A 915,098-nucleotide genomic window follows, 5' to 3' on the forward strand; every position below is an offset into this window, starting at 1 on the left:
GGGTCTTGAACAACAGAGACCAGGTCGCCCGGCAGTGACGCCAGCAGGCCTGTATTGCGCCCCGACCGCGTCGTTTCAACAGCGCCTTGAGCGCCAGTACCAGGTCGCCCAAGGTGACCAGCAGCATGTGCAGGGCAAGGCCCGCCAACCCATGATGCTTGCGGAAGTACAGCAGCTCGCTTTCGATCTGGTATGACGAGATCTGCCGGCTGGCCGCCTCCAGTTCGGCCACCGATCTGGAGCTTTCCCCTCCGATGTGCACCACCGTGGTATGCGGGTAGAACACCACCTTCCAGCCCGCCGCCTTCACCCGCTTGCAGTGGTCGACCTCCTCGTAATAAAGAAAGTAGCGCGGGTCGAACAGGCCCACCTGGTCGAGCACTTCGCGGCGCACCAGGTAGAAGCAGCCAGGCAGCCAGTCGCACTCGCGGACAGAAGCGTGGTCCCAATCCATTTCGTCGACCATTTTCAAGCCCGGGAAGAAACGCCCCAGCCCGGTACGCCCGACGAACACGTTGAACGGTGTGGGGAAGTAGCGGCAACTGGGCTGCAGGGCGCCGTCGCGTCCCTCCAGGCGGACCCCCAGCACACCGCACTCCGGGTTGGCTTCCATGTAGTCGAGGGTTTTCTGCAGTGAATCGGCGGCGACAAAGGCGTCGGTGTTCAGCAGCAAGGCGTACTTGCCCTTCAGGTGCGCCAGCAACTGGTTGTTGGCCCGGCCGAACCCCACGTTCTGCTTGTTGCTCAGCAGCAGCGCCTGCGGGCATACCTCGGCCATGCGCTGCAGCGAGTCATCGGCCGAGGCATTGTCCACCACCAGGTAGCTGGCCAGCCGTTCGCTGTCGGCCCGACGCAGTGCATCGAACATCGGCTGCAGCAGCCCGGCCGTGTTGAAGTTGACCACCATGACGTCCACAGGTTTGCTAGCCATTGTTGCCGTCCCCGAAGAAATACTGGCGCCTTTGCGCCATCAGCTGCGGCTCCAGTTGCGGGTCGTAGGCACCATTGCGCTGCTTGACCAGGTCGATCCATGGGTAGGCTTCGCAACGTGCCTCAACCCGCTTGATCAACGCCTCGGTGGTGCATATGAACTCAGCAGGGTTGCCACCGAACACCGTGCCCGGCGGCACATCCTTGGTCACCACGGCACCGGCGGCCACGATCGACTCAGGCCCGATGGTGACGCGAGGCATGACGATTGCACCGTGGCCGATGAAGCAGTTGTCCTTGATGTCGATGAAACCGACCGAATCCAGGTGCTTGCCGAAGCGATGTTCGATCAGCAATACCACCCCGTCATGACCGATCAGGGTGCAGTCGGACAGCCCCACACTGTTGCCGATGCGAACCAGCGAAGGGTCGAGGAACTTGCAGCCTGTATTGACATAGAAGTTGCTGCCTACCGAGTGGAAGTTGCCCCAACGGGCAAGGTATGCCCCCCACTCAAGCCCTGACGGCTTGCAGAACCTCCTGTAGAAGGAGCTTCCTCGCCCCGTTGCATGGACATAGTGCGCCACTGCCTTGCGTATCCATCCCTTCATTCTGCCAGCCTCGCAATCAAAGCCATCTGGACTGTCCCTGAGGCGCATCCGGTCTCGTTCTTGTGGGTGCTGACCGTCGCGCACTCAACCCGTTTACAACATGCATCACCCCACGGCGTCGCTGGCCGCGCTCAGCCTGGCATCGAGGTGGTCGGCCAGGCGTACCGCAAACTGCAGCAGCGGCATGGTCGGATTGCAAGCGCCGCCCGTGGCAAAGATGCTGCTGCCGGCGACATAAAGATTTTCGGTACCGAACACCTTGCAGTTGGTATCGACAACACCAAACTGCGCCGAAGACGCCATGCGCGTGGTACCCATGTGATGGGCATGTGGCGACAGCTTCAGCGGTATCGAGGTGTCGTAAACGAAGTCATTGAGCTTGATGTAGCCCAGGTCCATGGCAACCCACTGCTTGGCCAACTCGCTTCCGATGCACTTGATGGTGTGCCGGTCATCAGCGGTCAGGGCCCAGTTGACATTGACCTTGGCCACGCCCAGTGCGTCCTTCTCCTCCAGCAGCGAAATACGGCTGTGCAGGTTGGGAAACTGCTCGATCATGGTGCTGATGACGCCATCACCGGGGCAGTTGAACTTGGCCACGAAGGCAATCTTGCTGGCGACTCCCATGTCGCAGACCAGGTTCTCCAGAAAATGCTTCACCTCGGCAGTACGACCATAGGTTTGCACATCAGCCAGCAAGGCGGCCCTGACGTTGCCCTTGCCTGCCTTGTACTCCTCAACGAAGGCATCGGTGGTGTAGTACTCGCGCGGGTCAGGGGCCAGCCCCGAGTTGAGGATGAAGGTGCCCAGGTCAATGTTCAGATGCTCCATGAAACACCCGCCGACCAGCCCGTCCTTGCTCACTATCCCCGCCGCCGCCAACGACTCGCTGTTGAGCAGTTGCCGGGCATTCTCGATGGCACCTGTAGCGAGTACGAAGTTTCTTGCAACCAGGCGCTGGCGATTGCACTCGTAATCGGAAAGCACGACTGCAGCAAGGTGACCGGAGGCCTGGTCGAACTCCAGGTTCACGCAATTGCAGTTGATGAATACGTCCAGGCCCTGGGTCTGCTCCAGGGCCGTGGCGTACTTCTGCGCAAAGCGCGTTGGCGGGCTGAGCAGAAAGCGGTCCGGTTCGAAGTCACCGCCGTCGAGGCCATCATTCAACGCGCGAAAGTTTGCCCCTGGCGGCAGGTCGACGATATCCATGGCAGCAGGCAGGTAGCCTGCGATCTCCGAATAAGGAATGGGCCAGCCAGGCAAGCCGCCAATGGGGGGAGCTGCGAAGTCCGAGGGGCTGAACGGCCGGCAACGGCCGGCCCAATGGTTGGATGTGCCGCCCAGATAACGCAGGCGAGCTTCCCCGGCATACAGCTCCAGGCCAGTTGATGCACAGGCGTACAAGGCTTGCGAGTTCGCCGAGTACTCGCGCCCGCCACCTTCGGCAAGCAGGACGCTCCAGCCGGCGGCGGCCAGGCGCAGGCCCAGGGTGATACCGGCCGGGCCGGCGCCGATGATGCAGACATCGTAACTGTCGCGCAGCGCCTTCTGCTGCTGATAGTCCCTGATCATGCGTGCTCGTTCCGGAAGTAACGGGACGGCAGTACCCAGCCGTTGATCACCACGAACCCAGGCCTGCCAGCAGGTTGGCTGGTGATGGCTGGCGTAGCAGCGAACACCACACCACCTACACCCAGCAAGACACAACTCTGGAGAAACCCCCTACGACCCAATTGCGCAGTACAAAACGTAAACTTCCCCATGATCCAATGACCTGCACCTTTGAAAGTTTCACCCGACAAGCAGAATTACAGCCAGTTGAAAAAGGCTGTCAGCAGCGCCCCGCAAAGTGCCCCGACCAGTAGCATCGGCAGCACCACCAGCTCACGCCTCAGGCTGAACATATCCAGCTTGCGATTCACGTACACGATCAACACAAGGGTTGGCACGGTATGCAGGGCAACCCCCCAGATCGCCCAGTCAACTCCACCGATCGCCAGCAACAGTGGCAGCCCCCCCCACAACGAGACCAGGCGGATGATGTTATCCATGGCCTGGTACCTGGTCAGGCCCAGGGCAATCCATACCTGATGAGCCAAGGTATAGCGCAATGTGAGGAACGATAGCGAAAGAATGGCCATCATCGGGCCAGCTTCACGGTAGCGATCGTCGTACAGCCAACCGATCAGCAAAGGGCTGGCGGTCAGGAAGCCGCCACAGATGAACAGCACCAGCAGGTCGACCAGCAGGCGGAAGCGGTAATACAGCGCCTTGAGGCGCTCCTTGTCATCGGCCCGTGCCGCTTCGCTGAAGGCGGGCAGCGCCACCGCGCCGAAAACCTTCATCAGCGCGGTCTGCACGGCCCCCAGGATCAACACGGCAATCGAATATACACCCAGTTGTGCCGCCGTCATGCTGGCGCCAAACCACATGCGATCACCGTACATGGCCAGCACGCCGACCATCGACGACAGCAAGATCCAGCGGCCGAACACGATCAGTTCGGTCAGCGCGCTGTGGTCCCACTGCAGGCGGTTGTCATGCCCCTCCAGGGCGGTGTGACCGAGCAGGGTCCAGGCCACGGCAGACACCAGGCCGGCGATCACCAGTGCCCACACCGAATGGGTCAGGTAGCCCAGCACCAGCATCACCACCAGGCCGACCGCCTGCGAGGCCAGGTCCACCAGCACCACGCGCTTCTGTTGGAAAGTCCGTACCGCGACATCTATCTTGGTGGACTGGAAGCCCCAGATCACCGCCGACAGCCCGGTTGCCGCCAGCACCATCGGCAACACCGGTGCGGCATAGGTGGAGTCCGCCGGCCACAGCTCGGCGAGCTGGGCGAACCAGGCCCCCAAGGCCAGCAGCAAGGTCAGGGCGAACAGCACGAAGCCGCGGATGATCTGCACGGTCCATGCAGTATTGAGAAAATCCGGGTCGTCACCGCGATGGCTCTGGATGATGTTCTGCCGCAGGCCGACATCGGACAGTAGATGCAGGAGTACCGAAACGGTGGTGGCGATGACCATCACCCCGAACATTTCCGGCAGCAGCAAGCGGGCCATGATCAGGTTGCCGCCAAGGCGCATCACCTGTGACGCCACTTGTGCAACCAGGTTCCATGACCCGGCCCTCAGGGCCCGCTTGCGCAGGCTCGCGGTGGCAGACACATCAATCGACGGCATGAGTACAATCTCTGACTGACAGGCTAAAAGGTCACTATAGTTTCAATCAGCCACGACGCTAGCCGTTGCCCACCGATGCAAAGGTGCACATAGCCAATGCCTGAACATTTTCGTGCGTTGATCGTCATCCTTTTTCTGGCGAGCGTGGTCTTTCTGCTGGCGCGGCGGCCTGCCACCGACCTGATTCCGCTGAGCGACTTCAAGCGCCGACGCAACCTGTGGTTCCTGCTTACCCTGCTGGCCTTCTTCTCGCATAGCTTCTGGCTGTACCTGGGTGCTGGCGCCGTCATCCTGTACATCGCCGGGCGCCGCGAACACAACCCCATGGCGCTGTTCTACATGCTGCTGTTCCTGATCCCGCCGGCTTCGGTGCAGGTGCCCGGGTTTGGCGTGGTCAATTACCTGGTCGACCTCAACCATATCCGCCTGCTGGCCCTGTGCGTGCTGTTGCCGGCGGCGCTGGCCCTGCGCCGGCAAGGCGACACCCTGCGCTTCGGCCGCACCTGGCCCGACAGGTTGTTGGCGGCCGGCCTGCTGCTGATGAGCGTGCTGTACCTGCGCGAGACCACCCTGACCGACACCCTGCGCCAGACGCTGTACCTGTTTGTCGACGTGTTACTGCCGTATTACGTGGCCAGCCGTGGCCTGCGCCAGATCAGCGACTTCAAGGACACCCTGCTGGCCTTCGTGCTTGCCTCATTCGTTCTGGCCCTGATCGGCGTGGCCGAGTACGTGCGCCACTGGCTGCTGTACAGTGCCCTGGTCGACGCCATGGGCGTGCCGTGGAGCATGTCCGGCTACCTGAGCCGTGGCGGTTCGCTGCGCGCCAGCGTCACCACCGGGCAGGCGATTGCCCTGGGCTATGTGATGAGCGTGGCCATCGGCCTGTTCCTGTTCGTCCAGGGTTACGTGCGCCGCCCCCTGCAGCGGGCCATGGGCGCCCTGCTGCTGGCCGCAGGGCTGTTCGCGCCACTGTCCCGCGGCCCGTGGATCGGTGCCGTGGTCATCGTGGTGGTGTTCATCGCCCTGGGCAAAGGTGCGGTCAGGCGCCTGGCGCTGCTCGCTGCGGCCGGCATGCTGGCCCTGCCCTTGCTGACCATCGTGCCCGGTGGCGACAAGGTACTGGACATGCTGCCGTTCATTGGCAACCTCGAGAAAGAGAACATCACTTACCGCGAACGGCTGATGGACAACTCGTGGATCGTCATCCAGCGCAACCCACTGTTCGGCTCGTTCGACTTCCGCAACACCCCGGAAATGCAATCGATGATCCAGGGTGACGGCATCATCGACATCGTCAACACCTATATAAACCTGGCACTGCGGGTCGGGCTGGTCGGGCTGGGCCTGTTCGTGGCGTTCTTCGCGGCCGTACTGCACGGTATCCGCAAGGCCATGCGCAGTTTCCCCGACAAGGACGACGAGCGACGCCAGCTCGGCCGGGCATTGCTGGCGACACTGATCGGCATCCTGGTGATCATCTTCACCGTCAGCAGCATCACCTTCATCCCGGTGGTGTACTGGACTGTCGCCGGACTGGGCGTGGCCTATGTCCAGATGGTTCGCCAGCTGCACAACAGCCAGGCCATCGCGCTGGCCGACCCCGCCCTTCAACCCAGGTGACGCCTATGAACCTGCTCCCCCTGCGCCGCTGGGGTTTTCAAACCCTGCTGCGGGTTTCGGCCATCGCCGGCCTGGCCTCACTGCCGCTCACCGGCTGGGCCTCAGCGTGGCAAGTCAGTGTCGATGAACAGAACGGCCTGCCCTTGGTGACCCGCGGTGGTGGGCCAGTGATGAAAGCCAAGTTCGACTTCTGGGCGGCCAACTGGAGCTGGACCGATTTTTCCACCACGTTCAAGGTGGTTGGCCCCGACCACTACACGCTGCAGGGCAAGAACAAGGAACTGGACTTCGATCTGGCGGCGGATATCCGCAAGGAGCAGGCGCAAACCCTGGGCTGGGCCTTCGACCTCGAGGCCCACAGCCGCCAGGCCGGAGTAATGGGCGGTGGCATGGTGTTCGAGTTCGACCCTGCGCAAATCGCCGGGGGCATGGGTGCACCGCAGCTGCTGCCCGGCAACCGCGGCTGGTCATGGGGCAAGGCTGACCAGGGCCGACGCATCGAAATGCGCTTCGACCCGCCGCTGGCCAAGGTGTATTTCGAGCGCGGCAACCCGTCCGAACTGCGTGCGTTCATTTACAGCGACCCGATCAACGCTGGTCGGCAGCAGATCAAGGCGGTGCTGAACATCACCGGCGACATCGACCTGGGTCCCACGCCCAGCGAACGCTTCGGCCTGGCCGACCCCGCCGGTTGGCCCGACGACCAACTGGACTGGCGCACCTCGCCCGTGGACCTGTCATTCCTCAACGCCCCGGAAAAGCCTGCCGGTAAGCATGGCTTCGTCAAGGCTGTCGGCGAGCAGCTGGTGTTCGAAAACAACACCCCAGTGCGCTTCTGGGGCACCAACCTGTCCGCCTATTCGCTGTTCAAGAGCCCCGACGAAGAAATCCGCCAACAGGCCAAGCGCCTGTCGGCACTGGGGTTCAACCTGGTGCGTTTGCATCACCACGACTCGCCCTGGGTCAGCCCGAACGTGTTCGGCGACGGCACCCTGGTGCGCGATACCCAGCAGCTCAGTGCCGAATCGCTGCGCAAGCTCGACTTATGGATCAAGGCGCTCAAGGACGAGGGCATCTATATCTGGCTGGACCTGCACGTGCAGCGGGCGCTTACTGCCAATGACAATATCGATGACTTCAAGGAACTGGCCAAGGGTGAGAGCCATGTCGACCTGAAGGGTTACGCCTATGTGAACCGAAGCATCCAACAGGCGATGAAACGCTTTGCCGAGCAGTACCTGACTCATGTGAATGAATACACCGGCCTGGCTTACAAGGACGACCCCGCCATCGCTGCCGTACTGCTCACCAATGAGAACGACCTCACCCAGCATTACGGTAACGCCCTGATGCCGAACAAGGACGTGCCGCGCCATAGCGAGCGCTACATGGAAGCGGCCAAAGCCTTCGCCAAACAATATGACCTGCCCACCGACCTCACCTGGCGCGCCTGGGAGCATGGCCCTTCGAAGCTGTTTCTCAACGACCTGGAACAGCGCTTCAACACCGACATGATCACTCACCTGCGCGGCCTCGGCGTGAAAGTGCCGATCGCCACCACCAGTACCTGGGGCGGCAATGGCCTGAGCGCGCTGCCGGCACTGACCACAGGCGATGTCATCGATGCCCATGGCTACGGTGCCAATGGCCAACTGGAGAAGAACCCGTTGACCAGCGACGGCGTGATCGACTGGCTCGCTGCCGCCCAGGTAGTCGGCAAGCCGCTGACCGTCACCGAGTGGAACGCCGAACCCTTCCCGCTGCCCGACCGCCACTCGCTGCCGCTGTACGTGGCCGGCACCGCCGCCCACCAGGGCTGGGACGCCATGATGCAGTACGCTTACAGCCAGCAGGCCTTCAACCCTGGCTGGCGCACGGCGGATAACTGGCACGCGTACAACGACCCGGCGATGATCGCCACCCTGCCCGCTGCCGCCCTGCTCTATCGCCGTGCGGATGTGAAGCCGGCCACTACCCGATACGTTTTCGCGCCGACGCCCGCCACCCTGTACAACCAGGAGATCACCCCGCGCAACTCGCCACTGCTGCGCACGGCCATGGAAAAGGGCCAACTGCAGATCGCCCTGCCACAGACGCCGGAGTTGCCCTGGCTGAAACCCGCCGCCATCCCTGCCGGTGCGCAGGTACTGCAGGACCCGGAGCAGTCCTTGCTGCCGGCCGACGCCACGGAAGCGGTCAGCGATACGGGCGAACTCAAGCGCAACTGGCAACAGGGCATCTATACCATCGATACACCGCTGACCCAGGCCGCCACCGGATGGCTGGGAGGTCGCTTGATCAGCCTGGGCGACATCCAGGTGCATGCACGAACGCCGTACGCCAGCGTCGTGGTGCAAAGCCTGGACGGCAACCCCCTGGGCCAGTCGCGTGAACTGCTGCTGTCGCTGGGTACCCGGGCCGTGCCCAAGGCCGATGACAAGACACCGTTCAACGTAGAGCCGTTTGCCGGCACCTTGAACATCAAGGCGCCTGCTGGCCTGAAGCTGTTCGCCCGGGATGCACAGGCCCAGTTGAAACCCTTGCCGATGGCTTACCAGGATGGACGCTACAGCATCACGTTCGACGGCAAGTACATGTCCAACTGGCTGTTCTTGAAATAGGGCATATGGCCATCTACTCTCACAACAGTCCTGTAGCTGAAAAGCGCAGCTGTACAACAGCAGAGTCCAGGAGGCATGGATGAGGTTTCTGGTTGTCGGTGGCGCAGGCTACATTGGCTCGCACATGGTCAAGCACCTGCTCGGTACGGGCCATGAGGTGGTGGTGGCGGACCTCGTCTCGCCCGGCCCCGGCGTCCAGTGGGCGAAACTGGACATCGCCGACGAGCCCGCCCTGGATGTGCTGTTCGGTGTTTGCCGCTTCGATGCCGTGTTCCACTTTGCCTCGTTCATCCAGGTGGGCGAGTCGGTCAGCGTGCCCGGCAAGTACTACCAGAACAATGTTGCGGCCACCCTTTCCCTCCTCCAGGCCATGGTGAATGCCGGTATCAGGCACCTGGTGTTTTCTTCCAGCGCAGCCGTCTACGGCAACCCGCAGTACGTGCCGATCGACGAAGCGCATGCCAAGGGGCCGATCAACCCGTATGGGTTGAGCAAATGGATGGTCGAGCAGATTCTCGAGGACTTCGACCGGGCCTATGGCTTGAAGTCGGTATGCCTGCGTTACTTCAACGCAGCGGGCGCAGACCCGGAGGGCCAGCTGGGAGAGCGTCATGACCCGGAAACCCACCTGATCCCGCTGATCCTGCAGGCCGCTTCGGGCCGGCGTGATGCAGTAACGGTTTTTGGCCGCGACTACGACACGCCGGATGGCACCTGCATACGCGACTATGTGCATGTGGCCGACCTGGCGGCGGCTCATGCACTGGCGGTGGATTACCTGCTGGCGGGTGGCGAGCGAACCGCGTTCAACCTGGGCAACGGGCTGGGCTTTTCCGTGCAGCAGGTGATCGATACGGCCCGGGCGGTGACTGGCCGGCAGATCCGCACCCTCGACGCCCCCCGCCGCCCCGGCGACCCGCCCCGGTTGGTGGCGGATGCTGGCAAGGCCATGCACATGCTGGGCTGGCGGCCGGAGTTTGCCTCGCTGGAGTCGATTGTGCGGCATGCGTGGCAGTGGGAGTTGCAGTACCCCTGGGCTCGCTACCCCACCCGCTGAAAGAGTGCGCCATACCTGTGGCAGCGGGCGCGTCCGCGAACACCGGCGCAGCCGGTGCCATCCACCGCGTCGCCTGCTTCGCGGGTAAACCCGCTCCCACAAAGACCCCACCAGCTGAAGGAATGTGCTGTACCTGTGGGAGCGGGCGCGCCCGCGAACACCGGCGCAGCCGGTGCCATCCACCGCGTCGTCTGCTTCGCGGGCATGCCCGCTCCCACAGAGACCCCACCAGCTGAAGGAATGCGCTGTACCTGTAGGAGCGGCCTTGTGTCGCGATGGGCTGCGAAGCAGCCCCAGAATACGAGACTCAATAATAGGTTCGAGGCTGCTCGTCAGCTTTGTTCAATACCGTTCCCACCAGGTTCACCCTTGCCAGGTGATGCAGGCAATCCTCGATCTCCTTCCTGTTGTTCATACCGTTGGCCACCACCAGCAGCACACAGTCGAACTTGGGTATCACGGTGATCGCATCGTCAGAACTGAGCAATGGCGGCAAATCGAAAATGCAGATGCGCGACTCGTAGCGGTTGCGCAGTTCGCTGATCAGGTTGCTCACTTTGGGCGACGACAGCATTTCGGTGGACAACGGCACCGGCACCCGCGTGGGCAGCACCACGAACCGAGGCAAGGTCGGGTTGACCAGGCAGTCCTGCAACTCGGCCTTGTCCGTCAGAAACTCGTTCAACGCCTGGTCCATGGGCAGGCCCAGGCTGCTGCCGACCTTGGGTCGACGCAGGTCGAAGTCCACCAGTAAAGCGGTCTTGGTGGTGTGGTGGGCGATGCTCATGGCCAGGTTGATCGCCAGCACCGTCTTGCCCGCTTCAGGGGTTGGCGAGGTGATGGCCAGGGTTCGCCAGCCATTCTCGTCCATGGTCCTGAGCACCTGCGTGCGCAGCAGGTCGATCGGCCCGTTCATGTTGGAGTTCTTGTTGTAGGCGACGATACGGTGACGCTCCAGGTGCTCCGCGCGCAGCGGCACCACCTTGGTGTTCACGTAATCGAACTGGCCAGGCACTTCCGCCAGTGCCGTACCAGGGGCGGGTGACAAGGCCTGCGGGGTACCCGGGGTAACCTGGTGAAGATTATTGCCGACAGCCTGCTTGGTCCTGTCCATCACTGCTTCCCTATGCAAACCGAGACATGACTTTGAACAACAGCACATCCAGTGGCATGTAGAACACGTGCACCAGCACTACCATGATAGCCGCCAGCGCCAGTGCCGCCACGATCAGCCAGTTGCGCCAACGCTTGCGCCTGGCCACATCGGCCTTGGTATCGATGTATGGCAGCGCCACCAGCACCCGCCTGCCCAGCAGGTTCTCCAGTGCACCGACGCCGCGAATGCGCTGGTTGAACATCTCCAGCAGCATCACCAGCGCACCGCCACCTGCCGGTGCCAGCACCAGGCCCAGCGCAGCGATCTTCTTGCGGTTGGGCTTGATCGGTTTCTCGGGCATCAGTGGTGGCTCAAGCAGTACAAAGCGCTCGGCCTTGTTCTCCTGCTCCAGGCTTTCGGTAATCTTCGCGCCCATTTCCTTGGCGCGGATTTCCTCGTACTTCTTGCGCGCGTTGTCGTGGTCACGCATCAAGGTCACCAGGCCACGCTCGACCTGCGGCGCCTCGAGGATCTCAGCCTCGTAGCCTTCCATCTTGCGGGTCAACTCGCGCTTTTGCTCGGCCAGCGAAGCAATGCGCTCCTGTGCCGCGCTCATCTTGGCGCGCACGCGGGCGACATCGAGGCCGACCATGGAGGCCGCCGCCGTGCGATTGCCACTGGCTTCGAGCGCCTGGATCCTGCGCTTGACCGCCACCACATCGGGGTGGGCTTCCTTGTAGCGGCTCAGCAGCCGGGCATATTCGGCCTTCAGGCTGGGCAGGTCCTGGGGCTGCTCGGCACCGGCCACCCTGGGGCCTTCGCCGGCCTTGGTTGCCAGCCCGGCATTGGCCGCGGACAGTTCCAGCTCAAGGTAACGCAGTTCTTCCTGGGCGGCCTTGTAATCACGGTCGACCTCGCGGAACTCCAGCTCCGATCGTGACAGCATGTTCATGCGCAAGGTCTGGTGCTCGGGCAAGGCGTTGGCGTGGGCCTGCTTGAAATCCGCCAGCTGGTTTTCCAGGTTGGCCAGCTCGGCACCCAGCTTGTTAGCCTCCTGAGTGAGGAACTCGGTGGTTTCGTTGGCCCGCTCGGTACGCTGCTTGAGGTTCTCGTTGAGGAACAGCGTCACCAACTCGTCGGCGACGTCCTTGGCCACCTCGGGCTGCTTGTGCTCGAAGGACACATTGAACGCCACGGTCGCTTCACCCCGCCCGCGCACGTATGTGGTAAGGGTTTCGACGACGATGGCGCTGCGCATGTGGTCGATCTTGTCGCTATCGCTGAAGCGCTTGTCGGGAAACAGGTTGTACTTGTCGATGATGCGCAGCAGGTTCTCGCGGGTCATCACCCGCTGGCGAATCACTTCGATGCGTTCATCGGCAAAGCTGGTGTTGTTGGTCGACACCAGCTCAGGGGAAATCTGCTGCGACTCCACCAGGATGGTGCCGGTCGATTGGTAGATCGGCGGCACCATCACCGCGACTGCGACGGTCGCGGCCAGGATGACTACGATGCTCACCCCCAATAACAGGGCCCTGTCCTTGATTATGGCAATGTAATCTCTGAGGGAGAGCTCGTAGTCAGACTTCATGGGGCCACCTGCCTGAAGTTCAGATGTCGGGGTACCTGTACGTCAACGTCAAACCCACGATCGTAGCGTTCGCATCGGCTTCGTTATCCTGCTGCCGTTCCTTGTACATCAGCGACAGGCGCAGGTCCCAGTACGGCGAAAACTCGCGGCTGGCCCACACGCTGTAAGTCTGCAGGGTGTTGGGGGTCTGCCCTTTGCTGTCTTGCCAGGCAGCGTCCGCGCCCACCCGGGTCAATTCGCTGACGGCGTAACTCCACACACCGCGCACCTGGTCCAGCTCGGCGAAGCCGCCTTCGGCGCTGGCTACCGTGCTGCGTTCGGCGGTGAAGCTGGCGACGGCGCGCGCACCGGTGTACAGCAGCGCAACCCCACCCTCCCCGCGTCGGCCACCTTCGTCACCGGAAACCTCGGTGACACCCACATGCGCATCGGCGCTGAGGCTTTCGGAAAACTGGTACTTGACCCCGACCGCGGGGCTGTAGCTGTTGGACGCCGTCGCCGTCTGGTCCTCCTCGGGCTCATAGCGCCGGGCACCAAAGCGGCTGTACAGATCGGCTCGCTCGCTCCAGGCGTAGGTCCAGGTGAACACGTTGCCCAGTTCTTCGTACCCCGTCAGCGTACTGATGTCATAACGGGCACGGTTGTACGTGGTTTCGTTGCTCAAGGTGCTACGCTCGGTAACCGCCTGGCTCCAGTTGCCGGTCAGCGTATACAGCTTTTGCGTGCCATCGGTGGTGACCACACCGGTATCCAGCACCGTTCCCGACAGCGTCGAACTTTCGTTGTAACGCGCCAGCAGGCCAAACCGCCCGCGCTCGGTCTGACGCTGCCAGCCCAGGCTCACGTCAGGGTCCTCACGGTTGTCGACCACCGCCGTGTCGGACGAGCGCAATACATTCATGCCCAGCCCCAACCTCAGTTCGTCACGGTCGAAGGTACCGATCAGGGTGTAATCCGGCGCGATGATCGTGCGCGTTATGCCCTTTTCACCCGACGACAGCAGCAAGGGGTTGCTGTCATGTTCGACGGATGTCGGTACCACTACCGTAGACTGCCAATTTGCTGCCAAGACCGTGTTCGTAAACGGCAACACCAAGATTGCCGTTGCAATACTAGTTGTTCTGAGAAGAGGCATTAAGTGTTCTTATTAAAGGCATGATCAAGGGACGACCAGCGTATCGCCAGCCTGAAGTTGGATGTTGGTGGACATATCCCGGCCAGACACCAGGTCTCTATATCGCACGGGCAGGATTTTTTGGGAAGCGCCAGTGCCGCGCACCACTTTGATTTCGCTTTCATCTGCAAACTTGTCCAGGCCGCCGGACATGCTCAGGGCCTGCAACACTGCGGTAGGGCCCGCCATCTGTACCGGCCCGGGCTTTATCACTTTGCCTTGTACATAGACCAGGTTGCCGGCGATGCTCTTGACGACAACGCTGACGTTCGGGTCGGGGAGGAATTTCTCGAGTTTGGCAGCCACTTGTTTTTCAACGGTCGTCACATCCAGCCCGGCAACATCGATGCGACCTGCCAGGGGGAACGTGATACTTCCATCGGGAAGTACGGTGGCTTCCTGGCGCAGGCTATCTTCCTGCCACACCGAAACCATCACCACATCGCCGGGGCTGAGCAGGTAGGTAGCACTGCTCGGGTCGGCCTTACCGGCACCAGACCACACCATCAGCATGCAGAACGCGGCAAACATTGAACGCACCATGAGGGTCCCTCCGGCCGAAAAGGCCCGACAAAGAGCACTGAATGAGAACAGCACACCAACTCTCGCTCCGCTTCGCGGCATACGCCAACCGCGATGACCTCGATCTTTACGAGGCCTTGCCTTGACGCTGTGCAGCCTGGGCTTTGCTGCCTGCAACCGTGGACCTGCACGGGCTACTGGCAATATAGCAACGGCTGGGGAATTGACAAGCGAGGCCCCGGGCCGCTGGCGTCAAGGTTAGAACCCAGGCTGGCGGATTCAGATCTTTCTCCTGTTGGCGACAGCTACAAAGCCAACGACAGCAAATGCAAAGAACCACCCTGCCGTTGAAACAGGGACGATACTGTTCTGATTGACATACATATCCGCGGCACGCGCTGCGCCACTTAACAGCGCCAGCAAAGACATCGATTTGATAATCAGAGCCGTGCGCATACGCCCTCCTGAAGAGGAAAATCAACTGTTTGTTGGCGTGGTGTTCGGGAGTTGTTTCACCGTTGAGATGAGCTTATGAACACAATGACATTGCGTCAACGATTCGACACTATAATAAAATTCAATGGGCGCCGGACAATATAGTCAAAATATCGACGCGCAAATCGAGCATAGGGCGCTGCATTGGTGGCGCCATAGTTTCATCGCTGAGAAAGGCAAGGCCGTGGGGCGCTTTGGCGCCCCGGCATGTTATTCGTCTGTGTGATGCACCACGACCAGCAACTGCGCCGGCAGCGGCCCCACCGACCTTAGCCGGTGTGGTGTCTGGGCATTGAAATGCAAGGCATCGCCTTGCTCCAGCAGTACCCGCTCGCTCATGAAGTCCACTTCCACCTGGCCGGCGTGGACGAACAGGAATTCTTCGCCCAGGTGCTCCTTGAACGTAGGGTCGCTGAACTCGGTCGGCGGCTGGATCAGGAACGGCAACAGGCTGCGCTGCCCGACCTGGCTGGTGAGGGCCGAGTACCCCGGCCCTGCCCCGTCACCCACCAATGCCTGGCGCTCGCCATGGCGTACCAGGCTGTAGCGGTTCTGGCCGGTCTGCTCTTCGGCGAACAGTTCTTCGACATTGACATTCAGTGCCCGCGCCAGCTTCAGCGCGGCGGCGATCGAGGGGGTGTTCAGGCCACGTTCGACCTTGGACAGGTAGCTCTTGGTCATGCCGGTCTTGTCGGCCAGCAGCTCCAGGGTCATCCCCAGTTTCTTTCGCAGCAGTTTCAATCGGATAGACATGTGACGCGGATTTCCCAGGCGAAGGCAGCCCGGCCATCATACGTGGACTGCCAGGGAAATGCTGGGGCTGCTGTGCAGCCCCCGACTTTACGGCATCACCGGCGGCAGGTACTGCAACGTCGTACCCAATGCCCACAGCAACACCAGCACCAGCGGCACATGCACCAGCAACTGCACGAACGAGAAGCCGATCAGGTCGCGTGCCTTGAGCCCCAGTACCCCCAGCAGCGGCAGCATGTAGAACGGGTTGATCAGGTTCGGCAAGGCTTCGGCGGCGTTGTAGATCTGCACTGCCCAGCCCAGGTGGTACTGCAGGTCATTGGCCACCAGCATCACGTACGGGGCCTCGATGATCCACTTGCCACCACCCGATGGGATGAAGAAGCCCAGCACCGCCGAGTAGACGCCCATCAGCACGGCATAGGTGTCATGCGTGGCGATCTGGGTGAAGAACAGTGAAATGTGGTGGGCCAAAGTCTGCTCGTCGACGCCCTTCACCTGGGTGAGAATGGCAGCGATCGAACCATACAGCGGGAACTGGATCAGCACCCCGGTGGTGGTCGGAACCGCACGCGCCACCGCATCGAGGAAGCTGCGCGGGCGCCAGTGCAGCAAGGCACCGAGCATGATGAACAACAGGTTGTAGGTGTTCAGCCCGGAAATGGCGGTAATCGCCGGTTTGGTGGCGAACTCCTGGTACAGCCAGCCGGCGGCCAGGGCCACCAGCAACAGGATCAGGATGGGGCTGTGTTCCAGCCACTCGCCCGGGCGGGTGCGCTGGGGTGCCGGTGGCGCGGTGAAGCTGGGGTCGACCCCACAGTCCTGGGCGCTGCGCGCGCTGTTCGGGCCCGGCGCCGTGGCGTAGGCGATCACCAGCGAGACCACTACCAATGCCGCCAGCATCACGCCGGACTGCCAGAGGAAGATGGTTTCGGTGAACGGGATCACCCCGGTAATCGACAGGATCGACGGTGGCAGGCTGGCCGGGTTGGCCTGCAGTTGCGCCGCCGACGAAGACAGGCCCAGCGCCCACACGGCGCCCAGTCCCAGGTAGGCGGCGGCGCCGGCGGCGCGGTAGTCCATCTTCAGTTCGGTGCGTCGGGCCAGGGCGCGCACCAGCAGGCCGCCGAACACCAGCGACAGGCCCCAGTTGAGCAGCGATGCCAACATCGAGATCAGCGCCACCCAGCACACGGCCGAACGGCCATTGCCGGGGATGCGCGCCAGGCGGTCGATCAGGCGCGCGGCGGGCGGCGAGCTGGCCACCACATAGCCGCCGATGACTACGAAGGCCATCTGCATGGTGAAGGGGATCAGGCTCCAGAAGCCATCGCCAAAGGCCTTGGCGGTGTCGGTCGGCTTGGCGCCCATGGCCAGGGCGCCGATGCAAACCAGCAGTACTGCCAGGGCGGCAAACACCCAGGAATCGGGGAACCAGCGTTCGGCCCAGTTGGAGCAGCGCAAGGCAAAGCGCGCGGAACGGCTGTCTTGGATTTCAGCGGCCACAGTTCAATTCCTTTTATTGGTTTTATGAGGTAAAGCAGTATTGCCAGACAACGCAAAAACCCTGTGGGAGATTCTATGGTTTTCAGCAAGCCAGTTTCGCGCCTTTAGTGACGTATTCGTCCTGATTTTTCATCAGGGCGAATGCCACCCGCGCGAGCTTTCTTGCCAGGATTACCAACGCTTGGGTTGTTGCTTTACCACTGCTCCGATGCTGTTCGTAAAGCCCTTTCCAGGCTGCCGATCTGCTGGCCGCCATCGCAGCGTTGTGCAATAAGCGACGAATTTCTGAACAACCTCGCTTGGTGAGGCGACGTCGCCCATTCTTCTGTCCGGAATCACTGACTCGTAAATCCATTCCTAGGAATGCAATGTACGAGTCACTGCTTTTGAACTCGCCCCTTGTAAAAGCCATCACCAATGCTGCGGCGGTGAGAAAACCAATGCCCTCTACTGCCTGGCAGCGAGCGACTTGTTCCTGCAGCCCAGCGTCTCGCAGTACTTCTTTAATCTTCTTTTGAATCAACTGATCCAGCCGATCTATCGACTTCACAAAAGTTTCGAAGGCGGCTTTCAAAAGGCTTTCGTTAGCCCAGCTCTGAGTCATTGCAGTACGAGCAGTCACCAAGGCGGCTCTGCGTCGCAAGAGGCTCTGAAGCTTGCCGTAGACAGCGGGAGGCGGGCTCCAAGGGCGAAGGTCCTCGCCTTCATTTTTTAAAAAACGGGACAGCAACCGAGCATCGGAGGGGTCGGTTTTAACCCGTCCCCCAACACTCTTCCGGTAGTTGCTCAATTGAAAACCATCGATGACATAGACCTCGAAGCCTAGGCTGTGGGCCAATTCAACCAGGTCCAAGTGATAGACGTTGGTCGCCTCAACAGCGATAGCGGTGTTGAGGGGTTGTTGCTTGAGCCACCTTCTGATCTCGAGTTTGGAGTTTTTGAGCCTGATGATCTCGTCGCGATCATCGTGGTGGATAACCAGCTCAGCTTTCGCGACATCCGCACCCACGATCAACTTACCTACCTGCATTGCCATGGGCCGCTCCTCACGTTATGGTTTTTCGGCTTGAAGGGGTTTCACCAAGAGGCGCTGGCTTGTTTCTATCGTCGCTTGCAAACGATGCATTCTTTATCGGCGCTTTGGTGGAAGGGGTGGGGCGATGTCTCCCACGGTCTGTACTGCTGTGAACAGTCAGAATCGGGCATTTAGTCCCACCACCCCTTCAAGTCTAACCATACAAGCGGGCGTGCCCGCGAATGCGTCGGTAAATTCACCGCAGCATTCGCGGGCACGCCCGCTCCCACAGGGTAGGATCACATGATGCGTTAGAAGGTCATTTCCTTCACATCATCCGGCACGATCAGCTTGCCGGCGGTTTTCTCGATGATTTCCTCGATGCTCACCCCAGGCGCGGTCTCGCGCAGGATGAAGGCGCCGTCTTCGATTTCCAGGTAGGCCAGGTCGGTCAGCACCTTGCGGATGCAGCCAGCACCGGTCAATGGCAGGCTGCACTGCGGCAGCAGCTTGGACTCGCCGTCCTTGGACGCGTGGGTCATGGTGACGATGATGTTCTCGGCACCGGCCACCAGGTCCATGGCGCCGCCCATGCCCTTCACCAGCTTGCCCGGGATCATCCACGAAGCGATGTTGCCTTGCACATCCACTTCGAAGGCGCCAAGCACGGTCAGGTCGACGTGGCCGCCACGGATCATGGCGAACGACTGCGCCGAATCGAAGATCGAGGCACCGCGGCGGGCGGTGACGGTCTGCTTGCCGGCGTTGATCATGTCGGCATCGATGGTGCCTTCGGTGGGGAATTCGCCCATGCCGAGCAGGCCGTTTTCCGATTGCAGCATCACATCCATGTCGGCGGGTACGTAGTTGGCCACCAGGGTCGGAATGCCGATGCCCAGGTTTACGTAGTAGCCGTCCTTCAGTTCACGGGCGACGCGTTGCGCCATCTGTTCGCGGGTCAGTGCCATGGTCAGGATCTCTTTGTTGTTCTGGTGGATGGCGCTCAGGCCTTGACGGTGCGCTTTTCGATACGCTTTTCGAAGGTGCCGACGATGACGCGGTCCACGTAGATGCCCGGTGTGTGGATCTCGCTGGGCAGCAGCACGCCAGGTTCGACGATCTCTTCCACTTCGACCACGGTGATCTTGCCGGCGGTGGCCGCCAGCGGGTTGAAGTTTTGCGCGGTGTTGCGGTACACCACGTTGCCGTAGTGGTCGGCCTTCCAGCCCTTGACGATGGCGAAGTCGCCGGTGATGGATTCTTCGAGGATGTACTTGCGGCCGTTGAACTCGCGCACTTCCTTGCCGTCTGCAACCGGGGTGCCGTAGCCGGTGGCGGTGTAGAAGGCCGGGATGCCGGCGCCACCGGCGCGCATTTTCTCGGCGAGGGTGCCTTGCGGGGTCAGTTCCACTTCCAGCTCGCCGCTCAGCAGCTGGCGTTCGAACTCGGCGTTCTCGCCCACGTAGGAAGCGACCATCTTGCGGATCTGCCGGTCTTCCAGCAGCACGCCCAGGCCAAAGCCATCGACACCGCAGTTGTTGGAGACCACGGTCAGGCCCTTGACGCCACGGCGCTTGATTTCGCTGATAAGGTTTTCAGGGATACCGCACAGGCCGAAACCACCAGCCAGTACCGTCATGTTGTCGGTCAGGCCTTCGAGTGCCTGTTCATAGGTTGCAACGCGCTTGTCCAGTCCGGCCATGCTGATCCGCCTTTTGTAGTTGTTGAACCGACGAGGCTGTCGGTGAGCGTGTGGGGACATCTTCACCGCAAGCGACTGATTTGTTAATTTTGTTTTCATCATCGATTCATAACTTTTGCAAAACAACCAACAGGCCTGTCATGAACGTCAAGCAACTGCGCGCCTTTGTCGCTGTGGCCAAGTACCAGAGCTTCGCTCAGGCCGGTGAACACCTGCATGTCTCGCAACCGGCACTGAGCCTGACCATCAAGGCCCTGGAAGAAAACCTTGGCGGCGCCCTGCTCAGCCGCACCACGCGCAGCGTCAGCCTGACTGCCGAGGGCGAGGTGCTGCTGCCGCTGGCACGGCGCCTGCTGGCCGACTGGGACGACACCGAAGAAATGCTGCGCCAGCGTTTCACCCTGCAACTGGGCCGGGTTTCGGTGGCGGCCATGCCGGCCTTTGCCGGCAACCTGCTGCCCCACTCGCTGAAGGTATTTCGCCAGCGTTACCCGAAGGTCAACGTCACGGTGCACGATGTGATCAACGAACAGGTGCAGGAACTGGTGCGCCATCGCCGCGTCGAACTGGGCATCGGCTTCGAACCCGACAACAACGATGGCCTGGATTTCCACCCGTTGTACATGGACCGTTTCGTCGCCGTGGTGCCCGCCGATTCGCCCTTGGCGCAGCTGCCTCAGGTCAGCTGGGCACAGTTGCTTGCCGAAGACTTCGTGGCCCTGCAACGCCCTTCGGCGGTGCGCCTGCTGATGGAGCAGAACGTGGCCGCCCGCCACGGCAAACTCGCGGTGGCTTTCGAGAGCCATCAGTTGTCTACCGTCGGGCGCATGGTCGCCAGTGGGCTGGGGGTCAGTGCCGTGCCGGCACTTTGCATCAATCAGATGCAGGAGCTTGGCGCCCGCTGCGTGCCCTTGGTCGAGCCCACGGTCGAGCGCCGCATCGGTGTGATTGCTCTTAGCGAACACAAGCTTTCCACGGCAGCGCAAGCGCTGCTCGAGGTACTGCTTTCCAATACCCGCATCCCGGAGGTGACATGCGTTACGTGAAACTGGCAGGTTCGAGCGTTCCGGCCATCGGCCAGGGCACCTGGTACATGGGTGAAGATCCGGCTCGCAAGGCGGCCGAGGTGGCGGCCCTGCAACAGGGTATCGAACTTGGGCTGAGCCTGATCGATACCGCCGAGATGTATGCCGAAGGTGGCGCGGAAGAAGTGGTTGGCCAGGCCATTGCCGGGCGCCGCGACCAGGTGTTCCTGGTCAGCAAGGTGTATCCGCACAATGCCAGCCTGCGCGCCATGGCCGCCGCCTGCGAGCGCAGCCTCACCCGCCTGGGCACCGACTGCATCGACCTGTACCTGCTGCACTGGCGCGGCCAGCACCCACTGGAAGAAACCGTCGAAGCGTTCGAGCGCTTGCGCGAGCAAGGCAAGATCAAGCGCTGGGGTGTTTCCAATTTCGATGTCGACGACCTGCGCGAATTGCACAACCCCGATTGCGACACCAACCAGGTGCTGTACAACCCGGCCCAGCGTGGCATCGAGTTCGACCTGTTGCCGTGGTGCGAAAAGCGTGCGCTGCCGACCATGGCCTACTGCCCGCTGGCCCAGGCCGGGCGCCTGCTGCAGCACCCGGTGCTGGCGGAAATCGCCGAGCGCCATGGGGCCACGGTGGCCCAGGTCAGCCTGGCGTGGGTGACACGCAATGACGGGGTGATAGCCATCCCCAAGGCCGTGACGCCCGAGCATGTGCGGTTGAATGCCGCTGCGGGTGCGCTGACCCTGACCGGCGAAGACCTGCGGGCGATCGACCGGGCGTTCCCGGCACCGACGCGCAAGCAGCGGTTGGCGATGGTGTAGCGACTGTCGCGAAGAGAACTGAATTCGCAAGTAATCCTCATATCCTGTGGGAGCGGCTTTAGCCGCGAAGAATCCAGCGCGGTGCATGGCACCGGCTGCGCCGGTGTTCGCGGCTAAAGCCGCTCCCACAGGGACCGCGCAAAAATCAGGGTTTTGCGTGAGGTGCCGGGGATCAATGGAAATCCCGGCTGCGTACATCCAGCCCTTGCAACAGCGGGCTCACATCCTCCAACCGCCGTGCTATCAGGTGGCGCACGCCATTCTCCTGCTCCAGCCGCCCGCTGACCTTGAGCAACTGCGCCCCCACCAGTGCCCGCCGCTGCCGTTCGGCAAGATCCCGCCACACCACCACATTGACCATGCCGTGCTCGTCCTCCAGGGTGACGAAGGTCACGCCGCTGGCGGTCTGTGGCCGCTGGCGGCCCACCACCAGCCCGGCCACGGCAATGTTGTCACCATGCCCGACATCTTGCAGCTCGCGCGAACTGCGACAGCCCAGGGCCCGCAGGCGTGAGCGCAACAAGGTCAGGGGATGCGGCCCAAGCGTGGTACCCAGGGTCTGGTAATCGGCCATCAGGTCCTCTGCCACACTGGGGACGGGCAGTTCGACGGTACTTTCCGGCAAGGCTTCGATATCGGCGAACAAAGGCAGCTGCGGCTGCACCGCCGCCACCTGCCAGCGCGCCTGGTGCCGGTCCCTGGCCAAGGCGCGCAGCGCGCCGGCATCGGCCAACTGGGCCCGGGCTCGCGAATCGAGCCCGGCACGCAGGCACAGGTCTTCGACATCGCGCCATGGCCGCTGCGCCCTCGCCTGCTCCAGGCGCCTGGCGTCGGCCTCGGCAAAGCCGCGTACCAGGCGCAAGCCCATGCGAATGGCCAGCACCTCTCCAGGCTCAGGCTCGAGCGTGCAGTCCCAGTCACTGTGGCACACATCGACCGGCCTGACCTCGATACCCTGGCGCCGGGCCTCTTGCAGCAACTGGTCGGGGCTGTAGAAACCCATGGGCCAGCTGTTGACCAGCGCGCAGGTGAAAATCGCCGGTTCATGGCACTTGAGCCAGCTGCTGGCGTAGCACAACAAGGCAAAACTGGCCGCGTGCGATTCCGGAAAGCCATAACTGCCAAAGCCCTTGATCTGCTCGAAGATGCGCTCGGCAAACGCCAGGTCATAACCATTGCGCAACATGCCCTGCACCAGCCGCTCGCGGTGCGGCTCCAGGCCGCCGTGACGCTTCCAGGCGGCCATGCTGCGGCGCAACTGGTCGGCCTCGCCCGGGGTGTAGTCGGCCGCGACCATCGCCAGCTCCATTACCTGCTCCTGGAACAGCGGCACACCCAGGGTGCGCTCGAACACTGCCTTCAGTTGCGGCGAGGGATAGGTCACCGGTTCCTGCTTCAGGCGCCGGCGCAGGTAAGGGTGGACCATGTCGCCCTGGATCGGCCCGGGGCGGACGATGGCCACCTCGATGACCAGGTCGTAGAACTTTTCCGGCCGAAGCCGCGGCAACATGGCCATTTGCGCGCGCGATTCGATCTGGAACACGCCCATGGTCTCGGCACGGCTGATCATCGCGTAGGTAGCCGGGTCTTCGGCGGGGATGGTCGCCAGGGTCAGGTGCCGGCCACGGTGGCGTTGCAGCAGGTCGAAGCAACGGCGCAAGGCGCTGAGCATGCCCAGCGCCAGCACGTCGACCTTGAGCAGGCCTACCATGTCCAGGTCGTCCTTGTCCCACTGGATCACCGTGCGCTCCGGCATCGCGGCATTCTCCACCGGCACCAGCTCGTCCAAGGGTTGCTGCGAGATGACGAAGCCGCCCGGGTGCTGTGACAGGTGCCGAGGGAAGCCGATCAGTTCGCCGGCCAGCACCAGTACCCGGCGCAGCGAAGGGCTGCCCGCCTCGAAGCCGGCCTCGGCCAGGCGCTGGTCGTCGGGTATGCGATCGCTCCAGCGGCCACAGCACTTGGCCAGGGCGTCCACCTGGTCGGCGGGCAGCCCCAGCACCCGCGCCACATCCCGCACCGCACCGGCGGCATGGTAGGTGTTGACCACCGCAGTGAGCGCCGCCCGGTGCCGGCCATAGCGACGGAACACATACTGGATCACCTCCTCGCGCCGGTCGTGCTCGAAGTCCACGTCGATGTCCGGCGGCTCGTTGCGCTCGCGCGACAGGAAGCGCTCGAACAACAGGTGGTGTTGCATGGGGTCGAGCTCGGTGATGCCCAGCACGAAGCACACCACCGAGTTGGCTGCCGAGCCCCGCCCCTGGCACAGAATGCGCTGGCTGCGGGCGAAGGCGACAATGTCGTGCACAGTCAGGAAGTAGCTTTCGTAGCCCAGCTCCTCGATCAGCGCCAGCTCCTTGGCCAGCACATCCCGCACCTTGCTGCTCGGCCCGGCTGGCCAGCGCAACGGCAAACCCTGCTGGCACAATTCGCGCAACCAGCTCGCCGGGGTATGCCCCTGGGGCACCAGTTCGCAGGGGTACTGGTATTTCAATTCGCTCAGCTCGAACTGGCAGCGCGCAGCGATGGCCAGGGTCTCGGCCAGCAGGTCGGCGGGATAGAGCTCGCCCAGTTGTGCCTGGCTGCGCAGGTGCCGCTCGCCATTGGCAAACAGGAAGCGCCCGGCCTCGGCCACCAGGCAATGCTGGCGAATGGCGGTCATGCAATCTTGCAGGGCGCGGCGACCGCGCACGTGCATGTGCACGTCGCCACAGGCCACGGCGCGGATGCCGACCCTGGCCGCCAGGCCGCGCAAGCGTTCAAGACGCAAGGTATCGTCACTGCCGCGGTGCAGGTGCACCGCCAGCCACAGACGCTCACCGAACACGCCGTGCAGCCACTGCCCGGGGGTGGCATCGCCGCTGTCATCGGCTACCCACAATGCCAGCAGGCCCTGATGGTGCTGCTGCAGGTCATCGCGAAACAGTTGGTACTCGCCCTTCTGCGCCCGCCGCCGGGCCCGGGTGATCAGCGCGCACAGGTTCTGGTAGCCGGCCAGGTCCTGCACCAGCAGCACCAGCCTGGGGCCGTCCTGCAACTGCACTTCACTGCCCACGATCAGCCGCAGCTGGTGTTCCTTGGCCGCCTGCCAGGCACGGACGATACCGGCCAGGGTGCATTCGTCGGTGATCGCCAGCGCCTGGTAGCCCTGTTCACGCGCGCGCCGGAACAGCTCGTCGGCGCTCGACGCGCCGCGCTGGAAGCTGAAGTTGGACAGGCAGTGCAGCTCGGCATAACCCGGGGTGTTCATGCGAACCAGCCCTGCAGCCACAACGGGCCGGCCTTGCCCAGGTCGCGGTAGGCCCAGCCGCGCAGGCCGTCGCGGGTTTCGATGCGGTAATAGTCGCGGCGCACATCGCCGCCATCCCACCAGCCCGACTCGATGCGCTCGGCATGGCCTTGCAGGCGATAGCCGCCTTCGTCCAGCGCCATGGGGGCCGACAGCAGCCAGCCAGGGCGGCTGCCAGGAACGACCGGCATGTTGCCCTGGGCACCCTGCTCTACCGCTTGCCAGGCGCATTCGGGGCGATGATCGGCTGCCGCGCTCAGGCCCTTGACCGCCTCATCCCCCAGGCGGGCGCGTAGCCGTTCGCGCAATTGTTCCCAAGGTTGCGCCTGCTGCGCACGCGGGTCGAACAATGCCTGGTGTTGCGGCACGAAGGGTGGCAGGTCCTCGGCAACCAGCCGCAGGTTGCGCACAGGTGCGGGAATGCGTAGCGGCTCCAGGCGCCCGCGCGCCAGTTCGAACAGCATCGCAGCATCGCGTTCGGCGGCCAGCAGGCCTACCTTCAGCAAGGTATCCGGCCCCTCGGCATGCTCCAGGTGCAGGCAGAAACGCTGCACGCCACAGTCACGCCCGGCGAGGAACGCGGCAAGGTCGTTGAGCATGCGCCGCAGCGGGAACAGCAGGGCCTGGTGTGATTCGACGTCGAAGTTCAGCTCCAGCCGGGTCTCGAAACGGTCCGGGGGCTGGTAGAAGCCCAGCCCCAGGTTGCGCAGGCCGAGCAACTGGTCAAGGTGCAGCTGCACCTGGGCCGGAAAGCGCCTGGCCAGGCTGTCGCGGGGCAAGGCCAGCACCTGGCTCAACTGGCGCAGGCCCATGCGGGCAAAGGCCTCGGCAGCCTGCGCAGGCAGGCCGATACGCTCGATGGGCATGCCCAGCAGCGCCGCACGGGTGGCATCGGCATCCATCACGGCCAGGCCATCGTGAGCATTGGCGAGCATGCGCGCCGCCACCGGGTTGCTGGCCAGGACGATGCGTTGGCGCAAGCCCAGCTCCGCCAGCTCCTGGCGCAGGCGGGCCTCGAACAGCGGCCAGGGGCCGAACAGCTGCAGGCTGGAACCCACCTCCAGCAACAGCGCCCGTGGGTAGTGCAGGCTGACCTGGGCACTGAAGCGGTAGGCCCAGGCTGCCAGCAACTGCTGCACCTGGTCGATGCGCCTGGGGTCGGCTTCGACGCAGCTGAAGCCATCGGCCAGCGCACGCGCCGCCGTCAGGGTTTGCCCGGCCCGCAGGCCGAGCGCCGCCGCCGCCGGGTTGACCGCCTGCAGCACACGTCGCTGGGTCGGCCCGCCAAGCAGCACCAGGGGGGTATCGGGGTCGTCACGCTCACGCAGGACCGTGTCCAGCGCCAGCTGCGGAAGCAGGATGCAGGCCCAGAGCATGTTGCATCAGCCCCGCCCCGGGCAGGCGATGGGCAGCGCCGGTGGCATGCCGCCACGGCTTTTCAGCACGCGCCATTGTGCCGGGCGGGTGTCGACGGCAATGCGCAGCGCTGCGGGCGAAGGGTTGTGCGCCGCCTGTTGCGGCCGGCAGGCGAAGGCCAGCGCCTGGCCGGTTTCGGCAGCCACCTGCAGGCGCCGCAGGGCGCGGTCATCGGCACGTTCCGGCCAGCACAGCACCGCCGCGCAACTGCCGGAGCGCAGGCACTGCTCGGCGGCCCACAGGGCATCGGCAGGTTCGGCGTCCACCTGTACCAGCCAGCGCAGGTCCACCCCCGCGGCCTGCCAGGCCGGGGCGTAAGGAATGAATGGCGGTGCCACCAGCACGATTCGGCTGGCTTCAGCGCTCAAGCGGGCCAGGGTCGGCCACATCAGCTGCAATTCGCCACAGCCGGGGCTGGCCAGCAACAGTTCGCTGAGCGCAGCCGCCGGCCAGCCACCTTCCGGCAGGCATTGGTCAAGGGCGGCATGGCCCGTGGGCTGCAGGCCGAGCGGCCGCGCCTGGGCCTGCCGACCGCGCCATACCCGGCGCTGGTCGAGCAACCTGTCGAGGTCGACCACCGCGCCCATCAGTCACGCCTCAGCAAGCCGCAGAACACGCCTTCGATGAAGAATTCCTGTTCAGGCCGCACATCGATGGGCGCATAGGCCGGGTTGCGTGGCAACAGCCGGTAATTGCCACCCTGGCGCTGCAGGCGCTTGATGGTCACCTCGCCGTCCAGGCGCGCGACCACGATCTGGCCATCGCGGGCGTCGGCCTGCTGGAGGATGCCGACCAGATCGCCATCGAAAATGCCGTCGTCGATCATCGAGTCGCCACGCACCTTCAGCAGGTAGTCGGGGGTACGGCGGAACAGGCTGGGGTCGAGCAGCAGTTGCTCGTGAATGTCGAGGTCCGGGCCGATGGGGGCGCCTGCCGCCACCTGGCCCAGCACCGGCACTTCGAGGATTTCCGGGCGGCGCAGCCGTTCGGCCAGGCGTATGCCCCGCGCCTGGTTCGGCGTGACGTCGATGTAGCCGGCCTGGCACAGGGCGGTGATGTGCTTGCGCGCCACGCTGCGCGAGGCAAAACCGAAGCGCGTGGCGATATCGGCCAGGCTCGGCGGCTGGCCGTGGTCGGCGATGCGCTCACGGATGAACTCGAAGATGGCGCGGCGTTTTGGGGTAAGATTGTCCATGGAGCACATTTGTACTCTTTTTAGAGCACGCTGAACAGCCCCCTTCGTCGACGGCTTGGCGGCTGCGATGCAATTGTGACGGGCAGCAGTTCATTTGCTGGCCGAGGCCATCAGAACACCAAAACAGAAAAAGGTGATGCCGGAGATTTTGCCGACAATTCGCGCACCGCGGTCGCTCGACAGCCAGCCCCTGGCGCTATTGGCCATCAGCGCATAACCGGTGTGTACCAGCACGACCAGCAACGCGTAGGATGAAACCAGCAGGAAGAACTGGCGGTAGTAGTTGTCCTGGGGACTGATGAATTGTGGAAACACCGCCAGGAAGAAGAAACCAGCCTTGGGATTCAGCAGTTGGATCGACAACGCTTCGACCAGGCGCCGCCAGGGTTGCGTGGCGGTCACGGTAAACTCCGGAATGAAACGCTGGGTGCGCCACATTTTTCCCCCCAAGTACAACAGGTACAACGCGCCGACGTACTTGAGCACGGTGAACGCCGTTGCCGAGGTCGCCAGGACCAACCCCACGCTGCTGGCCGAGAGCCCGGCGACGATGAAAGCGCCCAAAGCGATGCCAAAGATCCCCGGCAGCGCTCCGCCCCAGCCGTGGCGCAGGGCGTTGGAGAGGGTCAGCACTACCCCGGGACCGGGGCTTAACACGGTGAAAGTCGCGAGGACAAGGAACAATCCATAGCTAGCCATGCAAAATGCCTCCTGGCATTGAACTGAAGAGCGTTAGGGCCGCCAACGGCACCCGAGGATCAATGCCGCACACAGCGAAGTCCGATCAGCAAAGAAGCGGATACTTGTTGCGCACATGGACGAAGACCAGAACAGAGCGGCGTCAGAGTGGCGTGAAACACCATCGCTGACAAACGCTTTATTTGCGCCCCTGATGTGACAAAATTAGACATATGATCAGCGACCTCCCACCCTTGAATGCCCTCCGGGCCTTTGCCTCGGCCGCGCGACACCAGAGCTTCAGCCGTGCCGCCGAGGAGCTGCACGTCACCCACAGTGCTGTCAGCCGCCATATACGCCTGCTCGAAGAGCACCTGGGCATAATGTTGTTCGAACGCCGAAATCGGCAGTCGGTACTCACCCCGAGCGGCCAGGCTTACTATGAACAGATCAGCCTGGGCCTGGCGCAAATCGCCAACGCCACTCAGGCCCTGGCCCGAAGCAGTGCATCGCGCAAGGTGATCATCAATGTGCGCCCGTCCTTTGCCGTGCGCTGGCTGATCCCTCGGTTACCCGAATTCATGACGCAGTTTCCAGAGATTCAGCCCGAGATTGTGACCAGCATCCTGGCCCCTGACCCCTCGCGTGAGGCCTTCGATCTGGTGGTGCGCCGTGGCAGCGCAGGCTGGGCGGCCAATCTGGAACCGAACATGCTGTTCGAGGACGAGCTGCTGCTGGTTGCCGCGCCTTCTCTTCTGGAAGCGATACCGGTTCAGGCGCCGTCGGATGTGCTGCGCCATACCCTGCTCTCGGGCAGGACACGTAATGGGGATTGGCAGGCCTGGTGCAAGCTGGCCGGTGTCAGCCAGGCAAGACAACGGCCAGCGCTGCAGTTCGATCACATGCACCTGGTGCTGCAAGCTGCCGTCGACGGCCTTGGCCTGGCGCTGTGCCCGGCCACGCTGCTGGGCAAGGATCTTGCCACCGGCCGACTGCACAACCCGCTGCCTCATCTACGACTGCCCCTGACTCGCTACTACTATGGGGTATCGAAAGATGCGGTCGCCGAGACCCAGGTATTTATCGACTGGATGCTCTCTCGGCTCCAGCATGACACCTGTGCACTTCCTTGATCGGTGCGCGGCAAACATATCAGCCCTCGCAGCGATCCACACAATATTTGCGGCTATGCAGCGCTCCAATAGAGAAGATCAGCTACCTGCGCCCAGCCACCTACGCCAACCAGAACTGATGACCAAACTTCGAAAGCCGGAGCGTGCCAACGGCCGGTTACTCGGTTGGCTTTCCAGCTTTGGCAGTTGCTGACTTGACGCGCAGGCGTCAACCTCGCGTTCGAGCACAGCTCTGCCAAGGCTGCCGTACTCCAGTACACTCAGGAAGTCGCGTAGTTGACGTGACTCCAAAGGCAAAGAATCTCCCTTCTGGCCCGCCCATGATTTTGGACCTGGATACCCAATGCTGACTGCCCTGCTGTTCGACCTCGACGGAACCCTCACCGACACTGACACCTTGCATCTGCAGGCCTTTCGCCAACTGCTGCGCGAGCATGACGGCCGCGAGCTGAGCCAGGCGCAGTTCGATGCCCAGGTCAGCGGCCGCGCCAACGGCGAGCTGTTCGCCGAGCTGTTTGCCGGTGCCAGTGCCGAGCAGTGCCAGGTGCTGGCCGACCGCAAGGAGGCGCTGTTCCGCGACATGTCGCCGGCTCTTGAGCCGATGCCGGGCCTAGTGCGCCTGCTGGAACATGCCCAGGCTCGTGACATCGGCATGTGCGTGGTGACCAACGCACCGCGGCTGAACGCCGAGCACATGTTGAACGCCATGGGCCTGGGCCAGCGCTTCGCGCACGTGCTGGTGGCAGAGGAACTGGCACGGCCCAAGCCGGACCCGCTGCCTTACCTGACCGGGTTGCAGCGGCTGGGTGCCGAGGCCGGGCAGGCACTGGCCTTCGAGGATTCGCTGCCGGGGGTGGCGGCCGCGAGTGGCGCTGGGATCTTTACCGTGGGCGTGGCCACTACGCAGACGCCGGAGCGGTTGCTGGCGGCGGGGGCGAAGCTGGTTGTCCGTGACTTCAACGACCCAGCGTTGTGGACCTTGATCGGATCCATGCAATGAGCATACGGGGCCGCTTCGCGCCTCATCGCCGGCAAGCCAGCTCCCACCTCGACCGCATCGGCCTCAAGCCGTGCGCTGTCCCTGTGGGAGCAACTGTCTTTAGAAATTTATTTTCAAGCGTGCCATTCGGGCAGGGCTTCGCTCGATACCGCGTAGCGGTGTCGCTGGCGAAGCCCGCATTTGTAGAAAATCGATCCTCGTTCGTGATCAGGGTGCGGGTACCTGAGGCTTGAGCTCTTTCCACTCCGTTCCGTCACGCAGCATTGCGTTCAGGCGCACCAGCAACACGCGCATGCACGCCACTGCGGCAACTTTTGCGCGCTTGCCTCGGGCTATCAGGGCTTCATAGCGGGTTCTAACTTCTGGGACATGCTGGATCATTGACCAGATCGACATGTAGGCCGCCTTGCGGACTCTGTAACGCCCGCCTTCGATCTTCCTCGGGCCACTCTTCTTGCCGCTGTCTTTGTTGTACGGCGCTAACCCAGCCAAGGCTGCAATTTCGCGCCCCGTCACGCTTCCCAGCTCAGGTAGGTAGGCCATGAAGGTGCCACAACTGATGACGCCAATCCCTTTCACAGACCTTAGCCGCATGGCTGTCGTGCGATCCAGCACGTTCGAGGCACGCTCAATCGCCTTGTCCAAGGCCTTAATCTGATCATTCAGGTAAGCGACATGCTCGGTATAAACGGTAATGGCCGTAGCTGAAGTGGTTTGTTTCATCCGACGCTTGTCATCATCCCGATGCTGGACAAGATTGCCACGGAGTTTGATGAGCTCTCCCAGTTCATCCCGATCTTGATTAGGCTCTATCTGCGGCAAGTCCTCGAAGTCCCTGGCAAACCGCGCCAGCATCTGGGCGTCGATCTTGTCAGTCTTGGCAATTTTGCCCATGGCACTCGCATAGTCCCGACAGCGCCTGGGGTTGACCCTGACGACGTTCAACCCCTCCAGTCGCAAGGCTTTGAATACGGCCCGTTCATAGCCACCGGTGGCTTCCAGCAAGACCCGTTCGACCTCAAGCTCGTTCAGGCATGCGATCAGTTGCGCAAAGCCCTCAGAGTCATTCCTGACCTGGAACTGGGGAATACTTTCAGGAAGAAAGCCCACATCCAGAGTCGCTTTCGAAACGTCGAGACCAACGAAGTAGGAAATCATCGCCAAGCCCTCTTACACTCAAGAAGTGAGAGCACTCTGACTTAGCCCTAGCTTGTGACTGCGAGTTCGCCACTCATTCAACTGTTCGGGCTTAGGTCAGAGTGGGAGGTGGATGGCGACTAGGCTCCCACTCGTGCTTTAGAGCACACCTGGCTTTCAGTCTGCCATCCACTGCTCTCACCCTTTCGAGTTTAAGAGACCTTGAAGACACAAGCTGGCTTGCCGGCGATGGGCTGCGAAGCGGCCCCAAAATTTCAAGGCAATATGCATGCCCCAGCCATTGTGCACACCCAGGTCAACCCATGCTGATCGACGAAGAACTGACCCTCAAGAAGCTGGAAACCTTCCTCGCCTTCATGCGCACCGGCAACCTCGGCCGCGCCGCCGCGGAGCTGGCCACCAGTGCCGTCAGCGTGCACCGCGCCATCCACTCGCTGGAAAGCGCACTGCGCTGCCCGCTGTTCAAGCATGAAGGCCGCCAGCTGATCCCGCTGGAAAGCGCCTACGTGCTGGAAAAGAAAGCCCGCCAGCTGATCCAGGACGCCGAGCAGATGGTCCGCCTTACCCGCGAGGCCGCCGGCTTCTACGCCGAGCGCTTCCGCCTGGGCGCGCTCTACTCGCTGACGGTGAAAACCGTACCCAAGCTAGTCATGGGCCTCAAGCTGCGCCGCAGCGAACTCAACATCGACCTGACCCTGGGCTCCAACGTCGACCTGCTGCAGCGCCTGAAGAACCACGAACTGGAGGCCATCCTCGTGTCGCTCGACGAAAGCGTCAGCGACCCGGCCTGCGAGCAGTTACCGCTGTTCTCCGACGACATCTTCCTTGCCGTGCCCATCGATTCACCCTTCGCCGAGCAGGCCGAGGTGGACCTGGCCGACCTGGCCGACTCCACCTTCATCACCCTGACCCAGGGCTTTGCCACCCACCGCGATGGTGCCCGGGTGTTCCAGCAGGCCGGCTTCGAACCCAAGGTAGCCATGCAGGTGAACGATATCTTCACCCTGCTGAGCATGGTCAGCTCGGGCGTGGGCTTTGCCTTGCTGCCTGGGCGGATCGCAGCGGTGTATGAAAACCGGGTCAGGTTGATTGCCCTGAAGCCGCAATATCGCTTGCAGCAGCATATTGGCGTGGTGTTCCTCAAGGCGCGGGAGCGGGAGCCGAACCTGCTGGCGTTGCTGGCAGAGTGCCGGATGTACAGCCTGGAGCGCTGAAGGGCTGCGGACACAGCTTCTTTTGTTGTTTGCTGCACTGGCCTCTTCGCGGGTGAACCCGCTTGTATGGTTAGACTTGAAGGGGTGGTGGGACTAAATGCCCGATTCTGACTGTTCACAGCAGTACAGACCGTGGGAGACATCGCCCCACCCCTTCCACCAAAGCGCCGATAAAGAATGCATCGTTTGCAAGCGACGATAGAAGCAAGCCAGCGCCTCTTGGTGAAACCCCTTCAAGCCGAAAAACCATAACGTGAGGAGCCGCCCATGGCAATGCAGGTAGGTAAGTTGATCGTGGGTGCGGATGTCGCGAAGGCTGAGCTGGTTATCCACCACGATGATCGCGACGAGATCATCAGGCTGAAAAACTCCAAACTCGAGATCAGAAGGTGGCTCAAGCAACAAACCCTCAACACCGCTATCGCTGTTGAGGCGACCAATGTCTACCACTTGGACCTGGTTGAATTGGCCCACAGCCTAGGCTTCGAGGTCTATGTCATCGATGGTTTTCAATTGAGCAACTACCGGAAAAGTGTTGGGGGACGGGTTAAAACCGACCCCTCCGATGCTCGGTTGTTGTCCCGTTTTTTAAAAAATGAAGGCGAGGACCTTCGCCCTTGGAGCCCGCCTCCCGCTGTCTACGGCAAGCTTCAGAGCCTCTTGCGACGCAGAGCCGCCTTGGTGACTGCTCGTACTGCAATGACTCAGAGCTGGGCTAACGAAAGCCTTTTGAAAGCCGCCTTCGAAACTTTTGTGAAGTCGATAGATCGGCTGGATCAGTTGATTCAAAAGAAGATTAAAGAAGTACTGCGAGACGCTGGGCTACAGGAACAAGTCGCTCGCTGCCAGGCAGTAGAGGGCATTGGTTTTCTCACCGCCGCAGCATTGGTGATGGCTTTTACAAGGGGCGAGTTCAAAAGCAGTGACTCGTACATTGCATTCCTAGGAATGGATTTACGAGTCAGTGATTCCGGGCAGAAGAATGGGCGACGTCGCCTCACCAAGCGAGGTTGTTCAGAAATTCGTCGCTTATTGCACAACGCTGCGATGGCGGCCAGCAGATCGGCAGCCTGGAAAGGGCTTTACGAACAGCATCGGAGCAGTGGTAAAGCAACAACCCAAGCGTTGGTAATCCTGGCAAGAAAGCTCGCGCGGGTGGCATTCGCCCTGATGAAAAATCAGGACGAATACGTCACTAAAGGCGCGAAACTGGCTTGCTGAAAACCATAGAATCTCCCACAGGTACCGAGCAGACCTCGGGCAATGCACATTCCCTGTGGTTTTGTTGTTTGCTGCACTGGCCTCTTCGCGGGTAAACCCGCTCCCACAGGTACCGAGCAGGCCTCGGGCAATGCACATTCCCTGTGGTTTTGTTGTTTGCTGTACTGGCCTCTTCGCGGGTAAACTGTTCTGGTCAAGTATTTCCGGACACCGGTTACGGTGATCAAGCCGCCTGCTGCTCCATAGCTATTGGTGACAGGTAGTCGTTGTAGCTGTGGAGCCTGATTCGGTTGTATCGCATGAAGAAGCTGGTCATGTCCTGCTTGGCTTCTTCAATTTCCTTGTAGCCCTTGGGCGGCACCCATTCTGACTTGAGCGTTCCAAAGAAACGCTCTGTTGGTGCGTTGTCCCAGCATTGTCCCCTGCGACTCATGCTCTGCGTTATGCCATGCTCAAGCAGCTCGGACTGGAAGCGCTGGCTGGTGTATTGGCAGCCTTGATCCGAGTGAAACATCAAGCCTGTATGCTTGCCCCTAACCCCTACTGCCATCCTCAGTGCCTTGCTAACCAAGTTGGCGTCGTTGATCAGGGAAAACGCCCAGCCAACGATCCGACGCGCAAACAAGTCAATCACTACTGCCAGGTGATACCAGCGCTTCCCGACCATCAAACTGGTCACGTCACCGCACCAGACCTGGTTAATTGCTGTTGGCTCAAAGTTGCGTTCGAGCAGGTTCTTGGCCACAAACGCTTCAACACCTTTGGAGCGATTCCGATGAGGACGACGCTGCTTGCTTTCCAGATTTGCCTCCTCCATGAGTTTTCCGGCCAGATACCGTCCCACCTTGAGCTGCTGGGCCTTCAGGTACTCAGAGATCATTCTCGCGCCCGCGCTTCCCCTGCTTTCGACGTGCAGCTGAACTACTTTCTCTCAGAGTTCGTCACGCTTGGTATTCGGTGTTGAACGACGGCGAAGCCAGTCATAAAACGCGCTACGGGATACGCTCAGCGCACTGCAAAGAAGGCTGGTCGGATACGAGCCTGACTCTCTCAGTTCCTCAATCAGGAAAAACGATCGGGATCCGACATCAAGAGAGCCGTAGCCTTTTTTAAGATTTCAGCCTCGGTCTCCAGGCGCTTGATCTTGGCTCGCAGCTGCTGGAGCTCGCGCTGTTCGTCGCTGATCGCTTTGGTACCGGCTACTGGCTGGCCCTTGTGTCGCTCTTTACGCACCTGATCAACCCAGCGGCGCAGGGCTGTAGGGCCGACGTCCATTGAGGCGCAGACGTCGGGAATCGAGCAGTGGTCATCAAGGACCATGCTGGCAGCACGTTGCTTGAACTCGCGGGTGTAGGTCTTTCGTTCTTGCATGGAACCTCCTGATTGGGCGAATCATATCGCCCTTAAGAGGTGTCCGGGATCATTAGGCCAGTTCAAACCCGCTCCCACAGGTACCGAGCAGGCCTCGGGCAATGCACATTCCCTGTGGTTTTGTTGTTTGCTGCACTGGCCTCTTCGTGGGTAACCCGCTCCCACAGGTACCGAGCAAGCCTCGGGCAATGCACATTCCCTGTGGTTTTGTTGTTTGCTGCACTGGCCTCTTCGCGGGTAAACCCGCTCCCACAGGTACCGAGCAGGCCTCGGGCAATGCACATTCCCTGTGGGAGCGGGTTTACCCGCGAAGAGGCCGGTACAGGCTGACTCAAGCAATCAGGGCCCGCTGCACCTCCCCCACCGTTGTAGCCAGGCTGTTCAGGTGCAGGTTCAACACCCGCTCCACCGGCGCCTGGTCCAGCGGCCAGTGCAAGGCAATGCTCCCGGCCAGGCGCCCTTCGGCATGCACCGGCAGGGCAATGGCGCGGATCAGGAACGGCAAGCGCACCGGGTACTCCCAGTGCCCTTCGGTGCGCTGGCCGAACCCCTTGTTCGCTTCCTCCTCGATATCGCGCAGCACCGTCTCGTCGCCCACCCGCTCATGGGCCGCCAGGCGCTGCACTTCATCGACCGCCAACTCACCCAGGCATGCCCGTCCCATCGCCGAGTGGAACAGGCTGGCATGATGCCCGACGATCTGGCAGGTGTGCGGGTAACGCTTGCGCAATACTTGGGGCACAGCGCTTTCCATCACCTCCAGCCGCTCGCCGTCGAAACACGACAGGTCGGCCACCAGCCCGGTGCGTTCGCTCAATTCCAGTAGCATGGGCGCGGCGTGTTCCACCAGGCGCCGTTTGAAACGCAGCTGGCGGTCACCGAACAGGCGCCGCGCGCACAGCCGGTAACGCCTGTCGCTGAGGCCGCGGTAAACCCAGCCCTGCTCCTGCAAGGTGGCGAGCATGCGCGACACCGTGGCCTTGGGCAGCGCCGTCAGGTAATGCAGTTCTTCCAGGCCCAGCGCCTGGTGTTCGCCAAGCAGGTCGACGATGGCCAGCGCCCGTTCCACCGAACGCACGCCGCCACTGTCTGCCGTGATGCCCATGAGTGTGACCTCCCTGTAACTGGATGGTCAGGATAGCCAGCAAGATCCGCGCCTGCCCAGTGGTTTCATGGCGCTTGCAGGCTCCGGGGTGCGCGCCGCGCTACCCAACGGGTGAGCTGTTCATGGGCATGGGCCAGCTGCAACACCGCATGGTCGGCCTGGGCCGGGCCGATGATCTGCAGGCCCATGGGCAACCCGGCAGCGTTGAAACCGACCGGTACGCTGATGCTAGGCAAGCCGGCCAGGGTCGGCCCAATCACCACTTCCATCCAGCGGTGATAGGTGTCCATCGCCCGCCCACCGACCACCGTTGGCCACGGTTGCCATGCATCGAATGGGAACACCTGGGCCGATGGCAACAGCAGGTAATCGTAACGCTCGAACAGCTTGCCCAGCGCGCGGTACCAGTCGCTGCGGGCCACCGAAGCCTGGTACACCGCTGCCGCGCTCAGTTGCAGGCCACCCTCCACCTCCCACTGCGCCTCGGGCTTGAGCAGCGCGCGCTTGCCCGGGTCGGCATAGGCCGCAGCGAGGTTGCCGTGCACCAGGAAGTGGCGATGGGTCAGCCAGCACTGCCACAAACGCGCCATGTCGAACGCCGGCTGGCAGGCCTCGACCCGGCAGCCAAGTTCGGCGAAGTCTGCCAGGGCCGCTTCGCACAGGCCCAGTACCCCGTCATCCATCGCCAGGTAACCGTCGTAGTCGCCCAGCCAGCCAACCCGCACGCCGCGAAAATCGCGCTGCAACCCGGCGGCAAAATCGCGCCGGCCCTCGCCCAGCGACAACGGCGCCCGCGCATCGAAGCCCGCCTGGGTCGACAACAGCCGCGCCACATCCACCACACTGCGGCCCATCGGCCCCTCGGTGGCCAGCTGCTGCACGAACAGTTCCGGCGCCGGCCCGTGGGGAACGCGGCCCTGCGACGGGCGCAGGCCATACACGTTGTTGAACGCCGCCGGGTTGCGCAGCGAGCCCATCATGTCGCTGCCATCGGCGACCGGCAGCAGGCGCATGGCCAGCGCCGCCGCCGCCCCACCGCTGCTACCCCCGGCCACCTTGCCCGGGTCGTAGGCGTTGGTGGTGGTGCCGAACAGGGTGTTGTAGGTCTGCGAACCAAGGCCGAATTCCGGCACATTGCTCTTGCCCACGATCAGCGCACCACTGGCCCGCACCCGCGCCACACTGATCGCGTCCTGCTCGGGCACCTGCTCGGCGAACAGCGGCGAGCCCAACGTGGTGCGCAGCCCGGCAGTGGCAGCCAGGTCCTTGATCGCCTGGGGCATGCCATGCATCCAGCCGCGCGAATGGCCCCGGCCCAGCTCGCGGTCACGCTCATCGGCCTCGGCCAGCAGCGCCTCGGCCGGGCGCAGCGACACCAGCGCGTTTACCTGCGGGTTGAAGCGTTCGATGTGCGCCAGATAAGCCTGCATCACCTCCCGGCACGATATCTGGCGGGCATGGATGGCCCGGGACAATGCCTCGGCATCGAGGGCAACGATGGGGTCGATGGCTAGCGGCATCACGGTTTCACTCCAAGGTTGAAAGCGGCAGGCTTGCCCGCGCGTGGGGCTTCTTTCAGGCAATAGGTGCCCAGCAGTGTCAGCAGGCAGGCGAACAGCACGTAGAACGATGGCGCCACCGGGGTACCGAGCACCTTGCTCAGCCAGGTGACGATCAACGGGGCGAAGCCGCCGAACACCATCACCGCCACGTTATAGGCCACCGACACACCGGTAGAACGCACCTCGACCGGGAACTGCTCGGCCAGGGCCGTGGGCGCCGGCCCGAAGAAGCCACCGATGGCGGTGCACAGCAGCAGTTGCATCACCAGCAGGCGCTCCAGCGACGGCGCGGCAGCCACCCACACATACAACGGGTAGACCATGACGAAGAACGCCAGGGTGAAGGCCATCAGCACCGGGCGCCGCCCCAGCCGGTCAGACAACGCCCCGGACAGCGGGATCACCACGGTCATCAGCCCAACCGCAAGCATCTGCACCAGCAGCACCTGGTCCAGCGGCAGCCCGAGGTTCTTGTGGGCGAAGGTCGGCATGTTCACCAGCACCACGTAGAACGACACCGTCGCGCCACAGGCCAGACCCATCGATACCAACAGGCTGCGCCGATGCTCACGCAGCACCTGCCACAGGCTGGGCGACTGGCCCTTGGCCTGGCGGCGCGCCTCGATGAATTCCTCGGGCTCTTCCATGTGCTTGCGAATCCACAGCCCCACCGGGCCGATCAGCAGGCCAAGCACGAACGGGATACGCCAGCCCCAGCTGTCCAGCGCCGCTGGCGTGCACAGGTGGGTGACCAAGGCCACCATCGCCGCCCCGGAGAACACCGCCAGGCACTGCCCCACCAACTGCCACGAGCCATACAGGCCCTTGCGGTGGGCCGGCGCGCTCTCCACCAGAAAGGCCGTGGCGCTGGCGTACTCGCCGCCGGTGGCAAAACCCTGCAGCATGCGCGCCACCACGATCAGCATCGGCGCGGCCATGCCGATGGCCAGGTAGTCGGGTGCAAAGACGATCATGGCAATGGAGACGGTCATCAGCCGGATGATCATCTGCATCGCCGCCTTGCGGCCCTTGCGGTCGGAATACATGCCCAGCAGCACGCCGCCCACCGGGCGCATGAAAAAGCCGACGCCGAAGGTGGCCAGGGCCATCAGCAGCGAGGCGTATTCGTCGTCGGAGGGGAAGAACTGCCGGGCGATGATGCTGGCCAGAAAGCCGTACACGATAAAGTCATACCACTCCAGGGCGTTGCCGATGACGGCGGCGACCACTTGCCGGGTACGCGACACGCCGGTGCTCGAAGTCTGCATAGGAAACACTCCACACAATGATTGGGTGATCGCCCAGGCGCGGTCGCGCCCGGGTTCCAGCGGCAGTCGTCAAAAAGGAAAGGTCAGGCGGGCGCGAGCCAGCGCTCTGCCAGCGCACCCCAGTAGGCGGCGCCGGTCAGCAGGATGTCGTCGTTGAAGTCGTAGGCCGGGTTGTGCACCATCGGCCGCGATACGCCATTGCCGATGAACAGGTAGGCGCCCGGGCAGCGTTGCAGCATCCAGGCGAAGTCTTCGCTGCCCATCAGCTTGCGGGTGTTGCCATCCACGGCCTCGGCACCGAGCAATTCCACCCCCACCTGCCGGGCGAAGGCGTTTTCCGCGGCGTGGTTGACCAACACCGGGTAGGCCGGGCGGTGTTCGATGGTGGCGCGGCAGCCAAAGCTCTCGGCCTGGCTGACGATGATCGCCCGCACCCGCTCCAGGGTCTGCGCCCGCACCTCGGCGTTCAGCGCGCGCAGGCTCAGGCGCAGCAGCGCCTGTTGCGGGATCACGTTGGCCGCTTCGCCGGCCTGCAAGGCGCCCACGGTAACCACGGCTGCCTCCTGCGCATCGATATTGCGCGCCACCACGGTTTGCAGGGCCATCACCACACTGGCCGCCGCCACCAGCGGGTCGACGGTCAGGTGCGGCATCGAGCCATGGCCGCCAACCCCGTCGAGGGTCACCGTGAGCAGGTCTTGCGAGGCCATCATCGGCCCCTCTCGAAAGCCCAGGTGCCCGGCCGGCAGCCCGGGCATGTTGTGCATGCCGAACAGTGCATCGCAAGGGAAGCGCTCCAGCAGGCCGTCGGCCAGCATCGCCTCGGCGCCACCCTGGCCCTCCTCGGCCGGCTGGAAGATCAGCGTCAGCGTCCCGTCGAACTGCCGGGTCGCCGCCAGGTAGCGCGCGGCGCCAAGCAGCATGGTGGTATGCCCGTCATGGCCGCAGGCGTGCATGCAGCCCTGGTGCCGGCTGCTGTACGCGGCGCCGGTAGCCTCGTGGATGGGCAGCGCGTCCATGTCGGCGCGCAGGCCCAGGCGGCGTGGGCTGCTGCCATTGCGCAGTACGCCGACCACGCCGGTCTTGCCGATACCGGTGTGCACTTCATAGCCCCATTCTTCGAGCAGCTGGGCAACCAGCGCCGAAGTGCGGCTTTCTTCGAAGCCCAGTTCCGGGTGAGCGTGGATATCGTGACGGATTGCGTGCAGGTCGCTGGCCACATCGTTCAGCCAGGCCAGGATGTGCTGATGTCGGGACATGTAGAGTCTCCTCGCGCGGGTGATTTCCCGTTCTTGTTGTTCGCCTTGAGGTCACGACGGGTGAGGCAGGTCGTGCTTGGCTGACAGATAAGCGGTAACTGCTCCATTAACCCAACATTCAAATCGTTTAGCTAATCCCGGATGCTGTGCTCCCGATTTCTTGCTGGCGCCCATCCGCCATGATGCGACCTCGATGCAAAAGTCAAAAATCTCTAGCCCAAACCGTCGACTTCTGAAAATCCATCGACGGCCTACCTGCTCTGGTCAAGTCGGACATCAATCTCGCGGTATTTGACCCGTGCTTTTCGTCGATAACCTTCCCCAACTGAGGATGAAACCTGCGCAGCATTACTGTCAGTCGATCCTCCATGCCAAGGTTTTCTACCCGTAACTCACCAGGGGCCAGAGGCTGCTAGGCGCGGAACCCAAATTTTGCACCATTGAATAGCCATTACCTGGCGATTCTGTGCCACTGAAATGGCCTGGCCTTGGCATTCTTATACCGACTGAATGGAATCGGACTATTTAGCACCATTTCTGTGCCACAGAATTGCCATTTAATGCCACGGAAATGCAGGATTCTGTTCTTTCTGTCCTCATTTGAGCCCCTTTGGTCCTGTACCGGGGGTAGGACTTTTTTTGTTTGACGATGACTCCAGCCCGGCATTTCGCTGGACTACGCCTAAGCCCGCTACAGCAGGTTTATCAATAACTTAGGCGCGTCCATCATATGCCGGTGCTTTCCGAAACTTGACCCGGCTTCCGGTCGCGTGGCTCCCATGTGGCTCTTGGAAACCGAGGTTTCCGAGGAGTCGTCATGGCAAGAATCAAACTCACCAAGTCCGCCATCGATGCGGCAAAGCCCCAGGCGCAGGCCGTCGAACTCCGGGACACCGTGGTGCCCGGCTTCCTGTGCAAGATCACCCCGGCCGGCCGCAAGGTGTTCATGCTCCAGTACCGCACGAACGCCGGCGAGCGCCGCAAGCCTGCCTTGGGCCAGTTTGGCGAACTGACTGTCGAACAGGCCCGTTTCATGGCGCAGGAGTGGCTGGCCGAAGTGCGCAAGGGCGGCGACCCCAGCGCGGCCAAGAATGCCGCCCGCAAGGCGCCGACCATGAAGGAGTATTGCCAGACCTTCATGGAGGACTACTCCAAGCAGCGCAACAAGCCGAGCACGCAGCGCGGCTATCAGGGGGTCATCGACCGCAACATCATTCCCATCATGGGCCGGATGAAGGTGCAGGAAGTGAAGCGCCCGGACGTGGCCGCACTGATGAAGAAGCTGGCCCACAAGCCGGCCGAGGCGAACCGCACCTTCGGCGTGCTGCGCAAGATGTTCAACCTAGCCGAAGTGTGGGGCCTTCGCCCGGACGGCACCAATCCGTGCCGCCACGTTCCCATGTACCCGCCCGGCAAGGAAACCCGGCTCATCGTGGACGATGAACTGGTGCGGATCTTCCGCCAGTTGGAGACGCTGGAGGCAGAGGGACTGGAGAACTACGTCATTCCGCTGGCGATCCGCCTGCAATTCGAGTTTGCCGCCCGCCGCTCCGAAATCTGCCCGCTCGAATGGGACTGGGTTGATCTGGAGAAGCGCCGGGTGGTCTGGCCCGACAGCAAGACCGGCGGCATCTCCAAGCCCATGAGCGAGGAAGCCTATCGGCTGCTTTCGACGGCGCCGCGCCTGGAAGGTTGCCCCTATGTCCTGCCGTCGCCCAACGACGCGACCAAACACTTGACCCACGGCGAGCACTATGGCGGTTGGAAGCGCGTGCTCAAGGCCGCCGGCGTGCCACATGTTGGCACGCACGGTATCCGCCACCGGGCCACCACCGACATTGCCAATTCGGGCGTGCCAACCAAGGTGGGCATGAAGCTGACGGGCCACAAGACCGTAGCGATGTTCATGCACTACGTCCACACCGAGGACAAGCCGGTGCGGGAAGCGGCCGAACTGGTGGCGAGCCGGCGGCAGGCCATCACGGGCGTGCGGCGCCTTGCGGAGGCGACGGCATGAGCAAGAAGACGCTTTCGGTGGCGGGGGACACCCCCGCCGCCCCGCCAGCCGGTTATGCCGGCATCCACGGCGGTATCGTGGAAGTGCTCGATGCCGCCCGCCATGCGGCGGCACGCAGCGTCAATGCGCTGATGACCGCCAGCTATTGGGAGATTGGCCGCCGGATCGTGGAGGCCGAGCAACGGGGCAAGCGGCGTGCCGGGTACGGCGAACAGTTGATCGAACGGCTGTCGGCTGACTTGACCGCGCAGTTCGGGCGCGGGTTCAGCCGCCCGAACTTGCAGCAAATGCGGTCGTTCTTCCTGACCTGGCCAATTCGCCAGACAGTGTCTAGCGAATCTTCCCCGGCGCCAGTGGCGCGGGCGCGTCCCTGGCGCCTCGATGAACTGGCCCAGGTCTTCACGCTGCCGTGGTCGGCCTACGTCCGGCTGCTGTCGGTCAAGGACGAACACGCCCGCCGCTTCTACGAGGCCGAAGCCCTGCGCGGCGGATGGAGCGTGCGCCAGCTCGACCGGCAGATCAACAGCCAGTTCTACGAGCGCACGGCGCTGTCGAAGAACAAGGCGGCGATGCTGGTCAAGGGCGCCGTGCCCAACCCCGGGGATGCCGTCACTCCCGACGACGCGATCAAAGACCCGTATGTGCTGGAGTTCCTTGACCTCAAGGATGAGTATTCGGAATCCGATCTTGAGCAAGCCCTGATCCGGCGGCTGGAGGATTTCCTGCTCGAACTGGGCGACGGTTTCGCCTTCGTCGGGCGGCAGCGCCGATTGCGCATCGACCAGACCTGGTATCGGGTCGATCTGCTGTTCTTCCATCGTCGCTTGCGTTGCCTGGTCATCATCGACTTGAAGCTCGGCGCGCTGACCCATGCCGACGTGGGCCAGATGCACCTCTATTGCAACTATGCGAAGGAGCACTGGACGTTTGCCGACGAGAACCCGCCCGTGGGTCTGATCCTCTGCGCCGACAAGGGCCATGCCTTGGCGCGGTATGCGCTGGAGGGCTTGCCGTCCAAGGTGATGGCGGCGAACTACAAGATGGTGCTGCCGGATGCCGAAGTGCTGCAAGAGGAACTGGAGAACACGCGGCGGCTGATCGAATCGCGCGGAACGATCGTCCCCAAGAAGCGCAAGCGATAACCGGGCGTCCCGGCGTGCCGCCGTCGGGTTCGCGGGCTGCGCCCCGCGCTTCGTGCCGAATCGCGGCCATCCAGCTTTGACCCCTGACGCCTTCGGCCCTCGCGGGCCTGCGCGCTGCGCTTGCTCAAAGGCGGGTGTGTGCAGTGGGCGGGGTTTAGGCGGTCTTGCTGTTCCCTTCACCGTACCACGGCGTTCTCGCCGTCAAAGGCGGCGCGCGCCATGCGCGCTGGCGTCCTGGCGGCCGTCTTCGACCTTGTGACTGCTTGCGCTGCGCCGTGCTGAACACGGTTCCGGGCAATTCCGCCCGAGCAACCGGAGCACGATCATGTCGCAACTGTCCTTTTCCTCGTTCGATGACGCTTTGCTGGTGCGTGACTCTCACGGGCACTATGCGCTGGCATCGGCCGATCAGATTCTGGAGGCCGCGCGCCTGGTCATCGACCAGAAGATGCAGCGGGGTACGTCTTTCACTTCACCGGCGGCGGTCAAGGAATACCTGCTTGCCAAGCTGGCCGGCTTCGAGCATGAGGTGTTCTCGGTGTTGTTCCTCGACACGCAGCATCGGCTGATCGAATACAGGGAAATGTTCCACGGCACAATCGACTCGGCCGAAGTGCATCCGCGCGAAGTGGTCAAGGAGGCGCTTCGGCTCAACGCGGCGGCTCTGGTCATCTCGCACAACCACCCAAGTGGCAACCCGGAGCCGAGCGCGGCAGACCGGGCGCTGACCCGGCGGCTCAAGGATGCGCTGGGGCTGGTGGACGTGCGCGTGCTCGATCACGTCATCGTCGCTGGCAGCACCACGGCGTCGTTCGCAGAACGCGGCCTGATCTGACCAAGGGGCTTCGGCCCCTTTTTGCTGCGCCCGATTGCGGCTATGCCAAGGCCCGCAGCCATGCCAGCAAATCGGCCTGCGGGCTATCGGGCTGCAAGGGCCGCGGCGACAACAGGCAATAGCGCGAGCCGTCCTCCACGAAACCCAGCGGCGCGGCCAGCACGCCGCTGTCCAGATCGTCGCGTGCCAGATGCCACGGGCCGACCGCCACACCCAGGCCGGCCACGGCCGCCTGCAAGCTGAAATAGAAATGATCGAAGGTTTGTCCCGGCGCATCAGGTGCGGGCTGGTCTGCGGCCGCCGCCCATTCCGGCCACGCGCCCGGCCGCGTGCGCGTGTGCAGGCGCGGTGCGCCGGCCTTGAGCGCGGCGCCGGCCTTCTTCGTGGTGAACCAGGCCGCCACCTTGTCGGGACGGCAGACCGGGCCGACCTTTTCCGCGAACAAGGGTTCGGCGTGGTAGCCCTCGGGCCAGGGGAAGTCGTCGCGGCGGATCGCCAGGTCGATGCCGTTGGCGAAGGAGAACGGCCCGCCCCCGGCGACCAGGTGTACGTCGATCCCCGGATGCCGGGCCTGGAAGTCCGGCCAGCGCGGGATCAGCCAGCGCATCAGCAGCGTCGGCTCGCACGACAGCACCCAGCGCCGCCCCTGGCGGGCGCTGGCGCGCAACTCGCCGACGGCCTGCCGCATCAGATCCAGCCCATTGCCCACGGCCCGCGCCAGCGTGCGGCCGGCATCGGTCAGGAACACGCGCCGGCTGCGGCGCTCGAATAGCGCCACGCCCAGTTCGTCTTCGAGCAGGCGCACGGCGCGGCTGACCGCGCCGTGGGTCAGGTGCAACTCGGCCGCCGCCCGGCTGAAATTCTCCAGCCGGGCCGCCGTCTCGAAGCAGCGCAGGGCCAGCAGCGAAGGCAGGCGCGAATCGCTCGATGGTGATTCCAGCTCACCATTCTTGTCAGAAAACATCGTTATCCACCGGGAGATGTTGTCGGTAGCATCTCGCTAATTCGTTGTTCTTCGACAGGATACGCCATGACCGAATTGATAGCTGTCATCACAATCACCTTGCTGGCCGTCATCAGCCCTGGGCCGGACTTTGCGATGGTCACGCGCAACAGTCTGATGCTGTCGCGCCGTGCCGGCATGCTGACGGCCCTGGGCATCGGCTTGGGCGTGCTCGTCCACGTCACCTATACGCTCGTCGGCGTGGGCCTGTTGATCCAGCAGTCGCTCTGGCTGTTCAACGCCATCAAGTTGGTCGGTGCCGTCTATCTGATCTATCTCGGCGTGAAGATGCTGCGCGCCAAGCCCAGCGGCGCGCTGGCCGACAGTACCGTGGCGCCGCTGTCGGATATGGCGGCTTTGCGTACCGGCTTCCTGACCAATGCGCTGAACCCGAAGACCACGGTGTTCATCGTCAGCCTGTTCATGCAGGTGGTGCGGCCCGACACGCCGCTGGCGGTGCAGATCGGCTACGGCGCATTCATCTCGGTTGCGCACATGGCCTGGTTCGGCCTCGTGGCGCTTTGCTTCTCGGCCGGGGCCGTGCGCGACCGGCTGCTGGCCGTGCGCCACTGGATCGACCGCGCCTTCGGCGGGCTGCTGGTCGGATTCGGTGTCCTGCTGGCGGTGGCGCGCGGGGCGCGCTGACTGCGCGGGGCATCGCGCCGCCCTGCGGCGTCTCGACCCTGGGGGGGAAACGCTGCCTCGGAAATCCGAGACAGCGTTTCGGAAATCCATTCCCTATCGTGTGCTTCTCAACGTGCCAGGAGGACGAGGACAGCCACCGCCAGCAGGATCAGCATGGCACCGGAGATGCGTTCCAGCCACGGCAGCGCCCGCGCGAAGCGGCGCAGCACGGCCTGGTTGCCGATGAGGACTGCGACCAGCACGTCCCACAGCAGCACGATGCTGAACATCCAGACGCCATAGATCGTCTTCCAGCCCGCGCTGGCATGCGCGCCGGTCAGCATCGCGGCCAGGCTCGCGTAGAACAGCGCGTTCTTCGGATTCAGGATGCCGGACAGGAAGCCCATGCCGGTTGCGCGTCGCCACGCGATGAAAGGATGCGCGGGTGCCGTGGAACGCCCGCCATTCGAGACATCCAGGTCGCTGCGGCCCGCGTGGCGGATGAACAGCACGCCAAGATAGAGCAGGTAAGCGCAGCCGGCCAGTTGCAATACGACGAACGGGAGGCTGTCCGGGCGCAGTGCCGCCATGCCGGCGAAGGCGGCAACGATGAAAACGCCATTGGCGACGGCGATCCCCAGGCAGGCGCCGCTGGCGACCCGCCAGCCGGCGGACAGCGAGGTTCGGGCGATCAGGAAAAAGTCGGGGCCGGGAGAAAGCAGCGCCAGGAAATGCGCTGCGGCAATCATCAGGAACGGCTGCATTCAGGACGCACTCGTAGTTTTTCTACGCAGTGTGCCGGCCGCAGCGCCTTCCGTATTGAAGGAAATTGCAGCCGCGCCGCTTGCGGCGTCAGGCCCGGAAACGGCCGGGCGTCACACCGGCATGCGCCTTGAACACCCGCTGGAAATGGGCCTGATCGGCGAAGCCGAGATGCTGGGCCACGTCTGCAAGGCTGTCACCGCTGCGAATCCACTCCCTGGCGAGGTTGACGCGCTGGTTGAGTTGCCAGGCGTGCGGCGTCATGCCGGTGACGGCGCGGAATGCCCGGATCACCTGATAGCGGCTCATGCCTGCCAGGTCTGCCAACTTCTCCAGGGTGGTAGTGGCGGTGGGCGAAGCACACAGACAGTCCAGGGCGGGCCGAATCCGCTCCGCCAGGTTCGACGGCACGGTCGGCCCTTTGATGGAGAGCCCCTGTTCGGTGTCGTAGTCCCCGACGAACTCGATCAGCGCGGCCTCCTTCTCGATCGGGTCGCCTTCCTTGAACAGCAGCACGTTGAGTCGGCAGAAGTGCGCATAGACCGCCGGATCGGTCACGATGCGCACCGGCTCGTCGTCCATCGCGTCGGTTCGGGCGTACTCCCGCCGAACAGCCTGGAGCCACGCGGCGTCCAGGTGCAGCATCTGGTAGCTCCAGGCGGTGTCCGGAGCCGGGTTGCACGCATGGACACGTGATGCGGGCACGAAGACGAGCGTGCCAGGGGACAGGAGAACCGGGCCATCGGCGGCACCGGTGAAAACGCTGGTGCCGCCATCGACGGCACCAATGGAAAAGGTCGGGTGATGGTGGGGCTTGTAGCAGGCCCGGCTCTGGCAGGCGCGGCGGCTCTCGACGAAGGGCAAGGCCGGATCGCGCCAGAATGCCTGGGTATCGCTGCATTGGCCTGCACAGTCCGGACGGCTAGTCATCGTTTCGAGATCGGCGTCCATGCAGTCTTCGCACATTGTTGTTCTGAAAGGTGCGGTGTCTCGGAAACAGACACCCCTGGGTCGCTGGCAATTTTAGCTTCCGGGCCTGGAACAGGCATCCATGCATTAGCGTCCCCGGCCAAGAAGCATGGCCGGGTCGCGCTGTCGTGCGTTGCATCGAGCCTCGCTGCGCGAGTCTCGCCCCTGACGGGCTTCCATCCCTGACGCCTCCGGCCCGGCTTCCAGCTCCGGGCCTGCGCGCTTCGCTTGCGTGCGGTCGGCACACAGGGATGGCCGTTGCCATGTCCAGCCGTCTCCCCTGACCTCATCACCTTGTCCGCGACTGTAGCCCGCGGCCGTGTGCCGTCAAGGCGCGCAGGGCCGTGTCCTCGGCTGCGCCTGCGGGCCGCACCAACCCTGCGCTTTCCTCCTTGACGGCCCCCGTCCGCGCGCTCCTGACCGTCGCGGGCGATGAACTCAGGAAAGACGGTGGCAACAGGGCCAACCGGGTTCCTCGTGCCGACCGCACCGAACAGCCGAAAGGCTGGGCTCCGAATCTAGGAATCCGGTGTGCGGTTTGAACAGCAAACCCTTCTTTGTCAGGAGAAAGACCATGCAACTCGCATCCCGATTCGCTTCCCGTTCCCCCTCGCTGCGCAGCGATTACCCGCTGTCCGATGACCAGATTCACCGCGTGGCCCCGTCCATCTTCGCGGATGCCCCGCATGAGAGCCGTTCCGAGCGGTACGCCTACATCCCCACGTCCGCCGTGCTGGCCGAGCTTCGCAAAGAAGGATTCCAACCCTTCATGGCTTGCCAGACCCGCGTGCGCGATGAAGGCAAGCGCGAGCACACCAAACACATGCTGCGCCTGCGCCATGCCAGCCAGATCAACGGCGCGGAAGCCAACGAAATCGTCTTGCTCAATTCCCATGACGGAACGAGCAGCTATCAGATGCTGGCCGGCATGTTCCGGTTCGTGTGCAGCAATGGCCTTGTCTGCGGCGACACCGTGGCAGACGTGCGCGTGCCCCACAAAGGCGACGTGGCCGGTTCCGTCATCGAAGGCGCTTACGAAGTCTTGCGTGGCTTCGACCGCGTGAAGGAATCCCGCGATGCCATGCGCGCCATCACCTTGAACGATGGCGAATCCGAAGTGTTCGCCCGCGCCGCGCTGGCCCTCAAGTACGACGACCCCGACAAGCCCGCGCCCATTACCGAATCGCAAATCCTGATGCCGCGCCGGTTCGATGACCGCCGCCCGGACTTGTGGAGCGTGTTCAACCGCACGCAAGAAAACCTGACCCAAGGCGGCCTGCGCGGGCGCAGCGCCAACGGACGCCGCCAGCAAACCCGCCCGGTGCAGGGCATCGACCAGAACATCCGCCTCAACCGTGCGCTTTGGCTGCTGGCCGATGGCATGCGCCAGTTGAAAGCCTGAATCCCCACGCGGCTGGGGCAGGCAGCAGCCCTTGCCGCTTTCTTCGCTGCTGCATCCCAACCGCAAGGAGTTATCACCATGAATGCCATTACCCAAACCGAAGCCCGCGCCATTCAAGCCCACGCGCTGGAAGCCGCCGACCCGACCAAGAACCTGATTCTGGTGCCGCTGTCGCGGCTGGTGTCGCGGCCCACTGGCCGCAACGTGCGCAAGACCCCGCGCATGTCCATCCCCGAACTCGCCGCCAGCATCCAGCGTGTCGGCCTGCTGCAAAACCTGATCGTGATTGCCGCCGCCGATGGCGAGCATTACGAAGTCGTGGCAGGTGGCCGTCGCCTCGCTGCGTTGAAGTTGTTGGCGAAGAAGCACCGCATCAGCAAGGAATGGGAGGTGCCTTGCCTGCTGGTGGCCGATGCCACCGCCCGCACGGCCAGCTTGACCGAGAACGTACAGCGCGAAGCCATGCACCCTGCCGACCAGTTCGAGGCATTCGCCGCGCTGGTGGCCGAAGGCCGCCCCATCGAGGACATTGCAGCGGATTTCAGCGTCACGCCGCTGGTGGTGCAACGCCGCTTGAAACTCGCCAACGTCTCGCCGCGCCTGCTGGCCGACTACCGCGCCGAGGCCGTCTCGCTCGATCAGTTGATGGCCCTTGCCATCACCGACGACCACGCCGCGCAGGAGGCCGCGTTCTACGATGCGCCGACGTGGCAGCGCCATCCGTCCCACTTGCGCGAACGCCTGACCGAGCGCGAAATCGACGCCCACCGGCATCCGCTGGTGCGCTTCGTCGGGCTGGACACCTACGAGCGCGAAGGCGGCGGCATTCGCCGCGACCTGTTCGCGGAAGGCGATAAGGGCGTGTATCTGGCCGACGCCGCGCTGCTGGAGCGGCTGGCGCAAGACAAGCTGGCGGGCATCGCCGCCGAAGTGAAGGCCGAGGGCTGGGCATGGGTGGATGCCACGCCCGGCATGACCCATGCCGACCTGCACGCCTTCCAGCGCGCCCCGCAGGAACGCCGCAGCCCGAACAAACGCGAAGCGCAGCGCATCGAGAAGCTGCAAGCCAAGCTGCACGAACTGGCCGAAGCCGTGGATGCCGCGCTGGACGCCGACGACGAGGAAAAAGCCGATGCCTTGCAGGAAGAAGGCGAAACCCTGGGCGAACAGTTGCAGACGCTGGAAGATGGCTTGCAGGACTACGCCACGAACGTGAAGGCCGCAGCCGGTGCCATCGTCACCATCGACCGCAACGGCGAAACCGTGATTCATCGCGGGTTGATGCGCGAAGCCGAAGCCAAGGCGCTGCGCACGCTGGAACGCTTGCGGCAGGGTTTCGGCAGCGAAGGCGAAGCCGCGAACGACGAAGAAGGCGAGAACGACGAGCAGCCCAAGACCGCCGCCATGTCCGACCGGCTGGCGCAGCGGTTGAGCGCCCACCGCACCGCCGCGCTGCAAATCGAAGTCGCACGGCATCCGCAAGTCGCGCTGGCCGCGCTGGTGCATGGCATGGTGCAGACCGTCTTGCAGGACAGCCATTACGGCCACGATTTGCCGCTAGGCGTGAGCCTGAAAGTGCAAGGCCGGCTGGAAGGCATGGCCTCCGACTGGCCCGAGTCGCCCGCCGCCGTGGCCCTGCGCGAATTGCAGCAGGTCGCGGGCGAAGCGCTGCCGCAGGACAGCGCCGAACTGTTCGCCGCGCTGCTGGCGATGGAGCAAGGCGAACTGGTGCGGCTGCTGGCGGTATGCGTGGCGGCGACCGTGGACGTGGTGACGCCTCGCGCCACGACGCACCAGCCGGGCGCGGAACTGGCGCAGGCCGTGGGGCTGGACATGGCGGCATGGTGGAAGCCGACCGCAGAAGGCTACTTCCGGCATGTGCCGAAGGCCGTGATTCTGGAAGCCGTGGGCGCGTTCGCGCCATCGCACGTCACCCGGCTGGCGAAGCTCAAGAAGGCCGACATTGCCAGTGAAGCCGAACGGCTGGCCGATGGCACCGGCTGGATGCCCGCCATTTTCCGCGCCGAAGCCCCGCAGCAGGACGCGCAGGCCGTGGCGGCGGATGCGGGCGCGGAAGCGCCGGAGGATGCCGCCGCCGTGGCGGATGAGCCGCAGGCCGAGGCGCTGGCCGCGTGACCTTGCACCGCAGATAAGCGCCCCGGTTCCGGCCGGGGCGCTTCGGCGTGTCAGGCTTGGCTTACTCGAAGGCACCCATGAGCAGATAGGTTCCAGGCGACCGTTGATGCTTATCTATCAGTGGCACCAATCTCTTGAAATGCTCGGTATTGCAGTGTGCATCCAACGCAGCACGATCAGGCCATTCCTCTATGAAGATAAAGTGTCCAGGGTCTTTCTCGTCGATGAAAAGCTCGTAAGACACGCACAACGGTTCTTCTTTGGTTTTCTCGACAAGCTCCCGATACAGGGGAATGACATTCTCGATGCACTCTGGCTTGATGAAGTCTTGGGCAATCACTTTGAGCATTAGTCATACATCCGGCTATTTGGCATAGCGGTCATTCGTTCCATAGTCTAAAACGCCATGCCGCCGCCTTCGCGCTGGCTCAGGCGGCGGCGTTGAAGGCATCGCTGTAGTGCGCGATGCCTTCCGGCACTGTCCCATGCAGGGGCAGCGCCATGAAATAGCCGGGCGGCACGCCCGGCAGTTGCAGCCCCGCATGGGCCTGAAAGCCAAACCGCGTGTAGTACGCGGGATCGCCCAGCAGTACGCAGCCTGCGGCCCGCATGGTTCGCAGTTCGGTCAGCGCCTGTTCCACCAGGCGCGAACCGATGCCTTGCCCCTGCCTTTGCGGTAGGACGGAGATTGGCCCCAACCCGTACCAACCATCAGCCTTCCGTCCTTGGTCATCGGTAATCATGACGGGGGACAGTGCGACGTGGCCGACGACCTGCCAATGTTCCTCGGCCACGATGGAAAGCGTCAGTTCATTGGCTGCACGCAAGGCGCACACGATGAACTGCTCAGTGTGGCTGGTGTGCGGTGCATCGGCAAAAGCGGCAATCGTGACGGCTTCGATGGCTGCAATATCGTCCGTGGTTTCGTGTCGGAGCTGGATGGTCATGTGCTTATCTTGGGTTTCTTACTGAAAATATAGAACGACCTGGGCGTGTCGGCGCCATGCGCCACCGGGCTTTCGGGCTGCGCCCCGTGCCGCCGGTGGCGTCACGGCCATTCGGCTTCAATCCCTCACGCCTTCGCGCCTGCGGCGCTGCGCGCTCCGCTTGCGAGATAGCCAGCGTCCCGACGCAATAGGTGGAGCGTGGGCGGCTACGCCCCGGCTTGCTGCGGCAGGTTGTGCGAAAGCGTGCCGTCCCCGACGCTGGCGGTTCGTCGCCGGTAATTCTGGAACCGCAGACTGCAGCCCCCAATGCGCCCGTATAGGAGTTCTGCGGACGCGCGAACCCGCTAACTGTGCTCGCGGAAGCAATTGCGCCCCTCGCGCTTGGCACAATACAGCGCACGATCCGCATCCCGGATCAGGGCTGCAGATGAATAACTCCCAGGAATGGCCGTCGCCGCGACACCGATGCTGATCGTCACTACACCATGAGAGCTTCCTGCGTGTTCAATGCCCAGTGCCTTGATGCGCGACACAGCTTCCTGCGCCATGCGGCAGGCCACGGCAAGCCCGCATCCCGGCAGCAAGATCGCGAACTCTTCACCACCATAGCGAGCTACAAGGTCTTCGGGCCGATGGACAATCGAACTCAATTCATGAGCAACCCTGCGTAGACATTCGTCACCTTCCTGGTGGCCGTATCGATCGTTGAAGCCTTTGAAGTGATCGACGTCGATCAGCAGAATACTCCCCATGGTTGGCACCAGTGGGGCGGCCTGAAGCATCGCTGCGAGGTGATTGTCAAAGGCTCGCCGGTTGGCAACCAGCGTCAGCGCGTCCGTTCTCGACTCTTCGATCAGCTTGATTTCATTGCCGAGGGTCTCGATCAATTTACGATCCAGCCATAGGGCAGCCCCTAGCAGAAGCATGACGATAAGCCCTCCACCGACGGCCCCCATGGTGATCAATAGCGGCATGGTCGAAAGCGCTTCGTCCCCGTCCAAACCGACTACGAGGCATAAGTCGTAGGGGGGAACAGGAGCGGAAGCAGCGATTATGAGGTTCCTGTGTCTATCCTTCGCTGACACAGAGCTGGCCTGCCAGGTCGTCCGGGTTGCATCTGACTTGCACTGATCGCCATTCTGCGCCACTTCATTATTCAGTCTGGAGGAAAGCAAGACGACGCCATCGCTATTCACGAGGTTGATCAACCCCTGCGGGCCCAAGTCGAATTGCTGGTAAAGCGCTTCGAAATAGCTTGTTTTGAAACTGATGAGCACGACGCCGCCAAACGTGTCGTCCGGTTTATTGAAGCGTCGGCTGATGGTCAGAATGCGCTCGCCGTCCATGCGTGAAAGGATGGGCTTACCCACGTAAGATTGATCGTCATCGTGATTCTGATGAAAAACAAAATAATCACGATCGGAATTATTGGCGAGAGCGACACCCTCCTGTTTCGGTGAAAGCACCCAATTTCCATGCTCGTCGTACACGAAAATACCTTGAATCCGATCTGATCGCCCCAACTGCCTGAGAACCAGAGCATGAAGCTTCTCGGGATCGATTCGCGCAGCTCCTTCCATTAGATCGACCATCGGGCCCAATGTCGCATCGGCCATTTTGAAGGTGTCATCAAGCTGCCTGGCAAGCGAGATCGCCAAATTTTCTGCGTTGTCTTCGGCGTGATCGATGGCGGCAGCACGCCCTGCAATAATGGATAGAATCACTACACCAATCACCGCGCAGCAGGCTGAAAAGATGACGGCATGCAACACGAAGCGATGAAGCCGCTGTTTGATTTTCTTGCTTATCATTGCAAACTCATTATTCGATGGGCCAAACAGTAACCCTGTCCAGAAACAAAATCAGATTCAGTTGACGACCTCAAGCCGATGCAAAGGCCAGAGGGCATCAGGGCTGTTGGCCCATCCCCATTCAAGCGATGCCCAACCTCAACGAAATTTACACAAAGCAAAGACCGTTCGGAAGTTTCCCACTGATGGGAACCTCCAAGAACCGGCCGTTCCATTAAACTCTGAGTCCCCGAACCACAGGGCTGTCAGCGCATGTTCAGCCTATTTGCCGTGCGCGCGCCATAAGCCCCACCTTCAAATGACCTGAAGTGCCAGAGTCATTTTCGATCCAATTGGTGGCCCGGGCCTGAACCAACTCGCCGAAGCCGCATGAGCAGTGCGAGAGCAGCGCGCCCGCCGCAACAGGCCTGCGCGGGCCTACGCAGCGACTTGCTGCGGCAGGTTGTGCGAAAGCGTGCCGTCCTCGACGCTGGCGGTTCGCGCCTGTACGTCACAAAGGACGGTTCACCGACACGCCACCCGGCCTCGCTATGGAGCATCCACGCCACGCCTCAAGCATGTTGCCGCAAGCAGCGGCAAGGGGCGTTCTTGCTTGCCGTTGGGCTGTTGGCCTTGCCCGCGTCAGGGCGCAAGCCGGTGAAGCCGTCACTCGGGGATGCCGAGTCGGCCACGTCTCCATTCGGGAGTGGGCGGCCCGTGCGTCCTTGGCTTGTCGTGAATCCTGGCGAGGGAACGGCTGCGCCTTGGGCTTCATGGCCGCAACCTTCCAGCGAAAACAATTTCCCCGCCGCTGCGCGGCTTCCTCGCGCAGCAAATTCTTTTCGCTTCCAGGTTCTCCACGGTGTTGCGACCGCTGCGCGGTGCGGCCAGCCCATCCCCCGCCGGCCGGATCACAACAAGGACGCACTGGCGCGACCTTGTTCAACCCGAAAGGAGAAACATCATGGCAAACATCGGCACCTTCACCGCAGAGAAAGACGGCTTCACCGGCACGCTTCGCACCCTGACGCTCAACGTCAAGGTCAAGCTGGTTCCCAACGACAAGGGCGACAGCGAGAACGCCCCCGATTTCCACCTCCAGGCGGCCGGCCACGAGGTCGGCGCGGCGTGGAAGAAGACCAGTGAGGCCGGGCGCGAGTACCTGTCCGTGAGCATCGACGATCCTTCGTTCCCGGCGACGGTGTATGCCCGCCTGATCGAGAACGAGGACGGCACGCACGACCTGATCTGGTCGCGCAGCAAGCCCAAGGCGGCCTGACGGCCGCAGCGCCCCGCCCGTTGCGGCGGGGTGTTTCCTTCCAGCGGCTATGCCTCGGCGGCTTGAAGTCGGCTTTCCGCCTCGGCCATCAGTACCGCGGTACTGCATTCCAGCGCACCGGCGATCTTGAAGATCACCGCCAGGGTCGGCGCATGTTCGCCGCGCTCGATCTTGCCCATGTGCGAGCGCTCGATGCCCGCCAGGTTGGCCAGCGTCTCCTGGGCGATGCCGCGTTCCGTACGCAGCGCACGCACCGCCGCGCCGAAGGCCTGGGCCAATTCGGCGTCGAAGGTAGTGGCACCGACTGGTCGGCCGCGCTGGACGGGTCGCTTCTGCATAGACAGAAGCGTCGATTCGCAACACAATTAAAACCACGTTATCTTTAACTCATTCATCCAATCTCACCTGTTTTCGTGCCTTTACAGAAATCCGCCTCGGCGGATTTCTTCAAAAGCGGAGAGCCTGATCCGTGTCTTTCCTGACTTCCGTACATGCGCCTTCGTGCCTCTACGCTTCTGCGGATGCGTGGACTTGCGCATCTGTGCATCCGTGCGGAAACGGGGATACGCTTCGGCGGCTTCGTTCATTCGTGGAAGGGACACGGCCGTGATCCCGCTTGTCACCGATGAAGAACGGGCGCGGTTGCTGGCCAACGGCCAGGCCCGCGCCACCGGGCAGGACACCGATCCGGTGCCGACTGTGCGGCTGTTCACCCCGGACGCGCACGCGACCTGGTTGCTGGCCTCGCTCGATCCCGCCGATGGCGATACGGCCTACGGCCTGATCGACCTGGGGATCGGGATGCCCGCCTTGGGGACGGTGAAGTTGTCCGACCTGGCTGCCATCGTCGGGCCGCGCAAGCTGCCGGTGCGGCGGGATCGGTATTTCCAGGCGGCACGCCCGCTGTCGGAGTACGTCCGGCTGGCGCAGGAGAACGGCTCGATCACGGACTGATCGAACCCTGCGCAGTCCGTCCAGCCGGGACGCATTGTGACTATTTCGGTCTTAGTCGAGACCGTGCGGGTCTGATTCCGCACTCTTGCACCGAAGCGGTGCGACTGTGTTGGAAACAGTCACGATCTTTGGCGCGGGCTGCGGCACGGTGTCCAGTGCTGCGCACCATTTTCCGGCGGTGCAGCCGTCGCGTTCAGACGATTTTGGCAATGCACCGGAGCGAATCGGTCTTGACACCACAAGTTACAGCTTACCCCGATCTTGATGGCAGTTTGATGTTGAAACGGTAGCTCCCGCAAGCCGCAATCCATAGCGACGTTCCTGCTGATCGACAGGAGGCTGCGTCATGGCTGATTCGAGCGCCGCACACTGGTATCCGACCGCAGCGTATCTCTACACGCTGCATCTCGATGGCCCCGCGCTGGCGTGGGAGTACCTGCGCAGGAATCCCGACTACCGGCGCGACTGGCTGCGCCGTCGCCGCCAGCCGGACGCGGCGCAGGCTTGGGGCCTGCGCCTGTTGGAAGATCCCGCCCTGGATGCGCGTGACGCGCATCCGGCCTGGTTCCCCGACCACGATGCCGTGGTGCAGCTTTACCCCGATGCCGATCCGCCACCCGATGCCTATGCCTTCGAGTTCTGGCGCGTCCCAGGCCGCAAGCACCTGATCCACGACGGCAAGCGCCTGGTGCTGGTGTCGCACTGGCCGGGCTGCTGCCTGCGACTCGCCCTCGGGCCAGGGATGGAAGACGGCATGGCCTACCTGTACGCGACCCGCGCCTGCGCCACGCCTTGCGCGCGCTATCGCACGCTCGCGGCCGAACTGGACGCCCTGGCCGTGGCGACGGCTGCCGCGCCTGCGGCGGCGGCCCGTTCCCGGCCCACGCCCACCGCGCTGCTGGAACTGCACACATTCCAGGCGCTCGACGCGACCCTGACGGGCGCGTCCTTGCGCGAGGTGGCCGAAGGGCTGTTCGGCGCGGATGCCGTCGCGGCCGACTGGCACAAGGACAGCGCCTTGCGTGCCCGCGTGCGGCGGCTGGTGCGTCGTGGCGAGGCGCTGATGCGCGGCGGTTATCGCCGCCTGGCGCAGCTTCCGCCAGTTGCACCGCATTAGGGGGGGGCGTTTCGCGCCCCCTGCAAATCGTCCCTTAGCAGGAAGCCTTGCTTTCTTGAAAGTGCCTCTATCCGGCCGCGTGGTGTGGCCGGGCTTGATGGAGGTACATCCCATGCGACCTGCTCCCTTGCGGCCTGCCGCCGCTGCTGTCGCTGCGCCCGCGCAGCCCCAACGCTACCTGACCAACGACGAGGCCGCCGAATATCTGCGCCTCAGCCCGCGCACGCTGGAGAAACAGCGCGTGATCGGCGGCGGGCCGAAGTTCCGCAAGTTCGGCCGTCGCGTCATGTACGCGGTGTCCGACCTCGACGCCTGGGCCGATGCGCGCAGTTTCGATGCCACGTCCGACCCCGAGTATGCCGAGCGCCATGCGGGTGACTACCGTGATCGCCGCTGATCGTTGGTTCACGGGTGGCCGCCGTCATGTCCAGTCCCGCGCTGCCGTCCCGGCAGCGGCCGGCACAGGAGCGCGAACAGCTCGACCTGTTCCGCGCCTTGCCCGGCGACATGGCGCCGCGCGACAGCCAGGACTTGATGGCCTATCCGTTCTTCTCGCTGGCGAAGTCGCGGCGCACGGCGCCGATCGACTTCCGTGCCGGCAACGTGACGATCCGCGTGGAAGGCACGCAGGAACACGGCATCGCCACCATCTGGGATGCCGACATCCTGATCTGGGCGGCCTCGCAGATCGTGGAGGCGAAGGATGCGGGCCTGCGGCCGTCGCGGCTGATGCGCGCCACGCCCTACGAGATCCTGCGCTTCATCGGGCGAGGCAAGTCGCTGCGCGACTACCAGCGCCTCAAGGCCGCGCTGGATCGCCTGCAATCGACCACGGTGGCCACATCCATCCGCGAGACGACCGGGCGACGCCTGCACCGCTTCTCGTGGATCAACGAGTGGAAGGAGCTGGCCGATGCCAGCGGCACGCCGCTGGGTATCGAGCTGATCCTGCCGGATTGGTTCTATGCGGGCGTGCTCAATGCGGCCCTGGTGCTGACCATCGACCCGGCGTATTTCCGGCTCACCGGCGGTATCGAGCGCTGGCTGTACCGCCTGGTGCGCAAGCACGGCGGCAAGCAGGAATACGGCTGGCAGTTCGACTTCCGCTACCTGCACCAGAAATCCGGCAGCACCGCCAAGCCCTACGACTTCGCCTGCGACCTGCGCGCACTGGTGGCGCGGCAGTCGCTGCCCGGCTACGTCCTGGGCATCGAGCGGATGCCGGACGACGGAACGGAGCTGCTGACCTTTCGGCCCGTGCCGCCTACGGCACGGGGATAACTTCGGGACAAGCTGTGAATGGTGTCGTGCTATCAGGCGTGCGGGGTATCGTGCTATCAGGCGTGGCACTATCGTGCTATCAGGCGTGCCAATCGGCCGCAAACCCGCGCCAGCACTGGGTTTTCTCGCCCTCTAACATTACTAACTTAAATTCTCTAACTTTTAGTAGAGAAGCGCCGTTTCGGTGGACAACTGCCGAAAGGCAAAAAGCGCCGCAGTACCGAAGGCAAAGGCAGACCAAAAACCAACCCCGTTCGGCAAGGCAAAACCACGCTGGCTTTCCAGTTCGGAGGGCCGCGCCATGATCGTCGCCTTGCTCAACCAGAAAGGCGGCGTCGGCAAGACCACGCTCGCAACCCACATCGCTGGCGAGCTGGCGATGCGTGGGCAATCGGTCGTCCTGCTGGACGCCGACCCGCAAGGTTCCTCACTGGACTGGACGCAGCGCAGAAGCCAGCAGGGCTTGCCACGATTGTTCAGCGCCGTGGGCCTCGCCCGCGAGACGCTACACCAGGAAGCCCCAGAACTCGCCAGGCGGGCCGATCACGTCATCATCGACGGGCCACCCAGGATCGCCGCCTTGGCGCGCTCCGCGCTGCTGGCGGCCGAGCGCGTGCTGATCCCCGTGCAGCCCAGCCCCTACGACCTGTGGGCCAGCGCCGAGATGGTGGCACTGATCCGCGAGGCCCAGGTGTTCCGGCCTGCGCTGCGCGCGGCCTTCGTCATCAACCGCCGCGTCAGCACCACGGTGATCGGTCGGGAGGCGCGGCAGTCGCTGGCCGAACAGCCGCTGCCGGCACTGCGCGCCGAGGTTCGCCAGCGCATCGTCTTCGCCGACAGCGTGGCCGCCGGTCGGCTCGCACGCGAGACGGCGCCGGACAGCGCCGCCGCACGCGAGATAGCCGCGCTGGTGGACGAACTGCTGCGGTGGCCGACATGACTGCAAAGCCATCACGCAGCAAGCGCGTCGGCATCGGTGCGCGTCCGCCCGCGAATCCGCACGCCGAGGCGTGGATTCGCCAGGGCGACGCCGATGCGCTCAACAAGGGCGACCTCTACACCGCACGCCTCACGCTCGACGTGACGCCCGCGCTACGCGCGCGCATCAAGATCGCCGCCTTCGGCCAGGGCGTGACCGTGGCCGAAATGCTGCGCGGCCTGCTGGAACGGGAGTTTCCCGACAAGCGCCCGGAGAACCTGCCATGAACGCATCCGTTCTGCCTGCCGCTCACGCGGCGACGGCTGCACCGGCTACTGCGTCGCTGCCTTCGCTTTCGACGCTCGCCGGCGAGGCCGGCAACGTGCCACTGACGCGCGTATCGCTGGCCTACATCGAACCGCGCTTCAAGCTCTACCTGCGCTTCGGCGAACCGGCGCGCACGCTCCAGCTCGATCGCTGGCGGCGCTGCGCGGTGTTCCTGCCGCGTGCAATGTTCTGCCGTGTGCGCTGGCAGGCCAACGACTACGGCACGATCCGCTGGCAGCTCATGGTGATGCAGGCTGGCACCCCGCTGGATGCCTTGCAGCGCATCCCCGGCGTGCGGCCCGGCGCGCGCCTGCTGCTGCACGCCGAAGGCGAGAACTCGGTGCGCGCCGTGCTGGAACGCATCGACGCCATCGAGGCGCTGGGCATCGCCCCGTCTGCCGTCTCGCCCGCGTACTGGCGCACGCTGGGCAACCGGCTCGCGGCGCGCCTGCCGCTGCCCGAATACACCGCCGAGCGGCATACCGCCTGGCTCGCCGGGAAGGTGCTGCCATGACGACCGTTTCCACTTCATCCGCCTCGCCGCGTCCTCGCTCGCGCCTGCGCGCTCGCATCGTGCTGGCGGGCTTCGCCGCCGTCGGCCTCGCTGCGCTGGCCTGGGCGGCGTTCGTGCAACCGCTGCCGCGCCTGATCTACAACCCGTCCGACAGCGTAGCGGTCGGCTGGTATCGCGTCGATCCACTCGACCATCGGCCCGCCTCGCTGCCACGTCCGTTGTCCGTGGGCAGCATCGTCCTGACCCGATTGCCTGCCGACGCTGCCGCGCTCGCTGCGCAGCGCGGCTACCTGCCGGCTCACATTCCGCTGCTCAAGCGCGTGGGTGCAGTCGCGCCGCAACACGTCTGCATCGTTGCCGGTCAGGTTCGCATCGACGGCGTGCCGGTGGCTGCCGCGCTGCCTGCCGACCGGCTGGGCCGCCCGCTGCCATCCTGGCAGCATTGCCGGCCGCTGGCCGACGGCGAGCTGTTCCTGTTGAGCGTGGCGAATCCGGCGTCGTTCGACAGCCGCTATTTCGGCCCGGTCAGCGCATCCGCCGTGATCGGCATCGCGCATCCGGTCTGGCTGGAGTCCCGCCCATGAAGACCGCCGATTCGCTGCACGTCGCCGTGCATTTCATCGTGCCATCGGGCATGTCGTCCTGCTGTTCGTCGCCGTGTCGTCGCGCGTGCAGTGCGGGTGCATTCGCACCGCACTTCGCGCTGCCTTCGGCGCAGCCGTCCAACGTGCAGGCGTCTTGCCTCGAATGCGCCTGGCCTGCGGCCATTGGCGCGTTTGCCGGCGGGCTGGCTGCAAGCAGCGCAGCGCCGCCGGGCCGCCGACGCCCGGAGCGACAGCGAAGGGCAAAGGCGGAAGGCAAGACAAAAGGACGCGGCACCGGGCCTCGTCGAAAGCCAGTCTGCACATGGGGGTGGCGCGGCACGCAGCGGCTTCGCCACCGTGCCGCTTGGGGCGCGAGGCCCGCGCCAATGCAGGCATGTCCGCGTGCTTCGCACGACCGGACACGCCAGAGCTTGCAGGGAGCGCAACCATGACCGACCGCCGCGACGATGATTTCCGCATCCGCCCCAGCGCCCCAAAGAACCGGGGCCAGGGCTTCGTCTCCAAGGTGCTCAAGCAGGCGGGCAAGGCCAGCGGCGGTAAGTTCTCGGTGCGCCGTCCCGCAGGCAGCAGCGGCAGCGCACGCGCTGGCCAGCGGCCCGGCTCGCGCCTGGGGCGCGGCCACACGGCGGCGCGCTTCGCCGGGGCGAAGCTGACGCCCATGTCGCGGCGCGTGACCATCAAGACGCTGCTGGTCAACCAGCGCAACGCCAGCCCGCAATCGCTCGCCAAGCACCTGCGCTACATCGAGCGCGATGGCGTGGGCCGCGATGGCGAGCCGGGCCAAGCCTACGGGCCGCAGACCGATGCCGCCGACCTCGATGCGTTCAAGGAACGCTGCGCCGACGACCGGCACCACTTCCGCTTCATCCTCTCGCCCGAGGATGGCGCTGAACTGGAGGACTTGCGCACCTATACGCGGCACCTCATGGGCCGCATGGAGGCCGACCTGGGCACGGGCCTCGATTGGGTGGCCGTCAACCACTGGAACACCGACAACCCGCACACGCACATCGTCGTGCGCGGGCGCGACGACACCGGCAAAGACCTCATCATCGCGGGCGACTACATCGCGCACGGCTTCCGCCATCGCGCCGCCGAACTGGCGACCGAATGGCTGGGGCCACGCACCGAGCTGGATATCCAGCAGACCTTGCAGCGCGAGGTGGAGCAGGAGCGGTGGACGAGCCTGGATCGCACGCTCAAGCGCGAGCCGGGCGACGATGGCCTGGTGCATGTCGAACGGCTCAACGAGCCGAGGTTGCAACGCCAGCGCCTGCTGCTGGTCGGCCGCCTGCAACGCTTGCAGCGCCTGGGCCTGGCCGATGAAACGCAGCCCGGCACCTGGGCCGTCCATGCCGACGCTGAAAAGACCCTGCGCGCCTTGGGCGAGCGCGGCGACATCATCCGCACCATGCAGCGGGCCATGCGCGGCGAGCCGCGCGAGCTGGCGGTTTTCGAGCCGAGCGACAACGGCCGAACCATCCTCGGCCGCGTGGCCGCGAAGGGGCTGGCCGACGAGCTGCGCGACCGGGGCTATCTGGTCATCGACGGCGTGGACGGCAAGGCCCACTACGTCGCGCTGAACGCCCGCGACGAGCTGGCGAACTATCCGACCGGCGCCGTGGTGGAGGTGAAGGGATCGGCCGACGTGCGCGCGGCCGACAAGAACATCGCCGCGCTGGCGAGCGATGGGCTGTACCGCACCGATCATCACCTAGCGATTGAGCAAGGCCGAGCCAAGCCCGGCCGTGACCCGCAGGAAGTCGTCGCGGCCCACGTCCGCCGCCTCGAGGCTCTGCGCCGGGCCGGCATCGTGGAGCGCGTGGCCGAAGGGCTATGGAAGGTGCCGGACGACCTGGCCGAGCAGGGCCGCCGCTACGACGCGCAGCGCCTAGGCGGCGTAGCCGTGGAACTGAAATCGCACCTACCCATCGAGCGGCAGGCCCGCGTGATCGGGGCCACCTGGCTCGACCAGCAATTGATCGGCGGCGGCTCGGGCCTGGGCGACCTGGGCTTTGGCAGCGAGGCCAAACAGGCGATGCAGCAGCGCGCCGACTTCCTGACCGAACAGGGGCTGGCCGAGCGGCGCGGGCAGCGCGTGATCCTCGCCCGGAATCTGCTGGGCACGTTGCGCAACCGGGAACTGGCGCAGGCCGCCAAAGACATTGCTGCCGAAACCGGCCTGGAGCATCGGCCGGCAGCGGACGGGCAGCGCATGGCCGGCATTTACCGGCGCAGCGTCATGCTCGCCAGCGGGCGCTACGCCATGCTCGATGACGGCATGGGATTCAGCCTGGTGCCGTGGAAGCCGGTGATCGAGCAGCGGCTGGGACAGCAGCTAGCCGCAACGGTGCGCGGCGGCGGGGTGTCGTGGGAGATTGGGCGGCAGCGTGGGCCGTCAATCAGCTAGTGCCAATCCGTGTATTTCGCTTTGTTTGAAAGCCTCCGTCAGTTCCAAGAGCGCGCACTGCCAATGTGACGTCAGCTCACGTATCGCGTTGCTTCCATGTTCAGTTAGAACAATTTCGATAACTCTTCGATCATGCGTGCGATCCACACGCTCTTGCGCCGCTCTTTGGATCATGTCCTTGTGCTCAAGACGGTCTAGCAGCCTTGTAACCGAAGCCGAATCGACTGCAAGGCTACGAGCCAAAGTGCTAGGCGTACATGCTGGAGCGGCAGAAATATGGTGTAGTGCCATCACCTGCACAGCGGTCAAACCAAACGGAGCAGCGACGCCGTTCAGCACTTGATTCCTTGCTGTGAAAAGCCGCGTGATGGCCGTGCAAAGTTCCATCACCTTAAGGGCGTCATCTGATTTCTTCGTACCGATTGCCCCATTCGGCATCATGATTGGGAGCGCTTATTGGGCGAGTCTTCACCGCGACCATAGGCACGCATGAATGTCACCACGGCTGCGTTCGCCCACTGGTCAATCTGCGCCGAGGAAGGTGCGGCATCCGGATGAGTCAGGCACTGAAGCTGGGGTTCGCCGCGAACCAAGTTGATGAACAGGCTCGCGGCAGTATCACGGCCAATTTCTCCAAGATCGACTTCACCGGAAGCTGCCGCGCTGGCCAACTGCCCGGCCACCAACGTCGTCATGACCTGCGGGCCGGCGAGGTAAAACGCTCGTGCGAGCTTGGGGAAGCGCGGACCTTCGGCGATCACGACGCGGAACATAGCCAACCCGCCTGGCGAGAGCACGATGTCTAGATAGGCCCGAGCCAACCTGGTCAACGTCTCTCGCAGCTTCCCGGGACGGAACTCGATGCCATGCACGGTGTTCGTGAACGCGGCACATTCGGCTTCGATCACCGCCGTAAAGAGTGCTTCCTTGTTCGCGTAGTGCGCATAGACAGTGGACTTGGACACTCCAGCCTCGCGCTGGATCATGTCGGTTGTTGCTGCACTAGGCTCTGTACGTAAACCCAAGAAATACGATTTTCTGTAAAATACACCGCCATTAAAGCCAGGAGGCCAAGATGGCAAAGCGGTATGAACTTCCCGACGCAGCCTGGGATCTGGTTGCAGATATCTTCACCAAAAATCAGCGCACCGGGCGCCCTCGGGCCGATGATCGCCTGATGCTAAACGGTATTCTCTGGGTGCTTTGCTCTGGCGCAGCCTGGCGAGACATGCCCGAACGATTCGGCCCTTGGTCAACGATCTATCAACGGTTCCGGGGATGGCGTGATTGCGGAGCTTTTGATCAGATGCTCAAGCGTCTTCATATCCGATTGAATGAGCAGGGTTTGATTGACTTGGAAACATGGATGATCGACTCCACTGCCGTACGAGCAACCCGGGCCTCATCAGGTGCCGGGAAAAAAGGGGATTTGAAGAACCGCAAGACCACGCGCTCGGGCGCAGCCGGGGTGGCCTGACGACCAAGATTCACATGCTGTGCGACGCCAATGGTGTGCCTCTGCGTTTCCTGTTGTCAGGCGGACAAGCCAGCGATATAGCCTATGCCCAACCGCTACTCGATCAGGCTTGCATACCCAGCCTGCGCGGTCGCCCACGCAAGCGTTGCCGCTGGTTGCTGGCTGACAAGGGTTACGACGCTGAAGCGCTGCGCCAGTATTGTGATCGTTATCGCATGCAGCCAGTCATTCCGTTGCGAAGCATGAAGCGCAAAACCAAGCCAGGATTGCCTCGACTTTTTGATCGCCCCAAATATCGGCAGCGCAACATCATCGAACGCATGTTTGGCTGGCTGAAGGAGAACCGTCGCATCGTGACGCGCTTCGACAAGCTCGCAACAAGTTTTGCGGCGATGGTCTCATTGGCCTGCGCTATGCGGTGCTTGCGACAATACTTTACGTACAGAGCCTAAATCCATGGGTCAGGAAGACGTTGCGCGCAGCACGCAAGACGGTGAGGGCCTTGGCGTTCAACTCGCCGCTGCTCGGTGGCGGGTCGGTCATGACTTGATTGGTGCGTCGCATCTGATTGGATTGAAGGTTTTGACCCGGTGATCTAGATTAGATATAGTACAAAACCGCTCGGTTCGAGTCAACTTTGACAACCGCCTCATGGGCATCTTCGATTATGAAGACGCCTGAATTCTTCTGTGGCTGGTCGGCTTTATCCTTGAAGAATTATCGAACCGAGCGGTTCGGTACACTTTCATATTTGGTGAACTTCATGACGTCACAACCGCTGCTCTCACAACTGCTGCGACAGGCAGGCATGGCGCTCTGCACGATCTCACTGGTCGGTTGCGCGGTTGGCCCTGACTTCGTGAAACCCGACGACAGGCTCGCGGCCGCTCAACTGTCGCCCAGGGTCGACTACGCGCAGCCCCAGGAAACATCCGCCGCCAGCCTCCCTTCTTCGTGGTGGATCTTGTTCAACGATTCCGTTCTGACGGATCTGCAATCCCGGGCGCAGACGAGCAACCTGAACTTGCAGATCGCCGCCGAGCGCATCGAGCAAAGCCGGGCGCAATTAGGGATTGCCTCTTCGCTGCTGTTACCCAGCGTGGGAGCCTCGGCGGGCTACACCCGCGAGGCCATTAGCGAGCATGGCAAGTTCGCCGCGTTGGGCGCACCGACGAGCGCGAGCGATTTCTGGCAGTTGGGCTTCGACGCCAGTTGGGAACTCGACCTATGGGGCCGTGCGAGGCGATCACGCGAAGGTGCCGCCGCAGCTTTCGAGGCCACCGTGTACGAGCGTGAGGCGGCACGAGTGGCCCTGTCCGCCGAAGTAGCTCGCGCTTATCTCCAGTTGCGCGGGACACAAGCGCAACTGGACATCACCCGACAGAACTTGGAAGTGGCCGACCGCACCCTCCGCCTTGCCGAAAGTAGGGAGCGCAACGGCGTCGCCACACGCTTTGAAACCTCCTCGGCACGTGCGCAATTGGCAACAATCCAGGCGCTGGTGCCCGAACTGACCCAGCGCCGCAATGCCTTGATGAACGCGCTTGCGTTGCTGCTGGGAGAGGAGCCGCGTGCCCTCGATGCGCAGTTGCTCCAAGCGATGCCTTTGCCTTCGCTTCCCTCCAACGTGCCTGTGGGCCTGCCTTCCGAACTGGCACGCAAGCGGCCAGACATACGGCGCGCCGAAGCCCAGCTCCATGCCGCGACAGCGGCCATCGGCGTCGCCAAGGCTGACTTCTATCCACGAATCGGCTTGCGGGGAAGAATCGGCGTCGAAGCCTTCGAGTTCAACGACCTGGACAGTTGGGATTCCCGGTTCTTCTCCGTCGGCCCCACGGTCTATCTTCCCATCTTCCAGGGCGGGCGTCTGAAGCAGCGCCTTGCGCTGAACGAGGCACGGCAAAGAACTGCCGCCATCGCCTACCGGCAGACGGTGCTGCAAGCCTGGCATGAAGTGGACAACGCCCTGGACGCCTGGGCAGCCCAGCAGAACCGCCATACCGAACTGCTGGTTTCGTATGAGCAGAACAAGCAGGCGCTGCATGTTGCCGAGCGCGGCTATCAGGAAGGCGCTGCCGACTACCTGAATGTCCTGGCCGCGCAGCGCGGCGTCCTCGCCAGCCAGACCAGCCTCAATGCCAGCGCCACCAACGCCGCGCTCACCCTGGTCAATCTCTACAAGTCGCTGGGCGGTGGCTGGGACCCTGATGCACTCACATCCGGGCGACAGGCCAGTGGCGATGCACCTCTGACGACCACCACATCGCCGGCCAGCTTGCAATCAAAGGTTGACCAATGAGTGCCGCAGCGTTGCAGCCGACAGCGGCGCCACCCGCACCTGCTGCTGCGGCAGCCCCGCCGAAGCGGGCGATTGCCGGGTTGGTCGGCATCCTCATCGCGGCCATGATGGCCGGACTGAACAACCGCGTGGGTGCGTTGGCACTGGCGGACGTGCGTGGCGCGCTGGGCTTCGGCCTGGACGATGCCTCCTGGCTCACCACCGTCTATAGCGCGGGTGAAATGATCGCCCTGCCGTTCTCGGCATGGTTCGCCATCACCCTCTCGCTGCGCCGATTCGAGCTGTGGATGATCGGTGTATGCACCTTGCTGGCGGTGTGCATCCCCTTCATCCATGACCTCGATCTGCTGCTGGTCATGCGTTTCCTGCAAGGCATCGCCAGCGGCACGATGATTCCCGTGCTGATGATGGCGGCGTTGAAATTCCTGCCGCCTCACATCCGGCTGCACGGACTGGCGCTGTATGCACTGACGGCCACCTTCGCGCCGAACCTTTCGATCTGGCTGGCGGGGCAATGGACCGATGGCCTGTTCGATTGGCGCTGGGTGTACTGGCAGATTCTTCCGCTCGCGGCCATTGCCGCCTTGTTGATCGGATGGGGCCTGCCGAAAGACCCGATCCAGACAGACCGCTTCCCGCAGGCCAACTGGCCCGGCCTGGCTTTCGGCATACCGGCATTTGCCCTGATTACCGTCGCCCTGGATCAGGGCGTGCGGCTGGACTGGTTCAACTCCCCCCTCATCGTCGTCTCATTGGTGGCCGGGCTGACGCTGCTGGCGGCCTATCTGCTGACGGAGTGGTATCACCCGGCGCCGTTCATCAAATTGCAGATGCTCAGTCGCCGCAACCTGGCGTTGGGCTTCACCTTGTTCTTCTGCCTTCTTGTCGTGCTGAACTCTAGCGTGATGTTGCCGATGACCTATCTTGGGCCGCTCCAGAGCTACCGGCCGCTTCAGATGGCACCGATCGGCCTGATCGTCGCGCTGCCTCAACTTATCCTGGGTTTCGTGGTGGCGCTGTTCCTGTACCGGAAATGGGTCGATGCCCGATTCGTGTTTGCGGGCGGCCTGCTGCTGATCGCCTTGGCGTGCTTCTTTGGTGCGCAACTGACTTCCGACTGGAACCGCGACCAGTTCGTGCTGACGCAGACGCTGCAAGCCTTCGGCCAGCCCATGGCCGTTGTCTCGCTGCTGTTCCTGTGTACCAGCGTCGTGCACCCCAGCGAAGGCCCGTATGTGTCGGGGAACATCAACACGCTGCGCGCCCTGGGCTCGGTATTCGGCGGCGCGATGGTCGGGCAGCTCGTGACCGTAAGGCAGCGGTTCCACGCCGAGATGCTGCTGGATCACGCCGCGTTGGTAGGCAACTCCGTTCCGCTTGCCCCGGAGCCCGCTCAACTGATGGGAATCATCGGCCAACAGGCACTGGTGCTGTCGGTCGCGGATGCCTATCGCGTGCTGGGCGTTCTGGCGCTGGTGATGGTTCCCTTCGTACTGCGGCTGACCTACATTCCCGCGCCCGACTTGCAGGCCCCCGCTTCTCATTCCACACCGTCGTCGTCCCAAGGATAGTTTCACCATGGCAATGCCGAAGAAAGCCAAGATCACCAGTGCCGTGCTGCTGCTCGCAGTCGCAGCGGGCTGTGTCATTTATCTGAATCGTCCCGAGTCCAGCGCATCGACCCAATCCACGGACGACGCCTATGTACAGGCTGATTTCACCCTCGTCGCGCCCCAGGTGTCGGGAGTGATCGGCAAGGTACTGGTCGAAGAAAACCAGCCAGTGAAGGCAGGGGATTTGCTCGCAGCCATCGACGACCGGGATTTCATCGTTGCGGTGGATGCGGCAAAGGCACAGGTCGCTGCCGCCGAGGCCAGCGTCGTAGGGCTTGCCGCGCGTGTGGCGCAGCAGGAAACCGCGATACGTCAGGCGCAGGCGGCCGTCGCGGTGGACGACGCAGAACTCAAATTGGCCGAGGCCAACCAAAAGCGCTATCGGAACCTGGCTTCAGACGGATCAGGCTCGATCCAGGCACAGCAACAGGCCGAGGCGCAGTTGGCCATTCGGCTGGCCAGCCGGGACAAGAACCGCGCTGGCCTGCAAGCGGCGCGGCAGCAGACGGACATCCTGAAAGCCGATCTTAAAAAGGCCAAGGCTGCACTAGCCCAAGCGCAGGCGGCGCAGGCCGCAGCGGAGTTGAAGCTCTCCTATACCCAAATCACGGCGCCCATCAGCGGCGTGATCGGCCAGAAGTCGGTGCGCGTCGGCGCATTCGTGAATGCGGGCAAGCCGTTGCTGGCGGTCATCCCGCTTGATGCGGTCTACATCACGGCCAATTTCCGCGAAACGCAGTTGGCGCGCGTGCGGGCCGGGCAGTCGGTGGACATCAAGGTGGATGCTTTGCCCGATGCCTCGCTGAAAGGAACCGTGGAAAGCCTGGGGCCGGCTAGCGGGGTCAGCTACTCGGCCGTCGCACCACACAACGCCACGGGCAACTTCACCAAAATCGTCCAGCGCCTGCCTGTGCGCATCCGCATCGACCCCGACCAACCTGACGCTGCGAATCTTCGCGTCGGCATGTCCGTGACGCCGAAGATCCATATTGGGGAATAACGCCATCAATCTATAACGTAAGGAGCCTTGCAATGAAGCAATACCGCTATCGCGTAACCCTGGAGCAACTGACTGACGCAAATGGTGTCCCCGGCGATGGAGAGCCTCTGAAGTTTGAGGTTGGAAGTCATGACGACATCATGTCCATCGTGGCACGGGTCAGCAGCAGAGGTGATTTCAGCAGCCAAGCGGAAGCGGCAGCATTTGCCGTCGGTCTGAAACTGTTCGGTGGAACCATCTTGGCAAATAAGAACAACCCGCTGCTATCTTCATTTTTGCCGCAGCTACATCAGTTCATGAAGGAATTCAAGGCAGGATCGGGCGATAGCAAAGAGAAAGTGTGATTCGGCTTCTCTGCGCGACGCGGAATATGAATCATGGAGCTTCGTCACCTACGATACTTCCTGGCCGTGGCCGAAGAACTCCGTTTCGCTCGTGCGGCGGAGAAGTTGCATATTGAGCAATCACCACTGTCGAGAGCTATCAAGGAACTGGAAGAAGAACTCGGCGTGGTGTTGTTTGCCCGTACCACGCGCAGCACACGGCTTACTCATGCCGGAGCACTGTTCCTTGAGCACGTGCGCCGTGTGCTCGCTGCCGTTGAGCAGGCCCGGGACAGTGTGAAGTCGGCAGCCAATGGTTTTCACGGGCAGTTGCGCGTGGCATTGTCCGACGGCATCACGCCGTCGCGCCTGTCCGCCTTGCTCGTGCTCTGTCGCCAGGAAGAACCCGAGGTCGAAATCCGGTTCTTCGAGGTGCCGCTATCGCAGCAGATCCAAGGGCTGCATAGCGATCTGTACGACGTGGGGTTCGCCCAGTCCAACGAGGTTGGCGACGGCATCGTTGCCATGCCTGCCTGGAGCGATGCGTTGATGGTGGCGGTGCCTGCCCGCCACCCGCTGCTGGCCCACAAGCGCATTCCCTTGGACGAGTTGCTGCGCTATCCGCTGGTCCTGTGCGATCCGCAAGTGTGTGAAGGCCATGCCAAGCACGTTGAACGAGTGCTGCGTCGTGCTGACATGGAGCCGCTCATCGCAGAACGAGTTGCCACGTGCGATCTGATGATGGCACTGGTATCGGCCGGCTTCGCGCTCGGGTTGGCGGGCGCTGCACACATTGCCACCAGCCGTGAGCTAGGTGTCGTGGCCCGGCCGCTGGCGTCGCGCGTTCCGCCGCTTACGACCTACTTGCTTCGTCTTGACGGTGATCCGTCCGACGAACTGACACGGTTCATTGAGCGCGTACAGGCCATCGAACTGCCGGAAACTCCCAGGCCCATACGAGGCCGCAACCCTGATCCCCCGGAGGAATTGATGCCATGAAGAAGATCATTCCGTTCTTGCTGGTGACTACCTTGGCCGCTTGCGGCCAATCAGAGGCACCTCAGAAAGCTGCCGATTCGGAGGCAAGCATTCCGACGGTGGAAGAACTGGCGGCCAACCCCGACCGGCTCAAGGAACTGCGCCAGCAATGCAAGACCGACCGCTCCAAGCTGGGCGACGTGCTGTGCAACCGGGTAGCAGAAGCCACGCGCAAACGGTTCTATGGCGACGGAGAAACGCCCTACACACCGCCGAAAGAGTCGCCAAAGTTCTGATTGTTGGCCGTTCGCCGATTCGCCTTCACTTTTTTCTCGACACGCCGCAATGCGCCCGCGCTTGCGGCGTTTTTCTTTGGCTCGCCACCGCACTCATTCTTTCTTTTTCCTCGACCTTTCTGCTCTAAACGGTCTTTGACCGGCACTGACCCGGCACCGATCCTGACGCCTGCGGCACGCCCTTGTGCCGCTTCTTCCATGAGGAATCAGCGCAGGAGAAATCGGAGGCCAGGTCATGCAAGGGACGAACGTGCTGTTCGGTCAGATTGCCGTGGTATTCGGCATCTTGATCGCCGGCGTGTGGGGCGCCACACAATGGACAGCAGCCGCCCTTGGCTATCAAGTACGCCTTGGCTCGCCCTGGTTCGATTTTCTTGGCACGCCGATCTACCACCCGTGGAAGTTGTTTGAGTGGTGGTTCGTTTTCGATGCTTACGCGCCGCGCGTGTTCGATACCGGCGGCGCCATCGCGGGCGGCAGTGGGTTATTGGCGGTGGTCGTCGCCATCGGCATGTCGATCTGGCGATCGCGGCAGTCGCGCCTGGTCACGACTTACGGCTCGGCCCGCTGGGCGAACGCGGATGACATTCACAAGGCGGGCCTGACGCAACCGGCCGGCGTTTTCCTCGGCCAGCACGGCCGCCAGTACCTGCGCCACGAAGGCCCGGAACACGTCCTGACCTTCGCGCCCACGCGCTCGGGCAAAGGTGTCGGTCTGGTGGTGCCGACGCTGCTGTCCTGGCCCGCGTCGGCCGTCATCCACGACATCAAGGGCGAAAACTGGCAGATCACCGCCGGCTGGCGCTCGCGCTTCTCGCATTGCCTGCTGTTCAACCCGACCGATGCGAAGTCAGCGGCCTACAACCCGCTGCTGGAGGTTCGGCGCGGCGCGCATGAAGTGCGCGACGTGCAGAACATCGCGGACATTCTGGTCGATCCCGAAGGCGCGCTGGAGAAGCGCAACCATTGGGAAAAGACCTCGCACGCGCTGCTGGTCGGGGCCATCCTGCATGTCCTCTACGCGGGCGAAGACAAGACGCTGCGCGGCGTCGCCAACTTTCTGTCCGACCCGGCCAGCCCGTTCGAGCTGACCTTGCACCGGATGATGACCACGCCGCACCTCGGCGATGGGCCGCATCCGGTCGTCGCATCGGCGGCGCGTGAAGTCCTCAACAAGAGCGACAACGAACGCTCGGGCGTGCTGTCCACGGCCATGTCGTTCCTCGGCCTGTACCGCGATCCGACCGTGGCCGAAGTCACATCGCGCTGCGACTGGCGCATCGCAGACCTGATTGCGGCAGAGCATCCGGTGTCGCTGTACCTGGTGGTGCCGCCTTCGGACATATCGCGCACGAAGCCGCTCATCCGCCTGATCCTCAACCAGATTGGACGGCGCCTCACCGAATCGCTCGATGGCTCCGACGGCATCGAGCGCCGCCACAAGCTGCTACTGATGCTCGATGAGTTCCCGGCGCTGGGGCGCCTGGACTTCTTCGAGACGGCCTTGGCCTTCATGGCGGGCTACGGCATCCGCAGCTTTCTCATTGCGCAGTCGCTCAACCAGATCGACAAAGCCTACGGCCAGAACCATTCGATTCTGGACAACTGTCATGTGCGCGTGACGTTTGCGACGAACGACGAACGCACGGCCAAGCGTATTTCCGAGACGCTGGGCACCGCGACCGAGCTGCGCGCGCAGCGCAACTATGCCGGCCACAGGCTCGCGCCGTGGCTGGGGCACCTCATGGTGTCGCGTCAGGAGACGGCTCGCCCGCTGCTGACGCCGGGCGAGGTGATGCAGCTTCCGCCTGACGAAGCCGTGGTGATGGTGTCCAGCGTGGCGCCGATCAAGGCGAAGAAGCTGCGCTACTACGCGGACAGCAATTTCAAGCGCCGCGTGTTGCCACCGCCTGCACTGGCGGACGGGCAGTACGCAGATGCGCCGCCATCGCGGCCTGACGACTGGAGCGGCCTGGCAATTTCCGCCGTGCCCGTCGCGCCTGCGGCCGATACCGCCGAGGGCTTCGCTGCCTCTGCCGACGACGGAGGCCCGCGCCGTCAGCCCGAACTCTCCGAAGCCGTTGCCTATGCCCCCGAGCTGGCCGCGCCTGCGGCCGACCTCGCGCTGCTCGATGACGACGACGACCTGCCGCTTCCCCTTCCTCGCCAGCTTGACCCAGCCATGCAGCGCACGGCGCGGCTGGCTTCTCTCGACCCCAACGACGGAATCGAGCTATGAGCCACTACCGCCTCAACCTGTTCATCCAGCCGGAGCACGCCAAGCGCCTGGACGAGCTGGCCGCCAAGAAAGGCGTGTCCAAGTCGTCCATTGTCGCCGCTGCCTTGGCGTCCTGGCTGTCGCCGGACGCAGCAGACCAGCGCGAGGCGGCCATCGCCAAGCGGCTGGATCGCCTGTCGCGTCAGACCGAGCGCCTGGAGCGCGACCAGAACATCCAGATCGAGACGCTGGCGCTGTTCATTCGCTACTACCTGACCGTGAGCACGCCTGTTCCCGAGGCGCACCAAGACGCCGTTCGCGCCCAGGGCAAAGCGCGCTTCGAGCAATTCGTTGAGCAGTTGGGCCGCCACCTGCTGCGCGGGCGCAGCCTGGTGCGCGACGTGGTGGAAGAACTGCACCCCGATCCGATGCGGATGGAGGACGCGGCGGCTGCCGCGCAAGCGCAGGAGCGTGCGTCATGAGCGCCGCTCCGCAGTCCATGAGCGCCACGTCGCTCGACCGTCGCATCCAGATGCTGCGCACAGCGATGGGGCCGCTGATCGCCGCCGCGCTCGACGACCCGGACGTGGTGGAGGTGATGCTGAATCCCGATCGCACCCTTTGGGTGGATCGGCTGTCCAGCGGGCGCGCACCGATGGGCGTGGAGCTGTCCGAAGCGGACGGCGAGCGAATCATCCGCCTCGTGGCCGCCCACGTCGGCGCGGAGGTGCATCGCGGCCAACCGCTGCTGTCGGCAGAGTTGCCCGAGACGGGAGAACGCTTCGAGGGCATCTTGCCGCCGGCTGCACCGGGGCCGGCCTTCGCGCTGCGCAAGCGGGCCATCGGCGTGATCCCACTGGAGCGGTACGTCATCGACGGGATGATGACCAGCGCCCAGGCGGGCTTTCTCGTTCGCGCCGTGCGCGAGCGGCAGAACGTCTTGATCGCCGGCGCCACCAGCAGCGGCAAGACCACGCTCGCCAATGCCTTGCTCGCGGAAATCGCCGCCACCGGCGACCGCGTGCTGGTGCTCGAAGACACGGTGGAACTGCAATGCGCGGCCCGCGACCACGTACCGCTGCGCACGCGCGCAGGCGTGGTGTCCATGACGGAGCTGGTGCGTTCGTCCATGCGCCTGCGCCCGGATCGTGTCGTCGTCGGCGAGGTGCGCGGCGCCGAGGCGCTGGATCTCATCAAGGTGTGGGGCACGGGCCACCCCGGCGGCATCGCCACGATCCACGGCGGTTCCGCGCTGGGTGCGCTGCTGCGCTTGGAGCAACTGATTCTCGAAGTGGCCGTGAACCCGCCTCGCGCGCTGATCGCCGAGGCGGTCAACGTAGTGATCCACATCGCCGGGCGCGGACGCAAGCGCCGCATCGAGAGCATCGCCCGCGTCGTCGGCTTCGACGGCGTGGGCTACCAACTGGCGGACGCGCTGGAAACGCCGTTTCCCGAGCTGCCGCCGATCCCCGATGCCGCATCCGCTGCGGCGACTTTCCCATCCCCTGACTCACTTGGAGAACTGCCATGACGCAGACGACCGTTCCTGCTTTCCGTGTTTCCGTAAATCCGCCTTCGCACCCGTCCAACCTGGCGCGGTTGCGCAGCCTGGCGCGCCCTGCGGAGCAAGGGCTGCTGCTGGCCGCGCTGCTGCTGTTCCTGGCCGGAACCGCACAGGCCGCCGGTTCCTCGATGCCGTGGGAAGGCCCGCTGCAATCCATCCTCGAATCCATCCAGGGGCCGGTGGCACGCATCGTCGCGGTCATCATCATCATCGCCACGGGCCTCGCGCTCGCCTTCGGCGACACGTCGGGCGGATTCCGCAAGTTGATCCAGATCGTGTTCGGTCTGACTATCGCATTCGCGGCTTCGAGCTTCTTCCTATCGTTCTTCAGCTTCTCCGGCGGGGCTGTCGTATGAGCGCCCCGGATACCTTCGCGGCCGGGTTCGAGGTGCCTTTGCACCGCTCGCTCACCGAGCCGATCTTGCTGGGCGGTGCGCCGCGCACCGTGGCGATTGCCAACGGCACGCTGGCTGCCGCTGTGGGGCTGGGCCTGCAACTCTGGATTCCCGGTGCCGTGCTCTGGATCGTCGGCCATTCGCTGGCGGTGTGGGGAGCGCGCGTCGATCCGCAGTTCATGCAGGTTTTTGCGCGACACATCAAGCATCGCCCGCTGCTGGACGTGTGAGGGGACGCCGCGATGCTGAACCTCGCCGAATACCGCCAGCGCCCGGCGCTGCTCGCCGACTGGCTGCCCTGGACCGGGTTGGTCGCGCCTGGCATCGTCTTGAACAAGGACGGCAGTTTCCAGCGCACGGCCCGGTTTCGTGGGCCTGATCTCGACAGCGCCACGCAAGGCGAGCTGATCGCCACGTCGGCGCGTCTGAACAACGCGCTGCGCCGGCTGGGTTCGGGCTGGGCTCTGTTCATCGAGGCCGAGCGCCGCGCCGCCGCCGACTATCCGCACTCGGAGTTTCCCGAGCCGCTGTCGTGGCTCGTGGACGAGGAACGCCGCGCCACCTTCGAGGAATCGGGCAACGACTTCGAGAGTGGCTACCACCTGACGCTGGTGTACCTGCCGCCGGAGGAATCCCGCGCACGTGCAGCCAAGATGCTCTACGAGAACACGCCGACGAATGGCGTGGACTGGCGCGAGCGGCTGCAAGCCTTCGTCGCGGAAACCGATCGCGTCTTCGACCTTCTCGACGGCGTGATGCCAGAAATTGCTTGGCTCGATGACAGCCAGACGCTGACCTACCTGCACGCCACTATCTCGACGCGGCGCTACCGCGTCGGCGTGCCCGAAGTGCCATTCCACATCGACGCGCTGCTGACCGACTCCGCGCTGGTCGGTGGCCTGGCGCCCATGCTGGGCGACCAGCACCTGCGCGTGGTGTCGGTGCGGGGCTTCCCGACCTCGACCTGGCCGGGGATTCTGGACGACCTCAACCGCCTCGGCTTTGCCTACCGCTGGAGCACGCGCTTTCTCTGCCTCGACAAAGCCGAGGCGGAACGAGAGTTGGGGCGCCTGCGCCGCCAGTGGTTTGCGAAAAGGAAGAACGTCATCGCGCTGCTGCGCGAAACGATCTTCCAGCAGGAAAGCCCGCTGGTGGATACCGACGCCAACAACAAGGCGGCCGACGCCGACGCTGCCTTGCAGGAGTTGGGCAGCGACCAAGTTGCCTTCGGCTACCTGACGGCGACCGTCACCGTCATGGACACGGACGCCGCCGTGGCGGACGAGAAGCTGCGCATGGTGGAGCGTGTCATCCAGGGCCGGGGCTTCGTGACCATCCCCGAAACGCTCAACGCCGTGGATGCGTGGCTGTCGTCCATTCCAGGCAATGCCTACGCCAACGTGCGGCAGCCCATCGTCTCGACGTTGAACCTGGCGCACATGATGCCCCTGTCGGCGGTATGGGCCGGGCCGGAAAACAACGACCACCTCGACGGCCCGCCGCTGATCGTCACACGCACCGATGGCGCCACGCCGTTCCGGCTGGTGACGCACATCGGCGACGTGGGCCACACGGTAGTCGCCGGGCCGACCGGCATGGGCAAGTCGGTCCTGCTCGCCACGCTGGCAATGCAGTTCCGCCGCTATCGCGGCTCGCGCATCTTCGCGTTCGACATGGGCCGCTCGATGCGCGCCACGGTTCTCGGGCTGGGCGGCGAGCACTACGACCTCGGGACGGATGGCGAAATTGCCTTCCAGCCCTTGGCACGCATCGACCGCGAGGGCTCCCGCACCTGGGCGGCCGAATGGATCGAAGGCCGCTTGCTGCATGAAGGCGTGGCGGTCGGCCCCGACGAGAAAGCGGCTATCTGGTCGGCGCTGGGAAGCCTCGCCGGTGCGCCGTTGGAGCAGCGCACGATGACGGGGCTTTCCGTGCTGCTGCAATCGAACACACTGCGGCAGGCGCTGTCGCCCTATGTGCTCGGCGGTGCCCACGGCAAGCTGCTGGACGCCGACCATGACCGGCTGGGCATGGCCGACGTGCAGTGCTTCGAGATGGAGGAGCTGATGCACAGCAAGGCCGCCGTCATGGCCGTGCTGCATTACCTCTTTGCGCGCTTCGATGAACGATTTGACGGTGCGCCCACGCTGCTGATCCTCGATGAAGCGTGGCTGTTCCTCGATGACCCGGTGTTTGCCGCGCGTATCCGGCAATGGCTCAAGACGCTCAGGAAAAAGAACGTCAGCGTCATCTTCTCCACGCAGTCGCTCGCGGACATCAAGGATTCGAGCATCGCGCCCGCGATCATCGAGAGCTGCGCGAGCCGCATTTTCCTCGCCAACCCGCAGGCGACCGAGCCGCAGATTCGCACGATCTACGAGGGCTTCGGCCTCAACAGGCGGCAGATCGAAATCGTCGCCACCGCGCAGCCCAAGCGCGACTACTACTACCAATCCCGTCTCGGAAACCGCCTGTTCGACCTCGACCTGGGGCCGGCGACGCTGGCCTTCGCCGGCGCTTCCACACCGCAAGACCAGCGCGACATGGATCGCGTGCTGCTGGATGCCGGCGTACCCGGCTTCGCGGGCGCCTGGCTGCGCCATCGCGGCCTCGATTGGGCGGCCGACCTGCTGCCCTCGTTCCCCGGCCTTGCGCCGGGTTCCCTCGCTGACCAACCCCTGGAGAACATGTCATGAAGAAGCGCCTAATCGCCGCCGCTGTCGCGGCCATGCTTTGCACCGCCACCGCCCATGCGCAATGGGTCGTGGTCGATCCCACGAACCTCGTGCAGAACACGCTGACCGCGATCCGCACGCTGGAGCAGATCAACAACCAGATCCAGCAGCTCCAGAACGAAGCGCAGATGCTGATGAACCAGGCGCGCAACCTCGCCAGCCTGCCGTCCAGTGTGGTGAACCAGTTGCGCGCCAATCTGGCGACGACCGAGCGGCTGATCGCCCAGGCCAGGGGCTTGGCCTACGACGTGACGAATCTGGATCGGGAGTTCGCGCGCCTGTATCCCGAGCAGTACGCCGCCACGGTCAGCGGCGACCAGATGTACCGCGACGCACAGGAGCGTTGGCGGAACACGCTCAACGGCTTGCAGACCACGATGCAGATGCAGGCCCAGGTGTCGCAGAACCTGGGCGAAGACGAAAGCGTACTGGCAGACCTCGTGAGCAAGAGCCAGTCGGCCGAAGGCGCGTTGCAGGCAACGCAGGCCATGAACCAACTGCTGGCCTTGCAGGCCAAGCAGTCGATCCAGTCGCAGCGGCTCCAGATCACGCAAGACCGGGCGACTGCGCTGGAGCTGGCGCGGCAGGCGGCGGCCACAGAGCGCGCCCGCGAAGTACGACGGCGCTTCCTCGGCACCGGCACGCCGTACACGCCGCAGCGCGTGGACTTCTATGGCAATTGACGGGAGACGGTCATGCGATGCGCTTCCGTCCTGCTGACCGTGCTGCTGACCGCTTGCGGCCAGCAGCCGGCCGAGAACCTGGCCGACGCCTTGGCCGCCGATCCCGTGCGGCTCAAGGCGCTGCGCGGGCAATGCGCGGCTGACCGGCAGGCCGTGGGCGAGGACGCCTGCCGCGCCGCCGCCGAAGCCTTCCGGCAGCGCTTCTTCGCCGGCCATACCGGGCCGGACGAGTACGACTCGCTGGCCGAACTGCCGCCAATCCCGCCGAGCTTCGATACACCCGCCGACGACATGCAAGAAGGCGACACGCCGCTCGCCCCACCGGAGGACACGCCATGAACGACGTGACCATCATCGACCGCTTCCTCGATACCTTCTCGCGCTACATCGACTCGGGTTTCGGCCTGCTGCAAGGCGAAGTGGCGTTTCTCACCGCCACGCTCATCGTCATCGACATGACCATCGCCGGCCTGTATTGGGCCATGAGCCACGCCACCGGCCAGGGCGAGGACGTGATCGCCAAGCTGCTTCGCAAGGTGCTCTACGTCGGTGCGTTCGCCTACATCATCGGCAACTTCAACTGGCTGGCCGGCATCGTGTTCCGCTCGTTCGCCGGCCTGGGCCTGACGGCCACCGGCTCGGCCATCACGATGGAGAACTTCCTGCAACCGGGGCGGCTGGCGAAGACCGGCATCGACGCGGGGGCGCCGATTCTGGAACAGATCGGCGACATGGCTGGCTTCCCCGAAGTGTTCACGAACATCGACCCGATCGTGGTGATGTTCCTCGCGTGGCTAGTGGTGATCCTCTGCTTCTTCGTGCTGGCCGTGCAGCTTTTCATCACGCTGATCGAGTTCAAGCTGACCACGCTCGCCGGCTTCGTGCTGGTGCCGTTCGCCTTGTGGAACAAGACCAGCTTCCTGGCCGAGAAGGTGCTGGGCAACGTGGTATCGGCCGGTATCAAGGTGCTGGTGCTGGCCGTGATCGTCGGCATCGGCTCGGGGCTGTTCGCCGAATTCCAGACCGTGCCGGATGAGCCTTCCATCGACCATGCCCTGGTGGTGATGCTGGCCTCGCTCGCTCTGCTGGCACTGGGCATCTTCGGCCCCGGCATCGCCACCGGCCTGGTGTCCGGGGCGCCGCAGCTTGGCGCGGGCGCGATGGCCGGTGCCGCTGTCGGCGCTGTCGGCACGGGCGTTGCCATCGGTGCCGCCGCGACCGGCGTAGGTGGTGCCGTAGCAGCCGGGGCGCGCATGGCGCCAGCCGCCGCCAAGTTGGCCGGCGCTGGGGCGCGTGCCGCCACGTCGGCGGCAGGCAGCGCCCGGTCGGCGTTCCAGGCCGGCTCCGCCGCTGCGGGCGGCGGGGCCAAAGGCGCGGCGGCTGGTCTTGGCAACATCGCCAAGACCGGCGCACAGGCCGCTGGCCGCCGTGCCGCGTCGGGCGCGTCCGCCGCCGGGCAGAAGATGACCAGTTCCTTCCGTTCCGGCTGGAACGGATCTTCGGGCGATGACGGCGCAGGGGCCGCGTCCGGCCAATCCGCCGCAGGCGACGGCGCGGACGGCGCCGCCGGCTCGCAGAAGCAAGAGCAGCCCGCCTGGGCCAAGCGGATGCACCGCCGCCAGCAGATCACCCATGCCGCGACCACCGCCGCCCACACGCTTCGCGGTGGCGACGGCGGCGGCTCGGGGCAAGGCCCGAGCCTGCGCGATTCCGATACCTGACCACCAAGGAGAACCCTTATGCGATTCAAGCGACCGCAGGTGCGCTATGCCGATACGCCGCAGCCTGCCACCCCGTATCAAGCCGCCGCCCAGGTGTGGGACGAGCGCATCGGCTCGGCCCGCGTGCAGGCGAAGAACTGGCGTTTGATGGCCTTCGGTTGCCTGGTGCTGGCGCTGCTGATGGCCGGCGGCCTGGTCTGGCGCTCGGCGCAGTCCATCGTGACGCCCTACGTCATCGAGGTCGATCAGGCCGGACAAGTGCGTGCGGTCGGCGAGGCCGCCACGCCATACAAGCCGGCTGATGCGCAGATCGCCTACCACTTGGCGCACTTCGTCAGTCTGGTGCGCTCGCTGTCCATCGACCCCATCGTCGTGCGGCAGAACTGGCTCGATGCCTACGACTACACCACCGACCGCGGCGCGGCCGTGCTCAACGATTACGCCAGCAAGAACGATCCGTTCGCCCGCGTCGGCCGCGAGTCGGTGACGGTGCAGATCACCAGCGTCACGCGCGCGAGCGATGCCTCGTTCAACGTCCGCTGGACGGAACAGCGGTACGTCAACGGCGCACCCGCCGGCACCGAACGCTGGAACGCGGTGCTTTCCACCGTCCTGCAAACCCCGCGCAGCGAGCAGCGCCTGCGCAAGAACCCGCTGGGTATCTACGTCAACGGCCTGTCGTGGAGCCGCGAACTGGATTCTTCCGAAGGAGCCAAGCCATGAACCTGCCTTTCCGCTTTTACGCTTTGCCGTTGATCCTGCTGGCCTCGACTGTCCTGTTCTCGGGCTGCGCCACTCAGGGCAAGCCGCCGCCAACCATCTCGCTCGATGAGCCGGTGCAGGCCCAGCCGCTGCCCGAACCGCCCCAGCCGGTGGAGGTTGTTGCCATTCCCGAGCCGCTGGCGCTGCCGGCGCAGCTAAAGCCGCTGCCGGAGGTGGACGAGGCCAAGCCCGCGCCGGAACCGGCCGACGAGACCGTGCGCGTGTCGAAGGCCAATGCAGAGGCGCGCATCGCGCCCACACGCGAAGGCTACGTCAATGCGATTCAAGTCTGGCCCTTCACCGATGGCGCGCTCTATCAGGTCTATGCCGCGCCGGGGCGTGTGACCGTGGTTTCGCTCCAGCCGGGCGAGGAACTGGTGACGGTGGCCGCCGGCGACACCGTGCGCTGGATCGTCGGCGACACATCCAGCGGTGCCGGCGACGAGCTGCGCGTCAATGTGCTGGTCAAGCCCGTGCGTTCGGGCCTCAAGACGAATCTGGTCATCACCACCAATCGCCGCACCTATCTGCTGGAGCTGACCTCGACCGAGCGCGCGTGGATGGCATCCGTCTCCTGGGACTACCCGCGCGACCGGATGCTGGCGTTGCAGCGCCAGGCACAGGCGGCCAACGCCGCCGCGCCGGTTGATGCCGGCCTGTCGCTGGAGCGCATCCGCTTCCGCTACGCGATCAGCGGCGGCAAACCGTCGTGGAAACCGCTGCGCGCCTTCGATGACGGCGAGAAGGTCTATATCCAGTTCCCGGCCGGCATCGCCCAGGGTGAGCTGCCGCCCTTGTTCGTCATCGGCGCGCAAGGTGACGGACAACTGGTGAACTACCGTTTCCGCTCGCCGTACTACATCGTGGATCGCCTGTTCGGCGCGGCCGAACTGCGCCTGGGTGGGGACAAGGGCGACGTGGTGCGGATCGAGCGCACCGACGGCGTGGCGCGGAGGAATTGAGCATGAGCCAGGACGACACTCCCGACCTTGCCATCCCGCAGGCGGACAAGGTGGCCCCGGAAACGGTGGCGCTGCGCGCCCAGCCGCGCCCGGTCACGCGCTTGAACCGGCGCGTGCTGGCGATCCTCGCCGGCGGCCTGTCGGTGGCGGTGCTGGGCGCGCTGATGTGGTCGCTGCAACCGCAGCGGCGCGGCGCAGGCGAATCCACCGAGCTGTACAACGTCGATCGCGTTTCGCGCTCCGAAGGACTGGAGCGGCTGCCGACCGACTATTCCCAACTGCCGCCCGCCTTGCCGCCCGAGATGCCGGAACTTGGGCCGCCGCTGCCGGGCGATCTTGGCCCGGCCATCGTCAATGCACAGCAGCAGCCGACGGTCGGCTACGCGCCGCCAGGCCACGACCCGGCCGAGGCCGAGCGCCTGGCCCGGTTGAAGGAGGCCGAGGAAGCGGCCGCATCGTCGGTGTTCTTCCGCACGGGCACGCAAGGCGCCGTGCCGGTGGCGCAGTCGCAGGTCGCCGCTGCGCCGGGCTTCTCTGCCAATGCGGCCTTCGATCCGATGGCGGCCGGGCCGGCCTCGACGGCGGCCCAGCCCGCCGATCCGACCACCGTACAGAACCGGCAGGAACAGAAGGAGGCGTTCCTGCAAGGCGCTTCTACGGAAACCCGCAATTCCGGCAACCTGACCCTGCCGGCTTCGCCGTATCAGGTCATGGCCGGGACGGTGATCGCCGGCGCGCTGGTGACGGGCATCAAGTCAGACTTGCCGGGCGACGTGATCGCCACGGTCACGGAGCCGGTCTATGACACGGCCACGGGCAAGTTCCTGCTGATCCCGCAGGGTTCGCGCATCCTCGGCCGCTACAACAGCCAGGTCAGCTACGGGCAGAGCCGCGTTCAAGTCGTCTGGAACCGGATCATCCTGCCGGACACGTCTTCGCTCACGCTCGACAACCTGGTGGGCACCGATCCGGCCGGCTATGCCGGGCTGGAAGACGACGTGGACTACCACTGGGGCCGCATCTTCGCCGGGGCGGCGCTGACGACGCTGCTGGGCGTCGGCGCCGAACTGGCCGCGCCGGAGAACCGTCAGGACGGCGATCGCATCATCATCGCCGGGCGCGACAGCGCGCAGGACAGCATCAATCAGGTCGGCCAGGAGATGACCCGCCGCAACATGAACATCCAGCCGACCTTGACCAGTCGGCCGGGCCTGCCGGTGCGGATCATCGTTGCGCGCGATTTGACGCTTCGCCCCTACCAGCCGCTCATGTTCAATCGAGGAACATCACGATGAGCACGCCAACCAAGAAATTGCGGCTGGGGCCGCTGCCGTCCAGCAGCAGCGTCAAGCTGACTTTTACATGCCCGGCCAGTCTGAAAGACGAACTCGACCGCTATGCGCAGCTCCATGCGCAAACCTATGGCGAATCTGTCGATGCAGCGACGCTGATCCCGCACATGCTGGAAGCCTTCATGGCGGGGGATCGGGGATTCAGGAAAATCCGAAAATAGATATATAAATTTAGCATCTTAAGAGGACTCGGAACTCATCTCCAATCCGAGCTTAGCTCTGACTCTATAACTGGCAAGTACCTATAAACTTGCTCTCGATCACTATTTTTCTCTTCATCGCTTAGGCTTGTATATGGGGTGGCTATTTGCTTTTCCCAACGCTCTGCAAGCTTGGCGGGAATTATAAGCGAGCCATCTTCTTGACGCACACATTGCTCATGCAGATAGCTTTGCCAATGAGCCCAGCGTTCATGTTCAATAGCGGCTAGTTTCTCTATGAGATCTTTGCGTGACAATAGAGATAAGTTGTCTGTCATTTCAAGACCTATATTAAGCCTTCTTTTACGAGATTCCAATAATGCTGACCTAACACTGTTAACTCGCAAGCTTTTCTCTGCATGGCAGCGTGCCACATATGGGGTGCGCCAACAGGCCGAACAAGATTAACTTTTACATATCGCTGAAGGATGGCGAATATAGCGTTATTCACTGGATTGGGCGCTGGAATGGTTGGGTCATTGCGCTGTTCCTCGGAGCGTTCCGGCTCATATGAGGGATCTAGGGGTAATTGATAATCTGCACTCGGGAAATGCCTTATTATGGCCTGGAGATCGGCCAGGCCAATTGGAGGTGCAGCCTTCCTTAGAGAAACAAAAGTTTTAACGTTTGTCTTAAATACAGGACGCTGCGCCCATGGGCCAAGTGATTGATCAATGTGAGCGTAGACGCTACCTGGGGTAACATCGCCAACAAGGTTCGCAGCAGCCCCGCCAAGCGCATCAACAAATAAGTTTGTAAAAACACCAGAGCCGCCGCCCGGAGCTTCCATGGCATATTGCTCTGCTGTTGATGCAGTGAGGATTGTTGTTCCTTCTTTTATTTCAGCAAATCCGGCCAGATTCGAGGTGTCTCCTGCAATACCACTATGGCAGCTGTCCAGAATAATGACTTTATTCTTTGCCCTAGAGTTGTTGGCTAGAGTCATAACTTCCGACAAAGCAAGTCCATCATCGCCCGTTCTGCAATCTCCTGCGCAAAGGAAGCCGCCGGTATCCTCAATGTATCCATGCCCGGCAAAATAGAACAGCGCAATATCTGCATCGCCGCTAAAAAGCTCTCGTACAGCATCTTTGAGGAAATGCTTTTCAACAATGTCGGCTGGACCTGTTCCAGTTATCACTCGGGGAGTTGCAAAATTGACAGTCCCATCGGCGTGTCGCTCCAAAACCGCCTTGACAGAGTGGGCATCGTTAACGCAGCCGCTGAGGGAATTTATATTTGCGTAATGATCAATCCCTACTATTAGTGCTTTGCGCATGACCTTGACCTATAGCGAGTCGATAAAATCGCTAATATTCTTGTCACTCCACGCATAAGTGGTAACGCCAGAAATTTGTGTTCGATCTGTCGAATAGGCCCAGATTCCACGAATCGGCTTATTTTCCTCTTTGGCGCATTGAATTTCCCATTTCTGACCGCTTGAATTGAGAGAATTTTTGCTCACCAGCACTATTACACCGTGAGACCGTCTGATGCGAGTGCGGACGCGATCTTTCCAATCCTTGTCATACGGTTCTTTAACCGACATATCTACAAATTCGTAAGGAGCTCGTGGACTCAACGATTGTCCTTTAAGGAAATCCCTCTGCCTCTCGTCCTCGATAGCGAATGCAATGAAAACTACTTTTTTATCAGCCATTTTTCCCCCTATGGTGACCGGAAAGATACAGTGAACTTTTGCTGCTCTTGACTATACACCTTGTTGCATGTCCCTCAAACGGTGTTGCGGACACTTTTTATGCATTGGAGCAGAAGTCAAAGCCGATCTCGCCGGCTCAGGTCAAGCTGTTGATTAGGGTTCGGGGCTACCGCCATCCTTTGAAGGTTCCGCCAACGCTGCACGTTCTTAGTTCTGGAGCGCAGCCAACCATTGGGCTATGATGACCGAATAAGCCCACCGTCCCTTGGCAATCGTCACCGCTACAGCGCGACCCGGCTTGCTTTCCCAGGGCTCTCATGTGGCTCCCAGCCCACAACGCCGCATCCCCTGCAAGCGGCACGAAACAGAGCTAACCTATTGCCCCGTATATGGTTTCAAGCCTCGCGTGATTTGCACGAAGGGCTTGACACCGGCCCTTTTTTGTATCGGGCTCAGGACTTTCTAGTTTTCCAGGGGAGGCAGCCCCAAAAAATGTCCCGAGTCTATTACGTGTTTGGCGTATTTGGCGGTACAACAAAGGACATCCCAAGAGAGCCTCGGCATGACCCACCCTGGGATAGGTTCAGGCTTGACGTGGTAACTCTCGCGAGCAGTTCCACGGCAGCAGCGCTTCATAGTCCGCCACCGACTGCGCATGCGGCAGTCGCTCCAGCACGTGGCGCAGCCACGCATAGGGCTCCTGACTGTTGGCTTTGGCGGTCTCGACTAGGCTATAGATTTGAGCGCTGGCAACGGCGCCCTTGGGCGTGTCGCTAAACAGCCAGGCCTTGCGCCCAATGACAAAAGGCCTTATCGCTCTTTCTGCCGGATTGTTGTCGATCGGCAGGTGACCCGCCTCGACATAACGTTTGAGTTTGTTCCAGTTGCTGGCCAGATAACCGACGGCTTTGCCCAGTGCGTTTTGCGCGGTCACTTGCGGCTGGGTTTTCTCCAGCCAGCCGTGCAGTTGCGCAAGGATCGGCAGGCTGTCTTGCTGACGACCTTGGTGGCGCTGCTCGTCGCTGGCGTCTTTCAGGTCACGCTCGATTCCGTACAACTTGTTGATCAAGTTCAGCGCGATATCGGCCCGCCCAGTCTTGCCTTTCGGTTGCACTTTCTGCGCTTCAACAAACTTGCGTCGAGCATGCGCCCAGCAGCCCATACGCTCGATACCTGGTTGTACGGCCACGGCGTTGTAACCGGCGTAATCGTCGGTCATCAAATAGCCGCAATAACTTTCCAGCAGACGCGAAGGCACTTCCTGCGCACGGCTGGTCGAGTAGTCGAACAGGATCACTGGTTTGCCGGGTGGGCCGCCGGTTTGCACCCACATCCAGGATTGGCTGGTCGCCTCTCGATCCGGTTCTTTCAGCACCTGCACGCGGGTTTCGTCGCAGTGGATCACGCGACTTTCCAGTAGCCGATCACGCATCAGATTGAGCAGCGGTTGCAGATGTTCGCCGCACTGGATCACCCAGCGGGCCAGGGTTTGACGCGAGATGTCGATACCATGACGGCTCAGCACTTTTTCGAAGCGGTGCAGTGGCAGGCCATCAACGTATTTGGTGGTCAGCAGCATCGCTAAAACACTGGGGCTGGCCATACTCTTTTCGATCAGCTGCGCCGGCTTGTCGGCGGTGACCGGGGCGGTTTCACAACCGCGGCAACCGTAAACCTTGCGAATGTGTTTGATCACGCGGATCTGCATCGGCACGATTTCGAGCTGCTCGCTGACTTCTTCACCGATGGTGTGTTTGCGGCAGCCACAGGTGCAGGTCAGTTCGTGCTCGGGGAGTTCGTGGATAACTTCGATGCGTGGCAAATCCGCAGGCAGCGGCTTGCGTTTACCACGGCGCTTAGTCGGCGCGACGGCTTCTTCATCAACGTCTTCGGCAACAGGTTCAGCGACGCTTTCGGCTTCGTTGAACAATACTAATTGCGGTGTTGCCGGATCAGTCGTTTGTTCTGACTTGCGACCAAACAAGCGCTGGCGCAGCAGCGCATTCTGCTCTTCAAGATGAACGACCTTGGACTGCATCTGAGCAATTAATTGCTTGAGCACAGCCGGGTCATCGGGAAGGGTGTCGGGCATGGAAATCATGCCGCGGATTATACCCAATCAAGCCACGAATCGCGGGGTCAAAACCTGATGTGGACGGTTGCGCCACAGATCAAAGCCGTCGAGTAGCCAGTTCAGCTCCTGAACCGTCAGCACGATGGCGTCGTCGGTGATATCGGGAGATGTTTTAAAACGTTCGGATTCGAGGCGCTTGAGCCAAAGGCAGAAGCCGTTGCGCTCCCAATAAAGGATTTTCACTCGATTACGGGGCCGATTAAGAAAAACGAACAGCACAGGGTCGAACACGGCCACCTTGATATCTAGTTCGACCAGGGCGGCCAGACCGTCGATGGATTTTCGGAAGTCCACCGGTTTGGGGTAAAGGTATACCTTTTCGACTTTGGTGTCGGGTCGCATCATGACGTGCTGGCTCCAGAGAGAAATCGGGAGCACAGCTTCAGGGATCAACTGTCGGCTTTGAATGTGGTGTTCATGGATCCCTTACGTTGTAGGTGAAGCGTTCGGCAGTGCCATCCGGGTGATGGATGCGCAGCACTTCACCGTCGGGTTTGCGTTCCAGCGAAGTGGTCTGGTTCAGCGCATCGGTCACCGCGATCAGGTGCTGGCGTTCGTCGTAGCGGTACCAGGTGCTCTTGCCCGAGCAGTCCTGATAACGCTCGACCTGTGCCAGGGTGCTCCACCGTAGGTACTTGGACTGGTAGGTCGCGTCGATGATGGTATGCGGCAGGCCGTCATCGCTGTTATGGCTCGGTCAATAGATCGGACAAACCCAATGCCCCAGGTCATTTGCCTTTATAACTAAAAAGAAATGGGGCTAAATCAGCCCCACTGAATCGATCATGTTTTTAAAGATCTATGCCCTCGAAGCATTAAATCATCAGGAAAAATAACGACCACAGCCCAGCTCAAGCAGCTCAATCACATTTTAAAACTCAACAAGCAACCAGTTCAAAATCAAGATGACTCACATCGGAACCATCAGCAACTACTGGCAGAACTGGGACAGAGATAAACTCGAGTCCATATCCGTATTCCGAACCATATTCACGAAGCCCTGCATATCCCTTGATGGACAAACTATAAATACCAGGCTCAACATCAATATAATCATTACTCGGAAGTCGAGAAGCATACTCGGCTTTGTAATTTAGGAAAAAATCTTCATCCCAGTCAAATAGCGCATTGAGATCCGAAACAATCAGGACACCAGAAACTATTACCAAAGGAAGTCCTGAATACTCGAATACCGGCTCAGGCAAATCATCCACCCCCACATTTTGACACTCTGTAAAAACAGAGTATTCTTGCTCCGAAATTTGGTATATAGGAAAAACCACCCCCTGTTCAATCGCCTGCCGCCCAAGCGCTTCGTCTTTCAAAAAAGCATTAAAGATATTTGCATCTGTTAACCCTTTGCTTTTTATGAAAGCCGCAAATTGTACCGGATCAAACAATACTATTCCTGGAGCATACAGCTCTATCAACGCACTCCGTTTCATTACCCGCATCCTCCTGCAGAATTGTTACCACTGCCTTTGCCAAGCGACTTAGTTAGGGCCTCACCAATAGTTACATCTTTCGCAAGCACTTGTCCGGTAAGAGGAATTTTTAACGTGCCCTTTTGAGGGAACCCCTCGTAAGCCTTGTTTAGCTTCTTAACCAATTCTTCAGACGTCCCTTCAAACTTCTTGTTAAACGGTACACCTTCTTTCTTTATTGCATCATGGAATTGCTGATGTAGCTTATCAGAACCTTCAATCTCATTGGGGAACCATGATGGCGAGTCGAGCTTGGTACCTAGCTCTGGGAACCCATGGGTGTTTGCATGAGCACGGGGGAACGGATGGTGCCCCATACCGTCAGGTTTCAAGGGCTTCCAAAATGGCATCCACCCCCAAGGATCGATCCAGGATAGTGGATTTGGGACATATTGATATAAATTCAGACCACCATTGAGGCCAATAGGATCCTGAGTGCAAAACCTACCTATTTGCGAATCATAATAACGAAAAGTATTATAATAAATTCCCGTTTCAACATCATAGTATTGACCTTGAAAACGTAGGTTCTGCTCAACTCTATTGACGGTTATCTGCTCTATCTCACCCCATGAGCGATACGTCGCCTGCCAGACGATCTTGCCGTCACTGTTCGTAAGCTCCAACGGCGTACCAATCTGGTCAGTATGGAAGTAATAGAGCTTCTGCTCTTCCCCCTCCACCTGATCGATCCGCGCCAACGGCGCATAGCTGCCCGGCTCATACAGGTACAGGATGCTCTGCCCCGGCGTCTCCTCATGCAGCATCCGCAAGCCTTGCCAGAGGAAGCGCTTCTGTTCGACCTGGCCATTGATCTCCGCCTGCTTGGCCACCCGTCGCCCAAGGCTGTCGTACCGGTACTGCCCGGTACTCTCCAGCTTGCCGTTGACCACAGTTTCCGCCCGCACCAGCCGGTTCTCGCAGTCATAGCTAAAGCTCTGCAGCTTGCTGTGTCCCGAGCGCTTCTCGATCAGGTTGCCCCACGGATCGTAACGGTACTCCTGATCCCGCCACTGTCTGATCCGGTTGTCCTTGACCTTGTCGAACTGCCGCGCATTGAAGTCCAGCCGGTTGGCCGCCGCGTCGTAGCGGAACTCCTCGCTGCCCACCAGCGAGCCGGTATCACGGCTGCGCAACTGCCCGTTGGCTTCGTACTCGTATTTGATCTCACCCCGCAGCTTGTCCAGCGTGCGCACCAGTTCACCCGCCGGGTCGTACTGATAGCGACGGTGGATCGGGTTATACGCATGCTCCACCAGCAACGAGGTATTGATCCCGGTGTTGTGCACCTGCGAAAGCTTGTCGGCCGGCAAGTTCGAGGCAAACTGCCAGGCCTTGCGCCCCATCGCGTCATAACCGAAGCAGCTGGTGAGCTTGCCCTGGGTCCGGTACACCTCGCGGTGCAGGTCGTCGCGCTCCATATCGCTGATAACCTGGCCATCCAGGTTCAGCTGGTGCAGATGCCCACTGCCGTAGTACAGGTGATTGACCTTGCGGCCATCCGGCAGGGTCAATGTGGTCAGGTTGCCGAGCGGATCGTACTCGTAGCCGAGCGTGCCGTCGGGGATGATTTCTTTGGTCAGCCGCCCCAGCAGATCGTAGGCGTACTCCAGCTTCTCTTCCGTGATCCCAAGCTGCTTGCCGATCCCGGTCGGTTGCCGCTCGATGCTCAGCAACCGGTCGCCGTCATCGTACGCATAGTCTTGACGCGCATCGCGGTTGATCTTGGCGACCAATCGGCCAATGGTGTCACGCTCAAACAGCGTATGCCGCTCCGGCCGCTCGGCATTTTCGCCATAGCCAATCTCATCCAGCCGCGTGAGATGGCCTCCGACGTTGTAGCTGAAACGCCGGGTCAGGTTATCCACCCGCACTTCTTCGCTCAGCCGGTCCGAAGCGTCATAGGCAAAGCTGTACGTGGCGTTGTTCTCATTGACCAGCGCGATCAGGCGCACGGCCTTGTCGTACTCGTAGCGTACCCGCTGGCCCTTGGCATCCTGGCGGCTGCTCGGCAGGCCACGCGCCGTACGCATCAGGCGTGTGGTCTGGCCCTTGCCGTCGGTGTGGCTGATTACCTGGCCGTAGACGTTGTAGGTGAAGGTTTCCGCGGTACCGTCCGGGTGACTGATGCGCAGCACTTCGCCGTCGGGCTTGCGCTCCAGGGTGGTGGTCTGGTTCAGCGCATCGGTCACCGCGACGAGGTGCTGGCGTTCGTCGTAGCGGTACCAGGTGCTCTTGCCCGAGCAGTCCTGATAACGCTCGACCTGGGCCAGGGTGTTCCACCACAGGTACTTGGACTTGTAAGTCGCATCGATGATGGTATGCGGCAGGCCGTCATCGCTGTTCAGGTACTCGGTCATCTGGCCGAGGGCATCGAATTCGGCGAGCAGGTTGCCCTTGTCATCGTAGCGCGCTCGCCAGGTGCTGCCGTCCGGATAGCTGACCTGGGTCACCAGCGTGGTCAGGTGGTGATATTCGTAGGTGGTCTTGCGGCCCAGCGGGTCGGTTTCTTCCAACAGGCGGGCGTATTCATCGTACTTGAAGGCGAGCCGGTTGCCGTCCGGCAAATCCAGGCCAACCATGTTGCCCTGCTCGTCCAGCTCGATGGCGTAGCGTTCGCCACCGTAGTCACGGCTGGCGAGCACGCGGTGGTCGGCGTTGTACTGCACTTCCAGCTCGCGGCCGAGCACGTCGGTGGCCCAGCTGGTGCGGGCGTCGAGGTCGTAGCGGAAGTGGTAGTGCTCGCCATCGCTGGTCCAGTGCTCGACCACGCGCGGCTTGTCGCCGAGGGTTTCCCAACGGTAGTGGCAGCCCAGGCCCAGCGCGTTGCTGTGGGTTACCATCAGGCCTTCGGCGTAGCTGAAGCTGCGCACCGTGTCGCCGTTGCGGTTGATCACCGCGCTCAGCTGGCCGTGTTCGTCATAGCGGTACTGGGTGAGCGTTTCCACCGCTTCGTTGTTCACCACGCGTTTGATGTCGGTCAGGCGACCCAGCGGGTTGTCGTAGTGCAGGTGCACGCGGGTACCGCCGGTGGCGCTGATGTCGGTCAGCGTACCATCGGGCGTGCGGGTGAAATGCAGGAAGTGGCCGAGGGCGTTTTCGATGCGTTGCAGCGGCACTTCGCTGTTGGTGTCTGGCACTTCGCCGAAATAGAAGAACAGGTTGTCGAGGGTTTGCAGGATGTAGTGGCCGCCCTCGGTGCATACCAGGTACACCTGTTCGTGCGGGTTGTAGATGCGCTGGCCCGGTTGCAAGGTCACGAACGGGATTTCGCGGCCCTGGTTGTCGGTGAGGTAGATGAACGAGCCCTGGCGGCGCAGGCTCTGCTCCCAAGGCAGCACCCAGCCGCGACCGAGCACGCTATCGACAGTCAGGTCGCTGGCGTAGAAGCGTGACCACTCGATCGGCATCAGGCCAGGCAGGCTGAAGTCGATTTCGTCGGGGATCAGTTTGCGGCCGGTGGTGAGGTCGACCGGGTTGCCGACCAGGCCGCCGATGGCCCTGCGGGCGACGGGTTCGACCACGTAGCGGCTGGCTACCTCGCCAGCGACGAAGCCGGCGGTGAACTTCAGGGCGCAAGGCATTATGGCTTTCATGCCGGCTTGCGTACCGGCCTTGATCAACTGCGCGATACCACCCGCGGCACCGGCGATGGCCATCAGCACATCCACGGTGGTGCGCAGCCACTCCGGGATCTCGTCATCCACTGGCAGATAGCGGTAGGTGCCACCGCCGATGATGACGTTGTCCGACCCACCGGAAATGGTCGCGCCGCAGGTCAGCTTGTCGCCCTTGCGTGCAGCCGCGACGCTGTTGATGAAGACATTGGTCGAGCCTTCGGCGATCTGCACCGGGCCAGGGTGCTTGTCGCAGGCACCGATGCTTTTTTCGACGCGGGCGGCCTTGCGGCTGTTGATGAAAACGTTGGGTGAGGCAGTGGTTATCGTCCCTGAGGGGGACGAGAACATACTGCCTATCGCCTCTCCGGCGGCGGTCAGCAAGCTGCCTCCGATGCCGGCTGCGAGGCCGGCCAGCAAGGCCACGCCGAACCCACAGGTGAAGGTGGCGATGGCCACCGTGGCCACCAGCGCGATGCCCAGGGCTGCCCCGATCAGGAAGCCCCCCAGCGCGCTGGTGTGCGATATCTCGTCGCCGAACCTGGCCGCTTCGAACATGAGGGATTACTCCTGTTCGCCGGACTCGGCGCTGGTTACGGACGGGGCTCGCGGCGTGAAGCTGGCCAGCAAGTTGTCCCAGTCCTGGTTCTGCTGGGCACTGAAGTCGGCCTGTGCGGTGGTGGAAAAGATCAGGGCACGCCCGGGGCTGATGATGAAAGCGGCCTGGCGCTGATACAGCGGGCGGCCCTGGTTCATGTAGTAGGCGTCGATCTGGATGCCGGCAATGGGTGCGGTAGCCGAGAGCGAGACGGCCTTGTTGCCCATGCGGGTGTAACCACGCAGCTTGGAGGTGAGCATCTTCACCTGGCGATCGACATAGGCCTGCAGCGCTTCGTCCGGCAGCAAGGTGTCACGCGAGATGGTGATGCTCAACGGTGCTGGAACACTGGCACCCAAGACGAACATGTTGACCGTGCGGTCCTCGAAACCTGCCGGCAGCGCGATGCCGCCTTCCTGCAACTCGTAATCCATGCGATGAAAATTCCTGATAGCGAAAAAATCGGGTGTCAGCCCTGCGCGAAGCCATCGAGCATGCGGTCGAACTCGGCCAGCCACTGGCTCAGGCCCGGCTTGCTTGGGTCGATCACGCTGGAAATATCCAGCCATTGCAGCGACTGGCTGCCGGCGATGGGCACCAGCGCGCCGACCAGGCGACCGTGCCGGGGCTCGTGGCCAGCATTGAAGTGGAAATCCAGGACCTTGGCCGGGTTGCCAGCCAGGAGGCAATCACGTTGACGAATCACGCGCAGTTGCGGGTTCAATTCGCGCAAAGCCTGGATCGCGCCGTCGAACAATTGCTCCAGCGGCTGCCTGGCGCGTACATCACGGCGGCGGATGCTGAGGCTGATCGGCTCGCCTTCATGCTCGATGGTGGTCTGGATGTCGCGAAAGCGAAAGCCGATCGGAAACTGCAGAGTGAAACCTGCGAAGGTGAAACCGCTGCCCACATCCTGCAACGCGGCTGGCACCGGTTCCGGCTCGGGCACAGGCTCAGGCACATGAGCGGCTTCCGCCAACCTGGCCAGCCGCGCAGCCTCCTCTTGCGCTTCGCGCCTGGCAGAAATGCGGTCGTAGATCGAGGGCTTGTACATGAACCTTGCCTCAGTCGTTGATCCGCACTGCAGCGCCAGTGATCTGGGTGGTGTCGGTGCTGGTGGTCACGATGACCTTGCCTTTGATCTCGATGCCTTCCGGGGTCAGCGTGATGCTGCTGTCGCCCACCTGCAGGATGATGTGCTGCTTGGCAGCCACCTGTATGAACTGGTTGTCGACCTGCAGGGTGTAGGAACCTTCGGTCACTTGCACCATGGTGTCTTTCTTGACCGTTTCGGTGTGCGTGCCACCCACCGTAATCGTGCGGTTGTTCCCCACATCATGGGTCTCATCCAGCTCGATCTCGGTATCCATGTTGCGCTCGGCATGCATGATGATCTGCTCGGCGCCGGCCTTGTCCTCGAAGCGGAAGAAGTTGGCGGTACCGCCGTCGCCCTTCATCGACCGGGTCAGGAAGCCACTCTGGGTCTTGTTCGCCGGCAGCGACCATGGCGGGGTGTTGGTGCTGTTGTACAGGCTGCCCATGATCAGCGGGCGGTCGGGGTTGCCGTCGAGGAACACCACCACCACTTCGTCGCCTACACGTGGGATCTGGATGCTGCCGAAGCCGCCGCTGGCACCGGATTGGGCGACGCGTACCCAGCACGAGCTGTGGTCGTTGTACTTGCCATTGCGGTCCCAGTGGAACTGGATCTTCACCCGGCCCAGCTCGTCGGTGAAGATCTCCTCACCCGGTGGGCCGACGATGATCGCGGTCTGCGGGCCGGCGATGGTCGGCTTGGGCGTGCTCAGCTGCGGGCGGAACGGGATCTTCTTGCGCACGCAACTGAAGGTGTTGAAGTAGCTGGCCTGCTGGCCGGTAAGGTAGTTGTTGTGGCCTTCGCTTTCCACGCTCATCAGCAGGAACTGGCGGTCTTCTACCGGGCCCTGGTCGTGGATGTAGTGCTGCAGCAGCTCGAAGGTGTAGCCCGGCTTCATGGCCCGACAGTTACTGGCACCTTCGAATTTCTTGCCGCGCAGCTCCAGCGCCTCGATGCGCAGGCGCAGCAGGGTTTCGCCCTCGTCGTAGGTGCCGTGGGTGTACTGGCCGGGGAAGTCGTAGATCTCGAAGTTCTCGACATCGCCCTGCTTGTTCACGCTGTTCAGCGCCACCGGCAGGCGGTTGTTGGGCTGGCGGTAGTCGAAGGTCTGCGTGGCCATCTTGCCGGACTGCAACTGGCGGTTGCCGCTCCACTGGGTGATGGAGTCGGCAGTCTCGGTGACCGAGGCGCTGTGGAAGCGGATTTGCGGTTGCTCGGGGATGTCCACCAGCGTGCTGGAGTCATCGCAAATGATCATGGTGTGGCCTTCGGCGGTGTGCTCGAAGTAGTAGAACATCCCCTCTTCCTCCAGCAGGCGCTGGACGAAGTTGAAGTCGGTTTCACGGTACTGGGTGATGTAGGTGTAGCGCTTCTGCGGACGGGTCAGGCGGAACTCGTGACGAGAGAACGCCGGGCACAGGGCGAACACTTCGGTAACCACTTCCTCGACCGTGTTGCCCTGGAAGATCCGCGTGTCGAAGCGGTTCTTCAACATCGAGAACCACGGGTTGAGGGTTGCGGTATAGCGTGCCATGCCGCCGTCGCTGCCAATGCTGGCAAAGCGTGTGAGGTAGCCGGTTATGTAGCGCGGGCCGCCTTCGGCCAGTTCGATCTCGATGCTGACATGCTGGCCCATCATGGATTTGAGCGGCACGCCGGAGTCTTCGCAGACCAGCAGCAGTTCGTAGTTGAACGCCCGCGACAGGGCTTCGGTGCCCTTGAAGGTTTCCAGCAGCAGTTCCTGCTCGGGGTTGGCCAGGTTGTGAAACTTGAACAGGCGGCGGTTCTGCGGCGACAGCAGCGCGGAGGCCAGGTCCATGATCATGCGAAATCTCCTTGAAAACACGGCCAGCACGCGCTTGCGATGCTCAGCTGCAACCCTGATCTTGCGGGCGTATTCTGCATGCGCGCATAACGCGCGTGCTCTGCGGAATCATGCGACTGCCTGCAGAAAGGAAAGTGCCATCATGCATTGAAATTAATGCGACATGGTTCACATTCCCGAATGCCAGGCAGGCAGAAAGGCCCAAAGGAAACACCGGCAAAAGCTGCCCTGTCAAATCACTACAGGCCTAGAAAAACCGGGTAATACCGCCCTGCAAGGCAATGTCATATCGCCATCTTTAATATTCCTCACTGGCGCCCGGAAGCGCTCCGGCTACCGCCGAACGGCCCGTCGCAGAAGGTTCTTGAGGTGTCGATCAGAGCCTATGCCTGACGGCTCCAACTCGAACTGCCTCTCTACCTGACGCATCAGCTCCACTGGCGGAGAAAAATGTTTCATAACGTGGATTGGTTCAAATTTTTCGCCACTGACCAACTCCGGCAAATGGCCATCGCGAACGCAGCCGTAATGGCACTTGCGGGATGCGGCCAGCCACAAAACCGTGCAGCGATGCTCAATTGCCATCATTGCCGCGCACGCCTGTCATGAGAACAATGGGCTCTCCGCCGGACTTCGCCCCCATCCTGAGGTCTGACGCGACATGCTGCGCTCGCCGCCGAGCGCCGCCACTTCCATGGACAGTGAAGCGAAAATGGATCTTTTAGCCAACATCCCCAGTTGGGGAGACATCGAACGCTATCTCGAGCAGAAATTCAGCGAGCTCAACCAGAGCGTCGATAGCGGCCTGAACAGCGCCCATGAGGCCTGGGACGGTTTCAGCCGGCGAGTGAGCAATGGCGCCAACCAGGCCTATGGCTACCTCGGTGGCCAGCGTATCGACAACGTGCGCCAGGCCATGGCCCTGTCCTACCCGATCATTCAGGACAACCTCAAGCGCAAGTGGTCCTCGATAGGTATCGAGCAAATCCTGCCGGTGCTGCTGCAACTGGTCAAAGAGGTGTCGATGATCCTCGGTGGCAGTGTGGCGGTCGGTACACTGGCCGGCGGCGTGGCCGGGGCGTTCGCGTTCGGTGTTGGCGCGGCACCTGGGGCCGTGGCCGGCGCCGGCATTGGCCTGCAGGTCGGCAACCTGATCCTCATGGGCCTGGGGCTGTCGGCGATTGCCGAGTATTTCTACCAGGGCCTGCCGGCCTGCCTGTCGACCTTGCAGCAAGGGATGGCCACGGCCTGGTTCGCCGAGGATGGCCTCAAGCCTGCTGGCCTGGACCCGAGCGGCGGTTCCGCGGCGCAGGCCCAGGAGCGTGTCGAGCGTGCGGCGCGCCAACTGGCTCGTGGGCAGGAGCAGTTGGTGCTGCTGTTGTTGACTGCAATCGTTACCTATCTGACTCGAGGGCAGATGAAGGCTGGCGTGATGAGCAGCATGGAAAGCATTGCCGCCCGGAGCGCTCGGCTGCAGGCCGAGATCTCCAACAAGCAGCTGGCGGCCTGGTTGGCGAAGAATGAGCAGAAGCTGTTGGCGCAGCCAGATTTGCAGCCCAGAGAGGCCGCACCGATCTCTCGTGCACAAGCGCAACCGGAGCCATTGCGACCACTACCCGATCGACCGCCCATTGCTCAGGCACCGGATAAGCCAGGCTTAACGGAAGTTTCCCGTAGGGAGTACCTGAACAAGAAGTTCGCTCGAACGGGTAACTTGGCACAGGACATCAACATACGAGGCAACCAGGAAACTGCTGTAAACTTCTTCAAGTCACAGGGCTATAAGCCTGCCGACTACGAAGGCTACATGAACGGCTTGGACTTCACTCAACCAGTCTTCACGGAAACAATCAACCGGGGCAAGACACTTTGGCAATTCCAGGTGCCCGGCGGCCGGCAAGGCATGTGGTACTCTCCTACCCCAGACGTGGTGCCAGGGCAACTGGGGATCAACCCGCTTGGCCAAATCTACAAAACGGAAACCATCGTGCCCAAGATCGTGAACGTCTACCAGAGCACTGAGAAGGTCACGCTGCTGAGGAGCACCTCGGCACCGGTACTGGATACCTGGTCCGTCCCTTCCCAACCCTATAACGCCATTGGCGGTGCTCGGCAGATGACCTCTGGCCAACGCGAGCTCTTCAAACTGATAACACCAGGTGCATTATGAAACCCACAACCCCCCTCGGCTATGTACAGAAGGCTATCGACATCACCGCGCAGCGGAACAAGGCCTGTCCCGCTTACCCCATTTATGGGATGCTACTAAACCAACTTGACTATGTGAAAGCCGTGTTCGAAGGGCGTGAGCAAGATAAATCGAAACTCCACCAACTCAGTATCGGTGCCATTGCCTCAAAAGAATTCGAAGAAAATGACCCCGAGTTGGCCAGAGCACTGAAAGACGCCTATTACGTAGCCATCCAGTCGGCTCGTGGCCTCAAAATTCAACTGCCCGATTGATTGCCTACGTTCAATCAGGCCAGCCACTGTACATCGAGCGCAGTCACTGACGAAAGCTACAGACCCTACCCCCAGCAGGCTGAGCCACGATGGACATTAACCCACTCCGGCAAAAATCGTAGCGCTCCATAAACCCCACCTTTTGGAAGCCGGGGTGGTGCGTCAGCGATGCATACGATTAAGCCAAGAGGTGGGTCATCCGCAAGCTGCGTCCCGACGGGATAGACTTGCCTACCTGGCCAAGCGCCCCCAGGCTGCAGTTGTTCTGGGTCAATGATGACCGGGTGTGCTTCAAGCCGGATCACTACATTCAAGTTGGTAAGCCCAGGTGATTAACTTGAAACCTACTACACCACTCGAGTATGTAGACAAAGCGCTCGCACTCGCCATTGACCGCCAAAATCGCATCCCTGGCTTTCCTGTCTACGCCACCGTCATCGATCAGTTAAAGTACATCAGGGCCGTGTTCGACGGTACGGAGAAGGATAAATCGAAGCTGCACAGACTGACGATTGGTGCTATCGCGGCTAAAGAATTTGAACCCACGGACGAAGCCCTCGCCGAGGCATTGCTTCATGTTTATTACATTGCAGAGCAATCCGCCAACGGCCTAAAGATTCGCCTGCCTGGAGAAAAATAACTACCGTGGGGACGCCGACCGCCAAACGGCTGAGGTTTCCACTGCGGCCGTGGGAGGTGTACCACAACCTGATATGACAGGAACCCCACCATGAATCCAGCTGCACTGAAACACGCGGCTATGGCGCTGCGCAAGTTGCTTGAGCACTATCAACATCAAGAGCGCGTTGCGGCCCTATTGCTTGAGGAACTGGATGGCCTGCTCAAGCGTGCCATGAATGAAGAAATCACCATCAGGAAATGAAGCCGGTGCTAACGAATTCTGGATCCCTGGTGGCAAGCTACCTGACGGCAACAGTGAAGCCGTCATAGACGCGGCGGGTATTGCCGCCAAGATGTTCAATACCGCTCCCCTTTTTGAAGGCACCCTATGAAATTCAAAGATCTTTTCATCAGTCGTCAACACATGTTCTCTGTCGGCATCGAAGAAGACGCTGGTCAGTATTACGTTTCGTTCCCCGTCAGCAACGGCATGGTTGACTACGAAGAATATTACGCCATCGCTCCAGCTACATTTGATGCCTCCATGGACGACCCTGATTCGGCGCTGGCTTTCGTGATAAAATGCCGCAAAAGACAACTCGACGAATTACTGATCATCAAGCCAGGAAAAAATCGGGGCACGGCCATCTAGTGCCACATAGATAAATGCTGACGAAATCCGACATTGCATGAACGTTTGACCCTACCAACAAATGAGTGGCGCCCTCTTACGCTGCGGTGAAGTGGTGCAGTTCCTTATCCCAATCAGGACTGACCATGAACACCGAAACACTCAAGCAGAAATTACTCAAGCTTCGCTTGATCATCGACAGCCTGAAGGCGCAAGACCCTGCCGCGATGAAGCTGAGCGTCGAACTGGAGCTACTGCTGAAAGCCGCAGGCCAATAGCCCCATGCCTCCAAGTGAACACCGCCAAGAATCAAGCACATATCGATACAACTCATGCACATCACGTGGACCGAAATCCATTCCGTGGAACGATGCAAATAACCTGTACCGGAAATAACCTTTCAAACTAATATGAGTAGGTGAGAGATGAAACCAGCCACACCACTGGAGTATGTAGATAAAGCAATTGCGCTGGCGATTGACCGACAAATCGCATTCCTGGCTTTACGGTTTACGCGACTATAGTCGACCAGTTAAATTACATCAGGGCAGTTTTCGACGGTACCGAAAAGGATAAATCCAAGCTGCACAGGCTAACGATTGGAGCTATTGCATCGAAGGAGTTCGAGGAAAATGCCCCGGAGCTGGCCAGGGTATTGAAGGACGCTTACTACGTGGCCATTCAGTCGGCCCGCGGCTTGAAGATTCAACTACCTGATTGAACTCGGCCACTAGCGAGTTCATACCTTGGTTGATTACGAAGAGTACTATTGGACCGAACAGGCACCGTTCGATGCCTAGCTGCAGCGGCCGAGCACCGCCCCTGCGATGGTCAGCAAGGGCCGGAAACGCCAGATGGACCATGAGTTGATCTACCCGCAAGCGCCAATCGAGGTCGAGCGCGCAGACTCTCAATGCGCCAAGCTATGGCATCCAAAAACATCGCGGGTAAAATTGCCGATGCCCTCACTGCCATCGCCCCCACGTTCAACCTGCCCAAGCTCTGCGAATGAATACACGCTCCTCACAAATGTCACCCGGGCTTACGCCTCTCAAGATGAGGCTGCTGGCCGTCGGCATGTTCATCGAATTGCTCCTGGTAGGGGCCATCTCGCTTTATGCCTATACCAACTACCTGTTCCCGCTGTACGGCAGGCTGCTTCGTGGCGCTCCGGTCGTGGAAACACCGTACCTCGCGTTCGGCCTGCTCATGGCCCCACCGGCACTCGCCATCCTGCTCGTTGGCAGCGCGATCTGCGCCTGGACCGGCAAGAAGTTCGACCCACCCCCTGCATCCCGGCTGCACCGCTTCCAGGCGTTGATGTTCGGGATATCGATTAAAACGCTGATCCATGTCGTCCCAGCGGTGATGATTCTGACTACGGGGGCTTTGCTGGCCAGGGGTTATACGCCCTGCTCGAAGCTGCTGATTTCGGGTTCTGCCTGGCAGTTGTACTGGGTCAATGATGATCGGGTGTGCTTCAAGCCGGATCACTACATCAACGACAACTGGCCATGCAAGGTCATCGACGGCAAGGACGTTTGCGTCCAGGTCGATGGGCGGTGAGTTGCCTACCTTGCCAGGCTCAAAGCGAGTACGGCGGAGAAAACCGACAAGGTGACAGTTGATAAGCCGCAGAAACCTGGAGACGGGGTGACGTGGACGTACAGCGGCGCACCTCTGGGCTATGCATACTCGGGCATTAAATGGACAAGCACACACTGAAAATTACAGCCAGAGCGCTTCGCGAAAAGCTTGAAATTATCAAGGACCAAAATCCTGACGCCATGACCATGCTCAACCTACTTCGCGACCTGCTATTTTGCCGGGCTGCAGTTGACGCGTTAAGCGCCATTACCTGATCAAAGGTGCTATCACTCACTGCCAAATAGCAGCTCGTCCATTTCATCCCCCTGAGGCGCGAGTTCAAACAACCGGCTTGCCAGTTCACAAATGTGCCGCGACCAGGCAACCTTGGCCACCCACTCCGGCGGCATGCCCGACACCCCATACAAGGCGCCGGCGATCTGCCCCGCCGTCGCCGCCACGCTGTCGGCATCATCGGCAAGGTTGGCAGCCAACAGAATCGCATCCCTGAAGTTGTCCGTATTCCACACAGCCCAGAGCGCCGCTTCCAAAGTATCGACTACATACCCTGACGAGCGAATCTGCTCACGGGTTTTGTGCTTGTACTCCCCGGCATTGATGATCAAGGCCCGGGGCTGCAGGGGGCGCACCTTCGGCGACAACGCCTCTTCCTTGTCCGCGCCATTGAGCGCCAGATGCAGCTGTGCCCCGAACAACTTGCAGCACTCCGAGACCTCGATCGCGCGATGGGTCACGCTGCTCTGCGTCACACTCTCCCACCAGGTTGCCAACAGCGAGTGGCGTCTGAAAATGGGTAGGCGCGAGCCGTATCAACGAACCATTGCCCGCTGTCGAGGCTTCGAGATTGCCCATCCACGCAAGCCCTTGGGCCTCCCACCCTTCCAGGGCTCGGCGGGTGACATTGCCGATGTCGAAGCAGCGGCCATTGGCGCTATTTTCACCCTGCCGGTACCAGCGCACCATGGCATCGGCAAAGGTCGCGAAATCGAACTTGCCTTGGCTTGCGTAGGTGTCTGCCAGGCACAGGGCCATGCTGGTATCGTCGGTCCACTCACCCGGCGCGAGGCGGAACGGCCCACCGCCGACCATGTCGCTGACCTGCCCCTGATCGCGGCGCTGGAACTCCAGAGTGGTGCCTACCGCATCGCCAATCGCCAGTCCCAACAGTGCACCCTGAGCGCGGTCTAGCGCCTGGCCTGGTGTCAAGGTACAGGATCGGTCGTTCAGCCAGGCAGGCTTTGTCCGCGGCAGCCTTGGTGCGTCGGCCTCCGGCATGTAGGCCATGCGTTGTTGCAACTGCGGCGATGTTCGGGGAGCAGATCGGCGTAACGCTTTGCATAGTCGCTCAGGATTGCATCCGGGCTTCTCAGGTCGATCATGCTGATTCCTTGCAGTAGGTTGCTCTCGTCCATGCGCTCATTTTGCTTGACCTGCACTACCCCGGCAACGACCCGAGCAAGTCGCCGACCATGAGGATGGCACCGGCTACGCCGGTGTTCGCGGGTGAACCCGCTCCCACAGGGGCCGTGCAGGCATCACGGTTTTGGCTGAGGCAATTGTTGCTGCAGGCAGGGCACAAACCCTGGGGCCGGCGCTCCCACAGGGATCGCGCACGTTTTCAAGGTTTTTAGCGAGACCGTTGCCTCTGCAGGTGCGGCATAGGCCCGGGGCCGACGCTATTTCCGACGGAGCGCGCGAGCTTTCAAAAGTCACTATCCAAACGGATGGATCGCGCTTGATAACACCCTTTCCGCGCGGCACATTCCGTCGCATTGCCATCATCCTGAGGCGCCTCGCCAATACCTCCGCGAGAAAGCGGTCAGCGCAAAAAATGAGACCGGATTCACTTTTTGCAAAAAACTTTTGCCAAGGATTTTTATCGCATTCCCGCCCCTCGCACACCCACGTTTTCGGGCCTGAACCCCGATTTCCCGTGCCCGAAACCCCTAGTCAACATCACGACGCCATCATTGCGTCACATCACAAAACAGGGAAAAAATCGCCCCCCTCGCGGGAACTTCTTCCGCAGCGAGGTGCCCTACTCGGCATTGCTGGCAACACGATATTCATGTGCCAGCACTCAGGTTTGCCGCCGTCGAGAGGCGCAATTTCAGGTCCACGCCATTGGCGTTTCAGGACGATCAAGCAGGCACATGGACGATGCACCGATGACACAGACATTCGATGTCGAAGCACTGATCAAGCTGCGTAGCCAGACGCGGGCGATCTCCGATGCGCTGAAGGCGCAGGCGGCGGATTACCTCGCCACCGTGGCACCGCTGATCCGTCCGCAAACTCTATTTGGCGAATACCTGCAAGGCGCCCAGCGCAGCAGCGGGCGCGAAACCCAGGGCCACTTCCAGGCCCTGGTCGAACTCTACGAACGTATCGGCTCGGCCGCGCCGTTCCAGCTGGTCACCGAGCTGGAAGTACCGCTGAACCTGATCAGTACCACCCCCGAACTGTTCCCGCTGGAATACGACAAGGCCCTGGAACACAGCGGCCAGGTCATCCGCATCACCAGCCCGACCCGCTGGGTGGTGGGCTTCCACGCCTTCGACCTGGCACGGTTTCGCAACGTCATCAAAGACCCCAACCGCAGCAGCGCCGAGCTGTACCGCTTCGTGGTGCACTACCTGGTGCTGTTCTACTGCCTGAGCAAGTCGCCTGGCCTTGGCCGGCTGTTCGAGGGCCTGCGCTACAGCCTGAGCTTCGAGCGCCTCAAGGGCTTTGGCGACCTGCCGTTCTGCGTCATCAGCTCGCCGGTGCGCTCTGAACTGCCCGACGACTCGGTCATCCGCAGCAGCACGCAGATTGCCGGCAACACCAGCTTCGAAGAACTGGTGGGCCGCGACAACATCCTGGAAATGAACGACGAAATCCGTCAGCGCCTGCTGCTGACGATCGAAGGACTGTAACGCGCCGCGCCCGGTCACGGGCCGCGCATTGTTTCGCAGCGAATTGCTCGCACTGGAGAACACGATGGCGAAGAAGGAAAGCACTCAGCACAAACTCGACCGCGTTCGCGCGCCTCGGGTCCATATCACCTACGACGTGGACATCGGCGATGCCATCGAGAAAAAGGAGCTGCCCTTCGTCGTCGGCGTACTGGGCGACTTTTCCGGCAACCCGCTGGAGCCGCTGCCCAAACTCAAGGACCGCAAGTTCGTCTACATCGACCGCGACAACTTCAACGGCGTGCTCAAGGGCATCAAGCCGCGCCTGACCTACCGCGTCGACAACACCCTGGCCAAGAACGGCACCCAGCTGGGCGTGGAACTGAACTTCAACAGCCTCGAAGACTTCGAGCCACAGAACGTGGTCAAGCAGGTCGAACCGCTGCGCAAACTGCTGGAAGTGCGCAACAAGCTGGCCGACCTGCGTAACAAGATGGGCGGCAACGACAAGCTCGAAGAGCTGCTGATGGACGTGCTGCAGAACACCGAGAAGCTCAAGACCCTGGGCAAGGAATTCGGCCGTGAAGCCGAAGTGAAAGACCCATCCAGCAGCGATCGCGCCTGAGCAGGAGCCCGAACATGACCGACAAGCAAACCGCACCGCAACAGGCCGGCGACCTGGTCGAAGTGGAAAACTTCGCGCCACAGGCATCGTTGCTCGACAGCATCATTTCGCAAAGCCGCGTGGCCCGCTCCGACACCGAGCGCAACCGCACCCGCGACCTGATTGGCGAACTGGTGAACCAGGTGCTCGAGGGCGAGATGACCCCGAGCAAGGACCTGATCGCCGTGCTCGATTCGCGTATCGCCGAAATCGACGCGATGCTTTCCGAGCAGATGAACGAAATCATGCACGCCCGTGAGTTCCAGCAGCTGGAAGCCTCCTGGCGCGGCCTGAAATACCAGGTAGACCAGACCGAGACCAGCACCACGCTGAAGATCCACCTGCTCAATGCCTCGAAGAAAGACCTGGTACGCGACCTGAAGGCCGCCAGCGAATTCGACCAGAGCGCACTGTTCAAGAAGGTCTACGAAGAAGAGTACGGCACCTTCGGTGGCGCGCCTTTCGGCATGCTGATCGGTGACTACGAGTTCAACCGCAACCCCGAAGACATGTACCTGCTGGAGGAGATCTCGCACGTCGCCGCGGCCGCCCATGCCCCGTTCATTTCGGCCGCCTCCCCCGAGCTGTTCGGCTGGGACTCGTTCACCGAAATGTCCGGCCCGCGTGACCTGGCAAAGATCTTCGACACCGTCGAATACGCCAAGTGGAAGTCGTTCCGCGCCTCGGAAGACTCGCGCTACGTCGGTCTCACCCTGCCGCACGTGCTCGGTCGCCTGCCGTATGGCCCCGATACCACCCCGGTGGAGGAATTCAACTTCGTCGAAAGCGTCGATGGCCGCGACCACAACAAGTACCTGTGGATGAACGCTGCCTACGCCCTCGGCACCCGCGTTACCGATGCCTTCGCCCGCTACGGCTGGTGCGTGGCCATCCGCGGCGTGGAAGGTGGCGGCCTGGTCGAAGGTTTGCCAACCCATACCTTCAAGACCGACGACGGCGAAATCGCCCTCAAGTGCCCGACCGAAATCGCCATCACCGACCGCCGCGAAAAAGAGCTGTCGGACCTGGGCTTCATCCCTCTGGTGCACTGCAAGGGCACCGACTATGCCGCGTTCTTCGGCACCCAGTCGGCGCAGAAGCAGAAGCAGTACAACACTGACATTGCCAACGCCAACGCGCGCCTGTCGGCCCAGCTGCAGTACATCTTCGCCACTTCGCGCATCGCCCACTACATGAAGGCCATCATGCGCGACAAGATCGGCAGCTTCGCCTCGCGCATGGATGTCGAGCGCTTCCTCAACCAATGGCTGGCCAGCTACGTGCTGCTCGACGACACCGCCAGCCAGGAAGCCAAGGCCAAGTTCCCGCTGCGCGAAGCCCGCGCCGAGGTGTTCGAAGTGCCGGGCAAGCCAGGTGTGTACAAGGCCGTGACCTACCTGCGCCCGCACTACCAACTGGATGAGCTGACCGCTTCGCTGCGCCTGGTTGCCGAGCTGCCACAGGGCGCGCGCGGCTGACAGGCCGGTGTGTACAGGGATGACACATGAGTAACCAGGCCCGCCTGCTGCCCTCGCTGCTCGACCGACTGCTGGACGACCGTCCGTACCAGTCGGCCGAGCCAGCCGTGCAACGCACCTGCTCGTTGAGCGAGTACAAGGCCAGCATCGTCCGTGACCTGGAGGTACTGGTGAACACTCGCCAGAGCCTGGTCGCCGAAGAGCTGGAGGGCTACAGCCAGCTCGGTGGTTCCATCCTCGAATACGGCATGCCCGACTTCATCAGCCGCAGCGTGCTCGACCCGCATGATCGGCGCCTGATCCAGCAGCAACTGGAACGGGCGATCAGCACAGGGGACCGACGTTTTCGCCGTGTCCGCGTGCAGCTGCTGGCCCAGCAGAACGGCCACCGTATGTTGACCTTCCGCGTGGACGCCGTGTTGCGTCTGCAGGACATCAGCCGCCAGGTGTCATTCGACGCCGTGCTGCAGGTCAACACCCAGGAATACAAAGTGCAGAACCTCAACTGATGCTCGACGAACTGCTGCCCTACTACGAAAAGGAACTGTCGCACCTGCGCTTCCTCGGCCAGGAGTTTGCCGCGCAGTACCCGAAAATCGCTTCGCGGCTGTTGATCGAGGGCGACAACTGCGAAGACCCGCACACCGAGCGCCTGATCGAGGCGTTCTCGTTCCTGTCTGCGCGGGTGCACAAGAAGCTCGATGACGAGTTTCCGGAAATCGTCGAATCCTTCCTCGAGGTGCTGTACCCACACTACCTGCGCCCTACCCCATCGATGTCGATTGCCGAGCTGAGCCTGGGCAAGCACGAGAAAGTCACCGAAGCCTACCGGGTGGCGCGCCATACCGAAATGCATGCCAATGCCGTGGAAGGTGTGGTGTGCAAGTTCCGCACCTGCTACCCGGTTGAGCTGTGGCCGATTGCCGTGCAGCAGGCCTCGTTCGCCGAACTGGAGCGTTCGGCCTTCAACGGCCACAGCGCCGACCTGGTCGCACGCCTGCGCATCCGCCTGGCAGCCACCGGCGATGCCCTGTTCGGGCAGATGGAGCTGGACCGCCTGCGGTTCTTCCTCGACGGCGAGGCGACCCTGATGCTGCAGCTGTACGAACTGCTGTTCAACAACCTGGCAAAGGCCACCCTTAGCTTCCAGGACCAGGGCCGCAGCCGCGAAGTGGCCTTGCCGGCCGATGCCCTGAAAGCCGTGGGCTACGCCCGTGACGAAGGCCTGGTGGACTACTCCGAGCGCTCGTTCCTGGGCTACCGCCTGCTGCACGAGTACTTCACCTTCCCCGACAAGTTCATGTTCTTCGACCTGAACGGCTTTGCCCGCATTCTGCAGGGCAAGGCCATCGAGCAGGTCGAGATCAACTTCTATTTCTCCGACTACGACCTCAGCGAGCGCCTGGCGCGGCTGACACAGAACATCGGGCGCAACAACTTCAAGCTCAACTGCACACCGATCATCAACCTGTTCCGCCAGCAAGCCGAGCCGATCAAGCTGACCCACACCCAGCACGAATACCCGGTCACTCCCGATACACGGCTGCACAACGCTGCCGAAGTCGTCTCGATCGACCGCGTACGGCGGGTGCGCAAACTCGGCGGCATCGACCAGGTCGCCACCTGCCACCCGTTTTTCGAACCCCGTGGCGAGCAGGACCCGCACAGCAGCTTCTGGGTGGCGCGCCGGCGCATCCAGGGTGACGCCACCGCCATGAGCATCCGCGTGGTCGACCGCGACCTGGAGCTGATCGACGCCAGCAGCGACACCCTCAGCATCGGCCTTACCTGCAGCAACCGCGATGTACCGCTGATGCTGCCGTTCGGGGGCGAACGTGGTGACTTCAACATTCCCGCCAACTCGGTGATCAAGGATATCCGCTGCCTGCGCAAGCCCACCGCCACGGTGCGTGTGCCCCTGGGCAAGGGCCTGATCTGGCGGTTGATCGCCCACCTGTCGCTGAACCATATGTCGCTGGTCAGCCAGGGCCGTGAAGTGCTGCTGGAGCTGTTGTCGCTGTACAACTACCGCAATGTTTCCGCCATTCGCAAACAGATCAACGGCATCAAGGCGATCAGCAGCGCGCCGGTGGTCGCACGCATCGGCCACCCGCGGCCGAACTTCGTACGTGGCGTCGGCATCACGCTGACCCTGGATGAAAGCCAGTTCATCGGCAGTGGCGTGTACCTGTTCGGCATGGTGCTGGACCACTTCTTCGGCCAGTACTGCTCGATGAACAGCTTCACCCAACTGACCCTGCGCACCCAACAACGAGAAAAGAGAGTCGTCCAATGGCCAGCACGCACCGGCGATCAGCCCCTGGTCTGATCGATCAGGCCCGAGCCGAGCCGCACCGATTCGAATTCTTTCAATTGGTGCGCCTGCTCCGCCTGCACTACAGCCGTACCGGGCGCATGGACCTGGCAACCCGGCCGCACGAAGACCCGCTGCGTTTTCGTACCCAGCTGTCGCTGGCGTTCCCGGCCAGCGAGGTCAGCGACCTGCACTTCGAGCGCGAAGGCAAGGTGTCGCCGGCCGGCTTGCCGCTGTCGGAAGTGCAGGTCACCTTCATGGGCCTGGTCGGGCCGTCAGGCGTACTGCCGCGCCCGTATACCGAGCTGCTGCTGGAGCGCCACGTGCAGTATCGCGACGATGCCGCCCACGCGTTTCTCGACATCTTCTCGCACCGCATGACCACGCTGTTCTACGAGGCCTGGCAGAAGTACAAATTTCATATCGAGCACGAACGCAATGGCACTTCGGGCTTCGATGGCTACCTGCTCAACCTGGTCGGCCTCGGCCCGCGCGCGCAGCAACTCAAGTTCGAGCAGCAACCAACCGCGCTGCGCCGCGAGCTGTTCAGCTACTTTGCCGGCCTGCTCAGCCAGAAGCCGCGCAACGCGCTGAACCTCGAACGCATGCTCGGCTTCTATTTCTCGCTGCCGATCAAGGTCCGCCAATTCGCCGGGCGCTGGCTGCACCTGCAGCCCGAACAATGCACCCAGCTCGGCCGCCGCAATGCCCAGCTCGGCCACAGCGCCGTAGCCGGCAACCGGGTCTGGGACTACCAGTCGTGCATCCGCATCGAGCTGGGCCCGCTAAGCCTGGCCGACTACCAGCGCTTCCAGCCGGGCACCGCGTGCTACCGCAAGCTGGTCGAGCTGGTGCGCTTCTATATAGGCGCCGAACTGGATTTCGAAATTGCCCCGCGCCTCAAGCGCGAGGCGGTGCCACGCGCCCAGCTGGGCCGCAGTGGCAATGTCGCCCTGGGCTGGCTGGGCTGGCTCAAACGCCCTGGTCGTGACGCGGAGCCTTCGCGTTGCGCCGTCTTCCACATTCCTTACGATGGGGTCGCCTTGTGAACCTGAAGTCTCTGTTCGCCAAGCTCAACGAAACCAGCCGCACGGCCACGGAAAGCGCGGCGGCCCTGTGCCTGTCGGAGCACCATTACGACGTGGAGGTGGAGCACCTGTTGCTGCAGTTGCTCGACAACAGCGACAGCGACCTGGCGCCGATCCTGCGCCACTACGAAGTAGTCGCCGAGCGCCTGCAGGCGCAGCTGGTCACGGCCCTGGGCACCTTCAAGAAAGGTAATACCCGCACCCCGGCGCTGTCGCCGCACATCACCCGCATGATCGAGCAGGCCTGGCTGCTGGCGTCGATCGAATACGGCGTCGGCCAGGTGCGCAGCGCTCACCTGCTGCAGGCCCTGCTCGACGATGCCGAACTGCGTCGCGTGGTGATCGCCTCGGCGCCGGAGCTGGAGAAAATCAACGCCGATGACCTGCGCCTGAACCTTGCCGCGCTTGTAGAAGGCAGCGCCGAGTCCAGGCAGGCCAGCCCGCTGGCCAGCCCGGCAGCGCCAGTGAACAGTGCGAGCAAGGCCGGCGGCAAGACTCCGGCGCTGGACCAGTACACGGTCAACCTCACCCAGAGCGCCCGCGAAGGCCGCATCGACCCGGTGCTGGGCCGCGAGTTCGAAGTAAGGCAGATGGTCGATATCCTTACCCGCCGTCGGCAGAACAACCCGATCCTCACCGGCGAAGCCGGGGTCGGCAAAACCGCCGTGGTCGAAGGCCTGGCCCTGCGCATCGCCCAAGGTGACGTGCCGGCGGTGCTCAAGGATGTGGCCCTGCACACCCTCGACCTGGGCCTGCTGCAGGCCGGCGCCGGGGTCAAGGGCGAGTTCGAGAACCGCCTCAAGGCAGTGATCGAAGAGGTCAAACGCAGCCTGCACCCGATCATCCTGTTCATCGACGAAGCCCACACCCTGATCGGTTCCGGTGGCCAGGCCGGGCAGAACGATGCCGCCAACCTGCTCAAGCCGGCCCTTGCCCGTGGCGAGCTGCGCACCATCGCCGCCACTACCTGGGCCGAATACAAGAAGTACTTCGAGAAGGACGCGGCCCTCGCCCGCCGCTTCCAGGTGGTCAAGGTGGAAGAACCCGACGAGGACAAGGCCATCCACATGCTGCGCGGCCTGCTCGGCAAGATGCGCGAACACCACAAGGTAGCAGTGATGGACGAAGCGCTGGTGCAGGCCGTGCGCCTGTCCAACCGCTACATCACCGGCCGCCAGCTGCCGGACAAGGCGGTCAGCGTGCTCGACACCGCCTGCGCGCGCATTGCCCTGGCGCAATCGTCGCAACCTGGCGCCCTGGAGGACTGCCGCCGCCAGATCGACAACCTGCAGGCCGAGATCGCCGTGCTCGGCCACGAAGCCGGCAAAGGCCACGACCACACTCGCCGCCTGGGCGAGCTGCAGGCTGCCCTGCAGGCCGAGCAGCAGCGGGAGCAGCAGTTGAACACGCAGTGGCAACAGGAGCTGGAACTGGTCGAACAGCTCAAGGCGCTGGACGCCGCCAGCGAGGCCGATGCCAAGCAGCTCAACGCCCTGCGTGCCGAACTGGCCCGCGTGCAAGGCGACCAGCCCCTGGTCCATGCCCTGGTCGACAGCGGCGCCATCGCCCAGGTCATCAGCGGCTGGACCGGTATCCCGCTGGGCAAAATGCTGCGTGACGAGATCGACACCGTGCAGCGCCTGCCGGCCCTGCTTGGTGAGCGCGTGCTGGGCCAGGACCACGCCCTGCACGAGATCGGCAAGCGCATCAAGATTTCCCGCGCGCGCATGGAAGACCCGAACAAACCGATCGGTGTGTTCCTGCTGCTCGGCCCCAGCGGCGTCGGCAAGACCGAAACCGCGCTGGCCCTGGCCGATACCCTGTACGGCGGTGAACGCAACCTCATCACCATCAACATGTCCGAGTACCAGGAAGCCCACACCGTTTCGAGCCTCAAGGGCTCGCCTCCCGGCTATGTCGGCTATGGCGAAGGCGGCGTGCTGACCGAGGCGGTGCGTCGCAAGCCGTACAGCGTGGTGTTGCTCGACGAGGTGGAAAAAGCCCACCCCGACGTGCTCGAACTGTTCTTCCAGGTATTCGACAAGGGCGTGCTGGACGATGGCGAAGGCCGCGAGATCAATTTCCGCAACACGGTGATCATCCTCACTTCCAATACCGGTACCGAGCGCATCATGCAGACCTGCCTGAACGCCACCGAGCTACCGACGCCCGCAGCGATCGTCGAAGACCTGCGTGACCAGCTCAACCATGTGTTCAAGCCGGCCTTCCTCGGCCGCCTGAGCATCGTGCCGTTCTACCCGGTGCAGGACCAGATCCTCGAGCGCATCGTCGCCCTCAAGCTCGAACGCATCGCCAAGCGCTTCGCCCGCAACCACCAGGCCGAGCTCAGCTGCGACCAGGCGTTGGTCAAGGCCATCGCCGCGCGCTGCACCGAGGTCGACAGCGGTGCGCGCAACATCGACAACATCCTGTCCCAGACCCTGATGCCCGAGCTCGCCCAGCGCGTGCTCGAGCGCATGGCCCAGGACACGCCGATCCAGCGTCTTGCGATCGAGCTGGGCAGCGATGGCGATTTCGCCTATCGCGTGGCCTGACCAGTACACGGAGGTTTTGCCGTCATGCAACACAAGCACACCGCCCTCAAACGCCTGACCACAGCGGCCTTGCTAGTGGCGCTGGCCGGCTGCGGGGTCACCGACCGTATCGGCAAGCGCATGGAAGACAGCTGGGCGGCCGACATGCTGGCCGACAGCGAAAAGGTCATCCTGACCTCCGACGGCGGCAACCAGCTCAACCCCGATGCCGAGGGCAAGCCGCTGTCGGTGGTGATGCGCGTGTACCAGCTGACCGACCTCGAACGCTTCGCCGCGACCGATGCCGAGACCCTGTGGGACACCCCGGAAAAGGCCTTGGGCAACACCCTGGTGGAAGCCCGCGAGATCACCCTGCTGCCGGGCATCGGCCAGATCGACCAGTGGCCACTGGCCAAGAGCGCTCGCTACGTCGGCGTGGCAGCGTTCTTCCGCAACGAACAGGACGCGCGCTGGAAGGTCGCCTTCGACGCCAACTCGCTGCGCAAGGACGGTATCTGGTTCTCTTCCGACGGCCTGCGGGTGCTGGTGGACAACACCGAAATCAGCGCCATGCGTGGCGTCGACGTACTGAACAAACCGCCGACCGCCGACCAGCTGGCAGCCGCGCAGAAGGCCCGGGACAACGCACCGACGCTCACCGACAAGGTGCAGGACGCCGTGCTCGACAAGGCCAGCGATGCCGCCGGCAAATCGGCACAGAACACCATGGATTCAACCTTCAACTCTTTAGTGGATAGCGTCAAATGAGCAAGCAGAGCCGGGTGATGTGGTCGGAAGGCATGTTCCTGCTGCCCCAGCACTTCCAGTACCAGGATGAGTTCCACCAGCACCAGCTGGCCGAGGCGACCTTGCGCACCACCCCATTCCATTGGGGTGTGCAGGTACTGCAGGTGGATGAGGACGCCCTGGCCAACGGTTCGCTGCAGCTCAAGCGACTCAAGCTGGTGTTCCCTGACGGCAGCCTTTACGACGCACCGCAGCACGACCCGTTGCCGGCTGCCCGCGACCTCAAGGACCTGCTCAAGGCCAACGACCTCAAGGTTCATGCTGCCTTGAAGCTGCCCGAGCCATTCGGCCTGAACTATGTCGAGGATGGCCAGGAACACAAGGCCGCGCGGCGTTTCCGCAAGCAGTTCGATACCCTGCCCGACCTCAATGAAGGCGAGCTGGAAAACGAAATCACCAGCCTGCGCCTGAACGTGGTGCTGCTGGTGGACGGTGACAGCCTGGACGGCTACAGCCACTGCCCGCTGGCCAGGCTGACCCGCAACAGCATGGGCGGTTTCAATCTCGACCCGCATTTCGTCCACCCCACTCTGCATCTGGGCAGCCACGAGACCCTGGCCGGCATCGGCAAGCGCCTGCTCGGCGCCCTGCAGGCCAAGAGCAAGGCCCTGTCCGGCCGACGCCGCGAACGCGCCGACCAGATCGCCGAGTTCGGCTCCAGCGACGTAACCCTGTTCTGGCTGCTGAACACCGTCAACCGCGCCCACCCGCAGCTGGCCCATCTGCTGGCGCACCCGCGCCTGCACCCCGAGCGCCTGTACCTGTTCCTTGCCGACCTGGCGGGTGGCCTGCTGACGTTCACCCTGGACACCCAGCTCAGCGACATCCCCGAATACGACCATCACGACCCGGCCGCGTCGCTGGTCAAGCTCGACGAGATGATCCGGGTGATGCTCGACAACGTGGTGCCCAACCAGTGCATCGTCATCAACCTCAACCAGACCAAGCCGTCGTACTGGCAGGGCCAGTTGCACGATCCACGCCTGACCGAGGCCGACTTCTATATCTCGGTCCATGCCGACATGCCTGGTGCCAGCCTGCTGGAGCTGGTACCGCGGGCATTCAAGGTCGGCTCGCCGGAAGACATCGAGGTGGTGGTCAACAGCGCGATGCCCGGCGTCACGCTCAACCATGCCGCACGGCTGCCCAACGCAATTCCGGTGCGCCTGGACAACCAGTACTTCGCCATCGAGCCGCATGGCCATGTCTACGAGCGAATGATGAATGCCCAGACCATCTGCTTCTACGCGCCCAGCGCCTTTACCAACCTCAAGCTTGAACTGATGGCGGTGCTCAAATGACCGAAGCCGTATTGCAACAGGGCGCCGTCGCGGCCGCCAACGACAAACCGACGCTCAAGGACCTGGTCCAGGACTTCATCAGCATGGCCCTGATCGTGCGACGTGGTCGTCAGGTCACCTCGGTGCCGGCCTTCGAAGCCAGCGTGGAACGCTTCTTCGCCAACCTGGAACGCGACGCCCGCGCAGCCAACTACAGCGCCGAACAGGTCAAGGACACCCAGTACGCGCTGTGTGCCTTCCTCGACGAGAGCGTGCTGCGCGCGAGCGACAACCAGCTGCGCCAGCACTTCGAGCTGCAGCCGCTGCAGTTCCGCTACTTCGGCGTGCACCTGGCGGGTGAAGGCTTCTTCGAGAAGGTCGATGCGCTGCGTGCCGACGTCAAGCAGAACATCGATGTACTCGAGGTCTACCACCTGTGCCTGGCCTTGGGCTTCGAGGGCAAGTTCAGCCTCGGCCAGAAAGACCAGCTGCGCTACCTGGCCAATACCCTGGGCCAGGATATTGCCCGCTACCGCAAGGCGCCCAAAGCACTGTCACCGGACTGGGCACTGCCCGACCAGGTGTCGCAGATGCTGCGCCACGAGGTGCCGCTGTGGGTTTACCTGGCGCTGATCGCGCTGGTCTGCGTCGCCGTGTACCTGACGCTGGACTGGTTGCTGGACAAGGACGTCGCCGCCCTTTCCGAACAAATCCGCCAGCTGTTCAGTGCCTGAGCAAACGTCAGGTAGCCGAGTCAGGAAGACATGAAAACATTATTGCGCCTTTTGAAGAATTTCTGGTTTCTCCTGCTGCTGCTGTGGCTGGCGAGCCTGTTGACCTGCTGGTTGGTCGCCCCGTTGCTGCCATGGCTGCAACAGCACCTGCCCGAAGCACTGGCAATCATCAGCGCCTGCTTCCTGCTGGTGATCGTGCTGCGCCAATACCAGCGCATTCGCGCCGAGCACAACCTGGAGAACCTGCTGCAGATCGAGGTTGATCGCTCGTGGAATGCCACTGGCGAGTTCCGTGACCAGCAGGTGCTGCGCGAACGCCTCAAGCATGCCATTGCCATGTTGCGCACCGACCGCTCCGCTGGAGGCGGTGGCAAGGCGGCACTGTCCGATTTGCCCTGGTACCTGGTGGTTGGCATGTCGGCAGCCGGCAAGACCTCGCTGCTGACCCATTCCGGCCTGTCGGCCAGCATTGCCACGGCCAACGACAGCGAAAGCGGCACCCAGCACTGCGACTGGTACTTCAGCCCCGACGCGGTAATGATCGACACCGCCGGCCGCTATTTGCGTGATGACCAGTCGGCCAGCGAGTTCTCGGCCTTCCTGCGCATGCTGCGCAAGCAGCGCGGCAAGGCAGCGATCAATGGCCTGGTAATGGTGGTCAGCCTGCCCGAGCTGCTGGCGGCCAACAGCGACGAACGCAATGCCCTGGCGGCCCAGCTGGTGGCGCGGGTGGAAGAGTATGCCGAGTGCCTCGACGCCAACCCGCCGGTCTACCTGATGCTGAGCAAGACCGACCAGTTGCCGGGCTTCAGCCAGGCGTTCGACGGCCTCGATCTGCATGAACGCCAGCAACCGCTGGGCATGACCTTCGGCCTGTCGGAAATCCGCAACAACGGCCTGCACGCCGTGCTGCAGACGCGCCTGGGCAACCTGCAGAACCACATTCGCCAGCATGTCGACGCGCAGGTGATCGCCCTCGGTGCCGAAGCCGACAGCACCCTGTTGAACTTCCCGCAATACTTCGCCGCACTCAGCGGTGTCCTCGAGCAGTTCCTGGAGCACTTCACCCGCGGCCATCGCGGCGGTGCCCCGCTGCTGCTGCGCGGCTTGTACTTCACCAGTGCCCTGCAGACCGGGCAGCAGCTGGGCCAGGTATACGAAGACGTCATCGCCGACGAATTCGCCCTGCAAGCCGCCTACGATGAGCACGCCGAGAACGTCGGCAAGGCCGCGGGCAACCGCAGCTACTTCATCACCGACACCTTCCGCCAGGTGATATTCCCCGATCGCGACCTGACCCTGTACCAGTCGCGCCTGGGCCGCCAGGCTGCGTTCAGCCCGCTGCTGCTGGGCCTGGCCGCCGCCACCGGGTTGCTGTTCATCGGTTGGCAGGCACTGTCGTTCACCAATAACCGCCAATGGCTGGACAGCCTGCGCGGGCAGCTGGCGCAGATCGAGCAGGCAGAAGACCGCGAGCAGCAGCTGGCCGCTGGCAAGGGCCTGGAAGTGCTGCGCGAACAGATGGCCCGCGTCGAAAACCATCGCCTGCAGGGTGTACCACTGCAGTTGGGGGGTGGCCTGTACCATGGCGAAGCCATCCACCAGGTGACTCGCACCGCCTACCTGGCGCAACTGCGCAGCCAGGCGCTGGAGCCGATCGCACGCAGCCTGCAAGTGCAGATGCGGGCCTTCAACACCTTCGCCAACGGTATCAACCAGGAGCTGGAATTCACCCCGGCCCCGACACCGAAAAAACGCAATGGCAAGCCGCTGGCCCCGGCCATTGCAGCCAAGGCCCAGGCTGCGCTGGGCAACAGCCGCGCCGGTGCCTATGCCGCCAAGGTCAACCTGGCCACCGCCAGCGATGCCGCCGAGCTGTCTGCCACCACCGGTGGCCTGTCACTGTCCGAAGAAATGCTCGGGCGCCTCGACGAACAGCAGGTGGCCTCGATCATCGATGCCTACAACACCCTCAAGCTGTACCTGTTGCTGACCGAGCCCCAAGGCCATCCGGACCCGGCCTTCGTCGCTGCCAACCTGCCCCAGGCCTGGGCCAGCGCCGCCACCGAAGGCACTCCGGCCGACGCAGCCGTGATCGCAGAAAATGCCCCGCTTTACGTACAGTTGCTGGAACAAGGCCAGGCGCCGTCGTTGCCGCGTAACGAACAGCTGATCAACGAAACCCGGCAGAATCTCAAGTCGTTCATGATCTCCAGCTCGCTGGTCGATCGCGAGTACCTGCGCCTGCAACTCGAGTCGAGCCGCCAGTTCCCAGCACTGAGCCTGAACGACCTGGTGCCGCAACCGGGCCGCGCGTTGCTGTATGGCTCTGCTGGCGTACCGGCAATCTATACCCGCCAGGGCTGGGACACCTTCGTCAAGCCGGAACTGATCAAGCTGGTGTCGGGCAACCTGCGCAACGAGTCGGACTGGGTGCTGGACGGTGAAGGTGGCGATGCCATCGTGCAAAAGGCCAACTTCGTGCGCGAGTTCATGACCCGCTACAAACGCGACTACACCCAGGCCTGGTACAAGATGGTCAGCAGCGTGGGGGTACGCCACTTCGCCGACCTGGCCTCGGCCTCCCAGCAGCTGGGGCTGCTCAGCGATGTGCAGAACTCGCCGGTGAAGAACCTGCTGGCGGCGGTCCATGACAACACCCAGTGGGACCTGCCGGTCAAGCACGCCATCCCGGCCCCCGGTAGTACCCGCGATGACGGCTTCTGGAGCAAGGTCTCCGGCCTGCTCGACACCAAGGACGCCCTGCCCGCCAATGTCGCCCCGGCCCTGCCGGCGGTGGACGACGGCAGCCTGGCCAAGCGCTTCGAACCGGTGGCGCGGGTATTTGCCGTAAACAACGCCGAAGGCGCCGACAGCACCATCATGGACCGCTACCTGGCCGCCTTGCGCAAGCTCAAGGTACGCATGAACAACATCCAGCGTTCGCAGGATGTGGGCAAGAGCAGCAAGCAGCTGATCAGCGAGACCCTGGAAGGCCAGCCGAGCGAAGTCACCACCGTGCGCAACTACGTGGAAAGCAGCGTCGACACCAGCCAGGACGGCCTGTCGCGCTCGCTGCAGGGGCTGTTCAGCCTGCCTATCCAGTATACCTGGGCGACCCTGCGCGACCCGGCCGGCCAGCAGATCGCCAAGGCCTGGGCCCAGCAGATCGCCAAGCCTTGGGAACAGGTCATGGCACACCGCTACCCGATTGCCGGCAGCAGCCGCAACGAGGCGTCGGTAAAGGACCTGCAGCGCTTCGTCGACCCCGACAGCGGCCTGCTGCCGGCCTTCAAGCGCAACGAAATCGGCAATCTGGCCGGGGGTGAAGGCCTGGGTGTGGGCGACGGCAAGGCACCGGCGCTGGTCAACCCAGGCATGCTCAACAGCATCGACAAGGCCAGCTCCGTGGGCCAGGTGATCGCCAGCCTGTCGGACCGTGACAACGGCTTCGAAATCATGCTGGAACCTTCTGCCAACTTCACCGACATCGTGTTCACCCTCGATGGCCAGGAACAGCACTACCGCAACGGCCGCAGTAGCTGGAACCGCTTCGCCTGGCCGGGCACCAGCAACGCTCCGGGTGCCCGCCTGGATGTGGTCACCCTCAGTGGCGCGCGGGTCACCGTGTTCGACTTCCCCGGGCGCTGGGGCCTGCTGCGCATGAACGAAAGCGCCCGGGTCGAGGACCTGGACGGCATTCAGCAACGCTTCAGCTGGAACACCGCCAGCGGCCGCGTGAGCCTTGTAGTGCGTAACTTCGGTGGGGTGAAACTGACCGACCTGGGTGATGTCAAGGCGCTGAGCGCCCTCAACGACAGGGGCGCCCAATGATCGGTTGCTTCGGCAAGCTGCCGTCGAGCGCAGACTTCGTCAGCCTGCATGGCGCGGCGGAAGAAGTCTGCGAGTTCGACGCCTGGCTGCAGTCTGCGTTGGCGGCCATGCGCCACCGCGAAGACTGGCAGGCATTGTTCGACGCACTGCCGATGTGCTTCTTCAATTACCGCGCGAGCAACGGCAACTGGCTGCTGGGTGGCCTGCTCAGCTCGCGGGATGCCAGCCAGCGACGCTACCCGTTCTTCATCTTCCAGTTGCTCAAGGGCGAGGGAGCCACGATGCTGGTGAACCCGTTCACCCTCGGCGAGCTGTTCAGCGCGCAGATCAAGCCGATGCTGCACCAGGCGGTGCAGGGCGCTGACTGCGCCAGCCTGTTCGAACGCATCAAGGCCCTGCGGCCGCTGCAGGCCCAGGACCTCGACCTGTTCCGCCAGGTGCACGCCAAATTCCTCAAGGATTTCAGCTTGGCCGATGTCGCCCGCGCCCTGCTGCGCTCCTGGCCGGACTTCAAAAGTGACAAGGCGCTTGCGCTACTGCAGGCAAGCCGAGCCGTGCTGCACAACGATTTCGCCGGTGGCATCGAGCTGCCCTTGCCGGCCGAACGCGGCCTGAAAAACCCTACCGCCGACCTCTGGCTGACCTGGCTGACCCGCATGAGCCGGCAGCCCGGCGTGCCGGCGGTGAGCCTGCTGGCCGACGATTTCATGAAGCCACGGCTGTACTGCCTGCCGTCGCGCCACGCCAACTGTGCCTACCGCCTGCTCAGTGGTTGCGCCGAAGCAGGTCAGCATCTGGAGCCGCTCGACCCGCTGACGGTAGCGCCACGGCTGCACGATTACGACCGATCTCTTGAACATGTCATCGGCCAATTCGTCGATGCGCTGGATGCGACGCCTGTATGAACAAGATCAAGTACTACTGCCTGCGCTACCAACCCTACCTGCTGGGAGTGGCGTTCTTCCTGGCGATCTTCCTGGTCTGGGCCATCGGCTGCGCCCTGGGCTTCGCCTCGCTGCATAGCCTGCTGGCCGGTATCGGCGTGTTCCTGCTGCTGTCGGCAGGCTATGTACTGCTGCTTTATCGCGGCGCCGGCCAGCACCACAACCTCGAAGGGTTACTGCGCGACGATGCCGACCAGGCGGTACTCAACGCCACCCCCGCCGACCGCGAAGAAGTAAGCCTGCTGCGCGAACGCCTGCTGCAGAGCATCGAGCGCCTGCGCAGCAACACACCTCGCGGCACCTCGGCCAAGGACGCGCTGTACGCCCTGCCCTGGTACCTGGTGATCGGTCAGCCGGCTGCCGGCAAGAGCACGATGATCCTGCAGTCGGGCCTGAACTTCCCCTATGCCGAACGCGAAGGCGCACGGGTTGCGGGGCTTGGCGGCACGCGCAACTGCGACTGGTTCTTCAGCTCCGAAGCCGTGCTGCTGGATACCGCCGGGCGCTACATGAACAGCCCCGAAGAAGCCGGCAAGTGGCGCGGCTTCCTGCAGCTGTTGCGCCAGCATCGCCAACGCCGCCCTCTCAACGGCTTGATCGTCAGCGTCAGCATCGCCGACATCCTGCATGGCTCGGCCGAGGACCAGGACCGCGTGGCCAAGCGCCTGCGTGAACGGATCCAGGAAAGCTGCGCGCTGCTGGAAGTGCGCCTGCCGATCTACCTGGTGTTCACCAAGTGCGACCTGATTCCCGGCTTCACCCCGTTCTATCGCCAGCTTGACGACGCCGCGCGTGGCGAGGTGATGGGCAAGACCTTCTCGCACAAGGGTTACGAACAGGCCGACTGGGGCCAGCGTTTCGGCAAGGCGATGGACGAGCTGACCGGTTACTGGCAGCAGGTGGCGAACCAGCAACTGGTGCAGCAAGATATTCAGGTAACCCGGCAGAACAATGCGGCCTATCGCTTCCCGCTGGAGCTGGCCGCACTCAAGCCGCGCCTGCAACAATTCGTCGACAGCCTGCTGCGCGCCAACCCGTACCAGAACGCCGAAATGCTGCGCGGTTTCTATTTCACTGCCGCACTGCAGGCCGATGAAGCCCTGTGGGGCAGCCACGGCCAGCATGTGGCCGAACGCTTCGCCCTCGAACATGCCGAAGGCACCGCCACTGCCGTCAGCCAGCCGGCGCCGCTGTTCATCAACAGCCTGTTCCGCAAGGTGATCATCCCCGACCAGCACCTGGTGGCGCTGTACACCAGCAACACGCGGGAGCGCCGGCGCAAGGCGGGCTGGGTTGCCGCCACCGGCCTGGCAGCCCTGGTGCTGTGCAGCCTGTGGGGCTGGTCGTACCTGAACAACCGCGCCACCCTGGCCAGCATCGCCGGAGAACTGGCCCAGGCCAAGGCCGACGACCAGGCTGCCCGCGGCCAGTACGCCGCCTGGCATAGCCTTGACCGCTTGCGCTTCTGGGCCGAGCACTACTATCGGCAGCACCGCGAACAGGGCGTGCCGCTGGGCATGCGCCTGGGCCTGTACCAGGGCCATGAGGTCGAGCCGCTGCTGCGCAGCCGTTACTTCGCCACGCTGCAGAACGTGATGCTCAAGCCCACGGCAGACAACCTGACCCGCACCCTGTACCTGCTGACCACGATCAAGGTGTACCAGCGCAACACCCGCGAACTGCAGCCTGTGAGCGGCGTGGACAGCGTCGAGGCCGAGGCGCTGCCACATGACAACCGCGCGCAGTCGATCGCCGACTTCGGCAAGGCGGCGCTGGATACCTACGTGATGCTCTCGCCGGCCCGACGCGAAAACGCCGACCCGGCGTTTCTCAAGGCGCACCTGCCCGACTACTGGTACCCGGCCATCGCCCGCCATACCGGCAAGAGCATGGCCGCGGCCGCCAGCGAGGCCGGCGGCAACCAGGACTACCTGTACGCCAGCCGCCAGATCACCTTCTACAGCGACCAGATTCGTGAGCCGGATGTGCCGCGTATCCTCGACAACGCCTTCCTGATGTCCAGTTCGCGCAATTACATCGACAGCCTGCGCGCCCAGTCGCTGCGTTCGATCGAGACCATCACGCTGGAGTCCGACACCCTGTTCGCTTTCGGCCGGGCCGACTTCCAGAGCCTGAAGAGCGAGGGCCAGCGCCAGCTGAGCGCGATCGCCAGCAAACTGCTGAACACGCCCGACATCGGCAAGATCATCATTTCCGGCCACGCCGACCAGCTCGGCGACAGCCAAGGCAACCTGCAGGTTTCGAAACAGCGGGCGCAGACCATTCGCACCTACCTGGTCGGCAAGGGCGTACCTGCCGAACTGGTGGTCGCCCAGGGCGAAGGCAGCCGCAAGCCGCTGGTCAACTGCGACCTGCAGCAACCGCGAGCGCAACTGATCAAGTGCCTGGAGCCCAACCGCCGGGTGGAAATCGAAGTACGCGGGCTCAACTGAAGCCCGCTGCAAGAACCGGCTACCCGGGCCTCACAGGAGGAGGCCCGGGTGGCGGAAAGCTACCTCTGCCGACAGGTTCGGCGAGGTCAAAACCAAGGGGCGCATGAGCAACCCTTTAAATGTTGTTAATGGAGAGTTTCACAATGGCATTTGACGCGTATATCCAAATCGACGGCATCCCGGGCGAAGTACTGGATGCAAAGCACAAGGACTGGATCGAAGTGCTGGGCTACGAGTACGGCGCCACCCAGGCCACCTCGGCTACCGCCAGCTCCTCGGGCGGTGCGTCGTCCGAGCGTGTTGCCCTGAGCGACTTCAAGATCCGCAAGGCGGTCGACAAGGCTTCGGCCAAGCTGTTCGAACACTGCTGCACCGGCAAGCACATCGCCAAGCTGAAGCTGAACGTGAACCGCGCCGGTGGTGACAAGGTCACCTACCTGACCATCGACATGGAAGAAGTCGTGGTGTCCTCGGTGCGCTTCATCGCCGGTGGCAACCAGAACGGTGAAGACAAGGCTGTGAGCGACCTGCCGGTCGAAGAAATCAGCTTCAACTTCGCCCGCATCAAGACCACCTACACCCAGCAGAACCGCACCGACGGCCAGGCTGGCGGCAACATCGTCGGCGGCTGGGACCGCACCGCGAACAAAGTGTTTGCCTGATAACCTGCGTACCCGGGGGCCGCTACGGCGGCCCACATCCCACAGCGTGCCAGGTGACCTGGCACGCTGTTCATCTGCCATGACCAGAGTGTTTTATGCCTGAAATCCTCAATGACCTTTCGCTGGCAACGCTGACCGCACCCATCGAGGGTGGCAGTGGCGAAGACTTGAGCTTCTCTGCCTTGTTCGACCAGATCAAGGAGGCACGCCGGGCAGACCCTGACTACCTGACCCAGGGCGACTGGCAAACCGACCTGAAGACCGCCGACTGGGAGCAGGTGGTCAACCTGTCGGCCCAAGGGCTGGCGCAGCAAAGCAAGGACCTGATGCTGGTAGCCTGGCTCAGCGAAGGGTTGGCCCAGCGTGAACATTTCGAAGGCATCACCTTTGGCCTTCGGCTGACCGAACAGGTACTGGAAGCATTCTGGGACACGCTGTACCCAACACTCGAAGATGGCCTGGACGAACGCGCTGCGCGGCTGTCCTGGCTGAAGACCACGCTCACCGACATTGCCGGTGGCTTGCCCATTACCCAAGGGCAGAATTTTGGCGTGTTGCGCTATGACGAATCACGCTACGTAGAAAACCTTGCCTTGCAGAACCCCAAGGCAATGCAGACCGCGCTGAACGAAGGCAAGATCAACGCCGAAATCTTCCAGCGCTCGGTGGCGCTCAGCGACACCGAACACCTGCGCACCAAGGCCCTGCAGATCGCCGCCAGCCTGGAGGCCTGCAAAGCCCTGCAAGCCAGTGCCGACCGCCTGTTCGGCCATGAGGCGCCCAGCTTTGCCAGCCTTGCCGACATGCTGTCGCGCGCCAGCCAGCTGGCTGAAAAACTGCTCAAGGACCGCGGCGTCGAACTGCACCCCGCCACTGCGGCAGCGGCAGAGCCCGAAGCCACTGTTGCCCCCACCAGCGAAGCAGGTGAACCGATGAACACACCCGTCCAGGCCACCACGCCTGCGCCGATGCGCACGACGCCACTGACCCGCGACGAAGCCTTCACCATGCTTGCGGGTATCGCCCAGTTCTTCAAGCAGAGCGAACCGCAAAGCCCGGTGCCCTACCTGATCGAACGCGCCATCAAGTGGGGCAACATGCCGCTGGAAGGCTGGCTGAGCGATGTGATCAAGGACAGCAACGTGGTGGACAACATTCGCGACGTGCTGGGCACCCGCGAGCCAAGATCCTGATGCTGTATCGGCTACACCGGCCTGTTCACGGGTAAACCCGCTCCGCCCAGGTTGTACGCGGTCCCTGTGGGAGCGGGTTTACCCGCGAAGAGGCCGGTACAGGCACCACAAATACTGCTAACGTGAGTGCTCTCAACCGCCAAGGACCGCTCAGATGCCGCCACGTTCACCCGCCCCCACCGGCTTCATTCGCGTTCGTGGCGCCCGCGAGCACAACCTGAAGAACATCGATGTGGATATCCCTCGCGACGCGCTGGTGGTATTCACGGGGGTGTCCGGCTCGGGCAAGTCCTCGCTGGCCTTCTCCACCCTCTACGCCGAAGCCCAGCGCCGCTACTTCGAATCGGTGGCGCCCTATGCCCGGCGCCTGATCGATCAGGTCGGCGTGCCGGACGTCGACGCCATCGAAGGCCTGCCGCCGGCCGTGGCCCTGCAGCAGCAACGCGGCACGCCGAGTGCACGTTCCTCGGTGGGCAGCGTGACTACCCTGTCCAGTTCGATCCGCATGCTCTACTCCCGCGCCGGCAGCTACCCGGCCGGGCAACCGATGTTGCATGCCGAGGACTTCTCGCCCAACACCCCGCAAGGTGCCTGCCCGGAGTGCCATGGGCTGGGGCGGGTCTATGAAGTGAGTGAGGCGACCATGGTCCCCGACCCGTCGCTGACCATCCGCGAGCGGGCCGTAGCGGCCTGGCCGATGGCCTGGCAGGGGCAGAACCTGCGGGACATTCTGGTGACCCTGGGCTATGACGTCGATACCCCCTGGCGCGACCTGCCCCAGCAGCAACGCGACTGGATTCTCTACACCGAAGAAACACCCACGGTGCCGGTGTATGCCGGCCTGACCCCGGCGCAAACCCGCGCTGCGCTCAAGCGCAAGCTCGAGCCGAGTTACCAGGGCACCTTCAGCGGTGCCCGGCGCTACGTGCTGCACACCTTCATGCACTCGCAGAGCGCGCAGATGCGCAAGCGTGTGTCGCAGTACATGCGCCCCAGCCCATGCCCGCAGTGCCAGGGCAAGCGCCTCAAGCGTGAGGCGCTGGACGTAACCTTCGCCGGCTGCGACATAGGCGAGCTGTCGCGGTTGTCGTTGCAGGCGCTGGCCGAGGTGTTCCGTCAGGTTGCTGCCCCAGGCTATCTGGAGCAGCACGACGGCAACCTGACCCTGGAAAAACGCCTCGCCGCGCAACGCATCGCCAACGAACTGCTCGAACGCATCGGTCCCCTGCTCGACCTGGGCCTGGGCTACCTGGCCCTGGAGCGCAGCACCCCTACCCTGTCCTCTGGAGAGCTGCAACGCCTGCGCCTGGCCACCCAGCTGAACTCGCAATTGTTCGGCGTGATCTACGTGCTGGACGAGCCGTCGGCCGGCTTGCACCCGGCCGACAGCGAAGCCCTGTTCGAAGCGCTGCAGCGACTGAAGCAGGCAGGCAATTCGGTGTATGTGGTGGAGCACGACCTGGATACCATGCGTCGCGCCGACTGGCTGGTGGATGTGGGGCCTGCCGCTGGCGAGCATGGCGGCACCATTCTCTACAGCGGGCCGCCCGCCGGCCTGGCCCGGGTCGAGCAGTCATGCACCCGGGCCTACCTGTTCAGTACATTGGCCCAGGCCACGCGCACACCACGCCAGGCCCGCGACTGGCTGAAGCTCGAAGGCATCAGCCGCAACAATCTGCACGACCTCAGTGCCGCATTCCCGCTGGGTTGCTTTACCGCCGTCACCGGTATTTCCGGCTCGGGCAAGTCGAGCCTGGTCAGCCAGGCTCTGCTCGAGCTGGTGGGGGCGCACCTGGGCCATGCCGACCTGCGCAGCGAGCCTGAGGAGCAGAGCCTGGAAGATGAACCGGAACAGGCCAGCGGCGGGTTTGTCAGCGCCGGCCTTGGCAGCATCAAGCGCCTGGTGCAGGTCGACCAGAAACCGATCGGCCGCACGCCTCGTTCCAACCTGGCCACCTACACCGGCCTGTTCGACCATGTACGCAAGCTGTTCGCTGCCACCGAACAGGCCAAGGCACAAGGCTTCGATGCCGGGCGTTTCTCCTTCAACGTTGCCAAGGGGCGCTGCGAGAACTGCGAGGGCGAAGGCTTCGTCAGTGTCGAGTTGCTGTTCATGCCCAGCGTCTACGCGCCCTGCCCGACCTGCCATGGCGCTCGCTACAACCCGGAAACCCTGGCGGTGAGCTGGCAGGGCATGAACATCGCGCAGGTGCTGCAATTGACCGTCGACCAGGCCCTGCAAGTGTTCGCCGAGCAGCCAGCGGCTCGCCGCTGCCTGCAGGTGCTGCAGGACATCGGCCTGGGCTATTTGCGCCTGGGGCAGCCGGCCACCGAACTGTCCGGCGGCGAGGCGCAGCGCATCAAGCTGGCCACCGAGCTGCAGCGCATGGCCCGCGGGGCGACGCTGTATGTACTGGACGAACCTACCAACGGCTTGCATCCGCAAGACATCGATCGGCTGCTGGTGCAGCTCAACCGCCTGGTCGATGGCGGGCACAGCGTGGTGGTGGTCGAGCATGACATGCGGGTGGTCGCGCAGAGCGACTGGGTGATCGACATCGGCCCTGGGGCCGGGGATGCCGGGGGCCAGGTGGTGGTCAGCGGCACGCCACAGGTGGTGGCCGGGTGTGCTGAAAGCCGCACTGCGGCGTTTCTGGCCAAGGCCTTGTAGCGCCTGCACCGGCCTCTTCGCGGGTAAACCCGCTCCTACAGGTACTTACACAGCTTGCAAGATCTGTGGTGAACAGAGATGCCGTCTTGCCATGATTGCGCCGCTCTAGCCCGTAGGTTCTAATCGCGCACGACCCGTTTGCCTTTGTCACCCAAGGAAGTGTCACCATGTACAGGAAGATCGTGCCGCTGGCGCTGTTGGCAACCCTGGCCGGTTGCTCGAACAGCGAGGAAACCAGCGAGGCCAGTTTCCAGAAGGCCGCCCAGGCCTACCTCGATACCCAGTACCCACACTGCTTCGTCGTCAGTTCATTTCCCACCAGAACCCAGGACTTCGACGTCCATGGCACCAACAAAGCGTTGCATGCCCTGGCCCAGGTAGGTGTGGTCAGCGAAAAGGAGATCTCGCGCACCGAGGTGCCCGCCCGCCTGTGGCAAGCGGCACGCACGGACATCTACTACGCCTATGACCTCACCGACGAAGGCCGCAAGTATTACAAGGCAGATAACGGGCTGTGCTTCGGCAAGGCTCAGGTCACCGCGATCGAGCAGTTCAGTGAGCCGAGCGAGGTGACCGGGCAGAAGATGTCGAATGTGACCTATGCCTACAAGATCACCGGGTTACCGGCTTGGGCCGGGGATGACGGGGTCAAGGCCAGCATTGCCGAACTGGGCAAGGCGGTGGCCAGCAATGACGCACCGCTCAAGGAAACCCGGGCGATGGTGCTGACCAGCCAGGGGTGGCGGTTGCAGGAGAAATAGCCGTTTGCCGTGCCGGCCTCTTCGCGGGTAAACCCGCTCCCACAGGTCCATCACAGGCCTTTAGACCTGCGCAGTACCTGTGGGAGCGGGTTTACCCGCGAAAGGGCCGGTACAGACTTACATCCACCAGGCCAGCACCACCGGCAACCAGGCAAACGACAACACCGTAGAACACATCACCAGGTTCGCCACCTGCTCCGGCTCGCGGTTGGCGCGCACCGCCATCAGGTAATTGAAAACCGCCACCGGCATCGCCGACTGCACCACCAGCACCGCACGCTCCAGGTTGCCCATGCCCAGCGCCGCACCTACCGCCCAGCCTACAGCAGCCCCCAGGCCAATGCGCAAGCCGCCCAGCAGCATGCCGCTGCCCACATGGCGCAGGCGAATGCTGGCCAGCGACACGCCCAGTGTCAGCAACATCAGCGGGATGGTCATGCCGCCCAGCAGGTCTGCGGTATTGGCCAGCCAGCGCGGCAACTCGAAATCGAGAAAGATGATCGGCATGGCGCCGGCCAGGCTGATCACGATAGGGTTGCGCAGCAGTGCCTTGAACGAAGCCGCAGTACCGGAAATGGCCATGCCGAGGGTGAACTGGACGATCGACAGTGTCAGGAAGAACGCCACGGCCAGGGCCAGCCCGTGTTCGCCAAAGGCATAAAGGCTGATCGGCAGGCCCATGTTGCCGGTGTTGGGGAACATGAACGCCGGCAACAGCACACGCCAGTGCATGCCCGAAGCGCGGCACACCAGCAAGCCGGCCAGGGCCATGCCCAAGGTGCACAGCAGGCAGGCCATGGCCATGCTGGTGAAAGCGTTCGGGTCCAGCTCGGTGCGGCTGAGCGTGGACAGCACCAGCGACGGGGTGCCGACGGTCATCACCACCCGGGCGATGAATTCGGTGGGGTAGTCCAGGCCCTTGCGGGCCCAGGCATAGCCGATGCCGGCGACGATGAAAACCGGGGCCAGGACGGCGAACAGCGAAGCGAACATGGGGGCCTTCCTTGGGGGTGGGCCCCGCATTATGCCGCAGTCTTCGGTATTGCCGGGGCTGCTTTGCGGCCCCGGGATGTCCGCCCAAGACGCATTCGTGTCGCCCACAGACTGCGGCGTCTCGTCGCACACCCAAGCCCCTTGGGCAAAACCGCGCAAGCCCGTAGAATCGCGCTTCCTTTTCGCCCGTCGCCTTGAACGGTGGCAACCGGCAACGTCGCATCCAGCCCAGGCACATCCGTGCAGCCACTCGGCCCCGTTCGGGTCGAGCCGGTGTGCGCGTCCGAAAAGGCGCTCATTCCGCTCATCCAACTAGAGGTACCTATGTCTCCGCGTTTGCTGGCCATGGCGCTGGCGCCCCTGCTCGGGCTGTTCATCATTGCCCTGGGCAACGGCTTCATGTCTTCCCTCACCACCCTGCGCCTGGGCGCTGCCGGCGAATCAGCCACCACCATCGGTGTGGTCTCCTCGACCTACTTCATCGGCCTGACCCTGGGTGCCATCTTCAACGACCGGCTGATCCTGCGCATCGGCCATATCCGCGCCTATACCAGCTTCGCCTCGCTGATCGCCGTGACCATCCTGCTGCAAGGCCTGTTCTACGACGTCACCTGGTGGTCGGTGCTGCGCCTGATCAACGGCTGGGCGGCAGTGGGCGTGTTCCTGGTGATCGAAAGCTGGCTGCTGCTGGCCGGTGACGCCAAGATCCGCGGCCGCTTGCTGGCGCTGTACATGATTGCCTTCTACGGCGCCGGGGTCATCGCCCAGGCCGGCCTTGGCGAAATCACCCAGATGGGTGACACCGCACCGTTCATGCTGGCCGGCGTGCTCGCCGCCCTGTCGGTACTGCCCATCGTGATCCTGCCGCGGGTGTCGCCACTGCTGGACCAGGTCGAACCGCTCAAGCCGCGCCAGTTGCTGGGCGTTGCGCCGTCGGGCCTGGTCGGCTGCTTCGGTTCGGGTGTGGCCATTGCCGGCATCTATGCCCTGCTGCCGCTGTACCTGCAGCGCATCGGCCTGGATGTGGGCGAGGTCGGCAACATGATGGCCTGGGTAATTCTGGGTGCCATGCTGCTGCAATACCCGGTCGGACGCTGGTCTGACCGCAAGGACCGCCAGGATGTGCTGATCGCCCTGGCCGGGCTGTGCGTGCTGCTGTCGCTGGTCACGGTGTTCCTGCCGTCTGACTCGATCCTGCTTCCGGCCATGCTGTTCTTGCTGGGCGGTGGCGTGTTCACCCTTTACCCGGTGGCGGTCAGCCATGCGGCCGACCGCGCGCCATCGGATGCACTGGTGCCGATGATCCAGGGCCTGCTGCTGATCAACTCGCTGGGTTCGGCCATGGCGCCGGTGGCGATTTCGCCGATGATGACCGAGTTTGGCGAGGCCGGGTTGTTCTGGGCCTTTGCCGTGGTCAACCTGGCCATGGTGTGCTTCTTCATGTGGCGCCGAGGCAAGCGCCCGGCGGCAGAACACCCGGCTCCGTTCACAGCTTCGACCACCTTCTCGCCGACCGGTGCCGAGCTGCGGGTGACCGAAGACCTGATGCACGCGGCGCAGGAGCACCCACCGCTGGAGCCGGTGGAGAGTGCTGCGCCAGCGCAGGCGCAGCGTTCAGAATCGCATTGACTCCGGGGGCTGCCCTGCAGCCCTTTCGCGACACAAGGCCGCTCCCACAGGATGCCCACCCGCTGAAGGAATGCGCCATACCTGTGGGAGCGGGCGCGCCCGCGAACTTAGCCATTCACCAGGTTGGCCGGGCGCTCACCAGCCAGGGCACTGAGCAGGTTGTCCACCGCACAGCGCGCCATGGCCTGGCGGGTTTCCTCGGTCGCCGAGCCGATATGCGGGGTCGCCACCACGTTGTCCAGCTGCAACAACGGCGACTGCGCCGGCAACGGCTCCTGCACGAACACATCCAGGCCGGCGCCGCGTATGCGCCGGGCACGCAACGCTTCGATAAGCGCTGGCTCATCCACCACGCGCCCGCGGGAAATGTTCACCAGAATTGCCTGGGGCTTCATCAGCGCCAGCTCCCGCGCGCCGATCAGGCCTTCGGTGCTGGCACTCAGCGGCACGGTCAGGCAAACGAAATCCGCCTGCTGCAACAGCTCGTCCAGGCTGCATTGACGCGCAGCATGGCGCGCCTCCACCTCTGGCTTTGCACGCTGACTGTGATACAGCACACGCATGCCAAAGCCGGCCGCGGCGCGCCGGGCCAGGGCCTCGCCGATGCGGCCCATGCCGACGATGCCCAGCGTCTTACCGTGCACATCACTGCCGAAATGCGCCGGGCCGAGGTTGGCCTGCCAGCTCCCGTCTCGCACCCAGTTCGCCAGCTCCACCACCCGCCTGGCGGTGGCCAGGATCAAGGCAAAGCCCGTGTCGGCGGTGGTTTCGGTCAGCACGTCGGGAGTGTTGGTCAACATCACGCCACGCCGGCTGAGTTCGGCGATGTCGTAGTTGTCGACACCGACCGAAACGCTGGACACCACTTCAAGCTGTGGCGCCAGGTCGAGCAGGCTGGCATCCAGGCGCAGGCTGGCCCCCAGCAGCCCGTGCGCCCCCGGCAAGGCATCGCGCAGACGGGCCAGGCCATCGGGCTGGGAGGTATCCACCCAGGTCACCTCGACGCGCTCTTGCAGGCGTGCCATCAAGTCGTCGGACAGGCGTTTGTACAGGACGATTCGCTTCTTCATTGCACAGGTTCCTAATGGTTCATGGCCAGACGCGAGTTGCCGCGCTTGGCCCGGCCGGATGTCTGGGAAGTATTGAGTGCGGCGGTAAGCGCCACTGCGGCCAGCAGCGCACCGCACATGAACAGGTAGGAGGCACCAGGCCCGCCGGTGACGCCATTGAGGTAACCCACCAGCCACGAGCCACCGAACGAGCCCAGCGCGCCCATGCTGTTGATCAGTGCCATGGCACCACCGGCGACGTTGGCCGGCAGGATCTCGGGCACGATTGCGAAGAACGGGCCATAGGGTGCGTACATGCAGGCGCCGGCGACCACCAGCAACGCGTACGACAGCCAGAAGTGCTCGGTGCCCAAGGCGTACGAGCCATAGAACGCGACGGCGGCGATCAGCAGTGGCGGCCAGACGAAACGCTTGCGCTTCTGCAGGCGGTCGGACGCCCACGACACACCGACCATGCCCAGCACCGCCGCCAGGTAAGGTACCGACGACAACCAGCCGGCCTGCACGATGTCGAGGTTGGCCGCCTGCTTGAGGATCGACGGCAACCACAGCACGAAGCCATACACACCGATGCTCCAGCAGAAGTACTGCAGCGAAAGGATGATCACCTGCGGCGAGCGGAACGCCTCGCGGTAGTTCTTCACCGGCTTGATACCTTGCTGCTCGGCAGCCAGCGCCTGTTCCAGGGCGGCCTTTTCCTGCTCGCTCAGCCAGTTCACCTGGGCCGGGCGGTCATCCACCAGGCGCCACCAGAAGAACGCCCAGATGACGGCGGGCAGGCCTTCGATGATGAACATCCAACGCCAGTCGTAATGCTTGACCAGGTAGCCCGACACCACCGACATCCACAGGATGGTCACCGGGTTGCCGAGGATCAGGAAGGTATTGGCGCGCGAACGCTCGGCGCGGGTGAACCAGTGGCACAGGTACACCAGCATGGCCGGCATCACCGCCGCCTCCACCACCCCGAGCAGGAAGCGGATGGCGATCAGCATGTAGACGTTGCTGACCACGCCGGTGAGCGTGGCAAGGCCGCCCCAGAGGATCAGGCAGACAAAGATCAGCTTCTTCACACTGCGCTTTTCGGCATAGATGGCACCGGGCACCTGGAAGAAGAAGTAACCAAGGAAGAACAGTGCCCCCAGCAGCGAAGACAGTGCGGGGGTGATATGCAGGTCTTCAGCCATGCCGGAAGCGGCGGCGAACCCGTAGTTGGCGCGGTCCAGGTACGCCAGGCTATAGGTGAAGAACACGATCGGGATGATGTACCACCAGCGGCGAGGTGCCAGGCTTTGGCTTTGCATGGTTCGTTTCTCCTGAGCTTTTTGTTTTTGTTGCAACAGGTGTTTCGGGTCAAGTGTTCAGGCGCTTCTGCGCAGGTCGTGGGCTTGCAGCTCATGGCGCAGCGGCAGCCCTTCCATGTCGCCACGCGACTGCACGGCGCGGCTGCCGCACCAGTTGCCACGCGCCACTGCCTCGGCTACCGGGTGGCCGTCCAGCAGCGCACTGAGCACGCCGACGGCAAAGGCATCGCCGGCGCCAACGGTGTCTACCACCTGGCTGACCGGCACTGGCGCCACCTGGCCTTCGCCCTTGGCGCTGCGGAAGTAGGCACCGGCGTCGCCCAGCTTGATCACCACCAGTTCCACCCCTTGGTCGAGGTAGAACGCAGCGATGTCTGCCGGGGTGTGCTGCCCGGTCAGCAGGCGGCCCTCTTCCAGGCCTGGCAGCACCCAGTCGGCCTTGGCCGCCAGGGCATTGACTTCGCGCACCATGCTGCTTTGGTCAGGCCACAGCGAGGGGCGCAGGTTGGGGTCGAACGAGATGCTGCGCCCGGCGGCACGCATGGCGTCCATCAACGCATGCGACAGCGCCCGGCAGCCGTCCGACAGCGCCGGCGGGATGCCGGTGGCGTGCAAGTGGCGGGCCTGCAGAGAACCCGGGCGCAGCAGCGCCGGTGACAGCCGGCTGGCTGCCGAACCACGGCGGAAGTACTCCACCGCCGGGTCGCTGCCGTCATCGCAGCGGGCCTTGAGCTGGAAGCCGGTGGGGTAGCTGGCATCCACCTCGACGCCGGAGCAGTCCAGCCCTTCGCGGCGCAGGCTGTCGAGCACGAAACGGCCCAGCGAATCGTCGCCCACCCGGCTCAGCCAGCGGACCTTGAAGCCCAGCCGCGCCAGGCCGATGGCCACGTTGCTGTCGGCGCCGGCAATGCGCTTGCCGAACTGGCCGACACTGGCCAGGTCGCCGGCCTGCTCGGCGACGAACATGGCCATGGTCTCGCCGAAACACAACACGTCATGCTCATGCATGGCTCAGCTCCTCGCTCGATACGCCCTGCCCCAGCGCCGCCAGGTCGCGCACCTGGGCACGGGTCAGCGCCAGCAGATCGTCGCTCACCAGCGGGTACTCGACAGCGCGTACCACGCCAGGGGTGAACTCGGCCATCAGCTCGGCCCACTCCTGCAGGTCCGATGCCTCTGGCGGTACGGCAACCAGGCGCCCATCGGCCCGGCACTGCACGGCCTTGCAGTGCACATAGCGCACCCAGCGGCCCAGCTGGCGTGCGGCATGTCGGGCAGGCTCGCCCTGCCACTGCCAGTTACCGATGTCGAAAGTCATGCCCAGGGTCAGCCCGAGCTCGTCGGCGCGCTGGAAAAACTGCTGTAGGGGTTCGATCCGTCCACCATGCGCGGTCTGGTCGTTCTCCACCAGCAGCAATGGCCCATGCGCCGGCAACAGCGTCGCCAAGGCCGCGACGTCACAGCCCGCATGGTAGTGGCCCAGGGAAACCTTGAGCGCGACCGCGCCAAGGGCACGGGCAGTTTCAAGCTTCTGCGCCAATTGCGGGTCAGGCACGCCTTGTGCGGTCCACAGTTCCAGGGGCGTGGAATACAGGCACTCCAGGCGTAGCGCGGCAATGGCTGCAGCCAGCGCTGCAGTGTCCGGCGCACAAGTGAACAGTTCTTCGCGCAGCTCCACGCGGGTAACGCCGGCGGCAGCCAGCAGGTCAAGGAATTGCTCCTGGCCACGCTGCCGGACAAAGTCGGCACCGTAGCTGGAGAGGCTGATGGAAACGGGGTTCGAGTGCATTGTTCTTGTCCTTATGAAACCGGTTTCATTTTTTTGATGACAGCAGGCACGCAGGTGCCTGCCTGTGATTACTGTGGCTGGGTTGAACCTCGGATGATCAGCTCGGCCTTGAAGTCGATACGCCGGGCTGCCCCGCTGTCGCCGCGCAGGCGGCCAAGCAGACTCTCGAATGCCGCCACGCCGATTCGCTCGGTGGGCTGGGCCAGTGCAGTGATGCCGCTGCCGACCAAGGGGTACCAGTCGAGGTCGTCGAGGGCGATCAGCCCGACGTCCACGAACAGATTGCGCCCTGCTTCGTGCAGGGCCCGGGTCACGGCCAGGGTGGCGACACCGTTGAAGGTAAAGATGGCCTGCGGGCCATGGCCGTTGCCGGCGAGGAACGCAGCCAGCTGCTCATCAAGCCCGGTGCCGGTCTCCAGCACCTGTTGGCGCATGCCGGGGCGACGGCTGACCGAGGATCCGAACGCCTGTACTCGCTCCAGGCGCGAGCTGGTGCCATCGAGAGGTTCGGTTACCGCCAGGATGTCGCGGTAGCCTTGAGCTTGCAGGTGGTCGAGGGCCTGCTCGACCGCGTCGGCATTGTCCAGGCCAACCAGGTCGACATTCAGTTCGGGCAACTGGCGGTCGACCAGCACCATGGGGATGTCGCGCTGCAGGTTGAGCAATTCGCCGGGGTGATGGCCAAGCGTGTTCACGATCAGCCCTTCGACGTTGTAGGACTGCAGGGCCACCAGATGGTGACGCTCCTGCTCGTCGTCGCGGTTGGTGTTGCACACCACCAGGCTGTAGCCATGCTGGCGGCAGGCTGTTTCCACGCCATGCATCACGGCCACTGAATAGGGGTTGAGGATATCGGCCACCAGCATGCCGATCAGGCGCGTCTGGCCGCGCTTCAGGCCACGGGCCATCTGGTTGGGGCGGTAACCGAGGCGCTCGATGACCTCTTCCAGGCGCTTGGCGGTGGCTTCGGCGAGCAACTGGCGGTCACCGCCGATGTAACGGGAGACGGTGGCCTTGGAAACGCCAGCGACACGCGCTACTTCGCTGATGGTGACCCGTTCGCGGGCATGGGCAGGCGCGTCGGTCATGGGCTGTCCTTATGATTGTTGTGATAGCGATGAAACCGGTTTCAATACAGCAAAATCGCACGCGTTCGTCAACATGCCGTTGGTCGGGAGTGCGATATCCATGCGTAGTAAATGCAATAAGAATTCTATTTAACTAACTGATAAATAAAGAAAAGTAAATGCAAAACCCTGTGGGAGCGGGTTCACCCGCGAATGCGATTTTGAATGTGCCGACGCATTCGCGGGTAAACCCGCTCCTACAGTGGATTGGGGGTGCAGACAGAGGGATGCAGTTAACGGAGGGATTTCACGTCACTGGCAGTGACGGCACTGCCCTGGTTACCCCAACTGGTGCGAATGAAGTTCACCACCTCGGCAACCTCCTGGTCACTCAGGCGCCAGCCGAACGCCGGCATGGTGAAGTTCGACGGTGCCGCGTGCGTCGCCGGCACCGTGCCCCCCGCCAATACTACGTGGATCAGCGATGTGGCATCCGCCGTCTGCACCACCGGGTTGCCGGCCAGGGCCGGGAACACGCGGGTATAGCCCTGGCCATCGGTACGGTGGCAGGCCGCGCAATTGTCGATGTACACCGCCGCCCCGGGCTTGCTGTCGTCACCCTTCCATAGCGCATCCGCCACCTGTTTGTCGTACACGTGCGGCTGGTCGTCAGGGTTGCTTGGCGGCAACGTCTTCAGGTAGCGGGCGATAGCGGTCAGGTCGGCGTCGCTCATGTGTTGCATGCTGTGCTCGACCACGTCGCTCATGCCACCGAACACGGCGCTGCGGTCGCTACGGCCAGTCTTGAGAAACTGCACCAGCTGCTCTTCGCTCCAGCTACCCAGGCCGTCCTTGTGGTCGCCACGCAGGTTCTTGGCAATCCAGCCTTCCAGCGGTGCACTGCCAGCCAGGAACTGCTCGCCCTCCTGTGGGCTCAGTGCCTTTTCCTGCATGGTCAGTGCCCGCGGCGTATGGCACGCGCCACAGTGCCCCAGGCCCTCGACCAGGTAGGCACCGCGGTTGACCACCGGGTCGGCTGCCGCCGATGCCTGCCAGGGCTTGGCCTCTGGCGCGAACAACCCGCGCCAGACCGCCAGCGGCCAGCGCATGCTCAGCGGCCAAGGGATATCGGTGGCCTTGTTCGTCTGCTCGACCGGTTCCACGCCCTTCATGAAGTAGGCATACAGCGCCTGCATGTCCTGCTCGCTGACGCGCGCATAGGACGGGTATGGCATGGCGGGATACAGGGTGCTGCCATCCTTGCCGATGCCCTTGCGCACCGCCTGGTCGAAGTCTTCGAAGCTGTACTGGCCGATACCACTGGCCGCCGGGGTGATGTTGGTGGAGTACACCGTGCCGATCGGTGTTTCCATCGGCAGCCCACCGGCGAACGGCTTGCCGCCCTTGGCGGTATGGCAGGCGACGCAGTCGCCGGCGCGGGCCAGGTACTCGCCCTGGCGCACCTGCGCATCGTCATTCGGCGCAGCCTGAGCAGCCACGCTGGCACCCAGCAGGGTTGCGATCAACATTGTCTTCATGCGCATCGCTCCTCAAGCCTGAACCAGCGGGCCAGGGTTTTTCAGGTACTGCTCGCGGATGGCGCGGGCTGACCAGTAGGTCAGCGCAGCCACCAGCCCGGTCGGGTTGTAGCCCAACCCTTGGGGGAACGCCGAAGCCCCCGGAACGAACACGTTGTGCACGTCCCAGCTTTGCAGGTAGCGGTTCAGGGCACTGGTCTTCGGGTCGGTGCCCATGATCGCGCCGCCGTTCAGGTGGGTGGTCTGGTAGCTGGCGGTGTTGAAGTGGTCCTTGACCTTCTTGCCCAGCACGGCAATGGTCTTGGGGTTCATCGCCTGGGCGATCTTGCTCAGCTTGTCGACCATGAACTGGTTCATCCTGATGTCGTTTTCCTGCCAGTCGAAGGTCATGCGCAGCAGCGGCTGGCCGTAGGCGTCGCGGTAGGTCGGGTCGAGGTCCAGGTAGTTGCCACGGTAGGACTGGTGGGCGCCGTGGGCGTCCATCGACACCTGGTGGGTGTAGTAATCGGCGGTGGCCTTCTTCCAGGCGCTGCCCCAGGCCGGTGTGCCAGGCGGGGTGGCGCCGCCGGCAATCGGCCGTGTGCCGGCCTGGTTCACCCACATCGGCGAGCCACCGACGAAGCCGTGCGGGCCATGGTCGAAGTTGTCGGCGTTGAAGTCATCGATGGCGATGCCATTGCCACCGGCGCCGATGAAGTTGTTGGTGTAGGTGTCCTTGTCGAAGAACGCCTTGACCGTGCCCATGTTCTGGTAGGCGAAGTTACGCCCGACCACGCCTTCGTTCCTGATGGGGTCGTACGGTTTGCCGATGCCGGACAGCAGCATCAGGCGTACGTTGTTGAACTGGAACGCCGCCAGGATCACCAGGTCCGCCGGCTGCTCCACTTCCCGCCCCTGGGCGTCGATGTAGGTGACGCCGGTGGCCTTGCGCTTGCTGTCGTCCAGGTTCACCCGCAGCACATGAGCGTTGGGCCGCAATTCGAAGTTCGGCACCTGACGCAGCGCCGGCAGGATGTTCACGTTGGGCGAGGCCTTGGAGTACATGTAGCACACGTAGCCGCTGCAGAAACCGCAGAAGTTGCATGGCCCCATCTGCGCCCCGTACGGGTTGGTGTACGAGCCGGAGGTGTTGGCCGAGGGCAGGTTGTAGGGCTTGTAGCCCAGGCTGGCCGCCGCCTTTTCGAACAGCCTGGCCGACACCACGTTTTTCTGCGAAGGCAGCGGGAACGGGCTGGAACGGTCTGGCGCATAGGGGTTGCCGCCCTTCCCTTCGCCAACGACCTGGCCGTTGACGGTCCAGGCCTGGCCAGAGGTACCGAACACCTTCTCGGCGAAGTCGAAGTGCGGTTCCAGTTCTTCGTAGCTGACCCCGAAGTCCTGGATAGTCATGTCTTCGGGGATGAACTTGCGCCCGTAGCGTTCTTCGTAGTGGCTGCGCATGCGCACCTCCATCGGGTCTACCCGGAAGTGCACGCCAGACCAGTGCAGGCCTGCGCCACCTACACCTTTGCCCGGCAGGAAGGCACCGAGCTGGCGATTGGGCAGCGCCACGTCGTTCATGCCGTGGCGGATGGTGACGGTCTCTTTGGACACATCGACGAACAGCTTCTTGCGCACGCTGTAGGTCAGCTCGTCGATCACCTGCGGGTAGCTGCCTTCCGGGTAGGTGTCCTGCATCGGCCCCCGCTCCAGGGCCAGCACTTGCAGCCCCGCCTCGGTCAGTTCCTTGGCCATGATCGCGCCGGCCCAGCCGAAGCCCACGATCACCGCGTCCACTTTCTTCATCACGGTCGTCATGCCTCAGGCCCTCTCGCCACGGATCGAAACAGCGGGGAACGGGTAAGGCTCGTTGCGCTCGACCCAATCCATGAAATCGGCACGGGCGCCGGGGAAGCCGATCTGGGTCCAGCCGACCATGCCTTTGTTGCCGCCATGGATCGGGTCGCAGAAGAACCCTTCACGGGTGTTCTGCACCAGCAGGCTGAAGAACACCTTGGCTGGCACGGCGTCGAAAACCAGCTCTCCAGCCTCGATCTTGCTGAGAATGCGGTCTCGGGTAGCGCTATCTTGCGCAGCAAAAACTTGCCCGGAATTGGCCTTGCACCAGCCATCCACGGCGGCGATGCCCAGGCGGTAGATCTGTTGCGGGCTGAGTTGCAGCTGGTACCCCAGTTCGGGCGCGGCGTCGGCCTTGAAAGGGCCTTGCATGTACCACTGCGCGCCAGTTGCGTAGGGGGTGTTCATCTGCCGGTCGATGAATTCGGCAGCGCCGGCTTCAAGTGCGCCAGGGCCAAGTTCGTCGGCCGGGATGATGCGCGAGACGGCAGCCTGCACGAAGGCCCACTCCTCGGCAGTGAAGAAAGTCGGCTGGTAGTTGCCCACAGGCGGCGTGGCCGGCACTTTGGGCTCGTGTTGCGGGGCCGCAAGCAGCTGACTGGCACCCACGCCAAGCCCCGTGCTGGCCACTGTGACCACAGGGATCAAGGTCAAGGTCTTGCGCAGAAAGTCCCTGCGCGGATTGTCGGGGGCATGCTCAGGCATTGCGAATCCTCATCGGCTGTGTGCGGCCTTGAAAAGCGCCATCTGATTTTCAATATGGGGGGGTCTTGATGGGCCATCAAAAAAACAGCCGGATAATCTAGCGCGTTCAGAAATGTTTTGAAACCGGTTTCATGCCGTGCTTGCCTGCCATAAAAGATGCTCCTAAGCCTATGCATCCAGCCAAGGGTATTTTTCACACTAAGGACGCTTTGAGCTGCATCTTCAGATTCTGAAATGCACAAAAGAAGAATCTTCCTACGATCGCATCGGACGTTTCGGGATTCCCGATAGATTGATTCCTGGTTTACGTTCGGGCTTCAGCCAAATGCCTGCGACTAGCCGCGTGGATACTCCATGCCACCATGCAGCGATGGCGCGCCGACAAACGAGGATTAAGGATGTCCGATGAGCCCGATGTCACTGTGAAAACACTACACAGGAAGAAAAAGCCGGTCCTGCTGGAGGATATCCAAGGGAACCCGCTACCTCGCTCCAGCACCGAATCCGGGCAAGCCATGGATCTTCCTGGCTACTCAGCCGACCCGGACTTCCAGCTACGCGGCGGCTTCGCCAACCTGATGCTCGACGCGGCCAACCCGCTGTTCGGCCTGGTCATACGCCTGCGTACGCTGGATGACCTGCCCAACATCGAACAGGTGCACAAGACCCTGCAGATTCAGGTCAGCACAATCCGCGAGGAAATACAGCAGCACGGTTATTCCTCTGTGCACCTCGAAGCCTATTCCTATGCCTTGTGCCTTTACCTGGACGAGGCCGTGATGAGTCGGCCCTGGGGGAACAATTCGTGCTGGAGCCACGAACCGCTGCTCAGCATCTTCCATGGCGAAACCCAGGGTGGCGAGAAGATCTTCGTGTTGCTGGAGCGGTTGATGCAGTCTCCGGAGGAGTTCCAGGATGTGCTGGAGTTCCTGTACTTCTGCTTTTGCCTGGGCCTGAAGGGCAAGTACGCCCTGGACCCGAAGTGCGATGAAATCATCAACGCCCTGATTTCGCGGATGCACAAGGTCATTCGTGAACTGCGCGGCCCCACGCCGGAATTCCCGGGCGATCCCTATACCAACGTGGTCCATCGCCCCCACCGTATGCGGCGTCGGGAATGGCCCTGGTGGAGCCCGTTGGTGATCTCCGCCATCGCCATGGTCTGCGCCTACTGCTACTACAGCTACCGCCTGAGCTTGATCACCGCCGAGGTGCTGGAGTCGCTTAACGGCATTTTGCAGCAGTAGCAAAGGGGATCCGCATGCCTAGCCAATCCGACTTGCGCTTCACCTTCCAGCCGCTGGCTGGCCAGATTGACTTCGAGGTGGTTTCGTTCGAACTCGACGAAATGATCAGCTCACCGTTCCAGCTGAAACTGGAATTGATCAGTTTTGAAGACGAGGTCGACTTCGGCCAGTTGCTCGACCAGCCAGTGCTGTTCACGATCTGGCGCGGTGAGCGCCCCCTGCGCTATGTGCACGGCCTGGTCAGCAGTTTCAGCCAGGGTGAGACGGGGTTCTATCGCACCCGTTACCGCGCATTGGTCGAGCCCGTGCTGGCCCGTGCCTGCTTGCGTTCGAACTGGCGCATCTTCCAGCAGAAGACCGTGCCGCAGATTCTCGAATTGATGCTCAGGCGCCAGGGCATTGCCCGTTTCGAAATCAACAGCATGGGCGAGCATCAGGTGCGCGAGTTCTGCGTACAGGCCGGTGAAACGGACCTCGACTTCATCGCCCGCCTGGCGGGGGAAGAGGGTTTCGTCTATCGCTTCGAGCACACGCCGAAACACCACCAGCTGGTCATCACCGACCGACTGCTGGCGCTGGGACAGATCAGCAGGAGCGCGATCAAGGCCGACGACGAGGATGAAGACTTCTTCGACGAAGACGACATTGGCCCCGACCAGGTGCTGTACCGCGCCAACAGCGGTGGCGACCAGGCCAGGCCTTGTCTGCGCCGCCTGCGTTACAGCGAACAGGTGCGCACTGCACGTCAGGTGCAGCGGGACTACACCTTCACCAACCCGCAGTACCGGCAGGAACACCGCGCAGGTGACAGTAGCATCACCCATCAGTCCCGGGACTATGAGCGCTTCGACTACCCCGGCCGCTACAAGCGCGATGCGGTCGGTGTACCCTTTACCACTACCCGCCTGACGGCCCTGCGCCATGACGCCCGTATTGCCGAAGTCGAGGGTGACGATGTACGCCTGCAACCGGGGCTGAGCTTTACCCTCATCGAACACCCGCGCAAAGACCTCAACGCCCATTGGCGTGTGATGCGTGTACATCACGAGGGCAGCCAGTTCACCAGCCTGCAGGAAGAAGCTGCCGGGGCCGAACAAGGAACGCGCTACTCGCAGGAAGCCGTGCTGGTGCCCGGCCGGATCGAATGGCGTCCGGCGCCACTGCCCAAGCCACGCATCGACGGCCCGCACATGGCCACGGTCGTCGGGCCGCCCGGGGAAGAGATCTACTGCGACGAGTGGGGCCGGGTCAAGGTGAGCTTCCCCTGGGACCGGGAGAGCGAGAACAACGAGTTCAGCTCCTGCTGGGTGCGCGTGTCGCAAGGCTGGGCCGGCGGTAGCTGGGGTTCGATGGCTATCCCGCGCATCGGCCAGGACGTGATCATCCAGTACGTCAACGCCGACCCCGACCAGCCGATGATCACCGGGCGTACCTATTGCGGCGACCAACTGCCGCCGTATGACCTGCCCGAACACAAGACCCGCATGACCATCAAGAGCCAGACCCACAAAGGCGATGGCTTCAACGAGCTGCGCTTCGAGGACGAACTGGGACGACAGGAAGTCTTCATCCACGCAGAAAGAGACCAGAACAACATCGTCAAACATGATGAAACCACGCAAGTCGGGAACGACCGCACCGAGCGTGTCGAAAGGGATGAGACCCTTTCGATTGGCCAGGACCGCCGGGAAGAGATTGCCCGGGACGAGTCCGTCAATATCGGTCAGGACCGGACCCACCAAATAGGCAACGACGACACCCTGACCATTGGCCGGACTCATACCATCATCACCGGCCTGGACCGGATCGAACAGGTCGGCAACCACCGCCAGGACATCACCACAGCCAATCACACGGTAGAAATTGGCGGTCACCTGGAACAGAGCGTGGCCGGTCACAACACCTTGCAGACCGGGGAAGCCATCCGCCACACAACCAAGGTCTATGACATCCAGGTCAGCGAAAGCCTGACTATCAGGAGTCCGGCCGGGTTGCTGCGCATAGATCGTGCCGGTATCACGTTGGACGGACTGGCACTGGCCTTCAAAGGGCCTGTGAGTCAGCAGGCCAAATGCAGCCAGCACATGACATCGACCTTCGGCGTACCAGAGCCCGGCGAGCCCATTTGCCTCAGCTGCTTGCTGAAAGCGATCGCGGATGGCCACAACATGATTCGCATGGAAGGAGCAAGCTGATGCCAAGCCCATTTATCAGAACTATGGTGGAGGTGCTGCGTACCTCCGACCGCTATCGTCTGAGCGCGATCGTGGAAATGGCCAAGCTGTCAACCAGCGTGCAGGAAAAGTTGACCCGGCACTATGAAGATCGCTGCTGGCCACTATTGCAACAAACCCAATTCCACAACCTGCGAACAGCAGGCCCTTGGCTGTTCGGGTCGCGGCTAGGCTCCGATGTGTCGGCCCAGTACGATTTTCAATGGCAACTCGAACAGCTTGCTTCGGGCGCGGTTTGCGGCTGGATCGTCAGTGCGTTACCAACTGCCCAACTTGCCCAGCATCTTAGCCACGCCAACATCGTGACGGGAGCAGACGGCCATTTGTACCTCCTGCGTTTCCACAACGCTGCAGCTTTGCGAGTGCTGGATACATATCGTGAGCTGCCAGGGATAAGCGAATGGCTAGCTCCCATCCATCACTGGTGGTCGCCTGTAGCGCACCCGAACAAGCGGTTGTGGCTACAAGTATCCGGTGCTGATCAGCCTCCGCCCCTGCACCTCCCACAAATCACGCTAAACGAAGAATGTTGGGCTGAATTGGCGGGAGACCCGCTGAGCTATCAACTTGCCGAGTTGATCAAGGACGAGCCGTCTTGTGCGGCCTTCGCCACTGCTTGCCACGGAACAAGGGTTGGTTTGATCCAACACTAACTGGATCAGGCGCGCGAGCAAGGCTTGGACCGTGAGGAAGACCTCATCAGCTATGTGCTCGTACTAGCTCGCCACGGTGAACAACTCAGTAGCTCGCAAGCCTGGCAGGACGCGATTGTCGCAACACGCGAACAGCAAACATCCTTGATGGACAACGTGCAGCGATGCCTGCGCGCCAAGAAATGAGGTACACAGCCATGGACTCGGTCACCGAAACCCTCGAACTTTGCAGACGCATCACCACTGGCTACCGCCCTGCCTTGCGCAACAGCCCTGTCGCCAACTGCACACGCCGTTTCGAACTGCTGCCCCTGCGCTATGCCGCCGTCGGTGGCAATCCGGCACAACGTACCCGCCTGCCCAAATTGCCGGACTACCTCAGCCCCTTTCAGGATGTCGGCGAGCTGACCGATTCTGGCTATGCCATCCGCCCTTTGCGCGAAGGCTTCCTCTACCTGCTGATCAAGCGTCACAGCGAATCGGCCTATCAATGGCACAGCCAGTACCGCGTTGCCCCCAACGGCTCTCTGCTTTACATCAGCGCAGACGCGCCTTGGGAATCCGCTCCCAACGCCGCCAACCTGGAGGAGATCATTCGCGGCTTTGGCTGGACTATCACTCTTTACGATCTGGATGACATCCAGGAACTGCGCCCTTTGTTCAGCCCCTCTCCACTGACCCCACGTATGCTCGATAACTATCGCCTACTTGAGGACGAATATCGCAGTAGTCTGCCGGCCATCGATATCGCCCGATTAATCCAGCCCTCCGATGCACCGCCGCAAGCCCATGTACTCAAGCACGATCAACTTGGCTGGGTCGCCGATTTCAAAGCCCAGGAGGATTCCGACCTGAAAGCACTGCTGGACCTGCAGCCGTTCAACAACGACCAGATCGTCTCGCCGCATGCGTCACGACAAGCCCTGGCACCTCTGGTTAATCAAACCAAACCCCGCGGCGCCGCAATCGTCATCGAAGACGCCATCGGTATCACCCAAGAGCTCAATGCCTGGCGCAATGCTGCCGTCGACGACGTAAAGACCAAGTGGCTGCGGCGCGGCGTAGAACCAGGCGTGGATAACGAGCGCAGGCTGCTGGTCGCGCAATCGTTCCTGGAGATCGAGAAGCTCTATCCGCAGATGATGGCCGACCGGATCGTCAAACGCGAAGTCATGGCCGAGACCATTCGCAACCAGCCGGCCACGCCGGTTGAGTTCTATGCATTTTCCGATCGGGCCAGACAACAGGCCGATGCGCATGATGAGCGGATGAGACCACACCTTGAGAAGTTCGAGCGCGGCGTGCGCGCCAAGGTCCAGGACCGTCAGGATACCGGTGAATTCAGCAAGAAGTTCGACCAGAAATATGGCCATCTGGTCGACCGTCAGGCGATGCACGATCAGCTGGAAAGTTTCGAGCAAGCCATGCAACAGGCCCACCAGGAGTCAGAGGATCGGGCCAAGGATCATGCCCGCTGGTTGATCAGTGAACGCCTACTAAAGGCCCTGGACCGTTACGACAATGCTGACCTGATCAATGGCCTGGCCTTTGCCGAGCAGACCGGCCAATGCGTTATCGGCATGGAGCTCAGTGAATGGGGAACGACGGTGCTGGACCACTGGTGGCGCAGTGATGTTGCTGATCGGAGCAACCTGGCGATACGGGGTATCACGTACAACCAGGATGACATTCGTGATGCGCTCGCGGCGCTACGGGAAGCGGCCATGGCCAAACCTCCGTCGGAATCATGGTTCGTGCTGCGTGAGTCACTTGTCCGACAAGCGCACATTGCGGCGAATGCTTTCGGGCGCGCCAACGCTTTATATGAAGAACTGCAGAACAGAAACAGCCACGCCAGCATCGGCCTATACGCCTGGTACGTGGCGCTGGGCCGACAAGTGCTTCGTACCGGAGCCCCCAACAGTCTGGACCGTGCCCTGCACCATGGCCTGCGCCTGACTCTGTTTGCTTCGGTACATGAGACAGCTGTCGACATTCGCCTGAGTGAAGCCGCTCGTAGCGGGCAGCCATTGAATCCGCAGCGCAGCGCTGGCCAGGCAGGACGATACTTGGACCCCCGTCTGAGCACCCAACTCCCCTCGCCCGTCCAGGCATTCAGCGCCCAGTTCGAAGGATTGGGTCGTTTCTTCCGGAAAAGCAGTTGGCTGTTCAAAGTCGTCCTGCTCCTGGTTTGGCCCGCCTTCGTCATTATCGGCACCGGCCATTGGCTGAGCTTGCTGTTGTGCTGGCGACCGCGCTGGCCGAAGGTTATCCGCGAAGCTGGCATGCCCGGTAAGCCCGTCCCAGCGGTGACAGCGCTGAGCGACTACCCACCTGAGATCCAGAAGCGCCTGCTCGCCAATGCCGATCGCTGGCAACTCAAACCCGGCAAGCGACCAGAGAAAAAGCCACGCAAGTTACGTACGTCGAGATCGAAGGTGCACCGACCGGGTAGCTGATGCTACGAATGGGTCGGTACCACCTGCCCCAGTCCCCAACGTTGGGGACACGGTACCCAACGGCCCACCCCCTGCAATCGCCCTTGCAAGAGAAATGGATCCCTTGCCCTGCAAGGGCTGCAGCACATTTTTTCTGCCTTGGCACGCCTATTGCCGATCTCCTGCCAGACGCCCCAAGTCCATGGGCCCGTTTGCAGGAGGAAATGTCTCATGCACCGACCGATACCCCACCCGCTGGCATTGGCCATTTTCGCCGGCATGCTCCAACTCCCGGCGCAGGCTGCCTTGAACGCTGTCGATCCAGGCGCCTATGTTCCCGCCAACGGTGGTTTCCCAGCCTGGTACCAGGACAGTCACGGTCGTACCCTCGACCTGTGCCTGACAAAGGCGGTCAGCTCGCGTGTGCCTGGCGCACCCGGCGCACCTTCGTACATGTGCACGCTGCTGCCCACCCCCGGCGTGTTCGACGATACCCAACCCATCGTCTTCCCCACCAACTTCCCTGACGAAGCTTTCTGGTTCACCGCCGATGCCGCCATCGTCGACGCCACTCGCGGCATCGACCTCAGCTACGGCACCGCGATCGAAGCGGCATTTGCCGCCGAAGAACCGGTCGACGGCGACCAGGTCAGCTTCGCCCGGGTGCGTATCCGGGTCGACGTGCCAACCGCCGGCACCTACGTGGTCACTCACCCCTACGGCGTCGAAGTGTTCGACGTACCTGCGCCCGGGCGCCGGGCGATCAACATGACCCGCGACATCGGCATTGCCGGCGCAGGCGACTTCACCGGCGCCCTGAAAGGCGATGTCGGGCCGTTCCTGCGCAGTGTCAACGGCCCCTACACCGAAGGCAGCGAGCGCTTCATCGGCGACCCGAACCTGGAAGAACGGGTGACCGGCAGCCCCTTCAATACCAACTACGTGCGCATCGAAGGCCCCGGCGGCATCGACCTGCGCACCGAGCTGTTCGCGGTTTCGGGCAAGCTTTCCGAAGTGACCCTGCCAACCCCGCTGATGCCGCAACGCAGTACCTACTCGCGGCATACCGAGAACGGCGACCTGCGCGCCCAGCAGGACATCTTCGTGATGGCCCCGCCGCCACCGGCCAGCGTCACCCTGACCAGCCAGACACCCAACCTGAACCTCACCGAGGCCAACGGTACCGGTGCCTGGTACGCCCAGTCGGTGCTCGACCCGGCCGCCGGGACGATCCTGACGCTGACCGCCGACAACAGCGTGGCGATCCCTGCCAGCAGCCTGACCACCGCCAATGTACCGCTGACCGACCTGGTCGTTATCACCCAGGCCCAGTTCCGTCTGTCCACCGGCGAGCTGACCTTGGTGGCCAGCACCAGCGACGAAACCACGCCGCCAGTGCTCACCGCACACACCGGCAACGGCGCGCTGATCGGCAACCTGAGCGGCACAGGTGCCGTGAAGACGCTGAGCACCAGCCTGTCGCCGATCCCGCCGGCCAAGGTGCAGGTCACCAGTACCAACGGCGGTAGCGACACCGAAGACGTGGTGCTGGTGCCATGAACAGACAAAGGCTCAGCCTTCAAGGAGGCAGCATGAACACTTGGTCGCGCCGTGCGCTGTTGGCCGCCGGTTTCTCCCTTACCGTTACCAGCGCCGCGTTTGCCGCGCTGTCCGATGTCGACCCGGGGCCCTACACCTTCGCCACCGGTGGCTATCCGATGTGGTACAAGGACAGCCTCGACCAGTCCCTGGAGCTGTGCCAATCCCGTGCTACCAGTACGCGTGCGCCAGGCGCGCCGGGGGCACCGGCGTACATGTGTACCTTGTTGCCCGAGCCTGGCATCTATGACGATGCCCTGCCGCTGGTGTTCCCGGACAACTGGCCGCCCGAGATGTTCTGGTTCCTGGCGGAAACCGCCATTCCGCAGGTCGGCAACAGCGGCTATGAACTGGAGGTTTATGTAGCCGGGGTGGAGGCTGCCTTCGCCGCCGAAAACCCTGTCGATGGTGACCAGCAAAGCTTCGCCCGGATCCGCATCCGTGCTTCGGTCCCAAGTACCGGTACCTACACCATCACCCATCCCTACGGGGTGGAGACGGTCAACGTCACCACGGCGGGGCGTCGGGCGATCAACATCACCCGGGACATTGGCATTGGCGCACCAGGCAACTTCCGGGGAGCGCTGGCGGGGGCGATCGGCCCTTGGCTGAAGGGTGTTGGCGGGCCTTACACCGAGGTCAACCCCGATACCGGCGCCATCGAAACCTACATCGGCGACCCCAATATCACCGAGGCGGTGACCGGCAGCCCCTTCAATACCAACTTCGTGCGCATTCAAGGCCCCGCTGGCACCATCCAGACCAACACCTTCACTGTTTCAGGCAAGGTACTCGACCAACGGGCCCAGACCCCGGTCAGCCTGGAACGCGCCACCTATTCGCGCAATGCCACCGGCACCCGTACGGAAGTGTTCGCCAAGGCGCCCAGCACAGCCAGCCTGTGCATGCGCAATGGCATTGCCTTGGTCGGCACCCCGCCTTCGCCGTGCCAGTACACCCTCACCGCCGACAACAACGGGCTGTTCTTCCACCAGCAGTTCGGCCAGGAAGCACCGCCTGCAGTGGTGGTGGTCACCGCCAGCGACAGCGCCGGCGGTACCCAGCCGACCGCGCTGTCGAGCAAGCTCACCGACGTGGTCAAGGTCGGCACCGCACGCTACGACTGGGCCAACAAGCGCCTGTTGATAGAGGCCCGTTCCAGTGACGAAGTGGCGGTCCCGGACCTGATCGCCCAAGGCTACGGTCGCCTGTCCAAGGCGGGCACGCTGCAGAGCCTGACCGTCAACGACGTGCCGCAGCCACCAGCCACCATCACGGTGAAATCGGCACGCGGCGGCAGCGATGTCGAACCGGTAGTCGTGGTCGGCAACGCGCCGGTCGAGGCGGCCAACCAGCCGCCGCTGGCCCAGGCCGATACCGGCAGTACCAGCGTGGGCATCCCGATCACCCTCAACCTGCTGCAGAACGACAGCGACCCGGATGGCAACGTACCGCTGACCATCAGCGACCTCACCCAGCCCGGTACCGGTCTTGGCGGCGTGGTGATGAACGGCACCACCTCGGTCACCTACACCCCGCCAGCCGGGGCCACGCAACCCGTGGTGGCCACCTTCAGCTACCGGGCAGTGGACGCCAAGGGCCTGAAGTCGGAACCAGCCACGGTCACCATCAACGTGGCGCCCAACCAGGCCCCAACCGCCAACCCGGAAACGGTCGCCACCCTGGGCGTGCCTTTGACCATCAACGTGCTGGCCAACGACACCGATCCGGAAGGCAACGTACCGCTGAGCGTTGCTGCCGTCACCCAGCCGGCTGCCGGCCGGGGCACCGTCAGTACCGACGGCACCACGGTGACCTACACCCCACCGGCCACGGTGACCACGGCCTTCACCACTACCTTCACCTACCAGGCTCGTGACTCGCTGGGGGCCCTGTCCAACGCCGGCACCGTCACCGTCAACGTATCGCCACGGCCCGCCGCCGAAACCTTCACGGTCACGACCGCCACGGTCACGGCACGCTCCAACAACCGTTACAACTGGGACCTCAGCGGTACTTCGTCGGTCACCACCGGCAATACCGTCACCGTGCGGGTAACCACCACTACCGGCGTGCAGACCCTTGGCACCGCCACGGTGGCGCTGACCGGCCGCTGGCGCCTGGCGGTGAGCAACAGCACCACGATCATCCCGACTGCGGCACCGACGGCGACGATCACCACCAGCCAGGGCACCACACGCACCGTCAACGTAACCGTGCAGTAAAGGCCGGAGGTTGCAATGAGACGCCTGTACTCCCTGCTGCTCGGCCTGGCTGTGGTGGGCCAGGCCTGCTGGGCCGAGGACCTGCTGGACAATGCCGACCTCGCACCCGGCAACGACCTCGGCGAACCGGTAATCATCCGCCTGCTGCCGGCCAGCGCCGGCCAGGCTGCGGTGATCGAGCAGCAAGGCGCGGGCAACCGCGCCGCCCTCGACCAGAACGGCCAGGCCCTGCTGGGCCGCATCGTCCAGGCCGGTGGCGCGCAGGAAGCGTACATCTTGCAGGAAGGCAGTGACCTGATGGCCCTCATCAGCCAACAGGGGAATGGCAACAACGCGTCGATCCGCCAGACCGGCAGCAGCAACAGTGCGGCCATCGAGCAGATCGGCAACGACAACAGCGCCAGCATCGTGCAGTCCGGCACCGGCCTGAACAGCTCCGTGACCCAGGCCGGCAATGGACAGCACGTGCAGATAACCCAATACCGATAGACCTGGAGGCACCCCCATGTACAAGCTCGCTCCGTTAAGTGCCGCTATCGTCCTGGCCCTCGCAGGTCAGGCCATGGCTGCTGACAGCACCTCGTCCCAGACCCAGGATGGCAAGGAAAACATCGCTGAAGTCAGCCAGTCCCTGGCGCCATTCGCTTCGGCTACCCAGACCCAGACAGGCAAGGGCAACAACCACCTGGCGGTGCAATCGGATAGCACCAGCGATATCCAGCAGAGCGCCAACGGCCAATACAACGCCGGCTACGCCGACCAGCTGTTCGAGAACGGCAGCCAGGTCACCCAGCACGCAAGCGGCAGCTACAACGATGCCTTCGCCAGCCAGTCACTGGGCTTGGGCAACCAGTCGCTGCAAACCCAGCAAGGCGCGCAAAACGCCTCGACCGTATGGCAGGAAAGCCAGGAAGGCAGCAAGGCCACCACCTGGCAATCCGGCCAGCGCAACGAAGCTTTCATCGAGCAGATCTTTGGTGGCAGCAACAACCGCAGCAGCATCAACCAGACCGGCCAGGAAAACTACGCCGCCGCCGAGCACCTGAGCCACGTCGATGGTGATATCCAGGTCTACCAGGACGGCACGGGCAACTGGGCGTATGGCGACCAGCGCGACGGCACCGGCGGCACCATCGGCATTGGCCAGTACGGTGGCGGCAACTCGGTGGAAGTGTGGCAGGACAACCAGACCGCCAGCCAGGCATCAGTGACCCAGTCCGGCCAGATGAACGAAGGCTATATCGACCAGAGCTTCGGCATGAACAACAAGGTCAGCCTGTCGCAACAGGGCACGGCCAACGCCAGCTGGTCGGACCAGTTCGAGACCAGCAACTCGACCACCACCATCACCCAGACTGGTAGCAACAACGTGCATTTCACCTACCAGAACGGTGAAAACCTCAACCTGACCATCAACACCAAGGGCACTGGCAACAGCGTCACCGCCAGCAACTGGAAAGGCGCCAAGATGGGCGGCCAGTTCGGTACCAACCAGACTGCCACCATCAACCAGAATGGCAATGGCAACGGCGTCAACCTGACCCAGAACGGTGACAACCAGCTGGCCACGCTGACCCAGAAAGGCACCGGCAACCAAATGGAGACCAAGCAGGCCGACATGAACAACGAGCTGTACTTCGAACAGAACGGCACCGACAACATCCTGATCGCCGACCAGCGTGGCACCGACAACTATGCCTACGGCAACAGCCAGGGCAACGGCAACGTCATCAACCTGGACCAGTCCGGCTACAGCAACCAGAGCTACACCAACCAGCTGTACGGTAGCGGCAACGAAGCCAACATCAAGCAGGTTGACAGCTACAACATTGCCTACGTGACCCAGGGAGGCCAGGGCAACAAGGCGTATGTCGACCAGAGCGGTGTGACCCAGACCGCGACCATCAGCCAGCTGGGCAGCGCGAACGTGGCCACTGTGACCCAGCAGTAGATCGCTCCCCCCTTGAACCGCGGTGCTCCTCTCCCTGGTGCCGCGGTTCCTTTTTTCCTGTCAGAACTTCTTTTCTTGCCGACTTGTTCGCGGGCACGCCCGCTCCCACAGGTGCTCCACCGCCGTCAAAGCCTGCGCCAACCCTGTGGGAGCGGGCATGCCCGCGAATAGGCCAAGCCTGCCAAGCGCATTACAATGGTCCACACCCCAACCGATGCCTGACCCATGATCCAGTCCGACCTCGACCTGTTCGGCACCCAGCCGCAACGCCTGGCCAGCCACACCGTGCTGCTGCCCGGCTTCGCTCTGGCCGAGATCGAAGCCTTGCTCGATGCCCTGCGCCCGGTGCTGCGTGCCGCGCCGTTCCGGCACATGCACACCCCGGGCGGCCTGCGCATGGCGGTAGGGCTGACCAACTGCGGCACGTTGGGTTGGGTCAGTGACGAACACGGCTACCGCTACAGCCCCTGCGACCCGCTCAGCGGCAAACCTTGGCCCGCCCTGCCCCCCGTGTTGCTCGAACTGGCCGCCCGCGCTGCGACCATGGCCGGGTTCGACGGTTTCGTACCGGATGCCTGCCTGGTCAACCATTACCTGCCGGGCACCCGCCTGAGCCTGCACCAGGACCGCGACGAGCAGGACTTCGGCCAGCCGATCGTGTCGGTGTCGCTGGGCTTGCCGGCGGTGTTCCTGTTCGGTGGCCTGCAGCGCACCGACAAGACCCAGCGCATCCCGCTGAGCCACGGCGATGTGCTGGTCTGGGGTGGCGAGGACCGCCTGCGCTTTCACGGCGTGCTCCCGATCAAGCCTGGCGTGCATCCGCGCCTCGGTGAACGGCGGATCAACCTGACCTTGCGCAAGGCCGGTGGCTGAAGCGGCCAACGGCCCGTAACCGGCGCAAACAGGATGAACGCGCATGAAACAGGTTGAACATCTTGGCCAGGCAAGCTTCAAACGATATGCCATGCCCTGTTCAGCCTGGAGCCCGCCATGCCCTACCAGCCCTATTACCCGCCCTCTCAAAGCGGAGCCGCGCGCCTATGAAAATGCCCTGCCGCGCGCCCAATGCCTCACTACAGCTCGATTACGTACGCGACACCCTGTTCGGCCCGGTGGCGCAAAGCGTGGAGTGCCAGTGCCAACTCGCCGCCCTCGACCTGCAAGGCCGCCCCGGCCTGCGCCTGCACATTTGCCCGCCCCTGCCCGACAAGGTCGACCGCGCCCACAGCGTGGCCTTCGTCTGGGACGGGCGCAGTTACCACGGAGTGGTCCGCGACCAGGGCAAGTGCGGTGATGGCGGCCTGAACCTGCTGCTGGAACTGCTGTAAGACGATCAACGGCGATCAACCCGGCTGAACCCACCGGGCGCGTCACGTCTCCATAGCAAAAGGGCCCATGCCTGCCGGAGAACGCGGAGAACGTCAATGAACAGTCCGTTGCTCAAACTCTTCACTCACCCCGCCGACGCCTGGCTGGAAATCCGCCGGGCCGAGGAAGACCACCCGCAGCAATATCTGCCGCGCCTGTTGGTCCTGGCACTAATCCCCGCTGTGTGCCTGTTCGTCGGCACGACCACCTTCGGCTGGAGCCTGGCGGCCGAGGAACGGGTGCGCCTGAGCATGACCAGCGCCGCCCAACTGGCGGGCTTGCTCTACGCCACAACGGTCGTCGGGGTAATGTTGATGGGCACGATGATCCGCTGGATGTCGCGCGGTTTCGATGCACAGCCCAGCCTCAACCAGTGCATCGGCTTTGCCGCCTACTGCGCCACACCATGGTTCTTTGCCGGGGTGGTCGGCCTGCTACCGATCCGCTGGCTGGCGCTGGCGGCACTGCTGGCTGCCTCGGCGTATGCCAGCGTGTTGCTGTATGGCGGATTGCAGACCTTCCTGCGGCTGAAGAAGGAACAGGCCATGCTGTTCGCGACCTGCGTGTGGGGGGTGGGGTTACTGCTGCTGGTCACCATCCTGGTGGCGATGATCCTGTTCTGGTTCAACGGCCTGATGCCGGAATATGTGCGCCCGGCCAACGTGGGCTGACCGGGGCGCGGCAGGCGCCTCAGGCAATCGCCTTGAGTGTCGCCGGGTGGCTGTCACGAAGCGCGTGCAGCTGCCCCACCAGGTTGACCAGGTCACGGCAACTGTTGAGGCTTTGCAGGGGGACCCCGCTCAGGGTCACGCCCTCGTCGAGGCTCTGGCCCTGACCCAGGCGTATGGTCAGGTTGGCGCCATCCGTGCAGCTGACTTCGCAACGGTCGGGCAGGCAGGCCTGCTCGATCATCTGCCGCATTTCTAGCATCGAAACTCCTATCAACGACATGGTACGACCCTCTCTTTGGGATGGCCTGTTGTGTGAGTACGCCTTTGTCGGGCGAGGTGCCAATTGATATTGCGCATGCCGGGGCAGGCGCTCATGCGCCTGGGCAATGATCATGCAGGGAATCCTCTAGCACCTTAGTGGAAGATTGCCTGCGCGGGCTGCGCGTTCGAACGCAATGGCAGACTTAGCGACGAGCGGTCCCGACAGGCCCTAGCGATGCCCAAAGATGCTGTGCCGCATAGGCTCGCCACGGTCGCCATGCAAGGGCTCGTTGCGCAAGTTGGGCGTCCTCGCCTTCGAGCAGGCGCAACGCCTTGATCAACGCCACATCTCCCAGCGGCAAGGCATCGGCCGCGCCGGCCTGGCGCAATGCCAGGTAGTGCGCACTCCAGGGGCCGATACCCTTGAGCTGGCACAGGTTGCGCAGCAGTTCATCCAGCACCTGCCCGCGGCGCAGCAACCTGGGCTCGGCGAGCAATGCATTGGCCAGCGTGCCCAGGGTGGCGGCGCGCGCTCGCGGCATGCCCATGCCATCGAACTTCGCAACTGCCAATACCGGCAACGCCGGGAATACGTGGCTCAGGCCAGGTGCGGGCCAGCGCAAGGGCACGCCGTGGCGTTGCACCAGGCGGCCGGCCAGGGTCATGGCCCCGGCCACACTGACTTGCTGGCCCAGCACAGTGCGCATGGCCTGTTCGCAGGCGTCCCAGCCTTGTGGCACGCGCAGGCCTGGGCGCTCCTGTAGCAGGCGGGCCATCAGCGGATCGCGGGACAGTTCGGCATTGATGCGCGCGGGGTCGGCATCGAGGTCGAAGACCCGCCTCAGCCTGGCGGTCAGGCCGGGTAGCGCGTGGGCCGGGACGCCTTCAAGGCGGACCCGCAAGTACTGGCTGCCCGAAGGTGTGGCGTGCAAGACGGCGTGTCGGCCGGCAATTACCAGGGTACGGCGGTAGGTGCCGTCGAGGCAGGTCTCGATGCCGGGGATGCAGCGGGCAGCGAGGAAGGCCAGGGTCGAGGGCCAGTGGTAAGGGGCACGGTAGCGCAGCCACAAGGTGTGGTGGCCGGGGGTGGGCAATGATCGGCGTACGGCGTGCAGGGGGGTGAGCTTTGGCATGGCTGCATCATGCCAGCAAATGTAATACCTGTACCGGCCCTATCGCCGGCAAGCCAGCTTGTGTCTTCAAGGTCTCTTAAACTCGAAAGGGTGAGAGCAGTGGATGGCAGACTGAAAGCCAGGTGTGCTCTAAAGCACGAGTGGGAGCCTAGTCGCCATCCACCTCCCACTCTGACCTAAGCCCGAACAGTTGAATGAGTGGCGAACTCGCAGTCACAAGCTAGGGCTAAGTCAGAGTGCTCTCACTTCTTGAGTGTAAGAGGGCTTGGCGATGATTTCCTACTTCGTTGGTCTCGACGTTTCGAAAGCGACTCTGGATGTGGGCTTTCTTCCTGAAAGTATTCCCCAGTTCCAGGTCAGGAATGACTCTGAGGGCTTTGCGCAACTGATCGCATGCCTGAACGAGCTTGAGGTCGAACGGGTCTTGCTGGAAGCCACCGGTGGCTATGAACGGGCCGTATTCAAAGCCTTGCGACTGGAGGGTTTGAACGTCGTCAGGGTCAACCCCAGGCGCTGTCGGGACTATGCGAGTGCCATGGGCAAAATTGCCAAGACTGACAAGATCGACGCCCAGATGCTGGCGCGGTTTGCCAGGGACTTCGAGGACTTGCCGCAGATAGAGCCTAATCAAGATCGGGATGAACTGGGAGAGCTCATCAAACTCCGTGGCAATCTTGTCCAGCATCGGGATGATGACAAGCGTCGGATGAAACAAACCACTTCAGCTACGGCCATTACCGTTTATACCGAGCATGTCGCTTACCTGAATGATCAGATTAAGGCCTTGGACAAGGCGATTGAGCGTGCCTCGAACGTGCTGGATCGCACGACAGCCATGCGGCTAAGGTCTGTGAAAGGGATTGGCGTCATCAGTTGTGGCACCTTCATGGCCTACCTACCTGAGCTGGGAAGCGTGACGGGGCGCGAAATTGCAGCCTTGGCTGGGTTAGCGCCGTACAACAAAGACAGCGGCAAGAAGAGTGGCCCGAGGAAGATCGAAGGCGGGCGTTACAGAGTCCGCAAGGCGGCCTACATGTCGATCTGGTCAATGATCCAGCATGTCCCAGAAGTTAGAACCCGCTATGAAGCCCTGATAGCCCGAGGCAAGCGCGCAAAAGTTGCCGCAGTGGCGTGCATGCGCGTGTTGCTGGTGCGCCTGAACGCAATGCTGCGTGACGGAACGGAGTGGAAAGAGCTCAAGCCTCAGGTACCCGCACCCTGATCACGAACGAGGATCGATTTTCTACAAATGCGGGCTTCGCCAGCGACACCGCTACGCGGTATCGAGCGAAGCCCTGCCCGAATGGCACGCTTGAAAATAAATTTCTAAAGACAGTTGCTCCCACAGGTACAGCGACAATCTCGGGAGCATCGCTGTACCTGTGGGAGATTCTATGGTTTTAGGGAAGTTTTTTAAGCGGCTTTTGACCGATACTCATCTCCGCTTTTCAGTAGGGCAAATACTACTCGCGCCAATTTGCGTGCGAGCATGACAAGCGATGCTGTCGTGCTAAAACCACGTGCCAGGCGCTCTTCGTAGTACGATTTCCATACTGCCGTGCGGCATGCCGACATGGCTGCGTTGTGAAGGAGGCGTCGAGCTTCGGGGTCTCCTCGCTTCGTGAGCTTGGATTGCCCTTTTTTCTGCCCCGACTGCGCAATCCTCAGATCCATACCCAAAAAGGCGATAAACGCATCACCCCCGCTGAAGTTGCCACGCTGAAACGTCGCAGTCAGGCGTGCAGCCGTTAGAAAACCAATCCCCTCGACCTTCATGCAGCGCTTTACCTGAGGCATCAGTCCGGCCTTTTCCAGCAGACCCTTGATCATCTTCTCCACCAGCAGCTCAAGCCGCTGCATCGCACGCAGATGTGTCTTGAAGGCGGCTCTAAGTAGCGGTTCATTAGCCCATCCCTGAGACAGGCTGGTTCGTGCCTGGACCAGTCCCGCACGTCGCCGAAACAGGCTCAGAAGTTGTCGATAGATAGCCGGTGGCGGCGCCCAAGGCGTAAGGTCCTGTCCTTCGTTCTTCAGATAGCGGGCCAACAGCTGGGCATCAATTGCATCTGTCTTAGCGCGTACGTTGACGCCTTTGCGGTAATGGCTCAGGGCGTAACCATCTACCACGTAGATCGTATGCCCAAACTCAAAGGCCAGATCCGTAAACAGAACGTGATAAATGTTGGTCGCCTCGATGGCCACGGACATCGCACCCGAGAGGCCTTTGAGCCATTTCTTAATAGCTGCTTTGGTATTGGGGATTGCTATGAGCTCTGCTGATTCATCGTCCCAGATGACCAGTTCCGCTTTGGCCACATCCACGCCAATCAGCCGCTTTGAATCAGCAACCACCATTGCCATGAGCAACTCTCCTCGATAGTGTTGAAGCACTTGAAGGGTCACCCAGAGGCGCTGGCTTGTGTCTTTCGTCGGTCTGAGCCCGGAAGCATTCTTTATCGGCGCTTGGGTGAAAAGGGAGGAGGGGCGAGATCTCCCACGGTCTGTACTGCGCTAACAGTCAGAAGCTGGCTTTGTCCCTCCTCCTCCCTTCAAGTCTAACCATACAAGCTGGCTTGCCGGCGATAGGGCCGGACAAGCCATTCAATCAACCAGGATCAATGCGCCGCACCGTCCCGCGCTTCCTGCATCTGCCCGAACCGCCCGGCATGGAAGTCGTCGAACGACTCGGCAATTTCCGCCTGGCTGTTCATCACGAACGGGCCATAGCCCACGATCGGCTCATCGATCGCTTCACCGCTTAGCAGCAGCAAGCTGGCACCTTCCAGCGCTTCCACCGCGACATCCTCGCCGCCCCGGTCAAACAGCACCAGGCTGGATGGGCCGGCTTCTCGCTCGCCGTTGATCCGCACGTTGCCGCGCAACACCACCAGCGCCGCATTGCGCCCGGTGGCAACCGGTAGCTGCAAGGCTGCACCGGCATTCAGGCGCAGGTCCCAGACATCCATCGCAGTAAAGGTCCGCGCCGGCCCCGAATGCCCACGATAGTCACCGGCAATCACTCGCAGGCTGCCGCCCTCGCCGTCCAGCGTCACCACCGGGATGTCCTTGGCCAGCAGCGTCTGGTAGCCGGCCGCTGCGCGCTTGTCCCGCGCCGGCAGGTTGACCCACAGCTGTACCATCTCCAGCGTACCGCCAGTACGGGCGAAACCTGGGGAATGGAACTCTTCGTGGATGATGCCATTGGCAGCAGTCATCCACTGCACGTCGCCAGGGCCGATCAAGCCGCCAGCGCCGGTGGAGTCACGGTGTTCCAGTTCGCCTTGGTAGACGATAGTCACGGTCTCGAAGCCGCGGTGCGGGTGCTGGCCAACGCCGCGCCGCGCACTGGTCGGGGTGAAGTCATGAGGGCCGGCATAGTCCAGCAGCAGGAACGGGCTGATCTTGCTGGCCAGGTTGTCGTAGGTGAACAGGCTGCGCACCGGGAAACCATCACCTACCCAGTGGGCGTGGGGGCTGCGGTGAATACCCAGAATCGTTTTCATGAGAAGGCTCCTCTCTTGGTTGAGATAACCTTACCAGTGAGACCAATCAGGCAATAGCCGGCTAAAATGGCATGCATCGTCTCATTTAAAGGACAATCAAAAAAAGACGGCGTGAAGTATCGGATGCCCCGCGTACTGCGACCTCAACCAATGCTCCAGCTTCAACGAAAAGGCTTGTCCCCGCCCCCTGAGTTCCCGATAGACCGGATCCGCCATGGCCTGGCCGGGGGTCAGACTATCCAGATGGCGGCGATTTTCCACCGAGGATATCAACTTGAGGAACACTGCGTAGTCTTCGAACAGAGAAGCGCTGTAGGGGTTGGAGTCACCGAGCAATGCCAGGCGTTGCAGAGGGGTGAGGGCCAGCAATTGTTGAAGTCGCATGATCTTCGACGGCGCAGCGAGGCCGTGGACTTCGGCAATCGCCACGATACCGCCTGCAAAAAGCAGTTTTCGCGAAAATTGCAGTTTGATGTTGCGTACTCCCCACGCCTTGCCTTCGGCCCTCTTTTCCTCGAAATTCGCCATGAGGGTGCGGTAGTAGCGGATCAGGTCGTTAAGCAGGAACCTGGCAAGCCCGCTTCCATGATCATCAGGAATATAACGGCGCAGCAGGTCATTCTGCCACCAGGCAAAGGCCTTATGCCCGAAGAGGGCGCGGCCCTCGAGCAACATCAGCATTCGCCTGGTCAGCGCCGTATTGTCTTCGCATTTCCAGCCTATGTGTTCGCTAACGTCTGAGTACAGCGCCAACGCCCCTCGGCCGAATTTCGCCTCGTCGCTTTCTCCCGGATGGCTGATGGGCCGGACAAGGTCGCTGACCTGGCACAATATGTCGTCCAGACGATCCGCCGGCAAACTGGTGTCATGCACGATGAAGAAGTCGATGTCCGAAACAGGCGAAACCTCGCATCGGCCATAGGAGCCCACGCTGACCACAGCCAGAGGTGAACGCCCCGCCAGCGGTGCAAGCGTGCTGTACAGGGCCTGCCTGAGTGACTCGATTGACTTGCAGGAGTAGTCGTAGCGTTTTTGCAGATACGATGGCTGTAGCAGGGTCTTGCTGGTCATGTTCGTACGCTCGGGCAAAGCCCAAGATTACTCACGCCTTTGCGCCCGGTGCTGTCTGGAAAAACTATCCCGCCGGTCCCTGCAGCAGGAAGGCCTGCACTTCTTCGGCACACGCCTCAGGATGCTCCTGCATGAAGCAGTGCCCACCTGCAACCTGCCTGCCGCTGACCTTAGGGTTGAGCGCCACCAGGCGATTTACCGAATGCGGTACGAAGGGGTAGGTGTGCTCGCCGTACAGCACCCGCGTGGGCGTACGGATTGCCGCCAGGCTCGCCCACATGCGCTTGGGGAACGAACTGAATATTTCCACTTCGCGGCTGGGCCGGCACTTGAGCACCACCGCTTCGCCACAGTCGCCAATGGCATGCTCCACGTAGGCCCGCAGCGCCGCATCGGTCCAACCCTTGAAGATACCCCGCCCATGCAGCGAAGCCAGGGCTGCCTCGCGGTCGGGCCAGTGGCTGCGACGGCTGGCAGCCTTGCGCGCCAGGGCATGGCGCTGGTGCAAGCCGACCAGGGCTGCCATCCCCATCACGCCCAGCATGCGCCGGCTGAACAGTACCGGGTCGAGCAGCACGGCACGCGCGAACAGTTGCGGTTCACTGGCCAGGATCAGGCCGGTGAGCACGCCACCGAAGCTGTGCCCGACGGCAAAGCGCGGTACGTCACCATACTCGCCTCGCCCGGCTGCAAAAGCCTCCACCGCCAACGCAGCGGTCCGGTTCCAGCCACGGAACACCCCGCCATGGTCGCTGTCACCATGGCCCTGCACATCGCTGAGCCACAGGTCGAAATGTTCGCCCAGGCGCATCAGCAATGGCTGGTAGGCCAGACAGCAGAAGCCGTTGCCGTGCAGAAAATGCAGTAACGGCTTGCCACTGGCCGGGGTTCGCCAGCCCCGCAGGGTGAAGCCTTCGGCGCATTCGTGAGACCAGGGGATCAACTGCATCGGCTTACTGTACTCGCGGGGTCAGGAAAACGCTGATTCTACAAACAGCAGCGGGTACAGTGAAATCACCAGCAACAAGGCCATCAGGACATTGAACAGCATCAGCCAGCGCGGGTTCTGCAACAAGTTGCGCAGGGCGCTGCCGAACATCACCCACACCCCGACGCTCGGCAGGTTGACCAAGGCGAACAAGGCGGCAATGACAATGACGTTGGTCACATAGCCCTGCGCCGGCGTGTAGGTGGTGATTGCCCCGACTGCCATCACCCAGGCCTTGGGGTTGACCCACTGGAATGCCGCTGCTCCCCAGAAGCCCAGCGGTTTGCGGGCACTGGACGAAGCTGTGCCAACCGGCCCGGAGGTGGCGATCTTCCAGGCCAGGTACAGCAGGTAGGCGGCACCGGTATAACGCAATACCGTATACAGCGCCGGCCAGGCCTTGAACACCTCGCCCAGGCCCAGGCCGACAGCCAGCACCATCACCATGAAACCGACACTGATGCCCAGGGCGTGGGGGATCGAGCGACGCACACCGAAATTCACCCCAGAGGCAAGCAGCATGGTGTTGTTGGGGCCAGGAGTGATGGAAGACACGAAGGCGAACAGCACGAAGGCGGTCAGCAGGTCGGCAGAGGCAAGCATGGCAGGCAATCCACTTTTTTTATGGGTGCTGTCACACTAACGGAGTCGCCCTCCTCTGCGACCGGCACAGTTTAACGAAATTGTATAGATACACATCTCTGTACCGTTACCATCAGATCAAGGAAGCCGCCCCATGAGCCTCACCATCCGTCCTGCCGTTCGCGCCGACGCCGAGCAGATACTTGCCTTCATCACCGAGCTGGCAGAGTACGAACGCGCCCGCCACGAGGTGATCGCGAGCGTTGCCGATATCGAGCACAGCCTTTTTGGCGAGGGCAGCACCGTGCATAGCCTGATGTGCGAGCGCGATGGCCGGGCAATCGGCTTTGCCGTGTATTTCTATAGCTACTCGACCTGGCTCGGGCGCAACGGCATCTACCTGGAAGACCTGTACATAACGCCCGAGCAGCGCGGCGACGGTGCCGGGCGGCAATTGCTGCGGCACATCGCCCGCGAGGCGGTGGCGAAGAATTGCGGACGGCTGGAATGGAGCGTTCTGGACTGGAACGAGCCGGCTATCGGCTTCTATCAGAAGCTGGGGGCCGAAGCGCAGGATGAGTGGGTGCGCTACCGACTGGACGGGGACAAGCTGGTGGCGTTTGCCCGGGGCTGACCGGGAGCGCTTCGCAATCCCTGTGTAGGCTTGAGCCGCGAACACTGGCGCAGCCGGTGCCATGCACAGAGTACCCGAGGTGCCGGCAAACTCGATTCTGGCAATTGACGGCAGCCCCGCCCCATGGTCTCCTTATGCCTCGCGTTCAGGTGCCCCCGATGGGGGTGAAACGGGAAACCGGTGCGTCACAGGCCCTCCAGCAGGGCCGGACAAGGCCGGTGCTGCCCCCGCAACGGTAAGCGAGCGAAGCGTCTGTACCACTGTGCCTGATCCCCGGCATGGGAAGGTGACGCTTTCCAGGAGCCTGGCTCCTCCTCGCAAGCCCGGAGACCGGCCTGGCGTTCATGAACACCCCGCGGTGGGCGGGCGCTGTTGCATTCCCCTGGGCTGCCACGCTCGGGGCTGCCGCGCTTGCCCGTTGCCCACAAAAAGCAGAGGAACGCGTCATGCCCGTCACCAGCGCCAAGCAACACAGCATTACCACCCCCGTCACCCTCAGCCAGCGTGTCGTCATCGCCATCGGCGCCAGCCTGCTGGGCCTGTGCCTGGTGTACTTCGCCGGCTTTTCGCACATCGAGGCCGTGCACAACGCCGCCCACGACACCCGCCACAGCGCCGCATTCCCCTGCCACTGAGTACGCCCGATGATCACACGCATTGCCCGCACCGCGGGCTTCAGCGGGTTGCTGGCGGCCTTGCTGCTGACCCTGCTGCAGAGCTTTTGGGTCGCCCCTCTGATTCTCGAAGCAGAAACCTACGAATCCTCGGCCCCCATCGCCGAGCACGAGCATGCTGGCGAAGTGGCAGCGCATGAGCACAGCGCCGAAGCCTGGGCACCTGAGGACGGCTGGCAGCGAGTGCTGTCCACCACCGGCGGCAACCTGGTGGTCGCGGTCGGCTTCGCCCTGATTCTCACCGCCCTGTACAGCCTGCGTGAACCCAAGCGAGCCGGCACCGGCGCACTCTGGGGCCTGGCCGGCTTCGCCGTGTTCTGCCTGGCCCCGACCCTGGGCCTGCCGCCGGAACTGCCAGGTACTGCCGCAGCCGACCTGGGGCAACGCCAGGCTTGGTGGATCGGCACCGCCAGTGCCACCGCGCTGGGCCTGGCCCTGCTGGTGTTCGCTCGCCACTGGTTGCTGAAGGCGCTGGGCGCTGTGCTGCTGGTCATTCCCCATGTGATCGGTGCGCCGCAACCCGAGGTGCACGAGAGCCTGGCCCCCGCCGCCTTGGAAACCCAGTTCAAAGTGGCCTCCTGGCTGACCAACGCCGCATTCTGGCTGGCCCTGGGCCTGCTCAGCGCCTGGCTGTTCCGGCGCTCCAGCCAGGCCTGATGCCTGCCTTCTACGCCGGCTTCGGCTGTCGTCGGGGTTGCCCGGCGGATACGCTGGAAATCTTGCTACGCCAGGCCCTGGGCAACCAGGGCCTGGCGTTGGCCGACCTGCAAGGCATCGCCAGCATCAGCCTGAAGGCCGACGAGCCCGGCTTGCAGCAACTGGCCGAACGCCTCGGTCTGCCTTTGGTGTTGTACGATACCGCGCAGTTGCAACCCTACGAACCCCGACTCAGCCACCGTTCCGCCGCTGCCCATGCCCACTGTGGCTGCTGGGGCGTGGCGGAGAGTGCGGCACTGGCCCTGGCCAGCCAGCGGGTTGGCACCGCCAGGTTGCTGCTGACGCGCAAGGTACTGGGCCCGGCTACCCTCGCCCTGGCCTGTTGAACGCTTCCCTTCTTTCCTGCAAGGACTTTCCATGACGGTCTACTTCATCGGCGCCGGCCCCGGCGACCCGGAACTGATCACGGTCAAGGGCCAACGGCTGATCCGCCAGTGCCCGGTGATCATCTATGCCGGCTCGCTGGTGCCGGCCGCCGTGCTCGAGGGCCACCAGGCCGAGACCGTGATCAACAGTGCCGAACTGCACCTGGAGCAGATCATCGCCGCCATGCGCAGTGCGCATGAGCAAGGCCAGGATGTGGCTCGGGTACACAGTGGCGACCCCAGCCTGTACGGCGCCATCGGCGAGCAGATCCGCCATCTGCAAACGCTGGGCATCGATTACCAGATCATCCCCGGGGTCACCGCTACAGCGGCCAGCGCCGCCCTGCTCGGCTGCGAACTGACCCTGCCCCAGGTAGCTCAGACCGTTATCCTCACCCGCTATGGTGACAGCTCGCCGATGCCGCCCGGCGAGCAGCTGGGCGACCTGGCGCGCCATGGCAGCACCCTGGCGATTCACCTGGGGGTCAAGCACCTGTCGCGTATCGTCGAAGAACTGCTGCCGCACTACGGCACGCACTGCCCGGTGGCGGTGGTGCATCGTGCCACCTGGCCGGACCAGGACTGGGTGCGCGGTACCCTCGGCGATATTGTGGAACGCGTCGCGGCCAAGGATTTCCGACGCACGGCGCTGATCCTTGTGGGCCATGTGCTAGGCGACACACCGTTTGCCGAATCGGCCTTGTATCGCGCCGGGCACGCCCACCTGTATCGCCCTGGCGACTGAGCATTGCCAGGTTCGCCGCAGGCGTAGCAGACTCCGGTTTCCCGCCTGCAAACAGGAGTCACGCCCATGCTGGACCTACGCCCAAACTGCGAGTGCTGCGATACCGACCTGCCGGGTGACAGCCCCGATGCGCTGATCTGCTCCTTCGAATGCACCTTCTGCCGCACCTGCGCCGAAACCCGTTTCCAGGGCCGCTGCCCGAACTGCACCGGCCAGTTGGTGGCACGCCCGACACGGGTCGGCCAGGCACTGGCCAACAACCCCGCCTCAACCCAGCGCGTGAGCAAATCACACTCCGCCTGCGCATGACGACTACAAAAACAGGCATCGCCGCTTTGCCAGGGTGATGTCTTTCCCACTTTTTGTAGGACTTTTCAACAACAAGCACGTGGACTTTCAACACTTCTATACTCGGCATTACCAAATTCCGGGAATGGTCGTATCGTGCAGCGCTTCCGATAACCCCACTTGCAGACGTATTCCTGAGTGATCCAGGAAGCGGACCACATCCTGACAGGAGTTTTCTTCATGACTACCGTGCTGATCGTCGACGACCACCCCATCGTCCGGCTGTCCTTGCGCATGTTGCTCGAACGCGAGCGCTTCCGTGTTGTCGGCGAGGTCGGCAATGGCAGCGAGGTGGCGCAGGTGGCCCGCGACCTGCGACCGGATGTGGTAATACTCGACATCGGCCTGCCCGGCCTGGATGGCATGGAAGTGATAAAGCGCCTGCAATGCCTGGAGCCGGCGCCCAAGATCATGGTGCTGACCGGCCAGGCCACCGACCTGTATGTGCGGCGCTGCCTGGATGCTGGCATCGGCGCTTTTGTCACCAAGGAAGAAGACCACGAGGCGTTGCTGTTTGCCCTGAAAGCGCTGGTCAAAGGCTACTCGACCTTCCCTCAGATGTCGGTCAACAGCAACTCGCTGGAAAGCGAGCCAATGCGCCTGTCCAGCCTGTCCAACCGGGAAATGGAGGTGCTGCGGCGCCTGGCGCGCGGCGAGAACAACAAGAATATCGGCACCTGCATGAACCTCAGCGCCAAGACCATAAGCACCTACCGGGGCCGCATCATGGAAAAGCTCAAGACCGAATCATTGGTTGAAATGGTCGACCTGGCCAAGCGCAACAGCGTCTACTGAGCGCTCGATGACAATGAAGCGCCTGCTGGCAAGCGCCCTACTGGTCATCGGCCTGGCCGGTTCCGGCGCGCTGCTGGCAAACAGCGAACCTCGCCAGTTGCTGGCACGCTCGGTCAGCGCCGCGGCCCCGCTTGCGCTGTCCAGCGAAGAGCGGCATTGGCTACAGCAACGCCAGCACCTGGTACTTGGCAGTTCGCGCCCCGACTACCCGCCGCTGGAGATCAATGTCAGCCAGCACGACTACGAAGGCCTCAGCGCCGATTACGCTGGCATCATCGCAGAACAGCTGGGTACCACCATCGAAGTACGACGCTTCGACAGCCGCCACCAAGCCATCGCTGCGCTACGCGACGGCCGTATCGACCTGCTGGGCAGCTCCAACGCCTTCGAGGCAGCGGATGCCCAGCTCAGCCTCAGTTCAAGCTACGCCGACGATCTGCCAGTCATCGTCACCCGCGAGGGGCGCAGCCTGAAGAACACCCCCGACCTCGCCGGCCTGCGCCTGGCCATGGTCGATCATTACCTGCCGGCCAGCAGCGTCCGCAGCCTGTACCCCAAGGCACAATTGAGCCTGTATCGCTCGACCCTGGCCGGGTTGGCCGCCGTCGAACTGGGCGAGGCCGACGCCTACCTGGGCGATGCCATCAGTACCGACTTCGCGATTGGCAAGAGTTATCAGGGCACACTGAAGATCGACCACTTCTGCCAGGTTGCCCCTGGCGCGTTTGCCTTTGCCATGGCCAGTGACAACCCGCGCCTGCAACAGTTGGTCAACAAGGCGCTGGCGCGTATCAGCGAAAGCGAACGCCTGAATATCCTGCGCCGCTGGAGCAGTGGCAACACCAGCCTGCTGCTGCAGCGCCACCTCACCGCCCTGACCGCCGAAGAAGAAGCCTGGATAGCTGCCAACCCCAACGTCAGCGTGCTGGTCAACACTTCGCTGGCGCCACTGACCTTCAACGACACCAAGCACCGCCCCAGCGGCATCACCCTCGAGCTGCTCAAGCAGATCTCGCTGCGCACGGGGCTGCATTTCAAGCCGGTCGAAAGCCCGTCGGCGCAGGCAATGATCGAGCGCCTGGCGCGCGGGGATGCGCAGATGATCGGCGCATTGGGTTACAGCACAGACCGTTCGAAACAACTGCGCTATACCCGCCCCTACCTGGTCAGCCCACGGGTGCTGGTCACCCGTGGCGACAATGCATTACCGCCGCAGGCGATGGCGCTGGATGGCATGCGCATCGCCCTGGTACGCGGTTCGCCGCAACGGGCCGTGCTGCAACAACGCTATCCGCAGGCCAGGATGGTCGAGGTGGACAACCCGCTCGGCCTGATGGAGGCTGTGGCCAACGGTGCCGCCGACGTCGCCCTGAGCAGCCATATCAATGCCGCCTACTACATCAGCCATGTGTTCAAGGACCGCCTGCGCATTGCCAGCGTGCTCGACGATGACCCGGCCATCGCCGCCTTCGCCGTGGCCGCGGACCAGCCACAGCTGCAGGCAATCCTCGACAAGGCGCTGCTGAGCATTCCACCCGAAGAGCTGGACCAGCTGATCAACCGCTGGCGCACCACCACCCTGGTCAGTGACAGCCCCTGGCGCGACTACCGCACGCTGGTCTTGCAAGTGCTGGTGCTATCGGCCTTGCTGCTGGCCGGGGTGGTGTTCTGGAACAGCTACCTGCGCAAGCTGATCAACCAGCGCACCGAGGCCCAGCATGCCCTGCAAGCGCAACTTGCGCTTAGCCGCGGCCTGCTTGAACAGCTGCGCCAGGCCAAGGACGACGCCGAACAGGCCAGCCAGACCAAAAGCACCTTCCTGGCCACCATGAGCCATGAAATCCGTACCCCGATGAATGCCGTGATCGGCCTGCTGGAGTTGGCCCTGGAAGACAGCCGCGGCGGCCGCTGCGACACCCAGACCCTGCAGACCGCCCACGATTCGGCCATTGGCCTGCTTGAGCTGATCGGCGATATTCTCGACATTTCTCGTATCGAATCCGGGCATATCACCCTGCAGCCAGTGCCCACCAACCTGGTAGAACTGGTACGCGCCACCGTGCGGGTGTTCGAAGGCAACGCAAGGGCCAAAGGCCTGCACCTGCACAGCGAACTGCCCGCTGCGCCGGTGTGGGTGCTGGCTGATCCACTGCGCCTCAAGCAGGTCTTGTCCAACCTTATCAGCAACGCCATCAAGTTCACCGACAGCGGTGAAGTCCAGGCCAGCCTGCTACTGCCCTCGCCCACTGACACTGACAGCCTGGCAGTAGAGCTGAGTGTGCGAGACACCGGCATCGGCATCAGCCCTGCCGACCAGGCCCGGCTGTTCAATACCTTCGTCCAGGCCGACGGCCCCCGGGCACGCCAGGGCGCCGGCCTGGGACTGGTCATCAGCCGCACGCTGGCCGAGTTGATGGGCGGTACCTTGAACTTGCAGAGCGTCGAAGGCCTTGGCACCAAGGTGCAGGTCAGCCTGCAGCTGCCCGCCTGCGCTGCACCGGTGCAGGCCGATCAGCACGACCCTGTGCTGGAAACAAGCAGCGGCCCTTTGAACGTACTGGTGGTCGACGACTACCCCGCCAACCTGCTGCTGCTGGAGCGGCAACTGCATACCCTGGGGCATCGGGTCACGCTGGCGGAAAACGGGGAAATCGCGCTGGCACGCTGGCAGGCTGCGCGCTTTGACCTGGTAATCACCGACTGCAGCATGCCGGTCATGGACGGCCACGAACTGACCCGCCGTATCCGCAGCCTGGAGGGCGAACGCGGCCTGACGGCATGCCGCATTCTCGGCGTCACCGCCAACGCCCAGGCCGAGGAGCGTGCCCGCTGCCTGGCCAGCGGCATGGACGAATGCCTGTTCAAACCCATCGGCCTGCGTACGCTCAAGACCCACCTGCCCCACGCCCACCCCCGGCAGCAGCCGACAGCACGGCGCGCCAGCGGGTTCAACCTTGGCGAACTGCGCCACCTGACCCAGGACGACGAACAACTGACGCGGAACTTGCTGCAGCAGTTGTCACAAAGCGTCAGCGAAGACCTGGCCACCTTGCGGGCGTTGCTAGCAGACGCCCCCGGCGAAACTTTGCGCGCCTTGGCTCACCGGATCAAAGGTGGGGCGAAGATGCTCAAGGTACGCACGCTGGTCAAGGATTGCGAAGCCATCGAGCAGGCCCACGACCAAGGCCTGCCGACGGTTGACCATCGCCTGCAACTACAGGCCAGCCTGGAGACCCTGCTGGACGAGCTGGGCGATGTGCTCAGTGCAATTGCAGCGTCGAACTGATCTGGCTGATAGCGTTTACCACGTGCCGTGAACCCTGCTGGATTTCCATGATCACCGTACCGGCTTCGTTGGCCAGCGCCACACCATGGCCGGTACGCTTCAGGCTCGACTGCATGCTGGCCACGGCCAACAGCGACAGGTCGTGGTTCTGCCGCACCACGTCGACGATTTCCAGGGTAGCCTTGCTGGTTCGCGCCGCCAGGCTGCGCACCTCGTCGGCCACCACGGCAAAACCGCGCCCGTGCTCGCCGGCGCGGGCCGCCTCGATGGCTGCGTTCAAAGCCAACAGGTTGGTCTGGTCGGCAATGCCACGGATTGTCAGCACTATCTGCCCGATCACATCCGACTGCTTGCTCACCGCATCGATACTGCGTGCCGCGTCGTTGAGTTCATGGGAAATCTGCTCGATCACCTGTACCGCCTGCTGTACTACTTCGGTGCCCTTGCGCGCGCAGGCATCGGTCTGTACCGAACTGGCATGGGCAGCATCGGCCGCGCTTTGCTGGGTGCTGACCTGGCGGGTGATGTCGCTGGCGAACTTCACTACCTTGTACAAGCGGCCCTTGCTGTCGAAGATCGGGTTGTAGGAGGCCTCCAGGTAGACCGTCTGGCCATGTTTGTCGACACGCTCGAAACGGTGCGAGTGGTATTCGCCGCGGTTGAGCGATGCCCAGAACTCGCGGTACTCGGCCGATTCGCGCTCATGCGCCAGGCAGAATAGCCCGTGATGGCGACCGACCACCTCGTCCAGGCGATAGCCCATGGTGTCGAGGAAGTTCTGGTTGGCCTTGATCACCCGGCCTTGCGGGGTGAATTCGATCACCGCCATGGAGCGGCTGATGGCCTTGAGCAGGCTTTCGCTCTCGTGCTCCTCCATCACTCGCTGGCTGATGTCGGATGCCACCTTGATAACGCTGGTGACCTGGCGCTGCTCGTCCAGTACCGGCATGTAGCTGGCTTCCAGCCAGACTTCGCGGCCGGCCTTGTCGATGCGCTCGAAGGTACCGCTGATGGCCTTGCCCTGCCCCAGTTCACGCCACAATTGCTGGTATTCGGCGCTTTTCGCGTAGCCAGGGTCGCAGAACAGCCGATGATGTTTGCCGCGCAACTCCTCGGCGCTGTAGCCCATGGCTTGGCAGAAGCGCTCATTGGCATCGAGGATCGTGCCGTCGGGGGTGAACTCGATCATTGCCATGGAGCGGCTGATCGCCGCCAGCTTGGCCTGCAAGGTGGCCAATGCCTGATGACTGCGCTGGATTTCGACCAGATCGGACTTGCGGTGGAAATCGAACATGACGCCGGGCTCCTGTATGCGCGGTGTCCTGAGCATAGATCGCCGTTAGCGCCATGCAAGCACAGTGCTATCACCTTGTAATTATTGCATTCGCAATACGGAGCGCCATTCTTAACCGGGATGGGCAAGCGTCCGCGCTCAGGAACTTTCCCGCACCATCAACTCGAAGCCCAGGTCCTGCTGCGCATTCGGCACCCGCTTGCCATCGAGCAACGCCAGCAGCGCCTGCGCAGCACCGCGCCCCACAGCGGCGCGAGGCGTGCGAATCGAGGTCAGCCGCGGCACCATGTGCGCCGAAGCCGGCAGGTCGTTGAAACCGACCATCGCCACCTGCCGCGGCACCTCCACCCCTTGGCGCAATGCCTGCAGCACCGCGCCCTGGGCCAGGTCGTCGTTGCAGAAGAAGATACCGTCGACATCCGGCGCCTGCCGCATCAGTTGGCTGAACAACTCGCTGCCCAAGGCAATGGAAGAAGGCTCCGGCGTCAGCACTTCCAGCTCGGTCGCCTGCAAGCCGGCCTCGGCCAACGCCTGGCGGAACCCTTCGGCACGCTGCATCACTCGTGGGTCCAGTTGTGCGGCAATGAACCCCAGGCGCTTGCGCCCGCGCTCGATCAGGTGGCGGGCGGCGGCGCGCCCGGCCTGCTGCTGCGAGAAGCCGACGGACAATGCACCAGCTTCGCCATTCAGTTCCATCATGTGCACACAAGGTACGCCACTGGCCGCCAGCATCTGCCGCGATGCCTCGCTGCGCTCGAAACCGGTCAGCAGCATGCCGCAGGGCTGATAGGCCAGGTAGTTGCGGATGAGGTTCTCCTCTTCGGCAAGATCGTAGTGATAGTTGCCGATCAGCACCTCGAGCCCGCGCGGGCGCATGACCTCATGAATGGCTTCCAGCGTGTCGATGAACAGCTGGTTGGACAGCGACGGGATCAACACCACCACCGACTGGCTGCGCGCCGAAGCCAGGGCACGGGCCGCCGGGTTGGCGACATAACCGAGGCTCGCCGCGGCAGCAACGACCTTTTCCACCAACTCCGGCGCAACCGTGCTGACCCCACGCAGGGCGCGCGAGGCGGTAATCGGGGAAACCCCGGAAAGCCTGGCAACTTCTGCCAGGGTGGGACGACCTGTGGTACGGGAGCCGGTGCGGGACATGGATGTTGTAATTTTACTACTTGCAAGGAAAGGGAACGGCCACTAAGGTAGCGCTGTCTCAGGACGCAGGCAATGTAATCTTTGGCAGCAGCCAACGCGCGCTCGCCACCAAGCGTCCATACTGCGTAGGGACAAGACCAATAACACCGGGGAGGTGGCTGTTCGTCGACAACGAGACAGCGCTATCTCACCCGCAGGAGGTACTGATGAATTCTCCCCTGTCCGCCATCGTGGTGATGGGCGTGGCCGGTTGCGGCAAAAGCTGCATCGGCGCTGCCATCGCTGCCAGAAGCGGCGGCCGCCTGATCGAAGGTGACGCTTTCCACCCTGCCGAAAACATCCGCAAGATGAGCGCTGGCATCCCCCTGGACGACAGCGACCGTGCCGGTTGGCTGGTGCGTCTTGGTCAGGAGCTGCAAGCCACGACCCAGGCCGGGGAACGTCCGATCCTGACCTGTTCGGCCCTCAAGCGCCGCTATCGCGACTCCCTGCGCGACGCCATGCCCGGGCTGGTGTTCGTGTTCCTCGAGCTGTCACCCGCCGAGGCGGAGAAACGCGTGCTGGCCCGCCCCGGGCATTTCATGCCGGCGAGCCTCATCGATAGCCAATTCGCTGCCCTGGAGCCGCCACACGGCGAACCCCTGACCCTGGCGCTCGACGCCACCCAGCCCATCGAAGCGCTTGCCGAAGCGGTGGACAGCTGGCTAAAGGGCCGCAGTGAGCCGGGCCTGGCACAAACCGCCTGACCCAGGCGGCTTTCCCGGCCCAACCGAGACAGCGCTACCCTGCCCCTCAAGCGCAAGCAAATTTGCAAAAAAGCTACGCCAAAACAACGATAAGACCGAGGCCTTCAAACCATGTTCGGACTGGCTACTGATACCTTCCTGCTGCTCGACGCGCTGGTTACCATCGTCGGGCTGATCCTGCTGATCACTCATTTCAAAGTCCATCCCTTCGTCGCACTGACCATCGCGGCCGGCTTCCTTGGCCTGACCTCCGGCATGCCGGTGGCCAAGGTCATGAAATCGTTCCAGGACGGTTTTGGCGGTGTTCTGGGCTTCGTCGGCATCGTGCTCGCCCTGGGCACCATGCTTGGCAAGCTGATGGCCGACTCCGGGGGGGCCGATCAGATCGCGCAAACCCTCATCCGCGCCTTCGGCAAGAAGAACGTGCACTGGGCGATGATGTTCGCCGCCTTCCTGGTGGGTATCCCGCTGTTCTTCGAGATCGGCTTCGTGCTGCTGATCCCGCTGGTGTTCATCGTCGCCCGACGCTCCGGCGTATCGCTGATCAAGATCGGCATTCCACTGCTGGCCGGCCTGTCGGTGGTGCACGGCCTGGTGCCCCCGCACCCGGGCCCGCTGCTGGCGATCGGCATCTTCCATGCCGACATCGGCAAGACCATCTTCTATGGCCTGATCGTGGCGCTGCCTACCGCCATCATCGCCGGCCCGCTGTTCGGTAATTTCATTTCCCGCTACATCCCGGGCACCCCGTCCCAGGAGCTGATGGACCAGATCGCCAAGGAGTCCGACCAGGGCAATCTGCCGAGCTTCACCATCACCCTGGTCACCGTGCTGCTGCCGGTGGTGCTGATGCTGCTGAAGACCTTCGCCGACGTGGTGCTGCCTGCCGAGCACATCGTGCGCCAGTGGATGGACCTGATCGGCCACCCCATCACCGCCCTGCTCGCTGCCCTGCTGCTGGCCTTCTATACCTTTGGCTCGGCCCGTGGCTTCAACCGTCAGCAGATCATGAAGATGCTCGACCAGAGCCTGGCACCGACTGCGGCGATCGTGCTGATCGTGGGTGCCGGCGGTGGCTTCAAGCAGATGCTGGTAGACACCGGCGTGGGCAACGTGATCGGACAGATGGCCGTACAGGCGGAGATTTCGCCCATCATGCTGGCCTGGCTGGTAGCAGCGGTAATCCGTATCGCCACCGGTTCCGCCACGGTCGCCACCATTACCGGTGCGGGCATCGTTGCACCGGTGATCGACCTGGTGCCGGGGGTCAACCGTGAGCTGCTGGTGCTGGCCACCGGCGCTGGCTCGTTGATTCTGTCCCACGTCAACGACGCCGGCTTCTGGCTGGTGAAGCAGTACTTCAACATGACCGTGGCGGAAACCTTCAAGACCTGGAGCATGATGGAGACCATCCTGTCGATCGTCGGCATCATCTTCATCATGTTGCTGTCGCTGGTGGTGTAACCGTTGATCGGGGTAATGGCACCTTGAAGCTTCGGGTAGGGCCGAAGGGAAGTATCAGCCCTACCAGAAGCAAAGGAGCCTGCCATGCCCCGCTCAAGCATCCTGCTGATTGCCCTGCTCGCCGCGCCGTTGGCCATTGCTGCCGGCACCGGCCCCACCTACCCCGACGACCCACACAACCCGGCGCCCAAGCCGGGCGCGGACAGCACCCTCAACCCGATCGAAAAGCCCATGCCGCGGGACACAGACCCACGCATAAAGGGCAACGACCCGGACAGCCCGCCAGCTGAACAGAATGACAACCGGGATTTGCCAGGGATGGATGGCAGTGGCTCGGAAGGTACCGGGCGGCAGGGAGCAGCCGATAATCAGCGTTGATCAATGCCCCTGAATGCAACTGTCTTGCTCAAATTCCAAAAGTTGCCGCAATCCCTGTAGGAGCGGCTTTAGCCGCGAAGAATCCAACACGGTGATGGCACCGGCTGCGCCGGTGGTCGCGGCCAAAGCCGCTCCCACAGGGGCCCCTGTACGGCCCATTATCCAATGCTCACCACTGGCGCTTGTCCGGCCTGGTCAGCCCCAGCTTCTCGATCCGGTACCGCAGCATATCCCGCGACAGCCCGAGCATGCGTGCCGACTTGGTCACGTTCCAGTCCGTGCGGTCCAGGGTCTTGCACACCAGGTCGCGCTCCATGTCCGGCAGGCTGGTGCCGGGCTCCGGTTCGTGCCGAGGCATTTCGAACACCGCAGGCGCCGCCTGCTGCACCAGCGGCTCGTCGATCAAGGTCATGCACAGGTTGAGCTGGTGCGCCTGCACCACCTCGTTCGGCGCCAGCAGCACGGTCTGCTCCAGCATGTTGCGCAGTTCGCGCACGTTGCCTGGCCAGCTGTAACCGAGCATCAGGCTTTCCGCCTCGGCGGAAAAGCGCAGGTTCGGCTTGCCATAACGCCGGCCATGATGGGCCAGGAAATGCCGCGCCAGCAGCAGCACGTCCTGCCCGCGGGCATACAGGCGCGGTACCTTCAGGGCAATGATACGCAGGCGGAAGAACAGGTCGCGGCGGAACCTGCCCTGCTGCACCATCTGCTCCAGGTTGCAGTTGGTAGCGCTGATCACCCGCAGGTCGACCTTGCGCTCCTTCACCGCGCCAATCCGGCGGATACTGCGGTCTTCCAGCAACTTCAGCAGCTTGGCCTGGAGCACCAGGTCCATCTCGCCAATCTCGTCGAGGAACAAGGTGCCCCCATCGGCAGCCTCCACCAGGCCCACCCTGCGCTCCTTGGCATCGGTAAAGGCGCCCTTCTCGTGGCCGAACAGCTCGGCCTCCAGCAGGTTGGCCGGGATCGAGGCGCAGTTGAACTCGATGAACGGCCCCTTGCTGCGCGAACCATCAAAATGCAGGGCGCGGGCCACCAGCTCCTTGCCGGTACCGGTCTCGCCTTCGATCAGCACCGGTGGCAGGTCGTCGCTGGCCATGCGCCGTTCTGCATCCAGCACTTGGCGCAGGGTGTGCTTGAGGGTGAGCATCGCCGGTGATTCACCGATCAATGCCTGCAACCCGGACTTCTGCGCCTCGCGCTCCTGGTAGAACGACAACGTGCGCTCCATGCGCTCGGCAGCCAGCGCCTTGTCCAGGGTCAGCTTGAGCTCGGCCAGCACCACGGGCTTGGTCAGGTAATGGAAGGCGCCCTCCTTCATTGCCTGCACGGCATCTTCCACGTTGCCATAGCCGGTCATCATGATCACTTTCAGGTCCGGCACCTGCGCCACCAAGGTACGCAGCAGGTCGTGCCCGCTCATGCCCGGCAGCGAGTTGTCGGTCAGCACCGCATCGGGCTGGCCCCGCTTTATCTGCTCCAGCGCCAGCTCCGCGCTGTGGCACACGGTGACCTCGAAGCCCTTGAGGCCGAGGTAGGTGCGAATATTGTCGGCGAGAATTTCATCATCCTCGACTACCAGGATGCTGTGCTCCATGGTCCCCTCCCGCTGCGATATTGAATGTGAGGCTGACGCGGGTTCCTTCCTCTTCGCGGCTGCTCAGGCTGACCGAGCCGCCAAAACGCTCCATGATGCGTTTGACCAGGGCCAGGCCTATGCCGAGGCCGCCCTGCTTGGTGGTGTAGAACGGCTTGAACACCATCCGTTCCTGCTGTTGGCTCATGCCCTTGCCGGTATCGCTAAGGACGAACTCGGCACGCTGCCCATCCTGCACATTGACCTGGGCGCACAGCATGCCACCTTCAGGCATGGCTTCCAGGGCATTGGAGAACAGGGTGTTGAGAATCTGCGTGAGCTGTAGCGGCTGGCTGGCCACCCATTGCGACCGGGGGCCTTCGTAGCAGAAGTACACACCGTTGCGTTCGATCTGCTGGGCGAAGGCCAGGTGGGTGTCCTCGATGGCCGTCACCAGGTCCACGGCCTCGGCATCGTCACTGGTCGGGCGCAGCGACACCAACAGGTCACGCACCCAGCGCGACATGCGGTCGACCTGGCTGATGATGTCGGTGATGTTCTTCTGCGCCGCGGGGTTGGCGATTTCCTGAGCCAGTTCGGCGCTGGAGCGAATGTTGGCCAGCGGGTTGCGCAAGCTATGCGCCACGGCCGAAGACATCTCGCCCAGGGCCACATAGGTTTCACTGGCCACCAGCCGGTCCTGCTGCAGGTGCAGCAGCTGCGCGGCGCGGCGCGGCGCACGATCCAGAACAGGCCGAAGTAGACCAGCGCCCCGCCCACCAGGGTAGAAGCCCAGATCAGCACATAACCGCGCTGGATGCGTAACACCAGGTCCTGCGGCTCCTTGTAGATTTCCACCATGGCCAGCACCTGTTCGCCCTGGCTGTCGAACAGCGGGATGTAGTTCTCGATGAACAGGAAGCGCGGTTCACGCTGGAACTTCTGCTCTTCGCGGTCATCCTCGGCCTGGTGGTAGCTGGCCGATACCGTCTTGCGCGAGCGGAAGGCGCGGTCCAGGTCACCATCGGCCTCGATTCGCTTGCCGATCAGCTCCCGGTTGGTCGACCAGACGATGGTGCGGTCGCGGGCATAGACGTTGGCCAGCAAGGTGTCCGGCAGGTGCTCCACATGGTCGAGGAACTCGACCCGGGTCGATTCGGCCAGCTCCGGGGTGAACTGCAAGTGCTGCTGGTCCAGGCGCGGGTCAAGCAACTCGCCCATGGTGGTGCCCGGCGGCAACTGCGAATGACGTACTTCGGCCTGGGCCATGGCCTGGATGAACTGGGCGGTGAGCATGGCATCGCGCTCGACGCTGTCGCGCACCACGAAACGCGTCGACACATAACCCAGCCCGCCCGCCACCGAGGCGATGATCAGCAGGCTTATGACCGAAAACCAGCGCAGCAGGTTGAATTCGCGCAATGGCACGGCCACACCGTTGGCGGTAGTACTGGCCTTGTCAGGAACTTCTTTATCCAGCATCTGCATCGCGTGCTTCCCGCCCAGGGCGTCCATTCAGAAATGCATCAAGGCGACAAATAGTAGCCAATTGATAGCACTCCACCCGTGCAGCCGCAGCCGCCATTTGTCGTGTGTTGCGCTCTGCCTGTCACATTGCAAGAACCCAGCCAGCCAACATGCCAATTCAAATTATCTTTGATTATCAATAGGTTGAAGACACATCTTAAATTAACTTGGAGGGCTATCCCCCACATTTGGGGGTTTTCACCCAAAAAACATTAAATCCTTTATAAACAATTAGATACGAGCATTTATTAATGTAAGTCAGGAGCCATTGACCAGCCGGAAACTCAGCGAAACCCGGGTGCCATGGCCTTCACTGCTGCTGAGGCGGACACTGCCCCCGAAGCGTTCCATGATGCGTTTCACCAACACCAGGCCCACGCCCAACCCACCCTGCTTGGTGGTGAAGAAAGGCCGGAAGGCCATGCGCTGCTGCTGTTCGGTCATGCCTTTGCCGTTGTCGGACAGGCGCAAGGTCAGGTTACGCCGGTCATGACGCACCACCTCGACACGCAACCGCCCGCCCTGCTCCATCGACTCCAGGGCGTTGGCGATCAGGCTGCTGAAGATCTGCCGCAGTAACACCGGATGCCCCAGCACCTGCACTGCCGGTATCGGTTGCAGGTCAAGGCTCACTCCGCCGCGCGCCAGCGGCACTGCGTAGGTCTGCAGGCTTTCCTGCAATGCCAGCGGCAAATCCACCGCCACGGCCTCATCGTTGAGCGGGCGCAAGGACTGCAACATCTGGCGGATCCACTGCGACATGCGGTCGACCTGGCTGATGATGTCGTTGACGTTGCGCTGCGCCGGGCCATCGTCGAACGCCTGGGCCAACTCGGCACTGGAACGGATGCTGGCCAGCGGGTTGCGCAGGCTATGGGCCACCGCCGAGGACACCTCGCCCAGCGCCACGTAGGTTTCGTTGCTGATCAGCCGCTTCTGCTGCACCGCCAGCAGGCGCGCGGCGCGGTGCATGATGCCGTACAGGCCTACGTAGACCAGCGCGGCACCGATGGTGATCGCCAGCCAGATCAGGATCAGCCCATGCTCGATGCGCACGATCAGGTCATGGGGCTCCTTGTAGATCTCGACCATCGCCGTGACCTGCTCGCCATCGGCATCGAACAGCGGAATATAGTTTTCGATGAACAACTGCTCGGGTGGGATGACGAACTTCTGCTCGACGCGGGCCTGTTCGAAGTTGTGGTAGCTGGCCGAGACTCGCATCTTGTACTCGAAAGCCTGCTCCAGGTCCTCGTCGCCTTCTATCAGCTTGCCGACCAGGGCCGGGTTGCTGGACCAGATCACCGTACGGTCCGGGGCATAGATGTTGGCCAGCAGCATGTCGGGCAGGTGCGCGATGTGGTCCAGGAACTCGCCACGCGCCCTGCGCCGGGCGTCCGGGTCGACATCGAGCAGGTTGGCGCGGTCAATGCGTGGGTCAAGCAGTTCACCCATGGTGCGCACATTGGGGATCGACACATGGCGTACTTCGGCATCGGCGATGGAGGTGATGAACTGCGCGGTGAGCAAGGCATCGCGCTCGATGCTCTCGTCGACGATGAAGCGGCTGGAAATCAACCCCAGCCCGACCGCTACCGAGAGGATGATGGCCAGGCTGACCCAGGCGTACCAGCGCAGCAGATTGAACGGCTTGCGTGGGGTGGCCAGTTCGTTACCGGCGGGTACTTCAAAAGCGTCGGAACGAGGGGCGATGTCCATGGCGGACTCCACAACTGGGCACCTTCAGAAGGTTATAGCCCAGAGTTGGGGAAACCATCGGGTCAGCTTGGTGGCATCCGCCGAAGGGTATTGTCTTGTTTCCCGTATTGAACGCACCTGCCTTGCAAAAATCCAGATGCTCACACGGCCCCTGTGGGAGCGGCTTTAGCCGCGAACACCGGCGCAGCCGGCGCCATGCACCGCGTTGGATTCTTCGCGGCTAAAGCCGCTCCCACAGGGGTCGCACCAGCGTTGAAAGGGGCTACAGGGGCTAATCACCCGTCAACCCCTGCAAGCGGCGGTACTCCCGCAGCACATTCGGTACATAGCGCCGGGTCTCGGCAAACGGCGGTACCGCACCACGGCGCAGCACCGCGTCCGGGCCGGCGTTGTAGGCCGCCACGGCCAGGGTGATGTCATTGTCGAACAAATTGAGCATGCGCTTGAGGTAGCGGGCCCCTCCCTGCACGTTGTCTTCCGGGTCCAGGCGGTTTTCCACGCCCATCTCGCGGGCAGTATCCGGCATCAATTGCATCAGCCCCACCGCGCCCGCTGGCGAACGCGCCTTGGGGTTGTAACCGGACTCGGCCTTGATCACCGCATGCAGCAACGCCGGGGGTACGTCGTGGGTGCGCGCCGCGGCGGCGACCAGCTTGGCATAGGGGCGGCCGGTGATGAGCTGCGCGTTGGCCGGGCCGGCCTGGGCCTTCGGCTCGCTGATCACCGTTTCATAGAGGCGCCCGGGTCGATGGACGTTGGTCAGTATGTAGCTGCCTTTGGCGTCGATGGAAATGTACACATCGGCCTGGGCAGCACCTGCCACCAGCCAGATCAAACCGAGAATGAGTCCACGCATGTCGGTCGCCTCTTCGTGGTCTCCCCCGATGTTGGGGGATATACCCCGGAAAACCCGGGGTCGATGACCACGACGCAAGCACTGTGCCGCTTCGCGTGCCGCATGGTGCAAGGCGCCAGCGCAGGCGTGCACGGCTGTTGCATGGAGCCAGCAAAAGCTTGTCCCCATGCAGCGGAGGGCTTCACCATGCAGCGCAGAACCAACCCTCAACGTGGCTTCACCCTGCTCGAACTTTTGGTGGTGCTGGTGGTGCTCGGCCTGTTGGCCGGTATCGTCGCGCCCAAGTACTTCAGCCAGCTCGGCCGCTCCGAAGCCAAGGTGGCGCGGGCGCAGATAGAGGGGCTGAGCAAGGCCCTGGACCTGTATCGCCTGGAAGTCGGCCACTACCCCAGCAGTGAGCAGGGCCTGCAGGCCCTGGTGGTCGCCCCCAATGGCGAAGCGCGCTGGACCGGCCCGTACCTGCAGAAGGCCGTGCCGCAAGACCCGTGGGGCCGCGCATACATCTACCGGCAACCCGGCGAGAACGGCGGCGAGTACGACCTGCTGTCGATGGGCAAGGACGGCCAGCCCGGTGGCGACGGGGAAAACGCCGAAATCACCAGTTGGCAGTAGGGAGAACGGCCATGCGCTACAGCCTCAAGGCCCTGGGCAGGCAGGGTGTGGTGCAGTTGCAGATCGACGCCGAGGACGCCGACCAGGCCCGCCGCCAGGTCGAGGACCAGGGCTTGCGCGTGCTCAGCCTGCATGGCCACGGCGGCGCCTTGCGCGGCATGGCCTGGCGCCGCGAAGCAAGCTTTGACCTGGTGCTGTTCAGCCAGGAACTCTCGACCCTGCTCAACGCCGGCCTGCCGCTGATCGACGCGCTGGAAAGCCTGGCGGAAAAGGCCCCCGCAGCCGCAGCGCGCAAAGTGCTCGCCGAACTGGTCCGCCAACTGTACGAAGGCCGCTCGCTGTCCCAGGCCCTGGGCCAGCAGCCACGGGTGTTCCCGCCGCTATACGTGGCGCTGGTACAGTCCAGCGAGCGTACCGGCGCGCTCGGCGACGCCCTCGCCCGCTACATAAGCTACCGCCAGCGCCTGGACCTGGTCCGGCAGAAGCTGGTGGGTGCCTCGGTCTACCCGATGCTGCTATTGCTGGTGGGCGGTGGCGTGGTGCTGTTCCTGCTTGGCTACGTGGTGCCGCGTTTCAGCCAGGTGTTCGAGGGCATGGGCACCGAGTTGCCCTGGCTGTCTCGGCTGCTGATGCAGATCGGGCTATTCCTGCATGCCCAGCAACTACCGCTGGCATTGGGCGCCCTCGGTGCGGCCACTGCGCTGTGGCTGCTGCGCCGCCAGCCATGGGTACGGCGCTGGGCAGCCTGCCAGCTGCGGCGCCTGCCGGCACTTCACCAACGCCTGATGATGTACGAACTGGCGCGCTTCTATCGCTCATTGGGCATCCTGCTGCAAGGCGGTATCCCCATCCTCACCGCCATGGGCATGGCCCGCGGCCTGCTCGGCAGCGCGGCGGCCGAGGGCCTGGAGCACGCCAGCCAGCGGGTCGCCGAAGGGTTGCCCCTGTCCGATGCGTTGGAGGCCGGGCAACTGGTGACGCCGGTGTCGTTGCGCCTGCTGCGCGCCGGCGAGCAGTCCGGCAACCTGGGCGAAATGCTGGAGCGCTGCGCCGACTTCCATGACCAGGAAATCGGCCGCTGGGTGGAATGGTTCGTCAAGCTGTTCGAACCGCTGCTGATGACCTTCATCGGCCTGCTGATCGGCCTGATCGTGATCCTGATGTACATGCCGATCTTCGAACTGGCCTCGAGCATTCACTGAAATCTCTGACCCAGGATGAAAGCCCACGACCGAGCTGGCCATGTCTGCAATCGATGAATGATCTGCTCATATCATTCATCGTGATAATAACCTTCGTCCCGTTCGATTCGTGCCTCACGCGCAAGACACTCACACTCCGCCCACTACTAATACATTGGCGGAGTTCTCCATGGAACAATCATTCAAACCCTTGCGCTTCCCCCTCGCTGCCCTGGCAGTGGTGGTGATCAGCGCTTGTGGCCGAACCCCAGACGCAGTGCAGGCTCCCACCGCGCCGAAGGTCAGCGTGGCCAAGGTGATCGAGCAACCGATCAATGAATGGGACGAGTTCACCGGCCGCCTCGAAGCGCCGGAAACCGTCGAGGTACGCCCACGGGTCTCCGGCCAGATCGACCTGGTAGCCTTCACCGAAGGCGCCCAGGTCAAGAAAGGCGACCTGCTGTTCCAGATCGATCCACGCCCGTTCCAGGCAGAGGTCCGCCGCCTCGAAGCCCAACTGCAGCAGGCCAAGGCCACCGCCATTCGCAGCGCCAACGAAGCCCGCCGTGGCGAACGCCTGCGTGACAGCAACGCCATTTCCGCAGAACTGGCCGAATCGCGTAGCAGCGCCGCCGCCGAAGCCCGCGCCGGGGTCGACGCGATCCAGGCCCAGCTCGACCTGGCACGCCTGAACCTCAGCTTCACCCGTGTCACCGCGCCCATCAGCGGCCGTGTCAGCCGCGCCCAGTTCACCGCCGGCAACATCGTCACCGCCGATGTCACCCCGCTGACCAGCGTGGTCTCCACCGACAAGGTCTACGCCTACTTCGACGCCGACGAGCGCGTGTACCTCAAGTACACCCAGCTGGCCCGCGAAGGCCAGCGCGGCCAGAGCACCCCGGTGTACCTGGGCCTGACCAACGAAACCGGCAACCCGCACCTGGGCCAGATGAACTTCGTCGACAACCAGGTCAACCCGCGCACCGGCACCATCCGTGGCCGTGCGGTGTTCGACAACAGCGACGGCCAGTTCACCCCAGGCCTGTATGCACGCCTGAAGCTGGTGGGCAGCGCCCAGTACCAGGCCGTGCTGATCAACGACGAAGCCGTGGGCACCGACCTTGGCAAGAAGTTCGTGCTGGTCATGGACAAGGACAACAAGGCCGCCTACCGCGCCGTGGAGCTGGGGCCGAAGCTGGAAGGCCTGCGCATCGTGCGCAGCGGCCTGGGCAAGGACGACCGCATCGTGGTCAAGGGCCTGCAGCGTGTGCGCCCTGGCTCACCGGTCACCCCGGAAGAGACACCGATGGCCAGCGAACAGACCCTCGCCGCCCTCGCCCAGCAGCGCCAGGCCCTGGAGGCCAGCAACCCGGCGCCGAAGGTGGCGGGCAACAACGTGAAAGTCGCCAGCGCCCAGGCGCCACGCGGTTAAGGGACCACACCGATGAACTTCTCGAAATTCTTCATTACCCGGCCAATTTTGGCCGCGGTGCTGTCGTTGGTGCTGCTGATCGCGGGTTCGATCTCGCTGTTCCAGCTGCCGATCAGCGAATACCCCGAAGTGGTGCCGCCCACCGTGGTGGTGCGCGCCAACTTCCCCGGCGCCAACCCCAAGGTCATCGGCGAAACCGTCGCCGCGCCACTGGAGCAGGCGATTACCGGCGTGGAGAACATGCTGTACATGTCCTCCCAGTCCACCGCTGACGGCAAGCTGACGCTGACAATCACCTTCGCCCTTGGCACCGACCTGGACAACGCCCAGGTGCAGGTGCAGAACCGCGTCACGCGTACCCAGCCCAAGCTGCCCGAGGAAGTGACCCGCATAGGCATCACGGTCGACAAGGCCTCGCCCGACCTGACCATGGTCGTGCACCTGACCTCGCCGGATAACCGCTACGACATGCTCTACCTGTCCAACTACGCCATCCTCAACATCAAGGATGAGCTGGCGCGCCTGGGCGGCGTGGGCGATGTGCAGCTGTTCGGCATGGGCGACTACTCGCTGCGCGTGTGGCTGGACCCGAACAAGACCGCTTCGCGCAACCTCACCGCCAGTGATGTGGTGGCTGCAATCCGCGAGCAGAACCGCCAGGTGGCCGCCGGCCAGCTGGGCGCCCCACCCGCCCCCGGTTCGACCAGCTTCCAGCTGTCGATCAACACCCAGGGTCGTCTGGTCAATGAGGAAGAGTTCGAGAACATCATCATCCGCGCCGGTGCCGATGGCGAAATCACCCGCCTGAAGGACATCGCCCGGGTCGAACTCGGTTCCAGCCAGTACGCCCTGCGTTCGCTGCTGAACAACCAGCCGGCGGTGGCCATTCCGATCTTCCAGCGCCCAGGCTCCAACGCCATCGAGATCTCCGACGAAGTGCGGGCGAAAATGGCCGAGCTGAAGAAGGACTTCCCCGAGGGCATGGACTACAGCATCGTCTATGACCCGACCGTGTTCGTCCGTGGTTCCATCGAAGCCGTGGTACACACCCTGTTCGAAGCGCTGGTGCTGGTGGTGCTGGTCGTCATCCTGTTCCTGCAGACCTGGCGTGCCTCGATCATCCCGCTGATGGCCGTGCCGGTATCGCTGATCGGTACCTTTGCCGTGATGCACCTGTTCGGCTTCTCGCTCAACGCGCTGTCATTGTTCGGCCTGGTCCTGGCCATCGGTATCGTGGTGGACGATGCCATCGTCGTGGTGGAGAACGTCGAGCGCAACATCGGCCTGGGCCTGAAACCGCTGGAAGCCACGCAAAAGGCCATGGGCGAAGTGACCGGGCCGATCATCGCCACCGCCCTGGTGCTGTGCGCGGTGTTCGTACCTGCTGCGTTCATTTCCGGCCTGACCGGGCAGTTCTACAAGCAGTTCGCTCTGACCATCGCCATTTCCACGGTCATCTCGGCATTCAACTCGCTGACCCTGTCGCCGGCCCTGGCAGCCGTGCTGCTGAAGGACCACCATGCGCCCAAGGACCGTTTCTCGCGGTTCCTGGAAAAACTGCTGGGCAGCTGGCTGTTCGCCCCGTTCAACCGCTTCTTCGACCGCGCTTCCAACCGCTACGTCGGCGGCGTGCGTCGGGTCATCCGCTCCAGCGGCATCGCCCTGTTCGTGTATGCCGGCCTGATGGGCCTGACCTACCTCGGCTTCTCGTCCACCCCGACCGGTTTCGTGCCGGCCCAGGACAAGCAGTACCTGGTGGCGTTCGCCCAGCTGCCTGACGCGGCCAGCCTCGACCGCACCGAAGCGGTGATCAAGCGCATGAGCGAAATCGCCCTGAAGCAGCCTGGCGTGGCCGACTCGGTAGCCTTCCCTGGCCTGTCGATCAACGGTTTCACCAACAGCCCGAACAGCGGCATCGTGTTCACCCCGCTCAAGCCGTTCGACGAGCGCAAGGACCCGAGCCAGTCGGCGGCGGCCATCGCGGCTGCACTGAATGCCCAGTTCGCCGACATCCAGGACGCCTACATCGCGATCTTCCCGCCACCGCCGGTACAAGGCCTGGGCACCATCGGCGGCTTCCGTCTGCAGATCGAAGACCGTGGCAACCTGGGCTACGAGGCGCTGTACAAGGAAACCCAGAACATCATCGCCAAGAGCCACAACGTGCCGGAACTGGCGGGCCTTTTCACCAGCTACCAGGTCAACGTGCCCCAGGTCGATGCCGCCATCGACCGGGAAAAGGCCAAGACCCACGGCGTGGCGATCACCGACATCTTCGACACCCTGCAGGTCTACCTGGGCTCGCTGTACACCAACGACTTCAACCGCTTTGGCCGTACCTATCAGGTCAACGTCCAGGCCGAGCAGCAGTTCCGCCTCGATGCCGAGCAGATCGGCCAGCTGAAGGTGCGCAACAACCTCGGCGAGATGATCCCGCTGGCGACCTTCCTCAAGGTCAGCGACACCTCCGGGCCTGACCGGGTGATGCACTACAACGGTTTCATCACCGCCGAGATCAACGGCGCCGCGGCACCGGGCTACAGCTCCGGCCAGGCCGAAGCTGCCATCGAGAAGCTGCTGAAGGAGGAACTGCCCAACGGCATGACCTTCGAGTGGACCGACCTGACCTACCAGCAGATCCTTTCGGGCAATACCGCGCTGTTCGTGTTCCCGCTGTGCGTGCTGCTGGCCTTCCTGGTGCTTGCCGCCCAGTACGAAAGCTGGAGCCTGCCGCTGGCAGTGATCCTGATCGTGCCGATGACCCTGTTGTCGGCCATCACCGGGGTGATCGTGTCGGGGGGTGACAACAACATCTTCACCCAGATCGGTCTGATCGTACTGGTGGGCCTGGCGTGCAAGAACGCGATCCTGATCGTCGAGTTCGCCAAGGACGAACAGGCCAAGGGGCTCGACCCGCTGGCTGCGGTACTGGAAGCCTGCCGCCTGCGCCTGCGGCCGATCCTGATGACCTCGATCGCTTTCATCATGGGTGTGGTTCCACTGGTGTTCAGCTCCGGTGCCGGTTCTGAAATGCGCCATGCCATGGGCGTGGCGGTGTTCTCGGGAATGATCGGGGTTACCGTGTTCGGCCTGTTCCTGACCCCGGTGTTCTTCTTCCTGATTCGCCGTTTCGTCGAGCGTCGCCAGGCCCGCAAGGCCGAACGCGCCCAATCGCTGGAGAGCCATGCATGAACCTGCTCAAACCCTTGACCCCGAGCTTGCTGGCGCTCGCCTTGGCGGCCTGTGCAGTAGGCCCGGACTACCAGGCGCCAGCCACCGAGCCCGCGCAGCTGGCCAGCGACATACAGGCCAAGGCCTACGACCGTAGCCGTTTCGAAAGCCTGTGGTGGAAGCAGTTCGACGACCCGGTGCTGAACCAGCTGGTGCAGACGTCGCTGGATGGCAACCGTGATCTGCGCGTGGCCTTCGCCCGCCTGAAGTCGGCCCGTTCGATCCGTGAAGACGCCGAAAACGATCAGTTTCCGGTGGTCACCAGCCGCGCCAGCAGCGACATCGGCAAGGGCCAGATCCCCGGCCAGACCACGCAGCGGGTAAACAGTGAGCGCTACGACCTGGGCCTGGACATGGCCTGGGAGCTTGACCTGTTCGGCCGCATCCAGCGCCAGATCGAAGCCAGCGAAGCCCAGGAAGCAGCAGCCGCGGCCGACCTGCAGCAGCTGCAGGTCAGCCTGATCGCCGAACTGGTGGATGCTTACGGCCAGCTGCGTGGGGCGCAGTTGCGCGAAAAGATCGCCCTGGCCAACCTCAAGACCCAGCAGGAATCGCGGGCCATCACCGAAACCCTGCGCGATGCCGGCGTGGGCAACGACCTTGATGTGGTGCGGGCCGACGCGCGCCTGGCCGGGGTCGAAGCCACCGTACCGCAACTGCAGGCGGAACAGGCACGGGCCCGGCATCGCATCGCCACCCTGCTCGGTCAGCGCCCCGAGGCGCTCAGCGTCGACCTGTCGCCCAAGGCACTGCCGGCCATCGCCAAGGCGCTACCGGTGGGTGACCCGGGAGAACTGCTGCGCCGCCGCCCGGACATCCGCAGCGCCGAACGCCAGCTGGCGGCTGCCACCGCCAACGTTGGCGTGGCCACGGCCGACTTGTTCCCGCGCGTCAGCCTCAGTGGCTTCCTCGGCTTTACTGCTGCACGTGGTTCGCAGATAGGTTCCTCGGCAGCCAATGCCTGGGCGCTGGGCCCGAGCATAACGTGGGCCGCCTTCGACCTGGGCAGCGTGCGCGCCCGACTGCGCGGTGCCAAGGCCGATGCCGAAGGGGCACTGGCCAACTATGAACAGCAGGTGTTGCTGGCCCTGGAAGAATCGGCCAACGCCTTCAGCGACTATGACAAGACCCAGCAGCGGCTGTTGTCGCTGATGCGCCAGAGCGACGCCAGCCGCAAGGCGGCGGAACTGGCCTCGATTCGTTATCGCGAGGGTACGGTGGACTACCTGGTGCTGCTCGATGCCGAGCGTGAGCGGCTGAGCGCAGAAGATGCGCAGGCCCAGGGTGAAGTCGAGTTGTACCGCGGCATCGTCTCCATCTACAAGGCCCTGGGCGGCGGCTGGCAACCGGAGACCGTAGCCAGCGCGCGCTGATACACCCGCTTCAACGACTCCTTTGGTTGGCCCCTCCCCCAACCGTTTGCCCCGCAGGCCTTGGTCCGCGGGGCTTTTTTATGCTGATTGAGGGTGTGTGCAGGGACCTGGTTGCATTTACCACCCGGCTAGCCCAAGCTCTGCCCTTCCCGCCGCCCCGGATCGTCCGATGCCCAGACGCAACCGCTACCTGATCGCCCTGCTGCTGTTGATCCTGGTATCGGCCCTGTTCGGCTACCTGTGGCGCGACGCTCCGCCAGCCCCGCCTACCCTGCCTGCGCACAGCTACGCCAAGGCCCTGCGCCAGGCCCATGAGGGCCAACCCGGCGCTGCACGGGTGCTGTACCAGCAACTGCAGCGCACCGACCTGCCGCCCATTCGCCGTGCCGCCTTGTATGCCGAACTGCCAAACTACCCTTCGCCCCAGGCATTGAAACTCGCCCGTCAGGACCTCGAGCATGCCGACCCGCAGGTGCGCCGTGCAGCCATTGCCGGTATTCGCCGCCTGCTGCCGGCGGCGCAGCGCAGCCTGGTACTCGGCCCACTGTTGGACGACGACGAGCAAAGCGTGCGCTTTGCCGCGGTAGATGCCCTGCTCGGCCTTGCTCCGGATGACATCGGCCTTTATTTCGGCCCGCTACAGGTTGCCCTGGAGCAATACCAGCAGGCCCTCGAGCAGCAACCCGAAGACGTCGACGCCCAAGTCCACCTGGCGCGCCTCTACCTGCACGAAAACGACTACACCCTGGCCGACACCGCCCTGCAGCGAGCCCTGGCGGTAGCGCCAGGCAACCTCGACGCACTGGCGACTCAGGTACGCCTGCTGGAGCGCCAGGGCTATCACGACGCCTCGCGCCAGATACTGGGCAAAGCCCTGGCGCTAAGCCCCGATTCGGCCTTTCTGCAGTACGAACTGGGGCTCTGGCTTAACCGTCACGAACAGCGCGAATACGCACTGCTGGCCTTGTCCCGCGCCGTCGAACTGGACCCGGACAACGCCGACTACCGCTATACACTGGCAGTCACCTTGCATGAACTGGAACAACTCGACGCCGCGCAAAAGCAACTGGAAATCGTGCTCAACCGCCAGCCGGCCAATCGCCGGGCACGGGTGTTGCTGATTAAGTACTGGAAGGAAACCGGCCAGTTGCAGAACGTGCAGGTGCTGCTGGCCGAGCTGGAGCGGCAGAATCCGGACGACCCAGTGTTGCAACAGGGCCTGTAGGCAACGTCCGAAAATTTGTTGAACCCCGGGGCTGTGCCCAGGGTCCAGTGGATATCGGACCACCCTTCAGGAGAGTGTGTTGTGGCCAGTTCGTTGGCGCTGGACGAACGTGCATTGATCCTGGCGCCCCCGCCAATAGCCGCGGATACTGCTCGCCTGCTCGCTTCTGCGGGTATCGACAGCCTGTGCGCGGTCGACCTGGCCAACCTGCAAGCCCGCCTGGCCGAAGGCGCAGGCCTGGCGATCATTGCCGAGCAAGCGTTCAAACAGGGCCCAAGTGCATTGCTGCAAGAATTCATCGACCAGCAACCGTGCTGGTCGGACCTGCCCATCGTGCTGCTCGGTCAAGGGAGCCAAGCGGCCAAGGGCTCGACCAACCTCCCGGTGGGCAACCTGGTCCTGCTGGTCGCACCATTCGAAAACGCCCAGCTGCTGCGCATGACTCAGTCCGCCCTGCGCAACCGGCGTCGGCAGTATCTGGCACGCGACCAGTTGCAAGACCTGCAGCAACGCCTTGACGCCAAGGCCGCACCTCCCGGCGAAGACCAGCAACGCAGCGAGTTTGCACGCCACCAAACGCGCAAGATGGAGGCCATCGGCCAACTGGCTGGGGGGGTCGCCCACGACTTCAACAACCTGCTCACCAGCATTGGTGGCAGCTTCGAGCTGATTGACCGGCGCTTGCGACAGGGTCGCAGCGATGGCCTGGACAACGTGCTGCGCATGGGCCGCGAGGCAGTGTCACGCGCCGCGCGCCTGACCCACCGCCTGCTGGCCTTCTCTTCTCGGCAATCGCTGCACACCCGGCAGGTCGACCTGCACGACCTGCTCCAGGCAAAACGCCTGAAGGCTTGCGTGACCCAGACCGTGACCCTGCAGGTGCAAATCGCCAAGAACCTGTGGACGGTCGAAGCCGATGACCAACAGTTACAGGAGGCCCTCGATAACCTGTTGCTCAATGCCTGCGAAGCCATGCCCAATGGCGGCCAGCTGCGCATCGAGGCAAGTAACCAGCACATCGGCGCCGGGCAATTCGCTGGCGGTGCCCTGTGCGCCGGCGACTATGTACGCCTGCGAGTCATCGATGACGGCCAGGGCATGGCGCAAAGCACGCTGGAGCATGCCTTCGAGCCGTTCTTCAGCACCAAGGCGATCGGCCAGGGCATCGGCCTTGGCCTGTCGATGGTTTACGGCTTCAGCAAGCAATCCCACGGACATGTCACCCTGCACAGCCAGATCGGCCAAGGGACCCGGGTGGACCTTTATCTGCCGCGCCATGTCGACCAGGGCCAGGCACCTGTCAAACCCGTACAACCCGTGCGAGGTTACCAGGGCCATCACGTGCTGGTAGTCGAGGACGACCCCCATGTACGCCAATTGCTCTGCCAGGCCCTGCGCGAGGATGGCTTCGCCTGCCACAGTGCCGCCGACGCCAATGAGGGCCTTAAGGTACTGCGTTCGACACAACCGGTGGATCTGCTGATCAGCGATGTCGGCTTGCCCGGCATGAATGGCCGCCAGTTGGCCGAGATTGCCCGCAACCTGCGCCCACGCTTGCCAGTACTGTTCATCACCGGCTATGCAGAAACCGCCATGGCCCGCGAGGGCTTCCTGGAGGCGGGGATGCACCTGATCAGCAAGCCCTTCGAGCTGAAGCAGCTGCAGGCCCAGGTGACCCAGATACTGGGCAAGCCCTGAACCGCTTCACTCCTCGAGCATGCGTAGCGCCTCATCCACCAGGTCCGCCAGCGGGAACGGCTTGTTCATCAATGCCGTGCCCGGCTGCTCGAGCAACTGCGCTTCGATCGGCTGCCCCGCATAGCCGGTAATGAAAAGGATCTTCTGCAACGGCAGCTGCATGCGCATGGCCTTGGCCACCTGGCGGCCACTGAAACCACCCGGCAAGCCAATGTCGGTGATCACCAGGTCGAACGGGCCGTCATGGCGGAAGCGCTCCAGTGCGCTATTGGCGTCGCCCACATCAATGACTTCGAAACCACGTTCGGTCAGGTACTCGCACATCACAGCACGCAAACCGAGCTCGTCATCGACCAGCAACAGGCGCTGCCTCCCGGCCATGCGCTGCGTCCGTTGCACAACCGCAGGCGCCTCGGGTACCGGGTCATGCCACCTTGGAAAAAGCATGCAGACCTTGGTGCCCTGGTTCGGCGCCGACTCGATCCAGGCGTAGCCCCCCGACTGGCCGACAAACCCATACACCATCGACAAACCAAGGCCTGAGCCACGCCCGACCGGCTTGGTGGTGAAGAACGGTTCAAAGGCCCTGGCAATGTCCACGGCCGGCATGCCATGGCCATCATCCTCCACATACAACGCAACGTAGTCGCCTGGTGGCAGGCCGCTCTCATCCGGGAAACACCTTGTCAGCCGCTGGTTGATGCTGCGCAGCGTGACATTGCCGCGATCAAGGCATGCTTCGCGGGCGTTGGTGCAAAGATTGATCAAGGCATTTTCCAGCTGGGAAACATCAAGGTTCACCGCCCACGGCGTGACATCCAGCTGCCAGTGCAAGCGCATCTCGGCGCCCAGCGTGCTCCGCAGCAGTGGTTCGCTCAAGCGCAATTGCCGGTTGAAGTCCAGCGGCCTGGGCGCCAAAGGTTGATGACGGGAAAACGCCAGCAGGCGATGGGTCAGCTCCATGGCACGCTGCACCGAATCTCGCGCGACCTCGACATACGCCTCCACCCGCTCCAGCCGTCCTTCCTGCAGGCGCCGCTGAAGCAGTTCGAGGCTGCCACCGATGCCGGACAACAAGTTGTTCAATTCATGGCCCATGCCCCCGGCCAACTGCCCAACCACCTCCAGACGCTCGTTGTTGCGCATCAGCGTTTCGGATTGACGAGCAGCCTCCTCACGTTCCCCGGTGATATCCCGGCCAACGGCAGTCAGCAGGCTGCCATCGAACCGTGCACTCCAGCGAAAACAGTGGTAATGGCCATCGCGGTGGCGCAGGCGCGTCTCTATCTGCTCGGTATCCTGGTACTGCAGGCACCCGGAAACAGCCACCTCTACCTCAGCGCGATCTGCCGGATGTACCAGGTCCAGCACCGGAGTGCCCAGTACCTGCTCTTCAGACCAGCCCAGGATGCGATACCAGGCGGGGTTGGCGGCACACACCTTCAGCTCGGGAGTGACGGTCATCATCGCATCACGCGACAGCTGCCAGAACTGCTCGCGCTCCACCAGGTGTCGCTCGACCTGCCGCTGGAATTCTTGCGCCTGCTCCCGCCAGTGGCGATGCGCCTCGACGCTGGCCGTGGTTTCGATCACCGCGTGCAGAAACCCTGCCACGTTGCCCAGTTCATCGTGCAACGGTGTGTAACCGAACGCACACCACAACGGCTCCCCGCCTTGGCCGCAGCCAATACGCAGTGGTGGGTCCTCGACAAAGCTCGAGCGCCCCTCGAGCGCCTTGAACACCCACGGTCCCATCGCCGGCCACTCATCGCTCCACAGCGCATCGAAGGACATGCCCAATGCATCCGGGGCAACCCGCCGCAATGCCCGATAGCCTTCATTGTGGACCACGCTGAGGTCTGGTCCCCAGACCACGGCACACGGGAACGGTGACAATTGCATCATGTCGACGGCAATGCGCAACGAAGCCGGCCAGCGCGGCAGCGGCCCGAGCGGTGTTCGCCCCCAGTCGAACCGTGCAATCCGTTCGCCCATGAGGTCGACCGGTGCCAGCACAGACGGCTTCAGGATGACCATCGACGCAGGCTCGCGCGGCGTACCATTTGTGACCACTGTCGTGACTCCAGCATGATTCAGAAAAAGTACGGGCGCTGCGTGAATGTGGTTCACGTTAGCACAACACACGCCACGCAATATGGCGTACCGGCACCTGAGAGCTATGCTCATTAGGTTTTCCCTCGGGCCGGGGGAGCAACGGCCCATTCAGGTTGCCGACGGGAGCGTGGTCATGAGCAAGAAAATGCTGGTGGTGCTGACCAATACAGCCAAGTATCCGACCCTCAAGCGGGCGACCGGCTTGTGGCTGGGGGAAGCGGTGCACTTTGTCGAAAAAGTCGAAAAAGCCGGTTACGAGGTCGATTATGTCAGCCCGCTGGGCGGCTACGTCCCTGTCGACCCGCATAGCTTGCAGATGGCGCCCGACCTGGACTGGCTGTGGTATGACGACAAGCGCTTCATGACCCGCCTGGGCAACACCTTGAGCCCTGGCCAGGTGAAGGCAGAAGAGTACAGCGTCATCTACTACACCGGCGGGCACGGAGTGATGTATGACTTTCCTGACAACCAGCCGCTGCAAGAGCTGGCCCGCCGGGTGTACGAGCACAAGGGCATTGTCGCGGCGGTTTGCCATGGCGTTGTCGGCCTGCTGAACATCAAGCTCAGCGACAACAGCCTGTTGCTCAAGGACCGTCAGGTGACCGGCTTCTCCAATACCGAGGAGAAACTCGTCGAACTGGACAAGGTGGTCCCCTTCCTGACGGAAACCGAGCTGGGTGCCCGCGGTGGTACCTACAGCAAGCATGAAGACCCGTGGCAGCCGTTCGTGGTGGCCGATGATCGGCTGATCACCGGGCAGAACCCGGCCTCCACGGCCCAGTTGGCCGAAAAAGTGCTCGCCAGGCTGAAGCGAGGCTGACAACGAGGTTCTGCTTTTCTGTAAAACCGCAACACTTTTGGCCTACAGCCGGAGCATCATCAAGCACATAGGATCAGCGTTGACCTGTTCAACCCGAACAGCAAGGTTCAACGGAGCGGCGGTCCTATGGCAGCAATACCGAGTCTCGGCATCAACTGGCGGAAGTTACTGTTGATATTGTCCATCGGCGCAATACCGGTACTGTCCGGGTTACTGATGATGAACTATCAACTGGATAGAAAACTTGAGGAGAATGCCAAGGTTTCTGTTCAAGAGGCGATTTTCAGCATCGACCAGGCACTGGGCCGCATGGAAGGCGATCTGGACCTGATCCTGCCATTGGCAGGCAAGCCCTGTGACGAAGTGCTTGGTACGCTGGAGCAGAGAGTCGCCAACAGCCCGCACCTTCGCTCACTGATACTCACCCGCGACCAACAAGCGTATTGTGCGACGGACATGGACCCTTTGGCGTACAACTCGGCCTTTGCCCTGTCCGGAAGGCAGACAGAGCTGGCATTCGACGCTCCATCGTCGCCTAACGCGGCGATCATCAAAGTCCAGAGACCGAACAGCGACCCTGGGATAATCGCAACAGCGTACGGTCGGCAGCTGCGGGACGAACTGCGTGCTTTCCAGGACGGCCTGACATTGCTTCTGGAATTCAGCGACCTGTATATCTGGAGCGAGGGAGACAGCCGCGACGCACAACGCCCCTCCCAGGCCGAATTCACCGAGCGATCGGTTTCCCAGAAATATGGTTACGTGGTGATCGGCGGTTACCCCAAAGGGTACGCCACCCAGGAGTTTCGCCTATCCCTGCATCAGGTACTGCCCTCGCTGGTATTGGTCGGGGTCGCCAGCATGTTCATCATGTACCTGGGCCTGACCATTTCGGGCAAGAAGAAGGGTTGATACCGCCGCCATCGAATCGTGACGGCGGTACCCTGGGGTTACTCGGTGCTCAGCACACCACGACGTACCTGGTCGCGCTCGATGGATTCGAACAGGGCCTTGAAGTTGCCTTCGCCAAAGCCGTCATCCCCCTTGCGCTGGATGAACTCGAAGAACACCGGGCCGAGCAGGGTCTCGGAAAAGATCTGCAGCAGCAGGCGCTTGTCGTCAGGCTGGGAGGCACCATCGAGGAGGATACCGCGTGCTTTCAACTGGTCGACCGGCTCGCCATGACCTGGCAGGCGCTCTTCGAGCATCTCGTAGTAGGTTTGCGGCGGTGCAGTCATGAAGCGCATGCCGAAGCCCTTGAGGGCGTCCCAGGTCTTGAGCAGGTCATCGGTCAGGAAGGCGACGTGCTGGATGCCTTCGCCGTTGAACTGCATCAGGAACTCTTCGATCTGCCCGGAGCCCTTGGACGATTCTTCGTTCAGCGGGATGCGGATCATGCCATCCGGCGCGGTCATGGCACGCGAAGTCAGGCCGGTGTACTCACCCTTGATGTCGAAATAGCGGATTTCGCGGAAGTTGAACAGCTTCTCGTAGAAGCCGGCCCAGTACGACATGCGCCCGCGATAAACGTTGTGGGTGAGGTGGTCGATGATCTTCAGGCCGGCACCCACCGGGTTGCGGTCCACACCCTCGATGAACTTGAAGTCGATATCGTAGATCGAGCTGCCTTCCTCGAAACGGTCGATCAGGTACAGCGGCGCACCGCCGATGCCCTTGATCGCCGGCAGGCGCAGTTCCATCGGGCCGGTTTCGATTTCCACCGGCTGGGCGCCCAGTTCCAGGGCGCGGGCATAGGCCTCATGGGCATTGCGCACGCGGAACGCCATGCCGCATACCGACGGGCCGTGTTCGGCAGCGAAGTACGAGGCGATGCTCTTGGGTTCGTTGTTCAGGATCAGGTTGATGTCACCCTGGCGATACAGGTGCACATCCTTGGAACGGTGGGTAGCGACCTTGGTGAAGCCCAGCATCTGGAATACCGGCTCGAGTACGCCAGGGGTCGGCGAAGCCAGTTCGATGAATTCAAAGCCCATCAGGCCCATCGGATTGTCGAAGATATCAGCCATGTTCGTGTCCTCATCTGCAGCGAAAGATTATTGATTGCGTGGGATGTGGAACGGAAACGGCGGGGAGCACGGGATACCCCGCACGCTGCGGGCGAGGAAATCACCTATTATCAGCTTGAACCCATGGTATGTCATATGGACCCATTCTCGGCGGGCTTGATCCTTCGGCATCGAAGGACCTTATTGTTGTATTCGTAAATGGATTCTACATTGCGTAAAATGGTTTGTCGCCCTTTAGTTGCTCACCGGTTCCGACAAGCGGCTATCCTCTCGTAATCCTTTATACAGATCAGGTCAACATGCCCCTTACCGTCAAACGCCGCGCCGGCCTCGGCTGGCGCAACCTGTTGCCCTGGGTCGTCGGCGTGCTGCCCGTGGCATGCGGCCTGGCCGTGATGAACTGGCAGATTGAGCGTGAAATGCACGCCAGCAGCCAGGCTACCACCCGCCAGGTGGTGGAGCACGTCGAGCGCATTCTCGACAATCTGTCCAGCGCTGCCCATGCTCTGCTGCCGCTTGTCGACAGCCCGTGCGACGAGGTCCAGCTCATGCTGCGCGCCCAGGTCACGCGCAACGCCTTCGTACGCTCGACCAACCTGTTCCGGCACAACGCCCTTTATTGCACCTCGCTGTTCGGCGCATTCGACGAGCCGGTCAACCCCGGCGACTACATCGACGGCAAGCTGTGGCTGATGGACGGCAACTCGGTCACACCGGGCCACCCGCTGCTGGTGTATCGGGCCAGCGATGGCGACCGCGGCGCGATCAGTACGGTCGATGGCGAACACCTGCTGACGGCGCTGCGCCTGATCGGCCCCGATGAAGAGCTGCAGATCCGCGTGGGCGATGCCTGGCTGGGCAAGGATGGCATCGTGCACAAGGGCGTGCCCCCTGCCGCGGCCAGCGCGAATGTGCAGCTGGGCTCGACCCGTTACCCGTTCAGCGTGCATGGCGGCTACGGCGCCGACAAGCAGGGCCAGCTGTGGCGCAGCCACTATCCCGCCCTGTTCGGTCTGCTGCTGATACTGGGCGCGGTGGCCGGCCTGGTGTGCCGCTGGCAGGTTCGCCGCGCCACCTCGCCCCGTGCCGAACTGCGCCGGGCCCTGGAGGCCGACGAGTTCCTGCCGTACTTCCAGCCGGTAGTGCGCAAGGGCGACTACCGCTGGGCCGGCGCCGAAGTGCTGATGCGCTGGAACCACCCGCGCGAAGGCCTGGTGCGCCCCGACCTGTTCATCCCCTACGCCGAACACAGCGGGCAGATCGTCGCCATGACCCGTGCGCTGATGATGCACACCGCGCAGAGCCTGGCACCCTTTGCCGGGCTGCTGGAGGACGGTTTCCATATCGGCGTCAATATCACCGCCGACCACTGCCGCGACTTCAGCCTGCTGGACGATTGCCGAACCTTCCTCCAGCACTTCCCGCCAGGCCGGGTGGTGCTGACCCTGGAGCTGACCGAGCGCAAGCTGATCGAGCCCACGCCGGTGGCCCTGGAACTGTTCGAGAAGCTCGACGCCATGGGTGTGAAGATCGCCCTGGACGACTTCGGCACCGGCCAGTCAAGCCTCAACTACCTGCGCCAGTTCAAGGTCGATTACCTGAAGATCGACCAGAGCTTCGTCGCCATGATCGGTGGCGATGCGCTGTCGGTGCACATCCTCGAGACCATCATCGAGCTATCGGCCAAGCTGGGCCTGGGCATCGTTGCCGAGGGCGTGGAAACAGAAGCCCAGCGCGACTACCTGGCCCGTCATGAGGTGGACTTCCAGCAGGGCTACCTGTTCGCCAGGCCCATGCCGGTTGCCCAGTTCCTCGAAGCGCTGGCCGCACGCCCGGCTGCGTCGCGGTTGCCGCAAGCCGCGCCCCCTGAGATCATGCGCGGCTGATCCACCTGCTCAATTCCCTATTCGAGGCATTCGTGTCAAAAGGCATTCTTTCGTCGGTCATGGCGTCCTGTCTGTTCGCCGTGATGTACTTCTATACCTCTCTGCTCACGCCGCTCGATGGCGAGGAGATCTTTGGCTGGCGCACCCTGTTGACGCTGCCCTGCCTGACCCTGTTCATGCTTGTCTCGAAAGACTGGGAACGGGTGGGCGAACTGCTCGCCCGGGTAAAACATACGCCGCTGCTGTTGCTGGGCATGGTCGGCACATCGTGGCTGATGGGCGTGCAGCTGTGGCTGTTCCTCTGGGCGCCCCTGCACGGGCGCAGCCTGGAAGTGTCGATGGGCTATTTCCTGCTGCCGCTGGCCATGGTCCTGACCGGGCGGCTGGTGTATGGCGAGCGCCTGTCACGCCTGCAGAAGGTGGCCGTGGCCTGCGCTGCTCTGGGCGTGGGCCACGAGCTGTATCAGCATGGCAGTTTCGCCTGGGAAACCCTGGTGGTGACGATCGGCTACCCGATCTATTTCGTGTTGCGCAGGCGCTGCCGCACCGACCATTTGGGCGGCCTGTGGTGCGACATGTGCCTGCTGTTGCCATGGGCGCTGTATTTCGTGATCCAGGGTCCGCTTTCCCCTGCCGATCTGCAGGCACACCCTGGGCTGTATGCGTTGATCCCGATCCTCGGGGCGATCAGCGCCTCGGCCCTGATCGCCTACGTGCTGGCCAGCCGCCTGCTGCCTTTCAGCCTGTTCGGCCTGCTCAGCTACGTCGAGCCAGTGCTGCTGGTAGGCGTTGCGCTGTTGCTGGGCGAAACCATCGGCCCGGATCAGTGGCTGACCTACCTTCCGATCTGGGCCGCGGTGCTGGTACTGGTGATCGAGGGTTTCAAGCACCTGCTGCGTCAACGTCGCCGTTCGGTGTAAGCCGAACCTGACGCACCCGCCGCTCCTCGACCGCCTCCACGGTCAGCGTCCAGCCATTCCAGGCCAGGCGGTCACCAACCATAGGCAGGCGGTCGAGCAGGCTCATTACCAGGCCCGCGAGGGTCTGGTAGCCCTCGGTGGCGCGGGCGCAGAAGCCGGTACGTGCCTGCACCTGGCTCAGGTTCAACGCGCCGCTGACCACAAAGCCTTCACCTTCCTGAACGATGCCCGGGCCTTCGACCTCGCTGGCATCCGGCAACTCGCCGGCAATCGACTCCAGAATATCGGTCATGGTCAGCAGGCCGGTAAAGTCACCGAACTCGTTGACGACGAAAGCAATGTGCGTCGACTGGCCTCGCATCTGCTCCAGGGCATTGAGGATGCTGAAGCTCTCCAGCAGGTTCAGCGGTACTCGGGCCATGCCTTCCAGATCGGGCTGGTTGCCCGACAGCAGCTCCTTGAGCAGTTCCTTCTTGTGCAAGAAGCCCAGTGGCTCGTCCACGCGGCCATCGCGGATCAGCGGCAGGCGCGAGTACGGCGAATTGGCCAGGGCCTGGGCAATGGCGTCGGCCGGCTGCGCCAGGTCGATCACATCGACCTCGGCGCGGGCGGTCATCACCGTGCGGATAGGCCGCTCGGCCAGGTTCAGCACGCCACTGATCATCACCCGTTCACGGCGGTCGAACAGCACCTGCTCCTCACCGCCTTCGACCAGGTCAGCAATTTCCTCGCCCACCTCGTCAGCCTCGACCCGGCGGCCACCCAGCAGGCGCAGCACGGCATGCGCGGTGCGCTCACGCAGCGGCCGGTGCTGCTGCAGGCTGCGCTTGCGGCGGGCACGGGCCAGCTGGTTGAACAGCTCGATCAGGATCGAGAAGCCGATGGCCGCGTACAGGTAACCTTTGGGGATATGGAAGCCCAGGCCTTCGGCGGTGAGGCTGAAGCCGATCATCATCAGGAAGCCCAGGCACAGCATGATCACCGTGGGGTGGGCGTTGACGAAGCGGGTCAGCGGCTTGCTGGCAACGATCATGATGCCGATCGAGAAGATCACCGCGATCATCATCACCGACAACTGCTCGACCATGCCAACCGCGGTGATCACCGCGTCCAGCGAGAACACCGCATCAAGCACCACGATCTGCGCGACGATCGGCCAGAACGCAGCGTGGCGTACCGTGCCGCTGGCCTGGGTCACGTGGCCTTCCAGGCGTTCGTGCAGCTCCATGGTGGCCTTGAACAGCAGGAACACGCCACCGAACAGCATGATCAGGTCGCGGCCCGAGAAGCTCTTTTCGAACACCTCGAACAACGGCGCGGTCAGGGTGACCATCCACGAGATACTGGCCAACAGGCCAAGGCGCATGATCAACGCCAGGCTCAGGCCAATGACCCGTGCGCGGTCGCGCTGATGCGGCGGCAGTTTGTCGGCGAGGATGGCGATGAACACCAGGTTGTCGATACCCAGCACCAGCTCGAGGACGATAAGCGTCAACAGGCCCAGCCAGGCCGTGGGGTCGGCTAGCCATTCCATTAGCGGGTACTCACGAGGGCAGCGTCACGAGGACGGATGAAAGAAGGCCGGGAAGACCGGGGACTGGGGGGCTCCGCGAAGGTGCTCATATAGACCTTGTTAGCAAATTGGGAAAATGATCCTACAAGCTCAGCAGCTTTCCGTAATAGCGCAAAACTATTACAAAACCTGTAACAACCTTGTAGGAGCGGCCTTGTGTCGCGAACGGGCCGCACAGCGCCCCCCAGGTTTCAGGAGCGCTGCATCAACAGCTGGGGCCGCTCTGCGGCCCGATCGCGACACAAGGCCGCTCCTACACAAAAATGCGCTGGCCGTGCGTGAGGTACTTTTCTTCAATACCGCAGGCTGTCAATGCCCGAGCATGAAGGCCCACCTCAACCAAACGGATCCCCCTCATGAGCCTGTCCCTGTCCATGGCCGCTTTCGCACTTGCGGCCTCGATCTCCCCCGGCCCGGTCAACATCGTTGCGCTGGGCAGCGGTGCCCGCCATGGCCTGCGTGCCAGCCTGGCACATGTGGCTGGCGCCACGCTGGGCTTCTGCCTGCTGCTGGTGCTGGTCGGGCTGGGCCTGCATCAATTGTTGCTGCGCTGGCCTTTGCTGGGCCTGATTTTGCACTGGGGCGGCGTGGCGTTCCTGCTGTACATGGCATGGAAGCTGGCCAGCGACGATGGGCAACTGGGCAGTGCCCATCCCACCCAGGCTCCCTCGGCCTGGCACGGCGCGGCGATGCAATGGCTCAATCCCAAGGCATGGCTGGCAGCGGTGGCCGGGGTTGGTGCCTATACCGGCGGTGAGCAGCAGCTGCTGTGGCTGTTTGCCTGGATCTACGGGCCGATCTGCTTCATTTCAGTGGCCAGCTGGGCGTGGGCCGGGAGCGTGGTTCGCCAGTATCTGGGCAACCCACGGCACATGCGCCTGCTGAATCGGGGCTTGGCGCTGCTGCTCGTGGGCAGTGCGGTCTATCTGGTCATTTGAGCCTGGCTGCACCGACCCTATCGCTGCCCTCAAGGCCTGCGCAGTACCTGTGGGAGCTGGGTTGCCGGCGATAGGGCCACCACCGCCAAAAATGGCAATTCAGCCGAATGCATTGCGGTAATGGCCCGGTGTCGCCGCCAGGTGCTGCTTGAAGGCCCGCTGCAGGTGCGCCTGGTCGGCAAACCCGGCCTCCTGTGCAACCTCGGCAATAGCCCGGCCCTGACGCAATTGCGCCCTGGCCAGCTGCACGCGCTGGTCGAGCAGGTAACCATGCGGCGTCAGGCCGAAGCGTTGGCGGAACGCGCGAATCAGGTAGGAACGCGACAGGCCGCACGCCGCGCAGATGTCGTCCAGGCTCAGCGGGTCGCCACGATGGGCGCGAATGAACGCTGCCGCCGTGTCCAGTCGTGGGTTGCCCTCGTCGTTGACGCTGGCATCGCCGCCAAGCAAACCTGGAAGTGCGCCAAACAGCGCCGCCAGGCGCCCTTCCCGGTCTGGCACGCCGGCGTCGAACAGGTCGGCAAAGGCCTGCAACAGGCTCCGGTACAACACCGGCGAGCTACTCCAGGGCCGGGCCGGCAAGGTGAACCCCAGCGCCTGCAACCAAGGCATATCGACGAACATCATCAGGTAGGACCAGTGTTCCCCGTCGATGGGGTTGCAGGCATGCACCACACCTGGGTTCATCAGCACCGTGGTACCAGCAGCCACCTCTATGCACTGGTCACCGTACAGATAGGAGCTGCGCCCACCCGTTATCACTCCGATGGAAAAGCTCTCATGGGAATGCGCGGCGTAGCACACCTGGCGCCCGTCCCCTACCCGCCGGGCCTCGACAAAGGGCAACGCCGGGTCGCGCCAGAACCGTGATACCTCGATCATCCCTCACCCCGCTCGCCGCTGCCATGCGCCTGAATACTACACGCCTATCGCGGAAACAGGTCTAGCGTCCGCTCAACTTCGCCGACATCGATCGTGAAACCATCGCCGTCCGGTATCCCGACTACAAAGCCGAAATGCTGGTGGTCTCGGTCCGTCAGGTACTTGTAGTAGCTGACAAACCGATTGGGCGGCTGCAACGTCAGCAGGCAACCACCGGCCTGCAGTACGTTGACCCCATGCACCAGCTGGCTACCCTCCACACCGATTACCACCCTCGCCCCGGCGCAGGCCGCGACGATACTCGGCACATCGGACTTCAGCGGGTTGACGATGCGAAAACCGCGGGTGGCGCGCAAATGCTCCGCCAGCGCCAGCTCATTGCGCAGCAGGCGCAGGTCACCATCTCCACCACGCAGCAGGAACACCCCCGGGTGTGGCGCATGCGGCACATGCGACAACAACTTGTCGCCCATGGCCCGGTAGCGGGCATGCCGGCTGCGGTTGTTGGCCTGGTCATCGAACAGCACCAGCTCACGGAAAAACGCACTGCGCAGGCGCAGCGGGTTCATTTCCAGCCAGTCTTCATAGGCCGGGGCCTGGGCAAACAGCGGGAATCTGGCCGAGGGCGCGGTGGTTACCGGTATGCCTTCGTTACAGGCCAGCGCATAGGTCGGACAATCCTCCATCAGCCAGGTACCGAACCACGTGTTGCCGTTTTGCGTGCAATAGATGGCCGCGCGGTCGATTTCATTTTCCACGACGATGCTCGGAAAGGGGCCCGGCTTCAACGACAGCCAATGGCTGGCCTTGCCCTTGTACAACGCCCCGTCGACCAGCCATACCTCCTTGATCAGGTAGCCCCGGGTTGGCCCTTGCAGCGTGCTGATGCCGCCTTCCATGGTGCGCGCAGGGTGCACGTAGGGATAGAAACGCTTGCCTTCCCACCCCGTTACTCGCTCCAGCTGGCCTGGCAGGAAAACGGCCGGGGGCGAAACCGTGACTTCCCCCGGGGCAATGTCCCAACTTTTGTCCGCCACGCTCTTGAGGTCGATGCCGCTGTTCCTGCCTAGCCGTTTGCGCGCCATGTAGCGGTAGGCGGCCAGGGTCCAGGTGTGCTGCCTGGCCGCAGGCGATGCACTGAACTTCGAGATGTCGCTTCCCATGAAGCGTCCTCCCTTGATCACAAGGTCAAAAGCCTGGCGCAAGGCGCCAGATCAACGCATCCTGGCAACCGCTCAGCTGCACATGACCCTTTCCATGGTGGGTGGTGACGGCAGGTTGGCGTAACGGTGACGCAGGCTTTCCACGAACGTTTCGCCCGTACCGTTGCCCCCATAGAAGTAGATCTTGTGCAGGCCGCCAAACACCATTTCCTGGTAGCGGCTGGCAACTTCCTCGTCACTCGCGCCCTCGGGCAACCCCAGGTGCAGCGTGAGCTTGTCGTCTTCGACCGCGAACATCGGAGTGTCCCAGAGGAACTTCGCCGTGCCGGTTCTGGGCAAGCGGACAAACAGGTAGGCATGGTTACCCAGCGAGTCGATATCGCCACCGCGGCGGCGCTTCCACTTCAACAAACCGTCATCCGGGCGCGCCAGGCAAAGGCCGATATCGTAATAGTCGAAGCCCTGCTCCAGTGCCCACTCCAGGGCCATGAAGGTGGTGATCGAATTTACCTCGCGCAACTTCCGCGCATCGGTGAACACCGCCTCGCAATAGCCGAAACGCAGGGTGCTCCAATAACGCTTGCCACCACGCACCACTTCACAGCCCAGGTGGCAGCCGATCACTTCATCGCCCAAGGTGATCAAGTCGAGCCGACCGACGCCCCTGGCAATGCGGAACACTTCTTCAGTGGGAAACTGCGCGGCATGGATACCTTGCCTGGCGCTGGCATAAGGGCGCAGCAGGTTGCGGTCGGCCATGGCGATCTCGTCATCCGAGCGGGCCTGGCGCATCTGGTACAGCGGCCGGTTCTTGCGGATGCTGCGCCGCAACTCGCTGTCGTAGCGCGCGGTTATATCCTCCAGCGAGCGCCCCAGCGGCACCACGGCGCTCAGGTAATGCGGTACCGACAATGCCCCCGACGTCGGCATTTCACTGACCACCACCACGTGGTTGGCTGCTACCGTCGCGCTTGCGCTGTCAACAATTGCAGCATTGCCCGAACCCTTGCCGGCAATCAGCAACTTGGCCATTTCCCGTTGCTGCTTCCGGCCTATATAGATGATTTCGTAGGGGCTTTCCTGCTGCAACCTGAACCTGGCGACTTCCCAGCGCCAGAAACAGGCACGCGCCATCACTTCTGACACCTTGCTGGCCAGGTGTCTGATTTCGTAGCGTATGGAGGGCGAGACGAGTCTCCTCGCCGCTGCCGTCAAGGTCGCTTTCATTTCTTCTTCGACGTCCTTTGAGACACAGCATGGTCAATCGGAAAAGGACAGCAACTCAGTAAAAAGCACGTATCATGTTGATATTCTGAAATTATCCAGAAGCCCCCATGTCAACTAACAATTTAAGGTGCGCCCAAACACTTTATCAAGTGGCACTTTGATTGCATTTCCTTAAAGCTTCCTCACGCCATGTAAAGTTTCATGACGTCAAATTCCCTGCATGAATGACCGATTCAGACAGCGAATTTCCATCGATAGATCCAAGCCGCGTTATCCCATTACCACTCGCCTGTCTGGAATTGACGTTTGATGCCCCCTTTGCCTGAAAGGAGCGTCGACATGCCAGCCATCAACCCCCATCAACCCCTACTTCAGGCGCAGCTGCCGCACTGGGCTCGCCAGGTAACGCCCAATCAGTGGGCCGCGTTGAAGCAAACCCAGGTCGCCCCGTGGAAGAGGCAGGACTGGTTCGCCAATGCTGCCCCCGACCTGCGTGAAGCAGCGTGCGCCAGCCAGGCGCGCCTGATGCAGGCGCAAGCAGCCTTGGCCAACTCACTCAAAGGCCTGCAACAAATCACAGAGTTCGCAGAACCATTGCTGCAACGGCGTCTTGCCGAACACGGCTTTCACGCGCAGTTGCGCAATAGCCAGCTATTGCGGGTCAAGCGTAGCTGGCACTGGGCCGCCCTGCGCTATCTATCAAGCCATCGACGCGACAACCTGCTGCAGGCCGCGCTGCAGAACTTCGCCAGCGACGAGGTGTTCACAGCTGAAAGTGCCATTGCCCTGGGCGATAACATTCACGTCACGCCGATTCAGATACAAGGCGCCGTCCCTGTCGGCATGCAAGTACCCGTTGCACACTTTCCATTGCAGTCGGAGCACTATCAGGTGGAACGGCTGCCACTCGAACCGGCCGCTTTCGCCACCCTGTGCCGTGACCTGGACCTGGGCAAGGCTTACCAGGCCCACCTGGAACAGCACCTCGCCCAACCCGCCACACGGGGCTTGGCCATCAGGGTGCAGAAAGACCGCCTGCGCCTGGCGGCCGACCTTGCCTATATGCGGCACCTGCTTGATGGCAGCACCCTTGACCAGATCGAACGGCTGTTGCGGGGTGGCACCGTACAGTGCTGGCAACTGGCGCTGTTCGGCACGCCCCTGCACGAGGTCATGCTGATCGATGCCGGCGGTGCGGGGCTGGCGCTGTATCTGCCCGGCCATGACCCGGCCCTGCGCCAATGCAGCAACCTGGACGCGGTACACGACACGCTGGCGACCTTGCTGCTGGAGCCCGATGCCCGCCAAGCCTTCACGGCCTACATCAGGCAGGACCAGCGCACGCACTTTCTCGACCTGTTGCAGCAGAACCTCGACGTCACAGGCAATACTGCCTATGACCGCCCTTGGCAGCGCGCAGCGCAAGCGGACCTGCGTCCCACACGCGTGGCTATCACAGCCGAGCCTTTCGGCCATTACCAGGACCTGCACCTGGCCCGCCTCAAGCACGAAGCCAGCCTGCTGGCGGTCCCCACCGCGATGGCCGATGCCAACGCGCGGGCCAGGCGCCTGGATGAGTGGGAAAACCTTGGCCTGGATGCACTGAATATTGCCGCGTTCTTCATTCCAGGTGCAGGCACCCTGATGCTGGCCGTCACGGCCTGCCAACTGCTCGGCGAGGCCTTCGAAGGCTACCAGGCCTGGCATGAAGGCGACCGTCACCTGGCGCTGCGCCACCTGGAGGCGGTTGGCCTGAACCTGGCCCTGATCGGCGGCTTCGTGGCGGCGGGCAAGGTGGTACCCAAGCTGTTCAACAGCCCGTTGATGGAAAGCCTGCAGCAGGTACGCGGCAGCGACGGGCGCTACCGGCTCTGGAATGAAGACCTCACCCCCTACCGCAGTGCCGTGACACTACCGCACAGCCTACAGCCCAATGCACTTGGCCAGTACCTGTACCAGGGCCGGTATTTCATCCGCATGGACGGCCAGCTCTTCGAACAACGCTTTGACCACAACTTGCAGCAATGGCGGGCCATTCACCCCGACACGCCCGATGCCTGGCAGCCACCGCTAGCGCACAATGCCCAAGGTGCCTGGCGCGGCCAGCATGAACAGCCCGGCCAGTGGCCATTCGCGAAGCTGGCGCGCCGTCTTGGCGAGGCGTATGCCGCGTTCACACCAGAACAGCTGGCCAAGGCAGGGCGCCTCTGCGGCATCGACGCCGCGCGCTTGCGCCGGGTGCACCTGGAAGGCCAACCAACGCCCCCGCTGTTGCTCGATACCCTGCAACGCATGACGGCACAGGCCGAGGTAGAGGCGTTGGCCGACAAAGCCCCGCCAGGCCTGTTCGAGCGGCTCTACAATGGCAGCGCGCCCGCCACCCCGGCAACGCAGAAGCTGCTCGACGCCTATGCGCGGCTGTCCCCTGCCTTGGCCAGACGCTTGCTGGCGCCGCTGAGCGAGGCCGAAACGTTCGCCTGGCAAGAGCACAGTCAGTTGCCCACACAGGTTCGCCAGTTGCTGGAGCAGGTGCACAGCGAGCTGCCGCTGGTACGTGCACTGGAAGGTGTGCTTCAGCCAGCCCGGGCCAGCAGCGACAGCGAACGCTTGCTGTTCAGCGCCCTGGATGCCATGCCCGACTGGCCCGCGGACCTGCGCCTGGAGCTGCACGGTGCAAGCCCCATAGGCCCTTTGCTGGAGCATGTCGGCCGCGAACAGGCCGGCACCCTGCGCCGCGTGATCAAATCGGTCGAAGGCTATGAGGTCGACCGGGGCGAGCGCCCTGCACCTGCACCGCTTGATCCAGACCTCTGCCGCGCCATCGAGCAGGCACTGCCGCGCCCGCATCGCGATACGCTGGGCATCACGACGGCCGATGGCAGCTCGCTACGCCAGCGCGTACTGGGTTGGGTCGACCAGCACAGGGATGCACTCGCCCAACGGCTCTGGGGGCACCGCGCGCTGTTGCGCAAGCCCATGGGCAGCTTGCGCGGCGGTCGGCCGCTTGACCCCGAACCGCCTCAGCCGCGCCTGGCAAGCTCCCTGGCCGGGGCTTATCGCCGCTTGTTCCCTGACGCCACCGACTGGGAATTCGAAAACTGGCTAGGCAACGACGAGGACAACCTGTACGTCGATGACATTCGCTCACCCACACAGCGCCTGCATGACCTGCAGCAGCGTCTGGAAACTTTGCGCCGCGACCTGCATGAATGGGCGCGGCCCGATCCCCAGCGCCCTCACCAGCGACACCTGGCCATCCGCCCCATCCTCAACGCCTGGCGACGGCTGTCGACAATAGCGCTTGAAGGGGGTGGCCGCCTGCACAGCCTGGACCTTTCCGGCCTGGACCTGGACAACCAGGCCCTGGCCAGCCTGGCCTTGCCGGACGACTTCACCCATGTGCAGCACCTGTCGCTCAGCTACAACCCTTCGCTCAGCCAGTTGCCGGCCGAATTCCACGAACGCTTCCCCAACCTCAATCGCCTGCTGCTGACCGACTGTCGGTTCGACACCGTGCCCCACCTGGGCCGCCCTGAGCAGCTCGCCTGGCTGGACCTGGAAGGCAACCGCATCACCTGGAGTACCCAGGCCCAGCAGGCACTGAACCGCTGCTCCGGGCTCAACGTACTGGACCTTTCGGGCAACCCGCTGCTAGAGGCCCCGGACCTGCGCGGGCTGGGGTACCTGAGGACACTGTTCCTGAACGACTGTGCGCTCAGCGAATTGCCGCAAGGCCTGGACCAGATGATCGAGCCCATCATCCTGGACATTGGCGACAACCAGCTGCTGCGGCTGCCTGACGGTTTCAACGTACCACGGCCAGTCGCAAACGCCCTGCGCCTGGAAAGCGAATGGCTGGGTTCACCAGTGCTTGCGCAGATCGAGGCCTACAACGCGATGCACCAGGTGGACCTGCTGGTGTGCGAAGGCGACTACCTGGAATTCTTCGAACAGACCGGCCCGGCCGAACTGGCCCTGTGGCAGCGATTGCCGCTGCAGTATCGGCGCGACCTCAGGCCCTTGCTTGAACTTGAACCGTTCGTGTCCCGCCCACGGCAAGCCCGTGCAGAGTTCTGGCGGCGCCTGGCCCTGATCGACGCAGACCCGGCCCTGCGCCAGCAATGGTTGACGCACCCACCCTATGACCTGTTCAACCTCCCGCTTTGACAGGGATACCGTTGCCTGCCTGTCCAACAGGCAGGCGCGGGTGGTCATGTTAAGCCAGACTGGTGTTTTTCCGGCGAGCGGTGCATGCTCGCTGCTGAAGCGTTTCACCCAGCTCGAAACCCACCCAGCAATGTGAGGTGCAGTACCCATGGACCGTCTGCTCGATTCACTCTTCCCCAGCGCCGAGGACATCCCGGAAACCTGGCGCCTGGAAGCCCCCCTGGAACAACGCGACTACCTGGTGAACGGTGAGCTCAGGCGGTGGGACGGCCCACTGGCCACAGTGCGCAGCCCGGTCTGGCTCAAGGAAGGCGACGATGAGCACCAGGTGGTGTTGGGCAGCGCTCCACTGCTCGATGCCGACACCGCGCTCACCGCCCTCGATGCCGCCGTGCAGGCGTACGACAAAGGCCGTGGCGCCTGGCCGAACATGCGCGTGGCCGAGCGAATCCAGCATGTCGAAACCTTCCTGGCGCGCATGCGCGAGCAGCGCCAGGCCGTGGTCAAGTTGCTGATGTGGGAAATCGGCAAGAACCTCAAGGACTCGGAAAAGGAATTCGACCGCACCTGCGACTACATCGTCGATACCATCAACGCCCTCAAGGACCTCGACCGCCGTTCCAGCCGCTTCGAGCTGGAACAGGGCACGCTCGGCCAGATCCGCCGAGCACCGCTGGGCGTGGCCCTGTGCATGGGCCCATACAACTACCCGCTGAACGAGACCTTCACCACGCTGATCCCGGCGCTGATCATGGGCAACACCGTGGTGTTCAAGCCGGCCAAGTTCGGCGTGCTGCTGATTCGGCCGTTGCTCGAAGCCTTCCGCGACAGCTTCCCGCCGGGGGTGATCAACGTCATCTACGGCCGTGGCCGGGAAACGGTGAGCGCGCTGATGGCCAGCGGCAAGGTCGATGTGTTCGCCTTCATCGGCACGCACAAGGCCGCCAGCGACCTGAAGAAGCTGCATCCGCGCCCGCACCGGCTGCGCGCCGCGCTGGGGCTGGATGCCAAGAACCCGGGCATCGTGCTGCCCCAGGTGGACCTCGACAATGCCGTCGAAGAGGCCGTCACCGGTGCGCTGTCGTTCAATGGCCAACGCTGCACGGCGCTGAAGATCCTGTTCGTGCACGAGGATGTGGTCGATGCGTTCCTCGACAAGTTCCAGCGCAAGCTGGCCGCGCTCAAGCCTGGCATGCCTTGGGAGCCAGGCGTGGCGCTGACGCCGCTGCCCGAGCCCGGCAAGGTCGATTACCTCGATGGCCTGGTCGCTGATGCCACCGCCAAGGGCGCCCGGGTGCTCAACGAACGCGGCGGGCATAGCCGTGGCTCGTTCTTCTACCCCGCCGTGCTGTACCCGGTGAAGAGCGACATGCGCGTGTACCACGAGGAGCAGTTCGGCCCGCTGGTGCCGGTAGTGCCCTACCGCGACCTGCAGACGGTGATCGACTATGTGCTGGACTCCGACTACGGCCAGCAACTGAGCCTGTTCGGCAATGACCCGGCGACCGTCGGCAGCCTGGTCGACATCTTTGCCAACCAGGTCGGGCGCATCAACATCAATGCGCAATGTCAGCGCGGCCCCGACACCTACCCGTTCAACGGCCGCAAGAACAGCGCCGAAGGCACCCTGTCGGTACACGACGCCCTGCGAGTGTTCTCTATCCGCACGCTGGTCGCGACGCGCTTCCAGGAGGCGAACAAGGAACTGATCAGCGAGATCATTCGCAACCGGCAGTCGACCTTCCTGACCACCGACTACATCTTCTGACCGCCACGCTTATAGAGAATCGATCTATCACCCCTGTCGATTTTCCATCAGCGCAAACGACTCTAAGCAAAAGGGCGCCAACCGGCGCCCACTTCCAAGGAGAGTCGAACATGGCAGCCAAACCCATTCCCGAAGGCCAGCACAGCATTACGCCCTACCTGGCCATCAACGACGCCGCCAAGGCCATCGAGTTCTACAAGAAGGCCTTTGGCGCGGTGGAAATGTTCCGCCTCGATGCCCCTGGCGGCCGCGTTGGCCATGCCGAGCTGAAAATCGGCGATTCGTCGCTGATGCTGGGCGACCCCTGCGACATGGAAGGCGGCCTCACCGCCAGCCAGAAGCTCAGCGGCGCCAGCGTAGGCCTGCACCTGTATGTCGAGGACTGCGACAAGGTCTATGCCCAGGCCCTGACGGCCGGCGCCACCCAGCTGCGTGCAGTGACGGACCAGTTCTACGGCGACCGCAGCGGCACCCTGAAAGACCCCTTCGGCAACATCTGGTTCGTTTCCACCCACAAGGAGGACCTGACCCCCGATGAAATTCGCGCCCGTGCTGCGAAGATGTTCGCTGGCACTGCGCAGTAAGTTGAAAGCGGCGCCACTTTGCTTGAAGCTTGGGGCTCGTAGCTGGGAGCTGCTTCATGCGAATCATCGACAAAACCGCCGCACAGGTCCGTAGCCTGACCCCTGCAGAAGAGGAGCTGCTGGTCGGCTTTGCCACCGGCAGCCTCACCGGCCCGCGCCTGCTGCAGGCCAACCAGTTGCTGATGAAGGTGCGCAACGCCAACCAGTGGCTGGCCTGCGATTGCCGCAACGATGCCTTGCCGGTGCTGAATGTCACCCTCAACGGCAGCACCGGTACGCTGTTTCTCAAGAACAACCCGGGAACTGCCGAACACGCGCCTGGCTGCCCGTTCACCAAGGACGAGCGCGAAGCGACCGAGCGCGAGAACGACCCCGCGCCACCTGCTGCCTGGCTACCGCCCGACACACCGTTGCGCCTGATTGGTGATTTCCGCAGCAGCACCACCGGCAGTGGTGGCGACGGCAGCGAACGGCGTGAACAACAGCGCCTGCTGTCACTGTTGCTGACCTGGATCGAGACCAGCGGCCTGAACCTGTATGCCACGCACCTGAAAAAGGACCTGACCGGGCAGTTTGCCGAGTTGCGCAGCGTTGCCAGCCGCTATCCGCTGCTGGAACGGGTGCCCGCAAGCAACTACCTGGAAACCCGCCTGGACATGAAGCACATGATGATGCTCAAGTCCCGCCTGCGTGAAGCCACGGTGTTCGGCAACCACCGCCGCCACGGCCTGCTGCTGGATTGCGTGGACCAGATCAAGGGACGCAAGCTGTTCAATAACCGAAGTGAAGACGGCTTCGACTTCCAGGGGCACCACCTCTATTGGGGCGGCAACCGCACCAGCGGGCCATTGCTGGCGCTGATGCTCTATTCACCGACCAGTGCCGGCAGCCATTACTACGAACTGATCCATGTGGCCAGCGTGCCGGTGCTATCGCGTGCTCATCTGTTCCCGGTTTACCGCGATGAAGAACGCGAGCCGCTCAAGGCCCTGGTGTCGCTGGTCGACTGGATGGCCGGCAAAGGCGTGAAAGTGCAGATGCGCCGGCCGGTGATCGGTGGCCAGGTGATGGACGAACTGGTAATGACCTCGGACCAGGACCGGGTGTTGTCGGTATCGTTGCTGGAGCAGCCCATCGGCCCCGAACCGGATACCGAGAACTTCAAGCGCTACGCCGACTTCAAGAGCCTGGAAACCTTCCGCAAATTCGTCGCCGGCTTCTTCATGCGTGAGCGCTGAGCACCCTCTACCGGCACACACAAAACCTTGTAGGAGCGGCCTTGTGTCGCGATGGGCTGCGAAGCAGCCCCGGCAATTCATGCACAAGTGCTGAAACCCAGGGGCCGCTTCGCGGCCCTTTCGCGACACAAGGCCGCTCCTACAGGTACAGCGACAACCTCAAGCCATGCGCCGTCCCTGTGGGAGCGGGCGTGCCCGCGAAGAGGCCCGTACAGGCTGAGTGAGGTTTGCGTATCAACCCAGGAACAGCTTGTACGCCGGGTTGTCGGTCTCATCCCAGTACCGGTACCCCATCTCATCCAGCGCCAGCGGCAACCCCGCCAACTCATCCCCCGGTACTTCCAGCGCCGCAAATACCCGTGCTTCTGCCGCGCCATGATTGCGGTAATGGAACAAGCTGATATTCCAGCGCTTGCCAAGCCGCTCCAGAAAGCCCAGCAAAGCCCCCGGGCGCTCGGGGAATTCGAAGCGCAGCACCCGCTCGTCAGCCCCGGGCGCGGCATGGCCGCCAACGGTATGGCGCACATGCAGCTTGGCCAGTTCGTTGTCGGTCAGGTCCAGCACGCTGTACCCCTGCTCACGCAGGCTGGCCAGCAACTGCTCACGCGGGTCGTGTAGTGGGTGTGTCTGCACCCCAACGAACAGCCGCGCCTCCTTGCCAGGGTAATAGCGGTAGTTGAACTCGGTGATCTGCCGCTTGCCCAGGGCCTGGCAGAAGGCGCGGAAGCTGCCCGGCTGCTCCGGAATGGTGACAGCGATGATCGCCTCGCGCTGCTCGCCCAGTTCGGCACGCTCGGCCACATGGCGCAGGCGGTCGAAATTGACGTTGGCCCCGGAGTCGATGGCCACCAGGGTCTGCCCCTGCACGCCGTCGCGCGCCACATATTTCTTGATCCCCGCCACGGCCAGGGCGCCTGACGGCTCGGTGATCGAGCGGGTATCGTCGTAGATGTCCTTGATCGCCGCGCACAGCTCGTCGCTGCTCACGGTCACCACTTCATCAACGAAGTGCCGGCACAACTCGAAGCAATGGGCGCCGATCTGCGCTACCGCCACGCCATCTGCGAAGGTGCCGACCTGCGGCAGGATCACCCGCTCACCGGCCGCCATGGCAGCCTGCAGGCAGTTGGAGTCCTCCGGCTCGACGCCGATCACCTTCACCTCCGGGCGCAGGTACTTCACATAAGCGGCAATACCCGCAATCAGACCACCACCGCCCACTGGCACGAAGATGGCGTCCAGCGCACCCGGGCGCTGGCGCAGGATTTCCATGGCCACGGTGCCCTGCCCGGCGATCACATCCGGGTCGTCGAACGGTGGCACGAAGGTGGCGCCTTCGCTGTCGGCCAGTTTCAGCGCATGGGCCAAGGCATGGGGGAAGCTCTCGCCGTGCAGTACTACATGACCACCGCGCGAGCGTACACCCTCCACCTTCAGCGACGGCGTGGTGGTAGGCATGACGATGGTGGCCTTCATGCCCAGGTGCGATGCCGCCAGGGCCACGCCCTGGGCATGGTTGCCCGCAGAGGCGGTGATCACCCCGCGCTCGCGCTGCACGGTACTCAGCCGTGACAGGCGGGTATACGCACCGCGGATCTTGAACGAAAAGGTAGGCTGCAGGTCTTCCCGCTTCAGCAATACCTGGTTGCCCAGGCTGGCAGACAACGCAGGCGCAGCTTGCAAAGGCGTTTCGATGGCCAGGTCGTACACCGGGGCGGCAAGAATGCGCCGCACCTGCTCCGACAGCAGTTGCTGGGGGGTGACGGTAGAACGAGGGCTGACGAAGCTGGTCATCGATGACTCCTTGGCTGTGTTCACGTTGCCCAGGAGTCAGAGAGAAGAAACCCGCCTCCAGGGCGGGTTCGGTGCACGTACGCGCTAGCCCGCCAAACTGATAATGGCGGTAATAATAATGGCGTTGACGTGCTGGAAAGTTTTCATGGGGTAGGAACTTAGCCGGTAGCGCAGCACAAAGTCAACACTTGGCCTGCTGCGCCGAAAGCGGCACATCGAATACCTTGTCGAAGCCCCACTGGAAGACAAACGCATAAACGAAGAAAAACACGAACAACGCCAGGTTGGTCAGCAACGCCGCCCACAGGCTGACATCCAGCCAGTACGCCACCAGCGGCAGCAGGATCAGCACCAGCCCGCCCTCGAAGCCCAGCGCATGCAGCAGGCGCCGCAGGAACGTGCGCTCACGCCGGTGCTGGCGCGCTTCCCAGCGTTCGAACACCCAGTTGTAGGCCATGTTCCAGCTCATCGCGATGCCCGACATCAGCACCGACAGCACGGTCGACTGCGCCATGCCGGCACCAAACGCCAGCTCCAGCGCGGGCGCCACGCAGGCGACGGCGATGGCCTCGTAAAGGATGGCCTGGACGATCTTGCGTGCCTTGCCTTGCATGTTCAGCTCCCTGGGTAAACGACCTGTAAAACTACAAGAAGTGGCCCACAAGAAAAAGCCTGAAATTTGGACAACCCCGCGTTCGGCTGCTTGTATCTATCCAGTACAAACGGCAGCAAGTCGTACAACTTCGTCCAGGGAATCGAACGAGGATAAAGACGATGGCCCACCCCTTCCTGTCGGTGACCGGCAAATGAGCCTGGTATTCATCGACTTCCTCACCTACGTGCTGTTCGGCCTGAAGATCCTCGCGATCATCCTGGCCTCGCTGATGTTCCTGCTGGGTCTGGATGATCTGTTCATCGACCTGTGCTACTGGGGCCGCAAGCTGATCCGGCGCTTTCGCATCTACGACAAGTACGAGAAAGCCGACGAAAAACGCCTGTTCGAGGTACCGGAGAAACCGCTGGCCATCATGGTCCCGGCCTGGAACGAAGTGGGCGTGGTGGGCGAGATGGCGCGCCTGGCTGCCTCGACCATCGACTACGAGAACTACCAGATCTTCGTCGGCACCTACCCCAACGACCCGCAAACCCAGGCCGATGTCGACGCCGTGTGCCTGCACTACCCCAACGTGCACAAGGTGGTCTGCGCTCGCCCCGGCCCCACCAGCAAGGCCGACTGCCTGAACAACATCATCGACGCGCTGCTGCGCTTCCAGCAGGACGCCGGCATCGAGTTTGCCGGTTTCATCCTGCACGACGCCGAAGACGTGATCTCGCCCATGGAGCTGCGCCTGTTCAACTACCTGCTGCCGAACAAGGACATGATCCAGATCCCGGTGTACCCCTACGCACCGGAATGGAAAGGCTTCACCGCCGGCCACTATGTCGATGAGTTTGCCGAAAACCACGGCAAGGACGTGATCGTGCGCGAGGCCCTGACCGGCCAGGTGCCCAGCGCCGGGGTCGGCACCTGCTTCAGCCGCCGCGCCATCAGCGCGCTGCTCGAGGACGGTGACGGCATCGCTTTCGACGTGCAGAGCCTCACCGAAGACTACGACATCGGCTTCCGCCTGAAGCAGAAGGGCATGAAGTGCATTTTCGCCCGCTACTCCATCGCCGACCCGGCGCTGACCCTGAAGCAGGAATGGCGCCCGGGCATGAGCCGCGAATTTTCCCAGGTGATCTGCGTGCGCGAGCACTTCCCGCGCGACTGGCAGCATGCCATCCGGCAAAAGTCGCGGTGGATCGTCGGCATCGTGTTCCAGGGCACCAGCAACCTCGGCTGGAGTCGCAAGGGCGCGCTCAATTACTTCCTCTGGCGTGACCGCCGCGGCCTGTTCGCCTACCTGCTGAGTTTCCTGGTCAACCTGTTGCTGCTGGTGTTGCTGGCCATGTGGCTGGTCACGGTGATTGCGCCAGAGTCGTGGCGCTTCATGTCGATCCTCAGCGACAGCTGGCTGCTGACCACCCTGCTGTGGCTGAACGGGCTGATGCTGTTCAACCGCTTGTTCCAGCGCGCCTGGTTCGTCACCCGCTTCTATGGCATCGGCGAAGGGCTGCTGTCGGCACCGCGGATGATGTGGAGCAACTTCGTCAACTTTTTCGCCAACCTGCGTGCCCTGCGCCAGGTGATGGAAATGGGTGACTCGCGGCGCGTGGCCTGGGACAAGACCACCCACGAATTCCCCGCCATCGCTGCCCCCGCCCGCACGCCGCTGGGTCAGCGCCTGGTGGCCAAGGGCCTGATCAGCGACGAACAGCTGCAACAGGCGATCACCAGCCCGGTACGCCGGCGCCTGGGCCGCGAGCTGCTGCTGCGCGGCTGGCTGAACAGCGAACAGCTGGTCGCCACCCTGGCCGAGCAGATGGACCTGCCCTGGGCGCCGCTGAACCCATTCAAGCTCGACCCGCAGCTGATCGCCAAACTGCCGCGCAAGCTGGCGACGCACTATGGCGTGTTGCCGGTGGCCGAAGACGGCGACACGCTGGTACTGGCCAGCGAAAGCCCGGTCAGCCAGGTGTCGCTGGGGGTAATCAGCCGCCACCTGAAGCGCCCGGTCAGCGCCCGCCTGGCGCCGCAGGGCCGCGTCACCCTGGGCCTGCGCTATCACTACCCCAGCCCCTGGCAGAAGCCGGAAACCCGAGACATGCTCGCCATTCTGGAACGCCATCAGGACGACGAACAGCTGCTCGAACAGGTCAGCCATCACCAGGTAATGCTCGGCGCCCTGCTGCAGGTGCGCGGCATGGTCCCGGTCACTTTGTTCAACCAGGCGCTGATCGACTTCGACCCGGAACACCAGAGCCTCGGCGAGCACCTGATCGCCCGCGGCATCATCACCGAGCAGGTGCTGCAGCAGGCCCTGATCGAACAGGCCAGCGAACAGCAGGCCGCCTTTGACCTGACCCGGGAGGTGGCATGAAGCCGCGCTTTTCCCTCACCTTCACTGGCTTGTTGCTGTGTTCCGCCGCCCTGCCCTGCGCCGCTTCGGCGCCGATGACCGACTTTCAGCGGTTCACCAGCTACCCGTTCATGGAGCGCAGCTACCGCGAAGCGAAGAAGGACAACTGGGCCGAGGTCGAACGCCTGACCCGCCACGTGCTGGGCCGGGTGCCGAACAACGACGAAGCGCGTGCACTGCTGGTGGAGGCACTGGCTCACCAGCGCCGCTACAAGGAGGCCGAAGCCCTTGCCGAACAACTGGGTGACAGCCCCGAACACGCCAACGCCCTGCTGGAACTGCGCTTGACCTGGATCGAACAGGACCCACCGCCGGCCAGCCAGGTGGAACAATGGCTGGCCAGCAGCGACGGCGCTCAACGGGTGCGCCTGTGGCAGGCCTACAGCCTGAGCCTGGCCAGATCCGGGGGTGCTGCCAGGGCGCTGGACTGGCTCAATCATCTGCCGGCACAGGGGGACGGCCAGGTTCTGCGCCTGGCCCGGGCCAACTTCGCCGAACAACTGCGCAACTGGAAGGAGACCATCGAACAGCTGCAGCCGCTGGCCGAGCAGGGCCAGTTGCCGGCGCAAGACTGGCAACGCCTGGCCAATGCCTACATCCAGCAAGTGGATGAGAAAGGGCTGAAAGCACTGCTGCCCAGCGCCCCCTCCCCCGACGCAGCCAACCAGGCTCGCCTGGCCATGGCCAACCGCGCCATTGCCGTCGGCCATAACCAGCAGGCACAGCGTTGGCTTCAGGCGTTGCCCACCGCAGAGCTGAACCAGCCCGAGCAGCGCCAGCAACTGTGGGAGCTCGCCCGCGAAGGCGACGACGCACCGCTGGTACAGCGCCTGAGCAACGAACTGCAACGGCCCTGCCTGGAAACCGTGGACTGGTTGTCGCTCCACGATCCGCAGCTGGCACGCGAGCAGTTCAAGGGCTGCACAGCCAGCACCGCCCCCAGGGCCTACGCCGTGCTCAAGCAACGCCTTTACGGCGACCCGCCCCAGCCCCCGCAACCACGTACCGCCGCCGAGTGGGAGCAACGCTATCGACAGAGCGGCGACATGGCCGTACTGGAGCAAACCACCTTCCTGCTGATGCAGCAAGGCCATGACGAACACGCCCGGCAATTGCTGGAGCAGGCCTACGATCGCCACCAGGGCCGCCTTGCACCGTCGCTGCTGCAGCGCCTTGGCAACCTGTATGCGCGTAACGACGGCCCGCTGGACGCCCGCCGCATGCTCGGCCTGGTCCCTCGGGTCAACGCCACTACCCGGGCCCAGTTGCTCGGCCGCCTTGCCGAGGCTGGCCAGTGCGATGCCGTGCACCAGGCAGTACCGGCCACCCCGAGCGAACCTGGCCAGTACCGCGCCCTGGGCCGCTGTGCCATGCCCGACCACCCAGGCGAAGCGGTGGTCTACTACCAGGCCGCCGAGCGCCTGGGCGACAGCGGGAGCCGCCTGCCCCTGGCCTATGCCCTGGAAGCCGCTGGCGACTCCGAAGCGGCCCTGCCCATCTGGCGCACCCAGCCCGACAGTGCCTGGACCGACAACGCCCGCCTCACTGCCGCTCGCGGCGCGTTGAACGCCGGCGACGCACAAGCGGCCCGGCGCTATTGGGACGCCGCCGCGCACGATAGCGCCGACGACTGGGCCCTGGGTGCCGCCATCGCCCAGCGCCAAGGCGATTACCAGGCGGCGCTGGGCTTCCAGCGCCAGGCCCTGGCACACAACCCGCGGGCCGACCACTACTACGCGGCCTCCAGCACCGCGCAACTGGCTGGCGACAGTGCCCAGAGCAGCGCCTGGCTGGCAGAAGCCGTGCGCCTGGCTCCCGACCAGCCACGCTACCGCGCCGACTACGGCATGCGCCTGGCCGGCTCCACGGACAAGGCCCAGCGCCGCCAGTCGATCCCCTACCTGGAACGCGCCACCCACGACTTCCCCGAGGACTACCGCCTTGGCGAGACGCTGGCCTTGCGCTATGACGAAGCCGAAGACAGCGCTTCGGCGCGCCGCGAACTGCGCCGCATCCTCGATGTGGAGCAGGACCTGGTCGACGGCGACGACGAATACGGCAGCCTGGAAGCCCGCAAGTACCGCCAGCGCCGCGCCCACGAAAACCTGTCGCGGCGCGACACCATCACCCTGGCCAGCACCTGGTCGCCGGCCGGCACCTCGACCAACGACAAGTTCCTCGACAATGGCCAGCGCAGCGGCACTTCGCGCCGCGCGCAATCGCAGAACGTGCAACTGGCCATGTGGGACCACGCCCTGGGCGAAGAGCCCAGCCGCAACGGCAGCACCCTGTCTGTGTATGGCCGCGTGCTGTTCGGTGGGCAAAGCCGCACCGACTACGCGCAAAGCATGGGTACCGGTGTCGGCCTGCGCTACAAACCATTCGGCCAGGCCAACCTCAACCTGTATGCCGAGCTGTACCACCAGCGTCAGATCGACGAGGAACACTACCGCGGGCTGAGCCTGGGAGAACTGCTGAGCCCGGCCAAGGTCGGCGGCAACTGGGGCGACCTGCGTCACCACGCCGAATCGAGCAACGACCTGCTGTTGCGGGCCACCGCTTCTTTCCTCGACCAGGGCGACTGGCGCAACGACTGGCGGGTCGATGAAGACGACTGGAACGAACGCTTCCTCTACCTCGACGCCGCCTGGTGGACCCGTGCCGGCGACCACGCCTGGCTGTCGCGCTACCAGCAAGGCCACGCCTGGAAGCTGCCGGGCAGCTCGCCGCAAACCATCATGCCCTATGGTTTTGTCGAGTTTTCCAGCCAGGACCCGAGCAACGACTGGCGCCAGGACGCTCGGGCCGGGGTGGGCGTGCGCTGGCAGTGGTGGTTCGATGATGACCGCTACAACGCCTACCGCGGTTCGCTGAAAGTGCGTGCCGAGTACCAGCAATCGCTGGGCGGCAATCTATACGAGCGCGCCAATGGCGTGCTGGTCGGTGCGGAGATGACCTTCTGATGCGTACGTTCCTGGCCCTCTGCCTGCTTGCCCTGTGCCTGCCAGCCAGCGCCGACCAGCGCCTGTTCTACCAACCCCTCAACCGCGACGCCAATGTCACCCCCGCCCAGTGGCAGCAACTGTGGCATGCCACCGTGGCCCAGGGCGGCAAAACCCTGATCGTGCAGTGGAGCGCCTATGGCGACAGCGATTTCGGCGGTGCCCGCGGCTGGCTGGCCGACAGCCTGCGCAGCGCGCGTGCCCAGGGCCTGCAACTGGTGCTGGGGCTGTACATGGACCCGGCCTATTACCAGCGCATCGACGAGCTGGACGGTGAAGGCCTGAACAGTTACTGGAAGGCGCAGCTGGGGCGCTCGCTCAGCCAGTACCGGCAACTGCGCCAGGCGTGGCAGTTGCCGGTGGACGGCTGGTACCTGCCCATGGAGCTGGACGACCATCACTTTCGCGAGGCCGAGCGCCGGGATGCCCTGCACAGCCAGTTGCAGGCCTTCAACCGTCAACTGGACAAGCCTTTGCACATCAGTGCTTTCAGCGCCGGCAAACTCTCACCGCGGGTCAATGCCGCATGGCTGGATCAACTGGCCGGGTTGGGCTTGACTGTGTGGTGGCAGGATGGCGCCGGGACCGGGCGCTTGCCCGCGTTGGTGCGCCAGGGTTACGAGCAGGCCTTGCCGTGCCGGGTTGGCGTGGTGCGCGAGGCGTTCCGCCAGGTGAGCGCGCCAGGCCAGGCGTTTCGGGCTGAGCCTGCCCAGCCGAAGCTGGGCGCCGGGTGCCATGCCGAGGCGGTGTTCGACCTGCGTTACCGGCCATGGGCCCGGGGTGTTCTGCCCACCAATTGAGTCTCCAGGCCTGGCCTCTTCGCGGGTAAACCCGCTCCCACAGGGACCGCACAGATTTCCAGCGCTGTGGAAGACCTGTGGGAGCGGGTTTACCCGCGAAAGGGCCGGGCCTGGCATAGCAGTACTCACAGGAGCCCGCATGTTCAAGACCATCGAAGCCCACGTTCGCAAACAGGTCGCCCCCGCCGCCCTGCGCGCCGAATTCCGCCAGCACGAATTCTAGGCCATGCGCCCGTTCTGCCTGCTGGTATTCTGCGTCAGCATCCTGATCTGGCTGGTCTTCGACCTGATCGTCAGCTTCCTCGGCGGCCAGGGTTTCACCTGGCTGTCCTATCTGTTCATCACCCTGCTCGGCAGCCTCACCGTGGTACTGCGGTACACCCGTCGCAGCCATCACTTCGATGTACTCAACCTGCTATTCATCGCCGCCATCACCCTGGGCATGCGCCTGGTGATCGAAGGCATCCCGGTGGCCCAGCGCCCGGTATGGCTGGTGCTCGGGGTGTCCACCGTGCTGTATGCCGTTTCGGTGCTACCGGTGCGGCGCTGGTCGTTCTTCTGCGCCATGGCCATCACCTGGGTGGTGCTCAACCCGTTCTACCACACCCGTATCGAAGCGGACGCACTCGAAGGCGCCATGCTGTTCAGCTACGCGGTGTTCCTCAGCGGCCTGGTCGTCTACAGCTACCTGCAGATGCGCAAGGCCAAGCTGCACAACTTCTACCTGTCCAAGGTGCTGCTGGACCAGGCCTATGTCGATGCCCTGACCGAAATCCCCAACCGCCGTTCGTTCATGGCCCAGGCCGGCCACCAGCTGCGCCTGGCCACGGCCGAGCAGTACCTGGCGATGATCGACATCGACAACTTCAAGCGGGTGAATGACCGTTTTGGCCATGACGTGGGCGATGAAGTACTCAAGCGCGTGGCCCTGCATATCAAGGCGAGCATGGCCGGTTACGAGTTTGCCCGACTGGGTGGTGAAGAATTCGCGATCTTTTTCCAGGGGCTGGACCAGCAAGGCGCCGAGCAACGAGTGGCAGCGCTGTGCCAACGAGTACGTGAAGATGTTGGCGAACACCCGGTAACCATCAGCATTGGCCTGGCCCGGGTGGACCAGGGCGACAGCCTGACCACGGCGCTGGTGCGCGCCGACCAGGCGCTGTACGAGGCCAAGCACAGTGGCAAGGACCGGTTTGTGCTGTGGTCTGCCCGGCTGGCACAAAGTGATTAGCAGGCCCGGCCTCTTCGCGGGCTCGCCCGCTCCCACAAGTACTCCACAGTGTTTGAAATCTGTACGGCTCTTGTAGGAGCGGGTTCACCCGCGAAAGGGCCGGCACAGCCACTCAATCACCCGGCAGGCAAGCGAATCCGGAACTGCGCGCCCCCCAGCGCCGACTGCGCCACGGTCAAGGTGCCACCCTGCCCCTCGATCGCCCGCCGGCTGATCGCCAAGCCCAGGCCAAACCCGCCGGTATTGCGGTCACGGCTACGGTCCAGGCGGTAGAAAGGCTGGAAAATCCGCTCGCGCTCCTCCACCGGAATACCAATCCCGTCATCCTCCACCGTCACCAGGCAGGCGCCATCGTCTTCCAGGCGCAAGCGCAGCAACAGGCTCTCGTCGCAGTAACGCATGGCATTGCGCACCAGGTTCTGCACCGCCCGTGCCGTCAGCCGTGGGTCCAGCACAAAACGCGGCAAATCCCCCTCGGCCCGCACCTCCCACTGGATACCCCGGCCATCGAGTTCCTCGGCAAAGCCGCCGAGTACACTGTCGACCAGCTCCAGCAACGACACCTCGACCCGCTCGCGGGCCTGGTCGGCGTTGTACAGCCGGCTGTAGGACAACAGCTCCAGCACCAGCTCATCCAGCTCACGCACATGCCCCACCAGCTCCAGCAGGCGCTTGCGGCTGGCCGGCGGCACTTCGTCGAACAGCAGCACCAGGCCGAAGTCCAGCCGGGTCAACGGCGTGCGCAACTCGTGCGACACCGCATTGAGCAGCTCGCGCTGCTGGTTCACGTGGCGTTCCAGGTCACTGGCCATGGTGTCGAACACCCCGGCCAGTTCACCGATGTTGGAGTGCGGCGAGATATGCGTACGCTCGGCCATCTGCCCCTGGCCCAGGCGCCGGGCGGTTTCCTTGAGGCGCTCCAGGTCGCGCCAGTGCGGCCATACCCACAGCAACAGGCAACCGAGCATGGCTGCACCGATCAGTACGGTCACGCCCCACGACAGCACGTTGATATCCAGCGGGTCTGGCGGTGAGTGCAGGCGCACCAGCCATTCCTTGTCCAGCGGCGCCAGCACCGTCTCGTAGTAGCCCCATTCGGCAATGCGCACGGCGTACAGGCCGTGCTCCAGGCGCGCCTGCTCGTCCTCGCTCAGGTCAGCCTGGTCCATGCGCAGCAGTTGCAGTTCCAGCGGTGCGAAATCACTGGCCAGCTCTTGCTCCACCGCCGGCCACTGCTCGCGCGGGGCCTGGCGGAACTGGCGCACGATAAGCGACTGCACGCCCTTGGCCTGGTCCAGGTTGTAGGCCATGAAGCGGTCCTGGAACAGGCCGACGATGGTGTCGGGGATGAACAACAGCGCACCGGCATAGGCAACGATGATCACCAGGTACAGCCGCACCAGAATCTTCAGCATGGGCGGTCAACACTCCCACTCGACACGGCTGAACAGGTAGCCCTTGCCCCACACGGTCTTGATCTTGCGCGCTTCGCCGGCGTTATCGTCGAACTTGCGCCGCAGCTTGGAGATGGCCACATCCACCGAGCGGTCGGTGCCGTTGAACTCGATACCCCGCAGTTGCTGCAGGATGCGGTCGCGGTTCAGCACTTCGCCGGCATTGCGCGCCAGTACCACCAGCAGGTTGTACTCGCCGCTGGACAGCTCCACCTCTTCGCCACGCCAGCTCACGGTGCGCTCGGCCAGGTCGATGCGCAGGCCACCGATCAGGATCAGGTCGTTGTCCAGGCGCGGCTCGTTGACGCTGCTGCGACGCAGCAGGGTACGCACGCGGGCCAGCAGTACACGCGGTTCGCAGGGTTTGGTCACGTAGTCGTCGGCGCCCATTTCCAGGCCCAGGACCTGGTCGTGGCTGTCGTCGCGGGCGGTCAGCATCAGGATCGGCAGGCCTTGCGATTCCTGGCGCAGCAGGCGGCACAGCTGCAGGCCGTCGATGCCTGGCAGCATCAGGTCGAGGATGACCAGGTCGGGCTTTTGCCGGCGGTACTCGTCAAGCACATGATCGCCACGGGCGATCACCTGGACATGGAAGTCGTTGCGTTGCAGGTAGCTGGCGATCAGTTCGGACAGGGCGCTGTCGTCTTCGACCAGGAAAATATTCGGCATAGGCGCTTGGAAGTCTGGGTTGTGGTAGGCCTTGCCGGCCTCTTCGCGGGTAAACCCGCTCCCACAGGGACTGCACAGGTTCCAGTGCTGTGCGGTCCCTGTGGGAGCGGGTTTACCCGCGAAGAGGCCGGTACAGGTACACGCAGAATATAGAACCCTACAGGTCGAGAGGATTGTTCTTCACACTTTTTCACACTCGTCCTACAGGTATTAACAGCCACGCAAGGAACGCCTGCCGTAGCATACCGGCGGTCATCATCGGAAGATCCGTATGTCTACTACCCTCCCCCCACGCTTGCGCCCGTTGGCGCTTCTGGCGTTCCTGAGCCTGTCCCTGGCCGGCTGCGACGACAGCGCCGAACAGGAAGAACAGGCCCCCACCCCGCAAGTGCGGGTGGAAACCCTGCAACTGCAGCCACTGGCCATCAGCAGTGAGCTAAGCGGCCGTATCCTCGCGCCGCGCACCGCCGAAGTGCGAGCACGTGTCGCGGGCGTTGTGCTCAAACGGGTGTATCGCGAAGGCAGCGACGTCAAGCAGGGCGATGTGCTGTTCCTGATCGACCCGGCGCCGTTCAAGGCCGACCACGACAGCGCCCGCGCCACCCTGGCCAAGGCCGAGGCCACCCTGTACCAGGCACGCCTGCAGGAGCAGCGCTACCGCGAACTGGTCGACGACAAAGCCGTCAGCCGCCAGGAGTACGACAACGCCAAGGCCAGCTACCTGCAGGCCGATGCCGCAGTGGCCGAGGCCAGGGCCGCCCTGGAACGCGCCCGCCTCAACCTCGGCTACGCCACCGTGACCGCGCCGATTTCCGGCCGTATCGGCCGCGCCCAGGTCACCGAAGGTGCGCTGGTCGGGCAGAACGAGACCACGCCCCTGGCGACCATCCAGCAGCTGGACCCGATCCACGCCGATGTCACCCAGTCGACCCGCGAGCTCAACGCCCTGCGCCGCGCCATGCGTGCCGGCGAGCTGCAGCAGGTGGGCGACGGCCAGGCCCGGGCCACGCTGATCCAGGACGATGGCAGCACCTACCCGTTGCCGGGCAAACTGCTGTTCTCCGACATCAGCGTCGACCCCAGCACCAACCAGATCACCCTGCGCAGCGAGTTCCCCAACCCGGACCTCGACCTGCTGCCCGGCAGCTACGTGCGCGTGCGCCTGGAGCAGGCCGTGCAGCCCAAGGGCCTGAGCGTGCCGCAGCGCGCCATCCTGCGCGACAGCGCTGGCGTGCCCAAGGTGCTGGTGGTCGACCCGCAGGCCCGGGTCAGCGACCGCCAGGTAGTACTGGGCAGCGCCCAGGGCGACCGCTGGATCGTCAGCGAAGGCCTGGCCCCCGGCGAGCGGGTGGTGGTGGAGGGCCTGCAACACGTCAAGGCCGGTGACCAGGTGCAGGTCGACAATGCATCAGGGGCATCGCCCATCGCACAGCACACTGGCCAGTGAGGGCCTGATTCATGCCGCAATTCTTCATCGACCGCCCGGTATTCGCCTGGGTGGTCGCCCTGTTCATCCTGCTGGCCGGTGCCCTGGCCATCCCACAACTGCCGGTGGCCCAGTACCCCAACGTGGCCCCGCCGCAGGTGGAAATCTACGCCGTGTATCCGGGCGCTTCGGCGGCGACCATGGACGAGAGCGTGGTCAGCCTGATCGAGCAGGAGCTCAACGGCGCCGACAACCTCCTGTACTTCGAGTCGCAGAGCAGCCTGGGCAGCGCCACCATCACCGCCACCTTCGCCCCGGGCACCAACCCGGACCTGGCCCAGGTCGACGTGCAGAACCGCCTGAAGGTGGTCGAGTCGCGCCTGCCGCGCCCGGTAACCCAGCAAGGCCTGCAGGTGGAAAAGGTCTCCACCGGCTTCCTGCTGCTGGCCACCCTCACCTCCGAAGATGGCAAGCTCGACGAAACCGCCCTGTCGGATATCCTCGCGCGCAACGTGATGGACGAAATCCGCCGCCTCAAGGGCGTCGGCAAGGCCCAGCTGTACGGTTCGGAACGCGCCATGCGCATCTGGATCGACCCGCGCAAGCTGATCGGCTTCAACCTCACGCCCAACGACGTGGCCGAGGCCATCGCCGCGCAGAACGCCCAGGTGGCCCCCGGCAGCATTGGTGACCTGCCCACCCGTGGCACTCAGGAAATCACCGCCAACGTGGTGGTCAAGGGCCAGCTGAGCACCCCCGAGGAGTTCGCCGGGATTGTCCTGCGTGCCAACCCGGACGGTTCCACGGTGACCATCGGCGATGTCGCCCGGGTCGAGATCGGTGCCCAGGAGTACCAGTACGGCACGCGCCTGAACGGCAAGCCGGCCACCGCCTTCAGCGTGCAGCTGTCGCCGGGCGCCAACGCCATGGAAACCGCCACCCTGGTGCGGGCGAAGATGCAGGACCTGGCGCGCTACTTCCCCGAAGGCGTCAAGTACGACATCCCCTACGACACCTCGCCATTCGTCAAGGTGTCGATCGAGCAGGTCATCAACACCCTGTTCGAAGCCATGCTGCTGGTATTCGCAGTGATGTTCCTGTTCCTGCAGAACCTGCGCTACACCCTGATCCCGACCCTGGTGGTGCCGGTGGCCCTGATGGGCACCTTCGCCGTGATGTTGGCCATGGGCTTCTCGGTCAACGTGCTGACCCTGTTCGGCATGGTGCTGGCCATCGGCATCCTGGTCGACGATGCCATCGTGGTGGTGGAGAACGTCGAGCGGATCATGGCCGAAGAAGGCCTGCCGCCCAAGGAGGCCACGCGCAAGGCCATGGGCCAGATCAGCGGCGCGATCGTCGGCATTACCCTGGTGCTGGTGGCAGTGTTCCTGCCCATGGCCTTCATGCAAGGCTCGGTGGGGGTGATCTACCAGCAGTTCTCGCTGTCGATGGCAGTGTCGATCCTGTTCTCGGCGTTTCTCGCCCTCAGCCTGACCCCGGCGCTGTGTGCCACCCTGCTCAAGCCGGTGGCCAAGGGCGAGCACCACGAACGCAAGGGCTTCTTCGGCTGGTTCAACCGGCGCTTCGAGGGCATGAGCAACGGTTACCAGCGCTGGGTGGTGCAGGCACTCAAGCGCAGCGGCCGCTACCTGCTGGTATACGCGTTGCTGCTGGCGGTGCTGGGTTATGGCTTCAGCCAGCTGCCCACGGCGTTCCTGCCCACCGAAGACCAGGGCTACACCATCACCGATATCCAGCTGCCGCCAGGCGCCAGCCGCATGCGCACCGAACAGGTGGCGGCACAGATCGAGGCGCACAACGCCGAAGAGCCCGGCGTGGGTAACACCACCTTGATCCTGGGTTTCAGCTTCTCGGGCAGCGGGCAGAACGCGGCACTGGCCTTCACCACGCTCAAGGACTGGTCCGAGCGCGGTGCCGACGACAGCGCCCAGTCGATCGCCGACCGCGCGACCATGGCCTTTACCCAGCTCAAGGACGCCGTGGCCTATTCCGTGCTGCCACCGCCAATCGACGGCCTTGGCGAGTCGACCGGCTTCGAGTTCCGCCTGCAGGACCGCGGCGGCATGGGCCACGCCGAGCTGATGGCCGCCCGCGACGAGCTGCTGGCAAATGCCGGCAAAAGCAAGGTGCTGACCAACGTGCGCGAAGCCTCGCTGGCGGAAAGCCCGCAGGTACAACTGGAAATCGACCGCCGCCAGGCCAACGCCCTGGGCGTATCGTTTGCCGATATCGGTTCGGTGCTGGACGTGGCCGTGGGCTCCAGCTACGTCAACGACTTCCCCAACCAGGGCCGCATGCAGCGGGTGGTGGTGCAGGCCGAAGGCGACCAGCGCAGCCAGGTCGAAGACCTGCTGAAGATCCACGTGCGCAACGACAGCGGCAAGATGGTGCCACTGGGCGCCTTCGTCCAGGCCAGGTGGGTCAGCGGCCCGGTGCAGCTGACCCGCTACAACGGCTACCCGGCGGTGTCGATTTCCGGCGAACCGGCAGCCGGCTACAGTTCGGGCGAAGCCATGGCCGAGATCGAGCGCCTGGTGGCCCAGCTGCCGGCCGGTGCCGGCCTGGAATGGACTGGCCTGTCGCTGCAGGAGCGGCTGTCCGGCAGCCAGGCACCGATGCTGATGGCGCTGTCGTTGCTGGTGGTGTTCCTGTGCCTGGCAGCGCTGTACGAAAGCTGGTCGATCCCCACCGCAGTACTGCTGGTAGTACCGCTGGGCGTGCTCGGTGCGGTGCTGGCGGTGACCCTGCGCGGCATGCCCAACGACGTGTTCTTCAAGGTCGGCCTGATCACCCTGATCGGCCTGTCGGCGAAGAACGCCATCCTGATCATCGAGTTCGCCAAGAGCCTGGTCGACCAGGGCGTGGATGCTGCCGACGCTGCCGTGCAGGCCGCGCGCCTGCGCCTGCGGCCGATCGTGATGACCTCGCTGGCGTTCATCCTCGGCGTGGTGCCGCTGGCCATTGCCAGCGGCGCCAGCTCGGCCAGCCAGAAGGCGATCGGTACCGGGGTGATCGGCGGCATGCTCAGCGCCACCCTGGCTGTGGTGTTCGTGCCGGTGTTCTTCGTGGTGGTGATGCGCCTTGCCGGGCGACGCCAGGCGGGTAAGGCCGACACGCAGGCCGTGACCAGCGACAGCTGACTGGACAAGCCCCGCGTGAAATGGGAGGGTTCCCGGCATTGACTGCCCGGAACCCTTTTTCATGCCTGATGCCCTGCCCCCCTGCTCCATCCTCATTCTCGCCGGTGGCCGCGGCCAGCGCATGGGCGGCCGCGACAAGGGCCTGGTCGACTGGCAGGGCGAACCGCTGGTGGCGCATGTGCAGCGCGTGGTACGGCCGCTCAGCGATGACCTGGTGATTTCCTGCAACCGTAACCAGCAGGCCTACCAGGCGTATGCCGACCAGTTGGTGGGCGATGCCGAGGCGGACTACCCCGGGCCGTTGGCGGGGGTGATTGCCGGGCTCAAGGTGGCGCGGCATGAATGGGTGGTGCTGCTGGCCTGTGATGCACCGCTGGTTGACCGGGGGTTGATCGAGGACCTGCTGCACCTGGCAGTGACCAGTGACAGTGCGGCCATGGTGCGCCAGGGTGGGTACTGGCAGCCGATGTTCAGCGTGCTGCCACGCCGGGTGTTGCCGGTGCTGGAGCAGGCCTGGGTGGCGGGCGAGCGGAGTTTGCAGAAGGCCTTGCTGCGTGAAGCGGTGCAGGGGCTGGAATGTGTCGACGATGATCGCAGGTTGAGCAACTTCAACAGCCCGGAGTTGTTGCAAGGCTGAGGTCATCTGCTGCCTGTACTGGCCTCTTCGCGGGTAAACCCGCTTGTATGGTTAGACTTGAAGGGGTGGTGGGACTAAATGCCCGATTCTGACTGTTCACAGCAGTACAGACCGTGGGAGACATCGCCCCACCCCTTCCACCAAAGCGCCGATAAAGAATGCATCGTTTGCAAGCGACGATAGAAGCAAGCCAGCGCCTCTTGGTGAAACCCCTTCAAGCCGAAAAACCATAACGTGAGGAGCCGCCCATGGCAATGCAGGTAGGTAAGTTGATCGTGGGTGCGGATGTCGCGAAGGCTGAGCTGGTTATCCACCACGATGATCGCGACGAGATCATCAGGCTGAAAAACTCCAAACTCGAGATCAGAAGGTGGCTCAAGCAACAAACCCTCAACACCGCTATCGCTGTTGAGGCGACCAATGTCTACCACTTGGACCTGGTTGAATTGGCCCACAGCCTAGGCTTCGAGGTCTATGTCATCGATGGTTTTCAATTGAGCAACTACCGGAAAAGTGTTGGGGGACGGGTTAAAACCGACCCCTCCGATGCTCGGTTGTTGTCCCGTTTTTTAAAAAATGAAGGCGAGGACCTTCGCCCTTGGAGCCCGCCTCCCGCTGTCTACGGCAAGCTTCAGAGCCTCTTGCGACGCAGAGCCGCCTTGGTGACTGCTCGTACTGCAATGACTCAGAGCTGGGCTAACGAAAGCCTTTTGAAAGCCGCCTTCGAAACTTTTGTGAAGTCGATAGATCGGCTGGATCAGTTGATTCAAAAGAAGATTAAAGAAGTACTGCGAGACGCTGGGCTACAGGAACAAGTCGCTCGCTGCCAGGCAGTAGAGGGCATTGGTTTTCTCACCGCCGCAGCATTGGTGATGGCTTTTACAAGGGGCGAGTTCAAAAGCAGTGACTCGTACATTGCATTCCTAGGAATGGATTTACGAGTCAGTGATTCCGGGCAGAAGAATGGGCGACGTCGCCTCACCAAGCGAGGTTGTTCAGAAATTCGTCGCTTATTGCACAACGCTGCGATGGCGGCCAGCAGATCGGCAGCCTGGAAAGGGCTTTACGAACAGCATCGGAGCAGTGGTAAAGCAACAACCCAAGCTTTGGTAATCCTGGCAAGAAAGCTCGCGCGGGTGGCATTCGCCCTGATGAAAAATCAGGACGAATACGTCACTAAAGGCGCGAAACTGGCTTGCTGAAAACCATAGAATCTCCCACAGGTTCTCCACTGCCCTTGAGGCCTGTGCAATACCTGTGGGAGCGGGTTTACCCGCGAAGAGGCCAGCACAGGCGACACCTCACCTGGCAGACAGCTCCTCGACACTGATCTCGCGCATGCGGAACTTCTGCACCTTGCCGGTCACCGTCATCGGGAACTCATCGACAAAGCGGAAGTACCGCGGCACCTTGAAGTGCGCGATCCGCGCCTTCGCCCAATCGCGCAGTTCCTCCGCGCTGGCCGTATGCCCCGGGTGCAGCCGCACCCAGGCCACGATCTCTTCACCGTACTTGCTGCACGGCACGCCAATCACCTGCACATCGGCCACCGCCGGGTGGGTGAAGAAGAACTCCTCCAGCTCGCGCGGGTAGATGTTCTCGCCGCCGCGAATGATCATGTCCTTGCTGCGCCCGACAATACGCACATAGCCCTGCTCGTCCATTACCGCCAGGTCGCCGGTGTGCATCCAGCCTTCCTCATCGATGCTTTCAGCCGTGGCCTTGGGGTTGTTCCAATAGCCCAGCATCACGCTGTAACCCCGCGTGCACAATTCGCCGATCTCGCCCCGCGGCAGCGTGTTGCCATCAGCATCGATCACCTTGTTCTCCAGCCTTGGCTGGGTGCGCCCGACGCTGGTCACGCGGCGCTCCAGGTCGTCGCTGGCGCCGGTCTGCAGCGACACCGGGCTGGTTTCGGTCATGCCGTAGGCAATCTGCACCTCGGCCATGTGCATCTCGCCGATAACCCGGCGCATCACTTCGATCGGGCAGGTGGCGCCGGCCATGATCCCGGTGCGCAGGCTGGACAGGTCGAACTCGCCGCGCTGGGGGTGGTCCAGTTCGGCGATGAACATGGTCGGCACACCATACAACGCCGTGGCCTTTTCTTCCGCCACCGCACGCAGGGTGGCCAGCGGGTCGAAGGCGTCGTTGGGGTAGATCAGGGTGCTGCCGTGGGTCATGCAGCCGAGGTTGGCCATGACCATGCCGAAGCAGTGGTACAGCGGCACCGGCACCACCAGCCGGTCATGCTCGGTCAGGCCCAGGCTTTCACCGACCATGTAGCCGTTGTTGAGGATGTTGCTGTGACTGAGGGTGGCGCCTTTCGGGAAACCGGTGGTGCCCGAGGTGTACTGGATATTGATCGGGTCGTCGCAGCGCAGCTGTGCCTGGCGCTCGGCCAAGGCTTCGCGGCTGACGGCCGCGGCACGGGCCTGCAGGTCGTGCCAGGCGAGAAAGCCCGCCGGTGGCGCGACGGCCAGGCTGACCACACCGCGCAGTTCGGGGAAGCGTTCGCAGATCAGGGCGCCCGGCTGCCCGCCGGCCAGGCCCGGGACCAGGCCCAGCAGCATGGCGTGGTAGTCGGAGGTCTTGAACGCGTCGGCGCAGATCACCCAGCGGCAGCCGGACTGGCCCAGGGCGTAGTCCAGTTCGCTGGAGCGGTAGGCCGGGTTGATGTTGACCAGGATCGCGCCCACCTTGGCGCTGGCGAACTGGGTGATGCACCACTCTGCGCAGTTGGGTGCCCAGATGCCGAGGCGGTCACCGGGCTGCACGCCCAGGGCCATCAGCGCACGGGCGTGCTGGTCGACGGCTTCGGCCAGTTGCTGCCAGGTGTAGCGCAGTGCCTGGTGGCGGACGACCAGCGCGTCACGGTCGGGGAAGCGGGCGACGGTGGTGTCGAAGGCGTCGCCGATGCACTGGGTAAGCAGGGGTTTGTCCTGGTTGCCCTGGGAGTAGCTTGGCTGGGGCATGGGCGGTCTCTTGTTGTTCTTGTGTTGATTGAGCGGGCCTCTTCGCGGGTAAACCCACTCCCACAGGGACCGCACCACATTCAGCCCCTGTGGAGATCCTTGTAGGAGCGGTTTTCCCGCGAAGAAAGCAACACCGGTTTAACGGATGAACACCTGCGGCGTGGTGGTGGACATGTCCCCACCCGGCAACTTGATGTTCTTCACTTTCTCCAGCGTATCCGGGTTGAACACCGCCAGGTCATTGAAGGTGCCGCCCAGGTACAACTTGTCGCCTTTCTTGTCGAAGGCCACGCAGTAGTAAGTGTGGTCCAGATTCGCCGCCTTGATCAGCTTGCGCTGTTTGAGGTCGTACTTGGCCAGGCGGTTGAGCACGCCGTAGATCTGGTTCGGGTCTTTCGGCGAACGCAGCCCGGTGAAGTACAGCTCGGTCAGGTCGGCAAATTCCTGGGTGTGGGTCTTGCCGGTCTTCAGGTCGACGCTCAGGTAGCCATACAGCAGATCGGCGGTGGCCGGGTCCTGCTTGTCATCCTTGAACCTGGCAATGGTGTACAGCATCGAAAACTCGTGGCGCGGGCTCTGGTGCGGCCAGAAGTACAGCACGTCCGGGGCGCTGTAGCCTTTGCGGTTCCAGTTGCGCAGCGGCAAGGCCACCGTGTACTTGCCGGTCTTCACGTCCATCTTGTAGATGTCCGGCCCGGCGACGTACAGGCTGCCATCGTCCGCCGCTCGCATCAGGTACACCTGGCGCGGCATCGGGAAGGTGCGCACCGGCTTGGCCTCCAGGCCGTCGGCGGTGCTGAACACCTCCAGCCGCGGTGGCTTGACCACGTAGTGGTCGTTCAGGCGCTGGGTCGGGTTGACCGTGGCGTACACTTCCTTGCCGTCCGGGCTGATGGCGAACGAGTACATCGACCGGCCCACCTCACCCGGCACGCTGGACAGGTTGGCGTGGAAGGTGTTCTTGCAGGTGTCCAGGTCGATGCCGTAGATGTCGCCGTAGTGGTTGTTGAGCACGTAGGCGGTGCGGTTGTCCGGCGCCATCATCGCGGTGCCGGGGCCGAACTTGTCGGGCATCACGCAGCTCTTGTACACCGTGTCACTGGCCACATCGACCACGTGCAGGTTGTTCGGGTAGTTGGTCACGATCATGTATTCGTGGCCAGCCTTCAACGCCGGCCCGGTGTCGGCGGCCTGTACCAGCCCGGCACAGGCCGTGGCGGCGATGGTGAGCGCGAGTGACGCGCAGCGTCCAGCTTTCATGCGGTTTCCCCTTGTCATTCTTGTTGGGCCGGTCACTTGTCTTTCGGGAACACGGTGCCGAGGTTGCGCCAGTCTTCCGCCGAGTTGCTCGCCTGGGCGTTCCAGTCCTGGTAGGTGCTCATCATGTCCGGCACCTGGGCCGGCCACCAGCAAGGGTCGGAGCAGCCATACAGGTCGGCCTCCATCGGCTGGCACAGCGAGCTCACGCCACCAAAGGCGTCCACTTCCCAGCCCGGGTCGGTGGTGGCGGTGCAGCCCGCCACTGCGCTCATGGCCATGACTTCTTCGACGCGGTCTTCGGCGGCGGCCTGCTCGAGGATGCGCGCCTTGTTGTTCAGGGGCTTCAAGTGCTTCATGTCAGTGCGCCTTCCGCGGGGTGATGTAGCGATCGATGAAGGCCGGGTTGGCGGCCATGATGCGGCTGTAGACTTCGATGCCGAAGTCGACCCAGTCGCGCATCAGTTCGCAATAGTGGTAGGTCGGGTGCTGCGGGTCGCCATAGCGGGCATAGCTTTCGTGGTAGCAGCCGCCGGAGCACAGGTTGCGGATGCGGCAGCTGTCGCAGCCGGTGTTGCTGCGGTCCAGGCGCTGCGACAGGAAGTCGTTGAGCTGCGCCTGCTTCACGCCCTGGTGCACATTGCCGAATGTCGGCAGGCTGGAGCCGGTGAAGCGGTGGCACAGGTTCAGCTCGCCCTCATGGTCCACGGCCAGCATCTTCAGCCCGGCGCCGCACGGCAGGGCCTTCTTGTGGCCTTCGTGGATGTCGGTGATCAGCTGGTGCAAGTTGGAGAAACCGATGTTGCGGTGCTCCAGCGCAGCCTCCAGGTAACGCCGGCCCAGCGCCTTCATGTTGGCGAACACCTGAACCAGCTCTTCGCCGGTGAGGTTGAAGTTGGCCATGTCGCCGGAGGTGACCGGGGCAAAGCCGACTTCAGCGAAGCCCAGTTCGTTGAACAGGTGGTTCCAGATGGTCTCGACGTCGGTGATGCCACGGGTCAGCGTGACCCGTGCGCCCACCGGGCGGCTGTGGTAGCGCGACAGCAGCATGTCGACCTTGCGCCGCACCACGTCATAGGTGCCCTGCCCGCCCACGGTGATGCGGTTGCGGTCGTGCACGGTCTTGGGGCCGTCGATGCTGATCGACAGGCCGAAGCGATGGGCATTGAGCCAGTCGACGATCTCTTCGTTGAGCAAGGTGGCATTGGTGGTCATGATGAACTCCACCTGCTTGCCCGCCTCGGCGAAGCGCCGCTCGCAGTAGGCGACCATGTGCTCGATCAGTGGCCGGTTGGACAGCGGCTCGCCACCGAAGAACACCACGCTGTAGCGCTGCTCGTCGGGCGACTCCTTGAGCAGCATCTCCACCGAAGCCTCGGCGGTGGCGGTACTCATCTTCTTGCCCGCGGACGGTTTGTCCAGGTCTTCCTTGTAGCAGTAGGTGCAGCTGAGGTTGCAGCCGGTGTTGACGTTGAGCACCACGGTGTTCAGCGCCGTGCGTTCGACCTGCTTGAGGGCGATTTCCGGGGTCAGCGGCGAGCCGTCGCTGACCAGTTCCAGCGCGATCAGCTCGCGCAGGGTGTCCTGGATATCGCTGCCGGCAAACCGCTGGCCAAGGCGCTGCATCAGCTCCTCGGCCGAGCAGCCTTGCTGGCGCAGGGTGTCGATGATGCCGCCGGTCACCGCGTCGGCGGTGAACAGCGAACTGCTGGGGATATGGAACAGCATGCGGTCGGCGTCGACCTGCACTTCATGCAGGTTGCGTTCGACCAGGTTCAGTAGCGCGCCCATGGCGACCTCCCGATAATCGATCCGTTGGAAAACCGTAAGCCCCCTGCCGTTACGGCAGCGGCGGGTTGTTCCAGCGCTGTACGGTGACGATCATGTGCCCCTCGCCAGTCTGGCCACCGTCGGCCAGGGTGGCGATGACCTTCAGGTTGCCGGCGTTGTTGGTCATCATCTTGCGCTCCGGGTTAGGGCCAGCACCGCCTGGCACGAACACGCCATCGGCCTGCATCTTCCCGGCGAACTTGACGTCTTCGTCCTCGACCGCACGCTCGTTGAACGGCTCGACCTTCCAGCTGGCCGGCAAGTAGCCGATGCGCAGCGGCTGGCCATTGGCGTCCTTGCCCCAGGCTTCGGCCTCGAAGCGGCCCTGCACCTTGGGCACCGAGGCACCGTTTTCGCCGATGCGGGCGATGGAGAACGCCGGCACCACTTTCACTTCCTGGACTTTGTCGTACACCGCCAGGTTGACGCCCTTGAGCGCCCCTACGGCGACTTCGCGCTGGCCAGGCTTGGCATCGGCCGCGGCGCGGGCCTTCACCCGTACCAGGGTTGGGGTCTGCTCCAGTACCTCGGTCACTTCCACGCCAGCGCCCAGGTCCGGTTTGCCGACCAGGCCGCTGCCGACCAGGGTGATCTCGCTTTCGCCACCGGCCTTGATGAATGCCGGCTGTACCGCCAGCAGGCGCGCCTTGCCCTCCTTCACTGCGGTGAAGTCCAGGCCACGCTCGTCGTGCTCGGCCTCGAACATGCGGCCCTTCATTTCGCCATCCAGCGCGGCGAACACCTGGCGCAGGTTGGCGTCGCCGACCTTGACGTTGCCACGCCATTCATAGCCGTTGTAGAGGATCGCCGAACCGCTGCCATTGAACGGCGTGCCGTCGGCATAAGCGCCCTTGACCTCGACCTTGAAGGTATCGCCCTGGTCAGGCGTGACGCTCATCACCCCGCGCACATCGCCCTTGGTCAGCATGTGGCCGCTGAATGCCCACTGGCCCGGCAGCGCATCGGCCTTGGGCCTGGCCTTCTGCCATTCGGCCCACGCCGCGCTTTCCAGCGGGTAGCGCTTGGCCAGGTCCGGCACCACTTGTTGCAGGGCGATCGGCAGCCAGTCGCGGTCACGCGCCTGGGCCTGGTATTCGAGGGACGGCCACTGGCCGAGATGGAAGTTGACCAGGTGCTCCCACTCCTTGGCCGGGCGCCGCTGCAAGGCGACACGGGCACCGGAGTGGCAACGGCCACAGGTTTCGCTGAGCTGGGTGTCGAACTGCTCGACGGTGTTCAGCCGGCGCTCCATGGCATACCGCACGCCATCGGTTTCGCTGGGCGCCAGGCCCTGCTTGTCGGCCAGGTACTTGACCAGGGTGCGGCGGTCGTCGTCGCTGATCTGCAGGCCGTGCATCACCTGCATGCGGGCGATGCTCATCAGCCAGCCTTCCGGCGTCTTGCGCTGGTGGCTGATGCGGCTGTAAGTGTCGTTGCCTTCGGGGATATGGCACCCCATGCACTTGTTCTGCAACAGGCTCGGGCCCTGCTCGGCCGCCATGGCCTGGGTGCTCAGCAGCGCGGCGGCGACCAGCGCCAGTTTGCCCGCATGCCGCCGGAGTCGAGTCGTCTTCAAGGTCAGACCTCCACGGTTGTTGTTCTTATCGTTTTCGCACGCTTTGGTACAGCAGGTGTGCATGTGACGGTTGCGATACAGGAACTGTGCCAGGTGCTGTAAAAGTGTTTTCTTTCAACCTGTTAGCCGGTTTTTCGGCCTTGGCCAGCAGCAGGTATGGCCAATTGCAGCGTGCCATTTCGCGACAGGGTGTTTCATCCTGAGACAAGGGCCTGCCCGCTCCCACACGCCGGGGCCAGCGCCGTACCTGTGGGAGCGGGCGTGCCCGCGAAGAGGCCGGAACAGCCACTGTTTCACCACCGTCTCACACCGTCTCAATGTGCAACAGCGCAACCCTGCAATCCCAACCTTGCACCAGGACAAAACCCAACCCGTTCAACGGTTTGCAGCCATCTATCGACCTTGGCACGCCCATTGCGCCTATGCCTGTCACATCCAATGACAAGAGGCACCGTCCCATGCTTTCCGAACTGCCCATCCTGCCCGCCACCCGCGCCTTTCTCGAACGCAAGCTGAAGATGCGCATCGGCGCCGACTGGCAGGACGCCGCCAGCGGTCGCACCCTGTCGTTCCGCAACCCGGCCACTGGCGAGGTACTGGGTGAAGTGCCCGCCGCCGAGGCCGAAGATGTCGACCGCGCGGTGCGCGCCGCTCGCCAGGCCTTCGACGATTCGCCGTGGAGCCGCCTGCGCCCACGCGAACGGCAGAACCTGCTGTGGCGCCTGGCCGACCTGATGGAGCGCGACGCCCGCCAGCTGGCCGAACTGGAATGCCTGAACAACGGCAAGAGCGCCGCCGTTGCCCAGGTGATGGACGTGCAACTGGCCATCGACTTCCTGCGCTACATGGCCGGCTGGGCCACCAAGATCGAGGGTAGCACCGTCGAAGCCTCGATGCCGTTGATGCCCAACGACCAGTTCCATGGTTTCGTGCGGCGCGAGGCAGTGGGCGTGGTCGGCGCCATCGTCGCCTGGAACTTCCCGTTGCTGCTGGCCTGCTGGAAGCTCGGCCCGGCCCTGGCTACCGGTTGCACCGTCGTGCTCAAGCCCGCGGACGAAACACCGCTGAGCGTGCTCAAGCTGGCTGAACTGGTGGACGAAGCCGGCTACCCGGCTGGCGTGTTCAACGTGGTCACCGGCACCGGCCTGAACGCTGGCGCCGCACTCAGCCGCCACCCCGGCGTGGACAAGCTGACCTTCACCGGCTCCACCGAGGTCGGCAAGCTGATCGGCAAGGCAGCCATGGACAACATGACCCGCGTCACCCTGGAACTCGGCGGCAAGTCGCCGACCATCGTCATGCCCGACGCCAACCTGCAGGAAGCCGCCGCCGGCGCGGCCACGGCGATCTTCTTCAACCAGGGCCAGGTGTGCTGTGCCGGGTCCCGCCTGTACGTGCACCGCAAGCATTTCGACAACGTGGTGGCCGACATCGCCGGCATCGCCAACGGCATGAAGCTGGGCAGCGGCCTGGACCCTGCGGTGCAGATGGGCCCGCTGATCTCGGCCAAGCAGCAGGACCGCGTCACCGGCTACATCGAGCTTGGCCGCGAGCTGGGCGCGACCATCGCCTGTGGTGGCGAAGGCTTCGGGCCTGGCTACTTCGTCAAGCCGACGGTGATCGTCGATGTCGACCAGCGCCACCGCCTGGTACAGGAAGAGATCTTCGGGCCGGTGCTGGTGGCGATGCCGTTCGATGACATCGACGAAGTGATCGGCATGGCCAACGACAACCCCTATGGCCTGGGTGCGAGCATCTGGTCCAACGACCTGTCTGCCGTGCACCGGATGATCCCGCGCATCAAGTCGGGGTCGGTGTGGGTCAACTGCCACAGCGCCCTCGACCCTGCCTTGCCGTTTGGCGGCTACAAGATGTCCGGCGTCGGCCGTGAAATGGGGGCGGCTGCCATCGACCACTACACCGAGCTGAAATCGGTGTTGATCAAGCTCTGATCATTTTCCTGTACCGGCCCTTTCGCGGGTAAACCCGCTCCTACAGGATCATCACAGGCCTGAACACTGTGGGGTCCTTGTGGGAGCGGGTTCACCCGCGAAGAGGCCGGCACAGGCAACCCGAGAACAACAACAAAAACATGGAGCACACCATGAGGCACAAACTCGCCTGCACATTGGCCCTGCTGTTCGCCGCCCCCATCACCCAGGCTTACGAGCTGTACAACCACGACGGCACCACCCTCAACGCCGACCTCGAAGCCCTGTTCGGCGCCTTCCACAGCGACGAAAGCTTCAACCTGGCCGGCAACCGCAAGCCCGGCAGTACCGCCTGGCAGGAAGGCTACGTCAAGTATGGCCTCAGCGGCAGCCAGGCCCTGGCCGACAGCGGCGCGCTCTACGGCGCCTTCAACCTGCTTAGCTCCGCCACCTGGGGCGACGGCGATGCCGCCGGCCTGACCCTGGGTGACGAGCGCCGCACCGCCATCGAAGACCTGTACCTGGGCTGGCGCTCGGCCAACCTGTTCCCGGCCTTGGGCGAAGACGGCGTGGACATTTCCGGCGGCCGCCAGGTGGTGACCCTGGGCGACGGCTTCCTGATCCAGGGCGACCCGGTGAACCTGGGCAAGGTCGACCTGGGCGCCAACTTCGACCGCGGCGGCGCCTACTACCTGGCCGCACGCAAGGCCTTCGACCGCACCGCCGTGCTGCGCCTGGGCGGCAAGCAAGGCTGGCGCAGCGACCTGATGTGGCTGAAGTCCGATAACCACTACCAGGCCGACACCTCGCTGGCGGTGGCCAACCTGGAGCACGTCGCCGACGCCGGCACCGTCGGCCTGAGCTGGATCCGTGGCCTCGACGTGGACCAGCGCTACGCGCAGATCATGGGCCTGGAACACCGCGACGGCATGGACACCGCCAGCCTGCGCGGGCGTGGCAACCTGGGGGTGAAAGACCTGGAGCTGGCCGCCGAGTACGTGACCCAGGACAAAACCGGCGGGCGGGAGAACGCCTGGTACCTGGAGGGCAACTGGACCTTCTCCGAACTGCCCTGGTCACCCACCGCCACCTACCGCTACAGCCGCTTTTCCGAAGATTTCGACCCGCTGTTCTATGGCCTGAGCCGTGGCTATGGCACCTGGTTCCAGGGGGAGGTGGCAGCCAACTATGCCGGGCCGTTCAACAGCAACAGCCAGGTGCATCACGTGGCGTTGAAGGGCAAACCACGGGACAACCTGACCGTCGGCGCGCTGTACTTCGACTTCGATACGCTGGACACCGACCAGGGCAACCTGGGCGGGCGGGAGCTGGACCTGTATGTGGAATGGATGGTCAACGACCACCTGCTGATCAGCCCGCTGGTAGGGTTCTACAAACCGGAACGCAGCGCAGCCAATGGCGGGACGCAGCTGGGTGGGCGGGATACCGGCACCTATATGCAGCTGATCGTCGGGACTTTCTTCTGATTCGAAATCCTGGGGCTGCTGCGCAGCCCATCGCGACACAAGGCCGCTCCCACAGGTACAGCGCTGCCATCAAGGTTTGTGCAGACCTGTGGGAGCGGCCTTGTGTCGCGAAAGGGCCGCAAAGCGGCCTCGGCAATCTCAAACCAAGCCCTGCTCCAACAACCACCGCCGCACCATCATCTGCTGCTCCCCTGGCAGGCCTGACAACACTGCCTCGATAGGTCGGCCGCTACGCAGCCCACGCACCACCGGCGCCAGCTCCACCCCCTGCAAATGCCACACCCCCAACGGCTGATCCGCCGTCACCACCACCTCGGCCTCATCCACCAGCCCGTCACGCAACACCGGCCGCCGCTCGACCCTCACCGCGCTCCAGTCCGCCGCCACGTGCAATGCCTGCATGTCCGGCCAACCCTGCCGCCGCGCCCAGAACGGCTGCCCCACCCGCCCCTGTTCTTGCCCATAAAAATCCCGCCCGATCCGGGCAAAACGCAAAAACAGCTGTTCGATCCGCTGCTGGTGAAACTGCCGCGCCAACCCGGCCCGCTCGGGCCTGCGCAGCAAGGTATTGATCACCACCGGTGCCTGCAGCGCCGAAGACAACGACTGGAAGATCCCGTTGCCCGACAGTGGGTCAACGGCCATCGCAGCATCGCCCACGCGTATCCAGTCCTGCCCGACACACTCACCGGCCAGAATCGCGGTGCTGCTGCGCGCATGCACCTCTGCCGGCGCCAAGGCCCTGGCATCGAACAGCTCGGCCACCAGCACGCTGCCGGCTCGCCGCGCCGCACAGTAATCCGCCAAGCCGGCCTTGCCCGGCAGCCCGGCCGCGTCCAAGGTGACTTGCCAGTAGCAGCGGCCGTCTTCCAGGCGCGCCATCCACGCCCAGCCATCCGCCAGGCTCTCCACCGCCGACGCGGGCGCCCCGGGGGCGGCCTGCCAGACATTCAGCAAGCTGACCGTCTCCGGCCCGCGCAGGCGGTCGGCGGCCAACGGGGCCTGGCGGCCTCGGGCTTCGACCAGGAAATCGGCCTGCAGTATCTGCCCGTCGTCCAGGCGAATACCATGACCGACTTCGCGAACCACCTCACGCACCCGCCCCTCGACCACGCTCACACCCGCACGCTGAAGGTCGTCGCGCAGCGCCCGGTCAAACATTTGCCGGTCGAGTAGAAACTCCTGGTTCAGTTGCAGCTGCTGGCCGTTCCAGTGCACTTGCCGAGTCGCCGGCATCGCCGCCTGGCGCAACGCCCCGCCAAGGCCGGCATGGCGCAGCCCGTCCAGCACCCGCTGCGAAACCCCTTCGACCGCCGCAAACCGGCGCCACTCGGACACCACCGTCACCGCATAACCCAGCCGCCGCAGGCCAATGGCCGTGGCCGCACCCGCAGGGCCTGCCCCCAACACCACAATGCGCGGTTCAGCCATGGCCGACACCTCGTCGCTCGGGGCCGGTAAACGCCGCGTGGTGGCGCAACCAGTCATGAACCTGCTGCTGGCCCATGCCCGGCTCGTCACACAGCAACGCAGCGATCCTGCCACTCAGGGCCGCACAGCCCAGGCTCGCGCCCGCCCTGCCGCCCGCCCCCACATAACCGCCGAAGTCCGCCTGCCGGGTACCCAGCCAGGACCACTGGCCCGGCGCACACCGGGCATCGCCGGTAACCCGGATCACCCCGGGGTAGCTGGCCGGATACACCGGCCCGCCCTGCGCCGGGCTGGAGGCGCACAACAGCACACCCGCGGCCAAAGCCTCGGCGCAGGCCTGGTGCAGCACTGGCCGGTCCTGCTGCAGGCCAAGGCTGAGGTTGACCAGCGTAACCCCCGCTTCCACCAGCCACAGCAGCGCGGCCGCCACCTGCAAGGCACTGGTGCTGGCCTGGGCGCCGAAAACCTGGGCCAGCAGCACGGGCACCGGCCCGGCCTCCCGCTGCAAGCCGGCGAGCACCGCGCTACCGTGCCCAAGCTGGTCGGGCAGCATGTCACCTTCGCGCAACTGGCCGTCCTCCAGCCAGAAGCGGCGCGCGCCCAGCAAGGCGCTGGCCTGCTCCGGCGTGCAACCACTGTCGATCACGCCAACACGCACGTCAGTGCCCATGCCTGATCACCTCCTCGGGCAGCACCTGCAACTGGCCAGCGTGCAGCTGCAGGTGCAGGTCGGCATCGGCCAGGGTCGAAGCACGGTGGCTGATCAGGATGCGCGTGCGGCCGGCGAACAACTGGTCGATGGCCGCGATCACTTCGCGCTCGGTGGCTTCGTCCACCGCCGAGGTGGCCTCGTCCAGTACCAGGATCGCCGGCGCCTGCAGCACCGCGCGGGCGATGGCTATGCGTTGTTTCTGCCCGCCGGACAACTGCTGGCCACGCTCACCCAGCAGGCCGTCAAGGCCCAGCGGCAGGCTGTCGACCAGGCTGTCCAGCCGCGCCAGGCGCACCACCCGCTCCAGTTCCTCACGGCTGGCCTCGGGCACGCCGTAGGCCAGGTTCTGTGCTAGGGTGCCGCGAAACAGCACGATATCCTGGCTGACCACCGCAATACGCCGGCGCAGCGCGGCCAGATCCAGTTCGCGCAGGTCGGTGCCGTCCAGCAGGATGCGCCCGGCGTCCGGGTCGTAGAAGCGCTGCAGCAGGTCGATCAGGGTCGACTTGCCCACCCCTGAGGCACCGCTGATGGCCACCTTCAGGCCACCCGGCACGCACACCTGCACGTCGTTCAGCACCGCGCCCTGGCGCCCTTCATGGGCAAAACTCACCCCCTCGAGGCGCAATTCGCCCGGGCCGTCGGGCACCGGCTGAGGGTTGGCTGCCGGGCGCACGGCCACGGCCTCCTGCTTCAGTTCCATCACCCGCCCCAGGCTCACCGCCATGCGCTGCACCGCCACGTACAGGCCCAGCAGGCTCTGCACCGGCCCTACTGCCATGCCCATGTAGGTGGAAAAGGCGATCAGCGCACCTAGTTGCCAAGTGCCCTGGATTACCCACCAACCGCCGACCAGGAACGCGCAAGCGCGGCACCAGGAGGTAAGCGTGCCGGGAATGGCCTGGGTGAAGAATTCGGTCACCTGCACCTTGAGCAACTGGCGCATGTAGCCCTGCCCCAGCTGGTCCAGGCGCCCCGCCTCGCGGCCTTGCTGGCCGGCGGCCTGGATGAACTTCATCGCCGGCAGGGTTTCGACCAGGAATGACGACACATCTGCCGAGCGTTCGCGCAGGTTGCGTACTTCGCGCTCCACCTTGCGCCGCATCCAGCGCAGCCACAGCACTTCGATCGGCACCAGCAGCGCCAGCAGCAGCGACAGTTGCCACGACAGCATCAGCATCAACACCACCGCGCCCACCAGGCCGATCACCGCCGACACCGCCGAAAACAGCGAATCCACGGCAAAGCGCTGGATTTCCGCTACATCGCCATCCAGCCGCGAAAGGATGTCGCCGATGCGCCGCCGCCCGTAGAACGTCGGCGACAGCTGCTGCAGGTGGCGGTAAAGGTCGTCGCGCAGGGCAAACAGGATGCGCCCCGACAAGCGCGTGTGCAGGTAGCGGTTGACCCCGGCCAGCACGGTACCCAGCAGGCCCGCGCCGATCATGATCGCGGCCATGTGCCAGAGGGTCTGGTAGTCCTTGGCCAGCAGCCCCTCGTCGATCAGCGTCTTGACCAGCCAGGGTTGCGCCAGCGCCAGCAACGAGGCGCCCAGCGACAAACCGAGCAACAGGCCGATGGCGCGTCGATGGGGGCGCACGAAACCATACAGCCAGGCCAACGCCTGGCGCATGAGTACAGGGTCGCTGGACTCCACCAGCCGGGCGAACAGGCCGCCCACGTCAGCCGCGCAACTGTTTGAGCTTGCGGTACAGCGTCGCCCGGCTGATACCCAGCGCCTCGGCCGCCGCGGACACGTTGCCCTGATGGCGCGCCAAGGCGCCACGGATCAGCTCCAGCTCGTTGTCCTTGAGGCTGCCGGAAGGCGCCGTGCCACTGGCCAGTTCGTCCAGCAGGCAGTCGGTGAGGTGGTCCAGGGTCAGCACCTGCTCGCCGTCCTCGCGCACGGCCAGCGCGGTGCGCACGACCATTTCCAGCTGGCGGATGTTGCCCGGCCAGTCGAAGCCTTCGAGCAACGCGGTCAGGGCCGGGTCCAAGGTCACGCCCCGGGCATCGGACTTGTCCAGCAGCCCCTGGATGATCGCCGCCAGGTCATCACGCTCGCGCAGTGCCGGCAGGCGCAGCGACACGCCGTTGACCCGGTAGTAAAGGTCTTCGCGGAAGTGCTGCTCCTGCACCAGGCGCTTGAGGTCGCGGTGCGTGGCACAGATCAATGCCACGTCGATCTCCTGCTCGTCGCCCGCCCCCAGCGGTGCCACGCGCCGTTCCTGCAGTACCCGCAACAAGCGCGCCTGCAGCGCTAGCGGCATGTCGCCGATTTCGTCGAGGAACAGCGTGCCGCCGTGGGCCTGCATCAGCCGGCCGACCATGCCGCCCCGGCGCGAGCCGGTGAACGCGCCTTCACGGTAGCCGAACAGTTCGGACTCGATCAGCCCTTCGGGGATGGCCGCGCAGTTGACGGCCACGAACGGTTTGTCGGCACGCGGGCTGGCCTGGTGCAGGGCCCGGGCGACGACTTCCTTGCCGGTACCGGTCTCGCCCAGCAACAGCACCGGCAGGCCATTGCCCAGCCCCTGGCGGGCCATGCGCAGGTTGCGCGCCAGGCGCAGGTCGCCACCGGCCAGGGCGTCGAGGGCGGGTGACTGCTTGCCCGGCGCCGGCTTGCTCACCGGCGTGCTGCCGTTGACCCGGCCATGGCGCGGCAGCTGCAGGGCGCGGAAGTAGAACTCGCCCTTGGCCGTTTGCACACTGCTCACCCCGCCCTGCCACAGGCGGGCGATGAAGGCCGGTGACCGTTCACCCAGCAGGTCGCTGCTGCGCCGGCCCAACAGCTCATGGCGCGGCACCTGCAACAGCTGGCAGGCACTGTCGTTGGCAGCCAGCACTTCACCGTCCAGGCTCAGCGCCAGCAGGCCATGCCAGGCGCTGTTGAGGTATTGCGGGCGGCTGTGAAAAGCCAGCACCAATTGCTCCGGGTGGCACAGGCCGAACATGCGGCTTTCGATGTTGCCGGCCGCCAGCATCAGCGTCGACAGGCTGTCCTGTGGTTGCGCCATCACCCCTTCACGGGTGATGTCGAGCACGCCGATCACCTCGCCGCGCGGGTCGCGCAGGGGTACCGAAGTGCAGGAGAACGGGCTGAGGCGGTCGAGGTAATGTTCGCCGCAGTTGATCAAGGTCGGCCGGCCTTCCACCACTGCCGTGCCGATCGCGTTGGTGCCACGCAGCGACTCGCTCCAGCAACTACCCGGGTGCAGGTCGCGCAGGCCCTCGCGTTGCAGCACGTGCTTCTGCCCTTCGATGGCCAGCACGTTGGCCTGGGCGTCGCCGAGGATAACGATACCGGCCTTGCCCTGGCGCGCGACCAGGTAGTCCAGTTCCGGGGTAACGGCGTCGACCAGCAGGCGGTTGCGATCCAGCAGCATGCGCAGGTCGTGGCCCTGCTCCAGGCCCAGGCCGACCTGCTCGCCCTGCAGGCAATCCAGGCCATGGCCCAGGCTGCGGCGCCAGGAGGCATCGATCTCGTCGCGCAGCATGCCCAGTGGCAGCTCGCCTTCGCTGGCCAGCTTCAGGCGGGCCTGGCGGGATTCGTGCAGCGGGTCGTGGGCGTTTGTTATTAGTTGTCGCGCCATTTTCTACTCCGGCTGTACCCCGCAAGGTGGCGGGGAACGGGCTTGGGAATTTTCCGCAGTGTGCGGGAGAAATCCCTGGCCGTCATCAGGCTGAGGTAGAAGGTGGCATATGGTGACGTTTACGTAAAGGGACACGCAGGAGCACCGCCTTGCTCAAGATCTGAAAGCTTGCGCAAGCTTTGTGGGAGCGGGTTCCTAGAGGTCGATCACGGCTGCCGCTCGATTTCAACAAAGCCCAGGTGCCCGCCATACACCCGGCACCGGCCCATTCGCGGGTAAACCCGCTCCCACAGGGACGGCGTCGCACTTGAGATCACGCGGTACTTGTGGGAGCGGGCATGCCCGCGAACACCGGCAAAGCCGGTGCCATCCACCACGTCGTCTGCTTCGCGGGCGCGCCCGCTCCTACAGGGACGGCGCGGGCTTCGAGTTGGCGCTGAGCCTGCGGGAGCGGGCATGCCCGCGAACACCGGCAAAGCCGGTGCCATCCACCGCGTCGTCAGCTTCGCGGGCGCGCCCGCTCCCACAGGTACTGCGCTGGCTTCGAGTGGCGCTGAACCTGTGGGAGCGGGTTCACCCGCGAAGAGGCCCTCGAGGTCAATCACAGCTGCCGCTTGAGTCCAACAAAGCCCAAGCTCCCATCAGACACCCGGCACCGTCTTCCGCCCAACCAGCTGCTGCCTCTCCACCCCATCCAGCAACGCCTCCACCACCGCCTTGGCCGAATCCAGCCCATGGTTCACCGGCTGACGTGATCCATGTGGGAGCGGCCTTGCCGGAGCGCCGGACCGGTCGGAAAGGTCCGCAAAGCGGCCCCGAGGAATCAGCAGTGATCACTATGTTGGGCCAGTCATTCCTGTGAGGTCACTCCTGTCCGCCTTGTTTGTTCCATTTGATATCGAAGGTTGCTCTGCTGCTTTTCATTCATTTCCAGTCATGCACCAAGGCTGCAACCCACCTGGCACAGGAATAATTGGCCCGAAACAGATGTGGGAGCGGGCTTGTCCCGCGAAGCGACGCGCGGGCGGCGCTCAATCTCACAGGCGCCAAATCTCTACCGCCAAACACTTCAATTCCCAATCACCAAACCCCGGCCAGCGCTCTCGTCTTCTAAGGAGACTTCCCCAAAATCACGGCCACCGCTCTAAAACTGTGCCGATAATGCTCAACGAGCTCGACTCAAGATTAAGCGGCAATTTACAAACCAAACTCCCGAAGGATCTGATTCAAAGCTTGCTTGCTTTCTACCTTGCGGACGTTATGCACATAAAGATGCATCAACCCTGTCAGCACCATAGGATCACGTTCCGGGGCGAAGCCCTTGGCAGCATCTAAGTATGTTCGTGTCGAGCCATTCAGCCTGCTCGTATCTATAGCCAAAGCGGCCATTTTTTCATAATCTGTTAGACCGCCTAGCGTATCTAGTTCCGGAGCCGATTTTTTTTGTGCAGCAAGACGCTGCTCTGAATTTTTCCATATGGAATCGACTAACGGAGCCGCCGCTGGACTCACTCCAGATGCTTCTCTGTTGTTCGATGTACCTTGCTCCGTAGACGCTGACAATTTACGACGCTTACTGGCGGTAGAATAATCCGACTGGGGCAAAGGCTTATTTTTACGAGCCAAAGGAAACACTTTATTCTTTACTATATTCCTCCACCTAACCATCCCGCTTGGATCCGTAAAATTCACAGGGTCACCCCCACAATATGCATAGCAATTTATACCACCTTCAGCGAAAGGGCTAACCATGTCCACAGATAAAAACCTCATCAGCACCGGACTATAAATACGCTTGCCACCTCCTAAAAAATACCACCTCAAAAAGGTATCTCGAGGCTCTCCATTAAAACCAGTAAATGACTCATTCTGTACCGATACTTGATAACCATAGGCGGTATAGCCATCCCCCCATTTCCAGGCAAAGTGCCGACTCATTGTTTTCCCCTTGCAAACTTAAGATAGGAAAGCCTAGAGTTCGCTACCGATAAAAATAATGCAACTGGCAAAATTATTAGTATTCTTCGCCGACCGAGGCCAGGGCCTGATAGGAAATCGCCGGCAATCTGCGCCCCAGCAGGGTCAAAAGTGAGCAAAATGTTGTATCGCCTGCACTTGCCTCTTCGTGGACAAGCCCCACGAAGAGGCCCTCAAACTCACTCATGGTTGCTGATTCTGGCTCAAATACTTGTCCACCGTAGCCTGCCCTTCCCCCGCGTCCCCCGCCACCTGCCACAGCCGCCGTTCGATCCCCTGCGCCAGCAAGTGCCCCACCGCCGCCTCGATCGCCGACAGCACGCACAGCTGCGCCGGTTCGTTGGTGGTGTACCCCACCTCGGCCTCGAGCAGCTTCTTGAACTCGATGAACTTGAACACCCCCGCACTGCGCCCAACCGAATAGATGGTCTTGCTGGTCATCACATTGGCCAGCACCTGCCCGGTGCGCACGTCCACCGCGCGCAGGTTCACGGTCACCTGGTCGACGCGGTACTCGCGGGAGATATCTATCCCCAGGTAGCGGGCACCTTCGCCGCCGCTGCGCACGTTGGTGTCGTAGGCGATGATGCCGCCCTCCAGCATCAGGTTGGCAGCCTGCAGCGGCGGCAGTTCACCCATGATGTTTTCCGGCACATCGGGCTTTTTCTGCGAAGCACGGATGATCTTGCGCTCGGTCAGCAGGTTCTGCAGGCCTTCACGCTCCAGCACCACGAACCAGCCACTGGCACTCAGGGCGTCCATCAGCATGCTTGCCGCACCCTGGGTGACGCTGGTGGAGAACGAGCTGGCCGGGGTCGGCTTGTACTGCCCGGTCTGGTCACGGAAGCCGTACACCACCGCCATCAACCGGCCCTTGGGCCGGGGCATGTTGATCAGGTCGTAGTAGGTCGAGGCACGTGGGGTCAGGGTCGGGGTTTCCGAGTCCTGTTCGGCGGGCATCGGTTCGCGCAGGCCGCAACCGTGCAGGCCTAGTGCGGTGAGGATCAGCAGCGTGCTCAGCAGACGTTTCATGTTGTTCTCTCCCCTACAAACAGCCCTTCCCTCTCAGGGGTTGAGGCCGCTGACCTCAATGATCGAAATTTCTCCTGTGGCACGATCGGTGACCTTGATGCTCAAGGCCCCGGAATCGTCGATGACGTCGATGAGAAACGCATCGGTCGCCATGCTGCCGGTGTTGCCGTTACTGATGTTGTCCAGCAACTGCGACAACATCCGCGACTCCAGCTGGTTGCTGAAGCGCTCCAGGGCCGTGGTGCCGGCAAAGGCCGAGGAGCGGTCCTTGAGGTCGGGGTCGTCGTGATCGTTCTGCGCCTGCGCGTTGTTCAGCAACCAGGTGCCATTGAGCGGGTTGCCGCCAAAGGCCGGGTTGACCGGGGTGTACACCAGCTCGGTGGCCTGGGCGGCACACGCGCTGGCCAACAGGCAGGCGGCGATGCAACGGGGTATGTGGTGCTTCATAGCTCGTCCCTCTCCAGATCGGTGGTGTCCTGCAGCAGGCGTTGCAACTTGCGTTGGATGATTTGCTGCTTGACCAGGTCGGCTGCTGCAACGGCCTCGTCCTTGAGCTCGGTGGTGTTCGGCGGCAGGAAGCGGCGATACACCACCTCACGCTCGAACTCCACGGTGACCAGGCTGCCCCAGCGGGCATCCGGGCGTTCGCGCACCACCAAGTTGAAATCCAGCCGGCTGGTGGCGCGCAGGCGGTCGGCGAAGTAGTAGTAAAAGTCGTGGCCGATGTGCGAGATGGTGTTGTCGACGATGAAGCCTTTCATCTCGTCCTCGTCCCCGGCCCTGGCCGAGGTGGCCAGCACTGCCACCAGCAGCAGGCCCAGGCACAACGCGGCCAGGCGGCTCATGGCGTGTCTCCCGGGCCGGCATGGGTCTGCACGCCACCGGCACTTTCGGCAAAGGCCTGTTCGGCGACGAACTGCCAGTCGCTGTAATGTTCCAGCCCGTCGAAACCGCTCCATTCGGCGCTGAAGCCACTGCGCTTGAACGGGGTGGCGTCCGAGCGGCTGTGCACGCCGGTGATGCGGCCATCGATCGAGCGCAGCAGGCCCCAATCGTCGCTGTTGGTGATGGGGTCGGGGTACAGCCGGCGAATGTGCCGCCTGGCCTGCGGGAAGCGGTTGTCCTGCAACAGGTCGGCCAGTTCCTGCGGGTACTGGGCCAGCCCCGGCGAGGCGCGGTAGTAGCTGCGCAGGGCCTGGGCATACTGGCTGCCCACCCACAACAGCTGGCGTTCGCGGTCACGCTGGGCGGCACTGGCCCAGAGCGTGCCGGTGGCGGCCAGGGCCACGCTGCTGACCGCAATCAGCAGCAGTACGCCCAGGTAGGTGAAGCCGGCGTCGGCCTTACCATTCCGCGAACAGGCTGCCATCGCGCGCCCTCCCTGTGGCACCGCTCTTGATATCGGCCACGCCGCCAGCCACGCCTTCGGGCGGTGGCACCAGCTGCCAGGCATCGCTGCGCTCGGTGATCGGGTCAATCGGGGTGCTGCGCAGGTAACGCTGCTCCACCAACTGCTCCAGCGAGTCCGGGTAGTGGCCGGTGTCGCCGTAGTAGTGGTCCAGCGCCTCGCGCAGCACCGCCAGGCTCTGGCGCAGGGTGGCCTCGCGAGAGCTTTCCAGGCTGTTGAAGTAACGCGGCATGGCGATGGTCATCAGCGTGGCGATGATCGCCAGCACCACCAGCAGTTCGATCAAGGTGAAGCCCCGGCTGCGTTTCATCGCTGTCACCATTGCCCGTAGGGGATGTTGTTCAGGCCTTTGCCGCGGGCCTTGGAATACACGTCGAACACGTCTTCGCCTTCGCGCGGGTTGTCGGGGCTGCTGTTATAGGCGCGCAGCCCCCACCCGCCTTCGTCCTCGCCCTTGGCCGCCACCAGCGGGTCGTGCGGGATGCGCCGCAGGAAGTAGAACTTGGCGCCCTTGGCACTGCGCACATCGCGCACCCCGTCGACCAGCACCTGCAGGTTCGGCGGGTAGCCACTGGCGTCCAGGCGCTTCTCGATGTAGCCGGCATCGAACGCGCGCTTGTAGGCGTCGATGGCGTCGCGAATCTGGTACAGCGCCTCGCGCAGCTGCTGTTCCTTGCCGCGGCGCACCACGGTTTCGGTCAGCGGCGCGGCCATGCTGGCAAGCAGCCCGAGCAGTGCCAGGGTCAGCACCACCTCGATCAGGCTGAAGCCCTGCATGCGGCGCTGCGCGATCATGGCCGCGGGCTCCCTTTGGCCGGGGCGATCGCCATCTGGCTTTCCACCACCGGGGCATCGGTGGCCGGGGCATTGCCAGGCACATCCGCCGGCGGCAACGGCGCCATCTGCCGCACCTGCATGGCCGACTCGGTGCCGGTGGCGAACTCCATGTCCGACGGGCTCTGGTACGGCAGGTTGCGCACGATGCGCGGGGTGATCGCCAGCACCAGCTCCGACTTGCTCATGTCGTCCTTGTTGCTGCCGAACAGCCGGCCCAGGCCAGGGATGTCGCCAAGGCCAGGGATCTTGTTGCCGCTGGCGTTATGATCGTTGCGCACCAGGCCGGCCAGCACCTGGGTTTCGCCATCGTGCAGGCGCAGGGTGGTCTGGGCGTTGCGGGTGTCGACCTGGACCGGAATGGTGCCCTGGCGGGTGGCTTCCAGCGGGGTGGCGTTGCTCACCTCCAGGGCTACCTTGATCGCCACTTCGTTGTTCAGGTGCACGGTGGGCTGCACCTCAAGCTTCAGGCCCACGTCCAGGTAGGTGACGCTTTCGGTGATCACCGGGCCCTGGGTGGACGGCACCGAGGTGGCGCTGATTATCGGTACCCGCTGGCCGATGTGGATGCGCGCCTGCTCGCGGTTGCTGACGCGGATCACCGGGCTGGCCAGGGTGTTGATGTCCTTGTCCTGGGCGTTGATCTTGGCCTGCGGTGCCGGCGCGATGCTGATGCGGCTGGAGTCGATGCCCTTGAGCTGGTCGAGCACGCTTACCGGCTGGCCGTCGGAGCTCAGCACGCCGAAGGTGTTGGGCCATTGCAGGCCGAGGTCGAGGATGCGCGAAGTGGCCACTTCCATCACCTCAACTTCCAGCACCACCTCGGGGTTGGACTGGTCCTGCGACTGCAGCAGCTTTTCGGCCATGCGCACGGCATCGGGGGTGTCGCGCATGGTCAGGGTGTTGAGGCGTTCATCGACGAACACGTCGCGGGTCTTGAGCATGGTCTTGACCATGTTCAGCGCGGTGTTGGAGTCGATGCTGGTCAGGTAGAAGGTGCGCATGACCAGTTCCTGGTAGTCCTTGGTCTTCTGCGGCGAGTCGGGGTAGATCATCAGGGTGTTTTCGTTGACGATCTTCTGCCGCAGCTGGTTCTGTTCCAGCAGCAGCGCCACGGCGTCCTCGATGCGCAACTCGCGCACGAAGATGGTGGCCTTCATGTCCGGGCGCATGTCCTTGTCGAAGATGAAGTTGATGCCGGCAACCTGGGACAGCACCTCGAAGATGGTCTTCAGGTTGGCGTCGCGAAACTCCAGGGTCACCGGCCGCTCCAGTTTGCTGCGCAGTTGCGGGAACGGTTGTGCGGTGCGCGCCTGCACGTTCTCGATGTCGCTGCGCAGGGCAATGCCCTTCTGGTTCTGCGGGTCCAGGCGCAGCACTTCGCGCATGTAGCGCTCGGCACCGAACAGGTCACCCTGGCGCAGCGCCGCCTGGCCCAGCGCCACGCGCTCGTCGAGGGTGCGGATCAGCTCCAGCTGGCGGATGCCTTCCTGGGCGCGGCGGTTGTTCGGCTCCAGGGTCAGCACCCGGCCATAACCCATGCGGGCGCTGGCGAAGTCGTGGCGGATGCGGTCGGCGTCGGCCTGGGTCAGCAGCGCCTCGACCGCGGCCTGGCGGCTGTGGGCCAGGGCGATGTTCAGCTCGGTGTCACGTGGGTCTTCGCGCAGGGCTTCTTCCAGGCTGGCGATGCCGGCTTCGTACTGGCCCTCCTTCATCAGCTGTTCGCTGTCCTTGCGTACCGCACTGGAGCCGCAGCCGGCAATGGCCACGCACAGCGCCACAAGCAGGAATGGAGCCGGTTTGCACAGCTTTGACGACTTCATGGTGCGCTCCCTACAGACAAAGTCTGCGACTGATGCAAAGGCAGGTAGACCAGGTGCAGCTCGCTGGCCGATACCCGCTCGAGGCGGTAGGTGTCTTCGATCACGTCGCCCTGGCGCACGACGTAGAGTTTTTCGCCGCTCTGCAGGAAGATCTGCAGGTCGTCGCGGTCGCCGATGCGGCCAATGAACTGGAATGGCAGGGCCGGCGCAGTGGGGGCTGCGGCTACGGCGGGTGCGGTGACCACGGGTTGTTCGGTGACGGTGGCCAGGGCTTGGGGTTTGGTCCATTGTTGGGTCGGGAAGAGATCTCTTGAGGCTTGTTCCGGCCCTTTCGCGGGTAAACCCGCTCCCACAGGGACCGTGGATACCGCCGATTTTGTGGGAGTGGGTTTGCCCGCGAAGGGGGCAACACTGTCTTCCTCGCCGAACCAATGACCCGGTGCCCAGGCCAGCGCCGCACTCACGCCGAGGAAGCCAACCCAGATGACAGCACGTTGTGTGTTCATCATGACCTCGACAGGTAAAGGGTCATGCGCAGGCGGGCGTTGAGCTCGCTGTCGCCAATGCGTTTGCGTTGCAGCTCCAGGTCTTCCAGCACCAGGGTTGGCAACTGTTTGAGCAGGCCCTTGAGGAAACCGCGAATCTGCGGGTAGCTGCCGCGTACCGGCAGCACGATCTGGTAGCGCGCCAGTTGCGTCTTGGGGTCGATGCCCAGGGCATATTCGCCACGCGCCAGGCTGATATGCTCGGCGCTGGCCAGGTGGTACAGCCGCTCGATCAGCTCACTGGCCCGGGGCTGCCCCGGCAGTTGCTGGCGCAGGCTGTCGAGGGCCTGCTGCTCGGGCTTGATGGCAATCTTCAGCTCGCCACGCCTGACCCGCTCGACCTGCACGCTGGCGTCCGCTTCGGTGGCGCGCAGTTCGCGCAGGTTCTGCCATTGCGGCAACACCCCGGCACACAGCACGCCCACGGCCAGCAGGCCCACCGCAGCCGCAGCCAGGCCGACCGGGCCGACGCGACGCAGGCGCTCCTGGAGGATCAGGCTGTTCAGCGATTCACGGGCGCGCATGGCCGGTCTCCCAGGTAGCGGTGAGGGTGAAGCGCACCGGGTGTTCGGGCTGCGCGGCCAGCACTTCGTGGTTGAGCAACGACACATCGCTGAGCTCGGCACTGGCCTCCAGGCGCTGGTGGTACTGCAGCATCGCTTCCAGGTTGCGCGCCTCGGCGGTGATGCGCAGCTGGCCTTTGCGCGCGTCGGGGGCCAGGCTTAGCAGCGCCACGTCGTCCTGGGGCTGCGCTTCGAGCATGGCGAACAGCTGCTGCCAAGGCCGTTGCAGTTGCTGCGAGACGCTTTGCATCTGCGCCAGGCGCTCGGCCTGTTCGCGGCTGGCGGCGCTGCTCAGCGGCGCGACAGTGGCCGGGCGACGGCCCAGTTGCTGCTCCAGGCTGTGCACGCTGGCCTCCCGTTCGACCTGCTCGGCCTGCAAGCTTTGTTGCAGCAGCACCAGGCCGGCAACCGTGGCGCTCGCCACGGCCAGCAGCGACCAGGCCAACGGGCCGTTACGCCGGGGCTGGAATTCCAGGTCGAGGCGGCGCATGTCAGGCCACCGCCCGCCACATGGCGCACAGTGGGTCGGCATCGCTGGCTGGCTGGCACAGCTGCACCGCCGCCAGTTGCGGCACGTCACCCCGGCCCGGGGCATGCAGGTAGACCCGTGGCAGGTGCTCGCCGTACAGCTCGCAGGTACGCTCGATCAGTGCTTGCAGGGCCTGGTCACTGTCGGCACAGCCCTGCGTCAGCACTTGCTGCCAAGCCCCGCCGGCAGCCAGCAGCAGCACGCTGCGGCGCGGTTCGGCCAGGACGAACAGGAAGTCGCCCTGCCCCAGCTGCGCCGAGCAGCGGTTGTAGGCGGCCATCAGGTACGGCTGTACCGAGCGCAGGCTCAGGTGGCTTTCCCGGCCCAGCGCCTGCAGCCGCTGCAGCAGGGCCTCGGGCAACGCCGTGGCGATGCGCGCGGCACCGGCCGGCTCGGGCGACAGCACGATGCGCCAGTCGTCCAGCGGCTGCCCGTAGAGGTTTTCGAAACAGGCCCGGGCGTAGGCGTCCAGCTCGCGCGGGTGGCTGATGGCATCACTCCAGGGCACCAGGCAGAAGCGGCTGTACCGGGCCGACAGCAGTACCCGCAACTGGGCACCGCGCACGGCATGCTCGGCCAGCAGCGTGGCCAGGGCGTCGACGGCGGCCTCCCAGGCCGGTTGGGCGGCATCGCAGGTAAAGTCGCGGCTGCCCAGCCATTGGTGGTGATTGGCGTGCCAGCTACCCAGGCCCACACCTTCGGCACCGAGTACGGCACTGTATCTGTAAGCGCCACGATCAGATGAATGTGACACGGTTGATCTCCTCGAGTGTGGTACGGCCATCCCGGACCAGGTCCAGGGCCGAGGCCCGCAGCAGGCGCAGGCCACGCTGGCAGGCGAGGTTCTTGATTTGCGACAGAGGGCGACGCTCGACGATCATCTGCCGCAGGTCGTCGTCCAGGTGCAGCAGTTCGGCGATGGCGCTGCGGCCGCGGTAGCCACTGCCACGGCACTGGCCGCAGCCCTGGACGCGGACGAACTTCCAGCCGGCCACGCCCTCGCGGGTCAGGCCCGCGCCGTACAGGGTGTCGTCGTCGACTTCGCACGGCGTGGCGCAGTGCGGGCAGGCCAGGCGGATCAGGCGCTGGGCCAGCACCGCATTGAGCGCGGAGACGAAGCTGTAGGGGTCGACCTGCATCTGGCTGAAACGGCCGATCACATCGAACACGTTGTTGGCGTGGATGGTGGTGAACACCAGGTGGCCGGTGAGCGCCGACTGCACGGCGATTTGCGCGGTGTCCGGATCGCGGATTTCACCGACCAGGATCTTGTCCGGGTCGTGGCGCAGGATCGAGCGCAGACCGCGGGCGAACGTCAGGCCCTTCTTCTCGTTGACCGGGATCTGCAACACCCCAGGCAGCTGGTATTCGACCGGGTCCTCGATGGTGATGATCTTGTCCACGCCGTGGTTGATCTCGCTGATCATGGCGTACAGGGTGGTGGTCTTGCCGCTGCCGGTGGGGCCGGTGACCAGGATCATGCCGTAGGGTTCGGCGGCCAGGCGACGCAGGGCGCGCAGGGTTTCCTCGGCAAAGCCCAGGGCCTGCAGCTGCACGCCGCTGACCCGGTCGGACAGGTCCTGCTTGTCGAGCACCCGCAGCACGGCGTCTTCGCCGAAGATGCTGGGCATGATCGATACCCGGAAGTCGATTTGCCGGTCGCCCACGGCAACCTTGAAACGGCCGTCCTGGGGCACGCGTTTTTCGCCGATGTCCAGCTCGGCCATCACCTTGATGCGCGAGATCACCTGGTCGGCGAAGGCGCTGCCGCTGGCCTTGCCGGCGCCGTTTAGCACGCCGTCGATGCGGTACTTTATGGTCAGGCCCTGGCCGGTCATGCCCAGGTGGATGTCGCTGGCGTGCAGCTTGAGGGCGTCGTACAGCGTGGAGTTGACCAGCTTGACCACGCGGCTCTGGTCTTCGCTGATGCTGGCCAGCGACAGGCGCTGCAGCGGGTCGCTTTCGCTGCTGGTTTCGGCGTCGTGGTCAAGGGCGTCCACGGCGTGGAAGCTTTCTTCGTGGCGGGCCAGGAAGGTGGCGAGGTCCGCGGCGTGGGCCAGGTACAGCGGTGCGCCTTGCAGCACATCGTCGATCCAGGCCAGGCGGGCGTGGTCGAAGGGGTCGGCGAACACGCCCAGCAGTTGGCTACCCTGCTCGATCAGGACGAATTCACGCTTCAGGCACATCGCCAGGCTGACCTTGTCGAAGCGTGGGGTGCTGGCCAGCAGGGTGTGGCTGTCCAGCACCGGGTAATGCAGGGTCAGGCCCAGGCGCTGGGTGAAGGTGTCGGGGGTGTCGCAGGCCAGCTGTTCCAGGCGGGTGAGCAGGCGTTCGTCGCTGGTTTGCAGGCGGGCCTGGGCCAGCAGTTCGCGGGGGTAGGCAGAATATGCTTTTACCTGTGCCGGCCCTTTCGCGGGTAAACCCGCTCCCACAGGATTGCCGATTTCTTCAGAATTGCGGTGCCCCTGTGGGAGCGGGTTTACCCGCGAAGAGGCCGGTGCAGGCGGTAGAGCGTCCTGGGTTGCATCGAATGCTTCTGGCATGGCCTGCGACTCCGCTCAGGGGCGCGTCGCAGGCTGGCTCGGCCAGGGGTGCGGGCGCCGCTATTCCCCTGTGAGCAGTTGATCGTCGTCGGGCCCCGGGGGCTTGGCGCCGTTGCGTCGGCGGTCGGCCAATACCCAGCTTCCATCGTACAACTGCAGGGGGAACGATTCGTTCCTGTTCTGGCGTCGTTCGACAAACCCTTCAGCCGGGTTGTCCGTGGCCCTGCGCCGGCGCTCGATGCCCATCAGGTCGAAGACTGCACGGGCCAGTTCCACCAACGGGAACGGCTTGAACAGGACATGGCTCACACCCAGTTCGGCGGCCCGCTCACGCACCTCGACGGTGGGGTGGGCGGTAATCAGCACGAAGTGGCACTGCCTGTTCCTGCGTACGGTCTCCAGAACCTGAAAACCCTCCATGTCGGGCAAGCGGTAATCCAGCACGATCACTTGCGGTGCCAGGCTTGCAGCCTGCTCGATACCACTGGCACCGTCGTGGGCAACATGAACTTCCAGGCCTTGCGCCTGCAGGTACGCTTGCAGGTTCTGCGCAAGAGTCTGTTCGTCATCGACTACCAATACTCTGTTCACCAAGGTCGACTCCCAAGAACTGCCCGGTAACCCGGTCTGCGAAGTGCGCCCCTGTACAGGCTTGAGCAGGCTTCGTGCCAGGCGTGAAAAATCATGCTGCACCACTGTAAGTCATTGATTCGCCAGGGGTACCGATCAACATCCGTAACGCAGCGGGCAGGCGCACCGGCCTGGTTCCCCACATGCGGGGAAACTGATGGCACACTGCCAGATCGTTATTCCCCATGATTGGGGAAACGCCATCAGTCACCTCAGTCGGCAATCTCCACGATAGCGGACGCACGCAAACGTTGGCGCACGGACTGGCGCGCCTGCGCCTCCCGCTGCCCGATGAGCGTGGCCCTGGCTTGAACCAGTCCCTGTTCGCGTATGACCGAAGGTTCGTCATTTTGTTTCTGCACTCCTTGCAGGGTTTCCAGGCTGGCATCGTAGAATGCCTCCACTTCGGCCTGGCTGGGCGCGGCGACAGCGCTGAGCTGGGCATACACCTGCTGCGCGGCCAGCTCGCGCCGGGTGTACTCATTGTACTGTGCCCTATCGAAGCCCGCTTCCGCCAGCCGCCGTTCAAAGATTGCCGGGCTGCCAAGCGCGGCCTCTACCTCGCCCACATGCGCCGACACCTGCTCGTCGCTGATGGCTATGCCGCGGCGCTGGGCCTCCTGCCACAACAGCTCCTTGTCGATCAGTTCATTCAGTGCCTGGTCGCGCAGGCGCTGGTACAGGTTCGGGTTGCGGATACTGGCCACCGCGCGGCCCTGGGCATCCAGGTATTCGCTGAAATAGCGCTCCAGGCGCATCGTCTCGATCTCTACACCATTGACCCGCGCCGCCGGCATATCGGCCCAGCTTGCCTTGGCCAACACCTGCAACAGGCACAACAACAGAACGCGCATGGCAACCTCCGCTCAAGGGCTGTCCGGCAGTGGCCGGTACGGGGTGACCGCGGTGAAGCGCGGCCCGGGCAGGGCCACCGCCACCACATGGGCACCGGCCATGCCCTGGCGGCGACCGGGGCCAAAGCCCAGGGCCGGGGTCAGGCCGGTGGACACATCATGCAGGCCTTCCAGCGCGGCAATCAGCTGCTCGCGGCTGGTGTCGCGGCCTGTCTGCTTCAACGCTTCACTCAGCAGGCGCAGCGCGCACAGGGTGTTGACCTGCAACGACGCCTGGCGAGGGTCGAGGCCCTGGCGCTGCTGCAGGCCGGCCAGAATCGCCTGGCCCTGTTCGGTCCAGTCCCCAGGCACGTAGGGATAAGCCAGGAACACCCGTTGCGACCAAAACTCGGGCAAGCGCGCCACGGCGCCGGTCACCTGGCTGGAGGCGGCAAACAGGTATGGCTGGCGGCCGGCTGACTGCAGCGCCGAAGCCAGTTCGGCAAAGGCCTGGGCACGGCCGAGGAAGACAATGCCCTGCCCGTCCACGGCCTGGCCAGCAAAGGCCTGGGCCGCAGGTGGTGACCAGCCCTGCTGCTCAAGGCGTTCGCGCACCTGTTCGGCCAACGCCGCTTGTTCATTGCCGGCATACACCACACGCAGGTCGTTGGCAGCCAGCCCCAGTGCCGCGCGGGCGTGGCCGGCCAGGCTCAGCAATTGCGCGGGCAAGCCGGGCAACGGGTCAAAAATCTGTGGGCTGCCGCCGCTGCGTGGGGTGCTGCCGATCAGCGGTACATTGTGGGGCGCCAGCAAGGTTGCCAGGCGCTGGTCGAGCATGGGTGCCAATGGCGCGATCAGGGCGAACACCTGCTCCTGCTCCAGCAACTGCTTCAGCGCCCGTTCGGCGCTGGCCGGGTCGGATCCCGGGTCGAGCACCACCAGCTCCAGGCGTCGCCCGTGGATGCCACCCTGCTGGTTGAGTTGCGTCAGGCCGTCTTCCAGCACCGCACGCACCACCTGCCCGGCCTCGGTCAGCGGGCCGGATGCCGGCAGCAAGGTCCCCAGGCGCAGCACGCCCTCCTCCACGCCGGGGTCGCGCTCCTGGGCCAGGCGCTTGAGGTAGGCCGTGAGGTTGCGCTGGTCGGCCAAGGTGAGTTCGAAGCGCGGCATGGCCGGGTCCAGGCGATTGCCTGCCGGGTCGACGCCGTGCTGAATCGCCCGGGCCAGGCTGCTGTCGGTGTAGGCCGGATAGCGGCGGCCGTTGACCTCGCGTTCGCCCTGGCCTAGCGCCAGGCGCTGCCAGTCGAGGCTGGGCGGGCGTACGCCCCCTTCGGCACGGCCGCGGCCATCGTTGCCGTGGCAGCTGGCACAGGGCAGCACGCTGGCGGGGACCGTCATGTCGCTGGCACCGACCCGGGCCTGCAGTTGTGCGTCGCTGCTGGAGACGCCCTGGCGGTAGAGGTGTTTGCCGGCTTGTTCATGTTCGGTCAGGTCCAAGGCAAAGGCAGAAGAAAAGTGTGCCATGCCGAGCACGAACGCCAACCAGATCGCAAGCCCTGTGGGAGCGGTCTTTGTGGGAGCGGCCTTGCGTCGCGAAAGGGCTGCGCAGCAGCCCCGGCGATAGTTGCACCAACCCAGATAACGGGGAGCGCTGCGCGCTCCTTTCGCGACGCAAGGCCGCTCCCACAAAGACCGCATCCACAAAGCGAGTTCCCAGAGTGGCAGATGCCACAGAGGCCAATGCCGCAGGGATCGCATGATACTCACCGCCCTGCCAAAGGCAGTGCCAGCAACTGCATGCGCTGGGCAATCGCCGCCGGCGGTGCATCCGGGCGGATCTTGCTCCAGCGCTTGCCGGCCACATCGCCGGCAATCAGCTGTGTCGAATGCTGCTCGGGGCTGGGCAGGAACTGGCCGATACGCCCGAGCACCAGGTCGACATTGGCCTTGTCACCGGTCAGGAACAACCAGTTGGGCCCATCCACGCCCTGCTTCCCGGCAAACGCCTTGAGCACTTCGGGGGTGTCATTGAGCGGGTCGCTGCTGATCGACACGAAGGTCACCTGGCTGGCCAGCTGCGGCCCCATTGTCTCGCGCACTTCGCGCAACTTGCGGGTAATCAGCGGGCAGGCGTCGGTGCAATGGGTGAAGATCACGTTGAGCATCACCACCTTGTCCTTGAGCACATCGCTGTAGAAGCGCAGCTCGCGGCCATTCTGGTCCATGAGCACAGTGTCGGTGAACCAAGCCTGGGCATCGCGGGTACCGCCGCCACTGGTCATCGCCTGCGGTGCCGGCTGCGGTTCTGGCGCCTGCGGGGCATGGCCATCATGGGCGAACGCCACCGAGGCGAGGATCCACAGGCAGCCACCCAGCATCAGCCAGTCAAGACCGCGCATGCCTGCGCGGCGGGAGCTTACCAGGCTCATGGTTGCACCTCGTGATGGTCGGCAATCGCCGTGCTCTTGGCATGTACCCGGCGGGCGCCGAGGCGGTTGATTTCGTCGATCAGCACTGCCGGGTCGGTGAAGCCGTAGTAGCGCGTCCAGTGGCCGGTGCGCCCGTCCCCCACCAGGATCAGCGGCGGGTGCTGGCTGAGGTCGGCGCTGAAGCTGCCCAGGCCCTTGAGGGTTTCGCTGATGGCATATGGCGTGCCGGTCAGCCAGCTCCAGCCCGGCCCCTTCTGGAAGGCCTTGGCGTAATCCTGCAGGCGCTTGGCGTCGTCACGTTGCGGGTCGACGCTGATCGATACCAGGTGAATGTCTTGCCCCACCCGGCCACCCAGTTGCTGCTGGACCTTGCCCATGATCGACGACACCACCGGGCACACCGTGGTGCAGCTGGTGTAGATAAAGCCCATGACCACCAGGTGGTCGCCTACCAGGTCTTTTTCCAGGCGTACCGGCATGCCGTCCTGGTTCAGCAGCGAGACATCGGCAAAGCGCACGCTGGCCTTTTCCTGGCGCGCCGCTGGCGGCTGTTCGGCGTGGCCGTTATGGTCGTGGCCGCCATGGGCCAGGGCCAGGTTGCCGGCAAAAGCCAGGCTCAGGGCCAACAGTGTGCAAACATGCTTGGCGTTCATCGCAGATTCCTCACGTCATTATCGGAAACGGTGGACGTTGCGGCCGGCAGCACGCGCAGGCTGGTGTAGTTTTCTTCGGCGAACTTGCGCCCCAGCGACGGCGACTGCACGTGCAGGTACCAGGCACCAGCTTCGGGCAGGCTCAGCGCTGCCTGATAGATGCCCTCGCCCACCTCCTCCAGCTGCAGGTTGCGTGGCATCGACGAAGGCGCCAGGAAGTAGCGCAGGCTCAGGTCGCTCAGGCCCAGGCGCGGCAGGCCGTCGTCGCCGACGATGCGCACCCGTGCGGTCACGGCGCTGTGCTGCGACAACGGCCGGTCCAGGCCGATGAACTCGGCATGCGCGCCCTTGCGCTTGCCGGCATTCGGCGCTGCGACCACATCGGTGCTGAAGCAGTGGATGATCTGCGGCTGGTTGAGCAAAAAGGCCACGTCGAACTTGCCGGCGGCGGGCATCTTCACCGTCGAGCCATACACGCCCGGCGCCAGCTCGCGCAGGCTGCGGTCGACGACGATGGCGGCACGGGCCTGGTGGCCACGGTTGTTGTAGCCGGACATCGGTGCGTTCATGCCTTCGGCGTAGAAGTAGGTGGTGTTGTCCACCGGGTTGACCACGAACACCGAATTGTCGTCGCGCGACACCGACAGCCCCTGAGCCAGCGGCAGGTCGCCAGCCTGGCGTGGCGCCGCCGGGCCGGCCTCGAAGCCCTGGATGATCGGCGAACGCCCTTCGCCCAGGCTGGCCAGGTTGATCATGCTCACCTTCGGTGAAGCCAGGCCGCGCACGTAGGCATAGCCCTTGGTGAAAGTGAGCTGATACGGTTCGGCCGCCACCGGGATCCGGTGGATCAGCTTGTCGGTACTGGCGTCGATCACCAGGGCCTGGTTCTCCAGGGTGTTGAGCACGATGCCATAGCGGCCATCGCTGCTGAAACGCATCGGCCCCAGGCCCTGCTCGGCCTGGACCGTGTGGCGCAGCTGGTGGTTGCGGGCATCGAACACGCGCACGCTGCCCTCCTCGCCATCGACCACGTACACCGCCTGGGACAACGCCGAATAGCTGACCGACAGCGGGTGCGGGCCAACCTTGATGGTCTTGGCCAGGCGCATTTCCGGGATATCGATCACGCTCAGGGTGCCGCTGTCGCGGTTGCTGACATAGGCGTAGCGGGAGTCACCACTGAAGGCGATTTCGTGGTGGCCGCCGCCGGTGTTGAAGGTTTTCAGGGTGTTGCGCCCCGGTACGTCTATCACCGTTACCCCGCCCTTGGCCGGGTCGCTGCTGTTGTTGCCTACCCAAAGCCGGTGCTGGTCCGGTTGCAGGGCCACGCGCAGCGGCTGGTCGCCAGCGTCCAGGTCGGCCACGCGGGTGAAGGTCTCGGTGTCGATCACCGAGACCTTGCCGCGCTCGGGAATAGACACGAACACCTGCCTGTCGTCAGCGGTGGCTACCCAGTCCATGGGCCGCCCAGGCAGGTCGATGCGGGCCATGGTGCTGGTCACGCCGCCCACCGATACGGTCGGGTCGATCACCGTCAGGCTGGCGTCCTTGTTCATCATCAACAGGAAGTAACTGTTCAGGTCGAGCAAAGGCCGGGCGCCAATGCTGCTTTTGAGGAACAGCGCGACACGGGCCTTGCAGCTCTGGTCGCGGTCGCCCTCCGGGGCCGACTGCGTCGGGTCGAGCCACGCCCCCGGGGCCATGCCCGACAGCGGTTGGCCACTGGCCTGGTCGCTGACCTTGAAACGGATGTTGGCGAAGCTGCCCTCCTGCAGCTCATCCCCCGCCAGCGGCCGGGCCTCGAACTCCACGGTCACACCGTCGCGGCTGAGCCGGTGCGGGGCCTGCGGGTCGGCAGAGCCCTGCAAATACTCGCGCGGATCGCACCACAGGCTTTCATAGGCCACGCCCAGGCCGATCAGCGCTGCCCCCAGTGCTACCCCCATGCATGCAAGGCGGGTCTTCTTGTTCATTTTCGCGCCCCCATTTACCGTCACTGCGCCGGTGCCGTTGCCGGCGGCGCTTCATTGGTCACCCGCAAGATCCCCCACAGCCCCGAGAGGTTGCCGTAGGCGGCGTAGTCGCGGAACAGGTAGTCACCCGCCACCGCGTTGGCGCCGCCGGCACTGGGCAGCATGAAGCTGAAGTGCGCGGCCGGCAGCACGCTTTCCTGGGCACCGATGTACATGGCCATCGGGTTGTAGCCGAAGCGCACCGAGCCGATGCCAGGCAGGCTCAGCGGGTAGCCGTCCACGTCGTTCTTCTCGGCCTGGTAGTTGTGCAGCGGCCACAAGTGGCCATCCAGCTGGTAGACCATGCCGCGGCTGCCACCACTGGGCATCACGATATGGTTGCGCACCGGCTGGCCGGGCTTGGCGTACAGCACCGGGGTTTGCGGGTCGCCACCGACCAGGGCGTTGGCGTAGGCCATGTGGGCATTGGGCACATCGCCAAAGCCCAGGCCACCGGCGCGGCCGAAGGGTGAGTCGGGGGCCATGCCGAAGCGCAGCCACAGGGGTTCGGTCTTGTAGTTGACCGCCATGTTGCCGTTGTCCTGCGGGTCGCCGGCGGCGCCGTTGCCTTCGGTATTGATGCCCTCCACCGGGCGGCCGTCGGCCCAGCGCATGTTCAGCGCGCGCTGCCAGACCGTGACGAAGTCGCGGTAGTCGGGCTGGCCGGTGACCTTGACCGTGGCCTGGGCCCGTGTTGCGCTGTCCTCGGTCCAGGTGGCGGTCTGCGGCAGGATGCTCATGGCACCCACCAGGCCTTTCTGCGGCTGCTTGATGAAGTCCGACGGGGTCAGGTTGAGGCCGCCGAACTCGATGGCCGTGGTGTTGATGTTGTCCACCGTGCGGCCCAGCTGCGACACCGGCTTGCCTTCACGCTCCAGGTGGCCGGCATAGTACTGGTAGGTACGGGTCGGCCAGGCGCCACTGGTGCCGGCACGCGGGGCTACGGTCTGCACCGGGTTGAGGCCGACGTTGGCGCCATCGGACTTGGTGATGTCGTAGGCCAGCAGCTGGGCATGCAGGCCCACGTGGCTGGACGGCCGCATCAGGTTGTTGGCAAAGGCGGTGGCACCCTCGCTGTCGAAGCGGTCACGCTTGACCACGTTGTGCATCACCGCAGTGCTGGGCAGGTCCGGCATCACCAGCGGCAGGCGGTTTTCCAGGGTGATGCTGATGCAGTCGCCGGCGTTGGCGCGCAGCACCAGGGGCTCCACGGGCACGCCCGCCTTGAGCTTGCCGGTGGTGGCGTCCAGGTCGGCCTTGCGCACGTACAGGATCGCGGTCGGGTCGTGCAGCGGCGCGCTGTGGCCACCGATGGTGAAGGGTTCCCCATCTTCGGGGTCTACCCCACTGACCAGCGGGATGGCGGTCTTGCGGCTGTTGAACACCAAGGTGCCGCCATTGGCCTTGAGCGGGCCGCCGACATGCTGGCCGACACCGGCCGGGTCGTTGATGCTGACGCCGTTGCGGTTCTCGAGAATGTCGTTGGCCAGTGCCGCGACGATTTCGTAGCTGCGCTTGACGGTCGGGCGGCTGCCGATGCCGTTGGGGTTGGCCGTGGTTTTCGGGCAGATGCCGTCGAAGTTGACGGTGTTGCGCATGGCCACCGGCTGCGGGTTGTTGGGCAGCGGGAACAGGTCGGCACGCTGCGCGGTGTAGTTGCGCATGATGCCCCAGATGCCGTTCCAGTAGCCCTCCAGGGCCGCGTCCAGGGAATACAGGTAGTCACCGTTGGTGGCCGCCGAACTGGAGATCATCGACACCGGCGCCATGAAGCCCAGTTGCTCGGAAATACCGATCATCTGCGATGACTTCCAGCCCGAGTTGGAGCTGTTGCCGTAGCCGGTGCCGTTCTGCAGCCACTTCACGCCATGCAAGGTGACGTTGTGCTCCTCTTCATGGCCGCCGGCGTGCATGCGCAGGCGTACGTTGTCACCGGAGTAGGTGCGCAGCATCGGGGTAAAGGGGTCGCCCGGTTCGCTGCCGGCCGCGTTGATGTGCGGCGGGAACAGCGTGGTGCCGCCGGTGGGGCCCACGGCCGAAGTAATCGCCGACGGAGCCAGGTTCATGGCCGGAATCGCCCGGTCGGTACGGGTTTGCAAGGCATAGCTGAGGTCGCCGGCCAGGCCGTCGGCCTGCATGCCACGCTTGCCGTCCGGGCCGACCTTGTTCGGGTCGTACACACGCAGGGCCAGGGGCTCGTTGCGGTAGTTGACGACGAACATGCCCGGGTCATCCACCGAGATTGCCTGCGGGCAGGGCCGGCTTGGGCAGCCCGGGTTGATGCCGCCGCGTTCCTCGACGATGGCCTCCAGCAGGTTCGACGCCTTGCCGCGCACCGGCGGGTTGATGGCGTAGCGGAAGCTGTCGGCGGTGGCCGGGTACGACTGGGCATTGGGGATGCCGTCCGGCCCGGCGCCGACGTACACACCAGCCTCGTAGGCGTGCTGGAAGTCGCTGTATTCCAGGAAGAACTCGCGGTAGCTGTCGTTCTTGCCGTCGCCATCGTGGTCACCGGTCTGGATCACCGCCTGCCACGAGGTCGGGCCACCGTCCTGGCGCGTGGCCGGGTTGTACAGCTTCTCGCCGGTTTCGGCGTGGTACCAGGTGGAGTTGGCCGGTTCGGCCAGTACGGTGGCATACAGCCCAAGCTGCTGGTGGGTCGATGGGCCGAGGTGGTCGTGGGTGAAGATGGTGCCCAGGCCACGGTCGACGTTGTACACGTTCACCAGCGGGTCGGCGAACCAGCGCTGCATGGCCGTGCGTGCGCCCAGCCAGTCGGCCCGGCCGAAGCGGCCGAAGTATGGGTGCTGCCGGGCTTGCGGGCAGGCGGCGGTGCCGTCGCGGCTATCGCCCTGGGTGCAGCCGTTGTAGGCACGAATGGCCTGCACCCGCTCGACCACGCTGCCGGGCGAGAGGATGCCGTCTTCGTAGTTCCAGCCGTTGGCCGAGCCGTCGGCGGCGGTCAGGTCCCACTTGGGCAGGTGGATGTGCTGGCCGATCACGTCGGTCGGGGTGCGCACCTGGTAATCGTCCATCTCGTAGATGTTCGGGATCAGGTTGGTGTGCTGGTACATGGTGCAGTCGAAGGTGTTCATGCGCATCACCAGTGGCTCTGGCGGGCGCTGCTTGGTGATCACCGGCCAGGCGTCCTCCCACAGGGCGATGATGCGGGCCTGCGGGAAGTGGTAGCCGACCTTGTTGTACACCGCGTCGAACTGGATGTTGGCGCCCTTGTAGATGCGTGGGTGGTCGGCGGTGAAGGCCGAGGAGCCCCGGAAGTTCAGGCCCGAAAGGCTTTCGCCGCTGAAGAACTCGCCTACCCCGGAAGATTGGGTCAGGCGTTTGCCCCGGTCATCCATGCATGGCTCGTAGAACGGCGCGCCGGCAGTCGGCAAGGCGCCGTTGGTGCGGAACGCCTTGGCCACCGGCTGGCTGCCGGGGATCAGGGCAAAGCTTTGGTGTTCGGCCTGGGCATGGAACTGCATGGCCGCCTGCTCGACATCGGTGCCCTCTTCCGGCAGGTAGATGGGCTTGGCCTTGTGTACCACCTTGGTGAAATCGAGCTTGGTGGTGGTGGTTTCGGCCTCGCCGCCGGCAGATACGCCGTCCAGCGCGTGGCGCCCCAGGCCGCCATCCCAGCCATCGACCTGGTTCGGGTCAAGGTTGGCCCACAGCGCCTTGCCGCTTTCCTTGAGCTGGCGTGCCATGGCCGGGTCGAGCATGTCCAGTGGCGGGGTTGGTGGGCGGTTGCCCACGCTGCTTTCCATGCCGCCGATCCAGAACGGATAGCCAGGGTTTTTCAAGGTGCCGTCGGCGTTGCGGTTGGCGTCGCTGCGGTCGACCAGCGCCAGCGAGCCGATGGCCTTGCGAACCGGCTCCTGGTTGGCTGGTTCTTCATCCTCTTCTTCTTCGGGCTCGTCGTCGTCATTGGCGGCAACCAGCTCTTCGGACAGCTTCGGTACCACTACCACCTTGCCTGGCATCGGCGCCATGGCCTTGCCGGGCAGCGGCACGATGGCCGGGATCGGCGTACCCGCAACGATCTCGCCATCGGGCAAGGCCCGCGCGCCAACCGCCGGCTTGCCGCTGCGCAGGGCGAACGGGGTGCTGTGGAAGCCGTTCTCGCCCTGCCCGCTCACTTCCAGGCGGGTGCCTTCCTCGAACACGTCGTGCACCCGCCACATGGCCCACATGCCCTGGGCGAAGTGCGGGTAGAAGTGGCAATGGTAAATGGCATCGCCCGCCACCCGGTTGCGGTTGCCCGCACCGCCGTTGGCGATTTCGTAGGTGTAGCCGACCCCCGCGCCGATGCCCTGGGCATCGATGTAGTCGGAATTGTCGTCATTGGGGTTGAACATCCACTGGTGGCCGTGCAGGTGGAAGATGTGCTGTTCATGGCCGTTGTGGGTGTTGCGGAACTTGGTGAAGTCACCAATGTAGCTGTGGTGCACGTTGGCCGGTTCCGCCGGGAACAGGGCCATGCTGGCCTTGACCCCGACGGCGCTGGCCGGTGGCACCTCGCCAGGGCGAATGTGCTCCAGGCCGACGTTGGCCGGCACGTCCACCAGGGTACCGACGTCACCGACAGTGTGCGCACTGAGGAAGAACTCCTCATAGGCGCACGACAGGCAGTCGTGCATCGGCCCCACGCCCAGGCGGTTGGCCACCACTTCCGCGCCCATGCCACCGGAACCGTAGTTGATCATGAACGAGTCGCGGGTAGGTTCCAGTACGTGGCCCATCACCGGGTCGGCCCAGTAGCCAGGGAACGCCTGGGTGCCGGCGACCTCGTCGGCGAACTGCGAGGCAAAGTCGCGGAACGCCTCCAGGCGGTTGGGCAACGCCGGGTTGCGCTTGCCCAGGTTTTCCAGCGGGTAGGTGGATTTGGGGAAGCTGCCATCGGGGTTGGGGCCCATGACGATGGCATCGGTTTCGCTGTTGATGATTTCGTTGCCGTCGACCATGGCAATGATCGGCTTGCCGGCCTTGCCTTCGGCGATCCAGGGTTGCATTTGCGGGTAGCGGGCTTCGTAGTCGATCACCGGCTGGCCGGTGGCGGTACGGCCGGTGGTGGCCAGGCGCATTTCTTCTTCGGTGAGGGTATTGCGGTAGGCGCGGCCGAGTTTGGGCACTACCACTACCTGGCCGAACAGGCCGTTGGCAACGTTGCCCGCAGTGCCCTCGCCGCCGAAGGTGGCGGCTTTGCTGGTGGCGGCGAACGCGCCTTCGCGTTCGGCGTACAAGGTATAGCTGCGGGTGCTGCCGGGGCTGACGAGGAAGTTGCCATTACGCCCGGTGTAGGCCGAAATGTCGGCGATGCTGTTGACCGCCTGCATGCCGTTGACCTGGAAGCCGACCATGCGTTCGGCCACCTGTTCATCGGCGACGAAGCCTTCGGCGGCTTCATTTTCGAGCTCCGGCCCCTCCTCTTCGCCCTCAGGCTCTTCGGCCTCGATGCCGTCCTTGTTGGGGTTGGCCTTGTAGTCGAGCAGGTTGGTCAGGTTGACGGTAAGGCATTCACCGGCGGCCACCCGCAGCACGATGGGCCGCGGGCGCTTGTCCGGGCGCAGGGTGACCTTGCCCGGTACCGCCGCCCCGCCGCTGCTGAGGGGGACCATCTTGTCGTCCACCACATCCTCGCGCAGGGCGAACATCATGCCGTTGGCGTTTTGCGCGCCAAGGCGGTTGAACATCAGTGGCTGGTCCAGCGCCACCACGTTGGCGACCAGGGTGCGCTGGCACTGCACGGCGGCTTCGCTGGTCGACTCCCAGCCGAGCAAGGCCAGAACGAGTGATGACAGGATGGGGCCTTTGAGTGGCATGGACATGCTGCACCTCCGGGACACAGGATCTCTGCGTGGAGCTGGAGCAAGGTGTATGCCAGGAGCATATTGCTTTAATTTTCAGTTGGTTGCAGCGGCAAACGAAACAGATTGGGGAGGATTCCCCAGCGGTTTTCCCCGAAACGGGGGGTGGGTTGCGGGTGTTCGTCATGAGATTTTCAGCGCCTGTGAGATCGAGCGCCGCGCGGGCGGCGCTCGATCTCACTGGCACCGACAATGTAGTGCCGGACACATGTTAGCCATGACTCCAACCTCTCGCCCTACACCCCACAGCCAACAAAGCCAACAAAGCCATCACCTGTAAGACATTTCTGAACATGAAACCAAATGCTTCAGAATGAACCCGCTTAGGAATTATCCTACGCGCGCTGCCGAACTATCGCTGTTGTCGGGGAAACACCTCACGGATAACGTTTCCGGGTCGCTCCGGTGACCGGGCATGAGAACCCGACAGATAAGCTAGCAGCACCTCTATGGTGGCCGTACGTGGGCGGGCTTTCGCCTGGCCGGGTCTTTGCTAGCTTCTTCTCGGCTTTCTCACACCCGCGTACGGCTGCCACCTTCAATCCATGAGAAAGATTCAGGTGGTAGTTCCATTCCTCTAAGTAGAAGCTGGAATTACATAATGAAAAAGCTTGTCCCCGACCCACCCGTCAAACTGACGTCCCGCCCCTTCTACACCATCAACCAGGACATGCCCTCGGTTGACGCTCTGATCCACTCCCTTCAGCTGATGTCTGGCATCGAAGATACGCTGGACGAATTCATCTGCGCCAACGCCGGCGAGCCCGGCATCAATATGTTGGTCAATGCGGTGCATCATGTTCAGATGACCAAGGCCCTGACAGAGTTGCTGTTCCACCGGCAGGCCGGGGATATCACCTGGCATTGAAGTAGAGTCGACTGGCCTCATCGCCCGGCAAGCCAGCTCCCACAGGTACAGCATTGCTCTCGAGGTTATCGCTGTACCTGTGGGAGCGGCCTTGTGTCGCGAAAGGGCTGCAAAGCAGCCCCAGCAACTTCAACTGTTGCGCATCAATCCTGGGGCCGCGTTGCGGCTATTTCGCGACACAAGGCCGCTCCCACACAGATCGCGCCACCTTTTGGAATTTGAGCAAGACAGTTGCTCCCAGGTACTGCGCATGGCTTGAAACCGATGCGGTCGGTGTAGGAGCGGCCTTGTGTCGCGATGGGGCGCGCAGCGGCCCCCAAGATCTTGGCTGCGGTGCGGATATCGCTGGGGCCGCCGCGTTGCGGCCCGATCGCGACACAAGGCCGCTCCTGCAAGGGGTCTGCGCAGTCCAGCAGATTGTTGTCAACCGACCAGGGCGCGTACGCAGAAGTACAGGATCGACGGGCCCATCAGGCAGCCCAGCCCGGTATGGAAGGTGGCTGTCAGCGCCCCGTACGGCACCAGGCGCCGGTCGGTCGCCGCCAGCCCGGCCGTCACCCCCGACACCGTCCCCGCCAACCCGCCGAACACCATCGCCGAACGTGGGTTGTCCAGCGCCAGCAGGCGCGCCGATACCGGGGTGAACACCATCACCAGGATCGCCTTGATCAGCCCGGTGGCAATCGACAGCGCCATCACGTCCGAGCTGGCCCCCAACGCTGCCCCGGTCACCGGCCCGACGATATAGGTCACCGCACCCGCACCAATGGTGGTCATGCTCACCGCATCACGGTAACCGAAGGCGTAGGCCACCGCAGCGCCGACAATGAATGGCAGCACCGTGCCGAGCAGCAGCGCCACCGCGCCGATCATCCCGGCCCTGCGCGCCTCGGTGGCCTGCACCTCGAAGGCCGTGGCGACAATGGCGAAGTCGCGTAGCATGGCGCCGCCCATCAGGCCGATGCCGGAGAACAGCGCCATGTCGGCCAGGCCTTTCTGGCCACCGGTAATGGTGCCGCCGACCCAGGCCAGCACCAGGCCGATGACGATGGCGATGGCCGAGCCGTGCACGCGGCCGAAGGTCAGGTACTTCGACAGCACCACCGACAACCACATGATCGCGCCCACCACCGCAAAGGCAGTGATCAAACCGTTATGTTCCAGGGCATTGTCAATGATCGGCCACATGATCAACGCCCTCCTGCAGGGGCGGCCTGCACATTGCTTTCGGGGCCGGCCTCCACTGCCGGCAGGGGTTCGCCGCGGTGGCTGCGGCTGATCAGGGCAATGGTCGCACCGCACACCAGTACCGCACCCACTGCCGCCAGCAGCGCCACCGGCCCGCCGTGCAGGGCGGTGACCACGTTCTGTTGGGCAGCCATGGCCACCACCACCGGGATGTACATGGCGCCCCAGAAGCCCACGCCGAACTCGCATTCCTTGCTCATGCCGCCGTTGCGGTGCATGTACAGGCGTGCGCAGATCAGCAGGATCATGGCGATGCCGACCCCGCCCACATTGGATTTGACGCCCAGCAGCACGCCCAGGAAGTCGCCGACGATGACGCCGGCAAGCGTGCAGACCGCCAGCAGTGCCACACCATAGATGATCATTGTTGTTGTCCTCAGGTAGTGTCGAAGTTGCTTGTTGTTGTTCTTCGTAAACACACTTTTGTGCGGCTTTTGCCCCCATGGAACTGAACTCTGTGGGAGCGGCTTTAGCCGCGAACACCGGCGCAGCCGGTGCCATGCACCGCGTTGGATTCTTCGCGGCTAAAGCCGCTCCCACAGGGGTCACCATCCGCCGCAGTGTCGCTGTCATCGTTCGTCGGCCACCTCCTGGCGCAGCAGCGCATCCAGGGTGTCCCAGCGGGTGCCTTCAACAGCAACCACCCTGCCCTGTTCGAACACCGGCCGGGCCAGCCCGCCGAGCACGTTGCCGGGCGGCAATTCCAGGTGCAGGCGCACGCCACGCTCATAGGCGTTGCGCAACGTAGCACGCCAGTCGACCACCCGCGCCATGTTGCCGGCCAGGTCGTCGCGCAGACGCTGTGGGTCGAATATCGGCCGTGCGCTGCTGCCGCTGAGGTAGGTGATGCGCGGTCGCTGCAGCTCGACCGTGGCGAAGGCACTGGCCAGTTCGGCCGCCGGGCCATCCAGCAACGGGCAATGCGACGGCACGCTGACCGCCAGGCGCCGGGCCACGCCCTGGCCCAGGCGGCGTGCCCTGGCGGCAACCGCAGCCATCGCGCCATCGCTGCCGGCGATGACGATCTGGTTGTCGCTGTTGAGGTTGGCGACATACACCTCGCCGCCCGTATCGCTCAGCAAGCGTTCGACACAGGCCAGGTCCAGGCCGCTGAGTGCGGTCATGCCGTAGCCTTGCGGATAAGCGCGCTGCATCAGTTCGCCACGCAGGGCAACCAGGCGCACGGCATCGGCAAAGCCCAGGGCGCCCGCCGTGACCGCCGCCGGGTAGGCGCCAATCGACAAGCCTGCCACGTAATCCGGCGCGGGGCTGCGCTGCATCAGCCAGCGCGCCCAGGCCACGCCAGCCAGCAGCAGGCACAGCTGCACGGCACGGGTCGTCTGCAGGGCCTGCTGGCTGTCCAGCGCCAGGGCCTGCTGGCCGAGGGTGTCACTGGCCTCTTCCAGCAATTGCCCGGCGCCCTCAGGCAGGCGCTGCAGCATGCCCACCTGCTGGGCGCCCTGGCCGGGGAAGGCGAACAGGCTGCTCATGCGGCACGCTCCATCGCTGCCCATGGGTCGCTGACCAGGCGTGGGCCATGGGCCGACTTGAGCAGCACGCGGCGGGCGCAGCCGGCCCACTCACGCAGGGCGACGGCACCCGCCGGGGTTTCCAGCTGCAGGTCGATTCGACAAGGCGCGCAATCGAGGATATCCAGCAGCTCACGCGCCTGCGCCCTGGCCAGCGGTTGTGGCGTGCGCAGCAGCAAGTCCAGGTCGCTGTCGGCGTGTACCACCTCCATACCAGTGGCGATCTGGTACCCCACCCCACCTGTCGGCCCCCAGGCCAGGCCGCTGGCATCCAGTACCGGGGCGACCGAGGCCAGGGCCTGCAATGCAGGCCAAGGGCTCTCAGCTTGCCAGCGCAGCGCTTCGGGGCCTTGCTGACACCGGATATCGGCCAGCCGCATCAGTACACCCGACCGCTGCGCCCTGCCCTGGCCACGCAGCCCCACCGCCACCCAGCCGTCCGCACAGGTGGCACGGCGCACCACCACCGGCTGGCCGCTCAGCAGCACATCCTGCGCCCAACGCGGCGCATCAGCAGGCAGGCCCGATAGGGGCATGCCCCAGAGCAGGTCGTGCGGCCTTGGCGCGTTCATCTCAAGCGCCCTGCCACTGGCGGCGCAGCTGTTCGCGCACCTGGCGCGAGGCGCTGCGGTTTTCGCCCGCCAGCCGCGACGACAGGTCGCTCGAGCTGCCGATGTCGCGCACCGCATCAGCCAGGCAGGCACGTACCTGGGCGATGTCGGCACTGCTCGGCGTCTCGGCGTTGTCCACCGTCAGGCGGCGCCACAGCAGGCCCAGCGAAGCGTAGCTGGCTAGGTCGTAGGCCATCGGCGGCACCTCGGCGGCCAGGGCTTCCAGTTGCTCGACGCTGCGCAGGGTGATGCGCGCTGCCGCCGCCTTGCCCATGGCGTGCACCATGACCCCGGCATCATCCAGGGCGATCAGGCGCTGGGCCTGGTAACCGTGGGCCAGGAAGGCACCGGACATGGCCTTGCCGACCAGCAGGCCGATCACCGGGTGCCCGGCCAGCCGTGCTTGGGCATAGGCTTGCACCGAAGCGGCCAACGCCTGATGAATCCCCAAGGCTTCCTCACGGCGGCCATAGGCCTGACTGGGCACGTCGATCACCGCGACGATGGCGCGCTTCTGACCGTGGCGGTCAGCCTCGACCGCTTCGCTCACAGCCTTGGCCAGGCCCCAGCCTTCCAGCAGGCCGACTTCGCCCGAGCGCGCACGAGGGAACGGGTTGTCGGCGTCCGGCACCACGGCGATGAAACGCGCCAGGCGGTTGTCCAGTTCGCCGTCGATTACCCGCAACGACGCGGGGTAGCCGGGCAAGGCTTGCCCACCGGCCAGGCCCGGCAGCCAGTTCAAGGCACGGTTCATTTGGCTTCTCCTTGGTAAAGGTCACGCACGGCAGCGGCATCCAGTTGCGGGCAGCCATCGCCCAGCCGGGCCAGGCGTTCGAGGAACCAGGCGTGTTGACCGGCGCGATCCCTTGAAGGCTCGTCGAGCAATTGCAGCAAGCGTTCGCGCAACGCCTCGATGTCATCGGCCACATAGGCATCGACCAGGCCGCTGGCGTGGCGCTGCTCGCCGCCGGTCAAGCTCCAGATGAAGGGACGGTCCTTGGCGTCGTATTCACCGATGCCCGCTTCCTGCTCGATTACCTGCGGGCCGTTGAGGCCCACGCGGGCTTCGCGGGTGACCAGCAAGTGGCTGCAAAGGCCAGCGGCGATGGACATGCCGCCGAAACAGCCGACCGAACCTGCGACCAGGCCGACCACCGGCTGCCAGGCGCGCAGTTCGACAATCGCCGCCTGTATTTCGGCAATCGCCGCCAGGCCCAGGTTGGCTTCCTGCAGGCGTACACCGCCGGTTTCCAGCAGCAGCACGGCGCAGGTGGGGATGCCGTTGCGGTTGTCTTCGATGGCCAGTTCCAGCGCACCGGCGATCTTGGCCCCTCCCACCTCGCCCATGCTGCCGCCCTGGAAACTGCCTTCGATGGCAGCGACCACCGCGTTGCGCCCGTTCAGCAGGCCCTTGGCGATGACCACGCCATCATCGGCCTGGGGCACGATGCCCTGGCGCGGCAGCCACGGTGACATCAACCGGTCGAACGGGCCCAGCAGCTCACGGAAGCTGCCCGGGTCGAGCACGGCGCGGGCGCGCTGGCGGGCACCCAGTTCGACAAAGCTGCGGCTGTGCAGCAAGCGTGCGATATCAGTCATGAGCGATCTCCTCGAGGCCTTGCTCCAGGCGCAAGCGCACCACGCCTGGGGTGGCGCCGAAATCATGGATGTCGATGTTCACGGCCGGCCAGGTGCGGCCCTCGAACAGGCGCTGGAACAGCTGCGCCCAGCGGGCAGCGCTGCCGTTGACCGAGGTCACCACCTGAATTTGCAGGCTGCCGGTGGTGCCGGGCTCGATCAGCACTTCAAGGTCGCCGGAGCTGACGCAGCCCACCAGCGTGCGGCCACGCCCAGGGGCGGCGGCGGGGAATTGAAAGGTCAGGGTTTCCATGTCACAGGCTCCCGGCTTTGTCGAGGAACAGGCAGGCGGCCAGCAGATCGGCGGCGCCGCCCGGTGAGGCATTCAGGTGCAGCAGGTGCTGGTCCAGCCGGCGCAGCTGTCGGCGCCCGGCCAGCGTGGCGCTGCCGCCTTCGCTCAGCACGGTACGGGCGCCGTGCTGGACGGCAGCCAGCCCGGTCGGGCCGCTGCGCCAGAGCACGCAGGTATCGTTGAGCACGGCCATGATCGCCAGCAGCGCGTCGAGCCGGGCGTGGGGCTCGCTGGCACCTGCGGCGCGGCTGCGCTGCAGTTGTGGCAGGCCGTGACCGATAACCGCCGGGAAACCTTGTTGCGCCTGTTCGCGGGCGCCGCCAGTGCCATAGCGGCGGCGTACCTGCAGGCCATGGCTGTCTTGGGTGGTCATGGCGGGGTCGTCGAACAGTGCGATGCGCCCGGCACGGGCAGCCAGGGTGTTGGTATCGGCCTGGGTGTCGAGGGCCTTGGATGCAACCAGCAGGCCGAGGGCCCAGATTGCGCCGCGGTGGGTGTTGACCCCACCGGTCGCGGCCAGCATCGCCGCCTCGCCTTCGCGGCCGAGCTGGCCCAGGGTGGCGCGCAGGGGCTGGCCGAGGGTGCCGATGGCCTGGGCGGCTTCGGCCATGTTGCGCAGGCATGGCCACAGGGCCAGGGCCGAGGCATGCATCAGGGCCAGGGTCATGTCGTGGTGGGCGCCATTGCCACGGCGGTCGACCAGGCCGGGTTTGGGGGACAGGTCGGCTTCGTCGATCAGGGCTTCCACGGCCAGGTCGGCCAGGTGATCGGCCAGGGGTAATTCGGTTGCTTGTGCTGGCCTCTTCGCGGGTGAACCCGCTCCCACAAGGATCGCGCAACTTCCAGATGCATCACTATTCCTGTGCTCGCGAAGAATCCCACGCGGTTGCAAGTCGAGTGCTTTCATCACCAGCTCCTGAACCGTGCAGGCGGGTTGTAGAGGCCGCCGGACCATTCGACCAGGTCGGCGATGCTGCGCGCGGCCAGCAGTTCGCGGCTGGCGTCGGTGCGGCGGATGCCGAGGTCTTCGGGCAAGGCGACCAGGCCTTGCTGGCGCAGGCGCTGAGTGTCCTTGGGGTCGTGCCGCAGGCCGATGGCGGTAACCCCGGCCACGGCGGCGATCATCTGCTGGCGCTCTTCCAGGCTGCGGGCCTTGTACAGGTAGGCAATGCCCTCCTCGGTAAGCAGGTGGGTGACGTCGTCGCCGTAGATCATCACCGGCGCCAGCGGCATGCCGGCTTTCCTGGCCACTTCCACGGCATCGAGGGTTTCCACGAAGGTGGGCTTGCCGCCTTCCTGGTAGGTCTCGACCATCTGCACCACCAGCTTGCGACCGCGTTCGAGCATGGTTTCCGGCACGGTCATGTCGAGCCAGGCCGGGGTCGCATGGCGCCGGCCACGGGGGTCGTGGCCCATGTTCGGGGCACCGCCGAAGCCGGCCAGGCGGCCGCGGGTCACGGTCGAGGAATGGCCATCGCCATCCACCTGCAGGGTGGCGCCGATGAACAGGTCGACGGCGTACTGCCCGGCCAGCTGGCACATCATGCGGTTGGAACGCAGCGAACCATCACGGCCGGTGAAGAACACGTCCGGGCGCTGGGCGATGTAGTCTTCCATGCCCAGTTCGGTGCCGAAGCAGTGCACGCTTTCCACCCAGCCGGTCTCGATGGCCGGGATCAGTGTCGGGTGCGGGTTGAGTGTCCAGTTGCGGCAGATCTTGCCCTTCAGGCCCAGGGATTCGCCATAGGTGGGCAGGATCAGCTCGATGGCGGCCGTGTTGAAGCCAATGCCATGGTTCAGCGACTGCACCTGGTGCTTTTCGTAGATGCCGCGAATGGCCATCATCGCCATCAGCACATGCACCGGCTTGATGTGGCGCGGGTCGCGGGTGAACAGCGGCTCTATATAGAAAGGGTGGTCGGCAACCACCACGAAATCGACCCAGGATGCCGGGATATCGACCCGTGGCAGGTCATCGACACAGTCCACCAGCTGGTTGACCTGGGCGATGACGATGCCGTCGCTGAACGCAGCCGGCTCCACCAAGGCCGGGGTGTCTTCGGTGCTGGGGCCGGTGAACAGGTTGCCGTTGCGATCGGCCATGAAGCCAGCCACCAGGGTGACGTTGGGGATCAGGTCGACCAGCAGCCGCGAGTACAGCTCGATATAGGTGTGGATGGCACCGACTTCGAGCAGGCCGTCTTCCAGCAGTTGGCCAATGCGCAGGCTCTGCGGGCCGGCGAACGAGAAGTCGAGCTTGCGGGCTATACCACGTTCGAACAGGTCCAGGTGCTCGGCCCGGCTGACGCTGGGCATGATCATGTGCAGGTCGTGCAGGCGCGCAGGGTCGACCTTGGCCAGCGCGCGGGAAAGGAAGTCGGCCTGCTTCTGGTTGTTGCCTTCGAGCACTACCCGGTCGCCGGGGGCCAGCAGCAGTTCCAGGGCTTCGACGATACGCTCGGTGGGCAGCACCACGCCGTCGGCGAGGTGGCGGACCCGGTCAAGGCGGCGCTGCTTTTCGGCGCGCCGCCGCGACCATTGCGGCGGTGGATTCTTGGTTGTTGTCATGGTGACTCCACGGGTTCGCTGTCGTGGGGTCACCTTAGGGCTGGGGTGGTGGGGGGATCAATCAAGCTACTGGCGCTTTCGTTACTGTCAGGTTAATGATCGGAGGGCGCTACCTGCGGGCAGGGCAAAAATGCACGATGCCCTTGCACAATTGTCGATTGTGCAAGGCAAATTCGCATGACAGGATCCTGCGATCCTCCAGCGAACTCCAGACTTCACTTGGAAAATCAATAACAAAGCAGGGAGAACGCAATGACTGCGCACGCTCATACCTCGGCAACCGACCATGTGCTGGCCGAGGTCCGCAACCAGATCGGCCATCTGACCCTGAACCGCCCCGCCGGCCTCAATGCCCTGACCCTGGACATGGTCCGCAGCCTGCGCCAGCACCTCGACCAGTGGGCCGAAGACCCGCACGTGCACGCCGTGGTACTGCGTGGCGAAGGCCCGAAAGGGTTCTGCGCCGGTGGCGATATCCGCTCGCTGCACGACAGTTTCAAGGCCGGCGAAACGCTGCATGAAACCTTCTTCGTCGAGGAATACGCCCTCGACCTGGCCATCCACCGCTACCGCAAGCCGGTGCTGGTGCTGATGGACGGCTTCACCCTCGGTGGCGGCATGGGCCTGGCCCAGGGCTGCGACCTGCGCGTGGTCACCGAACGCAGCCGCCTGGGCATGCCCGAAGTGGCAATCGGCTACTTCCCGGATGTGGGTGGCAGCTACTTCCTGTCGCGCATCCCTGGCGAGCTGGGCACCTACCTGGGGGTCAGCGGCAGCCAGATCCAGGCAGCCGATGCACTGTACTGCGGCCTGGCCGACTGGTACCTGGCCAGCGACCAGCTGGCAGCCCTCGACCAGGGCCTGGACCAGCTGCACTTCGGCGACCAGCCACTCAAGGACCTGCAGAACCTGCTGGCCAAGCTCGGCACCCAGGTGCTCGACGATGCGCCGCTGGAAAAACTGCGCCCGGTCATCGACCACTTCTTCGCCCTGCCCGACGTGCCCGCCATCGTCGAGCAACTGCGTGCGGTGAGCATTGGCGACAGCCACGCCTGGGCGGTAGCCACCGCCGACCAGCTGGAAAGCCGCTCGCCGCTGGCCATGGCGGTTACTCTGGAGATGCTGCGCCGGGGTCGCCACCTGAGCCTTGACGACTGCTTTGCCATGGAGCTGCACCTGGACCGCCAGTGGTTCCAGCACGGCGACATCATCGAAGGCGTGCGCGCGCTGATCATCGACAAGGACAAGCAGCCACGCTGGAACCCTCCGACCCTGGCCGCACTGCACCGCCAGCAGGTCGACCAATTCTTCGAAGGCCTGTGAGCCCGGGAGTACACAGATGCAAGACCTGGAACTGAGCGAAGAACAGATCATGATCCGCGACATGGCCCGGGACTTTGCCCGTGGCGAGATCGCCCCGCATGCCCAGGCCTGGGAAAAGGCCGGCTGGATCGACGATGGCGTGGTACGCAAGATGGGCGAACTGGGCCTGCTGGGCATGGTGGTGCCGGAAGACTTCGGCGGCAGCTACACCGACTATGTCGCCTACGCCCTGGCGGTGGAGGAGATCGCCGCCGGCTGCGGCGCCACCGGAGCGATGATGAGCATCCACAACTCGGTGGGCTGCGGCCCGCTGCTGGCCTACGGCACGGCCGAACAGCAACAGCAGTGGCTGCCACGCCTGGCCACCGGCGAGGTGATCGGCTGCTTCTGCCTGACCGAGCCACAGGCCGGTTCCGAGGCGCACAACCTGCGCACCCGCGCCGAACTGGTGGATGGCCAGTGGGTGATCAACGGTGCCAAGCAGTTCGTCAGCAACGCTCGCCGCGCCGGCCTGGCCATCGTCTTCGCGGTGACCGACCCGGAGCTGGGCAAAAAGGGCCTGTCGGCGTTCCTGGTGCCCACCGACAACCCGGGCTTCAAGGTCGATCGCAGCGAGCACAAGATGGGCATCCGCGCTTCCGACACCTGCGCGGTCACCTTCGACAACTGCCGCATCCCTGCCGCCAACATCCTCGGTGAGCGTGGCAAGGGCCTGGCCATCGCCCTGTCCAACCTCGAGGGTGGCCGTATCGGCATTGCTGCCCAGGCACTGGGCATTGCCCGCGCCGCGTTCGAGGCGGCGTTGGCCTACTCGCGTGATCGGGTGCAGTTCGGCAAGCCGATCAACGAACACCAGAGCATCGCCAACCTGCTGGCCGACATGCAGGTGCAGGTGAATGCCGCGCGCTTGCTGATCCTGCATGCCGCGCGCCTGCGCAGCGCCGGCAAGCCGTGCCTGTCGGAAGCTTCGCAGGCCAAGCTGTTCGCCTCGGAGATGGCCGAGCGGGTGTGTTCGATGGCGATCCAGGTGCATGGCGGGTATGGCTACCTGGAGGATTACCCGGTCGAGCGCTACTACCGCGATGCGCGGATCACGCAGATCTATGAAGGGTCTAGCGAGATCCAGCGGATGCTGATTGCCCGGGAGTTGAAGCACTACCCGCTTTAAAACCTTGCGCGATCCCTGTAGGAGCGGCCTTGTGTCGCGATAGGGCCGCATGGCGGCCCCAGCAATTTGTGCATCGAAGCTGACATCCTGGGGCCGCTTTGCGGCCCTATCGCGACACAAGGCCGCTCCTACAAGGGCCAGCGTTAACCGCCCCGCACTCGGCTATCGCCAATACCGCGAATCATCCACCACCCTGGCATGCCCCTCGAACAGCGCCGGCAACTGCTCCTTGAGGTAGTCGATCCAGGTGCGCACCTTGGCATCCAGATAATGCCGTGACGGGTAGATCGCATACAGCGCGCTCTCGCGCAGGCGATACGGCGCCAGCAAGCGGCACAACCGCCCCTGCTCGATCGCCTGGCTGGCGGTGTAAAACGGCAGCAGGCCAATGCCCATGCCCAGCTCGCTGGCCACCAGCATGGCGTCGGCGACGTTGGTGGAAAAACTGTCGTTCGGTGCGATCACGCACTGGTCCACCCCTTGCGGGAACACCCAGTCACCTTCGTACATCGGATAAGCCATGCGCAGGCAACGGTGCTGGTGCAGGTCTTCCGGGCGCTCTGGCACGCCGTGGGCCAACAGGTAGCTCGGCGCCGCGCAGGGGATGCTGAAAATGTTGCCCAGCGGCACAGCGATCAGCTGCGAATCCGGCAACGCACCGTCCACGGTAATCACCACGTCATGCCCTTCGGCCAGCGGGTCGGGGTTGCGCTGGGACAGGGTCAGTTCGATCACCACCTCCGGGCACAATGCGTTGTAGCCGGCCACCAGCGGCATCAGCAACAGGCCCATCCCGTGCGGGCAATGCAAGCGCAGGCGGCCGCGGGGCGTGAGGTGCGCGCCACGGGCTTCACCCACCGCCTCTTCGGTCAGCAACATGATCTGCCGCGCGCGCTCAAGAAACCGCTCGCCCGCCTCGCTCATGCGCAAACGCCGCGTGGTGCGGTGCAGCAGGCGGGTCTGCAGCTGGTTTTCCAGCTCGGCAACGATACGCGAAACCTGCGCCGCGGAAATATCCAGGGCATTGGCGGCCGCAGCGAAGCTGCCGCATTCCACCACACGGGCGAAGGTACGCATGGCATGCAGCATGTCCATGAAGGTGCTCCTTGTTCGGTCTTATTCTTGCGTTACAGGCAGGAATCTATCACGGGTTAGCCCATTTATTGTGGATGACCAATGAATGGATCATTAGTCATACATTGAAAAAAGGAGCCTGCCATGAAACGTTCGATCGCTGTCCTTGCTGTTACCGCTGCCCTCGCCTCGTTCGGTGCCCTTGCCGACACCGGCAGCAACCAGCCGGTCAGCAGCAGCAACTACGAATACGGCATGCCGCTGGACGTGGCCAAGGTCATCTCCATCACCCCGCCCAGCAACGCCGCCGACTGCCAGGTTGGTACCGCGCACATGGTGTATGTCGACCACCAGGGCCAGAAGCGCGAAATCGATTACCGGGAAATGGGCAACTGCTCGCAGCAGTGAGTCAGGCCAGCACCTCGGTGATCCAGCCGACCTGTTGCCTGAAGTCGTCGATTTTCGCCTGAGGCACCGCACCGCGGGCCCGCTCGAAGTTGGTCAGGGTCTGCTGCTTCTGCCGCAGCATGCGCCGCCACTTGACCAGAAACGCCTCGCTTTTCTCCTGCAGCAACACCGGGCCGAAGTACAGCTGTTCAGCGGTGTACGCCGCCCCGCCCGGCTCGGCGACGATGATCTCGTAGTCGAAGCGGTTCTCCCGCAGCAGTTCTTCGCTGACGATCCGGTAACCATTGCCCATCAGCCACTGGCGCAGTTCGCGCTCGGCGCCATTGGGCTGCAGCACCAGGCGCGTGACGCCAGCCAGGCGCTGCTTGCCGGCCTCGAGGATCTCGCACATGGTGTCGCCACCCATGCCGCAGATGCTGATCACCGAGATGCGATCTTCCGGCTCGACCGCTGCCAGGCCATCGGCCAGGCGCACGCAGACCCGCCCTTCCAGGCCGTTCCTGCGCACGTTGCGCTGGGCCGAGGCGAACGGCGTCTGCGCCACCTCGCCCGCTACCGCCGCGTCCAGTATGCCGCGCAGCATCAAGGCCACCGGCAGGTAGCCATGGTCCGAGCCGATGTCGGCCAGGCGCGCGCCTTGCGGTACTTGTGCAGCCACGCGCTCCAGGCGCCTGGACAATGTCTGTTCGTTCAAACTAAACCCCTGCTTTGCAATCGGCCGCGATTCTGACGGCGAACGCCACGCATTTCAAACACCGGGGCGCCCTCGACCGGGCCGGCGCGCTCGCGTAGGCTTGCCGCTTTCCTTCCGTAGCAAGGCAAAACACACCATGGCACAAGCAGACATCATCTACACCCCGGACCCGGACGCCGAGTCGATTTCTTCCGACGTTGCCGAATACAACGGCGTGCTGGTCACCACGCAGATCCCGACCCACGCTGATGGCAGCCTGGAGCTGGGCGGCATCGTCGAGCAGAGCGAGTGCACCCTGCAGGCGCTGAAGGTGGCGCTGGAGAAGGCCGGCAGCGGCATGGACCGCGTGCTGCACCTGACCATCTACCTCACCGACATGGCCGACCGCGCGGCATTCAACGAGGTGTACCAGCGCTTCTTCAGCAAGCCCTGGCCGGTACGCGCCGCCGTGGGTGTGGCTGCACTGGCGTTCGAAGGCATGCGCGTGGAAGTGACCGCAATGGCTGCCAAGCGCTGATTCATCCAGTCAGGAACGGCCTGTGGGAGCGGCCTTGTGTCGCGAAAGGGCCGCAAAGCGGCCCCAGTGATCTTGCAGTGGATCCAAGCCTCTGGGGGCGCTACGCACCCCTTTCGCGACGCAAGGCCGCTCCCACAGTTGCCCGAGCCCCACAATATTCCTGCATCCTGCACCTCTCGGCACCCCGATGATGCCGCCAGCCCGTTTCGCCGCTACAATGCCCGCCTAAACCGTGACAGCCCGAACCTATAACGACATGTCCCTTCCAAAGAATCACCTGGAACTGCTCAGCCCTGCCCGTGACGTGGCCATCGCCCGCGAAGCGATCCTGCACGGCGCAGATGCCATCTACATCGGTGGCCCAAGCTTCGGCGCGCGCCATAACGCCTGCAACGAAGTCAGCGATATCGCCGAACTGGTCGAGTTCGCCCATCGCTACCATGCACGCGTGTTCACCACCATCAACACCATCCTCCACGACAACGAGCTGGAGCCCGCGCGCAAGCTGATCCACCAGCTGTACGACGCTGGTGTCGACGCACTGATCGTGCAGGACCTGGGGGTGATGGAGCTGGACATCCCGCCGATCGAGCTGCACGCCAGCACCCAGACCGACATCCGCACCCTGGAACGGGCCAGGTTCCTCGACCAGGCCGGCTTCTCCCAGCTGGTGCTGGCGCGTGAGCTGAACCTGCAGCAGATCCGCGCCATCGCCGCCGAAACCGACGCCGCCATCGAATTCTTCATCCACGGTGCGCTGTGCGTGGCCTTCTCCGGCCAGTGCAACATCTCCCATGCGCAGACCGGCCGCAGCGCCAACCGCGGCGACTGCTCGCAAGCCTGCCGCCTGCCCTACACCCTGAAGGATGACCAGGGCCGCGTGGTCGCGTTCGAGAAGCACCTGCTGTCGATGAAGGACAACAACCAGACCGCCAACCTGGCTGACCTGGTCGACGCCGGCGTGCGCTCGTTCAAGATCGAAGGCCGCTACAAGGACGTGGCCTATGTGAAGAACATCACCGCCCACTACCGCAAGGAACTCGACGCCATCCTCGAAGGCCGCCCGGAGCTGGCCCGTGCCTCCAGCGGCCGCACCCAGCACTTCTTCGTGCCCGACCCGGACAAGACCTTCCACCGCGGCAGCACCGACTACTTCGTCACCGACCGCAAGGTCGACATCGGCGCCTTCGACTCGCCAACCTTCACCGGCCTGCCGGTGGGCGTGGTGGAAAAGGTCGGCAAGCGTGACATGCAGGTGGTCACCGAGGTGCCGCTGACCAACGGCGACGGCCTCAATGTGCTGGTGAAGCGTGAGGTGGTGGGCTTCCGTGCCAACATCGCCGAACCGCGTGGCGAATTCGAGGAAGACGGCGAGAAGCGCTACCGCTACCGCGTCGAGCCCAACGAAATGCCTGAAGGCCTGCACAAGCTGCGGCCCAACCACCCGCTGTCGCGCAACCTCGACCACAATTGGCAGCAGGCCCTGCAACGCACCTCGGCCGAGCGCCGCGTCGGCGTGCAATGGCACGCGGTACTGCGCGAGCAACGCCTGGTGCTGACCGTCACCAGCGAGGAAGGCGTGGGCACGCAAGTGGCACTGGAAGGCCCGTTCGGCCCGGCCAACAAGCCGCAGCAGGCGCTGGACCAGCTGCACGACCTGCTCGGCCAGCTGGGCACCACCATGTACCACGCCGACAGCATCGAGCTGGACGCCCCACAGGCTTACTTCATTCCCAACTCGCAGCTCAAGGCCCTGCGCCGCGAAGCCATCGAGGCGCTGACGGCAGCACGGGTGCAGGCGCACCCGCGTGGCGGGCGCAAGGCCGAGACCACGCCACCGCCGGTTTACCCGGAGTCGCACCTGTCGTTCCTGGCCAACGTGTACAACCAGAAGGCCCGCGACTTCTACCACCGCCACGGCGTGCAGCTGATCGACGCGGCCTACGAGGCCCATGAAGAGCACGGCGAAGTGCCGGTGATGATCACCAAGCACTGCCTGCGCTTCTCCTTCAACCTGTGCCCCAAGCAGGCCAAGGGCGTGACCGGCGTGCGCACCAAGGTGGCGCCGATGCAGCTGATCCAGGGTGATGAGGTGCTGACCCTGAAGTTCGACTGCAAGCCGTGCGAAATGCACGTGATCGGCAAGATGAAAAGCCACATCATCGACCTGCCGACCCCGGGCAGCGCGGTGGCCCAGGTGGTTGGGCACATCAGCCCGGAAGACCTGCTGAAGACCATTCCGCGCGGGCCGCATTGATCGGTGGCCTGCAAGGGCCCTTTTGCGGCTGAAGCCGCCTGCATGGTGATACTCGAAGGGATGGTGGGACGACTCGGGAAGACCCGACAATGCTCGCCTGCAAAAAACCGTTTGCCCCCGCGCAAACCTGCGCCCGCCAAGCCCTTCTTGTACACTCCTCGCATTAGCCCCCACCTGCACATTTTTTGGTGAACGCATGATCGAGGTAACCGAGGTTTCCATTGCCGAGCTGCGCGATGCGCTCGAGTCGGGCCGCACGACGGCGGTCGAGCTGGTCCAGGCCTACCTGGCGCGCATCGACGCCTACGATGGCGCCGACACCGCCACCGCCCTGAACGCCGTTGTGGTACGCAACCCCGAGGCGCTGAATGAGGCCGCAGCCTCCGACGCCCGTCGCGCCAAAGGCCAGGTCCTGAGCCCGCTGGACGGCATCCCCTACACCGCCAAGGACAGCTACCTGGTCAAAGGCCTGACCGCTGCCTCCGGCAGCCCTGCCTTCAAGGACCTGGTGGCCCAGCGCGACGCCTTCACCATCGAACGCCTGCGCGCCGCCGGCGCCGTGTGCCTGGGCAAGACCAACATGCCGCCCATGGCCAACGGCGGCATGCAGCGCGGCGTGTATGGCCGCGCCGAAAGCCCGTACAACGCCAACTACCTGACTGCACCGTTCGCCTCGGGCTCGTCCAACGGTGCCGGCACCGCCACTGCCGCCAGTTTCAGTGCCTTCGGCCTGGCCGAAGAAACCTGGTCCAGCGGCCGTGGCCCGGCATCCAACAATGGCCTGTGCGCCTATACCCCGTCGCGTGGGGTGATTTCGGTGCGTGGCAACTGGCCGCTCACACCGACCATGGACGTGGTGGTTCCCTATGCCCGTACCATGGCCGACCTGCTGGAAATCCTCGACGTGGTCGTAGCCGACGACGCCGACAAGCGCGGCGACCTGTGGCGCCTGCAACCCTGGGTGCCAATCCCGGCGGCTTCGACGGTGCGCCCGGCTTCGTACCTGGACCTGGCCGTGGATGCCAGCGCGCTCAAGGGCAAGCGCTTTGGCGTGCCACGCATGTACATCAATGCCGATGCCGAAGCCGGCACCTCCGAAAAGCCAGGCATCGGCGGCCCGACTGGCCAGCGCATCCACACCCGTGCCACGGTGATCGACCTGTGGCAGCAGGCCCGCCAGGCACTGGAGGCGGCTGGTGCCAAAGTACTGGAAGTGGACTTCCCGCTGGTATCCAACTGCGAAGGCGATCGCCCTGGCGCACCGACCGTGTACAACCGCGGCATCGTCAGCAAGGAATTCCTGCATGACGAACTGTGGGAGCTGTCGGGCTGGGCCTTCGACGACTTCCTGCGCGCCAACGATGACCCCAGGCTCAACCGCCTGGCCGATGTCGACGGGCCGCAGATCTTCCCCCACGACCCGGGCACCCTGCCCAACCGTGAGGACGACCTGGCCGCTGGCATGGACGAGTACGTCAACATGGCCAAGCGTGGCCTGAAGACCTGGGACCAGATCGAGACCCTGCCCGACGGCCTGCGCGGCCTGGAGCAGACCCGCAAGATCGACCTGGAAGACTGGATGGACAAGCTGGGCCTGGACGCGGTGCTGTTCCCCACCGTGGCCGACGTGGGCCCGGCCGATGCCGACATCAACCCGGCGTCGGCGGACATTGCCTGGAGCAACGGCATCTGGGTGGCCAACGGCAACCTGGCAATCCGTCACCTGGGCGTGCCTACCGTGACCGTGCCGATGGGCGTGATGGCCGATATCGGCATGCCGGTGGGGCTGACCTTTGCTGGCCGGGCTTACAGCGACAATGCGCTGCTCAGCTTTGGTGCAGCCTTCGAGGCGACCGGGTCGCGTCGAATGATCCCGCCGCGTACCCCGCCCCTGGGCTGAGGGTTAAAGGGGCCGCTTTGCGGCCCATTCGCGGGTAAACCCGCTCCCACAGGGACCCCACAGGTATTGAATACCGTGGGGTCCCTGTGGGAGCGGGTTTACCCGCGAATGGGCCTGGAAAAGCAAATCGCCTAATTCAACTTTATGTGTAAAAATACACAAAACGTTGATTTTGCGATCTGCCATGCCTATCACCCCAAGCGAAGAACGCCAGCTCACCCTCACCGTCCTCAAGGCCGCCATCCAGGCCCTGGGCAGCGTTGCCGCGCGCAACATGGAAATCCTCCTGCACGACCTCGACCACCCGGAACACTCCGTGGTGGCGATCGTCAACGGCCATCTTTCCGGGCGCAGCGTCGGTAGCCCAATCCTCGCCGCCCCGGAACAGGACCAGGGTTTCAAGGCACTGATGCAGGCCTCGGCCGATCAGCACGGCTGCGAGCCGGTGGTGCTGCCCGACTACCCCACCACGCTGAAGGGCCGCACACTGCGCAGCGCCACGGCCATCTTCCGTGACAGCAGCGGCCACCCCTTCGCCAGCCTCTGCGTCAACACCGACGTCACCGGCCTGGATGCAGCCATGAATTTTCTCCGGCAGTTCCAACCAACAGGGGCCGCACCTGCCGTCAGTGAACCCGCCGACATGGAACTGCTGATGAGCGAGATAATCCAGGCATCCCTGCAGCGCAGCGGCCAGGGGCGAATGAACAAGCAGGCCAAGGTAGAAGCCGTAAGAGTGATGCAGGAGCGCGGCCTGTTCATCGTCAAGGGCGGCGTGGAAAAGGCCGCCAGCGCCCTTGGTGTGACCCGCTACACCGTTTACAACTACCTCGAGCAACTGCGCGGAGCCAGCCAATGACCTTGCATATCCATACCCCCCTGATCGAGTCCCGCCCGCTGTCGCTGGCCGCGGACAGCAACGTCTGGCTCAAGCTCGAAGCCCTGCAGCCCTGCGGCTCGTTCAAGCTGCGCGGCGTGGGCCATGCCTGCGAGGTGCACCATGCCCGTGGCGCTCGGCATTTCGTGTCTTCCTCGGGCGGCAACGCCGGCCTGGCTGTAGCTTATGCCGGGCGCAAACTGGGCGTGCCAGTGACCGTGGTGGTACCCGAGACCACCACCGAGCGGGCCAAGGACCTGCTGCGCCTGGAGGGCGCCGAGGTGGTGGTGCATGGCAGCTCCTGGCAGGAGGCCAACGCCCTGGCGCAGACCTTGGTCGGCCCGGATGACGCCTTCATCCACCCATTCGATGACCCGTTGCTGTGGGCCGGGCATGCCAGCCTGGTGGATGAAGTCGCCGAGGCCGGCGTGAGGCCGGACGCCGTGGTGTTGTCGGTGGGCGGTGGCGGTTTGCTCAGTGGCGTGGTCGAGGGGCTACAGCGCAACGGCTGGGGCGATGTACCAATTCTGGCGGTGGAAACCGAAGGCGCGGCATCGCTGCATGCGGCCATGCGGGCGGGGCATTCGGTGGAGCTGGAACGTATTGCCTCGGTGGCGACGTCGCTGGGGGCCAAGCGTGTGGCTGACCAGGCGCTGGTGTGCGTGCAGCAGCATCCGGTGCACAGCCACCTGGTCAGTGACCGCGCTGCGCTGGAAGCCTGCGAGCGGTTCCTGCTGGACCATCGCGTGCTGGTGGAGCCAGCTTGTGGAGCAGCCTTGGCGTTGGCCTATGCACCGGGCGCCCTGGCGCAGTACCAGAATGTGCTGGTGGTGGTTTGTGGCGGGGCTACCGCCACGCTGGAGCAGATCCAGGCGTGGTTGCAGCAGGTGGATTGAGGTTACCTGTACCGGCCTCTTCGCGGGCTTGCCCGCTCCCACAGATTGGACTGCGCAAGGTCTGAAGCAAGCGCATTTCCTGTGGGAGCGGGTTCACCCGCGAACACCGGCGAAGCCGGTGCCATCCAATACGACACTCATCGGATTCTCCTTGCGGCACCCGGTTGCTGATTACGATAGTCACATGCCGCTGTTCTACTAAGCCCACCGCAACCGGAAAATTCCCGTCGCAACAGCGTCAACCACGACGAAATGCGTAGCCCACCCTTTCGGTCTGCGGCAAGTGAAGGCACAATGCGTGTCCTTTTTTTGGCCGGCCTGGCCGGGGGCCTTTAAATGATCAAGACGCCGTACTACCTCATCGATAAAACCAAGCTGCTGGGCAACATGGAGAAGATCGCCTACGTGCGCGAACACTCCGGCGCCAAGGCACTGCTCGCCCTCAAGTGCTTTGCCACCTGGTCAGTCTTCGACCTGATGCAACAGTACATGGACGGCACCACCTCTTCGTCGCTGTACGAGCTCAAGCTCGGCCGCCAGAAGTTCGCCGGCGAAACCCACGCCTACAGCGTGGCCTGGGCCGACGACGAGGTCGAGGAAATGCTCGAGAACTGCGACAAGATCATCTTCAACTCGATCGGCCAGCTGCAGCGCTTCGCCGAACAGTCCGAAGGCAAGGTCCGTGGCCTGCGCGTCAACCCGCAGGTCAGCAGCTCCGACTACCTGCTGGCAGACCCTGCCCGCCCGTTCAGCCGCCTGGGCGAATGGGACCCGGCCAAGGTCGAACAGGTGATCGAGCAGATCTCCGGCTTCATGTTCCACAACAACTGCGAGAACGGCGACTTCGGCCTGTTCGACAAGATGCTCACGCACATCGAAGAGCGCTTCGGCCACCTGCTGCACAAGGTCGAGTGGGTCAGCCTCGGTGGCGGCATCCACTTCACCGGTGAAGACTACGCGCTGGACGCCTTCTGCGCGCGCCTGAAAGCCTTCTCGGAAAAGTACGGCGTGCAGGTGTACCTGGAGCCGGGCGAAGCGGCCATCACCAACAGCGCCTCGCTGGAAGTGACCGTGCTCGACACCCTGTACAACGGCAAGCACCTGGCCGTGGTCGACAGCTCGATCGAAGCGCACATGCTCGACCTGCTGATCTACCGCCTCAACGCCAAGATGGCCCCCAACGACGGCGCGCACACCTACATGGTCTGCGGCAAGTCGTGCCTGGCCGGTGACATCTTCGGCGAATACCAATTCGATCGTCCGCTGGCCATCGGTGATCGCCTGTCGTTCGTCGACGCGGCGGGTTACACCATGGTCAAGAAAAACTGGTTCAACGGTCTGAAAATGCCATCCATCGTGGTCAAGCAACTCGACGGCAGCGTCGAAGTGGTGCGCGAGTTCGGTTTCGAAGACTACGTTTCCAGCCTGTCGTAAGACCGGCTTTCAGTAAGGAGCAAGGGATAAATTGAAGAAGAACGTTCTTATCATTGGTGCAGGAGGTGTCGCCAAGGTGGTGGCCCACAAGTGCGCGCAGCATAACGACGAACTGGGTCGTATCGCTATCGCGTCACGGAACATCTCCAAATGCCAGGCCATCATCGACAGCGTCAAGGCCAAGGGTAGCCTCAAGGTACCCGCCGACATCCAGGCCTTCTCGCTCAATGCCCTCGATGTCGAGGCTACCAAGGCGCTGATCCGCGAGACCGAATCGCAGATCGTGATCAACGTTGGTTCCGCCTTCCTCAACATGTCGGTGCTGCGTGCCTGCATCGATACCGGTGTCGCCTACCTGGACACCGCCATCCACGAAGAGCCGGGCAAGATCTGCGAGACCCCGCCGTGGTACGGCAACTACGAGTGGAAACACCTCGAAGAGTGCCAGGCAAAGAACATTACCGCCATTCTCGGCGTCGGCTTCGACCCGGGTGTGGTGAACAGCTACGCCAAGCTGGCGCAGCAACAGTATTTCGACAGCATTGACTCGATCGACATCCTCGACGTCAATGCCGGTTCGCATGGCAAATACTTCGCCACCAACTTCGACCCGGAAATCAACTTCCGTGAGTTCACCGGGCAAGTGTGGAGCTGGCAGAACAGCCAGTGGACCAGCAACACCATGTTCGAGGTCAAGCGTACGGACGACCTGCCGGTGGTGGGTTCGCAGAACCTGTACCTGACCGGCCACGATGAGGTTCACTCGATTTCGAAGAACCTCAACGTGCCGAACGTGCGTTTCTGGATGAGCTTCGGCGAGCACTACATCAACGTGTTCACCGTGCTGAAGAACCTGGGCCTGCTCTCCGAGCAACCGGTGAAAACCGCCGAAGGCCTGGAAGTGGTACCGCTGAAAGTAGTCAAGGCCGTGCTGCCGGACCCAGCCTCTCTGGCCCCGGGCTACACCGGCAAGACCTGCATCGGTGACCTGGTCAAGGGCACCAAGGATGGCCAGCCGCGCGAAGTGTTCATCTACAACGTGGCCGACCACGAAGAAGCCTACGCCGAGACCGACAGCCAGGGTATTTCCTACACCGCCGGTGTACCGCCAGTGGCTGCCGCCCTGCTGGTCGCCCGTGGCGAGTGGGATGCCAAGCGCATGGTCAACGTCGAGGAGCTGCCAGCCGAGCCGTTCCTCAAGGCACTGGACGTCATGGGCCTGCCGACCCGCGTCAAGGATGAAAAAGGCGATCGTCCTTGGGACGCTGAAGCCTAAGCAGCAAAGCAGAGGGGGCGCCATCAAGGCGCCCCCTCTGCTTTTGCAGGCCACGTGTAAGCCTAGATGCCCTGGCCAGAGGGCTTTGCCTGCTCAGCCAGCTTTTCCAGCAATACCTTGGCCAGCGCCTTGTCCGAGAACGGGTTCTGCCCGGTGATGAGTTCGCGGTCCACCACCACATTGGGTTGCCAGGCCTTGGCGTAGCCCATGTCGCCCCCTGCCATCGCCATGGCGTTGGCCGGGTAGAACAGCAGCCGCTGGTCCTTGAGCGAACCTTCGAATACCTGCTCCTCCGGGTCGGAGAAAATGGTCATCTTGTAACCCTTGTACAACCAGTCGGTGGCTGCCGGCTTTTCACCACGCGCCAGCGCCGACTGGTAGCTGGCCGGGTCCTGCTGGGCCGAGAGCAAGGCGATGGGGCCGTGGCAGATCGCGGCTGTAGGCTTGCCGGCTTGATGGAAATGCCGCAGCAAGGCGCCCACGTCCGGGTTGTTGGCCAGGTCGATCAACGGCGCATGGCCGCCGGGGATGAACAGCCCGGCATAGCGCCCTAGGTCACCTGCCAGTACTTCTTTCACCGACAGGGTATCGTCAATGCCCGGCAGGCCTTGCACGACCTTCTCGATCCGGCGCATCTCCACCGCATCGCCGGCAAAGTAGCTCGGGTCGATCGAACGCTGGTCGACACTCGGGGCATTACCCTTGGGGGTAACCAGCACCAGCTTGTAGCCAGCCTTGAGCAACTGGTCGGCAGGCACGCCGAATTCGTTCAGGTAGTAGCCGGTGGCGTAGCGCTTGCCGTCCTGCAGGGGCAGCTGGTGCTCGCTGGACAACAGCACCAGCACCTCTCCCTTGGGCGCAGCGTGGGCGCCGGTGGCAAGCAGGGTGCTGGCAACAGCCAGGGCAAGCCGGGACATCTTGGTCATGCAACAATCTCCTGATCAGGCAAATAGAGCTGTCCGCTCATGTTGGCGGGGATGCGTTCATGCTAACGGCGAGGCTATGATTCGATAATTCGAAAGCTCTCATGCCTGTGATCCAGAAAATGAATATATCCAGCAAGGACTTCAACCTGCTGTACCTGTTCCATGTGCTGTACCAGGAACGCAACGCCACCCTCGCCGCCCAGCGCATGGCGCTGAGCCAGCCCGCGCTCAGCCACAAGCTCAACAAGCTGCGCCATCAGTTTGGCGACCCGCTGTTCGTGCGCGCGCCCAGGGGCCTGACCCCGACGCCACGCGCCCACGAACTGGCGCCTGAGGTAGAACGCCTGGTAGTGGGCCTGGAAGGTTTTTATGAGCGCTGCGAAGGGCAGGACTTCCTCGCCCGCCCTGCCCGACTGCACCTGTACAGCACCGATTATGCGGAGCAGACCCTGTTGCCCAGGCTGCTGCCGATCCTGCGTAGCCAGGCACCGAACCTGACGCTGGTCACCTGCAACACCCGCGGTCTGCTGCCTCGCGAAGAATTGGAGAAAGGCACCTGTGACCTGGCCGTTGCCGGGTTCTACACCGACCTGCCGGAAACCTTCCACCAACAGCGCCTGCTCAGTGAACACTTGGTAGTGCTGGCCTCGCGCAGCCATCCAGGCCTGGAAAACGGCCTGGACCTCGATACCTTCCTTGCCAGCGACCACCTGCTTACCACCCTCACCGGCGACCTCGATGGCCTGGTCGACCGCGCCTTGCGCAGCCAGGGCATGCAACGGCGGGTCGTGGCTGGCCTGTCGAGTTTCCTGGCCCCCATGCGCCTGCTGCGCGGCACCGATCTGCTGCTCACCTGCCTGCGCTCGCTGGCCACCGAAGCCGTCGAACGTGACGACGACCTGCTCATGTACCCGCTGCCGCTGACATTGCCAGCGATCGAGGTGATGCAGATCTGGCACGAACGCACCCACGCCGACCCCTTGCGCCGCTGGTTTCGCCAACAGCTGTGGAACGTCGCCCAAGAGGCAGCCGCCTGCGCGAGTAACAATTTCTAAACAACGATGTGACATTTTTTTTCAGCTTTCTCGCCAAGGAGCTGTCAGATGAAGGTCACGGTTTTCGGTACCGGCTATGTCGGCCTCACCCAGGCAGTGTGCCTGGCCCAGGTGGGCCATTCGGTGTTGTGCATGGATGTCGACGCCGAGCGGGTCGCCAGCCTCAATGCAGGCCATTGCCCGATCTTCGAGCCCGGCCTTGCGCCGATGCTGGAGAAGAACCTGGCCTGCGGTCGCCTTCGCTTCACCACCGACGCCAGCGAAGCGGCCAACTACGCAAAGGTGCAGTTCATTGCCGTCGGCACCCCGCCTCAGGCCGATGGCAGCGCCGACCTGAAGCACGTGTTCGCCGTGGTCGACAGCATCCTCGAACATGCCGATGGCCCCAAGCTGATCGTCAACAAATCCACCGCGCCGGTTGGTACGGTGCACCGCATCAAGGCGCGCATCGCCCAGGCCGTGGCCGATACCAGCCGCTTGCGCGTCGTCAGCAACCCCGAGTTCCTCAAGGAGGGCTCGGCGGTGGATGACTGCATGCGCCCGGAGCGCATCATCATCGGTGGCGCGGAGCCCGCCGAAGTAGAGCTGCTGCGCGAGCTGTACCTGCCGTTCAGCCGCAACCGCGAAAAACTGATGGTGATGGACGCGCGCAGCGCCGAGCTGACCAAGTACGCGGCCAACTGCATGCTGGCGACCAAGATCTCGTTCATCAACGAAATCGCCAACCTGGCCGAGCATCTGGGCGCCGACATCGAACTGGTGCGCCGCGGCATCGGCTCGGACCCGCGCATCGGCTACGACTTCATCTATGCCGGCTGCGGCTTTGGCGGCTCATGCTTCCCCAAGGACCTGCAAGCCCTGCGCCGCAGCGCCGAGGCCGAGGGCTTCGAACCACAGTTGCTGCGTGCGGTGGAATCGGTCAACGAGCAGCAAAAGAACCGGCTGTTCGGCAAGATCCAACGCCACTACCCACGCGGCCTGCGAGGCAAGGTCTTCGCCGTGTGGGGATTGTCGTTCAAGCCCAATACCAACGACATTCGCGAGGCCTCCAGCCGAGTCCTGCTGGAAGCGCTGTGGGCCGCCGGCGCACGGGTGCAGGCCCATGACCCGCAGGCCATGGAGGAAATCCAGCGGCACTATGGCGCCCGCGCCGACCTGCAACTGGTACCGTGCAAGGACGACGCGCTGCGCGGCGCCGATGCCCTGGTGATCGTCACCGAATGGCAGGAATACCGCGTGCTCAACCTGGACAAGGTGCCGCAACAACTGGCCGACCGGGTGGTGTTCGACGGGCGCAACCTGTTCGAACCCGAGCACATGGCCGCCGCCGGCCTGACCTACTACGGCATCGGCCGCGGCCAGGTGCAGCCAGCATGCCCGAACTGATTACCGGCGTGGCCGGCTTCACCGGCGACCACATTGCACGGTGCCTGTGCGAAGCAGGCATCGAGGTGGTCGCCGCATGGTACTTTGCTACGGCGTAACGGCGCCCTCGGGAGGATTCAGTTGCAACACCTCGTTGGTGTATGCCCACTCCTTCTGCACCTGGTCCGGGTGGTCGTTAAGGCGGATGCCGTAGGACGGGATGATCTGCCTGATCTTCGCCTGCCACTGCGGCGATGCCATCTTGTCCTTGAACACCTTGCTCAGCACATCGAGCATGATCGGCGGCGCGGTCGAGGCGCCAGGCGAGGCACCCAGCAATCCTGCAATGCTGCCATCCTTGGACGTCACCACTTCAGTGCCGAGCTTGAGCACACCACCCAATGCTTCGTCCTTCTTGATGATCTGCACCCGCTGGCCCGCCTGCCACAGCCGCCAGTCCTCTTTCTTCGCCTCGGGGAAGTAGGTGCGCAACGCTTCGAAACGGTCATCGTCAGATTGCAGCACCTGGCCGATCAGGTACTGCACCAGGTCGAACTCGCGCACCCCGACTCTTACCATCGGCCAGGCATTGTGCACACTGGCGCTGGCGAACAGGTCAAGCAGCGAGCCCTGCTTGAGGAACTTGGTCGAGAAGGTGGCGAACGGCCCGAACAGGATCATGCGCTTGCCATCGAGCACACGGGTGTCCAGGTGCGGCACCGACATCGGTGGTGCGCCCGTGGCGGCGATACCGTAGGCCTTGGCCATGTGACGCAGGGCGATGGCCGGGTTGTCGGTGACCAGGAACGAACCACCGACCGGGAAACCGGCATAGTCCTTGGCCTCCTCGATACCCGACTTCTGCAGCAGTGGCAGCGCTGCACCACCTGCGCCGATGAACAGGAACCTGGCGTCGGTGGCCGCGTTGCTGCCGTCTTTGAGGTTTTTGTATTCGACATGCCAGGAGCCGTCGTCGTTGCGGGTGATCGCCTGCACTTCGGTCGACAGCTTGAGGTCGAAGTTCGGCCGGGTCTGCAGATAGCCCACGTATTGCCGGGTGATCTCGCCAAAGTTGACGTCGGTGCCGATCGGCGTCCAGGTCACGGCCAGTTTCTGGTTGGGGTCGCGGCCCTCCATCATCAACGGTACCCACTTGCGAATCTGCTCGTGGTCCTCGGAGTACTGCATGGGCTTGAACAACGGGCTGGCCTGCAGCGCCTCGTAGCGCTTCTTCAGGAAGCGAATGTTGTCGTCGCCCCAGACGAAGCTCATGTGCGGAGTAGTGTTGATGAATGAATGCGGGTTCTTCAGCACGCCCTGTTTGACCTGCCAGGCGAGGAACTGACGGGTGACCTGGAACGACTCGTTGATCTCCACCGCCTTGCTTATATCGACCTTGCCGTCCTTCTCCGGGGTGTAGTTCAGTTCGGCCAGGGCCGAGTGGCCGGTACCAGCGTTGTTCCAGCCGTTGGAGCTTTCTTCGGCGACCTTGTCCAGGCGCTCGACCATTTCCATCGACCAACCCGGCTCCAGCTCATTGAGCCAGACGGCCAGGGTTGAACTCATGATGCCGCCGCCCACCAGCATGACATCGACTCTTCTGGTTTCCGCGGCCTGGGCATCGAGCATGCCGAATGCCAAGGCCAGCCCGGTCAGCGCCAGTACCGGCTTGATGGTGATCCTCATAACCTCCCCCTTGCCTCGTTGCTATCCGTAAGTCAGCCACAAGCTTAGATGACGGATTTGGTCGGGCGTGGCTGGTGCACAATCACTTGCAATCCGTCACGCCTCAAAATACTGTATGAATATTCAGTATCACAGGTCAGCCCCATGCAACTCATCGCCAAACTCGGCATCCTTGCCGATGCTGCCAAGTACGACGCATCCTGCGCCAGCAGCGGCGCGCCCAAACGCAACTCGCGCGGGGCTGATGGGCTGGGTGCTACCAATGGCATGGGCATCTGTCACAGCTACACCCCTGATGGGCGCTGCGTATCGCTGCTCAAGGTGCTGCTGACCAACTTTTGCCTCTACGACTGCCAGTACTGCGTCAACCGCCGATCCAGCAACGTGCCACGCGCACGCTTCAGCCCCGAGGAAGTGGTCCGGCTGACCCTGGACTTCTACCGGCGCAACTGCATAAGCGGCCTGTTCCTCAGCTCCGGCATCATCCGTTCGGCGGACTACACCATGGAGCAGCTGGTCCGTGTGGCGCGGCTGTTGCGCGAAGAGCACGACTTCCGTGGCTACATCCACCTCAAGACCATCCCCGATGCCGACCCGTTGCTGATCGAGGAGGCCGGGCGCCTGGCAGACCGGCTCAGCGTCAACATCGAGCTGCCGACCGACGCCAGCCTGAAACGCCTGGCACCGGAAAAACAGGCGCACACCATTCGCCAGGCCATGGGCGTGATCCACCAGGGCCAGCAAGCTGTGGCCCACGAACCCAAGGCGCCGCGCTTTACCCCGGCCGGGCAAAGCACCCAGGTGATCGTCGGGGCCGACAGCACCGACGACAGCACACTGCTGCGCAATGCCGAATCGCTGTACCAAGGCTACGGCCTCAAGCGTGTGTACTACTCCGCCTTCAGCCCCATCCCTGACAGCCCCGGCAGCGTCCCCCTGGCCGCACCACCGCTGCTGCGCGAGCACCGTCTGTACCAGGCTGACTTCCTGTTGCGTGGCTATGGCTACAAGGCCGGCGAGCTGCTGGGCCAGAGCGGCAATCTGGCACTGGACATCGACCCCAAGCTGGCCTGGGCGCTGGCCAACCGCGACGTGTTCCCGCTGGATGTGAACCGTGCCGAGCCGGCGCTACTGGCGCGCATCCCCGGCATCGGCCTGCGCAGCGTGCAGCGCCTGGTAGCCCTGCGACGCGAACGGCGCATTCGCTACGATGACCTGATCCAGTTGCGCTGCGTGCTGGACAAGGCGCGGCCATTCATTGTCACCAGCGACTACCGCCCGCCCCAGGCCGAACTGCGCAGCGGCCTGCTGAGGGCGCGCTTGCGTGAGCCGCAGGCCCCGGTGCAGATGGGCTTATGGGGATGATCGCGCTCGATTGCGACGGCCTGTTCGCCACCTGGCGTGACCAGGCCCGGGTGTTGTTGGGGCATGGCATCGACCCGTCGGAGGTCACCTGGGCGCAAGGGCCGGTGGCTGATTTGCTGGCCGTACCGACAGCGCTGCCGGAAGGCTCCGGTCCCTTTCGCGCCAAAGTGCCTGCGGCGCTGCTCGGCCAGCTGGAACAGGCGGCCCGCTACCGTGGCGAGCACCGCTGGAACCTGCTTTACGAGGTACTTTGGCGGGTGGCCCATGGCGACCGCACTGCAATGCTGCCGGGTGACCGATTGGGCAGTGAGCTGCATAGACGGATCAAGCAGGTCAATCGCGAAGCACACCACCTGCATGCGTTTGTACGCTTCGTGCCACTACCCGAAGTATTGGCTGAACAGCTGCAACTCGACCTGGTGGCCTACCACGAGCCGGCGCATGACATTCTGGAAAGCGCCAGTGGGCATTTCGCCGACCGCCTGGGGCGTTTGCGCTGGATGATTGCCACGGCCCACGACGGCATACGCTTCGATGGCCAGGCATTCGACTACCAGCGACAGTGCCCCGAACCCTGGCGCCAATGGGCCCGCAACGCCGAAGACCCTGGTGCCGAATTATGGCGCACCTACTATCGTCATACCTTCAACCCCGCCCGCCTCAACCCCGACGCCTTGCGCTTGCACATGCCCGGGCGGTTCTGGCGTCATTTGCCGGAGGGCATGCTGATTCCGCAGCTCGAAGGCCTGGCTCGGCAAGGCAAGCAACGGGACGGCCAAGCACTGGAGGTCGCCTCTCAGGCTGGCAAACAAATCAGCAAGCCCATACGGTAGTTGCGTATTCGCAATACCTTGATCAGTGGGAATTTCTTCGCGGGCATGCCCGCCCCCGCAGGTATTGCACAGTTCTCGAAGTGTGTAGAGATCCGGTGGGAGCGGGCGCGCCCGCGAAACAGCCAAAAGCAATCTCAAGCCGAACGATCAGCCGCCACAGCCGTCATAACCTGAGCCGCTGCCGACACGCAAAGAGGACGCGAAATGACCCAACCCGACCCGTCATACGTCAAATGGCTCGAAGACCGCGCCATGCTCAAGGCCTCCCAGCAACGCACCCACCTGTACTCGGGCCAGTCGCGCCTGTGGCAACAGCCCTACGCCGAAGCGCAGCCCCGCCGCGCCACTGAAATCGCTTCGGTCTGGCTGACCGTCTACCCCGATGCCATCATCGCCCCCGAAGGTTGTTCGGTGCTTGGCGCCTTGGGCCACGAGGCGCTGTGGAAGCGTTTGTCGGAGATCGGCATTCAGGGCCTGCACACCGGCCCGATCAAGTTGTCCGGCGGCATTCGTGGCCGTGAACTCACCCCCAGCGTGGACGGCAACTTCGACCGCATCAGTTTCGACATCGACCCGCTGTACGGCAGCGAGCAGGAGCTGATCCAGATGAGCCGCATGGCCGCCGCGCACAACGCCGTGACCATCGACGACCTGATCCCCTCGCACACGGGCAAGGGCGCCGACTTTCGCCTGGCCGAGCTGGCCTACGGTCCCTATCCGGGGCTGTACCACATGGTCGAAATCCGCGAGGAAGACTGGCCGCTGCTGCCCGAAGTGCCTGACGGGCGCGACGCGGTCAACCTGCTGCCGGCCCAGTGCGACGAGCTCAAGGCCCGCCATTACATCGTCGGCCAGCTGCAACGGGTTATCTTCTTCGAACCAGGTGTGAAGGAAACCGACTGGAGCGCCACGCCGCCGGTGACCGGTGTGGATGGCAAGACACGGCGCTGGGTGTACCTGCACTACTTCAAGGAAGGCCAGCCATCGCTGAACTGGCTGGACCCGACCTTCGGCGCCCAGCAGATGATCATTGGCGATGCCCTGCACGCCCTGGACTGCCTGGGTGCACGTGGCCTGCGCCTGGATGCCAACGGTTTTCTCGGTGTGGAGACCCGCGCCAGCGGCACTGCCTGGTCGGAAAGCCACCCGCTGTCGATCGTCGGCAACCAGCTGATCGGCGGCATGATCCGCAAGGCCGGCGGTTTCAGCTTCCAGGAACTGAACCTGACCCTCGACGACATCGCGCAGATGTCCAGGGGTGGTGCCGACCTGTCCTACGATTTCATTACCCGGCCGGCCTACCAGCATGCACTGCTGACTGGCGACACCGAGTTCCTGCGCCTGATGCTCAAGGAGATGCATGCTTTCGGCATCGACCCGGCCTCGCTGATCCATGCCCTGCAGAATCATGACGAGCTGACCGTGGAGCTGGTGCATTTCTGGACCCTGCATGCCCACGACATGTACCTGTACAAAGGCCAGACCTTGCCCGGCGGCATCCTGCGCGAGCACATCCGCGAAGAGATCTACGAACGGCTGTCGGGCGAGCATGCGCCGTACAACCTGCGCTTCGTCACCAATGGCATAGCCTGCACCACGGCCAGCCTGATCGCTGCCGCGCTGGGTATCCGCGACCTTGGGCAGATCGGGGTGGCAGAAATCGAGCTGATCCAGAAGGTGCACCTGCTGCTGGTCATGTACAACGCCATGCAGCCGGGGGTGGTGGCGCTGTCCGGCTGGGACCTGGTAGGCGCCCTGCCCTTGCCCGCCGAAGCAGTCGCCCAGCGGATGCTGGATGGCGATACCCGCTGGATTCACCGCGGCGGCTACGACCTGGCCGGGCTGGAGCCACAGGCCCAGACGTCTGTGCGTGGCATGCCCCGAGCCCGGGCGCTGTATGGCAGCCTGGACAGCCAGCTGGAGAACGGCGATTCGTTTGCCTGCAAGGTGAAGAAGCTGCTGGCGGTGCGCCAGGCCTATGGCATTGCCACCAGCCGCCAGCTGCTGGTGCCCGAAGTCAGCAGCCCCGGCTTGCTGGTGATGGTGCATGAGCTGCCGGCCGGGCGTGGCATCCAGATCAGTGCGCTGAACTTCGGCCAGGAAGTGATTGCCGAGGAGCTGCAACTGACCGGGTTCACGCCGGGGCCGGTGGTGGACATGATCAATGAAACGGTCGAAGGGGATTTGACCGAGGATGGGCGGCTGATGGTGAACCTGGACCCGTATGAGGCGCTGTGCCTGCGGATCGTCAACAGCAGCGGCCATGTCTGAATTGTATTTGCCCCATTGCCTTCGCCGGTGAAGCTCTGAACGGCAGCCACGCGATTCCTGTGGGAGCGGGTTCACCCGCGAACACCGGCGCAGCCGGTGCCATCCACCGCGTCGCCTGCTTCGCGGGCGCGCCCGCTCCCACAGGGGCCCCACCACCTGAAGGAATGCACCATACCTGTGGGAGCGGGTTCACCCGCGAACACCGGCGCAGCCGGTGCCATCCACCGCATCGCCTGCTTCGCGGGTGAACCCGCTCCCACAGGGACCCCACCAGCTGAAGGAATGCGCCATACCTGTGGGAGCGGGCGCGCCCGCGAACACCGGCCCAGCCGGTGCCATCCACCGCATCGCCTGCTTCGCGGGTGAACCCGCTCCCACAGGGGCCCCACCAGCTGAAGGAATGCGCCATACCTGTGGGAGCGGGCGCGCCCGCGAACACCGGCCCAGCCGGTGCCATCCACCGCATCGCCTGCTTCGCGGGTGAACCCGCTCCCACAGGGACCCCACCAGCTGAAGGAATGCGCCATACCTGTGGAAGCGGGCGCGCCCGCGAACACCGGCCCAGCCGGTGCCATCCACCGCGTCGCCTGCTTCGCGGGCATGCCCGCTCCCACAGGGGCCCCACCACCTGAAGGAATGCGCCATACCTGTGGGAGCGGGTTTACCCGCGAACACCGGCGCAGCCGGTGCCATCCACCGCGTCGCCTGCTTCGCGGGTGAACCCGCTCCCACAGGGGCCCCACCACCTGAAGGAATGCGCCATACCTGTGGGAGCGGGTTTACCCGCGAACACCGGCGCAGCCGGTGCCATCCACCGCGTCGCCTGCTTCGCGGGTGAACCCGCTCCCACAGGGACCCCACCAGCTGAAGGAATGCACCATACCTGTGGGAGCGGGTTCACCCGCGAACACCGGCGCAGCCGGTGCCATCCACCGCATCGCCTGCTTCGCGGGCATGCCCGCTCCCACAGGGGCCCCACCACCTGAAGGAATGCGCCATACCTGTAGGAGCGGGTTTACCCGCGAACACCGGCGCAGCCGGTGCCATCCACCGCGTCGCCTGCTTCGCGGGTGAACCCACTCCCACAGGGTCACTTCCAGGTGACAAAGTGCGCCGTGCCTGTGGGTTTCCAGTGTCCAGACCAATGGCTGGCTTGCTTTTACCGCTCCACGGGCATAGCGTTCGGAGGTTTTCTTTTCCGTGCCCAGGAGCAACTCCATGTACACCGGCATCGTCCAGGCCGTCCGCCCTCTGCTTGATGTGACCACCTACCCGGGCCACAACCAGTTCACCATCGACCTCACCCCCGAACTGCTCGACGAGCTGAAGATCGGCGCCAGCGTCAGTGTCGAAGGCACCTGTCTGTCGGTCACCGAGATCAACGGCACCCAGGTCAGGTTCGACGCCATGACCGCCACCCTCGAGCGCACCAACCTGCGCAACTTCAAGGCCGGCCAGGGCGTCAACATCGAACGCTCGGCGAAGATGAACGCCGAAGTCGGCGGCCACCTGATGGCCGGCCACATCGCCACCACCGCCGAAATCGTCGAGCTGTCGATCAAGGAAACCGGCGCCTTCATCAAGTTCCGCATGCCAGCGGAATGGGGCAAGTACGTATTCCCGCGCGGTTTTATCGGGGTCAACGGCTGCAGCCTGACCGTAGCCGATGTCGAGAACAACGTGATCACCATCAACCTGATCCCGGAAACCCTGCGCCAGACCACCTTTGCCAGCTACAAGGCCGGCGAACTGCTCAACATCGAAGTGGACCACCAGACAATGGTGCTGGTCGATGTAGTGGAGCGCACGATCAAGAGCACCCTGGCCCGCGAAATGCCTCGCTGAGTTCCCGAGGATGCTGCCCAACACCCTCCCCGCGCGCACTGCCAAGCGGCTGCGCCTGCAGATTCTGCGTGGTCGTGTCGGCCTCGGCCTGGTCGCCGGCCTGTCCGTACTGGCCGGCATGACCGATGCCATCGGCCTGCTGGCGCTGGGCGACTTCGTGTCATTCATGAGTGGCAACACCACGCGTCTGGCCGTCGCCATCAGCGATGCGGACCTGGCCCTGGTGCTGCGCCTGAGTGCTGCAGTGCTGAGCTTCGTCATCGGCAACGCCCTGGGCGTGCTGCTGGCGCGCGCGTTCCGCCGTCGGGCCTGGCCGGTGCTGCTGGTGGTCGCCGCCCTGCTGGGCTTTGCAGCCGCATGGCCCTTGGCAGCGACCTTGCCCGCGCTGCTCGCCGCCACACTGGCCATGGGCATGATCAACGCCGTGGTCGAACAGGTGAACGGCCTGCCCATCGGCCTGACCTACGTCACCGGTGCCCTGTCACGCTTCGGTCGTGGGCTGGGGCGCTGGCTGCTGGGCGAGCGGCGCAATGGCTGGCGGGTGCAACTGGTGCCTTGGGCCGGCATGCTGCTGGGCGCCGCGCTGGGGGCCTGGCTGCAGCACCACCTGGGCCTGCAGGCGCTAGCCGGCAGCTGCTCGCTGGCCTGCGTGCTGGCCCTGGTGTCGCGGTTCATTCCACGGACGTGGCAGCGTGGCTACATGCCACACTGATCACTCGATGCGCGGGTGCTGCTGCACCAGCAACTTGCGCTTGGCCTCCAGTTCGGCAATCTGCGCATCGATGTCCTCTATCCTTTGCTCGATGTTGTCGTGGTGCTCCTGCAGCAGCTCACGCGCTTCCTCGATATCCGATGCTGCCGGTGCCGCGCCGCGCAGCGGCTTGTTGGCGGTTTCCTTCATGGTCAGGCCGGTGACCAGCCCCACGGCGGCGATCACCATCAGGTAATAGGCCGGCATGTACAGGTTGCCAGTACTTTCCACCAGCCAGGCGGCGATGGTCGGGGTGAGGCCGGCGATCAGCACCGAGATGTTGAAGGCGCTGGCGAGGGCGCTGTAGCGGATATGCGTGGGGAACATTGCCGGTAGCGTCGAGGCCATCACGCCGATGAAGAAGTTCAGCAGCACGGCAATGATCAGCAGCCCGGCAAAGATCACCCCCAGTACGCCGCTGTTGATGAGCATGAATGCCGGAATGGCCAGCGCAAACAGGCCGACGCTGCCGACGATGATGAACGGTCGGCGGCCGAACTTGTCGCTGAGCAGCCCGATCATCGGTTGCACGAACAGCATGCCGACCATGATCGCGATGATGATCAGCACGCCATGGTCTTCGCTGTAGTGCAGGTTGTGCGACAGGTAGCTGGGCATGTACGTGAGCAGCATGTAGTAGGTGACGTTGGTGGCGATCACTACACCGATACAGGTCACCAGGCTGCGCCAGTGTTGGGTGGCGACCTCCTTGAAGGACACCTTGGGCCCGGACGCCAGGCCTTCGCGGTCGCCCTGCTCCAGTTTGTCGACATGCTGCTGGAAAGCCGGCGTTTCCTCCAGAGCATGGCGCAGGTACAGGCCGATGATGCCCAGCGGCAAGGCGAGGAAGAACGGCAGGCGCCAACCCCATTCGAGGAACTTTTCCTCACCCAGCACCGTAGAGATCAACACCACCACACCGGCACCCAGCACGAACCCGGCAATCGAGCCGAAGTCCAGCCAACTGCCGAGAAAACCCCGTTTTCGGTCCGGGGCATATTCGGCGACGAAGATCGACGCGCCGGTGTACTCGCCCCCCACCGAGAAGCCCTGGGCCATCTTGGCCAGCAGCAACAGGATCGGCGCCCAGATACCGATGCTGGCATAGGACGGTATCAGGCCGATGGCAAAGGTGCTGAGCGACATGATCACGATGGTCGCAGCGAGGATTTTCTGCCGCCCGAACCGGTCGCCCAAGGCGCCGAAGAACAGCCCGCCCAGAGGCCTGATCAGAAACGGCACCGAGAACGTGGCCAACGCCGCGATCATCTGCACGCTGGGGTCGGCATTGGGGAAGAAAACCTTGCCCAGGGCGTAGGCGACGAAGCCGTAGACGCCGAAGTCGAACCACTCCATGGCATTGCCCAGTGCCGCCGCGGTGATTGCCTTGCGCATCTTGCCGTCGTCGACGATGGTGATGTCCTTCAGGCCGATTGGCTGGATGCTTTTCTTGCGAGGTTTCATGTCCGTATCCCTGTCGATGAATGCTCTAAGGGATGAGATACGACGGGACACTAAATAATTCAGCGCTTACGGGTTTTTTGTGTTTCTCCTCTTCGGTTGCTGCACAGGCAAAGAAAAGCCGCTGCGATGGCAGCGGCTTGCATGGGCAACGGCTCGCGGTCAGATGCCTTCGCGGGCCAGGTCCATGGCGAAGTAGGTGAGGATCAGGTCGGCACCGGCACGCTTGATCGCGCCAATGCTTTCACGCACCACCCGGCCTTCATCGATGGCGCCAGCCAGGCCACCGAACTTGATCATCGCGTACTCGCCGCTCACCTGGTACGCCGCCAGCGGCAGGCGCGAGGCGGCACGGATATCGGCGATCACGTCGAGGTAGGCACCGGCCGGCTTGACCATCAGTACATCGGCGCCTTCCTGCTCGTCGAGCAGCGACTCGCGCACGGCTTCGCGGCGGTTCATCGGGTTCATCTGGTAGCTCTTGCGATCGCCCTTCAGCGCGGTACCACCGGCTTCACGAAACGGGCCATACAGCGACGAGGCGAACTTGGTGGAATAGGCCATGATCGCGGTGTCGTGGAAGCCGGCACCATCCAGCGCGCTGCGGATGGCCTGGACCTGGCCGTCCATCGCCGCCGACGGGGCAATGAAATCGGCACCTGCAGCAGCGGCGATGACCGCCTGCTTGCCCAGGTTGGCCAGGGTGGCGTCGTTGTCCACACCGTGGTCGTGCAGTACGCCGCAGTGGCCGTGGCTGGTGTATTCGCAGAAGCAGGTGTCGGACATCACCACCATTTCCGGCACGGTGTCCTTGCAGATGCGTGACATGCGCGCGACCAGGCCGTTTTCGTTCCAGGTGTCGCTGCCGACGGCGTCCAGGTTGTGCGAAACGCCAAAGGTCATCACCGACTTGATACCAGCGCGGGCATAGCGCTCGATTTCCTGGGCCAGCAGCTTCTCGGGGATGCGGTTGACGCCCGGCATGCTGGTGATCGGCACGAAGTCATCGATACCCTCTTCGACGAAGATCGGCAGGATCAGGTCTTCAAGGCGGAACTCGGTTTCCTGGAAGATCGTGCGCAGGGACTCGTTCTGGCGCAGGCGGCGTGGACGAACGGACGGGAATTGGTTGGACATGACAGCTCCAGGGAATTTGAACGGCGTATACCTTATGCCTGTCGCGCGCCAGTGAAAAGGCCGGATGACGAGATATTGTCTTGCGTCAAAGGCAATGGCTGCATTTTTCCTGTGCCGGCCTCTTCGCGGGTAAACCCGCTCCCACGGGATTCGCGCTGTACTTGTGGGAGCGGGTTTACCCGCGAAGAGGCCAGTGCAGGCAACCTATTACTGCAGCCAGGGCGGCGCAGGCTCCTCTGCCCTGGCCACACCGGCCTCAGCCTCGGCCCGCGCGGCTCGCCGGCGCGCATCATCCAGCCGGGCCGCATCGATCTCGCGCATCACCCCGGCCACGTCAGCCGCATGCTCGTCATCCTCGAACAACCCCGTCAGTGGGCTGTCCGGGCGCAGTTCGCCCGCCTCGTACAAGGCCCACATTTCCTGCGCATACCGGGTACTTTTCAGCTCCGGCGCAAAGCGCCCGAAATAATGGGCCATGTTGGCCACATCGCGCTGCAGCATGCTGAAGGCATGGTTGTTGGCCGCTGCATCCACCGCTTGCGGCAAGTCGATGATCACCGGCCCGTCCGGGCCAAGCAGCACGTTGAACTCCGACAGGTCGCCGTGCACCAGCCCGGCACACAGCATCAGCACGATCTGGCGAATGACGAAGGCATGGTACGCCCGGGCTTCCTCGGCTTCGAGGTGTACGTCGTTCAGGCGCGGGGCCGCGTCACCGTCGGCATCGGTCACCAGCTCCATCAACAGCACGCCGTCCTGAAAATCGTAGGGCCTGGGAACCCTCACGCCAGCGCCGGCCAGGCGGAACAGCGCCGCCACTTCGGCGTTCTGCCAGGCGTCTTCGGCTTCCTTGCGGCCGTACTTGCTGCCCTTGGCCATGGCCCGGGCCTGACGGCTGTTGCGAACCTTGCGGCCCTCCTGGTACTCGGCAGCCTGGCGGAAACTGCGCTTGTTGGCTTCTTTATAAACCTTGGCGCAGCGCACCTGGCTGCCACAGCGCACCACATACACGGCGGCTTCCTTGCCACTCATCAACGGCCGCAGTACTTCGTCGACCAGGCCGTCTTCGATCAGGGGTTCGATTCTTTTGGGTGTCTTCATCAGGCTGCGTTCGGGGTCCTGGCTGTGATGGCGGACATCCTCTCACAGCCTGATGCGACTTGCTCGTCTGTCTTCAGGCCGAGCGACTCAAGCGCCCTGCCCTACGCTGCCAACCACCGCCTCGCGCGCCCGGCGCCGTGTGACCAGAAGGCCCGAACACACCACCAGTACCGCCAGCACCATGGTCGATACTACTTCCAGACGGTGATCCGGGCGGAACAGCATCAGTACCAGCACGCCGCTGATGAACAGGATCACGCCCCAGGTCAGCCATGGGAACAGCCACATGCGGTAGCCCAACGTCTTGCCCTGTGCAGTCAGGCGCTGACGCAGGCGCAGCTGGGAAACGGCGATCACCAGATACACCAGCAGGGCAATGGCGCCGGAGCTTGCCATGAGGAAGCCGAACACCTTGGCCGGGACCAGGTAATTGGCAATCACCGCCAGGAAAGCTGCGCCTGTGGACAGCAGCACAGCCACCACAGGGGTGCCGCTGCGGCTGGTCACCTGGGCACAGGCCGGCGCATCACCGCGGCGGCTCAGCGAGTAGACCATGCGCGAAGCGGTATACAGCGACGAGTTGAGGCAACTGGTCACCGACGTCAGCACCACGAAGTCGATGATGGCCTTGGCATTCGGCACGCCCAGGGTGTCCAGCACCGTGACATAGGACCCTTCGGTGGCCAGGCGCGGGTCAGTCCACGGCACCAGCGCGATGACGATGAAGATCGACAGGATATAGAACAGCGTGATCCGCCAGATCACCGAGTTGGTGGCCTTGGAAATATGCTTGCCCGCTTCATCCGATTCGGCTGCGGCAATGGTCACCACTTCGGCGCCGAGGAACGAGAACATGGTAATCAGCATGGCGCTCAGCACCGCACCAAAACCGTTGGGCATGAAGCCGCCACTGTCCCACAGGCGGGACACGCCGCTGACACCGGAGCCTGGCAGCAGGCCGAAGATGGCGCATACCCCTAGCGCGATGAAGCCGACAATGGCCACCACCTTGACCAACGCCAGCCAGAACTCGAACTCACCGTAGTTCTTCACGCTGAACAGGTTGGTGGCGGTCAGCAACAGGGTAATCACCAACGACAAGACCCAGATCTCCAGCTGCGGGACCCAGGAGTTGATGATGGTGGCGGCGATATTGGCCTCGATGGGGATGATCAGTACCCAGAACCACCAATACAGCCAGCCGATGGTGTAGCCGGCCCATTTGCCGATGGCGAGGTCGGCATAGGTAGAGAACGAACCGGTGTCCGGTGAAGCAACGGCCATTTCGGCCAGCATGCGCATCACCAGCACCACCAGCGCGCCGGCCAGGATATAGGCCAGGATGGTGGCGGGCCCTGCCTCGGCAATCGCACGGCCGGAGCCGACGAACAGGCCGGCACCGATCACGCCGGCAATGGACAGCATGGTGACATGCCGGGATTTCAATCCATGACTCAAATTGTTCTTGTGGGTTTGCATGGCGCTACCTTGTTGTTTTTGTCATGCCCACGCTGGGGCCGCCGGCTTGCACGTCACCGACGCAGGCGCGAAAAAGCCCGCCCTGCCCCAGATGGTGAGTAGGGCAGTACGGGTTGAGGAAAACGAAACCGCAGGGCGTATTACGGGTAGGTCAGCCGGCAGCCCGCTGACGAGGCGCCAGGTCGGCCTTGGGGAAACTGCCGCCCTGGCGACCGACCTGCTCGCATACCTTGTCGACGATGTACGCGCCGATCGGGATGGCGGAGGTGGCGGCCGGCGACGGTGCGTTGCACACGTTGACGCTGCGAGCGGTGTTGACGAACAGGAAGTCGTCGATCAGCTTGCCGTCACGCGATACGGCCTGGGCACGCACGCCGGCCGGATAAGGCGTGAGGTCGGCCTTGGTGATGCTCGGGCAGTATTTCTGGACCTGCTTGAGGTAACCACCCTTGAACAGCGAGTTCTTCATCTCGATCAGGCCTGGGCGGAAGTTCTTCGCCAGCACCTTGAGGATGCCGGGGGTGGTCAGGGTCTGGAACAGGTCGGCTGGGCTGACATCGCGCTTGCGGTAACCCTCGCGCTTCATTGCCAGCACGGCGTTGGGGCCAACGGTCACGGTGCCGTCGATCATGCGAGTCAGGTGCACCCCCAGGAACGGCATGGACGGGTCGGGAATCGGGTAGATCAGGTGGTTGACGATCTGGTTGTGCTGCTTGGGCAGCAGGTAGTACTCGCCACGGAACGGGCAGATGACGAACTCGGTCCGCAGGCCCAGCATGCTCACCACGCGGTCGGCCATCAGGCCCGAGCAGGTCACCAGGAAACGGCTGCGCAACTCATCGTCATGATGGTCGCCACGCGTGCGCACGACCACTTCGCTGGCCAACTCCTGCAGGCCGACCACCTCGGCGCCATAGCGGATCTCACCGCCGGCGCGCTGGAACTCGGCGCCCATGGCCGCAGTCACTTCGGCGTAATTGACGATACCGCTGGAGGGCACGAAGATGCCGCCCATGCCAACGATATTGGGCTCGCGCTCGCGCAGTTCGGCCGCCGACAGCCAGTAGCGCTCCAGGCCATTGGCCGCGGTGCGCTCCCACAGCGCCTTCATGCGCTGCATTTCCAGGTCGTTGGTAGCCACCAGCAGCTTGCCGCATTCATCGAAGCGGATACCGTGCTGGGTGCAGAAAGCCTTGGTGGCCTTGTTGCCTTCCAGGCAGAAGCGCGCCTTGAGGCTGCCGGGGGTGTAATACACGCCGGCGTGGATCACGCCGCTGTTGTGGCCGGTCTGGTGGCGGGCCGGGCCGGACTCTTTCTCCAGCAGGAGAATCTTCGCATCCGGGTAGACCTTGATCAGGTGCATGGCCGTGGACATGCCCACAATGCCACCGCCAATGATGATGAAATCGTACACAGCCTTACCTCACACGCAGGCATTGCCTGACTGGCTCACCAAGGCCCGCGCGGGCCCTGGTGGCATCGTTTTGTGCAAAGACGCGTGGGCGGGCGCCCGCCCCGCGCCCTGTCATTATTGCCCGCGCTGGTACAGCGGTTTGGGGAAGGCCACGTAACCGCGCTGGCGCATCAGCTCGCGGCGCAGGCCTTCGTGCGGCGTGAAGCGGTCGCGGCCATGCAGCCAGAACAGGTTGTTGATCAGCAGGAAGCTACCCACACCGACCGGTACCGAAAGCTTCTTCTCGCTGCCTTCCAGCGATTCGGACAAGGCGTTCAGCCAGATGCCCTCCTCGTAGTTTTCCGGCTGCACGAACTGGTCGATGTAGCGCATGGTCGGGCGGCCTTCGGCATCGGTGTCGAATACCGAGTGGAACACATCTTCGGACACCTTCTTGCTCGGCGGTGCGGTCCAGCGCATTTCGCGACGGGCCAGCGGGTGGCGGAAGAATTCGTCGCACTGCTCCCAGTCGTCCAGGTGCAGCAGCAGCGAGTTGCCGCCTTCCATGTTCTTTTCGTCGATCTTCAGCATCAGCACGTAGTCGGTGATCTGGTTGACGAAGGTGCCGTCGTTGTGCAGCTCCATGACCCGGTGCGGCTGGCGCAGGTAGCTGTCGGAGTTGTCGGTGTTGACCACCACGAAGCGGGCATAGAACTGGCCGCTCATGGCGTCGTAGTTGGAGCGGCCGATCAGGTGTGCGCAGGCGGTGGTGAACTTGACCATGTCCTCGGCCTGGCTCACGTCATCCAGGCCGACCGGGGTGATCAGCATGCCGCCGCTGGCGCGGTTGAGGATGGTATTGAGCAGCACCGGCCGCAGGGTGCCCTGGCACAGCTCGTCGAGGATCTCGCCAACCCGGAAGCGCAGGAACGACTTGTACTCCAGCGCCTGCACCGGCCACTGGGCAACAGCCTGGACGAACGCTTCGACCGTTTCGCGGGCAAAGGTGAGCTCAAGCAGGCGCGGCGACTGTTTCGAAGGGGCGATGGTGTAACCACGCGGCTCGAGCGGCAGTGGCATCACAAGTTCGTCGATCTGCGTAAAAGCGTTCATGGCAGTGTCCTGGCAGAAAAAATGAGTAGCGCCGTCCGGGCATGACCTGGATCAGTGCGGGCGAGCTAAAATTATCGCCATAAACGCAAAATGTCTACATTTTTATTTTTCAAAGACAGAATGTGTTTTTGTCCATTGTTTTTCGCCGGCGAACGCTTTCGGTATGATCGACAAAACCGTTTGAGGAACAGGACCTTGGAAGCGCTCGCCCCCCGACAAAACTCAGCATTCAGCGGGTATGAGAGGCTCAAGAAGGACATCATCCGCGGCGTGTTCAAACCCGGCGAAAAGCTGCTGATGAGCACCCTGAAGGAGCGCTACGACCTGGGCGTGGGCCCGCTGCGCGAAGCACTGTCGCAGTTGGTGGCCGAGCACCTGGTCAACGCGATCAGCCAGAAGGGCTACCGTGTGGCGCCCATGTCGCTGGACGAGATGAACGACATCTACGATGCCCGCGCCAACCTGGAGGCGATGATCATCACCCTGGCCATCGAGCGTGGCGACGACGCCTGGGAGGCGTCGGTACTGGCCCACTCGCATACCCTGGCCAAGGTGGTGGAAGTGAAGACCCGCGAACAGCGCCTGGATGTGTGGGACGAACGGCACAAGGCATTCCACACGGCCATTGCCTCGGGCTGCGGCTCCAAGCACCTGCTGCAGGCGCGCACTTACCTGTTCGACCAGGCCGAGCGCTACCGGCACCTGTGGCTGACCCAGACGGTGTTTTCCGAACAGGCCCTGGAACTCAAGCGCCAGGAGCATGCGGCCCTGGTGGAAGTGATTCTGGCCCGGGACGCCAAGCGCGCCAGCGCCATGATGCGCTCGCACCTGATGACTCCGGTGCCGATCATTGCGCAGATCATGCATGCCGAGGGTATCGGCGCACGTTGAAAGACCGCGGCGCCTGCTTCGCGGGTAAACCCGCTCCCACAGGGATGTCACCGCCCTTGGGGGTGACGCTGCACCTGTGGGAGATTCTATGGTTTTCAGCAAGCCAGTTTCGCGCCTTTAGTGACGTATTCGTCCTGATTTTTCATCAGGGCGAATGCCACCCGCGCGAGCTTTCTTGCCAGGATTACCAACGCTTGGGTTGTTGCTTTACCACTGCTCCGATGCTGTTCGTAAAGCCCTTTCCAGGCTGCCGATCTGCTGGCCGCCATCGCAGCGTTGTGCAATAAGCGACGAATTTCTGAACAACCTCGCTTGGTGAGGCGACGTCGCCCATTCTTCTGTCCGGAATCACTGACTCGTAAATCCATTCCTAGGAATGCAATGTACGAGTCACTGCTTTTGAACTCGCCCCTTGTAAAAGCCATCACCAATGCTGCGGCGGTGAGAAAACCAATGCCCTCTACTGCCTGGCAGCGAGCGACTTGTTCCTGCAGCCCAGCGTCTCGCAGTACTTCTTTAATCTTCTTTTGAATCAACTGATCCAGCCGATCTATCGACTTCACAAAAGTTTCGAAGGCGGCTTTCAAAAGGCTTTCGTTAGCCCAGCTCTGAGTCATTGCAGTACGAGCAGTCACCAAGGCGGCTCTGCGTCGCAAGAGGCTCTGAAGCTTGCCGTAGACAGCGGGAGGCGGGCTCCAAGGGCGAAGGTCCTCGCCTTCATTTTTTAAAAAACGGGACAGCAACCGAGCATCGGAGGGGTCGGTTTTAACCCGTCCCCCAACACTCTTCCGGTAGTTGCTCAATTGAAAACCATCGATGACATAGACCTCGAAGCCTAGGCTGTGGGCCAATTCAACCAGGTCCAAGTGATAGACGTTGGTCGCCTCAACAGCGATAGCGGTGTTGAGGGGTTGTTGCTTGAGCCACCTTCTGATCTCGAGTTTGGAGTTTTTGAGCCTGATGATCTCGTCGCGATCATCGTGGTGGATAACCAGCTCAGCTTTCGCGACATCCGCACCCACGATCAACTTACCTACCTGCATTGCCATGGGCCGCTCCTCACGTTATGGTTTTTCGGCTTGAAGGGGTTTCACCAAGAGGCGCTGGCTTGTTTCTATCGTCGCTTGCAAACGATGCATTCTTTATCGGCGCTTTGGTGGAAGGGGTGGGGCGATGTCTCCCACGGTCTGTACTGCTGTGAACAGTCAGAATCGGGCATTTAGTCCCACCACCCCTTCAAGTCTAACCATACAAGCGGGTTTACCCGCGAAGAGGCCAGTGCAGGCAAAACACGCCAGATGAATTTTTCTTAAATCGCCGTTTGGCTATTCTTTGGCACAATCAAGTCTCCATTAGATGCCCGGGAACCAGCATGCCTCGCGTACTGACCATCGAAGACGACGCCGTCACCGGCCAGGAAATCGTCGCCGAACTTACCAGCCACGGCCTTGAGGTGGATTGGGCCGACAATGGCCGTGAAGGCCTGGCCAAGGCCATTGCCGGCGGCTACGACCTGATCACTCTGGACCGCATGCTGCCCGAGGTCGATGGCCTGACCATCGTCACCACGCTGCGCAACCTCAAGATTGCCACGCCGATCCTGATGATCAGCGCCCTCTCCGACGTCGACGAGCGGGTGCGCGGCCTGCGTGCCGGGGGTGACGACTACCTGACCAAACCGTTCGCCTCCGACGAGATGGCCGCGCGGGTCGAAGTGCTGCTGCGCCGCAACAGCGTGCCCATGACCCAGACCCGCCTGCAGGTCGCCGACCTGCAACTGGACCTGATTAGCCACGAAGCCCGCCGTGGCGAACAGACCCTCAACCTGCTGCCCACCGAATACAAGCTGCTGGAGTACCTGATGCGCCATAGCGGCCAGGTGATCACGCGGATGATGATTTTCGAGGAAGTCTGGGGCTACCACTTCGACCCGGGCACCAACCTGATCGACGTACACATCGGTCGCCTGCGCAAGAAAATCGACTCGCCCGGCCAGTCGCCGCTGATCCGTACGGTACGGGGCTCCGGCTATGCCATTGCTGAACCCGTCTAAGGGCTGGAGCTCCTCGACCAGCCGCCTGCTGGCGCTGTACAGCTTTCTGTTCGTGGCCTGGAGCAGCATCCTCATGGGGGTGCTGTACTTCGAGGTGTCCAGCTACCTGAACAAACTCACCCGCCATTCGATGCTGCAGCGCCAGCACCTGTTCGCGCACATGAGCGGCAAACAGCTGGACGACGCCCTGGTCGCCAGCCAGGCCTTCGAGGAACGCAGCTTCGACGCCTACGGCCTGTTCGACAACCAGCTCAACCCGATCGGCGGGCGCATTCGCGCCATCCCGCCAGAGCTGGGGCTGGACGGCAAGGTTCACGAACTCAAGCGCTGCCTGGACGCCGACGACCCGCACATGCCGCGTGACAGCTGCGACGCGGTGGCGATCAAGGTGCAGGATGGCCGCTGGCTGGTGCTGGTGCGCGACAACGGCTCGCTGTTCGTGGTCACCCGGATCATCCTGCATGCCCTGCTTTGGGGGATCTCGCTGACCCTGATCCCGGGCTTTGCCGGCTGGTACCTGCTGAGGCGCCGCCCACTCAAGCGCATCCGCGCGATCCAGGCCCAGGCCGAACTGATCGTCGCCGGTGACCTTACCCACCGCCTGCCGCTGTCGGCCCGGCGCGACGAGCTGGACATGCTGGCGGCCATCGTCAACGCCATGCTCGACCGCATCGAGCGGCTGATGCATGAGGTCAAGGGCGTGTGTGACAACATCGCCCACGACCTGCGCACCCCGCTCACGCGCCTGCGCGCCCAGCTGTACCGCATTCGCCAGCAAAGTGACGCTGACTCCACCCAGGCCGAGGCACTGGACCAGGCCATTAGCGAAACCGACACCCTGATGGCGCGTTTTCGCGGGTTGTTGCGCATCAGCGAACTGGAAGACCGCCAGCGGCGGGCCGGTTTCGTCCAGCTTGACCCGCACGAGTTGCTGGTCGAGCTGCACGACTTCTACCTGCCGTTGGCAGAAGATGGTGGCATCCGCCTGGAACTGCAGCAGCCGGCCGAACTGTCGGCATTGCATGGTGACCGCGAACTGCTGTTCGAGGCACTGGCCAACCTGGTGGGCAACGGCATCAAGTTCACGCCCGAGGGTGGGCTGGTGCGGATAACGGCGACGCAGGACGACAAGGGCCTGCACCTGGCCATCGAGGACAGCGGGCCGGGTATTCCGGAAGAGGAACGGGCGGCAGTGCTGAAGCGCTTCTACCGTAGCGATGAAGGCCACCGCCATGCGGGGTTCGGGCTGGGTTTGTCGATCGTTGCGGCGATCGTCGACCTGCATGGGTTCGGACTGGAGGTGGGGGAAAGCGAGCTGGGTGGGGCCAGGTTGGTGTTGCACTGCCCGCTTGTGGGCCTGGCCAAATAGAAACGGGGCCGCTTTGCGGCCCATCGCGACACAAGGCCGCTCCTACAGGGATTACGCAAGCATTGAATGCGGCGCTATTCCTGTAGGAGCGGCCTTGTGTCGCGATGGGCTGCAGCGCAGCCCCCTTTAAACCGATCAGTCGGCCAGACGCCAGGTAGTCCCACCCTTGCCGTCTTCCAGCACCACACCCATGGCGGTCAGCTGGTCGCGAATGCGGTCGGACTCGGCCCAGTTCTTGTCCGCACGCGCCTGCAGGCGAGCCTGGATCAAGCCCTCGACCTCAGCGGCATCCACCTTGCCTTCGGCACCGGCACGCAGGAAGTCATCGGCTTCCAGCTGCAGCACACCCAGCACATCACCCAGCTCGCGCAGGCGACCGGCCAGGCCGGCAGCAGCCTCGACGTCGCTTTCGCGCAGGCGGTTGATCTCGCGCACCAGGTCGAACAGCACGGCGCAGGCTTCGGGGGTACCGAAGTCGTCGTTCATGGCCACGCTGAAGCGCTCGACAAACTCTTCACCACCCTTGGCCGCTACCCGTGGCAAGCCACGCAGGGCGTGGTAGAAGCGCTCCAGCGCGCCCTTGGCATCGCGCAGGCTGTCTTCCGAGTAGTTGATCGCGCTGCGGTAGTGGCTGGCCACCAGCAGGTAGCGCACCACTTCCGGGTGATACTTCTCGAGCACGTCGCGAATGGTGAAGAAGTTGTTCAACGACTTGGACATCTTCTCGCCATTGATACGAATCATGCCGCAGTGCATCCAGGCGTTGGCGTACTGCTTGCCGGTGGCCGCCTCGCTCTGGGCAATCTCGTTCTCGTGGTGCGGGAACTCCAGGTCGCTACCGCCGCCGTGGATGTCGAAGCTTTCACCCAGGCAGCAGGTGGACATCACCGAGCACTCGATGTGCCAGCCCGGACGCCCCGGGCCCCATGGCGACTCCCAGCTCGGCTCGCCCGGCTTGACGCCCTTCCACAGCACGAAGTCCAGCGGGTCCTGCTTGGCTTCGTCGACCTCGATACGGGCACCGATGCGCAGGTCTTCGATCTTCTTGCGCGACAGCTTGCCGTAGCCGACGAACTTGCCGACGCGGTAGTACACGTCACCATTGCCCGGGGCATAGGCATAACCCTTGTCGATCAGGGTCTGGATCATCGCGTGCATGCCGGCGATATGGTCGGTGGCACGCGGCTCCTGGTCCGGCGGCAGGATGTTCAGGCGGCGCTCGTCTTCGTGCATCGCGTCGATCATGCGGGCGGTCAGGGCGTCGAAGCTTTCGCCGTTCTCGTTGGCCCGGTTGATGATCTTGTCATCGATGTCGGTGATGTTGCGCACGTAGGTCAGCTCGTAGCCGCTTTTGCGCAGCCAGCGGGTGACCAGGTCGAAGGCCACCATGCTGCGGCCATGGCCCAGGTGGCAGTAGTCGTACACGGTCATGCCGCACACGTACATGCGCACCTTGTTGCCATCCAGCGGCTTGAAGGTTTCCTTCGTTTTGCTCAGCGTGTTGTAGATGGTAAGCACGGCGGTTCCTCAGCTGCCCCAGGAGTCACGCAGGGTGACAGTGCGGTTGAACACCGGGCGGCCCGGCTGGCTGTCCTTCAGGTCGGCGCAGAAGTAGCCTTCGCGTTCGAACTGGAAACGGTCCTCGGGCTGCGCCTGGGCCAGCGACGGCTCAGCGCGGCAGCCGCTGAGCACTTGCAGCGAGCCTGGGTTGATGTTGTCCAGGAAGCTGCCGCCCTCCTCGGTCTTTTCCGGGTTCGGCGAGCGGAACAGGCGGTCGTACAGGCGCACTTCGCACTCAACGCTGCCCTCGGCCGGCACCCAGTGGATCACGCCCTTGACCTTGCGGCCTTCCGGGTTCTTGCCCAGGGTGTCCGGGTCGTACGAGCAGCGCAGCTCGACGATGTTGCCGTCGGCATCCTTGATCGCCTCGTCGGCGCGAATCACGTAGCTGCCGCGCAGGCGCACTTCACCGGCCGGTTCCAGGCGCTTGTAGCCCTTCGGCGGCTCTTCCATGAAGTCGTCGCGGTCGATGTACAGTTCACGGGAGAACGGCAGCACGCGCACACCCATGTCTTCCTTCGGATGGCGCGGCAATTCGAGCTGCTCGACCTGGCCTTCCGGGTAGTTGGTGATGACCACTTTCAGCGGGCGCAGCACGCACATGGCGCGCGGTGCGGTGCGGTCCAGGTCGTCACGGATGCTGAACTCGAGCATCGACATGTCGACCACGCCGTCGGAACGGTTGGTGCCGATCATTTCGCAGAAGTTGCGGATCGAAGCCGGGGTGTAGCCACGGCGACGGAAGCCGGACAGGGTCGACATGCGTGGGTCGTCCCAGCCTTCGACGTGCTTTTCGTCTACCAGCTGCTTGAGCTTGCGCTTGGACGTGATGGTGTAGTTCAGGTTCAGGCGGCTGAACTCGTACTGGCGCGGGTGCGCCGGCACCGGCAGGTTGTCGAGGAACCAGTCGTACAGCGGACGATGGCCTTCGAACTCCAGGGTGCAGATCGAATGGGTGATGCCCTCGATGGCGTCCGACTGGCCGTGGGTGAAGTCGTAGTTCGGGTAGATGCACCACTTGTCACCGGTCTGGTGGTGGTGGGCATGGCGGATACGGTACAGGATCGGGTCGCGCAGGTTCATGTTCGGCGAGGCCATGTCGATCTTGGCCCGCAGCACGCGCTCGCCATCCTTGAACTCGCCGGCCTTCATGCGGGCGAACAGGTCGAGGTTCTCGTCAACGCTGCGCTCGCGGAACGGGCTGTTCTTGCCCGGCTCCTTGAGGTTGCCACGGTATTCCTTGGCCTGCTCGGGGGTAAGGTCGCAGACGTAGGCCTTGCCACGCTTGATCAGCTCGACCGCCCAGTCGTGCAACTGGTCGAAGTAGTCGGAGGCGTAGCGCACATCGCCGGCCCAGTCGAAGCCCAGCCACTTGACATCGCTCTGGATGGCGTCGATGTACTCCTGGTCTTCCTTGGCCGGGTTGGTATCGTCGAAACGCAGGTGGCAGACGCCCCCGAATTCCTTGGCCAGGCCGAAGTTGACGCAGATCGACTTGGCGTGACCGATGTGCAGGTAGCCATTGGGCTCCGGCGGGAAACGGGTGACGATGCTGCTGTGCTTGCCCGAGTCCAGGTCGGCCTGGATGATCGGCCGCAGGAAATTCGCAGGGACAGCGGGGGCGCCTTTGGCAGCGGCGTTGGGCGCGTTGTCGGCAGTGGGCTTGCTCATAGGATCCTTGAATGCACGTGTCCGGCCTGGGTAGGCCGATTGAATCAAAGGGCCTATCATAGCCGAAGCAGTCAAGCTGCTGACAGTCGGGCCCGGACAAACTGGCGTGATTTATCACGGCTTTTTGCCGCAGCCTGGCAAAATGGCCAGTGCGCGCCATGTGTCGCGATCGCCTGATCCTGCGTCAGGTGATGACCCGCGCCCTGCGCACCCTAATTCCGATTGCCTTGAAAGAGCGAGTTTCAGCATGTCCAAAGTCAAACTGAGCACCAACCACGGCGACATCGTCCTGCAACTGGACGCCGAGAAAGCGCCGCTGACTACCGAAAACTTCGTTCAGTACGTCAAGGACGGCCACTACAATGGCACCGTGTTCCACCGCGTGATCAAGGGCTTCATGATCCAGGGCGGCGGCTTCGAGCCTGGCATGAGCCAGAAGAAGACCCGCGCCAGCATCCAGAACGAAGCCGACAACGGCCTGAAGAACAAGAAGTACAGCATCGCCATGGCCCGTACCATGGAGCCGCACTCCGCCTCGGCGCAGTTCTTCATCAACTCGTCCGACAACGACTTCCTCAACCACAGCGGCAAGAACGTTCAGGGCTGGGGCTACGCGGTATTCGGCGAAGTGATCGAAGGCCGTGAAATCGTCGACGCCATCGAAAAGGTCGCCACCGGTTCCAAGGCTGGCCACCAGGACGTGCCGAAGGACGACGTGATCATCGAGAAAGCCGAGATCGTTGAGTGATCCTGCTGATCTCCGATCTGCACCTGCAAGAAGAACGCCCGGACATTACCCGGGCGTTTCTTGATCTGCTCGATGGCCGTGCCCGCCACGCCAAGGCGTTGTACATCCTTGGCGACTTTTTCGAAGCCTGGATCGGCGACGATGCCATGACGCCCTTCCAGCAGTCGGTCTGCCAGGCCATGCGTCGGCTGAGCGACAGCGGCACGGCCATCTATCTGATGCATGGCAACCGTGATTTCCTGATCGGCCAAGCCTTCTGCGACGCTGCGGGCTGCACGTTGCTGCACGACCCCAGCGTGATCGAGCTGGGTGGCGAGCAGGTGCTGCTGATGCATGGCGATACCTTGTGCACCCGCGACCTGGCCTACATGAAAATGCGCCGCTTGCTGCGCAACCCGCTGAGCCTGTGGGTGTTGCGGCACCTGCCGCTGTCGGCCCGCTACAAGCTGGCACGCAAGCTACGCAGCGAAAGCCGCTCGCAAACGCGGATGAAGTCCACCGAGATCGTCGATGTCACGCCAGAGGAAGTGCCGAAGGTAATGGCAGCGCATGGTGTACGTACCTTGGTGCATGGGCATACCCATCGGCCGGCGATACACAAGCTGGTGGTCGATGGGCAACCGGCACGGCGTATCGTGCTGGGCGACTGGGACCGCCGTGGCTGGGCCTTGCAGGTTGACGAGCAAGGCTTTCAGCTGGCGCCGTTCGAGTTTTCCTGACCAACCGAGTCGCCTTCTTCGCGGGTAAACCCGCTCCCACAGGTATCGTGCTGCTTGCAGCCCTGGTGCAGCACCTGTGGGAGCGGGTTTACCCGCGAAGAGGCCGGCACAGGCTTATACCTCAAGGCCGGCTGACCACCGCCCCCTTGTCCCCCTCACTGATCACCAGTTCCCGGTACTCCGGGTCAGCCTTGATCTGCGCCTCGGTAAACGGAATCACCGCCAGTTGCCCGGCTGCAAACGCCTTGGTCTGATCACCGGCATGCACCGAAGCCGCTTCACTGGACTGGGAAAACGCCAGCAGCCCACGGGCCTCTGGCCCCTGGTCGGTAAAACTGACCAGTTGCAGGTAGCTGGTACCACTGACCACCAACCGCTTGCCCTGCCCATGCGGCACGCTGTAGATCGCGTTGTACACGCCCAACGCCTGCGGGCCACCCGGCACCGGCGTACCATCGCCCGCCTGTTGCACCTGCCCCCAACGCACCTCCCCTGCCATACCGCTGTCACGCACCTGCTCGAGCGACGCCAATGCGGCCTGATGCAACAGCTTGCGCACGGCCGCCTGCTCGACCGCCAACCCGCGCGGGGTATGCTGCGGATCGGCAGGGTCAAAGGCCACCCGCCAGCTTTGCGGGTGCTCGGCCAGGGCATCGTACAGGTTCTGGAAATGTATCAGCCCAATGCCACTGTCCAGGTCAGCCTTGCCATTCCAGGCCGCCAGGCTGCTGCATACGGCCCGCACATCCGCGTCGGCGCCCTTGCACCACTGCAGCAGGTCAGGCAGTAGCAGGCTGGCCAGGTAGACCTCGTCATCGGTCACCATGCGCTGCAGGTCGTCAGCGCCCAGGCGGGCCGTACCCTGCAGGCGTTGCAGGGCAAAGCGGCCACGCATGCCCAGCGGCTGGTCACTGCGGCTGACCAGCGGCGAATAACCGGTCAGCGGCTGCGCCGGGTTGGCCATCCAGGCCGGGTCGTTGGAGTTCTGCACGAAATCTTCGCGTTCCAGGCTCGGCAGAAGCCGCGCAGGGAAAATCCCCGGCTGTGCGGCCTGCGCATCGACCTTCCACTGGCACGCGCTGCGGGAGCCATCCAGTACTACCAGGCGCCCTTGTGCCTGCGGGTTGCTGCACGTGCTCAGCAGTTGCTGATCCACATAAGGCACCACTGACTGGTTCAGGTACAGGGCCTTGCCAGCCTGGTCCACCGACAGTGTGTTGACCCAGGGGATGCCCTGCAGCTGTTCGATCGAGCGTTTCAACGCCACCAGGCTGTCTGCATGGTTGATCTGGTACCACTGCTGCAACACCCGGGTGTTCTCGAGGTTGGCGTCGCGCAGGCTGTAGGCAGCATGTGCATCCCAGTCCAGGCGCCCCGGCCATTGCACCACCGGGCCGAATTGCGAGCTGTAGACCTGGCGCTGCACCTGGCTCAGGCTGCCATCCTCGGCCTTTACCGCAACACTGACGGTTTGCCGGGCCAACGGCAGCGACTTGCCATCGAGCAGGTAGCGGGTCGGGTCCTTGGGGTCGAGTTGCAGGCGGTACAGGGTGAAGTGATTCGACGTATCGACGGTGTGCGTCCAGGCCAGATGCTGGTTGAAGCCGATGTTGACCACCGGCAGGCCCGGCAATGCCGCCCCCATCACATCGAGCTGGCCGGGAATGGTCAGTTGCATCTGATAGAAACGCATGCCCCCCATCCACGGGAAGTGCGGGTTGGCCAGCAACAGACCACGGCCATTGGCCGAACGCCGGGCCCCGACAGCCACCGCATTGCTACCGCGCTCCGTGGCAAAACGCTGTTGCCTGGCCAGCGCCGCGGCAAACCCTGCCGGCGCCGGCTGGCTGGCCTGCATTGGCGGTTGCGCCCCGGCCAGCGCTTCGACGAACTGCCCGACACCGCCTTCGGCGAGCAGCCGACGGGTCAGCCTGACCAGGTCCTCGCTGCTTATCGGCCGCAGCCACTCGCCGGTGCCACATTCGGCGGGCAACCCTTGGCTGCGGCGCTCGGCCAGCGCCCGGTTGAACCCGCTGGCATAACCTGCCAGCAGCGCCCGTACCGGTGCCGGCTGCGCCTGCAAGAACGCATCGACTGCCGCCGGAGTGTTGAGCCAGGTGAAGAATACGTCGCTGGCCAGATTGTCACGCTGCTCAAGGGTCTTGCCCTTGGCACCGAAGTAGCGTGAGCGCTCGCCACTCACGGTCAGCACTTCATTGGCCAGCAGGCACAAGTTGTCCTGGGCGTAGGCGTAGCCGATGCCATAACCCAGGCCGCGCTCGTCCTTGGCCACGATGTGCGGCACACCGTAAGTGGTTCGGCGAATCTGCGCACTGGCATCGGCTGCGGCGGACTGCACCGGCACTGCGCCAACGCTGAAGGCTACCAGGGCGGCGGCCAGGCCAGCGCAAGTCATGGGACGGGAAAGTGGAAACACAGGCACTCCTCGGCTTCGGGGATCATCCCGATCAGACGAATGGCCAAATGAAAATTTTACGTATTACAAGGCAATGGAACGTCTTGAACAGAACCAGATTTTTTTTGCGAGTGGGCTGCAGTTTTTCCGTTCTCATTCGTCCTAGTAAGTGAGGCACCCAAATTTCGGGTTCGTCCACGAAAAGGAGCATTCACATGTACAACCCGCAACCCTCGATCCAGGCTGGGCGCGTCCCAGGCAAAGCGCCCAGGGAACAGGACGTTTTTGCTGACGAACGCATCGGCAACGAACAGATCCGCGAGCTTTTGCGCAGTTTCGGCCTGCGTACCAGCCTGATCCGCCTCAAGGTCATCGATGCCTTGCACGCCGCCGACCGCAATGGCCGCAGCATTGGCGTGCGCGGCGTGCACGCGCAGCTGGAACAGCTGGATATCCCGCTGTCGTTCCTCAGCGTGCGCGAAGTTCTCAAGCGGCTGTGCAGCGAGGGCGTCATCCAGCTGGGCAGCGACAAATGCTACAGCCTCGCCCCCCAGGCGCGCGCCGTGCTGGAACGAACGCCTTTGCGCTGAGCGCATGGCCGGCCATACCTGGCCGGCCCGCCAAAGTCAGGGTTTGACCTTGCGCCGCAGGATGCCGTTGATCACCACGACCACCACGGCGATGGCGATGGCCAGCATCTGGAAGGTCTGCTCACTGATCGTACCCTGCTTCTGCAGGTGGGACAGGCCCAGCATCAGGCCCAGTACCACCAGGATGATCAGAAGGGAGTATTTGAGGCGCTGCACGTGTGTCATCGAAGGTTCCTTGCAACATCAGGGGCAAATGGCTCGCAACGAGCCGCGGCAATGATACAACGGCCACCGGCCCCGGCGCTGCATTTCCTGCTGGGTGGGGCGGCGCCTGCCTGAAAGCATGGTGCTCCCAAGCACCCATGCCGGAGGCACCATGTACAAACCCCTTCTGTTCGCGTCGCTATTGCTGACCCCCTTTTCCCTTCATGCGCTGGACACCCGCCAGGCCTCGACCGAGCAACTGCTCGAACTGGGCCGCGAACTGGCTGCCCACGCCGGCGCCAGCCAATGGCAGCAACTGTGGCAGCGCGTGCGCCAGGCCGGTTACTTGCAGGCAAAAGGTGCGTCGGTGCATTTCACTGCCCCCCAGGCGCAACTGCCAGAGCTGGCCCGGCAAACCCTGGCCCAGGCCGACCGGGTACAAGCGCAACAGCAGACCCAGGCACTGTATCGCCGCAGCTTTGCCGACCAGGTCATCGGCCAGCGTGACGGGCAGCCGCTGCATGCCCTGTGCCTGCTGGTCGATTGGCGCACGCTGCCGCAAGGCATGCGCGACTCCCCTCAGGCCTACCTGCGCAGCGCCAGCCTGTTGAGCAGCTATCCGTGTGATTGATGGTTATCACACCCAGCGCGCAACACAAGGAGTGAGCTGATGGGAAATCACCCGCTACAGCCAGGTGTTGAAGCCATGTCCTACAACGCCGGATATCGCTGCCTGCAAAACCTGTTCACGGAAGCTACAACCCCCAACCCATATGCCGCCTAGCGACATGCCTCGGCTGTCACAGAAAATCCAGTCACACCTTCGACATAACGCCGCTGGTGATCGGGTAGCACAGCCCATCCGTCCCGAAGGAGCGCCATATGCAAATGCCAGACTTGAGCCACATCGATATCAGTCAACTGCCCCACTCGCTGCAGGCCCTGATCGACTGCATCGGCATCGACAACGCCTACCAGCTGACCTGCGCCTACGGCGGCAGGCCCAAGTACATCCCCAAGCACCGCGAGCGCACCAAGCTTGCCGACGTGCTGCCGGCCGAAGCGCTCGACGCGCTGATCAAGCGCTTTGCCGGTGTCGCCCTGGAAATCCCCAAGGCTGACCATTTCATGCGCCAGTTGCGCAACCTGCAGATCCAGAAGGAAAGCGCCAGCGGCCTGTCGCGCAGCCTGCTCGCTGACAAGTACGGCCTGAGCCTGCGCCAGATCGGCAACATCCGCCGGCAGGAACCTTGCGCGCGCTGAAGCCCCGGCATCGTCACCACCACTGACGGCCACGTTTTGAACCCAACCAGAAGAGAACCCAGCAATGTCGATAGATAACAGCCTCATCGGTTCCGTAATCAATGCCTTGCCGATGGACCGCATGATCGCAGGCCCCCTGCAGGCCATGGTCCAGGCCCAGGTCACCGCCAGCAAATCCTACGCCGACTTCCTGATGCAGGTGTGCGTCCAGGACGGCAAGGCCGTGGCTATCCAGTTCGACTACGACGAAACCATCGTCGACGAACAAGGCGAGTACAAGGGCGTGGTCAGCAAGACCATGAAAGTGCCGCTGGTGGCAGCCATCACCCACCCGAACATCTCCATCGAAGAAGGTAACGTCGAGTTCGAGCTGGTCATCAACCAGATGTCGGAAGACGTTTCCAGCAAGGACATGAGCGCCGAGGCAAGCGGCTCGCTGGGCTGGGGGCCGTTCAGGCTCAACGTGAAAGGCAGCGTCAGCCACAAGTCCACGCAAACCCGCAAGACTGACACCCGCGCCCGCTACGCCTTCAACACCACCTTGAAGCGCCAGGACCCGCCTGAAGCGATGATGCGGGTGATCGACTTCCTGACCGACGCCGCGACAAAGCCGACCGTGGTCAAAACCGCCACACTGGAAAGCCAGGACTTGATTTCCCAGGCCGATACCTTGAAGAACCCTGCCGCCGACGGCGCTTCGGCCCTCGCCGCCGCCACCTCTTGAGACGCACCTCCCTGCCCCGAACAGCCCCCCTGACCAGCTACAGGGGGGCACCACCTGGCCTGAGGAGTCGAAGCATTGGATAAATCCCCCGCCCCCATGACTTCCATCGACCTGCGCGAAATCACCCGTGGCCTGCAGGAAGCCGCCAGTGCTACCAACAGCCTGATCGCGCAGCAGTACATCAACCTGTTCGACCAGTTCTTCGAATGCGACACCGAAGCGTTGGGCGCGCCCATGAAAGCCAAAATGGTCGAAGTGGCCATGGACGGCCAGCACATCATGCGCGTACCGCTGTTCGCGCTGGTGTCGCCAAAAGGCCTGGCCCTCGAGCGCATGCAGGTCGACCTTTCGGTAAGGGTCAAAGGCACCGAAGCACAGCAGGCACTGCTGACTGCAGGCGAAACAAAGGCGGCCAGCTTCAAGGTCACCATCGGCGGCCAAAGCCGTCAGGGCGACAGCCGTGACCCTGATGAAGTGCAGATCCGCATGCAGTTCCAGGCCAGCGAACCGCCGGAAGCCCTCAACCGGTTGATCGAGGAATACACCAGCCTGATCATCCCGGTACGCGCCCCCAGCCCGCCGCCATCGCCCGATACCAATGAGTTCATCGAAGCGGCCACTGTCCGTTGACGGCCGCCCCGCGCCAGCTCAGAAGTCGCGCTTGTAGAAGATGTCCAGTGAACTGGCCAGCCCGCTGGCAGCTTCGAGGTACACCTTCTTGCTCAGCTTGTAGCGCAATGCAATGGTGTTGGCGGGCTCGAACACCCCCACCCCGTAGCGCAGGCTCAGTTTCTCGGTAAGGTTGCCGCTGGCGACCACGCTGGTGGTATTGCCCGAACCTTCGGTGTCCAGCTGGAAGTCGTCGATGCCCAGGCTCGAGGCCAGGCTGCCGGTGATGCCGGCGCTACCTGCCAGGCCCAGGCCCAAGGCCGCCTCGGCGAGCATGTTGTTGTCTTCGCCGGACGTGCCCAGCGGCCGCCCCAGTACCAGGTACGACAGCGCCTGCTCCTGGCTCATGGCCGGTTCCGAGAACACTTTGCTTGTGGGCTGCTCGGCACTGCCGCTCAGGCGGATACCGGCAATCACATCGTCGACCTTGCGGATCGCTTCAATGTCCAGGTACGGCTGGTCGATCGGGCCTGCGAACAACAACCGCGCACGGCGGATGGTCAGGCGCTGGCCGTAGGCGCGGTAGCGTCCATCGGCCAGGTTCAGCTCGCCACGGGTGTCGAGGTTGTCGCCGATGTGCACATGGCCGAGCAGGTTGGCCGTGAGACCAAAGCCGCTGAACGAAAGCTTGTCGCGGCCCACTTCGACATCGATGTCCATGGCCATCGCCATGGGCGGTTTGCCCTCTTCGGTCTGGTGGCCGACGATCACCGTGTCATCCGAGACCTTGACGGTGGACGGTGGCAGCTCGCGCACAGTGATCGCACCCTTGGGCACCTGTACCTTGCCGGTCACCGCCAGCTTGTCGTCGATCAGGCGCAAGGTCAGGTCCGGGGCGACCTCCAGCGTCGCATAGGGCTCGACCGTGACGGGCAGTTGCTGGCCCTGCAGACGCAGGTCCATGCCCAGTGCCTGGCCCCAGGTCAGGTTGCCATTGAGCTGGCCACGCCCCGCCTCGCCACTGCGCCAGCCGCCGTTGAGCTGTACCTGCTCCCCGGCAATCAACGCCTGCAATGACAGGTCCTCGAGACTGACCGGCAGCTCGGCACCACTGACTTCGCCGCCACTGAGCATCAGGTTGCCGTTGACCTGCGGCGCCAACAAGGTGCCCGACAGCCGGCCACTGCCATTGAGCTGCCCGGCCAGGCGCTCGACCATAGGCACGAACGGGCGCGCCACCGACAGGTCGAGGCCGGCCAGGCGAAAATCACCCGACAGCGGTTTGTTGTTGCCCAGTGGATCCAGGCGAGTGTTGACGTTCAGCTCGCCCAGGCGCTCGCCGCGGAACGCCAGGCGGGTATCGATGCGCCTTGGCGCCAGCGTGCTGTCCAGGCGCAGGGCCTGGTACGGGAAGTCGACCCAGCGGTCCTTGTCGCGCACGCGCAGGGTACCGCCACTGGCGTCGACGACGATGTTGCCCTTGGGGCCGCTGGCCGGCATGTCCAGATTGATGTCGGCATTGAGCAGACCCTGCCAGGCGAAGTCCTTCGGCAGCCACTGGGCCAGGCTGTCCAGCGGGAACTGCTTGAGGTGGTAGCGCAAGCGTGGCTCGGGGGCCAGACGCTGGTCGTCGCCGCACAAGCTGGCCTGGCCGGAGCGCCAGCAGTGCGCCGCAAAGTCCAGCTGGCCGCTGGCCAGCCGCTGCAGGCGCGCCGGTGCCTGCAACTGCCAGTCCTGGCCGCCGGCCTGGATCCGCCCACTGGCCAGGCGCCCGCGCCAGTCACCCTTGTTCAACTGGCCATCCAGGCCGAGGTCGAGTTTGAGCTGCGGGCCGTCCAGCGCCAAGGTCAAAGCTTGCTGGCGAATGTCGCCCTTGCCGTTGGCCTGCAAGGTGCCCAACGCCGTGTCACCCAGGTGAATGCCGCTGGCCTTCAGTTCGATCACGCCACGCTGGGCGTTGTCCAGGCGGGCGTCCAGGTCCAGCTGCTGCACGCGGTTTTCCGCCTGGGCCAGCCGCTGGCCCTGCAGGGCCAGCGTACCTTGCGGGGCCTGCAAGGTACCGGCGACGTCAAGCCGGCCCTTGACCTGGCCCTGCAACCTTGGCCACAACTGACCCAGGCGCGGCAGGTCGAGGTCGAGCCGCCCGGCCAGGCGTTGCTGCAGGCTGCCACTGCCATTGATGCGGTTATCCCCCAGCTGGACTGCCAGGGTACCCAAGGTCCAGCTCTGCCCTGCCCCCTGGGCCTCGACCTTGAGCACTGCCGGTTGGCCGCGCAGGCGGCCTTTCAGGTCAAGCTGGGCATCGAGGCTCAAGGCGTCGCCTTTCATCTCCCCTTTGCTGCGCAGCGGACCCGCCAGGTTACCCGGCAGCTCGGCCAGCCAATAAGCTGGGTCGAGCGCCGACAACTGCAGGTCGACATCCCATGCCAAGGTGTCGGCAAAGCGCACGGCGACACTGCCGGCAGCCTTGCCTTGCCCAGCGGTCAGCGCCAACTGCGGCAGCTTCACCTGGCTCAGGTCGCCTTCGAAGGGGCTGGCCAGGCTGAACGCGCCAGCCGGGCCATCCAGGTCGCCATTGAAAGTGCCCTGGTAGTTGCCATCGCGATAATGTACCTGGGCCATGAGCCGCTTGAGGGTGACCTCAGGGGGCGTCTCCAGCGGGTACAGGCGCAGCCACGGAAAGTCCTGCCAGTCCAACTGGGCGTCGGCGACCAGGCCTTGCTGCCAGTCAGCCGTGGCTTGCATCTTGACCCGCTGGGTATCGCTGGCGCTCAGGTCCAGGGCATCAAGCCTGGCGCCTTTGCTGTCGACCAGCCCTGACAACAGCAAGGCGATCGGCGACTGCTCGGCCGGCAGGCTGGCCGACCCCGACAGTTGATAGCCCTTGAGCAGGTCGCCCCGGGCGTCGAGCTTGAGCTGGTTGAACTGCACGGTGTCGGGCAACGAGGCGGCCGGCTTGAATGCCTCGGAGCGGATCTGCAAGGTCGCCGGCAGGTGCTCGGCCAACGCCTGCAATTGCCCGTTCAGCGTGGCGTCGAGGTAACCGCTGCTGGTGCCGGCTAGTTTCAGGGTTTTCTGCAACTCGCCGGTGGCGGTCAATGCCAGCTGCCAGGGTTTGCCACCTACCGTTGGCAGTTGCAGCTGCGCCTGGAGTTCTACCGGCCAGTCAGCTTCGGGCTGCAGGTCGCCCTGCAGGCTCAATTGCAGGTCGTCACGCTTCAGCTGCAGGCTGTCGATGCGCAGCCCGGCATTGGTCCAGTGCGCCGCCAGTTGCAAGTCGCCAAGCAGATCATTGCCATCCAGGCGCAACTGGCCAACCTTGACCTCACCCAGTTCGATGGCCAGCGGCAAGCGCAAGGCCGGCAACTGCAGCGGGCCACTGTCGGCCGATTCGGCGCTGGGCGCAAAGGCCATGTCGATACGCTGCGCCTGCAACTGGTCAATGCACAAGGTAGAGCGCAGCAGGCATGCCGGCGACCAGGCCAGCAGCGGTGCCTGCAAATCTACCGAGCTGCCGGCATCGGCCCAGATAAGCCGGCTGGCTTGCCAGCTACCGGCCAGGCGGCCCTGGAAGTCAGCCACCTCAAGCCCGGGCACCTTGCCCAGCACCCAGCGGCTGCCGGCTTCGGTCCCCAGCAACAGGCCGAGTACCAGGCCCAGGCTTGCGGTTACCCCCAGCAGGCCCGCCAGAGTGTACTTGATCACGCGTTTCACAGCTCAGGCCCCATGGAAAAGTGCAGGCGAATTCCCCCTTCATCATCCAGCGCCTTGGCCAGGTCCAGGCGCAGCGGCCCGACCGGCGACACCCAGCGCACGCCAAAACCGACACCGGTCTTGAGGCTTGGCAGTTCCAGGTCGTTGAACGAGTTGCCCTGGTCGACGAAGGTTGCCAGCCGCCACTTCTCGGTCAGTGAATACTGGTACTCGACGCTGCCGGCGACCAGGTAGCGCCCGCCAATGCGGTCGCCGTCGCTGTTCTTCGGCGACAAGGTCTGGTAGTCATAGCCACGCACGCTCTGGTCGCCACCGGCGAAGAAGCGCAGCGACGGCGGGATGTTGTTCTTGAAGCCATTGGTCGCGCTGCCACCGAACTGCACCCGGCCGAGCAAGCGATGGTCATGGCCAAGCGTGGTCAGGCCCTTGAGCAGCACGTTGCCATGCAGCAGGTTGGTGTCCGAGACCAGCCCTTCCTTGGCTACCTGTACATCGAACTGCAGGCGGTAGCCGTTGTGCGGGTCGATGCGGTTGTCACTGCGCAGGAAGGAGTAACTCACCCCCGGCATCAACAGGTTGCTCAGCCCGGAGTCATCACCCAGACGGTACTCCTCGCGCTGGTACTTGAGGGAAATCACCCGCTGCCAGCCGCTTGGCAGCTTGCTGTGCCACTCGGGGCCCACCGTCAGCAGTTTGCTGAGGGTGTCGGTGCCGGCAATCTCTTCGTTCTGGTAGCCGCCGGCAAAGCGCAACTTGTCGGTCAGCGGCGGGTCGAGGGGGATGTCGTACCAAAGGCCGACGTTCTGCCGGGGTGCCGACAGTTCGGTTTCCCAGCCGTAGCTATGGCCTTGCGGGTTGACCCAGTGGCGGGTCCAGTTGGCCTTGCCGCGGGGCCCGACGTCGGTCGAGAAGCCCAGGCCCAGGCCCATGGTGCGCGGTTTGCGGGTTTGCAGGCGGACATCCACGGGGATTTCTTCGCCCACGGCGGCGGTGGGCGCCGCATCCACGCGCACGCCTTCGAAGTAGCCGCTCGATTGCAGGTCATTGTTCAGCTCGGCGATCAGTTCCGAGTCGTAAGGTGTACCCGGCTTGAACGAGACCATACGCTGCAGCAGGTCGTCGTCCAGCGGTGTGTCGCCACCGAAGGTGACCGCGCCCAGGTGATAGCGCGGGCCGCTCTGGTAGACCAGTTCGATATCGGCCACACCGGCCTGGGGGTCTACCGCCAGGCGCTGGCGACTGAAGCGCCCACTGAAGAAGCCGTAGCGCGACGCCTGGTTCTGGATCAGCCGCTTGGCATCTTCGTAATGGCCGTGGTTGAGTTGTTCACCCGCGCGCAGGACCTTGCTGTCGGGCACGCGGAAAGCCTTCATCTCACTGGCGGGGCCTTCGATGCGTATGGTCACGTTGCGCAGGCGAATCGGCTCGCCAGGGTCGATGGTGATGATCAGTTGCGGGGAACGGTCAGCCTCGCTGGCGGGCTTGACCTCTGTGTCGATCTGCGCCTGGTAGTAGCCAAGTGCCTGCGCGGCTTTGCGCGCCTGCTCCTGGGCGCCGCGACTGAAGCGCAGCAGCGCTTCTTCATCGCGGTCGCCAAGGGTACCGATATAGCCTTCGACATTGGCCTTGAGCGCCTTGTTGGCCGGTTTGACCTTCACCAGCAACTCACTCTGGCCCCATGCTGCGAAACTGGCGACCCAGATAACCAGGCCCCAGGTCAATCTTCCTGAATACGTCATGCGGGGCATGCTACCAGAGCCGGGCGCTCAAGGGAGCCGTCGCGCGGTCCGCTCAGGCAAAAGCAGAATTGGAAGAGACCGGGTTGGGATGGAAGAACACCCTCTCACGGATTGGTCCTACAGCCACCTCGCCAATTTCCTCATAGCCCTGGCGCTGGTAAAAGGCCAGGTAGTGCTCGTTGCCGGTGTCCAGCACCACTCCCTGCGTACCAGGGTCGTCTGCACACCAGTCATGCACAGCTTGTAACAATTGCTCGCCGTAGTGCTTGCCCTGGAACTGCGGGTGCACGCCCAGCAGCGGCAGCACATGCACCTCGTCGGTGGGCAGGCAGGTGGCCAGGGCGGCCTGGTAGTCCATGTAGCGGCGCGTACAGCGCAGGCCGGTGCCCATTATCATGCGCAGGCGCCAGGCCCAGCTGTCGGCCACGCCCAGCCGGCGCATCGGCGGCACGATCAGGGCCATGGCGATCAGGCGGTCTTCCACCAGCAGGCCGATGGCGGGCAGTTGCAGGTAGAAATGCTGGCGTACCCACTCGCGCACCATCACCCGCAGACGCCGCTCGTAGCCTGGGCGCTGGGCCTCGAAGATATAGGCGAAGGTAGGTTCGTGACGGTAGGCGTTGTACAGAAGCGAACGCGCCTCACGGCTGTAGCCGTCATCGAGCAGGCAGACACGGGCCGGAGCGGCAGTGGTTTCGGGCATTGCGGGCAGTCCTCCTGGAATGGGCTCATGGGTGCCTTGGAAAGGACGTTAGCAGCAGGCTGCCGAAGCCGCCATGCTGGTGATGGCAAGCGATGTCGGCTAGCATCGCGCCTTTTACCGGGATCATGTTTCCATGAAGATCGTCTGTTTCAACATCAACGGCCTGCGGGCCCGCCCGCACCAGCTGGCGGCGCTGATCGAAAAGCACCAGCCGGACGTGATCGGCCTGCAGGAAACCAAGGTCAGCGACGATCAGTTCCCGCTGGCCGACGTGCAGGCGCTGGGCTACCACGTGCATTACCACGGCCAGAAAGGCCACTATGGCGTGGCCCTGCTGTCCCGCCAGGCACCGCTGAGCCTGCACAAGGGTTTTGCCAGCGATGAGGAAGACGCTCAGCGCCGCTTCATCTGGGGCACCTTCGCCGATGCCGATGGCAACCCGATCACCATCATGAACGGCTATTTCCCTCAGGGTGAAAGCCGCGACCACCCCACCAAGTTCCCGGCCAAGCAGCGCTTCTACAGCGACCTGCAGGCGCTGCTGGAGGGCCAGTTCCGCAACGACCAGCCACTGCTGGTGATGGGCGACATGAATATCTCGCCGCAGGACTGCGACATCGGCATCGGCCCGGACAATGCCAAGCGCTGGCTCAAGACTGGCAAGTGCAGTTTCCTGCCGGAAGAGCGCGAGTGGATGGAACGCTTGAAGGGCTGGGGCCTGGTGGACAGTTTCCGCCACCTTTACCCGGAAGTGGCCGACCGCTTCAGCTGGTTCGACTACCGCAGCCGCGGTTTCGAGGACGAGCCCAAGCGCGGCCTGCGCATCGACCTGATCATGGCCTCCCAGCACCTGGTGCCGCGGATCAAGGATGCAGGTGTGGACTACGAACTGCGCGGGATGGAAAAGCCGTCGGACCATGCGCCGATCTGGCTGGAATTGAGCTGATCGCCGGGGGCTGCTACGCGGCCCATCGCCGGCAAGCCAGTTCTTGCACCCGTGGGCTGGCTTGCCGGCAAAGGAGCCGGCCCAGCCACTGGAGAATTTTCAGGGGCGGTGCTCGGTCTGGATATACCGCAACACAGCATCACAGATCATGGCCTTGTGACGCAGCTTGACCTGCTCATCGGACAGGTCGATCTGGAAGATCTCGCCAAAGGTGTGGCGGTTCGAAACCCGGTAGAAGCAGAACGAGCTCATCAGCATGTGCAGGTCGATGACCTCGATGCCGGTGCGGAACACACCTTCCTGCACCCCACGGCGCAAGGTATTGCCCAGAGCCTCGAGCACCAGGCTGCTCATTTCGCGAATCGCCGGCGACTGCTTGACGTACTCGCCATAGTGGATGTTTTCGGTGCAGATGATCCGCACGAAATCGACGTTGCGGTCGTGGTGATCGAAGGTGAACTCCACCAGCCGGCGGATCGCCTGCTCGGCCGGCAGCGACTCAAGGTCCAGGCTTTGTTCGGTCTTGCGGATGTCGCCGTACAGCTTGATCAGGCACTCGCAGTACAGCTGCTCCTTGCTGCCGAAGTAGTAGTAGATCATGCGCTTGGAGGTGGCGGTGCGCTCGGCGATGGCGTCGACGCGGGCACCAGCCAGCCCTTGCTGGACAAACTCGTTGATTGCGGCCTGAAGGATGTCCTCGCGGGTTTTCTCGGGGTTGTTCTTGCGCGTCTTGCGCCCCCCTTCGGTTTCAGGCTGGCCGAGGCTGACTACGGAATCACTCATACCCACTCACAGGCTGTTTATTGGAATGAGGGGGATTATCCGCGAGCGCGGCCATGCAGGGAAGCGCGCTGTTGGTCGGGTAGCCACCACCCCACGGCTGCTGCCTACCCGCAAACGCTGCCTGCCCTGGCCAAGGGCCACGCTGGTCGCAGAACAGGCACCTCGGAGTGCGAAGGCCCTGCACGCTCTCGTCATCGAATGGCCTGCCGGGAGCCTGGCAAGTGAATGTGAAATTGACCAGACGTAACAAAACAAAAGGATATAAAAATAACAAAACAATCTAACAAAAAGAGATATAAAAATTGAATGCCAAACGCCACCTCCCTAGTCTGGGCGCATCGCTTCCCTCCCCGTTCAAGGAGCAATGCCCATGCCCGCCCGTGCTTTTTCCCCCCTGCGCCGCCTGTTGATCGGCGGCTTGCTGGCCAGTGTCGCCAGTACCCTGTTGCCCTGGTCCCAAGCCCTTGCCGACGAGGCCAGGACCCTGCGCATCGGTTACCAGAAGTTCAACAGCATCAACATCCTCAAGGGCAGCGGTGCCCTGGAGAAGGCCCTGGCGCCGCAAGGCGTGAAAGTCAGCTGGCACGAGTTCGCCGCCGGCCCGCAGTTGCTCGAAGCCTTGAGCACCGGCGCCATCGACCTCGGCCATGCCGCCGACGCACCCTCGGTGTTCGCCCAGGCCGCAGGCAAGCCGGTGGTGTACCTGGCCGCCGAGCAGCCCTACCCACGTGGCATCGGCCTGGTGGTACGTGAGCAGGACCACCTGGCCAGCGTGCAAGACCTCAAGGGCAAGCGCGTGGCCACCGGCCGAGGCTGGAACGCCCAGTACCTGCTGGCCGTTGCCCTGGAACAGGCCGGCCTCAGTTACCAGGACATCACCCCGGCCTACGTCAACAACGCCGCCGATGCCGTGGCTGCCCTGCAATCGGGCAGCGTACAGGCCGTGACCCTGTGGGACCCGTTCCTCGCCGCGGCAGAAAGCCAGCCGGGCCTGAAGAACCTGCGCGACGGCAGCGGCCTGTCCAACAACCGCACCTTCTACCTGTCCACCGCCAGCTTCGCCGACAAGCATCGCGCCTTGCTGAAGACCTTTTTCGCCGAGCTGGGCAAGGTCAGCCAATGGGCCAACGCCAAGCCTGAGGAAGTCGCCGCACTGCTGGCCCCGCAACTCGGGATCAACGCCAACGTGCTGCAAGCGGCCAGCGAGCGGCGCAACTACAATGCCGTGGCCATCACCCCAGAGATCGTTGCCGAGCAACAAAAGCTGGCCGACACCTTCCAGGGCCTGGGCCTGATTCCACGCAAGCTGCAGGTGGCCGACGCGGTCTACCCGGCTTCCGTATTGCCTTGAGCGGAGCGCGCCCACCATGCCCCGCCCGATTCGCTTCAACGCCTTCAGCATGAATGCCGCCAGCCACCAGTCCCCCGGCCTGTGGCGCCACCCGCGCAACACCAGCGTGGCCTTCAACCGCCTGGGCTACTGGACCGACCTGGCCCGCCTGCTCGAACGCGGCTTGTTCGATGCCCTGTTCATCGCCGATGTGCTGGGCATCTACGACGTCTACCAGGGCGGCCCCGAAGCCGCCCTGCGCGGTGGCGTGCAGGTGCCGGTCAACGACCCGCTGCTGCTGGTGCCGGCCATGGCCGGGGTTACCGAGCACCTGGGCTTCGGCGTCACCTTCTCGCTCACCTACGAACACCCCTACCCGTTCGCCCGGCGCATGTCGACGCTCGACCACCTGAGCAGTGGCCGGGTCGGCTGGAACATCGTCACCGGCTACCTCGACAGCGCCGCGCGTAACCTGGGCCTGGCGCGCCAGTTGGGCCACGACCAGCGCTATGACCTGGCCGAGGAATACCTGCAGGTGCTGTACAAGCTCTGGGAGAAAAGCTGGGACGACGATGCGGTGCTGCTGGAGCGTGACAGCGGGCGCTATATCGAACCCGCCCGGGTGCACCCCATCAACCATGTGGGCGAGCACTTCCAGGTGCCGGGCATGCACCTGTGCCAACCTTCGCCGCAACGCACGCCTGTGCTGTTCCAGGCCGGTGCTTCGGCACGCGGCCAGCAGTTCGCGGCGCGGCACGCCGAATGCGTGTTCATCAGCGGGCCGACGCCCACGGTACTGCGCCGCTACGCCGACGGCATCCGCCAGGCCAGCGAGGTGGCCGGGCGTGGCCGGGACGAGGTGCTGATCTACGCCCAGGCGCTGTTGATCGTCGCCCCCACCCGGGAGGAGGCCGAAGCGCGCTTCGCCGAATACCGCCGTTATGTCGACCTGGACGCCGCCCTGGCACTGCTGTCAGGCTGGACCGGCATCGACTTTGCCGGCCTCGACCCCGATGCGCCCATCGAATACGTCGAGAACGATGCCGGCCGCGCAGCCCTGGCCGCCTTCACCGCCGCCGACCCGAACCGCCGCTGGACCGTGCGCGAGGCTACCGAGTTCGTCGGCCTGGGCGGCCGTGGCCCGGTGCTGGTGGGGGCTGCCAGCGAGGTGGCCGACCAGCTGGAAAGCTGGCTGGACCAGACCGGCATCGATGGCTTCAACCTGACCTACGCAGTGCAACCAGACGACCTGGCAAATGTGGTCGAGCTGCTGGTGCCGGAGTTGCAACGCCGTGGCCGCTACCCGCTGAGTTATGCCGAAGGCACCTTGCGCCACAAGCTGTTCGGCCAGGGCGACCGCTTGCCGGAAGGGCACGCTGGCCGGCAGGTTCGCATTCAGTCGGCAAATACCGGGTATTCCAACATTTAATTTGTGGATGGCACGCACTCGACCCTATTCTGTCGCCACATCCCCTGCGCCGCACCGGCCGGTGCGGTTCACGGCATGGGGAGAGAACAACAAGTCGAGATCGTCCATGTCGAACCATTCGTACTTCGCCCCCCACGGTGGGCACCCGGCTCAGACCGAGCTGCTGACTGACCGTGCCATGTTCACCGAAGCCTATGCCGTCATCCCCAAGGGCGTGATGCGTGACATCGTCACCAGCCACCTGCCGTTCTGGGACAAGATGCGCATGTGGGTCATCGCCCGCCCGCTGACCGGTTTTGCCGAAACCTTCTCCCAGTACATCGTCGAAGTGGCCCCGGAAGGCGGCAGCGAACGCCCTGAGCTGGACCCGAACGCCGAAGCCGTGGTGTTCATCGTCGAAGGCGAACTGGACATCACCGTCGAAGGCAAGCACCACACCCTGGTACCGGGCGGCTACGCCTTCCTGGCCCCGGGCGCCGAGTGGAGCCTGCGCAACAACAGCAAGTCCAACGTCACCTTCCACTGGCTGCGCAAGCACTACCAGAAGGTCGAAGGCCTGGACGTTCCCGAGTCGTTCGTCACCCACCGTGACAACGCCACCGTCATCGAGATGCCGGGCACCGAAGGCCGCTGGGTCACCACCCGCTTCGTCGACATGGCCGACATGCGCCACGACATGCACGTGAACATCGTCACCTTCCAGCCGGGCGGCGTGATCCCGTTCGCCGAGACCCACGTGATGGAACACGGCCTGTACGTGCTGGAAGGCAAGGCGGTGTACCGCCTGAACCAGGACTGGGTCGAAGTGGAAGCCGGCGACTTCATGTGGCTGCGCGCCTTCTGCCCGCAAGCCTGCTACGCCGGCGGCCCAGGCAAGTTCAGCTACCTGCTGTACAAGGACGTGAACCGTCATGTGCACCTGACGCTCAACCCTAAGCGTTGATGCATTGGGGGCGCTCTGCGCCCCTTTCGCGACACAAGGCCGCTCCCACAAAAGTACGGTGTACCCCGAACCCAGTGGCAGCGGCCTTGTGTCGCGAAAGGGCTGCAAGGCAGCCCCAGTAGCCGCATACTGAAAATCCTGCCCCCGTGCGGTACCAGCCATGAACCGCTGCCTGCTGCTCACCGCCCTGCTGTTCTGCACCCCCGCCCCAGCCGCCGATGACTGGAACCTGGCCTACGACCGCGAAGGCATCCGCGTTTACCTGAGCGCCGCCCCCGACTCGCCCTACCAGCAATTCCGTGGTGTCAGCACCATGAAAGCCAGCGTTCGCACGCTCACCGACCTGCAGGAGAACCTGCGGGTGGCCTGCAAGTGGCTGTACGCCTGCGCCGAGATGCGCTTGCTGGATGTGCAGGGCGAAAACACCTGGGTGTACCTGACCACCAACCTGCCGTGGCCGACGATGCCGCGGGACATCGTGCTGAAGGTCACCACCGAACGCCTGGACGACGGCACGCTGCTGCGCCACCTGAGCGCCGAGCCAGACAGGATCCCCAAGGTAGATGGGCTGATCCGTGTGCAGCAGCTCAACGGCGAGTGGCGGATGAAACCGCTGGGTGAGCGCAGGACCGAGGTGACTTACCAGCTGCAAGCCGACCCTGCCGGGGATGTGCCGGGGTGGCTGGCCAACCGGTTTGTGGTGGATGCGCCAGTGGTGACGTTGCGGACCCTGCGAGCGGTGGCCGAGCGCCAGCCTAGAGGGCATTGAAAACCTGCACCGGCCCCAACCCTGTCAGATCCCGCCACCCGCAAGCAATTGCGTCATCACCTCGGCCAGCGCCTTGACCATCACATCCGCCGTCGGCCGGTGGACGATGACGATTTCATAGCTGTCGACCTCAGGTAGCCCCTGCTCCGCACCGAGCACCCGATGTTCGCCGGTCGCCGCCCGTGGCGGCAGCAGGCTGATGCCCATACCATCGGCGACCGCTGCCTGGATGCCGCTGAGGCTGGAACTGGTGAAGCTGATGCGCCAACGCCGGCCCATGCCTTCGATGGCGGTAATCATGTCGTCGCGGTACAGGCCTCGGGGCGGGAAAGTCACCAGCGGGATCGGGTCCAGTTCGAAGGCGGGCGTGCGCGCGCTGTCGATCCACTGCAGGCGCTCGGGCCAGCAGGCCACGCCTTCGCGGCTGTTGCGCCGCTGCTTGAGCAACACCAGGTCGAGCTCACCGTTGTCGTAGGCCTGGCTGAGGTCGCGGCACAGGCCGCTGGTCACTTCCAGCTTCACCTGCGGGTGCAGCCGGCTGAACGCCGACAGCGCATTGGTGGTACGCCCGCCCACGAAGTCCTCGGGCACGCCAAGGCGCACGGTCATGCCAACCATCGCCCCGGCCAAGGCTTCGAGCATCTGGTCGTTGAGGGCCAGCATGTGCCGGGCATAGCCGAGCAGGGTCTGCCCGGCGTCGGTCGGCAGCACGTCGCGATTGCCACGCACCAGCAGACGGTGGCCAACCATATCCTCCAGGCGGCGCACCTTCTGGCTGATGGTCGATTGGGTGGAGTGCAGGCGCGCAGCAGCCGTGGTGAAGCTGCCGCAATCGGCCACCACGACAATGGCACGCAGCAGGTCGAGGTCGAACAGGGCCCTATTCGATTTCACGCTGATGGACATCTTGGTATTCAACTTTTGAATGGCAAGACTGACTTCTATCACGCCACCTGCTGCACCGCAACGCACACCGCTAGTCGCCGACTGCCACGCCTTCGCGCCGAGGGTCGGCACCACCCGACCAACCCTCGCCGCTGCGCTGGATGATCTGCATGCCACTGGTCATGATCATCGGCGTCACCTCATGCCCCCAGGCTGCCAACTGCCGGATCAGTGCCGGGCTGGCCAAACCCGCCTCTACTTCGGTGCCGGCATTGCGGCTGCCGAAGTTGGGCAGGCCGGCGGCCTGCTGCGGGTCGAGCTGCCAATCCAGCAGGCCGATCAGCGCCTTGTTCACGTAGCCGATGATCTGCGAGCCGCCGGGCGAGCCCAGGCTGGCCACCAGCTCTCCGGAAGCTTGCGAGAACACCAGGGTCGGCGCCATGGCCGACAGCGGCCGCTTGCCCGGTTGCACCCGGTTGGCCACGGGCTTGCCTTGTTCCCGGGGGATGAACGAGAAGTCGGTCAGGTGGTTGTTGAGCAAGAAGCCCTTGACCATCAGGTGCGAGCCGAACGCTGCTTCCACCGAAGTGGTCATGGCCAGGGCCTGGCCGCGGTCATCCACCGCGCTGAGGTGCGAGGTGGAAATGCGCAACGGCGAGCGGTCAGGCGCCAGGGCCAGGTCGGCCCCCTGTGGCTGGCCCGGGCGGGCGCGTTTCATGCTGTACTCGCCGACCTGCGCGGCGCGGCTGGCCAGGTATGTGGAGTCGGTCAGGGCCTTGAGCGGCACCGGCACGTAATCGCTGTCGGCCAGGTACTGGGCGCGGTCGGCATAGGCCAGGCGCTCGGCCTCGGCAACCAGGTGCACGGCCAGCGGCGGCGCTTCCAGCCCGGCAACCGACGAAGTGCGCAGCGGCCGCATGGCGGCAAGGTCGCGCTGTGGCGAAGCCCGCTGCAGTGCCTCCAGGATGCCCAGGGTCTGCAGCACCGTCACCCCGCCCGACGATGGCGGTGGCATGCCACAGATGCGCCAGGCCTTGTAGGGACCACACAGCGGCTCGCGCACTTTGGCTCGGTACTGCTGCATATCCTGCAGCGACAGGTAGCCGGCATTGGCATGGCTGCGCACCTTGGCGACGATGGCTTCGGCGATCTCGCCGCTGTAGAACACCTCGGGGCCCTGCTCGGCAATCTGCTCGAAGGTTTGCGCAAGCTCGGGGTTGCGCAAGGTAGTCCCCACCGCCAGTGGCTTGCCCTGTTCATCCAGGAAGTAGCGGGCCATGGCGGGTGAGCGGGCAATGAACGGGTCGCCCGCCACCAGGGTGTGAAGGCGTTCGGAAACCGCGAAACCGTTGCGCGCCAGCGCAATGGCCGGGGCGAACAGGTCGCGCCAGGGCAGCTTGCCGTGCTGCTCATGGGCCAGCTTCAGGGCACGCAGAACCCCTGGTACGCCCACCGAACGCCCGCCGATCTGCGCCGTCCTGAACGGCATCGGTGAACCATCGGCTTGCAGGAACAGGTTTTCCGTTACCGTCGCCGGGGCTGCCTCGCGGCCATCGAAGGCCTGCACGCGCTGGCCGTCCCAGTAGAGGATGAACGCCCCGCCGCCAATGCCGCTGGATTGCGGTTCGACCAGGGTCAGCACCATCTGCATGGCGACAGCCGCGTCGATGGCGCTACCACCGGCACGCAGCATCGCCCGCCCCGCCTCGCTGGCCAGCGGGTTGGCGGCGGCGGCCATGTGCCGGCTGGCATGCACCGGCTGCAGGCCAGTGCGGTAGCCGGAGGCCAGTTCCGGTGGCGCGGGCAGCACCTGGTCGGCACAGGCCCAGCCACTGGCAGCTACCAGGCACAAGGCGCCCATCAGGGGGGTGGAGAATGTCATCGTTGTGCTTCCTGCCATTACCTATTCAGCAAGGCACTGTCTGTCATGCGCAAACTTAACTTCAAGCCCTGGCGTGTTTTTTCTAGGATGCGGGCAGGTCATCGAGGAGCCTGCCCCCATGCGTTCACTACTTGCTGCGATGCTGTTCGCCCTGTGCACCAGCCTTGCCGCCCACGCCGAGAGCACTGCCATGGACAACCGCCTGCACAACGCTGCCCGTCACGATGATGTGCGCACCCTGCAACAACTTCTGGCACAAGGTGCGCAGCTGGAGAGCCGTGACGATCAAGGGCGCACTGCCCTGCTGGTGGCTACCCATGGCAACCAGGTTGCGGCCGCGAAAGCGCTGATCGAAGCCGGTGCCGATGTGAATGCCAAGGACAACATCGACGACAGCCCGTACCTGTATGCCGGGGCGCGTGGCCTGAACGACATCCTGCGGCTGACCTTGAGCCACGGTGCCGACCTCAAGAGCACCAACCGGTATGGAGGCACTGCGCTGATACCCGCCGCCGAACGCGGGCATGTCGAGACCGTGCAATTGCTGATCGATGCCGGGGTGGACGTGAACCATCTCAACCGCCTGCACTGGACTGCGCTGCTGGAGGCGGTGATCCTCGGTGACGGCGGGCCGCGGCATGTTGAGATCGTGCGCCGGCTACTGGCGGCCGGGGCGGATCGGCAGATTGCCGACAAGGACGGGGTGACCGCGCTGGAGCATGCGCGGCAGCGGGGGTATCGGGAGATGGAGGCGTTACTGGCTCGCTAGCCAATGCTGGCTTTCGAATGCCGGGGCTGCTTTGCAGCCCAATCGCGACGCAAGGCCGCTCCCACATGTAATCGCTTGCCTCACAGGCGCTGCTGTACCTGTGGGAGCGGCCTTGTGTCGCGAAAGGGCCGCAAAGCGGCCCCAGCAATTTTGCAGGAATGCGAAGACCCTGGGGGCGCTTCGCACCCCTTTCGCGACACAAGGCCGCTCCTACAGGTCAGGCCACTTCTTCGAACGGCAGCCCTACATAGTTCTCGGCAATGTTCACCAGCCCCGCCGGCGAGGTCAGGAAGTACTCGCGGTCGGCTTCCTGCATCTTCTGGTCCCAGGCGTCCTTGTGGCTGCCGAAGTCATGCAGCAGCTGGGTCATGAACCAGCTGAAGCGCTCGCCTTTCCACACTCGGCGCAGGGCCAGCGGCGAATACTGCTGCAACAGGTCGGTGCGCCCTTCGCGATACACCTTGACCAGGATCCGGTACAGGTAGTTGACATCCGATGCCGCCAAGTTCAGGCCCTTGGCGCCGGTCGGCGGGACGATATGTGCGGCGTCACCGACCAGGAACAGGTGGCCATACTGCATCGGCTCGACCACCAGGCTGCGCAGCGGCGCGATGCTCTTCTCCAGGGCCGGGCCGGTGACCAGGCGCGCAGCCACGTCTTCGGGCAAGCGTGCCTTCAGCTCCGCCCAGAAGCGCTCGTCGGGCCACGCCTCCACCTGCTCGTCCAGCGGCACCTGCAGGTAGTAGCGGCTACGGGTGTGCGAACGCTGGCTGCACAGCACGAAACCGCGTTCGTGGTGGGCGTAGATAAGTTCGTGGTTGACCGGTGGCGTGTCTGACAGCATGCCCAGCCAGCCAAACGGGTAGACCCGCTCGTACTGCTTGAGGATGCCCTCGGGGATGCTTTGCCGCGAGACACCGTGGAAGCCGTCACAACCGGCAATGTAGTCGCAGTCCACGCGGTGCACCTGGCCGTCTTTTTCGTAGGTCAGGTAGGGCCGTTCGCCCTTGAGTTCGTGCGGCTGGACATTGCCTGCCGAATAGATGATCGGCGCACCGCTGGCTTCACGTGCCTGCATCAGGTCACGGGTGACTTCGGTCTGGCCGTATACCATCACCGTCTTGCCACCGGTCAGGGCCTTGAGGTCCAGGCGTTGGCGGCGCCCGCCGACCAGCAGTTCGACACCCTCATGTACCAGGCCTTCACGGTCCATGCGCTCGGCCACACCGGCTTCACGCAGCAGGTCGACCGTGCCTTGCTCCAGCACCCCGGCACGGATGCGGCCAAGCACGTATTCGGGCTTCTGGCGTTCGACGATGACGGTATCGATACCGGCCTTGTGCAGCAGTTGGCCCAGCAGCAGGCCAGACGGACCTGCACCAATAATTGCGACCTGAGTTTTCATTGTTGTTGTCTCTGTGCGGACGATGCCGGCCCTGGACTGGCAGTGGTGCGGCATCTGCTGTTAGGGTTTGCCTTTGCATTTTTACTGGCAAAAACAGCCATTGAAGTGTGCTATTCCATGCATAACCTGCACTTTTACAAAAAGCGTTCGATTAACGGACAGGCCTGCCAGCATGAAATCCACCCTCCCCGGCGTCCCCTTGTTCAAGCTGTACGGCGAAAACCAGGCCTGGCCCGGCACCGACCTGCTGCACTGCGAGTCGATCCCGGCGCGTAGCCGTTTGCATCACTGGGAAATCAAGCCGCACCAGCACGCCGAGCTGTTCCAGTTGCTGTATGTGCAACGCGGCCGGGCCGAAGTGGAGATCGAGGGGGTGCGCAGCGCCATCAGCGAAGCGGCAATCCAGGTGGTACCGCCGATGACCGTGCACGGCTTTCGCTTCAGCGCCGATATCCAGGGGCATGTGCTGACCTTTGGCACGGCACTGGTGGCAAACCTGGAGCAGCGCCTGGGCGCGCCGCTGGTGGTATTGGCGAAGGCGGCGTGTTACCCGCTGGGCCGGGACCGGGTGCATCTGCGCAGCCTGATCGACACCTTGCAGCAGGAGTACCAGGGCAACGCCCCGGCGCGGGCGGCCTTGCTCGAAGCACTGGTGACGGCGCTGATGGTGTGGATCAGCCGCCGCCAGCAGCTGGTGCAGGCACCGCGCAACCGCGATGAACGTGACCGCCACTTGCTGGGGCAGTACCTGCGCCTGGTCGAGGCGCATTACCGTGAGCACCTGTCGGTGGAGGATTTTGCCGCGCGGTTGAATATTCCGAGTCTGCAGTTGAACCAGCTGTGCCGGGCACTGAGTGGGCAGACCGCGCTGCAGGTGGTGCACCAGCGGTTGCTGCTGGAGGCTCGGCGCAACCTGATCTATACGCGGATGAGCATCGGGCAGTTGTCGGATAGCCTGGGGTTTACCGACCCGACGTATTTTGCCCGGTGGTTCAAGCGGTTGACTGGGCAGACGCCGAATGGGTATCGCAGGTCGGGGTTGTCTGAGTAAATTTTTCGCCTGTTCTGGCCTCTTCGCGGGTGAACCCGCTCCCACAGGGACGGCGGTGCCCTCAAGGCCTGTGCAGTTCCTGTGGGAGCGGGTTTACCCGCGAAGAGGCCTGCACAGGCAACACACATCCCGCGCCCCTGCTTGACGTATACGTCAACCTGCCCTCAGGATACCCGCATACCCCACGCCGAGCCCCAGCATGAGCACCCAGACCTACAGCATTTCCGACCTGTCCCGCGAACTGGACATCACCACCCGCGCCATCCGCTTCTATGAGGAACAGGGCCTGCTGAGCCCCGAGCGCCGTGGCCTGGAGCGTATCTATTCGGCGCGTGACAAAGTCAGTTTGAAACTCATCCTGCGCGGCAAGCGCATCGGCTTTTCGCTGGCCGAATGCCGCGAGCTGATCGAGCTGTACGACCCCTCCAGCGGCAACCTCAAGCAGCTCAACAGCATGCTGGCGAAAATCGCCGAGCGCCGCGCCCAGCTGGAACAGCAGATGCTCGACATCCACCAGATGCAGCTGGAGCTGGACACCGCCCAGGAGCGCTGCGAACAAGCCCTGGCCGCCACCCTGAACAACAAAGACAACCGCTGAACGCCACAGGAAACCCGCCATGTCCTTGCCCAAACACGTCCGCCTGGTCGAAGTAGGCCCCCGCGACGGCCTGCAGAACGAAGCCCAGCCCATCAGCGTCGCCGACAAGGTGCGCCTGGTGGACGACCTCACCGAAGCGGGCCTGGCCTATATCGAAGTGGGCAGTTTCGTCTCGCCCAAGTGGGTACCGCAGATGGCCGGCTCCGCCGAAGTATTCGCCGGCATCCACCAGCGCCCGGGTGTCACCTATGCGGCGCTTGCCCCCAACCTGCGCGGTTTCGAGGACGCACTGGCCGCCGGCGTGAAGGAAGTGGCGGTGTTCGCCGCCGCCTCCGAAGCCTTCTCGCAACGCAACATCAATTGCTCGATCAGCGACAGCCTCAAGCGCTTCGAGCCGATCATGGAAGCCGCGCGCAACCACGGTGTGCGCGTGCGCGGCTATGTGTCGTGCGTGCTCGGCTGCCCCTATGAAGGCAAGGTCAGCGCCGAGCAGGTCGCCCCGGTGGCCCGTGCCCTGCACGACATGGGCTGCTACGAGGTATCGCTGGGTGACACCATCGGCACCGGTACCGCCGGCGAGACCCGGCGCCTGTTCGAGGTGGTCGCGGCACAGGTACCGCGCGAGCAACTGGCCGGGCACTTCCACGATACCTATGGCCAGGCCCTGGCCAACGTGTATGCCAGCCTGCTCGAAGGCATCAGCGTGTTCGACAGCTCGGTGGCCGGGCTGGGCGGCTGCCCCTATGCCAAAGGCGCTACCGGCAATATCGCCAGTGAAGACGTGGTGTACCTGCTGCAGGGGCTGGGCATTGAAACCGGCATCGACCTGGACCGACTGATCGCCGCCGGCCGCCGCATCAGCAGCGTGCTGGGCCGCGACAATGGGTCGCGGGTAGCACGGGCGCGCAGCGCGCAATAGGTCATACAGGTGTCACATTGGTGTGGGTGGAGTGTTACCGCCCCCACGTTTTGCAGCAAAAAATCGGGTAACAGGGAAACAAATCGGCAGAATTTCAGGCCGGTCGATTTCGACCGAAATCACCAAGTGCTTGATTTTAAAGGGTTTTCAAAAGTTGGCACGCACCCTGCTATATCTCTGGTACAACAACAAAAAAAATGTGACACCCAATAAAAACAACAGGTAACGGCTCTGACATAACAAGAACAACACGGCAGAGGCGTAGCAAGCAGATTTTTTTGGAGTCGACACGCTTTTCAGGGGTACGCCCCGCGGTCTGGCACAGAACAATAAAACTACCTCCAGGTAGCGGCAGCCAGTTCGGATCAGCAATGATGAAAGCAGGTCAGCGCTCAAAAAAATACGTTTGCTCTTGACCCCGCATGGGGGTCGCCCGCAACACCAGGACAGGCTGACAAAAACAAAAACAGGCCGGTCCCAATAATAAAAAAAGAGCAGGCAACAACGCTTTGAGGGGAGCTTCGGCTCCCCTCAGTGCTTCCTGCCCTCTTCCTCCTCCTGCTTTCCCTCATCATGCCCTTCGAGCTTGTCCACCAGCAACGGCATCGTGCCCAGCACCAGCAGGGCCAGTATCGTGCTGATCAACGCCGTGGCTTCGCGGCCCATGCCGGCTGCCGTACCGATGGCGGCGGTCATCCACAACCCGGCGGCAGTGGTCAGGCCCTTCACATGGCTGGCGTCCTGGCCGTTACCCTTGAGAATGGTGCCCGCACCCAGAAAACCGATACCGGCGACAATGCCCTGGATCACCCGGCTCAGCGCTTGCTCGTCGGCCCCGGCCATGCTCGGTGCCAGCACGAACAGCGCGGCGCCCAGCGAAACCAGCATATGCGTACGCACCCCGGCGGCCTTGCCCTTGTGCTCGCGCTCGAAGCCCAGCACAGCGCCAAGCAGGGCTGCCATCAGCAGGCGTACGAGGATTTGCGTGACCTCGCGCTCGTCGGTGATATCGGCGAATTCGGCCTGGATTGCTTGCCAGATGAGGTCCATTGCTTTCTTCCCATGTGGAGCATTGTGTTGTCAGGTTCGGCCTCTTCGCGGGTACTGCACTGCATTGAAACCTGTGCAAACCCTGTGGGAGCGGGTTTACCCGCGAAGAGGCCGGGCCTGCCATCTGCAAGGGTTGACCTCCGGGTAAATGACAAAGTGCCGCTCAGCTTCCGGATGCAGCAACCCGCCCCGCCCTGTGGTCCACCCCTGTAACCCCCAGGAGGACCACCCCATGCCCATTGAAATCGACGAAACCACCCGCCGCTGCACCCTGATCGCCGAAGACCTGCGCATCGAGGGTGATGGCCCGTCCATCGAAATCGTCACCGACGAACAGCTGCGCATGTCCGTGGCCCTGCTCGCCGGCCAGCGTGTGCCCATCACCGAAGCCGAGGCCGATGCACTGACCGTGGCGGGTGCGGTGGATAGCCGCAGGCATCTGAAGGCCAGCACGCCAGGCTCGGTAATCTGAGGCCTGGCGGGGCCCGCCGGGAAATCTGATACGGTTTTTATCGCAAAATCTGAGCCTGTGCTGATAACAGCCTCAGGGCCATAGTGCTCATGCCTGATCGAGGCCTGATGAGCACCGAGCCATGAACGATAGAATCCCTTTTACAGAGATCGCCACCGCCCCAGCCAGCCCCCAGCCACGCCGCGCCGACAATGGCATCCATACCCGCAGCTTCACCGGGCTGTACCGCAACCTGCGCATCGGCTTCGCCGGCGCCCTGTTCGTGCTGTTCTTCGGCACCGCCTGGCTGAACTGGAACGGCCGCCAGGCCGTGCTGTGGGACCTGGGCAACAGCAAATTCCACATCTTCGGCGCCACCTTCTGGCCGCAGGACTTCATCCTGCTGTCGGCGCTGCTGATCATCTGCGCCTTCGGCCTGTTCGCCATCACCGTATATGCCGGCCGCGTGTGGTGCGGCTACAGCTGCCCGCAGAGCACCTGGACCTGGCTGTTCATGTGGTGCGAGAAGGTCACCGAAGGCGACCGCAACCAGCGCATCAAGCTGGCCGCCGCGCCCTGGAGCCTGAGCAAACTGGCCCGTCGCACGCTGAAGCACAGCCTGTGGCTGGCCATTGGCGTGCTCACCGGGCTGACCTTCGTCGGCTACTTCACCCCGATCCGCCCACTGGCCGCGGAACTGTTCACCTTGCAACTGGACGGCGTGGCGCTGTTCTGGGTGCTGTTCTTTACCGCCGCCACCTACATCAATGCCGGCCTGCTGCGCGAAGCGGTGTGCCTGCACATGTGCCCTTATGCACGCTTCCAGAGCGTGATGTTCGACAAGGACACCCTGGCGGTCGCCTATGACCCGCGTCGCGGCGAAGCCCGTGGCCCGCGCAAGAAAGGCAGTGACCTCCGCGCCCAGGGCCTGGGCGACTGCATCGACTGCACCTTGTGCGTGCAGGTGTGCCCCACCGGCATCGATATCCGCGACGGCCTGCAAATGGCGTGCATCGGTTGTGCGGCGTGCATCGATGCCTGTGACGGGGTAATGGACAAGATGGGCTACGCCCGTGGCCTGATCGGCTACAAGTCCGAACGCAGCCTGCAAGGTGGCACCACCCATTGGCTTCGCCCGCGCCTGCTGGGCTACGCCGCCGCGCTTTGGGTGATGATCGCGGCACTGGTGGTGGCCTTGCAGCTGCGCCCGATGGTGTCGCTGGACGTGATCAAGGACCGCGGCCTGTTCCGCGAGAATGCCCAGGGCCAGATCGAGAACATCTACCTGCTCAAGGTCATCAACAAGACCGAAAGCACCCGGCACTATGAGCTGCGCCTGCTGGACGCCGACGGCTTCAGCCTGCAGGGCAAGACCTCCTTCGTGATCCCGGCCGGTGAAATGAGTGAACTGCCGGTGTCGGTGGCGATGCTCGCCGAGCGCCCGGCCAGCAGCTCGCAGACGCTGAGCTTCGAAATCAGCGAGCGCGACGACCCCGCCATCCGCAGCGTGGCCCACAGCCGCTTCGTCGCGCCGATGAACCGTTGATCCCTTACACTGATTCCACCTTGCCTGCCAGGCTTCGACAGAAGGCCAGAATGAAACGCTACGAACGCTTTGCCGACGACATCGCCGAACTGATCCGCTCCGGGGTGCTGGGCCCCGGCCAGCGCGTGCCCTCGGTGCGCTATGCCAGCCAGACCCACGGGGTCAGCCCGTCCACCGTGTTCCAGGCCTACTACCTGCTGGAGCGGCGCGGGCTGATCCGCGCCCGGCCGCGCTCGGGCTATTTCGTCAATGCCCACGCCCCGCGCCAGTTCAGCGAGCCGCAGGCATTGCAGCCGGTCAGCGAGTCCACCGATGTCGACGTCAGCGCGCTGGTGTTCTCGATCCTCGACTCGATCAAGGACCCCAACACCGTGCCGTTCGGCTCGGCCTTTCCCAGCCCCGAGCTGTTTCCGCTGCAACGCCTGTCGCGCTCGCTGGCCAGCGCCAGCCGCAGCATGGACCCGCGCATGGTGGTGACCGACCTGTCACCCGGCAACCCGCAGCTGCGCCGGCAGATTGCCCTGCGCTACATGGTTGGCGGGCTGATGCTGCCAATGGAGGAGTTGCTGATCACCAACGGCGCGCTGGAAGCCCTGAACCTGTGCCTGCAGGCCGTCACCCAGCCCGGTGACCTGGTGGCCATCGAAGCCCCCGCCTTCTATGCCTGCCTGCAGGTACTGGAGCGTCTCAAGCTAAAGGCCGTGGAAATTCCTGTGCACCCGCGCGAAGGCATGGATCTGGGCGTGCTGGCGCAAACGCTGGAGAAACACCCGGTCAAGGCCGTGTGGTGCATGACCAACTTCCAGAACCCGGTGGGCGCCAGCATGCCGGAGGCGAAAAAGCAGGCACTGGTGGAGCTGCTGGCGCGTCATCAGGTGCCATTGATCGAAGACGACGTGTACGCCGAACTGTACTACGCGCAACAGGCACCCAAACCGGCCAAGGCCTTCGACACCCAGGGGCTGGTGATGCACTGCGGCTCGTTCGCCAAGAGCCTGGCACCTGGCTACCGCATCGGCTGGGTGGCAGCCGGGCGCTTTGCACAGAAGATCGAGCGGCTCAAGCTGATGACCTCGCTGTGCGCCTCGATGCCGGCGCAGGCGGCCATCGCCGACTACCTGCAGCACGGCGGCTACGACCGCCACCTGCGCAAGCTGCGCTATGCCCTGGAAGGCCAGCAGGCCAACATGCTGGCGGCCATCGCCCGGCACTTTCCGGCGCAGACGCGGGTCAGCCAACCGTCCGGCGGCTACTTCCTGTGGCTGGAGCTGCCCGAACAGATGGACGCCCTCAAGCTGTTCCACATGGCCTTGGCCCAAGGCATCAGCATCGCCCCCGGGCCGATCTTCTCGCCCACCCGGCGCTTCGGCAACTGCATCCGCCTGAACTACGGCAGCCCCTGGCATGAGGATGCCGAACGGGCCATGGAAACCCTGGGGCGGATCATCCGCTCGTTCTGATGACTGGCGCCCCGGTGGGCGGCTATAGTTGCCCGATCCGCTCACCGGGCCCTCGCCATGCAAGCAGACTCGCTCCCGTCATTGGCACAACTGCAAGCGCGTGTCGCAGAACTGGAAGCTCGCCTGGCAGAGCGCGACGACACTGCACAGGCCCACATCCAGCTACTGGGCGAACTGCTCGACAACAGCCGGGCCAACGTGTTTGCCGCCGACAGCGAGAAGCGCCTGGTCGCGATCAACCGCACGGCCCGGGAAACCTTCGAGCATTACCGGGGCTTCGTGCCGCAGATCGGCGATTACGTGCCACAAATTCTGCTCAACCACCCTGACATCATGGGCCGCCTGGCACCGGTGTGGCCACGCGTGCTGGCCGGCGAAGCCTTCATCGACACTATCTCACTCGGCCCCTCCGATGCCCCCCGCCATTACGAAATCCGCTATCACCCATTGCTCGATGCACAACAGCAAGTCCAGGGCGGGTACCTGTTCGCCTATGACATCACCGAGCGCATGGCCGAGCAGGAACGCCTGCGCCAGGCCGAAGAGGCCCTGCGCCAGTCGCAGAAAATGGAGGCGGTCGGCCAGTTGACCGGCGGCATCGCCCACGACTTCAACAACTTGCTGGGTAGCCTGCTTGGCGCGCTGGAGCTTGCAGAGCAGCGCCTGGGCGAGCAACGCCTTGCCGACACCGCCCGCATGCTCGGGCTCGGCCGCAGCAACGCAATGCGCGCCGCAGCCCTGGTGCAGCGGTTGCTGGCCTTTTCGCGCCAACAGACGCTGATGCCACAAGCGGTGGATGTGCACCGCCTGGTCGCCGACATGCATGACCTGATCCGCAGCTCGACCGGCCCGCACATTGACTTCCAGGACCGCACGCTGGCCGCGCAATGGTCGATCCGCATCGATCCGCAGCAGCTGGAGAACGCTCTGCTCAACCTGTGCATCAATGCCCGTGACGCCATGCCGCTGGGCGGCACCTTGCGCATCGGTTGTGAAAACGCCGATCTCGCAGCGGCCGAGGCCAAGCGCCTGGACCTGCCGACGGGGCACTATCTGCACATTCGTGTCGAGGACACCGGCGTGGGCATGCCCAGTGAGGTGCTGCAACACGCTTTCGAGCCCTTCTTCACCACCAAGCCGCTGGGCCAGGGCACTGGCTTGGGATTGTCCATGGCCTATGGTTTTGTTCGCCAGTCCGGGGGGCAGTTGCTGATCGACAGCGTCACCGGGCAAGGCACTTGCGTTCACCTGTACCTGCCCCGTGACCAGAGCGCTTGCGCAACCGGCCACGGCGAGCCAGCCACATCCGCCACCGCGACGTTGCAGCCGCGGATGCACCGGATCATGCTGGTGGCGGACCAACCGGCCCTGCGCCTGGTACTGGTCGAAGTGCTGACGGAACTGGGCTATCAGGTGCAGGCTTTCGAGAGTGGCCACCGGGCTCTGGAATCGTTGCAGAAAGGGCCGCCACCGGACCTGCTGATCACCGATGTCGGCCTGCCTGGGCGACTCGACGGTTACCAGCTTGCAGAGGCCTGCCAGGACCTTGTGGCGGATGCCCCGGTATTGCTGATTACCGGCTACGAGACTGCCGAAACGGTGCACTGTGCCCGGCCCGGCAGGCGCACCGAACTGCTGCACAAACCCCTCGACCTGAACACCCTCGGCGAACGGATCGAGCGCCTGTTGGGCATTGCGTCACACCCGCGTTGACTGGCTATTCGCCTGTTGCCGAACACGCTAAAGTCTGGGCTTCATCCACTGTCGGACGTCGGCATGCCCTCCCGCGACCTGCTTTCACTGCGCCAACAAGTCGAAGCCCTGCAGCAACAGAACGCGCTGCTGGAAGCCCGCCTGGCAAGCCATCAGCAACACGATCAGGACTTCTACCGCTCGCTCTTCGACACCATGGACGAAGGCTTCTGCATCATCGAGTTCTTCGACGGCCCGCACGGCCCACTGAGCGACTATGTGCATGTGCTGGCCAATGCGGCCTATGCCAAGCATGCCGGCATCCCCAACGTGGTCGGGCAGAAACTGCGCGAGATGGTGCCCGATGAGGCCGACGATTGGGTCGCCCGTTATGGCGCGGTGCTGCGCACGGGCGAGCCGCTGCATTTCGAGCAGGAACTGGTCGCCACCGGCCATGTGTTGTCGGTGACCACCTTCCGCGTAGAGCCTGCCGAAAAGCGCCAGGTGGCGGTACTGTTCAAGGACGTCACTGCACGCCGACGGGCAGAGCAGGCCCTGCAGCGCCTGAACGAGGAACTGGAACAACGGGTGAATGCGGCACTGGCAGAACAGGCCAAGGCCGAGGAAGCCCTGCGCCAGGCACAGAAGATGGAAGCGGTCGGCCAGCTCAGTGGCGGCATCGCCCACGACTTCAACAACCTGCTGGGCGGCATCCTCAGTGCCCAGGAGCTGATGCGCCAACGCCTGGAGCAATCCCGTTTCGACGCCCTGGAGCCATTGCTGAAGCTGTCCAGCGGCTCGGCGCAGCGGGCCTCTTCGCTGGTACACCGGCTGCTGGCATTTTCCCGTCAGCAGACCCTGCAGCCCTGCTCCACGCAGGTGGCCACGCTGGTGGGCGGCATGGAGGAGCTGCTGCGCCGCACCATCGGCCCCTCCATCACCCTGACCAGCCAATTCCCCTGCCAGCTATGGCCGACCTTCATCGACCCGCCGCAACTGGAAAGCGCCCTGCTCAACGTGTGCATCAATGCCCGCGATGCCATGCCTGCCGGCGGCGTGATCGATATCCTCGGTGACAACCTGCTGCTCGACGACCAGCAAGCCCGTGCACTGGAACTGCCAGCTGGCGAATACGTACGGCTGAGCATCAGCGACAACGGCAAGGGCATGTCGGCGGAGGTGGCCGAGCGCGCCGTCGACCCGTTCTTCACCACCAAGCCCATGGGCCAGGGCACTGGGCTGGGCTTGTCGATGACTTATGGTTTCGTGCGCCAGTCGGGCGGGCAGCTACGGGTGTTGTCGACACCTGGCGAAGGCACCCGCATCGAGCTGCTGCTTCCCCGCCACCACCAGCACCCCGAAGCCCCGGCACCCAGGCCACTGCACACACTGCTGGAAAAAAGCAGCGGCGCCACGCAGCGTATCCTGCTGGTCGAAGACCAGGCCGCCTTGCGCGTGGTCGTCTGCGAGGTGCTGGAAGAACTGGGTTATCGGGTCGATGCATTCGAGAACGGCCCGGCTGCCCTCGCCCATCTGCAAGCTGGCGAGCGGCCAGACCTGCTGTTGAGCGATATCGGCCTGCCCGGCGGCCTGAATGGCCGCCAGTTGGCTGAACGTTGCCGCGAGCGCCACCCCGACCTCAAGGTACTGTTCATCACCGGCTACGACGAAAGCGCGGCGCTCAGTGACGGCCAGTTGCTGCAAGGCACTCAGGTGCTGACCAAGCCGTTCGAGCTGGCAGTGCTGGCCGAACGGGTACGCACGCTGCTGGAGGATTGACCGGCGCGCTCAGCGCCCGCCGCCCAGGTCGATGAAGCTGCCGGTGGAGTACGAGGCTTTGTCCGAGAGCAGCCAGAGGATGGCCTCGGCCACTTCCTCGGGGCGCCCGCCGCGGCCCATGGGCAAGCCGGGCTCGAGCTTGCTGACCCGGTCGGAGTCGCCCGACAGCGCGTGGAACCCGGTATGGATATAGCCTGGCCGCACACCATTTACCCGCACGCCCTCGCCTGCCACTTCCTTTGCCAGGCCAATGGTGAAGGTGTCGAGGGCGCCCTTGGAAGCGGCATAGTCCACGTATTCGTTGGGCGAGCCCAGGCGGGCGGCCACCGACGACACGTTGACGATGGCCCCGCCCGGCCCGCCGTACCGGCGTGCCATGCGCTTCAGTGCGTGCTTGGCGCAGAGCATGGGGCCGACGACGTTGGTCTTCATGACCTTGAGCAGGCGGAATTCGGACATGTCCTCGACCCGGCTTTGCTGGCCGATGGTGCCTGCGTTGTTGACCAGCGCGGTGACCGGGCCGAGTTCTTCGTCAACGCGCTGGAACAGCTGGATGACCTCATCCTCGACACTGGCGTCGGCGCGCACGGTGATGGCCTTGGCGCCCAGGGCTCGGACCTGGCCGAGGATGTCCTCGGCGGCCTGGTCGTCGGCGTGGTAGTTGATGCAGATGCGGTAGCCCTGACGGGCGGCCAGCAGCGCCGTGGCGGCGCCGATGCCGCGGCTGGCACCGGTGATGACTATGACTTGCTCCATGGGTCTGCCAATCGTTTGGAAAGGGAGCATCGACAATAGGGGAAAAGGCAGCGCGTGGGAATGACCTTTCCTTCTGCTACTGCGTGGGTTTGCCTTGCCCGGGAAACAACGTCTCGAACCGCGGCGTCGCCCGCGCAACGAAACCCAGCCCCTGGTGCATGATGAAGTAGGCAGCGATTTCATTCCGCTCGGCGAAGGCATAGCCTTCCTCCGGGCCCAGCACCATCAACAGTGTGTCCAGGGCATCGGCACGCAACACCGAAGGGTCGACCACCGACACTGCCGCCAGCGCGTGCTTGACCGGCCTGCCGACACGGGGATCGAAGGTGTGCGAATAACGCTGGCCACCTTCCTCGAAATAGTTGCGGTAATCGCCGGCGGTGGCAACGCCGTAGCCATCCAGGGCGATGGCGCGCTCCACTTGCTGTTCGCCCCCACCACTAGGTACCTCGAGGGCGATGCGCCAGGGCGAGCCATCCGGTTTGCGGCCAACCCCCTTCAGTTCGCCGGTGATCTCGACCAGATAGGCCTGGATACCCAGGGCCGCAAGCCTGTCACCCACCCGATCCACTGCATAACCGGCGAGCATGCTGTCGAAATCCAGCTGCGCCGCCACATCCTTGCACAGCGTTTCTCCATCCAGGTGCAAGTGCTGCAGGCCTACCCGTGCCTGCTCCCGCGCCAGCGTGCTGGCATCCGGCACCTGCCTGCCGCGTGACTGTGGGCCGAAGCCCCAGAGGTTCATCAAGGGCAAGACCGTCAGGTCGAAAGCCCCGCCACTCTGGCGGAACAGAGAAACACCGTACACCAGCAATTGCTGCATCTCTTGCGGCACTGCCTGACAGGCGCCGGCCGGCAGGTTGTTGAAGCGGGAAACCACGGAATCGCCGCGCCAGTTGGAGAACTGCTTGTCGAGGGCCTGGAGAACAAGCTCGACTTCGGCCTTTACTTGCCGTGAATCGGGCGTCTGTGCAGTGGGTACGTACTGGATCGAATACGTACTCCCCATGGTCGGCCCGCCAAAGCGTTCAATCCTGTCGCCGCAGCCATACAGCAACGTCACCAGCATCACCAGCAGGCTTGCGCGCATCATTGGACACCTCGCAGACTCTGGCCGCCCGTTCGCGGCGCAGGCTATTTCACCAGAGTTGCGAGATGGCAATTGGCCTACCGTTCATCAGCAAACCTGGTCAAAAACCGAACAAACTCCTCATCGAACACTCTGATCTGCGCGGGTGATCATTCATCCCCCTCCCTTTCCGCTTAACGTCCCGGAAGCAATAAAACAACCATGTGCATAAGCGCACAGGGGCGTTCTTTGCCCAAAAATTGGAGGACATTACATGTCTAGCCATTCGTTGCAGAGCGTCGAACGCCTGCAGAGCCGCATCCGCGCCCAGCGTCAGCCGCAACAGAAACCTTTCTGGCGCCGTCTGCTGGCCATCGCCTCATCCTCTCAGCGTAGTTGGCACGGAGGGATCGAGCTCAGGGGATACAAGGAACTATCCAACGCTACGCCGGTTGCCCCGGTCGTGGTCGGTAAAATCCAGCTGGCGATTCCGCTCGGGCGGGGTCGGCGGTTTGTCCAGCCTTGCGTGCAGCCGGGGCAGCATGTGCGCAAGGGCGAAGTGATCGGTATTGGCGACAACACCACCGCTTGGGTGCATGCCAGTACCTCCGGCATCGTGGACCGGATCGATCACGTCTTCGCGGCCGACTCGGCCGAGCCAGTCATGGCCGTCATCCTGAACGCAGATGGCCTGGACGAGTGGCTCGAACGCCCGGCACCGGGCCTGCCGCAAACGCCAGAGGCGCTGGTCGAGCGCGCATTGCAGATGGGCATAGTCGGCCTTGGTGGTGCGGGTTTCCCCACGGCCCTCAAGCTGGCCGACGCACAGCAGCCCGACCTGCTGCTGATCAACGGTGCCGAATGCGAGCCCTTCCTTACCTGCGATGACCGCCTCATGCGTGAAAATGCCGAAGCGTTGATCGAGGCCGCCGACTATGTCGCCGCGCTGCTGGGAATAACGGCAACCCGTTTCGGCATCGAAACCAACAAACCGGAGGCGATGGCCACGTTACGTGCCGCCGCACGCCAGGCGCGCACCCGGGTCGAGATTTGTCCACTTCCGGAGCGTTACCCAGCAGGTGGGCAGCCGTTGATGATCAAGAGCCTCAGTGGCCGCAACCTGGCCCCGGGGAGCCGCCCCGCCGATATCGGCGTCCTCGCCCTGAATGTCGCAACGCTCTACGCGCTGGGCCGGGCAGTCTTCCAGGACGAACCACTGACCAGCCGCGTGCTGACGCTGACAGGTGACTGCGAGCGCCCCGGCAATGTGCGGGTGCCGGTGGGTTACCCGGTCAGCGAACTGCGCGCGATTGCTGGCGCGTCCCCCACAGGGCAGTTGACCCAAGTCGGTGGCCCGATGATGGGGCAGCCGCTACCGGACGCCAACGCCTTCGTCAGCAAGACCAGCAGTTGCCTGATTTTCGGCGCCGAGCGCTACCTGCCGGCTGCTCGCCCCGCCAGCAGTTGCATTCGCTGCACGCGCTGCGTGGATGTCTGCCCGATGTCGCTGCGGCCGCTGGACCTCTACGCTGCCGCCGAGCGCCTGGACAAGACCAGCCTGCAGGAACTGCGCCTGGATGCCTGCATCGAATGCGGCAGCTGCAGCAGCATCTGCCCAAGCAATATCCCGCTGCGCGAACGCTTCCGCCAAAGCAAGACGGAGGTCCGCGCATGAGCCTGATACGCCACCCCATCCCGCAACGGCTGCGCACGGTGATGCTGCTGGTCGTCCTGTGCCTGCTGCCGGGCACCGTCCTGTATGCCTGGCAATTCGGCGTCGTGGTCTGGTTGCAAGTGTTCTGGTGCGTGCTGTTCGCCCTGGGCTTCGAAGCCGCCCTGCTGCGCCTGCGCGGGCATGACGTACGCAAGGGTTTGAGCGACTTCAGCTGGCTGGTGCTGGGCCTGATACTGGCTCGGGCATTGCCGCTGATGGTGCCGTTGTGGATGATCGCCCTGGCCAGTTTTGCTGCTCTGGCACTATGCAAGCACGCCAGTGGAGGCCTTGGTCGCAACCGTCTCAACCCTGCCATGGTTGGCCTGGGGGTCGTTGCCATCTGCTTCTATCAGCAGCTGTACCCCGCGCCATCGAACCATGCCCCCTGGACCGCAACCCTGGACGCCAAGGCGGTTCTGCTCCAACAACTACAGTTGGTGCCACGCCTGGAGCTCGATGCGTTCGCCGGCGCCACTCAACTGGCGCAGAACGAGTTCACCCATGTCACCCACAATCTGTCGGGGTTCGGCTACGTTGCCGGCGGTTTGCTGCTGGCTTCGCTGCGGGTGATCCGCATCGAGATTCCGCTGGCGATGATCGCGAGCACAGTATTGCTGTGCATGGCTGCCGGCCACAGCCTGCAGGAAGCCGTTTACAACCTCAGCCTCGGCGGCTATCTCTTCACCGCCTTCTTCATCGCCACCGATCCGGTCACCAGCCCCGATACCCGCGCCGGTCGCATCCTCTTCGGCGTGACCGTCGGCACGCTGACCGAGCTGATTCGCGAGTTCGGGCTTTACGCCGATGGCCTCTGCTTCGCCGTGCTGGCCGGCAACCTGCTGGTGCCGCAAATCGACCGGTTGGTGCTGCGCATGCAGCGGCCCTGGTACGCAGCAGCGAGTGCCTGACATGGCATTTGGCAATGAGCCTGGGCCTTGTTCTGGCCCGGCTCAGTGCCCTGCCGACGCCGGCCCCGCCTTGGCGGTAAAGGGCGGTTTGGCGAACCACACCAGCAGGATCAACCCGGCAAACACCCAGGTCATCAGGGTGAAGTAGTCCACCGTCGACATCATGTACGCCTGCCCGTTGAGTATCTGCTCCAGCTGCGCATAGCTCTGCGGGCTGGCCCCGCCCAGCTGCTCCAGGGTATGTCGCGTGGCCGGGTCGAACTGGCTGATGTGCTCGCTCAGGTAGGCATGGTGCTGGTCCGCCCGGCGAATCCAGATCCAGGTGGTCAGCGACGCCGCGAAACTGCCGCCCAAGGTACGCAGGAAGGTCGCCAGGCCCGAGCCATCGGCGATCTGCTGCGGTGGCAGGTCGGACAGCAGGATGCTCAAGGTCGGCATGAAGAACAGCGCAACGCCAATACCCATGAACAACTGCACCAGCGCCACATGCTGGAAGTCCACCTCGCTGGTGAACCCGGCACGCATGTAGCAGCTGCTGCCGATCGCCAGGAACGCCAGCCCGGCCAGCACACGCAGGTCGAAGCGGTGGGCGTACTTGCCCACGAACGGCGACATCAGCACCGGCAACAGGCCGATCGGCGCCACCGCCAGGCCGGCCCAGGTAGCGGTATAGCCCATCTGCGTCTGCAGCCACTGAGGCAGGATCAGGTTGATGCCGAAGAACCCGGCATAGCCCCCTACCAGCACGATGGTGCCCACGCGGAAGTTGCGGTGCGCGAACAGGCGCAGGTTGACCACCGGGTGACGGTCGGTCAGTTCCCAGATCACGAACACCGCCAGGAACACCAGCGAGACTAGGCTTCCGGCAATGATGAACGACGATTCGAACCAGTCCAGGTCGTTGCCTTTGTCCAGCACCACCTGCAAGGCGCCAACGCCGATGATCAGCGTCAGCAGGCCGATGTAGTCCATCGGCTGGCGGCTGGTGACCACCGGCCGGGTGCGCATCTGCTGGCGGACCACGGCGGCGGCGAACAGGCCGATGGGCACGTTGATGAAGAAGATCCAAGGCCAGCTGTAGCTGTCGGTTATCCAGCCGCCGAGAATCGGCCCGGCAATCGGCGCCACCACCGTGACCATCGCCAGCAGCGCCAGGGCCATGCCGCGCTTGGCCGGGGGATAGACGGCGATCAGCAAAGTCTGGGTCATCGGGTACAACGGCCCGGCCACCACACCCTGCAACACGCGAAAACCGACCAGCTCCGGCATCGACTGGGCAATACCGCACAGGAACGAGGCCAGCACGAACAGCAGCGTGGCCCAGATGAACAGCTTCACCTCGCCAAACCGTCGGCTGAGCCAACCGGTGAGCGGCAAGGCGATGGCGTTGCTCACCGCGAACGAGGTGATGACCCAGGTGCCCTGTTCGTAGCTCACCCCCAGGTTGCCGGAAATGGTCGGCAAGGCCACGTTGGCGATGGTGGTGTCGAGCACCTGCATGAACGTCGCCAGCGACAGGCCGATGGTGGTCAGCAGCAGGCTCGGCGGCGTGAACTGGGCAGCAGCGTTGTTGCTCATCGCTGGGCCGTCTTGCCGGTTGCGCTGTTTTCGTGGATCAGCCGGGCGATCAGGTTGTCGGCTTCGACCAGCTGGCGGTCATACACCTGGGTGATATAGCTGGCCTGCTGCGGTGGCTGTTGGGCCAAGGTCGGGCCGCTCTGGTCGTGCAGGTCGACCTCGACCACGGTGGACAGCCCGATACGCAGCGGGTGGTCCTTGAGCTGGTCGGGGCTGAGGTGGATGCGTACCGGCACGCGCTGGACGATCTTGATCCAGTTACCGGTGGCATTCTGCGCCGGCAACAGGGCGAAGGCGCTGCCGGTACCAGCGCCAAGGCTGTCGACCGTGCCGCTGTACCTGACCTCGCTGCCGTACAGGTCGGCGCTGATCTGCACCGGCTGGCCGATACGCATGTCGCGCAGCTGGGTTTCCTTGAAGTTGGCATCGATCCACACCTGGTCCAGCGGGATCACCGCCATGGTCGCGGTACCCGGTTGCAGGCGCTGGCCCAGCTGCACGGTACGCTTGGCAACGTAGCCGGTGACCGGTGCCACCAGGGTGGTGCGGGCATGGTCGAGGTAGGCCTGGCGCAGGTCGGCGGCGGCGGCCATCACCTCGGGGTGCGAGGACACCACGGTGTCGTCGACCAGTGCGCTGCTGGTGCTGAGCTGCTGGCGTGCACGGTTGACGGCGGCCTCGGCCACGCTCAGGTCGTCGCGGGCATGAGACAATTCTTCCGCAGCTATCGCGCCGCTGTCGGCCAGTACCTTGCGCCGGTTGAAGTCCTGGCGGGCCTTGCGCAGCTCGGCCTGGCGGGTTTCCAGCTGGGCCTTGAGCGCGTCGACGTTGCTGTACAACCCGCGCACCTGGCGCACGCTGCGCGCCAGCCTGGCTTCGGCGGCCTGCAAGGCCACCTGGCTGTCGGCCGGGTCGAATTGCAGCAATACCTGGCCGGCGTGGACCAGGTCGCCGTCATCGGCACCGATGCTGGTGACAGTGCCGGTGACCAGCGGGGTGATCTCTACCACGTTGCCGTTGACGTAGGCATCGTCGGTGCTTTCGTGCCAGCGCCCGACCAGGCTGTACCAGGCCCAGGCACCGACGCCGGCAAGGATCAGCAGCAACACCAGGCCAAGCAGCCAGGCCTTGCGCTTGCGCGACGGTTCGGGCGCGGCGGAGGGAGTCGGGGTGTCTGCGGGAGTGGCCATGGCAATACCTTGGATAATTCGTGACAGGGATCAACGATCGCCGAAGCGGCGGATCGTCAACGGGTCGCCGGCAGCGAGCAGGACCTTGGCCAGCAGGCCTTCCAGGGTCGCGAGCTCTTCGGGTGCCAGCACGCCGCACAGCTCGTTCATGGCCGCCGCGCCGATTTCCGGCAGGCGGTCAGCCAGGCGCTGGCCATCGGCGGTAAGCGCCAGGCGCACCTGGCGACGGTCGTCGGCGCAACGGTTGCGCACGATCAGTTCCTTCTGCTCGAGGCGGTCGAGCATGCGGGTCATCGATCCGCTGTCCAGGCCCAGGTACCGGCACAGCTCGGCCGGGGTGTCCACCTGGTACTGGGTGACGATGATCAGCACCTTGAACTGCGCGGCGGTGACGCCTTCGGATTCGAGGTGCCAGTCGAGAGTGCGGTCCTTCAGGATCGCCGCCCGGCCAAGCAGCATGCCGATGGCGCAGGTCTGGAAGTTTTCAGGGGAGAAATGGGCCATTGGAGGCTGCTCGGGTAATTGTGTAGAAATATTACTGCCTAGGCAGTGAATGTCAAAGCTTTGATTAGGTTGCTATGGAAAATTTCATGATGTTCCCCTTCTCTCGCCTGCCGAGGGAGGCTCTTGTGGGAGCGGCTTTAGCCGCGAACACCGGCGCAGCCGGTGCCATGCACCGCATTGGATTCTTCGCGGCTGAAGCCGCTCCCACAGGGTACGCGGACTGCTTGCGATTTCAGTTATCTACGCGACAACGCAGCCCAAAGGGCTGGGTCATCTCCCACAGGGAACTGTGACTGCTGTCACTGCCGCAATCGCAGGCCCAGTGCCTCCACCGCCCCGCAGGCAATGGCCATGCCCACCAACTCCGCCAGGCTATCGGCCTGCAACCGCTTCATCACCCGCCCCCGGTACAGGTCCACCGTCTTCACGCTGACGCCCAGCCGTTCGGCAATCTCGCGGTTGCTCAACCCTTGGGCCAACGGCACGAACACGTCGCGCTCGCGTGGGGTCAGGCCATCGATGCGCGCCTGCACCCGGGCCAGCGCCTGGTCGTCCTGGCGTGCCCGCCCGGCGCTTTCCAACGCGGCCTGCACGCTGTCGAGCAGCAACTGGTCGTTGTAGGGTTTCTCGATGAAGTCGCAGGCGCCGGCCTTGAATGCCCGCACCACGATCGGCACATCGGCATGGCCGCTGACGAAGATCACCGGCAAACCCAGGCCACGCTCGCGCATCGCCTGCTGCACCGCCAACCCGCCCAGCCCCGGCATGCGCACATCCAGCAGCACACAGGCCGGCCCATCGTCGACGCAGGCGTCGAGAAACGCCTGCCCGCCGGCGAACGGCAAGGCCTGCAAACCCACCGACTGCAACAGCCAAACCGTCGAATCCCGCATACCTTGGTCGTCATCGACCACATACACTTTCGCTTGCACCGCCATCTCCCCTTACCCCCTGCTGACCGCCAGGCGGCAGCACAGTACCAGTCCGCCATTGTCACCGGCTCGCGCCCACAGGCTACCGCCAAAACCTTCGATCAGGCTGCGGCTCATGCTCAGGCCCAGGCCCAGGCCGTCGGCCTTGCTGGTGGTGAACGGCGTGAAGATTTCATCCAGGCGCTCGGGCGCCACGCCCGGGCCCTGGTCGGCCACCTCGACCAGCACGCCATCACCATCGCGCGCAGCGCCCAGCAGGATACGTGACGGCCGCTCGCCATGCTGCTCGCGGTTGGCATCGATGGCGTTGCGCAACAGGTTCAACAGCACCTGCTCCAGCAGTACCCGGTCGGCATACACCAAGGGCAGCTGCGCGCTCATGCGCAACTCGACCACCACCTGGTCACGCGCAGCTTCCCAGGCGCACAGGCGCATGGCTTCGCCAGCCACCTCGGCCACGTCCAGCGCCTGCAGGCGGCGCGGCCCCTTGCGCAGGAAGGCGCGCAGGCGGCGGATCACTTCGGCGGCATGGGTGGCCTGTTCGCTGATGCGCAGCAGGCCCTGCCCCACCCGCTCGCGGGCCTGCGGGTCGCGCTCCAGGCCCTGCAGGTAACGCTGGCTGGCGTTGGCATAGTTGACCACCGCGGCCAAAGGCTGGTTGATCTCGTGGGCAATGCCCGAAGCCAGCTCGCCCAAGGTGGCCAGCCGGGCACTGTGCGCCAGGCTTTCCTGGGCCTCGATGCGCAGGGTGATGTCGCGGGACACGCTGACCACCTCCACCACCGCGCCGGTGTAGGTTTCACGGATGGCCCGGCTGGCGATTTCGAACCAGCGGTAGCCGCCTGCGGCCTGGCGCACCCGGCAGGTCATGGTGTGGTAGCCGTCCTGGTCCAGGGCGGCGGCGGCCTGGCGCAGCACCTGGCGGCGCTCGCGCGGGTGCAGCAGGGTATGCACGGCCATGCCGCGCAGCTGCTCGGGCCACAGGCCTAGCAGGCGGAATGCCGCCGGCGAGGCATCGAGGAAACGGCCGTCGGGGCTGTGCCGAGAGATCAGGTCGGTGGTGTTCTCGATGATCAGCCGGTACAGGCGCCGGGCGCGGCTGGCCTCGCGGGCGCCATGGCGCTCGTCGCTGGCGTCGCGGCCACGCGCCAGCACCTGCTGGCCCTGGTCGTCAGGGATGAAGCTCCACAGCACGATGCGTTCACCAACCTGCACCTCGACATCGGCGATCGCCCGGCGCTGGCGCAGGCAGGCGCGCACCAGGGCGGCGCAGTTGCCCGGCAGCCAGCTGGCCAGTGCCGGGCCTTCATCGACCCAGGCCTGCAGCGCCGGGTTGAGTGCCAGCGGCCTGGCGTCGCCGGCCAGCATCAGGCTGGGTTGCGGGTCCTTGGCGAGCAAGGGATAGGCAGTGTTGTCCACGGTAGGCGGCTCGTTGTTATAGTAGTTTTACTATATTGCTATAGTCGATATTCCTAATACCATAGCGACTCGCGTAAAACTGCGACAAGGGGAGCGGCCCACCGTCCGCCTCCCTGCACCCTGAACAGAGCTAACAATCAGCCACCGGGGGTCAAGCGCACAGGTTGTGCCTGCCTCCTCTACAGGATTACCGCATGTCGATCTATGCCCAGGGCCTGATGCCCGCTGCCGTCAACCATGTCGCCCTCACCCCGCTGAGTTTCATCGAACGCACCGCTGCCGTATATGGCGATTATCCGGCGGTGATCCACGGTGCCATCCGCCGTAACTGGCAGCAGACCTACCAACGCTGTCGGCGCCTGGCCAGCGCGTTGGTGGGCCGGGGCATCGGCCGTGGCGACACCGTGGCGGTGATGTTGCCCAACATTCCGGCCATGCTCGAAGCCCATTTTGGCGTGCCCATGACCGGTGCCGTGCTCAATACCCTGAACGTACGCCTGGACGCCGAGGCCATCGCCTTCATGCTGCAGCATGGCGAGGCCAAGGTGCTGATCACCGACCGCGAGTTCCACACCGTCATCGAGGCGGCCCTGGCCTTGGTCGAGCACCCGCCATTGGTGGTGGATGTGGATGACCCGGAGTACGGCGAAGGCCGTGCGGTCAGCGAACTGGATTATGAAGCGTTCCTAGCCGAAGGCGACCCGGACTTTGCCTGGGAATGGCCCGATGACGAGTGGCAGGCGATCTCGCTCAACTACACCTCCGGCACCACCGGCAACCCCAAGGGCGTGGTCTACCACCACCGTGGCGCTTACCTGAACGCCCTGGGCAACCAGATGGTCTGGGGCATGGGCCATCGCCCGGTGTACCTGTGGACCCTGCCGATGTTCCACTGCAATGGCTGGTGCTACCCATGGACCATCACCGCGCTGGCCGGCACCCATGTGTTCCTGCGCCGGGTCGACCCGCAGAAGATCCTGACCCTGATCCGCGAGCACCGGGTCAGCCACCTGTGCGGCGCGCCGATCGTGCTCAACGCCCTGGTCAACATGCCCGAGGCGGCCAAGGCGGCCATCGAGCACCCGGTGCAGGCCATGGTCGCCGGCGCCGCGCCACCCGCCAAGGTCATCGGCGCCGTGGAAGAGATGGGCATCCAGGTCACCCACACCTACGGCCTGACCGAAGTCTACGGCCCGGTGACCGTGTGTGCCTGGCATGACGAATGGGATGACCTGTCGCTGGAAGAGCGGGCACGGATCAAGTCCCGCCAGGGCGTGCGCTACCCGACCCTCGACGGCCTGATGGTCGCCGACCCGCAAACCCTCGAGCCGGTACCGCGCGACGGCAACACCCTGGGCGAGATCTTCATGCGTGGCAACACGGTGATGAAGGGCTACCTGAAGAACCCCGAGGCTACCGCCGAAGCCTTCCGTGGCGGCTGGTTCCATACCGGTGACCTGGCTGTGTGGCATACCGACGGCTATGTCGAGATCAAGGACCGGCTCAAGGACATCATCATTTCCGGTGGCGAGAACATTTCCACCATCGAGGTCGAAGACGCCCTGTACAAGCACCCGGCGGTGCTGGAGGCCGCGGTGGTGGCACGCCCGGATGAAAAGTGGGGAGAAACCCCGTGCGCCTTCGTTGCGCTCAAGCCGGGCCGCGAAGACACCCGCGAAGCCGACATCACCAGCTGGTGCCGCGAGCACCTGGCCGGGTTCAAGGTGCCGAAGACCGTGGTGTTCGGCGAACTGCCCAAGACCTCCACCGGCAAGATCCAGAAGTACGTGCTGCGCGACCGGGCCAAAGCCCTCTGAACCCGTAGCGGCCTCTTCGCGGGTAAACCCGCTCCCACAGGTACAGCAATGTGCTCAGGTTTGGCGCGATCCCTGTGGGAGCGGGTTTACCCGCGAAGAGGCCAGCCCAGATTTCCCACTTCTCAAGAGCTACCGATGACTACCTACTCCGCCCCCCTGCGCGACATGCGCTTCGTCCTGCATGACGTGTTCAACGCCCCGGCCCTGTGGGCCCGCCTGCCCGCCCTGGCCGAGCGCATCGACGCCGATACCGCCGATGCCATCCTCGAGGAAGCAGCCAAAGTCACCGGCCAGCTGATTGCCCCGCTCAGCCGCAACGGTGACGAGCAAGGCGTGCGCTTCGCCGCTGGTGAAGTCACTACACCCGACGGCTTCCGCGAGGCCTGGCACACCTACCGTGAAGGCGGTTGGGTCGGCCTCGGCGGCAATCCTGAACATGGCGGCATGGGCATGCCGAAAATGCTCGGTGTGCTGTTCGAAGAAATGCTCTACGCCGCCGACTGCAGCTTCAGCCTGTATTCGGCATTGAGCGCCGGCAGCTGCCTGGCGATCGATGCCCACGCCAGCGAAACACTCAAGGCCACCTACCTGCCGCCCCTGTACGAAGGCCGCTGGGCTGGCACCATGTGCCTCACCGAACCCCATGCCGGCACCGACCTTGGGCTGATCCGCAGCCGCGCCGAGCCCCAGGCCGATGGCAGCTATCGCATCAGCGGCAGCAAGATCTTCATCACCGGCGGCGAACAGGACCTGACCGAGAACATCGTCCACCTGGTGCTGGCCAAGCTGCCGGATGCGCCCACCGGCGCCAAGGGCATCTCGCTGTTCCTGGTGCCCAAGTACCTGGTCGAGGCCGATGGCCGCCTGGGGGCGCGCAACGCCGCCCATTGCGGCTCGATCGAACACAAGATGGGCATCAAGGCCTCGGCCACCTGTGTGATGAACTTCGATGGTGCCGTCGGCTACCTGGTCGGCGAGCCGAACAAGGGCCTGGCGGCGATGTTCACCATGATGAACTACGAGCGCCTGTCCATCGGCATCCAGGGCATCGGTTGTGCCGAGGCGTCCTACCAGAGCGCCGCCCGCTACGCCAACGAGCGCCTGCAAAGCCGCGCCGCCAGCGGCCCGCAGGCACAGGACAAGGTTGCCGACCCGATCATTCACCATGGCGATGTGCGGCGCATGTTGCTGACCATGCGCACCCTCACCGAAGGTGGCCGGGCGTTTGCCGCCTACGTCGGCCAGCAGCTGGACCTGGCACGCTACGCCGAAGACGCCGGCGAGCGCGAACATGCGCAACGCCTGGTGGCGCTGCTGACGCCGGTGGCCAAGGCGTTCTTCACCGACAACGGCCTGGAAAGCTGTGTGCTCGGCCAGCAGGTGTATGGCGGCCATGGCTACATTCGCGAATGGGGCCAGGAGCAGCGGGTGCGCGATGTGCGCATCGCGCAGATCTATGAAGGCACCAACGGCATCCAGGCCCTCGACCTGCTCGGGCGCAAGGTGCTGGCCGACGGTGGCCAGGCGCTGGCCGGCTTTGCCGCCGAGGTGCGGGCCTTCAGCGTTGATGCGCCGCTGCACCGTGAAGCCCTGCAAGCGAGCCTGGCGCGGCTGGAAGCGACCAGCGCCTGGCTGCGGGCGCGGGCCGGCGAGGATGCAAACCTGGTCAGCGCGGTGGCGGTGGAATACCTGCAGCTGTTCGGGCTGACTGCGTACGCCTACATGTGGGCGCGGATGGCGGCGGTGGCGTTGGCCAGGCGTGACGAGGATGCCGCGTTTCATGGGGCCAAGCTTGCGTGTGCGGAGTTCTTCTTCCAGCGGGTCTTGCCGCGCGGGTTGGGGCTGGAGGCCAGTATCCGGGCGGGTAGTGGCAGCCTTTATGGTTTGGAGGCGGAGCAGTTCTGATGAGCCGCTGGGGGCGCTGTGCGCCCCTTTCGCGACACAAGGCCGCTCCCACAGGCATCCCACCAACCCATCGGGCAGCGCTGCACCTGTGGGAGCGGCCTTGTGTCGCGAAAGGGCTGCGCAGCAGCCCCAACGATTTCAGCCTGAATTTACCTGCGCGAAGGGTTCTCAAACGCTGAAAAACCATCACCAATCCGACGAAAACCGGCACAACTGATAGTCATTCGCCATTACCTCGGTTCTCGGGAGCCCTCCCACAAGGGTAGAATGCGCAAAACCCGGAGCCGCAATGAACCACGACCGCCTCAATTCCAGCCCAGACGATGCCATCACCGACGCCGCCGCGCACTGGTGCATGCGCCTGCACGCCGAAGATTGCTCGGTGGCCGAGCGCGAGGCGTTCGCCCGCTGGCTGGCGGCCGACCCGCGGCATGCCGAGGAATACCAGGCGATGCTGGAAATCTGGCAAACCGCCGACCTGCTGCCGCGCAATGCCACCGTCATCGACTTCAACCCGCCGCTGCAAAAGGCTGCGCGCCAGCGCAACTGGCGGCCGCTGGCATCCGCCGCCGCGATCGCCCTGGCAGTGCTGCCGCTGGCCGGCTGGGTGGGCTGGGAACAAGGCTGGCTGCCCAATCGCTACCAGCACTTCGAAGCCGGCGCGCACATGCAGACCGTGCAGCTAAGCGACGGCAGCACGGTGCAGCTCAACCTCAACACCGAGCTCACCTACCTCAACTACAAGGACCAGCGCCAGGTCACGCTCAAGCGTGGCGAGGCGTTCTTCAAGGTGCAGCACGACAGCAGCCACCCGTTCATCGTGCATGCCGGTCGTGGCCAGACCCGCGTCACCGGCACCCAGTTCAACGTGTGGAAGTACCAGGACCAGGTCAAGGTCACCCTGGTGGAAGGTTCGGTACTGGTATCCAGCGACGGCAGCACCGGTGGCTACCGCCTGGGCCCTGGTATGCAGGCCAGCTATCACAAGGGCGACTTCGAGCCGCAACTGGAGCAGAGCGAGGACTACGGCAACAGCCTGGCCTGGCGCGACGGCAAGCTGGTGCTCGACAACCTGAGCCTGGAACAGGCCCTGCCGATAATCAACCGCTACCTCGACGCACCGCTGCTGCTGGCCGACGCCAGCACCGGCCGCATCCGCATCAGCGGTATCTACAACACCCGTGAGGTGGGGCGCCTGGTCAACAACCTGCCCAAGGTGCTGCCGGTCTACCTGACCCGCAGCAAGGACGGCAGCACCGTGCTCAACCGCATCTCGCCACCGCCCGACAAGGGCTGACGCCCTCCCCGTCTTACAGCGTCATCGCCGCCAACCAGCCGAACGCCAGCAGTGGCAGGTTGTAGTGGATGAAGGTAGGCACCACGGTGTCCCAGATATGGTGGTGCTGGCCATCCACGTTCAACCCCGAGGTCGGGCCCAGGGTCGAGTCCGAGGCAGGCGAGCCCGCGTCGCCCAGGGCACCGGCGGTACCAACGATGCACACGGTGGCCAGCGGGTCGAAGCCCAGCTGCACGCACAGCGGCACGAAGATCGCGGCCAGGATCGGCACGGTGGAGAACGACGAGCCGATGCCCATGGTCACCAGCAGGCCCACCAGCAGCATCAGCAAGGCACCGACGCCCTTGCTGTGGTCGATCCACTGCGCCGAGGTTTCCACCAGGCTGTTCACCTCACCGGTGGCCTTCATCACGTCGGCAAAGCCTGAGGCGGCAATCATGATGAAGCCGATCATGGCCATCATCTTCATGCCTTCGGTGAACAGGTCGTCAGTGTCCTTCCAGCGCACGATGCCCGACAGCGAGAAGATCAGGAAGCCGACCATGGCGCCGATGATCATCGAGTCCAGCCACAACTGGACGATGAACGCCGAGGCAATCGCCAGCCCGGCCACCAGCAGGGTCAGCGGGTTGTACTGCACGCTCACCTGCTCCACCTGCTCGATGCGCGCCAGGTCGTAGTCACGCTTCTTGCGGTAGCTGACGAATACCGCCAGCAACAGGCCAGCCAGCATGCCAGCGGCCGGGATGGCCATGGCGTGGGTGACATTCACGCCACTCACGTCGACACCCGCGCGGGCGACGTTGGCCAGCAGGATTTCGTTGAGGAAGATGTTGCCAAAGCCCACCGGCAGGAACATGTACGGGGTGATCAGGCCAAAGGTGATCACGCAGGCGATCAGCCGACGGTCGATGCGCAGGCGGGTCAGCACGTACAGCAGCGGTGGCACCAGCAAGGGGATGAAGGCGATGTGGATAGGCAGGATGTTCTGCGACGACACTGCCACCACCAGCATCAGGCCCACCAGCAACCATTTGACCTTGCCGCCACTGGCATGGCCCTGGCGGTCGATCATGGCCAGGGCGCGGTCGGCCAGGGCATGGGCCAGGCCGGACTTGGCGATGGCCACGGCAAAGGCGCCCAGCAGTGCATAGGACAGGGCTACCGTGGCCCCGCCGCCGAGGCCGCCGTTGAAGGCCTTGAGCGTACCTTCGATGCCCAGGCCCCCCACCAGCCCACCGGCCAGGGCCCCGACGATCAGGGCGATGACCACGTGCACGCGGGACAGGCTGAGTATCAGCATGATGCCGACCGCGGCGATCACTGCATTCATGGTTGGCTTACCTCATTGCGACAGAAAAAAAGCGCGCACTCTGAAGCAGTGGGCAGCAGATGTCAAAAGCGCCATGTTGCGGCGGATTACCAACGCCCCGCGCGGCCTGCGGATTAAATTGAACGTTTGAATAAAGAAAAGCCCGCGCCAGCCGACACATTCGTCAGCCACACTCTTATTACAAGGGACCCACCCCATGCCTTTGCGACAACTTTCCATCCAGTGGAAGATCACCCTGCTCGCCGGTCTCTGCCTGGCCGGCATCGTCACCCTGCTCGTCGGCCTGTCGCTGTATCGCATGGACCACAGCTCGGACCTGGTCAAGGCCAGCAGCATGCAGATGCTGACCGAGTCGGCGCAGTCGCGCATCGAGTCGCAGGGCGAGGTGCAGGCGCTGAACATCCGCCGCCAGTTCATGGACGCCTACCAATACGGCGCCGGTTTCGCCCGCCAGGTGCTGTTCCTGCGCGAGCAGGCGGAAAAGCGCTTTCTCGATGCCTTCGACCTGCGCGAGGACATGACCCGCCAGGTGCGCGCCGCCCTGCAGGCCAACCCTGAGCTGCTCGGCCTGTCGCTGGTATTCGAGCCCAACGCCCTGGACAACAAGGACAGCCTGTTCGCCGGCAAGGCAGAACTGGGCAGCAACGAAACCGGGCGCTTCGCCCTGTACTGGTCGCAGCCGCGTGTCGGCCAGCTGACGGCCATGGCCCTGCCCGAACATGACATGGCCAACACCGAGATCGGCCCCAGCGGCCAGCCAGCCAATACCTGGTGGGTGTGCCCGCGCACATCCGGCAAGGTGTGCGTGGTGGAGCCCTACTTCTACGACATCGATGGCCAGCAGGTGCTGATGACCAGCATCGTCTTCCCGCTGGCAGTCGACGGCAAGGTGATCGCCACCCTGTCCATCGACATCAACCTCAACAGCCTGCAGGCCCTGAGCCAGGAGGCCAGCCGCAGCCTGTACGAAGGCCGCACCACGGTCGGCATCCTCAGCCCGGTCGGCCTGCTGGCCGGCTACAGCGCCGACGCCAGCAAGCTGGCCCAGCGCTTCGACCAGGTCGACACCGCCAAGGGTGCTGAACTGGTGCGCAAGCTGGCCGACGGCAAGATGACCATCGTGCACGACCAGCAGCGCCTGAAGGTGCTGGCCGCCTTCCAGCCGATTCCGGATGCCCAGCCTTGGGGCGTGCTGCTGGATGTGCCGGAAAACGCCCTGACCGGGCCGGCCGAAGCGCTGAAACAGGAACTGGACGCGCTGAACACCAGCGGCACCCTGCTGGAACTTGGCCTGGGCCTGGCGGCGGCGATTGCCGGCCTGCTGATGGTGTGGCTGATGGCCCGCGGCGTTACCCGGCCGATCCTCGGCGTGGCAAGCATGCTCAAGGACATTGCCAGCGGCGAAGGTGACCTGACCCGCCGCCTGACCTACCAGAAGCAGGACGAACTGGGCGAACTGGCCGGCTGGTTCAACCGCTTCCTCGACAAGCTGCAGCCGACCATCGCCGAGGTAAAACGCTCGGTACAGGCCGCCCGGGGCACCGCCGACCAGTCTTCGGCAATTGCCACCCAGACCAGCGCCGGCATGGAGCAGCAGTACCGCCAGGTCGACCAGGTGGCCACTGCCTCGCACGAGATGAGTGCCACCGCCCAGGACGTCGCCCGCAGCGCCGCCCAGGCCGCGCAGGCCGCCCGCGATGCCGACCAGGCCACCCGCGAAGGCCTGGCGGTGATCGACCGCACCACCCACAGCATCGATGCCCTGGCTGCCGACATGAGCAACGCCATGAGCGAAGTGGAGGGCCTGGCGCAGAACAGCGAGAAGATCGGTTCGGTGCTGGAGGTGATCCGCTCGATCGCCGAACAGACCAACTTGCTGGCGCTCAACGCCGCCATCGAGGCGGCCCGCGCCGGTGAAGCCGGCCGTGGCTTTGCCGTGGTCGCGGACGAGGTACGCAACCTGGCCCAGCGTACCCAGGAATCGGTGGAAGAAACGCGCCAGGTGATCGAGGCCTTGCAGAACGGCACTCGCGAGGTGGTCGGGGCCATGGACAACAGCCACCGCCAGGCCCAGAGCGGCGTGCAGCAGGTTGGCCAGGCAGTCACCGCGCTGCAGCGCATCGGCCAGGCAGTGACGGTGATCACCGACATGAACCTGCAGATCGCCTCGGCCGCCGAGGAGCAAAGCGCAGTGGCGGAGGAAATCAACAGCAACGTGGCAACCATCCGTGATGTCACCGAATCGCTGTCGGGGCAGGCCAACGAGTCGGCGCGGGTAAGCCAGTCGCTGAACAGCCTGGCCAACCAGCAACAGGCGCTGATGGACCAGTTCCGCGTCTAAGTCACTTGCAGGCCGCTGCCAATCGCGTGCAGCGGCCTTCCTGCCGGGCCTGGAGCCGGTCGTCTACACTTGCGGCAACTCAGTAGCGCCACTCCAAGAGGCCCCATGAAAAAGATTCCAACGTTGCTGGCCGGCCTGCTGCTCGCCGTCGGCCTGGCCAGCACCGACAGCGCCGCCTCGGCAGAACGCACCGCGCCCATCCACTTTGGCGCCATCGGCTGGGAAAGCGGTGCCCTCACCACCGAGATCCTGCGGCTGATCGTGGAGCGTGGCTACGGCTACACCACCGACACCCTGCCCGGCAGCACCGTCAGCATGGAAGTGGCCCTGGCGCGCAACGACCTGCAAGTAATCGCCGAGGAATGGGCCGGGCGCAGCCCAGCCTGGGTCAAGGCAGAACAGGCCGGCCAGGTGTTTGCCTTGGGCGACACGGTCAAGAACGCCGAAGAAGGCTGGTGGGTGCCGGCCTACGTGATCGAGGGCGATGACGCGCGCAAACTGAAACCCGTAGCGCCGCAATTGCGCAGCGTCGAGGACCTCAAGCGTTACCCGCAGGTGTTCCGCGACCCCGAGTCACCCGGTAAAGGGCGCTTTCTGAATAGCCCCAGCGGGTGGACATCCGAAACCGTCAACAGCCAGAAACTCAAGGCCTACGGGCTGAATGATCTCTATACCAACTTCCGCAGTGGCTCCGGGGCTGCAATGGATGCCGAAATCGGCTCGGCCATCCGCCGTGGCCAACCGGTGCTGTTCTACTACTGGAACCCGACCCCTTTGATGGGGCGTTACAAGCTCATACGCCTGCAAGAGCCGCCGTTCGATGCCCAGGCCTGGGCCACCCTCACCGATGTCGGCAACCCCGAGCCCAAGGGCAGCAGCTCGCTGCCGGCCAAATTGTCGATTGGCGTGTCCAAGGCCTTTCGCGAAGGCTACCCGGAACTGGTGAGCATGTTCGAGCGGGTCGACCTGCCCATCGACCGACTGAACAAGGCACTGGCCGACATGAGCGAAAAGCGAACGCCGCCCCGCGACGCTGCCCTCACCTTCCTGCGCAATAACCGCGAGGTGTGGAAAGCCTGGTTGCCTGCGGACATTGCCACCAAGGTCGAGGCCAGCCTGTGAGCGGCGGCTTCCCCGAGGCCCTGCAATTCTCCTTTGCCGACAGCGTCAACCGCCTGGTCGACTGGCTGGTACTGCATTACGGCGATCACCTGCGCAGCGTCTCGGACCAGTTGCTGCAACTGCTGGTCGGCCTGGAAACCCTGCTGCGCCTGATGCCGTGGTGGCTGCTGCTGTTGCTGATCGGCCTGCTGGCCTGGCACGCCAGCCGCAGCGTGCTGCGCAGCGCGGTACTGGTGGCGCTGCTGGCCCTGATCGGCATGCTCGGGTTGTGGGACAAACTGCTGCAGACCATGGCGTTGGTGCTGGTCAGTACCGGCCTCTGCGTGCTGGTGGGCGTGCCGCTGGGCATCCTGCTGGCTGCCCGGCCACTGGCGAAGCGCTTGCTGTTGCCGGTACTGGATGTGATGCAGACCTTGCCGGCCTTCGTTTACCTGATCCCGGTGCTGATGCTGTTCGGCCTGGGCAAGGTGCCCGCCGTGTTCGCCACACTGATCTATGCCCTGCCACCGCTGGTGCGGCTGACCGAACTGGGCCTGAGCCAGATCGACCCTTCGCTGCTGCAAGCCGCCCATGGCCTGGGGGCCAGCCGCTGGCAGCGGTTGCGGCGCATCGCCCTGCCGCTGGCGCTGCCGAGCATCATGGCCGGGCTCAACCAGTCGGTGATGATGGCCCTGTCGATGGTGGTGGTGGCTTCGATGATTGGTGCCCGCGGGCTGGGCGAGGATGTGCTGTCAGGGATCCAGACGCTGAATGTCGGCCAAGGCGTCGAGGCCGGGCTGGCGATCGTCGCCCTGGCCATGGTGATCGATCGGATCAGCCAGGCCTATGGGCGTGGTGGGCGCTGAGAAATACTGCCTCTACCAGCCTCGACTCGCTGTAGGAGCAGCCTTGTGCTGCGAAAGGGCCGGGCCTGACAATGCATCTCTGTCAGCTTGAAACCGGACCACACCCGCATGTCCCTCAAAGCCCTGCGCACCCTGGTGACCATCGCCCGCCACGGCACATTCGCCCGTGCCGCCGACCTGCTCAGCCTCACCCCTTCGGCGGTAAGCCTGCACATCAAGACCCTCGAAGACGAACTGCAGGTGACCTTGTTCGACCGCAGCCGCAGGCAGGTGTCGCTGACCGAAGCCGGCCAATTGGCGGTGGCCCGCGCCGAGACCATCCTGGCTAGCTATGACGAACTGGCCGACGCTCTGGCCAGCGGCCCGAGCCTGCGCGGCCGCCTGCGCCTGGGGGCGATCCACACCGTGCTGGCGCGGCGCCTGCCCAAAGCGCTGGTGTGGATCAAGGCGCACCATCCGCAGTTGCATGTCAGCGTGGCCTCCGGCATGTCGGCGGAACTGGCACGGCGGGTGGAAGACGGCGAGCTCGATGCGGCGATCACCACCGAGCCGGTCAGCCCCTACCCGCAAAGCCTGGACTTCACGCCGTTGTTCGAAGACCGCTTCTGGGCCATCGCCAGTCCCGACCTGGCCGGGCTAAGCGTGCCGCAGTTACTGGCCAGCCAGCCGTTCCTGCGCTTCGACAAGCGTGCCTGGGCCGGGCGGCAGATCGAGCAGGAGCTGCGCCGCCAGCATCTGCAGGTGAGCGAGCAGATGGAACTGGACAGCCAGGAAGCGCTGGCGCGCATGGCGGTGATGGGCCTGGGCGTGGCAATCATCCCCATGGCCGATGACGACCTGCAACGCTTGCCACCGGCTACCTGCCTGCCATTTGGCGAACCGCAGCTGACCCGGCGCGTGGTGTTGCTGGAGCATGAGAAGAGCCAGCGGCGGCATTTGAGCGCGGTGCTGAAGACTGCGCTGGAGGCTTGAGATTGCCGGGGCCGCTGCGCGGCCCTTTCGCGACACAAGGCCGCTCCCACAGCGAACGCGTTGCATTTGAAGGCAGTGGCAAACCTGTGGGAGCGGCCTTGCGTCGCGAAAGGGGCGCACAGCGCCCCCAGAGCAACCATGCATTTTTCCTCAATGGTCAGTGCAGAAAACAACGTTTTTACAGATCGATCCGCACCAGTAGTCTGTGCCCCGTACCCGACCACGGAACGTCGATCATGCTCCACCTGCTGCTGACTACCCTGCTGCCGATCATCCTGCTGATTGCCCTGGGCACTTTCCTGCGCCTGCGCGGCTTTCTCGCCGATAACTTCTGGCCCGGCGCCGAGCGCCTGAGCTATTACGTACTGCTGCCGTCGCTGTTCCTCCATGGCCTGGCCACCGCCAACCTCGATGGCGTACCGGTGCTGGGCATGGTTGGCGTGCTGATGCTCTCGACCCTGGCCGGGGCCGTGCTGCTGGTGCTGTACCAGGGCGCCATGAACCACGACGGTGCCGACTTCACCTCGGTGTTCCAGGGCGGCATCCGCTTCAACAACTACATCGGCGCCACCCTTGCAGCGGGTATCTACGGCAGCGCCGGCATTGCCCTGGCAGCGGTGGCCAACGCCGCCATCGTGCCACTGGTCAACCTGCTTTGCGTGTTGGTGTTCGCCCGCTTCAGCGCCCGCCATAGCTCACCGGCCACGGTGCTGCGGGCCATCTTCGCCAACCCCTTGATCGTCGGTTGCGCCGGCGGCTTGCTGCTGCGCGCCAGCGGGCTGAGCTTGCCAGCGGGTATCGAACCCACGGTCAAGGCCCTGGGCCAGGCCGCCCTGCCGCTGGGCCTGCTGTGCGTCGGCGCAGCCCTGGGTGGTGCCCGCCTGGGCCAGCAGGTGCGCCCGCTGATGGCGGCGTCGGCATTCAAGTTCCTGGTCATGCCGCTGACCACCTGGGGCTTGTGCCGCCTGCTTGGCCTGGGTGGCCAGGCAGCGGTGGTGGCGGTGCTGTTCCAGGCACTGCCGACCGCGTCATCTTCCTATGTGATGGCCCGGCAAATGGGCGGTAACGCACCGCTGATGGCCACCATCATCGCCCTGCAGACTGTGTTGGCCGCCGCCACCCTGCCTTTGGTGCTGATGCTTGCGCTTGGCTAGACTGTGAACCAGCCCACAGTTCGGGAGCTTGCATCATGCGCCTTTCGTGGATGGTGATCGGCCTGGTTTCGGCCCTGCTCGCAGGCCCCTTGCACGCGGCCGACCCGGCCAAGGCTGCCGTTGCCGAGGACAAGGCAGAGGTGCTCGAGGAAAAAGTGGTGAATGACACGCCACCCCCGAAAAAGGCCGAGACCCTCACACCGGGCGAAGCACAGGCAGTGGACCCGGCCGGCCAGGCGCCGCTGGATGACAGCATCACCTGCCTGGCCCGCACCATTTACTGGGAGGCCAAGGGTGCCGACGCCGAAGACATGGCCGCCGTGGCCAACGTCGTGCTCAACCGCCTGGGCCACGATGGCTTCCCGGATACCATCTGCGGCGTGGTCAAGCAGGGGGTGGAAAGCAAGGCCTGCCAGTTCTCCTGGTGGTGCGACGGGCGCCCGGACCAGGTCGAAGAAGCGCAACGCTACGACATTGCCAAGGAAATCGCGCGCAAGGCGCTCAACCAGCAATTGAGAGACCGCACCGGGGGTGCCTTGTACTTCCATGACCGCAATGTGCACCCGGACTGGGCCAAAGCCTACCGCCGAACGGCGCAGACCAGGCATTTTCTGTTCTATAAACCGAACCAGGCGGTGGCGCGCTGATAGACGCCGGGCGCCAGCAAACCGGCAGACAGGCGTGGTTCGATAGGAATGATTACCAACTATTCGCACTTTTCAGATGAACAGTGGTCTACTCCCTCTTTTGCCGCCAGCAACGAATGTTGGCGTTCTCATTGCTTTGCACGAGCCCGGGCCAAAAGCCCCGGGCTTGTGTAGGATGAGCAGCGCGAACCCCGACGCTGCCAGTCATAGGGAGATCCACATGCGCGTCCTGTCATCCGTAGCCGCCTTGTCGCTGGGCCTGGTCGTCTCGGTCGGGGCCATGGCTGCCACCGGCGAAGAAGCGCAACTGATCGATTCGATCAATGTCTACCGCAGCAAGGCCCAGCCCTGCGGTGGCGAAGCGTCGTTGGAACTGCCGCCGCTCAACAGCGATACCCGCCTGGCGCTGTCGCCAGAGGGTACCCGCGACCTGCAGCAGGCCATGACCCGCGCCGCCTACCCGATGGTCAACGTGCAGGCCATCAGCCTGTCGGGGCCACGTGATGCGCGCGCTGCCATGCATGCCATCGAAGAGAGCTTCTGCCAGGTGGTGCTGGACCCGCAGTTCGTCGATATCGGCGTCAGCCAGGAAGGCCGCGACTGGCGCATCGTGCTTGCCCGGCCGCTGCTCAGTGGCCGCCTGGGCGACTGGCAGGCCGAGGGGCAGAAGGTGCTGCAGGAGATCAACGCCGCGCGCAAGGTGCCGCGCCAATGCGGTGGCCAGCCCTTCGCCGCCGCCCCCGCACTGAGCTGGAGCACGGTGCTGGCCGGGGTTGCCGCCAGCCACACCCGGGCCATGGCCAACCAGAACTTCTTCGACCACATCGACAAGGATGGCCGCACCCCCGGTGACCGGGCAGAGCTGGCCGGCTACCTGTACCAGCAGATCGGCGAAAACATCGCCGCCGGGCGTGACACCGCGCGCAAGGTGGTCGATGGCTGGCTGGATAGCCCGGGGCATTGCGCGACGCTGATGAACCCGGACTTCCGTGAGCTGGGCGCTGCGTATGCAGTGGACCCGAAGAGTGATGCGGGGATCTACTGGACAGGGTTGTTCGGGACGCCGCAGTAGGCCGGCTCCCACAGGACTCATTCAAATAGCAGGGACCCTGTGGGAGCGGCTTTAGCCGCGAACACCGGCGCAGCCGGTGCCATGCACCGCGGTGGCTTCTTCGCGGGTAAACCCGCTCCCACAGGGTACGTGGACCGCTTGTGAATTCAGTTCTCTACGTGACAGCGCAGCTCAAGGGCCGTGCATCCAAACCGTCGCCGCACGCACTTGCCCAGGTAACTGGCATCGCCCAGGCCCACTTCATCGGCAATCTGCGCCAGGCTGTGGCTGGAATTGAGCAGGCGCCAACGCGCCTGTTGCAGGCGCATCTCCAGCCACCAGGCCTTGGCGCTCATGCCATGGCTGGCGTGAAACTGCCGGTCCAGCTGGCGCCGGCTGATGCCCAGCTCAGCCGCCAACTGCTCCGCGGTCAACGGCGTACCCAGGTGATGACGCATCAATGCCTGCGCGCGCTGCACCTGCCGCCCCTGCCCGGCCCCCAGCTCCAACGAGCGCAAGGCATGGCGGCTATCACGGGTTTCATCCACCAGCATGTCAGCCAGGCCCTTCAGCGCCCTGGCCCTCCCGCAGGCGCGTGACAACAGCGCGACGGCCAGGTCGATGGCCGCGGTGCCGCCGGCGCAGGTGATGCGGCTACCGTCGATGCAATACAGCTGCTCACTCAGTACCTGCAAATGCGGGAAGGCTGCACGGAATTCGGCTTCGTGGCGCCAGTGCACCACTACCTTGTGGCCCTGCAGCAACCCGCAGGCGGCCAACAGGAAAGCACCGTTGTCGACCGCCACCAGCTTGACGCCAGCCTTGCCAGCCTGCCTCAGCAAGGCCCGGTAGCGAGGCGCCAGCGCGGCAGTGGCCAGCGCGTTGCGCCCGCCGAACACCACCAGGTAGTCGAAACTGGCCAGCTCGAGCTGGCCAGCGACGGCCTCGACCTGCACCACCGCGCCACTGCTCGAAGGCACCGGGTCGAGTGTCAGCCCTGCAACGGTCCAGCTGCAGTAGCGCTGCTGGCTGTAGTCCTCGTCGTCGGCGCTGAAACGCAACTTGTCGAGAAAGGCACCGAACGGCAGCAGGGCAAAATCCGGTAACGGCAAGATCAGCAAGCGGATATCGGGCTGCATTGGCTTCGCGTCCAGAAACGACCATTCAATGTCCGGATCATACCCTTGCCCGACAAGATCGGCGCCATAGACTGGCGCCCTCTCCATCAACAAGGCATTCCCCACCATGGCACTCGACACCTGGCTCATCTACCTGCTGGCGAGCATCGGCCTGTCGCTGACCCCAGGCCCCAACAGCCTGCTGGCCCTGACCCACGGTGCCCTGTATGGCGCACGCCGGACGTTGTTCACCATCATCGGCGGGGTGTTTGGCTTCAGCGCCCTTATTGCCTTGGCCATGTTCGGCCTCAGCGCATTGCTGCAGGCCTCGGCCTCGGTGCTGAGCGTGCTCAAGTGGGTGGGTGGCGCTTATCTGGTCTGGCTGGGTATCCAGCTGTGGCGCAGCCCGGGCCTGCACCTGGAACTGACCGCGCAAAGTGCGCGGCTGGGCAATGCCGGCCTGTTCCGCCAGGGCCTGCTGTCGGCCATGGCCAACCCCAAGGTGCTGCTGTTCTACGGCGCTTTCCTACCGCAGTTCATCGACCCGCAGCGTGGGTTGCTGCTGCAGTTCGTGGTGATGGCGGCGACCTTTGCCAGTGTCGAGTTCCTGGTCGAATACCTGTTGGCACGCCTGGCGTTTCGCATCCGGCCATGGCTGGCCAAGGGCGGCAAGGGCTTCAACCGCTGCTGCGGCAGCCTGTTTGCCTTGATTGGTGTGGCGTTGCCGCTTGGGCGGTAGCGTCTGATACAGGCGTGTGCCGTTTTTTTTGTGGGAGCGGCCTTGCGTCGCGAAAGGGGTGCGAAGCGCCCCCACGATCTACGCATCACTTCAGAATTGCCGGGGCCGCTTTGCGGCCCTTTCGCGACACAAGGCCGCTCCCACAGGTGACCGCGCTACCATTCAACCCCGGCGCGCTTTGGTCAGGAAGATGATCAAGGCCACGCCCGGCAACCCCGCCCCCACCAGCGCCACACCTTGCCAGCCGAACTGGCTGAACACCGCACTGGCCACCGCCGAACCCAGCGCCCCACCCAGGAAGATGCTGGTCATGTACACCGCGTTCAGCCGCCCGCGGCTGGCCGGGTCCAGCGCGTACACTTCACGCTGGCCGATGACCATGTTCATCTGCACCGCAAAATCCAGCAGCACGCCAGTCAGGCCCAGGCCGATCACGCTGTAGCCCGGCACGGTCAGCCCCAGCAACAGTGCCGCCGGTGCCAGTAACAACGCCAACAGCGAACCGGCCCGGGCATGCCCGGCATCGGCCAGGCGGCCGGCCATGGGTGCGGCGACGGCGCCTACCGCGCCCACCAGGGCGAATACTGCGATCTGGCTCTGCGACAGGCCATGCTCGGTTGCCAGGGCCATCGGCACCGCCGTCCAGTACAGGCTGAACGCCGCGAACATCAACGCCTGGTACAGCGAGCGCTGGCGCAGCAAGGGATAACGGCGCAGCAGCGTGAGCAGCGACAGCATCAGCCCGGCATAGCTGGCCTTGTGCTCGGGCACCCGCCGCGGCAAGGTCAGGGCCAGCAGCAGGATGATCGCCAGCATCACCGCGGCAGCGCCAATGAACACCGCCCGCCAGCCGAAGTAGTCGGCCACCAGGCTGGACAACGGCCGCGCCAGCAGGATACCCAGCAGCAGGCCGCCCATGATGTTGCCGACCACCCGCCCACGCTGCTGCTCCGGCGCCAGGTGCGCCGCCAGCGGGATGAGCATCTGCACCGCCACGGAACTGAAACCGATCAGCAGTGCATAGCCGAGGAACAGCTGGCCCTGGCCGCTGCTGCTGGTGCCCGCCAGCAGCAGGCTGACGCAGGCCAGCACGGCGGTAGCCACCATCAAGCGGCGGTTTTCCAACAGGTCGGCCAGCGGTACCAGCAACAGCAGGCCCAAGGCATAGCCAAGCTGCGTGAGCGAAACGATGAGGCTGGCATGCTCGGTGGACAGCCCCAGGTCCGGGGCGATCAGGCCGACGATGGGCTGGGCATAGTAGATATTGGCGACGATCGCGCCGCAGCAGAACGCCAGCAGGGCGACCAGGGCCCGGCTGAGGCCGGTGGCGGCAGGCTGCGCGGCGGCAAGGGAGGGATTCATGCGAGTGTCCTCGGCGATGGCTGGAATATGCCGGCCACCTTACCCAGACGCACTCCTGGCGAGAATCCAGCGCTGGCGCAACAGGGCTTTGCGCACTGCGCAACACTAGGTGCTGCGCTGCAACAGGTTTTCGCAAAAGTCGATAAAGGCATTCACCCGCCGTGAACCACGATGATTGGGCAGATACAAGGCGTTGATGCTGTCATTGGCAGCGCCGGGGCTGGCCTGCCAATCGGGGAACAGCCGCTGCAGGCGCCCGGCCGCCACATCCTCACGCACCAGCCAGTCGGCCAGCAGCGCGATGCCGCTGCCCGCCAGTGCGGTTTCGCGCAGCATGTCGGCATTGGCACTGCGCAACGGCCCGCTCACGTCCAGTTCCAGACTGTCCTGCCCACGGGCCAGGCGCCAGGGGCGGCTTTTCTGCCCGTAGCGAAAGCGCAGGCAGGCGTGCTCGAGCAGCTGCCGCGGATGCTCCAGCGCGTCACGCCCGGCCAGGTAGCCCGGGCTGGCCACCAGCCAACGCTGGAAGCGACCCAGCTGGCGGCATACCAGCTCGTCATTGGGCGAGGGGTCGCCCAGGCGGATCGACAGGTCATAGCGCCCGTCAAGCAGGTCATCCAGGCGGTCGCTGAGGTCGATGTCCAGCTCCAGAGCCGGATGTATCGCCAAAAACGGCCCCAGGTGCGGGGCGATGACCCGCCTGCCGAACTCCACCGGCAAGCACAGGCGCAGCACACCGACAGGCTCCTCGCCCCGGTCGGCGACACTGGCATCGGCCTCGTCCAGAGCCTCGAAAATACCCCGCGCGCGCTCGTAATAACGGGCGCCGGCCTCGGTCAGGCTGACCTGGCGCGTGGAGCGGTTGAGCAAGGTGGCGCCCAACGCCGCTTCCAGGGCATCGACCAGGCGCGTCACCGACGATGTCGCCAGCCCAAGCTGGCGGGCGGCGGCAGAAAAGCCCTGGGCATCGACGGTGGCCACGAACATTTTCATCGCCAGGAGTTTGTCCATTTGTTGCCCGTCTTCCAAATCCCGGAAAGTTCTTACAAACAGCCGGGCCGGTCAAGAAGCGCGGCGCACGGCAATTGCGTCCATAGTGGAACTACCCCCTTCCAAGCGAGGTTTTCCATGATCCCGACCAACCTGCTGACTGCCCTGCCCCCTTGCGACCCCACCAGCTCCGAACGGGTCGACCAACTGCTCAGCCGCCCGGGTGTGCGTGTTGAGCGTATCGTTTCCAGCGGCCAGGCCAGCCCGCCCGGTTTCTGGTACGACCAGGCCGAAGGCGAATGGATCGTGCTGCTCAGTGGCGCCGCCGGCCTGCGCTTCGAGCACGAGAGCCACACCCGCCTGCTGGCGCCGGGCGATTGCCTGGACATCCCGCCGCATTACCGCCACCGCGTGGAATGGACCGCCCCCGGCACCGCCACCATCTGGCTCGCGGTGTTCTACAGCAGCGGCACGCCGTGGCCGGCGTGAATCCGGTAATCGAAAATCGAACGCGGGTTAACCAGCCGACATGAACACCCTGTTTACTGCAATTTTAAGCGCATGATCTAGACTTTTAGCCACACCTTGCAGAGTTCAACCCTGCGACAATCCGCCCCACAAAATTATGTACCAACTTGTTAATTAGCAAGCTAAGAGATTACACTGCGCGCATTCCACCTGCTGAGATCCCTGGCATGAAAGAAACACCGCGCGCCTCTGGCGCCACAAACATCATCCTGGTCGGCCTGGGCGTGATCATCGCCCTGCTCGGCCTCCTCCTGGCTGCGGGTGGCGTCAAGCTGGCCGGCCTGGGAGGTTCCTGGTACTTCCTGATCGGCGGCCTGGCCATGGCCATCGCCGGCGTTCTCATCGCTCGCCGCAAGCCGGCTGGCGCCTGGCTGTACGCGGCGTTCCTGGTCGGCACTGCCATCTGGGCGCTGATCGACGCTGGCCTGGTGTTCTGGCCGCTGTTCTCGCGCCTGTTCATGTTCGGCGCAATCGGCATGGTGGTGGCACTGGTCTACCCGCTGCTGGCCCGTGCCAATGGCACCAGCGCCGGCCGCGGTGCCTATGGCGTTGCCGGGGTTATGGCCGTGCTGCTGGTGATCGCCGCCGGCAACATGTTCGTCGCCCACCCAAGCGTCGCCCCCACCGGCAAAGGCCCGGCCATGACACCGGTCGAGGCCGGCAAGGCGCAGAAGGACTGGGCTCACTACGGCAACACCGAAGGTGGCAGCCGCTTCGCCGCGCTGGACCAGATCAACCGCGACAACGTCAACAAGCTGAAAGTGGCCTGGACCTACCGCACTGGTGACGTGGCGCTCAGCGACGGCAACGGCGCCGAAGACCAGCTGACCCCGCTGCAGGTCGGCAACAAGGTGTTCATCTGCACCCCGCACAACAACCTGATCGCCCTTGATGCCGACACCGGCAAAGAGCTGTGGAAGAACGCGATCAACGCCCAGTCCAAGGTCTGGCAGCGTTGCCGTGGCATGGCCTACTTCGACGCCACTGCCGCCATCGCCCAGCCGACCCAGCCGAACAGCTCGCCAATCACCGCGGCCAGCGTACCGGCCGGTGCCAACTGCCAGCGTCGCCTGCTGACCAACACCATCGATGGCCGCCTGATTGCCGTCGACGCCGACACCGGCGAGTTCTGCCCGGGCTTCGGCAACAACGGCCAGGTCGACCTCAAGGCCGGCCTGGGCGATGTGCCGGACTCCTACTACCAGCTGTCCTCGGCCCCACTGATGGCCGGCACCACCGTGGTGGTCGGCGGCCGCGTCGCCGACAACGTCCAGACCGACATGCCAGGCGGCGTGATCCGTGGTTTCGACGTGATCACGGGTGAAATGCGCTGGGCCTTCGACCCCGGCAACCCGGAAGATCGCCAGGCGCCGCAGGGCGACAGCACCTATGTGCGCAGCACCCCCAACAGCTGGGCCCCGATGTCCTACGACCCGGCGATGAATACCGTGTTCCTGCCGATGGGCTCGTCGTCCACCGACATCTACGGTGTCGAACGCAGCAAGCTGGACCACACCTATGGCGCTTCGGTACTGGCGCTGGACGCCACCACCGGCAACCAGAAGTGGGTGTTCCAGACCGTGCACAACGACCTGTGGGACTTCGACCTGCCGATGCAGCCGAGCCTGATCGATTTCACCAAGGACGACGGCCAGTCGGTACCTGCAGTGGTAATCGGCACCAAGGCCGGGCAGATCTACGTGCTCGACCGCGCCACCGGCAAGCCGCTGGCCCAGGTCGACGAAGTACCGGTCAAGCCAAGCAACATCCCCAACGAGCCGTACTCGCCAACCCAGCCGAAGTCGGTGGGCATGCCGCAGATCGGCGCGCAGACCCTGACCGAATCGGACATGTGGGGCGCAACCCCGTACGACCAGCTGCTGTGCCGCATCGACTTCAAGAAAATGCGCTACGACGGCCTGTACACCGCGCCGGGCACCGACCTGTCGTTGAGCTTCCCGGGTTCGCTGGGCGGCATGAACTGGGGCAGCATTTCCACCGACCCGGTACATGGTTTCATCTTCGTCAACGACATGCGCCTGGGCCTGTGGATCCAGATGATCCCGTCGCAGAACAAGGGCGGTGCCGCTTCCGGTGGCGAAGCGCTGAACACCGGCATGGGTGCAGTACCGCTCAAAGGCACCCCGTATGCAGTGAACAAGAACCGCTTCCTGTCGGTGGCCGGCATTCCGTGCCAGGCGCCGCCATTCGGCACCCTGACCGCCATCGACATGAAGACCCGCCAGGTGGCGTGGCAGGTACCTGTGGGTACCGTCGAGGACACCGGCCCGCTCGGCATCCGCATGCACTTGCCGATCAAGATCGGCCTGCCGACCCTCGGCGGCACCCTGTCCACCCAGGGCGGCCTGGTGTTCATCGCCGGCACCCAGGACTTCTACCTGCGCGCCTACGACAGCAGCAACGGCAACGAAATCTGGAAGGCTCGCCTGCCAGTGGGCAGCCAGGGCGGCCCGATGACCTACGTTTCGCCGAAAACCGGCAAGCAGTACGTGGTGGTCACGGCTGGCGGCGCGCGCCAGTCGACTGACCGTGGCGATTACGTGATTTCTTACGCTCTGCCGTAAGACCGCGTCGCCTTCTTCGCGGGCACGCCCGCTCCCACAGGGACTGCACCGTCCGCTTGGGCAGTGATCATCCTGTGGGAGCGGGCTTGCCCGCGAACAGGCCCCAGAAAAGAATACGAGATTCAGCAATGCCATCCGCAATTCGCATCACCCCCACCCTGTTGCTGGCCCTCGCCAGCAGCACCGCCCTGGCCGACGGCGACCTGATGACCCGCAGCACCCTGACCGGTGACTGGGGCGGCCTGCGTCACCAGCTGGAAGAAGACGGCGTCAGGTTCACCGGCGACTACAGCGGCGAAACCGCCTACAACGCCCACGGTGGCCTGCACCGCTCGGCGCGCTACTCGCAAAACCTGAAACTGGGCGTGCAGTTCGACCTGTCGAAACTGTATGGCCTGGACAACGGCGGCAAGGTCCAGCTGACCATCAACGACCGCCGCGGCAACAGCGCCTCGGAAGACCTGGTGGGCAACCGCCTGCCGATCCAGGAAAACTTCGGTGGTCTGTACACCCGCCTGACCGAGCTGAGCTACGAGCGTACCCTGTTCACCCCGGCGCTCAACGTCAAGCTCGGCTACATGGCCATGGGCAACGACCTCGGCGGCCTGGACAGTGGCATCCTGTGCAACTTCATGAACGCCGGCTTCTGCGGCCACCCGCTGAACATGTCTGGCGGCAGTGGCTGGACCAATTACCCCAATGCCCACCTAGGCGTACGGGTGAAGTACGACCTGTCGCCATCCTGGCAACTGCGTGTGGCGGCGTTCAACGTCGACCCGGAAAGCAATGGCAACTCCAGCCGCGCCTGGCACCTGGGCCCCAAGCACACCACTGGCACCGTGGTACCGGTAGAGCTGGTCTACAAGCTGCAGGGCGAGCTGCCTGGCGAGTACAAACTGGGCTACTACTACGACAGCTCCGACGTGAAGCGCATCGGCAGCGACGAGGAAGTGTCCGGCCGTGGCGGCCACTACTTGCTGGTCGACCAGGCGGTGTGGAACGACCAGGGCTTGCCGGGCCGCAGCCTGCATGCCTTCGGCCAGTACTCGGCGTCGAGCAAGGCCGCATCGCCATTCACCAAGTGGTATGGCGCCGGCGTGGTGCTGTACAAGCCGTTCGCAGGCCGCCCGAAGGATACTGTGGCCCTGGGCTATGGCCGTGCCGTACCCAACCCGCGTAGCCGCGACGTGCTGGAAGATGCCGCGTTCGATGCCGGGCAGCAGTTCCCCGATATCGACAGCGGCGAGCAGCTGGTCGAGCTGAGCTATGGCTACCAGGCCACACCGTGGCTGAACCTGCGCCCGGATGTGCAGTACATCATCGAGCCGGGCGCGTTCTCCGGGAAGGACATCGACAACGCGCTGGTGGTTGGCCTGCAGGTCAAGGCTACCTTCTGAAACCTTGATTGGGGCTGCTCTGCAGCCCTTCGCGGGCACGCCCGCTCCCACAGGTGTATCACCGGCTGTCCTGGCGGTGCTGTACCTGTGGGAGCGGGCGTGCCCGCGAAGAGGCCAGCGCAATCAACCCTGCCTGAGGTAATCCACCAACCTCAGCAACATGGCATCACACCCCCGCAACTGCTCGACGCTGACGAACTCATCCGGCTTGTGCCCCTGGTCCATGCTCCCGGGCCCACACACCACAGTCGGGATGCCCACCTGGTCGAACAGTCCACCTTCGGTACCAAACGCCACCGTACCGAACTCATCCGAACTACTGAGCAACGCCACCAGGCCAGCCGCCTCGCTATCCGCTGGCGTGGCCAGCCCCGGATACGCACTCAACGGCTGCAGGCGAATGGCGCTGGCGGCATTGACCTTGCGCATGCGCGGCAGCAGTTCGGCCTCGGCATAGGTTTGCAGCTGGTCGGCCACTGCCTGCGCCTCGAACCCCGGCAAAGCCCGTACTTCGAAATCGAATTCGCATTCCGCAGGCACGATGTTCAGCGCCCTGCCCCCTTTGATCACACCGGTCTGCACAGTGGAGAACGGTGGGTCGAAGCGCTCGTCGTGATGCTCCGGCAACGCCAGGGCATCACCGATATCACCCAGCTTGCCGATCAGCTTCGCCGCATACTCGATGGCATTCACCCCATACGGCGCGTACGCCGAGTGGCAGGCCGCGCCATGCACCTGGCAACGCATCGCCAGCTTGCCCTTGTGCCCCAGCACCGGCTTGAGTTCGGTGGGTTCGCCAATCAGGCACAACCGTGGCTTGTGCGGGCGCTGCTCCAGCGCGGCCAGCATCGAGCGCACCCCCAGGCAGCCGACTTCCTCGTCGTAGGAGAACGCCAGGTGCACCGGCATGCGCAACGGCTGTGCGAGAAACGCCGGTACAGCCGCCAGTACCGAAGCGATGAAGCCCTTCATGTCGGCCGTGCCGCGGCCATACAGGCGCCCGTCGCGCTCACTCAGGGCAAACGGCTCGACTGTCCAGGCCTGGCCGTCCACCGGCACCACATCGGTATGCCCGGACAGCACCACGCCGCCAACGTCCCGGGGGCCGATGGTGGCGAACAGGTTGGCCTTGGTGCCTTCCGGGTTATGGAACAGTTCGCTTTCCACCCCCAGCTCGGCCAGGTAGTCGCGGATGAAGCTGATCAGTTCGAGGTTGGAATCCCGGCTGACCGTGGCAAAGCCGATCAGCCTGGCCAGCAGCGCGCGACTGGCAAATTCACTCATCGCCCGGCACCCCGTAGCTTGGCGCGGCAGTCGGGTTGAGGGCGCGGGTGACGTAGTCCTGCATCTGCGGCCGATACGCCTGCCACAGGCCATCGAGCACACCGATCGGGTCTGCTTCGGCCCAGTCCACACGCAGGTCCACCAGCGGCCAGGTCAGCTCGCCGGCAATCTTCAACGCCGCCGAGTGCACAGGCCCCGCCTCGCCACCTGCGGCCATCGCCGCGTGCATGGCCGCCAGCAGGCGGTCGGCCAGATGCCCGCCGGCTTGTTCAAAGGCCTGCACCATCGCCTCGATCACCTGGGTCGAGGCCAACAGGTTGCCTGCCGCCGCACATTGCTCACCGGCCACGGCGTGGTGGGTGCCCAGGGCTTCCTTGCCAGTGAACAGCGCCACCTGGCCATGGCTGTCGATCACCGTGAGCTGGCGATACTCGCTCCAGCCGTTGGCGCTCAGCACCCGGTCCAGCGCAGCGGCAGGCGGCAACTGGCCCTGTTCCAGGGCATCGAGAATCTGCGGGCCCAGCGCCGGCAAGGTGATGTTCTGGGTGGCGACCGCACCCACACCGGCACGCACCCACGGGCAGCGGGCGCCCACGGCGATGCTCGAAGAGCTGATGGCGATACCGACCTGGCCGGTTTCCTGGCAACGACCGATGATGGAAAAAGTCATGTCATGGTTCCTGTTGTGCTGTGCGATACACGGCATTCTGGGTTGAACCTTTCGGCCGGCGAAACGACCTTTTTCCGAGGGTTTGCAGAGGAAAAAACTATGACCACGAAACGTTCGGACAAAACCCTGGCACAGCTGCTGCTGGAACCGCTGCAGGCTGCAGGAATCAAGGCCTTCGCCGTTTTATCGGCAAGCCCCAGCTAAATACTATTTTCGCCATTTCCACGGCATCCCTAGTCTGGCCCCAGGCAACGGCGGTCCTCCAAACCGACCTGACAAAAACCGCCTGAACAAGGGCTCGGACATGACACTGAACAACCTCGAAATCGACACCCTCGTCGTCGGCGCCGGCCAGGCCGGCGTGGCCATGAGCGAACACCTGAGCAAGCTTGGCGTGCCGCACCTGGTGCTGGAGCGCAAGCGTATCGCCGAGGCCTGGCGCACCGGCCGCTGGGACTCGCTGGTGGCCAACGGCCCGGTCTGGCACGACCGCTTCCCGGGGCTGGAATTCAACCTCGACGCCGACGCCTTCGCCGGCAAGGACCAGGTGGCCGACTACTTCGAGCAGTACGTACGCAAGTACAACCTGCCCGTACGCACCGGCATCGAAGTGAAGAAAGTGCTGCGCAACAGCGACCGCCCCGGTTTTACCATCGAAACCAATGAAGGCGTGATTCGCGCCAACCGCGTGGTCGCCGCCACCGGCCCGTTCCAGAAGCCGGTGATCCCGGCCATCGCGCCGAAAGACAGCAACCTGCACCAGATCCACTCCGCTGCCTATTACAACCCCGAGCAGTTGCCAGAAGGCGCTGTGCTGGTGGTCGGCGCCGGCTCCTCGGGCGTGCAGATCGCCGAAGAACTGATGCGTGCCGGGCGCCATGTGTACCTCTCGGTCGGCGCCCACGATCGCCCGCCACGCGCTTACCGCAACCGCGACTTCTGCTGGTGGCTGGGCGTGCTGGGTGAGTGGGATGCGGAAATCGCCAAGCCTGGCCGCGAGCACGTGACCATTGCCGTCAGTGGCGCCCGTGGCGGCCACACCGTGGACTTCCGCGCCCTCGCCCACCAGGGCATGACCCTGGTCGGCCTGACCCAGTCGTTCGAGAACGGCGTGGCGCGCTTCCAGGACAACCTGGTCGAGAACATCAACCGCGGCGACGAAAACTACCTGGCCCTGCTGGATGCCGCCGATGCCTATATCGAACGCAACGGCCTGGACCTGCCGGAAGAGCCCGAAGCCCGCAAACGCCTGGCCGACCCTGAGTGCATGCGCAACCCGCTGCAGCAACTGGACCTGGCCAAGGCCGGTGTCACCAGCATCATCTGGGCCACCGGTTACGGTGTCGACTTCAGCTGGCTGCAGGTAGACACCTTCGACGCCAACGGCAAGCCCCAGCACCAACGCGGCGTGGCCCGCGAGCCGGGCGTGTACTTCCTTGGCCTGCCGTGGCTGTCGCGTCGTGGCTCGTCGTTCATCTGGGGCGTGTGGCACGACGCCAAGCACGTCGCCGGCCACATCGCCACGCAACGCACCTATGCCGCCTACCGCGACCGCGAGCAACGCGCAGCGGATGAGCAGCAGCAACCCAAGATCAGCAACGTCAGCACCCTCGGAGCCCACTGATGCCTACTCATACCCGCATCCGCATGTTCAACACCAAGGCCACCTACCCCAACCAGACCCTGGACAACGACCTGTGCCAGGCGGTGCGCGCCGGCAACACCATCTACGTGCGCGGCCAGGTCGGCACCGACTTCGAAGGCAACCTGGTGGGCCTGGGTGACCCACGGGCGCAGGCCGAGCAGGCAATGAAGAACGTCAAGCAACTGCTCGAAGAAGCCGGCTCGGACCTGTCGCACATCGTCAAGACCACCACCTACATCACCGACCCGCGCTTCCGCGAGCCGGTGTACAAGGAGGTAGGCAAGTGGCTCAAGGGTGTGTTCCCGATTTCCACCGGTCTGGTGGTGGCCGGGTTGGCCCAGGCCGAGTGGCTGATGGAGATCGATGTGATCGCCGTGGTGCCAGATTCGGTCTGATCGATCGGTTCAACCTGTAGGAGCGGCCTTGTGTCGCGAAAGGGCCGCAACGCGGCCCCAGGATTGATGCGCAACACTTGAAATTGCTGGGGCTGCTTTGCAGCCCTTTCGCGACACAAGGCCGCTCCTACAGGGAACGCGCCCACTTTTGAAATGGGCTAGAAACCCACTGTCGCCGACAGCAGGTAGGTACGCGGCGTAGACAGCGTCAGCCCCGGCTCGCTGTCATCCGAAGCTCCGGCCGAGCTCCAGTAGCGGTCGTCCAGCACATTCTCGACACTGGCACGCAAGGTCACCTGAGTGGCATCCACCTTGAACGCATAACGCGCACCCACGTCGTAACGCTCCCAACCGTCGATCTGCTTGCTGTTGTTCTGGTCCAGGTACTGCGAGCTCGAGTGGATGCCCCGCGCCGTCAGGGTCAGGCCGTTCACCCCAGGCACATCCCATTCTGCGCCCAGGTTGACGTTGTACTCGGGCGTGGCCGGCGCGCGGTTGCCATCGTAGGCGCCACCGATGGTGTCGGTCAGTTCGCTGTCGATATACATCACCCCGCCCAGCACACGCACGCCTTGCACGGGCTCGCCAAACACGCTCAGTTCGATACCGCGGTTGTCGCGCTTGCCATTGGGGCCGAACACCCGCGATGTGGGGTTGGTTTCATAGGCGGGCTGGCGGATGCGGAAGGCACTGGCGGTAAAGGCGACCTGGCCCAGGTCGTACTTGGCCCCCACCTCGACCTGGCGGCTGGTGAACGGCGGGAAGATCTGGTCTTCGTTGACCGATGTCGACGGCGCAATCTTGCCCTGGCTCAGGCCCTCCATGTAGTTGGCATACAACGACAGCTGGTCGGTAACCTTGAGCAGCACGCCGCCCGAGGGCGACATCTTCTCTTCATCGTAGGCGGTATCCCCCTTGATGCCGTCGCTCCAGTCATCCACCTGCACCCGCTGCCAACGCGCGCCCAGGGTCAGCAGCAGGCGGTCGTCGAAGAAGCCCAGGGTGTCGGCCAGGGCCACGCCGGAAAAGCGGTTTTCCGTGTACACCTCGGGGTCGATGCGGGTTGGCGTGCCCGGTGTCGGCGTGGCCACCGGGTGGTAGAGGTTGCTGGGCGCCGAGGCATAGCGGGCGCCGCCGTTGGTGAAGTCCATGTAGAAGTAGGTGGCGGCCAGGTTCAGCTCGTGGCTGACCGGCCCGGTATGGAACCAGTTGCGCACGCCGGCCATGGCGGTACGCACGCTTTCATCCCGGGTGAAGTCGCGCGGCTGCACGGTGAAGTCGCCGGCATCGTTGCTGATGGACACGTTGTGGCGCAGGAAGTCATGGTTGCTCTTGCGCGCGCCGACCGCGCCATAGGCCAGCAGCGACTCGCTGATATCGTACTCGGCATGCAGCGCACCGAAGGTGTCGTTGGTGCGCGCCTTGCTCCAGGCCTGGGCGTAGTTGTGGCGTACGTCGTTGGCATCCGGCACCTTGGCATTGGCACCGACCAGCACCCGCTCCTGCGGTGCATCGGTATCGCGCTCGGTATGGCCAAGGTCCGCCGAAAGCCGCAGGCGCTCGCCACGAAAGTCCAGGCCCAACACCGCCATTTCACGTTCGACTCGCTGGTGGTCCCATTCGGTATCGCCCGCCTGTTTCACGCCATTGAAGCGCACGCCGAACTGCTGGCCTTCGCCAAAGCGCCGGCCAACGTCCACCGCACCGCCTGCCTGGCCGGCCGAGGCATAGCTGCCGGTAAACTCGGTGAGCGGCTGGTCGCCGGCTCGCTTGGGCTGCACATTGATGCCGCCGCCGACACTGCCTCGCGGCGAAATGCCGTTGATCAGCTGGCTGGGGCCTTTGATGATGTCGACCCGGTCGGCCATTTCCATGTCGATCGAGTAGGTCGGCAGGATGCCGTACAGGCCGTTGTAGGCCACATCACTGTTGAACAGGCTGAAGCCGCGAATGGTGAACTGCTCGAAGCGCCCACCCGCCGGGTTGGTGGCGCGTACCGATGGGTCGCTGGCGATCAGCTCGCCCAAGGTTCGCGCCTGCTGGTTCTTCACCAGTTCGCTGGTGTAGCTGGTGATGCTGAACGGGGTTTCCATGAAGTCGCGCGTGCCGAGCAGGCCCTGTGAACCCTGACGGGCCACTTGGCCACCGGCATAGGGTTGCGTTTCGTTGCCTGCGGCCAGGCCACCGACGATGCTGGTCGGGGCGATTTCAAGCGCACCACCCGCCTGGGGTGCCGGCATCAATGTGAAAGCGCCCTCGCCCACCGGCAGCAGCTGCAGGCCGCTGCCGCGCAACAGCTGGGTGAAGCCTTCGTCGACGCTGTAGCTGCCGGACAGGCCATTGCTCTGCCGACCGTTGACCAGCGCCGGGTCCAGCGACAGGCTGACCCCGGCCTGGTCAGCAAACTGGGTAAGTGCCGCACCAAGGTTTGCAGGCGGCACCTGATAGCTGCGCCGGGCGGGTTCTTCGGCCCAGGCCGGTGCACACAACAACAGGCTCATGGCGAACAACGGATGTGCCGCACGCGCCAGTGGGCGCAGGCGGCTGGACATGACAACAGGCATTGAACAAGGCTCCCCTTTATTTGCTCCTACCGGTAATGACCGGTGAGCGAAAAAAAGGGGACAGCATCATGCGCGATTTTCTCGCGCGGCCAGGCTCACCCAGTAACGCGTGCGCGTGTGCACCTGCAACGGCAGGCTGGCGGCGAGCAAGGCCAGCACTCGGTCGGTGTCGTCGAGGCGGAACGTACCGGTCACGCGCAGGGCCTCCAGTTCGGGCGCCCAGCGCAGCACGCCGGGGCGGTACCTGCGCAGCTCGTGCAGCAGCTCGCCCAAGGGGCGATCCTCCAGCCGCAGTCCCCCTTCGCGCCAGCCCAGCAGCCATGCGTCCAGGCCGGTGACAGGGCCAACCCCGACCACTTGCAGGCTGGCCTGCTGCCCGGCCTGCAGCAGCAGCGCCGGGCCTTGCCGCGGCTGCAGGTTGGCCGTGCCCTTGAGCACCGATACCCGGCAAGCCTGATCGACCAGGCGCAAGCACACCTCGCCAGCATCCAGCGCGACCTGGCCATAGGGCACCTGCAACGTCAGGCTCAGGTTGCCGGGCAACCTGACTGCCACTTCGCCACGCAGCAATGTCAGGCGACGCGCGCCCAGGTCGATATCCACCGCACTGTCGGTGTTCAACTGCACGAATGTGCCATCGCTCAGCAGCACCTGCCGGCGCTCCCCGACCGCGGTGCGCATGTCGGCGGCCCAGGCCTCCAGCGGCAGTTCGCGGCTTGCCAGCCAGGCCGCCGGCAACAATGCAGCCACGCCCAGGGCCTGCTTGAGCAGCGCCCGGCGGCCGCTATCCGGGCGGTCCAGGGTGGCCATGGCCAATGCGCCGGGTAGCGCGGAAAAGCGCTGGCGCAACAGCAGTGCCTTTTGCCAGGCGTGTTCGTGCAAGGTGCTGCTGGTGCGCCATTGTTCCAGGCGCTGCAGGTCACCCTCGCTGGCAGCGCCAGAGTCCACCAGCGCCAGCCAGCGCGCGGCGGCCTGCAGTGCCTCGCGGGTTTCGGGGGAATGGCTGGTCATTACAGTTCAGCCAGCAGGCAATGCTCGTAGGCCTGCGCCATGTAGCGTTTGACCGAGCGCTCGCAAACACCCAGGCGCTTGCCGATCTCGGCATAGCCCAGGCCCTCCAGCTGGCTCCAGAGAAAAGCCTTGCGTACCGGCGCCTTGAGGCCGTCGAGCAACTCGTCGAGGGCTTGCAGGGTTTCCAGCAGTACCCAACGCTGCTCTGGCGAGGGCACATGCTGCTCGGGCAACTGCGCCAGTGCATCGAGGTAGGCTTGTTCCAGGCTGCGCCGCTGGTGGAAGTTGCTCAGCAGGCGCTTGCCCACGGTCAGCAGGTAGGCACGCGGTTCGCGAATGTCTGCCAGCGGCTGGGCGCTGGCCAGGATACGCAGGAAGGTATCCTGGCTGAGGTCGGCGGCATCCCAGGCATTGCCCATGCGCCGCCGCAGCCAGGTTTCCAGCCAGCCGCGGTGTTCCCGGTACAGGGCAGGCAGGCTATGCTCCGGTGGCGGCGCGGCGTCGATCATGGGGAAGGCCCTGCGGTGGCGTAAATAAGATTAATTCTAATTTACAGCGCACCACAGAACCAAGCGGTTTGTTACCAGTCAGGCAATCGCCGCATCCACCAGCACTTGCGCTTCCTGCACCAGGCGCTGCAGGTGCGCCTCGTCGATGAAGCTTTCAGCGTAGATCTTGTAGATATCCTCGGTGCCCGAAGGGCGCGCGGCGAACCAGCCATTGGCGGTCATCACCTTCAGCCCGCCGATCGCCTGGCCGTTGCCCGGTGCATGGCTGAGGATCTGCACGATCGGCTCACCCGCCAGCTCGGTCGACTTCACCTGCTCCGGCGCCAGCTTGCTCAGCAAAGCCTTCTGCCGGGCATCGGCCTTGGCTTCGACACGGGTGGCGAACGGCTTGCCCAGCGCCTCGGTCAGGTCGGCGTAGGCCTGGCTCGGGTTGCGCCCGGTGCGGGCGGTCATCTCGGCAGCCAGCAAGGCCGGGATCAGCCCGTCCTTGTCGGTGGCCCAGACCGAGCCATCGCGGCGCAGGAAGGAAGCCCCCGCACTTTCCTCGCCACCAAAGCCCAGCGTGCCGTCGAACAGGCCCTGGGCGAAGAACTTGAAGCCCACCGGCACTTCGTACAGCTCACGGCCCAGGCGCTGGGTGACGCGGTCGATCAGGCCACTGGACACCACGGTCTTGCCGACGGCGGCATCGCTGCGCCATTGCGGGCGGTGGCGGTACAGGTAGTCGATGGCCACGGCCAGGTAGTTGTTCGGCTGCAGCAGGCCATCGGGGGTGACGATGCCATGGCGATCGTGGTCCGGGTCGCAGGCGAAGGCCACGTCGAAGCGTTCGCGCAGGCCGATCAGGCCCTGCATGGCATAGGGCGAAGACGGGTCCATGCGGATCTGGCCGTCCCAGTCGACGGTCATGAAGCGGAAGGTCGGGTCGACCTCGGTGTTCACCACTTCCAGGTCCAGCTGGTAATGCTCGGCAATCGCCGACCAGTAGCGCACCCCTGCCCCGCCCAGCGGGTCGACGCCCAGGCGCAGCTTGGCGCCGCGGATGACGTCGAAGTCGATGACGTTTTCCAGGTCGGCCACGTAGTTGCTCACGTAGTCGTGACGCTGGGTGGTGGATGCCTGCAGCGCCTGGGCGTGGTCCATGCGCTTGACGCCCGCCAGGTCAGCGGCCAGCAGTTCGTTGGCCTTGGCCTCGATCCACTTGGTCACATCGCTGTCGGCCGGGCCGCCATTGGGCGGGTTGTACTTGAAGCCACCGCTTTGCGGCGGGTTGTGCGACGGGGTGATGACGATGCCGTCGGCCAGGCCCTGCTCGCGGCCACGGTTATGGCAGAGGATGGCATGGGATACCGCTGGTGTTGGCGTGTATTCGTCGTCCTTGGACAGCATTACCTTCACGCCATTGGCAGCCAGCACTTCCAGGGCGCTGGCGGTAGCCGGTGCCGACAGTGCGTGGGTGTCGGCGCCGATGAACAGCGGGCCATCGATGCCCTTCTCCTGGCGATACAGGCAGATGGCCTGGGTAATGGCCAGGACGTGGTACTCGTTGAAGCTCAATTCAAGCGAAGTGCCACGGTGCCCCGAGGTGCCGAAGGCCACCCGCTGGGCCGCCACGGCAGCGTCGGGGCGGCCGGTGTAGTAGGCGGTGAGCAGTCGGGGAATATCGACCAGCACGCTGGCCGGAGCCGGCTTGCCTGCCAAAGGACTGAGCGTCATGCAGTAACCTCGAGTTCAACGGATGTTGGTGTTGGAGCGTGCAGTGTACTGAGAGTTGCAATGCCGCGCGATGGGCGGCAGCAAAGAATCAGTGAGCACACCGCATACCCTGTGGGAGCGGCTTTAGCCGCGAAGAATCCAACGCGGTGCATGGCACCGGCTGCGCCGGTGTTCGCGGCTAAAGCCGCTCCCACAGGGTACTTGCCAGCCACCGCGGTGGCTGCTTCGCGGGCTCGCCCGCTCCCACAATGGACCCGCGCATGTCCCTCATCTCTGAAATGTCCGGCTAGAGTGGTACCCATACTCTCGAAAACGAGGCCCCATGGCTTTCCACCGCCTGACCCACACCCACCCGCGCCTGAGCATCGCCACTGTGGTCGGCCTGCTCGGCGCCTGGCTGATCCCCGCCAGCGACAGCGTGCAGCACATCCTCGCCGGCTGGAATCTTGGCGTATGGCTGTACCTGCTGCTGGTGCTCTACCTGACCTTGAGCGCCAATGCGGAAAAGGTACGCAAGGTCGCCCGCGTCGAAGACGAAAACGCCGGCCTGGTCCTGCTCACCGTGTGCATCGCCGCCATCGCCAGCCTCGCCGCCGTCACCCTGCAACTGGTGTCCAGCCGTGGCCTGCAAGGCACGGCGCTGGTCGTGCACTACCTCTACACCGGCCTGACCGTGGCCGGCTCCTGGCTGTTGATCGGCTGCATTTTCAGCCTGCACTACGCGCGGCTGTTCTATACCGGACAAAACCACGAACCGCCGCTGCGCTTCGCCGATGGCGAACGCAACCCCGATTACTGGGACTTCCACTACTTCTCGTTCACCATCAGCGTGGCGGTACAAACCTCAGACGTGGGCGTCGCTGGGCGGGGCCTACGGCGGGTGGTGCTGGCGCATTCGCTGGTGGGGTTCGTGTTCAATACGGCGATTTTGGGATTCACCATCAACATCGCTGCTGGCCTGCTGGGCTGAGCTTCCCATCAATTCTGCTAGTTGCAACCGTTCGGCCCACCAAGAGACTCTTGATGGCCGAAGTGTAAAAGGGTTAAGCCATGAAAACGGCTGGTTCGAAAAGTTTGCTGATTCAAGCCGACACCGCAAGTACGATCATGGGCACGGCTGCAACGCCATCGCAACAGGTGTATTCACCTTATGGGGTTAGTAAGCCGAATTCCGTTGAAAGCTTGTTAGGTTTTACTGGAGCTCTCTATGACGCTGCTTTCAGAACCTATTCGCTTGGAAATGGCCATAGAGTCTATAGCCCTTTACTAATGCGCTTTTACCAACCAGACAGCTTTTCGCCTTTCCATTACGGCGGTCTGAACTGTTATGTCTACTGCCAAGATGACCCTATAAATTTCACCGATCCAACGGGCCGTTTCAAAATGCCGCGTCGACCAATGGCACAGGCCAGAACAAATGGCGTCCCGAAAAATAGCTTCCGCGCATCCCAACGTTTTACTACCCAACGCCCTCGCAGAGTTCAACAAAGGGCCGAGCAACGACAGCAGCAACGAGCACAACGCCCGCAGGACCGGCCGCAAAGAGAGCCACAAGATAATCACCAGGCCCCGCAGCCGCACCAAGCTCCGGAAATGAACCTTGCACAACTGATGCAAATGATGGATCAGGCCCAACAAATCCACCCTGCTGAGCTAACTCTCGGGGGCATGGCGCTCGCCATGTCAGGAGCTTCAATCCTGGAGACGGTCGTTACATGGATGACGACGGGAACCATCAGGAATCCCATGGATACTACCTCTGCGATGGCAAACTACTCGCCCGGTTATTCACTTCAACGTCCTCCCGTGGGCTGAGGAGCAATGCCGCTCGTCCGAAAGTACCATGTCACAGTATCAATTGCCCCTGCAGAGTTCATCGGAATATCTGCCGCCATCGCACGCGGAAAACGTTTGCCAGAGCGCCGGTCTCCAAGTTGCCGTCCCTCACAAGGATGTGACCGCTGTCATGCATTAGCACATTTGTCGTATTTGCAGCCGAGAATACTCCGTGACAGGTGCTATGGTTACTTTCCCGGCGGCCGCATCGATGTGGCCACCCGCTCACCACGTCCAGGTACGAACAAGGAGGCTGGCATGAACAAGATGACGTTCCCCAACGCCTGCCAGGTGATGCGCTGGCATTTCCACCCGCTGGGCTTCGAAGCCAGCATGGATGCGCCACGCAGCATGGTCGCGCGGCTGTTCGACCGCGCCACCGGCGAAACCCTGCTGGCGATTGCCGGCATCCCCTGCTCGGCAATCATGGCCGCCACCGACGTAGAGCGCATCATCGAGGCCGTCGAGGCGGAGATGGATACTTTCATGCCCGCCTTCACCCTGCGCGACGCAGTCTAGCCCACTGCCGTGCTTTCCTGGCGCATGGCCTGCAACTTGCCCATGAACTGCTCGGCCGGCACCGGCTGGCCCAGTAGGTAGCCTTGCAGCGAATCGCAGCCCAGGCGGGTCAGGAAGTCCTGCTGCCTGTCAGTCTCCACCCCTTCGGCAACGATGCGCAGCCCCAGCGCCTGGCCCAGCGCCACGATTGCCGAAACGATCGCCGCATCGTCGCTGTCCTGCTCCAGGTCGCGCACAAAACCGCGGTCGATCTTCAGCTCGTTGGCCGGCAGGCGCTTGAGGTACATCAGGCTGGAATAGCCGGTGCCGAAGTCATCGATAGACAGGTCCACGCCCATGTCGGACAGCCGCTGCAGCACCGTAAGGCTGGCATCGGCGTCGTGCATGGCGGTTGTTTCGGTAATTTCCAGGGTCAGGCAGTTGGCCGGCAGGCTGTTCTGTTGCAGGGCTCGGGCCACGCTGTCGACCAGCCCGGCATGGCAGAACTGGATGGCCGACAGGTTCACCGCCATGCGCCAGCCGTGGTGCCCCTGGTCCAGCCACTGACGCATCTGCCGGCAAGCCTCGATGAGCACCCATTCGCCAATGGGAATGATCAGGCCGGTCTTTTCTGCCAGGCCGATGAAACGGTCGGGCAGCAACAGGCCCTGCTGCGGGTGCTCCCAGCGCAGCAAGGCCTCGGCACCGATCGGCTGGCAATTCTGGGCGTCGAACTTGGGCTGGTAGTGCAGGCGGAACTGGCGCTGCTCCAGGGCCTGGCGCAGGTCCTGCAGTAGCTGCAATTGCTGGCGGGCGTTGCTGTTCATCGACGCGTCGAAGAAGCTGTAGCCATTCTTGCCGGCGCTCTTGGCGTGATACATGGCAGCGTCGGCATTGCGCAGCAGCTCATGCTGGTCCAGGCCATTGCCCGGGTACAGGACGATGCCCAGGCTCGCTGTCAGCTGCAGGTCATGCTCGGCCACGCGGAATGGCCGTGACACCAGGTTGACCTGCTTGACCGCCACATCCATGGCATCGTTCGGCTCGCGCAGCTCCACCAGCAGCACGAATTCGTCGCCGCCGATGCGCGCCAGCGTGTCCTGGCTGTGCAGGTGCCCGCGCAGGCGCGCCGCCACGGCCTTGAGCAGCAAGTCGCCGATGTGGTGGCCGAAGGCATCGTTGACTGGCTTGAAGCCGTCCAGGTCGATGAACATCAGGGCAAAGCAGCCGCCCTGCTCCGCTACCTTGGCAATGGCCTGCTCGATGCGGTCGGCCAGCAACGTACGGTTGGGCAGGTCGGTGAGCGTGTCGTGCAGGGCCAGCTGGGTCAGTTCCTGATTTGCCAGGGTCAGCGAGCGGGCCAGCTCGGCGGTGCGCGCTTCCAGGCGGGCATCCAGTACCGAGGTGAGCAAGGCCACCGCCAGTACCGCCAGCGTGGTGATCAGCACCAGGTAGACCAGGCCGTCGCCTTGCAGGCCTCCCGCTGCCAGCGCACCGCAGAAGCTGCCTTCGGGGAAATTCGCCGCGGCCATGCCGGTGTAGTGCATGCCAACGATGGCAAAGCCCATCACCACCGCCGCCAGGCCGCGAATCTGCCTCACATAAGGAGTATGCGCACGCAGCCGGAAGGCGATCCACAACGCCGCTGCCGAGGCGGCCACGGCAATCAGCAGCGAGGCCCCGAACAGCGTCGGGTCATAGGCGATGCCCGGCAGCATGCGCAGCGCGGCCATACCGGTGTAGTGCATGCAGGCAATGCCGGTGCCCATGATCAGTGCGCCAAATGCCAATTGCTGCCACGGCAGGCTCGGCTGGCTGACCAGCCACAAGGCAAAGCCCGAGGACAACACGGCAATCAGCAGCGAGAACGCGGTCAGGGCAAGGTCGTAGCCCAGGTCGATGGGCAGGCTGAAGGCGAGCATGCCGATGAAGTGCATCGACCACACGCCGATGCCCATGGCCAACGCGCCACCCCCCATCCACAGGCAGGCAGCCCGGCCTTTGGCCGTGGCGATGCGGCCGGTCAGGTCAAGGGCTGTATAGGACGCCAGGATCGCCACGCACAGCGAAATCAACACCAGCGAAGAGGAGTAGCTACCGGTCAGCATCGAGAGTTCCAGCGGGGCGGGAGGCCCGGAAAAAGCTGACGATTGTACTCAAGGTCAGGCGAAACGCACGGGGTTTTTGCGAATGGGAATGGATCCAAAGGGAAGACGCTATACGGCCTCGCAGAAATGCACTCTCTTTTGTGGGAGCGGCCTTGTGTCGCGAAAGGGCTGCGAAGCAGCCCCAGCAATATCAGCCATTGTGCCGAGAACCTGGGGCCGCTTTGCGGCCCTTTCGCGACACAAGGCCGCTCCCACAAAGCACTGCCAATATTTCAGTCCTGCTCGGCAAACGCCTGTTCCGCATCCCAACCACCACCCAGCGCGGCAACCAGCTGCACGCTGGCCACCAGGCGCCCTTGCAGCAGGTTCAACACACTGCGCTCGTTGCTCAGCGCCGTGGTCTGCACGTTGACCACATCCAGATAGCCGATCAGCCCGGCGCGGTACTGGTTCTCGGTCAGGCGCAGCGACTCGCGAGCGGCATCCAGTGCCTCCTGGCGCACCACCGCCTCATCGCCATACACCTTCAACTGCACCAGCAGGTTTTCCACTTCCTTGAAGCCGTCGAGCACGGTCTGGCGGTACTGCGCCACGGTCTGGTCATACACCGCCACCGTGCGGTCCACCTCGGCACTGCGCTTGCCGGCGTCGAACAAGGTCAGCGCCAGCTGTGGGCCCACCGACCAGTAGCGGTTGGGCAGTTCGATCCAGTTGCTGAAGCTGCTGCTGGAGTAACCGCCACTCATGCTCAGGCTCAGGTCCGGGAAATACGCCGCCCGCGACACGCCGATGTTGGCGTTGGCAGCCATCACGTTGCGCTCGGCCGCAGCGATGTCCGGGCGTCGCTCCAGCAACTGCGAAGGCAAGGCCACCGGAATTTGCGGCAGCGCTGGAATGGATTTGCTGTCGGCCAGGGCGAAGTCCGCCGGGGCCTTGCCCAGCAACACGGCAATGGCGTTCTCGAACTGCGCGCGCTGCCAGATCAGGTCGATCAGGTCGGCCTGGGTGCTCTTGAGCTGGGTACGCGCCTGGGCCACTGCATCCGGGCCGGCGACGCCGGCGCGATACTGGTTTTCGTTCATCCGCAGGGAACGTTCATAAGCTGCCACGGTGGCTTCCAACAGGCGTTTCTGCTCGTCGATCACCCGCAACTGCAGGTAGTTCTGCACCAGTTCCGACTGCTGGCTGAGGCGGATCGAGGCCAGGTCGGCCAGGCTGGCTTCGGCACTGGCTTCGTTGGCGTTCAGGGTCTCGCGCAGCTTGCCCCACAGGTCGATTTCCCAGCTGACGCCGAGCTGGGCGTTGTAGGTGTTGCGAATGCCGCTGCTGTTGTTGGACAGGCTCGAGCTGGAGCTACCGGTGCCCTGGGCCGAGCGGTTCTTGCCGACGCTCAGGTCCAGGCTGGGGAACAGCGCCGCCCGGCTGCTGCGCACCAGCGCCTGGGCCTGGCGATACTGGGCCTCCGATTGGGCCACGGTCTGGTTGCTGCGGTTGAGCTCTTCGACCAGTGCATTGAGCCCGGCATCGCCGTAGATTTCCCACCAGGCGCCGCGGGCGATGGCATCGGACGGCGTGGCCTGGGTCCAGCCTTCGGCGTGCTTGAACTGCGCCGTGCTGCTCAGCTCCGGGCGGTGGTAGTCCGGGCTCAGGGTGCAGGCGCTGAGCAAGGCGACGCACAACCCGGCGCCGAGCAGGCGCGAGCCACGCCCACGGGTCAGCGTCTGCAGGGCACGGTGAAGTGGGGTCTGGGCAAAAGTCATAGCGGGGTTTCCAGGGCGGCGTCGGTGCGCACGCCACGCCAACGGTTGAAACGGTGACGCAGGCGGTCCAGGTACAGGTAGACCACCGGTGTCGTGTAAAGAGTGAGGACCTGGCTGAACACCAGGCCGCCAATGATGGTCAGGCCCAGAGGCTGGCGCATTTCCGCGCCTTCGGCGCGGCTCAGCAGCAGCGGCAAGGCACCGAGGATGGCCGCCAGGGTAGTCATCAGGATCGGCCGCAGGCGCAGCAGGCAAGCCCGGCGGATCGACTCTTCCGGTGTCAGGCCCTGGTGGCGCTCCAGCTGCAAGGCCAGGTCGATCATCAGGATGGCGTTCTTCTTCACCACGCCGATCAGCAGGAACAGCCCCAGCAGCGAGATCAGGCTGAACTCGCCGCCGGTGACGTACAGCGCCAGCAAGGCACCGACGCCGGCCGAGGGCAGTGTCGAGAGGATGGTCAGCGGGTGAATGTAGCTTTCGTAGAGAATGCCCAGCACCAGGTAGACCAGCACCAGCGCGCCAAGGATCATCAGCGGCTGGCCTTCCTGGGTCTTGGCAAAGGCATCGGCGGTACCGCCGAGCTTGGCGATCACCTCCTCGGGCAAGCCCAGCTTGGCCACCGCACGCTCCAGCGCCGCCATGGCCTGGTCGGGGCTGTAGCCTTCGGCGACGTCGAAGGCGATGCTTTCGGCGGCGAACTGGCCTTCGTGGCTGACCCGGTCGTTGGCCAGGCTGTTCTCGTAGTGGGCGATGGTCGACAGCGGTACGCGGGCACCGTCGGCGGTAATCACCTGCACCTGCTCGAGGGTGCTTGGGTCCCAGGCGTACTTCGGGTTGATCTCGAGCACTACCTGGTACTGGTTGAGGCTGTCGTAGATGGTGGAGATCTGCCGCTGGCTATAGGCGTTGTTCAGCACCGAGGTGACCATGTCCATGTCGATGCCCAGGCGCTTGGCCTGGTCACGGTCGACCACCAGGGTCACCTGCTGGGTGCCGGCACCGTCGCGGGCGTCGATGGCAGTCAGTTGCGGCAGTGCACGCAGCGCCGCCACCACTTTCGGGAACCATTCGCGCAGGGCCGCCAGGTCTCCGCTCTGCAGGGAGTACAGGTACTGCGAAGAGGTCTGGTCACGGCCCCCGCCGCCCAGTTGCAGGTCCTGGTCGGCCATCAGGAACAGGCGCCCGCCGGGTACCTTGGGCATTTCCTTGCGCAGGCGTTCGATCACCTTCTGGGCGTCGAGCTTGCGCTCGCTGATCGGCTTCAGGCGCACCAGCACAAAGGCATTGTTGGTCCCGCTGTTGCCACCGATGAAGCCGGCAACGCTCTGCACTGCCGGGTCGGCCAGCAAGGCGCGGCGGTAGATTTCCATTTTCGGCTGCATGACGCTGAACGACAGGCCATCGTCGCCACGGATGAAGCCTATCAGCTGGCCGGTATCCTGCTGCGGCATCAGCGTTTTCGGCACCACCACGTACAGAGCGATGTTGATGCCGATGGTGGCCAGCAGGCTGATCAACGTCAGGCGTTTGTGGCGCAAGGCCCAGCCCAGGCTGCGGTCATAGGCATCGACCATGCGCTGGTGCAACTGTTCGCTCCAGCGCTGCAGACGTGTCGGCTCGGCCTGGTGCGGTTTGAGCCAGCGGGCGCACAGCATCGGCGTGAGGGTCAGCGACACCACCAGCGACACGATGATCGCCGCCGCCAGGGTGATGGAGAACTCCTGGAACAGGTTGCGCACGATGCCACCCATGAACAGGATGGAGACGAATACCGCCACCAGCGACACGTTCATCGACAGCAAGGTGAAACCCACTTCCTTGGCGCCCAGGAAGGCCGCTTTCAAAGGTGGTTGGCCGTCCTCGATGTGCCGGGATATGTTCTCCAGCACCACGATGGCATCGTCCACCACCAGACCGGTGGCGAGAATCAGCGCCATCAGCGACAGGTTGTTGAGCGAGAAGCCGCACAGGTACATGACCGCGAAAGTGCCCACCAGTGACACCGGCACCGCCAGGCTGGGGATCAGCGACGCCCGCAGGCTGCCGAGGAACAGGTAGACCACCAGGATCACCAGCACCACGGCGATCAGCAGGGTGTGCTCGGCTTCCTTGAGGGTGGCCTTGATCACTGGCGAACGGTCCATGGCCACGTTCAGTTGCACGCTGGCCGGCAGCAACGACTGCAGGGCCGGCAACTGCGCCTTGATCTGGTCGACCGTTTCAATGATGTTGGCGCCTGTCTGGCGGTTGACCACCAGCAGCACCGCGCTCTGGTCATTGAAGAAGCCGCTGTTGTAGCGGTTCTCGACGCCGTCGGTGATGGTCGCCACATCGGAAAGGCGCAGGATGGTGCCGTTCTGCTGGCGGATCACCACAGGCTCGTAGTCCTTGGCGCTTTCCAGCTGGTCATTGGCGCGCACCTGCCAGTTGCGCTCGGCGTCTTCGACAAAGCCCATCGGCCGGCGCTGGTTGGCGTTGGACACGGCAGTACGTACTTCATCCAGCGACAGGCCGTACTGGTTGAGCAATTGCGGCTCGACGGCAATGCGCACCGCCGGCAGCGAACTGCCGCCGATCTGCACCTCCCCTACCCCGGGCACCTGGGCCAGGCTCTGCGACAGGATGGTGTCGGCCAGGTCGTACAACTGGCCCTTCTGCAGCACGTCCGAAGTCAGCGACAGCACCATGATCGGTGCCTGCGACGGGTTGATCTTCTTGTAGGTGGGCATGCTGCGCATACCGCTGGGCAGCAGGTTGCGGGTGGCGTTGATCGCCGCCTGCACCTCGCGCGCCGCTCCGTCGATGTCGCGGCCCATCTCGAAGCCGATGATCACCCGTGTGGAGCCTTGGTTGGAGCTGCTGGTCAGGGTGGTCACGCCGGCAATGCTGCCCAGCTTGCGCTCCAGCGGCGTGGCCACGGTGGACGCCATCACTTCCGGGCTGGCGCCTGACAGGTTGGCCGACACCACGATTACCGGGAAGTCCATCTGTGGCAGCGGTGCCACCGGCAACAGGCCGAAGCTGACCCCGCCCAGCAGCATGATCGCCAGGCTCAACAGCATCGTCGCAACGGGGCGACGGATGAAAGGACCGGACAGGTTCATGCCTCGGCCTGCTTCACGTCAGTGGCCGGGCGCCAGCGGCGGGCCAGGCGGTCGAAGTACAGGTAGATGACCGGGGTGGTGAACAGCGTCAGCACCTGGCTGACCAGCAACCCGCCGACCATCACCAGGCCCAGCGGCTGGCGCAGCTCGGCGCCGGAACCGGTGGCGAGCATCAGCGGCACGGCGCCGAACAGCGCGGCCAGGGTAGTCATCAGGATCGGCCGGAAGCGCAGCAGCGCCGCCTGGTAGATGGCATCGCGCGGGCTCATGCCCTGCTGGCGCTCGGCCTCGAGGGCGAAGTCGATCATCATGATCGCGTTCTTCTTGACGATGCCGATCAGCAGGATGATGCCGATGATGGCGATCATGCCCAGGTCGTTGCCGCTGATGAGCAAGGCCAGCAAGGCGCCGACCGCTGCCGACGGCAGGGTCGAAAGAATGGTCACCGGGTGGATGTAGCTCTCGTACAGCACGCCCAGCACGATGTACATGGTCACCACCGCCGCCAGGATCAACAGCAAGGTGCTCGACAGCGATGCCTGGAAGGCCTCCGCCGCGCCCTGGAAGCGGGTCTGCACGCCCAGCGGCATGCCGATGTCCTTCTGCACCTGCTCGATCACCTGCACCGCCTTGCCCAGCGAAGCGCCGTGGGCCAGGTTGAACGACAAGGTCACCGCCGGGAACTGACCGATGTGGGAAATGGCCAGCTGGGCCTGGCGCTGCTCGATGCGCGCCAGCGCCGACAGGCGCACCTGGCCGCCATCGGTGGCCTTGACGTGGATCGACTCCAGCGCCTGCGGGCCGATCACCGCCGCATCCTGCGACTGCAGCACCACGCGGTACTGGCTGGCCTGGGTGTAGATGGTCGAGATCTGACGCTGGCCGAAGGCGTCATACAGGGCGTTGGTGATTTGCGACACGCTGATGCCCAGGCGGCCGGCCATGTCGCGGTCGATCACCAGGTAAACCTGCAGGCCCTTGTCCTGCAGGTCGCTGGCCACGTCGGCCAGTTCCGGGCGTTGCTGCAACGCCTGCACCAGCTTGCCGCTCCACTGCGCCAGCAGGTCGGCGTCGGGCGACGAGAGGCTGAACTGGTACTGGGTCCGGCTGACCCGGTCCTCGATGCTCAGGTCCTGCACCGGCTGCATGAACAGGCGGATGCCCACCAACCGATCGACTTGTGGCTGCAGGCGGTTGATCACCTCGCTGGCAGTGACATCACGCTCGCCATGGGGTTTGAGGTTGATCAGCAGGCGGCCGCTGTTGAGCGTGGCGTTGTCGCCATCGACACCAATGTAGGACGACAGGCTCTGCACCGCCGGGTCCTGCAGGATCACCTTGCTCAGCGCCTGCTGGCGTTCGCTCATGGCGGCGAACGAGGTGGACTGCGGCGCTTCGGAAATGCCCTGAATCACCCCGGTGTCCTGTACCGGGAAGAAGCCCTTGGGCACCACCATGTACAGGAATACGGTGAGCGCCAGGCTGGCCACGGCCACCAGCAGCGTCAGCGGCTGGCGCTTGAGGACCCACTGCAGGGCGCTACCGTAGTGCCTGATCAGCCAGTCGATCCAGGCGCCACTGGCGCGGTAGAACCGGCCCTGTTCCTCTTCCCTGGGCTCGCGCTTGAGCAGGCGCGCGCACATCATCGGCGTGAGGGTCAGCGATACCACCAGGGAAATCAGGATGGCCACCGCCAGGGTGATGGCAAACTCGCGGAACAGGCGGCCGACCACATCGGCCATGAACAGCAGCGGGATCAGTACCGCAATCAGCGAGAAGGTCAGCGAGATCAGGGTGAAGCCGATTTGCCGGGCGCCCTTGAGCGCCGCCTGCATGGGCGTCTCGCCCTCCTCGATGTGCCGGGAGATGTTCTCCAGCATGACGATGGCGTCGTCGACCACGAAACCGGTGGCGATGGTCAGGGCCATCAGGGTCAGGTTGTTGACCGAGAAACCGGCCAGGTACATCACGCCGAAGGTACCGATCAGCGACAACGGCACGGCGATCGACGGGATGAGCGTGGCGCTGAAACGGCGCAGGAAGACGAACGTGACCATTACCACCAAGGCGATGGCGATCAGCAGTTCGTGCTGCACGTCCTTGACCGCGGCGCGGATGGTCTGGGTGCGGTCGGTGAGCACCGACACATCGAGGCCGGCCGGCAGGTTGTCGGTGATCGACGGCAGCAAGGCCTTGATGCGGTCGACCACTTCGATGACGTTGGCGCCCGGCTGGCGCTGGATGTTCAGCAGCACGGCGTGGTTTTCGTTGGCCCAGGCAGCCAGGCGCTCGTTTTCGGCGCCGTCGACGATTTCTGCAACATCCTTCAGACGCAGAGGCGCGCCATTGTTGTAGGCCAGGATCAGGTTGGCATATTCCTCAGGGGAACGCAGCTGGTCGTTGGCGTCGAGCATCGACACCCGGGTCGGGCCGTCGAAGTTGCCCTTGGGCTGATTGACGTTGGAAGCGCCGATCAGGGTGCGTACGTCCTCCAGGTTCAGGCCGTTGGCGGCCAGGGCATCGACGTTGACCTTGATCCGCACCGCCTGGCGCTGGCCACCAGCGATGCTGACCATGCCCACACCGCTGATCTGTGCGAGCTTCTGTGCCACACGGGTATCGACCAGGTCGTTGAGCTTGGGCAGCGGCATGGTCTTGCTGGAGATGGCCAGGGTCAGCACCGGGGTGTCGGCCGGGTTGACCTTGTTGTACACCGGCGGCGCCGGAAGGTCGCTGGGCAGCAGGTTGCTGGCGGCGTTGATCGCGGCCTGCACCTGTTGCTCGGCAACGTCCATGTTCATGTCGAGGTTGAAGCGCAAGGTCAGCACCGAGGCGCCGCCGGAGCTGGTCGAGGCCATCTGCTCCAGGCCTGGCATCTGGCCGAACTGACGTTCGAGCGGCGCGGTAACCGCGCTGGTCATGACCTGCGGGCTGGCGCCTGGGTACAGGGTCATGACCCGGATGGTCGGGTAATCCACCTGCGGCAATGCGGAAACCGGCAGCAGCTTGTAGGCGATCAGGCCGGCCAGGACGATGGCCAGCATGCTCAGCGTGGTGGCAACCGGCCGCAGGATGAACAGACGCGAGAGGTTCATGCGCCCGCCTTGCCTGCTGCGCTACCAGGCTGTGCTTCACCGGGCTGCACATCGCCAGTGCTTGCCGAACCCTTGGCTTCCTGGCCTTGCAGGTGCTGGCCCGGGGTGGTCGGCACTTGCGAGCTGTCTTCGACAACTTCCACCTTGGTGCCTTCGCGCAGGCGGTCGGTGCCTTCCAGCACCAGGCGTTCGCCGGCCTTGAGGCCCTCGAGAATGACGCTGTTCTCGCCGTCGCTGGCGCCAACCTTGAGCTTGCGGATATTGACCGTGTTCTGGTCATTGACCACGTAGGCGAAGGAGCCGTCATTGCCGAACTGGATGGCCGCCGCCGGGGCCATGGTCACCTGCTTGAGGGTGTCGGCCAGCAGGCGCACGTTGACGAACTGGTTGGGGAACAGGGCCAGGTCCTTGTTCTCGAAGCGCCCCTTGAACTTGAGGGTGCCGGTGGTGGTGTCGATCTGGTTGTCGATGCTGCCCAGCACGCCGGTGGACTGCAGCTTGCTGTCACTGCGGTCCCAGGCCTCGACCGGCAGGCTGGCGCCGCTGCGGTAGCGTTCCAGCACGGTGCTCAACTCGGTTTCCGGCAGGGTGAAGGCAACGCTGATCGGCTCGGTCTGGGTGATCACCACCAGCGCGGTGGTGTCGTTGGCCGCCACCAGGTTGCCCAGGTCGAGCTGGCGCAGGCCCACGCGGCCGTTGATCGGCGCGCGGATCTGAGTGAAATCGAGGTTCAGGCGGGCGTCGTTGACCTGCGCCTGGTTGGTCTTCACCAGCCCCTGGAACTGTGCCACCTGCGCTTCGGCGGTGTCGAGGGTTTGCTTGGCGATGCTGTCTTCGGCGTACAGGCCTTTATAGCGGGCCAGGTCGACCTGGGCGTTCTTCAGTTGCGCCTGGTTCTGCGCCAGGGTGCCCTCGGCCTGCTGCAGGGCAATGCGGTACGGGCGCGGGTCGATTTCGGCGAGCAGGTCGCCGGCCTTGACCTGCTGGCCTTCCTTGAAGTGGATCTTGACCAGCTCGCCAGCCACGCGGCTGCGCACGTTGACGGTGTTGGTCGCGGTGACTGTGCCCAGGGCCTTGTAGTACAGCGGGAAGTCCCCCACCCGCACCGGCTCGACGCGCACCGGCACCGGGTCGCTGGAGCCGCCGAAGCCCGGGCGACCGCCCATCATGCCCATGCCCTTGCCACCGCGCCCGCCACCGGCTTCTTTATGCGCAGGCGTCGCTGCGGGCCACAGCCACCAGGCCAGTGCAGCCACCAGCAGCAGGATCAGCAGGCCGACGAGCCAGCGACGAGGGGAGCGGGAATTGGACACTTGCATGGGTTGAACGAACCTTGTTCGGAATGACGGCTTGGGGAGAATGAACGATAAGCACTGGCATCGTTTTAGCAAAGCGCCTTTACCAGAGGTTTACCTTTGCCTGACGTTGCCAAGGGGTTGAACTTTAAATGAAAACGGCCCGGAAAGCGTTCCGGGCCGTTTACAGGGTGTTGCTTGAGCGGTGGCGGGCTGAAAGGTTTCGGTTGCCTGTGCCGGCCCCTTCGCGGGTAAACCCGCTCCCACAGGGATATCACAGCTTTTGAAACCTGTGCCGTACCTGTAGGAGCGGGTTTACCAGCGAAGAGGCCGGTACAGGACTCAGCCGACCTACCCCACAACCCTTACTTCAGCACAGCCAGAGCTGCGTCGTAGTTCGGCTCATCAGCGATTTCGCCAACCAGCTCGCTGTGCAGCACCTTGTCGTTTTCGTCCAGCACCACCACGGCACGGGCAGCCAGGCCGGCCAGCGGGCCATCGGCGATGGCCACGCCGTAGTTTTCGAGGAACTCGCGGCCACGCAGGGTCGACAGGTTCTTCACGTTGTCCAGGCCTTCGGCGCCGCAGAAGCGTGCCTGAGCGAACGGCAGGTCGGCGGAGATGCACAGCACCACGGTGTTGGCCACATCGTTGGCCTGGGCATTGAACTTGCGCACGGAGGTAGCGCAGGTCGGGGTGTCGACGCTCGGGAAGATGTTCAGCACCTTGCGCTTGCCGGCGAAGTCTTTCAGCGACTTGTCAGCCAGACCTTCACCGACCAGGGAGAAAGCCGGAGCCTGGGCGCCGGCTTTCGGCAGCTCGCCGTTGACCTGAACCGGGTTGCCTTTGAGAGTCACTTGAGCCATGACGAAATCCTTATGCGGGTTTGAAAAGGACACTGAGTTAAGCATGAAGGCGGCCGGGCGCCTATGGGGGCAGTGAAATTGTTCTATTACCGGACAATTCTTGTGGACAAAAAAATGCCCGGGTGGCTACAAGCGCCCCGGGCATTACTTTTGCGGATGGCGTATCAGCCCAGCAGGCCGTATACCACCGAGGTCAGCGCAACCAGGCCGACGACTACCACGAACACGTTGGAGGCAGCACCGCTGTACTTGCGCATGGATGGCACGCGGCGAATGGCGTACATCGGCATCAGGAACAGCAACACCGCGAGGATGGGGCCACCGAGCGACTCGATCATGCCGAGGATGCTCGGGTTGAGGGTGGCGACAATCCAGCACACCACCAGCATCAGCGCGGCAACCACCCGGTCCAGGGTCTTGGCCGCCGGGCGTGCACCGGCCTTGGTGATGATGCCCTTCAGGCCTTCGCTGGCGCCGATGTAGTGGCCGAGGAACGACTTGGCAATGGCCACGAAGGCGATCAGCGGTGCAGCGAACGCGATGGTCGGGTTGCTGAAGTGGTTGGCCAGGTACGACAGGATCGACAGGTTCTGCGCCTTGGCCTCGGCCAGCTGGGCGCTGCTCAGGGTGAGCACGCAGCTGAACACGAAGAACAGCACCATCACCACCATCAGCAGGTGGGCACGGCGCAGGATCTGGCCGCTACGCTCATCGGCATGCTCGCCGTAGCGGCGCTTCTGGTCGACGGCAAAGGCGGAGATGATCGGCGAGTGGTTGAACGAGAACACCATCACCGGAATCGCCAGCCACAGGGTGTGCAGGAAGGCCGAAGCTGGTGGTACCTGGGTGGCGCTGTCGAGAATGCCACCGGTCCAGTGCGGCACCAGGTACAGGCCCAGCAATGCCAGGGCGACGATGAACGGGTAGACCAGCAGGCTCATGACCTTGACCGTGGCCTGCTCCCCGCAGCGCACGATGGCCAGCAGGCCGAGAATCAGCACGAACGACAGGATGGCCCGTGGCGGCGGCTGCATGTGCAACTGGTGCTCCATGAAGCTGGACACGGTGTTGGTCAGCGCCACGCTATAGATAAGCAGGATCGGGAAGATCGCGAAGAAGTACAGCACGGTGATCGAGGCGCCGGCGGTAATGCCGAAGTGCTCCTTGACCACTTCGGTGATATCGCCGTCATTGCGCCCGGAAAGGACGAAACGGGTCAGCCCGCGGTGAGCGAAATAGGTCATCGGGAAGGCCAGCATGGCCAGGATCAGCAACGGCCAGAAGCCGCCAAGGCCGGCGTTGATCGGCAGGAACAGGGTTCCGGCGCCGATCGCTGTGCCGAACAGGCCCAGCATCCAGGTGGTGTCGTGACGCGACCAGCTGCCGAGGGTGGCGGGGGTCGATTCTGCAAAGCGTTGTTCAACGCTTGGGGCCTGCTCATTCATTCCGGGTGAAGCTCCACTCGCAAGACTGCAACAGGCTGAGAATGGCGAAATAGACGTTTCGCCCAACTCAACCGAAAAAGGGAGCGCGATTGTGCACGGAAAGGTTGCACTTGCGAAGCCCTTTTCCGAGGAGCGGTTGCACTTGTCTTTACAAGCGGATTGCAACCAGAGGCTGCATGCAGCCTGATCGCCGGCAAGCCGGCTCCCACACCGACCGCGCAGTGCTTGAGCCTTGCGCTATCTCTGTGGGAGCCGGCTTGCCGGCGAAAGGGCCGCAAAGCGGCCCCGTGCGGTGTTACTTCTGGACGGCGGCGAAGGCTTCGGCAACCCGTTGCAGGTTGGCCGGGCGCAGGCCGGACATGCATACGCGGCCGCTGTCGATCAGGTACACGCCGAACTCGTCACGCAGGCGGCGCACCTGCTCGACGCTGAAGCCGGTGTAGCTGAACATGCCGCGCTGGCGCAGGAAGAACTGGAAGTCCTGGCCTGGCAGCAGCACGGCCAGGGCATCGACCAGCGCCTGGCGCATGTCGAGGATACGTTTGCGCATCACTTCGACTTCCTCGGCCCACTGGGCATTGAGGGCCGCATCGTTGAGCACGCCAGCGACCAGCTGGGCGCCGAAGTTGGGCGGGCTGGAGTAGTTGCGGCGCACGGTAGCCTTCAGCTGGCCGAGCACGCTCTGGGCAGTGGCTTCATCGTCGCAGACCACCGACAGGCCGCCGACACGCTCGCCGTACAGCGAGAAGATCTTCGAGAACGAGTTGCTGACCAGGCACGGCACGCCGGCGCGGGCCATTTCGCGGATGGCGTAGGCGTCTTCCACCAGGCCTTCGGCGAAGCCCTGGTAGGCGATGTCGAGGAACGGGATCAGTTGGCGTGCCTTGACCACTTCAACCACCTGTTGCCACTGGTGCTGTTCCAGGTCGGCACCGGTGGGGTTGTGGCAGCACGGGTGCAGCAGCACCACGCTGTTGGCCGGCAGGGTCTGCAGGGTAGCCAGCATGCCTTCGAAGTCCACGCCACGGGTGGCCTGGTCGAAGTACGGGTAGGTGTGCACCTTGAAGCCGGCGCCTTCGAAGATGGCGCGGTGGTTGTCCCAGGTCGGGTTGCTGACCCAGACTTCGGACTGCGGGAAGTAGCGCTTGAGGAAGTCGGCGCCGACTTTGAGGGCGCCGGAACCGCCTACGGTCTGCACGGTGGCCACACGCCCGCCGGTAACAGCCGGGTGATCGGCACCGAACAGCAGCGCCTGGATCGCCTGGCGGTAGCTGGCCAGGCCTTCCATCGGCAGGTACAAAGAGGCTTCGTGGTCCTGGCCGGCGATGCGTTTCTCCACCGCATCCACAGCCGCCAGCTGCGGCACCACGCCGGCCTCATCGTAGTACAGGCCGATACTCAGGTTGACCTTGTCGGCGCGCGGGTCGGCCTTGAAGGTTTCCATCAACGAGAGGATCGGGTCGCCGGCATAGGCATCGACATGTTTGAACACAGCGTGCAGCTCCTTGGATCAGGACAGTTCGAAAAGGCAGCCCTGAGCATACCCGGAGTGCGGGCTCAGGAACATCAACTATTGTGCAAGGTTGTCTATGCAACATTGCATGGCTGAGGATTGGTGCTGGATTCTTCGCGGGTAAACCCGCTCCCACAGGTCATGCACAATTTTCGAAGCCTGTGATAACCCTGTGGGAGCGGGTTTACCCGCGAAGAGGCCGGGTCAGCCAAGCAATTCTTTCAGGCCTTGCAATTCCTGCTCGGTCACCGCCACCCCCTCCTCCTCGGCCACCTCGCGCTCGCGGTAACGCCGCTCGCCCGGCATGCGCGTCAGCCCTACCGCCTGCATCTGCTCGACCAGCTCGCGGCTGCGCTGGGCAAAACGTTCGCCCTCGGCCTTGTTCGGGTCGATGACGATGATCAACTGCCCGGTCCACGGCGTCTTCGCCCCCGGGTGCCCCGACCAGTCGAACTCCCAGGAAAAATTCCCGCCGGTCAGCGCCGCCGCCAGCAACTCGACCATCATCGACAAGGCCGAGCCCTTGTGCCCGCCAAATGGCAGCAACGCGCCGCCTTCCAGAATCGCCTTGGGGTCGGTTGTCGGCTCACCATTGGCATCCACCCCCATGCCCTGCGGCAATTGCTGGCCAGCACGCGCGGCAATCTGCACGTCGCCATGGGCCATGGCGCTGGTGGCCATGTCGAAGACGATCGGGTCATGTTCGGCGCAAGGTGCGGCAAAGGCGATGGGGTTGGTGCCGAACAGCGGCTTGCGGGCGCCGTGCGGCACCACACAGGTCATGCTGTTGACCACGCTCAGGGCTACCAGGCCTTCGTCGGCGAAAGGCTCCACATCCGGCCACAGCGCGGCGAAGTGGTGCGAGTTGTGGATCGCCAGCACGGCGATGCCAGCGTTGCGCGCCTTCGCCACCAGAAGTTCACGGGCCGCCGCCAGCGCCGGCTGGGCGAAGCCGCCTGCGGCATCGACACGAACATAACCGGGCGCCACGTCGCTGACCTTCGGCGTGGCCTGGCCATCGACCCAGCCGCTGGCCAATGTCGAAACATAGCCGGGCATGCGGAACACCCCATGGCTATGGGCACCATCGCGCTGGGCGCTGGCGCAGTTGTGGGCCAGCACCCGGGCCACGCTTTCGCTGCAGCCATGGCGCTGGAAAATGCTCTGCAACAGGCCCTGCAGCTCGGTAAAAGGCACACGCACGACAGTGCTGGTGGAAGGTGCGGACATCTGAAGCTCCTTGTTGGAATTGGAATGGCTACAGCGTTGCAACGACAAAAACTTTCCTGCATGTGACAGCTATCTGTCAAATGTTGACTTGATGACAGAAAACAGCCATTTTCTTTCGCAAGCCTTACCCCTGGAGCCGCAGCATGAGCCAACCGATCAAGCAACGCCTGGAAAACAGCCTCGAAGGGGCCGCTGCTTCGGGCCGCAAGATCGCCACCTACATGCTCGCCAACCTGCATGAACTGCCGTTCCAGACCTCGGCCAGCATTGCCGTCAAGCTGGGCGTCAGCGAATCCAGCGTCGGCCGTTTCTGCCGTTCATTGGGTTATGCCCATCTCAAGGCGTTGAAGCAAGACCTGCAGAACGACCTGGGCGATGGCCCGTGGCTGGTGGGCGACCGCCTGCAAGATTACCGCCAGAACCAGAACGCCAGCGACAACGCCGGCAGCCTGGAGCTGGAAATCGCCGCGCTGGTGCGCGTGCACGAGTATCGCCAGAGCAGCGCCTGGCACAGCGTCGCGCAGCGCCTGGCAAGCAAGCAGCGGGTGTTCATTGCCGGCTTCCAGACCGAGCGCGGCATCGCCATGTGCATGAGCCACCTGCTGCAGTACCTGCGCGATGGCGTGCAGCTGGTGGATATGAGTGCCGGGCACTTCGGCGAAGTATTGCTGGGCCGCGCCGAAGACAGCGCCCTGGTGGTGTTCGAAGCCCGCCGTTATTCCCGCCATGCCCTGCTGTTGTGCCAGAAGGCGCGCGAGGCTGGCATAGCGGTCACCCTGGTGACCGACACCTTCTGTGACTGGGCCGATGCCAACGCCGACGAGGTGTTCCGCATCCCCACCGAGTTCAACCTGTTCTGGGAGTCCACCTCGACCATGCTGTCGTGGGTGCACCTGATGGTCAACGAGGTCTGCAAGAAGCTCGGGCCGGATGTTGAAAAGCGCTTGGAAGCAACTGCCGCTCTACATAACGAATTCGTCGGCTACACCTCGTGGTCGACGGGAAAACAACAATAGCAAGAGTGCAATGAGGTGCGAGATGAAAAAGACCATGGCCTTGGTGGGTGCGTGCGCCCTGCTGCTGTCGGGTGCCGCCAGTGCCGAAACCCTGCGCTTCGCCACCGAGGGCGCCTACCCGCCCTTCAACTATGTCGACGCCAATAACCAGTTGCACGGCTTCGACGTCGACATCACCCATGCCCTGTGCGAGCAGATGAAAGTCGAGTGCACGCTGGTGGCCCAGGACTGGGAAGGCATCATCCCGGCGCTGATGGCACGCAAGTACGACGCGGTGGTCGCGTCGATGATCAATACCGAAGAACGGCGCAAGAAAATCGCCTTCACCGACCACTATTACCGCACCCCGCTGACCGTTGCCGTGGCCAAGGACAGCAAGATCAACGACGCCCAGACCACCTTCGACGGCTACACCGTTGGCGCCCAGTCGTCCTCCACCCAGGCCATCTACGCCGAAGACGTCTACGCCAAGGCCGGTGCCGATGTGAAACTGTACCCGACCATGGACGAAGCCAACGCCGACCTGGCCGCGGGCCGCCTGGATGGGGTGATTGCCGACAAATTCCCGCTGCATGAGTGGATGACCAAGAACGGCGGGGACTGCTGCAAGATCCTCGGTGACGTGGCCGACACCAAGGCCGATGCCGCCATTGCCGTGCGCAAGGACGACGAAGCCCTGCGCCAGCGCCTGAACACCGCGCTGCAGCAGATCGTCGCCAACGGCACCTACCAGAAGATCGCCAGCAAATACTTCGCTTTCGATATCTACAACTGATCTTCAGGAAGTTTTGCGCACCCCCTGTGGGAGCGGCCTTGCGTCGCGAAAGGGGCGCGCAGCGGCCCCGGCAATCTGTGCAGTTGCATGAATCCTGGGGCCGCTACGCAGCCCTTTCGCGACGCAAGGCCGCTCCCACAGAGATCGCACCTACCCGCCCAAGGGGTTTGTCATGCTCGATCAATTGTCCTTGCTGTCCTTCGCCAGTGGAGGCTGGGGCCAGGCGCTGCTGGCCGGCGCGCTGGTCACCGTTTCCCTGGCCCTGGCCTGCCTGCCCATCGGCCTGCCGCTGGGCCTGGTGGTCGCCCTTGCAGCACGCTCGCGCAAGCGCTTGCCGCGCGCCTGGGCCACCACCTTCTCCACCGTCTTCCGTGGCCTGCCCGAACTGCTGACGCTGCTGATCATCTATTACGGCTGCCAGATCGCCGCACAGAAAATTCTCGCAGCCATGGGCTACCAGGGTGAGTTCCTGATCAATACCTTCCTCGCCGCGATGATCGCCTTCAGCCTGGTGTTCGCCGCGTTCTCCAGCGAGATCTGGCTGGCAGCCTTCAAGACCCTGCCCAAGGGCCAACTGGAAGCCTGCTCGGCGCTGGGACTGAGCAAGCGCACCGGCTTCTTCAAGGTGCTGCTGCCGCAACTGACCCGCATCGCCCTGCCCGGCTTGTCCAACAACTGGCTGTCGCTGCTCAAGGACACCTCGCTGGTATCCACCATCTCGCTGGTCGACCTGATGCGCCAGACCAACCTGGCCGTCAGCGTGACCAAGGAGCCGATGTTCTTCTATGGCGTGGCCTGCCTGGGCTACCTGCTGTTCGCCGCCATTTCCGGGCGCGTGTTCGCCTTCATCGAACGGCGCAGCAACCGCCACCTGCAAGGAGCACGCGCATGAGCTTCGAACAACTGCTGGCGCTGATACTCGACCCCGACCTGCTGGACCGCTACGGCCCGCGCTTCCTCGATGGCCTGCTGGTAACGGCCAAGCTGGTGGCGATTTCCTTCAGCCTGGGTGCCGTGCTCGGCCTGTTGCTGGCCCTGGCGCGCATGTCGCGCAGCCTGTTGCTGCAGCGCATGGCCGCCGGCTATGTGTACTTCTTCCGCGGCTCGCCGCTGCTGGCCCAGCTGTTCCTTCTGTATTACGGCCTGGGTTCGCTCAAAGGCTTCTGGCAGGACGTCGGCCTGTGGTGGTTCTTCCGCGAGGCGTGGTTCTGCACCCTGCTGGCGTTCACCCTGAATACCGCCGCCTACCAGGCCGAGATCTTCCGCGGCAGCCTGATGGCCGTCGCCCCCGGCCAGTATGAGGCGGCGCGGGCGCTGAACCTGAAGCGCTCGACCACCTTTTTCAAGGTGATCCTGCCGCAGTCGCTGCTGGTGGCCATCGGCCCGCTGGGCAACGAACTGATCCTGATGATCAAGGCCAGCGCGATCGCCTCGCTGGTGACCATCTACGACCTGATGGGCGTGACCAAACTGGCCTTCTCGCGCAGTTTCGACTTCCAGATCTACCTGTGGGCCGCCGTGCTCTACCTGCTGATCGTCGAACTGGTGCGGCGCCTGCTGAAACACCTGGAAGCCCGCTTGGGCCGCCACCTGAACTGACCGAAGGATACGTTCCATGCATTGCCAGACCCTTGTCCTCGGCGCCGGCATCGTCGGCGTCAGCACCGCGCTGCACCTGCAGGCCCGCGGGCGCCAGGTGATCCTGATCGACCGCGACGAACCGGGCAGCGGCACCAGCCACGGCAACGCCGGGCTGATCGAGCGCTCCAGCGTGATCCCCTATGCCTTCCCGCGGCAACTGGGCGCACTGCTGCGCTACGGCTTGAACCGCCAGCCCGATGTGCGCTACAGCCTGCTGCACCTGCCCAAGGCCGCTCCATGGCTGTGGCGCTACTGGCGCCAATCGGCCCCCGGGCGCCTGGCCGGGGCCGCTGCCGATATGCTGCCGCTGGTGCAACGCTGCGTCGAAGAGCACGACGCATTCATTGCTGCCGCCGGCCTGGAAGGGCTGGTGCAGGCCAAAGGCTGGATCGAAGTGTTCCGTGACCCGGCGCTGTTCGAGCAGGCCAAGGCCGACGCCAAGGGCCTGAGCCGATATGGCCTGCAGTTCGAAATCCTCGAATGCGGGCAGTTGCAGGCCCGCGAGCACCAGCTGGACGCCAGCGTGGTCGGCGGCATTCACTGGCTCGACCCCAAGACCGTGAACAACCCCGGCGCCCTCACCCGCGGCTACGCCACCCTGTTCACGCAGCGCGGCGGGCAGTTCCTGCATGGCGATGCGCGCAGCCTGCGCCAGGTCGACGGCCAATGGCAGGTAGACAGCCGCCGCGGCCCGATCACCGCCAACGAGGTGGTGGCCTGCCTCGGCCCGCAGTCAGCCGACCTGTTCAGTGGCCTGGGCTACCAGATACCGCTGGCGATCAAGCGTGGCTACCACATGCACTACAGCACCCGTGACGGCGCGCAACTGGAGCATTCCATCTGCGACACCCAGGGCGGCTACGTGCTGGCGCCGATGGCCCGCGGTGTGCGCCTGACCACCGGCATCGAGTTCGACGCCAGCAGCGCGCCGGGCAACCAGATCCAGCTGGGCCGTTGCGAAGCCCTGGCGCGCAAGCTTTTCCCGGCCCTGGGTGAGCGCCTGGACGACACCCCCTGGCTGGGCCGCCGCCCGTGCCTGCCCGACATGCGCCCGGTGATCGGCCCGGCACCGCGCCACCCGGGGCTGTGGTTCAACTTCGGCCACGCCCACCACGGCCTCACCCTGGGCCCGGTCAGCGGCCGACTGGTGGCCGAACTGGTCACCGGCGAACGCCCCTTCACCGACCCCGCGCCCTACAGCGCGACCCGTTTCGACTGAACCCCTGCGGGAGAACAACAAGATGACCGCACCACTGAGCCTTGCCACCCTTGCCCCCGAACCCGACCCACGCCCGGTGCTGATCCGCATCGAAGGCCTGAACAAGCACTATGGCGCGTTCCACGTACTGCGCGACATCGACCTGCAGGTGCGCGAAGGCGAACGCATCGTGCTGTGCGGGCCGTCCGGCTCGGGCAAGTCGACCCTGATCCGCTGCATCAACCGCCTGGAAGTGGCCCAGCAGGGCAGCATCAAGGTGGATGGCATCGACCTGGCGGCCACCACCCGCGAAGCGGCGCAGGTGCGCAGCGACATCGGCATGGTGTTCCAGCACTTCAACCTGTTCCCGCACATGAGCGTGCTCGACAACTGCCTGCTGGCCCCCACCAGCGTGCGCGGCCTGTCGCGCAAGGACGCCGAGGAGCGGGCGCGCATGTACCTGAGCAAGGTCGGCATCGAAAGCCAGGCGCACAAGTACCCCAGCCAGCTGTCCGGCGGCCAGCAGCAGCGCGTGGCGATTGCCCGGGCGCTGTGCATGAAGCCGCGGATCATGCTGTTCGACGAGCCCACCTCGGCGCTTGACCCAGAGATGGTCGCCGAGGTGCTGGATGTGCTGGTGCAGCTGGCCGGCACTGGCATGACCATGCTTTGCGTCACCCATGAAATGGGCTTTGCCCGCCAGGTGGCCGAGCGGGTGCTGTTCCTCGAGGGCGGGCAGATCATCGAAGACAGCCCGCCGCAGGTGTTCTTCAACCAGCCGCGTACCGAGCGGGCCAAGGGGTTCCTGGCGCAGATACTGCACTGACACCTGTTCCGGCCTCTTCGCGGGCTCGCCCGCTCCCACAGGATCACCTCGGCCTTCGAGACCGGTGATCAAACTGTGGGAGCGGGCATGCCCGCGAAGAGGCCGGAACAGGCGACACCTTCATTGCACCGCTGCAAAGACCCAACTGCATCGTTAAATATTATTGACCTTACCCCCCGCCAAACCCACGCCACCACAGGCCCGCAACGGTTTCAGCCCCCCAAAACCGGCGCATTCCCTGCCATCAAGCCCTGCTCCGTCGTTTGACATATCGAACGGCTCTGGCAAGCTATCTACAAGCCCCGACCGGAATCGTCGCCTCCGACGAGCCGGCAGTGCTCGGGGCTACAGGTTGCACCCATGGCCCCGCGCCGTGCACCTGCACAACAACGACAGGCCGAACCTGTCCCAAGGTGACATATGTCCAACAGCAACATTGGCAACAAGCAACCCTCCCTGCGCAAACCCGTCGTCCTGATGACCATGGGCAGCCAAGAGCGCAAAGGCCATGACTATCAGGTCATGACCCACAAATACATCACCCCGCTGGTCGAGTTTTCCGATTGCGTCCCGGTGCTGGTGCCCACCTGCTGCGGCATCGAAGACCTCGAGACCTATCTGGACATGGCCGACGGCGTGTACCTGACCGGCGCCGGCAGCAACATCGACCCGGCCCTGTACGGCCAGGAAAACGAGACCCCCGGCAAAGGCCAGGACCAGAACCGCGACCTGTTCGACATCCCGCTGGTCAAGGCCGCGATCAAGCGTGGCCTGCCGATCTTCGGCATCTGCCGTGGCATGCAGGAAATCAACGTGGCCCTGGGTGGCGACATCTACCAGAAGGTGTACGCCGAGCCAGGCTTCAACGACCACCGGGAAAACCCGGAAGACCCGGTCGAGGTGCAATACGCCCAGGTGCACGGCGTGAAGATCAAGCCGGACAGCTGGCTGCGTGACACCCTGGGTACCGACGAGATTCGCGTCAACTCGCTGCATGGCCAAGGCCTGCACAAGCTCGGCACCGGCATCGAGGCCATCGCCCACGCCGAAGACGGCCTGGTCGAGGCGATCCATGCCCCGAGCATCTCGCCATTCCTGTTCGCCGTGCAGTGGCACCCGGAGTGGCAAGCGGCGAAGAACCCGGATTCGATCAAGATTTTCCAGGCTTTCGGCGACGCTTGCCGGGCCCAGGTACGCAAGGCGCAGATCAAGCGCCAGCACGCTGCCTGACCCCAGTTTCCTCTGCTTTGATCGCGGGGCGGCGCAAGGCCGCCCTCGTTTTCCCCGGTCACCCTCTGCTGGTCCCAGAACACTTCCCGTGGAAACGGGCGGCGGGCTTGTGCCTGTCTCCGCGATCTTTTTTTCCTGCCCCATAAAGAGATACGATGACTGATCGCGATGGATCTGCCATCTGCGTCTCGTGCATCTCTTGTTGTCGCCTGTTCTGGCCTCTTCGCGGGTAAACCCGCTCCTACAGGGATCTCCGCAAATTTCAAGCGCGACGCGGTCCGTGTGGGAGCGGGTTTACCCGCGATGAGGCCAGCACAGGCAATAACACTCCTTCCGCCCCTCCACAAAAAAATCTCCCAAAGGGACTAGTCATCGTACAAGTTGTACGATAACTTACCTCAAACGCAAAACAACACCCTTCACCCAAGCGCCACAGGATGCCAACAACAATGACTCCACAAGAACTCAAATCCATCCTCTCCCACGGCCTGCTGTCTTTCCCGGTCACCGACTTCAACGCCCAGGGCGACTTCAACCCGGCTGGCTACGTCAAGCGCCTGGAATGGCTGGCCCCGTACGGCGCCAGCGCTCTGTTCGCCGCCGGTGGCACCGGTGAGTTCTTCTCCCTGGCTGCCAGCGAATACAGCCAGGTGATCAAGACCGCCATCGACACCTGCGCCAAGTCGGTCCCTATCCTTGCCGGCGTCGGTGGCTCCACCCGCCAGGCCATCGAATACGCGCAAGAAGCCGAGCGCCTGGGTGCCAAGGGCCTGCTGCTGCTGCCGCACTACCTGACCGAAGCCAGCCAGGAAGGTGTCGCCGCCCACGTCGAAGCCGTGTGCAAATCGGTAAACATCGGCGTAGTCGTCTACAACCGCAACGTCTGCCGCCTGAACGCCGACCTGCTGGAAAAACTGGCCGAGCGCTGCCCGAACCTGATCGGCTACAAGGACGGCCTGGGTGACATCGAGTTGATGGTGTCGATCCGTCGCCGCCTGGGCGACCGCTTCAGCTACCTGGGTGGCCTGCCGACCGCCGAGGTGTATGCGGCCGCCTACAAGGCCCTGGGCGTGCCGGTGTACTCCTCCGCCGTGTTCAACTTCGTGCCGAAGACCGCCATGGACTTCTACAACGCCATCGCCCGTGACGACCACGCCACCGTGGCCAAGCTGATCGACGACTTCTTCCTGCCGTACCTGGACATCCGCAACCGCAAGGCCGGTTACGCCGTGAGCATCGTCAAGGCCGGCGCCAAAATCGCCGGTTACGACGCCGGCCCGGTGCGTACTCCGCTTACCGACCTCACCGCCGACGAGTACGAAAAACTCGCCGCGCTGATGGACAAGATGGGCCCGCAGTAAGCGCCGCCCGCGGCCTGCCAGATGCCGCACCCGGAGTGGGCCAGCCCCGCTCCGGTTACAATTCGTGAGCCCGCACAAAAATAACTAGTGGGAGTACTACCAGCATGCAAGCGACGAAGAAGACGCATGTGCGCTACCTGATCCTGTTCATGCTGTTCCTGGTGACCACGATCAACTACGCTGACCGCGCCACCATTGCAATCGCGGGTTCCAGCCTGCAGAAAGACCTCGGCATCGATGCCGTGACCCTCGGCTACATCTTCTCCGCCTTCGGATGGGCATACGTGGCTGGCCAGATTCCTGGTGGCTGGCTGCTCGACCGCTTCGGTTCCAAGAACGTCTACGCCTTCAGCATCTTCACCTGGTCGCTGTTCACCTTGTTGCAGGGCTTTGTCGGTGGCCTGCCGGTGGCCTGGGCGGTGGTGACCCTGTTCACCCTGCGCTTTTTGGTCGGTTTTGCCGAAGCCCCGTCGTTCCCCGGCAATGCGCGCATCGTCGCGGCCTGGTTCCCGACCCAGGAACGCGGCACCGCCTCGGCCATCTTCAACTCGGCGCAGTACTTCGCCACCGCATTGTTCGCACCGATCATGGGCTGGATCGTGTTCAGCTTCGGCTGGGAGCACGTGTTCGTGGTCATGGGCGCACTGGGCATCGTGTTCTCCATGGTGTGGCTGAAGACCATCTACAACCCGCGCCAACACCCACGTATCAGCCCGGGTGAACTCGAGCACATCGAGCAGAACGGCGGCCTGGTGGACATGGACCAGAAGCGCGGCAACGACGGCCCGAAATGGGGCTACATCAAGCAACTGCTGACCAGCCGCATGCTGCTGGGCGTGTACCTGGGCCAGTACTGCATCAACGCCATCACCTACTTCTTCCTCACCTGGTTCCCGGTGTACCTGGTACAGGAGCGCGGCATGACCATCCTCAAGGCCGGCTTCATCGCCTCGCTGCCGGCGGTCTGCGGCTTCATCGGTGGTGTGCTGGGCGGGGTGATCTCCGACTGGCTGCTGCGCCGCGGCAACTCGCTGACCTTCTCGCGCAAGCTGCCGATCGTCTGCGGCCTGCTGCTGTCGACCACCATGGTGTTCTGCAACTACGTCGACGCCGAGTGGATGGTGGTCGGCTTCATGACCCTGGCGTTCTTCGGCAAAGGCATCGGCGCGCTGGGCTGGGCGGTGGTCGCCGACACCTCGCCGAAACAGATCGCCGGGCTGTCGGGCGGGCTGTTCAACACCTTCGGCAACATCGCCTCGATCACCACGCCAATCGTGATCGGCTACATCATCAGCGCCACGGGTTCGTTCAAGTGGGCCTTGGTGTACGTCGGCGCCAACGCCCTGGTGGCGGTGTTCAGCTACCTGGTGATCGTCGGCCCGATCAAGCGCATCGAGCTGCGTGAAAGCCCAAAGCCTGACGCCGAGCCAGCGGCCGGCAGCGAACTGGCCGGCTCGCGCCACTGAGTGAACACGCCCGCGGCGGCCACCCCGCCGCGGGCGGATGTACAAAAGCCTGAGAACCTGACAAGTAGGGCCCGAACATGCAGTTGATCGAACATTCCGACTCGCCCCGCTACGTCCGCCTGCACGACGATGACAATGTCGTGGTGGTGGTCAATGATGGCGGCCTGGGCGAAGGCGCCCGCTTCGCCGACGGCCTGACCCTGGTCGAGGGCGTGCCACAGAGCCACAAGGTAGCCACCGTAGCCATCGCCAAGGGCGAACCGGTGCGCCGCTACGGGCAGATCATCGGCTACGCGCTGGAAGACCTGCGCCAGGGCAGCTGGGTGCAGGAAAGCCAACTGGCCATGCCGGCCGCGCCGGAGCTGGACAGCCTGCCACGCTGCGACGCCGTCCCGCAGCCGCTGCCGCCGCTCGAAGGCTTCACCTTCGAAGGCTACCGCAACGCCGACGGCACCGTCGGCACCCGCAACATCCTCGGCATCACCACCACCGTGCAGTGCGTGGCCGGCGTGCTGGAGCATGCGGTAAAGCGCATTCGCAGCGAGTTGCTGCCCAAGTACCCCAATGTCGATGACGTGGTGGCGATCACCCACAGCTACGGCTGCGGGGTGGCGATCAACGCGCGCGATGCCTACATCCCGATCCGCACGGTGCGCAACCTGGCGCGCAACCCCAACCTGGGCGGTGAGGCCCTGGTCATCAGCCTGGGCTGCGAAAAGCTGCAGGCCGGCCAGGTGATGCACGACAACGACCCGTCGGTGGACCTCAGCGACCCGTGGCTGTACCGCCTGCAGGACGCCAGCCTGGGCTTTGTGGAAATGATCGAACAGATCATGCAACTGGCCGAGACCCGCCTGAAGAAACTCGACCAGCGCCGCCGCGAAAGCGTGCCGGCCAGCGAACTGATCCTGGGTATGCAGTGCGGAGGCAGCGATGCCTTTTCGGGCATCACCGCCAACCCGGCGCTGGGCTACGCCGCCGACCTGCTGGTACGCGCCGGCGCCACCGTGCTGTTCTCGGAGGTGACCGAAGTGCGTGACGCCATCTACATGCTCACCTCGCGGGCGGAAAACCAGGAGGTCGCAGACGCCCTGGTGCGCGAAATGGACTGGTACGACCGCTACCTGCAGCAAGGCGCCGCCGACCGCAGCGCCAACACCACGCCGGGCAACAAGAAAGGCGGCCTGTCGAATATCGTCGAGAAGTCGCTGGGGTCGATCGTCAAGTCCGGTAGCGGCGCCATCCAGGGCGTGCTCGGCCCGGGCGAGCGGGTCAACCGCAAAGGCCTGATCTTCTGCGCCACCCCGGCCAGCGACTTTGTCTGCGGCACCCTGCAACTGGCTGCCGGGATGAACCTGCATGTGTTCACCACTGGCCGCGGCACCCCGTACGGCCTGGCCATGGCGCCGGTGGTCAAGGTATGCACCCGCAGCGAGCTGGCCCAACGCTGGCCCGACCTGATCGACATCGACGCCGGGCGCATCGCCAGCGGCCGCTCGACCATCGAGGAGCTGGGCTGGGAGCTGTTCCACTACTACCTGGACGTGGCCAGCGGCCGCAAGCAGACCTGGGCCGAACAGCATCGCCTGCACAACGACATCACCCTCTTCAACCCGGCACCGATTACCTGATGCCAAGGGCTTGCCCGACTCAATATTGCAACGCGGTCCCTGTGGGAGCGGGTTCACCCGCGAACACCGGCAATGCCGGTGCCATACACCGAGTTGCCTGCTTCGCGGGTGAACCCGCTCCCACAGGGTCCGAGCAAACGCCTCAAGCACGTTCTCTTCATTCACTACTCTCTACAGGAGCACCCCATGCCTGAAATCCTCGGCCACAACTTCATCGCCGGCCAGCGCAGCGCCGCTGGCCCGCAGCGCCTGCAGAGCCTGGACGCCAGCACCGGCGAGGCCCTGCCCTACAGCTTCGCCCAAGCCACCGAAAGCGAAGTGGACCAGGCCGCCAAGGCCGCGGCCGCCGCTTTCGCCGAATTCCGCCAGCTGGCCCCGGCGCGGCGCGCCGAATTCCTCGACGCCATCGCCGCCGAGCTGGACGAACTGGACGACGCCTTCGTCGCCATCGTCTGCCGTGAAACCGCCCTGCCCCCCGCCCGTATCCAGGGCGAGCGCGGCCGCACCAGCGGCCAGATGCGCCTGTTCGCCCAGGTGCTGCGCCGTGGTGACTTCCTCGGTGCGCGCATCGACCTGGCCCTGCCCGAGCGCCAGCCCCTGCCACGCGTGGACCTGCGCCAGATGCGCATCGGCGTCGGCCCGGTCGCCGTGTTCGGCGCCAGCAACTTCCCGCTGGCCTTCTCCACCGCCGGTGGCGATACCGCTGCGGCCCTGGCCGCCGGTTGCCCGGTGGTGTTCAAGGCCCACAGCGGCCACATGGCCACCGCCGACCTGGTTGGCTGTGCCATCCAGCGCGCCGCCGAGCGCACCGGCATGCCCAAGGGCGTGTTCAACATGGTGTTCGGTGGCGGCGTCGGCGAGTGGCTGGTCAAGCACCCGGCCATCCAGGCGGTCGGCTTTACCGGCTCGCTGAAAGGCGGTGACGCCCTGTGCCGCATGGCCGCCGAGCGCCCGCAGCCGATCCCGGTGTTCGCCGAGATGTCCAGTATCAACCCGGTCATCATCCTGCCGGGCGCCCTGGCCAAGCGTGGCGAAGCCATCGCCCGAGAACTGGCCGGTTCGGTGAGCCTGGGCGCAGGCCAGTTCTGCACCAACCCGGGCCTGGTGATCGGCCTGCAGTCGCCGCAGTACAGCCAACTGCTGGCCGAGCTTGGCCAGCACCTGAGCCAGCAAGCCGGCCAGACCATGCTCAACGCAGGTGGCCTGCGCAGCTACGTCGGTGGCCTGGAGCACCTGCACGCCCATGCCGGTATCGAGCACCTGGCCGGCCAGGCGCAGGCAGGCAGCCAGGCGCGCGCCCAACTGTTCAAGGCCGATGCCCGCCTGCTGGTGGCGTCTGACCCGCTACTGCAGGAAGAAGTGTTCGGCCCGACCACTGTTGCCGTGGAAGTGCAGGACAACGATCAGTTGCGCGCCGCCCTGCTCGGCCTGCGCGGCCAGCTGACCGCGACCCTGATTGGCGAGCCGGAAGACCTGCAGGCCTTCGCCTGGCTGGTCCCCCTGCTGGAAGAGAAGGTCGGGCGGATCCTGGTCAACGGCTACCCGACCGGTGTCGAGGTGTGTGATGCGATGGTGCACGGCGGGCCTTACCCGGCCACGTCGGATGCGCGCGGCACATCGGTCGGCACCCTGGCCATCGACCGCTTCCTGCGCCCGGTGTGCTACCAGAACTACCCGCAGGCGCTGTTGCCTGAGGCACTGCGCGACGGCAACCCGCTTGGGCTGCGCCGGCTGGTGAATGGCCAGTGGAGTGAGGGCGCGATCTGATCGCCCCTTGAAACCAGAAAGCCCCGCGGATGGCGGGGCTTTTCTTTTGGCTGTACCGGCCTCTTCGCGGGTAAACCCGCTCCTACAGGGACCGCGCCGTACTTACAGGTAATGGATAACCTTGTGGGAGCGGGTTTACCCGCGAAGAGGCCAGGTCAGGCAACAGAGAAGCCTCAGGCCCCCTGCGCCTCGGCCTCTGCATGCGCCTGGCGCAAGCGCTCGCGGCTGTTGCTCAGGTGCATGCGCATGGCCATCTTCGCCCCTTCGCTATCACGCCGGGCGATGGCTTCGTAGATCGCCTCGTGCTCATGCATCAGCCGGCTCATGTAGTGCGCCTGGTCATCATGGGCCAGCCGCGCCGAGTTCAACCGGGTACGCGGGATGATGCTGGTGCCCAGGTGGTTGATGATGTCGGCGAAGTAGTGGTTGCCGCTGGCCTGGGCAATGCGCAGGTGGAACTGGAAATCCGCCGACACCGCATCCGTGGCGTGGGCAGCCCCTTCGTTGAGTTCGTCCAGCGCCGCACGCATGCCGGTCAGCTCTTCATCGCTGCGCCGCTGCGCCGCCAAGCCCGCCGATTCGATCTCCAGGGCAATGCGCAACTCCAGCACCGCCAACACTTCGCGCAGGGTGACCACGGTCGCCGGGTCGATACGGAAACCACCCGTGGCTGGCGCGTCCAGCACGAAGGTACCGATGCCGTGGCGGGTCTCGACCTGCCCGGCAGCCTGCAGCCGCGAGATCGCTTCACGCACCACCGTGCGGCTGACACCCTCTTCGGCCATGATCTGCGATTCGGTCGGCAGCTTGTCGCCGCGCTTGAGCTGGCCGCTGCGAATGCGCTCGGTCAGCACCGTGACCAGTTCCTGGGCCAGACTGCGCGGCTTGCGCCGGGTCTTTGCCTGTACCTGCTGCTCTGTCATTGCCCTGTATTTCACCTTGAAAGACAGCGCTCATCATAGCGCAAGCAGTTGTACGATCACATACACGCAGTGCGGTATTTCTCGGCGTCCGCAGGCGACACGCAGCCCTGAACGAAACACTGGAATGCTGGCGCCTCGCAGTTGCAACGCTGTACTGTGCGGTTTTACGCTCATCCATGGAAGGAAAACACCGCATGAAACCCCTCGACCGCTTGTTGCTAGCCAGTGGCCTGTTGATCCCCTTCTGGCTGCTGGCAGGCGTATGGTTCACCGCCCTGGCCTACCCCGGCTACGACCACCTGCAACAGGCCATGAGCCAGCTCGGCGCCGTCGGTTCGCCGACCCAGAACTGGTCGCCGTTGGTCAACAACTTCCCCCTTGCCATGCTGTTCACCCTGTTTGCCTGGGGCCTGGCGCGGCGCTGGCGTGGTTCGAAGCTGGCATTGCTGAGTGCGGCGCTGGTGCTGTTTCATGGTCTGGGCAGCCTGGGTACCGGCTGGTTTCCTTGCGACCAAGGTTGCGCTCCGGCGCAGCCTTCCCCTTCACAGCAGCTACACAACCTGTCCGGCTTGCTGATGTTCCTTTCGCTGACCCTTGCAAGCGCACTGTGGGCCTGGTTGGGCAATCGCATTGCCGGCTCCAGGGCACTGGGGCTGTTTTCCCTGGCTTGCGTGGTGCTGGCGATCGTGACCGTCGTACTCATGGGCAAGGCAGCGCAAAGCGGCCAATGGTTCGGCCTGTACCAGCGCCTGAACTACGGCGTATCGGTGATCTGGGTCGCCAGCCTGGCCTGGACCAGCCTGCGCACACACCGCGCCAGCCCGTTGCGGATGGCAACAACCTGACGGCAATTTGCTGGCCCCCGGTAACTGCTTGTGAAGGCAAACTTCGTTTTCCTTCAGATGCTTAGGACAGCAACATGCGAGTACTTCTAGCAACGATGGCCGGCTGCCTGCTAGCCACGCTCGCTTTCGGCGCCCAGGCACGGGCGCTGAGCCAGAACGATCGCCACACTTGCGGTTGGGGCGCGCAGATAGCCGCCGAGGCGCAGCAGGCCAAGCTTTCCGGGGTAACCCTGTATGCCACGCGCAAGAAGCTGCAGGCGCGCAAATTCCCCAAACCGTGGATGCGCATGACCGCCTTCGGCATTACCGAACAGACCTACAACAGCCGCTCGCGGCTAAAGCCTGCAGCGATCAAGCAGACCTATTACGAGCAGTGCGTGCAACATGCGGTAGCAAGGCGATAACGATTGCCCGCGTACCCTGTGGGAGCGGCTTTAGCCGCGAAGAATCCATCGCGGTGCATGGCACCGGCTATGCCGGTGTTCGCGGCTAAAGCCGCTCCCACAGGGTCCCTGCTAATTCAATTGATTATGTGCAATTCTATAGCCGCCACGGTGCGCCGGCCTCGAAGCGTGCTTCCAGCCACGCCTTGAAAGCCACCAGGGCGGCAGTGTTGAGGCGCGCGGTCGGCCGTACCAGGTAAATGCCTGCCGCCACATCCAGCTGCCATTGCGGCAGCACCCGCACCAAGCGCCCGGCAGCGAGGTCCTCGCCCATCAGCCAGTCCCCTCCCGCCAGGATGCCAACGCCACGCCGCGCCGCCTCCAGCAGGGCTTCGTTGTCATTGCTGCGCAGGCTGCCGGCAACCTTGACACTCACCTGCTGCCCGCCACTCATCAGTCGCCATTCGGGGAAGCTTCGCAAACCACTGAAACCCAAGCAGTCATGCCCGGCAAGATCCTCCGGCTGCACGGGTGCGCCATGCCGGGCCAGGTACTCGGGCGACGCACACAGGATGCGCAGGTGATCGCACAGCTTCCTGGCCACCAGGCGGTTGTCAGCCAGCTCGCCAATGCGGATGGCAGCGTCGAAACCCTCGCCGATCAGGTCGACGAAACGATCGGCATACTCGGCCTCCACCATCACCTGCGGGTAGGCCAGCACGAAATCGGCCAGCATCCCGCTCAACCAGCGCCGGCCCATGGCTGCCGGCAATGCCAGGCGCAGGCGCCCACGTACCGTCGCCGCCCCCTCGGCCGCTTCCTGTTCGGCCTCGGCGATCAGCCGGTTGGCCTCGCGCACCTTGGCCACCAGCCGCTCGCCTTCATCGGTAAAGCGCAGTTGCCGCGTGCTGCGCTCCACCAGGCGAATGCCCAGGCGCTTCGACAGCACCGTGGGGTGGCGCTCCAGCTGCCGCCCGGCAGCGGCAAACGAGCCCTGCTCGTGCAGCGCCAGCAAGGTGGCAAGTTCATCGGCGCGGCGGCTGTCGAAGGCATCCATGGCAAGGCTCGGCACAAGGCAGTAGAGGTGGAAGTCGGGTATCAGGCAGTAAGGACCAGCGCGCCCTCCGACTGCCCTTGCTCCAGGTCCCCGTGGGCCCTGGCCGCGTCGGCCAGCGGGTAGGCACGCCAGACCCGAGGCTGGATGATACCCTCGGCGACCGCCGCCAGCACATCGGCGGCGCGCTGCTGGTACTCGTCGACCGTGCGGGTGTGTGCTGCCAGCGAGGGCCGGGTCAGGTACAGCGAGCCCTTGGCGTTGAGCATGGCAACCTCGATGGCCGCCGGCGCGCCGGAGGTGCCGCCGAACGACACCAGCAAGCCACGCACCCGCAGGCTGTCCAGCGAGGCTTGCAGCGACACCTTGCCGACACAGTCATAGGCCACGTCCACGCCCTGGCCCTGGGTCAGCTCGCGGACCTGGCCGGCCAAGGTTGCCGCGTCGAACACCAGCACATGGTGGCAACCTGCTGCCTGCGCCCTTGCCACACTCTGCGGGCGTGATACCACGCCGATCACCGTCGCCCCCAGGTGCCGCGCCCAAGGCGCCATCAGCTGGCCCAAGGCACCGGCGGCACCGTACAACAACACTTGGCTACCCGGGCCCACGGCATAGGTGGTCTTCAGCAGGTACTGCGCCGTGATGCCCTTGAACAGCACGGCGGCAGCGGCCTGGTCATCCAGCTGCGGCGGCAGCTTGACCAGGCGCTCGGCCGGGTACAGGCGGCCGCTGGCGTAACCGCCAACCGGGCCCATGGCATAGGCGACCCGGTCGCCCACCTGCACGTCATGTACCCCTTCGCCGACGGCAGCGACCCGCCCAGCCCCTTCCAGCCCCAGCCCGGAAGGCAAGTCCAGTGGGGCACCGCCCTTGCGCTGCAACAGGTCGAGCGGGTTGACACCCATGGCCGTCTGTTCCAGCCAGACCTGGCCGGGCCCTGGGGCTTGTGCTTGCAAGTGTTCAAGCTGCAAGACATCGGCAGCGCCGGTGCTGTTGAGAACGATGCGGGTAGCCATGATCGAATCCTGTTGGATGGGGGTTCGAGGCAGGCTAATCAGGCGAGGAAAGTTGAACAATCAGGCAGGATGCAGATGATTTCTGCACCCCTTGCAGCAGTTCACTCAGTGCCTGAGCACCCGGTCAACGCTACAGGCCGACGCTCGCCGGCAAAGTACAGCGGACGCAGGCGCACGCCGATCAGGTTGCAGCCATAGGGGCGCCCAGGCGACGCGGCTCGGGTGTTGCGGTTGCGGAAAGCCCCATCGGAATACTCGGATAACAGTGAAACGGGTGGGGAATATAACCCCAACGACTGACACGGTCCCTGTAGGAGCGGCCTTGTGTCGCGATGGGCCGCACCGCGGCCCCGACAATGTCAGCCATGATGCCGAAATCCTGGGGCCTCGACAGCCTTGGGCATTTGTTAAGCTGATCAAAACTGCCAGACACAACCAAGACCATGCGCACCATGGATGAACTACGCAAGATCGACCTCAACCTGCTGCTCGCCCTGCACGCACTGCTGAGCGAAAAGCACGTCACCCGCGCCGCCCTGCGCCTGCACCGCAGCCAACCGGCGGTAAGCCACGCCCTGGCGCAGTTGCGCAAGCACTTCGACGACCCCTTGCTGGTGCGCCAGAACGGCAGCATGACCTTGACCGCCCGCGCCCAATCGCTGGCCAAACCGCTGCACGACGCCCTGGGCAACCTCAACGGCCTGCTGGCCGCCCCACAGTTCGAACCGGCCAAGGCCCAGCGTCGCTTCAGGCTCTCGCTGTCCGACTATTCCTCGCGGATCATCCTGCCACCCCTGCTGCGCCACCTGCGCCAGGTCGCGCCCGGGGTGGACCTGGCCATCAGCCAGGCCAGCCGCGAAACCATGCTGGCCCAGTTGCTCGATGGTGAACTGGACCTGGCCTTGGGCATCTTCCCGGACCTGCCCCAGGCCATCACGGCGCAGCCGCTGTTCACCGACAGCTTCATCAGCGTTGCCGACCGCCAGGTGCTACCGGCCAGCGGCGGCCTGGCCCTGGACGACTGGCTGGCCCGCCCGCATGTGCTGATGGCCATGCACCCGGATGCCTTCGATGAAATCGAACGCGCCCTGGCCGCGCAAGGCCTGCGTCGGCGGATTGCCCTGGCCTTGCCGCATTGGAGTGCGGCGGTCGAGGTGCTGGCCGGCACCGACCTGATCCTCACCGTGGCCAGCCGCGCGGTGGGCTCGCTGCACCAGCACAAGACATTGCGCCAGTTCGAGCCGCCACTGGCGATTCCTTCGTTCGATTACCAGCAAGCCTGGCATAGCCGCAAGGACGACGACCCCGGGCATCGCTGGCTGCGGGAAACCGTGTGGGCGTGCAGCCAGCCGGGGCGCTGATCAGCCTTCCGACTGTTTCTCCACGGCAGTGGCACTGGCCGGCGTGCCTGCTGCCCAGGTGCCCTGCACCAGCAGCACGCCGCAGAGGATCAGCACCACACCTGCCAACCTGGCCAGGTTGAGCGGCTTGCCCCCCAACCCCATCACCCCGAAGTGGTCTGCGACCACCGCCGTGATGATCTGCCCCGCCACCACCAGCACCAGGAACCCCGCCGCCCCAAGCCGGGGGGTGAGCGCAGCAGCACCGGCCACGTACAGCGCCCCCAGCACACCACCAACCCACAGCCACCAGGGCCCCTGCAAGGCCTTGCTCATGTCCGGCGCCGGTACCCTGAGGATCAGCAGCGCGAAAATCACTACCAGCGAACTTACCGTCAATGACGTGAACGCGCCCCATAACCAATGCCCCAGAGCCCGGCCGACGGCGGCATTACCCGCAGCCTGGAACGGCAGCACGGCACCGGCAAGCAACGCCAGGGCAAAGGGAAGCACCAGAAGGCACAAGGTCTTGCTGAACATGGCAGTCCTCATTCGTGACAGATGTTCAGGCGATGATCGGGAAATTCCCTTCATCCATGGAAATCGAAAGTGTGCACGTACTTTATTCACCACATGGATACACGATCACGCAGCCCATTACCGGCAAGCCAGCGCCCATAGGTACCGCGCAGTCCTGAAGCCTGAGCCGTACCTATGAGAGCAACTGTCTTGCTCAAATTCTAAAAGTTGGCGCGATCTCTGTGGGAGCGGCTTTAGCCGCGAGAATCCAACGCGGTGCATGGCACCGGCTGCGCCGGTGTTCGCGGCTAAAGCCGCTCCCACAAAGTCCCTGCTAATTCAATGAGTTATGTGCAGTTCTATGGGAGCTGGCTTGCCGGCGATGGGCCGCACAGCGGCCCCAATCGATTAGCTGAAAGGGCATCAATGCAAGGCGATCCCATAGGCGGGCAACCCACAGCCTGCCCCAATGAATGGTCAGCGCGAGGTTTCGACGCGCAGCACTTCGGTGTAGATCGCGTCGACCGTCTGGCCGACCTTGAGGTTCTTCATGCGTGCCTGCAGGTCAGGGTTCTCGACCTTGACCACCTGCAGCTTGCCCTCCGGCGGCAACAGGCTCACTTCATGCGTCTTGAGGTCGATCTTCTTGATCTGCGAGGTCACCCTGACCTGGCGGAACGCCTCGCCGCCCGGGTTGGGGTTGTCTGCGGTGGCGCGAATGGTACCGGACTCTTCAGTCGCCTTCGGTGCACCGCCCACCTCGGGATTCAGCACATAGGCCACTGCACGGGTCACGTAGATGTCGACTTGGTCACCCACCTTGAGGTTGGGCAGCGCCTTGGCCTTTTCAGTGAGCTGGAAGGTCACATCCTTCTTGGCGTCAGGGCCTTTCACCGTGACCTGTCGGTTAGCCAGGTCGATGGCCGTGACCTGCGTGGTGACGTGGCTTTCCAGCGCCTCGCTACCAATGGGAATACCGGCAGCCTGCACCGTGAAGCTGAAGGCAGACGCCAGGGTGGCAACGGCAATGGCACGAGCGAGAGAGCGAATTGGATTCATAGGCCTGCTTCCATGTAATCGAGACCGGGTAGGGACGTGAAATGTTCACGCGCCAACAAGCATAGCCCTTGCCTGACACATTGCCGGCCCTTCCCCCTCACGACGCGTTTTGTCGCTTTTTCTGCCAGCTGCATTCTTGCAATAGCAAATACGAACTCTTTACACTTGCTTTACATTTGCAAATCATTACTATTCGTGACCTTCAAATACAACAAAGAGTCACCTGTAATGGCAAAAAAGTCTGTTGTCCCAGCATCCATTTCCGTGCTGGGCATTCTGGTTGTACCTGCTGTTCACGCGGTCCAATCTGAATCGCAGGGTTCCCTCGCCTTGCCCGCCACTGCGGTCACCAGCGCCTACGAGCAGCAAAGCTACAAGGCCAGCGAAAGCCGCAGCGCCATGAAGATCGACGCCCCGCTGCGCGACATCCCGCAAACCGTCAACGTCGTGCCCGAAAGCGTGATCAAGGACCAGGGTGCGCAGTCTATGGAAGACGTGCTGAAGAACGTGCCCGGCGTCGGCCTGTCCAACGGCGACGGCCAGCGTGACCAGGTGACCATTCGCGGCTTCAGCGCCATTGGCGACATGTACATCGACGGCGTGCGCGACGACGCGCTGTACTTCCGCGACCTGTCCAACATCGAGCGGGTCGAGGTGATCAAGGGCCCTGCCGCCGTGCTGTATGGCCGCGGCTCTTCGGGCGGCCTGATCAACAGCATCAGCAAGAAGCCGAGCTTCACGCCCAAGCGCGAAGTCGGCATGAGCTTCGACAGCGAAGGCAAGCGCCGCACCCAGTTCGACACCGGCTGGGCCGACCCGCAAAGCAACCAGGCCTACCGCGTGACCGGCGCCTTCGAAGACAGCGACACCTTCCGCGACGATGGCTATATCGACCGCAAGGCCATCGCGCCATCGGCCTACTTCCGCCTCTCCGACGACCTGGAACTGAACCTGGGCGCCACCTACCTGTACGACAAGCGCCTGATCGACTTCGGCATCCCGGCGCTGGGCAACCGCCCGGTAGATGTGGACCGCGACAAGCGCTTCGGCTCCGGCGATGCCGACCAGGACTACGCCCGCAGCGAAGTGTTCTCGCTGACTGCCAGCCTGGACTACCGCATCAACGACGACTTCACCCTGACCAACACCAGCCGGTACTACCGCTACGACCTGGACCGCAACAACACCTTGGCCGACAGCAGCCCGACGCGCTTCGTCACCGCGCCTGACGGCGAACTGCTGGTCAAGCTCAACCGTGGCAACGTCGCCCGCGACGAGTACGGCATGTTCAACCAGACCGAACTCAAGCAACAGGCGCAGCTTGCCGGCATGCAGCACAACCTGCTGTATGGCGTGGAAGTGGGCTTCCAGGACAAGCACCAGCGGGTGCTGAGCCAGAACAACGTGGCCCAGGTGCCGGTGTACCGCGACGCCCTGGTGCCGGTGCCGGAGCACGCCGCCAACCTGTCGTCCAAGGGCACCAACTTCCAGCAGACCGCCGGCCTGTATGTGCAGGACATGATCGAGCTGAACGAGCACTGGAAGGCCCTGGTCGGTGTGCGTTATGACATCTTCGGCCAGGAGTACGACGACGACCGCGCGCAGAACGTCGACCTCGACCGTACCGACAAGACCTGGAGCCCACGTGCCGGCCTGGTGTACCAGCCGGATAACATCCAGTCCTACTATGTGTCGGTCAGCCGCAGTTACCAGCCTTCGGGCGAAGTGTTCGCGGTCAGCCCGACCAACCAGCATCTGGAGCCGGAAGAAACCACCAACTACGAAATCGGCGCCAAGTGGGACCTGCTCGACAGCCGCCTGTCGGTGACCGCAGCGGTATTCCGCCTCGAGCGCACCAACATGAAGACCGCCGACCCGGCCAACCCCAACCTGACTGTGCTGGCCGGCGAACAGCGCACCGACGGTTTCGAAGCCACCGTCAGCGGGCAGCTCACGGACAAGTGGCAGATCTACGCCGGCTACGCCTACCTGGATGCCGAGATCACCAAGTCCAACAGCAAGACCAATGGCGTGGCCAACGAAGGCCAGACTCCTACCCTGACGCCGCGTAACAGCGCCAACGTCTGGCTGGTGCGCACGCTGACCCCGGAATGGCGCGTGGCCGCCGGCGCCAACTACGTCGACGAGCGCTACACCGCACTCGACAACGTGGTGGTGATGCCGGGCTACACCACCTTCGACGCCGCGCTGCTGTACAGCGTGCCGCAGTGGGATGCCGCGCTGCGCCTCAAGAACGTGTTCGACCGCGACTACTATGCCTCCGCGCACGGTTCGGTTGACCTGATCACCCCGGGTGCACCGCGCACGCTGGAAGCCAGCTTCAACTACCGGTTCTGATCGTTGCCCCAGGCGCAAGGCCTTGCCATGGTTCGAGGCCTTGCGCTGCTTCTGATACAACGCAAGCGTTCACCGCTTCGCTTGAATGCAATATCCTGTGCAGTGTATGGCACCGGCCTTGCCAGTGTTCGCGGCGCTTCGACGCCTCGGTAAACCCACTCCCACAGGGGCAGCACCTTGCTTGCGATCGCAGAGTCCTGCGCCTCGGTAAGGAGAGCATATGAGCAGTAAACCGATTCGCCCCTCCACCTCCTGGGCGCTGACCACCCTGCTCGCCTTCAGCCTGGCACTCACCGCCGGTTGCTCCAGCAAAGCCAGCAAGGCCAGGTACGCGACACCGGCAACGGGCTCCAACTGCTTCGCCAAGGCCGTGCCCACCACCGGCGAAGGCGGTCTCGCGTGGGGCAATACGCTGAGCATTGCCCGGCAGAAATCGCTGAACAACTGCGTGCGTTATGCAAGCCGGTCAGGAGGCACACCGAAGACTTGCCAGGTGGTGATGGCCAAGTGCAAGAACTGAGCGCTTGGCCCGTGGGCTCAACCTCGAATGATCACCACTTCAAGGTACTCACTCGGCACCACCAACGACGACGCGCCGCCCACATTGCTTTCATTCAGCAACTGGGTCAGATCCCGCTCCAGCGCCCCGGCCGCTTCCGGCTCCAGCGAGGCAAACGCTTTGTGCACCGGCCCGTACCAGGTGCGAAACACCTCGATGAAATGCGCCGCCGAGCGATAGCGGAAGTTGAAGTGCTGGCGGCTGACCTTCAATTCGCCCAGCGCCCCCTCGAACATCACGCGCAACTGTTCTTCATCACCCCAGCGTGAAGGCGGCAGAGCCCCGGCTGGTGGCGGTACATGCCGCCCGAGGGTCTTGAACATTTGCCCGACGAACCCTTGCGGGGTCCAGTTGGCCAGACCGATCCGGCCACCGGGCCGGCACACCCGGCTCAGTTCGCGTGCGGCCTGAGCCTGGTCGGGGGCGAACATCACGCCGAAAGTGGACAGCACGACATCGAAGGTGCCATCGGCAAACGGCAGCGCTTCGGCATCGGCGACCTGGAACACCACATTGAGGTGCTCGGCCCGCGCGCGTTCTTCACCGCGCTTGAGCAGCTCGGGCACATAGTCGGTGGAGGTGACACGGCAGCCGAGCCGGGCAGCAGCCAGGGTGGCATTGCCGTTGCCGGCGGCGACATCCAGCACCTGTTCGTCCCAGCGCAGGTCACAGGCTTCGGCCAGGCGCTCGCCAACCAGTTGCAGGGTGGTGCCGATTACCGCGTAGTCGCCACTTGCCCACGCGGCTTGCTGACGGGCTTTGAGGGCATTGGTATCCAAAGGGGTGCTCATGGTCTGCGCCTTCTTGTTGTGCGCGGCCGAGGTCCTTCTGGCGGTCAACGCGCCATGGATCGAGGGGATGGGAGCAAAACGCTACGCGCCTGGCAGGCGAAGCGGCAAGACAGGTTGGGGATAGCGTTTATTTGAAACCGATATATGAAGGCGATCGACGTCGCTGTAGGAGCGGCCTTGTGTCGCGATGGGCCGCAAGGTGTTCTGGTCAAGTATTTCCGGACACCGGTTACGGTGATCAAGCCGCCTGCTGCTCCATAGCTATTGGTGACAGGTAGTCGTTGTAGCTGTGGAGCCTGATTCGGTTGTATCGCATGAAGAAGCTGGTCATGTCCTGCTTGGCTTCTTCAATTTCCTTGTAGCCCTTGGGCGGCACCCATTCTGACTTGAGCGTTCCAAAGAAACGCTCTGTTGGTGCGTTGTCCCAGCATTGTCCCCTGCGACTCATGCTCTGCGTTATGCCATGCTCAAGCAGCTCGGACTGGAAGCGCTGGCTGGTGTATTGGCAGCCTTGATCCGAGTGAAACATCAAGCCTGTATGCTTGCCCCTAACCCCTACTGCCATCCTCAGTGCCTTGCTAACCAAGTTGGCGTCGTTGATCAGGGAAAACGCCCAGCCAACGATCCGACGCGCAAACAAGTCAATCACTACTGCCAGGTGATACCAGCGCTTCCCGACCATCAAACTGGTCACGTCACCGCACCAGACCTGGTTAATTGCTGTTGGCTCAAAGTTGCGTTCGAGCAGGTTCTTGGCCACAAACGCTTCAACACCTTTGGAGCGATTCCGATGAGGACGACGCTGCTTGCTTTCCAGATTTGCCTCCTCCATGAGTTTTCCGGCCAGATACCGTCCCACCTTGAGCTGCTGGGCCTTCAGGTACTCAGAGATCATTCTCGCGCCCGCGCTTCCCCTGCTTTCGACGTGCAGCTGAACTACTTTCTCTCTGAGTTCGTCACGCTTGGTATTCGGTGTTGAACGACGGCGAAGCCAGTCATAAAACGCGCTACGGGATACGCTCAGCGCACTGCAAAGAAGGCTGGTCGGATACGAGCCTGACTCTCTCAGTTCCTCAATCAGGAAAAACGATCGGGATCCGACATCAAGAGAGCCGTAGCCTTTTTTAAGATTTCAGCCTCGGTCTCCAGGCGCTTGATCTTGGCTCGCAGCTGCTGGAGCTCGCGCTGTTCGTCGCTGATCGCTTTGGTACCGGCTACTGGCTGGCCCTTGTGTCGCTCTTTACGCACCTGATCAACCCAGCGGCGCAGGGCTGTAGGGCCGACGTCCATTGAGGCGCAGACGTCGGGAATCGAGCAGTGGTCATCAAGGACCATGCTGGCAGCACGTTGCTTGAACTCGCGGGTGTAGGTCTTTCGTTCTTGCATGGAACCTCCTGATTGGGCGAATCATATCGCCCTTAAGAGGTGTCCGGGATCATTAGGCCAGTTCAAGGCCGCTCCTACAGGAGTCAGGCGAACTTGGCCCGGGCCGCGTGCAGCTTCTTGTAGCTTTCGATCAGGCGCAGGTGGCGATCGAGGCCTTCGAGCTTCATGCTGGTCGGGGTCAGGCCATGGAAGCGCACGCTGCCGTCCACCGAACCCAGCACCGCGTCCATGCGCGGGTTACCGAACATGCGGCGGAAGTTGGCTTCGTAATCGTCCATTTCCAGTTCGTCGTCCAGCAGCACTTCCAGCACCACGTTCAGCGCCTGGTAGAACAGGCCGCGCTCGACGGTGTTGTCATTGAACTGCAGGAACGCCTCCACCAATTCCTTGGCATCCTCGAAGCGCTGTACCGCCAGGCAGATCAGCAGCTTCAACTCGAGAATGGTCAGCTGGCCCCACACCGTGTTCTCGTCGAACTCCACGCCGATCAGCGTGGTGATGGTGGTGTAGTCATCCACATCGCAGTTGTCCAGGCGCTTGAGCAGCAGCTTGAGGGAACGGTTGTCCAGGCTGTGCAGGTTGAGGATGTCGGCGCGGAACGACAAGGCGCGGTTGGTGTTGTCCCAGATCAGGTCCTCGACCGGGTAGATCTCCGAGTAACCCGGCACCAGGATGCGGCAGGCGGTGGCGCCAAGGTTGTCGTACACCGCCATGTACACTTCCTTACCCAGGTCCTCGAGGATACCGAACAGGGTCGCGGCCTCCTGCACGTTGGAATCCTCGCCGTGGCCGGAGAAGTCCCACTCGACGAACTCGAAGTCGGCCTTGGCACTGAAGAAGCGCCACGACACCACACCGCTGGAGTCGATGAAGTGCTCGACGAAGTTGTTCGGCTCGGTCAGCGCGTGGCTTTCGAAGGTCGGTTGCGGCAGGTCATTCAAGCCTTCGAAGCTGCGGCCCTGCAGCAGTTCGGTGAGGCTGCGCTCCAGCGCCACTTCCAGGCTCGGGTGGGCGCCGAACGAAGCGAATACGCCGCCGGTGCGCGGGTTCATCAAGGTCACGCACATCACCGGGAACTCACCGCCCAGCGACGCATCCTTGACCAGCACCGGGAAGCCCTGCTCTTCCAGGCCCTGGATGCCGGCGACGATGGCCGGGTACTTGGCCAGTACCTCCTGCGGCACATCCGGCAGGCACAGCTCGCCTTCGAGGATTTCGCGCTTCACGGCGCGCTCGAAGATTTCCGACAGGCACTGCACCTGCGCCTCGGCCAGGGTGTTGCCGGCGCTCATGCCGTTGCTGAGGAACAGGTTCTCGATCAGGTTGGACGGGAAGTACACCACCTGCTGGTCGGACTGGCGCACGAACGGCAACGAGCAGATGCCGCGCGCGGTGTTGCCCGAGTTGGTGTCGTACAGGTGCGAGCCACGCAGCTCGCCGTCCGGGTTGTAGATTGCCAGGCAGTGCTCGTCGAGGATCTCGGCCGGCAGCGCATCGCGCGGGCCGGGTTTGAACCACTGCTCGTTCGGGTAGTGCACGAACGGCGCGTTGGCCAGGTCCTCGCCCCAGAACTGGTCGTTATAGAAGAAGTTGCAGTTCAGCCGCTCGATGAACTCACCCAGCGCCGAGGCCAGCGCGGCCTCCTTGGTCGCGCCCTTGCCATTGGTGAAGCACATCGGCGACTGGGCGTCGCGCACATGCAGCGACCACACGTTAGGCACGATGTTGCGCCACGAGGCGATCTCGATCTTCATCCCCAGCCCGGCGAGGATGCCCGACATGTTGGCGATGGTCTGTTCCAGCGGCAGGTCCTTGCCGGGGATGTAGGTGCTGGTGTCCGCCACCGGCATCAGCAGGCCCTGGGCATCGGCATCGAGGTTGTCGACCACTTCGATCACGAACTCGGGGCCGGTCTGAACCACCTTCTTCACGGTGCAGCGGTCGATGGAGCGCAGGATGCCCTGGCGGTCCTTCTCGGAAATGTCCTCGGGCAGCTCGACCTGGATCTTGAAGACCTGGTTGTAGCGGTTTTCCGGGTCGACGATGTTGTTCTGCGACAGGCGAATGTTTTCGGTGGGAATGTCGCGGGTCTGGCAGTACAGCTTGACGAAGTAAGCCGCGCACAAGGCCGAAGACGCCAAGAAGTAGTCGAACGGCCCCGGGGCCGAGCCATCACCCTTGTAGCGGATCGGTTGGTCGGCGATCACCGTGAAGTCGTCGAACTTGGCTTCGAGACGGAGATTGTCGAGAAAATTGACCTTGATTTCCATGCGGGATTACCGTGATTTAAACGTGCAAAACGAAATTGGCCGGCATTATCCGGGTTTTCGTTGCGGAAGTCCTCCTCACCTCCAAATGCGCTTTCTTGTAGGAGCGGCCTTGTGTCGCGATGGGCCGCAAAGCGGCCCCTTACAATACTGCATGCTGCCAAGATCCTGGGGCCGCTGCGCGCCCCATCGCGACACAAGGCCGCTCCTACAGGCGATAGCGCACATCGCCGCTTGCGCATTTCACCGAATTGCTTGCCTGATCCTCTGAACCTGCCCCCGTCAGCAGACCGGCGGTCACCCCGCTGTGCTAGCGTTTCTGCACTGGGGAGCACCGTATTCCCCGATCACAAGAAACCAAGCGACAGCAACCGTTGACGGGCAGGTGAACCATGGAACTACGCATCAACCAGAAGACCTACCAGGTCGAGGCAGACGCCGACACGCCCCTGCTATGGGTGATCCGCGATGACCTGGGGCTGACCGGCACCAAGTATGGCTGCGGCCTGGCCCAGTGCGGCGCCTGTTCGGTGCTGGTGGACGGCAACGTGGTGCGCGCCTGCGTCACCCCGGTGGCCGGTGTGGTCGGGCGCGAGGTGACCACCATCGAGGCGATCGAGGCCGATGCCGTCGGCAAACGGGTGGTCGCGGCCTGGGTCGAGCACCAGGTGGCCCAGTGCGGCTACTGCCAGTCCGGCCAGGTAATGGCCGCCACGGCTCTGCTCAAGCACACGCCCAAGCCCAGTGACGCACAGATCGAGGCAGCCATGGTCAACCTGTGCCGCTGCGGCACCTACAACGCCATCCATGCTGCCGTGCATGAGCTGGCCCAAGGGGAGAAGGCCTGATGAACACACCAGTCGATTCCCCCGCCGAACTGCTCAAGCTGCAACTGGGCGAAACCGTCAACCTGTCGCGTCGGCGCTTTCTTGCCGGCACGGCTGTCGGTGCCCTGGTGCTGGGTTTCGGCCTGCCCATGGGCTCGGCCCGCGTGCAGGCAGCTGCCGCAGCAACCCCGGAGCGCGGCACCCAGGTGCCGGCGTTTCTGGAGATCCGCCCGGACGGCAAAGTGCGCCTGCTCAGCCCGTTCATGGAAGGTGGCCAAGGCCCCTTCACCGCCATGGCGCAGATCGTTGGTGAAGAGCTGGACGTCGACCCGGCCAATTTCGTGGTCGACAGCGCGCCGCCCGGCGAAGCCTATGTAGTGATGGAAAACGGTATGCGCATCACCGGCGGCAGCATGTCGGTGCGCATGAGCTACCCGACCATGCGCCGCCTGGGCGCCCTCGCCCGGGCCATGCTGCTGCAGGCGGGTGCCGAGCAGCTGGGCGTGCCGGTCGAAGAACTCTCCACCACGCCGGGTCACGTGGTACATACCACGACTGGCCGCTCCATCCCCTACGGAGAACTGGCCGGGCGGGCCATGGACCTGCCGGTGCCGGACCCGGCCAGCGTCAAGCTGCGCGACCCCAGCCAGTTTCGCTGGATCGGCAAGCCGGTACGTCGCCTGGATGCCTACGACAAGTCCACCGGCAAGGCGGTGTACAGCATCGACATCAAGGTCGACGGCATGCTCCACGCTGCCGTGCAGCACGCGCCACGCCTGGGCATGACCGTCGGCAGCCTGCGCAACGAAGACCAGGTCAAGGCCATGAAGGGCGTGCATTCGGTGCATCAGCTGCCGGGCGCCGTGGCCGTGGTAGCCGAACGCTGGTGGCATGCCAAGCGCGCGGTCGAGGCCATCCAGGTTGACTGGAAGGAGCCTGCGGCTGACAGCCCGGTACGGCCGATGCCGGCCGACTTCTCCAGCGATGGCTGGCGCGAGCACCTGGCCACGGTCACGGGCCCGGCGCGCGACGACGAAAACCAGGGCGACGTGGCCGGCATGCTGGCCAGTGCCAAGACCCGGGTCGAGGCAACCTACCATAACCAGTACCTCAACCACGCCCAGCTGGAGCCGCCGTCGGCACTGGCGCGCTTCAACCCGGACGGCACCCTGGAGGTATGGCTGCCCAACCAGGCGCCGGACATGTTCCGTGACGACATTGCCAAGCGCACCGGCCTGGCCCCGGCACAGATCACCCTGCATTCGCCGTTGCTGGGCGGTTTCTTTGGCCGCCACTTCCTGTACGACTCGGCCAACCCCTACCCACAGGCCATTGCCTTGGCCAAGGCGGTCGGCCGGCCGGTGAAACTCATTTGGAGCCGCGAGGAAGAATTCCTCCGCGATGTGCTGCGCCCGGTCGCCGTGGTGAAATTCCGTGCCGGGCTGGATGCCGACGGCCTGCCGGTGGCCCTCGAAGCCGTGAGCGCCACCGAAGGCCCGACCGAGGCCCTCGCAGGCAAGCAAGGCGAAAAGCTCGACCCGACCGCGCTCGAAGGCCTGTCGGGCAAGTCCTACGCCATCGCCAACAAGCGTATCGCGCAGATCTACGTGAAAGGCCCGGCCATGCTCGGCTACTGGCGCTCGGTGGGCAACTCGCTGAATGACTTCTTCTATGAGTCGTTCCTCGACGAACTGGCCGACAAAGGCGGCAAGGACCCGTTCGAACTGCGCCTGCACCTGCTGCGCGACAACCCGCGCCTGACCAACCTGCTGCAGGCCGTCGCCGAGCTTTCCGGCGGCTGGAAGCGCGGGCCGTTCACCGCCGAGGACGGCAGCAAGCGGGCGCGTGGCGTGGCCATGGCCTCGCCGTTCGGCTCGGAGGCAGCGGTCATTGCCGAGGTATCGATCGAGAACGGCCAGGTCAAAGTGCACGACATCTGGCAGGCCATCGACCCGGGCAGCATCGTCAACCCGGCGATCATCGAGCATCAGGTCAACGGCGCCGTCGCCCTGGGCCTGTCGCAGACACTGCTGGAAGAAGCGGTGTACGTGGATGGCAAGCCGCGCGCGCGCAACTACGACCTGTACCCGATCCTGCCGCCGTCGCGCATGGCCAGGGTGCATGTGCGCATTGTCGAAAGCGGGGCGAAGATGGGCGGCATCGGCGAGCCACCGTTGCCCGCGGTGGCACCGGCGGTAGCCAACGCAGTCGCGCAGCTGACCGGCCAGCGCGTGCGCAGCCTGCCATTGAGCCGCCATACCTTCAGCTGAGCACACAAGGACGCCCCATGACCCATCGTTTCGCAAGAACCGCTGGCTGGCTGGCGCTGCCGTGCCTGGTCGCGGCAGGCCTGCTGGCCTGGTACGTCACCCGCGAGCCCGCCTCGCCATTCGCCGATGCGCAGGCCACCACTGCCGACCCGGCGCTGGTCAGCCGTGGCGAGTACGTGGCCCGCCTCAGCGACTGCGTGGCCTGCCACAGCCTGCCGGACGGCAAACCGTTCGCCGGCGGGCTGGAAATGGCCACCCCGCTGGGGGCGATCCACGCCACCAACATCACCCCCGACCGCGACACCGGCATCGGTGGCTACAGCCTGGCCGACTTCGACCGTGCCGTGCGCCAGGGCGTCGCACCCGGTGGCCGGCGGCTGTACCCGGCCATGCCCTACCCGTCCTACGCCAAGCTCAGCGATGACGATGTAAAGGCGCTGTACGCCTTCTTCATGCACGGCGTGCAACCGGTGCAACAGGCCAACCTGGCCAGCGACATTCCCTGGCCGCTGAACCTGCGTTGGCCCATCGCCTTGTGGAACGGCCTGTTCGCCGCCACCACGCCCTACACCAACCAGGCCGGGCAGGACGCCCAGTGGAACCGCGGCGCCTACATCGTCCAGGGCCCAGGCCACTGTGGCAGCTGCCATACGCCGCGTGGCCTGGCCTTCAACGAAAAGGCCCTGGATGACAGCGGCAAGCCGTTCCTCGCTGGTGCCCTGCTCGATGGCTGGTATGCACCGAGCCTGCGTGCCGACCCCAACACCGGACTGGGGCGCTGGAGCGAAGCCGAGATCGCGCAGTTCCTCAAGACCGGGCGCAACCGGCATGCGGTGGTATTCGGCTCGATGACCGAGGCCTTCAACAACTCCACGCAGTTCATGAGTGACGACGACCTGGCCGCCATCGCCCGCTACCTGAAGTCGCTGCCCGGCGACCCGCAACGCGACGGTGCGCCGTGGCAATACCAGGCCGAAACGACGGCGGCGCGGCTCGACAGCCCTGGGGCGCATACCTATGTAACCCGCTGTGCGTCGTGCCACGGCCTGGACGGCAAGGGCCAGCCCGAATGGATGCCGCCTTTGGCCGGCGCTACTTCAGCACTGGCCAAGGAAGACGCCTCGGCGATCAACATCACCCTCAATGGTTCGCAGCGGGTGGTGACGGCCGGGTTGCCCGATGCCTATCGCATGCCGGCCTTCCGTGAGCAACTGAGTGACCAGGAAATTGCTGATGTGCTGGGTTTCGTGCGCAGTGCCTGGGGGAACAATGGCGGGCCAGTGAATGCGCAGGCGGTAGGCAAGTTGCGTGGGCATACCGACGCGGCCAGCAGTAGCCCGATCATTTTGCATATGCGATGAATTTGGTGGCTGTACCGGCCTCTTCGCGGGTGAACCCGCTCCCACAGGATTTGCACCACCCCTAAGACCTGTGCAGTACCTGTGGGAGCGGGTTCACCCGCGAAGAGGCCGGTACAGCCACCCTTGAACACCAGGCTTTACCGGAGTACCCATGGAAAGCATCGACCTGCTGGTCCTGCGCACCACCCGAGACTGGCTCGCCGCCGGCCATCGCACCCTGCTCGCCACGGTCGCCCGCACCTGGGGCTCCTCCCCCCGCCCGGTCGGCTCGATGATGGCCCTGCGCAGCGACGGCCGTGTGGTTGGCAGTGTCTCTGGCGGCTGCATCGAGGACGACCTCATTCACCGCTACACCAGCGCCTACGGCGGCCCCGGCATGCCCGGCGGCCTGCCCCAGGTGGTGCGCTATGGCGTCAGCGCCGACGAGGCCCACCGCTTCGGCCTGCCCTGTGGCGGCACCCTCGAACTGGTGCTGGAATTCTCCCCGTCGCTGCCACACCTCGAACAATTGCTCGCCGGCCTCGACGGCGGCAACCTGGTACGGCGTGGGCTCGACCTGCACAGCGGCAAAGCCAGCCTCAGCGCCACCACCACGCCCGAACTGTTCAGCTTCGATGGCCGGCACATGCTCAGCACTCTGGGCCCCGGCTACCGCCTGCTGCTGATCGGTGCCGGCGCGCTGGCCGAATACCTGGCGACCATGGCCCTGTTCAATGGCTTCAGCGTTTCACTGTGCGACCCGCGCCCCGAGTACACAGCAGGCTGGAACGTTGCCGGCGTCAACCACCTTGCCGGCATGCCGGACGACGTCGTCCGCGCCTTCGCCCCGGACCTGCGCAGCGCCATCGTCGCTGTCAGCCACGACCCCAAGCTGGACGACCTGGCCCTGCTCGAAGCGTTGCACAGCCCGGCGTTTTATATCGGTGCCATCGGCTCACGGCGCAACAGCCAGCTGCGCCGCGAGCGGCTGATCGAACACTTTGGCGAAAGCGAAGCGTCGTTGCAGCGCCTGCACGGCCCTATCGGCATTTATATCGGTAGCAAGACCCCAGCCGAGATTGCCGTCAGCGTCATGGCCGAGATCCTAGCGGCGAAGAACGATGTCACCCTGCCCAGCGCAGTCAGCGTGATCCGGGCCAAGGAAGCCGAGCAGTTGGCCCGAGCCCTGTAGGAGCGCATGCCAGGCTGCTATTTATTGCCAACGCTCCAGGTTTTGCTGCACCAGTTGCTCCGGCAACGCCCCGGCAACGATCTTTTCCATCTCCCTTGTCAGTGCCTCACGCAGCTTCGGCTGATTGCAGGGCGAGTCATGCGAAAGCGCCAGGTACAGCCCTTCGCTGGATACCGGTGGTTCCAGCACCTGTAAATTGTCGGCAATCCCCAAGGTGCGTGCCAGCGCCAAGCCGGGATACTGCTCGTACACCACATAATCGCTGCGCTTGTGCATCAACTTCTCGAATGCCTGCCTGGCACCGGGTACCGCTTCGAGGGTGAGGTTGGTTCTGGCGTAGTCGTCGAACTGCTGGCCGTGGCTGTTGTTGACCAGCGTGCCGCCTTTGCGGCCCTTCAGGTCGGCCCATTGCTGGTAGGCAAAGGTATTGTCCTGGCGCACCCAGATAACACTTGGGGTATACAGGAATGCCGGGGTAATGAAGTCCATCTGCTGCTGACGGGTCTTGGTCAGGAAGTACCCGGCCATCAGGTCGATCCGGCCCGTGCGCACTTCTTCCTGGGCGCGCGACCACGGCCCGCCGTAGACCACCTCGATTTCCAGCCCCAGTTGTTTGCCCAGGTACTTGAGCAGGTCGGCATTGGCACCGATCAGTTGCTGGGGGTTTTGCGGGTCGCGCCACAGGTAGGGGGGGTATTCCGGGTTGCCGGTGGCAGTCAGCCGCCGGCATTCCTCATGCGCTACCGCCGCCAGCGGCAGCAGCAGGCACGGCAACAGCAACAAGGCGTGGCGAAAGCAGCGCTCGATCATCGACAACCCTCGGCACATGTGACATCCGCAGACCCGGAGCGGTGGCCAATGGTTGCCACGTCCTGTGGTCGACTGCAGCACCCATCTGTGCGTGCTGCAGACAGTCTGGACCATGTATGGCCATCAGGTTGGCCTTTTATCGGCCAGATGGAGCGCCCCTCGTACTTCAGGCCCCCTGCCGGCGCATCGCCAGAATTGCCGCGCCAAAACCGATAAAGGTAGTGCCCACCACCCGGCTCACCCAGCGCGACAGGGACGGCCGGGTCAGCACGCCCTTGGCCCGCGCCGCCAGTGCGGCATACAGGCTCAGCGAAACCAGCGACAACGCTACGAATATCCCGGTCAGGATCAGGAACTGCGGCAACAGCGCCGCCCCCTGGTCGATGAACTGCGGGAACAGCGCGGTGAAGAACATGGTCGCCTTGGGGTTGGTCACTGCCGTGAGGAAGGCCGACTTGTATAGCTTCAGCGGCGTGGGCCGAACCTTGGCCACACCCTCTGCGTCGCCCTGCGCCAGCATCGGGCTCTTTTTCAGCAATTGCCGCGCGCCCAAATAGAACAGGTAGCCCGCCCCCAGGATCTTCACGGCGTTGAACAGCATTTCGGAACTGGCCAGCAGCGCGCCCAGCCCCAGCATGGCGGCTGCCGACAGGCAGAACAGGCCCGAGCCATTGCCCAGCGACGACCAGATCGCGCTGCGCTGGCCATGGGCAAGGCTGTTGTTGATGGCCATCAGGGTGGCAGGGCCGGGGCTGGCGATCGCGATGGCAGCGACCAGGGTAAAGGCAAACAGCGAGTGAGAATCCATTTTCAGGCTCGTCAGACAATCAGGAAAATTGCGCACAGGGTGCGCAGGTTCAGTCGCCATTCTGCCGCTTGGCCGCCTTCTTGGCGATAGCCTTCATCCGCGTTGCCGCCCGCTGCACGGTGGCCATCTTCTCGGGGCGCTTCATGCTCCGCCATTTGCGAATTTCGTCACGGCTGCGCCCGCAGCTCACGCACAGCTCGCTATTGAGCTGGCACAGCGAGACGCAGGGGTTGTCGATGTCTTTGGCCATGCCGCCACTCAGCCGGGCATTTCAGCCTGCGCGCGCTCGGCGGCAGCGTGGAACACCTGGCGTACTTCTTCGGCCTTGACCTTGGTGACCGACCTGGCAGCCAGCAGCTCGTCGACCACGCGCAAGCCCTGTTCCAGGGCGGTGGCCAGTTGCTCGCGGTCGGAGGCGTCAGCGATATCACCCAGATAAGGAGCGATGAGATACACGTAACGGTCCTGCAGCTTGAGCGCTTCCAGCGCGTCGAGGGCTTTCTGGAACCGATCGGCAGCGGCAGGGCTCATGCTCAATTTATCGAAATGAATCAGGCTCACACGGTCAGTGGCCATCTGGACGAATCTCCGTTTCCTGGTACGGCCAGGCCCACAAGCGGCAGCGCTTCTACGATGCCCGGATGTGCAGGCCTGGGTAATGCCCACAGGGTACCAGAACCCGAGGCAGAAAGGGCCATCGCCCCCAGAACTAAAAGTATTTGGCAGGTCGCGTAATGGACGCCCCGGGGCGTTATCGGGACAGGAGCCGCCGTTTAGTGCGCAGGATAATCCCGCCAGCAATCTCCCCGCCGAGGCAGTCATCGAACTCGGTAGCCCACACAAAACTACAAGCCTGCACCAGCCGGTAAGCCAGAAAGGGGCCTCATCATTCATGGCAAAGGAACACATCACCGAAACGCTCGACCTTGGCGTGACGGATCCCTCGAAAACCGCGGAAGCACGCCAGGACCGGCGTTTCGAGGGCAAGCTCGACTGGATCGTCTTTGGTTTCACCAGCTTCCTGGCCATCGCTTTCGTCCTCTGGGGCTTCCTCAACCAGGCAAGCCTCGCCAGCAGCGCCTCCAGCGCGCAATCCTGGGTCATTCTCAACTTCGGCTGGTTCTTCGTGCTTACCTCCACGCTGTTCGTGGTGTTCGTGCTGTGGTTGGCGGCCAGCCGTTACGGCCGGGTCCCGCTGGGCCGTGATGGCGAACAGCCGGAATTCCGTACGGTGTCGTGGGTGGCGATGATGTTCAGCGCCGGCATGGGCATTGGCCTGATGTTCTTCGGCGTTGCCGAACCGCTGTCGCACTATGTATCGCCACCACCAGGGACGGCCACCGGGCAGTCCAGCGAAGCGATGCAGGTGGCCATGGCCACGACGTTGTTCCACTGGACCTTGCACCCCTGGGCCATGTACGCCATCGTCGGCCTGGTGATTGCCTATGGCACCTTCCGCCGCGGCCGCTCGCAGCTGATTTCCGCCGCCTTCCGGCCGTTGATCGGCAAGCATGCCAACGGCCCGCTCGGCCGCCTGATCGACATGATGGCGATCTTCGCCACGCTGTTCGGCTCGGCGGCCTCGCTGGGCCTGGGCGCGCTGCAGATTGCCGGTGGCCTGGAATACAACGGCTGGATCGAAAGCCCCGGCAAGCTGTTCTACATCTCGATCATCACCCTGCTGACCATTGCCTTCGTTACCTCGGCGGTGTCGGGCATCGGCAAGGGCATCCAGTGGCTGTCCAACACCAACATGGTGCTGGCGCTGGTGCTGGCGGTGTTCGTGTTCATGGTTGGCCCGACCCTGCTGATGCTCAACCTGCTGCCAACCTCGATCGGCATCTACGTCAAGATGCTGCCGGAAATGATGGCCCGTACCAACGCCAGCGGCGGTGAACAGATGAACAACTGGCTGGCCGGCTGGACCGTGTTCTACTGGGCCTGGTGGATTTCCTGGACGCCGTTCGTGGGCATGTTCATCGCCCGCATCAGCCGCGGCCGCACCATCCGCCAGTTCGTTACCGGGGTGCTGCTGGTACCGAGCCTGGTCAGCCTGGTGTGGTTCACCATCTTTGGCGGCGCGGGTATCGACGCCCTGCGTGAAGGCGCCTTCCAGCTGGCCAATGGTGCAGTCAACAGCAACCACGCGCTGTACCAGTTGCTGGACAGCTACCCGCTGGCCTCGGCGACATCAGTGCTGGTGATGGTTCTGGTGGGTATCTTCTTCGTCTCCGGTGCCGACGCAGCCTCGCTGGTGATGGGCACGCTGTCGGAACACGGCACCACCACGCCATCGCGCCGTACGGTGATCTTCTGGGGCGCGCTGACCGGTACGGTGGCGGCGATCATGCTGGCAATCGGCGACCCGCGCGACCCCGGCGAGGCACTGACCGGCCTGCAGAACCTGACCATCGTCGTGGCCCTGCCGTTCGTGGTGGTGATGGTGCTGCTGTGCCTGGCGCTGTACCGCGACCTGCGCAAGGACCCGATGATGCTGCGCCACCTGCGCGGCAACGAACTGATCGAGAAGGCAGTGCTGTATGGCGCGGTGAAGCATGGCGAAGAGTTCTACATCGTGGTGCAGGAGAAGAAGGCTTCGACCAAGCCGGCGTCGGCAGAGGCCGAAGTGACCGGCAACTGACCTGGCAACTTTGTGGAATCGGGGCTGCTGCGCAGCCCCCGATCAAGATGCCTTCACTGCCGTGATCAGCCCTTCAACGCCGCCTCTATCCTGGCCACATCGATCTTGCCCATCTGCATCATGGCATCAAACGCCCGCTTGGCCGCCGCCCGGTCGGGGTGGCCGATGGCTTCGATGAGGATGCGCGGGGTGATCTGCCACGAAATCCCCCATTTATCCTTGCACCAGCCGCAGACACTGGCCTCCCCGCCGTTGCCGACAATGGCATCCCACAAGCGGTCGGTCTCGGCCTGGTCCTCGGTGCTGACCTGGAATGAAAACGCCTCGCAATGCGTGAAGGCCTTGCCTCCGTTGAGCCCCACGCAGGGAATACCCATGACGCTGAACTCCACGGTAATCACGTCACCCTGTTTCCCGGATGGATAATCAGCAGGTGCCTGATGCACCGCTATCACTGCCGTGTCAGGGAAGACGCTGGCGTAAAAGTTCGCGGCCTCCTCGGCGTCGTTGTCGTACCAGAGGCAAATTGTGTTCTTGGCTGTCATGGTCTTGTTCCAAGAAAGGGTGTGAGCCTTTGAGTCTAGTCTCACAGTCGCCGGTTGAAGTCCTGCAACATCCTGCAGACATTTCCGACATCAGGTAGTGAACCTGCTGACAAAAAAACGGTCTTTCGCTGACGGTCAACCCACCGACCGGTTCATCGGCCCAGTCACCGGGCCTACTTTTTGTCCTGTTTCAGCGAAGACCCAACATGCCCGATTCCCGCCCAACTGCTTCCGCCCTCACTGCCCTGCGCGGCGGCCTGATCGCCACCCTGGTGGCCCTTGCCGCACCGGTGCACGCCGAAGAGCCTGCCAGCGATGCACGCTGGGTCAGCGACAGCCTGAGCACCTATGTGCGCAGCGGCCCCACCGATGGCCACCGCATTGTCGGTACGCTCAAGTCCGGGCAGAAGCTGACCCTGATCGGCAGCCAGGGCAACTACAGCCAGGTGCGCGGGCAGAACGGCGATGTGGTGTGGATTCTCAGCAACGACCTGCAGTCGGTGCCAGGCCAGGGCGAGCGCCTGCCGCAGCTCGATGCCCAGGTCGCGGACCTGACCGGGCAGTTGAAGAACATCGACGACAGCTGGAAGAACCGCGTGCAAGGCATGCAGGAAACCCTCGATTCACGCAAGAAGCTGATCGACGAACTGGAAGCGCGCAACCAGGCGCTGAATGAACAGCTCGACCAGAGCCAGTCGCAGCTGCGCGATACCCAGGCCCGCCTGGGAGACGAGAACAAGCAGGTGATGATGCGCTACATGGTGTATGGCGGCAGCATTGCCGGCGCGGGCTTGCTGGCGGGGCTGATCCTGCCGTCGCTGACCCGTGGGCGCAGGAAGAACGATCGCTGGTTCTGAAGACGGCGCCAGCCTGCGCTGGCCTCTTCGCGGGTAAACCCGCTCCCACAGTAACCACGCTGGCCTTGAGCCTGTTGGAGATACTGTAGGAGCGGGTTTACCCGCGAAGAGGCCAGCAAGGGCTTACTTGCTACGTGCCTTGTTGTAGATAGTCTTGGCTTGGTCCGCCGAGGCCTGACACTGAGTCATATCGCCCTTGCTCTGAGCATCCTTGGCATTTTGCAAGTGGACTTTGAAGTCATGGGCCATGCCGCCATGCATTGCCTGGCCACTGGCCTTTTCGAAATCCTCAAGCTCCTTGATCTTGGCCGCACAGTTGCTCGCCGGGTCTGCGTGTGCGGCAAAACTGAGGACCGAGGCAATCACCAGCAAAGGTATGCATTTAGTGGATTTCATGGAGCGTTCTCCTGGAAAACCTGAAGGGTCGTCGAGATGACACTGGCTCGACGCAGCAAACAGCATAGTCGGCCATACGCCCCGGCGCCTCGGCTCAGCCCGGGGGCTATGCCCCCTCGGCAAACAGGAAATCGATGAACACCCGCACCCGCAGCGGCATGTGCCGGGCCTGGGGGTAGATCAGCATGAACGGCCGCGAAGTGCCGCCAAACTCGGCGAGCACTTCCACCAGTTCGCCACTGGCCAGTGCGTCCTGCACGGTAAAGCGGTAAGCCTGCATCAGCCCGCCGCCGTGGCGCACCAGCGTGGCGGTGGCGAGGAAGTCGCCCAGGCAGGTGAACCCACCCTGGGTTTCGATCTCCACCTGCTGGCCATCCTGAAGGAAGCTCCACGGCGGGCGGCGGCCACTGCTGGGCAGTTCGAACTGGATGCACTCATGTTGCAGCAAGTCGTGCGGTGTTCGTGGCGTGCCGGCACGGGCCAGGTAGCCCGGCGTGGCCACCACCACCAGTTCGGCATCTTCCAGGCGACGCGCCACCAGCCGCGAATCGGCCGGCTCGCGGCCACGAATGGCCAGGTCGAACGGTTCCTCGGCAAAGTCGACGTTGCGGTTGCTGACATGCACATCCACCTGCACCTTGGGGTAGCGCTGGCGAAACCGCGGCAGCAGCGGCAACAGCCGGTGATGAGCATAGGGCGTGGGTGCACTGATACGCAGCCGACCGCTCGGCTCGACCTGCCCGCCCGTGACCTGGCGCTCGGCCTCCACCAACTGCCCCAGTGCCTGCCGGCATTGCTGGTAATAGGCCTGGCCGGCTGAGGACAGGCGCATCTGCCGGGTGGTGCGAACGAACAGGCGCACACCCAGGCGCTCTTCCAGGCGCGCCACGCTGCGGCTGACCGCCGCCGGGGTAACGCCGGCTTCCGTGGCCGCAGCGGTGAAGCTGCCGCTGTCGGCTGCCAGGCAGAACAGTTCCAGGCTGCCCAGTTGCAGGTCATCGAAATGGCGGGTCATGTCGGCTCGATTGATTACATGGTGTATCGATTGAAATGCCAAGCGCCTCATTTTTCAAGTTCTGATTGCAACCTACAGTGGCTTCACACCGAGCCCATGGCTCACTTCACTGGAGATCATGCACATGAACACGCCACGCACCGTCATTATTACCGGGGCCTCGAGCGGCCTGGGTTTCGCCCTGGCCGAGGCCTTCCTCGAACGCGGCGACAACGTGGTCGGCAACGCCCGCAGCCAGGCCCGCCTTGAGCAAGCCGCCGCCCGCCTCGGCAACCCATCGCGCTTCATCGGCGTGGCTGGCGACATCGCCGAGCAGGGCACGGCCCAGCGCCTGTTCGCCAGCGCCGAGCAAGCCTTTGGCGGGGTCGACCTGCTGATCAACAACGCCGGCATCTTCATTGCCAAGCCGTTTGCCGAGTACAGCGAAGCGGATGTCGCCGCCCTGGTCGGCACCAACCTCAAGGGCTTCTTCTACCCGGCCCAGGAAGCGGCGCGGATCATGACCAGGCAAGGGCATGGGCAGATCATCGCCATCACCGCCTCCATTGCCTTGCAACCGGACACCCGCGTGCCGGCCCTGCTGCCGGTACTGGTCAAGGGTGGCCTGAACCAGGCGGTGAAAGGCCTGGCACTTGAACTGGCAGCCAGCGGCGTGCAGGTGAATGCGTTGGCACCGGGGATCATCGATACACCGCTGCATGGCGGCAACACACAAGGCATGGGCGCGCTGTCACCCAGTGGCCGCACCGGCTTGCCACAGGATGTCGTGGATGCAGTGTTATACCTGGCCGACTCACGCTTCGTCAGCGGCGTTATCCTGCCGGTGGATGGCGGTAGCACCGCTGGCACCTGGCATTAACAGAGGAGCGAGCAACCATGCCTTATGTCCATATTCGCGTGACCAATGAAGGCGTCAGTGCTGAGCACAAGCGCCAACTGATCGAACAGACGACCCGCATGCTGGAGCAGGTGCTGGGCAAGCCGCCGGCCAGTACCTTTGTGGTGATCGAGGAGGTGCCGACCGATAACTGGGGGGTTGGCGGGGAGACAGTGACTGCGGTGCGGGCCCGAGAGCGAGGGTGACCCCAAGGGCCGCCTTGCGGCCCCTACTGGCGCAACCGCTCCAACGCCTGCAACACATACCCCGTGGCCCGCTCCACCTGCCCTTCCCGGCAGGCAATGCCCAGTTGCCGCCACAACCCCGGCCGCAGCGGCCGGCGGGCAATGCGCCGGTCCAGCTCGGCCGACTCCCCCTCCTGCGGCAGCAATGTCGCCCCATACCCGGCCCCGACCAGGCTCTTGATCGCATCGTTGTAGTTCAGCTCGATTCGCGGCTCAGGGTACAACCCCGCTGCCGCGAACCACTCGCCGGTCACCCGCGAAAGCTGGGTGCTGCTGTCGTTGAGAATCAACGCCCGCTGCGCCAGCCAGGCCGGCGTAACCTTGGCCGGTGGCTGCCAGTCGGCCGGCACGTAGGCCAGGATCGGGTCGCGCCGCCAGGGCGTAACCGCAAGCCCCTTACCGGCCACCTGTGGCAAGGCCACCAGGCCGATATCCAGCGTGCCTTCGCGCAGGCGCGCCAACGAGGCCTGGGAGGTCAGCACCTGGACCTGCACATCGATCCCTGGGTGCACCGTACGCAGGTGCTCCAGCGCCTGCGGCAGCAAGTGGGCGATGGCACCGGTGGAGGCGCCCAGGCGCACCCGGCCGGTCAGGCCCTCGACCTGCCGGCGCACTTCATCCAGCGCCAGGTCGGCGTCGGCCAGCAGGCGGCGGGCACGGGCCAGCAGGGTTTCGCCGATGACCGTGGGCCGCACCTGGCCGCGGGTGCGGGTGAGCAACGGTGCGCCAATGCGCGCTTCCAGCTCGGCCACGTGCAGGCTGATGGTGGGCGGTGCCAGGTTGAGCTGGCGGGCGGCTTCGGCAAACGAGCCCAGGTCGGAGATGACCACCAAGGTGCGGAGGCGATCGAGGCTGATTTCGCGCATGGGCCAATCTCGTTCAGAAAAGATGAATATATCGATCATCATATTCAAATTTTCTTTACCAGAGCCACAAGCGAGCATAGGCCATCCCTACCCGACCGGACTTTGACCATGCACACACCTGTTGTCTTCATCGACGGTGACCAAGGCACCACCGGCCTGCAGATCCATGCCCGGCTGCAAGGCCGCAGCGATCTGCGCCTGCTGACCCTGCCCGAAGCCGAACGCAAAGACCCGCAACGCCGCCGCGAAGCGATCAACAGCGCCGACATCGCCCTGCTGTGCCTGCCCGACGATGCCGCCCGCGAGGCCGTGGCGGCGATCCACAACCCGCAAGTGCGGGTGATCGACGCAAGCTCCGCGCACCGCACCAGCCCAGGCTGGGTCTATGGCCTGCCGGAGCTCGACGAGCAGCAAGCCGAGCGCATCGCGCACAGCAAGCGCGTCAGCAACCCCGGCTGCTACCCCACCGGCGCCATCGCCCTGTTGCGCCCACTGGTCAGGGCCGGCCTGCTGCCAACGGACTACCCGCTGAACATCCACGCCATCTCCGGCTATTCCGGTGGTGGCCGCGCCGCAGTCGAACGGCATGAACAGCCCGCCGCCGGCAAAACCCCGGCCCTGCAACTGTACGGCCTGGAACTGGCGCACAAGCATGTGCCGGAAATCCAGCAGCACGCCGGGCTGTCGGCGCGGCCGATGTTCATGCCCGGTTACGGTGCCTACCGCCAGGGCATCGTGCTGAGCATCCCGCTGCAGTTGCGCCTGCTGCCCGGCCAGGTCAGTGCCGAACAGCTGCAGGCCTGCCTGCAGCAGCACTACCAGGGTGCCCGCCACGTCCAGCTAATGCCCCTGCACCAGCACGGCGCAGCGCCGAACCTCGACCCCGAGGCGTTGAACGACAGCAACGACCTGCGCCTGGCGCTTTACGCCAACCCTGAGCATGGCCAGGTGCTGCTGACCGCAGTGTTCGACAACCTCGGCAAAGGTGCCTCCGGTGCGGCGGTGCAAAACCTCGACCTGATGCTCGGTGCATTGCAGGTACAAGGCTGATCGGCAAAAACGGTTAGACTGTACAGCCCGCGCCCGCATGGCGCGGGCCGTCCATCTACCCGCCGGAGCCCGCCCCCCGATGTTCATCCTGAGCCGCCTCGACAGCGTGCCGCCTGAATCCTTCCAGAACCAGATCCGCGAACTGGTGATCCACCACGTCGGCGAACTGAGCAGTGTCGCCATCAGCGCCGACAACCCGCTGTACCCGCTGTACCAGTACGGCGTTGGCATGGAGGTGCACCAGTACCTGCAAGCACTGGACGGTACCCGCGGCCTGGCCGTGGCGCTGACCCTGGCGCTGGATGCCGAAGAGCCAGACCAATTGCTGGGGTTTGCCCTGTCGCTGCCGGCCGAGGACGATGAACAGGCGTGCGCCCTGGCGTTCCTGGCCGTGCGCGCCAGCCATCGACGCCAAGGCATCGCCCGCGCCCTGCTGGGCGACCTGCAGGCACGCCATGCCTGCGTCGAGCTGAATGCCTTTGCCAGCCAGGTACCGTGGTTCGAGGCGATGGGCATGCAGGTGGTGGCCGCCAATGGGCCGCAGGTACTGATGAGCAGTACCGGGCGGGCTAGCGGCGCGCTGATCGGGCGACTGGATATTGCGCCGATCTACCAGACGGCGGAAGTGATGCAGATCCATACCTACCTGCTCAACCAGCAGGGTGAGGATGCGATGATCGAAGCGGAACAGATGCGGGATGAGCGGCTGGACGAACTGACCGCTCAGGCCCAGGAGTGTGTACGGCAGCGCAAGACCGTGCATTGATCCAAGGACCTGTGGGAGATTGCCCAGCCCTTTGGGCTGCGCTGTCGCACAGATAACTGAATTCGCAAGCGATCCTCGTACCCTGTGGGAGCGGCTTTAGCCGCGAAGAATCCAACGCGGTGCATGGCACCGGCTGCGCCGGTGTTCGCGGCTAAAGCCGCTCCCACAGGGTCCCTGCTAATTCAATGAGTTATGTGCAGTTCTATGAGAGGCCCGGGAGTGTGTACGGCAGCGCAAGACCGTGCATTGACCCAAGGACCTGTGGGAGATTGCCCAGCCCTTTGGGCTGCGCTGTCGCACAGATAACTGAATTCGCAAGCGATCCTCGTACCCTGTGGGAGCGGCTTTAGCCGCGAAGAATCCAACGCGGTGCATGGCACCGGCTGCGCCGGTGTTCGCGGCTAAAGCCGCTCCCACAGGGTCCCTGCTAATTCAATGAGTTATGTGCAGTTCTATGAGAGGCCCAGGAGTGTGTACGGCAGCGCAAGACCGTGCATTGATCCAAGGGCCTGTGGGAGATTGCCCAGCCCTTTGGGCTGCGCTGTCGCACAGATAACTGAATTCGCAAGCGATCCTCGTACCCTGTGGGAGCGGCTTTAGCCGCGAAGAATCCAACGCGGTGCATGGCACCGGCTGCGCCGGTGTTCGCGGCTAAAGCCGCTCCCACAGGGTCCCTGCTAATTCAATGAGTTATGTGCAGTTCTATGAGAGCGGGTTTACCCGCGAAGAAGCCACACTGGCCTGTCAGCCATGCACCCAGCGCCGATGCAGCCCACGCGCCAGGGCATCCAGCACAAACCCCAGCACCCCGATCAGCAGTACCATCGCCATCAGCTCGGAATACGCCAGCCGGTCGCGGGTATCGAGAATGAAGTACCCCAGCCCCGCACTGACCCCGAGCATTTCGCACGGCACCAGCACGATCCACAGGATGCCGATAGCCAGGCGCACGCCGGTCAGCACATGGCCGATCACCCCCGGCACGATCACCTTGCACAAGGTTTCCCGGCGCGTGGCACTCAAACTACGGCTCAACTGCAACCAGCGCGGGTCCAGCTGCCTTACCCCGGCCGACGTGTTCAACAAGATCGGCCACAACGCGGCAAACGCCAGCAGAAAGTAGACAGGCTGGTCCCCCACGCCCATCAGCATTACCACCACCGGCATCCACGACAGCGGCGAGATCATGCGCAGAAACTGGAACGCCGGCGTGGTCGCCGCCTCCAGGTGCCGGTAGCTGCCCACCAGCAAGCCCAGCGGCACGCCGATCAGCAGCGCCAGCAGCAGCCCGATCAGGATACGTTTGAGGCTGACCCAGATATGCCCGTACACCTCGCCCTGCCCCAGCAACTCGACCAGGCTGGCCAGGGTCGCTGCCGGCGAAAAGCGCGCCGACAGGCCATCGGCCTGGCCGAACAGCGCGACACCGGCCCACCACAACAGCAACAAACCCAGCAACCCGGCCAGCCCCAGGCCGGCATGAACGACATGCGTGCGCATCAGACCGCGAACTCCTCGCTACGCTCGAAGTTATCGGCGATGCCGAACACCGACGGCCCGCCAACGGTAGCAATGGCGTTGCGCACGAAGCGGTCGTCGACCAGGTCGCGGGCGGTCTGTGCCGGGTCAAGGCCGGCCAGGAACGCGCTGTCGCCCTCGATCAGGGTGGTTTTCAGGCGCTTGACCAGTTCTTCGGTGTAGCTGGGGAACGGGTAAGGCTGGAAATCGATGCGCTTTTCGTCCCACTGCTGGTGGCGAATGGCGCCACTGGCAATGTAACCGGCACGGTCCTCGGCGGCCGGGGCCAGCACTTTGCCGAGCACCGCAGGTTCATGCGGCGTGTACTTGTTGGGGCCGGCCTTGGACAACAGTGCGGCGGCCTCGGCGCGGTGGTCACGGGTCCAGTGCTGGGCCTTGACGATGGCGTTGACCACCTTCTGCGACCACTCCGGGCGGTTGTTCAGGTCGTGCTCGTGCATGAACACCACGCAGCAGGCGTGGTTGCGCCACACATCGCCGGTAAAGCGCTGCACGCGGCCAACCTTGAGGTTCTCGGCCAGGGCGTTGAAGGGCTCGGCGACGATATAGCCAGCGATGCGTTTGCTGGCCAGCGCCGGCGGCATGTCGGACGGCGGCAATACCAGCAGGTTGACTTCGTTGCCGGCCAGTGGCGCATTGGCCGGCTTCGACACCGGGGTCAGGCCGTTGTCGTCGAGCATCTGTTGCAGCACCACGTTGTGGATCGAGTACCAGAACGGGATGGCCACGGTCTTGCCGCCCAGCTGTTTCATGTCGCTGATGTCCGGGGCCACGGTCAGGCCTGAACCGCCCACGTGGTTCCAGGCCACCACCTTGGCCGGCACCTTGCTGGCGTAGCGGGCCCACACGGTCATCGGCGACAGCAGGTGGATGACGTTGACCTGGCCGGAGATGAACGCCTCGATCACCTGCGCCCAGCTGCGCAGCAGCACCGGGCGCTCGGCCTTGATGCCTTCGGCCTCGAACAGGCCGTTGTTGTGCGCCACCAGCAGTGGCGTGGCGTCGGTGATCGGCAGGTAGCCAATACGCACCGGCGCGTCCGGCTCGGCGGCGGCCCGGGCCTGCAGGCTCGACAGCAACGGCAGTGCTCCGGCGGCCGTGAGCATGGCGCCGAGCTTGAGGAAATCGCGACGCGAAGAAGAGGAACAGCAGTCATCCATGCACATGGACAGCCTCCGAGGGCAATGGGGTTGGGGTAGGTTCGACTGTGCGGCTTGCCCGCCGAAGGGTTTTGAGGATTTCGATGCGCAAGGCGCCCAGTTCCTCGACCCGCTGCGTCCGTGGTTGCGGCAGGTCGATGTGCCACTGGCCGAGGGTGTGCGCTGGGTGGTTGCCCAGTAGCAGGACCCGGTCGGACAGCAGCAGGGCTTCGTCGATATCGTGGGTGATCAGCACCGCCGCCGTATTGTGGGTGGCGATCAGTTGCAGCAGCAGTTGCTGCATGTCGGCCCGGGTCACTTCATCCAGCGCGCCGAACGGCTCGTCGAGCAACAGTACTTCGGGCTGGCGGGCCAGGCAGCGGGCCAGCGCGGTGCGCTGGGCCATGCCGCCGGACAACTGCGCCGGGTACTGGCCACGGGCATGGGCCAGGCCCACGGCGGCAATCGCATGGTCGATGCGTGCGCGCCGTTCGGCGGCGGCAAGTTTTGGCTGGCGGGCGAAGTCCAGGCCGAAGGCGACGTTCTTCTCCAGGTTCAACCAGGGCAACAGGCTCGGGTCCTGGAAGGCCACCGCCAGGCGTGGGTGCGGGCCCTGCAGCGGCTGGCCGTGCAGGGTCACGCTGCCACCGCGGGGCTGCTGCAGGCCGGCCAGTACCCGCAGCAAGCTGGACTTGCCGACCCCGCTGGGGCCGAGGATGGTCACCACTTCGCCGGGGGCCAGCTGCAGGTCGAACTGCGCCAGCACCGCTTGCCAGCCACCCTCGCGCGGGTAGCCCAGGCTGATGTCACGGGCTTCGAGCAACATTTGGCTCATGCCGCGCCCGCCTGGCGTTGCAGTTCGGCGCGCAGTTGCACCAGGCTGGGCGTGACGATCGGCACGAAGGCCGACTCGCGCCAGCGGCGGGCAAAGCCTTCACCGTACTCGCTGAGGTAGGCCTTTCCACCACTGGCCTGCAACTCCAGCTGTACGGCGTCGGCAGCGCTTTCGGCCAAGGTGATGCGCAGCTTGAACAAGGCCGCCGGCTGCTGCTGGAAGCGGCCATCGAGCAGGCCCTGCTTGAGCTCGTTCACGGTGTTTTCCAGGCGTTCGCTGAGCACCTGACGTGCTTCGTCGAGGAATGAGGCACGGCCATGCAGGTGTGCCTGCACTTCCGCCAGCGCCCGCCGCGCCAGGCCAATGGCCATGCCGCACTGCAGCGCCAGGAACGCCGGGCGTACCCGGGGCAGGAACTCACGGGCATTTTCGTGCAGCAACCAGCCACGCTGCAATTGCACCTGGTGGAAGGCCAGTGCCGCGGTGTTGCTCGACTGCAGGCCCATCAGTTGCAGGTCGTCGGAACGCTCCAGGCCCTGTGCGTCGGACGGGATGGCCAGCACGAACGGTGCACCACCGGCTTCGTCTTCGATAGCCGCAGCCACCACGAAGCCGCTTTTGCGCAAGTTGGTCACCCAGTGCAGGCGCCCTTCCAGCTGCCAGCCATCGGCTTGCGGGCTCCCACGCACCTGCAGCGCTTCGATGCCGGACAGGAACTTCATGGCGTTGGACAGCCCGGTGGCGCCGGCCAATTCGCCAGTCAGCAGGCGCGGCAACAGGTGCTCGCGCAGGGGCTGGTTGGGGCTGTGCAACAGGTATTCGATGAAGGCGCGCTGGCCCCAGCAGACGAACGCCGCTGCCAGCGAGCGGCTGGCGATCGCGGCGATGGCCTCGACCGCGTCGGTCACCTGCCCGCCCGTGCCGCCCTGGGCGGGGTCGACACCGACGCGCAGCAGCTGCGACTCGGCGATTTGCGCCAGCACCAGCTGCGGCTCGCACTGGCCCCGGTCAATGGCCTCGGCATTGGCATCCAGCCAGCGTCGAAATGCACAATCTTGCATGGTCTTGCTCCTTTGAAAACGCCGGGGCCGCCTGGCGGCCCATTCGCGGCACAAGGCCGCTCCTGCAACGATCGCGGTACGACCGGTGTCACGCGCGGATCATGCAGAAGGTTGCCAGCGGTACTTGCCGAGCTCGTCATTGAGCGGCGTCTGGGCGAACACATTAGCAAAGTTGCACAGGGTTGCGAGGCTCACGCCCAGAATCACCTCCAGGGCGTTGCCTTCGCTGAAACCGGCTGCGCGGAAGGCCTGGTAAGTGGCCTCGCTGACATTGCCGCGGGTGGCGATCACTTCGCGGGCGAACGCGGCCAGGGTTTCATACCGGGCATCGGGCAGCTCGCCACGGGCACGCAGGGCATCGACCACTTCCTGCGGCAGCTTGGCCTTGTTCAGGGCCACGGCCGTGTGGCCAGCCACGCAGAAGTCGCAGCCATGCTGGGTGGCGGCAATCAGCTGCACCACTTCACGCTCGGCCAGGCTCAGTTCGGCTTTGCCGTTGAGTGCCGAAACGGTCACGTAGGTTTCCAGCGCAGCCGGGGCATTGGCCAGTACGCCCAGCAGGTTGGGGATGAAGCCGGAATTCTTCTGGGCGTTCTCGAGGAACGGACGGGCCGCTTCCGGGGCGCTCTGCAGCGTGTGTAAAGTAATGCGCGAGGACATGGAGTGGTCTCCTTTGATGAGTGTCACTACAGTCTGTTGGTTATAAGAACTACCCTCCATATTCATCAGTCGCCTTTCCTTGCTCTTGAGTCTTTGCATTAGATGATTTCGTCCAGCCACCTTGTCGATTGGTTATTAGAGGGCCTGGAGCTCGATGCCAGCCTGTTCCATGTGGGCCGCTACTGCCGCGGCTGGCACGCCAGCACCGAAGGCATGGGCCGGGCCAGCTTCCACTTGGTGGTGCAAGGGCATTGCTGGCTGCACATCGATGGCCAGCCCGAGGCACTGCGCCTGGAGGCGGGCGATGCGGTGTTCCTGCTGCGCGACCTCGGCTATCGCCTGGCCAGCGACCAGGACCCTGCAAGTGCCTGCGCCCAGCCACGCCAGCAGATGCAGGCCATGGACGTTGATGCGGTCGATGGCGTGGGCCTGGTATGTGGTTTCTTCCACTTCAGGCCGGGGTTGTCGGCGCTGATCGTCGACAGCCTGGCCGACTGGATATTGCTGCGCGCCGATGAACCGGCCGGGCATGCGGCGCGGGCGTTGTTCGAGCTGATCCTGGAGGAGTGCCGGCGCGCCGCCGGGCCTTCCCAGACGTTGCTGGAGCGGCTGACGCACTTGCTGTTCCTGTATGTGCTACGCCAGCAGGTGCATGCCGGGCAATCGCTGGGCGGGCTGGTCGCCCTCGCCCGGCAACCGGCGTTTGCCGGTTTGCTGGAGCAGTTGATCGAGCAACCGGGGCAAGCGTGGACGCTGGAAAGCATGGCCGCCTGTACCGGGTTGTCGCGGTCGGCGTTTTTCAAGCGTTTCAATGAACTGGCCGGACAGTCGCCGGGGCAAGTACTGCTGGCGCTGCGCATGCGCCTTGCAAGCCAGTTGCTGCGGGCGGGGCATACCGTGGAGCAGGTGGGGGCACAGGTGGGGTATCAGTCAGTGGCGGCGTTTACCCGGGCGTTTGCCAAGGCGGTGGGGCTGCAGCCGGGGGCGTATCGGCGGCAGCATGAGGGGCGTTAGCCTGCACTGGCCTCTTCGCGGGTGAACCCGCTCCCACAGGGATATCACAATCTCTGGAACCTGTGGGAGCGGGTTTACCCGCGAAGAGGCCGGTGCAGGCAGCAGATTCAGACCTGACTGACCGGAATATCCCCTGCCCCTTTGCCCTCCCGCCGCTCACCCATCCAGGCATTGACCTTCTGCCCGAACTCGGCCGGCGCCTTGCGCCCGAACCGCCGCGCCAGATCAAGGATGGTCTGCTGCGCCAGGGCCTCTTCCATGCGCTTCTGCGCACCCAGCATCACCGCGTGGATCGCGCAGGTGCCCTCGGTCGCCCAACCCGGCGGCGATCCCTCGAACAGGCTGCAACGCTCGCGAACTTCGCGGCAGTCGAAGATCTTCTTCGGCCCGTCGATGGCATTGACGATATCCAGCACGGTGATTTCATCCGACGGCCGCGCCAGCCGGAAGCCGCCACGCACGCCCTCGGTGGCGGCCACCAGACCGGCACGGGCCAGCTTGGTGAATACCTTGGCCAGGTACTCCTGGGGTACACCCTGCAACTCCGCCAGGTCGCGCACGCTGGACTCGCGCGAATCGCCCCGCTCGTCCACCAGGAACAGCAGGCAATGGATACCGTATTCGACGCCAGCACTGTAGAGCGACATATCTATCTCCGACCAATCTTGTCGCAAATAATACGCCTATAGCATCCGCACCGCAAAGCGCAAAGCTGCCGTCTGTCGGCCTTGTTTATCCCTTAAGCCCAGTAAATACAGCTATTCGAGCCGTGAAATGGTCATGCGGAGTGTCGGCCTGTGAGAAAAAAGACTTGCACGCACTAACTACGATCAATACAGTCGTAGTTATTCGAGAGGCACACAACCCGCCCTCGAAGCCCCTTTCGAACCTTGCGGAGCACCTTCATGAAATCGAACATCCTCATCATCGGTGCCGGCTTTGCCGGTGTATGGAGCGCCCTGAGCGCTGCGCGCCTGCTCGATCAGGCCCAGCGCGCCGACATCAACGTCAGCGTCCTCGCTCCACAGCCTGAACTGCGCATCCGCCCGCGCTTCTACGAGGCCGACGTGCACGGCATGAAGGCCCCGCTGGGCGAGCTGTTCCAAGCGGTGGGCATTCACTTCATCCCGGGCAATGCCGACAGCATCGATACCGAAGGGCGCAGCGTCAGCTACACCAACGCCCAGGGGCACCGGCAACAGATCGCCTACGACCGCCTGATCCTCGCCGCCGGCAGCCAGGTCGCACGCCCGGCAGTGCCTGGCCTGGCCGAACATGCATTCGATGTCGACCAGATGGAATCGGCCATGCGCCTGGAACAGCACCTGGTCGGTCTGGCCGCCCAGCCCGCTTCGCCTGCACGCAACACTGTGGTGGTCTGTGGCGGTGGCTTCACAGGTATTGAAACCGCCACGGAAATGCCTGCCCGCCTGCGTGCCATCCTCGGTGCCAGTGCAGCGGTGCGGGTGGTGGTGGTCGACCGCGGTGCGCAAGTTGGTGCGGCGCTGGGCGCCGGTATCACGCCGTCGATCATCGCAGCCTGCGAACAGGCCGGGGTCGAGTGGAAGGCCGGGGCCTCGGTAGTGGCTGTCGATGCCGGTGGCGTTACCCTGGACAACGGCGACCATATCGCCAGCAACACCGTGATCTGGACCGTTGGCGTGAAGGCCAGCCCGTTGACCGCACAGGTTGCCGGCGAGCGTGACCACTTCGGCCGGCTGAAAGTGGACGGCCACCTGAAGGTGCTCGGCCAGGACCATGTGTACGCCACGGGCGACACCGCCTGGGCCGCTGTGGACGAGCTGGGCAACCACGCCCTGATGACCTGCCAGCACGCCATCCCCATGGGCCGCCACTCCGGCAACAACGCCGCGGCCGACCTGCTCGGCCTGCAGCCGGTGGTGTACCGCCAGCCCAAGTACGTCACCTGCCTGGACCTGGGCGAATGGGGCGCGACGTTCAGCGAGGGTTGGGAGCGCGAACTGAAGCTGCACGGCCAGGAAGGCAAAGACCTCAAGCGCCAGATCAACTCGGTGTGGATCTACCCGCCAGCGGCTGATCGCGCCCTGGCACTGGCCGCTGCCGACCCGCTGATCGCGATCGTCTGACCGCAGCGAGGTGCGAGCTGAAACAACCGGGGCCGCGTTGCGGCCCATTCGCAGCGCAAGGCTGCTCCTACATGCAACGCGATTCCTTTGTAGGAGCAGCCTTGCGCTGCGAATGGGCTGCAACGCAGCCCCTGTTACAGCAACGCCAATCTATCAGTCATTCACACTCACAACCCGCCCCGCCTTCTCGGCAGCCTTGCCCCGGGTCGCCAGGCAGTAATACAGCGGCACCGTCACCAGCAAGCCGAACAGCCACGACAGATCAGCCCCTTCGACGATATTGGAATACGGCCCCACATACAGCGACGTGTTGGCAAACGGCAACTGCACCAGGATGCCGCACGCATAGGCAATGATCGCGTGGTGGTTGAAGCGGCCATAGATGCCGCCGTCAGCACTGAAGATCGAGGCGATGTCGTACTGGCCCCTCTTGATCAGGTAGAAGTCGATCAGGTTGATCGACGCCCACGGCACCAGCACCAGCAGCAGTGCCAGGATCAGGCCGATGAACTGGCCGATGAAGTCCGCCGAGGCATTCAGCGCTACCAGGCCGCAAACCACCAGAATCACCGAAGCCAGCACCACCCGCACCTTGATGCTCGGCGTCCACTCGGCGACGAAGGTCTGGATCGCGGTGACGATCGACAGCACCGCGCCATACAGGTTGAGGGCGTTGTGGCTGATGATGTTGAGCAGGAACAGCACCATCAGGATCGGGCCCAGCCAGCCGGTGGCCTGCTTGACCGCATCCATTGCATCGGTGCCTTCCGGCACGCAAAGCACCGCCACCGCACCAAAGCTGAAGCACAGGATGGTGCCCAGGGTAGCGCCGAAGTAGGTGGCCCAGAACGGCTTGGCAATGCCCACTTCACGCGGCAGGTAGCGCGAATAGTCGGAGGTATACGGCGAGAAGCTGATCTGCCAGATGGTGCCCAGCGACACGGTGGCGATGAAGCCCGACAGGTTGAACGCGCCACGGCTGAAGAAGTCGGCCGGCAGTTCCTGGGCGAACATCATGATGAAGCCGGCCAGCAGCGCCGAACCCATCACCCAGGTACCGATGCGGTTGAGGATGTGAATGAAACGGTAGCCGATCACGCCAATGGCGGTGGCACTCAGCGCACCGATCACGATCGCGCCGGGCATCGGCACGCTCGGGGTGATGCCGTGGATGGTCTTGCCCGCCAGGACGATGTTGGAAATGAAGAAGCCGACATAGATCAGCGCGGTGAAGAACACGATCAGCAAGGCGCCGTAGCGGCCGAACTGGCCACGGCTCTGCACCATCTGCGGAATGCCCAGCTGCGGTCCCTGCGCAGAGGCAAGGGCAATGACCACGCCCCCGACCAGATGGCCCAGCACGATGGCGACCAGCCCCCATAACAGGTTCAGATGGAACACCTGGACCACCATGGCGCCGGTGACGATGGGCAGTGGCGCGATGTTGGTACTGAACCAGAGGGTGAACAGGTCGCGCGCCTTCCCGTGGCGCTCGGCAGGTGGAACGTAATCGACCGTGTGATTCTCGACAAACTGGTGTTGCGACGACGGTTGGGACATAGGATTCAGCTCGAAAGGTCGTTTTTATCTTTGTAAGGAAACCGCTTCTAGGCGGCCTCTCAGCTGCGGACCATATTATGGTATTCCAAACTTTTGACAACACTGATCCGTAGGAAAAAACGCCCACTGATCCGCTCGCGCAACCCCTGCGGCAAACCGCCTCACCGCTCAAGCCCACGGTATACGCGGGCTTGAGCCGTTCATCGCGCAACACCCTCGCTTGAAAATTCCGCTTGCAAAATAGGTATTACGGTATACCATCAGACACATCAATGATAAAAACCGCGGACCACCGCAGCCCTATAGAGGTACACCAGATGATCGACGCAACCGTCTACAAGCATGTCCTGGGCTCCTTCCCGTCCGGCGTTACCGTCATCACCACCCTGGACGACGATGGCTCGGTCGTCGGTCTGACCGCCAGCGCCTTTTCCTCCCTGTCGATGGACCCGCCGCTGGTGCTGTTCTGCCCCAACTACACCTCCGACTCCTACCCCGTGCTGATCAGGCAGAAGCGCTTCGCCATTCATCTGTTGTCCGGTGAACAGCAGGCCGAAGCCTATGCGTTCGCCAAGAAGGGCAAGGACAAGGCCAGTGGCATCGAGTGGTCCCTGAGCGAACTGGGCAACCCGATCCTGGCCGGTGCCACCGCAGTCATCGAATGCGAACTGTGGCGCGAATACGAAGGTGGCGACCACGCCATCATGGTCGGCAAGGTGCACAACCTGATCGTCCCTGAAGAGGCGCCACGGCCGATGGTGTACTGCCGCGGCAAGATGGCCAGCCTGCCGGCCTTTGCCTGAAGCCTATTCTGAATCGAGACCGCTGGTGCCAACCCTGCCAGGCGCCAGCCCCTTTCAAGCGTTGAGGAAAGCCCCATGAAATTTTCGTTGTTCGTGCACATGGAACGTTGGGATGAACAGGTCAGCCACCGCCAGCTGTTCGAAGACCTGACCGAACTGACCCTGATGGCCGAGAACGGCGGTTTCAGCACCGTGTGGATCGGCGAACACCACGCCATGGAATACACCATTTCGCCAAGCCCGATGCCGCTGCTGGCCTACCTGGCTGCGCGCACCGACAAGATCCGCCTGGGCGCCGGCACCATCATCGCGCCGTTCTGGAACCCGATCCGCGTGGCGGGCGAATGCGCCCTGCTCGACGTGATCAGCAAGGGCCGCATGGAAGTGGGCCTGGCCCGTGGCGCCTACCAGTTCGAATTCGACCGCATGGCAGGTGGCATGCCGGCCACCGACGGCGGCAAGGCCCTGCGTGAAATGGTGCCGGTGGTGCGCAAGCTGTGGGAAGGCGACTACGCCCATGACGGCGAAGTGTACAAGTTCCCCACCTCCACCAGCGTGCCGAAGCCCTACAACGCCGTACCGCCGATGTGGATCGCCGCCCGCGACCCGGACTCGCACAACTTCGCCGTGGCCAATGGTTGCAACGTCATGGTCACCCCACTGATGAAGGGTGACGAGGAAGTGCTGGACCTGAAGAACAAGTTCCAGGCCGCCCTGGACAACAACCCGGGCGTGCCACGCCCGCAACTGATGGTGCTGCGCCACACCCACGTGCACAGCCCGGCCGAGCCGGAAGGCTGGAAAGTCGGCGCCCAGGCCATCTCGCGCTTCTACCGCACCTTCGATGCCTGGTTCGGCAACAAGACCACCCCGGTCAACGGCTTCCTCGAGCCGAGCCCGGAATCGAAGTTCGCAGAAGTGCCGGCGTTCGAGCTGGAGAACATCCGCAAGAACACCATGATCGGCACGCCGGAAGAGATCATCGCGCGTATCAAGTACTACCGGGAACTCGGCGTCGACGAGTTCAGCTTCTGGTGCGACAACAGCCTGCCCCACGCCGAGAAGAAGAAATCGCTGGAGCTGTTCATCAAGGAAGTGGTGCCGGCGTTCGCCTGATTTCCCATTACCTGAAACATTGCGGGACGCGCCCGCTCCCGTGGGCCCTGTGGCCCGCGGGAGCGGGCTTTTTTTGGGGGATTGATCCGTTGCCTGTACCGGCCTCTTCGCGGGTAAACCCGCTCCCACAGGTATGGCGCAGACCATGAACCCTGTGGGGTACCTGTGGGAGCGGGTTCACCGCGAAGAGGCCGGTACAGAACGCCACAAAAACCCCGATACACAGCGCCTTTCGTCCCCTCGCAAGAGAAATTTCCAGCCACCTCTTGCACAACAAATATTATGGTATACCATCAGACAACAAGAGCTGATAACCCTCACCAGGAGCCACCCATGAGTTTCGAAATCCGCAAGATCGTCACCTACTCCGAAGAGACCCGCATCGAAGGCGGCAAGGCCACCGACAAGCCGGTGACCATGGTCGGCCTGGCCGTCGTGATCAAGAACCCATGGGCCGGTCGCGGTTTCGTTGAAGATCTGAAGCCGGAAATCCGTGCCAACTGCTCGGACTTGGGTGCCCTGATGGTCGAGCGCCTGACTGCAGCCATCGGCGGCGCCGACAAGATCGAAGCCTACGGCAAGGCCGCAGTCGTCGGTGCCGACGGCGAAATCGAACACGCCTCGGCGGTGATCCACACCCTGCGCTTCGGCAACCACTACCGTGAAGCGGTACAGGCCAAGAGCTACCTGAGCTTCACCAACAAGCGCGGCGGCCCGGGCACCTCGATCCAGATCCCGATGATGCAGAAGGACGACGAAGGCCTGCGTTCGCACTACATCACCCTGGAAATGCAGATCGAAGATGCCCCGCGTGCCGATGAGATCGTCGTGGTCCTGGGCGCCTCCGACGGTGGCCGCCTGCACCCGCGCATCGGCAACCGCTACATCGACCTGGAAGAACTGGCTGCCGAAAAAGCCAACGCTCAATAACAACAACCAAGACGGGCCGGGGCGTGGCGTGCTTACCCGCCGCGCCCGACCTTCAAGGAGCGCCCTCCATGATTCAGCCTGTCGCTGAACGCACACCCGCCGGCACCAGCTACCTGTCCGTCGGCCAGGGCCAACCTGTGGTACTGATCCACGGCGTGGGCCTGAACAAGGAAATGTGGGGCGGTCAGTTCGTTGGCCTGGCCAACGACTACCGCGTCATCGCCTACGACATGCTCGGCCACGGCCAGAGCGCGCTGCCAGCCGCCGACATCGGCCTGGAAGGTTATGCCGCGCAACTCGCCGAACTGCTCGACCACCTGCAGATCGCGCAAGCCACCGTGATCGGCTTTTCCATGGGCGGCCTGGTCGCCCGGGCGTTCGCCCTCGAATACCCACAGCGCCTGGCTGCACTGGTAGTGCTCAACAGCGTGTTCAACCGCACCCCCGAGCAGAGTGCCGGCGTTATCGCCCGCGCCGCCCAGGCTGCGCAGCTTGGCCCCGACGCCAACGTCGACGCCGCGCTCGACCGCTGGTTCAGCCGTGAATACAAGGCTGCCAACCCGGCGCAGGTCGCCGCCATTCGCCAGGTGCTGGCGAGCAACGACCCGCAGGGCTACCACACCACTTATTCGCTGTTCGCCACCCAGGACATGTACCGCGCCGCCGACCTGGCCAGCATCCAGGTGCCGACGCTGATCGCCACCGGCGAACTCGACTCGGGCTCCACCCCGGCCATGACCCGCCAGCTCGCCGCCAGCATTCCTGGCGCACACAGCGTGGTCCTCGCCGAGCAACGGCATATGATGCCGGTGGAAGCACCGCGTGAAGTCAACAAGATGCTGCTGGACTTCCTCGCGCAAGCCCGCACCCTCACCGAATCCGCCAAGGGGATTGTTGCATGACCCTCGTTCGTTTCCAGATGTGCATCGACGGCCAATGGCGCGATGCCCAGAGCGGCAAGACCTTCGACAGCCTCAACCCGGCCACCGCCCAGGCCTGGGCGCAACTGCCCGACGCCGACGAGGCCGATGTCGAGCTGGCCGTGCAGGCCGCCCAGCGCGCCTTCGACAGCAAGGAGTGGCGCAGCATCACCGCCACCGCGCGCGGCAAGCTGCTGCGTCGCCTGGGTGACCTGATTGCCGAAAACAAGGAACACCTGGCCCAGCTGGAAAGCCGTGACAACGGCAAGCTGATCCGCGAAACCCGCGGCCAGGTCGGCTACCTGCCAGAGTTCTTCCACTACACCGCAGGCCTAGCCGACAAGCTTGAAGGCGGCACCCTGCCGCTGGACAAGCCCGACCTGTTCGCCTACACCGTGCACGAGCCGATCGGCGTGGTGGCCGGGATCATCCCGTGGAACAGCCCGCTGTACCTCACCGCCATCAAGCTGGCCCCGGCCCTGGCCGCCGGCAACACCATCGTGCTCAAGCCGTCCGAACACGCCTCGGCGACCATCCTCGAGCTGGCCCGCCTGGCCCTCGAGGCCGGCTTCCCGGCTGGTGTGGTCAACGTGGTCACCGGCTACGGCCCCAGCACCGGCGCGGCGCTGACCCGCCACCCGCTGGTGCGCAAGATCGCCTTCACCGGCGGCGCCGCCACCGCCCGCCACGTGGTGCGCAGCAGCGCCGAGAACTTCGCCAAGCTGTCGCTGGAGCTGGGCGGCAAGTCGCCGAACATCATCTTCGCCGATGCCGACCTGGACAGCGCCATCAACGGCGCCGTGGCAGGCATTTATGCTGCCTCCGGGCAAAGCTGCGTGGCCGGCTCGCGCCTGCTGGTGCAGGACGAGATCTTCGACGAGTTCGTCGAACGCCTGATCGCCCGCGCCAGGCGCATCCGCATCGGCAACCCGCAGGACGATGCCAGCGAAATGGGCCCCATGGCCACCGCGCAACAGCTGGCCGTGGTCGAAGGCCTGGTGGCCGCTGCCAAGGCCGAAGGCGCCAAGCTGCACATGGGCGGCAAGCGTGCCGAGGTCGAGGGTGATGGCTGGTTCTACGAGCCGACCCTGTTCGAGTGCGACAGCAACTCGATGACCATCATGCAGGAAGAGGTGTTCGGCCCGGTTGCCGCGGTAATCCGCTTCAAGACCGAGGAAGAGGCCCTGGCCATCGCCAACGACTCGCAGTTCGGCCTGGCCGCCGGCATCTGGACCCGCGACCTGGGCCGTGCCCACCGCCTGGCCCGCGACGTGCGTTCGGGGATCATCTGGGTCAACACCTACCGTGCCGTGTCGGCCATGGCGCCGATCGGCGGGTTCAAGAACAGCGGCTACGGCCGTGAGAGCGGCATCGATTCGGTGCTGGCCTATACCGAGCTGAAGACGGTGTGGATCAACCTGTCCACGGCGCCGATGCCCGACCCGTTTGTGATGCGCTAAGAGGTAGCACGAGATGATCGAACCAGGCATCTACAAAGACGTGATGGGCTCGTTCCCGTCCGGCGTCACCGTGGTCACCACCCTGGACGCCGACGGTGGCATCGTCGGCATCACCGCCAGCGCGTTCAGCGCGCTGTCGATCGACCCGGCGCTGGTGCTGTTCTGCCCCAACTACGCCTCCGACACCTACCCCATCCTGCGTGACAGCAAGCAGTTCGCGATTCACCTGCTGTCCGCCGACCAGACCGCCGAGGCCTATGCCTTCGCCGGCAAGGGCAAGGACAAGGCCAAAGGCATCGACTGGCACCTGAGCGAGCTGGGCAACCCGCTGCTGGCCAAGGCCACGGCGATCATCGAATGCGAGCTGTGGCGCGAGTACGACGGCGGTGACCACGCGATCATCGTCGGCGCGGTGAAGAACCTGGTGCTGCCGGCCGAGCCGGTGACCCCGATGGTCTACCACAAGGGCAAGCTGGGCGCCCTGCCGCCCCTGGGCTGATGGACCTTGAGCTCGGCGTTGGCTTCTTCGCGGGTAAACCCGCTCCCACAGGGATCGCACAGATGCTGAAACCTGTGCAGTACCTGTGGGAGCGGGTTCACCCGCGAAGAAGCCAACGCAAATGACCCTGTTTAAATCCGGAGTACTGCACATGAGCAATGAAAAGTACGAAAAAGGCCTGCAGATCCGCACCCAGGTACTGGGCGAGGACTACGTCAACCGCTCGATCCAGAACGCCGACGACTTCACCAAGCCGTTGCAGGAGCTGGTCACCGAATACTGCTGGGGCCACGTCTGGGGCCGCGAAGGCTTGTCGCTCAAAGAGCGCAGCATGATAAACTTGGCCATGATTTCCGCGCTCAACCGGCCCCACGAGCTCAAGCTGCACATTCGCGGCGCCTTGCGTAATGGCCTGAGCCGTGAACAGATTCGCGAGATCCTGCTCCAGGTCGGCATTTATTGCGGCATGCCCGCGGCGGTGGACAGTTTCCGCCTGGCCCGCGAAGCGTTCGCTGAAGCCGATGCGGAGTCAACCCGTTAACATCGGGCTGTTCGAACCCACGCAAGGAGCACCCAAGGTTCGTGGTGCTGTTGCGGTTGCGGCCGGGCAGCCTCTTTAAGAGCGCACTTGATGAAACGCCAGCCACTCGACGACAGCTTCAAGGTCAATCGCAACCCCGTTACCCTGCGCGAAATCGTGCTCGACAAGCTGCGCGCCGCGATCATGAACTTCCACCTGCTGCCAGGCGATCGCCTGGTCGAGCGCGACCTCTGCGACCGCCTCGGCGTCAGCCGCACCTCGGTGCGTGAAGCCCTGCGCCACCTGGAATCCGAAGGCCTGGTGGAATTCGCCGACGCCAAGGGCCCGCGCGTGGCCATCATCACCCTGGAGGACGCCCGCGACATCTACGAGCTGCGCTGCGTGCTCGAAGGCCTGATCGTGCAGCTGTTCACCCTGAACGCAAAGGCCAAGGACATCCGCGCCCTGGAACGCGCGCTGGAGGTCAACCGCGAAGCCCTCGAGGAAGGCGAGCTGCAACAGGTGCTGGACTCGGTACAAGGCTTCTACGATGTGCTGCTGGAAGGCTCCGGCAACCAGGTGGCAGCCCAGCAGCTGCGCCAGTTGCAGGCGCGCATCAGCTACCTGCGCGCCACCTCGGTGTCGCAGGAGAACCGCCGCGGCGCCAGCAACCGCGAAATGGAAAAGATCGTCGAGGCGATCAAGAGCGGCGACCCGCTGGTTGCCCACCAGGCCTCGGTCGACCACGTCCGCGCCGCCGCCAAGGTGGCCCTGGACTACCTGCGCCAGAAGCAGGATGACAACGTCAAGGTGCGCGAGATGGTCGAGCCCCTGGCCTTGAAGGATCCCCGCATATAAGCAACCCACAGGCCACCGATCATGCCCAACGCCCCGCGCTACTGCCCGCACTGCACCACGGAACTGGCCCGGGGCGTTCCCACAGGCGACACCCACGAACGCCTGCACTGCACCGGCTGCGGCTACATCCACTACATCAACCCGAAGATCATCGCCGGCTGCATCATCGAGCGTGATGGCAAGTACCTGCTGTGCCAGCGCGCCATCCCGCCGCGCCCCGGCACCTGGACCTTGCCGGCCGGGTTCATGGAGGCCGGCGAAACCACCGAGCAGGCAGCCCTGCGCGAGGTCTGGGAAGAAAGCGGCGTACGTGCCGAAATCGTCTCGCCGTACTCGATCTTCAGCGTCCCGAAGATAAGCGAGGTCTACATCATCTTCCGCGCCATCGCCACCGAGGAAACCGGGCAGTACGGGGCGGAAACGCTGGCCTACAGGTTCTTCGAGCCGGACGAGATCCCGTGGGATGAAATCTACTATCCGGCAATCCGGCAGATTCTCGAGCGCTATATCCTCGAGCGGCAGGCTGGGGTTTATGGCATCTACATGGGCAATGACGACACTGGCAAGGTGCACTTCATTCGCTAGCTTGTACCGGCCTCTTCGCGGGTAAACTGAACTGGCCTAATGATCTGAACTGGCCTAATGATCCCGGACACCTCTTAAGGGCGATATGATTCGCCCAATCAGGAGGTTCCATGCAAGAACGAAAGACCTACACCCGCGAGTTCAAGCAACGTGCTGCCAGCATGGTCCTTGATGACCACTGCTCGATTCCCGACGTCTGCGCCTCAATGGACGTCGGCCCTACAGCCCTGCGCCGCTGGGTTGATCAGGTGCGTAAAGAGCGACACAAGGGCCAGCCAGTAGCCGGTACCAAAGCGATCAGCGACGAACAGCGCGAGCTCCAGCAGCTGCGAGCCAAGATCAAGCGCCTGGAGACCGAGGCTGAAATCTTAAAAAAGGCTACGGCTCTCTTGATGTCGGATCCCGATCGTTTTTCCTGATTGAGGAACTGAGAGAGTCAGGCTCGTATCCGACCAGCCTTCTTTGCAGTGCGCTGAGCGTATCCCGTAGCGCGTTTTATGACTGGCTTCGCCGTCGTTCAACACCGAATACCAAGCGTGACGAACTCAGAGAGAAAGTAGTTCAGCTGCACGTCGAAAGCAGGGGAAGCGCGGGCGCGAGAATGATCTCTGAGTACCTGAAGGCCCAGCAGCTCAAGGTGGGACGGTATCTGGCCGGAAAACTCATGGAGGAGGCAAATCTGGAAAGCAAGCAGCGTCGTCCTCATCGGAATCGCTCCAAAGGTGTTGAAGCGTTTGTGGCCAAGAACCTGCTCGAACGCAACTTTGAGCCAACAGCAATTAACCAGGTCTGGTGCGGTGACGTGACCAGTTTGATGGTCGGGAAGCGCTGGTATCACCTGGCAGTAGTGATTGACTTGTTTGCGCGTCGGATCGTTGGCTGGGCGTTTTCCCTGATCAACGACGCCAACTTGGTTAGCAAGGCACTGAGGATGGCAGTAGGGGTTAGGGGCAAGCATACAGGCTTGATGTTTCACTCGGATCAAGGCTGCCAATACACCAGCCAGCGCTTCCAGTCCGAGCTGCTTGAGCATGGCATAACGCAGAGCATGAGTCGCAGGGGACAATGCTGGGACAACGCACCAACAGAGCGTTTCTTTGGAACGCTCAAGTCAGAATGGGTGCCGCCCAAGGGCTACAAGGAAATTGAAGAAGCCAAGCAGGACATGACCAGCTTCTTCATGCGATACAACCGAATCAGGCTCCACAGCTACAACGACTACCTGTCACCAATAGCTATGGAGCAGCAGGCGGCTTGATCACCGTAACCGGTGTCCGGAAATACTTGACCAGAACAGTTTACCCGCGAAGAGGCCGGTACAGCCACCAAAAATTCTCGCCAAACGTCTCCCACAGGTACGGTGCATACCTTGAGCAAGGTGCTATCCCTGTGGGAGCGGGTTTACCCGCGAAGAGGCCGGTACAGCCCCAAAAATTCTCGCCAAACGTCTATTCTGGATGCCCCCTTAAGGCCTTACGCAAAAAGGACCAGCAGAGCACATGGCAAAATGGCTAGACGGCGGCGGTCTGATGGCCGAGCGCATCCGCAACCACGATTGGGCCGCCACCCCGCTGGGCCCGCTGGAGCACTGGCCCGACCCGCTGAAAACCAGCCTGGCCCTGTGCCTGGCCTCGCGCTTTCCGCAAGCCGTGCTCTGGGGCCCTGACCTGCTCACACTGCACAACGACGCCTTCTCGCAGATACTCGGGCAAAAGCCCTCGGCATTGGGCATCCCCTTCCGCGCCGTGTGGCAGGAGGCCTGGGCCGACATCGGCCACATGGCCAACCGCGCCCTGGCCGGCGAGGCGGTGTACATCGAAGACTTCCCGCTCGTCATCGACCGCAACGGCGGCCCCGAACGGGCCTATTTCACCTTCTGCTACAGCCCCATACGCGACCACGACGGCAAGGTGCTGGGCATGCTCGATACAGTCACCGAAACCACCGCCAGCGTGCTCGCCAACCAGCGCCTGAACTTCCTCGACGACCTGGGCCGCGCCGTGGCAGGCGCCACCGACCCGGACCAGATCCTTGCCACTACCACGCGCATGCTGGTCGAGCACCTGCAACTGTCGAGTTGCGCCTATGCGGTGATGGAGCCCGACGAAGACGGTTTCACCATCTGCGGTGACGCCGTGGCGCCGGGCTCGCCGCATCTGTTGGGCCGCTATCGATTGCAGGATTTTGGCAAGCTGGCGCTCGGCCGCCTGCGCAATGGCCTGCCGTTGGTCATCCAGGACAACCTTAGCGAGCTGTCCCCGGAGGAAGCTGCCACCTTCCAGGCCATCGGCATTACCGCGACCATTTGCATGCCCCTGATCAAAGGCGGCCGACTGACCGCGCTGATGGCCATACACGACAAGGTGCCACGGGAGTGGACCCACTATGAACAGACGCTGATCAGTGAAGTCACCGAGCGCTGCTGGGCGCATATCCAGCGGGTACAGGCCCACGCCGAGGTCCGCGAAGCCATGGCGGCACTGGAGGCGCTGAATGCCACCCTCGAACAGCGCGTGGATGAACGCACCAGCCAGTTGCTGCACACAGAAGCCGTGCTGCGCCAGACCCAGAAGCTCGAAGCCATTGGCCAACTTACCGGTGGCGTGGCTCATGACTTCAACAACCTGCTGACCATCATTCGCTCGTCGCTGCATTTTCTGCAGCGCCCCAACCTCGATGCACAGCGTCGCGAACGCTATCTCAAGACCATGTCCGACACTGTCGACCGCGGTTCCAAGCTGACCGGCCAATTACTGGCCTTCGCCCGCCGCCAGGCCTTGAGCCCGCAAGTGTTCGAGGCAGGGCCACGGCTGGAGGCCATGGCCGACATGCTCGACACTGCCACCGGTGCGCGGATCCAGGTCGAGCTGCAGTTGCCACAGGCGCCTTGCCATATCCGCGCCGACCTCAATCAACTGGAAACCGCGGTAATCAACCTGATGCTCAACGGCCGCGACGCCATGGCCGGCGAAGGCACCTTGCAGCTGCGCCTGCAGGCTGACCAGTCACTGCCCGCCCTGCGCGGCCAGGCGCCACAGCCGGGCCCGTTCGCGGCGATTTCGGTGAGCGACAGCGGTGTCGGCATTGCCACCGAACTGCTGGAGCGTATCTTCGACCCGTTCTTCACTACCAAGGCACCGGGTGAAGGCACCGGGCTCGGGCTGTCGCAGGTGTTCGGTTTTGCCAGGCAGTCCGGGGGCGATGTGCAGGTGAAGAGTGTGCCGGGCCAGGGCACCACCTTTACCTTGTACCTGCCCCAGGAGCCGCCGCCTGAGGTCTAGCGGTCAACGCCGCCCTTCGGCCAGCATGCGCACGGCCAGGCCCGCCAGCACCGTACCCATCAGCCAGCGCTGAACCTGCTGCCACAGCGGGCGACCGGCGAGGAATACGGCGATCGACCCGGCCATGATCGCGATCAGTGCATTGACCGAAACGCTGATGGCGATCTGCGTCGACCCCAGCACCAGCGACTGCAGCAGCACGCTGCCATGCCCCGGCTCGATGAACTGCGGCATCAACGACAGGTACATGACGGCGATCTTGGGGTTTAGCAGGCTGGTGGCAAAGCCCATGGTGAACAGCCGCCGCGGGCTGTCGGCAGGCAGGTCGCGAACCTGGAACGGCGACCGGCCACCAGGGCGCAGCGCCTGCCAGGCCAGGTACAACAGGTACAGCGCGCCACCGATGCGCAGCGCGTCGTAGGCAAAAGGCACGGCCATCACCAGGGCGGTGATACCCAGCGCGGCGCAGAACATGTAGATGACGAAGCCAAGGGCCACACCACCCAACGAAATCAGACCGGCCTTGCGGCCCTGGCAGATCGATCGGGAGATCAGGTAGATCATGTTCGGCCCTGGGGTCAGGACCATGCCGAGGCAGATCAGGGCGAAGGTGAGCAGTTGCGTGGTTTCGGGCATGGGGCACATCCTGGTTGTGCGTTGAAGTGCTGCGAGTTTATCCGAGGCCATGCATGTCGTCTTTACCCTTGGCTCTCGCCTGCCAGGTTAACGCGGCAACCTGTAGGAGCGGCCAACGCACGCCAGTGAGTCAGCTGATCTGGCCGGCTATCAAGCCCAGGGCCACCGTGATCATCGCCACCCCCGACACCCGCCCGACCAGCTTCGCCGCCCCCGGCCGGGTGCTCAACACGGCTTTGGCGCCATAACCGACCAGCGAGTAGATCACCAACGAGCTGCACAGGTGCACCAGGCCCAGCAGCAAGATCTGCAACGGCACCGGCCAGCTCGACTGCGGGTCGGTGAACTGCGGCAACAACGCCAGGAACAGCAAAAACACTTTCGGGTTCAGGCCACTGACGCAAAACCCTTTCAATGCCCAGCGAGACCCCGACTCCCCCGCACCATCCTGCCCGGCCGCCGGCAAGGCCGGGCTCAGCAGCAGGTTGCCACCCAGCCACAGCAGGTAGCTACACCCCGCCAGGGTCAGCAAGGTCAGCGCCAGCGGGTGGCCGGCCAGCAGGCTGCCGACCCCTGCCGCCACCACCAGAGTCGCAAGGAAGTGCCCCGACAACATCCCCGCCACCGCAGGCATCACCCAGCGCCCCCGCATGCCGGCCGAAATGGCATAGGCCCAGTCCGCGCCCGGCGTAATCACGAACAGCATCGACACGGCCCAGAACGCCGTCAGAACACTGAGAGCCACTTGAATCTTCCTTTTTCCACTGCTTTGGGATGACGAAAGATTACGGATTCCGCCGAGGGATTTTCTTTCGTATATTCCCCAACAGCCCTCAATTACTGGAAGTTCCTTCTCAATGGACAGGACCGATCGAAAAATTCTTGCCGAGCTGCAAAAAGATGGTCGGCTATCGGTGACCGAACTGGCCGACCGTGTGGGGCTCAGCCTGTCGCCCTGCCACCGGCGCTTGAAGGCGCTGGAGGAGTCCGGGGCGATTCTTGGCTATCACGCCCGCTTGGCGCCGAGCGCCCTGGGGTTGAACTTTGCCGCGCTGGTGTTCGTGACCCTGCGCGAAGTCACTCGCCAGCCGGTAGCGGACTTTGAAGCGGCGCTGGCCGAAATCCCGCAGATCGTCGAGGCGCAGCGGCTGTTTGGCGACCCGGATTACCTGCTGCATGTGGTGGCCAAGGATTTGCCGGCGTTCCAGAAGCTGTATGACGAGCAGCTGACCAGCATTCCCAATGTGAAACGGTTGAGTTCGACGCTGGTGATGAAAGAGGTGATTCAGGATCGGTTGTTGCCGATGTAGCGTTGTTGCCTGAGCCGGCCCTTTCGCGGGTGAACCCGCTCCCACAGGTAATGCGCATGACTTGAAATCAATGCGGTCAAGGTGGGAGCGGGTTTACCCGCGAAAGGGCCGACACGGGCGACATTTTTATCTGCCCTGCAAACGCGCACGGCGCCCCAGAAAAGCACACCGCTTCTTACCTCCTTATTGCCCAAACCCCTCTAGCCCAAGCCCTCCCGCACCCTGGCACCCTCCTTGCTACCGTCCCCCGCTTAACCTTTTGTCAGCCTTAGGTTTTTTAAGGTTTATGGGCACATATTTACTAATTTCTCGTTATCCCCGCGCCCCGCATCATCGCTCCAACAAGAACGCGTCGCCCTTCGCCGGCACGCCCCCGGGCAGCTCCCGATGCCCTACCTTGCCTTGGAGTCAGTCATGACCAGTGCAGCCAATTCGGCACCCCTCATAGAAAAACACACGATCGGCTACGTGCCCCCGCAAGACCGCCATGGAAAGGTAAGGGATCTGTTCACACTGTGGTTCGGTGGCAACATAGCGCCGCTACCCATCGTCACAGGCGCGCTGGGTGTGCAACTGTTCCACCTGAACCTGGTGTGGGGCATCGTCGCGATCCTGGTCGGCCACCTGGTCGGTGGCGTACTGATGGCGCTGCACTCGGCCCAGGGCCCGCAGATGGGCATCCCGCAGATGATCCAGAGCCGCGCCCAGTTCGGCTCGCTCGGCGCGCTGCTGGTGGTGGTGATCGCCGGGGTCATGTACATCGGCTTCTTCGCCTCCAACATCGTCCTCGCCGGCAAGTCGCTGCACGGCGTGGTCGATGCCGTGCCGGTACCGGTGGGCATCGTCATCGGTGCGCTGGGCTCGGGCATCATCGGCATCATCGGCTACCGCTTCATCCACGTGCTCAACCGCATCGGCACCTGGGTGCTGGGTATCGGCATCGTGGTCGGCTTCGGCTACATCTTCAGCCACGTGCAAAGCGACGACTTCCTCACCCGCGGCGGCTTCAACCTGGCCGGCTGGCTGGCCACCGTGTCACTGGCGGCGCTGTGGCAGATCGCCTTTGCACCCTACGTGTCGGACTACTCGCGCTACCTGCCGGCGGACGTGAAGGTCAGCTCGACGTTCTGGACTACCTACCTGGGCTCGGCCCTGGGTTCGAGCCTGTCGTTCATCTTCGGCGCCGTGGCGGTGCTGGCGATCCCGGCCGGCATGGACACCATGGATGCAGTCAAGCTGGCCACCGGTACCCTCGGCCCGATCATGCTGGTGCTGTTCCTGCTCAGCGTGATCAGCCACAACGCACTCAACCTGTATGGCGCAGTGCTGTCGATCATCACCCTGGTGCAAACCTTCGCCCACCGCTGGATCCCCACCGCCAAGAGCCGCGCCGTGCTGTCGCTGGTAGTACTGACGGCCTGCTGCGTGGTGGCGGTGTTCGCCTCGGCGGACTTCATCGGCCACTTCGTCGACATGGTGCTGGTGCTGCTGGTGGTGCTGGTGCCGTGGACAGCAATCAACCTGATCGACTTCTATGCCATCCACAAGGGTGACTACGATATCCAGTCGATCTTCCAGGTCGATGGCGGTATCTACGGGCGCTACAACCCGCAGGCGCTGATCGCCTATGCCGTGGGCATCGTGGTGCAGATCCCGTTCATGAACACGCCGCTGTATGTCGGGCCGATTTCCGAGCATATCAACGGAGCGGACCTGTCGTGGCTGGTGGGGCTGGCGGTTACTTCGCCGCTTTACTGGTGGCTGGCCAGCCGTGATAGCGCCTACCGTCGCCGGCAGATGAGTGCCAAGGTGGCCATGGGGCACTGATTCAAACTGTCCCGGCCTCTTCGCGGGTGAACCCGCTCCTACAGGGATAGCGCACGTCTCAGGATCTGTGCTTTCCCTGTGGGAGCGGGTTTACCCGCGAATAGGCCGGTACAGGCAACACATCAATCAGAGGTTGTAGGCCCGCTCATTGTGCTCCGCCAGGTCCAGCCCCTGTTCTTCCTCTTCCCGGCTGGCCCGAAGGCCGATGGTCAGCTTGATCGCCCCCAGAATCGCCCAACTCACCACAAAGCAATACACGAAGGTGAACGCCACCCCCTTCAACTGCACCAATGCCTGCCCGACCGGTGATGCACCCTCCACATAGCCGCCCAACGCAGGCGCGGCAAAGACCCCGGTAAGGATCGCGCCGACCATTCCGCCCACGCCATGCAGGCCGAACACATCCAGGCTGTCGTCATAACCCAGCGCCTGTTTCAACCGGGTCACGGCAAAGAAGCAGATGGCCCCGGTCAACAACCCGATCACCAGCGCGCCCAACGGCCCGACGAATGCACAGGCCGGGGTAATGCCGACCAACCCTGCCAAAGCCCCTGAAGCCGCACCCAAGGCCGTCGGCCGACCATGCGCCACCTTCTCGGTCAGCAACCAGCCGACAATCCCCGCACAGGCCGCCACCATGGTCGCCAGCATCACCACCCCTGCCGCCTGGTTGGCCGCGAGCCCCGAGCCGACGTTGAAGCCGAACCAGCCCACCCACAGCAACCCGGCGCCCACCAGGGTGAAACCGAGGTTGTGCGGCGGCATGGCCACCTGCGGGTAGCCCTTGCGCTTGCCCAGCATCAACGCCGCAGCCAGCGCTGCCACGCCGGAGTTGATATGCACGGCGGTACCGCCGGCAAAGTCCAGCACACCCCAGTTGACCATCAACGCCCCCGGCCCGCCCCAGACCATGTGCGCGATCGGCGCGTACACCAGCACGAACCAGGCGGCCATGAACAGCAACGAAGCACTGAACTTCATGCGTTCGGCAAAACCACCGGCAATCAGCGCCGGGGTAATGATGGCGAAGGTCAGCTGGAACACTGCGAACACGCCTTCGGGGATGGTGCCGACCAGGCTGTCATGGCCGATGTCCAGCATCAGCGCCTTGCCCAGCCCGCCAATGAAGCTGTTGAGGGTCAGCTGGCCCTCGACCATGCCGGTGGTGTCTACCACCAGGCTGTAGCCGAACAGCACCCAGAGAATGCCGATCACCCCGGCCACCGCGAACAACTGGGTGAATACCGAGAGGAAGTTCTTGGCCCGCACCATGCCACCGTAGAACAGTGCCAGGCCCGGGATGCACATCATCAGCACGAACATCGCGGCGCAGATCATCCAGGCGGTGTTGCCGGTGTCCAGGGTGGGGTCGGCGGCGTGGGCCCGGGTGGTCAGGGCTAACAACATTACAGCGAGGGTGAGGTGCTTCATGGAGTCACTCCTGTGTGAATGGTGGAGGTGCTCTGGGGCTGCCTTGCAGCCCATCGCGACCCAAGGCCGCTCCTGCAGGGGGGCGATACGCGGTCCCCTGTAGGAGCGGCCTTGGGTCGCGAAAGGGCCGCAAAGCGGCCCCCGACGGTCAACTCAATACTGCGCCTGCCCCGGCACCCAGGCGGTCCCCGCCAACGGCACCCGTGCCATCGCCGCAGCCTCCACGGTCAACGCCACCAGGTCCTCCGGGTCGAGGTTGTGCAAGTGCGACTTGCCACACGCCCGCGCCATGGTCTGCGCCTCCAGCACAAGCACCCGCAAGTAGTTGGCCAGCCGGCGCCCGGCCTCCTCCGGGTTCAGGCGCCTGGCCAGCTCCGGGTCCTGGGTGGTAATGCCGGCCGGGTCGCGGCCGTTCTGCCAGTCGTCATAGAAACCGGCCGCAGAACCGATCTTCTTCAGTTCGGCATCCAGCCGCGGGTGGTTGTCACCCAGCGCGATCAACGCCGCAGTACCAATGGCCACCGCATCAGCCCCGAGGGCCATGGCCTTGGCCACGTCGGCGCCATTGCGAATACCCCCGGAAACGATCAGCTGCACCTTGCGGTGCATGCCCATTTCCTGCAGCGCCTGCACTGCCTGCGGAATGGCCGGCAGGATCGGGATGCCGACGTGCTCGATGAACACTTCCTGAGTCGCGGCGGTACCGCCCTGCATGCCGTCGAGCACGATCACATCGGCACCGGCCTTCACCGCCAGCTTCACGTCGTAGTACGGGCGGCTGGCGCCGATCTTCACGTAGATGGGTTTTTCCCAGTCGGTGATCTCGCGGATCTCGGCAATCTTGATCGCCAGGTCATCCGGCCCGGTCCAGTCCGGGTGGCGACAGGCGCTACGCTGGTCGACGCCGATCGGCAAGGTGCGCATGCCCGCCACCCGCTCGGTCACCTTCATGCCGAGCAGCATGCCGCCACCGCCCGGCTTGGCACCCTGGCCGAGGACGATCTCGATGGCATCGGCCTTGCGCAGGTCGTCGGGGTTCATGCCATAGCGCGACGGCAGGTACTGGTACACCAGGTGCTGCGACTGGCCGCGTTCCTCCGGGGTCATGCCGCCGTCGCCAGTGGTGGTGCTGGTGCCGGCGATGGTCGCACCACGGCCCAAGGCCTCTTTGGCGTTGGCCGACAGCGCGCCAAAGCTCATGCCGGCGATGGTCACCGGAATTTTCAGGTGGATCGGCTTCTTGGCGAAGCGGGTGCCCAGCAGCACATCGGTGCCGCACTTCTCGCGGTAGCCTTCCAGCGGGTAGCGCGACACGCTGGCACCGAGCAGCAGCAGGTCGTCGAAGTGCGGCACGCGGCGCTTGGTGCCGCCGCCGCGGATGTCGTAGATGCCGGTTTCGGCGGCACGCTGGATTTCCTGGATGGTCAGGCGGTCGAAGGTGGCCGACTCACGCAGTACCGGGGGGAATTGCTCGCTCATGGGAATGCTCCTGGATCAGTACGCGCTGGCGTTGTCGACTTTGAAGTTGTACAGCTGGCGAGCCGAGCCGTAGCGTTTGAAATCGGCAGCCTTGTGGTCCAGGCCGGCCTTGTTCAGCAGTTCCTGCAGCTCTTGCAGATGCTCGGCGCGCATCTCTTTCTCGATGCAGTCCGAACCCAGTGACTGCACCGAGCCCTTGACGTAGATGCGCACCTCGTACAGCGAATCGCCCAGCGCATCGCCGGCATCGCCACACACCACCAAACGCCCGGCCTGGCCCATGAAGCAGCTCATGTGGCCGATGCTGCCGCCGACGACAATATCCACGCCCTTCATGGAAATACCGCAGCGCGCGCCGGCATCACCCTCGATCACCAGCAACCCGCCATGGGCTGTGGCGCCGGCGGCCTGGGAGGCGCTGCCCTTGACCCGTACCGTGCCGGACATCATGTTCTCGGCCACGCCGACACCGACGTTGCCATGCACGGTGACGCTGGCCTGCTGGTTCATGCCGGCGCAGTAGTAGCCGGCGTGGCCTTCGATATCCACGGCCACGGCGGCGTTGATGCCCACGGCCAGGTTGTGCTTGCCGTCGGGGTGGGTCACCCGCCATTCGTGGTCCTGCACCTCACCGTGCAGGGACTGGTTGAGGACACGCACCGAGGTGCTGGAAAGGTCGATCGTATTCATGTGGTTCTCCAGTGGTTCGGTGGCAGGTCAGGCGCTTTCGCGTTCCCAGACGTACAGGGTGGCCGGGGCCGGTTCCCAGACCTTGGCGTGCTCGATGCCCGGCAGGCTGGCCAGTGCCTGGTACTCCGAGGCCATGGCCACGTAGTCGTCGGTCTCGGCCAGCACGGCGGGTTTGCAGGCGATCGGGTCGCGGATCACGGCAAAGCCATTGCGGGTGCCGATGGCAAAGGTGAAGAAGCCGTCCAGGTCTTCCAGGGCGCCATCCAGGGCCTGGGCCAGGCTGTCGCCCTGCTGCAGGCGCCAGGTCAGGTAGCCGGCGGCCACTTCGGTGTCGTTGTCGGTCTCGAAGCTGATGCCTTCGCGCTTGAGCTTCTGGCGCAGGCGGAAGTGGTTGGATAGCGAGCCGTTGTGCACCAGGCACAGGTCGGCGCCGGTGGAGAACGGGTGGCTGCCCTCCATGGTCACGGCGCTTTCGGTGGCCATGCGGGTATGGCCGATGATGTGGCTGCCTTTCATGCCGACCAGGCCGAAGCGGCTGGAGATTTCCGCCGGCAGGCCCATGCCCTTGAGGATCTCGATGCTCTGCCCGGCGCTCATGATGCGCACGTCAGGGGCCAGTTCGCTCAGGGCCTGGCGGGCCGACGCCTCGCGGGTGTGTACCTTGAGCACTGCAGCGCTGGCGTTCTGGAACCAGTCCAGCGAGCAGCCCAGGCGCCCTTCCAGCTGGCCCATCAGGGCCGCCCAGGGGTAGTTGACGTCAGTGGCCTGCAGGGTCAGCTTGACCCAGCCATCGGCCACTTCGTCGCCGTAGATGGCAAAGCCGGCGCTGTCCGGGCCACGGTCGGTCATGGCTTCGAGCATGGGTTCGAAGAGCTTGCCGAGCTGGGCTTCCAGCTCGGTTTTTTTCAGGTACAGACCTACGATTCCACACATGATGATGCTCCTTACTAGGCAGTGGGCGACCGCTTTCGTGCTGGCTGCCCAAGGGATTGGGGGCGCTCAGAAGAATTCGGTGTAACGCTGGATTTCCCAGTCGGAGACGTGGCGGCAGTACTCCACCCACTCCATGCGCTTGAGCTTGATGAACTCATCGACGATCTCGGCGCCCAGCACTTCGCGGAACAGCGGGTCGGCCTCCAGGGCGTCGGCGGCTTCCTTCAACGACTGCGGCAAGGTCTTGATGCCACGTGCGGCAATCTCTTCCAGGCTCAGGTTGTAGAGGTTCTCGTTGCACATCTCGCCCGGCTCCAGTTGGCGGTCGATGCCATCGAGGCCGGCGGCAATGATCGCGGCGGTGACCAGGTAGGGGTTGCAGCCAGCGTCCGGCAGGCGGAACTCCAGGCGGCCATAAGGGATGCGCACCATCGCCGAGCGGTTGTTGGCGCCGTAGGCGACAAACGCCGGGGCCCAGGTGGCGCCGGAAAGCGAGCGGCCGACCACCAGGCGCTTGTACGAGTTGACCGTGGGTGCGGCGAAGGCGCACAGCGCCGGGCCATGGGCCAGCAGGCCTGCGGCAAAGTGGTAGGCCAGCTTCGACAGGCCCATGCCGCTGCTGTCGGACGGGTCATGGAACAGGTTCTTGTTGGTGCTGCTGGCCAGCGACAGGTGGAAGTGCATGCCATTGCCGGCGCGCTTGGGGTCGGGCTTGGGCATGAACGAACAGATCATGCCCAGGTCGTTGGCGATCTCGCCGGCGGCCATGCGGAAGAAGGTGAAGCGATCGGCCGACTCCATGGCGTCGCTGTAGGTGTAGTTGATCTCGAACTGGCCGTTGGCGTCCTCGTGGTCGATCTGGTAGATGTCGAAGCCCACCGGCTGCAACGCCTCGGTCAGGCGCTCGAGGAACAGCCGCGAACGCGACAGGCCCTTGTAGTCGTAGCACGGCTTGTCGAGGTTGTCGGAGGCATCCACCAGTTGCAGCTTGCCATCCTCGTCGCGGCGGAACAGGCTGAATTCGGGTTCCAGGCCGGTGTTCAGGGTCCAGCCCTTGTCGGCCAGGCGCTGCACCTGCTGCTGCAACACATGACGGCTGTCGTAGGGCCAGGGTTGGCCGTTCACGTGGCCTACGCACACCACCCGGCCGTAGCCGGGCTGCCACGGTACCGGGATCAAGGTGGAAAGGTCGCCGCGGGCCATGAAGTCGGGGCCGTGCGGCTCCATGCCCATGCCGCAGATGGCGAACCCGGCAAAGCCGGCGCCCTCCTCGGCCACCATCTTCAGGCCCGAGACCGGCACCGATTTGGTCTTCGCCGAGCCATGGATATCGACGAACTGTGCCAGCACGTACTTGATGCCGTGCTGATCGAGGGTGCGCTGGGTTTCTGCTGGCAACATGGGTTGAACACTCCTGGGCAAGGGGCAATGATTCCGCATGAGAAACTTACTTTCCTAGCAGGAATGCAATGCGCTTGCCAACTTTGTTCAGGGTGCAACCTTGTGCCTGTTCGGGTCTCTTCGCGCGCCTGTGGGAGCGGGTTCACCCGCGAAGAGGTCCGCACCGGCAACCCAAAACCCAAGCAGATTTCCATGCTCCATTTATGGGAAACTTGTTTTCACCCGAGGAAAGATGCAGCCACCGTAGCTGCATTTCGCACTTTCCCAGTGCGAAAACTTTATTCTTGAACTGAAACCGTGCAGGACATTCGATGCCAACCGAAACCGAAACCGAACCGCGCCTTCGCCTGGAGCAGTACCTGGGCCTGCAGATCAAGCGCCAGCGCCAGGCCCAGTCCCTCAAGCTCGCCGACGTGGCGCGCATCGCCGGCATCAGCCAAGGCATGCTCAGCAAGATCGAGAACGCCCAGGTATCAACCAGCCTCGACACCCTCAGCCGCCTGTGCGATGTGCTGGGCATGCCGATGGCCAAGCTGTTCAGCCAATATGACCAGCCCGACGGCAATGCCTTGTTGGTGAAAGCCGGTGAAGGGCTGGAGGTGGTGCGCCGCGGTACCGAGAAAGGCCACACCTACCATTTGCTCAATCACGCCAGGGGGCCGAAGAAGAACTTCGAGGCGTACATGGTGAGCATGGACGACGCCAGCGAAGAGTTCCCGACCTTCGCCCACCCCGGCACCGAGTTCCTCCACTTGCTGGAGGGTGAACTGGTGTACCGGCACGGCAACCAGCTCTATCACATGCAGGCCGGTGACAGCCTGACCTTCGACGGCGAGACCCCGCACGGCCCCGAGCAGTTGGTGCAAGTACCCATCCGCCTGTTGTCGATCATGAACTACAGCGACGAGTGACGCGGCGCGCCAGGCACCCGCGGAGAACAGGATGCCAACCGCTGCGCACACTGATGCAAGCGACTAAGCGCCCTCAGGCAGCAGACTGCGATCGAACATGAACGCCCGCTCCCCCTGTGGCGTGTACTGATATAACTGCTGCGGCCGGCCCAGCCTGGGCTGGTTCTTCTCCCCGGTGTCCCTCACCCACCCCAGCTCGCGCAAGCGCTCCAGGCGTTTGCGCAGCGAGGTGTTGTTCACCGCCTGCCCCAGGCAAGCCTGCATCGCGCCTAGCGCATCCAGCACAGTGAACTTCTCCGCCAGCAGGTACAGCGGCAGGCTGCTGTACACCGTCTTCGCCGCCAGCCGCTCACGGGCGCGCTCCACCAACAGGTTGTGATCAAAGGGCAACAGCACCTTGCGCGCCAATACGCTGTCCAAGTCGAAAAACGCCAGTTGCTCGCCCTCGACGGCCTGCCCGGGCTCGAGCAAAGCCAGGTAGTAGGTGCTGAGTGACCATCCACGCGGGTCGCGAAAGGCATTGCCCTCGGTACCTACCTGTTCCATGTAGCACGGTACAACCTGGGTTTTCTCGCGCAGTGCACGCTCGGCCGCAGCTTCCAGGCTGGTGTCGGGGGTGCGGCCATTGACGATCACCCCGGGCAAGGCCCATTGGCCGGCATGCGGTTCACGCTCACGACGGTGCAACAGCACCTGCAGATGCTGAGCTTCGGGGGCCATGCGCAGGGCGACGATATCGACGCTGGCCAGGACTTCGACTGCATTCACCGGGGGACTCCTTGTTCAAGGCCTTCATAATCCACCAGGGTGTATAAGTAAGGCAACAACAAATCCCGAACAAGATGGCACTTGACATACTTAATACACCAGGTGAACTATATAGCCATGTCAGCAAGGAGAACCGCCATGAAGATCGCCAGTTTCGATGTCGACGCCCAGAACGGCTTCACCAACAACGTGCCACAAGAACTGCCGGTTCCTGAAGGCGATGAAATCGCGGTAGATCTTAATACCATGGCGTTACGCGCCGACCTGCGCCTGGGCAGCAAGGACGCCCACCCGGCCAACGCCGCCTGGGTAGTCGCCGACCCCGCGCACATGCTGCAGCCCCTGCAGCTGGCCAACGCCGACCTGACCTGGGTCAGCCACTGCGTGCCCGGCACACCCGGCTTCGAGTTGCTGCCCGGCCTGCCGGCCCCCATCGACTATGACTATTTCGTATGGAAAGGCGTCGAGCCCGACCTGCACCCCTACGGCGCCTGCTACCACGACCTGGCCGAACGCCGCTCCACCGGGGTGATCGAGTACCTCAAGGTGCAGCAGGTGGGCGCGGTGATCGTCGGTGGCCTGGCCCTGGACTATTGCGTCAGGACCACTGCGCGCCAATTGCGCCAGGCCGGCTTCCAGGTGCTGTTGTACCTGCCGGCCTGCCGCGCCCTCACCCAGGCAGGCGCCATCGAAGCATGTGGCGCCCTGGCCGCCGAGGGCGTGATCCTCTGCGGCGACGAAGCCGCGCTCGACTACCAGCTCTCTCTGATCAAGGAAGACCGCCCATGAGCGACAGCGTTTTCGGCCCACGCATCATCCAGAACCTGCTGGACACCGATTTCTACAAGATCACCATGATGCAGGCGGTGCTGCACAACTACCCCAATGCCGAGGTGGAATGGGAGTTTCGCTGCCGTAACGGCGAGAACCTCGCACCTTACCTGGCGGAAATCCGGTATCAGGTCGAGCAACTGGCCGATGTCAGCGTCACGCATGACCAGCTCGCCTATCTGGAGAAGATCCCGTTCATCAAACCGGATTTCATCCGTTTTCTCAGCCTGTTCCGCTTCAACCTGCGCTATGTGCAGGTGGGGCTGGATGATGCCGGGCAACTGGCGATTCGCGTGCGCGGGCCGTGGTTGCACGTGATTCTCTACGAGATCCCGCTGCTGGCGATCATCAGCGAGGTGCGCAACCGCTACCGTTATCGCGAGGTGGTGATCGAGCAGGTCCGCGAGCGCCTGTATCAGAACCTCGACTGGCTGAAGGCCGAGGCCAGCGCCGAAGAACTGGCCGGTTTCCAACTGGCCGACTTCGGCACCCGGCGGCGCTTCTCCTACCGGGTGCAAGAAGAGGTGGTGCACATTCTGAAGCGTGACTTCCCGGGCCGCTTTGTCGGTACCAGCAACGTGCACCTGGCCCGCGAATACCAGCTCAAGCCGATCGGCACCATGGCGCACGAGTGGTTCATGGCTCACCAGCAACTCGGCCCGCGCCTGGTCGACAGCCAGGCTGCCGCGCTGGAATGCTGGGTGCGGGAGTACCGGGGGCTGCTGGGCATCGCCCTGACCGACTGCATTACCATGGACGCGTTCCTGGGCGACTTCGACTTGTACTTCGCCAAGCTGTTCGATGGCCTGCGGCACGATTCGGGTGATCCGCTGGCCTGGGCGGAAAAGGCCATTGCCCACTATGAGCGGCTGGGGATCGACCCCAAGAGCAAGACCCTGATCTTTTCCGACGGGCTGGACCTTGCCAAGGCGCTGGGGTTGTACCGGGCGCTGCATGAGCGGATCAATGTGAGCTTTGGCATTGGTACCAGGCTGACCTGCGATATCCCGGGCGTGGAGCCGATGAATATCGTGATCAAGATGACGGCCTGCAATGGGGCACCAGTGGCCAAGATTTCCGACAGCCCGGGCAAGACACAGTGCCGGGATGAAAACTTCGTGGCGTACCTCAAACATGTTTTCAATTGCTGAAGGGTGGCACCCTTCTTCGAGTGGAAGCGCACACGCATGTTGTAATTAAACGTTTCCACTCCTCGCCCTTTGTACTGCGATAAATCAGAGCTGGTTGCACATCACAAAAGCTCAGGGCTTACTGTACTTGGCTCGATATCTACCGTATATGGCACTACTTCCATTTGGAATAACGCGGGCGACGGATTGCATTGCCCAATCGTCCTGTACGCGCCAAACTCACTGGTCATATGGCCGGTCAGCGATCCCCCCATTGGCGGGCCGAGCAAGGAGGCGGCTCTAAAGTACCGGGCGCTACTACCGGACATACCGTCCATTCATGACCTTGCCAGTCGTGGCGTGTTCAGCGCACTAGCGTTATGCCCGACCACGACGCGAGACAATGCTTGGCAGAGGCAGATTCGGCTCCCGAATCCGGTGAACCGAATGTAGTCGCGATAATCGACGCGTATGCCTATCGCAGGGACAACTAGAGAAGCGTCCGCGCCATCCCCAAAACGTACTCAATGTACAGGGAGGCGCCATGCATACCACCCGTAACGCCCTGGTGGTGTTGGCCCAACACCAGCACGATGACCTGGCCCTGACCATTTTGGCACTTGCTGCGCCGGTGCCCGAGCCCGGTGCTGATGGTCAAGCATGCCAATCCTTGGACAGAGCGCCCCATCCTTACAGCCATTGACGCCGGCAGCGACGACCTCAAGCATCGTGTGCTGCAGGTTGGCATCCTCAGCCACGGCCACGACATCGCCCACCTCAGTCATGCCAGCCTGCACATGATGAGCGCCTACCCTTACCCGATGCTGTCGGCAGCCGACCCCATATTCCAGCTCAAGGAAAGCATCCTGACCTTCTACCATGAGCAGTGCCAGGGCTATCAGGACGAGTTCGATATCGACGACCAACACCTGCACCTTGCGGAAGGCCCTGCCGACCAGCTGATTCCGCATGTCGCCCATCAGCTAGGCGCCGCCCTCACGGTTCTCGGCAGCGTGGCGCGCAGAGGCCTGAGTGGCGTACTGCTAGGTAACACCGCCGAATTAGTACTTGATGCCATGGAAAGTGATGTGCTGGTGCTCAAACCCTGGGATGTCATCCGTGAATTGGAAGCGCTGGCCGCTCACCACTGAGCAGACGCCTGATAGCCGCTCCCGGGCATGAGCCCGGGAGCAAACGGCAGAGTCAACTTGAATGACGAAAATGCAACTATGCTCGGTCTGAATACCGAAACTGATTGAAAGGCAGGTCTGCCGGAGGTCTAAAGTTGCGAATCGCTTTTCTGGTGAACCGGGACGTAGAGAGCAACCTCACTCTCAATTTACTGTTGCCCGAGATTCACGAGAGCACAGTGGGAATATTCCTCTCGGAGAGAGTGGGATCGGCCAGGAACGTGTCACGCATGCTCGGACAACTGGCATTGATCGAGCAGGACTTCTTCAATGCCTTGGCCCCTGGATTAATCGGATCGAGCGACCAGGTCAGCAGCGGGCATCGATTCGGTTTTGCAGAACTGCAGCAACGCTTTGGGGTTCCTGTACGGGTATTGCCCAGCTTGAGTGATCCTGCGGGCCTGCAAATGCTGCAGGACGCGGGAGCAGATCTGTTCATCTCAATCCGCTTTGGTCAAATCCTGAAGAATGAAGCGCTGGCAATTCCGTCACGTGGCGTCCTCAATCTTCACTCTGGCCTCTTGCCTCAGTATCGAGGTGTTCTGGCGACCTTCCGGGCGCTGCTGAACGGGGACCCGGAGATCGGCTGTACGCTCCATTGGATCGACAGTCCCGGCATTGACGTTGGTCGCATCATTGAGACTGCCAGGGTGGCAGTCGAAAAGGAGCGCTCCTTGCTGTGGCACATCCTTTCACTTTATCAACCAGGCGCGCGTCTCATCCTGAACGCAATCAGGCGACTGGAGCGCGATGAGCCTATGACGGGAACGTCTCAAGATCGATCTGCCGGGGCCTACTACTCCTTTCCCAGCGAGGATGACCTGACGCGGTTCACGGCATTGGGGTGGCGGCTCTTCGATCGCGAGGACGTATGGGATCTTTTCGAATCGTACGGATTTCCGTTACGGATAAACACGCTTTGAGAGCTGAGCGGCGGGGTACCGCACCGCATTCAAGAACCGTGAGAAACCTGTGGGAGCGGGCAAGCCCGCGAAGAAGCCAGCACAGTCACCCCACCTCTTGCAGGCCAACACACAACTCCAGAAACCGCGCCGCAGCCCGCGACGGGGTGGCTGCATGCGGCACCAGAATGGAAAACCGGCGCACCAACGCCTGCGGCATAACCTGCAACCGCTGCAACGCCCCGTCCTCATGTCGGATCGACATCGCCGACACAAAGCCAATCCCCATCCCGGCTCGCACTGCCTCCTTCACCCCTTCCACGCCAGCAATTTCCAGCGCCACGCGCATCGCCACGCCGCTGCGGGCAAATGCCCGCTCGACGATCTGCCGCACACCCGAGCCGCTCTCGCGCAGCACCAACGGGTAAGCCCCCAGCGACGCCAGCGTGTGTCGGTCACTGCCAGCCAGAGGATGACCACGCGGCACGATGGCCACGATCTCGTCTTCCCGCCACGCCGTCACCGACGTCCCCAATGGCAGCTCCTGCCCAGGCGGCCCTTCGATCAGGGCGATATCGACGCTGTCCAGCGCAGCGACGATTTCTGCCGTATTGCCGTTGGAAGTGCTCACCAGCACCTCCGGGTAGCGGGCATGGAAATCGGCAATCAGGTAAGGCAGCAGATAGCTGGCCGGCGTGGTACTGGCGCCGATGCGCAAGGTACCGCGCTCCAGCCCGCGCATGGCCTCGCGCAATGCCTGGGCCTGACGGAAGGTTTCGCGCAGGCGCTCGGCATGGGCCAGCAATTGCTCGCCAGCTGCTGTAAGCCGCACACCACGGCCGGCGCGCTGATACAGCGGCTCGCCAAAGGCCTCCTGCAGCAGTTTGAGCTGGCCAGACACCGCCGGCTGCGACAAGTGCAGGGCTTGGGCCGCATGGCTGATGTTGCCGTGCTCGGCGACGGTGGCGAAAGTTATCAGTTGTTCTGGGGTCATGAATGAAAAATATCAGCTAAACGGATATTTGCCATCCCAAATTACGATTTTTTATAAGCTTATAACCAGATTAACGTAAGCCATGTCGAAACACCTTTCCGGAGGACTCACATGGCCACGGCTCCGTCCAACCCCGCCTTTGCACCTACCCTCTCTACCCGAGGGCGGCTCAATGGCATCCTGTTCGTCGCGCTGTTCGCGCTTGCGGTCACCCAATTGGCCGCCCTGCCCGCCATCGCCAACCTGGGTATCAGCCCGCTGATCGTCGGTATTGTCGCCGGTGCGCTTTACGGCAATGCACTGCGTGACGGCGTTCCCGCCAGCTGGGCGGCGGGTATCAACTTTTCCGCCCGCGGCCTGCTGCGCATTGCCGTGGCCTTCTTCGGCCTGCGGGTAAGCCTGCAGGAAATAGCCGAAGTCGGCTGGTCCGGGCTCATCGTGTCGTTGCTGGTGGTGTCCAGCACCCTGCTGATCGGCCTGTGGTGTGGCATGAAGCTGTTCAAGCTGGACCGCGATACCGCCTTGCTGACCGCCGCAGGCAGCGCCATCTGCGGCGCCGCTGCGGTTCTGGCCTTCGAGTCGGCCCTGCGCAGCGCACCGCATAAAAGCGCCATGGCGGTTGGTAGCGTGGTGCTGTTCGGCACCCTGTCGATGTTCCTCTACCCATTGGCGATCAATGCCGGCTGGCTGCACCTGGATACCATGGGCGCCGGGCTGTTCCTGGGTGGCACCATTCACGAGGTGGCCCAGGTGGTCGGTGCGGCCAGCAACGTCAGCCCCGAGGCCACGCATATCGCCACCATCGTCAAGATGACCCGGGTGATGCTGCTGGTACCGGTGCTGCTGGTGGTGGGCCTCTGGATCAGCCGCGCGCGCCAGCCGGGCCAGGCACAGGGCAACGGGCGCATCGCCATGCCCTGGTTCGCCTTCGGCTTCCTCGCGCTGGTACTGGTGAACTCGCTGCAGGTGTTGCCGGGCAGCGTGACGCAGGCGGTCAACAGCCTGGATACCTTTGCCCTGACCATGGCCATGACCGCGCTGGGGATGGAGACACGCTTCAGCCAGATTCGTCAGGCTGGGCCGCGGGCCCTGGCCACCGGGGCGATTCTCAACCTCTGGCTGGTGTTTGGTGGCGTGGCGATTACCCTGGCCGTGCAGAGGCTGTTGGGATGATTTGAGAGCGAGTCGCCTGCTTCGCGGGTAAACCCGCTCCCACAGGTACGGCGCAGGTTCTGAAAGCAACGCGATACCTGTAGGAGCGGGTTTACCCGCGAAGCAGGCGGCTCGGTCTGATGAGGTTTTTGTTGCTCCCCCTCGTTGCCGTCCAAATTTCTCGGTATGGTGTTGTCAAAGAAGGATGTTTTACCCGCACAGGAAAGACTTAGATGCCTCAACGCCATGTCATCAATGCATCCGTCAGCCCCAAAGGCAGCCTGGAGACGCTGTCACAACGTGAAGTGCAGCAACTGAGTGAAGTCGGTACCGGTAGCCTTTACACCCTGTTCCGCCAGTGCGCCCTGGCCATCCTCAACACCGGCGCCCATGTCGACAATGCCAAGACCATCCTCGAGGCCTATCAGGACTTCGAGGTGCGTATTCATCAACAGGACCGCGGCGTGCGCCTGGAGCTGCTGAATGCCCCGGCCGACGCTTTCGTCGATGGCGAAATGATAGCCAGCACCCGTGAAATGCTGTTCAGCGCCCTGCGCGACATCGTCTACACCGAAAGCGAGCTGGCCAGCCAGCGCATCGACCTGGAAAGCTCCCAGGGCATCACTGATTACGTGTTCCACCTGCTGCGCAACGCTCGCACCCTGCGGCCGGGCGTGGAGCCGAAGATGGTGGTGTGCTGGGGTGGCCATTCGATCAGCAGCGAGGAGTACCAGTACACCAAGAAGGTCGGCCACGAGCTGGGCCTGCGCAAGCTGGACGTGTGCACTGGCTGCGGCCCGGGTGTGATGAAGGGCCCGATGAAGGGCGCCACCATTGCCCACGCCAAGCAACGCATGCACGGCAGCCGCTACCTGGGCCTGACCGAGCCCGGCATCATCGCCGCCGAAGCGCCCAACCCGATCGTCAACGAACTGGTGATCCTGCCGGACATCGAGAAGCGCCTGGAAGCCTTTGTCCGTGTCGGCCACGGCATCATCATCTTCCCGGGCGGTGCCGGCACGGCCGAGGAGTTCCTCTACCTGCTGGGCATCCTCATGCACCCGGACAACCAGGAGCTGCCGTTCCCGGTGGTACTCACCGGGCCGCGCAGCGCCGAGCCGTACCTGCAACAGTTGCACGCGTTCGTCGGCGCCACCCTGGGTGAAGCGGCGCATCGCTTGTACAAGATCATCATCGATGACCCGGCGGAAGTTGCCCGGCACATGGTCGAAGGGCTCAAGGCGGTCAAGCAGTTCCGCCGCGAGCGCAACGATGCCTTCCACTTCAACTGGCTGCTGAAGATCGAGGAGAGCTTCCAGCGCCCGTTCGACCCGACCCACCAGGCCATGGCCGACCTCGACCTGCGCCGCGAGCTGCCGGCCCACGAACTGGCTGCCAACTTGCGCCGGGCGTTTTCCGGCATCGTCGCCGGCAACGTGAAGGACAAGGGCATCCGCCTGATCGAGGAACACGGGCCGTATCAGATCCGTGGCGACAGCGCCGTGCTGGACCCACTGGGACGGCTGTTGCAGGCGTTCGTCGACCAGCACCGGATGAAGCTGCCGGGCGGCGCGGCGTATGTACCGTGCTACCAGGTGGTGACCTGATTCGCCATTCTTGCTTAGGCCCCATGGCCGGGGCCTGCAGCTATTTGGCTTTTTGGATGTGGGCCTTTACATCTAGTAGACATTCATTCGCGATGGTGGCGCTTAATCACCTTTCCGCCCTTACGGCGGGTCCCTTTTTGTCGTGGCAAAAAGGAACCCAAAACCGTCGGCTCCCATCATCCGGCCCCTACGCTTCGCTCCGGGGTCCCCTCGCTACGGGCCTGCTCCCGGGAGTACGCGCTGCAGGCCCCATCCATGGGGCCTCAGCGCTTGACGGGCATCCATGCCCGTCACCTCCCTCCGCAGTCCCTTCGCTCGGCCTCCTGAAGTCGCAATCGGCGGCGCCTGAACTATCGCGCTTAGAAGCAAAAGCAAAAAGCAAAGGCAAAGGCAGAAGCAAAGGCAAAACTGCTACTGGCTGAGGTCGGCCATCGGCCGTTCGACGAAGCGGATGCTGTCGCGCCCACCGCGCTTGGACTGGTACAAGGCGACATCCCCTTGCTCGATCAAGGCTGCCAGGCTCGTCGGCGGTTGGTCGAACAGGTTGGCGCCGATGCTCAAGGTGACCGGCTGCGGCGTAGGCACCGTCTTGCTTGCATACTGCTGAAACTGCTCGCGCAGCAGTCCACCCAGCTCCATGACCCGTTCGCTGCTCGCACCACACAGCAGAATGACGAACTCATCACCGCCCAGCCGCGCCGCCAGCGAGCGCTCGGGCAGCACCGTGCGAATCATCTCGCTCAGGGCAATCAGCAAGCGGTCCCCTGCAACATGCCCGTGCAGGTCGTTCACCAGCTTGAAGTTGTCGATGTCGATCAGTAGCAAGGCCCCGGGCTGCGTTGAATCCACTGCCTTGAAGAAAGGCCCCGCCCGAACCTCCAGTGCGCGCCGGTTGTACAGCGCCGTCAACGGGTCACGGGCCGCCAGACGGGCAATCCGCTCCTCTCGGCGGTAGCGCACGGTGCCGGTCATCGACAAGGCAATCAGCATGATCGCCATCGCACCTTCGACCAACGAAACCTGAATGATCAACCCACCGAAGGTGGCCAGGTCAATCAGCGTACCCGGTGTAATCGCAATGATCGCCTTGGCCACATAGAACAACCCATGAACCAGCAACACATAGCGCAACTGCACCGCGCCGACACTCAGCGACTTGCCATGCGGCCGCAACAGCCAGCTGGCCTTGAGCGTCAACAGCGCCACCAGCAACGAGTTGACCATCAGCATCACCTTCGACCACTGCGGCCCCACAGGCAACAGCAGCAAGGCGAACCACACCAGCACCACCAATAACCAGATACGCGACAGCCGCACCTGGGTGAAGCGCAACACGCCCATCAGGAAGAACCAGTGCGCCACCACCAGCAAGCCGTTGGCGAACCAGATGCCGATCAGCAACAAACCAATACCGCGCAGCAAGGCCAGGGTGGAACCAATCGTGATGGTGGCAAAGCCTGCGCTCCAGAACAGCAGCGACGGCTCGCGAACGCTGCGCCACTCGATCGCCAGGTACAACGCAGCCGCGGCAGCCAGGGCGATCGAGATAGTCAGCATCGTGGGTGGATCAAGCGCCATAAACGGATTGGCCTATCTGGTTAACGAGGAAAAGGCCCGATTGTATGCGCTCGTGATGACTTTTCAGAGGAGCCTTGCACCACCAGCCTGCAAATGATAGCCCAGCCCTGGCCAATACCCATGCGGGTGAAATGTCATATTGACATCAGCGTGTCATTTGCACCACAAAAACCGCTGTCGTTATGACAACGAACCAGCGCAACACGCCCATCTGCAGGGGCTGCCCTGCTGGCACGAAAGCTGAACCATTCTCTTTCGCCACTACCTGCCTTGCGGAAATAACCATCATGAAAAATATCCTCCTCCCTCTGGCAATGTCCCTGTCCATCGCCCTGCCCGCCTGCGCCGACGAGGTGCTCTCGGAAAGCCCCGACAACACGGTGGGCTATGGCGCCGGGGGCGTCACCGGCCTGATGGTCGGCGCCGCGCTCGGTGGCCCGTTCGGCGCCATCGCCGGTGCAGCCCTGGGTGCATTTGGCGGCGCCGCCGTGCAACAAGGCAGCGGGCACAGCGATGCAGCCTACGTGGTACGCCATGACGACGGCAGTACCCAGCGCTATCGCTCGCCCAATGCCCGCTTCAAGCCCGGTGACCAGGTGCAGGTGAGTGGTATTCGCCTGGCCCCTGCGCAGTAAGCCGTTGCCCGGACAAAAAGCTTACCAGTTGCCGCCCATGTGAGCTCAGGCGCTCCCAGTCGCGGAAACACAAACGTAGCTCCAGGGTGGCCCAGCTTTCCAACAGGGCCACCCGACGCACCGGCAGCTCCTGCTCGGCGCGCACGGCGGCTGTTCGGGCAGCATGGCCAGGTTCATCGCCAATTCCTCGATAAAGCGCTGCTAGTAGGGCTGCCTTCAGTTCAGAATAACCCTGTCTTTCTTCTGCCGCGGGTACCCCATGAACGCGTTACGCAGCCTGATCCAGCGCCAACTGCAAAGTGGCGCGCTGTACGCCGTACTGGCGGCCCTGGGTTTCAGCTTCAAGGCCATCTTCGTCAAGCTCGCCTATGCCGCAGGGGCGGTGGACGCCATCAGCCTGCTGGCATTGCGCATGGGGCTGTCGCTGCCGATGTTCGCCTGGCTGGTATGGGCCAGCCGTGGTCAGGGCAGCGCACCGCTCAACCTGGGCGATGGGCTGCGTGTCGCGTTGCTCGGGCTGCTGGGCTACTACCTGGCCAGCCTGTTCGACTTCTATGGCCTGCAGTACATCAGCGCCGGGCTGGAGCGGCTGATCCTGTTCACCTACCCGACCCTGGTGCTGGTGTTCCAGGCCATCGCCCTGCGTGAGCGGCCAAGCCTGCGCACCTTGTCGGCCATGGGCCTGTGCTACCTGGGGCTGGGCATTGCCTTTGTCCACGACGTCAGTGTGGCCGGGGCTGGCCAGCAGGTAGTGCTGGGCTCGCTGTGGGTGTTCGCCAGTGCGGTGACCTACGCGCTGTATTACTCCGGCACCGGAATGATGCTCAAGCGCATGGGCTCGATGCGCCTGGCCGGGTTGTGCGGTACTGCGTCGTCGCTGATGGTGCTGGCGCATTACCTGGTGGTGGCGCCGATCGGGCAGTTGTGGCAGTTGCCAGGCGCAGTGTGGGCCAATGCCGGGTTGATGGCGGTGTTTTCCACGGTGTTGCCGATCTACTGGGTGGCGCTGGCGATACAGCGCCTGGGGCCGACCCATACTGCCGCGGTGGGCAACCTGGGGCCGGTGCTGACGGTGATGGCATCGTGGGCGATCCTGAGCGAGGAGATTTCGCTGTATCAGGTCGTCGGGTTGGCGGTAGTGCTGTTTGCGGTGTCGCGGCTCAAGCCGCGGGGCAAACAGGAAACAAAGGTGGCTGAGGCCAGAGGTGCAGCAGCCTGACTGCGGTCACTGTGGGAGATTGCCCAGCCCTTTGGGCTGCGCTGTCGCACAGATAACTGAATTCGCAAGCGATCCTCGTACCCTGTGGGAGCGGCTTTAGCCGCGAAGAATCCAACGCGGTGCATGGCACCGGCTGCGCCGGTGTTCGCGGCTAAAGCCGCTCCCACAGGGTCCCTGCTAATTCAATAAGTTATGTGCAGTTCTATGAGAGCGGCCTTGCGTCGCGAAAGGGCTGCAGAGCAGCCCCGGCAATTTTGGTAGTGACACCAACGTCTGGGGCCGCTTTGCGGCCCTTTCGCGACACAAGGCCGCTCCCACAAAAACGCTTGAACTCCCTCAGAGCACCCGCTTGATGAGCGGCTCCAGCCGGCTGTAGCGCAGCCGCCGCAGGAACCTGCGCACATCCTTGGGGTGCTCGGCCTTGGCCCCCAACTCCTCTGCCGAGCCGATCTTCGGCGCATGCCGGCGCAGCTCGGCCAGCTCTGCTTCCCGAGGCCCCAGCCATTGCCCTTGCGGGTCATCGATCAGCAGGCCGTTCTCCAGGTCCAGATTGAAGCCGCGCGGATTCAGGTTGTTACCGGTCAGCAACGAATAGCGTTGGTCGACCCACACGCCCTTGGCATGAAAGGTATGCCCGGGGTCGTTCCAGATCCGCACCTGCAGCTGGCCGCTGGCAATCGCAGCGTGGCGACGTCGAGTGAAGGCGCGCAGGTTGTCTTCGTACAGGTAGGGCAACGCGCCGCTGGCGCTGAACGGCTCGCCGGGGGCGATATAGAAGTCGTTGGCCGTGCGATCACCAACGATCAGTTCCACCCGCACGCCACGCGCCAGGGCATGGTCGAGTTCGCGCATCAGCACCCGGGGTGGGTTGAAATACGGCGTGCTGATGATGACCTGCGTGCGTGCCGCCGCCAGCAAGGCGCACACTGCACGGTTCAGCGGGTTGCCACGGCCCACGCCCAACAGCGGGATAACCCGCAGGCCCTGCCCCGCCCCGCTGGCCGGTGCCTCATAGGCCATGCGTCGCAGCCGCGCGCGCAAGCGCCGGATGTCGCCGCGCAGGCTGCGGGTGGAGGGTGGCGCCGGCAGGTCGAGGCGCGGTGTGGCGGTGTGGTGCAGCAGGCGACGCACCAACCCGACCATGGCGTCGGCCAGCGCTGGTGACTGGAACAGGTGGTAGCGGTCCAGGCGGTAACGGTCGAAACGGTGCAGGTACACGTTGTTAAGGCTGGCGCCGGTGTAGATCACGCAGTCGTCGATGATGCTGCCCTTCAGGTGCAACACGCCAAACAGCTCGCGGGTCTGCACAGGTACGCCATGGATGACGATATCCAGCCCATGGTGCTGGCGCTGGGCCTGGTACCAGGCGGCGTTACCCGGCTGGCGCCCGGCGCCCAATAGACCGCGGCGAGCACGGAACCAGTCGACCACGATGGTGATTTCCAGCCCGGGCCGCGCGGCCTTGGCCTGGTACAAGGCATCCAGCACTTCCTGGCCAGCCTCATCTTCCTGCAGGTACAGCGCAACGATGACGATACGCCGGGTTGCGGCGCGGATGCGCTCGAGCAGGCAGGCGCGGTAGGCCTTGGCATCGGGCAGCACCTGGATCGACTCGGCCGACATGGCGTAGCCTGGCAATGCCGCCAGCATGGATTCGGGGTTCAAGAACGATCACCTTCTGTGTGCAATCACTGTCGTCCATCAGCTTGCACAGGAAGTTTGAAATGGTCCAGCCCCCGGATAGCATGGGGCTGCTTTGCAGCCCTGTCACGACACAAGGCCGCTCCTACAAGCCAGCGCCGAATCCACATGCGGCGCCGAACCTTTGGGAGCGGCCTTGTGTCGCGATAGGGGCGCAAAGCGCCCCCATTTCTGACGAAGCTATTTCAGGTCAAAACGATCCAGCTCCATCACCTTCTCCCAGGCGGCCACGAAATCCCGCACGAACTTGTCACCACCATCATCGCTGCCATACACCTCGCTCAACGCCCGCAACTGGGCATGGGAGCCGAACACCAGGTCAACCCGACTACCGGTCCACTTCACCTGGCCGGTCTTGCGATCACGCCCTTCGAAGGTTTCGTTATCCGCCGAGGTCGGCTTCCACTCAACGCCCATGTCCAGCAAGTTGCGGAAGAAGTCGTTGCTCAGGGTACCGACCTTGTCGGTGAACACGCCCTGTTGGCTGCCGCCATGGTTGGCGCCGAGCACGCGCAGGCCGCCGATCAGCACGGTCAGTTCCGGCGCGGTCAGGGTCAGCAATTGGGCCTTGTCCAGCAGCAGTTTCTCGGCCTTGACGCTGTAGCGGGCCTTGGTGAAGTTGCGGAAGCCATCAGCCAGCGGTTCCAGCACGGCGAACGACTCGACGTCGGTCTGCGCCTGGGAGGCATCGACACGCCCAGGGCGGAACGCCACGCTGACGTTGTGCCCGGCGTCCTTGGCAGCCTTTTCCACTGCGGCGCCACCGGCCAGAACGATCAGGTCGGCCAGGGAGATTTTCTTGCCACCGGCATTGAACTCGGCCTGGATTTTCTCCAGCGCCGCCAGCACCTTGCCTGTGCCCTGGTTCGCCGCCCAATCCTTCTGCGGCGCCAGGCGCAGGCGGCCACCATTGGCCCCGCCACGCTTGTCCGAACCGCGGAAGGTCGACGCCGCTGCCCAGGCAGTGGCCACCAACTCGCCAACGCTCAGGCCCGCCGCCAGCACCTTGGCCTTGAGCGCGGCAATGTCCTGCTCGCCTACCAGCGGGTGATCCACTTTTGGCAGCGGGTCTTGCCACAGCAGCTCTTCGTTGGGCATTTCCGGGCCCAGATAGCGCGCCAATGGGCCCATGTCGCGGTGGATCAGCTTGTACCAGGCGCGGGCGAAGGCGTCCGCCAGCTGGTCAGGGTTATCCTTGAAGCGGCGGGCGATCGGCTCGTAGATCGGGTCGAAACGCAGCGCCAGGTCGGAGGTGAGCATGGAAGGCGCGTGGCGCTTGGCCGGGTCATGGGCATCCGGCACGGTGCCTGCCCCCTTGCCCTCCTTCGGCCGCCACTGGTGGGCACCAGCCGGGCTCTTGGTCAGTTCCCAGTCGAAGTTGAACAGGTTGTTGAGGTATTCGTTGCTCCATCGGGTGGGGGTGGAAGTCCAGGTCACTTCCAGGCCGCTGGTGATGGTATCGCCACCCTTGCCGCTGCCGAACTTGTTGGCCCAGCCCAACCCCTGCAGCTCCAGGCCTGCTGCTTCCGGCTCGGGGCCGACGTTGTCGGCAGGGCCGGCACCGTGGGTCTTGCCAAAGGCGTGGCCACCGGCGATCAGCGCCACGGTTTCTTCGTCGTTCATGGCCATGCGGCCGAAGGTGTCACGGATGTCCTTGCCCGAGGCTACCGGGTCGGGGTTGCCCTCCGGGCCTTCCGGGTTCACGTAGATCAAGCCCATCTGCACGGCGGCCAGCGGGTTTTCCAGGTTGCGCTCGACCTCCAGGGTACGGCCCTGCTCTTCGGGGCGCTTGGCCGGTTCCGCCACCAGGTCGCCCTTGCCGGGCGGCTGGGCCTTGCCGTAGCGGGTGTCACCGCCCAGCCAGACCTTTTCCGAGCCCCAGTACACATCTTCGTCCGGCTCCCACACATCGGCACGCCCGCCGGAGAAGCCGAAGGTCTTGAAACCCATGGATTCGAGGGCGACGTTGCCGGTGAGCACGATCAGGTCGGCCCAGGAAATCTTGTTGCCGTACTTCTGCTTGATCGGCCACAGTAGCCGCCGGGCCTTGTCCAGGCTGACGTTGTCCGGCCAACTGTTGAGCGGGGCGAAGCGCTGCTGGCCAGAGCCTGCACCACCCCGGCCATCGCCAATACGGTAGGTACCGGCGCTGTGCCAGGCCATGCGAATGAACAGCGGGCCGTAGTGGCCGAAGTCGGCGGGCCACCAGTCCTGGGAGTCGGTCATCAAGGCGGTCAGGTCTTTCTTCAGCGCCTGGAAGTCGAGGCTCTTGAACGCCTTGGCATAATCGAAATCCGGGTCCATCGGGTCGGATTTGGAGGAATGTTGATGAAGAATTCTCAGGTTGAGCTGGTCAGGCCACCAGTCACGGTTGGTGGTGCCGCCACCTGCGGTTTGATGGAACGGGCATTTCGATTCGTTCGACATCTGCGGGTACCTTTGGGTCGGTTATCCAGATTTCCGGTCTATGCCAGGTGTTCTTTCAGCCGAGCGCGTGGGCTCGTGCTACCCCTCATCAGGTCTACACGGGGCTTGCGAAGCTGTCATGACGGGGTTGGCGTGGTCTTGCACACAGGTGCTGACATGCCGCCCGCTGGCAGAATTCGCGGGGCCAGGGGAAAGACTAGCCGAGCTTGGGCAGAGTTCTAATAGAGTGCCTATTGAGGGGCGATAGCTTGGCTCTGTCAGGTTCGTGCCCGCGAACAGGCCGGCACATCCATACAAGGCAACCAAGCTGCCCGCATGCTCCAATACAACGCCAACCCTTCCAACCCGGAACCCGTACCCTCATGAATCGCAACGACCTGCGCCGCGTCGACATGAACCTGCTGGTACTGTTCGAAGCCCTGATGATCGAACGCAACCTGACCCGGGTCGGCGAAAAGCTGTTCATCACCCAGTCCACCGTCAGCGCCGCCCTCGCCCGCCTGCGTGAGCTGTTCGACGACCCGCTGCTGATCCGCAACGGCCGGGCCATGGAGCCCACGCCACGGGCCATGCAGATCTTCGCCGAGCTGGGGCCGGCCATGGATGTGATTTCCGCCGCCATCAGCCGCGCCCGCGAGTTCGACCCGGTCAACAGCTGCAACGTGTTCCGCCTGGGCCTGTCGGACGATGCCGAATTCGGCCTGTTCCCGGCCCTGCTGCAGGCGCTGCGCGAAGAGGCCCCGAATATCAGTGTGGTGGTGCGCCGGGCCAACTTCCTGCTGATGCCGGGGCTGCTGGCCAGCGGCGAAATTTCGGTGGGCGTAAGCTACACCACGGACCTGCCGGCCACCGCCAAGCGCCGCAAGCTGCGCAACATCGGCGTGCGGGTGCTGCGCGCCGATGATCGCCCGGGCCCGCTGACCCTCGACGAATACTGCGCCCGCCCGCATGTGATGGTGTCGTTCTCCGGTGACATGAGCGGCAATATCGACCTTGACCTGGCACGCATCGGCCGCTGCCGCAAGGTGGTGCTGGCGGTGCCGCAGTTCGGCAGCCTGCGCGCCCTGCTGCGCAACACCGAGCTGATCGCCACGGTGCCGGACTATGCCGCCTGCGCTCTGGCCGACGACGGCAGCCTGCGCGCCGACCCGGCGCCGTTCGACATCACCGAGGCCGAACTGTCGATGGTCTGGAGCGGTGCCCAGGACAATGACCCGGCCGAGCGCTGGCTGCGCGAGCGCATCCTGCAGTTCATGGCCACGCAGTGATGCATCGACCTCATCGATAGCCACCATGAATGCCATCAAGTTCCGCTGCGGCCAGCCCGGGCGGAAGATGGCAGCATTCACCGATTGATGAGGCCTCCCATGAAAACCGGCATGATCGCTGCCCTGCTCGCCTTGCTGGCCGCCCTTGGCGGTTGTGCCAGCCCGGCAGCTACCGACACGCAGCCTTACGGGCACTTCTATTCGGCCACGGCCATTTCCAGTGTCGCCCTGGCCCCTGGCCAACGGGTGGCGGTACTGCTGGGGCGTGATGCCGAAGCAACCCTCGAATACCTCAGCAGCCATCGCACCCAGGCAGGCGCACCGGCCCAGGGCCAGCGTGCCCCTGTTGCGACCCTGGGCAGCGAAAGCCAGGCGTATGACTGGCTGGCGCGGTCACTGGCGCAGCAGTTTGCCGAAGTGACTTTCTATGACGACCTGGACACACTGCTGGGCGACCACCCGGACGTGATCGTGCTGCTGGACACCGAAAGCCGTTTGGCCAGTGCGGAGATCGAAAGCCGGGTAGTAGCGCGCTTTTTCGATGACCAGCTGACCTATATCGGCCGCGCTGAGGGGCGGGCCCGCAAAAGCCTGGGCGATGTGGCGAGGGTGGTCGAGGATGAGCGGGCGGTGCAGGCGGATGCCTTGCGCGACTTTGACGACTCATTGCAGGCGTTGTTGAAGGGTCGCGTTTGAGGGCCCCTTCGCGGGTGAACCCGCTCCCACAGGTACAGCGCCCTGTCCGCGGACTGCGCTGTACCTGTGGGAGCGGGTTTACCCGCGAAGAGGCCACTACAGGTTGTCACTTACCCCGCTGCATCCACGCCGCCCCCAGCCCGCTGAGGCAGATCACCGAGATGCCCACCAGGCTCAGGGTGTCCGGCACCTGGCTGTAGACAACCAACCCAAGCAACCCGGCGAACACGATCTGGCAATAGCTGAATGGCGCCAGCAACGCAGGTGCCGCATGGCGGAAGGCCTGGGTCAGCAGCAGGTGCGCTGTCATGCCAAAGCCCCCCAGCGCCAGCATCAGCAGCGCATGGTCCCAACGCGGCATCTCCCAGAAGAACGGCACCAGCGCACTCATCGCCAGCGTGTTGCACAACCCCGCATAGAAGTTGCTGGTGGTCGGGCTGTCATGCGCGGCCAGGATGCGCGTCAGCAACTGATAGAAGCAGAAGCCCAGCGCCGAACCAAACGGATACAGGATGGCCGGGGTGAACATCGCCCCGCCCGGGTGCACCACCACCAGCACGCCGATGAAGCCCATCACCACCGCCACCCACTGCCCCACCGTCACCCGCTCCTTCAGCAGTGGCGCCGACAGCGCAGTGACCAGCACCGGGGCAAGGAAGTTGACCGCCGTGGCCTCGGCCAGTGGCAGGTACTGCAGGCCTGTGGTGAACAGCAGGCTGGTACTCAGCAGGCTCAGGGCGCGTAACGTCTGCAACAGAGGGCGGCGAGTGCGCAGCACGTTGAGGCCGGCCTTGGGCAGGAAGATGCCGGCCATCAGCAGCGTGTGCACCACATACCGCGCCCATACCACCATGATGATCGGGTACAGGCCGCCGAGGAACTTGGACAGGGCATCGTGACTGGCGAACAGGAACGTCGCCACCACCACCAGGGCGATGCCGCGCAGGGGTTGGTTGACTCCGGACAGCGGTGTGCTGGAACTCATGGCACTCTCGATGACGGCGCGGCTGGATGCGGCGCCCAGGGAAGGCCGCGCAGGCATAGCCTGGCGGATGCAACAGCTCGAATTTTAGGGAAGGTCTGAAAAAGACTTCCCGAATCTGGTGAAATACGCCGATCCCGCCAGCCGAGTTTTTCCATGAAGCAGATGACCTTCGCCGACGCCGAGTACGCCGGCAAGCGCAAGCAGACCCGTAAGGAATTGTTCCTGATCGAGATGGATCAGGTGGTGCCGTGGAAGGGATTGATTGCCCTGATCGAGCCACACTACCCAAAGGGTGAAGGTGGTCGTCCAGCCTATCCGCTGATGGCCATGTTACGTATCCATCTGATGCAGAACTGGTTCGGCTACAGCGACCCGGCCATGGAAGAAGCGCTCTACGAGACGACCATCCTGCGTCAGTTCGCCGGGCTGAGCCTGGAGCGCATTCCCGACGAAACCACCATCCTCAACTTCCGTCGTTTGCTGGAGAAACATGAGCTGGCAGCCGGCATCCTCGGCGTAATCAATGGCTACCTGGGGGATCGCGGCCTGTCGCTGCGCCAGGGCACTATCGTCGATGCCACACTGATCCACGCACCCAGCTCGACCAAGAACCAGGACGGCAAGCGCGACCCGGAAATGCACCAGAGCAAGAAAGGGAACCAGTATTACTTTGGCATGAAGGCGCACATCGGCGTGGATGATGAGTCGGGGCTGGTACACAGCGTGGTAGGCACGGCAGCCAACGTGGCGGATATCACCCAGGTCGACAAACTGCTGCACGGTAACGAGAACGTCGTCTGCGCCGATGCCGGCTACACCGGCGTCGAAAAGCGCCCCGAACATGCGGGCCGCGAAGTGATCTGGCAGGTCGCAGCACGCCGCAGCACCTACAAGAAGCTCGATAAACGCAGCGCCCTGTACAAAGCCAAGCGCAAGATCGAGAAGGCCAAGGCACAAGTGCGAGCGAAGGTCGAGCACCCGTTTCGAGTGATCAAGCGCCAGTTCGGTTACGTGAAGGTGCGCTTCCGTGGCCTGGCCAAGAACACCGCTCAGCTGGTGACGCTGTTCGCGCTGTCGAACCTATGGATGGCGCGCCGACATTTGCTGACTACCGCAGGACAGGTGCACCTGTAATGCGGAAAATGGCTGCTGCGAGGTGCTCGCGGCGGCCAAAAACGGAGAACTGAGCGGGTTACCTGGTCGATTTTGATCGACGGCCCGCTTTCAAAAGCAGCAAGGGCTGAAGTCGACCGGAAATACAGGGTTACTTCAGACCTTCCTTAGAAGAGATGCCGAAGAATAAGGAAGTTCAATCGCCGCCAGCCAAGGCCGACTGCAATTTCTGTTCGCTGATCGACCACTTTCCGCCCCACGCGCATGGCCCGTGCCGTGCTGATCGCCGACCATCGAATGCGAACCCTGCACACCCTACAAGGAATTTACATGCAAAGGCTCACCACCCGTAACGGCCTGGCCCTGCCCGCGATCGGCCTGGGCACCTGGCCAATGACCGGCAGCGAGTGCACCCAGGCCGTGCGCCAGGCGCTTGAATTGGGTTACCGGCACATAGACACTGCCACTGCCTATGACAACGAAGCCGCCGTCGGCCAGGCACTGCGCGACAGCGATGTACCGCGCGAGCAGATTCACCTGACCACCAAGGTATGGTGGGATCGCCTGGCGCCCAAGGCCATGCGCCAGTCGCTGGAGGACAGCCTGCGCGCCCTGGGTACCGAGCAGGTCGACCTGTTCCACATCCACTGGCCCAGCCAGGACTGGGACCTGGCCCGCAGCATCGAAACCCTGGTGGCCCTGCGTGACGAGGGCAAGGCGCGCAGCATCGGCGTGGCCAACTTCCCGCTGGGGCTGCTGCGCCAGGTGGTGGAAACCCTGGGCGCGCCATTGTCGGCGATCCAGGTGGAATACCACGTGCTGCTCGGCCAGCAACCGCTGCTGGACTATGCCCGCCGCCACGACCTGCTGCTCACCGCCTACACCCCGCTGGCCCGTGGGCAGGCGGCGGCGCAGCCGGTGATCCAGGCGATCGCCCGCAAGCATGGCGTACTGCCCAGCCAGGTGGCGCTGAAGTGGTTGCTGGACCAGGACGGCGTGGCGGTGATCCCTAAGGCCGGCAGCCGCGAGAACCAGCTGGCCAACCTGGCGGCGTCGAACGTGCAACTGGATGACGAGGACCGCGCGGCGATCGCCGGGTTGCCGAAGGACCAGCGGGTGGTGAGCCCGGCGTTTGCGCCGGACTGGGACAGCTAAGCCTTGATCAAGCCTTGAAAGCTTGCACGGCCCATGTGGGAGCGGGTTCACCCGCGAACACCGGCGCAGCCGGTGCCAGCCACCGTGTCGCCTGCTTCGCGGGTGAACCCGCTCCCACACGTACTGCGCCGGGCCGATCGGCTGCGGTGATTCTGCAGGCCCGCGCAAGGGCACTATGCCGGCGTCACGACCTGCCTCAACCGCTCGCTCGCCGGTGCCGGCCGCCCGTACAGGTAACCCTGGAAGTGCGAGCAACCCTCCGCCACCAACCGGCGCATCTGCTCCTCCGACTCCACCCCCTCAGCCGTGGTCTTGATCATCAGGCTGTTGGACAGGTCGGTAATGGCGCGAATGATCGACATCGCCTCGCGGCTGTCGCACATGTCATGCACAAACGACTTGTCGATCTTGATCCGGTCGAACGGGAACGAACGCAGGTAGCCCAGCGAGGAATACCCGGTACCGAAATCGTCCAGCGAAATGGACACGCCCAGGTCCTTCAGTGCACGCAGGGTACGCACGTTTTCCTCGCTGTTGCCCAGCAGCACCGACTCGGTGACCTCCAGTTCCAACCGCTGTGGCGGCAGGCCGGAGTCGGCCAGCGCCAGGGCCACGGTGTGCACCAGGTTGGCATTCTTGAACTGCACCGCCGACAGGTTGACCGACACCGTCTGCTCGCTGTCCCAGCTGGCCGCCTCCTGGCAGGCCAGGTTCAGCGCCCGGGTGCCCAGTTCGTGGATCAGCCCGGTTTCCTCGGCGATGGGGATGAAGTCCATGGGCATGACCATGCCACGGGTCGGGTGCTCCCAGCGCAGCAACGCCTCATAGCCGGTAACGCTGCTGGTCTGCTGGTCGACCACCGGCTGGTAGTGCAGCTGCAACTGGCCCAGGTGCAGCGCAGTGCGCAGGTCGGTTTCCACCAGGCGGCGCTGGCGGGCGGCGACGTCCAGTTCGACGCTGAAGCGCTCGTAGCGGTTGCGACCGTTGCGCTTGGCCTCGTACAGCGCCATGTCGGCGTAGCCCAGCAGTTGCTCGGCCTGGTCGCTGTCATCCGGCGCAATGGCAATGCCGATGCTCACCCCCACCGTAAACTGGTGCCCCTCGATCTGAAACGGTGGGCAGATCGCGTTGATCAGGCGCTGCGCAGTGTTGCATGCGGCCTCCCGGCCTTCCAGGCCAGTCAGCACCACCGCAAACTCGTCGCCGCCCAGGCGGGCCAGGGTGTCGTGCTCGCGCAGCTCGCGGCGCAGACGCTTGCCCAGCGCGCGCAGCAGCTTGTCGCCAAAGGCGTGGCCCAGCGAATCGTTGATGTTCTTGAAGTTGTCCAGGTCCAGGCACAGTGCGGCGGTCAGCTTGGCGTGCTCGCTGTCACGCAACAGGGCCTGGCGCAGGCGTTCGTTGAAAAGGGTGCGGTTGGGCAGCCCGGTCAACGCATCGTGGTGCGCCATGTGGTGGATCTGCGCGTGGGCGGCCAGCTCTTCGGTGGCATCTTCGGCAACGAACAACACATAGTCGGCCTGGCCTTCACGGTTCTGGCTAAGCAAGGTGCGGCTGCGCAGGGTGCGTGGGCCACAGGCCGTGTCGACCCGGGTTTCGGCAGCATGCCCCTTGGTGCTGCGGGCGCCACGGGCCAGTTGCTGTTCCAGGTAAACGGCAACGCCCGGTGCCAGGCACTCGCCGGGCAACTGCCCGATCATGCTGCGCTGCGGCCCGCCGAACAGGCGTTCGGCCTGCTGGTTGGCCAGCAGGATGCGCTGGCTCTCCAGGTCCTGGACAATGACGCTGGCGGGGATGTTGGCAATCACCGAATCAAGGAACTGCGACAGCTTGGCCATTTCCTGGCTGTACTGCTCGGCCAGCTCCTTGGCCTGCAGCAGTTCCAGCTCTTGCCGGTGACGCTCGGAAATGTCGCGGGTGACCTTGGCAAAACCCACCAGTTGCCCGGCATCGTCGTACACCGCGTCGATCACCACATGGGCATGGAAGACCGTGCCGTCCTTGCGCAGGCGCGAACCGATCTCTTCGAAGCGCCCGGTGCTGCGGGCCTGCTCAAGGTTCAGCGCCGGCAGCCCGGCGGCGCGCTCGGCATCGGTGTAGAACAACGAGTAGTGCTTGCCGACGATTTCCTCGGCCAGGTAGCCCTTGGCGCGCTGGGCGCCGGGGTTCCAGTTGGCGACGATACCTTCGGGGGTGAGCAGGTAGAAGGCATAGTCCACCACACTCTGGATCAACAGCCGGTACATGATGTCGGGGCTTGCGACTAGCGACATGACTTTTACCTGGGCCTTCGAAAGGCATGAAAAGGATTGGTGGCATTATGCCTTCGATGACGACTTTGTGAAGTAGCTCACAAAAAGCCACGATCCCTTCAATTAGCGAACGAAGGCTTGCAACCCCCTCAATGGCGGGCGCCCGCGACCAGGAAATTGAGCAAGCCCGGTTCGTCATCCAGGGCTATGGGCTGCGCCGGGCGCGACAGCTCGGCCAGCACGGCATTGCAGAAGGCCACGGCTGGCATGTCCTGTGCGTAACAGCGCATCAACCAGTCGCCCTCGCCGCCCAGTAGTTGCAATGCCACCGCCCGGCCGATGCCCTGTCGGCGGTACTTTTTCAGGATGAACAGGTCAGCCAGTTCGAACGCGTCGATGCCCGGCAGCTCGCTGCGTTCGACCAGCACGAAACCGGCGATGAAACCGTCTGCCAGCACCAGGTACGCGCCCCAGCCATCGGCCCCCCAGTAACGTTGCAGGTGCTCGTCATGGATATAGAAGCGGCCGTCCACTTCGACGTCTTCCTGCTCCCAGTCCGAGGACTCGTAGGCGTAGAACTGATAGAGGTTGCGAATCAGCGGGGCCTGGTCGGCAGTGGTTGCCAACAGTTCGATGGGCAGCATGGTGAGGGGCTCGGGTAAAAAGGCGGATTCTAGATCAACCGCCCCTGGCAGCAAAAAGCCCAGGCCCTCCCCGCACGGAAAGGCCCAGGCAAAACCAACACAAATACATCACTCATTGATTTAGCAGGCCCCTGTGGGAGCGGGTTCACCCGCGAACACCGGCACAGCCGGTGCCATACATCGAGTCGCATTCTTCGCGGGTAAACCCGCTCCCACAACGACCTCTACAACCGGAGCGATAACATCACTCAGGCCCCCTGCAACGCGCGCGGGCGGTGGCTGCGCGCCTCGGCGTCTGGCGCCTTGGCCGCCTGCAGATGGAAGTCGAACGCCAGCTCGGCAAAGCGCTCACCCTCTACGCCGCGAGCACGCGCTGCCGCAGCATCCTCGACAAAGCGCAGCTCGCCGACCAGCCCGTCACGGGTGGCATAGGCAAAGTCATCCCACAAGTACTTGTCGCCGGCCAGGTTTATCTGCGTGGTCAGGTGCCGGTGCCCGGGCGCAGAGATGAAGAAGTGCACATGCGCCGGGCGCTGGCCGTGACGGCCGAGCAGGTCCAGGCATTCCTGGGTTGGTCCCTGCGGGTCGCAACCGTACCCCGACGGTACGATGGAGCGCGCGCGGTAGCGCCCTTCGGCATCGGTGATGATGCGCCGGCGCAGGTTGTACTCGGACTGGGTAGTGTCGAAGTACGAATAGGTACCCTGGGTGTTGGCATGCCACAGGTCGACGGTGGCGCCGGCCAACGGCTTGCCTTCGGCATCGAACACCTGGCCCTGGAGGAACATCACCACGCCCGGGTCGCTGCCGTCATCCATGCGCGTTTCACCGTGCGCCAGCGGCGCGCCTGCCACATACAGCGGGCCTTCGATGGTGCGCGGGGTGCCGCCAGTCAGGCCGGCCTCGGCGTCCTTGGCGTCCTGCAACAGGTCGAGGAAGTGCTCGATGCCCAGGCCCGCCGCCAGCAGGCCGGCTTCGTTACGGCCACCCAGGCGGTTGAGGTAGTCGACGGCATGCCAGAACTCGTCTTCGGTGATTTCCAGGTCCTCGACCAGGCGTGCAGTGTCCTGCAGCACACGCAGGATGATCTGCTTGAAGCGTGGGTTGCCTTCAGCATGGCCCAGGCCGGCCACTTCCTTGAAGAACGCCTGAACATCGGCAGTGTGGGAAATTTTAACGGTCATCGTGCTTGCCTCATCTTGTTCTTGTCAGGTAGACAGGTGCGACTCAGCGGTCGTCGCTGTGAATCGACGAGGGGTGCCGGCACAGACCGTCTACCTCGATATCCATGTACGGGAACAGCGGCAGCTGCATCAGGGTGTCGTGCAGCGCCTCGACGCTGGGTACATCGAACACGCTGTAGTTGGCGTAGTGCCCGGCAATGCGCCACAGGTGGCGCCAGGTGCCTTCGCGCTGCAGGCGCTGGGCCAGTTCCTTTTCGTCGGCCTTGAGCCGGGCGGCCTTGGCCGGGTCCATGTCGACCGGCAGTTTCACGGTCATCTTCACGTGGAACAGCATGCTGGTATCTCCTTTCTCTGATTTGGCGCAAACACTGTGGGAGCGGGTTTACCCGCGAACACGGGCGAAGCCCGTGCCATCCACCGCGTCGCCTGCTTCGCGGCTAAAGCCGCTCCCACAGGGTTCTGTGTGTGTTCGTTCAGCGGCGGGCGAAGCGCGCCAGGCGCTGTTCGTCCAGGGTCAGGCCCAGGCCTGGGGTACGTGGAATGTGCAGCTGGAAGTCGCGGTATTGCGGCGGCTCGTTGACGATTTCTTCGGTCAGCAGCAGCGGCCCGAACAGCTCGGTGCCCCAGGTGAGCTGGCGCAGGGTCAGGAAGGCATGAGCCGAAGCCAGGGTGCCGATCGAGCCTTCGAGCATGGTCCCGCCATACAAGGCGATGCCGGCAGCCTCGGCGATTTGCGCGGTACGCAGTACGGCCCGCGGGCCGCCGTTCTTGGCTATTTTCAGGGCGAAGATGCTGGCCGCGCCGTCGGCAGCCAGGCTGAAGGCGTCCTCGACGCTTTCGATCGACTCGTCGGCCATGATCGGTGCCGGGCTGCGCTGGTTCAGGCGTACCTGGCCGCTGCGGTTGATACGCGAAATCGGTTGCTCGATCAGGTCGATGCCGTTTTCGCCAAGCACCTGGCAGGCACGGATGGCCTGGGATTCGTCCCAGTACTGGTTGACGTCGACCCGCACGCTGGCGCTGTCGCCCAGCTCGCGCTTGATCGCCACCACGTGCTTTAGGTCCTGGGCCAACGGGTTGGCGCCAATCTTCAGCTTGAACACCCGATGCCGACGAATCTCCAGCATGTGCTGGGCTTCGGCGATGTCCCGGGCGGTATCGCCGCTGGCCAAGGTCCAGGCCACTTCCAGGCTGTCGCGCACGCGGCCACCCAGCAGTTCGCTGACCGGCAGGCCCAGGCGTTTGCCCTGGGCATCGAGCAAGGCGCTTTCGATACCCGACTTGGCAAAGGTATTGCCCTTGGCCAGCTTGTCCAGCTTGAGCATGGCGGCGTTGATGTTGTCAGCCGGCAAGCCAACCAGCGCCGGCGCCAGGTGCGCATCGATGTTGGCCTTGATGCCCTCCGGGCTTTCGTAGCCATAGGCCAGGCCGCCGATGGTGGTGGCCTCGCCGATGCCTTCCACGCCATCACTGCAGCGAACACGCAATACCACAAGGGTCTGCTGCTGCATGGTGTGCATCGCCAGCTTGTGCGGGCGAATGGTCGGCAGGTCTACGATAATTGCCTCGATACGTTCAATCAGCACACTTGTCATTGTTGCCAGGTCCCGTTGTTTCGGGCTGCCAGCCGCAGGCCCGAGTGGTGCATTTACTTGCTTGTTCAAGGATTGCGCGAGACCCTGATAGCCGTCCAATATCGAATGAATCTCCCACCATACCCTGGAGGTCTGATGGAGCTGCGCCACTTGCGTTACTTCAAGGTCCTGGCCGAAACCCTGAACTTCACTCGCGCCGCCGAGCTGCTGCACATTGCCCAGCCGCCGCTGAGCCGGCAGATCAGCCAACTCGAGGACCAGCTCGGTACCTTGCTGGTAGTGCGCGAGCGCCCGCTGCGGCTGACAGAGGCGGGTCGCTTCTTCTACGAACAGAGCTGCACCGTGCTGCAGCAGCTGCAGAACATCAGCGACAACACCCGTCGCATTGGCCAGGGCCAGCGCCAGTGGCTGGGGATCGGCTTCGCCCCGTCGACCCTGTACAAGGTGCTGCCGGAGCTGATCCGCGAGCTGCGCCAGGACAGCGAGCTGGAACTGGGCCTCAACGAGATGACCACGCTGCAGCAGGTGGAGGCGCTGAAAAGCGGGCGCATCGACATCGCCTTCGGGCGCATTCGCATCGATGACCCGGCGATTCACCAACAAGTGCTGTGCGAGGACCCGCTGGTGGCGGTATTGCCCAAGGATCACCCGCTGGCGAGCAGCCCGCTTACACTTGCCCAGCTGGCTGGCGAGGCGTTCATCCTCTACCCGGCCAACCCGCGGCCCAGCTATGCCGACCATGTGCTGGCACTGTTCGCCCACCACGGCATGAGCATCCACGTCAGCCAATGGGCCAACGAACTGCAGACCGCCATCGGCCTGGTGGCCGTCGGCGTGGGCGTGACCCTGGTGCCGGCGTCGGTGCAACAGCAGCACCGCACCGATATCGAATATGTAAGCCTGCTCGACAGCGGCGCCGTCAGCCCGATCATCCTCAGCCGGCGCAAGGGCGATGTGAGCCCGATCGTGCAGCGCTGCCTGACATTGATTGCACAACAGGCCGAATGAGCACGCGCTCCCTGACCTCAACGGTCTGGCTAAACACCTGCCCCCTGTGGGAGCGGGTTCACCCGCGAACACGGGCGAAGCCCGTGCCATGCACCGAGTTGAATTCTTCGCGGGTAAACCCGCTCCCACAGGGTCCGCGTCTGTCTGTAGGCGCACTTTTGTGTCACACCCCGGCCATCATCAACCAACAGGAATACCCAGCATGATTCACGGCAAGACACTGCAAGCATGGTGCAGCTCCCACCCCCTGATCGACGACCTGGTGGCCCTGCGCGAAACCCGTTGGTTCAACCCGCACATTGCCCCGGCCGCCCAAGCCCTGGCCGACGTCGGTTTAAGCGCCGCCGATGTCAGTGCTGCCAGTGCCCGCCTGGCACGCTTTGCCCCCTACCTGGCCAGCGTGTTCCCGGATACCGCCGCCACCGGCGGCATCATCGAGTCACCACTGCGCCCGCTGCCCAAACTGCATGCCACCTTGCTGCAGGCAGCGGGCCTGCCTGCCAGCGGTTCACTTTGGCTCAAGGCCGACAGCGAGCTGCCGATCTCTGGCTCGATCAAGGCCCGCGGCGGTATTCATGAAGTGCTCAAGCATGCCGAAGACCTTGCCCTGGCAGCCGGCCTGATCAGCCTCGACAGCGATTACCGGGAACTGGCCAGCGACCAGGCCCGGCAATTCTTCAGCCAGTACAAGGTTGCGGTCGGCTCGACCGGCAACCTCGGCCTGTCGATCGGCATCATGAGCGCCAGACTGGGCTTTCAGGCGACCGTGCACATGTCGGCCGATGCCCGCCAGTGGAAGAAGGACAAACTGCGCGCCCATGGCGTGAACGTGGTCGAGTACGAAAGCGACTACAGCGTGGCGGTGGAGCAAGGGCGCCAGCAGGCGGCGGCGGACCCGGGCTGCTACTTCGTCGACGACGAGAACTCGCCACACCTGTTCCTCGGCTATGCCGTGGCGGCCGAGCGGCTGGCCGCCCAGTTCGAAGCCGCGGGCATCAAGGTAGATGCCGAGCACCCCTTGTTCGTCTACCTGCCCTGTGGGGTCGGCGGTGGCCCCGGTGGCGTGGCGTTCGGCCTGAAGCTGATCTGGGGCGACCATGTGCACTGCATCTTCGCCGAGCCCACCCACTCACCGTGCATGTTCCTGGGGGTGTATAGCGGTTTGCATGACGCCACCAGCGTGCAGGATTTCGGCATCGACAACCTGACCGCCGCCGACGGCCTGGCGGTGGGCCGCCCTTCCGGCTTTGTCGGCAAGGCGATGCAGCGTTTGCTCGATGGTTATTACACGGTCAGCGACGAGGCGCTGTACCGGCTGTTGGTATTGGCCCATGACCAGGAGAATGCGCGGCTGGAGCCTTCGGCGCTGGCGGGGATGCCGGGCATGGTCAGGGTGCTTGAAGCGCCTGAGTACCTGGCGCGCATGGGCCTGTCGGCCGGGCGCATGGGCCGGGCTACGCATCTGGTGTGGGGGACCGGTGGCAGCATGGTGCCGGACGCGGAGTTTGCGGCCTATCTGGCTAAAGGCAGGGGCTGAGAGTTATTGGGGGGCAGCGCTATACCTGTGGGAGCGGGTTCACCCGCGAACACGGGCGAAGCCCGTGCCATCCACCGCGGTGTCTGCTTCGCGGGTGAACCCGCTCCCACAGGGATCGCGCCAGCTTTCAAATAGTGAGCAAGGCAGTTGCTCCTTTGCTGCTAGACCGCCAGGCGATCACCGCGCAGCCAGTCGATAAACCGCGCAAACAACTCCGACTGCGAGTTGATCTCCAGCTTCAGGTACAGGTTCTTGCGGTGCATGCGTACGGTTTCCGGCGAGATGCCCAGCTCCAGCGCGGTGGACTTCACCGAATGCCCACGCAAGATCATGTGCGCCACCTCCCGCTCACGGTCGGTCAGCACCTGGCAGCCGAAACTGTCGAACGCCGCCTGCAGGCTGCCACGCTCCGCCGAAGCGGGGCCGGGCTCCAGATGGTGCCGGGCGTAGCGCCCCAGCAGCTCGCGTACCATCGGCTCCAGCGCACGCAGCAGGTCGATCTGCCCCGTACTCAGGCGCGTGCCGCTGCAGCCCTGGAACAGGCTAAGCGACAACTTGCGGCCAGCGCTGAGGTCGACGATGTAGTAGCTGTCTTCACTGCAACCGGTACCCAGGTAGTAGGCCTTGTAGTAGTCGCTGTCGAAGAAGTTGTCCGGGGCGATTTCCTGCAGGTGGTAGAAGCCCTCGGCCAGGCCGCTCTGCACGGCCAGGCAGAACGGGTCGAGCAGGTAGCCGGCAGTGAAGTAGCGCTCCAGCACGGCGGCGCGGTGCAGGTCGGGGATGCCTTGCTGGTACAACAGTTGCGGTGCCCGCCCCTGGCACTCGAGGCTGATCATCATCGATTCCACCCGCACCAGCTGGCCGATGGCGGCTGCCACATGCGCCAGCGCCTCGGGCGTTTCGCTGTGGGCCAGTGCGCGCTGCAGCGCCGCATGCCATTGCTGCAGCGCGCCCAGTGAAAGGGTAAGCGGGGTGTCGGGAGAGGCCTGGGTCATGCCCGGCAGTCTAGCCTGCCAGGCACGCCCGCGCACAGCCCTTTGCGCCAGGTTCATCGGCCCTGGTACAGGCCAAGCGCCGTGAGTTCGCGCGCGGTTTCGATGATGCACTGGCGCAGGGTTTCGACGATCTCGTCCACTTGCGCATGGGTAATGATCAACGGCGGCGACATCACGTTCAGGTGCATGATCGGCCGCACCAGCAGCCCTTTGGCCTGGGCCTTGCTGTGGATGCGTTCGCCAATGTTCACCTCGTCCGCAAACAGCGCCTTGCTGGCCTTGTCGGCAACGAACTCGACACAGGCCATCAGCTTCATGCAGCGCACATCCCCCACCAGCGGCAGCTCGCGCAGGCTTTGCAGGCGCTGTTCCAGGTAGCCGCCAACGTCCTTGACGTGCTCCAGCAAATGCTCGCGTTCGATGATCTCGATGTTCTTCAGCGCCGCGGTGCAGCACACCGGGTGGCCACTGTAGGTGAAGCCGTGGGTGAAGCAGCGGCCCTTGCCCGGCTCGGCGATCACCTGCCAGATGCGCTCGGAGAAGATGCACGCCCCCAGCGGCAGGTAGGCCGAGGTCAGGCCCTTGGCGGTAGTGATGATGTCGGGGGTTACGCCGAACAGTTCCTCGCTGGCGAAGAAGGTGCCCAGGCGCCCGAACGAGGTCACCACTTCGTCGGCGACGAACAGGATGTCGTAGGTCTGGCACAGCTGCCACATGCGCTGGAAGTAACCCTTGGGCGGAATGATCACCCCGCCCGAGCCCATGATCGGCTCGGCGAAGAACGCCGCCACGTTGTCGGCCCCCAGCGAAAGGATCTTGTCCTCGAACTCGGCCACCAGGAAGTCGAGGAACTCGGCCTCGTCCATGTCGTGCGGGGCGCGATACGGGTTGGGGTTGGACACATGGTGGATCAGGTCGTGGTGATAATCGAACTCCGGCACCCGGTCAGCGGCCTTGTTGCCGATCGACATGGTCAGCGTGGTGGAGCCGTGGTAGGCGTTGTAGCGGGCGATGATGTGCTTCTTGTGCGGCTTGCCACGGCAGTTCTGGTAGTACTGGATCAGCCGGTAGGCAGTGTCGACCGCGGTCGAGCCGCCGGTGGTGAGGAACACATGGTTCAGATCGCCCGGCGCCAGCTGCGCAAGCTTCTGGCACAGCTCGATGGCCACGTCGTTGGCCATGTCGGAGAACGGGTTGGAATAGGCCAGCTGGCGTACCTGGTCGGCGATGGCCAGGGCCATTTCCTCGCGGCCCAGGCCAATGTTGGTGCACCACATGCCGCCGACGGCATCGAGGAAGCGGTTGCCGTGGGTATCGCGGATGTAGGCGCCCTCACCGGCAACGATGTTCAGCGCGCCTTGCTCGCGGTGCTCGTCGAACACGTGGTAGCCGTGCATGTAGTGGGCCTTGTCGGCTTCCACCAGCGGGTCGTGGGCAATGGCGAATGCTTTGCTTGGGGTGGCCATGGGCAGCTCCTTGGCAGTGATCGTTGGGCAGTGTTCAGAAACCGGTCTTGACCGTGCTCCAGACCCGGGTGATGGCGCGCATGTCCTTCGGGCTCTGGGTTTTCTGCGCGAACAGGCGCTCGCGGGTTTGCGCGTCGGGGTAGATGGCCGGGTCCTGGCGGATCTCGTCGCGCACCAGCGCCGTGGCGGCGGCGTTGCTGTTGGCGTAGTGGATGTAGTCGGTGACCTTGGCCATGGTCTGCGGCTGCAGCAGGAACTCGATGAAGCGGTGGGCGTTGGCCGCGTGCGGCGCATCCTTGGGGATGTACAGGTTGTCGAACCAGATCAGCGAGCCTTCCTGGGGGATGAAGAACGACAGCTTGATGTCCTTCTTCGCTTCCACCGCGCGGGCCTGGGCGGTGGCGTAGTCGCCGGACCAGGTCAGGGCCAGGCAGACATCGCCGTTGGGCAGGCTGGTGAGGTAGTTGACCGAATCGAACTTGCGAATGTACGGGCGAATGCCCAACAGCAGTTGTTCGGCCGCCTTGAGGTCGGCCGGTGATGCGCTGCGTGGGTCCTTGCCCAGGTACTGCAGGGCCAGCGGGATGACTTCGGTCGGCGCGTCCATCAGGGTGACGCCACAGTCGGCGAAGCGCGAGACGATCCTGGGGTCGAACAGCATGGCCAGCGAGCCGATGGGGGCATCGGGCATGCGCGCGGTGATCTTGTCGACGTTGTAGGTTACCCCCGAGCTGCCCCAGGTATAGGGCGCCGAATATTTCAGGCCGGGGTCGTAGCCTTGCAGGTTGTTCACCACCTGCTGGTCGAGGTTGTGCCAGCTTGGCAGTTGCTGCTTGTCCAGCGCCTGGAATACCCCGGCGCTGATCAGCGGGGGGACCAGAGAAGCGTTGAGCATGACCAGGTCGTAGCCGGAGCGGCCGGTGAGCAGTTTGGTCTGCACCGTTTCGTAGCCGTCGAAGGTGTCGTAGATGACCTTGATGCCGGTGGCCTTCTCGAAGTCGGCCAGGGTGGTTTCGCCGATATAGTCGGTCCAGTTGTACAACCGCAACGTGTTACCGCTGTCCACCTCTGCCGCCTGGGCCAGGCTGGCGCCAGACGCCAGCAGCAGACCGCCAATCACCTTCAGTACCTTGCGCATGGCAACTCCATCGTGTGAATGCTCGGGATCGAGCCGATGGGGGCACTATCGAGGGATTTGCCGAAGGGGGACATACCCCGAATGTGTGGGTGGTCGCTTTTTGGCGGAATGTCGTACGCCGACAGAATTCTGGGGCTGCTTTGCAGCCCTTTCGCGACACAAGGCCGCTCCCACAGGTTCACTGCCGGCTTCGAAGGCTGCGCAGTCCTTGTGGGAGCGGCCTTGTGTCGCGAAAGGGCCGCAACGCGGCCCCAGTGGCTGGTACAGGAGAAAAGTCAGGTTAGTGGGTAAAGCGCCTCATCAAACTGCTCCAGGCGCGGGAACACCAGTGGCTGGTCGTCCGGGAGCTGCTCCAGGCGCTGCCGGTACTGCTGCAAGAACACCTGCCGCGCCTCGTCACTGATGTACGGCACATGCCAGGCCACGAACGGCGGCAGCACCTCGAACCCCACATAGGCCAGCGTGCCGCGCAAGATCGGCCGCAGCATGTCCTCCAGCGGCCCATGAATCGCCCCGTCGCCAAACATGTGCTCGCGCCCGCCCAGGGTCACGGTCACCAGCGCTTTCTTGCCCGCCAAACCGCCCTGGTCGTAGAAGCGCTTGCCGCCATAGCACACCCCCGACACCAGCACACGGTCGATCCAGCCCTTGAGCATGGCCGGCGCCGAGAACCAGAAGATCGGGAAGTTCAGCACCAGCAAGTCGGCCCACAGCAGCTTGTCCAGCTCCTGCCGGATATCCGCGGCAATGGCGCCACGCTTGACCCCTTGGCGCTGCTCCAGGGCATACACCAGGTACTCGGAGTTCTCGCGCTGGCTGAAGTCATCGGCGCTGGCCACCGGGTTCCAGCCCATGGCGTACAGGTCGCTGACCTGCACCTGGTGGCCCTGGGCGCGGAAGGTTTCCACGGCCTGGTCACGCAGGGCAGCAGTGAACGATTGCGGCTCGGGGTGAGCGTGGACGATCAGTACATTCACAAACATTCTCCTCACACAAAACAGGTTGTCTTCCAGCTGTGCTCAGCACTGCACCGCTTTCACCTCGACGAACTCGGCCAGGCCCTCCTCGCCCCACTCGCGCCCGTTGCCCGACTGCTTGTAGCCACCAAACGGTGCCTGGTAGTTGAACCCGCCACCGTTGATGAAGCACTGCCCGGCGCGTATCTGCCGCGCCAGGGCCAGGCCGTGCTCACGGCTACCGGCCCACACCGCACTGGACAGGCCGAACGGCGAATCGTTGGCCTGGGCCAGCGCCTGGGCCTCGTCGGCATAGGGGATCAGGCACAGCACCGGGCCGAAGATTTCCTCCTGGGCGATGCGCATGCGGTTGTCGACATCGGCGAACAAGGTCGGCGCCACGTAGAAGCCGCGCTCGAAGCCGGCTGGCGTATCACCGCCGCACAGCAGGCGCGCGCCCTCTTCCTGGCCCAGGCGAATGTAGTCGAGCACGGTGCGCCGCTGGCCTGCCGAACACATCGGCCCGAGGAAGCTGGCCGGGTCACGCGGGTCGCCCATGACCAGCGCACGGGTCTCGGCCTCGGCAATCTCCAGCGCCTCGGCGTAGCGGCTGGCCGGCAGCAACATGCGGGTCAGGGCCGTGCAGGTCTGCCCCGAGTTGATCATCACGTCCTGCACGCCATGGCGCACCGCCGCGTGCAGGTCGGCGTCGGCGGTGATCAGCAGCGGCGACTTGCCGCCCAGCTCCAGGCACACCCGCTTCACCGTCGGCGCGGCCGCCTGTGCCACGCGCACCCCGGCGCCGGTGGAGCCGGTGAACGACACCATGTCCACCTGCGGGTGCCGGGCCAGGGCCTCGCCAACCTTGGCCCCCGGCCCGCTGACCAGGTTGAACACCCCGGCCGGCAGGCCGATGGCCTCGATCATCTCGGCCAGCAGGAACGCATGCAGCGGTGTTTCCTGGCTGGGCTTGACCACCACCGTGCAGCCGGCGGCCAGAGCCGGCGCCAGCTTGCCGACCATCTGGTGCAGCGGGTAGTTCCACGGGTTGATGAACGCGCACACGCCAACGGCTTCGCGGTACACCAGCGAGTTGCCGACTTCGCGCACCTCATCCATCAGCCCGGCCAGTTCGGCGTACTGCTCCAGCCCGGCAATCGGGCCCTCCACCTGTACCGCCTGGCACCACTGCACCGGCATGCCCAACTCGTCGGTGATGACCGAGGCCATTTCCGCCGCGCGGCTTTTCAGCTGTGCAGCCAGCGCCGTTATATAGCCGGCACGTACGCTGGACGGCGTGCGCGACCAGCCATCGAAGGCCCGCCGCGCGGCCATGACCGCCCGTTCGACATCGGCCTCGGCGCCCAGCGGCACCCGGCCGATGGCCTGTTCGGTGGCCGGGTCGATCACCTCGGCCATGCCCTGCCCGCTCGGTACCTGCCAGGCGCCGTCGATGTACAGCCGCGCATACTCACGCATGGCCGTAGTCCCGTTTCAGTTCGTCGGCACAGTAGGCGATGCGTCGGCAGGCATCGATCAGCGCCGCATTGCCCAGCACCAGGCCCAGGCGGATATGCCCGGCAGCGCTGGGACCGAACGCTTCGCCGGCAAGCACCGACACGCCCTGGCTGTCCAACAGGTAGTCGGCAAAGGTCTGGGCAGATACGCCGGTCTCGCGGATATCGACCATCACGAACATGCCGCCATCGGGCTTGAGCACCTTGATGCCCGGGCAGTCGGCCAACTGCTCGCACACCAGGTCGCGACGCTGGCGATAGGCTTCGCGCATAACATCCAGTTCCGGCAGCTGCTGCTCCAGTGCCACCACGGCGGCGTCCTGGATGAAGTCCGGCGAACCGTACAGCATGCACAGGGCGAGGTTTTCCAGATGGGTGGCAAGTTCGGTCGAACCGACCACCCAGCCCACCCGCCAACCGGTCATGGCATGCGACTTCGACAGGCTGTTGAGGGTGGCGGTGCGCTCGGCCATGCCCGGCAGGCTGCCAGGGCTGACATGCTCGCCGTCGTACAATAGCTCGCTATACACCTCGTCAGAGATCAACCACAGATCGTGGGCGATGCACAGCTCGGCCAGCGCCTCCCAGGTGGCGCGCGGCAGGCTCGCCCCCGAGGGGTTGTGCGGGCTGTTCAGGGCCAGGGCGCGGGTGCGCGGGGTGATGCGCGCGGCCACGTCACGCGGGCACACGCGAAAGCCGTTCTCCGGCTTGACCGGCACCGGTACCACCTTGGCGCCACAAGCCCCGAACACCGCCTCGTAGGTAACGTACATGGGCTCGGCGACAATTACCTCGTCACCCGGGTCGAGCACGCACTGGGCCACGCAGTACAGCGCGCACTGGGCCCCCGCCAGCACCGTCACCTGGTCGGCATCGACGGCCTGGCCGCTGCGCTGGCGGTGGCGGTTGGCGATGGCCTGGCGCAGCGCCAGCTTGCCGCGCACATCGGCGTAATGGGTGTGGCCCGAACGCAGGCTGTCGATGGCCGCCTCGACGATCGGCGCGGGGGTGTCGAAGTCCGGGTCACCCACCGAAAGCAGCAGGATATCCCTACCCTCGGCCTGCAGCGCCAGGGCGCGATAGTGGATGTCCCAGGCCGCAGCCCCGTCGCCGGCGATGTGTTGAGTGAGCTTGGCGTAGCGCATGGCAATCTCCCTTCATTGGCAGTTCAGTCGACGAGAATCTTCGGGTTGGAACTGCCCCATACGGTGTAGAGGTCGGCGAGCAACGCGCCGTTGATTTCTTCTATCTCGGCCTGGGTGATCTCCCCCCCGGCCTGTTTGCCGAACAGCACCACTTCGTTGCCCCCTTTCACATCGGGGAAGTCGGTGACATCGACCATCAAGGTATTCATCGACACCTTGCCCACCACTGGCACTCGGTGGCCGTTGATCAGCACATGGCCCTTGTTGGTGAACACCCGGCGGTAGCCATCGGAGTAACCCACGGTGATGTTGGCCAGGCGCGAATCACGCGCCAGGGTGAAGGTGCGGTCGTAGCCGACGGTGTTGCCTGCCGGGTAGCTGTGCACCGCCGCCACGTGCGACTTGAACTGCATGACACGTTGGTATTCGGTGCGCGTCGGCACGGTGTCGCCGAACAGCGCGCCACCGGTACGCACCATGTCCAGGTGCGCTTCCGGCACTTCCAGCGTAGCGAAGGAGTTGGCGGCATGCAGGGTGAGCTTGCTGCGATCAAGCTTCGCGTGCTTGATCAGCCAGTCGGTCTGTTCGTTGAACGCTGCCAGGCCTTTGCGCACATCGTCCTTGTCTTCCACGGCGAAGTGAGTCATCAGCGCGACCAGCTGGAGGTGCTTCTGGTCAGTGATCTGCAGCGCTTCACCCCGGCCGGACCAGGTGGTCATTTCCACGCCGTTGCGGCTCATGCCGCTGGAATTGAGCGCCATGTGAATGCGCAGGGTCTTGCCGTGGCGTTCGGCGATGGCATCGAGCTGGCGGGCGAACTCGGCGCTGCCAACCAGCTCTTCCATGTCGTACTGCAAGGCATCTTCCACTTCGCCGAGGCTGGCCAGGCGTACCCGCACCAGTTGCCCGGTGAAGCCGCTGGCGCGGACCACGCGTGCCTCCTCGTTGCTGGCCACCGCCACGCAGGGCACGCCCTGGGCGATGATCGACGGCATGACCAGGCCGATACCGTGGCCATAGGCGTCGGCCTTGAGCACGGCGCACAGCTTGGACTTGCCGCCCAGCTCGGCCTGCAAGGTACGGATGTTGTGTTGCAGTGCGCCGGCACTGATTTCGACCCAGGCGTTGCTGTTCTGCGCGGTCAGGGCGGTGGTGCCGTTGTCCATCGACAGGGGCGGTGCGGCGTACAGCGGGGCCTGGCCAGTGATCAGCAGAGCGAGGGATGCAGCCAGGAGGGTACGGCTAAATTGCATGGTGATTTCTCTTGTTGTTCGTGGTGTCTGCCGCTTAGCAGACGCAGGTGTGTTTGAGTTCGATGAAGGTGACGCCGGGGGTGGCGAAACCGCTGGCCAGATCGGCCTGCAGCGCGTCCAGGTCACGCGGCTGGCGCACCGTGCAACCAAAGGCGCGGGCCAGGCCGATGAAGTCCGGGTTGCGTGGCAGTACGCCGACCGGCTCGATGTCCAGCCCGAGCATGTCGTCGCGGATCTGGCCAAGGGCGTCATTGTTCCATAACAGCACGACCAGTGGCCGGTCCAGTTCTTCGACTGCCGTGGCCAGCTCCTGGGCGGTGTAGAGGAAGCCGCCGTCGCCCACCAGCACCAGGCCTGGGCGATGGTCGCTGGCGAACATGCCGCCGATGCCGGCCGGCAGGCCATAGCCAAGGGTGCCGTAGCCGGTGGGGTGCAGCCAGCTGCGCGGCGCCCGGCTGGCGAAGGCGTAGTTGCCGGTGTAGGCCAACTGGGTCATGTCGCTGCTGACGAAGGCATCGTCGGGCAGCACGGCGGCAATGCGGTCGAGAATCGCCTGGTGCACGGCCTGCAGTGGCGCATGCCCGCCGCGAATGGCCTGGCGCAGGTTGGCCACGGCTTCGCTGGCCTGGGCCGGGTCACGATCCAGCGCTGGCAGGTGCTCGAGCAGGCCGGCCAGGGTTTGCCGGGCATCCCCGTGCAGCGCTATGGCACAGGGGTAGAAGTCGTTGAACTTGCGCGGGTCGATGTCCACGCGTAGCAGCTCGCCGCTGATCGGCAGGCGCTCGCGCCAGAAGTCGGTGTCGGCCATTTCGGTACCTACTGCCAGCACCACGTCGGCCTGGCTGATCAGCTGCCAGCCGGGCTCGACGCACAGGCTGGCGCCGGCATTCAGTGGCGCGTCCGCTGGCAGCAGGCCCTTGCCGGCCACGCTGGTGAACAATGGCGCTGCCAGCCGAGTGCTAAGCTGCTGCAGCTGCTCGGCCGCGTGCAATGCCCCTCCGCCGGCAATGATCATCGGGCGCTTGGCGGCGGCCAGTTTCATGGCGGCCTGGTCGAGGATGTCGCGGCAAGGCTGGCCGCGCCCGGGACGGCGCACTACCTCATTGCTCCAGTCACGGCTGACCGGTGCGGCCAGTACGTCCAGCGGCACCGAGATGTGCACCGGGCGCGGCCGTTCGCTGTCGAACACAGCCCATGCGCGGGCGATCAGTTCGGGCAGGTCGTCGCCGCGCAGGGCCACGGCGGAGAACGCGGTAATCGGCGCGGTCATGGCGCGCTGGTCCTGGGTTTCGTGCAGGCAGCCCCAGCCCTTGCCCAGGCTGGCAGTGTGGTTGACGCTGGAAATCACCAGCATCGGGATGGAGTCGGCGTAGGCCTGGCCGATGGCGGTGGCGGCATTGGTCACGCCCGGGCCGGTGATGACGAAGCACACCCCCGGTTTGCCGCTTACCCGTGCATAGCCGTCGGCCATGAAGCCGGCGCCCTGCTCGTGGCGGGTCAGCACATGGCGGATGCCGCTGCCCGGCAGGCCGCGGTACAGCTCCAGGGTGTGCACGCCGGGGATGCCGAAAACCGTCTCCACGCCGTAGTTGGCCAGCAGGCGCACCAACGCCTGGCCGGCGGTCGGGGTGTGCTTATTCATTTCGTTCTCCTTGCGCCTGGCCGAGGCGGATCAGCGCGTCGACCGCGGTGGTGCCGTGGGCACCGACCATCAATGGGTTCACATCCAGCTCCAGCAGTTGCCCGGCGTTCTCGCAGGCGTAGTCGGCCACCGCGCGGATAGCCGCAACCAGTGCGTCGAGGTCGGCGGCCGGGCGGCCACGGAAGCCTTGCAGCAGGCTGGCACTGCGTAGGCCGAGCAGCGCGCTGCGGATGGCATCGTCGGTGGTCGGCAGCAACAGGCTGACGCTGTCCTTGAGCAGCTCGACCAGCACGCCACCGGCACCGATCACCAGGGCCAGGGCGAAGTCGTGCTCGCGCTTGATGCCGACGATCAGTTCGGCCAGCGGCGGCTCGGCCATCGGTTCGAGCAGCACCTGGTCGAACGCTACCTGCGGGGCGTAGGCGGCGATGCGCTGGCGCATCTGCACCAGCGCACCCTCGAGGGCGGCGGCATCGCGCAGGTTCAGCGCCACCGCACCGGCTTCGGTCTTGTGCGGCAGTTGCGCGCTGACCGCCTTCAGTACCAGCGGGTAGCCGACGCGGGCGGCATCTGCCACGGCGCGCTCGGGTGTGCTCAGCACCCCTGCCGGTACCGGCAGGCCGAAGGCACGCAGGGCTTGCTTGGATTGCCATTCGTCCAGCAGCTGGCCCTCGCCCGCGATGGCCTTCGGGCACAGCGGCACCCGCGCGGCCTCACCCTGTTCCAGTAGCCGCTGGCGGTTGCGCTGGTAGGTGACGATGCGGCCCCAGGCTGCCAGGCCATCCTCCACGCCCTGCAGGGCGGCGATGCCACGCGCGTGCAAACGCTCGCGCGCGCAGGCGGGCAACAGCTCCGGGAATGCCGAGGTGACGAAGCCGATCTTGCCGTGGCGCTCCAGTACATCGCAGTACAGCGCCAGCAGCAGGTCGCATTCCTTGCGTTCGCCGGTGAACGCCGCCGGGTAGTCCAGCACCAGCATGGCCGCGTCGGCTGCGCCGCTCAGGGTGCTGTCGAGCATGCGTTGCAAGGCCGCTGCATCACCCCAGATGGCCGTGGTGAAGTCCAGCGGGTTGACCAGGTTGGCATAGGCCGGCAGCACCTCGGCCAACTGCGCCACCTGCCCTTGTTCGAGCTTCGGCAGGACCAGCTGGTTGCGCTCGGCATAGTCGGCGATCAAGCCGGCATCGCCACCCGAGCAGGCCAGGGCGATCAGCTCGCCATTCACCGGAAGGCGCCCACAGGCGGCGGCCTTGAGGGTTTCAACGAAGCTCACCGGGCCACTGACGCGGATCACGCCCAGGCGCTGGAACAGGCTGTCGTACAAGGCATCGGAGCCGGACAGCGAGCTGGTGTGGCTGAGCGCCAGTTCGGCGCCAATCTGCGAAACGCCGGTCTTCAGCGCAATGATCGGCGTGCCCTGCTGCAATGCCTTGCAGGCAGCACGGGCGAAGCCCGGCACGTTCTTCAGGCCTTCCAGGTGCAGGCCGATGGCGGTTACCCGTGGGTCGTCGAGCAGCACGTCCATCAGCTCGGCCACGCCCAGTTGTGCCTGGTTGCCGACCGAGGCCATGTAGGCCACCGGCAGCGATCGGTCGCTCATCGACAGGTTGTAGGCGAAGTTGCCGCTCTGGGTGAGGATCGCCACGCCCTTCTCCACCTGCTGGCCACCATGGGCCACCGGCCACAGGGCAGCGCCGTGCAGGTAGTCGAGCAGGCCGTAGCAGTTGGGGCCGAGCAAGGCCATGTTGCCGGCGGCGGTGAGCAGGCGCTGCTGCAGCTGGCGGCCCTCTTCGCCGCTTTCGGCAAAGCCCGAGGCATAGCAGATGGCGCCACCGGCGCCGCGTGCGGCCAGCTCGGCAACACACTGCAGGGTCAGTTCGCGGTTGGTGGCGATGAACACCGCGTCCGGGGCATGGGGCAAGTCGGCCACACGTGCTACACAGGGAATGCCTTCGAGGCTGTCATGCTGCGGGTTGACCAGCCACAGCTCGCCACCAAAGCCACCTTCGGCGCAGCGCTTCAGCGCCCGCGCCATGCTGCGCCCGCCGACGAAGGCCAGGTGCCGGGGGGCCAGCAGGCGCTTGAGGTTGTCACGAATCGAATGCGACATGGGTGTTCTCCTGGCGTTCAGCGCAGCAGCGGGCGCAGCAGTTCGCGGGCGATGATGTGCCGCTGGATTTCCGAGGTGCCTTCCCAGATGCGCTCGATGCGTGCGTTGCGCCAGATGCGCTCGACCGGCCCTTCATCCATCAGGCCCATGCCGCCAAAGATCTGCACGGCTTCGTCGGCAACCTTGCCCAGCACCTCGCTGGCGAACAGCTTGGCCATGCCGGCCTCACCGTCGGTCATGCTGCCCTGGTCCATCTTCCAGGCGGTGTGCAGGGTGAGCATTTCCGCAGCGCGAATCTGCGTGGCCATGTCGGCCAGCTTGAACGACACGCCCTGGTAGCTGCCGATGGCCTGGCCGAACTGCTTGCGGTCGGCGGCCCATTGCAGCGACAGGTCGAGGGCACGCTGGGCCTGGCCCACGCAGTTGGCGGCGACCATCACCCGGCCGGCGGTGAGCCAGGCGTTGGCCACCTCCCAGCCCTTGCCGACCTCGCCCAGCACCTTGCTGGCCGGCACCTGGCAGTCGTCGAAGAACAGCTCGTAGGTGTGGTAGCCACGGTTGCTCACGCACTTGGGGCCACGGCGGATGGTCATGCCCGGCGTGCCACGGTCGACCAGGAAGGCCGTTACCGCGTTGCGCTTGCGCCCGTTGTGCTCGTAGGTGTCGGTGACGGCGAAGACGATGGCGAAATCGGCGTGGCCGGCATGGCTGATGAAGTGCTTGCTGCCGTTGATGACGAAGTCGTCACCCTGGCGCACGGCACGGGTCTTGATGGCGTTGGCATCGGAGCCGGCGCCCGGCTCGGTGAGGGCGAAGCAGTCGATCTTCTCGCCCTGCACGCAGGGCAACAGGTAGTCGTTGATCTGCTCGTCCTTGCAGGCCATGAGGATTTTCGATGGCCGCGCGACGAACACGTGCAAGGCCCAGGACACCTTGGACAGTTCGCGCTCGATAAGCGCCTGGGACAGATAGTCCAGGCCACCGCCGCCGACCTCCTCGGGCATGTTGAAGGCATAGAACCCGGCGGCGATGGCCTTGCCACGGATCTGCGCAGCCAGCTCGGGCGATACGGCATCGGCGCGGTCCACCGCCTCCTCATGGGGCAGCAGCTCCTTGGCGACAAAACTGCGTACCGCTTCCACCAACATTTCTTGTTCTTGGGTCAGTTGGAAATTCATCTGCGAAGGTCCTGGTGAGGGTCGGTTATCGGGTTACTGGCCGGTAAAACGGGGTGCGCGTCGCTCCACCGAGGCTTGCAGTGCCTCGGCACCGTCCTGGCTGCGGCCGCACAGCAGGCCGGCCTGGCGCTCGGCCTCCAGCTGCTCGGCCAGGGTGCGCCGCGCGCCATCGCGGATCAGCCGCTTGGTCTGCGCGTAGGCGAAGGTGGGGCCGTTGGCCAGGCGCCCGGCCAGCTCGGCGGCCACGGCGGGCAGTTGCTCGTCGGCACAGACTTCGCTGACCAGCCCGGCCGCCAGGGCACGTTCGGCACCCCACAGTTCATCGAGGAACAACAGGCGCTTGGCCTGCTCGCTGCCGATCAGCCGTGGCAGGTGCCAGCTGGCACCGGCATCGGGGCTGTAGCCCATGCTGGTGTAGCCGGCCTTGAAGCGCGCCGAGGCCGCGGCGATGCGCAGGTCGCAGCACAGGCTGAGGTCCATGCCACCGCCCACGGCGGTGCCGTTGATGGCAGCGATGGTGGGCTTGTCGAGGCTGTGCAGGCGCAACATCAGGGCGTGGGCGGTTTCGGTCCAGCCGTAGCTTTCCAGGGTGCCCTGGGCCTCGGCCGCGGCCCATTCGGCCAGGTCGGCACCGGCGCAGAAGCTGCGGCCGCTGCCGGTCAGCACCACCACGCGCACGGTCGGGTCGCTGTTGCAGGTTTCCAGCAGGGCGTGCAGTTGCTTGAGGGTGGGGATGTCCAGCGCATTGCGCTGCTCGGGGCGGTTGAGGGTGATCCAGGCAACGCCGGCTTCGACCTTGCTCAACAGTGACGACGACGGGGTGGTCATGGGGGGCCTCGGTGTTGTTGTGATGGTTTGAGAGGGCTTGATGAGGGAGATACTAAACGAGTGTTCAACAAGGCGGCAATTGGGCGGGGATGGGGCTGTAACAACGCTTGAAAACGATATATATCGTTGTTTTTATTAGCTTTATTTGTTGTATCAAGGTTGAGATAGGAGGTGGTTGTTACAACTTTGTACAACTGACGGATTGCTGGGGGCGCTTTGCGCCCCTTTCGCGACACAAGGCCGCTCCCACAAGTCATTCGCAGACTTCAGGTCTGCGCGGTACCTGTGGGAGCGGCCTTGCGTCGCGATGGGCTGCGTAGCAGCCCCCGAGATTGAAACCTCAGACCCCTGGCACGCTCGGCTCGAAGGCCCCCTGCCGACGGCGGTTGACGAAGAAGTACGCCGCGTAGCACAGGGCAATGAAGCCAAAGCCCCAGTACAACGACGGCCGCTGGGTTTCATCCAGCGCCAGGAACACGAACAGCGAGCTGCACAGGGTGATGCACAGCAGCGGCACCAGCGGGTACAGCGGCGCCTTGTACTTCAGGTCCTGCAGTTGCCCACCATCTCGCAGGTAGGCCTTGCGGAAGCGGTATTGCGCCAGGGCGATGACGATCCAGGTCACGGTGCCGGACATGCCACTCACCGCCATCAACACCATGAACAGAGTGTCGGCGGCAATGAAACTGGTCATCAGCGAGATCAGCGCGAAGCACAGGGTGATGCTCAGCGCACGCAACGGCACGCCACGCTTGCTCAGCGGCGACAGGCTTTTCGGCGCCATGCCGCTCTTCGACATGGCCCAGAGGATGCGCGTGGAGGCATACAGCCCGGAGTTGCCCACCGAAAGGATGGCGGTGAGGATGACGAAGTTCATCAGGTCGGCGGCAAAGGGAATACCCACCATGTCGAACACCTGCACGAACGGGCTTTCCATCAGCCCGGCCTGCTCGAACGGCACGATGGCCGAGAGCACGGCAATCGCCAGTACGTAGAAGATCAGCACGCGGAACACCACGTTGCGCACGGCCCGCGGGATGCTCTTTTCCGGGTGCTCGGTCTCGCCGGCCGCCACCCCCATGATTTCACAGCCCTGGAAGGCATAGACCACGGTCATCATCACCGCGAACACCGCCGACAGGCCATGGGGGAACAGCGACTCGCCCACCAGGTTGTCCAGCATCGGTGCTGGCGCCCCGCTGCTCAGCGGGATGGCGCCGAAGATCACCAACAGGCCGATGATGATGAAGCCGAGGATGGTCGCCACCTTGATCCCCGAGAACCAGTACTCCGCCTCGCCGAAGGCACGGGTGGCCAGGGCGTTGAGGCCGAACAGCACGACCACGAACAGCGCCGACCAATACCAGATCGGCACCTCCGGGAACCAGCGGGTCATCAGCATGCCGGCGGCGGTGAACTCCAGGCCCACGGTGGTGGCCCAGCTCATCCAGTACACCCAGCCGATCATGAAGCCGGTGGCCGGGCCGATGAACTTGGTGGCGTGGGCCTGGAACGAACCGGACACCGGCATCTGCACCGACAGCTCGCCCAGGCAGACCATCACTAGGTACATCAGCAAACCCGCGACCAGGTAGGCCAGGATCGCGCCTATCGGGCCACCCTGGTTGATGGTCACACCCGAGCCCATGAACAGCCCGGTGCCGATCACCCCGCCCAGCGACAGCATGAAGATGTGCCGGCTTTTCAGCGCGCGGGTGAGCTGGATCTTTTCGCGGTTGTCAGTCATGGCGCACCTCGCCTTTGCGGCCGGTGCCATACCACGCGGGGGTGCCGCACGGTGTGTTGGGAAGGAGGGGCTGAGCGCTACGGCATGTCATTATTCTTGTCTCCAATAAGCCTCATGGACCGCGTGCAACACGGTTGCCTTGGATTATTGGAAACGGATGTAAGGTGCCGTTGAACGAACGGATCGAAGATGTAAAAAGTCGTAAGGTTTTTGTACGTCAGCTCTGGATCAACTGTTCCAGAGTGGCGCGGGCCTGGGCAAGCTCGGTGGCCAGCGGCGCGGCGAGCGCTTTCAATGCCTGTTCGTCATGCTGCCGGGCAGCGTCCTCAAGGCGACGCAACAACGCAGCCAGCCCACAAAAGCCCAGGGAATCGCAACTGCCGGCCAGGCGGTGGGCCAGGTGCAGCACTTCGGTAAAGTCCTGGGCCGGCAGCGCCTCGGCCAACGCCGTGGCGTGATGTTCCAGCGACTGGCGCAGCACCTTCAACAGGCCTTGCAGCTTCTGTTCACCCAGCAGCGAGCGATGGGTGTCCAGCAACGACCAGTCCATTGTCGCGTCGACGCCAACCACTTCAGCAGGCGCCGCTTCGGCCAGCGCCTGGCGCAGGTTGTCCAGCCGCAGGGGCTTGGCCAGCACTCCCTGCATGCCGGCATCCAGGTAGCCTGGGACTTGCCCCGGCTGCACGCCAGCCGTCAGTGCCAGGACCCGGCTATGGCGGTTCGGCCCGGGCGTGGCACGCAGTTGCCGGCACAGCTCCACCCCGCTCATGCCGGGCAGATGCACGTCGAGCAGGATCAGGTCGAAGCGCCGCTGTGCGCAGGCCTGCAAGGCTTGCACGGCGTCTTCTGCAAAGCTCACCCGGTGGCCATCGCGCAGCAGCAAACCGCCGGCCACCTCGCGGTTCAGTGCCACGTCTTCGACCACCAAGATGTCCAGGCTGGCCATGGGCGACGGGGCTGGTGAACTGGCCAGCACTGGCTGCCCGCGGGCCAAGTCGAGCTCGAACCAGAAGCGACTGCCCTGCCCTTGCACGCTGTCCAGGCCAATGCAGCCCCCCAGTTTTTCCACCAGGTGCTTGCAGATCGCCAGGCCCAGGCCGGTGCCGCCGTAGCGCCGGGCCACCGCCTCGCTGGCCTGGACGAAGCGGTCGAAGACCCTGGCCTGCACAGCCGGCTCGATGCCGATGCCATTGTCGCTGACCGACACCTGCACGCGCTGCGAGCCCTGGTCACTGGCCAGTACCTGCACCGCAAGCCGCACTTGCCCCTGTTCGGTGAACTTGATGGCATTGGCCAGCAGGTTGCTGAGCACCTGGCGCAGGTACTGTTCGGCACCGTGCTGGTAATCGGCCAATTGCTCGTCGATATCCAGCTGCAGGGTGTCGCCATTGTCCCGGGCCATGGGTTCAAGCAGCGCCAGCACTTCCTGGCACAACTGGCGTAGCGAAAAACCGACCAGCTCCGCGCGGCTCTCGCCCTCCTCGAGCCGGGCGAAATACAGCACCTCGTTGAGAATCGCCAGCAACCCCTCGCCGGCCTTGTACAAGGCCTCGACGCGCTGGCGGTCGGCCGCCTCCAGCCGGCCGCCGCGCAGCAGCTCGGCCATGCCGAGAATGCCGTTGAGCGGGGTACGCAGCTCATGGCTCATGGTCGCCAGGAAGCGTGACTTGGCCAGGTTGGCGGCTTCGGCCTCGTCCTTGGCCCGGGCCAGGCTGGCGGTACGCCGCTCGACCATGGCCTGCAGTTCGTCGCGCTTGTCCTGCAGCGCCAGGCGGTCGCGCTCGCGGCGTTCGATGTCACTGAGGATGGCGCGGCGCATGTCATCCAGGGCATTGGCCACGGTGTCGATCTCGTCCGGGCGCGTTGACGGGCGGCGCCCCAGGCGCAACGGTTCCTGCCATTGGCCGGCGCCAATACGCCGGGCGAACTCGGCCATCACTTGCAGGTGGCGGGTGACCAGGCGGTAGAACAGCCCCGACAGCGCCACCGCCAGGCCACACAGGAACACGCCCATCCAAAGCAGGCTGGCAAGGCCAGTGGCATACAGCCGCCGGTGCACCGCGCCCAGGTCGATGCTCACTTCCAGCTCGCCCAGGTGCCTGGCCGGCCCCGAGGGCGGCTGGTAATCAAGGGGGAAACGTTCGATACGCAGCGGCCCCTTGGGCTCGGCGAGGCCGCGCAGCATCTGGAAATCGTCACTGACCAGACGCACCCGGGCGACATCGGAAAAGTCCACCAGGCCGCGCAATTGTGTATCCAGCTGTGCCTCATCCAGGTCCCACAGGCTGCGCTCCAGGCTGGCCAGGTAACCGGCGCGGATCAGCGCCATACGCGCCTCGATATCGCGCATTTCGCGGCGGTATTCGAAGTACAGCTGCACCGAGCTGGCCAGCACGGTAAAGCACAGGCTGAACAGCAGGATGAACAGCAGCAGGCGGCGCAGCAAGCCATCGGTGCGCAGGCGGATCATCGGGAGTCCGCCGGCAGGTTGACCATGTCGCGGTAGGTCACTTCGCTCTGCTCCAGCCAGCGCTCGATCTCGCCGGCCTGGTTCATGCGCAGCAACTGCGCGTCTATTTCGTCCATATGCTGGCTCAAGGGCGATTGCCGTGATATCGCGACGCGCAGGTAGTCCACGCTCAGGGCCGTGGGCAATACGCGGATGTCCTGCGCCCCGGGCAGCTTTTCGATGAACAGCTGGCCGGTGCGCCGCTCCTGGATCACGTAGTCGATGCGCCCACGGATCAGCTTGCCGAAGTTCTGCTGGCTGGACGAAACCCGTTCGATGTTCTGGTGGCGGGCGACGAAGCGGTCGAAGTCGGCGCCGTAGCTTTCGCCGTACAGCAGGCCGCCGCGGTAACTGGCCAGGTCTTCCAGGCGCTGGAACTGCACCGGCCGCAGGCGGTTGTAGAACACCGCCACTTCCTCGCGCACCACCGGCACCGTGGAAAAGCGCATGCGTTGGTCACGCTGGTCGCTGTTGTAGGCCAGCACCACGTCCACCCGCCCGGCGGCGGCGTCCATCAGGCAGCGCTTCCAGTTGCCCAGCACCACGGTCTGCACTTCGTAGCCCATGCGCGCGAACAGCTCTCGCACCACGGTGGGGGCCAGGCCGCGCACCTGGTGGCCGTCACTCCAGGAAATCGGCGGGTACACCGGGTAATCGCAATAGCGCACCGGCTGCTTTGCACTGGCCTGCACAGCGAACAATGCCAAGGCCAGCACCCAGGCGCTGCGGGTCATGCCGCCACGCTGGCGGTGAACAGGTAGCCGGTGCCGTGGATGGTGATGATCAGTTGGGGCTCGGCCGGGTCGTCGTGCAGCTTGCGCCGCAGGCGGCCGACCAGCACGTCGATGGAGCGGTCGTTGGGCACCCACTCGCGGTTGCGGATCTGGTCCATCAACTGGTCGCGGCTGAGGGTGTGGCCGCTGTTGCGCAGGAACACGCTGAGCAACTGGAACTCGCCATGGGTCAGCAGGGTTTGCCCGCCACGGGCGTCGATCAGGCGCCGGCGGTCGGTGTCCAGCGCCCAGTCGGCGAACTGCTTCAGCGATTGCGCGCAGGCCGGCGTCGGGTGCACCTCGCGGGCATGGCGCACACGGCGGACCAGGTTCTTGGCGCGGGATACCAGTTCGCGGGGGTTGAGCGGTTTGATCACGTAGTCGTCGGCGCCGCATTCCAGGCCGACGATACGGTCGATGTCGTCGTTGCGGCCGGTGATGAGGATGATGCCGACCTCCGAACGTACCCGCAGCTCACGGGTCAGGGTGAGGCCGTCCTTGCCGGGCAGGCGGATGTCCAGCAGCACCAGGTCGACATCCTGGCTGCCGAGCAGTGCTTCGGCCTTTTCCGCGGTGTCGGCGCAGTGCACGTCATAGCCTTCCTGGGACAGATAGGCCTGCAGCAAGTCACGAATAAGCGGATCGTCATCGACGATCAATACCCGAGGCGTCATTGCGTGTCGTCTCTTTTTTTTATTGGTTTGTTCTACACACTCGCGACAGCAGCCTACTCGTTACTGAACAGGCGATCAACAGCCCTCCGGCAGGCTGAAGCGACGCCGGCCACCGGCCTGCAGGCCATCGACCCAGGCCTCGCAGATCAGCACGCCCTGGTCGGGGGTGAAGGTACCGGGGTTGAGCCCCGACTCCAGCCACAGGCCATCGAGCAAGGCGCTCAGGCTGATGGCCGCGAGGTCGGCATCGAAGCCCTGCCAGCCCTCCTCCCCGGCCAGCGTGGCCAGCAGCCCGCTCAGCTCATTGCGGTACTCACCATAGGAATGGTCATGCACCTGATTGATCGCATCGGCGGTCTTCACCGCGCCCCAGAACGCCAGCCAGGCGTCGAGCAACTGCGGGTCGAGCAGCTCGGCGCAGAACGAGGCACGGAAGAACGCCGACAGCCGCTCGCGGGCATTGGGCGCGGCCTGGGCCATGGCCTCGCGCAGCAGGCCCATCACCCGACCGGTGACCGCCATGTAGGCTTCGGCCACCAGCTCATCCTTGCCGGCGTAGTGATGGCTGATCAACCCGACCGAAACCCCGGCTTCTGCCGAAATCTTGCGGATCGACGCACCCTGAAAGCCATGGCGCTTGAGGCAAACCAGGGTCGCCTCGACCAGGTTGGCTTTGCGCAATTCCGGCAGCATGCGGTGGTAGCGGGCTTCCTGGTTCATCGGCGGCTCTCGGGCTAGGGGCTGGACTGAACGACTGTACAACAAGCCGGACTGCGTGATAAACCCTTGCCAACCTTGCCCACAACAACAAAAACGGCTGCCATGAACGACCTGATCACACGTGACCTGGACCAGGGCCTGCTGACCCTGTCCTTCAACCGCCCCGACAAGCTCAATGCCGTGAACACCGCCATGTACCAACAGCTGGGCGACCTGCTGCTGGCAGCAGGTGAAGACCCTGATGTCGAAGCCATCATCATCACCGGTGGGCCGCAGTGCTTTACCGCCGGCAATGACTTGCGCGACTTCCTCGACAACCCGCCTGCCGACCTGGACAGCCCGGTGTTCCGCCTGATGCGGGTGGTGATGGGCCTGGACAAACCGCTGATTGCCGCGGTCAGTGGCGCGGCGATCGGCATCGGTGCCACCTTGCTGTTGCATTGCGACCAGGTGCTGGTCAGCCGAACGACCAAGCTGCGCATCCCTTTCGCGCCGTTGGGCGTGTGCCCAGAGTTTGGTTCCAGCCTGCTGCTGCCGCGTTTGCTTGGCCCTGCCCGGGCGGCTCGCCTGCTGCTGGCAAACGAGTTGCTCGACGGTGAACGGATGGTGGCCTGGGGGCTGGCCAATGAACTGCATGACGACGGTGAACAGTGCCTGGCAGCTGCCCGGCGCCTGGCGCGGCAGCTGCAAGGCTACCCGCAGGCGGCGCTGCGCATCAGCAAGCGGCTGCTCAAGGACGGCCAGCGGGCCGAGCTCGAGGCGACAGTGGCGCGGGAGGCCCGGTTGTTCATCGAGTGCTTGCGCACTGAAGAAGCGCGAGCGGTATTGCGAGGGTTGATCAAAGATTGAAAACCTGGGGCCGCGTTGCGGCCCATTCGCGACACAAGGCCGCTCCCACAGGTACAGCGACAACCTCGAGATCAACGCTGCACCCGCGGGCTTGCCGGCGATGGGCTGCAACACAGCCCCAGGAAAGCTCAGCCCCCCAGGATTGCTAATAGCCGGTCATCTCCAGATACCCACGGCCACCCGCACTCCCGGTCAAGCGCACTGGCCCCTCCCAATACGGGAACCGTGTATCCATCCAGGCCTGCGATTCCACAGCCTCGACCTGCACATCCACGCCATGCCCCGGCACCTGCACCCGCCATCGCGTCGGCACCTGCTTGCCGTTCTTCTGCCGAGCCCAGGCCAGCGCCTGTAGCTGGATCTGCGCCCCCTGCAGCACCACCACTTCACCCTGCGGGCCAACCCAGGTCCCGGCGCGATACGCCTCCCCCTGCACTTCGCGCACCTGGAACAGCATCAGCCTGGCGCCACTGTCCAGGTGCAGGGAAAACCAGTCCCAACCCGTCTGCCCGGCAGCCAGCGGCTGGCTGCTCCATTCCCGATCCAGCCAGGCCCGGCCGGTGACGGCAATGCACTGGCCGCCACGCTGCACTTCCCCACTCACCCGATAGAACGGCTGACTGTAATAGTACGAAGCCTGCCCCTTGCCGGACTTCTCGCTGTAGCCCTGGTCCCCGTGCAGCACCAAGGGCCGATCGCTGTGCAGTTGCAGGTCATAGCGAAAGCCGTCACCACCGGCGACCATTTGCAGATGCTCGATGCCACTGCTGCCCTGCAACGACCAGTCATTGATCCACGCCCGAAACGGCTGGGCTTGCACGCCAGCCTGGCCGATACCCCCGCGCGCCAAGGTCTCGCCAGACCGATGCCCCCCGGGGCCGGTCAGCGCCGCATGCCCCATCCACAGGTTCGGGCTGTTCCAGCCGGCAGTCTCGGGGCCTGGGCGCAGGGCCGAGCGAAACAGCGTCCACTGCACGCCCCAGTCCTGCCCCTGGAAGTCCTGGAGGTTGGCGGTGACATACCACCATTCGATGCGAAAGCCATCGTGGGCCCCATGGTCACGCGGAAATTCCAGGCGATGGCCGCGCCGTACCTGGCTGAATTCACCCGCCTGCTGCCCGAGCCCGGCATAGCTTTGCTCGGCGGGCTGATCACAGCCGCCCAGCAACCCACACAGCAACAGCCAGGCGCTACGCTTCATCGGCAAACGGCCTCAACAGTTCGCGCGGCTGGCGACGCGCCAGCTGCCACAAGGGCCACGCGCTGGCCAACAGGCTGGTAAGCATGCCCAGCACCGCCAGGTGCAGCAGTTGCGCAGGGAACACGTAGAGCGGCAAACGCCAGCCGAATGCCTGCACGTTCACCACCGCGACCAGGCACCAGGCCAGCAGGATGCCCAGCGGTATCGCCAGCAGCACGGTAAGGCTGCTCAGCAGCAGTGTCTGCCCGAGGCTCAGCCACACCAGGTGCGTGCGCCACACACCCAGTGCCCACAGCGGCGCCAGCTGGCCCAGGCGGGTCTGGCCCAGGGTCAGCAGGTTGATGAACAGCGCCACGCCTGCCACGCCAAGGGTAAGGCTGTTGAGCGCGGCGGTGGCGGCGAAGGTGCGGTTGAACACGTCGGTCGACCAGCGTTTGAGACGCGCCTGCTCGACCACACGGCTGTCGTCCAGGGCGAAGCGCTGTTGCAATGCAGCCTCGAGCGCCGACGCCTGATCGCCCACCAGATCGACACTCAACCCGGTCAGGGTTGCCTGTGGCCAATGCCCGCGCAGCCAGCCGGCATTGACCAGCATGTGCCCTTTGGGGTTGCCGTAATCGGCATAGATGCCCACAACACTCAGGGCTGGCGAAGTGTCTGCGGGCAGCCTCAGGCGATCGCCCAGCTGCAGCTTCAGTCGCCTGGCCAACTGTTCACTGAGCATCACGGCCTGCCCGGCGGCCAGTTGTTGCCAGGCCTGCTTTTGCTGCGCCAGCAATGGCCAGCGAGTGCGATAGACGGGATGATCGACGATGCCCTGGAGCTGCACCGGCCAGCCCTGCAGCTGTGTTTCCACACGCCAGCCGGGCAACACCACACTCACCGAAGGTTGCTGCCCAAGCCACTCGGCTATCTGCAAGCCCTGGGCGGAGTCCCTTGGGGTGACATACAGGTCGGCGGACAGGCGCAGGTCAAGCCAGCCGACAAAGGTCTTGCGAAAGCCCTCGGTCATGCTGCCCACGCCGACGCTGGCCGCCAGCGCCAGCAACAGTGCCATCAACGCCAGGCTCAGGGCCGGCAGTTGCTGGCGGCTGTCGGCGACGAACCATTGCGACAAAGGCCGCCGGCAATGGCGCGCCAGCCAGGCCAGCACCCGGTCGAGCAAGGCCGGCAGCAGCAGCGCCGCCGCCAGCAGCAAGCCTGCCAGCAGGCCGAACGCGCTGGGCAGGCTGTCGCCCAGCACGCCACAGCCCAGGGCCAGCAAAAGCAACAGGCCGGCCACCAGGGCCTGGCGCCGCAGCCAGGGCCCCTGGGCCAACCGCCATGCCTGAGGTTGTGCCAGCGCCAGCAACGGCAACCGCGCCGCACGCAGTACACTACCCAAACCCGCCAGCAGCGCCCCCAGCACGCTCACCAGCACGCCCATCAGCCACCACCCTGCGGGCAGGCTCAGCGCCCCGGCGACCTGGGCGCCATACAGGCCGCGCAAGCTGGCGGCCACATCGGGCAGCAACCACGCGGCCAGCCCGTAACCACTGGCCACGCCGGCCAGGCCGCCCAGCACCGCGAACAGCCCCAGCTCCAGCACCAAGGCGCACAGCAGGGTTTGCAGGCTGATGCCACAGGCGCGCAGGTTGCGAATCAGGCCGCGCCGCTGTTCCAGTGCCAAACCGATTGCGGCATGAGCAATGAACAGGCCGACGACAAACGCCAGCAGGCCAAGGGCGGTCAGGTTTAGGTGGAAACTGTCGGTCAGCCGCTGCAAGCCGCCATCGTCCTGCCGGGGTTGCAGCTCAAGGTAAGGCGCGATATCCGCCGGCAACGGCCTCGGCGTGCCGGCCACCAGCAGGCGCGACAACTGCCCGGGTGCATGCAGCAACGCCTGGGCATGGCCGATATCCACCACGATCAACCCCGGGGCCAGCGCTGGCTGCAGAACCAACGGCGGCAGCAGTTGCCCTTCGCTGTCGCGTACTGACGCCCCGGGGCCTGCATTCAGCTGGCGCAAGGTGTCTGACCCGACCCAGGCTTGCCCGGGCATGCCGACAAAGGCCTGCAGATCGAACGTTCCGGGCTGCACACCGGCGATGCTGCTGGCCGGCGGCAGGCTCAACGGCTCGATGCCGATCAACCGCACGCTGCGCGCCGGCTCACCAGCAAAGCGCAAGCGCCCTTCCAGTACCGGCGTCACCGCCCAGCCCAGCCTGCGCAACTGCACGTACAGTGCCTGGTCGAAGCGCTCGCCACGGCGCGGCACCAGTTGCGCCTGCAACGGCCCGGCCAGCACCGCACTGGCCCGGGCATAGTCGCTGCGTGCCTGGCTGTTCAGCGCCTGCACGCCGGTCCACAGCGCCGTGGCCAGCCACAGGCCGGTGAAGATGCTGAAAAACTGCACGCGATGGCGCCGCCAGTGGCTGAGCAGCGCGAGCAGGGCCAGCGATAGCAGCCTCATCCGCCCTGCTCGGGCCGCACGCGGCCGGCCTGCAGGTAACAACGCTGCTGAAGGCGCGCTGCCAGCCGCGGGCTGTGGGTCACCATCAGCACCCCACTGCCAGCCTCGGCGACCAGCTGCAACAGCAGGCTCAACACCTCATCGCTGCTGGTTTCATCGAGGCTGCCGGTGGGTTCGTCGGCCAGCAACCAGGCCGGGCGCCCGGCCAGGGCGCGGCCGATGGCGACCCGCTGTTGCTGGCCGCCAGACAATTGCTCCGGGTAACGCGCCAGCAAATCCGCCAAACCCAGGCGCTGCGCCAGGTAGGCCAGCCAATCGGGATCATGCCGACCGGCCAGCCGGGCCTGGAACGCAAGATTGGCCCCCACGTCCAGGCTGCTGATCAGGTTGTATTGCTGGAACACCAGGCCGATGCCCTCCCGCCGCCACAACGCCAGCGACGCCTCGGAACGGCTGTCGAGCGGGGTGTCGTCGATCAGGATGCGGCCACTGTCGGCACGGTCCAGGCCGGCCACCAGGTGCAGCAAGGTACTCTTTCCGCTACCCGACTCGCCCATCAGCGCCAGGCTGCTGCCGCGCGCCAGGCGCAGGTCGACGCCCTGCAGTACCGGAAGCGGGCCTTGGGGGGTGGGGAATGATTTGTGGAGGTTTTCGATGACCAGCATCGACGGGCCTTGGTGGGTTCAGGGGTCTTCTTAGGAATAGCAGGTTCATGGCGGTGTGAACGAACACTCGTCGTTTTCCTCGATAAAGCAATTTCCGACTCTATTCGAAAAGCGGTATCCAGCTTCAACTCTCGATGAACTTATTAATTCCACGACCCTGAAAGCCTTACCGAAAAGTCAATATAAACAGCCCCGCGCCAATAAAAAAAGACACTTCCTACAGAAAGTTCTTTTTATTGGTCGATATCCACTTTCAAACGAAAAAACAATGACCTGAATCAGAAACTATCGACTACGACCAGCATTCACTTCGCACCCGTTAGTTACGGCAAGAGACTCAACCATGGAAAAACCAGTAGTTCCGCACGCCGCTGGCCAGGTCGATATCGCTTTGGAAAGCGCCCACCAGTACGCCTATTTCCAGCTACTGGAATTGCTGTATCACGTACACGACGACGATCTGGAACAACGCCCACTTGCTCGAGAGACGAGACGCCGATTACGGCTGGAAGTGTCCCCCAGTCTGTCTTTCCCTGTTGCCGATGTGTTGCGCGCCAATCGCTTGAAGGACGACCGCTACCGCATCCAGGCAAGTTTTCTGGGCCTGCATGGCACAGACTCGCCATTGCCCACTTACTACCTTGACGAGATCGCCTACGAGAACGCTCACGGCATCGGTTTACGCCCGGCTTTCCTCAATTTCTTCAACCATCGCCTTCATACCCTGCTCCATCAAGGATGGCGCAAGTACCGCTACTACGTACGCTTCCAACCGGGCGCGAAGGACGGTTTCTCCCGCTATGTCTTCGCCCTGATCGGCCTTGACGACTCAGCACTCCGCGGCGCTACGCCGCTACCCTGGAGCCGCTTGCTCAGTTTCGTGGGAATGATCGCCAGCCGCAGCCGCTCCCCCGGCATGGTAGCCGGCATGATCGCGCATTGCTTCGACCTCCAGCAGGTTGCCATCCGCGAATTCGAAAAGCGCACCGTGTCCATTCCCACTTCCCAACGCAACTGCCTGGGGGCCAGAAACTACCAACTCGGCAACAACTTCCTGGTTGGCGACAGCATCGAGTCACGCAGCAGCAAGTTCACCATTGTGATCGCAGGCCTGGATCAGCAGCAGTTCCGCGAATTCCTGCCCAGCGGTGACAACTACCAGAGGCTGGCGCGGCTGGTGGAGTTCCTGCTCCGTGATGTCGGGGCCTATGACCTGGAGTTACGCATGTGCGCCGAGCAAGCCCCACCCTTCAGCCTACGGGCCGCGCATGGCACCCACCTCGGTTGGACAAGCTTCATCGCCAACCGCAATGACCCCACGCCTCCCCCTGTTCGCATCACGGTACGCACATGAGTACAAATGTTCTCCCCTCCAGCATCACGCTCACCGTCCTCAACCCGGAAAAACTCTTGCAAGGCAGCGAACCGCGGCATCGCTTCGATCGGGCTGGCGGCTCCATCGGCAGTCAAGGTGCTTGGCGCCTGCATGATCGGGGCGTTCGCATCCTGCCGGTGCACTGCGAAATCGGCTGGCATGAAGGCCATTTCTGCATCATTGACCACAGCGGCAAAAGTTTCATGAATGGCAGTGACTCCCAGTTGCTTTCGGGTACGCCTATCCGCCTCAGGCACAACGACAGACTGCAGATGGGTGACTATCAGATTGCCATACACCTGGGCGAGGACGAGGTAGAGCCGGAGCCGCATACCGGCAGAGACCCACTCTGCGAGCTGGGGGTTAATCAGCAGATGTGCCCGCTGCAGATACTTGGCGTACCGATTACGGATATCGCCGGATTTTTCCAAACCTCAATGCCTGGGCCTGTGGATGAGCTTGATCCGTTGGCCTATCTGGACAGGGCCGCACAAGCCCGAGTTGACCCGGCCATAGTCGAAATATTCGGCAAGGAGGTGCAATGAACAAGCCTGTAGGTTTGCTACTGGCCTGCCTGGCGATCAGTGGCTGTACTTCGATCAGCAAGATCTACCAGGTGGCGATGGATCCGTCTTTGCCAGTCGGTGGCGCCAACAATGAAATCAGCCACCTGGCGCTGAGCCTCTACGCCGCAGACGCGCCTGCGCCTGTCAGCCTCGAACCGACAGATTCAGGCGAACAAATACCGCTGCATGGCCACCCGGAACAGCTGGTGGCCAACCTCAGCGGCACAAGTCCTGTCGAGTTGACTGACAAGCTGAGCTCACTGGCGGAGCAGCTGCACCGCAACTACCCCGCTTCTGTCGAGGGCAAGCAAGCCATCGTCGGGCCGAAGGCGCCTGCGGCATTGGCCAGTTACGCAACGCCCCAAACCGGTTTGCCTGAGGAACTCGACCTGCAATCACAACACCAGGCCCCGTCATCCATCGTTTTCAAGGTACTTCAGCTCCGTGACGATTCGTTGTTGCTGGATGCCACTTATGAGCAAGTCGAAGAAGACCTGGATAAAGCGCTGGGTACCACGCTGATCAGCATCGATGACTACCGTCTGACCCCTGGCCAGTTCAAGTTCATCGAACACGAAGAAATCAACGAGCGCACCCGCTACATCGCCGTCGTTGCTCGCCTGGGCGATAACTCCAAGGGCCGCTGGAAAGATGCAGTACGCATCCAGTCACGCGGTTACAACCATACCGTACACGTTCACTTCGAGAACAACACCGTTGAACTCAGGCAAGACAGTGAATACCGTCGTGACAAATGATCCGTCCAAATAAGAAATGAGCATCCTGTGAAGGCCGGACCAGGCACCGGAACAAACAGACAACGAATCCCGACCCAGGCCACTGGTATCGGGGTTCTTGGGTGGCCTGCGCCGTGCCCTATCGCCCGGCCACTTCGCTGGCCGTGCCGTCACGCAACAACCGCTGCGGCAGGGCGAACCCTGCAAAGAGCTGGCGGGTAAAGGGGTTGTTTGCGCCCGTGGTGTGAACCTTGTAGCGCGCCGTATCGCCGGCAATCATGAAACCGAGATCGATACTGGTGGATGTACGGGCATTCAGCCCACCGCGGCTGAGCAGGCGGTAGAGCGACCAGGGGCCGTGATAGCCCAGGCTGACAGTGGTACCCGCAACCTGCACCAGGGTGACACGGCTATGCCCACTCTCCCCGGCAGGGCCCGGCCAGGTCATGCCGATCGGCTCCTTGCCCCGGTCCGCAAACGCATGCAGCTGCCCATCCAGGTCAAAGACACTGCCGCGCAAGCCACCGCTGATCGCCAGGGGCTCGAGGCCAAAACTCACGTTCAGCTCCCCGCGATTGTCGAAAAACGCATTGCGTATGGCTTCAGCCTGCTTCAGCTGCACCATGACTTCGGGGCGGACCAGGTAACCTTCATCCGCACGGGAGTAAAGGGCATCGAGGTTGTCTTCGAGAAACACCGCAAGGTACTGGTCCTGGAAGCGCTTGAGCTGGCCTTGCGGGCCAAAGAAGGCTTCAAAATCCTTGAGTGACACATCCGGCCCGGCCGGGTCGATGGGATAGCGTGAGGCCAGTCGTTCCTGGTAGACGCTGTAAACCTCGGCATCCCAACGCTGCTCCAGCTCCCGTAACGCCATGACCATCAGCACCTGCGAAGTCTGCTCCGCCAGCTGGCGAACATGCCGATTGAGGGGTTCCGGCAGGCCCGTGGCAATGCGCTGAAGGTTGCGAATGGGGTCGGGCGCCGTTTCCGAAAAACGGCTCAACACTAGCGCCAGGGCGGCCTTGCCCCGGTCAGGGCTGTCCTGCACCGCCTTCACGTAGTCGTGTACAGCGCTGATCGCCTGGAGTGTTTCGTCATGGTAGGACGGTTTGTCACCCCGCCCGTCGAGCATCCCCGAAAGCCCCGCGAAAGACCGATAGATACCCATGGCCTGCATGCGAACCTGCGGATCGGCTTTCGATTCCTTCTCGCTGTCCGCGGCCTGCGGATAGATCAGCGTATTGCTGCGCACGGTTTCCAGCAGCCGGCGTATCGGCGCTGCCGGGCCGCTGACTTGTTCCAGAACACCCAAGGCATGCGCAAGATCGCTGAATTCGGCAACCGAAAACTGGTTCAGCACACGCCGCCAACTGTCGATGTAGTCGGCGCTGTACAGGGCTCGCAGACGCTCCGCCAGGGCCTGGCGGTCCATGTCGGAGTAGTCGAGGCTACGCCGCTCCCCTAGCACCCACTGGTCGACCAGGGCGAGGTCGGCCACGTTCTGGCTATGCTGGTCGAAATAGTCGCGAAAGCCCGTCGCCGTCAGTAAAGGTGGCAGGGACAAATTGGCGTCGACGGCCGCCTGGTGATCGCGCTCGGCCAGTGGCCTGTAGACGATATCGAACGCTGGGCCGATCTCGTTGCGCAAATCCAGCTCACCGTGCAATTGCTCCCGAGCCTGCTGCCTCAAGCCGATGTAGACACGCTCGGCCAGCGGCAGTTTGCGCAACTGCTGCTGCGCTTGGGCAACGACTTTCCGATACTCCGGCAGCTCGACATCTGCGTAGGCCAAAGCGTACCTGAGGTGGCGCATCAGCGCGGCCTGCAGCTGGCCCTGGCCCGGATACGCCCTTTGCCACTCGCGAGCCATCCATTGCTCGACCATCTCTGCCCGACGATTACCGCGATCCTCGATCATGCGATACACGCGCAATGCCGCCAATTGCTCGTCGCTACCAGGGGCAGCTTGCTTGACAGACGCTGCCACGCCGCCCGCAATCATCGGTAGAAAGCGCTGGGCCAGGGCATTCAGGTACGCCTGGTCCACTTGCGGGCCAATGGCTTTGCCCTGGTACAGCCCCATATCCGTGAACACGCTCCAACCAGAGCGATAATCGCCGTACAGGCTCACCGCATCACGGATCTCATTCAACGGCAGCAGCAGGCTGCGCCCGGTCAAATCATCCTTGGCGTCCGTGCTGGTGTTGCTGAACGCAATGCTTTTCTCCAGCACCTGCTCCGCCTTGTCACGGTTGACGCTGTAGAAGTACGCCCAACCACCGGCCATGGCCAACCCGCACATACTCGCCGCCACGGCGCCGCCCTTCAACAGGCGGCCCTTGCGCCGGGCGACCTTGCGGTTGTCGCCCGCCAGGCCGGCCTCGGGGTAGACCACGCGTTGCAACAGCCGCTGCGCGAAATACACCACGGAGGTACCTTGCGGCTTGGTCGACAACGCCGGGGTAGCGAAGGCAAAGGCGCGGGCAGAAGCATCCGCGAGCAGGTTGCGCACTTCGCCTCGCTGGTAGACCGAGGAGAAGTACAGGCCACGCACCAGGGGTGGGGTGCTGTAGCGGTCACTGACCAGTACATCAGCGAGGAAATTCAGCAACATCTCCTGCGCCCCGCTCAGTTCCCGAAGCAGCGAGCAGGCGCTCTTGCCCGTGGTGCCAGGTGCGCCCACGGTAGCGCTCATCAGTTGCCTGCCGAGGCGCCCCAGGAAGCCCTGATAGGCTCCCTCCAGCTCCTGCAGCCAGGCATCGAAGTCCTTTACCGAACCCAACGTGAAGGTAAAGCCCTGCACCTCTTCCCGCTCACGGGCCGGGAGCGCGGCGAACAGTTCCTCGAAACCGTCCAGCAAGTCGAACTTGCTCATCACCACGTACAGCGGCAAGCGCGTACCCAACTCACCGCCCAGCTCCGTCAACCGCACCAACGCACTGCCGCCATGAACAAATCTTCATTTTGCTGGCGAGCGCCCTGATTGCGGGCGTGGCAGCCCTCTTCGCTTCTGCAGCCGCAGGCCTTCACCTTGAGGGGGCTCACTACCTTGCGTAGCATCACCGCCCCCCGGGGCCGCTGCGCGGCCCATTCGCGGGCACGCCCGCTCCCACAGGCGCGTGCCCACAGCGCTCACACCTCACCCAGCCACACCATCAGCAGACAGAACCCCGATGCCGCAACCCATACCCCTCAAGGACCACGAAAAGGAAAAGCACCTGGTCAACCGCCGGCTTCTGGCCTGCGCCGCCCTGGTCTTCAGCCTGGTCGCCGTCCTGGTGGGCAGGCTCTATGTGCTGCAGGTGCTGCAGCACAACCAGCAGACCGCCGTATCGGAAAACAACCGCGTGCACGTGCTGCCCATCGCCCCCGAGCGCGGGCTGATCTACGACCGCAACGGCGTGGTGCTGGCCGACAACAAGCCCAGCTTCGACCTGACCATGACCCGCGAGCGGGCCGGCGGTGACACGGCCAAGGTCCTCGATACCCTGGCCCAGGTGCTGAGCCTGACCGACGACGACCGCAAGCAGTTCGACAAGGACCTGCGCCGTGGCCGCAAGCCGTTCGAGCCGGTGACCCTGATGGTCGGTCTGAGCGAAGAGCAGATCGCCCTGGTGGCGGTGAACCAGTTCCGCCTGCCAGGCCTGGAGGTGGAACCACAGTTCATCCGCGAGTACCCGCTGGCCGAGCATTTCGCCCACTCGGTAGGCTATGTGGGGCGCATCAACGAGAAAGAGGCCAAGACCCTCGACAGCACCGAATACCGGGGCACCCAGTCGATCGGCAAGACCGGCATCGAGCACTTCTACGAAAGCCAGCTGCATGGCCACGTGGGCTACGAGGAGGTCGAGACCAACGCCCAGGGCCGGGTGATGCGTGTGCTCAACCACAAGGCCCCGACCCCGGGCCAGGACATCGTCCTGACCCTGGACGCCCACCTGCAACTGGCCGCGGAAAAGGCCCTGGGCGACCGCCGCGGCTCGGTGGTGGTGCTCGACCCGGCCAATGGCGACGTGCTGGCGATGGTCAGCAACCCCAGCTTCGACCCCAACCTGTTCGTCAAGGGCATCAGCTTCAAACAGTACGCCGCCCTGCGCGATTCCATCGACCGCCCGCTGTTCAACCGCGTGCTGCGCGGCTTGTATGCCCCCGGTTCGACGGTGAAGCCGGAAGTGGCCATCGCCGGCCTCGACAGCGGCGTGATCACCCCGGGCAGCCGGGTGTTCGACCCCGGCTACTACGAGCTGCCCAACTACGACCACAAGTACCGCAACTGGAACCGCAGCGGCGATGGCTGGGTGGATATGTACACCGCCATCATGCGTTCCAACGACACCTACTTCTACGACCTGGCGCACAAGCTGGGCATCGACCGCCTGCACGACTACATGGCCGAGTTCGGCCTGGGCCAGAAGGTGTCGCTGGACATGTTCGAGGAGGCGTCCGGGCTGATGCCGTCGGCCGAGTGGAAGCGCGCCACCCGGCGCCAGGCCTGGTTCCCGGGCGAGACGCTGATCCTGGGCATCGGCCAAGGCTACATGCAGGTCACCCCGCTGCAGCTGGCCCAGGCCACCAGCCTGCTGGCGAGCAAGGGCGTGTGGCACCGCCCGCACCTGGCCATGACCGTAGGAGGCGATGCGCCGGTAGATCCCAACCCGATGCCCAATATCGTGCTGCACGACAGGCATGCCTGGGACCAGGTCAGCCAGGGCATGCAGATGGTCATGCACGACCCGCGCGGCATCGCCCGCGCTGCCGCAGCCGGTGCGCAGTACCGGATTGCCGGCAAGAGCGGCACCGCGCAGGTGGTAGCGATCAAGCAGGGCGAACGCTACAACCGCAACAAGACCCTGGAGCGGCACCGCGACAACGCCCTGTTCGTAGGCTTTGCCCCGGCTGATCACCCGAGTGTGGTGGTGGCGGTTATGATCGAGAACGGCGAAGCCGGCGGGCGGGTGGCAGGGCCGGTTGTGCGGGAGGTGATGGATGCCTATCTGCTGGATGAGCAGGGACATCTGAAGCCGCAGTATGCAGGTGGGGTAGCGCCTCGCAGCGTGCCGCATGCTTGAGACCGCTGGAAGCCGCTCTATGGCCTGTTCGGGCCTCTTCGCGGGCACGCCCGCTCCCACAGGTGCTGCGCCAACCTTGAAAGCGGCGCGATACCTGTGGGAGCGGGCGTGCCCGCGAAGAGGTCGACACAGACACCCAAACTGCTAGCTCCGATCGCCTCCGCGATCATCCCCAACGTCATGGTCAGCCCCATCGTCGGCGCCATGCCCTACACCGTGGGGCTCGCCCACATCGTGATTCGCCTCATGATTGGCTTCGTGGTTGGCCTCGTGGTCGGCACCATCATCTGCACCATTGCGCCCGCGGCCATCATGCCCACCACCATCGCCACTGTGCCCGCTGCCACTGCCGCCGTGGCCACCACCCGAGCCACCACCGCCGCTACCGCCACCTCCACCGCCATGGCCACCGCCGCCACCGCTACCACCACCTCCGCCGCCATGGCCACCACCACCGCCGCTGCCTCCGCCACCACCACCGTGACCGCCACCGCCGCCACCACCACCATCCTTCGCATACGCGCTGGAGGTACCGTCAATGGAGTCTGGCACCAACACGGCCGAAGCCGACAACACTGTACCGATAGCCAGAGCCAACAAGCATTTCCTGAGCATCATGATGCCTCCGCTTGGAGTAGAACCGGGTTGCACGACGCACCCTGTGATTTCCGGCCCCCCATGGGGCGACTTGCTAACCAGCGCGGCCTTCCATCTGCAGTGGTTGAACGAGATCCTTCAGGGCCTGCCGGCCAAATATTTCGGGATGTTTCTTGATTTTTGAGCGTAGCCACGCCGCTGCGCTTGTCACCGACCGGCCATCAGAATGGCTGGCTCGCCAAAGGCCCACTGCACCATGGCCTGGCGAGCCGGATTGCTCAGGATGCCGCGCGGGGCATCAGTTCATACGGGTGCTTCCACCCTGGCAACGCCTGGATTCGTGCTTTCCATGCCTCGATGTGGGTGAACTGCGCCAACGCAATGCCAGTGTCCTCCGGCATGAACACATACCCGGCCAGCGACAGGTCAGCGATCGTCAGCCGGCCACCGACCATGAACGGTGTCTTCGCCAGGTGCACGTCGACGATACGGTAGGCCGCCATGGCACGTTCGCGCAGGAACCGGGTCACATCCGTTTCACCGGTTTTCTTCAGGCAGAAAAGAAAACGCAGCGCCGCGTAGTAACTGGTGAACTTATGGTTATCGAACAGCATCCAGCGCCAGATCTCGCGCTTTTCGTCTTCGTCGCGGGGGCCGAACTGCCCGGTTTTCTCCGCGAGGTAGTCAAGGATCAGCGCAGACTGGGTAAAGGATTTGCCGGCGTGTTCCAGCACCGGCACCTCGCCCTGTTCGTTCACGTCGTCACGCCAGGCTTGTTCGCGAGTCTGGCCATTGAAGAAATCGACAAACACCGGCTGCCAGTCCTGGCCTGTAAGTTCAAGCATCAGGGCGGCCTTGTAGGCGTTACCGGATTCGGCGAAGCAATGCAGCTTGTAGTCGGGCATGGGGAGAACCTTCATCCATTGAATTATTGGGCCAGCAGCCCGAGCAGATCACGCCTGGCTCGACAGGGTCAATGCCTGTTTCCGATACGAAGGGAACTACCTCCCCACCTGCGCTTTCTTAATCACTGAGTGGTTCAATTACTTGGGCTTCACGCTACTGGAGAACACACCATGCGCCACCTACTCCTCGCCCCTGCGCTGCTGCTCCTGCTGCCTGCCGGTGCTGCCCTGGCTGACGTCGACGCAGGCGACGTCGCAACCTCGGCCGGTGTTTCCGCTTCGCTTTACTCGACCTTCAAGGACGACAAACGGATCATCCCGGCGCGTGACGAGCTTTCGGCCTACGTTGCCAGCGGTGGTGCAATCCGTGGCGCCTATGTGGAGTCGGCGCTGGAACAGGCCCGCAAGGACAACCCAGGGCTGCAGGCCAATGATGAAGAGCTGGCCCGGGCCCTCCTCTCGCAGGAGGACCGCATAGCCGATCATTGATTGGGCTAATTCTGCACCGGCCTCTTCGCGGGTAAACCCGCTCCTACAGGCACCGCACAGACTTCAAACCCAGTGCAGCCCCCCTGTAGGAGCGGGTTTACCCGCGAAAGGGCCGGCACAGGCAACACCTCAACCCCAGCCATCCATGCGCATGGTAGCCCTTACCAGCCGCTGCTCTTCCTGCTCGATCTCCCGCAAACTGTCGCGGATCCCGTTGATATGCTCGCGCGCCGCGCGCTGCGCCTGCTCGGGCAACTGCTCCATCACCGCGTGATACAACCGCGCATGCTGGCGGTCGATCTGGCGCTTCTGCGCCGGCCGGCAATACAGGTTGTTGACCGAGGCGAACACCGTGCTCAAGGTCAGGTCACTGAGCGATTGCAAGGTATGCACCAGCACCGGGTTGTGCGAAGCCTCGCTGATCGCCCGGTGAAAGGCATGGTCGCGGCGGGCATGTTCACGGGCATCGATCGCTTCGGAGGCTTCGTGCGCAGCCAGCATCTCTTCATAGCGCCGGCGGATCAGCAAACGGTCGACCTCGGTGGCGCGCAGTGCCGCCAGGCGCGCCGATTCGGCTTCCAGCAACGCCCGCACTTCCAGCAGGTCGAACAGCGTACGCGGCTGCGAGCCGAACAGGTGCATCAACGGCGTGGCCCCCGCATGGCCCGTCAGGTCGGCGACGAACGAGCCGCGCCCCTGCTCGGTGTCGATGATGCCGCGCCCGCGCAGGATGCGCAGGCCCTCACGCAGCGCCGAGCGCGAGCAGCCCAGCTTGTCCACCAGGCGCCGCTCCGACGGCAGGGCCTGGCCCACCTTGAGCACGCCGTCGACGATCAACCGCTCGACCCGTTCGGCCACCTGGTCGGCGACCTTGGCCTTGCCTTCACTACCCACTGCGCCCCTCCTGCTGGTATGACCACTTCGACCACTTGCCTCAATTTAGCCGGGCAAAGCCGTCAATAACCAGTACCCGCCGCAAAAACTGGTAGGACCAGCTCACCCTGTACTCGACCCCGACGGCTACCACGCGCAGGCTGCAAGGGTGAGCGCTTTGCCAACAACAACAAAAACCGTTGCCGAGTGAGCCGATGAATATCCTGTACGACGAACGCGTCGATGGCGCGCTGCCCGACGTGGACCGGGCGGCGCTGCTGCAAGCGCTGTGCGCTGCCCTGCCGGACCTCGAGATCCTGCACCGCGAGGAAGACCTCAAGCCCTATGAATGCGACGGCCTCTCGGCCTATCGCACGGTGCCGCTGCTGGTGGTGCTGCCCGAGCGCCTGGAGCAGGTGCAGGCCCTGCTCAGGCTCTGCCACCAGCGTGGTGTGCCGGTGGTGGCACGCGGCGCCGGTACCGGCCTGTCGGGTGGCGCCCTGCCGCTGGCAAAAGGCATCCTGCTGGTGATGGCGCGTTTCAACCGCATTCTCGAGGTCAACCCGCACGGCCGCTTCGCCCGTGTGCAGCCCGGCGTGCGCAACCTGGCCATCTCCCAGGCTGCCGCGCCCCACGGCCTGTACTATGCGCCGGACCCATCCTCGCAGATAGCCTGCTCCATCGGCGGCAATGTCGCGGAGAACGCCGGTGGCGTGCACTGCCTGAAGTACGGCCTGACCGTGCACAACCTGCTCAAGGTGGAAATCCTCACGGTCGAGGGCGAACGCCTGACCCTCGGCAGCGATGCCCTGGACAGCCCCGGTTTCGACCTGCTGGCACTGTTCACCGGCTCTGAAGGCATGCTCGGCATCGTCACCGAAGTTACCGTCAAGCTGCTGCCCAAGCCCCAGGTGGCGCGAGTGCTGCTGGCCAGCTTCGACAGCGTCGAGGACGCCGGCCGGGCAGTGGCCGAGATCATCGCTGCCGGGATCATCCCCGGCGGCCTGGAGATGATGGACAACCTCGCGATCCGCGCAGCGGAGGACTTCATCCACGCCGGCTACCCGGTTGACGCTGCGGCCATCCTGCTGTGCGAACTGGATGGCGTCGAAGCCGATGTGCACGATGACTGCGAACGGGTCGCCGCCGTGCTGGCCCAGGCCGGTGCGCGTGATGTGCGGCTGGCCTGCGACGAGGCCGAGCGCGTGCGCTTCTGGGCCGGGCGCAAGAACGCCTTCCCGGCGGTGGGGCGTATCTCCCCGGACTACTACTGCATGGACGGCACCATCCCGCGCCGCGAACTGCCACGGGTGCTCAAGGGCATCAGCGACCTGTCCGCCGAATACGGCCTGCGCGTGGCCAACGTGTTCCATGCCGGCGACGGCAACATGCACCCGCTGATCCTGTTCGATGCCAACCTGCCAGGCGAGCTGGAACGTGCCGAAGCCATCGGCGGCAAAATCCTCGAACTGTGCGTGGCCGTAGGCGGCAGCATCACCGGCGAGCACGGTGTGGGGCGCGAGAAGATCAACCAGATGTGCGCACAGTTCAACAGCGACGAAATCACCCTGTTCCATGCGGTCAAGGCCGCCTTCGACCCACAGGGCCTGCTCAACCCCGGCAAGAACATCCCCACCCTGCACCGCTGCGCCGAATTCGGCGCCATGCACGTGCACCATGGGCAACTGCCCTTTCCCGATCTGGAGCGTTTCTGATGAGCATGGACCGCGACATCAGCCAGGCCCTGCTGGAGCAGGTCAACCAGGCGCTGAACCAGGCCACACCGCTGCGTATCCAGGGTGGCAACAGCAAGGCCATGCTCGGCTGCCCGGTGGCCGGCGAGGTACTCGACACCCGCAGCCACCGCGGCATCGTCAGCTACGACCCGACCGAGCTGGTGCTCACCGCCCGCGCCGGCACGCCGCTGCGCGAGATCGAGGCAGCGCTGCACGAGGCTGGCCAGATGCTGCCCTGCGAACCACCGCACCTGGGCCCCGACGCCACCCTGGGTGGCATGGTCGCGGCCGGGCTGTCGGGCCCCAGGCGGCCGTGGGCCGGGTCGGTGCGTGACTATGTGCTGGGCACGCGGGTAATCACCGGCCACGGCAAGCTGTTGCGCTTTGGTGGCGAAGTGATGAAGAACGTTGCCGGCTACGACGTGTCGCGGCTGATGGCGGGCAGCTTCGGCTGCCTCGGGCTGCTGACCGAGGTGTCGCTGAAAGTGCTGCCCCGCCCGCGCCAGTGCCTCAGCCTGCGCCTGCCGATGGGCCGCCACCAGGCGCTGGCGGAGCTGGCCGAATGGGGCCAGCAGCCGCTGCCGATCAGCGCGGCCTGCCATGACGGCGACGCGCTGTACCTACGCCTGGAAGGCGGCGAAGGCTCGGTGCAGTCGGCACGCCAGCGCCTGGGCGGCGAGGCACTGGACAGCAGCTTCTGGAGCGACCTGCGCGAGCAGCGCCTGGCGTTCTTTACTGGCCCCGCGCCGCTGTGGCGCTTGTCCGTGCCCAACACCACCGGCGAGCTGGACCTGCCCGGCCAGCAGCTGATCGACTGGGGTGGCGCGCAGCGCTGGCTCAAGTCCACGGCACCGGCGCAGCACATCCGCGAGCAGGTCGCCAAGGTCGGTGGCCACGCCACCTGCCATGTCCCTGGCGCTGCCAGCAGCCCACCGCTGCCCGCCGCGCTGATGCGCTACCACCGAGCGCTCAAGCAGCAACTTGACCCCCAGGGTGTGTTCAACCCTGGCCGCCTGTACCCGGACCTGTGAGGCCAGACCATGCAAACCAACCTGAGCGAAACCGCCCGACGCCTGGCCCGCGCCGACGAGGCCGAAAGCATCCTGCGCTCCTGCGTGCACTGTGGCTTCTGTACCGCCACGTGCCCCACCTACCAGCTGCTGGGCGATGAACTGGACGGCCCACGCGGGCGCATCTACCTGATCAAGCAGATGCTCGAAGGCGCGCCGATCACCGCCAGCACCCAGTTGCACCTGGATCGCTGCCTGACCTGCCGCAACTGTGAAACCACCTGCCCTTCCGGGGTGAAGTACCACGACCTGCTGGACATTGGCCGCGCCGTGGTCGAACAGCAGGTGCCACGCCCGCTCGGCCAGCGCCTGCTGCGCCAGGGCCTGCGCGCAGTGGTGCCACGCCCGGCGCTGTTCAAGGCCCTGACCCGCAGTGGCCAGGCCCTGCGCCCACTGCTACCGGCAACGCTCAAGCGCAAGCTGCCGGCGCGGGTCACCACCCCCGGCCAACGCCCCGCACCGCGCCATGCGCGGCGGGTGCTGATGCTGGAAGGCTGCGTGCAACCGGCCCTGTCGCCCAACACCAACGCAGCCGCCGCACGCCTGCTGGACCGCCTGGGCATCAGCGTGGTGCCAATCCGGCAGGCCGGCTGCTGTGGCGCGGTGGACTATCACCTCAATGCCCAGGAACAAGGCCTGCAACGGGCGCGGCGCAATATCGATGCCTGGTGGCCTGCCATCGAAGCCGGCGCCGAGGCCATCGTGCAAACCGCCAGCGGCTGCGGCGCGTTCGTGCGTGACTACGGCCACCTGCTGGAAAAGGACCCGCGCTACGCCGCCAAGGCCGCACGGGTCAGCGCCCTGTCCCGCGACCTGGTGGAGGTGCTGCGCGACGAGCCGGTCGAGCAACTGGGCCTGTGCGCCGAACAGCGCCTGGCCTTCCATTGCCCATGCACCCTGCAGCACGCGCTGAAGCTGGGGGGTGCGGTGGAGGCGTTGCTGACACGCCTGGGCTTCACCTTGACCCCGGTACCGGACGGCCACCTGTGCTGCGGCTCGGCCGGCACCTATTCGCTGACCCAGCCCGAGCTGTCGCTACAGCTGCGCGACAACCGCCTCAACGCCCTGGAAAGCGGCAAGCCGCAAGTCATCGCCACCGCCAACATCGGCTGCCAAGCCCACCTCGACGGGGCCGGACGCACACCGGTGCGGCACTGGATCGAAATCGTCGAAGCAGCCTTGAACCCGGAGAACCACCATGCATAGCAAGTTCGTGATCGGCCAGGCCGAAGTCGCCAAAGTGCTGACCGCCGCCCGCCAGGAAGCCCAGGCACAACAATGGAACGTGACCATTGCCGTGGTCGACGACGGCGGCCACCCGCTGGCCCTGGAGCGCCTGGACGGCTGCGCGCCGGCCAGCGCCTACATCGCGATGGAAAAGGCCCGCACTGCCGCACTGGGGCGCAAGGAGACGCGAGATTACGAGGAAATGGTCAATGGTGGCCGTACTGCTTTCGTTACCGCGCCGCTGCTGACCAGCCTGGAAGGTGGCGTACCGCTGCGGGTGGATGGCCAGGTGGTGGGGGCGATCGGCGTGTCCGGGGTCAAGGCCGAGCAGGATGCCCAGGTGGCCAAGGCCGGGGCGGCTGCCCTCTGAATCCTGTGCCGGCCTCTTCGCGGGTAAACCCGCTCCCACAGGTGCTGCACAGGCCTCAGGCCTTGTGAAAGCCCTGTGGGAGCGGGTTCACCCGCGAAAGGGCCGGCAAAAGCAACATTTACCCAGAAGACTGAACCTCGAGCGAACAGACAATGCCAAACCATCCACTCCAGATCGCCCCCACCCTGCAGCGCTTCATCGAAGATGAGGTCCTCCCCGGCACCGGCATCGAAGCCCGCACCTTCTGGCAAGGCTTCAGCACCCTGATCCACGACCTCGCACCACAAAACCGCGCCCTGCTCGCCGAACGCGAGCGCCTGCAGACAGAACTCGACAACTGGCACCGCCGGCACCCCGGCCCGATCCGTGACATGGCCGCCTACCAGCATTTCCTGCAAGGCATCGGCTACCTTGTAGAGCCCCCGGCAAGCGTGCAGGTCAGCACCCGCAACGTTGACCGCGAGATCGCCGTGCAGGCCGGCCCGCAACTGGTGGTGCCACTGAGCAACGCCCGCTACGCTCTCAACGCCGCCAACGCCCGCTGGGGCTCGCTGTACGATGCCCTGTATGGCACCGATGCCATCGCCGAAACCGAGGGCGCCGAGCGTGGCCAGGGCTACAACCCGCAACGCGGCGCCAAGGTGATCGCCTATGGCCGGCAGTTCCTCGACACCGCGGCCCCTCTCGACGGTGCGTCGCACAGCGACGCCAAGGCCTACGCGATCAGCCAGGGCACGCTGCAGGTAACCCTGGCCGATGGCCGCCAGGTCGGCCTCAGGCACCCCGCGCAACTGCGTGGTTACCAAGGTGAGCCGAACACGCCAACAGCGATCCTGTTGCAGCATCACCAATTGCATTTCGAAATCCAGGTCGACCCAGCCAACGCCATCGGCCGGCAGGACCCGGCCGGGGTCAAGGACATCCTGCTGGAGGCCGCGCTCACCACCATCATCGACTGCGAAGACTCGGTAGCCGCCGTGGACGCCGACGACAAGGTCAACGTCTACCGCAACTGGCTCGGCCTGATGAAGGGCGACCTCAGCGAACAGGTCAGCAAGGGCGGCAAGACCTTCGAACGCACCTTGGCCGAAGACCGCCACTACCACGGCGCAGACGGCCAGCCCCTGACCCTGCCGGGCCGCTCGCTGCTGTTCATCCGCAACGTCGGCCACCTGATGACCAACCCGGCTATCCACGACCGTGATGGCCGGGAAATCCCGGAAGGCATCCTCGATGCCGTGGTCACCAGCCTGATCGGCCTGCATGACCTCAAGCGCCGTGGCAATTCCCGCGAGGGCAGCCTGTACATCGTCAAGCCGAAGATGCACGGGCCGGCCGAGGTGGCCTTTGCCGACCAGCTGTTCGGCCGCGTCGAAGCCCTGTTGGGCCTGCCCGCACACACGCTGAAGATGGGCATCATGGACGAGGAGCGGCGTACCAGCGTCAACCTCAAAGCCTGCATCGCCAGCGCCGCGTCACGGGTGGTGTTCATCAACACCGGCTTCCTCGACCGCACCGGTGACGAGATGCACACGGCCATGGAAGCCGGCGCCATGCTGCGCAAGGGCGACATGAAAGGCAGTGCCTGGATCCAGGCCTATGAGCGCAGCAACGTACTGGTGGGGCTGGCCTGTGGCCTGCGCGGCAAGGCGCAGATCGGCAAGGGCATGTGGGCCATGCCCGACCTGATGGCGGCCATGCTGGAACAGAAAGTCGCCCAGCCCAGGGCCGGCGCCAACACGGCCTGGGTGCCCTCGCCCACAGCCGCGACACTGCATGCGCTGCACTACCACCAGGTGGATGTGGCGGCCGTGCAGCAAACGCTGGAACAGGTTGACCTGAATGCCCAGCGCGCCGAGTTGCTGCATGACCTGCTCAGTGTCCCGGTCAGCCCCGAGCGGCCCTGGAGCGCAGCCGAAATCCAGGCCGAGCTGGACAACAACTGCCAGGGTATCCTCGGTTACGTGGTGCGCTGGGTCGAGCAAGGGGTCGGCTGTTCCAAGGTGCCGGATATCCATGATGTGGGCCTGATGGAAGACCGCGCGACCCTGCGGATTTCCGCGCAGCACATTGCCAACTGGCTGCACCACGGGGTGGTCGATGCCGAGCAGGTCGAGGCGACCTTGCAACGCATGGCCGGCGTGGTCGACCAGCAGAATGCCGGGGACCCGGCGTACCGGCCGATGGCCGCCGGTTTCGAGGCATCGCATGCCTTCCGCGCTGCGCGGGAGCTGGTGTTCAAGGGGCGGCAGCAGCCCAGTGGCTATACCGAACCGTTACTGCATGGCTGGCGCTTGCGTTTCAAGCAGGAGGTTGGGCGCTGATGCTGACAGGGGCCGCTATGCGGCCCCACTGCATGAAAACAGGTGGTATCCCGGCACCTTCAGAAATTTCCTATTCGGCGCTCGGAAGCGTCCTACTTGTTGCCTCCGCCCTCTGAAAACATGATCGGCACTGGATGACGCAAGGTCGCGATCCAGAGGAGGTTCCGCATGCACCTGTACGCCCGCCCCACTGCCGAATTGCGCAGCACCCTGCGCGAACTGCTGGCCCATGACATGAACAACCCGGACGAAGACCCCCACCTGTCGGGGGTGATGTTCTTCTGCGCCACCGATGAACGCTCCCGCCAACTGATCGAGCGTATCGAGTTGCTGGCCAGCGAGTTGTTCTTCGACCCGAACGGGCGGGCCATCACCGAGCATATGAAAGCGGCAGCGGTGGAAGGCGTTCGCATCAAGCGCAACCGCAAGGCGCCGGCGGACGAGACGGTGATACGTATCGCGCTGGCGGACAAGGGCTACATCACGGTGAGTACTGCCCGGATCTGAGTTTGCGTTGGCTTTCTGGGGGTGCTTTGCACCCCATCGCGACACAAGGCCGCTCCCACAGGACATCACAGACTTTGATTGCAGCGCTGTACCTGTGGGAGCGGCCTTGTGTCGCGATGGGCCGCAAAGCGGCCCCATGCCCTTCCCCGACCAATCCGCTATCCTGAGCACTTCCCCGCTCCGGACCGCTCCATGGAACTGCACATTCGCCTGGAAGGCCGCAAAGGCCTGGCCGACCAGCTTTACCAGCAACTGCGCGCCGGCATCGACAGCGGCCACCTGGCCGCCGGCACCCAACTGCCGCCAAGCCGCCTGCTGGCAGAGCAGCTGGGCGTGTCGCGCAAGACCGTGGCCGAGGCCTATTCCCGGCTGACCTACGACAACCTGCTGAGCGGCGTGGTCGGCCGGGGCACCTTCGTCACCCCGCGCCAGCCGCTGCGCAGCAGCGAATCGACCGCGATTCCCCTGGCTGGTGCCGCGTCGCTCGAGCGCTGGCAGCAGCGCGCCACCGTGCTGAGCCGACGCCAGCTGGAGGCTCCGTCGCGTTACGACTTCATCGGCGGGGCCTCGAGCAAGGCGCAGTTCCCGTTCGACCAGTGGCGCAGTTGCCTGAACTATGCCCTGCGCCGCAGCCAGCGCCATCCCGAGCGGCAGTTCCCTGCCCAGGGCCTGCCGGAGCTGCGCGAGGCCATTGCCCATCATGTCGCCTATGCCCGCGGCGTGCACTGCAGCGCCGCTGACCTGCTGGTGTGCAACGGCGCCCAGCAGGCACTGGACCTGATCGCACGGGTACTGGTCGAGCCGGGTTGCCAGGTAGCCATGGAAGACCCGGGCTACCCGCCAGCGCGGCAACTGTTCCTGGCCCTCGGCGCGCGCCTGCAATCGGTACCGGTGGACGATGAAGGCCTGTGCGTGGAGCAGATCGCCGACGGCACCCGGCTGATCTACGTGACGCCCTCGCACCAGTTCCCGCTGGGCATGCCGATGAGCGAGCCACGCCGGCACGCCCTGCTGGCACGGGCCGCCGAGCTGGGTGCGTTGATCATCGAAGACGACTACGACTGCGAGTTCCGCTACCACGGCCCAGCCGCCGACGCTCTGCAGCGCCTCGACCGCCATGGCCTGGTGGCCTATGTGGGGACCTTTTCCAAGACCTTGCTGCCCGAGTTGCGCCTGGGCTACGCCGTACTGCCGCCCGACGTGCTGAAGGCCGCCTGCGTGGCCAAGCACCTCAGCGACTGGCACAGCCCGACCCTGTTGCAGTGGGCACTGGCGCGCTTTCTCGGCGAAGGCCACCTGAACAAGCACATCCGCCGTTGCCACGAGGTCTACAGCGCCCGTCGCGAACGCATCCTCGCACGGCTGGGCGGCGACCTGGCACCGTGGTTCAGCGCCATCCCCGCCAGCGCCGGGTTCCACCTCAGCGCCCTGGCCAAACCTGGGGTCGATGTCGAGCTGCTGGCCAACCTCACACGCAAGGTGGAGGTCGGCCTGTATTCGCTCGCGCCGTTCTTCAGCGAAGCGCCAGTGCGCCCGGGGCTGTTGCTGGGCTTCGGCGCCATCGAGCTGCTGGACATCGACCCGGCGCTGGACCGGGTGCGCGACACCCTGCAGCGCCTCAGTTGACCGGCGCGGCCTTGCCCGCCACTAACGGGCGAGCAATCGCCGCGGCATAACCGCGAGGGTTGAACCACGTGGTAACCAGCAGCATCGCTACCACGGTCACGGTCAGTAGCGTCCAGGAGGCCTGGAAATCACCGCTCATGTCGCGCAACCAGCCGGTGACGTAAGGCACCATGCCGGTGATGATGAAGCCGATGCCCTGCACGAACGCCGCCAGGCTGCCAGCCTCGGCAGGCGTCTTCAGGTGCTCCAGAGTAAGCGTCAGGCTCTGGCTGAAGCAGGCGCCCAGGCCGAAACCGATCATCGCCACCCACAGCCCCGAGGCCAGCGTGGGTGCCAGCAGCAGGCCGAGGAAACCCACCAGCTGGATCGCCAAGGCTAGCCACAGGCCCGGGCGCCGGTCTGCCCAGCGCCGCAGCAACAGCGGCAGGCCCAGTGCGCCGGCCACCTGGAAGATGGTCATCAGGCCAACCAGGTCGGCACCGCCCTGGGCGCTGCCACCATGCTCGATGTGATAGGCCGGCAACCAGGCCACCATGCTGGTGTAGCCACCGTTGATCAAGCCAAAGTACAGCGCCAGCAACCAGGCCCGACGCGTACCGAACCAATGACCGCCGGCGGCACCGGCCAGTTTCGCCGCCTCCTGGCGCGGCCGCAGCACGGCCCAGGCCAGCACCGCCAGCACGGCCGGGATCGCCCACACGCCCAGGCCGACCTGCCAGTGGCCGAAGTAGCCACTGATGTGTGGCCCGAGCACGGCGGCCAGGCCGCCGCCGCTCATCAGCGCAGCCGAATACAGGCCCATCGCCCCTGCCAGGCGGCCGGGAAACCAGCGGTTGACCAGCCCCGGCATCATGCCCTGCACTACCGCCACCCCCAGGCCGGCGACCACCGCACTGGCAATCAGCGCCCAGGCGCTGCCCAGTTGCAGGCGCCACAGGCAGGCCAGGGCGATGGCAGACAGGCCAGCAAGCATGCCGCCATGTTCGCTGATCCAGCGCCGCAACCAGGGTTGCAGCAAGGGCACCAGGCCCATGCACAGCACCGGCAACGCCGTCAGCAAGGCCGCCTGCTGGTAACCCAGGCCAGTACTTGCGCGCATGGGTTCGAGCAACGGGCCGATGCTGGTCAGGATCGGCCGCAGGTTCAGTGCCAGCAGGATGACCAGCAGCAGGTTCAATGCCGCTCTCATTGTGCGTTGGCCTGTTTCCACTCAAGGTAAAGACCGGCTTCGCCGCTGGGCTTCAGGGCGCGCAGCGGCAGGCTCTGTTGCTGGGGCGGGCGAGCCATCTGCGCGTATACCGCCGCGGTGGACAAGCCGTAGGGTTCGCCCTCGGCGTTGTCGTAGGCAAACCAGGCCCGCTCGATACCGCACAGGTGCATGGCCGCCAGGCACATCGGGTACGGGTGGCCGCTGGCGTAGATTTCGGCGCCGTCCAGGCGTGCCTGGCCCAGGGCGTGGCTGGCCTTGCGGATGGCCTGCATCTCGGCGTGGGCGGTCGGGTCCTGGGTGCTGTGGATCTCGTTGATCGCACGCGCCAGCACCTGCCCCTGGTACACCAGCACGGCGCCGAAGGGCCGGCCACCAGCCTGAATGTTGGCGCGGGCCAGGTCGAGCGCTTCGCGCATGTAGCGTTCTTCGGACATGAATCGGTTCCCCTGTTGCAAGACCTGATCATTATCCGGGCTTCGGCGGCCTGGCAGAAATGAAGAGATTGGATGCCTGTCAGTGGCCTCCCAAATGGCCGATTGGCCTCCCGCTTATGCGCGTGATTGGCTATCGGGGAGGCCAACGTGCGGCGCTACAGTAGCGCCATCCCCACCCCACACCTTTGGAGACAGCCATGCACAACCGTATCGAATGGGCCAAGCACGCCCCCGAGGCCTACAAAGCCATGGTCGGCCTGGAGCAGGCCTTGGCCAAGAGTGGCCTGGAGAATTCCCTGCTGGAACTGGTGCGCCTGCGGGCTTCGCAGATCAACGGCTGCGCCTACTGCGTCAACCTGCACGCCAACGATGCGCGCAAGGCCGGTGAGACCGAGGCACGCCTGCAGACCTTGTGCGTCTGGCAGGAAACCGCCTACTTCACCCCGCGCGAACGTGCTGCGCTGGCCTGGGTGGAGAGCCTGACCAGGCTGCCCGAGCACGGCGCGCCGCAGGGCGAATATGAAGCCTTGCAGGAACACTTCGAGCCGGCGGAGGTGGCCAACCTGACCCTGGCAATTGCCGCCATCAATGCCTGGAACCGATTCGGGGTCGGGTTTGCCATGGTGCCGGCCTGATCACTCTTGACTTCCTGTGCCGGCCTCTTCGCGGGTGAACCCGCTCCCACAGGTACAGCACATTTTTCAGATTCTGTGAGTCCCCTGTGGGAGCGGGTTCACCCGCGAAGAGGCCGGCACAGGCAACATCTCAACGCCCGGCCAACCGCGCCCGGTAGCTGCCAGGGCTCTGCCCGGTCCACTTCTTGAACGCCCGGTGAAACGCACTGGGCTCCTGGAACCCGGTCTGCTCGGCAATCTCGGCAATGCTCAACTCCCCTTCGCGCAACCGCTCGAAGGCCATTGCCCGGCGCACCTCATCCTTGATCTGCTGGTACGAACGCCCTTCCCGCTCCAGCTGCCGACGGAAAGTACTGGCACTGACCCCCTGCTGCTGCGCCAGCGCCGCCAGCGTCGGCCACTGCCCATAACGCCGCGCCCGCAGGTGCCGGTACACTTCGGCCACCAGCCCGTTCTGGTTGCGAAAGCGAATCACCAGCCCCTGTGGCGCACTGCGCAGGAAGGTTTTCAGGGCCGCCAGGTCCTGCACCACCGGCAGGCGCAGGTAGGCGCTGTCGAACTCCACCTCGGTGCGCCCGCTGCCCAGGCGCAGGTCCGGCCCCCACAGCAGCAGGTCGTCTTCCTGGGCCGGGCGCGACACCGCCAGCTCGGTGCGGTCGATGGCGATCCGCCGCCCGGCCAGCCAGCACAGCATGCCGATCATCAGCACCAGGTAGGTTTCCTCGGCATACACCCGGGTCAGCGGGTCGGCGATGCTCGACTGCACGCTGATCAGCGCCCGCCCGCCACGCACCGTCAGGCTGCCGCGCAGATCGCGCAGGAACAGGCCAAAACCGCCCATGCACTGGCGCAAGGCCTTCTCCAGGTTCGGCTCCAGGATCAGGCCCCGGCAGATCAGGGCGAAACTGCCCGGCGGCATGCCGTGGCTGTCGAGGCGGAAGAACTCATCGTCCAGGCGCTGGATCAGCGCCAGCCACAGCTGGGCGAAGGCCTTGGCCGGTACACGCGCCTGGGGCTGCTCGAGCAGTTGTGGGTCGATGCCCACCGCACGCAGCTGCGCATCGCGTTCGGCGGGGCAGTCGCGCAGGGCATGGAGCATGGCATTGAGGAAGTACACGGCGACCGAATCGCTATCGCGCATGGCGGTTTTCGCTGTCTATGCTGAGTGGCAAAAAGTGCCAGGTTGTCTGAACAGTTCCGGCATAGGCTGCAACAGAGCCTTTGCCTAGACTCGGTCCCACTCCGGGATCGTCGGCCATTCTCGCAGAGCCTGGCCCGGTCCCGCCATGCCTTCGCAATCGGAGCCCCTATGAGCAGCGCAGAAATCTACGTCGTCAGTGCCGTCCGTTCAGCCATTGGTGGTTTTGGCGGTTCCCTCAAGGACCTGCCGCTAGCCGACCTGGCCAGCGCCATCACCCGCGCCGCCATCGAGCGCTCGGGCGTGGCCGCCGAGCAAGTCGGCCACCTGGTGATGGGCACGGTGATCCCCACCGAACCGCGTGACGCCTACCTGGCCCGCGTAGCGGCAATGAACGCCGGCATCCCCAAGGAAACCCCGGCATTCAACGTCAACCGCCTGTGCGGCTCGGGCCTGCAGGCCATCGTCTCGGCAGCCCAATGCCTGCTGCTCGGCGACACCGACGTGGCCGTGGCGGCCGGTGCCGAATCCATGAGCCGTGGCCCGTACCTGCTGCCGCAGGCACGCTGGGGCGCTCGCATGGGTGATCTGCAAGGCATCGACTATACCGTCGGTGTGCTGCAGGACCCGTTCGAACACTTCCATATGGGCATCACCGCCGAGAACGTTGCGGCCAAGCACGGCATTACCCGCGAAATGCAGGATGAACTGGCCCTGACCAGCCAGCGCCGCGCCGCTCGCGCCATTGCCGAAGGCCGCTTCGCCAGCCAGATCGTTCCGCTGGAACTGAAAACCCGCAAGGGCAGCGTGCAGTTCAGCACTGACGAGCATGTGCGTGGCGAGGTGACCGCCGAGCAACTGGCAGGGATGAAGGCGGTGTTCAAGAAAGACGGTACCGTTACCGCCGGCAACGCCAGTGGCATCAACGACGGCGCTGGCGGCCTGGTACTGGCCACTGGTGATGCGGTGCGCCGCCTGGGCCTGAAGCCCCTGGCCCGCCTGGTGGGCTATGCCCATGCCGGCGTCGAGCCTGAACTGATGGGCCTTGGCCCGATCCCGGCCACCCGCAAGGTGCTGGAGAAGACCGGCCTGAGTGTGCAGGACCTGGACGTGATCGAGTCCAACGAAGCCTTCGCTGCCCAGGCCTGCGCCGTAGCTCGCGAGCTTGGCTTCGACCCGGAAAAGGTCAACCCCAACGGTTCGGGCATTTCCCTGGGTCACCCGGTGGGCGCCACCGGCGCGATCATCGCCACCAAGGCCATCCATGAGCTGCAGCGCATCCAGGGCCGCTATGCCCTGGCCACCATGTGCATCGGTGGTGGCCAAGGCATCGCCTTGGTCTTCGAGCGCGTCTGACGGAGCCTGACACATGAGCATTGAACAGATTGCCGTGATCGGCGCAGGCACCATGGGCAACGGCATTGCCCAGGTGTGCGCGGTAGCCGGCTACCAGGTGCTGCTGGTGGACGTGTCCGACGCTGCGCTGGAGCGCGGCGTGGCCACCTTGAGCAAGAACCTCGAGCGCCAGGTCGCCAAGGGTACCCTCGACGCCGACAAGGCGGCAGCTGCCCGCACCCGCATTCGCACCAGCACCGACTACACCCAGCTCAGCAGCGCGCAAATGGTGATCGAAGCCGCCACCGAGAACCTGCAGCTCAAGCAGCGCATCCTGCAGCAGGTGGCCGCCAACGTCGCCGCCGACTGCCTGATCGCCACCAACACCTCGTCGCTGTCGGTCACCCAGCTGGCGGCCAGCATCGAGCACCCCGAACGCTTCATCGGCGTGCATTTCTTCAACCCGGTGCCGATGATGGCGCTGGTCGAGATCATTCGCGGCCTGCAGACCAGCGACAGCACCTACGCCCAAGCGCTGGTGGTGACCGAAAAGGTCGGCAAGACCCCGATCACCGCCGGCAACCGCCCTGGGTTCGTGGTCAACCGCATCCTGGTGCCGATGATCAACGAAGCGATCTTCGTGCGCCAGGAAGGCCTGGCCAGTGCCGAGGACATCGACACCGGCATGCGCCTGGGCTGCAACCAGCCGATCGGCCCGCTGGCCCTGGCCGACCTGATCGGCCTGGACACCCTGCTGGCGATCATGGAGGCCTTCCATGAAGGCTTCAACGACAGCAAGTACCGCCCTGCCCCGCTGCTCAAGGAAATGGTCGCGGCCGGTTGGCTGGGGCGCAAGAGCGGCCGCGGTTTCTTCACCTACTGAGGAGCGAACGCCATGCCCCCGGTCAATGCCGCGATGCGCTGTGCCAACTTTGAAGAGCGACGTGACCGGGCCATGGCGCTGTTTGCCGAAAAGGGCTTCGGCCAGGTCAGCATGCGCGAGCTGGCGGCCCATGTGGGGCTTACCGCAGGCTCGCTGTATCACCACTTCCCCAGCAAGCAGGACCTGCTGTACGACCTGATCGAGGAGTTGTACGAGGAATTGCAGGCCACCCTGGACCAGGGGCGCCGGGCCATGGCGCGCGGGGCGTCGGCGCTGAGCTGCCTGATTGCCGCGCACTGGCAGCTGCATGCCGAGCGGCCCATGCAGTTTCGCCTGGCGGAGCGCGACTTCTGTTGCCTGAGCGACGACCAGCAGGCGCGCCTGGCCTTGTTGCGCAAGCGCTATGAGGCGGGGTTGCTGAGGTTGATCGCACCGCAGGCGAAGTTGCAGGGACAGGCCCTGGTGGCCACGGCGCATGTGGTGGCGACGCTGCTGAACCAGTTGCCGGGGCTGTTGAAGGCCTTGCCCGAAGAACAGGGGCTGGGGTTGATGGAAAGCATGCTGGTGGGTGGGCTGGAGCGGACCCTGCGCTAGCCTGCTCCGGCCCTTTCGCGGGTAAACCCGCTCCCACAGGAACTGTGCAAGTCTCAAGGTTTGCACGGTTCCTGTGGGAGCGGGTTTACCCGCGAAAGGGCCAGTGCAGGCTAGCGCAGGAGCGACTGGATCTGCTCGTGCAAGGTATCCAGGTCGAACGGCTTGGCCAGGATCGGTGCCTTGCGGGTGATCGGGCTGCCGGACTCGAGAATCTCCGCCGGGTAGCCGCTGATGAAGATCACCTTCAGGTCCGGCCGCAACTTCACTGCCGGCTCGGCAATGTCCACCCCGGAAATCCCGCCCGGCAAGCGGAAGTCCGTCACCATCAGGTCGAGGTGCGGCTTGCTCGCCAGGATCGCGAACGCCTGCTCGCCATCCTCGGCCACCAGCACGTGGTAGCCCTCGCCTGCCAGGTAATCACGCAGGATCATGCGAATCGCCGGTTCGTCCTCGACCACCAGTACTACATCTTGTGCATCTTCACTCATGTCAACGCCTTGAAATACTTACAGCTGGCCATCAGACCCCAGGCTCACGCAGAGGTTGCCCTTGCCTGGTCGTTTTGTTGTTCGCAGGTTGCCAGTGGCAATTGCAAGGTGAAGGTGGCGCCTTTGCCCTCTTCACTCTCCACCAATATGCGCCCGCCATGGGCCTGGACGATCTGCTCCGATATGTACAGCCCCAGGCCCAACCCACCACTGGCCTGCTGGGTGGCGACCCGCTCGAACTGCTGGAAGATGCGCTGCTGGTTGGCAACGCAGATGCCGATGCCATGGTCCTGCACCTGCACGCAGGCCAGGCCGTCCTGCTCGAATACCCGCACCTGCACCGGTTTGCGCTCACCATAACGCAAGGCATTGGACAACAGGTTGGCCAGCACCTGCTCGATGCGAAACTCGTCCCACTCGCCCAGCAGCGGCTCGCAGCGTTGCAACTCGATATGGGTGTCCAGTGCGCTGGCCTGAGCAGCAAAGTTCTCCACCAGGCCGCGCACCAGTTGGCCCAGGTCGAACGCCTTGGGCCGCAGCGACAGTTTGCCGGTGCGGATGCGCGATACATCAAGCATATCTTCGACCAGGCGGATCAGGCTGTTGATCTGCCGCTCGTCGCGCTCGACCATGGCCTGCAGCTTGTCGACGCTGAAGGCGGCAAGGTTGCCGCGTGCCAGGTGCAGCTTGCGCAGCTGGGTTTCCAGGATCAGGCCATTGAGCGGGGTGCGCACCTCGTGGGACACGATCGACATGAAGTCATCGCGCATGCGCACGGCATGCTCCAGTTCACCCCGCGCTGTCTGCAGCTGGGCCAGCAGCAGCTCCTGCTCCTGGCGGCTGCGTTCCAGGGCCTGCAATTGGCGGTCGAGCACCTTGCGCTGGCGGTACAGGTCGACGAACACCGACACCTTGCTCTTCACCGCCAGGGTGTCGAGCGGCTTGTGCAGAAAGTCCACCGCGCCGCTTTCATAGCCCTTGAACGCGTAGTTCATCTCGCGCCCGGCGGCAGTGACGAACACGATGGGGATGTTGCGGGTCTTTTCCGTGCCGCGCATCAGCTCGGCCAGCTCGAAACCGTTCATGCCCGGCATCTGCACGTCGAGAATGGCCAGGGCGAACTCGTGCTCGAGCAACAGTGACAACGCTGCCTCGGCCGACTGGGCCTGGTGCACCTCGCGGTCTTGGCCCTGGAGCAGGGCGTCGAGGGCCAGCAGGTTTTCTGGCAGGTCGTCGACGATCAGCAGTTTGGCGATGGTGTGGCTTAGCATGCGCTGGGTTCCAGGGCGGCGAGCAATCGCTCGATGCCACTCAGAGAAAGAATATGGTCGGGCTGGTGCAGGGCCAGTGCGGCCTCCGGCATCAGCGCCACCTGTGCGTCGCAAGGGTCCTGGACCACGGTCCGGCCCCCATTGCGCTTGATATAGGCAAGGCCTTCTGCGCCATCCTCGTTGGCCCCGGTGAGCAACATGCCCAGCAGGCCGGCACCATAGGCATCGGCCGCCGACATGAACAGGTAGTCGATCGCCGGCCGGGAAAAATGCACCGGCGGCTCCTGGCTCAGCGACAGGGTCAGGTCACGCTCCACCGACAGGTGATAACCCGGCCCGGCCACGTAGATCTGCCCGGGGCGCAGCGGCTGTTTGTCACAGGCCTCGCACACTGGCCGCCGCAGGCGACGTTGCAGCACCTCGGCCAGCTGGCTGTGGCGGTCATCCGGCAGGTGCAGCACGCAAATTACCGGAATGGCGAAGCCGGCCGGCAACGCGCCCAGCACACTGAATAGCGCTGTAACGCCGCCGGCCGAGGCGCCGATCACCATCGCGCGTACGCCTTTCATGACTTGCGGTAGATCCGTTCGGGCTTGACCAGCGGCTCGAAGCGCTCGCTGTAGGCGGAGAAATCCACCGATTCCTTGCTGCCCAGCACCAGGAAGCCGCGGTGGCACAGGGACTCGTGGAACAGGCCCAGGGCGCGGTCCTGCAGTTCCTTGTTGAAGTAGATGAGCACGTTGCGGCACGACACCAGCTGGGTTTCGGAAAACACGCTGTCGGTGGCCAGGCTGTGGTCGGCGAAAGTCACGTTGTCCCGCAGGGTGCTGTCCATGATGGCGTTGCCGTAGGCGGCCGTGTAGTACTCGGCAAAGTCCCGTCGGCCACCGGCGATGCGATAGTTTTCGGCGTACTCGCGCATGCTCTGCATCGAGTAGATACCCTGCTTGGCCTTGTCCAGCGAATGCGGGTTGATGTCGGTGGCATAGATGATGGTGCGCTCCAGCAGGCCCTCCTCGCGTAGCAGGATGGCCATCGAATACACCTCCTCGCCCGTGCTGCAGCCGGCAATCCACACCTTGATCGACGGCCAGGTGCGCAGCAGCGGCACCACTTCGTTGCGCAGCGCCAGGTAGTGCCCCGGGTCGCGGAACATCTCGCTGACCGGGATCGTCAGGTACTGCAGCAACTGCATGAACATGCCTGGGTCGTGCAGCACGCGCTCCTGCAGCGCCGACACCGTCAGGCAGTCGAACTGGCGCAGCGCATGCAGGATCCGGCGCTTGATCGACGCGCCGGAATAGTTGCGGAAATCGTAGCTGTACTTGAGGTAGATGGCCTCGATCAGCAAGCGGATTTCGATATCGGTGTTACGTTCGCTAGTCAAATTCGCTCCAGTTGCGGCAGCCACACACGGATCAGCGAGAACAAGCGGTCCAGGTCGATCGGTTTGGCCAGGTAGTCGTTGGCGCCGGCCTGCAGGCAACGCTGCTGGTCATCCTTCATCGCCTTGGCGGTCACGGCAATGATCGGCAGCTTGCGCCAGCGTGGTTGCTGGCGGATCAGCCGGGTGGCCTCGAAGCCGTCCATTTCCGGCATCATCACATCCATCAACACCAGGTCGATGTCGTCATGCTGCTCCAGGCGCTCGATGGCCTCGCGGCCGTTGCGGCCGATTTCGACGATCGCGCCCTTGTGCTCCAGCGCGCTGGTCAGGGCAAAGATGTTGCGCACGTCGTCGTCCACCAGCAGCACCTTGCGGCCTTCGAAAACCTTGTCGCGGCTGCGCGCGGTCTTGAGCATGCGCTGGCGTTCGTTGGACAGCTGCGACTCGACCTTGTGCAGGAACAGCGTCACTTCGTCGAGCAGGCGCTCCGGCGAGCGTGCGCCCTTGATGATGATCGAGCGCGAATACTTGAGCAGGTCGGCTTCTTCTTCGCGGGTAAGATTGCGCCCGGTATACACGATCACCGGCGGGAAGGCACGGATGTCTTCGGCGGTCATGCGCTTGAGCAACTCGTTGCCGAGCATGTCTGGCAGCTTGAGGTCAATGATCATGCAGTCGTAGATATTCTCGCGCAGCAACGCCAGGGCATCCTGGGCCATGGCCACGGCGGTGATCTCGACATCGTCGTCGCCGATCAGACGGGCAATGCTCTCGCGCTGCAGGTCGTCGTCTTCCACCAGCAGGATGTGCTTGAGCTTCTGGGTCAGCTTGGCCTCCAGCCGGGCGAAAACTTCCTTGAGTTGTTCACGGCTGGTGGGCTTGACCGCGTAGCCGACGGCACCCATGTGCATGGCGGCCTCGACGCGGTCCTCAACGGAAATAATATGCACCGGGATGTGCCGGGTGCTCGCTTGCTCCTTCAGGCGTTGCAGCACGGTCAGGCCGGAATGGTCGGGCAGGCGCATGTCCAGCAGGATGGCATCGGGGATGTACTGCACGGCCAGTTCGAAGCCCTCGTCGGCGCCCTGCGCCACCAGGCAGCTGTAACCCAGCTCGTGGGCCAGGTCGAAGAGGATGCGGGCGAAGTTCGGTTCGTCTTCGATCACCAGGATGCAGCGGTTGCCGAACGGCGCGCGCTCACGGTCATCGGCAAACACTGGTGTCGGGCGTTTCGGTGCCGCCACCACTGGTGCCTGCGGCGCGGGTGGCAGGCTATCGACCGCAGGGCGCAGGCTGAGCGGCTCGATATCCTGCGCCACGCGCTCATAGCGCTCCGGCAGGATCAGGCTGAATACACTGCCCTGGCCGGGGCTGCTGTCGACGCTGATCTGCCCACCCAGCAGGTGCGCCAGGTCGCGGGAAATCGACAGGCCCAGGCCGGTGCCGCCATAACGGCGGTTGCTGGTGCCATCCACCTGGTGGAATGCGCCGAAGATCGCCTGCTGCTGGTCGGCGGCGATGCCGATGCCGGTATCGCGCACGGCAAAGACGATGCCGGTGCCAGGCTGGTAACCGATGTTCAGGCTGACCTGGCCGCGCTCGGTGAACTTGATGGCGTTGGACAGCAGGTTCTTGAGAATCTGCTCCAGGCGCTGGCGGTCGGTGAACAGCGTGGCCGGCACCTGCGCCTCGGTGGTCACCTCGAAGGCGAGGCCCTTGTGCCCGGCCAACGGCTCGAACATGCTGCGCAGGCCTTCGACCAGGCGCTCCACCTGAGTGGTTTCAGGGCGCACTTCCAGCTTGCCGGCTTCCACCTTGGCGATGTCGAGAATGTCATTGATCAGGTTGAGCAGGTCGTTGCCGGCCGAATAGATGGATTCGGCGAACTTGACCTGCTCGTCGCTGAGGTTGCCCTCGCCGTTTTCCGCCAGCAGCTTGGCCAGGATCAGCGAGCTGTTCAGCGGCGTGCGCAACTCGTGGGACATGTTGGCGAGGAATTCGGACTTGTACTTGCTCGAACGCTGCAGTTCCTCGGCACGCGCCTGCAGCTCGTCCTGGGCCTGGAGCAGTTCGTCGTTCTTGCGGTCCAGCGCCTCGGTGCGCTCCGACAGCTGCTCGTTGGTCTGCTCAAGCTCCGCCTGCTGGGTTTCCAGGTGGGCCTGGGACTCCTTGAGCACGCGGGATTGCTCTTCGAGCTCTTCGTTGGCGGTTTTAAGTTCTTCCTGCTGCACTTGCAGCTCTTCGTTCAGTTGCTGGGTTTCGGCCAGCACCTCCTGCAGGCGCTGCCGGTAACGGGCGCTTTCGATGGAAATACCGACGTTGCCACGGACCCGCTGCAGCATCTCTTCGTCACGCTCCTGCAACGGCCGCAGGAAGCCCAGCTCCAGCACGCCGTTGATCTGCCCGTCGTCGCTGGAGGGCATCAGCATGGCACTGCGCGGCAGGCCCCTGCCAAGGCCGGAGCTGAGTTGGAAATAGTCTTCAGGCAAGTCGTCCAGGCGCAGCAGCCTCGCTTCGCGCACGGCCTGGGCCAGCAGCCCCTCGTGGTCACCCAGTACCTGCTCGCGCGCCTGCTCCTCGGCATCCAGGCCATAGCTGGCAACACGCACCAGGCGGCCATGTTCGTCACGCACGTACAACGCGCCTACCACGCTGCCCAGGTAGCTGGCGAAGAAACGCAGGATGTTGTCACCGAGCATGGGCAGGGTCAGCTGGCCGAGCACCTGTTCGGACAGTTGCGTCTGCCCGTTGCGCAGCCAGGCCTGATGCTCCAGGCGCTCGGCGGCGCGCTGCTGGGCCTGGAAGTTTTCGTCATAGGTAGCGGACAGCGCCAGCAGGTCGCGCCGCCCGAGGTAGGCCAGCAAGGCGCTGAGGCCGACGATGAACAGCACGAAGGACGACATGACCGTGACGGTCACACTGTTGACCCGCTCGTTGCGCGCCATGCGCAATTGTTGTTCGCTGCCGATGAGGTTGTCGAACTCCTTGCGGATCTCATCGGTCAGGCGCTTGCCGCGGCCGTTGCCGATCAAGGCGCGGTAATCACCCTGGCTGCGGCGCAAGTTGATCATCTCGCTGCCGAAGGTGTTCCACGCTTGCTGCAGGGCGATCAGCCGGTCGATGCGTTCGACCTGTTGCGGGTTGTCCTCGACCATGCCGCGCAGGCTCTGCAGGCTGCCGAAAATGCGCGGCTTGGCCACCTCGTAGGGGTCGAGGAAACGCTCATCGCCGGTGATCAGGAAGCCACGCATGCCGGTTTCCATGTCGATCGACAGTTTGACCGCTTCGTTGGCATTGCCGATCACCCGGTCGGTGTGCTCGACCCACTGCAAGGCCGAAAGCAGGTAGTTGATCACCGCAACGAAGGCCACGGCCCCCAGCAGGCCAACCCCCAGGGGTAGGCCGACGTTGCGGCTCAACAGCTTGCGGAAGCTTCGCTGGTCCATCGAGGCTGCTTGAATCATGTGAAAACGCCCGAGCTAAAAGTCCATTGAAAAGTGTGGCGGATCTGTCTTTGTCATTATCTGCCACTGCGCCGTCCTGTTAAGCGAGTCTAACCAGCTTTGCCGGGTCTGGCAGGGCATTTAGCCAGTATTTGAAGGCAGCGTGCGCCAAACGTTCCATCTGATTGCAGTGCCCGGTATCCTCGGGAACTTCTGCTGCCATCTGGAGCACAGATTAAAGACATTCATTAGCACAGGATCCGAACCATGCACCTTCTGGTAGTCGAAGACGACGACATCGTACGCATGCTGATGGTCGAAGTGCTCGACGAACTGGGCTACAGGGTCATCGAGGCGGACAATGCCGGCGCGGCGCTGCGCATTATCGAGGACCCGGGCCAGGAGTTGGCGCTGATGCTGACCGACGTGGGGTTGCCAGACATGGGTGGCGAAGAGCTGGCCGGCAAGGCGCGCGAGTTGCGGCCGCTGTTGCCGGTGCTGTTCGCCAGTGGCTATGCCGAGAACGTCAATGTACCGGAGGGCATGCACCTGATCGGCAAGCCGTTCAGCATCGACCAGTTGCGCGACAAGGTGCAGGCCATTCTGGGTAACCCTTGAAATCGGTGCCGCCTGGTTCGCGGGCTTGCCCGCTCCCACAGGGTCAGCACAAGTTTGAGTGCAGTGGAATACCTGTGGCAGCGGGCTAGCCCGCGAAGAGGCCGGCACAGGCTGTAGCTGACTACAGTTCCCTGCGCAACAGGTAGCTATCCATGATCCACCCCTTGCGCGCCCGCTCCCGCTCACGCACCTCCAGTATCTGTGCCTTCACCGTTTGCAACGGCCCGGCAATCAGCACCTCATCCGCAGTCCCCAGGTACGCGCCCCAGTAAATCATCAACGCCGGATCATCGAGCCGGGCAAACGCGCACTGCCCGTCGAGCATCACCAGCACATTGTCGATCTGCCCCTGCCCGGCCAGGCGCCGCCCTGGCAATACGGTCAACGGCTCACCGATGCGGTTGAGCGGCACCTGATGGCGCGCTGCCAACGCCTGCACGCTGCTGATGCCCGGAATGACCTGCAGGCGCAGCGCCACACCACGCTCGCGGACCAGGCCAAGGATGCGCAGGGTGCTGTCGTACAGCGTCGGCTCGCCCCACAGCAGGAAGGCGCCGGTTTCCCCAATGCCTATCTCCTGTTCGATCAATTGGGCATACAGCGCCGCACGCTGCCGGTGCCAGTCCTGCACCGCGCCCAGGTAGTCATCGGCCTGGCCATCGCGTGCAGGGTCGGCCACCTGCACCAGGCGGTAGCCGCCCTCGGGCCGGTAGCGTTGGAGGATGGCCTTGCGCAGGCGCAGCAGTTCGTCCTTGTCGCCGCCTTTGTCGAGCACGAAGAACACACTGGCCTGGCGCAGTGCATCGACCGCCTCGTAGGTGACCTGGCGCGGGTCACCGGGGCCGATGCCGATCAACAACAGGTCTTTCATTGCCCTGCCCTTTGCGGAAACCAGCAGCCATTGTCAGGTGGCTGCCGGTATTTGGCAAAGCGCCCCGTCAGAAGATGGAGAAGTTGTAGCTGACGATGACCCGTGTCTCGTCCATGTCACGCGCCCATTTTTCATAATTGCTGCGGTAAGTTGAATTACGCAGACGCACGCTTACGTCCTTGAACGTGCCACCTTGCACCTGGTACTTGAACTCGGTGTCGCGTTCCCACTCTTTGCCTTCGGCCGTACTGCCCGGCACCTTGATATTGTCACCGTTGATGTAACGGGTGAAGAAGGTCAGGCCAGGCACGCCCAGGGCCTTGAAGTCATAGTCATAACGCACCTGCCAGGAACGCTCCTGGGCCGCGGCGAAGTCGTTGACCTGGGCATAGTTGACCAGGTAAGGGTTGGTGCCATCCAGGTATGGCATGGCACTGTCGCCATACATGCGCTGCCAACCGGCACTGAGCTTGTGGCCACCCAGGCTGTAGCCGAGCATGCCGCTGAACGCGCGATGGTCGATTTCGCCGGCGCGGGCATTGCCGATGTCATCACTCTTGATCAAGCGCAGGTCTGCCGACAGGCTGCCCACCGCCAATGGCTGGCTGGCCACCAGGCCGAGGAAGTGCTGGCGGTAGATGTTCTCCAGCTTGGCCACCTGGTACTGGGCGCTGAAGCGTTCGTTGAAACGGTAATCGACACCAGCCAGGTCGAAGTGATCAGCCTCGATACCGCAGGCATAGCGCTTGTTCTTGCAATGCACGCGAATGTCCTGGCGGTCGGTGGAATCCCGTGCGGTGTACTTGTCCAGGCGGGCCAGGGTGAACTTCAGGTCGCGCACTTCTTCGGAAGTGAGCATGGCGCCATGGAACATGGTCGGCAGCAGGCGGCCATCGTTGTACTTGAGCAACGGTACATCCGGCATCATCGAACCGTACTTGAGCACGGTACTGGAAACCTTGACCTTGGCCGCCAGGCCCATCTTCGCGTACTGGTCGGCCGAGTGGCGCGGGTCGTGACCGGAAGACGGCAACAGGCCGCTGTTACTGTCCGCCGGGCTGGAGTCAAGTTTGAAGCCGAACATGCCCAGCGCATCCACGCCAAAACCTACCGGCCCCTGCGTGTAACCCGACTGCACATTGAGGATGAAACCTTGTGCCCATTCTTCGCGTTTGGACGCACCCTGGCTGGAACTGCTGTGGCCGTCACGAAAATCCCGGTTGAAATAGACATTGCGTGCTTCGACCTTTGCACTGCTGTCTTCAAGAAAACCGGCGGCCTGGGCATTGACGCCGGCACACAACAGGAACAAGCCGGCAACACGACGCCCGGGGGCGAGGGGGAAAGGGGCAAACATGGGAGAAAACATCCGGAATCAAGGCGAGTAAACAACCTGTGGCACGTGTTGGCCACGGTACTGCGAGGGGGCCGAACAATAGCCGGCCATCATCTGAAATGATCGCGCGAAGCCTCTGGCACGGCCATTGGACCATGGTCTAAGCGCGCCACAAGACAACCGCGGAAAAACCGGACAATACCGCACGCAAAACTAGGAAAGTTCCCTGCTTACTTACAAAAAGTTTGCAGTTTACCCAGTACCCATGAATGACTACACTCGATATCAGCGAACAGCGGAACCCACCCGCGTGGCCGGCGTTTTTATTCTTCTTCAATGTTCGTCACGCCCTGCCACGACCGACGTACAGGAGTGATTACAGTGTCCAGACTTGCAGAGTTTCGTGCTGCCGAAAAAGCGCTCCAGGAACAGATGGCGCAACTGGAAGCGTTGAAAAAGGATGCCGGCCTCAAACGCGAAATCGAATTCGAGCAGAAACTAGTCGGCCTGATGAAAAGCTACGACAAGAGCCTGCGCGATATCATCGCCATCCTCGACCCGAAGGCAGTGGCCCGGGTTTCCAGTGCAGCACCCAAGCAACAGCGCCGCGCGCGCGTGGTAAAGGTTTACACCAACCCGCATACCGGCGAGCGAATCGAGACCAAAGGCGGCAACCACCGTGGGCTCAAGGCCTGGAAAGAACAATACGGCGCCGCCACGGTAGAAAGCTGGGTACGCTGATGAAACGTCCACACGCACTTCACACTTTTTTCACAAGGGCTGGCTCAGTATCGAGACAGCTAAAGGACTAGCGACCCCATCACGCGCCCGCACATGCGGGCCTCTAATTCCAGCGCCCTGCCTTGTGCAGGGCGCTTTCATTTGCGCAATCGGCACACTGCCGTATCATGGCCAGCCTGTCTGTTTTGCCGGTGCCCTGCGCCCGGCCCCGTCTCAGGAGTTCCCATGAGCCTGCACGATCTGCAAACCCTGCCTGGCGTCACCGCCCAACCGGACGCCGCCACCGCCCAGTTCGTCTTCAACCACACCATGCTGCGGGTAAAGGACATCGAAAAGTCCCTGGACTTCTACACCCGCGTGCTGGGTTTCCGCCTGGTAGACAAGCGCGACTTCCCCGAAGCTGCCTTCAGCCTGTACTTCCTGGCCTTGGTCGACCCGGCGCAGATCCCGGCCGATGACAACGAACGCCACCAGTGGATGAAGTCTATTCCGGGCGTGCTGGAACTGACCCACAACCACGGCACCGAAAACGATGCCGAGTTCGCCTACCACAACGGCAACACCGACCCGCGCGGCTTTGGCCACATCTGCGTCTCGGTACCGGACGTACGCGAAGCCTGCGCACGCTTCGAGGCACTGGGTGTACCGTTCCAGAAACGCCTGCAGGACGGGCGCATGAACCACCTGGCCTTCGTCAAGGACCCGGACGGTTACTGGGTCGAAGTCATCCAGCCGACCGAGCTCAAAGGCTGAGCACTCATCGCTGCTCGCTCGTCGGGCCGGGAACTCCCGGCCCTTTGCTGTGGTATATGAAGGTAACTGCTTCACATGCCACAGCGAGGTAAGGACGATGCAATCTCTTCACTGTGAATATCGCAAGCACACCATCACCGCCAGCGTGATGCCCCACCCCGATTCCCCCCTGCCCTATGCCGCCGGGTGCCTGATTACCGACCCCGAAGGGCACACCAGCAGGCGCATGTCGATGCCGATGAAGTTCTTCTCCGACCTCGAGAACGCACAGCATGTGTCGCTGGCCCATGGCCGGGCGCTGGTCGACCAGCAGCTGGATGAAGGGCACAAGGTGTTCTGACCTTGTCAATGCTTGTGCCGGCCTCTTCGCGGGTAAACCCGCTCCCACAGGGGTAGCGCCGTTGCTACATGCGTGCGCTATCCCTGTGGGAGCGGGTTTACCCGCGAAAGGGCCGGCACAGGAATAATCAGATATCCCGGGCGTACGCCACCGCCGCCTCCACCTGCGCCAGGGTGGGTCGCACCCCGGTGTAAAGCACGAACTGCTCCAGCGCCTGCAGCGCAATCACCTCCAGCCCGGTGATCACTGGCTTATCCAACGCCCGCGCTCGGCGGATCAACGGAGTGCTCTCCGGCATCGCCACAACATCGAACACCCGCGCCGCCGCGGCGATGGCGTTCTCGGAAAACGCCAGCTCCTCGGCCTCGGGCCCGCCCGCCATGCCGATCGGCGTCACGTTCACCAGCATGGGTGGGCACAGGTCGCCCAGCTCCGCCACCCAGCGATAACCACACACATCCGCCAGCTGCCGCCCCGCCTGCTCGTTGCGCGCAACGATGATGCCTTCGGCGAACCCGGCATCGCGCAAGGCACTGGCTACCGCCTTGGCCATGCCGCCACTGCCGCGCAGGGCAAACGCCGTGGACGGGTCGACCTGGTGCTGCGCCAGCAACTGACGCACGGCCAGGTAATCGGTGTTGTAGGCCTTCAGGTGGCCATTGGTATTGACCAGGGTATTGACCGACTCGATGGCCGCAGCCGATGGGTCGATCTCGTCGACCAGGGCCATGCAGGCCTCCTTGTACGGCATCGATACCCCGCAACCGCGGATACCCAAAGCGCGAATGCCCGCCACCGCCGCCGGCAGGTCATCGGTGCGCATGGCCTTGTAGTAGAAGTCCAGGCCGAGCTGCTGGTAAAGGTGGTTGTGGAACCGTACACCGAAGGTGCCGGGGCGACCGGCCAGGGAAATGCACAGCACGGTGTCTCTGCTTGGAGTTGCCGACATAACCTGCTCCTTTGTCATAACTGAAACGTTTGTTCAGCGTAACAGAGGTAACCGCTGGTCGTCCCTTACACAACCTTTACCGTTCCCCCGTGCTCAGCTGACGAAGAGTGGAGTCATAGTAATAGGACCCCACACTTGGGGTGTCCTTGCGAGGGTTTCTTCATGAACCGTCACATTCCCGGAATCGCCCTGCTGGTCGGTGCCCTGGCCATCAGCGCACCCGCTGTCGCCCACGGCGGCCATGGCCATGGCGGTTGGTACGGCCCCGGCCCGCTGCTGGGTGCGGCCGTGGTTGGCGCCGTGGTCGGGGCGACGGTTTATGGCGGGCGTGACCGTACCGTGTACGTCGAGCGCCAACCGGTCTACTACGGGCCGCCCCCGGTGTACATGCAACCACCGCCACCGCCGGTGTACTACCAGCCGTACTACGTGCCAGCACCACCGCCTCCGGGCTACCGCACCTACTACGGTCCGCCACCGGTGTATTACGGCCCGCCGCGCTGGTAAATGTTGATAGAACCAATGACCACTATCGAGGAAGTTAATTTCAAACCGCCCCGGCTGCTGCGTAAGGTAGGGCCATGTTTTACAGGAGGTCCACATGGCCACTATCCAGATCATGTCCGTTGTTGGCAGTGCCGTCCCCGCTTCGCTGCGTGAGCAGGGCCTGCTCGCATGCTGGTACCTGGTGCGCAACGGCGAAGCCGTAAGCGGCCCGATGCCGACCCGCGCCTCGGCCCAGGCCCTGGTCGAACAGTTGCAACCAGGCACCATGGTCGCCTGACCCGTATTTGTTGTGCGTTGCTCCCTACGCCCTTCTGGCCCGCCTACCTGGCGGGTCTTTTTTTGCCTGGGCGTTACGCCTGCACCTCCCCGCCGCAGGCAACGAACATTGCCAACAACGCGGCCAACTGGTGCTCACGCTGACCGTAGCCCGCGCCAGGCAAGCTGGCCCAGATAGGCGCGGCCTTGGCGATCGCCTGGGCAATGCGGCCAGCCTTTATCAGTGCCAAGGCACCGCGTTCGCTCAGCAACTTGATTGCCGCCAGGTCCTGGGCCTCAGGGGTAAAGCGGCCATTGAAGCCATAGGTACTCACGATGGCATCCCAGGTACCGGCCAGAATCTGGTACCGCCCAGCCGCAGAACTGTGGATGCCGTAGCTGGGCAACCACACCCTCTGCTTCGGGTGCCCGCTGTAGTCATTGAACAGTTGGCCGCCGACCAGGACGTTGTAGCCATCGTCGCTGGCAGCGATGGTCGAGGTACCCTCGGACCAGGCCAGCATGTCCAGGAACGCGAGCACGTTCGCCCCGCCGACAGCGGCAGAATCCAATCGAGCCATGTTGTCTCCATGCAGAAGAAGCCCATACGCATGGGCGTGAACAGAATTTGTCTTGCGGGCCGCCTCACTCACCCTGCTTCCCGCGCAGGCGGGCGACGCCCTCGCCCTGGACGGTGACCTGCCGGGGTGGATGGCCACCTCGACTGGTCAGCGCTTCGATCTTGCCTTCCAGGCGCCCTACAGTGATCACCAGTTCATTGCGTTCCTTTGCAAACTGATCGGCCCTGGCCTGTGCTTCTCTTCGGGCGTCACGCTCGATATCGAGCAACTCGTTCAGGCGCCGGACCACGCCAATATCAGCGTTGTCCATGGCACGGTCAGCCGCATCCCTGGACAGCCACTTGCGCAGCCAGAGGAATGCGCCCAGCAACACGGTGCCTGTTCCGCCCAGCCAGGTGATGGTGCCTGGGCCGAGGTCAGTCGGATCCATGAAAACCTCATTACCAATGGTGATGTCGTAAGCCCTGGAGAACAGCTTCTCGGTGGCTTTCCTTGCTTGCATGATTAATTTAGCCTACAGCTAATTTCATGACAAGGAAAATTTAGCTGTTAGCATATTTAGCAGCAAGCTAAACACTGGCATGCTTCGCTCCATGGACATCTACGAAATTCGCAAGCACAACCTGGTCAAGCTGATCGGCAACCAGAGAAAGGGATCCTGCGCAGAGCGCTGGGGGATGGCGCCTGCGCACCTGAGCCAGATCCTTTCGGACAAGACAGCGAAGAACCTGGGCGATGATGTGGCCCGCCGAATCGAGGGCATCGAAGGCTTGCCGCGGGGGTGGTTCGACGCGATGGCAGCGGGCGACCAGGCGCAGTCGCCGGCCGAGGCTGGCGACAGCAAGCTTTCCGCGGCCGACCTGGTCAAGCAGATGCTTGCCAGAAGCGGCAGAGGCATCCCTGAAGAAACCCGGCAAAGGCTGCTGGCCGCCGCCGAGGAGCCGGCAGATTCGACACTGGTGGCCGCTGAACCTGCTCGGCCAGGCCTGGTGGGCGACGAAGTGTGGATTGCCCACTACGACGTCCGCGCAGCCATGGGTGGCGGGCAGATCCCCCACGACTACCCCGAGATGTTCAAGGATGTTCGCGTCAGCCCAAGCCACCTGCGCGAGCTGGGCGTGGAGTTCAGCGAGCACCACCACCTGAAGATGGTGACCGGTTGGGGCCAGTCGATGGAGCCGACCATCAAGCACCGCGACCCGCTGATCGTGGACGTCAGTATTCGCGAGTTCGTCGGTGACGGAATCTACTTCTTCTCCTGGGGCGACCACATCTATATCAAGCGATTGCAGATTGCCGACGAAGACCATTTCGAGATGATTTCCGACAACTCGCGGCACAAGGACCGCATGATTCGCCGGGAAGAGACCTACATCCAGGCCAGGGTGCTGCTGGTGTGGAATGCACACCTTGTGTAAGGCGAAGCCCACCACCCCGGCGTAATGCTGTCCCTTCGCGGGCAAGCCCGCTCCCACAGCCAAGCGGTACGCGTACCCTGTGGGAGCGGCTTTAGCCGCGAAGAATCCAACGCGGTGCATGGCACCGGCTTCGCCGGTGTTCGCGGCTAAAGCCGCTCCCACAGAGCCCCTGCTAATTTAATGAGTTATGCGCGGTTCTATGGGAGCGGGCTTGCCCGCGAAGGGCTGCAAGGCAGCCCCATCGATGCCACATCAGACTTGAGTGAACAGCATTACGCTACCCCGCAGGCTCTTTCTGACCTTCAGAAAGGTGCCGCCTCCTCGGCCTGCTGCTCGCTGTCCTGCTCGACGATAAAGTCGTCGCGCTCCTCCACGCTGCTGCGCTCCCAGCGCACCGTCACGCTCTCGTCGTCGTTGAAGGTCAGTTCCAACTCGGGCGTCTCGGCCAGCAGGCCCATCACCTCCTCCCACTCGGCATCACCGTCGGTATCCAGGCGATGCACCGTCACCCAGCGCTGCGTCTGCGCGAGCGGGTGGTTGATCATCGCTGATACCCGCAAGCTCAGACGCTCCATTCCGGTTATTTCCTGGCGCTGATGGGGCGTCGACTTCATGTGCTTAGACATACTCATATCCTGACGGCTGTATATTCGTACAGTATTCAAGGAAAGCTTATCTCACCGCCAAATCAAGCGTAAAGCCCCGCTGCGGAAAATTTTCGCCAACAGGTAATTTGTCGCCCGGCGAAATAATTTTAGCCATAAGCTATTGACGATGATTTAGCGCAGAGCTAAATTCCACTCCAGCAGCCGCCACCGTGCTGCTGCGGCACCAACCGACATTTCCATTCAGGAGTTCCCCCCATGAGCGTAGATATCAGCAACCTCACCATCGCCGTTCCGGTAGCCGAATCGTCGATCAGCACCGTAGCGGTCGAACTCACCGGCAGCGAAGCGATTGCCCTGTACCCGAACTACGTGACAGTGCTCAGCGATGGTTCGGTCCAGTTGTCTGCCCCCACCAAAGGCGCTTCGAGCAAAAGCACCCGCAGGACCCGCTGCGAGTGGTCGGAGCCGGAATACTGGAGCCTGGGCGGCGCCTTGGATCACTGGAATCGCCAGGAAATGACACTGACCAAGGTCAACTGGGCGCAGAAGGTGGTTATCGCGCAGATGCACGTCTACGGGGACGACAGCCCGCCCGTGAAGGTGTTCTGGAAAAAGGGCAACATCACCCTGGGGTTTCGACGGACCTACAACCAGGCGGATCCTGTGAATTCGACGGTGCTCAAGGGGGTACCGCTGGGGTCGAAGTTCGAGGTGAGCATCCACGCCACGTCGGCAGGCGTGGTCACCGTTACCGCCAAGTACAACGGGGTGACGGGTTCGTCCGGCGATCTCCAGTTCGACAGTACCTGGGCTTCGCGGCTGTTCGAGTTCCACGGCGGGGTGTACAACCAGGTGGACTACTCCGACACGACGCCCGCCGATGACGGCTCGATCTGCATCATCAGCGACCTCTCGCTGATCCATGCCTGAACCCAGGCACCCGGCGAGACATCCCGATGCCCCTGCATCCCGGCACAGGTTGCATCGGGATCGCCCTGCATTTAGCGATCAGCTCGAATGGCTGTCGCCCAAACTTCCTGATTCCCGGATGAACTAAGCTGTTCGGGTCTCTTTTTTCCAGACAGGGTTAGGCCCCATGAGACTGTTCGATTTCATTGATAGCAGTATGGAACCCATTCTCCAGGCTTGGGAAAACTACGCCCGCTCGGTTGAAACAGAGCTGCCGAAGCAGGACTCCTCCGGCTTGCGCGATCATGCCGAAAAGATGCTCCGCACCGTGGCCAAAGACATGAGAACGCCTCAGAGCAGGCAACAACAGTCCGAGAAGGCACAAGGCAGAGGCCCCAGGAGTTCAAGCGAAACCGCAGCGCAGACCCACGCTGTTGCTCGCTTGATAGCTGGGTTCTCGATGGACCAGATGGTGTCCGAATACCGGGCATTGCGCGCAAGCGTTCTGTCACTCTGGCTTAGCCAGGAGTCGTTCGCAGACGCGCATCATGTTCAGGACATGATCCGGTTCAATGAAGCGATTGACCAGGCGCTCGCAGAGTCGATCGCTGCCTACGGAACGGCAGTCGAGGCGACCCGGAAAATGGTGCTAGCCGTGCTCGGTCATGATTTGCGTTCGCCCTTGGGCGCGATACTCATGGCTGGCGGGCTGATCCAGCGGCAGGCCGGTCTGGATGAAAAGGGAAAGTTACTTGCGACCCAGGTTTGTGCCAGTGCACATCGGGCAAATGTCATGATCAACGATCTGCTGGATCTGGCCCGCTGCAATCTGGGGACTGGCATTCCAGTGGATTTGCGGAAAATGGATTTGAATCCAATCTGCAAGGCTGTCATTGACGAACTGCGCACGGCGTTCCCGCACGCGCGCATCATCCTGGATGAGCAGGCGCACATCACGGGCCAATTCGACCCTGACCGCATCTCTCAGGTTTTCTCCAACCTGATAGGCAATGCCCTGCGCCATGGCGATGCAACGGCCCCGATCAAGGTCACGCTGGCCAAGGTGGATGGTGTTCCACGGGTCAGCGTCCAGAATTCCGGAGAACCTATTCCACCCGAGGTGATGCCCTAGATCTTCAAGCCGGAAGGGAGATACTCGAGCTACTCATCCGGAGAGCGTGGCTCAGCAGCGGGGCTCGGCCTTGGCCTGTTCATCGCATCGGAGATCGTGGCGAACCACGGTGGCAGAATTGAGGTGGAGTCGACTGAGGAGGACGGGACGACCTTCGAGGTTGTTCTGCTGTCTTCGGCAGAGTGATGATGGGTACAGAATTGGTACAGGATTAAATTTCGTTCACGTTGCGCCCTTTAGTCATAAGGCATTCGACAGCAAATCAGCCATACTCCAGAATGCAGCGGTTTTTTGGGGGAAAACCCTTGCACAGCCAACGACATACCAACTTTTAGTGAGCCTCAACGTGAAAACATCCCTGTCCATCCTCAGCCTGCTGCTGTTGCTCACAGGTACTGCGACCCTTCCGTCGACCGCTGCTGCACAACCCCCGGCCCAGGTTCAACGTGACCCATCCAAGCTGCATCTCGCCTCGGGCAGCGCCCTGCTGATCGACCTGAACACCAACCAGGAGCTGTATTCGAGCCACGCCGACCGCGTGGTGCCGATTGCCTCGGTGACCAAACTGATGACGGCGATGGTAGTGCTGGATGCCAAGCAGCCCATGGATGAGATGCTCACCATGACCATTGCCAACAACCCGGAAATGAAAGGCGTGTATTCGCGTGTGCGCCTAGGCAGCCAGCTCGACCGCCGCGAAACCTTGCTGATCACCCTGATGTCATCGGAAAACCGTGCGGCCAACACCCTGGCCAACCATTACCCTGGCGGCTACCCGGCGTTCATCAAGGCGATGAACGCCAAGGCCCGCAGCCTGGGCATGGCGCACACCCGCTACGTCGAGCCAACGGGCCTGTCGACGCAGAACGTGTCCACGGCCCGTGACCTGGCCAAGCTGCTGATGGCGTCGCGCAAGTACCCGATGCTGAGCGAGCTGTCGACCACCCGCGAGAAGACCGTGGCCTTCCGCAAGCCCAACTACACCCTGGGCTTCCGCAACACCGACCACCTGGTGAACAAGAGCAACTGGGACATCAAGCTGACCAAGACCGGCTTCACCAATGAAGCCGGGCACTGCCTGGTGCTGCTGACCCGCATGGACAACCGCCCGGTGGCCATGGTGATCCTCGACGCCTTTGGCAAGTACACCCACTTCGCCGATGCCAGCCGCATGCGTCAGTGGCTGGAAACCGGTGCTGCCAAGCCGGCGCCGGCGGTGGCCATGCAGTACAAGGCAGAGCGGCAGAACAAGGGGCGCCTGGCGGCCGAATGACCGGAGCCGGAATGATGGGGCCTGCACCGGCCCTATCGCCGGCAGCCAGCTCCCACAGTGACAGCACCAGGCCTGCGAGAGCAACTGCCCTGCGCGGTCCATGTGGGAGCCGGCTTGCCGCGATAGGGCTGCACAGCAGCCCCAAGTTCGTCAGGCCGTGGCGCTGACCATTCCGCCCGCGCTGCTGCCACCCTCTTGCTGCAACAACTCCAGTAACTGCGCCGTGGCCGCCATGATCTGCCCGTTGATAGTGGCAATGCTCGCCTGCTTGGCTCCCACCGCAGCCGCCTTGGCAGCCTCGTCCATTTTGCTGTCCATCAATGCAGCAAGCTGCTTCTGCTCCTCGGCCAGCTGCTTCTGCAAATCCTTGATCAACTGACGCAGCTCGGACACGGCCTGTGACTCCCCACTGCCTTCACTGTCCGTGGATTGCGCCTGGCCAGCCCCGCCAACCTTCATGCTGTCGCTACTGATGCTCAAGGGCCCCAGTGCCTCACCAGCCTGTTTCGCCTGCTCGCGATCGGCAGTTGCGTTCGCACTCAGCGTCTGGGCCGAAACGCCGTTGATTATCAAATTGCTTGCTGTTATCCCGCTCATCTCGGTTCCTTGCCTCGAGTTGGCTCCTTGTCGTATCCCCTATCGGCCACCCCTCACAGTTCTTTAGTCCGCTTAAATTCCCCCCCGACTGGCTCGTTCCAACACATGTACTTGCGCAGGAGCCGGAGCCCCGGCGGGCGTCCAAATTCGACCATTCAGGGAATCGCAGCCATGAGCCAGCCCTCACAGCAGGAAACCATCAAAGATCTGATCGGCGTGGGCTTCGGCCCTTCCAACCTGGCCCTGGCCATCGCCCTGGAGGAACTCGCCGAGTCCCAAGGCCATGCCCTCGACGCGCTGTTCATCGACAAGCAGCAGGACTATCGCTGGCACGGCGAAACCCTGGCCACTCAGAGCGAGCTGCAGATCTCGTTCCTCAAGGACTTGGTGTCGCTGCGCAACCCCACCAGCCCCTACAGCTTCGTCAACTACCTGCACCAGAAGCAGCGCCTGGCCGACTTCATCAACCTCGGCACCTTCTACCCGTGCCGCCTCGAGTACAACGACTACCTGCGCTGGGCCGCCGAGCACTTCGCCACCCAGGCGGTTTATGGGGAGGAAGTGCTGCGCATCGAGCCGGACGTGCAGGCGGGCCGGGTCGAGCACCTGCGCCTGGTCTCGCGCGACGCCCAAGGCCGCGAATACAGCCGCCGCACCCGTTCGGTGGTGGTCGGCAGCGGCGGTACGCCGAAAATCCCGGAAAAGTTCGGTGCCTTCAAGGACGACCCGCGGGTATTCCACCACTCCCAGTACCTGAGCAGCCTGAACAAGCTGCCATGCACCGCCGGCAAGCCGATGCGCATTGCCGTGATCGGCTCGGGCCAGAGCGCCGCCGAGGCGTTCATCGACCTCAACGACAGCTATCCGTCGGTCAAGGTCGACATGATCCTGCGCGGTTCGGCGCTCAAGCCTGCCGATGACAGCCCGTTCGTCAACGAGATCTTCTCGCCGGACTACACCGACCTGGTCTACAACGAACCGGCCGACCAGCGCAGCAAGCTGCTGGGCGAATACCACAATACCAACTATTCGGTGGTCGACCTCAACCTGATCGAACGCATCTACGGCATCCTTTACCGGCAGAAGGTCGCCCACCAGTACCGCCACAACGTGCTGTGCCGGCGCCAGGTCGAAGCCGTGGTGGCCACCCGCGAAGGCCTGGAGCTGACACTGCGCGACCTCGCCACCGGCCAGCAGCAGACCCACCGCTACGACGCGGTGATACTCGCCACCGGTTACGAGCGCCGCTCGCACCGTGACCTGCTGGCGCCCCTGGCCGGCTACCTGGAAGATTTCAGCGTCGACCGCAACTACCGCGTGCTGGCCAGCCCCGACCTGCAGGCCTCGGTGTACCTGCAGGGCTTCTGCGAAAACAGCCACGGCCTGAGTGACACCCTGCTCTCGGTGCTGCCGGCGCGCGCTGCGGAAATTGGCCGCGCGCTGTACCAGGACCTGGCGCAGCTGCACGGCAAGCCGCAACCGGCCGTGGCCCTGACCCGCGCCTGATCCCCTGCCCTCAAGGCATGCACAGGTCCTGTAGGAGCGGCCTTGTGTCGCGAAAGGGCTGCAAAGCAGCCCCGGCAATTTGTGCGTCTGCGCTGAAACCCTGGGGCTGCTGCGCAGCCCTTTCGCGACACAAGGCCGCTCCTACAGGGTCGCGCCAGCTTTCAGGCTTCTTTGCCTGAAACATTTGCTTGCATTTAAAACGGCAGGTTTTCGATTCTCATTCGTCCTTATCAATACAGCCCCTCTTTGGCTGGGCACACGCTCGACTCCCCATTGCAGAAGACCGTCAGATGGCCAAATCACCGAAAAAATCCAAATCCAGGCTGTGGTTCCTGGTCCACAGCTGGCTCGCCTTGCCGATCTGGTTCTTTGTCCTGATCGTCTGCTTCACCGGCATGCTCGCGGTGGTCAGCCAGGAAATCGTCTGGCTGGCCGACCCCGCCGTGCGCGCCAACAAGCCCGACGCCGACGCCGAGCGCCTGAGCTTCCAGCAGGTACTGGACGCCATGCACAAGGCCGAGCCGGACATGGTGGTGGAGCGGCTGATCCAGCCCGACGGTTCGCACTTCGCGGTCAAAGCCAATGTCACTCTGCCTGACGGCACCAGCCCGACACTGTATGTAAACCCCTACACCGGTGCCATCCAGGGCAAGACCCCGGACTTCAACTTCGAAGCCTTTACCCGCGCCTTGCACGGCTGGTGGCTGGTGCCGTTCACCAGCGGTTTCAGCTGGGGCTGGTACCTGGTGTCGCTGCTCGGCCTGCCCATGCTGGCTTCACTGGTCACCGGCCTGGTGGTGTACAAGAAGTTCTGGAAGGGCTTCTTCAAGCCGGTGCGCACCGGCCATGGTTCGCGAATTTTCTGGGGCGACCTGCACCGCCTGGCCGGGGTCTGGTCGATCTGGTTCATTGCGGTCATTTCCATCACCGGCACCTGGTTCCTGATCCAGGCAATCCTGGCCGACAACCACATCACCATTTCCAGCCGGCCCATCGTGCCGGTGATCGCCCGTGAGGACGTGCCGCAAACCCCGAATGGCAGCCCGGCAGCGCGCATCGACCTGGATGAAGCGGCACGCATCGCCGGCCTGGCGGTCCCGGGGCTGGAGATCAGCTTCATCTCGCTGCCGGCTACCGCCTACAGCCACATCACCCTGGCCGGACCAGGCTGGTACCCGCTGATGTTCCAGAGCGCCTCGGTGAACCCGTACACGCGTAATGTCGACAGTCAGTTCCTGATCAGCGACCGCTCCGCCCTGGAGTTCGTCACCGAGTCGATGCGCCCGCTGCACACCGGCGATTTCGGCGGCCTGCCGATCAAGCTGGTGTGGTTCTTCTTCGGCCTGGTCCTCACCCTGATGGTGTTCAGCGGTTTGCTGATCTGGACCAAACGCACCGCCCAGGCCACCGCCGCCGCCCTCAAGCGCAGCGAGCGCGCACCGCGCATGGCGCGCCATGAACCCACCGTGGAGATCCGCCCATGAGCCAGGCCCAAGCCGTGACCGTCAGCCCGCTGAAGCAACTGTGGCTGAAGTGGCGTTTTCACTTGAACATCCTGCTGATTCTCATCCCGCTGGGCTTCATGCCCAAGTACTTCGCCGAGGCCAAGCTGTTTCGCGGCGAAGCGGGGCTCGGCGCCAATGTGATCCACGACATCCAGGTCGGCCCCTATACCCTGGACCTGGCCGAGATGCGTGACGAGGCGCCCCGCGCCGATGGCCCGGCCGGCCACTTCAAGGTCTTCAATGCATCGCTGTGCAAGGCCTGCGTCAACGGCGTCAAGGCGGCCTACCTGCGCATCGGCAAACCGCGCAGCCTGCGCGCCGCCGGCACGATTTTCTTCGGTGCGCCGTACAACATGGGCACCTCGTTGCCGATCCCGCCACGCACCAAGACCGACGCGCAGATCTGGATCACCCTGGAAGGCTGGGACGGCAGCATGCACCAGGCGTCGGTCCCCCTGGCCAAGGCATCGCCAGCCACCGTGGCCTGGCTCGAGAAACAAGGAGGCAAGAAATGAAACACCTGATACGCACCCTCGCCCTGCCCTTGCTGGTGCTGGCCGCCTGCCCGGCCCTGGCGCACAACCCGATGTGCGAGTGTGAAGAGCTGGCCGGCGGCCAGGTCAAGTGCACCGGCGGCTTCTCAGACGGCAGCGGCGCCCCCGGAGTTACCCTGGATGTGATCGGCTACGACGAACAGGTGCTGGTCGGCGGCAAGCTCGGTGATGACTCGACCCTGACCTTCAAGCGCCCGGACGGCGAGTTCTACGTGCTGTTCGATGCCGGCCCCGGGCACGTGGTGGAAGTCGACTACGCCGATATAGCCCAGCCATGAGCCGCGCCCAAGTGATTCGCCCGGCCGGCGCCGGGCACGAAACCCTGTACGTGCTGCTGGTCAGCCTGCTGATCGTGGTACTCGCCACCGGCGTGGTGCTGCTGCGCGGCGAACGCGAGGATGAACAGGCCATCGCCAGCCACCAGATAGACGCCCGTCGCGACCTGACCGCCGCCGAGCAAGGCCTGTACACCGACTTGCGGGTGGCCTTCGACGAAATCCAGCTGCTGCGTGAAGAGAACACCGCTGCGCCCAGCGTACAGGCACTTGCCGAGGAAGGCCTGCCGCCGTTCGTGGTCGATGCCGGCAGCCAGGGCCGCGGCAGCCACCAATGGTCGTGGCTGGAGACCGGGGCCTACCTTGGCCGCAGCCAGGCCCCGGAAGTGGCCGGCAGCTTGCTGCTGATCCTGCCGGCCGACAGCACCGGCCAGGCCGATGTCTGGCTGCGCCGCGACAGCGCCGCCGTGACCCCGGACGACCTTGGCCAGGCCGCCCTGATCGCCGCCGGCTGGCAGCAGGTGGTCAGCCATTACGACGCCGGGGTCACCCGCGAACACCGTCATTGAACCCAAGGACTTCACCATGCTCCGCTCCGCCCTCGCCCTGCTCCTGGCCATTGCCCTGCCGGCACAGGCCCTGGCCGATAACGGCAAGCCCCTGCGTATCGGCATTACCCTGCACCCCTACTACAGCTATGTGAGCAACATCGTCGGCGACAAGGCCGAAGTGGTGCCGCTGATTCCGGCAGGGTTCAACCCCCATGCCTACGAGCCACGGGCCGAGGACATCAAGCGCATCGGTACCCTGGACGTGGTGGTACTGAACGGCGTCGGCCATGACGATTTCGCCGACCGTATGATCGCCGCCAGCGAGAAGCCCGACATAAACACCATCGAGGCCAACCAGAACGTACCCTTGCTGGCGGCCACCGGTATTGCCGCCCGCGGCGCCGGCAAGGTGGTCAACCCGCACACCTTCCTGTCGATCAGCACCACCATCGCCCAGGTCAACAACATCGCCCGCGAACTGGGCAAGCTCGACCCGGACAACGCCAAGCTGTATACGCAAAACGCCCGCGCCTATGCCAAGCGCCTGCGCGCACTGCGTGCCGAAGCACTGGCCAAGGTCACCGAGGCGCCCAGCGCCACCTTCCGGGTCGCCACCATCCATGCCGCCTACGACTACCTGGTACGTGACTTCGGCCTGGAAGTGACTGCGGTGGTCGAGCCAGCCCATGGCATCGAACCCAGCCCGGCCCAGCTGAAGAAGACCATCGATCAGCTCAAGGCGCTGGACGTGCGGGTGATCTTCTCGGAAATGGACTTCCCGTCGGCCTATGTCGAAACCATCCAGCGTGAATCCGGCGTGCGCCTGTACCCGCTTACACACATCTCCTACGGCGAATACACCAAGGACAAGTACGAAGTGGAGATGAAGCGCAACCTCGACACCGTGGTCCGCGCCATCCAGGAGAACCGTGCATGACCGCCGCCGCCAACCTGATGACAGCCTGCGGGCCGCGCATCGAGTTCGCCGGCATCGACCTCACCCTGGGCCGCACCCGCATCCTCGAACAGGTCAGCTTCAACGTCGCCGCCGGCAGCGTGCATGCCATCGTCGGCCCCAACGGCGGCGGCAAGAGTTCGCTGATCAAGACCCTGCTAGGGCAGATGCCGCACCAGGGCCAGCTGACCCTGCACTGGCCCGGCGAACGCGACGTGATCGGCTATGTGCCGCAGGCGCTGGAATTCGACCGTGGCCTGCCGATGACCGTGGACGATTTCATGGCTGCCATGTGCCAGCGCCGCCCTGCCTTCCTCGGCTTGTCGCGTCGCGTGCAGCCGGCCATCGACACAGCCCTGGCGCAGGTCGGCATGCTCGACAAGCGCAAACGGCGCATGGGCGCGCTTTCCGGTGGCGAACGCCAACGCGTGCTGCTGGCCCAGGGCCTGATCCCCGAGCCGCAACTGCTGGTGCTGGACGAACCGATGTCGGCCCTGGATGAAGCCGGCATCCAGGTGTTCGAACAACTGCTGCAGGGTTGGCGCCAGGCCGGCACCACCGTGCTGTGGATCGAACATGACCTGGAAGCCGTGATGCGTCTGGCCGACCGAGTTACCGGCCTGAGCCGCCAGGTACTGTTCGACGCCCCGCCCGCCCAGGCCCTGACCCCGGAGCGCCTGCTCGGCCTGTTCTCCGTTCACCCGCGTAGCGAGAGCCTTGCCTGATGAGTTTTGAAATCTTTCGGCAAACGGTCCAGGACTGGGCCACTGCCGGGTACCTGCCGGAGGCGCTGGCCTACGGCTTCGTGGTCAACGCTTTGCTGGCCGGTTTGATGATCGGCCCGGTGCTGGGCGGCCTGGGCACCCTGGTGGTGGTCAAGCGCTTTGCCTTCTTCTCCGAGGCGGTCGGCCATGCCGCGCTGACCGGCGTGGCCATCGGCATCCTGCTGGGCGAGCCCTACACCGGCCCCTACGGCAGCCTGTTCGGCTACTGCCTGCTGTTCGGCATCTTGCTCAACTTCCTGCGCAACCGCACCGGGCTGTCGCCGGACACGCTGATCGGCGTATTCCTGTCGGTGTCGCTGGCGCTGGGCGCCAGCCTGCTGCTGATGCTGGCGGGCAAGATCAACGTGCACATCCTCGAGAACGTGCTGTTCGGCTCGGTGCTGACCGTCAGCGGCCAGGACCTGGTGGTACTGGGCATCGTCGCGGTGCTGGTGCTGGCATTGGCCGTGCCGCTGTACAACCGCATCATGCTGGCCAGTTTCAACCCACAGCTGGCAGCCGTGCGCGGGGTGGCGGTGAAAACCCTGGACTACCTGTTCGTGGTGCTGGTGACCCTGGTCACCGTGGCCTCGGTGAAGGTGATCGGGGCGATCCTGGTCGGGGCGCTGCTGGTGATCCCCGCTGCCGCCGCACGCCTGGTCAGCCAGTCGCTGAAGGGCTTTTTCTTCCTGTCGGTGCTGATTGCCACGCTGAGCACGCTGCTGGGCATCCTGCTGCCGATCGTTTTCGACCTGCCGGTGCCGTCCGGCGCCGCGATCATCCTGGTCGCGGGCATCTGCTTCGCCCTGGCGGCGCTGGCCCGCGCCCTCGTCCCCCGCCTGCAAGGAAACCCGGCATGAACCTGAAACGCCTGACCCTGGCGCTGGCCCTGGCCGGCCTGCCGTCGCTGTCTTTCGCCACGCAAGTGCTGACCACCCTGCCCGTCACCCACAGCCTGGCCAGCGCCTTGCTCGAGGGCACCAAGGTGCAGCTCAAGCGTGCAGCACCCGCCAACCTGCCTGCCAGCCGCCAGCCTTCCTATTTCAGCGGTCGCGGTGGCGCCAGCCTGCACAAGGCCGCGCAGCAGGCCGACGCGGTGATCGGCGTGCGCTCGATCTGGCGTGACGACCCGCTGTACCCGATGGCCCGGCGTAGCAATATCCGGATCGTCGAAATCGACGCAGCACGGCCAGTGGATGGCGCGCTGCCGGGCATAGCGGTGAGCGGCGACGAGGCCTATGGCGCCTATCCCTGGCTCAACCCGACCAACTTCGGGCGCATGGCCGATGTGGTAGCCAATGACCTGGAGCGGTTGGCGCCGGGCGACAAGGCGCAGATCCAGGGCAACCTGGCCGGGCTCAAACGCCAGTTGCTGGAGCTTTCGGCCAGCAGCCAGACACGCTTGGCCAAGGTCGACAACTTGACGGTGGTGAGCCTGTCGGAACGGCTGGGTTATCTGGCCAGCGGGTTGAACCTGGACGTGGTCGAGCAGCCGCTGCCAGCCGAGTGGGATGCGACTGCGCTGAAGGCGCTGGGGGACAACCTGAAGGCGCAGGATGTGGCGCTGGTGCTGGACCATCGGCGGCCGGAAGCGGCTGTGGCCGAGGTGATCAAGGCGTCCGGGGCGAAGCTGGTGGTGGTGGAGAGTGACCCTGAGGATGCGTTTGCGGGATTGAAGGCCAGTGTGGATCAGGTAGTTGCCGCCCTGGGCGAAAGCTGATCAGGCAGGCTGGCACGGTCAATGTGGGAGCGGCCTTGCGTCGCGAAAGGGCCGCATCGCGGCCCCAGGATTTCAGCACAGATGCACAAATTTCTGGGGCTGCTGCGCAGCCCTTTCGCGACGCAAGGCCGCTCCCACAGTTGATCGCGTTGAATGCAGCGCTAGCGCTTCATGCACCGCTGATAACGCTCATCCACCCGCCCGGCAAACCACGCCGTGGTCAGCTTGCGGGTGATCTTCGGGCTTTGCAGCTGGATCCCCGGCAGCACCGCCCGTGGCACCGGCTTGCCGGCCGCTGCATCGGCCAGGGCGAACACCCCGCTGTACAGCTTGCTGTCCTCGAAGGCCAGACTATCGCCCTGCTCCAGCTGGCTGCGAATCTGCGGGTTGCGCAGGCCCAGCTTTCCTCCCAGTTTGCGTGCCGCCTTTTCAGTGGTCCCGGGCATGATCGAGCCCGGCGCCACCAGGTCGCCATCCAGCGCCAGCGTTACCCCCGTCACCTTGCTCAGTGCCGCCTGAAATGCCGCATTGCGGCTTGCATACCAGCCCGCGTTGAAATCGGCAAAGCGATACAGCTGGCGATCATAGTTGGCCGAATAGCCTAGCAAGTGGGCGATACCGAAATACATGCCGCCGCGCCGGGTGAACACTTCCTGGCGAATGCTGCCGTCGTGGCTATAGGGGTAATCCCGCGCATGCTTTTCGGCAAAGTCGATGCTGACCTGCATCGGCCCACCGGTATGCACCGGGTTCAGCCCGCCCAGCAAGGTCTTGCCCAGCGGTACGCGAGCGATGACTTCGTCGTACAGTTCGCTCAGCTGCTTCTCGCTGCGCACCGCCTGCAAACGTTGCTGGTAGCTCTTGCCATTACCCGACGGCGCCTTCAGTGCACCGTCGACCAGCAGCTTGGGGATGTGCAGGCGCGCAGCGCGGCGGTCGATTTCCTCTCGGGCGATACGCCCCAGGTTGGGCACTTGCGGGTCGGCATTGAAGGTCGATTCCTGCTCGGTCACCGCCAGCACCGCGCACAGGTTGCTCTTGCTGGGGGCAATTCGCTGGGCCTCGAACGCCACCTGAATGTCCCGGGCCCAACCCTCGCGGTCCTTGGCCTGGGCGGGTAACAGCCGCAGCAGTTGGGCGCGGACCTTGGCCGGGTCCGTCTCGGGCGCTTCCTCACGACGCCCGGCGCAGCCTTGCAGCAGCGCCAGGGCCATCAACCCGGCAGCCAGTAACCGGCCGTTCAGGGCTGTTCACCGACCAGGTAGGTCTTGCTGATGTGCCGGAACAGCGGGTGGCTGGCACTACCCATGAGCTCGAACAGAACCATTTCGCGGGTCACCACCTGCGCTCCCGCGGCCCGCATGCGTGCCAGCCCTGCGGCCTTGCTCGCCGGCGTACGGCTATCACAGGCATCCTCGACCACGAACACCTGCTTGCCCAGTGCCAGCAGGCCAAGCACGGTCTGCAGCACACACACGTGGGTTTCCATGCCACAGACAATCACTTGCTCACGCGCCATCAAACTTGCTGGCAGGCACTCGGCGGCCACGCAGGAAAAATGGCTTTTCTCCACCACCTCGGCGGCCGGCGCTGCGGCCAGCAGTTCGGCCAGGGTATGGCCCAGGCCTTTGGGGTACTGCTCGGAAATCACCGTCGGCAGTTCCAGCTCGTTCGTCGCTGCCAGCAGCCATCGGGCCCGCGCGCGGGTGCCTTCAGGGTCGCTCATGGCGCCGATGAGTTTTTCCTGGATGTCGACGACCAGCAGCGTGGCCTTGTGGGGATCGATCAGCATTGTCTGCCTCTTGCCTGGGAAAAGGCCTAGCCTCCCCCAGGCAAGCGGTGACGTCAATCAGGCGGACAGCCGAAGCGGTTGCAGCGACGCGGTGAGTGCAGCGAGCACCCGGTCCTCATGCTCATGGATGAAGAAGTGGCCGCCTGGGAACATCTGCAGCGAGAACGCCCCGAGGGTTTCCTTGCGCCAGGCCTGCAATTGCTCGTCACTGGCGCGGTCCTGCATGCCGCCCAACACGTGCAGCGGGCACTGCAACGCTGGCCGCTGGCGGTAGGCGTAGGTACCACACAGCAGGAAGTCGGCGCGCAGGGTGGGCAAGGTCAGGCTCATCAGCTCGGCGTTGGCCAGCACTTCCTCGGGCGTGCCCTGAAGCTCGCGCAACTCGCCGATCAACTCGGCATCGCTCTTGGGCTCGCGCCAGTTCTTGCCGTCGTAATCCTCGCGGCGGGTCGGCGCTGCAGTACCGCAGGCAAACAGGGCCAGTGGCGCCGGGCAGCCCAGCGCTTGCAGCTCATGGGCCAGCTCGAAGGCCAGCAAGGCGCCCAGGCTATGGCCGAGCAGCGCGTAGGGGGTGCTGGCCGCCAGGCGCTGTTCGGCAGCCAGTTGCCGGGCCAGGGCCTGCATGTCGGTGTGCAGTGGCTCGGCAATGCGCGCGCCACGCCCGGGCAGTTCCACCGGGCGCACCTGCAACCACGTCGGCAGCTTGCGCCGCCAGCGGCTGTAGACCATGGCGCTGGCCCCGGAATACGGCAGGCACAGCAGGTTCAATGCAGTCACTGGGCGGCGGCTTCGGCCATTTTCTGGCGCAGGCTCAGCGGGCGCATGTCGGTCCAGACTTCATCGATGTAGGCCAGGCAGTCCTTCTTCAGGCCGCTCTTGCCTACGGCACGCCAGCCGTTGGGGATGGCTTTGTAGTCGGGCCAGATCGAGTATTGCTCTTCGTGGTTGACCACTACCTGGAACTGGATATCGTCGCGGTCGAAAACGGAAGTCATTGCCTGTCTCCTTGAGTGATGGATGCCGCTGCGCGCCTGGCGCAGGGGGGCTTTCAAGTAGACGTGGCGTGCGGCGAAAAAATTAGTGGGGCTGACGCGGTCTTCAGGTATCCCGCAACAGGTCGTGGGTATCGAGCAAGCGGAAGGCCACCTGCGGATTGCGCTCCAGCCCACGGCGGATCGCCGCCGGGATCGACTGCCGGGTCTTGCGGCATAGGCCGAGCTGATCATCCAGCTCGATGACGATGCCGCGCATGGTGCGCACTTCGTTGAAACCGGGGGCAATGTGCACGCGAATGCCGAGGTTTTCATACATCCGCTGCTGCAGGCGTTGCAGGTCTTCCAGGTCCTTGAGGTTTTCCAGGCGGTCGAGCAGGCGTTTCTCTTCCTGGCGGGTCAGCAGGAGGATGCGCTGAGCGGCCTGCGGGTGATCGACCAAGTGTTCGCGGCCGCAGTCGCAGGCGCCAGGGGGGCAAGGTTGGCGCAGAGGCGGTGTAGTGCTCATGGAGCAATCATAGCCTGTACCGGCCTATTCGCGGGTGAACCCGCTCCTACAGGTCCCCGGTAAAACTTTCCTGCCAGGCAAAAAAAATTCACAAACCTCTAGACCGTCACCCGCCTCTTCGCCTATAAATCGCCTAAAGGAAATTTATATTCCTACCAAGAAATATTTCTTCGCCTCCACGCGAAGCCTCTTTTGCCCTTGTGCCCGACCTGCCCCACTCCATCACGAGGCCTATCCGACATGCATCCCGCTCCCGATCACTTCATCCTGCGCGTCAGTTGCCCGGCCGTGTCCGGCATCGTCGCCGCGGTGACCACCTACCTGGCCGAGCACGGTTGCTACATCAGCGAGATGGCGCAGTTCGACGACGAGGACAACGGGCGCTTCTTCATGCGCGCGGTGTTCCGCTACAACACCGGTGTCACGGGTGACACACCGCAGCTGGAAGCCGGCTTTGCCGATGTCGCCCAGCGTTTCGACATGCAGTGGAGCCTGCACAGCAGTGCCCGGCCGATGCGCGTGCTGCTGATGGTGAGCAAGTTCGACCACTGTCTGTCCGACCTGTTGTACCGCCATGCCAAGGGCGAGCTGGACATGCAGATCACCGCCGTGGTCTCCAACCACCTGGACCTGCGCCCGATGGCCGAGCGCCAGGGCATCCGTTTCGTCTACCTGCCGGTCAGCAAGGACACCAAGGCCGAACAGGAAGCCGCGCTGCTGCGCATCGTCGAGGACACCGGCACTGAACTGGTGGTGCTGGCGCGCTACATGCAGATCCTCTCCGACGACCTGTGCCGCCAGCTGTCAGGCCGGGCGATCAACATCCACCATTCGTTCCTGCCCGGTTTCAAAGGCGCCAAGCCTTATCACCAGGCCTACCAGCGCGGGGTGAAGCTGATCGGTGCCACCGCCCACTATGTCACCAGCGACCTCGACGAAGGCCCGATCATCGAGCAGGAAGTACAGCGCGTGGACCATGCCTACGCACCGCATGACCTGGTGGCCATCGGCCGCGACACCGAGACCATCGCCCTGTCCCGCGCCGTGAAATACCACCTGGAGCATCGGGTGTTCCTGAACCACGACCGCACGGTGATCTTCAAATGAACGCCACTCCCAGTATCAAGCTGATCGACGGCAAGGCCACCGCGACGCGGGTGCTGGCCGAGGTACGCGAGCAGGTGCAGGAGCTGCGCCAGGGCGGCGTGCAACCGAGCCTGGCGGTGGTGCTGGTCGGCGCCGACGCTGCCAGCCAGGTGTACGTGCGCAACAAGATGCTGCGTGCCGAAGAGGTGGGCATCCGCTCGCTGGAGCATCGCCTGCCCGCAGACACCAGCCAGGCCGAGCTGCTGGCCCTGATCGACCGCCTCAACCGCGACACCGAGGTCAACGGCATCCTCGTGCAACTGCCGTTGCCGGCCCATATCGACGAACACCGCATTCTTCAGGCGATCAGCCCACTGAAGGATGTGGACGGCTTCCACAGCGAGAACGTCGGCGGCCTGGCCCAGGGCCGCGATGTGCTCACCCCGTGCACGCCCAGCGGCTGCATGCGCCTGCTGCGCGATGCCTGTGGCGAACTGCATGGCAAGCATGCGGTGGTGGTCGGCCGCTCGAACATCGTCGGCAAGCCCATGGCCGCCCTGCTGCTGCAGGCCGACTGCACGGTGACCGTGGTGCACTCGCGCAGCCGCGACCTGCAGGCCTTGTGTCGCCAGGCAGACATCCTGGTGGCCGCAGTGGGCAAGCCACGGCTGATCGGTGCCGACTGGCTCAAGCCTGGCGCGGTTGTGATCGATGTCGGTATCAACCGCATCGACGAAGGCGGCCACAGCCGCCTGGTCGGCGATGTCGACTTCGCCGCCGCCCTGCCCCAGGTGGCCGGCATCACCCCGGTGCCCGGCGGGGTCGGCCCTATGACCATCGCCTACCTGATGAAAAACACCCTGCTCGCCCTCGACCTGCAACAACAGGCCGCCCACCAGGAGCGCACCCCATGCCTTTCGCCCTGCTGAAATACGGCCTGAGCGCCGACTACCCGGTAGAGGTCGACCTGCCACCGCCGTGCGAACTCAAGCCACGCTATGACGTGGTGATCATCGGCGGCGGCGGCCACGGCGTGGCCATCGCCTACTACCTGGCCAAGTACCATGGCATCACCAATGTCGCCGTGCTGGAGAAGGCCTACCTGGGCGGCGGCAATACTGCGCGCAACACAGCGGTGATCCGCTCCAACTACCTCACCAGTGAGGGTGTGCGCTTCTACGCAGAATCGGTGCGCATGTTCCAGAATCTGTCGAACGAGTTCGACTTCAACATCATGTATTCCGAGCGCGGTCAGCTCACCCTCGCGCACACCGACGCCACCGTGCGCGCCTTTCGCCAGCGCGCCGAGGTCAACAAGCACTTTGGCGGGCGCACTGAAATGATCGACCGCCAGCAGATCCGCGAGCTGGTGCCGAGCCTGAACCTCGACCCCGGTCACCTGCCGGTACTCGCCGGCCTTTGGCACATCGATGGTGCCACCGCCCGCCACGACGCGGTGGCCTGGGGCTACGCCAAGCAGGCTGCCAAGCGCGGCGTCGAGATCCACCAGCTGACCGAAGTGCAGGACCTGCTGATCCGAAATGGCCGCATCGAGGCGGTGAAGACCAACCGTGGCACCGTGCAGTGCGGTTGCGTGGTACAGGCCGTGGCCGGGGCCAGTTCGCTGCTGATGGCCAAGGCCGGCATTCGTGCGCCGATCCACACCTACCCGCTGCAGGCCATGGTCACCCAGCCGTTCAAGCCGTTTCTCGACCCACTGGTGAGCTCCTCGGCGCTGCACTGCTACGTGCAGCAGACCAGCCGCGGCGAGATCGTCTTTGGCGGCGGCTCCGACCCCTACCCGCTGTACAACACCCGCTCCACCCTCGACCTCAAGGAGAGCCTGCTGGCACACGCCATCGAGATGTTCCCGTTCATGGCCAACGCCAAGCTGATGCGCCAGTGGGCCGGGATCACCGACATGACCCCGGACTACAGCCCGATCATGGGCCTGTCGCCGGTGCACAACTATTACCTGGACGCCGGCTGGGGCACCTGGGGTTTCAAGGCCACGCCGATCTGCGGCAAGACCATGGCCGAGCTGGTCGCCAGTGGCGGCAAGGTGCCGGAACTGATCGCACCCTTTGCCCTGGAGCGCTTCAGCCGCTTCCAGCAAGTCAACGAAATGGGCGCCACCGCAGCCAGCCACTAAGGAGCGACGACGATGAAGATCCTGACCTGCCCCTTGAACGGCCCGCGCAATATCAGCGAGTTCACCTACGGCGGCGAATTCAGGCACATGCCCGACCCGGCCAGCTGCAGCGATGCGCAATGGGCCGACTATGTGTTCAACAGCGACAACCTGGCCGGGGTGGTGACCGAGTGGTGGCTGCACAACGCCTCCAGCTACTGGTTCCTGGCCGAACGCCACACGGTGAGCGACCAGGTGCTGCGCACCTTCGACCCGAAAGAACTGTTCGACCGCCGCGTCGACTTCACCCCCGCCGCCACCCCGGAGATTGCCGGATGAACAGCCACACTCGCCTCCCCGCGCCCATGGGCCTGCTGATCGACCGCGAGCGGCCCCTGCACTTCCAGTTCGACGGCCAGGCCTGCCAGGGCTTTGCCGGTGACAGCATCGCCAGCGCCCTGCTCGGCAGTGGCCGCTGGCTGCTGTCGCGCTCGTTCAAGTACCACCGCCCGCGCGGCCCGCTGAGCATGGCCGGGCAGGATGCCAACACCCTGGTGCAGCTGCCGGACGAGCCCAATGTGCTGGCCGACCTGGAAGCCGCCCGCGATGGCCAGGTAGTCGAAGGGCAAAACTTCAACGGTAGCCTGGCGCACGATCGCGACGCCTACCTGGGCAAGTTTTCGCGCTTCATGCCGGTGGGCTTCTATTACCGCTCGTTCTACAAGCCCAAGGGCATGTGGAAGGTGTGGGAGCCGCTGATCCGCAAGAAGGCCGGCCTGGGCGTGCTCGACCTAGGCTTCAGGCCGCAGTATTACGACAAGGCCTATCTGTTCGTCGATCTGGCCGTGATCGGCGCTGGCCCGGCTGGCCTGCGTGCGGCACTGGACGCGGCCAATGCCGGGGCCAAGGTGTTGCTTGTCGAGCAACAGCCGGTGCTTGGCGGCTCGCTCACCTACGCCCGCTTCGACATTGCCGGCACCCGCGCCACCAGCCTGCGCCAGGAACTGCTGGCTGCCGTCGAGGGCCACCCGAACATCCAGGTGCTGCTGGACGCCACCTGCAACGGCTGGTTCACCGACAACTACCTGCCGGTGATCCAGCACAAGCGCCTGTACAAGGTGCGCGCCAGCCGCTGCCTGGTGGCGGCCGGTTCGTTCGACCAGCCAGTTGTGTTCCGCAACAACGACCTGCCGGGGGTCATGCTGACCAGCGCCGTGCAGCGGCTGATGAAGCTGTACGCGGTAAAACCCGGCCAGCGCGCGGTAGTCCTCACCGGCCACGATGACGGCTACCTCGCCGCCCTCGACCTGCAGGAGCAAGGCGTGGCCGTGGCCGCGGTGGTCGACATGCGCGCTGCGCCAGCCGATGCCGCAGTGGCCGCCGAACTGAAGCGCCGCGATATACCCGTGCACCTGGGCAGCACCGTGTACGAAGCCCTGCACGAAGCGGGCATGCGCCACGTGAGTGGCGTGGATATTCGCCCGATCACCGGCCAGGGCAAGGTCGGCCCGCATGGCCTGCGCCTGGCCTGCGACCTGCTGTGCATGTCGGCAGGCTACATGCCGGTGTACCAGTTGCCGTGCCAGGCTGGCGGCAAGCTGGCCTACGATGTGAACCGCGACGAATTCGTCATCAGCAACCTGCCGGCCGGGCTGGATATCGCCGGTTCGGTGAACGGCCGTCACGCACTGGGCAATGTGCTGGCCGACGCCACTCGCGGGGCTGCCGATGCGCTGGCAGCGCTGGGCCTGGAAGCGCCGGTGCAGCCAGTGTTCAGCGCCGAAGCCAAGGTCAACTTCACCTGGCCGATCTTCCCCCACCCCAAGGGCAAGGATTTCGTCGACTTCGACGAAGACCTGCAAGTGCGCGACATCGTCAACGCCACGCGCAGCGGCTACCGCGATGTGCAACTGGTCAAGCGCTTCTCCACGGTCGGCATGGGCCCGTCCCAGGGCCGCCACTCGGCGCTGCCGACCGCTCGCCTGGTGGCCCACGCCACCGGGCGCAGCATCAGCGAAACCGGGGTGACCACCGCCCGGCCACCGTTCCAGGCGGAAAAACTGGCCCACGTCGCCGGCCGCGCCTTCGACCCGTACCGGCAAACGCCCATGCACCGCCGCCACCTGGAAGCCGGGGCGAAGATGATGCCGGCCGGCATCTGGCAGCGCCCGGCCTATTATGGCAAGCCCGAGGACCGCGAACGCTGCATGCAGGAGGAAGCCCGCCATGTGCGCGAGAAGGTCGGCCTGATCGACGTTTCCACCCTCGGTGGCCTGGATGTGCGCGGCCCCGACGCCGCCGAACTGCTGGAGCGCCTTTACACCTTCGGCTTCGCCAAGCTGGCCATCGGCCGCACCCGCTACGCGCTGATGACCAACGAGCATGGCGTGGTGATCGATGATGGCGTGTGCGCCCGGCTGGGCGAGCAGCATTACTACGTCACCGCCACCACCAGCGGCGTCGACCGCATCTACCAGCAGATGCTGAAGTGGAACGCGCAATGGCGCCTGGATGTGGACATCACCAACGTCACCGCCGCGCTGGCCGCGGTCAACCTGGCCGGGCCGCTGTCACGCCAGGTGCTGGCCAAGGTGTGTGACGATGTGGACCTGTCGGCCGATGCCTTCCCTTACCTCGGTGTACGCCAGGGCACAGTGGCCGGCATTGCCGCGCGCATCCTGCGGGTGGGCTTTGTGGGTGAACTGGGCTACGAAGTGCACGTGCCGGCGCGCCACGCCGAGCACCTGTGGGATACCTTAATGCAGGCTGGCGCGGGGTTGGGCATTCGCCCGTTCGGCGTCGAGACCCAACGCCTGCTGCGCCTGGAAAAGGGCCACGTGATCATCAGCCAGGACACCGACGGCATGACCCACCCGGCGGAGATCGACATGCAATGGGCCATCGGCCGCAAGAAGCCATTCTTCGTCGGCAAACGCTCGATCGAGATCCTCGAAGCGCAGCCGCTCAAGCGCAAACTGGTCGGCTTCACCCTGCCCAAGGGCAGCCCGCAACCGCTGGAGGGGCATCTGGTGCTGGACGGGGCGGACATCAGCGGCAACGTCACATCCTGCGAATACTCGCAAACCCTGGGGCAGATCATCGGCCTGGCTTACGCCGGTGCCCATCAGGCCACGCCTGGCACGCACATCCCGATCCGCGTTGAGGGCGGCGTGATGGTCAATGCCAAGGTGGTGCCACTGCCGTTCCACGATCCCGACAACCTGCGCCAGGAGCTCTGAGCCATGACCAGTTTGCAAGCCAAAGCTTTTATTTCACTCGGCCCGCGGGCCGAACTGCTGCATACCTGCGCGTTGACTGACCTGACCGATCTGGCACGGGTCGGGTTTCGCGGGGGCGACAGTGCCGCTTGCCTGCAGGCGCGTGGCTACCGCTTGCCGTCGCTACCCAACCAGGCCGTGCGCCAGGAAGACGGTGGCTGGATAGCGCGCTTGTCACAGACCGAGTACCTGTTGCTGGGCAGCCTGGCCGACGGCGGTGCACGGGTGGCTGCCGAAGAGGCCGGGTGGGTGCAGGATACCCGGCGCAACTACCTGCTGCCGCGCCAGGATAGCCATGCCTGGCTGCAGCTCTCGGGGGTGCATTGCAGCGCGGTGATGGCCAAGTTGTGCGGGGTGGACTTGCGCGCCCGGGCGTTTACCGTTGGGGCGGTGGCGCAGACCTCGGCGGCGCGGATCAACGTGATCGTGCTGAATGTGGGGAGCGATGAGAGGCCGGCCTTGCAGTTGCTGTTTGATCGGGCGTCGCTGGCGTATTTCCGTGAAGCGGTGCTGGATGCCATGGATGAGTTCGATGGTGGGTGGGTCGGGGTAGATGAATTGATGCGTTGACCTGCACCGGCCTCTTCGCGGGTAAACCCGCTCCCACAGGGTAATCACTGGGCTTGGGGCTGTGGAGTACCTGTGGGAGCGGGCAGGCCCGCGAAGAAGCCAACGCGGTGGCTGGCACCGGCTGCGCCGGTGTTCGCGGGCACGCCCGCGAAGAAGCTCACTCGGTACCGAAGGTCAGAGGTGCACCAAGCGCTCACGCAGGAAGTTCACAAACCCCTGAACCGGCCGCGCCACCTGCCGGTGCTGGGGGTACACCGCCGACAACTGCAGTGCTGGCGGCCGCCACTCATCCAGCACTGTCACCAGTCGCCCATCCGCCAGCGCCTGTCCCACGATGAAGGTTGGCAGATAGGTCACCCCCATCCCGGCAATCGCCGCATCCCTGAGCAGCTCGCCATTGTTAGCCCGCATCCGCCCGACTACCTGGATCGCCTGTACCTTGCCGCCCTGGCGGAACTGCCACTGCACCTGCCGCGAATGACCATACGGCAGGCAATCATGCCCAGCCAGTTGCTCCGGCCTGGCCGGCACGCCCCGAGCCTTCAGGTACGCCGGGCTCGCACAATACACCCGCTCGACACTGGCAATACGCCGCGCAATCAGGCTGGAATCCTCCAGCGCACCAATCCGTAGCGCCAGGTCATAGCCCTCGCCGATCAGGTCCACTGCGCGGTCGCTCAAATCCACCTCCACATCCACCTGCGGGTGCAACTGCAGGAACTCGGTCAGCAGGCACCCCAGGTGCGCCATGGCGAACGACAGCGGCGCACTCAGACGCAAGGTGCCACGCAAGGCCTGGGCCTGGCCGCTGATGTCGTGCTCCACCTGCTGCACTTCGCCGAGCAGGCGCAACGCCGACTGGTAGTAGTGCTGGCCCAGCGGCGTGGCATCCAGGCGCCGGGTGGAGCGGTTGAGCAGGCGCACGCCCAGGCGCTCCTCAAGCTGCATCAGGCGCCGGCTGACCGATTGCTTGGACATCCCCAGGCGGTCGGCAGCCGCAGTGAAACTGCCAGCTTCCATGACCTGGGCAAAGATCCGCATGTCTTCGTAAGGGTTCATTGTCTCGCTCTTGGTGACAGTCAAACGCTTTATAGCGGCTTTTTCCCATCAACGCATCTCCCTAATCTACGCACAAGTCGCAGCGATGGCCCTGAAGGCCAGGCAAGACGCCCACTACCAACATTCAACAGAAAAGGATTCGCTCATGAACATTGTCCACAAAACCCTTACCGCTTCCCTTCTGGCCCTGTCCGTTTCCAGCGCCTTCGCCGCTGGCAGCCCGGGTATCGAACAGCACACCCAGGCCTTCCTCGAAGCCCTGGAACAAGGCGGCGGCAAGCCACTGGAGCAGCTCAGCCCGAAAGACGCCCGCGCGGTGCTGACCGGTGCCCAGGCCTCGGTAAAGGTCGATCTCTCGGGTATCGAGGTGAAGGAACGCACCATCCAGGCCAACGGCGAGTCGATCAAACTGCAAGTGGTGCGCCCGGCCAACGTGAAGGGTGACCTGCCGGTGTTCATGTTCTTCCACGGTGGCGGCTGGGTGCTCGGCGATTTCCCGACCCACCAGCGGCTGATCCGCGACCTGGTGGTTGGCTCTGGCGCAGTGGCGGTCTACGTCGACTACACCCCATCGCCGGAAGCGCACTACCCGACCGCGATCAACCAGGCCTACGCCGCCACCCGCTGGGTGGCCGAGCATGGCAAGGAAATTGGCGTGGACGGCAAGCGCCTGGCCGTGGCCGGCAACAGCGTCGGCGGCAACATGGCGGCAGTAGTGGCCTTGAAAGCCAAAGAGGCCGGCACCCCGGCCCTGCGTTTCCAGCTGCTGCTGTGGCCGGTGACCGATGCCAGCTTCGAAACTGCGTCGTACAAGCAGTTTGCCGAGGGGCACTTCCTGACCACCGGGATGATGAAGTGGTTCTGGGACAACTACACCACCGATGCCAAGGCACGGGAACAGATCTACGCCTCGCCGCTGCGGGCCAGCAGTGAACAGCTCAAGGGCCTGCCGCCGGCCCTGGTGCAAACGGCCGAGTTCGACGTGCTGCGCGATGAAGGTGAGGCTTATGCTCGTAAGCTGAATGCTGCCGGGGTGACCGTTACCTCGGTGCGCTACAACGGCATGATCCATGACTACGGGCTGCTCAACCCGCTGCATCAGGTGCCGGCCGTGCAAGCGGCCATGCGCCAGGCCGCCGGCGAGCTGAAAGTGCACCTGCAGTAACCTCATCCATGCATGCGGCAGGGCCTGGTGCCCTGCCGGTTCAGGAGACCCGTCATGCTCACCGTACGCAACGCCAAAGACCGCGGCCTGGCCTTTCATGGCTGGCTGAAATCGTTCCACACCTTCTCCTTCGGCCACTACCGCAACCCGGACGAGCAAGGGTTCTCGGACCTGCTGGTGATCAACGACGACCGCGTCATCCCCGGCAAGGGCTTTGGCCAGCACCCGCACCGCGACATGGAGATTTTCTCCTACGTGCTGGAAGGCGCGCTGGAGCACAAGGACACGCTGGGCACCGGCTCGGTGATCCGCCCGGGCGATGTGCAGCTGATGAGCGCTGGCCACGGCGTGGCCCACAGCGAGTTCAACCACAGCCAGGTGCAGCCGGTGCACTTCCTGCAGATCTGGATCGTACCGAACGTGCAGGGGGCAACGCCGCGTTACCAGCAACAGCATTTCAGTGCCGAGGAAAAGCGCGGCAAGCTGCGCCTGATCATCTCGCCGGATGGCGCCGAGGGGTCATTGCAGGTACGGCAGAATGCGCGGGTGTATGCCGGCCTGTTCGACGGTGACGAGCGTGCCATCCTGACCTTGCCGGAAAACCGCCATGCCTATGTGCATGTGGCCCGGGGCAGCATCGAGCTCAATGGGCAAGTGCTGAATGAAGGGGATGGGGTGCGAGTGAGGCAGGAACAGGTGCTGGAACTGGGCAATGGGGTGGATGCCGAGGTGCTGGTATTCGACCTGCGGCCGCATGAGTTGCCTGGTATGCCTTGAGGCAGGTCCGGCCCTTTCGCGGGTAAACCCGCTCCCACAGGTACGCCACAGACTTCGAAATCTGTGGCGTACCTGTGGGAGCGGGTTTACCCGCGAAGAGGCCGCAAATCCAACTCAGGGCTCGACCCCTTCGACGATGATCACCTCAGCCTTCGCCACCCCCTGACGATGGCTGCAAGCCTCCTGGTACAGCTCGGACCGGTAACACGCCAGCGCCTGCTCGTACGAATCGAACTCGATCACCACGCTACGCTGAGGGGTAGGCCGCCCTTCCATCGCCTCACTACGCCCGCCACGGGCCAGGAAACGGCCGCCGAATGCCTTGAAGGCAGCCGGGGCGCGCTGGGTGTACTGCTGGTATTGCTCGGGGTCGGTCACGTCCACATGGGCGATCCAATAGGCCTTCATGCGCTGCTCTCCTGTTACGGCGATATTTGTGTATGATGGTATACCATAATAATCATCCCACCACAGTGAGCGTGCAACATGGCTTTCAACACCATCGAAGAACTTCTCGAGGACTACCGGCAAGGCAAGATGGTCCTGCTGGTGGATGACGAGGACCGGGAAAACGAAGGCGATCTGCTGATCGCCGCCGAGCGATGCGACGCCCAGGCCGTCAACTTCATGGCCCGTGAAGCGCGCGGGCTGATCTGCCTGACGCTGACCGACGATCACTGCCAACGTCTGGGCCTGGAGCAGATGGTGCCGGCCAACGGCAGCGTTTTCAGCACCGCCTTCACCGTGTCGATCGAGGCTGCCACGGGCGTTACCACCGGTATTTCCGCTGCTGATCGGGCACGTACGGTGGCAGCGGCGATGGCCCCCAACGCCCGCCCGGAAGACCTGGTGCAACCCGGTCACATCTTCCCCCTGCGCGCCCGCGAAGGCGGTGTACTGACGCGCGCCGGCCACACCGAAGCCGGCTGCGACCTGGCGCGCCTGGCCGGGTTCACCCCGGCGTCGGTTATCGTCGAAGTACTCAACGATGACGGCACCATGGCCCGCCGCCCGGACCTGGAGGTGTTCGCTGCCCGGCACGGCATCAAGATAGGCACCATCGCCGACCTCATCCACTACCGCCTGAGCACCGAGCAGACCATCAAGCGCATCGGCGAACGCGAACTGCCGACCGTGCATGGCACCTTCCGCTTGGTCACCTACGAAGACCGCATCGAAGGTGGCGTACACATGGCCATGGTCATGGGCGATATCCGCCGCGAGCAGCCGACCCTGGTGCGAGTGCACGTGATCGACCCGCTGCGCGACCTGGTCGGCGCCGAATACGCCGGCCCCGCCAACTGGACGCTTTGGGCGGCGCTGCAGAAGGTGGCCGAGGAAGGCGCCGGCGTGGTGGTGATCCTGGCCAACCATGAGTCCTCACAGGCGCTGCTGGAGCGCGTGCCGCAGCTGACCCAGCCGGTGCGGCCTTACCAGCGTGGGCAATCGAAGGTGTACTCGGAGGTGGGTACAGGCGCGCAGATTCTGCAGGACCTGGGCGTGGGCAAGCTGCGCCACCTGGGCCCGCCGCTGAAATACGCGGGGCTGGCGGGGTATGAGCTGGAGGTGGTGCAGAGCATCCCCTTCGAGCCGGACATGGTCGGCTAAAACACCGAAGCAACTGACTTGGCAGGGCCCTGTAGGAGCGGATTCACCCGCGAATGCGATGGTGAAGCCACCAACGCATTCGCGGGTGAACCCGCTCCTACAGGGCCCGCGCTGTTTCTGAAAGGGACGGAGTGATGGCCGGTAGCCTCATACCTCTTGCCAAAAGTTTGGAATACCATAATATGATATCCCGTAGACCTTGAATCTGCAGGCCGGCACCTACAATCAAAAACGGCCAAAAAACACTTTGTTTTAGCTGCTCCCCGAACACTGTTGGCGGGCGCACCACAAGCCCCGCCTCGAATAACAAAAGCAACGAGGGCGTAACCATGCTGTTGAGCAAACGTGTAACCGCAGTGCTGTCCGCCAGCCTGCTGACCCTGGCATGTCAGGCCGCCCAGGCCGCCGACAGCCTGAACTTCGTCAGCTGGGGCGGTACCACCCAGGACGCCCAGAAAGAAGCATGGGCCGTACCTTTCACCAAAGCCACCGACATCAAAGTCGTCCAGGACGGCCCCACCGACTATGGCAAGCTCAAGGCCATGGTCGAGAGCGGCAACGTGCAGTGGGACGTGGTCGACGTCGAAGCCGACTTCGCCCTGCGTGCCGCCAGCGAAGGCCTGCTCGAACCCCTCGATTTCACCCAGATCAAGCGCGACAAGATCGACCCGCGCTTCGTCTCCGACCATGGCGTCGGCTCGTTCTTCTTCTCCTTCGTGCTCGGCTACAACGAAGGCAAGCTCGGTGCCAACAAACCGGTGGACTGGACCGCACTGTTCGATACCAAGACCTACCCCGGCAAGCGCGCCCTGTACAAATGGCCCAGCCCAGGCGTACTGGAACTGGCCCTGCTGGCCGACGGCGTAGCCCCCGACAAGCTGTACCCGCTGGACCTGGACCGCGCCTTCAAGAAGCTCGACACCATCAAGAAAGACATCGTCTGGTGGGGCGGCGGCGCCCAGTCGCAGCAACTGCTGGCCTCCGGTGAAGCCTCGCTCGGCCAGTTCTGGAACGGGCGCGTCTATGCCCTGCAGCAAGACGGTGCACCGGTGGGCGTGAGCTGGAAGCAGAACCTGGTCATGGCCGACTTCCTGGTCATCCCCAAAGGTGCCAAGAACAAGGACGCGGCCATGAAGTTCCTGGCCAACGCCAGCAGCGCCGAAGGCCAGGCCGAGTTCGCCAACAAGACCGCCTACGCGCCGGTGAACGTCGACAGCGTGGCCAAGCTGGACAAAGACCTCGCGCAGAACCTGCCGACCGCCTACGCCCAGGACCAGGTCACCCTCGACTTCGCCTACTGGGCCAAGAACGGCCAGGCCATCGCAGCCCGCTGGAATGAGTGGTTGGTCAAATGAAAGTCGCCATCAACGCCCTGCATAACGCGCAAGGTGCCCCCACGGGCACCGGCGCCCCGGGAACGGCCCCCCGCCGCGTCAGCCTGAGCCAGCGCTGGAAAGGCAGCCGCAATCTGCTGCCGGCCCTGCTGTTCCTTGGCCTGTTCTTCTTCGCTCCGCTGGCCGGCCTGTTGCTGCGCGGGGTGCTGGAGCCAACGCCGGGCCTGGGCAACTACGAGCAGCTGTTCGCCAACTCGGCCTATGCGCGGGTGCTGTTCAACACCTTCTCGGTGGCCGGCGTGGTCACCCTGATCAGCGTGCTGCTGGGCTTCCCGCTGGCCTGGGCAATTACCCTGGTGCCCAAGGGCTGGGGCCGCTGGTTGCTGAACATCGTGCTGCTGTCGATGTGGACCAGCCTGCTGGCGCGCACCTACTCGTGGCTGGTGCTGCTGCAGAGCTCGGGGGTGATCAACAAGGCGTTGATGGCCATGGGTATCATCGATGCCCCGCTGGAAATGGTGCACAACCTGACCGGCGTGGTGATCGGCATGAGCTACATCATGATCCCGTTCATCGTGCTGCCGCTGCAGGCGACCATGCACGCCATCGACCCGATGGTGCTGCAGGCCGGCTCGATCTGTGGCGCCAGCCCGTGGACCAATTTCTGGAAAGTGTTCCTGCCGCTGTGCCGCTCGGGGCTGTTCTCCGGGGCACTGATGGTGTTCGTGATGTCGCTCGGTTACTACGTCACCCCGGCCCTGCTGGGCGGTGCGCAGAACATGATGCTGCCCGAATTCATCATCCAGCAGGTGCAGTCGTTCCTCAACTGGGGCCTGGCCAGCGCCGCCGCCGCACTGCTGGTGGTGATCACCCTGGTGCTCTTCTACCTGTACCTGAAGCTGCAGCCGGAATCCCCGGTTGGCAACGCGAGGTAAACCGCCATGCTCCTGTCTCCCAATGCCATGGGCCGCCCGCTGCGTACGGGCCTGTACCTGACCACCGGGGTCATCGCGGCCTTCCTGCTGTTGCCGGTGGTGTTCATCGTGTTGCTGTCGTTCGGCTCGTCGCAGTGGCTGGTGTTCCCGCCGCCGGGCTGGACCTTCAAGTGGTACGGCCAGTTCTTCTCCAACCCGGAGTGGATGGACGCCGCGCTGGCCAGCCTGAAGGTGGCCGTGCTGACCACCATCGCCGCCGTGCTGCTCGGCCTGCCCACCGCGTTTGCCCTGGTGCGTGGCCGCTTCCCGGGCCGCGAGCTGCTGTACGGGCTGTTCACCATGCCGATGATCGTGCCGCTGGTGATCATTGCCGTGGCGGTGTACGCGCTGTTCCTCAAGCTCGGCTACACCGGCACGCTGTTCGCCTTCGTGGTCAGCCACGTGATCGTCGCCCTGCCCTTCACCATCATCTCGATCATCAATTCGCTGAAGCTGTTCGACCAATCCATCGAGGATGCCGCGGTGATCTGCGGCGCCTCGCGCCTGCAGGCGATCTTCAAGGTAACCTTCCCGGCGATTCGCCCGGGGATGATCGCCGGCGGCCTGTTCGCCTTCCTGGTGTCGTGGGATGAAGTGGTGCTGAGCGTGATGATGGCCAGCCCCGACCTGCAGACCCTGCCGGTGAAGATGTGGACCACCCTGCGTCAGGACCTCAGCCCGGTCATCGCCGTGGCCTCGACCCTGCTGATCGGCCTGTCGCTGCTTGTCATGTTCATTGCCGCCGCCTTGCGCCGGCGCACCGAAGCCAACGCCTGAGCGCGCGGAGAAAACAACAATGAGTGCAGTGATCAAAGACAACGCGCACGGCAAGACCCTGGTCAGCCTGCGCGGCCTGAACAAGCACTACGGCGACTTCACCGCCGTGGACAACCTCGACCTGGAAATCCAGGACGGCGAGTTCCTGACCTTCCTCGGCTCCAGCGGCTCGGGCAAGTCCACCACCCTGTCGATGCTGGCCGGTTTCGAAACGCCGAGCAGCGGCGAGATCCTGGTCGATGGCCAGTCACTGGTCAACGTGCCGCCGCACAAGCGTGACATCGGCATGGTGTTCCAGCGCTATTCGCTGTTCCCGCACCTGAACGTGCGCGACAACATCGGCTTTCCGCTGGCCATTCGCAAGCTCAGTGCCAGCGAAACCAGCAAGCGCGTCGATGCCATGCTCAAGCTGGTGCAGCTGGAAAAGTTCGCCCACCGCAAGCCGTCGCAGATGTCCGGTGGCCAGCAGCAGCGCGTGGCTATCGCCCGGGCGCTGGTGTACGAACCGCGCATCCTGCTGATGGACGAACCGCTCGGCGCGCTGGACAAGAAGCTGCGCGAAGACCTGCAGGATGAACTGCGCCAGTTGCACCGGCGCCTGGGCATCACCATCGTCTACGTCACCCACGACCAGGAAGAAGCCATGCGCCTGTCCCAGCGCATCGCCATCTTCAGCCATGGCAAGATCGTCGGCCTGGGCACCGGTTACGACCTGTACCAAAACCCGCCGAATGCCTTCGTCGCCTCGTTCCTGGGCAACTCCAACTTCCTGCGGATCAAGGCCAGCAGCAATGGCGCGGGCAGCTTCGAGGGCCAGCCGGTAGCCATCCGCCTGACCCCGGGCCTGGCCGCCTCGCAGGATGCACTGATCATGGTACGCCCGGAAAAGGCCCTGGCCCTGACCGCCGAACAGGCCGCACGCGAGCCGCTGCCGGCGGGGTGGAACGAGGTCAGTGCCAAGGTTGGTGAAGTGCTGTTCCTGGGCGAGAGCCAGACCTGCCACGTAGTGACCGCGGGCGGAACCGAGCTGACGGTCAAGGCTTTGTCGGCGGCGGGCATGCCGATGCAGCCAGGGGATACCGTGAAGGTGCGCTGGGCGGTGGCGGATGCGTGCATCTATACCGAGTGGGCGGAAAGTGACCTGAGCAAGTCTGCCGGGGCGCATTGAAACCGCTGGGGCCGCTTTGCGGCCCTTTCGCGACACAAGGCCGCTCCTACAGGGGCGGCCTTTCACTGCCCCATGGACTGTCACATTATCATCACGCCACTGTCGTAATCTGCCGGCCATCTCTATGCCATAGGCCTTCCGGCATGCCCCGCCTGCTTGTCTTGCTGCTCACCCTGCTGCCGCTGGCGACCCTGGCCGAGCCCGCTCACCTGCGCGTGCAAGGCTCCAACACCATCGGCGCGGCCTTGCTGCCAGCGCTGGTGCAAGGGCAATTGCGCGCACAGCAAGCTACCGCCATCGAACAATACCCAGGCAAGCTGGCCAACGAGACTGTCATCACCGCTCGCGATAAGCATGGCCAGCCTTTGCGCATCGACATCGCCGCACACGGTTCCAGCACCGGCTTCGTCGCCCTGGGCCATGGCGAGGCCGACCTGGCCGCCGCGTCGCGGCCTATCAACGACAACGAAGCAAGCCAACTGCAGGCTTTGGGCGACCTGCGCGCCGCTGCCGCCGAACAAGTCATCGGCCTGGATGGCGTCGCGGTCATCGTTCACCCCGACAACCCGCTGCCACAGCTCACCACGGGGCAACTGGCACAGATCTTTGCCGGGCAGATCCAGCGCTGGGAGCAATTGGGTGTTGCCGGCGGGGCCATCCACCTGTACGCCCGTGACGACCGCTCCGGTACCTTCGAGACCTTCAAGGCCCTGGTGCTGGAACCCCAGCAAAGCGAGCTTTCGCCCAAGGCCCAACGCTTCGAGTCCAGCGAGGAGCTGGCCGCGCGAGTGGGCGCCGACCGCCAGGCCATCGGCTTCAGCAGCCTGGCGGCGGTGCATGGGGCCAAGGTGCTGGCGGTTGCCGAGGGTGACGCGCCGGCCATGCTGCCGGAGCGTGCACTGGTGGCCAGCGAGGACTACCCGCTATCGCGGCGCCTGTACTTCTACCTGCCGGCCAACCCCAAGCCCCAGGCCAAGGCGCTGGCCGATTTCACTCAGAGTCCCGCGGGCCAGGCGATCGTCGCCCAGCAGGGTTTCGTTTCGCAGCAGATCAAGGCCCAACCTGTGCCCCTTCAGGCGGACATGCCGCCGCGCTATCGCACCCTCGCCCTACAGGCGCAACGGTTGAGCGTGAATTTCCGCTTCCAGGAAGGCAGCGCCAGCCTCGACAACAAGGCCCTGCGCGATGTCCAGCGCGTTGCCGACTACCTGCGCCAAGCGGGCAAATTGCAGCGCAAGGCGGTGCTGGTGGGCTTTGGCGACCCCAAGGAGACACCCGGTCGCGCCGCCCTGCTGTCCCGCCTAAGGGCCCAGGCGGTGCGCCGCGAGCTGGCGCGCGATGGCGTGGAGGTGCTGGAGGTGACGGGGATGGGGGATGAACTGCCAGTGGCAGGGAACGAACTGGAGCAAGGGCGACTGCGTAATCGCCGGGTGGAAGTGTGGGTTTATTGAACGATTGGCCTGCTCTGGCCTGACTGGTGTAGGAGCGGCCTGGCAAAGAAATGTAACAGCTCCCCATTCGGCATCACCGGCAAACGGGTCTAGGCTCAAGCCCATGTGATACCGGGCCCCTCTGACGGCTGCCAGGCCGCCATGTCGGATCACTGTTGCCATGCAACGTCGACATTCAAGGAGGGGCTCATGACAGCTCTACACACATTCCTCACCACCCCGTTCCTCGGTACCAGCACCTGGTTGTGGCTGGTGTTCATGGCCATCGTCATCGGTTTGCTGGTACTCGACCTGGGCGTGCTGCACCGCCACGACCGGGAAATCGAAATGCGCGAGAGCCTGCTGCTGTATTCGGGCTATTTCAGCGTCGGCGTGCTGTTCGGCGTCGGTGTCTGGTACCAGTTGGGCGCGCAGTCGGCGCTGGAGTTCTACACCGGGTTCCTGGTCGAACAGTCGCTGTCGATGGACAACGTGTTCGTCATGGCGATGATCTTCAGCTATTTCGCCATCCCCCGCCGCTACCAGCACCGCGTGCTGTTCTGGGGCATCCTCGGGGTGGTGTTCCTGCGGGCGATCATGATCGGCGTGGGCGCGGCGCTGGTGCAGAACTTCGCCTGGGTACTGTATATCTTCGGTGCCTTCCTGCTGTTTACCGGGGTGAAGATGGCGCTGTCTAAGGAAGATAGCCGCCCCGACCTGGCCAACAACCCAATCCTCAAGTTCGTGCGCCGGCACATGCGGGTCACCGAGCAGATCCACGGCTCGCACTTCTTCGTGCAGCAGACCCCGCCCGGGCAGCACAAGGCGCTACGCCATGCCACCCCGCTGTTCATGGCGCTGGTGCTGATCGAACTGGCCGACCTGGTGTTCGCCGTCGACAGTGTCCCGGCAATCTTCGCCATCACCCAGGACCCGTTCATCGTCTACACCTCGAACATCTTCGCCATCCTCGGCTTGCGCTCGTTGTATTTTGCGCTGGCGGCGCTGATGCACCGGTTCGTTTACCTCAGGTACGCGCTCGCGCTGGTGCTGATCTTCATTGGCTGCAAGATCTTCTACCACGGCATGGTGGGCAAGGTGCCGGCATTGCTGTCGCTGGGGGTGACGTTCGGGTTGTTGCTGGGTGGGGTGGTGGTTTCGTTGGTCAAGACGCGGGGGGAAAAGCCGGAAATCAAGGGTGCTCAATCCAGACAGCCTTCAAATGCCGATCGCACACTCAGCGAGAAGGAGGAAGACCCGCAGATGCGGGTCTGACCATCCAGAGAACCAGTGAGCCTTCAAGGGCCTCTTCGCGGGCAAGCTGAACTGGCCTAATGATCCCGGACACCTCTTAAGGGCGATATGATTCGCCCAATCAGGAGGTTCCATGCAAGAACGAAAGACCTACACCCGCGAGTTCAAGCAACGTGCTGCCAGCATGGTCCTTGATGACCACTGCTCGATTCCCGACGTCTGCGCCTCAATGGACGTCGGCCCTACAGCCCTGCGCCGCTGGGTTGATCAGGTGCGTAAAGAGCGACACAAGGGCCAGCCAGTAGCCGGTACCAAAGCGATCAGCGACGAACAGCGCGAGCTCCAGCAGCTGCGAGCCAAGATCAAGCGCCTGGAGACCGAGGCTGAAATCTTAAAAAAGGCTACGGCTCTCTTGATGTCGGATCCCGATCGTTTTTCCTGATTGAGGAACTGAGAGAGTCAGGCTCGTATCCGACCAGCCTTCTTTGCAGTGCGCTGAGCGTATCCCGTAGCGCGTTTTATGACTGGCTTCGCCGTCGTTCAACACCGAATACCAAGCGTGACGAACTCAGAGAGAAAGTAGTTCAGCTGCACGTCGAAAGCAGGGGAAGCGCGGGCGCGAGAATGATCTCTGAGTACCTGAAGGCCCAGCAGCTCAAGGTGGGACGGTATCTGGCCGGAAAACTCATGGAGGAGGCAAATCTGGAAAGCAAGCAGCGTCGTCCTCATCGGAATCGCTCCAAAGGTGTTGAAGCGTTTGTGGCCAAGAACCTGCTCGAACGCAACTTTGAGCCAACAGCAATTAACCAGGTCTGGTGCGGTGACGTGACCAGTTTGATGGTCGGGAAGCGCTGGTATCACCTGGCAGTAGTGATTGACTTGTTTGCGCGTCGGATCGTTGGCTGGGCGTTTTCCCTGATCAACGACGCCAACTTGGTTAGCAAGGCACTGAGGATGGCAGTAGGGGTTAGGGGCAAGCATACAGGCTTGATGTTTCACTCGGATCAAGGCTGCCAATACACCAGCCAGCGCTTCCAGTCCGAGCTGCTTGAGCATGGCATAACGCAGAGCATGAGTCGCAGGGGACAATGCTGGGACAACGCACCAACAGAGCGTTTCTTTGGAACGCTCAAGTCAGAATGGGTGCCGCCCAAGGGCTACAAGGAAATTGAAGAAGCCAAGCAGGACATGACCAGCTTCTTCATGCGATACAACCGAATCAGGCTCCACAGCTACAACGACTACCTGTCACCAATAGCTATGGAGCAGCAGGCGGCTTGATCACCGTAACCGGTGTCCGGAAATACTTGACCAGAACAAGCCCGCTCCTACAGATATTGTGCACAGCTTGGAGGCAGCACAGTACCTGTGCGCTGTCGCACAGAGAACTGAACTCGCAAGCGATCCTCGTACCCTGTGGGAGCGGCTTTAGCCGCGAAGAATCCAACGCGGTGCATGGCACCGGCTGCGCCGGTGTTCGCGGCTAAAGCCGCTCCCACAGGGTCCCTGCTAATTCAATGAGTTATGTGCAGTTCTATGAGAGCGGGCAAGCCCGCGAAGAGGCCGGAACAAGCCGGTAAATCATCGTCCGCTACGCATCATCTCCGCCGGCACGTACTTGCCGATCTCATACTTGCCGATCGCCGCCCGGTGCACTTCATCTGGCCCGTCGGCCAGGCGCAAGGTGCGTTGCATGGCGTACATGTAAGCCAGCGGGAAATCGCCACTCACCCCTGCCCCGCCATGAATCTGGATCGCCCGGTCGATCACCTTCAGTGCCACGTTCGGCGCCACTACCTTGATTTGCGCAATCTCGCTGCGGGCCACCTTGTTGCCGACCGTGTCCATCATGTAGGCCGCTTTCAACGTCAGCAGCCTGGCCATGTCGATCTCCATGCGCGAGTCGGCAATCTTGTCGACGTTGCCGCCCAGACGCGCCAGTGGCCGGCCGAAGGCGGTACGCTCCACCGAGCGCTTGCACATCAGTTCCAGCGCTCGCTCGGCCATGCCGATCGAGCGCATGCAGTGGTGGATACGGCCAGGGCCAAGGCGCCCCTGGGCAATTTCGAAGCCACGGCCTTCACCCAGGATCACGTTCTCATACGGTACCCGCACGTTCTCGAAGAGCACCTCGGCGTGGCCATGGGGAGCATCGTCATAACCGAACACCGGCAGAGGGCGGACGATCTTGACCCCAGGCGCATCGGTGGGCACCAGCACCATCGAGTGCTGCTGGTGGCGTGGCCCTTCAGGGTCGGACAGGCCCATGAAGATCATTACCTTGCAGCGCGGGTCGCAAGCGCCAGAGGTCCACCACTTGCGGCCGTTGATTACCCATTGGTCACCGTCACGCACGGCGGTGGCGGCCATGTTGGTGGCATCCGAGGAGGCCACGTCCGGTTCGGTCATGGCGAACGCCGAACGGATCTCGCCACGCAGCAGCGGCTCCAGCCACTGGCGCTTCTGCGCTTCACTGCCATAGCGCACCAGCACTTCCATGTTGCCGGTGTCCGGCGCCGAGCAGTTGAACGGCTCCGGGCCGAGCAACGAACGGCCCATGATTTCAGCCAGCGGGGCGTATTCCAGGTTGCTCAGGCCGGCACCGTATTCCGATTCGGGCAGGAACAGGTTCCACAGCCCTTCAGCGCGGGCCTTGGCCTTGAGTTCTTCCATGATCGCGGTGGGCTGCCAGCGGTCACCCTCGGCGACCTGGCGCTCGAACACCGCCTCGGCGGGGTAGACATAGGCGTCCATGAACGCGCTGACGCGCTCACGCAGTGCCTGGACCTTGGGCGAATAGGCGAAATCCATCGGGGCTACCTTCACGGTTCGGAGTACATGGGCCAGAGCCTAGAGCAGCATGGCCTCATCCACCTAGCCTATTTTCCGCGTGTATAAACATTCATAACCGATATATGATCGGCCAATAATTCCAACAAAGAGCGGCGCCCATGAACCTCAGCAAGGTCGACCTCAACCTGTTCATCGTGTTCGATGCGATCTACACCGAAGCCAACCTGACCCGCGCCGGGCAGATCGTGGGCATCACCCAGCCGGCAGTGTCCAACGCCCTTTCACGGCTGCGCGAAACCTTCAATGACCCGCTGTTCGTGCGCACCGCGCAAGGCATGGTGCCAACGCCCATGGCGCAGAACATCATCGGCCCGGTGCGCAATGCCTTGGCACTGTTGCGCACCTCGGTGCAGGAAAGCCGCATTTTCAACCCGCAACAGGCCAACAAGACTTTCCGCATCAGCATGACCGACCTGACCGAAGCGGTCATCCTGCCGCCGCTGTTCCAGCGCTTGCGCCGCCTGGCGCCGGCGGTGCTGATCGAAAGCTTTTTGTGCAAGCGCCGCGAGACCACCAAGGAACTTGCCGCCGGCCGCCTGGACTTCGCCATCGACGCACCGTTGAACACCGACCCGCAAGTACGCCACGTAAAACTGATGCAAGACCGCTATGTCTGCGCCCTGCGCCAGGGCCACCCGCTGGCCGACAGCAAGCTGACCCTCGACAACTACCTCGGCATGACCCACATCCATATTTCCAGCCGCCGCAACGGCCTGGGCTATGTCGACCTGGCCCTGGGCAAGATGGGCGTGCAGCGCAAGGTTGCCTTGCGCTCGCAGCATTACCTGATGGCCTCGCAGGTGTTGCAGCAGACCGACATGGCGATGACCGTCCCCGAGCGCTTCGCCCGCCGCCATCAGTTGCGTTACCAGCCACTGCCGGTGGAGGTGCCTGCGCTGGAAACGCACCTGTACTGGCATGAAAGCACCGATCAGGACCCGGCCAACCGCTGGATGCGCGAGCAGATCACCGAGTTGTGCGAACGTGTGGTGGCCGAGGAAGAAAGGGCCTTGGAACCAGCCTGAACAGAATGGCGGGATGCGGAGAAAAAAATCCCAAGAAAAACTCGATAGAGAGAAATTTTTCTTGATCATTTCCAGAATAGAGCCGCTGGAAGTGAAAAATATCTCCGAAGTAGCGGGTACGCTTGCTCCAACGATTGCCGATTTCACGGCGACAGACACGGACCCGCCCTCATGCCCAGCGCCCCGCTCTATTTCGATTACGCCGCCACCACTCCGGTCGACGACCGGGTCATCGAAACCATGCTCGCCTGCCTTGGCAGCCAGGGCAACTTCGGCAACCCGGCGTCCAGTGGCCATGCCTTCGGCCAGGCAGCCCGCCACGCCGTGGAGCAGGCCCGTCTGCAAGTGGCCGAACGCGTCGGCGCGCAGGCCGATGCACTGGTCTGGACCTCAGGTGCGACCGAGTCCAACAACCTGGCGCTCAAGGGCATTGCCCAGGGCCTCGGCCAGCCCGGGCACCTGATCACCAGCCAACTGGAACACAAGGCCGTGCTCGACACGGTGGCCGAACTGGAGCGCCAGGGTTGGGCCGTTACCCGCCTGGCACCGGATGCCGCCGGCCTGATTCAGCCTGCGGCGGTGCAGGCAGCGTTGCGCGCCGACACCCGCCTGGTATCGCTGATGGCGGTGAACAATGAACTGGGCACGATCACAGACTTTGCCGCGATTGGCGAACAGGTACGTGCCCACGGTGCCCTGCTGCACGTGGATGCGGCGCAGGCGGTGGGCAAACTGGCCATCGACCTGAACGCCATGGCCGTGGACCTGATGTCGTTCTCGGCGCACAAGGTGTATGGGCCCAAGGGCATCGGTGCGCTCTACGTGGGGCCACGCGCCCGCACGCTGATGCGTGCGCAGATGCACGGGGGCGGCCATGAGCAAGGCCTGCGCTCCGGCACCCTGGCGACCCACCAGATTGCCGGCATGGGCAGTGCCTTTGCCCTGGCCGGCCAGCCCGGCGACAGCGAACACCTGCGCCTCGGACAACTGGCCAGGCGCCTGCGTGAAGGCCTGCTGGCCCTGCCCGGCGTCACCCTCAACGGCTGCGCCAAACAACGCATTCCCCATACGCTGAACCTGTGTATCGACAGCAAGGGCTTCAACAGCGCGGCGCTGGCCAGCGAGCTGGCGTTGTCGACCACCTCGGCCTGCAATTCGGCGAGCGATGCAGCCTCGCATGTGCTGCTCGCGTTGGGGCTGGATGAACGCCAGGCACGTAACAGCGTGCGCCTGAGCATCGGGCGTTTCAGCAACGAGGCCGAAGTGGACAAGGCCCTCGAAGTGTTTGGCCGGGTGCTGACAGCGGCGTCAGCGGCACTTTGGTGAAACTTCCCTAAAACAGCCGGCTGTCCGGGGTGAAGTCCTCGACCTCGAGCCTGGCACTGTTTGCCTGCGGATGGCGCGGGTTGAAAAGGTAATTGGTGGTGCTGGGCATGATCGCGCTCGGCACCGGCAGCAGCAACGCCGAACACTCATCCAGAAAGCGGTTGCCCAGGCCCCGGGTCAGTTCGGTCTGGCTCGACCAGCCAGGCTGCAAGGCGGGCAACTGCGCTTGCGAAACGGTGTCAGGCAACTCGATACGCAGCAGCCGCATGGTGGTGGGGAAATCCTCAGGGTCGATCTCCAGGTGCACCAGCACCTCCAGCATCGCCCCGGCCGGGCTGGTGGCGGCATACACCACTGGCCGGCCCGCCTGGTGCCAGCGGCCGCTGACACGCAAGCCGCCCGTTCCGCTCAAGTCTGCATAGGCGCTGATACGCCACAGAATCACAGGCCGAAGCCCTCGGCGATCTGCAGCAACATCTCTTCGACCTGGGTGGTGCCCTGCTGGGTGGTTAGCATCTGCATCGGCGTCAGCCCCGAGAAGCGCTCCTTGGGCTTGGACAGCCAGCGTTTTGCCTTGCCTGCCTCGCCGAACACGGCTTCGGCCATGGCGGTGATATGGGCCGAACGGAACAGCCGGTCGCTTTCTTCCACGGTCAGCGGCTGGTCACGTTCGATGCGGGTTTTCAGCGTGCGCAGGGGAATGATCTGGTCACGCTCCACAGGGGTGAACACGCCGAGTTCGGTCAGTTTCACCAGCCAGGTGGCAGCGAAGCCATGGGTGATGCGGGTGTGGATTTCGAAGTCACTGGCGAGTTCGGGGATTTCCAGCAGTGCATGCAGGCGCGCCCGGTACTCGTGGTAACCGTTGTCGCGAAGCACTTCGGCAAGCATGGCTCTCTCCTTTCCGGCGTTTGCCGACAAGTATGCGGCATATGCCGGATTTTGCAAGCCGACCGGAAAGACGGGGCCGCAGAGCGGCCCCGGCAACCTCACAGGAAGGTGAACACCTGCGAAGCCGGCAACCGCGACTTGTTCAGCCCGGCATTGAAATCCGCCTCGCTGCGATAGCCCAAGCTGAGAATGACCACACTGCTGTATCCACGCTCACGCAAGCCCAGCTCGGCATCGAGAATCTTGCTGTCGAAGCCTTCGATCGGGGTGGCATCCAGCCCATGTGCCGCAGCCCCCAGCAAGGCAGTACCCAACGCCAGGTAGGTCTGCTTTTCCATCCAGTGCTGCAGGTCTTTCTGGTCGAAACGGTGCAGGTCGACGTAATGCCGACGGCTCTGGTTCTGCCCGGCACGCGCCTGCTCATCGCGGAAGCGGCCATCGGCGGCTTCCTGATGGAGCACGGCATCCAGGTGCGCTTCGGTCATCTCGGTTCGGGTGCAGAACACGATCACATGCGAGGCATCGAGGATCTTCGGCGAATTGTAGGCATAGCGCTCTGCGGTGCTTTTGGCCAGGCGAGCCTTGCCTTCGGCGCTGTCGGCAACGATGAAATGCCACGGCTGCGAGTTGACCGAGGAAGGGCTATGGCGCAGTTGCTCGAGCAGGGCATCGACAGTCGCCTGGGGAATGCGGCGCGAGGCATCGTAGGCTTTGGTGGTGTAGCGGCGCTTGGCCAGAGAGACGGTATCCATGCAACAACTCCGGGAATGAACAGAGGATTTGCCGGGCATCTTATCTTTCCTGCAGAAAAGAAAAACCGGCACAATGCAGCAACACTTTCATCTCTGGAGTGAAAATGCTGCGCATCGCCGACCTCGAACTGTTCGTCCGCAGCAGCGTGCTGGGCAGCTTCACCGCCGCCGCCCATGAGGCCGAACTGCTGCCGGGGCAGGTGGCCGCCGCGATCAAGCGCCTGGAGCGCGACCTGGATGTGCGCCTGTTCGCCCGCACTACCCGCAGCCTCCGCCTGACCGCCGAAGGCGAGTTGTACCTGCCGACTGCCCTGAATGTGCTGGAGAGCCTGCGCCAGGGGCGTGAAGACCTGCATGGCAACGCCAACACCCTGCGCGGTACCCTGCAGGTTTCGGCACCGTCAGACCTGGGCCGCAACATGTTGCTGCCGTGGCTGAGCGCCTTCCGCCGCGAGCACCCGGCCCTGCACCTTCGCTTCTTCCTGTCTGACCAGATTGCCGACCTCAACCGCGACCCGGTAGATGTGGCGATCCGCTACGGCCTCAACCAGGACGCCAACTACATTGCCCTGCCGCTGGCAGACTGGAACCGCCGGGTGCTGGTGGCGGCGCCCGACTACCTGGCCCGTCACGGCCGCCCCCTCACGCCCGACGCCCTGCAGCAGCATGCCTGCCTGCTGTACATGCAGCACAACCGGGTCTACGACAAGTGGCGGGTGGGCAACCGCACCGTGCAGGTGAGTGGGCCGCTGGTCAGCGACGATGCCGACGTGATCCGCCGCCTGGCCTTGCAGGGCGAAGGCATCGTCTACAAGTCGTGGCTGGATGTAAGCGCCAACATCGCGGCCGGCGAACTGGAAATCATCCTGCCCGAGCACGTTGGTGAACCCGCCCCGGTCACCCTGGTGTGCCCGCACCGCAAGCAGCTCACGCCCGCAGTGGCACAACTGCATCTGTGGCTGCGCGAACGCTTCGAGGCCTTGCGTAACCGGGCGCTGGCCAACGGCTGCACAATCGTTCCAGACTGAGCCTGGCCGTTGCGCTAAGGTAGCGATTTCTGCCACGACACGCCCCCATGAGCAACTGGATCGACCTCAAGCAGGACGCCGACACCGGCATCGAGTCGGTCCGCGCGCATTTCGTCGGGCATGCCTACGACCCGCACTGGCACGACAGCTTCCTGGTTGGCGTTACCGAGCAGGGCGTGCAGCAATTCGATTGCCGGCGAGTGCGCCATCGCAGCACGCCGGGGAACGTATTCCTGCTGGAGCCCAGTGAAATCCATAACGGCCATGCGCCCACCGAGGACGGCTTCACCTATTCGACCCTGTACCTGGAACCCACCTGGGTGGACAGCCAACTGCGGGCACTTTTCGAACACGCGCCGGGCGACAGCCTGCCCAGCTTCGCCGATACCTTGTGCCACGATGAGCGCCTGGCGCGTGCCACTGCCCTCGCCTTCCAGGCCGTGCATACCCAGGACTTGCGCATTGTCCGGCAGACGGCCATGGACGACCTGCTGGCCTGCCTGACCCGCCACCTGCACTGGCGCCGGCGCCTGAACCCGGACCCGCGCCTGCCGCTGACCGCGCAGCGCGCGCGGGATTACCTGCACGCCAACCTGGAGCGCGACATCGGCCTGGAAGACCTGGCCCAGGCCTGTGGCATCGACCGCTTCCGCCTCACCCGCGCATTCAAGGCCGCATTCGGCCTGGCGCCGCATGCCTATCTGATCCAGCTGCGCCTGGCCCGGGCGCGGCGCCTGCTCGCCCAGGGCCAGACTCCCACCGAAGTGGCCATGGCCCTGGGCTTTGCCGACCAGAGCCACCTAGGGCGCTGGTTCCGCCGTGCCTACCAGCTGACCCCGGCCGACTACCGCAGGCGCTGCTCAAACCTTCCAGACTGAAAGGCAGCGGGCAGCGAGCATGGTGCTTCGTTTATCCGGAGCCCTTGATCATGTCGCAGTCGTTGTTGCCCTTCATCCTGTTTGCGTTGGTATCCAGCATCAGCCCCGGGCCGACCAACCTGTTGATTCTTGCCCATGGGGCCCGCTTTGGCCTGTGCGCGAGCCTGGCGCCGGTCGTTGCGGCCTGCGGTGCCGCAGCGGCGATCGTGCTGATGGTGGGCCTGGGGCTGGGTGAACTGCTGCTGCGCCACCCGCTGGCCCAGCAGTTGATGAGCTGGGCCGGGGTTTTGTGGTTGAGCTGGCTGGCGTGGCAGATGCTGCGCAGTGCCGCCGCCCCGCTGCAGGCGGCCACGGCGCAAGGCTTCAGCGCACTCAGCGCAGCCTCGTTGCAGGTGGTGAACCCCAAGGTGTGGTTGATGGCCGTGGCGGTGGTCGGGGTGTTTGCCTCGCCGTCGTTGCCGGTATGGCAGCTGGCGCTGGTGTTCTGGCTGATTGCCCTGCCATGCATGGCGGCGTGGGCGCTGCTGGGGGTGGGCAGCGCGCGATGGTTGCAGGCACCGCGGCGGTTGCGGGTGTTCAACCAGGTATTGGCGGGGGTGCTGTTGATTTCTGCATGGGCTGCCGTACTGGCTTGAGCCCGTTATTGCCAGTACCGGCCTCTTCGCGGGCACGCCCGCTCCCACAGGTACTGCATCGCGCCTGAAGTTGATGCAGTACCTGTGGGAGCGGGCGTGCCCGCGAAAAAAACAGCACGGTCATTCAGGAATGCCCTGCCCCCCCGCCCAGCGCCTCGCGGAATTGCCGGGTGCTGGCCACAGCCAGCAGCAACCCGGCCACTGCCACGCTACCGCCCACCAGGCCGATATCCGCCACATCCAGCTGGCTGCTGACGATACTGCCCAGCAACGCGCCACCGCCAATACCGATGTTGTAGATACCCGAGAACAGCGCCATGGCCACATCGGTGGCATCGGACGCCAGTTTCAGGGTCTTGGACTGCAGCGACAGGCTGAAGCTGAGGATCGCCACACCCCAGAACATGCTCAACGCGGCGAAAACATAGAAGTTGCCCGACAGCGGCAACAGCAGCAACAGGCACGCCGCCAGCAGGCCGATCGAACCTACCAGGAAGCCATGCGGGAAGCGGTCGCTGTAACGGCTGAACAGCACCGAGCCGAACACCCCGGCGCCGCCGAACAGCAGCAGCAATAACGTGGTGCGCTCTCCGCCTATTTGCGCCACGTGCAGGGCGAACGGCTCGATATAGCTGTAGGCGGTGAACTGCGCGGTAATCACCAGCGTCACCAGCACATAGGTGATCACCAGCGCAGGGCGCTTGAACAGGATCGGCAGGCTGCGCAGCGAGCCCGAGTTCTGGCTGGGCAGCAGCGGCAGCGACTTCATCAGGCACAGCATGGTCGCCAGCGCCACCCCGGCAATGCTCAGGAAGGTGATGCGCCAGCCCAGCGCTTCGCCCACCACGCGGCCCAGCGGGATGCCCAGGACCATGGCCAGGGTGGTGCCAGTGGCCAAAAGGCCCAGCGCCTTGGCCTGCTGCCCGGGCGGCGCCACGCGCACCGCCAGGGAAGCCGTGATGGCCCAGAACACCGCATGCGCCAAGGCAATACCGATACGGCTGACCAGCAACATGGCAAAGCTCTGTGACATCCACGACAGCAAGTGGCTGACGATGAACACCAGGAACACGAACAGCAACAGCCGCCGCCGCTCGATGTTGCGCGTCAGCAGCATCATCGGCAGCGAGGCCAGCGCCACCACCCAGGCGTAGATGGTCAGCATCAGGCCGACTTGTGCGGTGCTCATGTCGAAGCTGCGGCCAATGTCGCTGAGAAGCGCCACCGGGACGAACTCGGTAGTGTTGAAGATGAAGGCCGCCAGGGCCAGGGCAATGACGCTCAGCCAGCTGCCGCTACCCGCCGTGGGTGGCATGTTGGTGGGTATGGGTCCATTCATGGGTACAAACCGCTTCTCCGCAGGCAAGGCAACAGGACGCACGTCGGCCACCCACTTGCCGGGGTGTCGACGCACGCTTTGTTATTGGAAGGAATGCCCGGCATGGTACGCGTCAAGCCGGGGGCTCACAACCGCGAGGCGGGCAGAAGGAGTAACATGCGCGCTTTGTGCGAACGCGTATGCAACAAGGAGCCCGATCCGCTCATGGACCAGCAGCACTCCCAGCAGCAACAGTGGCAGCAGGCGGTCACCGCCTATGCCCAGGCCGTCAACGACTATGTCGCGCAGGGCCGCGCGCAAGGCTGGGATGACCTCGAAGAGCCCCTGCCGCAGGCCACCGAGCATTTGATCGATGCCTGGCTGCAGGCCCTGCAAGCAGCCAACCGGCCCGGCGTCGAAGCCTTTGAGCAGCAAGCCTTCCGCGAAGCCTGGCCGCCCGCCCACCACCCTTTGCTGCCGCTGATCAAGGAGCACGGGCAAGGCATCGGCAACGTCCTGCTGCTGGAGGATGGCAGCCTGCTGGCACGTATCGGCATGCCGCATGACAAAGGCCAGGTGGTGCGCATTGACCCTCTCGGGGTGACCCCGGTAATCGGCGTCGATCACTTCGGCCGCTGCCCGGCCCGCCGCTATTTCGCCCTGGCCAATGCCGAGGGCATACGCGTGACCGATGGCTGGGGCGGCCCGCAGGTGCTGCGCCTGGCCTGGCCCACGGGGCTGGAGGGGTTGCCGCCGGGTTACCCGTTCGAGCCCTTCGACCTGCCGCCGACGCCGACCGCGCTGATCCCCTTCCCGGATGGCCAGCGGGTGCTGCTGGTGAGCGCCGAGGGTATCTTCCTGCTGACCCGCCACGGCGCGACCCGCCTGCTGCCGCACCAGGCGCGGGTGCTCGACGAACTGGACGAAGGCACCGACCCGGACGACATCAGCCTGGGGCTGAGCATGGAGCACGGTGCGGTATCGGCGGATGGTCGGTTGATCGTGGTTGGCGAGCAAGGCAGCCGTCACCTGGTGCTGGACGACCAGCTCAGGCCCGTGGCGGCCATCGGCCCGGCCAGCGAGTATCCGCACTTTGCGCTGTTCAATCGTGCAGGTGACCAGTTGATAGTCAATGCCTGCCATTTCTATAGCGGTGCCACGCTGGCCGTCAGGGTGGCCGACTTGCCGGGGCTGGATACCGACTACTACAGCCAGGACCCGCGTACCCCGCTGGTACAGGATGGCGCACGGGTGTATGCCGGCGTGGCGCGCGAGGGCGAATATATCGTGGGGGATGCCTATGGTTACCTGCGGGCATTTGGCGAAGATGGCACGGAGCATTGGCAGCATTACCTGGGGTCGACCATCAGTGCGCTGGATATCAGTGCCGACGGGCGTACGCTGGTAGCGGCGAGCCATGCCGGGTTCGTTTCGGTGATTGCCCTGGACAACGGGCGGCCAGCCTGGCAAATCGGTACCGGGGCGCATGGCGAGGTACGGCGGTGGTTGTTCTGGAAAGGCTGGGACAGGGCATTGGCCTGGTGACAGATCCCGCATCTTCATTGCCTGTACCGACCTCTTCACGGGTAAACCCGCTCACACAGGGACATCACAGGCGCCAAGGTCTGTGCAGTCTCTGTGGGAAGGTTCAATACAGAACCTGAAACCTGCACAATACCTGTGGGAGCGGGTTCACCCGCGAAGAGGCCGGGGCAGGCAACCAATCAGCCCTGCAAAGTGGCCATATCGATCACGAACCGGTACTTCACGTCCCCGGCAATCATCCGCTCATACGCCTGGTTGATATTGCGGATATCCAGCAACTCGATATCACAACGAATCGCATGCTCGGCGCAGAAATCCAGCACTTCCTGGGTCTCGGCAATACCACCGATCAACGACCCTGCCAGCACCCGGCGCTTCATCACCAGATTGGCCGCATGCACTGCCGGGTCGATCGGCTCGATCAGGCCGACCAGGATGTGCACGCCATCGAATTTAAGGGTTTCCAGGTACGGATTCAGGTCGTGCTGCACCGGGATGGTATCGAGCAGGAAGTCGAAACGGCCCGCCGCGGCGCGCATCTGCTCGGCATCGGTGGACACGATCACATGGTCGGCACCCTGGCGACGGGCTTCCTCGGCCTTGGCCTGGGAACGGGTGAACAGGGTCACTTCGGCGCCCAGGGCCTTGGCCAGCTTGATGGCCATATGGCCCAGGCCGCCCATGCCGAGGATGCCGATCTTGTGACCAGGGCCGACACCGTGGTGCTTGAGCGGCGAATAGGTGGTGATGCCAGCACAGAGGATTGGCGCGGCACTGGGCAGGTCCATGCCGGCCGGGATGCGCACCACGAAGTGCTCGCTGACCACGATGCTGCTGGAGTAACCGCCCATGGTGTTGCTACCGTCGACCCGGTCCGGGGTGGCGTAGGTCATGGTCGGCCCTTCCAGGCAGTATTGCTCCAGGTCCTTGGCACAGGCTTCGCAGTGGCGGCACGAGTCGACCATGCAGCCAACGCCGACCAGGTCGCCGACCTTGTGTGTGGTCACTTTGTCGCCCACAGCGGTGACGCGGCCGATGATCTCGTGGCCAGGCATCAGCGGGTACACGGCAATGCCCCATTCGTTGCGCGCCTGGTGGATGTCGGAGTGGCATACGCCGCAGTAAAGGATGTCGATGGCGACGTCGTCAGGGCGCGGGCTGCGACGCTCGAAGGTCATGGGAGCCAGAGGGCTGGTGGGGGTCTGGGCGGCGTAACCGATGGCGGTATACATGCAGGGCCTCGCTATGAAGTGAAACGATTCAGGCTGCGCATTCTGCGCGCCATGCGTCGCTTCGCCCACGACTGATTCTCCGGTATCGATGCCTGATTCTCCGAAGATGCCATGCAGCATCTGGCGCCGAGCGTTCATTCTGCGATGATCAAACTGTCTGATCCTCTGCCCAGGTCCATCATGCAACTGACCCGCCACGTCGACGCCAATGCGCCGCTTTGCACACTGATCCGCAGCCTTGCCACGCGCCCAGGCTTCGTGCCCACGCACCTGCCCCAGGTGCAGGTGCTGAGCTGGGACCACTATGTGGCCAGCAGCCCGCAGATCTACGAACCCAGCTTGATGATCCTGGCCCAAGGCAGCAAGCTGGCGCGCCTGGGGCCGCGTACCCTGGAATATGGCGCCGGGCATTACCTGGTGCAGGCACTGTCGGTGCCGTTCATGTGCGAAACCTTTGCCACCCCCGAAGCACCGTTGCTGGGCGTGGCGGTGGACATCGACCGCGGCGTGCTGGGTGAACTGGTGCAAAGCATGGCCCTGGCGCCGGATGCCGCGGTGCAGGCGCAAACCCCGCATTCAATGACCTCGGCTGCACTCGATGCGCCGATGCGCGAATGCGTGGAACGGCTGCTGCGCTGCCTGCAGGACCCGGTGGACGCCAAGGTGCTGGGCCCGGCGCGGGTACGCGAGGTGCTGTACACCGCCTTGCGCGGCCCACAGGCGGGCGTGTTGCGGGCGCTGGTGGAGCAACAAGGGCACTTCGCCCGCATCGGCGCCGCCCTTGCCCACCTGCGCGAACACTACACCGAGCCGCTGAGCGTTGAAGCGCTGGCCGCACGCGCCAACATGAGCGTTTCGACCTTCCACGAGCACTTCAAGCGCTGCACCGACATGGCGCCGATGCAGTACCTCAAGCGCCTGCGGCTGCTGAAGGCGCAGCAGATGCTGATCGGCGAAGGCCTGGGGGTGGCGCAGACCGCGCACCGGGTGGGGTACCAGAGCACCTCGCAGTTCAGCCGCGAGTACAAGCGCCAGTTCGACCGCAGCCCGGGGGATGAATTGCCGTACCAGAGCCTGCCAGTGTAATCGCCTGCCCTGGCCCCATCTCCGGCAAGCTGGCTCCCACCGGGATAGCAAAGCCCTTGAGGTCAATGCGGTCGAGATAGCTGCAACTGTATTGCATGGCCTGAATCAGCTTGAAAGCGGCCATTGCGCCAATGGCCAGTAGGCGCCCTTGCGCGACTCGTACAGTGTGAAATGGCGGGCGGCGAGGTAGAAATCCGGCGCGCTGCTGGCCTCTGGCGGCTGGCCGCGGTAATCCCTGGCCAGCGTCAGGTGCGGGCGATACTCACGGTCGGCCGCGTCCACCCCCAACGGCAGCAGCGCCTGCTGCAAGCTGTACACCAGTTGCAACAGGGCCGGTGGGGTCTTCTGCGCCTCCAGCACCAAGGCGCTGGCCCGCTGCCACACCTGCAGGCGGTCCAGCAACAGCCGTGGTGCCGTGGCTGGAAGCTCCAGCTGGTCGACCGCCGCGCAAATAGCAGGCATATGGGCGGTATCCACATCGCCGAGAAACAGCAGTGTCACATGGAAGTTGGCGGCCGGCACCGGTCTTCCGCTGCGCAGGCTCAGGCCACGTCGCCACTGGGCCAGGGCGCGGCGCTGGGCATCGCTCACCGGCAAGGCGAAGAACAGGCGCTTGAATGGTTTTTCGATACGTCCGCTGACCGGTGTCATCGTGCCGCTCCTGAAGATGCGCAAAGCACGTACTGATGCGCTGGGAAACTCGCAGGGCTGCCAGTTTCGCGGGCAGGGACCCAAACCATACGCTGAGGTCTCCATTCAATCATATAGATACGGTTATGAAACAGCGTCAGCACACCCGTAATACCCAACCTCCCATGCAAGCAGTACTGAAGTGGGGCCAGCGTGAGTACGCGTTCAAGGCTTCTGAAGTAGAAACAGATGTCAGTGAGGGCAACCGCACATTTTTTGCCGCTCATTACAAGGAGGGATCGGATGACGTTCATAGCTTCATCCACATGGATATCCCTGAAAGCTGCTTGGTCACAGGCGAATCCCACAAGATCGGCCCAGGTCAGAAAGCCGAGATCAACGCCTATTTCGGCTCGAGTTCGATTGGCCGCTCAGGTTGGGCGACCGAAGGGGAAATACGAATTGTCCAGATGGATCAGGCTTCCAAGGCATTGGAGGCAGAGTTCAAGTTCACCATTGTAGACACCATGGGCCAGGTTGACATCGTGGATGGCAAGCTGTCCTTGTCGCTGGCCGACCATGCGACGCAATGCATCTCCAGCACCGGCCAGGTCAAGGCCAACATCGACCCTGCCATTTTCCCCTCGCTGGGCAACCTCGACGCTCAAACCATCAAATCCAGGGAGCTGGAAGACGGGCGTATCCAACTCACCGCAAAACAGCAAGTGGACAACGCTACCCAAGGCATCATGATGCTGTTCAGTGAACACCACGCACGCCTGTTCTTCTTGATTGGCAGTTTGTACTATCCCCTGACCGGGGGCCGTCTGCAGCATGAGTGGAACGTGGAGAACAGGACCCTGACCGCCGAATTCACTGATTATGTGGTCAGCTACCAAGGCAAGGACCATCGCATCACGGATGGCCGCATCGAGGCTACTCTGGCCTGATGCATCGCCTGCAGACCTTGGCACAGCGGTGACGCTTGTACCAAGGTCTGCCACTGTTGCGTCACATTCTTCTATAAAGCATCGACTCGATTGTTTATGCTGGCGGGCTTAGCCATCACGCATGGCCATTACTTGACGTATCCGCCCATGAAAATCGCCTTAGTCCTCATCTTCGTCCTCTCGATCGCCTATGTTCACCTGCGCGGTCGCGTTCGCCACAAGCTGACCCGTCAGCTGGGCGACCACTCCAGTTTCCTGGCCCCGGTCAACAGCTTCCTGTACCTGTTTTCCCGGCACCCGGCCAAGCCTTACCTGCCGGTGGAGGCCTTCCCCGAACTGCAGACGCTGCAGGACCATTGGCAGGAAATCCGCGAGGAAGCCCAACAGCTGCTGCATGTGGGCGAAATCAAGAAGTCCGACAATTACGATGATGTCGGTTTCAACTCATTCTTCAAGACCGGCTGGAAGCGCTTCTACCTGAAGTGGTACGGCGAAAGCCACCCGTCGGCGATGACCCTGTGCCCACGCACCACCGAGTTGCTCAAAGGCATCGGCACGGTCAAGGCCGCCATGTTCGCCACCCTGCCACCGGGCGCCAAGCTGGTGCGCCACCGCGACCCGTATGCCGGCTCGTACCGCTACCACCTGGGCCTGGACACGCCTAACGACGATGGTTGCTACATCGATGTGGACGGTGAGAAGTATTCCTGGCGCGATGGCGAGGGCGTGGTCTTCGACGAGACCTACATCCACTACGCGGCCAATACCACTGAGCACAACCGCATCATCCTGTTCTGCGACGTGGAACGCCCGCTCAAGTACCGCTGGGCGACCGCGTTCAACCGCTGGTTCAGCCGCAACGTCATGGCCGCTGCCGCCGCCCCCAACGATGCCGGCGACAAGACCGGTGGCATCAACCGTCTGTTCACCCGCATCTACAAGATCCGCGAACGTGGCAAGGCGCTGAAGAAGCGCAACCGCACGCGCTACTACCTGGAGAAGTGGGCGTTCGTCGCGGCGTTGGTGCTGGTGTTCATCTATATCTGATCGATGTGGGAGCGCGCAGTCCAAAGGCCTGCGCGCAACCAACCAAAGTACAAGCCTCACACTTTCCACTCTTCGACTAGCCTGAAAGCTCCACTCGCAACCTCCCCAAGGTGAAGACGATGAGCATGATGGACTGGGACGCCTACCGTAAGCAGTTGATGGCCGGCATCGGCGATCTCAAGCAGCTTTCCCCTGACACCGTGGCCGGCTACATGACCGCCAGCGGCGCAGGGGCCAAGACCAACCACCTGGACGCCAAGACCCGCGAGCTGATCTCCCTCGCCGTGGCCGTGACCACACGCTGCGATGGCTGCATCGCGGTGCATTCGCAGCAGGCCGTCAAGCACGGTGCCAGCCGCGAGGAAATCGCCGAGGCCCTCGGCGTGGCCGTGGCGATGAACGCTGGTGCCGCGCTGGTGTACTCGGCACGTGCCATGGATGCGGTGGGCAAGGCCAACGGCTGAACGCAAATGGCGTCGCCGCCCTTGCGCGACGGCGCCGCGCCACCCAGACTGGGCGGCCCAGCCCTTGCAGGAACCCGCATGATCCACATCCGCCCCATGACACCGGAAGACTTCGAACACTTCTGGCCCACCTTCCAGGCCGTCGTACAGGCCCGTGAGACCTACGCATTCGACCCGGCCCTCAGCTTCGAACAGGCCCGCCAGCTGTGGCTGGAACTGCCCATGCGCACATTCGTGGCCGAGGATGACGGCGCGATGCTGGGGTCGTATTACCTCAAGGCCAATGCCGCCGGGCCCGGTGGGCACGTGGGCAATTGCGGCTACATGGTCTGTGAAACGGCACGCGGCCGCGGCGTCGCGCGGTTGATGTGCGAGCACTCCCAGAAACAGGCACGCCAGGAGGGCTTTCTGGCCCTGCAGTTCAACTCGGTGGTGGCCACCAACGAGGTAGCGGTGGCGCTGTGGCACAAGCTGGGCTTCGAAACCGTTGGCCGCTTGCCCAAGGCCTATCGCCATGCCCGCCTGGGGCTGGTGGACTGCCTGGTGATGTACAAGTGGCTGGCGGACGAGCCGGTAGTGGAGAAGCCGCCACTGCTGATCGGGCGCAAGAACATCGAGGCGCGGGTGTCGCGGCGGCGCGGGCGCTGACTTCTTCAGGCCGCCCTGCTCGACGAAGGTCTATGGTAAAGTCGCGCCCTTTTTGAACATGCTGGGATATCGTTGCACATGACCCCCGTCCTCCGCTTCCTCAACCGCACCAGCCTGGTGACGCAGATCGTCATCGGCCTGATCGCCGGCATCGCCCTGGCCCTGCTTGCGCCCGCCATCGCCCGCGACATGGCCTTCCTCGGGAAAGTCTTCGTCAGCGCCCTCAAGGCGGTGGCGCCCGTGCTGGTGTTCATCCTGGTCATGGCCTCGATCGCCAACCACCGCCACGGCCAGGAAACCCATATCCGCCCGATCCTCTGGCTGTACCTGCTGGGCACCTTCAGCGCAGCGGTAGTCGCCGTGGTCGCCAGCATGCTGTTCCCGTCCAACCTGGTGCTGACTACCAGCGACGCTGCGCTGAGCGCGCCGGGGGGCATTACCGAGGTGCTGCAGAACCTGCTGCTGAGTGCGGTCGACAACCCGATCAACGCCCTGCTCAACGCCAACTTCATCGGCGTACTGACCTGGGCCATCGGCCTGGGCGTAGCCCTGCGCCATGCCGGCGAAACCACCCGCACCGTGGTAGAGGACCTGTCCAATGGCGTGACCCTGATCGTACGCGTGGTCATCCGCTTCGCCCCGGTGGGCATCTTTGGCCTGGTCAGCGCCACGCTGGCCCAATCGGGCCTGGACGCCCTGCTCGGCTACCTGCACCTGCTGGTGGTGCTGATCGGCTGCATGCTGTTCGTGGCGCTGGTGATGAACCCGCTGATCGTATATTGGAAAATCCGCCGCAACCCCTACCCGCTGACCCTGCTCTGCCTGCGCGAAAGCGGTATCACTGCGTTCTTCACTCGCAGCTCGGCAGCCAACATCCCGGTCAACCTGGCCCTGTCGGAGCGCCTTGGCCTGCATGAGGACACCTATTCGGTGTCGATCCCGCTGGGTGCAACCATCAACATGGCCGGCGCCGCCATCACCATTACCGTGCTGACCCTGGCGGCGGTGCATACTCTGGGTATCATGGTGGACCTGCCGACCGCCGTGCTGCTCAGCGTGGTGGCGGCGGTTTGTGCCTGCGGCGCTTCGGGCGTGGCCGGTGGCTCGCTGCTGCTGATTCCACTGGCGTGCAGCCTGTTTGGCATCCCGAGCGAAATTGCCATGCAGGTGGTGGCGGTTGGCTTCATCATCGGCGTGCTGCAGGATTCGGCCGAGACGGCGCTGAATTCTTCGACCGATGTGCTGTTTACCGCGGCGGCGTGCCAGGCTGAAGAGCGGCGCAACGCTTGAGATTGCCGGGGCCGCTGTGCGGCCCTTTCGCAGGCAAGCCAGCTCCCACAGGGATAGTGCCGGCCTTACGGCTTGTGCTGTACCTGTGGGAGCTGGCTTGCCGGCGATGATCCCAGTGATTGCTTAAGCCTGGCGCTTTACCTAGGCTAGTGGCCTTTCCCCAGCAATGAGACAGGGCCATGTCAGAACACGAAACCGCCGGCGAAGGCCGCTTCAACAGCATCGAGATCCGTATTCTCGGCTCGCTGATCGAGAAGCAGGCCACCAGCCCGGAAAGCTACCCGCTGACCCTCAACGCCCTGGTCCTGGCCTGCAACCAGAAGACCAGTCGCGAGCCGGTCATGAACCTCACCCAAGGCCAGGTCGGCCAAGCCCTGCGCGCCCTCGAAGGGCAGGACATGACCCGCCTGCAGATGGGCAGCCGCGCCGACCGTTGGGAACAACGGGTGGACAAGGCGCTTGAGCTGGTGCCGGCGCAACTGGTGCTGATGGGCCTGATGTTCCTGCGCGGGCCGCAAACCCTCAACGAACTGCTGACCCGCAGCAACCGCCTGCACGACTTCGACGACACCGAGCAGATCCAGCACCAGCTGGAGCGCCTGATCTCGCGCGGCCTGGCCTTGCACCTGCCGCGTCAGGCCGGCCAGCGCGAAGACCGTTACACCCATGCTTTGGGCGACCCGGCCGAAATCGAGGCAATCCTGGCTGCCCGGCAACAAGAAGGTGGGGCACGCAGCAGCGGCGGCAATGTGTCGGAAGAACGCATCGAAGCCCTCGAAGCGCGCATCGCGGCGCTGGAAGCACGCCTGGCCGAACTGGAAGGCTGAGCCGTCACGGCTCGGGGTCGGGGAAGTTGCGGCAGCTCTTGCGCTCGGCCAGCTCCAGGTCACTGGGGCGCTGGTCGACGAACACGGTGCGGCCGTCGGCGTAGATTTCCAGGTAGCCCCAGTGCAGGTCCTGCTCTTGCTGCCCGGGCTTTGGGGGGACTAGCCACCAGGGTTCGCGGCTGATCAGGGTCATGGGTGTGATTCCTGAGGGTGTCTGCAGTAATCATAGACATCCTCGGTTATTGCTTTGCTTGTACCGGCCCTTTCGCGGCTAAAGCCGCTCCTACAGGGATCTGCACAGTTTGCAAAATCTGCGCAGTACCTGTGGGAGCGGCTTTAGCCGCGAAGAGGCCGGTACAGGCTTACGCCGGTGCCGAAGTGCGGATCAGGTGGTCAAAGGCCGCCAGCGATGCCTTGGCCCCCTCACCCACCGCAATCACGATCTGCTTGTACGGCACAGTCGTCACGTCACCCGCCGCAAACACACCCGGGATGCTGGTCTGGCCCTTGGCATCGACGATGATCTCGCCACGCGGCGACAGCTCGACGGTGCCTTTCAGCCAGTCGGTGTTCGGCAGCAGGCCGATCTGCACGAAGATGCCTTCCAGCGACACTTCATGCTGTTGGTCGGTGGTGCGGTCCTTGTAACGCAGGCCGGTCACCTTTTCGCCATTGCCCAGCACTTCGGTGGTCAGCGCACTGGTGATCACCTTCACGTTCGGCAGGCTGTGCAACTTGCGCTGCAGTACCGCATCGGCACGCAGCTGGCTGTCGAACTCGATCAGCGTTACCTGGGCGACGATACCCGCCAGGTCGATGGCCGCTTCCACACCCGAGTTGCCTCCACCGATCACCGCCACGCGCTTGCCCTTGAACAGCGGGCCGTCACAGTGCGGGCAGTAGGCCACGCCACGGGCGCGGTATTCCTGTTCGCCCGGCACGTTCATCTCACGCCAGCGGGCACCGGTAGCCAGGATAACGGTCTTGGCCTTGAGCGAGGCACCGCCGGCCAGGCGTACTTCGTGCAGGCCGCCATCGGTGGCCGGGATCAGCGCTTCACCGCGCTGCAGGTTCATGATGTCCACGTCGTACTGCTTGACGTGCTCTTCCAGCGCCGTGGCCAGCTTCGGCCCTTCGGTTTCCTGTACCGAGATGAAGTTCTCGATGGCCAGGGTGTCGAGCACCTGGCCGCCGAAACGCTCGGCCGCAATACCGGTGCGGATGCCTTTACGCGCGGCATAGATAGCTGCCGAGGCGCCGGCGGGGCCACCACCGACCACCAGCACGTCGAAGGCGTCCTTGGCGTTGATCTTTTCGGCCTGGCGGCTGCCAGCGTTGGTGTCGATCTTGCCGAGGATTTCTTCCAGGCCCATGCGGCCCTGGCCAAACACTTCGCCGTTCAGGTAAATGCTCGGCACCGCCATGATCTTGCGCGATTCCACTTCCGCCTGGAACAGCGCGCCATCGATGGCCACGTGGCGCACGTTGGGGTTGAGGACCGCCATCAGGTTCAGCGCCTGGACCACGTCCGGGCAGTTCTGGCACGACAGCGAGAAGTAGGTCTCGAAGGTGAACTCGCCTTCCAGCGCCTGGATCTGTTCGATCACTTCGGCACTGGCCTTGGACGGGTGGCCCCCGACCTGCAGGAGTGCCAGCACCAGCGAGGTAAATTCGTGGCCCATGGGGATGCCGGCGAAGCGCAGGTTTATGTCGGCTCCCGGGCGGTTCAGCGAGAACGATGGACGACGGGCATCGTTGCCGTCCGCGCTGAAGGTAATAAGGTTCGACAGGCTGGCAATTTCCACCAGCAGGTCGTGCAATTCGCGGGATTTCGCGCCGTCGTCGAGGGAGGCAACGATCTCGATCGGCTGGGTGACCCGCTCCAGGTAGGTTTTCAGTTGCGATTTAAGCGTGGCGTCCAACATACGGGCGATTCCTTTTTCAAAACTCGGATACAAAAACGCCCAGGCGAACTCGCCCGGGCGCTTTACGGGGCGGTAGGTACTTCAGCTTTGGCGGCTGGCTACCGCCCGCGACATGCGCATCGGCTTAGATCTTGCCGACCAGGTCCAGCGATGGAGCCAGGGTGGCTTCGCCTTCTTTCCACTTGGCCGGGCAAACTTCGCCTGGGTGAGCGGCGACGTACTGGGCAGCCTTCACCTTGCGCAGCAGTTCGGCAGCATCGCGACCTACACCACCGTCGTTCAGTTCGACGATCTTGATCTGACCTTCCGGGTTGATCACGAAGGTACCGCGATCGGCCAGGCCGGCTTCTTCGATCAGCACGTCGAAGTTGCGCGAGATAACGTGGGTCGGGTCACCGATCAGCGGGTACTGGATCTTGCCGATGGTGTCCGAAGTGTCGTGCCAGGCTTTGTGGGTGAAGTGGGTGTCGGTGGACACGCCGTAGATTTCCACGCCCAGCTTCTGGAACTCGGCGTAGTTGTCAGCAAGGTCACCCAGCTCGGTAGGGCAGACGAAGGTGAAGTCGGCCGGGTAGAAGAACACGACAGACCACTTGCCTTTCAGGTCGGCTTCGCTGACCTGGACGAACTCGCCTTTGTGGTAGGCGGTGGCGTTGAACGGTTTGACCTGGCTGTTGATGATTGGCATGAGAGACGCTCCTTCATGGGGTTGGAATCAGTTGATGGAGAGAATCCTAACCGCTGGTCCCGATAAAGGCTCATTGGCAAAGCTCATGCTTTTGATTGGTTTTGGCTATAACCGAGGATAATTGATAGAAGGGAATGGGCTGAGCAAAGGATTGCGGGGCATTCAAGGGCTCCATCGCCGGCAAGCCAGCTCCCACAGGTACCGCGCAGGTCTCTGCACTTGTGCAATCCCTGTGGGAGATTCTATGGTTTTAGGGAAGTTTTTTAAGCGGCTTTTGACCGATACTCATCTCCGCTTTTCAGTAGGGCAAATACTACTCGCGCCAATTTGCGTGCGAGCATGACAAGCGATGCTGTCGTGCTAAAACCACGTGCCAGGCGCTCTTCGTAGTACGATTTCCATACTGCCGTGCGGCATGCCGACATGGCTGCGTTGTGAAGGAGGCGTCGAGCTTCGGGGTCTCCTCGCTTCGTGAGCTTGGATTGCCCTTTTTTCTGCCCCGACTGCGCAATCCTCAGATCCATACCCAAAAAGGCGATAAACGCATCACCCCCGCTGAAGTTGCCACGCTGAAACGTCGCAGTCAGGCGTGCAGCCGTTAGAAAACCAATCCCCTCGACCTTCATGCAGCGCTTTACCTGAGGCATCAGTCCGGCCTTTTCCAGCAGACCCTTGATCATCTTCTCCACCAGCAGCTCAAGCCGCTGCATCGCACGCAGATGTGTCTTGAAGGCGGCTCTAAGTAGCGGTTCATTAGCCCATCCCTGAGACAGGCTGGTTCGTGCCTGGACCAGTCCCGCACGTCGCCGAAACAGGCTCAGAAGTTGTCGATAGATAGCCGGTGGCGGCGCCCAAGGCGTAAGGTCCTGTCCTTCGTTCTTCAGATAGCGGGCCAACAGCTGGGCATCAATTGCATCTGTCTTAGCGCGTACGTTGACGCCTTTGCGGTAATGGCTCAGGGCGTAACCATCTACCACGTAGATCGTATGCCCAAACTCAAAGGCCAGATCCGTAAACAGAACGTGATAAATGTTGGTCGCCTCGATGGCCACGGACATCGCACCCGAGAGGCCTTTGAGCCATTTCTTAATAGCTGCTTTGGTATTGGGGATTGCTATGAGCTCTGCTGATTCATCGTCCCAGATGACCAGTTCCGCTTTGGCCACATCCACGCCAATCAGCCGCTTTGAATCAGCAACCACCATTGCCATGAGCAACTCTCCTCGATAGTGTTGAAGCACTTGAAGGGTCACCCAGAGGCGCTGGCTTGTGTCTTTCGTCGGTCTGAGCCCGGAAGCATTCTTTATCGGCGCTTGGGTGAAAAGGGAGGAGGGGCGAGATCTCCCACGGTCTGTACTGCGCTAACAGTCAGAAGCTGGCTTTGTCCCTCCTCCTCCCTTCAAGTCTAACCATACAAGCTGGCTTGAACTGGCCTAATGATCCCGGACACCTCTTAAGGGCGATATGATTCGCCCAATCAGGAGGTTCCATGCAAGAACGAAAGACCTACACCCGCGAGTTCAAGCAACGTGCTGCCAGCATGGTCCTTGATGACCACTGCTCGATTCCCGACGTCTGCGCCTCAATGGACGTCGGCCCTACAGCCCTGCGCCGCTGGGTTGATCAGGTGCGTAAAGAGCGACACAAGGGCCAGCCAGTAGCCGGTACCAAAGCGATCAGCGACGAACAGCGCGAGCTCCAGCAGCTGCGAGCCAAGATCAAGCGCCTGGAGACCGAGGCTGAAATCTTAAAAAAGGCTACGGCTCTCTTGATGTCGGATCCCGATCGTTTTTCCTGATTGAGGAACTGAGAGAGTCAGGCTCGTATCCGACCAGCCTTCTTTGCAGTGCGCTGAGCGTATCCCGTAGCGCGTTTTATGACTGGCTTCGCCGTCGTTCAACACCGAATACCAAGCGTGACGAACTCAGAGAGAAAGTAGTTCAGCTGCACGTCGAAAGCAGGGGAAGCGCGGGCGCGAGAATGATCTCTGAGTACCTGAAGGCCCAGCAGCTCAAGGTGGGACAGTATCTGGCCGGAAAACTCATGGAGGAGGCAAATCTGGAAAGCAAGCAGCGTCGTCCTCATCGGAATCGCTCCAAAGGTGTTGAAGCGTTTGTGGCCAAGAACCTGCTCGAACGCAACTTTGAGCCAACAGCAATTAACCAGGTCTGGTGCGGTGACGTGACCAGTTTGATGGTCGGGAAGCGCTGGTATCACCTGGCAGTAGTGATTGACTTGTTTGCGCGTCGGATCGTTGGCTGGGCGTTTTCCCTGATCAACGACGCCAACTTGGTTAGCAAGGCACTGAGGATGGCAGTAGGGGTTAGGGGCAAGCATACAGGCTTGATGTTTCACTCGGATCAAGGCTGCCAATACACCAGCCAGCGCTTCCAGTCCGAGCTGCTTGAGCATGGCATAACGCAGAGCATGAGTCGCAGGGGACAATGCTGGGACAACGCACCAACAGAGCGTTTCTTTGGAACGCTCAAGTCAGAATGGGTGCCGCCCAAGGGCTACAAGGAAATTGAAGAAGCCAAGCAGGACATGACCAGCTTCTTCATGCGATACAACCGAATCAGGCTCCACAGCTACAACGACTACCTGTCACCAATAGCTATGGAGCAGCAGGCGGCTTGATCACCGTAACCGGTGTCCGGAAATACTTGACCAGAACAGCTTGCCGGCGATGGGGCCAGTGGCATCAGCGAGTGACCGTGCGCATGGTCACGAACTCTTCGGCCGCCGTCGGGTGCACGCCGATGGTTTCGTCGAACTGTTGCTTGGTCGCACCGGCCTTCAGGGCAATGCCCAGGCCCTGGATGATCTCGCCGGCGTCGGGGCCAACCATGTGGCAGCCCAGCACCTTGTCGGTCTCGGCATCGACCACCAGCTTCATCAGGGTCTTTTCCTGGATGTCGGTCAGGGTCAGTTTCATCGCACGGAAGCGACTCTCGAATACCTGCACCTTGTGCCCGGCCTCCAGCGCCTGCTCCTCGGTCAGGCCCACGGTGCCGATGGGCGGCTGGCTGAATACCGCGGTGGGTATGTTCTGGTAGTCCACAGGGCGGTATTGCTCAGGCTTGAACAGGCGCCGGGCCACGGCCATGCCCTCGGCGAGTGCCACCGGGGTCAGTTGCACGCGGCCAATCACATCGCCAATCGCCAGAATCGACGGCGCGGTGGTCTGGTATTGCGGGTCTACCCGGATATAACCGCGTTCATCCAGCTCGACGCCGGTGTTCTCCAGGCCAAGGTTGTCCAGCATCGGGCGCCGGCCGGTGGCATAGAACACGCTATCGGTGACCAGCTCGCGGCCATCCTTCAGGGTGGCCTTGAGGCTGCCGTCCTCGAGCTTGTCGATGCGCTGGATGTCGGCATTGAACTGCAGGTCAAGGCCGCGCTTTTCCAGTTCTTCCTTCAGGTGCGTGCGCACCGAACCGTCGAAGCCACGCAGGAACAGGTCGCCACGGTACAGCAGTGTGGTAGCCGACCCCAGGCCCTGGAAGATGCCGGCAAACTCGACGGCAATGTAGCCACCGCCCACCACCAGCACCCGGCGTGGCAGGTCCTTGAGGTAGAATGCTTCGTTGGAGGTGATGGCCAGTTCCTTGCCCGGAATGTCTGGCACCTGTGGCCAGCCACCGGTGGCGATGAGGATGTGCTCGGCGGTGTAGCGCTGGCCTTCCACTTCCACTTCATTGGCACCGGTCAGACGCGCATGCCCCTGCAGCAAGGTAACCCCGCTGTTGACCAGCAGGTTGCGGTAGATGCCGTTGAGGCGCTCGATTTCCCGGTTCTTGTTGGCAATCAGGGTGCCCCAGTCGAAGTGCCCTTCTTCCAGGGTCCAGCCGAAGCCTGCGGCCTGTTCCAGTTCGTCGGCGACGTGTGCGCCGTACACCAGCAGCTTTTTCGGCACGCAGCCGACGTTGACGCAGGTGCCGCCCAGGTAGCGGCTCTCGGCCACTGCCACCTTTGCCCCGAAGCCGGCGGCAAACCGCGCCGCGCGCACACCGCCGGACCCGGCACCAATCACGAACAGATCAAAATCGTAGGCCATGTATTCACTCTCCTAGGCAGGCGCCCAGCATAACGCACTGGGGCCGCTTTGCGACCCTTCGCGGGCCCGCCCGCTCCCACAGTACCGGCGCAGCCTTGAAGGCCTGCACAATACCTGTAGGAGCGGGCGTGCCCGCGAAGGGCTGCAAAGCAGCCCCAGTTATCAGCTTTGATACAAGTAGCGGCTTATCAGTAAGCCTTGCCAGTCTTGTAGTAGTTCTCGAAGCAGAAGTTGGTCGCGTCGATGTAGCCCTCGGCGCCACCGCAGTCGAAACGCTTGCCTTTGAACTTGTAGGCGATCACACAGCCGTTCTGCGCCTGTTGCATCAGGGCGTCGGTGATCTGGATCTCGCCACCTTTGCCCGGCTCGGTGTTGGCGATGATGTCGAAGATGTCCGGGGTCAGGATGTAGCGACCGATGATCGCCAGGTTCGACGGGGCATCTTCCGGCTTTGGCTTCTCGACCATGTTGGTGACGCGGAAAATGTCGTCACGGATCATGTCGCCGGCGATCACGCCGTACTTGTTGGTTTCCTGCGGATCGACTTCCTGGATGGCAACGATCGAGCAACGGAACTGGTTGTACAGCTTGACCATCTGGGTCAGTACGCCGTCACCCTCCGGGTTCACGCACAGGTCGTCCGCCAGCACCACGGCGAACGGCTCGTCGCCAATCAGCGGGCGGCCGGTCAGGATGGCGTGGCCCAGGCCTTTCATTTCGGTCTGGCGGGTGTAGGAGAACGAGCACTCGTCGAGCAGGCGACGGATACCAACCAGGTATTTTTCCTTGTCGGTGCCCTTGATCTGGTTTTCCAGCTCGTAGCTGATGTCGAAGTGGTCTTCCAAAGCACGCTTGCCGCGCCCGGTGACGATGGAGATCTCGTTCAGACCGGCATCCAGTGCCTCTTCAACGCCATACTGGATCAGTGGCTTGTTGACCACCGGCAGCATTTCCTTGGGCATGGCTTTGGTAGCGGGCAGGAAGCGGGTGCCGTAACCGGCTGCCGGGAACAAGCATTTTTTGATCATATACGTCCTTACAAAAGGCTAGGCCAGTGGAATTCGGCGCAGTCTAATCAGGCGGCAGTCACCTTACAATGCCCTACCTGTGGCCGATCGATGGGAAGATAGAGATAACCTAGTGTAGATAGTTCCGGGGGATCGTAAATATTGCTGTCATCCTTGACCGTTGGATGACAGGAAATCGGGGTTTCCTGTACTGGCCTCTTCGCGGGCAAGCCCGCTCCCACAGGTACTGCACAGCATTCAGAGTCTGTGGTGATCCTTGTGGGAGCGGGCTTGCCCGCGAAGAGGCCAGTACAGGCAATACATCAGCTACCGGTGCCCTGCCCGATCAACACACCATCGACCTTCTGCCCATACAGGTTCACCCCGTCATTGGCATGGAACTTCACCCGTGTCTTCTCGATGGAGCCTTCCACCAGCCGCGGGTCCTGCGGCCGTTCATGGCGATTGACCCAGGCCGCCACATCCCAGGCCTGCTGATCGCTAAGGCTGCCCGGCTTGCCCAGCGGCATGTTGTACTTGATGAACGACGCCGCGGTATTGATCCGGTGCATGCCGGCGCCCCAGTTGTAGGAGTCCTTGCCCCACAACGGCGGCATCACGTACTCGCCCGCCACCTTCTGCCCTTCGCCATTGTCGCCGTGACAAATCGCACACTGCTCGCGATAAACCTGCTGACCGCGCTTGAAGTCGTATCCGCCCTTTGGTTGCGGCACCTCCGGGTACCCGCGCCCGGCAATCTCGACGCCGGTCGGCGCCTTGGTCGACAGCCAGTACGAATACACCGCCAGCGCCGTCATCTGCGGGCTATCGGCCGCAGGCGGCTTGCCGTTCATGCTGAACTGGAAGCAGCCCTGGATGCGCTCGGCATAGGTGTTGACCTTGTCATTTTTCTTGCGGTAGGCGGGGTACATCGGGTACGCCCCCCACATCGGCGCGGAATGCGCCAGCCGCCCCTGGTCAAGGTGGCAGTTGCTGCAGTTCATGCCGTTGCCCACAGCCTCGGGCATCAACCTGCGGGTGTCGACGAACAAGGCATGCCCCTCGCGTACCATCTTGCCAAAGGCATTGTCAGGCAACTCGCTTTCCGCTGGTGGCACGAACTGCGGCGCGGCCTGCACGCCAGGCACTTTCAACTGCGACTGGTCTTCCATGGCTATCTGGGCGGCGTGTGCGGTGCCCATGGCCAGCAGCAGCAGGGCTGGAATCATCGGTTTCATGGCGTGACCTCCTGGCTGGCGGGGCGGGCGAAGAACTCGGCAACGGCCTTGATCTCGTCATCGGTCATGGCCTTGGCCACACCGACCATCAGCTGGTTGGGGTCATTGCTGCGGGTGCCGTCACGCCAGGCGTTGAGCTGCGCCACCAGGTAACTCGCGGGCTGACCGGCCAAGGGCGGGAAATGCTCGCCAACCCCGCCACCGCCCGGGCCATGGCATTGCACGCAGCCAGGAATCTGCCGGCTCCAGTCGCCGTACAGGGCCATGCGGGTGGTGGGATCATCGGCGATCTGCTGGCGGCGCAGGTCGCCTGCAGGGTCTGCCGGCAGGCTGGCCAAATAGGTGCTGACCGCCTTGATCTCCTCCTCGGTCAGGGCCTTGGCAAGCGGTTCCATCACTGGCTGCTTGCGGCTGCCGTCGCGCCAGTCATGCAGTTGCTTGCTAAGGTAGGCGGCAGGTAGCCCGGCAAGGCGCGGGAAGCCGGCAGCGACAATGCCCTTGCCGTCCGGGCCATGGCAACCCAGGCAAGCCATGGCGGCAGGGTTGGCCCCACCCTGGGTGAAGACTTTCTGGCCATCGGCGGCATGCGCCGTGGGCCAGGCCAGGATCAGCAGGCTGCCGACCAAGGCGCGATTCAACGGTGTCATCACGAATCTCCTTTTCTATTGTTATAAGCTTAGGCTTAAAACATATAAGCAAAAGGAGCGTGATCAGTTGCCCTGGATCAACTACCGGAAATGCATTGGGTGGCTGCGGTGCGCACGTCGCCCAGGCGCAGCGGGAAATTGTTCAGCCGCTCGTGCAGCTTGATGCTGCTGCCGCTGCCACGCTTGTCGATATCCACCAGCGCCGCCGGACCCACACCCGAGCTGATCTTCTGCGGCACGATCAGCCGCAGGCCATCGCCACGCTGCTCTTCCACCAGCGGCTCGCGGGTATCGGCCAGCTTCTGCTTGACGCAATCGGCATACGCGCGTGGGGACTTGCCCGAGATTACATCCAGCGTTTCGCGCGACTGTTCCAGTTCCGTAACACTCACACAGCCACCCAGCGTCATCGCCAACGCCGCCACCATCCACTTCATTTGCAGCACCTCTGCCTTCAAGAATCCGCTTCGACCACAGCCAGGCCGATTTGCTCCCTGCTTTGGCAGATTTATCTACGCCTGGCGGAACAGCGCGGCAGTGTAACCCGACATCGTGGTATCTTTCGCCTTTGCAGAACCAATCCTTGCGGAGCATCACATGAAATTCGTACACCAGCGCGAGCACCTGAACGAGGACGATATCGTCGTCATCGAGTGCTCCCAGCGCTGCAATATCCGCCTGATGAACGACGCCAACTTCCGCAGCTTCAAGAACGGCGGTCGTCATACCTACCACGGTGGCCATTTCGACAAGTTCCCGGCGAAGATCACCGTGCCAAGCACCGGATTCTGGAACATAACTATCGATACCGTGACCACCCGCCCGATCTCGGTCACCCGCAAGCCAACCTTGACCCACAAGATCAAGATTGTCCGTCGTTCATCGTCGAAACTAAGATAAGGCCACCATGACCCAGACCACCAAGTACGTCATCAAGTACAAGCTCGACGGCCAGCGCCGCTGGGACTTCGCATTGATGCCCGACGCCTCCCTCGAACAAGCCCTGGAAGCCCTGCGCAAGATTCACGGCGAAGACGCCGAGAAGATCAGCGACATCCAGGTCAGCAAAGCCTTGTAAACACCCGCACCACCGTACTGCCCGCCCGCGCAAGGAGAATCGCATGAGCCACTGGCCCGACCGCCGCATCCTCGACCTGCTGGGTATCGAGTTGCCCATTCTGCAGGCCCCCATGGCCGGTGCGACGGGCTCGGGCATGGCCACTGCCGTGGGCCTGGCGGGCGGTTTGGGCGCCCTGCCCTGCGCCATGCTCACGGGCGACCAGGTGCGCGCCGAGATCGCCGCCTTCCGCGCCGGCTGCCCGGGCCGCCCGTTGAACCTGAACTTCTTCTGCCACCAGCCGCCAGCGCCCGATGCCGAGCGCGATGCACGCTGGAAGCGGGCACTCGAACCCTATTACAGCGAAGTGGGTGCTGACTTCACGGCGCCCACGCCGGTGTCCAACCGGGCGCCTTTCGACGAACAGAGCTGCCAGCTGGTCGAGCAACTGCGCCCGGAGGTGGTGAGCTTCCACTTCGGCCTGCCCCATGCCGACCTGCTGCAACGGGTAAAGGCCAGTGGTACCAAGGTGCTGTCCAGCGCCACTACAGTAGAGGAAGCCGTGTGGCTGGAGCATCACGGCTGTGATGCGATCATTGCCATGGGCTATGAGGCGGGCGGCCATCGCGGCATGTTCCTCAGCGACGATATCACCAGCCAGATCGGCACCTTCGCGCTGGTGCCGCAGGTGGCCGATGCGGTCAGCGTGCCGGTGATTGCCGCTGGCGGCATTGCTGACCACCGCGGCCTGTTGGCGGCATTGGCCTTGGGTGCTTCGGCAGTGCAGATCGGAACGGCGTACCTGTTCTGCCCCGAGGCCAAGGTGTCGCCGGCGCATCGCCAGGCCCTGGACAGCGCACCTGCCAGCGACACGGCGCTGACCAACCTGTTCACCGGCCGACCGGCGCGTGGCATCAACAACCGCATCATGCGCGAGCTGGGGCCGATGAGCGATTTGGCCCCGCACTTCCCGCTGGCCGGCGGGGCCTTGATGCCTTTGCGGGCGATTACAGATCCGCAGGGCAATAGCGATTTCAGCAACCTGTGGTCGGGGCAGGCGTTGCGGCTGGGCAGGCATATGGCGGCGGGTGAGTTGACCCGGGAGATTGCCGAAAAGGCGCTGGCAGTGATCGGCCGCCAGGCGTCTGCATAAGCAGGTTCGGCCTCTTCGCGGGCTTGCCCGCTCCCACAGGTTCACCACTGATTTTGAATGCTGCGCAGTACTGTGTGCGGGCAAGCCCGCGAAGGGGCCGGACCTGGCCATGCATCATCCTGCCCCCTTCCCGGCCCACGGCCTATCGCTATATAGTTAAGGATATAACGATAAGCCCCAAGGAGCTGTCTTCATGCGTATCCGCCCGCCCCACTTGGCTGCCACCGCCCTGGCCAGCCTGCTTGCCTTCAACACTGCCTGGGCCGATGAAGTCCAGGTCGCGGTCGCAGCGAACTTCACAGCCCCTATCCAGGCCATTGCCAAGGACTTCGAGAAAGACACTGGCCACAAGCTGGTCGCTGCCTATGGCGCCACCGGCCAGTTCTATGCACAAATCAAGAATGGCGCGCCGTTCGAGGTATTTCTCGCTGCCGACGACAGCACCCCAGCCAAGCTCGAGCAGGAAAACGCAATTGCCCCAGGCTCACGCTTCACCTACGCCATCGGCACCCTGGCGCTGTGGTCGGCCAAGCCCGGCTATGTCGACGCCAACGGCGAAGTGCTGAAGAACAACCAGTTCAAGCACCTGTCCATTGCCAACCCGAAAACCGCGCCCTACGGCCTGGCCGCCACCCAGGTGCTGGACAAGCTGAAGCTGACCGAAGCCACCCGGCCCAAGCTGGTCGAAGGGCAGAACATTACCCAGGCGTTCCAGTTCGTATCCACCGGCAACGCCGAACTGGGCTTTGTCGCCCTTTCGCAAATCTACAAGGACGGCAAGGTCGAAAGCGGTTCGGCCTGGATCGTTCCCTCGTCCCTGCACGAACCCATCCGCCAGGACGCGGTAATCCTTGAAAAAGGCAAGGACAACCCCGCCGCCAAGGCCCTGGTCGACTACCTGAAAGGCCCGAAAGCCGCGGCAGTGATCAAATCCTACGGTTATGAAATCTGATGCCACTGGATGCCAGTGACCTGGGTGCCATCTGGCTGACCGTGAAACTGGCCAGCATGACCACCCTCATCCTGCTGATCGTCGGCACGCCCATCGCCTGGTGGCTGGCGCGCACGCGCTCGTGGCTGCGCGGGCCGGTGGGCGCGGTGGTGGCCTTGCCGCTGGTACTGCCACCCACAGTGATCGGTTTCTACCTGCTGATCGCCCTCGGCCCGCATGGCTGGCTGGGCCAGGCGACCCAGGCGCTGGGTTTGGGCAGCGTGGTGTTCAGTTTTACCGGCCTGGTGATCGGCTCGGTGATCTACTCCATGCCGTTCGTGGTCCAGCCGCTGCAGAATGCCTTCGGCGCCATTGGCCAGCGCCCGCTGGAAGTGGCCGCAACGCTGCGCGCCAGCCCCTGGGACACCTTCATCCACGTAGTGCTGCCGCTGGCCCGCCCAGGCTTCATCACCGCCAGCATCCTCGGTTTCGCCCACACGGTGGGCGAGTTCGGCGTGGTGTTGATGATTGGCGGCAACATCCCCGACAAGACACGCGTGGTCTCGGTGCAGATCTTCGATCATGTCGAGGCCATGGCCTATTCGCAAGCACACTGGCTGGCAGGTGCCATGCTGGTGTTCTCGTTCCTGGTACTGCTCCTGCTGTACGCAGGACGCCGCGGCAAGGCTGGCTGGAGCTGAAATGAGCACATCGATTGTGGCGCGCCTGAAACTGGCGCGCGACGACTTCACCCTGGACGTAGACCTGCACCTGCCCGGCCGCGGCATCAGTGCGTTGTTCGGCCACTCCGGCTCTGGCAAGACCAGCTGCCTGCGTTGCCTGGCCGGGCTGGAGCGGGCCGGCAGCGCCTACATCGAAGTCAACGGCGAAATCTGGGAAGACAGCGCCCGCGGCTTCTTCCTGGCACCACACCTGCGCCCGGTAGGCTACGTGTTCCAGGAGGCCAGCCTGTTCCCGCACCTGTCGGTACGCGGCAACCTGGAGTTCGGTTGGCGCCGGGTGGCCGCTGCCCAGCGCAAGGTCAGCCTAGACCAGGCCTGCCAACTGCTGGGCATCGGCCACTTGCTGGCACGCCGGTCGACGACCCTGTCTGGTGGCGAGGCGCAGCGGGTAGGCATTGCCCGCGCCCTGCTCAGCAGCCCGCGCCTGCTGTTGATGGACGAGCCGCTGGCTGCACTGGACGGGCCGCGCAAGCGCGAGATCCTGCCCTACCTGGAGCGTCTGCATGGCGAACTGGACATCCCGCTGGTATATGTCAGCCATGCCCAGGAGGAAGTGGCTCGGCTGGCCGACCACCTGGTGTTGCTGGAGCAAGGCCAGGCAGTGGCCAGCGGCCCGATCGGCGACACCCTGGCCCGTCTCGACCTGTCGCTGGCCGAGGGCGAGGATGCCGGGGTGGTGTTCGAAGGCCTGGTGGTGGCACACGACGCGCACTACGACCTGCTCGACCTGCGCCTGCCCGGAAACGACGGGCCGCTGTTGCGTATCACCCACCCTGCCCAGGTGATGGGCAGCACCTTGCGGGTCAAGGTGCAGGCGCGTGACGTCAGCCTGGCCCTGGTAGCCGACAGCACTTCGAGCATTCTCAACCGCTTGCCGGTGCGCGTGCGCGAAAGCCGCCCGGCCGCCAACCCGGCCCATGTACTGGTCAGCCTGGATGCTGGCGGCAACGCCTTGCTCGCGCGCATCACCCGCTTCTCGGCAGACCAGCTCGGCCTGCACCCGGGCCAGGTGCTGTTTGCCCAGATCAAGTCGGTGGCACTGCTGGGCTGAGCATCGGCCACGTCGCTGGTGTCCATTGATCAGTGACCTGATCGAGGCCTGCCAACCATGCTTGACTGCCCCCTGCCGCGCACCCTGCACTACGTCGACGACAGCCAGCCGGGCCTTACCCGGAGGCGCTGGAGAGGGCGCTTCATCTACCTGGATGCCGACGGCCAACGAGTGCGCGACAGCGATACCCTTGCCCGCATCGCTGCACTGGCAATCCCCCCGGCCTATACCGAGGTGTGGATCTGCGCCGACCCGCAAGGCCACCTGCAAGCCACAGGTCGCGATGCCCGTGGCCGCAAGCAATACCGCTACCACGCGCAGTGGCGCGAAATACGCGACCAGCACAAGTACGGGCGCATGCTGGCGTTTGCCCAGGCCCTGCCGAAATTGCGCGCACAGCTGCACGACCACCTTGCCCGGCCAGGCCTGGACCGGGAAAAGGTGATGGCGCTGGTGATCAGCCTGCTGGACCACACCCTGATCCGCATCGGCAACCAGCGCTACCTGCGTGACAACCAGTCCTATGGACTGACCACCCTGCGCAACCGCCATGTCGAGGTGAAGGGCAGCAGCATCCGCTTCCAGTTCCGCGGCAAGCGCGGCGTCGAGCACAACGTCAGCCTCAACGATCGGCGCCTGGCCAACTTGCTCAAGCGCTGCATGGAGCTGCCCGGCCAAGCGTTGTTCCAGTACCTGGACGACGACGGCCAGCGCCATAGCGTCGGCTCCAGCGAGGTCAACCAGTTTCTGCAGCAGCTGACCGGTGCCGACTTCACCGCCAAGGACTACCGCACCTGGGCCGGTAGCAGCCTCGCCCTGGACCTGCTGAGGCCCTTGGCCTGGGAGCCCGAGAGCGAAGCCAAGCGCCAGGTCGCCGCCATCGTCCGCCAGGTAGCATCACGCCTGGGCAATACACCGGCAGTGTGCAGGCGCTGCTACATTCACCCGGCTGTACTTGAACACTATGCCCTGGGGCGCCTGGCCAACTTGCCGAAGAACCGTGTGCGCAAAGGCCTGGACCGTGAAGAAGTAGCCTTGCTGTTATTTCTTCAGGCACTCGAGGAACAGGATGACCATTAACCCGGTCTATTCAGACCATGATGCGAAGAAATTTCCCATTGGCCGCCAAGCCCCCTATTCTTGCCACCGAGCACCTTGGCCGACAAACCGCTGGCGGTTTGCTTCGGCACCTGCGACTGAAGACACGCAACAGAATTTGTCTGTCGGGGAATTACTATCCGCCGAAAGCGTCTTTAATGAGAAGGAAGAGGGACAAGCTCCCGCCGCCGTGGCAACTAGCCCGACGGACTTTTACATCACCAAGGAGAACTACATGCTGATACTCACCCGCAAGGTTGGCGAAAGCATCGTCATCAACGATGACATCAAAGTCACCATTCTGGGCGTCAAAGGGATGCAGGTGAGGATCGGTATCGATGCACCGAAAGACGTCCAGGTCCATCGAGAAGAGATTTTCAAGCGTATCCAGGCCGGCAGCCCGGCCCCGGAAAAGCACGACGACTCGCACTGAGCGACCTGCCTCAAGCCGCACGGACGCGCCTGATCGCCCCGCGCTTCAGGTGCCTAGCAGTTCGTGCACCTTGGCGATCATACAGTCCATGTCGAACGGTTTGTCGAACACCGCGGCGAACAGTTCCGGGCATCCCTGATTGGCCTGCGCGCCACTCATGAGGATGACCGGCAACTCGCTCAAAGCCGGGTCTTCACGCATCGAGCGCACAAGCTCCTCGCCGTTGAGCAGTGGCATCATGTAGTCGGTGATGACCAGCTGAACGCGCTTTTCCTTCAGGGCCTCCAGCGCCTTGCAGCCGTTGCTCGCCTTTTCCACCAGAAAACCCTCGTCCTCCAGGGCAAAACCGAGAATGTCGGCAATCAGGTACTCGTCATCGACGATCAGGATGGTGTTCATCGCCCGCCCCGTCACCCGCTTCCCTGCGGCACCGGCGTTCCCGAAAGCACACCGCAAGCACCTTCGAACGCCTTGCGCAGGGTAATGCCCTGCGGCCCGATCAGCAGCTCGTGCAAGGCAGGGTCATGGTGGCTGTCACGCACCTTGAGGATCGACAGCATGCGCCGCAGCTGCGAATCCAGCTCGACGAAGCGCATCAGCATCAAGTTGTCGACGATGCTCGACAGGTCCGGGGCTGGGGCGCTGATTTCCGCGCCGAAAATGTCGCGCATTTCCCAGGTCAGCATCACGCTGACATCGCGCGCGCGCAGTTCGCCGACCAAGGCGCGGAAAAACGCATTGAGCCGCGCCGGGTCGATGGCCAGGCGGCTGAACGCCCCCAGGCTGTCGATCAGCACGCGCTTGCTGCCTTGCGCTTCGACCCGCTCGAGCAGGCGCGCACCGACCTGGTCCAGCAGGCCCTCGGTAGTCGGTTGCCAGCAAAGCTGCAGGATGCCAGCCTGCTCCATGGCTGCAAAATCGTAACCCAGCGAAGCGGCCTTGATACGCAGGCGCTCCGGCGTTTCGTAAAAGCCGAAATGCAGCCCCGGCGCCTGCAGGCTGCTGGCACCGAGAAATGCCAGGCCCAATGACGTCTTGCCAATACCCGAGGGCCCGATCAGCAGGCTGACCGAGCCCGTGGCCAGGCCGCCACCGAGCATTTCATCCAGGGTCGCCACCCCGCTGCCGATGCGCTCCAAGGTGGCGCTGCCCGCCTGGCTGGGGTGGCTGAACAGTGACTCCAGGCGCGGGTACACATGCATGCCGGTTTCATCGATGAGGCATTCATGGCGCCCCGACAACGCCGCACTGCCCCGCGTCTTGCGCAGCTGGATATGACGCACGGCGCGGCTGCCAAACAGTTGCTCGCCCAGTTCGATCACCCCGTCGACCATCGTGTGCTCCGGGCTACCCTCTTCCAGCCGGGCGCTGGTCAGCAGCAGCACGGTGCAGCCCGCAAAGGCCGCATGGCCCTGTAGTTCAGAGACGAATTTCTTGGTATCCAGCGCGGTTTCCGCACGCACCCGGGCATTTAGCACGCCATCGACGATCAGCAGGCTGGCCTGTTGGCGGGCGATTTCCTGACGCAGCAGCCGTACCACGGCGTCCAGGCCTTCCTGCTCCAGGGTATCGAAGGCACTGACGAACTGGATCGGATCACCGACCAGCGCCGGGTCGAAGAACTCCAGGGTCGCCAGGTACTGGAACAGCCGCTCGTGCGACTCGCTGAGCAACGTGGCCACCAGCACCCGGCCACCACCGCGCACATGCCCGCAGGCCAGCTGATTGGCGAGGATGGTCTTGCCAGCCCCCGGCGGGCCCTGAATGATGTAGGACGCGCCAGCGACCAAGCCACCCTGGAGCAACGCATCGAGCCCATCGATCCCCGTCACCAGCCGCCTGAGTGCCTGTGCCATGGTGTTCTACCTGTCGAGTTGGCTGTCCGTCTGGCCCTGATAGATTGGCAAGTAAAGCTGCATGCAAGTTCCCCGGCCGGGCTCACTGTCGACGCAAATGGCACCACCGCTCTGCCTGGCAAAACCATACACCTGGCTGAGGCCCAGGCCAGTCCCCTTGCCAAAGGGCTTGGTAGTGAAAAATGGTTCGAAGATCCGCGGCAGTACCGCTGGCGCGATGCCCTCGCCGGTGTCTTCGACCTCGAAACGCACAAACCCGCCGCGCAGGCCCTCCACCTCGCCAGTCAGTTCGACCACATCGACGGTCAAGCCGATCCGGCCCTGCCCCGTGATGGCATCGCGGGCATTGAACAACAGGTTGAGCAGCACCATCTGCAATTGCCCGGCATCCACCTCGATCAGGGGCAGGTCCGGTTGCAACAGCACCTTCAGGTCGATCGAACCAGGCAGCGCATGCTCCAGAAGACCACGGGTGGCAGCAACAAGGTCCGCCGGGGCGACGCAAGTCACATCAAGCTTGCGATGGCGGGCAAAGCTGAGCAGCTGCTGGGTCAGTTCGGTGCCCCGCTGCCCGGCATCGAGAATATGCTGCAGCATGCGCTGGGCGCGTGCCGGGTCCTGGGTGGCCAGCGCCAGGCGCGCCGAGCTGATGATGATGGTCAACATGTTGTTGAAGTCGTGCGCCAGGCCACCGGTCAACTGGCCCAGGGCCTCCAGCTTCTGTGCCTGGAACAGCTGGGCGCGCACCGCGTCCAGTTGCAGCGCCGACTCGCGGCGGTCGGTGATGTCCCGGGTCACTTTGGCCAGGCCGACAATCTGGCCCTGGTCATCGCGAATCACATCCAGGGCGGCCAGCGCCCAGAACTGCGTGCCATCTTTGCGTACGCGCCAGCCCTCATCCTGCGCCACGCCCTGCTCCAGCGCCTGGCGCAGCAAGCGCTCCGGGCGGCCCTCGGTGCAATCCTGCGGAGTGAAGAACAACGAGAAATGCTGGCCGATCACTTCATCGGCACGGTACCCCTTGATACGTTGCGCGCCTGCGTTCCACGACACCACATTGCCGGAAGGATCGAGCATGTAAATGGCGTAATCCACCACCGACTGAACCAGCTGTTCATAGCGGTGGGCAGGCATGACAGGGTGATCGAGACAGTCAGCTGAGACCATGCGAACTCCACCGGCACAGCAGGAGGGAAAACATTGCGAGGTTCAACGCCCAGGCTCAACCAGCACAGGGCTGATGCGCCGAGGCATCGCCACTTTCAGCAGCCACAAGCCGACCAGCAGGATAAGCCCGCCACCGGCCAGGGCCATTAGCCGCTGCGGTTGAGAGTGTTCGGCATCGAACCCCAGCATCAACAGATAACCACCCAGGCTGATCAGGCTCAGGTAGAGAAATGCCGCCAGCACGACGACCAGCACGAACAAAAGTCGCCACAACAGCCGTGGGTGCACGATACGCTCGGAAGTATCGGACAGAGTCATCACCGCACACTCTTTGGATCCAATAAAAGGGCAACAGTGGCGTAATGACAGCAAGGTGTCAATTGCCCATTCGATCGACCCTTCATTCTGTTGATCATAGGCGCTGTGGTTGACTCAACTATAACAATGGGTTATAAAGCGCGCTTGATTGCGAAGCCCTTCTGCTTAGAAGCGAGCTGGTCGTTACGGCCCCTTCAAGCGTGCGAGTGTGGTGGAATTGGTATACACAGCAGACTTAAAATCTGTCGGCGTGAGCCTTGCGGGTTCGAGTCCCGCCACTCGCACCAAATTTCTTCGCAAAAGGCGCCCTCGCGGCGCCTTTTTGCTGCCCGCCTGCAAGGTGTTGCGCAGCTGCTAGAGTGGAGCTTGAACCCGTCCACTGGAACGCCGCCATGCGCTACTCCCTGTTCGATGGTCAACGCGACATCATTATCCTGATTGCCCGTGTGCTGCTGATGATCCTGTTCGTCTTGTCTGGCTGGGGCAAGCTGACCGGGTTCGAAGGCACGGTCGGCTACATGACTTCACTGGGCGCTCCTGCCCCCATGTTGGCAGCGGCAGTAGCCGTGCTCATGGAATTCGCCGTCGGCATACTGCTGATCCTCGGTTTCTACACCCGGCCTCTGGCCTTCCTGTTTGCGTTGTTCGTGCTGGGCACGGCGCTGCTGGGCCACCCGTTCTGGAACATGGTCGACCCTGAGCGCAGCGCCAACATGACCCAGTTCCTGAAAAACCTCAGCATCATGGGCGGCATGTTGTTACTGGCGGTAAGCGGCCCCGGGCGTTTTTCGGTGGACGGGCGCTGAGTCAGTCGTCTTCGCGGTCGTCGAACCAGGCTGGGTGATCACGCTCTTCTTCATCAAGGTCATCCAGCGTTTCTTCGTCCTCCTCGATGTCATCCTCGACGCCTCGGGCATCGGCTTCTGCTTCAGTGTCGTCGTAGAGGAATTCGTGATCAAGCAGGTGATCATGTTCGGGTTCGTGCAGGTCATCTTCGTCGCGCATGCTGACTCCTGGGCTGGTGGCAGGCCTGTATAGGCGGATCGGCTGCACAGGTCAATGCATTACCGCTTAATGCTGGGTTAACCGGCCAGACCCAAGCTGCAGGCTCTCCCTTCAAACGTTGCTTGCCCGCCATACCCGGCGGGCTTTTTTATTGCTGCCACTCCCCCTCCGTCCAGTGCAGTGAAATCACATGGAACCCGGCCCATGCTGGCCACCCTCGAGCTGAGCCATGCATGACAAGTCCATCACCTGAGCTTCACAAAATGCTGACATCCCGCTGGGCACACTGAACCTGCTCCCTATGTTCCTACAGCCCGCCGCATCGTTGCCGCGGGCTTTTCTTTTTGTGGCATGCACAGTGCCTCTGACCATGACCTGAGGCAGTTTTACCGTATCGGCCCAGGGCTATGCTTAGCCGGCGATAAGCAAGCCCATTCGGAACAGGATACGGAGGCTCGTATGAAAGCTGCTGTTGTTGCACCAGGCCGTCGCGTGGAAGTGGTGGAGAAAACCCTGCGCCCCCTCGAGCACGGTGAAGCGCTGCTGAAGATGCAATGCTGCGGTGTGTGCCACACCGACCTGCATGTGAAAAATGGCGACTTCGGTGACAAGACCGGTGTGGTGCTAGGTCACGAAGGCATCGGCGTGGTCCAGGCAGTAGGGCCAGGCGTCACCTCGCTCAAACCGGGCGACCGCGCCAGCGTGGCCTGGTTCTACCAGGGCTGCGGGCATTGCGAGTATTGCAACAGCGGCAACGAAACCCTGTGCCGCGAAGTGAAGAACTCCGGCTACACCGTGGACGGCGGCATGGCCGAAGCCTGCATCGTCAAGGCCGACTACTCGGTCAAAGTGCCCGACGGGCTCGACTCCGCTGCCGCCAGCAGTATTACCTGCGCCGGCGTCACCACCTACAAGGCGGTGAAGATCTCCAACATCCGCCCCGGCCAATGGATCGCCATCTACGGCCTCGGCGGCCTGGGCAACCTTGCCCTGCAATATGCCAAGAACGTCTTCAACGCCAAAGTGATCGCCATCGACGTCAACGAAGAGCAACTGCGCTTCGCCAGCGAGATGGGCGCTGACCTGGTCATAAACTCACGCACCGAGGATGCCGCCAAGGTCATCCAGGCCAAGACCGGTGGCGCCCATGCCGCCGTGGTTACCGCCGTTGCCAAGGCTGCCTTCAACTCGGCCGTTGACGCCCTGCGTGCGGGTGGCCGCCTGGTTGCGGTCGGCCTGCCGTCGGAAGCCATGAACCTGAACATCCCTCGCCTGGTGCTGGACGGTATCGAAGTGATCGGCTCGCTGGTCGGTACCCGCCAGGACCTGCAGGAAGCTTTCCAGTTTGCGGCGGAAGGGAAAGTGGTGCCGAAGGTGACTCTGCGACCGATCGAGGATATCAACCAGATCTTCGATGAGATGCTGGAGGGCAAGATCAAAGGGCGGATGGTGATTCAGTTCGAGGGGTGATGACCCATGTGCGCTGGCTATTGGTGCAGCGCACACTACCCTGAAATGGGCGCGCCTTAGGTCCTGGTTTCAGGTAAGCGCTATGCTTGATACACGATTTTATCCAAGTCGTGGTTTGTAGTCGGTTCGCAAGCAGAAGACTGGCTAGCACATCGGAGTGAACGTATGGGCATCCGCAGCTTGGCGAAAAACCTGCCACCCGACCCGGACAACGACGGCTGGGTACTTGGATGGGGCGTACTGAGAGACCGGCATCCCTGGCATTTCGTCGATGTGTTTGCCGACCAGAGGACCGCCAGGGCCGAGGCGGTGCGCCGCGGGGCAGGCTATGTTGTGGAGTTCGGCTCGCACCGCCTGGGATCGGATGAATTCGTTTGTGGGATATCCCCGCCTGAAGGCTAGCGTTTGAATGGGCGGAGCGGCGGGCGATGGATCCTAGGGCCGTAGGCGACAGACAGCTATCGACCCATAGCGGAAATCTGTAACCAGGGCCGCTTCGCGGCCCATCGCCGGCAAGCGCGGCTCCCACAGGTACAGCGCATGCCTGAAGGCTGGTGATATTCCTGTGGGAGCCGGCTTGCCGGCGATGAGGCCGGTACTGACTACAGAGCTTTGGATCAGTGTCCGCCGTGGGTCGAAAGCAGCCTTTCAGCATAGGTATGAACCCAACAACTTGATAGATCTGACTAGTCGACAGGGCCGACATGCCCTGGTCGGCGTTACCCCTTGGTCAGATCAACCAATGGCGTCTGCCGCACCTCGGTTTCGCGCCCACCTTGTATCTCGCCAACCTGTTTCAAGGCCTTGTCCACTGCCACCTTGTCCGCCAACAAGCTGTAGCTGATGTGGAACTGCCTGTGTTCCTTCGGCCCGATTGTCGGCACTAGGTTCAGTGGCCGCTGGTAACGGCGGTTGTAGGAAAAACTCGTCCCCGGCTCGAGCCCGGTCACATAACCCTGGCCTTGTGTATCGGTATTTTTCCACAGGGAAAATACAGGCAATGTCCGAGTATTGAAGCCGACCGAAACGCCCAGATTGCCAGCCTTGTCATGCAACACGGTCAATGTATTGCCCTGGTCATCGGCATACGGCACCACGTTGTAAACCGTTTCGTCATAGTCCTTGGTCGGCGCTCGGTAGGTTTGCCAGTCGGGCAGATCTGCCCTTGCCTTGTCGTTGAATGGCGACACTTGCTTCACTGGCGCGGCAAAACGAGCGCCCTGCTCCAGAAACGGGGTGCTGAAGTTACTGTGATAAAGCGCCTGGTATTCCTTCGGATAGTCACCGTTGTTGGTCAAGGTGTCGTTGAGGGCGAACTTCACGCTGCCGGGTTCGGTGACCAGTTCGGTCACGACGGAGAAGTCGACTTTCTTGAATGCCTGCTCTTTCAGTACACCACGCAAGGTAATGGCGTAAGGGGGCTTCTCATCAATGTGCAGGGTGACTTGGTTCGCAGGAGTGTTGGCAGCCCGACCGTGCAGGGTCAGCAGTTCGCCGTTGTCGACGCCAGGGTGGCCGACCCATTCGTAACCGCAGCGGGTGACCAGTTCATTGAAACCTTCCAGCCAGCCCAGGCCATTGCGCCCGTTGAGGTCGATGAAGGACGGGTTGACCACTTCCTTGACCGGCGAATCCCAGCCCATGCGCACATTGCCGACCGACGCCTGCAAGACGTTCATTCCACGGGTCGGCACGACCGAAAGTTTCATCGTACCGTTATCGATGTCGACGATGCTGACACCCTCTTGCCGACCGCCGTGCAAGGTGCGCAAGGTAACGCTGAAGGGCTTTTCGGTTTTTACACCAAGTTGCTGGCTGGTGATCTGCCAGTTCTGGGCGGCTTTGTCGGTGTCGAGCAGAACGTAATCCCAGGCCATGGTGTTGGAAGCCGCAGTCAGGGCGCCAAGTGCAACGAAGAATTTGAGGAGGGGCATAACAGGTTGCCTTTCTTGGAGTTGTTCCCCTTTATAGACACGAAGAAACGTTTCAGCAAGCTAGCCAAGCGATGCTTTCGATTGGCATGGGTTTCTTTAGCTATTTTCGGGGAGTAGCCTCGGCACAGTGAATCTTTCGAGCCCGATCAGGTTATCAACCTTGTGAAGGCATCAGAGAAACAGAAAAACTGCACAACTCGATAGAATTTTCATTGCCATGCCAGACGGTTTCCCTGATTTGCCCTCGCTGAACGCGTTGCGTGTTTTTGAAGTGGTGGCTCGCCGCTTGAACTTCCGTGTGGCTGCCGAGGAACTGGGTGTGACCCAGGCGGCAGTTGCCCAGCAGATACGCGGGCTGGAAGCGAGCCTGGATCTGCGTTTGTTTGAACGCCTACCCCGCGGTTTGGCGTTGACTGATGCAGGCCTGGGCTATAGCGGGAGCATTCGAAGTGCGCTGGCCATGATCGACGAGGCAACACGCCTGCTTCGGCCACAGACTTCTCACCTGACAGTCAGCGTTACACCTACCTTCGCCTCAAAATGGCTGATTCCCAGGCTCGGCAATTTTGCGCAGAGTCATCCAGACATCGATTTGCGTGTGCTGGCAACCGATCGGCTGTCGCACTTCAGCACCGATGGTGTTGATATCGCTGTCCGTTATGGCAAGCCCGAGTTCGGAGCGGGCTTGAATAGCGAACTGCTGATGGAGCAGCTAATCGTTGCGGTGGCCAGCCCAAAGCTGTTCGAAGGCAGCGAAATACCTGCAAGCTTTGCGCAATTGCAGGATTTCGTCATGTTGCACGACGCCCATAATTTCTGGCCTCAGTTCCTTGCAGAGCTGTTCCCACAACACATGCAGCCCACGGCCAGAAACCTGCGTTTCAATCAGACCTCATTAGCCATTGAAGCGGCAATCAGCGGCCAGGGCATTGCCCTGGCCAGCCCTGCGTTCATCGGTGATGACATTGCCGCAGGCCGGCTGATGCAGGTTTTTCCCCAGCAACTCAGGATCGACAAGTCGTTTTATCTGGTCTGGCCACGCAAGATGAAACAGCCGGACTCGTTGAGCGTGGTCCAACGCTGGCTCAAGCAACAAGCTGCCGATAGTTAATCTATCGTAATAGTGAAGTTTAGCTGTCTCCCTCACCAATGGGGCTGCTGCTAAGGTGAATGCACCTGAAAAATCAGCATTGAGAGATTGGAGGCAGCATGCCAGTAGAAAAAGTTGCGATTATCACGGCAGGTGGCAGCGGCATGGGCGCTGCGGCAGCACGACGCCTGGCCGCCGAAGGCTTCAAGGTTGGGATTCTCTCCTCTTCGGGCAAGGGCGAGGCGTTGGCTGCCGAACTCGGCGGTATTGGTGTAACCGGTAGCAACCAGTCGGTTGAAGACCTGCAACGCCTGGTCGACGCTGTCGTGGAGAAGTGGGGCCGTATCGATGTGCTGGTCAATAGCGCCGGCCATGGTCCACGCGCGCCAATCCTGGAAATCAGCGACGAGGATTGGCACAAGGGCATGGATACTTACCTGCTCAATGTCATTCGCCCGACTCGGCTGGTGACGCCTTACATGCAGCGTCAGAAGAGCGGAGTGATCATCAACATCTCCACTGCCTGGGCGTTCGAACCCAGCGAACTGTTTCCGACTTCTGCGGTATTCCGCTCGGGCCTTGCCGCGTTCACCAAGATCTTCGCCGACAATTTCGCCGGCGATAACGTGCGCATCAACAACGTCCTCCCTGGCTGGATCGACAGCTTGCCGAGCACCGAGCAACGCCGCGACAGCGTGCCGCTCAAGCGCTACGGCACCAGCGAAGAAATCGCTGCGACCATTGCGTTCCTTGCTAGCGAAGGCGCGGCCTACATCACTGGGCAGAACATCAGGGTCGATGGCGGCGTAACACGCAGCATTTGATCGTCCGTGGCCGCAGCACTGCTTCGCCCCAGTGCCCGCTATTCAGTGGATCGAGGCGATGCGGCTACAATTGACCCTGACTTCACACCCCGATAAGGCGGAAAACCGAGCTCCACCTTGGCGACTTCCTTCGCAGGGTTAGGCGGTTGACAGCTACCCCTTCGCGGCAGGCTTGAGTCTGAACGTAACCCCCATCCTGTTGAAAGCGTTCATTGCAGCAATCGTGGCAGTCAAATCCACCAAGTCTCGCTCGTTGAAGACCGCGGAGGCGGCAGCGTAGGCCTCGTCCGAAACATGGGTTTCTCCCACATTGGTCACCTCTTCTGCCCACTTCAATGCAGCGCGCTCTAGATCAGAGAATAAGTGTTCCGCCTCATGCCAAACCGCGACTAGCAGCACCTTGTCAACTGGCATGCGGCCTTTGATCAAGTCACGAGAGTGAAGATCGATGCAGAACGCGCAACCATTGATCTGTGATACCCGAAGGAAGACCAGATGTATCAACTCCGGAGGTAGATTCGTTCCGGTGGTTACATAGTGGTGTAAACCGGTCAGCGCTTTTGCTGCACCGGGAGACTTTTCAAACCAATTCATACGAGTCATACATACTCCATAAGCGCTTTCGTAAACACAGACGCATTTTATTGCGTACGCGGCTCGGCTCATGGGTCCAATCCGCTGTAATTTCTGGGTTCCAATAGGTGGCTAGGGCGCTTTTCTGCCTCCCTGCTTCCTTGCTATGGAGAGAACTTTCCAAAACCGTCGATCACCGCCTCACAAGCCAGGCCGGCTATTCGGCTTCTCTCAAGCGCTGCTGCGCAGCTGCCCGCCATTCGGTCAGACTCTTCAAGCAATCCCCCGAGCACCACGACGGCAGAGGTTCCTGCCTGGCGCTGCTGGGCAGCGATGGTATCGCAGGTGGCTCGGCGGCCGGCGCGCAGTCGGGCGATCTCATCGTACAGCCCGCCAGCAGCAGACTCAGCAGCAGTAGCGCGGCTGGTGACCTCTTCCAGTTTCTTGCGTGCATGCTCAAGGCCAAGCACTACATTCGCTATGTCGACGACTTCGTGCTGCTGCATGAGTCGCCGCAGCAGCTGAATGACTGGCTCCGACAGATCGAGGACTTCCTGCCCAGCCTGGGCGTCAGGTTAAACCCCTCGAAGACCATCCTGCAGCCAATTGACCGTGGCGTGGACTTCGTCGGCCATGTGATCAATCCATGGCGGCGCACCACTCGCAAGAAGTCAGTGGCGCAGGCCACGAAGCGAACGGCTGCAGTGCCAGCAGAGAACCTGCTCGAGACGGCCAACAGCTACTTCGGCCTGCTTGGTCAGGCCAGCCATAGCCTGAAGGATCGTGCAGCACTGGCCAATCTTGTGCTGCGGCGCGGGCATGTGGTCAACAGCGCATTGACCCAGACGTACCGTAAGCGATGACAGGAGCACATTTGTACTCCACTCCGCTGCAACCCCTCTCCCCTCTATTCACTGCCGCGATATCGCGGCGAGGAGAATTGTCGATAGCCATCGGCCAGTCAGTCGTCGTTATGGCTTTCTGAAACTGAATCTTTTCCTTCAGCGGCCCGTATATCGGCGAATTTGATCCACTCATCGAAGGCGATTCGGTGGGCTTTGCAGGTCTTTTCCCATTCGATCCCATTCATTCGCCCATAGGCGATCTGGTTCATCGTGGCAGCAATTTGAGCATCGAGCTCTCTGAGAAGCAGATAAGCCTGGTAATGGCTTTCCTTTGCGTTGGGCATATAGCTCACCTCACGGATGGATGACAGAGCTATCAGCTTCAACGGCTCATACGGTGGACTGCCGGTTCCCCAGTTAAATCCCATCACTTTCAAATAATTCCGATAAATCGGCAGGAGTATGTCATGCCTGAAGAAAAGCAACTGATCCAGCCGCTACAGGTGGAGCGCGATGAATACGGCTTCTGGACCCACCCGGCTTGGCCAGACGACGGCGACGAATGCGCACTTCCGTTCAGCTGGTTCGGTGACCAAGGCCTGGAGTACTGCGTGATCGAGATGGAAAACGACGGCCCGGAAGAACTGAATGCGGAATGGCTCGACGCCGGCGGCGACTATGACTGCACGCCCTGGCAGCCAAGCAAGCCGGTCGGTGATGGCTGGTTCACCTTCTCGATCCACGACACCGAAGACGGCCCTGTTTGCGTGTGGATCCGCCACAAGGTGGCGGCATGACCCGCCTCGCCCTCTGCCTCCTGCTGCTGGCCACCGGCGCCAGCGCAGCACCACAGCCCCAAGAGAACGTCATCGACGTACAGCACGAGCCCTGGCTACAGGCGTCGAATCGCTGCTGGCTGAGAACGAGGCGCTGCGCAAGAACGCCGACCGGTAACCCTTGCCTGGGTGTACGCAAGAACAAAGTAAGGGATCCATCATCCCCACATTCCAACCGTCCACCTGATTCCCGATGCTGTGCTCCCGATTTCTTTCTGGAGCCAGCCCGCCATGATGCGCCCCGACAGCAAAGTCGAAAAAGTCTACCTCTACCCCAAGCCCGTGGACTTTCGAAAGTCCATCGACGGCCTCACTGCCCTGGTCGAACTGGACATCAAGGTCGCCGTGTTCGACCCGGTACTTTTCGTCTTCCTCAATAAAGCCCGTAACCGCATCAAGGTGTTGTATTGGGAGCGCAACGGCTTCTGCCTTTGGCTCAAGCGCCTCGAAGCCGAGCGTTTCAAAACTTCACCCGACGCGACCGACGAAGCTATCGTACTGACCGTCCAGGAACTGAATTGGCTACTCGACGGTTTCGATCTCTGGCGCAACCGTCCGCATCAGGTTTTGACTCCTCGTTTCGTCGCCTGACCGGGTATAATCCGGGCCATGATTTCAGTGCCCGATAACCTTCCTGACGACCCTGCCGCGCTCAAACTACTGCTTGCGCAGTTGTTGGCCGAGCGCACGGTCGACAAAGGTCAGATCGTCGACCTTAAAGAACAGGTCAAGCTGCTGCGTGACCGATTATTCAATCGCAAGTCCGAGCAAACCGTCGAGTCCAACACGCCCCAACTGGCGTTGTTCAATGAACCCGAAAGTCAGTGGGTACCTACCGCTGATGATGCCGACGAAGAAGTTGTTGCGCCAAGCAAGCAGCGCGGCAAACGCAAGCCACTGTCGGCTGACCTGCCACGCATTGAAGTCATTCATGACTTGCCCGAGCACGAACTGACTTGCGCCTGTGGTTGCCGCAAACACGTGGTTGGCGAGCAAACCAGCGAACAACTCGACATCGTGCCGATGCAGATCCGTGTGCTTAAACACGTACGCAAAATCTATGGCTGCCGTGGCTGCGAAACCGCGCCGGTCACCGCTGACAAGCCGGCCCAATTGATTGAAAAGAGCATGGCCAGTCCCAGCGTGCTGGCGATGTTGCTAACCACCAAGTACGTCGATGGCCTGCCGCTGCACCGCTTCGAAACGGTGCTGAACCGACATGGTATCGAGATCCCCCGGCAAACCCTGGCCCGCTGGGTCATCCAGTGCAGCGAACACTTTCAGCCACTGCTGAACCTGATGCGTGACCGCCTGCTGGAAAGCCCGGTGATCCATTGCGATGAAACTCGCGTGCAGGTGCTCAAAGAGCCGGATCGTGATCCGACCAGTCAATCCTGGATGTGGGTGCAGGCCAGTGGCCCGCCTGATCGACAAGTCGTGCTGTTCGATTACACCACCAGCCGCGCGCAGGAGGTGCCGCTGCGCCTGCTGGAGGGCTATCGCGGTTACGTGATGACCGATGATTACGCCGGTTACAACGCGTTGGCGCTACAGCCGGGCGTTGAACGACTGGCGTGCATGGCGCATGTCCGGCGTAAATTCGTCGAAGCGCAGAAGGTGCAGCCTAAGGGCAAGACCGGTCGCGCCGATGTTGCGCTGACGATGATCAACAAACTGTATGGCATCGAACGCGACCTCAAGGATGCCAGCGATGAACAGCGATTCATCGGTCGTCAGGAACGAAGCCTGCCGATCCTTGAGCAGTTGAAAAGTTGGCTCGACAAGACGCACTCACAGGTGACACCGCAAAGCGTACTGGGCAAGGCGGTGCTTTACCTGGCAAACAACTGGAACCGCTTGGAGCGGTATGTCGAGGCGGGCCACCTGCCGATCGACAACAACCTGGCAGAGCGGGCCATAAAGCCGTTTGTGATCGGGCGCAAAGCTTGGCTGTTCAGTGACACGCCCAAGGGAGCCACGGCTAGCGCGCAGATCTACAGCTTGGTCGAAACCGCCAAGGTCAACGGCCAAGAGCCCTATACGTGGCTGCGCCACGTCCTGGAGCGACTGCCGCACGCCTCATCGGTAGCAGCCTACGAAGCGCTGCTGCCATGGAACTGTTCGCCAGAGATGCCACGGTAACCTTGGCTTCCACCTTGTGGTAGGTGGGGTTTATGGATCGGTTACGCTAAAGGTGCGATCCGCTTCCGCTCTTTAATCGACTTCACATACAGCCTTGTAAATGCAATAGCACCAGAAAAGTATGATGAAATAATTACAGCAGATAAATCCTGGCAGGAAATACTAACCGAACTCGGAATCAGCAAACTTATTGAGCCGGACCGCAGCAGGGATCGCCACTCGAATAGTGCAATCCTACTACATACCGACGGAACATATTATGGTGCACGCATCCCACTATTCCGACTTTATAGATTCGCAGAGGAATGGAATGATTTTAAAGAACTAGGTGACGATGCCAAAACCGCGATTATTAGTGCGATTATCGACAGCCGGAACGGAAGAGCCTTACAGCTAGTCACTCATTTCAACGAGCCCTATATTGAGGCCGCCGCCCTACCCGAAGACCCCATCGAAGGTGGCGAAAGCATCACTTTTGCCGAGTACATGAGGCGAGCAGAATCACAGAAGAAATTAATAGAAGTCTCGCTAAATGACTTTATATCATCCGACCCTCATCTCTCGTCCCTAGATGTCAAAGTTCGGGTTAGAAACGACGACATAGTTATCGAAAAGCGATCAGGCGACACCGTACGCAGTTACATGATTAGGTACAAACGAGACGATGAAAATCTGGATGACGTCATACATCTGCTTAAAGGCAGATTGAAATTCATTCTAAACTCTGAATAAACTGGCTCTTCGCATTTAAGGGTGTAGAAAAAATCTGACCGGCTGGAAAAGGAGTCGAGGATCTTAGAAAATGTAAGCTCTCACACCAACAAAAACTAAGCCCCCGACGTGAACAATCTTACCTTTTCTAGCCCTGATCTTTCCAGCTTTTGCCAACTGAATAACCTCGGCCTGACTGCCACTGGACAACATCTTTGTGCAGAGCGCGCCGTCATCGAATGTCGTTTAACCAAAGCACCCGAGCCATGCCCCAAGTGCGGGGCTGCTGGTGTTTCACGCGGTACTGTCGATAGGCATCTTGCTCACACACCTTACGGACAACGACCAACCAGATTGCTGCTGCGTATCCGTCGCTGGCGTTGTGCTTGCGGCTGTTTCTGGCATGAAGATACAAACAGTGCAGCACCTCCACGTTCAAAGCTTTCATATGGGGCGATACGCTGGGCATTAGCTGCCATCGTGCTGGATCATCTGTCGGTATCTCGTGTTGCGAGCCAGCTTGATGTTGCATGGCACACCGCTAATAATGCCATTATCAACGAAGGACGGCGCCTGCTTTTTAATGACTCGACACGTTTTGACGGTGTGACCGTGCTGGGCGTGGATGAGCATGTTTGGCGACATACACGCTGTGGTGACAAGTACGTCACCATCGTGGTTGACCTTACGCCCGTGCGTAACAAAAACGGGCCGGCCCGCTTGCTCGATGTGCTGGAAGGCCGCTCCAAACAAGCCTTTAAGCAATGGCTACAGAGTCGCCCCAAATCGTGGCGTGACCAGATCGAAAGCATTGCCATGGACGGTTTTACGGGGTTTAAATCTGCAGCGCAAGAAGCCCTGCCTCAAGCCCAAACCGTGCTGGATCCTTTCCATGTCGTGCGCTGGGCAAGCAACATGCTGGATGAATGCCGCCGGCGTGTGCAACACGACATCCTGGGCCGCAGAGGGCGTAAAAATGACCCGCTCTACAAAAGCCGTCGAACGCTACTGACTCGGATCAGCTACCTGTCTGACGCCAACAAAAAGCAACTGTTCCAGCTGTTTGCAGATGAGCACCACCTCGAAGTGGATTGCACCTGGAGCATGTACCAACGGGTGGTCAGCGCCTACAACGAGCCGGATCGAAAACGTGGTAAAAAACTCATGGAAGAGGTCATAAATATCATTACAGCCAGCGACTTGCCCAAAGCGCTCATCGAGGTGAAAGGCTTGGGGGAAACGCTGAAAAAATACGCTGAGAGCATCCTTGCCTACTTCGACCGGCCAGGAACCAGCAACGGTCCAACAGAAGCTATCAACGGGCGACTTGAGCACTTACGAGGTACCGCCTTGGGCTTTAGAAATTTAACCAATTACATAGCCAGGTGCTTGCTGAAGTCAGGAGGGTTTAGAAATCAGCTACACCCTTAAATGCGAAGAGCCAATAAACTCAGCCGCGCCGTGGGGCCGCCGACACGGATGCTCAACGTCCACTGGCTGCGGTCGTCTTCCCAGCGGCCGGCCACCGCGTCGCGCACCTGGCGGGTGCTGGCCAGCACCCGCAGTGTGTTCACATCCACCGCCGGGCCTACTGGGCGCGCCCCAGTTCCTGCAGGCGCGCCGTGGCGAAACGCTCGATCAACAGGTACAGGCGCTCGATCTGATCGACCTCCAGCGCGCTGAGTAAACTCCAGGGCTTCCGCCATGCCCTCGGCGCGCGCCTGAGCGATCAGGCAGTCGGTCATATCGATTTCCGTCAGGCGCTTGCGCAACACCCTGTGGTAGGCCGGCGGCAAGACCAGCCCGAGCCTGAACTCACCGGCGTTACGCATAACAGTTCCCCTGTATCGCATGCGACACGGCGGCAATCTCGAAATAGTCGCCGCTCTCGGCAACCGCCTGCACCGCTCCGGCCAGTACGGTGCCGTCGGGGAGCACCAGGGTGGCCAGGCCGACGCCCGGGGCCAGTAGCAGGGCCACCCCCAATTGACGGTCGACCAGTACCGACACCGGCCCGCCAACGCTGGGCCGGCTCACCACCACCTCAACGCCCGGGCGCCGCGCCGTAGGTCAGGGTCAGGTCGGCCCGGCCCCGGCAGGACAGCGCGCCGGTCGTCATTCGGGTTGGACCTGAGCCAAAGCCGTCATTAGTGCCTCGTGCTGCTTATGGCTGATCAGGCCCAGGACGCCCCCGGCGGTAAGGATACCCATGGCAAAGCCGTAATTGATGCCGCGCACGTATTCGCTGGACTCAGCGCCCCCATGCAGTTCGAGCAGTGCCGCGCCCAGGATCTGGCGGAAATCGTCGGTAGTGTTCTGCAGGGCGACCTGCAGGTCATCGGGCAGCAAGGCCAGGCCGCCGGCGTTGCGCCGTTCCAGGCGGGCGAGGAGGTCGACAGTTTCTTTGCTCATGGGGTGTTCCTGATATGAGGGGGTGGGGTATGCCGAAATTACTGTAGTGGTTTTGGTCGCCCAAATCGTTGTTTTAGGGTGACGCGGAGCAAAAAAAGCCCCCGCACCGTTCGGTATGGAGGCCTCGATTGAACGGAAAATCCGTTACGGACACTTGGCCTCTACGCGGCCGGCTCCTGCAGCACCAACGTGCACTGGGTCAGTTCGCCGGGCGGGTCATTACGGGTAATGGTCAGGCCTTCCAGCTTGCCGGCCACTTCACCGTTGTAATGGAACACGTCGCCTTCGATGGACCCGACTTCCCAAGTACCTTCGAAATAGCGGCCCTTGCGCAGCTCGCCCAGCTTGATGCCCTCCGGGTCGAGAAAATCGTAATGGGCTTGAGGATCGTATTGGCTCACGGGTCTTGCTCCTTGCAGGGCGGGGTGATGGCCCAGTGTAATCATTTCCTAAAAAGAGTCGAGTCGGCCTCGATGGTAGAATGATTCGGCTCAGAACTGGCCTGTTCATTTAGAACAAACCGCCAAGCGAGGAAGGCTGCCAGTTCATGATTACCAATTCGCCGGTCACCTCGGCCTTGCACTGCCGCTGATTGGTGGTGCAGTAGCGGATGTCCAAGCACTCAAAGTGGAATCCGTCGAAGACGCGTCGGATATCCGGGTGGTCATTGATGCTGACCATCACCCTGCCCTTGCAGTGGCGCATGAAGTCGGCCATACGCTCGTACTCCTCGAAGGGGAAATCCACGCCGTAGCCGGCGGTCTGCCAGTAAGGCGGGTCCATGTAGAAGAACGTGTGCGCTCGATCATAGCGTTCGGCGCAAGCGAGCCAGGACAAGTTCTCGACGTAGGTGCCGGCGAGGCGCTGCCACGCAGCCGACAAATTCTCTTCGATGCGCAGCAGGTTGATGGCCGGCCCAGTGGTGGCGGTACCGAATGTCTGTCCGGTGACCTTGCCACCGAAGGCGTGCTGCTGCAGGTAGAAGAACCGAGCGGCGCGCTGGATGTCGGTGAGGGTCTCGGGGCGCGTCATCTTCTGCCACTCGAAGATCTGGCGTGAGCTGAGCGCCCACTTGAACTGGCGAACGAACTCCTCCAAGTGGTTCTGCACAACGCGGTAGAGGGTGACCAGGTCACCGTTGAGATCGTTCAGGACCTCCACCGGCGCGGGCTGGGGACGCATGAAGAACAACGCGGCACCGCCGGCGAAGACTTCGACATAGCATTCATGCGGGGGAAAGAGAGGGATCAAGCGGTCGGCCAGGCGGCGTTTGCCACCCATCCAGGGAATGATAGGAGAGGTCATAGGTATGCAAGTCTTTACTGTATGGATAATCAGGTGTTAGGCTCGCCGCGCTTTGTGCACAAGGCAGAGGCTGCGGCTGGACTTGCAGGAAGGGTCTGCGGGTTCGGCGGGCCGGGCTGGATGTTGGCGCATTCACCCGGCTCGCCTCTTTTCATTTTGTGACTGTGCGGACGTAGGCCTGGCAGGCCTTCAGTGCGATCAGTCCTCGGTCACCGTCGTCGGTGATGCCGACAATTCGTTGAGCATGCGCTGGGTCAAGTTGGGCGCGAACGGCTCCATGAACCACGCCTCCGGTGCCGGCGGCTTCTCGCACCCCACGGTCACTACCCGGGGCGGCAAAGGTTCCGGCGTCGACAAGGACTGACAGCCGCAAATCAGCAGTAGCCAGCCTGTCACGCAGGCGAGCTTGAATCTGTTGTGCATCGTTCATCTCCTTCCAATGTGTTTTGCCCTGCTCCTGCAGGCGTTCCTCCAGGTCTTTGCGCTGACTTTTCTGTTCAGCCAACTGCTCCAGGGCTGCAGCTGCAGCTTCCTCACGCTCAGCGGGGCATAGAGCGCATTGAGGTGAAAACTCACCGTCTCGCCATCACCCTGCGCATGAGCGCGCCATTCGCCTTGAGCCAGCATTTCGGCTTTGTGGTGCTCCTCGATGAGCACATCACAGTCAGGCCCAGCGCATTGGTAGTGCGCGGTGCTGAAATCGGCCGAGTACAACAGCCGATCCCACGTCAGCACCTGCATGTGCCCACAGGTTGGGCAAGGCACGTAGTAGTGCCGCTGATCCCCCATCATGTAAAGGTCATCGATTCGCGACATACCCTTGATGAGCGGAGAGCTGGAAAAGTAGAACTTGGCGTTGCGGCCAAACGTACTGCCCCGGGCCTCGGCCAGCTTAATCGGATCACCTTCCTGGTTAACGTCCACCTCCCAGCGATCAACCTCATCGCCATACACATACCGAGCCGAAAGCTCAGATAGGTTGGCTGCCGAACCGGCTGTAGTGGCAAACAATGCACCACCATCGAATTCCTTGGTGTCCAAGGTATTACGGGAGTCTCTGGAACGAACCGACGCCACACGCGCTTTCAGTTCTGGTACTGAATCAATGGTCTTGCCAATCCGTGAAGACACCCGCTTCGCCAAGCCCCCGGTGGGCAGTAGCGTCAAGATGTTGGCCGGCGCCATGTGGATCAGCGCCCCGATCCAGTTCAGGGCGATCTGCGTTTTCATCAGCTGCGAGGCGATTTTGGTCACCACCCGCTTGCACGGGTGAGCGGGTGACAGGCAACGCATAGGTTCTCGGGCATACGGCGTACGCGCGGTGCGGTATTTGCCAGGCTCAGCGGCACCGGTACCACGCGGGATTCGCATGTACTCATCTGCCCACTCGTCGACCCATAGATCAGGGTCGGGCGTCAGCCCCCGGCAAAACGCTTCGCGGTACACCTCTGCACCGTCTGCGTATCCGGTGGACATAGGCTCAGCTCTGTTTAGTGGATTGTTTCTGGCCAATGGCCTGTTCAAGGTCGGAGCTGTTCATGTTGGAGGCTTCGGTGAACACCCGACGAAAAGTGTCAGTGAGGTGCCTCTCGACTTCCCACAGGAAGGCATCGAACAAGGACCTGCCGCCTCGGATGCTGCGGCGAGTTCGCAAGCTGAAGAGCGGCAAATTGTGGGTCGGGTACTACTACAACGGGCGGGATGCAGACGGAAATCGGCAGGAAATTCCACTGGGGACCGACCTCGCCGAGGCCAAGCTCGAGTGGGCACGCCTGGAGCACAAGGCAGCTCCGAAGGTGATGGCAACGATGGGTGAGCTATTCGACCGGTACGAGCGTGACATCATTCCGGCAAAGGCGCCACGCACCCAGAAAGACAACAAATACGAGCTTGAGCGTCTGCGCACGGCGTTTGCCGACGCTCCCATCGAGGCCATCACGCCGCCGATCGTCGCACAGTATCGGGATGCCCGCACCGCGAAAACCAGGGCAAACCGGGAAATCGCGCTGCTTTCACACGTATTTACCGTTGCCATGGAGTGGGGATTCGCAGATCGAAATCCGTGCCTGGCGGTTCGTCGCAACAAGGAAAAGGTACGCGACTTCTACGCTGCCGACGATGTCTGGGACGCAGTGTACTCGGAGGCCGACCAAGGCCTGAAGGATGCCATGGACCTCGCCTACTTGGCCGGCCAGCGCCCAGCCGACACGTTGAAGTTCAGCACCGTCGACCTCGACGAGGACTACCTGTGGGTCGGCCAGAACAAGACTGACAAGAAGCTTCGCATCCGCCGGCACATCAATGGCGAGTCGACCGGCCTGGGCCTGTTCATCGAAGCGCTCCTGGAGAGACGCAAGCTGCAAGGCGTGCGCAACTCACGCCTCATCACCAACGACTCCGGCCTGCGCATGAGCTGGGAAATGCTGAGGAATCGCTTCAGTGAGGCGCGTGACAAGGCGGCACGCAAGCTGATCGCCGATGGCAACACAGACCTGGCCACCAAAGTTCGGCAGTTCCAGTTCCGCGATATCCGACCGAAGGCGGCATCGGAGATTGAGGACATTAGCCACGCCAGCCGGCTGCTCGGACATTCCAAGGAGGAGATTACAAAACGCGTTTATCGCCGCGTCGGTGAGGTGGTCAGCCCGACCAAATAGTGGGCAGATGCGGAAACGATGCCCGATAATGCGGAAATGATCGGCGTTTCTAGACCACAAAGAAAAACCCCGCAGACGTTAATCTGCGGGGCTTTCGAATGGTGGAGGCCGAGGTCGGAATCGAACCGGCGTAGACGGATTTGCAATCCGGAGCATAACCACTTTGCTACTCGGCCTCAAAGGTCGGATCTAGCAGCTTGCGCTTCGCTATCTCCTTGAAACGCTGAACCTTTTTCAAAGTTTGCTGCGTTTCGATGGGCGCCATTATGTCTTCATTCCTTTAACCTTGCAACCCCCTGAACGAAAAAAAATTTCAACGGGTTCAAGGTGTTAGCGCAGACGGCCGAGTTTACTCCACAAGCCCACCACTGTGTTCTCCACGGTGCCACTGGCAGCCATGCCGATTCGCTCCTGCAGGCTCTTGCGTTCGGCGTAATGCAGGTGGAACAGGTTGGCGTTGCGCGCGCGTTCGCTGAGGTACTCGTCGCTGGTCTGCAGCTCGTCCACCAGCTTGCGGTTGAGTGCCGCGACGCCCAACCAGACTTCGCCGGTGGCCACTTCGTCGATGTGCAGCTGCGGGCGATAGCGGGCAACGAAGTCCTTGAACAACTGGTGGGTGATGTCCAGGTCTTCCTGGAACTTCTCCCGGCCTTTCTCGGTATTCTCGCCGAACACGGTCAGGGTGCGCTTGTATTCACCGGCGGTCAGCACTTCGAAATCGATATCGTGCTTCTTCAGCAGGCGGTTGACGTTGGGCAGCTGCGCCACCACGCCAATGGAACCCAATACGGCGAACGGTGCGCTGACGATCTTCTCGCCAATGCAGGCCATCATGTACCCGCCACTGGCGGCTACCTTGTCGATGCACACGGTCAACGGGATGCCGGCCTGGCGAATGCGCGCTAGCTGCGATGCGGCCAGGCCATAGCTGTGCACCAGGCCACCACCGCTTTCAAGGCGTAGCACCACCTCGTCGCGCGGGGTGGCGAGGGTGAGCAGCGCGGTGATTTCGTTGCGCAGGCTTTCGGTGGCAGAAGCTTTGATGTCGCCATCGAAATCCAGCACGAAGACCCGGCCCTTTTCCTCGGCCTTGCTTTTTTTCTGCCGCTTTTCCGCCTTGGCCTGCTGCTTGCGCAAGGCCTTGAGCTGGGCCTTGTCGAGCAGGCCGGATTCCAGGCGCTCGCGCAGGTCCTTGTAGAACTCGTTCAGGCGGGTGACCTGCAATTGCCCACCCGATTTGCGCCGCCCCTTGCCGCGCAGCCCGGCGATGGCCGACAGCACTATCAGGATGGCGATGACCAGGGTGGCGGTTTTGGCGAGAAAGCTTGCGTATTCAGCAAGAAACTCCACGTTGACTCCTTCAAGACTTGCGCCACAACGGCGCGTAACTGTAGCAAGCATACCGTTGCGCCTGAGGTGCTGCCAGCCGTGGCAAACGCTGGCAACATCTTTCAAACAACCTTTTCAAACGCTTGTATGTTTTTTCGTTGACAGCCCGTGTGCCGCATCCTAACCTCGCAGCAACCTCCAACAGGCCGGAACCTTTCGTGGGCAACCTCTACCTGATCCGACATGGCCAAGCCTCCTTCGGCGCCGATGACTACGATGTCCTCTCGCCCGTGGGCGTGCGCCAGAGCCAGGCCCTGGGTGAGCACCTGGCCCAGCTCGGTGTAAGGCTGGACCGCTGCGTGGCAGGCGACCTGCGCCGCCAGCAGGATACCGCGCGCCTAGCCCTGGATGCATTGCACGCCAATGGCTGCCCGGTGCCGGCTGTTGAGACCGATACAGCATTCAATGAGTTCGATGCCGATGGTGTGATCCGCGCCTTGTTGCCCGGGCTGCTGCCGCAGGAGCCCGACGCCCTGCACATCCTGCGCAATGGCGCGCAGCACCGCAGCGAGTTCCAGCGCCTGTTCGCACTGATGGTGCAGCGCTGGCACGATGGCGAACATGCCGACGATGGCCTGGAGACCTGGCAGGCGTTCACCGCCCGCGTGCAAGGCGGCCTGCAGCGCGTACTGGATGCCGCCGGTAGCGGCGACAATATCGCCATCTTCACCTCGGGCGGTACCATTGCCGCCCTGCTTCACCTGGTCACCCGTATTACCCCCGGACAGGCGTTCGCGCTGAACTGGCAGATCATCAACACGTCGCTCAGCCAGCTGAAGTTCCGCGGCCGCGACGTGGCACTGGCTTCCTTCAACAGCCAGGCCCATGTGCAGCTGTTGAGGGCGCCGGAGCTTGTCACCTATCGATGAGCCCGGCTTGTTGTGTCCCTGCGGGGACGTGTAAATCACTCTATAAGGAATGCGCCATGACCTCCGTAGCTGATGCCGTTAAAAAGATGCAAGAGAAGTTCAACCCATCCGCTGCCGCCGGCCTGGACCTGGTGTTCGGCTTCAACATCACCGACGAAGACAAGCACTACGCGCTGATCGTCAAGGACGGCACCTGCGACCTGCAGGAAGGCGAAAACCCGGATGCCAACTGCACCCTGGTGATGGACAGCGAAACCCTGAAGGGTATCGTCAGCGGCGAAACCGACGGCATGCAGGCATTCATGGGCGGCAAGCTGCGCGTTGAAGGCGACATGATGCTGTCGATGAAGCTCAGCGAGCTGTTCCCGTCCTGAGGGCTGGAAATAGCGGATGATCGAAAAACCGAAGCCTGACCGGCTTCGGTTTTTTTTTGCCCGCCTGTTCGGGCCCTGTCGCTTCATCAAGGCAGTTGATCAGACAGCAACACCCTCACCTATATGGCATCTGGCACGCTTGTTCCATCCTAGGCAGACCATTAGATTAACCAATAGTCCTTGCGATCGAGAATAAGGAAAACGCATGACGCTCACCGACCAGTCCACCCAGGTACGCCCCGGCGAAGAACTCGACGCGGCTGTCATCGACCCTTACCTCAAAGCCAACATCCGCGGCCTGGATGGCCTGCCGAGCATCAGCCAGTTCCCTGGCGGCGCCTCCAACCTTACCTACCTGGTCAGCTACCCGGGCCGCGACTTCGTGCTGCGCCGTCCACCGTTCGGGCAGAAGGCCAAGTCGGCCCACGACATGGGCCGCGAGTTTCGCATTCTCAACCAGCTGAACAGCGGCTTCCCCTACTGCCCCAAGGCCTATGTGCACTGCACCGACAGCAGCCTGATCGGCGGAGAGTTCTATGTGATGGAGCGGGTCAAGGGCGTTATCCTGCGCTCGGACATCCCGGCCGAGCTGGGCCTCGACGCCAACCGCACCGAGGCCCTGTGCAAGAGCTTCATCGACCGCCTGGTGGAACTGCACCAGGTGGACTACAACGCCTGCGGCCTGGCCGACCTGGGCAAACCGGAGGGCTATGTACAGCGCCAGATCGAGGGCTGGACCAGCCGCTATGAAAAGGCCCTGACGCCCGACGCCCCTCGCTGGGAACAGGTGACTGCCTGGCTGCACGAGAAAATGCCCGCCGACCACCCGCGGCCCGGCATCGTGCACAACGACTACCGTTTCGACAACGTGATCCTCGATGCCGACAACCCCATGCGCATCATCGGTGTGCTGGACTGGGAAATGGCCACCCTGGGCGACCCGCTGATGGACCTGGGCAACAGCCTGGCCTACTGGATCGAGGCCGACGACCCGGCGCCAGTGCAGCTGATGCGTCGCCAGCCGAGCAACGCGCCGGGCATGCTCACCCGCCGCCAGTTCGTCGATTACTACGCCGAGCGCGCCGGCATCCGCCTGGACAACTTCGATTACTACTATTGCTATGGCCTGTTCCGCCTGGCCGGCATCGTCCAGCAGATTTACTACCGCTATTACCACGGCCAGACCCAGGACAAGCGCTTTGCCCAGTTCATCCACATGAACCGCTTGCTGGAGCAGATGACCTTGCAGGTCATCGCCAAGTCCAGCCTCTGAGCCCCGACCTAGACGACGGATAACAAGGAAAACAGCATGTCCAAGACCCACCTGTTCGACCTCGACGGCAAGATTGCCTTCGTTTCCGGCGCCAGCCGTGGCATCGGCGAGGCCATCGCCCACCTGTTGGCCCAGCAAGGTGCCCATGTAATCGTGTCCAGCCGCAAGCTCGACGGTTGTCAGCAGGTGGCTGACGCCATCATCGCCGCCGGCGGCAAGGCAACGGCGGTGGCCTGCCACATCGGTGAACTGGAGCAGATCCAGCAGGTGTTTGCCGGCATCCGCGAACAATTCGGGCGGCTGGACATCCTGGTCAACAACGCCGCTACCAACCCGCAGTTCTGCAACGTACTGGATACCGACCCAGGGGCTTTCCAGAAGACCGTGGACGTGAACATCCGTGGCTACTTCTTCATGTCGGTCGAGGCCGGCAAGCTGATGCGCGAGCATGGTGGCGGCAGCATCATCAACGTGGCGTCTATCAACGGGGTTTCACCCGGCCTGTTCCAGGGCATCTATTCGGTGACCAAGGCGGCAGTCATCAACATGACCAAGGTCTTCGCCAAGGAGTGCGCGCAGTTCGGGATCCGCTGCAACGCCCTGCTACCGGGCCTGACCGACACCAAGTTCGCCTCGGCACTGGTGAAGAACGACGCCATCCTCAATGCCGCGCTGCAGCAGATCCCGCTCAAGCGCGTGGCCGACCCCAAGGAAATGGCCGGCGCAGTGTTGTACCTGGCCAGCGATGCCTCCAGCTACACCACCGGTACCGCACTCAATGTCGACGGTGGCTACCTGTCCTGATCAGGCTTTTACTGCAACCAGGGTGTAGCTCAGGGGCAGGCGTGCGGGCTGCTCGCGCAGGCGATATTCACCGTCGTCGCCCTTGACCATCTGCCCCGGCAGCGCCTCCCAGGGGATGCTCTGGTGCTCGACCAGGGCGGTCAGTTGCAGGCCGTGGGCCAGCAAGGCGCTGATCACCTCGCCCAAGCCGTGGTTCCACTCGTGGGTTTCGGTGTGGGAAAGGCGCTGCTCGGTTTCGACGTAGGTTTGGTCGTTGTGCCACACCGTCGGCTCTTCGTGTTCGAAGTACGGGTATTCGAGTTGCAGGCGGTCCTGGTGGTCTTCGTTGACTGCCATCAGCATCGGGTGCCCGTCGCGCAGGAACAACCGCCCACCCGGCTTCAGCAGGGCCGCGACAGTACGCGCCCACGGCTCGATGCGAGGCAGCCAGCAGAGCGCGCCGATGCCGGTGTAGACCAGGTCGAACGTGCCGGCCGGCAACACCTTGTCGGCGGCGTAGACGTCAGACTCGACATACGCGATGGGTGCCGCACAGCGCTGGGCCAACGCACGCGCCTCGGCCAGCGAAGCCACGGAATAGTCCAGGCCACAGACCTTGGCACCAAGGCGCGCCAGCGAGAGGGTATCGGTACCGATGTGGCACTGCAGGTGCACGGCGTTGAGCCCGTCGATATTGCCAAGCAATGGCAGGTCGAAGCGTACGGTTTCGGAAAGGTGTTCGGGATGCTGGACGAGCCGTTCGACTTCGTAGTCGTTGGAAGCAGCGTGCAGCGGGGCACGTTCATCCCAGCTGGCGCGGTTGAGTTGCAGTGAGCGGTCCATGGTGTCTTCCTTGATTCGTGGGGGCTCATGCTAGCCCCCACCAAGCTCCCTGCGACAGGACAGCCTTGCTAAAAATTGTAAAGCTGGTGCGGTCACTGTGGGAGCGGGCGTGCCCGCGAAGAAACAACGCGGTGGCTGGCACCGGCTACGCCGGTGTTCGCGGGCGCGCCCGCTCCCACCAGACCACACAGAGCCCCTGCCAAGTCAGCCAGCCATGTGCAGTCGCCAGCCGTTACAGGCAGGTCGCCGCCGCCGCCCGGCGCTGCAGGGCCACACCGTCGTTCTTCTGCGCGTAGTAATCCACCCGCGCCCCGCCCGCCTGCGGGTACACGTCCACGAACGCCTCGGCCTCACGGGTATACACGGTGAAGCCACCTTGCTTGCGTGGTTCCAGATAACCACTGGCGTCGTCGCCGAATACCTTCTCTTCCTGCCAGCTGAACTGGATGCACTGGGCCACCAGTTCCGGCGCCTTGTGCGAGTCGAGTTGCGCGGTCGGCTTGCCGCCGCGGGCCGTTTCCATGGTCGCAGAAGCACAACCGACCAGCATCAACGCCGCGGCCATCGGCAGAATCGCACGCATGTTCCATCCTCAGGATAAAAAAGAAGGCGACTCTAGCACTGGCAAGCATCGCGAGTGAATTGTCGCGCTCAGGTGGCTGTCGCAGATAAGGCATTCCTTCACAAGGAGATAACCATGAAACTGCACCACCTGCTGTTCGCCGTCCTTGCCAGCCTGCCCCTGGCTGCCACCGCAGCCCCCTCCAGCGAAGAAAGCGTCACCGCACCAGAAACCCACAACCGCGAGCTCAAGGTCGGCGACAAGGCACCCGACCAGTACAAACGCGATGACCAGGCTATCAAGGACTGGAAAGACAAGGGCCTGCCAGCACCGGAAAAGGAAAGCCACTGGGTAGACATGGGTGGGCGCTACGTGCTGGTGCAGATCACCAACGGTGTGGTGCTGGCGATCCAGTCAGCCCGCTGATTCAACACTCTTCACTCCCGCCGCTCTCGCTGGCACGACAATTTTTTGCCTGCCAGCGAAACCAAATGGATCCTTTCCAGTCTCAGGAGGTGTGCCGTAAACCTTTGCGGATCAAGGACCTATATCGTGATGACCCGTCTTGCAAGCCTTTCGCTGATTGCTGTTGTCCTGCTGACTGCCGGGTGCCATAGTCATCGCTACCATGACGACGACGATGGCTGGCGTGACCGTGACCGTGACCATCGCCACCACCATCGGCATGACCGCGACGACGATGATGACGACTATCGTCGATATCGTGGTGACCGCTACTACCGCTGAAACGTCTTTTTCAACCCTGGTCCGCCGCCCATTGCGCGGCACCTTAACCTGATGATTCCTTTGAGGTTCGTATCATGCGTCTGACTCTGCCTTCCCTTGCCCTTGGCCTGCTGCTGTGCCAGGGCGCTTTCGCCGGTGACGGTACCGCCGCCATTGGCGGTGGCCTGGGTGGTGTTCTGGGTAACGTTGTCGGTCAACAGATCGGCGGCAAAACGGGGGCGGCCATCGGCGCCGGCCTCGGCGGCGCAGCCGGCAGTGCGGTAGGTGCACGCAAGGGCAACCGTACCGAAGCCGCGATTGGCGGTGGCCTGGGCTCGGCGGGCGGTTCGCTGCTGGGCGGCGCGGTGGGCGGCAAGACCGGCTCCACCGTGGGTGCCGGCCTGGGTGGTGCGGCCGGTGGTGCCATCGGCAACCACCTGGGCGACAACAACGGCAAGCACCACCGTCACCGTCACTGATTCCAGTGACAAAGGGGCCGCAATGCGGCCCCTTTTGTTTTGCAAACCCTGCAGTACATCAACACCCCCTTCAGCACAATCCGGCACACTGGCTGCTACTGTCTATCGTGCCCCCGTGTGAAGGAACACCGCCTCCCCATGAACCAAGAGCTGCTATGGGTCCTCGGCCTGCTGGCCATCGTCATCACCCTGTTCGTCATCAACCGCCCACGCATGGACGTGGTCGCGCTACTGGTGATCCTCGCCCTGCCGCTGTCGGGCATCCTCACCGTGGAGCAGGCGCTGGCCGGTTTCAGTGACCCCAACGTGGTGTTGATCGCCGCCTTGTTCGTGATCGGTGAAGGCCTGGTGCGCACCGGCATTGCCTACCGTATCGGCGAATGGATGAGCGAGCGGGCCGGCAACAGCGAGGCGCGCCTGCTGGTGTTGCTGATGGTAGCCGTGGCGGGGCTGGGTTCGATGATGAGCTCCACCGGCGTGGTGGCCATTTTCATTCCGGTGGTGCTGAGCATCGCTGCACGCCTGCAGCTTTCGCCCGCCCGCCTGATGATGCCGCTGGCTTTCGCCGGCCTGATCAGCGGCATGCTCAGCCTGGTGGCCACACCGCCCAACGTGGTGGTACACAGCGAGCTGGTACGCCATGGCGAAGCGGGCTTCAGCTTCTTCAGCTTCACCCCGTTCGGCCTGGTGGTGCTGGTGCTGGGCATCGGCTACATGCTGCTGACCCGGCACTGGCTGAATGGCGAAGTGCGCAAGGACGGCCGCGTGGAAAGCCGCCGCACCCTGCTGGACCTGGTGCTGGACTACAAGCTCAATGGCCGTGAACGGCGCCTGCGCATCCGCCCCCACTCGCCGCTGATCGGTCATACCCTGGGCGAGCTGGAGCTGCGCACCCGGCATGGCGCCAACGTGATCGGTATCGAGCGCCAGCACAAGTTCACCACGCGGGTGATCGCCGCCGACTCCAGCACCGTGCTGCACCAGGGCGATGTGCTGCTGCTCGACCTGTTCGCCAACCGCGACGACCTGCGCAGCCTGTGCCAGACCATGCAGCTGGAGCCGCTGCACTTCAAGGCGGCCTACTTCATCGACCAGTCCCAGGAGCTGGGCATGGCCGAGGTATTGCTGCCACCGGGTTCGAAACTGCTCGGCAAGAGCGTCCTCGAACTGGCCTTCCGCACGCGCTTCGACCTCAACGTTGTCGGCTTGCGCCGCGAGCAGGTGGCGATCGAAGAACAGCTGGTGGAAGAAAAGCTGCGCCTGGGCGACACCCTGCTGGTAGTCGGCCCGTGGAAAGCCGTGCGCCAGTTGCAAAGCAAGCCCAAGGACTTCCTGGTACTGAGCCTGCCCGCAGAAATCGACCTGGTCGCGCCCGCCCGCACCCGCGCACCACAGGCGTTGCTGAGCCTGGCGGTGATGGTCGGGCTGATGGTCAGCGGCGCGGTCCCCAATGTCATTGCCGCGCTGATCGGCTGCCTGCTGATGGGCGCAGGCCGCTGCATCGACATGAACAGCGCCTACCGGGCCATCCACTGGCAAAGCCTGGTGCTGATCGTCGGTATGCTGCCCTTTGCCCAGGCACTGCAGAAAACCGGCGGCATCGACCTGGCAGTGGGCGGCCTGGTCAGCGTGCTGGGCGGTGCCGGCCCCAGTGCCATCCTTGCCTGCCTGTTCGCGGTCACGGCGGTGATCGGCCTGTTCATCTCCAACACGGCCACTGCGGTACTGATGGCACCCGTGGCTGTCAGCACCGCCACGCAGCTGGGCATGTCGCCCTACCCGTTTGCCATGACCGTGGCGCTGGCTGCCTCGGCGGCCTTCATGACGCCGGTGTCATCGCCGGTGAACACCCTGGTACTTGGCCCGGGGCAATACCGCTTCGCCGACTTCGTCAAAGTTGGCGTGCCGTTCACAGTATTGGTGATGCTGGTGACCGTGTTGATGGTGCCGTGGTTCTTCGGGCTGTAGGGTTTGGCTACGAATGAAGGCGATTTGGCATTATCTCGACCGATCGCGGCAGATTGACATCAAGTCCCCTGACGAAACACACTTATGCGCAATTGCCCCAGGTGCTTCAAGCCGTTGTCCTGGATTTCGTTTCCGCCTTGCCGGTCGAGCCCATGGTTTTTCCAGCCCAATCGCGCTTGTTGCACTACGTCGTTCTACTCGGCCTGACCTTCGCCCTGACCCTGGGCGGCATCCTGGCCCGCCCGATCGAATCCCTGTCGCTGTTCTGGCCGGTCAATGCGGTCCTGGCTGGGGTGCTACTGCGCTACCCCCGCCAAGCCACGCTGACGGGCTTTACCCTGGTCTGGCTGGCCATGGTCGGCGCCGACCTGCTGTGCGGCAGCGCCTGGGCGCCTGCCCTGTGGTTCAACCTGTGCAACCTGGGCGTGGTGGTCACCCTCTGGCTGATGCTCTCGCGCTTGCCGCGCCTGCACCGACGAATGCGTACTCCCCACGGCGTCCTCAGCGTGTTCGGCGCCAGTGCCGCCGGGGCAATAGTGGCTGCCAGCATGGCGGCGGCAGTGGCCGCGCCGTGGTTCGAACAGTCGTTGCGCGCCACCTGGCTGGCCTGGTTCAGTGAACAGTTCTCGACCAGCGTGCTGGTGCTGCCAGTGCTGCTGACGACCCCTTCGGCAAGAGCACTGGTGCGCGGTGGCGCCCAGGCCATCCGCCTGGCGCCGTTGCTGGTGCTGCTGGCCTCACTGGCGTTCAGCATTGCCTTCGGCGGTCCCGGGGCCATTGCCTTCCCGATTGCCGCGCTGCTGTGGTGTGCCTGGACTTACTCACCGTTCCTGGTTTCTCTGCTGACACTCACCGCTGGCAGCACGCTGATCGTGGCGGTGGCGCAAAACCTCATGCATTTCAGCGTGCCGCAAAGCGAGCCCGGAGTGACCACACTGATGTCGGCGCGCCTGGGCATCGCCATGCTGGTGCTCGGGCCGCTGGTGGTGGCCTGCGTCAGCCAGGCCAACCGCAGCCTGATGGCCCGCCTGGCGCATCAGGCCAGCATCGACCACCTCACCGGTGTGCTCACCCGCAGCGCTTTCACCCGCCGCGCCAACGCGCTGCTGGAAAGCCGCCAGCAACACGCCCAGGCGCTGCCGCTGACCCTGATGATGCTGGACATCGACCACTTCAAGTCGATCAATGATGTCCATGGCCATGCGGTCGGTGACCAGGTGCTGCGCCAGTTCGCCAGCACCCTGCAGGACCAGTTGCACGATGGTGAACTGTTCGCTCGCCTGGGCGGCGAGGAATTTGTCGTGGTCCTACCGGGCCTGGCGCCAGATCGGGCCAAGTTCACTGCCGAGCGCCTGCGCCGTGCGGTGCAGGAGCTGCATGTGATGCAGGCCGGCCAGTCCCTGCAGGTTACCGTCAGTATCGGCCTGGCCGGTTGTGCCGCCGACATGCCGGTCCCCACCCTCGATGAACTGCTGGCACGCGCCGACCAGGCGCTGTACCGGGCCAAGGCCCATGGCCGCAATCGCGTCGAACAGGCCGAGCCACAACGCCAGGCGATGTGAGCTAGCCACCCAGCAGGTCCCACGTCAACTTGGCGATCAGCACGCACAAGAGCACCAGGAACAACCCACGCACAAAGCCCGCGCCCTTGCGCACCGCCAGCCAGGTACCGGTCAGCGCGCCGAGGATGTTGCACACCGCCATGGGCAAGGCGATGGCGTACAGCACATTGCCTGATGGCACGAAGAACACCAGAGCCGCCAGGTTGGTGGCGATGTTCACCACCTTGGCCGATGCCGAGGCGTGCAGAAAGTCCAAAGCGAAGAAGCGGATGAACAGGAAGATCAGGAAGCTGCCGGTACCCGGCCCGAACAGGCCATCGTAAAAGCCGATCGCACCACCGATCAGTACCGCCAGGCACTGCTCCTTGCGGCCGATCCTTGTGGGTTTGTGCAGCGTGCCGAAGTCCTTCTTGCAGAAGGTGTAGATGGCCATCAGCACGATCAGCACCAGCACCGCCGGGCGCATCACGCTGGGCGGCACCAGCGACACCGTGGCGGCACCGGCGAACGACATGACGAAGGCACTGAGCGCTGCCGGCACGATCAACCCCCAGTCCAGCGTCACCCTGCGGATGAACGAACGCGCAGCGAAGGCCGTGCCACACACCGACGCCAGCTTGTTGCTACCGAGCAGTGCCGCCGGTTGCGCGGTGGGCAGCACATTGAACAAGGCCGGGATCTGGATCAGCCCACCGCCACCCACGGCGGCGTCGATCAGGCCAGCGGCGAAGGCAAACACGGAAAGCACAGCGATATCCATCATGACGCGGTTCCAGGCAGTGAAGACGCTTTCAAGGCTAATCAAAGTGCCGTGCTTGTGTTGAAATGCCATATTGCGAAAACTGCAACGAGGAGCAGGCAATGGCGTTGGACATGCTGCGGGAAATTCAGGCGTTCGTCAGCGTGGCGCACAAGCGCAGCTTCGTCGCCGCGGCCCGCTCCCTGGGGCGCTCACCCAGCGCGGTTACCCGCGCGGTGCAAACCCTGGAAGACAACGCCGGGAGCAAACTGCTCAACCGCAACGCCAATGCCGTGACCCTGACCGAAGCCGGCGAGCGCCTGCTGCCACACGCCGAACGCTTGCTGGATGTGCAACGTGATGCCGCCGACGAACTGGCCGCGCTCAGCGGCAGTGCACAAGGCTGGATCCGCTTCGCCGTGCCGCAGGTACTGGGTGAACATGTACTGCCCCAAGTGCTTGCCGAGTTTTCCCGCTGCCACCCCCAGGTAACCCTGGACGTGCAGTACAGCGACGGGGCCCTGGACCCGCTGCAAGGCAAGTTCGATTTCGTGGTGCGCGGCGCCTTCCCACAGTCGAGCGAGCTGATCGGCTACCCACTGTGGGATTACCAGCGTCACCTGTATGCAAGCCCTGAATACCTGGCCCTGGCCGGCACGCCACAACAACCCGAGGACCTCGAAGGCCACGCGCTGATCCTGCACACCGCCCCGCGCATCCTAAAGGCCTGGCACTTCTGCCGCGACGGCCAGATCACCAGCCTGCGCCCCAGGCCCAGGCTGCGCCTGGACTCAGGTGACGCGGTGTACCACAGCACCTTGGCCGGCGCCGGTATCGCCCGCCTGGCCGCCTGGGTCGGCGAAGCACAGGTCAAGGCCGGGCGGTTGGTGCGGGTATGCCCGCAGTACCGCCTGACCTCCAGCAACGGCCAGGACCCGCAGATGCATGCCGTGTACCCCGCCGGCGAGCTGCCGGCGCGGGTACGCGACCTGCTGGCAGCCCTGCGCCGCACCGGCCTAGCCTACTGAAACAACGCCCTGAAACGGCTGTTCAATTTCTGCTCAATTTAACAGAGCCCGCCGCGGGCTTGGCTTGCAGAACTTTATCCACAGACCTACCCACGTTTTTTGTGGACAGTTTTCCCAGTGCAAAGAATGACTTATCGTACAAATCGGTAGGGTGAATCGGCCAACAATGAAGAGGAATGGGCCCGCCCGAAGGACAGGCAGGCCGCGAGGGATAGGTGTGGTGAACGTCAGCTTGGCGGAATGGTGCCAAGGATACCGATCAGAATGGTCAGCAGCAGAAAACCACCCAGGAATAGCGCGAGCTTGCCCATTGGAACCTCTACAAGTGTGATGCGGGAATGGGCATATTGTCGGGCTTGGGCTGATACCGTTACAGATTCAGCTTTATGGAAAAAAAGCGGATCAGATGTGAGGCACCCGGTTCTTTTGTGTGAGCGGCCTTGCTTCGCGAAAGGGCCGCAGGGCGGCCCCGGCAATCTTGAGGGATGCATCGAAAACCTGGGGCCGCTGCGCGCCCCTTTCGCGACACAAGGCGCCGCTCCCGTAGAACTGCACATAACTCATTGAATTAGCAGGGGCCCTGTGGGAGCGGCTTCAGCCGCGAACACCGGCGCAGCCGGTGCCATGCACCGCGTTGGATTCTTCGCGGCTAAAGCCGCTCCCACCGGTACGCGGATTGCTTGCAATTTCAGTTATCTACGCGACAGCGCAGCCCAAAGGGCTGGGCCCTCTCCCACAAGAGCGGCGCATCTGGCCCTTACGCGTGACAGCAATTTTTGCAGTCATCCACGCTGTGCTAGGGTCAAGCGCTCGAACCTGCCAGGAGTGCCATCCCTTCATGACCGCTTTCGCGACCAACGCTGCCTTGTTGTTGATCGACCTTCAGATTGGTATCCACCACCCGCGCCTGGGCCGGCGCAACAACCCTGAGGCCGAACTGCGTATAGGCGATCTGCTGGCTTCGTGGCGTCGGACAGGACGCCCGGTGATCCATGTGCGCCACCTGTCCCGCTCGGTAGACTCGGTGTTCTGGCCGGGCCAGTCCGGTTGCGAATTCCAGCCCGCATTTACCCCACTGGCCAGCGAAACCGTGTTCGACAAACATGTGCCCGATGCCTTCGCCAACTCCGGCCTGGAGCGCTGGCTGCATGCGCGCAGCATCAACGCACTGGTCATCGCCGGGGTAATTACCAACAACTCCGTGGAATCCACCGCACGCTCGGCGGGCAATCTCGGTTTCGATGTGGTGGTGGTGGAAGATGCCTGCTTCACCTTTGACCAGCACGACCTGCAAGGCCGGCTTTGGCCGGCGGAGGATGTACATGCGCTGTCGTTGAGCAACCTGGCTCTGGATTACGCGCGCATCCTGCGCACGGAGCAGGTTCTGATCGGTGACTCGCTTCAGGTCAACCGCTGAAGCTTCTGCGCAGGCAACCAGCCAACTCGTCATTGCCATGGCGGCGACACCAGACCCAGCCATTGAGCGGGCGCACCATCTGCACCTGCTCTTGGCGAAGCGGATGGGCGCAGATGCCCGATGTCTACCCGCCACTCAACCACCACCCTGCCACACCGTTTCAGCCGTACACTGCTCGCCTGTACCCTGCTGCCACCTGGCCTGCTGACGGCGGACATCACCACGGCTGCAGCACAGCAGCCCCAGCCAGCCGCTACAGCGGCGGATGACTTCGACCCGCTTAACAACTTGCCGCAGGAAGCGCCTCAGACGTTCACCTAGGCGGTGGTGGATGCGGACCACCTGTAGCGCGCGGGGCGGCAATTGCTACATAAGGTTTCGAAAAGCACTGCAGCCTCTGGATCAATCCGCCTTGAGGGCCTGCATTGCCAAACACCTATCATCGCCACCTACCATGCGGGCTCAGGAGGGTTTGAAAGACATGATTTGAAACGCTGACTTTAGGATCTTTTGCCGCGCAATGTAGGAAGAATCTATGTAGTGGGATTTGCCTGTATGAAACATCAGTTTCTCCAGCAAATTCGAACTGCTACGGTCCAGTTTTCCTACAGCGGCACGGAAGCCTACAGCATGAGAAAAGCATGGATCCGTTCAATACCTCGGCCCTGAAACTACAGAAGAATTTGCTTAACCTGCGCCTTGAGCGTGACCGCCTGAGAAGGGAGGGCAAGGACAAGGAGGCGGACGAACTCGCGGCACCGATCGAGCGGATAGAGGCAGCTATTCGTCAATTACCGGATGCCATGAAGCCAGTGACCCTGCAATAAAAACCTGCGGGAGCGGGCATGCCCGCGAAGAATGCAAAGCCGTGTATGGCTCCGGCTGCGCCGGTGTTCGCGGCTGATGCCGCTTCCACAGATACAGTGCAGACCTCAAGCTTTCCAGCCTACGGATCCGATTTCCGCGCAGTTGTCAGTAATGCAATTTGGCTTGAGAGGCTGCGGCTAGCGCTCAGTAGCAAGCGAGGAGCCCGCCTCGGCGGGCTTTTTCGTGCCTGTAAGAATGGGATGAAGCCAGGTAAGTTGGAGCCTTGGCGAAACCGACCAAGCAAGAAGTATCGGAAGCGCCGAAACAAACGATACCCACGGATGGTCCCACGGATGGTTTCCTATGCCCCAAAAACGCAAAAAGCCCTGAATAATCAGGGCTTTGAATATGGCGGAAGCGTAGAGATTCGAACCCTTATCCTAAGTACCCCCTACAATCCGGGCAACGCTTACCTAGCCAGAATCCTACATTAACCCACCCAGCCCAGCAATACCGGGGCCTCGCAACCCTGACGATCTAGCGCCTAAGAATGCATCCTACTGCATGCTAAAAATTTCGAGCAAAAACACATACTTGCTGTTGTCTGACACTGCCCGCTCTCTAGCTTGTGCTAATTGCCCCAGCTAACTCAACCGGAGTATTCCGAACACAGCCTCCCCAACTAACAATGTGAGATGGGGACATACCTATGAAGACTAAGCTTCAGCTTAGGTTTTGCAGACAGCAAGGTGGCGAGCCCGAAAACCGAACGTATGGCTTAGTTTTTTGCCAGCGGTTCGTGTCTGGGCGTCCACAGCCAATGACAGAAACCGCACGCACCCTCTCGGTCTTTCTCGGTTTCAACGTCAACGCCCCACGCTCGAACCTGAGCTTTCAAACCCTCGGCGTGAAACAAAAGAAGACCCACAAGAAGCTTCGCATCATGCTTGAAGTGGATGGTGTGGAGAGCGGGCTGGGCAAGCTGATCAGGAAAATTCTGGAGCGCAACTCTAGTCACAGTTCCCCGTACCTCATCCTGACCGATGCAGGCAAACGGGTCACGGCTGCGATGCTTCGCCATCGCTGGGACGATGCCAGGGAGGACGCAGTGAAGGAAGCAGTTGCCGCCGGTGACCAGGTCCTGGCCGGCCGTATCAGCCAGTTCCAGTTCCGAGATATCCGCCCTAAAGCGGCCTCGGAAATCACCGATGTCGACCACGCCAGCCTGTTGCTGGGGCACACGAAGGGCGACATTACCGAGCGGGTTTATCGTCGAGTTGGAGCCTTGGCGAAACCCACCAAGTAGCAAAGTATTGTCAGCGCTGACAAATCAAACCATTCCAAAGGGTGTTCCCATGGGTAGTTTTTCTATACCCCAAAAACGCAAAAAGCCCTGAATAATCAGGGCTTTGAATGTGGCGGAAGCGTAGAGATTCGAACTCTAGGATAGTTGCCCATCGACGGTTTTCAAGACCGTTGCCTTAAACCACTCGGCCACGCTTCCAGCTCGTTTTGCGGCCGCCATAATACCGTAATGAAACAAGCTGTCAAACTCTCTGTGTCGCGGGTTGCGGGAGCTCTGATAGACTCCTAGCATCTGAACGTTTGAAAACCACAGGTTTACCAAGGAGTGTCGCCATGCGCGAACAGGATTACGCCGTACACCACGGCCAGCAGGTCGAGCAGCAGGAGATCAGCAAGGTCCTGCGCAACACGTACAGCCTGCTGGCGCTCACGCTCGCCTTCAGCGGTGTCATGGCCTTCGTGGCCCAGCAGATGCGCGTCGGCTACCCGAACGTGTTCGTGGTACTGATCGGCTTCTACGGGCTGTTCTTCCTTACCAACAAACTGCGTGATTCGGCCTGGGGCCTGGTATCCACCTTCGCGCTCACCGGCTTCATGGGTTTTATCCTCGGCCCTATCCTCAACCGCTACCTGGGCATGGCCGGTGGCGCCGAGGTGGTCAGCTCGGCATTTGCCATGACTGCCCTGGTGTTCGGCGGCCTGTCGGCTTATGTGCTGATTACCCGCAAGGACATGAGCTTCCTCAGCGGCTTCATCACTGCGGGCTTCTTTGTCCTGCTGGGTGCTGTCGTGGCCAGCTTCTTCTTCCAGATCAGCGGCCTGCAACTGGCGATCAGCGCTGGCTTCGTGCTGTTCTCGTCGGTCTGCATCCTGTTCCAGACCAGCGCGATCATTCACGGTGGCGAGCGTAACTACATCATGGCGACCATCAGCCTGTATGTGTCGATCTACAACCTGTTTGTCAGCCTGCTGCAGCTGTTTGGCATCATGGGTCGTGATGACTGATTGATTGCTGCAAGAGAAAGCCCGCTTCGGCGGGCTTTTTTTTGGGGAGGGTTCACCCGCGAACACCGGCGCAGCCGGTGCCAAGCTCCACGTTGGTTTCTTCGCGGGTGAACCCGTTCCCACAGGGTCCCCGCAGGATTCAGGCTTGCATGCCGCCATCATGCTTTTCTCTACCCCAATTCGCGTTCAACCCCGTAGAATGCGCTCCTTTTTCTTCCGGGGCAGCTTCTCGCAATGAGCTCACACGAACACAGCCCAGGCGCGGCGGCGCCTGCCAATGAACTGGTGCTTGGTCTGGAGGACAAGCCACGGCTGTTGATCGGCCTGCTGGCAGCACTGCAGCACCTATTGGCGATCATCGTGCCGATCGTCACCCCTGGCCTGCTGATTTGCCAGGCACTGGGTGTTTCGGCACGTGATACCAACCTGATCGTCTCCATGTCGCTGGTCATCTCGGGTATCGCCACCTTCGTCCAGTGCAAACGCTTCGGGCCGTTCGGTGCCGGGCTGCTGATCGTCCAGGGCACCAGCTTCAACTTCGTCGGCCCGCTGATTGCCGGCGGGGCGCTGATGGTCAAGCAAGGTACGCCGGTAGAAGGTGTGATGGCGGCCATCTTTGGCGTGGTAATCGCCGGCTCGTTCGTCGAGATGGGCGTGTCGCGCATCCTGCCCTTCGTCAAACGCCTGATTACCCCGCTGGTAACCGGCATCGTGGTGCTGATGATCGGCCTGACCCTGATCAAGGTCGGCCTGATCAGCATGGGTGGTGGCTTCGGCGCCATGGCCAATGGCACCTTCGCCAATGGCGAGAACCTGCTGCTGTCGGGCGTGGTGCTGGCGATCATCGTCATCCTCAACCGCATCCCGGTGGTGTGGATGCGCAGCTGCGCCATCGTTATCGCCCTGGCGGTCGGCTATGCGCTGGCGGGCTACCTGGGCCGCCTGGATTTCACCGGCATGCACGAAGCCGCGCTGTTCCAGGTGCCGACGCCACTGCACTTCGGCCTGGGTTTCTCCTGGGCACTGTTCATCCCGATGCTGGTGATCTACCTGGTAACTTCGCTGGAAGCCATCGGTGACGTCACCGCCACCAGCAAGGTGTCGCGCCAGCCGGTCGAAGGGCCGGTGTGGATGCAGCGGATCAAGGGCGGTGTGCTGGTGAACGGGGCCAACTCGCTGCTGGCCGGTTTGTTCAACACCTTCCCGAGCTCGATCTTTGCCCAGAACAATGGCGTGATTCAGCTGACCGGGATCGCCAGCCGTCATATCGGTATGTGGATTGCCGTGATGCTGGTGCTGCTGGGGCTGTTCCCGAGCGTTGCCGGGGTAATCCAGGCGGTGCCGGAGCCGGTGCTGGGTGGTGCGGCCATGGTCATGTTCGGGGCGGTTGCGGCTTCGGGGATCAATATCCTGGCCAGCACTCGCCTGGACCGTCGTGCCCTGCTGATCATTGCTGTATCGCTGGCCCTGGGCCTGGGTGTGGCGCAGGTACCGGAGTTCCTGGCGCACATGCCGGCGGCGATTCGCAATGTGCTGGAGTCGGGCGTGGCTACCGGGGGTATCTGTGCCCTGGTGTTGAACTGGTTCTTGCCGGAGAGCAAGGAACAGGCTTGAGCCTGGAGCCCTTCTGTCAGGGCCATGGGGCTGCTATGCAGCCCATCGCGACGCAAGGCCGCTCCTACACGAGGCCGCGTAGACCTGAAGATTGGTGCAAGACAGAAAGCCCGCCCCGCCATGTACAAGCGGGCGCGGGCTTTTTTGCTTTATCATGGCACCATTCCTTTTGCATGAGTTATCCATGAAATTCGCTATCGCGGTGTTCTCCCCGGCCCATGCGCCCTCCTCGCGGCGTGCCCTGCGCTACGCCGAAGCGGTGCTGGCCGGCGGGCATGAGATTGCCCGGCTGTTCTTCTACCAGGACGGGGTACACAGTGCCTCGGCCAACGTGGTCGCCCCCCAGGACGAGCTGGATGTTGCCGGCCAATGGCGCGCCTTCATTGCAGCCAACCAGCTGGACGCAGTGGTGTGCATCGCCGCTGCCTTGCGCCGTGGCGTGCTCGACGAGGCCGAGGCCAACCGCTACCAGCGCCCGGCCGTGAACCTGCCCAAGCCTTGGGAGCTGTCGGGGCTTGGCCAGCTTCATGAGGCGGCGCAAGTTGCCGATCGCCTTGTCTGCTTCGGAGGCGACTGAAATGGCCAAATCCTTGTTGATCATCAGCCGCCAGGCGCCCTGGAACGGCCCATCGGCCCGTGAAGCACTGGACATCGCCCTGGCTGGCGGCGCGTTCGATCTGCCGCTGGGCATGCTGTTCCTCGATGACGGCGTGTTCCAGCTCGCCGCAGACCAGCAGCCCACCGTCGTGCAACAGAAGAACCTGGCCGCCAACTTGCAGGCGCTGCCAATGTTCGGCGTCGAGGACCTGTTCGCCTGCAGCCACAGCCTCACTCGCCGCGGCCTGGAAGCCGACAATCTGGCGCTGCCAGTGCAAGTGCTGGACGACGCGGCCCTGACCGCACTGATCGCCCGTTTCGACCAGGTGGTAACGCTCTGATGACGACCCTGCATGTAATTGCCCACTCCCCGTTTGGCGACGAGCGCCTGGCCACCTGCCTGCGCCTGCTCGGCACCGACGACGCCCTGCTGCTGTGCGGCGATGCTGTATATGCCCTGCGCACCGGCAGCGAACCGCACCGCCAGCTGCAAGCCGCCGGCCTGACCCAGCGCCTGTTCGTCCTGGAAGAAGACGTGCAGGCCCGCGCGGTCGGCAACGAGCTGGCCAAGGCCCTGGACTACCCCGGGTTCGTCGAACTGTCGCTGCATTACGACAAGGTCAACAGCTGGCTATGAATACCCTCAACGTTGGCGATCAGGCGATCGCCCTGGACAAGGACGGCTTCCTGGTCGACCTGCAAGACTGGTCGCATGCCGCCGCCGAGGCTTTGGCCGCGCGCGAGGGCATCCCTTTGACGGCGGACCACTGGGAAATCCTCGAACTGCTGCGCCAGTTCTACCAGGAATTCCAGCTGTCCCCGGCCACGCGCCCGCTGATCAAGTACACGGCCCTCAAACTGGGCCCGGACAAGGGCAACAGCTCGCACCTCAACCGCCTGTTCAACGGCACTCCCGCCAAACTGGCCGCCAAGCTGGCGGGCCTGCCCAAGCCGACCAACTGCATATGACAGAACCTCGCCCGCTTACCCTGGAAACCCCTGCCGAACACCCGTTCGCCGAGTTCGTGCGCATTCTTGGCAAAGGCAAGCGCGGCGCGCGTGGCCTGACCCGTGAAGAAGCCCGCACGGCCATGACCCTGCTGCTGGAAGGCAAGGTCGAAGATGCCCAGCTCGGTGCCTTCCTCATGCTGCTGCGGCACAAGGAAGAAAGCGCCGAAGAACTGGCCGGCTTCACCGAGGCCCTGCGCGCCCACTTGCAGTCGCCGCGCATCGCCGTGGACCTGGACTGGCCCACCTACGCCGGCAAGAAGCGCCACCTACCCTGGTACCTGCTGGCTGCCAAATGCCTGGCCAACAATGGCGTGCGCATCGTCATGCACGGTGGCGGTGCACATACCGCCGGGCGCATGTACACCGAGCAGTTGCTGTCCTTGCTGGAAATTCCGTTGTGCCGTGACTGGGCTGCGGTCAGCCGGGCCCTGGACCAGCAACGCCTGGCCTTCTTCCCGCTGCAGGACTGGGCGCCGCAGTTGCAGCGCATGATCGACCTGCGCAACACCCTAGGCCTGCGTTCGCCCATCCATTCGCTGGCCCGGGTGCTCAACCCGCTGGCTGCGCGTTGTGGCCTGCAGAGCATCTTCCACCCCGGCTACCAGGCAGTACACCGCGAGGCCAGCCGCCTGCTGGGCGACCATGTCGTGGTAATCAAGGGTGATGGCGGCGAGATCGAGGTCAACCCCGATGTCATCAGCCATCTATACGGCACCACCGCCGGCGAAGCCTGGGACGAGGAATGGCCAGCGCTGAGCGAACGCCGCCACGTGAAGCCGGCAAGCCTGCAGCCGGAGCAATTGCTGGCGGTCTGGCGCGGCGAGGCCGAGGACAGCTACGGTGAAATGGCAGTGGTCGCGACCATCGCCCTTGCCCTGCGCGGCCTGGGCCAAGACCGTGAGCAGGCTTTCGCCACGGCACGCGGTTACTGGGGCGCACGCAACCAATCTAATAACTAGATAGTAAGAGTGCAGTCTTTGCGCTAGTTATTCGAACGTTTTTCCCTAGACTGGGCTCCAACGACAAACAACTTTGTTCCGAGGAGCTCACCATGGGCCTTTTGATCGACGGCCGCTGGCATGACCAGTGGTATGAAAACGGCAAGGACGGCACGTTCAAACGCGAAAACGCCCAACGCCGCAATCAGCTGCCCGCTCCCGAAGCTGGCCGTTATCACCTGTACGTCTCGCTGGCCTGCCCATGGGCGCACCGCACCCTGATCTTCCGTGCCCTCAAGGGCCTGGAGCCACTGATCGACGTGTCGGTGGTCAGCTGGCTGATGCAGGACCATGGCTGGACTTTCGACCAGCAGCAAGGTTCCAGCGGCGACCACCTCGACGCGCTGCAGTACCTCCACCAGCGCTACACCCAGGATGACCCGCACTACACTGGCCGCGTGACTGTACCGGTGCTGTGGGACAAGAAAGAGAAACGCATCGTCAACAACGAGTCGTCGGAGATCATCCGCATCTTCAACAGCGCGTTCAATGAACTGACCGGCAATACACTGGACCTGTACCCAGAGCCACTGCGCCCGACCATCGAGGCGCTGAACGAGCGCATCTACCCGGCGGTGAACAACGGCGTTTATCGCGCAGGCTTTGCCACTACGCAGGAAGCCTACGAGGCTGCGTTTGACGAAGTGTTCAACGAACTGGACTACCTGGAAGACTTGCTGAGCCGCAACCGCTACCTGGCCGGGGAATACCTGACCGAGGCCGATGTGCGCCTGTTCACCACCCTGGTGCGCTTCGATGCGGTGTACCACGGGCACTTCAAGTGCAACCTGCGCCGCCTGAGCGACTATCACAACCTGTCGAACTGGCTGCGTGAGCTGTACCAGTGGCCGGGGGTGGCGGGCACAGTGGACATGGAGCATATCCAGAAGCACTACTACATGAGCCACAAGACCATCAACCCGAACGGGATCGTGCCCAAGGGGCCACTGCAGGACTTCAATCTGCCGCATGATCGGGAGCGGTTGGCAGGCAAGGGGATTTGGCAGGCTTGAGATTGCAGGGGCTGCTTTGCAGCCCATCGCGACACAAGGCCGCTCCTACAGGGTATCGCTGTCTCCTGTAAGAGCGGCCTTGTGTCGCGATGGGCCGTAAAGCGGCCCCAACGATTTCAGCTGTTCTGCGAGCCTTCGAACCAGGCCAGCTTGTCACGCAACTGCACCACTTCCCCGACAATCACCAGGGTCGGCGCATGCACTTCATGCTGCGCCACCAGGTCCGGCAAGTCCGCCAGGGTGCCGGTGAACACCCGCTGATTACGCGTAGTCCCCTGCTGCACCAGCGCCGCAGGGGTACTGGCCGCGCGGCCATGGCGAATCAGCTCGGCACAGATGGTCGGCAACCCCACCAAGCCCATGTAGAACACCAGGGTCTGCGCCGGCGCTACCAGGTCATGCCACGGCAGATTGCTGGTGCCATCCTTCAGGTGCCCGGTCACGAAACGCACCGATTGGGCATAGTCGCGGTGAGTCAGCGGAATCCCGCCATAGGCGGAACAACCGCTGGCTGCGGTAATGCCCGGCACCACCTGGAACGGGATGCCGTGCTCGGCCAGCTCTTCGATCTCTTCGCCGCCCCGGCCGAAGATGAACGGGTCGCCGCCCTTCAGGCGCAGCACACGCTTGCCCTGCCGGGCCAGGTCGACCAGCAGGCGGTTGATCTGGTCCTGCGGCACGGCATGGTCGGCGCGACGCTTGCCCACGTAGATACGCTCGGCATCACGTCGGCACATCTCGATAATCGCCGGTGCCACCAGGCGGTCGTACAGCACCACGTCGGCCTGCTGCATCAGGCGCAAGGCGCGGAAGGTCAGCAAGTCCGGATCGCCCGGGCCAGCCCCCACCAGGTACACCTCACCGCCCTGCTGCACCGGTGCACCGTCGACCATCGCCTGCAGCAGGCGCTCGGCCTCGGCGCCCTGCCCGGCCAGCTGACGCTCGGCAATCGGCCCTTGGAACACGGTTTCCCAGAAGCCTCGGCGCTGGTTAACGTCCGGGTACAAGGCCTTGACCTTGTCGCGGAAGCGTGCGGCCAGGCCGGCCAGTTCGCCGTAGGCGGACGGGATCCAGGCCTCCAGCTTGGCGCGAATCAAACGCGCCAGCACCGGAGCATCACCGCCACTGGACACCGCAACCACCAACGGCGAACGGTCGACGATCGCCGGGAAGATCACCGTGCACAGGGCCGGCGCATCCACCACGTTGACCGGCAGGCTGAGGGCCTGCGCATCCGCCGACACCTGGGCATTGAGCCCAGGGTCGTCGGTGGCCGCAATCACCAGCCGGCAACCGACCAGGTCGGCTGCCTGATAGCCGCGCACCAGCACCTCGCCGCCACCTTCCCGGGCCAGCGCGGCCAACTGGCCGTCGACATCCGGTGCAACCACGCGCAGCGCGGCGCCGGCGTCGGCCAGCAGGCGCGCTTTGCGCAAAGCGATCTCACCGCCGCCAACGACCAGCACGCGGCCGCCCTGCAGCTTGTGGAACAGCGGCAGGTAATCCATTTAGCGGATGACCTCGACGCCGCCCATGTAAGGCTTCAGCACTTCTGGCACACGGATGGAACCATCGGCCTGCTGGTAGTTTTCCAGTACGGCAACCAAGGTACGGCCTACGGCCAGGCCGGAGCCGTTGAGGGTATGCACCAGCTCTGGCTTGCCGGTTTCCGGGTTGCGCCAGCGGGCCTGCATGCGGCGCGCCTGGAAATCGCCGCAGTTGGAGCACGAGCTGATTTCGCGGTACTTGTCCTGGCTTGGTACCCACACTTCCAGGTCGTAGGTCTTCACCGCGCCAAAGCCCATGTCGCCGGTGCACAGGGCCAGCACGCGGTACGGCAGCTCCAGCAGCTGCAGCACGCGCTCGGCGTTGGCAGTCAGGCCTTCCAGGGCTTCCATCGACTTGGACGGCTCGACCACCTGTACCATCTCGACCTTGTCGAACTGGTGCTGGCGGATCATGCCGCGGGTGTCACGGCCGGAAGCACCGGCTTCGCTGCGGAAGCACGGGGTGTGGGCAACCAGCTTCAGTGGCAGCTGCTTGGCATCGAGGATTTCACCGGCCACCAGGTTGGTCAGCGACACTTCGGCAGTCGGGATCAGGTAGAAGTCGGCCTCGCCTTCGCGGCTGATCTTGAACAGGTCTTCCTCGAACTTCGGCAGCTGGCCGGTACCCTGCAGGGCCGGGGCCTGGACCAGGTACGGGGTGTAGTGCTCCTCGTAACCGTGCTCGCCGGTGTGCAGGTTGATCATGAACTGCGCCAGGGCGCGGTGCAGGCGGGCAACTGGACCACGCAGCACGGCAAAACGCGCGCCAGACAGCTTGGCGGCAGCTTCGAAGTCCAGGCCACCGCTGACTTCGCCGAGGGCGACATGGTCCTTGATTTCGAAGTCGAAAGCCTTCGGCGTACCCCAACGGCGCACTTCGACGTTGTCGTCTTCGCTGGCACCAACCGGTACGCTGGCGTCCGGCAGGTTGGGGATGGTCAGCAGGATGCCATCCAGTTCGGCCTGGATGCCGTCCAGTTCGGTCTTGCCGGCAGCCAGTTCGTTGGCCATGCGCTCGACGTCAGCCATCAGCGGCGCAATATCTTCGCCCTTGGCCTTGGCCTGGCCGATGGACTTGGAACGGGCGTTACGCTCGGCCTGCAGCTGCTCGGTGCGGGTCTGCACCGCCTTGCGGCGCTCTTCCAGTGATTCGATGCGCGCGACATCCAGGCTGAAGCCACGGGAGGCCAGGCGATCCGCCACTTCCTGAAGTTGGCCGCGTAACAGTTTGGAATCGAGCATATCGTTCTCTCGTTATGTGTAGGTGTTGGTTCAGAATCGGGTCAGGGACAGGCCGGCCCAGGTCGCGAGCAGCCCGCCCACCACGCTGATACCGGTATAGCCCAAAGCCAGGGGCACTTGCCCGCTTTCCAGCAGGCGTACGGTATCCAGCGAAAAGGAGGAAAAAGTCGTCAGGCCGCCGAGGAAGCCGACGATCAGCCCGGCGCGCAGCTCGACCGGCGCGATCGGCTTGTGCAAGAACAGACCATAAAGCAGGCCGATCAGCAGGCAGCCAACCAGGTTGACCGCCAGCGTACCGAGATAGAAGTGCCGTGGCCAGTGGGCAGACACCCAGTTGGTGGTGGCAAAGCGCAACAAGGTACCGGCAATACCGCCAGCGCTGACGGCGGCAATCAGTGCAATCACGGCTTTCTCCGTTGGCGGGGGCTGTTGCGGTCAAGGTCGGCAAGGTGGCGCAGCTTCTCGCCAATCTTCAGTTCCAGGCCACGGGGCACCGGCTGGTAGTACTGGCGCGGCTCGAGTTCCTCGGGGAAGTAGTCTTCGCCGGCGGCATAGGCGTCGGGTTCATCGTGGGCATAGCGGTACTCGTCGCCGTAGCCCAGTTGCTTCATCAGCTTGGTCGGGGCGTTGCGCAGGTGCAACGGCACTTCCAGCGAGCCATGCTCGGCAGCCTCGCGCAGGGCGGTCTTGAAGCCCATGTACACCGCGTTGCTCTTCGGCGCACAGGCAAGGTAGGTGATGGCCTGGGCCACCGCCAGTTCGCCCTCGGGGCTGCCCAGGCGCTCTTGCACATCCCAGGCCGCCAGGCACAGGCTGAGCGCGCGCGGGTCGGCGTTGCCGATGTCTTCGCTGGCCATGCGCACCACGCGGCGGGCAATGTACAGCGGATCGCAGCCGCCATCGAGCATGCGCGCGAACCAGTACAGGGCGCCATCGGGGTTGGAGCCACGCACTGACTTGTGCAGCGCGGAAATCTGGTCGTAGAACGCCTCGCCACCCTTGTCGAAGCGGCGGCGGCTGTCGCCGAGCAGGCTCTCCAACATCTCGACATCGATCTCGCTGCCGTCTTCAGCCAGGTCCGAGGCGTTTTCCAGGAAGTTGAGCATGCGCCGGCCATCGCCGTCGGCGGCGGCCATCAGCATCTTGAAGGCGTCATCGCCAACCCGCAGGTTGCGCTTGCCCAGGCCGCGCTCTTCCGTCAACGCGCGGTTGACCAGCTTGCGCAGCGCCGCCTCGTCCAGGCTCTTGAGCACATACACCCGCGCCCGCGACAGCAGTGCGTTGTTCAGCTCGAACGACGGGTTTTCGGTGGTGGCGCCAATGAACAGCAGGGTGCCGTCTTCCACATAGGGCAGGAAGGCATCCTGCTGCGACTTGTTGAAGCGGTGCACTTCGTCGACGAACAGAATGGTTCGGCGGCCGTACTGGCCAGCCTGCTGCTTGGCCACCTCGACCGCCTGGCGAATCTCCTTCACCCCGGCCAATACCGCCGACACCGTTTCGAAGTGCGCATCGCAGAACTGCGCCAGCAGCCGCGCGAGGGTGGTCTTGCCCACCCCCGGCGGCCCCCAGAAGATCATCGAGTGCAGCGCACCCTGCTCCAGCGCTTCGCGCAGCGGTTTGCCGCGCGCCAGCAGGTGCTCCTGGCCGACGTACTCGTCCAGGTTGGACGGGCGCAGACGAGCGGCCAGGGGCTGGGCGACGGGTTCGCTTCGAAACAGGTCCATGGCGAGCTCTGGTTACTCCTTGATGACGTCCGCGCCTTTGGGGATGTCGAACTTGAACTTGCTGTCCGGCACCGCCTGGTTGGCTTTCACGCCATTGAACAGGATGTTGGTGCGCTGGCCGACGCTGTCGATCAGTTGCATGTCGTTGATCAGGCCCTTGCGGAACGACACGCGCAGCGAGTCGAACAGGGTGTCCTTGGTCTTCGGCTTGAGGGTGAAGTCCATCACTTCGCCCTGCTCCTTCGAGCTGATGTCGAAGCTCTGGCTGATCTTCGACACGTCACCGGACAGCAGCAGCGCCGGGGTCTGGTTCAAGCGCTGGTCGAGCTTCTTGATGGTCGCCTGTTCCAGGTCCGGGTCCCACAGGGTGACGTTCTTGCCGTCGGATACCACCACCTGCTCCTGCGGCGCATCGGTGTGCCAGTAGAACAGGCCCGGGCGCTTGACGGTCATCTTGCCGGAGGTTTCCTGCAGGCTGGTGCCGCCGGCGTCCAGGGTCAGCTGGGAAAAGTTGGCCTCGATGGTCTGCGACTTTTCCAGCAATTGGGTCAGGCGTTGTACGTCTTGCTCACCGGCAAAAGCCGATACGGTGGCCGACACAGAAGCCGCGGCCAGGGCAGAAACCAACAGCATGCGAATCGCGCGCATGGGAGTCCTCATCGAGCATTGAAAAGGCCGGGCGCCACCGTTGGCGCCCGGCAAGGTGTTCGTCAGTCGCGCGGGCCGCCCGGGGCGATCACTTCCCGCGAGCCGTTGCTGTTCATGGGGGTGACCACGCCGGCCATTTCCATGGCTTCGATCATGCGGGCGGCGCGGTTGTAGCCGATCTTCAGTTTGCGCTGCACGGCCGAGATGGACGCGCGGCGGCTTTCCAGCACGAACTGCACGGCCTCATCATACAGGGCGTCGCTTTCCGAATCTTCGCCATCGCCACCACCGCCGCCGCCTTCGAAGCCGCTGCCGGCCTCCTCGACACCGTTGAGGATGTCGTCGTTGTAGTCCGGAGCGCCGCGCAGCTTCCACGCTTCGACGACGCGGTGCACCTCGTCGTCGGAGACGAACGCGCCGTGCACACGAATCGGCAGGCTAGTGCCCGGCGGCATGTACAGCATGTCACCGTGGCCCAGCAACTGCTCGGCACCACCCTGGTCGATGATGGTCCGCGAGTCGATCTTGCTCGATACCTGGAATGCCATGCGGGTCGGGATGTTGGCCTTGATCAGGCCGGTAATCACGTCCACCGACGGGCGCTGGGTAGCGAGGATCAGATGGATACCGGCGGCCCGCGCCTTCTGGGCAATACGGGCGATCAGCTCTTCGACCTTCTTGCCGACGATCATCATCATGTCGGCGAATTCGTCGACCACCACCACGATGGTCGGCAGGGTTTTCAGCGCAGGCGGCTCGTCGTCCATGCTCTCGCGGCGGTACAGCGGGTCATGGATGATCTCGCCGGCTTCCTGGGCGTCCTTGATCTTGCGGTTGAAGCCGGCCAGGTTACGCACGCCCATGGCCGCCATCAGCTTGTAGCGCCGCTCCATCTCGGCCACGCTCCAGCGCAAGGCGTTGGCGGCGTCCTTCATGTCGGTGACCACCGGGCACAGCAGGTGCGGGATGCCCTCGTAGATCGACAGTTCGAGCATTTTCGGGTCGATCATGATCAGCCGCGCGTCTTCCGGGCTGGACTTGAACAGGATCGACAGGATCATCGCGTTCACACCCACCGACTTACCGGAACCGGTAGTACCGGCCACCAACAGGTGCGGCATCTTGGCCAGGTCGGTGATCACCGGCTTGCCGCCGATGTCGTGGCCCAGGGCCAGGGTGACCGGCGATTTCTGCTCGTCGTACTGCGGCGTGGCCAGCACTTCGGAGAAACGCACCATCTGCCGGTTCTCGTTGGGGATCTCGATACCCACGGTGGTCTTGCCGGGGATGACCTCGACCACACGCACACTGGTCACTGCCAGCGAACGCGCCAGGTCCTTGGCCAGGTTGGCGATACGGCTGACCTTCACACCGGCGGCCGGCTGGATTTCGTAACGGGTAATCACCGGGCCCGGGTGGATCGAGTCCACCGCCACTTCCACGCCGAATTCCTTGAGTTTGATTTCCAGCAGCTGGCCGACACCGGCCAGGGATTCCGGCGAGTACTCGATCTTCTTCTGTTCGGCCGGGTCGAGGATGGAGATCGACGGCAAGGTGCCTTCCACCGCGCTGTCGACGAACAGCGGCGCCTGCTTCTCCTTCATCACCCGCTTGCTCGGCTCCGGCGCCCTGGCGGGTGTCGGCGGCACGATCATCGGGGCCGCGGCAGGTGGTTCGCGAGAGATTACCGGCTCACGAGGTGCCGGCGACTCGCGTGGCACCACAGGCTCGCGCGACAGGGTTGGCTCACGTGGTTCGACCGGCTGGGCAGGTGCTTCTTCACGCTTGAAAATGCGCTCGCGCAGCGCCGGCTTGGCCGGTTCGCGCTTGTCGGCGGTCATTGGCGCGGCCTTGACCACCGGTTCATCCTCACGCAGCTGCGCCTCCAGGCGCTTGCGCTCGTTGCGCGCTTCCCACCAACGGTTGGCGGCGCCCTGCACCAGCTCGAACAGGTCGAGGGTGATCTTGCCGGTCAGGTCCATCACCTTGAACCACGACAGGTCGGTGAACACGGTCAGGCCGAACAGGAACAGGGCAATGAACATCAGCGTGCTGCCCTGCACGTTCAGCAGGTTGCGCGCCAGGTCGCCGAGGCTCTCGCCCAATGCACCACCGGCGGAGAACGGCATGCTCGCAGGCGGGTGGAAATGGATATGGGCCAGCGCCGCACCAGACAGCACCAGAAACACCAGGCCGATCAGCCGCCAGGAGAACAGCCAGCCGCTCCAGTCCCAGGGCTGGTGGCGTTCGCGGAAGATCTGCCAGGTCTTTATCGCCAGCAGCAGCGGGAAGATGTAGGCGAAGTACCCCAGCACCATGAACAGGATGTCGGCGAAGTAGGCACCGGCACGCCCGGCGGCGTTCTGCACCTGGTCGACGTTGCTGGTGTGGCTGAAGCCCGGGTCCGACGTATCGTAGGTCAGCAGCGCCATCCACAGGTACAGGCACAGGGCGCCGACAGCGATCAACGCACCTTCCTTGAGGCGATAATGCAGCTGCTGCCGCCACAGAGGGACGGGCAAGGGAGCTGGAGTTGCGGTGGATTTCTTCAAAACGCGTCTATTCCTGCGCGTGCTGCGCGTCCAATAGTGATCGGCCGACGGTGCGGCCAATGAACCACTACTTTTAACATTACTGCCCGCCAGCCGCCATGGCGGCACGCCAGATGGGGATTTGGCCGGGGGCGACTTTCATATAGCTGCAATTTGAGCATGCATTTTCTTTTGTGACAAAGGCTTATGCTGTGTTTTTGCACAGGTGTGACAGCAAATGTAGCGGATGGTGCCTGCGGTTTCATGAATGTGTAGGAAATTGCCTATTTTCATCACCTGTGCCGGCCTCTTCGCGGGCTTGCCCGCTCCCACAGGTACCCCGCAGGCTTCAGAGCCTGCACATGGCCTGTGGGAGCGGGCGCGCCCGCGAATAAGCCAAAGAGATTGACCCTGCTTTTCACCCGCGCCATGCTGCCCTCTCCCCTCCCCCACCGCACGATAGACCATGCTCACCTGGCTGACCCGCGACTCGCTGACCTTCCCGCCTCTGGAAAAGGCCCTGCATGACCCCAACGGCCTGCTCGCTGCCGGCGGCGACCTGAGCCCCGAGCGCCTGGTGCAGGCCTATCGCCATGGCTGCTTCCCGTGGTATCAGGACGGCCAGCCGATCCTCTGGTGGTCACCCGACCCGCGCACGGTGCTGCTCCCGGACCAGCTGCACGTGTCGCGCTCGCTGGCCAAGCTGATGCGCCAGGGCCGCTACCAGGTCAGCTTCGACACAGACTTCCCGGCGGTGATCGCCGCCTGCGCCGCGCCACGTGACTACGCCGACGGCACCTGGATCACCGACACCATGCGTGCCGCCTACTGCGAGCTGCACCGACGCGGCATCGCCCATTCGGTGGAGGTGCGCCAGGACGGCGAGCTGGTCGGTGGTCTGTATGGCTTGGCCATGGGCCAGTTGTTCTTCGGTGAATCGATGTTCAGCCGCGCCGACAACGCTTCCAAGGTCGGCTTCGTGACTTTGGTCAACCACCTGCGCCAAGCCGGTTTCGTCCTCATCGACTGCCAGATGCCAACCAACCATTTGCACAGCCTGGGAGCCCACGCCATCAGCCGCGCCGAGTTTGCCGACTACCTGGCACGCCACCTCGACCAGCCCAACAGCGCCACATGGCTTTCCTAGGCGAGTTCCCGTAGCTGGCTTACACTTAAACAAAGTCTCACCGAGGGGGTTGATCATGACAGAGTTGGCGCGGTTGAAGTTCTATGCCACTCAACCCCACTCCTGCAGCTACCTGCCCGACGAACAGGCAACCACGCTGTTCCTCGACCCCAGCCAGCCGATGGACGTGCACGTGTACGCCGATTTGTCGGAAATGGGCTTCCGCCGCAGTGGAGACCACCTGTACCGCCCGCACTGCCAGAACTGCAATGCCTGCGTGCCGGCACGCATCCCGGCGGCGCGCTTCATCCCAAACCGCCAGCAACGGCGCATCCTCAAGCGCAACGCCGACCTGACCGTGACCGCTGCACGTCCAGCGTTCAAGGAAGAGTACTTCGAACTGTACCGGCGCTATATCGAAACGCGCCATGCCGACGGTGACATGTACCCACCCAGCCGCGATCAGTTCTCCACCTTCCTGGTGCGCGACCTGCCGTTCTGCTGGTTCTATGAGTTCCGCCTGGAAGGCCGCTTGATGGCGGTGGCGGTGTGCGACCTGCTGCCCAACGGCCTGTCGGCTGTGTACACCTTCTACGAACCGGACGAAGAACGCCGGAGCCTGGGCCGCTTTGCCATTCTCTGGCAGATTACCGAAGCCCTGCGCCAGGACCTGGAAGCGGTTTACCTGGGTTACTGGATCAAGAACTGCAAGAAAATGAACTACAAGACACAGTATCGACCTATCGAATTGCTGATAAACCAGCGCTGGGTCACCCTCAACTGAAAGGCATTGGCTTGACACACAGTTTTCGGGCATAATCCACGCCACTTTTTTGCCCGGTGCGGTTATGCGTCGGGCCAACACTGGATCCGAGGGCTCTACTGCATGTCGAAAGAAGACAGCTTCGAAATGGAAGGTACTGTCGTCGACACCCTGCCCAACACCATGTTCCGCGTGGAGTTGGAAAACGGGCACGTCGTAACCGCGCACATCTCCGGAAAGATGCGCAAGAACTACATCCGTATTCTCACTGGCGACAAGGTCCGCGTCGAACTGACGCCCTACGACCTGAGCAAGGGCCGCATCACTTACCGTGCGCGCTAAGCTCAAGCCATGAAAAAGCCCGGCCATGTGCCGGGCTTTTTTGTGCCTTCAGGATTGTAGGGGGCTGCTTTGCAGCCCCATCTATCACGCAACCTCAGCCGTGGTCTCGAAGTCGAACACCAGCTCGCCATCGCGCAGGTCGACGTGCACCACGCCACCATGCTCGGCCAGTTCGCCAAACAGGATCTCCTCGGCCAGCGGCCGCTTGATCTTGTCCTGGATCAGCCGCGCCATCGGCCGCGCACCCATCTGCACGTCGTAGCCCGAGGCCGCCAGCCAACCGCGCGCATCATCGCTGACCTCCAGCAGCACACGCTTGTCTTCCAGCTGCGCCTGCAGTTCGATAAGGAACTTGTCGACGATGCTCTTGATCGTCTCGTGGCTCAGGCGGCCGAACTGGATGATGGTGTCCAGGCGGTTGCGGAACTCCGGCGTGAAGCTCTTGCGGATGACTTCCATGGCATCGGACGCATGGTCCTGATGGGTAAAGCCGATCGAGGCCCGCGCGGCGGTTTCAGCGCCAGCGTTGGTGGTCATGATCAGGATCACGTTGCGGAAGTCGGCCTTGCGCCCGTTGTTGTCGGTCAGGGTGCCGTGGTCCATCACCTGCAGCAGCAGGTTGAAGACTTCCGGGTGGGCCTTCTCGATTTCGTCGAGCAGCAATACGCAGTGCGGTTGCTTGGTGATCGCCTCGGTCAGCAAACCACCCTGATCGAAGCCAACATAGCCAGGAGGCGCACCGATCAGGCGCGACACGGTGTGGCGCTCCATGTACTCGGACATGTCGAAGCGCACCAGCTCAACCCCCAGCGCCTTGGCCAGCTGCCGTGCAGCTTCGGTCTTGCCGACGCCGGTCGGGCCGGCGAACAGGAACGAACCGACAGGCTTGTCCGGCGACTTGAGGCCGGCGCGGGACAGCTTGATAGCGGTGGCCAGCGAATCGATCGCCTGGTCCTGACCAAATACGGTCAATTTCAAGTCACGCTCGAGGTTGCGCAGCAGTTCCTTGTCGGAACTGGTGACGTGCTTCGGCGGAATGCGCGCAATCTTGGCGACGATGTCTTCGACCTGCGGCACGTCGATGCGCTTGACGCGGTTGGCCTCCGGCTGCAGGCGCTGGTAGGCACCGGCTTCATCGATCACGTCGATGGCCTTGTCCGGCATGTGCCGGTCATTGATGTAGCGCGAGGCCAGTTCAGCGGCGGCGCGCAAGGCTTCGTCGCTGTACTCGATGTTGTGGTGGCTTTCGAAGCGCCCTTTCAGGCCACGCAGGATGCCCACGGTGTCTTCGACCGACGGCTCGCTGACATCAACCTTCTGGAAGCGCCGTGCCAGGGCACGGTCCTTCTCGAAAATGCCGCGGAATTCCTGGAAGGTGGTCGAACCGATGCAACGGATCTCACCGGACGACAGCAGCGGCTTGAGCAGGTTGGACGCATCCATCACCCCGCCCGACGCCGCACCGGCACCAATGATGGTGTGGATTTCATCGATGAACAGGATCGCCTGCGGGCGCTTGCGCAGCTCGCCGAGCAGCGCCTTGAAGCGCTTCTCGAAATCGCCACGGTATTTGGTACCCGCCAGCAGTGCGCCGAGGTCGAGGGAATACACCACGCTCTGCGCCAGCAGGTCGGGCACCTGGCCATCGACGATGCGCTTGGCCAGGCCTTCGGCAATGGCGGTCTTGCCCACGCCTGCCTCACCCACCAGCAGCGGGTTGTTCTTGCGCCGACGGGCAAGGATTTGCGCCACGCGCTCCACTTCCTGCTCGCGGCCAACCAGCGGGTCGATACGGCCGGCACGGGCCAGCTCGTTCAGGTTGCTGGCATAGGCATCCAGCGGGTTGCTCGAAGAGGCGGTATCGCCGCCCTCTTCGTCCTGCATTTCCTGGTCGCTTTCGGAATGCGAACCATGGCCCGGCACCTTGGAGATGCCATGGGCGATGTAGTTGACCACGTCAATACGGGCCACGCTCTGCTGCTTGAGCAGGAACACGGCCTGGCTTTCCTGTTCGCTGAAGATCGCAACCAGCACGTTGGCGCCAGTGACTTCACGCTTGCCGGAGCTTTGCACGTGGAACACGGCACGCTGCAGTACACGCTGGAAGCCCAGGGTCGGCTGGGTTTCACGATCTTCGTCGTTGACCGGAATCAGGGGTGTGGTGGAATCGATGAACTCTTGCAGGTCGTGCTTGAGTTTGTCGAGATTGGCGCCACAGGCGCGCAGAACGGTCGCGGCAGCCTCATTGTCAAGGAGTGCCAGCAGCAGATGTTCGACGGTCATGAACTCATGACGCTTCGAACGAGCCTCCTTGAAGGCAAGATTGAGGGTGACTTCGAGCTCGCGGTTTAACATAGCTTCACCTCATACCCAAGTGGTCGGCGATTAACCGTCCTTCTCGATTTCACAGAGTAGCGGATGCTGGCTTTCCCTGGCGTATTGGTTGACCTGCATAGCCTTTGTTTCGGCGATGTCACGGGTAAACAATCCGCACACTGCCCGCCCTTCGGTATGGACGGTCAGCATGATCTTGGTCGCCAGCTCGCGGTTCAGATTGAAGAACGTCTCGAGCACTTCGACGACGAAATCCATCGGCGTGTAGTCATCGTTGAACAAAACCACCTTGTACATAGGTGGCGCCTGCAGGATCGGCTTGGCTTCCTGAACTGCAAGACCTGAGCCGTCGTCCTCATTCGATTGCGGGCGATCCTGATTGAATGTTAGTCGAATCTCACTAGGTGCATGCATGGAAAGAATTTCATCATGAGCGACAGGTTAAGGTTGTGGGTTGACTGCGAAGGGCACGGCCAGCGCAGGCGCCGGGCGACCTTGACTATCGGCAAAACGGTGTTACAACCAATAAGAACCCACCGTGGTCGATAAAGATCCGCGCAGTCAACCAGATTTTTCGCATGGTTCGTATGCGGATGAGTGGATGATACTCCAGTGATGGAGTCCTTTGCAGAGGGACATAGGGATGGCAAGCGGTAAAGTCAAGTGGTTCAACAATGCCAAGGGCTACGGATTCATCAATGAAGAGGGCAAGGATGAAGACTTGTTCGCTCATTACTCAGCCATCCAGATGGACGGATACAAGACGCTCAAGGCCGGCCAGGCCGTGAGTTTCGAGATTATCCAAGGCCCCAAAGGCCTGCACGCAGTCAAGATCTGCAGCGCTTCCACTGCCGCGCCTGCGCCGACCAGCGCACGGCCAGCCGGCAGCACTGCCGACGCCTGATCTGCTGAGCCGCCTGCCGGTATACGAACAAGCCGGCCGCTTCTTTAATGGAAGCGGCCGGTTTTCCATTGCCCTACATATGCTTGATCATTTCATCGCCAAAGCCTGAACTGCTCACCAGTGTGGCGCCGTCCATCAGGCGCTCGAAGTCATACGTCACGGTCTTGGCGGCAATCGCGCCGTTGGTACCCTTGATGATCAGGTCTGCCGCCTCGGTCCAGCCCATGTGCCGCAGCATCATCTCCGCCGACAGGATCACCGAACCCGGGTTGACCTTGTCCTGCCCGGCATACTTGGGCGCGGTGCCGTGGGTGGCCTCGAACATGGCCACGGTGTCGGACAGGTTGGCACCCGGCGCAATGCCGATACCACCCACTTCCGCCGCCAGGGCGTCGGACAGGTAGTCACCGTTGAGGTTGAGGGTGGCGATCACGTCGTACTCGGCCGGGCGCAGCAGGATCTGCTGCAGCATGGCGTCGGCGATGGCGTCCTTGACGATGACCTCGCGCCCACTCTTGGGGTTCTTGAACTTCATCCACGGGCCACCATCGAGCAACTCGGCCCCGAACTCGTCGCGCGCCACTTCATAACCCCAGTCCTTGAAGGCACCCTCGGTGAACTTCATGATGTTGCCCTTGTGCACCAGGGTCAGCGACTCGCGGTCGTTATCCACCACGTACTGCAGGGCCTTGCGCACCAAGCGCTTGGTGCCCTCGCGAGACACCGGCTTGACGCCAATGCCGCAGTCCTGGTCGAAGCGGATCTTGGTAACGCCCATTTCCTCCTTGAGGAACTTGATCACCTTGTTCGCCTCTGGCGAGCCGGCCTTCCACTCGATGCCGGCATAGATATCCTCGGAGTTCTCGCGGAAGATCACCATGTCCACATCACCTGGCTTCTTCACCGGGCTGGGCACGCCCTGGAACCACAGCACCGGGCGCAGGCACACGTACAGGTCCAGTTGCTGGCGCAAGGCCACGTTGAGCGACCGGATACCCCCGCCCACCGGCGTGGTCAGCGGCCCCTTGATCGACACCACGTAATCACGCACGGCATCGAGGGTTTCCTGCGGCAACCAGGTGTCCTGGTCGTACACCTGGGTGGCTTTTTCGCCAGCGTACACCTCCATCCAGGCGATCTTGCGTTTGCCGCCGTAGGCCTTCTGCACGGCGGCGTCGACCACCTTGATCATTACCGGCGAGACATCGACGCCAATCCCGTCGCCCTCGATATAGGGAATGATCGGGTTGTCAGGAACGTTGAGCGAATGGTCGGCATTGACGGTGATCTTGGTGCCGTCGGTCGGAACCTTGATTTTCTGGTATCCCATGCTTGCACTACTCCGCTGTCGGGTGTGATTGGACATCATGCGATCCACTGAGCCTAAACCACATCTGCCGACCTGCAAGGCATGCGACAACCCGCCACATTGCCGCTTAGTCTTTGGTCTTATAAATGGGCCGATATCACTTGGCCTTGCTGATTAGCCCGAATGGTTTGGTATACTCCGCCGCGACCGAAGGGTCATCGGGGCGATCCCTTGGAAAAATGCGGACCGCCCTTGGCCATGAATGGACACAAAGCCTGGCCATAAAGCCTGGGTTGTTACCGCAGCTCAGCACTTGACGCTCGACTGATGCATCCACCATCACCGCTCGCAGCCTCTCGACTTTCCGCTCATGGCGCTGCCAGGGCGATGCGCCTACCCTGCGCACCACGAGACTCGAGCACGCTCAGCACACAGAGAGTTAACCCGCATGCCCACCCGTTCCAAGATCATCTATACCTTCACCGACGAAGCCCCCGCCCTCGCCACTTACTCGCTGCTGCCAATCATCGAAGCTTTCACCGCTTCGGCTGACATCGCCGTCGAAACCCGCGACATCTCCCTGGCTGGCCGCATCCTCGCCGCCTTCCCGGAGCAACTGGGCGCAGAGAAGCAAGTAGGCGATCACCTGGCGGAACTGGGCCAGCTGGCTACCACCCCGGAAGCCAACATCATCAAGCTGCCGAACATCAGCGCCTCGGTACCGCAGCTGAAAGCCGCGATCAAGGAACTGCAAGGCAAGGGCTTCAACATCCCTGACTACGCCGACGAGCCGGCCACCGCGGAAGAGAAAGAATCCCGCGCCCGCTACGACCGCATCAAAGGTTCCGCCGTGAACCCGGTCCTGCGCGAAGGCAACTCCGACCGCCGCGCGCCGCTGTCGGTCAAGAACTACGCCCGCAAGCACCCGCACAAGATGGGCGCCTGGGCTGCCGACTCCAAGTCGCACGTTGCCCACATGACCCAGGGCGACTTCTACGGCAGCGAGAAAGCCGCACTGATCGAAGCTGACGACAGCCTGCGCATCGAGCTGGTCGGCAAAGACGGCAACACCACCGTACTGAAAGAAAAGACTGCGGTAAAAGCTGCCGAAGTCATCGACTGCGCCACCATGAGCCGCAAGGCCCTGAAAGCCTTCATTGCCGAGCAGATCGCCGATGCCAAGGCCTCCGGCGTGCTGCTGTCGGTACACCTGAAAGCCACCATGATGAAGGTCTCCGACCCGATCATGTTCGGCGTCATCGTCGAAGAGTTCTACAACGACGTGCTGGCCAAGCATGCCGCCGCCCTGGCTGAAGTTGGCTTCAACGCCAACAACGGCATCGGCGACCTGTATGCCCGCATCAAGGACCTGCCAGCCGAGAAGCAGGCCGAGATCGAAGCCGACATCCAGGCCCTGTACGCCCAGCGTCCGGCCCTGGCCATGGTCAACTCCGACAAAGGCATCACCAACCTGCACGTGCCGAGCGACGTCATCGTCGACGCCTCGATGCCGGCCATGATCCGTGACTCGGGCAAGATGTGGAACGCCGCTGGCGAACTGCAGGATGCCAAGGCGATCATCCCGGACCGCTGCTACGCCGGCATCTACCAGGCCACCATCGAAGACTGCAAAGCCAACGGCGCCTTCGACCCGACCACCATGGGCAGCGTACCGAACGTCGGCCTGATGGCACAGAAGGCCGAAGAATACGGCTCCCACGACAAGACCTTCCAGATCAAGGCCGACGGTGTCGTGCGCGTGGTCGACAGCAAAGGCCAGGTCGTTCTCGAGCAGAACGTCGAAGCCGGCGACATCTTCCGCATGTGCCAGGTCAAGGACGCGCCGATCCAGGACTGGGTCAAGCTGGCCGTCAACCGTGCCCGCCTGAGCAACACCCCTGCAGTGTTCTGGCTGGACCCGGCCCGCGCCCACGACGGCGTGATGATCGAGAAGGTGCAGAAGTACCTGAAGGATCACGACACCACCGGCCTGGACATCCGCATCCTGGCACCGGTCGACGCCATCAAGTTCTCCCTGGCCCGCATCCGCGAAGGCAAGGACACCATCTCGGTGACCGGCAACGTGCTGCGCGACTACCTGACCGACCTGTTCCCGATCATGGAACTGGGCACCAGCGCCAAGATGCTGTCGATCGTGCCGCTGATGAACGGCGGTGGCCTGTTCGAAACCGGCGCCGGCGGTTCGGCACCGAAGCACGTGCAGCAGCTGGTGGAAGAGAACTTCCTGCGTTGGGACTCGCTGGGTGAATTCCTGGCCCTGGCCGCTTCCCTGGAGCACCTGGGCAACACCTACGACAACCCGCGCGCCAAAGTGCTGGCCAATACCCTGGACCAGGCCACCGGCAAGTTCCTCGACACCAACAAGTCGCCTTCGCGCAAAGTTGGCGGTATCGACAACCGCGGCAGCCACTTCTACCTGACCCTGTACTGGGCCCAGGCCCTGGCTGCGCAGAACGACGACGCTGCCCTGCAGGCACGCTTCGCACCACTGGCCAAGACCCTGACCGAGAACGAGGAGACCATCGTCGCCGAGCTCAACGCCGTCCAGGGCAAGCCGGCCGACATCGGTGGCTACTACGCTCCGGATGCCGAGCTGACCGCCAAGGTGATGCGCCCAAGCCAGACCCTGAACAGCGCCATTGCCGCCCTGTAAGGTTCGCTTGAAGTAACAGCACAAACCCCGGCCACGCACCGGGGTTTGTGCTTTCTGGATAAACGATTTCTGGCCGCCAGCGCGGACTCTTTAGGAGCGGGTTTACCCGCGAATGCGATGGCGAATCCACTGACGCATTCGCGGGTAAACCCGCTCCCACAAGGGCTGTGCAGGCCTCTAAGGAGCTGTTCATGACCTGGCAACCCCACATCACCGTCGCCACCATCGTCGAACACGAAGGCAAGTTCCTTTTCGTCGAAGAGTTCAAAGCCAACCAGCACGTCTTCAACCAGCCCGCCGGCCACCTCGAACCCAACGAGACCCTGCCCCAGGCCGCCCTGCGCGAAACCCTCGAAGAAACCGCCTGGGAAGTCGAGCTCACCGGCGTGGTCGGCATCTACCTGTACACCGCCCCAAGCAACGGCGTGACCTACCAGCGCGTCTGCTTCGCCGCCCGCCCCGTGCGCCATCACGCCGACCTGGCACTGGACAGCGACATCGTCCGCGCCGTGTGGCTGACCCGCGACGAACTGCTGGCCGACCCTGCCCGCTGGCGCAGCGAACTGGTGCCACGCTGTCTCGACGATTACCTCAAAGGCCCCTTGCACAGCCTCGACCTGCTGCGCGACTGACGCGCCGCCGCAGGTTTGATAGAATTGGCGTTTTTCCCCCTTTGATACACACCGGTACCCATGACCAGCCCAGCACTCAAAGACCCCGCCAAGACCCGCGTCATCGTCGGCATGTCCGGCGGCGTGGACTCTTCCGTCTCCGCCCTTCTGCTCATGGAGCAGGGCTACCAGGTGGAAGGGCTGTTCATGAAGAACTGGGAAGAAGACGACGGCACCGAATACTGCACCGCCCGTGAAGACCTGGCCGACGCCCAGGCCGTGTGCGACCGCATCGGCATCAAGCTGCACACCGCCAACTTCGCCGCCGAATACTGGGACAACGTGTTCGAGCACTTCCTCGAAGAGTACAAGGCCGGCCGCACGCCCAACCCGGACATCCTCTGCAACCGCGAAATCAAGTTCAAGGCGTTCCTCGACTACGCCCTGTCGCTGGGTGCCGACCTGATCGCCACCGGCCACTACGTGCGCCGCCGCGACACCGGCGGGCTCACCGAACTGCTCAAGGGCCTGGACCCGAACAAGGACCAGAGCTACTTCCTGCACGCCGTCGGCGGCAAGGAAATCGCACGTACCCTGTTCCCGGTTGGCGAGCTGGAAAAGCCCGAAGTACGCGCCATTGCCGAAAAGCACGGCCTGGCCACCGCCAAGAAAAAGGATTCCACCGGCATCTGCTTCATCGGCGAGCGTCGCTTCAGCGACTTCCTCAAGCAATACCTGCCGGCCCAGCCGGGCAACATCGAGACCACCGACGGTGAAGTGATCGGCCGCCACCACGGCCTGATGTACCACACCATCGGCCAGCGCCAGGGCCTGGGCATTGGCGGCCTGAAGGACGCCGGTGACGAGCCGTGGTACGTGCTGCACAAGGACCTGACCCGCAACGTGCTGGTGGTCGGCCAGGGTAATGAACACCCGTGGCTGTTCTCCCGCGCCCTGCTCGCTTCGGAAATTTTCTGGGTCAACCCGGTCGACCTCAGCAACCCACGCCAGCTCACCGCCAAGGTGCGTTACCGCCAAAGCGACCAGCAGTGCACCCTGGAGCTGACCGAAAGCGGCTACCGCGCAGTGTTCGACGAACCGCAACGCGCCGTCACCCCGGGCCAGTCGGTGGTGTTCTACGACGGCGAAGTGTGCCTGGGCGGCGGCGTGATCGAAGCTGCCGAGCCGTGGAGCCCGCGTGCATGAGCAACCTGCAGGAGCAGCTGATTGCGTTGGGCGGTGTGTTCCAGGCCGCCGTACTGGTCGACCGCATCGCCCGCACCGGCCAGGCCAGCGAGGCCAACATCGGCTGCATGCTGGGCAGCCTGCTGGTCCGTGACCCCAAGGACACCCTGGAAGTTTTCGGCGGTGACGACCTGAACCTGCGCGACGGCTATCGCGCGCTGGTCGGTGCGCTGGAGCGCGACCCCAGCAGCCTGCAGCGCGAGCCACTGCGCTACGCCCTGTCGATGCTGGGCCTTGAACGCCAGTTGAACAAGCGCGGCGACCTGCTCGACACCATCGGCAACCGCCTGCCGCAAATCCAGTCCCAGGCCGAGCATTTTGGCCTGGTTCATGAAAACGTCATCGCTTCCAGCGGAGCCTTGTACCAGGACACCCTGAGCACCTTGCGCCAGCGCATCCAGGTGCATGGCGACATGCGCTTCCTGCAGCAGGCCAGCAACGCCTCGAAGATCCGCGCCCTGCTGCTGGCCGGCATCCGCGCCGCACGCCTGTGGCGCCAGCTGGGCGGGCACCGCTGGCAGCTGGTATTCAGCCGGCGCAAGCTGTTGAACGAACTGTACGACATGATGCGCAGCCCCTCCTGACAGGGGTTTGACAGTTCCGGCCTCATCGCCGGCAAGCCAGCTCCCGCAGGATATGCACTGTGCTCAAGACCGGTGCATTACCAGCGGGAGCTGGCTTGCTGGTGATAGGGCCAGAACAGGCAATGCACAATGCCACAGCTGATTTATGGCCCGACCTTTGGTCAGCCACCCGACTCGGGCGCGAAATTCATGTATGATATGCGCCCTTCCAAAAGCCTGACTGTCCGAGAACACCCCATGCAGCTCTCTTCGCTCACTGCGGTTTCCCCTGTAGACGGCCGTTATGCCGGCAAAACCCAGGCCTTGCGCCCCATTTTCAGCGAATTCGGCCTGATCCGTTTCCGCGCCCTGGTCGAAGTGCGCTGGCTGCAGCGCCTGGCCGCCCACCCGCAGATCGGCGAAGTGCCGGCGTTCTCCGCCGAAGCCAACGCCCTGCTGGACAGCCTGGCCACCGACTTCAAGCTCGAGCACGCCGAACGCGTCAAGGAAATCGAGCGCACCACCAACCACGACGTCAAGGCGATCGAATACCTCCTCAAGGAGCAGGCCGCCAAGCTGCCTGAGCTGGCCAAGGTCAGCGAGTTCATCCACTTCGCCTGCACCAGCGAGGACATCAACAACCTGTCCCACGCCCTGATGCTACGCGCCGGCCGTGACGAAGTGCTGCTGCCGCTGATGCGCCAGATCGCCGACGCCATCCGCGCCCTGGCTCACGCCCACGCCGACGTGCCCATGCTGTCGCGCACCCACGGCCAGCCGGCTTCGCCGACCACCCTGGGTAAAGAACTGGCCAACGTCGTGTACCGCCTGGAGCGCCAGATCGCCCAGGTTGCCGCCGTACCGCTGCTGGGCAAGATCAACGGCGCCGTGGGCAACTACAACGCCCACCTGTCGGCCTACTCGCAGATCGACTGGGAGCAGAACGCCCGCGCCTTCATCGAAGACGAGCTGGGCCTGCAGTTCAACCCGTACACCACCCAGATCGAGCCGCACGACTACATTGCCGAGCTGTTCGACGCCATCGCCCGCTTCAACACCATCCTGATCGACTTCGACCGCGATGTGTGGGGCTACATCTCGCTGGGCTACTTCAAGCAGAAGACCGTTGCCGGCGAAATCGGCTCGTCGACCATGCCGCACAAGGTCAACCCGATCGACTTCGAAAACTCCGAAGGCAACCTGGGTATCGCCAACGCGCTGTTCCAGCACCTGGCCAGCAAGCTGCCGATCTCGCGCTGGCAGCGTGACCTGACCGACTCCACCGTGCTGCGCAACCTGGGCGTGGGCTTTGCCCACAGCGTCATCGCCTACGAAGCCAGCCTGAAAGGCATCGGCAAGCTGGAAGTCAACGAAGCCCGCATTGCCGCCGACCTGGACGCCTGCTGGGAAGTGCTGGCCGAGCCGATCCAGACCGTGATGCGCCGCTTCAACATCGAAAACCCCTACGAGAAGCTCAAAGAGCTGACCCGTGGCAAGGGCATCACCCCAGAAGCGCTGCTGACCTTCATCGACGGCCTGGACATGCCAGCCGAAGCCAAGGCCGAGCTCAAGCAGCTGACCCCTGCTACCTACATCGGCAACGCGGCAGCACAGGCCAAACGCATCTAAGCTGACCGTCGCGTTCAACGCCCGGCCTGGCCGGGCGTTTTTATTCCCGGACGAAAATTACATTTTTTCAATAGGTTGAACATGAATCCTGATACTCCACTGCAGCTGCTCGGCGGCATCTCGGCCCGCGAATTCATGCGCGACTACTGGCAGAAGAAGCCGCTGCTGGTGCGCCAGGCATTCCCGGACTTCATCAGCCCGATCGACCCCGACGAGCTGGCCGGCCTGGCCCTGGAAGAGGAAGTAGAGTCGCGTATCGTGCTCGAGCACGGCGCGCACCCGTGGGAGCTGCGCCGCGGCCCGTTCACCGAAGATACCTTCGCCGAGCTGCCGGAAAAGGACTGGACCCTGCTGGTGCAGGCCGTGGACCAGTTCGTCCCGGAAGTAGCCGAACTGCTGCAAAACTTCCGCTTCCTGCCCAGCTGGCGCATCGATGACGTGATGATCAGCTTCGCCGCCCCTGGTGGCAGCGTCGGCCCGCACTTCGACAACTACGACGTGTTCCTGCTGCAGGGCCACGGCCAGCGCAACTGGAAAATCGGCCAGATGTGCAGCAGCGACAGCTCGCTGCTGGAGCACGCCGACCTGCGCATCCTCGCCGACTTCGAGCAGAGCGATGAGTGGACCCTGGAGCCGGGCGACATGCTCTACCTGCCACCACGCCTGGCCCACTACGGCGTGGCCGTGGACGACTGCCTGACCTACTCGGTAGGCTTCCGCGCGCCAAGCGCCGCCGAAGTGCTGACCCACTTCACCGATTTCCTCGGCCAGTTCCTGCCCGATGAAGAACGCTACAGCGACGCCGACGCCCAGCCGGTTAGTGACCCGCACCAGATCCAGCACGATGCCCTCGACCGCCTCAAGGCGCTGCTCGACAAGCACATGGGCGACAAGGACCTGCTGCTGACCTGGTTCGGCCAGTTCATGACCGAGCCACGCTACCCCGAGCAGATCGTCGGTGAAGAGCTGTCCGAGGAAGAACTGATCGATGCCCTGGAACAAGGCGCCATCCTGATCCGCAACCCGAGCGCGCGCCTGGCCTGGTCGGAGTTCGAAGAAGACCTGCTGCTGTTCGCCAGCGGCCGCAGCTGCCCGCTGCCGGGCAAACTGCGCGAGCTGCTGAAGCTGGTTTGCGCGGCCGACGCCCTGCACATCGACAACCTGGGCGAATGGCTGCAGGATGAAGATGGCCTTATGCTGGTACAGCAGCTGGTCAAACAAGGAAGCCTGGGATTCGCCAATGAATAAGATTCGTGTGCGCCTCGCCGACTGGCACAAGGACAACGCCGACATCCGCCGCATCCGCGAAGCGGTGTTCATTGCCGAACAGCACGTTCCACCAGAACTGGAGTGGGATTCGGATGACCCGACCGCCGCGCACTTCCTGGCCCTGGAAGGCGACTACCCGATCGGCACCGCGCGCCTGCTGCCTGACGGCACCATTGGCCGGGTCTCGGTGCTGAAGGACTGGCGCGGGCTGAAGGTGGGTGACGCGCTGATGAACGCGGTGATTGTCGAAGCACAGAACCGCGACCTTAAACAGCAGATGCTCAGCGCCCAGGTGCACGCCACGCCGTTCTACGAGCGGCTGGGCTTTCGCGTAGTCAGCGAAGAGTTCCTCGAAGCCGGCATCCCGCACGTGGACATGGTGCGCGACTCGCGCGCCTGATCCCTGTACCGGCCTCTTCGCGGGCTTGCCCGCTCCCACAAGGACCCCACAGATACTGAATGCTGTGCAGTACCTGTGGGAGCGGGCAAGCCCGCGAAGAGGCCGGCACAGCAAAATACATCTTCCCTGACAAAAACCTGTACATCCATCCAGATAAAACTTGCCTCCGCGCCCTCGCTTGCGCATCCTATCGCCCATCACCCCCGATGAAGCGTCCCCGGCCATGCGCCTGTTCCTCTGCGAAAAACCCTCCCAGGCAAAAGACATCGCCAAAGTGCTCGGCGCCAACCGCAAGGGCGATGGCTGCTGGCAAGGCACCGACGTCTGCGTGACCTGGTGCATCGGCCACCTGCTGGAAACCGCCCCGCCCGACAGCTACGACGAACGCTACAAGCGCTGGAACCTGGCCGACCTGCCGATCATCCCGGAAAAGTGGAAAATGCTGGTCAAGCCCAAGACCGCCAGCCAGTTCAAGGCAGTCAAGCGCCTGCTCGGCGAAGCACGCGAACTGGTGATCGCCACCGACGCCGACCGCGAAGGCGAAATGATCGCCCGCGAACTGGTCGAGCATTGCCGCTACCGCGGCCCGGTGCAGCGCCTGTGGCTGTCGGCACTGGACGACGCCTCCATTCGCAAGGCCCTGGCGCGGCTGCTGCCGGGCCACGAAACCTTCAACCTGTACCACTCGGCGCTGGGCCGTTCGCGCGCAGACTGGCTGATCGGCATGAACATGAGCCGGCTGTTCACCCTGCTGGGCCGCCAGTCGGGGTATCAGGGCGTGCTGCCGGTGGGCCGGGTGCAAACGCCCACCTTGCGCCTGGTGGTCGACCGAGACCGCGGCATCGCCGACTTTGTGCCGGTACCGTTCTGGGCCATCGACGTGCAGCTCGAACACGCAGGCTTTGGCTTCAACGCCCAGTGGCGCGCCCCCGATGACGCCTGCGACGACCAGGGCCGCTGCCTGAACCAGGCCCTGGCGCAGCAGGCTGCCGCCGACATCGGCAATGCGGGTACTGCCCGGGCCGTGAAGGTGACCACCGAACGCGTGCGTGAAGCGGCACCCCTGCCCTTCGACCTTGGCACCCTGCAGGAGCTGTGCTCGAAAAAGTTCGGCCTCGGCGCCCAGGAAACCCTCGACATCGCCCAGGCCCTGTACGAAACCCACAAGCTGATCACCTACCCGCGCAGCGACTGCGGCTACCTGCCGCAAAGCCAGCACGCCGAAGCGCCAGCCATCCTCGCCGCCCTGCAACGTTCCGATGCCAGCCTGGCGCCGCTGCAGCCCTATCTGGAGCCGCAACGCCGCTCACGGGCGTGGAACGACGCCAAGGTCAGCGCCCACCACGGCATCATCCCCACCGCCGCTGCCAGCGACCCGTCGCGCCTGCCAGCCAAGCACAAGGCGGTGTACACCCTGATCCGCGCCCGCTACCTGGCGCAGTTCCTGCCCAACCATGAGTACGACCGCACCCAGGCCGACTTCGACTGCGCCGGCCATGCCCTGCGTGCCGTAGGCAAGCAGATCGTCGAACCAGGCTGGCGCCGTGCTCTGCCCGAGGCGCTGACCCCGGCCAAGGGCCGCGAGGCACCACCGGCCCAGGTGCTGCCGGCGCTGCGCGAAGGCCAGGACTGCACGGTGCAGGGCCTGCAATTGAAAGACCTGTGGACCCAGCCGCCCAAGCCGTTTACCGAAGGCGACCTGATCAAGGCAATGAAGAACGTGGCCAAGCTGGTGGACGACCCGCGGCTGAAGCAGAAGCTCAAGGAAACCACCGGTATCGGCACCGAAGCCACCCGCGCCAGCATCATCCAGGGCCTGCTTGACCGCGGCTACCTGGTGAAGAACGGCAAGGCGCTATCCGCCACCCCTGCGGCCTTCAGCCTGATCGACGCCGTACCTCGCGCCATTGCCGACCCTGGTACCACAGCTATCTGGGAGCAGGCGCTGGACATGGTGCAGAGTGGCGAGATGACGCTGGAAGAGTTCGTCGCCCGGCAGTCGGCATGGATGGGCAAGCTGGTCGAACGGTGCAGCGGCATGCGCATGACCATCAGCGGGCCGGCAGCCGGGGCTGCGCCGCCGTGGAAGAAAAAGCGGAGGGGTGGCGGGAAAGGCAAAGCGGCCGCAGGCAAGCCAAGACAGCCTCGAAAAAAGGCGACAACCTGAAAATTTTGCACTCTCAGGTCAGGCCCCTTCGCGGGTAGACCCGCTCCCACAGTTACAGCGCCGACCTCGAGACCGTTGATGACTCTGTGGGAGCGGGTTTACCCGCGAAAGGGCCTGGACAGGAAAACAACAACCCGAGGTAAGCCACAAACCCGGCCAATGCATTGGCGCCATGAAATTTACCTGCTAAGTTTTCATGAAAATAAACACAAGAATTTTCATGAGACCCCTGCATGTTCAAACAATCCGCCCAGCACGTCGCCAGCTACTACGCCCAGACCTACCCCGCCAGCATTCCCCTGCACCCTACCCTGCAAGGCAGCCACGACACCGAGGTCCTGATCATCGGCGCCGGCTTCAGCGGTCTGCACACCGCCTTGCGCCTGACCCAGGCCGGCAAGCGTGTAACGCTGCTGGAAGCCAGCCGCGTGGCCTGGGCCGCGTCCGGCCGCAATGGCGGCCAGGCACTGCTCGGCTGGTCGTGCGACATGCCGCCGCTGGAAAAGGCCTTGGGCACCGAATGCACCCAACGCCTGTGGGCCAGCATGTGCTGGGCCGCCAATGAAATGCGCGAACTGCCCGAGCGCCACGGCTTCGGCATCGACTACCGGCTGGGCAGCCTGTGGACCGCCGTACTGCCGCGCCGGGTAAAGATGCTGGAAGAGGCCCTGCATGAGGCCGAACACAAATGGGGCTACGACGCCCTGCGCCTGATCGGCCGCGACGAGCTGCCGCAATGGATCGACAGCCCGCGCTACCAGGCCGCGCTATACGACGCCAAAGGCGCCCACCTCAACCCGCTCAAGCTGGCTCAGGGGCTGGCCAGCACCATCGAAGCTGCCGGTGGGCTCATCTTCGAACAAAGCCAGGTGCTCGACTATCAACGGACCGGCAGCGGCTACACCGCCCGCACCGAGCGTGGCGAAGTGCGCAGCGACGTGCTGGTACTGGCCTGCAACGCCTACATCGACCGCCTCGACCGCGGCCTGTCCCGCCGCCTGTTGCCCGTCGGTTCCTACCAGGTGGCCACCGCGCCACTGGACGCCGACTTTGCCCGCTCGCTGCTGCCACGCAACAGTTGCGTGATCGACAACCAGTTCGTGCCCGACTATTTCCGCCTCACCCCGGACCATCGCCTGCTGTTCGGCGGCGGCTGCACCTATCTGGGCGGTATTCCCAAAGATGTCGCCAGCGCTACCCGCCCCTACCTGGAGCGGGTATTTCCGCAGCTGGCCGGGGTGGCCATCGACTATGCCTGGGGCGGCCATATCGACTGCAGCATCCAGCGCACCCCGGATGTCGGTCGCGAGGGCCAGCGCTACTGGCTGCAGGGGTTCTCGGGCCATGGCGTGCTACCTACACTGGCGGCGGCGCGGGCGGTAAGCGATGCCATTCTTGGCGACGACGACCTGCTGGCGCTGTACCAAGGCATCGACAACGGCCGCTTCCCCGGCGGCGACCTGCTGGCGGCGCCGCTGGAGGCTGCGGCCAAGGCCTGGTACCGGATGCGCGACCGCGTCTGATTAGTTGACACAACTCCCCTGTGGGAGCGGGCATGCCCGCGAAACAGGCGTCGCGATGGATGGCACCGGCTTCGCCGGTGTTCGCGGGCTCGCCCGCTCCCACAGGGGACCGTGCAAATCCGCACCCATAATCTCCAGTGCCAAGCCAAATCCCTCCTATTCTCAATAGCTCCCTTCGCTTCCTGTACACAGGAGACCCGACCATGAGCTATGTAACTACAAAGGACGGCGTACAGATCTTCTACAAGGACTGGGGCCCGCGCGATGCACCGGTTATCCACTTCCATCACGGCTGGCCTCTCAGCGCCGACGACTGGGATGCCCAGTTGCTGTTCTTCCTCGCCCATGGTTACCGCGTGGTTGCCCACGACCGCCGCGGCCATGGCCGCTCCAGCCAGGTATGGGACGGCCACGACATGGACCATTACGCCGACGATGTGGCGGCGGTCGTCGCTCACCTGGGCATCCAGGGCGCCGTGCATGTCGGCCACTCGACCGGTGGCGGTGAAGTGGTGCGCTACATGGCCCGGCACCCTGAAGACAAGGTGGTCAAGGCCGTGCTGATCGCCGCCGTACCGCCATTGATGGTGCAGACGCCCGGCAATCCTGGTGGCCTGCCCAAATCGGTGTTCGACGGTTTTCAGGCCCAGGTCGCCAGCAACCGTGCGCAGTTCTACCGCGATGTGCCGGCCGGACCGTTCTACGGCTACAACCGCCCCGGTGCAGAAGGCAGCGAAGGCGTCATCGGCAACTGGTGGCGCCAAGGCATGATTGGCAGCGCCAAGGCCCATTACGATGGCATCGTGGCGTTTTCCCAGACTGACTTCACCGAAGACCTGAAGGGCATCACCCAGCCGGTGCTGGTGATGCACGGCGACGATGACCAGATCGTACCGTATGAAAATTCCGGGGTACTGTCGGCGAAGTTGCTGCCCAACGGCACACTGAAGACCTACAAGGGCTACCCGCACGGCATGCCGACTACCCATGCCGATGTGATCAATGCGGATTTGCTGGCGTTTATCCGTAGCTGATGTGATGGCCTGTACCGGCCCTTTCGCGGGCGCGCCCGCTCCCGCAGGTACTGCACAAGTCTTGAAATGTGCAGGTAACCTTGGGAGCAGGCATGACCGCGAAAGGGCCGGCACTGGCAACACACCTCCCCCCAGGATTACCATGTCACCCTTCTAGTGCGGCCCTTTGCCGCCCCCTGCCTCCCTGCCTGCCAAAACCCCATGCCCTTCGAACTCACCGTAGAACCCCTCACCCTGCTGATCCTGGCCCTGGTCGCCTTCGTCGCCGGTTTCATCGATGCCATCGCCGGCGGTGGCGGCCTGCTCACCACCCCGGCGCTACTCACCGCGGGCATGCCGCCGCACCTGGTACTGGGCACCAACAAGCTCAGCTCTACCTTCGGCTCGGCCACCGCCGGCTTCACCTACTACAGGCGCAAGCTGTTCCACCCGGCGCAATGGCGCCCGGCATTGTTCGCCACTTTGGTCGGTGCTTTGCTGGGTGCAGTGATCGCCCACTACATGCCGGCCGAATGGCTGAACAAGATGTTGCCGGTGATCGTCTTCGCCTGTGGCGTCTACCTGCTGTTCGGCGGCACGCCCAAGGCGCCGCTGGATGCCGATGCGCCGATCAGGAAAAAGTGGCAAGTACCGCAAGGCTTTACCCTGGGCTTCTATGACGGCGTGGCCGGCCCGGGTACCGGGGCGTTCTGGACGGTTAGCACCCTGCTGCTCTACCCCATCGACCTGGTCCGTGCCAGCGGCGTGGCGCGCAGCATGAACTTCGTCAGCAACATCGCAGCGCTGACGGTGTTCATCATTTCCGGGCAGGTGGACTACATCGTCGGCCTGTGCATGGGCCTGTCGGTGATGGTTGGCGCCTTCTTCGGCGCACGCACGGCGATCAGTGGCGGCAGCAAGTTCATCCGCCCGGTGTTCATCACCGTGGTGCTGGCATTGACCGTGCGCCTAGCGTGGCAGCACTGGTTCGGCCAAGCCTGATAGGCTGTGATACCCCTGCTTTCCCGCCCTATCTGCGCGAGAAATGTCCTCCGCCGTCGTTGCAGGACTTGGCAATGGAATGACCATTGCCTGCGCCCTGCGCCTAGTCGGAGAACATTTCTCACTGCAGCTAGGACGGGAAAGCAGGGATATCACAGCCCAGCCGCCGTGCAACATACAGGTCGATCAGATACCGGGCGATGGACCGCCCGGCCGGCAGCGGCGGCAGGTCGTGAACGCTGAACCACTTGGCGTCCTCGATCTCGTCCGGCTGCATGACGATCTCGCCGCCAGCGTATTCGGCGTGAAAGCCCAGCATCATCGAGTGGGGGAACGGCCAGCACTGGCTGCCGATGTACTGGATGTTCTGCACCTCCACCGCCACTTCTTCACGCACTTCGCGCACCAGGCAGTCCTCGGCCGACTCGCCCGGCTCGGCAAAGCCTGCCAGTGTGCTGTACACCCCGGTGACGAAGCGTGGCGAACGCGCCAGCAGGATTTCGTCGCCACGGGTCACCAGCACGATCATGCTTGGCGAAATGCGCGGGTAGCTGCGCAGATCGCACGGCTGGCAGTACATTGCCCGTTCCCAGCGAATTTGCGTCATCGCCTGGCCACAGCTGCCGCAGAATCGGTGCTCGCGGGCCCAGGTGCCGATCTGCGCGGCATAGCCCAGCACCTTGTATGTGTCGGAGTCACCTTCGAGCATGAACGCGCGAAGGCCGCGCCAGGAGCAGCCGGGCACATCGGTGGCGCTGCGCAGCTCCAGCAGGAACACCGGCTGGCCGTCGAAGTGGCCGATGCCGTGCTCGCACAGTACGTCGAGGTCCTGGCGCTTGAGCCAGTCGCGAGGGAACAGCGCGCCGTTGTCGTCCACCAGGAACCCTTCCGGGCTGCGGGCCACGGCCAGCCCCCCGGTGATCTGCGGGTCGAGTACTGCGGTAGTCCAGCGTGCTGACATGTCGGGGGTTCCCTTACTTCGCGTCCCCCGGCCTGATCAGTCGGCGAACGTCGGTTTCTGTTTGCTCATGTGCGCCGCCACCGCCACGCGCAGGTCTTCGGACTGCAGCATCGCGGCGTTCCAGGTGGCGATGTACTCCAGGCCATCATCGATGCGATGGTCACGCATGTAGCTGAGCATTTCCTTGGTGCCGGCCACGGCGATCGGCGATTTTGCGGCAATCTCGCCAGCGATGGCAAAGACCCCGTCCATCAGCGCGGCCTGATCATCATAAACCCGGTTGACCAGGCCGATGCGCAGCGCCTCTTCTGCCTCGACATTGCGCCCGGTGAAAGCCAGCTCACGCATCATGCCGTCACCGATGATACGAGGCAAACGTTGCAGTGTGCCGACATCGGCGGCCATGCCCATGTCGATTTCCTTGATCGAGAACTGCGCGTCGCTGCTGCAGTAGCGCATGTCGCAAGCCGAGATGAGGTCGATGGCGCCGCCAATGCAGTAACCCTGCACCGCGGCCAGTACCGGCTTGCGGCATTTGTCCACGGCATTGAACGACGCCTGCAGGCGCAAGATGGTGCTGCGCAGGAAGCGCGCGTTACGCCCCACGTCCTTGCCCATCTGCCCGGCCAGCGAAGCCAGCATCATCAGGTCGATACCGGCGGAAAAATGCTTGCCGGCACCGCTGATCACAACCGCCCGCACCGCGTCGGTGTCGTCGACCCACTGGAAGATGTCGATGATCTCCTCCCAGAAGGCCGCGTTCATCGCATTGCGCTTGTCCGGGCGGTTGATCTGAACGTGGGCGATGCTGTTGGTCAGTTCGACCTTGAATGCGCTGTACTCGGTCACGGGCGGCACTCCTGCGGATAAAGGGTTCATGGCCCGGATGTTAACCCAGCCCGATGACCGCACTTGTGCCAAAAACGGGACTTTACGCCTTGCCTAAGACGCGCTGATCCGGCACCGTGCGCCATCGCCGAATCATAAGGATACAAATTCATGTCGCGCTCCCTGACCGGCGCCCTCGCCCACAGCTTTCTGGGCCAGTCGCCGCTTTGGTACAAGGCAGTCATCTGCCTGTTCCTGGTGCTCAACCCGCTGCTGCTGGTGACCGTCGGCCCGGTCGCTGCCGGCTGGGCACTGGTGCTCGAATTCATCTTCACCCTGGGCATGGCCCTGAAGTGCTACCCGCTGATGCCTGGCGGCCTGCTGCTGGTCGAAGCCCTGCTGTTGCAGATGACTACCCCGCAAGCCCTGTACGAAGAGTTGCAGCACAACTTCCCGGTGATCCTGCTGCTGATGTTCATGGTCGCGGGCATCCACTTCATGAAGGAACTGCTGCTGTTCCTGTTCTCGCGCATCCTGCTGGGGGTGCGTTCGAAGGCGACCCTGGCGTTGCTGTTCTGCGTGCTGTCGGCATTCCTCTCGGCGTTTCTCGATGCACTGACCGTGACCGCCGTGATCATCAGCGCCGCGGTCGGTTTCTATGCGGTGTACCACCGCGTCGCCTCCGGGGCCAATCCGCGCGAAGACAGTGCGCTGGACAGCGACCAGCAGGTCGCACAGTTGCACCGTGAAGACCTCGACCAGTTCCGCGCATTCCTGCGCAGCCTGCTGATGCATGGTGCGGTGGGCACCGCCCTGGGCGGCGTGTGCACGCTGGTGGGCGAACCGCAGAACCTGCTGATCGGCCACGAAATGGGCTGGCACTTTGCCGATTTCTTCCTGAAGGTGGCACCGGTGTCGCTCCCGGTGCTGGGCGCCGGCCTGCTGACCTGCGTGCTGCTGGAGAAGCTGCGCCTGTTCGGCTATGGCACGCTGATGCCCGAGCCAGTGCGCCAGGTGTTGGCCGCCTATGCCGCCGAGGACGATGCTGCACGCACGACTGCCCAGCGCATCGCGCTGTGGGTGCAAGGGTTCGCTGCATTGATCCTGATCTTCTGCCTGGGGCTGCACGTTGCCGAGGTCGGCCTGATCGGCCTGATGGTGATCGTGCTGATCACGGCATTCACAGGCATTACCGACGAACATCGCCTGGGCCGTGCCTTCCAGGACGCCATGCCGTTCACCGCTTTGCTGGTGGTGTTCTTCGCCGTGGTGGCAGTGATTCATCAGCAGCAACTGTTCAGCCCGTTGATTGCCTGGGTGCTGGCGCTTCCGGCCGAGCAGCAACCGGGCATGCTGTACCTGGCCAACGGCCTGCTGTCGGCGATCAGCGACAACGTGTTCGTTGCCACCATCTACATCACCGAGGTGAAGCAGGCGTTCCTCAATGGCAGCATGAGCCGCGAGCATTTCGAGACGCTGGCGGTGGCGATCAACACCGGCACCAACCTGCCGAGCGTGGCAACGCCGAATGGGCAGGCGGCGTTCCTGTTCCTGCTGACTTCGGCGATTGCGCCGCTGATCCGGCTGTCGTATGGGCGAATGGTGTGGATGGCCTTGCCCTATACCGTAGTGATGGGTGGGCTGGGGTGGTGGGCGGTGACCTACTGGCTTTGAGGTAGCCTGCGCCGGCCTCTTCGCGGGTGAACCCGCTCCCACAGGTACTGCACAGCCTTCGAAACTGTGGTGATCATGTGGGAGCGGGTTTACCCGCGAAAGGACCAGTGCAGACCACTCAAACAGCCCTGTCGATTCTGCTGCCTGCCATTCGACTATCCCATGCCCCCAGCCACCCCGGCTGCACACAGGAGAGTCCCCATGCGCAAACTCATCGTAGCCGCCTTCATCAGCCTCGACGGTGTCATGCAGGCCCCCGGTGGTCCGCAGGAAGACACCAGCGGCGGCTTCACCTACGGCGGCTGGATCGTACCCTACGCCGAGGAAATCTTCGGCCAAGCCATGCAAGCCCTGTTCAGCCAGCCCTTCGAACTGCTGTTGGGCCGGCGCACCTACGACATCTTCGCCGGCTACTGGCCAAAGGTAAAAGGCAGCTCGGAAGACTTCTCCATCGCCAACCTGTTCAACAGCGTGCCCAAGCACGTGGCCACCCACACCCCCGCAACCCTCGACTGGCACAACAGCCATGCACTGGGCGCAGACATCACCGCAGCGGTCCACGCGCTGAAACAGAAGGACGGCGCCAACCTGCTGACCCAGGGCAGCAGCGATCTGGTGCAGCAACTGCTGGCGGCGGGCCTGGTCGATGAACTGCAACTGCTGATCCACCCGTTGCTGCTCGGCCACGGCAAGCGCCTTTTCGGCGACGATGCGGCAGCGGCGGCCTTCACACTGCAGCATTCGCAGGTTTCGCCCACGGGCGTGCTCATCGCCCGTTACGTGCGTGCAGGCGAAGTGCAGACCGGTTCGTTCTGAAAGGCATAATCCTGTACAACTTTTGCCTCTCGCTCGCATCGAAACCCAAGTAAGCCCCGTCCGTATCAAGGAGGTTCACCATGGCGCTACGCACCACGTTGCTGCTTTCCTGCATGACCTTGGCCCTGCTCGGCTGCGCCGGCAACGATCACCCGGCACCGCCGCGTACCCAGCAGGTCGACCTGCAACGTTACCAGGGCACCTGGTACGAACTCGCCCGGCTGCCGATGTTCTTCCAGCGCAACTGCGTGCAGTCCGAGGCGCAGTATGGCCTGCGAGAGGATGGTCGCCTCGACGTGACCAACCGCTGCCAGGAAAAGGACGGCCAGTGGAACCAGGCCAAGGGCATCGCCGAAGCCCAGCAACCGGGCAGCACCGACAAGCTCTGGGTGCGCTTCGACAACTGGTTCAGCCGCCTCGCGCCCGGCCTTACCAAGGGCGAGTACTGGGTGCTGTACCACGACCAGGACTACCGCGTAGCCTTGGTCGGCCACCCGAACCGCGAATACCTGTGGCTGCTTTCACGCACGCCTGCAGTCACGGACCAGATGCGCGAGCAACTGCTGACGATCGCCCGGGAGCAAGGCTATGACACCAGCAAGCTCATCTGGCGGCAGGCCGAGTAGGCAAGGCCTGGCAGGCCATCGACGACATGCGGCAATCCGGCTAAGGTGTGCGCCCTTACTACCTCGAAGGAACGAGCCCGTTGAGTACCACGCCGCCACCAGCACCTTGCATCCGCCCGACACCCATCGGCCCGCTGGTGGAGACGTTACTGCTGGGCTGAAACAAGGAGCCAGACCATGGATTTGCTGTTCCTGGGCACCTCCGCCGGCGTGCCGACCAAGGCACGCAATGTGAGCGGTACCGCAGTGATCGAGGCCAGTGGCAGCCACTGGTACCTGGTCGACTGTGGCGAAGGCACCCAGCACCGGTTGCTGCACACGCCGCTGTCGATCCGCGACTTGCGCGCCATCTTCATCACCCACGTGCACGGCGACCATTGCTTCGGCCTACCGGGCCTGCTGGCCAGCGCCGGCATGAGCGGGCGCACCCAGCCGCTGGACCTTGTCCTGCCCGCCGCCCTGCACGACTGGGTGCGCCAGGGGCTGGTGGCCAGCGATACCTTCCTGCCGTTCGAACTGCGCCTGCTGGCCGTGGAAGAGCTGGTGGAATGGCGCAGTGATGCCCTGGAAGTGACCAGCGTGCAGTTGTCGCACCGGGTGCCGAGCGTCGGCTTCGTGTTCACCGAGCCCAACCCCGAACCGCGACTGAACATCCCGCGCCTGGAAGCCGAAGGTATCCCCCGCGGCCCGCTGTGGGGCGAGCTGGCCAAGGGTTTGACGGTGCAGCATGGCGGGCGGCGGCTGCACGGCAAGGATTACCTGCGCCCTTCGCGCCCGCCGCGGCGGGTGATCGTGTGCGGCGACAACGACAACCCCGAGCTGTTGGCCGACGTCGCCAGGGGCGCGGACGTGCTGGTGCACGAAGCCACGTTCACCCAGGCGGTGGTCGAGCGCACGGGGGTCACCTTCGGCCACAGCACCGCAGCTGCGGTGGCGCGCTTTGCCGAAACTGCGGGCGTGCGCAATTTGGTGCTGACGCATTTCAGCGCCCGCTACCAGCACGACCCACGGCGCAGCCCGAGCATCGACAACGTGCGCGACGAAGCCCTCGCCCACTACAGCGGGCAGCTGACCCTGGCGCAGGACCTGCAGCGCTATCACATCGGGCGCGATGGCTGTCTTGAGCCCGCGGGATGAATTGTGGAGATTCGCAGGTGCTCGCCACAACCCGCCGCTCCACTATGCCGCCAACCGCCCACGGGCAATCGCCTCCGACGCCGCCAGCATCGCGCGCAGCAACACCGCGCAGCCCGCAGCCAGGTCCTCGGCCGTGGCGTTCTCGATCTCGTTATGGCTGATACCGTTCTCGCACGGAACGAAAATCATCCCCGCCGGCCCCAGTTCGGCCAGGAAGATCGCGTCGTGCCCCGCGCCGCTGACGATGTCCATGTGCGGCAGGCCCAGCGCCTGCGCCGATTCGCGCACGGCATCGACACACCCTTGGTCGAAGTACAACGCCGGGAAATCGGCTGTGGGTACCAGTTCGTGGCTGAGGCCATGCCTGGCACAGGTCGCCTCGATCACCGCACGCACATCGGCAATCATCGCATTCAGCTGCTCACCCTCCAGGTGGCGGAAATCCAGGGTCATGCGCACTTCGCCGGGGATCACGTTGCGCGAGCCCGGGTAGGCCTGCAGGCACCCCACCGTCCCACAGGCATGGGGCTGGTGGCCGAGGGCGGTGCGGTTGACTGCCTCCACCACTGCCGCCGCGCCGACCAGGGCGTCCTTGCGCAGGTGCATGGGCGTAGGGCCGGCGTGGGCCTCGACACCGCGCAGGGTCAGGTCGAACCACTTCTGGCCCAGCGCGCCCAGCACCACGCCGATGGTCTTGCCCTGATCTTCGAGGATCGGGCCTTGCTCGATATGCGCTTCGAAATAGGCCCCCACCGGGTGGCCTGATACAGCACGCGGGCCGGCGTAGCCGATGGCGTTCAACGCCTCACCAACGCTGACACCCTGGGCGTCGCGCTTGGCCAGGGTTTCCTCCAGGGTGAACTTGCCGGCGAACACCCCGGAGCCCATCATGCACGGCGCAAAGCGCGAGCCTTCCTCGTTGGTCCACACCACCACTTCCAGCGGTGCTTCGGTTTCCACGCCGAGATCGTTGAGGGTACGAATTACCTCCAGCCCGGCCATCACCCCGAAGCAACCGTCGAACTTTCCACCGGTGGGCTGGGTGTCGATATGGCTGCCGGTCATCACCGGGGGCAGCTTGGGATTACGCCCAGGGCGACGGGCGAAGATGTTGCCGACGGCGTCGATGGTGACCGTGCAATCGGCGGCCTCGCACCACTGCACGAACAGGTCGCGGGCCTGGCGGTCGAGGTCGGTCAAGGCCAGGCGGCACACGCCACCCTTGGCGGTAGCACCGAGGCGGGCCAGGTCCATCAGGGACTGCCACAGGCGGGTGCTGTCGATGTGGTGCTGGGTGGATTGCAGTACTTGTTGGGCTGGGGTCATGGGATTTTCCTCAGGCATTTTTGTTGTCTGTGCCGGCCTCTTCGCGGGTAAACCCGCTCCCACAGGTACAGCGTTGGCCTCAGGACCTGCGCTGTACCTGTGGGAGCGGGTTTACCCGCGAAGAAGCCGGCGCGGTCTCACGGCAAAGGCTTGACCACCCGCGCCGGGCTGCGCGCGACCACACGGGCCAAGAGGTAATACAGCGCCCCACCCAGCAGCGAACCGGTGAACCAACCGTAGTCGTAGAACCAGCTGAAACTGCTGTTGCCAATCGCCATGACGGTCAGCGCCACCGGCAACGCAAAGGCGGCAAAACCGGCCCAGTTCCATGCCGGGTACACGTCGTCACGGTACAGCCCGGCCAGGTCCAGCTCCTGGCGGCGGATCAGGAAGTAGTCCACCACCATGATCCCGGCGATCGGCCCCAGCAGGCTCGAATAGCCCAGCAGCCAGTTGGAGTACACGCTCTCCAGGCTCAGGTCGGAGACGATCCAGCCCAGCTTCTTCAGCAACTCATGGCCCATCAGCGCCAGGCCGATGAAACCGGTCAACCACACCGCGCGGCTGCGCCCGATCAGGCGTGGGGCGATGTTCTGGAAGTCGTTGGTCGGCGACACGATGTTCGCTGCAGTATTGGTCGACAGCGTGGCGATCACGATCAGCGCCATGGCCAGGGCCACCCAGAACGGGCTGTGGATCTTGCCGATCAGGCTGACCGGGTCGGACACGGTCTCGCCAACCAGGGATGCCGAGGCAGCAGTCAGCACCACGCCCAGCGAGGCGAACAGGAACATGGTCAGCGGCAAGCCGAAGATCTGCCCGAGAATCTGGTCCTTCTGGCTGCGGGCGTAGCGGCTGAAGTCGGGGATGTTCAGCGATAGCGTGGCCCAGAAGCCGACCATGGCGGTAAGCCCGGCGCAGAAGTAGCCGAGCATGTTCGCCCCTTCCGGGCGCTTGGGCGGCTGGGCCAGCAGTTCGGTCATCGACATGTGCGGCAAGGCCCAGAACAGCAGGCCGACGCCGACCGCCACCAGCAGCGGTGCCGACAGCGTTTCGAGCCACTTGATCGACTCGGCGCCACGCAGCACCACCCACAGGTTCAGGCACCAGAAGATCATGAAGCCGATCACCTCGCCGGTGCCGCCCAGGGCCTTCCAGCCGTCGAACACCGAGCCAAGGAACAGGTGGATGGCCAGGCCACCGAACATGGTCTGGATGCCGAACCAGCCACAGGCGACCACCGCCCGGATCAGGCATGGCACGTTTGAGCCGAGTATGCCGAACGACGAACGCAGCAGCACCGGGAACGGAATGCCATACTTGGTGCCAGGGAAGGCGTTGAGGGTGAGCGGGATCAGCACGATCAGGTTGGCCAGCAGAATAGCCAGCAAGGCCTCGCCCACGCTGAGGCCGAAGTAGGCGGTCAGCACGCCACCGAGGGTGTAGGTGGGCACGCAGATGGACATGCCCACCCACAGGGCGGTGATGTGCCATTTGTTCCAGGTGCGCTGGTGCACCTTGGTCGGGGCGATGTCGTGGTTGTAGCGCGGGCTGTCGAGGACATCGCTACCTTCGGACAGCTCGAACAGGCCATCGCGCTCGACCACTTCCGATCTGCTCTGCTGCATGGGGGCTCTCTCGAGATTTTCTTCTAGTTGTTGCCCATCGGGCTGATGCGATGGCCGGAGTACTCACGGTTCATGTGCTTGAAAATCTCGACCAGATTTTCATCTTGTCAAGTAAGTCAAAGCATCAGAAAGCTACGCAGCCAGCGCCAATAATTAAATTAACCCTTTAATTTCAATTAGTTAAAAACCACAAAATTAATGGGAAAATTTTCTTGCCGAATCGCGGATCAGCATCTAGCCTCGAATCTTGTCAGGCCTGACAGGATTAACCGCCCTGCCCGCCCTGCATGAAGAAAACTCCAAGAACCGGCCCAGACCGGTCAGCCTGCGAGGAAAACGGCATGTCCCTGTTGATCCGTGGCGCCACCGTGGTCACCCACGAAGAGAGTTACCCCGCTGATGTCCTGTGTGCCGATGGCCTGATCCGTGCCATTGGGCAAAACCTCGAACCGCCCACCGACTGCCAGATCCTCGACGGCAGTGGCCAGTACCTGATGCCCGGCGGCATCGACCCGCACACCCACATGCAGCTGCCGTTCATGGGCACGGTGGCCAGCGAGGATTTCTTCAGCGGCACCGCCGCGGGCCTGGCCGGTGGCACCACCTCGATCATCGACTTCGTCATCCCCAACCCGCAGCAGTCGTTGCTTGAGGCCTTCCACACCTGGCGCGGCTGGGCGCAGAAAAGCGCCAGCGACTATGGCTTCCATGTCGCCATCACCTGGTGGAGCGAGCAGGTAGCCGAAGAGATGGGCGAACTGGTGGCCAACCATGGGGTGAACAGCTTCAAGCACTTCATGGCCTACAAGAATGCGATCATGGCCGCCGACGACACCCTGGTGGCCAGCTTCGAGCGCTGCCTGCAACTGGGTGCAGTACCCACCGTGCATGCCGAGAACGGCGAGCTGGTGTACCACCTGCAAAAAAAACTGCTGGCCCAGGGCCTGACCGGGCCGGAAGCCCACCCGCTGTCACGCCCATCCCAGGTCGAGGGTGAAGCGGCCAGCCGAGCCATCCGCATTGCCGAGACGCTGGGCACACCACTGTATCTGGTGCACGTTTCCAGCCGCGAAGCGCTGGATGAAATCGCCTATGCCAGAGGCAAGGGCCAGCCGGTCTACGGCGAAGTCCTGCCCGGCCATCTGCTGCTGGATGACAGCGTCTACCGTGACCCTGACTGGGCCACTGCCGCAGGCTACGTGATGAGTCCCCCGTTCCGTCCGCGTGAACACCAGGAGGCGCTGTGGCGCGGGCTGCAATCGGGCAACCTGCACACCACCGCCACCGACCACTGCTGCTTCTGCGCCGAGCAGAAAGCCATGGGGCGCGACGATTTCAGCCGTATCCCCAACGGCACTGCCGGCATCGAGGACCGCATGGCGGTGCTGTGGGATGCAGGGGTCAACAGCGGGCGCCTGTCGATGCATGAGTTCGTTGCGCTGACCTCCACCAACACCGCGAAAATCTTCAACCTCTTCCCTCGCAAGGGTGCCATTCGTGTTGGTGCCGACGCCGACCTGGTGCTGTGGGACCCGCAAGGCACGCGCACCATCTCGGCCAAGACCCACCACCAGCAGGTGGACTTCAACATCTTCGAAGGCCGTACCGTGCGCGGCATCCCCAGCCATACCATCAGCCAGGGCAAGGTGCTCTGGGCCGATGGCGACCTGCGTGCGGAAAAAGGCGCGGGCCGGTATGTGGAACGGCCGGCGTATCCGTCGGTGTACGAGGTGCTGGGGCGCAGGGCCGAAGTGCAGCGGCCGACGCCCGTGCAGCGTTAAGGCCATTGGGGCTGCTGCGCAGCCCATCGCGACACAAGGCCGCTCCTACAGGAGTGCGCGGTTCCTTGTAGGAGCGGCCTTGTGTCGCGATGGGGCGCGCAGCGGCCCCAGAAACCACCGCAATGCTTGTCGCCTGCATCCATAAAAAATAGAGAGGCTACAACCGTGATCGACGCCCTGAACCACTTGCCGCGCCCACGGGCCGGCGCCGACCAGCTGGCCGAGCGCTTCAGCGACCTGGCCCCACCCCTCACCGCCCGCCAGGCCGCCGTCGAAAGCGCACGCTGCCTGTATTGCTATGACGCCCCCTGCGTCAACGCTTGCCCCAGTGACATCGACATCCCGTCGTTCATCCACCGCATCAGCGACGAAAACCTGCAAGGCGCCGCCGAGCGCATCCTCTCGGCCAACATCCTCGGCGGCAGTTGCGCCCGCGTCTGCCCCACCGAAATCCTTTGCCAGCAAGCCTGCGTGCGCAACAACGCGCAGGAATGCGCACCGGTGCTGATCGGCCAGCTGCAGCGCTATGCTCTGGACAATGCCCACTTCACCGAGCACCCATTCCAGCGCTCGCCGGCCACCGGCAAACGCATCGCCGTGGTCGGTGCCGGCCCTGCCGGGCTGTCGTGTGCCCACCGCCTGGCCATGCACGGGCATGATGTGGTGGTGTTCGAGGCCAGCGACAAGGCCGGTGGCCTCAACGAGTACGGCATCGCCCGCTACAAGCTGGTGGACGACTACGCCCAGCGTGAAGTGGAATTCCTGCTCGGCATCGGCGGCATCGAGATCCGCCATGGCCAGCGCCTGGGCAGCAACTTTGGCCTGGGCGAGCTGCGCGACCAGTTCGACGCAGTGTTCCTCGGCCTGGGCCTGAATGCCGTGCGCCAGCTCGGCCTGCCTGATGAAGAAGCCCCCGGCCTGCTCGCCGCCACCGCATACATACGCGAACTGCGCCAGGCCGACGACCTGAGCCAGTTGCCCCTGGCCGACCGCTGCCTGGTGATCGGCGCCGGCAACACCGCCATCGACATGGCCGTGCAGATGAGCCGCCTGGGTGCCCGTGACGTCAACCTGGTGTACCGCCGTGGCCATGCCGACATGGGCGCCACCGGCCACGAGCAGGACATCGCCAAGGCCAACCAGGTGCGCCTGCATACCTGGGCCCGCCCCGATGCCGTGTTGCTGGACGACAGCGGCAAGGTGCGCGGTATGCGCTTTACCCGCACCGAGCTGGCAGACGGCCGCCTGCGCGACACCGGCGAAACCTTCGAACTGGCTGCCGATGCCATCTTCAAGGCCATCGGCCAACGCTTCGACGACGCCAGCCTCGTCGACCCGGTGGCCGCACAACTGGCGCGCGACGGCGAGCGCATCCGCGTCGACGAAACGATGCAGACCAGCCTGCCGGGCGTCTATGCCGGCGGCGACTGCACCGCCCTGGGCCAGGACCTTACCGTCCAGGCCGTGCAACACGGCAAGCTGGCCGCCGAAGCCATCCATGCCCAACTCATGCTCAACGTGGAGGCTGCATAAATGGCCGACCTGTCCATCGAATTTGCCGGCATCAAGGCACCCAACCCCTTCTGGCTGGCCTCCGCTCCGCCAACCGACAAGGCCTACAACGTGGTCCGCGCCTTCGAGGCCGGCTGGGGTGGCGTAGTGTGGAAAACACTCGGTGAAGACCCGGCGGCAGTCAACGTGTCGTCGCGCTACTCGGCGCATTACGGCCCCAACCGCCAGGTGCAGGGCATCAACAACATCGAGCTCATCACCGACCGTTCACTGGACATCAACCTGCGCGAAATCACCCAGGTGAAGAAGGACTGGCCCGACCGCGCACTGATCGTGTCGCTGATGGTGCCCTGCGTGGAAGACTCGTGGAAGTTCATACTGCCGCTGGTGGAAGCCACCGGGGCCGATGGCATCGAACTGAATTTCGGCTGCCCGCACGGCATGCCGGAGCGCGGCATGGGCGCGGCGGTCGGCCAGGTGCCGGAGTACGTGGAGATGGTCACCCGCTGGTGCAAGACGTACTGCTCGCTGCCGGTGATCGTCAAACTCACGCCGAACATCACCGATATCCGCCAGTCGGCCCGCGCCGCGCACCGTGGCGGGGCGGATGCGGTATCGTTGATCAATACCATCAACTCGATAACCAGCGTCGACCTCGATCGCATGGTCGCCCACCCCATCGTTGGCGACCAGAGCACCCATGGTGGTTATTGCGGTTCGGCGGTGAAGCCGATTGCCCTGAACATGGTCGCGGAAATCGCCCGCGACCCGCAGACGCTCGGCTTGCCGATCTGTGGTATTGGCGGCATCGGCAGTTGGCGTGACGCAGCCGAGTTCATGGCCCTGGGCAGTGGCGCTGTACAGGTGTGCACGGCAGCGATGCTGCACGGCTTCCGCATCGTCGAGGACATGAAGGACGGCCTGGCGCGCTGGATGGACCAGCATGGGCACCGCAACATCGAGGCGTTCCGCGGCCAGGCGGTGGGGCATACCACCGACTGGAAGTACCTGGACATGAACTACAAGTCGGTGGCGCACATCGACCAGCAAGCATGCATTGGCTGTGGGCGCTGCCACATTGCCTGTGAGGACACTTCGCACCAGGCGATTGCCAGTACGCTGAAGGCCGATGGCACTCATGCCTACAGCGTGATCGAGGAGGAATGCGTGGGCTGCAACCTGTGCCAGATCACCTGCCCGGTGGAGAACTGCATCGAGATGGTGGCTCAGGATACCGGCAAGCCGTACCTGAACTGGACGCAGGACCCGCGTAACCCCTACCGCGAGGCCAGTTGAGGCAGTCTTCTACCCCACCGACTGACGCGGTCCTTTTTGTGGGAGCGGCCTTGTGTCGCGAAAGGGGCGCGAAGCGGCCCCGGGATTTCAGCTTCGCAGCGTGAATTGCCGGGGCTGCTGCGCAGCCCTTTCGCGACGCAAGGCCGCTCCCACAATAGGACCGCGGCAGCATGCAACTTCGGTTCAAGGCTCCAGCCCGATCCCCCGCAAGATCACGCTGGTCACCGTCTGCACGGCATTTTCAAAGGCCATGTCCGACAACGCCTCCCCGCCATTGAGCAACGTCACCTGGTAACCAAAGTCGGCATAGTGCTGGGTCGAGGCCCAGATCATGTACAAAAGTGCCGACGGCTCCACCGGCAGGATGCGCCCCTCCTCCACCCAGCGGCGGATCTTGGCTTCCTTCAGCTTGGCCCAGGGCACCAAGCTTTCATCCAGGTTCACCCCCAGCACCGGCGCCCCATGCAGCATCTCTTCGGCCCAGATCTTCGAGCCCAGCGGCCGCGAGCGCGAGTGGCCCATCTTCGCCCGGATGTAACTGGTCAGCACCACGCGCGGGTCGTCGAAGTTCTCGAAGCACAGCGCGTCCTGCTTCCACACATCCAGCAGGTCCTGCAGCACCGCGCGGAACAGGTCGTCCTTGGTGCTGAAGTAATAATGCAGGTTGGAACGCGGCAGCTCGGCCTGCTCGGCGATATCGCCCATCGAGGTAGCGCCATAGCCCTTCTCGGCGAACACCTTTTCCGCCGCCTGCAGGATCTTCTCGATATTGCGCCGGCGGATTTCGATCTTGTGGTTGGCCATCAGGCTTGGGCCGTCCACACCGCCAGCTCATAACCGTCCGGGTCAATGAAGTGGAAGCGCCGCCCACCGGGAAAAGCAAAGGTGGCCCGGCTGATTTTCGCCCCGGCGGCTTCGATCCTCTGCTGCGTGGCTTCCAGGTCCTCGGCATACAAGATGACCAGCGGCCCGCCCGGGCGCACCGGCTCACCCGTGGTGAAGCCACCGATCAGCCGGCCATCACTGAACTCGGTGTAGGAGGGCCCGTAGTCGGTGAACGCCCAACCGAACACACCGCCATAGAAGGCCTTGCTCCGTGCGATGTCGCTGACATTGAACTCGATGTTGTCGATCTGCCGGTCAGTACCGCGAATGCCCATGTGTGCTCCGTGCCGAAGGGGTTTGCCCTAGTCTACTCCGCTTACTCCAAGCCAGCGCAATCCCTGTAGGAGCGGCCTTGTGTCGCGAAAGGGGTGCGTAGCGCCCCGGGGATTTCAGCCTCACTGCATGAATTGCCGGGGCTGCTTTGCAGCCCGATCGCGACACAAGGCCGCTCCTACAGGGGGAGACCGCCACCTGACTTAGCTGCAGCTCGCCCGATCACGCACCGGGCACTGTGCGCGGTGCAGGTTCAGTGCGGTGTTGATGATGCCGATATGGCTGAACGCCTGGGGGAAGTTGCCGAGCATTCGCTGGCCCGCCGGGTCGTACTGTTCGGCCAGCAGGCCAAGGTCGTTGCACAGGCCGGTCAGGCGTTCGTACAGTGCCTGCGCTTGTGCCTGGCGGCCCAGCAATACATACACGTCGGCCAACCAGAACGAACACACCAGGAAGGTGCCCTCCCCGGGCGTCAGGCCGTCGCTGCAGCGGTCACTGTCATAGCGCAGCAGAAGACCGTTTTTCATCAGGCGCTGTTCGACCTGTTCGAGCGTGCGCAAGAAGCGTGGGTCATCCGCCGGCAGGAAGCCGGTAAGGGCGATGTGCAACAAACTGGCGTCCATCTCGGTCGAGCCATAGGCCTGGACGAAAAAACGGCCGCTGGGGTCCAGGCCCCGCGCGCATACTTCACGACGAATCTCGTCAGCCACCTGGCGGTAATGCTGACCACGCTCGCGGCCTTCCTCGGTGGTGTCAGCCAGCCCTGCGGCACGGTCGAAGGCAACCCAGGCCATGACCTTGGAGTGCACGAACTGCTGCCGGCCGCCGCGCACTTCCCAGATGCCTTCGTCCGGCTGGCGCCAGATGCGCTCGACGTAAGGCAGGATCAGTCGTGAGATGGCGGCGCTACGTGGATGGCGGGGCAAGCCGCCCTTGATTGCCTGGGTCATGGCATCGGCGAGTTCGCCGTAGATGTCCAGCTGCATCTGCGCCGACGCTGCATTGCCCACCCGCACCGGTTGCGAGTGCTCGTAGCCGGCCAGCCACGGCAAGGTGTATTCCTGCAGGTCGCGCTCACCGGCCAGGCCGTACATGATCTGCATCTGCTCGGGGTTGCCGGCCACCGAGCGTAACAGCCATTCCCGCCAGGCCTGGGCTTCGTCGAAGTAGCCGAGGTTCATGAAGGCCAGCAGGGTCATGGTCGCGTCGCGCAGCCAACAGAAGCGGTAGTCCCAGTTGCGCTCGTGGCCGATGCGCTCGGGCAGCGATGTGGTGACGGCGGCAACGATGCCGCCGGTGGGCGCGTAGGTCATGGCCTTGAGGGTCAGCAGCGAACGGCGCACCAGGGCGGAATATGGGCCCACCTGTGGGCAGCGGGCGGCGAAGGCCTGCCATTGGTCGATGGTCTGCGCCAGCGCTTCGTCGATATCACAGCCGGGCTGCACCGGCAGGTGCGAGGGCTGGTGGCGCAGGCTGAACACCTGGCGTTCGCCCGCGCCAACGCGAAAGCGGGCGACCGTGTGCTGGTCACGGGCATGCGGGGGGACGGTGCTGCACAGGATCAGCCGGTCGGGGCCGGCGACGGCGCTGAGGGTCCGCGGGTCGAGCCGTTCCACCCAGGGCACGCTGCGGCCATAGTCGAAGCGCATCACCAGGTCCATTTCGAAGTTGGTTTCGCCAGCGAGGCCCTCGACGATGCGCACCAGCGCGTTAACCTCGCCCAGCGGCATGAAGTCGAGCACACGGGCGCGGCCGGTGGCGGTCACCCAGGTGGTTTCCAGCACCAGGGTGTCGTCCAGGTATTGGCGGCTACTGTATTCGACCGGGTCGCAGGGGGCCAGGCGCCAGCGGCCGTTTTCTTCGTTGCCCAGCAGGGCGGCGAATACCGCGGGGGCGTCGAAGCGTGGCAGGCACAGCCAGTCGAGCGAGCCATCGCGGCTGACCAGGGCGGCGCTGCGGCAGTTGCCCAGCAGGGCATAGTCTTCGATGTGGGCAGGCATTGGGGCTCCTTTGTGTGGTTGTCTGTGACGGCCTCTTCGCGGGTAAACCCGCTCCCACAGGTACATCACAGGCCTTGAAACCATCGATATCCCTGTGGGAGCCGGTTTACCCGCGAAAGGGCCGGCACAGGCCTTACAGAAACCTCACCCCAACCGATGCCACTCGCGCTTGTCCCGCGCCAGCAATTCATTGCCGGCCTCGGGCCCGTCTTCACCGGCCGGGTACTCGTGCACCTCGCCGCCCTGGGCCCAGGCATCGAGGAACGGCTGCACCGCGCGCCAGCCGTTTTCGATGTTGTCAGCCCGCTGGAACAAGGTCTGGTCACCGGTCAGGCAGTCGTAGATCAGCGTCTCGTAGCCGGTCGCCGGGGTCATCTTGAAGAAGTCCTTGTAGGCAAAGCCCAGCTCGACATTCTCCATTACCAGCTCCGGCCCGGGGCGCTTGGCCTGCAGGTCGAACCACATGCCTTCGTTGGGCTGGATCTGGATCTTCAGGTAATTGGGCTTGGGCCGCTCCAGCTCCGACTCGCGGAACTGCGCATAGGGCGCAGGCTTGAAGCAGATGGCGATTTCGGTATCACGCACGCTCATGCGCTTGCCAGTACGCAGGTAGAACGGCACGCCGGCCCAGCGCCAGTTGTCGATCATCACCTTCAGCGCCACATAGGTCTCGGTCTGGCTATCCGACGCGACGTTGGGCTCGTGGCGGTAGCCGGGCAACTGCTTGCGCCCCTGCTTGCCGGCACTGTACTGGCCACGCACGGAGTTTTTCAGGGCCATCTTCACCGACCATGGGCGGATGGCGCCGACCACCTTGGCCTTTTCGCTGCGCACGGCATCGGCGGCGAACGCGGCCGGGGGTTCCATGGCCACCATCGCCAGCAACTGGAACAGGTGGTTGGGCACCATGTCGCGCAACGCCCCGGTGCTGTCGTAGAACGCACCACGGGTCTCGACGCCGACGGTTTCCGCGGCGGTGATCTGCACATGGTCGATGTAGTGGTTGTTCCAGAACGATTCGAACAAGCCGTTGGAGAACCGGCTGACCAGGATGTTCTGCACCGTCTCTTTGCCCAGGTAATGGTCGATGCGGTAGATCTGCCGCTCGCCCATCACCTTCAGCAGGCAGGCGTTGAGCGCCTCGGCGCTGGCCAGGTCGGTGCCGAAGGGCTTTTCCACCACGACGCGGCGAAAGCCGCCGGCCGATTCGTCGAGCAGCCCGGCCTGCCCCAGGCGCTGCGCCACTTCGGGGAAGAAGCGCGGCGAGGTCGCCAGATAGAAGATGGCGTTGCCGTGGCGGGTTGTGTCGATGCGCTTGGCGAGGGCCTGGTAGGTGGCCGGATCGAGGAAATCGCCGGTCTGGTAATCCAGGCGCTTGGCCAGGCGTGCCCACAGCTTCTCATCCAGGCACTTGGCCGTGCCCTCGCCGCCTTTGTCACGCTCGACCATGAACGCGTGCAGGCGTTCGGCGAATTCCTCAGCAGTGGCCGGGTTGTGGTCGACGCCAACAATGCGCAGGTTGCGGTCCAGCAGACCGTCACGGCTGAGGTTGTAAAGCGCCGGCATCAGCAGGCGCTTTACCAGGTCGCCATTGGCGCCGAACAGGAACAGGGTGCATGGCGGAGCAGCCGGAATGCTCTGTTTGGTCATTCGGCTTTTTTCTCGACGTGGCCACCGAAGCCCAGGCGCATGGCCGAGAGAATCTTGTCACCATAGGTACCTTGCTGCTGGCGCGAGCGGAAGCGGGCGAACAGCGCGCTGGACAGCACCGGCACCGGCACCGCCTGCTCGACGGCGGCGTCGATGGTCCAGCGGCCTTCACCACTGTCGGACACCGAGCCACTGAACTGCGACAGTTGCGGGTCGGCCACCAGCGCATCGGCAGTGAGGTCGAGCAGCCACGAGGTAACCACGCTGCCACGCCGCCACACTTCGGCGATTTCGGCCACGTTCAGGTCGAAACGCTGGTCTTCCGGCAGTTCGTTGCCGCCCTTGCTGCGCAGCAGGTCGAAGCCTTCGGCGTATGCCTGCATCAGGCCGTATTCGATGCCGTTGTGCACCATTTTCACGTAGTGCCCGGCACCGGGTGGGCCGGCATGGATGTAGCCGTGCTCGGCACGCTGGTGCTCGCCGCTGCGGCCATGGGTACGCGGGATGTCACCCACGCCCGGGGCCAGCGCCTTGAACAGCGGCTCCAGGCGCTCGAACACGTCCTTTTCGCCACCGATCATCATGCAGTAGCCACGGTCCAGGCCCCACACACCGCCCGAGGTGCCGACGTCCAGGTAATGCAGCCCGCGCTTGGCCAGCTCGGCGGCGCGGCGCATGTCGTCCTTGTAGAAGGTGTTGCCGCCGTCGATGATCGCATCGCCCGGCTCCAGCAGTTCGGCCAGTTGGGCGATGGTCTGCTCGGTGGGCTCGCCGGCGGGCAACATGACCCACACCGCGCGCGGCGCTTTCAGCTTCTGTACCAGCGCACCGAGATCGTGCGCACCCTGGGCGCCCTCGCCCTCCAGACCGGTGATGGCCTCACGGTTGCGGTCATGCACCACAGTACGGTGGCCGGCGCGCATCAGGCGCCTTGCGATATTGCCGCCCATGCGGCCCAGCCCGATGATTCCCAGTTGCATGAGCCGATGCTCCCCTTTCGAAATAAATGACAACACAATCCAGCTTTTCAGATTAGTCCAGCGTACCGCTCGAGGGTTCAGCGACGAACGGCGGGACCACGATAAACAAAAAAGTTCCCAAGACCTGCGAAAGAATTCAGAATGCGCCCGCGTGAAGCGTCTACGCTTTAACTTGTCACCAGCCAAAACCGCGAGGTGTGTCCATGGGTACTTTGATGCCTGCAACCCCAACCCAGACCCTCTATGTCTCCGTGCGCCGTGATGAGCTGCGTAAACTGAAGGACGAACGTGACCAGCTGCGCCAGCAGGTCGCCCAACTGAACCTGCTGCTGGCGCAGGCGCGCACAGACGGCAAGGCCGTTACCCTCTGAGTTTGCCCCTCCCCTGTGGGAGCCGAACTGCTCCCACATCGCTTAATCGAGCAGCCAGCTATTATCGCCATTTTCCAGGGTACCGCCATGACTGGTGGTATCGCCGACCCTGGCAAGCGGCTGCCCATCATCCATCATCAGTGCCGAGCCGCTGGTAATCACCGCCCCACACCCGAGCCTGTCGCCAACCCTGGCGGCTGCCCTGCCGTTGACGAAGAACAGGCTGGAGCCGCTGCTGATGCTGGTCGGGCCGCACAATGGGCAGTGGTGAGTGTGACCCAGCAGAACGATGGCAGGCATTGTTGCCACTCCCGAATCATGTGAGGCGCCAGGCACGCATGCCGGCAGCGCCAATCAGAACGTTCTCGACAGCCGCCAGTGCACGACCTGGCCATCGATCTCAGGGAAAGGTACCTGGTGCATGAACACCTGCTCGCCCACCATGCGCTCGACGCAGACGTAGTACCCGGGCCATGGGCAAGGCGTGCCGGAAGGCCAGCCTGGGGCATCCTCGCGCCTGGCGGTTTCCGGATCGCGGAACTGCTTGCCCAGGCGTCGGTAATGCGCCCTTTCGACGAGCGCCTGCGGGTAAAAGTGGGGAGCGCTTTCCAGGGCATCACCCTGCACAGACCATAAAAACGCCACCAGTGCCGCCTCGAAGGCCCAATAACCCAAGTGGTCACTCCGTGCCCGGGTGTGGCGCTCGTGCCAGTAGCAACCGTGCGCATTGGCGTACCACTGCCCGAGATAGTGCATGAGCGCGTCATGCTGCGCGGGGCCTTTCAGGTCGAGGCTCTCCAACAAGGCGCCGTAAGGTTCGGGGTGAAGCAATGAGGTGCCTGGGTAGGCTTTGCCCAGCCGCTGGAACAGGCGATGCAGCAGCAGGTCGGGGCTGCGCTCGTCGTCCTGGTTCAGCCAGCCCAATACCTGGTCGACACGCTCGGGGTAACCGCACAGCACCGCCAGCGACAGCAGCCACAAGGCAAGCCGGTATTCATCCGACACCCACGGGCGCAACTGCTCGCTGGTTGCCGGGTACGCCGAAAAATGCCGGGCGAACTGGGCAAACGCATAGTCTGCATAGGCCTCCACCAGCTCCATCGGCTCGCCACCGGAATACCGCTGCACTGCCAGCTCCAGTGCCATGTGTGCCCAGTCGCGGCTAAGGCCACGGTAGTGATGCCTGTGCTCGGCTGGCCCGATCAGCAATGCTTGGGCGTCAGGGTCGGCGAATTCCTGCTCTTTTTCACGCGTCGAAGCCAGGTAATGCTGCTCGACCATCCACGGGTCGCGTTTGATGCTGTCGAACTGGCCCATCGGCCCTCCCGCACGCTATAAGCCTTTCACCAAGCGCCAAACCAGAGAGCGCCCATTTTCGCTCGGCATCTCTACGCCTTGCATGAATGTCTGGGGCCCCACCGCCCATTCATCACATACCCACACGCCGGTGCGCGGGCAAATTTCGCCCGACCTGGCAAGCGCATCCGAATACGGCGCGCTTTGCAGTTGTTCAGGGAAGCTTTTGATAACTTGACGCTTGCGAGCATCGTCTACCAAATCCTTCGGGTAGAAAGGAAGATCTCTATAAGGCGTATCGTCGACGCCCCACAACACAGTGACCAATCCTGCCTCAAAGGCCCAATAGCCAAAGAAACCCGCATCGCTTCGTGCCTTGTGCCGGTCATGCCAATAACAGTTGCGCATGCCGCGATACCACTGCTTCAGGTAGCCGCACCAACAGGTGCGCGGCCGCCTGGTTGAAGGGCCAGTTGCCCAGGTAGCTGCGAAGCTTTGCCGTTGCCGCGATGACCTTGGTCAAGAACTGGTTCAGATAGGCCAGCAAATCCTTTTCATAGCTCGTGAACCTGACCTGGCGCAGCCAGAACTCCACGCTGCCGCGGGTGAACTTGCCAAGAAACGCAACCACGGTCCGCAAGATGATCTGGCTTTCACGGATAAGCAGCAGGCACAAACCTCGCAGAAACGCTGCCGCTTCCTGGCCGACCAATGCACCTGCCACCGAGCCCACGGGGGTACCCACCGCCCCCACCACGGCACCGATGATCGGCGCGATCAAGGTAATCAGGCAGGCAATCAGCAGCACCCACTCCTGCCACTGTGGCGGCTGCGCCGTTGCCTGGCTGTCATCCGCCGTGTAGCGCTTGCCCAAGCGCAGACACACTGCGGCCAGGTCACGGGCGCTGAGCACGATCACCACCCCAGGCACCAACGACAGCAGCATGTCGGCAATGACCACGCTCAGTGGCCGTTCCTCGGCAAACTCCCCCAGCACCAAGTCACGCAGCCAGCCAAAGCCGCCTGCCACCCTTTCCACCGCTTCATCCAGCCAGTCAGCAGCGGAGTTCATGGCTGGCCACCTGCCGAGGTGCAGCCGGCAAGCAATGCCTGCAAGGCAGCATCCGGCTCGATTGCGGTCGTCAGCTGCAGCGAGCCTTGGCCAACCTCGTAGCGCACCTGGGCGCTGCAACCGGGGGTAACGCCAGCCAGGCGGGCATAGCCGTTCTGGTCGACCATACCCTGGCGCTGGGTGCCATCGGACAACGTCGCCACGTAGGCCGTGCCCGCAATTGGCGTACCGTCGGCATGCACCAGGCGAAACTCGATTTCCTCCTGCGACGGTGCAGGCGGCTCACCGTAACGTGCAGGCGCCTTTACCTGGGCGATGGCATGCAACAGCAGTGGCTCGGGGCAACCGATTTCGATGCGGCCATCACCCAGCTTGATAAACGCCCCGCCGCAACTCAGGGTCAGCGACGTTCGGCTATCGATGTGCACATGGCCGTGATGGCTGGTGATCGACACATCGTCATTGGCATCGACCCGCAGTTGCCCGCCGACCTGCACACGCTTGTCCTGCGCGACCTGCTCGCTGGCCTCGAGGCCAACCATCACGCTCAACGCCCCGCCAACGGCCAACGACTTGCCCAGGCCTATGCTTTCGACTTTGCCAAGGGCGACCGTTTCGCTCTTGCTGGCGCCGACCTTGACACTGCGGTTGCCACCTATGTGCACCACTTCGTCATGCTCGACGCGCTCGCTACGATCATTGCCGATGAGCGTGGTTTCGTTGTGCTTCACGACGTTGTTCTGGTCGCGCTCGGCATGAATGAATACTTCCTGCCGCCCCAGTTCGTCCTCGAAGCGCAACTCGTTGAAGCCATCGCCTTTATGGGTCTGGCTCTTGATGGTCATGCGGGTCTTGTGTTCGGGCAGGTCGTAAGGCGGCAGCTGGTCACCGCAGTAGGTGCGCCCGGTGATCATCGGCTGGTCAGGGTCGCCATTGACGTACTGGACAATCACATCCTGGCCAATACGCGGAATGGCCATCGAACCCCAACTGCCACCGGCCCAGCCTTGCGACACCCGCACCCAGCAGGAACTGAATTCGTTGTTGCTACTTTCACGGTCCCAGGGGAAGCTGACCTTGACCCGCCCCCACTGGTCGCAAAAAATCTCTTCGCCCGGCGGGCCGACCACGGTGGCCATGTGCGGGCCATCGATGCGCGGCTTGGCCAAGGGTGCCGGGCGCCATTCGGCCATGCCTTGCACCAGCAGCGCATCGTTCACATAGCGGGTACCTTGTTCGGCGCCGGCGGCTTCTTCCTGCAGGCTGGTGAACTGCGTACCTTCGTGGCACAGGCTGATTACGCGCCAGTGCACATTAAGGTCTTCACGCGGGTGGCCGACTAGGGTGAAGCTCAGGCCTGGCTGCAGGCGCACGTCATCGCCCTGTACTTCGGCCAGGCGGGCGTCATGGCGCAGCGCCGTCAGCCGCGTTTCAGTGAAGGGCTTGCCGACCGCATCGCGCTTGTAGCGCCCCGGGTAATCAAAAAACTCATAGTCCAGCGACTGGTGCGTGATTCCGCTGGCCTGGGCCTTGTGCTCCTGGCGATAGGCCGGGTTGGTGAAGGTGTAGTCGCGCTGCACCTGCTGCGCAGTACGCACCTGCTCGCAGTAGCGCAAACGCCGCAGGCAAGCACGGGCCTGGTCGCCACCGCTACTGGCGTGGTACAGCACCTTGTCGGGGCCGAGATCATCTTCATCCAGCCAAAGCGCTTCATCATCTACGGGCTTTAGCGTGCCCCGGCTGAGCAACCCAAGCGATAGCAGGCGATCGGTAACGATCAGCGTGTGGTGCCTGGCGCAGTGTGCAAAGCGGTAGACGAAGCCCTCTTCAGCGGCAAGGCGATGGATAAAGTCGAGGTCGGTTTCCCCCGCCTGGACACAAAACTCACGCACCTGGTGATCGGCGCTGGTATTGAGCTCAAACCGGGCAATGCCCTGACGCTTGAACATCAGTTCAAGAATCTGCGGCACGGTTTTCTGCTGGAAGATGCGCCAGTTCGAACGCAAGCGGGCACGGGCCAGTTGCGGCTCGACCACAGCGTGGTAGCGCGTGCGACAGAAGCCGGTTTCACCTTGGCTGAAGGCACTGACCAAGCCATGCACATGACGCAGTGGCCGGTCTGCGCAATAAAGGGTGAATAGCGCAGGCTTGTCGAGCACCTGGGCGAAGTCGACATCACTGTCGTAACTGACAAGTTCAAGGCTCAGTACAAATGGCTGGCTTATGGTTTCTTCCAGCTTGAATGAAACCACTTCGAACTCCGTGCGCCCGGCGAGCGCCTGAAATCCGAAACGAAAGTCCGACTGTTTCATGAGTTGCTCTACCGCCATCATGTTTACCGGCGAAAAAAACAACCACATCCTGGCTTTCTTCAAGATGAGCACATCGAATGAAATTGCCCGTCGCCAACGTTCAAGCCGGCTAGATCCGTGGCATTGGCGGACTTGACCGATGACGACAGTGAGGATGAGGCAGTGACTGAAGAGCAACTTAAACCGTACCGCCCCGCCATGACAGGAACGATGGGTTTCATGCATTGACGATTTCGTAGGAAATTTCCTAAAGCATCAACTTACAAACTTTTGCGCGTGCGAGTCTGCTCACTGAAACACAAGAAATTCAAGCCAGGAAAATAATAAATACAGATACTGATAAGTTCGCGAAACAGCCCCTTTCATTCCTCCTGAAATCACGTGCACCATTCTGTTCGAGGGCGATGACCTTGGCACCCCTCAAACGCACCAAAAAGGTGCATGACTGGCTGGGATTGGGGCATGCCGTCTGGCCCTCATCCACCGCTCCAACCCCTGCATTTACATCCGGTCACAACCGCCAACGTTTGCGTCTACTCCGCAGCATGACAATAGTGACCAGCGGGTCACCTTTTCATCTATTTCTCTCCTACACTCGGGTTTCGGCCCGCCATTTGCTCAACGGAAGAGTGACGAAAAAAAGTCGAACTTTCCGGAACGCGGGCAGGTCAGGAACTAAGTAGGCCAAACGCAAAGGGACTTCCCAGCATCGGCCCACATACCCCACCAGCCCAATCGCCTTCGGCCGGAATGCCGATCGCGCCGTGCCTGCGCGCACGACCCTGGGGCATGGAACGCACTACGCAGAATCCAGAATCAGAGAGAACCAACACGAAACATCGCCACGGGTGCCAGCACCCGGCCAAGCATAGGGACGGAGAGAAGTATGATCAGTGCCGCTGTCGAGCCTCACGTAGATTCATTCAACCCGGACAACCGCGAACCGCTCACCCCGGACTTCGCCACGACAGGCAAGGCACCCGGCGCCCAGCGCCAGCACAACCGCAACAAGCGCAAGATTTTGTTCGTGACCTCGGAAATCGCCGACCTGGTGAAAACCGGTGGCCTGGGAGACGTGTCCGCCGCCCTGCCCCGCGCCCTGGCGCACCTGCACGATGTGCGGGTGCTGATCCCCGGCTACCGGCAGGTGATGGAAAGCGACAACCCCATCCACATCGTCGGTGAACTGGGTGGCCACGCCGCACTGCCGCCGTGCAAGATCGGGCGCATGGACATGGCCGACGGCCTGGTCATCTATGTGCTGATCTGCCCCGAGCTGTACCAGCGTGACGGCACTCCCTATGGTGCCAACAACGGCCGCGACTGGCCCGACAACCACATCCGCTTCGCCCGCCTGGGCCTGGCCGCCGCCGAAATCGCTGCCGGCGAAGGCAGGATCCACTGGAAGCCCGAAGTGGTGCACGCCCACGACTGGCCCGCCGGCCTGGCACCGGCCTACATGCACTGGCGCGGGCTGAGCACGCCAACCCTGTTCACCATCCACAACCTGGCCTACCAGGGCGTGTACAGCCGCGGCTGCAGCCCGGAACTGGCAATCCCCGAACACGCCATGCAGCAGGAAGGCATGGAGTTCTACGGCAAGCTGTCGTTCCTCAAGGCCGGCCTGGCCTACGCCAGCCACATCACCACGGTCAGCGCCACCTATGCCCGGGAAATCACTACCCCGGAATTTGGCTGCGGCCTGGACGGTTTCCTCGCCAGCAAGGCCCAGCAAGGCCTGCTCGGCGGCATTCCCAACGGCATCGACGAAAGCTGGGACTCGGCCACCGACAAGCACCTGCAGCACAACTTCAGCATCAACGACTGGGAAGGCAAGGCGCGCAATGCCCAGGAAGTACGCGCGCTGTTCGAACTGCAGCCCTCCGAAGGGCCCTTGTTCGCAGTGGTTTCGCGCCTGGTCTACCAGAAAGGCCTGGACCTGACCCTGGGTGTGGCCGACTACATCGTCGAGCAAGGCGGGCAGATCGCGATCATCGGCCGCGGCGAGCCGGAAGAAGAGCAGGCCATGCGCGAACTGGCGCTACGCCACCCGGGCCGTATCGGCGTGCGCATCGGCTTCAACGAAACCGATGCCCGGCGCATGTTCGCCGGCAGCGACTTCCTGCTGATGCCGTCTCGCTACGAGCCATGCGGCCTCAGCCAGATGTACGCACAGCGCTTCGGCTCGCTGCCGGTAGCGCGCAAGACCGGCGGCCTGGCCGACACCATCGAGTGCGGCGTTACCGGCTTCCTGTTCAACGAGTCCACTGTCGAGAGCTATCGCGAGGCACTCAGCCGCGCCTTCTATGTATATGGCAAGAAGGACCTCCTGAATGCCATGCGCTGCCTGTCGATGACCCAACCGTTCAACTGGTGCCAGGCCGTGGAGCCCTATGCACGTCTGTACGAGGACCTGGTCAAGCAGGCGCAGCACAGCCACTACTGAGCGGGGAGTTGAAGATGCACAGGCATGGCGCACACCTGCTGGACGCCACGTCGGCGCGCTTCGCCCTCTGGGCCCCGGATGCGCGCAGCGTGAGCGTGGAACTGGAGCAGCAGCCGGCCATCGAGCTGTTGCCCGACGATGATGGCTGGTTCACCGGCGTGGCCCCGTGCCAGGCCGGTGACCGTTACCACTACCGTATCGACGGTGCACTGAAGGTGGCCGACCCGGCCTCGCGCTATCAGCCCGATGGCGTGCAGGGGCCGAGCCAGGTGGTGAATGTGGCCAGCTATGCCTGGCGACACCCCTGGCAAGGCCGGCCCTGGCACGAGGCGGTCATACAGGAGCTGCATGTCGGCCTGCTCGATGGCTACGCCGGGGTCGCCCGGCAACTGCCGCGGCTGGCCGAACTGGGCATCAGTGCCGTCGAACTGATGCCGCTGGGGCAGTTCCCCGGCGAGCGCAACTGGGGTTACGACGGCGTGTTGCCCTATGCGCCGCAAAACACCTATGGCAGCCCCGAGCAGCTGTGTGCGCTGGTCGACCAGGCACATGGCCACGGGCTGATGGTGCTGGTCGATGTGGTGTACAACCACTTCGGCCCTGACGGCAATTACCTGCACCAGTACGCCAGCCCGTTCTTCCGCGAAGACCGGCAGACCCCCTGGGGCGCAGCCATCGACTTCCGTCGCCCGCAGGTGCGCGAGTTCTTCATCCAGAACGCCCTGATGTGGCTGTGCGACTACCGCTTTGACGGCCTGCGCCTGGATGCCGTGCACGCCATCGACCAGCCCGACTTTCTGGTCGAGCTGGCGCAAAGGGTACGCGCTGCGGTGGAACCGGGCCGCCACGTATGGCTGGTACTGGAGAACGAACACAACCAGGCCTTCCTGCTGGAGCAAGGCTTCGATGCCCAGTGGAACGACGACGGCCACAATGCCCTGCATGTGCTGCTGACCGGCGAAACCGAAGGCTACTACGCCGACTACCAGCAGCGCCCCATCGACCAGCTGGCCCGCTGCCTTGCCGAAGGTTTCGTGTTCCAGGGCCAGGCCAACCGCCATGGCACGCCCCGCGGCGAACCCAGCGCGCACCTGCCACCCAGCGCGTTCGTGCTGTTCCTGCAGAACCATGACCAGGTCGGCAACCGCGCCCTGGGCGAGCGCCTGACCCGCCTGTGCCCACCGCAGGCGCTGCGGGCGGCCACCGGGCTGTTGCTGCTGGCGCCAATGATTCCGCTGCTGTTCATGGGCGACGACGATGGCAGCTGCCGGCCGTTCCTGTTCTTCACCGACTTCCATGACCAGCTGGCCGACGCCGTGCGCGAAGGCCGGCGCGGCGAGTTCGCCCATTTCGCCGCCTTCGCCGACCCCGAGCAGCGCCAACGCATCCCCGACCCCAACGCCGAACAGACCTTCGAGGCCTCCCGCCCGCAAGGCAAGGAAGTGATCGCCGGCTGGCACGGCCTGTACCAGCACCTGCTCGAACTGCGCCGCCGCCATGTGATCCCGCACCTGCCGGGTAGCCGCGCGCTGGGCGCCGAAGTACACGGCGACAAGGCCCTGACCGCACGCTGGTGCCTGGGCAATGGCACCACCCTGCGCATCGACCTGAACCTGGCCGCCACCCCGCAGGTGGTCGAGTTGCCCGCGCCGGCCAACCGCCTGTTCGACAGCAGCGACACCCGGCACCCCGATACCCATCTGGCCGCATACAGCTGCGTGGTCAGCCTGCTTCCCCCTGCCCAGGAGCGCCCATGAGCGAAACCGCCCTGCACCGTCTGGCGAGCCGCGTCGGGCTGAGCCGCGACTGGATCGACGCCAATGCCCGGCCCCAGCGTGTCAGCGACGAGGTACTGCGCAACATACTTGAAGGCCTTGGCCACCCTGCCAACGATGACGCCGCCATCGCCGCCAGCCTGCGCGCCGTGGACGCTGCCGAAGACAGTGAGCACCTGCCGCCGCTGCTGACCGCCGACCTAGGCCAGCCATTGGCACTGGCGCGTTACTTCAGCGCCGCCAGCGTCGCGCACTGCACCCTGGAGGACCACAGCGCCCTCACCCTCAGCCTCGACGACCAGGCCCGCCTGCCCGGCGCGCTGCCCATCGGCTACCACCAGGTGGAAATCGACAGCCGCCGCTTCACCGTGGCCGTGGCCCCGCTGCGCTGCCACAGCCTTGAAGACCGGGTGCAACAGCCGCCACCGCGCTGCTGGGGCCTGGCTGTGCAGCTGTACAGCTTGCGCCGCCCCGGCGATGGCGGCTATGGCGACTGCCTGGCCCTGGAACAACTGGCCCGCGCGGCTGCCGAACGCGGCGCCGATGCCTTGGCCATCAGCCCGATCCACGCCCTGTCGGCCATCGACCAGACGCACTACAGCCCCTACTCGCCCTCCAGCCGCCTGCTGCTCAATACCCTGTACGCCAGCCCAGCCGCGCTGCTCGGCGAGCGGGAGGTGCGCGTGGCCATCGAAGCCTGCGGCCTGGAGCAACAGCTCGAAGACCTTGAGCAAGGCCCGCTGGTAGACTGGCCGCGTGCCGCCAGCGCCCGACAGCGCCTGCTCGAAGCCCTGTACCAGGGCTTCAGCCAGGGCGACCACCCGCTACGCAAGGACTTCGACAGTTTCCGCAAAGCCGGTGGCCAGGCGCTGGAGCACCATTGCCGCTTCGAGGTGCTGCAGGCCCAGGCCGTGGAGCATGGCCTGGGCGCCGACTGGCGCCACTGGCCCAAGGCCTGGCACGACCCATACCACCCGGAAGTGGAGGCCTTCGCCAACGCCTACCCGGCCAAGATCGAGTTCCATGCCTTCTGCCAATGGCTGACCGAACGGGGCCTGCAACGCGCCCAGGAAGCAGCGCGCGGCAACGGCATGGCGGTCGGCCTGATCGCTGACCTGGCGGTGGGCGCCGACGGTGCCGGCAGCCAGGCCTGGAGCCGCCAGGACGAGCTGCTGGCAGGCCTGAAGGTAGGCGCACCGCCCGACATCCTCAACCGTGCCGGCCAGGACTGGGGCATCTGCGCCTTCTCGCCCGAAGGCCTCAAGCGCAACGGCTACCGCGCCTTCATCGAAATGCTCCGGGCCAACCTCGCCCACGCCGGCGGCCTGCGCATCGACCATGTCATGGGCCTGCGCCGGCTGTGGCTGATCCCGCAGGGGGCCAAGCCCAGCGAAGGCGCCTACCTCAACTACCCGCTGGAAGATCTGTTACGCCTGCTGGCCCTGGAGTCGGTGCGCCACCAGGCAATCATCCTCGGCGAAGACCTGGGCACCGTGCCGGACGGCCTGCGCGAGCAACTGGCAGCCAAGGCCGTGCTGGGCATGCGCGTGCTGCCCTTCGAGCAGACCCAGCCCGGCCATTTCAAGCCGATTCTCGACTGGCCGGACAACGCCCTGGCCACCACCGGCACCCACGACCTGGCGCCGCTGGCCGGCTGGCTGGAAAACCGCGACATCGACTGGAGCCACCGCCTGCAACTGATCGATGCTGCCACCGAACTGCACTGGCGCCACGAGCGGCAGAAGGAGCACGATGGTTTGCGCCGCACCCTGGAGGCCAACTACGGCACGCTGCCGAACAACGACGCGCTGATCGACGCTGCCATCCGTTACGTTGGCCACACCCGCGCACCGCTGGTGCTGGTGCCATTGGAAGACCTGCTGGGTTGTGACGAGCAACCCAACCTGCCGGGCACCACCTCCGGCCACCCCAACTGGCGCCGACGCTTTGCCCGGCCGGTACGTGAACTGCTCGACGACGAAGACGCTGCGCGGCGCCTGGAACTGCTGGCCCAGGCCCGCGAACAGGCTTGGGAGCGTGACCGATGAAAGCGCTGACCGCGACCCTGCGCCTGCAGTTTCACAGTGACTTCACCCTCGATCACGCCGTGCCGCTGGTGCCGTACTTCGCCCAGTTGGGCATCAGCCACCTGTATGCCTCGCCCATCCTCAAGGCCCGCGCCGGCTCCCGCCATGGCTACGACGTGGTCGACCCGACCTGCGTCAACCCCGAGCTGGGCGGCGAAGCGGCGCTGCAACGGCTGGTCGCCGCCCTGCGTCAGCACGGCATGGGGCTGATCCTCGACACGGTGTCCAACCACATGGCCGTGGGCGGTGCCGACAACCCCTGGTGGCAGAGCCTGCTGGCCTGGGGTCGGCGCAGCCCGTATGCAGAGTTCTTCGACATCCAGTGGCACTCCAGCGACCCACTGCTGGCCGGCCAGTTGCTGTTGCCGTTCCTCGCCAGCGACTATGGCGTGGCGCTGAAAAATGGCGAGATACCGCTCGAGTTCGACAAGCACCATGGGCTGCTGCAGGTCGCCCATTACCAACACCGCTTCCCGATCTGCCCGGTCGATTATGGCTGGATTCTCGCCCTCAGCCCGGAGCCGGCGCTCAAGGCCCTGGCCGAACGCTTCACCGCGTTGAGCGCATCGGCCACGCCGCTGGCCGACGCCCTGCCCCTGCAAGCTGAACTGGCGCGCCTGGCGGGCGAAGGCGCTGACCTCGAATCGGCTCTGGTGGCGTTCGACAGCCGCAGCGAGAATGGCTTCAAGCGCCTGCACCTGCTGCTGGAACGCCAGACCTATCGCCTGGCCAGCTGGCGTACCGCCGCCGACGACATCAACTGGCGGCGCTTCTTCGACATCAACGAGCTGGGCGGCCTGCGGGTGGAACGCGCGGTGGTGTTCGAGGCCACCCACGCCAAGCTGTTCGAACTGATCGAGCGTGGCCTGGTGGACGGCCTGCGCATCGACCATATCGACGGCCTGGCCGACCCGCGCGGTTACTGCCGCAAGCTGCGCCGACGGGTCGATGGCCTGCTGGCACGGCGGCCGTTGAATGCCGCCCTGGAGCATTTCCCGATCTACGTGGAGAAGATCCTCGGCGCCAACGAGCACCTGCACCGCGACTGGCTTACCGATGGCACTACCGGCTATGAGTTCATGAACCAGGTCTCGCTGTTGCAGCACGACCCGGCAGGCGAAGCAGCGCTGACCGAGCTGTGGGCCAATGTGAGCGAACGCCCCGACTTCCCCGAAGAAGTACGTCAGGCCCGCCACCTGGTGCTCAATGCCAGCCTGGCCGGCGACTGCGAGTCGGTGGCCCAGGCGCTGTTGCAGGTGGCGCGCAACGACCTGATGACCCGCGACCTGACCCTGGGCGCGATTCGCCGTGCCTTGCAGGCGCTGGTGGCGCATTACCCGGTGTATCGCACCTACTTCAATGCCTGCGGGCGCCCGGCAGAAGACGAAGGGTTTTTCCAGCAGGCCCTGGCCAATGCCCGCCTCGACCTCGGCGAAGCCGACTGGCCACTGCTCGAGCACCTGCAACAATGGCTGGGCGGGCAAGCCTGGCGCCGCCTGCCAGCAGGCCGGGCGCGCAAGCAGCTACGCCACGCCTGCGTGCGCTTCCAGCAGCTGACCGCGCCCAGCGCCGCCAAGGCCGTGGAAGACACCGCCTTCTACCGCAGCGCGCGGCTGCTGTCGCGCAACGATGTGGGCTTCGACGCCGAGCGTTTCAGCGCCCCGCTCGAGCACTTCCACAACGAGGCCCAGCGGCGCCTGCGCGACTTCCCCGACAACCTGCTGGCCAGCGCCACCCATGACCACAAGCGCGGCGAAGACACCCGTGCGCGCCTGGCCGTGCTCAGCGAGCGCGGCCCGTGGCTGGCCAGCCGAATGGAACACTGGCGCGAACTGGCCACGCCGTTGCGCACGCAACTGGATGACGGCCTGGCGCCCAGCCCCGGCGACGAGCTGATGCTGTTGCAGACCTTGCTGGGCAGCTGGCCGCTGGACCTCGACCTGCACGATGTCAACGCCCTTGGCCAGTACGCCGAACGCATTCGCCAGTGGCAGCAGAAAGCCCTGCGCGAGGCCAAGCTGCGCAGCAGCTGGAGCGCGCCGAACGAAGCCTACGAAAGCGCCTGTGCCCGCTACATCGATGGCCTGCTGCTGGACGGCGAGAACCAGCAGCTGCGCAAGTCGCTGGCCGACGCCGCGCACCTGCTGGCCTGCCCCGGTGCCCTCAACGGCCTTGTCCAGGCCCTGCTGCGCATGACCACGCCGGGCGTACCGGACCTGTACCAGGGCAACGAATACTGGGATTTCAGCCTGGTCGACCCGGATAACCGGCGCGCCGTGGACTACGCGTGCCGGCGTCGCACCCTGGACGATGCAACGCCGGTTGCCGAGCTGCTGGAGCACTGGCGCGATGGCCGCCTCAAGCAGGCGCTGATCGCCCGGGTGCTGGACTGCCGCCAGGCCCATGCCGAGCTGTTCCGTCGTGGCGCCTACCTGCCCCTGACCGTGCAGGGTCGGCATGCCGACAAGGTGATCGCGTTCGCTCGCCTTGGCGAGGGCGAACGGGCCGTCATCATCGCGCCACGCCTGGCCAGTACCCTGCTGGCAGGTGCACCGACACCCCTGATCCCGGCACAGAACTGGGACGACACCCGGGTAAACCTGCCGTTTGCCTTGTCGCCTGCCAACTCGACGGGACTTTTCCCCAGTGCTGCGGTCAGCTCTTCCAAGGAGCTGATGTTGAGCGCCGTGCTGGCGGAGTTTCCGGTCAACCTGCTGATACAACAATCTTGAACATCAGGAGCGTCATGATGAGTGTTGATGAAAAACGTATCCGCGAATTTGCCTACCAGATCTGGGAGTCCGAGGGTAAGCCCGTCGGCCAGGAAGACCGCCATTGGGACATGGCTCGCAAGCTGGCCGAAGCCGAGGCACTGGCACCCAAGGCGGCGCCGCGCAAACGGGCCCCGGCCAAGCCCAAGGTAGCGGCTGAACCGGTTGAGAAGGCCGTGGCTGTGAAGAAACCCCGGGCGGTGAAAAAGCCGGCTGCCGGTTGAGCCTGCACCGGCCTCTTCGCGGGTAAACCCGCTCCCACAGGTACACCGTCATCCTCAAGCCTGGCGCTATCCCTGTAGGGGCGGGTTCACCCGCGAAGAGGCCGGTACAGGCCTACGCAGCTCCCTCCACCACCACGGCCACAGAGGACCGCCATGAGCCCCCGCACCCCGAAGAAAACCCGCTCGGTCGCCCCGTCGCGTATCCGCGAAGGCCTGCCCTTCCCCCTCGGCGCCACCTGGGATGGCCTTGGGGTCAACTTTGCCCTGTTCTCGGCCAATGCCACCAAGGTCGAGCTGTGCCTGTTCGACTCCACCGGCGAGCACGAAATCGAACGCATCGAGCTCCCCGAATACACCGACGAGATCTACCACGGCTACCTGCCTGACGCTCACCCAGGGCTGGTCTACGGCTACCGCGTGCACGGCCCGTACGAGCCGGAGAACGGCCACCGCTTCAACCCCAACAAACTGCTGATCGACCCGTATGCCAAGCAACTGGTCGGCAGCCTGCAATGGTCCGAAGCACTGTTCGGCTACACCATCGGCCACCCCGACGGCGATCTGTCGTTCGACGAGCGCGACAGCGCGCCCTTCGTGCCCAAGTGCAAGGTGATCGACCCTGCATTCACCTGGGGCCGCGACCAGCGCGTGCAGATCCCCTGGGAGCGTACGATCATTTATGAGGCCCACACCCGTGGCATCAGCATGCGCCACCCAGCGGTGCCGGAAGAACTGCGCGGCACCTTCGCCGGCCTGGCCAATGACGAGTTGCTCAAGCACATCAAGGAGCTGGGCGTTTCCAGCATCGAGCTGCTGCCGATTCACGCCTTCGTCAACGACCAGCACCTGCTGGACAAGGGCCTGAACAACTACTGGGGCTACAACAGCATCGCCTTCTTTGCGCCCCACCCGCGTTACCTGGCCAGCGGCAAGATCGCCGAGTTCAAGGAAATGGTCGCACACCTGCACGACGCCGGGCTGGAGGTGATCCTGGATGTGGTCTACAACCACACCGCCGAAGGCAACGAGCGCGGCCCCACGCTGTCGATGCGCGGTATCGACAACGCCTCGTACTACCGCCTGATGCCGGACGACAAGCGCTATTACATCAACGATTCCGGCACCGGCAACACCCTGGACCTGAGCCACCCCTGCGTGCTGCAGCTGGTCACCGACTCGCTGCGCTACTGGGCCGGCGAAATGCACGTGGACGGCTTCCGCTTCGACCTGGCGACCATCCTTGGCCGCTACCACGACGGCTACAGCGAACGCCACGGCTTCCTCGTCGCCTGCCGCCAGGACCCGATGCTGAGCCAGGTGAAGCTGATTGCCGAACCATGGGACTGCGGCCCGGGCGGCTACCAGGTGGGCAACTTTGCCCCGGGCTGGGCAGAGTGGAACGACCGCTTCCGCGACACCGTGCGCGCCTTCTGGAAAGGCGACGAAGGCCAACTGGCCGACTTTGCCTCGCGCATGACCGCCTCGGGGGACATGTTCAACAACCGTGGCCGGCGTCCCTATGCCTCGGTCAACTTCGTCACCGCCCACGACGGTTTCACCTTGCGCGACCTGGTGTCGTACAACCACAAGCACAACGAGGACAACGACGAGAACAACCAGGACGGCACCGATAACAACCTGTCATGGAACTGCGGTGTCGAGGGGCCAACCGACGACCCGGCCGTGAATGCCCTGCGCATGCGCCAGATGCGCAACTACTTCGCTACCCTGCTGCTGGCCCAGGGCACGCCGATGATCGTCGCCGGCGATGAGTTCAGCCGTACCCAGCACGGCAACAACAATGCCTATTGCCAGGACAGCGAGATCGGCTGGGTGAACTGGGACCTGGACCAGGAGGGCAAAGAGCTGCTGGCTTTCGTCAAGCGCCTCACCCGCCTGCGCCTGGCCTACCCGGTACTGCGTCGCTCGCGCTTCCTGGTTGGCGACTACAATGAGGCGATCGGCGTCAAGGATGTGACCTGGCTGGCACCGGATGGCAACGAGATGAGCGTGGAACAATGGGAAGACCCGCACGGGCGTTGCCTGGGCATGTTGATCGATGGCCGTGCCCAGGTCAGCGGCATTGCCAGGCCAGGCGCCGAGGCCACCGTGCTGCTGATCGTCAATGCCCACCATGACATCGTGCCGTTCCAGCTGCCAACCGTGCCCGAGGGGGATTACTGGAGTTGCCTGGTCGATACCGACCGGCCAGAGCTGCGCAAGGGGCAGCATCTGCAGTTCGACAGCACCTTCGAGGTGAAGGGGCGGTCGTTGCTGCTGATGGTGTTGCAGCGTGATGAGGAGTGAACCTGACAGTTTGGTACCTGTCCCTTGTAGGAGCAGCCTTGTGCTGCGAAGAGGCCTTTACCGGCACAGCAAGTGGTTTGCCTTATCGGCCCTTTCGCAGCACAAGGCTGCTCCTACAAGGATCCGCGCAAACCCGTTGACCGAGGAGTAACCGTGAACCCCGAAGCCGGCAGTAAAGGTTTCGCCAGTGTCAACCAGGCCCCGGCCGTGAAGCGGCTGCGGGTGCTGACGGTGAATACCCACAAGGGCTTCACCGCCTTCAACCGGCGCTTCATCCTGCCGGAACTGCGCGAGGCGGTGCGCAGCACCCAGGCCGACATCGTCTTTCTCCAGGAGGTGCTCGGCAGCCACGACCGCCACGCCGCGCGTTACCCCGGCTGGCCGCAGACCTCGCAGTACGAGTTCCTCGCCGACAGCATGTGGAGCGACTTCGCCTACGGGCGCAACGCGGTCTACCCCGACGGCCACCACGGCAACGCGCTGCTGTCCAAATACCCGATCATCGAACATCGCAACCTCGACGTGTCGATCACCGGCCCCGAACGACGTGGCCTGCTGCACTGCGTCCTCGACGTGCCTGGCCAGCATCAGGTGCATGCCATCTGCGTGCACCTGTCGTTACTGGAAAGCCACCGCCAGAAGCAGCTGCAACTGCTGCGCAAGCTGCTCGAATCCTTGCCCACCGACGCCCCGGTGATCATCGCTGGCGACTTCAACGACTGGAAATCCCACGGCAACCGCACCTTGGGCCTGCAGCGTGACCTGCACGAGGCCTTCGAACGCCACCATGGCCACCTGGCCCGCACCTATCCTGCGCGGCTGCCGCTGTTGCGCCTGGACCGTGTCTACCTGCGCAACGCCGAAAGCCATGGGCCGCGGATTCTGGGGCACAAACCTTGGTCGCACCTGTCGGACCACCTGCCGTTGTCGGTCGAAGTCAGGCTTAGCAATCATTCTTCATAGCCGCAGCACGGCAAATAGCGAACCTGGCTATACCTAGCCGAATTATCTTGTGATTCAACAAGTTGAACAAAGCCACGGAACCTGAACACATCCTTCACGCTTTCTTGACGCAAGCGGCGCCCTCTCCTTAGCTGAACATATCTAGCAGTAATGATCTCGCGCAGGGCCTCTAGCTCGCGCCTTCGTGCGCGCTGCAGAAAGCCAGGCGTGCTGGTTTGGGTCGCCCACTGTTTTTGCCGTACAGCTCGTGACAACAGGCCAGGTCCTAGGGCTGTAACACCAAAACAAAGGAGATCCGCCATGAAAAGCACCTCGAACCCCTTGCGCTTCGAAAGCATTTTCTACGCGGTTTCCACGTCGCTGCTTCTGGCAACCCCGGTGGAAACTATCGCGTATGAACTGCAGGACGACCCGACCTCGCCCGGCTTCCTGCACCAACCGGCAGTACCACAGCTTACGCTCGACCCGGTCAGCGCCAGTGGCTTGAGTATCGGTACCTTGAGCGCGTTCTCGCAAAAGATGAGCGAACGCCATGGGCAGCCTGCACCGGACCTGGTCGCCAGCCAGTGGGCGCAGTTCTTCCCCACCACCGCGCGCAGTGGCGCGCAGCCTCCGGACCAGCTGGAGGCCCCCAGCCAGCAACTGATGATCGGCCCGGACCTGTTCGTGCGTGAAACTGCAGCGGGCAATGTGCACCGCGCGGGGATCTTCGTGGGGCAAAACAACCTGCAGACCAACTTCAACGGCATGCGCCAGCTGTTGGGCGACAAGCAACGCAACGCCGTGAACCTCAGCGGCGAAAGCCTGGGGGTGTACTGGAGCATGACCCATGAACAGGGCTGGCACCTGGATGCCGTGGCCATGGGTTCACGCATCGACGTCAACGGTCGAGGCGAAAACGGCCAGCGACTGGACGACAGCGGCCACGCGATGACCTTCTCGCTGGAAGGCGGCATCCCCATCGGCCTGGGTGGCGGCTGGGTGATTGAGCCACAGGCACAGTTGATCAACCAGCAGTTCTTCCCCGGCAGCCGGGCGCAGGAAGAGACCTTGCAGGCCTTCGACAGCCAGCCGAGCTGGAGCGGTCGGGTCGGCGCCAGGCTGTCCGGGCGTTATGAAGTACGCGGCATGCCGATCGAACCCTATGTGCGGACCAACGTGTGGTATGACTTCAGCAATGCCGATGAGGTGAAGCTGGACCAGGTCGACAAGATCTCCAGCTCGCGCTACTCGACCACGGTGGAACTGGGGTTGGGGCTGGTGGCGCGGGTGACACCCACGGTGGCGCTGTTTGTCAGTGCCGATTACAGCAGTGACGTCGACGACAATGATCTGAACGGGTTGATTGGCAGCCTTGGGGTGCGGATGCGGTGGTAGGCAGGGTCGGCCCTTTCGCGGGTGAACCCGCTCCCACAAGGACCGCACAGGGTCTGAAGCTTGTGCAATACCTGTGGGAGCGGGTTTACCCGCGAATAGGCCAGTACTGGGAACACATCAGGCTGGTTTCATTATCAGAACACCCAGCGGCGGCAGGTTCAGGGCCAGCGACTGCGGCTGCCCATGGCTGGCTATCTCGTCACTTTGCACGACCCCCAGGTTGCCGACATTGGACCCGGCATACAGCTCTGCATCACTGTTCAACAGCTCCTGCCAGCGCTCGCCAAACGGCACGCCAATGCGATACCCCTCGCGCGGCACCGGGGTGAAGTTGGCCACCACCAGCACCGGCTCGCCACTGCTGCTCCAGCGCAGCCAGGCATACACGCTGTTCTGGGCATCGTCACCAATCAGCCACTGGAACCCCTGCGGCTGGCAATCCTGCTCATGCAACGCCGGCACCTCGCGGTACAGGCGGTTGAGGTCGCCTACCAGGCGCTGTACCCCCTGGTGCTCAGGGTACTGCAGCAGGTACCAGTCCAGCTCGCCATCGTGGTCCCACTCACGCCACTGCCCGAACTCGCAACCCATGAATAGCAGCTTCTTGCCCGGATGCGCCCACATGAAGGTGAGGTAGGCACGCAGGTTGGCGAACTTCTGCCAGCGGTCGCCGGGCATCTTGTCGATCAGCGAATGCTTGCCGTGCACCACTTCGTCGTGGGAGATGGGCAGGATGAAGTGCTCGGAATAGGCATAGATCAGCCCGAAGCTCATCTCGTTGTGATGGTAAGTGCGGTGCACCGGGTCGTTCTGGATGTAATGCAAGGTGTCGTGCATCCAGCCCATGTTCCACTTGTAGGCAAAGCCCAGGCCCCCCTGCTGGGTCGGCTGGCTGACGCCGGGCCAGGCGGTGGACTCCTCGGCGATGATCAGCGCGCCCGGGGCCTCATGGGCCGCCACGCCGTTTAGGTGGCGGATGAAGTCGATGGCTTCCAGGTTCTCGCGCCCGCCGTGGCGGTTGGGCACCCATTCGCCGGCCTTGCGCGAATAGTCGCGGTACAGCATCGAGGCCACTGCATCGACACGCAGGCCATCGATGTGGAAGTGCTTCAGCCAGTGCAGCGCCGAGGCCATCATGAAGCCGCGCACTTCGTTGCGGCCAAGGTTGTAGATCAGCGTGTTCCAGTCCTGGTGGTAGCCCTCCAGCGGGTTGTCGTATTCGTACAGGGCGGTGCCGTCGAAACGCGCCAGGCCGTGTTCGTCGGTGGGGAAATGCGCCGGTACCCAGTCCAGCAGTACACCAATGCCCCCTTGGTGGCAGGCGTCGATGAACGCGGCGAAGTCCTCGGCGCTGCCGTAGCGCGAGGTGGGCGCGAACAGCGACAGCGGCTGGTAGCCCCAGGAGCCGCCGAACGGGTGCTCCATGATCGGCAGCAGTTCGATGTGGGTAAAGCCCAGTTCCTGAACGTACGGCACCAGGCGCTCGGCCAGCTCGCGCCAGTTGTAATAGCGCCCGACCTCGCCCGCCTCATCCAGCTCGCAGCGCCACGACCCCGGGTGCAGTTCGTAGATCGACAGCGGCGCACTGTAGGCATGGCGTTGCGCGCGTTGCGCCATCCAGTCGTGGTCTTGCCAGTCGTGGCTGAGCGCCCCTGCCACCTTGGATGCGGTGCTCGGCGGCAGTTCGGTGGCGCGCGCCAGCGGGTCGGCTTTCAGGGGCAGTATGCCGTCCTTGCCCAGCACCTCGAACTTGTAGGTTTCGCCCACGCCCAGGCGCGGCACGAACAGCTCCCACACCCCGGCGCTGTGGCGCAGGCGCATGGGGTGGCGGCGGCCATCCCAGTTGTTGAAGTCACCCACCACCGACACCCGCCGGGCGTTCGGTGCCCACACCGAGAAACACACGCCATCGACGCCATCGACCTGGATGGGTTGGGCGCCGAAGCGCCCGGACAGGTCGCGGTGGTTGCCTTCGGCGAACAGGTACAGGTCCATGTCGCCCAGTTGCGGGCCGAAGCTGTAGGGGTCTTCGGTAATCTGCTCGCCACCGGCCCAACCGATCTGCAGCAGGTACGGGTGTGCCTCATCGAGGTGCGCGGTGAACAACCCTGGCAGGCTGCCCTGCTCCATTTCGGCGAGGATGCGCCCGTCATGCCGGGCCAGGATGCGCACATTCAGGGCGTTGGGCAGGAAGGCGCGGACCACCTGCCCGCCGGCGCCGTCGCCATGGGGGCCGAGTACCGCAAATGGATCGGCGTGCTCGGCGCGGGCCAGGGCGTCGAGGTCCCGTTGCCGAAGGCCGCCGTTTTCACGCGTGGTTGCATTCATCTATGACTCTCCCCAGGTACTGATCAGTCCATGCAGGCCATGCAAAGGCACGGCCAGCCAGCTCGGACGGTTCTCGGCTTCGTATGTGATTTCGTAGGCAGCTTTTTCCAGGCAGAACAGCTCCAGTGCAGCACGCTCGCCCTCGGCCTGTTGCCAGGCGTGCGGCATGGCCGCGGTGGCCAGGCCATAGGCTTCGACAAAGGCATGCCGCGACTGGTGCAGGTACTGCCTGGCAACCCGTTGCCGGGCTTGGCGCGCCGGGTCGGAAAGGTCGACCGCAGACGCGCTGCGCAAGATCATGGCAGCAGCATAGTCGAAGGATCGCAGCACGCCGCTGACATCCTTGTACGGGCTGTGTTTTGCCCGACGCTCTTGCAGCGGCCGGGCCGGTTCACCTTCGAAATCGATGAGGTAGGCGTCGCCCTGCACCACCAGCACCTGGCCCAGGTGCAGGTCGCCGTGCACGCGCATCAGCAAGCCGCCCTGGGCCTGGCGGGTCAGGTTGGCGATGTGCTGGGCCAGGCCGTCGCGCTGTTGCTGCAAGTCGTCGACCAGCGCCTGGCTTTCGCTGTCGAGGCTGTCGCGGTGCTGGGCCAGCAGGTCGAGGGCATGGGTGAGTTCGGCACTGATCTGCGCACTCCAGCGTTCGCTGTCGTCGGCATCGCTCGGGCGCGGCTGGAAGGCCTCGTCGTTGGTCGGTGCGGCCAGCAGCAGGTGCATCTCGCCCAGGCGCTGGCCGAGCAAGGCGGCAAAGCCGGTGAGTTCGGCCAGTGCATCGGTGTGCGCATCGGCGTCGAGGCTGGAGGGCTCCATCTGGTCGCGGATGGCCCGTTCCAGGGTGTTCTGGGTCCAGGCCCAGGCGTCACCCTGGTTGCTCAGGTAGCCCTGGGCGATCATCAGCAGGTGTGGCGCGCCCTGCTCGTCCACCCGGCTGACCCAGGCCAGCAGCGGCGAAATGTTGGCAAAGCCTGCGGCGGTCAGGTAGGCACTCATTTCCAGCTCGGGGTGCACGCCCGGGTTGACCCGGCGAATCAGCTTGAGCACCACCTGGTCGCCAATCACCACCGAGCTGTTGGACTGCTCGGCGCTGAGGTAGCGCACGCTGCTTTCGTCGTTCAACGCCAGGCTCGCCAACTGCTGCGTGCTTTCGAAGCGCAGCTCGCCCTCGCCGTTGCCACAAGGCAGATGCATGCCGCCCTCACAGGCACGCAGCACCGCGCGGATGAATGGCTCGAGGACGAAGGCATCGGTGATCAGGCCAACCTGATGGGCACGGCGCACCCGCGCCAGGGCCAGCTGCTGCGGCAACGCGGTACTGATCTGCTCTTCGGGCAGCAGGCCGAACGGCAGCTGATAGCGGGTAGCCACACCCTCGCTGAGCACTTCGATTTCACCGAGCAGCACCGGCGTGGTGGTGGTGCCGAAACGCACGCCGTAGCAAAGGCGCACCTGGTCGATCGGCCCTTCCTTGCCGGCGAACCAGCGCCGCTTGGGCAGGTACTGCGGCAGGATGGCGCTTTGCAGGGTATCGCTGGAGGGGGCCTCCAGCAGTTCTTCCATGCGCTTGCGCAATACCAGTGTGGTCAATTCGGGTAACCCCTCGGTGGCCTGGATGTGCCAGCTGGGCATGCGGTCGTGGCTGGCCAGCAGGAACCAGTAGAAGGCGTAGGGTGGCAATGTCAGCAGGAACGGCAGTTGCCCGATTGGCGGGAAGGCGCTGCCGCCGAGCATCTCCACCGGTACTTTGTCGGCGTATTGTGACAATTCCAGTTCAGCTGCCTGGGCGGCGCGGGAAACGTTGGCCACGCACAGGATGACTTCAGTGTTGCCATCGGCGTCGGTGTACTCGCGCAAGTAGGCGAGGATGCGCCGGTTGTTCGGCGTGAGGGTGCGCAGGCTGCCGCGGCCGAAGGCCTTCTGCTGCTTGCGCACCGCCAGCATGCGCCGGGTCCAGTTCAGCAGCGAATGCGGGTCGTTGGCCTGGGCTTCGACGTTGACGGTCTGGTAACCGTACAGCGGGTCCATGATCGGCGGCAGCACCAGGCGCTGCGGGTCGGCGCGGGAGAAACCGCCGTTGCGGTCCGGCGACCACTGCATGGGCGTGCGCACGCCGTCGCGGTCGCCCAGGTAGATGTTGTCGCCCATGCCCAGTTCGTCGCCGTAATACAGGGTGGGCGTGCCGGGCATCGACAGCAGCAGGCTGGTGAGCAGTTCGATGCGCCGGCGGTCGCGCTGCAGCAGCGGCGCGAGGCGGCGGCGGATGCCCAGGTTGATGCGGGCGCGGCGGTCTTCGGCGTAGTAGTTCCACAAGTAGTCGCGCTCGCGGTCGGTGACCATTTCCAGGGTCAGCTCATCGTGGTTGCGCAGGAAGATCGCCCATTGGCAGTTGGCGGGGATTTCCGGGGTCTGGCGCAGGATGTCGGTGATCGGGAAGCGGTCTTCCATGGCCAGGGCCATGTACATGCGCGGCATCAACGGGAAGTGGAAGGCCATGTGGCATTCGTCGCCCTCGCCCTCGCCGAAGTACGGGCGTGTGTCCTCGGGCCATTGGTTGGCCTCGGCCAGCAGCATGCGGTCGGGGTAGTTGGCGTCGATTTCGGCGCGGATCGCCTTGAGCACATCGTGGGTTTCGGCAAGGTTCTCGTTGTTGGTGCCGTCGCGCTCGATCAGGTAAGGGATGGCGTCCAGGCGCAGGCCATCGACACCCAGGTCCAGCCAGAAGCGCATTACCCCGATCACGGCCTTGAGCACTTGCGGGTTGTCGAAGTTGAGGTCGGGCTGGTGCGAGTAGAAGCGGTGCCAGAAGTACTGGCCGGCGACCGGGTCCCAGGTCCAGTTGGACTTCTCGGTGTCGAGGAAGATGATGCGCGTGCCGTCGTACTTCTGGTCATCATCCGACCACACATAGAAGTCCCGTGCCTTGCTGCCGCGCTTGGCATGGCGGGCGCGCTGGAACCAGGGGTGCTGGTCGCTGGTGTGGTTGATGACTAGCTCGGTGATTACCCGCAGGCCGCGTTTGTGCGCCTCGGCGATAAAGCGGCGGGCATCGGCCAGGTTGCCGTAGTCGGGGTGCACGGCCTTGTATTCGGCGATGTCGTAGCCATCGTCGCGGCGTGGCGAGGGATAGAACGGTAGCAGCCACAGGGTGTTGACGCCCAGCTCGGCGATGTAGTCGAGCTTGCTGATCAGGCCGGCGAAGTCGCCGATGCCGTCGTTGTTCGAATCGAAGAACGACTTGATGTGCAGCTGGTAGATGACGGCGTCCTTGTACCACAGCGGGTCGTCGATGAAGGCTGCAGGGCGGGAACGCTTGGCCATGTGCGACTCCTTTCAATTTCTGGTTGCTCTGGCCCCTGTAGGAGCGGGCTTGCCCGCGAAACAGACACCGCGGTGTATGGCACCTGCTGTGCCGGTGTTCGCGGGCAAGCCCGCTCCTACAGTGGATCGCGAACCACCGTTAGCGGGCCTTTTCGATGCGCCAGATACCGAACGGCAGATGCCAGGGTTCGATGCGCATCCATTGGGTCTTGCCGTACCACGACCAGCGATGTCCGTTCATCAAGTCCTCACCATGGGTTTCGGCGTTGTCATCCAGCCCCAGCTCCCACAGCGGCAGCTCGAAATGCGCCTCCTGGGCGTTGTGCGGGTCGAGGCTGATTGCCACCAGAATGTAGTTGTCGCGCTCGGGCGTGCGCTTGGCGAAGTACAGGATGTTGTCGTTCCAGCAGTTGAAGAACGCCACGCCCAGGTGGGTCTGCAAGGCGCGGTTCTGCCGGCGGATGCGGTTGAGCTGGGCGATCTCGGCAATGATGTTGCCGGGTTGGCTGAAATCGCGTGGGCGGATTTCGTACTTCTCCGAATCCAGGTACTCCTCCTTGCCCGGCAGCGGTGTGCCTTCGCACAGTTCGAAGCCCGAATACATGCCCCACAGCCCCGACCCCATGGTGGCCAGTGCAGCGCGTATGAGGAAGCCGGCACGGCCGGAGGTATGCAGGAAGTACGGGTTGATGTCGGGCGTGTTGACGAAGAAGTTGGGCCGGTAGCACTGGCTCCATGGCGGCTGGTTGAGCTGCTCGAAGTATTCGCGCAGTTCCTGTTTGTGATTGCGCCAGGTGAAGTAGGTATAGCTCTGCGCGTACCCGACCTTGCCAAGGCGGGCCATCATCGCCGGTTTGGTGAAGGCTTCGGCGAGGAAGATGACCTCCGGGTGCCGGCTGCGCACATTGGCGATCAGCCATTGCCAGAATGGCAGTGGTTTAGTGTGCGGGTTGTCGACGCGGAAGGTCTTCACACCCTCCTCGACCCAGCCGACCACTACGTCACGCAAAGCCAGCCACAGCGAGGGCACGGCCTCGGGCGCGTAGAAATCGACGTTGACGATGTCCTGGTATTTCTTCGGCGGGTTCTCGGCATAGCGGATGGTGCCGTCCGGTCGCCAGCTGAACCAGCCGGGGTGCTCCTTGAGCCAGGGGTGATCCTGGGAGCACTGGATCGCGAAGTCGAGGGCGATTTCCAGGCCATGCTCGGCCGCTGCGGCTACCAGGCGACGGAAGTCGTCGCGGCTGCCCAGTTGTGGGTGAATCGCCTCGTGACCACCTTCCGCGCTGCCGATGGCATACGGGCTGCCCGGGTCGCCGGGCTCCGCCGTGAGGGCGTTGTTGCGGCCCTTGCGGTGCTGCATGCCGATGGGATGGATCGGCGGAAAATACAGTACGTCGAAGCCCATGTCGCGGATCATCGGCAGGCGCTCGTGCACATCGTTGAACGTGCCGTGGCGCTCGGGGCTGTCGGTGACCGAACGCGGGAACAGCTCGTACCAGCTGGCGAACTGCGCGGCCGGGCGGTCGACATCGACGGGGAATTCGCGGCTGCGGGCCAGGTAGCTGCGGTGCTCGGCGTCGCTCATCAGGCGGGCGGTAGCGGGGTCGAGAAACAGTGCCACCTGGTCGTCGGCATTAAGCGTGGGCAGGCGCTGCTGCAACGCCTGGAGCTCCTCGCGCAGGGCACCGTTGCACAGCTCGATGCCCTTGCCCAGCATCAATCGGCCTTCCTCCAGCTCCAAGCGGACCTCGACACCGGCGTGGTACTTCTTCTCCAGGTCGTGGCAGTAGGTAGCGAACGGGTCGATCCAGGCCTCGATGCTGAACAGGTGCGGGCCCAGTTCAGTGGGGGTGAATTCGGCCAGCCACAGGTCGTTGCCCGGCGAGTGCATGGGCACGCAATGCCAGCGCCGGCTGTGGGCCTGGCGCCAGTTGAGCATCACGGCCAGGCGGTCGTGGCCGTCGCTGTAGACCTTGCTGCTGACCGCCACCGGCTGGCCACTGATGGCCTTGGCGGCGAAGGTGCCGGCCTCGAGCACGGGTTGGGTGTCTTCGATCACGATGCGCGGCGCCAGCAGCGCCTGGGACAGGCTGATGGCCTGGTCCGGGTGATCGTTGGCCATGGGCACGCTTTCGAAGGGCTCGTTTCGTGACATCGGACCTTGCTCCCTCAGGCTGGTGGCGGTAAGGGTTCAGAGCCGGGCACAGGCGTGGGGTTCAAAAAAATTGAGCGAACGGCAGCTGCGAGGGGTCGAAGCCTGCAGCACCTCTTCAATTACCCAAGCGAGGTCAGGCCATGAACATTCCCATTCCACCGGAGACTCCCGATCCCAACATCGACGACCCGAGCCTGCCGCCGCCCGTGCCGGAGGAAGACCCGGACGAGCTGCCGATCAAGCCGACCGTGCCGCCGACGGTAGGCGACCCGCCGAGCCAGGAACCACCGGTGAAGGCTTAAGGGTAGACCAGGATCGACGCAGGCAGGACCGGCCCTTTCGCGGGTGAACCCGCTCCCACAGGGACCGCGCCGATTTCGAACTCGGCGCTGTACCTGTAGGAGCGGGTTTACCCGCGAAAGGGCCGGCAGCATCAATACATCAACCAGCAGTTAAAGCCGAGATCTCCGCCACACTGATCTCCCGCATGCGGAACTTCTGCACCTTGCCGGTCACCGTCATCGGGTACTCGTCGACAAAGCGGATATGCCGCGGCACCTTGAAGTGTGCAATGCGCGCCTTGCACCAGCCCTGCAGTTCCTCGACCGTGGCACTGTGCCCCGGGTGCAGCTTGATCCAGGCGACGATCTCCTCGCCATACCGGCTGCACGGGATGCCGATCACCTGCGCATCGGCCACCGCCGGGTGGGTGTAGAAAAACTCTTCCAGCTCACGCGGATAAATGTTCTCGCCGCCGCGAATGATCATGTCCTTGTTGCGCCCGACAATGCGCACGTAGCCGTGCTCGTCCATCACCGCCAGGTCGCCAGAATGCATCCAGCCGGCCGGGTCGATGGCATCTGCCGTGGCCTGGGGGTTGTCCCAGTAGCCGAGCATCACGCTGTAGCCGCGGGTGCACAGCTCGCCGATCTCGCCGCGCGGGACGATGCAGCCGTCGGCGTCCACCAGCTTGTTCTCCAGCTGCGGCTGGGTGCGGCCGACGGTGGTCACGCGCAGCTCAAGGTCGTCGTCCGGGCCGGTCTGTAGTGACACCGGGCTGGTTTCGGTCATGCCGTAGGCGATCTGCACTTCGGCCATGTGCATCTGGTCGATGACCCGGCGCATCACCTCGATCGGGCAGGTGGCGCCGGCCATGATGCCGCTGCGCAGGGTCGACAGGTCCATTTGCCCGCGCGCGGGGTGGTCGAGCATGGCGATGAACATGGTCGGCACGCCATAGAGGATGCTGGCGCGCTCTTCGGCCACGGCGCGCAGGGTGAGCTCAGCGTCGAAGGCGTCGTTGGGATAGATCATGGTGCTGCCATGGGTGATGCAGCCGAGGTTGGCCATGACCATGCCGAAGCAGTGGTACAGCGGTACCGGGATCACCATGCGGTCGCATGCGGTCAGGCCCAGGCTTTCGCCGACCATGAAGCCGTTGTTGAGAATGTTGTAGTGGCTGAGCGTGGCGCCCTTGGGAGCGCCTGTGGTGCCGGAGGTGTACTGGATGTTCACCGGCTGGTCGAACTGCAGGCTTTGCTGGCGCGCCGCATAGGCCTCGGTCGAGGTCTGCCCTGCCCGCTCGGCCAGCGCTTGCCAAGGCAGGAAGCCTGCCGGCGGGTTGGCGGCCAGGCTGACCACACCGCGCAGGTCGGGCAGGCGTTCACTGGCCATTTCACCGGGGGCGGCGCTGGCCAGCTCCGGCGCCAGTTCCTGGACCATGGCGTGGTAGTCGGACGTCTTGAAGGCATCGGCACACACCAGCCAGCGGCAACCGGACTGACGCAGCACGTATTCCAGCTCGCCCACGCGGTAGGCCGGGTTGATGTTGACCAGAATCGCACCGACCTTGGCGCTGGCCAGCTGCAGGATGCACCACTGGGCGCAGTTGGGCGACCAGATACCGACCCGATCGCCGGTGTTCACGCCCAGGGCCATCAGGGCACGAGCATGCACCTCGACCTGCTCGGCCAACTGCCGCCAGCTGTAGCGCAGGCCCTGATGGCGCGACACCAGGGCCTCGCCGTCGGCACAACGGGCCACGGTGGCGTCGAAGGCCTGGCCGATGGTCTGGGTCAGCAAGGCTTGGTCCTGGCGACCGCGGGTATAGCTTGGTTGACTCATGGGTGTCCCTTCTTGTGGTTGTTCTGGGCACGACTGAAGCAAGCGGGAATACTCTGGCGCAGATTTACGTTTACGTAAAGGTGATGAGTCGATTGACAGTGAGCGCATGCAGGTTTACGTTAACGTAAAGGTGAAAACGACATCGGGTTTGTCGGCGCACCACCGACCTTGTGGGAGCGGGTTTGCCCGCGAATGCGATCATCCAGGCAATGACGGTGGCCCTGCTGACGCATTCGCGGGTAAACCCGCTCCCACAGGGCCGGTGGATAGCCCTTGAGCTACGGTGTTACCCAATTTCAAGAACAAGAAGGTGCCCCCAGCATGCATTACCCCACCCTGAACTTCGCCCTGGGCGAAACCATCGACATGCTCCGCGACCAGGTGCGCACCTTCGTCGCCGCCGAACTGGCTCCGCGCGCCGCGCAAATCGACCACGACAACCTGTTCCCTGCCGACATGTGGCGCAAGTTCGGAGACATGGGCCTGCTGGGCATCACCGTGCCGGAAGAATACGGCGGTGCCGGCCTGGGCTACCTGGCCCACGTGGTTTCGATGGAAGAAATCAGCCGTGGCTCGGCCTCGGTGGCCCTGTCCTACGGTGCCCACTCCAACCTCTGCGTCAACCAGATCAACCGCAACGGCAGCCACGAGCAGAAGCTCAAGTACCTGCCCAAGCTGATCAGCGGCGAGCACATCGGCGCCCTGGCCATGAGCGAGCCCAACGCCGGTTCCGACGTGGTTTCGATGAAGCTGCGCGCGGAAAAGCGCGGCGACCACTACGTGCTCAACGGCAGCAAGACCTGGATCACCAACGGCCCGGACGCCAACACCTACGTGATCTATGCCAAGACCGACCTGGAAAAGGGCGCGCACGGCATCACCGCGTTCATCGTCGAGCGTGACTGGAAAGGCTTCAGCCGCAGCAACAAGTTCGACAAGCTGGGCATGCGTGGCTCCAACACCTGCGAGCTGTTCTTCGACGGCGTCGAAGTGCCGGAAGAAAACATCCTCGGCCAGCTCAACGGTGGCGTGCGCGTGCTGATGAGCGGCCTGGACTACGAGCGCGTGGTGCTGTCCGGCGGCCCGACCGGCATCATGCAGAGCTGCATGGACCTGGTAGTGCCCTACATTCACGACCGCAAGCAGTTCGGCCAGAGCATCGGCGAGTTTCAGCTGATCCAGGGCAAGATCGCCGACATGTACACCCAGCTCAACGCCAGCCGTGCCTACCTGTATGCCGTGGCCCAGGCCTGCGACCGTGGCGAGACCACCCGCAAGGACGCCGCCGGGGTGATCCTGTACACCGCTGAGCGCGCCACGCAAATGGCCCTGGAGGCGATCCAGATTCTCGGCGGCAACGGCTATATCAACGAATTCCCGGCAGGCCGCCTGCTGCGCGACGCCAAGCTGTACGAGATCGGTGCCGGCACCAGCGAAATCCGCCGGATGCTGATCGGCCGCGAACTGTTCAACGAAACCCGCTGAGCACAAGGGACGGGCGCACATGGCTACCTTGCACACCCAGATCAACCCGCGTTCGGCGGAGTTCGCCGGCAACAGCGCGGCCATGCTCGAACAGGTCCAGGCCCTGCGCGGCCTGCTCGCCCAAGTGGCCCAGGGCGGTGGGCCCAAGGCTCAGGAGCGGCACACTTCGCGTGGCAAGCTGCTGCCGCGCGAGCGTATCGACCGCCTGCTGGACCCGGGCTCGCCGTTCCTCGAAATCGGCCAACTGGCTGCCCATGAGGTGTATGGCGAAGACGTGCCCGCTGCGGGCGTGATCGCCGGCATCGGCCGCGTCGAAGGCGTGGAATGCATGATCGTGGCCAACGACGCCACGGTCAAAGGCGGGTCTTACTACCCGCTGACGGTGAAGAAGCACCTGCGTGCGCAGACCATCGCCCTGCAGAACCGCCTGCCGTGCATCTACCTGGTGGACTCCGGCGGCGCCAACCTGCCACGCCAGGACGAAGTGTTCCCCGACCGCGAGCACTTCGGGCGGATCTTCTTCAACCAGGCCAACATGAGCGCGCTGGGCATTCCGCAGATTGCCGTGGTGATGGGCTCGTGCACTGCCGGCGGTGCCTACGTGCCCGCGATGGCCGACGAAGCGATCATGGTGCGCCAGCAGGCGACCATCTTCCTCGCCGGCCCGCCACTGGTGAAGGCGGCCACCGGCGAGGTGGTTAGCGCCGAAGACCTTGGCGGTGCCGATGTGCACTGCCGCACCAGCGGCGTGGCCGACCACTATGCCGACAACGACGAACACGCCCTGGCCCTGGCCCGACGCAGCGTGGCCAACCTCAACTGGCACAAGCTGGGCAAGCTGCAGCGCCTGGCCCCGGTGGCACCGCTGTACGCCGCCGATGAGCTGTATGGCGTGGTGCCGGCCGATGCCAAGCAACCGTTCGACGTGCGCGAGGTTATCGCGCGTCTGGTCGACGGCTCGGTGTTCGACGAGTTCAAGGCGCTGTTCGGTACCACCCTGGTGTGCGGCTTCGCCCACCTGCACGGCTACCCGGTGGCGATCCTCGCCAACAACGGCATCCTGTTCGCCGAAGCGGCGCAAAAAGGCGCGCACTTCATCGAACTGGCCTGCCAGCGCGGCATCCCGCTGCTGTTCCTGCAGAACATCACCGGCTTCATGGTCGGCAAGAAGTACGAAGAAGGCGGCATCGCCAAGCACGGCGCCAAGCTGGTCACTGCCGTGGCCTGCGCCCAGGTGCCGAAGTTCACGGTGATCATTGGCGGCAGCTTTGGCGCCGGCAACTACGGCATGTGCGGCCGTGCCTACGACCCGCGCTTCCTGTGGATGTGGCCCAATGCGCGGATCGGCGTGATGGGGGCCGAACAGGCCGCCGGCGTGCTGGCTCAGGTCAAGCGCGAACAGAGCGAGCGCAGTGGCCACCCGTTCAGCGCCGAAGACGAAGCCCGGCTCAAACAGCCGATCCTTGACCAGTACGAGCACCAGGGCCACCCCTACTACTCCAGCGCCCGCCTGTGGGACGACGGTGTCATCGACCCGGCACAGACCCGCGACGTGCTCGGCCTGGCGTTGTCCGCTGCGCTGAACGCACCGATCGAACAGAGCCGCTTCGGCATTTTCCGGATGTGACCCATGAGCGATTTCAGCACTCTCGAAGTGATCCGCGACCCGCGCGGCTTCGCCACCCTGTGGCTGAGCCGCGAGGACAAGAACAACGCCTTCAACGCCTTGATGATCCGCGAGCTGATCGTCGCCCTCGACCAGTTGGCCGAGGACGCCAGCCTACGCTTCGTGCTGCTGCGCGGCCGCGGCCGGCACTTCAGCGCCGGCGCCGATCTGGCCTGGATGCAGCAGTCGGCGCAGCTGGACTTCAACACCAACCTGGATGATGCCCGCGAGCTGGGCGAGCTGATGTATGCCCTGCACCGCCTCAAGGTGCCGACCCTGGCCGTGGTGCAAGGCGCGGCCTTTGGCGGCGCGCTGGGCCTGATCAGTTGCTGTGACATGGCCATCGGTGCCGAAGACGCCCAGCTGTGCCTGTCGGAAGTGCGCATCGGCCTGGCCCCGGCAGTGATCAGCCCGTTCGTGGTCAAGGCCATCGGCGAGCGTGCCGCGCGCCGCTATGCCCTCACCGCCGAGCGTTTCAGCGGCGTGCGGGCCCGCGAGCTGGGCCTGCTGGCCGAGGTCTACCCGGCCAGCGAACTGGACGCCCAGGTCGAAGCCTGGGTGAGCAACCTGCTGCAGAACAGCCCGCAAGCGCTACGCGCCACCAAGGACCTGCTGCGTGAAGTGGACGACGGTGAACTCAGCCCGGCCCTGCGCCGCTACTGCGAAAACACCATCGCCCGCATCCGCGTCAGCGCCGAAGGCCAGGAGGGCCTGCGCGCCTTCCTGGAAAAACGCCGCCCCGCCTGGCAAACCGACGACAAGAAGGAGCCGCGCCCATGAGCCGCCCCGCTTTGACCACCCTGCTGGTCGCCAACCGCGGCGAAATCGCCTGCCGGGTGATGCGCACCGCCAAGGCCATGGGCCTGACCACCGTGGCCGTGCACAGTGCCACCGACCGTGATGCCCGGCACAGCCGCGAAGCCGATATCCGCGTCGACCTCGGCGGCACCAAGGCTGCCGAAAGCTACCTGCTGGTCGACAAGCTGCTGGCCGCAGCCAAGGCCAGCGGCGCCCAGGCCATCCACCCGGGCTATGGCTTCCTGTCCGAGAACGCAGGCTTCGCCCGTGCCATCGAAGAGGCCGGGTTGATCTTCCTCGGCCCACCGGCCAGCGCCATCGACGCCATGGGCAGCAAGTCGGCGGCCAAGGCACTGATGGAAGCCGCTGGCGTGCCACTGGTGCCGGGCTACCATGGCGAAGCCCAGGACCTGGACACCTTCCGCGCCGCCGCCGAACGCATCGGCTACCCGGTGCTGCTCAAGGCCAGCGCCGGCGGCGGTGGCAAGGGCATGAAAGTGGTCGAAGAAGAAAGCCAGCTGGCCGACGCCCTGGCCTCGGCCCAGCGTGAGGCGCAGTCGTCGTTCGGCGATGCGCGCATGCTGGTGGAAAAGTACGTGCTCAAGCCGCGCCATGTGGAAATCCAGGTATTCGCCGACCAGCACGGCAACTGCCTGTACCTCAACGAGCGTGACTGCTCGATACAGCGCCGCCACCAGAAAGTGGTGGAAGAAGCCCCTGCGCCAGGTCTGTCAGCCGAATTGCGCCGGGCCATGGGTGAGGCGGCGGTACGCGCGGCCCAGGCCATCGGCTACGTGGGCGCCGGCACCGTGGAGTTCCTGCTCGATGCCCGTGGCGAGTTCTTCTTCATGGAGATGAACACCCGCCTGCAGGTGGAGCACCCGGTCACCGAGGCCATTACCGGGCTTGATCTGGTGGCCTGGCAGATTCGCGTGGCCTGCGGCGAGGCCCTGCCGATCACCCAGGAACAGGTGCCGCTGATAGGCCATGCCATCGAAGTGCGCCTGTATGCCGAGGACCCGGCCAACGAATTCCTGCCCGCGACCGGCAAGCTGGCGCTGTACCGCGAGTCGGCAGCCGGCGAAGGGCGACGGGTGGACAGCGGGGTCAGCGAGGGTGATGTGGTGTCGCCGTTCTACGACCCGATGCTGGGCAAGCTGATCGCCTGGGGCGAAGACCGCGAGCAGGCGCGCCTGCGCTTGCTGGCCATGCTCGACGAATTTGCCATTGGCGGGTTGAAGACCAACATCGCCTTCCTGCGGCGCATTCTCGCCCACCCGGCGTTTGCTGCAGCGGAGTTGGATACTGGCTTCATTCCGCGTCACCAGGAGGTTTTGCTGCCCGCGCCGCAAGCGCTGCCGGCAGGCTTCTGGGAAGCCGCGGCCGAGGCCTGGTTGCAGGGCCAGGCCGCACACCAGCGGGAGGACGACCGCAGTTCGCCGTGGGCCGAGCGCAACGGCCTGCGCCTGGGCCTGCCGGCGCGCAGCAGCCTGCACCTGGTCAGTGGCGGGCAGGACCAGGCAGTCGCCCTGGAGCGCAGCGCTGCGTCTACCTGGCAGTTGCTGGGCGAGCAGTTGGTGCATGACCAGGCTGGTGTGCGTCGCCAGCATCTGGCGATCCGCCGCGGTGGCACGCTGTACTTGCACTGGGACGGCGAGATGCATGCCATCGAAGCTTTCGACCCGATTGCCGAGGCCGAGGCCAGCCACAGCCACCAGGGCGGCCTGGGCGCGCCCATGAACGGCAGCATCGTGCGGGTGCTGGTGGAGCCTGGGCAGGTGGTGGAAGCAGGTACGGCGCTGGTAGTGCTGGAGGCCATGAAGATGGAGCACAGCATTCGCGCGCCGCATGGCGGCACGGTGAAGGCGTTGTTCTGCCAGGAAGGGGATATGGTCAGCGAAGGGACGGTGCTGGTCGAACTGGCGGAGTAAGAGTCCTGGGGGCCGCCTTGCGGCCCTTTCGCGACACAAGGCCGCTCCTACAGGTACGGTGCATACCCTGAGGTTGGTGCGGTACTTGTAGGAGCGGCCTTGTGTCGCGAAAGGGCTGCGCAGCAGCCCCGGCAATCTAGAAGACCCCGTGCCCCCGCACGACCACACCCAGAAATTCGCAGCCGCCTTCACACAGAACTGTCGGATAGCGCGTATTCAGCGGTTTGAGCATCCTGTCTCCGCCCTCCTCGACCAACTGCCGCAACACTGCCGGCCGCCCGGGCTGCTGCGCAATCACCAACCGGCCTGGCTCCGCCGGCAGGCCGGTATCCACCAGCACACGCATACCCTCAGGCACGCTCCTGCCACTGGCGGCATTCATCGAGTCGTTTTCCACCACCAGCCAGAAGGCATTGCCGGCGGGCATATAGTCCGTCTGTTCATGGGATTTGCTCGCCTCAGGCAAAGGCCCCTGCAAATCGGCCCAGCTCAGCACGGGGAAACGATAGCTCGCACTACACCCTGAGGCTTCAGACGCAAGGCCACGCTCGACCACCATGACTTGGGCCTCAAGAGACACCAACCCAAGCTTCTCGAGCTTTTCGTTGATGGTCTGCAGTGTCGGCCGTCGTGAACCGCGCAACCAATGCCCTACGCCGCCCTGTGTCATGCCCAGGCGTTCGGCCAGCTTGAGCTGGCTGAGGTTGTGTTCACGCTTGTAGCGCTTGAGAAACGCGATCCAGTTTTCCATGAGCGGATACTGCAGCTCCAAGACTTGCGCCATCCCTGTAGGAGCGGCCTTGTGTCGCGAAAGGGCTGCGCAGCAGCCCCGGCAATCTAGAAGGAGCCATGCACCCGCACGACCACACCCAGAAACTCGCAGCCTTCCTCACACAACAGCGCCGGGTAGTTGCTGTTGAGTGCCTTCAGGTACCGTTGCCCACCTTCCTCCGCCAACTCACGGAAGATCGCCGGTTTGCCCGGCTGACGAGCGATAACCAGACGCCCTGGCTCGGCATCTACCCCAGGATCCACCAACATCCGCATGCCCTGCGGCACACTGCGGCCACTGGCGGCACTCATCGCATCATTCTCGACAGTCAGCCAGAACGCCTTGCCTTGGGCCAGGTAGTCCGTCTGCTCGAACACACCTGGCTCCGCCCCCTCTGCGATACCTAGCTCATCCCAGCCCAGCACCGGGTAGCGGAAGCACACGATGTATTGCATGAGGTCCAGGTCATCATCGGAGTCATCGACCTCGTAAATGCCACGCTCCTCGCCAACCTGACCAACAATGCGCAACTGCAGGCTGACGTTGTAATGGGGCATGCCAATCTCAACGAATGTGCGATTCATCGACTCGATCTTCGGCTGACGCCGCTTGTTCACCCAATGCCCCACGCTGCCTTGAGACACGCCAACGCGCTCGGCAAGCTGTTCTTGAGTGAGCCCTAGCTCCTCCATCCGGTCACGGACGAGGGCAATCCATTTATCCATATTCATCGCTGGCACGATACGGACTGCCTTCTAGCGCTCAATAAACATTCAGTATTATTTATCGGAAAGCACAAAAATACTTTAGGTATTAGTATCGACCTGAGCCCTTTCCCCACTGGTGTTAGCAGGTATCAGGATGAAACCCCCGAAAAACGACGAAACAGATCTCGACAGCGAAGCCGCCCGCCGCGCCCTCGACTACTACCTCAACCCCAACCCGCCGCGCCCCACCCTGGACAACAGGATCTGGACCCTGCACGAGGGTGTAACCGGCGACCAGGCCCAGGAACACGCCATCGCCCTGCTGCGCTGCGCCGCCGCCACCGCGCAGGAAACTGCTACTCACCAGCACGGCAGCCAGCGCGAACTGACCTTTGCCCTGATGCACATGATGGACATGGCGCGCGCACTGCTCGAGCACAAACGCACCGTGGAATCGGGTTTGTAAGCAAGAAAGAAGGGAGAGAACGTGATGGCCGGGTAACGGCGAAGGCCCCGATTGCCGGGACAAGGAGCGCACCGGTAAAATTTTTTTACCGGATTAGCGAAAATTCATTTGACTTGCAAATGATAACTATTATTATTGCGCTCAGCTGATCGCGAGATCTGCTGGATAACCTGGAGCTTAGGTCGCTCTCAGATTATCTCCTCATCAGGCTAATCACGGTTTTTGACCCAGCTTTTTGCTGGGTCTTTTTTTTGGCTCTTCAGGCTAATGAAGATCGTGATGGCGCGCATGATAGCAAAGGTGTTTCAGGGCGTGAACGCTCATTACAAAACTTTGCGGAATCAGCACTTGAGAATCAATCTCGTTTCAAATACGCTGATCACGCATCACGGAAGATGCCCCCATCCCTCCCCTCCACAGAGCAAGGAGCTGTCCATGACCCGTCTGCTGCTGCCCCTTGAGCACTCAAACCCCGCTGCCGAACATCATGCCGACGACGCCCTGCTGCACGCCCTGAAACACCTGCCACGGCGTGTCCAACAAGTATTCCTGCTCAACCGCCTCGACCAACTGGACTTCTCCAGCATCGCCGCCCGCCTCGACCTGCCATTGGCGAGCATCGAGCGGCACATGGACCAGGCACTGCAGGCTGGTCGTTCGCGCCGGGATGTGCTGGCGAGTGTTGCCGGGCAATGGTATGTGCGCTTGCAGAGCCCACAGGTGACGGCGTGCGAGCGGATCGATTTTCGCCGTTGGCTGGATGCGGACATGGCGAACTTGCAGGCGTTTCATGACACGGAAATGCACTGGCGCAGCCTGTTGGCACCGGCACGGCAACTGGGCCAGGATGGTTGGTACCGGCAAGGTCGGGCGGCACTGTCGTTGGGCGGCTGTTCGGTTGCGGTCGGGCTTGGCGTGGCGGCGTTGGTGCTGTTTGGTTTCTGGGCCTGATCAACACCTTCGCTACACCGTTATCGTTTTCACCGCGGATGGCTCGGTCGTTATCAAGTTCGAGTGCTGGTCAGCGTTTCCGTCAGGCATGCAAGCAGTAGCCATCCGCACAAACTGACACCCAGGAACAGAAGCCCCAGGCTCATCGGCAGCTCGCTTTCGACGCCAGCAACAAGACTGCCGGCTAAACCACCACCTGCGAACAACAATGTCGTATTGAGCGACGCTGCCGCACCGGCTTGCTGCGGGTAACGCGCCAAGGCTTGGGTCGTCGCAGCAGGACGCACCAGCGTTGTCCCCGTCGTGCAGATGATCATCGGCAGCATAAGACTCGCCACCGTCAACCCTGCAAACTGCTCCCAGATCAACAGTGTGATGCCCCCGGCAGCTATGAGCAGGAATCCTGTCTTGATCTGAACCTGCGGGCTTACGCGGTTGTTCAAATAGGTCGCGGCTACTCCGCCAGCGATATACGCAAGCCCATAGGCGATAAATACCACCGAGAATTGATATGGCGTCAGCCCCAGGCTGTCCATCAACGCCAATGGCGCGACAACGATGAAGGAAAAATGGCAGGCAAACGCCAGGCTAGCCAGCAGGGAGTGCGCAAGATAGGTCGTATCACGCAGCATGACCCAATAGCTGCGCATGCCCGAAGTACGGCCTCGCGATGCAGGCGTGTCCTGCAGCAATGCATATGACAGGCATGAAACGATCACGGCTATGAAAGCGAATACCGTAAAACTGCCCTTCCAGCCAAAGGATTGTTGGAGAAAAGCGCCTGCGACCGGTGACAACGAAATGAACAGCCCACTTGCGCTGGTCAGCAGGATACGCATGGCATTGCGTTGTCTACCGCTGTACAGATCCTGCACGAGCGCCTGGCCCAGCACGAAACTCCCGCAACCCAGGGCCTGCAGCAAACGGAACGCCATGAACGTCTCATAGCGGGTTGAAAGTACACAACCCACTGCCCCTGCAATGGACACTCCCAACCCAGCGAGCAACAACCGCTTGCGCCCCATGCCATCCGACAATGGCCCGATCACGATTTGCGCCAAGGCGACACCAAACGCAAAGAAACTCACCGAGTAGGCTATCTGCTTTGGCTCGACGTGAAACTCGTCTGCGAGCGCCGGGAATGATGGCAGGATCACATCCAGAGGGAATACGCCCAATAGACACAACAGAATCAGCAAGGCCGAGCGCGGAAAGCTAGTGAACGAACCCAAGGGCTGATTCACGCTACCAACCCCGCCTTCTTGTATTGCCGGAAGTAGTCACTGGAATCTCCATGGAAGCGCCGAGCCCTGATGGTAGCGACACCCTGAAGATGTACAACCCGAACCGGGCAGCGAAACTTCCGATAGAGTTGTAGGGCTTTTCCCTTGTTGCTTATTACCGTTGAGTTCTGGTGCTATCCAGCCTTCTGCTGACTTGATAGCCGACCCCTAGCGCAGTTCATCTGTTGTGCAAACTGCTCTCAGTAATTGAAGTCATGACCGAGCTGGCCCTGCATCCATTCAAGGAACTGTCGAACCCTGGGGGTTTCAGCATGGCCTCGAGGAAATACCAGGTGGTGGGCACTGACGGGCGTCGCCAAGTCTTCCGCAAATACCGGTACCAACTCGCCCCGGGCGATATAGTCCTGCGCCAGCAGGGAACTCTCCAAGGCCACCCCATACCCGTGGCTGGCGGCCTCCAGGCTCATGTAGGAGCGATCGAAGCTCAAGGCGTAGGGGGTTTGAGGCAACGTCACGCCTTGCTGGGCGAACCATTGGGGCCACTGCACCAATGCGGCTTCCGACAGGATCAGGTTCTGCCCCAGCAGATCGCCCGGCTGCTTGATAGGCGTACGCTCGAGAAGCTGTGGCGAGGCCAGCACAGTTGCACGTTCATGCCGGATGGTACGCACTTCCAGGCTGGGCCAGTTGGGGTAGCCATGACGGATATCCAGATCGATCTGATGGCGGCCGAAGTGCAGAGACTCGTAGGAGCACGACAGGTTGATCTGGATCTGCGGATGACTGTTACGAAAATGGTCCAGGCGCGGCAGCAACCAGAGCAGGCCGAAGCTGGGCGCGGAATGAAGCCGCAAGCAATCGAAGCCCACCGAGTTGCCGGCGCGCTCGGTGGCCGTAGCCAGGCTTTGCAATATGCCTGACACCTCGCGCAGGTACTGCTCTCCGGCCGGGGTCAATGCAACACCGCGCGCCTCGCGAATGAACAACGGACGACCGATCAAGGCTTCCAGATTGGCGAGCTGGTGGCTCACCGCAGAGGGTGTGAGGTTCAACTGCTCTGCGGCCCGTGCAACGTTGGCGAAGCGAGCAACTTGCTCGAAGGCCTGAATTGCTTTCAGGGAAGGGATCTGAGGCGATTTTCTGAGGATGTCCAGGCTCATGACCATTTCCTGAAGGATTCGAAGCGATACCAAGGCTTTTACCTTCCTGTAAGCCCAAGGCACAAGTCGAGGGCTGAATTTTTTTCAGCACCGGGTGAAGGAGGCAGCGTTGCTCGGGGTGCTGTCCGGGACGAAGCTGTGCCTATCGGTTCTGCCTGAACCACTGCTCACAACAACAACCATCTGGAGCACCTTCGATGCTGTTAACAGGAAAATTTGCCGTGATCACTGGCGCGGCCTCTGCCCGCGGCATCGGCCGCGCAACAGCCCAGGCGTTTGCCGCTCAGGGCGCCAAAGTCGCGATCCTGGACCTGGACGCCTCCGCCGCGACCGAGGCTGCCGCTTCACTGGGCGAAGGCCACCTCGGCGTGGCTGCCAACGTTGCCGATGAAGCACAAGTGCGTGATGCCATCGCTCAAGTGCTCGCGCAATTCGGTCGGATCGACGTGCTGGTAAACAACGCCGGTATCACTCAACCGGTGAAAACCCTGGAAATCACAGGGGCTGACTATGACCGGATTCTCAACGTGAACCTGCGTGGCACCTTGCTGATGTCCCAGGCGGTGATCCCAACCATGCGGGCGCAACGCGCCGGCAGCATCATCTGCATGTCATCTGTGTCTGCCCAGCGTGGTGGCGGCATCTTCGGTGGCCCTCACTACAGCGCGGCGAAGGCTGGCGTGCTTGGATTGGGCAAGGCGATGGCCCGCGAGCTGGGGCCGGACAATATTCGCGTCAACTCGATCACGCCAGGCCTGATTCACACTGACATCACCGGTGGCCTCATGCAGGATGAGCGCCGTCACGCCATCATCGAAGGCATCCCCTTGGGCCGTCTGGGCGAGGCGCGCGATGTCGCCAATGCAGCTTTGTTCCTGGCCAGTGACCTGTCCAGCTACCTGACGGGCATTACCCTGGATGTCAACGGCGGGATGCTGATCCACTGAGCACCCGGTGCATCGTGACCTGCACCCGAGCCCGGCGCAGGCCACGCGTTCGATAACAACAAGAGATCAGAACGAATGACCACATTAGCGCTCGATGCGGTATCCGCCGCACGCAGCAGTGCCTACCGTAAAACGGCCTGGCGACTGATGCCTTTTCTCATGCTCTGCTACCTGTGCGCCTATCTGGACAGGGTCAATGTCGGCTTTGCGAAGCTGCAGATGATGGACGACCTGGCCCTTTCCGAAGCGGTCTACGGACTGGGCGCTGGCATGTTCTTCATTGGCTACTTTCTCTGCGAGGTGCCCAGCAACATCATTCTGCACAAAGTGGGCGCTCGACGCTGGATCGCTCGCATCATGATCACCTGGGGCATCATCTCGGCGATGTTCGCCCTGGTGGAGACAGCCTGGCAATTCTATACCCTGCGTTTTTTGCTGGGGATCGCCGAAGCAGGCCTGGCACCAGGGCTTCTGCTGTACCTGACCTATTGGTTCCCGTCTTACCGCCGGGCGAAGATGACCGCGCTGTGGTTCATCGCGATTCCGCTGTCGGGCATGATCGGCGGCCCCTTGTCGGGTTGGATCATGGAGCGCTTTGCCGGCGTTCACGGCTGGGCGGGCTGGCAGTGGATGTTCCTGCTCGAAGCCATCCCCACGGTACTGGTGGGCGTCCTGGTGCTGAGCTACCTGAAGGATGGCGTCGATCAGGCTCACTGGTTGAGCGACGAAGAAAAAGCCCTGGTGCGCAAGGAGCTGGCTGAAGACGAACAACACAAGGTAAACCACGGCTCGGTGGCCGACTTCATCCGCGACCGTCGGCTCTGGTTGCTGGCGGGCATCTACTTCTGCGTAGTGATGGGCCAGTACGCAATCACGTTCTGGCTACCCACACTGGTACGCAATGCCGGCGTCAGCGAACCTTTGCACATCGGCCTGCTGACCAGCCTGCCGTACCTGTGTGCCATCGTCGCGATGCTGTGGGCCGGGCGCAGCGGCGACCGTCACCGTGAACGCCGCTGGCATCTGGCGATCCCCATGCTGATCGGCGCTCTGGGCCTGAGCCTCGCCGCAGCACTGGGCAGCAGCCTGACGCTGTCGATCCTCAGCCTGTGCCTCGCTGCGGCTGGAGTGCTATCCGCCTCTTCACTGTTCTGGATGCTGCCCACCACGCTGTTGGGAGGTGTATCGGCGGCGGCAGGCATCGCGGCGGTGAACAGTTTCGCCAACCTCGCCGGCTTCTGCTCGCCCTACCTGATCGGCTGGGTCACTACCACCTTGGGCAGCAATGCCATCGGCATGTATCTCATCACGGCCGTACTCATGTTTGGCGCCTTCCTGGTGTCGCGAGTACCGGCTCATCTGGTCAATCGTTGATTCGATAAAAAGGAGTCACTTCAATGACTGCTGTGCCTACCTACACCGAGGCGCTGCCGCTGGCTGTGCGCGCTCGCAATATCCGCCGCCACGCATTGCGCATGGGGCAAGTCCAGGGCCAGGGCTATGTCGGCCAGGCGCTGGGCGCCGCCGACCTGCTGGCGGTCGCGTATTTCCATGCGCTGCGCCTCGACCCCGGCAACCCCGAATGGGAGCAGCGCGACCGTTTCTACCTGTCCATCGGACACTACGCGATTGCCCTCTATGCCGCACTGATCGAGGCCGGCGTAATCCCAGAGGATGAGCTTGAAACCTACGGTAGCGACGATAGCCGCTTGCCCATGTCTGGTATGGCTGCCTATACCCCCGGCATGGAGATCACCGGTGGCTCGCTCGGCCACGGCTTGGGCATCGCCGTCGGCGCCTGCCTCGGGCTCAAACGCAAGGGGTCGGACAGCTGGGTGTACAACCTGCTGTCCGATGGCGAGCTCAACGAGGGCTCGACCTGGGAGGCCGCCATGTCGGCCAGCCATTGGCGCCTGGACAACCTGATCGCCATCATCGATGTGAACAACCAGCAGGCGGATGGCCATTCCAGCGAGGTACTGGCCTTCGAGCCAATCGTCGACCGCTGGCAAGCCTTTGGCTGGTTCGTTCAACGCGTGGACGGCAATGACCTGGATGCGCTGGTCGGCGCCTTCGACCAGGCCCGTGCCCACGCCGGGGCGCAACCGCGCGTGATCATCTGCGATACCCGCATGGGCAAAGGCGTGCCTTTCCTGGAAAACCGCGACAAGACGCACTTCATTCGCGTCGATGAAAACGAATGGGACCTCGCCCTGAAAGCGCTGGACGCCGGGAGCCAAGCATGAGCATTGTGAACTCACCCAAGAAACGCCTGACCACCTCGGCCATGATCGCTTCGATTGCCGCCGACGGCCAGCCGACCCGCCCTGCCCCGTTCGGCCATGCCCTGGCAAGCCTTGCCGAGCAACGTCGGGATATAGTTGGCCTAAGTGCCGATCTGTCCAAGTACACCGACCTGCACATCTTCGCCAAAGCCCACCCCGAGCGCTTCTATCAAATGGGCATGGCCGAACAATTGCTGATGAGCGCCGCTGCCGGCATGGCACGGGAAGGCATGACCCCCTTTGCCACCACCTATGCGGTGTTCGCCTCCCGTCGGGCCTACGACTTCATCTGCATGGCGATTGCAGAAGAGAACCTCAACGTCAAGATCGTCTGTGGGCTGCCTGGCCTGACCACCGGTTATGGTCCTAGCCACCAGGCCACGGATGACCTGGCCATCTTCCGGGCGATGCCCAACCTGATGATCGTCGACCCCTGTGATGCGCTGGAGATCGAGCAGGCTGTGCCAGCGATCGCCGCCCATCAGGGGCCGGTCTACATGAGGCTGCTGCGCGGCAACGTACCCTTGGTGCTTGATCGCTACGATTACCAGTTCCAGCTGGGCAAGGCACAGGTGCTGCGCGGTGGCCGGGACGTGCTGTTGATAGCCAGCGGCCTCATGACCATGCGCGCGCTGGAGGCTGCCGAGCAGTTGCAAAAGGACGGAGTGGACGTGTCGGTACTGCACGTGCCTACCATCAAACCGCTCGATGAACAGACCATCCTCGCCGAGGCACGCAAGCCTGGTCGCCTGGTGGTCACTGCGGAAAACCACTCGATCATAGGGGGCCTGGGGGAAGCTGTGGCCGGCGTACTGCTGCGCAACGGGGTCACACCAACCTTCCGCCAGATCGCGCTACCGGATGCGTTTCTCGATGCAGGGGCACTGCCGACTTTGCATGACCGATACGGGATCTCCACTGACGCTGTGTCGAGGCAGATCAAGGCATGGCTTTGACCGTAGCCGTGGGTCAAACCTGAAGCGCGGCGGATGCAAGCGTGATGGATACCTGGCCCATGACAAAGGCACACCGCAGCCCCTGGGATCCAGGCAATGATGAAAAATGCTCCGTAACATTCGATACGGAGCATTTTTTGGGGCGACGAAACCTGCAGACGCCACCTAACCTCCTGCCACGCTACCGATGAAATTCGCCAGCTCAGCTGTTCGGGGCGCCGCAAAAACCTCGCGTGGATTGCCAGTCTCGTGGACCTTGCCTTGATGCATGAAGACCAGCTTGTCACCGACTTCCCGGGCAAAACGCATTTCGTGGGTGACCATGATCAGGGTCATGCCTTCACTGGCCAGTTGGCGCACCACACCGAGCACTTCGTTGACCAACTCGGGGTCGAGCGCCGAGGTGATCTCGTCGCACAGCAACACCTTTGGCGACATGGCAAGCGCCCGGGCAATCGCCACCCGCTGCTGCTGGCCGCCGGAAAGGCGGTCCGGGTAGGCGTCGAACTTGTCGCCCAGTCCAACCCTGGCGAGCATCTGCTCGGCCAACTGGCGGGCCTCGGCCTTGCCGACCTTCTTCACCACCTGGGGCGCAAGCATCACGTTCTGGCCCACTGTCAGATGAGGGAAGAGGTTGAACTGCTGGAACACCATGCCAACCTTCTGCCGCAGCGAGCGCAAGTCGGCGCGGCCGGCATCCAGGTATTCGCCGTCCACCTCGATCACCCCATCGCTGATCGACTCCAGGCCGTTGAGGGTACGCAGGAAGGTACTCTTGCCGGAACCGCTACGGCCGATGATGGCGACCACCTCGCCCTCCTCGATCGCCAGGTCGACACCCTTGAGCACATGATTGTCGCCGTAGTACTTGTGCAATGCGGACGCTCTAAGCAGGGGCATGCAGCCTCCTCTCCAGGTAACGGGCGCTCAGCGAGAGCGGGTAGCAAAGGACGAAGTAACCCACGGCCACCAGACCGTAGATCAGGAACGGTTCGAAAGTGGCGTTGGCCAACATGCCGCCGGTCTTGGTCAGCTCGGTGAAACCGATGATCGAGGTCACCGCCGTGCCCTTGACCACCTGCACCGAGAACCCGACGGTCGGCGCGACGGCAATGCGCAGGGCCTGGGGCAGGATCACGTGGCGCAACTGCTCCAGACGGCTCATGGCCAGGCTGCCGGAGGCCTCCCACTGGCCATGTGGTATGGACTCGACGCAGCCTCGCCAGATCTCGGCGAGAAAGGCACTGGTGAACAACGTCAAGGCGATGGCCGCCGCCATCCAGGCCGAAACATCGATGCCGAACAGGGCGATGCCGAAAAACACCATGAACAGCTGCATCAGCAGCGGCGTCCCCTGGAACAGCTCGATGTAGCTCCTGGCCGCGCCACGCAGCATCCGGCTATCGGAGATTCGCGCCAACAGCAGCAACAGCCCGGCAATACCACCGCAGACGAATGCCACCAGCGACAGCAGCAAGGTCCATTGCAAACCTGCGAGCAGGTTGCGCACGATGTCCCACAAGGTGAAATCCATTCAGCGTCTCCCCGTCAAAGCGCGCCGGCCTATCCATGCCAGCAGTTGGCGCACCAGGATGGCCATGACCAGGTACAGAGCCGTGGTCAGCAGGTATGTCTCGAAAGCCCGGAAGTTGCGCGACTGGATGAAGTTGGCAGCGAACGACAGTTCTTCTGTGGCGATCTGCGAGCACACCGCCGACCCGAGCATTACGATCACGATCTGGCTCGACAGGGCCGGCCAGACCTTCGCCAGTGCAGGTTGCAGCACCACATGGCGAAAAGCCTCGAAACGACTCATGGCTAATGCCGCCGCAGCCTCCAGTTGCCCTCTGGGAATGGCCTGGATACCCGCCCGAATGATTTCGGTGGAATAGGCCCCAAGGTTGATCACCATGGCCAGTACCGCCGCCTGCCATTCCGTCAACCGAACGCCAAGCGAGGGCAGGCCGAAGAAGATGAAGAACAACTGGACGATGAAGGGCGTGTTGCGGATCAGCTCCACGTAAAGGCCGAACAGCGCATCGAACGGCCGTAGTCGCCAGGCACGCACCACCGCACCCAGCACACCGATGGCCACACCGAACAGGGTGCCGATCAACGTCAGCTCTAGCGTGAACATAGCCCCTTCGAGCAGCAGGCCGCCTTGGGCCAGCACAGGGGAAAAGTCAAATTGATAGGCCATGGGTCGGCGACTCCAGGGCCGTTCAAAGGTCGGCCGGCAATGGCTGCTTCAGCCACTTTTCGGCATTGCGGTCGAGGCTGCCGTCGGCCTTGGCCGCATTCAGAGTGGCGTTGACCTTCTCGAGCAAGGCCGGCTCCTGCTTGGCCAGCCCCACGTACACTGGCGAGTCCTTTAGCTTGACCTTCATGACCGGCACCTTGTTCGGGTTCTTCTCGGCAATGACAGCCATTACCACGCTGCCGCTGGCGATCAGCTCGACCTGGCCCGACAGGTAGGCGGCGATGGTCGAGTTGTTGTCCTCGAAGCGCTTGATGACCGCACCCTGAGGGGCGACCGCGGATAACTCCATGTCCTCGATCGAGCCACGCGTGACACTGATGGTCTTGCCGGCAACGGCACCGATATTGTCGATCGACGTCTCGGCCGGCCCGAATACTGCCAGGTAGAACGGTGCGTAGGGGCGGGAAAAATCGATCACCGCTTCCCGCTCCGGGTTCTTGCCCAGGCTGGAAATCACCAGGTCGACCTTTCCGGTAGTGAGGAACGGAATGCGGTTGGTGCTGTTGACCGGGGTCAGCGCCAGCTTGACGCCGAGCCTGTCAGCCAGTAGCTGCGCGGTGTCGATGTCCAGGCCGCGAGGTTTGAGGTCCGGCCCCACCGAGCCGAAAGGAGGGAAGTCCTGGGGTACGGCTACCTTGAGCACGCCCCGGGCAGTGATGTCGGCCAGCGCATCGGCCTGGGCGTGGGAAACGCTCATGACGCCGCCACAAACCAGGGCGGCCAGAAGCAAGGAACGGATTTTTTTCATGGAAAATGCCTCGGGTGCATGCGAAGAAGTTGCCTAGCCCGAAAAGCACAGGCCGTGCCAGTGTTGCCCGGCAGCCCCGGAATACGCTTTCGCCCCTTGGCATCACGCGGTCTTACTGGTCTGAACAGCTAGCGCCTACCCTCTGCCATCGCCCCCCTTTCGTGCAGCCACCTGCCCCGCTGCGTCAGCATGGGGCGATACTTGCCAGGCAACCGGTAAAGCCTTTAAAAAGCGCAGACCCCTTGCCAGCTGGTCTGAACAGATGCTCGACACACTCCCCCGCGCAGTTCCGGAAATCGCCTTGCAGGCTATCCGCAAACTGATCCAGGAAGGCGACTACCAGCCCGGTGATGCCCTGCCCTCCCAACGTGACCTGGCAGAGCAGTTGGGTGTAAGCCGCGCCTCCCTGCGCGAGGCGCTGTCCTCCTTGAGCGCCTTGGGGCTGGTGAGCGTACAACCGGGCAAAGGGGTATTCGTCCAGGCGCCGCCATCCGCCACCGGCTTCTCCTGGCCCTATGCCGAACAGGTATCCGCCGTCGATACCTTCCAACTGCGCTATGCACTCGAAGGGTTTGCCGCCGGCTTGGCGGCGCTGTACCTGACGGCAGCGGACATCGATGCGCTCGAAGCCAATGTCGAGTCGATGCGCCAGGAGCTGCGCGCCGGCAATTTCGAGGCCGCAGCGCGCCTGGACTTCGCCTTTCACCGCCGCCTGCTGGAAGCGAGTGGCAACCACGCCATGCTGCAGGTGATCACCACCAGCCAGGACATTTTCCTGGAGAGCCAGAAGTTGCCGTTCATTCGCCCTGAACGCGCCATGGAGACCTGGCAGGAACACCGCAAGATCCTGCGCCAGCTTGCCCGTGGCAACCAGGCCGGGGCACAGCGTGCAATGCAGGAGCATATCCGCAACGCGGCATCGCGCACGAACGTGGTGTTCCCATGTTGACTGGTCAGCCAAACACCGGAATACCAGGCCAGCGACCCCGTGCATGACAACACACGGCAACATCACCCTCACAGGGTAAGTGGAAAGGCTTCAGCATTGACCTGAATCAGTCAAACGCCATGGGCGGTGTTGTAAACAGCACACCAAACATATGGGAATGCAGTTTGATGAGCGAGTCCAACCTGGCAACCAGAATTATCTGCAACAATCTTGAACTGGCCGATCAATTGCGCCAGTTGTTGGCGCCTGTAGCACCCGATTGCGAGGTGCTGAGTACGCCTGGCAATTGCAGCGTGGCCCCGCTTTGCCGCTGGCTCGGTGAAACCCAGTTGGGCTCGGCTGGGCAGATACAGGCTGCCTTGCTGGATGCCACCGAGGTTCTCGAACAGACCCGACACGCCTTCAAATCCCGCGAACTGGGGCTGCTGCGGCGACGCCTGGTTGCATTGCTGGATAAATTGTCGGAAGATCCCCAGTGATGTGAATGTGCCATCACCAGGTTCCGCCCTGCGGGAACCGGCTTTGCCGAGCAGGATAATAGGCCTGAAAGACGAAGCGCCGTGACAACAAGTTCTTGAGCAGAACTTGTTGTCACGGCGCTTTTTTTTGTTCAGCAAAAAGGAATCTTCTCCAACACCGGGGGATGTGAATGAAGGTGACAAAAGACCTCGAGGAATTAATCAAGCGTATCCGTCTCGACCATGCGGAGATTGTCGAACGTTTTCGCTTTCTCGACTGGAGCGCCGAAGATGCCAGACGACTAGGCGTAGCAGCTCAGTACATGGCCCCGTCCCAGCAAGCTTTCGTCGACCATCTGTACCGTCACCTGGCGGAATTTTCCACGCCGTCCGCGTTGCTTCGCACGCCGGAAGTCACCGCCCGTTTGAAGCAGAGCCAGGCTGAGTATTACCAGCGCTTGTGGAGCGGCCCCTACGATGAAACCTACGTCAACGGCCGCCTGCGCATCGGTGTGATCCATCAGCAGATCGGCCTGGAGCTGAAGTGGTATCTCGGCAGCTATCGGCTTTACCTCGACGACATGCTTGAAAGCGTGTTCGGCGACAGCCCGGATGCCACGCTGTATTCCAGCCTGTTGAAGGCAGTGTTCTTCGACATGACGCTGGCCATCGATACCTACAGTGCGGCCCAGCACAAGGCGCTGGAAGATAGTGAGGCTCGCTTCGCCCGCGCGCTGCGCGGTGCCAACGACGGGCTGTGGGACTGGCATGTCGATCAGGACCGGCTTTACGTTTCAGAGCGTTGGGCCAGCATGCTTGGCCTCAGCCGCGACAGCATCGGCGAGAGCAGTTCCAGTTGGTTCGGTCGCGTGCACCCGGACGACCTGCCCGATTTTCGCCATGCCATCGATGCCCATCTTCAAGGGCAGACATCATCCGTTCACCACGAGTACCGTATCCGCAAGCACAACGGCGACTACATCTGGGTCCTCGTGCGAGGGGTCGCCGAAATGACCAACCCTGGCGAGCTACGCATGGCTGGCTCGCAGTCTGATATCAGTGCACGCAAGGATGCCGAGCAGCGCCTCCAACATACCGCCCAGCATGACCCGTTGACCGGCCTGGCCAACCGCATCCGGCTTGACGAGCAAATGCAGAAGACCTTCAGGAAGCAGCGCAAGGGCGGTGACTACGAAGCGCTGCTGTTCATCGATCTGGACCGTTTCAAGTTGATCAACGATAGCCTCGGCCACAACGTCGGTGATCGCGTGCTGGTGGAAGTGGCAAGGCGCTTGAAAGAGTCGCTGCGCCCCACTGACCAACTGTTCCGCTTCGGCGGAGACGAATTCATCGTTTTGCTTCACGACCTCACCTGCGACCGCGACGCCGAGCAGATATCCCAACGCATCCTCGACAACCTGCACCAACCGCTGCACATGGACGGTCGAACCCTGGTGGTCAGCGCCAGCATCGGCATCGCTCCGTTGCACGACAATGGCAAAGCCCTGGATGTGCTGCAGGCTGCCGACCTTGCCCTCTACCGAGCCAAGTCTGCCGGCAAGGCGCGGTACGCCCACTACGACGAAACATTGCAAGATACCGCGCAGCAGCATCTGGAACTGGAATCCGCGCTAGGCCAGGCACTGCAACAGAATGAATTCGAACTGTACTACCAACCGATCTATCACCTGGACCAAGGGACACCTCTGGTGACCGGGGTCGAGGCGCTGTTGCGGTGGCGCCATGGCGAACGTCTGATCTCGCCACTGGAGTTCATCCCTGCGCTGGAGGAATCGGGAGAGATCATCCGCGTCGGCGAATGGGTACTGCGCCAGGCCTGTCAGCAGGCCCGGGCCTGGCAACTGGCCGGGCATGAGCGCCTGCGCTGCTCGGTGAACATTTCCAGCACGCAATTGCAACAAGCCGACTTCACCCTCCGGCTGATCGATATCCTGCAAGAAAGCGGCCTGCCTCCCGCCAGCCTGATCCTGGAGATCACCGAAAGCCAACTGATGCATGACGACATGGACACGCTGGCCTGTCTGCATGAGCTGACCAGCCTTGGTGTTCTGCTGGCGCTGGACGATTTTGGCACGGGTTACTCCTCGCTCGGCTACCTCACGCGCTTTCCGCTGCACATCCTCAAGCTCGACAAGAGCTTCATCACCGGCGTTCCTTACGAGAACAAACAGAGCGCGATCAGTCAGGCAATCATCGTTCTCGGCCGTAGCCTCGGCCTGGAAGTGGTGGCCGAAGGCATCGAGAGTTCGGCGCAACTCGAATTCGTGGTCGGTGAAGGCTGCCACTACGCCCAAGGCTACTGGTTCAGCCGGCCACAACCCGCCGCTCAGATACAACACCTGCTCAGCACAGAAGACCGTTTCGAAGGAAGCGCAGTTACGCGGCGCGTACCTGTCAGTTCAGGAGAAAAACAATGAAAAACAATCTTCCGGTCAGTGGTCGTGCCGTCGAATTCAGCGCAAACGCGAACATTCTTTCAACAACCAACCCAAAGGGCGCCATCACTTACGTCAATCCCGACTTCATCAACATCAGCGGATTCAGTGAAGCCGAATTGCTCGGCGTCAATCACAACATCGTGCGCCACCCGGACATGCCGCCAGAAGCTTTTGCGCATATGTGGCAGACACTCAAGGATGGGCGCTCGTGGATGGGGCTGGTAAAAAATCACTGCAAGAATGGTGACCACTACTGGGTCAGCGCCTACGTCACGCCGATGCAGCGCAATGGCGAAACAGTGGAATACCAATCGGTTCGCACGCTACCGGCCAAAGCGCTGGTGGAAGCTGCTGAACATCTCTATGCACAGTTGCGTAGTGGTAAAAAGACCAACTGCCTGCGTATGTCACGGCTGTCCGTCGGCATGCGTCTGGCACTTGCCAGCACTGGCGTGAACCTGCTGTGCTTTGCTGCCTTGGGCTTGTTGGGTGCGTTGTCCTGGAGCAATGCGCTTTCTCCATGACGCTATCGAGCTTGCTGCTTGGCGGCGTGTTGCGCTTCAGCCTGCGCCCCCTCGACGCCCTTGCCCGAAAAGCCAGGAATATCGCCGACAATCCGCTGAGCCAGATTCTCTACAGCGGCCGCCGCGACCAGTTTGGCCAGATCGATTTCACCCTGCAAATGCTCGAAGCCGAGACCCGGGCAATAGTCGGACGCATTGCCGATTCGTCCCGCCAGTTGAGCAAGGAAGCCGAAGAGCTTCTGTCTGCAGTGGACAACAACAATTGCGCGACCCTCCGCCAGCAGGGGGAAACTGCCCAGGTTGCCAGCGCAATAACCCAGATGGCGACCAGTGTGCAGGAAGTGGCGCGCAACGCTCAGCTCACCGCCAGCGCCGCGAACCTGGCCAACCAGGAATCCGACCGCGGCCACCAACTGGTTGAGCAGACCCGCCAGCACATTGATAGCCTCGCCAGCGAGGTGCAACAGACCAGCTTGGTGATTCATCAACTGGAACAGCATGGCAATGAAATTGACCGCGTACTCGAGGTGATTCAAAGCATCGCCGAACAGACCAACCTGCTTGCCCTCAACGCCGCCATCGAGGCTGCCCGCGCTGGAGAGGCGGGCCGGGGTTTCGCGGTGGTCGCCGACGAGGTGCGCGGGTTGGCTTCGCGGACTCAGCAATCCACTGCTCACATCCAGGGCACCATCGACACCCTGCGTCGTTCCACGGGGGATGCCGTGCTTGCGATGCAGCGCAGTCACAGCAAGGCCGGTGTCAGTGTCGAACAGGCACTGCTGGCTGCCCGGGCGCTGGACGGGATCACCCAGCGCGTAGATGAAATAAGCGGCATGAGCGTGCAGATCGCTGCCGCCGTAGAGGAGCAGAGCGCGGTGGGTGACAGCATCCAGTGCAACCTGGCCGATATCAGTCAAACCACCCAGAAAAGCGTGCTCGCCAGCAACCAGAGTCGAACCACTGCCGCCCATGTCGCCAAGCTGGCCGAGCGCCTTCAACTGCTGTCGGCGCAACTTTGGGGGCGCCAGCGCAATGGGTGACCGGTTCGCACCGTACTCCCAAGCCAACCCTCACAAGCCGGCCTGGGTGGTCGGCCCCAGCTTGGGCGACTTCTGCAACAACCCTCGTGGCAACTTGAAACCTTTGAAAGGCTCTTGCGTAATAGGGTTGAAGGCTTTCTGCGCGTTAAGCCTGTAGCGCATCACGCCATCGCCGGTCCTGAAGCTCAGGTCCACGCTGGTCGCCGTGCGCCCATTGAGCGAACCACGGCTGAGCAAGCGGAACATCGACCAGGGGCCACGGTACTCAAGGCTGCTGCTGTTCCCGTTCTGCCGGAGCAAGGTCAGGTTACTGCGCACCTGCTGCCCCAAGGTATTGGGCCAGACGATACCGGTGATCTGGCTCGGGCCATGGGTGTAGGGAATCAATTGGCCGTCCAGGTCCAGCAAGCTTGTACGCTGGTTGGCACTCAGGCCCAACGGCTCGATGCTGAACTGCACACTCAGGTTGCCGCGCTGATCAAAGAAGGTCTCGCGGATACGATCTGCCCGCTCCAGCTGTTCGAGCACATCACTGCGGATCAGCGACTGCCCCTGCTGGCCGGCCTGCAGGGCTTCGAGGTTATCCCTCAGGAAGACCTTCAGGTATTGATCATGGAACTGCTGCAGCCGCCCCTTCGGCCCGAAGAAGGCCTCAAAGTCGTCCAGCGAGGCGTCGGGAGCCTTCACGACGAAGGGGTAGCGCCCTGCCAGGCGCTGCTGGAAGAAGCTGTATACCTCGGCGTCCCAGCGTCGCTCCAATTCGCGCAGGGCTTCGACATTCAGCACCTGTGCTGTTTGATCGGCCATCTTTCTGACCTGTTGGTTGATCGGTTCCGGTAAGCCGGTGGCCACCCGCTGCAGGGTGCCGATGGGGTCTTGCCCTGTCATCGAGAATCGCTGATGCACGGCCTGCAGGGCAGCCTTGCCTCGGTCGGGGCTGTCCTGCACCGCCTTGGCGTAGTCGTGCACGGCCGCGATGGCACCAAGAGTTTCATCGTAGTAGCTGGGTTTCTCACCGGTTGCCTGCAGCATGGCACTCAGCCCGGCAAAGGCCCGCTGAATGGCCCAGGCCTGTTGTTGATCAGGCCTGCCACTTGTCGGCTGCAACGCTTCGACCTCCCCGGCTGCCTCAGCGACAACGGCTGATGAAAGCGAAGTGTTGTCCCTCACTGTGTCCAACAACCGATGCAGGGGCGCTGCTGGCCCGGTCAACTGCTGCAGGATCGCTACGCCATGATCCAGGTCGTGGAAGTCAGCCACCGAAAAGGCATTCAAGGCACGACGCCAACTGTCAATGAAATCGGCGCTGTACAGGTTACGTAGCCGCTCGCCCAGTGCCTCCCGGTCGGCATCCGAGTAATCGAGCTGGCCACGTTCTCCAAGTGCCCACTGGTCGATCATGGCCATATCTGCAAACCTTTGACTACGTGGCTCGAAGTACTCTTTGAAGCCCTTGGCGGTGAGCATCGGCGCTATCAGGACACCATCGCCCTGCCTGAAGCCAGGAGACGACTGATACACCACATCGAACGCTGGCCCCACCTGATGACGCAGGTCCAGGCCGGCATTCAACTGCTCTCCAGCCTGCTGTTTCAGGCTCGCGTACACCCGCTCTGGCAAAGGTACCTTGCGCAGGACCTGCTGCACCTCTGCAATACGCTGGCGATACTGCGGCAGATCGGTATCGGCATAGGCCAAGGCATACTTCAGGTGCCGCATGAGGTCGCCTTGCAATTGCCCCTGCCCGGGGAACTTCTGTTGCCACTGGCGGGCCATCCAGTCCTCTACCCATTCGGGGCGGCGGCTCTGGCGGTCCTCCAGCATTCGATAAACCCGAAGCGCAGCCATCTGCTGTTCGCTGCCCGGCGGCGCAGCGTCCATGGCATCGATCACACCGCTGGCCAAGGCTGGCAGGAAGCGCCTGGAGAGCAAGCTCAGGTAGGCCTCGTCGACGCGAGGGCCAATGGCGCGCCCCTGATACAAGCCTAGGTCGGAAACACCCGGCCACGCGGCACGATAGTCGCCAAACACCGACACGGCATCGCGTATCTGGTCCAGCGGTTCCAGCAGGTTGCGCCCGGTGGGGTCCAGGCGCTGGTCCACTTCGTGATGACTGTACTCTCTGCTCTTGGCGAGCACGTTGGCGGCCTTGGCGCCATTGATGTCAAAGTAGCGTTGCCAACTGGCGATGGCGACACTGAAGGCCAGCACGCCTACTGCAGACCCCACCCAGAGCAACCGACGTTTGCTACGCGCTACCTTGATGTTGTCCCCGGCAAGGCCGGCCTCCTGGTAGATGACTCGCCGGAAGGCGTGCTGAATGAAGTAAACCAGCGCCTGCCCCTGCGCCTTGCCTTCACGCAGCGGAAACTCGGTCTTGTACGGCTGTGCCGCCTCACGCACGAACGCATTGAGCATGTCGCCCTGCTGCAAGACCGAAGACCAGTACACGCCACGTACCAAGGCAGGCGTGGTGAAGCGGTCACTTGCGAGGGTTTCTTTCAGGAATGCCAACAGTATCGGACGCAGCCCGATCAACTGGGCATGCAACGAGAACAAGCGAACTCGCGACGGCGCACCGTCCAATACATCGAGCCGGTCCACTACCTGTTCAAACAATTGCCTTATCAACCGATCGTAATGATCGCCATATTCATCCAGCCAGGCATCGAACGTGCCGACCGCATCCAGTTTGAACGTGAAGCCCAGCATGTTTTCCCGCATGGCGGCGGGAAGCCCCGCGTACAGCTGGTCGAAACCGTCCAGCAGATCGAATTTGGCCAATACCATATACAGCGGCAGGCGCGAGCCCGACTGACTGCTCACTTCATACAGCCGCGTGCGTAGCACATGCGCCAAGGCGACACGTTGCTCAGGCGTGCCATGCAGTAGCGCAGGCAGGTCAACGACCAACAGCAAGCCATTTAGTGCTCTCTGGCTTCGGTTACGTACCAGCCAGCCCAGCATGTGTTCCCACAACCTGGCCGAGGTGGCGGGTGGTGCTTTTGACGTGTCCGACTCCTCGGCTGATGAACCTGCCAACGATTCCTGACGGACGAAAGCGCCCGGCGGGTCGATGATCACAGCATCGTTACTGACCCACCAGCCTATCGGATAAGCCAGCACCTGCGCTTGCCTGCCTTGCGCTTGTGCCTTGTCGATGCGGGTCAGGGAAAAACTCTGTTCGGTACGGTCGATGAAGCTGGTCTTGCCGGCCTGTTGGTCGCCCACCACCAGATACCACGGCAGTCGGTACAAGGCACGCCTGCCACCCGCATTGTCCAGATAGCGTGCCAGCCCTTGGTCCAAGGCTTTCTCCTGTGCCCGGACGAAAGGCAACACGTTGTCCAGTTCAGCGTCCACCGCCTGCTTGCGTTCGGCCTGCAAACGGCGAAAACGCCTGCGCAGCACCACAAGCCAGCAGAGTAGCGGCACCAACACCAGCGCCAGGCTGGCCAAACCGCGATGCGCCACGCTAGCCAGCGGCTGCTGCTCGCGCCAGACCCATTGCGGGCCGAGCCACCAGATTGCAACCAGCATCAATGCGGCACCCAGCCCGAGCAGCAGCGGCATGGCCAGGCCGATACGGGCCACCAGGGGCAAGCCCCAACGTTTAAGATGCTTCCACAGTTGATTCATCCTGACTCCCGTTCCTTGTTCCAATCAGCCCGTGATGGACCGTGCACGCGTACTGCTGAAGACGTTGAAACACTTCAGGCTCCCAGGCGCTGGCGGTGGTTTCCTGCATCGTTCGGGCAACGCCTGCGCACAAGTCCTGGGCCAGCCAGGACACGCCCCGAGCAGCCAGCAGATCAGCCGCGATCACCGTGGTATGGCAGCGCTCACGCAGGCTGCGGAAGTCCGCCTGCATGCCCTGCAGCCTGAGCAACACCGCTTCCACGCCGCTGGTTTCCAGTTGGCAGGCCAGCTCCTCCCGCAACGTGGCGAATTCCTGAGAGGCTGCGTCCGAATCGGATTGCCCTTGTGCCCCCCTGAGCCACGCCAGACATTGGTCGTCGACAAATACCTTGCCGTCGCTGAAGCACAACTGCTGCAGCGCGGGCATGCGCTGCACGAACCGCGCGGTCGCAGCGCGAATGGCCTCAGCCACCTCGCCCATCGCCAGCCGCGTGGCAGCGCTCGCTGCCAGAAAGCTGCCGCGAATCCAGTAGGGGCAAGCCGTCACGCTCTTTTCGATCCGCTGCAGCAGGGCCGCGTCGATTGCAGTAGCGGCAATGGCATCCTCATAGTCCCCGGCAATGTCCTGCGGCACCGCCATCAGCTCCGTGCGGTTGCCCTGCCTGGTTTGAGGCGGCGTCTGGATGTGCGCCCACAAGCCGAACCGACGCAACTGGTAGCCAGCAGGATCGTACGGGTCCTGTTGATTGATCAGCTCGGCCATGGTCAGCATGGCCCTTCGTGATTCCCGCTCGTTGCCCAACGACACACGGGGCATCGGCGTGGCAATGACCTCGGCCAATGGCGCAGACTTGATGGCCTTTGCAGGGGGCTTGTCCGTGGTGGGCTCGGCAAGGCCGTTCGAAAGCTCCGTGTGCTTGCGTAGCAGGCGCTCCAGTTCGCCAAGGGCCGCTTCATCGAGCTGCGCTGCTTCCCGCTGCTGTTGCAGGCGTTGCAGCGCGCCCTGAGCCGCCGCGGCGTGCGCGGGGCTGAACGTGAAGCGGTCCAGGCGCGGCAACGCCACGAGCAAACGGTTGAGCATCAGGCCAACCAGCTTGCGCTTGCCGAGGAACCCTTTGGGGCCCGGTTTCGGGTATGCGCTTTCCCAATAGGCTTCGACCATGCCGGCCAGCAGTGCGACGGTAAAACCCCAGCGCTCCCAGCATTGGCTGCGCAGCCAAGCGACACCCAGGTGCGCGACGATGCGCAGGTGCTTGCACTCCTGGCCCAGGTACTGGCGGGACGCTTCTTCGATATAGGCCCAGTCGATGGAAGGCTCCTGCAGCCCACCCAGCTTGACCATTTCCTGGTCAATGGCCTGGTAGGTTTCGTTCTCCACATCGAACAGGCCGGCAGGGTTCTGCGCGTCGATGGGGGTAAGCAACCGGGCAATTTCCTGTGCGGTGAGCCCACACACGGCTCAACTGATTTCAAGGAATTAGCGAAGCGTTTGCTTCGTTGACAAGCCCATCGTTCCCGATGGCCACGCCACCCTGGGTGCGCGTGCTTTATCCACATGGACGCAGGAGAAACTGCCATGCCAACACCCGCTTACATCACGATCGAAGGGAAGACCCAAGGCAACATCACTAAGGGTGCCTTCACCGCTGACTCCGTCGGCAACATTTACCAGGAAGGCCACGAAGACCAAAGGGGAGCAGCACTCAGCTACGCTCACGAGCCTTATGAACCTTCGTGCGCATTGTAACGAGTAACCTGGAGCCAGCCATCGGACGCTATCATCGGCCTGCAGTAGGCCTACCGACGGTCCGCTACCGCCACAGTGTGAGCAAACACCTCAATCAACTTGAGGCTGGGAAGGCCACGCCGCTTCGAGGCCAGCACGAGCGCCATAAAGGCGGAGCCATGAAATTAGCGAGCGGTGCACAGCAGTGATGGCAAACATCTACCGCTCAACACCTGGATGCAATAGTGGCTTTGACTGAAACGAAAAAAGACGCCGAAGCGTCTTTTTTCAATGATTTACAGACTTCCATGGAACCCTGTAAATCTATATTTGGAGCGGGAAACGAGACTCGAACTCGCGACCCCGACCTTGGCAAGGTCGTGCTCTACCAACTGAGCTATTCCCGCGTCGTGATGGGTGCCATTCTAGCGATTTCTAAAACAGCGTCAACCCCTTGATTCAAAAAAACTTTTATTTCTGCTCCGAGCCTTCGCGCAGGTGCGGCCAGGCGGCCAGCAGGTAGTGCACCATCGACCACAGGGTCAGCCCCGCCGCCACCAGCAGCAGCGCGTAACCGAGAATTACCCAGAAGGTCACCGCCGGCGGGTTGGCCAACAGGATCACCAGCGCCAGCATCTGCGCCGCGGTTTTCCACTTGCCGAGGTTGGACACCGCCACATGCGCCCGCGCGCCCAGCTCGGCCATCCACTCGCGCAGCGCCGAAACCACGATCTCGCGGCCGATGATCACCGCGGCCGGCAGGGTCAGCCAGAAGTTGGCGTGGGTCTGCACCAGCAGCACCAGGGCCACCGCCACCATCAGCTTGTCGGCCACAGGGTCGAGGAAGGCACCGAACGGCGTGCTCTGCTGCAGGCGGCGCGCCAGGTAGCCATCCAGCCAGTCGGTGGCGGCGGCAACGGCGAACACGCTGCTGGCGGCCATGTAGCTCCAGTGATAGGGCACATAGAACAGCAGGATGAAGATCGGGATGAGCAGGACGCGTAGAACGGTGAGCAGGTTTGGAATATTCATCGGTACGACTGGCCGCAAGTTGAGCCCGCATTCTACTCGCTATGCAGGCTGGCATAAATCGACTCGGCAAGCTTTTTACTGATGCCGGGTGCTTTGGCAATTTCATCGACACTGGCGCGGTTGAGCTCCTGCAGGCCGCCGAAATGTTTCAGCAGGTCGCGCCGGCGCTTGGGCCCTACCCCGGCCACATCCTCCAGGCTGGACACCCGGCGGGCCTTGCCGCGGCGGGCGCGGTGGCCGGTGATGGCGAAACGGTGGGCCTCGTCGCGGATCTGCTGGATCAGGTGCAAGGCTGGTGAGTCGCCCTTGAGGGTGAACTCATGGTGCACGTCGTTCAGGTACAGGGTTTCGAAACCGGCCTTGCGCGTCACGCCCTTGGCCACGCCAAGCAGGGTCAGGTCGCTGAAGCCCAGCTCCTGCATCACGTCACGGGCCATGTTCAACTGGCCTTTGCCGCCGTCCACCAGTAGCACGTCGTGCAGCTTGCCCTCGCCATCCTTGATGCGCCCGTAGCGGCGGGTCAGGGCCTGGTGCATGGCGGCGTAGTCGTCACCAGCGGTGACGCCTTCGATGTTGAAGCGGCGGTAGTCGGACTTGAGCGGGCCTTCGGGGCCGAACACCACGCAGCTGGCCACGGTGGCTTCGCCGCTGGAATGGCTGATGTCGTAGCACTCCAGGCGCTGCGGCACCTCGTCCAGGCCCAGCACCTCGGCCAGGGCCTCGAAACGTGCGGCCATGTGCTGGCGGTTGGCCAGGCGCGCATTGAGCGCCTGCTCGGCGTTGGTCACCGCCAGCTGCTGCCAGCGGGCGCGGGTACCGCGTACCCGGTGGCTGATGGTCAGCTCGCGGCCACGCAGGGTCTGCAGGGCTTCGCTGATGGCGGCGAAGTCTTCGTGCACCACGTTGACGATCAGTTCACCCGGCAATTCGCGCTCGGCATTGCCCAGGTAGTACTGGGAAAGGAACGCGGCCATCACTTCGGCTACCTCCTCCTCGATGCCTACCTGCGGGAAGAAATTCTTGCTGCCCAGCACCCGCCCGCCGCGCACGCTGATCAGGTGCACGCAGGCGCCACCGGGGTTGACGAAGGCGGCGATAACGTCGACATCGCCGCTGCCGCCTTCGATGTACTGCTGGTCCTGGACGCGGCGCAGCAAGGCGATCTGGTCGCGCAACTCGGCGGCCTTCTCGAAATTGAGGGCCATGGCGGCCTTCTCCATCTCGGCATTGAGCTCGTTGCCCAGTTGCTGGCTACGCCCTTCGAGGAACATCACCGAGTGGCGCACGTCCTCGGCATATTCCTCGGCGGTCACCAGGCCCGTGCAGGGCCCTTTGCAGCGTTTGATCTGGTACTGCAGGCATGGCCGGGTGCGGTTGGCGTAGTAGCTGTCTTCGCACTGGCGCACCGAAAAGGCCTTTTGCAGCAGGCTGAGGCTTTCGCGAATGGCGCCGGCGCTGGGGTACGGGCCAAAGTAGCGGCCCTTGGCCTTCTTCGCCCCACGGTGAATGCCCAGCCGCGGAAACTCGCCGTCGGAAAGGAACACGTAGGGGTAGGATTTGTCATCGCGCAGCAGGATGTTGTAGGGCGGCCGCCACTCCTTGATCAGGTTCTGCTCCAGCAGCAGCGCCTCGGTTTCGTTGGCGGTGATGGTGGTTTCGACCTGGGCGATGCGGGCCACCAGCGCGGCGGTCTTGGGCGCCAGGCCGGTCTTGCGGAAATAGCTGGCCAGGCGCTTTTTGAGGTTCTTGGCCTTGCCCACGTAAAGCAGCCGGGCTTCGCCGTCGAACATCCGGTAGACGCCCGGGCGACCACTGCAGGTAGCCAGGAATGCGCTGGCATCGAAAACTTGGGACATGAGGTTTTACAGGCTTGCGTCGACCATGCCGTGGCGAACGGCCAGCAAGGTCAGTTCGACGTCGCTGGTGACCGAGAGTTTTTCAAAGATCCGATAACGGTAAGTATTGACGGTCTTGGGCGAGAGGCACAACTTGTCGGAGATGATCTGCACTTTCTGGCAGCCGACGATCATCAGGGCAATCTGGATTTCCCGTTCCGACAAGGCATCGAACGGTGAGCCCTGTGGCTGGAATGGCTTCAGCGCCATCTGCTGGGCAATCTGGGGGCTGATGTAGCGCTGGCCGGCGAAGGCCAGGCGGATGGCCTGGACCATTTCGTCGAGGCCGGCGCCCTTGGTCAGGTAGCCAGCAGCGCCGGCCTGCAGCAGGCGCGTGGGGAACGGGTCTTCCTCGCACACGGTCACGGCAACCACCTTGATGTCCGGGTGGCTGCGCAGCAGCTTGCGGGTGGCCTCAAGGCCGCCGATGCCGGGCATTTTCACGTCCATCAGCACCACATCCGGCTTCAGTTCACGGGCCAGCCTGAGCGCCGACTCGCCCGAATCGCCCTCACCCACCACCTGCAGGCCATCGATGTCGGCCAGCATGCGTGTAATACCGGTTCGTACCAGATCGTGATCGTCGACCACTAAGACCCTAATCAAGCACACACCTCGTCAGCAGGGCGATTGGATCCCGCCACCTTAACAAAATTTTTCACGGCGGACCTAACGCATTCCTTCCGTAAGAAACGCCTGACGTTCAACCGTGAGCGGCCTCACTGTCTGCCGGGATTTGTCGTTGTTGGTCAAACGCCGCAACAAGTGCCAGAGTGCGGCCTGATCGTCGCACGACAACTGCCGGAAAGCCCCCAGCAAACCGGACTCATCGGCGCTCAGCCCCTCGAGCGGTGCCGGGGTGCGGATACCGCTGAGCACATATAGTGCATCCACGCCTCGGGTTGCCAATGCCGCCAGGTAATCGAGCCGCGGCGAGCGTTCACCACTCTCGTATTTGCCCTGGGCATTGGGTTCGACGCCGCCGATATCGCCAAACACGCGCTGGGTCATCCCCAGACGCTCACGCTCTTCCCGCAGCCGCGGACCGATTCCATTCATGGGGGTTCTCCTTATCCCTGATCATACTCATGTACGGCCTACCCGCTGCAGGTAGCCGTGAACGCTTGGGTTCACTATGCCGATGCTCTCCAGTGGCGACAAGCCATCATTGAGCTATTGGTCGATCGTGCGTTGCATGCGCACGAAGCATTCGTCCTCACCCATTTCAACGAAGCCGTGGCGCTGGTAGAGCACGCGCGCCGGGTTGCTGCGAAACACCATCAGCCGCAGCAGCGGCAGGTGCCGCTGGCGGGCCCACAGTGCCAACTGCTCCAGCACCCAGCTGCCGACCCCGCACCCACGGTGTTCGGGTAGCAGGTGCAACTCGCGAATGAACAGCGCCTGGCGGTCCTGGCTGAGGCTGCAGAAGCCGAGTACCGCGTCGCCATCGGTCACCAGCCACTGCTCGCGCCAGTCCCAGGCTTCGTCGAAGGCTTCCTCTAGCCACAGCAGGTCGTATTCGCGGTAGTACGGCAGCATCGCGCGGCGCGTGAGGTCTCGGGCGAAGGTGCGGTGGGTGTCGTTGGCGGGGGTCAGTTTCAGGGACATCACATTTCATACTCTTCGGTTTGCCAGGTCCGGCCCTATCGCCAGCACAACGAATATCAATCATGGGGCGTAGCACACGGGCGAACTGCCGGGCCCACGCCGGTCCAGTTCGTCCTCCAGCCATTCAGCCAGCACCCGGGCATTGTTGTGCTCGGTATCCTTGCCCGCATAAAGCAATGTCAGCGTGCCCTTTCCGGCCAGATCCAGCAGCGGGTACCAGTGCTCGGGGTGGGCCGCCAGCTCTTGCTGGTAACGCTGGATGAAGCCGGCGAAATCCACTTCACCCTGGTGAAACGCCTTGCGCAACTCATCCGAGGGTGCAACTTCGCGCAACCACTGCCCGTGCAGGTCTTCCTTGCGCTTGTTGCGCGGCCAAAGGCGATCGACCAGCACGCGCTGACCGTCGTCTTGCTCAACCGCATCGTAGACACGCTTGCAGCGAATCATGGGTTTCTCCTGCCACTACCGTCCGTCTTGAGCCTAGATAAATCATTGATCGAGGTCACGGCCGGGTTACGAATTGTTTCTATGCTCAAGGCCTTCGGCACCCTTGCCCCACCCCGACCGGAGCCACCATGGCAACCCCTTCACTGGCCAGCCTGCCGCAACTGGCCCAACGCGATGCCCGCCCGCAACTTGCCCACAAGCCCGGGCGAGCCACCCTGGTGTTGTTCTTCGGCCTGCTGCTGGCCGGTATCGCCTACACCGCCTGGAGCCTGAAGCAGGATGTGACGGCCAGCGGCACGGTAATCACCACGGTCACGCCATTCCTGCTGCTGGGCCTGGCATTGCTGATTGCACTGGGCTTCGAGTTCGTCAATGGCTTCCATGACACCGCCAACGCAGTGGCCACCGTCGTCTACACCCACTCGTTGCCTGCCCCCGTCGCCGTGGTCTGGTCCGGGCTGTGCAACTTCCTCGGCGTGCTGCTTTCCAGTGGCGCGGTGGCGTTCGGCATCATCGCCCTGCTGCCGGTGGAGCTGATTCTGCAGGTCGGCTCCTCGGCCGGTTTCGCCATGGTCTTCGCCCTGCTGCTGGCAGCGATCATCTGGAACCTCGGCACCTGGTGGCTGGGCCTGCCGGCCTCATCCTCGCACACCCTGATCGGTTCGATCATCGGCGTGGGCGTGGCCAATGCCCTGATGCACGGGCGCGACGGCACCAGTGGCGTGGACTGGGCCCAGGCCAGCAAGGTCGGTTATGCCCTTCTGTTCTCGCCACTGATCGGCTTTGCCTGTGCCGCCCTGTTGCTGCTGGCCCTGCGCGCGCTGGTCAAGCGCAAGGCGCTGTACCAGGCGCCGGAAGGCCAGACACCACCACCGTTGTGGATTCGCGGTGTACTGATCCTGACCTGCACCGGGGTGTCCTTTGCCCACGGCTCCAACGACGGCCAGAAAGGCATGGGCCTGATCATGCTGATTCTGGTTGGCACCCTGCCGATGGCTTACGCATTGAACAAGACCATGCCCAATGAACAGGCCCTGCAATTTTCCGCGGTCGCCGAGGTTACCCGCCAGGCACTGGTGCGCGGCGCCCCGCAAGCAGCACCGGCCGACCCACGCCAGGTGCTGACCACGTTCATTGCCGAGCCCAGGGCCAACCCGCAACTGATACCAGCGCTGGCGGCACTGACCGGCATGATCGGCGAAGAGGTCAAAGGTTATGGCTCGCTCAAGCGGGTACCGGCCGAAGCCATGGCCAACGTACGCAACGACATGTACCTGACCAGCGAAGCCATCCGCCTGATCGAGAAGAACCAGCTGGTGGTATTCGATGCAGGTACACGCAGCCAGGTGCTGCTGTTCAAGACCCAGCTGGATGATGCCACCCGCTACATCCCGCTGTGGGTGAAAGTGGCCGTGGCCATCGCACTGGGGCTGGGCACCATGGTCGGCTGGCGGCGCATCGTGGTGACGGTAGGCGAGAAGATCGGCAAGACCCACCTCAGCTATGCCCAAGGGGCTTCGGCCGAAGTGGTGGCAATGTGCACCATTGGTGCGGCGGACATGTTCGGGTTGCCGGTGTCGACCACCCACGTGCTGAGTTCCGGGGTGGCCGGGACCATGGTGGCCAACGGGTCGGGGATACAGAAGCGCACGCTGGTCAACCTGCTGATGGCGTGGGTGCTGACCTTGCCGGCAGCGATGCTGTTGGCCGGCAGCCTGTACTGGCTTCTGCACCACATCTTCTGAGGCTGGAAACAGTTTCGCCTTCACTGGCCCTATCGCCGGCAAGCCAGCTCCCAAAGGAACACCACAGAGCTCAAGCCCTGTGCATTATCTGTAGGAGCCGGCTTGCCGGCGATAGGGCCCTTACAGCCAACCTCACCCTGGAATTTTCAGCCCGCGTTGCACGGCCGGCCGCTCGAGGAACGCCGCCAGCACTCGCTGCACTTCCTTGAACTGATCGAAGCCAACCAGGTCTCGGGCGTTGTAACGCTCAACCAGGTTACGCACCCACGGGAAGATCGCGATATCGGCAATGCTGTACTCGTCGACCATCCATTCCCGGCCCTTCAGATGCCGCTCCAGAACACCAAGCAGGCGCTTGGACTCATTGACATAACGGTCCCGCGGGCGCTTGTCCTCGTATTCCTTGCCAGCAAAGAAATGGAAGAATCCGACCTGGCCGAACATCGGCCCGATGCCACCCATCTGGAACATCAGCCACTGCAAGGTCTGGTAACGCTGGGCCGGGTCCTGGCTGAGCAACTGGCCGCTCTTCTCTGCCAGGTACTGCAGGATCGCCCCCGACTCGAACAGCGGCAGCGGCCGGCCGCCAGGGCCATTGGGGTCGAGGATGGCGGGGATCTTGTTGTTGGCGCTGAGCGAGATGAACTCGGGGCTCAGCTGGTCATCGTTGTCGAAGCTGACCTTGTGCGACTCATAGGCCAGGCCGATCTCTTCGAGCATGATCGACACCTTGACGCCGTTGGGCGTCGGCAGCGAATACAGCTGCAGGCGCTCGGGGTGTCTGGCGGGCCACTTGCGGGTAATGGGGAAAGCACTGAGATCGGTCATGATCAACCTTGCCTGGGGAATGAACCTCTCACTCTAGAGACATCCCCGGCCGCTGACCATCACCGACCACTCATCAGCACCGGCGGCTCAGGCCTGGCCGTGGGCCTTGAGCTTGAGCTTTTCGGTATCGACGCGAACGAACACCGAGTCGGCAGTCACTGTCAGCACATCATCGGCCCAGACTTCGCAGAGCACCCGGGTCTTGCGCCCCACCTCACCTTCCACACGCGCCTTGAGCAACAATTCGACACCCATTGGCGTGGGCTTGAGGTAGTTCAGGCCAAGGCTGCCAGTGACACAGTCGATGCGCGGCAGGCTGCCCGCTTCGCGACCTTCGTTGCGGTAGTGGTAAGCCATTGCCGTCCAGTTGGAGTGGCAGTCGACCAGCATCGCCAGCAGCCCGCCGTAGACCAGGCCGGGCCAGCCGATGAAGGTGCTGTCGGGCGCGTGCCGGCACACCAGGTGGATGCCGTCAGCGTCCCAGTGGCTTTGCAGGTGCAGGCCGCTGGGGTGGGAGCAACCGCAGCCGTAGCAAGTGCCGTCGGGTGCGGCAAGGGCCTGGAGGGAAAGGGTGTGGTCGTTCATACGCTTCCTGTGCTTGTTGATATGGGGGGCGCGCAACGCCCCCACATTAAAGCAGAAACATCAGGCCGTCTGGGCAACCACCCTGGCGCGCCGCTGGGTCAGCGAAACCAGCAGGATGAACGCGGTCACCCCGGCGGTCATCAGCGTCTCGTAGCGGTAGGCATCGCTGAACAGCATGTAGCCCAGCACCATGACGATGGTGCCGATCACCAGCCAGGTCAGCCATGGGAACAGCCACATCTTCAGCTCCAGCGGCCGTCCTTCGCGCTCGGCACGGGCCCGCATGCGCAGCTGCGAAACGGCAATCACCAGGTACACCAGCAAGGCGATGGCGCCGGTGGTGGACAGCAGGAAGCCGAATACCTTGCCCGGGAACACATAGTTGACGAAGCACCCGGCAAAGCCGGCCAGGGTCGAGAAGATGACCGCCACAGTCGGTACGCCCGAGCCGGAGATACGCTTGGTAACGCTCAGCGCCTGGCCACGGGCGCCCAGCGAATAGAGCATGCGCGACGCAGTGTACAGGCCCGAGTTCATGCAACTGGTCACGGCAACCAGCACCACGATATCCACCAGCAGCTTGGCGCCCGGCACGTTCAGCACTTCCAGCACGCGCTGGAACGAACCTACCGCTTTGAGGCCCGGGTCGTTCCACGCCACAAGCGACACCACAAGGAAGATCGACGCCAGGTAGAAGATGGCGATGCGGTATACAACAAGGTTGGTAGCGCGGCGGATCTTGTCTTTCGGGTTGGCGGTTTCGTCAGCGGCAATGGTGACGATTTCGGCGCCGAAGAACGAGAAGATGGTGATCAGCACGCCGCCGAGCACGGTGCCGAAACCGTTGGGCATGAAGCCGCCGTTGTCCCACAACCGGCTGACCCCGGACACCTCGGCCAGCGGCCAGACGCCGAACACCGCCAGGCTGCTGACCACGATGAAGGCGATGATCGCCACCACCTTGACCAGCGCGAACCAGTACTCGAAGGCACCGAAGTTCTTCACGCTGATCAGGTTGGTACCCGACAGCACCAGCATGATCAGGAAGGCGAACAGCCACGACGGCACGCCAGGGAAGTAGGCATGCAGGATGTCGGCGCCGGCAATGGCCTCGACCGGAATGATCAGTACCCAGAACCACCAGTACAGCCAGCCGATGGTAAAGCCCGCCCAAGGGCCGATGGCCTCGGAGGCATAGGTGGAAAACGAGCCGCTGTTGGGGTTGGCGATGGCCATTTCACCCAGCATGCGCATCACCAGCAAGACCAGCAGGCCAGTCATGGCGTAGGAGATGAGGATGGCCGGGCCGGCGGTGGCGATGGCGTTGGAAGAACCGATGAACAGGCCGGCGCCGATGATGCCGGCGATGGAGATCATGGATACCTGACGGGACGTCAGGCCGTGCTGCAGGGAGCGCTGTTTGTTGTTTGGCGAAGCCATGAAGAACCCTCGAATGGGTCGGCCGCAGCGGGGCGGCTGAAGACTGGAGCAGAATTCTTATAAATTTCTGATGTTCGTTTTTGTTGTTTTGCAGATGCCGGAAGCGGGTACTGACCTCCTCTTCGCACGACCGGTTGTAATCGTTGATCCAGGTCAGTATTAATCTATAGGCCGAGGTCAACAAACGACCTTTTCGAAACACATGATTCCGTTATGGAATGAACTCCTTCCTTTTTTGCTCGGTATTTGCCCGTCATGTCCAAACGCCTGATGCCTTCGACCACCGCCCTTCAGTGCTTCGAAGCGGCCGCCCGCCACCTCAGCTTCACCCGCGCGGCCCAGGAACTGCACCTCACCCAGAGCGCCGTCAGCAAGCAGGTGGCGCAGCTCGAGGACATGCTGTCGCACTCGCTGTTCCAGCGCATTCGCCGGCGCCTGCACCTGACCCCGGCTGGCGCGCTGTACCTCACCGAAGTGAACAAGATCCTCACCCAGATCGACATTTCCAGCCGCTACATCCTCAGCTACGGCGACGAGACCGAAGTGCTGCGCATCGCCACCCAGCCCACCTTCGGCGCGCGCTGGCTGGTACCTCGGCTGAAGGGTTTTGGCGACCGCTACCCGCGCATTCACCTGGATATCCGCAATGAGCTGGAGCCGTTCGACCTGGTCCAGGCCAAGGCCGACATTGCGTTTTTCTTCGGCCAGGGCACCTGGCCCGGGGCAACCTGCATCGAGCTGTTCAGCGAGGAAGTGGTGCCGGTGTGCAGCCCGCAGCTGCTGGCCAACCACCGGTTCAACAGCGCCCAGGCGCTGACCGAACACCGCCTGTTGCAGTGCGTGTCGCGCCCGGAGGCCTGGCACGAATGGTTCCTGGGGCTGGGGCTGCATAGCCAGAACAGCTACCACGGGCCCCGCTTCGACACGTTCTACCTGTGCATCCGCGCGGCCATTGCCGGCTGCGGCATCGCCCTGATTCCGCGCTACCTGGTGGCCGAAGAGTTGAGCGAGGGCAAGCTGGTGGTGGCCTGGGACCACCCGGTGGCGAGCAATGGCCGGCACTTCATCGCCCATGCCGAGCATGCGGCCGAAGTGCCCAAGGTCAGGGCCTTCGTGCAGTGGATTCGGGAGCGGGTGGCCGAGGGGGACTGATATCACATGGGCGGGCCTCTTCGCGGGTAAACCCGCTCCCACAGGGATCGCACACATTTCAAGCGTGGCGCCGTACCTGTGGGAGCGGGTTTACCCGCGAAGAGGCCAGTGCTAGTAATACAAAATCAGCCAAGATCAAGAATCCAGGGAATGACCGCAATCGAATAATTCGTTTGCGGAATAACCTGCCAACACGCTTGGATAATAAGAAATTCGAACAAAGGTCCGCGTGCCCATGAACCAGGAAAGTATCAGCCAATCCATTGCCATCGTTCACCCGATCACACTTTCCCATGGCCGTGATGCCGAAGTCTGGGACACCGACGGCAAACGCTACATCGACTTCGTCGGCGGTATCGGTGTACTCAACCTGGGCCACTGCAACCCGGCCGTGGTCGAAGCGATCCAGGCCCAGGCCGCTCGCCTGACCCACTACGCCTTCAACGCAGCCCCCCACGGCCCATACCTGGCGCTGATGGAACAACTGAGCCAATTCGTACCGGTCAGCTACCCATTGGCCGGCATGCTCACCAACAGCGGCGCGGAAGCTGCGGAAAACGCCCTGAAAGTGGCCCGTGGTGCCACCGGCAAACGCGCCATCATCGCCTTCGACGGCGGCTTCCACGGTCGCACCCTGGCCACCCTGAACCTCAACGGCAAGGTCGCCCCATACAAGCAGCGGGTCGGTGAACTGCCGGGGCCGGTGTACCACCTGCCCTACCCCAGCGCCGACACCGGGGTTACCTGCGAACAGGCCCTCAAGGCCATGGACCGCCTGTTCAGCGTCGAGCTGGCAGTGGAGGACGTGGCGGCGTTCATCTTCGAGCCGGTGCAGGGCGAAGGCGGCTTCCTCGCCCTTGACCCAGCCTTCGCCCAGGCCCTGCGCCGCTTCTGCGACGAGCACGGCATCCTGATCATCATCGACGAGATCCAGTCGGGCTTCGGCCGCACCGGCCAGCGCTTCGCCTTCCCGCGTCTGGGCATCGAGCCCGACCTGCTGCTGTTGGCCAAGAGCATTGCCGGCGGCATGCCGCTGGGTGCGGTGGTCGGGCGCAAGGAGTTGATGGCAGCGCTGCCCAAGGGCGGCCTGGGTGGCACCTACTCAGGCAACCCGATCGCCTGCGCAGCGGCCCTGGCCAGTCTGGCGCAGATGACCGACGAGAACGTCGCTACCTGGGGTGAGCGCCAGGAGCAGGCAATCGTGCGCCGCTTCGAGCGTTGGAAGGCCTCGGGACTGAGCCCGTTCATCGGCCGCCTCACCGGCGTCGGCGCGATGCGCGGGATCGAGTTCGTCAATGCCGACGGCAGCCCGGCACCGGCGCAACTGGCCAAGGTGATGGAAGCGGCGCGGGCCAAGGGCCTGTTGCTGATGCCCAGCGGCAAGGCGCGGCAGATCATCCGCCTGCTGGCACCGCTGACCATCGAGGCCGAAGTGCTCGAGGAGGGCCTGGATATCCTCGAGCAGTGCCTGGCGGAGCTGGGCTCCTGAGAGGAACGGGGGCTTAAAGACCCAGTTCCTGCGGGGTGAGCATGTCGGACTCGAAGGCAATCCAGCCGCCTTCGAGTTCGGCGTGCCCGTTGACGATCGGGCCGTAGTAGGTCAGGCCGTTCTCCAGGGTCACGCAGATGTGCGTGGCGTTCTTTTCGGGGGCTGCGAGCGTACCGACGAAATGCACCTTCTTCAGCGTTTCGGTCACCGCTTCCAGACCAACGCGCATATTGGGGTTTTCCGAGGCCTCGGCGTCGCCGCCACGGTCTTCGGCGCTGACGGTGATGGTGGCGATGTACGGGTACTTGGTGCTCAAGCGGGTTACCTCTGTGGGTGTATAGGCGTATGGGCGCGTAGAGTACGGCAGGTGATCTCTATTGTCTCTACTGGCCTCTTCGCGGGTAAACCCGCTCCTACAGTGACCGCACATTGCCCAAGGCCTGCGCAGTATCCGCGAAGAGGCCGGGCCTGCGAAAGGTGATCTGAGAGGCCCGATCTGTTAGGGTGCCCGCCGATGCACGCCACACCACACGAGGATCCCTAGTGAGCGCCGAAGAACCCCTGATCGCCGACCTGTTCGAAGTCGACAAACGCCTGTCCCTCAAGCCCGTGGTGGACTTCAACAGCTACCTGCGCAACGCCTTCGGCGAAGGCCCGTGCCGTTGCCATCGCTGCACCGAAGGGGGCGACCAAGGCACCTACAGCCACGCCCACACCTTCACCTTCGACGGCCGCCAATGGCACCGCCGCTTTGCCAGCACCTCCGGCAGCGACGTCGCCCAAGCCCTGAAAAAGGCCTGGCTGTCGTACACCAAGGCCGATCTCAACCTGGTCGGCGCACTGGACCTGGCCACCCTCAAGACCTTCACCGAAGCGGCCCTGCACACGCGCCTGCTGGCCCTGCTGCCTGCCAGCGGCCTGGCCCGCGAAGTGGATGGCCAGTGGCTGCTGCAAGCCCTGGCCGACTGACGGCCCGGCGGTAAAGCAGGATTCTCCCGTTCTGCTACCGTGGGAGAATCCGCTCATCCGCAGGTAGTCCGCCATGGCCCGTACAACGCCCATCGAGCTGTATCGCAATATCGGTATCGTCGCCCACGTGGACGCCGGCAAGACCACGACCACCGAGCGGATCCTGTTCTACACCGGGGTCAACCACAAGATGGGCGAAGTGCACGATGGTGCCGCGACCATGGACTGGATGGCCCAGGAGCAGGAGCGCGGCATCACCATCACCTCGGCGGCGACCACTGCCTTCTGGCAGGGCTCGACCAAGCAGTTCGCCCACAAGTATCGCTTCAACATCATTGACACCCCGGGCCACGTCGACTTCACCATCGAGGTGGAGCGCTCGCTGCGCGTGCTCGATGGCGCGGTAGTAGTGTTCAGCGGCGCGGACGGGGTCGAACCGCAGTCCGAGACCGTATGGCGCCAGGCCAACAAGTACCACGTGCCGCGCCTGGCCTACATCAACAAGATGGACCGCCAGGGCGCCGACTTCCTGCGCGTGGTCAAGCAGATCGACCAGCGCCTGGGCCACCACCCGGTGCCGATCCAGCTGGCCATCGGCAGTGAAGAGAACTTCATCGGCCAGATCGACCTGGTGAAGATGAAGGCCATCTACTGGAACGATGCCGACCAGGGCACCAGCTACCGCGAAGAAGACATCCCTGCCGAGCTGCAGGCACTGGCCGACGAGTGGCGCGCGCACATGGTCGAGGCAGCGGCCGAGGCCAATGACGAGCTCACCATGAAGTTTCTCGAAGGTCAGGAACTGAGCGTCGACGAAATCAAGGCCGCACTGCGCCAACGCACCATCGCCAACGAAATCGTGCCGACCATCCTCGGCTCGTCGTTCAAGAACAAGGGCGTGCCACTGATGCTCGATGCGGTCATCGACTACCTGCCCGCCCCGTCGGAGATTCCGGCCATCAAGGGCACCGACCCGGATGACGAAGAAAAGCACCTGGAGCGACACGCCGACGACAGCGAGCCGTTCTCGGCCCTGGCATTCAAGATCGCCACCGACCCGTTCGTCGGCACCCTGACCTTCGCCCGGGTGTACTCCGGCGTGCTCAGCTCCGGCAACGCGGTGCTCAACTCGGTAAAGGGCAAGAAGGAACGCATCGGCCGCATGGTGCAGATGCATGCCAACCAGCGCGCCGAAATCAAGGATGTGTGCGCCGGCGACATCGCCGCGCTGATCGGCATGAAGGACGTGACCACCGGCGACACCCTGTGCGACATGGACAAGCCGATCATCCTCGAACGCATGGACTTCCCCGACCCGGTAATTTCCGTGGCGGTGGAGCCGAAGACCAAGGCCGACCAGGAAAAAATGGGCATCGCCCTGGGCAAGCTGGCCCAGGAAGACCCGTCATTCCGCGTGCGCACCGACGAGGAGACCGGCCAGACCATTATCTCGGGCATGGGCGAGTTGCACCTGGACATCATCGTCGACCGCATGCGCCGCGAGTTCAACGTCGAGGCCAACATTGGCAAGCCACAGGTGGCCTACCGAGAGAAAATCCGCAACACCTGCGAGATCGAGGGCCGCTTCGTCCGCCAGTCCGGCGGCCGGGGCCAGTACGGCCACTGCTGGATCCGCTTCGCCCCCGGCGACGAGGGCAAGGAAGGCCTGGAGTTCATCAACGAGATCGTTGGCGGCGTGGTCCCACGCGAATACATCCCGGCTATCCAGAAAGGCATCGAGGAGCAGATGAAGAACGGCGTGCTGGCCGGCTACCCGCTGATCAACCTGAAGGCGGCGGTGTTCGACGGCTCGTACCACGATGTCGACTCGAACGAAATGGCCTACAAGATCGCCGCCTCGATGGCCACCAAGCAGCTGTCGCAGAAAGGTGGGGCGGTGTTGCTGGAGCCGGTGATGAAGGTGGAAGTGGTGACCCCGGAGGAGTACCAGGGTGACATCCTCGGCGACCTGAGCCGGCGCCGCGGGATGATCCAGGACGGTGACGAAACGCCGGCCGGCAAGGTGATCCGTGCCGAGGTGCCGCTGGGCGAGATGTTCGGCTACGCCACCTCGATGCGCTCCATGACCCAGGGCCGGGCCAGCTTCTCGATGGAGTTCACCCGTTATGCCGAGGCACCGGCGAGCATTGCCGATGCCATCGTCAAGAAGAACCGCGGGGAGTGATTCGTTCGCCTGTGCTGGCCTCTTCGCGGCTAAAGCCGCTCCTACAGGGGATATGCGTTCCCTGTGGGAGCGGCTTTAGCCGCGAAGAGGCCAGCACAGGCAACAACCCTTCTCAGTGCTGCTCCCCAGCCCGCTTCAGCAGCTTCTTGCAGCGCTCGGACAAATGCACCACCCGCAACTGCTTGCCCGCCCTCGCATACCGCTCCCGCAAGGTCTTCAACGCCGCAATCGCCGAATAATCGACAAAGCTCAAATGCTGGCAATCCAGGGTCACCTTGTCCGGGTCGTTAGCCGGGTCGAACTGGTTCAGGAACACCGTAGTCGAGGCAAAGAACAGCGTGCCATGCACCTGGTAATGCTTGCCCTCCTCTGCATCCTCATGGCTGTCGGCATACAGCTCCCGCGCATGCTGCCAGGCAAAGTTCACCGCCGCGATGACGATGCCGAACAGCACCGCCACGGCCAGATCGGTGAACACGGTGACCACGGTCACCGCGATGATCGCCAGCACATCGCTCAGCGGCACCTTGTGCAGCACCCGCAAAGACGCCCAGGCAAAGGTCTGCTGCGCCACCACGAACATCACCCCGACCAGCGCCGCCAGCGGAATACGCTCGATCAACGGCGACAGGAACAACACGAACAGCAAGACCATAACCCCGGCCACCACCCCCGATAGCCGACCACGGCCATTGGAGCTGAGGTTGATCATGGTCTGGCCGATCATCGCGCAACCACCCATGCCACCGCACAGGCCGGAAACCATGTTGGCCGCGCCCAGCGCCACGCACTCGCGGTCCGGGTAGCCACGGCTCTCGGTGATTTCATCGGTCAGGTTGAGCGTAAGCAGGGTCTCAAGCAGGCCGACCATGGCCATCAGCACCGCATAGGGGGCGATGATCTTGAGGGTCTCGAGGTTCCACGGCACGTCCGGCAGGGCCAGCTGCGGCAGGCCACCGGCGATGCGCGCCATATCGCCCAGGGTGCGTGTGGGCAGGCCAAGCAGGTACACCAGCAAACCAACGCCAAGGATCGCCACCAGCGCTGGCGGCACCGTACGGGTCAACTTCGGCAGCACGTAGACCACCGCCATGGTCAGCGCCACCAGTCCAATCATCAGGTACAGCGGCGTACCGCTGAGCCAGTGCCCGCCCTCCTTGAAGTGTTCCAGTTGGGCCAAGGCGATAACGATGGCCAGGCCGTTGACGAAGCCGAGCATCACCGGGTAAGGCACCAACCGCACCAGCTTGCCCAGGCGCAGCAAGCCGAACAGGATCATCACTACGCCGCCCAGCAAAACCGTGGCCAGCAGGTACTGCGCACCGTGCTGCACCACCAGCGCAACGATCACCACCGCCATCGAGCCGGCGGCACCGGAAATCATCCCCGGTCGACCACCGAAAAGCGCCGTCAGGGTGCAGATGATGAAGGCGCCATACAGGCCCATCAGCGGGTTCAGGTGAGCCACCAGGGCAAAGGCGATGCACTCGGGCACCAAGGCGAACGAGGTGGTCAGGCCGGCGAGCACGTCGGCGCGAAGTCGGGCGGGTTTCATGGGCATCCTGTGAGGCAATCCGGGCGGACGGTACAAAAACAAGGGGCGCGATGTTACGGAATTTGTCTGACAGCGGCCACCGCTCAAGGGGTTCTGTAACGTGAAACCAGCAGAAGCTGGGCAAATTTGCCATCATGAACATTCCCCCTGCGGAGATCATGGACATGCCGCTACGCCCCCTATTCGCCGCCTTGCTGCTGGCCGCCAGCCTCACCGCCCAGGCCGCCACCGAGGTATTGCCGCTACAACACCGCAGCAGCGCCGAACTGCTGCCCGCCGCCCAGGCATTCATCGGCAAGGACGGCACGGTCAGCGCCTTCGAGAACAAGCTGATCGTCAACGCCAGCCCCGAACGCATCGACGACCTGCGCACCCTGCTGCAACAACTGGATACCGCACCCAAGCGCCTGCTGATCAGCGTCGACAACAACGACAGCAACTTCCAGGACAACCGTGGCAACGCGCGCGTCATCCACTATGGCACCAGCAACCGTGACGGCGGCATGCAGCAGATTCAGGCCAGCGAAGGCCAGCCGGCGCTGATCCAGATTGGCCAGAGCATCCCGATCACCAGCACCAGCACCGACGGCTACGGGCGCATCCAGAGCAATACCGAATACCGCAACGTGACCCAGGGTTTCTACGTCACCCCCAGCTTGAGTGGCGATACGGTTCGTCTGCAAATAAGCACGAATAATGACCGTATCAGCCAGGAACGTGCTGATGTAGTGAAAGTGCAAAGCACCGACACGACAATTACCGGAAAGCTCGGAGAATGGATCACCCTGGCCGGCTACAACCAGCAGAGCCAAGCCGACCGTAGCGCCTCAAGCCACAGTTACAGCACCCAACGGGGTGAAAACATGACTTTGCGCGACAAAGTCGACCTTCTCGACTAATCCCAGGCAATTCAAGGCCTCGACCAAAGGCCTTGAAACTGACTGCCAAGTCGCATTAGACCAAAGATGTAGTAAGTGAAAAAAACCACTACAAAACATTTGACAGGGTCTTTTTCCCAAGGGCATGATGGCCTCGCTCCCGCTAATCAGGGGCCCTGGCAAGGGCCTTCGAGGCGCGTTCCTCCCACCCCTGGAGGCGTCTCGTGTCTATACGGCCCACAAGGCGGTTCGACGGGATTGCGACTGCAACGAAGAAGTTGTCCCGAGGGACGGAAGCGCATCACCGCAGTACTGGCAATCGCGTAGCACCGCAGCAAGGCAACCACGAGCCGACCTGCCGGAGCACCCTTTCGCCTGGCCTGCACACCCTTCCCCTTCGAGCCTTCGCGTTCGCCGCCGCACTCCTGCGAACAGGACAGCCGCCAGCTCCTGATCTGCTCCGAGCATCAGCACAATTACCCCAAGATCGATGCGACGAGGTTTATTTCCATGGCACTGACACGCGAACAGCAAATTGCAGCCCTCGAGAAAGACTGGGCCGAGAACCCGCGCTGGAAAGGCGTGACCCGTACCTACACCGCCGCTGATGTCGTTCGCCTGCGTGGCTCCCTGCAGCCGGAGCACACCCTGGCCCGCCTGGGTGCAGAAAAACTGTGGAAGCTGGTCACCGAAGGTGCCCACCCGTCCTTCCGCCCAGAAAAAGATTTCGTCAACTGCATGGGCGCCCTGACCGGCGGCCAGGCAGTGCAGCAGGTCAAGGCCGGCATCCAGGCCATCTACCTGTCCGGCTGGCAGGTTGCCGCCGACAACAACTCGGCCGAGTCCATGTACCCTGACCAGTCGCTGTACCCGGTCGACTCGGTACCGACCGTGGTCAAGCGCATCAACAACGCCTTCCGCCGCGCCGACCAGATCCAGTGGAAAGCCGGCAAGAACCCGGGCGACGATGGCTACATCGACTACTTCGCACCGATCGTGGCCGACGCCGAAGCCGGTTTCGGTGGCGTACTGAACGCCTACGAGCTGATGAAGAACATGATCGAAGCAGGCGCCGCAGGTGTGCACTTCGAAGACCAGCTGGCCTCGGTGAAAAAATGCGGCCACATGGGTGGCAAGGTACTGGTACCGACCCAGGAAGCCGTGCAAAAGCTGGTGGCCGCGCGCCTGGCAGCTGACGTATCGGGCGTGCCGACCATCATCCTGGCCCGTACCGACGCCAACGCCGCCGACCTGCTGACCAGCGACTGCGACCCGTACGACCAGCCGTTCGTGATTGGCGAGCGCACCCGTGAAGGCTTCTACAAGGTACGCGCCGGCCTCGACCAGGCCATCGCCCGCGGCCTGGCCTACGCGCCGTACGCCGACCTGATCTGGTGCGAAACCGCCAAGCCGGACCTGGACGAAGCCCGCCGCTTCGCCGAAGCGATCAAGAAGGAGTATCCGGACCAGATCCTGTCGTACAACTGCTCGCCTTCCTTCAACTGGAAGAAGAACCTGGACGACGCGACCATCGCCAAGTTCCAGCGCGAGCTGTCGGCAATGGGCTACAAGCACCAGTTCATCACCCTGGCCGGCATCCACAACATGTGGCACGGCATGTTCAACCTGGCGCACGACTACGCCCGCAACGACATGACCGCCTACGTGAAGCTGCAGGAGCAGGAATTCGCTGACGCCAACAAAGGCTACACCTTCGTGGCGCACCAGCAAGAAGTGGGCACTGGCTACTTCGACGACATGACCACCGTAATTCAGGGTGGCGCATCGTCGGTGACTGCACTGACCGGTTCGACCGAGGAAGAGCAGTTCCACTGATAGTGGGTTGCTGTTGAAGAAAGGCCCGAGGCTTGTTAATGCCCCGGGCCTTTCTTTTTGGTCTGTACCACACCCTTCAAGGACAACAGGTTAGCGCCGAACATGCGGGAGCGGCCTTGCGTCGCGAAAGGGCCGCAAAGCGGCCCCGGCAATCTTGCGATGATGCACAAATCCCGGGGGCGCTTCGCACCCCAATCGCGACGCAAGGCCGCTCCCACAGGAGAAATCGCGCCTGTCGGTAGCACCTCAGTGTTTCATGCCCAGCTCGGCATCATCCATCAGCGCCTTGGCCATCGCGCTCAGATAGTGGGCGGCCCAGATCATCATCGGCTTCTCATCCATCAGGCCGGTGATGGTCAGTTCGCGCACATAGCCCATCAGCTCCGAGGACTGCTCGCGGGCATCCCGACAAGGAATGCCGGGCTCGATGCGGAACAATGGGTGGGTGCCGTGTTCGCCTTGGTAGAAGGTGGTCTTGCCGACAGTGAATTGGGTGTCTTCTGTGGTCATTTTTGAATCCCCTGAAAATTCTCGACTGCCTGGACGGGCCCTTTCGCGGGTAAACCCGCTCCCACAGGGACTGTGCAAGCCCTGAAGACTGTGGTGATCCTGTGGGAGATCACCCAGCCCTTCCGGGCTGCGCTGTCGCGCAGCAAACATGAGGCGCATGACTTCAGATCTGTGGCAGCGCTGACATTTTGAAAAAGAAAAGGCGGCTGGCCTATTAGGGCCAGCCGCCTTTCGCTTTGTTAGGGTTTGAGCGCGCGGGACAGAGATCGTAGCCAGCACTGGTGTGTGTCAGCACACCCGCGTGGGAGAGTGATCCGCACGGTATCGGCGTGAAGTCCCTGTAGGCATCAGCTGAATCAGCTGTGACCACGTATGAGAGAGTGAACCCTTTCGCCACCGTGTGCCCCGCGCGCCCTTTATCCTGCGAGTATTCACCATGGCGCGCAAGCCTTCCAAGCAACGCTTCACCATCGTTCATCCCGACTGCGCTGCGATTGATGTAGGTAGTCGAGAACACTTTGTCGCGGTTGATCCCCAGTACGAGAACGCCGTTCAGTCATTCACGTCCTTTACCGACGACTTGTACAAGCTGGCCGATTGGCTCGATAGCTTGGCCATCAAGGTCGTAGCCATGGAGTCCACAGGCGTTTACTGGATTCCGATTTACGAAATCCTCAGCGAACGGGGATTCGAGGTCTATCTTGTTAATGCCCGAGCTACCCGGCAAATAACTGGACGCAAGTCTGACGTGCTGGATTGCCAATGGATCTGGCAACTGATGACTCATGGTCTCTTGCGAGGCGCTTTTCGCCCAAGCGACCCAACATGCTGCGTTCGCTCACTGGTCAGGCAACGGGCTTTCAAAGTGAAAGACCAGGCTCAAACCTTGAACCGGATACAGAAGGCACTGAGCCAAATGAACATCCAGTTGGCCAATGTCATCAGTGATATTTCAGGCGTGACGGGCATGAGAATTTTGCGAGCAATCATCGCGGGTGAGCGAGATCCTGTTCGATTGGCTGAGCTGACCGATGGCCGCATCAAGGCAGGTAAAGACACCATTGCGCGTAGCCTGCATGGCAATTGGCGACGAGAGCACCTGCATGCATTGGCGCAGGAGCTCGCAGCCTATGACTTTCTTGAGCAACAGATCGCTGAATGCGATGCCGTCATCGGAAAGGCATTGGAACAACTACCCGTACTAGAGCATGAACCACAACCACCCAGGAAAGCGCTGCGAAGCCCACACCGGACGAGCGCTCAACAGGCAGCGCTACACCAAGCCCTCTGGCAGGTGCTAGGGGTCGATTTGACCGCTATTCCAACAATTGGCGTGGACACCGCCCTGGTGCTGGCGGGAGAGATCGGCTCTGATCTCTCACGATTTCCATCATCCCAGCACTTTTGCTCCTGGCTAGGGTTGGCCCCGCCGACTCGTATCTCAGGCGGCCGCCAGCTATCAGGGGGCGGTCCTAAGGTCATTAACCGAGCGGCACAGGCGCTCAAGCAGGCCGCTTCAAATGCACGCAACGACAAGGGTTTCATCGGGGCATCGCATCGAGCCAGATTGACTCGCATGGACACCAGTTGCGCCATCAAAGCCACTGCACACCAACTGGCTCGACTGGTCTACACACTGCTGACAAAAAAACAGACTTATGTTGAACAGGGGCTCGAAGCATTCGAAGCCAAAAGCCAAGACCGACAGCTTCGGGCTTTGCTTCGCAAAGCCCGAAAGCTGGGATATCAATTGGTGGCAGCCTAAGGTGCTTAAAAAACAGCGGGTTGCATTTTGTTTGATGAGAGCGGGTTCACCCGCAAAGAGGCCCGCCCAGACAACACATCACTCAAGCCTCAGTGCAAAGTCCGAGGCTCAGCAGGCATCTGCACCTGAATCAATGCCGACTCAAGCAAAGCCCGCAGCGCCTCAAGCTCATGCATCGAGGTCATCATCAGGATCGACGCCGGTGATCTGGGCTGCAGCAGCAAGGCCTGATGCACCACGGCGCCGCGCACAGTGCGTAGTCGGTGGCCTGGATCAGGGTGTCTTCGAGGGAATGGGGGTTGCGGGGTGGATCGGGGACAACTTTCAGCATAGCTATTTACCTTCTATGGCCGGGCACCCGCCTGCTGTCAAACAGAAGGGTGGCAGCTGTACGTGGGTTGACAGACCGGCGGAAATAGCTAAGTTCCGGCGCACGCAAGCGTGCCCGCACGCACAGCCACCATAAGGGCGAGCCGCACACTATTTACCGTCACAGCCTGTCAAAGCTGTATCGTTGATGAGCAACGACATGCCGAGACTAGAGCGCTGCCTGAGCAGCGGCAACGGAAAATGCGCGGCAGGAGTATGTTTGGGAAATGGCCTACATGGATGCGGATTCCACGCCATTCGGACACTCAGCCCACGCTGATCCGGACACCTGTTCCACGATCATTCGGACAGGCAGTCGGAGCGCAGCGACGCAGGGGTTGCATTGTTAGTCTGAGGCGCCCGGCGCCGTCAATTTCTTCACCCGCTTTCTCATCGACTCGCCCTTGAGGTTGATCCGGTAGGCGTTGTGCACCAGGCGGTCGAGGATGGCATCGGCCAGGGTTGGATCGCCGATCAGTTCGTGCCAGTTGTCCACGGGCATTTGGCTGGTCACGAGGGTCGAGCGCTGGCCGTAGCGGTCGTCCAGTAGCTCCAGCATGTCGCGGCGCTGTTCGGCGGTGAACGGGGCCAGGCCCCAGTCATCAAGGATCAGCAGGTCGGTCTTGGCATAGCCGCTCATCAGCTTGGCGAAGCGCCCGTCGCCATGGGCTAGGCCCAACTCTTCCAACAGGCGCGGCAAGCGCAGGTAACGCACGCTGTAACCCTCTCGGCAGGCCTGGTGTGCCAGGGCGCAGGCCAGCCAGGTTTTACCCACGCCGGTGGGCCCGTTGATGATCAGGTTGAGTCCGTCGCGTAACCACTGACCGCTGCTCAGCTGGAGGATCAGCGCCTTGTCGAGTCCGCGCGGGCTGCGGTAGTCGATGTCTTCGAGGCAGGCGTTGTGCTTGAGCCGGGCCTGACGCAGGCGGCTGCTGAGGCGCTTGTCGTCGCGTTCGGTCAGTTCGCGGTCGACCAGCAGGCCGAGGCGTTCCACGAAGCTCAGGCTGTCGATGTCGGGGGTTTTCAGTTGCTCGGCGAGTGCCTTGAGCATGCCGGTCAGGCGCAGGGTCTGGAGCTTGTCCAGGGTCGGATGGGGCAGCATGGTGGGATTCCTTGTGTTCAGTGGTAGTAGCCGGGGCCGCGCAGATTGGCGTGGTCGTCCGGCAGCAGGGGCAGGTTGGCTTGAGCCAACGGCAGGCTTTCCAAACCCTGGCGCAGGATCGATTCGAGGCTCTTGTAGCTGCACGCACCGAGGCTGAGGGCGCGACGGCAGGCCAACTCCAAGCGCACTTCGCCATGGGTCTTGCCCAGGCGCAGGATGCCCAGGCAGGCCCGGTAGCCTTGGGTTGGGTGGATGCGCCGTTCGAGGATGTGGCTGATCACGCCGGCCGTGTTCGGCCCGGTCTGCTCAGCCCAGCGGATCAGCCGTTGTGGCGTCCACTCGGCGTGCTCGCGATGGCTCTTGGGCATGTGCTCGGCCTGTGTGCTGTGCCGGCCCTTGTGCGGTGAGCGAAGATGGCTGGCCACCCGCTGATTGGCGTGGAAGCACTCCACCGTGCGCGCTGTCAGGCGTACTTCCAGTTGTTTCTTCACCAGTTGGTACGGCACCGAGTAGTAGTGCCCATCAACCTCGACGTGGTAGTCGATGTGCACACGCGCCTTCTTCCACTCGGCATACACGTAGGGTTGCTCCGGCAGCGGCCGCAGCACCGGACGATCCAGGGCTTCGAAGGCCGAGTGCCGGGAGCCCGGCAGCTTGCGAAACGGTCGTCGGTTGAGGCGCTCCAGCAATAAGGCGATGGCGCTGTTGAGTTCGTTCAAGGAGAAGAACTGGCGGTTCCTCAGCGCGGCGAGGATCCAGCGCTCGACCACCTGCACGCCGACCTCGGCCTTAGCCTTGTCGCGCGGCTTACGCGCCCGCGCCGGCACCACCGCCACGCCATAGTGCTCGGCCAGATCGCGGTAGCTCGGGTTGATGTCCGGCTCGTAGCGATGGCTCTTACTCACCGCGCTGCGCAGGTTGTCCGGCACCACGATCTCCGGCACGCCCCCGAGGAAGGCGAAGCAGCGGGTATGCGAGCCCAGCCAGTCCGGCAGCTGCTGCGACCAGGTGGCTTCGGCGAAGGTGTAGCTGGAGGCGCCGAGCACCGCGACGAACACCTGCGCCTGGCGGATCTCGCCGCTGTGCCGGTCGATCACCGGCACCGTCTGCCCGGCGTAGTCGACGAACAACTTCTCGCCGACGCGATGTTCCTGGCGCATCACCACGTCCAGCTTGCCCTGCCAGGCCCGGTAGTGCTCGCAGAACCAGCTGTACTGAAAACCCTGCGGCTGGCTCAGGCGATACTCCTGCCAGAGCAGCGCCAGGGTCACGCCGGGGCGACGCAGCTCGGCGTGCACCCAAGACCAATCAGGCAGTGGCCGCTGCTCACTGGGCACCGCAGGGGCCAGTGGGAACAGTTGCTGTTCCAGTTCGGAATCGGACAACGAGCAGGGCCAGGCTAGACCGCTGGCGGCAAAGCGACAGAGGTAATCACCGGCACTGCTGTGGCCTATGCCCAGACTGCGGGAGATCTTACGGACAGACAGCCCGCAATCGAACTTGAGGCGCAACACCTCACGGATTTTACGCATGGACAAACGCTCCACGACGACCTCTCTGCTTCGAAAAAGAGGTCGATGGTAGTGAATAAATCCTGCGTAGCTGCCTGCCTGGAAAGTGTCCGGATGGCCGTGGAATCGGTGTCCGGATGCTCGTGGAATGAGTGTCCGGATCAGCGTGGAATCACTGTCCGGATGTGCGTGGAATGGGTGTCCGAGTCAGCGTGGAATCCGCATACATGGAAGGGGACAAATCTGTTTTATGCCGCACTTCGGCAGCGCCTGCACCGGCCTATTCGCGGGTAAACCCACTCCTACATGGACCACCTATCGTTATAGGAGCGGGTTTACCCGCGAAAGGGCCGGTACAGAAGGAAGCAAAACCCTGGATCAGGTCTATGCTTGAGGCAGCACAGCCGCAAGGACTGCCCATGCTTCGTCCAAGCCACCTGATGATTCTCGCCCTGACCGCCGCCGCCCTCTATATATATGCACTGGCCAGCGACAGCACCCTGCTCGCCCTCCTGGCCAAACCGATCCCGGTACTGACCCTGATCGCCTGGCTGCGCAGCACCCCTGCCACACCTTATCGCCGCTGGATCACCCTCGGCCTGGCCTTCTCGGTACTCGGCGACATCCTGCTGGCCATACCCGCCGACCTGTTCGTGTTCGGCCTGGCTGCCTTCCTCTGCGCCCACCTGGCCTACCTGCGCGCCTATTGCAGCCAGACCCTGCGCCCAGCCCTGCCCGCACTGCTGCTGAGCGGCATCACCGGCATCATTCTGCTCGGCGTGCTGGCCAGCCACGGCCTCGGCCCGCTGCTGATCCCGGTTGTGCTCTATGCCTTGGCCATCAGCGCCATGCTCTGGCGCGCCCTGGCCTGTGGCGGGCTCGCCGCGCTCGGCGCCTGCCTGTTCGTGCTCTCCGACAGCCTGATCGGTATCGACCGCTTCGTCAGCCCGTTCGCCGCCGCGCCGTACCTGATCATCCTCACCTACTGGCTCGGCCAGTGGGCGATCGCTTCATCAGCCAGTCATCGCACAATCGGTAAAGTATTGACCCAGGGCGGGGCAAGCGGCGTCAGAAGCTGCTAGAACAGGCGTTTTTCGCATTTGCAAGTAGGGGGAATCGCCAGATGAACTTTACAAGACACAGAACAACGGAAATATCAGACATCAGACCAAATGATATTAATTATCATTTCGAAACTTGCAATTCGTTACCATTCGCAGGAAACATAATTAACAAAACCGCACGCAATGCCCGAATCTCAAGGCTTTCAGCCAGTTACAAGCGGCTTTTGTACTTAATCCTACGAATAAATTTGCTACAGAAATTTTACTTGCACGGGGTTTACCCATAAAATCAGCGCGATTGATTCAGCTGCGACATTTGGTCACTGCATGTGCGACACCAGGTCGCCGCTCTACACTTATTTCAGACTGCAGAGCTGGGTCTCTGTATAAGGATCTCTAGCATGTCCGATTCGGCAGGACTCATCGCCCACAACTGGGGCTTTGCCATCTTCCTCCTGGGTGTCGTCGGCCTGTGCGCCTTCATGCTCGGCCTGTCCAGCCTGCTCGGTAGCAAGGCCTGGGGCCGCGCCAAGAACGAACCCTTCGAATCCGGCATGCTGCCCGTCGGCAGCGCCCGCCTGCGCCTGTCCGCCAAATTCTATCTGGTCGCGATGCTGTTCGTGATCTTCGATATCGAAGCCCTCTTTCTCTTTGCATGGTCTGTGTCCGTCCGCGAAAGCGGCTGGACCGGATTCGTCGAAGCACTCGTTTTCATAGCAATTCTGTTGGCTGGTCTTGTCTACCTATGGCGCGTCGGGGCACTTGATTGGGCTCCCGAAGGTCGCCGCAAGCGGCAAGCGAAGCTGAAACAATGAGGCTTTGGCATGCAATACAATCTCACCAGAATCGATCCGGATGCGCCCAACGAGCAGTACCCGGTCGGTGAACGGGAAACCGTCACCGATCAACTGCTGGAGGACCAGGTCCACAAGAACATCTTCATGGGCAAGCTTGAAGATGTGCTGCGTGGCGCGGTCAACTGGGGTCGCAAGAACTCCCTCTGGCCGTACAACTTCGGCCTGTCCTGCTGCTACGTGGAAATGACCACGGCCTTCACGGCACCCCACGACATCGCCCGCTTCGGCGCCGAAGTCATCCGGGCATCGCCGCGTCAGGCCGACTTCATGGTCATCGCCGGTACCTGCTTCGTCAAAATGGCGCCGATCATCCAGCGCCTGTACGAGCAGATGCTCGAGCCGAAATGGGTAATCTCCATGGGTTCGTGCGCCAACTCCGGCGGCATGTACGACATCTACTCGGTCGTTCAGGGGGTCGACAAGTTCCTCCCCGTGGACGTCTATGTGCCCGGCTGCCCGCCACGCCCTGAGGCTTTCCTGCAAGGCTTGATGCTGCTGCAGGAGTCGATCGGCCAAGAACGACGCCCGCTTTCCTGGGTTGTTGGTGATCAAGGTATTTACCGTGCCGAGATGCCAGCCCAGAAAGACCTGCGTCGTGAGCAGCGCATTGCAGTAACCAACCTGCGCAGCCCCGACGAAGTCTGATCCAGCGACCTGCCGCCCGCTCCCCTGGAGCCGGCGGCCTGGCTTCATTCTTAACGTTGACCCAAAGCGACCGAGACCATGACAGCGGACAACGCTATTTTCATTCCGCCCTACAAGGCTGACGACCAGGATGTGGTCGTCGAACTGCACAATCGTTTTGGCGCCGAAGCATTCGTCGCCCAGGAAACCCGCACCGGCATGCCCGTGCTGTGGGTCAAGCGCGAGCAGCTCAAGGAAGTGCTCAGCTTCCTGCGCGGCGTAGCCAAGCCCTACAGCATGCTGTACGACCTGCACGGCGTCGACGAGCGCCTGCGCACCCAGCGCCGCGGCCTGCCAGCCGCCGACTTCAGCGTGTTCTACCACCTGCTGTCGATCGAGCGTAACAGCGATGTGATGATCAAGGTGTCGCTCAGCGAAGGTGACCTGAACCTGCCGACCGTGACCGGTATCTGGCCGAACGCCAACTGGTACGAGCGCGAAGTCTGGGACATGTTCGGCATCGACTTTGCCGGCCACCCGCACCTCAGCCGCATCATGATGCCGCCCACCTGGGAAGGCCACCCGCTGCGCAAAGACTACCCGGCCCGCGCCACCGAGTTCGATCCCTACAGCCTGACCCTGGCCAAGCAGCAGCTTGAAGAGGAATCGGCACGCTTCAACCCTGAAGCCTGGGGCATGAAGCGCCAGGGCGCCAACGAGGACTACATGTTCCTCAACCTCGGCCCCAACCACCCTTCCGCGCACGGTGCCTTCCGTATCGTCCTGCAGCTGGACGGTGAAGAGATCGTCGACTGCGTACCGGACATCGGCTACCACCACCGTGGCGCCGAGAAAATGGCCGAACGCCAGTCCTGGCACAGCTTCATCCCCTACACCGACCGTATCGACTACCTCGGCGGGGTAATGAACAACCTGCCGTACGTGCTCGCGGTCGAGAAGCTGGCCGGCATCAAGGTGCCACAGAAGGTCGACACCATCCGCGTGATGCTGGCCGAGTTCTTCCGTATCACCAGCCACCTGCTGTTCCTGGGTACCTACATCCAGGACGTCGGCGCCATGACCCCGGTGTTCTTCACCTTCACCGACCGCCAGCGCGCCTACACCGTGATCGAAGCGATCACCGGTTTCCGCCTGCACCCGGCCTGGTACCGCATCGGTGGCGTTGCCCACGACCTGCCGCGCGGCTGGGACAAGCTGGTCAAGGACTTCGTCGAATGGCTGCCCAAGCGCCTCGACGAGTACGAAAAGGCCGCGCTGCAGAACAGCATCCTCAAGGGCCGTACCATCGGCGTTGCCGCGTACAACACCAAGGAAGCCCTGGCCTGGGGTACCACCGGTGCCGGCCTGCGTGCCACCGGTTGCGACTTCGACCTGCGTAAAGCCCGCCCCTACTCCGGCTACGAGAACTTCGAGTTCGAAGTACCGCTGGCCCACAACGGCGATGCCTACGATCGCTGCATGGTCCGTGTCGAGGAGATGCGCCAGAGTATCCGCATCATCGACCAGTGCCTGCGCAACATGCCGGAAGGCCCGTACAAGGCGGATCACCCGCTGACCACGCCGCCGCCGAAAGAGCGCACCCTGCAGCACATCGAAACCCTGATCACGCACTTCCTGCAAGTCTCGTGGGGCCCGGTCATGCCGGCCAACGAGTCGTTCCAGATGATCGAGGCGACCAAGGGCATCAACAGTTACTACCTGACGAGCGATGGCGGCACCATGAGCTACCGCACCCGGATCCGTACCCCGAGCTACCCGCACCTGCAGCAGATCCCTTCGGTGATCAAAGGCAGCATGGTCGCCGACCTCATTGCGTACCTGGGCAGTATCGACTTCGTTATGGCTGACGTGGACCGCTAAGCATGAACAGCACGCTTATCCAGACAGACCGTTTCGCCCTGAGCGAAACCGAGCGCTCGGCCATCGAGCACGAAATGCATCACTACGAGGACCCGCGCGCGGCGTCCATCGAAGCCCTGAAGATCGTCCAGAAGGAACGTGGCTGGGTGCCGGACGGCGCCATCCACGCCATCGGCGACGTACTGGGCATCCCGGCCAGCGACGTCGAAGGTGTCGCCACCTTCTACAGCCAGATCTTCCGTCAGCCGGTCGGCCGCCACATCATCCGCGTGTGCGACAGCATGGTCTGCTACATCGGCGGCCATGAATCCGTGGTCAGCCAGATTCAAAGCGAACTGGGCATCGGCCTCGGCCAGACCACCGCCGACGGCCGCTTCACCCTGCTGCCGGTATGCTGCCTGGGCAACTGCGACAAGGCCCCGGCGCTGATGATCGACGACGACACCTTCGGTGACGTGCAGCCGGCTGGCGTTTCCAAATTGCTGGAGGGTTACGTATGACCATTACTTCCTTCGGCCCGGCCAACCGCATCGCGCGCACGGCCGAAACCCACCCGCTGACCTGGCGCCTGCGTGACGACGGCGAGCCGGTCTGGCTTGCCGAGTACGAATCGAAGAACGGCTACGCTGCCGCCCGCAAGGCGCTGGCGCAGATGTCGGCCGACGACATCGTGCAAAGCGTCAAGGACTCCGGCCTCAAGGGCCGCGGTGGTGCAGGCTTCCCCACTGGCGTGAAGTGGGGCCTGATGCCCAAAGACGAATCCATGAACATCCGCTACCTGCTGTGCAACGCGGACGAAATGGAGCCGAATACCTGGAAAGACCGCATGCTGATGGAGCAACAGCCCCATCTGCTGGTCGAGGGCATGCTGATCAGCGCCCGCGCCCTTAAGGCCTACCGTGGCTACATCTTCCTGCGTGGCGAATACACCACCGCAGCGAAGAACCTGAACCGCGCGATCGAGGAAGCCAAGGCCGCCGGCCTGCTGGGCAAGAACATCCTCGGCAGCGGTTTCGATTTCGAGCTGTTCGTGCACACCGGTGCCGGCCGCTACATCTGCGGTGAAGAAACCGCACTGATCAACTCGCTGGAAGGCCGCCGCGCCAACCCGCGCTCCAAGCCGCCCTTCCCTGCCGCCGTGGGCGTGTGGGGCAAGCCGACTTGCGTGAACAACGTCGAAACCCTGTGCAACGTCCCGGCCATCGTCGCCAACGGCAACGACTGGTACAAGTCGCTGGCCCGTGAAGGCAGCGAAGACCATGGCACCAAGCTGATGGGCTTCTCCGGCAAGGTGAAGAACCCGGGCCTGTGGGAACTGCCTTTCGGCGTCACCGCCCGCGAACTGTTCGAAGACTACGCCGGCGGCATGCGCGACGGCTTCAAGCTCAAGTGCTGGCAGCCAGGTGGCGCCGGTACCGGCTTCCTGCTGCCCGAGCACCTCGACGCGCAGATGTACGCCGGCGGCATCGCCAAGGTCGGCACCCGTATGGGTACCGGTCTGGCCATGGCGGTGGACGACAGCATCAACATGGTTTCGCTGCTACGCAACATGGAAGAGTTCTTCGCCCGCGAGTCGTGCGGCTGGTGCACCCCATGCCGTGACGGCCTGCCGTGGAGCGTGAAGATGCTGCGCGCACTGGAAAAAGGCCAGGGCCGCGCCGAAGACATCGAGACGCTGCTGGGCTTGGTCAACTTCCTCGGCCCTGGTCGTACCTTCTGTGCTCACGCACCAGGTGCCGTCGAGCCGCTGGGCAGTGCCATCAAATACTTCCGCTCGGAATTCGAGGCAGGTGTCGCTCCAGCTGGTGCTGGCGATGCGCTGCGTCCGAACCTGGCGAAGCCGATCGTGGTCGGCGCATAACAAGATGATTAAGGCGGGTGGTCCGTGCCACTCGCCAGCTTGCCGGCAGGCCCGAGAAATCGTGGCGTGTCGCAAGCTCACCGATTTCCATTAGCCACGCCCGCTCACGCGGGCCAACGAAGAACTTTGAACAATGGCCACTATCCACGTAGACGGCAAAGCGCTCGAAGTCAACGGTGCAGACAACCTGTTACAGGCCTGTCTGTCGCTCGGCCTCGACATCCCTTATTTCTGCTGGCACCCGGCGCTTGGTAGCGTTGGCGCCTGCCGACAGTGCGCGGTCAAGCAGTACACCGACGAGAACGACACCCGCGGTCGTATCGTCATGTCCTGCATGACCCCTGCCTCCGACGGCACCTGGATCTCCATCGACGATGAAGAGTCCAAGGCGTTCCGCGCCAGCGTCGTCGAATGGCTGATGACCAACCACCCGCACGACTGCCCGGTGTGCGAGGAAGGCGGCCACTGCCACCTGCAGGACATGACGGTAATGACCGGCCACAACGAGCGCCGCTACCGTTTCACCAAGCGTACCCACCAGAACCAGGACCTCGGCCCGTTCATCGCCCATGAGATGAACCGCTGCATCGCCTGCTACCGCTGCGTGCGCTACTACAAGGACTATGCCGGTGGTACCGACCTGGGCGTTTACGGCGCCCACGACAACGTGTACTTCGGCCGCGTCGAAGACGGCGTGCTGGAAAGCGAATTCTCCGGCAACCTGACCGAGGTCTGCCCGACCGGCGTGTTCACCGACAAGACCCACTCCGAGCGCTACAACCGCAAGTGGGACATGCAGTTTGCCCCGAGCATCTGCCACGGCTGCTCCAGCGGCTGCAACATCAGCCCGGGCGAGCGCTACGGCGAACTGCGTCGGGTGGAAAACCGCTTCAACGGCTCGGTAAACCAGTACTTCCTGTGCGACCGGGGCCGCTTCGGCTATGGCTACGTCAACCGCAAGGATCGCCCACGCCAGCCACACCTGGCCGACGGCACCAAGCTGGGCCTGGACGCCGCCCTGGACAAGGCCGCCGACCTGCTGCGCGGCCGTACCATCGTCGGTATCGGCTCGCCACGCGCCAGCCTGGAAAGCAACTACGGCCTGCGTGAGCTGGTCGGTGCCGAGTACTTCTACTCGGGTATGGAAGCCGGCGAACTGGCCCGCGTACGCCTAGCTCTAAACGTGCTGAACAACAGCCCGCTGCCGGTCCCGACCCTGCGCGACATCGAAGACCACGACGCCGTGTTCGTGCTCGGTGAAGACCTGACCCAGACCGCTGCCCGCGTCGCCCTGGCCGTGCGCCAGGCCACCAAGGGCAAGGCCGAGGCCATGGCCGAAGCGATGAAGGTGCAGCCGTGGCTCGACGCCGCCGTGAAGAACATCGGCCAGCACGCGCTGTACCCGCTGTTCATCGCTTCGCTGGCTGAAACCAAGCTGGACGACGTCGCCGAAGAATGCGTGCACGCCGCCCCGGCCGACCTGGCCCGCATCGGTTTTGCCGTGGCCCACGCCATCGACCCGAGCGCCCCTGCCGTCGAAGGCCTGGACGCCGAAGCGAAAGCCCTGGCCCAGCGCATCGCCGACGCCCTGGTCGCGGCCAAGCGCCCACTGGTCGTAGCCGGTACTTCGCTGGCCGACCCGGCGCTGATCGAAGCCGCCGCCAACATCGCCAAGGCGCTGAAACTGCGCGAGAAGAACGGCTCGCTGAGCCTGGTGGTGCCTGAAGCCAACAGCCTCGGCCTGGCCATGCTCGGTGGCGAGTCGGTCGATGCCGCGCTGGACGCGGTCATCAGCGGCAAAGCCGACGCCATCGTCGTGCTGGAAAACGACCTGTACGCCCGCGTACCGGCCGCCAAGGTCGATGCAGCCCTGGCCGCAGCCAAGGTAGTGATCGTTGCCGACCACTCGAAAACCCCGACTGTCGACCGCGCCCACCTGGTGCTGCCGGCCGCCTCGTTCGCCGAAGGCGACGGTACCCTGGTCAGCCAGGAAGGCCGTGCCCAGCGCTTCTTCCAGGTCTTCGACCCGCAATACCTGGACAGCAGCATCCAGATCCACGAAGGCTGGCGCTGGATGCACGCCCTGCGTGCCACCCTGCTGAACAAACCGGTCGACTGGACCCAGCTGGACCACGTCACCAGCGCCTGCGCCGAAGCCGCCCCGCAACTGGCCGGCATCGTCAACGCCGCGCCAAGCGCCGCGTTCCGCATCAAGGGCATGAAACTGGCCCGTGAGCCGCTGCGCTACTCCGGCCGTACCGCCATGCGCGCCAACATCAGCGTGCACGAACCGCGTACCCCGCAAGACAAGGACACCGCGTTCGCCTTCTCCATGGAAGGCTACTCGGGTTCGGCCGAACCGCGCCAGCAGGTGCCGTTCGCCTGGTCGCCGGGCTGGAACTCGCCGCAAGCCTGGAACAAGTTCCAGGACGAGGTCGGTGGCCACCTGCGTGCCGGTGACCCGGGCGTTCGCCTGATCGAACCTCAAGGTGACCGCCTGAGCTGGTTCAATACCATTCCGGGCGCCTTCAACCCGGCCCGTGGCACCTGGACTGCCGTGCCGTTCTTCCACCTGTTCGGCAGCGAAGAAAGCTCCTCGCGCGCCGCACCGGTACAAGAGCGCATCCCGGCAGCCTACGTGGCCCTGGCCAAGTCCGAAGCCGACCGCCTGGGCGTCAACGACGGTGCCCTGCTGAGCCTGAACGTGGCTGGTGTGGCCCTGCGCCTGCCGCTGCGTATCAATGAAGAGCTGGGCGCTGGCCTGGTCGCGTTGCCGAAAGGCCTGGCCGGCATTCCGCCTGCCATCTTCGGTGCATCCGTCGAAGGTCTGCAGGAGGCAGCACAATGAGCTGGTTCACCCCCGAAGTGATCGATGTGATCCTGACCGTGCTGCGGGCCATCGTGGTCCTGCTGGCGGTGGTGGTCTGCGGCGCGCTGCTCAGCTTCGTCGAGCGCCGCCTGCTGGGCTGGTGGCAGGACCGTTACGGTCCGAACCGCGTCGGCCCGTTCGGCATGTTCCAGATCGCTGCAGACATGCTGAAGATGTTCTTCAAGGAAGACTGGAACCCGCCCTTCGTCGACCGCGTGATCTTCACCCTGGCACCGGTAGTGGCCATGAGCGCCCTGCTGATCGCCTTCGTGGTCATCCCGATCACCCCGACCTGGGGCGTCGCCGACCTGAACATCGGCCTGCTGTTCTTCTTCGCCATGGCCGGCCTGTCGGTCTACGCGGTGCTGTTCGCCGGCTGGTCGTCGAACAACAAGTACGCCCTGCTGGGCAGCTTGCGTGCCTCGGCACAGACCGTGTCGTACGAAGTGTTCCTGGGCCTGGCGCTGATGGGCGTGGTGGTGCAGGTGGGTTCGTTCAACATGCGCGACATCGTTGAATACCAGGCCCAGAACCTGTGGTTCATCATTCCGCAGTTCTTCGGCTTCTGCACCTTCTTCATCGCTGGCGTCGCCGTGACTCACCGTCACCCGTTCGACCAGCCCGAAGCGGAACAGGAACTGGCCGACGGCTACCACATCGAGTATGCCGGCATGAAATGGGGCATGTTCTTCGTCGGTGAGTACATCGGCATCATCCTTATCTCGGCGCTGCTGGTAACCCTGTTCTTCGGCGGCTGGCACGGCCCGTTCGGCATCCTGCCGCAACTGTCGTTCCTGTGGTTCGCGCTGAAGACCGCGTTCTTCATCATGCTGTTCATCCTGCTGCGCGCCTCGATCCCGCGCCCACGCTATGACCAGGTGATGGACTTCAGCTGGAAGTTCTGCCTGCCGCTGACCCTGATCAATTTGCTGGTGACCGCTGCGATCGTGCTCTACAACACGCCAGCCGTCGCGGCCCAGTGAGGATTTGACCCATGTTCAAGTATATCGGCGACATCGTTAAGGGCACCGGCACCCAGCTGCGCAGCCTGGCAATGGTGTTCTCCCACGGGTTCCGCAAGCGCGACACCCTGCAGTACCCCGAAGAACCCGTGTACCTGCCGCCGCGCTACCGCGGCCGCATCGTCCTCACCCGCGACCCCGATGGCGAGGAGCGCTGCGTAGCGTGCAACCTCTGCGCGGTGGCCTGCCCGGTCGGCTGCATCTCGCTGCAGAAGGCCGAGACCGAGGACGGCCGCTGGTACCCGGAGTTCTTCCGCATCAACTTCTCGCGCTGCATCTTCTGCGGCCTGTGTGAAGAAGCGTGCCCGACCACCGCGATCCAGCTGACTCCGGATTTCGAAATGGCCGAGTTCAAGCGTCAGGACCTGGTGTACGAGAAAGAAGATCTGCTGATCTCCGGCCCCGGCAAGAACCCTGACTACAACTTCTACCGTGTTGCCGGCATGGCAATCGCTGGCAAGCCGAAGGGCTCTGCACAGAACGAAGCCGAGCCGATCAACGTGAAGAGCTTGCTCCCATAAGGACAGAAAGATGGAATTCGCTTTCTACTTCGCATCCGGGATCGCCGTGGTCTCCACCCTTCGGGTGGTGACCGGCACCAACCCCGTGCACGCCTTGCTTTACCTGATCATTTCGCTGATTTCCGTGGCCATGATCTTCTTCGCCCTGGGTGCGCCGTTCGCCGGCGCCCTGGAAGTGATCGCCTACGCCGGCGCCATCATGGTGCTGTTCGTGTTCGTGGTGATGATGCTCAACCTCGGGCCGGCTTCGGTCGCCCAGGAACGGGGCTGGCTCAAGCCCGGTATCTGGGCCGGGCCGGTGATCCTCGCCGCCCTGCTGCTGCTGGAGCTGCTGTACGTGCTGTTCGTCACCCCGAGCGGCGCCGGCATCAGCGGTACCACCGTGGGCCCGAAAGAAGTCGGCATCAGCCTGTTCGGCCCTTACCTGCTGGTGGTCGAACTGGCTTCGATGCTGCTGCTGGCCGCGGCCGTCACCGCCTTCCACCTGGGCCGCAACGAGGCGAAGGAGTAAATCATGGGTGCTATCCCTCTCGAGCATGGTCTGGCAGTCGCCGGCATCCTGTTCTGCTTAGGTCTGGTTGGCCTGATGGTCCGCCGCAACATCCTCTTCGTGCTCATGAGCCTGGAAGTCATGATGAACGCCTCTGCCCTGGCGTTCGTCGTCGCCGGTGCCCGTTGGGTCCAGCCCGACGGCCAGGTGATGTTCATTCTGGTGATCAGCCTGGCAGCCGCCGAGGCCAGTATTGGCCTGGCCATCCTGCTGCAGCTGTATCGCCGCTTCCACACTCTCGACATCGATGCTGCCAGTGAGATGCGCGGATGAACCTTCTCTTCCTGACTTTCGTCTTCCCCCTCGTCGGCTTCCTGCTGCTGTCGTTCTCGCGCGGGCGGTTCTCGGAGAACCTGTCCGCCCTGATCGGCGTCGGCTCGGTAGGCCTTTCGGCCGCCACCGCCGCCTACGTCATCTGGCAATTCAACGTCGCCCCGCCTGAGGGCGGCGCGTACAGCCAGCTGCTGTGGCAGTGGATGTCGGTGGACGGCTTCGCGCCGAACTTCACCCTGTACCTGGACGGACTGTCGGTCACCATGCTCGGCGTGGTCACCGGTGTCGGCTTCCTGATCCACCTGTTCGCTTCCTGGTACATGCGTGGCGAAGCCGGTTACTCGCGCTTCTTCGCGTACACCAATCTGTTCATCGCCAGCATGCTGTTCCTGGTGCTGGGCGACAACCTGCTGTTCATCTACTTCGGCTGGGAAGGCGTGGGCCTGTGCTCGTACCTGTTGATCGGTTTCTACTACAGCAACCGCAACAACGGTAACGCGGCACTCAAGGCATTCATCGTCACCCGTATCGGCGACGTGTTCATGGCCATCGGCCTGTTCATCCTGTTCGTCCAGCTGGGTACCCTGAACGTGCAGGAACTGCTGGTGCTGGCACCGCAGAAGTTCCAGGCTGGCGACACCTGGATGGTACTGGCAACCCTGATGCTGCTGGGTGGTGCGGTCGGTAAATCGGCCCAGCTGCCACTGCAGACCTGGCTGGCCGACGCGATGGCCGGCCCTACTCCGGTCTCCGCGCTGATCCACGCGGCAACCATGGTGACCGCGGGCGTGTACCTGATCGCCCGTACCAACGGCCTGTTCCTGCTGGCGCCGGACATCCTGCACCTGGTAGGCGTGGTCGGTGGCGTGACCCTGGTACTGGCCGGCTTCGCCGCGCTGGTGCAGACCGACATCAAGCGTATCCTCGCCTACTCGACCATGAGCCAGATCGGCTACATGTTCCTGGCCCTGGGCGTTGGCGCCTGGGACGCGGCGATCTTCCACCTGATGACCCACGCCTTCTTCAAGGCCCTGCTGTTCCTTGCCTCCGGTGCGGTGATCGTTGCCTGCCACCACGAGCAGGACATCTTCAAGATGGGCGGCCTGTGGAAGAAACTGCCGCTAGCCTACGCCAGCTTCGTGGTCGGTGGCGCTGCCCTGGCTGCCCTGCCGATCGTGACCGTGGGCTTCTACTCCAAGGACGAGATCCTCTGGGAAGCCTTCGCCAGCGGCAACACCGGCCTGCTGTACGCCGGCCTGGTCGGTGCGTTCATGACCTCGCTGTACACCTTCCGCCTGATCTTCATCGCCTTCCACGGCGAAGCCAAGACCGAAGCCCACGCTGGCCACGGCATCAGCCACTGGCTGCCGCTGGGCGTGCTGATCGTGCTGTCGACCTTCGTCGGCGCCTGGATCACCCCGCCGCTGGCAGGTGTGCTGCCTGAAAGCGCCGGCCACGCCGGTGGCGAAGCCAAGCACGCGCTGGAGATCACTTCGGGCGCCATCGCCATCGCCGGTATCCTGCTGTCGGCCCTGCTGTTCCTGGGCAAGCGCCGCTTCGTCAGCGCCGTCGCCAACAGCGGTATCGGTCGTGTCCTGTCGGCCTGGTGGTTCGCCGCCTGGGGCTTCGACTGGATCTACGACAAGCTGTTCGTCAAACCTTACCTGCTGATCAGCCACATCCTGCGCAAGGATCCGGTTGACCGCAGCATCGGCCTGATTCCTCGCCTGGCTCGCGGCGGCCACGTCGCCATGAGCAAGACCGAGACCGGCCAGCTGCGCTGGTACACCGCTTCGATCGCCGTTGGCGCAGTGCTGGTACTCGGCGCTGTGGTAGTGGCCGCGGTATGACCATGAACCTTGCGAACCTTGCGACCCTGCAAAAGGAAACGAACCCGTCATGATTTTGCCTTGGCTGATCCTGATCCCCTTCATCGGCGGCTTCCTGTGCTGGCTGGGTGAGCGCTTCGGCGCCACCCTGCCGCGCTGGATCGCGCTGCTGACCATGTCCCTTCTGCTCGGCATCGGCCTGTGGCTGTGGGGTAACGGCGACTACACCCTGGCACCCGCTCCGGGCGCCGAGCCTGCCTGGGCCCTGGAATACAAAGTCCAGTGGATCCAGCGTTTCGGCATCAGCATCCACCTGGCCCTCGACGGCCTGTCGCTGCTGATGATCCTGCTCACCGGCCTGCTCGGTGTGCTGTCGGTACTGTGTTCCTGGAAAGAGATCCAGCGTCACGTCGGCTTCTTCCACCTCAACCTGATGTGGATCCTTGGCGGCGTGGTCGGTGTGTTCCTGGCCCTGGACCTGTTCCTGTTCTTCTTCTTCTGGGAAATGATGCTGGTGCCGATGTACTTCCTCATCGCGCTCTGGGGTCACAGCTCGTCGGACGGCAAGAAGACCCGGATCTACGCGGCGACCAAGTTCTTCATCTTCACCCAGGCCAGCGGCCTGATCATGCTGGTGGCGATCCTCGGCCTGGTGCTGGTCAACTACACCAACACCGGCGTGATCACCTTCAACTACAGCGACCTGCTCAAGGCCGAACTGCCAGCCGGTACCGAATACCTGCTGATGCTGGGCTTCTTCATCGCCTTCGCGGTGAAGCTGCCGGTGGTGCCGTTCCACTCCTGGCTGCCTGACGCTCACGCCCAGGCACCGACCGCAGGTTCCGTGGACCTGGCCGGTATCTTGCTGAAGACTGCGGCCTACGGCCTGCTGCGCTTCGCCCTGCCGCTGTTCCCGAACGCTTCGGCCGAGTTTGCGCCAATCGCCATGACCCTGGGCCTGATCGGTATCTTCTACGGTGCCTTCCTGGCCTTTGCGCAAACCGACATCAAGCGCCTGGTCGCCTTCTCCAGCGTCTCGCACATGGGCTTCGTGCTGATCGGTATCTATTCCGGCAGCCAGCAGGCCCTGCAAGGCGCAGTGATCCAGATGCTGGCCCACGGCCTGTCCGCTGCCGCGCTGTTCATCCTGGCCGGCCAGCTGTACGAGCGCCTGCACACCCGTGACATGCGCCAGATGGGTGGCCTGTGGCACCGCATCGCCTACCTGCCGGCCATCAGCCTGTTCTTCGCCGCCGCGTCCCTGGGCCTGCCCGGTACCGGCAACTTCGTCGGCGAGTTCCTGATCCTGATCGGCAGCTTCGCCAGCGTGCCTTGGATCACCGTGATCGCCACCACTGGCCTGGTGTTCGGTTCGGTGTACTCGCTGATCATGATCCACCGCGCCTACTTCGGCCCGGCCAAGACCGACACCGTGCTGGCCGGCATGGACGGACGCGAACTGATCATGGTCCTGGGTCTGGCGGTACTGCTGATCCTGCTGGGCGTGTATCCGCAGCCGTTCCTCGACACCTCTGCCGCCACCATGAGTGGTGTGCAGCAGTGGCTCGGTTCCGCTTTCACTCAACTCGCTTCGGCCCGGTAAGAGCGCTATGGAATTCACCACTCAACACTTCATCGCATTGGCGCCGATGCTGATCACCACCATCACCACGGTGGTGGTGATGCTGGCGATCGCCTGGAAGCGCAACCACTCGCAGACCTTCCTGCTGTCCACCGTGGGCCTCAACCTGGCCCTGCTGTCGATCCTGCCGGCGCTGAAGGTTGCGCCGCTGGCGGTCACCCCGCTGATCACCATCGACAAGTTCGCCTGCCTGTACATGGCGATCATCCTGGTGGCGACGCTGGCCTGCGTCACCCTTGCCCACGCCTACCTCGGCGAAGGCTCCAAGGGTTTCCCGGGCAACCGTGAAGAACTGTACCTGCTGCTGCTGATGTCGGCCCTCGGTGGCCTGGTGCTGGTCAGCGCCAACCACCTGGCCGGCCTGTTCATCGGCCTGGAGCTGCTGTCGGTACCGGTCTATGGCTTGGTGGCGTATGCCTTCTTCAACAAGCGCTCGCTGGAAGCCGGCATCAAGTACATGGTGCTGTCGGCCGCAGGCTCGGCCTTCCTGCTGTTCGGCATGGCCTTGCTGTACGCCGACGCCGGCAGCCTGAGCTTCGACCAGATCGGCAAGGCCCTGGCCGCCACCAGCATGCCAAGCCTGGTGGCCCAGCTGGGCCTGGGCATGATGCTGGTCGGCCTGGCCTTCAAACTGTCGCTGGTACCGTTCCACCTGTGGACCCCGGACGTGTACGAAGGCGCCCCGGCACCGGTCGCCGCCTTCCTGGCAACCGCCAGCAAGGTTGCGGTGTTCGCCGTTGTCGTGCGTCTGTTCATGCTCTCCCCTGCTGCCAGCAGCGGCGCGCTGAGCACCGTACTGGCGGTGATTGCCGTGGCCTCGATCCTGATCGGCAACCTGCTGGCACTGACCCAGAGCAACCTCAAGCGCCTGCTCGGTTACTCGTCCATCGCCCACTTCGGTTACCTGGTCATCGCCCTGGTCGCCAGCAAGGGCCTGGCCCTGGAAGCCATGGGCGTGTACCTGGTCACCTACGTGATCACCAGCCTGGGCGCCTTCGGTGTCATCACCCTGATGTCCTCGCCTTACGGCGGCCGTGACGCCGATGCACTGTACGAGTACCGCGGCCTGTTCTGGCGCCGTCCGTACCTGACTGCGGTACTGACCGTGATGATGCTGTCGCTGGCGGGTATCCCGCTGACCGCCGGCTTCATCGGCAAGTTCTACATCATTGCCACTGGCGTCGAGTCGCACCTGTGGTGGCTGGTCGGTGCCCTGGTGATCGGTAGCGCCATCGGCGTCTACTACTACCTGCGCGTCATGGTCACCCTGTACCTGGTCGAGCCGAACCTGCGTCGCCACGACGCCCCGCTGAAATGGGAACAGCGCACCGGCGGCGTCATGCTGCTGGCCATCGCCATTCTCGCCTTCGTGCTGGGTGTGTACCCGCAACCGCTGCTGGAAATGGTCCAGCAAGCCGGCCTGCAACTGATCGGCTGATCGCCCCGGCAAAACAAGACACCCCGCTTATGCGGGGTGTTTTTTTATCTGCACGCTTTTATCCGTGAGCATGAAGGCTTATTCACCAGGATTGTCCTGGACGGCCCCCGGCAGCGCTGCCTTGCGTAAATCACCGTTGGCCGAAGGCAGGTACACTTCCGGGTTGGGCATGCCGCTGGGCGAGAGCTCATGGGTCATCTCGAACTCGGCACGCACCGACCAGCCACAGGCCTCGTTGGTGCATTGCAAATAGGCGATCCGCAGGAAAATATGACGCCCTTCACTGGTGCGTATACGCATCCGGCTGTGGCAATGCGGGCAAACCAGCTTGTATGTACTCACGGCAAGTACCTGCAAGCATTGTTCGGGCTTACCTTCTGTGAGAATAGTCGTCCGGTTTTGTCAGTATTGGCTGCATATATAGGTGTATTCTTCAGTTTGATGCTTCTCATTGCAGGAATGCTCCTTAAAACGCAGGGCTGTATTCATAACGAGTAGTTTAAGCCCATGGAATATCATTAAACCAGTCATGGATATTAGTTATGAGTACCCACGTACTTGCTTCGGTGCTGACGAGGCTGAAGCTTCTGACCGCTACGGAATCTGACGCTGAGCTGTCCAGAGCGCTCTCGATCAGCCCGCAGACATTGAGCAGCTGGAAGGTGCGCGACAGCATTCCTTATTCACTTTGCATAGACATCGCCAGGCAGTATGCATGCTCACTGGACTGGCTTCTGCTGGGTGAACCCGAACGACATCGCGCAGGCCTGGACGACGAAGGCTGGGAACAGGACATGCTCGCGCGCCTGCGCACCCTGTCGCTTGCCGATCGCCAAGCCGTTCTCCTGCTGGTTCAGGACAAGCAACGCATCCAGCAGCTGGAGCGGCAATTGAGCGCGCTGACCAGTCGCTCGCCCAATGCCGCCAGCGGCTAGCCCCGGCGGCGCCAGCGCTGGATGAGTTCACGCGGGTCCAGCGTATCCAGCCAGACCATCACCTTGAGGCTGATGGGGATCACCACCACGGCAGCCACGAACCCCGCCATGCCACGGCTCAGCAAGGGCACCAGTGACGAAACCAGCGGCTCGAACAGGTGACCAACCCCCACGGTCACGAACACCAGCAAGAGTTTCTTGCCCAGCGTCAGGCGCCTGGCCTTGTTGGTGATCAACCGGTCACGCGCCGCGCTCACCAACAAAGCCCCCAGCAGCGCGGCGAACAGGACATTGCCATCCACGCCCAGCAACTCCACCAGCGCCGGGGCCAGGCTGTCGACAACAGATTTTTCACTCATGGGCAGCCCCTCGGTGTGCGGCGGGCAGGTAGGCGGTCGAGCCCAGGTTACGCATGACCGCGGCTTCGACAAAGCGGATGTAGCACACCTGCAATGCACGCCCGTGGTCATGCCCGGCCACATCCTCGAGGCGCTTGTAGCCCCGCTCTCGCAACACCGCGCGCCAGCGCGCGAATTCGCGTGCCGCGTCGATGGCAGCGCAGCGTGCGGCCACTTCCAGCACAGCCTCACTGACAGGCCGCTTCAGGTTCAGGCGCTCACGCAGCCTGTCCAGGTCTACCCGTGGCCAGAAGGGGTCATGGCAATCGGCATAACGCCGTAACCGAGGATCGTTGCCCATGCTTCATCCCCTCACTGCTCGGCCAGCATGCCGTAACGGATGGCCTTGATCACTGCAGCCACCCGTGTGGGCACATCGAATTTGCGCAGGATGTTCGACACATGGAAGTTCACCGTCGATTCCTTGCATTCCAGGATCTGGCCAATCTCCCACGAGCTCTTTCCGTAGGCACACCACAACAGCACTTGCCGTTCACGTGGCGTCAGGCGAACCGGGGCGTCCGCCAGGGGTTGCTGCGAATGTCGTGCGTTGTCAGTCATGTTTGAACTCCACGGGTGATTGAGCGAGGCATCGCTGCCGGTCTGCAATCACCTTACGAAGCGCGGGTCGCCCAGCTCCATCGCTGCGGCTTGTAAAGAACTTTCGTACAAAACCGTCTGACGAAGGTTGCGCGATATTTGTCGACTTTCCTCGTGCTCCAAGCGGCATTTCGCTCGTCTCAACGCCGTTGTCCATTCGCCTTTCGCCTGGAGTCGTACAATGCGTTGCGTTTTGCCCCCACCATCCTGCCTCGGCCTGCTGGCTGCTTTCGCTGCCTCCCAGCCCGCCCTGGCGGCACCTTCGGTCGAGTTGGGCCAGGTGCTGATCACCGATGAGGAGCAGAACGACCTGACCGCAGCCAGCGAACGCCTGCACGAAGTGCCGGGGGCAAGCAACCTGGTGGACATGCAGCGTGTAGGGCAAGGCCGGGTTGCCAGCAACCAGGATGTACTGGCCTACCAGCCCGGGGTGTTCGCGCAATCGGCGGGCAACGATGGCATCAAACTGTCGATCCGCGGTTCGGGCATCAACCGCGCACCGGGGGCCCATGGCTCCGGGGTGTACACGATGTTCGACGGCCTGCCCCTGACCGGCCCGGGCGGTACGCCCTACGAGCTGTTCGAGCCGCTGTGGCTGAGCCGTGCCGAAGTGCTGCGCGGCGCCAACGGCTTCGACCAGGGCTCCCTCGCCCTGGGCGGTGCAATCAACTACGTCACCCACACCGGCTACGACGCCGCGCCGCTGCAGGTGCGCTACGAAGTCGGCAGCCGCGGCTACCAGCATCGGCACATCAGCTCGGGGCAGGTACTGGGCAACCTCGACTACTACGTGGCCCTGACCGATTCGGAATATGACGGCTACCAGGCGCACAGCAGCGGCAGTGCCAAGGGTGTGGCGGCCAATGTCGGCTACCGCTTCAACCCGAACCTGGAAACCCGCTTCTACCTGCGCTACCGGGAAACCGAGAACGAGTTGGCCGGGCGCCTGACCAAGGAGCAGATCAAGCATCACCCACGCGCGGCCAACCCGGCCTACCTGGCCCGCGACGACAGCCGCCCGCAGCCGGGGAGCACCTGGGTGGGCAACAAGACCACCTTCTACCTCGATGACGATGCGCGCCTGGAGGCCGGCCTGGTCTACCACGACTACCCGATGGACCTGCGCGAAGGCCCGATGCGCCTGAAGGTGGCCTATACCGATGTGAGCGGCACCTTGAACTACTTCCGTCGCGACACCCTGTTCGGCCACGAGAGCAAGACCACCGTCGGCTGGCGCACCACCAAACACCTGCCCAACAGCGGTGCTTCGCAGTTCACCCGCAATGGCGACGTGTTCGGAGAGCGCACCCGTGACTTCAGCTACCAGGGTTCGGACACCGTGCTGCATGTGGGCAATGACCTGGAGCTGGTACCGAACCTGTGGCTGACCACTGGCCTGGCGATGATCTATACCCGCCGTGAAAGTGATGTCACTTACCCCGCCGAGGGCGGCAAGGTGAGCATGCATGACTGGGACTACGCGCCACGCCTGGGGCTGCGCTATGACATCAGCCCGGACCTGCAGGTGTACGGCAACCTGAGCCGCTCGGTAGAGCCGCCACACCCGTGGTCGCTGATCTGGAGCTCGCCCAGCGTAGGCGGCAAGCAAATCCAGCCGATCGAGATGCAGAACCAGACCGCCACAACCCTGGAGCTGGGCGCGCGTGGCGACTCGGCGGTTGGCCGCTGGGACCTGGCCTGGTACTACTCGCAGGTGCGCCATGAACTGCTGGCCGTGGAAGTGGTGCCCAACTTCACTTCGGAATTCAACGCCAGCCCCACCGTGCACCAGGGCGTGGAAGCCGGCCTCGACAGCACCCTTTGGGAGCGCGCTGGTACTGGCAAGCTGAGCCTGCGACAGGCCTATACCTTCAGTGATTTCCACTACCTCGATGACGACAAGTTCGGTGACAACCGCCTGCCGGGCATCCCGATGCACTACTACCAGGCCGAGTTGCGCTATGACTGGCCGAGCGGCTTCTATGCCGGGGTGAATACGCAGATGGCGTCGAAGGTGCAGGTTGACTACGCCAACAGCTACCACGCCGATGAATATGCCTTGCTCGGCGCACGCCTGGGCTGGGATTCACCGAAGCAGGACTGGCAGACCTGGCTGGACCTGCGCAACCTGACCAACAAGCGCTATGCGGCGACGGTGCCCCCCACCTACGACGATGCAGGCCTGGATAAAGCCCGTTCGACACCGGGCGAAGGCTTTGCCGTGTATGCCGGGGTTTCCTACAGCTTCCGCTAGGCCGCTGTGCACAGCTTTTTGTAGGAGCGGCCTTGTGTCGCGAAAGGGCTGCGCAGCAGCCCCGGCAATTTATGTTGCGAAGCTGAAATCCTGGGGCTGCTGCGCAGCCCTTTCGCGACACAAGGCGCTCCTACAGGGTTCGTGCGCTCAGCGATAATTGCTCAAGGCAGGTCAAACCGCCTTGTTCAACTTCACCCAGGAAGCAAACTTGTCGATAAACGCCTGCAAGAACGGCCGGGTCTTGTCATTGAGCTTGCCCGAATCCTCGAACAGGCTAGCCGCACCACCGATGTAGGCCTCGGGCATCTGCATGCATGGCATGTCCAGAAACACCAGCGACTGGCGCACGGCATGGTTGGCGCCAAAGCCACCAATGGCCCCAGGCGACACACTGACCACCGCCGCCGGCTTGCCACTCCAGGCGCTTTGCCCATAGGGCCGCGAGCCCACGTCGATGGCATTCTTCAGGCCGCCAGGTACCGAGCGGTTGTACTCCGGGGTGACGAACAGCACCGCATCACTGCGGCGGATCTCGTCGCGAAAACGCTTCCACGCTTCCGGCGCTGCTTCGGCCTCGACATCCTCGTTGTACAGCGGCAAATCGCCAATCTCGACGATCTTCAGGGCAAGGCTGGACGGCGCCAGCTCCGAGAGTGCGCGGGCGATCTTGCGGTTGTAGGAGTCCTTGCGCAAGCTACCGACGACAACCGCTACCGAATACACCTGGCTCATGGCAATTCCAACCTTTGCTGAGTAAAGGGACGTTGTAGTTATAGATGACCGTTCCTCGGCGCCTTGGTTTTTTTTCCACGGGGCGAAAACTTCCGACGCTGTTACACGGTCTATGCCTGCAGACATTTCCCACGCAATTCAGAGGTTTCCACCCAAATGGCAGCAGTAATGGTCGGCCAATTCCACGCCCGTGACGCCGAAGGCCGCATCTACCCCGTGCACGAGTTCCAGGAGTCGACCCTGCAAACCGACGGCAGCACGCTGGGCGCGCCCATCACCACCTATCGCCTGGCAATCGGCGACAAGGTCAACCATCTGGGTGAAAACCGCTTCGAACTGGCGCGCAGCGGCGTCGAGATCATTCGCATTCCTTGATGCAGTCCACCGTGTAGCGGCCGCTTTCATTCTGCAGGCCGTGCACGTCGGCGACGAAACCTGGGAAGCCCTGGTTGAACGCCCGGGCGAAGGCCAGGTAATCGACTATCGAGCGGGTCGCCTCGGTAAACCGCTCCCCCGGCATGATCAATGGAATACCAGGCGGGTACGGCACCAGCATCACCGCTGCCACCCGCCCCAGCAGCGCCTCGATCGGCACCGCCTCCACCTCACCGCGCACCATCTGGTCATAGGCCCGGGCCGGGCTCACGGCTACCTCCGGCAAGCGCGTGAACAACCGTTTCAGTTGCTTGGCCGTGGCATTGGCGCGGTAGCAGCCATGCAACTGGTCGCACAGGTCGCGCAGGCCCATGCCCTGATAGCGTGAGGCATCGGCAGCCACCACGCTCGGCAGGCAGTTGCTCAGGGCGGTATTGCCATCATAGTGGCGCTTGAACTCCAGCAACTCGGTGAGCAAGGTGCTCCACTTGCCCTTGGTGATGCCCATGGAGAACAGCACCAGAAAGCTGTACAGGCCGGTTTTCTCCACCACCAGCCCCCGCTCCCAGAGAAACTTGCTGACCACTGCCGCCGGGATGCCATGCTCGCCCAGTGCACCGCCCGCGCTCAGGCCCGGCATCACCAGGGTCACCTTCAGCGGGTCGAGCAGCACATAGTCGTCCGCCACTTCGCCAAAGCCGTGCCACTCCGCCCCCGGCTGCAGCAGCCAGTCCTGCGCCGCCAGGCGGTGGATGCCTTCGGCGCTCGGCGGCTGCCAGATGCTGAACCACCAGTCGTCGGCGGCGATGTGCTCGCGCAGGTTGGCCAGGGCACGGCGAAAGCTCAGCGCCTCGTCGAACATTTCTTGCAGCAGCGAACGCCCGGCCGGGCCTTCCATCATGGTCGAGGCCACGTCCAGCGAAGCGAGGATGCTGTACTGCGGCGAGGTCGAGATGTGCATCATGAACGCTTCGTTGAAGCGGTCACGGTCCAGCTGGCGCCTGGCCCCGTCCTGCACATGAATCATCGAGGCCTGGCTGAACGCGGCCAGCAGCTTGTGGGTGGAATGGGTGCTGATCACCAGCGGGCTGTCTGCCGCGCAGGCCGTGCCCATGGCATAGCGCCCGGTAAAGAACTCGTGGAATGCCGCATAGGCGAACCAGGCTTCGTCGAAGTGCAGCACCTCGACACTGGCGCCCAGGGTCTGCTTGATCAGCCCGGCGTGGTAGCACAGGCCGTCGTAGGTGGAGTTGGTCACCACCGCCAGCTTGATGCGCTGCCCGCGATCGCGGGCAAGAGGGTTGGCCTGGATCTTCGCCTGGATCGCCTCGGGGCTGAACTCGCTGAGCGGGATCGGGCCGATGATCCCGAGTTCGTTGCGCTCGGGGCACAAATAGAGGGGAATGGCACCGGTCATGATGATCGCATGCACCACCGACTTGTGGCAGTTGCGGTCCACCAGCACCAGGTCGTCGCGGCCGACCATGGCGTGCCAGACGATCTTGTTGGCCGTGGAGGTGCCGTTGATGACGAAAAAGGTGTGGTCGGCGCCAAAGTTGCGCGCAGCCCTGGCTTCGGCTTCGGCCAAGGGGCCGGTGTGATCGAGCAGCGAGCCCAGCTCGGGCACGGAAACGGACAGGTCCGAGCGTAGGGTGTTTTCCCCGAAGAACTGGTGAAAGGCCTGGCCCACTGGGCTTTTGCGATAGGCCACGCCGCCGCCGTGCCCCGGGGTGTGCCAGGAATAATTGGACTGCGCGGTGTGCTGCACCAGGGCCTTGAAGAACGGCGGCAGCAGGCCGTCCAGGTAGATATGTGCGGCACGCGCCACCTGGCGCGCAAGAAACGGCACGGTGTCTTCGAACAGGTAGAGGATGCCCCGCAACTGGTTGAGCTCGCTCATGGCTTCGGCGGGGGCGTTTTCCAGGGTCACCTGTTCGCCCAAGGCGAAAATCGGCAGGTTGGGGGCGCGCAGGCGGGCCAGGCGGATCAGCTCGGCCATGTTCTGCAGCAGGTGGGTATTCTCGCCGACGCCCTCGGCGGCAATCAGCATGCAGGCCAGGCCATGGTGGGTGGCAGCGACAAGGCAGGCCTCGGCATGGTCGGCGGCGGCGAGGATGGCAAAGCCGTCCTGGCGCAGTTCCTCGGCGATGCCCCGCACACGCTCGCCAGCGACGCTGTCAACCTTGATGGCGCGGTGCACGATGAGGATGGGGAACTTGAGGTCCTTGTACATCAGGTGGCTACCTCCGAAGGACATGGCGTCCATTTCAGGGTAGTAGAACCTGTGTGGTCAGGGCCGGCATCGCCTTCAAGACATGCGCAGGATCTGTAGGAGCGGGTTCACCCGCGAAAGGGCCGGAGCAGGCGAAAGATCAACCAACAGGTGTCTCGGTCAGAGCCTGCCACATGGATGGCCCACCCGCCGACTTGGCAATGGCCGCCAGGCGCTCGGCATGCGCCTCCAGCTCCTCGGCACTGGCCATGATCACCCGCCCGGGCACACGCCCGGTAATACGGCGAATCTCGCTGCCACCAGCACCCGTCCCTTCATCCCCGGCTTCTGCCCCATGCGCGGCCAGCGACAGGCTGGTCTGGCCACCGGTCATTGCCAGGTAGACGTCAGCCAGCAATTCCGAGTCGAGCAATGCGCCATGCAGCTCACGGCCCGAGTTGTCGATATCGTAGCGTTTGCACAGCGCATCCAGGCTGTTGCGCTGCCCCGGGTGGCGCGCGCGCGCCAGCAGCAGGGTGTCGAGGATGGTGCAGTGCTGCGAAATGTCCGCGCGGTCCTGCTGGCCCAGCAAGGCAAATTCGTTGTTGATGAAGCCAACGTCGAACGCCGCGTTGTGGATGACCAGCGTAGCGCCCTGGATGAACTCGAAGAACTCCTCTGCGACATCGCCAAAGCGTGGCTTGCCGACCAGGAAGGCATCGGTGATGCCGTGGACGTTGATGGCGCCCTCGTCACTCTCGCGGTCTGGCTGCAGGTAGACGTGGAAGTGCCGCCCGGTCAGGCGCCGGCCGATGACCTCGACACAGCCGATCTCGATGATCCGGTGGCCTTCGCTGACCGGCATACCCGTGGTTTCGGTATCGAGAATGACGAACCGTTTATCTTGCTGCTGCTCCACGCGGGGCGCTCCAACTTGCATCAGTTACAAAGGCCGGAATTGTACCCCAGCTCAACGCTTGGCGCGCACTTCATCGACCCCACGGTTGGCCAGCTGGTCGGCGCGTTCGTTGCCGGGGTGGCCGATATGCCCGCGCACCCACTTCCAGGTCACCTTGTGGCGGTTGACCTGCTCATCCAGCTGCTGCCACAGGTCGGCGTTCTTCACCGGCTCCTTGGCCGCGGTTTTCCAGCCGCGCTTCTTCCAGTTGGTCATCCATTCGTTGATGCCCTTCATCACGTACTGCGAGTCGGTGGTCAGCACCACTTCGCATTCGCGCTTCAGCGCCATCAAGCCCTGGATCGCGGCCATCAGTTCCATGCGGTTGTTGGTGGTTTCGCGTTCGCCGCCCCACAGTTCCTTCTCGACGCCCTTGTAGATCATAAGGACGCCCCAGCCGCCAGGGCCAGGGTTGCCCTTGCAGGCACCATCGGTAAACATCTCGACGCTTTCGCTCATGTACCACTCATGTTCAGTGCTTTTCAGTATCCGGGTTGGCCGCCGTGCGGTTGACCTTGGCCAGGGGCAGCGGCAGCAGCTTGCCCATCGGCTCGCGACGCTCCTGGCGCAACGGCCGCAGGCCCACCACCATCTTGCGTGCTACCAGCAGGTACACACCGCCACCGGAACTCTGCCAGCCGCCAGCCACCCGTTCCCAGCCCGCCAGGCGCTGCTGCCAGGCCGGTGAGGCAAGCGGCGGACGATAGCACCCGAAGCGGCGTTTCTCCAGCGCGAAGCCCAGCAGGTTGAGCCAGTCGCCCACCCGTGACGGCGAGATGCAACGGGCCTTGCGCAAGGCCCCATGGCTGAAGAAATGGCGCATGCCCCAGCTGCTCCAGGGGTTGATCCCGACGATCAGCAGGTGCCCGCCAGGGCGCACGGCGCTGGCCGCCTCGCGCAGCAGGCCGTGGGGCGAAAGGCAGAAATCCAGGCCATGCTGCAGCACCACCACGTCGGCGGCGTGCTCGCTCAGCGGCCAGGCCTGCTCCTCGCAGACAATCTCCACCCCCGGCAGCGGCGCACCGAGGCGCACGTTGCGCTGCACCTGGGGCGCGCTGGGCGGTGGCTCGGCGCAGGGCCCGTAGTGCACAAGGTAACCCCCGAAGAAGCGCCCGAGCTCTTCTTCCAGCAGTTTTTCCTCCTCCCTGAGCATCAGTTGGCCGAGTGGGCCGTTGAACCACTCACGGGCCAGGCTGATCAGCTTGACCCAGTCCGGGTCGGCCTGGGCAAAGGCTTGGTCGGTCATTGCGCTCTCCCTCGAAGGTTCTCGCACCGCGCCATCGCGGATAAGATGCCTTCATGTGCCACGCTAGGCGAATCGGATCCGCACCATGATACAGATCGATGCTCTCCCCGCTTTCTCCGACAACTACATCTGGTTGTTACAGGATACTGCCAAACGCCGCTGCGCGGTGGTCGATCCGGGTGACGCCGGCCCAGTGGAACGCTGGCTGTCGGCCAACCCCGGCTGGGAACTGAGCGACATCCTGGTCACCCACCACCACAACGACCACGTCGGCGGCGTGGAACGGCTCAAGCAACTGACCGGCGCGCGGGTCTGCGGCCCGGCCCACGAGCGCATTCCCTGCCGTGACCTGGCGCTGGACGAAGGTGACCAGGTGACCGTGCTGGGCGTGACCTTCCAAGTGCTGGCCGTGCCCGGCCATACCCTGGGGCACATCGCCTTGTTCAGCGACCAGCCGGCAACGCCGGTGCTGTTCAGTGGCGACACGCTGTTCGCCGCCGGTTGCGGGCGCATGTTCGAAGGCACCCCCGAACAGATGCAGCCAGCCCTCGCCCGCCTGGCAGCCCTGCCAGAGCAGACCGAGGTGTACTGCGCCCACGAATACACCCTTAGCAACCTGCGTTTCGCCAAGGCGGTGGAGCCCGAGAACCCGCACGTTCAGCAGCGGTTCGAGGACGTTACCCGTTTGCGTGCCGACAATCGCATCACATTGCCATCAACGATCGGTCTGGAGCGTCTGACCAACCCCTTCCTGCGCACCTCTGAAACATTAGTTAAACAAAAAGCAGACGAATGGAAGGGACATTCAAACCCCTCGCATGTCGCTGTTTTTGCTGCCTTGAGGTCTTGGAAGGACACCTTCTGATAACCTCAAGATATATCGCAAGCGATGGTCAAAGGTTGACCAGGCCCGGAGCGGTTTCTAGAATCGCCGAAATTTTTCGCCCGGAAACCTGTGTCAGCCGATGTCTTCACGTAGCCGCAGAACCTCTCATTCCGTCGCCCTGACGCGCCTGGCCCAAATCAGTGCGCTGGCCCTGGCCGCCACTTTGGTGGGCTGCCAGAGCACCCGTCAGCTCGACGAATCCGATAGCGTTCGCGCGCACAACTACCAGGCGCGGATCAAGCACAAGCCTTCACCGCTGCTGGTAAAGCCGGCCGAACAGGCACCGCAGGACGTGTGGGAACGCATGCGCCAGGGCTTCGCCCTGCAGGACAACATCGACGTCAACCCGCGCATCGAACAGCAGCGCCTGTGGTTCGCCAGCAATCCAAGCTTCATCGAAAGCGCCGGCGAGCGTGGCAGCCTCTACCTGCACTACATCGTCGAGCGCCTCGAAGAACGCGACATGCCGCTGGAGCTGGCCCTGCTGCCAGCCATCGAAAGCGCCTACAACCCGATGGCCTACTCGCGCGCCCATGCCGCGGGCATGTGGCAGTTCATTCCGTCCACCGGTCGTCACTTCAACCTGCGCCAGACCAACTTCTACGATGGCCGTCGCGACGTGACCGCCTCGACCAACGCCGCACTGGACTACCTCAGCCGCCTGCACGACATGTTCAACGGCGACTGGTTGCTGGCCCTGGCTGCCTACAACGCCGGCGAAGGCACGGTCAGCCGAGCCATAGAGCGCAACGAGCGGCTCGGCCTGCCCACCGACTACTGGAACCTGCCGCTGCCGCAGGAAACCCGCGACTACGTGCCCAAGCTGCTGGCCCTGTCGCAGGTGGTACTCACGCCGCAAGCCTATGGCGTGAACCTGAACCCGATCGCCAACGAACCCTACTTCGAGGCGGTGGCCATCAACGACCGCCTGGACCTGTCGCGGGTAGCGGCCTTCGCCAACATCGACGAGGACGAGCTGATCCAGCTCAACCCGGCATTCAAGAAGCGCATGACCGTGGACGGCCCGCAGCAGCTGCTGGTACCCACTGCCAAGGCGCAGCTGCTGAGCGACAGCCTGTCCAACCTCAAACCCGAGCAGCTGGTCAGCCTGCAGCCGAACAAGGCCGTATTCGCCCGCGCCGTGGCCGAAGCCAAGGCCCCTGTGGCGGCGCGCAGCTACCGGGTCAAGCGCGGCGACAACCTGGGCGCCATCGCCAAGGCCAACCGCGTTTCGGTCAAGGACATCAAGCGCTGGAACCGTCTCTCCGGCAACAACGTGCGCGCTGGCCAGGTTCTGGCCCTGCGCGGCGGCAGCGCGCCGAGCGCTGCTGGCAATCGGGTAGCCGCCTCCGGGCAGCGCTCCACGCAGTACAAGGTACGCAAAGGCGATTCGCTGTACCTGGTGGCCAAGCGCTTCAACGTGGAAATGAAACACCTCAAGCGCTGGAACCCGCGCAGCGGCCATGCCCTGAAGCCAGGCCAGACCCTGACCGTCTACCTCTCGCATTGATACGAAGCCCGGGGTCTTTGCGCGGCCCTGTGGGAGCGGCCTTGTGTCGCGAAAGGGGCGCGAAGCGGCCCCAGGATTTCAGCTTCGCCGCGTAAACTGCCGGGGCTGCCATGCAGCCCTTTCGCGACGCAAGGCCGCTCCCACAGGTACCGCGTCACCCGCAGCGACCGGCAACTGGCTGAACCACTTGCCCCACCTTCAAAACCTCTCTTTTTCCAACCCCACCAAGCTGTTACTGTACCCCGATCAAAGCCCAACGCCTCTGGATCGGATGCCGACTTGATACGTCCCCTCCTGCTGTCTCTCAGCCTGGCCTTGAGCTTTCCCGCAGCCGCGATGGTGAGCGAAAGCCACGGATACGCGCAGTTCGGCACGCTCAAGTACCCAGCCACATTCACCCATTTCGACTGGGTCAACCCGCAAGCGCCCAAGGGCGGCACCTTGCGGGCGATGGCTTTCGGAACCTTCGACACCCTCAACCCCTACACCTTCAAGGGGTCGAGCCCGATTACCACGCCCAATTTCCAGCAGTACGGCATCAGCGAGCTGAACGAGCCGCTGATGGTCGGCACCGGCCAGTACGACCCGTCCGGCGACGAACCGACCTCCAGCTACGGCCTGATCGCCCGCTCGGTGGAGTACAGCGAGGACCGCAGCTGGGTGGTGTTCAACCTGCGCCCGGAGGCCCGCTGGCATGACGGCAAGCCGATCACCTCGGCAGACGTGGCCTTCTCCTACCGCACGCTGCTCAAGGATGGCCACCCGATCTACCGCACCAACCTGCAGGAAGTGCAGCGGGTGGACATCCTTGGCCCGCTGCGCATCCGCTTCGTATTCAAGCGCGCCGGCAACCCGCTGCTGCTCCTGCGCCTGGGCGAAATGCCGGTGCTGCCCAAGCACTACTGGCAAAAGCGTGACTTCAAGGCCACCACCTTCGAGCCTCCACTGGGCAGCGGCCCTTACCGCATCACCCAGGTCCAGCCTGGGCGCCGGCTGGTGTTCGAACGGGTGAAGAACTACTGGGGCAAGGACCTGGCGGTGAACCGTGGCAAATACAACTTCAACCGCGTGGAATACGAGTTCTACCGCGACGCCACGGTCGCCTTCGAAGCGTTCAAGGCTGGCGAGTTCGACATCTATATCGAGCACCAGGCGAAGAACTGGGCCAACGGCTACAACTTCCCGGCCGTGCGCCGGGGCGAGGTGATCAAGGCGCAGATCCCGCACCGCATCCCCACGCAAACCCAAGGCCTGTTCATGAACAGCCGCCGGGCCACCTTCAGCGACCCACGGGTACGCCAGGCACTGGGGCTGATGCTCGACTTCGAGTGGACCAACCGCGCGCTGTTCAGCGGTGCCTACCGCCGCTCGACCAGCTACTACCCCAACAGCGAATTCGCCGCCACCGGCCTGCCCACCGGCAAGGAATGGCTGTTGCTGGCACCGTTTCGTGACCAGTTGCCGGCCAGCCTGTTCAGCGAACCCTACAAGGTCAGCCATACCGATGGCCGTGGCATCAACCGCCAGACCCTGCGTCAGGCCCTCGGCCTGCTCGCCGAGGCCGGCTGGAAGCTGAACGGCCAACGTCTGGTCGACAGCAAGGGCCAGCAGCTGCGCATGGAACTGCTGCTGGTAAACCCCAACCTTGAACGCATCCTGCAACCTTATGTCGAAAACCTGGCCAGCATCGGCATCGATGCGCGCTTGCGTACCGTGGACCGCGCCCAGTACAAACAACGCCTGGACCAGTTCGATTTCGACATGATTCTGATGACCCTGAACCAGACCCTGAGCCCGGGCCTCGAACAGTGGCTGTACTTCCACTCTAGCCAGGCAACCACCAAGGGCAGCAAGAACTATGCTGGGGTCAAGGACCCGGTGGTCGACCATCTGCTCGACACCCTGCTGGCCGCCCGCACCCGAGATGACCAGGTCGCCGCCGCCCGCGCCCTGGACCGCGTGCTCTCATGGCAGTACTACATGATCCCCAACTGGTACCTCGACAATCATCGCCTGGCCTACCGCAACCGGTTCGCCTTCGTCACCACGCCGCCCTACACCCTTGGGCTGAACAGCTGGTGGATCAAGACTTCGGAGAAAGCCCAATGACGCCAACGCACCGACTGCGCCGGTTGGCCGGCAGCCTGTTGCTTGCCTGCCTGAGCCTTCCCGCCCTGGCCGCACCGCAACACGCGCTCACCCTGTACGACGAGCCCCCAAAATACCCCGCCGACTTCAAGCACTTTGCCTACGTCAACCCTGACGCACCCAAGGGTGGCACCTTCCGCCAGTCCAGCTTCGGCGGCTTCGACAGCCTCAACCCGTTCATCAACAAGGGTGTGCCGGCCGAGAACATCGGCAGCATCTACGACACCCTGATGCGCCAGAGCCAGGACGAGCCGTTCACCGAGTACGGCCTGGTGGCCGGCAAGATCGAAAAAGCCCCGGACAACAGCTGGGTGCGCTTCTACCTGCGCCCCGAGGCACGCTTCCACGACGGCCACCCGATGCGCGCCGACGACGTGGTGTTCACCTTCAATGCCCTGATCAAGGACGGCGCGCCGCTGTACCGCCAGTACTATGCCGACGTCGCTGAAGTGGTCGCCGAAGACCCGCTGACGGTGCTGTTCACCTTCAAGCACAAGAACAACCGCGAGCTGCCGCTGATTCTCGGCCAGCTGCCGGTACTGCCCAAGCACTGGTACGAAAGCCGCGAGTTCAACCGCGGCAACCTGGAAATCCCGCTGGGCAGCGGCCCTTACAAGGTTGCCGAGGTCAAGGCCGGGCGCTCGGTGCGCTACGAGCGGGTCAAGGACTACTGGGCCAAGGACCTGCCGCTCAACCGCGGCTTCTACAACTTCGACGTCATGACCTTCGACTCCTACCGCGACACCACCGTCGCCCTGGAAGCACTCAAGGCCGGGGCGTTCGACTATGCGCTGGAAGTCAGCGCGAAGAACTGGGCCACCGCCTACAACGTACCCGCCGTGCGCGATGGCCGCCTGATCAAGGAAGAGTTGCCCAACGGCAACCCCACGGGCATGCAGGGCTTCATCTTCAACATCCGCCGACCGGTGTTCCAGGACGTGCGCGTGCGCCAGGCGCTGAGCCTGCTGCTGGACTACGAGTGGACCAACAAGCAGCTGTTCAACGGTGCCTACACCCGCACCGGCAGCTACTTCGAAAACTCGGAAATGGCCGCCCGCGGCCTGCCCAGCCCCAGCGAACTGAAAATCCTCGAACCGCTACGTGGCAAGGTCCCCGAGCAGGTATTCAGCGAAGCCTTCCGCAACCCGGTCAGCGACGGCAGCGGCATGATCCGCGAACAGCAGCGCCAGGCCTACAAGCTGCTGCAGGAAGCCGGCTGGAAAATCGTCGATGACAAGATGGTCGACGCCCAGGGCAAGCCGGTGAGCATCGAGTTCCTGCTGGCACAGACCGAGTTCGAACGCATCCTGCTGCCGTTCAAACGCAACCTCGCCGACCTTGGCATCGACCTGAACATCCGCCGGGTCGACGTGTCCCAGTACATCACCCGCCTGCGCTCGCGCGACTACGACATGATCGTCGGTGGCTACCCGCAGTCCAACTCGCCGGGTAACGAGCAGCGCGAGTTCTGGTCCAGTGCCGCCGCCGACAACCCCGGCAGCCGCAACTTCATCGGCCTGCGCGACCCGGCCATCGACCAGCTGGTGGAACAGCTGATCAATGCCGATTCGCGGCAGAGCCTGATCGACCACTGCCGGGCCCTCGACCGCGTGCTGCTGTGGGGCTACTACGTGATCCCCAACTGGCACATCAAGACCTGGCGCGTGGCCTACTGGAACCACATCGGCCACCCGGACGTCTCGCCCAAGTACGACATCGGCATCGACACCTGGTGGATCAAGCCCGGCGTAACCCCGGCCGTCAGCGAAACCACTGCGGACGAGGCCGAATAACATGCTGGCCTACATCCTGCGCCGCCTGCTGCTGATCATCCCGACCCTGTTCGGCATCCTGATCATCAACTTCATCATCGTCCAGGCCGCCCCCGGCGGCCCGGTCGAGCAGATGATCGCCAAGCTCGAAGGTTTCGAAGGCGCCACCAGCCGCATTGCCGGTGGCGGTGCCGAAGTGTCCGTGGCCGGCTCCAACTACCGTGGCGCCCAGGGCCTGGACCCGGCACTGATCGCCGAGATCGAACGCATGTACGGCTTCGACAAGTCGCCGCCCGAGCGCCTGTGGATCATGATCAAGAACTACGCCCGGCTGGACTTCGGCGACAGCTTCTTCCGCGATGCCAAGGTTATCGACCTGATCATCGAGAAGATGCCTGTGTCGATTTCGCTGGGGCTGTGGAGCACGCTGATCATGTACCTGGTGTCGATCCCGCTGGGCATCGCCAAGGCCGTGCGCCACGGCAGCCATTTCGACGTGTGGACCAGTTCGGCGATCATCGTCGGCTACGCCATCCCGGCGTTCCTGTTCGCCATCCTGCTGATCGTGCTGTTCGCCGGCGGCAGCTACTTCGACTGGTTCCCGCTGCGCGGCCTCACCTCCAACAACTTCGACGAACTGAGCACCACCGGTAAGGTGCTGGACTACTTCTGGCACCTGGTGCTGCCGATCACCGCGCTGGTCATCGGCAACTTCGCCACCATGACCTTGCTGACCAAGAACAGCTTCCTCGACGAGATCAACAAGCAATACGTGGTCACCGCCAAGGCCAAGGGCCTGAGCCGACCACGGGTGCTCTACGGCCATGTATTCCGTAACGCCATGCTTCTGGTGATTGCCGGTTTCCCTTCGGCGTTCATCGGCATCTTCTTCACCGGTTCCTTGCTGATCGAAGTGATCTTCAGCCTCGACGGCCTCGGCCTGATGAGTTTCGAGGCGGCCATCAACCGTGACTACCCGGTGGTCTTCGGCACCCTGTTCATCTTCACCCTGCTGGGGCTGGTGGTGAAACTGATCGGCGACCTGACCTACACCCTGGTCGATCCACGCATCGACTTCGCCAGCCGGGAGCACTGACATGGCCTTGTCCCCCCTCAACCGCCGGCGCTTCGAGCGCTTCAAGGCCAACCGCCGTGGCTGGTGGTCGCTGTGGCTGTTCCTTATCCTGTTCGGCCTGAGCCTGGGCGCCGAGCTGATCGCCAACGACAAGCCGATTGCCGTGCGCTACGACGGCGAATGGTACTTCCCGGCGTTCAAGCGCTACCCGGAAACCACCTTCGGCGGCGAATTCCCGCTGGAAGCCAACTACAAGAGCCCGTACATCCGCGAACTGCTGGAGAAGAAAGACAGCTTCGTGCTGTGGGCACCGATCCCGTTCAGCTACCAGAGCATCAACTACGACCTACGCGTACCCGCCCCGGCCCCGCCATCGGCGGACAACTGGCTGGGCACCGACGACCAGGGCCGCGACGTGCTGGCACGGGTGATCTACGGCTTCCGCATTTCCGTGCTGTTCGCCCTGACGCTGACCCTGCTCAGCTCCATCGTCGGCGTGATCGCCGGCGCCTTGCAGGGCTTCTATGGCGGCTGGGTCGACCTGGCCGGGCAACGTTTCCTGGAAGTCTGGTCGGGCCTGCCGGTGCTGTACCTGCTGATCATCCTCGCCAGTTTCGTGCAACCCAACTTCTGGTGGTTGCTGGGCATCATGCTGCTGTTCTCGTGGATGAGCCTGGTGGACGTGGTGCGCGCCGAGTTCCTGCGCGGGCGCAACCTGGAATACGTACGTGCCGCCCGCGCCCTGGGCATGCGCAATGGCGCGATCATGTACCGGCATATCCTGCCCAACGCCATGATCTCGACCATGACCTTCATGCCATTCATTCTCACCGGCGCCATCGGCACCCTCACCGCCCTGGACTTCCTTGGTTTCGGCCTGCCGCCGGGCGCACCGTCGCTGGGCGAGCTGGTGGCCCAGGGCAAGTCCAACCTGCAGGCCCCATGGCTGGGCATCAGCGCCTTCGCCGTGCTGGCGCTGATGCTGAGCCTGCTGGTGTTCATCGGCGAATCCGCCCGCGATGCCTTCGACCCGAGGAAGTGACATGAGTGAACAGAACCTGATCGAAGTGCGCGACCTGGCGGTGGAGTTCGTCACCGGGGACCAGGCCCACCGCGTTGTGAACGGCATCAGCTTCGACATCCGCAAGGGTGAGACGCTGGCACTGGTGGGCGAGAGTGGCTCGGGCAAATCGGTCACCGCGCATTCGCTCCTGCGCCTGCTGCCCTACCCCCTGGCCCGCCACCCCAGCGGCAGCATCCGCTACGAGGGCAAGGACCTGCTGCAGCAGAACGAGAAGACCATGCAGCGCATTCGCGGCAACCGCATTGCAATGATCTTCCAGGAGCCGATGACCTCGCTTAACCCGCTGCACTGCATCGAGAAGCAGATCAACGAAATCCTCCTGCTGCACAAGGGCCTGACCGGCAAGGAGGCCACGGCGCGCACCCTGGAGCTGCTGGAGATGGTCGGCATTCCCGAGCCACGCAAGCGTCTGAAGGCTTTGCCCCATGAGCTGTCGGGCGGGCAGCGCCAGCGGGTGATGATCGCCATGGCCCTGGCCAACGAGCCCGAACTGCTGATTGCGGATGAGCCGACCACGGCGCTGGACGTAACTGTGCAGTTGAAGATTCTCGAACTGCTCAAGGAACTGCAGGCGCGTCTGGGCATGGCCCTGCTGCTGATCAGCCATGACCTGAACCTGGTGCGACGCATCGCCCACCGTGTGTGCGTGATGCAGCACGGGCAGATTGTCGAGCAGGCCGAATGCGCCAGGTTGTTCAGCGCACCGCAGCACCACTACACGCAGATGCTGATCAATGCCGAACCCAGCGGGCTGCCGGCGCACAACCCGGTGGGCGCGCCATTGCTGGAGGTGGATGACCTCAAGGTGTGGTTCCCGATCAAGAAGGGCCTGCTACGGCGCACGGTCGACCATGTGAAGGCGGTGGACGGGATCAACTTCAGCTTGCCGCAAGGGCAGACGCTGGGGATTGTCGGCGAGTCCGGGTCGGGCAAGTCGACTTTGGGTTTGGCGATCTTGCGGCTGATCTCCAGCCAGGGCGGCATTCGCTTTCATGGGCAGGATCTGGAAGGGCTGAACCAGAAGGCCGTGCGCCCGTTGCGCCGTGAAATGCAGGTGGTGTTTCAGGACCCGTTCGGCAGCCTGAGCCCGCGCATGTGCGTGGAGGACATTGTCGGCGAAGGGTTGCGCATCCACCGCATCGGTACGGCGCAGGAACAGGAAGCGGCAATTATTGCGGCCTTGGAGGAAGTGGGGCTGGACCCACGCACGCGGCATCGCTATCCGCACGAGTTTTCCGGTGGGCAGCGCCAGCGCATTGCCATTGCCCGGGCGTTGGTATTGAAGCCGGCGCTGATCCTGCTGGATGAACCTACGTCGGCGCTGGACCGCACGGTGCAGCGGCAGGTAGTGGAATTGCTGCGCAATCTGCAGCAGAAATACAACCTGACCTACCTGTTCATCAGCCATGACCTGGCGGTGGTCAAGGCGTTGAGCCACCAGTTGATGGTGATCAAGCATGGGCATGTGGTGGAACAAGGGGATGCGCAGGCGATCTTCCATGCGCCGCAGCATCCGTATACCCGGCAGTTGCTGGAGGCGGCGTTCTTGGAAGTGGATGCGGCTAGTTAGCTTTTGACCGCGCCGGCTTCAAGCCATGCGCTATCCCTGTGGGAGCTGGCTTGCCGGCGATGGGCCGCAAAGCGGCCCGCTTTCGGCGAGGTAAAAAACAGACTTATCCGCTTCCTTGTAGGCCATTTCCCAAACATACTCCTGCCGCGTGTTTTCCGTTGCGGCTGCTCTGGCAGCACTCTGTCTCAGCACGTCGTTGCTCATCAACGACACGGCTTTGACAGGCCGTAACGGTATATGCACACGGCTCGCCTGTTTTGGCGGCTGTACATGGGGCACGTTCGCGTGCGCCGGAACTTGCATAGTCCGCCGGTCTGTCAACCCATGTACAGCTGCCACCCAACTGTTTGACAGCAGCCAGGTGGAAGCCCCACCAAAGGTACTATGCGATGTTGAAGATGGTCCCCGATCCACCCCACGATACCCATTCCCTCGAAGACACCCTGATCCAGGCCACCGACTACGCGCTATGCGCGGCCACCGTGGTGCATCAGGCCTTGCTACTGCAGCCCAAATCGCCGGCTTCGATCCTGATGATGACCTCGATGCATGAGCTGGAGGCGCTTCGGACTTTGCTTGAGTCGGCACTGGTTCAGGTGCAAATGCCCGCTGAGCCTCGGACTTTGCACTGAGGCTTTAGTGTTACGTTGTCTGGGCTGGCCTCTTCGCGGGTAAACCCGCTCCCACAGTATCTCCACAGGCCTTGAGGTAGATGCAGTACCTGTGGGAGCGGGTTCACCCGCGAAAGGGCACGTCCAGGCAGTCGAGAATTTTCAGGGGATTCAAAAATGACCACAGAAGACACCCAATTCACTGTCGGTAAAACCACGTTCTACCAAGGCGAACACGGCACCCACCCACTGTTCCGCATCGAGCCCGGCATTCCCTGCCGCGATGCCCGCGAGCAATCTTCGGAGCTGATGGGCTATGTACGCGAACTGACCATCACCGGCCTGATGGATGAAAAGCCGATGATGATCTGGGCTGCCCACTACCTGAGTGCGATGGCCAAGGCGCTGATGGATGATGCCGAGCTGGGCATGATGCGCTGATTGGCATCACAGGCCATAACGCACATATGGGAGCGGTCTCGTGTCGCCAAAGGGCTGCAAAGCAGCCCCGGCGATTTATGCTTTCATGCAGAAATCTGGGGGCCGCCCTGCGGCCGTTTCGCGACACAAGGCCGTCCCCGCGAGAGATTGCACACCCCGGGAGGCCGGCGCCAGCTGGCCTACGTAGATGCAGCTCAGAGCCGGCCCAACAACTCCTGCCGCTCGCGCCAGATCTCCTGTACAAAGGGGTCGGTCACCCCATAGAGCCCATGCCCCCGACGCATGATCAGGTTAGCGGCCAGCAGTTCGTTTGCAACCGGCTGTATCTCTTCGACACGCACTTCACGCCCCACAGACTTCGAATACTCCGCCGCCGCTTCGTTGGAGAACACCCCACGCGCATCGCCCTCGACCGATGCGATCCGGGCAAAAATCGCTTCAGCCAGGACGCCCAGCTCCTCTACTTTCATCAGCTCCAGGTCAGCAGCAGCCGACCGCAGCGTTGATGCGATTACCGGCAGCACCTCATCCGGCCCCATCCCGGACGCAGGTGAGTGAACCAACTGCCGAAGTGCACGAATGAACTCCTCGGGCCTGCTGCCCAGCGTTTTGAATGCCTGTGCCGCGACATCCAGCGACGGCAAGTTGCCCAGGCCATCTTTTGCGAGCCGCTTGAGCCAGAATTCGACATAGTCCCTGTCCAGCACCGGATACGGCACGTTTGTGGCACCGGCAAAAGCCTGGTTACGCCGCGCGGTCAACTCGTTGACCATCGCCCGGTGAGAGCCAGTACCGATGAACAGGAAGTGCCCTGGCGTGTTCGGGCGCGGATTGATGGCATCGCGCGCAGCCTTGAGCGCCAGCATCATCTGTTGGCCGTCCTCGGTTGTGATTGCCTGCTGCACCTCGTCGACGACCAGCACGACGTCAGTCCTGGCCTGGTCCACAACCTCGGTCAGCGCTTCCGCAAGTGTGACACCGCCCTCTGTGCCCAAGGTTTCCAGGTTGAAGCCAAACTTCAGCCCAGCCACTTCGACCTCCGCGCCACGCAGGGCCTTGAGTTTCTGCAAGAAAGCCGAGGTAGGTTTCTGAAGATCAGCAAGGGCTTTACGCACTGCGGCGAGGACCAGCACGACCGGGCTGGTCTGGGTATCACTCCAGAGGTCGACATAGATCACCAATGCACCCATTTCCTCCAGGGCAGGGATCAAGTCGTTCTTTAAAAAGGTGGTTTTGCCAGTCCTGCGCAGCCCGGAGAAAAATAGCCCTGATCTCAAGCCGATATCCAGGGCAGACGGTTTCAACAGCTGCCTGGCCATGTCGGCAGCCAGTTCACGGCGCGGGAAGATGTCGATCATGGCTTTATCCGAAATTATTGAATAACAATAATTATTGGCAGAGAATAATTTAATGTAAAGGCGTACAGGCAGGTCGGCTCGAAAGCCGTCATCAAATTTTCTGACAACAATCATCTTCCATCATCAGCCAGATCGGGCATAAATTCTCCACCGTCAACCCCAGCAGCAACGGTAGAGCCCCATGTCCAGCCCACACCACCAGCCCGCCTCCCCTGCCCTGACCACGCTGATCCAGCGCTCCGGCCTGCCCAGCCCTGCGCTAGGCGAAGCCCAGGCACATGCCGTGCTGCAAACGCACTACGGCATTGCCGGCAACCTCTCGGCATTGGGCAGCCAACAGGACCTGAACTTCCGTGTAGACGCACCACAAGGCCGTTTCGTGCTCAAGGCCTGCCACGGCAGCTACGCCCAGGTGGAGCTCGAGGCCCAGCACGCGGCCCTGGCCTACCTGCGCGAACAGGGCTTGCCTGTGCCCGCCGTGCGCCCGGCCAGCGATGGCCAGATGCTGCTGGCGTTGGAAATAGACGGGCAACCGCTGCGCATGCGCCTGCTCGACTACATCGAAGGCCAGCCACTGACCCGCCTCAAGCACATGGAGCCACGCCTGATGGCCGAACTCGGCGGGCTCTGCGCGCGGCTGGACAAGGCCCTGGCCACTTTCGACCACCCGGGCCTGACGCGCACCCTGCAATGGGACCCGCAACATGCCCAGGCACTGATCCAGCACCTGCTGCCCGTGCTGGGCAACGCCGAGCAACGCGCCCGCATCGAACGGGCCACCCAGCTGGCCGCCGAGCACCTGGCGCCGCTGGTCGACCAGCTGCCAAGCCAGGCCGTGCACCTGGACATCACCGACGACAACGCCGTCTGGGCCCGCGATGGCGAGCGCCAGTGGCAGTTGCAAGGGGTGATCGATTTCGGCGACCTGTTGCGCACATGGCGCATCGCCGACCTGTCGGTGACCTGCGCCGCATTGTTGCACCACGCCGAGGGCGACCCGCTGCGCATCCTGCCGGCAGTGCGTGCCTACCAGGCGCTCAACCCGCTGAGCGAAGCCGAACTGCGGGCGCTGTGGCCACTGGTGCTCAACCGCGCCGCCGTGCTGGTGCTGAGCAGCGAACAGCAACTCACCGTCGACCCCGGCAACCAGTACACCCGCGACAACATCGCCCATGAATGGGAAATCTTCGACACTGCCACCGCCGTACCTTTCGCGTTGATGGAAGCGGCCATCCTGCAAGCTGCGGGCCTGCAGCCCGCCACGCCGGACCTGAGCGGCTGCGCCCTTCTGCTCCCTGAACTGGATCGGCAGGCAGTGACGCGCGTCGATCTGGGCGTGCTCAGCGTGCATTGCGAGGCGGGCAACTGGGAGCAACCGGGCTTCGACCAGCACCTGCTGACCACGCAACCAGCACCGGCTTGCAGCCTGCACGGGCAGTATCGCCTGTCGCAAACCCATATCGACCGCCCCGAAGAGCCTGCCACCTGTGCCCTGGGCGTCGAGCTGCATGTACCCAACGGCAGCCTGGTGCAAGCGCCAGATGCCGGCACCTGGCAGCGCCATGGCGACGGCCGTGGCTGCCTGCGCAGCGCGCACTGGGCGTTGTGGCTGCAAGGCCTGGAAGACGCGCCTGCAGATGGCCAGGCCGTGGAAAAAGGCCAGTCGCTGGGCAGCAGTTGTGGTTTCCTCAGCGTGCAACTGTGCCTGGATAGCGGCATCCAGCCGCCGTTCTTCGCCACCCCATCCCAGGCAACCGCCTGGCTGGCCCTGTGCCCGTCGCCAGCTGCGTTGCTGGGCTTCGACTGCAATGCCGAGCCGCTGCCCGACCCACAGGCCCTGCTGGCTCGCCGCGACGCCAGCTTCGCCCGCTCGCAGAAGCATTACTACGCGCAACCGCCTCACATCGAACGCGGCTGGCGCAACTACCTGATCGACATGCAGGGCCGCTCGTACCTCGACATGCTCAACAACGTCGCGGTGCTGGGCCACGGCCACCCGCGCATGGTCGCCGAGTCGGCACGGCAGTGGTCGCTGCTGAACACCAACTCGCGCTTCCACTACGCGGCCATCACCGAATTCTCCGAACGCCTGCTGGAGTTGGCACCCGAAGGCTTCGACCGGGTGTTCATGGTCAACAGTGGTACCGAAGCCAACGACCTGGCGATTCGCCTGGCCTGGGCCTACAGCGGCGGGCGCGACCTGCTCAGCGTGCTGGAGGCCTACCACGGCTGGTCGGTGGCCACCGATGCCATTTCCACTTCCATCGCCGACAACCCGCAGGCCCTGGAAACCCGCCCGGACTGGGTGCACCCGGTCGAGGCGCCGAACACCTTCCGCGGCCGCTTCCGCGGCGCCGACAGCGCCACCCACTACCTGCGCGACGTCGACGCCAAACTGGCCGACCTCGACGCCCGTGGCCGCCAGTTGGCGGGCATCATCTGCGAGCCGGTGTACGGCAATGCCGGTGGTATTTCGTTGCCGGCCGGTTACCTGCGCGAGGCCTATGCCAAAGTTCGTGTCCGGGGCGGCGTGTGCATCGCCGACGAGGTACAGGTCGGCTATGGCCGCCTGGGCGAGTACTTCTGGGGCTTCGAGGAACAGGGCGTGGTGCCCGACATCATCACAATGGCCAAGGGCATGGGCAACGGCCAGCCACTGGGCGTAGTCATCACCCGCCGCGAGATCGCCGAAGCGCTGGAGGCCGAGGGCTACTTCTTCTCCTCGGCCGGCGGCAGCCCGGTCAGTTGCCGCATCGGCATGGCGGTGCTGGATGTGATGCAGGAGGAAGGCCTGTGGGACAACGCCCGCGACACCGGGCGCTATTTCAAGGCGCGCCTGCAGGCACTGGTCGACAAGCACCCACTGGCCGGCGCGGCGCATGGTTCGGGCTTCTACCTGGGGCTGGAACTGGTGCGCGACCGCGCAACGCTGGAACCGGCCACCGAGGAAACCATGGCCCTGTGCAACCGCCTGCGTGACCTGGGCATCTTCATGCAGCCGACCGGTGATTACCTGAACATCCTCAAGATCAAGCCGCCGATGTGCACCACCCGGGCGAGCGTGGACTACTTTGTCGACAGCATTGATCGGGTGCTCTGCGAAGACCTGTAAAGAATTGCGAAGCTGGCCGAGGAGTGTTCATACTTTTCGGCCACAACGCTTCCTCGTCATCAGGTTTACTGACAATGGCCTTTACCAGCGACTCCCTGGCAATCTTCCTCGCGGTGCTGGAGGCAGGCTCGTTCTCTGCCGCCGCGCGCAAGCTGGGGCGTGTGCCTTCGGCCGTGAGCATGGCCATCGCCCAGCTGGAGGCAGAGCTGGACCTGGTGCTGTTCGACCGGGCCACGCGCAAAGCCTTGCCCACCAGTGCCGCACTGGCCCTGGAGCCCCAGGCCAGGCAGGTGATCTGCCAGCTCAACCTGCTCGACGCCCAGGCCCTGCAACTGCACAAGGGGCTGGAAAAGCGCCTGACTATCGCCATGGCCCCCGAGCTGCAGACCGGCCGCTGGAGCCTGCCGCTGGAAACCCTCGCCCAGGAATTTCCCAGCCTGGAAATCGAAGTACGCTCGGCCACCCAGGCCGAAGCCATCCGCCTGCTGCATGACGGCAGCGTGCAACTGGCACTGGTCTTCGAAAGGCCTGGCATCGACGAACGCGAGTCATTCCTGGAGGCCGGCAGCCAGTTGCTGGTGGCCGTCGCCTCCCCCCGCCATCCGGCCGGGCAGAACAGCGGCACGCCGTTGCCGGAAGAGACTTTCGCCGAACAGCGGCAGATCATCGTGGCGTCGGGCAAGGCCACCGGGTCGGACCCACGCATGGTGCTGTCGCGGCGCATCTGGCTGACCGACAGCTACCTGGCCACGCTGGACCTGGTGCAATCGGGCCTTGGTTGGGCCTACCTGCCGCAGCCTTTGGTCGAGCCGTTGATTGCTTCGGGCGCGCTGGCGGAGGTGCGTTTCGACAACATGGCCAGCCGGTTGCGCTTGTGGGTGGACATCATCTGGGTCAAGTCGCGCCCGTTGGGCCTGGGCGCGCGGCGTTACCTTGACGTGATGCGCCAATGCTTTGAAACAGAATCCCCGAGGTCCTGAGCGATACGACTGCCTCGTCCGACAGCGAAAAATCCTACAGCTGGTTAGGAAGCCGATAACTACCTGCAGCATTGATTCCCCGTTAGGTTTCTGCTCGCCATCAAGAAGAAAAGGAACTTCTCATGTCGAGCCAGTCCACGCAGGGCTACGTGCAGTCGGTCGATCACTTCGCCAACCAGCAGCGCCAACCAGAAGAAGCCCTCTACCTTTTACTGGACCCATTCGCCGGCTGCCCACCTGAGCACCCGCTGGCCATCGCTGCCCTCAGCGAAGCGCTGGGTAGTGATGCCGTAACGCGCGTCGACTGCAGCCGCCTGGTGCAGGATCCTGAGTGCTGGCCAGCTCTGGTCCAGCTCGCCGAACCCGTCGATGCGCCCACAGCCCTTGCCCCATTAAGCGCGACCTGCGCCGCTCGTGAATCGGCAGCTACCTGGCACTACGTGTGTGGCTGGCTGATCAGCGATCAACCCGCCGACCTCATCGCCCAGCACATCAGCCACCAGTGTCAGGTGCTGCACCAACCAGAACCGCACGGTATCACCGCCTGGTTTGAACCCGTGCGGCTGGCGCTGCTACGCGCGACCCTGAAAAACGCAGGCGAAGTCCTCGGGCCTGTTCGCAGCTGGCTACATCCCGATGGTTGTGGCAGTTGCGAGGTATTCGAGCGAGAACCCATGGCTGGCGAACTGGCCGTCCCCGAGGCCGTGAGGGCAACCCAGCACGTCGCACCGCAGATCATTCAACTGCTCGGTGCCTGGCATCGCCTGAGTGCCGTGCAGCATCCCCATGCACCCTGGCACTTCGCAGGTTCATCAGGCCTGCCGGAAAACGCCCCCACCCATGCCATGAACCTGATCCTCAAGGCCTTCAGGCAAGGCCTGCGCGACCGTGCCGATATCCAGTGCATGTGCCTGCACATGCTCATGATCCACCCACTGCTCCTTCAGCACCCGACCATCCAGCACGACGTGGAAAAGGCAGCTGCCGGCGAGCAGCGCCTGGCGGACCGCTTCGCCAGCTACGACGAATGCACCTGGTCGCACATCGTCGCCGGCCTGCCGAAGGCAAGGAGTTACCCATGAGCATCAGCAAAACCATCCACATCGCCATGCAGGAAGAGATCCCCAACACCTACGGCACCTGCAATGCCTGCGAACGCTCCGGCCTGCCGATTCTGCTGCTGCGCGAGGCCTACGCCCCACGCCCGGACACAGGGCGCCCCTATCGCCTGGCAGACGATAGCGAAATCGTCTTCCACCCGATGCACACCGACCAGCTGCGCCTTTTGCGCCAGGGTTATGTCTACGTACTGCTCGACCAGGAAATCTGGCAGGCCTACGAGGTGGCGGCGGAAGGTACCTTGCAGCGCTTTCCGGTGTCGCAGATGCCCTTGGGGCCACCCAGGTCGTTACCCAAGGTATGCGCCACCGAAGGCCACGATGTGATCGCCTCGTTCATCAACATCGATACCCTGCTCTACCGCAAGGCCTGGATCGCCTTCGCCAACGACCCCTGGCCCCGTGCGGTACTCGACCGCTATCGGCAAGGCATCGTCGACAGTGACCCGGGCACCCTCGCCCGCTTCGTCGAAGTGGACCTGAACACCGCACGCAACGACCCTGCCAGTCTCGGCATCGCCATGACCGACAGCTTCCGCTTCGGCCTGGAACAGGTGCTGGAGTTTTCCACCTTTTCCTCTGCCAGGTTTACCAGCGCTCATGGCTTTTACAGCCGCCTGGGCCGCTGGCATGAAACCCGCACGCATGTGCGCAATGTCATCCAGCAGGAACAACTGCCCAATGGCCTGCTGGCGCTGACGCTACCCGACCCGGTCGGCATGGTCATGGAGCTCAACGCGCAACGCGCTGGCTGGGTGCAAGCCCTGCAGGAATGGCGGGCCCAGCCGCAGCGGCACTTCGAATACTTCACCTCGCAAGCACTGCTGGGCATCCGCGAATTGCACGCTGCCATGGCGGCCGTGCAGGGTGCCGAGGACGCGCAGCGGGAAGCCCAGCAGGTCGAGCAATGGAACGACAGCCCGATCGCGGCCAAGGCGTATCTGCCGCCGGTGGACATCGACGCGCAGGCCGAACGCAACACCGCGCGCAAGCAGCAGGACGCCCGCGAGCGGCTGGAAGAGCGTTACGACGAAGGTGCCCGCGCAGCGTTCCAGGCCGATTACGACCGCGAACTGAAAAACTGGCAGTCGATGATCGACCAGGTTGGCGATCTGTATGCGCGGCACTATGCCAAGCGGGCGTTTCAACAGATCGGCTACTACGACTATGACGCGACCTCCCCCGTTTCGGTGGAGTACTTCATCCAGATGATGGCCGCCTGCCTGGCCGGCGGGCCCACTGAAACCTTGCCGCAGGAGGGTCAGCCGCTCGGGATCACCCAGCATATCTGGCAGCAGCTGCTGGAAGACGACCGCAGCCTGCTTTACCAGGCACTGCTGGCCAAGAATCAGAAGCTGATGCAGCAGGTGGCCAGCGCGCTGTCCGGGGACGACTTCGGCAAGGTGTACGACATCATCAAGGGCATCGCCGGCACCGCCGATGGCCAACTGCTGATGATCAAGCCGATACAGGATGCCGTTGGCCAGTTGCTGGCCGCGGCCAACAGCGCAGGGAATACGCTCAGCCAGCACATCAGTGAACGGACCAAGACCCTGATCGGCCATGTGCATCGCTCGGCGTTTGCCCTGTTCGCCGGGCAGCAGGTAACGCCGCTGCGGGTGTCGCTGACAGTGGGCGAATACATGAGCCTGCTCAATGAAGCCCTGGAGGCGCGGACCGATGCGTTTCTGCAGCAGATAGACAAGCAGTTCCGTGATCCCCTGGGCCGCAAGGTGCGGGCCATGGTGCTGAGTGGCGCGATCAATATTGCGGCAGTGGGTAACCGTAGGCAGATGATCGAGGTGATGCTCTGGACGTTGGAAAGTGCTGAAAGTTTACAGGCGCGGCTGGTGCAGTTGCGCGAAGGTGCAGCCGGTGGCGTCGGGGCGCTGGTACGCAATATTGCGATTGGTGCGGGTACGCTGCGTGCGCAGGTTACGGGTGGTTTGAAGATCAGTTCTACGGCCGCGCAAAGCGTGGCAAGCGATGCGATGCGCAGCCTACGGGATGCTGCAGCGAGTAGCGGAAGCGTGAAGCTGCTGCTTGCCTTGGGGGGCATATGGTTCCAGCAGGATAGCCTGGGCAAGAACTATCGGGCGTTGCAAGAGACGCATCAGGACAACCCGGAGGCGCTTGCGGCGATCTGGTCTTCATCGCTTGGGTTGTTGGGAGTGAGTGTCGAAGCGGCAGGGCTTGCTGTCACACTTGTACGACCGAAGATACCGTGGCCCGGAACGGTAACCACAGCCTTACTAGGAAAGAACCTAGCCAAGTATGGCGGCGCCATCGCTGCACTCGCCAATGCCATGGATGCAGTGCAATACGTGAATGCGCTCGCCAGAACTAATAACCAAGGGGACAGCACCTCTGCAAACCAGTACGCTCGCGCGGCCGTGCTTGCTACAGTTTCCACTGTCTCTGGTATTTACTCGGCATTATTCGCAAGTTCGCTACTCGGTCCCTTAGGCTTTACGATCATCCTTGGTCTGGCAGCCTATACGCTGGCGATGGATGCCAAAAATCAAGAATCTTCACTATTAGAGCTTTGGTCCCGACACAGTAGATGGGGAACACCAGAGGAACATCGTCGCTGGATGAATCCACAAGATCTGGATATCGCAATTGGCTCACTGAACGCGGCAGCCTTGGGAGTTCAAGCGCAGGCTTCAATTGAGACAAGATTTCAACCAACTCACAGTACGCACACGCTAGACCAAACAAAAGCGTTCATCAGCGATGACGCTGCTGTCGCGGCAGGTTTTTATCTCGACTTGTACATAAGTTTGCCAAATTTCAGTACTGAAAACGCACAGTACAAATGGCAACTGACTGTGTACCCAGCAGGGCAAAATCGACTGCCTTTTCATCTCTCTGGTAATAGTTCACATCCAAAAGTAGTCGAATATGTGCCCGAAGAAACCAAAAAAACCTTTGCTAGACCTGAAAGCGTCAGCGAACGAATAATTTTTAAAACTACCGATAAGACCCTGCACATCAGCACTTCAATTCCACTACTGGATAACCATTGCACAAAAGCTATTGAGCTAACGCTCACTTATTGGCCCAACAAGCATGACATGTCAGGTTATGCAAAAGTGACAATGAGAGAAAACAATCTATCCTCGCTAAGGAGTCTATTCTAATGGCCCGCCCGCACCTTAACCCGCCATGTACAGGATGGATAGAGGACCTACCCCATCCTGACACTCCCATTGCGATCGAAGCCAGCCTGGGCAATCAATCCCCTAACCATCAGGATCTTATCTACCTTGAAGTACCCAGACCCCTCGGTTGGGCAAGAGAAGTAATGGCTTTCCTTTCGCTTCCAACTATCGCCATCACCACCCCTCTGCTCAGCTTCATAAACTCCAACTTAGAGCAGAGAGACTTCGAATCCGTGCTAGTTGATATATTAATACTTGCATGCGGAGTATGGGCATCCGTATTTTGCCTTCGAGTAAGCATATCCCCACCCCGAGATGAACCCCTTCGCCTCAACCGAGTACGTAAAAAATTGTATGCATACAATTTCAAGTACTGCTGGTGGAACCCCTTCACGAACTGGAAAGTAGAAACAGTTTGCTACGACTGGTCCCAAGTCCGCGCCGAGCGCTGGTCCCAGACCGGCGCACTGCCAAACGGTGGGTTAATTTTCAAATGGGGTGTCACACTCTCCATCGTTGCACCAGGCACAAACAATGTCATCGACCGTTTTCCTTTGGTTACGATGGGGGCCGACCAGCATGCCTGGGCCTACATCTGCACCTACATGCAGGAAGGCCCCTCAGCCCTGCCACCACCCGCCCCCCCAAGGATCACAACGATGTGCTCTGGTGTGAGTTCGCCCTGCGCTTGGCACCCCGAGTAGAGTGGCCAGCGGAAATGGATCTGGAGTCGAGGACCGCCCCGTGAGATTACTGTCTTGCACTGCTTGCTCTCGCCCTATCGCCGGCATGCCAGCTCTCGCAGAACTGCACATGACTCATCGAATTAGCGGGGATTCTGTGGGAGCGGCTTTAGCCGCGAACACCGGCGCAGCCGGTGCCATGCACCGCGCTGGATTCTTCGCGGCTAAAGCCGCTCCCACAGGGTACGCGGGCCGCTTGCGAATTCAGTTTTCTACGCGACAGCGCAGCCCAAAGGGCTGGGCAATCTCTCTCCTAGGTCGCACATGACTCATTGGATTAGCAGGGACCCTGTGGGAGCGGGCATGCCCGCGAACACAGGCGCAGCCGGTGCCATGCACCGCGCTGGATTCTTCGCGGGCATGCCCACAGGGGCTACATGGTGGGGGCCACCAACCTGTATCCCACACCTGGCTCGGTGATGATGAACCGCGGCGCCGTGGGGTCATCGCCCAGCTTCTGCCGCAGATGCCCGACCACTATCCGCAGGTAATGGGTGTCATCCACATGGGTAGGCCCCCAGATATCCTTGAGCAGTTGCTGCTGGGTAATCACCCGCCCCGGGTGCCCGGCTAGTTGCGCCAGCAGCGCATACTCCTTGCGGGTCAGCGCCACTTCCGCGCCATCCAGGGTCACCCGGCGAAAGGCAAAGTCCACCATCAGCGGCCCAAAGCTGGCCGCCACTTCCGAGCCACCGGCCTGCGGCACCTGGCGCAGCAAGGCGCGCACCCGCGCCAGGAACTCCTGGATGCCGAACGGCTTGGTCACATAGTCGTTGGCTCCACCATCCAGCGCATCGACCTTCTGCACTTCACTGGCGCGCACCGACAACACCAGCACCGGCACCGCGCTCCATTCGCGCAGATCACGCAGTACCTGCTGGCCGTCCATGTCCGGCAGGCCCAGGTCGAGTACCACCAGGTCCGGCTTGCCCAGCGCCGCCTGGGCCAACCCTTCCGCGCCGGTGGCGGCCTCGAGCACCTTGTAGCCTTGCGAGGCCAGGCTTATGCGCAGGAACTTGCGGATCTGCGGTTCATCGTCGATGACCAGGAGAGTGGCGGACTGACTCATGGGGTTTCGCTTTCGGTTTCAGGTTGAGGGGGCAGCGGCAAGCATAAAGTGATGCTGGTGCCCTGGCCATCGATGCCTTCGCCCACCAGGATCTGCCCGCCATGGGCGCCGATCATGCCTTGGCAGATCGCAAGGCCCAGGCCGGTGCCCTGCCCGCCGCGGTCACCGCGAGCGGCGGTGTAGAACATGTCGAAGATCTTCTCGCGGTCTTCCACGGGAATGCCGGGGCCTTGGTCGCTGACGGCAAAGCACAACCGGGCGTCCTGCACCGACACCTGCAGCTCCAGCCGGCCATTGGCTGGCGAGAAGCGCGCGGCATTTTCCAGCACGTTGACCAACGCCTGTTCGATCAATGCCGCATGCACGAACAGCAACGGCAGCTCGGTCGGCACGTCGGTGTGTACCCGTAGCGGCGCCAGCACCGCGCGCAGGCGGTTGAGCGCGCTGCCGACGATGTCGGCCGGGGCCACCCAGTCGCGGGCCAGCTTGAGGCCGCCGTGGCCCAGGCGGGTCATGTCGAGCAGGTTCTGGATGTAGCGGTCGAGGCGTTCGGCCTCGTTGCGGGTGCCCTCCAGCAGTTCGCGGCGGTCGGCGGTGGGGATCGCCTCGCCCAGCGCCAGCAGGCTGTCGATGCTGCCGCGCATGGCGGTCAGCGGGGTGCGCAAATCATGGGAAACGGACGCGAGCAAGGCGCTGCGCAGCTGCTCGGTTTCGCCATGCAGCCGCGCGGCCTCCAGCTGTTCGGCCAGGCGCGCGCGGGCCAGGGCCTGGGCCAGTGGCTGACCAAGGGCAGTGAGCAGGCGCCGGCGCGGGTCGCTGAGCGGCTGGCCGGAGTGTGGGCGCACACCAAGCAATGCCAGGGGCTGCTCATCCACCGCCAGCGGCCACCACCACCAGCGGCCATTGGGCAGGGTGTCGCTGCCATGACCGGCGGCCTGGCCGTGCTGCCAGGCCCACTCTGCGGCGGCGCGTTCGTTATCGCTGAAGGCATGGGCTTCGCCGCTGGCCACCTGCAACTGGCCTTCGACATTGCGCTCCAGCAGGCACACCTGCATGTCCTGCCAACCGTTCAGGTGCTGGCCGGCGGCGTTGAACACCGCCTGGCGGTCGGTGGCCACGGTCAGCCGGCGCGACAGGTCGAGCAACTGGCTGGTCTGCGCCTGGGTCTCGCGCAGCGCCTGCAACTGGCGGCGCTGGCGGGCGGCCAGGTTGCCGGTGAGCGCGGCCATCAACAGGAAGAACACCAGGGTCAGCACGTCTTCTTCGCGCTGGATCCTGAACGACAGGTTGGGCGGGATGAACAGGAAGTCGTAGGTCAGGAACGACAGCACCGCGCAGGCCAGCGCAGGCCCCAGGCTGCTGCGCACTGCCACCAGCAACACCGCGGCCAGGAACACCAGCGATATGTTGGGCAGCGCCAGCACACTCGACACCGCCCAGGCCAGGCCTGCGGCCATGACCGTGGCCAGCAGCGCCAGCAGGTAATGGCGCCAGACCCACACCCGCCGTACCGCCGAACGCGGCGCTTGCGGCTGCGCGTCGCGGTCCAGCACGTTGATTTCCAGGCCGTGGCTTTCGCGCAGCAGCCGCGCGGCCACACCGGCACCGAACAGGCGCCGGCGCAGGCGGTCGCGGGACTGCCCGACCAGCACCAGGCTGGCCCGTCGTTCGGCGGCATGCTGGATCAACGTGCGCACCACTTCACCGGCACGCAGCAGTACCACCTCCCCGCCCAGGCGTTCGGCCAGTTGCTGGGCAGCTTGCAGGCGCTGGCGTGCGGTTTCGTCGCGCAGGCGGCCGTTGTCCACGTGCACCAGGCTCCAGGGCAGGTGGCGGCGTTGCGCCACGCGGCTGGCATGGCGCACCAAACGTTCCGCCTGGTCGTCGCCATCCACGCCCACCAGCAAGCGCCCACGCAGGGCCGGGGCTTCCTGGCCGCGCTGGCGATAGCCGTGGGCCAGGTCGGCATCCACCTGGGCAGCGGCGGTCTGCATGGCCAGCTCGCGCAGGGCGGTAAGGTTGGTTTGCGAGAAGAACGCATCGATGGCGGCCCGCGCCTGCTCGGGCACGTACACCTTGCCTTCGCGCAGACGTTCGAGCAGCTCGCGGGGTGGCAGGTCGATCAGCACCAGCTCGAAGGCTTCCTGCAGCACCCAGTCCGGAAGGGTTTCGCGCACTTGCACGCCAGTAATGTCGCGGACCTTGTCGTTGAGGCTTTCCAGGTGCTGGACGTTGACCGTGGTGTACACATCGATGGCGGCGGCCAGCAGTTCCTGTACGTCCTGCCAGCGTTTGGCGTGGCGGCTGCCGGGCGCATTGGTGTGGGCCAGTTCGTCGACCAGCACCAGGGCCGGCGCGGCCTTGAGAAGGCCGTCGAGGTCCATTTCCTCGAGCGTGACGCCGCGGTACTGGCTGCGCAGCAGGGGCTGCTGCTGAAGGCCAGCGAGCAATACCTCGGTTTCGGCACGGCCATGGGTTTCGACCACCCCGGCCAGCACCTGCACGCCCTGGCGTTGCTGGGCGTGGGCGGCCTGGAGCATGGCGAAGGTCTTGCCGACGCCGGGGGCGGCGCCAAGAAACACCTTCAACCGCCCCCGGCCGCTTCGCGGGAGGGTAGCCAACAGCGCGTCTGCGCGGGCGGAGTCACTCATCTTTCATCCTTTGCTATTTCCAGCAAGCAGCAAATCCAGGGACAAACACCGTACCTGTGGGAGCGGGTTCACCCGCGAATGCAGTAATAGCGCCACCGACGCATTCGCGGGTAAACCCGCTCCCACAGGGTCCCTGCTAGCCCCTCAAGTCATCTATCAATGGCTGAGGTTTTCCAAGGCCTGGTTCAAGGCCAGCACATTGACCACCGGCGGGCCGATCAATGGGTGGAGGGTGGCCTCTTCCAGCAAGCCTTGCAAGCGCTCCACCGGCAACTGCCGTGCCGCCGCCACCCGAGGGATCTGGTAGGCCACGGCCTCCGGCGGCAGGTGCGGGTCGAGGCCGCTGCCCGAGGTGGTGAGCAGCGCCTGGGGCACCGGCCCCTGCTGCGCCTGGTACAACGCAGCCGCATCGCCCTTGACCCGCTCGGCCAGCGCCGGGTTGCTCGGCGACAGGTTGCTGGCGCTGCTGGCCACGGTGGCGTAGGCGCCTGCCGATGGCCGCGCGTGGAACCAGCCATCGCCCTGGAAATCCTGGGCAATCAGCGCCGAACCGCGCACCTGGCCCTGGTCATCGCGCACCAGGCTGCCATTGGCCTGGGTTGGGAAAGCCACCTGGGCAATACCGGTCACCACCAGCGGATACAGCGCGCCGGTCACCAGGGTCATCAACAGGGCCAGGCTCAATGCCGGGCGTACATAAGCATTCATGGTGGCCTCCTCAGACCAGGTGCAGGGCATTGAGCAGCAGATCGATCAGTTTGATCCCGGCAAACGGCACGACAATGCCGCCCAGCCCGTAGATCAGCAGGTTGCGCCGCAGCAGGTGCGCCGCACTGGCCGCCTGCACCCGCACGCCGCGCAGCGCCAGCGGGATCAGCACGATGATGATCAGCGCGTTGAACACGATGGCCGACAGAATCGCACTCTGCGGGCTGGCCAGGTGCATCAGGTTGAGCACGCCCAACTGCGGGTAGATGGCGGCGAACAGTGCCGGGAGGATGGCGAAATACTTGGCCACATCATTGGCGATGGAGAAGGTGGTCAGCGCGCCGCGGGTCACCAACAACTCCTTGCCGACCTGCACCACATCCAGCAGCTTGGTCGGATCACTGTCGAGGTCGACCATATTGGCTGCCTCGCGCGCCGCCTGGGTACCGTCGTTCATGGCCATGCCCACGTCAGCCTGGGCCAGTGCCGGGGCGTCGTTGGCACCGTCGCCGCACATGGCCACCAGGCGGCCGTCGTTCTGCTCCTGGCGGATGCGCGCCAGCTTCTTCTCTGGCGTGGCCTCGGCCAGCACGTCATCCACGCCGGCCTCGGCAGCGATGGCGGCGGCGGTCAGCGGGTTGTCTCCGGTCACCATCACCGTGCGAATGCCCAGCTTGCGCAGCTCGGCAAAGCGCTCGCGAATGCCGGGTTTGACCACATCCTTGAGGTGGATCACGCCAAGCAGGCGCTTGTCCAGGCACACCAGCAGCGGTGTACCGCCGCTCTGGGCAATACGCTCCACTTCACGGGCCAGTGCAGGTGGCATTTCCAGGCGTTGCATGCCGACGAACGCCAGTACGGCATCGACAGCGCCCTTGCGGTAGCGGTGTTGCTGGAAGTCGATCCCCGACAGGCGCGTCTCGGCGCTGAAAGCCACGGCCTCGAACTGGCCGGCGGACGGTTCGACAAAATCATGCAGCTGGCGCAGATACTCGACGATCGACTTGCCCTCGGCGGTGTCGTCCGCCAGCGAGGCCAGCAAGGCGCCCTCCCCCAGCTCGCGGGCGGTGATGCCCGGTGCCGCGTGCAGCGCACTGCAACGACGGTTGCCGAAGGTAATGGTGCCAGTCTTGTCGAGCATCAGCGTGTGCACGTCACCGGCCGCCTCCACCGCCCGGCCCGAGCGGGCGATGACGTTCAGCCGCACCAGCCGGTCCATGCCGGCAATGCCGATGGCCGACAGCAGGCCGCCGATGGTGGTGGGGATCAGCGTTACCAGTAATGCGGCGAGAAAGATCAGCGGCAGGCTGCCACCGACAAAGTGGGCGAACGGCTGCAGGGTCACCACCACGATCAGGAAGATAAGGGTCAGGCCGATCAGCAGGATGTCGAGGGCGATCTCGTTGGGCGTCTTCTGCCGCTTGGCGCCCTCGACCAGGGCAATCATGCGGTCGAGGGTCGATTCGCCCGGGTTGCTGGTGATGCGGATCAACAACCAGTCTGAGACCAGCCGGGTATTGCCGGTCACCGCTGAGCGATCGCCGCCAGACTCGCGGATCACCGGCGCGGACTCGCCGGTAATGGCGGCCTCGTTGACCGCAGCGATACCTTCAAGCACCTCGCCGTCACCGGGAATCATTTCACCAGCTACCACACGCACCACATCGTCCTTGCGCAGCGCGCTGGCCGCTACGGTTTCGTAGCTGCCATCACGCTTGCGACGCTGGGCGGTAAGCCCTTGGCTGCCAGCCTTGAGGCTGTCGGCGCGGGCCTTGCCACGGCCTTCGGCCAGGGCCTCGGCAAAGTTGGCGAACAGCACGGTGAACCACAGCCACAGGGCGATCTGCACGGCCACACCGGTGCTCACACCGCTGCCGGGAGCGAAACACAGGACGGTGGTCAGTACCGCAGTCAGGGCGACCACCAGCATCACCGGCGAGCGCTTGAGTTGGCGCGGGTCGAGCTTGACGAATGCCTGCACCAGCGCCGGGCGCCACAATGCGGCGAAACGGGTCTGATCCTTGGCACTTTGCCGGGCTTTTACTTCAGCAATGGGCATGTTCATGGTCGGTCCTCAAAAACCCAGACTCAAATGTTCGGCGATCGGCCCAAGGGCCAGGGTCGGCAGGAAGGTCAGGCCACCGACCAGCAGGATGGTGACCAGCAGCAGGCTGGTGAACAGCGGGCCATGGGTGGGGAAGCTGTTAAGCCCCTGGGGCGCGCTTTTCTTCGCAGCCAGGCTGCCGGCCAGCGCCAGTACCGGCAGGATGTAGCCGAAGCGGCCGATGAGCATGGCCAGGCCGATCATCAGGTTGTGGTACACCGTGTTGGCACCAAAGCCGGCAAAGGCCGAGCCGTTGTTGGCCGTGCCCGAGGTGTAGGCATACAGCAGCTGGCTGAAACCATGCGCACCCGGGTTGCTGACCGCACCTGCCGGGCCTGGCAGGCTGGCGGCAATGGCGCCGAGCACCAACACGCCGACCGGCATCACCAGCAGGGTCGCCACCAGCAACTGCACCTCGCGGGCCTGCAGTTTCTTGCCCAGGTATTCCGGGGTGCGGCCGATCATCAGTCCGGCCAGGAACACAGCGATCAGCACGAACAGCAGCATGCCGTACAGCCCTGCACCGACGCCGCCAAAGATCACCTCACCGACCATCATGTTGACCATCGCCACCATGCCGGTCAGCGGGTTGAGGCTGTCGTGCATGGCATTGACCGAACCGTTGGAGGCAGAGGTGGTAGTCACTGTCCACAGCACCGAACCGGTGGTGCCGAAGCGGCTTTCCTTGCCCTCCATCGGGGCGCTGTGCTGTACCTGCGCGCTCTCGAGGGCCGGGTTGGGCTGGTACTCGGACCACAATGCCGTACTGCCGCCGATCAGGAACAGGGCCAGCATGCAGGCGAGGATTGCGCGGCTCTGGCGCAGGTCCTTCACGTAGTGGCCAAAGGTGAACACCAGCGCCACCGGAATGAGGATGATCGAGGCCACCTCGAACAGGTTGCTCCAGGCCGTGGGGTTTTCGAACGGGTGCGCCGAGTTGACCCCGAAGAAGCCACCGCCGTTGGTACCCAGTTGCTTGATGGCGATCTGGCTGGCGGCCGGGCCCAGCGGGATGGTCTGCTCGGTGCCTTGCAGGGTGACCGCGTGGGCGTAGTCGGCCAAGGTTTGCGGTACGCCCTGCCATACCAGCAGCAACGCCAGCAGCAGGCACAGCGGCAGCAGGCCGTAGAGGGTGGCGCGGGTCATGTCGACCCAGAAGTTGCCCAGCGTCGTGGCGCTGCGCCGTGCGATGCCGCGGCACAGGGCGACCAGCACGGCCAGGCCGGTGGCGGCGCTGACGAAGTTCTGCACGGTCAGGCCGAGCATCTGGCTCAGGTAGCTGACCGACGCCTCACCGCTGTAGGCCTGCCAGTTGGTGTTGGTGACGAAGCTGACCGCGGTATTGAACGCCAGCGACCATTCCTGGCCGGGCAGATGCTGCGGGTTGAATGGCAGGTAGCCCTGCAACAGCAGCACGGCGAACAGCAGCAGGAACCCGGCCAGGTTGAAGGCCAGCAGAGCCAAGGTGTACTGCTGCCAGTTCTGTTCCTGGCTGGCGCGCACGCCCGCCAGCCGGTAGCAGGCTTGCTCGACCGGGCCCAGCACGGGCGACAGCCAGGTGCGCTGGCCTTCCATGACCTTGAAGTAGAACCGCCCGAGCCAGGGTGCCGGTAGCAGCACGATGGCGAAAAATGCCAACAGCAAGGCGAAGTCGTAACTGTGCATGGCCACTCCCTAGCTGCGATCGGCGCGCAGCAGCGCCACCAGCAGATAAAACGCCAATGCCACTGCCAGCAGCAGTGACAGCCCGTCGAGCATGTTCATGTGTGGTTCTCCCCGTAGTGCGGCTTGGGCCGCTTTGGGGAAATTGTCCGAGCGAGGGGCGTAAAGGGGCGAGACTGGGAGGTGGGGATGGCGATAAAGAAGGCGTAAAGATCGGGAGTTGAGGTTGCCTGAACCGGCCTCTTCGCGGGTAAACCCGCTCCTACAGGGACCGCACCGCTCTCCCGGGCTGTGGAGATCCTTGTGGGAGCGGGTTCACCCGCGAAGAGGCCAGTACAGGTTTACTGCTGAGGCGGCTGCGGGACGGCGTTGCGGCTCCAGTCCAGCAGCAGGCTGTAGCCGACCGCCAGCAAGGTCGGCCCGATGAACAGGCCAATGAAGCCAAAGGCGATCAGGCCGCCGAACACGCCCAGAAGCACGATCACCAACGGCAGGTTGCCGCCACGGCTGATCAGGTACGGTTTGAGTACGTTGTCCACGCCACTGATGATGAAGGTGCCCCAGGCTCCCAGGAACACCGCCATGCCGTATTCGCCTTTCCATACCAGCCAGCCGGTGGCCGGAATCCATGCTAGTGGCGGGCCCATGGGAATCAGGCTGAGCATGAAGGTCACCAGGCCCAGCACAATGGCCCCGGGCACACCGGCAATCAGGAAGCCGATCAATGCAAGCACGCCCTGCGCGGCGGCTGTACCGATCACCCCGTTGACCACCCGCTGCACCGTACCGGCGACCAGCTCCAGGTAGTACTCGGCACGGTCGCCCATCAGGCGGTGCAGCAAGCGCAGGACGAACGCCGACAAGCGCGGGCCATCGCGGTAGAAGAAGAACACGAATACCAGGCTGAGGGTCAGCTCCAGCACGCCGCTGCCGATCTGCGCGCTGCGCGCCAGCAACCAGTTGCCCACCTGCCCCAGGTGCGGCTTGACCGAGGCCAGCAAGGCCGCGCCCTGCTGGTCCAGCGATTGCCACCAGCTGACCAGGCGCTCGCCAACCAACGGGATGCCACCCAGCCACGCCGGAGCATCGGGCAGGCCGTCCACCTGCACGTCACGCACGAACGCCGTCGCATCGCGAATGTGGTCGGCCAGGTTGAACCCCAGCCACACCAGCGGCAGCGCCACGATCAGGATCCAGGCAGTGGTCAGCAGGCTGGCCGCCAGGGTTTCGCGCCCGCCCAGCGCACGCGTCAGCAGGCGCATCAACGGCCAGCTGGCAAAGGCCAGGATGGCCCCCCACAACAGCGCTGAAATGAAAGGTGCCATTACCCACAGGCCGGCACCCAGCAGCGCCAGCAGCAGAATCTGGACCAGCAAGCGGTCATTGTTAGCCATGGTGGTGCCCGTTCAACGGATCAGTTCAAGGTGCAGGCCGTCGGTAGGCGCGCTACCGACTTCGAGGCGGCCATTGCGCACCCCCGCCTTGACCAGCGCCTCGCGCCAGGCTTCAGCCTGGGCCCCACTGAGGCTGGCACGCAGGGTGCTGTCGAGGTTCAGGCTACGGGCCAGCAGGTTCGCCCAGGCGTCTTGCGGCGCGGCCAGGTCAGGGTAGTCGAGCTTGCCGGTGTCGCGCATTTCGCGCAGCACCGTGGCGGCGGTCGGCAGCAGTTCGCCCAGCGGGCTGCCGGCGACGAACTCTTCCACGTGCAGGTAGGCGCGGCGGTTGCCGCGGGTGACACTGTACAGCGCGACCAGGGTGTCGGCCTGCTCCGCCGAGCGGCGCAGCAGGATGAACGCCTGCTGCTCGTCGCCGCCGTTGAGGCGGGCATTGCCGAACACATCATTGGCCCACAGGCTGGCCTCGCCACAATCGCGGCCCTGGCACCAGAACAGCGGGTAGCCGCCGTCGCGCTGCAGTGCTTCGCGAGCGCTGGTGAAGGCTTCGCGAGCAGTACGCTCGACCGGCAGTTCGTAGGTTACCGAGCTGACCTGGCCACGGCTTTCGACCTTGTCCTCGACCCGCAGGCGGCCGCTGATCTTGCGCAGCGGGCCCATGGGGTAGACGCGCTCCTGCTCCACGGCAGGGCGCTGGTCGACCACCTTGGCGTCCACCGGTACCGGCAGGCTGCCGGCCCACAAAACGGGGCTGGCGAACACCAGGCAGGCAGCGAAGGCATTACGGATGGCAACAGGCGCGCTCATTGGCGAACCAGACGGCGCTCAGCGCCGAGATGAAGCTCCAGGATGTCTGGCAGTTGCATGGTTGTCTCCCTGTTCAACCCGCCAAGCCTCGACACTTGTCCGATGCAAGTCAAGCAAAGCCAAAGAAGCGATTGAAACAGTCTGCGACAAGGGCCGCGCCCTGCTCATCGTTCAGGTGCAGGTGATGGCCACCGGGCAGCGTCACCTGCTCAAAGGGTAGCTGCTCCAGCAATCCGGTGTGGCGCGCCAGCATGCCGTCGGCGGCCACGACCAGGCGCGTCGGGCAACTCACCCGGTGCACATAGGCCATGGCCTGGGCCTCGCTCAGGCGCACTGGCGAAGGCAGGGTCAGGCGGCTGTCGCTGCGCCAGCTGTAACCGCCGGGCACCGGCATCAGGCCGCGCTGGGCCAGCAGCTCGGCCGCCTCACGGCTGACCGCGACCATGCCTTTCATGCGTGCCTGCACGCCCTGCTCCAGTGTGGTGTATACCGACTTGCGCTTGCCATCCAGGCGCAACTGGGCCAGCAGTGCCATGCCCAGCCGCTCCCCGGCGTCCTGCTCGGCGCCGGTCGGCGGAATGACCCCGTCGATCAGGGCCAGATGGCTTACCCGCTCCGGCAACGCGCCAGCCAGCTGCACCGAAATGATTGCCCCCAGCGAATGGCCCAGCAGGGCGAAACGTTGCCAACCCAGCTGCTCGGCCACCCGCAGCACGTCATGGGCGTAATCGGCCAGGGCATAGCCGGCGCCGAGCGGCCGGTGCTCGGAGTAACCATGCCCGGCCAGGTCCAGGGCGACGATGCGCAGGCCTTTCAGCTGCGGCGCCAGGCGGGCGAAGCTGTTGGCGTTGTCCAGCCAGCCATGCAGGGCGATTACCGGCAGCCCATCCTCGGGGCCGAACAGGTGCGCCGCCAGTTCGATATGGCCCAGGCTCAGGCGGATCTCCTCAACCTGCGCGCTCATGCCTGGCTCCAGCGGTCGAACAAGCCCTTGATCAGGCTGGCGGTGTCGGTTGGTCGCTCAAGCGGGAACATGTGCCCACCCGGCACGCTGTGGTATTCGCCCCTGGGCATGCCACGCACGGCAAGCGTGTGGTGGCGGCGAATGACGTTGCTGCGCTCGCCGCGGACCATGGCCAGCGGCACCTGCAATTGCCGCGCGGGCGCAGGGCTGGTATGCGGGATGCTGCGGTAGATGCTGATTTCCGTGGCCGGGTCGAAGCGCAACTGCAGCCCCTGCTCCATCGCCTGCAGGCCGTGCTCTATGTAGGCATCGAGGCAGTCGGGGTCGAAATGGCGGAACAGTGACTTGCCGGCGAAATAGTCCCGGGCACTGTCGCGGTCATTGAAGGTTTCGCGGCGCCCCAGGGTGCGGCCAGCCGGGGTGATACGGTCAATGAAGCCGAAGCGCTTGGCGGTGCGCAGCAGCCACTGGTCGGCGCGGGTGAGCACCGGAGAGTCGAGCATGACCACGCCGCGGTAATACTCGGGGCAGCGCAAGGCTGCGTGCAGGTGCAACACCCCGCCCAGCGAATGGCCGACGCCCCATACCGGCTGGCCCTGCCGGGCCAGGTGGTGCAGCAGTTCATCGACCAGGCTCTGCCAGTTGTCGTCCACCGGAAAGCGCGGATCGTGGCCGTGCTGGGCCAGGTGCTGCACCTGGTAGTCCGGTGCCAGGGCGGCGAACAGCTTGCCGTAGGTGGCCGACGGGAAACCGTTGGCATGGGCGAAGAAGATCTGCTGCGACATAACGCCGGGTCCGGATGCGAGATGATGGCCCATTGTCGGTATCGCGGGGCAGTTCGGCAACGTCCGGAAAGGTCATCGGCGAGGGCTATCAGGTCAGGCTTGCGGGAGATCGCCCAGCCCTTTGGGCTGCGCTGTCGGGTATAACTGAGTTCGCAAGCACTCCGCAAACACTGTGGGAGCGGCTTTAGCCGCGAAGAATCCAACACGGTGCATGGCACCGGCTGCGCCGGTGTTCGCGGCTGAAGCCGCTCCCACAGATCAAGGCGGGGGCGGTACCTGTCCGCGCAGCGGCCCCGGGATTTCAGGCCGGCGAGTTGATCCCCCGAAGGGTCATCAACCCAGCCAGCGGCCAGTCCCCTTCCAGCTCCGCCAGGCTTGCAGTGCTCATGCCAGCCGGTTGCTGCTGGTGGCCATGCTGCAACGCCCCTACCAAGGTACCCACCAGCGGCTGGTGGCTGACCAGCAGCACATGCTCCAGGCCCAGGCGCTCGATTTCGCCGATAACCTGCTGCACATCACTGTCAGGCGTCAGCCAGGGCACGGTGCGCACCGGTTCGGCGAAGCCCAGGGTGTCATGCACCAGGGCAGCCGTTTGCTGGGCGCGTACGTAAGGGCTGGCGATGATCGCCTGCAGCGGCTGGCCCAGCAGGCGGGCGGCGCTATGCAGCACCTGTTCGCGACCATGGGCGGTCAGCCGGCGCTCGGCATCGCTGTTGGCCCGCGGCTCCGCTTCGCCGTGGCGCAGAACCCACAGCTTCACAGCTTGGGCTCCTCGTCACGCACCGGGTGCGGGGCCGGGGCCACCGCATGCGGCGCCTCGCCTTCCGGGGCACGCGGTGCCGGCCAGTCGGCGAACGGCCAGGGCTTCTGGTCGCTGTGGAAGCTGCCGAAGCGGCCGATCTGCGCCAGGTACTGGCTCAGGCTGTCGCCGAAGTTCATCAGGCTGGCGCTGGGGGCGCCGTACACCAGGCGGTAGATCAGTTGTACCAGCACCAGGCCACCGAGCAACAGCTCGGCCAGCTGCCAGACCACCAGGAACACCAGCATCCACAGGGCCCGCAGGATGATCGACTCGCGCTGGGCGCGTTCGGGCGTATCGTTCATGTGTTGCTCCTTGCTGTTGTCAGAGCCGCTCGAGGCTCAGTTGAAACCGCTGATGGAAATGAAATCGACATCGGTCTTCGGCTCGGCACGCATCAGGTGCTCGATCACCTGGTTCAGCGTGCGGCCTTCGAACAGGATGGCATGCAGGCCAGCCACCAGCGGCATGTACACCTGCACTTCCTGCGCCTTGGCCTTGAGCACCTTGAGGGTGTTGACGCCTTCGGCCACTTCGCCCAGGCGGCTGACCGCCTGCTCCAGGCTCAGGCCCTGGCCCAGCGCGTGGCCGACCTGATAGTTGCGGCTCTTTGGCGAGGAGCAGGTGACGATCAGGTCACCGACACCGGCCAGGCCGAGGAAAGTCATGGGGTTGGCACCCTGGCTGACGGCGAACCGGGTCATCTCGGCCAGGGCGCGGGTAATCAGCATGCTCTTGGTGTTCTCGCCCATGCCCAGGGCCACCGCCATGCCAGCGATGATGGCGTAGACGTTCTTCAGCGCCCCGCCCAGCTCGACACCAAAGCGGTCGGCACTGGCGTAGACGCGGAAGGTACGCCCGTGCAGCACGGCCTGCACCTGCTGGCACAGTTTTTCGTCCTCGCTGGCGACCACCGTGGCGGTCAGCGCATGTTCGGCGATTTCACGGGCCAGGTTGGGGCCGGACAGCACGCCGATACGCGCCTCGGGGGCGATTTCCTCGAGGATCTGGCTCATCAGCTTGAAGCTTTGCGCTTCGATGCCCTTGGTCAGGCTGACCAGGCCCTTGCCGCGCAGCAACTCGGCATGCGGAGCCAGCACGCTACGCAAGGCGCTCGATGGCAGGGCGACGAAAATCAGCTCGCTGGCCTGCAGTGTGGCGAGCAGGTCGCTGACCGGCTCGACGCCGTCGTGCAGGCGGATGCCCTTGAGGTAGCGCGGATTCTCGCGATTGACGCGCATGGCCTCAGCCTGTTCCGGGTCGCGCATCCATTGGCGCACCGGCACACCGTTTTCTGCCAGCAGGTTCGCCACGGCGGTGCCGAAGCTGCCGCCTCCCAGAACTGCAACAGGTTGCTGTTCAGTCATATCCAATCCGTTAAAGCCAAAAGTTAAGTGGCGACCCAGCCATTATACGGCTCGCCTGCTACAGAACCAGTGTCAGTACTGGCCTCTTCGCGGGTAAACCCGCTCCCACAGGTACAACGAAGCCTTCAGCAGCGGTGCGTTCCGTGTGGGAGCGGGTTTACCCGCGAAAGGGCCATCACGGGTAATGCAGATCACTGGCAAATACGCCACGGTCAGTTACCATGCCTGTTTCAATCCTGATACAAGGCCGCTTTGTGTTCCCTGGCACGCCCTCGTACCCGCGCCTGCTCATACTGACTGCCCTGCTCGGCGGCCCGGCCGTGGCCGATGACCTGTTCATCGACAACACGGACCTGCCGCAGGTTCTGACTGCAACGCGCCTGAAACAATCCCCCGCCGCAGTCCCGGGCAGCATGACCGTGCTCGACAGCGAGCTGATTCGCGCCAGCGGTGCCCGCGACATCCCCGAGCTGCTACGCCTGGTGCCGGGCATGATGGTGGGCTACAACGCCGGCAACCAACCCACGGTCAACTACCACGGCAGCAACGTCAACGATGCCCGGCGCATGCAGGTGCTGATCGATGGCCGTTCGGTGTACCGCGCCGGCCTGGCCACGGTGGACTGGAGCGACATCCCCCTGGCCATGGAGGATATCGAGCGCATCGAGGTGTTCCGCGGCCCCAACACGGTCAGTTATGGCGCCAACGCGCTGATGGCAGTGGTCAACATCCTTACCCGCAACCCGGCCGACAGCCATGGCACGCGGATGAAAATGACTCGCGGCCAGGATGGTATCAACGATTTCTACGCCAGCCACGGCTTCGGCTGGGATGGCGGCGACATGCGCCTGTCGCTGTCAGGCCAGCAGGACGATGGCTTCGACGAGAACCAGTTCGGCCAGGATTACCGCGACAGCCGCCGATTGACCCGCTTCAATATCAACGCCAGCCACAGCCTGGCACACGACCAGACCCTGGAATGGCAACTTGCTGCGAAGGAAGGCAGCAACCAGCGGCCTTATACCTACCAGCCGGTGTTCGCCAAATACGAAGCCGGTAACAACGCTGACGTCAGTGCCAAGGACTACGCCGGCTCATTGCGCTGGACAAAGGACTTCAGTTCTGAGCACAGCCTGTATATCCAAGGCTCTGCCCAACATTTCGACCGTCAGCAGGTGTGGCGTGCCTGTGACGCTTTGCAGTCGTTCAGCCCGGAATTGACCCAGCTCTGGCAAATGAACCCCGATTTCGCCGAAAAAGTGGCGCGCGGCATTGCTACCGGCGCACCACTTTCGACCAACGATCCCGTCATGAGAGGGCTTCTGGAGAAGGTCCAGCAGCAATGGGCGAACGGTGGCAAGCAGCAGGTTTGCGGCGACGTCGACCAGAGCACCCGCGAAACCCGCTATGACCTGGAAATCCAGGACACCCTGAGCCTGACCGACAGCCTGCGCCTGCTCAGCGGCATGAACTACCGCTATGATCGTGCCGACTCGCAGACCTACTTCAATGGCAGCATCGACGACCAGACCTGGCGCCTGTTCGGCCAACTGGAGTGGCGCGCCGACGAACACTGGATCCTGCAGGGTGGTGCCATGTTCGAGGACTCGCGCCTGTCCGGCAGCTCGCTGACCCCACGCGTGGCGGTCAACTACCTGATCACCCCGCGCCATGGCCTGCGTGCAGTGTATTCCGAGGCAGTGCGCTCGCCAGACATGTTCGAGAACAACGTCAACTGGAGCTACACGGTCAAGAACCTGACCCCCAACGCCTTTGGCCTGCAAAACGGCGAATACTTCGTCAAGACCCGCGGCCCGGGCGACCTCGACCAGGAACGCATGCGCTCGCGCGAACTCGGCTACAACGGCTACTTCAGCGACATCGACCTGAACATGGATGTGAAGCTGTTCTATGACGAGATCACCGGCATGATCAGCGAGCCCCTGAAGAACAACCAATACATCGCCAGCAATGCCAACAAGGCCCGTTTCAGCGGCAGCGAGGCGCAACTGGACTGGCGCCCGACCCTGCGCGACCGCCTGCGGGTGACCTACGCCTACGTGGATGCATGGGCCAGCAACCCCGCCGACCGCCGCCTCAGCGCGCGCAACAGCGGCTCGGCCGGATGGATGCGCGAGTGGGGTGCCGGTTGGTCGAGCGCGCTGTTCTATTACGGCGACGATGCGCTCAACCAGTACCGCTACGAGCGCCTGGACCTGCGCCTGGCCAAGCGTTTCCGGGTGCATGGCAGCAACCTGGAGCTGGCGGCGCTGTGGCAACAGCGCCTGGACGATGAGCCGACCACCGCAATCCAGAACCGCTACGACAGCCGCCACCGCCTGAGCGTCAGCGCGGAGCTGGAGTTCTGATGGCCCTGCTGCTGCGCCTGTTGCTGTTGTGCCTGTGGCCGATGGGGCCGCTGTTCGCCAGCGAAATCCTGTTGGTAGGCGCGGAAGACCAGCCTGGCATTCGCAGTTTCGTCGCCGCGCTGGAAAGCCGCCGGCCGCACGACCATGTACATTTCCAGACCACCGACGACCTGCCACGTCCGGGCAAGCTCAAGGCTGACCAGCGCCTGATCCTGCTGGACAACGCCGCACTGGAATGGCGCCTCGCGGAAACTGCCGGCCCGCCGGCCCTGGCCATGAGGGTCAGCCGGGTACAGGCTGAACAGCGCCTGGGAAAGTCGCGGCCCGCGTTCCTCACGCTGCTGTGGAGCGATCCGCCGCTGGGCCGGCAGTTGCGCCTGGCGCGCTACCTGCTGCCGCAGGCCCAGCGCATTGGTGTGCTGTACGGTGAGCACAGCAGCTTTCTGCTCGAAGAGCTGCGCCACGCCGCCCGCGCGCTGGACCTGGAGATCATTGCCCAGGACTGGCCCGACCCGCGCGACAGCCGCCCTTTGCAACACTTGTTGGCCAACAGTGACGTGCTGCTGGGCCTGGACGATGCCGACCTGTACAACTCCAAGACTGCGAAAAACCTGCTGTTGAGCAGCTATGGCCGGCAGATGGCGCTGATCGGCCCGAACGCCGGGTTCGTCCGCGCCGGCGCCCTGGCCAGCACTTTCAGCGACCAGGACGATTGGCTGGCGGTGCTCGACCAGTTGCTCGACCAGCCACCGGCACGCTGGCCACGCAGCCTGTACCCGGTACGCTTCGGCGTCAGCGGCAACCAGCAGGTGGCGCGCGCCCTGGGCCTTGAACCGATCGATCCGAACGCCGCCGCCAAGGCCCTGGCCGAAGGAGAACCCACCCCATGAGCAAGCGCCTGAGCTGGGACATCCACACCCGCACCCAGATCATCAGCCTCGGCCCTGCCCTGCTGTTGACCTTGCTGCTGATCAGCTTCTTCACCTTCGTGCGTATCCAGGACCTGCGCCAGGAACTGAACCACACTGGGCAACTGATCGCCAACCAGCTGGCGCCAGCCTCGGAATACGGGGTGATCTCGGGCAACAACGAAGTGCTCGAGGGCCTGATGCGCGCCACGCTCAGCATCCCCCACGTGCGCTTCCTCGAGGTGCAGGACAGCCGCAACCACATACTGGTCTATGTGGAGCAGTCCGACGAAAGTGCCAACCGCGCGCAGCGCGTCGAAGTGTTCCAGGCGCCCATCCGCCTGCAGCAGATCCGCCTGGACAGCGACTTCCTGCAACAGGGCAAAGCCACCACCCCGGCCATCGGCGACGATTACCTGGGCCGGGTCATCGTCGGCATGTCCGATGACGCCTTCAGCCAGCGCCAGCAGGAAATCGTGATCAAGGCCGGCATCCTCGCGCTGTTCGCCCTGCTGTTCACCTTCCTGCTGGCGCGCCGCCTGGCCCTGAGCCTGGCCAAGCCGATCAGCGACATGGGCCATGCGGTCAAGGCCATCCAGCAGGGCGAGTACCACACCCTGTTGCCGGTGGTCGATGACAGCGAACTGGGCCATCTGGCACGCCACATCAATAACCTGGCCCATGCCCTGGCGCAGGCCAGCAATGAACAGAAGCAGGCGATCGCCGAGCTTATCCAGGCCCGCGAGGAGGCCGAACAGGCCAACCGCGCCAAATCGGATTTCCTCGCGATGATGAGCCACGAGCTGCGCACGCCGATGAATGGCGTGCTGGGCATGCTGCAGTTGCTGGAAACCACGCAGTTGAACAGCGAGCAGGCCGAGTACACCGCGGTGGCCAGCGAATCCACCGGGCACCTGCTCAAGGTCATCAACGACATCCTCGACTTCTCGCGCATCGAACGCGCCGCGCTGCAACTGGAACACATCGACTTCAACCTTGGCGAACTGATCACCAGCAGCGTCCAGTCGTTCCAGCACAGCGCCCGACAGCGCGGCCTTGCCCTGCACCTGCAAATGCCGGCGGGTATCGAGCAGCTGCAGGTGAACGGCGATCCCACGCGCATCCGCCAGATCCTGCTTAACCTGGTCGGCAACGCGCTGAAATTCACCGAACGCGGCCAGGTTCAGGTCGAGGCGCGCTGGCAGGTGCTGGACCGCCAACTGATCTGGCTGACCTGCAGTGTGCGCGACACCGGTATCGGCATCGACAACGAACGCCTGGAAATGATGTTTGTCGCCTTCCAGCAGGCCGACAGCTCGATTTCCCGCCGCTATGGCGGCACCGGGCTGGGGCTGTCGATCGCCCGCACCCTGGCCGAACGCATGGGCGGCAAGCTGCGTGGCGAAAGCCGTAAGGGCCTGGGCTCGACCTTCACCTTGGAGATGCCTCTAGCGCTGGCCAGCCCTGCCCCGCTCTCGCTGACGCAGCCAAGCGCTGCGCCACCGGCGGTGGCCGACAATGATCAGGTGCTGCTGGTAGAGGACAATCCGGTCAACCAAAGTGTCATCGAAGCCATGCTGCGTAGCCTGGGGCTGGCGGTATGCACGGCCGAGGACGGCCTGGAGGCGGTCGAACGGGTCAGCCGGCAGCGTTTTGCCGCCGTGCTGATGGACTGCCGCCTGCCGCACCTGGACGGCTATGAAGCCACCCGGCGTATCCGCCAGCTGCCCAACGGCACCAGGCTACCGATCATCGCCCTGACCGCCAACGCCTTGCAGGGCGACCGCGAGCGTTGCATGGCGGCCGGCATGGACGACTACCTGAGCAAACCCTTGCGCCGCACCGAACTGCAGCGTGTGCTGCAGCGCTGGCTACCCGGTCAGACAACCGCGACTGGCGATAAATGCTAAAGTGCGGCAGTCTTAAACACTGGACAGGACCTTCATCGGACCTGAAAATAGACGTTTCAGTGCACACCTGTACTTCTTTCACCGGGTGCACTGTGACTTTCACCACAACGCAATAGTCTACCTGTAGGCTGCCGCCCCGAACGCGATGCGTATCGGGCCGGCCGGGAAGATTCATCCCCTGCCGCAGGGGGTTATTGAGGAGCTCGCATGACCAAACAACACGCCTTTACTCGGGAAGACCTGCTGCGCTGCAGTCGCGGTGAGCTGTTCGGCCCAGGTAATGCGCAACTGCCCGCGCCGAACATGCTGATGGTCGATCGCATCACCCATATCAGCGAAGAAGGCGGCAAGTACGGCAAAGGTGAATTGGTCGCCGAGCTGGATATCAATCCGGACCTGTGGTTCTTCGCCTGCCACTTCGAAGGCGACCCGGTAATGCCGGGCTGCCTGGGCCTCGATGCCATGTGGCAGCTGGTAGGTTTCTTCCTCGGCTGGCAGGGCCTGCCAGGCCGCGGGCGCGCCCTGGGTTCGGGCGAGGTGAAGTTCTTCGGCCAGGTACTGCCGGAAGCCAAGAAAGTCACTTACAACATTCATATCAAGCGCGTCCTGAAGGGCAAGCTGAACATGGCCATCGCCGATGGCTCGGTCAGCGTCGACGGCCGCGAGATCTACACTGCCGAAGGCCTGCGGGTCGGCGTGTTCACCTCCACTGACAATTTCTAAGGGTTATTCGCATGCGCCGCGTCGTTATCACTGGTCTGGGCATCGTATCGTGCCTGGGCAATGACAAAGCTACCGTCACCGAAAACCTGCGCAACAGCCGTCCGGGTATCCGTTACAACCCGGAATACAAGGAAATGGGGCTGCGTAGCCAGGTTTCCGGGTCCATCGACCTCAACCTCGAAGAACTGATCGACCGCAAGGTCTACCGCTTCGTCGGCCACGCTGCTGCCTACGCCTACCTGGCGATGCAGGATGCGATCAAGGACGCCGGCCTGACCGAAGAGCAGGTTTCCAACCCGCGTACCGGCCTGGTGGCGGGCTCCGGCGGCGCCTCGACCCTGAACCAGATGGAAGCGCTGGACACCCTGCGTGAGAAAGGCGTCAAGCGCGTCGGCCCATACCGCGTTACCCGCACCATGGGCAGCACCGTTTCGGCGTGCCTGGCTACCCCGTTCAAGATCAAGGGTATCAACTACTCGATCTCCTCGGCCTGCGCCACTTCGGCACACTGCATCGGCACCGCGCTGGAGCAGATCCAGTGGGGCAAGCAGGACATCGTCTTCGCCGGTGGCGGTGAAGAAGAGCACTGGAGCCAGTCGTTCCTGTTCGATGCAATGGGCGCCCTGTCGACCAAGCGCAACGAAACCCCGGAACAGGCCTCGCGCGCCTACGACGCCGACCGTGATGGCTTCGTCATCGCTGGCGGTGGCGGCATGGTGGTGGTCGAGGAGCTGGAACACGCCCTGGCCCGTGGCGCCAAGATCTACGCGGAAATCGTCGGCTACGGCGCCACTTCCGACGGCTACGACATGGTTGCCCCGAGCGGCGAAGGTGCTATCCGCTGCATGCAGCAGGCGCTGTCGACCGTCGACACTCCGATCGATTACCTGAACACCCACGGCACCTCGACCCCGGTCGGTGACGTTGCCGAGATCAAGGGCGTTCGCGCCGTGTTCGGCGACAAGGCACCGAAAATCAGCTCAACCAAGAGCCTTTCGGGCCACTCGCTGGGCGCTGCCGGCGTACACGAGGCGATCTACTGCCTGCTGATGATGGAAAACAACTTCATCGCCGGCTCCGCCAACATCGACGAGCTGGACCCGGAGGTCGCCGACCTGCCGATCCTGCGCAAGACCGAAGAAAACGCCAAGATCGACACGGTCATGAGCAACAGCTTCGGCTTCGGCGGCACCAACGCCACCCTGGTGCTCAAGCGCTGGGAAGGCAAGTAAGACGCTGCTGCGGTAAACGAAAACGCCCCGACTGGTTCGGGGCGTTTTCATTTGTGTTGCCTGTACCGGCCTCTTCGCGGGCGCGCCGTAAGCGTCCGGCGAACTCACCTTGCGTAAGTCAGGCCGGCACCCACTGATGCGGCAGCAACTGTCCGATCTCACTGGCCCGTTGGGTCGGCAGCCGCGTCAGTACATCCTTGAGATAGGCATACGGATCATGCCCATTCATGCGTGCCGACTGGATCAAACTCATGATCGCCGCCGCGCGCTTGCCGCTGCGCAGCGACCCGGCAAACAACCAGTTCGAGCGCCCGAGTGCCCATGGCCGTATCTGGTTCTCGACCTGGTTGTTGTCGATGGGCACAGCCCCATCGTCCAAGTAGCGCGTCAGCGCTACCCAGCGTTTCAGGCTGTAATCGAGGGCTTTGGCTGTGGCTGATCCGTTGGGCACCAAGTCGCGCTGGGCCAACATCCAGTCATGCAGTGTTTTGAGGATCGGCACCGCCAATTCTTGTCGTATTCGCCAGCGCTCTTCATCACTCATGTCCCGCGCCTGACGTTCGACCTCGTACAAGCCGCTGATCGAGTGCAGTGCCTGTTCGGCCAGCTGACTTTTGTTCGCTACGTGCAGATCAAAGAACTTGCGACGGGCGTGAGCCATGCAGCCGATTTCAGTGATGCCTTGCTCAAATCCGGCCTTGTAGCCAGCGAAGTCATCGCAAACCAGCTTACCGTTCCAGTCGCCCAGGAAGTTGCGTGCATGTTGTCCGGCACGGCTTGGGCTGAAGTCGTAAACCACCGCGTTGAGCGCCGAAAACGGCGTCGTGCTGTACGCCCAGACATAGGCCCGGTGGGTTTTCTTCTCGCCTGGCGCAAGCATTTGCACCGGTGTTTCATCGGCGTGAATCACACCCTGGTTCAGCACCGCTTCACGCAGAGCATCAACTAGCGGCTGAAGTCTCACGCCAGTTTGTCCGACCCATTGCGCCAAGGTCGAACGAGCAATTGCCAGTCCGGCGCGACCAAAGATTTTCTCCTGCCGGTACAGCGGCAAGTGATCGGCAAACTTGGCCACCATCACGTGGGCCAACAAACCTGCGGTCGGGATACCTTTGTCGATAACCTGCGCCGGCACCGGCGCCTGAATCAGGGTTTCGCACTGACGGCAGGCCCATTTACCACGCACATGTTGCTCGACGGTAAATACGCCCGGCGTGTAATCCAGCTTCTCGCTGACGTCTTCGCCGATGCGTTGAAGTTGGCAGCCGCAGGCGCACTGGGTGTTTTCAGGTTCGTGACGAATTACTGTGCGTGGAAACTGCGGCGGCAAGGGCGCTCGTTTCGGGGACTGCCGTGGTTCGGCCTGTGGCGCAGCTGGGAGAAGCTGTTTCAGCTCGGCCTCGATAGCCTCAAGGTCGGTGTCGAGCAGGTCATCCAGCAAGCTGCTTTGCGCCGGGCTGATTTGCTCGCTGCGCTTGGCAAACTTGTGGCGTTTGAGCAGGGCGATTTCGAACTTGAACTGTTCGATGAGGATTTCATCGTTCTGGATCTTTCTGCTCATCGCCTCGACCTGGGACTGCAATTGCAACGCCTGTGCCGCCAAGGCACGAAGCTGTTCCGGGGTCATCTGGTCGAGGTTGGGCGAGAAAGTCATACCGCCGATTGTGCCAGAGCAGGCGCGGGACGACGACAAGTAGACCGGCCAAATGGCCGGCGGTTACAGCACGGTAATCACACCGCCTGCACCAACGCGCTGCCACGGCAGGCCCAGTACCAACGCCTGGAGTTGTTCGCTGTCGAGTTCGACCTCACTGCCATGACGAATGCCGGGCCAGTGGAACTTGCCTTGGTTCAGTCGCCGCGCCGCAAGCCAGATGCCCACGCCGTCGTGCACCAGCACTTTCATCCGGTTGGCCCGGCGATTGGCGAACAGATAAGCGCAGTGCGGCTTCGCCGCACCGAACACCGCAATCACCCGAGCCAGTGCCGTCTCGGTGCCGGCGCGCATGTCCATCGGCTCGGTGGCCAGCCAGATGTCATCGATGCGGATCATTGAGCGACAGCCCGAACAAATTGTGCGCAGCCCTCGGGATCTGAGGCTGGCCATTTCACCGTGATCACTTGCCCGGCCACGGGCAATTCGATGATCACTGACGCCTCGACTGGCCGTTTAGGTGCGGCTTTTAGCGGGACGAAAGCCGGTAGTGAAGCCGCTGCGGGCTGATCTCGATAGAGCGGCAGCCATTTGCGGATGACGTTGGCATTGATGCCGTGGCTGATGGCGACACTGGACACGGTTGCGCCAGGTTGCAGGCATTCCTGAACGACCTGGGCTTTGAATGGCTTGGGATAAGAGCTTCGTTGGCGCATGGAAATCCTGGCGATAAGGGTGATCGCGTCCGCTTAAAAATACGCGGACACCATCGCCCTTAATGCTGGAGTTCGGAAGGTGAGTTCGCCGGACGCTTACGGCGCGCCCGCTCCCACAGGTACAGCACCGGTTTCAACAGCAGCGCGGCCCCTGTGGGAGCGGGTTTACCCGCGAAAGGGCCGGCACAGGCGAAATACTATTGCTTGGGCAACACATCCAGAAAATTCTCCCTGGCCACCTTGTTGGCAACTTGTTCCGGCAATGCATCCAGAAACGGCCTGAACCCGTGCATCTGCTCCCCAAGGCTACCAAACCGCCCCACCACATCCGAACCCAGCATGAACCGTTCCGGGAACCTCTCGACCAGTGCCAGCCACTCCTTGCGCGGTACCCCCTGGCCATCCAGCAGATAGGGTTTCAGCACGCTCCACGACAAATCGACATACAGGTTCGGGTAATCCTCCAGCAACCGCGTCAGCACCGGCAGCAGAAAGTCCATTTGCGTCTGGTGCCGGTGAATCTCCATGCTGCTGCCGGCGTGCGCCCAGATGAACCGCGTGTGCGGGTGATTGCGCAGCGGCTGTTCGATCTCCGCCAGGTACAGCGGGTTACGCTCGCGCTTGGAGGTGATGTTGGAATGCAGCAGCACCGGCAGGTCGCGCTCGGCCGCCAGGTGGTAGATACGCGCCATGGCTTCGTTGTTGGCGCGCGGCGTGTCACCGCTGGTCAGAGCAGTCAGGTCATCGTGGCGGGTGAACACCTCGCCAATGCCCTGCCACAGCCCCGGATGCAGATCGAGCATGCGCTCGATATGGCTGGCGGCGTTCTTGTCCACCGGATTGAAGCCGGCCAGGAACGGATGAAAGCGCTTGCGCTGCTCGTCGGGCAGTTGCTGTAGCGCCGCAGCCACGTAGGTATCGGTGGCGCTGTACCAGTAGGCTTCGGCGTCATCCCCAGCGTAATAGCGTGGGCGCTTGGGCTCGTCTTCATGCCACTTCTTGGCCACCGGCACGCCGGAAATCATCGACTGCTCGATACCGGCGGCATCCATGGCCTTGATCAGCGCAGGCATGCCTTCGCTTTCCTGGAAGAAGTCGACGTAGTGCAGGTGAGCATCACTGTAGCGGTAGTCGCGTGCCTGCGCCGCTTGGCACAGCCAGGTGGATAACAGCACGCAGGCCAACGCTCTCACGATCATGATGAAGCTTCCTTTTCCGGGTATCAGATCTCTAGACCGGCCGGCCTGCGAGACGGTTCAGCCGGGGCGGGCAAACCGCTATGCTTGGGGCATTTCCACCTTGCCTGGAGCCTTCCCATGAGCAGCCCCCTGGTCATCCGCCCACGTGCCGAATCGGTCGAGGGCCAGCCGATCCTGCGCCCGCTGCCATCAGCCCAGTGTCGCAGCGTCGGCCCGTTCGTGTTTTTCGACCACATGCTCGAAACCGACTATGCCCCGGGGCATGGCATGGACATCCGCCAGCACCCGCATATCGGCCTGTCGACCCTTACCTACCTGTTCGAAGGGGCAATCCTGCACAAGGACAGCCTCGGCTCGGCGCAGCGGGTGCTGCCGGGCGACGTCAGCTGGATGACCGCAGGCAGCGGCGTGGCCCATGTCGAGCGCACGCCTGAAGATGCCCTGGCCCATGGCTCACGCCTGCACGGGCTGCAGGTATGGCTGGCGTCGCCACGCGAGCATGAACAAGGCCCGGCAAGCTACAGCCACCACCCGGCGGCGAGCCTGCCGGTCAGCGACAGCCTGGGGGTACGCATCTGCATGATCGCTGGCAGCGGGTTCTGCCTGGAATCGCCGGTGCCAGTGCTCTCCCCTACCCTGTACGCGCATGTACAGATGCAACCGGCAACCACGCTACTGGTGCCGAACGAGCATGCGCAGCGGGCGCTGTACCTGCTTGATGGTGAGCTGGTGATGAACGATGAGGATGTGGAACCCTGCAGCCTGGTGGTCCTGCCCGAGGGTGAAGAGGTGACGCTGTATGCGGAGGGTGAGTGCCAGCTGGTGCTGATTGGTGGCGCACCACTGGATGGGCCGCGGCGGATGAACTGGAACTTTGTCGCCAGTGATGTGGAGCTGATCGAACAGGCCCGGGCCAAGTGGGCTGCGGGGGATTGGCCGGTGGTGCCAGGGGAAACCTCGCGAATCGAGTTGCCTAGGTGAAAGGGGGGCGTTTTTGCGACCCATTCGCGGGTAAACCCGCTCCCACAGACAGCGCAGTACCTGTGGGAGCGGTTTACCCGCGAATGGGCTGCAAAGCAGCCCCGTGCAATCTCAGCGCTGGAAAACTTCGGTCAGCAGGTTATGCATCGCCCGGAACGCCCGCTCCGAGGTACGCCGGTCATACTGCATCTTGCCCGGCACGTTGGCGCTCGGGTCGGTAAACGAGTGCACCGCGCCGCCATAGCTCAGCAATTGCCAGTCAACCTTGGCCGCGTTCATCTCCTCCTCGAACGCCGGCAACTGCTCCTTCGGCACCAGTGGATCGGAAGCGCCGTGCAGCACCAGCACCGAGCCCTTGATGCGCTTGGCATCTTCCGGATTCGGCGTGTCCAGCGTGCCATGGAACGACACCGCTGCACGCAAATCGGCGCCGGTACGGGCCAGCTCCAGTGCACAGCAGCCACCAAAGCAGAAACCAAACGTGCCGACCTTGCCCGGCTCCAGAAGCACCTTCGACTGCCCCAACAGTTGCGCCAGGGCTTCCTGCATGCGCTTGCGCAGCTCGCCACGATCGTTCTTCAACGGCATCATCGCCGCGCCGGCCTCGTCCGCGTTGGACGGACGCACCGATTGTCCGTACAGGTCGGCAATCAGCACCACATAACCTTTCTCGGCCACTTCCTTGGCGATGCGCTCGGCACCTTCGCCGATACCCATCCAGTTCGGCGCCATCACCAGACCTGGCCGCCCCAGCGCGCCCGGCTCGTATACCAGGCGGCTTTCATACGCCTTGCCGGACAGGTGATAGACCAGCGATTCGACGATTACTTTGCTCATCAAGCACTCCTTTGGCACTCGTCATCAATATGCTCGCCATGAAAAAAGCCCGCCGAAGCGGGCTTTCCTATGCATCAACTCAAGCAGACAGTTCGACCAGCAGCTTGTTCAGGCGACGAACGTAAGCCGCCGGGTCCTTCAAGCTGTCACCGGCCGCCAGGGCCGCCTGATCGAACAGGATGTGCGACAGCTCGGCGAAGCGGTCTTCGCTCTGCTCGTTGTCCAGCTTCTCGATCAGCGGGTGGGTCGGGTTGAACTCGAAGATCGGCTTGGACTCCGGCACCTTCTGCCCGCTGGCTTCGAGGATCTGGCGCATCTGCAGACCCAGGTCCTGTTCACCGATGGCAAGGATCGCCGGCGAGTCGGTCAGGCGGTGCGACACGCGCACTTCGGCCACGCTGTCACCCAGCGCGCCCTTCAGGCGCTCGACCAGGCCTTCCTTGTCCTTGGCGACTTCTTCCTGGGCCTTCTTGTCTTCTTCCGAGTCCAGCTTGCCCAGGTCCAGGTCGCCACGGGCGACGTCGACAAAGGCCTTGCCGTCGAACTCGTTCAGGTAGCTCATCAGCCACTCGTCGATACGGTCGGTCAGCAGCAGCACTTCGATGCCTTTCTTGCGGAAGACTTCCAGGTGCGGGCTGTTCTTGACCTGCGCGTACGACTCGCCGGTGAGGTAGTAGATCTTGTCCTGGCCTTCCTTGACGCGAGCCAGGTAGTCCGCCAGGGCGACGCTCTGCTCGCCGCTGTCGTCCTGGGTGGAAGCGAAGCGCAGCAGGCCGGCGATCTTTTCCTTGTTGGCGAAGTCTTCGGCCGGGCCTTCCTTCAGCACCTGACCGAAGTTCTTCCAGAAGCCCTTGTACTGCTCGGGCTCGTTCTTCGCCAGCTTCTCCAGCATGTCCAGCACGCGCTTGGTCAGCGCGGTCTTCATCGAGTCGATGATCGGGTCTTTCTGCAGGATTTCACGCGACACGTTCAGCGACAGGTCGTTGGAGTCGACCACACCCTTGATGAAGCGCAGGTACAGCGGCAGGAACGATTCGGCCTGGTCCATGATGAACACGCGCTGCACGTACAGCTTCAGGCCGCGTGGCGCTTCGCGCTGGTACAGGTCGAACGGCGCGCGGGCCGGCACGTACAGCAGCGAGTTGTATTCGAGCTTGCCTTCTACCTTGTTGTGGCTCCAGGCCAGCGGGTTTTCGAAGTCATGGCCGATGTGCTTGTAGAACTCCTGGTATTCCTCGTCCTTGATTTCGGTACGCGGACGGGTCCACAGGGCGCTGGCACGGTTGACGGTTTCCCACTCTTCGGCCGGCTGCTCTTCGCCTTCGGCGGTAGCTTGCTCTTTCAGCAGCTGGATCGGCATGGCGATGTGGTCGGAGTACTTCTTGACCACGTTGCGCAGGCGCCAGCCATCGGCGAACTCCTGCTCGCCCTTCTTCAGGTGCAGGACGATGCGGGTGCCGCGCTGTGGCTTGTCGATGGTGGCGACTTCGAACTCACCTTCGCCCTTCGACGACCAGTGCACGCCTTCAGCGGCCGGCTGGCCGGCACGGCGGCTGTACACGTCGACCTTGTCGGCAACGATGAACGCGGAGTAGAAGCCCACACCGAACTGACCGATCAGGTGCGAGTCCTTCTTCTGGTCACCGGTGAGGTTCTTCATGAAGTCGGCAGTGCCGGACTTGGCGATGGTACCCAGGTGGGCGATGACGTCTTCGCGGCTCATGCCGATGCCGTTGTCCTCGAGGGTCACGGTACCGGCGTCCTTGTCGAAGCTCAGGCGAATCTTCAGGTCGGCGTCGCCTTCGAACAGCTCTGGCTTGGCCAGGGCCTCGAAACGCAGCTTGTCGGCGGCGTCGGAGGCGTTGGAGATCAATTCACGCAGGAAGATCTCCTTGTTCGAATACAGGGAATGGATCATGAGGTGCAGCAGCTGCTTTACCTCGGTCTGGAAGCCCAGCGTTTCTTTTTGAGTCTCCACACTCATGGTCTTCAAAACTCCGATCTGATGGCAGTTGACGCCTGGCGGCCAGGTTGGCCAGCGTTTAGCGGCGGATGTCATGCAGATGGGGGCTGCCCGGATGATTTCAAGGGCTTTTCCGGTTCGATCTTGAAATGGGCCCGAGCCGTGGCGATCGGCGACTGCCTGTCCCCCTGCCAGGCGGTGATGGCCACATTGGTCACCCGCCGGCCCTGGCGCCAAAGCTGGCATTGGGCGTAGGTATCGCGAAAGTGCCCGGCGCGCAGGTAATCGATGGAAAAGTCGATGATCTTCGGAATGCTTGCGCTCTCGCTGAAGATCAGCAGGTACAGCGCTGCCGACAGTTCCATGAAGCCCGCGATCACCCCACCATGGATGGCCGGCAGCAGCGGGTTGCCGATGTTGTCCTGGTTGGCCGGCAGGCGGAACAGCAGGTCATCGCCCTCACGCTCGCATTCAATGCCGATCAGGCCGGCATAGGGGATCAGCGCCAGCAAGGGCCGATAGTCTCCCGCCGCGTGGGCAGCGTTGAGCTGTTGGCGAACCTCGTACGGAATCATGCCCCGCCCTCCTTCAGGCTGTTGCCGAAGCGGAGGCCACCCTTGATTTCCTGGCCCAGGCGCATGAACGTGCCCACCACCTGGCAGATAGGCTGGGCGGGGTCATCCTGATAGGCCGTGCCACGGGTGAAGATCACATCGCGGGTGACTCGGTAGCATTGGGCATGGCCGTAGATGTCCTTGCCGGCCTCGGCCGGGTGCATGTAGTCGATGCGCAGGTCCAGTGTCGGGCACACCTCGAAGCGCGGCAGCACGCAGAGCGTGGCCATGCCGCAGGTGGTGTCCATCAGCGTGGTCAGCGCGCCGCCATGCACGGCGCCGGTCTGCGGGTTGCCGACGATGGCCGCAGACCATGGCAGCACCAAGGTCATGCCATCGGCATTGGTTTGCGCCACACGCATTTGCAACAACTGACAATGTTTCAGGGCCGAGAGAAAGCGCTCGGCCATGGCCATCAAGGTTGAATCGCTCATTGGCTGTTTCCCTGCGCATTGCCGCATCGGCATAAAATCGTTAAAAAGTCTATATAGAACGGGGCGTTATATATGTGTAATCTTCGCGGAACTTATTCCGCATAGTTGCACTCGAAGGAACAAGTCACTTATTTCACCAAGGAGAAACACCCCCATGCGTAAACCTTTTGCTTTTGCTCTGATGCTGGCTGCTGCCATGGGCCTGGCTGCTTGCGATAAAGCGAGCGAAGACAAAGCCCAGGACGCACAGCAACACGCCGAGCAAGCCCAGGAAAAAGCGGGCGAAGCTCAGGATAAGATGAACGAGGCTGCCAAGGAAAACGCCGAAGCCGCCAAAGATCAGGCCGAAGCCGAGCAGAAGGCCGCCGAAGAAGCCGCTCCGGCTACTCCGGCTCCGGAAGCCGCTCCTGCTGCTCCAGCCGAACCTGCCAAGCAGTAATCGGCTAAAACAAAAAAACCCGACATTGTCGGGTTTTTTGGTGCCTGAAACTTAAGGGTTAAACGTTTCAGGTTCCTGGTGCGGTGTTTTCCCTGGCAGTTTCGATCGAAATACTTTCGGTAGGTGTGAACACCATCACATCCAATACATCCGAATGGAACTCGCGGCGGTACAGAATCAGCACTACCCCGACACTCATGACCATGAACAACCATGGGCTGATGAACCAGCTCAACATGGCCATGCCGAAGTAATAGGAACGCAGGCCCAGGTTGAACTGGTTGGCGGCAAGCGACAGCACCCGCGCCGCCCGCGAGGCGAATGCCTTGCGTTCAAGTTCATTGACCAGCCGTTCACCGATCATCGGCGCCGAACCCACCAGTACTGCCGCGAAGTTGTATTGGCGCATGCACCAGCTGAAGGTGAAAAAGGCATAGACAAAAACCATGGCCAGGCACAGCAGCTTGATCTCCGACATGCCCTGGGAGGTCTGCTGCACCAGCGGCAGGTCGGCCAGCAGCGACAGCGCCCGGTCGGAAGCCCCGAGCACGGTGAGGATACCGGCGAGGATGATCAGGGTGCTGGAGGCGAAGAACGAGGCGTTGCGCTCGAGGTTGCCGATCACGCTGGCATCGGCAATGCGGTTGTCGCGCAGCAGCATGCGGCGCATCCAGTCTTCGCGATACAGGTGCAGCACGCTGGCCAGGCACGCGGTGTCGCGGCCCTTCCAGATGGCATAGCGGGTGTAACCGCCCCAGCACAGGGCGAACCAGATGATGGCCAAAAGGTTGTTGAAGTTGCTTTGGATGAAGTTCATGCACGGTTCCCGGGAGGGCCAGATACCTGAAGGATAGGGACCGGATTTCGACGCTGGCAAGCGGCAAAAGGCACACATCCATCCTGATATTTGCACTGCTCATCCCGGGCTCTTCGCGGGCACGTCCGCTCCCACAGGTACAGCGCCAATTCTGAGGATTGCGCTTGACCTGTGGGAGCGGGCGTGCCCGCGAAGAGGCCGGTACAAGCAAACAAAAAGCCCCGCATCCTTTCAGATACGGGGCTCTTGAGTTTCCACCCTTGGCGAGCACCCTTCGGCTTGTGGCCGGTGCCGCCCTCAGGCTTCGACTATCAGGCCAGCGCTTCGCGCGGCTTGCCGAGCATGCGGTCGCAGGCCACGGCGCCAACCAGGGTCACCACCGAAGGCACCAGCCAGGCCAGGCCCTGGTCGCTCAGCGGCAGGTGGGCCATGAAGTCCGGCAGCACGTGGGCAATGCTGCTGCCCTTGATCGCGTCGACCATGCCGAACAGCAGCGATACCAGCATCACTGGCGCCAGGATGCGGGTTGGCGAATTCCACAGGTCCTTCACGAAGCTCAGCCCGACCACCACGATGCACGGCGGGTAGATCGCCGTAAGCACCGGGATCGAAAACATGATCAGCTTGGTCAGGCCGAGATTGGAGATCAACAGCGAGGAGCCCGCCAGGATCACCACCAGTGCACGGTACGACAGCGGCAGGATCTGGCTGAAGTACTCGGCGCAGGCACAGGTCAGGCCAACGGCGGTCACCAGGCAGGCCAGCGCGATCAGCACGGCGAGGAAACCGCTCCCCAGGGAACCGAAGGTGTGCTGCACATAGGCATGCAGTACCGCCGCACCGTTGGTAGCGTCAGCCGCGATCTCGTGGCTGGTTGCACCCAGTCGGAACAGGCTGATGTACACCAGGGCCAGACCGACACCGGCGATCAGGCCGGCGATGATGGCATAGCGGGTAATCAGTTTCGGCGACTCGACACCGCGCGAGCGGATGGCGTTGACGATGACGATACCGAACACCAGGGCACCCAGGGTGTCCATGGTCAGGTAACCATCGGAGAAGCCCTTGGAGAACGCTGCGGCGGCATAGGCCGGCTGCGCTTCACCAATGGTACCGGCAGGCAGCGCGAAGGCGGCGATGCCCAGCACCGCCAGGGCGATGATCTTCAACGGTGCCAGGAAGCGGCCCACGGTGTCGAGCAGCTTGCCCGGGTACATGGACACGGCCAGTACCACGAGAAAATACACCAGGCTGTAGATGAACAACGCCAGGGGGCTTTCACCGGTCAGCGGCGCAACACCCACTTCGAACGATACGGTCGCGGTGCGCGGGGTGGCGAACAGCGGGCCGACCGACAGGTAGCACACGGCCGCCAGCAGGCCACCGAAGAACTTGCCGATCGGGCTGCTCAGGGCATCCATGCCGCCGCCGACCTTGGCCAGGGCGACCACGGTGATGACCGGCAGGCCTACGGCGGTAACCAGGAAGCCAAGGGCCGCCATCCATACGTGCGGGCCAGACTGCAGACCGACGATAGGCGGGAAGATGATGTTGCCAGCGCCCACGAAAAGCGCAAACGTCATAAAGCCAAGCGCCAGGATATCCTGGCCTTTGAGAACTTTCATTTAAGGTAGTACCACACTGCTGAAATCGGGATTCGAGAGGGGATTTCCCTTTGGATGAGGGGAAATGCTGCCCGGCTTGATAGGCCAGACCCGTTTAGCGTGTCGTTCCCTTTTGGGGTACGGGCACAGAGTGAGCGCGTAATGTAACTGTTTTGTCAGTCAAACGCACTGGCACAGTACTGCTTGTCCGATGTGCGTACATGTTTGTCGTCTGTGCGACCGAGGACAGCGAGAATTATCCTCGAATTGAAACATTCGTCTGCGTGAAAATTCCTATCAAAGCCATCGAAAAATCCATGTTGCCTGTACCGGCCTCTTCGCGGGCTTGCCCGCTCCCACAGGGGATCACCACAGCCCCGGAAAGTGGAGATCTCATGTGGGGGCGGGCAAGCCCGCGAAGAGGCCGGCACAGGAATTCCCCCCAGAAACGACAAAGGCCACCCGAAGGTGGCCTCTGTGCGCGTGGGGGGTATAGCAGTATTACTTCTTGACTTCCCAGCCAGTCAGCTCGGCCAGGGCCTTGCCGATGTCAGCCAGGGAACGCACGGTCTTCACACCAGCGTCCTGCAGAGCGGCGAACTTCTCGTCCGCAGTGCCCTTGCCGCCGGAGATGATGGCGCCAGCGTGACCCATGCGCTTGCCCGCAGGTGCGGTAACACCAGCGATGTAGGAAACGACAGACTTGGTGACGTTGGCCTTGATGTAGGCCGCAGCTTCTTCTTCAGCCGAACCGCCGATCTCGCCGATCATGACGATCGCTTCGGTCTTCGGGTCTTCCTGGAACAGCTTCAGGATGTCGATGAAGTTGGAGCCCGGGATCGGGTCACCGCCGATGCCGACGCAGGTCGACTGGCCGAAGCCGGCGTCGGTGGTCTGCTTCACAGCTTCGTAGGTCAGGGTGCCGGAACGCGAAACGATACCGACCTTGCCTGGCAGGTGGATGTGGCCTGGCATGATGCCGATCTTGCACTCGCCCGGGGTGATGACACCTGGGCAGTTAGGGCCGATCAGGGTCACGCCCAGCTCGTCGCACTTGACCTTGGCATCCAGCATGTCCAGGGTA

Annotated in this window: 810 protein-coding genes, 4 tRNA genes, 15 pseudogenes and 1 riboswitch (2 of these 830 only partly in view); of the genes and pseudogenes, 448 read left to right on the plus strand and 381 right to left on the minus strand. The window is 63.6% G+C overall.

Features of this window, described 5'->3' with window-relative positions:
• From KDB76_RS15685 to KDB76_RS15700, 4 genes are all read right to left on the minus strand, one after another.
• A protein-coding gene (locus tag KDB76_RS15685; protein WP_003259801.1) for a glycosyltransferase family 2 protein crosses the window boundary here: on the minus strand, positions 1–931 show its 5' portion. Its footprint begins 26 nt before the window's first position; the window shows 931 of its 957 coding nt (coding positions 1–931); it begins with the start codon at positions 929–931; its stop codon lies off the left edge, out of view.
• Positions 924–1,541 carry an acyltransferase gene (locus tag KDB76_RS15690; RefSeq protein ID WP_024087161.1) on the minus strand — a complete coding sequence of 206 codons (618 nt, stop codon included), beginning with the start codon at positions 1,539–1,541 and terminating at the stop codon, positions 924–926. The genes KDB76_RS15685 and KDB76_RS15690 overlap by 8 nt, the downstream gene beginning before the upstream one ends.
• Positions 1,542–1,646: 105 nt before the next feature.
• On the minus strand, positions 1,647–3,113 hold the full coding sequence (locus tag KDB76_RS15695; RefSeq protein WP_038409670.1) for a GMC family oxidoreductase: 1,467 nt from the start codon (positions 3,111–3,113) through the stop codon (positions 1,647–1,649).
• Between the two features lie 236 nt (positions 3,114–3,349).
• Complete coding sequence (locus KDB76_RS15700; protein ID WP_038409672.1) at positions 3,350–4,726, minus strand: oligosaccharide flippase family protein; 1,377 nt, start codon at positions 4,724–4,726, stop codon at positions 3,350–3,352.
• 96 nt (positions 4,727–4,822) lie between these two features.
• Between KDB76_RS15700 and KDB76_RS15705 the strand changes: the two genes are divergently transcribed.
• From KDB76_RS15705 to galE, 3 genes are all read left to right on the plus strand, one after another.
• Positions 4,823–6,349 carry an O-antigen ligase family protein gene (locus KDB76_RS15705; protein ID WP_038409673.1) on the plus strand — a complete coding sequence of 509 codons (1,527 nt, stop codon included), beginning with the start codon at positions 4,823–4,825 and terminating at the stop codon, positions 6,347–6,349.
• 5 nt (positions 6,350–6,354) lie between these two features.
• A complete protein-coding gene (locus KDB76_RS15710; protein ID WP_038409674.1) occupies positions 6,355–8,970 on the plus strand; it encodes a cellulase family glycosylhydrolase in 2,616 nt (871 codons plus the stop codon).
• A gap of 79 nt (positions 8,971–9,049) precedes the next feature.
• Complete coding sequence (galE, locus tag KDB76_RS15715) at positions 9,050–10,027, plus strand: UDP-glucose 4-epimerase GalE (RefSeq protein WP_038409675.1); 978 nt, start codon at positions 9,050–9,052, stop codon at positions 10,025–10,027.
• Positions 10,028–10,334: 307 nt separating this feature from the next.
• Here the strand turns inward: galE and KDB76_RS15720 are convergent, their stop codons facing one another.
• The 10 genes from KDB76_RS15720 to KDB76_RS15765 form a co-directional block, all read right to left on the minus strand.
• Complete coding sequence (locus KDB76_RS15720; RefSeq protein ID WP_013972714.1) at positions 10,335–11,141, minus strand: CpsD/CapB family tyrosine-protein kinase; 807 nt, start codon at positions 11,139–11,141, stop codon at positions 10,335–10,337.
• Positions 11,142–11,151: 10 nt separating this feature from the next.
• The gene (locus KDB76_RS15725) at positions 11,152–12,714 is read right to left on the minus strand and encodes a Wzz/FepE/Etk N-terminal domain-containing protein (RefSeq protein ID WP_038409677.1); all 1,563 of its coding nucleotides are present in this window, start codon (positions 12,712–12,714) and stop codon (positions 11,152–11,154) included.
• A 19-nt stretch (positions 12,715–12,733) separates the two neighbouring features.
• Entirely contained in the window at positions 12,734–13,849 is a 1,116-nt protein-coding gene (locus tag KDB76_RS15730) for a hypothetical protein (protein ID WP_024087164.1), read from the minus strand.
• A 24-nt stretch (positions 13,850–13,873) separates the two neighbouring features.
• Complete coding sequence (locus KDB76_RS15735; protein ID WP_015270418.1) at positions 13,874–14,431, minus strand: polysaccharide biosynthesis/export family protein; 558 nt, start codon at positions 14,429–14,431, stop codon at positions 13,874–13,876.
• Positions 14,432–14,689: 258 nt separating this feature from the next.
• Entirely contained in the window at positions 14,690–14,866 is a 177-nt protein-coding gene (locus KDB76_RS15740; protein ID WP_200873954.1) for a hypothetical protein, read from the minus strand.
• Positions 14,867–15,115: 249 nt separating this feature from the next.
• Positions 15,116–15,658 carry an XRE family transcriptional regulator gene (locus KDB76_RS15745; protein WP_015270419.1) on the minus strand — a complete coding sequence of 181 codons (543 nt, stop codon included), beginning with the start codon at positions 15,656–15,658 and terminating at the stop codon, positions 15,116–15,118.
• 87 nt (positions 15,659–15,745) lie between these two features.
• Positions 15,746–17,164, minus strand: coding sequence for a TIGR00366 family protein (locus KDB76_RS15750; protein WP_013972720.1), 1,419 nt, complete (start codon positions 17,162–17,164; stop codon positions 15,746–15,748).
• Between the two features lie 82 nt (positions 17,165–17,246).
• The gene (locus KDB76_RS15755; protein ID WP_013970314.1) at positions 17,247–18,200 is read right to left on the minus strand and encodes an IS110 family transposase; all 954 of its coding nucleotides are present in this window, start codon (positions 18,198–18,200) and stop codon (positions 17,247–17,249) included.
• Between the two features lie 290 nt (positions 18,201–18,490).
• A complete protein-coding gene (locus KDB76_RS15760) occupies positions 18,491–19,147 on the minus strand; it encodes a CoA transferase subunit B (protein ID WP_003260585.1) in 657 nt (218 codons plus the stop codon).
• A gap of 35 nt (positions 19,148–19,182) precedes the next feature.
• On the minus strand, positions 19,183–19,881 hold the full coding sequence (locus KDB76_RS15765) for a CoA transferase subunit A (protein WP_015270421.1): 699 nt from the start codon (positions 19,879–19,881) through the stop codon (positions 19,183–19,185).
• Between the two features lie 140 nt (positions 19,882–20,021).
• Between KDB76_RS15765 and KDB76_RS15770 the strand changes: the two genes are divergently transcribed.
• Together KDB76_RS15770 and KDB76_RS15775 are read left to right on the plus strand one after the other, a co-directional pair.
• Positions 20,022–20,927, plus strand: coding sequence for a LysR family transcriptional regulator (locus KDB76_RS15770; protein ID WP_013972722.1), 906 nt, complete (start codon positions 20,022–20,024; stop codon positions 20,925–20,927).
• Positions 20,915–21,736: an aldo/keto reductase gene (locus tag KDB76_RS15775; RefSeq protein ID WP_038409678.1), complete on the plus strand. Its 822-nt coding sequence runs from the start codon at positions 20,915–20,917 to the stop codon at positions 21,734–21,736. The genes KDB76_RS15770 and KDB76_RS15775 overlap by 13 nt, the downstream gene beginning before the upstream one ends.
• Positions 21,737–21,908: 172 nt before the next feature.
• Here the strand turns inward: KDB76_RS15775 and KDB76_RS15780 are convergent, their stop codons facing one another.
• The 5 genes from KDB76_RS15780 to KDB76_RS15800 all read right to left on the minus strand — a co-directional run bounded on the left by KDB76_RS15780 (position 21,909) and on the right by KDB76_RS15800 (position 28,338).
• Positions 21,909–24,989, minus strand: coding sequence for an error-prone DNA polymerase (locus KDB76_RS15780; protein ID WP_038409679.1), 3,081 nt, complete (start codon positions 24,987–24,989; stop codon positions 21,909–21,911).
• The gene (locus tag KDB76_RS15785) at positions 24,986–26,404 is read right to left on the minus strand and encodes a DNA polymerase Y family protein (protein ID WP_038409680.1); all 1,419 of its coding nucleotides are present in this window, start codon (positions 26,402–26,404) and stop codon (positions 24,986–24,988) included. Before KDB76_RS15785 ends, KDB76_RS15780 begins: the two co-directional genes overlap by 4 nt.
• A 6-nt stretch (positions 26,405–26,410) precedes the next feature.
• Positions 26,411–27,031, minus strand: a complete 621-nt coding sequence (gene imuA / locus KDB76_RS15790) for a translesion DNA synthesis-associated protein ImuA (protein WP_013972726.1) — start codon at positions 27,029–27,031, stop codon at positions 26,411–26,413.
• Positions 27,031–27,648, minus strand: coding sequence for a transcriptional repressor LexA (lexA, locus tag KDB76_RS15795; RefSeq protein ID WP_025339260.1), 618 nt, complete (start codon positions 27,646–27,648; stop codon positions 27,031–27,033). The genes imuA and lexA overlap by 1 nt, the downstream gene beginning before the upstream one ends.
• A gap of 81 nt (positions 27,649–27,729) precedes the next feature.
• On the minus strand, positions 27,730–28,338 hold the full coding sequence (locus tag KDB76_RS15800) for a LysE family translocator (protein ID WP_024087167.1): 609 nt from the start codon (positions 28,336–28,338) through the stop codon (positions 27,730–27,732).
• 212 nt (positions 28,339–28,550) lie between these two features.
• Here KDB76_RS15800 and KDB76_RS15805 point away from each other — a divergent pair, with 212 nt between their 5' ends.
• Together KDB76_RS15805 and KDB76_RS15810 are read left to right on the plus strand one after the other, a co-directional pair.
• The gene (locus KDB76_RS15805; protein WP_013972729.1) at positions 28,551–29,450 is read left to right on the plus strand and encodes a LysR substrate-binding domain-containing protein; all 900 of its coding nucleotides are present in this window, start codon (positions 28,551–28,553) and stop codon (positions 29,448–29,450) included.
• A 343-nt stretch (positions 29,451–29,793) separates the two neighbouring features.
• Positions 29,794–30,450 carry an HAD family phosphatase gene (locus KDB76_RS15810; RefSeq protein ID WP_024087169.1) on the plus strand — a complete coding sequence of 219 codons (657 nt, stop codon included), beginning with the start codon at positions 29,794–29,796 and terminating at the stop codon, positions 30,448–30,450.
• A 207-nt stretch (positions 30,451–30,657) separates the two neighbouring features.
• Here KDB76_RS15810 and KDB76_RS15815 read toward each other — a convergent pair whose 3' ends face one another.
• A complete protein-coding gene (locus KDB76_RS15815; RefSeq protein ID WP_013970357.1) occupies positions 30,658–31,608 on the minus strand; it encodes an IS110 family transposase in 951 nt (316 codons plus the stop codon).
• Between the two features lie 302 nt (positions 31,609–31,910).
• Here KDB76_RS15815 and KDB76_RS15820 point away from each other — a divergent pair, with 302 nt between their 5' ends.
• Both KDB76_RS15820 and KDB76_RS15825 read left to right on the plus strand, forming a co-directional pair.
• A complete protein-coding gene (locus tag KDB76_RS15820; protein ID WP_003260483.1) occupies positions 31,911–32,822 on the plus strand; it encodes a LysR substrate-binding domain-containing protein in 912 nt (303 codons plus the stop codon).
• A gap of 267 nt (positions 32,823–33,089) precedes the next feature.
• Positions 33,090–34,043 carry an IS110 family transposase gene (locus KDB76_RS15825; RefSeq protein WP_013973518.1) on the plus strand — a complete coding sequence of 318 codons (954 nt, stop codon included), beginning with the start codon at positions 33,090–33,092 and terminating at the stop codon, positions 34,041–34,043.
• Between the two features lie 223 nt (positions 34,044–34,266).
• On the opposite strand, the gene KDB76_RS29860 is transcribed toward KDB76_RS15825, so the two are convergent.
• The 6 genes from KDB76_RS29860 to KDB76_RS15850 form a co-directional block, all read right to left on the minus strand.
• A complete protein-coding gene (locus KDB76_RS29860; RefSeq protein ID WP_249206205.1) occupies positions 34,267–34,923 on the minus strand; it encodes an IS3 family transposase in 657 nt (218 codons plus the stop codon).
• A 182-nt stretch (positions 34,924–35,105) separates the two neighbouring features.
• Positions 35,106–35,414 (minus strand): transposase, encoded by a 309-nt coding sequence (locus tag KDB76_RS29865; protein WP_024086157.1) that lies wholly within the window; start codon positions 35,412–35,414, stop codon positions 35,106–35,108.
• Between the two features lie 331 nt (positions 35,415–35,745).
• On the minus strand, positions 35,746–36,519 hold the full coding sequence (locus KDB76_RS15835) for a helix-turn-helix domain-containing protein (RefSeq protein WP_024087170.1): 774 nt from the start codon (positions 36,517–36,519) through the stop codon (positions 35,746–35,748).
• A gap of 65 nt (positions 36,520–36,584) precedes the next feature.
• A complete protein-coding gene (locus KDB76_RS15840; RefSeq protein ID WP_162472732.1) occupies positions 36,585–38,039 on the minus strand; it encodes an amidase in 1,455 nt (484 codons plus the stop codon).
• Positions 38,039–39,349, minus strand: coding sequence for a citrate-proton symporter (locus tag KDB76_RS15845; RefSeq protein ID WP_013972735.1), 1,311 nt, complete (start codon positions 39,347–39,349; stop codon positions 38,039–38,041). The genes KDB76_RS15840 and KDB76_RS15845 overlap by 1 nt, the downstream gene beginning before the upstream one ends.
• 83 nt (positions 39,350–39,432) lie before the next feature.
• On the minus strand, positions 39,433–40,608 hold the full coding sequence (locus KDB76_RS15850; RefSeq protein WP_013972736.1) for a M20 aminoacylase family protein: 1,176 nt from the start codon (positions 40,606–40,608) through the stop codon (positions 39,433–39,435).
• 817 nt (positions 40,609–41,425) lie between these two features.
• On the opposite strand from KDB76_RS15850, the gene KDB76_RS15855 reads away from it, so the two are divergent.
• From KDB76_RS15855 to radC, 3 genes are all read left to right on the plus strand, one after another.
• Complete coding sequence (locus KDB76_RS15855; protein WP_212632150.1) at positions 41,426–42,625, plus strand: site-specific integrase; 1,200 nt, start codon at positions 41,426–41,428, stop codon at positions 42,623–42,625.
• Positions 42,622–43,767, plus strand: coding sequence for a PDDEXK nuclease domain-containing protein (locus KDB76_RS15860; protein WP_042933705.1), 1,146 nt, complete (start codon positions 42,622–42,624; stop codon positions 43,765–43,767). The genes KDB76_RS15855 and KDB76_RS15860 overlap by 4 nt, the downstream gene beginning before the upstream one ends.
• 325 nt (positions 43,768–44,092) lie before the next feature.
• Positions 44,093–44,602: a DNA repair protein RadC gene (gene radC, locus KDB76_RS15865; RefSeq protein WP_033939127.1), complete on the plus strand. Its 510-nt coding sequence runs from the start codon at positions 44,093–44,095 to the stop codon at positions 44,600–44,602.
• 40 nt (positions 44,603–44,642) lie between these two features.
• Here the strand turns inward: radC and KDB76_RS15870 are convergent, their stop codons facing one another.
• On the minus strand, positions 44,643–45,566 hold the full coding sequence (locus KDB76_RS15870) for a LysR family transcriptional regulator (RefSeq protein ID WP_042933704.1): 924 nt from the start codon (positions 45,564–45,566) through the stop codon (positions 44,643–44,645).
• 66 nt (positions 45,567–45,632) lie between these two features.
• Between KDB76_RS15870 and KDB76_RS15875 the strand changes: the two genes are divergently transcribed.
• The gene (locus tag KDB76_RS15875) at positions 45,633–46,250 is read left to right on the plus strand and encodes a LysE family transporter (protein WP_033939129.1); all 618 of its coding nucleotides are present in this window, start codon (positions 45,633–45,635) and stop codon (positions 46,248–46,250) included.
• Positions 46,251–46,357: 107 nt separating this feature from the next.
• On the opposite strand, the gene KDB76_RS15880 is transcribed toward KDB76_RS15875, so the two are convergent.
• Complete coding sequence (locus KDB76_RS15880; protein ID WP_042933703.1) at positions 46,358–46,993, minus strand: LysE family translocator; 636 nt, start codon at positions 46,991–46,993, stop codon at positions 46,358–46,360.
• A gap of 88 nt (positions 46,994–47,081) precedes the next feature.
• A complete protein-coding gene (locus KDB76_RS15885) occupies positions 47,082–47,921 on the minus strand; it encodes an AraC family transcriptional regulator (RefSeq protein ID WP_033939142.1) in 840 nt (279 codons plus the stop codon).
• Positions 47,922–48,534: 613 nt separating this feature from the next.
• On the opposite strand from KDB76_RS15885, the gene KDB76_RS15890 reads away from it, so the two are divergent.
• Together KDB76_RS15890 and KDB76_RS15895 are read left to right on the plus strand one after the other, a co-directional pair.
• On the plus strand, positions 48,535–49,362 hold the full coding sequence (locus KDB76_RS15890; protein ID WP_033939133.1) for a DUF932 domain-containing protein: 828 nt from the start codon (positions 48,535–48,537) through the stop codon (positions 49,360–49,362).
• A 78-nt stretch (positions 49,363–49,440) separates the two neighbouring features.
• Positions 49,441–51,498 (plus strand): ParB/RepB/Spo0J family partition protein, encoded by a 2,058-nt coding sequence (locus KDB76_RS15895; protein ID WP_212632151.1) that lies wholly within the window; start codon positions 49,441–49,443, stop codon positions 51,496–51,498.
• Positions 51,499–51,559: 61 nt separating this feature from the next.
• Here the strand turns inward: KDB76_RS15895 and KDB76_RS15900 are convergent, their stop codons facing one another.
• From KDB76_RS15900 to KDB76_RS15910, 3 genes are all read right to left on the minus strand, one after another.
• Complete coding sequence (locus KDB76_RS15900) at positions 51,560–51,847, minus strand: putative quinol monooxygenase (RefSeq protein ID WP_106468520.1); 288 nt, start codon at positions 51,845–51,847, stop codon at positions 51,560–51,562.
• Positions 51,848–51,926: 79 nt separating this feature from the next.
• Positions 51,927–52,445 carry an N-acetyltransferase gene (locus tag KDB76_RS15905; RefSeq protein WP_106468519.1) on the minus strand — a complete coding sequence of 173 codons (519 nt, stop codon included), beginning with the start codon at positions 52,443–52,445 and terminating at the stop codon, positions 51,927–51,929.
• Between the two features lie 344 nt (positions 52,446–52,789).
• Entirely contained in the window at positions 52,790–54,256 is a 1,467-nt protein-coding gene (locus KDB76_RS15910; RefSeq protein ID WP_106468518.1) for a diguanylate cyclase, read from the minus strand.
• Between the two features lie 943 nt (positions 54,257–55,199).
• On the opposite strand from KDB76_RS15910, the gene KDB76_RS15915 reads away from it, so the two are divergent.
• The gene (locus tag KDB76_RS15915; RefSeq protein ID WP_106468516.1) at positions 55,200–55,514 is read left to right on the plus strand and encodes a DUF736 domain-containing protein; all 315 of its coding nucleotides are present in this window, start codon (positions 55,200–55,202) and stop codon (positions 55,512–55,514) included.
• A 47-nt stretch (positions 55,515–55,561) separates the two neighbouring features.
• Here the strand turns inward: KDB76_RS15915 and KDB76_RS15920 are convergent, their stop codons facing one another.
• The gene (locus KDB76_RS15920; protein ID WP_006452450.1) at positions 55,562–55,852 is read right to left on the minus strand and encodes a helix-turn-helix transcriptional regulator; all 291 of its coding nucleotides are present in this window, start codon (positions 55,850–55,852) and stop codon (positions 55,562–55,564) included.
• 268 nt (positions 55,853–56,120) lie between these two features.
• On the opposite strand from KDB76_RS15920, the gene KDB76_RS15925 reads away from it, so the two are divergent.
• From KDB76_RS15925 to KDB76_RS15940, 4 genes are all read left to right on the plus strand, one after another.
• The gene (locus KDB76_RS15925; protein ID WP_199792477.1) at positions 56,121–56,468 is read left to right on the plus strand and encodes a DUF2958 domain-containing protein; all 348 of its coding nucleotides are present in this window, start codon (positions 56,121–56,123) and stop codon (positions 56,466–56,468) included.
• Positions 56,469–56,814: 346 nt separating this feature from the next.
• A complete protein-coding gene (locus KDB76_RS15930; protein ID WP_106468514.1) occupies positions 56,815–57,585 on the plus strand; it encodes a DUF2285 domain-containing protein in 771 nt (256 codons plus the stop codon).
• A 112-nt stretch (positions 57,586–57,697) separates the two neighbouring features.
• A complete protein-coding gene (locus tag KDB76_RS15935; protein WP_106468513.1) occupies positions 57,698–57,982 on the plus strand; it encodes a helix-turn-helix domain-containing protein in 285 nt (94 codons plus the stop codon).
• 26 nt (positions 57,983–58,008) lie between these two features.
• Entirely contained in the window at positions 58,009–58,866 is an 858-nt protein-coding gene (locus KDB76_RS15940; protein WP_106468512.1) for a replication initiator protein A, read from the plus strand.
• A gap of 162 nt (positions 58,867–59,028) precedes the next feature.
• Here the strand turns inward: KDB76_RS15940 and KDB76_RS15945 are convergent, their stop codons facing one another.
• On the minus strand, positions 59,029–59,169 hold the full coding sequence (locus tag KDB76_RS15945) for a hypothetical protein (RefSeq protein ID WP_158704774.1): 141 nt from the start codon (positions 59,167–59,169) through the stop codon (positions 59,029–59,031).
• Between KDB76_RS15945 and parA the strand changes: the two genes are divergently transcribed.
• The 5 genes from parA to KDB76_RS15970 all read left to right on the plus strand — a co-directional run bounded on the left by parA (position 59,168) and on the right by KDB76_RS15970 (position 63,641).
• Positions 59,168–59,806 carry a ParA family partition ATPase gene (parA, locus tag KDB76_RS15950; protein ID WP_106468511.1) on the plus strand — a complete coding sequence of 213 codons (639 nt, stop codon included), beginning with the start codon at positions 59,168–59,170 and terminating at the stop codon, positions 59,804–59,806. The two genes, KDB76_RS15945 and parA, sit on opposite strands and share 2 nt — an antisense overlap.
• Positions 59,803–60,072 (plus strand): chromosome partitioning protein ParB, encoded by a 270-nt coding sequence (locus KDB76_RS15955; RefSeq protein ID WP_106469695.1) that lies wholly within the window; start codon positions 59,803–59,805, stop codon positions 60,070–60,072. The genes parA and KDB76_RS15955 overlap by 4 nt, the downstream gene beginning before the upstream one ends.
• Positions 60,069–60,626 (plus strand): DUF2840 domain-containing protein, encoded by a 558-nt coding sequence (locus KDB76_RS15960; RefSeq protein WP_033938356.1) that lies wholly within the window; start codon positions 60,069–60,071, stop codon positions 60,624–60,626. Before KDB76_RS15955 ends, KDB76_RS15960 begins: the two co-directional genes overlap by 4 nt.
• Entirely contained in the window at positions 60,623–61,210 is a 588-nt protein-coding gene (locus tag KDB76_RS15965; RefSeq protein ID WP_212632152.1) for a S26 family signal peptidase, read from the plus strand. The genes KDB76_RS15960 and KDB76_RS15965 overlap by 4 nt, the downstream gene beginning before the upstream one ends.
• A 448-nt stretch (positions 61,211–61,658) precedes the next feature.
• Entirely contained in the window at positions 61,659–63,641 is a 1,983-nt protein-coding gene (locus tag KDB76_RS15970) for a relaxase/mobilization nuclease and DUF3363 domain-containing protein (protein ID WP_212632153.1), read from the plus strand.
• Here KDB76_RS15970 and KDB76_RS15975 read toward each other — a convergent pair.
• A complete protein-coding gene (locus KDB76_RS15975) occupies positions 63,630–64,082 on the minus strand; it encodes a MarR family transcriptional regulator (protein WP_212632154.1) in 453 nt (150 codons plus the stop codon). The two genes, KDB76_RS15970 and KDB76_RS15975, sit on opposite strands and share 12 nt — an antisense overlap.
• The gene (locus KDB76_RS15980) at positions 64,079–64,627 is read right to left on the minus strand and encodes a TetR/AcrR family transcriptional regulator (RefSeq protein ID WP_249206206.1); all 549 of its coding nucleotides are present in this window, start codon (positions 64,625–64,627) and stop codon (positions 64,079–64,081) included. The genes KDB76_RS15975 and KDB76_RS15980 overlap by 4 nt, the downstream gene beginning before the upstream one ends.
• An 89-nt stretch (positions 64,628–64,716) precedes the next feature.
• Between KDB76_RS15980 and KDB76_RS15985 the strand changes: the two genes are divergently transcribed.
• From KDB76_RS15985 to KDB76_RS16080, 20 genes are all read left to right on the plus strand, one after another.
• A protein-coding gene (locus tag KDB76_RS15985; protein WP_086005488.1) for an IS5 family transposase occupies positions 64,717–65,570 on the plus strand; the annotation gives its coding sequence in 2 pieces (ribosomal slippage) (positions 64,717–65,058 and positions 65,061–65,570; 852 coding nt in all).
• 311 nt (positions 65,571–65,881) lie between these two features.
• Positions 65,882–67,417 carry an efflux transporter outer membrane subunit gene (locus KDB76_RS15990; RefSeq protein WP_212632284.1) on the plus strand — a complete coding sequence of 512 codons (1,536 nt, stop codon included), beginning with the start codon at positions 65,882–65,884 and terminating at the stop codon, positions 67,415–67,417.
• Positions 67,414–68,988, plus strand: coding sequence for an MFS transporter (locus tag KDB76_RS15995; protein ID WP_249206207.1), 1,575 nt, complete (start codon positions 67,414–67,416; stop codon positions 68,986–68,988). The genes KDB76_RS15990 and KDB76_RS15995 overlap by 4 nt, the downstream gene beginning before the upstream one ends.
• A 7-nt stretch (positions 68,989–68,995) precedes the next feature.
• A complete protein-coding gene (locus KDB76_RS16000) occupies positions 68,996–70,030 on the plus strand; it encodes an HlyD family secretion protein (protein ID WP_212632155.1) in 1,035 nt (344 codons plus the stop codon).
• Positions 70,031–70,062: 32 nt separating this feature from the next.
• Positions 70,063–70,374 (plus strand): DUF3861 domain-containing protein, encoded by a 312-nt coding sequence (locus KDB76_RS16005; protein ID WP_212632156.1) that lies wholly within the window; start codon positions 70,063–70,065, stop codon positions 70,372–70,374.
• Between the two features lie 33 nt (positions 70,375–70,407).
• The gene (locus KDB76_RS16010) at positions 70,408–71,352 is read left to right on the plus strand and encodes a LysR substrate-binding domain-containing protein (protein WP_212632157.1); all 945 of its coding nucleotides are present in this window, start codon (positions 70,408–70,410) and stop codon (positions 71,350–71,352) included.
• Positions 71,349–71,627 (plus strand): EexN family lipoprotein, encoded by a 279-nt coding sequence (locus KDB76_RS16015; protein ID WP_011806066.1) that lies wholly within the window; start codon positions 71,349–71,351, stop codon positions 71,625–71,627. Before KDB76_RS16010 ends, KDB76_RS16015 begins: the two co-directional genes overlap by 4 nt.
• Positions 71,628–71,862: 235 nt before the next feature.
• Positions 71,863–73,866 (plus strand): conjugal transfer protein TraG, encoded by a 2,004-nt coding sequence (locus KDB76_RS16020; protein WP_212632158.1) that lies wholly within the window; start codon positions 71,863–71,865, stop codon positions 73,864–73,866.
• On the plus strand, positions 73,863–74,327 hold the full coding sequence (locus KDB76_RS16025) for a ribbon-helix-helix protein, CopG family (protein WP_100469019.1): 465 nt from the start codon (positions 73,863–73,865) through the stop codon (positions 74,325–74,327). Before KDB76_RS16020 ends, KDB76_RS16025 begins: the two co-directional genes overlap by 4 nt.
• Complete coding sequence (gene trbB, locus KDB76_RS16030) at positions 74,324–75,376, plus strand: P-type conjugative transfer ATPase TrbB (RefSeq protein WP_100469020.1); 1,053 nt, start codon at positions 74,324–74,326, stop codon at positions 75,374–75,376. Before KDB76_RS16025 ends, trbB begins: the two co-directional genes overlap by 4 nt.
• Positions 75,373–75,765: a TrbC/VirB2 family protein gene (locus KDB76_RS16035; RefSeq protein WP_033955067.1), complete on the plus strand. Its 393-nt coding sequence runs from the start codon at positions 75,373–75,375 to the stop codon at positions 75,763–75,765. The genes trbB and KDB76_RS16035 overlap by 4 nt, the downstream gene beginning before the upstream one ends.
• On the plus strand, positions 75,762–76,034 hold the full coding sequence (locus tag KDB76_RS16040; RefSeq protein WP_035481271.1) for a VirB3 family type IV secretion system protein: 273 nt from the start codon (positions 75,762–75,764) through the stop codon (positions 76,032–76,034). The genes KDB76_RS16035 and KDB76_RS16040 overlap by 4 nt, the downstream gene beginning before the upstream one ends.
• 12 nt (positions 76,035–76,046) lie before the next feature.
• Positions 76,047–78,500: a conjugal transfer protein TrbE gene (gene trbE / locus KDB76_RS16045; protein ID WP_212632159.1), complete on the plus strand. Its 2,454-nt coding sequence runs from the start codon at positions 76,047–76,049 to the stop codon at positions 78,498–78,500.
• Entirely contained in the window at positions 78,497–79,222 is a 726-nt protein-coding gene (gene trbJ / locus KDB76_RS16050) for a P-type conjugative transfer protein TrbJ (protein ID WP_212632160.1), read from the plus strand. The genes trbE and trbJ overlap by 4 nt, the downstream gene beginning before the upstream one ends.
• Before the next feature lie 12 nt (positions 79,223–79,234).
• Complete coding sequence (locus KDB76_RS16055; RefSeq protein WP_058158356.1) at positions 79,235–79,561, plus strand: hypothetical protein; 327 nt, start codon at positions 79,235–79,237, stop codon at positions 79,559–79,561.
• Complete coding sequence (gene trbL / locus KDB76_RS16060) at positions 79,558–80,943, plus strand: P-type conjugative transfer protein TrbL (protein WP_058158355.1); 1,386 nt, start codon at positions 79,558–79,560, stop codon at positions 80,941–80,943. The genes KDB76_RS16055 and trbL overlap by 4 nt, the downstream gene beginning before the upstream one ends.
• 18 nt (positions 80,944–80,961) lie before the next feature.
• A complete protein-coding gene (gene trbF, locus KDB76_RS16065) occupies positions 80,962–81,666 on the plus strand; it encodes a conjugal transfer protein TrbF (protein ID WP_033938308.1) in 705 nt (234 codons plus the stop codon).
• On the plus strand, positions 81,663–82,667 hold the full coding sequence (trbG, locus tag KDB76_RS16070; protein WP_033938307.1) for a P-type conjugative transfer protein TrbG: 1,005 nt from the start codon (positions 81,663–81,665) through the stop codon (positions 82,665–82,667). Before trbF ends, trbG begins: the two co-directional genes overlap by 4 nt.
• A gap of 2 nt (positions 82,668–82,669) precedes the next feature.
• Positions 82,670–83,962, plus strand: a complete 1,293-nt coding sequence (locus tag KDB76_RS16075; protein WP_033938305.1) for a TrbI/VirB10 family protein — start codon at positions 82,670–82,672, stop codon at positions 83,960–83,962.
• Positions 83,959–84,180 (plus strand): DUF2274 domain-containing protein, encoded by a 222-nt coding sequence (locus tag KDB76_RS16080; protein WP_033938303.1) that lies wholly within the window; start codon positions 83,959–83,961, stop codon positions 84,178–84,180. Before KDB76_RS16075 ends, KDB76_RS16080 begins: the two co-directional genes overlap by 4 nt.
• Before the next feature lie 35 nt (positions 84,181–84,215).
• Here KDB76_RS16080 and KDB76_RS16085 read toward each other — a convergent pair whose 3' ends face one another.
• The 11 genes and pseudogenes from KDB76_RS16085 to tssI (KDB76_RS16135) all read right to left on the minus strand — a co-directional run bounded on the left by KDB76_RS16085 (position 84,216) and on the right by tssI (KDB76_RS16135) (position 96,633).
• Positions 84,216–84,497 (minus strand): hypothetical protein, encoded by a 282-nt coding sequence (locus KDB76_RS16085; protein WP_071540639.1) that lies wholly within the window; start codon positions 84,495–84,497, stop codon positions 84,216–84,218.
• An 8-nt stretch (positions 84,498–84,505) separates the two neighbouring features.
• Positions 84,506–85,498 (minus strand): caspase family protein, encoded by a 993-nt coding sequence (locus KDB76_RS16090; RefSeq protein ID WP_071540640.1) that lies wholly within the window; start codon positions 85,496–85,498, stop codon positions 84,506–84,508.
• A 9-nt stretch (positions 85,499–85,507) separates the two neighbouring features.
• Complete coding sequence (locus KDB76_RS16095; protein ID WP_071540641.1) at positions 85,508–85,879, minus strand: TIR domain-containing protein; 372 nt, start codon at positions 85,877–85,879, stop codon at positions 85,508–85,510.
• Positions 85,880–86,462: 583 nt separating this feature from the next.
• On the minus strand, positions 86,463–87,980 hold the full coding sequence (locus KDB76_RS16100; protein ID WP_024086152.1) for an IS66 family transposase: 1,518 nt from the start codon (positions 87,978–87,980) through the stop codon (positions 86,463–86,465).
• 18 nt (positions 87,981–87,998) lie between these two features.
• Entirely contained in the window at positions 87,999–88,358 is a 360-nt protein-coding gene (tnpB, locus tag KDB76_RS16105; protein WP_024086151.1) for an IS66 family insertion sequence element accessory protein TnpB, read from the minus strand.
• A 200-nt stretch (positions 88,359–88,558) separates the two neighbouring features.
• Positions 88,559–88,686: pseudogene (locus tag KDB76_RS30170) on the minus strand (hypothetical protein); the annotation flags it as partial.
• A 205-nt stretch (positions 88,687–88,891) separates the two neighbouring features.
• Positions 88,892–89,458, minus strand: coding sequence for a hypothetical protein (locus KDB76_RS16115; protein ID WP_023662905.1), 567 nt, complete (start codon positions 89,456–89,458; stop codon positions 88,892–88,894).
• Positions 89,458–93,672, minus strand: coding sequence for an RHS repeat-associated core domain-containing protein (locus tag KDB76_RS16120; RefSeq protein ID WP_038409682.1), 4,215 nt, complete (start codon positions 93,670–93,672; stop codon positions 89,458–89,460). Before KDB76_RS16120 ends, KDB76_RS16115 begins: the two co-directional genes overlap by 1 nt.
• Positions 93,673–93,678: 6 nt before the next feature.
• The gene (locus tag KDB76_RS16125; protein ID WP_003260502.1) at positions 93,679–94,146 is read right to left on the minus strand and encodes a DUF1795 domain-containing protein; all 468 of its coding nucleotides are present in this window, start codon (positions 94,144–94,146) and stop codon (positions 93,679–93,681) included.
• A gap of 35 nt (positions 94,147–94,181) precedes the next feature.
• The gene (locus tag KDB76_RS16130; protein ID WP_013972739.1) at positions 94,182–94,766 is read right to left on the minus strand and encodes a hypothetical protein; all 585 of its coding nucleotides are present in this window, start codon (positions 94,764–94,766) and stop codon (positions 94,182–94,184) included.
• Between the two features lie 10 nt (positions 94,767–94,776).
• Positions 94,777–96,633 (minus strand): type VI secretion system Vgr family protein, encoded by a 1,857-nt coding sequence (gene tssI / locus KDB76_RS16135; protein ID WP_013972740.1) that lies wholly within the window; start codon positions 96,631–96,633, stop codon positions 94,777–94,779.
• Positions 96,634–97,345: 712 nt separating this feature from the next.
• Here tssI (KDB76_RS16135) and KDB76_RS16140 point away from each other — a divergent pair.
• From KDB76_RS16140 to KDB76_RS16180, 10 genes and pseudogenes are all read left to right on the plus strand, one after another.
• Positions 97,346–98,803: a polymorphic toxin type 46 domain-containing protein gene (locus KDB76_RS16140; protein ID WP_038410436.1), complete on the plus strand. Its 1,458-nt coding sequence runs from the start codon at positions 97,346–97,348 to the stop codon at positions 98,801–98,803.
• Entirely contained in the window at positions 98,800–99,096 is a 297-nt protein-coding gene (locus tag KDB76_RS16145; protein ID WP_003248391.1) for an immunity protein Tsi6 family protein, read from the plus strand. Before KDB76_RS16140 ends, KDB76_RS16145 begins: the two co-directional genes overlap by 4 nt.
• Positions 99,097–99,433: 337 nt before the next feature.
• Positions 99,434–99,736, plus strand: coding sequence for an immunity protein Tsi6 family protein (locus tag KDB76_RS16150; RefSeq protein ID WP_024087174.1), 303 nt, complete (start codon positions 99,434–99,436; stop codon positions 99,734–99,736).
• Between the two features lie 90 nt (positions 99,737–99,826).
• The gene (locus KDB76_RS16155) at positions 99,827–99,979 is read left to right on the plus strand and encodes a hypothetical protein (RefSeq protein ID WP_023661188.1); all 153 of its coding nucleotides are present in this window, start codon (positions 99,827–99,829) and stop codon (positions 99,977–99,979) included.
• On the plus strand, positions 99,954–100,109 hold the full coding sequence (locus KDB76_RS16160) for a hypothetical protein (RefSeq protein WP_155252251.1): 156 nt from the start codon (positions 99,954–99,956) through the stop codon (positions 100,107–100,109). Before KDB76_RS16155 ends, KDB76_RS16160 begins: the two co-directional genes overlap by 26 nt.
• Positions 100,106–100,369, plus strand: coding sequence for a hypothetical protein (locus tag KDB76_RS16165; RefSeq protein WP_038409684.1), 264 nt, complete (start codon positions 100,106–100,108; stop codon positions 100,367–100,369). The genes KDB76_RS16160 and KDB76_RS16165 overlap by 4 nt, the downstream gene beginning before the upstream one ends.
• Positions 100,370–100,494: 125 nt before the next feature.
• The gene (locus tag KDB76_RS30075; RefSeq protein WP_023661186.1) at positions 100,495–100,626 is read left to right on the plus strand and encodes a hypothetical protein; all 132 of its coding nucleotides are present in this window, start codon (positions 100,495–100,497) and stop codon (positions 100,624–100,626) included.
• A gap of 147 nt (positions 100,627–100,773) precedes the next feature.
• Positions 100,774–101,069: pseudogene (locus KDB76_RS16170) on the plus strand (immunity protein Tsi6 family protein).
• Positions 101,070–101,404: 335 nt separating this feature from the next.
• Positions 101,405–101,914 carry a hypothetical protein gene (locus KDB76_RS16175; protein WP_038409685.1) on the plus strand — a complete coding sequence of 170 codons (510 nt, stop codon included), beginning with the start codon at positions 101,405–101,407 and terminating at the stop codon, positions 101,912–101,914.
• 140 nt (positions 101,915–102,054) lie between these two features.
• Positions 102,055–102,210, plus strand: a complete 156-nt coding sequence (locus KDB76_RS16180; RefSeq protein ID WP_158491230.1) for a hypothetical protein — start codon at positions 102,055–102,057, stop codon at positions 102,208–102,210.
• A 12-nt stretch (positions 102,211–102,222) separates the two neighbouring features.
• On the opposite strand, the pseudogene tri1 reads toward KDB76_RS16180, so the two are convergent.
• Positions 102,223–103,335, minus strand: a pseudogene (gene tri1 / locus KDB76_RS16185) (ADP-ribosylarginine hydrolase Tri1).
• Positions 103,336–104,124: 789 nt separating this feature from the next.
• Here tri1 and KDB76_RS16190 point away from each other — a divergent pair.
• The 17 genes from KDB76_RS16190 (at position 104,125) to KDB76_RS16270 (ending at position 128,270) form a co-directional block, all read left to right on the plus strand.
• Positions 104,125–104,874 carry a hypothetical protein gene (locus KDB76_RS16190; protein ID WP_024087178.1) on the plus strand — a complete coding sequence of 250 codons (750 nt, stop codon included), beginning with the start codon at positions 104,125–104,127 and terminating at the stop codon, positions 104,872–104,874.
• A 64-nt stretch (positions 104,875–104,938) separates the two neighbouring features.
• Positions 104,939–105,478, plus strand: a complete 540-nt coding sequence (gene tssB / locus KDB76_RS16195) for a type VI secretion system contractile sheath small subunit (protein WP_024087179.1) — start codon at positions 104,939–104,941, stop codon at positions 105,476–105,478.
• Positions 105,479–105,492: 14 nt separating this feature from the next.
• A complete protein-coding gene (tssC, locus tag KDB76_RS16200; protein ID WP_013972748.1) occupies positions 105,493–106,995 on the plus strand; it encodes a type VI secretion system contractile sheath large subunit in 1,503 nt (500 codons plus the stop codon).
• Between the two features lie 26 nt (positions 106,996–107,021).
• Positions 107,022–107,504, plus strand: coding sequence for a type VI secretion system baseplate subunit TssE (gene tssE / locus KDB76_RS16205; RefSeq protein WP_013972749.1), 483 nt, complete (start codon positions 107,022–107,024; stop codon positions 107,502–107,504).
• Positions 107,504–109,324, plus strand: coding sequence for a type VI secretion system baseplate subunit TssF (gene tssF, locus KDB76_RS16210; protein WP_038409687.1), 1,821 nt, complete (start codon positions 107,504–107,506; stop codon positions 109,322–109,324). Before tssE ends, tssF begins: the two co-directional genes overlap by 1 nt.
• The gene (gene tssG / locus KDB76_RS16215) at positions 109,288–110,358 is read left to right on the plus strand and encodes a type VI secretion system baseplate subunit TssG (protein ID WP_015270493.1); all 1,071 of its coding nucleotides are present in this window, start codon (positions 109,288–109,290) and stop codon (positions 110,356–110,358) included. Before tssF ends, tssG (KDB76_RS16215) begins: the two co-directional genes overlap by 37 nt.
• The gene (gene tssH / locus KDB76_RS16220) at positions 110,355–112,952 is read left to right on the plus strand and encodes a type VI secretion system ATPase TssH (protein WP_038409688.1); all 2,598 of its coding nucleotides are present in this window, start codon (positions 110,355–110,357) and stop codon (positions 112,950–112,952) included. The genes tssG (KDB76_RS16215) and tssH overlap by 4 nt, the downstream gene beginning before the upstream one ends.
• 24 nt (positions 112,953–112,976) lie before the next feature.
• A complete protein-coding gene (gene tssJ, locus KDB76_RS16225) occupies positions 112,977–113,699 on the plus strand; it encodes a type VI secretion system lipoprotein TssJ (RefSeq protein ID WP_013972753.1) in 723 nt (240 codons plus the stop codon).
• On the plus strand, positions 113,696–115,039 hold the full coding sequence (gene tssK, locus KDB76_RS16230; protein ID WP_013972754.1) for a type VI secretion system baseplate subunit TssK: 1,344 nt from the start codon (positions 113,696–113,698) through the stop codon (positions 115,037–115,039). Before tssJ (KDB76_RS16225) ends, tssK begins: the two co-directional genes overlap by 4 nt.
• A complete protein-coding gene (gene icmH, locus KDB76_RS16235; protein ID WP_023661181.1) occupies positions 115,036–115,752 on the plus strand; it encodes a type IVB secretion system protein IcmH/DotU in 717 nt (238 codons plus the stop codon). The genes tssK and icmH (KDB76_RS16235) overlap by 4 nt, the downstream gene beginning before the upstream one ends.
• A gap of 30 nt (positions 115,753–115,782) precedes the next feature.
• A complete protein-coding gene (locus KDB76_RS16240) occupies positions 115,783–119,586 on the plus strand; it encodes a type VI secretion protein IcmF/TssM N-terminal domain-containing protein (RefSeq protein WP_038409689.1) in 3,804 nt (1,267 codons plus the stop codon).
• Positions 119,583–120,491, plus strand: a complete 909-nt coding sequence (gene tagF, locus KDB76_RS16245) for a type VI secretion system-associated protein TagF (RefSeq protein ID WP_013972757.1) — start codon at positions 119,583–119,585, stop codon at positions 120,489–120,491. Before KDB76_RS16240 ends, tagF begins: the two co-directional genes overlap by 4 nt.
• Positions 120,488–122,983 (plus strand): type VI secretion system membrane subunit TssM, encoded by a 2,496-nt coding sequence (gene tssM, locus KDB76_RS16250; protein WP_038409690.1) that lies wholly within the window; start codon positions 120,488–120,490, stop codon positions 122,981–122,983. The genes tagF and tssM (KDB76_RS16250) overlap by 4 nt, the downstream gene beginning before the upstream one ends.
• Positions 122,984–123,126: 143 nt before the next feature.
• A complete protein-coding gene (locus tag KDB76_RS16255; RefSeq protein WP_013972759.1) occupies positions 123,127–123,645 on the plus strand; it encodes a type VI secretion system tube protein Hcp in 519 nt (172 codons plus the stop codon).
• 95 nt (positions 123,646–123,740) lie between these two features.
• Positions 123,741–124,838 (plus strand): type VI secretion system protein TssA, encoded by a 1,098-nt coding sequence (gene tssA / locus KDB76_RS16260; protein WP_013972760.1) that lies wholly within the window; start codon positions 123,741–123,743, stop codon positions 124,836–124,838.
• A 154-nt stretch (positions 124,839–124,992) separates the two neighbouring features.
• Complete coding sequence (gene uvrA, locus KDB76_RS16265) at positions 124,993–127,509, plus strand: excinuclease ABC subunit UvrA (RefSeq protein ID WP_038409691.1); 2,517 nt, start codon at positions 124,993–124,995, stop codon at positions 127,507–127,509.
• A gap of 167 nt (positions 127,510–127,676) precedes the next feature.
• Positions 127,677–128,270: a hypothetical protein gene (locus tag KDB76_RS16270; RefSeq protein WP_038409692.1), complete on the plus strand. Its 594-nt coding sequence runs from the start codon at positions 127,677–127,679 to the stop codon at positions 128,268–128,270.
• Positions 128,271–128,387: 117 nt separating this feature from the next.
• On the opposite strand, the gene KDB76_RS16275 is transcribed toward KDB76_RS16270, so the two are convergent.
• Positions 128,388–129,263: an AEC family transporter gene (locus KDB76_RS16275; RefSeq protein WP_013972763.1), complete on the minus strand. Its 876-nt coding sequence runs from the start codon at positions 129,261–129,263 to the stop codon at positions 128,388–128,390.
• 324 nt (positions 129,264–129,587) lie between these two features.
• Here KDB76_RS16275 and KDB76_RS16280 point away from each other — a divergent pair, with 324 nt between their 5' ends.
• Positions 129,588–130,892, plus strand: coding sequence for an MFS transporter (locus KDB76_RS16280; RefSeq protein ID WP_023663517.1), 1,305 nt, complete (start codon positions 129,588–129,590; stop codon positions 130,890–130,892).
• 107 nt (positions 130,893–130,999) lie between these two features.
• On the opposite strand, the gene KDB76_RS16285 is transcribed toward KDB76_RS16280, so the two are convergent.
• The 8 genes from KDB76_RS16285 to KDB76_RS16320 all read right to left on the minus strand — a co-directional run bounded on the left by KDB76_RS16285 (position 131,000) and on the right by KDB76_RS16320 (position 140,201).
• A complete protein-coding gene (locus KDB76_RS16285) occupies positions 131,000–131,962 on the minus strand; it encodes a D-glycerate dehydrogenase (RefSeq protein WP_013972765.1) in 963 nt (320 codons plus the stop codon).
• Between the two features lie 11 nt (positions 131,963–131,973).
• Complete coding sequence (locus tag KDB76_RS16290; RefSeq protein WP_023663526.1) at positions 131,974–133,266, minus strand: MFS transporter; 1,293 nt, start codon at positions 133,264–133,266, stop codon at positions 131,974–131,976.
• A gap of 57 nt (positions 133,267–133,323) precedes the next feature.
• Positions 133,324–134,274, minus strand: coding sequence for a sugar kinase (locus tag KDB76_RS16295; protein WP_015270507.1), 951 nt, complete (start codon positions 134,272–134,274; stop codon positions 133,324–133,326).
• The gene (locus KDB76_RS16300; protein ID WP_013972768.1) at positions 134,267–135,055 is read right to left on the minus strand and encodes a TIM barrel protein; all 789 of its coding nucleotides are present in this window, start codon (positions 135,053–135,055) and stop codon (positions 134,267–134,269) included. The genes KDB76_RS16295 and KDB76_RS16300 overlap by 8 nt, the downstream gene beginning before the upstream one ends.
• 68 nt (positions 135,056–135,123) lie before the next feature.
• Positions 135,124–136,143, minus strand: coding sequence for a transcriptional regulator PtxS (gene ptxS, locus KDB76_RS16305; RefSeq protein WP_013972769.1), 1,020 nt, complete (start codon positions 136,141–136,143; stop codon positions 135,124–135,126).
• A 272-nt stretch (positions 136,144–136,415) separates the two neighbouring features.
• The gene (locus KDB76_RS16310) at positions 136,416–137,660 is read right to left on the minus strand and encodes a cytochrome c (protein WP_024087188.1); all 1,245 of its coding nucleotides are present in this window, start codon (positions 137,658–137,660) and stop codon (positions 136,416–136,418) included.
• Positions 137,661–137,672: 12 nt separating this feature from the next.
• The gene (locus KDB76_RS16315; protein WP_038409693.1) at positions 137,673–139,457 is read right to left on the minus strand and encodes a GMC family oxidoreductase; all 1,785 of its coding nucleotides are present in this window, start codon (positions 139,455–139,457) and stop codon (positions 137,673–137,675) included.
• Positions 139,458–139,460: 3 nt separating this feature from the next.
• Entirely contained in the window at positions 139,461–140,201 is a 741-nt protein-coding gene (locus KDB76_RS16320) for a gluconate 2-dehydrogenase subunit 3 family protein (RefSeq protein WP_024087189.1), read from the minus strand.
• 398 nt (positions 140,202–140,599) lie between these two features.
• Here KDB76_RS16320 and icmH (KDB76_RS16325) point away from each other — a divergent pair, with 398 nt between their 5' ends.
• The 11 genes and pseudogenes from icmH (KDB76_RS16325) to KDB76_RS16380 all read left to right on the plus strand — a co-directional run bounded on the left by icmH (KDB76_RS16325) (position 140,600) and on the right by KDB76_RS16380 (position 154,587).
• On the plus strand, positions 140,600–141,448 hold the full coding sequence (gene icmH, locus KDB76_RS16325; RefSeq protein ID WP_212632161.1) for a type IVB secretion system protein IcmH/DotU: 849 nt from the start codon (positions 140,600–140,602) through the stop codon (positions 141,446–141,448).
• 14 nt (positions 141,449–141,462) lie between these two features.
• Positions 141,463–143,643, plus strand: a complete 2,181-nt coding sequence (tssI, locus tag KDB76_RS16330; RefSeq protein ID WP_212632162.1) for a type VI secretion system tip protein TssI/VgrG — start codon at positions 141,463–141,465, stop codon at positions 143,641–143,643.
• A pseudogene (locus tag KDB76_RS16335) lies at positions 143,643–144,521 on the plus strand (DUF4123 domain-containing protein). Before tssI (KDB76_RS16330) ends, KDB76_RS16335 begins: the two are co-directional and overlap by 1 nt.
• Before the next feature lie 11 nt (positions 144,522–144,532).
• The gene (locus KDB76_RS16340) at positions 144,533–146,794 is read left to right on the plus strand and encodes a T6SS effector BTH_I2691 family protein (protein WP_235208003.1); all 2,262 of its coding nucleotides are present in this window, start codon (positions 144,533–144,535) and stop codon (positions 146,792–146,794) included.
• Positions 146,795–147,004: 210 nt separating this feature from the next.
• The gene (locus KDB76_RS16350; RefSeq protein WP_023662458.1) at positions 147,005–148,333 is read left to right on the plus strand and encodes a hypothetical protein; all 1,329 of its coding nucleotides are present in this window, start codon (positions 147,005–147,007) and stop codon (positions 148,331–148,333) included.
• A gap of 32 nt (positions 148,334–148,365) precedes the next feature.
• A complete protein-coding gene (locus KDB76_RS16355) occupies positions 148,366–150,597 on the plus strand; it encodes an Ig-like domain-containing protein (protein ID WP_013972776.1) in 2,232 nt (743 codons plus the stop codon).
• 15 nt (positions 150,598–150,612) lie between these two features.
• Entirely contained in the window at positions 150,613–151,086 is a 474-nt protein-coding gene (locus KDB76_RS16360) for a curlin (RefSeq protein ID WP_013972777.1), read from the plus strand.
• 16 nt (positions 151,087–151,102) lie between these two features.
• On the plus strand, positions 151,103–152,548 hold the full coding sequence (locus KDB76_RS16365) for a curlin (RefSeq protein WP_013972778.1): 1,446 nt from the start codon (positions 151,103–151,105) through the stop codon (positions 152,546–152,548).
• 225 nt (positions 152,549–152,773) lie between these two features.
• Positions 152,774–153,421 (plus strand): DNA oxidative demethylase AlkB, encoded by a 648-nt coding sequence (alkB, locus tag KDB76_RS16370; protein WP_013972779.1) that lies wholly within the window; start codon positions 152,774–152,776, stop codon positions 153,419–153,421.
• Between the two features lie 167 nt (positions 153,422–153,588).
• A complete protein-coding gene (locus tag KDB76_RS16375; RefSeq protein WP_013972780.1) occupies positions 153,589–153,876 on the plus strand; it encodes a hypothetical protein in 288 nt (95 codons plus the stop codon).
• A gap of 96 nt (positions 153,877–153,972) precedes the next feature.
• On the plus strand, positions 153,973–154,587 hold the full coding sequence (locus KDB76_RS16380) for a Yip1 family protein (protein ID WP_013972781.1): 615 nt from the start codon (positions 153,973–153,975) through the stop codon (positions 154,585–154,587).
• A 19-nt stretch (positions 154,588–154,606) separates the two neighbouring features.
• Here the strand turns inward: KDB76_RS16380 and KDB76_RS16385 are convergent, their stop codons facing one another.
• Together KDB76_RS16385 and KDB76_RS16390 are read right to left on the minus strand one after the other, a co-directional pair.
• Positions 154,607–154,867 carry a DUF1652 domain-containing protein gene (locus KDB76_RS16385; protein ID WP_024087193.1) on the minus strand — a complete coding sequence of 87 codons (261 nt, stop codon included), beginning with the start codon at positions 154,865–154,867 and terminating at the stop codon, positions 154,607–154,609.
• 184 nt (positions 154,868–155,051) lie between these two features.
• On the minus strand, positions 155,052–155,981 hold the full coding sequence (locus KDB76_RS16390; protein WP_013972783.1) for an AlkA N-terminal domain-containing protein: 930 nt from the start codon (positions 155,979–155,981) through the stop codon (positions 155,052–155,054).
• Positions 155,982–156,252: 271 nt separating this feature from the next.
• On the opposite strand from KDB76_RS16390, the gene KDB76_RS16395 reads away from it, so the two are divergent.
• A complete protein-coding gene (locus KDB76_RS16395) occupies positions 156,253–157,203 on the plus strand; it encodes an IS110 family transposase (protein ID WP_013970357.1) in 951 nt (316 codons plus the stop codon).
• 191 nt (positions 157,204–157,394) lie between these two features.
• On the opposite strand, the gene KDB76_RS16400 is transcribed toward KDB76_RS16395, so the two are convergent.
• From KDB76_RS16400 to KDB76_RS16420, 5 genes are all read right to left on the minus strand, one after another.
• Positions 157,395–158,342 carry an IS110 family transposase gene (locus KDB76_RS16400; protein WP_038408539.1) on the minus strand — a complete coding sequence of 316 codons (948 nt, stop codon included), beginning with the start codon at positions 158,340–158,342 and terminating at the stop codon, positions 157,395–157,397.
• A gap of 254 nt (positions 158,343–158,596) precedes the next feature.
• Positions 158,597–159,484, minus strand: a complete 888-nt coding sequence (locus KDB76_RS16405) for a pirin family protein (RefSeq protein ID WP_038409697.1) — start codon at positions 159,482–159,484, stop codon at positions 158,597–158,599.
• 96 nt (positions 159,485–159,580) lie between these two features.
• On the minus strand, positions 159,581–160,555 hold the full coding sequence (locus KDB76_RS16410) for a hypothetical protein (RefSeq protein ID WP_013972785.1): 975 nt from the start codon (positions 160,553–160,555) through the stop codon (positions 159,581–159,583).
• A 64-nt stretch (positions 160,556–160,619) separates the two neighbouring features.
• A complete protein-coding gene (locus tag KDB76_RS16415; protein WP_013972786.1) occupies positions 160,620–161,504 on the minus strand; it encodes an alpha/beta hydrolase in 885 nt (294 codons plus the stop codon).
• 21 nt (positions 161,505–161,525) lie between these two features.
• On the minus strand, positions 161,526–162,146 hold the full coding sequence (locus KDB76_RS16420; RefSeq protein WP_015270522.1) for a LysE family translocator: 621 nt from the start codon (positions 162,144–162,146) through the stop codon (positions 161,526–161,528).
• 133 nt (positions 162,147–162,279) lie between these two features.
• Between KDB76_RS16420 and KDB76_RS16425 the strand changes: the two genes are divergently transcribed.
• The 8 genes from KDB76_RS16425 to KDB76_RS16460 all read left to right on the plus strand — a co-directional run bounded on the left by KDB76_RS16425 (position 162,280) and on the right by KDB76_RS16460 (position 169,689).
• Complete coding sequence (locus tag KDB76_RS16425) at positions 162,280–162,759, plus strand: GNAT family N-acetyltransferase (protein WP_023662847.1); 480 nt, start codon at positions 162,280–162,282, stop codon at positions 162,757–162,759.
• 130 nt (positions 162,760–162,889) lie between these two features.
• Positions 162,890–163,113, plus strand: a riboswitch (cobalamin riboswitch).
• A 92-nt stretch (positions 163,114–163,205) separates the two neighbouring features.
• A complete protein-coding gene (locus tag KDB76_RS16430) occupies positions 163,206–163,394 on the plus strand; it encodes a CbtB domain-containing protein (protein ID WP_003258255.1) in 189 nt (62 codons plus the stop codon).
• Between the two features lie 9 nt (positions 163,395–163,403).
• Positions 163,404–164,090, plus strand: a complete 687-nt coding sequence (locus tag KDB76_RS16435; RefSeq protein ID WP_013972789.1) for a CbtA family protein — start codon at positions 163,404–163,406, stop codon at positions 164,088–164,090.
• Entirely contained in the window at positions 164,090–164,476 is a 387-nt protein-coding gene (locus tag KDB76_RS16440) for a cobalamin biosynthesis protein (protein ID WP_013972790.1), read from the plus strand. Before KDB76_RS16435 ends, KDB76_RS16440 begins: the two co-directional genes overlap by 1 nt.
• A 31-nt stretch (positions 164,477–164,507) precedes the next feature.
• Complete coding sequence (cobM, locus tag KDB76_RS16445; protein ID WP_013972791.1) at positions 164,508–165,260, plus strand: precorrin-4 C(11)-methyltransferase; 753 nt, start codon at positions 164,508–164,510, stop codon at positions 165,258–165,260.
• A gap of 66 nt (positions 165,261–165,326) precedes the next feature.
• Positions 165,327–165,569, plus strand: a complete 243-nt coding sequence (locus KDB76_RS16450; protein WP_013972792.1) for a DUF1272 domain-containing protein — start codon at positions 165,327–165,329, stop codon at positions 165,567–165,569.
• 219 nt (positions 165,570–165,788) lie between these two features.
• On the plus strand, positions 165,789–166,403 hold the full coding sequence (locus KDB76_RS16455; RefSeq protein ID WP_023663311.1) for a response regulator transcription factor: 615 nt from the start codon (positions 165,789–165,791) through the stop codon (positions 166,401–166,403).
• Between the two features lie 13 nt (positions 166,404–166,416).
• Entirely contained in the window at positions 166,417–169,689 is a 3,273-nt protein-coding gene (locus KDB76_RS16460; protein ID WP_038409698.1) for a transporter substrate-binding domain-containing protein, read from the plus strand.
• Here KDB76_RS16460 and KDB76_RS30080 read toward each other — a convergent pair.
• Together KDB76_RS30080 and KDB76_RS16470 are read right to left on the minus strand one after the other, a co-directional pair.
• Positions 169,664–170,983 carry a PAS domain-containing methyl-accepting chemotaxis protein gene (locus KDB76_RS30080; protein ID WP_038409700.1) on the minus strand — a complete coding sequence of 440 codons (1,320 nt, stop codon included), beginning with the start codon at positions 170,981–170,983 and terminating at the stop codon, positions 169,664–169,666. The genes KDB76_RS16460 and KDB76_RS30080 overlap by 26 nt on opposite strands.
• A gap of 138 nt (positions 170,984–171,121) precedes the next feature.
• Entirely contained in the window at positions 171,122–172,141 is a 1,020-nt protein-coding gene (locus tag KDB76_RS16470) for a LacI family DNA-binding transcriptional regulator (RefSeq protein ID WP_024087200.1), read from the minus strand.
• A 206-nt stretch (positions 172,142–172,347) separates the two neighbouring features.
• Between KDB76_RS16470 and KDB76_RS16475 the strand changes: the two genes are divergently transcribed.
• From KDB76_RS16475 to KDB76_RS16485, 3 genes are all read left to right on the plus strand, one after another.
• On the plus strand, positions 172,348–172,887 hold the full coding sequence (locus tag KDB76_RS16475; RefSeq protein WP_015270531.1) for a gluconokinase: 540 nt from the start codon (positions 172,348–172,350) through the stop codon (positions 172,885–172,887).
• A 111-nt stretch (positions 172,888–172,998) separates the two neighbouring features.
• On the plus strand, positions 172,999–174,351 hold the full coding sequence (locus tag KDB76_RS16480; protein ID WP_015270532.1) for a GntP family permease: 1,353 nt from the start codon (positions 172,999–173,001) through the stop codon (positions 174,349–174,351).
• 84 nt (positions 174,352–174,435) lie between these two features.
• A complete protein-coding gene (locus KDB76_RS16485; RefSeq protein ID WP_013972806.1) occupies positions 174,436–174,729 on the plus strand; it encodes a hypothetical protein in 294 nt (97 codons plus the stop codon).
• Between the two features lie 169 nt (positions 174,730–174,898).
• Here KDB76_RS16485 and KDB76_RS16490 read toward each other — a convergent pair whose 3' ends face one another.
• The 4 genes and pseudogenes from KDB76_RS16490 to KDB76_RS16505 form a co-directional block, all read right to left on the minus strand.
• Positions 174,899–176,326: a sigma-54 dependent transcriptional regulator gene (locus tag KDB76_RS16490; protein WP_038409701.1), complete on the minus strand. Its 1,428-nt coding sequence runs from the start codon at positions 176,324–176,326 to the stop codon at positions 174,899–174,901.
• Positions 176,295–177,793, minus strand: a pseudogene (locus KDB76_RS16495) (HAMP domain-containing sensor histidine kinase). Before KDB76_RS16495 ends, KDB76_RS16490 begins: the two are co-directional and overlap by 32 nt.
• Before the next feature lie 297 nt (positions 177,794–178,090).
• Positions 178,091–179,551: a HAMP domain-containing sensor histidine kinase gene (locus KDB76_RS16500; RefSeq protein WP_038409702.1), complete on the minus strand. Its 1,461-nt coding sequence runs from the start codon at positions 179,549–179,551 to the stop codon at positions 178,091–178,093.
• A gap of 271 nt (positions 179,552–179,822) precedes the next feature.
• Positions 179,823–180,407: a lytic transglycosylase domain-containing protein gene (locus KDB76_RS16505; protein WP_013972810.1), complete on the minus strand. Its 585-nt coding sequence runs from the start codon at positions 180,405–180,407 to the stop codon at positions 179,823–179,825.
• Positions 180,408–180,593: 186 nt separating this feature from the next.
• Here KDB76_RS16505 and gspG point away from each other — a divergent pair, with 186 nt between their 5' ends.
• The 7 genes from gspG to KDB76_RS16540 all read left to right on the plus strand — a co-directional run bounded on the left by gspG (position 180,594) and on the right by KDB76_RS16540 (position 191,159).
• The gene (gene gspG, locus KDB76_RS16510) at positions 180,594–181,019 is read left to right on the plus strand and encodes a type II secretion system major pseudopilin GspG (protein WP_003258264.1); all 426 of its coding nucleotides are present in this window, start codon (positions 180,594–180,596) and stop codon (positions 181,017–181,019) included.
• Positions 181,020–181,030: 11 nt separating this feature from the next.
• Positions 181,031–182,221, plus strand: a complete 1,191-nt coding sequence (locus KDB76_RS16515) for a type II secretion system F family protein (protein WP_013972811.1) — start codon at positions 181,031–181,033, stop codon at positions 182,219–182,221.
• A 169-nt stretch (positions 182,222–182,390) separates the two neighbouring features.
• On the plus strand, positions 182,391–183,632 hold the full coding sequence (mexE, locus tag KDB76_RS16520) for a multidrug efflux RND transporter periplasmic adaptor subunit MexE (protein ID WP_015270540.1): 1,242 nt from the start codon (positions 182,391–182,393) through the stop codon (positions 183,630–183,632).
• 12 nt (positions 183,633–183,644) lie between these two features.
• Entirely contained in the window at positions 183,645–186,824 is a 3,180-nt protein-coding gene (locus KDB76_RS16525; protein WP_038409703.1) for an efflux RND transporter permease subunit, read from the plus strand.
• Positions 186,821–188,236, plus strand: coding sequence for a TolC family protein (locus KDB76_RS16530; RefSeq protein ID WP_038409704.1), 1,416 nt, complete (start codon positions 186,821–186,823; stop codon positions 188,234–188,236). Before KDB76_RS16525 ends, KDB76_RS16530 begins: the two co-directional genes overlap by 4 nt.
• 169 nt (positions 188,237–188,405) lie before the next feature.
• Positions 188,406–189,461, plus strand: a complete 1,056-nt coding sequence (locus KDB76_RS16535; RefSeq protein ID WP_038409705.1) for a tetratricopeptide repeat protein — start codon at positions 188,406–188,408, stop codon at positions 189,459–189,461.
• Between the two features lie 81 nt (positions 189,462–189,542).
• A complete protein-coding gene (locus KDB76_RS16540) occupies positions 189,543–191,159 on the plus strand; it encodes a response regulator (RefSeq protein WP_038409706.1) in 1,617 nt (538 codons plus the stop codon).
• 6 nt (positions 191,160–191,165) lie between these two features.
• Here the strand turns inward: KDB76_RS16540 and KDB76_RS16545 are convergent, their stop codons facing one another.
• On the minus strand, positions 191,166–193,196 hold the full coding sequence (locus KDB76_RS16545; RefSeq protein WP_013972817.1) for a PAS domain-containing sensor histidine kinase: 2,031 nt from the start codon (positions 193,194–193,196) through the stop codon (positions 191,166–191,168).
• A gap of 211 nt (positions 193,197–193,407) precedes the next feature.
• Here KDB76_RS16545 and KDB76_RS16550 point away from each other — a divergent pair, with 211 nt between their 5' ends.
• Both KDB76_RS16550 and KDB76_RS16555 read left to right on the plus strand, forming a co-directional pair.
• Positions 193,408–194,094, plus strand: coding sequence for a type 1 glutamine amidotransferase domain-containing protein (locus KDB76_RS16550; RefSeq protein ID WP_015270546.1), 687 nt, complete (start codon positions 193,408–193,410; stop codon positions 194,092–194,094).
• 126 nt (positions 194,095–194,220) lie between these two features.
• Positions 194,221–195,006, plus strand: coding sequence for a CSS-motif domain-containing protein (locus KDB76_RS16555; RefSeq protein ID WP_023663070.1), 786 nt, complete (start codon positions 194,221–194,223; stop codon positions 195,004–195,006).
• Between the two features lie 38 nt (positions 195,007–195,044).
• On the opposite strand, the gene hppD is transcribed toward KDB76_RS16555, so the two are convergent.
• Complete coding sequence (hppD, locus tag KDB76_RS16560) at positions 195,045–196,121, minus strand: 4-hydroxyphenylpyruvate dioxygenase (RefSeq protein WP_013972820.1); 1,077 nt, start codon at positions 196,119–196,121, stop codon at positions 195,045–195,047.
• Between the two features lie 299 nt (positions 196,122–196,420).
• Here hppD and KDB76_RS16565 point away from each other — a divergent pair, with 299 nt between their 5' ends.
• Together KDB76_RS16565 and rarD are read left to right on the plus strand one after the other, a co-directional pair.
• Entirely contained in the window at positions 196,421–198,007 is a 1,587-nt protein-coding gene (locus KDB76_RS16565) for a cyclic diguanylate phosphodiesterase (RefSeq protein ID WP_038409707.1), read from the plus strand.
• 32 nt (positions 198,008–198,039) lie between these two features.
• Positions 198,040–198,927, plus strand: coding sequence for an EamA family transporter RarD (rarD, locus tag KDB76_RS16570; RefSeq protein WP_038409708.1), 888 nt, complete (start codon positions 198,040–198,042; stop codon positions 198,925–198,927).
• Here the strand turns inward: rarD and KDB76_RS16575 are convergent.
• Entirely contained in the window at positions 198,890–200,461 is a 1,572-nt protein-coding gene (locus KDB76_RS16575; RefSeq protein WP_038409709.1) for a TerC family protein, read from the minus strand. The genes rarD and KDB76_RS16575 overlap by 38 nt on opposite strands.
• Before the next feature lie 395 nt (positions 200,462–200,856).
• Here KDB76_RS16575 and KDB76_RS16580 point away from each other — a divergent pair, with 395 nt between their 5' ends.
• On the plus strand, positions 200,857–201,438 hold the full coding sequence (locus KDB76_RS16580; protein ID WP_013972824.1) for a LysE family translocator: 582 nt from the start codon (positions 200,857–200,859) through the stop codon (positions 201,436–201,438).
• A 99-nt stretch (positions 201,439–201,537) separates the two neighbouring features.
• Here KDB76_RS16580 and KDB76_RS16585 read toward each other — a convergent pair whose 3' ends face one another.
• From KDB76_RS16585 to KDB76_RS16595, 3 genes are all read right to left on the minus strand, one after another.
• On the minus strand, positions 201,538–202,320 hold the full coding sequence (locus tag KDB76_RS16585) for an AraC family transcriptional regulator (RefSeq protein WP_013972825.1): 783 nt from the start codon (positions 202,318–202,320) through the stop codon (positions 201,538–201,540).
• Positions 202,321–202,364: 44 nt separating this feature from the next.
• Positions 202,365–203,483, minus strand: coding sequence for a glycosyltransferase family 61 protein (locus tag KDB76_RS16590; RefSeq protein WP_024087204.1), 1,119 nt, complete (start codon positions 203,481–203,483; stop codon positions 202,365–202,367).
• A gap of 72 nt (positions 203,484–203,555) precedes the next feature.
• Positions 203,556–204,710: a hypothetical protein gene (locus KDB76_RS16595; RefSeq protein ID WP_024087205.1), complete on the minus strand. Its 1,155-nt coding sequence runs from the start codon at positions 204,708–204,710 to the stop codon at positions 203,556–203,558.
• A 339-nt stretch (positions 204,711–205,049) separates the two neighbouring features.
• Here KDB76_RS16595 and KDB76_RS16600 point away from each other — a divergent pair, with 339 nt between their 5' ends.
• From KDB76_RS16600 to KDB76_RS16615, 4 genes are all read left to right on the plus strand, one after another.
• Positions 205,050–208,877 (plus strand): leucine-rich repeat domain-containing protein, encoded by a 3,828-nt coding sequence (locus KDB76_RS16600; RefSeq protein WP_038409710.1) that lies wholly within the window; start codon positions 205,050–205,052, stop codon positions 208,875–208,877.
• A gap of 148 nt (positions 208,878–209,025) precedes the next feature.
• Positions 209,026–210,645, plus strand: coding sequence for an NADP-dependent glyceraldehyde-3-phosphate dehydrogenase (locus tag KDB76_RS16605; protein WP_038409711.1), 1,620 nt, complete (start codon positions 209,026–209,028; stop codon positions 210,643–210,645).
• Positions 210,646–210,755: 110 nt separating this feature from the next.
• Positions 210,756–211,229 carry a VOC family protein gene (locus tag KDB76_RS16610; protein WP_013972830.1) on the plus strand — a complete coding sequence of 158 codons (474 nt, stop codon included), beginning with the start codon at positions 210,756–210,758 and terminating at the stop codon, positions 211,227–211,229.
• 56 nt (positions 211,230–211,285) lie between these two features.
• The gene (locus KDB76_RS16615) at positions 211,286–212,467 is read left to right on the plus strand and encodes a hypothetical protein (RefSeq protein WP_013972831.1); all 1,182 of its coding nucleotides are present in this window, start codon (positions 211,286–211,288) and stop codon (positions 212,465–212,467) included.
• 234 nt (positions 212,468–212,701) lie between these two features.
• On the opposite strand, the gene ilvA is transcribed toward KDB76_RS16615, so the two are convergent.
• Together ilvA and KDB76_RS16625 are read right to left on the minus strand one after the other, a co-directional pair.
• Positions 212,702–214,261 carry a threonine ammonia-lyase, biosynthetic gene (ilvA, locus tag KDB76_RS16620; RefSeq protein WP_015270558.1) on the minus strand — a complete coding sequence of 520 codons (1,560 nt, stop codon included), beginning with the start codon at positions 214,259–214,261 and terminating at the stop codon, positions 212,702–212,704.
• 181 nt (positions 214,262–214,442) lie between these two features.
• A complete protein-coding gene (locus tag KDB76_RS16625; protein ID WP_003259966.1) occupies positions 214,443–214,874 on the minus strand; it encodes a PACE efflux transporter in 432 nt (143 codons plus the stop codon).
• Between the two features lie 193 nt (positions 214,875–215,067).
• Between KDB76_RS16625 and nrfB the strand changes: the two genes are divergently transcribed.
• From nrfB to KDB76_RS16645, 4 genes and pseudogenes are all read left to right on the plus strand, one after another.
• Positions 215,068–217,242 carry a cyclic di-3',5'-guanylate-activated glycosyltransferase NrfB gene (gene nrfB, locus KDB76_RS16630; RefSeq protein ID WP_038409713.1) on the plus strand — a complete coding sequence of 725 codons (2,175 nt, stop codon included), beginning with the start codon at positions 215,068–215,070 and terminating at the stop codon, positions 217,240–217,242.
• On the plus strand, positions 217,239–220,244 hold the full coding sequence (locus tag KDB76_RS16635) for a phage receptor (RefSeq protein ID WP_038409714.1): 3,006 nt from the start codon (positions 217,239–217,241) through the stop codon (positions 220,242–220,244). Before nrfB ends, KDB76_RS16635 begins: the two co-directional genes overlap by 4 nt.
• Complete coding sequence (locus KDB76_RS16640) at positions 220,244–221,083, plus strand: DUF4434 family protein (protein WP_013972837.1); 840 nt, start codon at positions 220,244–220,246, stop codon at positions 221,081–221,083. The genes KDB76_RS16635 and KDB76_RS16640 overlap by 1 nt, the downstream gene beginning before the upstream one ends.
• A gap of 139 nt (positions 221,084–221,222) precedes the next feature.
• A pseudogene (locus KDB76_RS16645) lies at positions 221,223–222,314 on the plus strand (GGDEF domain-containing protein).
• Positions 222,315–222,430: 116 nt separating this feature from the next.
• Here KDB76_RS16645 and KDB76_RS16650 read toward each other — a convergent pair.
• Complete coding sequence (locus KDB76_RS16650) at positions 222,431–223,729, minus strand: ATP-binding protein (protein WP_013972839.1); 1,299 nt, start codon at positions 223,727–223,729, stop codon at positions 222,431–222,433.
• A 6-nt stretch (positions 223,730–223,735) separates the two neighbouring features.
• The gene (locus tag KDB76_RS16655; protein WP_003259958.1) at positions 223,736–224,437 is read right to left on the minus strand and encodes a response regulator transcription factor; all 702 of its coding nucleotides are present in this window, start codon (positions 224,435–224,437) and stop codon (positions 223,736–223,738) included.
• A 271-nt stretch (positions 224,438–224,708) separates the two neighbouring features.
• Here KDB76_RS16655 and KDB76_RS16660 point away from each other — a divergent pair, with 271 nt between their 5' ends.
• From KDB76_RS16660 to KDB76_RS16675, 4 genes are all read left to right on the plus strand, one after another.
• A complete protein-coding gene (locus tag KDB76_RS16660) occupies positions 224,709–225,884 on the plus strand; it encodes an efflux RND transporter periplasmic adaptor subunit (RefSeq protein WP_038409715.1) in 1,176 nt (391 codons plus the stop codon).
• A gap of 11 nt (positions 225,885–225,895) precedes the next feature.
• Positions 225,896–229,024, plus strand: a complete 3,129-nt coding sequence (locus KDB76_RS16665) for an efflux RND transporter permease subunit (protein WP_024087212.1) — start codon at positions 225,896–225,898, stop codon at positions 229,022–229,024.
• A gap of 61 nt (positions 229,025–229,085) precedes the next feature.
• Entirely contained in the window at positions 229,086–229,661 is a 576-nt protein-coding gene (mobA, locus tag KDB76_RS16670; RefSeq protein ID WP_013972842.1) for a molybdenum cofactor guanylyltransferase MobA, read from the plus strand.
• A gap of 248 nt (positions 229,662–229,909) precedes the next feature.
• Positions 229,910–230,863 (plus strand): IS110 family transposase, encoded by a 954-nt coding sequence (locus KDB76_RS16675; protein WP_013973518.1) that lies wholly within the window; start codon positions 229,910–229,912, stop codon positions 230,861–230,863.
• Positions 230,864–230,962: 99 nt separating this feature from the next.
• Here the strand turns inward: KDB76_RS16675 and KDB76_RS16680 are convergent, their stop codons facing one another.
• From KDB76_RS16680 to peaA, 5 genes are all read right to left on the minus strand, one after another.
• Positions 230,963–232,636 carry a fatty acid CoA ligase family protein gene (locus KDB76_RS16680; RefSeq protein ID WP_024087214.1) on the minus strand — a complete coding sequence of 558 codons (1,674 nt, stop codon included), beginning with the start codon at positions 232,634–232,636 and terminating at the stop codon, positions 230,963–230,965.
• Between the two features lie 138 nt (positions 232,637–232,774).
• On the minus strand, positions 232,775–233,896 hold the full coding sequence (gene peaD / locus KDB76_RS16685; protein ID WP_015270567.1) for a quinohemoprotein amine dehydrogenase subunit beta: 1,122 nt from the start codon (positions 233,894–233,896) through the stop codon (positions 232,775–232,777).
• 32 nt (positions 233,897–233,928) lie between these two features.
• Positions 233,929–234,252: a quinohemoprotein amine dehydrogenase subunit gamma gene (qhpC, locus tag KDB76_RS16690; protein WP_004375838.1), complete on the minus strand. Its 324-nt coding sequence runs from the start codon at positions 234,250–234,252 to the stop codon at positions 233,929–233,931.
• A 1-nt stretch (position 234,253) separates the two neighbouring features.
• Positions 234,254–235,684 (minus strand): quinohemoprotein amine dehydrogenase maturation protein, encoded by a 1,431-nt coding sequence (gene peaB, locus KDB76_RS16695; RefSeq protein ID WP_015270568.1) that lies wholly within the window; start codon positions 235,682–235,684, stop codon positions 234,254–234,256.
• A 49-nt stretch (positions 235,685–235,733) separates the two neighbouring features.
• Entirely contained in the window at positions 235,734–237,299 is a 1,566-nt protein-coding gene (gene peaA / locus KDB76_RS16700; RefSeq protein WP_038410440.1) for a quinohemoprotein amine dehydrogenase subunit alpha, read from the minus strand.
• Between the two features lie 458 nt (positions 237,300–237,757).
• On the opposite strand from peaA, the gene KDB76_RS16705 reads away from it, so the two are divergent.
• Positions 237,758–239,251, plus strand: coding sequence for an aldehyde dehydrogenase family protein (locus KDB76_RS16705; RefSeq protein WP_013972847.1), 1,494 nt, complete (start codon positions 237,758–237,760; stop codon positions 239,249–239,251).
• 152 nt (positions 239,252–239,403) lie between these two features.
• Complete coding sequence (locus KDB76_RS16710) at positions 239,404–240,717, plus strand: hypothetical protein (protein ID WP_024087216.1); 1,314 nt, start codon at positions 239,404–239,406, stop codon at positions 240,715–240,717.
• A 138-nt stretch (positions 240,718–240,855) separates the two neighbouring features.
• Here the strand turns inward: KDB76_RS16710 and KDB76_RS16715 are convergent, their stop codons facing one another.
• From KDB76_RS16715 to mnxG, 25 genes and pseudogenes are all read right to left on the minus strand, one after another.
• Positions 240,856–242,148 (minus strand): tryptophan 7-halogenase, encoded by a 1,293-nt coding sequence (locus KDB76_RS16715; protein ID WP_038409716.1) that lies wholly within the window; start codon positions 242,146–242,148, stop codon positions 240,856–240,858.
• Positions 242,141–242,818: a hypothetical protein gene (locus KDB76_RS16720; RefSeq protein WP_013972850.1), complete on the minus strand. Its 678-nt coding sequence runs from the start codon at positions 242,816–242,818 to the stop codon at positions 242,141–242,143. The genes KDB76_RS16715 and KDB76_RS16720 overlap by 8 nt, the downstream gene beginning before the upstream one ends.
• On the minus strand, positions 242,808–244,541 hold the full coding sequence (locus tag KDB76_RS16725; protein WP_013972851.1) for an ABC transporter ATP-binding protein: 1,734 nt from the start codon (positions 244,539–244,541) through the stop codon (positions 242,808–242,810). Before KDB76_RS16725 ends, KDB76_RS16720 begins: the two co-directional genes overlap by 11 nt.
• 1 nt (position 244,542) lies before the next feature.
• Positions 244,543–246,453, minus strand: coding sequence for a sigma-54-dependent Fis family transcriptional regulator (locus KDB76_RS16730; protein WP_038409718.1), 1,911 nt, complete (start codon positions 246,451–246,453; stop codon positions 244,543–244,545).
• Between the two features lie 1,668 nt (positions 246,454–248,121).
• Positions 248,122–248,307 (minus strand): annotated as a pseudogene (locus tag KDB76_RS29880) (RHS repeat-associated core domain-containing protein); the annotation flags it as partial.
• Between the two features lie 160 nt (positions 248,308–248,467).
• Entirely contained in the window at positions 248,468–248,617 is a 150-nt protein-coding gene (locus tag KDB76_RS16740) for a hypothetical protein (protein ID WP_023661487.1), read from the minus strand.
• Positions 248,614–249,462, minus strand: a complete 849-nt coding sequence (locus KDB76_RS16745; RefSeq protein WP_038409719.1) for a CsgG/HfaB family protein — start codon at positions 249,460–249,462, stop codon at positions 248,614–248,616. Before KDB76_RS16745 ends, KDB76_RS16740 begins: the two co-directional genes overlap by 4 nt.
• A gap of 33 nt (positions 249,463–249,495) precedes the next feature.
• Entirely contained in the window at positions 249,496–249,909 is a 414-nt protein-coding gene (locus KDB76_RS16750) for a curli assembly protein CsgF (protein WP_038409720.1), read from the minus strand.
• A complete protein-coding gene (gene csgE / locus KDB76_RS16755; RefSeq protein ID WP_038409721.1) occupies positions 249,906–250,307 on the minus strand; it encodes a curli production assembly/transport protein CsgE in 402 nt (133 codons plus the stop codon). Before csgE ends, KDB76_RS16750 begins: the two co-directional genes overlap by 4 nt.
• On the minus strand, positions 250,304–250,831 hold the full coding sequence (locus KDB76_RS16760; RefSeq protein WP_038409722.1) for a type II secretion system protein: 528 nt from the start codon (positions 250,829–250,831) through the stop codon (positions 250,304–250,306). Before KDB76_RS16760 ends, csgE begins: the two co-directional genes overlap by 4 nt.
• A complete protein-coding gene (locus KDB76_RS16765) occupies positions 250,806–251,180 on the minus strand; it encodes a type II secretion system protein (protein WP_038409723.1) in 375 nt (124 codons plus the stop codon). Before KDB76_RS16765 ends, KDB76_RS16760 begins: the two co-directional genes overlap by 26 nt.
• 5 nt (positions 251,181–251,185) lie before the next feature.
• A complete protein-coding gene (locus KDB76_RS16770; protein ID WP_013972858.1) occupies positions 251,186–251,665 on the minus strand; it encodes a type II secretion system protein in 480 nt (159 codons plus the stop codon).
• Entirely contained in the window at positions 251,662–253,527 is a 1,866-nt protein-coding gene (locus tag KDB76_RS16775; protein WP_038409724.1) for a secretin N-terminal domain-containing protein, read from the minus strand. The genes KDB76_RS16770 and KDB76_RS16775 overlap by 4 nt, the downstream gene beginning before the upstream one ends.
• Complete coding sequence (locus tag KDB76_RS16780) at positions 253,524–254,033, minus strand: hypothetical protein (protein ID WP_024087222.1); 510 nt, start codon at positions 254,031–254,033, stop codon at positions 253,524–253,526. Before KDB76_RS16780 ends, KDB76_RS16775 begins: the two co-directional genes overlap by 4 nt.
• Entirely contained in the window at positions 254,033–254,596 is a 564-nt protein-coding gene (gene pilO / locus KDB76_RS16785) for a type 4a pilus biogenesis protein PilO (RefSeq protein ID WP_015270592.1), read from the minus strand. The genes KDB76_RS16780 and pilO overlap by 1 nt, the downstream gene beginning before the upstream one ends.
• Entirely contained in the window at positions 254,583–255,125 is a 543-nt protein-coding gene (locus KDB76_RS16790) for a PilN domain-containing protein (RefSeq protein ID WP_015270593.1), read from the minus strand. The genes pilO and KDB76_RS16790 overlap by 14 nt, the downstream gene beginning before the upstream one ends.
• 1 nt (position 255,126) lies before the next feature.
• Complete coding sequence (locus tag KDB76_RS16795; RefSeq protein WP_024087223.1) at positions 255,127–255,918, minus strand: hypothetical protein; 792 nt, start codon at positions 255,916–255,918, stop codon at positions 255,127–255,129.
• Positions 255,902–257,707, minus strand: coding sequence for a GspE/PulE family protein (locus KDB76_RS16800; protein ID WP_024087224.1), 1,806 nt, complete (start codon positions 257,705–257,707; stop codon positions 255,902–255,904). The genes KDB76_RS16795 and KDB76_RS16800 overlap by 17 nt, the downstream gene beginning before the upstream one ends.
• A 60-nt stretch (positions 257,708–257,767) precedes the next feature.
• Complete coding sequence (locus tag KDB76_RS16805; protein ID WP_031325917.1) at positions 257,768–258,301, minus strand: response regulator; 534 nt, start codon at positions 258,299–258,301, stop codon at positions 257,768–257,770.
• Between the two features lie 248 nt (positions 258,302–258,549).
• Positions 258,550–259,191, minus strand: a complete 642-nt coding sequence (locus KDB76_RS16810) for a SurA N-terminal domain-containing protein (RefSeq protein ID WP_013972866.1) — start codon at positions 259,189–259,191, stop codon at positions 258,550–258,552.
• 12 nt (positions 259,192–259,203) lie between these two features.
• Complete coding sequence (locus tag KDB76_RS16815; protein WP_193384119.1) at positions 259,204–260,694, minus strand: ABC transporter substrate-binding protein; 1,491 nt, start codon at positions 260,692–260,694, stop codon at positions 259,204–259,206.
• A 239-nt stretch (positions 260,695–260,933) separates the two neighbouring features.
• The gene (locus tag KDB76_RS16820) at positions 260,934–261,599 is read right to left on the minus strand and encodes an SCO family protein (protein WP_038409727.1); all 666 of its coding nucleotides are present in this window, start codon (positions 261,597–261,599) and stop codon (positions 260,934–260,936) included.
• Complete coding sequence (locus KDB76_RS16825; protein WP_013972869.1) at positions 261,596–262,252, minus strand: SCO family protein; 657 nt, start codon at positions 262,250–262,252, stop codon at positions 261,596–261,598. The genes KDB76_RS16820 and KDB76_RS16825 overlap by 4 nt, the downstream gene beginning before the upstream one ends.
• Positions 262,249–264,225 (minus strand): YncE family protein, encoded by a 1,977-nt coding sequence (locus KDB76_RS16830; protein ID WP_013972870.1) that lies wholly within the window; start codon positions 264,223–264,225, stop codon positions 262,249–262,251. The genes KDB76_RS16825 and KDB76_RS16830 overlap by 4 nt, the downstream gene beginning before the upstream one ends.
• 20 nt (positions 264,226–264,245) lie before the next feature.
• On the minus strand, positions 264,246–270,092 hold the full coding sequence (mnxG, locus tag KDB76_RS16835) for a manganese-oxidizing multicopper oxidase MnxG (protein WP_038409728.1): 5,847 nt from the start codon (positions 270,090–270,092) through the stop codon (positions 264,246–264,248).
• A gap of 640 nt (positions 270,093–270,732) precedes the next feature.
• On the opposite strand from mnxG, the gene KDB76_RS16840 reads away from it, so the two are divergent.
• Positions 270,733–270,999, plus strand: a complete 267-nt coding sequence (locus tag KDB76_RS16840) for a hypothetical protein (RefSeq protein WP_023662334.1) — start codon at positions 270,733–270,735, stop codon at positions 270,997–270,999.
• Positions 271,000–271,422: 423 nt separating this feature from the next.
• Here KDB76_RS16840 and madM read toward each other — a convergent pair whose 3' ends face one another.
• The 9 genes from madM to mdcA form a co-directional block, all read right to left on the minus strand.
• Positions 271,423–272,187 (minus strand): malonate transporter subunit MadM, encoded by a 765-nt coding sequence (madM, locus tag KDB76_RS16845; RefSeq protein WP_024087229.1) that lies wholly within the window; start codon positions 272,185–272,187, stop codon positions 271,423–271,425.
• 2 nt (positions 272,188–272,189) lie between these two features.
• A complete protein-coding gene (gene madL, locus KDB76_RS16850; RefSeq protein ID WP_003258591.1) occupies positions 272,190–272,612 on the minus strand; it encodes a malonate transporter subunit MadL in 423 nt (140 codons plus the stop codon).
• Positions 272,613–272,816: 204 nt separating this feature from the next.
• Positions 272,817–273,737, minus strand: a complete 921-nt coding sequence (mdcH, locus tag KDB76_RS16855) for a malonate decarboxylase subunit epsilon (protein ID WP_013972873.1) — start codon at positions 273,735–273,737, stop codon at positions 272,817–272,819.
• Positions 273,734–274,348, minus strand: a complete 615-nt coding sequence (locus tag KDB76_RS16860; protein WP_038409729.1) for a malonate decarboxylase holo-ACP synthase — start codon at positions 274,346–274,348, stop codon at positions 273,734–273,736. The genes mdcH and KDB76_RS16860 overlap by 4 nt, the downstream gene beginning before the upstream one ends.
• A 1-nt stretch (position 274,349) precedes the next feature.
• Positions 274,350–275,141, minus strand: coding sequence for a biotin-independent malonate decarboxylase subunit gamma (gene mdcE / locus KDB76_RS16865; RefSeq protein WP_013972875.1), 792 nt, complete (start codon positions 275,139–275,141; stop codon positions 274,350–274,352).
• Complete coding sequence (locus KDB76_RS16870; RefSeq protein WP_013972876.1) at positions 275,138–275,986, minus strand: biotin-independent malonate decarboxylase subunit beta; 849 nt, start codon at positions 275,984–275,986, stop codon at positions 275,138–275,140. Before KDB76_RS16870 ends, mdcE begins: the two co-directional genes overlap by 4 nt.
• The gene (locus KDB76_RS16875; RefSeq protein WP_013972877.1) at positions 275,979–276,278 is read right to left on the minus strand and encodes a malonate decarboxylase subunit delta; all 300 of its coding nucleotides are present in this window, start codon (positions 276,276–276,278) and stop codon (positions 275,979–275,981) included. Before KDB76_RS16875 ends, KDB76_RS16870 begins: the two co-directional genes overlap by 8 nt.
• Before the next feature lies 1 nt (position 276,279).
• Positions 276,280–277,224: a triphosphoribosyl-dephospho-CoA synthase gene (locus tag KDB76_RS16880; RefSeq protein ID WP_038409730.1), complete on the minus strand. Its 945-nt coding sequence runs from the start codon at positions 277,222–277,224 to the stop codon at positions 276,280–276,282.
• Positions 277,224–278,885, minus strand: coding sequence for a malonate decarboxylase subunit alpha (gene mdcA, locus KDB76_RS16885; protein ID WP_038409731.1), 1,662 nt, complete (start codon positions 278,883–278,885; stop codon positions 277,224–277,226). Before mdcA ends, KDB76_RS16880 begins: the two co-directional genes overlap by 1 nt.
• A gap of 252 nt (positions 278,886–279,137) precedes the next feature.
• Here mdcA and KDB76_RS16890 point away from each other — a divergent pair, with 252 nt between their 5' ends.
• On the plus strand, positions 279,138–280,208 hold the full coding sequence (locus KDB76_RS16890; protein ID WP_038409732.1) for an enoyl-CoA hydratase/isomerase family protein: 1,071 nt from the start codon (positions 279,138–279,140) through the stop codon (positions 280,206–280,208).
• Between the two features lie 16 nt (positions 280,209–280,224).
• Positions 280,225–281,376: an acyl-CoA dehydrogenase family protein gene (locus KDB76_RS16895; RefSeq protein ID WP_003258582.1), complete on the plus strand. Its 1,152-nt coding sequence runs from the start codon at positions 280,225–280,227 to the stop codon at positions 281,374–281,376.
• Between the two features lie 162 nt (positions 281,377–281,538).
• Here the strand turns inward: KDB76_RS16895 and KDB76_RS16900 are convergent, their stop codons facing one another.
• Entirely contained in the window at positions 281,539–282,471 is a 933-nt protein-coding gene (locus KDB76_RS16900) for a LysR family transcriptional regulator (RefSeq protein WP_013972881.1), read from the minus strand.
• A 123-nt stretch (positions 282,472–282,594) separates the two neighbouring features.
• On the opposite strand from KDB76_RS16900, the gene KDB76_RS16905 reads away from it, so the two are divergent.
• A complete protein-coding gene (locus KDB76_RS16905; protein ID WP_015270611.1) occupies positions 282,595–282,858 on the plus strand; it encodes a DUF2790 domain-containing protein in 264 nt (87 codons plus the stop codon).
• 1 nt (position 282,859) lies between these two features.
• On the opposite strand, the gene KDB76_RS16910 is transcribed toward KDB76_RS16905, so the two are convergent.
• On the minus strand, positions 282,860–283,552 hold the full coding sequence (locus KDB76_RS16910; protein WP_038409733.1) for a tRNA (adenine(22)-N(1))-methyltransferase TrmK: 693 nt from the start codon (positions 283,550–283,552) through the stop codon (positions 282,860–282,862).
• A gap of 136 nt (positions 283,553–283,688) precedes the next feature.
• Here KDB76_RS16910 and KDB76_RS16915 point away from each other — a divergent pair, with 136 nt between their 5' ends.
• From KDB76_RS16915 to KDB76_RS16945, 7 genes are all read left to right on the plus strand, one after another.
• A complete protein-coding gene (locus KDB76_RS16915; protein ID WP_015270613.1) occupies positions 283,689–284,069 on the plus strand; it encodes a RidA family protein in 381 nt (126 codons plus the stop codon).
• 256 nt (positions 284,070–284,325) lie between these two features.
• A complete protein-coding gene (locus KDB76_RS16920) occupies positions 284,326–286,326 on the plus strand; it encodes a U32 family peptidase (protein ID WP_038409735.1) in 2,001 nt (666 codons plus the stop codon).
• Positions 286,327–286,522: 196 nt separating this feature from the next.
• Complete coding sequence (locus KDB76_RS16925; RefSeq protein WP_038409736.1) at positions 286,523–288,226, plus strand: amidase; 1,704 nt, start codon at positions 286,523–286,525, stop codon at positions 288,224–288,226.
• Between the two features lie 184 nt (positions 288,227–288,410).
• Entirely contained in the window at positions 288,411–289,085 is a 675-nt protein-coding gene (locus KDB76_RS16930) for a PAS domain-containing protein (RefSeq protein WP_013972887.1), read from the plus strand.
• Entirely contained in the window at positions 289,082–289,999 is a 918-nt protein-coding gene (locus KDB76_RS16935; protein ID WP_038409737.1) for a pyridoxal-phosphate dependent enzyme, read from the plus strand. The genes KDB76_RS16930 and KDB76_RS16935 overlap by 4 nt, the downstream gene beginning before the upstream one ends.
• A 336-nt stretch (positions 290,000–290,335) precedes the next feature.
• The gene (gene nspC / locus KDB76_RS16940; RefSeq protein WP_013972889.1) at positions 290,336–291,433 is read left to right on the plus strand and encodes a carboxynorspermidine decarboxylase; all 1,098 of its coding nucleotides are present in this window, start codon (positions 290,336–290,338) and stop codon (positions 291,431–291,433) included.
• Between the two features lie 31 nt (positions 291,434–291,464).
• The gene (locus tag KDB76_RS16945; RefSeq protein WP_003248123.1) at positions 291,465–292,709 is read left to right on the plus strand and encodes a saccharopine dehydrogenase family protein; all 1,245 of its coding nucleotides are present in this window, start codon (positions 291,465–291,467) and stop codon (positions 292,707–292,709) included.
• 62 nt (positions 292,710–292,771) lie between these two features.
• Here the strand turns inward: KDB76_RS16945 and KDB76_RS16950 are convergent, their stop codons facing one another.
• A complete protein-coding gene (locus KDB76_RS16950; RefSeq protein ID WP_013972890.1) occupies positions 292,772–293,635 on the minus strand; it encodes a type 1 glutamine amidotransferase domain-containing protein in 864 nt (287 codons plus the stop codon).
• A 119-nt stretch (positions 293,636–293,754) separates the two neighbouring features.
• On the opposite strand from KDB76_RS16950, the gene KDB76_RS16955 reads away from it, so the two are divergent.
• The 3 genes from KDB76_RS16955 to KDB76_RS30175 are packed head-to-tail and all read left to right on the plus strand — an operon-like array spanning position 293,755 to position 296,174.
• A complete protein-coding gene (locus KDB76_RS16955; RefSeq protein WP_038410441.1) occupies positions 293,755–294,690 on the plus strand; it encodes a LysR family transcriptional regulator in 936 nt (311 codons plus the stop codon).
• 48 nt (positions 294,691–294,738) lie between these two features.
• On the plus strand, positions 294,739–296,076 hold the full coding sequence (locus tag KDB76_RS16960) for a UDP-glucose/GDP-mannose dehydrogenase family protein (RefSeq protein WP_013972892.1): 1,338 nt from the start codon (positions 294,739–294,741) through the stop codon (positions 296,074–296,076).
• Positions 296,064–296,174, plus strand: coding sequence for an NAD-dependent epimerase/dehydratase family protein (locus KDB76_RS30175; protein WP_038409738.1), 111 nt, complete (start codon positions 296,064–296,066; stop codon positions 296,172–296,174). Before KDB76_RS16960 ends, KDB76_RS30175 begins: the two co-directional genes overlap by 13 nt.
• On the opposite strand, the gene mqo is transcribed toward KDB76_RS30175, so the two are convergent.
• Complete coding sequence (gene mqo / locus KDB76_RS16965) at positions 296,164–297,741, minus strand: malate dehydrogenase (quinone) (protein WP_013972893.1); 1,578 nt, start codon at positions 297,739–297,741, stop codon at positions 296,164–296,166. The two genes, KDB76_RS30175 and mqo, sit on opposite strands and share 11 nt — an antisense overlap.
• Positions 297,742–297,885: 144 nt before the next feature.
• Between mqo and KDB76_RS16970 the strand changes: the two genes are divergently transcribed.
• The 5 genes from KDB76_RS16970 to KDB76_RS16990 all read left to right on the plus strand — a co-directional run bounded on the left by KDB76_RS16970 (position 297,886) and on the right by KDB76_RS16990 (position 304,767).
• Positions 297,886–299,106, plus strand: coding sequence for a putative DNA modification/repair radical SAM protein (locus KDB76_RS16970; protein ID WP_013972894.1), 1,221 nt, complete (start codon positions 297,886–297,888; stop codon positions 299,104–299,106).
• The gene (locus KDB76_RS16975; RefSeq protein ID WP_013972895.1) at positions 299,097–299,939 is read left to right on the plus strand and encodes a TIGR03915 family putative DNA repair protein; all 843 of its coding nucleotides are present in this window, start codon (positions 299,097–299,099) and stop codon (positions 299,937–299,939) included. The genes KDB76_RS16970 and KDB76_RS16975 overlap by 10 nt, the downstream gene beginning before the upstream one ends.
• Before the next feature lie 204 nt (positions 299,940–300,143).
• The gene (treS, locus tag KDB76_RS16980) at positions 300,144–302,210 is read left to right on the plus strand and encodes a maltose alpha-D-glucosyltransferase (protein ID WP_038409739.1); all 2,067 of its coding nucleotides are present in this window, start codon (positions 300,144–300,146) and stop codon (positions 302,208–302,210) included.
• 1,218 nt (positions 302,211–303,428) lie between these two features.
• On the plus strand, positions 303,429–304,055 hold the full coding sequence (locus tag KDB76_RS16985) for a riboflavin synthase (RefSeq protein ID WP_013972897.1): 627 nt from the start codon (positions 303,429–303,431) through the stop codon (positions 304,053–304,055).
• A gap of 10 nt (positions 304,056–304,065) precedes the next feature.
• Positions 304,066–304,767 carry a YoaK family protein gene (locus KDB76_RS16990; protein ID WP_013972898.1) on the plus strand — a complete coding sequence of 234 codons (702 nt, stop codon included), beginning with the start codon at positions 304,066–304,068 and terminating at the stop codon, positions 304,765–304,767.
• Here the strand turns inward: KDB76_RS16990 and proP are convergent, their stop codons facing one another.
• The 6 genes from proP to glaH form a co-directional block, all read right to left on the minus strand.
• The gene (proP, locus tag KDB76_RS16995; protein WP_038409740.1) at positions 304,768–306,270 is read right to left on the minus strand and encodes a glycine betaine/L-proline transporter ProP; all 1,503 of its coding nucleotides are present in this window, start codon (positions 306,268–306,270) and stop codon (positions 304,768–304,770) included. It abuts the gene before it with no gap.
• A gap of 159 nt (positions 306,271–306,429) precedes the next feature.
• Complete coding sequence (gene hemB, locus KDB76_RS17000; RefSeq protein ID WP_013972900.1) at positions 306,430–307,404, minus strand: porphobilinogen synthase; 975 nt, start codon at positions 307,402–307,404, stop codon at positions 306,430–306,432.
• 207 nt (positions 307,405–307,611) lie between these two features.
• Positions 307,612–308,505, minus strand: a complete 894-nt coding sequence (locus KDB76_RS17005; RefSeq protein WP_013972901.1) for a PA4780 family RIO1-like protein kinase — start codon at positions 308,503–308,505, stop codon at positions 307,612–307,614.
• A gap of 87 nt (positions 308,506–308,592) precedes the next feature.
• A complete protein-coding gene (gene gabP, locus KDB76_RS17010; protein WP_023661037.1) occupies positions 308,593–309,984 on the minus strand; it encodes a GABA permease in 1,392 nt (463 codons plus the stop codon).
• Positions 309,985–310,135: 151 nt separating this feature from the next.
• Positions 310,136–311,398, minus strand: coding sequence for an L-2-hydroxyglutarate oxidase (gene lhgO, locus KDB76_RS17015; RefSeq protein WP_003260140.1), 1,263 nt, complete (start codon positions 311,396–311,398; stop codon positions 310,136–310,138).
• Between the two features lie 114 nt (positions 311,399–311,512).
• Positions 311,513–312,490, minus strand: coding sequence for a glutarate dioxygenase GlaH (gene glaH, locus KDB76_RS17020; protein WP_013972903.1), 978 nt, complete (start codon positions 312,488–312,490; stop codon positions 311,513–311,515).
• A 195-nt stretch (positions 312,491–312,685) separates the two neighbouring features.
• Between glaH and csiR the strand changes: the two genes are divergently transcribed.
• Entirely contained in the window at positions 312,686–313,381 is a 696-nt protein-coding gene (csiR, locus tag KDB76_RS17025) for a DNA-binding transcriptional regulator CsiR (protein WP_015270630.1), read from the plus strand.
• A 95-nt stretch (positions 313,382–313,476) separates the two neighbouring features.
• On the opposite strand, the gene KDB76_RS17030 is transcribed toward csiR, so the two are convergent.
• Positions 313,477–314,430 (minus strand): IS110 family transposase, encoded by a 954-nt coding sequence (locus KDB76_RS17030; RefSeq protein ID WP_013970314.1) that lies wholly within the window; start codon positions 314,428–314,430, stop codon positions 313,477–313,479.
• A gap of 323 nt (positions 314,431–314,753) precedes the next feature.
• Here KDB76_RS17030 and KDB76_RS17035 point away from each other — a divergent pair, with 323 nt between their 5' ends.
• Together KDB76_RS17035 and KDB76_RS17040 are read left to right on the plus strand one after the other, a co-directional pair.
• Positions 314,754–315,434, plus strand: a complete 681-nt coding sequence (locus KDB76_RS17035) for a response regulator transcription factor (RefSeq protein ID WP_013972905.1) — start codon at positions 314,754–314,756, stop codon at positions 315,432–315,434.
• Entirely contained in the window at positions 315,412–316,803 is a 1,392-nt protein-coding gene (locus KDB76_RS17040) for an ATP-binding protein (protein WP_013972906.1), read from the plus strand. Before KDB76_RS17035 ends, KDB76_RS17040 begins: the two co-directional genes overlap by 23 nt.
• 135 nt (positions 316,804–316,938) lie before the next feature.
• On the opposite strand, the gene cysS is transcribed toward KDB76_RS17040, so the two are convergent.
• Positions 316,939–318,321 carry a cysteine--tRNA ligase gene (gene cysS / locus KDB76_RS17045; protein WP_013972907.1) on the minus strand — a complete coding sequence of 461 codons (1,383 nt, stop codon included), beginning with the start codon at positions 318,319–318,321 and terminating at the stop codon, positions 316,939–316,941.
• Positions 318,322–318,330: 9 nt separating this feature from the next.
• Entirely contained in the window at positions 318,331–320,034 is a 1,704-nt protein-coding gene (locus KDB76_RS17050; RefSeq protein WP_013972908.1) for a glutamine--tRNA ligase/YqeY domain fusion protein, read from the minus strand.
• Positions 320,035–320,281: 247 nt separating this feature from the next.
• Here KDB76_RS17050 and KDB76_RS17055 point away from each other — a divergent pair, with 247 nt between their 5' ends.
• Positions 320,282–320,782, plus strand: a complete 501-nt coding sequence (locus KDB76_RS17055) for a peptidylprolyl isomerase (protein WP_003259195.1) — start codon at positions 320,282–320,284, stop codon at positions 320,780–320,782.
• Positions 320,779–321,501, plus strand: a complete 723-nt coding sequence (locus KDB76_RS17060; RefSeq protein WP_013972909.1) for a UDP-2,3-diacylglucosamine diphosphatase — start codon at positions 320,779–320,781, stop codon at positions 321,499–321,501. Before KDB76_RS17055 ends, KDB76_RS17060 begins: the two co-directional genes overlap by 4 nt.
• 121 nt (positions 321,502–321,622) lie before the next feature.
• Here the strand turns inward: KDB76_RS17060 and KDB76_RS17065 are convergent, their stop codons facing one another.
• Positions 321,623–323,938 carry an acylase gene (locus KDB76_RS17065; protein ID WP_038409741.1) on the minus strand — a complete coding sequence of 772 codons (2,316 nt, stop codon included), beginning with the start codon at positions 323,936–323,938 and terminating at the stop codon, positions 321,623–321,625.
• A gap of 194 nt (positions 323,939–324,132) precedes the next feature.
• On the opposite strand from KDB76_RS17065, the gene KDB76_RS17070 reads away from it, so the two are divergent.
• Entirely contained in the window at positions 324,133–324,507 is a 375-nt protein-coding gene (locus KDB76_RS17070) for a hypothetical protein (protein WP_013972911.1), read from the plus strand.
• A 36-nt stretch (positions 324,508–324,543) separates the two neighbouring features.
• Here KDB76_RS17070 and KDB76_RS17075 read toward each other — a convergent pair whose 3' ends face one another.
• Positions 324,544–324,732, minus strand: coding sequence for a hypothetical protein (locus KDB76_RS17075; protein ID WP_003248064.1), 189 nt, complete (start codon positions 324,730–324,732; stop codon positions 324,544–324,546).
• Positions 324,733–324,883: 151 nt separating this feature from the next.
• On the opposite strand from KDB76_RS17075, the gene KDB76_RS17080 reads away from it, so the two are divergent.
• The 4 genes from KDB76_RS17080 (at position 324,884) to KDB76_RS17095 (ending at position 327,328) form a co-directional block, all read left to right on the plus strand.
• Positions 324,884–325,342 (plus strand): hypothetical protein, encoded by a 459-nt coding sequence (locus tag KDB76_RS17080; protein ID WP_023661041.1) that lies wholly within the window; start codon positions 324,884–324,886, stop codon positions 325,340–325,342.
• A 251-nt stretch (positions 325,343–325,593) separates the two neighbouring features.
• Positions 325,594–325,974 (plus strand): Mor transcription activator family protein, encoded by a 381-nt coding sequence (locus KDB76_RS17085; protein WP_023661042.1) that lies wholly within the window; start codon positions 325,594–325,596, stop codon positions 325,972–325,974.
• 64 nt (positions 325,975–326,038) lie between these two features.
• On the plus strand, positions 326,039–326,698 hold the full coding sequence (locus KDB76_RS17090; protein WP_015270636.1) for a DUF2589 domain-containing protein: 660 nt from the start codon (positions 326,039–326,041) through the stop codon (positions 326,696–326,698).
• A 75-nt stretch (positions 326,699–326,773) separates the two neighbouring features.
• Positions 326,774–327,328, plus strand: coding sequence for a DUF2589 domain-containing protein (locus KDB76_RS17095; protein ID WP_023661043.1), 555 nt, complete (start codon positions 326,774–326,776; stop codon positions 327,326–327,328).
• Between the two features lie 18 nt (positions 327,329–327,346).
• Here the strand turns inward: KDB76_RS17095 and KDB76_RS17100 are convergent, their stop codons facing one another.
• Genes KDB76_RS17100 through KDB76_RS17110 form a run of 3 tightly spaced genes read right to left on the minus strand, consistent with a single transcriptional unit; the run spans position 327,347 to position 333,463 of the window.
• On the minus strand, positions 327,347–331,021 hold the full coding sequence (locus KDB76_RS17100) for a translocation/assembly module TamB domain-containing protein (protein ID WP_024087249.1): 3,675 nt from the start codon (positions 331,019–331,021) through the stop codon (positions 327,347–327,349).
• The gene (locus KDB76_RS17105) at positions 331,018–332,760 is read right to left on the minus strand and encodes an autotransporter assembly complex family protein (RefSeq protein ID WP_024087250.1); all 1,743 of its coding nucleotides are present in this window, start codon (positions 332,758–332,760) and stop codon (positions 331,018–331,020) included. The genes KDB76_RS17100 and KDB76_RS17105 overlap by 4 nt, the downstream gene beginning before the upstream one ends.
• Before the next feature lie 52 nt (positions 332,761–332,812).
• Positions 332,813–333,463 carry a GNAT family N-acetyltransferase gene (locus KDB76_RS17110; protein WP_013972919.1) on the minus strand — a complete coding sequence of 217 codons (651 nt, stop codon included), beginning with the start codon at positions 333,461–333,463 and terminating at the stop codon, positions 332,813–332,815.
• 133 nt (positions 333,464–333,596) lie between these two features.
• Here KDB76_RS17110 and xthA point away from each other — a divergent pair, with 133 nt between their 5' ends.
• Positions 333,597–334,409, plus strand: coding sequence for an exodeoxyribonuclease III (gene xthA, locus KDB76_RS17115; RefSeq protein WP_013972920.1), 813 nt, complete (start codon positions 333,597–333,599; stop codon positions 334,407–334,409).
• A gap of 99 nt (positions 334,410–334,508) precedes the next feature.
• Here xthA and KDB76_RS17120 read toward each other — a convergent pair whose 3' ends face one another.
• On the minus strand, positions 334,509–335,192 hold the full coding sequence (locus KDB76_RS17120; protein ID WP_015270640.1) for a TetR/AcrR family transcriptional regulator: 684 nt from the start codon (positions 335,190–335,192) through the stop codon (positions 334,509–334,511).
• Positions 335,193–335,562: 370 nt separating this feature from the next.
• On the opposite strand from KDB76_RS17120, the gene KDB76_RS17125 reads away from it, so the two are divergent.
• The 4 genes from KDB76_RS17125 to KDB76_RS17140 all read left to right on the plus strand — a co-directional run bounded on the left by KDB76_RS17125 (position 335,563) and on the right by KDB76_RS17140 (position 339,663).
• The gene (locus tag KDB76_RS17125) at positions 335,563–336,543 is read left to right on the plus strand and encodes an aliphatic sulfonate ABC transporter substrate-binding protein (RefSeq protein WP_024087251.1); all 981 of its coding nucleotides are present in this window, start codon (positions 335,563–335,565) and stop codon (positions 336,541–336,543) included.
• A gap of 16 nt (positions 336,544–336,559) precedes the next feature.
• Positions 336,560–337,951 carry an LLM class flavin-dependent oxidoreductase gene (locus tag KDB76_RS17130; protein ID WP_038409743.1) on the plus strand — a complete coding sequence of 464 codons (1,392 nt, stop codon included), beginning with the start codon at positions 336,560–336,562 and terminating at the stop codon, positions 337,949–337,951.
• A 106-nt stretch (positions 337,952–338,057) separates the two neighbouring features.
• Positions 338,058–338,894: a bifunctional allantoicase/(S)-ureidoglycine aminohydrolase gene (locus tag KDB76_RS17135; protein WP_013972924.1), complete on the plus strand. Its 837-nt coding sequence runs from the start codon at positions 338,058–338,060 to the stop codon at positions 338,892–338,894.
• A gap of 160 nt (positions 338,895–339,054) precedes the next feature.
• Positions 339,055–339,663 carry an START domain-containing protein gene (locus tag KDB76_RS17140; RefSeq protein WP_023662665.1) on the plus strand — a complete coding sequence of 203 codons (609 nt, stop codon included), beginning with the start codon at positions 339,055–339,057 and terminating at the stop codon, positions 339,661–339,663.
• Between the two features lie 24 nt (positions 339,664–339,687).
• Here KDB76_RS17140 and KDB76_RS17145 read toward each other — a convergent pair whose 3' ends face one another.
• Both KDB76_RS17145 and ggt read right to left on the minus strand, forming a co-directional pair.
• Positions 339,688–340,569: a LysR substrate-binding domain-containing protein gene (locus KDB76_RS17145; RefSeq protein ID WP_015270644.1), complete on the minus strand. Its 882-nt coding sequence runs from the start codon at positions 340,567–340,569 to the stop codon at positions 339,688–339,690.
• A 70-nt stretch (positions 340,570–340,639) separates the two neighbouring features.
• On the minus strand, positions 340,640–342,430 hold the full coding sequence (gene ggt / locus KDB76_RS17150) for a gamma-glutamyltransferase (RefSeq protein WP_038409744.1): 1,791 nt from the start codon (positions 342,428–342,430) through the stop codon (positions 340,640–340,642).
• A 118-nt stretch (positions 342,431–342,548) separates the two neighbouring features.
• On the opposite strand from ggt, the gene KDB76_RS17155 reads away from it, so the two are divergent.
• On the plus strand, positions 342,549–343,199 hold the full coding sequence (locus KDB76_RS17155; protein ID WP_024087255.1) for an ankyrin repeat domain-containing protein: 651 nt from the start codon (positions 342,549–342,551) through the stop codon (positions 343,197–343,199).
• A gap of 217 nt (positions 343,200–343,416) precedes the next feature.
• Here the strand turns inward: KDB76_RS17155 and pobA are convergent, their stop codons facing one another.
• The gene (gene pobA, locus KDB76_RS17160; protein ID WP_038409745.1) at positions 343,417–344,604 is read right to left on the minus strand and encodes a 4-hydroxybenzoate 3-monooxygenase; all 1,188 of its coding nucleotides are present in this window, start codon (positions 344,602–344,604) and stop codon (positions 343,417–343,419) included.
• Between the two features lie 172 nt (positions 344,605–344,776).
• On the opposite strand from pobA, the gene KDB76_RS17165 reads away from it, so the two are divergent.
• The 3 genes from KDB76_RS17165 (at position 344,777) to KDB76_RS17175 (ending at position 347,172) form a co-directional block, all read left to right on the plus strand.
• Positions 344,777–345,655 (plus strand): helix-turn-helix domain-containing protein, encoded by an 879-nt coding sequence (locus tag KDB76_RS17165; RefSeq protein WP_038409746.1) that lies wholly within the window; start codon positions 344,777–344,779, stop codon positions 345,653–345,655.
• A gap of 199 nt (positions 345,656–345,854) precedes the next feature.
• Positions 345,855–346,253 (plus strand): MerR family DNA-binding transcriptional regulator, encoded by a 399-nt coding sequence (locus tag KDB76_RS17170; RefSeq protein ID WP_013972930.1) that lies wholly within the window; start codon positions 345,855–345,857, stop codon positions 346,251–346,253.
• A gap of 19 nt (positions 346,254–346,272) precedes the next feature.
• A complete protein-coding gene (locus KDB76_RS17175) occupies positions 346,273–347,172 on the plus strand; it encodes a hydroxymethylglutaryl-CoA lyase (protein WP_015270649.1) in 900 nt (299 codons plus the stop codon).
• A 531-nt stretch (positions 347,173–347,703) separates the two neighbouring features.
• Here the strand turns inward: KDB76_RS17175 and KDB76_RS17180 are convergent.
• Entirely contained in the window at positions 347,704–348,222 is a 519-nt protein-coding gene (locus tag KDB76_RS17180; RefSeq protein WP_038409747.1) for an MgtC/SapB family protein, read from the minus strand.
• 232 nt (positions 348,223–348,454) lie between these two features.
• Between KDB76_RS17180 and KDB76_RS17185 the strand changes: the two genes are divergently transcribed.
• The 5 genes from KDB76_RS17185 (at position 348,455) to KDB76_RS17205 (ending at position 355,150) form a co-directional block, all read left to right on the plus strand.
• Positions 348,455–348,694: a DUF3203 family protein gene (locus tag KDB76_RS17185; RefSeq protein WP_013972933.1), complete on the plus strand. Its 240-nt coding sequence runs from the start codon at positions 348,455–348,457 to the stop codon at positions 348,692–348,694.
• Between the two features lie 121 nt (positions 348,695–348,815).
• Positions 348,816–350,219, plus strand: a complete 1,404-nt coding sequence (gene ccoG / locus KDB76_RS17190; RefSeq protein ID WP_013972934.1) for a cytochrome c oxidase accessory protein CcoG — start codon at positions 348,816–348,818, stop codon at positions 350,217–350,219.
• A 50-nt stretch (positions 350,220–350,269) separates the two neighbouring features.
• A complete protein-coding gene (gene mapR / locus KDB76_RS17195; protein ID WP_013972935.1) occupies positions 350,270–351,679 on the plus strand; it encodes a GntR family transcriptional regulator MpaR in 1,410 nt (469 codons plus the stop codon).
• A gap of 57 nt (positions 351,680–351,736) precedes the next feature.
• Complete coding sequence (locus KDB76_RS17200; protein WP_038409748.1) at positions 351,737–353,392, plus strand: PAS domain-containing sensor histidine kinase; 1,656 nt, start codon at positions 351,737–351,739, stop codon at positions 353,390–353,392.
• A gap of 63 nt (positions 353,393–353,455) precedes the next feature.
• Positions 353,456–355,150, plus strand: coding sequence for a response regulator (locus KDB76_RS17205; protein ID WP_013972937.1), 1,695 nt, complete (start codon positions 353,456–353,458; stop codon positions 355,148–355,150).
• Between the two features lie 9 nt (positions 355,151–355,159).
• Here KDB76_RS17205 and KDB76_RS17210 read toward each other — a convergent pair whose 3' ends face one another.
• Together KDB76_RS17210 and KDB76_RS17215 are read right to left on the minus strand one after the other, a co-directional pair.
• A complete protein-coding gene (locus KDB76_RS17210) occupies positions 355,160–355,906 on the minus strand; it encodes an SDR family oxidoreductase (protein ID WP_013972938.1) in 747 nt (248 codons plus the stop codon).
• A 76-nt stretch (positions 355,907–355,982) separates the two neighbouring features.
• On the minus strand, positions 355,983–356,999 hold the full coding sequence (locus KDB76_RS17215; RefSeq protein ID WP_049870822.1) for an FAD:protein FMN transferase: 1,017 nt from the start codon (positions 356,997–356,999) through the stop codon (positions 355,983–355,985).
• 250 nt (positions 357,000–357,249) lie between these two features.
• Here KDB76_RS17215 and rsxC point away from each other — a divergent pair, with 250 nt between their 5' ends.
• Together rsxC and KDB76_RS17225 are read left to right on the plus strand one after the other, a co-directional pair.
• Complete coding sequence (gene rsxC, locus KDB76_RS17220; RefSeq protein ID WP_038409751.1) at positions 357,250–358,650, plus strand: electron transport complex subunit RsxC; 1,401 nt, start codon at positions 357,250–357,252, stop codon at positions 358,648–358,650.
• Positions 358,647–359,597 carry an RnfABCDGE type electron transport complex subunit D gene (locus KDB76_RS17225; protein ID WP_013972941.1) on the plus strand — a complete coding sequence of 317 codons (951 nt, stop codon included), beginning with the start codon at positions 358,647–358,649 and terminating at the stop codon, positions 359,595–359,597. Before rsxC ends, KDB76_RS17225 begins: the two co-directional genes overlap by 4 nt.
• 42 nt (positions 359,598–359,639) lie before the next feature.
• Here KDB76_RS17225 and KDB76_RS17230 read toward each other — a convergent pair whose 3' ends face one another.
• The 5 genes from KDB76_RS17230 to KDB76_RS17250 all read right to left on the minus strand — a co-directional run bounded on the left by KDB76_RS17230 (position 359,640) and on the right by KDB76_RS17250 (position 365,220).
• The gene (locus KDB76_RS17230) at positions 359,640–361,175 is read right to left on the minus strand and encodes a DHA2 family efflux MFS transporter permease subunit (protein ID WP_013972942.1); all 1,536 of its coding nucleotides are present in this window, start codon (positions 361,173–361,175) and stop codon (positions 359,640–359,642) included.
• Complete coding sequence (locus KDB76_RS17235) at positions 361,172–362,365, minus strand: HlyD family efflux transporter periplasmic adaptor subunit (RefSeq protein WP_024087263.1); 1,194 nt, start codon at positions 362,363–362,365, stop codon at positions 361,172–361,174. The genes KDB76_RS17230 and KDB76_RS17235 overlap by 4 nt, the downstream gene beginning before the upstream one ends.
• 30 nt (positions 362,366–362,395) lie before the next feature.
• Positions 362,396–362,869, minus strand: coding sequence for a MarR family transcriptional regulator (locus KDB76_RS17240; RefSeq protein WP_013972944.1), 474 nt, complete (start codon positions 362,867–362,869; stop codon positions 362,396–362,398).
• A 299-nt stretch (positions 362,870–363,168) separates the two neighbouring features.
• Positions 363,169–363,807, minus strand: a complete 639-nt coding sequence (locus tag KDB76_RS17245) for a response regulator (RefSeq protein WP_013972945.1) — start codon at positions 363,805–363,807, stop codon at positions 363,169–363,171.
• A gap of 6 nt (positions 363,808–363,813) precedes the next feature.
• On the minus strand, positions 363,814–365,220 hold the full coding sequence (locus KDB76_RS17250) for an ATP-binding protein (RefSeq protein WP_024087266.1): 1,407 nt from the start codon (positions 365,218–365,220) through the stop codon (positions 363,814–363,816).
• A 194-nt stretch (positions 365,221–365,414) separates the two neighbouring features.
• Between KDB76_RS17250 and KDB76_RS17255 the strand changes: the two genes are divergently transcribed.
• The 3 genes from KDB76_RS17255 (at position 365,415) to KDB76_RS17265 (ending at position 370,239) form a co-directional block, all read left to right on the plus strand.
• Entirely contained in the window at positions 365,415–367,037 is a 1,623-nt protein-coding gene (locus KDB76_RS17255; RefSeq protein ID WP_038409753.1) for an acyl-CoA synthetase, read from the plus strand.
• 135 nt (positions 367,038–367,172) lie between these two features.
• Entirely contained in the window at positions 367,173–368,942 is a 1,770-nt protein-coding gene (locus KDB76_RS17260) for an acyl-CoA dehydrogenase C-terminal domain-containing protein (RefSeq protein ID WP_038409754.1), read from the plus strand.
• Positions 368,943–369,231: 289 nt separating this feature from the next.
• Positions 369,232–370,239 (plus strand): FecR family protein, encoded by a 1,008-nt coding sequence (locus tag KDB76_RS17265; RefSeq protein WP_024087268.1) that lies wholly within the window; start codon positions 369,232–369,234, stop codon positions 370,237–370,239.
• 13 nt (positions 370,240–370,252) lie between these two features.
• Here KDB76_RS17265 and KDB76_RS17270 read toward each other — a convergent pair whose 3' ends face one another.
• Positions 370,253–371,572, minus strand: a complete 1,320-nt coding sequence (locus KDB76_RS17270; protein WP_013972950.1) for a Na+/H+ antiporter family protein — start codon at positions 371,570–371,572, stop codon at positions 370,253–370,255.
• 196 nt (positions 371,573–371,768) lie between these two features.
• On the opposite strand from KDB76_RS17270, the gene KDB76_RS17275 reads away from it, so the two are divergent.
• From KDB76_RS17275 to KDB76_RS17305, 7 genes are all read left to right on the plus strand, one after another.
• Positions 371,769–373,913 (plus strand): methyl-accepting chemotaxis protein, encoded by a 2,145-nt coding sequence (locus KDB76_RS17275; RefSeq protein WP_013972951.1) that lies wholly within the window; start codon positions 371,769–371,771, stop codon positions 373,911–373,913.
• 105 nt (positions 373,914–374,018) lie between these two features.
• Positions 374,019–375,035, plus strand: a complete 1,017-nt coding sequence (locus KDB76_RS17280) for an ABC transporter substrate-binding protein (RefSeq protein WP_038409755.1) — start codon at positions 374,019–374,021, stop codon at positions 375,033–375,035.
• Entirely contained in the window at positions 375,032–375,880 is an 849-nt protein-coding gene (locus KDB76_RS17285; protein ID WP_003260645.1) for an ABC transporter permease subunit, read from the plus strand. Before KDB76_RS17280 ends, KDB76_RS17285 begins: the two co-directional genes overlap by 4 nt.
• A gap of 108 nt (positions 375,881–375,988) precedes the next feature.
• Positions 375,989–376,852 (plus strand): LysR family transcriptional regulator, encoded by an 864-nt coding sequence (locus tag KDB76_RS17290; RefSeq protein WP_038409756.1) that lies wholly within the window; start codon positions 375,989–375,991, stop codon positions 376,850–376,852.
• Between the two features lie 236 nt (positions 376,853–377,088).
• Positions 377,089–378,006: an AEC family transporter gene (locus KDB76_RS17295; RefSeq protein WP_038409757.1), complete on the plus strand. Its 918-nt coding sequence runs from the start codon at positions 377,089–377,091 to the stop codon at positions 378,004–378,006.
• Between the two features lie 35 nt (positions 378,007–378,041).
• Positions 378,042–378,653, plus strand: a complete 612-nt coding sequence (locus KDB76_RS17300; protein ID WP_023663417.1) for a cell wall hydrolase — start codon at positions 378,042–378,044, stop codon at positions 378,651–378,653.
• A 220-nt stretch (positions 378,654–378,873) separates the two neighbouring features.
• Positions 378,874–379,725 (plus strand): CAP domain-containing protein, encoded by an 852-nt coding sequence (locus KDB76_RS17305; protein ID WP_024087273.1) that lies wholly within the window; start codon positions 378,874–378,876, stop codon positions 379,723–379,725.
• Between the two features lie 146 nt (positions 379,726–379,871).
• Here KDB76_RS17305 and KDB76_RS17310 read toward each other — a convergent pair whose 3' ends face one another.
• On the minus strand, positions 379,872–380,843 hold the full coding sequence (locus KDB76_RS17310) for a helix-turn-helix domain-containing protein (RefSeq protein ID WP_038409758.1): 972 nt from the start codon (positions 380,841–380,843) through the stop codon (positions 379,872–379,874).
• A gap of 106 nt (positions 380,844–380,949) precedes the next feature.
• On the opposite strand from KDB76_RS17310, the gene KDB76_RS17315 reads away from it, so the two are divergent.
• Complete coding sequence (locus KDB76_RS17315; RefSeq protein WP_004376275.1) at positions 380,950–381,561, plus strand: LysE family transporter; 612 nt, start codon at positions 380,950–380,952, stop codon at positions 381,559–381,561.
• Positions 381,562–381,723: 162 nt separating this feature from the next.
• Here KDB76_RS17315 and KDB76_RS17320 read toward each other — a convergent pair whose 3' ends face one another.
• Positions 381,724–382,923: an MFS transporter gene (locus tag KDB76_RS17320; protein WP_013972960.1), complete on the minus strand. Its 1,200-nt coding sequence runs from the start codon at positions 382,921–382,923 to the stop codon at positions 381,724–381,726.
• Between the two features lie 105 nt (positions 382,924–383,028).
• Positions 383,029–383,934 carry a LysR family transcriptional regulator gene (locus KDB76_RS17325; RefSeq protein ID WP_038409759.1) on the minus strand — a complete coding sequence of 302 codons (906 nt, stop codon included), beginning with the start codon at positions 383,932–383,934 and terminating at the stop codon, positions 383,029–383,031.
• A 117-nt stretch (positions 383,935–384,051) separates the two neighbouring features.
• Here KDB76_RS17325 and KDB76_RS17330 point away from each other — a divergent pair, with 117 nt between their 5' ends.
• The 3 genes from KDB76_RS17330 (at position 384,052) to KDB76_RS17340 (ending at position 388,423) form a co-directional block, all read left to right on the plus strand.
• Positions 384,052–384,402: a cupin gene (locus KDB76_RS17330; protein ID WP_013972962.1), complete on the plus strand. Its 351-nt coding sequence runs from the start codon at positions 384,052–384,054 to the stop codon at positions 384,400–384,402.
• Positions 384,403–384,608: 206 nt separating this feature from the next.
• Positions 384,609–387,026: a glucose/quinate/shikimate family membrane-bound PQQ-dependent dehydrogenase gene (locus KDB76_RS17335; RefSeq protein ID WP_038409760.1), complete on the plus strand. Its 2,418-nt coding sequence runs from the start codon at positions 384,609–384,611 to the stop codon at positions 387,024–387,026.
• 128 nt (positions 387,027–387,154) lie between these two features.
• Positions 387,155–388,423, plus strand: a complete 1,269-nt coding sequence (locus KDB76_RS17340; protein ID WP_013972964.1) for a carbohydrate porin — start codon at positions 387,155–387,157, stop codon at positions 388,421–388,423.
• A gap of 123 nt (positions 388,424–388,546) precedes the next feature.
• On the opposite strand, the gene argE is transcribed toward KDB76_RS17340, so the two are convergent.
• Both argE and KDB76_RS17350 read right to left on the minus strand, forming a co-directional pair.
• The gene (gene argE, locus KDB76_RS17345) at positions 388,547–389,707 is read right to left on the minus strand and encodes an acetylornithine deacetylase (protein ID WP_038409762.1); all 1,161 of its coding nucleotides are present in this window, start codon (positions 389,705–389,707) and stop codon (positions 388,547–388,549) included.
• On the minus strand, positions 389,700–390,377 hold the full coding sequence (locus tag KDB76_RS17350; protein WP_013972966.1) for a DUF1028 domain-containing protein: 678 nt from the start codon (positions 390,375–390,377) through the stop codon (positions 389,700–389,702). The genes argE and KDB76_RS17350 overlap by 8 nt, the downstream gene beginning before the upstream one ends.
• Before the next feature lie 304 nt (positions 390,378–390,681).
• On the opposite strand from KDB76_RS17350, the gene KDB76_RS17355 reads away from it, so the two are divergent.
• Complete coding sequence (locus KDB76_RS17355; RefSeq protein WP_038409763.1) at positions 390,682–392,001, plus strand: NAD(P)/FAD-dependent oxidoreductase; 1,320 nt, start codon at positions 390,682–390,684, stop codon at positions 391,999–392,001.
• Positions 392,001–392,417 carry a RidA family protein gene (locus tag KDB76_RS17360; protein ID WP_015270679.1) on the plus strand — a complete coding sequence of 139 codons (417 nt, stop codon included), beginning with the start codon at positions 392,001–392,003 and terminating at the stop codon, positions 392,415–392,417. The genes KDB76_RS17355 and KDB76_RS17360 overlap by 1 nt, the downstream gene beginning before the upstream one ends.
• A gap of 158 nt (positions 392,418–392,575) precedes the next feature.
• On the opposite strand, the gene KDB76_RS17365 is transcribed toward KDB76_RS17360, so the two are convergent.
• The 4 genes from KDB76_RS17365 to pgm form a co-directional block, all read right to left on the minus strand.
• Positions 392,576–394,981: a TonB-dependent receptor gene (locus KDB76_RS17365; protein ID WP_023662601.1), complete on the minus strand. Its 2,406-nt coding sequence runs from the start codon at positions 394,979–394,981 to the stop codon at positions 392,576–392,578.
• A 66-nt stretch (positions 394,982–395,047) separates the two neighbouring features.
• Positions 395,048–395,992, minus strand: coding sequence for a FecR domain-containing protein (locus KDB76_RS17370; protein ID WP_038409765.1), 945 nt, complete (start codon positions 395,990–395,992; stop codon positions 395,048–395,050).
• Complete coding sequence (locus KDB76_RS17375) at positions 395,992–396,501, minus strand: sigma-70 family RNA polymerase sigma factor (protein WP_013972971.1); 510 nt, start codon at positions 396,499–396,501, stop codon at positions 395,992–395,994. Before KDB76_RS17375 ends, KDB76_RS17370 begins: the two co-directional genes overlap by 1 nt.
• Before the next feature lie 78 nt (positions 396,502–396,579).
• Positions 396,580–398,217 carry a phosphoglucomutase (alpha-D-glucose-1,6-bisphosphate-dependent) gene (gene pgm / locus KDB76_RS17380; RefSeq protein ID WP_038409767.1) on the minus strand — a complete coding sequence of 546 codons (1,638 nt, stop codon included), beginning with the start codon at positions 398,215–398,217 and terminating at the stop codon, positions 396,580–396,582.
• A gap of 322 nt (positions 398,218–398,539) precedes the next feature.
• Here pgm and KDB76_RS17385 point away from each other — a divergent pair, with 322 nt between their 5' ends.
• From KDB76_RS17385 to KDB76_RS17395, 3 genes are all read left to right on the plus strand, one after another.
• A complete protein-coding gene (locus tag KDB76_RS17385; RefSeq protein WP_013972973.1) occupies positions 398,540–399,187 on the plus strand; it encodes a DUF1345 domain-containing protein in 648 nt (215 codons plus the stop codon).
• 80 nt (positions 399,188–399,267) lie between these two features.
• Positions 399,268–400,032, plus strand: coding sequence for an RHS repeat-associated core domain-containing protein (locus KDB76_RS17390; protein WP_080708166.1), 765 nt, complete (start codon positions 399,268–399,270; stop codon positions 400,030–400,032).
• 279 nt (positions 400,033–400,311) lie between these two features.
• Positions 400,312–400,572, plus strand: coding sequence for a DUF1652 domain-containing protein (locus KDB76_RS17395; RefSeq protein WP_031324937.1), 261 nt, complete (start codon positions 400,312–400,314; stop codon positions 400,570–400,572).
• On the opposite strand, the gene KDB76_RS17400 is transcribed toward KDB76_RS17395, so the two are convergent.
• The 9 genes from KDB76_RS17400 to KDB76_RS17440 form a co-directional block, all read right to left on the minus strand.
• Positions 400,569–402,659 carry an EAL domain-containing protein gene (locus KDB76_RS17400; RefSeq protein ID WP_013972975.1) on the minus strand — a complete coding sequence of 697 codons (2,091 nt, stop codon included), beginning with the start codon at positions 402,657–402,659 and terminating at the stop codon, positions 400,569–400,571. The genes KDB76_RS17395 and KDB76_RS17400 overlap by 4 nt on opposite strands.
• A 272-nt stretch (positions 402,660–402,931) precedes the next feature.
• The gene (locus KDB76_RS17405; protein WP_013972976.1) at positions 402,932–404,419 is read right to left on the minus strand and encodes an efflux transporter outer membrane subunit; all 1,488 of its coding nucleotides are present in this window, start codon (positions 404,417–404,419) and stop codon (positions 402,932–402,934) included.
• Positions 404,416–407,523 carry an efflux RND transporter permease subunit gene (locus KDB76_RS17410; protein ID WP_038409770.1) on the minus strand — a complete coding sequence of 1,036 codons (3,108 nt, stop codon included), beginning with the start codon at positions 407,521–407,523 and terminating at the stop codon, positions 404,416–404,418. Before KDB76_RS17410 ends, KDB76_RS17405 begins: the two co-directional genes overlap by 4 nt.
• Complete coding sequence (locus KDB76_RS17415; protein WP_013972978.1) at positions 407,520–410,618, minus strand: MdtB/MuxB family multidrug efflux RND transporter permease subunit; 3,099 nt, start codon at positions 410,616–410,618, stop codon at positions 407,520–407,522. Before KDB76_RS17415 ends, KDB76_RS17410 begins: the two co-directional genes overlap by 4 nt.
• Positions 410,615–411,937 carry an MdtA/MuxA family multidrug efflux RND transporter periplasmic adaptor subunit gene (locus tag KDB76_RS17420; protein ID WP_038409771.1) on the minus strand — a complete coding sequence of 441 codons (1,323 nt, stop codon included), beginning with the start codon at positions 411,935–411,937 and terminating at the stop codon, positions 410,615–410,617. The genes KDB76_RS17415 and KDB76_RS17420 overlap by 4 nt, the downstream gene beginning before the upstream one ends.
• A gap of 341 nt (positions 411,938–412,278) precedes the next feature.
• Positions 412,279–412,779, minus strand: coding sequence for a thiol peroxidase (gene tpx, locus KDB76_RS17425; protein ID WP_023661376.1), 501 nt, complete (start codon positions 412,777–412,779; stop codon positions 412,279–412,281).
• Between the two features lie 164 nt (positions 412,780–412,943).
• Positions 412,944–414,224 carry a serine/threonine transporter gene (locus KDB76_RS17430; RefSeq protein WP_013972981.1) on the minus strand — a complete coding sequence of 427 codons (1,281 nt, stop codon included), beginning with the start codon at positions 414,222–414,224 and terminating at the stop codon, positions 412,944–412,946.
• A gap of 295 nt (positions 414,225–414,519) precedes the next feature.
• The gene (locus KDB76_RS17435) at positions 414,520–415,716 is read right to left on the minus strand and encodes an amino acid aminotransferase (protein WP_013972982.1); all 1,197 of its coding nucleotides are present in this window, start codon (positions 415,714–415,716) and stop codon (positions 414,520–414,522) included.
• Positions 415,717–415,941: 225 nt separating this feature from the next.
• On the minus strand, positions 415,942–416,967 hold the full coding sequence (locus KDB76_RS17440) for an Ldh family oxidoreductase (protein ID WP_024087284.1): 1,026 nt from the start codon (positions 416,965–416,967) through the stop codon (positions 415,942–415,944).
• Positions 416,968–417,110: 143 nt separating this feature from the next.
• Between KDB76_RS17440 and KDB76_RS17445 the strand changes: the two genes are divergently transcribed.
• From KDB76_RS17445 to KDB76_RS17495, 11 genes are all read left to right on the plus strand, one after another.
• A complete protein-coding gene (locus KDB76_RS17445; protein WP_013972984.1) occupies positions 417,111–417,983 on the plus strand; it encodes a MurR/RpiR family transcriptional regulator in 873 nt (290 codons plus the stop codon).
• 22 nt (positions 417,984–418,005) lie between these two features.
• Positions 418,006–418,758 (plus strand): transporter substrate-binding domain-containing protein, encoded by a 753-nt coding sequence (locus tag KDB76_RS17450; protein ID WP_013972985.1) that lies wholly within the window; start codon positions 418,006–418,008, stop codon positions 418,756–418,758.
• A gap of 172 nt (positions 418,759–418,930) precedes the next feature.
• A complete protein-coding gene (locus KDB76_RS17455; RefSeq protein WP_004376260.1) occupies positions 418,931–419,650 on the plus strand; it encodes an ABC transporter permease subunit in 720 nt (239 codons plus the stop codon).
• Positions 419,647–420,357, plus strand: coding sequence for an ABC transporter permease subunit (locus tag KDB76_RS17460; RefSeq protein ID WP_013972986.1), 711 nt, complete (start codon positions 419,647–419,649; stop codon positions 420,355–420,357). Before KDB76_RS17455 ends, KDB76_RS17460 begins: the two co-directional genes overlap by 4 nt.
• A gap of 16 nt (positions 420,358–420,373) precedes the next feature.
• Complete coding sequence (locus KDB76_RS17465; protein ID WP_013972987.1) at positions 420,374–421,618, plus strand: FAD-binding oxidoreductase; 1,245 nt, start codon at positions 420,374–420,376, stop codon at positions 421,616–421,618.
• 22 nt (positions 421,619–421,640) lie between these two features.
• The gene (locus KDB76_RS17470) at positions 421,641–422,423 is read left to right on the plus strand and encodes an amino acid ABC transporter ATP-binding protein (RefSeq protein WP_013972988.1); all 783 of its coding nucleotides are present in this window, start codon (positions 421,641–421,643) and stop codon (positions 422,421–422,423) included.
• Between the two features lie 420 nt (positions 422,424–422,843).
• The gene (locus KDB76_RS17475) at positions 422,844–423,653 is read left to right on the plus strand and encodes a type 1 glutamine amidotransferase (protein WP_013972989.1); all 810 of its coding nucleotides are present in this window, start codon (positions 422,844–422,846) and stop codon (positions 423,651–423,653) included.
• A gap of 449 nt (positions 423,654–424,102) precedes the next feature.
• Positions 424,103–425,014: a 5-dehydro-4-deoxyglucarate dehydratase gene (kdgD, locus tag KDB76_RS17480; protein WP_038409773.1), complete on the plus strand. Its 912-nt coding sequence runs from the start codon at positions 424,103–424,105 to the stop codon at positions 425,012–425,014.
• Between the two features lie 104 nt (positions 425,015–425,118).
• Positions 425,119–426,480, plus strand: a complete 1,362-nt coding sequence (locus tag KDB76_RS17485; RefSeq protein WP_015270698.1) for an MFS transporter — start codon at positions 425,119–425,121, stop codon at positions 426,478–426,480.
• A 77-nt stretch (positions 426,481–426,557) separates the two neighbouring features.
• Positions 426,558–428,111 (plus strand): galactarate dehydratase, encoded by a 1,554-nt coding sequence (gene garD / locus KDB76_RS17490; protein WP_013972992.1) that lies wholly within the window; start codon positions 426,558–426,560, stop codon positions 428,109–428,111.
• 186 nt (positions 428,112–428,297) lie between these two features.
• Entirely contained in the window at positions 428,298–429,878 is a 1,581-nt protein-coding gene (locus KDB76_RS17495; RefSeq protein ID WP_013972993.1) for an aldehyde dehydrogenase (NADP(+)), read from the plus strand.
• A 173-nt stretch (positions 429,879–430,051) separates the two neighbouring features.
• Here the strand turns inward: KDB76_RS17495 and KDB76_RS17500 are convergent, their stop codons facing one another.
• On the minus strand, positions 430,052–430,801 hold the full coding sequence (locus KDB76_RS17500) for a FadR/GntR family transcriptional regulator (RefSeq protein ID WP_013972994.1): 750 nt from the start codon (positions 430,799–430,801) through the stop codon (positions 430,052–430,054).
• Between the two features lie 194 nt (positions 430,802–430,995).
• Here KDB76_RS17500 and KDB76_RS17505 point away from each other — a divergent pair, with 194 nt between their 5' ends.
• Both KDB76_RS17505 and KDB76_RS17510 read left to right on the plus strand, forming a co-directional pair.
• A complete protein-coding gene (locus tag KDB76_RS17505; protein WP_031324318.1) occupies positions 430,996–431,646 on the plus strand; it encodes a DUF998 domain-containing protein in 651 nt (216 codons plus the stop codon).
• 74 nt (positions 431,647–431,720) lie between these two features.
• Positions 431,721–432,050 (plus strand): hypothetical protein, encoded by a 330-nt coding sequence (locus KDB76_RS17510; protein WP_023660807.1) that lies wholly within the window; start codon positions 431,721–431,723, stop codon positions 432,048–432,050.
• Between the two features lie 136 nt (positions 432,051–432,186).
• Here the strand turns inward: KDB76_RS17510 and KDB76_RS17515 are convergent, their stop codons facing one another.
• Together KDB76_RS17515 and KDB76_RS17520 are read right to left on the minus strand one after the other, a co-directional pair.
• Complete coding sequence (locus KDB76_RS17515) at positions 432,187–433,086, minus strand: LysR family transcriptional regulator (protein ID WP_038409774.1); 900 nt, start codon at positions 433,084–433,086, stop codon at positions 432,187–432,189.
• A 41-nt stretch (positions 433,087–433,127) separates the two neighbouring features.
• Positions 433,128–434,102 (minus strand): quinone oxidoreductase, encoded by a 975-nt coding sequence (locus tag KDB76_RS17520; protein ID WP_038409775.1) that lies wholly within the window; start codon positions 434,100–434,102, stop codon positions 433,128–433,130.
• Between the two features lie 452 nt (positions 434,103–434,554).
• Between KDB76_RS17520 and KDB76_RS17525 the strand changes: the two genes are divergently transcribed.
• Entirely contained in the window at positions 434,555–435,463 is a 909-nt protein-coding gene (locus tag KDB76_RS17525; RefSeq protein ID WP_013972998.1) for a LysR family transcriptional regulator, read from the plus strand.
• Here KDB76_RS17525 and KDB76_RS17530 read toward each other — a convergent pair whose 3' ends face one another.
• Positions 435,464–435,982, minus strand: coding sequence for a DMT family transporter (locus KDB76_RS17530; RefSeq protein WP_023661742.1), 519 nt, complete (start codon positions 435,980–435,982; stop codon positions 435,464–435,466).
• Between the two features lie 456 nt (positions 435,983–436,438).
• Positions 436,439–437,020 (minus strand): hypothetical protein, encoded by a 582-nt coding sequence (locus tag KDB76_RS17535; protein ID WP_013973000.1) that lies wholly within the window; start codon positions 437,018–437,020, stop codon positions 436,439–436,441.
• 228 nt (positions 437,021–437,248) lie between these two features.
• Between KDB76_RS17535 and KDB76_RS17540 the strand changes: the two genes are divergently transcribed.
• Entirely contained in the window at positions 437,249–439,378 is a 2,130-nt protein-coding gene (locus KDB76_RS17540; protein WP_024087293.1) for a TonB-dependent siderophore receptor, read from the plus strand.
• 220 nt (positions 439,379–439,598) lie between these two features.
• The gene (locus KDB76_RS17545; RefSeq protein WP_003260568.1) at positions 439,599–439,898 is read left to right on the plus strand and encodes a hypothetical protein; all 300 of its coding nucleotides are present in this window, start codon (positions 439,599–439,601) and stop codon (positions 439,896–439,898) included.
• 17 nt (positions 439,899–439,915) lie between these two features.
• Here KDB76_RS17545 and KDB76_RS17550 read toward each other — a convergent pair whose 3' ends face one another.
• The 4 genes from KDB76_RS17550 to KDB76_RS17560 form a co-directional block, all read right to left on the minus strand.
• The gene (locus KDB76_RS17550; protein ID WP_038409776.1) at positions 439,916–440,728 is read right to left on the minus strand and encodes a class I SAM-dependent methyltransferase; all 813 of its coding nucleotides are present in this window, start codon (positions 440,726–440,728) and stop codon (positions 439,916–439,918) included.
• A gap of 238 nt (positions 440,729–440,966) precedes the next feature.
• Positions 440,967–441,809 (minus strand): IS3 family transposase, encoded by an 843-nt coding sequence (locus KDB76_RS17555; protein WP_024086385.1) that lies wholly within the window; start codon positions 441,807–441,809, stop codon positions 440,967–440,969.
• Positions 441,806–442,114 carry a transposase gene (locus tag KDB76_RS29885; RefSeq protein ID WP_024086157.1) on the minus strand — a complete coding sequence of 103 codons (309 nt, stop codon included), beginning with the start codon at positions 442,112–442,114 and terminating at the stop codon, positions 441,806–441,808. The genes KDB76_RS17555 and KDB76_RS29885 overlap by 4 nt, the downstream gene beginning before the upstream one ends.
• Positions 442,115–442,197: 83 nt before the next feature.
• Positions 442,198–444,384 (minus strand): OsmC domain/YcaO domain-containing protein, encoded by a 2,187-nt coding sequence (locus KDB76_RS17560; protein ID WP_013973003.1) that lies wholly within the window; start codon positions 444,382–444,384, stop codon positions 442,198–442,200.
• Between the two features lie 389 nt (positions 444,385–444,773).
• Here KDB76_RS17560 and KDB76_RS17565 point away from each other — a divergent pair, with 389 nt between their 5' ends.
• From KDB76_RS17565 to KDB76_RS17580, 4 genes are all read left to right on the plus strand, one after another.
• Entirely contained in the window at positions 444,774–445,229 is a 456-nt protein-coding gene (locus KDB76_RS17565; RefSeq protein WP_003259224.1) for a (2Fe-2S)-binding protein, read from the plus strand.
• A complete protein-coding gene (locus KDB76_RS17570) occupies positions 445,229–447,478 on the plus strand; it encodes a molybdopterin cofactor-binding domain-containing protein (protein WP_013973004.1) in 2,250 nt (749 codons plus the stop codon). Before KDB76_RS17565 ends, KDB76_RS17570 begins: the two co-directional genes overlap by 1 nt.
• 17 nt (positions 447,479–447,495) lie before the next feature.
• Complete coding sequence (locus KDB76_RS17575; RefSeq protein WP_038409777.1) at positions 447,496–448,839, plus strand: cytochrome c; 1,344 nt, start codon at positions 447,496–447,498, stop codon at positions 448,837–448,839.
• A gap of 151 nt (positions 448,840–448,990) precedes the next feature.
• Positions 448,991–450,010 (plus strand): XdhC family protein, encoded by a 1,020-nt coding sequence (locus KDB76_RS17580; RefSeq protein ID WP_013973006.1) that lies wholly within the window; start codon positions 448,991–448,993, stop codon positions 450,008–450,010.
• A gap of 21 nt (positions 450,011–450,031) precedes the next feature.
• Here the strand turns inward: KDB76_RS17580 and KDB76_RS17585 are convergent, their stop codons facing one another.
• From KDB76_RS17585 to KDB76_RS17600, 4 genes are all read right to left on the minus strand, one after another.
• On the minus strand, positions 450,032–450,820 hold the full coding sequence (locus KDB76_RS17585; protein WP_024087296.1) for a transporter substrate-binding domain-containing protein: 789 nt from the start codon (positions 450,818–450,820) through the stop codon (positions 450,032–450,034).
• Positions 450,821–450,986: 166 nt separating this feature from the next.
• Positions 450,987–451,628, minus strand: coding sequence for a LysE family translocator (locus KDB76_RS17590; RefSeq protein WP_015270713.1), 642 nt, complete (start codon positions 451,626–451,628; stop codon positions 450,987–450,989).
• A gap of 49 nt (positions 451,629–451,677) precedes the next feature.
• A complete protein-coding gene (locus KDB76_RS17595; RefSeq protein ID WP_013973009.1) occupies positions 451,678–451,878 on the minus strand; it encodes a DUF1289 domain-containing protein in 201 nt (66 codons plus the stop codon).
• An 8-nt stretch (positions 451,879–451,886) separates the two neighbouring features.
• A complete protein-coding gene (locus KDB76_RS17600; protein WP_003259233.1) occupies positions 451,887–452,204 on the minus strand; it encodes a hypothetical protein in 318 nt (105 codons plus the stop codon).
• Positions 452,205–452,520: 316 nt separating this feature from the next.
• On the opposite strand from KDB76_RS17600, the gene KDB76_RS17605 reads away from it, so the two are divergent.
• Positions 452,521–454,269, plus strand: a complete 1,749-nt coding sequence (locus tag KDB76_RS17605) for a BCCT family transporter (RefSeq protein WP_013973010.1) — start codon at positions 452,521–452,523, stop codon at positions 454,267–454,269.
• A 65-nt stretch (positions 454,270–454,334) separates the two neighbouring features.
• Here KDB76_RS17605 and KDB76_RS17610 read toward each other — a convergent pair whose 3' ends face one another.
• A complete protein-coding gene (locus KDB76_RS17610; RefSeq protein ID WP_003259234.1) occupies positions 454,335–454,814 on the minus strand; it encodes a VOC family protein in 480 nt (159 codons plus the stop codon).
• 206 nt (positions 454,815–455,020) lie between these two features.
• Between KDB76_RS17610 and KDB76_RS17615 the strand changes: the two genes are divergently transcribed.
• A complete protein-coding gene (locus KDB76_RS17615; RefSeq protein WP_013973012.1) occupies positions 455,021–455,671 on the plus strand; it encodes a TIGR04211 family SH3 domain-containing protein in 651 nt (216 codons plus the stop codon).
• Positions 455,672–455,794: 123 nt separating this feature from the next.
• On the opposite strand, the gene KDB76_RS17620 is transcribed toward KDB76_RS17615, so the two are convergent.
• Complete coding sequence (locus KDB76_RS17620) at positions 455,795–456,067, minus strand: hypothetical protein (protein WP_013973013.1); 273 nt, start codon at positions 456,065–456,067, stop codon at positions 455,795–455,797.
• A gap of 106 nt (positions 456,068–456,173) precedes the next feature.
• Positions 456,174–457,082, minus strand: a complete 909-nt coding sequence (locus KDB76_RS17625) for a LysR family transcriptional regulator (protein WP_013973014.1) — start codon at positions 457,080–457,082, stop codon at positions 456,174–456,176.
• 124 nt (positions 457,083–457,206) lie between these two features.
• On the opposite strand from KDB76_RS17625, the gene KDB76_RS17630 reads away from it, so the two are divergent.
• Both KDB76_RS17630 and KDB76_RS17635 read left to right on the plus strand, forming a co-directional pair.
• Positions 457,207–457,941 (plus strand): SDR family oxidoreductase, encoded by a 735-nt coding sequence (locus tag KDB76_RS17630; protein ID WP_038409778.1) that lies wholly within the window; start codon positions 457,207–457,209, stop codon positions 457,939–457,941.
• A gap of 17 nt (positions 457,942–457,958) precedes the next feature.
• Complete coding sequence (locus tag KDB76_RS17635; protein WP_023663433.1) at positions 457,959–458,165, plus strand: 4-oxalocrotonate tautomerase family protein; 207 nt, start codon at positions 457,959–457,961, stop codon at positions 458,163–458,165.
• A gap of 23 nt (positions 458,166–458,188) precedes the next feature.
• Here the strand turns inward: KDB76_RS17635 and KDB76_RS17640 are convergent, their stop codons facing one another.
• Positions 458,189–459,070: a LysR family transcriptional regulator gene (locus tag KDB76_RS17640; RefSeq protein WP_025338802.1), complete on the minus strand. Its 882-nt coding sequence runs from the start codon at positions 459,068–459,070 to the stop codon at positions 458,189–458,191.
• A 108-nt stretch (positions 459,071–459,178) separates the two neighbouring features.
• Between KDB76_RS17640 and argC the strand changes: the two genes are divergently transcribed.
• Entirely contained in the window at positions 459,179–460,120 is a 942-nt protein-coding gene (gene argC, locus KDB76_RS17645) for an N-acetyl-gamma-glutamyl-phosphate reductase (RefSeq protein ID WP_038409779.1), read from the plus strand.
• Positions 460,121–460,199: 79 nt separating this feature from the next.
• Positions 460,200–460,886, plus strand: a complete 687-nt coding sequence (locus KDB76_RS17650) for a GNAT family N-acetyltransferase (RefSeq protein WP_013973019.1) — start codon at positions 460,200–460,202, stop codon at positions 460,884–460,886.
• A 744-nt stretch (positions 460,887–461,630) separates the two neighbouring features.
• Here the strand turns inward: KDB76_RS17650 and KDB76_RS17655 are convergent.
• The 5 genes from KDB76_RS17655 to KDB76_RS17675 all read right to left on the minus strand — a co-directional run bounded on the left by KDB76_RS17655 (position 461,631) and on the right by KDB76_RS17675 (position 466,120).
• Complete coding sequence (locus tag KDB76_RS17655) at positions 461,631–462,386, minus strand: ABC transporter permease (RefSeq protein ID WP_013973020.1); 756 nt, start codon at positions 462,384–462,386, stop codon at positions 461,631–461,633.
• Positions 462,386–463,591 carry an ABC transporter substrate-binding protein gene (locus KDB76_RS17660; RefSeq protein ID WP_003259241.1) on the minus strand — a complete coding sequence of 402 codons (1,206 nt, stop codon included), beginning with the start codon at positions 463,589–463,591 and terminating at the stop codon, positions 462,386–462,388. Before KDB76_RS17660 ends, KDB76_RS17655 begins: the two co-directional genes overlap by 1 nt.
• Positions 463,578–464,399 carry an ABC transporter ATP-binding protein gene (locus KDB76_RS17665; RefSeq protein ID WP_038409780.1) on the minus strand — a complete coding sequence of 274 codons (822 nt, stop codon included), beginning with the start codon at positions 464,397–464,399 and terminating at the stop codon, positions 463,578–463,580. Before KDB76_RS17665 ends, KDB76_RS17660 begins: the two co-directional genes overlap by 14 nt.
• Entirely contained in the window at positions 464,396–465,460 is a 1,065-nt protein-coding gene (locus KDB76_RS17670) for an acyl-CoA dehydrogenase family protein (RefSeq protein WP_038409781.1), read from the minus strand. Before KDB76_RS17670 ends, KDB76_RS17665 begins: the two co-directional genes overlap by 4 nt.
• 99 nt (positions 465,461–465,559) lie before the next feature.
• Positions 465,560–466,120 (minus strand): carboxymuconolactone decarboxylase family protein, encoded by a 561-nt coding sequence (locus tag KDB76_RS17675; RefSeq protein WP_003259243.1) that lies wholly within the window; start codon positions 466,118–466,120, stop codon positions 465,560–465,562.
• 102 nt (positions 466,121–466,222) lie between these two features.
• Here KDB76_RS17675 and KDB76_RS17680 point away from each other — a divergent pair, with 102 nt between their 5' ends.
• Positions 466,223–467,134 carry an AraC family transcriptional regulator gene (locus KDB76_RS17680; protein WP_013973024.1) on the plus strand — a complete coding sequence of 304 codons (912 nt, stop codon included), beginning with the start codon at positions 466,223–466,225 and terminating at the stop codon, positions 467,132–467,134.
• Between the two features lie 107 nt (positions 467,135–467,241).
• Here the strand turns inward: KDB76_RS17680 and KDB76_RS17685 are convergent, their stop codons facing one another.
• Complete coding sequence (locus KDB76_RS17685; RefSeq protein WP_003259245.1) at positions 467,242–467,781, minus strand: Rrf2 family transcriptional regulator; 540 nt, start codon at positions 467,779–467,781, stop codon at positions 467,242–467,244.
• 258 nt (positions 467,782–468,039) lie between these two features.
• On the opposite strand from KDB76_RS17685, the gene KDB76_RS17690 reads away from it, so the two are divergent.
• The gene (locus KDB76_RS17690) at positions 468,040–469,242 is read left to right on the plus strand and encodes an FAD-dependent oxidoreductase (RefSeq protein ID WP_038409782.1); all 1,203 of its coding nucleotides are present in this window, start codon (positions 468,040–468,042) and stop codon (positions 469,240–469,242) included.
• A gap of 153 nt (positions 469,243–469,395) precedes the next feature.
• Here the strand turns inward: KDB76_RS17690 and KDB76_RS17695 are convergent, their stop codons facing one another.
• The gene (locus KDB76_RS17695) at positions 469,396–470,802 is read right to left on the minus strand and encodes a cytosine permease (RefSeq protein ID WP_013973026.1); all 1,407 of its coding nucleotides are present in this window, start codon (positions 470,800–470,802) and stop codon (positions 469,396–469,398) included.
• A gap of 317 nt (positions 470,803–471,119) precedes the next feature.
• Between KDB76_RS17695 and KDB76_RS17700 the strand changes: the two genes are divergently transcribed.
• The 12 genes from KDB76_RS17700 (at position 471,120) to KDB76_RS17750 (ending at position 481,774) form a co-directional block, all read left to right on the plus strand.
• On the plus strand, positions 471,120–471,605 hold the full coding sequence (locus KDB76_RS17700; protein ID WP_003259250.1) for a flavin reductase family protein: 486 nt from the start codon (positions 471,120–471,122) through the stop codon (positions 471,603–471,605).
• 75 nt (positions 471,606–471,680) lie between these two features.
• Positions 471,681–472,721 carry an LLM class flavin-dependent oxidoreductase gene (locus tag KDB76_RS17705; RefSeq protein ID WP_038409783.1) on the plus strand — a complete coding sequence of 347 codons (1,041 nt, stop codon included), beginning with the start codon at positions 471,681–471,683 and terminating at the stop codon, positions 472,719–472,721.
• Between the two features lie 333 nt (positions 472,722–473,054).
• On the plus strand, positions 473,055–473,651 hold the full coding sequence (locus tag KDB76_RS17710; RefSeq protein ID WP_003258678.1) for an amino acid synthesis family protein: 597 nt from the start codon (positions 473,055–473,057) through the stop codon (positions 473,649–473,651).
• A gap of 68 nt (positions 473,652–473,719) precedes the next feature.
• Positions 473,720–474,553, plus strand: a complete 834-nt coding sequence (locus KDB76_RS17715) for an alpha/beta fold hydrolase (protein WP_013973028.1) — start codon at positions 473,720–473,722, stop codon at positions 474,551–474,553.
• The gene (locus KDB76_RS17720) at positions 474,550–476,031 is read left to right on the plus strand and encodes an aldehyde dehydrogenase (protein WP_024087305.1); all 1,482 of its coding nucleotides are present in this window, start codon (positions 474,550–474,552) and stop codon (positions 476,029–476,031) included. Before KDB76_RS17715 ends, KDB76_RS17720 begins: the two co-directional genes overlap by 4 nt.
• Positions 476,032–476,044: 13 nt before the next feature.
• Entirely contained in the window at positions 476,045–476,530 is a 486-nt protein-coding gene (locus tag KDB76_RS17725; protein WP_003258675.1) for a flavin reductase family protein, read from the plus strand.
• A 151-nt stretch (positions 476,531–476,681) separates the two neighbouring features.
• Entirely contained in the window at positions 476,682–477,071 is a 390-nt protein-coding gene (locus KDB76_RS17730; protein WP_038409784.1) for a carboxymuconolactone decarboxylase family protein, read from the plus strand.
• Between the two features lie 90 nt (positions 477,072–477,161).
• Positions 477,162–477,908, plus strand: coding sequence for a GntR family transcriptional regulator (locus tag KDB76_RS17735; RefSeq protein WP_013973031.1), 747 nt, complete (start codon positions 477,162–477,164; stop codon positions 477,906–477,908).
• A gap of 21 nt (positions 477,909–477,929) precedes the next feature.
• Positions 477,930–478,493: an NUDIX hydrolase gene (locus KDB76_RS17740; RefSeq protein ID WP_013973032.1), complete on the plus strand. Its 564-nt coding sequence runs from the start codon at positions 477,930–477,932 to the stop codon at positions 478,491–478,493.
• Between the two features lie 110 nt (positions 478,494–478,603).
• Positions 478,604–478,912 carry a transposase gene (locus KDB76_RS29890; protein ID WP_024086157.1) on the plus strand — a complete coding sequence of 103 codons (309 nt, stop codon included), beginning with the start codon at positions 478,604–478,606 and terminating at the stop codon, positions 478,910–478,912.
• Positions 478,913–478,920: 8 nt separating this feature from the next.
• Positions 478,921–479,751 carry an IS3 family transposase gene (locus KDB76_RS17745; RefSeq protein ID WP_230491506.1) on the plus strand — a complete coding sequence of 277 codons (831 nt, stop codon included), beginning with the start codon at positions 478,921–478,923 and terminating at the stop codon, positions 479,749–479,751.
• 241 nt (positions 479,752–479,992) lie between these two features.
• On the plus strand, positions 479,993–481,774 hold the full coding sequence (locus KDB76_RS17750) for an ATP-binding protein (RefSeq protein ID WP_038409786.1): 1,782 nt from the start codon (positions 479,993–479,995) through the stop codon (positions 481,772–481,774).
• A gap of 3 nt (positions 481,775–481,777) precedes the next feature.
• On the opposite strand, the gene KDB76_RS17755 is transcribed toward KDB76_RS17750, so the two are convergent.
• Together KDB76_RS17755 and KDB76_RS17760 are read right to left on the minus strand one after the other, a co-directional pair.
• Positions 481,778–482,410: a LysE family translocator gene (locus KDB76_RS17755; protein WP_023660833.1), complete on the minus strand. Its 633-nt coding sequence runs from the start codon at positions 482,408–482,410 to the stop codon at positions 481,778–481,780.
• Between the two features lie 130 nt (positions 482,411–482,540).
• Positions 482,541–483,155, minus strand: a complete 615-nt coding sequence (locus KDB76_RS17760; protein ID WP_015270734.1) for a LysE family translocator — start codon at positions 483,153–483,155, stop codon at positions 482,541–482,543.
• 112 nt (positions 483,156–483,267) lie between these two features.
• Here KDB76_RS17760 and KDB76_RS17765 point away from each other — a divergent pair, with 112 nt between their 5' ends.
• Both KDB76_RS17765 and KDB76_RS17770 read left to right on the plus strand, forming a co-directional pair.
• Positions 483,268–483,720 (plus strand): Lrp/AsnC family transcriptional regulator, encoded by a 453-nt coding sequence (locus KDB76_RS17765; RefSeq protein ID WP_015270735.1) that lies wholly within the window; start codon positions 483,268–483,270, stop codon positions 483,718–483,720.
• A 414-nt stretch (positions 483,721–484,134) separates the two neighbouring features.
• Complete coding sequence (locus tag KDB76_RS17770; RefSeq protein WP_025338785.1) at positions 484,135–485,547, plus strand: cytosine permease; 1,413 nt, start codon at positions 484,135–484,137, stop codon at positions 485,545–485,547.
• 126 nt (positions 485,548–485,673) lie between these two features.
• Here the strand turns inward: KDB76_RS17770 and KDB76_RS17775 are convergent, their stop codons facing one another.
• From KDB76_RS17775 to glnT, 5 genes are all read right to left on the minus strand, one after another.
• Positions 485,674–486,978, minus strand: coding sequence for an ammonium transporter (locus KDB76_RS17775; RefSeq protein WP_013973038.1), 1,305 nt, complete (start codon positions 486,976–486,978; stop codon positions 485,674–485,676).
• 153 nt (positions 486,979–487,131) lie between these two features.
• Entirely contained in the window at positions 487,132–488,457 is a 1,326-nt protein-coding gene (locus KDB76_RS17780; RefSeq protein ID WP_013973039.1) for an FMN-binding glutamate synthase family protein, read from the minus strand.
• Positions 488,458–488,472: 15 nt separating this feature from the next.
• Positions 488,473–489,147 (minus strand): protein glxC, encoded by a 675-nt coding sequence (locus KDB76_RS17785; RefSeq protein WP_013973040.1) that lies wholly within the window; start codon positions 489,145–489,147, stop codon positions 488,473–488,475.
• Positions 489,148–489,174: 27 nt separating this feature from the next.
• On the minus strand, positions 489,175–490,080 hold the full coding sequence (locus tag KDB76_RS17790; RefSeq protein ID WP_023661046.1) for a glutamine amidotransferase family protein: 906 nt from the start codon (positions 490,078–490,080) through the stop codon (positions 489,175–489,177).
• Between the two features lie 66 nt (positions 490,081–490,146).
• Positions 490,147–491,481: a type III glutamate--ammonia ligase gene (gene glnT / locus KDB76_RS17795; RefSeq protein WP_013973042.1), complete on the minus strand. Its 1,335-nt coding sequence runs from the start codon at positions 491,479–491,481 to the stop codon at positions 490,147–490,149.
• 311 nt (positions 491,482–491,792) lie between these two features.
• Between glnT and KDB76_RS17800 the strand changes: the two genes are divergently transcribed.
• Positions 491,793–492,392 carry a helix-turn-helix domain-containing protein gene (locus KDB76_RS17800; protein WP_023661047.1) on the plus strand — a complete coding sequence of 200 codons (600 nt, stop codon included), beginning with the start codon at positions 491,793–491,795 and terminating at the stop codon, positions 492,390–492,392.
• A gap of 63 nt (positions 492,393–492,455) precedes the next feature.
• Here the strand turns inward: KDB76_RS17800 and KDB76_RS17805 are convergent, their stop codons facing one another.
• The gene (locus tag KDB76_RS17805; protein ID WP_013973044.1) at positions 492,456–493,160 is read right to left on the minus strand and encodes an NUDIX domain-containing protein; all 705 of its coding nucleotides are present in this window, start codon (positions 493,158–493,160) and stop codon (positions 492,456–492,458) included.
• Positions 493,161–493,298: 138 nt separating this feature from the next.
• Between KDB76_RS17805 and KDB76_RS17810 the strand changes: the two genes are divergently transcribed.
• From KDB76_RS17810 to KDB76_RS17825, 4 genes and pseudogenes are all read left to right on the plus strand, one after another.
• The gene (locus KDB76_RS17810; RefSeq protein WP_013973045.1) at positions 493,299–493,949 is read left to right on the plus strand and encodes an isochorismatase family protein; all 651 of its coding nucleotides are present in this window, start codon (positions 493,299–493,301) and stop codon (positions 493,947–493,949) included.
• Positions 493,946–495,142, plus strand: a complete 1,197-nt coding sequence (pncB, locus tag KDB76_RS17815; RefSeq protein ID WP_013973046.1) for a nicotinate phosphoribosyltransferase — start codon at positions 493,946–493,948, stop codon at positions 495,140–495,142. The genes KDB76_RS17810 and pncB overlap by 4 nt, the downstream gene beginning before the upstream one ends.
• 593 nt (positions 495,143–495,735) lie before the next feature.
• Positions 495,736–496,272, plus strand: a pseudogene (locus KDB76_RS17820) (universal stress protein); the annotation flags it as partial.
• Between the two features lie 269 nt (positions 496,273–496,541).
• Positions 496,542–497,234 (plus strand): formyl transferase, encoded by a 693-nt coding sequence (locus KDB76_RS17825; RefSeq protein WP_230397101.1) that lies wholly within the window; start codon positions 496,542–496,544, stop codon positions 497,232–497,234.
• An 85-nt stretch (positions 497,235–497,319) separates the two neighbouring features.
• On the opposite strand, the gene KDB76_RS17830 is transcribed toward KDB76_RS17825, so the two are convergent.
• A complete protein-coding gene (locus KDB76_RS17830; protein ID WP_023661049.1) occupies positions 497,320–498,207 on the minus strand; it encodes a LysR family transcriptional regulator in 888 nt (295 codons plus the stop codon).
• 111 nt (positions 498,208–498,318) lie between these two features.
• Here KDB76_RS17830 and KDB76_RS17835 point away from each other — a divergent pair, with 111 nt between their 5' ends.
• Positions 498,319–499,380 carry a YeiH family protein gene (locus KDB76_RS17835; RefSeq protein ID WP_013973051.1) on the plus strand — a complete coding sequence of 354 codons (1,062 nt, stop codon included), beginning with the start codon at positions 498,319–498,321 and terminating at the stop codon, positions 499,378–499,380.
• Between the two features lie 212 nt (positions 499,381–499,592).
• Entirely contained in the window at positions 499,593–500,966 is a 1,374-nt protein-coding gene (ppnN, locus tag KDB76_RS17840; protein WP_003258655.1) for a nucleotide 5'-monophosphate nucleosidase PpnN, read from the plus strand.
• Between the two features lie 411 nt (positions 500,967–501,377).
• Here ppnN and KDB76_RS17845 read toward each other — a convergent pair whose 3' ends face one another.
• Both KDB76_RS17845 and KDB76_RS17850 read right to left on the minus strand, forming a co-directional pair.
• Positions 501,378–502,523: a GGDEF domain-containing protein gene (locus tag KDB76_RS17845; RefSeq protein ID WP_038409787.1), complete on the minus strand. Its 1,146-nt coding sequence runs from the start codon at positions 502,521–502,523 to the stop codon at positions 501,378–501,380.
• A gap of 166 nt (positions 502,524–502,689) precedes the next feature.
• Positions 502,690–502,833, minus strand: a complete 144-nt coding sequence (locus tag KDB76_RS17850) for a hypothetical protein (RefSeq protein WP_024087313.1) — start codon at positions 502,831–502,833, stop codon at positions 502,690–502,692.
• Here KDB76_RS17850 and KDB76_RS17855 point away from each other — a divergent pair.
• Both KDB76_RS17855 and KDB76_RS17860 read left to right on the plus strand, forming a co-directional pair.
• Entirely contained in the window at positions 502,832–503,179 is a 348-nt protein-coding gene (locus tag KDB76_RS17855; protein WP_024087314.1) for a hypothetical protein, read from the plus strand. The two genes, KDB76_RS17850 and KDB76_RS17855, sit on opposite strands and share 2 nt — an antisense overlap.
• 259 nt (positions 503,180–503,438) lie before the next feature.
• The gene (locus KDB76_RS17860) at positions 503,439–504,398 is read left to right on the plus strand and encodes a DMT family transporter (RefSeq protein WP_013973054.1); all 960 of its coding nucleotides are present in this window, start codon (positions 503,439–503,441) and stop codon (positions 504,396–504,398) included.
• Between the two features lie 336 nt (positions 504,399–504,734).
• On the opposite strand, the gene pssA is transcribed toward KDB76_RS17860, so the two are convergent.
• A complete protein-coding gene (gene pssA, locus KDB76_RS17865; protein WP_024087315.1) occupies positions 504,735–506,063 on the minus strand; it encodes a CDP-diacylglycerol--serine O-phosphatidyltransferase in 1,329 nt (442 codons plus the stop codon).
• 216 nt (positions 506,064–506,279) lie between these two features.
• A complete protein-coding gene (katG, locus tag KDB76_RS17870; RefSeq protein WP_038409788.1) occupies positions 506,280–508,526 on the minus strand; it encodes a catalase/peroxidase HPI in 2,247 nt (748 codons plus the stop codon).
• Between the two features lie 362 nt (positions 508,527–508,888).
• Here katG and KDB76_RS17875 point away from each other — a divergent pair, with 362 nt between their 5' ends.
• Both KDB76_RS17875 and KDB76_RS17880 read left to right on the plus strand, forming a co-directional pair.
• Complete coding sequence (locus KDB76_RS17875; RefSeq protein WP_013973059.1) at positions 508,889–509,794, plus strand: LysR family transcriptional regulator; 906 nt, start codon at positions 508,889–508,891, stop codon at positions 509,792–509,794.
• 99 nt (positions 509,795–509,893) lie between these two features.
• A complete protein-coding gene (locus tag KDB76_RS17880; protein ID WP_023660812.1) occupies positions 509,894–510,490 on the plus strand; it encodes a hypothetical protein in 597 nt (198 codons plus the stop codon).
• Between the two features lie 106 nt (positions 510,491–510,596).
• Here the strand turns inward: KDB76_RS17880 and KDB76_RS17885 are convergent, their stop codons facing one another.
• A complete protein-coding gene (locus KDB76_RS17885) occupies positions 510,597–511,475 on the minus strand; it encodes a DMT family transporter (protein WP_015270753.1) in 879 nt (292 codons plus the stop codon).
• Between the two features lie 153 nt (positions 511,476–511,628).
• Here KDB76_RS17885 and KDB76_RS17890 point away from each other — a divergent pair, with 153 nt between their 5' ends.
• Both KDB76_RS17890 and KDB76_RS17895 read left to right on the plus strand, forming a co-directional pair.
• Positions 511,629–512,609 carry an IS5-like element ISPa16 family transposase gene (locus KDB76_RS17890; protein WP_038410028.1) on the plus strand — a complete coding sequence of 327 codons (981 nt, stop codon included), beginning with the start codon at positions 511,629–511,631 and terminating at the stop codon, positions 512,607–512,609.
• 309 nt (positions 512,610–512,918) lie between these two features.
• The gene (locus KDB76_RS17895; protein WP_038409790.1) at positions 512,919–513,743 is read left to right on the plus strand and encodes an aldo/keto reductase; all 825 of its coding nucleotides are present in this window, start codon (positions 512,919–512,921) and stop codon (positions 513,741–513,743) included.
• Positions 513,744–513,916: 173 nt separating this feature from the next.
• On the opposite strand, the gene KDB76_RS17900 is transcribed toward KDB76_RS17895, so the two are convergent.
• The 5 genes from KDB76_RS17900 to KDB76_RS17920 all read right to left on the minus strand — a co-directional run bounded on the left by KDB76_RS17900 (position 513,917) and on the right by KDB76_RS17920 (position 519,415).
• Positions 513,917–516,013: an EAL domain-containing protein gene (locus KDB76_RS17900; RefSeq protein ID WP_038409791.1), complete on the minus strand. Its 2,097-nt coding sequence runs from the start codon at positions 516,011–516,013 to the stop codon at positions 513,917–513,919.
• Positions 516,014–516,141: 128 nt separating this feature from the next.
• Positions 516,142–516,636: a GNAT family N-acetyltransferase gene (locus KDB76_RS17905; protein WP_013973064.1), complete on the minus strand. Its 495-nt coding sequence runs from the start codon at positions 516,634–516,636 to the stop codon at positions 516,142–516,144.
• A gap of 248 nt (positions 516,637–516,884) precedes the next feature.
• Entirely contained in the window at positions 516,885–517,820 is a 936-nt protein-coding gene (gene catA / locus KDB76_RS17910; protein ID WP_013973065.1) for a catechol 1,2-dioxygenase, read from the minus strand.
• A 43-nt stretch (positions 517,821–517,863) separates the two neighbouring features.
• Complete coding sequence (gene catC / locus KDB76_RS17915; protein WP_013973066.1) at positions 517,864–518,154, minus strand: muconolactone Delta-isomerase; 291 nt, start codon at positions 518,152–518,154, stop codon at positions 517,864–517,866.
• Between the two features lie 139 nt (positions 518,155–518,293).
• Positions 518,294–519,415: a muconate cycloisomerase family protein gene (locus KDB76_RS17920; protein WP_024088025.1), complete on the minus strand. Its 1,122-nt coding sequence runs from the start codon at positions 519,413–519,415 to the stop codon at positions 518,294–518,296.
• 135 nt (positions 519,416–519,550) lie between these two features.
• On the opposite strand from KDB76_RS17920, the gene catR reads away from it, so the two are divergent.
• Together catR and KDB76_RS17930 are read left to right on the plus strand one after the other, a co-directional pair.
• Complete coding sequence (gene catR, locus KDB76_RS17925; RefSeq protein WP_013973068.1) at positions 519,551–520,423, plus strand: HTH-type transcriptional regulator CatR; 873 nt, start codon at positions 519,551–519,553, stop codon at positions 520,421–520,423.
• 202 nt (positions 520,424–520,625) lie between these two features.
• Positions 520,626–521,960: a D-serine ammonia-lyase gene (locus KDB76_RS17930; protein ID WP_013973069.1), complete on the plus strand. Its 1,335-nt coding sequence runs from the start codon at positions 520,626–520,628 to the stop codon at positions 521,958–521,960.
• Positions 521,961–522,121: 161 nt separating this feature from the next.
• On the opposite strand, the gene KDB76_RS17935 is transcribed toward KDB76_RS17930, so the two are convergent.
• The 16 genes from KDB76_RS17935 to KDB76_RS18010 form a co-directional block, all read right to left on the minus strand.
• The gene (locus KDB76_RS17935) at positions 522,122–523,012 is read right to left on the minus strand and encodes a helix-turn-helix transcriptional regulator (RefSeq protein WP_024087321.1); all 891 of its coding nucleotides are present in this window, start codon (positions 523,010–523,012) and stop codon (positions 522,122–522,124) included.
• Positions 523,009–524,421: an aminotransferase gene (locus KDB76_RS17940; protein ID WP_038409792.1), complete on the minus strand. Its 1,413-nt coding sequence runs from the start codon at positions 524,419–524,421 to the stop codon at positions 523,009–523,011. Before KDB76_RS17940 ends, KDB76_RS17935 begins: the two co-directional genes overlap by 4 nt.
• A gap of 34 nt (positions 524,422–524,455) precedes the next feature.
• Positions 524,456–525,559, minus strand: coding sequence for a polyamine ABC transporter substrate-binding protein (locus KDB76_RS17945; protein ID WP_013973072.1), 1,104 nt, complete (start codon positions 525,557–525,559; stop codon positions 524,456–524,458).
• 275 nt (positions 525,560–525,834) lie between these two features.
• Positions 525,835–526,536, minus strand: a complete 702-nt coding sequence (locus KDB76_RS17950; RefSeq protein ID WP_024087323.1) for an NAD(P)H-dependent oxidoreductase — start codon at positions 526,534–526,536, stop codon at positions 525,835–525,837.
• A 42-nt stretch (positions 526,537–526,578) separates the two neighbouring features.
• Positions 526,579–527,994: an aldehyde dehydrogenase family protein gene (locus KDB76_RS17955; protein WP_013973074.1), complete on the minus strand. Its 1,416-nt coding sequence runs from the start codon at positions 527,992–527,994 to the stop codon at positions 526,579–526,581.
• Complete coding sequence (locus KDB76_RS17960) at positions 527,987–529,177, minus strand: pyridoxal phosphate-dependent aminotransferase (RefSeq protein WP_013973075.1); 1,191 nt, start codon at positions 529,175–529,177, stop codon at positions 527,987–527,989. Before KDB76_RS17960 ends, KDB76_RS17955 begins: the two co-directional genes overlap by 8 nt.
• 23 nt (positions 529,178–529,200) lie before the next feature.
• Entirely contained in the window at positions 529,201–530,430 is a 1,230-nt protein-coding gene (gene alr, locus KDB76_RS17965; protein ID WP_013973076.1) for an alanine racemase, read from the minus strand.
• A 34-nt stretch (positions 530,431–530,464) separates the two neighbouring features.
• Positions 530,465–532,072, minus strand: coding sequence for a 5-guanidino-2-oxopentanoate decarboxylase (locus KDB76_RS17970; protein WP_013973077.1), 1,608 nt, complete (start codon positions 532,070–532,072; stop codon positions 530,465–530,467).
• On the minus strand, positions 532,065–534,182 hold the full coding sequence (locus tag KDB76_RS17975; RefSeq protein ID WP_038409793.1) for an acetate--CoA ligase family protein: 2,118 nt from the start codon (positions 534,180–534,182) through the stop codon (positions 532,065–532,067). The genes KDB76_RS17970 and KDB76_RS17975 overlap by 8 nt, the downstream gene beginning before the upstream one ends.
• Positions 534,183–534,199: 17 nt before the next feature.
• A complete protein-coding gene (locus KDB76_RS17980) occupies positions 534,200–535,360 on the minus strand; it encodes an acyl-CoA dehydrogenase family protein (protein WP_013973079.1) in 1,161 nt (386 codons plus the stop codon).
• Positions 535,361–535,393: 33 nt separating this feature from the next.
• A complete protein-coding gene (locus tag KDB76_RS17985) occupies positions 535,394–536,188 on the minus strand; it encodes an enoyl-CoA hydratase-related protein (RefSeq protein WP_013973080.1) in 795 nt (264 codons plus the stop codon).
• Between the two features lie 340 nt (positions 536,189–536,528).
• Entirely contained in the window at positions 536,529–537,935 is a 1,407-nt protein-coding gene (locus tag KDB76_RS17990; RefSeq protein ID WP_013973081.1) for an amino acid permease, read from the minus strand.
• Between the two features lie 217 nt (positions 537,936–538,152).
• Positions 538,153–540,405 carry a hybrid sensor histidine kinase/response regulator gene (locus tag KDB76_RS17995; protein ID WP_024087324.1) on the minus strand — a complete coding sequence of 751 codons (2,253 nt, stop codon included), beginning with the start codon at positions 540,403–540,405 and terminating at the stop codon, positions 538,153–538,155.
• On the minus strand, positions 540,402–541,178 hold the full coding sequence (locus KDB76_RS18000) for a transporter substrate-binding domain-containing protein (RefSeq protein WP_013973083.1): 777 nt from the start codon (positions 541,176–541,178) through the stop codon (positions 540,402–540,404). The genes KDB76_RS17995 and KDB76_RS18000 overlap by 4 nt, the downstream gene beginning before the upstream one ends.
• Positions 541,175–541,891: a response regulator gene (locus KDB76_RS18005; protein WP_013973084.1), complete on the minus strand. Its 717-nt coding sequence runs from the start codon at positions 541,889–541,891 to the stop codon at positions 541,175–541,177. Before KDB76_RS18005 ends, KDB76_RS18000 begins: the two co-directional genes overlap by 4 nt.
• A 75-nt stretch (positions 541,892–541,966) precedes the next feature.
• Positions 541,967–542,611: a TetR family transcriptional regulator C-terminal domain-containing protein gene (locus tag KDB76_RS18010; protein ID WP_013973085.1), complete on the minus strand. Its 645-nt coding sequence runs from the start codon at positions 542,609–542,611 to the stop codon at positions 541,967–541,969.
• Between the two features lie 102 nt (positions 542,612–542,713).
• On the opposite strand from KDB76_RS18010, the gene KDB76_RS18015 reads away from it, so the two are divergent.
• Positions 542,714–543,460: an enoyl-CoA hydratase gene (locus tag KDB76_RS18015; protein ID WP_013973086.1), complete on the plus strand. Its 747-nt coding sequence runs from the start codon at positions 542,714–542,716 to the stop codon at positions 543,458–543,460.
• A gap of 145 nt (positions 543,461–543,605) precedes the next feature.
• Here the strand turns inward: KDB76_RS18015 and KDB76_RS18020 are convergent, their stop codons facing one another.
• Genes KDB76_RS18020 through KDB76_RS18030 form a run of 3 tightly spaced genes read right to left on the minus strand, consistent with a single transcriptional unit; the run spans position 543,606 to position 547,778 of the window.
• Complete coding sequence (locus tag KDB76_RS18020) at positions 543,606–544,661, minus strand: lipocalin-like domain-containing protein (protein ID WP_013973087.1); 1,056 nt, start codon at positions 544,659–544,661, stop codon at positions 543,606–543,608.
• On the minus strand, positions 544,651–547,113 hold the full coding sequence (locus KDB76_RS18025; protein ID WP_013973088.1) for an ABC transporter permease: 2,463 nt from the start codon (positions 547,111–547,113) through the stop codon (positions 544,651–544,653). Before KDB76_RS18025 ends, KDB76_RS18020 begins: the two co-directional genes overlap by 11 nt.
• Positions 547,110–547,778: an ABC transporter ATP-binding protein gene (locus KDB76_RS18030; protein ID WP_013973089.1), complete on the minus strand. Its 669-nt coding sequence runs from the start codon at positions 547,776–547,778 to the stop codon at positions 547,110–547,112. Before KDB76_RS18030 ends, KDB76_RS18025 begins: the two co-directional genes overlap by 4 nt.
• A gap of 343 nt (positions 547,779–548,121) precedes the next feature.
• Here KDB76_RS18030 and tssG (KDB76_RS18035) point away from each other — a divergent pair, with 343 nt between their 5' ends.
• Genes tssG (KDB76_RS18035) through tssJ (KDB76_RS18045) form a run of 3 tightly spaced genes read left to right on the plus strand, consistent with a single transcriptional unit; the run spans position 548,122 to position 550,477 of the window.
• A complete protein-coding gene (tssG, locus tag KDB76_RS18035; RefSeq protein WP_023663128.1) occupies positions 548,122–549,132 on the plus strand; it encodes a type VI secretion system baseplate subunit TssG in 1,011 nt (336 codons plus the stop codon).
• A complete protein-coding gene (locus tag KDB76_RS18040) occupies positions 549,129–549,698 on the plus strand; it encodes an FHA domain-containing protein (protein ID WP_038409794.1) in 570 nt (189 codons plus the stop codon). The genes tssG (KDB76_RS18035) and KDB76_RS18040 overlap by 4 nt, the downstream gene beginning before the upstream one ends.
• Entirely contained in the window at positions 549,695–550,477 is a 783-nt protein-coding gene (gene tssJ, locus KDB76_RS18045; RefSeq protein ID WP_038409795.1) for a type VI secretion system lipoprotein TssJ, read from the plus strand. The genes KDB76_RS18040 and tssJ (KDB76_RS18045) overlap by 4 nt, the downstream gene beginning before the upstream one ends.
• Positions 550,478–550,595: 118 nt before the next feature.
• Here the strand turns inward: tssJ (KDB76_RS18045) and tssM (KDB76_RS18050) are convergent, their stop codons facing one another.
• Positions 550,596–553,388: a type VI secretion system membrane subunit TssM gene (tssM, locus tag KDB76_RS18050; RefSeq protein WP_235208004.1), complete on the minus strand. Its 2,793-nt coding sequence runs from the start codon at positions 553,386–553,388 to the stop codon at positions 550,596–550,598.
• Positions 553,389–553,629: 241 nt separating this feature from the next.
• On the opposite strand from tssM (KDB76_RS18050), the gene mrdA reads away from it, so the two are divergent.
• Complete coding sequence (gene mrdA, locus KDB76_RS18055; protein WP_013973094.1) at positions 553,630–555,525, plus strand: penicillin-binding protein 2; 1,896 nt, start codon at positions 553,630–553,632, stop codon at positions 555,523–555,525.
• Between the two features lie 144 nt (positions 555,526–555,669).
• Here mrdA and KDB76_RS29895 read toward each other — a convergent pair whose 3' ends face one another.
• Entirely contained in the window at positions 555,670–556,077 is a 408-nt protein-coding gene (locus tag KDB76_RS29895; RefSeq protein ID WP_232109030.1) for a hypothetical protein, read from the minus strand.
• Here KDB76_RS29895 and KDB76_RS18065 point away from each other — a divergent pair.
• Entirely contained in the window at positions 556,064–556,306 is a 243-nt protein-coding gene (locus tag KDB76_RS18065; RefSeq protein WP_023662350.1) for a hypothetical protein, read from the plus strand. The two genes, KDB76_RS29895 and KDB76_RS18065, sit on opposite strands and share 14 nt — an antisense overlap.
• Positions 556,307–556,400: 94 nt before the next feature.
• Here KDB76_RS18065 and KDB76_RS18070 read toward each other — a convergent pair whose 3' ends face one another.
• Positions 556,401–557,027, minus strand: a complete 627-nt coding sequence (locus tag KDB76_RS18070; protein WP_024087331.1) for a glutathione S-transferase — start codon at positions 557,025–557,027, stop codon at positions 556,401–556,403.
• A 171-nt stretch (positions 557,028–557,198) separates the two neighbouring features.
• Here KDB76_RS18070 and KDB76_RS18075 point away from each other — a divergent pair, with 171 nt between their 5' ends.
• The gene (locus KDB76_RS18075) at positions 557,199–557,516 is read left to right on the plus strand and encodes a DUF2388 domain-containing protein (protein WP_013973096.1); all 318 of its coding nucleotides are present in this window, start codon (positions 557,199–557,201) and stop codon (positions 557,514–557,516) included.
• 129 nt (positions 557,517–557,645) lie between these two features.
• Here KDB76_RS18075 and glcC read toward each other — a convergent pair whose 3' ends face one another.
• Entirely contained in the window at positions 557,646–558,410 is a 765-nt protein-coding gene (gene glcC / locus KDB76_RS18080) for a transcriptional regulator GlcC (protein ID WP_024087332.1), read from the minus strand.
• A gap of 194 nt (positions 558,411–558,604) precedes the next feature.
• Between glcC and glcD the strand changes: the two genes are divergently transcribed.
• The 7 genes from glcD (at position 558,605) to KDB76_RS18115 (ending at position 567,249) form a co-directional block, all read left to right on the plus strand.
• Entirely contained in the window at positions 558,605–560,104 is a 1,500-nt protein-coding gene (glcD, locus tag KDB76_RS18085; RefSeq protein ID WP_038409796.1) for a glycolate oxidase subunit GlcD, read from the plus strand.
• The gene (gene glcE, locus KDB76_RS18090) at positions 560,104–561,156 is read left to right on the plus strand and encodes a glycolate oxidase subunit GlcE (protein ID WP_024087334.1); all 1,053 of its coding nucleotides are present in this window, start codon (positions 560,104–560,106) and stop codon (positions 561,154–561,156) included. The genes glcD and glcE overlap by 1 nt, the downstream gene beginning before the upstream one ends.
• Before the next feature lie 9 nt (positions 561,157–561,165).
• Complete coding sequence (glcF, locus tag KDB76_RS18095; RefSeq protein ID WP_013973100.1) at positions 561,166–562,401, plus strand: glycolate oxidase subunit GlcF; 1,236 nt, start codon at positions 561,166–561,168, stop codon at positions 562,399–562,401.
• The gene (locus tag KDB76_RS18100) at positions 562,394–562,792 is read left to right on the plus strand and encodes a heme-binding protein (RefSeq protein WP_024087335.1); all 399 of its coding nucleotides are present in this window, start codon (positions 562,394–562,396) and stop codon (positions 562,790–562,792) included. The genes glcF and KDB76_RS18100 overlap by 8 nt, the downstream gene beginning before the upstream one ends.
• A 152-nt stretch (positions 562,793–562,944) precedes the next feature.
• Positions 562,945–565,116 (plus strand): malate synthase G, encoded by a 2,172-nt coding sequence (locus KDB76_RS18105; protein ID WP_013973102.1) that lies wholly within the window; start codon positions 562,945–562,947, stop codon positions 565,114–565,116.
• 168 nt (positions 565,117–565,284) lie between these two features.
• Positions 565,285–565,623, plus strand: a complete 339-nt coding sequence (locus KDB76_RS18110) for a hypothetical protein (RefSeq protein WP_013973103.1) — start codon at positions 565,285–565,287, stop codon at positions 565,621–565,623.
• 192 nt (positions 565,624–565,815) lie between these two features.
• Positions 565,816–567,249 (plus strand): PLP-dependent aminotransferase family protein, encoded by a 1,434-nt coding sequence (locus KDB76_RS18115; protein ID WP_013973104.1) that lies wholly within the window; start codon positions 565,816–565,818, stop codon positions 567,247–567,249.
• Here the strand turns inward: KDB76_RS18115 and KDB76_RS18120 are convergent.
• Both KDB76_RS18120 and KDB76_RS18125 read right to left on the minus strand, forming a co-directional pair.
• Positions 567,242–568,438: a cyanate transporter gene (locus KDB76_RS18120; protein WP_013973105.1), complete on the minus strand. Its 1,197-nt coding sequence runs from the start codon at positions 568,436–568,438 to the stop codon at positions 567,242–567,244. The two genes, KDB76_RS18115 and KDB76_RS18120, sit on opposite strands and share 8 nt — an antisense overlap.
• Positions 568,435–568,893 (minus strand): nucleoside deaminase, encoded by a 459-nt coding sequence (locus tag KDB76_RS18125; protein ID WP_024087336.1) that lies wholly within the window; start codon positions 568,891–568,893, stop codon positions 568,435–568,437. The genes KDB76_RS18120 and KDB76_RS18125 overlap by 4 nt, the downstream gene beginning before the upstream one ends.
• A gap of 197 nt (positions 568,894–569,090) precedes the next feature.
• On the opposite strand from KDB76_RS18125, the gene KDB76_RS18130 reads away from it, so the two are divergent.
• Entirely contained in the window at positions 569,091–569,528 is a 438-nt protein-coding gene (locus KDB76_RS18130) for a carboxymuconolactone decarboxylase family protein (protein ID WP_023661771.1), read from the plus strand.
• Between the two features lie 130 nt (positions 569,529–569,658).
• Here the strand turns inward: KDB76_RS18130 and KDB76_RS18135 are convergent, their stop codons facing one another.
• The gene (locus KDB76_RS18135) at positions 569,659–570,669 is read right to left on the minus strand and encodes an AraC family transcriptional regulator (RefSeq protein ID WP_003259468.1); all 1,011 of its coding nucleotides are present in this window, start codon (positions 570,667–570,669) and stop codon (positions 569,659–569,661) included.
• Positions 570,670–570,837: 168 nt separating this feature from the next.
• On the opposite strand from KDB76_RS18135, the gene KDB76_RS18140 reads away from it, so the two are divergent.
• From KDB76_RS18140 to KDB76_RS18150, 3 genes are read left to right on the plus strand one after another with little or no spacing between them, the layout of a single operon-like run.
• The gene (locus tag KDB76_RS18140) at positions 570,838–572,022 is read left to right on the plus strand and encodes an acetyl-CoA C-acyltransferase family protein (protein WP_013973108.1); all 1,185 of its coding nucleotides are present in this window, start codon (positions 570,838–570,840) and stop codon (positions 572,020–572,022) included.
• 13 nt (positions 572,023–572,035) lie between these two features.
• Positions 572,036–572,884: a 3-hydroxybutyryl-CoA dehydrogenase gene (locus KDB76_RS18145; RefSeq protein WP_013973109.1), complete on the plus strand. Its 849-nt coding sequence runs from the start codon at positions 572,036–572,038 to the stop codon at positions 572,882–572,884.
• Positions 572,885–572,896: 12 nt separating this feature from the next.
• Positions 572,897–573,478, plus strand: a complete 582-nt coding sequence (locus tag KDB76_RS18150) for a TetR/AcrR family transcriptional regulator (protein ID WP_024087337.1) — start codon at positions 572,897–572,899, stop codon at positions 573,476–573,478.
• Between the two features lie 110 nt (positions 573,479–573,588).
• Here KDB76_RS18150 and KDB76_RS18155 read toward each other — a convergent pair whose 3' ends face one another.
• Genes KDB76_RS18155 through KDB76_RS18175 form a run of 5 tightly spaced genes read right to left on the minus strand, consistent with a single transcriptional unit; the run spans position 573,589 to position 580,088 of the window.
• Positions 573,589–573,966, minus strand: coding sequence for a response regulator (locus KDB76_RS18155; protein WP_003256176.1), 378 nt, complete (start codon positions 573,964–573,966; stop codon positions 573,589–573,591).
• Positions 573,967–574,010: 44 nt separating this feature from the next.
• The gene (locus tag KDB76_RS18160) at positions 574,011–575,237 is read right to left on the minus strand and encodes a hybrid sensor histidine kinase/response regulator (protein ID WP_024087338.1); all 1,227 of its coding nucleotides are present in this window, start codon (positions 575,235–575,237) and stop codon (positions 574,011–574,013) included.
• Positions 575,231–575,806, minus strand: a complete 576-nt coding sequence (locus KDB76_RS18165) for a chemotaxis protein CheB (protein WP_013973112.1) — start codon at positions 575,804–575,806, stop codon at positions 575,231–575,233. The genes KDB76_RS18160 and KDB76_RS18165 overlap by 7 nt, the downstream gene beginning before the upstream one ends.
• Positions 575,803–576,624 (minus strand): protein-glutamate O-methyltransferase CheR, encoded by an 822-nt coding sequence (locus KDB76_RS18170; RefSeq protein WP_003259474.1) that lies wholly within the window; start codon positions 576,622–576,624, stop codon positions 575,803–575,805. Before KDB76_RS18170 ends, KDB76_RS18165 begins: the two co-directional genes overlap by 4 nt.
• The gene (locus tag KDB76_RS18175) at positions 576,621–580,088 is read right to left on the minus strand and encodes a response regulator (protein ID WP_024087339.1); all 3,468 of its coding nucleotides are present in this window, start codon (positions 580,086–580,088) and stop codon (positions 576,621–576,623) included. Before KDB76_RS18175 ends, KDB76_RS18170 begins: the two co-directional genes overlap by 4 nt.
• Positions 580,089–580,334: 246 nt before the next feature.
• On the opposite strand from KDB76_RS18175, the gene KDB76_RS18180 reads away from it, so the two are divergent.
• The gene (locus tag KDB76_RS18180; protein ID WP_013973114.1) at positions 580,335–580,685 is read left to right on the plus strand and encodes a response regulator; all 351 of its coding nucleotides are present in this window, start codon (positions 580,335–580,337) and stop codon (positions 580,683–580,685) included.
• 121 nt (positions 580,686–580,806) lie between these two features.
• Here KDB76_RS18180 and cobF read toward each other — a convergent pair whose 3' ends face one another.
• Both cobF and KDB76_RS18190 read right to left on the minus strand, forming a co-directional pair.
• On the minus strand, positions 580,807–581,556 hold the full coding sequence (cobF, locus tag KDB76_RS18185) for a precorrin-6A synthase (deacetylating) (RefSeq protein WP_013973115.1): 750 nt from the start codon (positions 581,554–581,556) through the stop codon (positions 580,807–580,809).
• Positions 581,557–581,623: 67 nt separating this feature from the next.
• On the minus strand, positions 581,624–582,913 hold the full coding sequence (locus KDB76_RS18190) for an OprD family porin (protein WP_024087340.1): 1,290 nt from the start codon (positions 582,911–582,913) through the stop codon (positions 581,624–581,626).
• Between the two features lie 360 nt (positions 582,914–583,273).
• Here KDB76_RS18190 and KDB76_RS18195 point away from each other — a divergent pair, with 360 nt between their 5' ends.
• From KDB76_RS18195 to KDB76_RS18205, 3 genes are all read left to right on the plus strand, one after another.
• Positions 583,274–583,633 (plus strand): histone-like nucleoid-structuring protein, MvaT/MvaU family, encoded by a 360-nt coding sequence (locus KDB76_RS18195; RefSeq protein ID WP_015270810.1) that lies wholly within the window; start codon positions 583,274–583,276, stop codon positions 583,631–583,633.
• Positions 583,634–583,858: 225 nt separating this feature from the next.
• A complete protein-coding gene (gene gloA / locus KDB76_RS18200; RefSeq protein ID WP_013973118.1) occupies positions 583,859–584,386 on the plus strand; it encodes a lactoylglutathione lyase in 528 nt (175 codons plus the stop codon).
• A gap of 97 nt (positions 584,387–584,483) precedes the next feature.
• On the plus strand, positions 584,484–584,726 hold the full coding sequence (locus tag KDB76_RS18205) for a hypothetical protein (protein ID WP_023660829.1): 243 nt from the start codon (positions 584,484–584,486) through the stop codon (positions 584,724–584,726).
• 127 nt (positions 584,727–584,853) lie between these two features.
• Here the strand turns inward: KDB76_RS18205 and KDB76_RS18210 are convergent, their stop codons facing one another.
• Complete coding sequence (locus KDB76_RS18210; RefSeq protein ID WP_024087341.1) at positions 584,854–585,675, minus strand: shikimate 5-dehydrogenase; 822 nt, start codon at positions 585,673–585,675, stop codon at positions 584,854–584,856.
• A gap of 162 nt (positions 585,676–585,837) precedes the next feature.
• On the opposite strand from KDB76_RS18210, the gene KDB76_RS18215 reads away from it, so the two are divergent.
• Together KDB76_RS18215 and KDB76_RS18220 are read left to right on the plus strand one after the other, a co-directional pair.
• Entirely contained in the window at positions 585,838–586,182 is a 345-nt protein-coding gene (locus tag KDB76_RS18215; protein WP_015270813.1) for a hypothetical protein, read from the plus strand.
• A 94-nt stretch (positions 586,183–586,276) separates the two neighbouring features.
• Positions 586,277–586,459 carry a hypothetical protein gene (locus KDB76_RS18220; RefSeq protein ID WP_003259487.1) on the plus strand — a complete coding sequence of 61 codons (183 nt, stop codon included), beginning with the start codon at positions 586,277–586,279 and terminating at the stop codon, positions 586,457–586,459.
• Between the two features lie 73 nt (positions 586,460–586,532).
• On the opposite strand, the gene KDB76_RS18225 is transcribed toward KDB76_RS18220, so the two are convergent.
• Both KDB76_RS18225 and KDB76_RS18230 read right to left on the minus strand, forming a co-directional pair.
• On the minus strand, positions 586,533–587,018 hold the full coding sequence (locus tag KDB76_RS18225) for a glycoside hydrolase family 104 protein (RefSeq protein WP_024087342.1): 486 nt from the start codon (positions 587,016–587,018) through the stop codon (positions 586,533–586,535).
• A gap of 64 nt (positions 587,019–587,082) precedes the next feature.
• Positions 587,083–587,448: a hypothetical protein gene (locus KDB76_RS18230; RefSeq protein ID WP_013973123.1), complete on the minus strand. Its 366-nt coding sequence runs from the start codon at positions 587,446–587,448 to the stop codon at positions 587,083–587,085.
• A 163-nt stretch (positions 587,449–587,611) separates the two neighbouring features.
• Between KDB76_RS18230 and KDB76_RS18235 the strand changes: the two genes are divergently transcribed.
• A complete protein-coding gene (locus tag KDB76_RS18235) occupies positions 587,612–588,436 on the plus strand; it encodes a S24 family peptidase (protein ID WP_024087343.1) in 825 nt (274 codons plus the stop codon).
• Between the two features lie 302 nt (positions 588,437–588,738).
• On the opposite strand, the gene KDB76_RS18240 is transcribed toward KDB76_RS18235, so the two are convergent.
• Positions 588,739–589,062, minus strand: a complete 324-nt coding sequence (locus KDB76_RS18240; protein ID WP_023662493.1) for a DUF1654 domain-containing protein — start codon at positions 589,060–589,062, stop codon at positions 588,739–588,741.
• Between the two features lie 237 nt (positions 589,063–589,299).
• On the opposite strand from KDB76_RS18240, the gene KDB76_RS18245 reads away from it, so the two are divergent.
• The 3 genes and pseudogenes from KDB76_RS18245 (at position 589,300) to pbpG (ending at position 592,358) form a co-directional block, all read left to right on the plus strand.
• Positions 589,300–589,974 (plus strand): polysaccharide lyase family 7 protein, encoded by a 675-nt coding sequence (locus tag KDB76_RS18245; protein ID WP_024087344.1) that lies wholly within the window; start codon positions 589,300–589,302, stop codon positions 589,972–589,974.
• Positions 589,975–590,140: 166 nt separating this feature from the next.
• A pseudogene (locus KDB76_RS18250) lies at positions 590,141–591,271 on the plus strand (HAMP domain-containing sensor histidine kinase).
• A gap of 160 nt (positions 591,272–591,431) precedes the next feature.
• Entirely contained in the window at positions 591,432–592,358 is a 927-nt protein-coding gene (gene pbpG / locus KDB76_RS18255; RefSeq protein ID WP_023662495.1) for a D-alanyl-D-alanine endopeptidase, read from the plus strand.
• A gap of 150 nt (positions 592,359–592,508) precedes the next feature.
• Here pbpG and KDB76_RS18260 read toward each other — a convergent pair whose 3' ends face one another.
• Positions 592,509–592,955, minus strand: a complete 447-nt coding sequence (locus KDB76_RS18260) for a hypothetical protein (RefSeq protein WP_013973129.1) — start codon at positions 592,953–592,955, stop codon at positions 592,509–592,511.
• Between the two features lie 171 nt (positions 592,956–593,126).
• Between KDB76_RS18260 and KDB76_RS18265 the strand changes: the two genes are divergently transcribed.
• The 9 genes from KDB76_RS18265 to KDB76_RS18305 all read left to right on the plus strand — a co-directional run bounded on the left by KDB76_RS18265 (position 593,127) and on the right by KDB76_RS18305 (position 600,785).
• A complete protein-coding gene (locus tag KDB76_RS18265) occupies positions 593,127–594,461 on the plus strand; it encodes a SidA/IucD/PvdA family monooxygenase (protein ID WP_013973130.1) in 1,335 nt (444 codons plus the stop codon).
• A gap of 290 nt (positions 594,462–594,751) precedes the next feature.
• Positions 594,752–595,945, plus strand: a complete 1,194-nt coding sequence (locus tag KDB76_RS18270; RefSeq protein WP_013973131.1) for a PepSY domain-containing protein — start codon at positions 594,752–594,754, stop codon at positions 595,943–595,945.
• Positions 595,942–596,481 carry a hypothetical protein gene (locus KDB76_RS18275; protein WP_038409922.1) on the plus strand — a complete coding sequence of 180 codons (540 nt, stop codon included), beginning with the start codon at positions 595,942–595,944 and terminating at the stop codon, positions 596,479–596,481. Before KDB76_RS18270 ends, KDB76_RS18275 begins: the two co-directional genes overlap by 4 nt.
• Positions 596,478–596,798 (plus strand): hypothetical protein, encoded by a 321-nt coding sequence (locus KDB76_RS18280; RefSeq protein ID WP_013973133.1) that lies wholly within the window; start codon positions 596,478–596,480, stop codon positions 596,796–596,798. Before KDB76_RS18275 ends, KDB76_RS18280 begins: the two co-directional genes overlap by 4 nt.
• On the plus strand, positions 596,795–597,364 hold the full coding sequence (locus KDB76_RS18285) for a DUF6162 family protein (protein ID WP_003260375.1): 570 nt from the start codon (positions 596,795–596,797) through the stop codon (positions 597,362–597,364). The genes KDB76_RS18280 and KDB76_RS18285 overlap by 4 nt, the downstream gene beginning before the upstream one ends.
• A gap of 16 nt (positions 597,365–597,380) precedes the next feature.
• Entirely contained in the window at positions 597,381–598,283 is a 903-nt protein-coding gene (locus tag KDB76_RS18290; RefSeq protein ID WP_015270825.1) for a metal ABC transporter substrate-binding protein, read from the plus strand.
• A complete protein-coding gene (locus KDB76_RS18295) occupies positions 598,280–599,026 on the plus strand; it encodes a metal ABC transporter ATP-binding protein (protein ID WP_038409923.1) in 747 nt (248 codons plus the stop codon). Before KDB76_RS18290 ends, KDB76_RS18295 begins: the two co-directional genes overlap by 4 nt.
• Entirely contained in the window at positions 599,026–599,925 is a 900-nt protein-coding gene (locus KDB76_RS18300; protein WP_013973136.1) for a metal ABC transporter permease, read from the plus strand. Before KDB76_RS18295 ends, KDB76_RS18300 begins: the two co-directional genes overlap by 1 nt.
• Complete coding sequence (locus tag KDB76_RS18305) at positions 599,922–600,785, plus strand: zinc ABC transporter substrate-binding protein (RefSeq protein ID WP_038409924.1); 864 nt, start codon at positions 599,922–599,924, stop codon at positions 600,783–600,785. The genes KDB76_RS18300 and KDB76_RS18305 overlap by 4 nt, the downstream gene beginning before the upstream one ends.
• 161 nt (positions 600,786–600,946) lie before the next feature.
• Here KDB76_RS18305 and KDB76_RS18310 read toward each other — a convergent pair whose 3' ends face one another.
• The 5 genes from KDB76_RS18310 to KDB76_RS18330 all read right to left on the minus strand — a co-directional run bounded on the left by KDB76_RS18310 (position 600,947) and on the right by KDB76_RS18330 (position 604,077).
• Positions 600,947–601,999, minus strand: a complete 1,053-nt coding sequence (locus KDB76_RS18310) for a DUF1615 domain-containing protein (protein ID WP_038409925.1) — start codon at positions 601,997–601,999, stop codon at positions 600,947–600,949.
• A gap of 26 nt (positions 602,000–602,025) precedes the next feature.
• On the minus strand, positions 602,026–602,577 hold the full coding sequence (locus KDB76_RS18315) for a hydrolase (RefSeq protein ID WP_015270830.1): 552 nt from the start codon (positions 602,575–602,577) through the stop codon (positions 602,026–602,028).
• A 57-nt stretch (positions 602,578–602,634) separates the two neighbouring features.
• Entirely contained in the window at positions 602,635–603,354 is a 720-nt protein-coding gene (locus KDB76_RS18320) for an alpha/beta fold hydrolase (RefSeq protein ID WP_038409926.1), read from the minus strand.
• On the minus strand, positions 603,351–603,572 hold the full coding sequence (locus KDB76_RS18325) for an MbtH family protein (protein WP_003256222.1): 222 nt from the start codon (positions 603,570–603,572) through the stop codon (positions 603,351–603,353). The genes KDB76_RS18320 and KDB76_RS18325 overlap by 4 nt, the downstream gene beginning before the upstream one ends.
• 103 nt (positions 603,573–603,675) lie before the next feature.
• Positions 603,676–604,077, minus strand: coding sequence for a hypothetical protein (locus KDB76_RS18330; RefSeq protein ID WP_023662857.1), 402 nt, complete (start codon positions 604,075–604,077; stop codon positions 603,676–603,678).
• A gap of 240 nt (positions 604,078–604,317) precedes the next feature.
• On the opposite strand from KDB76_RS18330, the gene purU reads away from it, so the two are divergent.
• From purU to KDB76_RS18360, 6 genes are read left to right on the plus strand one after another with little or no spacing between them, the layout of a single operon-like run.
• Positions 604,318–605,184: a formyltetrahydrofolate deformylase gene (purU, locus tag KDB76_RS18335; RefSeq protein ID WP_023662858.1), complete on the plus strand. Its 867-nt coding sequence runs from the start codon at positions 604,318–604,320 to the stop codon at positions 605,182–605,184.
• The gene (gene folD / locus KDB76_RS18340) at positions 605,181–606,092 is read left to right on the plus strand and encodes a bifunctional methylenetetrahydrofolate dehydrogenase/methenyltetrahydrofolate cyclohydrolase FolD (protein WP_038409927.1); all 912 of its coding nucleotides are present in this window, start codon (positions 605,181–605,183) and stop codon (positions 606,090–606,092) included. The genes purU and folD overlap by 4 nt, the downstream gene beginning before the upstream one ends.
• Positions 606,074–607,315: an FAD-dependent oxidoreductase gene (locus KDB76_RS18345; protein ID WP_013973144.1), complete on the plus strand. Its 1,242-nt coding sequence runs from the start codon at positions 606,074–606,076 to the stop codon at positions 607,313–607,315. Before folD ends, KDB76_RS18345 begins: the two co-directional genes overlap by 19 nt.
• A 12-nt stretch (positions 607,316–607,327) precedes the next feature.
• On the plus strand, positions 607,328–607,633 hold the full coding sequence (locus tag KDB76_RS18350; protein WP_013973145.1) for a sarcosine oxidase subunit delta: 306 nt from the start codon (positions 607,328–607,330) through the stop codon (positions 607,631–607,633).
• The gene (locus KDB76_RS18355) at positions 607,630–610,533 is read left to right on the plus strand and encodes a 2Fe-2S iron-sulfur cluster-binding protein (RefSeq protein ID WP_038409928.1); all 2,904 of its coding nucleotides are present in this window, start codon (positions 607,630–607,632) and stop codon (positions 610,531–610,533) included. The genes KDB76_RS18350 and KDB76_RS18355 overlap by 4 nt, the downstream gene beginning before the upstream one ends.
• A 3-nt stretch (positions 610,534–610,536) precedes the next feature.
• Entirely contained in the window at positions 610,537–611,142 is a 606-nt protein-coding gene (locus KDB76_RS18360; RefSeq protein ID WP_038409929.1) for a sarcosine oxidase, read from the plus strand.
• A 174-nt stretch (positions 611,143–611,316) separates the two neighbouring features.
• On the opposite strand, the gene KDB76_RS18365 is transcribed toward KDB76_RS18360, so the two are convergent.
• Complete coding sequence (locus KDB76_RS18365) at positions 611,317–612,201, minus strand: LysR family transcriptional regulator (RefSeq protein ID WP_023661816.1); 885 nt, start codon at positions 612,199–612,201, stop codon at positions 611,317–611,319.
• A 145-nt stretch (positions 612,202–612,346) separates the two neighbouring features.
• On the opposite strand from KDB76_RS18365, the gene KDB76_RS18370 reads away from it, so the two are divergent.
• Positions 612,347–613,366, plus strand: a complete 1,020-nt coding sequence (locus tag KDB76_RS18370) for an alpha/beta hydrolase (protein WP_024087356.1) — start codon at positions 612,347–612,349, stop codon at positions 613,364–613,366.
• Between the two features lie 54 nt (positions 613,367–613,420).
• On the plus strand, positions 613,421–614,143 hold the full coding sequence (locus KDB76_RS18375) for a pirin family protein (RefSeq protein WP_013973150.1): 723 nt from the start codon (positions 613,421–613,423) through the stop codon (positions 614,141–614,143).
• Between the two features lie 114 nt (positions 614,144–614,257).
• On the opposite strand, the gene KDB76_RS18380 is transcribed toward KDB76_RS18375, so the two are convergent.
• Positions 614,258–614,551, minus strand: a complete 294-nt coding sequence (locus KDB76_RS18380; protein WP_013973151.1) for a DUF1330 domain-containing protein — start codon at positions 614,549–614,551, stop codon at positions 614,258–614,260.
• A gap of 78 nt (positions 614,552–614,629) precedes the next feature.
• Between KDB76_RS18380 and ribBA the strand changes: the two genes are divergently transcribed.
• The 9 genes from ribBA to KDB76_RS18420 all read left to right on the plus strand — a co-directional run bounded on the left by ribBA (position 614,630) and on the right by KDB76_RS18420 (position 623,969).
• On the plus strand, positions 614,630–615,751 hold the full coding sequence (gene ribBA / locus KDB76_RS18385) for a bifunctional 3,4-dihydroxy-2-butanone-4-phosphate synthase/GTP cyclohydrolase II (RefSeq protein WP_013973152.1): 1,122 nt from the start codon (positions 614,630–614,632) through the stop codon (positions 615,749–615,751).
• A 329-nt stretch (positions 615,752–616,080) separates the two neighbouring features.
• The gene (locus KDB76_RS18390; protein WP_013973153.1) at positions 616,081–617,106 is read left to right on the plus strand and encodes an ABC transporter substrate-binding protein; all 1,026 of its coding nucleotides are present in this window, start codon (positions 616,081–616,083) and stop codon (positions 617,104–617,106) included.
• Entirely contained in the window at positions 617,103–618,020 is a 918-nt protein-coding gene (locus KDB76_RS18395) for an ABC transporter permease (RefSeq protein ID WP_015270844.1), read from the plus strand. The genes KDB76_RS18390 and KDB76_RS18395 overlap by 4 nt, the downstream gene beginning before the upstream one ends.
• A gap of 6 nt (positions 618,021–618,026) precedes the next feature.
• The gene (locus KDB76_RS18400) at positions 618,027–618,836 is read left to right on the plus strand and encodes an ABC transporter permease (RefSeq protein ID WP_015270845.1); all 810 of its coding nucleotides are present in this window, start codon (positions 618,027–618,029) and stop codon (positions 618,834–618,836) included.
• A 19-nt stretch (positions 618,837–618,855) separates the two neighbouring features.
• Positions 618,856–620,004, plus strand: coding sequence for an ABC transporter ATP-binding protein (locus KDB76_RS18405; protein ID WP_013973156.1), 1,149 nt, complete (start codon positions 618,856–618,858; stop codon positions 620,002–620,004).
• Positions 620,005–620,147: 143 nt separating this feature from the next.
• Positions 620,148–621,455 carry a phosphate ABC transporter substrate-binding/OmpA family protein gene (locus KDB76_RS18410; protein ID WP_038409930.1) on the plus strand — a complete coding sequence of 436 codons (1,308 nt, stop codon included), beginning with the start codon at positions 620,148–620,150 and terminating at the stop codon, positions 621,453–621,455.
• A gap of 189 nt (positions 621,456–621,644) precedes the next feature.
• Entirely contained in the window at positions 621,645–622,709 is a 1,065-nt protein-coding gene (locus KDB76_RS18415; protein WP_038409931.1) for a TerC family protein, read from the plus strand.
• 112 nt (positions 622,710–622,821) lie between these two features.
• A complete protein-coding gene (locus KDB76_RS29900) occupies positions 622,822–623,130 on the plus strand; it encodes a transposase (protein ID WP_024086157.1) in 309 nt (102 codons plus the stop codon).
• A gap of 8 nt (positions 623,131–623,138) precedes the next feature.
• Positions 623,139–623,969, plus strand: a complete 831-nt coding sequence (locus KDB76_RS18420; RefSeq protein ID WP_230491506.1) for an IS3 family transposase — start codon at positions 623,139–623,141, stop codon at positions 623,967–623,969.
• Between the two features lie 300 nt (positions 623,970–624,269).
• On the opposite strand, the gene KDB76_RS18425 is transcribed toward KDB76_RS18420, so the two are convergent.
• A complete protein-coding gene (locus KDB76_RS18425) occupies positions 624,270–625,499 on the minus strand; it encodes an acyl-CoA dehydrogenase (protein WP_013973159.1) in 1,230 nt (409 codons plus the stop codon).
• 140 nt (positions 625,500–625,639) lie between these two features.
• Between KDB76_RS18425 and KDB76_RS18430 the strand changes: the two genes are divergently transcribed.
• Together KDB76_RS18430 and KDB76_RS18435 are read left to right on the plus strand one after the other, a co-directional pair.
• Positions 625,640–626,566, plus strand: coding sequence for a LysR family transcriptional regulator (locus tag KDB76_RS18430; RefSeq protein ID WP_013973160.1), 927 nt, complete (start codon positions 625,640–625,642; stop codon positions 626,564–626,566).
• Between the two features lie 171 nt (positions 626,567–626,737).
• A complete protein-coding gene (locus KDB76_RS18435) occupies positions 626,738–627,892 on the plus strand; it encodes an aminotransferase class V-fold PLP-dependent enzyme (RefSeq protein WP_013973161.1) in 1,155 nt (384 codons plus the stop codon).
• Between the two features lie 7 nt (positions 627,893–627,899).
• Here KDB76_RS18435 and KDB76_RS18440 read toward each other — a convergent pair whose 3' ends face one another.
• The 3 genes from KDB76_RS18440 to KDB76_RS18450 all read right to left on the minus strand — a co-directional run bounded on the left by KDB76_RS18440 (position 627,900) and on the right by KDB76_RS18450 (position 629,535).
• Positions 627,900–628,337 (minus strand): RES family NAD+ phosphorylase, encoded by a 438-nt coding sequence (locus tag KDB76_RS18440; RefSeq protein WP_015270851.1) that lies wholly within the window; start codon positions 628,335–628,337, stop codon positions 627,900–627,902.
• Complete coding sequence (locus KDB76_RS18445; protein ID WP_013973163.1) at positions 628,334–628,783, minus strand: antitoxin Xre/MbcA/ParS toxin-binding domain-containing protein; 450 nt, start codon at positions 628,781–628,783, stop codon at positions 628,334–628,336. The genes KDB76_RS18440 and KDB76_RS18445 overlap by 4 nt, the downstream gene beginning before the upstream one ends.
• 98 nt (positions 628,784–628,881) lie before the next feature.
• Positions 628,882–629,535, minus strand: coding sequence for an oxygen-insensitive NAD(P)H-dependent nitroreductase NfsB (locus KDB76_RS18450; RefSeq protein ID WP_013973164.1), 654 nt, complete (start codon positions 629,533–629,535; stop codon positions 628,882–628,884).
• A gap of 104 nt (positions 629,536–629,639) precedes the next feature.
• On the opposite strand from KDB76_RS18450, the gene KDB76_RS18455 reads away from it, so the two are divergent.
• Genes KDB76_RS18455 through KDB76_RS18465 form a run of 3 tightly spaced genes read left to right on the plus strand, consistent with a single transcriptional unit; the run spans position 629,640 to position 632,076 of the window.
• The gene (locus tag KDB76_RS18455) at positions 629,640–630,563 is read left to right on the plus strand and encodes a LysR family transcriptional regulator (RefSeq protein WP_038409932.1); all 924 of its coding nucleotides are present in this window, start codon (positions 629,640–629,642) and stop codon (positions 630,561–630,563) included.
• 47 nt (positions 630,564–630,610) lie between these two features.
• On the plus strand, positions 630,611–631,441 hold the full coding sequence (locus KDB76_RS18460; RefSeq protein ID WP_013973166.1) for an AraC family transcriptional regulator: 831 nt from the start codon (positions 630,611–630,613) through the stop codon (positions 631,439–631,441).
• 50 nt (positions 631,442–631,491) lie between these two features.
• Positions 631,492–632,076 carry a LysE family translocator gene (locus KDB76_RS18465; protein ID WP_013973167.1) on the plus strand — a complete coding sequence of 195 codons (585 nt, stop codon included), beginning with the start codon at positions 631,492–631,494 and terminating at the stop codon, positions 632,074–632,076.
• Between the two features lie 124 nt (positions 632,077–632,200).
• On the opposite strand, the gene KDB76_RS18470 is transcribed toward KDB76_RS18465, so the two are convergent.
• Positions 632,201–633,415, minus strand: a complete 1,215-nt coding sequence (locus KDB76_RS18470) for a sugar transporter (RefSeq protein ID WP_024087364.1) — start codon at positions 633,413–633,415, stop codon at positions 632,201–632,203.
• 204 nt (positions 633,416–633,619) lie between these two features.
• Between KDB76_RS18470 and KDB76_RS18475 the strand changes: the two genes are divergently transcribed.
• Positions 633,620–634,939 carry a hypothetical protein gene (locus KDB76_RS18475; RefSeq protein WP_024087365.1) on the plus strand — a complete coding sequence of 440 codons (1,320 nt, stop codon included), beginning with the start codon at positions 633,620–633,622 and terminating at the stop codon, positions 634,937–634,939.
• A gap of 179 nt (positions 634,940–635,118) precedes the next feature.
• Here the strand turns inward: KDB76_RS18475 and calA are convergent, their stop codons facing one another.
• The gene (calA, locus tag KDB76_RS18480; RefSeq protein ID WP_038409933.1) at positions 635,119–636,171 is read right to left on the minus strand and encodes a vanillin reductase; all 1,053 of its coding nucleotides are present in this window, start codon (positions 636,169–636,171) and stop codon (positions 635,119–635,121) included.
• Positions 636,172–636,351: 180 nt separating this feature from the next.
• On the opposite strand from calA, the gene KDB76_RS18485 reads away from it, so the two are divergent.
• The gene (locus tag KDB76_RS18485) at positions 636,352–637,257 is read left to right on the plus strand and encodes an AraC family transcriptional regulator (RefSeq protein WP_024087366.1); all 906 of its coding nucleotides are present in this window, start codon (positions 636,352–636,354) and stop codon (positions 637,255–637,257) included.
• Between the two features lie 105 nt (positions 637,258–637,362).
• On the opposite strand, the gene thpR is transcribed toward KDB76_RS18485, so the two are convergent.
• Positions 637,363–637,908 carry an RNA 2',3'-cyclic phosphodiesterase gene (gene thpR, locus KDB76_RS18490; RefSeq protein ID WP_013973172.1) on the minus strand — a complete coding sequence of 182 codons (546 nt, stop codon included), beginning with the start codon at positions 637,906–637,908 and terminating at the stop codon, positions 637,363–637,365.
• A gap of 125 nt (positions 637,909–638,033) precedes the next feature.
• Here thpR and KDB76_RS18495 point away from each other — a divergent pair, with 125 nt between their 5' ends.
• The 6 genes from KDB76_RS18495 (at position 638,034) to KDB76_RS18520 (ending at position 643,113) form a co-directional block, all read left to right on the plus strand.
• Entirely contained in the window at positions 638,034–638,837 is an 804-nt protein-coding gene (locus KDB76_RS18495; RefSeq protein ID WP_031325150.1) for a hypothetical protein, read from the plus strand.
• A 147-nt stretch (positions 638,838–638,984) separates the two neighbouring features.
• Entirely contained in the window at positions 638,985–639,884 is a 900-nt protein-coding gene (gene lpxO / locus KDB76_RS18500; RefSeq protein ID WP_023662367.1) for a lipid A hydroxylase LpxO, read from the plus strand.
• 119 nt (positions 639,885–640,003) lie between these two features.
• Positions 640,004–640,348 (plus strand): carboxymuconolactone decarboxylase family protein, encoded by a 345-nt coding sequence (locus KDB76_RS18505; protein ID WP_013973174.1) that lies wholly within the window; start codon positions 640,004–640,006, stop codon positions 640,346–640,348.
• Positions 640,349–640,426: 78 nt separating this feature from the next.
• Positions 640,427–640,996: an N-acetyltransferase gene (locus tag KDB76_RS18510; protein ID WP_023662368.1), complete on the plus strand. Its 570-nt coding sequence runs from the start codon at positions 640,427–640,429 to the stop codon at positions 640,994–640,996.
• Between the two features lie 78 nt (positions 640,997–641,074).
• Positions 641,075–642,286 (plus strand): serine/threonine transporter SstT, encoded by a 1,212-nt coding sequence (sstT, locus tag KDB76_RS18515; protein WP_038409934.1) that lies wholly within the window; start codon positions 641,075–641,077, stop codon positions 642,284–642,286.
• 179 nt (positions 642,287–642,465) lie between these two features.
• Positions 642,466–643,113: a DUF480 domain-containing protein gene (locus tag KDB76_RS18520; protein ID WP_025339663.1), complete on the plus strand. Its 648-nt coding sequence runs from the start codon at positions 642,466–642,468 to the stop codon at positions 643,111–643,113.
• Between the two features lie 4 nt (positions 643,114–643,117).
• Here KDB76_RS18520 and KDB76_RS18525 read toward each other — a convergent pair whose 3' ends face one another.
• From KDB76_RS18525 to KDB76_RS18540, 4 genes are all read right to left on the minus strand, one after another.
• The gene (locus KDB76_RS18525) at positions 643,118–643,306 is read right to left on the minus strand and encodes a hypothetical protein (RefSeq protein ID WP_038409935.1); all 189 of its coding nucleotides are present in this window, start codon (positions 643,304–643,306) and stop codon (positions 643,118–643,120) included.
• A gap of 169 nt (positions 643,307–643,475) precedes the next feature.
• The gene (gene ahpF / locus KDB76_RS18530; protein ID WP_013973179.1) at positions 643,476–645,038 is read right to left on the minus strand and encodes an alkyl hydroperoxide reductase subunit F; all 1,563 of its coding nucleotides are present in this window, start codon (positions 645,036–645,038) and stop codon (positions 643,476–643,478) included.
• Positions 645,039–645,162: 124 nt separating this feature from the next.
• A complete protein-coding gene (gene ahpC / locus KDB76_RS18535) occupies positions 645,163–645,726 on the minus strand; it encodes an alkyl hydroperoxide reductase subunit C (protein ID WP_004375926.1) in 564 nt (187 codons plus the stop codon).
• 263 nt (positions 645,727–645,989) lie between these two features.
• Positions 645,990–646,937: an IS110 family transposase gene (locus tag KDB76_RS18540; RefSeq protein ID WP_038408539.1), complete on the minus strand. Its 948-nt coding sequence runs from the start codon at positions 646,935–646,937 to the stop codon at positions 645,990–645,992.
• A 278-nt stretch (positions 646,938–647,215) separates the two neighbouring features.
• On the opposite strand from KDB76_RS18540, the gene KDB76_RS29905 reads away from it, so the two are divergent.
• Together KDB76_RS29905 and KDB76_RS18545 are read left to right on the plus strand one after the other, a co-directional pair.
• Positions 647,216–647,524, plus strand: a complete 309-nt coding sequence (locus KDB76_RS29905) for a transposase (RefSeq protein WP_024086157.1) — start codon at positions 647,216–647,218, stop codon at positions 647,522–647,524.
• Between the two features lie 8 nt (positions 647,525–647,532).
• Positions 647,533–648,363: an IS3 family transposase gene (locus KDB76_RS18545; protein ID WP_249206227.1), complete on the plus strand. Its 831-nt coding sequence runs from the start codon at positions 647,533–647,535 to the stop codon at positions 648,361–648,363.
• A 64-nt stretch (positions 648,364–648,427) separates the two neighbouring features.
• Here KDB76_RS18545 and gorA read toward each other — a convergent pair whose 3' ends face one another.
• From gorA to KDB76_RS18570, 5 genes are all read right to left on the minus strand, one after another.
• Entirely contained in the window at positions 648,428–649,783 is a 1,356-nt protein-coding gene (gene gorA / locus KDB76_RS18550; RefSeq protein ID WP_013973180.1) for a glutathione-disulfide reductase, read from the minus strand.
• Between the two features lie 188 nt (positions 649,784–649,971).
• Positions 649,972–650,811 carry a UTP--glucose-1-phosphate uridylyltransferase GalU gene (gene galU / locus KDB76_RS18555; protein WP_013973181.1) on the minus strand — a complete coding sequence of 280 codons (840 nt, stop codon included), beginning with the start codon at positions 650,809–650,811 and terminating at the stop codon, positions 649,972–649,974.
• A 302-nt stretch (positions 650,812–651,113) separates the two neighbouring features.
• Positions 651,114–652,028 carry a c-type cytochrome gene (locus tag KDB76_RS18560; protein ID WP_013973182.1) on the minus strand — a complete coding sequence of 305 codons (915 nt, stop codon included), beginning with the start codon at positions 652,026–652,028 and terminating at the stop codon, positions 651,114–651,116.
• On the minus strand, positions 652,025–652,675 hold the full coding sequence (locus tag KDB76_RS18565; protein WP_023662562.1) for a c-type cytochrome: 651 nt from the start codon (positions 652,673–652,675) through the stop codon (positions 652,025–652,027). Before KDB76_RS18565 ends, KDB76_RS18560 begins: the two co-directional genes overlap by 4 nt.
• Before the next feature lie 77 nt (positions 652,676–652,752).
• Positions 652,753–653,112, minus strand: coding sequence for a hypothetical protein (locus KDB76_RS18570; RefSeq protein WP_024087369.1), 360 nt, complete (start codon positions 653,110–653,112; stop codon positions 652,753–652,755).
• Between the two features lie 160 nt (positions 653,113–653,272).
• Here KDB76_RS18570 and KDB76_RS18575 point away from each other — a divergent pair, with 160 nt between their 5' ends.
• The 8 genes from KDB76_RS18575 to csrA all read left to right on the plus strand — a co-directional run bounded on the left by KDB76_RS18575 (position 653,273) and on the right by csrA (position 659,141).
• Positions 653,273–653,575, plus strand: coding sequence for a DUF1883 domain-containing protein (locus KDB76_RS18575; RefSeq protein WP_004375922.1), 303 nt, complete (start codon positions 653,273–653,275; stop codon positions 653,573–653,575).
• 7 nt (positions 653,576–653,582) lie between these two features.
• Positions 653,583–653,753 (plus strand): hypothetical protein, encoded by a 171-nt coding sequence (locus KDB76_RS18580; protein WP_013973186.1) that lies wholly within the window; start codon positions 653,583–653,585, stop codon positions 653,751–653,753.
• A 43-nt stretch (positions 653,754–653,796) separates the two neighbouring features.
• Positions 653,797–654,885, plus strand: coding sequence for a nitronate monooxygenase (locus KDB76_RS18585; RefSeq protein WP_038409936.1), 1,089 nt, complete (start codon positions 653,797–653,799; stop codon positions 654,883–654,885).
• 193 nt (positions 654,886–655,078) lie between these two features.
• Positions 655,079–655,837, plus strand: coding sequence for a molybdate ABC transporter substrate-binding protein (gene modA, locus KDB76_RS18590; RefSeq protein ID WP_023662423.1), 759 nt, complete (start codon positions 655,079–655,081; stop codon positions 655,835–655,837).
• Positions 655,837–656,517 (plus strand): molybdate ABC transporter permease subunit, encoded by a 681-nt coding sequence (modB, locus tag KDB76_RS18595; protein ID WP_013973189.1) that lies wholly within the window; start codon positions 655,837–655,839, stop codon positions 656,515–656,517. Before modA ends, modB begins: the two co-directional genes overlap by 1 nt.
• Before the next feature lies 1 nt (position 656,518).
• Positions 656,519–657,610, plus strand: coding sequence for a molybdenum ABC transporter ATP-binding protein (gene modC / locus KDB76_RS18600; RefSeq protein WP_038409937.1), 1,092 nt, complete (start codon positions 656,519–656,521; stop codon positions 657,608–657,610).
• 57 nt (positions 657,611–657,667) lie between these two features.
• Entirely contained in the window at positions 657,668–658,690 is a 1,023-nt protein-coding gene (locus KDB76_RS18605) for a DNA topoisomerase IB (protein WP_013973191.1), read from the plus strand.
• A gap of 253 nt (positions 658,691–658,943) precedes the next feature.
• On the plus strand, positions 658,944–659,141 hold the full coding sequence (gene csrA, locus KDB76_RS18610) for a carbon storage regulator CsrA (RefSeq protein WP_004375914.1): 198 nt from the start codon (positions 658,944–658,946) through the stop codon (positions 659,139–659,141).
• Between the two features lie 45 nt (positions 659,142–659,186).
• Here the strand turns inward: csrA and KDB76_RS18615 are convergent, their stop codons facing one another.
• From KDB76_RS18615 to KDB76_RS18630, 4 genes are read right to left on the minus strand one after another with little or no spacing between them, the layout of a single operon-like run.
• On the minus strand, positions 659,187–659,540 hold the full coding sequence (locus tag KDB76_RS18615; RefSeq protein WP_013973192.1) for a response regulator: 354 nt from the start codon (positions 659,538–659,540) through the stop codon (positions 659,187–659,189).
• A gap of 11 nt (positions 659,541–659,551) precedes the next feature.
• Positions 659,552–660,997 (minus strand): ATPase domain-containing protein, encoded by a 1,446-nt coding sequence (locus tag KDB76_RS18620; protein WP_013973193.1) that lies wholly within the window; start codon positions 660,995–660,997, stop codon positions 659,552–659,554.
• 6 nt (positions 660,998–661,003) lie between these two features.
• Positions 661,004–662,164, minus strand: a complete 1,161-nt coding sequence (locus KDB76_RS18625; RefSeq protein WP_038409938.1) for an ATP-binding protein — start codon at positions 662,162–662,164, stop codon at positions 661,004–661,006.
• Between the two features lie 42 nt (positions 662,165–662,206).
• Positions 662,207–662,482, minus strand: coding sequence for a hypothetical protein (locus tag KDB76_RS18630; protein WP_024087373.1), 276 nt, complete (start codon positions 662,480–662,482; stop codon positions 662,207–662,209).
• Positions 662,483–662,684: 202 nt separating this feature from the next.
• Between KDB76_RS18630 and KDB76_RS18635 the strand changes: the two genes are divergently transcribed.
• Positions 662,685–662,769: transfer RNA gene (locus KDB76_RS18635), tRNA-Leu, on the plus strand.
• A 105-nt stretch (positions 662,770–662,874) separates the two neighbouring features.
• The gene (locus tag KDB76_RS18640; protein ID WP_015270882.1) at positions 662,875–663,288 is read left to right on the plus strand and encodes a DoxX family protein; all 414 of its coding nucleotides are present in this window, start codon (positions 662,875–662,877) and stop codon (positions 663,286–663,288) included.
• Position 663,289: 1 nt separating this feature from the next.
• Here KDB76_RS18640 and KDB76_RS18645 read toward each other — a convergent pair whose 3' ends face one another.
• Complete coding sequence (locus KDB76_RS18645) at positions 663,290–663,487, minus strand: hypothetical protein (RefSeq protein WP_013973197.1); 198 nt, start codon at positions 663,485–663,487, stop codon at positions 663,290–663,292.
• Positions 663,488–663,946: 459 nt separating this feature from the next.
• On the opposite strand from KDB76_RS18645, the gene adhP reads away from it, so the two are divergent.
• Both adhP and KDB76_RS18655 read left to right on the plus strand, forming a co-directional pair.
• Entirely contained in the window at positions 663,947–664,957 is a 1,011-nt protein-coding gene (gene adhP, locus KDB76_RS18650) for an alcohol dehydrogenase AdhP (RefSeq protein ID WP_013973198.1), read from the plus strand.
• Between the two features lie 165 nt (positions 664,958–665,122).
• On the plus strand, positions 665,123–665,359 hold the full coding sequence (locus KDB76_RS18655) for a hypothetical protein (protein ID WP_013973199.1): 237 nt from the start codon (positions 665,123–665,125) through the stop codon (positions 665,357–665,359).
• Positions 665,360–665,676: 317 nt separating this feature from the next.
• Here the strand turns inward: KDB76_RS18655 and KDB76_RS18660 are convergent, their stop codons facing one another.
• Positions 665,677–666,891 carry an aldose 1-epimerase family protein gene (locus KDB76_RS18660; RefSeq protein ID WP_013973200.1) on the minus strand — a complete coding sequence of 405 codons (1,215 nt, stop codon included), beginning with the start codon at positions 666,889–666,891 and terminating at the stop codon, positions 665,677–665,679.
• Positions 666,892–667,108: 217 nt separating this feature from the next.
• On the opposite strand from KDB76_RS18660, the gene KDB76_RS18665 reads away from it, so the two are divergent.
• On the plus strand, positions 667,109–668,002 hold the full coding sequence (locus KDB76_RS18665; RefSeq protein WP_038409939.1) for a LysR substrate-binding domain-containing protein: 894 nt from the start codon (positions 667,109–667,111) through the stop codon (positions 668,000–668,002).
• 98 nt (positions 668,003–668,100) lie between these two features.
• Positions 668,101–668,805 (plus strand): SDR family oxidoreductase, encoded by a 705-nt coding sequence (locus tag KDB76_RS18670; protein WP_013973202.1) that lies wholly within the window; start codon positions 668,101–668,103, stop codon positions 668,803–668,805.
• Between the two features lie 153 nt (positions 668,806–668,958).
• Here KDB76_RS18670 and KDB76_RS18675 read toward each other — a convergent pair whose 3' ends face one another.
• Complete coding sequence (locus KDB76_RS18675; RefSeq protein WP_013973203.1) at positions 668,959–669,408, minus strand: carboxymuconolactone decarboxylase family protein; 450 nt, start codon at positions 669,406–669,408, stop codon at positions 668,959–668,961.
• A 134-nt stretch (positions 669,409–669,542) separates the two neighbouring features.
• Positions 669,543–669,830: pseudogene (locus KDB76_RS18680) on the minus strand (DUF2514 family protein); the annotation flags it as partial.
• A gap of 3 nt (positions 669,831–669,833) precedes the next feature.
• Between KDB76_RS18680 and KDB76_RS18685 the strand changes: the two are divergent.
• Positions 669,834–670,241: pseudogene (locus tag KDB76_RS18685) on the plus strand (RNA-directed DNA polymerase); the annotation flags it as partial.
• 98 nt (positions 670,242–670,339) lie between these two features.
• Here the strand turns inward: KDB76_RS18685 and KDB76_RS18690 are convergent.
• Positions 670,340–670,567, minus strand: coding sequence for a hypothetical protein (locus tag KDB76_RS18690; protein ID WP_023662810.1), 228 nt, complete (start codon positions 670,565–670,567; stop codon positions 670,340–670,342).
• A 123-nt stretch (positions 670,568–670,690) separates the two neighbouring features.
• Here KDB76_RS18690 and KDB76_RS18695 point away from each other — a divergent pair, with 123 nt between their 5' ends.
• The 4 genes from KDB76_RS18695 to KDB76_RS18710 all read left to right on the plus strand — a co-directional run bounded on the left by KDB76_RS18695 (position 670,691) and on the right by KDB76_RS18710 (position 675,343).
• Positions 670,691–671,020, plus strand: coding sequence for a hypothetical protein (locus KDB76_RS18695; RefSeq protein ID WP_023662811.1), 330 nt, complete (start codon positions 670,691–670,693; stop codon positions 671,018–671,020).
• A gap of 270 nt (positions 671,021–671,290) precedes the next feature.
• On the plus strand, positions 671,291–671,650 hold the full coding sequence (gene tnpB, locus KDB76_RS18700; RefSeq protein ID WP_009687920.1) for an IS66 family insertion sequence element accessory protein TnpB: 360 nt from the start codon (positions 671,291–671,293) through the stop codon (positions 671,648–671,650).
• A gap of 18 nt (positions 671,651–671,668) precedes the next feature.
• Positions 671,669–673,201, plus strand: coding sequence for an IS66-like element ISPpu15 family transposase (locus KDB76_RS18705; RefSeq protein WP_013971142.1), 1,533 nt, complete (start codon positions 671,669–671,671; stop codon positions 673,199–673,201).
• A gap of 840 nt (positions 673,202–674,041) precedes the next feature.
• The gene (locus tag KDB76_RS18710; RefSeq protein ID WP_011920678.1) at positions 674,042–675,343 is read left to right on the plus strand and encodes an ISL3-like element IS1411 family transposase; all 1,302 of its coding nucleotides are present in this window, start codon (positions 674,042–674,044) and stop codon (positions 675,341–675,343) included.
• Here KDB76_RS18710 and KDB76_RS29910 read toward each other — a convergent pair.
• From KDB76_RS29910 to KDB76_RS18750, 7 genes and pseudogenes are all read right to left on the minus strand, one after another.
• The gene (locus KDB76_RS29910) at positions 675,340–675,744 is read right to left on the minus strand and encodes a hypothetical protein (protein WP_235208013.1); all 405 of its coding nucleotides are present in this window, start codon (positions 675,742–675,744) and stop codon (positions 675,340–675,342) included. The genes KDB76_RS18710 and KDB76_RS29910 overlap by 4 nt on opposite strands.
• Positions 675,737–675,949, minus strand: a complete 213-nt coding sequence (locus tag KDB76_RS18725; protein WP_038409946.1) for a hypothetical protein — start codon at positions 675,947–675,949, stop codon at positions 675,737–675,739. The genes KDB76_RS29910 and KDB76_RS18725 overlap by 8 nt, the downstream gene beginning before the upstream one ends.
• Positions 675,950–676,027: 78 nt before the next feature.
• Positions 676,028–676,324, minus strand: a complete 297-nt coding sequence (locus KDB76_RS18730; protein WP_038409947.1) for a hypothetical protein — start codon at positions 676,322–676,324, stop codon at positions 676,028–676,030.
• Between the two features lie 161 nt (positions 676,325–676,485).
• Positions 676,486–676,725, minus strand: a complete 240-nt coding sequence (locus KDB76_RS18735) for a hypothetical protein (RefSeq protein WP_038409948.1) — start codon at positions 676,723–676,725, stop codon at positions 676,486–676,488.
• 109 nt (positions 676,726–676,834) lie between these two features.
• Positions 676,835–677,629: a DNA adenine methylase gene (locus KDB76_RS18740; protein ID WP_038409949.1), complete on the minus strand. Its 795-nt coding sequence runs from the start codon at positions 677,627–677,629 to the stop codon at positions 676,835–676,837.
• A gap of 151 nt (positions 677,630–677,780) precedes the next feature.
• Positions 677,781–678,170 (minus strand): annotated as a pseudogene (locus KDB76_RS18745) (lysis system i-spanin subunit Rz); the annotation flags it as partial.
• Positions 678,092–679,105: pseudogene (locus tag KDB76_RS18750) on the minus strand (phage terminase large subunit family protein); the annotation flags it as partial. The pseudogenes KDB76_RS18750 and KDB76_RS18745, both read right to left, overlap by 79 nt.
• Before the next feature lie 158 nt (positions 679,106–679,263).
• Between KDB76_RS18750 and KDB76_RS18755 the strand changes: the two are divergent.
• The gene (locus tag KDB76_RS18755) at positions 679,264–680,286 is read left to right on the plus strand and encodes a tyrosine-type recombinase/integrase (protein WP_049870829.1); all 1,023 of its coding nucleotides are present in this window, start codon (positions 679,264–679,266) and stop codon (positions 680,284–680,286) included.
• 102 nt (positions 680,287–680,388) lie between these two features.
• On the opposite strand, the gene KDB76_RS18760 is transcribed toward KDB76_RS18755, so the two are convergent.
• Positions 680,389–680,462, minus strand: a tRNA-Cys gene (locus tag KDB76_RS18760).
• A 154-nt stretch (positions 680,463–680,616) separates the two neighbouring features.
• On the minus strand, positions 680,617–681,636 hold the full coding sequence (gene sohB, locus KDB76_RS18765; protein ID WP_013973207.1) for a protease SohB: 1,020 nt from the start codon (positions 681,634–681,636) through the stop codon (positions 680,617–680,619).
• 197 nt (positions 681,637–681,833) lie between these two features.
• On the opposite strand from sohB, the gene KDB76_RS18770 reads away from it, so the two are divergent.
• The 4 genes from KDB76_RS18770 (at position 681,834) to KDB76_RS18785 (ending at position 684,995) form a co-directional block, all read left to right on the plus strand.
• Positions 681,834–682,544 (plus strand): histidine phosphatase family protein, encoded by a 711-nt coding sequence (locus KDB76_RS18770; protein ID WP_013973208.1) that lies wholly within the window; start codon positions 681,834–681,836, stop codon positions 682,542–682,544.
• 56 nt (positions 682,545–682,600) lie between these two features.
• Positions 682,601–682,918, plus strand: a complete 318-nt coding sequence (locus KDB76_RS18775) for an SCP2 sterol-binding domain-containing protein (protein WP_003257405.1) — start codon at positions 682,601–682,603, stop codon at positions 682,916–682,918.
• Between the two features lie 205 nt (positions 682,919–683,123).
• The gene (locus tag KDB76_RS18780) at positions 683,124–684,191 is read left to right on the plus strand and encodes a phosphotransferase family protein (RefSeq protein WP_023662816.1); all 1,068 of its coding nucleotides are present in this window, start codon (positions 683,124–683,126) and stop codon (positions 684,189–684,191) included.
• A 36-nt stretch (positions 684,192–684,227) separates the two neighbouring features.
• On the plus strand, positions 684,228–684,995 hold the full coding sequence (locus KDB76_RS18785; RefSeq protein ID WP_015270905.1) for an SDR family oxidoreductase: 768 nt from the start codon (positions 684,228–684,230) through the stop codon (positions 684,993–684,995).
• On the opposite strand, the gene KDB76_RS18790 is transcribed toward KDB76_RS18785, so the two are convergent.
• Positions 684,996–685,817 carry a class I SAM-dependent methyltransferase gene (locus tag KDB76_RS18790; RefSeq protein WP_013973212.1) on the minus strand — a complete coding sequence of 274 codons (822 nt, stop codon included), beginning with the start codon at positions 685,815–685,817 and terminating at the stop codon, positions 684,996–684,998.
• Positions 685,818–686,049: 232 nt separating this feature from the next.
• Positions 686,050–686,400 carry a hypothetical protein gene (locus KDB76_RS18795; protein WP_016498900.1) on the minus strand — a complete coding sequence of 117 codons (351 nt, stop codon included), beginning with the start codon at positions 686,398–686,400 and terminating at the stop codon, positions 686,050–686,052.
• A gap of 114 nt (positions 686,401–686,514) precedes the next feature.
• On the opposite strand from KDB76_RS18795, the gene KDB76_RS18800 reads away from it, so the two are divergent.
• From KDB76_RS18800 to KDB76_RS18820, 5 genes are all read left to right on the plus strand, one after another.
• Positions 686,515–686,805, plus strand: a complete 291-nt coding sequence (locus tag KDB76_RS18800; protein WP_038409951.1) for an RcnB family protein — start codon at positions 686,515–686,517, stop codon at positions 686,803–686,805.
• Between the two features lie 129 nt (positions 686,806–686,934).
• Complete coding sequence (locus tag KDB76_RS18805) at positions 686,935–687,126, plus strand: hypothetical protein (RefSeq protein WP_003257401.1); 192 nt, start codon at positions 686,935–686,937, stop codon at positions 687,124–687,126.
• A gap of 74 nt (positions 687,127–687,200) precedes the next feature.
• Positions 687,201–687,584: a glycine zipper domain-containing protein gene (locus KDB76_RS18810; RefSeq protein ID WP_013973215.1), complete on the plus strand. Its 384-nt coding sequence runs from the start codon at positions 687,201–687,203 to the stop codon at positions 687,582–687,584.
• A 138-nt stretch (positions 687,585–687,722) separates the two neighbouring features.
• Positions 687,723–689,552, plus strand: coding sequence for an SLC13 family permease (locus tag KDB76_RS18815; RefSeq protein WP_024087381.1), 1,830 nt, complete (start codon positions 687,723–687,725; stop codon positions 689,550–689,552).
• Positions 689,553–689,689: 137 nt separating this feature from the next.
• Positions 689,690–691,114, plus strand: coding sequence for a GGDEF domain-containing protein (locus KDB76_RS18820; protein WP_038409953.1), 1,425 nt, complete (start codon positions 689,690–689,692; stop codon positions 691,112–691,114).
• A gap of 1 nt (position 691,115) precedes the next feature.
• On the opposite strand, the gene KDB76_RS18825 is transcribed toward KDB76_RS18820, so the two are convergent.
• Entirely contained in the window at positions 691,116–691,877 is a 762-nt protein-coding gene (locus KDB76_RS18825; protein ID WP_023662099.1) for a TSUP family transporter, read from the minus strand.
• A 98-nt stretch (positions 691,878–691,975) separates the two neighbouring features.
• Here KDB76_RS18825 and KDB76_RS18830 point away from each other — a divergent pair, with 98 nt between their 5' ends.
• The 5 genes from KDB76_RS18830 to KDB76_RS18850 all read left to right on the plus strand — a co-directional run bounded on the left by KDB76_RS18830 (position 691,976) and on the right by KDB76_RS18850 (position 696,411).
• Positions 691,976–692,881, plus strand: coding sequence for a LysR family transcriptional regulator (locus KDB76_RS18830; protein ID WP_024087383.1), 906 nt, complete (start codon positions 691,976–691,978; stop codon positions 692,879–692,881).
• 838 nt (positions 692,882–693,719) lie between these two features.
• A complete protein-coding gene (locus tag KDB76_RS18835; RefSeq protein ID WP_038409954.1) occupies positions 693,720–694,298 on the plus strand; it encodes a cysteine hydrolase family protein in 579 nt (192 codons plus the stop codon).
• A gap of 120 nt (positions 694,299–694,418) precedes the next feature.
• A complete protein-coding gene (locus KDB76_RS18840) occupies positions 694,419–694,619 on the plus strand; it encodes a hypothetical protein (protein WP_013973221.1) in 201 nt (66 codons plus the stop codon).
• A gap of 320 nt (positions 694,620–694,939) precedes the next feature.
• A complete protein-coding gene (locus tag KDB76_RS18845; protein ID WP_013973222.1) occupies positions 694,940–695,125 on the plus strand; it encodes a hypothetical protein in 186 nt (61 codons plus the stop codon).
• A gap of 800 nt (positions 695,126–695,925) precedes the next feature.
• Complete coding sequence (locus KDB76_RS18850; protein WP_349254001.1) at positions 695,926–696,411, plus strand: hypothetical protein; 486 nt, start codon at positions 695,926–695,928, stop codon at positions 696,409–696,411.
• A gap of 110 nt (positions 696,412–696,521) precedes the next feature.
• Here the strand turns inward: KDB76_RS18850 and KDB76_RS18855 are convergent.
• Positions 696,522–696,609: transfer RNA gene (locus KDB76_RS18855), tRNA-Ser, on the minus strand.
• 134 nt (positions 696,610–696,743) lie between these two features.
• On the opposite strand from KDB76_RS18855, the gene KDB76_RS18860 reads away from it, so the two are divergent.
• The 8 genes from KDB76_RS18860 to KDB76_RS18895 all read left to right on the plus strand — a co-directional run bounded on the left by KDB76_RS18860 (position 696,744) and on the right by KDB76_RS18895 (position 702,648).
• Positions 696,744–697,415: a Bax inhibitor-1/YccA family protein gene (locus KDB76_RS18860; RefSeq protein WP_003251184.1), complete on the plus strand. Its 672-nt coding sequence runs from the start codon at positions 696,744–696,746 to the stop codon at positions 697,413–697,415.
• A 234-nt stretch (positions 697,416–697,649) separates the two neighbouring features.
• Positions 697,650–699,029, plus strand: a complete 1,380-nt coding sequence (locus KDB76_RS18865; RefSeq protein WP_013973275.1) for a uracil-xanthine permease family protein — start codon at positions 697,650–697,652, stop codon at positions 699,027–699,029.
• A gap of 184 nt (positions 699,030–699,213) precedes the next feature.
• A complete protein-coding gene (gene tusD, locus KDB76_RS18870; RefSeq protein ID WP_013973276.1) occupies positions 699,214–699,606 on the plus strand; it encodes a sulfurtransferase complex subunit TusD in 393 nt (130 codons plus the stop codon).
• A gap of 1 nt (position 699,607) precedes the next feature.
• Positions 699,608–699,967, plus strand: a complete 360-nt coding sequence (tusC, locus tag KDB76_RS18875) for a sulfurtransferase complex subunit TusC (protein ID WP_024087386.1) — start codon at positions 699,608–699,610, stop codon at positions 699,965–699,967.
• Complete coding sequence (gene tusB / locus KDB76_RS18880; protein WP_038409955.1) at positions 699,967–700,263, plus strand: sulfurtransferase complex subunit TusB; 297 nt, start codon at positions 699,967–699,969, stop codon at positions 700,261–700,263. Before tusC ends, tusB begins: the two co-directional genes overlap by 1 nt.
• Positions 700,260–700,595 carry a TusE/DsrC/DsvC family sulfur relay protein gene (locus KDB76_RS18885; protein ID WP_013973279.1) on the plus strand — a complete coding sequence of 112 codons (336 nt, stop codon included), beginning with the start codon at positions 700,260–700,262 and terminating at the stop codon, positions 700,593–700,595. Before tusB ends, KDB76_RS18885 begins: the two co-directional genes overlap by 4 nt.
• Positions 700,592–701,596, plus strand: coding sequence for a glycosyl transferase family protein (locus KDB76_RS18890; protein WP_023661640.1), 1,005 nt, complete (start codon positions 700,592–700,594; stop codon positions 701,594–701,596). The genes KDB76_RS18885 and KDB76_RS18890 overlap by 4 nt, the downstream gene beginning before the upstream one ends.
• 92 nt (positions 701,597–701,688) lie before the next feature.
• On the plus strand, positions 701,689–702,648 hold the full coding sequence (locus KDB76_RS18895) for a glutathione S-transferase family protein (RefSeq protein WP_013973281.1): 960 nt from the start codon (positions 701,689–701,691) through the stop codon (positions 702,646–702,648).
• 116 nt (positions 702,649–702,764) lie between these two features.
• On the opposite strand, the gene cysG is transcribed toward KDB76_RS18895, so the two are convergent.
• From cysG to KDB76_RS18925, 6 genes are all read right to left on the minus strand, one after another.
• Entirely contained in the window at positions 702,765–704,156 is a 1,392-nt protein-coding gene (cysG, locus tag KDB76_RS18900) for a siroheme synthase CysG (protein ID WP_013973282.1), read from the minus strand.
• Positions 704,157–705,437, minus strand: a complete 1,281-nt coding sequence (serS, locus tag KDB76_RS18905; protein ID WP_003258877.1) for a serine--tRNA ligase — start codon at positions 705,435–705,437, stop codon at positions 704,157–704,159.
• 30 nt (positions 705,438–705,467) lie between these two features.
• The gene (gene crcB, locus KDB76_RS18910; RefSeq protein ID WP_038409956.1) at positions 705,468–705,842 is read right to left on the minus strand and encodes a fluoride efflux transporter CrcB; all 375 of its coding nucleotides are present in this window, start codon (positions 705,840–705,842) and stop codon (positions 705,468–705,470) included.
• The gene (locus KDB76_RS18915) at positions 705,839–707,164 is read right to left on the minus strand and encodes a replication-associated recombination protein A (RefSeq protein WP_038409957.1); all 1,326 of its coding nucleotides are present in this window, start codon (positions 707,162–707,164) and stop codon (positions 705,839–705,841) included. The genes crcB and KDB76_RS18915 overlap by 4 nt, the downstream gene beginning before the upstream one ends.
• 12 nt (positions 707,165–707,176) lie before the next feature.
• Positions 707,177–707,812, minus strand: a complete 636-nt coding sequence (gene lolA, locus KDB76_RS18920) for an outer membrane lipoprotein chaperone LolA (protein WP_003258873.1) — start codon at positions 707,810–707,812, stop codon at positions 707,177–707,179.
• A 62-nt stretch (positions 707,813–707,874) separates the two neighbouring features.
• On the minus strand, positions 707,875–710,364 hold the full coding sequence (locus KDB76_RS18925; RefSeq protein WP_024087387.1) for a DNA translocase FtsK: 2,490 nt from the start codon (positions 710,362–710,364) through the stop codon (positions 707,875–707,877).
• 445 nt (positions 710,365–710,809) lie between these two features.
• Between KDB76_RS18925 and aat the strand changes: the two genes are divergently transcribed.
• The 3 genes from aat to infA all read left to right on the plus strand — a co-directional run bounded on the left by aat (position 710,810) and on the right by infA (position 712,574).
• The gene (gene aat / locus KDB76_RS18930; RefSeq protein WP_013973287.1) at positions 710,810–711,490 is read left to right on the plus strand and encodes a leucyl/phenylalanyl-tRNA--protein transferase; all 681 of its coding nucleotides are present in this window, start codon (positions 710,810–710,812) and stop codon (positions 711,488–711,490) included.
• Positions 711,491–711,545: 55 nt separating this feature from the next.
• Entirely contained in the window at positions 711,546–712,253 is a 708-nt protein-coding gene (locus KDB76_RS18935) for an arginyltransferase (protein WP_013973288.1), read from the plus strand.
• Between the two features lie 102 nt (positions 712,254–712,355).
• Positions 712,356–712,574 carry a translation initiation factor IF-1 gene (infA, locus tag KDB76_RS18940; protein WP_002553999.1) on the plus strand — a complete coding sequence of 73 codons (219 nt, stop codon included), beginning with the start codon at positions 712,356–712,358 and terminating at the stop codon, positions 712,572–712,574.
• 84 nt (positions 712,575–712,658) lie between these two features.
• Here the strand turns inward: infA and clpA are convergent, their stop codons facing one another.
• Positions 712,659–714,929 (minus strand): ATP-dependent Clp protease ATP-binding subunit ClpA, encoded by a 2,271-nt coding sequence (gene clpA / locus KDB76_RS18945; RefSeq protein ID WP_013973289.1) that lies wholly within the window; start codon positions 714,927–714,929, stop codon positions 712,659–712,661.
• 30 nt (positions 714,930–714,959) lie between these two features.
• Positions 714,960–715,322: an ATP-dependent Clp protease adapter ClpS gene (gene clpS, locus KDB76_RS18950; RefSeq protein ID WP_013973290.1), complete on the minus strand. Its 363-nt coding sequence runs from the start codon at positions 715,320–715,322 to the stop codon at positions 714,960–714,962.
• Positions 715,323–715,551: 229 nt separating this feature from the next.
• Here clpS and cspD point away from each other — a divergent pair, with 229 nt between their 5' ends.
• Positions 715,552–715,812: a cold shock domain-containing protein CspD gene (cspD, locus tag KDB76_RS18955; protein ID WP_013973291.1), complete on the plus strand. Its 261-nt coding sequence runs from the start codon at positions 715,552–715,554 to the stop codon at positions 715,810–715,812.
• A 73-nt stretch (positions 715,813–715,885) separates the two neighbouring features.
• Here cspD and icd read toward each other — a convergent pair whose 3' ends face one another.
• Positions 715,886–717,142, minus strand: a complete 1,257-nt coding sequence (icd, locus tag KDB76_RS18960) for an NADP-dependent isocitrate dehydrogenase (protein WP_013973292.1) — start codon at positions 717,140–717,142, stop codon at positions 715,886–715,888.
• Between the two features lie 427 nt (positions 717,143–717,569).
• On the opposite strand from icd, the gene KDB76_RS18965 reads away from it, so the two are divergent.
• From KDB76_RS18965 to KDB76_RS19015, 11 genes are all read left to right on the plus strand, one after another.
• Positions 717,570–719,795, plus strand: coding sequence for an NADP-dependent isocitrate dehydrogenase (locus KDB76_RS18965; RefSeq protein ID WP_013973293.1), 2,226 nt, complete (start codon positions 717,570–717,572; stop codon positions 719,793–719,795).
• A 191-nt stretch (positions 719,796–719,986) separates the two neighbouring features.
• Positions 719,987–720,427 carry an NUDIX hydrolase gene (locus KDB76_RS18970; protein WP_023662388.1) on the plus strand — a complete coding sequence of 147 codons (441 nt, stop codon included), beginning with the start codon at positions 719,987–719,989 and terminating at the stop codon, positions 720,425–720,427.
• A 60-nt stretch (positions 720,428–720,487) separates the two neighbouring features.
• Positions 720,488–721,612: a tRNA 2-thiouridine(34) synthase MnmA gene (gene mnmA / locus KDB76_RS18975; protein WP_023662389.1), complete on the plus strand. Its 1,125-nt coding sequence runs from the start codon at positions 720,488–720,490 to the stop codon at positions 721,610–721,612.
• Positions 721,609–722,235: a high frequency lysogenization protein HflD gene (gene hflD / locus KDB76_RS18980; RefSeq protein WP_015270973.1), complete on the plus strand. Its 627-nt coding sequence runs from the start codon at positions 721,609–721,611 to the stop codon at positions 722,233–722,235. The genes mnmA and hflD overlap by 4 nt, the downstream gene beginning before the upstream one ends.
• A gap of 237 nt (positions 722,236–722,472) precedes the next feature.
• The gene (gene purB / locus KDB76_RS18985) at positions 722,473–723,843 is read left to right on the plus strand and encodes an adenylosuccinate lyase (protein WP_013973297.1); all 1,371 of its coding nucleotides are present in this window, start codon (positions 722,473–722,475) and stop codon (positions 723,841–723,843) included.
• Between the two features lie 81 nt (positions 723,844–723,924).
• Positions 723,925–725,091: a cupin domain-containing protein gene (locus KDB76_RS18990; RefSeq protein WP_038409958.1), complete on the plus strand. Its 1,167-nt coding sequence runs from the start codon at positions 723,925–723,927 to the stop codon at positions 725,089–725,091.
• Complete coding sequence (locus KDB76_RS18995; protein WP_003258855.1) at positions 725,084–725,512, plus strand: GNAT family N-acetyltransferase; 429 nt, start codon at positions 725,084–725,086, stop codon at positions 725,510–725,512. Before KDB76_RS18990 ends, KDB76_RS18995 begins: the two co-directional genes overlap by 8 nt.
• Positions 725,513–725,735: 223 nt before the next feature.
• Positions 725,736–727,679 carry a DNA topoisomerase III gene (locus tag KDB76_RS19000; RefSeq protein ID WP_038409959.1) on the plus strand — a complete coding sequence of 648 codons (1,944 nt, stop codon included), beginning with the start codon at positions 725,736–725,738 and terminating at the stop codon, positions 727,677–727,679.
• Positions 727,680–727,912: 233 nt separating this feature from the next.
• On the plus strand, positions 727,913–729,202 hold the full coding sequence (locus KDB76_RS19005) for an FAD-binding oxidoreductase (RefSeq protein WP_038409960.1): 1,290 nt from the start codon (positions 727,913–727,915) through the stop codon (positions 729,200–729,202).
• Positions 729,203–729,405: 203 nt separating this feature from the next.
• A complete protein-coding gene (locus KDB76_RS19010) occupies positions 729,406–730,236 on the plus strand; it encodes an alpha/beta hydrolase (RefSeq protein ID WP_023661251.1) in 831 nt (276 codons plus the stop codon).
• A gap of 201 nt (positions 730,237–730,437) precedes the next feature.
• The gene (locus KDB76_RS19015; RefSeq protein WP_013973303.1) at positions 730,438–731,217 is read left to right on the plus strand and encodes a TSUP family transporter; all 780 of its coding nucleotides are present in this window, start codon (positions 730,438–730,440) and stop codon (positions 731,215–731,217) included.
• Between the two features lie 130 nt (positions 731,218–731,347).
• Here the strand turns inward: KDB76_RS19015 and nudC are convergent, their stop codons facing one another.
• Together nudC and KDB76_RS19025 are read right to left on the minus strand one after the other, a co-directional pair.
• Positions 731,348–732,178 carry an NAD(+) diphosphatase gene (gene nudC / locus KDB76_RS19020; protein WP_013973304.1) on the minus strand — a complete coding sequence of 277 codons (831 nt, stop codon included), beginning with the start codon at positions 732,176–732,178 and terminating at the stop codon, positions 731,348–731,350.
• A gap of 36 nt (positions 732,179–732,214) precedes the next feature.
• Complete coding sequence (locus KDB76_RS19025) at positions 732,215–733,027, minus strand: crotonase/enoyl-CoA hydratase family protein (RefSeq protein WP_013973305.1); 813 nt, start codon at positions 733,025–733,027, stop codon at positions 732,215–732,217.
• Between the two features lie 150 nt (positions 733,028–733,177).
• On the opposite strand from KDB76_RS19025, the gene nhaB reads away from it, so the two are divergent.
• From nhaB to KDB76_RS19045, 4 genes are all read left to right on the plus strand, one after another.
• Positions 733,178–734,680 (plus strand): sodium/proton antiporter NhaB, encoded by a 1,503-nt coding sequence (nhaB, locus tag KDB76_RS19030; RefSeq protein ID WP_013973306.1) that lies wholly within the window; start codon positions 733,178–733,180, stop codon positions 734,678–734,680.
• Between the two features lie 201 nt (positions 734,681–734,881).
• Complete coding sequence (locus tag KDB76_RS19035) at positions 734,882–735,496, plus strand: dihydrofolate reductase family protein (protein WP_024087388.1); 615 nt, start codon at positions 734,882–734,884, stop codon at positions 735,494–735,496.
• A gap of 80 nt (positions 735,497–735,576) precedes the next feature.
• Positions 735,577–736,122, plus strand: coding sequence for a lipocalin family protein (locus KDB76_RS19040; RefSeq protein WP_013973308.1), 546 nt, complete (start codon positions 735,577–735,579; stop codon positions 736,120–736,122).
• Positions 736,123–736,299: 177 nt separating this feature from the next.
• Positions 736,300–737,259, plus strand: coding sequence for a ribonuclease Z (locus KDB76_RS19045; RefSeq protein WP_038409961.1), 960 nt, complete (start codon positions 736,300–736,302; stop codon positions 737,257–737,259).
• Between the two features lie 42 nt (positions 737,260–737,301).
• On the opposite strand, the gene KDB76_RS19050 is transcribed toward KDB76_RS19045, so the two are convergent.
• Both KDB76_RS19050 and KDB76_RS19055 read right to left on the minus strand, forming a co-directional pair.
• Positions 737,302–738,585, minus strand: coding sequence for a Zn-dependent hydrolase (locus tag KDB76_RS19050; protein WP_038409962.1), 1,284 nt, complete (start codon positions 738,583–738,585; stop codon positions 737,302–737,304).
• A gap of 137 nt (positions 738,586–738,722) precedes the next feature.
• On the minus strand, positions 738,723–740,213 hold the full coding sequence (locus KDB76_RS19055; protein WP_013973311.1) for an NCS1 family nucleobase:cation symporter-1: 1,491 nt from the start codon (positions 740,211–740,213) through the stop codon (positions 738,723–738,725).
• Positions 740,214–740,554: 341 nt separating this feature from the next.
• On the opposite strand from KDB76_RS19055, the gene hydA reads away from it, so the two are divergent.
• The 3 genes from hydA to preA all read left to right on the plus strand — a co-directional run bounded on the left by hydA (position 740,555) and on the right by preA (position 744,802).
• A complete protein-coding gene (gene hydA, locus KDB76_RS19060; RefSeq protein ID WP_023662371.1) occupies positions 740,555–741,994 on the plus strand; it encodes a dihydropyrimidinase in 1,440 nt (479 codons plus the stop codon).
• Between the two features lie 165 nt (positions 741,995–742,159).
• Positions 742,160–743,527, plus strand: coding sequence for an NAD(P)-dependent oxidoreductase (locus KDB76_RS19065; protein ID WP_038409963.1), 1,368 nt, complete (start codon positions 742,160–742,162; stop codon positions 743,525–743,527).
• A complete protein-coding gene (preA, locus tag KDB76_RS19070) occupies positions 743,528–744,802 on the plus strand; it encodes an NAD-dependent dihydropyrimidine dehydrogenase subunit PreA (RefSeq protein ID WP_038409964.1) in 1,275 nt (424 codons plus the stop codon).
• Positions 744,803–744,985: 183 nt separating this feature from the next.
• Here preA and KDB76_RS19075 read toward each other — a convergent pair whose 3' ends face one another.
• From KDB76_RS19075 to gnd, 5 genes are all read right to left on the minus strand, one after another.
• Positions 744,986–745,606, minus strand: a complete 621-nt coding sequence (locus KDB76_RS19075; protein ID WP_015270992.1) for a TetR/AcrR family transcriptional regulator — start codon at positions 745,604–745,606, stop codon at positions 744,986–744,988.
• Positions 745,606–745,962, minus strand: coding sequence for a VOC family protein (locus KDB76_RS19080; protein ID WP_013973316.1), 357 nt, complete (start codon positions 745,960–745,962; stop codon positions 745,606–745,608). The genes KDB76_RS19075 and KDB76_RS19080 overlap by 1 nt, the downstream gene beginning before the upstream one ends.
• A gap of 201 nt (positions 745,963–746,163) precedes the next feature.
• Positions 746,164–747,960, minus strand: coding sequence for a glycoside hydrolase family 15 protein (locus tag KDB76_RS19085; RefSeq protein WP_038409965.1), 1,797 nt, complete (start codon positions 747,958–747,960; stop codon positions 746,164–746,166).
• Positions 747,961–748,104: 144 nt separating this feature from the next.
• Complete coding sequence (gene zwf, locus KDB76_RS19090) at positions 748,105–749,610, minus strand: glucose-6-phosphate dehydrogenase (RefSeq protein WP_038409966.1); 1,506 nt, start codon at positions 749,608–749,610, stop codon at positions 748,105–748,107.
• Entirely contained in the window at positions 749,607–750,614 is a 1,008-nt protein-coding gene (gene gnd / locus KDB76_RS19095) for a phosphogluconate dehydrogenase (NAD(+)-dependent, decarboxylating) (RefSeq protein ID WP_230491510.1), read from the minus strand. Before gnd ends, zwf begins: the two co-directional genes overlap by 4 nt.
• A gap of 179 nt (positions 750,615–750,793) precedes the next feature.
• Between gnd and KDB76_RS19100 the strand changes: the two genes are divergently transcribed.
• Complete coding sequence (locus KDB76_RS19100; RefSeq protein WP_003258397.1) at positions 750,794–750,961, plus strand: DUF6026 family protein; 168 nt, start codon at positions 750,794–750,796, stop codon at positions 750,959–750,961.
• Between the two features lie 42 nt (positions 750,962–751,003).
• Here the strand turns inward: KDB76_RS19100 and KDB76_RS19105 are convergent, their stop codons facing one another.
• The 5 genes from KDB76_RS19105 to tssI (KDB76_RS19125) are packed head-to-tail and all read right to left on the minus strand — an operon-like array spanning position 751,004 to position 755,641.
• Entirely contained in the window at positions 751,004–751,261 is a 258-nt protein-coding gene (locus tag KDB76_RS19105; protein WP_038409967.1) for a PAAR domain-containing protein, read from the minus strand.
• Positions 751,262–751,315: 54 nt separating this feature from the next.
• Positions 751,316–752,278: a PoNi-like cognate immunity protein gene (locus KDB76_RS19110; RefSeq protein ID WP_038409968.1), complete on the minus strand. Its 963-nt coding sequence runs from the start codon at positions 752,276–752,278 to the stop codon at positions 751,316–751,318.
• A 15-nt stretch (positions 752,279–752,293) separates the two neighbouring features.
• On the minus strand, positions 752,294–752,665 hold the full coding sequence (locus tag KDB76_RS30085) for a PoNe immunity protein domain-containing protein (RefSeq protein WP_200873957.1): 372 nt from the start codon (positions 752,663–752,665) through the stop codon (positions 752,294–752,296).
• Complete coding sequence (locus KDB76_RS19120) at positions 752,643–753,329, minus strand: hypothetical protein (protein WP_200873958.1); 687 nt, start codon at positions 753,327–753,329, stop codon at positions 752,643–752,645. The genes KDB76_RS30085 and KDB76_RS19120 overlap by 23 nt, the downstream gene beginning before the upstream one ends.
• Positions 753,326–755,641: a type VI secretion system tip protein TssI/VgrG gene (gene tssI, locus KDB76_RS19125; RefSeq protein ID WP_038410477.1), complete on the minus strand. Its 2,316-nt coding sequence runs from the start codon at positions 755,639–755,641 to the stop codon at positions 753,326–753,328. The genes KDB76_RS19120 and tssI (KDB76_RS19125) overlap by 4 nt, the downstream gene beginning before the upstream one ends.
• 886 nt (positions 755,642–756,527) lie before the next feature.
• Here tssI (KDB76_RS19125) and glgA point away from each other — a divergent pair.
• The 8 genes from glgA to KDB76_RS19165 all read left to right on the plus strand — a co-directional run bounded on the left by glgA (position 756,528) and on the right by KDB76_RS19165 (position 769,591).
• The gene (gene glgA / locus KDB76_RS19130; protein ID WP_013973326.1) at positions 756,528–758,087 is read left to right on the plus strand and encodes a glycogen synthase GlgA; all 1,560 of its coding nucleotides are present in this window, start codon (positions 756,528–756,530) and stop codon (positions 758,085–758,087) included.
• Positions 758,088–758,101: 14 nt separating this feature from the next.
• Positions 758,102–759,844, plus strand: coding sequence for a malto-oligosyltrehalose trehalohydrolase (treZ, locus tag KDB76_RS19135; protein WP_038409969.1), 1,743 nt, complete (start codon positions 758,102–758,104; stop codon positions 759,842–759,844).
• Positions 759,841–761,910, plus strand: a complete 2,070-nt coding sequence (gene malQ, locus KDB76_RS19140; protein WP_038409970.1) for a 4-alpha-glucanotransferase — start codon at positions 759,841–759,843, stop codon at positions 761,908–761,910. Before treZ ends, malQ begins: the two co-directional genes overlap by 4 nt.
• Entirely contained in the window at positions 761,907–764,681 is a 2,775-nt protein-coding gene (locus KDB76_RS19145; protein ID WP_013973329.1) for a malto-oligosyltrehalose synthase, read from the plus strand. The genes malQ and KDB76_RS19145 overlap by 4 nt, the downstream gene beginning before the upstream one ends.
• Before the next feature lie 14 nt (positions 764,682–764,695).
• Positions 764,696–764,944: a DUF2934 domain-containing protein gene (locus tag KDB76_RS19150; protein ID WP_013973330.1), complete on the plus strand. Its 249-nt coding sequence runs from the start codon at positions 764,696–764,698 to the stop codon at positions 764,942–764,944.
• A gap of 153 nt (positions 764,945–765,097) precedes the next feature.
• The gene (gene glgX / locus KDB76_RS19155; protein WP_013973331.1) at positions 765,098–767,251 is read left to right on the plus strand and encodes a glycogen debranching protein GlgX; all 2,154 of its coding nucleotides are present in this window, start codon (positions 765,098–765,100) and stop codon (positions 767,249–767,251) included.
• Between the two features lie 153 nt (positions 767,252–767,404).
• A complete protein-coding gene (locus KDB76_RS19160; RefSeq protein ID WP_013973332.1) occupies positions 767,405–768,214 on the plus strand; it encodes an endonuclease/exonuclease/phosphatase family protein in 810 nt (269 codons plus the stop codon).
• A 300-nt stretch (positions 768,215–768,514) separates the two neighbouring features.
• Positions 768,515–769,591, plus strand: a complete 1,077-nt coding sequence (locus tag KDB76_RS19165) for an autotransporter outer membrane beta-barrel domain-containing protein (protein ID WP_038409971.1) — start codon at positions 768,515–768,517, stop codon at positions 769,589–769,591.
• Between the two features lie 117 nt (positions 769,592–769,708).
• Here KDB76_RS19165 and glgB read toward each other — a convergent pair whose 3' ends face one another.
• The 3 genes from glgB to KDB76_RS19180 form a co-directional block, all read right to left on the minus strand.
• The gene (gene glgB / locus KDB76_RS19170) at positions 769,709–771,919 is read right to left on the minus strand and encodes a 1,4-alpha-glucan branching protein GlgB (protein ID WP_038409972.1); all 2,211 of its coding nucleotides are present in this window, start codon (positions 771,917–771,919) and stop codon (positions 769,709–769,711) included.
• Positions 771,920–775,237: a maltose alpha-D-glucosyltransferase gene (gene treS / locus KDB76_RS19175; protein WP_038409973.1), complete on the minus strand. Its 3,318-nt coding sequence runs from the start codon at positions 775,235–775,237 to the stop codon at positions 771,920–771,922.
• Between the two features lie 139 nt (positions 775,238–775,376).
• Positions 775,377–777,395: an alpha-1,4-glucan--maltose-1-phosphate maltosyltransferase gene (locus tag KDB76_RS19180; protein ID WP_013973336.1), complete on the minus strand. Its 2,019-nt coding sequence runs from the start codon at positions 777,393–777,395 to the stop codon at positions 775,377–775,379.
• A 140-nt stretch (positions 777,396–777,535) separates the two neighbouring features.
• On the opposite strand from KDB76_RS19180, the gene KDB76_RS19185 reads away from it, so the two are divergent.
• The gene (locus KDB76_RS19185) at positions 777,536–777,697 is read left to right on the plus strand and encodes a hypothetical protein (protein ID WP_003251307.1); all 162 of its coding nucleotides are present in this window, start codon (positions 777,536–777,538) and stop codon (positions 777,695–777,697) included.
• 139 nt (positions 777,698–777,836) lie between these two features.
• On the opposite strand, the gene KDB76_RS19190 is transcribed toward KDB76_RS19185, so the two are convergent.
• Positions 777,837–779,519, minus strand: a complete 1,683-nt coding sequence (locus KDB76_RS19190) for an AMP-binding protein (RefSeq protein WP_038409974.1) — start codon at positions 779,517–779,519, stop codon at positions 777,837–777,839.
• A gap of 321 nt (positions 779,520–779,840) precedes the next feature.
• On the opposite strand from KDB76_RS19190, the gene KDB76_RS19195 reads away from it, so the two are divergent.
• The 4 genes from KDB76_RS19195 to KDB76_RS19210 are packed head-to-tail and all read left to right on the plus strand — an operon-like array spanning position 779,841 to position 785,399.
• The gene (locus KDB76_RS19195) at positions 779,841–781,004 is read left to right on the plus strand and encodes an isovaleryl-CoA dehydrogenase (protein WP_013973339.1); all 1,164 of its coding nucleotides are present in this window, start codon (positions 779,841–779,843) and stop codon (positions 781,002–781,004) included.
• A 19-nt stretch (positions 781,005–781,023) separates the two neighbouring features.
• Complete coding sequence (locus KDB76_RS19200) at positions 781,024–782,631, plus strand: carboxyl transferase domain-containing protein (RefSeq protein WP_013973340.1); 1,608 nt, start codon at positions 781,024–781,026, stop codon at positions 782,629–782,631.
• Positions 782,632–782,634: 3 nt separating this feature from the next.
• Entirely contained in the window at positions 782,635–783,450 is an 816-nt protein-coding gene (locus KDB76_RS19205; protein ID WP_038409975.1) for a gamma-carboxygeranoyl-CoA hydratase, read from the plus strand.
• Positions 783,447–785,399: an acetyl/propionyl/methylcrotonyl-CoA carboxylase subunit alpha gene (locus KDB76_RS19210; protein ID WP_038409976.1), complete on the plus strand. Its 1,953-nt coding sequence runs from the start codon at positions 783,447–783,449 to the stop codon at positions 785,397–785,399. Before KDB76_RS19205 ends, KDB76_RS19210 begins: the two co-directional genes overlap by 4 nt.
• A gap of 136 nt (positions 785,400–785,535) precedes the next feature.
• Here the strand turns inward: KDB76_RS19210 and KDB76_RS19215 are convergent, their stop codons facing one another.
• Together KDB76_RS19215 and KDB76_RS19220 are read right to left on the minus strand one after the other, a co-directional pair.
• Positions 785,536–786,150, minus strand: a complete 615-nt coding sequence (locus tag KDB76_RS19215; protein WP_031325183.1) for a S24 family peptidase — start codon at positions 786,148–786,150, stop codon at positions 785,536–785,538.
• 86 nt (positions 786,151–786,236) lie between these two features.
• Entirely contained in the window at positions 786,237–786,902 is a 666-nt protein-coding gene (locus KDB76_RS19220; protein WP_013973344.1) for a LexA family transcriptional regulator, read from the minus strand.
• 130 nt (positions 786,903–787,032) lie between these two features.
• Here KDB76_RS19220 and KDB76_RS19225 point away from each other — a divergent pair, with 130 nt between their 5' ends.
• Positions 787,033–787,344, plus strand: a complete 312-nt coding sequence (locus KDB76_RS19225; protein ID WP_025339827.1) for a hypothetical protein — start codon at positions 787,033–787,035, stop codon at positions 787,342–787,344.
• Positions 787,345–787,779: 435 nt separating this feature from the next.
• The gene (locus KDB76_RS19230) at positions 787,780–788,295 is read left to right on the plus strand and encodes a DUF4880 domain-containing protein (RefSeq protein WP_013973346.1); all 516 of its coding nucleotides are present in this window, start codon (positions 787,780–787,782) and stop codon (positions 788,293–788,295) included.
• Positions 788,296–788,348: 53 nt separating this feature from the next.
• Here KDB76_RS19230 and KDB76_RS19235 read toward each other — a convergent pair whose 3' ends face one another.
• The gene (locus KDB76_RS19235) at positions 788,349–789,539 is read right to left on the minus strand and encodes a Bcr/CflA family efflux MFS transporter (RefSeq protein ID WP_038409977.1); all 1,191 of its coding nucleotides are present in this window, start codon (positions 789,537–789,539) and stop codon (positions 788,349–788,351) included.
• 239 nt (positions 789,540–789,778) lie between these two features.
• Positions 789,779–790,699 carry a LysR substrate-binding domain-containing protein gene (locus tag KDB76_RS19240; protein ID WP_024087397.1) on the minus strand — a complete coding sequence of 307 codons (921 nt, stop codon included), beginning with the start codon at positions 790,697–790,699 and terminating at the stop codon, positions 789,779–789,781.
• A 197-nt stretch (positions 790,700–790,896) separates the two neighbouring features.
• On the opposite strand from KDB76_RS19240, the gene KDB76_RS19245 reads away from it, so the two are divergent.
• From KDB76_RS19245 to KDB76_RS19260, 4 genes are all read left to right on the plus strand, one after another.
• The gene (locus KDB76_RS19245) at positions 790,897–791,646 is read left to right on the plus strand and encodes an SDR family NAD(P)-dependent oxidoreductase (protein ID WP_013973349.1); all 750 of its coding nucleotides are present in this window, start codon (positions 790,897–790,899) and stop codon (positions 791,644–791,646) included.
• Positions 791,647–791,721: 75 nt separating this feature from the next.
• Positions 791,722–793,020, plus strand: coding sequence for an MFS transporter (locus tag KDB76_RS19250; RefSeq protein WP_013973350.1), 1,299 nt, complete (start codon positions 791,722–791,724; stop codon positions 793,018–793,020).
• Between the two features lie 23 nt (positions 793,021–793,043).
• Positions 793,044–793,892, plus strand: coding sequence for a transketolase (locus KDB76_RS19255; RefSeq protein WP_013973351.1), 849 nt, complete (start codon positions 793,044–793,046; stop codon positions 793,890–793,892).
• Entirely contained in the window at positions 793,889–794,887 is a 999-nt protein-coding gene (locus KDB76_RS19260) for a transketolase family protein (protein ID WP_023662409.1), read from the plus strand. The genes KDB76_RS19255 and KDB76_RS19260 overlap by 4 nt, the downstream gene beginning before the upstream one ends.
• 165 nt (positions 794,888–795,052) lie before the next feature.
• On the opposite strand, the gene KDB76_RS19265 is transcribed toward KDB76_RS19260, so the two are convergent.
• From KDB76_RS19265 to KDB76_RS19280, 4 genes are read right to left on the minus strand one after another with little or no spacing between them, the layout of a single operon-like run.
• Positions 795,053–795,787, minus strand: coding sequence for an amino acid ABC transporter ATP-binding protein (locus tag KDB76_RS19265; RefSeq protein WP_024087399.1), 735 nt, complete (start codon positions 795,785–795,787; stop codon positions 795,053–795,055).
• Entirely contained in the window at positions 795,774–796,421 is a 648-nt protein-coding gene (locus tag KDB76_RS19270; RefSeq protein ID WP_013973354.1) for an amino acid ABC transporter permease, read from the minus strand. Before KDB76_RS19270 ends, KDB76_RS19265 begins: the two co-directional genes overlap by 14 nt.
• Entirely contained in the window at positions 796,422–797,087 is a 666-nt protein-coding gene (locus KDB76_RS19275) for an amino acid ABC transporter permease (protein WP_023662408.1), read from the minus strand.
• Between the two features lie 22 nt (positions 797,088–797,109).
• On the minus strand, positions 797,110–797,895 hold the full coding sequence (locus KDB76_RS19280; RefSeq protein WP_023662407.1) for a transporter substrate-binding domain-containing protein: 786 nt from the start codon (positions 797,893–797,895) through the stop codon (positions 797,110–797,112).
• A gap of 262 nt (positions 797,896–798,157) precedes the next feature.
• On the opposite strand from KDB76_RS19280, the gene KDB76_RS19285 reads away from it, so the two are divergent.
• From KDB76_RS19285 to KDB76_RS19300, 5 genes are all read left to right on the plus strand, one after another.
• Entirely contained in the window at positions 798,158–798,844 is a 687-nt protein-coding gene (locus KDB76_RS19285; protein WP_013973356.1) for a FadR/GntR family transcriptional regulator, read from the plus strand.
• 167 nt (positions 798,845–799,011) lie between these two features.
• Positions 799,012–799,323 (plus strand): hypothetical protein, encoded by a 312-nt coding sequence (locus KDB76_RS19290; RefSeq protein WP_013973357.1) that lies wholly within the window; start codon positions 799,012–799,014, stop codon positions 799,321–799,323.
• Positions 799,324–799,493: 170 nt separating this feature from the next.
• Positions 799,494–801,740 carry an EAL domain-containing protein gene (locus KDB76_RS19295; protein WP_038409978.1) on the plus strand — a complete coding sequence of 749 codons (2,247 nt, stop codon included), beginning with the start codon at positions 799,494–799,496 and terminating at the stop codon, positions 801,738–801,740.
• Positions 801,737–802,285 (plus strand): PAS domain-containing protein, encoded by a 549-nt coding sequence (locus tag KDB76_RS30180; protein ID WP_321029167.1) that lies wholly within the window; start codon positions 801,737–801,739, stop codon positions 802,283–802,285. The genes KDB76_RS19295 and KDB76_RS30180 overlap by 4 nt, the downstream gene beginning before the upstream one ends.
• Entirely contained in the window at positions 802,282–803,325 is a 1,044-nt protein-coding gene (locus KDB76_RS19300; RefSeq protein ID WP_321029168.1) for a methyl-accepting chemotaxis protein, read from the plus strand. The genes KDB76_RS30180 and KDB76_RS19300 overlap by 4 nt, the downstream gene beginning before the upstream one ends.
• A gap of 30 nt (positions 803,326–803,355) precedes the next feature.
• Here the strand turns inward: KDB76_RS19300 and tssM (KDB76_RS19305) are convergent, their stop codons facing one another.
• Together tssM (KDB76_RS19305) and tssA (KDB76_RS19310) are read right to left on the minus strand one after the other, a co-directional pair.
• A complete protein-coding gene (gene tssM / locus KDB76_RS19305) occupies positions 803,356–806,964 on the minus strand; it encodes a type VI secretion system membrane subunit TssM (protein ID WP_038409979.1) in 3,609 nt (1,202 codons plus the stop codon).
• The gene (gene tssA, locus KDB76_RS19310; protein WP_049870830.1) at positions 806,939–808,387 is read right to left on the minus strand and encodes a type VI secretion system protein TssA; all 1,449 of its coding nucleotides are present in this window, start codon (positions 808,385–808,387) and stop codon (positions 806,939–806,941) included. Before tssA (KDB76_RS19310) ends, tssM (KDB76_RS19305) begins: the two co-directional genes overlap by 26 nt.
• 153 nt (positions 808,388–808,540) lie before the next feature.
• Between tssA (KDB76_RS19310) and KDB76_RS19315 the strand changes: the two are divergent.
• Positions 808,541–808,654: pseudogene (locus KDB76_RS19315) on the plus strand (type VI secretion system tube protein Hcp); the annotation flags it as partial.
• Between the two features lie 367 nt (positions 808,655–809,021).
• Here the strand turns inward: KDB76_RS19315 and KDB76_RS19320 are convergent.
• The 7 genes from KDB76_RS19320 to KDB76_RS19350 form a co-directional block, all read right to left on the minus strand.
• Positions 809,022–809,097 (minus strand) — tRNA-Gly (locus KDB76_RS19320).
• 64 nt (positions 809,098–809,161) lie between these two features.
• Positions 809,162–809,722, minus strand: a complete 561-nt coding sequence (pgsA, locus tag KDB76_RS19325; RefSeq protein WP_013973364.1) for a CDP-diacylglycerol--glycerol-3-phosphate 3-phosphatidyltransferase — start codon at positions 809,720–809,722, stop codon at positions 809,162–809,164.
• A gap of 32 nt (positions 809,723–809,754) precedes the next feature.
• Positions 809,755–811,578, minus strand: a complete 1,824-nt coding sequence (uvrC, locus tag KDB76_RS19330; protein WP_038409981.1) for an excinuclease ABC subunit UvrC — start codon at positions 811,576–811,578, stop codon at positions 809,755–809,757.
• Between the two features lie 6 nt (positions 811,579–811,584).
• Positions 811,585–812,223 (minus strand): UvrY/SirA/GacA family response regulator transcription factor, encoded by a 639-nt coding sequence (uvrY, locus tag KDB76_RS19335; protein WP_015271036.1) that lies wholly within the window; start codon positions 812,221–812,223, stop codon positions 811,585–811,587.
• A gap of 63 nt (positions 812,224–812,286) precedes the next feature.
• Positions 812,287–812,676 carry a helix-turn-helix domain-containing protein gene (locus KDB76_RS19340; RefSeq protein ID WP_023661749.1) on the minus strand — a complete coding sequence of 130 codons (390 nt, stop codon included), beginning with the start codon at positions 812,674–812,676 and terminating at the stop codon, positions 812,287–812,289.
• Positions 812,677–812,790: 114 nt separating this feature from the next.
• On the minus strand, positions 812,791–813,225 hold the full coding sequence (locus KDB76_RS19345; protein ID WP_024087404.1) for a GNAT family N-acetyltransferase: 435 nt from the start codon (positions 813,223–813,225) through the stop codon (positions 812,791–812,793).
• 60 nt (positions 813,226–813,285) lie between these two features.
• Positions 813,286–813,672 (minus strand): DUF488 family protein, encoded by a 387-nt coding sequence (locus tag KDB76_RS19350; RefSeq protein WP_013973369.1) that lies wholly within the window; start codon positions 813,670–813,672, stop codon positions 813,286–813,288.
• Positions 813,673–813,800: 128 nt separating this feature from the next.
• Here KDB76_RS19350 and KDB76_RS19355 point away from each other — a divergent pair, with 128 nt between their 5' ends.
• The gene (locus tag KDB76_RS19355) at positions 813,801–815,417 is read left to right on the plus strand and encodes an inorganic phosphate transporter (RefSeq protein WP_038409982.1); all 1,617 of its coding nucleotides are present in this window, start codon (positions 813,801–813,803) and stop codon (positions 815,415–815,417) included.
• Positions 815,418–815,549: 132 nt separating this feature from the next.
• Here KDB76_RS19355 and KDB76_RS19360 read toward each other — a convergent pair whose 3' ends face one another.
• The 3 genes from KDB76_RS19360 to KDB76_RS19370 form a co-directional block, all read right to left on the minus strand.
• On the minus strand, positions 815,550–816,245 hold the full coding sequence (locus KDB76_RS19360) for a glutathione S-transferase N-terminal domain-containing protein (protein WP_023661750.1): 696 nt from the start codon (positions 816,243–816,245) through the stop codon (positions 815,550–815,552).
• Between the two features lie 87 nt (positions 816,246–816,332).
• On the minus strand, positions 816,333–816,830 hold the full coding sequence (locus KDB76_RS19365) for a PaaI family thioesterase (protein ID WP_023661751.1): 498 nt from the start codon (positions 816,828–816,830) through the stop codon (positions 816,333–816,335).
• 60 nt (positions 816,831–816,890) lie between these two features.
• Complete coding sequence (locus KDB76_RS19370) at positions 816,891–818,270, minus strand: amino acid permease (protein WP_013973373.1); 1,380 nt, start codon at positions 818,268–818,270, stop codon at positions 816,891–816,893.
• A 255-nt stretch (positions 818,271–818,525) separates the two neighbouring features.
• Here KDB76_RS19370 and gcvA point away from each other — a divergent pair, with 255 nt between their 5' ends.
• Positions 818,526–819,422, plus strand: coding sequence for a transcriptional regulator GcvA (gene gcvA, locus KDB76_RS19375; protein ID WP_013973374.1), 897 nt, complete (start codon positions 818,526–818,528; stop codon positions 819,420–819,422).
• Positions 819,423–819,657: 235 nt separating this feature from the next.
• On the plus strand, positions 819,658–820,911 hold the full coding sequence (locus tag KDB76_RS19380) for an aspartate aminotransferase family protein (protein WP_038409983.1): 1,254 nt from the start codon (positions 819,658–819,660) through the stop codon (positions 820,909–820,911).
• A 13-nt stretch (positions 820,912–820,924) separates the two neighbouring features.
• On the opposite strand, the gene KDB76_RS19385 is transcribed toward KDB76_RS19380, so the two are convergent.
• Complete coding sequence (locus KDB76_RS19385) at positions 820,925–821,227, minus strand: hypothetical protein (RefSeq protein WP_013973376.1); 303 nt, start codon at positions 821,225–821,227, stop codon at positions 820,925–820,927.
• Between the two features lie 227 nt (positions 821,228–821,454).
• Between KDB76_RS19385 and KDB76_RS19390 the strand changes: the two genes are divergently transcribed.
• On the plus strand, positions 821,455–821,880 hold the full coding sequence (locus KDB76_RS19390) for a hypothetical protein (protein WP_003260997.1): 426 nt from the start codon (positions 821,455–821,457) through the stop codon (positions 821,878–821,880).
• 73 nt (positions 821,881–821,953) lie between these two features.
• Positions 821,954–824,065 (plus strand): elongation factor G, encoded by a 2,112-nt coding sequence (fusA, locus tag KDB76_RS19395; protein ID WP_013973378.1) that lies wholly within the window; start codon positions 821,954–821,956, stop codon positions 824,063–824,065.
• Between the two features lie 112 nt (positions 824,066–824,177).
• Here the strand turns inward: fusA and KDB76_RS19400 are convergent, their stop codons facing one another.
• Positions 824,178–825,620, minus strand: a complete 1,443-nt coding sequence (locus KDB76_RS19400; protein ID WP_023660663.1) for a SulP family inorganic anion transporter — start codon at positions 825,618–825,620, stop codon at positions 824,178–824,180.
• A 164-nt stretch (positions 825,621–825,784) separates the two neighbouring features.
• Between KDB76_RS19400 and KDB76_RS19405 the strand changes: the two genes are divergently transcribed.
• Positions 825,785–826,519: a secretin N-terminal domain-containing protein gene (locus KDB76_RS19405; RefSeq protein WP_038409984.1), complete on the plus strand. Its 735-nt coding sequence runs from the start codon at positions 825,785–825,787 to the stop codon at positions 826,517–826,519.
• A gap of 489 nt (positions 826,520–827,008) precedes the next feature.
• A complete protein-coding gene (gene aceA / locus KDB76_RS19410; RefSeq protein WP_013973380.1) occupies positions 827,009–828,334 on the plus strand; it encodes an isocitrate lyase in 1,326 nt (441 codons plus the stop codon).
• Between the two features lie 246 nt (positions 828,335–828,580).
• Here the strand turns inward: aceA and KDB76_RS19415 are convergent, their stop codons facing one another.
• Positions 828,581–828,844 (minus strand): DUF3077 domain-containing protein, encoded by a 264-nt coding sequence (locus KDB76_RS19415; RefSeq protein WP_013973381.1) that lies wholly within the window; start codon positions 828,842–828,844, stop codon positions 828,581–828,583.
• Positions 828,845–829,280: 436 nt separating this feature from the next.
• Between KDB76_RS19415 and KDB76_RS19420 the strand changes: the two genes are divergently transcribed.
• Positions 829,281–830,609, plus strand: coding sequence for an IS110 family transposase (locus KDB76_RS19420; RefSeq protein WP_038410380.1), 1,329 nt, complete (start codon positions 829,281–829,283; stop codon positions 830,607–830,609).
• A gap of 89 nt (positions 830,610–830,698) precedes the next feature.
• On the opposite strand, the pseudogene KDB76_RS19425 reads toward KDB76_RS19420, so the two are convergent.
• From KDB76_RS19425 to istA, 3 genes and pseudogenes are all read right to left on the minus strand, one after another.
• A pseudogene (locus tag KDB76_RS19425) lies at positions 830,699–830,940 on the minus strand (hypothetical protein).
• Positions 830,941–831,324: 384 nt separating this feature from the next.
• A complete protein-coding gene (istB, locus tag KDB76_RS19430; RefSeq protein ID WP_038408850.1) occupies positions 831,325–832,080 on the minus strand; it encodes an IS21-like element helper ATPase IstB in 756 nt (251 codons plus the stop codon).
• Between the two features lie 17 nt (positions 832,081–832,097).
• The gene (istA, locus tag KDB76_RS19435; protein WP_038408847.1) at positions 832,098–833,612 is read right to left on the minus strand and encodes an IS21 family transposase; all 1,515 of its coding nucleotides are present in this window, start codon (positions 833,610–833,612) and stop codon (positions 832,098–832,100) included.
• A gap of 398 nt (positions 833,613–834,010) precedes the next feature.
• Between istA and KDB76_RS19440 the strand changes: the two genes are divergently transcribed.
• The 14 genes from KDB76_RS19440 (at position 834,011) to nuoN (ending at position 850,022) form a co-directional block, all read left to right on the plus strand.
• Positions 834,011–834,673 carry a lysoplasmalogenase gene (locus KDB76_RS19440; protein WP_024087407.1) on the plus strand — a complete coding sequence of 221 codons (663 nt, stop codon included), beginning with the start codon at positions 834,011–834,013 and terminating at the stop codon, positions 834,671–834,673.
• Between the two features lie 383 nt (positions 834,674–835,056).
• Complete coding sequence (locus tag KDB76_RS19445) at positions 835,057–835,470, plus strand: NADH-quinone oxidoreductase subunit A (RefSeq protein WP_003251427.1); 414 nt, start codon at positions 835,057–835,059, stop codon at positions 835,468–835,470.
• 9 nt (positions 835,471–835,479) lie between these two features.
• Complete coding sequence (locus KDB76_RS19450) at positions 835,480–836,157, plus strand: NADH-quinone oxidoreductase subunit B (protein WP_003251429.1); 678 nt, start codon at positions 835,480–835,482, stop codon at positions 836,155–836,157.
• Positions 836,158–836,235: 78 nt separating this feature from the next.
• Positions 836,236–838,017, plus strand: coding sequence for an NADH-quinone oxidoreductase subunit C/D (gene nuoC, locus KDB76_RS19455; protein WP_013973384.1), 1,782 nt, complete (start codon positions 836,236–836,238; stop codon positions 838,015–838,017).
• Positions 838,018–838,019: 2 nt separating this feature from the next.
• The gene (gene nuoE, locus KDB76_RS19460; RefSeq protein ID WP_013973385.1) at positions 838,020–838,517 is read left to right on the plus strand and encodes an NADH-quinone oxidoreductase subunit NuoE; all 498 of its coding nucleotides are present in this window, start codon (positions 838,020–838,022) and stop codon (positions 838,515–838,517) included.
• A complete protein-coding gene (nuoF, locus tag KDB76_RS19465) occupies positions 838,514–839,878 on the plus strand; it encodes an NADH-quinone oxidoreductase subunit NuoF (RefSeq protein WP_025339923.1) in 1,365 nt (454 codons plus the stop codon). The genes nuoE and nuoF overlap by 4 nt, the downstream gene beginning before the upstream one ends.
• Positions 839,879–840,011: 133 nt before the next feature.
• A complete protein-coding gene (nuoG, locus tag KDB76_RS19470) occupies positions 840,012–842,726 on the plus strand; it encodes an NADH-quinone oxidoreductase subunit NuoG (protein ID WP_013973387.1) in 2,715 nt (904 codons plus the stop codon).
• Positions 842,723–843,730 carry an NADH-quinone oxidoreductase subunit NuoH gene (nuoH, locus tag KDB76_RS19475; protein WP_003251440.1) on the plus strand — a complete coding sequence of 336 codons (1,008 nt, stop codon included), beginning with the start codon at positions 842,723–842,725 and terminating at the stop codon, positions 843,728–843,730. The genes nuoG and nuoH overlap by 4 nt, the downstream gene beginning before the upstream one ends.
• Positions 843,731–843,741: 11 nt before the next feature.
• Positions 843,742–844,290, plus strand: coding sequence for an NADH-quinone oxidoreductase subunit NuoI (gene nuoI / locus KDB76_RS19480; RefSeq protein WP_003251442.1), 549 nt, complete (start codon positions 843,742–843,744; stop codon positions 844,288–844,290).
• 10 nt (positions 844,291–844,300) lie between these two features.
• Positions 844,301–844,801, plus strand: a complete 501-nt coding sequence (gene nuoJ, locus KDB76_RS19485; protein WP_003261007.1) for an NADH-quinone oxidoreductase subunit J — start codon at positions 844,301–844,303, stop codon at positions 844,799–844,801.
• Between the two features lie 3 nt (positions 844,802–844,804).
• The gene (nuoK, locus tag KDB76_RS19490; RefSeq protein ID WP_003251446.1) at positions 844,805–845,113 is read left to right on the plus strand and encodes an NADH-quinone oxidoreductase subunit NuoK; all 309 of its coding nucleotides are present in this window, start codon (positions 844,805–844,807) and stop codon (positions 845,111–845,113) included.
• A complete protein-coding gene (nuoL, locus tag KDB76_RS19495) occupies positions 845,110–846,963 on the plus strand; it encodes an NADH-quinone oxidoreductase subunit L (protein WP_013973388.1) in 1,854 nt (617 codons plus the stop codon). Before nuoK ends, nuoL begins: the two co-directional genes overlap by 4 nt.
• A 49-nt stretch (positions 846,964–847,012) precedes the next feature.
• A complete protein-coding gene (gene nuoM, locus KDB76_RS19500; protein ID WP_015271056.1) occupies positions 847,013–848,545 on the plus strand; it encodes an NADH-quinone oxidoreductase subunit M in 1,533 nt (510 codons plus the stop codon).
• A 7-nt stretch (positions 848,546–848,552) separates the two neighbouring features.
• Positions 848,553–850,022, plus strand: a complete 1,470-nt coding sequence (gene nuoN, locus KDB76_RS19505; protein WP_013973390.1) for an NADH-quinone oxidoreductase subunit NuoN — start codon at positions 848,553–848,555, stop codon at positions 850,020–850,022.
• A 78-nt stretch (positions 850,023–850,100) separates the two neighbouring features.
• Here nuoN and KDB76_RS19510 read toward each other — a convergent pair whose 3' ends face one another.
• Positions 850,101–850,364: an ogr/Delta-like zinc finger family protein gene (locus KDB76_RS19510; protein ID WP_023662582.1), complete on the minus strand. Its 264-nt coding sequence runs from the start codon at positions 850,362–850,364 to the stop codon at positions 850,101–850,103.
• Positions 850,365–850,564: 200 nt separating this feature from the next.
• Here KDB76_RS19510 and KDB76_RS19515 point away from each other — a divergent pair, with 200 nt between their 5' ends.
• The gene (locus tag KDB76_RS19515) at positions 850,565–850,957 is read left to right on the plus strand and encodes a helix-turn-helix domain-containing protein (RefSeq protein WP_003261013.1); all 393 of its coding nucleotides are present in this window, start codon (positions 850,565–850,567) and stop codon (positions 850,955–850,957) included.
• Here the strand turns inward: KDB76_RS19515 and KDB76_RS19520 are convergent.
• The 3 genes from KDB76_RS19520 to KDB76_RS19530 are packed head-to-tail and all read right to left on the minus strand — an operon-like array spanning position 850,954 to position 851,916.
• The gene (locus KDB76_RS19520) at positions 850,954–851,316 is read right to left on the minus strand and encodes a hypothetical protein (protein WP_013973393.1); all 363 of its coding nucleotides are present in this window, start codon (positions 851,314–851,316) and stop codon (positions 850,954–850,956) included. The genes KDB76_RS19515 and KDB76_RS19520 overlap by 4 nt on opposite strands.
• Positions 851,309–851,656, minus strand: a complete 348-nt coding sequence (locus KDB76_RS19525) for a head completion/stabilization protein (RefSeq protein WP_013973394.1) — start codon at positions 851,654–851,656, stop codon at positions 851,309–851,311. Before KDB76_RS19525 ends, KDB76_RS19520 begins: the two co-directional genes overlap by 8 nt.
• Before the next feature lie 11 nt (positions 851,657–851,667).
• Positions 851,668–851,916 (minus strand): helix-turn-helix domain-containing protein, encoded by a 249-nt coding sequence (locus KDB76_RS19530; protein WP_003261017.1) that lies wholly within the window; start codon positions 851,914–851,916, stop codon positions 851,668–851,670.
• 220 nt (positions 851,917–852,136) lie between these two features.
• Here KDB76_RS19530 and KDB76_RS19535 point away from each other — a divergent pair, with 220 nt between their 5' ends.
• Positions 852,137–854,209: a TonB-dependent receptor gene (locus KDB76_RS19535; RefSeq protein ID WP_038409985.1), complete on the plus strand. Its 2,073-nt coding sequence runs from the start codon at positions 852,137–852,139 to the stop codon at positions 854,207–854,209.
• A 171-nt stretch (positions 854,210–854,380) separates the two neighbouring features.
• On the opposite strand, the gene chrR is transcribed toward KDB76_RS19535, so the two are convergent.
• Positions 854,381–854,941, minus strand: coding sequence for a class I chromate reductase ChrR (gene chrR, locus KDB76_RS19540; RefSeq protein WP_038409986.1), 561 nt, complete (start codon positions 854,939–854,941; stop codon positions 854,381–854,383).
• A 156-nt stretch (positions 854,942–855,097) separates the two neighbouring features.
• Between chrR and KDB76_RS19545 the strand changes: the two genes are divergently transcribed.
• Positions 855,098–855,316 (plus strand): hypothetical protein, encoded by a 219-nt coding sequence (locus tag KDB76_RS19545; RefSeq protein WP_003261019.1) that lies wholly within the window; start codon positions 855,098–855,100, stop codon positions 855,314–855,316.
• Here KDB76_RS19545 and KDB76_RS19550 read toward each other — a convergent pair.
• From KDB76_RS19550 to KDB76_RS19565, 4 genes are all read right to left on the minus strand, one after another.
• Positions 855,300–857,549, minus strand: coding sequence for an Orn/Lys/Arg decarboxylase N-terminal domain-containing protein (locus tag KDB76_RS19550; RefSeq protein ID WP_024087408.1), 2,250 nt, complete (start codon positions 857,547–857,549; stop codon positions 855,300–855,302). The genes KDB76_RS19545 and KDB76_RS19550 overlap by 17 nt on opposite strands.
• 139 nt (positions 857,550–857,688) lie before the next feature.
• Entirely contained in the window at positions 857,689–858,447 is a 759-nt protein-coding gene (gene dnaQ / locus KDB76_RS19555) for a DNA polymerase III subunit epsilon (RefSeq protein ID WP_013973398.1), read from the minus strand.
• A 51-nt stretch (positions 858,448–858,498) separates the two neighbouring features.
• Positions 858,499–858,945, minus strand: a complete 447-nt coding sequence (gene rnhA / locus KDB76_RS19560) for a ribonuclease HI (protein ID WP_003261021.1) — start codon at positions 858,943–858,945, stop codon at positions 858,499–858,501.
• 13 nt (positions 858,946–858,958) lie between these two features.
• Entirely contained in the window at positions 858,959–859,732 is a 774-nt protein-coding gene (locus KDB76_RS19565; RefSeq protein WP_013973399.1) for a methyltransferase domain-containing protein, read from the minus strand.
• 85 nt (positions 859,733–859,817) lie between these two features.
• On the opposite strand from KDB76_RS19565, the gene gloB reads away from it, so the two are divergent.
• The 9 genes from gloB to KDB76_RS19610 all read left to right on the plus strand — a co-directional run bounded on the left by gloB (position 859,818) and on the right by KDB76_RS19610 (position 870,829).
• Entirely contained in the window at positions 859,818–860,597 is a 780-nt protein-coding gene (gene gloB, locus KDB76_RS19570; protein ID WP_023662560.1) for a hydroxyacylglutathione hydrolase, read from the plus strand.
• 100 nt (positions 860,598–860,697) lie between these two features.
• Complete coding sequence (locus tag KDB76_RS19575) at positions 860,698–862,128, plus strand: lytic transglycosylase domain-containing protein (protein ID WP_013973401.1); 1,431 nt, start codon at positions 860,698–860,700, stop codon at positions 862,126–862,128.
• A gap of 279 nt (positions 862,129–862,407) precedes the next feature.
• Positions 862,408–864,237 carry an extracellular solute-binding protein gene (locus tag KDB76_RS19580; RefSeq protein WP_200873960.1) on the plus strand — a complete coding sequence of 610 codons (1,830 nt, stop codon included), beginning with the start codon at positions 862,408–862,410 and terminating at the stop codon, positions 864,235–864,237.
• Positions 864,234–866,069: an extracellular solute-binding protein gene (locus KDB76_RS19585; protein WP_038409988.1), complete on the plus strand. Its 1,836-nt coding sequence runs from the start codon at positions 864,234–864,236 to the stop codon at positions 866,067–866,069. The genes KDB76_RS19580 and KDB76_RS19585 overlap by 4 nt, the downstream gene beginning before the upstream one ends.
• 1 nt (position 866,070) lies before the next feature.
• Positions 866,071–867,144: a microcin C ABC transporter permease YejB gene (locus KDB76_RS19590; RefSeq protein ID WP_009686399.1), complete on the plus strand. Its 1,074-nt coding sequence runs from the start codon at positions 866,071–866,073 to the stop codon at positions 867,142–867,144.
• Position 867,145: 1 nt separating this feature from the next.
• Positions 867,146–868,165 (plus strand): ABC transporter permease, encoded by a 1,020-nt coding sequence (locus KDB76_RS19595; protein WP_013973404.1) that lies wholly within the window; start codon positions 867,146–867,148, stop codon positions 868,163–868,165.
• 1 nt (position 868,166) lies between these two features.
• Positions 868,167–869,777, plus strand: a complete 1,611-nt coding sequence (locus tag KDB76_RS19600) for an ABC transporter ATP-binding protein (RefSeq protein WP_038409989.1) — start codon at positions 868,167–868,169, stop codon at positions 869,775–869,777.
• A 389-nt stretch (positions 869,778–870,166) separates the two neighbouring features.
• Entirely contained in the window at positions 870,167–870,409 is a 243-nt protein-coding gene (locus KDB76_RS19605; RefSeq protein ID WP_013973406.1) for a hypothetical protein, read from the plus strand.
• Positions 870,410–870,565: 156 nt separating this feature from the next.
• A complete protein-coding gene (locus KDB76_RS19610; protein WP_013973407.1) occupies positions 870,566–870,829 on the plus strand; it encodes a DUF3077 domain-containing protein in 264 nt (87 codons plus the stop codon).
• 194 nt (positions 870,830–871,023) lie between these two features.
• On the opposite strand, the gene KDB76_RS19615 is transcribed toward KDB76_RS19610, so the two are convergent.
• Entirely contained in the window at positions 871,024–872,187 is a 1,164-nt protein-coding gene (locus KDB76_RS19615) for an ATP-binding protein (RefSeq protein WP_023661223.1), read from the minus strand.
• A gap of 181 nt (positions 872,188–872,368) precedes the next feature.
• Here KDB76_RS19615 and KDB76_RS19620 point away from each other — a divergent pair, with 181 nt between their 5' ends.
• From KDB76_RS19620 to KDB76_RS30185, 5 genes are all read left to right on the plus strand, one after another.
• Complete coding sequence (locus tag KDB76_RS19620; protein ID WP_038409990.1) at positions 872,369–875,299, plus strand: aminotransferase; 2,931 nt, start codon at positions 872,369–872,371, stop codon at positions 875,297–875,299.
• A 74-nt stretch (positions 875,300–875,373) separates the two neighbouring features.
• On the plus strand, positions 875,374–876,279 hold the full coding sequence (locus KDB76_RS19625) for a LysR family transcriptional regulator (protein WP_038409991.1): 906 nt from the start codon (positions 875,374–875,376) through the stop codon (positions 876,277–876,279).
• 122 nt (positions 876,280–876,401) lie between these two features.
• A complete protein-coding gene (locus tag KDB76_RS19630) occupies positions 876,402–877,361 on the plus strand; it encodes a hypothetical protein (RefSeq protein ID WP_038409992.1) in 960 nt (319 codons plus the stop codon).
• Positions 877,358–880,540, plus strand: coding sequence for a T6SS effector BTH_I2691 family protein (locus tag KDB76_RS19635; RefSeq protein ID WP_038409993.1), 3,183 nt, complete (start codon positions 877,358–877,360; stop codon positions 880,538–880,540). Before KDB76_RS19630 ends, KDB76_RS19635 begins: the two co-directional genes overlap by 4 nt.
• Before the next feature lie 164 nt (positions 880,541–880,704).
• Positions 880,705–881,265, plus strand: a complete 561-nt coding sequence (locus tag KDB76_RS30185; RefSeq protein WP_321029169.1) for a DUF6708 domain-containing protein — start codon at positions 880,705–880,707, stop codon at positions 881,263–881,265.
• A gap of 412 nt (positions 881,266–881,677) precedes the next feature.
• Here the strand turns inward: KDB76_RS30185 and KDB76_RS19640 are convergent, their stop codons facing one another.
• The 13 genes from KDB76_RS19640 to KDB76_RS19700 all read right to left on the minus strand — a co-directional run bounded on the left by KDB76_RS19640 (position 881,678) and on the right by KDB76_RS19700 (position 895,614).
• Positions 881,678–882,373, minus strand: coding sequence for a response regulator (locus KDB76_RS19640; RefSeq protein WP_038409994.1), 696 nt, complete (start codon positions 882,371–882,373; stop codon positions 881,678–881,680).
• The gene (locus KDB76_RS19645) at positions 882,370–885,024 is read right to left on the minus strand and encodes a sensor histidine kinase KdpD (RefSeq protein ID WP_038409995.1); all 2,655 of its coding nucleotides are present in this window, start codon (positions 885,022–885,024) and stop codon (positions 882,370–882,372) included. The genes KDB76_RS19640 and KDB76_RS19645 overlap by 4 nt, the downstream gene beginning before the upstream one ends.
• Positions 885,025–885,180: 156 nt before the next feature.
• Complete coding sequence (gene kdpC, locus KDB76_RS19650) at positions 885,181–885,732, minus strand: potassium-transporting ATPase subunit KdpC (RefSeq protein WP_013973416.1); 552 nt, start codon at positions 885,730–885,732, stop codon at positions 885,181–885,183.
• 10 nt (positions 885,733–885,742) lie between these two features.
• Positions 885,743–887,797, minus strand: coding sequence for a potassium-transporting ATPase subunit KdpB (gene kdpB / locus KDB76_RS19655; protein ID WP_038409996.1), 2,055 nt, complete (start codon positions 887,795–887,797; stop codon positions 885,743–885,745).
• A 9-nt stretch (positions 887,798–887,806) separates the two neighbouring features.
• Positions 887,807–889,501 (minus strand): potassium-transporting ATPase subunit KdpA, encoded by a 1,695-nt coding sequence (kdpA, locus tag KDB76_RS19660; RefSeq protein ID WP_038409997.1) that lies wholly within the window; start codon positions 889,499–889,501, stop codon positions 887,807–887,809.
• 9 nt (positions 889,502–889,510) lie between these two features.
• The gene (gene kdpF / locus KDB76_RS19665) at positions 889,511–889,600 is read right to left on the minus strand and encodes a K(+)-transporting ATPase subunit F (RefSeq protein WP_003251485.1); all 90 of its coding nucleotides are present in this window, start codon (positions 889,598–889,600) and stop codon (positions 889,511–889,513) included.
• A 239-nt stretch (positions 889,601–889,839) separates the two neighbouring features.
• Positions 889,840–890,892 (minus strand): AI-2E family transporter, encoded by a 1,053-nt coding sequence (locus KDB76_RS19670; protein ID WP_013973419.1) that lies wholly within the window; start codon positions 890,890–890,892, stop codon positions 889,840–889,842.
• A gap of 12 nt (positions 890,893–890,904) precedes the next feature.
• Positions 890,905–891,699, minus strand: a complete 795-nt coding sequence (locus tag KDB76_RS19675) for a DUF4892 domain-containing protein (RefSeq protein ID WP_023661209.1) — start codon at positions 891,697–891,699, stop codon at positions 890,905–890,907.
• Between the two features lie 109 nt (positions 891,700–891,808).
• Positions 891,809–892,663 (minus strand): alpha/beta hydrolase, encoded by an 855-nt coding sequence (locus tag KDB76_RS19680; RefSeq protein ID WP_013973421.1) that lies wholly within the window; start codon positions 892,661–892,663, stop codon positions 891,809–891,811.
• Positions 892,660–893,448, minus strand: a complete 789-nt coding sequence (locus KDB76_RS19685; protein ID WP_038409998.1) for an alpha/beta hydrolase — start codon at positions 893,446–893,448, stop codon at positions 892,660–892,662. Before KDB76_RS19685 ends, KDB76_RS19680 begins: the two co-directional genes overlap by 4 nt.
• A 301-nt stretch (positions 893,449–893,749) precedes the next feature.
• Positions 893,750–894,208, minus strand: coding sequence for a phosphohistidine phosphatase SixA (sixA, locus tag KDB76_RS19690; protein WP_038409999.1), 459 nt, complete (start codon positions 894,206–894,208; stop codon positions 893,750–893,752).
• Positions 894,205–894,552, minus strand: a complete 348-nt coding sequence (locus tag KDB76_RS19695; protein WP_013973424.1) for a DUF4389 domain-containing protein — start codon at positions 894,550–894,552, stop codon at positions 894,205–894,207. Before KDB76_RS19695 ends, sixA begins: the two co-directional genes overlap by 4 nt.
• A gap of 36 nt (positions 894,553–894,588) precedes the next feature.
• Positions 894,589–895,614: an NAD(P)H-dependent glycerol-3-phosphate dehydrogenase gene (locus KDB76_RS19700; protein WP_013973425.1), complete on the minus strand. Its 1,026-nt coding sequence runs from the start codon at positions 895,612–895,614 to the stop codon at positions 894,589–894,591.
• A gap of 221 nt (positions 895,615–895,835) precedes the next feature.
• On the opposite strand from KDB76_RS19700, the gene KDB76_RS19705 reads away from it, so the two are divergent.
• The 5 genes from KDB76_RS19705 (at position 895,836) to fabB (ending at position 902,756) form a co-directional block, all read left to right on the plus strand.
• Complete coding sequence (locus KDB76_RS19705; RefSeq protein ID WP_013973426.1) at positions 895,836–897,983, plus strand: TonB-dependent receptor; 2,148 nt, start codon at positions 895,836–895,838, stop codon at positions 897,981–897,983.
• On the plus strand, positions 897,983–898,873 hold the full coding sequence (locus KDB76_RS19710; RefSeq protein ID WP_013973427.1) for an ABC transporter substrate-binding protein: 891 nt from the start codon (positions 897,983–897,985) through the stop codon (positions 898,871–898,873). Before KDB76_RS19705 ends, KDB76_RS19710 begins: the two co-directional genes overlap by 1 nt.
• Positions 898,870–900,801, plus strand: a complete 1,932-nt coding sequence (locus KDB76_RS19715; protein WP_038410000.1) for an ATP-binding protein — start codon at positions 898,870–898,872, stop codon at positions 900,799–900,801. Before KDB76_RS19710 ends, KDB76_RS19715 begins: the two co-directional genes overlap by 4 nt.
• A gap of 207 nt (positions 900,802–901,008) precedes the next feature.
• Positions 901,009–901,524: a 3-hydroxyacyl-[acyl-carrier-protein] dehydratase FabA gene (gene fabA, locus KDB76_RS19720; RefSeq protein WP_003251509.1), complete on the plus strand. Its 516-nt coding sequence runs from the start codon at positions 901,009–901,011 to the stop codon at positions 901,522–901,524.
• An 11-nt stretch (positions 901,525–901,535) separates the two neighbouring features.
• Positions 901,536–902,756 (plus strand): beta-ketoacyl-ACP synthase I, encoded by a 1,221-nt coding sequence (gene fabB / locus KDB76_RS19725; protein ID WP_013973429.1) that lies wholly within the window; start codon positions 901,536–901,538, stop codon positions 902,754–902,756.
• A 118-nt stretch (positions 902,757–902,874) separates the two neighbouring features.
• Here the strand turns inward: fabB and KDB76_RS19730 are convergent, their stop codons facing one another.
• From KDB76_RS19730 to KDB76_RS19745, 4 genes are all read right to left on the minus strand, one after another.
• Positions 902,875–904,410 carry an IS66 family transposase gene (locus tag KDB76_RS19730; protein WP_038409819.1) on the minus strand — a complete coding sequence of 512 codons (1,536 nt, stop codon included), beginning with the start codon at positions 904,408–904,410 and terminating at the stop codon, positions 902,875–902,877.
• 63 nt (positions 904,411–904,473) lie between these two features.
• Positions 904,474–904,809, minus strand: coding sequence for an IS66 family insertion sequence element accessory protein TnpB (tnpB, locus tag KDB76_RS29920; protein WP_038409817.1), 336 nt, complete (start codon positions 904,807–904,809; stop codon positions 904,474–904,476).
• A complete protein-coding gene (locus tag KDB76_RS19740; protein WP_080708168.1) occupies positions 904,806–905,126 on the minus strand; it encodes a transposase in 321 nt (106 codons plus the stop codon). Before KDB76_RS19740 ends, tnpB (KDB76_RS29920) begins: the two co-directional genes overlap by 4 nt.
• Positions 905,127–905,323: 197 nt before the next feature.
• Positions 905,324–906,325, minus strand: coding sequence for an amidohydrolase family protein (locus KDB76_RS19745; protein ID WP_024087416.1), 1,002 nt, complete (start codon positions 906,323–906,325; stop codon positions 905,324–905,326).
• 117 nt (positions 906,326–906,442) lie between these two features.
• Here KDB76_RS19745 and KDB76_RS19750 point away from each other — a divergent pair, with 117 nt between their 5' ends.
• A complete protein-coding gene (locus tag KDB76_RS19750) occupies positions 906,443–907,306 on the plus strand; it encodes a pirin family protein (protein WP_013973431.1) in 864 nt (287 codons plus the stop codon).
• Between the two features lie 111 nt (positions 907,307–907,417).
• Here the strand turns inward: KDB76_RS19750 and KDB76_RS19755 are convergent, their stop codons facing one another.
• The 4 genes from KDB76_RS19755 to KDB76_RS19770 all read right to left on the minus strand — a co-directional run bounded on the left by KDB76_RS19755 (position 907,418) and on the right by KDB76_RS19770 (position 911,154).
• Entirely contained in the window at positions 907,418–908,143 is a 726-nt protein-coding gene (locus tag KDB76_RS19755; RefSeq protein ID WP_038410001.1) for a dienelactone hydrolase family protein, read from the minus strand.
• A 79-nt stretch (positions 908,144–908,222) separates the two neighbouring features.
• The gene (gene htpG, locus KDB76_RS19760; RefSeq protein ID WP_023661535.1) at positions 908,223–910,127 is read right to left on the minus strand and encodes a molecular chaperone HtpG; all 1,905 of its coding nucleotides are present in this window, start codon (positions 910,125–910,127) and stop codon (positions 908,223–908,225) included.
• A 71-nt stretch (positions 910,128–910,198) separates the two neighbouring features.
• Positions 910,199–910,681: a PaaI family thioesterase gene (locus KDB76_RS19765; RefSeq protein ID WP_038410002.1), complete on the minus strand. Its 483-nt coding sequence runs from the start codon at positions 910,679–910,681 to the stop codon at positions 910,199–910,201.
• Entirely contained in the window at positions 910,678–911,154 is a 477-nt protein-coding gene (locus KDB76_RS19770; protein ID WP_013973435.1) for a PaaI family thioesterase, read from the minus strand. Before KDB76_RS19770 ends, KDB76_RS19765 begins: the two co-directional genes overlap by 4 nt.
• A gap of 154 nt (positions 911,155–911,308) precedes the next feature.
• On the opposite strand from KDB76_RS19770, the gene KDB76_RS19775 reads away from it, so the two are divergent.
• Positions 911,309–911,593, plus strand: a complete 285-nt coding sequence (locus KDB76_RS19775; RefSeq protein WP_023661534.1) for a hypothetical protein — start codon at positions 911,309–911,311, stop codon at positions 911,591–911,593.
• Positions 911,594–911,660: 67 nt separating this feature from the next.
• Here the strand turns inward: KDB76_RS19775 and KDB76_RS19780 are convergent, their stop codons facing one another.
• The 3 genes from KDB76_RS19780 to sucD all read right to left on the minus strand — a co-directional run.
• The gene (locus KDB76_RS19780; protein WP_038410003.1) at positions 911,661–912,410 is read right to left on the minus strand and encodes a DUF599 family protein; all 750 of its coding nucleotides are present in this window, start codon (positions 912,408–912,410) and stop codon (positions 911,661–911,663) included.
• A 311-nt stretch (positions 912,411–912,721) separates the two neighbouring features.
• Complete coding sequence (gene brnQ, locus KDB76_RS19785) at positions 912,722–914,035, minus strand: branched-chain amino acid transport system II carrier protein (protein ID WP_038410004.1); 1,314 nt, start codon at positions 914,033–914,035, stop codon at positions 912,722–912,724.
• A gap of 480 nt (positions 914,036–914,515) precedes the next feature.
• Positions 914,516–915,098, minus strand: the 3' portion of a protein-coding gene (sucD, locus tag KDB76_RS19790; RefSeq protein ID WP_038410005.1) for a succinate--CoA ligase subunit alpha. Its footprint extends 302 nt past the window's final position; the window shows 583 of its 885 coding nt (coding positions 303–885); its start codon lies beyond the right edge, outside the window; the stop codon is at positions 914,516–914,518.

Source organism: Pseudomonas sp. JS425, assembly GCF_018223845.1.
In the GTDB taxonomy this organism is placed as follows: Bacteria; Pseudomonadota; Gammaproteobacteria; order Pseudomonadales; family Pseudomonadaceae; genus Aquipseudomonas; species Aquipseudomonas asiatica.

Excerpts from the sequence above, each read along its gene's own strand:
- KDB76_RS15690 (WP_024087161.1), bottom strand. The coding sequence starts at position 1,541 with ATGAAGGGATGGATACGCAAGGCAGTGGCGCACTATGTCCATGCAACG.
- KDB76_RS15695 (WP_038409670.1), bottom strand. The coding sequence starts at position 3,113 with ATGATCAGGGACTATCAGCAGCAGAAGGCGCTGCGCGACAGTTACGAT.
- KDB76_RS15700 (WP_038409672.1), bottom strand. The coding sequence starts at position 4,726 with ATGCCGTCGATTGATGTGTCTGCCACCGCGAGCCTGCGCAAGCGGGCC.
- KDB76_RS15705 (WP_038409673.1), top strand. The coding sequence starts at position 4,823 with ATGCCTGAACATTTTCGTGCGTTGATCGTCATCCTTTTTCTGGCGAGC.
- KDB76_RS15710 (WP_038409674.1), top strand. The coding sequence starts at position 6,355 with ATGAACCTGCTCCCCCTGCGCCGCTGGGGTTTTCAAACCCTGCTGCGG.
- galE (WP_038409675.1), top strand. The coding sequence starts at position 9,050 with ATGAGGTTTCTGGTTGTCGGTGGCGCAGGCTACATTGGCTCGCACATG.
- KDB76_RS15720 (WP_013972714.1), bottom strand. The coding sequence starts at position 11,141 with ATGGACAGGACCAAGCAGGCTGTCGGCAATAATCTTCACCAGGTTACC.
- KDB76_RS15725 (WP_038409677.1), bottom strand. The coding sequence starts at position 12,714 with ATGAAGTCTGACTACGAGCTCTCCCTCAGAGATTACATTGCCATAATC.
- KDB76_RS15730 (WP_024087164.1), bottom strand. The coding sequence starts at position 13,849 with ATGCCTCTTCTCAGAACAACTAGTATTGCAACGGCAATCTTGGTGTTG.
- KDB76_RS15735 (WP_015270418.1), bottom strand. The coding sequence starts at position 14,431 with ATGGTGCGTTCAATGTTTGCCGCGTTCTGCATGCTGATGGTGTGGTCT.
- KDB76_RS15740 (WP_200873954.1), bottom strand. The coding sequence starts at position 14,866 with ATGCGCACGGCTCTGATTATCAAATCGATGTCTTTGCTGGCGCTGTTA.
- KDB76_RS15745 (WP_015270419.1), bottom strand. The coding sequence starts at position 15,658 with ATGTCTATCCGATTGAAACTGCTGCGAAAGAAACTGGGGATGACCCTG.
- KDB76_RS15755 (WP_013970314.1), bottom strand. The coding sequence starts at position 18,200 with ATGGCAATGCAGGTAGGTAAGTTGATCGTGGGTGCGGATGTCGCGAAA.
- KDB76_RS15760 (WP_003260585.1), bottom strand. The coding sequence starts at position 19,147 with ATGGCACTGACCCGCGAACAGATGGCGCAACGCGTCGCCCGTGAACTG.
- KDB76_RS15765 (WP_015270421.1), bottom strand. The coding sequence starts at position 19,881 with ATGGCCGGACTGGACAAGCGCGTTGCAACCTATGAACAGGCACTCGAA.
- KDB76_RS15770 (WP_013972722.1), top strand. The coding sequence starts at position 20,022 with ATGAACGTCAAGCAACTGCGCGCCTTTGTCGCTGTGGCCAAGTACCAG.
- KDB76_RS15775 (WP_038409678.1), top strand. The coding sequence starts at position 20,915 with ATGCGTTACGTGAAACTGGCAGGTTCGAGCGTTCCGGCCATCGGCCAG.
- KDB76_RS15780 (WP_038409679.1), bottom strand. The coding sequence starts at position 24,989 with ATGAACACCCCGGGTTATGCCGAGCTGCACTGCCTGTCCAACTTCAGC.
- KDB76_RS15785 (WP_038409680.1), bottom strand. The coding sequence starts at position 26,404 with ATGCTCTGGGCCTGCATCCTGCTTCCGCAGCTGGCGCTGGACACGGTC.
- imuA (WP_013972726.1), bottom strand. The coding sequence starts at position 27,031 with ATGGGCGCGGTGGTCGACCTCGACAGGTTGCTCGACCAGCGCCGGGTA.
- lexA (WP_025339260.1), bottom strand. The coding sequence starts at position 27,648 with ATGTGCTCCATGGACAATCTTACCCCAAAACGCCGCGCCATCTTCGAG.
- KDB76_RS15800 (WP_024087167.1), bottom strand. The coding sequence starts at position 28,338 with ATGGCTAGCTATGGATTGTTCCTTGTCCTCGCGACTTTCACCGTGTTA.
- KDB76_RS15805 (WP_013972729.1), top strand. The coding sequence starts at position 28,551 with ATGATCAGCGACCTCCCACCCTTGAATGCCCTCCGGGCCTTTGCCTCG.
- KDB76_RS15810 (WP_024087169.1), top strand. The coding sequence starts at position 29,794 with ATGCTGACTGCCCTGCTGTTCGACCTCGACGGAACCCTCACCGACACT.
- KDB76_RS15815 (WP_013970357.1), bottom strand. The coding sequence starts at position 31,608 with ATGATTTCCTACTTCGTTGGTCTCGACGTTTCGAAAGCGACTCTGGAT.
- KDB76_RS15820 (WP_003260483.1), top strand. The coding sequence starts at position 31,911 with ATGCTGATCGACGAAGAACTGACCCTCAAGAAGCTGGAAACCTTCCTC.
- KDB76_RS15825 (WP_013973518.1), top strand. The coding sequence starts at position 33,090 with ATGGCAATGCAGGTAGGTAAGTTGATCGTGGGTGCGGATGTCGCGAAG.
- KDB76_RS29860 (WP_249206205.1), bottom strand. The coding sequence starts at position 34,923 with ATGATCTCTGAGTACCTGAAGGCCCAGCAGCTCAAGGTGGGACGGTAT.
- KDB76_RS29865 (WP_024086157.1), bottom strand. The coding sequence starts at position 35,414 with ATGCAAGAACGAAAGACCTACACCCGCGAGTTCAAGCAACGTGCTGCC.
- KDB76_RS15835 (WP_024087170.1), bottom strand. The coding sequence starts at position 36,519 with ATGGGCATCACGGCAGACAGTGGCGGCGTGCGTTCGGTGGAACGGGCG.
- KDB76_RS15840 (WP_162472732.1), bottom strand. The coding sequence starts at position 38,039 with ATGCCGCTAGCCATCGACCCCATCGTTGCCCTCGATGCCGAGGCATTG.
- KDB76_RS15845 (WP_013972735.1), bottom strand. The coding sequence starts at position 39,349 with ATGCAGACTTCGAGCACCGGCGTGTCGCGTACCCGGCAAGTGGTCGCC.
- KDB76_RS15850 (WP_013972736.1), bottom strand. The coding sequence starts at position 40,608 with ATGTCCCGACATCAGCACATCCTGGCCTGGCTGAACGATGTGGCCAGC.
- KDB76_RS15855 (WP_212632150.1), top strand. The coding sequence starts at position 41,426 with ATGGCAAGAATCAAACTCACCAAGTCCGCCATCGATGCGGCAAAGCCC.
- KDB76_RS15860 (WP_042933705.1), top strand. The coding sequence starts at position 42,622 with ATGAGCAAGAAGACGCTTTCGGTGGCGGGGGACACCCCCGCCGCCCCG.
- radC (WP_033939127.1), top strand. The coding sequence starts at position 44,093 with ATGTCGCAACTGTCCTTTTCCTCGTTCGATGACGCTTTGCTGGTGCGT.
- KDB76_RS15870 (WP_042933704.1), bottom strand. The coding sequence starts at position 45,566 with ATGTTTTCTGACAAGAATGGTGAGCTGGAATCACCATCGAGCGATTCG.
- KDB76_RS15875 (WP_033939129.1), top strand. The coding sequence starts at position 45,633 with ATGACCGAATTGATAGCTGTCATCACAATCACCTTGCTGGCCGTCATC.
- KDB76_RS15880 (WP_042933703.1), bottom strand. The coding sequence starts at position 46,993 with ATGCAGCCGTTCCTGATGATTGCCGCAGCGCATTTCCTGGCGCTGCTT.
- KDB76_RS15885 (WP_033939142.1), bottom strand. The coding sequence starts at position 47,921 with ATGACTAGCCGTCCGGACTGTGCAGGCCAATGCAGCGATACCCAGGCA.
- KDB76_RS15890 (WP_033939133.1), top strand. The coding sequence starts at position 48,535 with ATGCAACTCGCATCCCGATTCGCTTCCCGTTCCCCCTCGCTGCGCAGC.
- KDB76_RS15895 (WP_212632151.1), top strand. The coding sequence starts at position 49,441 with ATGAATGCCATTACCCAAACCGAAGCCCGCGCCATTCAAGCCCACGCG.
- KDB76_RS15900 (WP_106468520.1), bottom strand. The coding sequence starts at position 51,847 with ATGCTCAAAGTGATTGCCCAAGACTTCATCAAGCCAGAGTGCATCGAG.
- KDB76_RS15905 (WP_106468519.1), bottom strand. The coding sequence starts at position 52,445 with ATGACCATCCAGCTCCGACACGAAACCACGGACGATATTGCAGCCATC.
- KDB76_RS15910 (WP_106468518.1), bottom strand. The coding sequence starts at position 54,256 with ATGATAAGCAAGAAAATCAAACAGCGGCTTCATCGCTTCGTGTTGCAT.
- KDB76_RS15915 (WP_106468516.1), top strand. The coding sequence starts at position 55,200 with ATGGCAAACATCGGCACCTTCACCGCAGAGAAAGACGGCTTCACCGGC.
- KDB76_RS15920 (WP_006452450.1), bottom strand. The coding sequence starts at position 55,852 with ATGCAGAAGCGACCCGTCCAGCGCGGCCGACCAGTCGGTGCCACTACC.
- KDB76_RS15930 (WP_106468514.1), top strand. The coding sequence starts at position 56,815 with ATGGCTGATTCGAGCGCCGCACACTGGTATCCGACCGCAGCGTATCTC.
- KDB76_RS15935 (WP_106468513.1), top strand. The coding sequence starts at position 57,698 with ATGCGACCTGCTCCCTTGCGGCCTGCCGCCGCTGCTGTCGCTGCGCCC.
- KDB76_RS15940 (WP_106468512.1), top strand. The coding sequence starts at position 58,009 with ATGTCCAGTCCCGCGCTGCCGTCCCGGCAGCGGCCGGCACAGGAGCGC.
- parA (WP_106468511.1), top strand. The coding sequence starts at position 59,168 with ATGATCGTCGCCTTGCTCAACCAGAAAGGCGGCGTCGGCAAGACCACG.
- KDB76_RS15945 (WP_158704774.1), bottom strand. The coding sequence starts at position 59,169 with ATGGCGCGGCCCTCCGAACTGGAAAGCCAGCGTGGTTTTGCCTTGCCG.
- KDB76_RS15955 (WP_106469695.1), top strand. The coding sequence starts at position 59,803 with ATGACTGCAAAGCCATCACGCAGCAAGCGCGTCGGCATCGGTGCGCGT.
- KDB76_RS15960 (WP_033938356.1), top strand. The coding sequence starts at position 60,069 with ATGAACGCATCCGTTCTGCCTGCCGCTCACGCGGCGACGGCTGCACCG.
- KDB76_RS15965 (WP_212632152.1), top strand. The coding sequence starts at position 60,623 with ATGACGACCGTTTCCACTTCATCCGCCTCGCCGCGTCCTCGCTCGCGC.
- KDB76_RS15970 (WP_212632153.1), top strand. The coding sequence starts at position 61,659 with ATGACCGACCGCCGCGACGATGATTTCCGCATCCGCCCCAGCGCCCCA.
- KDB76_RS15975 (WP_212632154.1), bottom strand. The coding sequence starts at position 64,082 with ATGATGCCGAATGGGGCAATCGGTACGAAGAAATCAGATGACGCCCTT.
- KDB76_RS15980 (WP_249206206.1), bottom strand. The coding sequence starts at position 64,627 with ATGATCCAGCGCGAGGCTGGAGTGTCCAAGTCCACTGTCTATGCGCAC.
- KDB76_RS15990 (WP_212632284.1), top strand. The coding sequence starts at position 65,882 with ATGACGTCACAACCGCTGCTCTCACAACTGCTGCGACAGGCAGGCATG.
- KDB76_RS15995 (WP_249206207.1), top strand. The coding sequence starts at position 67,414 with ATGAGTGCCGCAGCGTTGCAGCCGACAGCGGCGCCACCCGCACCTGCT.
- KDB76_RS16000 (WP_212632155.1), top strand. The coding sequence starts at position 68,996 with ATGGCAATGCCGAAGAAAGCCAAGATCACCAGTGCCGTGCTGCTGCTC.
- KDB76_RS16005 (WP_212632156.1), top strand. The coding sequence starts at position 70,063 with ATGAAGCAATACCGCTATCGCGTAACCCTGGAGCAACTGACTGACGCA.
- KDB76_RS16010 (WP_212632157.1), top strand. The coding sequence starts at position 70,408 with ATGGAGCTTCGTCACCTACGATACTTCCTGGCCGTGGCCGAAGAACTC.
- KDB76_RS16015 (WP_011806066.1), top strand. The coding sequence starts at position 71,349 with ATGAAGAAGATCATTCCGTTCTTGCTGGTGACTACCTTGGCCGCTTGC.
- KDB76_RS16020 (WP_212632158.1), top strand. The coding sequence starts at position 71,863 with ATGCAAGGGACGAACGTGCTGTTCGGTCAGATTGCCGTGGTATTCGGC.
- KDB76_RS16025 (WP_100469019.1), top strand. The coding sequence starts at position 73,863 with ATGAGCCACTACCGCCTCAACCTGTTCATCCAGCCGGAGCACGCCAAG.
- trbB (WP_100469020.1), top strand. The coding sequence starts at position 74,324 with ATGAGCGCCGCTCCGCAGTCCATGAGCGCCACGTCGCTCGACCGTCGC.
- KDB76_RS16035 (WP_033955067.1), top strand. The coding sequence starts at position 75,373 with ATGACGCAGACGACCGTTCCTGCTTTCCGTGTTTCCGTAAATCCGCCT.
- KDB76_RS16040 (WP_035481271.1), top strand. The coding sequence starts at position 75,762 with ATGAGCGCCCCGGATACCTTCGCGGCCGGGTTCGAGGTGCCTTTGCAC.
- trbE (WP_212632159.1), top strand. The coding sequence starts at position 76,047 with ATGCTGAACCTCGCCGAATACCGCCAGCGCCCGGCGCTGCTCGCCGAC.
- trbJ (WP_212632160.1), top strand. The coding sequence starts at position 78,497 with ATGAAGAAGCGCCTAATCGCCGCCGCTGTCGCGGCCATGCTTTGCACC.
- KDB76_RS16055 (WP_058158356.1), top strand. The coding sequence starts at position 79,235 with ATGCGATGCGCTTCCGTCCTGCTGACCGTGCTGCTGACCGCTTGCGGC.
- trbL (WP_058158355.1), top strand. The coding sequence starts at position 79,558 with ATGAACGACGTGACCATCATCGACCGCTTCCTCGATACCTTCTCGCGC.
- trbF (WP_033938308.1), top strand. The coding sequence starts at position 80,962 with ATGCGATTCAAGCGACCGCAGGTGCGCTATGCCGATACGCCGCAGCCT.
- trbG (WP_033938307.1), top strand. The coding sequence starts at position 81,663 with ATGAACCTGCCTTTCCGCTTTTACGCTTTGCCGTTGATCCTGCTGGCC.
- KDB76_RS16075 (WP_033938305.1), top strand. The coding sequence starts at position 82,670 with ATGAGCCAGGACGACACTCCCGACCTTGCCATCCCGCAGGCGGACAAG.
- KDB76_RS16080 (WP_033938303.1), top strand. The coding sequence starts at position 83,959 with ATGAGCACGCCAACCAAGAAATTGCGGCTGGGGCCGCTGCCGTCCAGC.
- KDB76_RS16085 (WP_071540639.1), bottom strand. The coding sequence starts at position 84,497 with ATGACAGACAACTTATCTCTATTGTCACGCAAAGATCTCATAGAGAAA.
- KDB76_RS16090 (WP_071540640.1), bottom strand. The coding sequence starts at position 85,498 with ATGCGCAAAGCACTAATAGTAGGGATTGATCATTACGCAAATATAAAT.
- KDB76_RS16095 (WP_071540641.1), bottom strand. The coding sequence starts at position 85,879 with ATGGCTGATAAAAAAGTAGTTTTCATTGCATTCGCTATCGAGGACGAG.
- KDB76_RS16100 (WP_024086152.1), bottom strand. The coding sequence starts at position 87,980 with ATGATTTCCATGCCCGACACCCTTCCCGATGACCCGGCTGTGCTCAAG.
- tnpB (WP_024086151.1), bottom strand. The coding sequence starts at position 88,358 with ATGATGCGACCCGACACCAAAGTCGAAAAGGTATACCTTTACCCCAAA.
- KDB76_RS16115 (WP_023662905.1), bottom strand. The coding sequence starts at position 89,458 with ATGAAACGGAGTGCGTTGATAGAGCTGTATGCTCCAGGAATAGTATTG.
- KDB76_RS16120 (WP_038409682.1), bottom strand. The coding sequence starts at position 93,672 with ATGTTCGAAGCGGCCAGGTTCGGCGACGAGATATCGCACACCAGCGCG.
- KDB76_RS16125 (WP_003260502.1), bottom strand. The coding sequence starts at position 94,146 with ATGGATTACGAGTTGCAGGAAGGCGGCATCGCGCTGCCGGCAGGTTTC.
- KDB76_RS16130 (WP_013972739.1), bottom strand. The coding sequence starts at position 94,766 with ATGTACAAGCCCTCGATCTACGACCGCATTTCTGCCAGGCGCGAAGCG.
- tssI (WP_013972740.1), bottom strand. The coding sequence starts at position 96,633 with ATGATCATGGACCTGGCCTCCGCGCTGCTGTCGCCGCAGAACCGCCGC.
- KDB76_RS16140 (WP_038410436.1), top strand. The coding sequence starts at position 97,346 with ATGGATCTTTTAGCCAACATCCCCAGTTGGGGAGACATCGAACGCTAT.
- KDB76_RS16145 (WP_003248391.1), top strand. The coding sequence starts at position 98,800 with ATGAAACCCACAACCCCCCTCGGCTATGTACAGAAGGCTATCGACATC.
- KDB76_RS16155 (WP_023661188.1), top strand. The coding sequence starts at position 99,827 with ATGAATCCAGCTGCACTGAAACACGCGGCTATGGCGCTGCGCAAGTTG.
- KDB76_RS16160 (WP_155252251.1), top strand. The coding sequence starts at position 99,954 with ATGAAGAAATCACCATCAGGAAATGAAGCCGGTGCTAACGAATTCTGG.
- KDB76_RS16165 (WP_038409684.1), top strand. The coding sequence starts at position 100,106 with ATGAAATTCAAAGATCTTTTCATCAGTCGTCAACACATGTTCTCTGTC.
- KDB76_RS30075 (WP_023661186.1), top strand. The coding sequence starts at position 100,495 with ATGAACACCGAAACACTCAAGCAGAAATTACTCAAGCTTCGCTTGATC.
- KDB76_RS16175 (WP_038409685.1), top strand. The coding sequence starts at position 101,405 with ATGAGGCTGCTGGCCGTCGGCATGTTCATCGAATTGCTCCTGGTAGGG.
- KDB76_RS16180 (WP_158491230.1), top strand. The coding sequence starts at position 102,055 with ATGGACAAGCACACACTGAAAATTACAGCCAGAGCGCTTCGCGAAAAG.
- KDB76_RS16190 (WP_024087178.1), top strand. The coding sequence starts at position 104,125 with ATGACACAGACATTCGATGTCGAAGCACTGATCAAGCTGCGTAGCCAG.
- tssB (WP_024087179.1), top strand. The coding sequence starts at position 104,939 with ATGGCGAAGAAGGAAAGCACTCAGCACAAACTCGACCGCGTTCGCGCG.
- tssC (WP_013972748.1), top strand. The coding sequence starts at position 105,493 with ATGACCGACAAGCAAACCGCACCGCAACAGGCCGGCGACCTGGTCGAA.
- tssE (WP_013972749.1), top strand. The coding sequence starts at position 107,022 with ATGAGTAACCAGGCCCGCCTGCTGCCCTCGCTGCTCGACCGACTGCTG.
- tssF (WP_038409687.1), top strand. The coding sequence starts at position 107,504 with ATGCTCGACGAACTGCTGCCCTACTACGAAAAGGAACTGTCGCACCTG.
- tssG (WP_015270493.1), top strand. The coding sequence starts at position 109,288 with ATGGCCAGCACGCACCGGCGATCAGCCCCTGGTCTGATCGATCAGGCC.
- tssJ (WP_013972753.1), top strand. The coding sequence starts at position 112,977 with ATGCAACACAAGCACACCGCCCTCAAACGCCTGACCACAGCGGCCTTG.
- tssK (WP_013972754.1), top strand. The coding sequence starts at position 113,696 with ATGAGCAAGCAGAGCCGGGTGATGTGGTCGGAAGGCATGTTCCTGCTG.
- icmH (WP_023661181.1), top strand. The coding sequence starts at position 115,036 with ATGACCGAAGCCGTATTGCAACAGGGCGCCGTCGCGGCCGCCAACGAC.
- KDB76_RS16240 (WP_038409689.1), top strand. The coding sequence starts at position 115,783 with ATGAAAACATTATTGCGCCTTTTGAAGAATTTCTGGTTTCTCCTGCTG.
- tagF (WP_013972757.1), top strand. The coding sequence starts at position 119,583 with ATGATCGGTTGCTTCGGCAAGCTGCCGTCGAGCGCAGACTTCGTCAGC.
- tssM (WP_038409690.1), top strand. The coding sequence starts at position 120,488 with ATGAACAAGATCAAGTACTACTGCCTGCGCTACCAACCCTACCTGCTG.
- KDB76_RS16255 (WP_013972759.1), top strand. The coding sequence starts at position 123,127 with ATGGCATTTGACGCGTATATCCAAATCGACGGCATCCCGGGCGAAGTA.
- tssA (WP_013972760.1), top strand. The coding sequence starts at position 123,741 with ATGCCTGAAATCCTCAATGACCTTTCGCTGGCAACGCTGACCGCACCC.
- uvrA (WP_038409691.1), top strand. The coding sequence starts at position 124,993 with ATGCCGCCACGTTCACCCGCCCCCACCGGCTTCATTCGCGTTCGTGGC.
- KDB76_RS16270 (WP_038409692.1), top strand. The coding sequence starts at position 127,677 with ATGTACAGGAAGATCGTGCCGCTGGCGCTGTTGGCAACCCTGGCCGGT.
- KDB76_RS16275 (WP_013972763.1), bottom strand. The coding sequence starts at position 129,263 with ATGTTCGCTTCGCTGTTCGCCGTCCTGGCCCCGGTTTTCATCGTCGCC.
- KDB76_RS16280 (WP_023663517.1), top strand. The coding sequence starts at position 129,588 with ATGTCTCCGCGTTTGCTGGCCATGGCGCTGGCGCCCCTGCTCGGGCTG.
- KDB76_RS16285 (WP_013972765.1), bottom strand. The coding sequence starts at position 131,962 with ATGAAGAAGCGAATCGTCCTGTACAAACGCCTGTCCGACGACTTGATG.
- KDB76_RS16290 (WP_023663526.1), bottom strand. The coding sequence starts at position 133,266 with ATGCAAAGCCAAAGCCTGGCACCTCGCCGCTGGTGGTACATCATCCCG.
- KDB76_RS16295 (WP_015270507.1), bottom strand. The coding sequence starts at position 134,274 with ATGCATGAGCATGACGTGTTGTGTTTCGGCGAGACCATGGCCATGTTC.
- KDB76_RS16300 (WP_013972768.1), bottom strand. The coding sequence starts at position 135,055 with ATGCACTCGAACCCCGTTTCCATCAGCCTCTCCAGCTACGGTGCCGAC.
- ptxS (WP_013972769.1), bottom strand. The coding sequence starts at position 136,143 with ATGACCGACGCGCCTGCCCATGCCCGCGAACGGGTCACCATCAGCGAA.
- KDB76_RS16310 (WP_024087188.1), bottom strand. The coding sequence starts at position 137,660 with ATGAAGACAATGTTGATCGCAACCCTGCTGGGTGCCAGCGTGGCTGCT.
- KDB76_RS16315 (WP_038409693.1), bottom strand. The coding sequence starts at position 139,457 with ATGACGACCGTGATGAAGAAAGTGGACGCGGTGATCGTGGGCTTCGGC.
- KDB76_RS16320 (WP_024087189.1), bottom strand. The coding sequence starts at position 140,201 with ATGCCTGAGCATGCCCCCGACAATCCGCGCAGGGACTTTCTGCGCAAG.
- icmH (WP_212632161.1), top strand. The coding sequence starts at position 140,600 with ATGTCCGATGAGCCCGATGTCACTGTGAAAACACTACACAGGAAGAAA.
- tssI (WP_212632162.1), top strand. The coding sequence starts at position 141,463 with ATGCCTAGCCAATCCGACTTGCGCTTCACCTTCCAGCCGCTGGCTGGC.
- KDB76_RS16340 (WP_235208003.1), top strand. The coding sequence starts at position 144,533 with ATGGACTCGGTCACCGAAACCCTCGAACTTTGCAGACGCATCACCACT.
- KDB76_RS16350 (WP_023662458.1), top strand. The coding sequence starts at position 147,005 with ATGCACCGACCGATACCCCACCCGCTGGCATTGGCCATTTTCGCCGGC.
- KDB76_RS16355 (WP_013972776.1), top strand. The coding sequence starts at position 148,366 with ATGAACACTTGGTCGCGCCGTGCGCTGTTGGCCGCCGGTTTCTCCCTT.
- KDB76_RS16360 (WP_013972777.1), top strand. The coding sequence starts at position 150,613 with ATGAGACGCCTGTACTCCCTGCTGCTCGGCCTGGCTGTGGTGGGCCAG.
- KDB76_RS16365 (WP_013972778.1), top strand. The coding sequence starts at position 151,103 with ATGTACAAGCTCGCTCCGTTAAGTGCCGCTATCGTCCTGGCCCTCGCA.
- alkB (WP_013972779.1), top strand. The coding sequence starts at position 152,774 with ATGATCCAGTCCGACCTCGACCTGTTCGGCACCCAGCCGCAACGCCTG.
- KDB76_RS16375 (WP_013972780.1), top strand. The coding sequence starts at position 153,589 with ATGAAAATGCCCTGCCGCGCGCCCAATGCCTCACTACAGCTCGATTAC.
- KDB76_RS16380 (WP_013972781.1), top strand. The coding sequence starts at position 153,973 with ATGAACAGTCCGTTGCTCAAACTCTTCACTCACCCCGCCGACGCCTGG.
- KDB76_RS16385 (WP_024087193.1), bottom strand. The coding sequence starts at position 154,867 with ATGTCGTTGATAGGAGTTTCGATGCTAGAAATGCGGCAGATGATCGAG.
- KDB76_RS16390 (WP_013972783.1), bottom strand. The coding sequence starts at position 155,981 with ATGCCAAAGCTCACCCCCCTGCACGCCGTACGCCGATCATTGCCCACC.
- KDB76_RS16395 (WP_013970357.1), top strand. The coding sequence starts at position 156,253 with ATGATTTCCTACTTCGTTGGTCTCGACGTTTCGAAAGCGACTCTGGAT.
- KDB76_RS16400 (WP_038408539.1), bottom strand. The coding sequence starts at position 158,342 with ATGGCAATGGTGGTTGCTGATTCAAAGCGGCTGATTGGCGTGGATGTG.
- KDB76_RS16405 (WP_038409697.1), bottom strand. The coding sequence starts at position 159,484 with ATGAAAACGATTCTGGGTATTCACCGCAGCCCCCACGCCCACTGGGTA.
- KDB76_RS16410 (WP_013972785.1), bottom strand. The coding sequence starts at position 160,555 with ATGACCAGCAAGACCCTGCTACAGCCATCGTATCTGCAAAAACGCTAC.
- KDB76_RS16415 (WP_013972786.1), bottom strand. The coding sequence starts at position 161,504 with ATGCAGTTGATCCCCTGGTCTCACGAATGCGCCGAAGGCTTCACCCTG.
- KDB76_RS16420 (WP_015270522.1), bottom strand. The coding sequence starts at position 162,146 with ATGCTTGCCTCTGCCGACCTGCTGACCGCCTTCGTGCTGTTCGCCTTC.
- KDB76_RS16425 (WP_023662847.1), top strand. The coding sequence starts at position 162,280 with ATGAGCCTCACCATCCGTCCTGCCGTTCGCGCCGACGCCGAGCAGATA.
- KDB76_RS16430 (WP_003258255.1), top strand. The coding sequence starts at position 163,206 with ATGCCCGTCACCAGCGCCAAGCAACACAGCATTACCACCCCCGTCACC.
- KDB76_RS16435 (WP_013972789.1), top strand. The coding sequence starts at position 163,404 with ATGATCACACGCATTGCCCGCACCGCGGGCTTCAGCGGGTTGCTGGCG.
- KDB76_RS16440 (WP_013972790.1), top strand. The coding sequence starts at position 164,090 with ATGCCTGCCTTCTACGCCGGCTTCGGCTGTCGTCGGGGTTGCCCGGCG.
- cobM (WP_013972791.1), top strand. The coding sequence starts at position 164,508 with ATGACGGTCTACTTCATCGGCGCCGGCCCCGGCGACCCGGAACTGATC.
- KDB76_RS16450 (WP_013972792.1), top strand. The coding sequence starts at position 165,327 with ATGCTGGACCTACGCCCAAACTGCGAGTGCTGCGATACCGACCTGCCG.
- KDB76_RS16455 (WP_023663311.1), top strand. The coding sequence starts at position 165,789 with ATGACTACCGTGCTGATCGTCGACGACCACCCCATCGTCCGGCTGTCC.
- KDB76_RS16460 (WP_038409698.1), top strand. The coding sequence starts at position 166,417 with ATGAAGCGCCTGCTGGCAAGCGCCCTACTGGTCATCGGCCTGGCCGGT.
- KDB76_RS30080 (WP_038409700.1), bottom strand. The coding sequence starts at position 170,983 with ATGTTCGATTTCCACCGCAAGTCCGATCTGGTCGAAATCCAGCGCAGT.
- KDB76_RS16470 (WP_024087200.1), bottom strand. The coding sequence starts at position 172,141 with ATGTCCCGCACCGGCTCCCGTACCACAGGTCGTCCCACCCTGGCAGAA.
- KDB76_RS16475 (WP_015270531.1), top strand. The coding sequence starts at position 172,348 with ATGAATTCTCCCCTGTCCGCCATCGTGGTGATGGGCGTGGCCGGTTGC.
- KDB76_RS16480 (WP_015270532.1), top strand. The coding sequence starts at position 172,999 with ATGTTCGGACTGGCTACTGATACCTTCCTGCTGCTCGACGCGCTGGTT.
- KDB76_RS16485 (WP_013972806.1), top strand. The coding sequence starts at position 174,436 with ATGCCCCGCTCAAGCATCCTGCTGATTGCCCTGCTCGCCGCGCCGTTG.
- KDB76_RS16490 (WP_038409701.1), bottom strand. The coding sequence starts at position 176,326 with ATGGAGCACAGCATCCTGGTAGTCGAGGATGATGAAATTCTCGCCGAC.
- KDB76_RS16500 (WP_038409702.1), bottom strand. The coding sequence starts at position 179,551 with ATGGACATCGCCCCTCGTTCCGACGCTTTTGAAGTACCCGCCGGTAAC.
- KDB76_RS16505 (WP_013972810.1), bottom strand. The coding sequence starts at position 180,407 with ATGCGTGGACTCATTCTCGGTTTGATCTGGCTGGTGGCAGGTGCTGCC.
- gspG (WP_003258264.1), top strand. The coding sequence starts at position 180,594 with ATGCAGCGCAGAACCAACCCTCAACGTGGCTTCACCCTGCTCGAACTT.
- KDB76_RS16515 (WP_013972811.1), top strand. The coding sequence starts at position 181,031 with ATGCGCTACAGCCTCAAGGCCCTGGGCAGGCAGGGTGTGGTGCAGTTG.
- mexE (WP_015270540.1), top strand. The coding sequence starts at position 182,391 with ATGGAACAATCATTCAAACCCTTGCGCTTCCCCCTCGCTGCCCTGGCA.
- KDB76_RS16525 (WP_038409703.1), top strand. The coding sequence starts at position 183,645 with ATGAACTTCTCGAAATTCTTCATTACCCGGCCAATTTTGGCCGCGGTG.
- KDB76_RS16530 (WP_038409704.1), top strand. The coding sequence starts at position 186,821 with ATGAACCTGCTCAAACCCTTGACCCCGAGCTTGCTGGCGCTCGCCTTG.
- KDB76_RS16535 (WP_038409705.1), top strand. The coding sequence starts at position 188,406 with ATGCCCAGACGCAACCGCTACCTGATCGCCCTGCTGCTGTTGATCCTG.
- KDB76_RS16545 (WP_013972817.1), bottom strand. The coding sequence starts at position 193,196 with ATGGTCATCCTGAAGCCGTCTGTGCTGGCACCGGTCGACCTCATGGGC.
- KDB76_RS16550 (WP_015270546.1), top strand. The coding sequence starts at position 193,408 with ATGAGCAAGAAAATGCTGGTGGTGCTGACCAATACAGCCAAGTATCCG.
- KDB76_RS16555 (WP_023663070.1), top strand. The coding sequence starts at position 194,221 with ATGGCAGCAATACCGAGTCTCGGCATCAACTGGCGGAAGTTACTGTTG.
- hppD (WP_013972820.1), bottom strand. The coding sequence starts at position 196,121 with ATGGCTGATATCTTCGACAATCCGATGGGCCTGATGGGCTTTGAATTC.
- KDB76_RS16565 (WP_038409707.1), top strand. The coding sequence starts at position 196,421 with ATGCCCCTTACCGTCAAACGCCGCGCCGGCCTCGGCTGGCGCAACCTG.
- KDB76_RS16575 (WP_038409709.1), bottom strand. The coding sequence starts at position 200,461 with ATGGAATGGCTAGCCGACCCCACGGCCTGGCTGGGCCTGTTGACGCTT.
- KDB76_RS16580 (WP_013972824.1), top strand. The coding sequence starts at position 200,857 with ATGAGCCTGTCCCTGTCCATGGCCGCTTTCGCACTTGCGGCCTCGATC.
- KDB76_RS16585 (WP_013972825.1), bottom strand. The coding sequence starts at position 202,320 with ATGATCGAGGTATCACGGTTCTGGCGCGACCCGGCGTTGCCCTTTGTC.
- KDB76_RS16590 (WP_024087204.1), bottom strand. The coding sequence starts at position 203,483 with ATGGGAAGCGACATCTCGAAGTTCAGTGCATCGCCTGCGGCCAGGCAG.
- KDB76_RS16595 (WP_024087205.1), bottom strand. The coding sequence starts at position 204,710 with ATGAAAGCGACCTTGACGGCAGCGGCGAGGAGACTCGTCTCGCCCTCC.
- KDB76_RS16600 (WP_038409710.1), top strand. The coding sequence starts at position 205,050 with ATGCCAGCCATCAACCCCCATCAACCCCTACTTCAGGCGCAGCTGCCG.
- KDB76_RS16605 (WP_038409711.1), top strand. The coding sequence starts at position 209,026 with ATGGACCGTCTGCTCGATTCACTCTTCCCCAGCGCCGAGGACATCCCG.
- KDB76_RS16610 (WP_013972830.1), top strand. The coding sequence starts at position 210,756 with ATGGCAGCCAAACCCATTCCCGAAGGCCAGCACAGCATTACGCCCTAC.
- KDB76_RS16615 (WP_013972831.1), top strand. The coding sequence starts at position 211,286 with ATGCGAATCATCGACAAAACCGCCGCACAGGTCCGTAGCCTGACCCCT.
- ilvA (WP_015270558.1), bottom strand. The coding sequence starts at position 214,261 with ATGACCAGCTTCGTCAGCCCTCGTTCTACCGTCACCCCCCAGCAACTG.
- KDB76_RS16625 (WP_003259966.1), bottom strand. The coding sequence starts at position 214,874 with ATGCAAGGCAAGGCACGCAAGATCGTCCAGGCCATCCTTTACGAGGCC.
- nrfB (WP_038409713.1), top strand. The coding sequence starts at position 215,068 with ATGAGCCTGGTATTCATCGACTTCCTCACCTACGTGCTGTTCGGCCTG.
- KDB76_RS16635 (WP_038409714.1), top strand. The coding sequence starts at position 217,239 with ATGAAGCCGCGCTTTTCCCTCACCTTCACTGGCTTGTTGCTGTGTTCC.
- KDB76_RS16640 (WP_013972837.1), top strand. The coding sequence starts at position 220,244 with ATGCGTACGTTCCTGGCCCTCTGCCTGCTTGCCCTGTGCCTGCCAGCC.
- KDB76_RS16650 (WP_013972839.1), bottom strand. The coding sequence starts at position 223,729 with ATGCTGAAGATTCTGGTGCGGCTGTACCTGGTGATCATCGTTGCCTAT.
- KDB76_RS16655 (WP_003259958.1), bottom strand. The coding sequence starts at position 224,437 with ATGCCGAATATTTTCCTGGTCGAAGACGACAGCGCCCTGTCCGAACTG.
- KDB76_RS16660 (WP_038409715.1), top strand. The coding sequence starts at position 224,709 with ATGTCTACTACCCTCCCCCCACGCTTGCGCCCGTTGGCGCTTCTGGCG.
- KDB76_RS16665 (WP_024087212.1), top strand. The coding sequence starts at position 225,896 with ATGCCGCAATTCTTCATCGACCGCCCGGTATTCGCCTGGGTGGTCGCC.
- mobA (WP_013972842.1), top strand. The coding sequence starts at position 229,086 with ATGCCTGATGCCCTGCCCCCCTGCTCCATCCTCATTCTCGCCGGTGGC.
- KDB76_RS16675 (WP_013973518.1), top strand. The coding sequence starts at position 229,910 with ATGGCAATGCAGGTAGGTAAGTTGATCGTGGGTGCGGATGTCGCGAAG.
- KDB76_RS16680 (WP_024087214.1), bottom strand. The coding sequence starts at position 232,636 with ATGCCCCAGCCAAGCTACTCCCAGGGCAACCAGGACAAACCCCTGCTT.
- peaD (WP_015270567.1), bottom strand. The coding sequence starts at position 233,896 with ATGAAAGCTGGACGCTGCGCGTCACTCGCGCTCACCATCGCCGCCACG.
- qhpC (WP_004375838.1), bottom strand. The coding sequence starts at position 234,252 with ATGAAGCACTTGAAGCCCCTGAACAACAAGGCGCGCATCCTCGAGCAG.
- peaB (WP_015270568.1), bottom strand. The coding sequence starts at position 235,684 with ATGGGCGCGCTACTGAACCTGGTCGAACGCAACCTGCATGAAGTGCAG.
- KDB76_RS16705 (WP_013972847.1), top strand. The coding sequence starts at position 237,758 with ATGCTTTCCGAACTGCCCATCCTGCCCGCCACCCGCGCCTTTCTCGAA.
- KDB76_RS16710 (WP_024087216.1), top strand. The coding sequence starts at position 239,404 with ATGAGGCACAAACTCGCCTGCACATTGGCCCTGCTGTTCGCCGCCCCC.
- KDB76_RS16715 (WP_038409716.1), bottom strand. The coding sequence starts at position 242,148 with ATGGCTGAACCGCGCATTGTGGTGTTGGGGGCAGGCCCTGCGGGTGCG.
- KDB76_RS16720 (WP_013972850.1), bottom strand. The coding sequence starts at position 242,818 with ATGGGCACTGACGTGCGTGTTGGCGTGATCGACAGTGGTTGCACGCCG.
- KDB76_RS16730 (WP_038409718.1), bottom strand. The coding sequence starts at position 246,453 with ATGGCGCGACAACTAATAACAAACGCCCACGACCCGCTGCACGAATCC.
- KDB76_RS16740 (WP_023661487.1), bottom strand. The coding sequence starts at position 248,617 with ATGAGTGAGTTTGAGGGCCTCTTCGTGGGGCTTGTCCACGAAGAGGCA.
- KDB76_RS16745 (WP_038409719.1), bottom strand. The coding sequence starts at position 249,462 with ATGAAACGTCTGCTGAGCACGCTGCTGATCCTCACCGCACTAGGCCTG.
- KDB76_RS16750 (WP_038409720.1), bottom strand. The coding sequence starts at position 249,909 with ATGAAGCACCACATACCCCGTTGCATCGCCGCCTGCCTGTTGGCCAGC.
- csgE (WP_038409721.1), bottom strand. The coding sequence starts at position 250,307 with ATGAGCCGCCTGGCCGCGTTGTGCCTGGGCCTGCTGCTGGTGGCAGTG.
- KDB76_RS16760 (WP_038409722.1), bottom strand. The coding sequence starts at position 250,831 with ATGGCAGCCTGTTCGCGGAATGGTAAGGCCGACGCCGGCTTCACCTAC.
- KDB76_RS16765 (WP_038409723.1), bottom strand. The coding sequence starts at position 251,180 with ATGAAACGCAGCCGGGGCTTCACCTTGATCGAACTGCTGGTGGTGCTG.
- KDB76_RS16770 (WP_013972858.1), bottom strand. The coding sequence starts at position 251,665 with ATGATCGCGCAGCGCCGCATGCAGGGCTTCAGCCTGATCGAGGTGGTG.
- KDB76_RS16775 (WP_038409724.1), bottom strand. The coding sequence starts at position 253,527 with ATGAAGTCGTCAAAGCTGTGCAAACCGGCTCCATTCCTGCTTGTGGCG.
- KDB76_RS16780 (WP_024087222.1), bottom strand. The coding sequence starts at position 254,033 with ATGAACACACAACGTGCTGTCATCTGGGTTGGCTTCCTCGGCGTGAGT.
- pilO (WP_015270592.1), bottom strand. The coding sequence starts at position 254,596 with ATGCGCGCCCGTGAATCGCTGAACAGCCTGATCCTCCAGGAGCGCCTG.
- KDB76_RS16790 (WP_015270593.1), bottom strand. The coding sequence starts at position 255,125 with ATGCGCCGCCTCGACCTGGAATTCCAGCCCCGGCGTAACGGCCCGTTG.
- KDB76_RS16800 (WP_024087224.1), bottom strand. The coding sequence starts at position 257,707 with ATGCCAGAAGCATTCGATGCAACCCAGGACGCTCTACCGCCTGCACCG.
- KDB76_RS16810 (WP_013972866.1), bottom strand. The coding sequence starts at position 259,191 with ATGCGCGTTCTGTTGTTGTGCCTGTTGCAGGTGTTGGCCAAGGCAAGC.
- KDB76_RS16815 (WP_193384119.1), bottom strand. The coding sequence starts at position 260,694 with ATGGCACACTTTTCTTCTGCCTTTGCCTTGGACCTGACCGAACATGAA.
- KDB76_RS16820 (WP_038409727.1), bottom strand. The coding sequence starts at position 261,599 with ATGAGCCTGGTAAGCTCCCGCCGCGCAGGCATGCGCGGTCTTGACTGG.
- KDB76_RS16825 (WP_013972869.1), bottom strand. The coding sequence starts at position 262,252 with ATGAACGCCAAGCATGTTTGCACACTGTTGGCCCTGAGCCTGGCTTTT.
- KDB76_RS16830 (WP_013972870.1), bottom strand. The coding sequence starts at position 264,225 with ATGAACAAGAAGACCCGCCTTGCATGCATGGGGGTAGCACTGGGGGCA.
- mnxG (WP_038409728.1), bottom strand. The coding sequence starts at position 270,092 with ATGTCCATGCCACTCAAAGGCCCCATCCTGTCATCACTCGTTCTGGCC.
- KDB76_RS16840 (WP_023662334.1), top strand. The coding sequence starts at position 270,733 with ATGAAAAAGCTTGTCCCCGACCCACCCGTCAAACTGACGTCCCGCCCC.
- madM (WP_024087229.1), bottom strand. The coding sequence starts at position 272,187 with ATGTGGCCGATCATTGACAATGCCCTGGAACATAACGGTTTGATCACT.
- madL (WP_003258591.1), bottom strand. The coding sequence starts at position 272,612 with ATGATCATCTATGGTGTGGCACTGCTGGCGGTCTGCACGCTTGCCGGC.
- mdcH (WP_013972873.1), bottom strand. The coding sequence starts at position 273,737 with ATGAGCAGCCTGTTCGCCTTCCCCGGCCAGGGCGCCCAGCAGGTGGGC.
- KDB76_RS16860 (WP_038409729.1), bottom strand. The coding sequence starts at position 274,348 with ATGAACGCGCCAAGGCCGCACGACCTGCTCTGGGGCATGCCCCTATCG.
- mdcE (WP_013972875.1), bottom strand. The coding sequence starts at position 275,141 with ATGAACCGTGCCTTGAACTGGCTGCCGGGCCTGGCCGGTGGGCAAGCC.
- KDB76_RS16870 (WP_013972876.1), bottom strand. The coding sequence starts at position 275,986 with ATGACTGATATCGCACGCTTGCTGCACAGCCGCAGCTTTGTCGAACTG.
- KDB76_RS16875 (WP_013972877.1), bottom strand. The coding sequence starts at position 276,278 with ATGGAAACCCTGACCTTTCAATTCCCCGCCGCCGCCCCTGGGCGTGGC.
- KDB76_RS16880 (WP_038409730.1), bottom strand. The coding sequence starts at position 277,224 with ATGAAAGCACTCGACTTGCAACCGCGTGGGATTCTTCGCGAGCACAGG.
- mdcA (WP_038409731.1), bottom strand. The coding sequence starts at position 278,885 with ATGACAACAACCAAGAATCCACCGCCGCAATGGTCGCGGCGGCGCGCC.
- KDB76_RS16890 (WP_038409732.1), top strand. The coding sequence starts at position 279,138 with ATGACTGCGCACGCTCATACCTCGGCAACCGACCATGTGCTGGCCGAG.
- KDB76_RS16895 (WP_003258582.1), top strand. The coding sequence starts at position 280,225 with ATGCAAGACCTGGAACTGAGCGAAGAACAGATCATGATCCGCGACATG.
- KDB76_RS16900 (WP_013972881.1), bottom strand. The coding sequence starts at position 282,471 with ATGGACATGCTGCATGCCATGCGTACCTTCGCCCGTGTGGTGGAATGC.
- KDB76_RS16905 (WP_015270611.1), top strand. The coding sequence starts at position 282,595 with ATGAAACGTTCGATCGCTGTCCTTGCTGTTACCGCTGCCCTCGCCTCG.
- KDB76_RS16915 (WP_015270613.1), top strand. The coding sequence starts at position 283,689 with ATGGCACAAGCAGACATCATCTACACCCCGGACCCGGACGCCGAGTCG.
- KDB76_RS16920 (WP_038409735.1), top strand. The coding sequence starts at position 284,326 with ATGTCCCTTCCAAAGAATCACCTGGAACTGCTCAGCCCTGCCCGTGAC.
- KDB76_RS16925 (WP_038409736.1), top strand. The coding sequence starts at position 286,523 with ATGATCGAGGTAACCGAGGTTTCCATTGCCGAGCTGCGCGATGCGCTC.
- KDB76_RS16930 (WP_013972887.1), top strand. The coding sequence starts at position 288,411 with ATGCCTATCACCCCAAGCGAAGAACGCCAGCTCACCCTCACCGTCCTC.
- KDB76_RS16935 (WP_038409737.1), top strand. The coding sequence starts at position 289,082 with ATGACCTTGCATATCCATACCCCCCTGATCGAGTCCCGCCCGCTGTCG.
- nspC (WP_013972889.1), top strand. The coding sequence starts at position 290,336 with ATGATCAAGACGCCGTACTACCTCATCGATAAAACCAAGCTGCTGGGC.
- KDB76_RS16950 (WP_013972890.1), bottom strand. The coding sequence starts at position 293,635 with ATGACCAAGATGTCCCGGCTTGCCCTGGCTGTTGCCAGCACCCTGCTT.
- KDB76_RS16955 (WP_038410441.1), top strand. The coding sequence starts at position 293,755 with ATGAATATATCCAGCAAGGACTTCAACCTGCTGTACCTGTTCCATGTG.
- KDB76_RS16960 (WP_013972892.1), top strand. The coding sequence starts at position 294,739 with ATGAAGGTCACGGTTTTCGGTACCGGCTATGTCGGCCTCACCCAGGCA.
- KDB76_RS30175 (WP_038409738.1), top strand. The coding sequence starts at position 296,064 with ATGCCCGAACTGATTACCGGCGTGGCCGGCTTCACCGGCGACCACATT.
- mqo (WP_013972893.1), bottom strand. The coding sequence starts at position 297,741 with ATGAGGATCACCATCAAGCCGGTACTGGCGCTGACCGGGCTGGCCTTG.
- KDB76_RS16970 (WP_013972894.1), top strand. The coding sequence starts at position 297,886 with ATGCAACTCATCGCCAAACTCGGCATCCTTGCCGATGCTGCCAAGTAC.
- KDB76_RS16975 (WP_013972895.1), top strand. The coding sequence starts at position 299,097 with ATGGGGATGATCGCGCTCGATTGCGACGGCCTGTTCGCCACCTGGCGT.
- treS (WP_038409739.1), top strand. The coding sequence starts at position 300,144 with ATGACCCAACCCGACCCGTCATACGTCAAATGGCTCGAAGACCGCGCC.
- KDB76_RS16985 (WP_013972897.1), top strand. The coding sequence starts at position 303,429 with ATGTACACCGGCATCGTCCAGGCCGTCCGCCCTCTGCTTGATGTGACC.
- KDB76_RS16990 (WP_013972898.1), top strand. The coding sequence starts at position 304,066 with ATGCTGCCCAACACCCTCCCCGCGCGCACTGCCAAGCGGCTGCGCCTG.
- proP (WP_038409740.1), bottom strand. The coding sequence starts at position 306,270 with ATGAAACCTCGCAAGAAAAGCATCCAGCCAATCGGCCTGAAGGACATC.
- hemB (WP_013972900.1), bottom strand. The coding sequence starts at position 307,404 with ATGTCCAACCAATTCCCGTCCGTTCGTCCACGCCGCCTGCGCCAGAAC.
- KDB76_RS17005 (WP_013972901.1), bottom strand. The coding sequence starts at position 308,505 with ATGAAGACACCCAAAAGAATCGAACCCCTGATCGAAGACGGCCTGGTC.
- gabP (WP_023661037.1), bottom strand. The coding sequence starts at position 309,984 with ATGCAAACCCACAAGAACAATTTGAGTCATGGATTGAAATCCCGGCAT.
- glaH (WP_013972903.1), bottom strand. The coding sequence starts at position 312,490 with ATGAACGCTTTTACGCAGATCGACGAACTTGTGATGCCACTGCCGCTC.
- KDB76_RS17030 (WP_013970314.1), bottom strand. The coding sequence starts at position 314,430 with ATGGCAATGCAGGTAGGTAAGTTGATCGTGGGTGCGGATGTCGCGAAA.
- KDB76_RS17035 (WP_013972905.1), top strand. The coding sequence starts at position 314,754 with ATGCCTCGCGTACTGACCATCGAAGACGACGCCGTCACCGGCCAGGAA.
- KDB76_RS17040 (WP_013972906.1), top strand. The coding sequence starts at position 315,412 with ATGCCATTGCTGAACCCGTCTAAGGGCTGGAGCTCCTCGACCAGCCGC.
- KDB76_RS17050 (WP_013972908.1), bottom strand. The coding sequence starts at position 320,034 with ATGAGCAAGCCCACTGCCGACAACGCGCCCAACGCCGCTGCCAAAGGC.
- KDB76_RS17055 (WP_003259195.1), top strand. The coding sequence starts at position 320,282 with ATGTCCAAAGTCAAACTGAGCACCAACCACGGCGACATCGTCCTGCAA.
- KDB76_RS17070 (WP_013972911.1), top strand. The coding sequence starts at position 324,133 with ATGTACAACCCGCAACCCTCGATCCAGGCTGGGCGCGTCCCAGGCAAA.
- KDB76_RS17075 (WP_003248064.1), bottom strand. The coding sequence starts at position 324,732 with ATGACACACGTGCAGCGCCTCAAATACTCCCTTCTGATCATCCTGGTG.
- KDB76_RS17080 (WP_023661041.1), top strand. The coding sequence starts at position 324,884 with ATGTACAAACCCCTTCTGTTCGCGTCGCTATTGCTGACCCCCTTTTCC.
- KDB76_RS17085 (WP_023661042.1), top strand. The coding sequence starts at position 325,594 with ATGCAAATGCCAGACTTGAGCCACATCGATATCAGTCAACTGCCCCAC.
- KDB76_RS17090 (WP_015270636.1), top strand. The coding sequence starts at position 326,039 with ATGTCGATAGATAACAGCCTCATCGGTTCCGTAATCAATGCCTTGCCG.
- KDB76_RS17105 (WP_024087250.1), bottom strand. The coding sequence starts at position 332,760 with ATGACGTATTCAGGAAGATTGACCTGGGGCCTGGTTATCTGGGTCGCC.
- KDB76_RS17110 (WP_013972919.1), bottom strand. The coding sequence starts at position 333,463 with ATGCCCGAAACCACTGCCGCTCCGGCCCGTGTCTGCCTGCTCGATGAC.
- xthA (WP_013972920.1), top strand. The coding sequence starts at position 333,597 with ATGAAGATCGTCTGTTTCAACATCAACGGCCTGCGGGCCCGCCCGCAC.
- KDB76_RS17120 (WP_015270640.1), bottom strand. The coding sequence starts at position 335,192 with ATGAGTGATTCCGTAGTCAGCCTCGGCCAGCCTGAAACCGAAGGGGGG.
- KDB76_RS17125 (WP_024087251.1), top strand. The coding sequence starts at position 335,563 with ATGCCCGCCCGTGCTTTTTCCCCCCTGCGCCGCCTGTTGATCGGCGGC.
- KDB76_RS17130 (WP_038409743.1), top strand. The coding sequence starts at position 336,560 with ATGCCCCGCCCGATTCGCTTCAACGCCTTCAGCATGAATGCCGCCAGC.
- KDB76_RS17135 (WP_013972924.1), top strand. The coding sequence starts at position 338,058 with ATGTCGAACCATTCGTACTTCGCCCCCCACGGTGGGCACCCGGCTCAG.
- KDB76_RS17140 (WP_023662665.1), top strand. The coding sequence starts at position 339,055 with ATGAACCGCTGCCTGCTGCTCACCGCCCTGCTGTTCTGCACCCCCGCC.
- KDB76_RS17145 (WP_015270644.1), bottom strand. The coding sequence starts at position 340,569 with ATGTCCATCAGCGTGAAATCGAATAGGGCCCTGTTCGACCTCGACCTG.
- ggt (WP_038409744.1), bottom strand. The coding sequence starts at position 342,430 with ATGACATTCTCCACCCCCCTGATGGGCGCCTTGTGCCTGGTAGCTGCC.
- KDB76_RS17155 (WP_024087255.1), top strand. The coding sequence starts at position 342,549 with ATGCGTTCACTACTTGCTGCGATGCTGTTCGCCCTGTGCACCAGCCTT.
- pobA (WP_038409745.1), bottom strand. The coding sequence starts at position 344,604 with ATGAAAACTCAGGTCGCAATTATTGGTGCAGGTCCGTCTGGCCTGCTG.
- KDB76_RS17165 (WP_038409746.1), top strand. The coding sequence starts at position 344,777 with ATGAAATCCACCCTCCCCGGCGTCCCCTTGTTCAAGCTGTACGGCGAA.
- KDB76_RS17170 (WP_013972930.1), top strand. The coding sequence starts at position 345,855 with ATGAGCACCCAGACCTACAGCATTTCCGACCTGTCCCGCGAACTGGAC.
- KDB76_RS17175 (WP_015270649.1), top strand. The coding sequence starts at position 346,273 with ATGTCCTTGCCCAAACACGTCCGCCTGGTCGAAGTAGGCCCCCGCGAC.
- KDB76_RS17180 (WP_038409747.1), bottom strand. The coding sequence starts at position 348,222 with ATGGACCTCATCTGGCAAGCAATCCAGGCCGAATTCGCCGATATCACC.
- KDB76_RS17185 (WP_013972933.1), top strand. The coding sequence starts at position 348,455 with ATGCCCATTGAAATCGACGAAACCACCCGCCGCTGCACCCTGATCGCC.
- ccoG (WP_013972934.1), top strand. The coding sequence starts at position 348,816 with ATGAACGATAGAATCCCTTTTACAGAGATCGCCACCGCCCCAGCCAGC.
- mapR (WP_013972935.1), top strand. The coding sequence starts at position 350,270 with ATGAAACGCTACGAACGCTTTGCCGACGACATCGCCGAACTGATCCGC.
- KDB76_RS17200 (WP_038409748.1), top strand. The coding sequence starts at position 351,737 with ATGCAAGCAGACTCGCTCCCGTCATTGGCACAACTGCAAGCGCGTGTC.
- KDB76_RS17205 (WP_013972937.1), top strand. The coding sequence starts at position 353,456 with ATGCCCTCCCGCGACCTGCTTTCACTGCGCCAACAAGTCGAAGCCCTG.
- KDB76_RS17210 (WP_013972938.1), bottom strand. The coding sequence starts at position 355,906 with ATGGAGCAAGTCATAGTCATCACCGGTGCCAGCCGCGGCATCGGCGCC.
- KDB76_RS17215 (WP_049870822.1), bottom strand. The coding sequence starts at position 356,999 with ATGATGCGCGCAAGCCTGCTGGTGATGCTGGTGACGTTGCTGTATGGC.
- rsxC (WP_038409751.1), top strand. The coding sequence starts at position 357,250 with ATGTCTAGCCATTCGTTGCAGAGCGTCGAACGCCTGCAGAGCCGCATC.
- KDB76_RS17225 (WP_013972941.1), top strand. The coding sequence starts at position 358,647 with ATGAGCCTGATACGCCACCCCATCCCGCAACGGCTGCGCACGGTGATG.
- KDB76_RS17230 (WP_013972942.1), bottom strand. The coding sequence starts at position 361,175 with ATGAGCAACAACGCTGCTGCCCAGTTCACGCCGCCGAGCCTGCTGCTG.
- KDB76_RS17235 (WP_024087263.1), bottom strand. The coding sequence starts at position 362,365 with ATGGCCACTCCCGCAGACACCCCGACTCCCTCCGCCGCGCCCGAACCG.
- KDB76_RS17240 (WP_013972944.1), bottom strand. The coding sequence starts at position 362,869 with ATGGCCCATTTCTCCCCTGAAAACTTCCAGACCTGCGCCATCGGCATG.
- KDB76_RS17245 (WP_013972945.1), bottom strand. The coding sequence starts at position 363,807 with ATGGCGGTGCAAGCGAAAGTGTATGTGGTCGATGACGACCAAGGTATG.
- KDB76_RS17255 (WP_038409753.1), top strand. The coding sequence starts at position 365,415 with ATGTCGATCTATGCCCAGGGCCTGATGCCCGCTGCCGTCAACCATGTC.
- KDB76_RS17260 (WP_038409754.1), top strand. The coding sequence starts at position 367,173 with ATGACTACCTACTCCGCCCCCCTGCGCGACATGCGCTTCGTCCTGCAT.
- KDB76_RS17265 (WP_024087268.1), top strand. The coding sequence starts at position 369,232 with ATGAACCACGACCGCCTCAATTCCAGCCCAGACGATGCCATCACCGAC.
- KDB76_RS17270 (WP_013972950.1), bottom strand. The coding sequence starts at position 371,572 with ATGAATGCAGTGATCGCCGCGGTCGGCATCATGCTGATACTCAGCCTG.
- KDB76_RS17275 (WP_013972951.1), top strand. The coding sequence starts at position 371,769 with ATGCCTTTGCGACAACTTTCCATCCAGTGGAAGATCACCCTGCTCGCC.
- KDB76_RS17280 (WP_038409755.1), top strand. The coding sequence starts at position 374,019 with ATGAAAAAGATTCCAACGTTGCTGGCCGGCCTGCTGCTCGCCGTCGGC.
- KDB76_RS17290 (WP_038409756.1), top strand. The coding sequence starts at position 375,989 with ATGTCCCTCAAAGCCCTGCGCACCCTGGTGACCATCGCCCGCCACGGC.
- KDB76_RS17295 (WP_038409757.1), top strand. The coding sequence starts at position 377,089 with ATGCTCCACCTGCTGCTGACTACCCTGCTGCCGATCATCCTGCTGATT.
- KDB76_RS17300 (WP_023663417.1), top strand. The coding sequence starts at position 378,042 with ATGCGCCTTTCGTGGATGGTGATCGGCCTGGTTTCGGCCCTGCTCGCA.
- KDB76_RS17305 (WP_024087273.1), top strand. The coding sequence starts at position 378,874 with ATGCGCGTCCTGTCATCCGTAGCCGCCTTGTCGCTGGGCCTGGTCGTC.
- KDB76_RS17310 (WP_038409758.1), bottom strand. The coding sequence starts at position 380,843 with ATGCAGCCCGATATCCGCTTGCTGATCTTGCCGTTACCGGATTTTGCC.
- KDB76_RS17315 (WP_004376275.1), top strand. The coding sequence starts at position 380,950 with ATGGCACTCGACACCTGGCTCATCTACCTGCTGGCGAGCATCGGCCTG.
- KDB76_RS17320 (WP_013972960.1), bottom strand. The coding sequence starts at position 382,923 with ATGAATCCCTCCCTTGCCGCCGCGCAGCCTGCCGCCACCGGCCTCAGC.
- KDB76_RS17325 (WP_038409759.1), bottom strand. The coding sequence starts at position 383,934 with ATGGACAAACTCCTGGCGATGAAAATGTTCGTGGCCACCGTCGATGCC.
- KDB76_RS17330 (WP_013972962.1), top strand. The coding sequence starts at position 384,052 with ATGATCCCGACCAACCTGCTGACTGCCCTGCCCCCTTGCGACCCCACC.
- KDB76_RS17335 (WP_038409760.1), top strand. The coding sequence starts at position 384,609 with ATGAAAGAAACACCGCGCGCCTCTGGCGCCACAAACATCATCCTGGTC.
- KDB76_RS17340 (WP_013972964.1), top strand. The coding sequence starts at position 387,155 with ATGCCATCCGCAATTCGCATCACCCCCACCCTGTTGCTGGCCCTCGCC.
- argE (WP_038409762.1), bottom strand. The coding sequence starts at position 389,707 with ATGAGTGAATTTGCCAGTCGCGCGCTGCTGGCCAGGCTGATCGGCTTT.
- KDB76_RS17350 (WP_013972966.1), bottom strand. The coding sequence starts at position 390,377 with ATGACTTTTTCCATCATCGGTCGTTGCCAGGAAACCGGCCAGGTCGGT.
- KDB76_RS17355 (WP_038409763.1), top strand. The coding sequence starts at position 390,682 with ATGACACTGAACAACCTCGAAATCGACACCCTCGTCGTCGGCGCCGGC.
- KDB76_RS17360 (WP_015270679.1), top strand. The coding sequence starts at position 392,001 with ATGCCTACTCATACCCGCATCCGCATGTTCAACACCAAGGCCACCTAC.
- KDB76_RS17365 (WP_023662601.1), bottom strand. The coding sequence starts at position 394,981 with ATGCCTGTTGTCATGTCCAGCCGCCTGCGCCCACTGGCGCGTGCGGCA.
- KDB76_RS17370 (WP_038409765.1), bottom strand. The coding sequence starts at position 395,992 with ATGACCAGCCATTCCCCCGAAACCCGCGAGGCACTGCAGGCCGCCGCG.
- KDB76_RS17375 (WP_013972971.1), bottom strand. The coding sequence starts at position 396,501 with ATGATCGACGCCGCGCCGCCACCGGAGCATAGCCTGCCTGCCCTGTAC.
- pgm (WP_038409767.1), bottom strand. The coding sequence starts at position 398,217 with ATGACGCTCAGTCCTTTGGCAGGCAAGCCGGCTCCGGCCAGCGTGCTG.
- KDB76_RS17385 (WP_013972973.1), top strand. The coding sequence starts at position 398,540 with ATGGCTTTCCACCGCCTGACCCACACCCACCCGCGCCTGAGCATCGCC.
- KDB76_RS17390 (WP_080708166.1), top strand. The coding sequence starts at position 399,268 with ATGAAAACGGCTGGTTCGAAAAGTTTGCTGATTCAAGCCGACACCGCA.
- KDB76_RS17395 (WP_031324937.1), top strand. The coding sequence starts at position 400,312 with ATGAACAAGATGACGTTCCCCAACGCCTGCCAGGTGATGCGCTGGCAT.
- KDB76_RS17400 (WP_013972975.1), bottom strand. The coding sequence starts at position 402,659 with ATGCTGACCGGTAGCTACTCCTCTTCGCTGGTGTTGATTTCGCTGTGC.
- KDB76_RS17405 (WP_013972976.1), bottom strand. The coding sequence starts at position 404,419 with ATGACTTTTGCCCAGACCCCACTTCACCGTGCCCTGCAGACGCTGACC.
- KDB76_RS17410 (WP_038409770.1), bottom strand. The coding sequence starts at position 407,523 with ATGAACCTGTCCGGTCCTTTCATCCGTCGCCCCGTTGCGACGATGCTG.
- KDB76_RS17415 (WP_013972978.1), bottom strand. The coding sequence starts at position 410,618 with ATGAACCTCTCGCGTCTGTTCATCCTGCGGCCGGTTGCCACCACGCTG.
- KDB76_RS17420 (WP_038409771.1), bottom strand. The coding sequence starts at position 411,937 with ATGCAAGTGTCCAATTCCCGCTCCCCTCGTCGCTGGCTCGTCGGCCTG.
- tpx (WP_023661376.1), bottom strand. The coding sequence starts at position 412,779 with ATGGCTCAAGTGACTCTCAAAGGCAACCCGGTTCAGGTCAACGGCGAG.
- KDB76_RS17430 (WP_013972981.1), bottom strand. The coding sequence starts at position 414,224 with ATGAATGAGCAGGCCCCAAGCGTTGAACAACGCTTTGCAGAATCGACC.
- KDB76_RS17440 (WP_024087284.1), bottom strand. The coding sequence starts at position 416,967 with ATGTCCGCACCTTCCACCAGCACTGTCGTGCGTGTGCCTTTTACCGAG.
- KDB76_RS17445 (WP_013972984.1), top strand. The coding sequence starts at position 417,111 with ATGAGCCAACCGATCAAGCAACGCCTGGAAAACAGCCTCGAAGGGGCC.
- KDB76_RS17450 (WP_013972985.1), top strand. The coding sequence starts at position 418,006 with ATGAAAAAGACCATGGCCTTGGTGGGTGCGTGCGCCCTGCTGCTGTCG.
- KDB76_RS17455 (WP_004376260.1), top strand. The coding sequence starts at position 418,931 with ATGCTCGATCAATTGTCCTTGCTGTCCTTCGCCAGTGGAGGCTGGGGC.
- KDB76_RS17460 (WP_013972986.1), top strand. The coding sequence starts at position 419,647 with ATGAGCTTCGAACAACTGCTGGCGCTGATACTCGACCCCGACCTGCTG.
- KDB76_RS17465 (WP_013972987.1), top strand. The coding sequence starts at position 420,374 with ATGCATTGCCAGACCCTTGTCCTCGGCGCCGGCATCGTCGGCGTCAGC.
- KDB76_RS17470 (WP_013972988.1), top strand. The coding sequence starts at position 421,641 with ATGACCGCACCACTGAGCCTTGCCACCCTTGCCCCCGAACCCGACCCA.
- KDB76_RS17475 (WP_013972989.1), top strand. The coding sequence starts at position 422,844 with ATGTCCAACAGCAACATTGGCAACAAGCAACCCTCCCTGCGCAAACCC.
- kdgD (WP_038409773.1), top strand. The coding sequence starts at position 424,103 with ATGACTCCACAAGAACTCAAATCCATCCTCTCCCACGGCCTGCTGTCT.
- KDB76_RS17485 (WP_015270698.1), top strand. The coding sequence starts at position 425,119 with ATGCAAGCGACGAAGAAGACGCATGTGCGCTACCTGATCCTGTTCATG.
- garD (WP_013972992.1), top strand. The coding sequence starts at position 426,558 with ATGCAGTTGATCGAACATTCCGACTCGCCCCGCTACGTCCGCCTGCAC.
- KDB76_RS17495 (WP_013972993.1), top strand. The coding sequence starts at position 428,298 with ATGCCTGAAATCCTCGGCCACAACTTCATCGCCGGCCAGCGCAGCGCC.
- KDB76_RS17500 (WP_013972994.1), bottom strand. The coding sequence starts at position 430,801 with ATGACAGAGCAGCAGGTACAGGCAAAGACCCGGCGCAAGCCGCGCAGT.
- KDB76_RS17505 (WP_031324318.1), top strand. The coding sequence starts at position 430,996 with ATGAAACCCCTCGACCGCTTGTTGCTAGCCAGTGGCCTGTTGATCCCC.
- KDB76_RS17510 (WP_023660807.1), top strand. The coding sequence starts at position 431,721 with ATGCGAGTACTTCTAGCAACGATGGCCGGCTGCCTGCTAGCCACGCTC.
- KDB76_RS17515 (WP_038409774.1), bottom strand. The coding sequence starts at position 433,086 with ATGGATGCCTTCGACAGCCGCCGCGCCGATGAACTTGCCACCTTGCTG.
- KDB76_RS17520 (WP_038409775.1), bottom strand. The coding sequence starts at position 434,102 with ATGGCTACCCGCATCGTTCTCAACAGCACCGGCGCTGCCGATGTCTTG.
- KDB76_RS17525 (WP_013972998.1), top strand. The coding sequence starts at position 434,555 with ATGGATGAACTACGCAAGATCGACCTCAACCTGCTGCTCGCCCTGCAC.
- KDB76_RS17530 (WP_023661742.1), bottom strand. The coding sequence starts at position 435,982 with ATGTTCAGCAAGACCTTGTGCCTTCTGGTGCTTCCCTTTGCCCTGGCG.
- KDB76_RS17535 (WP_013973000.1), bottom strand. The coding sequence starts at position 437,020 with ATGAATCCAATTCGCTCTCTCGCTCGTGCCATTGCCGTTGCCACCCTG.
- KDB76_RS17540 (WP_024087293.1), top strand. The coding sequence starts at position 437,249 with ATGGCAAAAAAGTCTGTTGTCCCAGCATCCATTTCCGTGCTGGGCATT.
- KDB76_RS17545 (WP_003260568.1), top strand. The coding sequence starts at position 439,599 with ATGAGCAGTAAACCGATTCGCCCCTCCACCTCCTGGGCGCTGACCACC.
- KDB76_RS17550 (WP_038409776.1), bottom strand. The coding sequence starts at position 440,728 with ATGAGCACCCCTTTGGATACCAATGCCCTCAAAGCCCGTCAGCAAGCC.
- KDB76_RS29885 (WP_024086157.1), bottom strand. The coding sequence starts at position 442,114 with ATGCAAGAACGAAAGACCTACACCCGCGAGTTCAAGCAACGTGCTGCC.
- KDB76_RS17560 (WP_013973003.1), bottom strand. The coding sequence starts at position 444,384 with ATGGAAATCAAGGTCAATTTTCTCGACAATCTCCGTCTCGAAGCCAAG.
- KDB76_RS17565 (WP_003259224.1), top strand. The coding sequence starts at position 444,774 with ATGGAACTACGCATCAACCAGAAGACCTACCAGGTCGAGGCAGACGCC.
- KDB76_RS17570 (WP_013973004.1), top strand. The coding sequence starts at position 445,229 with ATGAACACACCAGTCGATTCCCCCGCCGAACTGCTCAAGCTGCAACTG.
- KDB76_RS17575 (WP_038409777.1), top strand. The coding sequence starts at position 447,496 with ATGACCCATCGTTTCGCAAGAACCGCTGGCTGGCTGGCGCTGCCGTGC.
- KDB76_RS17580 (WP_013973006.1), top strand. The coding sequence starts at position 448,991 with ATGGAAAGCATCGACCTGCTGGTCCTGCGCACCACCCGAGACTGGCTC.
- KDB76_RS17585 (WP_024087296.1), bottom strand. The coding sequence starts at position 450,820 with ATGATCGAGCGCTGCTTTCGCCACGCCTTGTTGCTGTTGCCGTGCCTG.
- KDB76_RS17590 (WP_015270713.1), bottom strand. The coding sequence starts at position 451,628 with ATGGATTCTCACTCGCTGTTTGCCTTTACCCTGGTCGCTGCCATCGCG.
- KDB76_RS17595 (WP_013973009.1), bottom strand. The coding sequence starts at position 451,878 with ATGGCCAAAGACATCGACAACCCCTGCGTCTCGCTGTGCCAGCTCAAT.
- KDB76_RS17600 (WP_003259233.1), bottom strand. The coding sequence starts at position 452,204 with ATGGCCACTGACCGTGTGAGCCTGATTCATTTCGATAAATTGAGCATG.
- KDB76_RS17605 (WP_013973010.1), top strand. The coding sequence starts at position 452,521 with ATGGCAAAGGAACACATCACCGAAACGCTCGACCTTGGCGTGACGGAT.
- KDB76_RS17610 (WP_003259234.1), bottom strand. The coding sequence starts at position 454,814 with ATGACAGCCAAGAACACAATTTGCCTCTGGTACGACAACGACGCCGAG.
- KDB76_RS17615 (WP_013973012.1), top strand. The coding sequence starts at position 455,021 with ATGCCCGATTCCCGCCCAACTGCTTCCGCCCTCACTGCCCTGCGCGGC.
- KDB76_RS17620 (WP_013973013.1), bottom strand. The coding sequence starts at position 456,067 with ATGAAATCCACTAAATGCATACCTTTGCTGGTGATTGCCTCGGTCCTC.
- KDB76_RS17625 (WP_013973014.1), bottom strand. The coding sequence starts at position 457,082 with ATGACCCGCCATTTCGATGACCTGCAACTGGGCAGCCTGGAACTGTTC.
- KDB76_RS17630 (WP_038409778.1), top strand. The coding sequence starts at position 457,207 with ATGAACACGCCACGCACCGTCATTATTACCGGGGCCTCGAGCGGCCTG.
- KDB76_RS17635 (WP_023663433.1), top strand. The coding sequence starts at position 457,959 with ATGCCTTATGTCCATATTCGCGTGACCAATGAAGGCGTCAGTGCTGAG.
- KDB76_RS17640 (WP_025338802.1), bottom strand. The coding sequence starts at position 459,070 with ATGCGCGAAATCAGCCTCGATCGCCTCCGCACCTTGGTGGTCATCTCC.
- argC (WP_038409779.1), top strand. The coding sequence starts at position 459,179 with ATGCACACACCTGTTGTCTTCATCGACGGTGACCAAGGCACCACCGGC.
- KDB76_RS17650 (WP_013973019.1), top strand. The coding sequence starts at position 460,200 with ATGTTCATCCTGAGCCGCCTCGACAGCGTGCCGCCTGAATCCTTCCAG.
- KDB76_RS17655 (WP_013973020.1), bottom strand. The coding sequence starts at position 462,386 with ATGCGCACGCATGTCGTTCATGCCGGCCTGGGGCTGGCCGGGTTGCTG.
- KDB76_RS17660 (WP_003259241.1), bottom strand. The coding sequence starts at position 463,591 with ATGTGCATGGATGACTGCTGTTCCTCTTCTTCGCGTCGCGATTTCCTC.
- KDB76_RS17665 (WP_038409780.1), bottom strand. The coding sequence starts at position 464,399 with ATGAGCCAAATGTTGCTCGAAGCCCGTGACATCAGCCTGGGCTACCCG.
- KDB76_RS17670 (WP_038409781.1), bottom strand. The coding sequence starts at position 465,460 with ATGCAAGATTGTGCATTTCGACGCTGGCTGGATGCCAATGCCGAGGCC.
- KDB76_RS17675 (WP_003259243.1), bottom strand. The coding sequence starts at position 466,120 with ATGTCCTCGCGCATTACTTTACACACGCTGCAGAGCGCCCCGGAAGCG.
- KDB76_RS17680 (WP_013973024.1), top strand. The coding sequence starts at position 466,223 with ATGATTTCGTCCAGCCACCTTGTCGATTGGTTATTAGAGGGCCTGGAG.
- KDB76_RS17685 (WP_003259245.1), bottom strand. The coding sequence starts at position 467,781 with ATGTCGCTCTACAGTGCTGGCGTCGAATACGGTATCCATTGCCTGCTG.
- KDB76_RS17690 (WP_038409782.1), top strand. The coding sequence starts at position 468,040 with ATGAAATCGAACATCCTCATCATCGGTGCCGGCTTTGCCGGTGTATGG.
- KDB76_RS17695 (WP_013973026.1), bottom strand. The coding sequence starts at position 470,802 with ATGTCCCAACCGTCGTCGCAACACCAGTTTGTCGAGAATCACACGGTC.
- KDB76_RS17700 (WP_003259250.1), top strand. The coding sequence starts at position 471,120 with ATGATCGACGCAACCGTCTACAAGCATGTCCTGGGCTCCTTCCCGTCC.
- KDB76_RS17705 (WP_038409783.1), top strand. The coding sequence starts at position 471,681 with ATGAAATTTTCGTTGTTCGTGCACATGGAACGTTGGGATGAACAGGTC.
- KDB76_RS17710 (WP_003258678.1), top strand. The coding sequence starts at position 473,055 with ATGAGTTTCGAAATCCGCAAGATCGTCACCTACTCCGAAGAGACCCGC.
- KDB76_RS17715 (WP_013973028.1), top strand. The coding sequence starts at position 473,720 with ATGATTCAGCCTGTCGCTGAACGCACACCCGCCGGCACCAGCTACCTG.
- KDB76_RS17720 (WP_024087305.1), top strand. The coding sequence starts at position 474,550 with ATGACCCTCGTTCGTTTCCAGATGTGCATCGACGGCCAATGGCGCGAT.
- KDB76_RS17725 (WP_003258675.1), top strand. The coding sequence starts at position 476,045 with ATGATCGAACCAGGCATCTACAAAGACGTGATGGGCTCGTTCCCGTCC.
- KDB76_RS17730 (WP_038409784.1), top strand. The coding sequence starts at position 476,682 with ATGAGCAATGAAAAGTACGAAAAAGGCCTGCAGATCCGCACCCAGGTA.
- KDB76_RS17735 (WP_013973031.1), top strand. The coding sequence starts at position 477,162 with ATGAAACGCCAGCCACTCGACGACAGCTTCAAGGTCAATCGCAACCCC.
- KDB76_RS17740 (WP_013973032.1), top strand. The coding sequence starts at position 477,930 with ATGCCCAACGCCCCGCGCTACTGCCCGCACTGCACCACGGAACTGGCC.
- KDB76_RS29890 (WP_024086157.1), top strand. The coding sequence starts at position 478,604 with ATGCAAGAACGAAAGACCTACACCCGCGAGTTCAAGCAACGTGCTGCC.
- KDB76_RS17750 (WP_038409786.1), top strand. The coding sequence starts at position 479,993 with ATGGCAAAATGGCTAGACGGCGGCGGTCTGATGGCCGAGCGCATCCGC.
- KDB76_RS17755 (WP_023660833.1), bottom strand. The coding sequence starts at position 482,410 with ATGCCCGAAACCACGCAACTGCTCACCTTCGCCCTGATCTGCCTCGGC.
- KDB76_RS17765 (WP_015270735.1), top strand. The coding sequence starts at position 483,268 with ATGGACAGGACCGATCGAAAAATTCTTGCCGAGCTGCAAAAAGATGGT.
- KDB76_RS17770 (WP_025338785.1), top strand. The coding sequence starts at position 484,135 with ATGACCAGTGCAGCCAATTCGGCACCCCTCATAGAAAAACACACGATC.
- KDB76_RS17775 (WP_013973038.1), bottom strand. The coding sequence starts at position 486,978 with ATGAAGCACCTCACCCTCGCTGTAATGTTGTTAGCCCTGACCACCCGG.
- KDB76_RS17780 (WP_013973039.1), bottom strand. The coding sequence starts at position 488,457 with ATGAGCGAGCAATTCCCCCCGGTACTGCGTGAGTCGGCCACCTTCGAC.
- KDB76_RS17785 (WP_013973040.1), bottom strand. The coding sequence starts at position 489,147 with ATGAATACGATCGACCTTTCCAGCACCTCGGTGCGTGTCCTCAACCAG.
- KDB76_RS17790 (WP_023661046.1), bottom strand. The coding sequence starts at position 490,080 with ATGTGTGGAATCGTAGGTCTGTACCTGAAAAAAACCGAGCTGGAAGCC.
- glnT (WP_013973042.1), bottom strand. The coding sequence starts at position 491,481 with ATGTTGCCAGCAGAAACCCAGCGCACCCTCGATCAGCACGGCATCAAG.
- KDB76_RS17800 (WP_023661047.1), top strand. The coding sequence starts at position 491,793 with ATGCCAACCGAAACCGAAACCGAACCGCGCCTTCGCCTGGAGCAGTAC.
- KDB76_RS17810 (WP_013973045.1), top strand. The coding sequence starts at position 493,299 with ATGAAGATCGCCAGTTTCGATGTCGACGCCCAGAACGGCTTCACCAAC.
- pncB (WP_013973046.1), top strand. The coding sequence starts at position 493,946 with ATGAGCGACAGCGTTTTCGGCCCACGCATCATCCAGAACCTGCTGGAC.
- KDB76_RS17825 (WP_230397101.1), top strand. The coding sequence starts at position 496,542 with ATGCTCGGACAACTGGCATTGATCGAGCAGGACTTCTTCAATGCCTTG.
- KDB76_RS17830 (WP_023661049.1), bottom strand. The coding sequence starts at position 498,207 with ATGACCCCAGAACAACTGATAACTTTCGCCACCGTCGCCGAGCACGGC.
- KDB76_RS17835 (WP_013973051.1), top strand. The coding sequence starts at position 498,319 with ATGGCCACGGCTCCGTCCAACCCCGCCTTTGCACCTACCCTCTCTACC.
- ppnN (WP_003258655.1), top strand. The coding sequence starts at position 499,593 with ATGCCTCAACGCCATGTCATCAATGCATCCGTCAGCCCCAAAGGCAGC.
- KDB76_RS17845 (WP_038409787.1), bottom strand. The coding sequence starts at position 502,523 with ATGCTGACTATCTCGATCGCCCTGGCTGCCGCGGCTGCGTTGTACCTG.
- KDB76_RS17855 (WP_024087314.1), top strand. The coding sequence starts at position 502,832 with ATGAAAAATATCCTCCTCCCTCTGGCAATGTCCCTGTCCATCGCCCTG.
- KDB76_RS17850 (WP_024087313.1), bottom strand. The coding sequence starts at position 502,833 with ATGATGGTTATTTCCGCAAGGCAGGTAGTGGCGAAAGAGAATGGTTCA.
- KDB76_RS17860 (WP_013973054.1), top strand. The coding sequence starts at position 503,439 with ATGAACGCGTTACGCAGCCTGATCCAGCGCCAACTGCAAAGTGGCGCG.
- katG (WP_038409788.1), bottom strand. The coding sequence starts at position 508,526 with ATGTCGAACGAATCGAAATGCCCGTTCCATCAAACCGCAGGTGGCGGC.
- KDB76_RS17875 (WP_013973059.1), top strand. The coding sequence starts at position 508,889 with ATGAATCGCAACGACCTGCGCCGCGTCGACATGAACCTGCTGGTACTG.
- KDB76_RS17880 (WP_023660812.1), top strand. The coding sequence starts at position 509,894 with ATGAAAACCGGCATGATCGCTGCCCTGCTCGCCTTGCTGGCCGCCCTT.
- KDB76_RS17885 (WP_015270753.1), bottom strand. The coding sequence starts at position 511,475 with ATGAGTTCCAGCACACCGCTGTCCGGAGTCAACCAACCCCTGCGCGGC.
- KDB76_RS17890 (WP_038410028.1), top strand. The coding sequence starts at position 511,629 with ATGAAGCAGATGACCTTCGCCGACGCCGAGTACGCCGGCAAGCGCAAG.
- KDB76_RS17895 (WP_038409790.1), top strand. The coding sequence starts at position 512,919 with ATGCAAAGGCTCACCACCCGTAACGGCCTGGCCCTGCCCGCGATCGGC.
- KDB76_RS17900 (WP_038409791.1), bottom strand. The coding sequence starts at position 516,013 with ATGTCGCTAGTCGCAAGCCCCGACATCATGTACCGGCTGTTGATCCAG.
- KDB76_RS17905 (WP_013973064.1), bottom strand. The coding sequence starts at position 516,636 with ATGCTGCCCATCGAACTGTTGGCAACCACTGCCGACCAGGCCCCGCTG.
- catA (WP_013973065.1), bottom strand. The coding sequence starts at position 517,820 with ATGACCGTTAAAATTTCCCACACTGCCGATGTTCAGGCGTTCTTCAAG.
- catC (WP_013973066.1), bottom strand. The coding sequence starts at position 518,154 with ATGCTGTTCCACGTGAAGATGACCGTGAAACTGCCGGTCGACATGGAC.
- KDB76_RS17920 (WP_024088025.1), bottom strand. The coding sequence starts at position 519,415 with ATGACAAGTGTGCTGATTGAACGTATCGAGGCAATTATCGTAGACCTG.
- catR (WP_013973068.1), top strand. The coding sequence starts at position 519,551 with ATGGAGCTGCGCCACTTGCGTTACTTCAAGGTCCTGGCCGAAACCCTG.
- KDB76_RS17930 (WP_013973069.1), top strand. The coding sequence starts at position 520,626 with ATGATTCACGGCAAGACACTGCAAGCATGGTGCAGCTCCCACCCCCTG.
- KDB76_RS17935 (WP_024087321.1), bottom strand. The coding sequence starts at position 523,012 with ATGAACCTGGCGCAAAGGGCTGTGCGCGGGCGTGCCTGGCAGGCTAGA.
- KDB76_RS17940 (WP_038409792.1), bottom strand. The coding sequence starts at position 524,421 with ATGGCCACCCCAAGCAAAGCATTCGCCATTGCCCACGACCCGCTGGTG.
- KDB76_RS17945 (WP_013973072.1), bottom strand. The coding sequence starts at position 525,559 with ATGCGCAAGGTACTGAAGGTGATTGGCGGTCTGCTGCTGGCGTCTGGC.
- KDB76_RS17955 (WP_013973074.1), bottom strand. The coding sequence starts at position 527,994 with ATGCGTGAGTATGCGCGGCTGTACATCGACGGCGCCTGGCAGGTACCG.
- KDB76_RS17960 (WP_013973075.1), bottom strand. The coding sequence starts at position 529,177 with ATGCGCTACGCCAAGCTCACTCAACACATCGCCGGCGACGGGGCTGCG.
- alr (WP_013973076.1), bottom strand. The coding sequence starts at position 530,430 with ATGCAATTTAGCCGTACCCTCCTGGCTGCATCCCTCGCTCTGCTGATC.
- KDB76_RS17970 (WP_013973077.1), bottom strand. The coding sequence starts at position 532,072 with ATGAATAAGCACACCCCGACCGCCGGCCAGGCGTTGGTGCGCCTGCTG.
- KDB76_RS17975 (WP_038409793.1), bottom strand. The coding sequence starts at position 534,182 with ATGTCGCATTCGATTCGTGACAACCTCAAGCGCCTGCTGGCCCCCCGG.
- KDB76_RS17980 (WP_013973079.1), bottom strand. The coding sequence starts at position 535,360 with ATGAATTTCCAACTGACCCAAGAACAAGAAATGTTGGTGGAAGCGGTA.
- KDB76_RS17985 (WP_013973080.1), bottom strand. The coding sequence starts at position 536,188 with ATGACCACCCCGTCGTCGTCACTGTTGAGCAAGGTCGAAGCCGGCGTT.
- KDB76_RS17990 (WP_013973081.1), bottom strand. The coding sequence starts at position 537,935 with ATGACTGACAACCGCGAAAAGATCCAGCTCACCCGCGCGCTGAAAAGC.
- KDB76_RS17995 (WP_024087324.1), bottom strand. The coding sequence starts at position 540,405 with ATGATCCGCCTGCGCACCGATGGCTTGCTGCGCCGCCTGCTGCTGTTC.
- KDB76_RS18000 (WP_013973083.1), bottom strand. The coding sequence starts at position 541,178 with ATGACCCGCAGCGCCTGGGTGCTGGCCTTGGCATTGTTCGCTGTGCAG.
- KDB76_RS18005 (WP_013973084.1), bottom strand. The coding sequence starts at position 541,891 with ATGACGCCTCGGGTATTGATCGTCGATGACGATCCGCTTATTCGTGAC.
- KDB76_RS18010 (WP_013973085.1), bottom strand. The coding sequence starts at position 542,611 with ATGAACCAGGAAGCCCGCTACCACCGCATGCTGCCGGAATTGCGCAAA.
- KDB76_RS18015 (WP_013973086.1), top strand. The coding sequence starts at position 542,714 with ATGAACGACCTGATCACACGTGACCTGGACCAGGGCCTGCTGACCCTG.
- KDB76_RS18020 (WP_013973087.1), bottom strand. The coding sequence starts at position 544,661 with ATGAAGCGTAGCGCCTGGCTGTTGCTGTGTGGGTTGCTGGGCGGCTGT.
- KDB76_RS18025 (WP_013973088.1), bottom strand. The coding sequence starts at position 547,113 with ATGAGGCTGCTATCGCTGGCCCTGCTCGCGCTGCTCAGCCACTGGCGG.
- KDB76_RS18030 (WP_013973089.1), bottom strand. The coding sequence starts at position 547,778 with ATGCTGGTCATCGAAAACCTCCACAAATCATTCCCCACCCCCCAAGGC.
- tssG (WP_023663128.1), top strand. The coding sequence starts at position 548,122 with ATGGAAAAACCAGTAGTTCCGCACGCCGCTGGCCAGGTCGATATCGCT.
- KDB76_RS18040 (WP_038409794.1), top strand. The coding sequence starts at position 549,129 with ATGAGTACAAATGTTCTCCCCTCCAGCATCACGCTCACCGTCCTCAAC.
- tssJ (WP_038409795.1), top strand. The coding sequence starts at position 549,695 with ATGAACAAGCCTGTAGGTTTGCTACTGGCCTGCCTGGCGATCAGTGGC.
- mrdA (WP_013973094.1), top strand. The coding sequence starts at position 553,630 with ATGCCGCAACCCATACCCCTCAAGGACCACGAAAAGGAAAAGCACCTG.
- KDB76_RS18065 (WP_023662350.1), top strand. The coding sequence starts at position 556,064 with ATGGAGTCTGGCACCAACACGGCCGAAGCCGACAACACTGTACCGATA.
- KDB76_RS18070 (WP_024087331.1), bottom strand. The coding sequence starts at position 557,027 with ATGCCCGACTACAAGCTGCATTGCTTCGCCGAATCCGGTAACGCCTAC.
- KDB76_RS18075 (WP_013973096.1), top strand. The coding sequence starts at position 557,199 with ATGCGCCACCTACTCCTCGCCCCTGCGCTGCTGCTCCTGCTGCCTGCC.
- glcD (WP_038409796.1), top strand. The coding sequence starts at position 558,605 with ATGAATATCCTGTACGACGAACGCGTCGATGGCGCGCTGCCCGACGTG.
- glcE (WP_024087334.1), top strand. The coding sequence starts at position 560,104 with ATGAGCATGGACCGCGACATCAGCCAGGCCCTGCTGGAGCAGGTCAAC.
- glcF (WP_013973100.1), top strand. The coding sequence starts at position 561,166 with ATGCAAACCAACCTGAGCGAAACCGCCCGACGCCTGGCCCGCGCCGAC.
- KDB76_RS18100 (WP_024087335.1), top strand. The coding sequence starts at position 562,394 with ATGCATAGCAAGTTCGTGATCGGCCAGGCCGAAGTCGCCAAAGTGCTG.
- KDB76_RS18105 (WP_013973102.1), top strand. The coding sequence starts at position 562,945 with ATGCCAAACCATCCACTCCAGATCGCCCCCACCCTGCAGCGCTTCATC.
- KDB76_RS18110 (WP_013973103.1), top strand. The coding sequence starts at position 565,285 with ATGCACCTGTACGCCCGCCCCACTGCCGAATTGCGCAGCACCCTGCGC.
- KDB76_RS18115 (WP_013973104.1), top strand. The coding sequence starts at position 565,816 with ATGGAACTGCACATTCGCCTGGAAGGCCGCAAAGGCCTGGCCGACCAG.
- KDB76_RS18120 (WP_013973105.1), bottom strand. The coding sequence starts at position 568,438 with ATGAGAGCGGCATTGAACCTGCTGCTGGTCATCCTGCTGGCACTGAAC.
- KDB76_RS18125 (WP_024087336.1), bottom strand. The coding sequence starts at position 568,893 with ATGTCCGAAGAACGCTACATGCGCGAAGCGCTCGACCTGGCCCGCGCC.
- KDB76_RS18130 (WP_023661771.1), top strand. The coding sequence starts at position 569,091 with ATGCACAACCGTATCGAATGGGCCAAGCACGCCCCCGAGGCCTACAAA.
- KDB76_RS18135 (WP_003259468.1), bottom strand. The coding sequence starts at position 570,669 with ATGCGCGATAGCGATTCGGTCGCCGTGTACTTCCTCAATGCCATGCTC.
- KDB76_RS18140 (WP_013973108.1), top strand. The coding sequence starts at position 570,838 with ATGAGCAGCGCAGAAATCTACGTCGTCAGTGCCGTCCGTTCAGCCATT.
- KDB76_RS18145 (WP_013973109.1), top strand. The coding sequence starts at position 572,036 with ATGAGCATTGAACAGATTGCCGTGATCGGCGCAGGCACCATGGGCAAC.
- KDB76_RS18150 (WP_024087337.1), top strand. The coding sequence starts at position 572,897 with ATGCCCCCGGTCAATGCCGCGATGCGCTGTGCCAACTTTGAAGAGCGA.
- KDB76_RS18155 (WP_003256176.1), bottom strand. The coding sequence starts at position 573,966 with ATGAGTGAAGATGCACAAGATGTAGTACTGGTGGTCGAGGACGAACCG.
- KDB76_RS18160 (WP_024087338.1), bottom strand. The coding sequence starts at position 575,237 with ATGCTAAGCCACACCATCGCCAAACTGCTGATCGTCGACGACCTGCCA.
- KDB76_RS18165 (WP_013973112.1), bottom strand. The coding sequence starts at position 575,806 with ATGAAAGGCGTACGCGCGATGGTGATCGGCGCCTCGGCCGGCGGCGTT.
- KDB76_RS18175 (WP_024087339.1), bottom strand. The coding sequence starts at position 580,088 with ATGATTCAAGCAGCCTCGATGGACCAGCGAAGCTTCCGCAAGCTGTTG.
- KDB76_RS18180 (WP_013973114.1), top strand. The coding sequence starts at position 580,335 with ATGCACCTTCTGGTAGTCGAAGACGACGACATCGTACGCATGCTGATG.
- cobF (WP_013973115.1), bottom strand. The coding sequence starts at position 581,556 with ATGAAAGACCTGTTGTTGATCGGCATCGGCCCCGGTGACCCGCGCCAG.
- KDB76_RS18190 (WP_024087340.1), bottom strand. The coding sequence starts at position 582,913 with ATGTTTGCCCCTTTCCCCCTCGCCCCCGGGCGTCGTGTTGCCGGCTTG.
- gloA (WP_013973118.1), top strand. The coding sequence starts at position 583,859 with ATGAGCCTGCACGATCTGCAAACCCTGCCTGGCGTCACCGCCCAACCG.
- KDB76_RS18205 (WP_023660829.1), top strand. The coding sequence starts at position 584,484 with ATGCAATCTCTTCACTGTGAATATCGCAAGCACACCATCACCGCCAGC.
- KDB76_RS18210 (WP_024087341.1), bottom strand. The coding sequence starts at position 585,675 with ATGTCGGCAACTCCAAGCAGAGACACCGTGCTGTGCATTTCCCTGGCC.
- KDB76_RS18215 (WP_015270813.1), top strand. The coding sequence starts at position 585,838 with ATGAACCGTCACATTCCCGGAATCGCCCTGCTGGTCGGTGCCCTGGCC.
- KDB76_RS18220 (WP_003259487.1), top strand. The coding sequence starts at position 586,277 with ATGGCCACTATCCAGATCATGTCCGTTGTTGGCAGTGCCGTCCCCGCT.
- KDB76_RS18225 (WP_024087342.1), bottom strand. The coding sequence starts at position 587,018 with ATGGCTCGATTGGATTCTGCCGCTGTCGGCGGGGCGAACGTGCTCGCG.
- KDB76_RS18230 (WP_013973123.1), bottom strand. The coding sequence starts at position 587,448 with ATGGATCCGACTGACCTCGGCCCAGGCACCATCACCTGGCTGGGCGGA.
- KDB76_RS18235 (WP_024087343.1), top strand. The coding sequence starts at position 587,612 with ATGGACATCTACGAAATTCGCAAGCACAACCTGGTCAAGCTGATCGGC.
- KDB76_RS18240 (WP_023662493.1), bottom strand. The coding sequence starts at position 589,062 with ATGTCTAAGCACATGAAGTCGACGCCCCATCAGCGCCAGGAAATAACC.
- KDB76_RS18245 (WP_024087344.1), top strand. The coding sequence starts at position 589,300 with ATGAGCGTAGATATCAGCAACCTCACCATCGCCGTTCCGGTAGCCGAA.
- KDB76_RS18260 (WP_013973129.1), bottom strand. The coding sequence starts at position 592,955 with ATGAGCGGGATAACAGCAAGCAATTTGATAATCAACGGCGTTTCGGCC.
- KDB76_RS18265 (WP_013973130.1), top strand. The coding sequence starts at position 593,127 with ATGAGCCAGCCCTCACAGCAGGAAACCATCAAAGATCTGATCGGCGTG.
- KDB76_RS18270 (WP_013973131.1), top strand. The coding sequence starts at position 594,752 with ATGGCCAAATCACCGAAAAAATCCAAATCCAGGCTGTGGTTCCTGGTC.
- KDB76_RS18275 (WP_038409922.1), top strand. The coding sequence starts at position 595,942 with ATGAGCCAGGCCCAAGCCGTGACCGTCAGCCCGCTGAAGCAACTGTGG.
- KDB76_RS18280 (WP_013973133.1), top strand. The coding sequence starts at position 596,478 with ATGAAACACCTGATACGCACCCTCGCCCTGCCCTTGCTGGTGCTGGCC.
- KDB76_RS18285 (WP_003260375.1), top strand. The coding sequence starts at position 596,795 with ATGAGCCGCGCCCAAGTGATTCGCCCGGCCGGCGCCGGGCACGAAACC.
- KDB76_RS18290 (WP_015270825.1), top strand. The coding sequence starts at position 597,381 with ATGCTCCGCTCCGCCCTCGCCCTGCTCCTGGCCATTGCCCTGCCGGCA.
- KDB76_RS18295 (WP_038409923.1), top strand. The coding sequence starts at position 598,280 with ATGACCGCCGCCGCCAACCTGATGACAGCCTGCGGGCCGCGCATCGAG.
- KDB76_RS18300 (WP_013973136.1), top strand. The coding sequence starts at position 599,026 with ATGAGTTTTGAAATCTTTCGGCAAACGGTCCAGGACTGGGCCACTGCC.
- KDB76_RS18305 (WP_038409924.1), top strand. The coding sequence starts at position 599,922 with ATGAACCTGAAACGCCTGACCCTGGCGCTGGCCCTGGCCGGCCTGCCG.
- KDB76_RS18310 (WP_038409925.1), bottom strand. The coding sequence starts at position 601,999 with ATGGCCCTGGCGCTGCTGCAAGGCTGCGCCGGGCGTCGTGAGGAAGCG.
- KDB76_RS18315 (WP_015270830.1), bottom strand. The coding sequence starts at position 602,577 with ATGCTGATCGATCCCCACAAGGCCACGCTGCTGGTCGTCGACATCCAG.
- KDB76_RS18325 (WP_003256222.1), bottom strand. The coding sequence starts at position 603,572 with ATGACTTCCGTTTTCGACCGCGACGATATCCAGTTCCAGGTAGTGGTC.
- KDB76_RS18330 (WP_023662857.1), bottom strand. The coding sequence starts at position 604,077 with ATGAGCACTACACCGCCTCTGCGCCAACCTTGCCCCCCTGGCGCCTGC.
- purU (WP_023662858.1), top strand. The coding sequence starts at position 604,318 with ATGCATCCCGCTCCCGATCACTTCATCCTGCGCGTCAGTTGCCCGGCC.
- folD (WP_038409927.1), top strand. The coding sequence starts at position 605,181 with ATGAACGCCACTCCCAGTATCAAGCTGATCGACGGCAAGGCCACCGCG.
- KDB76_RS18345 (WP_013973144.1), top strand. The coding sequence starts at position 606,074 with ATGCCTTTCGCCCTGCTGAAATACGGCCTGAGCGCCGACTACCCGGTA.
- KDB76_RS18350 (WP_013973145.1), top strand. The coding sequence starts at position 607,328 with ATGAAGATCCTGACCTGCCCCTTGAACGGCCCGCGCAATATCAGCGAG.
- KDB76_RS18355 (WP_038409928.1), top strand. The coding sequence starts at position 607,630 with ATGAACAGCCACACTCGCCTCCCCGCGCCCATGGGCCTGCTGATCGAC.
- KDB76_RS18360 (WP_038409929.1), top strand. The coding sequence starts at position 610,537 with ATGACCAGTTTGCAAGCCAAAGCTTTTATTTCACTCGGCCCGCGGGCC.
- KDB76_RS18365 (WP_023661816.1), bottom strand. The coding sequence starts at position 612,201 with ATGAACCCTTACGAAGACATGCGGATCTTTGCCCAGGTCATGGAAGCT.
- KDB76_RS18370 (WP_024087356.1), top strand. The coding sequence starts at position 612,347 with ATGAACATTGTCCACAAAACCCTTACCGCTTCCCTTCTGGCCCTGTCC.
- KDB76_RS18375 (WP_013973150.1), top strand. The coding sequence starts at position 613,421 with ATGCTCACCGTACGCAACGCCAAAGACCGCGGCCTGGCCTTTCATGGC.
- KDB76_RS18380 (WP_013973151.1), bottom strand. The coding sequence starts at position 614,551 with ATGAAGGCCTATTGGATCGCCCATGTGGACGTGACCGACCCCGAGCAA.
- ribBA (WP_013973152.1), top strand. The coding sequence starts at position 614,630 with ATGGCTTTCAACACCATCGAAGAACTTCTCGAGGACTACCGGCAAGGC.
- KDB76_RS18390 (WP_013973153.1), top strand. The coding sequence starts at position 616,081 with ATGCTGTTGAGCAAACGTGTAACCGCAGTGCTGTCCGCCAGCCTGCTG.
- KDB76_RS18395 (WP_015270844.1), top strand. The coding sequence starts at position 617,103 with ATGAAAGTCGCCATCAACGCCCTGCATAACGCGCAAGGTGCCCCCACG.
- KDB76_RS18400 (WP_015270845.1), top strand. The coding sequence starts at position 618,027 with ATGCTCCTGTCTCCCAATGCCATGGGCCGCCCGCTGCGTACGGGCCTG.
- KDB76_RS18405 (WP_013973156.1), top strand. The coding sequence starts at position 618,856 with ATGAGTGCAGTGATCAAAGACAACGCGCACGGCAAGACCCTGGTCAGC.
- KDB76_RS18410 (WP_038409930.1), top strand. The coding sequence starts at position 620,148 with ATGCCCCGCCTGCTTGTCTTGCTGCTCACCCTGCTGCCGCTGGCGACC.
- KDB76_RS18415 (WP_038409931.1), top strand. The coding sequence starts at position 621,645 with ATGACAGCTCTACACACATTCCTCACCACCCCGTTCCTCGGTACCAGC.
- KDB76_RS29900 (WP_024086157.1), top strand. The coding sequence starts at position 622,822 with ATGCAAGAACGAAAGACCTACACCCGCGAGTTCAAGCAACGTGCTGCC.
- KDB76_RS18425 (WP_013973159.1), bottom strand. The coding sequence starts at position 625,499 with ATGGATTTCGCCTATTCGCCCAAGGTCCAGGCACTGCGTGAGCGCGTC.
- KDB76_RS18430 (WP_013973160.1), top strand. The coding sequence starts at position 625,640 with ATGAACCTCAGCAAGGTCGACCTCAACCTGTTCATCGTGTTCGATGCG.
- KDB76_RS18435 (WP_013973161.1), top strand. The coding sequence starts at position 626,738 with ATGCCCAGCGCCCCGCTCTATTTCGATTACGCCGCCACCACTCCGGTC.
- KDB76_RS18445 (WP_013973163.1), bottom strand. The coding sequence starts at position 628,783 with ATGCTTGCCGAAGTGCTTCGCGACAACGGTTACCACGAGTACCGGGCG.
- KDB76_RS18450 (WP_013973164.1), bottom strand. The coding sequence starts at position 629,535 with ATGGATACCGTCTCTCTGGCCAAGCGCCGCTACACCACCAAAGCCTAC.
- KDB76_RS18455 (WP_038409932.1), top strand. The coding sequence starts at position 629,640 with ATGCTGCGCATCGCCGACCTCGAACTGTTCGTCCGCAGCAGCGTGCTG.
- KDB76_RS18460 (WP_013973166.1), top strand. The coding sequence starts at position 630,611 with ATGAGCAACTGGATCGACCTCAAGCAGGACGCCGACACCGGCATCGAG.
- KDB76_RS18465 (WP_013973167.1), top strand. The coding sequence starts at position 631,492 with ATGTCGCAGTCGTTGTTGCCCTTCATCCTGTTTGCGTTGGTATCCAGC.
- KDB76_RS18470 (WP_024087364.1), bottom strand. The coding sequence starts at position 633,415 with ATGAATGGACCCATACCCACCAACATGCCACCCACGGCGGGTAGCGGC.
- KDB76_RS18475 (WP_024087365.1), top strand. The coding sequence starts at position 633,620 with ATGGACCAGCAGCACTCCCAGCAGCAACAGTGGCAGCAGGCGGTCACC.
- calA (WP_038409933.1), bottom strand. The coding sequence starts at position 636,171 with ATGTATACCGCCATCGGTTACGCCGCCCAGACCCCCACCAGCCCTCTG.
- KDB76_RS18485 (WP_024087366.1), top strand. The coding sequence starts at position 636,352 with ATGCAACTGACCCGCCACGTCGACGCCAATGCGCCGCTTTGCACACTG.
- thpR (WP_013973172.1), bottom strand. The coding sequence starts at position 637,908 with ATGACACCGGTCAGCGGACGTATCGAAAAACCATTCAAGCGCCTGTTC.
- KDB76_RS18495 (WP_031325150.1), top strand. The coding sequence starts at position 638,034 with ATGAAACAGCGTCAGCACACCCGTAATACCCAACCTCCCATGCAAGCA.
- lpxO (WP_023662367.1), top strand. The coding sequence starts at position 638,985 with ATGAAAATCGCCTTAGTCCTCATCTTCGTCCTCTCGATCGCCTATGTT.
- KDB76_RS18505 (WP_013973174.1), top strand. The coding sequence starts at position 640,004 with ATGAGCATGATGGACTGGGACGCCTACCGTAAGCAGTTGATGGCCGGC.
- KDB76_RS18510 (WP_023662368.1), top strand. The coding sequence starts at position 640,427 with ATGATCCACATCCGCCCCATGACACCGGAAGACTTCGAACACTTCTGG.
- sstT (WP_038409934.1), top strand. The coding sequence starts at position 641,075 with ATGACCCCCGTCCTCCGCTTCCTCAACCGCACCAGCCTGGTGACGCAG.
- KDB76_RS18520 (WP_025339663.1), top strand. The coding sequence starts at position 642,466 with ATGTCAGAACACGAAACCGCCGGCGAAGGCCGCTTCAACAGCATCGAG.
- KDB76_RS18525 (WP_038409935.1), bottom strand. The coding sequence starts at position 643,306 with ATGACCCTGATCAGCCGCGAACCCTGGTGGCTAGTCCCCCCAAAGCCC.
- ahpF (WP_013973179.1), bottom strand. The coding sequence starts at position 645,038 with ATGTTGGACGCCACGCTTAAATCGCAACTGAAAACCTACCTGGAGCGG.
- ahpC (WP_004375926.1), bottom strand. The coding sequence starts at position 645,726 with ATGCCAATCATCAACAGCCAGGTCAAACCGTTCAACGCCACCGCCTAC.
- KDB76_RS18540 (WP_038408539.1), bottom strand. The coding sequence starts at position 646,937 with ATGGCAATGGTGGTTGCTGATTCAAAGCGGCTGATTGGCGTGGATGTG.
- KDB76_RS29905 (WP_024086157.1), top strand. The coding sequence starts at position 647,216 with ATGCAAGAACGAAAGACCTACACCCGCGAGTTCAAGCAACGTGCTGCC.
- gorA (WP_013973180.1), bottom strand. The coding sequence starts at position 649,783 with ATGGCCTACGATTTTGATCTGTTCGTGATTGGTGCCGGGTCCGGCGGT.
- galU (WP_013973181.1), bottom strand. The coding sequence starts at position 650,811 with ATGATCAAAAAATGCTTGTTCCCGGCAGCCGGTTACGGCACCCGCTTC.
- KDB76_RS18560 (WP_013973182.1), bottom strand. The coding sequence starts at position 652,028 with ATGAAACCGATGATTCCAGCCCTGCTGCTGCTGGCCATGGGCACCGCA.
- KDB76_RS18565 (WP_023662562.1), bottom strand. The coding sequence starts at position 652,675 with ATGACACCGTTGAATCGCGCCTTGGTCGGCAGCCTGCTGATCCTGGCC.
- KDB76_RS18570 (WP_024087369.1), bottom strand. The coding sequence starts at position 653,112 with ATGAAGTGGATGGTGGCGGCGTTGGCGATGACGCTGGGTGGCTGTGTG.
- KDB76_RS18575 (WP_004375922.1), top strand. The coding sequence starts at position 653,273 with ATGAAATTCGTACACCAGCGCGAGCACCTGAACGAGGACGATATCGTC.
- KDB76_RS18580 (WP_013973186.1), top strand. The coding sequence starts at position 653,583 with ATGACCCAGACCACCAAGTACGTCATCAAGTACAAGCTCGACGGCCAG.
- KDB76_RS18585 (WP_038409936.1), top strand. The coding sequence starts at position 653,797 with ATGAGCCACTGGCCCGACCGCCGCATCCTCGACCTGCTGGGTATCGAG.
- modA (WP_023662423.1), top strand. The coding sequence starts at position 655,079 with ATGCGTATCCGCCCGCCCCACTTGGCTGCCACCGCCCTGGCCAGCCTG.
- modB (WP_013973189.1), top strand. The coding sequence starts at position 655,837 with ATGCCACTGGATGCCAGTGACCTGGGTGCCATCTGGCTGACCGTGAAA.
- modC (WP_038409937.1), top strand. The coding sequence starts at position 656,519 with ATGAGCACATCGATTGTGGCGCGCCTGAAACTGGCGCGCGACGACTTC.
- KDB76_RS18605 (WP_013973191.1), top strand. The coding sequence starts at position 657,668 with ATGCTTGACTGCCCCCTGCCGCGCACCCTGCACTACGTCGACGACAGC.
- csrA (WP_004375914.1), top strand. The coding sequence starts at position 658,944 with ATGCTGATACTCACCCGCAAGGTTGGCGAAAGCATCGTCATCAACGAT.
- KDB76_RS18615 (WP_013973192.1), bottom strand. The coding sequence starts at position 659,540 with ATGAACACCATCCTGATCGTCGATGACGAGTACCTGATTGCCGACATT.
- KDB76_RS18620 (WP_013973193.1), bottom strand. The coding sequence starts at position 660,997 with ATGGCACAGGCACTCAGGCGGCTGGTGACGGGGATCGATGGGCTCGAT.
- KDB76_RS18625 (WP_038409938.1), bottom strand. The coding sequence starts at position 662,164 with ATGGTCTCAGCTGACTGTCTCGATCACCCTGTCATGCCTGCCCACCGC.
- KDB76_RS18630 (WP_024087373.1), bottom strand. The coding sequence starts at position 662,482 with ATGACTCTGTCCGATACTTCCGAGCGTATCGTGCACCCACGGCTGTTG.
- KDB76_RS18640 (WP_015270882.1), top strand. The coding sequence starts at position 662,875 with ATGCGCTACTCCCTGTTCGATGGTCAACGCGACATCATTATCCTGATT.
- KDB76_RS18645 (WP_013973197.1), bottom strand. The coding sequence starts at position 663,487 with ATGCGCGACGAAGATGACCTGCACGAACCCGAACATGATCACCTGCTT.
- adhP (WP_013973198.1), top strand. The coding sequence starts at position 663,947 with ATGAAAGCTGCTGTTGTTGCACCAGGCCGTCGCGTGGAAGTGGTGGAG.
- KDB76_RS18655 (WP_013973199.1), top strand. The coding sequence starts at position 665,123 with ATGGGCATCCGCAGCTTGGCGAAAAACCTGCCACCCGACCCGGACAAC.
- KDB76_RS18660 (WP_013973200.1), bottom strand. The coding sequence starts at position 666,891 with ATGCCCCTCCTCAAATTCTTCGTTGCACTTGGCGCCCTGACTGCGGCT.
- KDB76_RS18665 (WP_038409939.1), top strand. The coding sequence starts at position 667,109 with ATGCCAGACGGTTTCCCTGATTTGCCCTCGCTGAACGCGTTGCGTGTT.
- KDB76_RS18670 (WP_013973202.1), top strand. The coding sequence starts at position 668,101 with ATGCCAGTAGAAAAAGTTGCGATTATCACGGCAGGTGGCAGCGGCATG.
- KDB76_RS18675 (WP_013973203.1), bottom strand. The coding sequence starts at position 669,408 with ATGACTCGTATGAATTGGTTTGAAAAGTCTCCCGGTGCAGCAAAAGCG.
- KDB76_RS18690 (WP_023662810.1), bottom strand. The coding sequence starts at position 670,567 with ATGCCCAACGCAAAGGAAAGCCATTACCAGGCTTATCTGCTTCTCAGA.
- KDB76_RS18695 (WP_023662811.1), top strand. The coding sequence starts at position 670,691 with ATGCCTGAAGAAAAGCAACTGATCCAGCCGCTACAGGTGGAGCGCGAT.
- tnpB (WP_009687920.1), top strand. The coding sequence starts at position 671,291 with ATGATGCGCCCCGACAGCAAAGTCGAAAAAGTCTACCTCTACCCCAAG.
- KDB76_RS18705 (WP_013971142.1), top strand. The coding sequence starts at position 671,669 with ATGATTTCAGTGCCCGATAACCTTCCTGACGACCCTGCCGCGCTCAAA.
- KDB76_RS29910 (WP_235208013.1), bottom strand. The coding sequence starts at position 675,744 with ATGCGTAACGCCGGTGAGTTCAGGCTCGGGCTGGTCTTGCCGCCGGCC.
- KDB76_RS18730 (WP_038409947.1), bottom strand. The coding sequence starts at position 676,324 with ATGAGCAAAGAAACTGTCGACCTCCTCGCCCGCCTGGAACGGCGCAAC.
- KDB76_RS18740 (WP_038409949.1), bottom strand. The coding sequence starts at position 677,629 with ATGACCTCTCCTATCATTCCCTGGATGGGTGGCAAACGCCGCCTGGCC.
- KDB76_RS18755 (WP_049870829.1), top strand. The coding sequence starts at position 679,264 with ATGCTGCGGCGAGTTCGCAAGCTGAAGAGCGGCAAATTGTGGGTCGGG.
- KDB76_RS18775 (WP_003257405.1), top strand. The coding sequence starts at position 682,601 with ATGACCTCCGTAGCTGATGCCGTTAAAAAGATGCAAGAGAAGTTCAAC.
- KDB76_RS18780 (WP_023662816.1), top strand. The coding sequence starts at position 683,124 with ATGACGCTCACCGACCAGTCCACCCAGGTACGCCCCGGCGAAGAACTC.
- KDB76_RS18785 (WP_015270905.1), top strand. The coding sequence starts at position 684,228 with ATGTCCAAGACCCACCTGTTCGACCTCGACGGCAAGATTGCCTTCGTT.
- KDB76_RS18790 (WP_013973212.1), bottom strand. The coding sequence starts at position 685,817 with ATGGACCGCTCACTGCAACTCAACCGCGCCAGCTGGGATGAACGTGCC.
- KDB76_RS18795 (WP_016498900.1), bottom strand. The coding sequence starts at position 686,400 with ATGCGTGCGATTCTGCCGATGGCCGCGGCGTTGATGCTGGTCGGTTGT.
- KDB76_RS18800 (WP_038409951.1), top strand. The coding sequence starts at position 686,515 with ATGAAACTGCACCACCTGCTGTTCGCCGTCCTTGCCAGCCTGCCCCTG.
- KDB76_RS18805 (WP_003257401.1), top strand. The coding sequence starts at position 686,935 with ATGACCCGTCTTGCAAGCCTTTCGCTGATTGCTGTTGTCCTGCTGACT.
- KDB76_RS18810 (WP_013973215.1), top strand. The coding sequence starts at position 687,201 with ATGCGTCTGACTCTGCCTTCCCTTGCCCTTGGCCTGCTGCTGTGCCAG.
- KDB76_RS18815 (WP_024087381.1), top strand. The coding sequence starts at position 687,723 with ATGAACCAAGAGCTGCTATGGGTCCTCGGCCTGCTGGCCATCGTCATC.
- KDB76_RS18825 (WP_023662099.1), bottom strand. The coding sequence starts at position 691,877 with ATGATGGATATCGCTGTGCTTTCCGTGTTTGCCTTCGCCGCTGGCCTG.
- KDB76_RS18830 (WP_024087383.1), top strand. The coding sequence starts at position 691,976 with ATGGCGTTGGACATGCTGCGGGAAATTCAGGCGTTCGTCAGCGTGGCG.
- KDB76_RS18835 (WP_038409954.1), top strand. The coding sequence starts at position 693,720 with ATGACCGCTTTCGCGACCAACGCTGCCTTGTTGTTGATCGACCTTCAG.
- KDB76_RS18840 (WP_013973221.1), top strand. The coding sequence starts at position 694,419 with ATGTCTACCCGCCACTCAACCACCACCCTGCCACACCGTTTCAGCCGT.
- KDB76_RS18845 (WP_013973222.1), top strand. The coding sequence starts at position 694,940 with ATGGATCCGTTCAATACCTCGGCCCTGAAACTACAGAAGAATTTGCTT.
- KDB76_RS18850 (WP_349254001.1), top strand. The coding sequence starts at position 695,926 with ATGACAGAAACCGCACGCACCCTCTCGGTCTTTCTCGGTTTCAACGTC.
- KDB76_RS18860 (WP_003251184.1), top strand. The coding sequence starts at position 696,744 with ATGCGCGAACAGGATTACGCCGTACACCACGGCCAGCAGGTCGAGCAG.
- KDB76_RS18865 (WP_013973275.1), top strand. The coding sequence starts at position 697,650 with ATGAGCTCACACGAACACAGCCCAGGCGCGGCGGCGCCTGCCAATGAA.
- tusD (WP_013973276.1), top strand. The coding sequence starts at position 699,214 with ATGAAATTCGCTATCGCGGTGTTCTCCCCGGCCCATGCGCCCTCCTCG.
- tusC (WP_024087386.1), top strand. The coding sequence starts at position 699,608 with ATGGCCAAATCCTTGTTGATCATCAGCCGCCAGGCGCCCTGGAACGGC.
- tusB (WP_038409955.1), top strand. The coding sequence starts at position 699,967 with ATGACGACCCTGCATGTAATTGCCCACTCCCCGTTTGGCGACGAGCGC.
- KDB76_RS18885 (WP_013973279.1), top strand. The coding sequence starts at position 700,260 with ATGAATACCCTCAACGTTGGCGATCAGGCGATCGCCCTGGACAAGGAC.
- KDB76_RS18890 (WP_023661640.1), top strand. The coding sequence starts at position 700,592 with ATGACAGAACCTCGCCCGCTTACCCTGGAAACCCCTGCCGAACACCCG.
- KDB76_RS18895 (WP_013973281.1), top strand. The coding sequence starts at position 701,689 with ATGGGCCTTTTGATCGACGGCCGCTGGCATGACCAGTGGTATGAAAAC.
- cysG (WP_013973282.1), bottom strand. The coding sequence starts at position 704,156 with ATGGATTACCTGCCGCTGTTCCACAAGCTGCAGGGCGGCCGCGTGCTG.
- serS (WP_003258877.1), bottom strand. The coding sequence starts at position 705,437 with ATGCTCGATTCCAAACTGTTACGCGGCCAACTTCAGGAAGTGGCGGAT.
- KDB76_RS18915 (WP_038409957.1), bottom strand. The coding sequence starts at position 707,164 with ATGGACCTGTTTCGAAGCGAACCCGTCGCCCAGCCCCTGGCCGCTCGT.
- lolA (WP_003258873.1), bottom strand. The coding sequence starts at position 707,812 with ATGCGCGCGATTCGCATGCTGTTGGTTTCTGCCCTGGCCGCGGCTTCT.
- aat (WP_013973287.1), top strand. The coding sequence starts at position 710,810 with ATGCTCACCTGGCTGACCCGCGACTCGCTGACCTTCCCGCCTCTGGAA.
- KDB76_RS18935 (WP_013973288.1), top strand. The coding sequence starts at position 711,546 with ATGACAGAGTTGGCGCGGTTGAAGTTCTATGCCACTCAACCCCACTCC.
- infA (WP_002553999.1), top strand. The coding sequence starts at position 712,356 with ATGTCGAAAGAAGACAGCTTCGAAATGGAAGGTACTGTCGTCGACACC.
- clpA (WP_013973289.1), bottom strand. The coding sequence starts at position 714,929 with ATGTTAAACCGCGAGCTCGAAGTCACCCTCAATCTTGCCTTCAAGGAG.
- clpS (WP_013973290.1), bottom strand. The coding sequence starts at position 715,322 with ATGCATGCACCTAGTGAGATTCGACTAACATTCAATCAGGATCGCCCG.
- cspD (WP_013973291.1), top strand. The coding sequence starts at position 715,552 with ATGGCAAGCGGTAAAGTCAAGTGGTTCAACAATGCCAAGGGCTACGGA.
- icd (WP_013973292.1), bottom strand. The coding sequence starts at position 717,142 with ATGGGATACCAGAAAATCAAGGTTCCGACCGACGGCACCAAGATCACC.
- KDB76_RS18965 (WP_013973293.1), top strand. The coding sequence starts at position 717,570 with ATGCCCACCCGTTCCAAGATCATCTATACCTTCACCGACGAAGCCCCC.
- KDB76_RS18970 (WP_023662388.1), top strand. The coding sequence starts at position 719,987 with ATGACCTGGCAACCCCACATCACCGTCGCCACCATCGTCGAACACGAA.
- mnmA (WP_023662389.1), top strand. The coding sequence starts at position 720,488 with ATGACCAGCCCAGCACTCAAAGACCCCGCCAAGACCCGCGTCATCGTC.
- hflD (WP_015270973.1), top strand. The coding sequence starts at position 721,609 with ATGAGCAACCTGCAGGAGCAGCTGATTGCGTTGGGCGGTGTGTTCCAG.
- purB (WP_013973297.1), top strand. The coding sequence starts at position 722,473 with ATGCAGCTCTCTTCGCTCACTGCGGTTTCCCCTGTAGACGGCCGTTAT.
- KDB76_RS18990 (WP_038409958.1), top strand. The coding sequence starts at position 723,925 with ATGAATCCTGATACTCCACTGCAGCTGCTCGGCGGCATCTCGGCCCGC.
- KDB76_RS18995 (WP_003258855.1), top strand. The coding sequence starts at position 725,084 with ATGAATAAGATTCGTGTGCGCCTCGCCGACTGGCACAAGGACAACGCC.
- KDB76_RS19000 (WP_038409959.1), top strand. The coding sequence starts at position 725,736 with ATGCGCCTGTTCCTCTGCGAAAAACCCTCCCAGGCAAAAGACATCGCC.
- KDB76_RS19005 (WP_038409960.1), top strand. The coding sequence starts at position 727,913 with ATGTTCAAACAATCCGCCCAGCACGTCGCCAGCTACTACGCCCAGACC.
- KDB76_RS19010 (WP_023661251.1), top strand. The coding sequence starts at position 729,406 with ATGAGCTATGTAACTACAAAGGACGGCGTACAGATCTTCTACAAGGAC.
- KDB76_RS19015 (WP_013973303.1), top strand. The coding sequence starts at position 730,438 with ATGCCCTTCGAACTCACCGTAGAACCCCTCACCCTGCTGATCCTGGCC.
- nudC (WP_013973304.1), bottom strand. The coding sequence starts at position 732,178 with ATGTCAGCACGCTGGACTACCGCAGTACTCGACCCGCAGATCACCGGG.
- nhaB (WP_013973306.1), top strand. The coding sequence starts at position 733,178 with ATGTCGCGCTCCCTGACCGGCGCCCTCGCCCACAGCTTTCTGGGCCAG.
- KDB76_RS19035 (WP_024087388.1), top strand. The coding sequence starts at position 734,882 with ATGCGCAAACTCATCGTAGCCGCCTTCATCAGCCTCGACGGTGTCATG.
- KDB76_RS19040 (WP_013973308.1), top strand. The coding sequence starts at position 735,577 with ATGGCGCTACGCACCACGTTGCTGCTTTCCTGCATGACCTTGGCCCTG.
- KDB76_RS19045 (WP_038409961.1), top strand. The coding sequence starts at position 736,300 with ATGGATTTGCTGTTCCTGGGCACCTCCGCCGGCGTGCCGACCAAGGCA.
- KDB76_RS19050 (WP_038409962.1), bottom strand. The coding sequence starts at position 738,585 with ATGACCCCAGCCCAACAAGTACTGCAATCCACCCAGCACCACATCGAC.
- KDB76_RS19055 (WP_013973311.1), bottom strand. The coding sequence starts at position 740,213 with ATGCAGCAGAGCAGATCGGAAGTGGTCGAGCGCGATGGCCTGTTCGAG.
- hydA (WP_023662371.1), top strand. The coding sequence starts at position 740,555 with ATGTCCCTGTTGATCCGTGGCGCCACCGTGGTCACCCACGAAGAGAGT.
- preA (WP_038409964.1), top strand. The coding sequence starts at position 743,528 with ATGGCCGACCTGTCCATCGAATTTGCCGGCATCAAGGCACCCAACCCC.
- KDB76_RS19075 (WP_015270992.1), bottom strand. The coding sequence starts at position 745,606 with ATGGCCAACCACAAGATCGAAATCCGCCGGCGCAATATCGAGAAGATC.
- KDB76_RS19080 (WP_013973316.1), bottom strand. The coding sequence starts at position 745,962 with ATGGGCATTCGCGGTACTGACCGGCAGATCGACAACATCGAGTTCAAT.
- KDB76_RS19085 (WP_038409965.1), bottom strand. The coding sequence starts at position 747,960 with ATGCCTGCCCACATCGAAGACTATGCCCTGCTGGGCAACTGCCGCAGC.
- zwf (WP_038409966.1), bottom strand. The coding sequence starts at position 749,610 with ATGACCAAACAGAGCATTCCGGCTGCTCCGCCATGCACCCTGTTCCTG.
- KDB76_RS19100 (WP_003258397.1), top strand. The coding sequence starts at position 750,794 with ATGGGTACTTTGATGCCTGCAACCCCAACCCAGACCCTCTATGTCTCC.
- KDB76_RS19105 (WP_038409967.1), bottom strand. The coding sequence starts at position 751,261 with ATGCCTGCCATCGTTCTGCTGGGTCACACTCACCACTGCCCATTGTGC.
- KDB76_RS19110 (WP_038409968.1), bottom strand. The coding sequence starts at position 752,278 with ATGGGCCAGTTCGACAGCATCAAACGCGACCCGTGGATGGTCGAGCAG.
- KDB76_RS30085 (WP_200873957.1), bottom strand. The coding sequence starts at position 752,665 with ATGCGCAACTGTTATTGGCATGACCGGCACAAGGCACGAAGCGATGCG.
- KDB76_RS19120 (WP_200873958.1), bottom strand. The coding sequence starts at position 753,329 with ATGAACTCCGCTGCTGACTGGCTGGATGAAGCGGTGGAAAGGGTGGCA.
- tssI (WP_038410477.1), bottom strand. The coding sequence starts at position 755,641 with ATGAAACAGTCGGACTTTCGTTTCGGATTTCAGGCGCTCGCCGGGCGC.
- glgA (WP_013973326.1), top strand. The coding sequence starts at position 756,528 with ATGATCAGTGCCGCTGTCGAGCCTCACGTAGATTCATTCAACCCGGAC.
- treZ (WP_038409969.1), top strand. The coding sequence starts at position 758,102 with ATGCACAGGCATGGCGCACACCTGCTGGACGCCACGTCGGCGCGCTTC.
- malQ (WP_038409970.1), top strand. The coding sequence starts at position 759,841 with ATGAGCGAAACCGCCCTGCACCGTCTGGCGAGCCGCGTCGGGCTGAGC.
- KDB76_RS19145 (WP_013973329.1), top strand. The coding sequence starts at position 761,907 with ATGAAAGCGCTGACCGCGACCCTGCGCCTGCAGTTTCACAGTGACTTC.
- KDB76_RS19150 (WP_013973330.1), top strand. The coding sequence starts at position 764,696 with ATGATGAGTGTTGATGAAAAACGTATCCGCGAATTTGCCTACCAGATC.
- glgX (WP_013973331.1), top strand. The coding sequence starts at position 765,098 with ATGAGCCCCCGCACCCCGAAGAAAACCCGCTCGGTCGCCCCGTCGCGT.
- KDB76_RS19165 (WP_038409971.1), top strand. The coding sequence starts at position 768,515 with ATGAAAAGCACCTCGAACCCCTTGCGCTTCGAAAGCATTTTCTACGCG.
- glgB (WP_038409972.1), bottom strand. The coding sequence starts at position 771,919 with ATGAATGCAACCACGCGTGAAAACGGCGGCCTTCGGCAACGGGACCTC.
- treS (WP_038409973.1), bottom strand. The coding sequence starts at position 775,237 with ATGGCCAAGCGTTCCCGCCCTGCAGCCTTCATCGACGACCCGCTGTGG.
- KDB76_RS19180 (WP_013973336.1), bottom strand. The coding sequence starts at position 777,395 with ATGTCACGAAACGAGCCCTTCGAAAGCGTGCCCATGGCCAACGATCAC.
- KDB76_RS19185 (WP_003251307.1), top strand. The coding sequence starts at position 777,536 with ATGAACATTCCCATTCCACCGGAGACTCCCGATCCCAACATCGACGAC.
- KDB76_RS19190 (WP_038409974.1), bottom strand. The coding sequence starts at position 779,519 with ATGAGTCAACCAAGCTATACCCGCGGTCGCCAGGACCAAGCCTTGCTG.
- KDB76_RS19195 (WP_013973339.1), top strand. The coding sequence starts at position 779,841 with ATGCATTACCCCACCCTGAACTTCGCCCTGGGCGAAACCATCGACATG.
- KDB76_RS19200 (WP_013973340.1), top strand. The coding sequence starts at position 781,024 with ATGGCTACCTTGCACACCCAGATCAACCCGCGTTCGGCGGAGTTCGCC.
- KDB76_RS19205 (WP_038409975.1), top strand. The coding sequence starts at position 782,635 with ATGAGCGATTTCAGCACTCTCGAAGTGATCCGCGACCCGCGCGGCTTC.
- KDB76_RS19210 (WP_038409976.1), top strand. The coding sequence starts at position 783,447 with ATGAGCCGCCCCGCTTTGACCACCCTGCTGGTCGCCAACCGCGGCGAA.
- KDB76_RS19215 (WP_031325183.1), bottom strand. The coding sequence starts at position 786,150 with ATGGAAAACTGGATCGCGTTTCTCAAGCGCTACAAGCGTGAACACAAC.
- KDB76_RS19220 (WP_013973344.1), bottom strand. The coding sequence starts at position 786,902 with ATGAATATGGATAAATGGATTGCCCTCGTCCGTGACCGGATGGAGGAG.
- KDB76_RS19225 (WP_025339827.1), top strand. The coding sequence starts at position 787,033 with ATGAAACCCCCGAAAAACGACGAAACAGATCTCGACAGCGAAGCCGCC.
- KDB76_RS19230 (WP_013973346.1), top strand. The coding sequence starts at position 787,780 with ATGACCCGTCTGCTGCTGCCCCTTGAGCACTCAAACCCCGCTGCCGAA.
- KDB76_RS19240 (WP_024087397.1), bottom strand. The coding sequence starts at position 790,699 with ATGAGCCTGGACATCCTCAGAAAATCGCCTCAGATCCCTTCCCTGAAA.
- KDB76_RS19245 (WP_013973349.1), top strand. The coding sequence starts at position 790,897 with ATGCTGTTAACAGGAAAATTTGCCGTGATCACTGGCGCGGCCTCTGCC.
- KDB76_RS19250 (WP_013973350.1), top strand. The coding sequence starts at position 791,722 with ATGACCACATTAGCGCTCGATGCGGTATCCGCCGCACGCAGCAGTGCC.
- KDB76_RS19255 (WP_013973351.1), top strand. The coding sequence starts at position 793,044 with ATGACTGCTGTGCCTACCTACACCGAGGCGCTGCCGCTGGCTGTGCGC.
- KDB76_RS19260 (WP_023662409.1), top strand. The coding sequence starts at position 793,889 with ATGAGCATTGTGAACTCACCCAAGAAACGCCTGACCACCTCGGCCATG.
- KDB76_RS19265 (WP_024087399.1), bottom strand. The coding sequence starts at position 795,787 with ATGCCCCTGCTTAGAGCGTCCGCATTGCACAAGTACTACGGCGACAAT.
- KDB76_RS19270 (WP_013973354.1), bottom strand. The coding sequence starts at position 796,421 with ATGGATTTCACCTTGTGGGACATCGTGCGCAACCTGCTCGCAGGTTTG.
- KDB76_RS19275 (WP_023662408.1), bottom strand. The coding sequence starts at position 797,087 with ATGGCCTATCAATTTGACTTTTCCCCTGTGCTGGCCCAAGGCGGCCTG.
- KDB76_RS19280 (WP_023662407.1), bottom strand. The coding sequence starts at position 797,895 with ATGAAAAAAATCCGTTCCTTGCTTCTGGCCGCCCTGGTTTGTGGCGGC.
- KDB76_RS19285 (WP_013973356.1), top strand. The coding sequence starts at position 798,158 with ATGCTCGACACACTCCCCCGCGCAGTTCCGGAAATCGCCTTGCAGGCT.
- KDB76_RS19290 (WP_013973357.1), top strand. The coding sequence starts at position 799,012 with ATGAGCGAGTCCAACCTGGCAACCAGAATTATCTGCAACAATCTTGAA.
- KDB76_RS19295 (WP_038409978.1), top strand. The coding sequence starts at position 799,494 with ATGAAGGTGACAAAAGACCTCGAGGAATTAATCAAGCGTATCCGTCTC.
- KDB76_RS30180 (WP_321029167.1), top strand. The coding sequence starts at position 801,737 with ATGAAAAACAATCTTCCGGTCAGTGGTCGTGCCGTCGAATTCAGCGCA.
- KDB76_RS19300 (WP_321029168.1), top strand. The coding sequence starts at position 802,282 with ATGACGCTATCGAGCTTGCTGCTTGGCGGCGTGTTGCGCTTCAGCCTG.
- tssM (WP_038409979.1), bottom strand. The coding sequence starts at position 806,964 with ATGAATCAACTGTGGAAGCATCTTAAACGTTGGGGCTTGCCCCTGGTG.
- pgsA (WP_013973364.1), bottom strand. The coding sequence starts at position 809,722 with ATGAATATTCCAAACCTGCTCACCGTTCTACGCGTCCTGCTCATCCCG.
- uvrC (WP_038409981.1), bottom strand. The coding sequence starts at position 811,578 with ATGTCCCAAGTTTTCGATGCCAGCGCATTCCTGGCTACCTGCAGTGGT.
- KDB76_RS19340 (WP_023661749.1), bottom strand. The coding sequence starts at position 812,676 with ATGAATGGAATCGGTCCGCGGCTGCGGGAAGAGCGTGAGCGTCTGGGG.
- KDB76_RS19345 (WP_024087404.1), bottom strand. The coding sequence starts at position 813,225 with ATGTCCCTGAAACTGACCCCCGCCAACGACACCCACCGCACCTTCGCC.
- KDB76_RS19350 (WP_013973369.1), bottom strand. The coding sequence starts at position 813,672 with ATGATTCGCTGCAAGCGTGTCTACGATGCGGTTGAGCAAGACGACGGT.
- KDB76_RS19355 (WP_038409982.1), top strand. The coding sequence starts at position 813,801 with ATGGCAACCCCTTCACTGGCCAGCCTGCCGCAACTGGCCCAACGCGAT.
- KDB76_RS19360 (WP_023661750.1), bottom strand. The coding sequence starts at position 816,245 with ATGACCGATCTCAGTGCTTTCCCCATTACCCGCAAGTGGCCCGCCAGA.
- KDB76_RS19365 (WP_023661751.1), bottom strand. The coding sequence starts at position 816,830 with ATGAACGACCACACCCTTTCCCTCCAGGCCCTTGCCGCACCCGACGGC.
- KDB76_RS19370 (WP_013973373.1), bottom strand. The coding sequence starts at position 818,270 with ATGGCTTCGCCAAACAACAAACAGCGCTCCCTGCAGCACGGCCTGACG.
- gcvA (WP_013973374.1), top strand. The coding sequence starts at position 818,526 with ATGTCCAAACGCCTGATGCCTTCGACCACCGCCCTTCAGTGCTTCGAA.
- KDB76_RS19380 (WP_038409983.1), top strand. The coding sequence starts at position 819,658 with ATGAACCAGGAAAGTATCAGCCAATCCATTGCCATCGTTCACCCGATC.
- fusA (WP_013973378.1), top strand. The coding sequence starts at position 821,954 with ATGGCCCGTACAACGCCCATCGAGCTGTATCGCAATATCGGTATCGTC.
- KDB76_RS19400 (WP_023660663.1), bottom strand. The coding sequence starts at position 825,620 with ATGAAACCCGCCCGACTTCGCGCCGACGTGCTCGCCGGCCTGACCACC.
- KDB76_RS19405 (WP_038409984.1), top strand. The coding sequence starts at position 825,785 with ATGCCGCTACGCCCCCTATTCGCCGCCTTGCTGCTGGCCGCCAGCCTC.
- aceA (WP_013973380.1), top strand. The coding sequence starts at position 827,009 with ATGGCACTGACACGCGAACAGCAAATTGCAGCCCTCGAGAAAGACTGG.
- KDB76_RS19415 (WP_013973381.1), bottom strand. The coding sequence starts at position 828,844 with ATGACCACAGAAGACACCCAATTCACTGTCGGCAAGACCACCTTCTAC.
- KDB76_RS19420 (WP_038410380.1), top strand. The coding sequence starts at position 829,281 with ATGGCGCGCAAGCCTTCCAAGCAACGCTTCACCATCGTTCATCCCGAC.
- istB (WP_038408850.1), bottom strand. The coding sequence starts at position 832,080 with ATGCTGCCCCATCCGACCCTGGACAAGCTCCAGACCCTGCGCCTGACC.
- istA (WP_038408847.1), bottom strand. The coding sequence starts at position 833,612 with ATGCGTAAAATCCGTGAGGTGTTGCGCCTCAAGTTCGATTGCGGGCTG.
- KDB76_RS19440 (WP_024087407.1), top strand. The coding sequence starts at position 834,011 with ATGCTTCGTCCAAGCCACCTGATGATTCTCGCCCTGACCGCCGCCGCC.
- KDB76_RS19445 (WP_003251427.1), top strand. The coding sequence starts at position 835,057 with ATGTCCGATTCGGCAGGACTCATCGCCCACAACTGGGGCTTTGCCATC.
- KDB76_RS19450 (WP_003251429.1), top strand. The coding sequence starts at position 835,480 with ATGCAATACAATCTCACCAGAATCGATCCGGATGCGCCCAACGAGCAG.
- nuoC (WP_013973384.1), top strand. The coding sequence starts at position 836,236 with ATGACAGCGGACAACGCTATTTTCATTCCGCCCTACAAGGCTGACGAC.
- nuoE (WP_013973385.1), top strand. The coding sequence starts at position 838,020 with ATGAACAGCACGCTTATCCAGACAGACCGTTTCGCCCTGAGCGAAACC.
- nuoF (WP_025339923.1), top strand. The coding sequence starts at position 838,514 with ATGACCATTACTTCCTTCGGCCCGGCCAACCGCATCGCGCGCACGGCC.
- nuoG (WP_013973387.1), top strand. The coding sequence starts at position 840,012 with ATGGCCACTATCCACGTAGACGGCAAAGCGCTCGAAGTCAACGGTGCA.
- nuoH (WP_003251440.1), top strand. The coding sequence starts at position 842,723 with ATGAGCTGGTTCACCCCCGAAGTGATCGATGTGATCCTGACCGTGCTG.
- nuoI (WP_003251442.1), top strand. The coding sequence starts at position 843,742 with ATGTTCAAGTATATCGGCGACATCGTTAAGGGCACCGGCACCCAGCTG.
- nuoJ (WP_003261007.1), top strand. The coding sequence starts at position 844,301 with ATGGAATTCGCTTTCTACTTCGCATCCGGGATCGCCGTGGTCTCCACC.
- nuoK (WP_003251446.1), top strand. The coding sequence starts at position 844,805 with ATGGGTGCTATCCCTCTCGAGCATGGTCTGGCAGTCGCCGGCATCCTG.
- nuoL (WP_013973388.1), top strand. The coding sequence starts at position 845,110 with ATGAACCTTCTCTTCCTGACTTTCGTCTTCCCCCTCGTCGGCTTCCTG.
- nuoM (WP_015271056.1), top strand. The coding sequence starts at position 847,013 with ATGATTTTGCCTTGGCTGATCCTGATCCCCTTCATCGGCGGCTTCCTG.
- nuoN (WP_013973390.1), top strand. The coding sequence starts at position 848,553 with ATGGAATTCACCACTCAACACTTCATCGCATTGGCGCCGATGCTGATC.
- KDB76_RS19515 (WP_003261013.1), top strand. The coding sequence starts at position 850,565 with ATGAGTACCCACGTACTTGCTTCGGTGCTGACGAGGCTGAAGCTTCTG.
- KDB76_RS19520 (WP_013973393.1), bottom strand. The coding sequence starts at position 851,316 with ATGAGTGAAAAATCTGTTGTCGACAGCCTGGCCCCGGCGCTGGTGGAG.
- KDB76_RS19525 (WP_013973394.1), bottom strand. The coding sequence starts at position 851,656 with ATGGGCAACGATCCTCGGTTACGGCGTTATGCCGATTGCCATGACCCC.
- KDB76_RS19530 (WP_003261017.1), bottom strand. The coding sequence starts at position 851,916 with ATGACTGACAACGCACGACATTCGCAGCAACCCCTGGCGGACGCCCCG.
- KDB76_RS19535 (WP_038409985.1), top strand. The coding sequence starts at position 852,137 with ATGCGTTGCGTTTTGCCCCCACCATCCTGCCTCGGCCTGCTGGCTGCT.
- chrR (WP_038409986.1), bottom strand. The coding sequence starts at position 854,941 with ATGAGCCAGGTGTATTCGGTAGCGGTTGTCGTCGGTAGCTTGCGCAAG.
- KDB76_RS19545 (WP_003261019.1), top strand. The coding sequence starts at position 855,098 with ATGGCAGCAGTAATGGTCGGCCAATTCCACGCCCGTGACGCCGAAGGC.
- KDB76_RS19550 (WP_024087408.1), bottom strand. The coding sequence starts at position 857,549 with ATGTACAAGGACCTCAAGTTCCCCATCCTCATCGTGCACCGCGCCATC.
- rnhA (WP_003261021.1), bottom strand. The coding sequence starts at position 858,945 with ATGAGCGAAAGCGTCGAGATGTTTACCGATGGTGCCTGCAAGGGCAAC.
- KDB76_RS19565 (WP_013973399.1), bottom strand. The coding sequence starts at position 859,732 with ATGACCGACCAAGCCTTTGCCCAGGCCGACCCGGACTGGGTCAAGCTG.
- gloB (WP_023662560.1), top strand. The coding sequence starts at position 859,818 with ATGATACAGATCGATGCTCTCCCCGCTTTCTCCGACAACTACATCTGG.
- KDB76_RS19575 (WP_013973401.1), top strand. The coding sequence starts at position 860,698 with ATGTCTTCACGTAGCCGCAGAACCTCTCATTCCGTCGCCCTGACGCGC.
- KDB76_RS19585 (WP_038409988.1), top strand. The coding sequence starts at position 864,234 with ATGACGCCAACGCACCGACTGCGCCGGTTGGCCGGCAGCCTGTTGCTT.
- KDB76_RS19590 (WP_009686399.1), top strand. The coding sequence starts at position 866,071 with ATGCTGGCCTACATCCTGCGCCGCCTGCTGCTGATCATCCCGACCCTG.
- KDB76_RS19595 (WP_013973404.1), top strand. The coding sequence starts at position 867,146 with ATGGCCTTGTCCCCCCTCAACCGCCGGCGCTTCGAGCGCTTCAAGGCC.
- KDB76_RS19600 (WP_038409989.1), top strand. The coding sequence starts at position 868,167 with ATGAGTGAACAGAACCTGATCGAAGTGCGCGACCTGGCGGTGGAGTTC.
- KDB76_RS19605 (WP_013973406.1), top strand. The coding sequence starts at position 870,167 with ATGTTGAAGATGGTCCCCGATCCACCCCACGATACCCATTCCCTCGAA.
- KDB76_RS19610 (WP_013973407.1), top strand. The coding sequence starts at position 870,566 with ATGACCACAGAAGACACCCAATTCACTGTCGGTAAAACCACGTTCTAC.
- KDB76_RS19615 (WP_023661223.1), bottom strand. The coding sequence starts at position 872,187 with ATGATCGACATCTTCCCGCGCCGTGAACTGGCTGCCGACATGGCCAGG.
- KDB76_RS19620 (WP_038409990.1), top strand. The coding sequence starts at position 872,369 with ATGTCCAGCCCACACCACCAGCCCGCCTCCCCTGCCCTGACCACGCTG.
- KDB76_RS19625 (WP_038409991.1), top strand. The coding sequence starts at position 875,374 with ATGGCCTTTACCAGCGACTCCCTGGCAATCTTCCTCGCGGTGCTGGAG.
- KDB76_RS19630 (WP_038409992.1), top strand. The coding sequence starts at position 876,402 with ATGTCGAGCCAGTCCACGCAGGGCTACGTGCAGTCGGTCGATCACTTC.
- KDB76_RS19635 (WP_038409993.1), top strand. The coding sequence starts at position 877,358 with ATGAGCATCAGCAAAACCATCCACATCGCCATGCAGGAAGAGATCCCC.
- KDB76_RS30185 (WP_321029169.1), top strand. The coding sequence starts at position 880,705 with ATGGCTTTCCTTTCGCTTCCAACTATCGCCATCACCACCCCTCTGCTC.
- KDB76_RS19640 (WP_038409994.1), bottom strand. The coding sequence starts at position 882,373 with ATGAGTCAGTCCGCCACTCTCCTGGTCATCGACGATGAACCGCAGATC.
- KDB76_RS19645 (WP_038409995.1), bottom strand. The coding sequence starts at position 885,024 with ATGAGTGACTCCGCCCGCGCAGACGCGCTGTTGGCTACCCTCCCGCGA.
- kdpC (WP_013973416.1), bottom strand. The coding sequence starts at position 885,732 with ATGAATGCTTATGTACGCCCGGCATTGAGCCTGGCCCTGTTGATGACC.
- kdpB (WP_038409996.1), bottom strand. The coding sequence starts at position 887,797 with ATGAACATGCCCATTGCTGAAGTAAAAGCCCGGCAAAGTGCCAAGGAT.
- kdpA (WP_038409997.1), bottom strand. The coding sequence starts at position 889,501 with ATGCACAGTTACGACTTCGCCTTGCTGTTGGCATTTTTCGCCATCGTG.
- kdpF (WP_003251485.1), bottom strand. The coding sequence starts at position 889,600 with ATGAACATGCTCGACGGGCTGTCACTGCTGCTGGCAGTGGCATTGGCG.
- KDB76_RS19670 (WP_013973419.1), bottom strand. The coding sequence starts at position 890,892 with ATGGCTAACAATGACCGCTTGCTGGTCCAGATTCTGCTGCTGGCGCTG.
- KDB76_RS19675 (WP_023661209.1), bottom strand. The coding sequence starts at position 891,699 with ATGAGCGCGCCTGTTGCCATCCGTAATGCCTTCGCTGCCTGCCTGGTG.
- KDB76_RS19680 (WP_013973421.1), bottom strand. The coding sequence starts at position 892,663 with ATGAGCGCGCAGGTTGAGGAGATCCGCCTGAGCCTGGGCCATATCGAA.
- KDB76_RS19685 (WP_038409998.1), bottom strand. The coding sequence starts at position 893,448 with ATGTCGCAGCAGATCTTCTTCGCCCATGCCAACGGTTTCCCGTCGGCC.
- KDB76_RS19695 (WP_013973424.1), bottom strand. The coding sequence starts at position 894,552 with ATGAACGATACGCCCGAACGCGCCCAGCGCGAGTCGATCATCCTGCGG.
- KDB76_RS19700 (WP_013973425.1), bottom strand. The coding sequence starts at position 895,614 with ATGACTGAACAGCAACCTGTTGCAGTTCTGGGAGGCGGCAGCTTCGGC.
- KDB76_RS19705 (WP_013973426.1), top strand. The coding sequence starts at position 895,836 with ATGCCTGTTTCAATCCTGATACAAGGCCGCTTTGTGTTCCCTGGCACG.
- KDB76_RS19710 (WP_013973427.1), top strand. The coding sequence starts at position 897,983 with ATGGCCCTGCTGCTGCGCCTGTTGCTGTTGTGCCTGTGGCCGATGGGG.
- KDB76_RS19715 (WP_038410000.1), top strand. The coding sequence starts at position 898,870 with ATGAGCAAGCGCCTGAGCTGGGACATCCACACCCGCACCCAGATCATC.
- fabA (WP_003251509.1), top strand. The coding sequence starts at position 901,009 with ATGACCAAACAACACGCCTTTACTCGGGAAGACCTGCTGCGCTGCAGT.
- fabB (WP_013973429.1), top strand. The coding sequence starts at position 901,536 with ATGCGCCGCGTCGTTATCACTGGTCTGGGCATCGTATCGTGCCTGGGC.
- KDB76_RS19730 (WP_038409819.1), bottom strand. The coding sequence starts at position 904,410 with ATGACTTTCTCGCCCAACCTCGACCAGATGACCCCGGAACAGCTTCGT.
- tnpB (WP_038409817.1), bottom strand. The coding sequence starts at position 904,809 with ATGATCCGCATCGATGACATCTGGCTGGCCACCGAGCCGATGGACATG.
- KDB76_RS19740 (WP_080708168.1), bottom strand. The coding sequence starts at position 905,126 with ATGCGCCAACGAAGCTCTTATCCCAAGCCATTCAAAGCCCAGGTCGTT.
- KDB76_RS19745 (WP_024087416.1), bottom strand. The coding sequence starts at position 906,325 with ATGATCGTGAGAGCGTTGGCCTGCGTGCTGTTATCCACCTGGCTGTGC.
- KDB76_RS19750 (WP_013973431.1), top strand. The coding sequence starts at position 906,443 with ATGAGCAGCCCCCTGGTCATCCGCCCACGTGCCGAATCGGTCGAGGGC.
- KDB76_RS19755 (WP_038410001.1), bottom strand. The coding sequence starts at position 908,143 with ATGAGCAAAGTAATCGTCGAATCGCTGGTCTATCACCTGTCCGGCAAG.
- htpG (WP_023661535.1), bottom strand. The coding sequence starts at position 910,127 with ATGAGTGTGGAGACTCAAAAAGAAACGCTGGGCTTCCAGACCGAGGTA.
- KDB76_RS19765 (WP_038410002.1), bottom strand. The coding sequence starts at position 910,681 with ATGATTCCGTACGAGGTTCGCCAACAGCTCAACGCTGCCCACGCGGCG.
- KDB76_RS19770 (WP_013973435.1), bottom strand. The coding sequence starts at position 911,154 with ATGAGCGATTCAACCTTGATGGCCATGGCCGAGCGCTTTCTCTCGGCC.
- KDB76_RS19775 (WP_023661534.1), top strand. The coding sequence starts at position 911,309 with ATGCGTAAACCTTTTGCTTTTGCTCTGATGCTGGCTGCTGCCATGGGC.
- KDB76_RS19780 (WP_038410003.1), bottom strand. The coding sequence starts at position 912,410 with ATGAACTTCATCCAAAGCAACTTCAACAACCTTTTGGCCATCATCTGG.
- brnQ (WP_038410004.1), bottom strand. The coding sequence starts at position 914,035 with ATGAAAGTTCTCAAAGGCCAGGATATCCTGGCGCTTGGCTTTATGACG.